Genomic DNA, 922746 nt, shown 5'->3' with positions numbered 1-922746 from the left:
AGCAAAAATAATTGAGTCGATCAAATAGTGATGGCTCGCTAACGTGTTCTTTTGTAATCACGCCACGCCAAGCAATATAAGGTGCCTCGTTAAGCTTTGATTGAGGGAAAAGTGTCGTGCGACCAAGAGAGTTAACGCCATCACAACAAAATAGCCAATCTGCCTCTACAGTTTGCCCATCAGTGAGTGACAGTATGACTTTGTTTTGATCTTGCTTAATATGCGCCACACTTGCATCTTTTTGATAAATACCTTTTGGTAGGCGCTTATATAATTGCGTATAAATTTCTGACCAATTGTGCGCCATGACATTCACAGGTTGTTGCCAGAAGACATCGGCATTACGCTTTGCGTCGCTGACGATAAACTGTCGATCAATGATTTCAATATATTTGGCATCAGTATCAAACATGTCATTTTGCACTAGTAGATTGCGTAGATCTTTTGGAATACATATCCCAACGCCGCGATCATCAAGTTGTGCACTTGAGCGTTCATAAATGGTGACGTCAAAACCTAAGCGTGACAACACCAATCCCATGGCATTGCCTGCGATTGATCCGCCAATAATAGCTATCTTTTGCATGGTTTCCTACAATTTTTCCAGTTAATATCACAGAGGTATTCTAAACAAAATAAGGTATTGATAGAAGCACAAGCTTTGCTACAAAAAAATACATAACATGACAATTTATGCTAATATCCTCGCGGGAAACTTAAGAGGGTTAAAGATGAATTAAAAGGTAAACTTAATTATTACGCGATTCATTACACCTATTTACCCGATCCAGAGAATAGTAAAAACTGGGAAATTGCAGATTGGCGTAAGATGTCCAATTATTTACAACAAATTGTTAATCGTCTGAATGCTTAGCAGAGATATCACATTTTTCCAAGGCAATCAGTTTGCTGCGTTTAATCAATTTATAACCGATAAGTAATGCTAAAAATAGAATAAATCCGATATAGGTTGCTAAGAATTTCTGCCAGGTAATATTGCCTGAAATAATATCACTAAATTCTTGTCCTAGAATGATAACTGCAATTAACAGCATCGCAAAAATGGGTGCGACTGGGAACCACTTGGCGCGATAGGGTAAACCTTGCAGATTCATGCCTTGTTTTTGGTAAGCGCGACGAAATCGATAATGACTTAAAGCAATACCAAACCAAGCGACAAATCCTGCTAATGATGAGATGTTAACAAGCCAGATAAACACGCTGCCATTATCTAAGAACGAAGTCAGGAAAAATAAGCAGCCAACAAGAGCTGTGATTAAAAGTGCATTAATAGGAATGCCCTGACGATTGATTTTACCAAATACCTTAGGCGCTTGTTTGGTATTGGCTAGATGCCACATAATGCGTGTTGCCGAAAACATGCTAGCATTGCAAGCAGATAAGATCGCAATCAAGATCACCGCATTCATGATTGTTGCTGCATACGTGAGTCCCGCATTTTTAAAAACAATGGTAAAGGGGCTAATGGCAATATCAGAGTTTGTGTTAATAAGGATGTCGCTAGTATAAGGAATCAAGAAGCTAATAATACCAATGGCGAGAATATAAAAAATAACCAAACGCCAAAAGGTTCGTTTAATGGCTTGAGGGATAGATTTTCTCGGGTTATCAGCTTCTCCTGCGGCAACGCCAACGAGTTCCGTACCTTGAAAAGAGAATCCGGCGATCAAAAACACCGCCATAAAGCCAATGAGACCATTATGAAAAGGTGCATCACCAATATGCCAATTCTCAAAACCAACAGGTCCACCAACGCCGGTGACACCAATAATCGTTAGCATGCCGACAACAATGAAAATAATGACAAAAGCAACTTTGATAAAAGACAGCCAATACTCGGTTTCACCATAGACTTTAACGGCTAATAGATTTAAACCAAAAATAAGTACAAAAAATAAAACACTCCAATAGATCGTTGGCACATAAGGAAACCAGTATTGCATAATTAAAGCCGCAGCAATAATCTCAGCGGCAATGGTGATTGCCCAGTTAAACCAATAGTTCCAACCCATGGCAAAGCCAAAATCAGCACTGACATAACGGCTAGAATATTCACAAAATGTGCCTGTGGTGGGAGAATGTGCTGCCATCTCACCAAGGCTACACATGAGAAAATAAACCATCAGTGAGATGATGGCATAGGCGAGCATCGCACCTCCTGGACCTGCTTCGTAAATGGCGCTACCGCTGGCTAAAAATAGACCTGTGCCAATCGAACCACCTAAGGCGATCATGATTAAGTGGCGAGCTTTTAAGTTTCGTTGTAATCTATGTGACATACTTCTATCTTTTCTTCTCAAATGTTCAAAATAATTATCTATTGGTTTTATCGCGTTGCAAAATGTGTTCAGATACGCAAACTGTGATATTTTTGGTGAAGAAAAAAGGGTGTCTTTGATTGTGTATTGATGTTTGTTTCATGCTTAAACATTATTAATTCCTTTGTGTGTAATATACCAGTGAATCTACAGATTCCAAACCTGCGTCATAAAAATAAAACCCAAATCTTTACTCATGGTATTTGCCCCATTATTTAATTATTTAGTTTCGCCATAAGGATAAAACATGTATAGCAACCATACATGTGAAGCGGTTAAATTAATCTTTTTCACAGCTGATGTAAAGCGATCTTTTTATGAAAGTTAAGATATTGGCGCATCAAAAATCATCCATTCGCTATAGGTGTTTTTGTATTGATCTGCTTAACTCATTGTTAACTCATTTTGCAATGCGTGATTGCAAAGTGGTCTGTGATGGATTAAAGATGTAGAGTTCAAAGAGAGGTTACGTTATGGAAAATAAAACGTGTGTGAAAAAAATTATTAGTAGTATATTTTTATTGCCTTTTTTAAGTTATGTTCAAACCTCTGCGGGTGTGGGTTCTGGGGGAATATTACAAGAAAAGCAAAGTCAATGGAGCCCCTATGCGCGTTATGGAGATTATCTAAGTGCACAGATGAAGTCGTTGAAAAAGTTCGATTATGGAATGTTTGTTGCTAAATTAAAAGCGGCTGATGGCCCTGTTTGTACAGCCTTTTGGCTTTATTCAGATGCCCCAGCGCCAGGCGCTATGCCTGAGGTGGCGCAAATGTGGCGTTGGAATGAGTTTGATTGGGAGTTCGTGCCGTATACGCAAGCAACGCAGAATTCGTATATTGCATTAGATGCAGAGGGAAATCCAACGTATTATGGTGCAAAGCTTGATATGAGCAAGATGACATCAGGACAGATTACTGCAGATGTTGTTAATTGGACTCAGAATTATTACATTACTGATGATACAGCTCTTGGTATGATGCAGCGTTATTATAATAAATGGATGACAAATGGTAAAAAGGACACGCAAATTAATTCAGAAAATTATAATTATCTTGGTGCAATAGCAACAACTGGGGATGGTTATGAGGTGGGTGGTACAACTGGAAGCAGTAAACAACCGGGTTGGCAAAATGCCTCGGTTTGGAAATATCCACTAACAGCAGTTAAACCCGTGCCATCCACTTTAGATATGCGTAAAATGGCGGCGATTAATTGGTGGCGTATGCCGCAGGGTAATCAAAATATTGATGTTACTTTACCTGGATTTAATAAGCAGAATTATAAGTTTATTGAAAAATTACCTGTGTTGGATGGTTCTACACTTGCTAAATCATATACGGCAGCAGCAATGAATAATGAAACTTATATTTTGCCAGATGCAGGTAATACTAGTTTTAATCCATACGCGCAATTTAATACTTATACTATTGTCTGGTCACCAACACGCGTTGCCTACTATATCAATGCGCCGGACAATGGTACTGATATTTCTCATGCAACCCCAATTGCACTATATACGGTAGATGATTATCCGTCGCTCAAAGCGTCAGGTGTGCAAGCGCCAGAAGGAAGCCTTCCTTGGGTAGATACAGGATTTGATAATAAGCTCGGCGAAGTATCTATTAACCTTGCTAATTATGTTGCATTCAAAGCTGCCAAAGATCTTGAGAATAGTAAATTAACGCCTAGCCAAGAAGCCGGTGTTGGATGGTCTGGGAATCCGCCAGATAATGGCTGGCAAGGTGTTGATGCTTATTTTAGAAGTGTAACGTACTATCCTCTTAAGAAAGATAGTGGTCAATATCTTGATGGGTCAAATACAAGTGACTTTGATATGACTACGAAAGTGTGGAAATTTGATTTAGGTGATGGCTCTTGGAACAAAGATAACTTTGCAGCTAAGCTTATGGAATATTTTGGTATTTTGTATGCTCAGGACTTCACAAAAAAAGGAATAGCAGCTTCAGATCTTAGGGACTCAAAAAGTCCTTTAGCAATTAGCTTTATTGCAAATAAAGATGGTAGTTACTCATCTGATAAATTACCTTTAATGCAATTAAGTGTCACGCCGTCAACCGCTAATCCAAAACGTAATTTTTTTAGAGTAGCAACGACGATGAATACAGATGTTGCGATCAGTGTGACCAATCCATTTATGTTTGTTACGGTGACGCTAGCATCCGGAAATGGGCAGGAGTTAAAATCTACGGATTCTTCTTTTGGGATTTCAGGAGCTTCCACGCCTCTAGCGTTTTTTGCGCCTAAAAATGGAGCGTCAGTGACAGCAACTATTAAACTATACACAACATCAACTTATCATGGTGCCTATCCTGCTGGTCAAATTCCAACAGCAGCGACAGCAACAGCGCAACTAAAATTAAAAACATCAGAAACTGGCGATATATCATGGGAAGTTATGAGTGATCCCCAGGAAATTATTATGTCATATCAATCAGTAAATCCACATCTTATCACCGTAAGATCGCCTACGACATCCTCTAATTAAATTGAAAAAAAAATTGTAAAATCATCTTCGTACCTTTCTTTTATTCTTAACTCACGGCATAATCCTTGCGTTTAAAGGGCGAGGATTATCGTGATGCAATCAAAAAATAAAGTCATTATCGCATCGGCGATTGGCACATTTGTCGAATGGGCAGAATTTAGCTTTTATGGCTATTTGGCATTTAAGTTTGCACATTTGTTTTTTCCAGAGGATACTCCCTATGCGATGTTGTTTAGTTTATGTGTATTTGCAGCAAGCTATTTAGCGCGCCCCTTTGGTTCAATTGTTTTTGGCATCATTGGTGATAAATTTGGGCGCAAAAAAGCTTTGTCTTTAAGTCTTATTTTGATGGGAGTGGCGACTTTATGTATTGGGCTTTTACCAAGTTATCAAAGTATTGGTATTGCGGCACCTTTGATATTACTTCTCTTGCGGATTATTCAAGGCATTTCCGTTTCAGGGGAGTTTACAGGGGCGGCGATTTTTGTCACAGAGCACTATCGTGGCAGCTTTAAAAACCTTGCGGTGAGTTGGGTGAGCTTTGCTGCGGCTTTGGGCATGATGTTGGGGGCAGCAATGGCATCGATTGTTTCATTACCGATGATGCCAGAGTGGTTTTGGCGTGTGCCTTTTTATTTGGGGTTGGTCGGCTGTTTGATTGGGTTGTACTTTCGGGTGAGTACGACTGAGAGTCCAGAGTTTGAAAGCGTTAGAGTCAATAAAGCATTCTTTAATGGTATAAAAGCATTTAAAGGGTATATCAATCAGCTAATACAATGTTTTTTTATTGCTGCATTTGTTGGTGTGTATATCTATATTTGTAATCTATGGTGGGTGTCTTTTGTCATTCAGCGCGGATTTTTAACCAGTGAAAATGCGCACTGGGTTGCGACATTCGGTGTGGCAACTGTGACATTGCTGACACCGATCGCAGCATTATTGGCAGATAGGTTAGGCACACTGAAAATGCTAAAAACAGGGCTCCTAAGTAGCGTGATCAGCGTACCTGTTTTATTTTATTTATCAGGCTTTTCAAGTGCTTATTTGGCGCTGTGCGCACAAGCATTATACGCGCTAAGCAATATCTTAGTTACTGGTAGCATGTTTCGCTATTTGGTGGATATTTTCCCTGTTAATATTCGCTATACTGGCATGGGTGTGGCTTGGAGTATATCCGTTGCCATATTTGGTGGTACGGCACCCTTGGTTGCGCAATTTTTAGCAATCGAGTTGGCAAATATTGCTTATGTTGTCATTTATGTGTGCATTATTGCTTTAGCTGCATTTATTAGTGTGGCTAAGTCGTCAATAATAATTAAGTTAAAGTCTTAGTTTTTCCCCTCACCCGTGCAACATAAGCCGCACGAGCAATCCCGCAAGGGGCGAGGTGAAAATAGCGAAACTTATCTTTTATTGTTAAGGGTAAATTGTTCTAATATCAGTTACCATCATATTGGCTTTAACCGCATTGATAAGTCCTGGCTTGCCATCTTCAAAAACATGACATTTATCATGATCAACGCCTAACCTATCGGCGATTAAGGTGAATGCCTCGGGAGTGTCCTTGGTGGGATGGTCATCATCATCAGCGGTGATGATAAATTCAAAATGATTAGCAATATCAAGTGCTTCAAGTGTTTTGACCACATTTCGGCGCATGCCGCCAGAGATGACCACCATCGGCAGTTTTTGGTGATAACGATTGATAAGATCAAGCACTGGTTGAATGGCAATAACGCGATCTATCTTTTCCTCAGCAAGATGTTCTTTCTCATGTACCATTTTGTGTAGATCAAAACGCTTCTTATCTTCACTCGTGGTTAACATTTGTAATATTTGTAAAGTGGGGATGCCATTGTAATGCGCAAGCTCGTCAGGACTTAAATTGAAACGATAGCGTTTGGCGATGGTATGCCATGCTTCATTGTGAATAATCATCGTATCAGCGATGGTGCCATCACAATCAAAAATTAAGGCTTGGGTCTTGGGGTGAATGTAAATCATAAGATTATTTCCAAAATTTGTTAAATTCTGCTGTGTCATTATTGACATAATTAGCAGGCTTTAGCAAACTTTTGCGCACTAAATTGTTGTCAATTTATGAAATTACAAACCCTAAGGAGATAATCATGACGGTATTAGTAGGACGCAAAGCGCCTGAATTCACAGCGCCCGCGGTGCTAGCAAATGGTGAAATTGTAGATGCATTAAGCTTTGAAAAAGCACGCGATGGTAAGTATGCAGCGGTTGTTTTCTACCCGCTTGATTTTACTTTTGTTTGCCCATCTGAGCTAATCGCACTTGATAAACGTGTTGATGAACTTAAAAAGCTAGGTGTTGAAGTCTTTGCCGTATCAATTGATTCACACTTCACGCATAACGCATGGCGCAATACGCCAGTCAATGATGGCGGTATTGGTGCTGTGAAATACACAATGGTTGCTGATATCAATCACAGTATTGTTAAAGCCTATGGTGTTGAGCATCCTGAGGCGGGTGTCGCTTTCCGTGGTACATTCTTAATTGACAAAGACGGTGTTGTGAGACATCAGGTGGTTAATGATCTGCCATTAGGTCGCAATATGGATGAATTGGTGCGTATGGTTCAAGCATTACAATTCTTCGAGCAACATGGTGAAGTATGCCCAGCGGGTTGGCAAGAAGGTGACAAAGGCATGAAAGCGTCACCGCAAGGTGTTGCTGCATATTTAGCAGAAAATGCTGAATCTTTGTAATTTTTTATAAAAAAATCTATGATTTGCTTGAAAATTTAAAATAAAGTGATACCTTTGTCGGTGTGTAGTCTTTCGACGGCAAAGAAGCCGACAAAAAAGGAATCATTTTTTAATAAAAATGTAAGTTTTAAAACAGTTGAGGAGAAACTATGAAACTTAAGATGATCGTAGCAGCGGTTGCTGCAACTGCAAGCGCTTCAGCTTTCGCAGCAGGTTCAATGAATGATCAAGTACAAAACGGTGGCGGTATCGTTAACGTGCGTACAGATGCAAGCTATTCACAACAGATGCTAAACAACCAACAAGTCACTGGCTCTGTTTTAGATATCCTTAATGCGCGTAAGTCTGGCGATCTAGCGCCTAATGCTATCTATATTGGTGGTAAAGGTGAGATTTATGCTCAATACCAAAATACATCTGGTGTCAAGGCAAATAATGCGGGGCTGGCAGCGGTGCCAAATCTTAATAATAATAGTTCTAGTGCTGTTAAGATGCCTTATGCTGATTTAGCATTTACATCAACCATTGGTGATTGGGTAACCGGTTTTGCTGATATTCAGGTTAATAACGCTGCAGATAGTAATGTTGTGTTGCCGAGTGCTTATTTTATTGTTGGTAATTTGGCTAAGTCACCTTTCTATGGCTTCGGCGGTAAAAAGGTTGTTGATTTTGGTAAATTCGATTCAGTCACTAACTTTATGCCAACGTTAACACGTGCTTACTTTATGGCTTATGGTGGTCAAGTCGGTGCTGGCTTTAGCATGAATGGTATCAATGCAACAGCTACATTGATGAATGGTAATGGTGGTTCTATGATGAATTCACAAGCATCAAATGCTAGCCAGATTAACAACTTTGCATTAAATGCCTCTTATAATGGTAAAGCAGGTAACCTAGGTTATTATGCCGGTGCAGGCTATATTAATGCCACAGGGTTCTCTCATAACCAGTATGGTGAAAAGAACTCTATGGTTGGAGCGCTTGACTTTAATGCCGGCGTTACAATCCAAGGGCTTGCTGTTAATGGAGAATTTTTAGTTACAACCTCAGGTGTTAAGAGCTTAAATGGTACGGCATTAGGAAATGCAAATACAATTCCTTTTGCAGGAGCTGCATCTCACCCTGATACTGCTGGAATCACTGCATTCGCGATTAATGCCTTACCTGCACTGATTAGCTTTGATTCTGGTTCTACTGTTAAAGCTTGGAGCCTAGATTCTTCTTACACTATGCCAGTTGCAGGCAAAGATATGGTGCCTTATGTGTCATACAGCCAAGTAGCACAAAACTCTGATAACAACTTATATCAGTTTGAAGTCGGCACACGTTACAATGTGGTTGATACTGTTTGGATTGGTGGTTCTTATAACTATATGTCTGGTAAGACTCATGCACAATCAATGGGCTCATATAACACAGTAATGTTGGATGCTACAGTTTACTTCTAATCTGATTGATTACTTAGTTTAGATACTTTAAAGGTCGCAATTGCGGCCTTTTTTGTTTTAAGGGTGGGGGAGAGATGATTAGAAGTTTATATTTATTTATATTGATGCTGCCATGCGCTTTATATGCAAATGAAGTATCAACAACAGTAATGCAGGCAATACTAAGCCCGTATGCACTTATTGCATTAGCTGTTTTTGTTATTGCTTATATCTTGGTTATGCTTGAGGATGTGATTCATTTGGCGAAATCAAAACCAGTGATTTTAGCAGCAGGCATTATCTGGGTGCTCACGGCAATTATTGGCAAGATCAATGGTCAGAGTGAGTTAGTTGAGCAAAGCTTAAATAAAGGCTTATTGGAATATGGAGAGCTTTTATTATTTCTACTTGTAGCAATGACCTATATCCATGTGCTTGAAGAGCGCAATGTCTTTGAAAAGCTCAAGGCACTCCTTCTTAAAATGGGCTTGCGCTTTAAAGGCATCTTTTGGTTAACGGGATTGTTGGCATTCTTTATCTCGCCGTTTGCTGATAACTTAACAACTGCTTTAATCCTAAGTGCCGTAGTATTATCCGTTGGTAAAGGCGAGATAAAATTTGTATGTATGTCTTGTATTAATATTGTGGTGGCAGCCAATGCCGGTGGCGCATTTAGCCCATTTGGTGATATTACCACTTTGATGGTATGGCAGGATGGGGTGGTACCATTCACACATTTCTTTGCCTTATTTATTCCGGCATTGGTCAGTTTCTTGATTCCGGCAATTATTATGAGTTTTTTCCTGCCCAAAGGCGATGATCATAGCCATGATTTGCTAGAGATTAAGCTTAAGTCCGGTGCGATTGTTGTTATTGTGATGTTCGTACTAACGGTTATTACAGCCGTACTTTTTCAGAACTTGTTAGATCTGCCACCTGCACTAGGGATGATGACAGGCTTAGGTTATTTGATGTTTTTAGGTTTCTTTCTAAAGAAAAAAGCACGTGAGCATTTTGATGTATTTCAAAAGATTCAGATGATTGAATGGGATACCTTATTATTTTTCTTTGGCATCTTACTTGCAGTGCAAGGTTTGGCGACATTGGGTTACTTAGAATTGCTATCTAATTTCCTGTATCACGATGTACCTAGTGCCTTGCCGCAAGTTTTTGACCATGTCACGCAAGCCAATATTTTAATTGGACTTCTGTCAGCAATTGTTGACAATATTCCCGTAATGTTTGGTGTCTTAACCATGCACCCGCCATTAACTGAAGGTCAGTGGCTATTGGTGACTTTAACCACAGGCATTGGTGGCAGCTTGCTATCAATTGGTTCTGCCGCGGGCGTTGCAGTCATGGGTAAAGCACATGGTCAGTATACTTTTTTAGGGCATTTGAAGTGGAGTTTAGTGATTTTATTGGGATACTTTGTTAGTATTGCCACGCATCTTTTGATTAATCATGCTTTTTTTAGCTAATCATTATATAGGTAATCAATGACAGAAAAATCACGTTTTTATACCCCGAAATACTGGGGATTGCAGCTTGCCTTTCTTTTTTTGCGTGCGTTTGTCTATCTGCCCTTTCGCTGGCAGATGAAAATAGGCGTAATACTTGGGCGCATGAGTTATCCTTTTTTAAAACGACGTAAACAGATTGCCTTAACGAATCTTAAGATTGCTTTTCCGTATAAAAGTGAACAAGAACTAGAGCAGTTATGCAAAAAATGCTTTGAATCCATTGCTATCTCAGGTGTTGAAACCGCGATTGCCTGGTTTATGCCAAAAAAGCGCTTTAATAAAATCAAGTTTGATACACATGGCATGCAGCACTTTGAAGATGCGCATCGAAATTCATCACAAGGCGCATTAATGTTGGGGGCGCATTTCACTTGCATGGAAGTCATTGGGCGTTTTATTGGTGAGCATTACAATCCCTTTTATTTGGTTTATCAAAAACATAAAAATCCGCTATTTGAACAGGTGATGACTGCTTCACGTGAGAACTATGTAACACAATGTTTGCAACGTAAAAATGTCGTATCCATTGTCAAGTCACTTAAAAAAGGTGGTTCGGTTTGGTACGCACCAGATCAGGATTTCGGTGCAGAGCGTAGTATCTTTGTGCCATTTTTTGGCAAAGAGTGCGCGACGTTAGTGGCAACTTCATGGTTGGCAGAGAAAACAAGCGCGCAAGTTGTGCCGTGCTATTATGCGCGTAAGGCGGACTTGTCGGGTTATGATATCTATGTATTACCAGCACTTGAGCATTTTCCATCAGGAGATGATTATCAGGATGCGTTGAGGTATCACCATATTTTAGAGAAAGCGATTATTGACTTTCCTGATCAATATTTGTGGCAGCATCGACGCTATAAGTCGCGCCCACAAGGCGAAGAGGCAGTATATTGATGAAGTTGCACTACATTAATAATCTTGCCATCATGGTATTCTTTGCTATGTTGTTATCTTCATGTGCATTATTACAAACTCGTGCAGTAAACACGCCAGAGGTTGAGGTTTTTAAAACTCAAAGTCTAAGATTGCCAACGCCTACTGAGCTTGCTCTGGACTTTGATGTGACCCAAATTTTAAGCTCACAATATAGCATAAAGGGCAAAAAAGAATCGTATGTTGCACAGGTTGAAGTGGAAGCATCAAAACAAAAGATTGTCATTGTTGCCGCTGCGGGTTGGGGTGGTTCGATCTTCTCACTCGTTTATGATGGGACTTCTATTGATAGTAGCAGCTTGCCAATGCCGCATGCTGATATGGGCGTTAAGCAAAGTTTAGTTGACTTTATTTTCACCTATGCGCCAACAAAGGTAATTAACAGTATGCTACAAACGACCGATATTAAGATGCAATCACACAAGAATCAGCGGCAGTTTTATTTGAATGGTCAGTTAGTTATGCAGATTAACTATCAAAATCAGCAAGATTTATATGCAGATGTAAAGCTTGAGAACTTTGTTTATCACTATCAAATAGCGATTAAAACGTTAAAAGACAGTTAAATGATATACCCACCCGTTCCCTGAGCGAAGTCGAAGGGGGTGCGTGGCTTCGACTGACGCTCAGCCAACGTATTATGATTAAAGCAATATCCCTCGTCCCCTGAGCGAAGTCGAAGGGAGCATATGACTTCGACTGACGCTCAGCCAACGTATTATGATTAAAGCAATACTCCACCCGCTCCCTGTGCGTGAGTCGAAGGGAGCATATGACTTCGACTGACACTCAGTCAACGTATTATGATTAAAGCAATGTCCCACTCGTTCCCTGAGCGTGAGTCGAAGGGTGCATATGACTCCGACTGGCGCTCAGCCAACATATTATGATTAAAATAATAATGCAAAAACAAATTGAGCTTCCATTACACCCCTCACCCGCGCAGCTTAAGCTGCACGACCTCTCCCACAAGAGAAGAGGTGCTAGCTGACGCAACTTATGCACTTATGACTTGAATTTAGGCAATGCTAAATAGTAATTGTAATTGATAATCCAGAAGGTTGGTTGTTTTTAGCTTCGATGCGTCCACCATGGCTTTCAATAATATCTTTAGCGATAGACAGTCCAAGACCGTTGCCTTTAGAGGAGGAACTGTCACCTTGTTGAAAGGGCAGAAAAATATCGGCTAATTGCGCAGATGGCACGCCTGGTCCATCATCGGTAATTTCAATAGTGAGAGTATCTTTATATTGCGTGAGTCGCACACGCACCTTGGTGCCATACTTTAGTGCATTATTAATGATATTTGTAAGAGCTCGCTCAATCTCTACTTGTGAGCCATGGATAAGGTAACGATCATAAATGGCAGAAATTTGAATGCGCTCAGGATTGTGTGATTGATAATCTTGAACGATTTGAGTGACAATCTGGCATAAATCAATCGTGCTTTTGGGGTGTAACAAATGCTTTTGTTTTGCATAATCAATCGTATTTTTTAAGATAAGATCGATATCATCGATCTGCTCAAAAATTCGCTCTCTTAATCCGGCATCCTCGATTTGATATAACATAAGATCAATGCGTGTTAGCGGCGTTCTGATATCATGCGCTAAAGTCGCCATGGTTTTCATTTTGACTTCATTTAATGTCTGGATCTTAGCAATTAAGCTATCGATATATTGTGCGGATTTATGCAAGAGATGTAAGCTTGATTGTGTGAAAAAATTACCACGAATGGCAGGTAAGTTCAGTTGATGTTTTTGTTCAAGTTCAAACAGCCTATTCATTGCTAAAAGGAGCTTACGCCCATTAATCAGATAAATAAGTAAATAAAGCATTACCAGTAATTGTAGTAATACAAATGCAGTGGCAAACCATGGAAAATTAATGGCTGGTAAATAGATAACAATCCACTCTTTAAGTTCATTTGAGTAGATCGAGATAATATTATTACGCCAGAAACGAATATTGTTTAATGCATGACGCACTTGTTGTGAGCTAATTTGTAAATCATGGCTATAGATATACTCAGAGCTGATTTGTGGTTTATCTGCAATGGTAACCATAACACGATTATTGCTAAAGCGTGGAATAATGCTTTTTAGATATCTCTCTTCTTTAGTGGATAGTTTTAAGTGATCAATTTCAGTAATTAAATTTATTAAATTAATTGCTTCAATGCGCTGATCTGCATTGTGATCAATATACGTGTTGGTGTAGAAATAACTGATTAGTACGATGTTGATAATAAAAGCAATGAATAAAAGTAAATTAAAGCGTAATCTAGACTTTAAAGTTGGTGAGTTTCTTTTAAGTTTCATCATTTGTTAATCGATCGTGATGTTGCTTTTTAAACTATAACCGATCCCACGAATGGAAACGATCAGATCATCACTGGCAATGCTTTCAAGCTTTTGGCGCAAGCGAGAAATTAAGGTTGAGATAATTCGATCATCGGCAGCAATTGGGCGGTTATAAATCACTTGTGCTATATCATGTTGAGATTTTGCTTCACTATGATTGTCATTGAGATAACTTAATAAGAGATATTCATTTTTATTAATACTAATACTTTCCTCAGTATCGAGGCGAGAGAGTGTGAATGTCTTACTGTCAATGCGCCAGATACTTTTCTCAGTATGCGTCTTAGGTTTATAGGCAATCGAGAGGATGTTACGAATCTTGGCAATCAATAATCGGGTATGAAACGGTTTATGCATAAAGTGCAAAGCACCAAGTTCATAAGATAGAATCTCATCAATCTCATCATCAGAAGCGGTAATGATAATGATCGGAATATTAAGCGATTCGCAGATTCTGCGACAATAGTATTTGCCATTTTCAAATCCAGGCATATTTAAATCAAGAATCATCAAATCAGCAGCAAAATACTTGAGTATTTCGTCAGCTTCAGGTGGATTGGCAGCGTGTTCTACGTCGTATTGTTGACGCTCAAGAATGTATTTTAATTCTTGGCGAATAATCAGGTCATCGTCGACAATGACAATACGTTTTTTTTCGGTAGCTTGCATGGGCTCGGTAGTTTAACGCAATAATTGTTACTAATTATATCAGAATAAAATAAAGAATATGACGATGAATAACGATTAGCTGAAACTAACTGAGTTTATCGGTGGCAACGTGATAATCAGGATCTTCAAGCACATTGACTTCAACAAGATTCCCAGCTTTGCCTAATAGCGCCTTACACTCCAAACTTAAGTGTCTTAAATGTAAATTTTTGCCAAGGTTGCTATAACATTCGGCAACGTAAGCAATGGCGTCAATTGCTGAGTGATCACTGACACGTGAGTATTTGAAATCGATAATTACCTCATCAGGATCATCCGCTGGCGCAAACAGACTTTTAAAGCGCGTGCTTGAGCTGAAAAATAAAGGACCATGCAGAATATACTCTTTACTGCCATCAGTATTGATTTTGGCTTCAGCATAGATGTTTTTTGCAGTTTGCCACGCAAAGACCAGTGATGCTAAGATCACGCCAACAATAACAGCAATCGCAAGATCGGTCATTACAGTAACAACGGTTACGACGATAATTATAAATGCATCGTGCAAAGGAATCTTGCGAATGAATTTGAAGCTTGCCCACTCAAAGGTTTCAATCACGACCATAAACATCACCCCGACAAGGGCAGCGAGTGGAATAATTTTAATCAGTGGCATGGCAATAACGATAAAGAATAATAAAAATACAGCTGCAGTGATGCCAGATAGGCGGCCGCGTCCGCCAGAGCTGATGTTGATCATGCTTTGACCGATCATCGCGCACCCGCCCATGGATTTGAAAAAGCCAGAGATGATATTGCCCGCGCCTTGGGCAATACACTCTTTGTTGCCGCGACCTCGTGTTTTAGTGATTTCATCAATCAAGGTTAATGTCATTAAAGATTCAGACAGTCCAATAATAGCCAAAATCAATGCATAAGGCACAATAATCGTCAGTGCATGCCAAGTAAATGGAATATGTGGAATGCTAAAGGCGTGGCTCACAATATCTTTACCGGTGCCAATCATATCACCAACATTTAAGATATGGTTACCTGGTAGTGGGATAAATAAGGCAATCACGGTGACAACAACAATAGCCGTTAATGCGGAAGGGATTGCTTTGGTGAATTTGGGTAAGAAATGTGTAATGAGCATAGCGAGTATGACAAGTCCAATCATGACATATAAATCAATGCCTTGTAACCAAACTTTATGATCTAATCCAGTTGGCGTGTATTTGAACTGCTGTAATTGCGATAAGAAAATCACAATAGCAAGACCATTAACAAAGCCAACCATGACCGACTTAGGTAGCATGCGAATAAATTTACCAAATCCCAATAGTCCAATAACGATTTGGATGATTCCCGTGAGAATGATCGTAGCAAATAAGTAATTCATGCCTGTAATCGGGTCATTTGGAAACAGCAGCATAATTGAAACCATAACCACTGCCATTGAACCGGTAGCGCCTGATATCATGCCGGGTCTGCCGCCAAAGACAGCCGTCATAAAGCACATAATAAAGGCTGCATATAAGCCAACGGTGGGGTTGACCCCCGCCACTAAGGCAAAGGCCACAGCTTCAGGAATAAGCGCTAGAGCGACAGTGACACCGGATAAAAAGTCGGTCATGTGTTTGCCATCTTGATTGGGCATTAAAAAGCGATTAACGCGTTGTAATAACATAAGTATAAGAAGTTGATTTTTATAAAAGTCGCATTCTACTACGATATATACTCAATGTCCTTGAATATTTGATTGGATTTTTTCGGTAAATTGTCCTAAAATTTTGGACAAGTTTCCATTTTGGAGTTGAATTATGCAGCTAGTAGATAATTTATTGGGTCGCGCTAATTTTAAAAATAAACATATACACGTAGAGTCTGATTTATATGAAGAGATTAATCAAGGTATTAAGTCTGCAGCTATTTTGCGATTTGCCAAATCAAGTGGTTTAACAGAAGAAATCGTGTCATCACTTATTCCGATTAATCGTAAAACCTATTTACGTAGAAAAGAAATGGGTATGCTTGATGCAAAAGAATCTGATCGTTTGATATTGATTGCAAAAGTATATGCACATGCGCTTGAAGTGTTTGGCACTAAGGAGAAGGTTAATAATTGGCTTGCAACAAAAAACCTTGCGTTAGGCGAAAGAACGCCGCTTGAGCTTCTCAAAAACTCTTTGGGTTGTCAGATTATTGATAATTTGCTCTATCGTATTTCCTATGGGATATATAGTTGATGATTGCTTGGCGTATTACGCAGAAGCAATTAGCAGATCCGCCTTTGAATGGTTTAGGTGGGCTCTTTGCTTCAGGTCGTTGGCATAGCCGTGGTCAGCAGATTATCTATATGGCTGAGTCACAATCCTTGGCTATTTTAGAGTCGTTAGTGCATTATGATCCAGCCAATGCGCCGATTGATCAGGTGATTATCTCAGCTGATATTGCTGAGACATCTTTATTAACAGCAGCAGACATTGGTTTAGATAATAACGACATTCGCGGCATGCATGTATATGATCTACGCGCTCTTGGTGATAACTGGCTTAGACAAAAAACAAGTTGTGTGCTGAAGATTCCGTCAATTATTACGCCGTTTGATGAATATAATTATCTTATCAATCCCTTGCATCAAGACTTTGCCAAGGTTAAAGAAACTAAGGTAACGGATTTTAGATTTGATAAACGCTTATTAAGATCGTAAGTTAGTTTATGAACGCTTTTTCTCAGCTAGTGCGTTATTTGATTTTTCAAGCTGTTTGCGATAGTACTCAAGTGTTTGCTCGGATTCACGCTTCAGTTGACGAATTTGACCATTTAAAAAAGCAATTTGACCTTCTAAAGCATCACGCAAGTCTGAAATGCGTTGTGTTGTTTGCTCTTTTAGTGTTTCTGCATAAATACGCGCTTCTTTAGCAACTTGCTCGGCTGATTCGCGACGTGTCTGCTCTTTGACTAAAGCGGCATATAGCTTGCGTACTTTAAGCTCAGGATTGCTTTCGTTTAAAATCATGCTCCACTCATCAGACATGCTGCTAAGAATATCACTACTTAATGCCTGAGAACTCGTAAGAAGTGCTTGAATCATTGGGTCTTGTGCTTTCATTGTGCTAGTTGCTGTTGACGATTTGTCGCTAACTGCCACTCTTGCTTGAGGATTTTTTTCATAAGTTTTTGCTGCTTTTATTTTTGCAGTAGCGGTGTGTTCTGTAGCAGGTTGCATAGTATCTTCTGTGTTTTTATTAGTCGTTGTTGGTTGTGCGGCTGTTTGATCAGTTGCACGTTCTTCACGCCACTGTTTTAAAAACTTGCTGATAGTCGTTGGACTGCCGCGACCAACTGTATCACGAACATTATTTATGCTAGGAGTAACGCCTTGTGCTTCTAGCTTAGTAATCGCTTCGAGTATATCTTCGTAAGAAATGCCTGGACGAGCCATGGTTTGTTATATCCTTAATCGAGCAATTGATTTAACGAAAGTTTAAAGAGATTTTATATCTATAAGTTTATATCTACAATCCATGGCGATTATAGCAAGATATTCAATTGCGTCAAACATAAGATAGGCGTCAAGCATATATTTTGTTATGATAAGGCGCGAATTTAATGTAGCAATCACTGATTGATGCCGCTTGTAGATCATTTTGCGGTGTTCAGTGCCGAAGAAATTTTTGATGCTTTTGGGAGATTGGGTTGCAGGTAATAGCTAGGACTATTGCCAAAATTCAGTCGGTCAAAAGGGCGGAAAATTCAATGGCAGAAATATTGTGAAATGGTTTATGAGCGGTATATATATTCAATAGATAAGAGGACATAAGCATGAGCTCAACAAAGCTAATTTATACCCATACAGATGAAGCGCCAATGTTGGCAACTTACTCATTATTGCCAATAATCGAAGCATTTACTAAGCCTTGTGGTATAGACGTTGAAACAAAAGATATCTCACTTGCAGCAAGAATACTTGCTCATTTTCCGGAGTCATTAACCAAGGAGCAACGTCACGAAGATGAGTTAGCTATTTTAGGTGAGCTAGCTAAAACACCAAATGCCAATATCATCAAGCTGCCAAATATCAGCGCATCAATCCCACAATTGCAAGCGGCAATTGCTGAGTTGCAATCACAAGGATATCCGATTCCTGATTATCCAGTAGATGCGAAAACGGCTGAAGAAAAAGAGATCAAAGCGCGTTACGCGAAGGTGCTTGGTAGTGCTGTTAACCCAGTGTTGCGTGAAGGGAATTCAGATCGCCGTGTAGCTAAAGCAGTTAAAGAGTATGCAAAAAAACATCCGCACTCAATGGGCGCATGGGATAAAGGCTCTAAATCACATGTGGCCCACATGTCAGGTGATGACTTTTATGGTAGTGAAGTATCAACGGTTATCGCTGATGATACCACGGTGAAAATAGTATTTACCGATAAGGCGGGCTTGAGTGAGACACTTAAGTCAGAATTTCCATTATTAAAGGGTGAAGTTATTGATGCCTCTAAAATGTCGGTTAAAGCCCTAAGAGCATTCTTTGCTGAGCAAATTGATCTAGCGCAAAAAGATGAGGTGTTGCTATCACTACATATGAAAGCAACAATGATGAAAGTGTCTGATCCAATTATTTTTGGACATGCAGTGAGTATTTATTATCAGGATGTCTTTAACAAATATGCAGATGTTTTTGCCAAGCTTGGTGTTAATCCCAATAATGGTATTGGTGATGTCTACGCCAAGATTAAGAGCTTGTCAGAGGCTGAGCAAGCGGCAATTAAACAAGACCTTGAAAATGTTTATAAGACGCGCGTTGAACTTGCGATGGTTGATTCTGATAAAGGAATTACCAACTTGCACGTGCCAAATGATGTTATTGTTGATGCATCTATGCCCGCGATGATCCGCTCTTCTGGCAAGATGTGGGGGCGTGATGGTCAGTTACAGGATACAAAGGCGATGATTCCTGATCGCTCATATGCTGGTGTTTACCAAGAAACAATTGATTTTTGTAAAGCACATGGGGCGTTTGATCCAACGACGATGGGTAGTGTGGCTAATGTCGGCTTAATGGCAAAAAAAGCAGAAGAATATGGCTCACATGATAAGACGTTTGAAATCACGGCTGACGGTAAAATCAGTGTTATTGACGCTGATGGCAATACACTGTTATCACATGATGTCGAAAAGGGTGATATCTGGCGTATGTGTCAAACCAAAGATGTTGCGATTGAAGATTGGGTGAAGTTAGCTGTGTCACGTGCGCGTATTACCAATACACCTGTTGTGTTCTGGTTAGATGACAAGCGCGCGCATGATGCGAATTTGATTACTAAGGTAAAAACCTATCTTAAAACTCATGACACCAGTGGTCTTGAAATACATATTATGTCACCGGTTGAGGCAACGCGCTTTTCACTTAAAGCGATCAAAGCCGGTAAAGATGTGATCTCAGCAACAGGTAATGTATTGCGTGATTATTTAACGGATTTATTCCCGATATTGGAACTAGGCACAAGTGCTAAGATGCTATCGATCGTGCCACTACTAGCCGGTGGTGGATTGTATGAAACAGGAGCAGGTGGTTCAGCCCCTAAGCACGTACAGCAACTAGTCGCCGAGAATCATTTGCGTTGGGATTCATTAGGCGAGTTTTTAGCATTAGCCGCGTCTTTAGATGATTTAGCCAATAAAACAAATGATAGCAAAGTACGCGTATTAGCCGATGCATTAGATCAGGCAAATGCTAAGTTCTTAGATAATAATAAATCACCATCACGCAAAGTAGGTGAGCTTGATAATCGTGGTAGTCATTTTTATTTGGCAATGTACTGGGCGGAAAGTTTAGCTAAGCAGACGCAAGATGCGCAATTAGCTCATGTATTTAAGCCAGTAGCACAAGTGCTTAAAGATAATGAAGCTAAAATTGTCGCTGAACTTAATGACGCTCAAGGTGTTGCCGTCGATATTGGTGGTTATTATCATCCGAATGTGCAAAAAATTGAAAAAATAATGCGTCCAAGTGTCACACTTAATCAGGTTATTAATACCCTAGCAAAAGAGCCTGTTAGCGCTTAATTGTTAAAGTTGGCAGAAAATCACGAAATGGACTTGTGATTTTCTATAAACGAATTATAATCTCCGCTCATTGGTCGCTTAGCTCAGTCTGGTTAGAGTACTACCTTGACATGGTAGGGGTCACTGGTTCGAGTCCAGTAGCGACCACCATCTTAAAAGCTTTTTACTGCAAGGGTTTCAATCTGTTTGAAAATCAAAGTAAAAGCAGTAGTTATTTTCACAAGGTCGCAAAAATATCAATCATATTCTAGTTCAATCGAATGGTTTGTGTAATTATCATTTTTTCTTTACACAAAGTTATGTGGTGTGGTTGGGCTATTAAACAAGTCATTCTCTATTTCTATCCCAGAATCATTAACACATATTGACAGTAATTACTTTTGTATGTACGCTTTATTTAGGTGATATCAGTTGCGATAAATATGAAATTTGAATGGGATGAAGCAAAAAGTCTATTAAATTTGGAAAAGCACAAAGTGTCATTTGAGCTTGCTGAATATCTTTTTAATGACTCGATGCTTGTTGCAATTGATAACAGAGTTGACTACGGCGAAACGAGGTATATAGCTTATTCAATGTATGATGGCTCTTTGTTTAATATTGTATACACGAAGCGAAGTGGTAATATTAGAATCATATCAATGAGGAAAGCAAATGAAAGAGAAAAAACCAAATATCAATCAGCAATTAAGCGCTATTAAGCAGATGAAAGATAGCGAGATTGATTATTCTGACAGCGTTGATATGGGTGATGCTGATTGGGCTCAATTTGAGCCTTTAGCCCATAAGAAAAAATCTGTAACAATTCGTCTAGATAGCGATGTTATTGATTATTTTAAATCAATGGGTAAAGGCTACCAAACAAAAATTAACTCTGTCCTTAGAGAGTACAAGCGCTGTCATTAAGCAAATCATCCTCGACGGTTGCCAATATCGCTGAACATTTTCAATGTTATCTCAGTGATTAAGAAAATTTCAAACTTAAGTCTTGCAATTTAAAAAAAAATTGCTAATATGTCTCACAGTTGACGCGGGGTGGAGCAGCCTGGTAGCTCGTCGGGCTCATAACCCGAAGGTCGTTGGTTCGAATCCAGCCCCCGCTACCAACCTAAAAAGATTTTGAAAAATTTCGGGCCCTTATGGGCCTTTTTGTTTTGTAGATAAAAAGGACTCATAGTAGTCCTTTTTTTATATCCCAAGGAGTGTGTTGGAATGTTGGTTGATCAGTTAAAAGCGCTTATTGCGCCAGAAGTAGAGAGCCTTGGATTTATTTTATGGGGGATTGAAATGGATGCATATTCTGCAGATACTGGCAGTATGACCTTGCGTATTTTTATCGATCATGAAGAAGGTATTTCAATTGATGACTGTCAAGAAGTCAGTCGTGCTGTGGGTGCAATTTTAGACGTTGAAGACCCAATCAGTGGTGCTTATTCGTTGGAAGTCTCTTCTCCAGGGGTGAATCGTCGCGTGTTTAATGCATTGCAGGCAAAGGCACTGGAGGGGTTTGAAGTTAAAGTACAGTTGCGTCAAGCAACGGAGAACAATCGCCGCCGCTTTAAAGGTGTGATTATCTCAGTAGCTAATGATGAGGTGCTAGTTAAAACAGAAGAAAACGAAGAAATTCGCTTTGATTTTCACAATGTTGATAAAATGCGCGTTGTGCCAAAGTTTTAACCTTTAATAATGTGGATATAGGTGAAAGTTATGAGTAAAGAGTTACTACTGGTTATTGAAACCGTTGCTAATGAGAAGGAAGTCTCAAGAGATTTACTTTTTTCAGCCATGGAAGAAGCCTTGGCGATGGCAACTAAAAAGCGTTTTGAAGAGGATGCTGAAATTATCGTTAAGATTGATCGTAAAACCGGTGACTATGAGACATATCGTCAATGGCAAATCGTTGATGAAGATCATGAGATTGAGAATTATGCAGCAGAGCTATATGTTGATGTTGCTCAAGAGAAAGGGCATAACGTAGTCGTTGGTGATGTGCTGATGGAGCCTGTTGACTCGGTTGAGTTTGGACGCATTGCGGCGATGACTGCTAAGCAAATCATTATGCAAAAAGTCCGTGATGAAGAACGCCGCTTAATGGTGGCAAAGTTTCGTGATAAAGTTGGCAAGATTGTTTATGGTGAAGTTAAGCGTACCACGCGTGATTTTTTAATTATTGATCTGGGTGAAAATGCTGAAGGTGTCCTGCCTAGAAAAGAGCTGTTACCTAAAGAGAATTATCGTTTAAATGATAAACTGCGTGCGTGCGTTTTGCGTATTGACGATGATGGTAAGGGTCCGCAAATTATTTTGTCACGCGCTAATAAGAAAATGTTACATGCCTTATTGATTCTTGAAGTACCTGAAGTGGCTGAGGAGTTAATGGATATCGTCAGCATTGCGCGTGATCCAGGTTCACGTGCTAAAGTGGCTGTAAAATCAAATGACAAGCGTATTGATCCTGTTGGGGCATGCGTTGGAATGCGAGGTTCACGAATTCAAGCGATCACTAATGAGTTACAAGGTGAGCGTGTTGATATCGTATTGTGGGATGATAACCCAGCACAGTTTGTAATGAATGCGCTAGCTCCAGCTGAAGTGACTTCTATTGTCCAAGATGAAGACAGGCAAGCAATGCAGGTTGCTGTGCAAGAAGATCAATTATCACAAGCGATAGGTAAAAGTGGTCAAAACGTGCGTTTGGCGACTGCTTTAACCGGCTGGCATATCAATGTTATCTCAAGCTCTGTTGCTGAAAAAGCGCAGCAAGAAGAAGAAGAGAAAAACATTCAGCTGTTTATGGAAGCTTTGGATATCGATCAAGATATTGCTGAAGTATTGATCGAGGAAGGTTTTTCGAGTCTTGAAGAAGTTGCTTACGTGGCGCGTGAGGAAATGCTTGAGATTGAAGGTTTTGATAACGAAATTTGTGAGGAATTGCAAGAGCGAGCCAAGACGGCGCTTATTTCACAAGCCTTAGCTGCGAACAAGCCAGCGGAAGACTTGTTGAATATGGAAGGTATGACGGCTGAGTGGGCAGATGCATTAGCGCAACAAGATGTGATTACAATGGAAGACTTAGCTGAGTTAGCCGTTGATGATTTACGCGAAATTATTTCGATCTCTGAAGATGAGGCGGCAGCTTTGATTATGACTGCGCGTGCACCTTGGTTTGAAGAGGATAACGAGAAGTAGGAGAAATGTGATGGCAGAGATGACAGTGGCGCAACTAGCCAAACTAATAAAAATTAATGAAAGTGTACTACTTGAGAAGTTTGAACAATCAGGTGTGCATAAGAAAAGCATCAATGATTTAGTAACTGATGCCGAAAAAAACCAGCTTCTTAGCTTTATCCAAGGTGGTTCAACGGAGAAGAAATCATCAGTAACTTTGCAGAGAAAGACAACAAAACAGTTGAAAGTTGCCGGTAATCGCAAGGTTAATATTGAAGTGCGTAAAAAGAAAACGCTTGTTGCACCAGCAGTTGATGTTACTGAGGAGCAGATTGAGGATGAAACACTTGTTGCCAAACAGCATGAATCAGTTGATGTTGAACAGGTTAATGATGGTGTTCATAATGAGTCAGCGATTGAATCAGAGGTGACACAAGACACTATTATAGCAAACGGTAATATGGCAGAAGAAGTGATAGCGTCTGAGCAACCTCAAGCAGATCCTAAAGCAGAAGAGGTGGCTATTGATGGTGTGCCGCCAGAAGCAAAAGAAGTTAAAGCGCAAACTGGTAAGTCTATTCCCAAACCTAAAAAATTAGAGAAGCCAGCAAAAGCTGAGAAGCAGTCAACCACTGATAATGCAGTAGATCAAGCATCCGATAGTGGTTTTATGATTACTGAAAAATCCGCTGAAAAGCCAAAAAATAATGGTTTTAAAATCACATCAAGACCGGAGGTTGTTGAAGATAAAGTAGTAGACAATAATTCAGTTAATGAGGCAAAAGCTACGCACAAGAAAACGCTTGATAAAACAAAGCGTAGATCAAATGAAAATGAAGACAATGACTCACGCAAAGGTGCAAAAAAGTCAAAATCAACCTCAGCTAAGAAAGGCTCACGTGGGCTGTATGATGACGACGACGGTTATGGTTTTTCGCGTAAAAATTCTAAGTCTAAGAAATTGCAGTTAAACAAAGTCAAAACACAGCAATTCACCAAGCCGGTTGAAAAAGCCATGAAACAAGTCGTGATTTTTGAAGGTATCACGGTCAATGAGCTAGCACAAAAAATGGCAGTAAAAGCTGCTGAGCTTATAAAGGTGCTATTTAAAATGGGTGTGATGGCAACGATTAATCAGCCACTAGATCAAGAAACAGCAATTTTGATCGTTGAAGAGTTAGGTCATGAATACACATTGCATCGTGATGAGACATTAGAAGAGACGGTAGTTGTTGATTCTTCAAGTCAAGAGATGAGACCACGTGCACCAGTCGTAACCATTATGGGACACGTTGACCATGGTAAGACGTCTCTTTTGGATTATATTCGTAAAACGCGTGTTGCTGTAGGTGAAGCTGGTGGTATTACACAGCATATTGGTGCTTATTCCGTAATAACACAAAAAGGTCAGATTACATTCTTGGATACCCCTGGGCATGAAGCCTTTACTGCAATGCGAGCCCGTGGTGCTGGAAGTACTGATATTGTTATTCTTGTGGTTGCTGCTGATGATGGTGTGATGCCTCAGACAAAAGAAGCAATTCAGCATGCGCGTGCTGCTGGAGTGCCGATTGTTGTTGCAGTGAATAAAATGGATAAACCTGAAGCAGAACCGGATCGTGTTAAAACTGAGCTTTCACAGCTTGATGTCATCTCTGAGGAGTGGGGTGGCGATGTCATGTTCGCTCATGTTTCAGCTAAATCAGGTTTAGGTATTGATGCGCTACTAGATGCTGTATTACTACAAGCTGAAGTATTAGAGCTTCAAGCGGTTGATAAAGGCTTAGCAAAAGGTGTTGTCATTGAATCACGCTTAGATAAAGGTCGTGGAGCTGTTGCATCTGTGTTGGTGCAAAGTGGTGAACTAAATCAAGGTGATATTGTATTATGTGGTACCGAATACGGACGTATTCGTGTGATGATGAGTGACCTTGGGCAAAAAATTAACACGGCAGGTCCGTCAACGCCTGTTGAGATACTAGGTCTTTCAGGTGTGCCTAATGCCGGAGATGAGATGGTTGCTGTTAAAGATGAGAAAACAGCACGTGAAGTAGCTGAGTTCAGATCGCAAAAGAAAAAAGATGAGCGTTTGAAGCAGCAGCAAGCCAGTAAGTTATCAAGCTTATTTGATCGTATGGGTGAGTCCACAGGTGAACGTCAAACCTTGAACGTGATCGTTAAAGCGGACGTTCAAGGTTCAGTTGAAGCGATTCGCGAATCATTGGTTAAGCTTAGTAATGATGAGATTAAAGTCGAGGTTATTGCATCAGGCATTGGTGGAATTACCATTTCAGATGTGTCACTGGCAGTTGCTTCTCAAGCGGTGCTTTTTGGCTTTAACGTTCGTGCGGATGCAACGGCTAGAAAGCAAGCCGAGACTGACGGTATTGAACTACGTTATTACAGCATTATTTATGATCTAATCGATGATGTGAAGCAAGCGATGTCGGGAATGCTATCGCCTGAACTGAGAGAACAAATCATCGGTGTTGCTGAAGTGCGTGATGTCTTTAGATCATCGAAGTTTGGTTCGATTGCCGGTTGTATGGTTATTGATGGCGTGATTAAACGACACAACCCGATTCGTGTATTGCGTGATCAAGTGGTAATTTACGAAGGTTCTTTAGAATCGTTAAAACGCTTCAAAGATGATGCCGTTGAAGTCAAAAAAGGCATAGAATGCGGTATTGGTGTTAAGAACTATAATGATGTTAAAGTTGGTGACCAAATCGAAGTCTTTGAAACGGTTGAAATCAAGAGAGAGATATAATTATGGCAAGTAATTCACGCGTTGAGCGTGTTGGTGATGAGATTCAAAAGATCATCGTCGCATTGCTAGCAACCAAAGTCCGTGATCCGCGTTTGCAATGGGTTTCTATCACCGGTGTCGAGGTATCTAAAGATTTATCTTATGCTAAGGTGTTTTTCTCATCATTAAGCACGGAAACGCATCCGTCACAAGTGGTAAAAGCATTAGATTCAGCCAAGGGCTTTTTCCGTACAGCGCTTGCCAAAGAGCTGCGTTTACGTGTCGCGCCGGCTTTACGCTTTTTCTATGATGAATCATTAGCTTATGGTAATAAAATGAATTCGTTAATCGAGAAAGCTCGTCAAGAGGACGAAAAATTTATCCAGCAGGAACAGAGTGAAAATGAGAATAATGATCATAAGGATGGTGATCATGACGAACCACGCGAAAGGTTGCGTTGATCGCGTATCAGCATTTGTTCTTTAGACCTAAATAAGCTATAGTGCCAAGCAGAAATATCAAGAGTACTTAAGTTCTAGAATTATGATTCCTGTCATTGCTATAGTTGGTCGTCCCAATGTCGGTAAATCGACACTTTTTAATGCTTTAACACGCACGCGTGATGCGTTGGTTTATGATATGCCAGGGGTGACGCGTGATCGCCAGTATGGTCAAGCGGAATTTGAGGAGCAACCTTTTATCGTCATTGATACGGGTGGCTTATCTGATAATGACGCCGGTGTTGATGGATCAATGGCTGATCAATCTGTGCTTGCCATTGAAGAGGCAGATCTTGTTTACTTCGTTGTTGATGCGCAAGCTGGGTTAACTGCGGGAGATCTGTACATTGCTGAGCTTCTGCGTACACGTGGTAAGCCTTCAGTGCTAGTGATTAACAAAACCGATGGGATGCAGGAAGAGGTTGCCGCAGCTGATTTTTACTCACTGGGTTTTGAAGCATTATTTGCAATTGCAGCGAGTCATCGGCGTGGTGTGAGTAACTTATTATCAGATACTTTATTACCTTTGTGTGATAAAGCAATTAAAGACTCCGAACATGCTGAAGGTGAAGCCAACAAGCGCGGTATTCGCTTTGCTTTAATAGGTCGTCCGAATGTTGGTAAATCAACACTAACCAATCGTATGTTAGGTGAAGATCGAGTGGTTGTTTATGATATGCCTGGCACCACGATTGATAGTGTGTATATTCCTTTCTCGCGCAATGATGAAGATTATACAATTATCGATACAGCAGGTATTCGCCGTAAAGGTAAGGTGCGCGAAACACTTGAGAAATTCTCGGTGGTTAAAACTTTGCAAGCGATCAAAGATGCTAATGTGGTGATTGTGTTGATTGATGCCAAAGAAGGATTAACCGATCAAGATATGCACTTGATGGGCTTTGCCTTGAATGCTGGACGGGCGATGGTTATTGCGGTCAATAAATGGGATGGCATGAGCGCCTCAGATAGAGAAAACCTTAAAGAAGAGATCAATCGTCGTTTGGTGTTTTTAAAAGACTATGTTGATATTCATTTTATCTCGGCATTACACGGCACCAATGTTGGACATCTGTTTGCATCATTGAAACATGCTTATAAAAGTGCCACCAAAAGGATAGCGACACCAGAATTAACACAAGTCTTAAAAATGGCAACACAAGATCATGTGCCACCGATGTCAGGTAAATCAAGGATTAAGCTAAAGTATGCACATATGGGCGGGCACAATCCGCCAATTATCGTGATTCATGGTAATCAGGTAAATAATTTGCCTGCGTCATATAAGCGCTATTTAGAGAAATTTTTCCGTGAGGCTTTTAACTTGGTAGGCACGCCAATTAGTTTTGAGTTTAAGCAATCTGAAAATCCTTATGAACCGACGAAACAAAAAAAATCAACACCATTGCAACGTTATAGGGATAAGCAAACCCAAAAGGAGAAAATGCAGAAAAAACGGGCGTTAAAGCAACACAAAGATTAGTTATTTTATGCAGTTAAAAGTCAGTAAACGTCACCATCTTCAGGATGTTAATATTAAATTATCAGGCGCTAAGAATGCCTTGTTGCACTTGCTTTTTGCTAGTTTGCTAACTGAAGAAGCAACAACGTTTGATAATGTGCCTTCAAGCCTGCGTGATTACCATGCCGTGTGTGATATCTTGCAGGCAATTGGAGGAAAAGTTGATAGTCAAGAAGGTGTGGTAACTGTCACTTCTCCGCAAAAAGTCAATAAAATAGAGCTTTCTAGTAATTACACGCGACGCACACGAACATCACTGATGCTGCTTGGCGCTTTAGCTAAAAAAGTCAGTGTGTTGAAAATAGGCTACCCTGGAGGCTGCTCATTTAGCGAGCAAAGACCTTTTGATATTCACCTATTAGGTTTTGAAGCTTTGGGGGCAAAGGTCACGCATGATGAATATCATATTGTGATTGAGCATCATGCAGATAAATCGATTGAGCACACATTGCGTTATCCATCGGTGGGAGCAAGTATCAACTTGATGCTATATGCTACAACAGGAACTGCGCAAGTGAAGCTTAAGAATATTGCACTAGAGCCCGAGGTGATAGAGGTTGCAAGTTTTTTAAATTATGCGGGTGCTAAGATCAAAATCGACCACAGTGCACGCATGATGCAGATCGACGGTGTCGAGAAGCTCTCTGGTGTGAATTTCCGTGTAATGTATGATCGTATTCAGACAATGACCTATGCGGCTTTGGCCTATTTGCATGGTTTAAATGTGTGTGTTGAAGGGGTTGATACCAAAGAGTATATTGCAAAACCTCTGAATGTTTTAAAGCAAATGGGAGCGAAATGGCAGTTTGATGCAGAGCATAGCCGTATTTGTTTTTATGGTAAAAAAAGCGTATTAACACCGGTGAACATTACAGCAATGCCTTATCCTCAGTTTCCAACAGATCTACAACCCATTTTTGCGGTGATGTGTGCTAAAGCCGATGGTGTATCTGAGATTACTGATACCGTTTACCCCGAGCGCATCAAGTATGTTGATGAGCTTAAAAAGCTTAACTTCCCGATAGATTACCAAGGTAATAAGATCAAAGTGTTTGGTGATATTGTTGAGCCTTTGCATGCCACAAGTATGAAAAGCTATGATCTCAGAGCTGGAATGGCAGTGTTGATGGGAGCATCGTTATCCGATCAGGTGTGTACTATTACTTCAGCAGAGCAAATTTTTCGTGGCTATGAGAATTTGCTTGAGAACCTTACCCACTTTATGCACATCAGTATTGATAAAGAAGAGTGATTATGTTTTCGTTAAAGACTTACAATACTTATCATATCGAAAGCTTTGCCAAGCATGTGTATTTCCCGCAATCGATAGATGAAATCATTGAAATCTACAAGCGACACACAAAAGTGGTTATCCTGGGTAATGGCAGTAATATTATTTTGACGCAAAGCGTGTATGACGATGTGGCTTTTGTTGTGATTAAGGATCAGTTTAAAAAGATCTCGCACGTGAGCGACGGTGTTTATGCTGAAGCTGGCGTGTTGTTAAAAGAGCTATCCTTATATGCTTATGATCATGGTTTAAGTGGTGTTGAGACATTTTTTGATGTGCCGGCAAGTATTGGTGGGGCGATGATTATGAATACGGGCGCTTATGGCGATGAAATTTATGATCATGTACGTTATGTTGATATTTTGGATATGCAGAGCTTTACACTAAAGCGGATTGATAAAGCGGATATCGATTATGGTTATCGCTATTCGATGTTTAAAACAAGAACTGTGATTATTCTTGGGGTGTGTTTTGATCTATCGCCAAAGCCGCAAATAGCGATTAAAGGTAAAATGGATAATATTCTTTCACAGCGTCAAGCAAAGCTACCCTGTGAGCCAAGTGCGGGAAGCGTGTTTAAGCGCCCTAATTACCATATTACCGTTGGTGAAATGGTTGAAAAAATAGGTCTTAAAGGATTTCAAATTGGTGGTGCGCAGATATCACCAAAGCACGGTGGTGTGATTATCAATACCGGTAATGCCACTGGAGAGCAGATACTTCAACTAGTTGAGCATATCAAGCAAGAAGTATTAATGCATTATCAAGTGCAGTTAGAATTAGAACAGATATTGGTTTAACATGCTGTGCAATAATTCATACTTATACCGCCCATAAACCATTTTACAGCATTTTTGTCATTGAATTTTGCGCCCTTTTGGGTGATGCAATTTTGCCAATAGTCCCAGCTATTGCCTGCAGTTCCATCACCCAAAAACATCAAAAACTTCTTCGACATCTAACACCGCAAAATGATTTACGAGCGGTATAAGCCTCAATTTGCTCATCTATGAAATCGGTATTTCCTTTGATTAATACAGTAGTATTTTAATAGGCCAGAGGTATACTGATAATGCTTCAATAAAAAATGGATATATCTTAAACTTATTTATTTTATCTTGAAAAAACATGATGTTCTATGGCTGGGCTGGCAGGATTCGAACCTGCGCATGACGGGATCAAAACCCGTTGCCTTACCGCTTGGCGACAGCCCAATATTGATCGTGAAAACCGCTTAGTTAAGGGGTTGTCATTGCTCGACAGGTGCAAAGTTTAATGTTTTCACTATCCAACTGTCAACATCTTTTTCTAACTTTTTCTGATTTTGTAAAAGCTGATGGTAATCCGTGCTCAGGAGGTAAAAACAAGCACCTGTACCAGTGAGTCTTAGGTCATTGGCTTGAGGTAAATTTTGCAGTTCATTAATCACTTCAGGGTAAAGGGTATTGATGACTTCAAAAAACCCATTTTCGTGCAGTAGTGGATTTATGGTTTTTGCATTATCTAAGATTACTTTAGATTTATTGAGCTTAGGGTGATTAAATAAAACGGCAGTACTAGCATGAAATTGAGGTTTAATAATTAAGGCATATTGTTCGATATAAGGCTTAGGTGTTAATATATCGCCAATGCCTTCTGCCCACGCAGCTTTCTGGAATAAGAATATCGGTACATCAGCCCCAAGACTCAGTCCAATCTTATGTAGTTGATCATCAGAAAGCTGGCATTGCCATAGTTTATTGAGTGCAATAAGTGTTGTTGCTGCATTGCTGCTACCACCCCCTAGTCCTGCGCCCATGGGGATGTTTTTATCAAGATGAATATTAATACCTGTATTAGCTTTGGCAAAGGGTTTTAATGCAAGTGCAGCTTTGTAGATTAGATTATCTTGATCTTTGCCGATGCTCACATTGGCTGATAGTTTAATATGCCCATCTTCTCTTAATGAAAAGTGTAGGAAGTCTTTTAAATCAACAAATTGAAACCAAGTTTGTAGGTTGTGATAGCCATCATCACGTTTAGCCGTAATGTGTAGAAAAAGATTGATCTTGGCATAAGAAGTGTAAGTTATGAGTTTAAAAGCCATGATTTAATCACAAGTGTAATTTTTAAATCGTCACCATAGCGAAATATGATTTTCTCAGCAAGCGGATATTGATTGTCATAGAGCATGTAGTCTTTATATTGGATTTGCCAGCCTTGCTGTTTTAAATTTTGCACCAAGCCAAAATTATTGAGTGTTTTGCTGTAAGGTACTTGCGGCATATATAAGCCTCGCGCCCAATAATACAAGCCTTCAATCGGTAAACTCCAGCCAAGTTGTGACTGCATAAGTTGTTGAAGGCTCTGAGACTTGATAACCTCGCCATTGCTACGCTTTAACTTAACTTCGTTACTATTGCCAGAAAAAGTGGTTGCACCTATGCCTAATGGTCCATAAATTTGAATCCAAAAGTCATGTTCGTTTTGTTTCCAGATAAAGTTAGCCGATTCTCCTTTGTGATTGATGATAATCCCAATCACACCAGATGCTTGCCATTGGGTTAGTTTCTGTAAGCTTTGCTGATAGCTTTGCCAAGCTTGGGCTAGCTTGAGTTCAGTATTTTGATTCGGTTGAAAACTTTGTTTGTATGCTATATTTTCTTGATTTGGGACGATGGGAGTAAGCGGTGTTTTAGGTGTGCTGATAGTAGTACAACCTGTTATTAGTAAAATAAAAACAGTAGTCAAGGAATATAAAGCAATAGCAGGGGGGGTATGTTTTTTGAACATTAGCTTTAGACCCCAAGCTCTTTTTTATGTATTTGCATGATTTCAGCATAATTTTGAGCATTGGCTTTAATATAAACCTTTTCACTATCCTTTAATGGGCGAGCTTGAGCAGCAGGGGAGCCAATATACAAAAAACCTGATTCAAGGCGTTTACCTGGTGGCACCAGTGAGCCGGCGCCTACAATGACATCATCCTCAATAATGGCGCCATCTAAAATAATGGCCCCCATGCCAATTAAGACGCGATTGCCAATATGGCAGCCATGGATAACGGCGCTATGACCAATGGTTACCTCGTCACCTATGCGTGTATCATAGCCAGTGCCTAGGCTATCAAGAAATTGTGTCGTGTGCAAAATCGAATTGTCTTGGATGTTGGTTTTGCTACCAATGGTAATATTAAGTAAATCACCACGAATGCTAACATTTGGCCACACCGAGCTCATGCTACCAATACTCACATCTCCAGTTACTGTTGCCATGGGGTCAATAAATACATCACGGGCAATCTTGGGTGTTTTGCCATTAAATGAACGAATGGGCATGGTAATACTCTTTTGTTTTAATTGAATAAAAGGCAATATATCACAAGCCAAGCTAGGATAAAAAGGATGATTATGAAGGTAAGTATTATTGGTGTTGGTGCTATTGGTGGATTTATTGCTGTGCGCTTACAAAACTCAAGTATTGCAGTGCAGTTGGTTTTAAAGCAAAAGCCAGAAAATCAACAAGCAATTGACCTTACGATCACTGGTGGTATGAAGCTTGCTGCAAGCTTTAGTGATATTGTTGATTGTGTTGAGGATATTGATGGTGATGTTATTTTTATTTGCACAAAATCAACGGCAAATGAGTCGATATTTAAGCGATTAGGGCATTTATACAATAAAGTCATTATATTATTGCAAAATGGGATTGGTGAAGAAGAAAAACTGGTCAAGTATATAAATGAAAGTAATACAATTATTGGTGCAATAAGTCATATTAAAGTCAGTAAAGAGGGAAATGAAGTTACATGGCACAATCAATTATGTAATATTGATTATGCTTATTTGCAGCCAAGAGATAATGTAAGTATTGATTGTCCGTTGAGTAAGGCTTTTGTTGAAGTGAGTAAGAAAGAGAGTGTATTGGATTTACGCTTTCATAAATTACTTGTGAGCGCACCATGCAATGGTGCATCGGTTGTGTTTCAAGCAGATATGAATACACTGGCACGTAACCCTCAGATTACTCAGATGATTCGCGAGATTGCGCTTGAAGTTATTACGGTAGCTCATGCTTATGACGTTGAACTTAATGTTGAAGCGGTTGATAACTTAATTATCGCTTTGGCTAAGCCTGAATATAAAGGAGCTTATTTTAGTATGTGGTATGACTACAATGAAAATAAACCGATGGAGCTTGGCAGCATTTATGAAAATGTGCTTGAAATGGCACGCTTGAAGAATCTAGAAATGCCAGCGCTTGAGGGTTTATATGAGCAGTTGGTAATAATGCAAAAATAAATTGAACTTCAATTACATTCCTCACCCGCGCAGCTTAAGCTGCACGACCTTTCCCACAAGTGGAGAGGTGTTAGCTGACGTAACTTATTATTGATTCATTGCTTAGTGTTTTTGGAGATCGAAAAATTAGGTGTTGATCATAATAATTGACTAATTGCTTTTTGAAAACTATAATATCCGTATAATTTACGGATGAGGTGATGTTGTGAGTAAATCAGCGCGAATAGAGTTTAAAGTGACAGATGATAGCAAAGCTATTTTTGAGAGAGCAGCTCAATTAATGGGTGTGTCTTTAACTGAATTTGGTGTGCGAGCCATGATGAGCTTTGCTAAGAAGGTTACGACCGAACAAAACTTAATTAAACTAACGCTATCACAACAAAAAAACTTTCTTGCTGCATTAGAAAATCCACCTGAGACTAATGATGCACTGAAAAAAGCGTATCAAACATATAAGAAAACTGTTTCCTAGCAGGGTGATTAATGGCATTAAAGATTGAGTTGTTAACAAAACAAAAAATGTCTGGCATTAAATTTGACTGTGGTTATGTGGCATTAAACAACTACATACTCAAGCAAGCTAAACAAGATATGAAAAGACACGTTTGTGCAACGTATATTTTGCAAGATAATTCTTCTTTAATAGGGTTTTATACGCTTTCATCAACCATTATTCATCTGGATCAATTGTCCAGTATCAATGATGAAATGGCGAAGAAGCTGCCAAAATATCCATACTTGCCGGCAACATTATTAGGTCGATTAGCAGTTCAAAGTGAGGCAAAAGGAAAAGGCTATGGTGAGCTGCTTTTGGTTGATGCTTTAGCTCGTGCTTATGACAATAGCGCGGTTATAGGATCCATTGCAGTGGTTGTTGGTGCAAAAGATCATACAGCGGAGCGATTTTATAAACGCTATGGTTTTTTAACGCTGAGGGATAATCAACTATTTATCACAATGGATACGATTAAAGGGATGTTTGGATAGCCTGTTGTGTTCAGTATAGATGATTTCTCTAGTTTACTTTGATTATCAATTATCGATAAGTTCTTAAGCAAAGAAACACTGTCAAATGCTTGGCAACTGGTATAAGCTGACACCATAGGAAATAGCTACAACATCTTATGCATTTAGATTTTAAACACTTTGTTTTTGACTTAGATAACACACTTTATTCAGCAAGCTCGGCATTTTTTGATTTGCAATTGCGCAATATGTCTGACTTTATTATTGAGAAGTTAAAAGTAACGCGCAAAGAAGCAGATTTTTTGCGTGAAGAATATTATCACAGCTTTGGCACAACAATGCATGGTCTAATGCATCACCATGCAATCGATCCCTATGAATTTCTGGCAGTGATTGATAATGTGCCATTGGAGCGTTTGCGCTTGGATGGTGAACTTTTAGGCATGTTAAATGACTTGAAATCAAAAGGTAAACATTTATCTATTTTCACTAATGGTTCGCTTTATCACGCCAATCGTGTGATGTCGAAATTATCTCTTGATGCAGTAATTGAAGATGTTGTCACATTAGAATGCACAGGGTTGGTGCCAAAACCCAATCCAAAGGCATATCAGTACTGTTTCGATGTATTAAATATAGATCCTAAGCAAGCTGTTTTTTTTGAAGACTCATCACACAACTTAATCCCAGCCAAGCAGATGGGGATGGCAACGGTGCTTGTTAACGCTGATGATACAGCGCATGCACGCTTTATAGCACATCCTGAGATAGATTATTTTGTCGAAGATGTACCATCCTTTTTAAAAGGAAAGTTTTTAGAAAAACGTATTTAGGTAGGTGTGTATGCAGGTTGAGGTTTATTTAAACAAAGTAAAACCTTACGATAACTACTATCGAGGCAAGAATGCTATCCGGAAAATGAGCATAAATATCGATATGTCGCAGCAAGGCGCTGTGGATTTTAGTGCTGACTATAAACTTGATGTGTGGCATCAATGGTTAAGCGTGTTGCAACTTCTTTTATTTTTGAGGCAATAGCACGCGCAATGGCCGAGTGGCTGCTTTGAATGTTTTGCAATATACTGTATTCATATTGTACAGAATGGTATTGTGGTAGTACTGGCATTACTTTTGCATTTTGTAAATGTGGTAAGTTAAAGGATCTCTTGGGGCACAAGCCAATGCCATGGTTGGCAATAATCATTTGCGGGATAAGTGACAAAATATCGACAGTCAATTTTCCTTTAACCGAGACTTTGTACGCATTTTTGTATTTATCGTAAAATGTCCAAATATTTTTATCCCAAAGATTAGGGTAAATACAATTATGATTGGCTAAATCTTCCAAGGTTTGTGGCATGCCATGTTTGGCGATATATTCCTCTGAGGCAAATAAAGCTAAGTGATCATGGCAGGATTGCACCAATTGCCATGAATCTTCTTGAATTAAATGATAATAAGATGACTCCATTAAAATAATATCGTATTGATGTGACATCATCTTGATGGTGTGTGCATTGCTATCTAGCGCAGGAAGGGTATAGGTGTCTATCTCAAGCGTGTAATTTGGAAATTTTTGACATAGCTCTGGATACACATAGTTGATAAAAAACATACTCATTCCAACAGATAGTAACGCTTTTATGGTGTGACTTTTGCCATCAGTTATTGTGTTGGATAATGCAATATCATCAACAACATTAGATAGATCGCTATAAAGCTTTTTGGTGCGTTGATACAGCTCTTGTCCGGCATAAGTTAATTCAAGTCCTTTATTGCTGCGATGAAAAAGCTTAGTTTTTAAGCTATCTTCAAGTTTAGTAACTTGTCGCAAAATAGTGGTATGCGTTGTTGATAGCGCCTTGGCAGCTTCTAGAAATGATGTTTTTTGCACCACAACATTGAATGTATATAAATCATTAAAGCAGCGCGTCATAAGTTCTCCAGGTTGAGTGTATTTCAAACTGGAGCTATTGTAAAAAAATAGATGTAATCAATAAGGACTCAAAGTGTAATAGAAATGTAAAAAAGCCTTAGGCAATCCTGCCTAAGGCTTTTTCTTTTACATTAGGGACGTACGGTGTACGCCCAATAGATTTAGTTGTTATTGGTAAAACCATTGATAAAGTTAGTAATCAATGAATTTTTTGTATCAGTTACAGGGACATCACCATCAACCGTCCACATGATCGCACCACCAATCCCTTGTTCTTGTGCATAGCGACCATAATCTTTCGCATCAGCACCTGAGGTATAGAAGAATACACTGGTGTTTTTGGCAAGTTTATTGGCATACATATCCTGCCAGTAGCTTGAAATAGTTGCAGGTGTGATACCAAAAAGACCTATTGGTTGCTGTGCTGTTAAGCCTTTGATAACGGCTGTTGAACCAATATGATAGGTTTTGCCATCTTTTTCAACTGTGAAGTCATAAGTTTCCTCTGGTTTTGCAAACTGTAATAAGTAGCGGTTGTTAAAGCTTGAAGCACATCGGTTGCCGTCTGTTAAGCTTGTACTACAGCTTGCGCTATCTAGATCACCGGCTAAGACAAAAGAGTCTTGAGGCGTATAGCTGTTACCAAAACCATGGTTATTCGCTAAGGTGCTTGGACCATTGATCGCACGTGAGTACGCTGCAAGTCCCATATTGATTTTATGCTCATTGCCAGGCATTGCGGCTTTGGCTGATTGCACTGCTAAATCAATGGTAAATTCATTAGGAGCATCTCCCTCAGGTTGGAATAACACCTGATTAAAGCCAGTTTTCCCACCAGATGACTGCGTGACAGTAAAGTCATAGGTCATGAGGTTAAGTGATTCTAGATTATCAATATTTGACTTACTTAATACCGAGTCTTTAAGCGCATCAATAATCGCAGGATCGGCTTGGATGGTTAGCGACACCTTTAATGGGGCGCCTGATTTGGTTTTAACTTTGGCGTGCAAGGCATTAATGACGTTTGCTAACTCACCCTTCATAAAGCCAAAGAAGTCAGCTGTTTTGCCATCGTTTTCGACATCTAGATCAATCTCGGTGATATTAAAGTGATCAGCTAAGGCTTGAACAGATGCTACTAGGTTATTAATGTGCTCATCAGAACCAGTACCTTGATAAACACCCCAATTAATAGCATCCCAACCACCAATAGAAACGATTTTATCAAGATCTTTATTGTACTGATCAAGATTCGCAAAGGCATCAAAGTTACCAAAGTTCATATACCATTCTAAATCAAACTTATTGTCTTTAGTCCAAATGGCTGATGGATCAGTTGTGCAAATCCTAAAGTTCATATTGGATTCATTGCACCAATCGTTATCACCGTCATCACCCAATTTATCACGTTTTAAATCACTCCAAGGATCACTAAAATGAATTGCACCTAGTGACGCACCTTCAGGTAAAGGAGTACTGCCGTCATAAACAAATAAGAATGCATAAGCAACGCCCGTTAATTGCTTAACCTTTTCTGCCATATTCGTGTTTTGAAGCGCGACAGTTTGCTTGCCACCATCATCAATCATGCTGCATGTGGTGTCACTGGTGGCTTGATAAATGGGCGCGCCAGTTGCTGGGAAGGCATCTTTACGTGGAATAGGGTACGAGGTGTAAGGGATGGCATGTCCGGGACCACCCTCACCGCCAACACAGGAGTTATTACCATAAACGCCATAGTTTGTCACATAGCCAATTAATTTGGGTTTTGATTTTGGTGGTGTGCTATCAGGAATTTCAATTCCTTTGCCATTAGGAAATACTGCAGTTGGCTCTACTAATTCATCTTTATCTTGCAGATAAACTTGAATATAACGACTTGTTTCTTTAGGATTTAGATTTGACACCATCAGTCTAGTTGTTGCTGATGATGTTGAGCATTTCCCGCTCAGAGGATTCCCTTGATTATCGATAATCGAACAAGTAACACCATTAACCTCAATTGATTGATCATCTTCAGGTACATTTATAGCCGAGGCTTTCGTGAGGTTTAAAGCACCGTCAAGCATACCGGAATTTGCATCAGTTGGGAAGGGCTTAAATGATCGACCGTTCTTTATTCCTTCATAATCACTAACATCAATATAAGGCTTATCAGCAGGATCAACGGTCACATGCTCATACCAACTAAAATCAGGGAAAGCTTCACCTAATTTGGTAATTGTATAGACTTTATCATTTAGTGCTGCATTATCATCTTGTATTTGCCATATGGATGAACTGGGCAATTGATCAAGGCTAATTTTCTGACCATTATTTTCAGCAAAAGTTTCAGCATTTACGCCAGAAGCACGGTCAAATACTTGAGGGAAAACAACGTCATCTACTGATTTGGCGATATGTGCATCACGGTCAGTTGCTTTAAAGTGTAGAGATACACCCTCTTCATTAATCACAGGGAAAAGAAGGTGTTGATTTTTAGTGATGACGTCATGCGCCTGAAGTTTAGGGTCAGTTGTTGAAGCATCATGAGCGGTAATCTTAACACTAAAGCTTGGCATTTTAAGTACGCCATCTTTGTTGGTGTATTTATACTCAGGTACAGAGGCAAATATATCATTATTACTCGCTACGGTATTACATGTGCCACCTGCGAGTAAATCCCCCGTTTGATCATCATAAACATCACACGTATAGTTAACCTGATCAGACGTTGTTCCATCTTCACGAACAACTTGAGCCGTTGGCGAGAAAATACCTGCAATAGGGTAGTTCTGTTTTGTTTGATCCTTGCCTTGGGCTTTGCCAAAAACCATGCTTTGATCTGACCACTTTATAACATTCTGTTTAGGTTGGTTAGCGCCTGTGATGGTTAAGTTGTTATAACTACGGTTAATACTGGTGCCTTGTTGCGTGAAGGTTAGATTAATTGTGTGTGTTTTAAACAAGCTATCACCCGTTGCCGTAAATGTTAAAATGCCATTTGCTAAGGTGCAGCTAACATTGGGATCTAATTGCCCATCAGCAAATGCTTCACAGCTTGCTTGAACATTATCATCTTCAGCATGAACAAACTCGTCACCTGACTTCATATGACCAAAATGCACATTAACGTCGTTAAGTTGGAATTGCCCCTTGTTATCGAATTGTGCATCACTTGGCCAATTGTTGCTGTTGAGCCAGTTGATATAGTTATCAGTGTCCACTGTAATCACAGGTTGAGCAGTATCATATTGTGCCTGAATTGATGTGTTCTTGTTATCATCAGCAACGTATTGATAACTTTTAGCTTTAGCAAGGATTTCTTGATCTTTGTTTACCTTGTTTTCAACGGTATAAGTTTTACAAGCAATTTGATCATCGTCACCGGCGGCAATCGTTACACTAAACGGATCATCATTGATTTTTAAAGCTTGACGCAAGTTCTGATTCATATCTTTTTGTGCATAAAAAACAGTAACGCCTTCATTATAATCTTTGGTAATCTCAGCACACAGTTGTAGTTGTGATCCACTGGCAATCTCTTGATTGCTATCAATGGTTTTGTTATTCATGTCGCGTAAAAAGAACTTCACGGGCACTTTGATATTTAAACCATGTGGAATATCATCTTGAGCGACTTGAAAGTCTTGTTTACCATCGATGCTCACCACTTCAAAATGATGAATGCCTGAAATGTTGCCACTTGATTGAATCTTGCTCGCATCAAATGGAATGTGGGCATAACCATTATTATCGGTCATTATATTGATCAAATACGTTTTATTACCTTGATCAACGGCACCTGCTAGAATATTGCTCGTCCCCATTTGGGAAACGACTTCGCTGTCTCGAGGGTTTAAGTCCTCTTTTAGTATCAGCTGATAGCCATTATTGTTTGCACCAATACCGGCAACACGTTTTAACGTTTCTTTGCTGATAACAACATCAATCCCCGTGCCTATGATATTACCTTCTTCAAGACTGCCACCTTGAACGCCTGGGATACTTAATTGAACACCAAGTTTGTCGGTTGGAACAGGTGTTGGTGCAGGTGCGCCACCGCCACCACCACAGGCAGTTAGCGTTAGTAATGAGCCTAATACGATAGAAGGCAAAAGTGCTTTTTTAAATAATTGATTGTTTTTCATTTGTTTCATTTCTTTCATTGTTTTCATTTTTTCTCCAATAATGATTGATTAAAGTGAGTTGAACACCTGTTTAGTATGTTTTTAGAACACTAAATAAACTGTGCAGATGATGTAAAAAATATGTAATACACGGTTTGTGAAATTATTTGCTAAGTAATCCTGACGATGGCACTTTAAGATATGCTGTTTATTATCTTCAGTGATTTCTGAGCTGCCACAGCTCGCTGAAATCACAGCAGGTGGCAGGATGAGATGATTAAGGTTTTTCTTCTTCATATTTGTTTAGCCTTTAAAGTTAATAGAAAGTATTGAGGCTATTATTTGAGAGATTGCTCTTTGTTTGTACAGATATTGGCGCACAGTGTTGTGCGTTAACGTGATGGTTTGAAGAGGAAAAGTAATTAAGATGTATTGTAGTTGGAGTTACGCATTTGAGAGCGCTATGGTTTTTCGAACACCCCGTCAGCCTACGGCTGCCACCCCTCTTGTAAAGAGGGGAATTAGGCAAAGGTGATTTTAGATTCCCCTCTTTGCAAGAGGGGTGCCAAGCTTGCGCGGCGGGGTGTTGAACTAGCAAAAGTGCGTAACTTCAATGATAGTAAATGGGGTGCTTAAAAATATCAGGACTTGGAGCTTAGGTGTTTCTTGCTTCTATCATCTTTTGCTGTTAGATTCATGGCTATTTATAGTGATAGATAATACAAGATGAATACCAATAATTTATCCTCGCTAATATGGTCAATTGCAGATTTACTGCGTGGTGATTACAAGCGTTCTGATTTTGGTAAGGTGATTTTACCATTTACGGTCTTAGCCCGTGTTGAGGCGGTGCTAGCACCGACAAGGCAAGCGGTTGTTGATGAATATAATAAGCGTAAAGATTTAGGCATTCCACTTGATGAGCTTTTAAATAGCAAATCACAACAAGCCTTTCATAATACTTCAGAATATACATTAGCTAAATTAAAAGCAGATGCTGACAATCTAAGCGCAAATCTCATGACCTATCTTGATTCGTTTAGTGACAACATCAAAGATATTTTTCAGCGTTTTAAATTTATCGATCAAATCCATTATTTAGATGAAGCGAACTTACTGTATAAAGTGATTGAGCGCTTTACAAAAGAAGATTGTGACTTAAGTCCCAAAGCGGTTTCAAACCATGAAATGGGTAATTTGTTTGAGGAGTTGATTCGTAAGTTTGCTGAGGAGTCTAATGAAACGGCAGGGGAGCATTTCACCCCTCGAGACATTGTACGTTTAGCTACGTCATTAGTCTTCAGTGCAGATAGTGCCATGTTAACTGATCAAGGTGTGGTGCGTTCACTCTATGACCCAACGGTAGGTACAGGTGGTTTTCTGACATCTGCCAGTGAATATATTGCTGAGCTTAACCCGAATGCACATTTAGAAACGTATGGTCAGGAGCTAAACCCGGAGTCTTTTGCTATCTGTAAGGCAGATATTCTGATCAAGGGTGAGGATGCCAATAATATTAAATTTGGTAATACCTTAAGTGACGATCAACTTCAGTCCAAAAAATTTGATTATATGCTGTCTAATCCGCCATTTGGTGTCGAGTGGAAAAAAGTTGAGAAAGTCGTTAAAGATGAGCATAAGAGTCAAGGCTATCAGGGGCGTTTTGGCGCAGGGTTGCCAAGAGTCAGTGATGGTTCGCTGTTGTTCTTAATGCACCTTATCTCAAAAATGCGTCAACCAGAAGAAGGTGGAAGTCGCATGGGCATTATTCTTAATGGCTCGCCATTATTTACCGGTGGGGCTGGATCCGGTGAGTCTGAAATCAGACGTTATGTGCTTGAAAACGATTTGTTAGAAGCCATTATTGCACTGCCTACAGATATGTTTTTTAATACAGGGATATCGACGTATATCTGGATATTAAGCAATAAAAAAGCACCTGAGCGTAAAGGCAAGGTGCAGCTGATTAATGCCGCAGATAAGGGCAGTCCGATGCGCAAATCATTGGGATCTAAACGTAAGTACTTAGATGACAAAGCGATTGCTGGCATTGTTCAAGCATATGGATATTTTGAAGAAACCAAAACCAGTAAAATATTTGATTATCAAGCCTTTGGTTTTAGACGTGTTACCATCGAGCGACCATTAAAGCTTGCCTTTTACCCAAAAGATGAGATCCACCTTAATGCGCTTAAAGAAGATAAAGCTTTTTTGAAACTCAAAGACGAGCAACAACAAGAAATATTAAATGCTTTATCAGCCTGCAAAGATGCATATTTATCACGAGAACAATTTAAAGATGACCTAGATGTCAAACTCACAGCAGCACAATTTAAGCTACTGCAAAAGCATTTGGCTCAAGTTGATGATGATGCCGAAATCTGCCTTGACAGCAAAGGCAATCCTGAAGCCAATACTGATCTCAGAGATTATGAAAATATTCCATTGCAACAGGATATTTATGACTACTTTGCAAAAGAAGTTAAACCACATGTACCTGACGCTTGGGTTGATGAGAGTAAGCGCGATGAAAAAGATGGTAATATTGGCATTGTTGGTTATGAGATTCCATTTAATCGTCATTTTTACGAGTATAAACCACCACGAGCATTAGAAGAAATTGATGCGGAGTTAGATGCGGTTACCAAAGAGATATTAACGCTGTTAGGTGAGGTTCATTCATGAGATATTTAGACTTTCCGTTTCTGACGAATACACTTAGAGGTAACATAGCTGCGATACCTTTGATTTATGCACACTTTAGCGGCTTTTGTATTTTAGGGAGATAAATAAAAATGGCACAATTTAGATTAACTGCCAAGATGGCAACGAGACTAAAAATCACTGATCTTGAGAAACCGAATGAGCAAACCTTATCTTCTCTACCTTTTTATGATGATTGGGCAGTTGATTTATTGAAAATTCAACGCAAAGATGTTGTCGTGTTGATGCATATTAACACTCGAATTACATTAGCTATTCCATTATTTGAAATAGGAGGTGCTAAATATCTCTTTGATGCGTTGCCAGCAATGATTGAATGGGCGATTAACGAACTTGAAATTCCAAGATTTGAAGATTATGGCAGTCAGATTCGTGATTATTTTGAACCACAGTTAAATAAGCTCGTGTTTTGTAAAACAGATAATCGTGGTGCAATAACGCATCTGAACCAGTTTAAGAAAGTCTTGGAATTTGAATGTAGCCGCCATGGTGAAGTCAGCCAAATGGTTTGTGATAAAACAATGGATTACTGGCAAAGTTCCTTAATTACCAACCCGCATACAAAAAAAGGCTACACAAAACCGATTGAACTTTGGCAGTCGTATCTTGAGGGTGATTGCATTAATGACGGTGAAAATACCACGCATATGAATAATGTCATTCCCTTCCCACAAGGAGGCAATTAGTGAGTGCTAAGCTTAAGCCTTATCCCAAGTATAAAGACAGTGGTATTGAGTGGTTGGGAGAGGTGCCTGAGGGTTGGCTTTGTCTGAAGCTAAAACATTATGGCACATATAAAAGCGGGGATCTCATTCAATCAGAGGATATTAAAGGTGAGGGTAAATATCCTATTATTGGTGGAAATGGGGTGAGAGGTTATACAAATAGCTATAATTTGTGCGGTATGTATCCAGTTATTGGAAGGCAGGGGGCGTTATGTGGAAATGTGAACTTTTCCAAAGAAAAAAGCTGGGTTACTGAACATGGTATTATTGTTAGAAATTACAATAAAATCACCAGCTCTAAATGGCTAGGATACATGCTTTCCGCGATGAATTTAAATCAGTATTCCATGTCATCAGCTCAACCAGGCTTAGCAGTAGAAAATATAGTTAATTTAGAATCTACACTACCTTCATTACAAGAACAAACCACCATTGCCAACTATCTAGACCAACAAACCGCAAAAATAGATCAATTGATTGAAAATTATCAAAAGCTAATTGTGCTTTCCAAAGAAAAGCGCACCGCTTTAATTACCCATTGTGTCACCAAAGGCTTAGATCCAACGGTTAAAATAAAAGATAGTGGTATTGAGTGGTTGGGGGAGGTAGCAGAAGAATGGAGAGTCGTTAGAGTAAAAAATAAAGCAACTCTTAAGGCAAGAATAGGTTGGCAAAATTTACGGACTGAAGAGTTTATGGAGGAAGGACCATATTGCGTTACTGGCACTGACTTTATTGATGGCAAAATAAATTGGAAGTCAGCTTACCATGTGTCTGAGGAGCGCTATGAAATGGATAAAAATATCCAATTAAGCAATGGCGATTTATTAGTTACCAAAGATGGAACTATAGGGAAGTTGGCAATCGTTAAGAATCTTATAGATACCAAAGCCACCTTGAATAGTGGTGTTTTTATATTGCGTCCACAGCTTCTAAGCTTGAACATAAAATATATGTACTGGGTGATGTCTTCCTCGATATTTACAAACTTTGTTAATTACATCAGTAATGGAAGTACTATAAACCATTTATATCAGGCTGATTTCTATAACATGTATTTTGGTCTTCCATCATTCAAAGAACAAACCACCATTGCCAACTATTTAGACAAACAAACCGCCAAATTAGACCAAACGATTGAAAAAGCAGAAAAAGCCATTGAACTGCTTAAAGAAAAACGTACTGCTCTAATCACCGCGGTGGTCACCGGTAAAGTCGATGTGAGGGGGGTGTCTGATGTCAGTTGAAAATCAATCGCAATTTATTATCTATCAGACTGAGTCAGGTAAAACCAAAATAGAAGTACGCCTGCACGATGAAACGGTTTGGCTTACGCAAAAAAACATGGCGGAGCTATTTCAGGTCACACCTCAAAACATCACTTTACATCTCAAAAACATTTACCAAGAAGGTGAGCTTGATCAAAATTCAACTTGTAAGGATTTCTTACAAGTTCAAAACGAGGGTGCTAGAAAAGTAGAAAGAGTTCAAAAACTCTATAATCTAGATGCTATTTTATCTGTTGGATATAGAATTAAGTCACATGTTGCAACGAGATTTCGCCAGTGGGCAACCAAGCAGCTTAAAGAATATATTATTAAGGGCTTTGTGTTAGATGATGAGCGGTTGAAAAATCCTGACCAGCCCTTTGATTACTTTGATGAGTTGCTTAAACGAATTCAGGATATTCGCACATCTGAAAAGCGCTTTTATCAAAAAATAACGGATATATATGCCACCAGTGTTGACTATGACCCGACACTGGAAACGAGCATTACTTTTTTTAAAACCGTTCAGAACAAACTTCATTGGGCAATTACAGGCAAGACGGCGGCTGAGATTATCAAAGATCGAGCTAATCCTGCTTTACCTAATATGGGGTTGACCAATTTCCGAGGTGATAAGCCGCGTAAACAAGATGTAACGATAGCTAAAAACTATCTGAATGAACAAGAGTTATCCGCTTTAAATAATTTGGTGGAGCAATACCTTGTATTTGCAGAAGGTCAAGCGATGCGACGAATTCCTATGAGTATGCAGGATTGGATTAAGAAACTCGATGGCTTTTTAGGCTTAAATGATCGTGAAATATTAACACATGCGGGGAAAATATCTCATCAAATGGCAAAACAATTGGCTGAGCAAGCTTATGATACATTTCATGCTCAGCAAATAAAGCATAATGATCAACAGTTAAGTGATTTTGATAAAGCCATCGATCAATTACCAAAGGGAAGGGGCAAGAAATGAGTGCAAAACATCACGAGAAAAAAATGGAAGAACAAGTTGTTTTAGATATGTGCACACCTGAGCGCGGTTGGGTTGAGGGTGTCTCAAGTAACTATGACAAATCTTTAGCATTATATACTGAGGACTTAATCAACTATATTAAGACCACGCAACCTGAAGCCTATGAGCAGTATCAGGCCCGTTTTAAAGATAAAGCAGATAATGAAATTACCAAGCTGGTTGCCAAAAAGATTAATGACAAGGGTGCCTTGCATTATTTACGACATGAAATAAAGGCGCATCCGGCAAGATTGAAACTTTGCCAGTTTAAACCGCAGTTACATAATGAGACTTTGGCGAGTCATTATCATGCCAATATTTGTCGCGTTGTCAGGCAAGTGTTTTATTCTGAAAATAACAAAAATAGCATTGATTTGGTGTTGTTTGTCAATGGTATCCCTGTTGCAACCATTGAGTTAAAGACTGATTTTACGCAAACGGTTGAAGATGCCATTGAGCAATACAAGTCCGATCGCTTACCAAAAGATAAACCAACACGCAAAGATGAACCGCTACTTACTTTTAAGCGTGGCGCATTAGTACACTTTGCGGTGAGTACTGATGAAGTCTATATGACGACTAAGCTGCAAGGTAAAGATACTTTTTTCTTGCCGTTTAACAAGGGCAATAATGGAGGCAAAGGCAATCCGCATAAAGCAGATGGCTTTGCCACTGAGTATTTGTGGCAGGAGGTGTTAAGCAAAGAGAGCCTTCTTAACATCTTAGCTAAATTTATGCACCTTCAAGTTGAAGACAAAACAACGGCTGAAGGCGTTAAATATAAGAAAGAAACCTTGATTTTCCCGCGCTATCATCAATTGGATGTAGTGAGAAAGTTGCTAGAAGCCGTGCATGCTGAAAAGGTTGGTCAGAAATATTTGATCCAACATAGTGCCGGCAGTGGCAAGTCTAACTCTATTGCATGGCTTGCACATCAGTTATCATCATTGCATAGTGATAAAGGCAGTCGTTACTTTGATACGGTGATTGTAATTACCGATCGCACGGTTTTGGATAGTCAGCTGCAACAAACGATTAAACAATTTGAGCAAGTTGCCGGCTTAGTGGTGGCTATTGGCAAAACATCTGATTTTCAAAGTAAATCCAATCAACTGGCAATTGCGTTAAAAGATGGTGCAGCAATTATTCCTGTGACGATTCAAACCTTTCCTTTTGTGTTGGAAGAGATTCAAAAAACAACGTCATTACGGGGCAGAAACTTTGCGATCATTGCAGATGAGGCACATTCATCTCAATCAGGCAAAACCGCACAAACGATGAAGCAAGTGTTAAATATTGAGATGCTTGATGATGAGGTTAGTGTTGAAGATGCTTTAAATGCGACGGTTGAGAGTAAAGGACAATTAACTAACATGAGCTTTTTTGCGTTTACGGCAACACCAAAATATAAAACCATGGAGTTATTCGGACAGCCTGCAAATCCAAGTAAACCAACAGCAAAAGATAATCCACCATTGCCTTTTCATGTATACACTATGCAGCAAGCCATTGAAGAAGGATTTATTCTCGATGTGTTAAAGAATTATACGCCCTATAAAACGGCTTTAAAAATCACCGCTAAAGATAGTGAGCGTGAGGTGGCAAGTAAACAGGCAAAAATCAAGCTTAAACGTTATACCACGCTACATCCTTATGCCATTGCACAGAAGATTGATATTATCCTCACTCATTTTGCTACTTCGATTAAGCCATTGTTAAACTATCAAGCAAAAGCCATGGTGGTGACATCATCGCGCAAAGCAGCAGTCAGATATAAGATTGAGTTTGATCGCTTTTTAGAAAAGAACAAAGACAATCCGCTTTTTGATAAAATTGCGGCAATGGTTGCTTTCTCTGGCAAAGTCAATGATGACTATCAAGGGGATGATAAGGAATATACTGAGTCTAAGATGAATCCTGAGTTAAAAGGGCGTGATATGCGTGATGCCTTTGATACCGATGATTATCAGGTTATGTTGGTTGCCAATAAGTTTCAAACCGGTTTCGATCAACCAAAGCTTTGTGCTATGTATGTTGATAAGCCATTAAGTGGTGTTGATGCGGTACAGACACTATCACGTTTGAATCGCATCTATACAGGGAAAGATCATGTATTTATCTTGGATTTTGTCAATGAGGCTGAGGATATCAAAGCGGCATTTGAGCCATATTACAAAACAGCTGAAATCACCGATGTCACTGATGAGAATTTAGTCTATGACTTATATGAAAAACTCGATGAATATGAGCTATTTGCCCAGTCTGAGATAGATGCTTATGCTCAAGCGTTTTATCAAAACAAGAATTTACAAAGGCTGATGAGTGCTGCGATTAAGCCTGCTGCAGATCGATTTAAAGGACGCTACAGACAAGCCATTGAAACCATTAAAAAAGCAAAGCTTGCGCTTGATCGAGCAAAGGATTGCGCTGATGAGGTGATGATCAAAAATGCCAGCGCCTATTTGAAAGAAGTCTCAGAAGCTAAGCATGACTTAGATGTTTTTAAGAAGTCATTATCAACCTTCATAAAAATGTATGACTTCTTATCTCAAGTGCATGATTATAATGATATCGAATTGGAGAAATTCTCAAGCTTTGCGCGAGGGCTATTGCCCAATTTACATACCACTGAATTTGCACCTGAGGTTGATATTGGTGATGTGGTGCTTACCAATTACAAGCTAATTCAACAAGCAACCCAAAGCATTGAGCTTCAAGGGGGGAAAATAGATGCCATTAACCCAGGACAAGCCAAAGCGCGAGCCATTGAAACCATTAAAAAAGCAAAGCTTGCGCTTGATCGAGCAAAGGATTGCGCTGATGAGGTGATGATCAAAAATGCCAGCGCCTATTTGAAAGAAGTCTCAGAAGCTAAGCATGACTTAGATGTTTTTAAGAAGTCATTATCAACCTTCATAAAAATGTATGACTTCTTATCTCAAGTGCATGATTATAATGATATCGAATTGGAGAAATTCTCAAGCTTTGCGCGAGGGCTATTGCCCAATTTACATACCACTGAATTTGCACCTGAGGTTGATATTGGTGATGTGGTGCTTACCAATTACAAGCTAATTCAACAAGCAACCCAAAGCATTGAGCTTCAAGGGGGGAAAATAGATGCCATTAACCCAGGACAAGCCAAAGCGCGAGATCAGAAAACAGAAGTATTCAGCAAGATTATTAATCAATTTAATGAATTGTTTTCAGGGGACTTTAGTGATGACGATGGAGTGAACTTCCTCAATAGTGTCAAAGATAAAGTAAAACAAGATGAAAAAACGATGGCACAAGTCAATGCCAATGATAAACAACGCGCGATGGAAGGGCGCTTTCCTCAGGCGGTAAGAAAGGCAGTTGCCGATAGCCTAGAGACACACATGGATTTATCTAAACAAGCGCTCGGGCAAGATGAAAAAATGGCATTAATTATCGCTTTGATTGCAGATTTGATCTACGCTGAAAAATCAGGAAAAAAAGTAGCCTCAATGGCATGATATTGGAATTATGATGGTCTATTGAACCACCTGCTGCACGTTTAAAATAGGACTGATAAGCATCAGTGTATCGTTATAGTCATAAGCATTTGACCAGGAAGGATGAGCATAGATTGCCTCATAACTGGCATGAGGCAATGACTGCCATGAGCTGCTAGCAGCTCTTTGAATGTATAAGTGATACTTTTGCTGATTGTTAAGATCTTTAGCCAACGCATAAAGATTATTGTCATCATCATGTGAAATCATTATTGTATTACTTGGCAAAGCAAGTACTGATGAGCTTGAGCTTAGCAAATTATAACGCCAGATTTTATTATCATAAAGCGCATAGATAGAGTTGTTACTTAAATCGATCGGTAGCGCCTTCACAGGGAGTATGTTGCTATAACTTGGGGTGACTGTTTGGTTGTTGCTGGCATTAAGCAATGATGACACCTTAAAAGTCAAGAATGCGCGGCGATAGGTGCTTGTTACTCCATACTGCCAAGACTCAGCGTGCAACACAAGATATTGACCATCAGGTGTGGTTTGGAACATTTGTGATACTAAGGTTTGATACATGGGATCATCTTTATTCCAAAAGCCACTAGGGTAGTTAAAATTAAGTTTTTTACAGGTTGTAGCGCCATTACAAACTAAGATGACCCCTTGATTGTTATTGACATCTACCCCATAAGTCTTGTCATTCCAACGTGGATAGATGAAGTAGCTGTTATTGTTAGGGATGGTCGCAGATTTGGTTGAGTCGTAGAACCAATTAGTGTTATTAGTATCTTTGAGCTTGATCCAAGTTTTGCCAAGATCAGTGCTTTGCTGAACGGCGCGAGAGTTGAGTACTAATCCGCTGCCTAGCGCGCCTGAAATAAGGCTTCTGTTATTAGAGACAAGATTATCCATGTTGGTAACACTGTAAATGTATTTAAATGGGTTGTCAGCCACCTCTGTATAATTATCTTGTGGATAGAAAATATGGAGCCTTTGTCTAGAAGCATTATTATTGTCATATCTCAGTAAAGCAATATGACCATCACCAAAGTTTCTCATGTTGAGGATGCGTCCTTCTTGAGAAAGCTCAGGGGTTGCAAATAGCGCACTTAAAGCGTCAGGCGTACTTTGGTCAGAAAGGTTTTTGATAGATGCTTGTGTGTCACTAAATAAACCATATTGGAAAATAGCATTATAATGAGGCACATACAAAAAGCTTTTAGCCTTGAGAGTAAAGTTTCCCTTTATGGGGGCTTTATCTTTAGCCGTTGCAAAAATCGTAAGATCAGTTGCTTCACTTTTAGAGACATCAAAGCTAGTAGGTGTGTGATAGTAGTATGCACAAGTTTTGCCAGAGGCAAGGGTGCTAGAGCAGCTGTCTTGTTTTGATATCTCTTGAATATGATTGTTGAGTGTTAATTGCGGTTGGAGGTGGGCGCTATTAGCATCATTGTTATGGACATTGATTTTAACCATATTGGGATGCTTTTCATGATAGGCGTTGTCAATGCTCATAACGATATTAGAAGGCGAAATAACATAAAAACTATGGGTTAAAGCGCTCATGATATTCGAGGATACATCGGGCAAAATGTTCAGCATGTATGTTCCGGCGACAATTGATTGCGGTTTAGTGAAACGGAAAGATTTTTGGGTATGCGCGGGGATTAACGTGTCAATTTTGCTATCTAATACAAAGTCATTGACGGTTTGATTGTTTTGATCAGTAAATTGATAGGTAGCCTTGATAATATCAGCGTCAAATGCCCCGGTGTTTTCGACAATAACCTCAATATCAGCACTGCTGCTATCAGGGAAATAATCCGTTGTTTCTGCCATGACAGGGTTTTGCAAAGACAATGTTAAGCTTGCCTCTGGGATATGAATAACCTCATTGAGGGTAAAGGCGTTGCCAGTATCTTTATCCCCAAAATAATAGGCTAATGAAAGTGTATTTGATTTTTCTTTACTTAATTTGGCTTGTGCACTGACATCAAGCTCAAGAATACAAGTTTGTGATTTTTGAATAGTCTGCCCATAGCAACTATCATCAGTTAAGCTTACACCTGTAGGCAGTTGTGATAGATCAATCTGATCAACAGTCACCGCTTGGGCATCGTTATTAGTCAATGTGTAAGTGTATTTTCCAGGCTGATCAATGATTTTATTAAGATTAAAAGTAACACCTTCATTGATGTTTAAATAAATGGGTGTTGTCAAGATGTTGTCAGCTGTGATGGTCACTGCTGGTATAAGAGTGTTTTCGATTTTTTGAATATCATCTGCTGAGAATATCGTATTTGGTTTAAATGCTAGGGTGAAGTTCTCTGTCTTATTTGGGGTGAGTGTATCAATCAGTAAAACAGAGTGATCTGTATCAATCAATGGTAGTAATTGTGTATCTATATTTAACGCTAAATGGTTTACATCATATAGATCACCTTGGCTGCCATTATGAGTTACTGGGATGTTTAAAACGATTTGATTATTTTGATTTGCCGCTAATAGTGCGGCGTGACTTATGTCATTATAAGGTGTTGATATGTTTTGCAGATTAGCTTTGAGATCAAACATCAAAGGATGTGCTATTTCATCCGGACTATTGTTGTTGTGAAAGGTTAGGTTTAAAACGCCATTGTTTGCTAATGATGAATCAGTACTAAGCTCAATTTGACAACTTGAATTGGCAGCTAATGTTTGGCAGTTATTGCCTGTGACGCTAACCCCTTGTGGTAATTGATTGGTATCTAAAGCCATCATTTTATAGCTATCATTGTTATCGGTGTTTTGCAGTGTATATTGATAAGTTTGGTTGGGTAGTAGCTCACGTTGACCGATGACTTTTAAAGCATGATCAACGATAAGTTTCGGCGTGACCGTGATTTTATCACCTGTGCTATCGGTTGCTTCAATGGTAATGAGCTTTGTTTGTTCATTATTATTTAGTTGATCCGTTAAACTTGCCAATAAATGACCATCTTTAAATGTTAAACTCATGTTGGCAGTGCTTCCCAATGTTAAAGATGTTTCTTGGGATTGATCTGCAATATAAGGCATCAAGGTGTCCGCAATATTAAAATGGACATTCGTTAAATCGCTACCAATAAATGCGCCATTAAGCGTTTTCGTAATACCAATATTTTGGATGGTAAAGTTTGTGGTATTTCCTGCGAAAACAGGCTGTGCAATCGTGTTGTCAATACTTAAACGATTGCCACCACTAATGATCACCGTATTTATATAGGCGCTACTTGATTGGTAGGTGAAATCAGCTAACTGATAGCGTAGATGCCATGGAATATCAGTGGTTTTATTTAAGTAAGAATTAAATAGAAGCTCACAATTTTGATTGGGTTCAAGTGACTTTTGATTATCTTGCAATTGATAAAAGCAGCTATTATTGGTAACCGTATTAGGCTCAATCGCTTTGTTGTTGAGTAAATCAGCCAAATCCACTTGAGTATTTTGAGTGCCTAGATTTTTAATCGTTCCGGCATTAAGTAGTGGATAGTAGCCTGTAACAGATGGCAGTTGTTCAAGACTATTGGCTAACGTAACTGCTAATGGGTGTTTAATGTTTATATTAGGCATTAAACTGTGTGCGTTACTGGCGCCGATTTGGATCAAATTAAGCGATTGATTGTTATTCAATGCATTGATGAGTAAACCAATCTGTTGATTGGATAGGGATTTCTTCAGCACAAGCTCAAATGGTGTACTTAATACTTCATCGGGTGATAACACGTTATAGCTAATGAGCGTTGATTGATCAACATCAATCAGTTCATTAAGCGTAACTGTTTGCTCATTGATCGTGCCAATTGACTTGTTTTTATCAATGATCAGTTGAGGAGTGTTAATAAAGAAATTACCACTATTTTTGATTAGGAAAAGAATATTATTCGGTAAGATAGTATTTGCTTCCTGTGTGAGGCTAATGCTACTCATATTGGCGGTTGCGCTTTTTACCTTCTCAGATAGATCAACAGCAAATTGCAACACATTATCCGCGCCAAACTTGATGGTAACAGATGGCAACGCATTATTGAGCGTAGATGCCTTTAAAATCTGGGGAGAACTTGTTTCTTCAGTAAGCGCTGATTCATGGATATAGACAAAGCAAATGCCTGTTTTTGAAGGCAGCATTTTCCCATTGTAACAACTGTCACTTTTTGTGGTATCAAGTGTTAAGCTGTCACCACTTAATTCAAGGCTTTCAATGGTGTAGTCTTGGTCGCTAATATTTTTTACTTTATACGCATAACTTGTATTTAGTCCTGATATCGTTTGTGAGGGGTTAGCTGGACTTGATTCATAGGTAAAGTTAGTTACTGGTATTGGCGTAGGATCAGGTCCAGGTCCAGGCGATGGCGATGGACTAGGTGTTGGCGAATCATTAGCGGATCCATCTCCACCACAGCCAGCTAATGTTAATGATAATAAGAGTAAAATTCTGGGTAAATATTTTAGTTTCATAATGACCTCGTCAGTAAATTAAAAGGGAAATTCTGTGTAGATATTATTTGAGATAAAGGCTTTATTTTATACAGTTATTGGTGCACAATGCTGTGCAGTAATAATTTGCATTTTATAAAGAGCTTCCTGGATTTGTCGATGTGATGGTCGGTGTGCCTGATGCAAAAGTCAGTTGCAGTAAAGGAAAAGGTAAGCGTATTTCTAACTTACTTGATACTAAACCAACTGAAAATGAGCGCTTATTAATTGAAGGGACGTTTGGGTAAGGGAAAGAGCCAATTAAAAAGTAACTGCCACAGGTGAATCAATATCGACATGATTGAGAAAATCAAGTCCGCCTGAGGGGTTAATTTTAAAGACACTTACATTATTTGAAAGCTGATTTGCTGAGGCAAGGTATTGACCGGTTTGGTCAATCGCCATATCGCGAGGATATTTGCCAAAGGCATTGTATTCCTTCTCAAGTTGTAGTGTTTTTCCATGATTTTGTAGGTGAAATTGGGCAATTGTATTTACCCCACGATTGCTCACATAGAGATCGTTACGGGCTTTTGAAAGTAGAAGCTCTGCAGGATAGTTACGCTCTGCTGAATGTTTGATAAGCTTGGATGTGCTTTGACTAGATAAGTAAGTTAAGGAGCCAGTTGCTGCATTAAATCTGAAGATGCTAAGGGTTGAGTTAAGTTCATTAACCACATAAAGATATTCTTGGTTTGGGCTGATGAGTGCATGTCTTGGTCCTGATCCTGGTGGTGTGTGAATTTCACTTAACTTCTGAAGTTCATTGGTATGAGGGGTGATAAGGTATACGCTTATCGTATCTGCACCTAAATCACAAATAAACACGTATTCATTATTTTGAATGATCGTACTGGTAATGCCGTGCACATGTGAGCCAGATTGACGCTCTGGATCAACGCTACTGCCGTGGTAGGGGATAATCTGTGAAGGATTGCCATCAACAACACCATCAGAGTTAATGTTAAATACAGAAACACCTGAGTGCTCACCTGATGCATTGCCATAATTAGCGACTATTATAAGGGGATATAATTTACTTTTCACAAGATGAACAGGATTAGAAAGACCACTATTTGATGCCGTTATCTTATTTAATGAATGATCTATGTCTTTTTGATAGTTGGTGATTTGACCAACTTCCAGTTCATTTGTCGTGTATATCAGGTCATTGTTTTTTAGCAGATAAGTAGGATTTGGTGACTTATTGTCTCCCTGTGTGGCAAGTGTAGCAGATCCTATTTGCCCTGAATCTGAAATGCTAAAGTGATAAATCCCATGACCAGGAGGCGTACCCCACTCAGTATATGTGCCAATATAGACCTCTTGCAGTGCGGCAAATTGGCAACATAGTAGCAAGCCAATACCTGTCTTTGATAATTGTAATATTAATTGATTCACTTTTTTCTCCAATATGTGAGCGTTATAAGGCAAGCCTTTTTATGTGAGTATTGGCTTAGAAAGTTATTATTTATAGAAATATTTATGCACATGATTGTGCATTTTTGTTGGTTTTTAAGTCAACTTTTGTTTGGTTAAATTTGAATCACCCAAGAGGTATCCAATGAATAACAAACAAAAAACAATAGCAAAGAGGAAATAAACAATGAAAAAATTACTTTCTACAATCATGATGACAGCGGCAGCAGGTGTTGTTTTAGCGAATGTTCATAGTGGTAGCGAGGTATATCAACAAGTCAGTGATTACTCAAACGTTACTATGAAATCACCTGCAGTGACTGATCTTAAACATTTAAGTGAAGATGTTAAGCATTTAAGAATGATTTCAGCACTTGATGAGCTTAATTCGATTGTACAAAGTGCTCAAACTGAGTTCTCACCGTATAAAGCAAGCTATAACAAGGTGAAATTTAGCATTGAACATATCAATAGCGGTATTCAAGGACTAGCAGAAGCATTAAAGACTCAAAATTTTGTTGAAGTGCCAGTATTGACTCAGGCGATCGAGAGTGATTTCAATACCATTTGGAGCCAGCGTAGCAGCATGTGGCAAAATGGTAATTACATCAATGATATGAGTAATTACTTTATTGTTGAAGGGATTGCGGCAATCAACAAACAACAAGGCAAAGAAGCTGCCATTAAAAGCTGGGCCATGTTAAACCAGTTAGCTTATGACTACCCGCAACAGTTGTTTATGATCATTAATAAAATAATTGATGGCACAACAAGTATTGTTAATGTCAGTGATGAGCAGTTAAATAGTGTGATTACCTCTTTGCAGGCAAATCAGAAATTCCAACAATTATCACAGATAAGTGCAAAATCACGTGAGATTGCCCAGCAAGTATCTCAAATCAATGATCAAATCCAAAACGCTAAATTATTTAACAAGCATATTTTTAATGACAAAATGCGTGAAGTGATGTCTCAAGTTACGCAAACGGTACAATCAGCATCTGATCGTGTGCAGATGATTGACTTTATGGTTAAAGGGAATGTTTCAGATTATCAAGCTGTTGAAGATAGCGCAAAAGAAGGTAATGAAGTTGCCAAATTGGTTAAACTCGCTGTGGAGGCCATTGCCGATAAAACCGGGCAAAGTAACACACAGAGCTATCATGAAATTATCTATATTTTAGCAAGCTTAACATTAAGTGTGGTTAGTCAATAATTTGTTCATATTATTGGCTAAGACTAAATATTCACTCACAAGTGCTCACCCGTACCCTGAATGTAAGTCGAAGCGATGCACTGAGCATCAGTCGAAGTGGGTAGCTTGGGAAAATCACACTTCATAGAGACTTCGACTTACGCTCAGTCAGCGCTTACACAATCAAAATTGGCTGGAATATGGTCATAGCCATATCATTGATAATGAAACTTAAATTCCGATCGTAAATTACGCTGGGATATTTACCTATTTTTTACATTTATAGATCAGCTTTAAAACAAAGTGATTCATACAATATGGGTTACCAATTTTTAATAATTAACCATAAAAGGAAGAAAAATGAAATTAACTAAGAAACTAATTGCATCAACTATTTTAGCCTCATTGGCGAGTGTTACGATGGCAGATTGTGTTATGGATTCAGCAAGCTCAGGGTGGACGGGAAGTATTACGTTTCATTGTGACGAGCCAACAGATTTATACAATAATCAAATTCATTTTGATGTCGATAATAACGTTAAGTTAAACCCTTCAGTTTGGGGTATCAATGGTAAAACAGAGTTAACGCAAACGGATGACACTGTTTCCGTTAGCGTGCAAAAATGGTGGCCTGCCGAGCCATATATATTGCCAGCAGGGCAATCTGTCACAATGCAGTTTACGCCATCAAGTAATGTGTTTAATATCAGTAATTTTCACGTGGGCCCAGTAACACCTGTGTCACAAGCGCATATTTCGATAGTATTGCCAGAAAAGCCTAACTTTATTGAAGACGGGCACCTTGCCGATATTATTATCTATAAAGATGGCAATAAACTAACAGAAATCAATAATCAGCCATGGAATAGCAAACTAGATGTTAAAGTGCCGTTAAGTGCAGATGATGATAAGGCTCAAATGACCATTAGTGTCCCTGCTTTGGATAAAGCGACAGGTGCTGCTGATCCTGCAAGCTTCACGCTTACAAATGGGCAAATACAAAGCGTGCAAATTAACTATACACCGGCACCTGATGAAAAAGGAACATTAAAACTAACAGCAATTGCACAAGATTCGACTCCTGAAAAACATCCACATTATACCATTACAACGATGGACAATGTGTTTGTTAAAGAGGGAGATTTAGACTGGGGGGCAAACTTTATCAGTGTAGACGCACCTGAATCTGGGGTGGCGCATCGATTAGTTGCCGACTCATTTATTGAGGGTGATTACGAGTACAAACCACAAGGTCAAGAGCAGTTTGTACAAAAGGTAATGATCAAAAAAGATCAGACAACACCGGCTAAACTTACTTATCAGTTGGAAAAAATTCTGCCAGAAAAAATCAATATTACAGTATCAGGGTTACCTAAAGGTGCAAAATCCAAGCTTAATTTGGAAGTCGATAAAGGTTCGCAAGAAACAACGGTTGTATTGGATCATAATGGTAGCTATCCTGTTCAAAGCATTCCTCAAAATAAGCTTAAGTGGCTAGCAAATGCATCAAGTATTGTAACGGAAAAGGGACAATATATAGCACATGTTTCACCAAATCATTTCACAGCAAATAAAAATGAAATTGATATGAGTGTTAATTATAAGAAAGAAGTTTCACGTTATATGGTTGGTTACTTAAATCAATATTATGGTCCTTGGAATAAAAAAGTAACCATTTCTGATGCTGCACAGGCTGGATATAATGTTATCGTGATCGCGTTTGCGAGTGGGTTGTCTGACGCAACTCCTGTCAATGCAGATGCTGCACCAAATATTCAGTTTTATGGAGATATGTTTTTAGCTTACACCTCATATAACACATTTGATCAAACAAGTTTGCAGCAAATGCTAGATGATATTAAGTTGGCAAAAGACAAGTACGGTTTAAAGAAAATATTGGTCTCTGTTGGGGGTGAAACAGGTGGTGTAAATCTTGATAATAAAAATCTAGATAACATGGCTGAAAATGTTAGACATTTCTTGAACTATTACCATCTAGATGGCATTGATTTTGACTTGGAAGGTACTGTGAATCCGTTGTTGTTGAAAGATCTTATTAAGAAAATAAAGCAAAAACCATTAGCAAATGGGCAAATAGCAACAGTAACTGCCGCACCTCAGCTTAATCAAACCAATAAAGATGATAAGTATAGTGTGTCGTTAGTGACAACAGGTTTCAATCAAGATTATAAAGAAGCAGTAGAGTCTGGTTTGTTTGATATGCTGTTATTGCAGGATTACAACACAGGTGAATCATCTAACCGTATTGAGTACAATAATGGTAAGTATTGTAATGGTAAAGATGATGATGGACGCAAGTATTGTTCAGAGGAAATGCCAGGCTACATCAATGCAAGTTTTTATTATTTAACACAGAAAACTGTGGCAAAACAGCAGTTACTTAATGTACCAGCTCAGACTTTACTTGTCATGGGTGAGCCAGCATTAAAGGCAGCAGGGGGTGATGCTACGGTATTTAATGGTTGGCAGCCTCAGGGTGAGCAAACAGTTTATAGCCAGATGGCAGAAATTTATGGCTCACTTTCAAATCAGTCGCAATACGGTGGAGCAATGGTTTGGTCGATTAATCATGATTTTGATAATAACTGTTTATTTGCAAAAACAATTGCTCCTGAGGTTACAGGTGTTAGCCCAAGTTATTGTCACGCCAGTGGTGCCTAGTTAGGACACAGTATGTTAACAGTAACTAAAAAAGCATTATGTCTATTGCTTATGATCAATCCAGTGCTGCTATTAGCACAAACATTGGCACTATTTCAATGCCCATCAGAAACGCAAGTTGCGGGTTATCTAAATAATGACAGATCATCATTGAGAACTAATGCGCAAGTGATAGCAACAGATATTTTGCAAAATGTCGAAGTTGATTGGGTTAAGCAATATGAATGCCAATGTAGTAAAGCTTACCAGCAACAGCAAATTAAGGTTGATTCAGTACGCTTTAGTTATGCTGAGCTAAGCTCAGGCTGGATGGGAGCAAGAATGTTTAATAAACATTATCCAAACCGTCCATCAGAGAGCGGTTTACTATGCCATTATCAAGTAACAGGTAATGAGATGGTGATGATCATTAATCAGATAGTATTTCCCAAGGAGAATTTTGATTATGACTTTGAGTCTTTAAACTATCTGGATTTTAGTTATTTTATGCCAAGTGCAAGCTATGCCCAGTATTCAGCTTGGGAGGAAAATAGCGATCAACAAAAATACTTTTGTGATCGACAAGGTTTTCAACAACAAGGATGTGTTGTGACGCTTAAAACGGCAGCAAATTATGATGATTGGTTAATGCTTGTTTCACGGTTGGATTAGTAATGTAATTTGGCATTACATTTTTATTACATTTGAATCGCATAAGCTTTACATTTGACCATATACAATACACACCAATGACAGCACAGGCAGTCATGTTAAAACAAATGCTGATATTGTGAGTTCACAGCACAAAAAATAACTTTCATATTTAGAAAATCAATTTAAACAAAAAAGAGGATAATCGATATGAAAATGATTAAAAAAGCAACTTTAACAGCGTTAGCATTAACAGTAATGGCGAGTGGTGCAGCTGCAGCAGCAGGTGAAAATACTTCTCCTAATGTGCAAACAGTTGATTTTGGGCATAATACAAAAGTTGAAATAACCGTCAATAGTGGGACACAAGCAGCACCTGCTGTTGCAATTGCCACGCGAGATGATACGCCCTTTACACATCAGGTGCCCAATGTTTATTGGCCAGCGTCTGAAAAAAATATCATTGATGGCAATACGATGAACAATATTAAAAATGCGAGCATTGATACTTTCTTAAAGAGCAATGGTAATACAGTATCTTTTAGATTGCTTGCAGATGATGGTAGTGGTGAAGGTATGGTGCCAACGGTTGCGATGAATGGCTATCAGCAAGTCGTCGCCCCTGCCTTTGATCTAAGCTATGGTAAGACAAGAAAGTGCACGGTCAGTTATGTTTCCGCAGGGCATACATCATACTGGACGTCAAGCTGTACTCCTGTATAGCCAATCTAATGAATTTAAGGGGTTGACATGAAATTTACACTATTTCTAAGCACGACTATCATCAGTGTGATCTTGCCTTTATTTAGCCAAGCCATTGCCCTGCCAAGTAAAACATTGGTGGAAGTTAACGTTAATAGCGGGATATGGGCAAGACCTGAAATTGCAATTGCTACAGAAAATGATAGTCAAAAAATATTTGTTCAACCTAATGTATTATGGCATGCCAGTGAAAAAGGTGAAGTCACAGGGAGCACAGAGAACAATATTCACAATGCAACTATTAATCAATATTTACTGACGCAAGGTAATCAAGCCCGTTTTAGAATATTGGTCAATAGTGGTGCGCCAGCAGAGTATATCCCAACGATGAATTATGATCGTTATCAGTTAAAACCAGATAATACGTTTTTATTATCTAAGAACCAAAAGATAAAATGTTATGTCTCCTTCAAACAGTATCGCCCTTATAGCAACGAAGGCTATTGGCATGCGGAATGTGTTTAATCAAAAAAGTGCCAAAAGCACATTAGCCAGCAAGGTGTTATAGATAACTACTAGATAGAACATAAAGGTTGCAAAAATGAGAATTTCGCGTTTGTGAATATATTCAGATAAATCAATCGTTAGCATTAAATAAGTCACAACTGAGGCAATAAAGAAATACTCATAGTAAGAACTGATCAGTAGTATGGTGAGCAGTGCCAAATGAGGCTTAATTAAAAGTTTGCGATAAACCACAAAATAAATGATTACGCACCCCATCAGGTAACCCAAGGCTTGGAACCACTCCAGCTGCGATAGGGTTGTGACAAAGATTGAGAGCAGTGTAATAATGATTAAGATCGCTGTATAGCTTACAAAAATGATTGATGCCTTGCGATTGGCTAAAAGCAAATAAGCCATCACGGTGATTGGTCGAGATTTCTTATGTTGCCACTGACTAGATAGTAGGTTGACTATTAGAATAAGAACTAAGGCAGGAGCGGCTATATATAAGATAAAAATATGCATATCGATGTATAAAAATAAGAAGTCACACATAACGAAATAAATAACAAAAAATAGCGCATATCGTGCGCTATAAAGTGTATTAATCATTGCAAGCGGTAAAGCAAAAACCGACCCACCGTTAAAGAGCATGGCAAGATATAAAACACTATGATGTGGGAAGTAAGCATAAACAATAGCGTAAAAGAGCATTGAAATAAGACCCGCAAAAAGCATGATGTTTTGCATCATTGGTGTGTTTTGGCGCATAAATCGATAAGTGCTAGGCAGTAGAATAATCCAAGGTAGCGCAAATAAAATGCCTTCAGTACGATTAAAAAAATCATCTAATTGTAAGGTGATCGCATATCGGTCATCAATGAGACTTAGGTTAATAAAGTAAACAGTAATCAATAACAAGTAGACCAAAAAATTACGTTGAAATAGTCGTCGATCCTTCATCCTAATATCCTAGTGATTTAGCGCAAAACCGATGGAATGAATGGTTTCAATCATCTCTTTGCCAAGAATTTTTCTTAGTTGTGAGATATGTACATCAATGCGCCGATCAAAACTATCAAAAGGTTCGTCATAACATTTTTTATGAATAAGCTTCTTCTCAACAACACCATTGTGTTCTAAAAGCATCAATAGTATTTGTGTTTTGACTTTTTTAATATAAACTTTCTCACCGCTTTTATGTTCGAGTAAATATTGCTCAGGATAAAAACACCAGTCTTCCAGATTGTAAGAGCTCAACGTATCAGATGCTTGATCAACTTTACGCATCTGATTGTAACGGCGAATATTTGCACTAATGCGAGCCTCAAGTTCCTCTAGTGAAAAAGGCTTTGTGACATAATCATCAGCACCAATGTTTAATGAATAAGACTTTTGCGTGGTATCGCTAATCGCTGAAACCATAATAATTGGCATATCATAGACTTGACGTATTTTTTGGCAAAGTTGAATGCCATTGTCACTGCCAAGATTAATATCAAGTAGTAGGCAGTCAAAGGCAGATTCTTCAACGGCAGTTAATGCGTCAATGGTAGTTGATTTTATGACGACTTCATAATTCATCCGCTCAAGATAGCGCGCGATCATTTGCGCTAGTGAGCCGTCGTCTTCAACAATTAAAATACGTTCCATATATTATTGCTCCATGTTATTACGATATTCTAAGTTATAGTGAAGTTTATGAGATATTTCAAATAGGTTTAAGTTCAAAGTAAAAGCTTTTACCATGATCAGTTGCTGTGAACTGTAGTTGGCTTTGGTGCTCAGCCAGTATTTTTGCCACCGAGTAAAGACCAATGCCATGCCCATTTTTTGAGTGATGCCAAAAAAGTTGCTTCATCTCGTTTAAATCCAAATTTTGCTGTATGACGCTGTCATCCGCTATGGTAATACGAACTTGTTGTTCAGCGATCTCAACCGATAGATGGATATTGGTATGAGCATATTCAATGGCATTGTTCAGAAGGTTATATAGCACGCGCTTTAACTTAAAAGGTTTGATCATGACATAGATTTTTTGATCAAGCTTAACTGCTAAGCTTAAAGTCAATTGTTTGTTGTCTTGTGTCAGCATGCGCTGATAATCCATAAATAATTGCTCAATAAATCCTTTTATTTCAATCAGTTCCTTTTGTTCAGTGAGCAGTTGGTTTTCTTTAAGTTTTGCCAATGAATGCCCAGTGATCACTTTGATCTCGTTGATATCTTCTTTAACGGCGTTATAAGCATCATTGTAATCAAGCTCAAGTTTAAATGAAAGTCGTGTGTAAGGCGTGCGCAGGTCATGTAACATCGTAAGCATATCACTTTTTTGGCGCCTTAATACATCTTTAATTAGTTGGTTTAACTTAAGATGCTGTTTGAAGAAATAGCCTTGTTTTAGTGTTGTCTCATAGTCGCTATAACCTAAAATCACTTTGCGTGTTTCGCGAATAAAGCGTGTGATTTTGAAGTAAACATAGTAAGCAACTACAAAGATAAGAAATAGACTTAAAATTGCTAAGGTAATACTGGCGTAGATGTAATAGTACTCTGGTGGATCAATGGCATTTATTTTATCCTTTTGCTCTGCTAGATGCTGGCTCAGAAGAAATAACATGATAATGGTTAAGCATGATACAAAGTACTCAGGCTTTAGTGTTTTCTTAAGCAATCTATGGTGTTGTTTCGTTGCTGTTTGCATGATATTGATCACCTAAATCAGTCGTTATGATATTCGATATAGACTTAAATATAGCTGAATTTATATATTTGTGGGGCATCTGATGGATGTGTCATGACAAAATGACTTTTGATATTTTTAGAACTTGTTCAAGGCACGCTTTGGGGCATGTTTCTATCTTCTCTGCATTTCGTGAGTTGAAGTCCATTGATCGTGTTTGAAAGGTTGTTACACTACCTTTGGTTTTGCACTTATCAGGTATGGGTGATTATTACCATGGAGCTTGCATCACGCTGTACAACAGCAGCTGATTGGGCTAATATGAGCGCCGAAATAAGCCTCAATACACAGAAAAAAACAGTAAAGAAGGAGCTATCCTCATGACCGATTTAAAACGTTCAACAAAGGTTTTGATTGACGCTAAAGGGCAACAATATACTGCCTATAGCTTGCAAAAATTAGCAGCTGAAACAGGTAAGGATATTACGCGTTTGCCGTATTCTATTCGTGTATTGGTTGAGAACCAATTGCGTAATATTGATGACTATAAAGTCAAAGTGTCTGACGTTGAAAATGTACTTAATTGGGACGCTAAAGCCAAAGTGCGCCCTGAGATCCCGCATATGCCAGCACGCGTTGTGATGCAAGATTTTACCGGCGTGCCTGCGGTTGTTGATTTGGCTGCTATGCGTCAAGCGATTAAAGATGCAGGTGGGGATCCACAAAAAATTAATCCATTGGTTGATACAGCAATGGTTATTGACCACTCTGTGCAAGTTGATTACTACGGTACGAAAGATGCACTTGAGAAAAACGTTGCCAAAGAATTTGAGCGAAATGGCGAGCGTTATTCATTGTTAAAATGGGGGCAAAAAGCCTTTGATGATTTCGTTGTTGTGCCGCCGGGCATGGGGATTATTCACCAAGTGAACTTGGAATATTTAGCAAAAGGCATTTTAGTTAAAGATCAAAATGGTGAGAAAGTTGCTTATCCTGATACCCTTGTCGGTACTGATTCACACACAACGATGATTAATGGCATTGGTGTGATGGGTTGGGGCGTTGGCGGTATTGAAGCGGAAGCGGTTATGCTCGGTCAGCCATATTATATGGTATTGCCTGATGTTGTTGGTGTGAAACTGACAGGTGAGTTGCGTGAAGGTGTCACGGCCACTGATTTAGTGTTAACAATTACGGAACTACTTCGTAAGCATGGTGTGGTTGGTAAGTTTGTTGAGTACTTTGGTGAAGGTTTAAAACATTTATCATTACCAGATCGAGCAACCATTGCCAACATGGCGCCAGAGTATGGTGCGACAATGGGCTTCTTCCCAGTCGATGATGTAACTTTAGCCTTCTTTAAAAACAGTAATCGTGATGAATATGTTGATCTGGCGAAGAAAGTTTATGAGGAGCAATATTTATTCCGTCATAACCCAGCAGAAGAGCCAGAGTATACGGCGGTAATCGAGCTTGATATGTCAACAGTGGACTCAACATTAGCGGGTCCTAAGCGCCCACAAGATCGTGTGCCTATGCATGACTTAAAAGCAAACTTTAAAAAATGTTTAACGCATGAGGCAGGCTTACATGGCTTCGGCTTGACAGAGGAGCAAACCAAAACAGCGGTTAAAATTGAAGGCATGGATTGTGAATTAAAGCATGGAGATGTCGCAATTGCTGCTATTACTTCATGTACAAATACATCTAACCCATCCGTTTTATTGGGTGCGGGTTTATTAGCTAAAAAGGCAGTTGAAAAAGGTCTAACAGTTAAGCCATATGTTAAAACGTCATTAGCCCCTGGCTCACAGGTAGTTACGCAATACCTTGAAAAATCAGGCTTATTAAAGTATTTAGAACAACTGAAATTTGATGTTGTTGGATATGGTTGTACAACGTGTATTGGTAACTCAGGACCATTGGATCAACCAATTATTGATGCGATTAACAAAGGTGATTTAGTCGTTGCATCCGTCGGCTCAGGGAATCGCAACTTTGAAGGACGTATTAACCCAGATGTTAAAGCAAATTACTTAGCCTCTCCTATCCATGTGGTGGCTTATGCTATTGCTGGAACAGTTAATTTTGACCCTGAGCATGATCCAATTGGTAAAGATCAACATGGAGAAGATGTTTATTTGAAAGACATATGGCCAAGTTGTCATGATATTGCTGAATTACAATCACGCGTGATCAATGCTGAGATGTTTGAGAAATCCTATGCAACGGTTTTAGATGGCACAAAAGATTGGCAGAAACTATCAGCACCTACAGGTGAGCTATATAAATTTGATGAGAAATCAACTTATATTCAATGCCCTAACTTCTTTGAGAACTTTGCGGATTCAGGCAAGGGGTCTTTAGATATTGTTGGTGCGCGCACCTTATTGATGCTAGGTGATTCGGTAACAACAGATCATATCTCTCCAGCGGGTTCTATTCCAGAGGAATATCCAGCAGGGCAATATTTGAAAGCACATGGCGTTGAGAAAAAAGACTTTAACTCGTATGGTTCACGTCGTGGTAACCATGAGGTGATGATGCGTGGTACGTTTGCTAATATCCGTATTCGCAACTTGTTAGCGCCTGGTACGGAAGGTGGAGTTACTAAATATCACCCAGATGGTTCGATTGAATATGTGTTTGATGCAGCGATGAAATATAAAGCATCCAATACGCCATTAATCGTATTGGCAGGTAAAGAGTATGGTACAGGCTCATCACGTGACTGGGCAGCTAAAGGGACTTTCCTATTGGGTGTTAAAGCTGTGATCGCTGAGAGTTATGAGCGTATTCACCGCTCAAACTTGGTTGGTATGGGTGTGTTACCTTTGCAGTATGTTAATGGTCAAACGGCTAAATCTCTTGGTTTAGATGGCACAGAAACCTTCAATATCAAAGGACTTGATAGTGTGAAACCACGTGAGAATGTTATCGTTGAAGCCGTGCATACCAATGGTCACAAAACTATCTTTGAAGCGTTGGCACGTTTAGATGCTGATGTCGATGTTGATTATTTGAAAAATGGTGGCATTTTGCAGACCGTTTTGAAAAATATGATGTCATAAATTATATACAAAGGGTGATTCACGTAGGGGCGATTCATGAATCGCCCCTACACGTATATTCAAATTGTGAATTTTCGCTTAAATATATTAGGAATTGGAAACAGCTATGAGCAGCAGGAAGCAAAATCGCCATTCAATTCGTTTAAGTGAGTATGATTATTCTCAGGCAGGGATGTATTTTGTAACAATTTGTACGCAAGACAGAGCGTGTTTGTTTGGAGATATTGTCAATGGCAAAATGATATTGAATGAACTTGGCGATATTGTTCGTAGCGAATGGTTAAAAATTGAAGCCATAGGGTCAAATGTAAAATGTGATGCATTTGTTATCATGCCAAATCACTTCCATGGAATTGTGGTTATCACCAATACTGTGGGGGCAATTCATGAGAGGGCAATTCATGTAGGGGCGATTCATGAATCGCCCCTACCAATGACCGTAAAGCAACGACGTAATATGCTATTGCCTAAAATCATTGGACGATTTAAGATGCAAACATCAAAGCAAATCAATATTGTTCGAGGCGCATCTGGGCAGAAGTTGTGGCAACGCAATTATTATGAGCATGTTATTCGAGATGAGGATGATTATCTGCGAATATATGAATATATAGACAACAACCCGTTGCAATGGGAGTTGGATTCTTTGCATCCTCAAAACCTTTGAGGCAGTGCGTGAGAGGGAAATTTGTGAGAGGGCGATTCACGAATTACCCTTATATGAATCACCTCAGGGAGTTGCTTCCATGTGAATATCTTTCATATATCGATTTGCAGCAGACAACAGTTGTCAAAATACCCCCTGTCATGTACATTATCCCAGATTTTTTAAATAGTATTCCGTGCGTCAACTATTATGCTAGCGGAATAATAATATATACCTCAACAGGAGATAAGTAATGAATAAGTTATTAGTAGCACTATCATCGCTATTGTTATTAAGTTCAAGCGCCTTTGCAGAAGGCGCGGCAGCAGGGGGCTCAGCAATGAGCTCGATTCTGATGTTGGTGGCGTTTTTTGCCATTTTTTATTTCTTACTTATTCGTCCGCAAATGAAGCGTAATAAAGAACAACGTAAGATGATTTCAGAGTTGGCCAAAGGTGATGAAGTCATGACAAATGGCGGTATTGTTGGCAAGATCTTTAAAATTGGTGAGAACTATACTGAAATTGAAATTGCAGAAAACGTTATTATCAAAGTACAAAAAAGTGCGGTTTCTGGTGTTTTACCAAAAGGTGCTGTTAAAACCAATTAATTTTGACTACATTGCTATATGCCCATTGTAAATGATGTTGCAATGAGTGTATGACCAACTCAAACTAAGGTATTAGGATTATGCTTCATCCCAGACAAAAAGCTGCGGTTAATAAGTATCCTTTGTGGAAATATATTACTATTCTAGTAATTGCGATTTTGTCGATTATCTATGCGTTACCCAATTTATTTGGTGAAACGCCGTCATTACAAATCTCTCCCAAAGATGGTACGGTGAATGCGGAACTTGTAACGCAGATTAAAGATACGTTAAGCGAACAAAAAATTGCGTATAAATCATTGCACCAAGAATCAAACACAGTGATTCAAGTGAGATTCTCGGACGCACAAGATCAGATTGCGGCACGCACAGCTTTGCAGAAAACCATTGGCAGTGACTATATTATCGCGCTTAATATGGCAGGAAACACACCTAATTGGTTATTGGCACTAGGTGCTGAGCCGATGAATTTGGGGCTTGATTTGCGCGGTGGTATGTATTTGGTGCTTGAAGCAGATACGCAATCGGCGATTAATGCACGTTTGGATAATACCTTAGAGAGTTTGGCGCAGGGTGTTAAGAAACTAGGTGTAACACCTGAGTCACAACTAAAAGCGTCGCAAAAACCTGAAATAAGCAAAGCATTGCCAGTGCCTGTGACTTATAGCAGTATTGGCTATGTTGCGTTAACTTTTGCCAACAAAGCGGATCTGGATAAAGCAATTACTTTTATCAAAACAGACTATAGCAAGACGCAAAATAATCAGTTGGTTTACAGTGCGCTGAAAGATAAAACACTTCTAGTAACTTTCAATACACAATTGTTAACGCAAATTAAGCAAGAGGCTATCTCGCAAGTGGTGACAGTGATGCGTAATCGTATTAATGCGCTAGGTGTTGCCGAAGCCTCTGTTGCCGCCTCTGGTGATTCACGTGTGATTATTGAGTTGCCTGGTTTGCAAGATGCAGCACGTGCTAAGCAAATTTTGGGAGGTACATCAACCGCAAGCTTTTATATCGTGACACCTGTCACCGATCGCTTAAAAGTTGAAGAGCAGGGCATTAAAGTCTATCCACTAACGTCAAATGGTCAAACCTATTACTATCAGCTTAATGGTAATTCAGTGGTTAGTGGTAGTGCGATTGTCAATGCATCTCCTGGCGTTGACCATCAAAGTGGTCAACCAATCGTTGCCGTACAGTTAAGCTCAGATGCAGCAGGGCATTTCAGAGAAGTCACTGGCAAGCATGTCGGCGACTTAATGGGTGTCATGCTAGTTAATACGACCTATAAGAAAGAAATGATTGACGGCAAAGAAGTCAATAGAATTGAAAAGACTGAAAAGCTCGTTAATGCCGCAACGATTCAAACCGTGTTAGGTGCTAACTTCCAAATTACCGGTCTTGATCAACGTGAAGCCAATAACTTGGCATTAATGATCCGCTCTGGTGCACTTCAAGTGCCTGTACATATTGCGCAAGAGCAACAAATTGGTCCAACGCTTGGTAAGCAAAATATCGAGCAAGGGATGTTATCTATTGTTGTTGCACTGATCCTTGTTGTGTTATTCATGGCAATTTACTATCACCTGTTTGGGATGATAGCCAATGTCGCATTGGTGCTAAATTTAGTATTAATTGTTGCTATTATGTCAATCATTCCAGGTGCCACACTAACATTGCCAGGGATTGCCGGTATTGTCTTGAACTTGGGGATGTCAATTGATGGCAATGTCTTGGTGTTTGAGCGGATACGTGAAGAGCTTAGAAATGGCATGCCGGTGCAAAGTGCGATCTCGGCAGGCTATGAGCGCGCCTTTGGTACAATTGTTGATTCAAACGTCACAACATTGATTGTTGCGATTATCCTCTTTGCGATTGGTACAGGTGCCGTTAAAGGCTTTGCGGTAACATTGATTATCGGTATTCTGACATCAATGTTTACGGCAGTAACTGTCTCACGTGCGATGACAAACCTTGTCTATGGTTCACGTCGCAATCTTAAAAAATTATCGATCGGAATATAGGGGTGTCGCATGGAGTTTTTTAAACGTAAAACCAATATCGACTTTATGGGAATCCGTAAATGGACCGCGATTGTTTCGATTGTATTGATTGGTTTATCTATTGTATTTTTAGTTGTTCGCGGCTTAAATATGGGCTTGGATTTTACCGGTGGTTATCAAATCCAAGTCAATTATAATAAAGCGCCATCAACTCAAGAGGTGGCAAAAGTATTGGCGCGAGATGGTTTTCCAACAGCGCAAGTAACGACTTTTGGTTCAAGTGATAGCTTGATGATTAAGCTGCCGATTCAGAAAAATGAAAACAATCAGGCAGTGATTAACCAAGATGGGCAATCTGCTCAGCAATTGCTGAAGGTGAAAATTGAGAAAAGTTTAGGCTCTGAAGCTCAAGTCACCAGTTTAAACTATATTGGACCACAAGTTGGTAAAGAGCTTGCAACCAATGGTTTATTAGCGCTATTGGTAGCAATGATTTGTATTGTTGGCTATATTGCTTTTCGTTTTGAGATGAAGTTTGCGATAAGTGCGGGTATTGCGCTTATCCATGATCCGATTATTATTCTAGGTGTTTTTGCGGCATTTCAATTAGAGTTTACCTTAACAACATTAGCTGCAGTGCTAGCGGTGATCGGTTATTCATTGAATGATACAGTGGTGATTTATGACCGTGTGCGTGAGAATTTCCGTAAGATGCGTAAGGCATCGGTGATTGAAGTGGTTAACCGCTCAGTTAATGATACCTTATCACGCACGATTATGACCTCAGGGTTAACGCTTTTGGTGGTTGTTGTCCTTTATTTCTTCGGTGGGCCTTCATTGCATGAGTTTTCATTAGCCCTTATCTTAGGTGTGATCGTGGGTACTTATTCATCGATTTATGTCGCTGGTGTATTAGCGGTATTGTTTGGCTTAAAGCGCGAATCGCTATTACCACCTCAGCGCTTGGATGATGATCGCCCTTAATAATCCTGATATGGCTTTATAATATTTCTACTTACACTACATACTATGCTAGATTAAAGACTTCATATTGTTTTAGTTACAGATGTTTCCTAACAATTTCAACACCTTTTATAGTGTTTGTAGCAGCATAGGCATATTTAAAAGAGTGTGCTATAACTTTTTGATTGTAAATTTTAAGGCATTCTTCATTATTCCATATAGTAGTTAGCTGCATATTAGGGTAGCTCCCATTATTTAACGGTTCTCTGATAATATCGATTTGATTGCTTGTATCAACCTTAGAAAAAGTTATAAAAGTGTGTTTATTTATATTAAAATACCAGTGACAAGCTTTTGACCCTAATATTGGCATGTCTTCACTTACAAAAGCTTTATCGGAAAGAAGGGTATAATCAGAAGTGTATCTACATAAAAATATTTGAATAAAACTATCTTTGCCTAATAAGTTTTCGCATATTGCATCTAGTAAGTACTGACTTTCTGAATACGGTGTTGTTAAAAGCTGGAAAAGGATTTTGCGCCAATTAATAAATTCTATTTCTTCCACTTGATATTTATCAGTAAAATACCTGAGGTCATTTTTGGAGCAACTTATGTTGCGAAATATTTCTGCATTATCTATTGCTGTAGGTTCAACATTCAAAATAAGTTCTGCATTTTTTACATTTTCTTTTATTCGATAAGGATTTCTAAAGCCATTAAGGATTTTTAACTTAAATAGTTGAATTAAGCTATTTTTTAAGTTGTTCTGTTGCCATTTAGAGTGATTTAAAATTTGATCTGTAATTTTTTTGTAGTTTCTCTCATATTGATTAAAGAAATTCTCAAGGTTTAAGCGGCTCTTGTTAGAAGAGTTGTTAATCAAATCAAATAAATAGTTATCACATAAAGTTTTCTCAATTAATACTGGTTTGTCTTTGTTTAATATAAGCGTGCCATCACTTTGAATTTCAAATTGCCAAATTTTTTGATTTTTAAGCTTTGCATTTGGATTGGTGGCATTTGTTCTTTGCTCTATTTGGCTGATAAAATGAGAGTTTTTAGTGCTGTTGGTTAGTTTTTTTTCTAACATAGTTGAGCCATATTAATTTGCATATTTGAAGAGTGGCTATGATTTTTGATTAGTCAGACTGGTTTGACTTAGCATTTGACTTCTTACGTGTGCGCTTTGCACTACTGGATTTTTTCTTTTTGGCTTTTGCCGGTTTATCCTCAACTAACTTTGTGGGCTCAACGGTGCTATTATGTGTGGATTTTTTGCGTGTGCGCTTTTGCGTTGTAGGTTTTAAGCTTGCGCTTTTAATGCGTGCACGACGACGTTTTGGTGTGCGACCTGCGGCAAGCTCTTGATGGCTGCGGCCTTTGCCATTTACTGTTAATTCAAAATCAATCTGCATTTCATCAAGATTAACGCGCACAAGTTGTACTTGAACCTTTTGCCCAATGCCAAAGGCTTTTTTAGAGTGTTGACCGATTAAACGATGTTGCACCTCATCAAAGACATAATAATCACCATGCATTGACGAGATATGTACTAACCCTTCGATATAGTTTTCAATTAACTCTACATACATGCCAAAGCCGGTGACATGAACGATTTTAGCATCGAATAACTCACCAATGCGATTGTGTAGGAAATGGCATTTTAGCCATTTCTCAACGTCACTTGAGGCTGAATCAGCATTGCGTTCTTGACTTGAAGCATGGGCGCAAAGCTCGTCTAATTGACTGTGCGTGTAGTGATAAGCGCCAAGGATTTTCTCGCCAAGAATTGATTTGATTGCGCGATGTGTTAATAAATCAGGATAACGGCGAATAGGTGAGGTGAAGTGGCAGTAAGCAGGATATGCTAAGCCAAAATGTCCATCATTGTCAGGTGTGTAAAAGGCCTGATTCATGCTTTTTAATGTCATCAGCTGAATATTGGCAAAATCATCACGGTCTTTGACGGAGTTTAGCATCTGACTATAATCAGCGGGTGTGGCACCTGATTTGTTGGGTTTAAAGGCAATGCCCAGTGAATGTAAATAAGCCTTCAAGTCGTCAACTTTGCCACTAGGTGGTGCGCCATGTACACGAAAAGGAGCGCCTGCTTTGTTTTTTTCAATAAAGCGCGCGGTAGCGACATTTGCCAAAAGCATACATTCTTCAATGAGTTTGTGCGCATCATTACGCTGGCGTGGAATAATCGCTGAAATATGCTGATGATCATTTAAAATAATTTGTGATTCAACCGTATCAAAGTCAATTGCTCCTCGTTGTTTGCGTGCAGTTGCTAAGACTTTATAAAGGTCATATAAATCAAATAAGTGTGGAATAAGCTCAGGTTGCTCGTAATAGATGCTATTGTCTTTATTGTTTAAAAGTTTTGAAACCTCAGTATACGTTAAGCGTGCTTTGGAATTAATAACGCCTGAGTAAAACTTGTAGCGTGAAAGCTTGGCATTGGCGCTGATATTCATCTCACAGATTAATGCTAAGCGATCCACTTTGGGTTTTAATGAGCACAGCTCATTAGAGAGCTGTTCAGGCAGCATCGGAATAACATACCCTGGGAAATAAACAGAAGTAGACCTTGCTTGTGCTTCTTTATCCAGACTTGATTCAGGGCGAACATAATATGAAACATCCGCAATTGCCACATAAAGCTTCCAACCACCGGTTGAGCTTTTGCGTGCGTAAACGGCATCATCAAAGTCTTTGGCATCCTCACCATCAATCGTTACAAAGGGTAAATCACGTAGGTCTGTGCGTGCTGATATTTCAGTATCGAGCACCTCATGGGGGAGTTTGCGAACTAAGCGTGCGGTTTTATTGCTCCAGTCTTCGATTAGATTATGCTTTTTGCTGGCAACTGAAATTGCCGTGAGGATCGGTGATTGCTCTTCAATGATTTCAACAAATTGCGCGACCGCTGAGCAAACCGTTGAAGGGAATATGACTAATTTCGCTTTGATTAAAGTGTCAGGTTCAAGCTCTTCTGACGGAGGTAAGAGTGCTATATATTTCGGCATGGTTTTGCTAATCGGTTGGATAAAGTGGCTATCCAACTGTTGGCTATAGCGTCCAGTAATTTCGATGGTATTGCGCTCAATAATACTATCAATTCGCGCTTCTAATTTGTCTTTGCGATTAAGTCCCAAAATCATCGCGCATACTTTGTCACCATTAAATACTAAGCGAGCTTGATGTTGTGGTAAAAACGCGCTATGCATTCTATCTTCGGTAGTAATAATCGCATTACCATCGTTTTCAACGCGCACGTAGCCGGTAATGATGCGACGTTTTTGTTTTAACGGTCTAAAATACTGACCATCTTGTTCAATTTGCTCATCGCGTACCATCGCGCCTAGCCGATTGGCAAGGGCATCGAGCTGTTTGCTGCGTTTTAGTCCTAATTTATCAGCAATCTTTTCAAAAACAGTCGGCTGTTTGAGGTCTTTTAAGTAGGTTAAAATGACTTCCCTGCTTGGAATAGGGTCGTCATATTTTTGTGCTTCTAAATCCTTGTTTGGATCGTTATCAATCGTGTATTTCTTGCTCATTCTCGATGATGCCTTGTAAAAAAAGTTGTTTTTTCACAAGCTCGCCATCATTAAAGTGACCAAGCGCGACAAATCGATCTTGATCATAAATACGGGCGGTGCCGGTGAAATTATTGGTTAGTTGCATCTTTCCTTTCAGATAAAATAAGTCCACTTTGTCATTAGGTATAGTAAAAATAGGTGTATCTGTAAATGCATATTCTGGATTAAGTAGTTTTTTATAGCAGGAATCCAGCGTGAGTGCTTGCAGTATTTCAAGTGACGATGCATCATTGCTCGTCAATAGTCCGCATGCAGTTCGTGTTAATTTAATTAAATGTCCAGCGCAATTTAGCGCTTTGGCAATATCCATGCCAAGCGTGCGAATATAGGTGCCCTTAGAGCAGCGTACATCAATGTCAATGGTGTGTTTTTCAGGATTGTAGTCAATCAATTCAAGTGCATAAATATTGATATTACGCGCTTTGCGCTCGATTTCGATCCCTTGACGTGCTAACTCATACAAAGGTTTTCCTTGATGCTTAAGCGCTGAATACATCGGAGGGATCTGACTTATCTCACCACGGAATTTATCCAATGCGTTATGGATACTCTCAAGTGTGATTTCAGGGACTTGGTGCTGTTCAATCACATTACCTTCAGCATCACCACTATCAGTACTAATGCCGAGTTGTATGGTTGCTTGATAAGCCTTATCAGCGTCTAATAGATATTGTGATATACGTGTTGCTTGACCAAAGCAAATAGGTAACACGCCCGTTGCCATCGGGTCAAGACTACCTGTGTGTCCGGCTTTTTGTGCATTAAAAAGGCGCTTAACACGTTGTAGTGCTTGGTTGGAGGACAAGCCTTGTGGTTTATCAATAACGATAATGCCATTTAAGGCAATCCCTTTGCGTTTACGTGCCATAGTTATTGATCTTGCTTATTTTGCTTATCTTGCGCTTTAATCGCTTTTAATGCTTCTTTGGCAGCGGCATGCTCGGCTTGTTTACGTGATTTGCCTTTGGCGCGATAGCTGTGCTCAAGTGATCCGAGCGAAACTTCAACCGTAAAAGTTTGATCGTGATCTAAGCCTTCGGTAGCAACAATTGAGTAGATAGGATGTGTTTGAATCTCGGCTTGTAAATACTCTTGTAATCGTGATTTGGGATCTTTGGTATGCTCCTCAACATTAAGCGTTGCTAAGACATCTTTAAACCAATGCAAGATACGCTCTTTAACAACAAGCATGTCACTGTCGAGATAAATTGCGCCAATCATTGCCTCAAAAGCATCTTCTAACAAGCGTGCGCGTTTATGCCCGCCTGATTTAAGCTCGCCAACACCAAAAGACATATATTCACCCAGATCAAAATGCTTTGCCATATCAGTCAGTGTTTTACCACGCACAAGATACATGCGAAGGAGCGATAAGCTGCCTTCATCTTCATGTGGAAACTTCTGATAAAGCGCTTCGGCGATTACAAACCCAAGAATGGAATCGCCCAAGAACTCTAAACGTTCGTTATGTTGTTTTTGTTTACTGCGATGAGTGAGCGCTTGAGTGATAAGCGCTTCATTGTTGAAGTGGTAGCCAATGCTACGATATAAAGGGGTGTAATCAATGGTCATTATCTATAATACTCTTCCTATTTCGCTCCAGCGTACGGAGCTGTTTAAACTATTCCAACTAAACCAGACAAAGCTTGCTTTACCAACAAGGTCTTTATCAGGAACAAAACCCCAATAGCGACTATCTTCGCTGTTGTCACGGTTGTCTCCCATGACAAAATACATGCCTTTAGGCACAACAAGGTTGGTGAAGTTGACCGATGGCGCATTAGCCATATCATCAATTTGGTGTGCTACTTTGCCAAGGTGCTCAGTACAAATAGTATTTGGTCCATTGCCGTTATAGCTATTAACTTGGTTATCTAAGCAGTTGGTATATTCAATGGCTTTGCCATTGACGGTAAGCTTTTTGTCTTTGTAAGAGATAACATCACCAGGCACGCCAATAACGCGCTTAATAAAGTCAACCCCTGGATTGACTGGGAAGTGAAATACCGCAATATCACCGCGCTCAGGTTTACCCGTTTCAATCCAGACATTGTTGGTAATTGGATTTCTAATACCATAAGCGGTCTTGTTAACCAAGATAAAGTTGCCAACAGGTAGTGTTGGTGTCATTGATGCCGATGGAATCAAAAAGTTACCAATCAAAAAGCCACGCAAGATAAAGACAATCAAAAATACGCTAAACAGTGAGCGTGCATAATCAGCCAATAGAGGCGCTTTTAGTGCTTTGTTTTTTTGGATGAACTTGCGACGTTCTTTTTTCTTCATGCCTTGGAGCTCATCCATAACGGGTGCTAAACGTTTTGGTTCAAACTTAAATTTGTCAATGAGCGCAATAATGCCAGAGGCAATTGTCAGTACCAGTAGCCAAAAGCTAAAATCAATATTCATAGGTTTTTATTTCCTTTGTGCAATATACCGGCATTATTATACGGATTAGCCCAAAAATCGCTATGGTTTTATTGCTAAACATGATATGACATTTGGTTATGTCGACAGTTTGCGCTTGTTCTTTGACGAGGTAAATTTAAAATTCTGGCGGAGGGGAAGAGATTCGAACTCTCGATACGTGTTAACGTATACACGCTTTCCAGGCGTGCTCCTTCAACCACTCGGACACCCCTCCAGAAAATTGACTTGTTCAACTCGTGGTTGATTTTTTACTACAAACTCAATCATCGTGATCTTGCTAAATAACCCAGCCTTTCGCTCCTGCTACAGGCGCTCATTAGCTCGCAGCTTGACCGCTGCTTGAGGGGCTAATTCGACCACTCTGAGACCTCTTGCAAAAACTTCATTAAGCTAATGCTGTAATAAAAGCACGTGCATCCTAGCAAAGTCGATCCTAGAAAGCAAGGCGCTTGACATCTTAAAATATCACGGTAAAGTCGGCGCAAATTAATTTTATCGCGCATCTTAAAATGCATAAAAATACAAACTACTCATTGCGTGCTTGGCTTTCGATGTTTGCCGCAGCACTTTTCTTTTTTTATTGGTTTATTCAGTTATCACTTAATAATACGCTGATTGATTATTATATTGCGCGTTACCAAATCGATTCATATGGCTTGTTTACGTCGATGTACTTGATTGGCAATGTATTGATGTTTATTCCAGCAGGCGTGATTTTGGATCGCTATAATAGCAAAAGAGTGATTGTCTCAGCACTTATGGTGATGTTGACTGGTGTGGCAATCATGACATTTGTCAGCAATCAGTTTATTGCATATGCCTGTATGTTATTGGTGGGATTTGGTGGCGCTTTTACTTTATTATCATGCGTGCGTGTGGCAACGAACTGGTTTGATAATGGGCGGATAGGTTTTCCTATCAGTATGGCAATTACGATTGCCTTTTTAGGAAGCTACTTAGGAAATGCCGGCGGGCATGCACTGTTGGTATATTCTGGCTCTGGGCAGGTTGTGCAAATCACTAATATTATTATGGGACTTGTTATTATTGCTTTGGCATTAGTGTTGATTCAAAAGAAACCGCAGAGGAATCAGCAAAATGAGCAAAATGAGCAGAATCAGCAAAGTAATAAAGCGCAGCAATCAGTTTGGAGTGCTTTTAAAAATTTACGTTATGTGGTTAACAAAAAACAAAACTGGTTAGCGGCACTTTATATTTCATTGATGAATTTCCCAGTTATGATTCTTGAATTTAGTTTTGGACAGGCGTTTTTAAGGTATAGCTTTAGCATAACCGCGCAAGACGCGGCAATGATTGCAGGGATCATTAGTATTGGTTATATGATTGGTGGACCTTTATGGAACAAACTTTCAGACTATTATCGCTCGCGCAAGCCATTTATGTTGTTGGGGGCAAGTCTCTCACTGGTGGTAACTTTATTGCTGTTTAATGCAAATCTTGGCTATCATGCATTGATTGTGATCTTCTTTTTTATCGGTGCGTTAACTGCGGCGCAAAATATTGGTTATCCAGTCATAGCTGAATCAAACCCAGTAGAGATTTCTGCTTCAGCAACTTCATTAGCTTCTTTGATTATTATGGGTGGTGGTGCTTTAGCACAAATTGGTTTTGGTATGCTTGAACAGTCTTTAAGTTTTCGTGGTGCTTATATCGTTATTCCAATATGTATTACCATTTCATTGCTACTGGTTTTCCTTATAAAAGAACCAAAACATGCGGAAATAAAAGCAGAATAATTTTTAGGTGACTATACTCTAAGCGGTAAAATATCCGCATAGCATGCAAAGAGAAAAGAAATGGCAAGAATAAATAGTATTAAAAGTAAAAGCATTATATTCATGGTAGTACTTTTGAGTGCGTGCACAACAGCAAATAATATTCCAGATTCATCAAGTTATTCAGTGGCGAAAAAACAACAAATACATGCAGGAAAAAATGCAGATGCTAATAAGCGTGACGTTTTAACAAAACTGAATTTGCCACCAAGTTGTAGTTATGATAGCTCATATAAGTACTTAGTATTAAAGGGCGATGCGATTGATAGGATTGCACATCGTATTGGCGTTTCATCTCAATGTATTGTGCAGATGAACAATCTTGAGGATAATGATTTATCAATTTCACAAGCGTTGCGATTGCCTAAGCAAGCGTTTATTAACACCATGCTTAGTAAAATGTGTCCGATTAATCGACAGATTATCAAAGAGCGAGACTTTTTATTAGCACTAGAATCAAAGTCTACCATCACACTTCAAGATAAAGTACGTTTGAGCAAGTTGGCAGATGTTTATGCGCTAAACGCTTATGCAAAAAACGATAGCAGTTTGATTAACCATCTGTTGTTAAGAGTGAATGCTATTCCTGAAAGCTTGACTTTGGCACAGGCAATTGTTGAGAGTAACTGGGGTGGTTCGCGTTTTGCGGTGCATGGTAAAAATTATTTCGGCTTACATTGTTTCTCACAAGGCTGTGGTATTGCACCTAAATACCCAACGCCAGGCGTGATTGATGAAGTCAGTAAATTTACTGATGTGAGCGCAGGTATTATTGATTATTATCGTGTGCTTAATACTTTGGCGCCTTATGCTGAGTTTAGAAAGCAAAGGGCGCAGTTGATTATGTTAAACGGTTATGACTTAGCAGGCTATTTGCAATCTTATTCAGGCTTGAAAGGTGATGAATATGCGACGATTCTAAAGACAGTTATGCGCCATAATAATCTTGAGCAATATGATGGTTTGTGTGAAAAAATCTAGGTGCTTTTAGGCACTTTGATGATCCCTTTATATTTAAAATTAAAAAAATATGTGTTTTGCTGTTTAGCTTATGTCAATAATGGCTATACTCTTTCTACATAACTTTCAATGATTTCAATTATTCAAGATTTAAGGTTTTTTAAAGGCTTTGGAATACTGTTGAAATTAAATAAAACAAATAAGGTTCGTAATAAAAATGAAAAATAGTAGTTTCAAAATTTGTGACGCCAGTGTTCACCCTGGTGAGAAAGCGACATTGGCATTACCCTTGCCTGAGCAGTATTCATGCTCGCCAATGTACATGCCAATTAAAGTAATCAATGGCAAGCAAAGTGGACGCAAACTCTTGGTGTTTGCGATGATTGATGGTAATGAGTTTAATGGATTAGAAATAGCTAATCAGCTATATGATGATATCTCTGCGGATGACTTGAATGGAACATTGGTTGCTATTCCGGTTTTAAATGTGTATGGTTTGTCTCACTTTCCAAAACCGACGCCAAGTGGCGTTAAACTAAGCGCTTCTTTCCCAGGAAATGAGCATGGTAGTTTTGGTGAGCGTATTGCACATATCTTTACTCAAGAGATTTTGACACAGATTAATTGTTGCATTGAGTTACATACAGGCTCACTGAATCATGAAATTTTACCGCAAGTGTATTGTAACTTTGATAACGTTGAGGCAAAGAAATTAGCCAAAGCATTTCAAGCCCCTGTAATTACAGAGGTTGAAACTAATCAAAGCGGCATTCGCATCACCGCAGAAAGTTTGAATATTCCTTTATTGGTATATGAAGCAGGGGAAGCGCAACGTTTCGATCAAACGGCAATTCAGGTGGGTTTAGATGGTATTAAAAACGTGATGTGCAAACTTGGGATGCTAAATGGTGAGGTTGATGATAATGTAACGCCTGTATTTTCAAAGGATGATGATTGGCTTATTTCATCATCCTCGGGTGTTTTACATAGTGAAGTAGCATTGGGAGAGTCAATCAAAAAGGGTGATAAAATCGGACGTTTGACTGACCCATTTAGTAATGAGAATGCGACAGTAATCAAGTCAAATCTGGATGGCGTAATTGTTGGAATTAACCGTTCACCATTGATTCAAGAAGGTGTTTCTGTTTTTAAAGTAGCCTCTTTTATCGATAATCAAAGAGCTGAAGAAATCTTAGAGGAATGGGAAGAAAACAAACCTGAGGTTGACGAATAATATGAGTCAAAATCAAAAAATGAGTTTTATCGGCACGATCATTTGGTTGGTGTGTGCGTTATTTTTCATGTATGAGTTTTTACTAAGAACCATTTTAGGCACGTTTGAGCATCCCATTATTCAAGATCTTAATTTAAACCTTGTGACATTTGCCATCTTAAGCTCAACAGCCTATCAGTTGATTTATGGCATTATGCAAATTCCGGTAGGTATTATTACCGATCGCCTGGGTTTAAAAAAGGCATTATTCGTTGCTGTATTCTTCTGTGCATTGGCAGTTAGTGGCTTTGGCATCAGCTTTGGCTTTGATAGTGCTTTTGTTTTTCGCGTATTAATGGGACTTGGCTCATCTTTTGGCTTTATCTGTTTGTTAGTCGCTGTATATGATTGGATGCCACGCAAACATATTGCGCTATTTATTGGCTTATCACAATTCATAGGCACGATGGGACCGATGTTGGCAGCAGGCCCTTTAAATAGTTTATCATCACACTCTGAGTTGCCATGGCGTTATATTTTTTATGTATTAGGGGCTATCGGTATTGTAATCGCGATTATCGTGCTTCTTATTGTCCGCAATAATACAGACTATACGGGAAGTTTTCGTATATTAAAGCGCCAAGAGCGATTAAAAGTTAATCTTTGGCAGTTGATGCGTCAACGTCAGGTTTGGTATATTGCCTGTTATTCCGCGTGCGTGTATTTTGCCATAGAGTATTTCTCTGAAAATAGTGGTAAGACATTTTTGATGTTGCATGGTTTTAGCTCTGATGTCTCATCTTATATGTTAACGTTATCATGGTTAGGTTATGCCATTGGCTGTCCGTTATTGGGTTTCATTTCAGATCGAACCAGTAAGCGTAAGCGTGTGATGATGTTTGCTGCAATTGTTTGTATTTTATCGGTGCTATGCATTACTTATTTCCCAATAAATATTATCGTGATTAGTATTGCTTTTTTTGGCTTAGGCATTGGCGCTAGTGGTCAGAGTATTGGCTTTGCGATTATGGCTGAGCAGTGCAATAACAATTATCTTGCTGCAGGTTTAGGACTTAATAATGCCATGATTATGCTTGTGACTTCTTTGATGGCACCTTTGATTGGTGGTGTGCTTGCCTATTTGTCAAAAGGGCAAGATTTAAGTATTGCTAATTATCAGCATGGCTTTTTATTGATTATCATGGTAGTAGCTATTGGCGTGTTAATTAGTGTTTTTTTGATTAAAGAAACCTTTTGTAAGTCGACTAAAGAGACGACTAAATTGACCGTAACAACGCTAACCGCAACGGAGTAAATAGATGACAACGATGAAGGTGGCATTACAACGATCTTTCATCGAGCTTGTTTTCATTGTTTTATTGTTTGGATTTTGTCTTTTTATTATTTTTGAGCTCTTATATGCAATGCTTTTTTATAGTGCGCTTATACTGTGGATTATTGCTTTTATTGGCATGTTATTGAATTATTTATGGGGTAGGCGATTAAACGCGATTAGTTTAATTGAGACTGCACATACACGTAAAATTAACTTATATTATGGTAATGATTGGCACAATGATGTGACCGTTCGCCGTAGCATTATGATAGCAGGTACGTTATATTTAGAATGCAAACTTTCAAATAACAAACGTTTAAAATTGTGGTTGTTTAGGGATGGCTTTAAAAATAATGAAGAGCGTTACCAGTTAATTAGGTTTTTAGTGCTAGATAGATGATAAGCAAAATATATCAAAAATAATAATGTAATATATTTCTCAGGTTGATGAAGTGCTGTTAAGCTTGGAAATATAAAATTTTTTAACAAGTTACATAACCAACAATAAGGAGAGTTTAATATGGACAAGAAATATTTAACTACTAATAATGGCGCACCTGTGCCCAATGATAATACTAGTATTAGTGCGGGTGAGCGCGGATCATTAACCTTTGATAATTTCAGGTTATTTGAGAAGCTTGCGCATTTTAATCGTGAGCGCATCCCTGAGCGTGTTGTGCATGCACGCGGTTCCGGTGCCCATGGAGTATTTACTTTAGAAGAAGATTTATCACACTTAAGCATTGCCGATTTCTTGCAAGGCAAGGGCAAACAAACCGATGTGTTTATTCGCTTCTCCACAGTTGGTGGAGGTCAGGATTCAAGTGATTATGCGCGTGACCCACGCGGCACGGCAATTAAGTTTTATACCAAACAAGGTAATTATGATATTGTCGGTAATAATACACCAGTATTTTTTCTAAGAGATCCGAGTAAATTCCCAGATTTTATCCATTCACAAAAGAAAAACCCGCAAACCAATTTACCAGATCCTGCAGCAATGTATGAGTTCTGGTCCAAAAATCCACAATCATTACATCAAATGACCATTTTAATGTCTGATCGTGGCATTCCTAAGAGCTATCGTCATATGCATATGTTTGGCTCACATACGTTAAGTTTGTATAATGCTAAAGGTGAGCGTTTTTGGGTCAAATGGCACTTTAAAACCCAGCAAGGTATAGAGAATTTAAGCGAGGAAGAAGCAGCTAAAATGCCTGGGTTTGGTGCGCAAAAGGATCTTTTTGATACTATTGCCAAGGGTGATTTTCCAAAGTGGGATGTCAATATTCAGGTGATGACAGAACAAGAGGCGCAAAATTATCATATTAATCCATTTGACTTAACCAAAGTCTGGCCGCATGCTGATTTCCCATTGCAAAAGATTGGTGTAATTGAATTAAATCGTAATGTTGACAATTATTTTGCTGAAGTTGAGCAATCAACCTTTGCGCCAAGTAATCTTGTGCCTGGTACGGGCGCTTCTCCTGATAAAATGTTGCAAGCAAGACTGCTTGCCTATCAAGATGCGCATCGCCATCGTGTTGGTGTTAACGCGCATCATTTACCAGTTAACGCGCCAAAATGCCCCATGCATAATTATCAACGTGATGGAGCAATGGCTGGCACTGGTTTAGATATCTCTCAAGATAATAGTGTTAACTTTTACCCTAACCAGCAAACCAGTGCGCCAACTGAAGCACCTCAATATCAAGAACCACCATTAAGACAATCTGGTGATATTGATTATTATGATGCACAAGCTGAGGATAATTACTCACAAGCAGGGGATTTATTTCAATTGATGAGTGAATCACAAAAGCAGCAGTTAGCACATAATATCGCCGGCGGATTAGTGCATGCAACAAAAGAAGTGCAAGCCATAATGCTTGAGCAATTTAACTTAGCACATCCTGAATACAAGAAGTATGTAGAGGCAGCGCTAATGCAGCAATGAAGTGTCAAAATATAAATCTTAACCTTAATTGTAATCGTAATCATGGAGGACTTTAGAATGAAAATATTAAATACATTGGCTACGGCGGTGGAGGGGCGAGAATGTGGTGTGGTGTTATTCAATAAAACTCAAGCATTTTAGTCTCTAGTGATTCAATTGATTTTTATGATCAAACATGTGAAGTGATTACCAGCTACAGCATAAAGCGCAGAATTTGTAAAATTCTCTAAAAAATCTTCAGATGCGACGTTATATGTCGCAAGTGCTGTTTATCTTATTGCTTATCAACGCAATAAGGAGCTTGTGATGAATAATAAAGTTTTAACAACGTTGCATAACGCGATCAATGCAGTCAATGATGCCACAACTTTGACAAAGGTTGAGCAAAGCCTAAGTGCAGCGGCAGAGGATTTGCCAATGTATGAGCATGATATCTCCTTTGGTACAACAAAAGCATGGGTTTTTATTTGGTTGTTCTTCGCGATAGGCATCACTGTTGGTTACAGTGCTTTTGAGTTATATGCCAAAGAATGGCAAATTAAGTTGTTGGTAACATCAGGCCTTAGTTTTTTTGCGGCATTACTTGTCTATGTGCAGTTTGTATACCCATTAAGTCATGCTGTTTCTAGACTCACAAAATGTAGCTTTAATAAGATGCTCAAATTACGATACGGGATTGTTGAAAATAAATCATTTAGCGCTAAGAAGTTGCGCGAACAATTCAAGCGATTTCCCGTTGGTGACCGCTCAAATGGTTTTCATATGTGTGTTGATAGTGAGTTAGGCGGGCTTAAACATATCAAGTTTGAATATTTTTATGAAACAAAACACGAGACAACTACCACAGATGAAAAGGGGAATACTAAAACTGACGTAAGCTATACGAGTCATTATATTCATGGCTTGCTATTACAGAATATTGATTTTCCAAAAATAAGTTTTGGCTTTGGCTGGTTTACCAACAAAAAAATCTGGCATCCAACCTCACCAAACTTCAATAAACACTATCGCATAGATTTGGGGAATGAAATTGAACTTGCCAAGTATTTTACACCTGCACGTGCTGAGAAATTAGCATCACTTAAATCAAGCTTACCAAGTGGTTTCTATCTACAAAGTAATGAGCATGGGATATGTATTAGCTATGAAGGCAAGAATCTTTTGTCATTACGCGCTGAGGTAAGTAGCCGTAAGATCTTGCTATTTAGAGACTATTTACAGCAAGCGCATTTTCATAAATACCATGCGTTGATGCAGATTTTGCAACAAGACTTAAAAATTAATTAGAAGGAGAGACAAATGTTAGCAACTTATCAATGGTACATCATTGGCGGGATTGTCGCGATTTTATTGCTCATTATGATTGCATTGTTCAATGCCATCATTAATGCAGAGAACCGTGCTAAACGCGGCTGGGCGGACGTTATTGCCTATGAACGCAACAAGTTAAAATTAATGCCCGAGCTTGAGCAATTATGTAAGGGATACACAAGCTTTGAAGGGCAGACACAGATGCAAATAACACAATTGCGCCAAGCCATAGCATCACTCGATCAATCTGATATTGAACCTCAGAAATTAAAGACTGTGCAAAATTTAGCAAGTGAGCTTAATAAAGGTCTGCAACTTCAAATTGAGAATTATCCTGATCTAAAAGCAAGTAATGTGTTTCAGCAGTTGATGACAGACTGGCGTGAAACTCAGGAAAATGTAACCGCTGCCATTAGCGTTTATAACCATACCGTGGCGCTATTTAATGATAAACTACAAATGTTTCCAAGTAATACGATTAATGCACTGTTTTTAAAGCGCAAAATATTAAAGCCATTTCATGATAATGAAGCGCAAATGAATTTTGAATATCAACCAAATTTTTAAATGATGTAATGCTTGCAAGTCTGCTTAGAAATTGATTAATAGGTAAGAATGTAAAGCGTGCTTTCTCAACACCCCGCCGCGCAAGCGCGGCACCCCCTCTTGCAAAGAGGGGAATGGGGTGAGTCGCTTAAATCGAAGGTTATACAGTGATGTAATATGATGACTTTTCAACATTCTGACAATTCTTGGCATCGATTCTTATTGGGAGAAGGAAGTTAAGGTTAGTGATTGGTTAAAGTATATGAGCTAATGGCATGGTGCTGTATTTTCGGCGCCCTATAAAATCAATGGCATATCATATAGTCAATATGGCAATGATTATAAACTCCCCTTGCTTTGTAATAGGAAAGTTAAGACCTGTGGTTATTTGAGTTTAGTTGTACGGCATATTTGTGATGTTGATGAAATAGATAAAGCATAGCATCGTAGCTGTGGCAATGATCATAAATTCCCCTCTTTGCAAGAGGGGTGGCAGCCGCAGGCTGACGGGGTGTTTAAAAATAGCGTCTAGAATTTAAACCGCTAGCTATACTATTGCTATGGTATAGCAATATTGGACTTGTCATGTATCTGTGGGATAAATTACCACAAAATAATCGTTTAAAGGTCTATGCTCGCGAGCTGAGGAAGGCTGGAAATTTATCAGAGGTGCTGTTATGGCAAGAGTTAAAGGCAAAGCAACTTCTTGGTTTAAAGTTTGACCGGCAAAAGATTGTTGGCAATTATATTGTCGATTTTTACTGCCATCGTTTAGGTGTGGTGATTGAAGTGGATGGCTATAGCCATGACTTTAAAGTGGCATACGATGCAGAAAGAGAAGGCTATTTATGCCAGTACCAATTGCAAGTAATTCATATTTTGGATCAAGACGTAAAACGTAATCTTCAAGGTGTGATGGATTATCTTAAGCGTGCTCTAGAGTCGCGTCAGCGTTTGATCGATGGGTAATATACTTCAAAAGTAAAGAGCGTGCTTTCTCAACACCCCGTCAGCCTACCGCTGCCACCCCCTCTTGCAAAGAGGGGAATAGAGTGTATTTGGTTATTGGGACTATGTACAGTGAATGAATGACGTGTTGAGCGTGTCGCTAGAGTTACGCATCTTAGAGGAAACATGGTTTTTAAAACACCCCGCCGCGCAAGCGCGGCACCCCTCTTGCAAAGAGGGGAATTGGGTGAGTCGCTTAAATCCAAGCTTGTCGGTGATTTGATATGAATACTCTATAAAACATCTGGGCAATTTTTGATACTATGGCTGCGAGACAAAAAGAATGGGATTTAAGGTCGACAAGACAAGCAAGGGACTTTATTCCCACCCCTCTTCTTAGTAAGAGCACCCTAAGCGGCTGCGCCGCAACTAAACAGTGCAATAACTTGCGGGTGCTCTTGATGGTTGGAATCGAACAAAAAACAGCAAGTTATTCAGGGGGGTAAGGTCTGCAGTGACTTGAGGTGTCTGGGAGGTTGTAATTGTATGGCACGCTTGGAGATGCTTGTGAAATAGATAGAATATAGTATCGAGCTATGGCGCTGGTTATAAATTCCCCTCTTTGCAAGAGGGGTGGCAGCCGCAGGCTGACGGGGTGTTGCTTACTCAGGGATTAACTCACCGTTAAACGCGCGTTGTATTAAGGCATTAAACTGCATTTCAAGCTGACCTAAACTTTGCTGCAACTGTGATTTTTGCGCTTCAATATTTTCAATAATTGAGGCAAATTGGTTTTGTTTTTTTAATGGGGGGATTGGCAGCAATAAATTTCGTAATACTGGCAAGTTAATATTTTTTTGAGCAACTTGAGTTGCTTTGGAATCAATAGTGTTTTTCAAGTGTAAAAGTACTGAGTGTATATATATATTGTTCGTCTTATAAGGGTGTACAATTACACCAACAACGCTATCTGGAAAGCAAGCGTTAAACTCTAATATTGCAGCATCCGCAATATTAGCTGCAATCGTAATACATAAGGTTCCTGCCTTCCAAAGTTTGCTTTGAGATAACCCCAAATCTGAATAGGTGCTATTATATGTCTTAATGTATCTATTTGCTCGGGATACATCTCCAGTTTGAATTAGTGGGTAGGCTCCCCCTAATAACCTTGGATCATTGCGAGGTCTGTGTTTTGAGACGCCTCTATTAATTTCTGCAATATCTGAAAAAGGTAATGTTTCCCACCCCATCGGATTCGTTATCGGATCACCAAACATTTCCAAAAAGGTACTTTGTGCCAGTTGATCAAGTTGTGCTATTTGTTGTTTACGACAATCAATTAAGGCTTGCGCCTGATCAAGAATGGCAGCTATTTTTTGTTGTGTTGTTATGGATGGTGTTTTGATCGTTAGCGAGAGTAAAGCAGTTTTTGATATATGAGGGATAGTAGCGCCTGTACTAGTTTGTTGCAGAAAATCAAACTTAGATTGAAGGAATTTAGCAATATAAGGAGGATATAAAACATCGCTTGTTAATGTTATTTTTGCCAATGTGCTACCAATGGCACCCTTGAGATTGTAACCGATGGTGCCAGCATTAGCACCATCCCATGCGATTAAAATATCATTTTCTGTACAATGTACATGCTTATCTTTTGTGTTGGCATATTTGATGTTGTTGTTATGCCTTAAATCATCGATCTGTATGTAACGTAGTTCTGAAGATTCAGTTTCTGAAACCTTTTTCCCTTTTGATATTTTACAAATGTTGGCAAGCTGAACAGTCAGCATCATTTTGCCTCCAATAATTGCTGTAAATTGTTCAGTCCGGTTTGAATCTGCTGCTCAAGTTTATTAATGTCAGCCAGTATTTCCGCCGTTGGCGGGTAGTTAATTTCTTGATGCTCAATCTCTTGATAGCGGTTAATCGATAGATCATAGTTATTGGCACGAATATCTTCGATATCGACAACAAAGGCTTGTTGGGTTTTATCCGTTAGATCAAGAGTTGCCTGCTTGCGCCATTTGTCGATTAAATCTGGTAGGTCATTGTCAGCGATTGGATTACGCTTATCATCCAGTGAAAAACCATCGTTTTTAACATTGTAGTAAAAGGTTTTGTCGGTTTTGCCTGCTTTTTGGAAAATTAAAATCGCAGTGGAAACACCAGCATATGGCTTGAATACTCCAGAAGGTAAGGCGATAACGCCTTTTAATGCGTTTTCTTCAACGAGCTTTTTACGAATTGCAACATGTGCTTTAGATGAGCCAAATAACACGCCATCGGGCACGATCGTTGCTGATCTGCCACCATTTTTAAGCATGCGTAAAATTAGAGCTAAAAATAACAGCTCGGTTTTTTTGGTGCTAACAACATTTAAAATATCAGCAGCAACATCATCGGCATCCAGACTCCCTTTAAACGGTGGGTTGGCAAGGATTAGATCAAAATACTCATGTGCATAAAGCTGTCTGTTGCCCTTATCATCTTTGCTAAAGCCCTTAGCTAACGTATCTTGATAGTGAATAAGTGGGGTGTCAATGCCGTGGAGCATGAGGTTCATTGCGGCAATTCTTAACATCGTTGTATCGAAGTCAAAGCCGTGCAATAGATCACTTTGGATATGTTGGCGATAAGGTGTCAGCATATCGCCGCTATAGGTTTTTTGTCCGTCTTCACGAGGTATGGCGCCCTTTTCTGAGGTAAAGGTTTTTTGTAAATACTCCATAGTCGCAACCAGAAATCCCGCAGTACCGCATGCCGGATCACAAATACGTTCATATTCAGGGTTAGGATCCATGATCTCAACCATCATTTTGATGATGTGTCTTGGTGTGCGAAACTGGCCATTAATGCCTGCTGTTGTAAGTTTGGATAAGAGATATTCGTACAAATCACCTTTGACGTCATTATTGGTAATCGGTAAGTTATCGATCATCTCAATGGCTTTGGTTAATAGCGATGGTTTTTGGATCATCAGTTGCGCATCTTTCATGTACTTGCCAAGCTTATTATCGGTGCCATCAGCTAATTCACGCATATGTTTAAACACTTCATCACGCACCGTTTCAAATACCTCGCCTGCAGGCAAATTTTTGAAGTGCGACCACCGTAGATGCTGCTCATTAGCTTTGAAAATGGGTGTGAACTCTGTGTTAATCCAGCGTGCTTGGAGTTCATTGTTGCTTTCTTTGATATCCAAGAGGCGCAAGAACATCAAAAAAGAAATCTGCTCAATAACCGTTAAAGGATTGGTGACGCCACCGGTGTGAAAGTGCAACCAGATGCTATCAATTTTACTTTTTAAATCGCCTGTAATCATATGAGATTTGTCTTAGAGTAGATGCTTTATCAATGGCAGTTGTTATAACGTAAAAGGCTAAGGATTGTAAATAGATTTTTGAGTATGATTGTCGGTGCGTGCTTTGCTTTTGCCAACACCCTGTCAGCCTACGGCTGCCACCCCTCTTGCAAAGAGGGGAATTGAGTGCATTTGGTTATTGGAGCTATGTGCAGTAAATGAATGGTGTGTTGACTAAATTGCTGGAATTTAGAGAAAACATGGTTTTGAAATTACCCCGTCAACCTGCGGTTGCCACCCCTCTTGCAAAGAGGGGAATGGGGCAAAGGTGATTTTAAATGCCCCTCTTTGCAAGAGGGGTGCTTAAGCTAGCGAGGCGGGGTGTTGAAATAAAAGTGTTTAACTCCCACTAGTTAGCAGCGGGTTTGTGTAAAAAGGGTGTAACCAGAGTTTGCATAACCGTCCCCATTATCAAAGGGTCGTTAAAGACATTCAGTAATCCTGCACTAGATAAGCTGGTAAATGGTGCGCTAATAATATCTTCTGCAGCAACAAAGCCATTGCGAATAATCTGGCGCTTGAGCATATCAATCGCTTGCATGGCGGTCGCGCTAAGATTTGGGTGTGCTTCAATAAACGCATTAAAAGCTTTATTAATCTCTAGTGGGTTACGCGGGAAAATGGCACGTAATAACTTGGAGATATTATCTTTTGACTCAGGAAAAAAGTCATAGGCCTCTGTTAACGGGATGTTGGCGTCTTTTTCAATAATGATCATCACTTGAGCGATCTCATCACTACTTAGCTGAGCATCGCTGTTAAAGATTTTGTCTAACAAGGCATATTGATCGAATAATGGTAATAATTTCCTTTGGAAGTCATCCTTACATTTGGCGTAATCAATCGTGCGTTCACCATAGGCTCGATATTTGCATTCGCGGTAAATGATCTTATCGGGATTTTCTTCGATATCGATGACAATACGATTAAGGTATTCAGTGTAATCTGCTCGATTAAGCGTTGCCATTAGATCGCGTAATTGGTTGCGGATTGTCTCAAGCTCATTAAATTTAGCGTTTTCAAGCGCATCGGTTTCAACCAAAGCTTTGATTTGCTCAAAATGCGCCTTACAGATATCTGGGTTAAGTCGACTTAACAGCTCTTTGATACCATCAGCGATTTTGGGTGCCTTACTTCCACCTTTTTCCACTTCGAGTGCGTACTGCGTCATCAGGTGATCAAAGTCATTAGATTGTGAGTGACCGTTTTTAGGCAAATATTGCATTAAGTAGGCAATATCTTTAAGGGTGTGAATGGTTTGTGGTTTGAAGATTTTGAGCGTATTGGCAGCAAGGATGGCATCAATATCTCTTAGACGTTCCTTAATACAAATGTTATTGCGTGGTAAAGCAACAAGGTCTTCTTTGATAAGTGCGATAACATGATCAAAGTCAGTTTTTTGATCACGTGAATTAAATAGCTCAGCTAGTGCTATGCGCTTTAGCATAATACGCTCAGAGGTTGAGCGTGAATGTGAAGGCTGTGCGATAGTTTGACGTTCGCCAAAATGGTTAAAATTGCCATGATGATCAAAAATCTGGAAATATTCTTTGTGTTTATCCGGACCAAATAAATTCTCGCAAGTACGTGTACCACGACCAATCATTTGCAAAAACTTAGTGTATGAGCGCACGGATTTGGCAAACACTAGGTTAACGATCTCAGGGATATCAATACCCGTATCAAGCATATCTACCGAAATAGCTATGCGTACATCTTTGCTATTATCTGTTTTGTCACCCGTAAAGTAGGGTAAGAACATCTCGGCACTATGCTCTTCTTTGGAGGTGATTACTGTGCAAAAGTTGCGTGCCTGAAGCTCAGGGTATAGCTCATCAAATACCTCTTTAAGTGTTAATGCATGGTTGTTGTTTTGTGCAAAGACGATGGTTTTGCCAACAAGACCATCAACAGCTGACTTGATGCCGTTATCCATAAGATTACGCATAATCTGCTGACAAGTACTTTTTAGAAAGATTTTCTTGTTGATATGCGATGCTTCAATGTTGTGCTTTTCTTTATCCTCGTCACTAGCATCTTCATCGATATTAAAGGACTCTTCAAACTCGAGCTTTTGTTTAGTGGTGAGTTCGTGGTATTTGACACCATCGCGGGTAAACTGGGTTGAGTTTTCGATGTTTTTATAGTCGCACAGAAAGCCTTCGGCAACACCTTGTTCATAACTGTAATGAAATGTAGGAACACCATCTTCGCACTCAAAAAACTCAAAGGTATGGCGGTTAGTGAAGTTAACAGGTGTTGCCGTTAACCCGAGCTGAAAAGAGTCATAATACAAAAATAAACTGCGATAGGTATTGTAAATGCCGCGATGCGATTCATCGCTAATAATCAAATCAAAAAAGCCGACACTAAAACGGTTAAAGTAATTATTCATCGTGTTGTAGGTTGCAAGATAAATGCGGGCATCTTGTGTGCTTGCAGATTTTTCATCAATTAAGGCAATCGGCTCATTGGTTAAAAACTCTCTGAAGCGTGTTTCAGCTTGATTGCGTAGGGCAAGCCGATCACATAAGAATAAAATCCGCTTAGCTAATCCTGCGCGCAGTAACATGTCACAAATGCTTATAGCAACACGCGTCTTGCCTGTACCAGTTGCAAGGACAAGTAAGGCTTTACGATCTTTGGTGGTGAGTCCGCGGCCAAACTGCTCAGCAACGGTAGCAACGGCATTGAGTTGATAAGCACGGTTAGCGATCTCGGTGTTTTTGCTTAAGTTAGCTATAGGCTTGCGATAGATCTGTTTTTGCAGTGCGTATTCAAGGTCATCCTGTGAATAAAAGCCATAAAGGCGGCGAGGTGTTTGCTCTGTCTGATCAAGCCAAATATAAGTTTCATACCCATTACTGTAAAAAATCACAGGGCGCAAACCTTGCTTTGCTTCAATGCCATCGGCATAGAGTCTGGCTTGCGACTTCCCAGCACTCGCATCTTTCTTAGGTGATTTTGCTTCAATCACACCAATGACCTTGCCATTTTTGCCCAAAAGGACAAAGTCGGCATAGCCATGATTTGACTTATTGCGGTATTGTTCAGCAATACGAAACTCATCGATCACGTTAGGATCGTTATCTTGTGGTAGGCGCCAATTAGCTTCGATTAACATGCCGTTAATGATGTCGCGTGTACTGACTTCCTTAAGATCCAGTGTGCTTTGGCTTGCTCTGCCTCGCTCTTTGATAGCAGCTATTTCTCCAGTGGCTAAGGTGGTGACTTCTTGCTTAGCTAGAGTCTTACTTTGTTCTAGAAGTTTTTCTTCAAGTTGTTTGATTTTATCTTCTAATGCTTTTTTATCTTCTTTTGCTTTTTTTACTTCCTGCTCTTCCAAGGTAGGTAGTTGGCGAGGAACTGGCTTTTTGAAGCGCGGTAGTTGATCTTTAGTGATCCAGCCTTGACTAATGGCAAACCATGCCGAGACTAGATACACACTTTGCAAGGCTTCAAAAGCTTGGTTTGTTGTTGCCTTATGTTCATGCGTTGAGTCATTTCCACAGAAGCGTACACGTGTTAGGTGGCTTATGACTTCTTTGCCGACAAAATCAGTAAAGTCATCATTTTGTAGCAGTGAGGCTAAGTTGTTAGTGTAAGGAATTTGCAAATGATAGGCTCGATACATGCGCTTAACAAGCATCTCGGTAAACGTACGTGATTTCGTAGCACTGCCATTAGGGTCGCTATCCAGATATTTTTCAGCATATTGAATAATGACCAACTCGTGCGTCATGTATTTGCTTAAAAATGAGAAATTAGAATCCATCATGTGCTTTAGCTCCATTCTAAATTATGCGTGCCATAATACCATGCTTTATTAATCATAAGTAGCATTGGCTCTTGTTAAATATGTTATGCGTTAACACCCCGTCAGCCTGCGGCTGCCACCCTTCTTGCAAAGAGGGAATTAGGCAAAGGTGATTTTACATTCTCCTCCTTGCAAAGAGGGGTGCTTAAGTTTGCGAGGTGGGTATTGAAGAATATCAGCAATTTAACTGATTATTGCATAGTTTATAATTTGGCTAGTTAACGAGTTTCGCGATAGATGAGAGCACTTTTGCATGGTTTTTAACTTGGTGTTTTGGTTGATGGTTTTGTATGGTATGCAGTATGTCGGATTGTGTGCAAATAATCGCATTTTGTGGTACATCACCAATCACGGAAGCGCCTGGGTTGGATAGTAAAACAATATTTTGGATTGGGCTAAAACAGTGTTCTTGTTTGAAGTAATTGATTAGTAAAATACGCTGCTTATACGATTGTTTTAGCGGGTTACGCATTGATGCCTCGTACTGACCGCCTTTGCGTCCGGTTTTGATGATTTGCCATGAATCTGCTGCAGGATCGATGAAAATATTGCCACTATTATGTTTAACTTCAACAACAAAGGTGGCTTTCGGTGAATGAATGATAAAGTCAGCTTCGCTATATCCTGTTGATGAGCGATTGTCAGGGAGGTTGACTTGATTGAATATTGTATAATCAGCAGGGAGATTTTTAAGAATATATAGTGCTTCATCTTCACCTTGAGCGCCGGAAAGTTTGATTGCATCCTGTGTGCTATTGCCGGTAGCGGCAGCGATAACAAACCATAGGAGTAGTATAATCCCGCCTGTTACGACACTTGCTTGAAAAGTGAACCCATAAAAAAATAAGCCCAGAAAAGCAATCATAGAAACAATAAACCCAAACTTCATAGACTGTTTGAATCTGGTTTTTTGTTGTTGCTTAACATCGCTGCGTAATTGATTGTTTTTGATATAAGATAAATCAGCCATGATTTTGATTGTATTGTGTCTTTGTTTTTATGCTATCGACTTGAAAATTTAAAAGCAACAAAGTTTTTTATTGAAGTTATGTACTTTTGCTAGCTCAACACCCCGCCTCGTAAACTCGGCACCCCTCTTGTAAAGAGGGGAATTAGGCAAAGGTGATTTTACACTCCCCTCTTTGCAAGCGGGGTGGCAGCCGCCGGCTGACGGGGTGTTTATAAAACCATTGTTTTTCTAAAGTGCATAATTCCAGTTTTTTATCCGAAAGGGTAATGTCTTAAATAAGAGACTTGAGTTACAGACGATAAAAAGATAAGTAATATTAAGTTGAAAAAAACGCTAAGCGCCTTATCATTTAGCACAGTTTAAATGATTATCTACAGGTGTAACATGAGTTTACCCTCACTTGGCGCTGTGGCAAAAGCTGGACTTTGCTCTATCGCCGAATTATACGGTAGCAGAGATGCTTTAGTATTTAATTGTTCGCAGACAGTGTTGCAAAAAAGTCTTGATGCGACCAAAAATTTTTTGCATGAAAAACTGAGTTTAATTCATCATAAGCAATACGCATTATTAGGTAATATTTACACACAAAGGCGTTTGAGTGATATGGCATTAAAATTGCCTTTGATGCTGGAAAATGAGCAGTATAACCCACAGTTGGAAAATGTAGATGTATTGTATTTGCGCTCATATGAAAAAGAGGTTCAATACTTTTGTTTGAGTGAGGTTATTGTTCAATATCATGAGCAATATATTCGAGGCTATGGCGATGTGAAACAGTTACCACGCTTTTATGGTTACGATGAGTATCATAAAAAAATTTTCTGCTTTGAGGAAGTGATTAGTAAACTCGTGCAAAATAAATCAGATGCAAGAAAATTGGAGATGATACAACAGATGTATCATGATTTTTGGTCACAAACGGCGTTAAGTCGTAATAATTTGGTTTTTTCATATGTGAAGCAAATCAATGAGAGAGGCTTTAAGGTTGTATGGGATTTATCAAAAAAATAGAAAATAAAAAAATAAAAACGTATAATGAGACATTATTTGTCGCATGCTGTATTTAAGATAATAATCAATAGATCGAATGCTGTTTAGGAGATGTCAATGACTCGTTATGAAGGAATGAAAATTAATGTTGATGGTATTTTTACCTCAACCCCGAAAAATGTCTATATGACGCTAGCGCAAAAAAATGGTTACTATATTCCAAGCTATCAACGTCCCTATGCTTGGGATGCTGATGCAAAAACTAATATGAGTGACCTGTTTAATAGCATCAAAGAAGGAATGTTCTCTGATGATTTATCTGCATTGGTGTTTTTTGGTGCGATTGTATTGGTTGAAGATAATAATGGTAACTTAGACATTGAACCATGTGACCCAAGATCCATGCCATCACAGGTATCTGTTGTGGTGGATGGTCAGCAGCGTCTAACAACATTTACATTAGTGGCAGCGAGACTATATCAGCGCTTACAGCAAATAAACAAAAAGTTAAAAGAAGATAAACGTTACTTTGAAAAGTTGGATGACGATACAGCGATCGATAAGACACGAATTTTAAGCATTTACAGTGATATCAGTGCCTGTATTGGCACAGCAGTGGGAGCAACAACGGATATTTGTCGTATAAGAATGATGGATAGTAGTCTTGAGGATAATCAATATGGATTTTATCCACGCATTATCCGCATGTATGACGATTGCTGGTCAACATCAAGTAGCAAAGCGCTTTATACATCAAGTGTTGCATCCTATTTGTTTCAGTTGCGTCCAACGGATCGCGGCTATGATGGTGCGTTGCGCGATTTGTTTAAAAGCATAGATGCCGAGATTAAAACTGCGATTCAATCAGATGAGATGATAAGCGCATTTACAGCAAATGATAGTCATTTATGTGCCTATTTAAAGGGTTTTGACTTGTTGGGTATTACCGATGCAAATAGTGGATTAAAAGGTGAAAAAGAGTCACTTTTAAAAGAAGCAGCAGCATTGTTGTATTTAACGGATTTTATTTTGTATCGTTGTGCTTTTACGGTAATTAGTGTGACTAAAAACTCTTATTCACATAATATTTTCCAAGCCTTAAACACAACGGGAGAGCCATTAAATGCCATTGATACTTTTAAGCCAGAGGTGATTCGCTATGTTGGGCATCAGGCATATCAGCATTCGACTGAATATCAATTAATTGAAGCAATTCAAGCATTATTAAATGACAAACCAAATAAGACCAAGCCTAAGTTGCTGGAGGCTTTCATCGCTGATTTTGGCTATATCTTCACAGGTGGTAATAGTAAAGTAAATAAGAGCTTAAAAGCGCAGCGTCAATTTTTAATTGAGCAATATCTTGCCATTGACCCAAGCGCCAGCGAGCAAAAAACGCAGTTTGTACAAACTATTCATGATCACTTGATGTTTAGCTATGCGTTTATCAATCACAAAAAGGTGGCAGATAACTTTGTCTATGATGGACTTCTAGCAAGCGATGCTTTGTTATTGAGCTTTTTAAAAGAGACTGAGTGGAATATCTTGCGCCCATTGTTGAGTGCCTTGAGATTGCATTCTATACATGACTTCAAAGAAGGGGTTAGATTGTTAAGTGCTTTTGTTATGCTTTCAAGGCTAAAAGCGCTCAATGCACCGATTAAAACAACAATGGATGGTTTTTGGCGTGAGTATATTGGTGATATCAGTGCAGCAACGCTCAAAATATATTTGCATAGAAAGGCAAAAGAAGATGGCTTAGATGATCAATTGTTATGGCAGCAGCGTGTTGCACAAAATGATATTCTTGGCGTAACTAAACTGCGAGTTTTCACTAAACTTGCAGTTTTAAGTAGTTTTGCCGATGAACAGTTACTGTGTCTTGAGGCATTTAACTTGTTGAAAATGGCAGATGAAAAAAGTACTACAACCTCAGGACATCGTTTTCAAATTACGGCGCTTGAGCAAAGAAGTAAAAATTTCCCTGATCGTTGGGGTAATGCCACCTTGATACCATTAGATATTAAATGGGTGCAGCAAGAACAGCTTTGGGAGGGCGAAGAAAACTATCAGAAGGTATTGCATCAGGTAGCAGAGGATGCTTGTTATCGTTCATACCTTAAGGGTGAAACTGCGTTCAGTGACAAAGGGGTTTTATTAGAGCAGAGTATTAAAAAGCATTTATTTGATAAGTTTGCTATGTACAAGCAAGCAAAACAACAGGCTCAAGATACAATTGAAACAGAACAACTGCAGGCAGACGTATGGCTCAATAATGTGTATAAGACATTTGCTGATATGTTGTGGATGAACACAACTCAAACGATGGTTGGAAATATAACTGAAGAAGTAGCATATGTTTGATAATGCACTTGCTCAGGTTAATACTAAACTAGGGCGTCTATTGTTTTTATTTAACAATATCCCATTGTCGCCACAGTGTATTAGTACAAGTGATTTGCATCGGAAAATGTGTGAGCATGGTGCGCAAATCACTAAAAAAACGTGCGAACGTGACCTTGAGTTTTTGCAGGACTTAGAGGCGTTGGTGATTAGCAAAAAAGGGCGGGCTAATTACTACTCATGGGATCATAATGCCAGCTTTCTAAATTTTTCACGTTTTTCGCAAGATGTGGCGTTGTACTTGTTGTTTGCGGATTCACACTTGCGCTATTTGACGCCTGTAAATGTAAATCAAAAAATCACCCCGGTTGTTGAGCATGCACATAAAACATTAATGAAAAGCAAATATCGAACCAGTCGCTCATGGATCGATAAGTTTACGATGACCTCTCGCAGTGCGGTTCTCAAAGCAGCTGCGATTAATGAGCAGGTTTTTGCTAAATTGACTGAGGCAATTTATCACGAACAGCGTGTGCGACTTGATTACATAAAGCGCGGCAAAACGCATATTGATCGTTATGAAGGAATGCCGTTAGGCTTATCAATTAAAGACCATGCGATGTATCTATGGCTACAAAAAGAAGATGATGATCCTAATAGCAGACGCTCTTTACATATGCAGCGCATTCAGCAAGTAGAAGTACTTGATGAGCCATTTATTTATCCTAAGGATTTTGACTTACACCGTGCAGTAGAAAAGAGCATTGAATATTTAACAGCGGAGCCTGAAAAAATTGTATTAAGAGCTTACCGCAATGAACGCTATGATACAGGACTTCACTTTGAAGAAAATAAACTCGCAGATGATCAGTTTATTACTCATCATCCAGACTACACTGAGATTAGCGCAACGTTAAAGATTAGTGGCGAATTTGTTTGGTGGGTGCTCGGATTTGGAGCGCATCTTGAGGTGGTTGAGCCTCAGGTATTACGTGAGCGTATTGCCAATCATTTAAAGCAAATGACGGCTAGATATTTTTAAATCTATTTCCCAATACAAAAACTACTAAATATCTCACCCAGAAGATCATCGGCGCTAAACTCACCAGTAATCAAAGAAAGCTGCTTTTGGGCGAGATTTAACTCTTCGGCTAATAGTTCACCATCTTTATGTATTAAGTGGCTAAATGCCATTTCCAGATGATCTTGTGCTTTTGTTAGGGCATTAATATGACGTTTTCTTGCAGTGAAAATGCCTTCAGTTGTCTGCTCATAGCCAATGGCTTTAAGCAGATAATCGCGTAATTTATTGATGCCAATATCATGCTTGGCAGAGATATATAGGTGATTATCATGATTCTCGCTGTTGTTATCAGTTAGATCGACTTTGTTGTAAATGTAAGTAATCGGGATATGTGATGGAATATGCGTGAAAAACTCAGGTGCAAGCTCGGTGATTTTTTTATCTTTGGTGTCGTTAATATCAGCAACTAATAGAATATGATCCGCTTTTTTAATTGCCTCTAGTGCGCGTCTGACACCTTCGGTTTCAATGACATCACTGCTAATTCTAAGTCCTGCTGTATCAATAATATGCACGGGAATGCCGTTGATTTGGATATATTCACGTAAGGTATCACGAGTGGTTCCTTCAATATCGGTAACAATTGCACTTTCCTTGCCGGCTAAGGCGTTTAATAGGCTTGATTTACCGGCATTTGGTTTGCCAGCGATGACGATCTCAACTCCCTCACGTAATAGTGCACCTTGTTTGGAGTTATGCAGCACTGAGTCAACATTCTGCCCAACTTGTAATAATTGTGTTTTGATATGCTCATCAGCTAAAAAGTCGATTTCTTCTTCAGGAAAATCAATCGCTGCTTCAACATGAATGCGTAAGTGAATTAAAGATTCAACTAAGGTGTCAATATGCTGAGAGAAATCTCCTTGTAATGATCGCATCGCTGACTTAGCTGCCTGTTCAGATGAAGCATCAATCATATCTGCAATCGCTTCTGCTTGGGCTAAATCAATTTTGTCATTAAGGTAAGCACGTTCAGTAAATTCACCGGGTTTGGCAAGGCGTGCACCGTGTTCAATAGCAGTTTGCAAAATAAGATTTAATACCACAGGACCGCCATGGGCTTGCAGCTCAACAACATCCTCGCCCGTATAGGAGTGAGGTGCTTTGAAATATAATGCAATGCCTTGATCTAATGTTTCATCATTGATGTCTTTAAATGGCAGAAAGTGAGCATGTCTTGCTTTAAGAGGCGTTTGTGTAATCTTATGCGCAATTGCGTAGGCGTCTTTGCCAGAAATGCGAATAATACCCACGCCACCCTTTCCAGGTGCTGTAGCGATTGCGGCAATTGTGTCAGAATTAATGGACATTTTCACGTTAAGTAAATAATACAAAATATGCGAGTTAGGATAACGGATTTTATATCCATCGGAAATAACTTAATTGAGCTAATGCATGTGATTATTGCAATTACTCAGTTTGGCGGAGACTATGATTTTACAAACACCCCGTCAGCCTACGGCTGCCACCCCTCTTGCAAAGAGGGGAATTAAAATCACCATCGCCCAATTCCCCTCTTTGCAAGAGGGGTGCCGAGCTTGCGAGGCGGGGTGTTGAAATAGAGGAAGTGCGTAACCTCACTCACTGTAGTTAAATTGTATAAGCTAAACAACCATGAACTATTTTCTGCAACTTGAGCGAAGTTAAAGGGTAGTACAGAAGCAGCAGATGGCTTCGACTAACGCTCAGCCAACGTATGTATTGCTATTATTGTCACTCACCTTCATAACTATTCTTCGGCTGTGCTCAGGGTGCGGCGAACAGTATTGGTTAAAAAATCAATCTGAGCTTTAGGCGTTGTTAATTTATTAAAGAGTTGACGGGCTTGAGTCAAATCAAATTCTGGGATTTGCTCAAAATACCAAGTAATGTGTTTGCGCGCAAAACGTACGCCCATGTAATCACCATAAAAGCAATGCATGGCTTTAACATGTTCAAGAATGGTGTTTAATTTTTGCGTGAAGCTAGGTGTTTGTTGATAGCTACCAGTGTGCAAAAAATCATTTATTTGCTGAAATAGCCAAGGATTGCCATGCGCGCCTCTGCCAATCATCAGTGCATCGGCTTGGGTATAATCAAGGACTTGTTTGGCTTTTTCAGGTGTGGTGATATCACCATTAGCAATGACGGGTATATTAATGCGCTGTTTAATTTGAGCAATGAGATCATATTCAGCATTTCCGGTATATTTCTAATCGCGCGTACGACCATGAATAGTAAGTGTTTGAATACCCGCATTCTCTGCAATCTGCGCAATCTTTAAGGCATTTTTATTATCCTTGCTCCAACCAGTACGAATCTTTAAGGTCACAGGGACATTGACTGCATTTACGACGGCACAGAGAATCTCATCGACTAACTGCTCATTTTGCATCAGTGCAGAGCCTGCTAATTTATTGCAGACTTTTTTAGCCGGACAGCCCATATTGATATCAATAATATCGGCACCTTTTTCAACGTTTAAAATCGCTGATTCAGCAAGCATATCAGGATCCCCGCCAGCGATTTGAATAATCTTGGGGGCGACCTCATCGCTATGATCAATACGGCGTTGTGTTTTGGTCGTTTCATATAGATGCTTGTGTGACCAAACCATTTCTGATACGACCCAACCGGCACCATGTGTTTTACACAGCTTACGAAAGGGTAAGTCAGTCACGCCTGCCATGGGTGCCAAAAATAAAATATTATCTGAGTGAAACTGACCGATTTTCATGCTTTTTTACGGCTTGCGAATGCCTGATATTAATGTCCATTCATCCTTGAAAGTGGGTTCATTTAATACAAAATAAGGTGAGAATGCTTTGATAATATCATCCACTTGCTCTTGTAAAATACCCGATAAAGCAAGCTTGCCATGCGGTTTAACAAAATCAGCAATAATTTCTTTAAGGTCAATTAAGATACCGGCAAGAATATTGGCAATTAAAATATCGGCTTTGACTGACTTAGGTGCTTCATCTGGTAGGAAAGCCGCGAAATTAGCATTAATGTCATTTTTCTCAGCATTAGCGTGGGTTGCTAAAATCGCTTGTGGATCATTGTCAATAGCAATGACGTCATGCGCGCCTAGTTTCTTGGCAGCAACTGCCAAAATGCCAGAGCCACAACCCAGATCGATTACATGATCTTTGGCAGTGACATGATGCTCAAGCCATTCAAGACACAAAGCAGTTGTTTGATGTGTCCCTGTACCAAAGGCAAGCCCTGGATCAAGGAGGATGTTGACTTGATCGTCACTATGGATTTCTGGTGTGCACCAACTTGGATAAATCCATAAGCGATGCCCAAATTGCATCGGTTTGAAATCGTCCATCCACGTGCGTGTCCAATCTTGATCAGCAAATTCACGTGTATGAATGTCGCCAATAATATTGAGCTTTAATGCGCTTTCATCAAGTGATGTGGTAATGTCAGATAGCTGATATTCTTCAGTAAAAAGTGCAACTAAAACCACTTCATCCCATAGCGGATTTTCGCCTGCTTTAGGTTCAAGAATTGGCTGATCTTTAGCATCTTGATAAGTAACAGAACAAGCGCCTTGTGCTAAAAGATAGTCTTCTAATGCTTCAAGATTAGTTTTAAGACAGGTAAGGGATAGTTCTTTCCACAACATGATTTTATGCTTTATCACGCTCTAGCATTTTTTCAAGATAGTGGATATTAGTACCACCATTTTGGAATTCGCGCTCAGCAAGAATTTTATGATGCAATGGAATATTTGTTTTAATGCCGCTGATAATCATTTCTTCAAGTGCACTTTGCATGCGCTGAATGGCGATATCACGTGTGCGTGCGTGAACGATTACTTTAGCAATCATTGAGTCATAATTAGGTGGCACGAAGTATTGAGAATAAATGTGTGAGTCAACACGCACACCAGGTCCACCTGGGGCGTGATAGATATCAATCTTGCCAGGGCAAGGCATCATTTTCTCAGGATCTTCAGCATTGATACGGCACTCAATTGCATGCCCCATGATCTTGATGTCTTCTTGTTTAAATGTTAGTGAACCACCTGAAGCAATGCGGATTTGCTCTTTGATTAAATCGATATTGGTGATTGACTCAGTCACTGGGTGTTCCACCTGAATACGTGTGTTCATCTCGATGAAGTAGAATTCACCATTCTCGTATAAGAACTCAAAAGTTCCAGCTCCGCGATATTTAAGCATCTTACAAGCATCAACACAGCGTTTGCCGATCTCAGCACGTTGCTCGTCAGTTAATCCTACAGCAGGCGCCTCTTCAATGACTTTTTGATGACGACGTTGTGTTGAGCAGTCGCGTTCAAATAAATGAATGGCATTGCCCTCACCGTCACCAAAGACTTGAATTTCAATATGACGCGGATTTTCAAGGAATTTCTCCATATAAACCATGTCATTATTAAACGCCATCTTTGCTTCAGCTTGTGTCATTTCGATAAATTTCAGTAAGTCTTCTTTTTTACGCACAACACGCATGCCACGACCGCCACCACCACCGGCAGCTTTGATCATAATTGGATAACCAATGCTATCAGCCATCGCTAGATTTTTTTGTGGCTCTTTGCTAATTGGACCATTGGAACCAGGTACACATGGCACACCTGCTTCTTTCATCGCTTTAATCGCGGCAACCTTATCCCCCATCACACGAATGCTTTCAGCGCGTGGACCAACAAAGATAAAGCCACTAGATTCTACGGCATCGGCAAAGTCAGCATTCTCTGATAAAAAGCCATAACCTGGGTGAATTGCATCAGCGCCAGACACTTCAGCGGCAGCGATAATTGCAGGAATATGCAAATAGCTATTTGTGGGGCTGGCAGGCCCAATACAAATGGTTTCATCAGCGAGTTTTACATGCATCAAATCGCGATCAACCGTTGAATGAACGGCAACGGTTTTAATGCCTAGTTCACGACATGCGCGAAGGATTCTAAGCGCGATTTCACCGCGATTTGCAATTAAGAGTTTTTTAATCATATCGAACCTGTTAAAAACTATTTTTGTGTCTATCAATAAGTGATTGGCTTAGCCAATGATGAAAAGTGGTTGATCGTATTCAACGGGGGAACCATCTTCCACAAGAATTTTAAGCACAGTACCAGAGTGATCAGCTTCGATTTGATTCATAATCTTCATTGCTTCAATAATACATAAGGTATCACCTGCTTTTACGGCTTGACCTTCAGTGACGAAAGAAGAAGCACCCGGTGAAGGCGATTGATAGAAAGTGCCAACCATCGGTGACTTAACCTGTTTGCCTTGTGGCAAGGTTTCAGCTGGTTTTGCAGCAGATGCAGCTTGTTGAGTTTGTGGTTCAAAAGTAGCAGTTTGTTGCGGCATAGCAGCAGGGGTATGATGAATAAATTGCTGTGGAGCCAAAGCATTCACAGGTTGAGGATGACTGCCAGTGATGCGAATGGAAGTTTCGCCTTCTTTGATTTCAATTTCGTTAACATTTGATTTTTCAATCAATGCGATCAGTTGTTCAATCTTTTGAATATCCATCTGTTTTAATTAACCTTTGTTTAAATTTAACTTTATGTTTAACTCATTCCAACCAGACATTGTTGCGGCAAATGATCAAAATGTCACGTGTTGTTTTCGCTTTTTAGGCGTGGGTTTTATCTAGATATTATCTTGTAAACCGTTATATGCAATTGTGTTGACAATAATCAATCGCCGCATGCATGGAAAGTTCATAGCTTTTAGCCCCCATACCGGAAACGATGCCGTAAGCAATGTCAGATAAGTAAGAATGATGGCGAAAAAGCTCGCGTTTATCGGGGTTCGATAAATGTGTTTCAATAAAAGGGATGTTGATGGCAAGGAGTGCATCACGGATGGCGACACTAGTATGTGTGTAAGCTGCTGGGTTAATGATAATAAAGTCATAATTGCCTTGAGCTTGCTGCAATTGATCAACAATCGCGCCTTCATGGTTTGACTGAAAACAGCTGCAATGCATTTTTTTTGACTCAGCAAGCTCAATAAGCTTGTTATTTACATTGTCTAATGTTGCAGTGCCGTAAATATCCGTCTCGCGTTGACCTAGTAAGTTTAAATTAGGTCCATGGATAACCAATATTTTTGCCATTTATTCGCTCTCCTTAATTAAATTAATTGCATCAACCTGATGGATTTCCTGTGTATCAATGCAGTAAGCCGTTAATTTGCCACCCCAAACACAACCTGTATCAATTGCAATGCAGCGTGGATTATTGCTCACACCATTAAGTGCTGCCCAGTGACCAAACACAAGTGTGTATTTGGCATCAATTTTGGCATTAGGAATATTAAACCATGCATCAAGATGATCAGGTTTGTTCTTAAGTTCACCTTTAAAAGAAAAGTCCAAACGACCATCCTGATCACATAAACGCATGCGTGTGAAGTAGTTAGCAATGCAGCGCCAACGGTTAACTGCTTCTAAGTCATCTTGCCAAAAATTAGGCTCATTACCAAATAGGTTGCTCATAAAAAGCTGAAAGCACATATCGGTTTGTAATACAAATTCAAGCTCAAGCCCCAAGCGTTTGGCTTTTTTAAGTGACCAGATTGGTGGGATACCGGCATGAGTAATGATGTGTTTTTTATGGCTGTAAAGAAAATGTTGTTGACGCAACCATTGGAGTAATTCGCTTTTATCATCCGCTTCTAGAATGCGGTTAAGTGTGTCTTTTTTAGCAGTTGGTAAATAACCATAGGCAATGGCAAGAAGATATAAATCATGATTGCCTAAAACCACTTTGGCAGATTTGCCTAAAGATTTAATAAAGCGCAGCACTTCGAGCGATTGCGGCCCGCGATTAACAACGTCACCGGCAAAAATAAGCTTGTCATCGTTAGGATTAAACTGAATTTTATCAATTAATTGCATCAATTCGGTATAGCAACCTTGAACATCACCAATCACATAACTCGCCATTTATAGTGCTCCTATATGGTTACTTAGCTTAACAAAGTCAGCAACGCTTAGATTTTCAGGGCGAAGTGTTAAATCAACGGGTAAGTTCTCTAGTTCACCTGAGGGCACAAGCGCCTTGAGATTGTTGCGCAAAGTCTTGCGACGCATCTGAAAAGCTTGTTTAACGACCTTGGCAAAAAGCATGTAATCATTAGCAATAAATGGTAGTTCATTATATGGAGTTAAGCGCAGAATGCGCGATTCGACTTTTGGTTTAGGGTGAAATGCAGTTGCCGGAACAGTGAATAACGCTTCACATTTGAAGTGATATTGCAGCATGACACTTAAGCGACCATAGTTCTTCTCGGATGGAGTGGCAGCAACACGATCAACCATTTCTTTTTGTAGCATAAAATGCATATCTTTAAAAAGCGGTGCGTATTTGATTAAATGAAAAAGAATCGGTGAGGAGATATTATAAGGCAAGTTACCAATGAGCTTTATTTTTTCGCCATGATAAAAGTCATTAAAGTTAACGGTGAGTACATCTTGTTGGCAAATGTTAAGTTTGCCGTACATCGCGCAAGCAGCTTTTAATGGTAGGATCACATCTTCATCAAATTCGATCACTTGGATAGCTTTGGTGATTTTAAGAATATGGCGTGTCAATGCGCCAAGACCAGGGCCAATCTCAATAACATCATCATCTGCTTTTATTCCAGATTGATGGATGATATTGGCAATAATGTTTTCATCTTGTAAAAAATTTTGCCCTAAAGACTTTTTGGCTTTATGCATTTAATGTCTCTTATTTTTATTTTTTATGCCTCAGGCAAATTTAAATTTTGATCAACAATCTCTACATAGGCGCTATCACGCAATGATAACATCCAAGTTTTTAAGGCTTGTTGTGCGTTCTCGTTAAATAACGCCATCATTGCTTGCTCTTTTTGATAATTAGCGGTGTCATCTTCTTTGCGCTTTGCAAGCACCTCAATGATTTGCCAACCATTGTTTACCTTAAAAGGTGCGCTTACTTTCTTTAGTTTAGCGGCTTTAATCGCTTGTGCTAGTGCTGGCGGTTGAGTGTTTAAGCTAATCCAGCCCATGTCGCCACCATTATCGGCATTATCAAGCGCATCAGAGTTTGCCTTGGCAAGGTCGCTAAATGACTGGTGATTGTCAAGGGCGGTTAAAATACGCATTAATTTGGCTTTAGCATCATTGTCAGTCATCACAGGGGACGTATTGATCACGATTTGTTGAACATGATATTGCTCAACAAAGTGTTTGGCACTATCCGGTGTTTTGCTGTCAGCGAGCTCAATAATTTGAACACTGCCATTAGCAATAAATGGGGTGCTAATTTGTCCATTTTGTAGCGTTTCAACTTCATTTTGGTAAATGCTTGGCAGTTGGTTAAGTGTCTTCCAATCAAGCGAACCACCACTACTTGCATTACCTGCTTGTGAGTACTTTTTGGCAGCATCAGCAAAGGTGGTTTTCTTGTCTTTAATCGATTGGATAATCTCTTTTGCTTGGGCTATGACTTTTTGTTGATCTTCAGTCGTTGGGTTCTCAGGTAAAGATAAAACGATATTGTTAACTAAGTACTCAGTCTGATTATCACTGAAGTGCTTTTTAATATACTTATCAACTTCTGTTGGTGAGATATAAACCTTACCTGCCACGGCACGCTGCTGTAGTTTGTTAATAATGAGTTGATCTTTGACCGTTTGATAATAGGTGCTGTAGTCTAATTTTGAGGATTTAAGTTTTTCTTTGAGCTGTGCCAATGTAATGCCATTTTGTGCGGTTACTTCGGCGATTGAGTTATTGACTTCATCATCGCTAACCGTGATCCCTTGACGTTTTGCCATTTGTAGGGCAATGGTTTGATTGATCAATTGCTGCAAGACTTGGCGTTGCAGCGTTAGATTGTCTGGAATTTGCGCATTGGGATTGCTATCAAGTTGTGCTTTGGTTTTGGCAACTTCGATATTTAATTGTTCTAAGGTGATCGCCTGATCATTAACGATGGCAACAATCTCGTTGATTAAATGTTTGCCTTTGATGGTGGTGTTTTGCGCATGTGTGACGCCCGGTTTTTGTAGCAAGGCAGGAGGTGTGTTAGCAAGTGCCAAAGAGCTAAGAGCAAGTGTGCTGGCAAAAGCCATGAATTTAGTGCGTAAGTGCATGAAAAAATCAACTAAAGCTTAGTAATGCCTAGCATTATATACACATAGTTATACCCATCACAAACCATTTTACACTATTTCTGCTATTGAATTTTTAGCACTTTTGAGCGATCGAATTTTGTTAATAGTCCTAGCTATTATCTGCACTTCAATCGCTCAAAATCATCAAAAACTTCTTCAGCATTAAGCATCGCAAAATGATTTACGATGGGTATAGGTGTTGAATAGTCTTTCTCAGCGTTAGTTAAAACCACCGTTTGGTGTATAGCCTGGAATCATGGTTAGACGCTCATCAAGCGAGCTTTCACTACTGCCGCCTAATCCTTTTAATTCAAACTGAACAATAAAGGCATTGGTCAATGGTCCTGTGATGTTGGTTGGGTTGTTAGGGTCGCTTGATGAGTTAACATAGCGTTGTGCCAAGAAACGCACCGCCCAGCTGCAAGCATCGTATTGAATGCCGGCAAACATATTTGTCGTATGTCTTGAGTTAAATGCGTAACTCCAAAGACCGGTGACTGACCAATGTGGTGTTAAGCGCCATATGCTTGAAACAGTCACTTGTGATAATGGATCAGGTAAGTTGCCTGCCTGAATTTCTGCAGGCGTTAATGCGGCGTAGTTATTTTTGATGTTTTGATATGCCACATTAAAGATGTGGCTATTATCAGGCATATATTGGACTTGATAAGTCTGTGAGTCGACATTATTGTTGATCGGGTTGTAAGTGCCTGAGGTCATTAATTGCCAATGTGGCAAAAAGCGATAATTAAAAAATGCCGCAATATCAGAAGTGAAGCTGTCGTGGAAAGGTACATACGAGTTCGCGCAATTAGCGTTTGTGCCAGAACACAACGATACTTTGCGATTCGCAAAGTAGAGAATCTGCCCGATGCCGGCGCTCAATACATTCATACCGGTGTCTTGGTCATTGACCGAAGTCTCAAGTGCGTAAGAGATTTGATTGGCATTGTTAATGCGATCAATTCCAGTAAAGATATTGTTTTGGAATAAAGATGCGTAACTGAAGTTACTTATAGATGTGTCAAACAATGGGATATTGCTTTGGTTTTGATACGGAATGTATGTGTAAAATAGTCGTGGTTCTAGCGTTTGTGTGTAGTTATGATCATTGAAACTAAATTTGCGATCAAAATATAAGCCGGTGTCAATGTTAATAATTGGCAAACTTCTTATGATATTCTGCTCAGGATATTGATTCTGACTGAAGTTAGTAGTGCTTGTTGAAGTTACTGCGCTTCTATTTTGCAAAGTATATGCAGTTTCAGATAGCGTCAGTGATGGCGTAAAAAAGCCCCAGCTTTTCTGAAAAGGGAAGCTTACTTTCGGCGCGCTATAATAACGTTGACCTTCAACTTGTGATACGCCATTTAAGCTCGGTTTAGTAAAGTAGGTGAACTGATTGTCCCAGTTGAAATCCATGTGTGGTAGGAGCCCTGGGTAAGTTGCATTGGCGTTGATTTGAGGCAAAGTTGAATAAGGTCGGTTCGCCAGATACATCGTATCATCAATGACATCGTATGATTGCACAGTTGTATTGAAATTCCAGTGTGGATCGTTGTAACTAACCGAGGCTTGACGATCAAGTAAAGTTTGTGTTGAAAGACCAATATTGTCACTATCAAAGTCATTGTAGAAATCTTTGTCACCAATGTATTGGTAGTTGATATAGCTTGACCAGTTTCTGCCATATTGACCATTGTCAGTAAAAGAGAGAGCTTTGCGATCCGTGTTATTGCGTCTGTCATGCGGCATATATTGCACATCAAGATTGCCGCTTTGTGTTTCAGTTAGATAACGGAAGTTACCATCTAGTAAGATTCCGCGATGATTGTAAATGGTTGGTGTTAATAACAAGTCATAATTAGGCGCCATATTCCAATAAAAAGGAGTGGATAAATAATAACCAGAATTGCTATTGTAGCCTGCCGTTGGATATAAAAAACCGGTGCGTCGGCGGTTATCAATCGGAAAAGTCATATATGGCCAATATAAAATAGGCACATCCTTAACATAAAATAATGTGTTATAAGCGGTTCCTAAGCCGGATTCTCGATCAAGGTCAATCGTCGTGGCGCTTAACATCCAGTCATTGCCGTAGGGATTATCTGTGGCATAGGTTGCTTTTTTTAGCGTGTAATCCGTTTTGCTCTTTTGAATGATCTGCTTGGCATGACCATGAGCGTAACCTGTGAAGTTATTGGCTTTGTTGCCGATTTCATCAGAGGTTAGATTCGCCATTGATCCACCAGGCTTTTGGCGTACTCGAATTAAATAGTAAGTGTCATCAAGTGTTGCTGTGTTAGTGCTGATATTAGCTTGTCCTTGTGAGCCAATCGCCAGCTGCCCAGGTTGACTCAAGTTAACGTTACCGGTTAAGTCAATCTGATCGATTTTTTTGTCTTTGTTTTGTTTTAAAACAGCCTTGTCAGCAGCAAGGTATTGATTACCTTTGTTAACCTCAACTGCACCTTCTGCAGTAATAGTCCCGCTTCGGGCATATTGATACTGTTGGGCATTGATTTTGGCTTCATCAGAGGGGTTTTTGTTAATCGGTGTCTGATAATAGTAACCGCCACAAATATTATTTGGATTGTTTGTGGGAACCCAGCCTAAGGCATCAGCAATAATTTGCTTCTTTTCTTTAGGTAACACGCCTTTTTTAAATAAGTCGGCATTATTGTTATTAACTTCAATACATTTCCACGCATCACCGTCGGCGCTACATTGCCAAGCTTTCTGCAAAGGATTTTCAACGGTGATTTTACTAAGTCCAATACCAGGGATGGCGCAAAGCATTGCCAAGGGCAAAATTTTTCGGTGTAAATTTGTAAATTTGTTCATTGAATAAATATTATCCTTTTGCCTATTTGCTAGGAATTCTAGGTTTCATCAAACCAAAACTACTGCTATTCTATCGCGTTGTTGTTAGATTTCTAGGAAAAAGTCGTGCAATCTAGGTTTTTACAGATTATTGAATGGCTACAAGCGCTATTTCCAAATACGGAACCAACTTTGGTGCCGATTGTTGGTGATGCCAGTTTTCGTCAGTACTATCGCGTTAACCTTGAAAATAAGAGCTATGTCGTGATGGATGCGCCGTTGGATCGAGAAAAACCCGATGTGTTTTTTAGGGTTACGCGTCTTTTGCGTTACTTTAATTTGCAAACGCCAGAGTGTTATGCTTATGACCAAGAAAGCGGTTTTTTATTATTAGATGATTTTGGTGATACTCAACTTTATCATGCAGTGCATGCTGAAAAAAATATTAACCAATATGATCAGGTGTTGGCATTGATTCCAAAGTTTTGGCAGATTGAAAAGGCACTTTTCCCTAATTATGAAAAAACAAAGCTCGCTTCAGAGCTTGATGTTATGAAACTATGGTTTTGGCAATGGTTAGGGCTTAATGCGGAAACTTTGCACTCATTGGAGGCGCCATATCACCAGTTACAACAGATTCTTGTTAGCAATGCGCTGGAGCAACCCAATGTGTTTGTGTTTAGAGATTTTCATAGCAAAAATATGATGTGCTTACCGGATAAAACATTAGGGTTAATTGATTTTCAAGATGCGGTGAACGGTCCGATTACCTATGATTTGGTGTCTGTCTTAAAAGATTGTTATTTAACCTTGCCGGAGCAGCTGATTGATCAAAGTGTAGATACATATTATTGTATGGCGAAAGAGCAAGGGTTGTTGAATCAAGAAATAACACGAGATAAATATAGATATTGGTTTGATCTGACGGGATTGCAACGGCATTTGAAATGTTTGGGTATTTTTACAAGGCAAGATATTCAGAATAAACGTAAAAATTACCTATGTTATTTGCCACGAGTGATGCATTATATTGATGAAGTACTATCTAGGTACAAAGAACTGGCATTTTTTAATGATGTTTGGCAACAGCATGTCGTGCCTGTCTATGAATCAAAAATTAAAGCACTTAAAAATAAACCCGTTTCCGTTAAATTTGATACCATTGGTAGTGTATTTGAAAATCAGTAGAGAGTAAGATTATGTCGGCACGTTATGTTCATTTAAAACTGCACAGCGAATACTCGTTGATGGATAGCATTATCCGCATTAAGCCGTTGCTTGAGGAATGTGTTAAGCGCGAATTGGCAGCGGTTGCATTAACTGATATGTGTAATATGTTTGCCGCAGTGAAGTTTTATAAGGCAGCACTTGCCAGCGGTGTTAAGCCAATATTTGGCAGTGAAATTTGGATTGAGGTTGATGGTGCTCATTATCCGTTAACGTTAATTGCTAAGAACAATCAAGGCTATCAGGTCATTGTTGATTTGATTTCACATGCCTATCTTTATGCCAATAGAGTCAATGGTATTCCAGTGTTGCCTAAAAGCACGCTGGCGAGTTTTGATTTTACACATGTTTTTGTATTAAGCGGTGGTATTAAGGGTGAAATTGCGCAGAACTATTTGGCGCAAAAAGACACTGACGCAGAAAATGTTTTAGAGGCGTATCTTAAAGTTATTCCAAAAGAAAATTTTTTTATTGAGCTTCAGCGCATTGGTCATGACGGTGAAGAGGACTATATTCAAAAGGCAATTACTTTAGCGCAAGCGCATCAAGTTGCTGTAGTGGCAACCAATGATGTGCGCTTCTTAAATGAAAGCGATTACTCGGATCACGAGGTGCGTGTTGGTATTTATCAAGGCTATACTCTTTTGGATCAAACGCGTAAAAGTCAATACACATCTAAGCAATACTTGCGATCAGCTGATGAGATGTGCGAATTATTTTCGGATATTCCGCAAAGTTTAAGCAATAGTGTATATATTGCGCAAAATGCCAATGTTACGTTTAATTTGGGTGATGCGGTGTTGCCATCTTTTGATATCCCTCAAGGTATGACCGAGGCTGAATATTTTGCTGAAGTTTCTTTTAAAGGATTGGATGAGCGCTTTGATTTTATTCTAATGGATAAAAAAGAAGAAGATAAACCCGCCATTATTGAAAGTTATAAAGCGCGCTTGCAAGTTGAGATTGATGTGATTTGTCAGATGGGTTTTCCAGGGTACTTTTTGATCGTTGCAGATTTTATTCAATGGTCAAAAGACCATGATATTCCTGTGGGTCCAGGGCGAGGCTCAGGTGCAGGATCATTGGTGGCCTATGCGCTTAAGATTACAGATATTGATCCCATTCCTTATGGTCTGCTATTTGAGCGTTTTCTAAATCCAGAACGGGTATCGATGCCAGATTTTGATATTGATTTTTGTATGGATGGGCGTGATCGTGTGATTGAATATGTTGCGCAAAAATATGGTAGCGAGAGTGTCTCGCAAATCATCACCTATGGCTCGATGGCAGCTAAGGCTGTAGTACGTGATGTTGGTCGTGTGCTTGGGCAACCTTATGGTTTTGTCGATAGGATTGCTAAGTTGATTCCCAATGATCTTGGAATTAAGCTTAAGGATGCTTGCGCATCTGGGACACCATTGCATGATTTGTGTCAACAAGATGAAACGGCAGATGAGATTATTAAGATTGCACTAAAGCTTGAGGGTTTAACGCGCAGTGTCGGTAAGCATGCAGCAGGGGTTGTGATTTCACCTTCTAAGGTGACTGACTTCTCGCCGGTGTATTGTGAAGAAGGTACCAAACAACTAGTAACACAGTTTGATAAAAAAGATGTTGAAGAAGTTGGCTTGGTTAAGTTCGACTTTTTGGGTTTAAGAAATTTAACGATTATTGATAATGCTTTAAAAATTGTTAATAAACAAAGACGCTTACAGAATGAGTCTGAGCTTGATATCGCGCTGATTCAGATGACCGATAAAAAGACCTTTCAGCTTTTGCAAAATGGGGAAACCACGGGTGTTTTCCAATTGGAGTCGCGAGGCATGAAGGAGTTGATCAAACGTTTAAGACCGGATTGTTTTGAAGATATTATTGCTTTGGTGGCGTTGTATCGTCCAGGACCTTTAGGCTCTGGCATGGTAGACGATTTTGTCAATCGTAAGCATGGCAGGCAAGAGGTTAGTTATCCGCATCCTGATTTGAAAGAAGTGTTAGAAGAGACCTATGGTACGATTTTATATCAAGAGCAAGTGATGCAGATTGCACAGATTCTAGCGAATTACTCGCTGGGAGGTGCAGATTTGTTACGTCGGGCAATGGGTAAAAAGATCCCAGAAGAGATGGCAAAGCAGCGTGAGACTTTTGAAAAAGGGGCGTCTGAAAATGGTATTGACGCCAAGCTTGCAAGTTCAATCTTTGATTTGATGGAAGAGTTTGCAAAGTATGGCTTTAATAAGTCACATTCTGCGGCATATGCTTTAGTATCTTATCAAACTGCTTTCTTAAAGGCGCATTATCCAGAAGCCTTTATGGCAGCTGTATTGTCATCAGATATGGATAACACGGATAAGGTAGTTAACTTTATTTCAGAATGCCAAAAGATGCAGTTGAAACTTATTTTGCCGCATATAAATGTTAGTGAATATTATTTTACCGTGAATCAACAGACGGAACTTGTCTATGGTCTTGGCGCGATCAAGGGGGTTGGCTTTGCTGCCATTGAAGGGATTTTAGCAGAGCGTCAACAACATGGTGCCTTTAAAGATTTATATGATTTTTGTGCGCGTGTCGATACACGCAAAGCCAATAAGCGCGTTTGTGAAGCACTTATTTACGCTGGAGCAATGGATGGTTTCGCTGAAAACAGGCAAACACTTGTTGCAACAATTGAAGATGCAATGAAAGCTGCTGAGCAAAAAAGTCAGATGCAAAATAGTGGGCAGCTTGATTTATTCGGATTTAGCGAACCTGAGTCCCAAAATGACGCGACGCGTGACATATCACATATCAATGTGCCAAGCTGGAGCATTAAAGATAAGTTGATTTTTGAAAAATCAGTGTTAGGGATGTTCTTATCAGGGCATGTTATCGATGAAGATAGAATGTGGCTTAAGCACTTCAATGTTCAGCCTTTAAATCGCATTGCGGCAACAACGCGCAAGGAATCAATTCTGCTTGCTGGTGTTGTCGTAGCGATGACGCAACGTAAAACAAAGGCTGGGAAGTTGATGGGTGTTTTGCAGCTTGATGATGGTTGTGAGCGCTTGGAATTGGTGATTTTCAGTGAATTATATGACGCGGTTAAGCATTTAATCTCTGTTGATGAAACCGTTATTGTTGAGGGTGAGGCAAGTATTGATGCTTATAATGATCAGCTAAGGATTAATGCATTATCGATTGAGCCAATCGCTAAGTATGTTGATAAAAATATTAAATCGTTCAGACTGTCACTTCCTCAGCAGCAAGTGGCAAAAATACACGCTTTGCTTAAAGAGCTTGTTGAAACATCAAATGAGGCGGAACTTAAAAATGTTGAGCTAACTATACAGTCGGATGGTTACGATGTTGCATTGTCTGCCCATAAGATATTACTTGATGGCTATCAGTTAGGTGCAAAAGCGAAAGCTTTGAGAGAGAATGATATTCACTTGTCGCTTATTTAGTGACCAGGCTCATTGTTTATGGCGGTGAGTTATACATCGCTTAATCTTATATTTATAGCATTTTGCAGCATCCAATTCTTGATTTGCCGATATATTTGACTAATATAACCTTAAACATTTAGTCAGGAACCCTTTTAAAAGGAGAAATAAAGAATGAAGCACTATCTTGAGTTTTTAAAACGTGCGCTGTTTGCATTGTCGATGTTGCCGTTAACTGTGGCTGTGAGTTTTGCAACGGATACGCAGAATAATGCATTTTCAGCGATGACAGGTCCATTACAACAGATTATGGATGTGATCTCAGGGCCAATTGCGCAAATGGCAGGTGTTATCTGTATTGTAATTGCAGGTTTAGGGATCGCTTTTGGTGAAGGTGGTAGTGGTGTTAGACGCCTTTTTCAAGTGGTGATGGGATTGGCGATTGCCTTTACCGCAGCTAGTTTGATTTCTGGATTATTTAACCGTGGGTCAGGTTTGATTTTTTAGTGTTTTCTAATCTTTGGAAAATATATAACTAAACAATTAAACAGTAAAATAAAAAAGGATGCGTAACAATGGCTGTGCCTGGATTTGTGATTAAAATACACAACTCATTAACAACACCGCTTTTAACAGCAGGTGTGCCTAGACAGTTTTTTATTTTAAATGGTACTTTGGGTGCAGCAATTGTTCTTGGTATGCAGTCTTGGTATGGCATACCTATATTTATTATTATGCATACTGTTGCCGTATTGATGACCAAGAAAGATCCCCAGTTTTTCCAAGTTATGGTGCGTCATGTTAAACAACGAAATTATTATGGTGTATAGCTAATATGTTCAATATCGCAGAGTATAGAAAAAAGCCTGACAGAATAAGTGACTTATTGCCTTGGGCTGTGCTTGTTGATAAAGGCGTGATATTGAATAAAGATGGCTCGTTTCAAAAAACATTTGCGTTTAGAGGGCCCGATTTGGAGTCCTCAACGCAATCGCAATTGGTATCAATTACCGCGCGACTGAATAACACCTTAAAACGTTTAGGTTCTGGTTGGGCTCTGTATGTCGAAGCGCGTCGCAAAGCAGCGATGAGTTACCCTTCAGAGAACTATTTCCCTGATGCAGTAAGTTGGTTAATTGATGTTGAGCGTAAAGATCTCTTTGAGCGCAAAGGTGAAAATTATGAAAGTGAATATTTTTTGACCTTTCAATATTTGCCACAAAAAGAATCGGTTTCTAAGCTCTCAGGTCTTTTCGTTAAAGAGAAAAAAAGTGATGATGAGCATGATGCCGGTTATAAGAAGTTGATGAATTATTTCTCAGCGACGGTTAATCAGTTGTACGATATCATGCAAGATTATATGTATGAAATTACTGAGCTAAGTGATGAGGAAACATTAAGTTATTTACATAATTGCGTTTCGGAGCGCGCACATAAAGTCAATGTGCCTGATAATCCAAGCTACTTAGATGGCGTGTTAGCCGACACACCACTGCTTGGAGGACTTGAGCCAAAGTTGGGTAAGTATTATCTAAAAACGATTTCTATTTTAGGATTTCCAACAACATCCGTGCCAGCAATTTTAGATGGATTAAATCATTTGCCATTGCAATACCGTTGGGTGACTCGCTTTTTACCATTAGATAAAACCGATGCTGAAAAAGTACTTAAAAGTTATAAGCGCCAATGGTTTGCTAAACGCAAGGGCGGGCTGACGATTTTAAAAGAAGTGATGTCAAAAAGCGAAAGCGCGATGGTTGATAGTGCAGCTGTACAAAAATCTAACGATGCCGATGAGGCGTTATCGGAGCTTTCTGATGATTTAGTATCATTTGGTTACTACACGGCAACAGTGACCGTATGGGATACGGATAAAGATAAGGTCTATGAGAAACAACGTGAAGTAGAGCGTGTTGTCAATGGACTTGGCTTTGTTACTGTGTCAGAGACAATTAACTCAGTCGAAGCATGGTTGTCATCGGTTCCAGGACAAGCCAATGCTAATGTGCGCACGCCATTAATGCATAGTTTAAACTTAGCACATTTATTACCATTTTCAGCAGTTTGGGCAGGACCTGAGATTAATGCGCATTTAAAAGCACCGCCATTGTTATATGCGCGCACGGCAGGTAATACACCATTTAGATTATCTAATCATATTGGCGATGTTGGGCATCAAATGATTTTGGGACCAACAGGCGCAGGTAAATCGGTGCTATTAAACGTAATGGCAGCGCAATTTTTGCGTTATGACAATGCGCAAGTATTTATATTTGATAAAGGTGGCAGTTTCTTTGCGTTAACGCAAGGGGTTAAAGGTCATTTTTATGAAGTGGGCGATGTTGGTAAAGGCGGTTTAGTATTTCAGCCATTAGCCGAGATAGATCAAACAACTGAACGTGTTTGGGCGCATGATTGGGTGCTTGGACTTTTAGAAAATGAAAAAGTAGAGGTAACTCCTGAGGTTAAAGAAACCGTTTGGCTTGCTTTAATGAACTTATCAGAGGTGCCAAAAGAACAGCGCACATTAACAGGTCTTCGTTCTTTTGTGCAAGATAGAGCACTAAGAATGGCACTTGATTCCTATGTGTTAGGTGGTCCGTATGGCGAGATACTCGATTGCGATGAAGAGCACTTTAGTGATGCTAATTGGCAGTGTTTTGAGATGGAACGCTTGATGGCAATGCCAAATATTATTGCGCCCGTGTTGGCTTATATTTTCCATATCCTTGAGAAGCGTTTTGATGGTCGACCTAGTTTGATGATCCTTGATGAAGCATGGTTGTTTTTAGATCATCCGATTTTTGCTTCAAAAATTAAAGAATGGTTGAAAACATTAAGAAAGTTAAATGTGTCGGTGATTTTTGCAACACAATCAGTTGATGATGCGGTGAAATCACCCCTAGTATCAGCGCTTAATGAGTCATGTCCATCGCGCATTTTCTTGCCAAATGATCGTGCAATGGAGCCTGCAGTTTCGCAAGGCTATGAGTCACTGGGACTCAATTTAAGACAAGTGCAAATTTTAGCCCATGCGATGCCTAAGCGGCAGTATTATTTCCAGTCACATAAAGGTAACTGCCTATTTGATTTAGGCTTGGGGCCTATTGCATTGGCTTTTTGTGCAGTAAGCAGACCTGAAGATCGTAAGCATATTAGGGAAATACTGGCGCAACATAAGGGCTATGATTATTTCTTAAAAAGCTATTTGCATGGCAAAGGGCTTGACTGGGCATATGATATTGTCAAAAAGCACTACAAGGGGGATATAGATGCAACCTAGCGGATTTCCCTTTGGTAAAGAAATTCAGTCTTATCGGCAAACTGAAGTGATTACACCATTTCAAAAGCAAAATCAGTTGTTTGATAAACCCATTGGGCAGCTCATCTATAAAGCATATATTTGGCGAGTTATTTTTTTTAGTGGTGTGGGATTGAGCTTTGTTTTATCACTGATTTTAGTGGGTTATTTAAACTCTATCCCTTATAAAATATTGGTTGAGCAGGTCACCAGTAAAGGTTTTTTAAAATCCCCACCTGAGTTGTTGAGTCCTGATTATACCGTGAGTCAAACTGTATTAGAAGGGTTTGTTAAGTCACTCTTAATCGGCGATCAATCAGGCGATGTCTATAATAAGTTTTTGGATGAGGACTCGCAACTTGCATTAAAGCAAGGTATTGTTGGGATTGCGCAGAGCGAGCTTAAAGCAGCAACATTTGATAAATTCACAATGAATGCTTTAAATTTCAGCGGTGAATTAGTTGATAAACAAGGTACGGCAATATTGGTTGTTTCTGGACAGTTTGGGCACCAACCGCTAACAACAAAAGAGCAAGTGAAAATTAATCCTTTAGGAATCTATATTCAAAATCTAGCAATTGAAAGGTTATTGTAGATGGAAAAAGAAATGCAAGAAACGCAAAAAGTGCAAAAAGCGCAGAAAACAGACTACCAAAAAGCCTATGAAGAATGGGAGTTGCGTATTGGTAGTGCTAAAAAGCAAGCACGTAACTGGATGATGGCAGCAATTGCTATTTTGATCGTTTGTATCTTATTATTGCTTGCCATCATTATTGAGGCGAATCGTCAGCAAATGTACGTTTATGTTGCTGAAGTCAAGCCACAAGAGAGTGTGGTCAATGTGCAAACTGCATCGCAAAGCTATACACCCACAGTTGCGCAGAAAATTGCATTTGTCAGTGATTTTATCAAAAATATTACTGAGATTCCTTTAGACCCAGTCGTTCTTAATCGCCAATGGCAGTCGGCTTTACTAGCAGTTTCAGGTCGCGCGGAAGATCAGTTAAAGCAAGTTTATCAGGCAATTAAACCACTGAAGCTTGTGGGCGATAAAACGGTTACTACTGTGGTTACGAATGCCAATGAGGCCAGTAATAATAGTTTTGAAGTGACTTTTCAGTCAACAACATACAATAAAGATGGGGGTATTGAGAGTGTTAAAACATATAGTGGGATATTTACCTTCTCACCGAGTACTCCACCGAAGACATTAAATCAAATGGTACTTAACCCACTAGGATTAAAAATAGGTTTCTTCTCATTTAGCGAAAAAGGATCAAGTCAATGAAATTAAATAAAATTAGCCGTTTATTACCACTTACTGCAATTGCAATGGCAGGCTGTGCGACAAATAGTTATCAAGGTGACATTGACTCAGGTAAATTTGTGCAAGCAAAGCCCGCAGATGCCGCAGGCACTAAAGTTGTGCGTGAGTATATTCCCGTGCCAATGCCAGGGCAGCTGCGTCCTGTGCCAAACAGTAAAGCGGAAAAAGCAGCCAAAAAGCCGGTTTTAACCAAAGAAGAAGCGGTTGCTAAAGCCAATAAAGATGCGCAGCAGTTTCCAGATCAAAGTGACTTTTTTAATGCGATGATGACTTATAGCTATATGCCAGGGGCAATGTATACTATTTATGCAGCGCCTTTGAATATTACCGATGTCGTATTTGAACCAGGCGAGAAAATTATCTCACAAGCGGCAGGTGATACGCTTCGTTGGCAGATTGCTTCAACCTATAGCGGTGAGGGCAAAGATTTGCGTTGGCATATTTTGATCAAGCCACAGAAAACAGACCTAACCAACTCGATGATCATTACAACCAATAAACGCACTTATCATTTGATCTTAAAGTCGGTAGATCAGGATCAAGCAATGGTGTCGGTGAAATGGCAATACCCAAGTGCAATGGTGCAAGGTTTTAATGGTGGCAATTTAGGTGATATGAATGCATCAAACGGTGATAGCAAATTATTGCCGCCACCACAGCAAAACGCAGGACTTGATTTAAGTTTATCTCATATGAGTTTCAACTATAATTGGAGCATGTTAAAGGGTGATACGCCAAAATGGTATCCAGAGCAGATATTTAGCTCAGGACATCAGACCTTCATCAAATTCCCACATGAGGTAGTAGTTAGCAATGCAACGATGCCAGTACCATTTGTTCAATCAAATGATGGCAACTATGGCACAGCGAACTTTAACTGGCGCATGAAGGGGGATTATATGGTAATTGATACAGTTATTAAGAATGCCTACTTGAAAGCAGGCACTAAAGAGTCAGGTGAAACAGTTGTTGAGATTTCACAGAAGTAAGCATAATCAAGGGTTATTATGGCTAAGAAAGAACAAGATAAACTGGGATTAAGGGCGTCACCGCCAAAATCATCAGAGCTAAACAAAAAGTTAATCACTATTGTTGGTGGTGGTTTGCTTTTAATTATTATTGTGGCGTTTATTTTTTCGATTAATGCACCAAAGAAAAGCTCGACTGGCATGAACAGTTCTGATCTTAGCGCGAACGCTTCAGGAAAAAGCCTCAAAGTTTCTGATGAGCTATCCAGTTATAAAGATGCGCAAGCAATTCGTAAGCGTTTGGGTATGGATCAGCCTGTTAAAGTCGTGCAACAAGAAAACCCAGAGTTACAGCGCATGATTAATCAGCAGCGCTCACAATTGCAGGAATTGCAGACACAGATTAATAGTTTGAAAAATCAACCAAGAAGCCCAGAAAAACCTGCTCAACCAAGTTATTCGCCAATGGATCGTGAAGCGATGAATGCACCAATCTTTTTTGGAGGTGGTGCGCCGCGACCAATCCCTCAGGATAACAAGGATAAAGATAAATTAAAGCATGACGGCTCACAGGCAGCTAAAACACCAGAAGAGCAACGCGAAAACTTTATGAAAGGTGGTTTAACGGCAAAAGACATTACCAATGAGAATACCATTCAAAAGCCAATTTCAGATAATGTGATTATGGCGGGTAATTCTATTCCTGCCATTTTGCAAACAAAGATTGTATCGGATTTACCTGGGACTATTGTCGCACGTGTTGCGAAAGATGTTTATGACACATTAACAGGTACAGTGCTATTAATCCCAAGAGGAAGCTCGTTGATTGGGCAGTATAACTCAAGTACGGTTTATGGTGACACCAGTGTGCAAGTGAAGTTTATTCGTTTAATTCGTCCCGATGGCACATCAATTATCTTACCAAATCAGCAAGGTATGGATGATTCAGGTGTTTCAGGATTGGCTGATGAAGTCAACAATCACTGGGGTCAGTTAATTGGTGCTGCCGCCTTGTCAACCGTCTTTAATGTACCGGCGGTAGCAGCGCAGGTGGCCTCTCAAGGTCAGACAGGGCAATATGTAGATGGTCAGTTTGTTCCTAATTATGGCCAGGTTGCTCAAAACTCTGTCTTGCAAAGTCTGGGACAAACGGCAACACAAGTAGGTGGTAAGATTACTGATCGAGCGATGAATATTAAGCCGACAATTACGATTAACTCTGGTAAGGAGTTCTCGGTGCTCGTCACTAAAGACACTTATTTACCACCTTATGGGCAGAGTGAATAATGCGTTTTTTATGTATTGCTTTGATATTATTGAGTCTGTGCACACAGGCTTTTGCCTATGATAGTTCGTCGGATAGTAATAATAATTATAATAACCCCTATAACTCAAATAATGATAATAATGCAAATAACAGTAATAATAGCAGTAGTAACAATCAAAGCAATCAACAGCTTGTGCAGGAGATGAATAAAAAAACATCTAAAGGGCTTAAAGTGTTTGATAAGCTGTTGCAAGATGATGGACAGTCAAAACAAGACTTCTTTGCTGATGTTGGGCAAAACCCAACGTCAGATCAATTTGAAGGTGGTGATGGCAGTGGTGCCCCCGTTGAAAATCCATTTGCGAAAATTTTAGGCGATGATGTCCAAGGTAACCAGTAGGTAAGGTATGGCAGATGTAACCAGTGTGTTAGGAACACAACTACTTGATAAAATCCAATTTGGGTTTATCGAGCAAATCAATGCGAAATTTAGTGCATTGCAAGGTTCTGCGTTAGCACTTTTAGCAATTGTTGCCAGTCTTGAGCTTGTTATCTTTGGATTGGTATGGGTGATCAAACAAGATGAAGGTGTTGGCAACCTTATTGTTAAGATCATTAAAATTGGTTTGTTTTTTACCATTGTCAAATATTTCCCTGAACTGCTGCAAATGATCTTGGCAACTTTTATAAAGGTTGGCTATATCGTCGCACCTGAGAAATCACAAGCCTTGTTATATAGCCCTGGTAAGCTATGGGGGATCGGTTTTAAAGCAGGCGTGTCGATGCTTAAGATCTCGGTGCAATATGGAACATTTAACATGGGATTGTCGATGCTTTATCTGGTTTTGGGTATGGGGCTTTTACTAATCTTTGCTGCTATAGGTGCGCAAATCATTATTTCAGTGGTGCTATTTTATTTTGTGGCAGTATTGTCTTTAATTGTGGTGCCGTTGGGTGTGTTTAAACCTATACAGGATTTATTTTATAAGTCGATACAGCATTTATTAAGAGCAGGTGTGAGATTGCTTGCCGTGATATTTATTCTGGGTGTGGCATTTACGTTATTCCAAAGCTTAAAAATTACAGCAATTAGCGATTCAACAAGTCTTGAGAAACCCTTAGCATTATTCTTTACCTCCTTTATTTTATTGATTTTGATTTATACTTTGCCAAATTATCTGGCTAAAGCGGTCGGTAAGCCAGGTGGTAATATCTTCCAGAATATGTCATCACCAGCGGCAGCGCATGTTGTGGTTAATCAGCCAGCGCAATCCACTTCAGTTTCTGTATCACCAGTGGGTGCCGCCTCTTCAATGCATGGTGTTGCAGGGTCTAGTACGGCAATGGGTGGTTCAGTGCAATCAGGTGCCACAGTAGTAACTGGTGGAGGAGGTGCAGTAGGTGGAGGAAGTACGAATGTCAACGTCTCTACAACGGTTCAAGGTGGTGCCGTGGCTGGGAAGAAACAAGATAAGGTTTCTGATGCCTCCAATGTTAATAAGAGTATTTCTGATAGCACCATTCGTAAAATAAAAGAAGATTGATAAAACAGTGGCAAGGTTTTCATTTTTATATAAAACTCTTGCTATTTTAGCGATACTGTATGCTTTGTTGTGGCTATTAAAAGTCTTACATATTGGTTTTATTCAGCAATTAACACCAAGTATGCCCGAAGGTTGGTATTTCACCTATCCTGTAGCAGATTATCATAAAGGCGACAATGTGGTATTTATACCAAATCAGCAAACAGAGCATTATATTTTGACAAGAAAATGGTTGCCAAGAAACATCCCTCTTTTAAAGAAAATAGTGGGCGTGCCGGGCGATTTGTTATGTATAAAAGGGCAAAATGTCTATATTAATGAACAGTGGATTGGCAAGATCTATCAAACAGATGGTAAAGGAAACATGCTACCGGTATTTCAATTTTGTGGGAAAATACCTAAAGGCAGATACTTTATGCAAGGTGTTGCAAATCCTCATTCATTCGATAGTCGCTACTATGGATTGGTTGATAAGTTACAGATTATGAGTAAGGCAGTAAAATTATGATACAAAGAGCATTGATTGAAGAGCGGCAGTTAAACATGTTAAAAACTGCCTTTGGCAAAGAGGTGATGGATTATCTTTATGATGAAAAAATCATTGAGATTATGCTAAACCCAGATGGTCGCTTGCATTATGAGCGTATTGGTGAGGGGAAAGTCGCAACGGATATTTATATTCCGGCGGAGCAAAGTGAAAATATCGTCAAGCTTGTCGCGTCGTTTAAAAATCATGTTGCCAATGATGAACACCCTGAGGTGTCGGCAGAGCTCCCATTTCAAGGTGCACGTTTCCAAGGATGGTTACCTCCGGTAGTTAATCGTGCATGTTTTTCAATTAGAAGACGTGCCATTGCGATTTTTGCTTTAGATCAATATGTTGAGCAAGGCGCTTTAACACATGATCAGGCGGAAGGTTTAAGACGTGCCGTTGTTGAGCGCAAAAATATCGTTGTTGTTGGTGGCACAGGCTCTGGTAAAACAACTTTTTGTAATGCGTTATTAGCAGAGTTGCAAGGCAGTCAAGATCGTATTTTGGTGATTGAGGATTTGCCTGAACTTCAAGTGGAAGTTGATGATTTGGTGACGATGACAACAACAACATCCGTGACGATGCGTGATTTGGTTAAGGGCTCGTTAAGAATGCGTCCAGATAGAATTGTTATCGGTGAGGTCAGAGATGGTTCCGCGCTTGATTTGTTGAAAGCTTGGAATACAGGGCATCCTGGCGGGGTCTGCACGATTCACGCCAATAGCGTTGAGTCGGCACCTTATCGTTTTGAAGACTTGATTCAAGAAGCCGTGGTCACTGTGCCTAGAACGCTTATTTTGCAAGCAATTGATCTATTTGTATTTATTGCACGAGATAAAACGGGTAAGCGTAAAATTACAGACCTGGTTGAATTATCAGGCTATGAAAAGGGTGAATATCTTTTAAAACCCTACAAAATATAGTATTGACGCTGTTTTTTGCTTTAAGCTTGGCTATACTGTCAGAAGTTGAAGTTAAAAGGACGAATAAGCATGCCGCTTTCTTATATGATGACACGCTTGAAAAGCAAAGGATTGGTTGCTATTGATTGGTCTGACTATTTTTTACGCATTGTTGTCTTAAGAAAAAAAAATCAAGGTTATGAGTTAATAGCAGCCGATAGTGCTGAGCTTGAACATGGCATGATTGAAAATGGGCAGATCATTGATTTTGCTGAGGTGGCTGAGAGTTTACTAGGACTTTTAAAGCGCAATAAGATTAAGCATAAACAGGCAGCCTTTGTTATCAATGGTGCGAATGTTATTAGTAAGCGTTTGCGCTTTGATGAGGGGCTGAATGATGCGCAAATTCATGATGAGATTGTGATAGATTTCAACAAACATGTATCTTATCCGCCGGAAGAAACCTTTTATGATTTTGAGATACAAAGAAAAGAAGAGAGTGCTAATGTTAGCAAACAGGAAGTGTTGTTTATTGCGGCACATAAAGATCAAATTGCACAATATCAGCAGTTAGCCCAGATATGCCGTTTACGGCTTGAGGTTATTGATATTGATAATTATGTATTACAACGTTTTGTTGAGATTTTTTACCCTGAGGAGAAGCAAGATTGTTGGGCACTGATTTGTTTGAATTTCAAACGCTTCAAATTGCACATTCTTGATGAAAATCAAATTTATCTTTCTGAGCAGAAAACCATTTCAGGAGGATTAAGTGAAGCAGAATACTTGAATGCATTAAATGCTTGGTTGATGCGTAATATGCAGATGTTTGAAGTATCCAATCGTGGAAAAAAGCTGAAAAAAATTGTGTTATACGGTGATCGTGTTGAGATTGAAAATATCATTGTCAGTTTTAAAGAAATGATGCAATTAGATGTGGTGATATTAGATCCATTTGCACATTTAGAGAACTCACAAGTGGCCGCGGATATTGAACACAAGGCGTCATATCTATTAACTATTGCTCTGGCAACTCGACCGGAGGTGAGCTGATGCATAATTTTAATCTTTTACCATGGCGTGAAATGCGCCAAAAGAAGCATTTAAAATCTTTGGCGCTTGATTTTGGATTTGTTGTGCTTGTTGGTGTGATCATTACGTTTATTTGGCTTGTCATTGCGTCAGAAGGATTATCTAATCAGTATGAACGTAATGAGTATTTACGCACGCAAAATACCAATTTTTTAAAGAATAATGCGGAATTAGTTAAGCTTGAAGAAGAGAAGTTAGAACTCATTCGCAAAATTGAGCTTTTAAATAACTTAAAGAAAGAGCGGCAAAAAGTATTAGGTGCGTGGTTTGGATTGTCACAAACTTTGCCTGATACTGCTTACTTAATTAGTATTGAAAAAAATAAAGATGAGTTGGTTTTAGAAGGGCGCGCTGAAAATAGTAAAGCGGTAGCACAGTTTATGCGTGCTTTGGAAGACTCACCTGAGTTTGATCGACCTACTTTGGCGAATATTAGTTTGATTGGAAAGTCTGGCTTTGGTGCTGAGAATGCGTTTAAAATAAGCGTGAAACAGGAGGCGGCAAAATGAAAAAGAAGCTCATTTTGTTGCTAGATAAGCTAAGCACGCAACCTTTGTGGTTGAAGTTGATTATATCGACTGTTGTGCTTATTCTCGTTGTGCTATTAGGCTATTCAACCATTGTTAGTATGCGCTATCAAGAGAGAACAAATGCTTTTGCTTTGGAAGAACAATATAAAAGTGAATTGATTAGAAACATTGCTCGCAGTAAATCATTACCTGTTTTGCAGCAACAAGTTGAAATCTTGAAAAATAAGTTTAATGCATCGTTGCAAGCCTTACCAACCGATAGCGAATTACCGCAATTAATTGAGCAGTTATCGGATTTGGCATTTCAAAATGGGTTACGTGTGAAAGTGCTAAACCCACAACCCTTAGATTATAAAGATAATTATGCAATTCTTAATATCCAACTAGCATGTGACGGCACCTTTGAGCAGCTATCTCATTTTGTGAATAAGCTTGAAACATTACCACGAATTATTTTGATTGAAAATTATCGTATTGTCCCTTATAACACAGTGAGTGAGAATGGTATTTTGCAGATGAGCATGAATCTGCAAACCTTTAGCCTGAAATCAAAACCAGGCAAAGAGGGGGAGTAGATGTTTGGGCGGATCTTGTTGGTTATTATTGTTTGTGTTGTGTCACACTTGGCATTAGCAGCACCCAAAGATTTGGTATTGTTTGTTGAAAAAGCCAAAGTACAAACAACGGCAGATAAAGTACCTCGATTGCCGGAGCTTAAAATGATCAAAACACAAGCCATGAATACAAAAGGCTTGAGAAATCCATTTGACACGCCAGCAAAGCTTAGAGTGAAAGAGGCGCCAACACAGATGGTTGATGATAAGCAATATGAGCCTGATCTGGCGAGACGCAAGTCACCATTGGAGAAAATTCCATTAGAAGACCTTAAGTTTTCAGGTGTTATTGAGCAAAGTGGGCATTTTTGGGCTATTATAACCAATGTAAAAAATCAACATGCAAATATTGTTCAAGTTGGCGATTATATTGGTCGCGATTATGGACGCGTTGATAAAATTACGGCAAAGTATGTGGAGATTGATGAAAGGAAGAAAGGAAAAGAGGGGCAATGGCTCAAAGTAAACACCGTATTAAATTTAGATCAGGCAGAATAATATGTTATTAAAGGCAAGCGTCTTAAGATTAACAGCATGTGTTTTAACATGTGCAATAACAGTTCCTGTTGCAGCAGATACGTTGCATTTCGGTAAAGTTACGCTTGATGTGGATATGGCTCACTACTTAGAGAGTGCGGCTAAAATTTCTGCGACAACTAGTGCCCATTCTCCTAAAAACTTATCCACAATAAATGGCAAGAAAGCAGTTGTTGAAAAAAACGTACTAACATCAATTAAACAAGCAAGTAAAATTAATTTAAATAGCTCGCAAGCCCATGTTGACGATATTCGTTATCAGCGTTCATTGAATAATGGCGGTGTGTTGAAGCTTCTTTGGAAAAAACAGCCCCAATATGTCGAGTTTTCAGAGCATAAAAACGCATTATTGATTACCTTGAAGGATACCAGTATTGCTGATTATTGGCTGCACAATATTGATACAACCGTATTTAACACAATTGTCAACTCGATTGATTTATCACAAGAAGGTAATGATTTAGTTGTTGTTATTCATACGGCAGTGCCATTTAACTTTACGCGCAAGGCAACGGATAAAATGCTTGAGGTTGATTTAACCAATCAGCAGACAGAAGTGGATGGTTTTAATGTTAACAAGAAGATATCGTTAAAGTTTCAAGACGTGTCAGTGCGCGCGTTACTGCAAACAATGGCGCAGTTTGCTGGTCTTAATCTTGTCGTTAGTGAAGGGGTTGAGGGTAATGTTTCGTTAAACTTAAATCAAGTGCCTTGGGAAGAAGCGTTGAATATTATCCTTGTATCCAAAGGACTTGGAAAGCGTCTGATGGGTAATATTTTATATATAGCACCTAATGCAGAAATCGCAGCACAAGATCAAGAAGCAGCCGCAGCACAAAAAGCCAATCAGGCGGCAGCACCATTGGTTACTGAGTATATTCATCTTAACTACGCTAAAGCAGAAGAAGTGATGAAAGTAATTGAAGCAGGGAAATCTGGGTTTGTATCATCACGTGGATCGATTGCGACCGATGAACGCACCAATACTATTGTGATTACTGATACCAAAGATTATATCAATTCCGTGCGCGCAATGATTGAAAATTTAGATGAGCCGGTAGATCAAGTATTGATTGAGGCACGGATTGTTGAAGTCTCAAGAAAATCAGCATTTGATTTAGGGATTGGCTATACGGCTAAAAACAGTTCAGGTAGTACGATTAGCATTTTGCCTAATTATCTTAACAAAAAGGATGAGAAACCGGGCTCTACAAATGCAACACTTGCTTTTAGTGGCTTATTTGGTGGGATTGATTTAAGTTTAGAGCTATCTGCACTTGAAACCGAAGGTGATGCCAAGATTGTATCCTCGCCTCATTTAGTTGTTGCTGAAAATACAGAAGCTTATATTAAGCAAGGTAAAGAGATCCCATATAATGAGAGTAGTGCCTCAGGAGCGGCAAGTATTGCCTTTAAAGAAGCCGTACTTGAACTTAAAGTAAAACCACAGGTAGCACCAAATGGTCATGTGGTCTTGGATGTTACTGTCAAAAAAGACGCACCATCAACAGATGGCAGTGTTGGAACTTCTGGGGAGCCTGCGCTTGATAAGCGAGAAATTGAGACAAAGCTTATGGTTAAGAATGGTCAGACTGTCGTCTTGGGTGGGATTTACGAGAAAACAGTTGAACACTCAAAAAGTAAGGTGCCTTTCTTGGGTGATATTCCATTGTTAGGTTGGTTATTTAGTAGTGTCAGTAATAGTTCGGAGAACAAAGAATTACTGATTTTTATTACCCCTAAGATTATCAAAAGGGAGGCACTTTAATATTATACAAACATATAAGGAGATTGATTTGTGGACAGGGATAAACTAGCTGCGCTTATTGATGCACGAGAGAAAGCTTATAAAGCCATTTCAACCAAGTCATTTGATACGATTGCCACGCATGGTGTATATGATTTGCATGAAGCAATGTTAAATCAAGGTTCCATTATTGAGCCCGTTTATATGACCACAGCGCAAGCATTCTCAAGTGCTGACGAGTTGCAACAAGCGTTAGCATATGAAATTCCAAGCTGGGCGTATTCACGCATTCATAACCCGAGTGTTTATTATTTGGAATCAACGCTTGCTTTATTGGAGTCGTATCAAACCTCTCAGGCAGCCTCTTGTTGCGTGATGAGTTCCGGCATGGCGGCTATTACGGCAGTGGCAGATGCATTGTTGGCAAATGCAAAAAAAGCCAATTTTGTTGCATGTTCTCAAGTGTATGGGGGAACGTTTCAGCAATTTAGCGTGCGTCAGCTTGAAAAGGGGCGTGAGGTTCGTTGGCTGGCAGCATCTTCGTCACTTGATATATGGCAAGCAGCAATCGATGAACAAACACGTTTTATCTATATTGAAATTCCATCAAATCCCGGCTTAACCATTTGCGATATTAAATCTTTAGCTAAGCTTGCCCAAAGCCATGATATTCCATTAATTGTTGATGCAACTTTGGCAACACCTGCCTTGTTTCGACCTTTACAATATGGTGCTGATGTTGTGATTCATTCGCTGTCAAAAGTTATGAGCGCTTCTGGAATGGTTATTGGTGGTGCTGTTATTAGTCGAGCAAATATGCGTGGGTTTTATTTAATTGATGAGATGAAAGCCGATTTTGCATCATATCTTAAATTGTTGCCAAATCGTGATAATGGTGCATGCTTATCGGCAATGAGTGCTTTTTTGACTTTGTCGGAGCTGCGCACTTTGCGTATGCGTGTAGATCAACTTTCGCAAACAACACTTACGGTGGCAAATTTCTTAAACGATCATAAGATGGTTGAAAAGGTAATTTATCCGGGGTTGAAAAACCACCCACAGCATAATTTGGCACAATCTTACTTCTCTTTGGTGGATGCAGGTAAAGGGGTAAATCGCTATGGGCACTTGCTATCTTTTTTAGTTAAAGGTGATTTGGAGAAAACTAAATCAGTATTAAGTCGTATGAAAATGATTTTTAGAGCAACGGACTTGGGAAGAATTAAATCAGTGGCAACGATTCCCGCGATATCAACCCATCAACAGCAAGGCGATATAGGGCGTGATATTGCAAATATTCCAGTAAATCTTATTCGTTTAAGTGTAGGTGGAGAGCATCCACAGGATATTATTGGCGATCTTGCTCAAGCACTTAGTTAATTAACGCTCACTGGGTAACTTAATTGCTTTTTCAAATGTTTAATGCGTCCGATAAGTAATAGCCCAATGCCGCCAAGAAAGAGTAATCCCATAATTAAAATGCTCAAACCGTATATTGGATGCATGTGAACAAGTGATAGTGCTACAAGAGGAGCGGCACCACTAATGCCATTACCAATACTATAGGAAAGTGCACAGCCTGTTGTTTGCCATTGGCTATCAAATGCTTCAGCAAACAGTGGTGAGATAGCGCCTTGAATTGCTGCCATCAGCAGAGTCAAGATGGTAATTGCCAAAAACACCCAGATTGGAGACTTTGTTTGAATCAAATAAATTATTGGAATGGTTAAAAGGAAAAACAAAATGGCAGCGATATAAAAAAGCCGCTTAGCCCCAATTTTATCGGCATGTTGCCCAAAGATAGGATAAAAAATGCATGCTAATACTAAAGTGAGGCTGTTAATCAAAAAAGCAGTCTGTTCAGATATGTTTAACTCAGTGATTTGATAGTTCACCAAGTAGGTAAAGACAATATAATACAGTGATGCCGCCATAGTTGTTAAAAGGCTCACAGCAATTACGGCTTTATATTGGCTGACAAGCCAGATAAAAACATTTTGCCGTTCGTTTTTATTTTTGTTAACACTTGGGTAACTTTCATTACGATTAAGGTAAAGATAAATAAGGAATAAGATACCGCTTAAGGCAAAAGGGATGCGCCAAATCCATTGTGTATCATGAGGTGAAAAAATACTAGAGGCAAAAAAACCAACAATCGATGCAAGAAGGAAGCCTAATGATGATATGGAGAATACCATACCAACTGCAAAGCCTTTGTCACTATGATGATCTTTTACAGATAGCGAGATAAGACCGGGAAATTGTCCGCCAACGGATAGACCTTGAATGATGCGCAGTACAATTAATAATGTCGGTGCCCAAACGCCAATCATTTGATAATCAGGCAATAGTGCAACTAGAAAGGTCGAGATACCCATCGCAATCACACAAAAATTAATCATGATCTTAGGGTGATAATAATCACTTAACCAACCAATCAAAAAACCACCTAGAGGGCGAACGAGTGAGCCAAGAAAAAAAGTAGTAAACGTTAACAGTAAGCTGACATAAGGATCATGACTTGGAAAGAAATCTTTTGCTATATAAATCGCAAAGTAGATATATAAAGAGAAATCATACCACTCGATAATGTTACCAAAAGAAAGACGAGCGAAGCTAATAAGAGATTTTTTCATCGTGAAATTTAAGGTTTGTGCTATCCAGTTCTTTTCAAGGGTGTCATAGATTAAGATTAAAACCAAGGTAATATTAGGAATAAATCTAATACCGCTTGTAAATCATTTTGCATTATTCAGTGGCAAAGAAGTTTTCGCCCTTTATGAATAATCTGAAAGTAAGCAACCCTTCCTGGTATTTTGGGTTGTTTTTTAATCAAAACAACAGTGAAAGCGAGAAAAACACAAAAAGATGAAAAAAGGGGTTGCGGGGTTGGAATTGGTGTGTATAATGGCACCTCGTTCTTGGCGAGAATGTTCGCGAGAATGCCTTGGTAGCAAGGTTTAAGAGATGTTTAAAGAGATATAAAATGTAGATACTTAAATACTTTGAGCAAGAATTTTTGCGGGTTGTTAGTTCTTGTTTTAGGACTGGAGTTAATGATCTAAGGATTTAAACTGAAGAGTTTGATCCTGGCTCAGATTGAACGCTGGTGGTATGCTTAACACATGCAAGTCGAACGGGTTCGGAAGACAGAATACAGAAGACAGAAGGCAGTAATTATGAGTGCAGCAAGCTGCACGATTATTTTAAATTTAAAATAATCATCGCAAAGCGATACAAATGATCTGTCCTCCGTCTTCAGTCCTCTGTCTTCTGGCTAGTGGCGGACGGGTGAGTAACGCGTAGGAATCTGCCGTATAGTGGGGGACAACAGTTGGAAACGACTGCTAATACCGCATGACACCTTCGGGTCAAAGGTAGCACTTATGTGCTGTCGCTGTACGATGAGCCTGCGTTGGATTAGCTAGTTGGTTGGGTAAAGGCTGACCAAGGCGATGATCCATAGCTGTTCTGAGAGGAAGATCAGCCACACTGGGACTGAGACACGGCCCAGACTCCTACGGGAGGCAGCAGTGGGGAATATTGGACAATGGGGGCAACCCTGATCCAGCAATACCACGTGTGTGAAGAAGGCCTTAGGGTTGTAAAGCACTTTAGTTAGGGAGGAAGGTTGTTAGGTTAAGAGCTAGACAATTTGACGTTACCTAAAGAATAAGCACCGGCTAACTCCGTGCCAGCAGCCGCGGTAATACGGAGGGTGCGAGCGTTAATCGGAATTACTGGGCGTAAAGGGTTCGTAGGTGGTTAGATAAGTCAGATGTGAAAGCCCTGGGCTCAACCTGGGAACTGCATTTGATACTGTTTAACTAGAGTTTACTAGAGGATTGGGGAATTTCCGGTGTAGCGGTGAAATGCGTAGAGATCGGAAGGAACATCAATGGCGAAGGCAACAATCTGGGGTTAAACTGACACTGAGGGACGAAAGCGTGGGTAGCAAACAGGATTAGATACCCTGGTAGTCCACGCTGTAAACGATGAGTACTAGCTGTTGGATCTGGTGTAAAAGATTTAGTGGCGCAGCTAACGCGTTAAGTACTCCGCCTGGGGACTACGGCCGCAAGGTTAAAACTCAAAGGAATTGACGGGGACCCGCACAAGCGGTGGAGCATGTGGTTTAATTCGATGCAACGCGAAGAACCTTACCTGCCCTTGACATCCATAGAAGAATTCAGAGATGGATTTGTGCCTTCGGGAACTATGAGACAGGTGCTGCATGGCTGTCGTCAGCTCGTGTTGTGAAATGTTGGGTTAAGTCCCGCAACGAGCGCAACCCTTATTTTTAGTTGCCATCATTAAGTTGGGCACTCTAGAGAGACTGCCGCTGATAAGGCGGAGGAAGGTGGGGACGACGTCAAGTCATCATGGCCCTTACGGGCAGGGCTACACACGTGCTACAATGGGCATTACAGAGGGAGGCGAAGGTGCGAGCTGGAGCGAAACTCAGAAAGGTGTTCGTAGTCCGGATTGCTCTCTGCAACTCGAGAGCATGAAGTCGGAATCGCTAGTAATCGCGGATCAGAATGCCGCGGTGAATACGTTCCCGGGTCTTGTACACACCGCCCGTCACACCATGGGAGTGGGTTGCAAAAGAAGTAGATAGTCTAACCCTACCACTTTTATTATTTTGATATGTTGATGATTGTTTGTTGGCTGTTGAGATGGTAAAAGTGGTAGGGGGGACGTTTACCACTTTGTGATTCATGACTGGGGTGAAGTCGTAACAAGGTAGCCGTAGGGGAACCTGCGGCTGGATCACCTCCTTAAAGGTACGAAAGTACAAAGAATATAAGAAAGTGCGAGAAGTATTTAAGTGTTTACAATTGATGTTTTTTAGTCCGGAAGACAGAAGGCAGAAGACAGAAGACAGAAATTGAGTCAAGCGAGCTTGAAGGGTTAATATTTAAATTAATTCATCGCGAAGCGATTCGAATACTGTCCTTTGTTCTCAGTTTTCTGTTTTCAGGCATGGGTCTGTAGCTCAGCTGGTTAGAGCGCACCCCTGATAAGGGTGAGGTCGGTAGTTCAAGTCTACTCAGACCCACCATATCAGAAGACAGAGGACGGAAGACAGAAGACAGTAATTTTGAGTGCAGTGAGCTGCACGATTTTTATTTTAAAGAATCATCGCGAAGCGATACAAAGATCTGTTCTCTGTCATCTGCTCTCTGTCCTCTGAATTGGGGCCATAGCTCAGCTGGGAGAGCGCCTGCTTTGCACGCAGGAGGTCAGCGGTTCGATCCCGCTTGGCTCCACCATCCAGATGACGGAAGACAGAGGACAGAAGACGGAGTTTGAATCAAGCAAGCTTGATGGTTTTAATGTTTAAATTGAATCATCGGTGAGCGTGGAATTATCTGTCATCAGTCCACAGTCTTCGGTCATCCGAAACAGAGATCTTTAACAATTTATTATAGAGTAATGACCAAGAGAATAAGCGCAAACGGCGGATGCCTTGGCAGTCAGAGGCGATGAAAGACGTGATAGCCTGCGAAAAGCTTCGGGGAGTTGGCAAATAAACATTGATCCGGAGATGTCTGAATGGGGGAACCCGATCAGAAGACAGAGGGCAGAGGACAGAAGTTTTTTGTTTTATCTATGCCTTATGTCTTCTGATCATTCAGATGGCGGAAAATAGCGGATTGGAAACAGTAAGTTGATTTTAGAAACGTGATATTTAATTTTAAATTTAAGTAATTATTTTTAAAGTTTAAGGTATCGCACAGCGATTCAACAACTGTCTTCTGTCTTCTGTTTTCCGTCATCTGAAGGCGAACGTGGGGAACTGAAACATCTAAGTACCCATAGGAAAAGAAATCAACCGAGATTCCCTTAGTAGCGGCGAGCGAAGGGGGAGTAGCCTTGTATATTTTAGCGTATAGATTAGTTGAACATTCTGGGAAGGATGGCCATAGCAGGTGATAGCCCTGTAGACGAAAATTTATAGGTGGAACTAGATATACGAATAAGTAGGGCGGGACACGTGAAATCCTGTTTGAAGATGGGGGGACCATCCTCCAAGGCTAAATACTACTGACTGACCGATAGTGAACCAGTACCGTGAGGGAAAGGCGAAAAGAACCCCGATAAGGGGAGTGAAATAGAACCTGAAACCGTTTGCGTACAAGCAGTCAGAGCATTTTTAAGAGATGTGATGGCGTACCTTTTGTATAATGGGTCAGCGAGTTACTTTTAGTGGCGAGGATAACTGAATAAGGGATCCGTAGCGAAAGCGAGTTTTAATAGAGCGATGAGTCGCTAGGAGTAGACCCGAAACCGACGCGATCTATCCATGACCAGGTTGAAGGTTGGGTAACACCAACTGGAGGACCGAACCCGGTAATGTTGCAAAATTATGGGATGAGTTGTGGATCGGAGTGAAAGGCTAATCAAGCGCGGAGATAGCTGGTTCTCCCCGAAAACTATTTAGGTAGTGCCTTGTGGATGACTCGTTGGGGTAAAGCACTGTTTCGACTAGGGGGGTTTTGCGACCTTACCGACTCGATGCAAACTTAGAATACGACGAAGTTGAATCACAGGAGACACACGGCGGGTGCTAAGGTCCGTCGTGGAGAGGGAAAGAGCCCAGACCGCCAGCTAAGGTCCCCAAGTTATCGCTAAGTGGGAAACGATGTGAGAAGGCATAGACAGCCAGGAGGTTGGCTTAGAAGCAGCCACCCTTTAAAGAAAGCGTAATAGCTCACTGGTCGAGTCGGCTTGCGCGTAAGATTTAACGGGGCTAAGCGATACACCGAAGCTGCGGATGGCACCTATGGTGCCATGGTAGGGGAGCGTTCTGTAAGCTGAAGAAGGTGAATTGAGAAGTTTGCTGGAGGTATCAGAAGTGCGAATGCTGACATGAGTAACGATAAATAAGTGAGATTCTTATTGGCCGAAAACCCAAGGTTTCCTACGCAATGTTAATCAACGTAGGGTAAGTCGGCTCCTAAGGCGAATCCGAAGGGAGTAGTCGATGGGAAACAGGTTAATATTCCTGTACCGATTGTAATTGCGATGGAGAGACGGAGAAAGCTAGGTCTGCCCGGCGGATGGTTGTCCGGGTGAAAGCGTGTAGGTAGTGTGTTTAGGTAAATCCGGATACATGTTGATCTGAGGCGTGAGACGAAGTGGAGCTTGCTCCACGAAGAGATTGATGCTCTGCTTCCAGGAAAACCTTCTAAGCATAGATTATGATTGACCGTACTGTAAACCGACACAGGTGGGTGGGTAGAGAATACCAAGGCGATGAGAGAACCCAGGTGAAGGAACTAGGCAAAATGACACCGTAACTTCGGGAGAAGGTGTGCCCCGTTAGGGTGAAGGATGAACATCTGGAGCTTGAAGGGGTTGCAGATATCAGGTGGCTGCGACTGTTTACTAAAAACACAGCACTCTGCGAACTCGAAAGAGGAAGTATAGGGTGTGACGCCTGCCCGGTGCCGGAAGGTTAATTGAAGGGGTTATCCTACCACTTAATTATTTTGGAGTTTGATATGTATTATGTATACGTGATTTATTCAAAAGCGTTAGATAATTTTTACTTGGGTTATAGTAAAGACCTAAGAAGGAGAATTGATTCGCATAAGTCAGGTAGAAGTAAATACACAAGTCAGACGAGAGATTGGATTCTTGTCTACTACGAAGCTTATGCAAGTGAGAAGCTTGCTAGGTTGAGAGAAGCTAAGTTAAAGCGAGCGAATCGAATGAGGGTTTTGCTATATCAGCGCTTAAGAGAAGAATTGACAGAGTAATTAAGTGGTAGGAGAAGCTCTGGATCGAAGCCCCGGTAAACGGCGGCCGTAACTATAACGGTCCTAAGGTAGCGAAATTCCTTGTCGGGTAAGTTCCGACCTGCACGAATGGCGTAACGATGGCCACACTGTCTCCATCTGGGACTCAGTGAAATTGAAATCGCAGTGAAGATGCTGCGTACCCGCGGTTAGACGGAAAGACCCCGTGAACCTTTACTATAGCTTTGCACTGGACTTTGAAAATATTTGTGTAGGATAGGTGGGAGACTATGAATTCAGGGCGCTAGTTCTGAAGGAGTCGACGTTGAAATACCACCCTGATATTTTTGGAGTTCTAACTCAGGCGGAAGCCGAGGACAGTGTATGGTGGGTAGTTTGACTGGGGCGGTCTCCTCCCAAAGAGTAACGGAGGAGTACGAAGGTGCACTCGGTGCGGTCGGAAATCGCACCAAGAGTATAAAGGCAAAAGTGCGCTTGACTGAGAGAGTGACGGCTCGATCAGGTACGAAAGTAGGTCTTAGTGATCCGGTGGTTCTGAATGGAAGGGCCATCGCTCAACGGATAAAAGGTACTCCGGGGATAACAGGCTGATTCCTCCCAAGAGTTCATATCGACGGAGGAGTTTGGCACCTCGATGTCGGCTCATCACATCCTGGGGCTGAAGCAGGTCCCAAGGGTATGGCTGTTCGCCATTTAAAGTGGTACGCGAGCTGGGTTTAGAACGTCGTGAGACAGTTCGGTCCCTATCTGCCGTGGGCGTAGGAGATTTGAGAGGGTTTGTTCCTAGTACGAGAGGACCGGGATGAACGAACCGCTGGTGTTTGGGTTGTCTCGCCAGAGGCATTGCCCAGTAGCTACGTTCGGAATGGATAACCGCTGAAAGCATCTAAGCGGGAAGCCAGCCTCAAGATGAGATCTCCCTATTGGAGGACAGAACACAGAGGACAGAAGACAGAATATGGATCAAGCAAGCTTGATGGTTTTAATATTTAAATTAGATCATCGCGAAGCGATTCGATTATCTGTCATCAGTCTTCAGTCATCTGTTCTCTGATCTGAAGGGTTGTTGAAGACTACGACGTTGATAGGCTGGCTGTAGAAGTGCAGTAATGTATGAAGCTAACCAGTACTAATTGCCCGAGAGACTTGGTTATTACTCTATGATAGATTGTTAAAGGTTTTTAGAGAACCTACAAGTTGCTTGGCGACGATAGCAAATCGGCTCCACCTGACTCCATTCCGAACTCAGAAGTGAAACGATTTAGCGCTGATGATAGTGTGGCATTCGCCATGTGAAAGTAAGACATTGCCAAGCATATTATATTCCACCTGAGCTTTTCAAAAATACTTCCTTGTATTTTTATCAAAGCCAGCCATTAGCTAATCCGTAGCAAATGGCGTTCAGCGGCAAATAGCGGTGCTATTTGTATTCCCGCTTCACCATTCCGAACTGACGAAGTGAAACTGAATAACGCCGATGATAGTGTATTTATCAAAAATACTTCCTGTATTTTTTCAAATCGGCCACTTGCAGGTCCGTGGCAAGTGGCGTTCGACGGCAAATAGTTGGCACTATTTGGTTTTCCGTCTCACCATTGCTATGTGACAAATTTGTTGGGAACAAATTTGATCGATGGAAGCATGACATTGACCATGAAATGGCGTAAGGCAGGACTCCTGAAGTTAAGTAGGACACCGCCAAATTATTCGACATTGAAAGACGATGGGACATCGCAAAATCAACTAATAATACAATATCAAAAGGCACCTAACGGTGCCTTTTTGCTTTGTGGATCCTGAGCTTTTCAAAACACATCTATTCGCCAAAGATAATAAAATTAATGCTAGTTTTTTGCTTTAGATTGAAATACAACAACCAATACATGTACAATACGGTGCTTACTATGTTAAAGATAGTGTAACTTAATTCATGACTAATATAATTTTAAAAACGCCTGAACAAATTGAGAAAATGCGTGTAGCAGGACGTTTAGCTGCTGAAGTACTAGAGATGATTGAATCACATGTTGTGCCCGGTGTAACAACAGAAGAGCTTGACAAAATATGCCATGATTATATTGTTGATAAGCAAGAAGCCATCCCAGCATGTTTGAATTACCGCGGATTCCCAAAGTCAGTTTGTATTTCAATTAACCATGTGGTATGCCACGGGATTCCATCGAATAAAAAACTAAAAAAGGGTGATATTGTCAACATTGATGTGACAGTGATTAAAGATGGGTTTCATGGTGATACGAGTAAAATGTTTTTTGTTGGTGGCAGAGATAAAGCATCAATACTCGCACAACGATTAACAGATGTGACTTATGAATGTCTAGTCAAAGGAATTGAGCAGGTTAAACCAGGTAATCGTTTGCATGATATTGCGCAAGCAATTGAAAAGCATGCCAAGTCACACAACTTCTCTGTGGTTGAAATGTTCTGCGGTCATGGTATTGGTCAAGGTTTTCATGAAGAGCCTCAAGTTTTACATTATGTTTCAAAACAAACACATGAGCATAAGAGTTTGCAAACTGTTTTACAAGCAGGCATGACATTTACGATTGAACCGATGATTAACGCCGGTAAAAAGCAAGTGACTGTGTTGCGTGATGGCTGGACTGCGGTCACTAAAGATAAAAGCTTATCAGCGCAATGGGAGCATACGTTAGCAGTCACTGAAAATGGTGTTGAAATATTGACAAAACGTCATGACGAAATGATTTAGGGCAATGTATGCTAAGTCAATATCAAGTCAATGAAGCTTGTTATATGTTAAAACGTGATGGTCAAGAAATCACGATTGCCAAAGTGCGTAAATTGCTTGATAAGCATTATTCTTTTTTTGATATCGCAGATAAAGTACTTTTATATAAAGAAGATGCCGCAAAAGCGCAAAAGGCTGCTAAGGAAGAAACTGTTCAATCTCCTGAAAAAACGGTTCAAGGTTTGGGTTCTGTAATTGATCAGGTGTTATTATCTTGTGCCTTGCGTGAGCATAAAGAGGTTGCCATCAATCTTAAGGAAAAATTACAAGATTATATTGATCAAGAGGTTAAAGCTAAAGTACATAAATATGAGCATGAAATAAAAAAATTACGGCAAAAGAATGATCATCTTGAGGTGAGCTATTATGGTTATAAAGCAAGATTTGAGCAGTTGATGCAAGAGCAAACATTGCTAAAAGAACAAAACTATATGTTGCAACAACAATTGCAAAAGGCGCAAGTATTAAAAAATCATCGTGTTACTGAAGAAACTCAGCAACAACGACCGGCGCAAATGAGAGATTACCAAACGCAAATGACACTTTTAAAAGTAGATTGTTGTGCAGCATATGATGTGCAAAAACAAAGTATTGTTGTAAAAATGCCACCAAAGCATAAACTGGAGCGAGAGTTTCAAAAGGGTATAAATAGTATTTATTTGCGTGCCAATGCGGTGTATGACTTTACCACTAAACTTTGGTTCTTAGATCAATTTGAGGAGAAAACGATTAATTTATTAGTGCGTAATAATTTTGTGATTTCAAAAGAGCTTGCCTATGTCTTGCAGAAGTTGCAAGCTTGAGTGTTAATTAAAACTTTTAAAACCTTGGGTAAGTGTTAAAATATCATCGTTTTTAAGAAGCTAAAAAGGTGTGAGTATATGCCATTTGTGGTAACAGAAAGTTGTATTAAATGTAAACTTGGTGACTGTGTTGAGGTTTGTCCGGTTGATTGTTTTTACGAAGGTGAAAATATGCTAGTAATTAACCCTGACGAATGTATCGATTGTGCGTTATGTGAACCAGAATGTCCTGTTAATGCGATTTATTCAGAGGACGAGTTGCCAGAAGATCAGTTAGAGTTTGTTGAGCTTAATCGTGAATTGTCACAAGAATGGGATAATATTACGGAGAAATGTGATCCGCCTGAGGATGCAGATCAATGGCGTGAAGTTAAAGACAAGCGTCAGTATCTTATTAAGTAATCTATGTTTTTATGATAAAAAAAGTAGTACCAAAGCTTGTTATTCTTGATCGTGATGGCGTTATTAATGAAGACTCGGATAATTATATAAAATCAGCGGATGAGTGGCAGCCTATTGCTGGAAGTATTGAGGCGATTGTTCAGCTTAAAGCAAAAAATATCCCTGTGGCGATAGCAACTAATCAATCAGGTATTGGGCGAGGTCTTTTCGATCTTGAGATGCTGATGGCTATGCATGACAAGTTATATTGCTTATTGGCTGAAGATAAAGATGCCATTAAGCATATTGCCTATTGCCCGCATACGCCGGATTTGGATTGTATCTGTCGCAAGCCAAAGACTGGAATGCTTGATGAGATCAGTTTGAAACTTAATATTGCACTAAGTCCTATGGTTTTTTTTGTCGGTGATAGTTTTAAAGATATCCAAGCGGCAAGAAAAGCGAATTGCACACCAATCTTGGTTAAAACTGGTAAGGGCTTAAGAACGTTAGCAAAACATCAAAATGAACTAAAGGATGTAATGGTGTTTGATAATTTACAGCAGTTTGTGGAGGCTGTGATATGAATCTAATAAAAGGTTTATGGTATAGTATATTGTGGCTAAGACAAATCGTTTTTGTGGTTTATGTTTCAATATTGACCATCGTTTTAGCGACGTTGACAGTGATTCTAGGCATATTAAGTTTGCCGATAGGTATACGTTTAATTCCGGCAAAAGTTTGGTCAATATTGACACGTTGGGGCTTAGTTATTTTCTTATGGTTACGCGTTAGAACAGAAGGTCGTGATAACCTTTTAAAAGAGCCGTGTGTTTATGTTTGCAAACACCAGTCCTCATGGGAGACGGTTGTATTTCATGGATTGTTAAATAATGTGTGTTTTGTGTTAAAAGAAGAGCTTTTAAGGATCCCTGTATTTGGGCAAGGTTTAAAAGCGGTTGATAGTATTCCGATTGATCGCAAACAAAGCCTAAAGTCTTTTAAGAAAGTATTGCAAATGGGTAAAGAGCGCTTAAGATCAGGTTTAAGTATTGTGATTTTCCCAGAAGGCACACGCGTACCGATTGGGCAATATCCTAAGTTCCATAAAACGGCAATTACATTAGCCAAATCAAGTGGTGCTATGGTGATTCCTGTAGCGCATAATTCAGGTAAGTTTTGGCCAAATAAGGCGGGTTTGATCAAGCCGGGTATAGTGACACTGTCTTTTGGGCAGGCTGTATCACCAAGTGAGTTGGGCGTTGATGAGCTCAATGAATATTGCTATCAATGGATTAATGATAAAGTTAAAGCCATTGGTGGTTAAACATAGGAGTAAATAAATGAAGATTACAAAAGCGGTATTTCCAGTTGCAGGATTAGGTACACGTTTCTTACCAGCAACTAAAGCTTCACCGAAGGAAATGTTAACAGTTGTTGATAAACCCTTGATTCAATATGCAGTTGAAGAAGCGATTGAAGCCGGTATTAAAGAACTTATCTTTGTGACAAGCACGCATAAACGTGCGATAGAAGATCATTTTGATAAAAACTTTGAGCTAGAATATAACCTTGAGCAAAAAGGCAAACTTGAGTTATTGGAAACAGTGCGCAATATTTTGCCTGTCGGTGTTAATTGTGCCTATGTCAGACAAAAAGAAGCGCTAGGCTTGGGGCATGCTGTTTTATGTGCTAAGCCACTGATTGGTAATGAGCCTTTTGCTGTCTTGTTGGCTGATGATTTAATTGATAATGTTGATGGCAAGGGCGCTTTATCGCAAATGATGAATCAATATTATTATCAAAAGTGCGGTGTGATTGCGGTACAAAATGTACCAAAGAAAGATACAGGCTCTTATGGGATCGTCAAAACACGCGCAGATCAGAGCATTGAAGCGATTGTTGAAAAGCCTTCACCTGAGAAAGCGCCGTCAACTAATGCTGTTGTTGGTCGATATATATTGCCTAGCGAGATTTTTGATTATCTTGAAACAATTCCCAAAGGTGCAGGTGGTGAGATTCAATTGACCGATGCGATTGCAAAATTGATTGAGACGCAACGACTTGTGGCGCATAACTTTGAGGGTACGCGTTACGATTGTGGTGATAAACTTGGATTTTTAATTGCCAACTTCGAGTTAGCTACTCGTGATAAGTTATTGGGTAAAAAGTTTATGGAACATGTGCAGTCGACGCTTGGTGCAAATGCTGTGAATGAACTATTGGACAATTAATATAATGGATAAGCTAGGTACGGTTTATATTGTTTCTGCCCCTTCAGGTGCAGGCAAAACATCACTCTTAGGAGCGTTTCTTGAGAAGTATGATGATGTTGCGGTTAGCGTATCACACACAACGCGTGCGCCACGTCCACAAGAAGTCAATGGGCAGCATTATCATTTTGTTAGTCATGAAGTATTTGAAAAAATGATCATTCAAGATGACTTTGTTGAATATGCTAAGGTGTTTGATCATTATTATGGGACGTCCAAAGCATCTGTTAATGCATTAACACAAAAAGGCTTAGATGTAATCTTAGAGATTGATTGGCAAGGTGCAAGGCAAGCCAGAGAAATCTATAAAAATAACTGTGTCAGTATTTTTATATTGCCGCCAAGCTTGGATGCTTTGCATGAGCGATTAGTTAAACGCGCCCAAGATTCACAACAAGTCATTGCAAGGCGCATGCAAGATGCGCAACATGAAGCGTCACATGCCAATGAATATGACTATGTCATTATTAATGATAACTTTAACGAAGCATTAGCTGATTTGTGGGCATGTTTTCGTGTGCAAAAGTTAAAATCTCATCTAGACTACGTTTTGTAAGTTTATTTATTTAAGGAGAGTACCTATGCTAAAAAGTATAGCGGGGTTTTCAGCGATTTTATTAACAACGATAAATGCCAATGCGACCTGTGGTATTGATAAAGTAGGTTGTTCTTTATTTTCTATCTCACCCATGGCAGGATACTATAGTTATCGTGAGCCAGGACTCATGAGTATTAAAGGTCCAAGCTTCGGTTTGGGTGGTAGTTATCAGTATATTGATCGCAATAAAGTAACTTTGATTGTTGATGGACAGCTAGGCTTCGTCAATGGTAAGTATGACGGCAGCTTACTTGATGGTAGACCATTCCAAATGGATAATGATAATAGCTATATCTTGGGTATTTCACCAAAAGTAGGTTATGTTTTTTCTTGGCAAAAATCAGGATTGAAACTCACCCCTTATATCGGTTTGGGCTATCGCTATCTGAATAATGATTCAAGTAATAACTCAGCGGGATATTTACGCATTTCAAGTTATTTCTATATCCCAGTAGGTGCCGATATCTCATGGCATAAGAATAAAATGATTATTCAATCACGTCTTGAGTTTGATGGGTTGATTCATGGGATACAATACTCTGGTATTGATGGAGGCGTCACCAACCAACAACGTGAAGGTTGGGGGGCTAATGGTTATCTGCTTATTGGGCGTGATCAAGGAAATTGGGCGTGGCTTGTTGGACCGTATATTAAATATTGGAAAATTCAGACTTCCGAAACAGCGGATGGTGCAACTAGAAAAGGATGGTACGAACCGGAGAATAATACGGTGGATACAGGCTTAATGATGAAATTTATCTTTTGATAGGTAAGGATCTAGATAGATGGTTGTAAAAGGGCGTATGCGATACGCCCCTACGATGATGTCAATTATAAAATTATTAAAAGCGCTGGAAAAAATTCATTTGCTTAACTACTGTTTATAGACAGTGGTTTATGAGTACCAAATTATGCATCAAAAAGAAATGGAATTGCCCACGATCCCAAGCATTTTCTTGTGTATTTTAGCTGCTGTTGTGATTTATTTTGTGGCACTTTATCTGCCAGTTGGGCATTTTAATGAAGCTGGAAAACATGCGTTTGCTGTGTTTTGTGTGGCTGCTTTTTTATGGATTAGTAATATCTTCCCGCTAGCAGTGACAGGCATTATTGTATTGTTTTTGTTACCGATGTCAGGTGATATCTTTTCACAAGATGTGTATAGTTACTTTGGTAACTCAGCAATTTTTTTCGTATTAGGTGCCTTTATTCTAGCAAGTCCAGTGATGCGCTCAGGTCTAAGCAAACGCTTTGCAATTACCATTATTGCTAAGTTCGGTACAGGTTCAAAAAGATTGTGTATGTCGATTTTTGTGCTAGCAAGTATGATGGCATTTTTTATTAGTGAGCATGCGGTAGCGGCCATGCTATTGCCTATTGTGCTTGAAATTGTAACGGCTGCAAATGTAAGAAAGAAAAGTCGCTTTGCCTTTGCTGCCTATATGGCAATGGCATGGGGTGCGATGATTGGTGGGACTGCAACTTTGCTAGGTGGGGCGCGTGCGCCATTAGCCTTGGGAATCTTGCAGGATACCTTTGCTAATAATGCAAAGCTTGTTCATGCTAGTCACATTGGTTTTATTCAATGGAGTATTTGGGTGATCCCGATTGTACTTATTATGCTAGCATTAGCAAGTGTTTGTGTCTTGATTGCGGCACATAATACGGGCGCTAATATTCAATTGGCACGTGAGAAATTAATGGCGCATAAAAAGCAAATTGGCAAAATTACCAAGCGTGAGATTTTAACACTTATTGTGGTCTTGTTTACGATTTTATTATGGGTATGTTATGGCACGGCATGGGGCTTAGATTGGATTGCTTTTTTGGGCGTTATTATCGCGTTTAGTCTACGTATTACCAATTGGAAAGAAGTTGAAAAAGATGTGCAGTGGGGTATCGTCTTGATGTATGGTAGTGCGATTGCTTTAAGTGTTGCTCTACGTAATACAGGGGCGGCAGCAGAGATGGTGCAAATGATGATGCGTTTAGGCATTGTGTCACCTTTAGTTATTCTTATTTTGCTTGTGGTATTGGCAGCGATATTAACTGAGATTATGAGCAATGCGGCTTCAGTAGCTGTTCTTTTACCGATTGGCTTAGCTTTGGCTGTAGAGTATGGTATCGATCCACGTGTGGTGACTATTGCCATTGCGACAAGTGCAGGTTTGACATTTATGCTACCAGTGAGCACGCCAGCAATGGCGCTAGTCGTCCAGTCAGATCATGTCAAGATTCATCAGGCAATGGCATGGGGTGTAGCACTTAAATTAGCTGGTATTATTGTTATTACGCTAGCAATGGTGCTCTATTGGCCGCTTCTAGGTGCATTCTAGCTTAATTTATATTTAATGGTCAAATTGATATTAAAACACCAATACAAATTAAGATTGACGCACCCTATTAGGTGACAATTTATCAAAAGAACATACAACCGAGAGGAAAGAGTTTGATATTGCAGATAAGTTAGGATTTGAATTAAGCTATGTGCGATATCTTTGTTTTACGTCAAAAAAGCTTGAGGTAGTAAACATTGGTGATAGTTTTAAACAAAATTACGATACTTATTCAGTGGTATGGCAGTTAAAAGAAGAGAATAAGCATTAGGCTGTGCCATCTAAATTAATTTTATAATGCAAACCTTCACGTTTAAGCATATCTTGCAGCGCTAGTTTCACAAAAGTCTTTTGACTCATGGCCAATGCTTTAGCAAAGCGCACAGCAAGCTGAACTGTCACAGGGCGTCTCCCGTGTTCAATGTCGCATAGCTGCTGTGTTGAAATACCTATTTTTTGCAAAGTCAGCTTGCGTAATTTCGTCATATTTACGTAATGCAAGCAAAATATTCGCAATGGTTTCGGGTTCGCCAATCAGGTTGTCTAAGCACTTCATCGTGTATGTAAAGCATTTATAACAGCTGATGGATTGCTAGCAATAACTTTAAGCAGAACTAATGTTGCACCTGAGGGTTTTTTCCTTTTTTGCTCCCAGTTCTGCACTGATTTTAAATTTAAACAAAACTTTGCTGCAAAATCATGTTGAGATAGGTGCAGTGATTCGCGGATGTTTTTTACATCAACATCATCAAAATGATGCTCTTTTGTATTAATAGATAAGCCTTTTTGATGGTCAATTGCTTCTTGTACCCCTTGTTTTATTTCTTGAAATGCACTCATTTTCTAGCCCCTTTTTTCAGTAGTTCAACCATGGCAGCTAAGTCGTTTCTCTCAGCTTTAGTTAAATTTGCCTTTTCGCTTTTTTTGAACATCGCAATTAAATATAACGGTATGCTTTCATTGTAATAATAGTAAATAACACGTACGCCGCCACTTTTGCCGCTATTTTCTGTTGCCCATCTTAGTTTACGAATGCCGCCTGTTCCCTCCATAATTGCACCTGCTTCAGGGTAAACGGCTAGGTAGTCTACAAGTGATTTTTGATTATCTGTTGTAAGACATACATTTGCTTTTTTTATGTAGCTTGGAAGTTCAACAACTGTAATCATTGCAACATTACCTATATTTCTATGAGAATAACTATATACGCCTAAGGCGTATTTGTCAAATCAAAAGTTATAAATCAGCACAAACCTAACACGATTTAACGCTTATCCTTGTTGTATACCATCGAGGGAGGGTGAATAATGCAAGGGGTAGATCACCTTAATCAAACCCGCTGCAGATGATCAATATTAGGGTATATCAAATCATATCAAATCAGTGCGCAATTGACGCTACAATCAGCAATAGAATGATGCTACCGATATTGATGTCGGTACCAAAATAAACAAGTTAGCTTAAAAGTCAAAAAAGACTGTGTAAGCAAAACCAAAATATTTACACAAACTCGCTATTAGTTTTGCTGCATACTGTGAGCGCTTGCATGAATTTTCATGTTCCTTCCATTGCGGGCATCATCATGGTGCCGTCAGAAGGTGTCAGCACCAAAACTTCAATAATGGGTACAATCTGGCGAGATTATGCAGATATTTTTTGTTACCTATTGAAAGAACATGGATTTTTGCTTTTATTATTTAAACTACTTGAATGCCTTGCTAGATATGGCTTTGAGATGGCTCCCCGAGACGGACTTGAACCGCCGACCCAGTGATTAACAGTCACTTGCTCTACCGACTGAGCTATCGGGGAATGCCTTAACGAGAGTGAATTCTATAGATGAAGCCTTTGTGAGTCAATAGCTTTTTTTCAAAAAAAATGAATCTTTAAAAAATGGTGAAAACTCAATCATTTTGCAGGTTGTGCTTTGATAATAGAATGATTTCAATATGGTGTTAGCAGCGTTATGATATGCCAAAAGAATGACCGGGAAGTCTAAAATGAACTATGAAATAAATTTAGCGGCAATTAAAAATATTGCATTTGGCTTTGCGCAAGTGATGAATGCTAAATGCTTAATTTCCTCTTAAGAGTTAGCCAGCTATAAAAATAGCTATTTTGGCTATATCGATATGTTAGTTTTCAGATATGCTCATGGTAACTTTAAAATGTGCTTTGGAGCAAGTCTATGATGAGACATCAAACAGTACTAAAACCTGAAGAGCATGACAGGCTGTGACGTGCTTATGTGATTTTAGTGAATGAAATAAATGATCAAGATGAGTTTAGAACAACGCATCATGAATATTTTAGCTATAGCACTCAAATGAGAAGTCATTATCTGTTTGCTGATCGTTATGATATGAATGATCTGCTGCGTAGCGTTGTACAACAACACCAGATTGCAGAGTAGTAAATTCATAGTATCAAGGAAAATATATTGTTATGATTCTGAATTCAATAATTTATCACAGTGATGAAGGTAACAGAGAAATAATAACCATTAGTGGGATGTCAGGTATCATCTATCCTTTTTATAAATCAACTGAACAAAATTCAAATAACAGAGACACTTGGCGTTAGGTTACTTAGTTATTTTCCACGAACCGAGATAGATTCTAGTGTCATATGCTCTTTGAATCCACAGCTTCCATGGCGAAAGTTGTACAGTACAACGAGTGACTTATTTAGAGAGATCTACTAATACAAGACTAAGGAGATAATATGCCGCCGCGATTAAACATTAAGTCAGTTTTAGATGATTCTGATGACGATGCTATAGAAGAGTCTGCAGCCCTAGCTAATGGGAAATGCGTAATTTGTCACAATGATACAGCTAAATTTATTTGCCAACGGTGCGAGGGTAAAGGTTTTTCATCAATACCTTCATCAGACTATCTTAGTAAGTATGAAAATCATACCATGTTTTTGCATACTATCCATATTGGCAATATTCCTAGGACAAGATTAACAAGCTTTGCAAGAATATGTCGCAACACACAAACCAGAGGCATGTTGTGGACTGATAAACGAAATGCCCTACGAATACAGTCAGAAATGAATACCATGTCTGGTGGCTTTTGTGAGGTGAAAACTATTTCAAGCCTTGCCAAGGAGTTTTGCAGTAAAGACTATCCTTGTAGATTAAATCAACGTGTACGATCTCTTATCGTTAGCATTGCAGAACGAGAATGTATTGGCAATTTTAGACGTGTTGCTAGTGCGGTTAATATTTTGAGATTGATTGCGATTCATCGATATGGAGGGCTCTATTTTGACTCTAATGTGGTGCTGGATGATGTACAACAAAGGCATCAAATACATCAGCATGATTGGAGTGACATATTAAATAGTCGAGCGGGATTTAAAGTGTTAGAAGCTACACATAAATGGCCATATGAGAATGTGTGTGCACAGAAATCTCTTTATAAAGATCAGGCAGTAACTCCAAGGATGTTACCATATGTCAATCAAATTGAATGTTCAGTAATATTCTCACGCGCTAGACATTTGTTTTTGGAACTTAGTTTGTTTGGATTTTATCATGACTATTATTTACAATATCAACAGCCTGGAGTGAGTATTCATAAAACGCATTTTGACTTAAGCGAGTTAGGAAGACGTGCCTTAATGGCAAAGAATAAGCAAACTAGAGATCCGTGTATCATCAACAGTATGGCTGTTGCGATTTACGTACTGAGTTTGCGATTTGAGTTGCAGTCAGATGAATTTACGATGGATTATAAGACTGATTTAAGAGATCAGGCGTTACAGTATCAACAACATTATCGTTGTTTAATTGATTCTCAAGGCTATAAATCACCAGCGGTATTTAGTTTTTCAGGGATAAGGTTTGTGAAATTCTATTCACATTCACATAAAAAGTTTGGAGAGTTGGGTGCGCAATATGATGACGCGCTTAGCATGAATCCTTTTAATGAATAAAATGTATCAGTAATATTTAGTCATCTTTATATTGTTTAAATCCTCATCAGTTTTTCATACCATAATCATCAGATCACAGCGCAACTGAGCGTTGGTGAACATAAGCAATGATTGTTTAATACAGGATGAGGTAATCGTTATATGTTGCAGGAAAGTACTCTACAAAAAATCATACAATTTTCATATCGTTATAAGAAAATCTTACAGACGCGTATTACGGCATTAAATGCCCTAAATATAGAAAGTTGTCTAATGTTTTTTGCCGATAGTGATGGAAAATTGTTAATGCTAGGAATGCAAGAGCAGTTTATAAAAGATATGGTCAGTGCTAAACCGGCACTTTTACCTGAGTTATTTAAACTCTCAAAAATTGAGTTTAGTAATGAATCATCAACATTAGCGCATTTGTTGAGTTTGAAGCAGCAATATATTTCTAATGTCAACAATGCTTTTTCTTATGTCGAACCCTATAATAATGGTATCTTGGTTTCGATTTTCTTTAGTACGGATATGAGCAATAGTCAACTCATGAGTGGCATTGATGAAATCAATACCTTTATTGATTGTGTGAAAAAAGAATTAACAACAACCGCATGTAACTATCTTGAGAAGATTGAACCCAATAGTGACATTGCCGCACATGTTGAAAGCTATTTTTCACGTGATCAAATAAAGCTGTTTCCCAAAGAATATATATCTAGCAAAGGTGTACGTATGTCACCAAAAGAAGCAGAATGTTTAACGCTTTATATGCATGGCGCCAGTTATCAGGAAATAGCAGATCGATTGTTTATTTCCAAACATACGGTGAGTAATCATCTAAAGATGATCAAAAGTAAGTTTAATATCAGTACGCCATTACAGCTAGTATATCTATTTAAACTTATCTCAGGTATTTATTCATCAAGCAATAAACTTATTTATGTTTAATCAAAGTAAGGTTCATTAAGACATGAGTGAAGCGATTAAAAGTATATTGCATAATCCAATTTGCCTGTTGATTTTAGGTCTGGGTGGTTTTTGGTTGCTTGTGCAAGCAATTCAAAAAGTGTATAAAAAATTCATTCAAAATTCGGTTAAGTTAAAGAAGCTTTGGCTTAGCCTAAAAAGTGTTTTTACCTCAAATAATGGCATTAAAAGTTTTAAACTATTTAAGCAGGATTTGCCATTTGCGTTAAGAAGAAAAATGAAGCTTTGCCAGTATTATTTGCATATTAATCTGGCAGAGAAAGAGAGTTTGGTAAAGCACACACAATTTGAACATTTTCGTCGTCAATTTTATTTGAAATATAAACCAGATGGTTTGGATAATTATTTTATTGATAATAAGTCATTTATCTATGAAATCGGTCAAGCGCGTCTTGATGAGGACGATAAATTAGAAGTGCTTTTGTTAAAGCGCTTATGGAAAAAGATCTTCCGTGGGCAGAGCCCTACAATTATCATTAGCTTCGATGTTGATAAACTTTTGCAACAAAGCAGAGATGATTTGCAGAATTTAGCGCAACTTATCAGAGCAAAAATTGATGTCATGCAAAAGATTAAAAAACGTCGTCTACCAGTTTGTATACAGTTATCACATACAAAGATGACTGAAGAAGCAAGCGCTTTATCGTTGGAGCTTCAAAATATATGCATGTATCAGACAAATGAAGGAGGGCAGCTACTGGAGGTATTTGCTGATAAACTGGTGGCATTAAAGAGTCGACTGATTAATGTTGAAGATAGTCATATCTTTATGAACCAGTTGGTGGTATTGGATGGTATTAGGCAATCTTTGGAAGTCATGCAGGTTATTGTTGATACCTTGCACTATGAAAATCAAGTCACATTGACACCAAAAATTCAGGCTTTGTTTTTGGCGCAAGCAGCACAAAGCACGCCAAATATCTTGACATTAACGTATAAGAAGATACGACAGCCTATTTCATTATTTCGATTGTCAGCTAGTATATTAAGTGCAGGACTCATTGGCTTTATGATATTGTACGCTTCCAAATTACAAAGCAGGCAAGTGGCTTTTGATAATACAGCCAATACGGTTGCGAATTTAGTGCAAAATAAGCAAATCTCATTAAATGATTTTGCTGACAAGATGCAAAAAATCACGCTAGATTATCAGCAAGATATTGTGAGTACGCCTATTGCAGATATTTATCCGCAGTTTATTTTAATGCATGGAATCAAGCAGAAAATTGCTAATAGCATATACCAAAGTAATATAAAACCATTGATTGAGCAATCAACGAGCGATGTTCAATTAGCTGCATTGCTATTGATTACACATGCAATCAAGCAGAATGAGCGTGATTTTATTGTGCATTATGCCAATGTTTTCGCAAGTTTAAGTCAGCTACCAGAAAAAACGATTCGCTTATATATTAAATATAATGATAGAGTTCCTACAGATGAATTTACAGGACAATCAATCGATGCGATTCCGTTGGATGATAGTGACAGTTATCAATCTGTTATGGTGGCAATCAATATTATGTTGCAGGATAGTGCGATTAAAATATCGGATATCAAACATTTTTATCGGACGATTTATGATAGCTTTGCATCTAAAATTATTCTTAAATCAGCGTTGTATCAATTTCTACCTATTATGCAGCCGCATTTATCACATAATGAGCTAAAATTTTTGCAGCAATTTATTGATAGATTGGGTTCACAGGAGCAAGAACAAGCACAAAATGCGACTTACCTAAGCTTGATTAAACTATTAGCCAATGAGCCGAGTTTCACGATGACTAAGGTTCGCGATTTTTCAGATCTGTTAAACGCTATAAGCACTATTATTGTAGAAGGGCAAAATAGCAATTTGCCTAAGGCTTATGGTAGTGATCAGTTTAGTTATGGCAATTGGCAGCAGATGATTGTGCGTGCAAAAATTAATACGCTTATTGACGAGTATACACATCACTCAGGTAATTTGTTTTTGTCTCAACATACAACTTCCAGTCAAGGATCAACATTATTGTCAGCAAATGGTCAGGTCGCTTCAAGTTTTACGGGTAATTATATACAAAATGTCGTTGTTCCAGATATCGAGGCCTATAAGCACTTAATTGCTAAGCTAAGTAAGGAGCATATTGATACCACTCAGTTGCAAAAAGTCTTTAATCAATCGATTGATCAGTATACGCAGCGATATATTGAAGCATACAATCAATTGATTACGCACTTTGACTATAATATAACAAGTGTTGCGGCTTTAAAAGTCGCTTTATATAACATGAAGCAACCCAGCTCGCCATTGTTGGCATTAATTACACAAATCAATAGTAATACAAACTTTGATAAAAGTATGCTGAAATATGGCTTTATAAAGCAAATTAGTCAAAGCTTTGCAAGCTACCATCAGCTGCAGAATTTCGATAGCTTATTATTGGGGATAAACACAAGCAAACAAAACAGTAATGCAGGATTGAGTGGATATATCAATATTATCTCAACACTGCGTAATCAACTGTTATATCAAGGTCTAGATAGTCACTTAGTCAGTAATGGTGGAATGTCTGCCTTGGCAAATCAAGCTTTGGCGATTTATTTAGACTCATCAAGCTCTTATATGCGTTTGACAAACAATGAGCTTGATAAAATCCACATGCCTGTAGCGCAGCGTAAGCCATTTGTTCAGATATTTTCAGTGGTATATACGTTAGGAATGCAGCAAGTCGCTCATTATTTTGATACAGTTTGGAATGAGAAGTTGGCGAATATGGTTAACACAATTGAAAATAGCTTCCCAATGCGTTTAACGGCTTCACAAACAATGTCTCCCAAAGTGTTAACTAGTTTGCTGTCACCTAAAGATGGGCAGTTTTGGGATTTATTTAAGCAAAAATTCGCGCAAGTCTTTGTCAAGAAAAATGGCATCTGGCAGATGAGAAAAGTACCTTATGCAGGTGACTTGAATTTGGCAAGCATTCTTCAAGATGTGCAGCAAATGCAATATATTAGCAATGCACTTTGGGATAGTAACGGCAAGCCAAAGCCGCTACAAATTATGCTTCAAGCAGAACCATTTTACCAAAAGAAATTATCAACCAGCTATATCAAGATGACTTACCTTTCATTAAACAATAATTCTGTTGTTGGCATAGATGCAAAACCGCTACAACAAGCCATTGAATATGATTGGTGGAAACCTGCTGAGGTGAGCATTGGCGTGGTATTAAACAACTCGACGAATCAAACGATCAGCAATAATGGTAACTGGGCGCTGTACCAATTGGTGAATCAATCAGTTACGGGTAATGATGGTCTGATGACTTGGTATATTCCAGTGAATGGACATAAAGTACCAGTAGCATTTAGCGCGCAAAATATGATTTTCCCATTATCATAAGGTAAGACAGACTATGGCGTGTGTGTTATCAAATAAAACTTTACATAATCTGCAGCAGCATGCAACAAAGTTTAGTTTAAGCTATTTGCTAGAGCAGCTGTTTATGCTCGGTTTTGATATTCAAAATATTGAATTTGAAAGTGTTGAAAGTAGCGCTTTTCATACACACACGATTGCTTACTTACATTATGTTGATGCTAAAATAATCATTGGTGTGAATTTAGGGTGGCTTGCAGCGCAGTCCAAGCTCAAAGATATTGGCTTTTCAGAGGACTTTTTGCAAAGTAAAACATTTGCGCAATATGCTAACCAATGGTTGAAACATATATTGATGTTATTGCATTTGGACTTAATGGTGGAGTCAAAGGATGCGTTTAACGCCATTACTGAAAATAATACTTTGGTACTAAACTCCTATGCTGAGATTCATTACCAGATAGCAAGCCTTTTCCCTGAATATTATTTTGATCTTAAGGTTAATCATGCGAATTCTTTAGTAAGACCAAAACAGATGATTTTAGGGCAAGCTAGATTATCTGAACAACATGGGCAGATAGGTCATGTGATTTTTGAAGCAAAAAACAAAATTCAAATCACCTTAAATATTGAGGAAGGTTTAAGTGAGTATGAGATCACGCGTGTTACCCAGCTTTTGCAGGCAAAATGGTGCGCGCACTATGGTAGTTTTTGGCATGGCTATCTTTTGCAATTACATATGAGATTATTGACAAATCAAGAGAGCACCTATTTATCAAATAGGTTGACGACTACGACAAAACTAAATGCAAGACAGCAGTTGCTTTTTGAGCAGGAACTATAAATCCGGAGATAATAACAAATGAGAAAGATACTACATAAAAGTAAATTATTGATTGTTGCATTTGCTGTGTTGTCATTAGGTGGTTGTGCAATGTTTAGCACTTCACCGACGCTAACACTTAAAATGCATCTAGATAACAATAGTAATAATAGTCAAATTTTGACCGTGTTAGCAGCACCCATGTCCGAGCAAAGCTTTATCAATACAGATTATGAGAAGGCATTAAGCTTGGTGGGCAAATCAAGCTCACATACCGTAACGCTCACACCGGATAACTTTGCTGATGGTGATTATGTGTATAAGGTGCCTGCAAATGAGCATCAAGGCATGGGTGTTTTTGTGTTCTATAGCAATGTGGCGAGCAATACGCAGTGGAAACAATATATTCCTGAAGCTTATGGCAAGAAGTATGAAGTGACAATAGGTAAAGATAGTCTATCGAATTTTAGCGCTTAGGAGGCAAAGAAGATGCAACAGGATTTTTTGATTTGGAAAGATATTAGTCAGTTGATTTTGAAGTCAGAGTCATATGGCAAGGAGGTTAATAATTTGGCAAATGTTGATATTGAAGAAACGATTGAGACAAGAGCCTTTTTTCGTAATGCATTACATCAGATAGTGCAAAAAGTAGAGCATCTACACAATGCAAAAATTGCTAAATATACCAGTTTTGGCATAGCGGTATGGTTAGATGAAATACTCTCTGGGATCTATGAGTATGCAGCACATCCTTGGCCGAGTTTACAAAAGGAGCTTTTTGAAACGACTGAAGGCGGGGTGAAGTTTTACGAATATGTCGATGATGTATTAGCAAACCCATTTTATCCTAAGTTTATCTATGAGTTGTATTACTGCATGCTAACAGGTGGATTTAAAGGCAAATACCCTGCGGAATCAGAGCGTTATGCAATTGCTAATTATATTAATAAGCTTAAGGAAATGTTGCAGTTTGAGCATGAGAAGCCATTATTAGAAAGCAATAACTTATCAACACCCTTGGTAACAAAAAGCAGGTATTTACGTGTGGCTAATAAAGTCAAGCAATGCTTTAGACAGCACTTGGGCTTGATCTTAGGCGGATGTGTTGCTTTAACGTATTTGTTATGCGGTGTGTTAGTCTATTTCTAAACTAGGGAGCCTTTATGCAAGATGTATTAGCACAGAAATTTATCCAACTTCAGTCTATATTGGAGAGTGATGTCAAGGATCTTAAAAGAGATGTTTTGCAGTATATCTATAATGCACGTCTTAGGTCGTTTAATACAAGAATTCCATATTTACAAAGTGCTATTCCATATAAACTGTTTACTGAGATTAAGCTCAAACCGTCACAAGTAAGTGCTGTGGATCTATTGTTGAGTGATCGCATTGAAGCATTAACCAAAGATGGTCAAAAATGCACACTGCACCCGATGTTTAATACTCAAATCTTGCCTTGTGAAATCACAAATCGCAGAAGTGATAATGACAAGTTATATTTGAGTCTAAACAACTTGGCTGGCTTTTTTTATCTTGAGCAAAACTATATTGATATTTGGTGTTTTGATGAGAATGAAATACTTGCTAGTAATTACTTTGACGGTCTTAAAGAAGCTGATTTTTTGCTAGAATTTACATTGCAAGGTGAGAAAAAAACCAAAAGAGCAGTCGTTGAGAAGCTTCATTATGCCTATATGCATCCACATGAGTATTTAAAAGATCAGTTAAGAGATAGACGATTTTATCAAGGGTTACGCTTGCAGTTTAATAACGACTTTTATGAAGAGGAAATTAAATCCATAGAGCTTGTCATCGATTGTAAAGGGAAAATGCTCGATGTTGAAGAAGGTATATCACTGATTAAGATTAACCATTTGCCATTGATAAACTATCATATTGATTACGCATTACCAATTCAGATCGATGGTTCAAAAGATAGTTATCCAATTATTTTAAACCATGAAAAAAATGATTTGTTGTTGCGGGAGCTTGAAGTTAGTTTGATTCAAGAGGCAAAAACTACACGTTTATATCCTCAAAGTAGCTGTGGTTATGGTGAGCCAAGTTATACTTTAGTGCCTGCTGAGAAATCAATGTATCAAAGATATACGCACATACAGTTTCATAATATCCCATTTGAGCCTGGGATGCAGGCTCAAATAAAGGCTGCATGGCATAGTGGTTATCGCCAGCTGGGTGATTTAGAGCATGTTAGTATTCCTTCAAAGCCTATTGAATCATTAAAGGTGACTTCTATCATGAGTTTGGAAGCCTCAGCACCAGTGGCTTTGAATTTTTATGCAATGCAATTGATTCAAAAGTTAAGTTATAAAAAGAATATTTTGTATAAAGATTTATTAGATTTAGTGACTCAAATTTTGCCATTGCATCATCAACAAGAAAAGTTAACACACTTGTTAGCATATTTGCAAAAGTTTGAAGATCAAATTGTTGATGTGGAAAATATTAAAGCGATGAATTTTTGTAAGGACAGCATGCTCAATTACTATCTAAATGCGATGTTTAAGGTATTAGTACAGTTTAAAAACAAGCTATAGAGAAAGAGGCCATTTTGGCTATTTTGTGGGAGCGCTAAATCTTATAAATTGCTTAATCATATATATAGCGCCCCTTTAAAACGTCTTATTTCATAGTGTATTACACCACCTAACTGAAATATTCGCGTATCTTGGATGTGCGGCAGTAGTAATCTTATAAACTATAGGAGAGTGAAATGAACGGAAATCCTTTTGGGTTAACGATTGATGTAACACCAAGTCCTGCGGTAGAGTGGGCAGAAACTCAGGCTGAGCTATATAATATATCTCATGTTCATGGAACTAATAGCAATGCGCTGACTGGGTTAGCTCAGTTTAAAACCATATTAACAATGTCACAGATTATGCACAACAGGGTGTTAGGTCGCCCTGGACAGTTAAGATCAGGAGAGCGTGGCAACACAATATTAGCTGCAAATATGGATGGGAATCAACCTATTGCCAATGGTATTAGTATGTACGAAATCGCAGATATAGAAAATTGCATTGACTATGCCAACATGAGGAATGCGGGTGATGCTAATTGCTATCCTATGATTTACGCCATTAAAAATCTTGATATTAGCAGGTTGCATAGAAGAGTAAGGGAACATCCACTCTCGATTGGCTGTTTGCGTATTGAGGATATTAGTTTTATTTGGGTGCCTGAAGATAAGGTGTATTTGGCGCATAGAACATTACGATGCTACGAAGAACGCTGTGGTATATCGGAGTATGCACAAAATGCTTTATCACCAAGAGTAAAGGCGGCTCCACCCTTTATCCTAAGATCTAGAAGGTAATAAGTTTATCAAAGCATTCTAGTTGGTAGTAATCGTTTAATTTTAAAGTCTGAACCTATTATGAATAATGAATTAACAATTTTATTAAGAATACGTCCTACTTTTTATCAGCAGGCGTTTAATAACAGTCGCTATTATTTAAACGCGGCCTGTTCGTATGCAAGTAGTTATTTTAAACCTTGTGATGAAGATCAAAGAGATCAAATGCTTTCAAATAGTTTGAGCAAAAACTATAAAGGGCTAAAAAATTTTATTACCGTAGATTTACACCCTAAAAACTTTGCATTTTATGAGGAACAATATTTTAGGGGGTGGTTGAATTATTATTACTATAGCAAAAAACTGGATCCATATACACGTATTAGAATACTTGTGCTAGGGCATGGTGCGCCAGATGAGAGCAAAATGCATTCAGATGTTGGTGGGGCAATCGATTGCCAACTAGTCGCTAATAGTATTTATCGTTGCTATAAGACATTCAAAAATAAAGCTGTTCAAGAAACAGTCGTAGAGGTAATTTCATGCTCGGCAGCATCAGGGCAGTCAGATTCTGTTCATGAAAGAATTTGTAAGACGTTGCAATCTAAAAAAGATTTTTATGGATCAGTTAGGTCTAGCCTGTTTGTATATACTTTAGACCATCAGGCCAGTCATGGTGCTGTGATTTCATTAACTGACGACGATGGAGTGACAGTTACACAACATATACTTTACTGCCCAATTCTACAAACGACTGAAGTTGAAGGCACGCAATGCAATCACGCTTATATAAAAAGGGACAATGAGGACTATAAAAGTTTTGGTTCACAGCAGAATGGCTTGGCTCATTGGCGAGAAATTAACACCGTTTTTAGCATACTTAAATCAGTATATACATCAGTGTATAATCTTGAATTAACTGAGGATACAAAAGATGAAGTTAAATATATTTATGAAGTATTTATTGAAATAGTGAAAGCATTTGAGCTTTTATTCGAGAAAAGTCGGTCACATATGCTAAATGAAGCATTTGCTAGTAGAAAACTTGTTTATGCAAGTCATTTAATTGAGCAGGCAATAAGTAAAAAACAAATACCATTGAATCCGAAAATATTAAAAGAATCTAACTTATTAATTTATATGTTGATGTCAAGGTTGCTTTTAAAAGATAAAAAATACCATCAAAGAATATCTAAATATCATGAATACGATGGTGATTTTAAAGATGTATTAATCAGTGCTTTAGAGAATATTTCTAAAGCATCAAAGTTACTGGGACAACACAGAATTTATAACATTTGCCGAAAACATTGCCTAAGTGTTAAAAGTCAGATGGTTTAATCTTCAAAAGAAATACAACTAATCTATCAATGCTGTATGTGTAATTTTATCATCTGTTGCAAGATTTGATACGGTTGCAGTTTATTAGTGACTTTATTGAAAAGGAGCGTGAAATTGAAACGATGTTTAATTTGTGGTGTGGAAATCATGTATGGAGAACTCTGTCCTCAACATCAAAAAAGAGAACCTGAGGCAACTCAGCCACAGATGTCAAGCTTGCAGTATATGAGAAGCCTACGATGTAATACAGCGCAGGTTGATAGGAGCATTTGTCAGGCGCCTGCTGCTAACATGTCAAGCTTGCAATATATTAGAAATCTAAGTGAGCATAGAGATAATACTTCTCGCAGTGTCGATTTTGGTGTTACATCATCTGTAGCAGCAAGAGAGAGTAGTCATGCCGTGAATTCTCGGCAATCAGCTGGTAGCGAGCATGATCAAGGGCAAAGGTTGATACTGATGCAAAGAAGGCGTAATGATCAACCTCAGCATGGATCGATTGTTGAACAAATCGTTAGAGATGATAGAGCTAGCCTAGCCCATCTTGTAGATCCAGATTATCGCCAGCAAACAATTCAATACTTGAGAGAGATCAGAGATAAGTTGAGAAGCTTAAAGCCTTTAAATCAATCATGGCGCATGATATTTAAAACAGAGAGAGCTCAAGGTATTGGTTCATATTATTTCTATTCTAATGATGGAATGTTAATTCGTTGGCGTAGTGTTAACGCTGAAGGATTTAGATTGGCTGATGACAGGCGTACGTTGACTCAAGATAGAGAATCGATTACTCACGATGCGCTCATACAGTTCTTAGCACCTGAAGATGTGCGAGATCCAGAGTTACCAGGGCTATTTAAAGAATGGGTTGAGCTTAGATATAACAAAGGCACTCCTTTGCCAATGATACTTAAATGCAGAAAGTATCAAGAGCATTATCATCAAGCACTTGAGGATGGTATTTTCAAAGAATATCCAGAGATTGGTTATCATCCACATGACATGCTGCGTGAGATTGGCTTGACACAAGGATTACCACATATAGGAGACCGTATAGTATTTGTGTTTAACTGTGATATTTTAAGGCATTATCCATTATATTTGGCTTAAAAGTGACTGCTCACAAAACACTTTACGGTGATTCTTCTAAAAATGATTGGCTAGGCTTATTAAATATTTTATAAGCTTTAGCGATGCAGATACCTAGGGTTGATTTCAGGCAATCCTCCAGATGTTATAGGGTGGTGGTGGGGTGCTGTGCCATACCTAGTTGAGGTTGCCGATCTGGGTCGATATTGTGAGTTATCTACCACGCGATCAAAGTCTAAAGGCACAGCAAACTCAAGTAGGCTGTTGTCTGTGAGACTGAGTAGTTGGACATAGTTACCTCTTACCTTTTTATCTTCCATTCCACGATTTAAAAATGCACGTAATCTAGCCTCTCCTGAGCAGACTAATTTTTGACCTTCCGCTGTTTGATAATCTATATTGGCACATCTGACAAATGGGGTTCTTAAGATTTTATAATTAAGATTGTTGATATCTGTGCAATGCCTGTTTTGTATGACTTCTGCTGTTGCATAATTTGGAATATGCATTTTAGCCATACTGATTGCCCAGTTATGAAGCCCTTTAAAATAAACATTCCAAAGACGAGCTATCCTCTCGGGCTCTGAAGCTATTTTATCGTGTGGACGTTTCTCAATGTTTTGCACCCTAATTTTATATACTCCATCGAAACATCTTACCGCTACGCCATAACTGCCGGCTCCTAGAATCATTGGTATAAAACCTTTATTGATAGATTTATCAATTTTTTCCAATAAAAATTTTACTAATGCTTGCTCATTATCATCTGTACCGTAATTTCTCTCAATGAATGTGCTAATATCATCAACATACATTGCTTCTTCAATTAAGTTCTCAATATCTGATTTATCCATATTCTTTACCTCGGTCGTTAAAACTTATATCTAAAACATCGCAAAATAATCTGCGATGAGTCTATTGTTTTAGAGGTTATGCCATAGTTATATAGCCAAGTTGGCTATTTTGCCAAAAGGAGTAAAATGAATATGTTAACATTGCCAAAAATGCTGAATTTCTTCAATCAATCTATTACTACGTAATCATAATGATCTAAACCTTAAGCGTTTAGCTAAAGTATTTTTAGCATTAGGCCAATATGGCTATGTTTACATTGAAAACGATGAATTAATATTGATCACATAAAGGTCGCTAGTTAGTGATTTTATAATAAGTGTCAAACAAATTGGAGAAACGATATGGCAGTAGTTGATGAAATTCCTAAATCACGTATCACCCTTAAATATCCAGTAGAAATCAATGGTAAAAAGGTAAAAAAAGAATTGCCATTTAGGATGTTAGTTATGGGTGATTTTTCGTTGGGGAAATCAAAAGATCGTCAAGTAGATTTTGATGCCAGAGAAGTGCGTCAACTTGATGGTAAAAATTTAGATAAAACAATTAAAGATATGGGGATCACACTAAATCTTAATGTCGAAAATAAAGTGGACCCTTCCAATGAAGGCTCTATTGATGTCAATATTCCCATTGAAAATATCAAATCATTCAACCCTACGAGTGTTGCTCAATCAGTACCAAAGATTAAAGCACTTAATTTAATGAAAACATTACTGATTGAATTGCAGGCAATGTCAGATAATAACAAGGCATTTCGTCGTAAACTCAATGATATTTTAAAGGCACATGACAGTGCCAACGAACTTAAGTCTAATCTAAATGCACTTGAAAATTACACCTTACCAAAGGCCGTGGTAACGAATGTGATTGAAGGTGAAATTGATAGTGCTGCTAAGGAGTAACTAATGACAGTAGAGAATACACAAGCTTTAAGTGCTATTGAAGCTTTACTTAGTTCCGCAAGTTTAAATACAACAGCCGTTTCACAAACTCCAATGGTTGCCGATGCATTTTCTAATGTAGAGGAAAACTGCAGTGAGGAAAATCGCCTGCTTGCCAGTTTGGCAGCACTTATGGCAAATGCCGAGGTAGAGGATTTTAGCGCGGGCTTTAATAAATCAATTGCACAGCGAATTATCGATCGCATTGATAATGTCATCAATGATCAAGTCAATGAAATCATGCATCAGCCAGAGTTCAAACATATTGAATCTCAATTTACCTCCTTAGCAGACTTGGTGAAAGATACTAATTTTCAGGCCAATATTCGAATTGACTTTTTAGATGCGTCTAAAGATGAGCTTGCTGAGGATTTTGAATGCAATAGTGTTGATATTGCAGGGGCATCGTTATTCAAAAAGGTTTATATTGCAGAGTATGATCAATATGGTGGTGAGCCATATGGCTCGATCGTTGGGCTGTATGAGTTTGATCGTTCAAATGAAGATTTAGATTGGTTATCAACCATGGGTAAAATCTCAGTTGCATCACATGCGCCATTTGTGTCAGCGGTTAAGCCTCAATTTTTTGGCTGTGATTCTGTTGAAGAGTTATCACAAATTAAAGACCTTGAAGGGTTAATGAATCACCCTAAATTTGGGAATTGGAATAAGTTTAGAAAAACGGAGCAGGCAACTTATGTTGGTTTGACACTGCCGCGCTATGTCTTAAGACTGCCTTATGATCCTGAGATTAATCCAGCAAACAAAGGTTTAAAAGGCTTTAAAGAAGATATTAATCCACTTAACGATCATGATTATTTATGGGGCTCAAGCGCCATATTATTCGCTAAGAATTTAACTAAGTCTTTTGAACGTTCTGGTTGGTGTCAGCACATTCGTGGTCCAAAAGCCGGAGGCATGGTTGAAAATCTCGCTACACATACGTTTGATATTCGCGGTAAGGAAGAAGCAAAGCCACCGGTTGAATTTGTGATTCCAGATTATCGTGAATTTGAGTTTGCTAAATGTGGTTTCATTCCTTTGGTATATAACAAGGGAACAACAGAAGCTTGTTTCTTTAGTGCGCAATCAGCGAAATATGTCGAAACCTTTGAAGATCCAAAAGATTCAGAAAACGCGCAGATGATTTCAAATTTGTCGTACACTTATTCAATTACACGTATTGCGCATTATGTTAAGTCTGTGATGCGTGACAATATTGGTTCAACAGCAGATGGTGCTTATATCCAGAATCAACTATCAAAGTGGCTCAACGATTATGTAACTGCAGTAACTGATCCAGATGATGTCACACTGCAGAGGTTCCCTTTTAAAACCGCCAATATTGAGGTGAACTCTGTTGATGGAAAAATTGGTTGGTATAACTGCAAAATTAGTGTGCTACCTCATCTTCAATTTGAAGGTATGGATGCTGAGTTAAAGCTAGACTCTCGATTAGCTTAAAACAATAACAATAATGTTAAAAATATAAAAGCAACAACAAAAGGAGTATCTATAAATGAATAGTACAGCAATTAATAAAACGTTTGATCCATATGTTTTATTAGACCAAGGCAATGCTCTGCAACATGACGAGTATGCTGTCATTACTGAGCTGAAAATCAATGGGACTGAGCTGCCAAAGGGAGTTAAATATAAGCAGCCAACTGATGATGGTGTGAGCGATGCAGAAGCCGTTGCTATTATCGATACATTTAACTTAGGCGAGCGCTCGTCAAGCCCATTATCGATCAGATTTATGTATCCAGCAGCACACCACACAGCACTTGTGACAACGATGCAAAGCTTCAAAGCTGATAATCAATTAATTGAATTGAAGTTTGAAATTCATAAATTTGCAGGTAAAGATGGAACCGGTGAAGGACAGTGGGTTGTCTATGCAAAAAATGAAGAAGTGATTACAACCCGTTTGGACAGTTTTGGTGGTAAGCCTGCTGCTGAATATAATAAAGACTCTTTAGATGCGCATGAGAAATTTGGTATATGGACATTAACTTTCCTACCTCCATCTTTAAAGGCTACTAATCCGAATATTACGATTGACTTAGGACAAGGGCAAAAAACGGCGCGTGCTTGGGGTATCGCTTCAAACGCAGCATAAATTCAATGTTTTCAATACTGGGAGTTTCGTATGCATCAAGTCAATTGGAAAAATGGTCAATTACTTTTGCCTCAGCATTTTAATATGATGGGTGATCATCATGTTGCGCTTATTGCACAACGCTCAAAATTACAAGGTGAAGCTTTTTATGGTTTTGCTGATTTAGTGATTGACCGTGACTTATGCGCAATGGGTGTTATCCGCTTTAAAGCGCTTAAAGCAATTGATGTTTGTGGTCAGTATTATGAGTTACATAATAATCTCAGTATTGAAGAATGCCTGCTAGATGAGTTATTAAAGACGTCAAATAAAGAAGCTTATTTACATGTTTTCTTGGCAAAACCTAAAGAGATATCAGTCGTCGATCAACAAATTGAGATTAAAAGCTACAAGGCAGTTTTATCTACTATCCCCACTATGGATGGAAGTATTAGTAGCTTCCCCTTTTGTAAAATTTCAATGCTGCCATCTGGTAAATGTGAGCTTAATGCCTTACCAAAAACGCCGATTTTAAGTTTTTATAGCAATTTATTTTGGGAAAGCTATAAGGATCAGGTTAAAAGCATTGTTTTGTCCATTGAAGCGCGAATTAAGAATGACTTACTAAATCATATTTCAGCCAGTAAATATGTAATGGCGCAGACTGTTTTAATGCATAGTTATCGCATTGACAATTGCATGATGACCATGGAGCAAGGTGGTCGATCATCACCGGATTACTTGTTTCAACAGTTATATGATTTTTACCTTTGTTTTTGCAATTATATTGATGATGAGCCTATTACTGAGCTGACATATCAGCATACTAAATGCTGTAAGAGTCTAGATGACCTTATAGAGCATTTAGGTTTTATTGCCAAATATGAAGTGAAAGAAGCTTCATTGTTAGCCTTTAACAAAGGTGTACGTTATATAGAGCTTAAGGAAATTCCAGAGATTATTTTAGGCTCAAATCGAGTTTACTTACTTATTCAAGAGTTAACCAAAGATTTTAATATTAATGATATCAAGATTGCTAGTAGTGAGCGCTTGCCTGTGGTGCATCAAAAGGCATTGCCTGGCTTGCAATTAACCCATGAAAAAGAGACATTATTTTCACATATTTTTGATGCCAATACCCAAATCTATAAAGTGGAGGCAGGTCGAGAGTGGGATAACGTGATTCATTATGGCAATATGGCGATGACAACGACCCCTCAGCTTGAAAATGCCAAGATTTTTTTATATTCACCAGATTATAAGGTCGAAAGGAGCGCACTATGAGTGAATATATTGATTTTAATGAGATACTAGTTAATGAGGATGTGTTATCACAAGTTGATCTATCTGAGATCATTGATTGGTGTCAAAAAGGTGAGTATAAAAAATGTATGGAGTTGTCAGCTTCAAAGTTAACCGAAGGCTATTTTGATATTCGCTTAGTGTGCTATTATCTTTTTGGACTTTGTTGTAAAAACTTCAATGAACATGCGATATATGCTTTTGATAGTTTACATTTTATCTTGCTTGAGCGTTATCAAGCGCTTCAACCACATAAATTTAAATCACGTCAGATTGAAAGTGCTTTAGCATGGTTTATCAATGGTGTGTTGGATAATTTAAGTTATCAAGAAAGTCATAAATCGCGCCTAGGTATTGCAGAAGATGTTGTCAATGCTTTTAATTTACTTGTAGAGTGTATGATGCAATTAGCCCCCAATTTGCAGGACGCCTACAAAAAATTGCAACATTTTCTGCAACAACGACTCGCTAAAACTGATCAGGGGGAGTCATGCCAGCATGATGATGAACATAAAGATTCGCCAACCATGGCAGAAGATCGTAAAGCACTCGGCAGACAAGTTGATGCGATTGCACTCAAAGAAGCATCGCCAAAATGGTTTGATTTGTTAGCGAAGCTTGAAACATTTAATTTATTAAAAGCACAAGGTGATACGATTGCTACAGCAGCCATGTATCATCACCTATATAAAGAGCTATCACAGTTTAATCCGTTACAGTATTTCCCAAGTGTTTTTATTGGTTTCTATCAACAAAGTTTTGACCCTAAGTTTCAAGCGTTGGTTAATCATATGAATGATAATCTTAATTCGTTGCAGTGGAGTATTCTTGAGAATATTATTCATTCGGATCATCGTTTATTATTAGAGCAAGGGCAGGCATTAAATAATGATTTTAACATAACGGATAAAACAACTTTTAACGCCCTAATTGCAAATAAAGTAATACCGACGATACAAGAGCCAGTAAATACACCTTATGTTTATGATGAGCATCAATCAAAGGAGCAGTTTGAAGGACGAGAATCTCTTTATAGCAATGAATTTATAACTCAAAATTAGAGGTGTCTATGATAACGATTGAGCCAGTTGACTGCCAGAAGTCAATGTGCCCTAATGCACAAACTTGTCAAGGTAATTGCCATAACCAACAGGTTAAAGCATTAGCAAATGCTTGGCAATATGCCCTAATTGGGGCATATGCTGCTACTGATTATCAATCACCGACTCAAGATGCTCTGGCGTCCGATTCAGATACATCATTTAAGAAAAATGCCACAGATTATGACAATATGCTAAAGGCGTCTATGTCGAATCAAACTAGCACATATCAATCAAATATTGACCAGCTAGCTAATGTCGATGCTTTAAAGCAAGGGGCTAGTGATCAGCAAGCGCAGTTATATGCATTCAAAGATAATGCTAACTTGAGTGAGCCTGCTATTCCTGATCTAAGTAGCGCAGGATCACCTGCGCAAATACAGATGATGATGGCAAGTAGCAATCTCAATGCACTCAATAACTACAAAGGCGCCATTGAGAATTGTCCAGATGATATGCTCGCTGAGCAATTAAATGCACAAAATAATATGGGTTTAAATCAAGAGGCACTTGTACAGCAATATAATAGCGCATTACAGCAAAGTATTGCAGGGCATGCGCAAGCGTCGCGTTTCCCACAGGCAAATCAATTTATGTTGTTGCAACAAAGCTATACATCAGCAGTTAGTAGCTTGATGCCCTTTGCACGTAGTCACTCTGCATTAAATGCAAATATTGGTGATTTTCAACAACGTATGAATGATACCTCTAACGCGTTGATGCAGTTGTATGCGATGCATAATAGTGCTCAGTCAAGTCAAGCAGATATAAATGCTCAGATGACAAAGGTGCAAATGGCGATAGCAAATACACAAGCAAGCTTTAGTCAACTCAATGCGACCTGTCAAAATAATAATTTATACCAACAGTCATTGCAAACGGAAGCAGGTATCTATCGTGCGCATATTGAAGCCACTCAAGTTAACTATCAGCTTTCGCAGGTCAAGCAAGAATCATCTAGCGCAACCACCATAGCAAATGACGACGATTTGCAGCAGCGAATAAGCTATATATCGACGCAAACGCAACACATAAGTCGTCAATATTGGGCGGCACAGTCAGCAGATGCTGCAACGCAATATCAACCGCTAGCAACACTAAACAATCAACTTCAGCAACATCAATTATCAGAAGATAGCGTCAACCAACAGATGATAAAAGCATTAAACAATGCGCAAAGTGCAGCTGATATTATTAATGGTGCCAAAGGTTGCAAAGACTTTGCCAATCGATCAGGAAAATATGCGCAAGCTTTAGACCATTTAAATACTTCTCTAACACAATTAAATATACATGCCGCGACTATAAGCAATGGTTATCAGCAAAAATTAAATGATCAGTTGATTGAGACAAATGAGCACATGAATGGTTTGCACAATGCGCACGCGCATCAGATTGCCTCATTGAGTAGTTGCATTAATAACAATAAATCACTGTCGCAAGCACAAGATCATTATGCACAGTCATTAGGTCAATTTAATCAATTGCAAAGTCAAATGAAGTCACAAGCAATAACAGCTCTTAATGGCTCGCCACAAAACGGTGAGAAAAGGTTAGCACAAATACAAGAATTACAAGACAAAGCGATGTCTGCATATGCAAAGGCTCAAGCTGACTATGCCAAGCTTAAGGCAGCATATTTAGAAAAGCTTGCTGAGATTCAAGCTGCAGCACAGAAAATGCAAAGTATATTAAATAGTAAGCTAAATGCAGCTAATGCGATGACACAAAATCTATCTAATCAAGTGTCGCAAACTTTCTGTAATGTCAATCCAATGGCTTCACTCAGTCAATCAGCGCCTATTAATGAGATAGCAACGTTACAACCAAGCACATTCAAGAAACTCAATCAGCTCAACACAGAGTTAATAAAAGCACAACAGAATATGAGTGGGCTTACAAGTCAAAGTCGTTCGGCACAGTTGACACAAAATCTGGCAGTAATCAGTCAATCACAAGCACAAGTAGCTGAGGTACTTAACGATATGCAGCAGCAAGTTAATAAGCAGATTGCAACGACAAAGCCTAAGCTATGCCCCTTACTATCAACAGGTGTTGATGTGATGCAGTCCAAGGCAGATAATATCAAACAAAGCCTCATCCAAGCTCGCATGAATTTTCCAAGTTGCCCACATGCAACAGATCAAATAAATGATGCCTATCAACAAGTTAATCAGTTAAATTCAACATTCCAACAGGCACTAAACCCTTCACAAGATCAAGTTGCATTACCACAAAACCTACTTCAGCTACGTGATAATGCACTTAGTATGCAGGCAAATGGCAATAACCTATTAGCCAATGGTCAGGCTGCTGTGAATACCAGTATCACACTTGATCAACCGATCGCCTTAAATACACAAGCTATGGCAAATTTCCCTGCAATGCCAAATGAACAAAGTCTATTAGCATCAATGCAATTGCCACCCTTACCAGATATTAATAGTTTATTACCAAATAATGTCGTTATTCCACCACTAACGGATATGCTTAATCAGCTAACTGCGGCATTAGGCTGTGTAATGAGTGCATTTGCAACACCTAGTGGTAGTGGAGATAAAATGGTCGCAGTATCGTCAGGTGCTGAGATTCGTTGTATGATGGGAGCGGCTCCTTTGCCATTAACAGTGCTTCCTTTTGGTGTGAATCTATCTCCTGGGAAGCCGGCAACTTTGCCAATTAATATGATTCCTTTCTTAAATGTAAAACCATTTTCACCATGTACAAATCCAGCAAATCCACTAGTGATTGCTTCTTTGGGGGCGCCATCGGCTTGTATGCCATTGACAGTGCCATGGTTTCCTTTAGCAACGATGACGCAAGGTTTAAGCATGCCTTTAGTGCGTCAAAATAGTCAATTGCACTGTGCCTTTACCGCAATGAGTGGCATGGTTACAGTGGTTAACCCAGGGCAAGATGCCATCGAAGTGGCTTAAGGTGAAAAAGTGGCAAAATTAAATACAGCAGATATTACCCTTGCTGCGAATACGCCAAGCATTGCATTGACAACCCAGCTTAAGAATAGTGAGGATCAATATCAATATTGTCTTGATGCAAAAGCAAAGCTATCTAACGAATCAGTACCAGAAGGTACGATTCAGAAAAAAAGCAAACAAATCACACTAACTGCCGATGAAACGCTCACCGCTCAAGTGAAAAACACAACATTAAAGCTAAGTGGTGATGAAGCGTTTATTGAAATAGGTAGTGCGAAATTTGATATCAAAGACGGTGAGATTTCAATCTGTGTCGGCAGCTCTAAATTAACGATTTCAGACAGTGGGATTACGATTAAGGCAGAAAATATTGAGCAGGATGGGCAAAGTATTAGCATGAAGGGGAGTTCGATTAGCGGCAAAGCACCACAGGTTAATTTTGGTTCATAACTATACTCCATTAAGTAAGACTAGAGGATAATATTAATTATGTATGATCATGAATTATATCAGCTTAAGACATTATTACGTTCATCTTTAATTCCACACAGTGATGGAGTTACACATGGTGCTGAGTATACTCGGGAAGTGATGAAAACGATAGATTTCTTACTTGATAAGAGCCTTGCTGTTAATTTACAGTCAATTGAAAATGAAATGGCAGCAATGCACACACGCTATACAGAAGCGATGGGGCGTGGTAAAGGTGTATTGAGAAATGAGCCTTATTTTCATGTGGTTAGATCTCATCTTGATAGAATGCAACAACGTGATGTGATTACCTGTGCTGAAAAAAAACACTATCAAACATTACCAGGAGTGCAGATATTCCATCATATTTGGGTTGGAGGCTACCTTGATGAAACAAGACTGAAATCGGCAGTTTGTGCTGATATTGCTTGTGCAAAAAAGCTTGGGTGGTATCGCCAAGCACCCATTAAAATTTGCCTATGGGTTGATAAAGGGGAATCTAGTTATAATTCATTGAACTTCATTCAATCTCTTATCGGTGCAAACCAAGGTTATATTGAATTTGAAGTGAAAAAAATTGATTATTTAGCCATTTTGCCTCGTTCTCTTTATTCCATTTATGATGAGCTAGAACGAAGACATGCATATGCATATTTAACTGATTTGCTTCGCTTTTTTATTTTGCAAGCTTATGGTGGTTTTTATATGGATTTCTCATTCCACATAAGCGATCAACGTGATCCAACCATCATTAAAATGACTGCTGATACCTTTAGGTGTGCTGCTTATGCCGGGCAAAGTATAAGTTTAGGTGGGTTAGCAAATACCGGTGATGATATGTTTTCAAATGCTCGCATGTCGCAAGTTGGCGATGCGGGTGCTGATAATCTAATGTTTGGCAGAGTGCAAAATTTAGATAGCCATGTGATGTATGCAGGTCGAGCAAATCATCCTATTGTTGTAAAAATTTGTGAGCTTTTAAATAAGATCTTTATTGGTGTGAAATCAACGTCGGGTTCTAGTCATTTCTCTCGATGGTTCGATGCAAAAAGAGCTGTAGCCGTTAAAGAAGGACTTGGTTCTATTGTCCATCCTCAGGATAATAATCGATCTATACTAGGGACAATTACCAATGTTTTTCCTATGCAGTTTGCATTATATCTTTGTGGTGGGCTATCACTGGATCAAAATTATGCTTCTATGCGATCACAAATGTCCTTTCTTGAGATTAGATCTGAGCATCAATTTGTTTGCGATGAGTCAAAAGGAGGATACTTTAAAGGGCTGGGGGTTTGCAGAAGCTCAGGTACCGATAGTTGGCGTAAAGCAACTATCCATGACTTGACCGAGCACAGAAGGTCTCGTTCTGCACCACCAAGAAGATTCAAAAGATAAAGTGATACTGCCAGGCCATATTGGCTATGGTTTTTCCCCTTAAGAAAGATATATTGAATTTAGGATAGATTAATAAATCGGTTTAAACAAATGGCACCTTTTGATACTCAATTACTGCAAATTCAATTGATTCCATTGGATAAAAGCAATAAACCACAACCAGATAAAATACTTGAGATCAACGGCTCTTTTATTCATCAATTTTCATTAGATTTGCAAGTAGGTGGCTTTAATGGAGAGTTGATGTTTATTCCTTTGGAGTATGATAAAACGCTGCTTAATACAGTCAAAGATTTGATGAGTAAAGAGGCGGTTAAGATAAATATATTGATTCAGCAAAAATTAAATGTTGATAGCCAAAGCAATCAAGTAGAACAGCTTATTTTAAGCGGTTATTTAACAGAGTATGAACCGTTAACCATGGAGTATTTGGATTTTAATAGTCAAATAGATGCCAAAACTAAAAAACCTGTGATTACATCTATGCGTCAGCGCATAACACTAAAGTTTACTGATCCATTGCAGTATTGGTTAAAGCAATCAAGTAAACGCATGGGATTTAAGGATAAAAGTTATAGTGATGTCATCACCGATATCATGTCACCATTTAAAGCATTTTGCACCTTGACAGTAGATGGGAAGCTCGCAAATTACCAAACAAAAAGGCGAGTTATTATCCCTTGTGTGCATGGAAAGGATATAAGCCATTATGAATATCTAGCATTTATTGTTGCGCATTATGGTGGTGTGTTAGCCCTTGATTATCAGGCGATGCAGGAGAAAAAACCAAGTGTGGTGCTATCGGAAAAATCCGATGGTAGTGTGATTAGTTGGCCTACAATAGAGGTGCCAAAATATCAAATAAAAGCAATCGCAGCAGATGGAGAATCTCAATCTAAGGTAAGTCTGGTTTTTAGTGATTGGCAGCAGTTGGTTAATATTAATCTTGAAAATATCACAAAGTCACAAACAGCAGATCAGATGATCAATACGTTTCCTGACCTGGTGAAAAGTTATCCTGAGAGTGCTGAAGACAAGCCAATATGCATTGCAAATAGGCGTATATCATATGCAGTTGAAGATGATGCTAAAAAACAAGCAAGCCAGCAATTAAAGTTTGAGAGTGCTCAAAAATCACCATTGCAACGATTAATGATGCAGTTTGATGTGTTACCAAGCTTTACGGGTCGAATATTTCCACTTGACCACATGGATTTGAATTTACCATTAGCTGATGGTGAGAGCTTAAATTTATTTGGTGATAAATTTGCTCAAATGTATTCATTTAAATTGATGATGAGTCTTCATCAAGCAAACAATGAGGGTGTGTGCCTTGGCAAGATGAAAGCCACAGATCTTAAAAGATATTATTCAGCAACACATAGGATTGTTTCAGAATATGTGTTTGTTGATCCTAAGGAGCAAAACCTTGCATTTACGCCCAAAGTGAGAGATATGCCATTAATAACGACCGAGGGCGTTATTGTCGGCAGCTCAGATGCAAATCAACAGCAAAGTAACAAATCAGCACAATATTTATATGTAGTTGATAAAAATAAAAACCCAGCAATTGACGGTGTGACCTTAGATCAATTAGCAAAAGATGAGCTATGTTATTGGGTTAAATTACCTGAGTTTAACAATCTACTGATACAGGTTCCCGTTAGTGGCTATATCACACATGCTCAATATCATTTGCCATTGAAAGTAGGTACAAGAGTGATGCTTGAGTGTCACCCTGAATGTGTGATGCTTGATGGTATTATTGCAACGAAAATTATAAAGCCCATTGAGGCATCAACTCAGCTTGAGTCTTTGTTTTGGGGTGCCGATCAGGAAATGTCGCTCCAAGCAAGTAGTGATAAGACGGGTAAAAATCAAAAGCTCAATATGGGGATAGATTTAGGTGAGAATAATGACAAATCAAACTATAGCATTGAATTTGACGCACAAGCCAATACCACTAAGATTAGTGCAACAAGTGCAGGCGAGTCAGAGAATTAAGATATTTTATTGTTTTTTTAGTGGGTAATAATCCGGTATCCATTGTGCGCTGTTGACGAGTTTATCGACATCAGTTTCTTTGGCTTTGATGCTTGATAAGCCTTCTTTAATCGCTTGTTTAGCAACGGCGATAGCTACCGCCTTACTAACAATAGTTGCATCATGAATAGGTGGCAACACGGGATTGTCAACGGATTGATGCAGTGGTGAGAAGCTCGCTAGTGTTTGGCTGGCAACACGAATCATGCCATCAGACATCTTAGTTGCTTTAACAGCAATGGCACCTAGTCCAAGTCCTGGGAAGATAAAGGCATTGTTGCCTTGAGATATCTGGTAAGTCTTTCCTTGATAAATAACAGGTTCAAATGGACTGCCTGCGGCAATAATAGCTTTGGCATTGGTCCAGTTGATAAGATCTTCAGGTGTTGCTTCACAGTGTGAGTTTGGATTGGATAATGGCATGATAATTGGGCGTTCAATATTTTGTGCCATGGTGGTGACAATCGGTTTGTTAAAAGCCCCTTTAACCGTTGAGCATCCGATTAAAATCGTGGCTCTAGCATTTTGCACGACTTCAAGCAGTGAAATGTTTTGAGGATTGTTGATATTCCAGTTTTTAAGTTGCTTTCTTGATTTGGCATAGGGCTTTTGAAAGTCTGGTAAATCTGGCATATCATCAATAACCAGACCGAATCGATCAATAATATAAAAGCGATCCAAAGCCTGTTTTCTTGTCATGCCACTGGCAATAAATGCATCAAGAATCTGATCCATAATGCCGCAGCCTGCGGTGCCGGCACCAAACATGACCACTTTATGATCCGTGAATTTAGTTTGGGTGGCTTTGATGGCTGAAATCACATTAGCAGTAGCAACAATGCCTGTGCCTTGCATATCATCATTAAATGTACAAAGTTGATCGCGATAAGTCTCTAAAATCGCTCGGGCATGATTCCGACCGAAATCCTCCCAGTGCAAATAGACATTGGGAAAGTGGCTTTTAACACTGCTGACAAATTTCTCGATAAATTGATCATACTTTTTGCCGCTAATACGTGGATGGCGCGCACCAAGATACATCGGATCATCCAGTAGCTTTTGGTTGTTAGTGCCAACATCAAGTTGTACAGGGAGAACATTGGCAGGGTTAATACCGGCACAAATAATATAAACCATCAGTTTGCCAATGCTAATATCCATGCCACCAATGCCCCAATCGCCAATACCAAGTACAGCCTCGCCATCGGTAACGATAATAAAATCAATCTGTTGCTTTTTGGCAATATTACCAAGGATCTTATCTATTTGTTTTTGCTCATCATAGGCAAGGTAAACACCAGCAGGACGCCTGAATTCGCTAGAGTATTGCTCAACAGCATCGCCAACCGTTGGTGTATATACAATTGGCAGTACTTCATCAATATGCTGCGAGCAAAATTTATAAAAGAGTGTCGTGTTGCTATCATGCAGGGTGTTTAGGAAAATATTTTTTTGAATATTGTCATTTTTTTCCTGAAACTGACGATAGACGCGCATCAGTTGTGAGGATAGGCTTTCAACTTGAATTGGCAGTTTGCCGTGTAAATCAAATGCATCACGCTCTTCCTTACTAAAGGCGGTGCCTTTGTTTAACAGTGGGTTATCCATGAGTGCATGCGCGGACAGTGATGTTTGAATCTCTTGTGTTTGCCCATCTTTATTGGTGATAACTTTAAACATATAAGCTCCTTGCTGTTTGATATAATATGGTGACAATCATGATTATAGATCGATAAATGCTAAGCGCAATGTTGGCAGGCAAAATGAAAAATAATAAAAAGCAGGGTAAGGATTAATGAATACGGAAAGATCTTGTTAATACTTCTTCTATGGGAATAAATCCACCAAAGAGTTCATCTTCTTGGTTGGCAATGGTCATTTCAAACACCCATAAGAATTGATCTTCAGTAATGGTGTGCGTGCCAAGGGATATGATTTGTTCAATAATAAATTCAAGCTCATGTGATTGAATATCGCCTGCTAAGTAAGCTTCAAGCAAGAATCGCAGGCTTTCTGTTGGAATAATCGCCTTTTCTTGTGGTGTAAAGACACGTACGGTTTCAGGGTGATAGTCTGCTCTTGGCTCATCATTGAATTTGCTAAAGCGCTCAAGCCAAGCAATTGCTTGTTCAATCGCCTGTGGCGCAAGACCTGCTTTTTGCAATTCATGCAATATCTCTTGTGAGTTCGTCAATTTGACCATATCACCATCGAAATAGGGCAAATCGCTAAACAGCGACATGAGAACTTGTAGTATAGGGGCTTTGTTGTTCATGTTACCTTATTAGATTCGTTTATATCCGCCAGGAACTGCGCCAATAAGCGCTTCGATCTCAAGCTCAAACAGTATGCCAGTTATTTTTGCGTATGTTAAGTTGGTCGTGTCGATAATTTTGTCAATCGTAGTGCAACTTGAGCCAATACTGTCAAAAACAAGCTGTTGCTCGCAGGTGAGTAATAAGGATTGTTGAAAGGGTGTTTTCGACGCATTGAGTGTTTGTTTGAGGTTGAGCTCTTCGAGGATATCCTCTGCTGAACAAACGAGTTTCGCTCCCATCTGAATGAGCTTATGGCAGCCATGACTCTGACTGTGAAAGATATTGCCAGGGATAGCAAAAACATCGCGATTTTGCTCTAAAGCATGCATTGCCGTGATCAGTGAGCCACTTTTGTGCGCCGCTTCTATGACAACAACCCCAAGGCTTAAGCCACTAATTAGTCGATTTCTTTTGGGAAAGTGAAATCGCTTAGGCGCTTGTCCTAATAAAAACTCAGAAATAACCAAACCGTGGTTCTGAAGTTGAGCATAAAGATGACGGTTTTGTGCCGGATAACAGATATTAATCCCAGTACCAAGTACGGCAATGGTCTTGCCATGGCAGTTAAGTGTTTCTTGATGTGTCAAAGTATCGATGCCAAGCGCCATGCCACTATTGATGGTGAGCCTAGCCTGTACAAGTTGTGGGATAAGTGCTTTGATACATTCACTGCCGTAAAGACTGGCTTGGCGCGTGCCAACAATAGCTAGTTGCAATGTGTTTAAAAGAGAAATATCGCCAATGGCATATAAGCTCAATGGTGGATCGCTAATTTGTTTTAATTGCGGAGGAAATGCTATATCAATAAGATGAATTAAATGATGTTTGTCAGAAGAGGCAAGCCATGTTTCAAGTTTCTTAAGATAAGGCGTGAATTTCTGCTCTTGAATAAAAGTAATCGTTTCATGACTTAAATGCAAAACTTGCTGATAGTGATGTGGTTTGGCAAGAAAGTCATCAATACTGACTTTAAGGCTAACAAGTTTTTGGTAGTGTTTAGAAGCAAACCCAGGAATCGTGTGTAAAACACTAAAGCTCATGTTTGACATGGTGTTTGGGTAGTTGAGTTAATACGGTACTGCCAATCATAACTTCTTGTTTGGCATCGGTTACAAGTGCTATGGCATGATGACTAGCAAGTCGATAGACAAATCCTTGCCCTAAAAGCTGTCCTGGGATGGCGTAACCATCAACTTTTTTAGCAGGTGATTCAAAGTAAACTCGCATGCCCATTTTAAGTCCAGCATTTTGCCCTGTATTGATTAAGACAGATTGATAAGTTCCAGCAAAATCGGCTTCACCCTCTAGTTGTGTGACTTCACCATTAATATTGTTATCAGCGATAATTTCATCATGAGGTAGTTTTGTTTGCACTAAATCAAAAGGCAATGCATGATCTCCGATATTAATTTCTTGGGTAATATTCATAATGCGCAGTACCAGTGTGCCTTGGTAATTGCTAGTAAACTCAGCTTTGCCAAGGCGTTTGAAAATATAATCGTATTTGTTCTCAGAGTAAGGGATGCTATTTACATGTGAAAAAACATAATAAAAAGGTGCCTCACTCGTTTTAGAAACATAAACGGTATCACCAGAGCTTACAAGCGCTTGTCCTTTTGATGAGGCAATGATTTTGCCAGCATCCTTTAGAGGAATGTTAGATAAATAGAAATTACTAAAAAAAATATGATATTTGTCATATAAAGACTCGGCTTGTACAGGCTTGATGAGCAGCGTCGAGAGTAGTAAAAAGGTAATAGGCAGCAGCAGCTTATATGAAATCATGTTAAGTGGTGCTTGTTGTGCAAAGGAGTATTTGTGCATTTTTTATAAATCTCGTAGAATGTGCGCGTTAGTAACCTGCTAAAACTCTAGCCCAGATGTTGGGGAAAAGCAAAAAAAGCATAATTAAAAAATAATTAAAAAATTAAAACAAAGGAATTCCATGAAAATACAAAGAGATAGCTTTGTAAAGATGCATTTTAAAATCCGTTTAAAAGATGGATCCATTGCTGAAGATACAAAAAACTATGATCACCCATATGTTTTCCAAATGGGCAAAGAGACGTTTTCAGAAAAAGTAGAAAACGAGCTAATTGGGTTGGAAGTTGGTGCGAATCGTAAGATGATGTTGATGCCTGAAGATGCCTTTGGTCAAAAGCATCCCGCGATGATTTATGAGGTGCCAAGAAAAAGATTCCCAGAAGAGATGGCATTAGAGCAAGGTCTAATCGTTGCCTTCTCACAAAAGGATGGAACAGAGTTGCCCGGTGTGATTGTTGAGATTCACGAGCATGATGTGACGGTTGATTTCAATCATCCATTATCAGGGCAAGTGATTTTGTTTGATGTGGATATTTTAGAGATTTCAGATAAGGAATTTGCCTAATGAAAATTATTTTAGCCAACCCACGGGGATTTTGCGCAGGTGTTTCACGCGCTGTCGATGTTGTTGAACGTGTGCTTGCAATAGAGCCACATCCTGTCTATGTGCGCCATGAAGTGGTGCATAATCGTGCGGTGGTTGAGAGTCTCAAAGAAAAAGGGGCAATTTTCGTTAAAGAATTACATGAAGTGCCAGATCATGCCGTTTGCATTTTTAGCGCGCATGGCGTCTCACAAGCAGTAGAGGAAGAGGCTAAACGCAAAGCGCTTAAAATTTACGATGCGACTTGTCCATTGGTAACAAAGGTGCATCGGGAGGTGCAAAAAGCCAGCAATATTGGTGTTGAATGTGTGCTTATAGGTCACAAAGGGCACCCTGAGGTTGAGGGGACTCTTGGGCAATATAAGAATGAGTACAGTCAGATCTATTTGGTTGAAAATGTCGATGACGTGGCAAACCTAGATGTGCAAGATCCAACAAGGCTTATTTTTGCAACGCAAACAACCTTATCGGTTGATGAAACAAAAGATATTATTGCTGCATTAAAGGCTAAATATCCTGAAGTCAGTTCACCGAAAAAAGAAGATATTTGTTACGCTACACAGAATCGCCAAAATGCCGTAAGGCAGTTGGCTAAAGAGGTTGATATTCTCTTGGTAGTAGGCTCTAAAAATAGCTCTAACTCAAATCGCTTGCGTGAGCTAGCTGAAAAAGAGGGTGTTGATGCTTATTTGATTGATAATAAAAATGATATTAATCTTGAATGGTTTGCTCATAAGCATAATGCAGGTGTTACCGCAGGGGCTTCAGCGCCTGAGTATTTGGTGCAGCAAGTGGTCAGTTTCTTGCAAACACACTTTGTTGATGCGTACGTTGTCGACTTTGAAGGCGTTAAGGAAGAAGTGACTTTCCCTTTACCAAAGTTATTAAAACAAACTAAGCTTGGTGGTGTAAAAAAGGCTAAGCTTAATGATTTTTAGATTAAAGATGTCGTGAAAGGCAACAAAAGTAACGTGTAAGGATAATGCGATGAAAGATGATCAATCGTTAGATAAGCAAGTAACACAACGCAGTAAAAGTATTTATATTCTGCCAAATTTATTTACTTCAGCCAGTTTATTCGCTGGGTTTTATGCGATTATTGCTGCGTTTAACAGTCACTTTGTACTGGCGTCAGTGTGTATTTATGTTGCCGCGATTATGGACTCATTAGATGGACGTGTTGCGCGTTTAACCAATACCCAAAGCGCGTTTGGTGCAGAATATGACTCATTAGCGGATATTGTTTCCTTTGGTGTGGCGCCTGCTTTAATTATCTATTTTTGGGCAGTCAAGCACTTAGACCAATTTGGTTGGGCAGTAGCATTTGTTTATTTGGCATGTGTAGCTTTGCGTCTGGCGCGTTTTAATACGCAACTTGATGATAATAGCCCTGATAGTAAACGCTATTTTACCGGTTTGCCGTGTCCGGCATCTGCTGCCACCATTGCTGGATTTGTGTGGTTTTGTAATACGCTTGGGCATACATCTGCTGAAGGATGGGTGACATTTTTCGCAACGATTATCACACTTTATCTGTCAGCGATGATGGTGAGTAATATTAAGTTTAGAAGCTTCAAAGATTATGATCTAAAAGGTAAAGTGGTTTTTACGCAAACGGTGTTTGTTGTATTTATTATCGCAATTATCTTTATTGATCCATCGGTTACTTTGTTTGTGATATTTATGGTTTATGCGCTATCAGGGAGTGTCGCACGAATCTTTAAAGGTAAACAAACGATGCAACAGGTTAAATAAATTATAGAATGGGGTAGTTATATTATTGATTGGTGTGTAGATTTCCACCGACAAGATGCTTTATCACCATGCCCGCAATCGTTAACCCAAACAATGCCGGCATGTAGCTAATTGTGCCATTAACGGCACGATCACGGCTATCACCGCCAACGGGCTCAGGTGGCAATGGCGGCAATGAGCTCTCGGTTGAGTAAACGGCAAGAATCCCTTTTTTAACTTTCAGGCGACGCAAGCGAATACGCACGAATTTAGCGAGTTTACACATGCTTGTTTGATAGATATCAGCGACTTTAATCTGTGTAGGATCAAGCTTGCCACCAGCACCCATGCTTGAGATGACCTTGTAACCCTGTTTATGCGCATAAGCAACGAAGGCAACCTTACACACAAGGCTATCAATCGCATCAATAACAAAGTCATAGTATTTGTCAAATATAGGTGTCATATCATCTTTGCGAATAAAATCATCAATAATATTAACTTTACAATTAGGGTTAATATCTAGAATGCGCTCGCGCATGATTTGGGCTTTTTTGATGCCAATATTTGAGTTCAGTGCGACTAATTGGCGATTAAGATTAGATGGTGAGACAACATCATGATCAATTAATGTGATTTCACCAATGCCCGCGCGAGCTAGGGCTTCTGCAGCAAAAGAGCCAACGCCACCAACACCGGCAAGCAATACATGTGATTTTTTTAGTCGTTCAATACCATCATCATTGACCAGAATAGCCGTGCGTTCAAAAAGTCCTGTATGTTTCATTGAAAATTAAGCATTTATTTTTTGCGGTAGTATGCCAGATAAACACTGTAGATGCATTAATCTTGGCTAAATAGTGCGTCAATAAAGTCATCGGCATGAAATGGGCGAAGATCATCAATCTTCTCTCCAATACCAATAAAGCGAATCGGAAGCTTCAACTTTTTAGCAATTGCGAAAATCACACCACCTTTGGCTGTGCCATCCATTTTTGTGAGCGTAATACCAGTAACTGATAGAATTTTGTTAAATACGTCTGCTTGCATAATAGCATTTTGTCCGGTGCCTGAGTCTAATACCAGCATAACTTCATGCGGTGCCTTATCATCAAGCTTTTTCATCACACGTGCGACTTTCTTAAGCTCTTCCATTAGATTGTCTTTGTTGTGCAGACGCCCTGCAGTGTCAGCGATGACAATGTCAATACTTCTTGATTTGGCTGCTTGTACTGCATCATAGATAACTGAAGCGCTATCTGCCCCTGTGTGTTGGGCAATGACGGGGATATGGTTGCGCTCACCCCACACTTGAAGTTGTTCAACAGCCGCTGCACGGAAGGTGTCACCTGCTGCTAAAATAACCGATTTACCTTCAGTCTGAAACTTCTTAGCCAGTTTGCCAATCGTTGTCGTTTTGCCAGCACCATTAATACCAATCATTAGAATAACATATGGCTTATGTGCGCTATCAATTACTAATGGTTTTTCAGCAGGTGTGATAATTTCTTTGAGCTTCTCTTTAATAAGATCAGTAAGTGCTTCCATGGTTTGTAGTTCATTGCGACTGACTTTATTACGCACCGTTTCCATGATTTCTTGGGTTGCTTCAACGCCAATATCTGCAGTTAGTAGCTGCATCTCAATATCATCGATTAGATCATCGTCAATGACTTTTTTACCCAAGAGTAAATCACCAATGCCACCACCGAGTTTTGAGCGTGTTTTTTTCAAACCATCTTTTAAACGCGCAAATAATCCACGTTTATCATTGTTAGATGTTTCAATTACAACGGTTTTTTCTTTATTGTCTATTGTTGGTGTATTTGTGCTAGAGGATGCTGATGACTCAGGTATTTGAATATCAGTATTTGCTTTAGGTTCAGCTTCAACTTCAACTGGTATTGAAACAGTTGATGTTTCTATTTCATTTACAGTTTCTTGTTGAGGCTCTGCTGCTGTAACGTCTTCTTGTATTTTTTTATCTTGAATAGTGTGAGCATCAGGACGTTTGATTTTTTGTTCATTACTACGTTTAAAGCGGTTAAATAAACCCATATCGATCAAAGTATAAATTTAAACTAGATGCATTCTGCATGATGCAGTAAGGCTTTTCAAGTGTGCTTTATTGTTATTTGCGATCAATGCCGAAGAAATCTGAGTATTGTTTGATGGAATCATTAATCTGATAATATTCTGGCATCACAGCTAAAACGAACTTGTTGGCAGAGGCAACTGCAGTTGATTTTTTGTGACATGTTAAAATTGTGCAATGAAGCCACCCCAAACTAGACCAGCACCAAAGGCCTCAGTTAGGATTGTTTGTCCTGGTTTTATTAGGTTGTTGCGTACGGCATGATCAAGCGCTAGAGGAATGGAAGCCGCTGAAGTGTTGCCATGATTTTCAAGGGTGATGATTACCTGTGACATCGGCATATTAAGCTTCCTGGCAGTTGCTTCAAGAATGCGGTAGTTGGCTTGATGGGGAACTAGCCAGTCAATATCGGTATTCTGCATATTGGCTTTAATTAGTAAATCAGATACCAGATCACTAAGCTTAGAGACAGCCTTTTTAAAGACTTTATTGCCTTCCATGTGTAACATGGCAGGATACCCATTTTGGGTAAATGGTGTTTTACTTAAAAGTCCTGGGATATTTAGCATATCTTTGCCTTCGCCATCGCAATAAAGTGTTGAGGCAATAATGCCAGGTTCGTTACTTTGGCTTAAGACAACAGCGCCAGCGCCATCACCAAAGAGGACACAAGTTGAGCGATCTTGCCAATCAAGCGTGCGTGACATGCGCTCAGAAGCAATGACTAAGGCGTTTTTAGCACTACCATTTTCAATATATTGTTTAGCAATATCAACAGCATAAACAAAGCCACTGCATGCAGCACTGATATCAAATGCCGGACAACAAGGTGCGCCTATTTGTGTTTGAACGATACTCGCAGTTGATGGCATGATATAGTCTGCGGTGCCTGTGGCAACGATAATAAGATCAATATCTTGAGCTTGAATGTTTGCCATACTCATGGCGTTATTGGCAGCTTCAATTGCCATATATGCTGTGCTTTCTGATTCATCGGCAATATGACGTTGTTTGATACCAACGCGTTGTGTGATCCATTCATCAGAGGTGTCAACCATGTTAGCAATATCTGTGTTATGTAGTACTTTGGCGGGTAAGTAGCTGCCAGTGCCAGTGATCTTTGCAAACATTGTTCTTAGCCTTAAGATTGCATAATGCGCTCAATTTGCGCCTGCGTTTTTTGCGGGATATTGTATTTGATTTCTTTGATTGCCTCGTAAATGGCAGTTTCAAACGCGTCAGCTGTGGCACCACCATGACTTTTAATCACAATACCTCTTAAACCAAGCAGGGATGCGCCATTATATTGGTTGGTGTCAAGTTTGCGTTTAAGCCCTGTCAGCACAGGTGCGCTCAACAGCATCGCAAGCTTGGAGAAAATGCTGTTGTTAAAACTATCTTTGAGCATGTCTGCAATGAGCTTGGCCGTGCCTTCCATTGTTTTAAGGGCGATATTTCCGGCAAAACCATCGCAAACAATCACGTCAGCTTTAGCTGAGAAAATATCATTGCCTTCGACATAGCCGATATAGTTGATGTGATCACAGTTTTGTAGCATTTTGGCTGCTTGTTTGATGCTGTCTAAGCCTTTCATTTCTTCTTCACCGATATTAAGCAAAGCAACTCGTGGGCGATCGGTGCCTTTAAGATTTGCAGCTAACACAGACCCCATAATGCCAAACTGGAACAACTGGTCAGATGAGCAGTTCACATTGGCACCCAAATCTAGCATGTAGACTGGATTCATTTTCTTGGTTTTGCGATCTAACGAGGGAATCGCATACACAATTGCTGGGCGATCAATTTCATTGAGTGTTTTTAATACAAACTTTGAGGTTGCCATCAAAGCACCCGTGTTGCCCGCGCTAACGCACGCGTCAACATCGCCGCTCTTAACAAGATTAATGGCAACGCGCATTGATGAGTCTTTTTTATTGCGAAGCGCCAATGCAGGGGATTCGTCCATCTCGACAATTTCATTGGCATTAACAATCGATAAGCGTGTCGTATCATATGGTGTTTTGTGTGAGGTTAAGAATTGCTCGATATCTTTGGCGATACCAACGAGGCAGATATGTAAATCAGGAAATTTTTTTAGCGCCGATAAGCAGGCAGGAATGGTGGTTTTTAATCCATGGTCACCACCCATGGCATCAATAGATATTTTATAAGATATTGAACTGGTCACAGTAATACAGAATAATTGCCTTATCGTGCAGTTATTCTATTCATCATCAGAGGCAACAGCAACTACTTTCTTGCCTTTGTAGTAACCGTTTGCAGACACATGATGGCGCAAATGCATTTCGCCTGTTGTTTTATCAGTTGAAAGCGCTGAAGCAGTTAATGCATCGTGTGAACGACGCATGTCTCTTCTTGAACGACTCTTTTTGTTTTGCTGTACAGCCATTATTAATTCTCCTATTTCACTACTTTAATATTAATCTTTCTTTGTAAATTTTAGCTCTTTTAAAGCAGAAAACGGGTTCGGTTTGTCCTGCTTTTCGGTGTCGCTAGTTTCAAAAACGCCATAGTATGACGTATTTTGTTGAGCTTGACAATCATTAAGTGATTTTTTTGGAATCAGCGGAATAGACAGTAAGATTTCCTCTTCTAGTAGCTCAACGAGGTTGATTTGATTGTCTTTATAGATGTAAGGATCATAAGTGTCTGGGAAGTTTTTAAAAAAACGATCATCTGTCACAAAACCAAGTTTAACCGGATCATTAAAGCAATATTCAAAAGGTTCAAGTGTTCTTTGGCAAATGAGTGTCACCTTGCCAGCAAGTTGCCCATCAAGTAGTGGCTTGTTGTTTTCAAAATGAAATTTAAGGTTAAGCTGAAAATCATAAGTTCCATCAACAATACATTCATGCAATGAAGCAAGATGCGAAAAACTAAAGATTTGATTAAGCTCCATGCCTTCTTTAGCAGCTTTGATGGGATCTAAAATAAAAGGTTTTTGTTGTAACATGCTTTATCTCAAGATTATCTTTGTTAAAGTACACAGGTGTTCATGATAATCAAAGTTTAGGAGTATGCAAGATGACTTTGCAAGTGGGTGAAAAAATAAGCTTGCCGCAGGTGGCAATGACCTCAAGTAAAACGTTTAAGCTTGACGATTACCGTGGCAATTATTTGGTGATTTACTTTTATCCAAAGGATAGCACACCAGGATGCACGACGGAAAGTATTGGTTTTACCGATCACTATAAAGATTTTGTCAAAGTTAATGCTACGATCCTCGGTGTGTCAAAAGATACCTTAAACTCACACGAGAAGTTCAAGGCAAAATATCATATGCCGTTTGAGCTTATTGCTGATACTGAAAAAGCGCTTTGTGAGGCATTTGCTGTGCTGAAAGAAAAAAGCATGTTTGGTAAAAAATATATGGGCATTGAGCGCAGCACGTTTGTGATTGATATGGAAGGCAAACTTATCAAAGAATGGCGTAAAGTCAAAGTGCCAGGGCATGTTGAGGAAGTGTTAGCATTTATCAAAAGTTTAAAGTGAGTCTCTTTTGAAATAGGATTTGTATTGATATGAAAAAAATTGATCATGCGTTAATGACTCAAATGGCGCAAAACGCCAAGGCGTCACCGCGTTTACGCGCACATCACAATTTCCACCCTGAGCTATCAGATTCCGTCAATCGATTAGCTATCCATCTTCAAAAGGGCACTTATATTCGTCCGCACAGGCATTCAGAATCGCATAAATGGGAGTTGATTATAGCGCTTAAAGGTCAGATAGGTGTGCTTATTTATGATAATGAAGCTGTTGTGATTGACCAATTTGTACTGGGCGCAGATGGCGATAATTTGGGGTTTGAGATGGCACCCAACACATGGCATTCATTATATGCAATAACTGATGAGGCATTATTTTTTGAGGTGAAACCTGGTCCTTTTACGCCAACACTAGAGAATGATTTTGTGCAATGGGCGCCAAAAGAGGGCGACAAAGAAGTGCTTGATTTTATGCAATGGCAGGCATCTGCCAAAGTGGGTGATCGTTATAAGTAATTGGCACTCATAGGATGCATTATGCTTAAGCTGATTTAACAAACCTTTTGTCTTTGATATAAATAGTGCGCAAAACACGTGCAATAGTTTGTTTATCTTGATCATGTATCTCGATCTCTTTCTGGAAATATATTTTGCCATTAACACTGGTTTGATGCTTGATTTGATTGATATCTTCATCACTTAAGCGAAACTCACAGTATACTGTTGATTTGCCGGGCGCGATGTACTTTATCGACGATTCCTTATCCCAGATAATATAGTCATTGCCTAAGATATGACTAAGCATTAGCGGATAAAAGGCATCGGTCATTGCAAACAGAGAGCCACCAAAGTGTGTGCCAAAATAATTTCGATTATGCCATTTTAGTGGCATCGCAACCTTGATATAGCGATAGTCTTTGGCAATATGTAAGGTTCTGATCCCCGCGCCGCGATAAGGGCGGTAACGATTAAGAATAAATTTAACAGCGCCTACTGGCATTTGCCTTAAGAATTTACGTGCTTTATGCCGCATACAACAGTCCATTTTCTAAAGATAGTGGCTATTTTATACTTACTATCAAATAAAGCATAGTGCAAATCGGCTTTTGAAAATGATTGGTGATGGTAGTGGCATTATCTTAAGAAGTTAGCAACAGTTAAAGTTGTGGTTATTTCTAAATCAAGGTGTACAAATATAAACTATGGAAGCCCATGAAGAAGAGCAAGCGTTTTGTCCGTGGATTAAGTCGGTTATAAATACTTGTGCAGTTTAGAGGACTTGTTTTCATAAAATACAATTTGCTTACCTTGATCAACCGTAAAGGTTTTTTCTTCTCCGGCATAAACTACTTCACTGCCAAGAGCCTTGCATCCTTTGATTTCTGAAGATGAGGCAAGTTTATCGTCAGTTTTTGACTTACTTTGTTTGTCTTGATTGTTCTGAGGTAATAAATCATATGTCTTAAAGTCTTTATCACAAGCATACATATTGCGCAAGACACTATAGCTGTTGCCGGTGTTCTTTACAGTAAGCAGACCGTCTTTATACTGATAATCTAGTGCTTTATGAATTTCTTTAGGCTGATTAAATAACTGCACTTTATAAGAAACCACGACTTGAACGCCACTGACCGTATCTTTATCATCGACACCAGTAAAGCCTTTGATGTCATTAACAACGGGGCTAATAGTAAGTGTATAAGCCTCTTCTGTGGTTACATCTTTATTTAATAAATTAGCGCGTACAATACGAGTCTGTTTGGCAGGAATGACCAGTTTTGGCGGAGAGACAATCATGCCAAATTTCTTTGGATCAATTGAACCATCAAAGGGCGTAAACTTCCCTATATTGGTATCGAACTTCTCGGCAATAACCTCAACATAAGCAGATTTATCACCTTCGTTTTTAACCTTGATATCAACATAAGATTGAGTGTTCGTTGACTTATGTTTGATCACAAGTGGCGTAACTGATATGCCTGCAATCGCAAATTGTAGTGGCAGTAAACCAAATAAACTAAGCTTTAAAAATTGTTTAAACATCGATATCTCCTTTTAACTTTATCATTTAAATCACTTGCAGTGACCAATTAATATTAAGGTTGAAATGTCCCTCAATCGTATCATTTGCTGAAACATTAAGAATGATACGATTTAAGTTAGCAAGTGTTGTGCCAGAAAACACCATGTCACAACTGCCTGATGACTGTGTGGTATTAAAAATAATGCCTTGAAGACCACCGTTATACTGACACAATGCTGAGTTAATTGTATTTATTGGCACAATGCTATTGCTTTGACTGTCTTCAAAACGAATCAATGACACAACAGCACCCGTGTGTGCATTGTGTAAATTATCTAACCCGAGGCCATAAACTTTTTTACCATCTTGTGTGATTGAGGTAAATTGATTCGGTACCTGTGGTGTGATAGTTAATCGATAGTTTTTATCCTCAAAGATGTTGGCAGTATGCGCTGTTAAGCTTACTTGGTCATAGTAACCACTGTTAAAATTAATCGTTGCATTGGGCGTGTCAATAACAAGTTGTGGTTCACCTAAGCTGTGAGCATATCCAAAGCTTGATAGCGCTAAATAGCTGCCGCTAATGATGCAGAGCAATTTATAATGTTTTTTTGATCGTAACATATAATACTCCAGTGTATTGGTCTTGGGTCATTTTAGCCGCTTTGAAGGTTAGCTCCATACGCTTGAAATGTTCAACAAGGGCTTGCCCACTAAATTCAAGCTCACAGCTGACTGGTTGTCCTATCGCAAAAAATGACAACTGATTATCAATAATGGCACAATTGGCGTTGTTTCTGCCATTGACTAAGTTCAATCGGTTATTTTGCGCATTTAAAAAAGCGATATGGCTTATGCCAACTTCGGCCTCTCCGTGATCGATCTTTCCTAACGGAATGACGACACTATTATCTTCTTTCAACGGTAGAAAGTTACTATTAAATGCATTAATGACCAAATCATAACGGTCACTTGGGTTATAGCGGTTGTTTTGGTTAAACATCACATCACTGGTGTAAACACTTTGACTATTGGAATGAATGCTTCCGGTAATTGGACTTAGGGTGAAGTCTAGTCGTGAGGGGATAGAGTAATTTAGTCCCGTTGTCACAACATGACTGACGCCTGTTGCATAGCTCAACATAACCGTGATGATAGTTGCTACAATCTTCATTCGAGTACCTGTTGCTATTGATCATGCTTGTATCATACGTGATGATTAGGTTAAAAAAAAACCAATTAGTATTTAAACACTTAATGACCTTATAAAATAGATTAATGCTTTATGTGCTGACTTTATTTTGATCACTTTATATTATGTGCTCATATCAAAACACATAATAAAATGGATAGAAAATGGTATTTCAGCATAAAAAAAGCGTTATGTATCTACTGGCTGCGTTGCAAGGTGGATTTGCTTTTGCTGAAATTCGTGCAATTGAGGATGAAAGCATTCCTAAAGGATTTGAAAATTATCAAGCAATATCAACGATGAATGTGCCGGTGTATATCAATGGACGTATCGTCGCAACGACTATGGTTAAATTTGATGATGCTACGATTGAAATAATTAATCCTGTAAGTGTTATTAATAGAGTTCCTACGCTATCTGATGCGAATAAACAAAAAGTGCTTGAAGTATTATCACAAAAGCTACCTAACCATAGTGAGAGACTTTGTAAGTTAGATGCGCCTAAAAGTGTAGGCTATGGCAATATTTGTCAGGCGCTGACACCTGAAATAGCGGGTGTGATTTTTAACCCAAGCAATCTTAATTTGTATGTTTTTATTAATCCTAAGTTTCTAGAAAGCACTAATGGGCCAATTAATCCAATGCTTGCGTCATCGACGTCTAGTTTTTCGTATTTTAATAATTCTTCTTTGCTCTATTCAACAACGGATTTTAACGATAGTAGTCTTAATCTAAATACCAATCAATATTTTAATTATGGCAATGCTAGCTTGTTAGTAACCCCTGCACTTGAGCAGACAGTCTCGCAGCGCAGTGATAACGACACAACGTTGAGCATTAATAACTTAACTTTGCGCTACTATTGGAATCCTGCCTTAATTTCAGCAGGAACAACAATAACGGCAGGGGATAATATCCTTGCTCAGCAAAACATTATTGGTATGAGTATGCGTAACAATAATGAAGTCTATAGCTATAGCACGAGTAACTCAGGCACGCCAGTAGAGGTATTATTGACAACAAATTCGCAAGTGCGTGTTTATAAAGATAATCAACTGATTTACGCCCAACAATTACCAGCAGGGAAGCAGAAGCTTGATACCTACAGCTTTCCAGATGGGTCATATAATATTACGATTGAAGTGATTGATCAGTTTAATAAAAAAACTGTATTACGTGAGTTTTTTACAAAGTTTTCATTGATTCCTGAAGTAGACAAACCAAACTATCAATTTGCATTGGGCTATTTGCAAAAAACGATTAATAGTAATGAGCATTTTTACTATCCTCAAAGCTATACCGATGAACCCGTTTTTAACGCAAAATGGACGCAGAGTTTAAATAACCGATTGGCATTAACAGGGAATATGCTGTCTAATTTTGACGATATCTATGCGACATTTGGCTTAGATAGTTTATTTGGTGGTAACTTAAGGCTGTCATGGTATAACACCGTTTCAAATGTTAATAAATATGCCTCAGCAATTACTGGTAGTTGGAACTTTGGTAATATCAGTTGGTATAGCAATATTCTAGGCGTTATTGATAATAATGACTCATTAATGCCTAAACCACAGCTTTTTAATCCTTTGCCAAGTGGTCAACAGTTGCAATTGCAAAACAACTTAAGCTTTACATGGTTAGGTGTCAGTACATCTTTATCACACAGTTGGAATACGATCACGCATCAGAATCGTTATGGTGTCAGCCTGTCTCGAAATTTATTTAGTACGTCAGGCTTAAGTGCTGATATGACATTCTCAGCGGTAAAGACAGATCATGATCACTTAATTCAAGCAGGTATTCGCTTTTACTTTACGCAAGGTCGTTGGAACGTTAGTGCCAGCACTGACTATATGGATGATGGTCAAACACAAGGCAAGTTTAATCAATCAGCTTCAGTCTACTACTCACATTATAGTAGTCCAAACGCTTATTTAAGCAGTAATGCAACGCTTAACTATAGTGAAGATAATAGCAGTGGATTTGTCTCTATCAATGGCGCCAATAAATTAGCACAATACAACGTGCAGAGTAATATCACAAAAGATACAACGCAAGTTTCTGCCATGGTTAATTCAAGTATGGCATTTGCTGAAAATGACTATGCCTTTGGCTATGATGGTGCTTATAACTCAGGCGTTGTGGCATCAGTTTATGCCGAGGGCAAGGCGGTTGAATATGATATTTATGATAATGATCTTAAGATTGGTCAAGGGCAAGGTACCGGTAATTTGTTTTTAATGCCAAGTTATAAAAATCATAATTTAACGATTGTGCCTAAATCTTCAGAGAGTTATCAATATGATCAATTGGCGAAAAAACTGGTCTTATACCCTGGTAATATTCAAAAGGTTGAATGGCATCTAGCACGTGTTGTGCCGTTTATGTCGCATATTGTAATTGATCATGATGGTGAGCTTCAGCCGTTAGCTCATGCAATTTTAAAGCAGAATGATGAAATCGTTGGCGTGACCAGTGATGATGGCTTTATTCAAGCAGATATTTTATCAACAAGCACTGAACTTGCTTTTGAAAAAGGCGATCAAACATGTCATATCCAATTGCCGACGATGGGCAAGGACGATCTATATATTTGGCAATCACAGACCGTGTGTAAATAAGTCTTTGAGGTAATGGCATTTAGCTTGTAAATATAGGCTTTGCAACGAACTTAAATCAGTCATCCCTGATAAAATGGATTGCCACGCATCCATGCTCGCAATGACAGTCTCTGATTTGTCATCCGTAAGCCAGGATGGCGTGAGGATCCAATGTGAAGCTGCCATGGATGGTTAGAGATCCTCCTAAAGGTAGTGCCATTAGTCTTTGAAGTGGGTATATACCGCTCACAAATGGGAGGTATCAAACTAGTTGTTGCCTAATTTTTTGATCGAGATGATATTGCGTTATTGGTTGGGATTGACACCATAAAATGGTTTACGATGAGGATAGTGGTTATGGGGTTTTTAATAAAAATCTTAGCAAAATAGCCTACTCATACCCAAGCAATCGTGTTACTTTTGTTGATTACCTATTACTTAAGCAAAGAACCTTTATTTATGTCCAATTACGAGCAGTTACAGTCATTATTAAAAACGCGCATCTTACTTCTTGATGGTGCGATGGGTACGATGATTCAAGCCTATGATTTAACTGAAGTTGACTATAGAGGGCGAATGTTTAAGGAAGTCGCTACCGAGCAAAAAGGTAATAATGATTTATTGAACTTAACACAGCCTGAGATTATTCAAACAATTCATGAAAAGTACTTGGCAGCTGGTGCTGATATTATTGAAACCAATACTTTTAATAGTACGTCTATTTCTATGGCGGATTATGCATTGGAAGATCACGTCTATGAGATTGCCAAAGCCGGTGCCAAGCTTGCTAAAAAAGCGACACTAAAATACACAACCAAAGATAAACCACGTTTTGTTGCGGGAGTCTTGGGACCGACAAACCGTACCTTATCCATCTCACCAGATGTCAGTGATCCGGGCTTTAGAAATATAACCTTTATGCAATTAGTGGCAGCGTATCAGGAGAATTTGCGTGGGGTAATCGATGGTGGCGCTGATATTATCTTGGTTGAGACGATTTTTGATACCCTAAACGCCAAAGCGGCGATTTATGCGATTGAAGATTATTTTGAAAAACATCATCTTTCAATGCCAGTCATGTTATCAGGGACGATTACTGATCAAAGTGGACGAACCTTATCTGGGCAAACGGTTGATGCTTTTTACTATAGTCTCAACCATGCTAAGGCTTTATCAATTGGGCTTAATTGTGCATTAGGTGCGGATGACTTATATCCGCATATTGAGACCTTGGCAAAGACTGCTCATGGTTTTGTCAGTATGCATCCGAATGCGGGACTTCCTAATGCCTTTGGCGGCTATGATGAAACGCCCGAGATTATGGCAGAAAAATTAAGACCCTTTGTCAAGCATGGGTTGGTTAATATTCTCGGTGGCTGCTGTGGTACAACTCCTGAGCATATTGCAGAAATGGCAAAGCTTGTTGCAAATGTAGAGCCAAGAGCGATTAAACAAAAAGTCAAAACGCTATGTTTGTCAGGTCTAGAAAGCTTAGTGGTGACACCAGAGAGTAATTTTATCAATATTGGTGAGCGCACCAATGTCTCAGGGTCATTAAAGTTTGCTAAACTCATTCGTGATCAGGACTTTGAATCAGCCCTTCAGGTGGCACAAGAACAAGTAGAGAATGGTGCGCAAATCGTTGATGTCAATATGGATGATGGGATGTTGGATGCCAGAGCTTGTATGGAGCGTTTTTTAAAGTTAATTGCCACTGAGCCTGATATTTCCAAAGTGCCGATGATGATTGACTCATCTAAATGGGAGGTGATTGAAACTGGCTTGCAACAAATTCAAGGCAAGGGCGTGATTAACTCCATTAGTCTTAAAGGGGGTGAAGGCGAATTTATCAAACATGCAAAGCTCGCTATGCGCTATGGTGCAGCAGTTGTCGTGATGGCATTTGATGAACAAGGGCAAGCGGATACTTTGCAAAAGAGAGTAGATATTTGCCAAAGAGCATATGATCTTTTGACGCAAAAGATTGGATTTCCGCCCGAGGATATTATTTTTGATCCGAATATCTTTGCGGTTGCCACAGGTATTGAGGCGCATCACAGTTACGGCATTGATTTTATTGAAGCAACCAGAGAAATTAAAAAGCGCTGTCCTCATGCGCTCATCTCAGGAGGGGTGAGTAATGTCTCGTTTTCTTTTCGTGGTAATAATTTGGTGCGTGAAGCGATTCATTCGATCTTTTTGTATCATGCGATTCAAGCCGGTATGGATATGGGAATTGTTAATGCAGGACAAATTACGATTTATGAAGATATTGAGCCTAAGCTTAAACAATTGATTGAAGAAGTGATTTTAAACACACGTAAGGAATCAGCTGATGAGCTTGTTGAATATGCGCAAACCTTATCGGGCACAAAAACCGATAAGAAGGAGGACCTTTCTTGGCGCAAACAACCGGTAACTGAGCGTTTAAGCTATGCCTTAGTAAAGGGCATTAATCAATATATTATTGAAGATACTGAAGCAGCGAGAGTTGAACTTGGCAATCCCTTAAGCGTGATTGAAGGTCCTTTGATGCAAGGTATGGATACCGTTGGTGATTTGTTTGGTTCGGGTAAAATGTTTTTACCGCAAGTCGTTAAATCAGCACGTGTTATGAAGCAGGCAGTTGCTTATCTTGAGCCATTTTTACAACAAGAAAAGTCTCAAGCACAAAAAGCCAAAGGCAAGATTGTGCTTGCCACGGTTAAGGGCGATGTACATGATATCGGTAAGAACATTGTGGGGGTGGTGCTTCAGTGTAATAACTATGAAGTCATTGACTTAGGTGTGATGACACCCTATCAAAAAATCCTTGAAACTGCCAAAAAAGAAAATGCTGATATGATCGGTTTAAGTGGGCTTATTACCCCTTCACTCGATGAGATGATTACGGTCGCTAGTGAAATGAAAGCGCAAAATATTCACTTGCCTTTGTTGATTGGTGGCGCAACTACGTCAAAAATTCATACGGCGATGAAAATATTACCAGCACATGATTTCCCCACGGTGCATGTGCTAGATGCATCACGTGCGGTGTCAACTATGTCAAACCTTTTGGGTGATAATAAAGAAGCGTATTATCAAAAAATTAAAACGGAATATCAGCACTTGGTAGAACATTATCAACAGAGCAAACAAGCACGTGAAATCTATGCTTATGAGAAATGTAATAGCCAAAACTTAAAATTGGAGTTTAATCAACAGACTATTTGCAAACCTAAACAGTTGGGGCGATTTGTATTAATGGATTATCCTTTGCAAAAGCTTGTTGAGCGGATTGACTGGAGTCCATTTTTCCATGCCTGGGAGCTAAAGGGTAGTTATCCTAAGATTTTGCATGACCCGCTTAAGGGACAAGAAGCACAGAAACTTTTTAATGATGCCAAGCAGATGTTAAAACAAATCATTGATCAAAAATGGCTTCAGGCCAATGCCGTATATGGTCTTTATCATGCCAATAGCGTTGGTAATGATATTGAAGTGTATGATACAAATGGTGCAACCGTAGCAAGATTTCCGACATTGCGTCAGCAAACGGGTAACCCAAATAAGGCATTTGTCGCACTAAGCGATTATATCGCACCAAAAGATCTTAATATTGATGACTATATTGGTGCATTTGCCGTGACTACGGGGATTGAAACGTCTGATCAACTTAAAACATTTGAAGAAAACCATGATCAGTATAATGCGATTATGTTTAAAGTATTAGCTGATCGCTTGGCTGAGAGCTTTGCGGAGCATTTACATGAGCGCATTCGCAAAGAGTTTTGGGGGTATGCTATAGATGAATCTTTTGACAATGAGGCGCTGATCAAAGGCAAATATCGCGGCATTCGTCCAGCATTTGGCTATCCGGCATGTCCTGATCATACGGAAAAAGAGACGCTATTTAAGCTATTAAATGCGCCTGAAATAGGGATGCGCTTGACTGAATCGATGGCAGTAACACCTGCGGCAAGTGTTAGTGGGCTTTATTTTGCGCATCCTGAGAGTAAGTATTTTGGTGTGGGTAAGATTGCTGAAGATCAACTTCAAGATTACGCCAAGCGCAAAGGTATGAGCATTACTGAGGCTGAAAAATGGTTGCGTCCTAATTTATTTTGAGATGCTGAGGTTAAAGGCGCCTAATCCCCAAAAGCCATCTTTACCAGTGACTGCTTGGTCATTATCTAATGCCATAAAGCCTTTGATGGTGCGAACAACGAGCCAAATTACCCACCAGATATATAAAAGATAACCGACGATAATAAAAGCTAAAACAATGGATAAAATCAAATAAATCAGACCATACCAAAAGGTTTTAATCTGAAAGTCAAAATGAGTCTTAAGCGCGGGTGTTACATCGTGTTCATTTCTTTTGACATACGCCATAATCAGTCCAATAAGTGCGGTAATGCCAGTAAATAGACCGACGATATAGAGGATATAGATGATTTTGGCATAGGTTTCGTTTTTCATAGATGTCCTTGTTTTCTTTACTGTATGTAATCAATAAGAATTAAGTTGAGTTTTAATTACTCCCCTCACCCGTGCAGCGTAAGCTGCACGACCTCTCCCGCAGGGGGAGAGATGAGAAATAGCGTAACTTATTTCTTCATTTACTATATTGTTGATGACAGCTTGCCTTAAGCTTGCTAAATCTGCAAGTGTGGCAGTGTGATTAGATATAGCTACTCCATAGGTGCTTTCATGCTTAGTTTCTAAATATGCTTGAGTAATTTTGCATGATGTTATTGCAGTTAATAGCCACTCTATTGGTAAAATATCATCATGCAAAAGTGCTAAGTAGATAACGAAAATCATATAGAAAGCATCTGTGGGGTAGCTACAATTAATGATGGACATCAGCGGTGAAATCGCTGAAGATAGCAAGCATAATTAGCATGCCTTAATGTCCCATGAATTTACAGCAACTTGCGACACAAAGTGGATTATCGATTAAAGCCACTGAGAATATTGTTTCACTGTTAAGCGAAGGGGCAACTATTCCCTTTATTGCGCGTTATCGCAAAGAGATGACGGGTGGCGCTAGTGATACGGATCTTCGAAATTTTTATGAACATTATCAGTATTTACAGAAATTTGATACGCGCAAAGAGGAAATTATTCACACCTTAACCGAGCGTGGTGTTTATGACGAGTTATTAAAAAAAGCGCTTAATGAAGCCAATACATTAAATGATTTAGAGGATATTTATCAACCCTTTAAGCAAAAGCGTAACACTCGTGCGCAAGTAGCGATTGAGAAAGGACTGCAACCGTTAGCAGATATTCTCTTTAAAGCCTATGATAGTGAGGCTGCATTTTATGATCGTGCTAAGTCGTTTGTCAAAAATGGCGTACAAACCATTGATGAAGCAGTGCAAGGTGCGATGGATATCGTTGCTGAAATTTATGCTGATAATGCCAAAGAGCGTGCCTATGTGCGCGATCAGGTCTCGCGTTTTGGCACTTTGCAAGTTAAAACCACCAAAACATGCAATGCCCAAGGTAATTTTGCGCAGTTTGATCAATATCAATCTAATGTTAATAAAATACCTGCGCACCGCTTATTGGCAATTTTTCGAGGTGTTGCTGAAAAAGAGCTTAGTATTAAGATTGAGATAGATCATGAGCGCTATAAAGAAACGATTACGCGTTTTAAATTGCCAAGACATGCTGCAGGCGTGTCAGCATTGTTGATAGAGGCTTATTATGATGGCTACAAGCGATTGTTATATCCATCAATTGAGCGTGAGGTAATCAATACGCTAAAAGAGAAAGCGCAAAATTCAGCAATACATGTTTTTGCTGATAACTTAGGTCACTTGTTGATGGTTCCTCCAGTGAAAGCGCATGCCGTGTTGGGTGTTGATCCTGGCTTTAAAACCGGAGCTAAGTTAGCCGTTATTGATGAAAAGGGCATGTATTTGGCAGAAGCTGTTATATATCCAGCCCCTCCGCATAACAAAACAATAGAAGCCAAAAAAATCGTTAATGACTTAGTTGAAAAATATCACATTGACACCGTGGCAATTGGTAATGGTACGGCATCACGTGAGTTACAGGACTTCTTCGCTGACTATAATAAGAATATAGAGCATAAGCTTCGCTATACGGTAGTTTCTGAAGCAGGTGCTTCAGTTTATTCAGCCTCAGAAGTGGCCGAAGAGGAGTACCCACATTTGGATGTTACGGTAAGAGGGGCGATTTCAATAGCGCAGCGCTTACAAAACCCGATGGCAGCATTGGTGAAAATTGATCCAAAAGCCTTAGGTGTTGGTCAATATCAGCATGATGTAGATCAAAAGAAATTGGTGCAAAAATTAAGTGATGTCACTGAGGCTGTTGTGAATAATGTCGGTGTTAATGTCAATACAGCATCCGCGCAATTGTTATCATATGTCGCGGGCTTAAGTCCACGCTTAGCAAAAGAAGTCGTAGCATATCGCAATAAAATGGGTGGTTTTAAAAATATAGCTGAGCTTAAGAAGGTCAAGGGCTTGGGCGATAAAGCATTTGAGCAGTGTTCAGGCTTTATGCGTATTCCTGAGGCGCATGATCTTTTAGATAATACCGGTGTGCATCCTGAGCATTATGCGATTGCTAGAGCGTTATTAACAAAATCAAGTGATGAACTAAAGCAGATCGATATTGTAAGTTTTGCCAAAATGTATAACATTGGCGAGCCAACGTTGAAAGATATTATCAAAGAGTTACAAAAACCTGGGTTTGACCCACGTGATGAATTGCCTGAAGTAAGCTTCAGTGCTGAAGCCTTAGATATAGACTCGCTTAAAGTTGGCATGGTGGTCTCAGGTGTTGTGCGTAACATCACCGACTTTGGAGTTTTTGTCGATATTGGCTTAAAAAATGATGGTATGATTCATATTTCCAAACTAAGTGCTAAGCGTGTCAGTCATCCAAATGAAGTGGTCAGTTTAAATGAGCAATTGCCACAGATTAAAGTCATTAGTATTGACCTTGAGCGTCAACGAGTTGGATTGAGTCTTGTAGAGTAATGTTAAAAACATAAAAGAATAAATGATTTAGAAATTATGAGTAACAGTAGAATAACGCGCTTATTGCACCTTGAAAATGATGACGCATATCATGCGGTGAGTATGCCGATTTATCAAGTAAGTACCTTTGATCAACACAATAGTAATGCATTTGAATATTCACGGGTGCAGAATCCAACGCGTTGTTATCTAGAAGCGCAGCTGACTATTTTAGATGAAGCGCATGCGGCATTTGCCGTCAGTAGTGGGTTATCAGCACTTAATATTGTGCTAAGTATGCTACAAGTGGGTGATGAGATTATTGTCGGTTGTGATTTTTACGCGGGGCTGTCGTTTATCTTGGAAGAGATGTGTGAAGACCGAGGGATTGTGATTAAGCAAATTGATTTACAAGAGCCTGATCATTTAATTCGAGCAATAAGCGCAAAAACCAAGATGGTGTTATGCGAGACGGTATCTAATCCTTTACAGAAAATAACACCTGTTGCTGATTTGGCAAAGATCACGCAAGCGCGCAATATTTGCTTAGTGGTTGACAATTCATTGATGTCATCATACGGCTTTATGCCACTTAAGTTTGGTGCTGATATTGCTTTGCAGTCATCGACCAAGTATCTTGTTGGACATGCTGATGTCACATCAGGAGTGATTGCGACCAATGAGCGATTTAAGGAGAAAATTGCTAAGATTATTCGCCAAACAGGTTATGCGCTAGACCCATTTCAAGCGTGGTTATTATCCAGAAGTTTAAAAACAGTGCATCTACGTATGGCTGAAATAACCAAGAATGCGGCAGCTGTTTATGCGTTATTAAAGGCAAGTAAATGCTTTAAAAATATTTATTATGTTGGTGATTTGGTGCAAAAACATGCGCATTGGCTTAATGAAAATTGTGCATCTTTAGGCGGGCTTTTAGCAGTTGAGTGTGTCGATCAAGTGCAGTTTGAACAGTTATATCAAAAGCTGAAAGATTATTTTCCAAAAACGGTGAGCTTTGGTGCGGTACACTGTTCTTTAAGTCATCCAGCAAGCATGTCGCATAAGGATGTTCAAAAACTGCAACAAATTCAATTACAAGTTTCACCGTGGTTGTTAAGATTATCCATCGGTTGTGAGGTGTTAGCAGATACACTCACGGTATTTCAGGAGTTTATCGATGAATATAATCAGGCAACAAAAAAAGAAAAATCAGCAAACTCAAAGCAGGCTTGAAAGAAAAACCGCAATTAGTATTAAAGTCATATCATTACTTATTTTAGGCATTGGTCTATCTGGTTTGTTAAGTGCTTGTGCACCAGTTGTAATTGCAGGCGCTGGAGCTGCTGTTGTTGGTAGCAATGTTGCTGGTAGTAGCGTCGATGGCAAAACCAATGCTTCGGATAAATCGATTCAATTTAAGGCGATTTCATTATTAAATGACTACCCAGCGCTTAAAGGCAACTCTAATGTCGAACCGGTCGTTTTTAACCATATTATGTTGTTACTGGGGCAAGTGCCAAGTCAGATGCTTAAAACAGAGCTTGCCAATCGCATGGCGAAAATTCCAGGTGTTAAGGTTGTCTATAATCAGCTAACCATTGGTGATCCGGTTGATATAGGAGACTATTTGTCAGATAGTTGGATTACCTCTAAAGTTGTATCATCTCTAGTTTCAAGTGGTGTCAACAGTTTGAAGTTTAAAGTCGTGACAGAAAAAGGTGTGGTTTATCTCTTAGGGGTGGTAACTCAATCAGAGGGTAGGCAAGCATCAAACATTGCTGCAAATATTTCTGGAGTTAAGAAAGTCATTGAAGTATATGATTACGTCTCTTATCCAGTTGAAGCAGCAAAAGCAGATCAGCAAGCGATAGAGCAAAAAACATGAGTAATCTAAAGCAAGAAGCAACAAAAAAAATGAAATATGATTATGGTGTGTTTATTGGACGTTTCCAGCCATTTCATGTTGGGCATTTGCATAATATACGTTACGGGCTATTACATGCAGAAAAAATTATTATTCTAATTGGCTCAGCTTTTAGAGCGCCAAGTATTAAAAACCCTTTCTCTTATCAAGAAAGACGCACAATGATTCTATCTGATTTGAAAGCTTCGGGTATTGACTTGAATCGTATTATTATCGAGCCAGTTAGCGATTGGTTCTATAACGAAGCAGGTTGGCGCAATGAAGTACATGAACAAGTGGCGCAATACGCAGATAAAGGTAGTCATATCGCGATCGTTGGACATCAAAAAGATGCCAGTAGTTATTACTTGAAATGCTTCCCAGTATGGCAGCATATTGATGTCACTAATTTTGATGACTTTAATGCAACAGATTTTCGCGAGAAGTTATTTAAAGATCATTTACTTGATACTGATTACCTTATTGACAATGAAGATAAGAAAGGTAGCTTCAAAACATTGCAAAAATATATGCAAACACCAAGCTATCAAGCAATGCGTGATGAATTTAACTATATTGCGAGTTATAAATCATCATGGCAGGATGCGCCATTTAAGCCTGTGTTTGTCACCACTGATGCGATGGTGCTGTGCAACAAGCATTTGTTGCTTATTCAAAGAAAGCAGGCGCCGGGCAAAAATCTATGGGCATTGCCTGGTGGTTTTCTAGATCAAGATGAGCGTATTATCGATGGCATCTTACGTGAATTGGAAGAGGAAACAACGTTAGTTATCTCGCCAGAAAAGCTGCCTCAAACACTGATAGCACAAGAGGTTTTCGATCATCCAGATCGCTCATTGCGTGGACGTGTTATTACGCATTTAGGGTTGATTATTCTGCCACAAAAAGAGTTGCCGCAGGTTACCGCTCAGGATGATGCCAAGGCGACAAAGTGGGTTAAGTTGGATGATGTGCTTGAGAAAATGTCCGCATTGCTTATGGACGATCACTATCAGATTATTAAGTTTATGACCCTGAAATATAAGCTTATTACCTCATTTGCGTGCGACATTGTTGGTTTTTAAGTCAATTATTTTATTTTTTAAAATCTCCTACTAGACTCGAATCTAACTAAGATGTGTTTGCAACCTAAAGGAGATGTGTTATGAAAAAACTATTATCAGTTATCGTTATAGGAATATTTTTAAGTGGCAATGTCAGTTTTGCAGCAGGTACTGACTTTTCATCTAATTCAGTCATGGGTAGTAAGATGATGAAAAAAGATTTCAAATCATCTTCTGTGCAGCGACAAAATGCTACCGTGTATTTTCAAGAAACCGACCTATAAACTTTGTAATTTATTCGATGTTTCTTCTGACAGACGCTTGGGCATGTAGTTACATAAAGGTTCTTCAGCTAAATAATCACCCTTCATAAAATGCGCCCGAGCTCTACAACCGCCGCAGATTTTAATGTACTCACAATGACCACATTTTCCTGTGTACTTTTTAAAATCACGTAAGTTCTTAAACATTTCAGAATTATGCCAAATATCTTGTAAAGATGATTCAAAGATATTGCCAGCACTTAATGGTAAATAACTGCATGGATGGACATTGCCAGTCACATCAATTGTTAGAATCGACTGGCCAGCAATACAGCCCTTTGAGCCACCACTTGAGAATGAAAGTGCACGTGATTTTGTGCTCAATCCTGACGCTTTATTTTTTTCAAAACGCACACGGTAATAATGCGGTGCACAAGTTGGACGCACCAACATCTCTTCTTCCTCAGTTTCCATTGTATAGTGCCAATCTAAAGCTTCATCATATTTATTATCATGTAACAGCTCTTGCATAAGTTCACTACCACGACCGGTTGGAACAACCATAAACATATACCAAGCCTTTGCGTGTAATTGTTTCGCTAGTGCATAAGTTTCCTTGATTTCATGATGATTTTGTTGCGTGAAAGAAGAGTTAATAATAAAAGGGATATGATGTTTATTAAACAACTCAGCCGCCTTGAGTGTGGCATCAAAAGCGCCTTGTTGTTGTCTGAAATTATCATGTGTGATACTTGTGCTGCCATCAAGGCTTAAAGAGACTATTTGAATGCCGGATTTCTTGATCTCTTGGCAGGTGTGGTCATCGATTAAAGTGCCGTTGGTCGCTAGTGCCATGCGTAGTCCTCGCTTTGTCCCATAATACGCAAGATCAAAGATATCAGAACGTAATAGCGGCTCGCCACCTGAGAGTACTAAACAAGGTTTGGCAAATGAAGCAATTTGATCAATCACAGATAATCCTTGTTTTGTGCTAAAGTCCAACGCTTTATATTTACCTAAACAGGCACTAGAGCGGCAATGTACACAAGTAAGGTTACACTCACGGGTGGTCTCCCAAGCGATCCATTTTGGTTCAAAGTTCATAAATTTGTTTAGAATAAGAAATTTGTTGTATGTTAAGGCTATCTAACTAAATATTCCTTGAGGTAAATCAATTTTTAGTGAATTTAAGAAATTATCAGAGTGACTGGTATAGCCAAATAGGTCAAAGAAAGCAAATTGATTGTATTGCAGGTAATAGCTGCCCTTGACAGAGTCTTTGGGCGCTCATTTGCTAAAACAATGAAACTATTCATTATTTCTTAACGCATTCGCTATTGGCAAAATACAATCATTTAAAAGTGCAGGAAATTCGATGACAGGAGTATTGTAAAATGGTTTGTGAACGGTATATCAATCGTTGGAGGATAATTTATTAAAATAATTCCTTGAAAAGCGCAAAAGCGCCCGCAATTGTTACGCCGTAATAAAAATCTAAAAAAAATAATTTAAGGTGTATCAATGTCACACAAGCATCCGAAACAGCACGAAGAAGATTTTGAATTGATGGCAGGAGAAGCTGCTGAACAGGAAACAGCTGAATCTCAAGACATGATTGATGAAGTGATTGCGCTTCGTAAGGAAAATGAGTTACTCAAAACAACGATTGATAATATGCAGGAAACTGTTGCCACTGCTGATGACAAAGTATTGCGTGCGCACGCTGAGATGGAGAATATTCGACGTCGTGCACAAAAGGATGTTGAGAATGCACATAAGTTTGCCTTAGAAAAATTCGCCAATGCGCTCTTACCTGTGCTTGATAGCATGGAGAAGGCTGCTGAAGTCTCAGCTGAGTCTGAGGAAGCCAAAGCAATGGCGGAAGGTGTTGACTTAACGATGAAGATGTTGGTTGACACACTAGAGAAATTTGGTGTGACACAGCTTGATCCGCATGGTGAAGTTTTTGATCCGAATAAACATGAGGCAATGGCGATGTCACCTAATCCTGAAATGGATGACAATATGGTGATGAATGTATTTCAAAAGGGTTATGAGTTGAATAATCGTGTTATTCGTCCGGCACGTGTTTTGGTGGTGAAAAACTAAGGTTTTATATTTTTGATCATTTTGCAGATGTTATCGATGTAGGGGCGTATTGCATACGGTCAGATGTGACAAGTCGTTAACTACAAAAAACTAGACTGATAGAACGAAAAAGTTAAAGAAATAAATAAAATAAAAACTTGAAAAATAAAAACGCGTCAACATATTTTTGAGCGTTGAAATAAAAGGAGATCATAATGGGTAAAATTATAGGTATAGATTTAGGTACAACGAACTCTTGCGTTGCGGTAATGGACGGCAAGACGGCTCGTGTTATCGAAAATGCCGAGGGTGCGCGTACAACCCCTTCAATTGTGGCATACACTGAAGGTGGTGAGATTTTAGTAGGGCAAGCCGCTAAGCGCCAAGCAGTAACGAATCCACACAATACGCTATTTGCTGTTAAGCGTTTAATTGGACGCAAATTTGACGAGAAAGTGGTGCAAGACGATATCGTTAAAAAGGTACCATACAAAGTGATCAAAGCAGATAATGGTGATGCTTGGGTTGAAGTGTTAAAAGATAAAAAAATGGCGCCGCCGCAAGTATCTGCTGAAGTATTGCGTAAAATGAAAAAAACCGCAGAAGATTTCTTGGGCGAGACGGTAACCGAAGCGGTAATTACTGTTCCTGCTTATTTTAATGATGCACAACGTCAAGCAACAAAAGACGCAGGTCGCATTGCGGGCTTAGATGTTAAGCGTATTATCAATGAGCCAACAGCAGCAGCACTTGCTTATGGTATGGATAAGCAAAAAGCAGATCAAACCATTGCCGTGTATGACTTAGGTGGTGGTACATTTGATGTATCTATCATTGAAATTGCAAATGTTGATGGTGATAGCCAGATCGAAGTATTAGCCACAAATGGTGATACTTTCCTAGGTGGTGAAGACTTTGACGTAGCATTAATGAACTACTTGATCGATGAGTTCAAGAAAGAAAGTGGCATTGATCTACATAATGACACCTTGGCACTTCAGCGTTTACGTGAAGCGGCTGAGAAAGCTAAGATTGAGTTATCATCAGCGCAACAAACTGATGTTAATTTGCCATATATCACAGCTGATGCAACCGGCCCTAAGCATTTAAACATCAAAGTAACTCGTGCTAAGTTTGAATCATTGGTTGAAGATCTAGTCAAGCGCTCAATTGAGCCGTGCAAAAAAGCATTACAAGATGCAGGTCTTAAAGTCTCTGAAATCACCGATGTATTATTGGTTGGTGGTCAAACACGTATGCCGAAAGTACAAGAAGAAGTTAAAGCATTCTTTGGTAAAGAGCCACGTCGTGATGTAAACCCTGATGAAGCCGTTGCAATGGGTGCCGCGATCCAAGGTGGTGTATTAGCCGGTGATGTGAAAGACGTGTTACTTCTTGATGTAACACCATTGTCTCTTGGTATTGAAACAATGGGTGGCGTGATGACTAAGTTGATCGAGCGCAACACGACGATCCCAACGAAGAAATCACAAATTTTCTCAACAGCAGAAGATAATCAGCCAGCGGTAACTATTCATGTATTGCAAGGTGAGCGTGAGATGGCGTCTGCGAATAAGTCACTGGGTAGATTTGACTTATCAGATATTCCACCAGCACAACGTGGTATGCCGCAAATTGAAGTAACTTTTGATATTGATGCCAATGGTATTTTGAATGTATCGGCAAAAGACAAAGCAACTGGCAAAGAGCAAACTATTGTGATCAAAGCATCAAGTGGCTTGTCTGAAGATGATATTAACAATATGGTTCAAGACGCTGAAGCCAATGCTGAAACCGATAAGAAGTTCCATGAGTTGGTTTCAGCACGCAATACTGGTGACAACTTATTGCACAGCGCTCGTAAGTCATTAAAAGACTTAGAGGGCAAAGTTTCTGAAGATGAAAAAGCAAAAGTTGAAGCGGCATGTACTGATTTAGAAGCTGTATTAAAAACAGATAATAAAGATGACATCGAAGCAAAAACAAAAGCATTAGAAGAGGCGTTTGCACCGATTGCACAAAAAGCTTATGAGCAAACGCAAGGTCAGGCGAATGCTGAAGCAGGTGCTTCATCTGAAGAACAAACACAGCAAAAGGCAGATGATAATGTGGTTGATGCTGAGTTTGAAGAAGTTAAAGATGACGATAAAAAATAATTCATCGAAATAAACGATACTTTTAACTTGAAAAATGCGGGCATGTCCCGCATTTTTTATAGCGTTTTGAATTGAAATAGAATAATGGTAGCACTATGCCTAGAGATTATTATGAAGTATTAGGAGTATCCAAGAGCGCAACAGAGCAAGAGCTCAAGCGTTCATATCGTAAGTTGGCAATGAAATATCACCCAGATCGAAATCCTAATGATAAGGATGCCGAAGCTAGATTTAAGGAAGCTTCTGAAGCCTATGAAATTTTAAGTGATCCACAAAAGCGTGCCGCCTATGATCAATTCGGTCATGCCGGAGTCAATCAAGCGGGTGGACATGGCGGCTTTGGTGGTGGTCAACAAGGCTTTGGCGACATATTTGGTGATATCTTTGGTGATATTTTTGGTGGCGCTGGTGGTCAAAGATCAGGGCGCTCATCACGAGCTCAAAGCAGGCGTGGTAATGATTTACAATACAATCTAGAAATCACACTTGAAGAGGCAGTGCACGGCACAACCAAAAAGATCAAAGTCCCAACCTATGTTTCATGTGATAGCTGTCATGGTTCGGGTGGTTCAGGTAAGCAAACTTGCGGCACTTGCCATGGCGCGGGAGCTGTGCGTATGTCACAAGGTTTCTTCTCAGTTGAGCAGACCTGTCCGACGTGCCATGGTAGTGGATCTACAATTAAAGATCCATGTCGTGTATGTCATGGTCAAGGTCGTAAACAGGATGTTAAATCACTTTCTGTGAAAATTCCAGCAGGTGTTGATACCGGTGATAGAATCAGATTATCAGGCGAAGGTGAAGCCGGTGAAAATGGCGCGCCAGCGGGTGATTTATATGTGCAAGTACATGTCAAAGAGCATGCAATCTTTGAGCGTAATGGTTCGGATCTATATTGTGAAGTGCCTATTAGTATTATGACAGCGTGCTTAGGTGGTGAGCTCGATGTGCCAACGATTGATGGTAAAGTGAAACTTAAGATCCCTGCTGAAACACAAACAGGCAAAATGTTTAGACTAAGAGGCAAGGGTGTTAAAGCCCTGCGTGGTAATAGCATGGGTGATTTGATGTGTAAAGTCACCGTCGAGACACCGATTAATCTCAATAGTAAACAGCGTGAACTGTTAGAGGCATTTGGTGATTCGATTGGTGAGCACCAAACACATTCGCCAAAATCAAAATCTTGGTTTGATAATGTTAAAGAGTTTTTTGCCGGGAGCTAATGGCTTTGCATTTCTTATTTTTTTAGCTGTCAATAGGCAATGACCATATTCCTGCTCACTTTGATTGTATAGGCGTTGGCTGAGCATAAGTCGAAGCCTCTATGAAGTGTGACCTTTCCAAGCTTACCCTTCGACTTACGCTCAGGGTACGGTGATTAATTATGGGTGGACATTTAGTTTTAGCTTTCAATAAGTGAAATAATTTTTTTATCAAGCCAAAACTCAAAAGGGCGCAAGCCTTTACATCGCGATAAATAACCCATATGACCGCCCTTGTGAGTCCATTGAATATCGATATTTGTATGCAAAAGTCCAATGGCAAAGCGATTATCAACAAACGGATCATCGTGATCGCAGACGATGGTGGTTTGATATATTATTTTGGCAAGATAGTTTTTGGCGCTTGAATGGGTGTAATACTCATGTGCTGTGACAAACCCTGCCTCCTTTGCCGTAAAGACCTCGTCGATTTCATAGACGCCATAATTTTTAGGTAAAGTAGCGGCTTTTTCTTGAAATGTTTGATAGTGATTATGGGTAATGGCGCGATGTTTAAAAAGCTTATATAAGCGTTTGGCAAAGTGTCGATTAAAAATCGCATTATTCTTCTGCGAAAGTTTGGCCATGCTTGCTAATAAATCCATTGGTGGTGCAATTGCAATGGCGTGCTTAATCGGTAGAGCATCGCTGTTGCTATGCTCAGCCAGTGCCTTGAGTAACATATTGCCTGAGATAGAAAAGCCAATGGGAATGAGTTGAGTTTGGTTATCTAGATGTGCAATATATTTTAATACAGCATAAATATCCTCGCCTTTCCCTGCATGGTAAATATTTCTAGCCAGTGGCAATAAATGTTTATTCGCACCACGATGATTAACGCGGACAACGTGATAGTCTAAGTTAAGTAGCTTTTTTGCAATGCGCGTCATATACAAAGAGTTCTCATCACCGGAAAGACCGTGAAACATCACAACGGTAATATTTTTCGTCGTCGTACCTGCGTGGGATATAGAAAGTTTAAGCTGATCACCGTCTTGAAGCTCTAGATAATGCGTTTGCGTATTTGGTGGGTTTGAATGTATGCCAACCATACTGCTGACAACGGTTTGCCATTTGGCAGAAAGTTTAATCGGGTTAAAATCCATACGCTAAAATGCCTAATGATTTGGGGTAATGGTGGTGATTGTTTTCTTATTTAATTCTTTTTAAGCACAGATAAAAAGGCTTCTTGTGGTACTTCAACGTTACCAACTTGTTTCATGCGTTTTTTACCGGCTTTTTGTTTTTCAAGAAGTTTTCGCTTACGTGATACATCTCCACCATAACATTTAGCAAGAACGTTCTTACGCATCGCTTTTACAGTACTTCGAGCAATGATAGCACCACCAATCGCCGCTTGAATAGCCACCTCAAACATCTGTCTTGGAATAAGTTCTTTTAAGCGTTCAACCAACTCGCGTCCTTTGTAAACGGATTGATCTTTGTGGACGATACTGGCAAGGGCATCGACTTTCTCGCCATTAATAAGGATATCTAAGAGCACCATGTTGGCAGCTTCATAACGCTGTAGTTCATAATCAAGCGAGGCATAGCCGCGACTAACAGACTTCAAACGATCAAAGAAATCAGAAACCACCTCGATCATCGGGATGTCATAAATGATAGATACTTGACGACCTAAATAGTTCATATCGACTTGTGTGCCACGCTTTTCAACACAAAGTGTGATAATTGCACCGACATAATCTTGTGGTACTAAAATAGACGCGCGAACAATGGGCTCACATACCTCAGCGATGGCAGAAGGCTCAGGCAGTTTCGATGGATTATCAACTTCAATTTCTTCACCGTTTTTAAGTGTTACTTTGTAAATAACCGTTGGCGCTGAAGTGATCAAGTCAAGGTTGTATTCACGCTCCAAGCGTTCTTGAATAATTTCCATGTGCAGAAGTCCCAAGAATCCACAACGAAAACCAAAGCCAAGTGCCTGCGAGACTTCAGGTTCAAAGAAAAGAGAAGCATCATTTAAGCTTAATTTTTCTAATGCCTCGCGGAATGCTTCAAAATCATCCGCACTAATCGGGAACATGCCGGCATAGACTTGTGGCTGAACTTTTTTAAACCCAGGAACAGGTTTGTCAGTAGGGTTTTTGGCTAAAGTTAATGTATCGCCTACAGGTGCGCCATGAATATCTTTAATGCCAGCGACAATAAACCCAACTTCACCTGCTTTTAGGATTTGTAATTTGTTCATCTTTGGTGTGAAAATGCCAAGTTGATCGACTTGATGGGTTTGTCCTGACGACATTACCTTAATCTTGTCTCCGACTTGCAATTGTCCGTTACGAATACGAACAAGTGATACAACACCAAGGTATGGGTCAAACCACGAGTCGATAATCAAGGCTTGCAATGGTGCATTCAAATCACCAACAGGGGCAGGTATTTTAGCGATAATCGTCTCTAGAACGTCTTCAACACCTAAGCCGGTTTTAGCGCTACAGGTCGTAGCACCCACGGCTTCAATGCCAATAATGTCTTCAATCTCAGCGCATACACGCTCAGGCTCAGCAGATGGCAGGTCAATTTTATTAAGTACCGGAATGACTTCTAAGTTTTGCTCAATCGCGGTATAGCAGTTGGCAACCGTTTGCGCTTCAACGCCTTGTGCTGCATCAACCACGAGTAATGCACCCTCACAAGCTGCCAATGAGCGTGATACTTCGTATGAAAAGTCAACATGCCCCGGTGTGTCAATAAAGTTTAGTTGATAAGTTTGCCCATCTTTGGCGGTATAGTTTAAGGTCACGCTTTGCGCTTTGATGGTAATGCCACGTTCGCGCTCAATATCCATTGAGTCAAGTACTTGTTGTTTCATTTCACGATCAGTCAACCCTTGACAGACTTGAATAAAGCGATCAGAAAGCGTTGATTTGCCATGGTCAATATGCGCAATAATAGAAAAGTTTCGGATGTGTTGCATATGCTTGTGTAGTAGCTATTTTATTATGCCGAGCATTATGCCGAAAAAATGATATAAAAGGAATCATCAGTTGTGTGAGGAATTGTTCTGTCTTAATCAAAAATGCAGTTTGCGCATAAAAATCCCGCTATTATCCTTTGTTATGGTCAAGGATAGTGATAGAATGCCTGCCAGCAGTCTAAGCTGCGAGGTAAATAACCTTAACTAAAATTATTATAACTATTAAAGAACAATAAAGAGGATATTACTATGTCTAGAATCGCATCTTTGCAAGATCCGTTTTTAAATGCATTAAGAAAAGAGAAAATTTCTGTATCAATTTACTTGGTAAACGGCATTAAGTTGCAAGGCGTTATTGAAGCATTTGATCAATTTTCTATCGTATTGCGCAACAGCGTCAATCAAATGGTTTATAAGCATGCGATCTCAACAGTAGTTCCTGCCAAAGCAGTGCGTTTGGTTTATAGCAATTACAATCCAAATCATGGTCAGCAAAACCATAACTCAGATCAAGAAGGTGGTTTTGAATCTATCGAAGAAACATCATTCGAAGAGTCATATGATGATGCAAATAATTCAGATGAGCATTACAACCAACAATCTGCGCAGCAACAATAATATTTATCTATAACATAAAGACATTAAGAGGATCTTTCTTTGGAGATCTTTCAAGAACATGAAGTAGGTGAAAACTGCCTACTTATCGATATCGATTTTTCATCTAAACCTGAATTAAATGCTGAACTTTCTGAGCTTAATGGATTGGTGCATGCTGCTAATTGGCAAATTATACAGACGATAACGGCACGTCGCTCGCAGCCTGATCCTAAATATTTTTGTGGCAAAGGCAAGCTTGAAGAGATTAAAGCGATGATTGAAGCTCATGAGATTGATCTGGTGGTTTTTAATCACAGTATTACGCCTTCACAAGAGCGCAACATCGAAAAAGCATTAAATTGTAAAGTGATTGATCGCACGCGTTTGATCTTAGAGATATTTTCACAACGCGCGCAAACACATGAAGGTAAACTTCAGGTTGAGTTAGCACAATTAAACTATGCCGCCACGCGCTTGGTGCGTGGTTGGACACATTTAGAACGGCAAAAGGGTGGTATTGGTGTTCGCGGTGGACCTGGTGAAACGCAGCTTGAGCTGGATCGGCGTCTATTGCGCCAACGAATTGCTCAAATTGAAAAACGTCTGGAAAAAGTCAAAAAGCAACGTGGCTTAAGCCGCGCGTCACGTCAGAAAAATGAAGTGCCAACGATTGCTTTTGTTGGTTATACCAATGCCGGTAAATCGACTTTGTTTAATCATTTAAGTGGAGCAAGCGTTTTAGCCAAGGATCAGTTGTTTGCAACCTTGGATCCAACTTTGCGTAAAATCGATGTGCCTAAATTGGGTGAGGTGGTATTATCCGATACTGTGGGCTTTATCCGTAATTTGCCACATGATTTGGTTGAAGCGTTTTGTGCCACCCTTGAAGAGGCGATTGAAGCAGATCTACTCGTGCATGTGATTGACTATGCTGATGAGCATCATCGTGCCTATATTGAGCAAGTTAAAGTGGTGCTACAGCAGATTGAAGCGGATGATAAGCCGATACTCAATGTGTATAACAAAATTGATCGTTTAGATAGCTTAACACCTCATATTGTTTATCATGAAGATCGCCCTGCAGATGTTTACCTCTCAGCGCAGACAGGTGATGGGATTGAATATTTATATGAATCAATCGCTAAGCACTTTAATGAAGAATGGCTCAAAGGTGTTTTGACCTTATTGCCGAATGAAGGCAAAGTTCGTGCAGCATTTTATCAACTAGGCGTGGTTGAAAAAGAACAGATAACTGATACAGGTGAATATCAATTAACAATACACATTGCAAAAAATGATTTTGATGCGATATGTCGAAATAATAAGCTTGAGTTAATAGCAAAATTTAGTCACCATTAGCAGTACTGAAAGAGCAGATCAAAAGTAGTATCTATGGCATTGAAATTTCTGTCACGACATAAGGTATTTAATCAAGGACCACCCGACTTAGAAGAAGCAATCCGCCGATTCCTAGGCAAAGGGCGTAAGCAAGATAATAATGCATCTGGCAATGGTGGCAGTAGTGGTAATAATCATGGCGGCGATCATAATAACAATAGTAACAACAATAATGAGCCACCACGTAAGGATGATAATCAGCGTAAAAGTATCTACTCGCGTAGTGCCGATCAAAAGCCATTACCGGTTAAGAAAATCGCTATTGGTGTGGTTGCAGCCGCTGTTATTATTTGGGCAGGTATGGGTGTTTATGTGGTGCAACCAGCGCAACAGGCTGCCGTATTGACCTTTGGTAAATTTTCAAGCATTGAAGGTCCTGGGATGCATTGGCATGCGCCTGGCTTTGTCAGTGTGATAAAAAAAGATGTTGAGGTTTTAAATGCGATAAAGCTTGATAAGCAAATGCTCACCTCTGAAGAGAATATTGTGCATGTGTCATTCTCAGTGCAATACCGCATTGGCAATTTAGAAGATTATTTATTTGCCACGAATAACCCAGAGCTTATCTTGCGTCAAACGCTTGAAAGTGCAGTACGTCAAGTCGTTGGTGAGAATAAACTAGAGAAGATTCTAACGACGTCAAGAACGCAGATTACGTTAGAAGTACAAAAAGAATTAGAGAAGCTTTTGAATAAGTACAAAACCGGTATTTTGGTCAATGAAGTCATCATGCAGCCAGCACAAGCGCCCGCTGAGGTTAAAAGCGCCTTTGATGATGTGATTAAAGCACGTGAAGATCGTGAGCGTGTGCAAAACGAGGCGCAAAGCTATGCCAATAAAGTTGTGCCAGTAGCGAAGGGGCGTGCGCAACGGATTATGGATGAGGCGCGTGCTTACCAGTCAAAAGTTGTGTTAGAGGCTGAAGGTAATGTCGCAAACTTCAGTCAGCTGTTACCTGTGTATCAGCAAAACCCAAGTATTATTGAGAATCAATTATATTATCAAACAATGGAAAATATATTTAAAAATAATAAGCTTTATATCGTTGATGGCGATGGTGCTAAAAACCTATTCTATGGTGATAATTTATCACCGCTGGCAATTTCTTCAACGGTTCAAGGAGGTCAGCGATGAGCAATAAGTTAATGGGTCTAATCGTTGTTGTAATCGTGGCATTGCTACTGATATTTAGTTCAATGTTTCGTATTAATCAAGGTAATGAAGCGGTGATTTTAAAGCTTGGGGAATTAAATCAAACCAGTGATGGTCAGGTTAAAGTTTACACGCCAGGGCTGCATTTTAAAATTCCACTTGTTGAGCAAGTCAAAGTCTATGATATGCGTTTGCGCACGTTGACAGTTGACTCATCGCGTGTGGTCACCAATGAACAAAAAGATGTCATTGTTGATGCGTATTTAGAGTGGAAGATTGATAATATTTCACAGTTCTATCGTAGTGTTTCAGGCAATGACTCACGCGCTGAATTATTATTAAGACAGTTCTTGGAAGCATCCTTACGTGCTGAGGTTGGTAAGATTGATATTCAAGGGTTGATTAATAATGAGCGTGATCAATTAATGCAAACATTAACAAAGAGCGTGCAAGAGCAAGCGAAGAAGATCGGTATTGACGTTGTTGATGTGCGTATTAAGCAGATTGATCTACCTGAAACAGTGACTGAATCGATTTATCAGAGAATGCGCTCAGAGCGTCAAAAAGTAGCCTCTTCGATTCGCGCGCAAGGTGAGCAGATGTCAGAGTCAATTCGCGCTGATGCCGATGCGACGGTGACAATAACATTGGCACAAGCCGATCGTGATGCTAAGCAAATCAAAGCCAAAGCCGATGCAAAAGCAGCTGAAATTTATACAGATGCTTATGGCAAGTCAGAGCGCTTCTATAACTTCTGGCGTAGTATGCAGGCTTATCAAATGAGTTTTAGCGGCAAAAAAGAGGATGTATTTATTTTAAAACCAGAAGGCAAATTCTTTGATTACTTTAATTCTTATCATTCACCCGCAGCAGCAAAAGCAGCCAATCTTGCCTCAACAAAATAACTACGCTTATATCAACTCTTAGCGTAATTGGATTACCTTGCAAATAAGAATCTCTTATAGCCAAGTAATGAATCAATAATAAGTTGCATCAACTAGTACCTCTCCTCTTGTGGGAGAGGTCGTGCAGCTTAAGCTGCTCGGGTGAGGGGTATAGTTAAAACTCAGCTTATTTTTGCATTATTACCAAGGTATTCTATTGCTGATTTTTTTATCATTCTTTAAGCTTGCAAACTATACAGCAACATTAAATTTATGGATAATACTTAACATGTTTTGACTTTAGTTTTTAAGTGCATTCGTATTGCATTAAGTAATGAGGTGTATGGTAGATTGCTGTATTGCTATAACTAAATTATATTACGAAAATGTAGGCTGTGACTAAACTGTATTATGGAACCGTGGACTGAGCGTCAGTCGAAGTCCGTGATTGTTTTTGAGTTACCCTTCGACTTTGCTCAGGGTACGATTAGCTATTTAGTTGAGATAAATAAAGCTGCACGGGTAAGTCGAGTCGGAGCTTAATTTATTCTTGATTTATGACTAAGTAAAAAAGAATAATAATAAAAATGGGGCGGAGAAAAGAGATATGGGTGTAGAGAAATTAAACTGGGCAGATGCGCGTATATTAATGCATAAAGCCAATCCAGAGTTTGTGGCATTGCTAGATACTGTCGATGGTATTGAAAAGTATGAGTTTACTAAATATAGCTATCGTTATGGCGATCTAGTTGGTGATGCTAATTACTTTTATGATCCAGATGGCAATGTTGTTTCAAATAATATTCCCTTTGGCATGGTTGTGGAAAAATCAATGCACTTTTTTATGGAGCTGGGCGAGTATATTATTCCAGGTCAATTACAGCATATTGGTGAATTTGCATATATGAGTAAATTCTCATTTGCTGATAGGGTTAACCTGACATCAACATGGAGTCTATGTGCTGGTACTAGAGTGCCAGTTTTAGTTAGCTCGTATCGTCAATACAGTAAATACCAACGTATGCAAAAAGAAATCAATAGCTCCATTCCAATCATAGAGTCTGGTAATATGGATAATGATTTTATTGTGTTACGTAACTTAGCCAGAGCAATCAATAGCGATTGGCGGTTTGAATATATAGGATTTAGTGATAGGCTATCAGATTTTTTGAAGAATTCTGAAAACACGTGGAAAATAAGGGAGTATATTCTAGCAAAATTAATGAGGTGTAACCAAGCGTCTAACACTAAAAACCTACATCATGAAATAATACTTAACTATATCAAGGTCCATCACTCTGCCATTAAGAATTTTTACTATTTGAGCAATGTGATTAATCATGTATTTGATGCAATATCAGGGCATAGTGTAATTCATAAGTTAGCTACAAATGATTCTAGCTTGCCTTTGCAAGATATACAGGAAGCGTATTGCTCCTTTTATAAACCAAAAACTTTGCCATTAGTACTGACATCGTCAACCTTTATTGATGATCCTTATACTGCCCATTATTTTAGTATTCCGTATCATACTATAATGTACCGACCTGAGCATATTGCAAATATCATTGAGCTCTGCGCTAATGCAAAGGATTTAGTGAAAATATACTCTGAAGAATTAATCAAGTTACCTGCAATTAAAGGTGGCTTTCTAACGAAAATATTGCCTGATATTGATCTTAATATAATAGGTGATAGAATTAATGCTTACCAAAAATCACATGGGGCAATATTGGTCAATGAACTTGATAAGTTTTCAATAGATTTTAAGGAGCAAAAAAGTAAACTAAATACTGAGAAGCATCGATACAAAATGCCTGAAAGATCGACTTTCTTCTCGGGAGTGGTGTCGATAAGAAAGTTGAGCACTAAGCCTCGCTAAAAAAAGTGTTGAGAGAACTCTCATTTCTTTGAGTATTTTCAAACATATATCCTCCTTTTTTATTAATTAAAAAATTGCAAGCAATGCTTACATATGATCCAGAACTATACTACATGCACAAGAATAAGTTAACCCTTTGCTTTGTAATCTGCGTTAAGTTTTATATGTTTTGTTTTATTTAAGATGAGCAATTTTTAAATTCAAAGCATTTACATCCTAAATTATAAACTATACTTGGCATATGGAACATAAAACGGCTAAGGATTAACCAATGAAGTGGCGACTGGTTATAGCATATTGTGCGATTGCAGCATTTTTGTCTGGATGTAGCTTTTTATTGCCATCGAAAAAAGTTGAGCGTAATGATCATTGGCAGACATTCAATAGTATCCAGAGTGTTTATGATAAGGTCTCGCCAAATAAAACAACTGTGCCTGAGCTTAATCATATGGGCTTTGATCCTTATGTTGCCAATAACGTCAAGATTGAAAACTATCTGGATATCCGTATTCGATTTGACCCGTTAAGTACAGGCAAGAATATTCCAGAGCCTGTTGCTGAATGTTTGAGCCTATTTAAACGCTGTCAAGCATATGTTGTCAATGTTGATTACGAGTACGAAGATCGTATTGGCAATGCATTTTTGGACTTAACAGGATTTCGTAAGGAGATTATGAAAGAAGGTTGGCGCTTTCAAGCGGTGTTTATTCTTCAAGATCAATTAGTTGTTTATAAGCTTTGGTCAGGTGAGCCTAAACGCAAGGCCTATATTGATGAGATTAAACCGCTTGGACCTTTACAAAGTTTGGATGATTTAATCACGGGACCCGCGATTTCATTTTGATTTTTGAAGAAAAGGAAAGCTCAGCAGCCTTAAGGTATTATAGTGCCCTGAGCGTGAGTAGAAGGGTCTTTAAGCGTTGAATTAACAATAAAATAAGGCGTTTGGCTTCGACTCATGCTCAGCCAACGTTGTTGTAAGAATATTCGCTTTAATTACGCACGAATAAAGTCAGCGTGAAGGATTTTTGGCTTAAATGGATGGCGTTGTAATGCTTTGATCTTAACGCTTTCAGTTTTACCATTGATATCGATAGTAACAGTTGCTGTATAGAACGCTTTGTTTTCAGTAGCATGCAAGATCTTGTTGTGATCAAGGATGATAGCTGTTGCTTCAGAACCGTTGCCATAGATAATTGCAGGAACTTTCCCTGCTTTACGTAGGCGGCGGCTCGCACCTGTACCTGTTTCAGTTTTTAATTCCGCGTGTAGCGTAAAATCTGTCATTTTAATTTCCTTAAAACGTATCTTTAAAGTTAAATTTTATATTATAAAGACTCTCTTATCATGCGACCCTGACGAGAAAGCTCGTGGATTCTAACAAAAAAGTTAAGGAAAGTTAAGACCTAAATCAGATCACAAAACATTAAGCTAATAGATTCTTCATTATTGGTGCGACGAATCGCTTCCGAGAGCATTGGGGCTAATGATAGCGTTTTGATCTTCTTGCATTTAAGGGCTGCACTATGCAATGGAATGGAATTAGTAACGACGAGTTCCTCAAGAACAGAGCCTTCGATATTTTCAATGGCTTTGCCAGATAGCACGGGATGAACACAATATGCGGATACTTTCTTTGCACCATGATCAATAAGCGCTTGTGCGGCTTTGCATAGTGTGCCAGCTGTATCAACGATATCATCAACAATCAAGCAATGACGACCATTAATATCGCCAATGATATTCATCACTTCAGATTCATTGGCTTTTTGACGGCGCTTATCAATAATCGCAAGGTCAGTGTTAAGTGCTTTAGCCATGGCGCGCGCGCGTACCACGCCACCGACATCAGGTGAGACGACAATTGGATTTTCTAAGCGGCATGAGCGAATATAATCCAATAAAATCGGTGTGCCATAGACGTTATCTAAAGGGATATTAAAAAAGCCTTGAATCTGCTCGGCATGAATATCAACAGTTAATAAACGATCAATACCAGCACCGGTTAACATATCAGCAACAACACGTGCTGAAATTGGTACACGCGATGAACGCACACGGCGATCTTGACGCGCGTAGCCAAAGTAAGGAATTACCGCGGTGATGCGTCCGGCGGATGAACGGCGCAGCGCATCAGTTAAGAACATCAACTCCATAATGTGATCATTAGTCGGAGGGCAAGTGGATTGTACGATAAAGACATCACGGCCTCTAACGTTATCGATAATCTCAATATGAGATTCGCCATCGCTAAAGCTAGACACCGTAGCACGCCCTACTTGTACACCTAAAAAATGAGAGATTTCTTCAGTTAATGCGCTACTTGCGCGCCCACTAAAAAGCATCAGATCTGACATGGAGTTATCCTAAAATTTGATTGCTGAAATTTGCTTAGAGAATATACCCAATTTTGAAAAAATATAAAGGTTTTTTTAGTCATCATCATAAAATCTACGTTGAATTGTTTTCTTTAACTGCAATAAGTTTCACCATAATACATAAGCCTTTTGCATTAGAAATTGCTGAGATTCCACCTTTATGCAATGGCGGATTCCTTAAAGCAGATGAGGGTAACACATGTAAACAAACCGTTACATAAAATGGCTATTCATACACGAAGACTAAGTGTTAGTATGCACAAGTGAAAGCGCAGGGGGATGTGGTGTGTGAGGTTATTACTTGACCTTGCGCGCCACAGGTGGGCTAAATGGGCTACAGGGATTTGAAATCAAATAGCGTATGATCAAGTAGTTGAGATGGGGCAACTTTTTGCAGTGAAGAGAAAATCACTTCTTTGCGTCCGGGTGTTTGGGTCTCCATATAATGAAGCATCTCTTTAATTTTTTGGCGTTGTAGGTTCTCTTGTGAGCCACATAGATTACAAGGAATAATTGGGAAATTCATGTGTTGTGCGTAAGCTTTGATTTCATTTTCCGCAACATAGGCTAATGGGCGAATGACAATATTACGCTCATCATCACTTTTAAGTTTAGCAGGCATCGCTTTGATTTGACCGTTATAAAAAAGATTCAAAAAGAAGGTTTCAATAATATCATCTTTGTGATGTCCTAAAGCGATCTTGGTGACCTTGTTTTCATGTGCAAAATCATACAGAATCCCACGGCGCATACGTGAACATAAGCCGCAAGTTGTCTTACCCTCAGGGATCACACGTTTAACCACACTATAGGTGTCGCGCTCAATAATATGATATTCAATACCAAGGTTGCTTAGGTATTTTGGGAGTATTTCTTCTGGGAAGCCAGGTTGTTTTTGGTCAAGATTGACGGCAATAATATCAAAGTGAATCGGTGCCTTTTTTTGCAGAATCAATAACAGCTGGAGTAAGGTATAAGAGTCCTTACCACCGGATAAACAGACCATAACCTTATCATTAGCCTCAATCATATTAAAGTCTTCAATTGCATGTCCAACTTTGCGCAAAAGGCGTTTTTCAAGCTTATTTAATGGTAGCTCATCAGGTGTTGTATGAGGTTTGACAGTAGCTATTTCAATCATTTTCTTAGGTACGTATTAAAAATTTGGCATAGTATATCAGTTAGGTGTGTCTTCACAAAATGGTATAGCTGACCGATTTAAAATACCGCATTTAAAATCTGCAAAACTGTCCACACCATAATGCCTGTTAATACATAAAAGACGCTAAAAGCAAACAGTTGACTGCGTTTGAATTCATTGAGTAATTTATCGATACAAATGCCAATAATAAAGGCATAAGCAAGAAAGGCAATGGTTTGGTCAGTAATAAACAGTGAGCTAAAGAATAAATTAATGCTCGTATCCTTGCTTAAGTACAGCATCGTTAACAGTGTTATGGAGCTGACACAAAAGATCACGATAAGCAAAATGGCAAGCTGGGTTTTGAGTTTTTTAATACTGGCGATATAGCAAATAATCGTTGCCAGTAATAGATTAATAGGAGCAGTTTGTAAGAATAGGTTGGGCGTTAAGTGATCACTGTAGTTTGCCAGTGCTTGGAACTTGATTTTATCTAGGTAAATAAATACTACAGTGATAATAATGGCAATTGCTGCTGTTTTGAAAAATACGCGAGAATGGCGCATAAGATAAAAGATGTTGATAAATAAATGATCGGTATAGCTGTGATAGACTGCTTTGCGTTTAAAATCTAAGCTGCAAAAAATTAAGATAATAGCACTGATTAAAATAAACATCGCACAAAACAACAGAAAATATGGATGATTGACTAATTGATGATAGTTATAGGTCGCATTGAAGAAAAGGGTGAGGATTACGGTTTTAATCGCATAAGTAATCGAGATAATAAAAAAACGATATTTAGTAGGGGTTATTGCCCATAAATTTAAAATGATTACAACAAAGATAATATTGGCTAATGACATTGATACAGCAGAAAACAAAAGACTCATAAAGCTAAAGTGATAATAAAGTGTCAGTATGGAGACAAGTTGTAACGTAAGGCAAATAAATAGTAGGCGTTTGTTGTCAAATCTTTTTGAAAAAATATTTAAAAAAGGTAGCAAAAAAAAGCCGATTGAAAATAAGCTGACCAATAAAAAGTGATAGGTAGATGTGTAGAGTCGGCTATTGTAATAAACATCATGCAAGGCGACTTTTTGAATAATAAAAGCAGAATATAAGGTAAAAGCAACGCCTGAAGAGATAAAACAACCAAGTAGCAATAGCACATTCAGCCGCCAAATTCTAGATGATAATCTGAACATTAAGGCCTCCTGTTTTTGCATTACTTACTTTTAGTTTTCCTTGGTGAATGTCGATGATCTCCTTGGTAATTGCAAGACCTAAACCATTGCCTTTCTTCGTTGAGGATCCTGTATAAAAAGGGGTGAATATATTGTTAATTTCATTCTCGGGGATTCCTGGGCCGTCATCCAAAATATCAATAATCAATAATGATTTGGCAGATTCTTGTATCTGTGTTTGTAAAGTAATAATCACCTTCGTACCATGCTTTAGACCATTATTGATAATATTATTAATAGCGCGCTTAAATGCTGGTTTTTTAAGATCAAGCTCTAAGTCATCATCCATCTGATTGATCAAGCGCACGCTCCTATCATTTTCGATGTACTCAGCAATCAGATCATCAAAGAAATCACAAATATTAGTTTGTTCAAATTGAATGCCGCTTAACCAATTTTCTTTAGAAAAAAGAACCAAATCATCCAGCATATGATTAATTTCATGAATATCGCGTTGATCCTTAAGAGAAAGCGCACTTTGATCTTTTAAGCGGCGCCCTTGGATGCGTGCCAATGGCGTTCTAATATCATGACAGGTCATTGCAAGAAGCTTATTTTGATAGGTTAACACGTGATTAATACGATCTTGCATAAAGTTAAAAGTATCCGCTGTTTCTTTGGCGAAAATTCCGTGTTTCATTTGAATCGGTGTGGCTTCAAGGCGTAAGCCCATATCTTGTGCAAAACGCTGAAACTCAAAAAAAGGGATGCTCCATTTGATCTGGATTAAAAACAATAATATAAATAAAAACAATACCGCAACAACAATCCCAAAGACGATACTTACCGGTGTGTTAAGTTGGAATTTTGAATAATAAACCACATTAAGCCAATTGCCATTGCTGTTTAGGAAACTTTCACACTTATGAATAGGTTTTTCAACTTTGTTCAAAAGTTGTGAAATCCCTAATGATGTACATGATGGAAAGGTCGAATAAAAAGCAAAGCGATCATGGATATAATTATCTTCATTACTATCAATGCTGGCAAGGTCGAATAAGTTTAAGGTTGATATTCATATCTTTAGTCTTTTAAATCAAATAAGTAACCAGAGCCTTTAATTGTCTGGATATAGCTTGTACCATCTTGAGAATTATTATCAAGCATTTTGCGTAGGCGGCTAATGCGAATATCAATCGTGCGATCAAACTCCTCAAATGGACGTTTCAAAAGCGCTTCAAAGGTTTGCTCGCGCGAAACGGTTTCGCCTTTGTGCTGATACAAATATTCAAAGAGCTCGTAAACTGCAGGGGTGAATTTGATTTCTTCACCATCAGGGTAGGTCAATGTACGCTTATTAGGGGAAATCACCCAGTCATTTGTTTCGATCGCGCCATGTGTGCTATTGCTAGTATTGCCGCGGCGACGCAAGACTGTTTTAACTCTAACAAGCACCTCACGTGGGTTAAAAGGTTTACTAATATAGTCATCCGCACCGACTTCAAGTCCTAAAATGCGATCAAATGCCTCTCCGGCTGCCGATAAGAAAATCACCGGGACACTGGATTTTTTTCTTAACTCACGACACACCTCAAGACCATCGATTTTAGGCATCATCACATCGAGGATCACCAATGAAAAGTCACGCTTTTGGAAGTTCTCTAAAAAGGTTAGACCATCTTCAAAAACGGCAGTATCAAAATGATTCTGTTGAAGGTAACTGGCAAGCCCTTCGCGAATATCTAATTCATCATCAATTATTGCAATAGTATCCATAAGCAGACATATATATCGTACATGATTGTGAATTTCAGTGTAGATGGTTTTTTGTGGTTGTAAAACAAATCAAGGTGATTTACTGCAAATGCTTGGAAAATAGAGCGAAACTAACTACACTTTCTAAGTGAAATATCAATTTACAGGAGTATTAAAAAATGGCACTTCATTCACTGATTCCGATTGTAATTATTGTTTTAGCAGTTGTATTTGTTTTTGCCTCAGTTAAGGTGGTGCCACAGGCCTCCGAGTTTGTGGTTGAGCGCTTTGGGCGCTACTATAAAACCTTGCATCCGGGCTTAAACATCATCTTTCCTTTAATCGATCGAGTGCGTAGTCGTGTGAGTTTAAAGGAGACAGTATTAAATGTCAGAAAGCAGGAAGTGATCAGTCGCGATAACGCCAGTGTGCAAGTCGATGGTGTTGCCTTTTTTCAAGTGCTTGATGCAAAGAAAGTAACTTATGTGATCAATGATTTGCCTTTAGCATTAGAAAATTTAATCATGACTAATATCCGTACGGTGCTAGGGGGCATTGACTTGGATGAAATGTTGTCAAATCGTGACTTTATGAACGCTAAGCTTTTATCAGTACTTGATGAAGCAACCGATCCATGGGGTGTTAAGATCGTGCGTGTTGAGATAAAAGATATCACACCACCTCGTGATTTATTAGATGCCATGGCACAACAGATGAAAGCAGAGCGCGAGAAGCGCGCTGAGATTCTGCGTGCTGAAGGGGTGCGACAAGCGGCTATTTTGAAAGCTGAAGGGGAAAAACAATCCGAGATTCTTGCCGCCGAAGCGCAAAAAATGAAACAAGCATTAGAAGCCGAAGGTTATAAAGAGGCTCAATTTCGTGAGGCGGAAGCGCGTGAACGTACCGCACAAGCCGAGGCGGTCGCGACTGAAACCGTTTCTAATGCAATTGCTAAGGGGGATATTCAAGCGATTCAATATTTTGTTGCATTAAAATATATTGACGCAGTGGGCGCCATTGCCTCATCAGACAATAGCAAAACCATTATGATGCCATTAGAAGCCTCTAATATTATTGGTTCAGTAGGTGGCATTAGTGAGTTGTTAAAATCAATGCAGATTAAAAGCTGACTTAAAGGCAGGTGATGAATGTTATATTGGCATTGGTGGATTTTAATGGGTGTATTGCTCATCATTGAGATTTTTAGTTTGACCATGTTTTTCTTATTTTTTGCCATATAAGCACTGTTGATGGGCGTTATTATGTGGTTTTTCCCTGATTTGCATATGAATTGGCAGCTATTATTGGCAGGTATTTTTGCGTTAGGATCGATGCTATTGGGTTATTATGCTTTGAAAAAGAGAAAGCAAAAACAATCAACCAATGAGTTAGATGTTAATGATCGTCTGGGGCGCTATATTGGTCAAGTTGTCGTTGTTACAAAAGCGACACAATCAGGTGTGGCAAAGACCAAAATTGGAGATACAGAATGGCGTGTGTTGGTTGATGATGCCAAGCTCGGCGATAAGGTTGAAATCACCGCAATTAAATCAACGAGCTTTATTGCCAAAAAAGTTTGATAAAGTGCCAACGGCATAACGAAAATCGCATAGCAAGCTGTGTATACCCAAATCAGTGAATACAAAAAACGAGATAAACTTACATAATATATAGGTTTTGCTGCTACATATCTTAGATGATGGATGTTGCTAGAATCGATAGATTTATAAGGAGTTTAAATGGAGTATGCACGACTTTCACCTAGATTGCTTTTTGCCGAAGCTGGCTGTAGCACAGTTGATTTGCAAGACAAGTTATATGATATTGGTTGTTCAGCAAGCTTAAATAATAATGAGCGTTATAAGAAAGAAGAAAGGGCTTTGGGCTGCTTTTTTCACGTGATTAAAGTAAAAGCGCGTGGTTATCTTATCGTATAACCACAAATTTCAAATGGACACTACCCAATGTAAATCATTTTGTAATGCCTTTGCAAAATGGCTTGCAATGAGTGTGTCGATATAAACCAAAGGAGGAATGAGTAATGAAGTTTAGAATAATAGCGACTGGTATAGCATTAAGTTTAGCCGCGAGCAATGTAATGGCAGCAGCTGTTTGTTCATTGTATGCAAGCCCTAAAGCGAACGAGCCAAATACATATTTTTGTGTGCCTATTCGAGCAAGTGATGATGTTGTTCCACATACCAGTAGCGGGACTAATGATACAACGCTTCGTCTGTTTTATGCAGCAACAGAACTGTTACAAGGTGGAGTGCGTTCCCCGAAAGTTCCAGCTAAATTGGTATGTACCTTTCATAATGGTTTGTTTAAGTATACAGATGATGGAAAGTTAACATCTAGAGCGGACTATACAGTCACTAAGAATAGTGATACTCAGATCACTTTAGATAGACTTCAAGGGCACGATCAGCATCCAATGCCTCTGAATAAGCGATTTGTTTCCTTTACAGTCTCTGGGGCATATGGGATACCTGCTTATAATGAATATCTAAGTTGTGTTGCTAGTTAATCACATCGTCATTTCATGACAAAAAAATACAAACATTTTCTTGGTGATTACACGTCGTTCTTTGCTTTGCAATATATTTGTCTTTGATAAAACGTATTTAGCGTGATTGTAATCGGCTTATATGCTCATTATATACGATACACAATAGTGTTTTGATGGAAGTATATTAGGGGGAGTGTGTATTGTGTTGCAATCGATGCTAATGCCTTTTATGCCACTTGCGAATCACTCTGTGATCATTTGCGGGGAATGGGTATAGCAGACACATAATCAAATAACTTTAAAAAGAGGGGAGTCTTAATGAAAAAAATTATTGTAGTGACGAGTATGCTTTTGCTTGGTATCAGTTCGGCATCTTATGCAGTACAAGCGAATCAACATACTGATTTGCAAAAGCAGATTAATCAGCTAAAAAATGAGTTAGATCATTTGAAAAAAACAAAAGACGGGCATATTAACAGTCAAGGTCATAATGCGTTAAGTCTAAGTAATCAAAAATATGGTATCTTTTCAGACTACGATCAACCATTTGCCAAATACTCAAGCTCAAGACTGCCATTTTCATTACTGAGTCATAGAAATAAATATCCGAATATGGCGTTTATTCTAGGAGGCTATATTGAGTCAGATGCAACAGCATGGCGCGGTGATCAGCTCGATACCTTTGATGGTGCGCATGTTGCTGGTGCTTATCAGCCAGTAGGAAGTTACAAGCAAGGATGGGATCTGGCGATCAATGAAGCGAGTTTATATCTAGTGGCGAATGTTGGTCACTATGTTCAAGCGTCAACTGTATTTACAGGCGCAAGTTATGCTGATCCTGTTGTTAGAGATGCCTATGTTACTTTTGGCAATTTAGATAGCTCGCCGATTTACCTAACGGTTGGTAAGAATCGCTTATCATTTGGTGCGTTTGCTGATGGTGGTCCGTGGATTGGTGGTATCACTCAGGCGATGTTCAGACCAGGGCATGGCGTTGTATCCGCTAATTTGGGTCTGAGTTTGGGTGGTTTATACACCGGTACTGGTGAGCATAAAGACTTCAATGTTAATGCTAATTTAGCCGTTTTCCAAGGTGAGCATGATCACAACAATAAAACAAACTTTATGGCAAGCTTGTTTGCTGATTTCGACAATAATACCTACAACCTTGGTGGTAATATTGGTTATATGTACAATTGGGTTGGCACAGGTATGGGTGCGACTTCGCTTGTTGTGCAAAATAGTCATTCAAGTCAATTGGTTAATGATAATCGAAATGGCATTATCAATGCTGAGGTACATGGTGGTTTTGATCAATACTTTAATCTTGGTTTAGGTTGGACAGGTTCAACAAACAAAGAGATTTATAGCAAAGGTAAGCGTTTCGGTGCATGGTATGCGCAAGCAGATGTACCACTTGCTATTACCGCAGGAGAGGTGATACAGGGTATGGACTTTGGTCTGGGTATGCAGCATGCGTACAATACGGAAAATTTACCATACGTCATGCCAGGAGACGAAACCAATAAAAAAGCACCAACTGTATTAGGGGTGCAAAATGAATATTTAGCGTACCTAAGCTCACATGTTTTCTCTAAGAATAATCTGGTGAGTGCAGAAGTAGGTAGGCTTGATTTATATAATGGTAAAACCAGCTATGAACTAACCTTAGATATATCTACTTATTTCTAAGTAACAACTTTAAGCTGGGTTTCAATCATTCCCTCTCACACACAGTTTGAGTTGTACTAGCTATTATTCAAGAGTGGAGGTAATGGAGGAACGACTTAGTTTTATCATTATTTATGCTGTTCGCTCGTAGGTGTTAAACTTAATTAAATTTTAATCAAGTTTAAATTGATCATCTCATCTATGAGCAGCTTTTCAGCGAAGGTGAGTATCCTCTTCCTGTTTTACGGTGTCATCTTCGCTGAAATAATTGGTGGTCAACAAAGCCATTATGGATAAATTTCAATAATCAAAAGGAGTATGGGTAAATGTCAATATCTAAGACAATAATATTTAGTAGTATAGGTGTAACATTATTAGGATTCAGCTATGTTAGTGCACAAACGTTCACATTACAAAACAACACTGGTGATGAAATTTATAATGCAAGTATGGCAGTAATGGAAAAGGAAATATGTGTTAGGAGCAATGATTGGCTTAAGCTTGGTGATATTGCGCCTGAACATATACAGCCACTAAATATTAGTGATAAAAAGGTGCGCTTTGTGTCGATTAAATTCCAAAAGCAACCGCAGTCAAAAATATGGTATTCCACCACTTTGAAATTAACTAAAAACAATCTAAATAACCGCAATATTTTATTAAAAATAAGTAACAGCAAGGCTGATAATGGTCAGTCATATTATGCGTTAGATGGTGCAAATGTTTATTTCTATAAGGCACAAGACCATGAGTATATGTGTACTTTAGATCATAAGGATATAACCACAGACCCAGATACTAAAGTGATGGATATGAAATTTACAGTGAAAAATGATCAAGATAAAGATAAAGTTCAGCGACTTGATTATCATGCAGTTCTAGACAATGGCGATTTTATAGATAAGGGTAGTGTTTGTACGACACTACTTTGCGGTGTGCCAACACTTTATTTTGATGAAAATCCCTCAGATTTGGCACAAAGTCCAGAGAAACCACCGATTATGAACCTTCAGGCAATCGTTGGTCATAGTGAGCCAATTTTTGTCCACCGTTATGAATACCAAACAGTTAGTAAAGATGGTCAGAAAATTATGTGGTATCAGGGGAATAGTTATATTAAGCCTGTGAAATTACCATTAAAACCACCTAGGTTACACGGTTATTTAGCGACAGTAGATAAATATAAGCTCACCTATAATGTTGGAAGTTTAGCGACAGATGATTTAAAGCAGTGGTCTCTAACGATACATAACTTAACAGATACAGATAGCACAAAGAAAGACATTGTTTGTGCAGGGCATAACGGAAAATCGATTGCAGGTGACCTTTCCCCAGCATTTAAACAGGCGTTTTCAATAGAATCAAGCGATGAGAATATGCTAGTAACTATCAATTTTAACCATTTATATCATGATATTACAGCTAACTCAGGTTCGATCAATCTTAACAGTAATTATGAAATGGACTCATTCCAGATGACGGTTCCAACACCAACTACCGGTAGTCCAGCATATATTGCGTTAGGCGAGAAAGGTAGTAAAAAACCAAGCTATGAGTTTATGCTGAAACATATCACTAAAACTTCTGGTACTGTCCCACAGCCTAACTGGTTTTATAAAGACAGTAATGAAAAAGCGCAATCTATGCAGTGCTTTTTTGTTTAATCCCAAACACCCTTAATTTTCAGCAAAACAACCCCTTTAAAGTAGCCATTGGCTGCTGTTTCTAAGGCTTCTGTCGTCATGCTAATATGATGTGTCTTATTTTGCGAAATCCTCTGAGATGATTGATTGAGCTCGATATCATTGACAAACACCTTAAGTGGAATTTCGTGGATAGTATTTAGTTTATCCATCCTTTCTTTTGATTTTGTCTTGTTGATGTTTTCTGTATGCATTTCATCAATGATGACTCCTTTTAACGTTGGGCGGTTAACAAGCTGTATGGTTGCCGCTTCAGCCAGATGCAATTGTAGCTGCTTATGCTTGTTACTCAAGTGCTATCTAGCTGCATAGTGTTTTATAGTTTATGCCCAGATTATCCTTAAAACTTCAGATTAGGCCACTTGCTTGCCGGAAGGTCAAAGTGTAGATACTAATGCCCAAATTGACGGGGGTAGATCACAGTGCCTTTTCATAATTTTACATTTTAATACTTTTCAGTTACAAACTGAAGTTAATAAACATGTATATTTGCAACTCGTAGAGCGCAGATGAGTTAAATCATCTTTGCACTACTGAAACTGAAACTGAAACTGAAATATGGGGTGATCAAGTTTGTTAATAATCATTATAGCTGTTGTCTTTTATATGGGATTGTAACAGATGGTTGGGTTTCTTCATTTTTTTGGTTTATGGGGGAGGGAAGCTATATCAATTGATAAAGGTATCTCGATCTTTTAATTAATCAACGTAAATATAAAATATAGGAGAATATCAATGTTCTTAAAAACATATTGTCAAATTAAAGCTGCACTTTGCCGTTTTAAGAATGATCAACAAGGGGTGACGGCTGTTGAGTATGGTATGATCGCAATAGCGATGGGTGCGCTTATTGCTGTAGTTTTTTCTTGGGGTGGCAGTCATAGTATAGTTAAGAGCTTATACGATGAGTTTCAAAAAATTATTGCAGTGCTAACTCATTGGGGAAGTCAAATCAAGCCTTAAAGCTATTCCTGCTTTGGCAATTAACATATTTGCCAAAGAGTTGTACTAGAGAAATATTAAGGCTTAGGTTCTAACCCGCCGGTGGAGTTTTTTATAAGCGGGTTAGACATATAGCGAGGCTTAGCAAACAAAAGTATTTTTAGGTTATTGTAAAATCAATAGAGATGCATATGTATTTAATATTCACCTTGGTCTTAATGGCTATTGCTGTAAGATTCAGCATGAACGATATAAAACTGCGCACGATATACAACAAAGAACTATTGTTTGTATTGCCTTTTTTTATTGCTATTACGCTATGGCAAGCAAATCTATATTCTGGTTTGTTGAATGCTACAGTTGTTTTTATCGGTGGCTTGTCTTTATTTTTATTGGGGTTGATGGGTGCTGGTGATGTAAAGCTTTTGATGTTATATGCACTGATTGCTAAAAGTTTGTTGTTACTATTGGTATTGATTTCGTTTATTGGTGGCATACTCACCTTATGTTATATGGGGATTTATGCACTTAAAAAACAATGGTTGCTATTACGGCAAAAGGGGATTCCATATGGTGTGGCTATCTCTATCGGTGGTTTTGTCTTATTTGTATTGCAATCTTTAAATAACTGATCTGATTAAAAAATACGCTTAAATCAAGAGATTTTAAAAAGTGCTGGGGGTAATAAATGTTTAGAAAAATAATCTTGGTGATTTTGTTGGTTATCATACTTTTTGTGGGATATCAGCTTATAAAGCCTGCTGAGAATACAAAAATAGTGCACAAAGAAGCACAAGTTGCTGAACATAGGGTTTATGTTTACGATAAAAATGTTCAGCGTGGCCAATATTTAACACCTGAAATGGTTAAGCCAAAAACCACACAGAAACAGAATGAAGGCAGTGGTCAAAAGAGTGTGATAACGGCAAGTGTGGATATCCCTTATCAGCAAAATCCAGTGATGAAAGTCTCAAGAATGCAAGGCACAGTGGTCAGTAGAGAAGATTTTGCATTGCCTGGCGATGCAGATTATTTAAAGCTTTTGCACAACAAAAAATATGCAGCTTATGCTTTTGAGGTATATCAAAGGAGTTTAATAGATTATATTGCGCAAGGTGACCATGTCGATATTTATGCTTTAACAAGTGCGAATAAAAGTGCCAGTGATTTTTATGGGAAAAAAGCCAAGTTAAATCCTGCAAAGGACAAGTTGGGCTTAGAACGACTGCTTAGCAATGTTGTTGTGTCAGCCATTGAATCTAAAGGGGATAGTATATTTAGTGTATCAGTCTTAGTCCCTACCGAGCAATTAGGAAAAGTGAATCTGGTTGATAAGTTCGCAAACATTCAAATAGTACCTCATTTGAAAGAGATTGACGATGGTGTAATAAATGTGCTCAACAATATGGGGTTTAATAATGTAAGAGAATATCGTGGGAAGGGGGAAGAAAATTGATGAAATTAATAAAACACATTATTTTATCAAGCTTGGCTGTATCTTTTTTAGGGGGGTATGCGGCTGAAAAACCAGTTGTACTAGAAACCAATCAAGCAAAGACGATAAAAGTTGATCACGCGGTCGCATCTGTTTTTATCGCGAATCCAAAAGTTGCCAATTATCAAATTATTGATAATAATCATTTTGCCGTCTATGGCAGGCAAATAGGCAAGACAAATTACATTGCCTATGATAAACAAGGCGATGTAATTAATCAGGCGACTGTAAAAGTGCTGAAATCATATACAGAATATGTGCAGGAGCAAATTAATGCTCGATACTCGGGCGCGAATGTTCGCTTAAATCAAGTCAATCAGACGATTTTTATTGAAGGTGACGTACCAACAGTAGAAATGAAAGATGAAATTGCAGAATTTGTTGGACAATCACTATCAACCATTAAAAAAGAAAATGAAGTAAAGTATAAGTTAGTACAAGGTGGTATAGACTCAGGCACCGGTAGTTCAGGATCAGGTGGTGGTGCATTTGGCGGTAGTTTTATCTTACCATTTTTAAATTACACAACCTATCGGAATGTTGTTAACCATTTAAAGGTTATTGCGTTAAAAAAAGAAGTCAATGTGAGAATAACTATTGCATCGGTGAGCAAGAAAGTGCTCCACAACCTTGGTGTTAGCTGGAGCAATATGTCACTAAATGGCAGTTTTCTTTTACACAATGGCATATTCAAAACAGAAAGCTTAACGAATATTTTAAACTTTCTAGATCAAAATAATATTGGCAGCGTGCTTGCTGAGCCTAATATGACTGTGGAATCGGGTAAAACAGGGAACTTTTTTTCTGGTGGTGAAATTCCCTATCAGTCTTCTTCAGGCATGTATGGTACAACAGTAAGTTATAAGAAGTATGGTATTAGCTTATCTATTGGTGCCACAGTCAATGATAAAGATATTATAGATCTATTTGTTAATGCTGGTATTAGCTCAATAGATAAAGAGACGATGAAAGGTTTGAGTATTGATCTTGTTCCATTAAAAGGTAATTCGATTACCTCAACAATTCAGCTTAGAGATGGACAAAGTTTTGTGATCGGTGGGCTGTTAAACAGGGAGCAAATTCAACAACTAGAGAAAATTCCTTACATTGGTGATATTCCATTGTTTGGGGCATTGTTTAGGAATATGCATAAAACGCAAAGTCAAAAAGAGTTAATTATCGTTGTTACCGTTAATACAGTGCATCCAATGAATAGTATTCAGGATATACAAATCCCTGATGTTTCTTTAGGGCAATCACTGACAACGCTACTTGCGTTACCTTCTACAGGCAATCGACATGGTAATGGTTCAAATAGGCAATCGGCTCAACATTATGCAAAAAACGGAGGCTTTGATGAATAAGGTAAATTTAGGGTTAATCGTGGCATTGCTATTGGCTGGTTGTACATCATTTAATACCAATAAAGCATCCTCCCCACAAATAAGTGTCATGAAATCAGTAAAAACGATTCCATTGGGTTCACAATACAAAACGACTTTGGATCATTATATCAAACAAAGCTTGTATTTCTCGCATAAGAAAACAAAAGTTTTTGTGCATACCAAAAAGGCGAAAACTTTACCTGATGTTAAGCAACTGCTGCTTCAAAAAGGCTTTGTCAAACAAAATATTCATTTTGTTGCACTGCATAGCAAAGAGCCGACAGCTTATTTGGAGTTTGACAACTATGTTGTGCGCAAAACTCCCTGTTTAAAATATACACTATATGATCCTGTTCCACCTGGTTGTTATGCGGCTCAGTCAAGATGGACATCTTTTGATGATCCTAAAGGTGCCATGGGTATAGTAGATTAAAGAGGAAGGGGTAAATTATGAGTCCATATCATTCAACAAAGTCCTTGAAAGAGGAAAGAGTTATACTATTTTCTGATCATCAAGATGAACCGGTTTATGACATCTTATCAAAAATTAAAATGTCACTGGGGTTAGATATCTTGTTATTGAGTTTTGAGAAATTGTATTCTAGTCAGATCATAACTGATCATAAAAGTATTTTTGTCTTAGATTATAGAAAGCTTTCATTAGAAGAGATCGATCAAGAAATCGAAAGGTTAGCCGTTAATTTTTCTTGTGAAAATCATGATATTATCATTTTGGGTAAAGATGGTTCCATCCAAACAAAACATAGGGTTGAACAATATGGATACCATTATATCTATTTTGATTATGAGCTTCAGATGCTTATTCCTTTAATCAAAAATTGTTTGGAGCATCATGTTTTTACGACAAAGCCCGCTTTATTTAAACCAAAGCCATTTAGGATTATGATTGTAGGTGCTTGTGGCGGAGTTGGGTCTACGACCATTTCAACTTTATTAGCAAAGCGGGTAGCAATGCTAACGAAAAACCAAGTCTTGTATACAAATTACCAAGAAGAAAGTTTATTTTCTCGGTTTTATTTAGGGGTCAAAGCTGAAGATTATGACATGCATTATAAAAAGCTGTTAGGTAATAACTCGGTGGTACCACCACATCAACACTTAATAGTAGGTGGTGACAATCGCTTGCGTTTTTTAAGTCCATTAAAAGATGATAATGCAGAAGATCATACACAGTTTTTTAACAGAGTTTCAGAACTTGTTGATGGTGTGCAAGCTGATTTTTCATGCATCGTAGAGGATTACTCTTTTTATCATAAAAGCACACTGATGTCTGAAGATTTACGACAAACACTCAGTAGGGCCGACAGGGTGTTTATTGTAACTGATAATACATTACTGAGTAATCATGCGGCAAATAATTTCTTTCTTGAATTAAAGGAGTTGCAGCAAAAAATGAAGAAATTGATTAATACTAGGGTCATTGTGAATAAAGTAGGGGCTGTCAAAGATAATGCGCTTGATCAAGATCATCTAAATAAGCTGTATGCTAAGCAATATTCTACAATCAAGTATGATCGACACTTAATGGAGTCATTGATGGGTCGCAATAAGGATAAAAATGGCACAACAAAAACACAAGGATTTTATAAAGACATTGATAAAATCATAAAACATGATTTTGGTATGCATTTACATGGCATAAATAAAAATTTGTGGGGTCATTTCACCGGGTATATAAAGGCGTTTAGAAAATGAAACTTAAAGGTCATGTGTTGGCGTTTTCAGGCGATCAATCCGGTATTGCGACGATAGAGTTTGCATTGACATGCATTATTTTCTTTATGACGGTTTTTTTTATTTATATGATTTATTATGAAACGGTTCAGTATATTGAATTGCGCTTAGCAGCCACATTAATTACCAGAGATACAAAAACCTTAGCGATTAGCCATCCAGGTCAAATATTAACGAATCAGGATTATATGCAACAGGCGCAAAAACGTTGGCGCTATTATGCAAAGCATTATAGTTTTTTAACTGAAAATAAGATGACAATCCGGATTGATGGATACAACACATTGCAAGATGTTATCAGTCATCATAAAGCGCCACAGCTGGCAAATGCGCAATATGCTATTTATTCATATGACTATAGACAAAATTGGCTATTTAACTTTTTTGGAAATCCAAATGATGACAAAACGTATAGAGTATTGGCGATTCAAGAAAATGCAATTGTCAGTTAAAAGAATGCTTGGGTTATTTTGGCATAACTCAAAAGCAGCAGTAACGATTGAGCTGATGTTTATACTGCCCTTTTTGGTGATAATGATTGCTGGTTTTTGGGAATATGCACATTACCAACTCACGCGCGCATCATTAGATGATACAGCATATGCCTTAGTAAATGTTATCAAAGATAACAAACGCGTAGATCTATCACAAATGCAAGGGGTAGCGGATGAGTTGCTCATCAATAGCGGATTAGATTTAACACAGTTACAAATTGGCTATCAGTTATCTTCAGGGGGAAAAGCTGGAATAAACTGTCCACAGTTTAAGGGCACGCTTAATAAGGTAAATATAGTTTGTATGAGTTATCCCATTATCGAACAAGAGGTATTTGGAATGCATTTTCCAACATTTAGAATTTATGGTTTTGCACTGATACAAGATAGAGCATAAAAAAGGGGAGATTACAATGAGATTCAAAAAACAAGCAAAAAATATACTCATAACGATAATAGGGTTATTACCTTTATGTTATGTAGTTGCTGATGTCAATGTAGGGCAAGAAATCTATGTGATGCAATTAGATCATTATGGTTATTATATACATAACCCATCATTAGATCCGACACCTGTTGATAAGTTAGCGAGTGATTATCAACATAAAATGCTTGAACAAGCCAATCAGTTATCAACAAAAGCGCCGTTGCAGAAACTAGACAGCAAGAAAGATAAAAAAGTTGTGGATACCATGATGGCAAAAAAACAAACCTACAGGGTATTTTTTGGGTTTGATAAATCCAATTTGGATAAAGAGGATAGAAAAAACATTAGCAAATTTGTGCACGAGCAAGTTAATCTGGCGGACAAAAATAATAGGATAGTGCTGGTTGGTAGAACAGATAGTGTTGGTTCGAATGCGTACAACCAAAGGCTATCACGTAAAAGAGCGCAAAGCGTTGCAAACTTTATTATTAATAATTTCCATGTTCAGGCAACTCGCATATATAGCTATGCCTATGGCGAAGATAAACCAATTCAACCTAAGAGCAACCACGCATTAAACAGAAGTGTGACTATGTTGATTTTATCTAATGATGAAGCCACCACATCTCAATCGCAAAGGAGGCAAAAATGAGTGCGCATATGAATACGCTTATGCGGGAGTTTAAGCATGAAGTGATGATGCAGCTAAGCGATATGGATTTAGCCACGCTTAAAGAAAGCAATTTTCATCACAGTATTGTAGAGCTGGTTAATGTGCTGGCAAAAACAAAAAAATATGTGTTAAGCCAAACACAAAGAAATACGATAGTAAAAATGTGTTACGACCACGTCTTTGGCTTTGGTGTGTTACAGGAGCTAATCGATGACGATTCTGTGACTGATATTTTAATTAATAATTACCAAAGTATTTATATTGAACGTAAGGGGCGGCTAACAAACGTTAATGAGCAATACTTTTCCTCAGAAGCAGAACTACGGGAATATGCACAACAACTTGTGTCTAAAGTTAATAAACGCGTTGATGAAATGGTTCCCTACTGTGATGCACGCTTGGATGGCGTTGGTAGGGTTAACGTTGTAATCCCACCTTTAGGGTTAGATGGTACGGTTATTTCAATTCGTAAGTTTAACAAACAAAGCTATACATTAGAGCAGCTTATGGAGTTTGATTCATTAACGCCTGAGATTCTTAAACTATTATCTATTTTTGCGCGCTCAAGGGTGAATATTATTGTCAGTGGTGGTACTGGATCTGGTAAAACGACGTTGTTAAATGCTGTTTCTCAGCATATTCCAGATCACTATCGCATTATTACGATTGAAGATACGGCAGAGCTTAAGTTGCTGCAAAGTCATGTTGTGCGGTTAGAAAGCAGGCCTCAAAGTGCCGAGAGCCTTGGTGAGGTTCCTATTCGTCAGTTATTAGTTAATGCATTAAGGATGCGTCCAGACCTGATCGTGATTGGTGAGTGTCGTGGCGCTGAGGCTTTTGATATGATTCAGGCAATGAATACAGGACATGATGGCTCTATGTCAACTTTACACTCTAATGGGTGTAGAGACACGATTAATCGTATCATTGCAATGGCAATGATGGCACAAGGGAATAATTTTCCTGTGCAATACATTCAGCGCCAAGTTGTTAATTCAGTTAATGTTATTATACATGTCTCGCGCTTAAGCTCTGGAAAACGAAAGATCGTTGAAGTTTCAAACTTGATCGGTTTGGAGGGAGAAACACCTGTATTAAATACGCTTGTAAAGTACGATAGATATAGAGATTGCTATGAAATGGAACAAGTTAGCAGAAACTCTGAGTTGTATAGAAAAATCTCATATTGTGGTTTGGAAGAAGAGATACAGAGCATTTTAGCTGATTAAGGGGTATATCTTATGTGGGCAGTAGTTTTGGTGCTATTATTAGGGGTTACAGGTTATTTTGGCTGGCAAGAGCTTAGATCAAATAAATCCCTGGATAATTATATCCGTGAAGCAATGCAACAAAAAAATACAGATGATACGGTTGAGTGGGGCAATGTCGTTTTGCGCAAAAAAATAAGTTATTTGGGGCGTATGTATTTTGATAAATTAAGCTTTAAAGTTGGCGGGATTCGTATTTTCCTAAGTATATTGCTGATAGATTTTGCCATTAGCATGAGCGCTGCAATAATTGTAAACAACTATACTATTTTAAATCCCTTATATGTTGGCCTGACCCTATTTGTGCTTATCTTTTTATTATTATTTTTCATGCTGAAAAATAGGCGTAAGCGACTTTTTGAACGAGATATTCCCGCAGCATTAGAGATATTATCAAGTCATATCTCTGCAGGCAAAAGCTTTGAGTTAGCACATAAGGAGATGGTTGCTAACTTAAGAGATAGTCTGCTTAAAAAGGAGCTAAAGATTGCGGATAATAAAATTGGTTTTGATAGTCTTGAAAAGATTTATTTAGAGTCTATTAAGCGCTTTCCTTATAAGTCTTATGTACTATTTGCTATTACAGCAGTGAGTTGTTACCGTGGTGGGAGCTCTTTTCGCGCTTCATTAGATAGGATATCTCAGGTCATTTATAATGATGCTAGGATTGAAAAGAGAAAACGTATTTTATCAGGGGGGGCACGTGCCTCAATTATGGTGCTGGCTGCACTACCCTTTGTCATGTTAGCCATAATGGGGATTATCAACCCTAAAATAATTACTTTTAGTTTAAATGATCCTCATGGCATTTACGTTATTTACTATTTGTTAATCAGTGAAGCAATAGGGGTTTTTATCAGCTATGCAATTTATAAGAGGGCAAAATAATGTGGGTGTTGTTTATTCTGTTAATTCTGGCTTTTTTATTCATTTATATAGGAACATTTAAGTTCGCGTTTTATGCTGAAAAGTATTTTGATTTACTTAAGTACCGTCAATCTTTTAAATTAAAGCGGTTATATCAACGTTGGGCTTTAGCGTCAAAAAAAACCATATTAGAAAAGTATGGGATATCCAAAAGACACCCTCTGGTCATGCTATATAGCTATAAATTATTTATTGGCTGCGGTTTGATGGTGTTAATGCTTTTATTGGGTTATATTATTTTTGGTATCATCTGCTTTATGTTGATGCTATTTATTCCGGATATGTGGATTTCTCAAAAAGAGAAAAAACTATTACGTCAGTTTGTTAATGATACCCCTGTGATTATGGAAATTATTGCTGTTTATATGCAATCTGGGGTTAACTTTGAAAGAGCTTTAACATTAACACAACAGAATATTGCTGCGGTAAACTTCTCTTGGTCGTATCAGCTAAATCAAATTTCAGCTAATAATGCCATTCATGGATTAAATCGATCTTTAGAGTTATTTTGTAAGACATTCTATCAAGATGACATACTTACGCGTTTTACCAATATGGTGATTACCTCATTAAATACCGGAACCCCAATGGTAGAGGGACTTCTTACGCAAGCAGCACAGATACGCGAAACAGTTTATTTAAAAACAGAAGAAAAAATGGCGAGCTTAGCCGTAAAGCTGACGATTCCGATGATCCTGTTCTTTTTGTTACCTATCCCAATTACCATCCTTGCGCCAAATGTATTAATGACCTTATTGCCAGCATTGCAAGGATTTGGTCAATGAAACAAGTCAACTTACGCTGGGGGAACATAATGTATAGCAAAATAAAAGATTTTTTGGTACAGCAAAATGGTGCTTATGCGATCATGACAGCGTTGATGTTGCCTGCAACGCTCTTATTTATGGGGCTTGCAATTGGTGCATTAACTTTGTTAAATGACAAATCAAGACTCGCAGATGCCAGTGAAGCTGCAGCATTAACATTAGCGCATGAAGATGCCACAACTAACACCGCGGCAAATAATAATTATGCTCAACAGGTATATCAGTATTATTTTCCTTATGATTTGAAGGAAATCTCGAATAATACGATTAAAACAGCATTTCAACAAATTGATGATCCTACGGTACCACATCCTGATGAAATAACACCACTTAGCTGTTGTGTAAAATACGACCAAACCGGGAAGTGTATTCAGCAAGCTTATCATCATACACATCATTATATCAACCTGTATCGCTCATCAGGGTATGGAACGCAGTTTCATTCTTTTGCTAGTGGATTAATTGGTAACTTAGGGTTTCATGTGTTAGAGACAGTTAACAATACGGCGGTGGGTGCCGTTAGATCAACTGTAGAGTATGACGATATGTGTGCTATTAAACCTGAGCCACCTAAGCCGCCATTAAACAAGCATGAGATTACAGCAGTGATCGTTTATGATGATAGTCCAAGTATGGCAAGTCAAGCCTCTGGAGGCCCTGCAGAACTGGCAGATAGTATCCGAAGAGTATCATTGCAGATAGTTGACAAGCTGCACACATCATTAGGAGGGAATGACAAAGTTTATCTACAGTTTCTTGCAACGGCAAATATTTTTATCGATAATAATGGCGTAAAGTATGACTCTTCAAACTTTGCTATACCAACACTTGACTTATTAAAAAAAGGTAGTTCTGGGGATTATAATTTTTTAAATGCAAACTATATGCTTCCTTATATGGATGTTTTTGATTACTTGAATTTCCAAGGAACTGATCTTGTTAATGTTTTTAGTAACCAGAGCGAATTAATCAAGCAAATTAATAACAGGTTTAGGGCGGAAAATTATTATCAGACACTTACAGGTTTAGCAGCCCCAATTATCTATGCAAATAATGAGTTGTATTATAAAGGTAGTACACAAGGTAAACATAAGACAGTAAATAATTTATTTTTTATGATAACTGATGGCACTCCACATAGCCACAATAACCACGATCCTAAGGGTTCAAAAGCACCGTCTGTAATTCTAGGAGAAAATGACTATTGTGGTAAGCTAAATAAAGCAATGCAGTCACATCATAGAAATTATTTTTCTTACTTTATAATGATTGATTCTGGAGACCCTGATAAAGGTGTAATATTTAATGGTAGCTGTTTTAGCAAAACGCATTTTCAAAATCTATCTGCCGAAGGAAACTATAAGAAATTAGCTAATAATGAGAAGTTGAGCACTACAATTTCTAATGACATTTTAAATTATATTCCACCAAATACTCGTAAACAGGCGCCTGATTTTAATAGTAGCTCAAAGCTTACCCAAGTAAGTTATGATCAAAGGCCCAGACTTATCTATCGATTTAATCAAAACACCCCACCATTACCACAATAGTGATGTTTATTAACCATTATAAATTAATAATTAAAGAGAGGTAGAAATGAGAAAACTAAATAAAATAAATAGAATAAAAAAATATAGTGGATTGTTCTTAATATTGCCAGTTTTTATATTAAGTGCTTGTGCTACGACACCCGAAGACCCATCACATATTTTGGAGCAAAATAAAGAACAATTGTTTGCAAGTACTCACAGCTATGCTGAGCTTGCCAATTACTACAAAGGTAAACTAACCGAGGATAAAGACAATGTTGATTTGCGTTTAAAACTAGTGGATGCTTATATTAAGATGCAAAATTATATTGTGGCAGAGTTTTATTTAAAACCCATGCTACAAATGAAGTCACCACCTGCTTTAGCGCTCTACTATAAAGCAAAAATTTTATTTAAACAAAATCATTTAGCAGATGCAAAACGTTATGCTGTAGAAAGCATTAATATTCAAGATATGCCGCAAACGCATGAGTTACTGGGAGAGCTTTATACCTATGATGAAAGTTATGAACAGGCAATTGCAGAGTTTACCTCGGCGTGGAAAAAAGGTTTTGACGAAACTAAGTCAATTAATAATATTGCCGTGGTTTACTTGGTGCAAAAAAACTATCAAAAAGTCGTTGATTTGCTTTATCCCATTTACTACGCAGGCAACCGAAATAAAAAGCTTGTCAATAATCTTGCTTATGCATTAGACCAATTAGGTCAAAAAAGTGCAGCCAAAATGGTGACTCAGATGCCAGATATGAACCAACAGTAATTATATATGATTGATAAATCATTTAAATATATGAGGTAGAGATGAAGAAAATATATCAGATTAAGATTGAGCTGTTGGTAGAGGATGTATTCACTTTTATTAAAGAGCCAATTGTTATGATTTGTTTTATAAGTTTTATGGTGCTGACAGTTATTTCTTACACTGAGAACTATACTATATTGTTATCTACTTTATATTTCTGGTTTATCTGTTTTATACTCTATGGTTGTGGTTTGGCTTTTTATCGGTGTAATAAGCTTAGGACTAGCAAAATCTTGAGAGTGATTGCCTTAGGCATTACTATACAAACGGTTGTTATTTCAAATCTGGTTACTCTGTCACCGCTTTCTATTTTCTCTTTTGCAGATAATATGCTTAATAATATTGATAGCTCCCTGCTACACTTTAATATTCAACAATTTAGTGATGGTTTTTATTTGAACCACTCTTATTGGGTATCTTTCTTCCGATTAATTTATATCTATATATTTGTAGTCATGATAGTTGCTGCTATAGTCAGGGGGAGCATTTTTGCAGTGGATCAACTCAAAAAAGGAATGTTAATATTAGCTTTAGTGAATTTTATAGTCATTTTTTTAGTTTTTTTCTTTCCAACCGTTGGGCCAGGTTATATTCATCCAAATATGCAAGCAGTGAGTCATTTTTATAATTATATAGACCCTTATTTTTCATTTAGACAGACTAGACTGCATTCGGTCAATGATGATATTTCATTTCCAAGTTACCACATTATCATGACCTTATTCAGTAGCTATGTGTTATGGTCGCAAAAAATCTATATAAATATGTTCATTGTGATTGTCGGCTTACTTGTTGCTTTAAGCACTTTGGTTTTAGGGCAGCATTATTTAGTTGATATTATCGTAAGTCTTCTATTATGGAGTTTTTTTGCAGTTTTGATTAAATCTACTATCTGGTCGAAGAAGGTTAAACTAGTTAAATATAATACTCCAAGAAATTTAAACAGTGTCTTTTAAAATCCAGTTCCGATATAGTTCCGATATATTGTTGAAAGTAAAATGAATAGAGGGTGTATTTATGAGCACAAAAAGAGCAAGTTACTCGTCAGATTTTAAAGTCAAAGTTGTATCGGAGTTATTGGTTTGCTAGCTGACAATTGGCAAATGAGCTTAAAAGCAGTGTTGGCTGTTAGGTTTCCTAATTTGTCCGAACTTTGTAAACAGCATGTTAAATACAGTTACAAACTGCGTGGTATCAATATTTGTCGCGTTAATCAGGTGTGGTCTACTGATATCACTTAGCTTTTTTGTTTAATCCCAAACACCCTTAATTTTCAGCAAAACAACACCTTTAAAGTAGCCATTGGCTGCTGTTTCTAAGGCTTCTGTTGTCATGCTAATATGATGTGTCTTATTTTGCGAAATCCTCTGAGATGATTGATTGAGCTCGATATCATTGACAAACACCTTAAGTGGAATTTCGTGGATAGTATTTAGTTTATCCATCCTTTCTTTTGATTTTGTCTTGTTGATGTTTTCTGTATGCATTTCATCAATGATGACTCCTTTTAACGTTGGGCGGTTAACAAGCTGTATGGTTGCCGCTTCAGCCAGATGCAATTGTAGCTGCTTATGCTTGTTACTCAAGTGCATGTTATTATTCTGCCCTGATCGATTCATCTTTAATTGCACATTACTGTGTGCGTCGAGCTTAGAGAGCTGCACTTTATCCGAGTGAGTGACGCGTGCGCTGACACTTAGGCTTATGCTTGCGGACTTTGTTGTTGCAAAGTGGATTTCTATCGTGCAAAGCAGGATAATCATTAGCAAGAAAAATAAACGTGCTAAGTCATGATCATAATATGTTGCCGTTTTATTGTGTCTGTGGGATTGGCTATGGTTATATTGCTGTTGCTGAGTTAAGAATGTGGTAATAACACGCATAATGTATACTCCTTTTACCATGAATTGACGCATAAAATTCTTCCTGAGTTAAAGTGAGTATAGTTTTGATCTTTATTAAGTCAAATTAAGGATTGTGATGGGTGATATTTCCTTACACAATAAATCATAAGGATAACTACCTAAGTTGTTAATGCTTATAATATTTTTTGCTATTAGTGCAACTGAGCATTAATAATTGGATTAACACAAATAAGGATGATATATGTTTCACAAATCAAAAATTTCCAGTTGTTCGATCACTTTTTTTGCAGTATTTATGTTAAGTCATGTCGCGTTGGCAGATAGTATCCAAATCGATATAAAGACTTCAGATGGCTCTGATATTTCTGAAATTACAGAACCATATGCCGCTCAATTTAAACAACATACAGCTAGTAAGCAGGATGACTTTACAGTTTGTAAGGAGATGAATATGCCCAACACGGGTTGTTTTCCTGTAGCTCCATATTCTGCCCCTGCCCTGCCGCAATATAATAGCTATATGGCGATGTTGGTGAAAGATAATGATCAACCAATAAAAGGCACAGTGTACTCTGCCACTTCCGGTCCATCAAATGCAGGATCTAACTATCCTTTGGCAGAGCTAACATTGGACACTTGGCGGAAAGGCGTTGATCAATATGGTTGCCATTATAAGCTAACTGTATTTGTTAAACAAACTGCTTCTGTGGTCGAACCAATTAAACTTAGGATTGAAAATTTTGATCCGTCATCAAAATGTAGCTGTAGTTGGGGAGAAAAAACGCAATGGGCAAAAAATATTGATTTTGAAAACAACTGTGCAGCTTCACCGTCAGCTGTGCGGCTGAGGGGGTAAATTACATCGTTTCAACCGTCACTTCATAAAACTTGGTTACATTTTATTACACAGCAAATTCAAATGGTAAGTATTTTAGGTATTTGTGGCGCTAAGATACACCCATTAGCGTGATGGGACGCTGATTTACAAAGTCAAAACATAAAAAATGGGGTTTTAAAATATGTTTCAAGTTAGATCTAAAGTTGTCGTTTTTTCAACGTTGGCTGTTATGTTATTTGCTGCCAATCAAGTACAAGCTGTACCATGCAATGATTGCTGAGTTTAGGCGAGAGGGGGTGAGGGTTGTTCAGTGCTATAAACAAAAAAAATATGAGGTGAGCATGAAGTTTATGAATGAAATATACAGAGAATATTCTACGACTGAGAAAAAAGAGTCAGGAACACCTGCTCAGCAGATGACTAAAAGCATGAGCTTTTTGGGATTGATGGGGGTGATGCTGACAACTAGTGTACTATTTGGCTGCGGAGGAGGAGGCGGATCTTCAAATGATAATCCTTCAACGGGTAGCTATAAAGTTGATTATTCTGCTCAGATGAGCTCGACTGAAGTAGCTTATAGCAAATTAAGTATTGCTATAAATAAAGTGCAGCAGTTGGATGGGTTTTCAGCCCAAACTACACCTGAAAGTTACTCAGTCAAAATAGTGGAAACCCCTAATATTCGTATTAATGGCAGTTGTAGCAATGTTCCAATTGGAAAGCTATGTGAGTTAGATTTATCATTAAAACCATCTGCAGCTGGTAAGGAAACTTTAAATTGGCGTGTTGTCCTACCGAATGGTGTAAGCAAATCTGAACATACAGTTATTAAAAAGAGTAGTTTACAGGTTAACCTTTCCAAGGATTCTGTTTTGCCATTAGACAAAGCAAAGGTTGTCACGCTAACGAATATTAGTGACACTAATTTTTATTTTAACAAACCAATTTTTGTTGATAGTTCAAATCATGAGCTTACAACTGCCACAATATCCAATAATACGTGTATAAATGAGCTTAAATCTGGTGAACAATGTAGTTTTGATATTCAATCAACTGTAGATAAAGCGCAGGGATATTTAAAATTAGATTTGGGAGAGGGCTACCTCGCTCAAGTTAGCTTTTCAAAGATTGTGGTAACAGGTGCCAAGACCCAAGATATTCCAGCCAATGCTGCCAAAGGTGTCACTTACCCGTTTACCTATACTTTTAGCAACACCAACACGACATTACCAGCGACAGGTGTTAGTTTTACGAATGTATTTCCCGCAGCGGACTTCACACTAGATACGGCGAATAGTAGCTGTAATGGGAAAACAACAATCGCGGCGAACAGCAGCTGTACTTGGAAAGGCTCTTTTACGCCAGGCACCGATGGTGATAAGACAATGAGCTCAACCTTGCATTATGCTGAGGGCAGTGATGTGAGTTTGACGAGTGCTTCTCAAGTGGCAACAGTTGCTATCACAGGCACCAAAACACAGGATATTCCAGCCAATGCTGCCAAAGGCGTCAGTTATCCATTTACGTATACCTTTAGCAACACCAACACGACATTACCCGCGACAGGTGTTGGTTTTACGAATGTATTTCCCGCAGCGGATTTCACACTAGATACGGCGAATAGTAGCTGTAATGGGAAAACAACAATCGCGGCGAACAGCAGCTGTACTTGGGAAGGCACTTTTACGTCAGGAACCGATGGTAATAAGACGATGAGTTCAACCTTGCATTATGCAGGGGGCAGTGACGTGAGTTTGAGCAGTAGTTCACAGGTATTACTTGCTACCACACCAATCAATACAGCCCCAGGGGGGGCTGAAAATGGTTGGGATTGGCCGACTCCAAGGTTCGAAGCAGCCAAAAAGGCTGATAGTTCAACATGCTCTGATGCAGAGTATGACAAATTAACTGGGTTAATGTGGGCTAAAGATGGCAGTGCATCAGGTCAAAAGGATTGGGCGGGTGCAAAGACATATGCTAATAATTTAAGCTTATGTGGGTATAACGATTGGCGTTTACCGACTATTAATGAGCTAGAAAGCCTTGTAAATTACTCGGATACAACTTCACCTGCACACTGGTTAAATACTAACGGTTTTAATAATATTCAAGTGAGTTATTATTGGTCTAGCAATGTTTATTCCTTCTCAGGCGGTCACGCGTGGGACGTTAATATGTCTTACGGTAGTGTGAGCAGCCTCAATCAGTCGAGCTACTACTATGTGTTGCCTGTTCGCGGACCAAATTGATTATTGGGTGATTTGATTATTTAAAGGCTACAAAGGTATTGATATAAATGGCACAGTATGAACATTTACCAATATATAACAAAACATTGGCATTTGCGGTTTACATAGAAACAATTGTGCGTAACTTTAGTCGCTACCATAAATAAAATTTAAATTAGGAGCACCCCAAGCGGCTTCGCCGCAACTAAACATAGCAATAACTTGCGGGTGCTTTTGATGGTTGAAATTGAACAAAAACAGCAAGTTATTCAGGAGAAAAAAATGAGAAAAATTGAAAAAAACAAAAAAATATCCATGCTGCTTAGTTTAATAGCAATTTTGAGTTACTCCAACTATACCTTTGCTAGTACTGGTGCTGTTATTCAAAATACAAATCCTACAGATACAGGCTCAGGGCAGTGGCCTAACCCAAGATTTGAATCAGCCAAGCAGGCTGATAACTCTACATGTACTGATGCAGAATATGACAAATTAACTGGGTTAATGTGGGCTAAATATGGTAATACAGCAGGCGCAAAAAACTGGACGGATGCAAAGACATATGCTGATACTTTAAGCTTATGTGGATATAATGACTGGCGCTTACCGACTGCTAATGAGCTAAGAAGCCTTGTAAATTACTCGGATACAACTTCGCCTGCACACTGGTTAAATACTAACGGTTTTAATAATATTCAAGTGAGTTATTATTGGTCTAGCAATGTTTATTCCTTGTCAGGCGGTCACGCGTGGTGTGTTAATATGAGTTACGGTCTTGTGAGCCACTACTTTCAGACGCGCTTCTCCTATGTGTTGCCTGTTCGCGGACCAAATTGATTATTTGATTATTCAGAGGCTCCTAAGATTCACCATAGATCTAAACCATTGTCATCGCATGCTAGGATTATAACTCTAGGATAGCGGTGATGGTTCTAATTTCCGTCATCTGCCTTGGCTTTCGATTCTATAATCGTTAAATGACGTATAAGCCCACTGCCAAGTGGCTTTTTTGTTTGTAAGTTTCCTGCAAACGCGACTTAATTACTGAAGTTACGCACTTTTGCTCAACTACCCCACCTCGCAGGCTCGGTACCCCTTCACAAGTGAAAGGGAATTAAAAAGCCGAAGTCACATGCTCCCCTTCGTTAGCGAAGAGGTGGATGCGAAGCATGCGGGGTAGGTTTTAAAAAAATCGCAAAGTGCGTACTCCAGTTAATTAGTAACCCTACGTAATAGGTATCACTTTTAGCAAAATAGGAACCAGAATGCTAATAATAATTAAACCGAACGTCCATTTGAAATTATTGTCAATCTTGTTATTGAGCTTTGCTATGCGGTTGCTGAATCTGGCTTCAACGCCATCGATTTTATTGTCAAGCTTTGTTATTTGCTCATCAATTTTCTTGTCGAGCTTTCTTTATTGAATATCACAGTTGAGTAATATAGATACGCACGAAACACCAAGCTATCAAAATGGGCGTAGAGATAGAACAAAAGAGCCGTTAGATGTCTATTTGCAGCCAACAACAATAACAACTACGACATCACAATTTATGGCTTTAAGCAATGAGTTATTTGTTAATGTCCACATTGCCAATGTCCATGAATAAGGCAGCATACCATGGTGCCAATTACTCTACACTCTCCATCTTTCTTGGCATTGCTTACATGTGTAGATGCACTGAAGCCATATGAAGTGCCTAGTAAGAATGCTGTAATTAAAATTATTTTTTTCATGATTCCATCCTCGATTATAATTTAACTTAATTGTTTTTATGACAGTAATACACTATCCCGATTTATTCAACGCTAATAAATCATTGCGGGCATCTCCAAAAGGTAAGAAAAAGTAAAATGATTTACGATGGTTATATAATAAGAATTCCCCAAAGATTAATCGTTTGGGTTTGCTAAGCTTACCATCCATGATTATGGATTGCCGCAGTAAACGCGACAATCTAATTTGCCCAGATGGCAATTGTTAAAACTTCTCTACACAAGGGGAATTAAAAGTTGCGAGTTTTCAGGGAAGTTTTGGCTATATGGTAATGAAGATGATCTTGATAACATATAAATACAATTATATACACTATTGAGATATCAGGCTGGGATTAATTTATTATGCTAACGATATCAAAGAACATGGGGAAAGGAACGTAATAAAAATGAGGGGAGTGTTTTATGCCAGCAGCTAATCAATATGGCTATAATTTTGAGTCTCAAATATCTCAACTTTATGGCAAGTCAGCAGCTGAAGTAGTCTATGAATTTTCAGCTCAAAAGCTCAGCTATGAAGATGTTGCAAAAAAGACGGGTTTTGCGCTACCTACCGTTCGTAAGTGGTGTCGACGCTATAATATCAAGCTTTTTAGCAAAAAGTATCACAGGGGTGTCAGTGAAACAGCTTTTCAAAAAATGTTTAAAAAAAATGAAGTTAATTACTATAATGTCTTAAGTAGACCATGGCATAAAGATAGGGAAATATGAACTAATATGAATATTTTGCTAATAAATAATGAGGTAAGCTTAACCAATGCAATTAAGCTTTTTTTTGTCTCACGGCACCTGTGGCAGGTTAAAAGCTGCCTTCATGCTCGTGAGTTGACGAATCTAAGCAAGTCAAGCTTAGGTGAATATGATGCCATTATACTTAACATTAACCTACCATATGAAGATGGCATTTCATTATGCAAGAGGATTCGGAAAGTAAGCGATCTACCCATTCTGATTATGGCTGATATCCAACAAATTGTAGGCAGTCATTTGCCTCAAAAATTAATGCTTAATCAGGATGAAGTTAACTTAAGCGCTTTAACTGTTAAAGCCATGAATGCTGGAGCGGATGATTTGGTTGCCTGTGATATTCCTGTCAGTGAGCTTTTTGCTCGAGTCAAAAATGTGGTCAGTAGATGTACAAGTCGCGCTAGATCGAGTGAGCTAGAAGATATTAATCACAGATACATGTTTAGCTTTGCGGTGAATGAGCATGTCTTCTTTGATATGAGAAAAATGCATATATCTTCTGACTTTGGTTTGGATGTTGAGCTAACCACAAGCGAAGGTGAACTGCTTGTCATTTTCCTGAAAGCACCGCGTAAAATGCTGTCACGTGATTACCTTATCCAAAAGATTAAAATGCGAGATTACCATGGTTCAGGCGATCGTTTCATTGATGTTAGAGTTGGCATGCTTAGAAAAAAATTGCTAGATTATCAGCACAAATACATCCGCACGATCCGAGGAAAAGGCTATTTTTTTGACGCGGAAACTGTCAAAGCGCTTTCTTAATGCTTATAATGCATTATAAAACACATTAAGGTTAGGTGTGTTTGGCTATTAGGTGATGGTTTTAGAGACGTTTGTGCTGGGTGTATAAGTTCAGACATGTAAAGGGAATGGTATGAAAAAAAGCAGTAAAATACTATTATTTGGCTTGATTGTGGGTGTTTTTATGCTAACGCTGGCAATGAATTTTTATTTGTACTCATTAAACCGTCAGGTGCATCAAAAAGTCTTGGTGGTGGAAAGTCAGCTCAAAATACAAAATAGATATACGGATATGATGGATTTTGCTTATAATTTTATGTCACGTTTAACCAGTGAGATTCTTTTTGATGAGCCCAAGTATTACCAAAAACATCTTACAACAAATGTATTTGATCTGCTAAAAAGCAATAAAGATTGGGTTAAAACCGTTCTTCACTATAGTATTTCTGGGGTGACGATTTCTAATAACGGTCAATCAGTGTTAAAAGCACACATAACTTTTATTAACAAGCTAGATAAAGAGCAAACCTTTGTGGTGTACCTATACATAGAAGGCGAAACTGGACAATTTATTATTACACATATAAAGGATCATGATATTAAAAACCCTAGTATCCACCAAGAAGCTTAGCTGAATATTTACGCAAAAGGAGTGTGTTTCAATGCTAAAAAAGATACTTATAGTCGAAGATGATAAAGAAATTGCAGAGAACTTGCGTGAGCTATTTAGCCGCAAAGATATTCAGGCATATAGCGTTTTAGATGGTCAAAACCTTGAACGGCTATTGAAGTTTCATAAATTTGATCTCGTTATTTTGGATTTGATGTTGCCTTATAAAAATGGCGTGCAATTATGTCAGGAAATCAAAGCGCTTGCGGATGTCCCTATTATTATGATTAGTGCTTTAAAGGACCCTCATGAGAAAATCAATGCGCTTGAGCTTGGTGCTGATGATTTTTTGGATAAACCGGTTGCCGTAGAGGAGGTTATTGCTAGAGCTGAGCGCATAATCAATCGCAAAGTATCCTATAAGGCTGAAACACAGTCGCAAATTAAGCAATATAAATTTGGCAATTGGCAATTGGATGTTAATCAAATGAAGTTAACTTCAGATAACGCGATCACGGTGGCTTTAAGTAAACAGCTGTTTGATATCCTAATACTTTTTGTTACGCAGCCGCAAGCGTTGTTAACGCGCAATTATATTGCAAGTATGCTATATGGGGAGGAGCATGAGCACTATGATCGTTCGATTGATGTCGCCATTAGTAAATTAAGAAAGCGCTTGCAAAGTGCAGGGGGTGATGATGACTATATTCAAACGCGACATGGTAAGGGCTATTGCTTTAATCTAGCGGTTGTCACCGAGTAGCGAGATCATGTCTAAGTTGGCTCGAGTTAGTGTCGCTTTTTTTGTGACAATTTTAATCGCTGTAGTGATGGTGATGTTTTACACCTATCGACAGATAAGTAATGATGTGAGTTTGCAATTGCACCATCGTGCGCTATGGAATTTAATGGATATCGTAGAATACGGCAGAACACAGCCGGATAAGTTGCTGATCCAAACCATGTCTAAAGAGCATTTTCGCTATATGAACTTAGACCAATTTTACTTAGATCTTGATGTCTCGAGGCTGCCTTTATACGTCCCATTAATTAATGCTAAAGATAAAAAAGCGTTACTGGAATATAATGATAAGCACGATTTAGGTCACCGTTTCTCATTGTATATTAAACCAAACCTATGGCTTAATGTTGCCATAAAGCCTAACTACAATTATCTATTGGCCAGTGTATCTGGTCATATTGCCATTATGCTATTCTTATGTTTGATATTATTGTTTTCAGCCTTTATTATTTATCGCTTGGCACGCAATATTAATCGTGTTTATGAGATGGCTGATGGTATTGGCATCACGCCAAATAGGTCAGTATTTATGAGTATTGTTGATGGCTCTCAGGAGGTTTTTGATCTGCTGCGTAAAAGGGTTGATGATTTGATTAATACAAGAACGCAAATTATCAGTAGTATCTCGCATGATCTAAAAACCCCTTTAACTCGGATTAATTATCGCCTGCAATTGCTTGAAATTGAACAGGAGCTGAAAGATAAATGTTTGCAAGACACCAAGGAAATGCAATCAATGATCAACGAGCTGGTTAGTTTATCGCGTTTTGAAGAAATACAAAAAACGCAGCTAGACTTAGATGCGCTAGTAGATACAGTGGTTGAACGATATATTGAGCAGGGTATCAATGTCAATTATATAGCGCCAGATAGTCAGGTACATTTCTATGGCAGTGAAGAAGCACTGGTGAGGATTCTCTACAATGTCATTGGTAATGCAGTTAAATTTGCCAATACAGTGGACGTGCGTTTGCATGTAAATCAAGCCAAGATCATGCTAAGTGTTGAGGATGATGGTCCTGGTGTGCCGGATGATATGGCGCTTAATGAGTTGTTTCGTCGCAATGTGCAAGCGAATAATCAAGATATGTCACGCACACAACAAGGTAGCGGTTTAGGTCTTGCGATCGTGTATGAGTTGGTGCATCAAATGGGTGGGAATATTGAATTGAGAAACTTATTCCCTAAAGGTTTTGGTGTTCATATTGCCTTTAATTAATTAAAGTATGCTATCGCTATAATCAACATCATGGTTTATTCATATCGCGTTTTCAAGTACACTAGTCAGCGTTTTTCAGGCAATAATATACAAGTGAATTAAGGTAAAATAACGTGACTAAAAGAGTAAAAACGCGTTTTGCCCCGAGTCCTACGGGGTATTTGCATGTTGGTGGGGCAAGAACGGCACTTTTTTCGTGGGTCTATGCGCGTAAAAATAACGGCGAGTTTGTGTTGCGTGTTGAGGATACTGATCTTGAACGCTCAACACCGGAAGCTGTACAGGCAATTTTAGATGGTATGGAATGGTTGGGGTTGCATGCCGATAGTGAACCGTATTATCAAACTCAACACTTTGATCGTTACCAAGCGGTTATTGATCAACTGTTAGCAGAAGGTAAAGCATATCGCTGCTATTGCTCGCGTGAGCGTTTGGATCAGCTAAGAGAAACGCAAATGGCGAACAAACAAAAGCCACGTTATGATGGGCATTGTCGCCATCTTGATGTCAGCGAAGAAGATGTTTCAAAGCCTCATGTCATTCGTTTTAAGAATCCTGAAGAAGGCATGGTCAGTTGGGTTGATGCAGTTAAAGGCGAAATCACGATTGCTAATAGTGAGCTGGATGATTTGATTATCAAGCGTTCAGATGGCGCGCCGACGTATAATTTTTGTGTCGTTGTTGATGATATGGATATGCAAATTACCCATGTGGTGCGTGGTGACGATCACGTCAATAACACGCCGCGTCAGATTAATCTGTATCTTGCGTTGAATGCTGAAGTGCCAGTATTTGCACATGTGCCGATGATTTTAGGCGATGATGGCAAGAAGCTTTCTAAACGCCACGGTGCAGTTAGTGTCATGCAGTACAAAGAAGATGGCTATTTACCACAAGCATTGATTAATTATCTTATCCGCTTAGGCTGGTCGCATGGTGATCAAGAGGTCTTTACTATGGATGAGATTTTGCAGTACTTTGAGCTAGATGATATCAATGCTTCGGCATCAGCATTTAATACAGAAAAATTAAATTGGCTTAATCAGCATTATATGCGTCATTTGCCAACAGAGGAAGTTGCAAAAGAGCTCATTTATCACTTTCAAACTCAAGGCTTAGATGTGAGTAATGGTCCCTCGTTTGATATGCTTATTCCGGTGATGGCAGAAAAAGTGAAAACGTTAAAAGAATTGGCTGAGCAATCGACTTATTTTTACCGTGAGTTTGATAAGTTTGATGAAAAAGCTGCCGCTAAGCATTTAGTTAAATCTGCTGCAAGTGTGCTTGAATATGTCAAAAATAAGGCCGAGGAATTAAATGATGGGCTCTGGCAAGACGAAGCTGCATTGCATCATTTGTTAAAGGATGTTGCCAGCGAGTTAAATCTTGGCATGGGGAAAGTTGGCATGCCCGTGCGTGTTGCTATAACCGGCTCTGGGCAGTCGCCTGATATCGGATTAACGCTGAAATGGCTTGGTAAAGAGCGTGTTATATCGCGTTTACAGAAAGCGATTGATTTCATTGATCAATAAAGTCTAGGGTATAGTGTATATAACACACTGGACACAGCCAATAATGCTCGGCATACTTAATGCTCAAAACAGGGTTGGTGGAGACGTATGGCATGTTGGTGAAAAGATTGGATAAAATCACTATTTATACGCTTTTTATTGGAATAGTTGCCATTGTTTGTGCAATGACCTTAGCTTATTACTTTCCGATATTGAAGAAGTCGCAACTTGCGATTTTGCTTGGTGAAGTGACAATAGTTATTCCATGGCTTGTGTTTATCATCTGCTTATTATTATCACTTTTTCAGAACTCAAAGCATTAGCATGATTTGCTTAAAAAGTAGTCTTATGCTTGTGTTAATAGCCTTTACATAAAAAGAACACTTTTCGCTTGCGCCGATAGCTTACGCTCTATATACTGCTTGGCGTAAAATTAAGGGATAAAATCTAACGATGCTAGCAAACCGAAAACTATATAAAAGGCACTTTTTTGCTTTCCAAATGATCCTTGTGATCCTAGGGAGTTTGCTATGTCTTTTATGGGGTAAAAGCTATGCCGTTGGTTTCCTGTTAGGCTCATGTTTGATGTTTGTAGCCAATGTTGTTTTTTTATTACGTCTTTTTTTGCGCAAAGCGCAATATCATCCTTTCAAAGAAGTGTGCATTTTATATGCTTGTGAGTTTGCAAAGTTAGTCATGGTTGCCGTGGGCACCGTGTTGATTGCAATTTATGTGCAGCCGAAATTTTTACCGTATATTGCCGGTCTTTTGGTGTTGCAACTGGCAATGTGGTTTATGCCGCTTTTTATGAAGTTAACCCATTTAAAATAAACCCTAAACAAATAAGAGAAGAGTGATATGGCAGGAGAAAGCTTAACTTCTTCAGAATATGTAAGGCACCATCTTCACCATTGGCAGGTGAGCTTGGGTGATTCTTCATTCTGGACGCTAAACTTAGACACCCTTATAGTCAGTATTGTATTGGGCGTGTTTTTCTTAAGCTTAATGTATTTAGCAGCAAGAAAGGCAAGTTCAGATACCCCAGGTAAATTCCAAAACGGGGTCGAGCTGATATGTGAGTGGATCGATGGCGCGGTGGCGGATACCTATCATCATAAGCGTGATTTCGTTACTCCGCTTGCGATTACGATTTTCGTATGGGTTTTGCTCATGAACTTTATGGATTTGATTCCAGTAGACTTGGCAGGGCGCCTGATCGTGCTTTTTGGTGGCTCTTCTGAAGCGTACTTCAAGATCGTGCCAACGGCTGATCCAAATTTGACTTTTGCGTTATCATTGAGCGTCTTTATCTTGATTATTGGTTATAACCTTAAGGCTAAAGGTGGCTTTGGCTTATTAAAAGAAATTTTAAGTGCGCCATTTGGGATCTGGGCTTTCCCATTAAATATCGCCTTTAGAATCATTGATGAAGTGGTCAAACCGTTGTCATTATCACTGCGTTTGTACGGTAACTTATTCGCAGGGGAGCTGATCTTTATCTTGATTGCTTTATTGCCATGGTGGATTCAGTGGACACTAGGTGGATTGTGGGCGATTTTCCACATCTTAGTTATCGTGATCCAAGCGTTTGTATTTATGATGCTAACAGTGGTTTATTTGAATCTTGCACAAGATGACCATTAATAAAAATTAAGAATTAAAAGAGTTAAAAACTAAAACTAAAAAAACCAACTAAGGAGAAAAAAATGGAAATGTCATTACAAGTACTAGGTCAATTAAACGGTCTAACAGCAATTGCCGTTGCGTTATTGATTGCTTTACCTGCATTAGGGACTGCGATCGGCTTTGGTGTGTTAGGTGGTAAGTACCTAGAAGGTGTGGCACGTCAACCTGAATTAAGCGGTATGTTACTAGGGCGCATGTTTATCGTGGCAGCTTTCGTTGATGCGTTTGCGGCAATCTCAATTGCAATCGGTTTCTTGGTTCTTTATGCAAATCCATTAGCAATTAACGGTTTAGCAGAAGCTGCGACAAAAGCATTAGGTGCATAATTAACGATAAATCCTGAACATATCCACAAGGAGAAATCATGGATATTAATATTACGCTAATCGGCCAGATGATCACCTTTATCATCTTTGTCGGTTTTACCATGAAGTTCGTTTGGCCACCGCTTAAAAAAGCGATGGATGAGCGTCGCGCTAAAATTGCCGATGGCTTGGCTTCGGCAGATCGTGCCGAAAAAGAACTAGAAGTTGCTAAAAGAAAAGCGCAAGAGCTGATCCATGAAGCAAAAGCACAAGCGACTAAAATTATTGAGCAAGCCAATATGCGTGCGATGCAGATTGACGAAGAAGCCAAAGAAGCAGCACGTGTTGATGCAGATCGTATTCGTAAAGCGGCTAATGATGAAGCGGAAGCACACATGATTGCAATGAAGCAAAAACTACGCAAAGAAGTCGTAGGTATTGCAGTTGCTGGTGCTGAAAAGCTTATTGGTAAAAACATTGATATGACGACCAATAATCATTTATTGGAAGAAATGGCAGCTGAACTTTAAGAGGTACGATCATGGCAGACTTAACGCCGATTGCAAGACCTTATGCGCAAGCTGCTTACGAGTATGCTAAGGCACATAATGTTGTTGCAAACTGGAATAATATGCTACTTAATCTGTCAGAATGTGTGACAGATCATCAGGTTGCATTGTTGCTTGATAATCCTGCCTATTCTCAGTCAGATGTATCCGTATTGATATTTGATGTCTTAAAAGACGTGCTTGATGAGCATGGTAAAAACTTTGTCAAATTGGCTGCAGAGCATAATCGTTTGACAGTTATACCAACGATTTATAAGTTGTTTTTATTGCATAAAGCTGAAGATGAGAAAGCGAAAAAAGCCAAGATCACGACAGCGTTTGAAACTTCTGATGCAGAAATTCAAAAATTAAAAACAAAACTTGAGCAGAAATATCAGTGCGCAATTGAAATTGACGTGGCAGTTGATGCGAGTTTAATTGGTGGAGCAACGATTGAGATTGGCGACCATGTTATCGATGGGTCAATCAAAGGCAAGCTTCAAAAATTACAGCACGAGCTACAAGCTTAAACAAGATTAATAGGAATAAAGACTATGCAGCTTACTCCAGCAGAAATTAGTGAATTAATAAAAGAGCGTATTGCCAAGTTTGACAATGCGCCACAAACAAAAACAGAAGGTACTATTGTTTCTGTTTCCGATGGTATTATCCGTATTCATGGCTTAAATGAAGTTGCCGCAGGTGAGATGATTGAGTTGCCTGATGGTGTTTATGGTCTAGCCCTTAACCTTGAGCAAGACTCAGTGGGTGCCGTTGTACTAGGTGATTATGAGCATATTCAAGAAGGTCAAAAAGCGTATTGCACTGGACGCATTTTAGAAGTCCCAGTAGGTGAGGCGTTATTAGGTCGTGTGGTTGATGCGCTTGGTAATCCAATCGATGGCAAGGGTGACATTAAAACAGACGTCACTTCTCCTGTTGAAAAAGTCGCCCCCGGTGTTATTTGGCGTCAATCCGTTGATCAACCAGTGCAAACAGGTATTAAAGCAATTGATGCAATGGTGCCAATTGGTCGCGGTCAACGTGAGTTGATTATCGGTGACAGACAAACCGGTAAAACAGCGGTAGCCATCGATGCGATAATCAACCAAAAAGATACGGGTGTTAAGTGTATTTATGTTGCTGTTGGTCAAAAAGCATCATCAGTAGCTGAAGTCGTTCGTAAACTCGAAGAGCACGATGCCTTAGCGCATACGATTATTGTTGCAGCTAATGCCGCTAATTCAGCAGCGCTTCAATACTTAGCTCCTTACGCCGGCTGTGCGATGGGTGAGTATTTCCGTGATCGCGGTGAAGATGCCTTGATCATTTATGATGATTTAACAAAACAAGCATGGGCATATCGCCAGATTTCATTATTGTTGCGTCGTCCGCCAGGGCGCGAGGCTTATCCTGGGGATGTTTTCTATCTTCATTCAAGATTGTTAGAGCGTGCAGCACGCGTTAATGCTGAGTACGTTGAAAAAGCAACAAACGGTGAAGTCAAAGGTAAAACAGGTTCATTAACAGCGTTACCGATTATTGAAACGCAAGCAGGGGACATTTCAGCATTCGTTCCAACTAATGTGATTTCAATTACCGATGGTCAGATTTTCTTAGAGACAGATTTATTTAACGCAGGTATTCGTCCAGCGATTAACGCAGGTAACTCAGTATCGCGTGTTGGTGGATCAGCGCAAACTAAGATCATTAAAAAGCTAGGTGGTGGTGTACGTTTGGCACTAGCACAATATCGTGAACTTGAAGCGTTTTCACAATTTGCATCAGATCTAGATGATGCAACACGCGCACAATTAAAGCGTGGTGAGCGTGTGATGGAATTGATGAAGCAAAAGCAATTCTCACCACTGAGCATCGCTAAAATGGCATTGTCGCTATATGCTGTTGATAAAGGCCTCTTAGATGAGATTGAACTTAATAAAGTTGGATCATTTGAAGCCACATTACACGCTTTTGCTGAAAGTCAGCATAAAGCCTTAATGGATGAGATCAATAAAACATGCAACTATAATGATGAGATTGCGGCTCAACTTGAAAAAGTGATCAAAGAGTGCAAAGAAACGCAATCTTGGTAATAGGAGGGTATCATGTCTGGTAGTCGTGAAATACGTACTAAAATTAACAGCGTTAAGAATACCCAGAAAATTACGCGTGCGATGGAGTTGGTTGCAGCCAGTAAAATGCGCAAAGCGCGTGATCGTATGGAAGAAGCAAGACCTTACGCTCATTATGCGCTTGATATTATTCATCACGTTGTGCGTGCCAGTATGGAGTATACACATCCATACTTTCAAGCGCGTGAAGTTAAACGTGTTGGCATGGTAATTATCTCAACAGATCGTGGTTTATGCGGTGGCTTGAATATTAATTTGTTTAAAGAGGTATTAAAGTCGATTAGGCATTACCAAGAGCAGAAAGTTGAAGTTGACCTATGCTTAATCGGATCTAAAGCTGAGAGCTTTTTTAAGCGTTTACGTCAGGTGAATATCGTCTCTGTTGCCAACTTTCACGATGGTGACACGATAGGCTCAATTACCGGTGCGGTATCGGTAATGGTCAAAGCATTTGATGAAAATAAGCTTGATAACTTAATGCTGTTTAGCAATAAGTTTGTCAACACCATCAAACAGCAACCGACTAAAGAGCAGTTATTACCGATCCTTAAACCAAAAGAAGGCGCTGTAAAAGAAGATAAGTCGATTACAGGGCATTGGGATTACTTGTATGAGCCAGGTGCTAAGCGCGTGTTAGATGTGTTGTTAGTGCGTTATATTGAGTCGCAAGTTTACTGTGGCGTGGTTGAGAATCTCGCGTGTGAACAGGCAGCTAGAATGCTTGCGATGAAAAATGCAACGGATAATGCCGGTGACATTATTAATTCACTGAAGTTGCAATATAACAAAGCACGTCAAGCAATGATTACGCAAGAGCTCGCGGAGATTGTCTCCGGTGCTGCGGCAGTTTAAATTTAAGAGGACATAAAAATGAGTATGGGTAAAATTAGCCAAATTATCGGCGCGGTGATTGACGTAACTTTCCCGCGCGATAATGTGCCAAAAGTTTATGATGCGCTAATTGTTAACGAGACAGGCTTAACATTAGAAGTACAACAAGAAATCGGTGATGGTGTCGTGCGTTGTATCGCGATGGGTTCATCAGATGGTTTAAAGCGTGGGCTTCACGTTAAGAATACGAATGCACCAATTTCAGTGCCTGTAGGGCATGGTACTTTGGGACGCATTATGGATGTATTGGGCAATCCAATCGATGAATGTGGTCCAATCAAATCCGATGAAAAGCAACCAATTCATAAAAAAGCACCTGCATTTGAAGATCAAGCGTTAAGTGCCGAGATTCTTGAAACAGGGATTAAAGTAATTGATCTTATTTGTCCATTTGCGAAAGGGGGTAAGGTTGGCTTGTTCGGTGGTGCTGGTGTAGGTAAAACCGTAACTATGATGGAGCTTATCAATAACATCGCTAAAGAGCATAGTGGTTTTTCTGTGTTTGCAGGCGTTGGTGAGCGTACACGTGAAGGTAATGACTTTTATCATGAGATGAAAGACTCCAATGTATTAGACAAAGTATCATTGGTTTACGGGCAAATGAATGAGCCACCAGGAAACCGTTTACGTGTGGCATTAACAGGTTTGACGATTGCTGAGAGCTTCCGTGATGAGAATCGTGATGTATTGATGTTTATCGATAACATTTATCGTTACACATTGGCAGGTACTGAAGTATCAGCACTTTTAGGACGTATGCCATCAGCTGTGGGTTATCAGCCAACACTTGCCTATGAGATGGGTGTATTACAAGAGCGTATTACATCAACTAAAACAGGATCAATTACTTCTGTGCAAGCAGTATATGTACCTGCGGATGACTTAACAGATCCATCACCCGCAACCACTTTCTCGCATTTGGATGCAACAATTGTATTGTCACGTCAAATTGCGGAATTAGGTATCTATCCTGCGGTTGATCCATTAGATTCAACGTCTCGTCAGTTAGATCCTCTAGTGGTTGGTCAAGAGCATTACGAAGTAGCACGTAGTGTGCAACAAACGCTTCAACGCTATAAAGAGCTCAAAGATATTATTGCAATTTTAGGTATGGATGAATTATCTGAAGAAGATAAGTTAACTGTATCACGTGCGCGTAAGATCCAACGTTTCTTATCACAACCATTCCACGTGGCTGAAGTCTTTACCGGAAACCCTGGTAAATACGTACCATTGAAAGATACGATTGCGAGCTTTAAAGCGATTGTTGCCGGTGAGTATGACCACTTACCTGAGCAGGCTTTCTACATGGTTGGAACCATTGAAGAAGCAATTGAAAAAGCCAAGTCAATCTAAGAGGTATCAGTGATGTCTGATAAACTACTGACAGTCAATGTGGTGAGCCAAGAAGGTTCAGTCTATGAGGCGCATGCCAAAATGGTCAGCCTCAGAGGCACGGAAGGGGAGATGGGTATTGCTTTTGGCCATACACAACTGTTATCGACCTTGCCACCTGGTGTCGTCCGCGTTGAACGTGAAAATAATGAAAAAGATACGCTTTATATCTCTGGTGGCATCTTAGAAGTTCAGCCACATCAAGTGATTATTCTCTCTGATGTGATGGAACGTGCTAAGGATCTTAATGAAGCTGCTGCTGAGAAGGCGCGTCAACAAGCCGAAGAAGCATTAAAGAAAGCGCGTGATAGTGACAAAGTAGAAGTCGAAGAAGCACGTCAAATGCTAGCTGAAGCTGAAGCACGCTTAAAAGCGCTTAAAATTCTAAAAGGTGTTAATGCCTACTATAATGATTCAGATAAATAATTATGTAACAATGCATAAATAAGTTGCATCAGCTAGTACCTCGCCCCTTGCGGGATTGCTCGTGTAGCTTAAGCTGCACGGGTGAGGGGGTAATTAGAGCGCAACTTATTCTTGATTCATTACGATCTCTTTCTTAATCTATACCACATAACTATAGCGAGTATCAGCTGAATAGCAGCTGTGGTCAGCGATATCTTCACAACAATATCATAGAGGCTTCGACTTACGCTCAGCCAGCGCTTATACAATCAAAGTAGATTGGAATATTGTTATCACCATTAATTGGGTGTTGGATATTAGTTGGTAGAGGAAGCTGTTTGAAGAACAAATAAATTTTCAATGACAAGGTGATAGAAGTATTTCCATGCAACATAACCAATAACCAGTGCAGCAATAATGAGTTCAAAGACTGCCAAGTAATGAATTTGACTAACATATTGCGGTGCTAGATTTAAAGTGTTTTCTGCCCAATAAGCGGTTTTAAACAATGCAGTTGAGCCAATAGCCATAGGAAATGTAAATGCCGCAAACCCAGGAGAAAAGCTTAAGCTCATTAATTTAACAAAGCTTAAATAGATCATTGCAGTCATTAATATTGCGATGCCAAACAATAGCATGACAATAATAGGTGATGGATCCTGAGTAACCGTTAAATAGCCAGCCAATGATAAGCTAGCAGGGGCTGCAAAAATCGCAATGGTTGGTTTAGCTACATCAGGAATCTCATGCGTAAACATCACGCGATATAGCATTAACGGCAATAAAATGGCATAACTGATTAAACCAAAATACAATAGTGCACTTGCCAGTGGTTGTAGTACGCCACCAGGAAAAGCAACGTCAGCGACGATAATACCAACAGGTGGCACAAACCATGATGGCACCATATGGTGTAGTTTAAATTCACGCATACGATGATAAACAAATGCAGCCAGAAAAAGTAAGTGAATAGTCACTGCAAAAACCCATATAAGCTCGGCAGCAAGATGACTTGCATAATTAATGCTGTTGGAGATGATCATTAATGCCATGGCGAAAGTGGGTACCACGCTACCAACAACAGGATGGGCAAGATCTTGACGCAACTTCTGTGGCCAAACAATAAATTTAGCAGCGACAAATAATAATAAAGTGCTAGCAATAATTGCTGAAGCGATTTGTAAGCTATGATTGGCAGGTAATGCGTTTTCAGCACACCAACCCAAGCCTGAAATACCAAGGGCTAAACCAGCCATTGGTGTCGGGACTTTTTCTAAAAAACCATGTAATTTCTGAGTCATGATAAACACCTCTATGAATATTGTTATGGTGTTAGTTTATGTTGACTCTTATATAAATAAAATTTGTTAAAATTTATGGGTTGGATTGAAATTATTTATTGGTGATCCAGTCGAGCCACTCTTCGGTAAGCTCTGAGATGTGCGCGCGTTTATTTTGCACAATAAGCAGATCTCTTTCAAGTTTCATTTCAGTACATTCAAGGATGTGAATGTTTGATTCATTGTATAAGGCAGATAGTGAAACACAACCAATGGCATTGCTATTTAATACTGCAAGAATAATGGCTTCACTACTACCAAGCTCCAAGCATAAATTCAATTGATAATCAAATAATGGCAATAGGGTTTGCTCGATTAGCGTGCGACTGCCTGAGCCTTTTTCTCGCAGAATAAACGGGTGGTTTTTCAGTGTTTTAATATCAACCGTTTTTTCTTTGGCTAACGGATGATCTTTATGCACAAAGAGCTTTAATTCATCTTTAGCAAAGGCAAAACAATTGGTCTGATTACTTAAGCTAGCACTTTCAATAAAACCTAAGTCTGCTTGATGTGAAATCACGGATTCAATAACTTGTTCACTATTACTGATGCTAAGAGATAACTCCACTTCAGGGTGCTGTTGTTTAAAGGAAGACATAAGTGTCGGCAGGATATAATTACCAATCGTATTACTTGCGGCAATATGTAAGCTACCAATGAGCGCTTGTGTGTGTTTGAAGAAATGCTCAATTTTATCAGTAGTTTCTAAAAGCGCCATTGCCTTGGGGTAAAGCTGTTGTCCATGATGGTTGAGTACGATTTTTCGATCAATTCGATCAAAGAGCTTAACACCAAGCTGAGTCTCAAGGGATGATAGTGCTGTACTTAATGCAGGTTGCGTTAGATTCAAGCTTTCCGATGCTTTGGTAATGCTACCATGTTTGGCAATGGCAGCAAAGATAAGTAATTGTTTGTGTGAAAGCATGTTTTACCTAAGTAGTTTTAATGATGTGATAAAGCAAAAATAAGTTGAGTCATAATATCCCCTCACCATCCAGCTTAAACTGCACGACCTCTCCCGCGAGGGGAGAGGTATCAGCTGATGCAACTTATTTATAAATACTCAAAACCTTTTTTAAAGTTGAAATTATGTTCAGCTTCAATGTGTCTTACCGTACCTGATAATGAGCGCATCACAAGACTATGTGTTTGCGCAAATTGCCCTTTGCGCTTAACACCTTTGAGCATCTGTCCATCGGTAACACCGGTGGCAGCAAACAATACATTGCCAGAGGCAAGGTCATTTAGATGATAGACTTTATTTAAATCATCAATACCCCATTTCTTAGCACGTGCTTTTTCATCATCGTTTCTGAAGATCAGGCGACCTTGCATTTGTCCGCCAAGGCAACGTAATGCTGCCGCTGCGAGCACACCTTCAGGCGCACCTCCTGTGCCCATATACATATCAATGCCGGTATCCTCTTGTGCTGTTGCAATGACTGCTGAGACATCACCGTCCCCAATAAGGGCAATGCGAGCACCAGCTTCACGCACTTTGCGAATAATATCTTCGTGACGTGGGCGATCTAAAATACAGACAACCAACGCTTCAATAGGGACTTTTTTAAATTGAGCCAAGTTTTTCAAATTCTCAGCAGGTGTTGCATTGATATCGATGATATCTGCCGGCATACCATGCCCACCCACAGCAATCTTTTCCATATAAACATCAGGGGCATTTAAAAAACCACCATCTTCTGCCATCGCAATCACTGCTAAGGCATTAGGTCCACCTTTGGCAGTAATGGTTGTGCCCTCTAGCGGATCAAGTGCGATATCAACCTTAGGACCGCCTTTACCAACTTTCTCGCCAATATAAAGCATGGGTGCCTCATCTCGTTCACCTTCGCCGATGACGACAGTACCATCGATATCTAGACCATTTAAAGCGCGACGCATCGCATCAACAGCAACTTGGTCAGCAGCTTTCTCGTCTCCTCGACCCATTTGACGCCAAGCAGATAAAGCGGCAGCTTCGGTGACACGAACAGTTTCTAATGCTAAATTACGATCCATTATTCTATCCCTTAGTTTGTATGCGCACTGTTAAATTTAACACACAATAAGTTGCGATGTGTGTGAAATCATTACAAAGAATCTAGCGCTTGTTGAAAATCGCCAGTATTGTAACAATTGTGTGGTTAAAAGGGTATGGGTTTTTTGATGTACCCCCTCAATTTGGGACAATGAGTCCACCAGAATGAGGAGTAAAAAATGGCAAAATCTCGCCACACACAAGAGTTCAACAATGAAGCGGTGAAGTTATCTCTAGAAAAAGATGCTAATCATAAACAAATAGCGGATAATCTGCCTTAGTGATAACCTGCTACAAAGGCTACAAGCTTTGAACTATTCGGGATTTCCGAACGGTTCAGTGTGAAGTGCCTTTGTTGTGAACAATAGCAAGCTTAAAGCCACCATCAACATATTGTTTCATCAAGAAGTTAAGTAATGTCTGGTAAGGCAAGCCCTCGTGCTCAGCTTTTTCTTTAAAAGCGGCAAGCGTTTCTGGGTCTGGCTTAAAAGAAATTGGTTTTCTGACTTTCTGCATGGTTGCCTTAGCCATTTGCTCAAGCTGTGCTTTGCGCTTTGTAAACTCATCCTCTGCGATGGGCTTGTATTCCCCGCGCTTATCAGCTTGCATAATAGTTTCTTCAATGGAATCAAGTGCTTTTATGTTATTTTTTTGGGATGTATTACGCATTTGTATCGCCTCCAAATCGTTTAGTTTGCTTACGGTCTGCATAAGCGGTAATCAACCTTAGGTTATTGTTACGCTGTTCTGTGGCAACAGAGTAAACATAGTCACCAATACGAACGCGCAGAATGCTTTGGCTAGGGTGATTAACATTATCGTCAATCGCTAGTAAATCACCATTTTCAATTGCTTCAACAATCTGTTCAAATGAGATATGTCTTTCTTGTTTGAGCTGTTTATTTTTCTTTTCATCCCATTCAAACATTTAACACTGCCGTTATTTCGTATCTGTAGTTATTTTAGTAAATACTCAGTATATATCAAGATGTTTTCGAAAATACGTTAAGTTTACACAAACTTGCTGTTGGTTTTATTGCACACCGCTAATGCTTGCTTAAATGTGAATATTTCATATTTTTTCCTTATAATACATGTGCAAGCATCATCATGGTGCCGTCAGACCTGTCGGTACCATAATTTCTAATAGGTATAATCTGATGAAATTATGCAGATTTTTTTGTTACCTATAGGTTTTTTGTTTCTCTTTTGTACTGCTTGGTGATTACGTCTGTATGTCTTTTTTTATAGGGCTTTAAAGCTGGCGCACCCGAGACGATTTGAACGTCCGACCTTTGGCTCCGGAGGCCAACGCTCTATCCAGCTGAGCTACGGGTGCAAAACTTTGCAATCTAATAACATTGCAGGGCTGTGAAGTTAGCAAAAATCGACATTAAAATCCAGTAACATATGCCTGAATCCGCTGATTTTAATTTTTCAAACTAATTAATTAACTCTAGCAGGTGAACAGCAGGGTGATGTAATTGTTTATTGCTAAAACGTTTAACCTGACAGCGACAAGAGAAGCCTGTTGCAAGATATTGCTTGTTCTGATTCCCCAATTCTATTTTCTTTTGCCAGCTTGAAGCATAAATCTCTTTGGATAATGTAAGATTATCTTTTTCATGTCCAAAAGTACCAGCCATACCACAACAACCAACCTTTTCAATTATAAGCTTGGCACCAAACGCTTTAAAAATTTTCTGCCAGTGAAGCATTGATACTGCAGCAAGTGCGCGTTCTGAGCAGTGAGCTAATAAAGACAATGTTGTCGTGTGCTCTTTGACTGTAATATTAATGGTTGCTAGCTGTTTAACAAGCCATTCCTGTAACAACTCAACTTTAAATTGTACTTGGTCTTTTAACACCGTGCGATACTCATCACGATAGACTAAGGTCATGCTTGGATCAATGCCAATAAGCGGGACATTTAAGCGAGCAATTTGATTATAAAAGTCAGTAGCACGTGCGGCTTTTTTGTGGAAGTAAGTTAAAAATCCTTTGACGTGTGCAGCTTTGCCATTTTCATAAAAGGGTAATACAAAGACATAAAAACCAAGTTTTGTTAATAGGTCATATACTGCCAAGACAACGTCAGCGTTGTAAAAGCTTGTAAATGCATCTTGCACTATGCAGACTGTTTTTTGAGGGTTGATTGCCTGTTGTACTTTTAGTTTTTCAATGCTAAAGCTTGGCGCATTACGTTTTCTAAGACCTGCTTTTAAGGTTTCCTTAGACAGAAGTGGTGCATCAACAAGTTTCAGTTTATTGTTTACCCATGCTTTTATAAAGGGCATGGACTGCACTGAGTTCATTAATGAAGGGATTAAGCTCTGCCATTTGGCTGTTTGTTCTACATATTTGATGGCATAATCCTTTAAAGGGCGTTTGTAGCGTTTATGATATTCTGCTAAAAACATTGGTTTCATTGCCGGTATATCCACCTTGATTGGGCAAGCAGTGGCACATGCTTTGCAGCCTAAGCATTTATCAAGCGATTGATAGACCTCGTAAGAGAAGTCATTTTTGTTGGCGTTTTGTCTTTTATTGGATGCAGCAGTAGAAAATGGATTAGGTTGATAGCTTTTCTCGGTAAGTTGTTTTAACCATTCACGTAAAAGTGCGGTGCGCCCCTTGGGGGAGTAAACCCAGTTATGTGACACCTTAGCGGATGGGCACATCACTTGATCAGGATGGTAATTTAAGCAAGCGGCATTGCCATTGCAATCAAATGCGCCTGAGAATAGCTTTTGGGTATTGCTATCAACCTTAGCATCTTCACTGCCGCGAAAGGGGCCATTGACCTTAACCAGTTCATCATTGCTAGCAAAAGGCACAACGATTTTCCCTGGATTTAGTTTGTTATACGGGTCAAATGCTTTTTTGATTTTCTGCAAAGAAGTATGCAGTTCATCACCAAAGTAGTCTTTGACGTATTCACTTCTAAAGCCTTTGCCATGTTCTGACCAATAAACACCGCCATATTTTTTAACAAGATCATTAACCTCTTTGGTTAATTTGACAACCAACGCTTGATCTTTTGGGTCATTCATATCCAAAGCTGGACGCATATGCAAGCAGCCAACATCAACGTGACCAAACATTCCATAACGCAGGTTATAACTATCCAAAAGCGCTCTTAGTTCAACAATATAATCAGCAAGATTTTCAGGTGGAACAGCAGTATCTTCCATAAATGGAATGGGCTTTTTGGCACCCTTCATCGCACCTAATAAGCCCACACCTTTTTTGCGCAGCTCCCATAATACAGTCATTTCATCTTGATCAGTTGCAAGATAGAAACTACGTTCTTGCGTGTTTAGATGTTCTTTTGCCTGCTTTATTAAGGTGCTGAGCTCTTCAGCGCTATGAGCAATAAACTCAACCAAATTAATGGCAGCAATGGCATGATTGGTGTGTACTTCCAGCATAGGGCGAATTTGCGGGTAAATCTCATCCTCTTTAGCCAGTTTTAGAATATTATCATCAATGGTTTCAATCGCTGCAGGGTCTAAGCTCAATAGGCTTTTAGCATCGCGTAATGCTAAGTCAAAATCACTATAGCTAATCGCGAATAAGATTTTGTGACTTGGAATAGCAGTGAGTTTTAACTTAAGCTTGGTAATAAACGCCAGTGTGCCTTCAGCACCTGAAATCAGATAATTAAGATTGACACTATGTTTATGCGGATCATAGCACTTAGCAAGATTGTATCCTGTCATAAAGCGATCAAGTTTTGGAAATTGCGCAGTGATCTTGTCATATTGGGCAATAACTTCAGTTGCGATTGATTGATAAATTTTACTCAATATTGAGTGTCGCCTAGAGTGTTTATCAATAAGTGTATCTAGATTATTGGCATCTATTTTTTCAAATGACACGCGCTGACCATCACTTAATACGCATTCTAATTCCAGCAAGTGCTCACTGGTACGCCCATAGATGCGCGAGCCTTTACCGCAGGCATCGGTACTTGCCATGCCACCAATGGTAGCGCGATTACTGGGTGATAAATTAGGTGCAAAAAACACTTTGTGTGGTGCAAGCACTTCATTAAGCTGATCTAGTACAACGCCAGGCTCAACAGTAACATAATTTTCTTTTAGATTGATATCTAAAATATTATTCATATAGCGACTGGTATCGATAATAATGCCAGAAGTTAGCGATTGACCATTGGTGCCAGTGCCAGCTCCACGTGCGCTAAATTTAAGCTCTTGAAAGGCTTTGCTGTTTGCCAAAGTGAAAATCTTGAGAATATCAGTATGTTCTTTAGGGAAAAGGACAAGCTCAGGCACGACTTGATATATACTATTATCAATTGAGCTACTGACTCTGGTGGCGTAATCATGCTGTATATCACCTTTAAAGCCTGAAGTTAGCAGTTCATTTGTAAATGTTTTGCAGAGGGTGTGTTCAGTGGAAAACTTATCAAGAATAGGCAACATCGCGTAATGGTATATATTTTTTATATTGCACTAGTATCTAGCCAAGCCCTTTTGTTTGTCAAGCCTATGCATTGGGAATTATTAAGCACAGGCTGTTTTATGAATTGATGAGGTGTGTTGTCTAAAGGTGAGAATGCTCAAAAATGTTAAAGCAGCAAATGACATGATAAAAATAATTAGCGCATAAGCAGAAATTTCAGCAGGAATGATTGCTGCAACTGAGCTTACTATAAATAGTCCAAACATTTGTAAGAAGCCATAAACAGCATTAGCGGCACCCGCTTTATGGCTAAAGAAAGAAAGCGCAACACCAACAACAGTTGGCCCTACGATGCTGCTGCCCATAGCATAAAGCATAACGCAAATGATTAGTATTCTTTCGTGTGCCAATCCCAAGATTGAGGTTATAACTAAAATCGTACTTGCTAACACCATTAAAGATAATCCTTGAAATAGTGTTTTTAGTGGACCAAATTTCTTAAGGGAAATGATTGACATATATAAGCGAGCAATAAAAGCACAGCCAATGATAGCAATGGATAGAAAGCCAAAATTCTGTGGACTCATGCCGTATTTGTTAATGAGGATAAAGGGTCCAACAGTGTAAAAAGCAACAATGCCAGAAAATCCAGCAATCATACAAAAAGTATATATAACAAAAGGAGCGTGTTTTAATATTTTAAGATAGTTTGCAAGTAGGTGTTTAGGGGCTAAGGCATTAATATTTCTTCTGTGTGGTGGGAGAGTTTCGGGCATACGTGTGGCAACGATCAACGTTGTTATAACAACAAGTATGAACATCACGAGAAAACTAATACGCCAATTAAAGTAGGTTTCAATTAAGCCGCCAAGTACTGGTGCACCTGCTGGAGCAAGCATAAAAAAGAGACTTAACCAACCGACGATATGAATAAATTTATCCTTAGCTACCGAATCTTGAACAATCACTCGAGATAATGATAATAAAGCACCGGTTCCAGCTCCTTGAATAACTCGACCAATAATCAGTACATAAATATTCCAAGAGAACATACAAATTAAACTGCCAATTAAATAGATGCTAGCGCCAATAAAAATAATTCTTTTGCGACCAAACTTATCAGAGGCTGGACCATAAAAAAGTTGAGACAAGGCTAAAGCAATTAAAAATACAGCAATTGTCATGCGTGCCATACTTGAGCTTGTAGATAGCGCATCACTCATGTTGGGTAGGCTTGGGACATACATGTCTGATGCCATAAAATAGCTACAGCCAAGTAATATGCTCACAATGCTCAATAGTAAAATACTTGACTTGCCTGCGGAGATATTATCATTAGTCATAGATATAGCCGTAATAAATAGAACATGTGTACAATTTAGCATGTATTGATCAAGTGTTCAATTGAGTACAAGCAGAGCTTACAAAAAGATACGGTAAGTCTTTTGATGATGTGATATGAGAAAAAAAGATTCAGAGAATAGGGTGCTTGAGTATTAAAAGAAAAGTTAAAACGTTATGAGTTCGTTTTTGTATCGTGAGTTTGAGTATCAATATGAGTTGTTTGATCGGCGTTTTCAGTTTGTTCTAATGCTTGCTTTTCTTGTTGTTCTTGCAGCTCTTGTTCACGTTTTTGTTGATAATATGTTTTAATATCAATGCCTTGAGAGCGTAGGTAAGCTTTCTCAGCAATTTCATCCAAACGCTGTTTAGCATAGGCAATATGATCGTCACTGAATGTCTCAACTGGCTTACCATAAAGGTTGAAACGCTGCTTGTGCTCAAGCACCGAGCGTTGATAGCGGGTGTCGCCAACATAGCGTTTAATCACTTTTTTCAGAACATATTGGTCAATCGGTGCAAAATGCTCGTTATAATAAATAATTTCAATATCATCACTTATACCGATTTTCAACGGACGCTTATCGCGTGGATTGAAACATTTTGGAAAACGCATGCAAAGCCATTTAAATAGACGTTGCTCTTCTTTATAGAGCTCTTTTTGTAGATCTATCTCAATGATTAGTTCATCTTCTTGAGCATCAGGCATGTCAACAACAAGCTCTTCATGTTGTTTTTGACCATATTGTGGCATACGAAATGGTGTGCGTGGTTGGTTAACACGTTCCTGTCTTGTCTGAGGCGCCTGCTTGGTGGCAGTGTTTGGTCTGGGCGTTGAGTTTGTCGCTTTGGTATCACTCGTTTCATTGCGTTTTGCAGCATGTGCTTTACGTAAACGATCTGTTTTGTCTTTTATGCTTTTGCCACCGACCAATGATTTTAATAATGAAAAATCGTTAAGTTTATTTCTACCATCAGACATCTAAAATGTTCCTACTTTATGTTTATTCGTATTTTGTTTATACACTATTACAACAACTAATATTAAGAGATAAGCGCAGTGATGAAATCGCTTCTTAGTCAATCTTGCTGTAGCAATAAGGCGGACATTATAGACACAATCCCAGCAAAAAACAGTATCTATCAGCTATTTTTGCAGGTGCGGGGATAAAAATAAAAAAAATCATTGACAACAAAACCAATCTTGCTAATATTCGTCCCTGTCGTGGCTACGTAGCTCAGCTGGTTAGAGCACAGCATTCATAATGCTGGGGTCACTGGTTCAAGTCCAGTCGTAGCTACCATCTTCAAAACCATATCTGGCTTATATGGTGTGCCTAAGCTATTAAACAAATCATCCTCGACAGTAGCCTAACGGCGATGGAATTAAGTCGACGGTGCCATAAAATAGCAACTTGTAGTACGCTTTTTTATTGAGAGACTATCATTTTGTTTTGAGTTGTCATTTTATAGGGTAAAAGCATGAAGTTAAATAATTACGCTGTGATCAAATCATTTTCTATCATTGTGATATGTGGTGCGCTGTTGGCACTATGCTTTCCGAGTGTTTTTACTCCTTTAAAAGCACTTATTCCTTTGTTTTTAGGGATTATTATGTTTTTAGTTGGGATTAATGTTTCATTGAAAGACATGCGTCAAATTATTGAAATACGGTGGCGTTTTGTGCTGATTATTCTATTGAAATCCTTTGTTACGGCACTGATAGCATACATGATAGGGCGAATACTTAATCTGGATAGTTATGCATTGATTGGTCTTGTGATTGTGGGAGCGTGCCCTGGTGGGACGGCATCTAACGTCATGTCGTTATTATCTAAAGCAAATCTGTCATTAACTGTGAGCCTTACATTGGTTACAACGCTATTGGCGCCAATCATTATGCCGTTAATATTGTATTTGTTTTTGCATAAAACAGTAACAATTCCTTGGGTTGGTATTTTAACGACGACTTTGATGATTGTCGTGTTACCAATAGTGGCAGGCATTATTTTTCAGCGTTTTATCGCACTCAAACCACACACCTTAAATAAGCTTTCATTACTCGCAATTATAACGATTGTGATCGTTGTGATGATTGTGGTGGCATTGAATAAAGAAGCATTATGGCATGTATCTTTGAAACTATGCATTGCAGTTGTATTACTGCATGCATTAGCCTCTGTTGTTGGCTATGGCTTAGGAAAGTTATTTAGACTGGATCACAAAAGCGCGCTGGCACTATTATTTGAATTTAGTATTCTTGATGTTGGTTTAGGGATTGTGATTGCGATTTTATTTTTTGGTAAACTTGCAGCCATTGCCGGAACACTTTACGCTGTGTGGCAGAATATTGCAGGACCTATATTGGTGAGCTTGTTATCAAATGTCAAAAAAGCTCAATAAGAATCAATAAAAACAGTGATGTGCAAGCGCAGCATATGATGGATTAAGCCTAGACTAATCAGTAAATAAATTACTCAATAAGGAGAGTGTATTGTATTTCTGAGGTCTTTTCATGCGGATTATGCCTGTGCTGATTTGACTAAGCCGTCAGAATTAGTACAATCTCCCTGTTTTTCATGTAGATTAAATACATGTGTGAGAGAGTGTTGTTGAAAGAGGGGAAAATATGAAAAAACTACATAAACTGTCATTTTTGGCAGTAGCTTTTGCCATGACTTGTCGGCTCGAGGCAGCAGGCTTTCAGGTCAATGAAAACAGTGTTTACTTACAAGGGATGGCAATGGCAGGAAGTGCCGCCAGTCCAGATGATGTCAGTAGTATCTTTAATAACCCCGCTAACTTGGGTTTTGTTGAAAGTAGCAGTGTATACATTGGCGGCAGCTATATCTTGCCTAGTGTGAAAATGACTAATGCACAAGCAAGTCATGGTGTGCATTACAGTACGATCCCGTTTGCAGATGATCCAGTATCAGGCGCATCATCACAAAATAGTGTGGTTAACGGTGCATTGGTGCCTAACTTATATGGTGCGTGGCGGATTAATGATCGATTGGCTGCGGGTGTGGCATTAACCGCACCTTGGGGGATGACAACAAATTATGATGATAACTCAGTGGTGCGCTATGCTGCACAGAAAACATCGATTGAAGTTGTTAATCTAACGCCTGAGATTGCCTTTAATATTATTCCTGAGATCTCGATTGCCGCAGGCTTGCAAATCCAATATGCCAGTGCTGAGTTTTCAAACTACGATGGTGAATTAGCCACACCAACAAATCAAGCGACGAGTATTAACGGTAATGGCTGGGGTGTTGGTGGAATCTTTGGTGTGATGTTTCACCCAGTGAAAGCGACATATTTTGGTTTGAGTTATCGCACACCAGTTAAGATGAATATTGAAGGCTCAGGCAATCAATGGTTACTGCCAACAGGAAGCACACCAATAACACCGGGGGCACCTTATAATAGCTATATTTCTGATGCCTCGACTTCATTTAGAACCCCCGGTGTGATTAACTTTGGTATTACTCAAGCTATTACGTCAAAGTGGCAAGTTAGAGGCACTGTGCAGTATACGATGTGGAGCACATTAGATAAGCTGACCATTGATACCCCAGGAGGCTATTCAACTTCTTCAACGATGCAGTTAGGTTGGAAAAACAGTTGGTTATTCTCATTAGGTACCGATTATAAGATTACGCCGCATTGGTCGGTAAGAACGGGTGTGGCATATGATCAAACACCAACGGTATCAGAAACAAGAGATGCAAGAATGCCAGATACTAATCGCATTTGGGTGACACTCGGTGGTACGTATCATGTTAATGATCACTTCTCAATTGATGCCGTCTATGAGCATATTTTCATGCTCAATCAAAGTATTAATGTTACTGAATATACCGGTTCAAATGCCAATATTCCAGATATTGAGCAAAACAAGGTGTCTGCGAACTATCGTGGCTTTGCCGATATCTTTGGTTTAGCGCTGAGATATAAATTCTAATATTAATAAATAGGGTACAAAGATGATGAATATAAAGTTTTCGCAATATAAAAAAGCGTGGAAAGAAATCAGTGTGCTGACAGCCGCAATGCTATTATCTGCCTGTGGCGGTGGGGGAGGTGGTGACAGCGCTGGTGTTGCTGTGAATGTTAGCTCACCGACGGATAATGTGATTCATGCTGATATCAATCAAAATAATCAAAAAGAGTTCACTGTAAGCGTTGGCGATCAAAGTATTGGTGCAGTTGGTCAATCTAATGCGTATCAAGTGACGATAACACAATCTAACCCAAATGCTGGGTTTACTGTTAATCTTGGGACATGCGCACAAGCCATTAGTAATGGTCAAAGTTGTCAGTTTAGTTTGAGCTATGCACCAACAACGAGTACCCAATATAATCAACAGGATACTTTAACCATAAGTGTTGGCGGCACAACACAAACGATTACGGTTAAAGGTGATAAAGGGCAAGAATTTGTGGTGTTTGGAGATAGCCTATCGGATGCAGGAGTTCAAGATCAGCTAGCTGCTTTAGTTAAAGGGTTGCATGCATTTTTACCCAATGTGCTACCTGCATGGCCAAAAGTCCCAGGAACGACAACTGATAAATCAACAACCTATACCACGCCAGGTGGTAATGTATGGGCCACTAATTTGGCTAAGTTGGTTGGGGCATCAAGTGCAACGGCTTTACCTAATAATAGCTATTATATGCAGCCAATAAAGGTAGCATACCCTACGTGGCATATGATAATTAATCAATTGCTAGGTGTATTCCATTTATCAATCGATACCGAAAGTAAAAGTCTCGCAGGTAGCAATTATGCTCAAGGTGGTGCAACAACGACTTGTGCAGGGATTGGACTTGTTTTGCCGCAAGCGATGTTTACGGCATTAGGACAGCAATTAATTCCACCTGGAAATGTACCATTATATATGCCATCACCCATTGGTCCTATTCCTCAAGTGAATGGACAACCTGCTTATAGTTGTCCTAAAGCGACCGATGCTGATTTGCAACCTGTATATGACCAGCTTGAAAACTATAATCAAATTGATAGTTACCTGAGCCAACATGATCATAAGGCAAACCCAGATAAAGTCTATATTTTATGGGGCGGTGCCAATAACCTATTCCTTGAGGTTGCAAAGCAACCAACACCAAGCCCAGCAGCGGTAGCACAGGTTATGACGCAAGCGGCAGGTGATATTGCCTATGATGTTCAATATTTAGCAGCCCATGGTGCGAAGAAGTTTGTTGTACTGTTCTTACCAAATATTGGTTTAACACCATTGGCTATCGCAGCCAACCAACAATCGGCGCTAGAGAAAGCATCTGTTGCTTATAATACCGCATTAAATAATATGTTAGGCACACTACAGAAACAAGATCCGAGTATTAAAATTGTACCTATTGATGTATTTAATCTAATGAATGATATGGTTGCAAACTATGAAATCTCGGCATTAGGTCAAAATTATCAGTTTAATGATGTAACAACGCCTGCCTGTAAGCAAGCACCCATCACTCAAGATAATCCATTGGCAGCACTCACTAATTCTGCACTATTGTGCACACCACAAGCGGATAATAAAAAGCATATATTTGAAGATACGGTACATCCCACGGCAGAAACGCATCAAGTGATTGCTGCAAAAATTGCTAAAGCAATGGAAGCTTTTAATTAGTCCTCAAATGGAAAGTAATGAATCAAGAATAAGTTGCGTCAGTTAGTACCTCTCCCCTTGCGGGATTGCTCGTGCAGCTTAAGCTGCACGGGTGAGGGGAGTAATTGAAGCTCAACTTATTTTTGAATTATTAGAAAAACATGTTTTGATGAATTTAAATCATCAAAAAATATAAAAAATGAATTTTATTTATCATTAAGGCTTTGCTATCGTTGAGCTTCGTTTGGATTAACAAATAAGCACCTAGATGAAGCTAAGTCATGTCGACATTGTTATTGCTAATAGTATGCATTGTCATTTTGCCAGTGTGATTGCCGCACAGATTGAAGAAAGTGCTAAGCAAAGAAAGACCGGTATTGCCAAGCGTAGTGTGAACTATTTGCAGCAAAAAATACGCTCAAAACATGCAGTGATTGCCATTGATCGCCTGCTTAATCAGATTGTAGGCTTTTGTTATATCGAGTCATGGCAAGATAAAGCATATGTGTCTAATTCAGGCTTAATTGTTTTCCCAGAATATCGCAATTTAGGTTTATCCAAAGCCTTGAAGTCAAAAGCATTTATGTTAGCGCGTGAATATTACCCTAATGCCAAGATCTTTGGGTTAACGACCAATCCGCAGGTGATGCGTATTAACTATGAGTTGGGTTATGAACCCGCAGCTTTTACTGGCTTAACGACCGATAAAACATTTTGGCAAGGATGCATGAGTTGCGTGAACTTCGCTATTTTACAAGCCAAAGAATATCAAAACTGTTTATGCACGGGGATGCTTTACGATCCACAAAGAAAACAAAAGCAAAAAGAACAGCAAGAGCAAGGTGTATTACAAAAGAATCAAGATAATAAAAAGGAGCAATCAATGAAGGTTATTGTCGCGTTTAGTGGAGGTTTGGATACAAGTTTCTGTGTTAAGTATTTGCAACAAGAGCATGACTTGGAAGTGCATACAGTAACGGTTAATACAGGTGGTTTTAGCTCGATTGAATTAGCACAGATTGAACGCAGGGCTTATCAATTGGGCGCGAAAACGCATCAAAGTATTGATGTCACAAAAGATTTTTATCAGGAATGTGTTAAGTTTTTGATCTTTGCCAATGCATTAAAGAATAACTGTTATCCTTTATCGGTTAGTGCTGAGCGCGCTTTTCAGGCAATGACGATTGCTAAGATGGCAAATCATATGGGTATTACGAAAATTGCGCATGGTTGCACGGGAGCCGGTAATGATCAAGTACGTTTTGATCTGATGTTTCATATATTATCGCCAGAAGCTCAAATTATCACACCCATTCGTGATTTGAAATTATCGCGTGCAGCAACGCAAGAATATTTAATTAATTCAGGTGCAAGTTGCAGCGAAAGTAGCAAAAACTATTCGATTAATAAAGGCTTATGGGGTACCTCTGTCGGTGGTGTTGAGACTTTAAGTTCACATTTATATTTAAAAGATGAGGCTTGGCCAACTAAGGTGAGCAAAACACAAGATGATCAACAAACACTAAAAATTAGCTTTATCAATGGCGAGCCCATTGCCCTAAATGACGAATTATCAAATTCAATTCAAGTCATTCAAAAGCTTAATGACATTGCTAGTCAATATGGTATTGGTCGCGACATTCATGTCGGTGACACCATTATCAATATCAAAGGACGTGTCGGCTTTGAGGCTCCTGCACCGTTGATCCTGATAAAAGCACATCATTTGTTAGAAAAGCATGTACTGACTAAAGCGCAACTCAAGATTAAAACAAGCTTAAGTGATACCTATGCTGAGATGGTGCATGAAGGTCAGTTTCTTGATCCAGCGGCGCGTGATATTGAGGCCTTGTTATTATCCACCCAGGCAAAGGTCACAGGTGATGTGTTTGTGAAACTTTATCCACTTCACTTTGTATTATTAGGTGTGCAATCTGAGCATGATTTAATGCAGGCGCAACATGCCAAGTATGGCGAGGAAAATGCAAGCTTCAGTGGTGATGATGTCAAAGGATTTACTAAAGTGATGAGCACACAACTTGCTGCTTATTACCAATTGCAGAATAAAGATAAATCAGTCAAGACAACGCAATTAAGCTCAATCAAAGCAGCGGTAACAGGGTAAGGTTTTATGATGGCGCATAATAACAAAATAACAGGCAAAATAAATGTCGGTATTTTAGGCGGGGCAGGCTATACCGCCGGTGAGCTTTTGCGTTTATTGACACACCACCCACAGGTGGATATTCAGTTTACACATAGTACCTCACAAGCTGGTGAGTTAATTGCTAAAACACACCATGATTTCTATCTGATCGATAATAAACGCATATTTGATAAAGAGATAAATTATAATGTCGATGTCGTGTTTTTATGTGTGGGTCATGGGCAAGCTAAAGAAGCGCTTAAATCTCATCGCTTCAAAGCGGATACCAAGATCATTGATTTAAGTCAGGATCATCGAGATACACAAGCCAATCCAGAGTTTGTCTATGGTTTGGCAGATATTAAGCAAAGTGCCATTGCCGCAGCATCCAATATTGCCAATCCAGGCTGCTTTGCCACAGCAATACTTCTGGCATTAACGCCTTTTCGTGATTATGTTGATGGAGATGTTCATATCAATGCCATTACTGGTTCAACAGGTGCTGGAGTAATGCCGAGTGACACGTCACATTTTAGTTGGCGCACCAATAATATGTCTGTCTATAAGGTGTTTTCTCATCAACACTTAGCTGAAATTAAACAGGCACTTAAGTTATCAGCAAACAATCAAATATTATTTGTGCCAATGCGAGGGAATTTCAGTCGTGGCATTTTTGCTTCGATTTACTTTAAATCAGATTTAACTGAAGTAAGCACACAACAAATCTTGCAAGCATTTTACGATCAAAGCGCCTTTGTCAAAGTACTTGATCATGAGCCGGATTTAAAAATGGTTGTTAATACCAATGCTTGTTTATTATCCGTGAAAAAACATGGTGATTATCTGCATGTTGTCAGTGTCATTGATAATTTGATTAAAGGCGCCTCAGGGCAGGCCGTGCAGAATATGAACCTTATGTTTGGCTTGCCTTGTGAGTTAGGTTTGTCCCTCAAAGCCAGTGTTTTTTAAGGTGTTGTTATGAATGTATATGAAGTATATGAGCGTTATCCAATTACATTAAATAAAGCTCAAGATTTATATGTTTGGGATGAAAATGGTCAACAATATCTTGATCTATACGGTGGGCACGCGGTGATCTCGATTGGGCATAGTCATTCGTATTATATTGAAAAACTCACTCAACAGTTGCAGCGTATTGGCTTTTATTCCAATAGTATTGAGATGCCTGTGCAGCAACAGGTAGCAGATAAATTGGCGCAATTAAGTGGTTGTCATCATTACCAATTATTTCTAGTCAATTCAGGGGCGGAAGCGGTAGAAAATGCACTTAAACTTGCCGGCGTTGTCACCAAACGCAACAAGATAATTAGCATTAATAATAGCTTTCATGGACGTACAAATCTTGCCTTGGCTGTTACTGATAATCCTGCCATCCAATCACCGTTTTCAAAAGGTTTTCAAACAATTAGTGTACCGTTAAATGATATAAATGCGTTGAAAGAAGTGATGAATAATGACGTGGCAGCAGTGATTGTTGAAGGTGTCCAAGGCATTGCTGGTATCTATGAGCCGGATATGCATTTTCTACAGACTGCAAGTGACTTATGTCAAGAGCACGGTGCAAAATTGATTGTTGATGAAATTCAATCTGGCTTTGGACGCACGGGTGTGTTTTTTAGTTTCCAGCAATCAGGGATTAAACCGGATTTAATTACCTTTGCTAAGGGGGCGGGTAATGGTTTTCCTGTTGGTGGCATGTTGATCAAAGATAATATCCCAGTATTGAAAAATATGTTAGGTACAACCTTTGGTGGCAGTTATCTTGCTTGTGCTGCGATGTTGGCTGTACTTGAAGTTATCGACTATGAAGCACTTATTGATAATGCCAAACAACAAGGAACTTATTTAAAAGAGCAATTGTTGCAAATCCCAGAGGTCACAACCGTGCGCGGGCGTGGGCTTATGCTAGGTGTTGAATTTAGCTTAGATTGCAAAGCAATTCGTGATGCGCTTTTAAAGCAAAAGCATATATTTACTGGTGTGGCTCAAGCAGGGGAAGTGATGCGTTTACTGCCTGCATTAACGATTCAGAAATCGCATATTGATGCATTTATTGTGGCATTAAAAGAAGTGATTGAAGATGAGTATCTATCCAAAAATGTTAATCATACCCTGAGTGACGTCGAAGGGTAGTCTAATAATAAGATAGCATAAGCTTCATCAACTGGTACCTCTCCCCTTGTGGGAGAGGTCGTGTAGCTTAAGCTGCTCGGGTGAGGGGTAATTAAAGTTTATGTAATGGATTAAGAATAAGTTGCGTCAGTTAGTACCTCTCCCCTTGAGGGAGAAGTCGTGCAGCTTAAGCTGTACGGGTGAGGGGTAACATTTATAATGGCTTCGACTAACGCTCAGCCAACGTAAATGTAATGGCTTCGACTAACGCTCAGCCAACCTAAACATAAAGGCTTCGGCAATGCTCAGCCAACAGAGAGTTCATAAGATAAAAGAAACACACATTTTAGGAGTCAAACAAACATGCAGCAGTATTTAAGTATTAAAGATATTGATAATATCCAAGAAGCGATTCAATCATGCATTGAGATTAAGCAAAACCCCTATGCCAATGGTAAGCTAGGAGCGCATAAAACTTTAGGTATTATTTTTCTAAATCCGAGTTTGCGCACCAAGATTTCAACGATAAAAGCGGCACAAAATATTGGTTTAAATGTATTACCGATTGATGTCAATAATGGCTGGGCATTGGAGTTTAACGAAGGTGTGGTGATGAATGCCGATAAACCTGAGCATATCAAAGAGGCAGCACAAGTCATTGCAAGCTATTGTGATATTGTTGCGATTCGCTCCTTTGCCAAGCTCAATGACAAAGAGCAAGATTACCAAGAGCAAATCTTTAGCGCATTTAACAAATATACGGATTGCCCAATAGTGAATTTAGAGTCAGCCTTGCGTCATCCTTTGCAGAGTCTGGCTGATATTCTAACGATTGAAGAGTATAAAAAGCCAAATCATCCTAAAAAATCTAAAAAACCAAAAGTTGTGTTAAGTTGGGCGCCTCATGTTAATGCCTTGCCGCATGCCGTGGCAAATTCGTTTGCTGAGAGTATGCAACTGATGGATTATGAGTTTGTGGTGACACATCCTGAAGGCTATGAATTGGATTTAGAATTTATCGGTGATGCTCAAGTGGTATATGACCAAGATGAAGCATTGAAAGATGCCGATTTTATCTATGTCAAAAACTGGTCAAGTACTAAAGAATATGGCAAGGTCATAAATACCGATGATAAATGGATGATTACTCAAGAGAAGCTGAAAAATGCCCCCAATGCCAAGGTGATGCATTGCTTACCTGCGAGACGTAATTTAGTGATTGCTGATGAGGTGCTTGATTCTGAATGCTCAATCGTCATTGAGCAAGCCGAGAATCGACTGTATGCCGCTCAATATGTATTATCTGAAATTGTTAATGCGTTAAAGGTGCAACATCCAAAAGCGCCATTATTAGCTGAAAAGGTTTATGCTGATGAAGTTGAATAAAGTGCTTAATATTATCAAATTAGGTGGGCGGGTAATTGATGATGAAAATAAGCTCAATACGCTATTACATGCTATTTCGCAGCAAAATGATCCATGTGTTATCGTGCATGGCGGTGGCGATCAGGTCAGCCAATTAGCCAAGCGTCTGGGTGTTGAGTATACCTTTATTAATGGCCGGCGTGTGACTGATCAAGCATCATTAGAGTTGGTGACGATGGTATTGGCTGGAATGATCAATAAACAGATGGTTGCTAAGTTGCAAGCCAAGGGTGTTAAGGCTTGGGGATTAAGTGGTGTCGATGCAAATTTGCTACTAAGTAACAAACGCGGAACTAAGATGCATGACTTTGGTTTTGTGGGCGATGTGAAAGCCGTCAATAGTAATGTATTAATTGATTTGATTAATAATGGCTTTTTACCTGTCATCGCACCAATTACGCATGATGGCAAGGGACAGCTTTTAAACACCAATGCTGACACAGTGGCATATCAGATTGCAAAAGCATTAGCACATCAATATCAGGTCAATCTATATTATTGTATGGATTTGGCAGGGGTTTATGAGGATATAGACAATCCTGAGTCATTAATTGAAAGCTTAGATCTAAATGTCTATCAACGTTTAAAAGCAGAAGATAATATTCAGCAAGGCATGTTGGTTAAACTTGAGAATTGCTTTGATGCATTAGCTTGTAACGTTTATCAAGTGGTAATTAGTAATGCAGATAATATTGCTCGTACCTTGCAAGGCGAGAAAGGTAACGTAACAACAATCACTTTGGCAGAGGAGGTTTGCTAGATGATAAATGGTATGAGTTCATGTTCAGATGTATTATCAGAAGATATAACACATAAACAAGCGGAAGCCTTGGCATTACTCAAGTGTTTAATTGAAATCCCATCGGTTTCAAAGGACGAAGCACAAAGTGCGGCGTTTATTCAACAATGGTTGTTTGAACGTGGTATAGCTAGTACTTTAGTTGGTAATAATGTGTGTGCTAAAAATAAATATTTTGATGATAAGAAACCATCCGTTTTACTGATTTCGCATCATGACACGGTGCCACCGAGTAAGAGCTATACTCGTGATCCATATTGTGCAGAGATAATTGATGGCAAGTTATATGGTTTGGGATCGAATGATGCCGGTGGTGCATTAGTGAGCATGGTAGCTACGTTTAGTTATTTTTATGAAAGGGAAGATTTACCTTTTAATCTATTATTATGCGCGGCTGCCGAAGAAGAGATCTCAGGTAGAAATGGTGCCGAGTTGGCGTTGACATTTTTTGATGCTATTGATTTTGCGATCGTTGGTGAGCCAACCAGTATGGAGCTTGCCATTAGTGAAAAGGGTTTGATGGTTTGTGATTGTGTTGCCCATGGCAAGACAGGACATGCTGCGCGCAATGAGTGGGATAATGCAATATTAAAAGCCGTTGCTGATATTAATTGGATTAACAATTATCAATTTGCACAAACTTCAGAGACATTGGGTGATGTCAAAATGAGTGTGACGATGATCAACGCTGGTGTGAAGCACAATGTTGTCCCTGAAAAATGTCATTTTGTCGTTGATGTCAGATCGACGGATGCCTATGGTAATGAGGATGTATTGCATATTATGCGCCGATATATGTCATCAGAGGTAACACCTAGATCACTACGCATTAAAGCCAGTAAAACACCACTTGAGCATCCATTAATGCAGGCATTATTAGCAAAAGGCATCAACAGTTATGGTTCGCCAACGACTTCAGATCAGGCGATTGTGAATTGCCCAAGTGTTAAGTTTTCACCGGGCGATTCAAAGCGCTCACATAGTGCCGATGAGTTTATTTATGTCGAGCAAATCAACGAAGGTGTTGAATTTTTTATCACGTTTTTTAATGAATTAAAGGATAAGCCATGGCAGAAGTAATCAATAAAGAAAAACAAGAAAAAAAAGGCAATCAACAAAAACTCTGGGGTGGGCGTTTTAGCGAGGATAACAACCCTTTGTTTGTGCGCTTTAATGAGTCATTGAGTTTTGATTATCGACTGTTGCCTTATGATATCAAAGCGACAAAAGCATTTACTGAAGCGCTTTGTGATATCGATGTATTATCTTATGCAGAGTTAAAGGATTTACATCAAGGATTGACAGAGATTGAACAAGAGATCGATAACAATCCGCAGCTTATTCAACAAGCTATCAATTCTGGTGTCGAGGATATTCATACCTTTGTTGAGCAGGCACTGGTTGATAAGGTAGGTGACCTTGCTTATAAAGCCAATACCGGAAGATCGCGCAATGAACAGGTATCTTGTGCGACAAGGTTATGGGTGCTTGATCATATTGAGCATTTATGTGATCTCATTAAAGGCTTACAAGCGGCTTTTGTCGCACAAGGCAAAGCAAATTTTGATGTATTTGTTATGGGTTATACGCATTTACAACAGGCGCAACCAATCACGTGGGGGCATTATTTCTTATCTTTTTATGAGATGCTTAAACGCGATTATGCGAGACTTTTAGATATTAAAAAACGCGTTAATATCTCACCTTTAGGAATGGGTGCAATTGCTGGCAATGCTTGGGCATTGGATCGCCAGAAAATGGCAGATACTTTAGGTTTTGAAAAGATTGCTCAAAACAGCCTAGATGCGGTAAGTGATCGCGATTATATTATTGAACTGCTAGCTGCGATTAGTCTTATTGGTACACATCTAAGTCGTTTTGCCGAGGATATGATTATCTATTCAACGACCGAGTTTAGCTTGATTGAAATGAGTGATTTAGTGACAACTGGTTCATCACTTATGCCGCAGAAGAAAAACCCTGATGCAATGGAGTTGGTTCGTGGTAAAGCAGGACGTTTAAATGGCTATTTGGTGGCATTATTAACAACCGTTAAAGCCTTGCCATCGGGATATAACAAAGATCTGCAAGAAGATAAAGAAGCACTCTTTGCGGCTGTTGATACTGTGAGTGACTTATTGAAAGTCACAACGATAACCGTTGAAAGCTTAGTGGTGAATAAAGATAAAAACTATGATGGCAGTTTTTGTGTGGCAACGGAGTTGGCTGATTATCTCTCTAAAAAGGGGATTGCCTTTAGAAAGGCACATCATATCGTCGGAGAAATCACTGCTTATGCTTTAAGTCAAAATAAATCATTGGATGATTTAACCCTATCCGAGTTTCAGCGTTTTTCCGTGATGATTGATGATGATGTCTATCAAATATTAAGCATTGAATCAGCGGTGAATAGCAAAAAGGCAATAGGAGGTACGGCAGTTACCAATGTTGTAAATGCAATTTCTGCGATTGAGAAAATTATGTAAAAGTGCTAGGTGACAAGCTGCAATACCATCATGCAAAATCACTGAAGTTTATAATGTAGACAGACACTAAACACATAAAGCATAAATGGAATAACTATACACACTGGGAGTTTTGGCTTTATTTGTTATACTACCAGTCAAAATAAGCATAGATAGGACATCATATTTCCTGCAGTACTCTATTAAGACTTAAAATATTTCATCTGTTTTGCGACTAAAAATATTACGATGCTTTTGCGCTTCTTTTTTTTGTGATTGTGAACGTGTTGGGAAATCACGATCGTAATTGGCGAGAAAATCACCGGCGTTACTGACGTATTCGCGTTGCTTTTTATTGTCAAAAAGGTGCAGCATTTTAAGAATAATGGACATAACTCATCTAAGTTGTTGTTTCTATTTTGTTGGCGATTATACTAGAATGCCTAACAAAAACCTATAGCACATACAACCGTAATACGATAAAACGCCGTTGTAATGAGTATAAGCATTTAGGAAAAACGATTTATGCGCCCAGGTCCTATTTTTAAAGTATTAGGCATGTTGCTGATGTTCTTTAGTTTGACGATGTTAACTCCCATCATCGTCAGCTGGGTTTATCATGAACATAATAGCGAGCCTTTTTTATCGAGCTTTTTAATTACATTGATCTCAGGACTTGTCTTTTGGGCACTTAGCTCCAAGTCAAAAAAGCAGCTGACGGTTAAAGATGGCTTTATTGTCGTGATCGCTATTTGGTCGGTGCTTGGGTTTTATGGTGCGATTCCTTATATGCTGTCAAATGGGTTGCATTTAAGCTTTTCCGATGCGGTATTTGAATCGATTTCAGGGTTTACCACCACGGGTGCAACCGTCATTCATGGCCTTGATTCGCTACCTAAGAGTATCTTGTATTATCGCCAGCAAACCCAACTTTTGGGTGGTATGGGGATTATCATTTTGTCAGTGGCAATTTTACCGATGCTTGGCGTTGGTGGTATGCAGCTATATCGAGCTGAGGCCAATGGACCATGGAAAGAGAACAAGTTAACACCAAGAATTGCGGATACTGCCAAAGTGTTGTGGGGGATTTATCTTTTATTAGTCGTGCTATGTATTATTAGTTATAAATTTGGTGGTATGAATTGGTTTAATGCAATTTGTTATGCCTATTCAACGATTGGTACGGGTGGCTTTGCACCCAGTGATGCATCAATGAGTGGTCAAACGCCGTTGATTTATTCAATCTGTATCTTTTATATGATGATTAGTGCGACAAGCTTTGCACTGCACTTTACTGCATTTAAACGCATATCACTTAAAGTCTATTGGCGTGATCCTGAGTTTCGCGCCTATATCTTTTTTGCTTTTTCGATGATTGTGATTGTTGTATTAACCTTGATTTCGCAGGATGTGACCAAGAGTAATGATCGCGCGTTTTGGGATGGATTGTTTCAAGTCGCATCATTTGTCTCAAATACAGGATTTACAGCCGATGCAAATTACCATTTATGGCCATTGTTCTTGCCGATTTTGTTAATGGTCATAGGTCTTATTGGCGGATGTGCAGGTTCAAGCTCGGGCGGACTTAAGATCGTGCGCGCAGTACTTTTAAGAAAACAAGCTTTTCGCGAAGCACGGCGCTTAGTACATCCTGCGGGTGTTTTTCCCGTGAAGTTTGGCAATAAAGTCATGTCTGAAAGTGTGATGAGCAGTGTTTGGGGATTTGTTGCTGCTTATTTTATTTTATTCGTTATCTTGTGGTTATGCATGATGGGGGTTGGGATTGATTCAGTAACGGCATTCTCGGCTGTGGCAGCAAGTATCTCGAACCTAGGGCCTGGTCTTGGTCAAGTTGGGGTGAATTATGCCAACTTACCGATGGAGGCTCATTGGATCTTGAACTTCGCGATGCTCTTAGGGCGTTTAGAAGTATTTACCATTTTAGTATTATTCACCCCAGATTTTTGGCGTCGATAGCTAGGAAATCGGTTGTTGTATGGTGTTGTATTTCTTAAGTTCCTCCGCATCAATTATTCCACAATTAAAGAGTTTGGTTAATGCTTGTTCTAGGGTTTGCATGCCTTTGTTTTGACTGGTTTGCAATACATTATAAAGCTGAGGGATTTTATTCTCACGAATAAGGTTACGCACTGCCGTATTAGCAATGAGCACTTCATGAGCTGCGACACGTCCGCCTTCTTTTTTACGAATAAGCCGCTGAGCAATAACAGCTTGTAAAGACTCTGAGAGCATCGAGCGAATCATTGGTTGTTCATCTCCTGGAAAGACATTAATAATCCGATCAATGGTTTTGGGTGCAGATGAAGTATGCAAAGTGGCAAATACCAAATGCCCAGTTTCAGCGGCAGTTAACGCCAGACGAATGGTCTCAACATCACGCATCTCGCCAACTAGGATATAATCTGGATCCTCGCGCAGTGCTGCGCGAAGGGCTGCATTAAAGCTTAAAGTATCACGCTTCACCTCACGTTGATTGATGAGGCATTGCTGTGATTTATGAGTGAATTCAATTGGGTCTTCAATCGAGATAATATGCCCTTTTTCGGTTTTGTTGATGTGATCAATCATTGCTGCAAGTGTCGTGCTCTTACCACTACCTGTGGGACCAGTAACGACAATCAATCCATGCGGCTTATGCATGAGCTCTTTGAAAATCTCAGGCGCTTCAAGCTCATCCAATGTGTAAACACTCTCAGGAATCACGCGAAAAACAAGCGCACTGCCACGGTCTTGTTTAAACGCATTCACCCTAAAGCGCGAATGAAGCTCTGGCAAATGGACAGAAAAATCATATTCTAGCGTTTCTTGAAAATGTTGGAATTGTTCTAAGCTCATGACTTCATGCAAGTAGCTCTCAAGGTTTTCTTCAGTTAATAGCTCATCACTGGCAGATTCAATATGTCCATCAACACGCAGTTTGACTTTAGCACCACTAGAGAGGTGTAAATCCGATGCCTTTTTGCTAATACAAAGCGATAATAATTCCGTGAGGTTCATGTTAAGATATCCTTCTTACTAACTATACACTCTAAGACTATAGCAGATGAATTATGATCAAGAAGCGCAATTGCGACAAAATTTATCTAAGCTACAACAACGGATTGAATCATTAGTGGTACAAAGGACAACTAAACCAAAATTGTTAGCCGTATCAAAAAAACAGTCTATTGAGGCAATGCGTGTGATTTATGATGCGGGTATGCGCACATTTGCTGAGAGCTTTGTGCAGGAAGCAATTGATAAGATCTCCGGATTGCCAGAGGACATTACATGGCACTATATTGGACGCCTGCAGTCCAATAAACTCAAAAAAATCGCGCAACATTTTGATTGGCTGCATACGCTAAGCAGCATTGAATACGCTCAAAAATTACAGCGCCACTGTGCGGAAATTGATAAAACAATACAGGTGCTAATTCAGGTTAATGTTGATCTTGAACCACAAAAATCAGGCATTATGCTCAATGATTGCGATGCAATAGAGGGTTTAGTTGACTATATTGTTAAATATTGTCCTAATCTCAAGCTTCGCGGTTTGATGTGTATGCTTGAATATACTGGAGAGTATGATAAAGAGTTAGCGAGCTTTTATAAACTGGTTGAGTGTAAAGATAAGATAAACCAAAAGTTTAAGCTTAACCTGCAAGAGTTATCCATGGGTATGAGTGGTGATATGCCCGCAGCGATTGCCGCGGGTAGCACAATGTTACGTATTGGAAGTACTATTTTTGGTGGGCGTAAATAGGGAGACTAGGATGTTAAAGAAGATCTTTTGGAGTTTGAGTGCCACACTTGTGATTGTCATTGTGGTTATTGCCTTAATTAAGCGCCAAGCTGAGGCGAGGGTTGATCCTAAAGCGAAAGATTTTGCTAATATCGTCGTCTTTGGCGATAGTTTAAGTGATAGCGCGCCACAAGGGCAAGGCTTGGGCAATAACTATTGGGTTAAACCCAGTGGTATTACAGATAAAATGGGTGCACCAATTACAAGTGCATTAAGTGTGAATGATCCAACACGTAATACGTGGTTTAATTATTTTTTGGCAGAAATGCCGACGACTGAGGGTGATGATTTTTACAATATCAAAGACCTAAAGCCTAATATGGCTTATGATCACAATGTTTCTTTTGCAACTGCTTCGGCTGAAACCGGTGATTATTATTTGACAGATACAACATGGGCGCGTGATACGAGTGAACAATGTATCCATGGAGTTGGCAATTATGATGCTTATAATTGTGTGCCTGGCGTGTTAAAGCAGCTACAATTATATCTTGCTAATGTCAATAACAAGCCTAACCCCAAAACACTTTTTATTTTATGGGCGGGAGGCAATGATTTTTATCAGAATATCGTGCGTATTGCGTCAAACAATGGTCAAGCAATTGCGCGTCCGATTGATAATATCGTTAAAGCGGTAAAAATATTGATGCAACATGGCGTGCCTGTAGCAAATATCTACGTGCTTAATCTGCCTAATTTCTCGATGGTGCCGGCATTGACAAATTTAGTCGATGAACATATTCATAGTCATATTGTGCGTCAAAGTGTGCTAGCAGTGATTTCATCTATTTCACAAATGTATAACTTAAGTTTGCAAACTAATCTTGTGCTTCAGACTTTAGGTGAGTTCCCAGCCAATCATGTCTTTCCAATCGATCGACTGTTTTTAGATGTTTATTTTAATAAAGCCAATGTTTTGGCAAGTATTGGCATTACAAAACCTGTTGACTTAACCTGTGCTAAGGCGGAAGATTTGCCATATTGTAACGGCTATTTATTCTATAACGGTATGCACCCTACAACGATGGTGCATCGCTATTTAGCAAGTCAGCTGCTTCATTATATTCAGATGACCTAAAGCGCTCGAAGTCTTCACGTACTTCGGGTAATACACGTTGAATGCGTTGGGTTTCGGTGTTGATGAACACCCAATTGGTTTCGGCTTTGGCAACGATTTCACCACGCTGATTGATAAACTCATATTTGCGTAGTGCCGTTGAGCGCTTTATCTCATCAACCCACGTTCTAGCTTCAATGACCTCATTTAAGAAAACCTGCTTGATATAGTCAATAAAATGGGTTTTGGCAACCCATGTGCAATGGTTTTGGTGATAACGCTTGGTGTCCCAACCGCAGGCATCTGAATGCATCACGGCAATATCCTGCATCCATTTGATATAGACGATATTGCTGACATGCTTGTTGGCATCGATATGCTCCGCCATTACGTTAAAATATGTTTTGAATATTCGCATAAATTATTCCTTTAAACGCAAAACTCCATATAGTCTACTGATTATTATCGCTTGTTTGTTGAGTGATTTCTTGTTTATCTACTTGACGCAAAATACTGCCAGAAATACCAGCAGCCTCAACTTTGTGTTTGATGACATCACCATCACGTTTATTATAAACAGGTCCAACATCCAAGCGATACCAATCGCCTACTTTTTTAATGGTTGGCTTAAGACCTGCCAAAATAAGCTTGGCACGCGTGGCATTGGCATCACTTTGATTGCGATATGAACCAACTTGCAGCATATAGGTATAGCGATATTGCTTTAGTTTGTCAGGGTTAGCATCGACTTGTACGGTTTTGTTAGTCAGTGTGTTATAAAATGTGAATGTTAAAGGCTGATCGTCATCTTTCTTGTTATCCGTTTTGCTATCTTTCGTTTTCTTACTGTTTGTTGCGGCTGTTTCTTTGATCTCTTTTGCCTCTTTTGCACTGTTCTCATTCGCTGGAGGCACGCTAACGCCAGAGGTGTTGGCAGGTTGATGTGCTTCTTGAGTTGACTTACTGTCTGCTATGGCATTATCTTGTTTTTGATTGTTTTGCCCTTCAGTCTCACTGGCATTAACAGCTGTTTTGGGTGAGACATTTACCGTTTGTGCAGTCGTTGTTGCGGTGGCATCTTTGGATTCATTACCCCAATAAAAGCTAACAATAAAAGCAATAATCAATACGAGTAACAAAAGTGAGAGAATGATTTTCCTGATGGCTAATGAGGATTGCGTACGAGGCTTGTTATCTGCGGTACTCTTTTTACTTTTTTTATTGCTTTTAGCAGTAGTTGATGAGTTGTCTTTAGCAAAATCACGCATTGTAGAGAAGCTTGCCTTTTATTTATGGATTGTTTTTTAAAGGTATGCTAGAGATTTTAATAAGAACTTGCCAAAGTATAAAGTAGGTTTGTGCACTTTATCTGATTAACTGATTGCGTTTATCGCGTTTTACGCTAGAGTGATGCAAAAAGGTATTTAATGATATCAAGTGATGGAAGTACAAAAAAAGCATGTAAATATCAAACTGTTAGATGGTGACGGTGGCGCTAAAGAAATCACCGAAAAAGATATTCCCTCAGTTATGGCGGTACCATCTGGCATTATCTGGCTGCATCTGGATTTAACGCAAGCGGCTGATTTTTTAAATGAATATCAAGTGATTCCTGAGAAAATCATCGATATGCTATGTGCCAAAGAAACCAGACCGCGTATTTTAGTACTCGATAATGGTATGTTGGCAACTTTTCGCGCGATTAATCTTAATAAGGGGCAGAAGCCTGAGGATATGACATCGATCCGCATGTGGTTAAGCGAGCGCTTGATTATTACCGTCAAGCGTCGAGATCTGCACTCGATTGCTGAGATTAACAATATGCTACGCTTAAATGCGGGACCCTGTGCGACAAGTGAGTTTTTGAATATTTTATTGATGCATATTACCGAGCATACCGATCAGCTGGTTGATAGCTATGATGGTAAACTCGATGATATTGAGCTTTTGATTAAGAAGGAGCGATCGATTGAGTTATCCGATAAGGTCAATGCGATTTGTAAAAAGGTCATTAAAATCAGGCGCTATATTTTGCCGCAGCGCGAAGCGATATTGGCCATTTCAGCAAATAAACTGTCATGGCTAAGTGATGAGGACGTCTTTGAATTAAGGCAGGTGCTCGATGCGAATATGCGTCTATTGGAAGATTTGGATGCGATGAAAGATAGAAGTTTAATCATCCAAAATGAAATTCATGCCTATGAACAAACACAGATGAATCAGCGTATGTATATCTTATCGATGATTAGTGTGGTTTTTATCCCATTAGGGTTTATCACCGGTCTTTTGGGTATTAATGTTGCCGGGATTCCAGGGGCTGAATCGCATTATGGCTTTATTATTGTCTGCTCCATACTTGCGTTGATTATGGTGGGTTATATTGCCATTATGCGTAAAATACGTTGGATTTGATTGACCTTTGATTTTTTCTGTACCACTAGCATGAATCCTTGTTAAAATGCGTCGAAGTTTAATCAAGAGAGTTATTTTAGATGTCAATTATTAAAGTAGAAGATCTCATTCAAAGTGTTGCCGATGGATTGCAATTTATTTCTTATTATCACCCTAAAGACTTTGTGCAAGCAATGTATCGCGCTTATGAGCATGAAGCATCAAAGCCAGCAAAAGATGCAATTGGGCAGATTCTGATAAACTCGCGTATGGCAGCTTATGGTCATCGCCCAATTTGTCAGGATACTGGTATGGTTTGCGCGTTTGTTAAAGTCGGTATGGAGGCGAGACTTGATCGCACTGATCGTACGATTACCGAACTTGTTAACGAAGGCGTGCGTCGCGCGTATTTAAATTCGGATAATCCACTTCGAGCATCGATGGTTAATCCACCGCATGGCGCGCGTAAAAATACCAAGGACAATACCCCTGCAATTGTACATATCGATATGGTAGCAGGATCTAATATCGAGGTTGAGTTAGCTGCTAAAGGCGGTGGTTCTGAATTTAAATCAAAGTTTAAAGTCTTAAACCCCAGTGATAGTATCGTTGATTGGGTGCTTGAGATGTTGCCAACAATGGGGGCAGGTTGGTGTCCACCGGGCATTATCGGTATTGGTATTGGTGGCACGGCAGAAAAAGCCATGCTATTAGCTAAAGAGTCATTAGGTGAAGAGATTGATATGCATGAGATTCTTGAGCGTGGTGCGCAAACTGAGCTTGAAAAATTACGTGTTGAGCTGTATCACAAGATCAATGATCTAGGCATTGGTGCGCAAGGCTTGGGCGGATTGACAACGGTACTTGATGTCAAAATTCATGAATATCCAACGCATGCAGCATGTAAACCTGTGGCACTCATTCCAAATTGTGCAGCAACGCGTCATGTGCACTTTACCCTAGATGGATCAGGTGTTGCGCAATTACCTGTGCCAAAATTAGAAGATTGGCCTGAAATTACTGAAACTGATAAATCACAAGTGCGTCGCGTCGATTTAAATACCTTAACGCAAGCCGATATTGAAAATTTAAAACCAGGTGAAACATTACTATTAAATGGCAAGTTATTAACAGGTCGTGATGCCGCACATAAGCGTATTATGGATATGGTGAAAAATGGCGAGCCATTGCCAGTTGATTTAAAAGGTAAATTTATTTATTACGTGGGACCAGTTGATCCTGTGGGTGATGAGGTGGTCGGTCCTGCGGGTCCTACAACGGCAACGCGGATGGATAAGTTTACTGATTTTATGTTGAGTGAAGTTGGTATTGCCGGCATGGTCGGTAAAGCCGAGCGAGGTCAGGCAACGATTGATTCCATCAAAAAACATAAGGCAGTTTACTTAATGGCAGTTGGTGGAGCGGCTTATCTTATTTCTAAATCTATTCGTAAGGCTCGCGTCGTTGGATTTGAAGATCTGGGAATGGAAGCGATATATGAGTTTGAAGTGGAAGATATGCCGGTGACGGTTGCTGTTGATAGTCAAGGGACTTCAGTGCATCAAACGGGTCCCAAAGAATGGAAAGTAAAAATTGCTGAGATGAAACTATAGTCACCTATCAGCACTATTTCTCGTTCCCTGAGCAAAGTCGAAGGGGGAATGCTGATACGAGATGGCTTCGACTAGCGCTCAGCCAACGACTCTGCATGGAAGAAAGATAAAGAAGCAGAAATAGCAAAATAATGACAAAAGCATAATGAGTTAATTACCCCTCACCCGCGCAGCTTAGGCTGCACGACCTCTCCCTCAAGGGGAGAGGTGAAAATATGCAAATATTTCCCAAGCAATAATACTGTTTGTCCCCTGAGCTAAGTCGAAGGGGTAATGCTTAATAAGAAATGGCTTCGACTAACGCTCAGCCAACGATTGCATGTGAAAGGCGATCAGGAGAAATGCTTATAACTGAAAGGAAAAACAGAAAATAGGGTAGTGACTACCCTATGAACAAGCGATGGATTTGTGGATATTGGATTGTGTGAAAATAATCCAATATAAGGCTTCAATATGTAGGTTTTGACGATAAAATTTTAGTGCCAACATTGGTTCTAATGTGACAATATTACGCTTCAAATCATTATGCGTGCGAATAAATGTAAAATTTAGAAGTTGCTCATTAGGCAGTGTTAAATGAAACATGCGTTTGATCGGCTGACTATATTTAATCGAAAGTTGACCGATTTCTTTGAATGTTTTTGCCTCAGTAATCCATTCTTCAAATTTTTTAATCAGAGGTGTGTTCCGAGTAGCGTTAAATAAAGCCATTTTAGGGGCTAATCACAACAGTTAATGGTAATGATATTGATCATACCTTTGATTGAATGGTTTATAAATCATTTTGGCTTGAGAAATGGTAATTTAATAAAAAAGTGAAGGCGGTTTGCCGTGTGTGAATTTTTTAAAGGTGCTAATAAAAGCGCTATCGCTATGATAACCTAATGCTCGAGCAACAATTGATGTGCTTTGATGTTGCGGCAACAGCACCAAAGCATAGAGCATTTTGTACTGCTGTAGCCAGTAGGAAAATGACAGTCCCGTTTCTTTTTTGAAAATACGAGATAAATGGCGTGCGCTGAGATGCGCTTTTTGAGCGATAACTTCAATGGATACTGGTTGTGCTAGCTGCTTATCAATATAAGTGATTAAGTCACGCAGCAAAGGATGTGTTGGGAAACTTAAAGCATAGTTAGGAGCAGATTGATCATCACGCATAGCTTGTAGCAATGCTTGTGTGAAAACAGGTGCTATATCTTGACCTTGTTGATCAACCTTTAATATCAGCTGTTTAGTTAGTTCATCTGGTTTGCTAATGATAACCTCTGCGGGTAATAGTGGCATGTTTTGATCAAAGTACAGAATGACGCCATCGATATCCTGAGCGCATTCGATGCCATGAGTGATGCCTGATGGGATATAAATCGCAAAACCAGTGGGCACGATATAGACTTTATGACCGACGATAACCTTTAACACACCTTTTTGCATGTAGCTTAATTGTGCTTCATCATGTTGGTGTAATTTAGCCGTTGGCAAGCGGCTAATATCAATACTTAAAAGGTGTGCAAGCTGATTCATTATCTTATCTTAAATGAGTTAAGCCTTAGCAAAAATAATCAATAACAAACCGATAAAGTAGAAGATAAACATCCACAGCAAAAGTTTGTTAGCTGATTGCGGTGCATGCTTGAATTCACGCCAAATAAAGACACCCCATAGAGCGGCAATCATCGTAGCACCTTGACCAAGCCCATAAGAAATGGCAGGTCCTGCAGTGCCTGCAGCAATAAAGTTCAAGCCTGTACCCAAGCCCCAAATGGCACCTCCTAAAATACCAAAAATATGTGCTCTAAAGCTTCCTTTAAAATAACCCGCACCTTTGATTGGATCACCAATAAATGGCTTCTTCATCATCCATGTGTTGATAATGAAGTTTGATAAAAACAAACCAATCGCAAAAATAACCGCGGCACTATAAGGTGTTAGTTTCCCTGCTTCAGGCGTGTGGAAATTGGTAATCATCGATGCGGCAACGAAATAGTAAAATGTACCCATCAATGCGCCAGAGATTAGTGCAATAATGAGTCCTTTTTTAAATGCTGATTGCGTTAAGTGCGCTTTGAGTGTCTTATATGCCTTGGCATCAAGGATAATAGCAATAGCGACACAGATCACACCGATAGCTAAAACTAAGGCATTACCCAATGGATTGGCAATGTAATTAAGAATCACGCCAAGCACTAACGCAAGTCCAATAGCAACAGGGAAAGCCACTGCCATGCCAGCAATGTCAATGGCAGCAACGAGTAAGATATTAGCAAGATTAAAGACAATACCACCAATAAGCGCAAGTATAATCATATTGGTATTTGCCTGCGCCAGATCAGTAAAAAATCCACGTCCAATGCTACCGGTGTTACCCAAGGTGATGGCAAGAATAAAGCTGATCAAGAGCACACCAATAGCATAATCCCAATAGAAATATTGAAAGGCCCATTGTTTGCCTGTTGCTTTTTGAAGGTTTGCCCAAGATCCCCAACAAAGCATTGTGATAATACAAAATAAAATCGCCAGTCCGTAAGATTGCGCGAAAAACATAAGAAAACTCCTGTTAAATGATTGCTAAAACGCGCCAATGGTAGAGAAAATTAAATTAAAAAGATAGTGTTCTGTAAATTAAATACTGAAATGCTTGCGCCATGCCTAAAAAAGAGGTGTAGTATTGGCGGTTGATGGTCTATAACTGTATTAAGGAAGATAAAATGTATCAAACGGTATTAGAAATGGCGGAAGGATCAAATATTCAAGCAAGAGAAATAATGTATCACATTGAGTTTATTGGTGATGTAAAGCATGCATTTGCCAAGTCTTTTAATATGCTTAAACGAGATCCAAATATGAAAATGGGTGATAATTATCGCCATCGTGCGTTTGCTGTGGGTGATATTTTGCAGGGTGAGATTAGCGTGAGTCCACACAGCGAGGTATTTCACCAATCAAAAAAGCTTAATAAATACCAAGGTGGGATCGATCGCAATTTCCCATTAATTGAGATGGATATTGCCAGGAAAGTGGCTAGCGACATTATCATGGCACATATTTATCCTAGGCTGCCAGCATGTGATTATCATTTTGGTATTCATCAGATTCGCATATATACCAATGATGAGGTAACGGGTAAGCCAGCTCCTGAGGGTGTGCATCAAGATGGCTTTGATTATGTCACGGTGGTTTGTGTTGATATGCAAAATATCACGGGAGGTAATTCGCTATTGGTTGATATCAGTAATCATCAACATATCTATGTAAATCAAGCGTTGAAAGAGGGCGAGATGTTTCTCTTTAATGATCGCAAATATGCGCATTATGCTTCACCAATTGTTCCTTTATTACCAGGGGCGGGATATCGCGATGTATTTGTGATTACTATGCAGATTAAAAAATAACAAAAAGGTAAAAAAATAAAAGGATAAAATGGTTTATGTTTGATGTAGATAAAATACGCCAAGGTTTTCCTGCGTTGATTAAATCCAATCCGGTGATTTATTTTGATGGTCCAGGTGGCACGCAGGTAAGTTCTGCTGTGATTGAGGCTGTAACTAAGTTTATGGCAGACGGTGTTGCGAATTTGGGTGGTTTTTATCAAAGTAGCATTGTCGCACAACAGCAAATGGATCGAACTAGAGAGGCAATGGCAGCGCTCATCAATGCAAAAGATTCTAAAGAGATCAGCTTTGGGCAAAATATGACAACCATTACATGGGCACTATCACATGCAATTGCCAATACTTGGTTGCCTAAGGATAACATTATTGTCAGTGAGCTTGATCATGAGGCAAATGTCAGCCCGTGGCTTATCAAGGCAAAGGAGAAGGGTGTTAATGCCGAGATAATACCATTTGATCAAGATAGTTATACGCTAGATCTTGATCGACTTGAAACGATATTGAAAAAGGGGCGGACAAAACTCATTGCGATTACATTGGCATCTAATATTTGCGGTAGTATTACTGATATTGCGCGTGTCAGTGCTTTGGCAAAACAGTATCGGGTTAAGCTATTTGTTGATGCAGTGCATTTTATTGCACATCATAAGGTTGACGTGCAAGTGATTGGTTGTGATTGGTTGGTATGCTCAGGTTATAAGTTCTCAGCACCACATATCGGTATTTTGTATAGTAAATCACAAACAATGGTATCCATTAAACCCTATAAAATAGCGCCAGCACCTAAAGTTTTGCCTTATGCGCTAGAAACCGGAACACAAAACTTTGAAGCATTGGCAGGTTTAGAAGCAGCCATTTATCACAAAGCTGGTTTGATCGATGAAAAAATGGCAAAAACGGATTTAAAGGCAGCATTAACACTAAGCATGTTGGCGATAGAGAGGCATGAGCTAATACTTAAATCTTACTTTTTGCAAAAACTAGAGGCATATTCACACATCACGGTGCATGGCATAGACTGTAAGGATAACTTAACCAAGCGCACGCCAACATTTGCAATAACTGTTGCCGGTATCAGTAATAGAGACTTAGCTCAAGCCTTGGCCCAACATCATATTTGTGTCGGTTATGGACATTTTTATGTGCCACGATTTATTGAAACACTAGGCCTAGATCCAAACGATGGTGTGCTACGCATCGGCTTTGCTTATTATAATACCCTAGCTGAAATTGATTATTTATTTGATGTTTTAGCTGAGACGATTAAGTTTAAATTAAGTGATGAAGTTGTTTTGAGATGATTTCATATAAGACCGCATTATGACCTTGTGAGATATTCGCCATATAAAAGCAGAGATTTCTTAAATAAATTTCAGAGATCTCCTCTATCTTGCAGCCAGAGTATTTGAGAGAATAACTTTCGTGGCAGGACGCTACGGCTCAATAACACTCCCTCCCCTTTGTTACTAAGAGTTGATCACAAGGATGTTAAAACCCTCTTAAGGATATTCCAGTTAAATAATAAGCTTTATTGATGTATAAGAGATTTTTATTTTTAGCGATAGACCTTTTACATTTATGTCCAATATCTGCGGTAAGTAATAATGCACAAATAAGTTGAGTTTCAATTTCCCCTCACCCGCACAGCTTAAGCAGCACGACCTCTCCCACAAGGGCAGAGGTATTAGTTAGCGCAACTTATTCTTGATTTATTACTAAGTCGATTTAGTTATGGTTATTTTCGGGCGTTAGGCTAGCGTTATTACGCATTTTTGTTGCAAGCTTGTGAATGGTTGCTGGATAAAAAACATGTTCAAGTGATTTGATGGCTTGCTCTAGCGTTTCAGCGGTGTCAAAGGGTAAAACATCAATGCGTTTTTGCGCGATGATTTTACCACTATCCAAGTGTTCATCAACGTAGTGTATCGTGGTGCCGTGGATTGTGTCTTTGGCATCGATCACGCGTTGATGGGTATTTAAGCCTTTGTATTTAGGCAGTAGTGATGGGTGGATATTGATGATTTGCTGTGGAAATTTCTGGATAAAGTCAGGTGATAGAATACGCATAAATCCAGCTAAAATGATCAAGTCAGGATGAAATGGTTTAAGTAGCTCAGAGAGTAGCTGATCATATTCCTCTCGGGTTTGTTGTTTTTGCCTAGGTAAATATAAGCAGGGAATATTGTGATTAAGTGCGCGTGTGATGGACTCAGATGCCTTATCAGAAATGATCGCACTGATCTTTATATCATCTTCATTATGTAGCTGATCAATGATCGCTTGCAGATTTGAGCCATATCCTGACGATAGAACCACAAGTTTAAATATCGATTTATTTGCCATGGAAGTAGCTAACATGCGCTTGTTGTTGCTGCGATTGGCTTAAGTGACCAATTTCCCAAGCAGTTTCACCAAGTGCTTTAAGTGTTTCAAGCATCGCCTTTTTATCACTTTGTGCTACTGCCATTACAATGCCTGCACCACAGTTAAATGTTTTAAGCATCTCGCTTTGGCTAATATTGCCATTTTGTTGCAACCACTGGAAAATTGCAGGAAATTGCCAACTGTCTAAGTTGATATTTGCACAAGTGAAATCCGGCAATACGCGTGGAATATTCTCAGTAAAACCGCCACCGGTAATATGGCTTATCGCATGAATATCATATTGCTCAAGTAGTTTTAAGATCGTTTTGACATAAATGCGCGTTGGCGTTAATAACGTTTCGCCTAAGGTACTTTGTTGAAAAGACATGTTTAAGTCAGCATTAACATGTTCAATGACCTTACGCACCAATGAGTAACCATTGGAATGCACACCTGATGAGGCGATTGCAATTAAGGCATCGTCTGCTTTGACCTTGTCACTTGAAATGATTTTATCTTTTTCAACAATGCCAACACAGAAGCCTGCAAGATCATATTCTTCACCTTGGTACATGCCAGGCATCTCAGCGGTCTCCCCGCCGACAAGAGCAGCACCTGATTGGCGACAACCCTCAGCAATGCCGGATATTACATCAGCTGCTTGATGAGCATCAAGCTTCCCAGTGGCATAATAATCAAGGAAAAATAATGGCTCAGCGCCACCAACAATTAGATCGTTAACACACATTGCAACCAAATCAATACCAATGGTTGTGTGATCGTTTAATTCAAAAGCAAGTTTCAACTTGGTGCCAACACCGTCAGTACCTGAGACTAACACGGGATTTTTATAACGATCCAAGGGGATTTCAAACAAAGCGCCAAAACCACCTAAGCCGCCTAATACTTCTTTGCGCATGGTGGATTTAGCTAACGGTTTGATTTTCTCGACAAGCAGGTTGCCTTCATCGATGCTCACACCAGCATCTTGATAACTTAATGATTGATCACTCATGACTATGCGTAACTGTTAACCGCTGCAGTGGGCAAAGTATATACTGATCATGATTCATTTTACAGGATTTTTTGCTGTGTAATCTTGTATAAATTAATGGTACTACCTTTAGGAAAATCACTAACCACCCATGGCAGCTTCGCATTAGAACCTCACGCCATCTCGGCTCAGGATGACAAATCAAGGGTGTCATTGCGAGCATGGATGCGTGGCAATCCATTTTATCAGGGATGGTAGGTTTAAGTTCGCTGCAAAGCCTATTCTGTCAGTGTGTACAGATATCCTTATAATGTTTAATCTTTGACATAGCTTAATGCTTCTTTAAAAGTGTGAACGCCTGCTTCGGGACGAGTAGCATTTTCACTTAAAAATCGGCGATAAAGACGCGCGTTAGGGTAGCCGTTAAATAGATTAAGTGTATGACGCGTAATATGATTAAGCTTGCGATCAGGCGCTTTTAGCTCTTCTTCAATATAGGGAATTAAACGCTCAGCAACGTCAAAAGGCGTAAGCTCATGGCTTGGTTCGTTATAAAAAAGCTGATCAACATCTTTAAATAACATCGGGTTGTGGTAAGCTTCGCGCCCAATCATCACACTATCGACATGTTGTAGATGTTGGTTGATGTCATCTAGGGTTGTTATGCCACCGTTAATGCCCATTAACTGATTGGGGAATAATTTTTTGATTTGATAAACGGTGTCATATTGTAAAGGCGGGATCGTGCGATTTTCTTTGGGGCTTAAGCCATTTAGCCAGCCTTTGCGCGCATGAATACAAATAAAATCAGCCTTAGCATCGACAATGCCTTGGATAAAGTAAATGAGTTCTTCAAAGCTATCTTTATCGTCAACACCGATGCGACACTTTACTGAAATAGGGATATTAACCGCGTGTTTTAAGGCATTAACACACTCGGCAACGAGCTCAGGTTTATACATCAAGGATAGTCCAAAATCACCACGTGAGACGCGATCACTTGGGCAGCCAACATTCAAATTGATTTCGCTATAACCTAAGTCTTCAGCAAGCTTAGCGCAAAATATGAGATCATTTGGATTGTTGCCACCTAATTGTAATGTTAGTGGATTTTCCTCTGGCGAGTACTGCAATAAACGCGCACGTGGTCCATGAATGATCGCATTAGCTGTAATCATCTCGGTGTAAAGCATTGTTTGTTTGGTAATTAAACGCATTAAATAACGATAATGCCGATCTGTCCAATCAATCATTGGTGCGATACAAAGTGTGCGATTGAGTTGTTGTGTCATTGGTGTTCTATTTATTCAAAAATTAAGAAGGCTATGGTAAAACATTCCCTGTAATTGTAAATGGAATTGGTGAGTTATTTAATGCCGGAATGATTACCGCGTTTTTAAATATCTTTTAAAGGTTCTCATAAAACACTTTAATAATACCATCCTCAAGCATGCGTGCTTTAATGCGCTCTGAACGTGTCAGATCATTTAGCATAATGGAAAAACTCAACAGGTGATTACGCTTTGTTAACAGGTAACCTGAAAGTGTCGAAACACCAGCTAATGTGCCAGTTTTGGCGTGGACACGACCTTGCAGTTTGCCACCCATGCGATAAGCTAAGGTACCATCCTCACCTGAGCTTGGTAGTGCGCTGTATAAGCGTTTGCCAATACTGCTGTTATAGACATTGGTCAATAATGACACCATAAATTGAGGCGTTACCGAATCAAGCTTAGAAAGGCCTGAACCATCCTCCATATGCAACCCATCAGTATCCACTTTATAGGTTTTGCGGATAAGGGATTCAACAGCCTTAGTCCCAGTATCATTATTGCCTCGACCTGCTTCTTTATAACCTACAGTGCGCATAAAGCTCTCGGCATATAGATTGTCAGACTTTAAGAGCATATGGGTAAGCAAAGTGTCGATAGAGTCAGATGAAACACTGGCAACTTCAATTAAGCTTGATCTACTCGGTAAGTTGCCAAATAAAGTGTTGCCACGGTGTTTAATGCCAACTTGTGAGATAAAGTCATTAATCGTATCTTTTGTTTTTAAGGCGGGGTTAGCAATCGCAAGATTAAGGTAGGTTTCTGCTTTAGCCGGAATGCAGCCTGAGAGATTGAGTACATTGTTTCGCGTCATATCAATATCAAACTTGCATTTACCACGATCTTGGGCTGTGGCTAAGCGAGTTGTGTTGTTGATCGTGATATTCGTTGTATTGGCAATATTTTTTACTTTGGTGCGTGTGCCGCTGGTGTTGATAAGCTTAATCACAAAGCAATTTTTATTCATATTTAAGCTTGAGGCAGGTGCTGCAAAACAATAGGGGGTGTCGTTTTTAGACCAGCCATTAGGTACATAATCTCCGGTAAAGTGGTTAGCGATTAAAACAATATCACCATTAACACGTTTGATACCATGTTGTTTGGTTTGCGAGATCAGGTTATATAAAGTCGCACCGGTAAGACTTGGGTCTCCTGTGAACTCGATGTACAAGTTGCCATTTAAAGTACCATTGTTATATTGTGATTTTTTGTAGAAAACAGATGTTGTAAATTGGAAGTTTTTAGGCAGTGCCGTTAACGCCGCAATTGCTGTAAAAACTTTGTTGTTACTTGCCGGTGTAAAGGGTCTATCTTTGGCATATTGATAAAGCAGCTTTCCAGAGTTAACACGCTCAACGGCAATGCCGATAGAGGCGTCGGATAAGCGGTACATCTTAACAAGTGATTGGATTTCGCTGCGCACGGAAGCATGCGCAAATGTAATGGTGCTGATTAAGGCACAACTAAGTAGTAAAATAAATTTTTTCACAATGAACGCTATTTTAAACTATCGATTTTTAACGATGTCGTTGATAATACCAACTTTTGGAAGCAAATGTCATCACTGAACTGGCATATAGTAATGAATCAAAAATAAGTTACGTCAGCGAATACCTCTCCCCTTGTGGGAGAGGTCGCACAGCTTAAGCTGTACGGGTGAGGGGAGTAATTGAAGCTCAACTTATTTTTGAATTATTACATACCGTTTGTAAATTATTTTACGGTGTTGTGTCGAAGAGGTTTTTGATGCTTTGGATGTTTTTGGGTGGTATATATGTATAAACTGAAACTAACGGAAGTCGTCTTGGACGTTTATCTTGGTGTCTATGATTTTGAGCAAGCGCAACTACAACAAGTTAAACTGGATTTGATTATTAGCTATCACAAAGCACCAAAAGGGTGTCTTAGTGATGATCTTAATGAGACAATTTGCTATGCGACACTTAATGAGTTGTTATTGAAAACAGCATGGCAAAAGCGCTATCAATTAATCGAGCATTTAGCACAATCGTTGCTTGATGTGCTAACAGAGATGCTTGAAGCGTATAAAGTAGATATTTATCTTGAGCTACATAAAAAGCCGCCGCTAGATAATGTGGCATTGGCAAGCTTTTGTGTGGAGCATATATGTGCGAAGTAGTCTTGGGGCTAGGTAGCAATGTTGGGCGTAAGTTATCAAATTTGCGTCAAGCGGTTGATTTGATTGCAAAGCGTATTGGTCGGGTGCAAAAAGTCTCCCCCATCTATCAGACCAAAGCACTTTTGCCACCTAATGCACCGTCAAGCTGGGATATTGATTATTATAATTTAGCCGTTTTGGTGCAAACACATCTAGAGCCTGAGGCGCTGTTAAGTGAAATAAAAAATATTGAAATAGCAATAGGTCGCGATCCAGAGCACGCTTTTTGGTCGCCGCGTGAAATCGATATCGATATTTTATGTTGTGAAAATTTAAACTATCAAAGTGAGCACTTAATCATCCCGCATAAAGAACTACTTAAGCGTAACTTTGCCTTAAAACCTTTGTTGGATGTTTATCCTTACTGGCATCATCCTCAGTATACAAGTGGTTTATATCAATATATAAAAACAATGCCAATGCTTGAGATTGCACCTTTTACCTTAGCAGGTAGTCAAATGATGGCAATTGTTAATTTGTCGAATGATTCTTTCTCGCAACAAGGTGAACAGGTAGTGCCGCTTGAGCAATTTGAACAATATATTATTGAGCTTGTCAATGAAGGCGCTGAAGTCATTGATTTAGGGGCTGAGAGTACCAAGCCGGGTGTAGAACCAATAACAGCGGAAGTTTATTGGCAGAGGTTAAAGCCTTATTTGGAGATTGTTGAGGTGCTGGTTGATGCGCGAATTTTACCTGTTGATCTTAAGGTCAGCATTGATACCTATCATGCTGAGGTGGTAGCAAAGGCGCTAAATTATACTTGTGTCAATATTATTAATGATATTTATGGAATTGAGGCAAAAGCGATTGCCGATTTAATCAAGGATAAAGCTGTTGATTATATTTTTATGCATCAATTAGGTGTTGCCGGTGATCAGTATCTACCAACTGATCATGCTCCCGTGTCTGAAGTCATTGCTTTTGCTAAAGAGAAAATACACATGCTAGTAGATGCAGGTATGCACAAGGAACGACTAATCTTTGATATTGGTATTGGTTTTGGTAAAACTACGTATCAAGCACAATGCTTACTTGCAGCCATTGCTGAAATTAAAGAAGCACTTGGAATCAAAATACTCGTCGGACATTCACGTAAATCATCTGTCATGCCATATGTTGCAAGTAAAGATAATGCTGAAAAGGACCTAGCTACAGCAATGATTTCGCGTGATTTAATGAAAAAAGGCGTTGATTATCTGCGTGTGCATAATGTGCGATTAACCGCGATGGCGAAGCATATTTAATGGCGGAAGATCACTGCATTTAGCAAATAGTTATGTTACACTTTTGCCCGCAAACATTATTAAATTTTGGAAGGCAGATGAATTCAAACATAACTCTTGCAAATGCTATTCGTTTTCTCTCAATGGACGCTGTACAGAAAGCAAAATCAGGACACCCAGGTATGCCGATGGGCATGGCAGATATCGCGACAGTGCTGTGGCGTAAATATCTAAAACATAACCCTAAAAACCCACATTGGCTTAATCGCGATCGTTTTGTGTTGTCAAATGGTCATGGCTCAATGTTGTTATATTCTCTATTACATTTGACGGGATATGATTTATCAATTGATGACTTAAAGAATTTCAGACAATTACACTCAAAAACCCCAGGACATCCCGAGTATGGTTACGCACCGGGTATTGAAACAACAACAGGTCCTTTGGGGCAGGGTATTGCAAATGCTGTTGGTATGGCATTGGCAGAAAAGCTATTAGCCGATAGCTATAATCAACCGGCACATGAGATTATCAATCATTTTACTTATGTATTTATGGGTGACGGCTGTTTGATGGAAGGTGTGTCACATGAAGTCAGTTCCTTAGCAGGTACGTTGAAATTAGGCAAATTAATCGCTTTCTGGGATGATAATAGTATTTCGATCGATGGTGATGTTAAGGGGTGGTTCACCGAAGATGTTGCAAAGCGCTATGAAGCTTATGGTTGGCAGGTTATTACCCATGTCGATGGGCATGATTTTGATGCGATTGATGCCGCTATTACCAAAGCGCAAGCTGAAAGCTCAAAGCCAACATTGATCTGTTGTAAAACCAAGATTGGGCAAGGCTCACCAAATAAAGTAGGTAGCCATAGTGTGCATGGCGCACCTTTGGGTGATGAAGAAATTGCCAATACACGCAAAGCGCTTGATTGGCATTATGCACCTTTTGAGATTCCAAATGATATTTATAGAGATTGGTCAGGCATTGAAAAAGGATCAACGCTAGAACATAGCTGGAATGAACAGTTTGTTCAATATCAAAAAGCGTATCCTAATGAGTTTAACGAATTAAATGCACGTTTAACCAAGAGCCTACCTCAAGACTTTGGTGGATTGATTAATGACTATATCAATAAGTTACTCAATGACAAGCCAACAGTAGCAACGCGCAAAGCCTCACAGATGGCATTAGAAGAAATCTGCAAAGTATTACCCGATATGTTTGGTGGTTCAGCAGATTTAACAGGTTCTAACTTAACCAACTGGGCGGGTAGCAAATGGCTTAATAATCACGAAAAACATGCAAATTATCTATCCTATGGGGTGCGTGAATTTGGCATGGCAGCAATGATGAATGGCATGTCGCTTTATGGTGGCTTTAGACCGTATGGTGGTACTTTCTTGGTGTTTAGTGATTACGCACGAAATGCCATTCGTATGAGTGCGATTATGAAGCAGCCAGTGGTTTATGTGATGACACATGACTCGATTGGTTTGGGTGAGGACGGTCCAACACATCAGCCAATTGAACATGTACCAAGCTTGCGTGTGATGCCTAATTTAAATGTATGGCGTCCAGCGGATGTTGTTGAAACAGCTATTGCGTGGCAGTGTGCCGTTGAAGAAAAAGCGACACCATCACTCTTGGCATTATCACGTCAGAATTTACCAACGTTAGTGGCAAATAGCACGCAAGCACAACTGGTTAAAAAAGGTGGTTATTTATTGAAAGAAGCACAAAATGCAGAGATTACCTTGATTGCAACAGGCTCTGAAGTCAGTATCATGTGTGATGCGGCAGAAGCATTGGCTAAAGAAGGTGTTGCTGTAAATGTTGTCTCTATGCCTTGCGTTGAAAAATTCATGCAACAAGATGATTTATATCAACAATCTGTGATAAAACAAAGTATTCCTGCAGTAGTCATGGAGGCAGCACAAGGTGATTTATGGTATCGTCTATTACCGAAAGCAGGCGGGGGTGTGATTGGTTTAAATCATTTTGGTGAATCAGCACCAGCTGAAAAATTATATGAAGCATTTGGTTTGACAGCACAAAACGCTGTTGCTAAAGCCAAAGTGCTTCTAAATAAAACAACGGTTGAAAGTTTATAAGTCATATATGGTGTGACTGGTTTAACAAAGGAGAAATAAAAGATGGCAATTAAAATTGCAATTAATGGTTATGGTCGTATTGGTCGTTGTGTATTACGTGCGATTTATGAAGCAGGTTTAACAAACGAGTTTAAAATCGTAGCCATTAATGATTTGGGAAGTCCTGAAGTCAATGTTCATTTAACAAAATATGACACAACACACCGTCGCTTTGATGCGGAAGTGGCTTTAGAAAACAATGAAATGGTGGTTAATAATGATCGCATTAAAATCTTAGCTGAGCGCAATCCTGCGGATTTGCCATGGAAAGGTTTAGATATCGATGTGGTATTTGAATGTACGGGTTTATTTACATCAAAAGAAAAGTGTGGCGCTCATCTTCAAGCAGGTGCTAAAAAGGTTGTTATCTCGGCTCCAGGTGGTAAAGATGTCGATGCAACGGTTGTTTATGGTGTCAATCATGATGTATTAACTTCTGATATGACGGTTATTTCTAATGCGTCGTGCACAACCAACTGTTTGGCACCTGTAGCCAAAGTATTAAACGATAGTATCGGTATTCAAGAGGGTTTAATGACAACCATTCATGCTTATACCAATGATCAAAAAATCGTTGATAGCTATCATAAAGATCTGCATCGTGCACGTGCTGCAGCGCATAATATGATTCCAACTAAAACTGGTGCCGCGGCAGCTGTTGGTTTGGTGTTGCCTGATCTTAAGGGTCGTTTAGATGGTTTTGCAATGCGTGTGCCTACGATTAACGTATCGGTTGTTGATCTGACCTTTACTGCTAAGAAACATACGTCTGTAGAAGAAGTCAATGGTTTATTGAAAGCCGCTTCTGAAGCGGGCAACTTAAAAGGTGTATTGGGTTATAATATTGAACCATTAGTTTCTATGGATTTTAACCATAATCCACATCCATCGATTTTTGACGCTACACAAACTCGTGTGATTGGCAACTTGGTTAAAGTCCTTTCTTGGTATGACAATGAGTGGGGCTTCTCAAACCAGATGCTAAGAACGACAAAAGCATGGTTTGCAGCTAAGTAAGATAACTAAAAAAGTATTTAAGGCGTGAAGACGCCTTTTTTGTTTTTAAGGATTAATAATGAACTTTTTATCAATAACGGATGTGCCGTTAAAGGGCAAAAAAGTGCTAATGCGCGTTGATTTCAACGTGCCAGTCAAAAATGGCAAAGTCACCAGTTTCGTACGCATTGATGCTGCATTACCAACCATTAGATATGCATTAGACCAAGGTGCCAGTGTGATATTGATGTCACACTTAGGGCGTCCTGAGGAAGGTAAATACAATGAAGAGTATTCACTTAAACCCGTGGCGGAATGCTTAACACAGAAGCTAGGACAACCGATAAATCTTATCAAAGACTATCTTTCTGGTGTGAACGTCAATGCCGGTGATGTGGTGATCTGTGAAAATGTACGCTTTAACAAAGGTGAGAAAAAATCAGATGATGCATTATCACGGAAGCTTGCGAATTTATGTGATGTCTTTGTCATGGATGCGTTTGCAACAGCGCACAGAGCGCAAGCCTCGACTTATGGTGTCGCCAAATATGCACCAGTTGCGTGCGCAGGGTTACTGTTAACTGAAGAGTTAAATGCACTTAAAGCAGTACTGAAAAATCCGCAAAAGCCATTAGCAGCGATTGTTGGTGGATCAAAGGTATCAACCAAATTAACCGTGCTTGAGAACTTAATCGATCAGGTTGATCAATTGATTGTTGGTGGTGGTATTGCTAATACTTTCTTAGTCGCAGCAGGCTTTAATGTCGGCAATTCTTTGATAGAAGCAGACCTTGTTGATACAGCACGTGCTTTGATTGAAAAAGCCAAAGCAAAGGGCGCTGATATTCCGCTGCCTGTTGATGTGCGTGTTGCCAAAAGCTTTAGTGAAGAGGCTAAAGCTGAGATTAAAACGATCGAATCAATTGAAGCGGATGATATGATTTTAGATATCGGTCCTTTGACAGAGGCAAAACTTGCAATAACGATTGCTAAATCCAAAACTATTTTATGGAATGGTCCTGTTGGTGTATTCGAGTTTCCAGAGTTTGAAGCAGGAACCAAAGCGATTGCCAAAGCAATTGCTGATTCAGATGCTTTTTCAGTTGCGGGCGGTGGAGATACTATTGCTGCTATTGAGAAGTTCAATATCAAAGATAAAGTGTCGTATATTTCAACCGCAGGTGGTGCCTTTTTAGAGTTTATTGAGGGCAAAACATTGCCTGGTGTTGAGGTATTATGCGAGCGTGCACAAGAGGTGAAAGCATGAGAAGAACAAAAATCTTAGCAACGATAGGACCTGCGAGCGAATCTAAAGAAGTGCTACGTAAAATGGTCGATGCTGGATTAAATGCCGTGCGTTGTAATTTTTCGCATGGTACGGCAGATGATCACCGTAAACGTGTGCAACTGATTCGTGAAGTTGCTAAAGAAAAAGGTGTTTATATCGGTGTTTTAGCTGATTTGCAAGGCCCTAAGATTCGCGTGGCTAAGTTTAAAGACGGTAAAATCATGCTAAAAAATGGGGATGCATTTATTCTTGATGCTGAAATGGATAAGGCAGCAGGCGATGAAAAGTCAGTTGGTATTGATTACAAAGAACTACCAAACGATGTTAAAAAAGGTGATGTCTTATTGTTAGATGATGGCAAAGTTGTATTAACAGTTGCTAAAGTTGAAGGTGCCAAAGTGCACTGTAAAGTGACTGTTGGTGGTAAGCTTTCAAATAATAAAGGCATTAACAAAAAAGGTGGTGGCTTAACCGCACCTGCGTTAACGGAAAAAGACAAAGAAGATATCAAAACCGCAGCAGCACTTGAGGTTGACTATGTGGCTGTTTCTTTTCCGCGCGATGCCAAAGATATGGAATATGCACGTAAATTATTGCAAGAGTCTGGCTCAGAAGCAGGTGTTGTTGCTAAGGTTGAGCGCACTGAAGCTGTAGCTAATATCGAAGAAATCATTAAAGCATCCGATGCAATAATGGTTGCTCGTGGCGATTTAGCCGTTGAGATAGGCGATGAGAATGTCCCAGCAGCTCAAAAAATGATTATCCGCTTAACGCGTGAATTGGATAAAGTGGTCATTACTGCAACGCAAATGATGGAATCAATGATTACAAGCTCAACACCAACACGTGCTGAAGTATCTGATGTGGCGAATGCGGTATTGGATGGCACTGATGTAGTTATGTTATCAGCCGAATCCGCAGCAGGTGATTATCCGGTTGAAACGGTCTCTGCAATGTCACGTGTATGTGAAGCAGCTGAGAATAGCAACTTGGTGCATATTGTATCTAAAGATAATGTAACGCGACATCACGATCGTGTCGATGAAGCCGTTGCTAGTGCGGCTGTGTATTTAGCAAATCATGTCGATGCTAAAGCGATTATTTCATTAACTGAATCGGGCTCTACTGCGTTATGGATGTCGCGAATTAATACGCATTTGCCGATTTATGCGTTATCACGTAATCGTATGACTTTGGGTAAAATGACGCTTTATCGTGGGGTCGTGCCAATTGAGTTTGATTCAACACGTATGGCGCGATTTTATGTTAATCGTGAAGCATCACTTGAGCTTGAAAAGCGTGGCATTGTCAAACCAGGTGAGTGGATGGTATTAACCAGTGGTGATCACATGGGTGTTCATGGTGGCACCAATAAGATTAAGGTTATTCAAGCCGGCAATGTGGTATAAAAGTAATAGTTAAATACAGTTTTAAACACTTTCAAAAAACAAAGAGGGGAAAAAATGGCATTAGTATCATTACGTCAATTATTGGATCATGCAGCAGAACATCGTTATGGTATCCCTGCATTTAACGTGAACAATTTAGAGCAAATTCGTGCAGTGATGGAAGCGGCAAGCAAAGTCAAAGCACCGGTTATTCTACAAGCGTCAGCAGGCGCTAGAAAATATGCAGGGGCTCCTTTTATTCGTCACTTAGTATTAGCTGCAATTGAAGAATACCCAGATATTCCAGTATGTATGCACCAAGATCATGGCACATCACCTGATGTGTGCCAGCGTTCTATTCAATTAGGTTTTTCATCGGTAATGATGGATGGTTCACTAAAAGCAGATGGTAAAACGCCAGCAGATTATGCTTATAATGTTGAAGTTACCAAGTGTACGGCTGAAATGGCGCATGCTTGTGGTGTATCCGTTGAGGGTGAGTTGGGTTGCTTAGGCTCATTAGAGACAGGGCAGGCCGGTGAAGAAGATGGTGTTGGAGCTGAAGGGACATTATCGCATGACCAAATGTTGACTGATCCGGAAGAAGCGGCACAGTTTGTTAAAGAAACCAAAGTGGATGCTTTAGCAATAGCAATTGGTACAAGTCATGGTGCGTATAAATTCACTAAACCACCAACAGGTGATGTATTAGCAATCTCACGTGTAAAAGAGATTCATGCACGTATACCTGATACACATTTGGTGATGCATGGTTCATCTTCTGTGCCACAAGATTGGCTTAACATTATCAATGAATATGGTGGTGATATGGGTGAAACCTATGGTGTGCCTGTCGCTGAAATTGTTGAAGCAATCAAATATGGTGTTAGAAAAGTCAATATTGATACGGATTTACGCATGGCTGCTACTGGTGCGATCCGTAAATTTATGGCGACACATCGTGCTGAATTTGACCCGCGTAAATACAATGCGGTTGCCAAAGATGCAATGCGTGATATTTGTCAGGCGCGCTATGAAGCTTTTGGTGCAGCAGGCATGGCGGATAAAATCAAGCCAATCTCTTTAGAGCAAATGTATCAAATGTATCAAACAGGTGAGCTGGATCCGCGTATTAAATAATAACTAATCTTTATGCTTTTTGTTGATTAAAGCCAATGTGTTAGCAAAGTCCTTGGTCAATGCCTCTATATTTTGATACTTGTCATTACTAAATTTGGATTTTTTAGAAAATACGGTGTAATACGTTTTGCTAAAAATCGGTGTCGGATGAATAACGATCCCTTCAAGCTTAATGTTTTTATCTAAATGTTCCACGACCTCTGCAATCGCTGGAATCAGTTGTACTTTGTTGATGATTAACATTCTTAAAGCTTGTTCTAAAGTATTATAAGTTTGTATATGTTTAGCATTGTCAGGTTTGGCAAGGCATTTTAATAATTGACTTGAATAGCTATTACCCTTAACCAAACCAATGGTGATATTAAGCTTATTAAGATCAGGACATAAATCAAAATAGTGTTTTTGATAGTTTTGGTTGGTAACCCAAGTGTAATTAACATGTGCTGTTGCTGCATCTGGGTAATAAGCATAAGGTTCGCGTGCTTTCTTTCTAGAGACCATAAAAGCGCCATCCATTTTGCCGAGTTTGACAAGTTGCCAACATTGCTTCCATGGCATAATATGAACCTGTGCTCCAATACCTAGTTTTGTTAATGTCTTTTTATTCAACGTAACATCAGAACCAAGGACTGTGTTGTTATGTTTGTAGTCATAGGGAGGCCAAGGCTCGGCACAAAACTTCAGTGTTGAGTGGTTCTCTTGTGCTTGGCTTAGTATGGGAATAGCGAAGATACCAAGAGAGATGATTTTAAGAAATTGCTGAAATAATTGTTTAACTGCCATGTTATCTTTTCTTCCTGTTTAATGTGATGAGCAGCACCAACATTATCATTTATACGATTGGAAATCATCCATGATCACCGCATGTTTTGAGATTTAATTTTGCACACCATCACAATTGTCGGCAAAGATGGCATTAACAAATTTATAGCCGTTAGCCGCGTCTTGGTTAATGCTCCAGCTCATCGCACCGCCAAATTGTGGATCATTAAAGACACTTGGAGTTTGGTATGCTTTACATAGCTCACTATAGGCGCGATCTTTGTAAATACCATTGTAAACAGTGGCAAGACCTGCTGCAGTTTTATCAGAGGGTTGACCTGGAACAATTTTGGTGCTCTCTGGAATAATCTGCTTTAAGCGTACGTAGCTATTAACCACGAACTGAGGGTGCATTTGGTTGATGTTTGTTTCGCTGGCACCATTACACATAGAGCCAATCCCAAATTGATCAATACAGTAGTGCCCTGTGTTATATTCTTGAATAAAGATATAGTCAAACAAGCCGGCAGAGACTGATTTTTCATAAATGCGCTGTGTTCCTGTGTTGACTAAATGTACTTCTCCATTGTCAATTAGGTTAAACTGTGGCGCTGCAGTGATCACAAAATCAGGGTCAATTTGTTTAATGGCTTGAATTGTTGCATAGATATCAGCTTCCATTTTCTTTTCATCGATGCCACCTAGATTTTCAAGGTCAAAATCAATACCATCAGCACCTAGGGATTTGGCATATTGAACAATATTTTGTGCGACAAGTGCCGGATCTGCACCATTTGGTTTAAAAGTGTTATGTTCACCACCAACGGATAGGATAACATGCTTTAAATTACCAGTTTGTTTGGCTTGATCAATATCTTTTTTCATATTCTCTTGCCAGTTGCCTCCATTTTGCCAGTCAGCATAGATATTCCATGGTGAGTGCATGTCAACATCTGTTCCATCAACAACAGCAAAGGCCAATACGATTGTGTTATAACCTCGATCTACTGCCTCGCTAATTTTGATTTGCTTATTCCAGTTGGTCAGATAACCAACCATTAATGGCTCATCTGCTTTTGCTTGATATTGTAGCTTCCCATCACCTTGAATAACACCATCAACAATACTAATTGGCATGGCGCTGTATTTATAATTATCTAGAGTAAAGCTATCTGCTTTTATTTGGTAACTGCCAATACTTGGGATTTTAAATGTATTATTACCTGACTGTAAGTATTGTGCATCTGATTGATATTGATTGCCATTAGTGCCAATGATTGATGCCTTAGGATATGCCGAAGGTGCTGAGCCATTAAAATCAACGTCAATAGTTAATGTGCTATAAGGAATTTCTTGCATATCGAACTGAATGTTTAGTTTGTAAGTACCTTTCTCTTTAGCATCAATAGTTGTTGTACTTAGTTGTGCAACGTAAATATGGCCATCTTCAAAATCAATAACATCATCAACCGTAAAGCTATGCTCACCCTGGCTCAAGCCAATGGTTGCGCCTGAAAGTGGAATCATATGCAGCTTGTCACCAATCATTAAGGCAATTTGATGATCATCAGCAATGCCATGGGTGTCACCGCTTATAGTGATGTTAAGATCAGCAACAATATGACCTTCGCATACTTGCCAAGCACTTGACGTGCCTGGTACATCATTTGTCCACCAAGTGTTAGCAACTTGCCAAATCTTATCATCATAAAGTACGAAATCACCTTTGCTATAGCCACCCCAATATCCGCTATCAGCACCTTTGTATGTTTGTGGGTTGGTGGGGATGTCACCTATACATTGCTCAGGTGTAGGCGTTGGTTCCGGTTGTGGGTCAGGATCAGGTGTTGGCTCAGGGTCTGGACTTGGTGTGCCCGTTTCTTGCCAAGCAGCTTGCCACCAATGCTCAAACCCTGCAACACCTGGTTCATTATGCGACTGCGTGCACCAAGACCCACCAATACACTCATAGGTCTTGCCATTATTAGTCACGGTATCACCTGTTTGATAATTGGCGATATTCTCAGGATAAGTATAATGGGCACTATGCGCAATACCACCTAGTCCTGCACTCATAAGGCTAGCAATAACAATATTAGATAAGATTTTTTTATTTTTCATACGTTCCTCCGTAGATGGTTAAACTGTTTTGTTTTTGACAGGGAAAGCATAAGTTAAAAGATGTATTTAGGCGACAAAATGAGCATCAAGCGTTGTTATGAAGATATAAGATATGCTGATGAGAGCTGTGTTATTAACCAATGATAGGTTGGGCTAAGACTAAATATTCACCCATAAGTGCTCACCGTACCCTGAGCGTAAGTCGAAGGGTAAGCTTGGGGAAAATCACACTTCATAGAGGCTTCGACTTACGCTCAGCCAACGCCTACAAAAGCAAAGTGGGCAGGAATATGGTCATAGCCATAGGTTGGTAATTAAACCAGAGCGCAATATTATGACAAGGGATATTCTATGCATAAATATTAGGAAATCGATGGCTTTTTTGATACTCTTTTTAAAGGAATTAGATTGGAAGGTTAAGGAATCATAGATTATGTCAAAAGGTTGGTTGGCAGAGTATGTACAAAGTATTGAAAATAATACAGCATTCTGGGCAGAGAAAAGTCAGATTATCGATTGGATAAGTCCATGGCAAACGGTTACTAGTGGCAGTTTTAAAGAAGGAAATATCAAATGGTTTGAAGAGGGTGAGTTAAATGCTTGCTATAACTGTGTTGATCGTCATCTGCAAGAGCATGCCGATAAAGTTGCTTACTATTGGGAGGGTGATAACCCTGATCATACGAATGCGATAAGTTATCAAGCGCTTTATGAACAGGTGAATCGCTTTGCTAATGTGCTTAAATCAGTCGGTGTGCAAAAAGGTGATGTGGTTTGTATCTACTTGCCAATGATTATTGAAGCACCTATTGCTATGTTGGCATGTGCACGCATTGGTGCAATACATTCGGTTATTTTTGGTGGTTTTTCTCCAGTCGCTATTGCTGATAGGGTTAATGATGCCCAATCAAAATTTATTATTACGGCAGATGGCGGATTTAGAGGTGGTAAAACAGTTGCCCTTAAGGCAAATGTCGATGAAGCATTAAAACAATGTCCAAGTGTTAAAAAAGTCTTAGTTATCAAATATGCAAACAATCAAAGCAATTGGAATGAATCAATTGATGTTGACTACGAAACAGTTGCTGATACAGTGCCTGCCATCTGTCCTGTTGAACCGATGAAAGCAGAAGATCCGCTGTTTATCCTTTACACGTCAGGGTCAACGGGTAAGCCTAAAGGTGTGGTGCATACCACGGGTGGTTATTTGGTTTATGCCGCGATTACACATAAACATATTTTTGATATTAAGGATAATGATATTTATTGGTGTACTGCGGATGTTGGTTGGATTACAGGGCATTCGTATGTTGTCTATGGGCCGCTTGTTAATGCTGCTACGAGTGTGTTGTTTGAAGGCGTGCCAAGCTATCCTCAAAAATCGCGTTTCTTTGATGTGGTTGATAAGTACAAAGTCAGTATTTTCTATACCGCACCGACGGCGATCCGTGCGCTACAAGCTGAAGGCGATGAAGCAGTATTGGGTGAAACTACGCGTAACTCGTTACGTATTTTAGGTAGTGTCGGTGAGCCAATTAATCGTGAAGCTTGGCATTGGTATTATGAGCAGGTTGGCAAAGGACAATGCGCTATTGTTGATACGTGGTGGCAAACCGAAACCGGTGGTATTATGATTAGTCCTGATTTTAGTCACCAGCAGAAACCAGGTTCAGCAATGACACCATTTTGGGGTGTTGATGTGGCTATTCTAGATAAAACCTCAGGTGAAGAAGTGATAGGTGCATTAGCAGCACATGACTATGGTGCATTGGTAATCAAAAAGCCGTGGCCTGGCATGATGCGGACTTTGTGGGGTGACCATGCGCGTTATATGCAAAGCTATTTTGATGTTTATCCAGAATATTATTTCCCCGGTGATGGTGCTTATCGTGATCAAGATAATCATTATTGGATTTCTGGACGTTTAGATGATGTGATTAGTATTGCAGGGCACAGAATTGGCACAGCCGAGGTTGAAAGTGTCATCGACTCACATCCAGCGGTTGCTGAAACTGCGGTGGTTGGTATTCCTGATAGTATCAAGGGTGAGGTGATCTATGCATATATCACCTTGGAAAAGGGTATTCATCCGGATGACTCGCTTAAAAAAGATATTATTCAATGGGTGCGAAAAACCTATGGACCAATTGCCAGTATTAAGGTGATTCAATGGGCGCCAATGTTGCCAAAAACAAGATCAGGTAAAATTATGCGTCGCATCTTAAGAAAGATTGCACATTTTGAAGAGCAGCAGATTGGAGATACCTCGACTTTGGCAGATGAGCGTTGTGTTAAAGATTTAATTCTACACCGTGTAGACTATCGATAAACAGTTGGTGTAATAGTGTATATTAAGGATTTATGACAAGCTTTACTTTTAATCTTCGCCATTTCAGTGGTATGGCGCCGACACTTAATGCGGCAGGTGATTGGCAGAAGTGGCATAAAAACAAACAAAATTTGCCAAATTCAGGTGAGATTGCCACTACACATTTACCCGCCAATTTAAAGCGTCGATCAAGTTTGGGTGTCAAGCAGGCATTAGAAGTTGCTTTAGACTGTGTAGCGCAATCTAAAGAAAATCTCGCGATTGATTATACGGTGTTTGCATCACAACATGGTGAGACTAATCGCGTACAATCATTATTGAAGCAAATTGCCCAAAAAGAGCTGTTATCCCCTATGGATTTTTCGCAATCGGTGCATAATACCGCATCTGGTCTTTTGTCATTATCTCAGGGCATCAAAACCAATATCAACTCGATTGCTGGCGGCAAAGATACATTCTTTATGGCTATTATTGAAGCGTTGACTTATTTACAGCTTAATCCGCATTCACAAGTATTACTGGTGATCTATGATGAGCCATTGGCAGTGTGCTATCAATCCTATGACTGTGATTACGATCAGCAATATGCTTGTGCTTTTATTATGGATAATTATGCCCATACAACAAAAGAGGGATCCATCTGTCGCCTGGACGTATCACCAATAGCTGAAGGTGATACAAGGAAAGAAATAGCCGCACAAACCGCTGTCTTTCCGCCTGCTTTGATATTCTTAGCGTGGGCTTATGACGAGTTTGATAATAACCTCAAACAAGACAGTGCATTTTGGCAGTTTAATTGGTATAAAAATAGTAATAATTAGTGCACAGAAATAGATAGAGTTGGAGAAGGGGATATGACTCAAATGAAAAAAATAAAGCAAGTTGGCTTTATCGGTTGGCGTGGTATGGTTGGGTCAGTATTGCTTGAACGCATGCATGAAAATAATGACTTTGCGTCATTAAATCCTGTCTTCTTTAGCACATCACAAAAAGGGCAACAAGTGAACATACTTGGTGTTGGCGTTCAACGATTACAAGATGCCTATGCCATCGATAGCTTGATGCAAATGGAAATTATCGTGACATGCCAAGGCAGTGATTATACCGCCCAAATGCTACCTAAACTGAGAGACAATGGTTGGCAGGGGTATTGGATTGATGCGGCTTCACATCTACGCATGGATGAGGATAGTGTGATTGTATTGGATCCGATCAATCGTGATGTGATTGATCGCGCTTTAGCAAGTGGAGTTAAAAATTTTGTCGGTGGTAACTGCACCGTGAGTTTGATGATGTTAGCAATTCAAGGCTTGCTTCAAGAAGATCTCATTAGTTGGATTTCAGTTATGAGCTATCAGGCAGTTTCTGGTGCTGGTGCCAAGGCAATGATTGAGCTAGTTAAGCAAATGTCTTTAGCTAATAATGTTGATGTGACAGATAGTCTCAAGCTTGAGCGTGAGATTCACACTAGAATCAATGCAAATGATTTTCCATGTACGGAGTTCTTGACCCCGATGGCATATAATATTCTACCATTTATTGATGCGCCATTAGCCAATGGTCAAAGCAAGGAAGAGTGGAAAGCGCAAGCAGAAATGAACAAGATTCTACAGCGACCATCAACCTTACCAATTGATGGCATTTGTGTACGTGTTCCTGTGTTGAGAGCGCATAGTCAAGCGCTGACGATTGAACTTAAACAATCGATTGATTTGAAAGAAGTAGAGCAAAAACTCAAAAGTGCAAATGAATGGGTGCGTTTTGTTGACAATGATCCTAAGCAAACTGCGAAGCACCTAACACCGATGGCAGTGAGTAACACCTTGGATATTGCGGTGGGACGCTTGAAAAAGACTAATCTTTCAGATCGACATATTCAGCTTTTTACTGTGGGCGATCAACTGTTGTGGGGGGCGGCTGAGCCTTTAAGAAGAATGTTAAATATTTGTCTTGCCCACATTTAAATTGGCAGAGGTTGATAATTCAAACAGCGCTTGAATAAATTCACGCATTACCTTGTTGATCGGCTTATCTAAGTGATAGGCTAAGTAGGCAGTAAATCCTTTCATCGTCACTTTTTGTAAGTCATTAGTAGTGGCACCCTTGGCTTTTAATGCATCAACAATACGAACCAAGCGACCATCTTTAATTTCCTTTTGCAAGATAAAGTCAGGCAACCAGCCGATACCTAAATTGGCAACAATGGCTTTTTTGGCAACTTGTGCATTTGAAAAGATCGAGATATCGGTGTTCTTGGGGACGGATTTGATGGTTTGCTCATAAAGTAGCGATTGCAGTTTAAGGGTGATAAAGGTTTGTTTGAAGATATTGTCAATGCTTAAGCTATTCAATAATTCATGATTATCGCTTGAGCATACTAGAGAGTTTTCTAAATTGCAGACTTTTTCATTGTAATATTTCTTATCCATAATATCACGTGAGGCAATAATTAAATCACCATCATAACGCTCATACAATGCGGTGTAATCAAGTGTTGTAAAGTTAATATTATAATTTAGTTTAGGGTGTGATTTTTTTACTTGCTTTAATATCTGGATAATCCACTCATCATAAATGGGTGAGACAACAAGGTTTAATTTATAGTCTTTGTTCTCATGTGATAGATGATATAGCAATTTTTTAAATGAAGCTTGAATTTCGCGGGCATAGGGCAGAAAGCTCTCCCCTTCAGCGGTTAATAGCGATTTGCGACCATTAAAATAAAAAAGCTTCTTGCCAACGTCCATTTCTAAACTTTTGATTTGTTTGGTGACAGCAGGTTGTGTTAAGTGGAGTAAGTTGGCTGCTTCAGTTAGGTTTTCTGTTTCAACTACTTGCAAAAATATTTGAATTTGTTTGTAGGTTAAGTTATACGCCATTTTGATTGATCTATACTGAGCTAAACTTGTGGTGTAAATGCATTATAAATAGCTTTTAAACTAATGTCATTGAGTGTTTTTATGGAGAGATGTTTAGGGCTGTGTAGGTGCAGCAAGTCAGAAAACATCCATGTGAATCACGCTAGGGGGAGTGCGCTACTGCTTGTTTTTCCTGTCACCTACGGTAGCTAATACTATAGGGTTTAAATGCTTAATGCAAGCCGTTGATTTCTGATTAACCATAAGATATCAACGCATGCATTGCAGAGATATAAGATAAATTTATAGGTTTTTGACTTAGGTTCTTTTTTTAAGTGATGTTTGAAAAATGAAAATAACAATAGAGAATCCAAGAGCTACCAAGAGGTATGATTTGTCGATCACGATGTCTATGCCTGCTGCCATTAACATCAAGCCTATAAGAATAAGTGAAGTCAAGGCAATTAATTTCAGTTGTAGTGAATGTGTTAATTTAATTAAAAATTGTGAAGCTAATAGCATGATGGCACATGAGGCTAAAATAGATGCGGCAATTACATAAAGGTTGTTACTTAAGCCAATCGCAGTGATCACACTATCGATTGAAAAAACCGCATCGATTAAAATAATCTGGGCAATCGCGCTTAACATGTTTTTGGCAATCTGTGTTGAGACGGTTTTGGGGCGGTATAACAGGTAGATTTCGTGCAATGCTTTACACAACAAGAACAATCCACCGATGATTAAAATCATATCTTTGATGCTAATGCCATTACCAAAAATGGAAAAAACCGGCACTGTCCATTGCATGATGAAGCTAATAAATAGCAATGAGACGATACGCATCACTGCTGCCAATGAAATGGCAGTAATTTGCGCCTTACGTTGCTGGTAAACGGGAAGCTTGGCAGTCACAAGATAAATAAACAGTAAATTATCAATCGCTAAAATAGTCTCAAGTGCGGTGATAGTTAAAAAGCTTGTAATAAGTTCCAGCGGAACGTCCAATCTAGGTATCCTCTTAAATGTATAATGACGGCATAAATGATAAATGAATATGGCTTTAAATGTAAACTTGCTATGGCAATTATTTTTTAAATTATTTTAACTTGTGTTTAGCAGTTGGCTTGTGGCAGACTTTGAAAGCGCAAGAATACAAAAATACAAATTCGATATACAGGAGAAATATAATGGAATTAGTTGCTGCAAAAAAGGATAAAATTTTTCATGCCTTAAATGCAATTCTTGAACATGAGATGGCCGGTGTTGTTCGTTATACGCATTATTCATTAATGATTATTGGTCACGGTAGAATCCCAATTGTCAGTTGGATGCGTGCACAAGCCCAAGAGAGCTTAACACATGCAACGCAAGCTGGTGAGATGATCACCCATTTCGGTGAGCATCCATCACTTAAAATCGCACCTTTAACCGAAACACATAAGCATAATATCGATGAAATTTTAACGGAAAGTTTGGAGCATGAGCACGGTGCGTTAAAACTATATCGTGAGCTTCTAGCGTTAGCAGAAGAAGCAAACTCCATCATTTTAGAAGAATATGCGCGTGGTTTGATTGTTGAAGAAGAGACACATATTGGTGAAGTTGAAAAGATGCTTAAAAAACCATTTTAGAAGATAACTTAGATAAGTGATTGCTGTCTTTATTTAACTTGCTACAATGGTTTCACGCATTACCTGTGGAACCATTTATGTCTGAAACTATTATGTATCAAGAGGCGTTATCAGCGCCTTTTAAAGTTGCCGAGCAATTACAATATAATGCAAAGATTTGGCAAGAAGTGTGCGCTTATCTTAAAGCACATCAGCCGGCATTTGCAGCAACCGTTGCCCGTGGCAGCTCGGATCATGCAGCAACTTATGCCAAGTATTTATTAGAAAGCAAAATGGGACTAATCACCGCATCGATTGCGCCGTCTATTTATACGATCTATCAAAGTCAAACAACTGTGACAAATAGCTTGTTTCTAGGTGTTTCGCAATCTGGTAAAAGCCCTGATTTAGTTCAATCATTCCTAAGCGTGAAAGATCAAGCAACCACTGTTGCCTTAGTTAATGTCAAAGATTCACCGTTGGCGCATGCTGCGCGTTTTGTGGTTCCTCTTTTAGCAGGAGAAGAAAAAGCCGTTGCTGCAACCAAAAGCTATATTTGTGCGTTGACCGCGTTGGCACAATTTATCGCTATTTATACGGAAGATAAGGTGTTGCAAGAAGCGCTTAAGGCGTTGCCTGAATATTTGTCACTAGCGGCAAATCTTGATTGGCAAGTGGTGATTGACACGTTAAAAGATGAACAAGATGCCTATGTCATTGGACGCGGCTATGGCTATGCAATTGCTCAAGAAGCAGCTTTGAAACTTAAAGAAACGGCATGCTTACATTCCGAGCCATTTAGTTCGGCTGAAGTATTGCATGGTCCATTTGCTTTGATTAAAAAAACATTTCCAGCTTTGGTTTTTGCACAAAATGATGCATCCGCTAAAGGCACAATTGAATTAGCACAGAAAATGCATCAAATGGGTGCTAATGTGATGTTTGCAATGCCTGGATCACCACATGTTGATACGACGCATAATCTTAAGACAACCAAAAGCTTGCATCCATTATTGGATCCAATTTTATTGATTCAGAGCTTTTACACCATGGCAGCAAAGCTTGCTACGGCACGTGGTTTAAATCCAGATCAGCCAGAGAATCTCAATAAAGTGACACAGACGGTGTAAAGGATGCAAAGTTATCGAATAACGGGTGCCCAAATTGTCACTAAAGATGCTGTCCTAGAAGGTGAAATTGCCGTTGAGTGTGGCAAAATCATGGCCGTTGGTGAGCCACTCCCAGATTTTTCACATTTACCTGTAGTGGAATATAGCCAAAGTGATAGAGTGATTCCGGGATTTATCGATACACATATTCACGGCAGTTGTGGTTGTGATGTGATGGATGGTGAGATCGAATCCTTAAAAATGATTACATCATCTTTATACCGACAAGGTGTCACCTCGTTTTTGGCAACCACAATGACCCAAACTGAAACAGCAATTAGTAAGGCACTGAATAATGTTGCTGACTTTAATAAGGCGCATGCACATGGGCGGCACTTCGCCAATATCTTAGGTGTGCATCTAGAGGGTCCTTTTATTTCACCGGATAAAATCGGTGCGCAGAATCCTGAGTTTTTGCAGGAGTCTTCGATTGCTAAGCTTAAGAGCTGGCAGCAAAAGGCAAATAACCTTGTTAAAAAAATCACGCTTGCACCGGAGATGTTAGGTGCTAATCATGTGATTGATTGGTGTGTCAATGAGCAAGTTATCGCTTCCATTGGGCACACCAATTGCACAGCAAAGCAAGCATTAACGGCAATTGATCGAGGCTGCTCACAAGCAACACATTTATTTAATGCAATGAGTGGAATCGATCATCGAAAACCAGGAGCTGCAACGGCTTTATTAATGTCAGAGAAGGTCGTTGCCGAGCTGATTGTTGATGGTGTGCATCTAGCACCTGAAATCGTTGATATGGTTTATCGCGTTAAAGGAGCTGATGGCATCCTTTTGGTTACTGATGCGATGTCAGCACAAGCCCATGGTGAGGGTGTATTTAACCTTGGTGGGCAGAAAGTGATTGTTAAAAATAATGAAGCACGGCTAGAAAATGGCGTATTAGCCGGTAGTGTGCTGACGATGAATAATGCATTAAAAAACATGCTCACCTATAGTGATTGCAGTTTGCTGGAAATTGTTAAAATGACGAGCTATAATGCGGCAAAGAGTCTTAATATGCATCATGATAAAGGTAATATCAAAAAAGGGGCTGATGCTGATTTGGTCGTTGTTGATAAACATTTTCAGATCAAGCAAGTATTTAAAGCATCATAATGAAAGTAGATGTTATTGTTATTGGGGCGGGTGCCTCAGGGCTTATGTGTGCCATTGAAGCGGCGAAAAGAGGGCGCAAAGCGTTGGTTCTTGATCACGCTAATAAGGTCGGTAAAAAGATACTCATGTCAGGTGGCGGGCGCTGTAATTTTACGAATTATTATGTTGAGCCGACGCGTTTCTTATCACAAAATCCGCATTTTTGTAAGTCTGCCTTAACACGCTATACGCAGTGGGACTTTATTGCACTGGTTGACTCTTACCAGTTAAATTATCATGAGAAAACGTTAGGGCAGCTTTTCTGTGACGGAAAGTCACATGAGATCGTTGATATCCTGCTAAATGAATGCCGCAAATATCAGGTTGAAATTAAACTTAATACGACGGTTAATCAGGTTCGCCAATGTGATCAAGATGCAATAATCAATTCTAGGTTTGATGTTAGAACAACAGCAGGTGATTATCATGCGCAATCTGTTGTTATTGCGACAGGGGGGCTCTCAATCCCAACAATGGGAGCCACAGGCTTTGGCTATGAGATCGCGCGCCAGTTTGGTCTTCAAGTGTTGCCAACCTCAGCAGCATTAGTACCCTTTGTGCTTGGTGAGCATGATAAATTGAAATATGCCGAGCTCTCGGGTGTTTCTGTATTAGCTAAGGTAAGTTGTAACGAACAAAGCTTTCGTGAGAATTTACTGTTTACGCATCGTGGCTTAAGTGGACCTGTGATGCTGCAGATCTCATCCTATTGGCAGTTGGGAGAATATTTGCACATCAACTTATTACCAGAAATAAACTCATTAAGTGAATTGCTTCATGTGCACAAAAAATCACAAGGTGGTACACTCTTAAAATCACTATTAGAAAATTACTTACCTAAAAGACTGTTGTTATTGTTTGTGGGTGAGTCGTTACTTAATAAAAAGCTTGCTGATCTTGCTAATAGTGAGATTGAGCAGATGATGCAATGCTTACAATCATGGCAAATAAAACCGTGTGGTACGGAAGGCTATCGTACCGCTGAGGTCACCAAAGGTGGAGTGAGTTGTGATGAACTCTCTTCAAAAACAATGGAATCTCACAAAGTTAAAGGACTTTATTTTATTGGTGAAGTCGTTGATATCGCTGGATGGCTTGGTGGGTATAATTTTCAATGGGCATGGGCCTCAGGGTGGGCAGCGGGTCAATTTGTATAAAATTGATCTATAAGTAACCAAATTGGTTTAAATGCAATCATTACATAATCATTTCTTTACCTGATATATATTGTTACATATTTACAAGCTTTAAAAATGCCGCTATAGTCTGTCGTCTTGGGCGGCATGTGTTTGAAGAAAATAATGCTGTATTTTTAGACATATATCTATGATAGTTGCCCATTAAAGGCGGTTTGCGGCACTGTGATATTTATACGGTAAACAAGTAATATAAATAATAGAATTTAAAGAGGGAAGAGGAATATGGGAGCAGAGTTCACACCAAAAAAATCAGGCGTATCACTATTAAGTGCAACCTTGTTAAGTGCTACGTGCATGGTTGGTTCAGGTTGGCTTTTTAGTGCACAATTAACTGCAAAAATTGCAGGTAACTGGGCGTTTCTTGCATGGGTTCTAGCCGCTGTTTTAGTCTTATTAGTTGGCTTATGTTTGGCAAAGGTTGTTGCTGTTTATCCAGTGCGCGGTGCCACGACACGATCAAGTGCGTTGTCACACAATGGTATCTTTGGTATGCCGTTTGCATTTGCTAACTGGTTTGGCATCATGGTGGTGATTGCCACTGAAGCACAAGCAACAACACAGTACTTGTCAGCAGCCATTGGCTCTGATGCATTGATGCAGAATCACGTGCTCACTTATGGTGGTAAGTTTTTAGCTTTAGGTATTTTATTTGTCTACTTGATAGTGAACTTTTACGGCATCAAGTTGTTAACACGAGTGAACAATGTCGTTACCGTGCTTAAGGTTTTCACCCCATTGTTTGCAATCGTTGTTTTTTTGATTGCCGCATTTGATCATTCAGGCTTAAGTAATAACTTTAATTTACCCACCAATAGTGATTATGGCTTTAGCAGTGCGGTGATGGCAATTATTGGTGCGGGATTAATTTATTCATTTAATGGCTTTCAGATCAGTGTTTCGTTCGCCAGTGAGATTAAAAATCCAAAGCGTAATGTGCCGTTGTCTATTATCTTGTCGATAGTTATTATTTTAATTGTCTATATGGGCTTACAGTATGCGTTTATGGCAGCGGTTCCGCATGAGCTTTTGGTTAAAAATGGTGGTTGGCAAGGAATGAATTTCTCATCACCATTATTGAATTTAGCCATGTTGTTAGGTTTGAATTTCTTAGCTATTTTGTTATTGGCTGATAGTGTGGTGAGTCCATCTGGCACGGGATACACCTATCTTGGCGCTTCATCACGTATGCTTTACGCAATGTCAGCAGAAGGACAAATGCCACGTTGGATTGCGAAGCTTGATCCGGTATACAACTTTTCAAAGCGCTCAATGATGATTAACTGGGTGTTAGCAGCGATTGTGTTATTTAATGCCGAGAGCTGGGCAGCGTTGATGGTTGTGGTAACTGGTTATCACGTTGTTGGATATATGGCGGCTCCCATTAGTATGGGGGCAATTGCGCCTAAAACACGTTGGTTAGGGTTAGTTGTCTTTGTTGTTTTAGGACTTATTATGCTTACGATTCCAAGTCATGATTTACTATTGGTCAATGGCTCATTAACTATTTTGTTAATTATCTATGCTTTCGTACAGCACAAAGTTGGCGTGCAAAAACTATTATTGTTTATTCTGCCATTTATTGCTTACCTATGGTTGCTGTATATCGTGCCAAATATCTGGTTTGTTGCGGTCGTATCTGTCATTTTTTATATTTTAATTACAACTAAGTCTTATGTTGCTATGTGTAAAGAGCATGGTGATTTAAATCGAGTTATCGAAGATTAGTATCGCCATACCCATCATAATCATTTTGCGGCGTTTAATCCCTCTGCCATGTGGTTTATCCCTTTTGCAATACAAATGAGTACTTCATCTTCTTTAACAAAAGCAAGTGGCTCTTTGGTATATTGAATATCTCCTAAGATCAGTTGACAGCGACAGGTACCACAAACACCGTTACGACATTGAAAGTTAGCAGCAATGCCCTGTTGCTCAAGCCATTCGAGTATCGTTAATTCATTATTGTTAATCGTTATAATCTTATGATTAAGTTTGATCTGAATCATTGTTATAGTTCAAAGTCACTAAAGGCATTATCGGCAACGTTACTATCGATTTGTCCGACAAGGTACGAGCTAATCTCCGTTTCTTGGGGGGCGACTTGGACGTTATCTGAGTTAAGATAATGATTAATCCACGGTATTGGATTGCCTTTGGGGGAGGCAATATCATCGGTATTTAGTCCGACGGCTTGCATACGCTCTTTGGCTAAATAATCAATATATTGGCAAAGAATCTGTTCATTTAATCCCAAGATAGAGCCTTGTGAGAATAAATACTTTGCCCAAGCTTTTTCCTGCTCGATGGCTTCCTTAAAAATGGCTTGAGCTTGATCATGCAGACTATGCGCAATCTCAGTTAACTCCAGATCGCCATCTTTGCCCGCAAGAATGATGTTGATCATGTGTTGTGTGCTCGTTAAATGCACGGATTCATCGCGCGCAATCAGTTTCATAATTTTGCCACATCCTTCAAGTTTCTTCTGCTCAGAAAAGGCAAACGTGCAGGCAAAACTGACATAAAAGCGGATAGCCTCAAGAGCGTTAACAGCATGCAGAGCCAAGTAAAGTGCTTTTTTAATGCTGTGTTGACTTACTTCAATCGTTTGACCATCAATGTTATAGCTGCCAGTGCCTTGTGTTTGTAACAGTTGTGTTTGCAGAATTAGTTGATCGTAATAATGAGTAATGTTTTGTGCGCGCTTTCTGATCTCAGGGTTATCAACAATTCCATTAAATACAGGGCTTGGATCATCCATCAGTGAGCGCACCATATGTGTATAAGAGCGGCTATGAATGGTTTCAAAAAAACTCCAGGTTTCAATCCATGTTTCAAGCTCAGGTAACGACACTAATGGTAAAAAGGCAATATTTGGACTACGTCCTTGTACTGAATCTAGCAAGGTTTGATACTGTAGGTTAGATAAGAAAATATGTTTCTCAATGGCGTTGAACTTTTGAAAGTCAACGCGATCGCGACTTAAATCAACCTCTTCAGGGCGCCAGAAAAAAGACAGCTGTTTTTCAATTAAGCGTTCAAAAATCGGATGCTTTTGCTGATCAAAGCGTGAGACATTGACCGATGTACCAAAAAACATCGGCTCATGTAGTTGATTGTTTGAGGCTGTTTGAAAGGTCGAATAATGGTAACTCTGTGTCATATTAGTTTGTTATCCTTGTTAAGCATTATATTTTACAAGCGCCTGATTCACATTCATCGATATCGGCTATTTCCACAGCATGATTAGTTGCTGCTTTGCTTTCTTTGGCGTGATCACGTGTATTGTGATAATAAAGTGTTTTTAAGCCATATTTATAAGCGATTAATAAATCAGACATCAATGTTTGCATTGGCACTTTATGATCATTAAATTTAAGTGGATCATAGTTGGTGTTGGCTGAAATTGATTGATCGATAAACTTCTGAATGATCGCGCAAAGCTGCAAATAACCAATATTATTCGGCATTTGCCATAATAGTTCATAGTGAGATTTTAAGTGTTGAATCTCAGGGACAACTTGCTTTAATACACCATCTTTACTTTGTTTGATCGAAACAAGCCCTCGTGGTGGCTCAATACCGTTAGTGGCATTGGATATTTGCGATGAGGTTTCCGATGGCATGATTGCACTTAAGGTTGAGTTGCGTAAACCATGTTGTTGAATGCTTTGACGCAAGGCTTCCCAATCATATTGCAGTGAAAAGTCAGCAAACTCATCGATGCTTTTTTTGTAATGATCAATCGGTAATAAGCCTTGGGCGTAGCTTGTTTCATTGAAGTATTTACAAGCACCTTTCTCTTGTGCCAACTGGTTAGACGCTTTAAGCAGATAATATTGAATAGCTTCAAAGGTTTGGTGTGTTAATTTATTGGCACTGCCATCGCTGTATTTAACATGGTTTTTAGCCAAGTAATAGGCGAAGTTAATAACACCTACACCTAAACTACGACGCGCTTTTGCGGGAATCTCTGCTGATGTTAACGGATAGTTTTGATAATCCAATAGATGATCTAAAGCGCTAACAATTAAAGTCGATAAATACTCAAGTTCATTAAGCGAATCAAGTGCTCCTAAATTGAATGCGGATAAAGTGCACAGTGCAATTTCACCTTTGTCATCAAAAATATGTGCTAAAGGCTTGGTAGGGAGAGTGATCTCCATGCATAGATTAGATTGTTTAATTGGAGCAAGCTGTGCATTAAATGCTGAATGCGTATTACAGTGATCAACGTTTTGAATATAAATACGACCCGTTTGTGCGCGCTCCTGCATAACAAGTGCGAAAAGCTCATTTGCTTTAAGTGTTTTTTTGCGGATGTTTGGCGTGTTTTCTGCAGTGATATAAAGCTTCTCAAACTGATTTTGATCAGCAAAAAAAGCATCATATAAACCCGGTACATCGCTAGGGCTAAATAGTGTTATATCTTTTTGCTCAATCAATCGTTGATACATCAAACGGTTGATCTGCACACCATAGTCTAAGTGGCGGATGCGGTTATCCTCGACACCACGGTTATTTTTAAGCACCAAGAGAGATTCAACCTCTAAATGCCACAGTGGATAAAACAAGGTAGCCGCTCCACCACGCACACCCCCTTGTGAACATGATTTCACTGCGGTTTGGAAATATTTATAAAATGGGATGCAGCCAGTGTGTAGCGCTTCGCCTTGGCGAATCTCGCTACCTAATGCACGAATTTTGCCGGCATTAATGCCAATGCCAGCGCGTTGTGAGACATATTTGACAATCGCAGATGCAGAAGCATTGATTGAATCTAAACTATCATCAGTATCAATCAACACACATGAGCTAAATTGTCGTGTTGGTGTGCGTACCCCTGCCATAATTGGGGTGGGTAAAGACAACTTAAATTGACTAATCGCATCATAAAAATCAAGTACATATTGCATGCGTGTCTGCTTGTCATGTTGTGAAAATAGACAAGCACTGACAAGCATGTAAAGCATTTGTGGCGTCTCGTAAATCTTGCCAGTGACGCGATTTTGCACCAGATACTTGCCTTGCATTTGATTCACCGCAGCATAGGTGAAGTTCATATCACGCCAATGATCGATATGTGTATTCATTTGCTCAAACTCAGCACGAGTGTAGTCATCAAGTAAATGCATGTCGTATTTATTTGCTTTAACCATTGCTTGCACATGATCATATAAATGCGGTGGTTCAAATTCGCCATAAGCTAATTTGCGTAAATGAAAGATTGCTAAGCGCGCTGCCATATACTGATAGTCTGGGGTTTCTTCAGAGATTAAATCAGCAGCGGTTTTGATGATAATCGCCTGAATATCAGCTGTTTTCATGCCTTCATACAACTGAATATGTGATTGCAACTCAACTTGGGAAACCGAGACATTTTCTAAGCCTTCAGCAGCCCATGTGATCACACGATGAATTTTATCCAGATTAACAGGTTCTAAACGTCCTGAGCGTTTGGTGACATTTACATTCATTTTTTATCCTCTATCCGCGATTAATTTGAACTGAGCAATCGGGAAGAAGGACATAAGTTAGCAAGAAATGTATTGCTATTGGTTTGTTGTTTATTAACCAATATCAAGTATCTCTACCATATGTGCGCTTTGTTCCACGAAAGCTTTTTTAACATATAAATTCATTAACCAATGGCAGATATTCGGGCTTATGGACGCATCTACACTCCTACTAGATACTGCTTCCCAATTGTTTCAATCAGTGCATTTCAATGACTCCCAGAAAGTAAGAATCAATGTGTATCGTTCGTTTCCAATTACCGCTGCGGGCCAGCTCTGGAGTTACACCAGATTCCCTCTTGCGTTGCGCAAATTCGCGCAAACCATTAGCGATGTGTATACCGCCCATAAACCATTTTACAGCATTTCTGTCGTTGAATTTCTCGCGCCTTTGAGCGATTGAATTTTGCCAATAGTCCAAGCTATTACCTACAATTCAATCGCTCAAAGGCATCAAAAACTTCTTTGACACCGAACACCGCAAAATAATTTACGCGCGGTATAAGATCGGATTCTATCGTTTTTAGTGAGGAAAAGCGAAAGTTTTATTTCTACTTAATTTGGTAAGTTACTATTGATTGTTTCTCTGATTAGCTGTAGCTGTATCTTCATCACCGTTTTAGCGATTGTTTGCTTATTGCGAATATCTTTTAGTGCTAAACCATAATCATATTCTGTTAATCTATTCTGAATTTTATCTACTAAACAGATATTAGATATCGCATGAGGGTCGTTGTGATAAAGGTGTCTTAGTGCGATCTGAAAATCGTTAAAAGCTGATTTATTGCGCAGTGCATCAATGGACTTTAAAGCTTGCAATATTTCTTTTTCGGAATGTTGTTGTAATTGACTAAAAAAACGATGATAACGATAAACCTTAAGGCAGAGTGTTTGCGTGGTTTTTGGTGGCTTAAGTTCATTTAATACATCTAAAAGTGCCTGCTCGCTTTCTAAAGGCGTCAATAATAAAGCAAATAAGATATCGTTATTTGTACATTGCAATTTGGTAGCATTCAATAATGGCTCAAGTCTACTTATAGGTAATGTTTGTAATGGTTTAAGAATGTGTTTGAAGGCACCTAGCTGTTGTAATGTTGATAAGAAAATCTCAAAGTTTGTTGTGCCTAAGGCGCGCGTAAACTCCTGTAAAATACGCTCGTGAGATAATGCTTCAAGCTCGTTATTAGCAATAATGGTTTGCATAAGTTTCAACGTTTCATCAGCAATGGTAAACCCAAGGTAATGAAGCTTGGCAGCAAAGCGGGCAACACGCAGCACACGTAAGGGGTCCTCAGAAAAAGCCTCACTAACATGGCGGAGTTTTTTGTTTTTAATATCCTCTTGACCATTAAAAGGGTCGTGTAATTGTCCATTCTCATCGATTGCCATGGCATTAATGGTCAGATCTCGTCGTTTTAAGTCTTCAATCAATGACACTTCATCAATATTGAATGTAAAGGCTTGATAGCCGCGACCTGTTTTTGTCTCAGTGCGTGCTAGTGCATATTCCTCATGTGTTTCAGGATGCAAGAACACCGGAAATTTTTTACCTACCTGAATAAATCCAAGCTTTAGCATATCTGATTGTTTGGCATCAACCACAAGCCAATCATTATCTTTGACTGGGAGCTCTAATAATTGATCGCGGACAGCGCCACCGACTAAATACGTTTTCATGTTTATGACTGCTTAAGTAAGCTTATTCTTTATGTTATCAGTAAATTTAGGTAAACTCTGTGACAATTTGGCTTCTTAAATAAAATAAAGATAAAAATATGCAAGTTTCTGAAAATGCGAATAAGAAAACCTATAGTTTGTATAAGAGATTACTATGGGAAGTCAGATCCTTATGGCCATTATTACTTATCTCAGTCATTGGCAGTATTATCTATTCGGCGTGTGATGCCTATGCGATGTATTTGATTAAACCGTTATTGAATAAAGGGTTTACGCCAACCGGGGGCGAGTTTTTGAAAGGTATTGCTTTAGTGTTTTTACTATTGTTTACTTTGCGTGGCGTTGGCTCTTTCTTATCATCTTTTTTTATGGGGAAGCTTGGCGCACAAGTCGTTTATCGCTTTCGCAAGCGCATGTTTGGTAAGTTTCTAGATTTGCCAGCACATTACTATGATAAAACCTCATCAGGGAAATTGCTCTCCAAGCTTTTGTATAACGTTGATCAGGTCACCAGTGCCACGGGTTCAGCGATTATCACTGTGGTACAAGATGGCACCTTTGTGATTGGACTAATTATTGTGATGGTGGTGACCAGTTGGCAGCTGTCGATCACTGTGATTGTTGTCGCTCCCTTTCTTGCAGTTTTTATTACGTGGATTAGTAAGAAGTTTCGCCATTATAGCCGCAATACCCAATCAGCAATGGGATCCGTGACACATTTTGCTGAAGAAGCTTTGATTAATTACAAAGAAATCCGCGTCTTTGGTGGGCAAAAATATCAACTACAAAAGTTTGATCACAACCTAAGCTACACCTATCGCCAACAAATCAAAACGTTAATGCTTGATGGCTTATCGTCACCGATTATTCAATTTATCGGTGCGATTGTTATCGCGGTGATTTTGTTTATTGTTGCAACTTATGGCTTAAAAGAAGGTGGTTGGCTTGATGCTGGTGGTTTTGTTGCTTTTTTTGCATCGATGATGGCAATTTTAAAACCAATTAAAAACTTAACTAATGTTAACTCAACCATTCAAAAGGCCATTGCAGCAACCGAGGATATTTTTGAGATCTTGGATGCCAAATCTGAAGAAGATAAGGGTACCAAGCAATTAACTGATGTCAAAGGACAAGTTGAGTTTAAAGACTTAAGCTTCGGTTATCCAGAGTCTCAGCAAATGGTATTAAAGCATATCAATTTAATCGCAAAACCTGGACAAACCATTGCCTTGGTTGGGCGATCAGGTGGTGGTAAAACCACGATGGTGAACTTGTTAGCACGCTTCTACCAACCAACAAAGGGGCAAATTCTACTAGATAATGAGGATATGCAGTCACTGACTTTGGCAAACTTGCGTCGTCATATTTCACTGGTGTCGCAGCATGTTAATCTCTTTGATGATACATTATTTCATAATATTGCTTATGGTCGTGATGGAGAGGTAAGTGAAGAAGAAGTCATTCAAGCAGCAAAAGCCGCCAATGCTTGGGATTTTATTGAGAAGTTGCCTAAAGGTTTATATACCGAAGTGGGTCAAAATGGTCTAAGCCTATCCGGTGGGCAACGCCAACGTGTTGCAATCGCAAGAGCACTTTTGAAAAATGCGCCAGTACTCATCTTAGATGAAGCCACCAGTGCACTGGATAATGAGTCTGAGCGCATCGTCCAGCAGGCATTAGAGCGATTAATGAAGGATCGCACGACTTTTGTTGTTGCCCATAGACTATCAACCGTTGAACATGCTGATCAGATCGTTGTCATGGATGGTGGTGAAATTGTTGAAATAGGCAGCCACAAAGCCCTGTTGCAAAATGAAAACGGCTTATATTATCAGCTTTATCATCAATCTTTGCATTAAAGAGTCCTAAATGATGCAAAAGGATTGGTACACGGCGCATAAGACTTGGCGCGCCATAATCTTGACACCCTTGTCATGGCTTTTTTCATACATTGCTAAGAAGCGCAGAAACAAACTACAAAAAGATGCTTATAACAGTAAGTCACCAGTAATTGTTGTTGGCAATATTGCTGTTGGTGGCACGGGTAAAACACCTGTGGTGCAGACCATTTGTCAGTATTTAAAAGCACAGGGTTATCATCCGGCGGTTATTACCCGAGGCTATGGTGGCAAAGCCACACATTATCCTTTTATGATTGATCAGACAACGACAGCAAGTATCTGTGGTGATGAACCTTTTATGCTGCACCAATTATTACAAGATATTCCGATTGTTATTTCTCCTAAGCGTGTTGAAGCAATTCAATATATTGAACAGAAATTTAAGACAATTGACGTCATTATTAGTGACGATGGTTTGCAGCATTATGCGATGCATCGAGATATAGAAATTGCGGTGATTGATGGTCAGCGCCAATTTGGAAATGGTCTGTGCTTGCCTGCAGGTCCTTTGCGTGAGCCTATTACACGTTTAAAAGAAGTTGATATGATGATTATCAACGGAGGTGGTAGGGTGAGTATAAGCAATCAAGCACAATATGATATGCAGTTATTGCCACAAAATTTAGTGAGCGTGGCAACTGGTCAACAGTTTACTATCGATCAATTAATAAAATCAGTGGGGAGTACATGCTGTGCTGTGGCTGGTATTGGTAATCCACAACGCTTTTTTAATAGCTTAAAGTGTCTAGGCTTTACAGTTGAAGCATATCCTTTTAAAGATCATCACAGCTTTACACTTGAAGATTTTAAAGCTGTGGGTGATGAAAAGCCTGTGATTATGACGTATAAGGATGCGGTAAAATGCCAAGGCTTTGCCAAAGATAATTGGTATTATTTAGCGATATTGCCTGAAATTGAAGCAGAATTTTTTGAAGAGCTAAGCGAAAAACTCTCTCTGCTAGAGAGGGGAAAGGAGGGAGGAAAACTCTAACAGAGAAACTTGTGTGATCAATTATTTTGGGTTTTCTTTTGCCTATTTGATCATGAAAATTTGCGGTTGAGCTGTGTCATTGTTAATTTTGCTTTGACGGATGTAGTCAATGTATAAATCAAATAATTTCATAATATTCACCTCTTGGGTTTTAGTTTACTGGGGGTATCTGCTGTCAAGAATAGCAGAAAAAAAATAATTTGCTGTTTCAATGGCGTATTGGCATGTATCAAAGTTGTTACAGCGATTAGTTTGAGGCAGTGAACGTTGTAAAATGGCTTATGATCGATGTAGAATGAAAAAAAATGATGGAGTATAGTTTTGCAGATTATCGATACACATGTTCATTTTTGGGACTTAAATCAAAATATAAATAGTTGGGTGTTAAATCAATCAAATGAAGCACTAAAGCAGGATTTCTTGCCTCAAAGCCTACAACAGAAAATGCATGATAAACTCTATGGTGCGGTGCATATTGAAGCGCATGATAGTCGTATTGACACAGAGGTTGAAATCAAATGGTTGATGGCAGTGGCGCACAAATACCCTGAGATTCAAATCAAACATATTGCTTATGTTGATATGACATTAGCAAAAACTCAGTTTATTGCCAAGTTAGATAAGCTTAAGCAATATCCGCAAGTCGTTGGCATCCGTCATATTTTAGCTTATGAACAAGGCGTTGATTACTGCCCTGAATCTCAAGATTTATCCACTCACCCCAATGTGTTAGCTAATTTGCAAATATTAGCGGATTATGATTTTATTTTTGATTGTCAAGCGTATCCACGACAGGTATTAAATCTTGCGCCACACCTTAAGGTATCATGCGTTAAAACGGCGATTGAACATTGTGGTTTGCCATTATGGGGTGATGATGGGCAGCGTCAGCTATGGCAACAAAGTATGCGAGTCTTATCAGACATTGAGAATGTTTCACTGAAATTATCAGGACTTCAAATGTTAGGACAATTGGCGCATAGTCAAGCGATTATTGACTATGCTATTGATTGTTTTGGCTACCAAAGACTCATGTATGCTTCAAATAATCCCGTGTGTTTTGGCGATAACCCGCTTGAATGGTTTAAAATAGTGCATCAGTTATGTGCGGGTAAAGGTGAAGTTTTTTATGATAATGCACTTGAGTTTTACCAATTTTAAGCTTTTATAAAAAGTAATCGCCTAGCACATTGCATTAATACTTTAATTTGATGTTTGTTGAAATGTAGTCCATAATTTCACACAGACAATAAGTTTGTATGGAGTTGTTATGCAGTCAAAACATATTGATTTAATCACTCAGAAGCTAAACCATTTACCCGCGAAGTATTTTACGGAGGTCGAGGATTTTATTGATTTTTTGCATCAAAAAGATAGTTTGCAAAAAGTGCGCAAAGATTTCACAATGATGTCACAATCAAGCTTTCAAAAAGTGTGGGATAATGATGAAGACGAAATCTATAATGACCTATGATGTTGGTGATGTTGTTTTAGTCCCATTCCCTTTTACGAATTTATTATCTTCAAAAAAGCGCCCAGCAGTGGTGATAAGTCAGAAAACATACCAATATAAAAGACCAGACATTATTTTGATGGCTATTACAAGTCAGATTAAAATGCCGCTTGGATATGGTGAGTGTATATTATCTCAATGGCAACAAGCAGGGCTGCCTAAATTATCAATGCTTAAACCATTGATTGCAACCATTGATCAAAAAAACATTTTAAAGAAACTGGGTGCTTTAACAGCATTAGATCAAAAAAAACTTTTTGAAGTCATGTCAAATTTATTTGATTCGACAAGTGATGATAAATAATGAAGAGAAAACAAAAAACACTTGTTCTTGGTATTGGCTCGCCTTTTGGAGATGATCAATTCGGTTGGTTAGTGGCAGAGCAAATTAAAGAGATACTTAAGAGCAACCAAACTTCACATATTGATATTGAGATTGCCGATCGACCAGGTTTGAATTTATTACGATTTTTAGAGAAGAATTATACGCAAGTTATTCTAATCGATGCAGTGAATGCTGGTGTTGAGCCCGGTGCGCAGTTCTTTTTACAGTCGCGTGAGATTCTTGAATTTAATGGATTTCTGTCTTCTCATAATATTGGTGTCGCACCATCTTTGGCATTGGCAGATGCGCTTAATATGCCGATAGATCATGTGTTGTTTCATGGTGTACAAGTTCAGCGTTTATTTGTGAAGGATGACCTTGTATCGGATGCTGTGAAAAAGTCAGTAAGTAATATGGCGCAGATGATAACTTCCCAGTTGATTAAATCGTAGGGGCGTATTGCATACGCCCGAGAATGGCATGCTTATAAAGGCTTCGACTTACGCTCAGCCAACGGTTGTTCAATGAAATATGATTATTGCCTAAAACATTTATGGGCTAATGGCACTACCTTAAGAAGTAGTTTGTAAATATAGGCTTTGTAACGAAGTTAAATTAACCATCCCTGATAAAATGGATTGCCACGCATCCATGCTCGCAATGACACCCTCTGATTTGTCATCCGTAAGGCAAGATGGCGTGAGGATCCAGTACGAAGTTGCCATGGACGGTTAGTGATCCTCCTAAAGGTAGCGCCATTAATTCATGGGTATTTTAGCTTAAGGTTGATTGGATTGAATCGCAGTAATCGCAATGGTGTAAATAATATCATCGACCGTTGCCCCACGTGAGAGATCATTAACCGGTTTGTTTAATCCTTGTAATACCGGACCGATGCTTAATACATCAGCACTTCGTTGTACGGCTTTATAGGTTGTGTTACCCGTGTTTAAATCAGGAAATATCAATACATTGGCATATCCGGCAACGACACTATGAGGTGCCTTTTTTTGAGCAACAGAAAGCGTTGTGGCAGCATCATATTGTAAGGGTCCATCAACGATAAGGTCAGGTCGTTTTGCCTTAACCAATTCAGTCGCAGATTTGACTTTATCGACATCGGCGCCATGACCTGAGTCACCTGTGCTATAACTGATCATCGCAATTTTGGGATCAATGCCAAATGCTGAGGCAGACTCAGCGCTTTGAATAGCAATCTCAGCCAATTGCTCTGCTGTTGGATCAGGGTTAACTGCGCAATCACCATACACAAGTACTTGATCTTCAAGGCACATGAAAAATACCGAAGAGACAATCGAGCATTGAGATTTTGTTTTAATGATTTTAAGTGCCGGTGAAATGGTGTGTGCGGTGGTGTTTAAAGCCCCCGCAACTAAACCGTCAACATCTGCCATATATAACATCATGGTCGCAAGGGTCACATTATCTTCGAGTGCGCCACGCGCCATAATTTCGGTCATGCCTTTATGTTTACGAGCGTCGATAAGCGGGTTAAGATACTGAGCCTTGATACTATCGGGATCAATGGTGATGACTTTATCGGATAAGTTTAGTCCTTGCTTTTTGGCAACTTCGATAACATCTTCGCGTTTTGCTAATAAGATACAAGTGGCAATCTTGCGTTCACTACAGAAAATAGCAGCTTCAATTGTGCGCGGCTCTAAGCCCTCGGGTAGAATAATGCGTTTGCTGACTTCGCTGGCACGTTTGATCAGATAATGGCGAAACGCCGGAGGCGATAGTTTGGTTGGTGCCGGTGTTGCACTGAGCTTGCGTGTAATCATATCAACATCAATACATTCGGCAATCGATGATCGCAATAAATTTAAACGCGTTGTGTCATCTTTAGGAATGCTACTGTAATCAATGTCAGCTAATTTCAAAATGGTGCTAATGCTTTTATTCTCAGTCGCAAAAATAGGCAAAGATGTGCGTTTGGCAACGTCAAGACAGAAATCAAGTACTGCACGATTGGCAAGTGAGAAGGCAGTTAATATTAATCCGGCGATTTTAATGCCTTTTTGTGCGGCAACTGTCACTGCTAGGATAATATCACTGCGATCAGCAGCCGTGATGATTAATGTCCCCGGCTTTATCTCGTCTAATGCGTGATCGACGGTACGCGAGCACATGGTTACGATATGCACACGGCGTTCAAGATCAAAGCCGTCAAAGAGAGCATTCAAATTTAAACGATTGGCAATATCAATAACACGTGGATAGGTGAGATTGTTTTGCCAATGCGTCACCCCGAGTAAATTCAGATGATTACTGCTAAATATAGTTAATACTTCAATATCTGATCGCGTAAGTCTTGGTGCGCTACTGTTGATATCTTCATCTAACAAACTAAAGCGATTCTTGCCATCACTGTCAATAGGTGCATTAAGTTTAGTAACAATGGCGCCTAAGAGTGCATCTTGGGGAATTTGCTGTTGATATAGCTTTAGTTGAATCTCAAGGTCTTTTAGCGCCTTATATCCTTGGCGTGCAATGAGAATAACATTAGCGTTAAACGCGCGAATAAGTGTTTTATTAAAGAGATTGATGTAAGCGTTTAACCATTCAAACTGATTGTGATTGTGCTCTTTGATAAATACGCCATCGATTAAGGTGATATCACTATTTTGACTAACTTTATCGTAGATATTAAGTAAGTATTCAAAGAAGTCTTTTATTTTGTTTTGCTGAAAATAATGCTCAATTTCTGAAGAAGATATTTCAGCATCAAATAATGGATTAAACAGCTTAACGCGATAACCACGTTGCTCAAGGGCATATCTTAAGCCTTGTTTTAATGAAAATAAACCAACACCTTGACCAGTGGGTAATAGTATGATTGGTAGACTCATGCTTGATCCTTAATTATCTAATAACATTTGACAACTTTGCGCAATCATTCGCTCTTCATCAGTTTTAAGTACCATAATGCGCTGGCTGCCCTTAGCGTGAATTTCAATTGTCTGTGCGGCATTTTCATTGCGCGCATCATCTATCTCAAAGCCACTAAATTTAAGTCGTTTAACGATTTGTTGACGCACTAAAGCGCTGTTTTGACCGATGCCTGCGGTAAAAATAAGTCCATCCAGTTGTTCAAAATACATCAGATAACTCGCAATGAAGCTGGCAACACGGTGACTAAATATATCCAGTGCTAATTTCGTTTTCTTAATTCCTTTTACTTCGTTTGTTTCTGTTACATCTTTTTCTTCTTGTAATTCGCTATCAGGATTGGCAATGAGATGTTCAATTTCACGCATATCACTTAAACCGCATAAGCCGAACAAACCACTTTGCTTGTTTAATAGCTGATTAATCTCATTGATCTCAAGACCAAGTGTTTGTTGAAGGTAGCTAAAAATACCAGGGTCAATAGTGCCTGAGCGCGTACCCATTACAAGCCCATCTAATGGGGTAAATCCCATGCTGGTATTGATGCTTTTACCATTTTTAATCGCACTAACACTGCAACCATTGCCTAGGTGTGCGCAGATGAAATTACCCTGTGTCAGACTTAAGTATTTGGCAGCTGTTTGTGCAATATACTGGTGACTTATTCCATGAAAGCCATATTTTCTAATATGTAGATCTTCATAAAGCGTACTAGGGATGGCGTAGCGATAGACTTCTTCAGGCATACTCTGGTGGAAAGCCGTATCAAAGACGGCAACTTGAGATGCAGATACAAAATGCTGCTGACAAAATTCAATGCCTTCAATATTGGCAGGATTATGTAAGGGCGCCAAAGCAATAAGAGAACGAATTTTGGCCATAACGTCATCTGTTACAATAACGGCACGATCAAAATAATGCCCCCCATGTACTACGCGATGTCCAATAGCAATGATTTGATTGAAATAGTCTTGTCGCTTTAAAAAGTCAATGATTTTAACAAATGCTTGGTGGTAATTAAGTAGCACACTCTCTGTCTTAGTCTGTCCATTAATAGAAATGCTCAGCGTTGTCTCTTTGGTATTGATTTTATCAACCAATCCAACAAGCATCTGTACCAAGGTATTATGATCATAAAGTGAGAATTTAATTGAGGAGCTACCGCAGTTAAAAACGAGAAAGTACTGTGCCATGGGGTATAGGTTCTTAAAATTTAAGTGACACTCACTATAACTTAAGTTTATCCTTCATTGGAAACCTAAACACACACTAAGATCACAAAAGTAAACAAAACTTGCGCTATGTCATGCTTTAGTAAATAAGCAAGAAGATACATTTAATGGCAATCACATACATAAAAAGCCCTGAAAATAGCTCTAAATATTTCCATGTATGTCGGCTTTGGAAAAAGCGATTAAGACGAAGACCAAGAGCAGTGATCCCAAAAAACCAGATAAAGCTTGCACTGAGTGCGCCAGTCATAAACTCTAGCTGTAAGTAGGCAAGTTTGTATTTAGAAGCAACACCACCTAAAAGCACAACAATATCTAAAATTGCCTGAGGATTTAATAAACTAAACGAACAGCTGAGAAAAATCACCTTGTAGATATTTAATGTTTGAGTACTTGTTTGATCACTTTTTACTAGTGTGTTAACTGAAACATGACTTTGATAGGCGGATTTTAATGAAAGTGTGCCATAGTAGAATAAAAAAATAATGGCTGCAATCAGTAATACTGGGCGAACAAAAGGAAGATAATGCGTCATTGTTGCGGTAAGAAACATGCTGATAGTAATTAAAATGACATCGCAGATAAAGCAAATCAAAGCCGTGCTATAGGCATATTGGCGCGTAATTGCTTGCTTGATAATAAACAAGTTTTGTGCCCCTATGCCCATAATGAGGGTTAAACCAAGAAGTAAACCAGTAAAAAATGCCATTAGATATTTTGCTCCTATTAATCAGCATAGTAATAATTCAAAAACAAGTTGAGCTTCAATTACTCCCCTCACCCGTGCAGCTTAAGCTGCACGAGCGATCCCGCAAGGGGAGAGGTACTAGTTGACGCAACTTATTCTTGATTCATTACATATTGTTTAAGGTCAATGTTATATTGATTGATATGATTAGTTAAATTAAATATTATTATGAATCATTAGACATATTAATGATTTGGTGTGTGATGGATTACAAAGGGCTAACAGCGCTAAGTAGTGTCATTGAACTACAAAGTTTTGAAAAAGCAGCGAATAAGCTAAATATTTCACAATCGGCGGTATCACAGCGCATAGCGCTGCTCGAGAAGCATTATGGTGTGCCATTAATGTTGCGCTACTTGCCTTATCAGGCAACTGCCTTAGGCGAGAGACTATTGAGTCATTGGACAAAAGTGCAGTGGTTAGAGGCTGCACTCACGCAGGAAATTGACGCACATCGTCAGGCATTAAAGCTAAGTATTGCGATTAACTATGATAGTTTGGATACATGGTTTGGCAAAGTATTAACCAAGGTAGCCAAAGCATACCCTGACGTGCGCTGGCAGATGATTGCCGATGATCAAGAGTTAACTGCAAACTATATCAAGGAAGGCAAGGCGTTGGCATGTGTTTCTAACAAAACGGTTAATTACCCATTTTGCCAAAGTGTATTACTGGGGAATATGGATTATTTATTGGTTGCGTCAATGGACTTTTATCAGCGTTATTTTGCCGAACATCAAGTGCGTTCTCCCTCATGGCTTAAGGCGTTAAAAAGGACTCCTTTTCTAACGTTTAATCAAAAAGATGACTTAAACATTGAGGTGATGCAGAAGTTTTATCATTTTACCCCTGATATTAATAATATGCATATTGCGCCATCGGTTAAGAGCTTTAAGTTATTATGTTTAGAGGGTCTAGGATACGCACTCATTCCCAAAGCAGACATTGTGACTGAGTTGGCAAGAAATGAACTTATCGTTTTAGATACGCAAAATATATGGAAAATGCCTCTTCATTGGCATTATTGGGATTTACCTGATGCAGCATATCGCAAGATGAATAACATGATTGTGGATTACGCGCAGGCGTTATTACTCGAGATCTCAAGTACACAATTTGGCTTAAAAAAAGGATAACAATTTTCAAGGCCAAGTCACAAATTAAAGAAAAACTTGCACTATGTCATTATTATCCCATTTAACGCAGTAAATAGCACAGACAGACTACTTCCTTTTATTTACTGTATGTTATTCTGATCCGTAGTGATATATGGGTTTTAAAGTTATGCATGAATTTTCGTTGTGCCAGAGTGTGATTAATATTGTGCTTGATAAAGCAAAAAGCATGGGATATGCGTCGCAAGCGGTGCGCCGAATTGAACTGCGTGTGGGGCTATTAGCAGGTGTGGATGTTGAATCCATGCGCTTTTGGTTTCCTGTTGCGGCTAAAGATACGCCATTAGCGCAAAGTATCTTGAATATTGCAGTCAAACCGGCATCGGCACATTGCCTAACATGTACTCATGAATATCAATTATCAAAGTTTTACGATGCATGCCCTAAGTGTCAAAGTCATGATAAAGAAATATTAACAGGTCAGGATATGCTGGTGGAAAAAATTGAGTTTGCAAGCTCAGAAGAAAATAATAAGAATTAATAGCTAAGAATTAAGAATTAAGAATTAAGAATTAAGAATTAAGAATTAAGAATTAAGAATTAAGAATTAAGGAGTAAGTTATGTGTACAGTTTGTGGTTGCAGCGGCTCTGAGGATACGCATCAACATGCGCACGACCATCACACCCATGATCACGGGGTTGATAGTGTCAAATTAGAACAGGCAATTTTGGCAGCAAATGATCAATATGCGCATGCCAATCGTGAGAGTCTAAGTGCTAAAAACGCACTAGCATTTAATTTTGTATCAAGTCCAGGTTCAGGCAAAACCTCATTGCTTGAAAAGACGATCGCTAAGCTTCATACACAATACCCAATCGTTGTTGTTGAAGGTGACCAACAAACTGAGATTGATGCCAATCGAATTCGTAAGGCGGGGGCAAAAGCCTATCAGATCAATACTGGCAAAGCATGTCACTTAGATGCGCATATGGTTGGGCATGCGTATGAACATTTAGATATTCAAGAAAACAGCTTTGTCTTTATTGAGAATGTTGGCAATTTGATTTGTCCGGCGATGTTTGATTTAGGGGAAAAACATCGTGTTGCTGTGATTTCTGTGACAGAAGGTGATGATAAACCGCTTAAATATCCAGATATGTTTTATCATGCCGATACGGTGATTATTAATAAAATTGACTTATTGCCGTATGTTGATTTTAGTGTTGAGCATTGCATTGAAAATATTCGTAAAATTCGTCGTGATATTCGATTTTTTGAGCTTTCGGTTAAAATGGAAGAAGGGTTCGATAATTGGTTAAACTGGTTATCTTCTTTAATAAGCCTGAAAGAAAAGGTGTAACTTTGACATGCCCTGTTAAAGAGAAAGAGTGAGCGAAAGACTACATATACCCATCGTAAATCATTTTGCGGTGTTTAATGTTGAAAAAGTTTTTGATGCTTTTGAGTGATTGGAGTGCAGGTAATAGCTGGGACTATTAGCAAAAATCAATCACTCAAAAGCCCAAGAAATTCAATAGCAGAAATGCTGTAAATTGGTTTGTGATGGGTATAGCTTCAGGTCATTTTTCTTTTGTCTTTAGCTGGGTGTGGCAAATTTTGAATTGATTCAATTCGTTAGGTGAAAAATGCATATAAAAGCAGTCAAAATCACAGTTAATGGCATCGTCCAAGGTGTGGGATTTAGACCATTTATCTATACGTTGGCTGTAAACAATGGCTTATTGGGCAGTGTGCAAAATACGCTTCACGGTGTTGAGATTATTCTACAAGCGACATATCAGGAAGCTGAGAATTTTTGCACATTGATGATGCAACAATTACCTAAACTTGCGCAAATTGAACATGTCAAAATGACTGAAGTCATCATCGATAAAGCATTTGATCACTTTAGTATTTTAGCCAGTAGTGATGGAAAGTCTCAAACTAAAATTCCAGCTGATACTGTGATTTGTGATGAATGTCTTGATGAGCTATTTGATTTAAATAGTCGCTATTATCTTTATCCTTTCATCAGTTGTACGTATTGTGGGCCACGCTTTAGTGTTACCGAGTCTTTGCCTTATGATCGAGTAACTACAACGTTTTCTGAGTTTCCATTGTGTGAGGATTGCTTAAGTGTCTATCGCGATCCGTTAGATCGGCGTTATCATGCGCAAACAACGGCGTGTTGTGCGTGTGGTCCCAAATTATCGCATGAATTTTCTGATATGGTGCAAACAATTAAAGAGGGTAATGTTTTAGCATTAAAAACACATACGGGTTTTAAATTGGTCGTTGATGCTAAAAGTAAAGCCACAATCACGCACTTAAGACAACGCAAAAAAAGACCGTTTAAACCCTTTGCGTTAATGGCATTAAATCAAGCCAGCATTGAAAAGTATGTGCAGTGTAATCAACAAGAAAGTGCACTATTAAACTCAACTGCCCGCCCTATTGTGCTATTACAAAAGAAAACAACGGCTCAGTTGCCAGAGATACTCGCACCTGATCTTAATGAGCTTGGTGTGATGCTAGCAAATTCTGCCGTTGATTATTTGCTGTTTTATTATCTATTAGGTCAACCCAAAGGGCATGATTGGTTGCATCAGGCAAATGATCTGTTACTGGTGGTGACAAGTGCTAATTTATCTGGTGGTAGCATTATTGCCGATAATCAACAAGCACATCACTTACTGGCACCAATTGCCGATATGATTGTGAGTGATAATAGAAAAATTGCGATGCAAAGTGATGATAGTGTCATGCGTGTGGTTTTAGACAAATCCATGATGATTCGTCGCGCGCGCGGGTTTGTGCCATTAACAATTAAGCTTAATGGCGAGTTGCCTTGTGTCTTTGCAACGGGCGCTTTGCTGAAAAACACCTTTTGTTTTATCAATCACAATGAAGCCTATCTATCACAATATATTGGCGATATGGATAGTGTCGATAGTATCGACTACTTTGAAAAAGCTTTTCATCACTACCAAGACTTATTCGGTTTGCGCTTTAATGCAGTGGCATGTGATTTGCATCCTGATTTATATACGACAGAGTTTGCTGAGCGCTTAAACTTACCACTTGTTCGTGTGCAGCATCATGAGGCGCATATTGCTGCAGCAGTTGCAGAATATGCATTAAAAGGTCAGATGTTAGCAATTGTACTGGATGGTTTTGGTTTGGGTGAGGATGGTATAGCACGTGGGGGTGAGCTTTATCATTGTGATATTGAAGCACTTAAGTTTACACGAGTGTCAGCGCTTCAATCGATGTCTTATTTAGGTGGCGACCGTGTGCAAAAGGAGCCATGGCGCATGGCATTGAGCTTGTGTGTTGACTTGGGGTTAAAGGTACCAAAGCATTTATTAGCAAATGAAAAAGTGCCAAGTTTCTTACAGTTACTTGAGAAAAATAAAGAAAAGCTACCACACACGACAAGTATGGGGCGCCTATTTGATGGCATAGCAAGTTTGTTAGATATCTGTCACGACAATACCTTTGAAGCAGAAGCCGCGATGAAACTTGAAGCATTAGTTAATCTGCCTACGGTCGATGAAAGTTTAATTGATATAAACAATAGCCAGCTAGATGTATCACAATTAATCGCGCGCGTAGTGACTATGCCAAAAGATAAGGGAAGTGAATTATTTCATGGGACACTGGCTTATGCTTTGGCCTTATGGGCGTATGATCATGCGCTAAAGACAGACGTTACTCAAGTGATATTAACAGGTGGATGTTTTCAAAATAAAGTGCTGTTGACTGGGGTCACTCAATATTTGGAAACATTTGGCATAGAGGCGATTGTGCCGCAAAAAATTCCCGTAAATGATGGTGGGATTAGTTTAGGGCAAGCATGGCTTGCTGCGAATAAGTTTAATAAAGGGGGAAAAGTATGTGCTTAGCAATTCCGGCACAGATTATAGCGCTTAATGGTGAAGACCAAGCGCTTGTTAACATAGGTGGCGTGCGTAAAGAAATTTCTTTGGCATTGTTAAAGGATAAAGTTGATATCAATGATTATGTCATTGTGCATGTTGGCTTTGCATTAAGTAAGTTAGATGAGGTACAAGCCAAACAAACCTTAAAAGATTTTTCAGAGATGCTGCAACAAGACCGAGGTGAACTATGAACTATATTGAGGTTTTTCGTAATCCACAGGTTGCTAAGGCGTTAATTGCTGAGATTAACAATAGTGTGCAAAGTGGGCGAAAATATCATTTGATGGAGTTTTGTGGCGGCCACACGCATGCGATTCATCGTTATGGTATTACAGGGCTTTTACCAGCTGAAATTAAGATGATTCATGGCCCTGGGTGTCCAGTTTGTGTTTTACCTGTGGCACGTGTTGATCAGGCAATTTATCTTGCATCACAGCAAAATGTGATTTTTTGCAGTTACGCTGATATGTTGCGAGTACCTGGCACAAACCAAGATAGTTTGCTTAAAGCCAAAGCGCGCGGTGCGGATGTACGCATGATTTACTCAAGCGAAGATGCGTTACAATTAGCCCAACAGAATCCAGACAAAAAAGTGATCTTTTTTGCCATTGGCTTTGAGACCACGACACCACCAACAGCCGTTGCATTAGATAAAGCATTAAAGCTAGGCTTAGATAACTTCTTTGTGTTTTGTAATCATGTATTAACACCGATTGCGATGGAGGCTATCTTATCCGATGAAGTGAAAATCGATGGGTTTATTGGACCTTCACATGTCAGTATTGTGATTGGTAGTGATGCCTATCACGATGTGGCAACGCGTTTTGATAAACCGGTGGTGATCGCCGGCTTTGAGCCTTTAGATGTATTGCAATCTATTTTGATGCTAGTACAGATGATTAATCGCAATGAAGTCGGTGTTGAAAATCAATATACACGTGCGGTGACCTCTCAAGGAAACACCTTTGCACAACAATTAATTTCTGAGTATTTAGCATTGCGAGAAACCTTTGAATGGCGAGGATTAGGCTTTATTCCAAAAAGTGCATTAAAGATTAAGCCGCAATACGCACAATTTGATGCTGAAATGAACTTTGATATTCCACAAGTCAAAGGTCAAGAACATAAGGCATGCGCATGCCCTGATATCTTGCGTGGGGTTAAAGAGCCTAAAGACTGTAAACTCTTTGGTGTTGTCTGCACACCGGAACAACCGATGGGGGCATGCATGGTTTCTTCTGAAGGCGCGTGTGCGGCGCATTACCAATACCAAGGAGTACTGGCATGAGCATTAAATTGAATTTCAAATCTGGTGTGGTGGATCTGGCGATGGGTGCCGGTGGCAAAGCGATGAATCGCTTGATTGATCAATTGATGAAAAAAGCTTTTGATAATGAGTATTTATGTCAAGGTGAGGATCAAGCAACATTACCAAATCTCAATGGCAAAATCGCGATGACGACGGATAGCTATGTAATTACCCCATACTTTTTCCCAGGGGGTAATATTGGCAGTTTAGCGGTTTATGGTACGGTCAATGATCTCGCGGTTGGTGGGGTTAAGCCGCTTTTTCTGTCTGTTGGTTTTATCTTAGAAGAAGGTTTGCCACTGAGTGATCTTAAAGAAATTGTTGAATCAATGGCGCATGCTGCTAAAAAAGCCGGTGTACAACTTGTTACTGGAGATACCAAGGTCGTTGAGAAAGGCAAAGGCGATGGTATATTCATTAATACCACAGGAATAGGCGTTGTTATTGATGATTTTGTAACGCATGAACCTTTAGCAATGGGTGATTGTATTATTATCAATGGTGCGATTGCTGAGCATGGTGTTGCTGTGATGTCTAAGCGACAAGGTTTAAGCTTTGATTGCAATGTCCAAAGTGATGCTGTTAATTTAAACCATTTACTGGAGAAGCTACACAAAGCAGGCTGTCATATTAAAACAATGCGTGATCCAACGCGAGGAGGTGTCGCGGCGACCCTAAATGAATGGGCGCACCAATATCAAGTGAGTATTACCATTGATGAAAGTGCTTTAGTTGTCAATGAGGATGTGCGCTCAGCCTGTGAGTTATTGGGGCTTGATCCACTGTTTATTGCCAATGAAGGTAAGGTTTTGATTGTCTGCAATGAAAACGAAGTTGAAAAAGTATTAACGTGTTTACAACAAGATGAATTAGCTAAAAATGCCAGTGTGATTGCTAAGATTGATAAGGTAGGCAATGCATCGGTCAATATGCAAACAAGCTTTGGTGGACTTAGACGAGTTGACTGGCTAAGTGGCGAACAACTACCAAGAATTTGCTAAGTATAAGGAGGAAGAATGAGTCAATTTTATTTTTTAGCGCATGAGTGTCTAGATGATTTAATTAATGCCTTAAGGGCACAAGGTTTTGCGGTAAAAGCGCCAACCGTAGATGATCATGCAATTGTGTATGATGATATTGAAAGAGCAGCTGAGTTACCGTGGGGCTATGTTGATGAGCAAAAACCTGCGCATTATCACGTCAAAAAAACCGATCAAAACAAAGCCTTTGCGTGGAGTCTGCCAGTGCAATCGGTAAAACCGATGTTGTTTAAAGAAAAAGAAGCGTTATGGCAAGTCAAGCGTGATGACAGTGGCAAGCTGATGTTTGAGCAGGCGCTAAGTAAACAAAAATATGCCGTTTTGGGTGTCCGACCTTGCGATTTGCGCGCGATTGAAATACAAGATCGTGTGTTTATCGAAAATGCGTATCAAGATGTGCGTTATAAGGCGCGACGTGAAGCAATGTTTATTATTGCTGCTAATTGTACTACTTGTCATAGTAATTGTTTTTGTATTAGTTTGGGAGATAGTCCCTATGCTGATAAAGGCTTTGAGTGGGCAATGACTGAAATCAATGGTGGTTTTGTTGTTGAATCCGGCAGTGATAAGGGTAGGTTGCTTATTGAGCAGTTGCAATTAAATCCAGCAACGGGCGCGCAAACCTATGAAGCCGAACAAAAGGTCAAAGCAGTATACGCTATGCAGGAAAAAACAATTCCACCGCTAGATAAAGTTGAAAAGGCGCTGTTTGAAAACCTAGATCATCCACAGTGGGATGATGTTGCTAAGCGTTGTTTATCTTGTGGTAGTTGCACACAGTCTTGCCCGACGTGCTTTTGTCATACGGAAAAAGAAGAACCTGATTTGCAAGGGCAGGCAAGTACGCATTTGCGTGAATGGGATTCATGCTTTGGTCTAGATCATAGTTACACACATGGTGAGTTATATCGCGAAGAGCCTAAACACCGCTATCGTCAGTGGTTAACACATAAATTCTCTACTTGGCGCGAGCAGTTTAGAACCAAGGGCTGTGTTGGTTGCGGACGATGTATCACATGGTGTCCGGTGAGTATTGATGTCACGGATGAAATAAATATTATCTGTCAGGAGAAGCAGGCGAAACAGAAAAATCAGGAGAAAAAAGCATGATTTATCCACAAGATGCTTATTTGCCACATGAGGCTGAAATTATTGAGTTTATTGAAGATGCGCCAGATATTTTTACCCTGCGTTTACGTTTATGTGATGCAGATTTACGCCAGAAATATAGCTTTAAACCTGGACAGTTTAATATGATTTATCTTTATGGTGTTGGTGAGGTGGCAATATCCATTGTGAATGATCGGAAGTTTAACCATGATGTTTTTGAACATACGATTCAAGTGGTTGGACGCATCACACAAGGTATGCATCAATTAAAACAAGGTCAAAAGGTCGGTATTCGTGGACCTTTTGGCAGCAGTTGGCCAGTGGAAGAGGGGCGCGGCAAAGATGTTGTAATTATGACGGGAGGGCTAGGTAATGCACCATTGGTTGCAGCAACTGAAGCAATGCTAAAAAACCGCGAAGATTATGGTCGCATTTATGTGGTGCAAGGGGTGCGTCACAGTGAAGGACTTATTTATCAGGATAAATACACGCGTTGGAACAATATACCAAACACACAAGTCATTATAACCGCAACTGAAGGTGAGCCATTTGGTCCATGGCAATGGTATAAAGGCTTTGTTACTGAGGCGGTTAAAGATCTTAAGCTAGATTATCAAAACACTTATGTGATGAGTGTGGGTCCTGAGATTATGATGAAAAATGTCGCACGTAGCTTTATCGATATTGGTGTGCCAGAGCATCAGGTCTTTGTGTCATTAGAGCGCAGCATGAAGTGTGCTATTGGGCATTGTGGACATTGCCAAATGGGTAAAGAATTTGTCTGCAAAGATGGTGCCGTTTATGCTTATCCACAAGTTGAAAAGCTCTTATCAATCAAGGGGGTGTAAGATGTCACATGAGAGTAAATTAAAAAATTTAAGTAATAAACCCACATTAGCAGTGCATAAGTTTAGCTCATGTGATGGCTGCCAATTGGCGTTTATTAATGACGGGATTCGTTTGCTTAAATTATCGCAATTGGTAGAGATCAAGCACTTTGCTGAAGCCGGTCCCGTTGATGAAGATGCCAAAGTGGATATTGCTATTATTGAAGGAAGTATTAATACTAAACACGATGTCGATCGCATTCAGAAGATTCGTAAAAATAGCAAATATCTGATAACAATGGGTGCATGTGCGACAACGGGTGGTATTCAAGCATTAAGAAACAATATCAATCGTGAGCAATTTGAAGGTTGGATGAAAGATATTTATCCGCAACACACCGATGTGATTGACAAAATGGAGTTAGATACTGCCAAACCAATTGAGGATTATGTTAGCGTTGACTTTGAGATCAGAGGATGTCCAGTTAGTTCTGAGCAGATGTATCATGCGGTGCGTCAGCTGTTATTTAAAGTCAAGCCAGAAAAGGTCGTTGAACCGGTGTGTACATCCTGCAAACATCGAGGAATTACCTGTGTGATGGTTGCACATAATGAACCTTGCTTGGGCCCTGTAACGGCGAATGGTTGTGATGCACTTTGTCCGCATATTAATCGTGGATGTTATGGTTGTTATGGTGCGGCAAAATATGCCAATTTTGACGCGATGACGGCAAAGCTCAAATCAATGGGCTTGACCGATGAGCAGATCGCGCATAAATATCACTTTATCAATAATCAGCAACAAGGTTTTAAGCAGGCTGGAGATAACGCATGAGTAATCAAATGAATACGGCAAATAATGCCAAAACAACAAAAATAGAAGTGCCTATTCTGGCGCGTGTGGAAGGTGAAGGTGCGCTTGACTTGGAGATTAACAACAATGAAATCACCAAGTGTCATGTACGTATTTATGAACCGCCTCGCTACTTTGAGAAATTCTTAGAAGGGCGAGAACCTAATGAAATCATTGATGCGGTAGCACGCATTTGTGGTATTTGCCCGATGGCATATCAAATGAGTGTAGTGACTTTAATGGAGAAAGCTTTTGAGGTAGAGGTGACTCCTTGGATACATGCAATGCGTCGGGTGATGTATTTAGGTGAGTGGATTGAGTCGCATTATTTGCATACGCATATTTTAGCTGCTCCAGATTTTCTGAAATACCATTCAGCGATTGAAATGGCAAAAGACTTTCCTAATGAAGTCAAACGTGGCGTGAGACTGCAACATTTAGGCAATGATATTTTGTCACTATTTGGTGGCAGGTCTGTGCATCCTGGGGTGATTAAAGTCGGTGGTTTTTATCGAGCCCCTAAGCCAAAAGAGATCAAAGCACTCATTCCACGCCTGCAAGAAGCGTTAAAAGATGCCAAAGATGTGGTGATGTGGTTTGCTCAATTACCCTATCCTGATGTATGTTTTGATGAAGTATTGCAAGTGGCATTAACCGATGTCAGTGGACAGTATCCGGTGATTGCCGAGCATGTTGTAACCAATAAAGGGGAGCGTTTTCCGATTGAAGAATGGGATGAGCATTTCTATGAGTTTCATGCGCCACAATCAACGGCACTTCACTCAACACGGGATGGACAGCCCTATCTAACAACGCCGTTGACGCGCTTAAATTTGAATTTTGACAAATTGCCCAAAGAGGTTCAAGCACTTGCTAATAGTACGGGTATTTCGTTTCCAAGTAATAATATCTTTCATAGTATTTTGGCGCGATCGATCGAGTGCTATTACGCCATTGGTGAGATACTGCGTATATTTGAAGCTTATGAATACCCTGAAAAACCTTATGTTGATGTAACCTTGAAGGCAGGCAAGGCATGGGGTGCGACAGAAGCACCACGCGGCATTCAGATTGATTATTTTGAATTTGATGACAAAGGGTGTGCAACAAAAATTCGCATTACGCCGCCCACTGCGCAAAACTTAGCTTGTATGGAGGCTGATTTGAAGCAATCATTGACTAAGTTTGGGTTGGATAAATCCGATGATGAATTAAGACAACATGCGGAAATGGTGATTCGTAATTACGATCCATGCATTTCATGTTCAGCGCACTTTTTGACATTGAATATTGAGCGTTTATGAGGTTGTTATGTATAGAAAATTTTTTCGTGGATTTATACTCATAAGTTTGTTGCTGTGGGCGATATTTGCACTTGCTTTTTATCAGCATTTAAGTTTGCTTGGCATTGTTTTTGTCGCTTTTATGTTAGGACTGAGGCATGGCTTTGACGTCGATCATATCGTGGCAATTGATAATGTAACACGCCAATTAGCAGCAAAAGGCAAACCAAGTATCACCACTGGGTTGTTTTTTGCCTTAGGGCATTCAACTATTGTATTTTTACTGACTTTGCTCGTTATTTTAGGGGTGAGTTTGAGTAAAGCAGAGAGCCTTGGCATCATTGGTATTGGCGCTGTGATTGGATCGGTTGTGTCAATTGCCTTTTTGTGGCTTACCGGAGGCATGAATTTATTATCACTGTATAAGCTCATTAAACATCAACAAAACACACATACACATTCGCCTTTAACACGTTGGTTTAAGCCATTGTTTAAAATGGTGGATAAACCTTATAAAATGTATCCGGTTGGTTTTTTATTTGGTCTTGGTTTTGATACAGCAACTGAAATCGCTCTTTTGGGATTAGCGGCAACAGCATCATTAAGTGGCGAATCGATCTGGTTAATTTTGGCATTGCCAATCGCCTTTGCACTTGGTATGACTTGGGTTGATTCGTTAGATGCATTATTAATGACAAGGCTTATCAATACTCAGAAAATAAATGATCAGATCTTTCGTTGCTACAATATTGCGATACTATTGATCGTGATCAGTGCGTCGTTTATTGTCGGATTTATTCAGTTATTTGGATTATTTGATCTTGATGTCTATGGTGCGATCGGTTTTGTCAGTGATCACTCGCCATGGTTTGGTGGTGGTTTAGTTTTGTTGCTATTAGCTATATTTTTAGCATTGATATTTAAGCGACAAGTGCTGATGGGCAGAGCATTAACAGAGAATACTAAGTAATTATTTTAAAAATTCATTAAGCTGGTGTTGTATCTTTTGAATCCTTGCAATTAGTTGCTCGTATCAAGCAGATCCATATGTCCTTTTCCAAGATGATTTCACTTTTGGTAAAATGATGGGATGCTGCTTGCAAAATTTCCCTTTTTTCATGATCAGAAAGATCGAAATAGTTCTCAGACATTTAAGCATTTTCCTTTATGTATTTAGATAAAGCCGAATTTATCCATTGGGGCTTTTCTGCTTTAATGAGTTGATTAAATTCATTATGGCTTAGCTGGGTATGAATTTTTTTGATGATGTCATTTGTTATTTGATCTGTGCCAAGATGCCATAGTGCCGATAAGGCTAAGCCAACGTTCGTCCCAGCATGAACGAGCTTTCTTTTGTCATTGGTATGTATCAGCTTCACTTTGATGTTGCCTAATCTGAGTTCTCTAGATGCTCCACTTGTATAGTAAACTTTTGATAAAGGCACTTGAGTGCTGATTCTAAAGTGTCTTAACGCTTCAGCGCCATGCACTTGAATGCTTTCACCCCTTGCTGTGAGTTTAGATTGCAAGATTTGTTCTACACTAGGTCGAACTGAACCAATAAATCTATTGTGAGCGGGTCTAATGTATACGCCTCTGGCAACTCGCTCAACGATACCTGCTTTAGATAGTCGAGACATGTTTTTATCTATTGTACTTCTTGATCCCAAATTAACAAATTGTTCACTCGTAAAAGGTGTTCCTTTTTCTATTTTATTTACTTTGTCAACAAGAGATTGAGCTAAAGATTTCATTCCAAATACCTCATGATCAAACATGTTTAATTCATGTCTGAAAAAATAGCATTTTTTCAGACATATTGCAAAGTATCACATAGAAGATATTTTGCAGATGACTCTTTCAAATCCTTGGTAATCCTTTAATATACTTCGGTCAATTCAGTTATTGTGACGTGATTATGGCACTTTGCGTTTTAATTAAACCTTTTGCTGCTTCCAAGTCATCGTGACTTTAAGCCCCAAGGTATGATCGTTTTCAAAAATAATGGTGCCACCGGTGAGACTTACTAGTTCATGAACGATCGCCAAGCCTAGGCCATAGTGTTTATTAGCATCCATGTTATTCTCAGAGAATCCTAGTTGCGTGATTTTACTTAGTTTATGATGAGAAACCCCTTGTCCATGATCAATGATGATCAGTTCAATAAGCTGTTTGGTTTGCGTTAAGCTAATATCAACTCTATCGGCAAAACGAAAGGCATTATCAAGAATATTGGTCAAAATACGGTTATAGACTTGTGCCGAGCCATAGACAATGCACTCAGGTGTTTCCGTGTAATCAATGCGATGGTCCATATCAGCGTAGTTGTCTTGTAGTGTCAATAACATTAGGTTTAGGTCAATTTTTTTGCGCTGCTGTAAATGTAGGTTAGACAGTGATAAAAAGCTTTGTACCACTTCATTGATGTGATCAATATCTGCCATGCTTTTTATCGCATCCTTGTTACCTTTTAACTCTAGCTGCTCCAAGCGAAAACGCATGCGCGTTAACGGTGTTTTGATATCATGCGAAATCGATGACATTAACTGTGCGCGTGTACGTGTCAAATTATGGATGCGCAACTTCATTTGTTCAAATAATGCTTTAGGCCCTGAGATAAGTCCAATATAAATGGAAGTATTTTGGGGAAGCCCCAATTCGACCAACATATGCTGACTCAGTTCAGTCAGTCGATACAAGCGCAGTAGTAACCAACAGGCAAATATCAGCAAGAGAACAATCAGTAAGATGATGGCAAATTCAGCGGTAAATAAAGAGAAAAAGTAATGATAGTTTTTGACGGCATGAATGTTAAGCCATAAATTTTTATGAATAAAAACCGAGAATTTATGAATAGTGTCTTGGTGTTTAAGTATTTTGTTCTCAAGATCTTGCGCATTCTTGATGGTGTAGTCTGGGTGAAATTGTGGTCTGTTAGATAAAGCCATTTGCAACTCAATGCGTTGGATTTGTATATCAGAAAAATGTTTGCTATCAAAAGTTTGAATAAAATTATTCAACGCTTCATCTTCACCATATTTGACAATTTTAGCGATCTCCCACGCAATTTTATGATGTAGTTCCGCGTGAATATCTTCATTGATTTGGCGATATGCGCTTACAAAAAGATAGCTTATCGAGACAAGGCTTAAACAAAAAAAAGATAAAATACACAATAGATTGAGATGTTTTTTCATGTTGACCAATACTTGAAGTTAATGATAATAAAATGTCGTTGATTCGAGCCCTAAAAGCAAGGGAATCAATCAAAGATTTTTGTACTGAAGTGAAATCTCGATTTTTAATCAATGCAAGGCAGGAATAAACTTAGCAACAAGTGGAATAAGGATGCTGACGACGACTAAGCCGTATAGCCAAGTAAATTTAGAATCCATATCTCTTCTAAGCTCGTTGAGCTCAGACCTAAGATCTTTAACGTCAGATCTAACGTCTTTAATTTCAGATCTGACGTCTGCGATATCATTATCCATTTTGTCGCGTAAATTTGAGATATCATCTCTTGTTGCTGCATGCATTAAAAGGTCAACAAGTTTATCGTTGGTGATTTCTATACGGAAGTCATTTCCTTTATCTGTGCTCATGACAAAATCTCAGGTTTATTCTTAGATGTTTCCAATTCTAGCATCAAAATAGCGAAAACAGAACACCTAAAGCTTATGTCGCTTTTTTAACAACATTTGCATTAAATACATAACCGCGCCCATGATGAGTTTGGATAAGTTTAGGGTGTTTGGTATCTTCTTCGATTTTCTTGCGTAATAGTCCAACACGAACATCAATTGCACGATCATAGATGTCACGCTTACTGGTATTGGTTTGATTCAGTAGAAATTCACGCTCTAAAATACGCCGTGGATGCTCAAGAAAAACCATAAGTAGGTTAGCATCTGCTGTTGAAAGTTGGACTTCCTCGTTTGCCGTTGTTAGCAATGAAGTGCGCGTATCAAATCGCCAACGATCAAAGTGGTAAATCTTATCTTTAAGCTCAGGTGAGGTTTGTGCCATGCGTCGGTAAATGGCATTAATGCGCGCCATTAACTCAAGTGTACTAAAGGGTTTCACTAAGAAATCATCAACGCCCGCATCAAAAGCTAAGATACGTTCGGAAACTTCCTGTGATGCAGTGATCATAACAATAGGCGTATTGGTAATCGCTCGAATTTGGCGACAGACTTCAATGCCATCAATTTCAGGTAACATTAAATCAAGTAAAATGGCATCAAATTGTTTTTGCGTCAGTGTCATACTCGCTTCTTTGGGGTGATGAATCGCAAAAGCATCAATATTAAAACGAGCTTTAAGTGTTTGTTTCAAGCTTTTAGTGATCTCTTTATCGTCATCGATAATTAAAATGTTTTTGATCGAAGTCCCTTGCTGGCTATCGGTTAAAGTCATTGGCTGCAGTCCTTACATCATTTTATCGTTTCTAAATATAATTAAATACTTTTTAGGTTGTTTTGCAAGGTAATTTAATTGGCAAACAACCAAATTGTGCAAATACATATTGTCTACACATTTAAACATACATATGTGTTTTTATTAAGCTATACTTCAGTTTAAGCATGGGGGAGTGCGATGACTGATAAGTTGACTAAATTAAAAGTGGAGAAGTGTAAGCATGAAAATGACAAAATTAATACCGCTGATGGTTTCTAGTATGTTGCTATTTGGCTGTAACTCGGATGATGGCAATAAGAAAAATGCAGTGACCACAACAGCTACCTTAGTGCCAAGTCAAACGCATGGTAATATTGAAACATCACATAGTTTGCAAATTACGGTCACTAATGAAGGCAATAAACAGGCAAGTGACTTTGCTGTTGAGCTGCAAGCAGATGATGGTGTGAGTATTGATAAGACTGCATCAAATATTCCCAGTCAATTAGCACCGGGGGCTTCAGCGGTAATTGTTTTAACAGCAAGCAACAGTGCTGTTGTTGGCAGTAAAGCGGTGTTAACAATACGCTCAAGTGATTCGATTAATCAATTAAATATTCCAGTGGATGTTATCGCAGAGCCTCCTGCGGTGGTTAAATTGGTATTAAGCAGCGATTCTTCGGTGTTAGGTAGTGGTGATGTGAAGCACTATGTATTAACCAATAATAGTGCTCAAGATGTTCCTGAGTTAGCAGGTGCTGATAAGGGTGTTTCAGGTCTAAGTGTTGCAGCCTATCAAAGTGGTACGCGCATTGCTGCTAGTGGTGCATCCATTATCAATGATACCTGCGCAGGCGCGATTCTTAAACCTTCAGAGAATTGTACATTTGATGTTAAAGCTGCAAATACAGCAAATAATCAAGCGATTGATATTGAAGTCGCGGTTAATGGGCAAACAGAAATTTCAAAAAGCTTACAACTATTGCGTCCGACTTTGTCGATTAACCCAGAAGACGCTTTAGCAGGCTTTAAATCGCAAATGACTAAAGCGCAATCTCAATTTTTAACTTTAGATAGTCAACACATTACGATCGTGCCAGGGATGAAAAAAACGATTCAAATTACCAACAGTTCAGTTGTGCCGGCAATGGATGTGCAATTTAGTATCCCTGCATTAGCGGGAGTTACTCAAGATCCTAGCACTACGTGTGTCAATGGCATGACGTTGAATGGTGGAGATAGTTGCACTATTGTAGTTGACGGCAGTTTGGAGAACTATCCATCGGGTAGTGGCGAGCTTCAGATTTCAGCGAATAATGCTGATCAAGTTAATCAATTGATGCTTGGATCATCGTCATCCAGTCAGCTGCAGATGTCTGATAGTTATCACTTGCTCATTAGTGGTGGTGAATCGATAGAGATTCCATTAAAGGCGAGGAATAACAGTTCTTTGAGTTTGAATAATCTAGCAACGAGCATTTTGCCGAATGATGGCAGCTTAGTAACAGCAGCTGATAACGACTGTGGTGCGACACTTTTGGGGCAAAGTTATTGCAATAATAGTTACACTTATACAGCGCCAAATCTAACCAGACATGAGAAAAAATTATATTCTTTAGCATATGGTGATACCAAAAGTAATGGCAATAATAGCGCTGGTGTTATACTTGGTGTAGATATTTTTCCTAAATTTATAGATTTGTCTTTAGCTAATAATACATATATAGCTAGTAACTTTCTGCAGTCATTTTACCTAAAAGATGGTGTAGTCTATGCTGCAACGAGGCTAGGTGGGTTATCTATATCAAGCAATGGTGGTAAATCTTGGCGTACTTATGGTGAAGATAAACTAGGTGTAAGCATGATAAATAGTACCTATGTTGATACAGGGGTTATATATGTAGGAACAAATGGTGCTGGACTTGCTATATCTAAAGATGGTGGTGTTACGTGGCATAATATTAAAACAACAGATGGTATTATCAATGATTATGTCAATGCAGTTTATGTCAATGGTAAGGAAGTTATTTTAGGAACTGATGGAGGTCTCTCTATTTCGAACGATGGTGGATTAACTTGGACTAATATTGATCAGTCAAAAGGGTTGGGCGGCGATAAAATAGGCTCACTTTATATTGACAATGGCACTGTATATGCTGGTGATTATCATGACGGGGGGTTGTCCATCTCTAATGATAACGGTGCTACATGGCAAGTCATAAAAAAAGCGGCAAATGGTCTAGCAGACAATGCAGTTGAATCAATTAGTAAGCACAATGGCAAAATTTACGTGGGAACTGACAATGGTTTATCTGTTACATCGGATGGTGGAAAAACATGGGATAATAAAGCGATAGGAAAAGGATTTAGTCCGGGATTTTCTTATGCTAGTGGCTTATGCTTTTTGAATAACAAAATTTACTCAGTATTTGGTGGTGATGTGAAGTTTTCCACAGATGGTGGAAATACTTGGCCGGGAGTAATAGATATGAAAATAGTGTCTGGCATCATAGCATGCGATGCAAATAACATATATGTGGGATCACATAGATATCAAGGTGGAATTGCAATATCACATGATAAAGGTGCTACATTTGAATATCAGTACAATCCATTAGAAAGTTATTATCCTTACCTTTTTTCATCTAATGGTCAATTATATATATACACATCTGCGCCATATCCAAGCTTAGCTAAGATAGGGGATAATTTTAGTTTGAGAGATTTGGTTTATCCTAAAGATGGGGTACAAATACAAGATATCTATACGAGAAATGGGAAGAACATCTATCTTGCGACAAATGCTAGTGGAATTTATATTTCTAATGATAGTGGCAGCGCTTGGCAGAGAGTAAATGATAGTAAATTACATGGCTGGATTGCCGCTATTGCTGGAAGCGATGATGGTAAGTATCTATATGCGGTTACAGATGATTATGGTAATGAGGGCGTTTATATATCTTTAGATCACGGTGTTACTTGGACAAGAACCTATAATGGTGTTATGGATGGATACGCAGAAATATATGTAGTCGATGATAAATTCTATACATGGACTCAGCAAGGTGGCGGATTTACAGGAGCATTGTTAGTATTTAATGAGGATGGTTCTTATGATAAGCAATTTTTGACTGGAAAAGCTATTGAATCGGTTTATTCAAAAAATAATGAGCTTTATGTTGGAACCAGAGAAAATGGTTTGTATGTCACTAGTGATGGTGGAGCACATTGGAGCAATATGACAAGTGGGGTACCTGAGCTTGATGGTTACTCAATAAAAGCAATATATGTAAATGGAAGTGCTATATATATAGGCTTGGATTCAATATCTGCACCAAGCCCAACGTATGGAGCTGCGGTATCATATGATAACGGCACAACTTGGCAGCGCTATTTTAAATATAATGGCTGCGACTCTATAGCTGTATCGGACAATGGCAATATTTTTATGGGGTGTGACACTTCTGGTGTTCAGGCTGTGGGTAAAATTTTAGTAAGTAACTAATTGGTATAAAGGTGAAGAATGATGTATCTGAAGAGTTTTAACAAAACTGGCAGTATGTGATCTCTGACAAATTTGGACGATTTGGTCAGATATTCAAAAATGATCATCTTTGGGATGATAATACTGAGTGGGTAACGATGGATGGAGATTTTAAAACGGGTAACACTTTTCACTTTAAGCCTATCATTTAACCTTCAGGAAAAACAATAATCGATATTTTACAATTAATACATATATTTACATACTTTCGACGTTTTTTTGATCTAAACTTAATTCTAAGCATGGGGAGTGCGATGACTGATAAGTTGACTAAATTAAGTTAAAGTGGAGAAGTGTAAGCATGAAAATGACAAAATTAATACCGCTGATTGTTTCTAGTGCGTTGCTATTTGGCTGTAACTCGGATGATGGCAATAAGAAAAATGCAGTGACTACGACAGCTACCTTAGTGCCAAGCCAAACGCATGGCAATATTGAGACATCGCATAGTTTGCAAATTACGGTCACTAATGAAGGCAATAAACAGGCAAGTGACTTTGCTGTTGAGCTGCAAGCAGATGATGGTGTGAGTATTGATAAGACTGCATCAAATATTCCCAGTCAATTAGCGCCAGGGGCTTCAGCGGTAATTGTTTTAACAGCAAGCAACAGTGCTGTTGTTGGTAGTAAAGCGGTGTTAACAATACGCTCAAGTGATTCGATTAATCAATTAAGTATTCCAGTGGATGTTATCGCAGAGCCTCCTGCGGTGGTTAAATTGGTATTAAGCAGCGATTCTTCGGTACTAGGCAGTGGTGATGTGAAGCACTATGTATTAACCAATAATAGTGCTCAAGATGTTTCTGACTTAGCAGGTGCTGATAAGGGTGTTTCAGGTCTAAGTGTTGCAGTCTATCAAAGTGGTACGCGCATTGCTGCTAGTGGTGCATCCATTATCAATGATACCTGCGCAGGCGCGATTCTTAAACCTTCAGAGAATTGTACATTTGATGTTAAAGCTGCAAACACAGCAAATAATCAAGCAATTGATATTGAAGTCGCGGTTAATGGGCAAACAGAAGTTTCAAAAAGCTTGCAACTATTGCGTCCGACTTTGTCAATTAACCCAGAAGATGCTTTGGCAAGGTTTAAATCGCAAATGACTAAAGCACAGTCTCAATTTTTAACTTTAGATAGTCAGCACATTACGATTGTGCCAGGGATGAAAAAAACGATTCAAATTACCAACAGTTCAGTTGTGCCGGCAATGGATGTGCAATTTAGTATTCCTGCATTAGCGGGAGTCACTCAAGATCCTAGCAGTACGTGTGTTAATGGCATGACGTTGAATGGTGGCGATAGTTGCACTATTGTAGTTGACGGCAGTTTGGAGAACTATCCATCGGGTAGTGGCGAACTGCAGATTTCAGCGAATAATGCTGATCAAGTTAATCAATTGATGCTTGGATCATCGTCATCCAGTCAATTGCAGATGTCGGATAGTTATCGTTTGGTAATAAATGGTGGCAAGTCGATGGAGATTCCACTAAAGGCAAGAAACAATAGCTCATTAAGCCTTAATAATTTAACGATGAGTATTTTGCCGAATGATGGCAGCTTAGTCGCATCGACTAGTAATACTTGTGGTGCGACATTATTAGGTCGAGGTTATTGTACTAACAACTATACCTATACGGCACCGAATGCAACAACACATGAGCAAAAGCTCTATTCATTGGTCTATGGTAATACGTCAAATAATGGCAATAATAGTACAGGCACATTGTTAGGTGTTGATGTATATCCTATGGGTGGCTTTATTCCAAGTAATGCTTTGACCAATTTAATTCCTGGCGCGGCGGGTAATGTTGTCGTTGAAAATGGTGTCATGTATGTTCCAACCGTTGGTTTATCTATTTCAAAAGATAATGGGCAAACTTGGCAGACAGTTTCATCACCTGAAATTCCTGATTTAGGTTCAGTGATGAATGTTGCAGTATCTGGCGATAATGTTTATGTATCTGATTACCGAGGAGGATTAGCAGTATCGCGTGATGCGGGTAAAACCTGGCAGACAAAAACGTCTGCCGATGGTTTGCCGGGCACTATAGTTTATAATGTCTATGCTTCTGGTAGTAATGTCTATGTCGGTACTGATAATGGTATTGCTATTTCTACTGATAATGGTCAGCATTGGACAAGTAAAACACCAGCTGATGGCATTGCAACAAAGACAAGTCACATGGTTATAGAAAATAAGGGCGTCATTTATTCGGTTGGAATGGAAACTGCTCCAAGTGGTGCGTTATCTTTTTCAACTGATGGGGGGGGGACTTGGACAAATAAAACAACAGCATCTGATGGGATCGTTGAGTCTGCTGGTGCAATCTATATCGATGGTAATAATATCTATATTGGTGGAAACCAAGGATATTCAATCTCAACTGATAATGGCAACACTTGGTCGAATGTTAAGCCTGCAGAGTTAAATACTAGCTATGTTAATTCGATATACGCCTTAGGGAAAGATATTATCTTAGGTGCAGGGAATGGAATTTTAGTTTCGCATGATGGTGGCACAACTTGGGCACAGAAAATGACTGGAGATTTCGCGGGTGCTATTTCAAAAATAGGTAATGCTTTATATGCAGGTACTGAAGTGGGGCTAGCTAAATCAACCGATAATGGAGATACATGGGAAATTGTACATTCCGCATCAGGGGTCTATTCAAGTTATATCAAATTTATCAATAACTTAAATGACACACTTTATGCTGGCACGTTATTCTCAGGATTGTATATCTCTAAAGATGATGGCGTTAATTGGCAGAATTATAATTCTAAAAATGGGCTTTCAAGTGATACGGTGGATGGTGTCTGGGAGGATGCCAATTCTAACACTTTATACCTAATGGTAGGAAATGGGCAATCCACAATTAATTATTCGCGCGATAATGGCAAAACTTGGACGCAAGTTCCTAAGGCAACCTTCAATAGTAGTGCAAATGGTGTCTATACATTAGGTAGTGATGTTTTTGTGCCAACCTATGGTGGTTTGGTTAAGTCAACTGATAATGGTAATACTTGGTCTGCACCGGATAACAGCTTTGGTAGTCAATTATACGATATTACCGGCGAGGGCGATAATATTTACCTATTTGGTAATCATGGGCTTTGGGTGTCGACCGATGGCGGAACTAATTGGACGAAAAAATATAATCCAGCAACCTATTTTGGCTCTCAAGGAGGTGTCTTTGTAAGTGGTCAGAATGTCCTCATTAATACGTGGAACTATGGTGCGGGCAAGCCAATATTGCTAATCTCGACTGATGGCGGGAACAACTGGGTATCTAAAACTGCGGTTGATTTGGGTATGCCTGCAGGGAGCTATATTGAGGGAGCAATCATTGCCAATGGTACCATTTATGTCGCAACTTGGGGGGTTGGGGTTATTTACTCTACTGATGGTGGTAATACGTGGTTGCGTAAAACAACGGACGATGGTTTGCAAGCTAATATGGTTTATCGAATAAATGCTGATGCAAGTGGTGATGTTTTCTTAGGAAACGTAGCTGGTTTTTCAATTATGAAGGTCGGTGATGAAGGTATTTTGATTCCTGAGTAAAACAAAGAATCGGTTTATGGACATTAGGCTCATACTAAAAAATCCACAGGTATAAGATAAGATGTAAGAAAGGTTCATCTTTGAGCCAAGTGAGATAAAGTTTTACAGTTTATCCTGAGTATATTAATTATAAAGGTGAAAAATGGCATACATAAAGAGTTATAGTAAGACCTATAGAGATGTTACTGCTGAACAAATTTGGACGATTTGGTCAGATATTCAAAAACGATCTCTTTGGGATGATGATACTGAGTGGGCAACGATGGATGGAGATTTTAAAACTGGTAACACTTTTCACTTTAAGCCAAAAGGCGGTCCAAAACTTAAAATGAAGTTAGTGGAGTGCACTCCTAATAAATCTTTTACTGACTATTTTCGATTGCCTTTTGGGCATCTTTATGGGGTTCATAAGATAGAAGAATTTGAGGAAGAGATTTGTATAACAACAACTATTCAGATCAAAGGCTATCTATCGTGGCTATGGCAAAAACTTTTAGGGGAAAAAATTGTTGCAACGTTACCTCGTCAGACAGAGCTTTTAGTAAAAGTTGCAAGAGAAAACTAATCGAGTAAGAAAGGGGTGTTACTAAAGAGTGTTTTAAAGTTGATGTTTCAAGGTTATATCTTGGTGCCTCTCTATGTATGTATCTCACTTTGGATTAAAAGAGCTTGGGGAAAGTTTGTCGTCAATTAGCTGAATCATATTGCGATTATTTAGCACTCAAGAGTCAATAATCGATATTTTGCAATTAATACATATGTTTACATATTTATGTGACTTTGCATCGTTATAGTGTCGCTAGATCACGGGGAGTGTTGTCACTGCTTAATAATATTTAAGTGTTAAAAGAACGGTAAAGAGGAAATAAAATGGTGTCAAAAGTAATGATGATTTGTGGATTGCTAATCTTTTTTGTAATGAGCAATGCCAGAACCATGCTTGTAAATAATCATCCAGTAACAGATGGTTTTAAGCTAGCTATTGGCAATGGTTACTGGAGTATGCGCCAGAATGAAGCGGATATTTTAATCCAGACCTATAATACCGATCGCAGTGATTACTACGTGCAAGATCTTGATTATGGCTGGATGTTTAGTGCTGATAATTGGCAATCTGTGCATTATGGCGTAGGTATTAGACTTTACAATTTTATCAAAAGCAATGGTAATGCGGTTTTGCCGGTTCCCGAGCTGTACTTTAGTAAACACTTTAATCAAAACGTAAGCCTTGTGGCTAATTTAGGGAGCTTACTTTATTTGTATGATATTGGTTTAGGCGGTGCTTATAACCTAAATCGCCATTTGTCGGTCAACGTTCAAGCGCAATATATGCCAAGTATCGCGATAATGGGGCATAACCATAATATTAATGGTCTAGGCGCTCTAGTTGGATTGACGTGGATGGCTTGATGTCATCAAACCACCATTGTGATAGATAAGGTTGATGAAGTGTAGACGCAAGGCTGTATCGATGGGAAAAAATAAGGAATGTTTTATTCAGTACGCTAAAAATGTACACCAGTGTTCAGTAAGTGAATTGTTAGATGACTTTGCTGCAGCAGGTATTACTGCTCAGCAAGCATCTCAATTAACAGGATATGCAGTTTCAACGATTAATAAGTATTTGCGTAAACATCGGATCAAATTGATCAATGAACACTTGAAATCAGTTTATGAAAAGCCCTCAGTATTTGAGGAAAACTTTTATAAAGCAGAAGTGAATGTTTTTAATTTTTTAAGTAAATCGTGGAATCGTTAAAAAGCATTAATTATGGGGGGTGCTTATGAAAAAATTAATATCAGTAATGGGATTTGCGCTATCAACAATTGCGATGGCAAATGCAAATGGACATCAAGCAATGGCTCAAAGTGGATTAACTCTTGGTGTTGAGGGTGGTTATGGTCAAATTACTGGATCATTGTGGGATCAAAGTAGTTTGGATAAAAAATCAGGTGGAGCAATTGGCAGTATTGACCTTGGAGGGCAATATGCAGTTAACTCATGGCTAGCATTAGGCATACAGACCAATCTTATGTATGGACATAAATTACTAAGTTATGGAAGTGATGATATCGATTACAAAGCAACGTTTGTTTTGCCAATTCAGTTAACCGCACAAGTTGTTTTGCCAGTTGGTATGAATTTGTTAGCGGGTGTGGGGATGGCGTATGTTGTCCAAAGAGTGGCCTATGGTAGTGGCGCAAATCAAGATGATGAACTGGGTAAAAAATGGAATCCTGTCGTAAGTATTGGCATTGGTTATCAAGTGACATCAAGATTTAATATTTTTGCAAAATATCAATATATCTGGGGCAAGAAAGACAAGGCAGTATTCCCTCAAGCGGGACAAAATAATACTAATCCAATTCAAGCATTTACGCTTGGGGTTAGTTATACGTTTGGGGTTTAGTTTTTTTAGTGTTTAAAGTATAGATTTTACATTTTTATAAACGTGGGGAGCGTTCAAATGAGTGAACATATTACGGAGAAAGCGTTGCAAAATCCCTCTTTGCAAAAGGTGGTGTTGTTAAAAACATTTCAAGACAACCATTTGCCTATTGATTTTGCGCACGCCAAGTTTGCGCTAGATGGTCAGGATGTTTTGATCGAAGCACAGAATGGCGAGGTTTATCATCTTGTCTTTGGTGGGCAGCTTGCGAGTCTAGACAAAAAAGCATTTGAACTGGACTTTTCCGATGGTAAGACGCTAACGGCGCAACAGGTACTAGATATTGCCTCTGCCAATATCATTAATACAGATGGTCACCTAACACATGAGAAGACTCAGCAAGATATAACACAAAACCATGAACAGACCAAAGTTTATGTGATTGATGAGACAGCAAGTGCAGAAAGCCAATCAAATGAAGATGGAAGTAACCTGCAAAGTGATGTCAATGAAACAATCAATAATATGCTTTCAGAGACTTCACAGGAGGCTGATAATACTAACCACATTACAGCGACAAATGTTCCGGTTGTTGAAGCGCAAAGCCAAAATAATAGTCATAGTGAAACCTCGCAAAACAATGATCCGACAGTGTCACCAAAGCTAACCGTATCACCTGATTTAAACATGTATATTCCGCAGCCGAGATATAATGATGCAAATCATACGGTTACGGTGGGAGGTCCAGATCAATCTTTGGGACAAAAAGCGCAATTAGCGCCTGTGGTATTGGATCTGTCTCAATCTCATCATGGCTGGACGGTTGATGCTAATCAAGCCGGATCATCTAAACAAGAAACAAATTTACAAAAAATCTTTGAGCTGCCTGCAGGTTCTGAGATTAGCAGTATCACAGGTAGTGGGTCATCCAATATAACAATAATCACGCGTGATATGCAGCCTGATCTATCAAAAAACCAATTTGCCATAGATTATGATACGTCTGATACGAGTGCACATAAAATTATTACCATTCACTTTAGCCCTGCTGATAAACAAGGGCGTACTGAATATGTTATTAAACTCGATATTACTGATAATCCATATCAGACAACAGATGGTGATGGTACTTTTATGCTCGGTACTCATCCAAATGCTCAAGAAATCACTGGCAGTCAATTTGATGACATTATCTTAGCTTCAGACCGAGGTAGTGATAGTTATGATGGTGGCGCCGGTAATGATACGGTTGATTACAGCAATCATCTTAATGGTGTGACGATTACTGGAACAGATAACGGCGTGAATAGCTTTAGTGGTGCTTTTAATAACGGTATAGAAAAAGTTGAACAAACATTAAAAAATATTGAAGTTATTAAAGGAAGTTCAGCGTCAGATACATTTATCAGTAGTACAACAACCAAAGCTACCTTTGCAGCGGGTAAAGGTGATGATCATTTTGTGTCTCATGGGGGTGAAGTTGTTTTTGATGGTGGTCAAGATAGTGACACGGTTGATTACAGTGCTTTGGGTGCCAAAAATACCGGGGTTAGCTTTGATCTAAAGCATATCGACTTTGTATCGACTAACCCTGTCAATTCAACAGAAGCTGTTGATGGCATTGTCGTTGATCTTAACAATGGCACTATTATGCATAGTGGTAACAAGCAAGATCATATTGACAATGTCGAGCAATATATTGGCACAAATCATAACGATCAATTCATCACGAGTGCCTCAGATGATAATATAAGTACAGGCAAAGGTATTGACGAGGTCATTGGCAGTCAAGGTAATGATCATATTAGCTTTGGTGGTTTGGGTAAGATCGATTATTCAGGATTGAATGATGTAACCAATATCACAGTTGATGGCAATGAAATGTCAGTAGATAAGCGCTCTGCATCAAATACATCAATCGGAAGTGATACCGTCAATGGCGCTGTTAATGAAGTTGTCATCGGTGAACTAGGTGGCGAAATCCACATTAATAATAATGGTGATTTAACGGTTGTTGGCGGAGGCAATGCGTCACATAATACCTTTTTTGCTGATGGTGCGCATACGGCATTTATTGGTGGCGGCAGTGGTGATCATTCTAATGCAACTAATGTTTATAATATAGGACAAAACAAGTCAGCAAATGCTTATATCGAAGGGCATGGTAAAACTAATACGATCAACTACTATAGTGGTGTAGCCGATTTCAAAGGGGATGCCAATAGCATAAACGATACGATTAATATCATGCTTGATAGCGGCACAAACAATGATATCGATCTAAAGTTATATGCACAAACTTCTGAAGTCAATATCAGTGCGGCGCAGTCAGGAAGCGACGGCAGTATTGCCATTGAAAGCTATCAAGGTGTAACAACTGTTCACAATAGTTTTTATGCTGGCATGCAACCTGTTAATTATATAGTTCACGGAGGACAGTTGATCATAGATTATTCGGATCCTTCGGTCAGTCATGATGTGACTACTTTGGATGTTAATCTAAAAAGCGGTGTGATCGATTCAGATCAAGGTGTCTTAGGCATTTTACAAAGTGGTCAATTAACTGAAATTAAGGGCTTAAATACAGGGAACACTACGTTTACACAAGGCAATTATGGTTTTGACGCGGTAGCTTATGGTGATAATAACACCTTTATTCTCAGCGGTGCTTATGGCATGTCCATTAACGGTGGTGCTGTTGGCAGTCATAACAATACAGTCGATTTATCAGAAGTCGGGAATGTTGGTTTAAATGTTGATCTGCAAAATGGGATAATCACCGATAATAGCGGTTCATATTTAGCCAATAAAGTAACACATATTCAGAACATTATAGGTACACAAAAAGGTAATGCGACCTACCGTTTATCAGACAACTATGATGGACAATTAACTTTACAAGGACAAAACAATGTAGTTGTCTCAACCAAGGGCAATAATGCCAATTATCAGCAGCACTCAGAAGGAGCGATGGGTAATTTCAATTTTAATAATCAGATAAGTTATGATAATCAAGACGCTCATATTACCATGACCGATTTGGGGACAATCACTAAAGCAGGTGGAGGTGTCGATACTTTCGAAGCGAGTACTGGCTCAGCGCCACATGTTACATTTACCGATATCATAGGCAGTCAATATGATGATGTTTTTCATCTGAAAAATCATTACACAGGTGATGATTATAACCGAACATCAGGTGTGACCTATCAGATCAATGGTGGCAAAGGTGATGATATTTTCTCTTATGAGGATGGCTCTTATGGAAACTATAACTTGGCAGGTGGTGATGGTAATGATGAGATTATATTTAGTGGAACTAATACTAATACTAGCCAGATAACTATTAATGGTCAGCATCAAGGGACTTTCTATAGTGTAGGTGGTTATAATTCCAGTCAATTTAACGCGATTGAAAAAATCACTTTTCATACAAATTATAACTATCTTAATATAAATGCGGCTAACGCCAATCTAAACATTGATGCAACGTACGCTGGCATGAGTCTTGTCGATATTCATGCGATGGTAGGTAACAACGTATTTGATATGCCAGATTATGAGGTGGTAAGTTTTGATTATCTTAGTGGAGGTGGATTGACTGGTTCTGTATTGTCATATTCTAAAATGAATGATGCGCTAACGATTGATTTAAATAATGATTTAGTCACTGATCAACGAACCGCTGTTAATGATGAGATTCATCATGTGCGTAGAGTACAAGGTGGGCATGGTGATGATACGATTAAGGGATATAATAATGCCGATAACTTTGTATATGCAGGAGCAGGTAATGATACCTATAACTTTAATAATGCAGGACACAAAAATTATTACGAAATTGACATTGGGGTTAATCAGTACCTAGGGCAAGGGCAGCATGACTATAATACATTTAACAATGGTTCAACAAATTACTTTCAAAAGTTAACCGTTGACTTAAGAGCTGTAGCGGGCAAAGAGTCTATTACCAAGGATTATGCGTATGGTGCGGATGGTAGCGATACGATCAATGGTCATCTAGATGTATTGAACTTTAATGCTGGAAGTTATGCTAATGGTAGTCTTAAGACCTTTGATTTTTATGGTAGCGACAGCGAGTCTAGCCTTTTGAATTATTCTAACTCTAATGTCAGTTTAGATAGTCATATCTATTTTGGTAATGCCAAGCTTGATCTTTCCATTAAGTCATACAATGGAGGATCATCTCAGCAGAATATGACGGTTGATTTTAGCCGCTTAAATCAGGAGATTGATTTTCATTTAGATGGCAAAGGAAGTAATACTTATAGCGTTGACACAGGAGGAGTGAGCGACAATATCTCTCAAAATGGACAGTTACAATCAGAATTTGATGTTATTGGCACAAAATATGATGATGTATTTGATTTCTCTTCTTTGGCAAGTTTAGAAAAACGCTTTGGTCAGAGCAGCAATAGCTTTGATGCAGGCAATGGTGATGATACGCTGCGCTTGAATCGTCAGATACATGTTAATAAGGACTTGAATGTTGAAGATTTATTTGAAGACTTTCACAACTTTGAAACATTCGATATCAAAAATATGATCAAAGATGGTGGAGCTGGCAATACCTGGACATTTGATTTAGATAACTTCATTCATCAGCATCGCACAGATACCAATAATCATTATGAACTTGATGTTGATAACTTCTCCGATATTGCTTGGCTACACGGCGGTTCTTTCACGCAAATTGACAGAACGCATTATCAATATAATGCAAATGGCAAAACCATTGATGTGTATAGTCAGCGAAATACGGTTTCAGAACATAGTAATGAACATCATAGTTCAGTGGATAATACACATCATGATGCGGCTATCGCAGGTTGATTTGATTGATAAAAAGGTAAATACAATGACAAAGATTAAAAATTTTTCAGCACTTATTATTGTTATGGGTGCGCTGATGATTGCTTTTGCTGTGGTTGATATAAAGGCATTAATCGTCGTTATTTCACATAATACGGTGATCAATACGCTGATTGTGACGGGATGTTTTTTGGCTGTTTTATATGCTATGTACAGTGCAATACAATTAAGAAAACAAGCTAATCTATGGCAAAGAGAACTTGCAAGTGATACGCCCTTTGCTGATGAAAAAGCGCTAAAAAGCATTTTTGGGTCGAGGTTTTATCACCTTGTAGCAAGTAATGGTGGTGCTTTGGAGGCGCTCATTGAAGAATGGCGTGAGTATAAAAGTTGGAGCATTAAAGCGCTAGAATATATGTCTGCGACCTTGATCGGTTTGGGATTGCTTGGGACATTTATTGGTATGATGCGCACTATGAGTAAGGTGTCTGATGTGCTTAATATGTCGAGTGCATCAAATATACTGAATTCATTAACTGCACCATTAGCTGGAATGTCAACGGCATTTTCAGCTTCTTTATTAGGCTTACTATTTTCTTTAATTGTTGGGCTTTTTGCGATTATTCTAGCACGAGCAACGACAGATTTTACTCAGCAGATTAAGACTTGGATGTTAGATAATAATATGTCCGACATTGAGTCTGGCAATCATAGTGGTTTAATCAGTAAGGGTGCCAAGCCAACGTTTAAACTATTGAACGAAACATTGCCTCAGATTGCCGTGTTATTGCAAAAAAATAATGAGATGATAGCAACGTTACATAGCGCTCAAGAAAGCATGCAACAGCAACATAATCATGTTATTGCATCAATTGATCAAAAGCTAGATATCTATTTACAGCAATGCGTGAGTGCCTTGGCAGCAGTTGATGAGAAAATGTTGCAGATTACGAATGATTTGCCAATAGTTAGTCAAAACTTAATGGAGATTATTACTCATAGTGCAAGTACAACAGACTTACTGGTTCAAGAATCTCATCATCGAGTTGAGGAAATGAGTGTTTTGATGAGTGATTTAATGTCTACTTTCCGTAAATTTCAAGCAGTAATTGTCGATGATGTTGAGCGAATCGAAAAAGCCACTACTGCGCAATCATCAAACATATCTCTTAACCTGCTTCAGCAAATGTCTCAGATCAAATTCAGTTTAGAAAAAATGCTCAATGAGCAAAGTCAATTGTAATTAATTACAAATTACTATTATTAAGAGGTTATTATGAATAAGTTTTTTAAGGTAGCTTTGGCTGGCTTATTAAGTATGGTAGCAACTATAGTGACAGCAGACCAACAACCGTCGTTTTCATATATTGACTTTATGCCAATAGAAATCAAAGCGCTGCTAAATACGAATGCGTCACAAAAGACATTGACTTTAAAAACACATAGCGATAAATCAAGTGATGTGCGCGTGTTATATCCAACGGCACAAATGCTCTTTAAAGCCCATATATCTGCAATGGGAAAAGATGTTAGAGCACCACAGAAAGCAGTAAGCAATAGTTCTATTTATGTTGATTTATCTGAGGCGATTAACAAAGCGTTACACTATGACTTATCAGTCGATGTATCTAAAATTCAGGAAAAAATTGCCAAAGCAAAGCTTAAGCAGGCAGACTCTAAATATTGGCCACAATTACAAGGGACATTAAGTTTTGCAAATTTTCATTATCTTGAAGGTAGTGATTATACAACCCCAGATTCTGATGTGCCTAACATCAACATTTCAGCAGTCTATACGATTTATGATTTTGGGAAACGCTATTCCGCCTACGAGGCACAAGATAGCGCATTACAAGCAAGTAAATGGCAACGTGATATAACCAATCAAATGGTGACGGCGAAAGTCATTAAAGACTATCTCATGTATATACAATATGCTGAACTTGTCAGTGCGGATAAAGCTTATTTAGCACGTGTTAAAAATATTGCAGATAAAGTCAATAAACGAGTAGATGCTGGGCTGTCGATTATGTCAGATTTATTGCGATCAAAGGTTGCTGTTGATGAGGCAAATAATTTTTTAAGCAACGGTGAACTGAGATTACAAAAAGCCAAAGTCGACCTAGAGACAATCACTGGATTGTCTAGTGATAGCCAGCGTAATTATACATTCTACCAAGGCATCACTCAGCAAAAATCATTTCCAAAATCACACCATTTAACACTTAACTATATTTATCAGCATAGTTTGCTATTGAAGCAACTTAAAGCGCAAGTATCGCAAGCCAAGTTTAACCATGAACAAGCAGTTAGCCAAGACTATCCGACTATTAATGTCAACGCTGGCGCAACCCAGTGGAGTCGGTCGGTTCAGTCGCCAAAATTAAGTGGAAGTGTTAGTATAACAATGCCTATCTTTACCGGAGGGTATAATTCAGCAGCAATTGAAAGTGCGGTACAGAGCCAGTTTCTTGCTGAAGACAAACTAACAATGGCTATGCGTAATATCAATCAACAGTTAGAAGATAATTTGATTGTTTATCAGCGGATGCGTAAGAATTATGCGATTAACTTATTGACTGTCTCAAAATATAAAAAAGTGAATAGACTCTATAAAAAGGAATTTTTTGCAGGGCATAGACCGTTATTGGATTTATTGAACTCTGAACGAGGGTTATATTTGGCGTTGATAGAAAAAATTAAAGATAAGATCAATGCCTATGAGGCACTGGTTAACCTCTATGAGCTTGCTGGAGAAACGCGTGATGTATTGAAATTTATACACATGAGACAGTAATAATGAGTTTGATAAAAATCAGCTTGCTAATTTTTAAATTGAAATCAAATAAATTATTGGTTGAATTTACTGCTTTTGCTCAACAGTCTTCATTTAGGAGTTATTTGTGAAAAGAAAAGCCTTTACCTATAATGGCGGCAATAATAAAACAACCTTTTGGGTGAGCTATGTCTCCTTAATGGTTATTGTTTTGATTATGTACGTATTTTTTAATATGATCTTAGGTTTTTTATCTAGTATGACAGTACGTAACCAAGCTCAGGAAATACAGCAATCAAGTAGTAACGCAGATAATGAGGCAGTATCGTCAAAAAGTTATAAATATTTGCAGCAAAATAAACGTACAGATTGGGATTTTAGCTTAAAATTAAAGTCTGATAGTTATCGCTTAAGCAATGCTGACTATAACAAGGTAAAAGCGTGGGTTGCTCAGCATCCTAATAGAAAATATGTCGTTGTCGTCTATGTTGCTAAAAATCAGAATTTTTCAACAGGTTCTCTATTAAGAAAGCAATATCTAATCTATAGTCAGTTACTAGCTTATATGCTGAACTCATTAAAAATTCCATCAGCCAATATTGTCTATCAAGATAATTTACCTTCACCTCATCCTTATGACATGATCAAAATGACGAGTGAACCATTAAATAAAAAGTAAGTGTTTTATGCACTAATGGCACTACCTTAAGAAGTAGCTTGTAGATATAGACTTTGCAACGAACTTAAATCCACCATCCATGATAAAGAATGGATTGCCACACATCCATGCTCGTAATGACACCCTATGGCCTGTCATCCTGAGCTAGGATGGCGTAAGGATCGAGTGCGAAGCTGCCATGGATGGTTTGTGATGGGTATATAAGCGGTTGAGTTCTTAAACTTCAGTAAGTGCTGTATTTGCCCCAGTAAGCATGGGCTTTAGAATGTATTGGGCAACGGTTCTTTTGCCAACGATAATATAACCGTCGACTTGCATACCAGGATATATTTTAATGTGTTGGTTGTGAATGTCTTGCTCATTAAGATCGACATCAACCTCAAAGTACGGTCTTTTATTGCCATTGATGTTATCATCTTTAGTGTCAGCACTAATAAGAGATACTGTTCCAGATAGAAAGTTTGCACCAATCGTTGAAATCGAATTAATGGCAATTTTCACAGGCATGCCCACCCACAATTTGTCGCGATCACTTGGAGATACTTTAAGAACGCAGATGATCGGAACATTGTCAGGAGATATTTCAAATAGTTTACCTCCTGAGGGTATAAAAGCCCCTGCATTAGACTTAAAGATGCTTTGAATTATTCCATTGGTTGGGCTAAAAACATTCTCAATTTTTTTGCGATCTGATATTCCGGTTTGCTTGGCTTTCAGCTCAGCAAGTTGTTGTTCTAATTGTAATAGTTTATTGCGTTTATCTGACATGAAATCGGTATGGATTTTAGTAACCTTTAATTGAGCTTCATAAGCCTGAGATTTTAAAAGTTCTTGCCGAGAAATAGCGGTATTAAGTTGATTAAGAATCTTTTGCTCTTCGGCTTCTTGATTGAGTAATGCAGATTTTGATGCAGCTTCTTCTTTAACCAAATCTTTAATTATTTTGACTTGATCTGAGATGAGTTGCTTTTGCTTTTTTAAACCTTCAATGTCTATCGTGTTGGCTTTGATTTCATCAAGCTTTTCCTGATAGCTGTTTTTAGCAAGTTTTTCATTTTGCTCATAGGTATCAATCTCACTGTCATAGACGTTCTTTTCTGTCAGAAACATAGCTTGAGTGACGCCCTTAATATTAATATTTTCCCATATGAATGGTTTTTGATTAATCTCCGCATTAAGACGTGTAGCTTGTAGCTGTAGCATGGCAATACTACCTGTGTTCTTGGTGTATTCTTGACTAACATAGCTATTATCTATTATGGCGAGGAGTTGTCCTTTCTCGACATGTTGTCCTTCATGAACAAGTAGCTTTGAGATTGTGCCTCCTGTAGCGTGTTCGAGCATGATGTTTTTGAATTTGATTTGTAGATAACCCTTGGCATGCACCAAAATATCAAGACGCAAGAAGAATAAGCTAACCAAAAATGCGATAAGTAAGCTTGCCAGCATAATCTTGAGATTGACACTTGAGTTTTTTACGGCAGTAACAAATTGTTGACTATTTATTTTTTTGAGTAAGGGTTTCATTTTTGTATCCTGATTTTTATCAGATTAGCTGTGCTTGAGGTTTGATTTGATTGATTGAGGAATTGTATTTGACTTGTCAAAATATTGTGCTTAGTGTGCATATAGTTAGCAATTTGAGCATAAAGAATGTAAATTTTGCGTAGCATTGCCCCAAGAGATGCATGTGTTTTGTTTGAAAGTTGTATGGAAACTTGATAGCGAGCATTGCTACTTTTCGGATGCTTCTTCAACCATTGATCGATCATTTGCTGTTGCAAACTTGAAAAGTTTAAGGCGTCATCAATCGGTAGAGTCAAATCCCACTTTGTCACGTTTGCACTCTGATGCATATAAACAATAGGAGGCGGTGTGTGATGAGGTTGGGTTTTTGTTGACGGCTTCTGGTGTATATCAATCGTCATTTTTTGAGCGATGTTATACATACTTAGACGAATGATGAATACAATGCTAAACATGATAAAAATCATCACTAAAACAGTTAGCATATCGACATAAGCTGGCCAAATAATATCATCTCTTTTTTCATGTGCCATATTTATTGAGTCCTTTGAGTTTTTAGAAAATTTTGTTTGTTATCTGAAAATACAATACCTGTTGAAGTAAGAACCGAAACTTGATCAACCAATTCAAGCAGGCTAGTGCGGTTTGAAAAAATGATGAGTGTGATCTCTTTATCCATTAGTCGTTTGCGCATGTTCTCGATAAAGGTGTTATGCGCTTTGAGTGATAAAAAGGTTGTGGGGTCATCTAGGATATATATTTTTTTGTCACTTGTTAGCGCCCTTGCTAAGTCTAACATTTGCCGTTTTTCATCAGAAAGAAGCTGACTGAAATGGTTGAAATGTGTATAGATACCATCTTTTAGATAAGGGATAATCCAATGCATAAAGTCTAAGGATAGAGCGGCTCTACACTTTTCTTTGGACGCCCAGAAATAACTAAAAATGGTCTCATGAAATAAAACGTATGGATAGCTAGAGTAGTAAGCATTTTGTTGTAAAGCATCAAAGCCATAACTTTGATTGCGTTGAAATTGTATATTACCGCTGCTAGGGGACATGATGCCCATCAGTATCTTGGATAGTGATGTTTTACCAGAGCTAGGCTCAGCAATTATCAATAACCTAGAGTGTAGCGGAATATCTAAGCTAACGTTTTCAAATACATTGGATTTGTTGTCAAAAGATAAATTAACTTTACTAATGTTCCAACCATCTGCCGTTGGTGACTGAAGATTATGACTAATGGGAAAAGGCGGTTGTTTATTATTTTCCGATGATTGAAAATCATTTATAGCATGAACTAAGTCTTTTACCTGTTTAAATGTTGGGATTGCGCTTAATAAACCCATAACAGGTTGAGATAGTTTTCCAGCCAATAAGATAACAGCAAATAGCGCACCTTGAGATATGACGTTTTCTTGGAGTAAATAGAATGCCAAAATAACGGTAAATACGGTTTGTGCTGAGCTAAGCAAAAAAATAATGGCGTGAAGATGACTATTTTGTTTGGTTTGCGTATTTTCTGCAATATCAAACGCCTCATACCTTTGACGGTATAGAGATAAAAATGTATGTTTCATTCCGTTGGCAATGAAATTTAAAAGTCCATCAGTTGGAATGTTTGTTGAAACATATTTTTTTTGATAAGTACCAAGAAAGTAAAAAATTAGCACAACTTGAATGATGCTAATAATCAGTGGCACGAGTACAAGATAGCCGCCAACTAACCAGATACAAAACAAAAACAGAAAGAAAAAAGGTAAATCAATATAGTTGCCACTGATCACACGCCATGCGAGCATTCTTAACTGCCCCAAACTATGAATGATGGTTTGTTGGTTCTTACCCCATTGATTATTTTTTGATGCTACTGCGTTAGTCGTGCTTTTGAGTATGGCGGGTTCGATGAACTGTATTATTTCGCTAGATAGTTTAATAGCGCTTTCTAACCTTACTTTTTTAAGGATAAATTCAAGCCCCAATAGCATTAAGACGATAATTGATAATGTCCAAAGCGATGCAGTCGCGAATGCAGGCAATACTCGGCTATAAATAGCATTCATATAAAGGGGAATGGATAAATAAGTTAGATTGATAATAAGAGAGAGCAATAGCAAATAAATCAATTTACCTTTGAACTTCTCCCAGAGATGAAGTGGTTTAATTATTGAAAATTCGTGTGTTTTTTTTTCAAATCTGTAGAGAGTGTAATCGTTTTTTGTGATATCTGTGGCAGACTTGATTGTCCACTTATCCCCTATTTTAACTAGAAATTTGTCATTACTATTTTTTAGTTGATTTATTTTTTCTTTGTTAAATGCAATATCTATTTGACTGCTGATGATATTTAGGATGGTTTGATCATTTTGAGTATCATCAAGTAAGAGATATAAGCGAGTGAGTAACTCTTGTGAGATTAGTGATCCATGTGTTTGAAGATGTATTTGTTGTATTGAATGCAGCAAGCTTGATATATCTTGACGCAAGAAAAATTTTTCAGTTGTCATAATCCCCTACATAAAATTTTGTATTTTTGTTGAATAAAGTCTTGTCTTTGAGTGACCTCTTGCAGTAATTCAGCGAAATGGATTGCATTCTCCCCTTTTTAGTTATTTCATTGTGATGATGATCATCTTATGTTGAATGATATTTTATCTAGTTGATATGTTTTAAGTTTGTAGAATTATTTATTTAATATGTATTTTTTATGCGTTTCCCATCAGTTTGAGAAAATAAGTCATTGCTCGTAACACCTCATATCTCATATCCCCCTCGTAAATTAAGCGCACCAATGATTAGTCAGTAGTATATTTTGCAGGTGAGGCTTTCAAATCCTTGTTAATCCTTTAATATACTTCCATCAATTAAGTTGTTGTGAGGTTATTATGGCATTTTCATGTTTTTACAAAACAATCAAAAAAGAAGCAGTAGAATTAATCGTTGTCCCTGTTGATCAATACCAGAGTTGGTTAGAGCAGCAAGCGCAATCAAGGCAAAATACGCTTAAAGCACAAAGCTTTAAAGCCATCTCTGGTAAGAGTGCTTTATTTTTTAATAGTAATGGTGAGTTATCCGCAGCATTAGTCGTTGTCGATGTTAAAGACATGTGGTCAATGGCGAGCTTATGCCAGTCATTGCCGCATGGTGATTATCAGGTTGCCGACCCTTTTGATATTGTCGATTCCGAACTTTTCTATTTGGCATTTGGCTTGGGCTGTTATCAGTTCTTAACGTATAAGTCAGATAAAAAGACTAACACCATTAAATTGTATTTACCCAAAAAATTTGCAAAGGTTGAGAAAACCTTACGCGCGATTTATCTAGTCCGCGATATGATCAATACACCCGCTGCAGATATGGGTCCTGAAGAGATTGCACGACAAACACAAAAGCTAGCACAAACATTCTCGGCTACTTTTTCAGAAATTGTGGGTGATGATCTATTAGCAAAAGGCTATCGCGGTATTCATGCGGTGGGACGTGCCAGTGCCAGAGCACCAAGACGCATTCGCCTAGATTGGGGTAATCAAGCGCACCCGCATATCGTGCTTGTTGGTAAGGGTGTGGTTTTTGATACGGGTGGTTTAGATATTAAACCGGCTAGTGGCATGCTGTTGATGCATAAAGATATGGGCGGATCAGCACAAGTCTTGGGATTAGCACGTTTGATTATGGACACACAGTTGCCAGTGCGCTTAACAGTGCTTATTTCAGCGGTTGAGAATGCGATTTCAGGGAATGCCTATCGCCCAAGTGATGTGATTAAAATGTATAATGGCACAACCATTGAGGTGACCAATACTGATGCTGAAGGGCGGATTGTATTAGCTGATATTTTAACTGAAGCAACGCGTGAGAAACCAAAACTTGTAATCGATTTTGCGACATTAACGGGAGCCGCACGCATTGCGGTTGGTACTGAGATTTCAGCGTTTTTTGCCAATGATGAGGATTGGGCACATAAGCTCACGCTTGCGGCAGAGAGGGTACAAGATCCAGTGTGGCGTATGCCGTTATACGCTTCTTATCGAAAACTCCTTGATAGTCAGGTTGCAGATATTAAAAACTCAGCTTCTGTACCATATGCTGGCAGCATTAGTGCAGCATTATTTTTACAAAGCTTTATTGAGCATAATACGCCATGGCTTCATTTTGATTTAATGGCATGGAATATCTCTAATATGCCAGGACGAATGATTGGTGGCGAGGCAATGGGGGTTCGTGCGGCATATGAGATGCTTAAAACACACCTCGGTGTATGACGATCACCAAATCACCTTGATAAAATACCATAGTAATGAATCAAGAATAAGTTGCGTTTTAATTACCCCCTCACCCGTGCAGCTTAAGCTGCACGACCTCTCCCACAAGGGGCGAGGTACTAGCTGATGCAACTTATTTATACATTGTTACATAGCCTAAAAAGCCGACTATACTTATTGCAGGATAACTCAATGAGGAAAACTTATGGTAGTGACTGCAAATACGATGATTGAAGCATTTTATGATCTGATTGATGAAGCGCAAAAAGTCGTCGGCATTGAGCTTGATGTCGAGGTTGAGGCTTTTGTTGTTTATGCACTACTCAGAAATGTAAAATATACTGAGCTTAAAGACATAACTTTTGCACAAAGCCTATTAACTGGCATCTCACATAAAAATACCGATGAGCTTGAAAAAGTACTAGATTGCTCTTTAATCTATGCTGGATGGTATCCAAAGCGTGCACAAAAGTTAGGTTTGTCACCATCTTATTTTAGCGATATTGGTAAAACAGCGAGCCTAGAGCTTGCTTATTATTATCGAATATTGAAATCCTCTTATCAGAAAACCTATGCTAAAATCTCCGAGGAATTTGATCAACTTGTGATGTTGTTGCAATCATTTTTAAGCGTGCAAGAAGTTCAAAAAATATATACACACGGGTTTTTCCCAGTTAATCACAAAAATAGTTAGGAACTCTTTCAAATAACCAGTACATTATAGTTTCTAACGATTGGTTGGTATGAAGTGATTGGTATGGAGCACATCTCGTTTTTATCCGGTGCTTTTGTTTTTGTAATGATTTTTTTTGCAGGCTTTGTTGATTGTATTGCCGGAGGTGGCGGCATGATCACCATCCCAACATACTTAAGTGTTGGCGTGCCGCCGCATTTGGTGTTGGGTACCAATAAGATGGTGATGTCGATGGGCACACTTTCCGCGGTTATTCGTTTGTTGTGTTCGGTAAAGGTTTATTGGCGTACGATTATCTTAGGCGTTGTACTGGCATTTATCGGCTCTTTACTGGGTGCCAAACTGATTAGTCATCTGGTGAGTTACCAGCTGATGACAACCTTGTTACTGATTATTATTCCGACGATTTTACTTATTGGCGCGTTTAAAAACTACCGATCGCAAAGTAACTACACGTTGACGCCAAAGTTCTACCTATATTTGAGTTTGGTGTGTTTTGTTGTCGGTGCCTATGATGGCTTTTTTGGTCCGGGAACCGGAACCTTTTTGTTCTTGGGGTTTATGTATATTTTGTCAATGTCAGCCAAAGAGTCAGTGACTAATGCCAAAATTGTTAATTTATCGGCAAACTTTGGCGCTTTGATGTATTTTTTATGGACGGGCAATATTGACTGGCACATTGTGATGATCGCCTTGCCTGCGGCGATGATGGGGTACTTGTTGGGCGCGCAATTTGTGCTTAAGGCGAATGTTAAGTGGCTTAAGAAGATTGTTATGTTAGTGCTTTTGGGACTGATGATTAAGTTGTTATTTTTTTAATCCGTATAAACCCAAATATTTTGCTTCTTAGTGGCTAGACATATTTGTTTGCTATGGTAGTATCTTGCTGTATACATAGCGATAAGTGATCGCATGATTTTATTACAAAGCGGCGAAGGCTAGACTGTGAAAAGGAATGAGTACGATAGATTTTATCTGATTTAATCAATAAGACAAACGTGCTAATAAAAAGATAAAGGAAGGTTGAAACAATGCAAAGTGAACTTCAATTATTATCGCAGTTAAGCGATTTAGTCTATTTAGCAAGTGATTTTAAAAAAACGCTTATGCTTAATAATGCGGGTAAAACAACTGATCAAGAGGTTCTCAAATTTCGTGAGAAAATTCGGGCACAATTATTAGCGATGCAAAATCAGCTGAACACCGACTACAGTGGTAAAATTGCCGAGTTTATCCTTTTCCCGATTATTGCGAATGTTGATGAGAAATTTATGTTATTGATTACTGAACGTGAGTTGCCTTGCCATTGGGATACCTTACAAGCTGAGTTTTATGGGCGCACTGATGGCGGTGAGTTTGTTTTTGATGTGTTGGATGAAGTACTATCAAATAAAATATACCCCAAGATCAGCTATGAAGTGCTTCTTATGGTATTGCAAGATAATTTTTTAGGGAAATATTATCAAAACCCAAATCATGCCGAGCGTCACCAGTATATTTCACGCGTCAAATCGATATTAAAGGACTTTAATCAAAATGTGAATATAAACGAAGAAGCTGTTGCCACAACAACTTCACGTCAACAGATGCCCAATAGTCGTAAAGCACAGAATGTTGTCTGGAGCGTTATTGCGATATGTATTCTGGTGCCGCTTGGCATTTACTTTTTTGCGTAACAAGGAAAACAAGGAGGGTAGATATGCAGTTAGCATTCTTAAGCGAGATTGAAGACATTGTCCAACTTAAACGCTTAAATCCGATGTTGATGAGTGGCATTGTCCATCAGTATCAAGAAGGAAAATATGAAGCGGTTATCGATGCAATTAGCCAATATGTTGAAGAAACTAAAAGTATAGACGTCTATATTCTTTTTATGGGATATGCCGCGGATTTGTTTTTGAGCGCAAAGTCTTTGGCAGATATTAATACAAGTATTAAGTCTTACGATCAGCAGTTAAATATACTATCAGGACGCTTATCTCCTTTAGAGCGTTTTGATACTACTTTACTCAGTGGCATTGATATCTTTGTGCAAATGCTAGATATGAAAATAACCGCTGAAATCAAACAGGTTAAAGTCTTTGATGTTGATGCGTTGGTTGAGTCGTATGAATTATTATTAGATACCGTACAAAGCCTAACTTCAATACAACTGGAGTTAGACTCACGTAAGTCGGTATTAACAACGAACAAAACGATCAAAGAGCTAAAATTTGCGATTAAGCGTCTACTTGATAAAGAACAACAATATGAATCGTTAACGACTGACGTTGATCAGGCAAGTGAACCTGTCACAAAACAAGTCCCACCAAAAGAAGCTAAAAATCGTTATATTGATGAGTTTGCCTCAGTCAAATGGTATAAATTTGTCAAAAAAGTACTGATTTTACAAAGCATGATCAATGCAAAACGCTTTTTTGAGGCCGCAATTGTGTATGAAGATATGCAAAAAGAGCTGACACATTTTGATCCAAAAGATTATTTTCCAGGACTTTTTTTCCCGCTGTATAAAAATCTAGCACCTAATGCACGAACGATTTATAAGCATATTGAGCAGAACTCTAATTCATTGGAATGGCATATTGCCAAGAAACTCTATCAAAGTGATCCGATGCGTTTTTTACGTGATTTACCCAATATGGCAGAGAATAACTATCATGATGAGCAATTTCATCAAGGAGATTATGCCGAACCTATGCAAAATGAAGGGCGTAAATTGATGGAAGATGTCAGTATGTTATCAGAAAGTGAAGATATTCGTTTTAAAGAAGATATTGTTGATGATAAAGAAGAGTCACTCATTGACGAGAATGAAATCGATCATTTATTGGAGGAAATTGAAGGCGTTTGGGATCAAGCAGGCCTATCGAAAGAATAAAGAAGAAAGCAAGAAAGCTTACCACTCAACAATACTTAAGGTATCAGGGACATCGGCAATTTTAGTTGTAATGGTTTCTTGATCTAAAAGCCCTGTTTTAGCATCGTGGTATTGAATCACTGATGCGCTATTGATCAGGCCATAGCAAATCGCAGTACGCACATTTTCACCAGCGTATATCGCACCACAAAAGCTCGAACCAAAAGCATCTCCTGCACCTAGTGTATTGACAACATTATCAATCTTAAGTGCCGGATGAAAGTACATTTTTTTCTCGGTGGCAACATAAACCCCTTCGCTGCCATCAGTCACGACAACGATGCGTGGTCCAAGATTCAATGCTTTTTGAAAGAAAGCTTTTAGTGAGAAAAAACTATCTTGATAAACAGGTTGTGCTTGTAGCAGGTTTTGGTGATGATCCATTGCGGTTTCATCCGTTGGGTTATCTTCGCAGCTTAATAAAGAGCTCATGAGCTTTTGCGCTTCTTGATAATTCATGATCAAGATATCAATGCCGCTTAGGGCCTCTAAAATAAAGCTACTACCAACTTCAAGTTGGCTATAGCCAGGATTAATGGCAACTTTGGTATTACATACTTTGGCGAATTTGACGATTTGCGGCAGCTGCGCGGCAGAAGCTTTGCTAAGCGATGTGACATAGACAAAATCAGCTTCTTCAATCGCAGCAATCGGTAAGTCTTCGGTTAATAAGTCGCGATTAGCGCCTCGATAAGCAAAAATCGTACGATCACCCTTAAGCGATGGCACGACATAAGAAGTTGCCGTACCATAGTGATCAGAGTAGCGCACAATCGAGGTATCCACGCCTTGTGATTTGAGCTCTTGCAACAGTGATTTACCGATATTATCTTTACCTACTTTGCCAAAAAACCGCACGTTAAAGCCAAGTTTTTGCAAGGAAACAGCGGCATTAGTTGCCCCTCCACCACTAAAGCATTTCTGGTCAGTGACTTCTATTTTGGCGCCTTCCTCAAGTAATAAATAGGATTGCTTGGTGTGCGGTTTTTGGATTTCCATGGTTTCCATTTGCTCATATTCGATAATTGTATCTAATGTTGCACCACCGATGGTTAGAGCTTTCATATGCGGGCTTACTCCAATAAAAAATTAATGATAGATATTGTGCCTTAATTTTTAGCAGGTGTCATGAATGTAATGGCGTTGAAACGACTTTTAATTGAGACTATCCCGTGTTTTTCATGCCCGCAGCAATGCCGGAAATCGATAGCATCAGTACATCTTGATAGATATCTTTATCTTCAGCACCTAGGTCACCTTTCGCTAATTTGTGTAGGGTAGATGCCTGTAACAAATTCAAAGGGTCAATATACGGTTTTCGATAGTGGATTGCTGAGTATTTAGATGAGGCGTGAGCATCATCAGTTAGTGTATTGATCTGCGTATTAACCTTAATCATGGTGTTTAGTTTCGAGCGTAAATCTTGACCATAGCGTTGTAAATCTAAAGATAGACTGTCATCATAAAATTGAGCAATCTCTGGTGAGGTTTTTAATAGTGTCATATCTAAAAGGTCAATCAAGTTTTTGAAAAATGGCCAGTTCTTTAACATCTCTTTGATCAATACGTTATCTGTAGCTAATGCTGAGTGTAAGGCTGATTCCATACCAAGCCAGCTAGGTAAAATCAATCGAGTTTGCGTCCAAGCAAAAATATAAGGGATCGCTCTTAAGCTCTCTAAGCGTGCTGATGGTTTGCGCTTAGCAGGGCGACTGCCAATGCACAGTTTACCAAGTGCGCTAGCAGGTGTTGCCTGTGTGAAATATGCCATAAAGGCCTCATCATGCACTACGTGGCGATAGTCTGAGGCTGACTGATCACTCATTTGATTCATTAATATTTGCCAGTCATCACTTGCTTCCATCGGAGGAGTTAAAGTGGCTTCTAAAACAGAGTTGGTATATAGAATAAAGTTTTCTAAGGCATTTTCTTTGGAGCCAAATTTTTTATGAATGACCTCACCTTGTTCTGTGACCTTGATCCAGCCATTGACGGTATGCGGTGGTAGTGATAATAGAGCTGATTGAATCGGTCCGCCACCGCGACCAACCGAGCCACCGCGCCCATGGAAAAAGCATAGTTTGATATCATGCGCTTTGCCTATGTCAAGCATTTGTTGCTGAGCTTTATAAAGTTGCCAGCTTGCGGCAAGTTTTCCAGCGTCTTTGGCAGAATCTGAGTAGCCAATCATAACTTCTTGATGGCCTTTGGTATGCTCTTTGTACCAGTTAAGTTGAAATAACTGTGATAGAGTTTGCGCACTGCACTTTAAGTCATTTAATGTTTCAAATAATGGCACAACGGGTAGATGGTCTTTAATGTGGCAGGATTTTTGCAACAAGAGAACGCTTAAAACATCGGATGGTTGTGATGCCATTGAGATGACATAGGAGCCAAATTGATCACGTGGCAATTTGGCAATGGTTTGGAAGGTATCAATTAATTCTTGTTCATCGTCATTAAAGGGGCAATCATCATCAAATAATGGGCGTTTACTTTGTAGCTCGTTGATTAACCAGGTGATTTTTTGTGACTCATTTAATTGCTGATAATCCCCTAACTCAAGATATTGATAAATGCGTGCAATCACCTCGCTATGACGCGAAGATTCTTGACGAATATCCAGTTTCACGAGATGTAAGCCAAAGGTATGAATTTTGCGTATTAAATCCTCAAGGCTGTCTTGCGCAATTGCCGCGGCATTGTTTTGAGTTAAGCTGTCATAGATAAGATAAAGCGGTTGTAGTATTTCTTCAACACTTTGAATACAGTCGCTGTCTAAACGAAAACGCTTTTTAATAATGCGTTGCTGATACCAGTCAATGGTATAGTTTAGGCGATTTCGTAATTGCCTTAATAGCACACGATAGGGTTCATGCTCATTGTTTGCCAATGTGCTAAGTTCATAATTGCAGGCATTAATCGACAGCTCTTGAATCAGGTCGGTGATGTCATTTAAAATTAAGGTCATTGCTCGCCAGCGATAGAGCATAACGACTTGCTCGGTAATATTGGCAGTGACGTACGGATTGCCATCGCGATCACCCCCCATCCAGCTGCCAAATTTAAGCGGTGTTTGATTAAGGGTGAGAGGTATCAGACCACTATCTAACAGTGCACAATTAATCCGGCGAAAATACTGGGGAACACTGTGCCAAAAAGCTTCCTCTACGACAGCGCATCCCCATTTGGCTTCTTCAATGGGTGTTGGTCGCTTGCGGCGAATTTCATCCGTAAGCCATAAGTTAGTAATAATAACGTGTAATTTTCGATCAATATCAACTTTGTCATACGTCGTCTTGGCTTCTTTACGCCATTTAATCAACTCACTGATTTGATTATATTTTTGGACATTGGTGCGACGTTTGACTTCCGTGGGATGTGCTGTTAACACCAAAGTGATTGATAATTCTTGGATAATATCTTCAATTTCAGTAGGCTTTACACCAACGCGGGTGGCGTTAGCAATAATTTCATTTAAGCTATTTGTCGGTGTTTCAATATCGATGCGATGGACGTTTTCAACAATATTAACTAGATTAAGAAAGTGGCCAAAGGCACGTGCAACAATAATGCTTTGTTTGGCATCGAGGCTTTCAATATAACGATAAAGACGCTCAAAAGAACTATCTTGACTGGTCTGAATATGAATCGCACTTTGGCGGATCTTCTCAACAATTGCCAAGCCAGATTCACCCGTTTGGCATTCTATGACCTTTCCTAAAATATTGCCTAATAGCTCAATATCTTCTTTGACTGTTTTCGCATATGGTGCTTTTTTGATCCTTGTTTCCGACATATGTCCCCCTTTGTATTGCAAAATGCGCATACTTATTATTCCTCAATAAATTATTGAAGTAAAATGCAAATTTTAGCAATTATAGACAATGCAATATTTGTTATTTTAAAAATAAAAAACTAATGATATAGTCTTAAGTAATTCTTTAGATTGTTTTGATATGATGTGAACTGGGCACAGATTGGATGCAGCGTGCGTTTAAAGTCAAAAGGTTAATAAATATCTCAACAGCCTGCAAATCAAGATAACGGAGCGAGCAAAAGAATATCGAATTATAATGATCTAACGTGTCAGAAGAGGAGGGTGAAGTATGCATAGTGATCAGCAACAAATATTTGGTGGTTTATATTCCAGTACATTTGAGCATGATAATTGTGGATTTGGGCTTTTGGTTAATAAATATGGTAATAAAAGCCATCGCATTATTGGTACAGCGGTCAAAGCACTTTCCAATATGAAGCATCGTGGTGCGGTATCCGCGGATGGCTTATCAGGAGATGGTTGCGGTGTTTTATTTAAAATTGACGCGGGTTACTTTTGGGCAAAGGCTGAAAGTCATGGTTTTAAAAGGCAAGATAAACTGGGCACGGGACTTGTCTTTTTTGCACCAGACAAAGTCGATAGCCAACGTCAAAGTGTCGAAGAGATCGTTAAAAAATATGGATTAATATTCTCAGGTTTAGCACTTGTTAATATTGATAAAAGCTATCTTGGTGAGCAAGCAAAAGCGATTTGTCCTGACATTTATCAGTTGTTTGTTGGCTGTGGTCGTGAGATGTGCTCTATTATCTTTGAAGAGAAGCTGTATTTAATTCGTCGAGAGCTTGAACGAATCTATCAGGATTGCAATTATTTTTATTTACCGAGTTTATCATCACGCACGATTGTTTATAAAGGACTTGTAACCCCTGAGAATTTACCACGATTTTACCCTGATCTTGCTGATCGCAAGCTTACAACAGACTTATGCATTTTCCATCAACGTTTTTCAACCAATACCTTACCACAATGGCGTTTAGCGCAGCCTTTTCGCTATTTAGCACACAATGGTGAGATCAATACGATCAAAGGCAATCGTAATTGGGTAAATGCCAATGGTTCACGTCTTTTGGATAAGCTCAAAGCCTATCAGGATATTATTTTACCGATTACCAATGATAAGGTATCAGACTCCTGTAGTGTTGATCATATCGTTGAGTGCTTGCATTTAAATGGGATGTCGCTACTGCAAACATTACGGATTATGATTCCACCGGCGTGGCAAAATCAAGAGGATATGGATGCTGACTTACGTGCCTTTTATGAGTTCTATGGTATGCATATGGGTGCTTGGGATGGCCCAACGGCTCTTGTTGCCACTGATGGACGTTTTGGCTTGTGTGTTTTGGATCGCAATGGTTTGCGTCCTGCGCGCTGGCATGAAAATATCAAGGGTGATATTATGATTGCCTCTGAGGCGGGTGTTTATGATGACTCATTGGCGATTGTTAAAAAAGGACGTGTGCGACCAGGGCAAATGATCGCTGTTGATACCGAATCGGGTGCGTTCTTAAGCTCTGAAACTATTGATAATAAACATAAGCATCAATTGCCTTATAAGCAATGGCTTAATGCCTCTTCAGTCGCGATTCGACGTGGTTTAACACCAATTGTCCAGGAAGAGTATACACATGAAGTCTTGACGCGCTATCTGCATGCATTTGATGTACATTATGAAGAAAGAGAAGTGGTCATCAAAGCACTGGCAACGGATGCCAGTGAGGCGATTGGTTCAATGGGAGATGATACCCCAATTGCAATATTGTCCAAGTCCAATCGTCCGTTATATGATTTTTTCCGTCAACAGTTTGCTCAAGTGACAAATCCACCGATTGATTCATTGCGTGAAAGTGTTGTGATGTCATTAAAAACATTTATCGGCAAACTGGGGAATCTACATAAACCAAGTCCAGAGCTTGCAACAAGGGTGCTGTTAGAAAGCCCTATATTGTCCCCATCGACCCATGCTAAATTGATGAAGATCACCAGTAACCGTTTGGTGATTTCATTAAACTATCCAGAGCATACATCACTACCAGAAGCACTTGATGATATTAAACAACAGGTACTTCAGGCATTAGATCAGGGATGTTTTATGCTAATTCTTGATGATAGTGGAATCAAAGAGAATAACTACAGTGTGCATGCACTATTAGCGACGGGCTTTATTCATCATCAGTTAAGCAAGCTTAATCGGCGCTGTGAAGCCAATATCATTGTAGTTACGGCAACAGCGCGCGACCCACATCAGTTTGCCTGTTTGTTGGCATATGGTGCCACGGCAATTTATCCTTATTTATCATATCAATTGATTAATCATATGGTGAATAGCAATGGTATTGCGGTAAAAGATAAGGCACAAGCGCGACGCAATTACCGCCATGGTATCAATAAAGGACTACGTAAAATTATGTCAAAAATGGGCATATCAACGATGACCAGTTATCGTGGTGCTCAGTTATTTGAAATTATTGGACTAGCTGATGAGGTAGTAATAAGTTGTTTTTATGGTACGCCAAGTCGTTTATCTGGGCTTGACTTTAATGCGCTCAAACAGCGTTTTGTTATGCAGATGAAAGAGGCGTTTATTTGTAATGCTTCTTTGCCAAAGCCAAAAGGGCGTTATAAGTTTACATTTAATGGCGAATATCATGCCTTTAACCCTGAGGTGGTGTTAAGTTTGCAAAAGGCGATAAATAACCATGATGTTGAAAGTTATCAAAATTATCGTGATTTGGTGAATAACCGTGGCTATCAAAGCCTACGTGATCTTTTGGCAATTAAGGTCAATCGTGAGGTTAAACCGGTTGATATCGATGAAGTAATGCCATTATCTGAAATTTACCAGTGTTTTGATTCAGCGGGAATGTCACTAGGAGCAATTTCTCCTGAAGCGCATGAGGCAATGGCAATGGCGATGAATGAACTAGGTGGGCGATCCAATTCTGGTGAGGGTGGAGAGGACAAAGAGCGTTATCAGACCAGTAAAGTCTCAAAGATAAAGCAAATTGCTTCAGGGCGTTTTGGCGTGACACCTGAATATTTAGTCAATGCTGAAGTGATTCAGATTAAAATTGCTCAAGGTGCTAAGCCTGGCGAGGGCGGGCAGCTGCCTGGCAAAAAGGTTAATGACTTGATTGCTAAACTGCGCTTCTCGGTTCCTGGTATCACCTTGATATCACCGCCACCACACCATGATATTTATTCGATTGAAGATCTTGCCGAGCTTATTTTTGACTTAAAACAAATAAATCCTGAGGCCCTTATTTCAGTGAAATTAGTTTCAGAGGCAGGCGTTGGAACCATCGCTGCTGGTGTTGTTAAAGCTTATGCCGATATGATTACGATTTCAGGGCATGATGGCGGTACAGGTGCATCCCCATTAAGCTCAATTGTTTATGCTGGAACTCCTTGGGAGATTGGCTTGTCTGAAACGCAGCAAACGTTGGTGAAGAATAATTTACGTGGAAAGATCAAACTGCAAGTGGATGGCGGCTTAAAAACAGGTCTTGATATTATCAAAGCAGCCATTCTAGGTGCTGAGAGTTTTGCCTTTGGTACAGCACCAATGATTGCTTTGGGCTGTAAATATTTGCGTATTTGTCATTTGAATAATTGTGCCACGGGCGTTGCAACACAAGATGAGTTATTGCGAGATAAATATTTTCGTGGCACGGTTGATAAGCTAAAATGTTTTTTTACTTTTTTAGCGACTGATGTGCGTGAGTGCCTTGCAAAACTAGGAGTTAAAAGGCTGACTGATCTTATCGGGCGAGTTGATTTGTTAGAGATCGTTGAAGCTGCGCAATCACAATATGGTTTGGATTTACAGCCTATTGTGTATCAAGAAATGACAGATTATGCTAACTATTATCAAGGGGATAAAAATCAGCCGTTTGATAATGCGCCTTTAGCGCAAAAAATCTTAGCAACGACAAAGGCGGATATTTTGGTGCAAAATGGCGGCAATTATCAATTTGAGATCAGAAATACCGATCGCGCCATCGGTGCCATGCTCAGTGGCTTTATCGCTAAGATTTATGGTAATGCTGGTTTAGAGAATCCACTGAATCTTTATTTTGAGGGCACTTCAGGACAAAGCTTTGGTGCATTTGGGATCAATGGTTTGCATTTACATCTTATCGGTGAGGCAAATGACTATGTTGGCAAATCAATGGCAGGCGGTGAAATTGTCATTATCCCTCCAGCTGAAGCACTTTTTGAGCCAGCATTAAGCCCGATCATTGGCAATACTTGTTTGTACGGGGCAACAGGTGGCAAATTATTTGCCTATGGGCAAGCAGGTGAGCGTTTTGCCGTAAGAAACTCAGGTGCTATCGCTGTTGTTGAGGGAGCCGGGGATCATTGCTGTGAGTATATGACCGGTGGTGTCATCATCGTGTTAGGTGAAACGGGTATTAACTTTGGTGCAGGGATGACTGGGGGTGTTGCTTTTGTATTTGATCGCGATAATACTTTTTCAAGCCGTTATAACAATGAATTTATTAAACTTTATCGTATTCAATCAGAGCGTATGCAAGATTATCAGGAGCTTTTATACAGCTTGATTCAAGATTATTTTGATAAAACACATAGTATCCAAGCGCAAGAAATTTTGACTGATTTTCATGGTTATTTACGTTATTTTTGGTTGGTTGCGACAGAAGCGACATTTGAAAATTGTGATGTATTAGTGACGCAATACCAGATAAGTCAAACAAAACAAACAAAACAAACGAAACAAACGAAACAAACAAAACAAACAAACCAAATAAGTCAAAGAGGACAAGAAAGTCGAGAGGACTTAACAGCAGCTTTTAACAGGAGGGAATATGACGCAGCAAAATTTTGAATTTCTAGAGTTGAGTCGTAAAGCACCAAAAGAGCGTTGGGCGCCAGAGAGAGTTGAAGATTTTGATGAGATTCAGGGCAATTATTCGGCGAATGAGGCAAAGCTTCAAGCCAGTCGTTGCTTAGATTGCGGTACACCATACTGTCAATTTAAGTGTCCAGTGCAGAACTATATTCCGCAGTGGTTAAGTCTCGTTGAAGAGGGACGTATTTTGGAAGCGGCAACTTTATCTCACCAAACCAACAGTTTGCCTGAGATTTGTGGACGTGTTTGTCCACAAGATCGCTTATGTGAGGGTAGTTGCACTTTGGATGAAGATTTTGGCGCAGTCAGTATTGGGTCGATTGAAAAGTATATTACCGATACTGCCTTAGCAATGGGTTGGAAGCCTGATATTACGCATATTGTTAAAACAGGCAAAAAGGTGGCGATTATTGGTGCAGGTCCCGCGGGTCTTGCCTGTGCGGATATTCTGACGCAACACGGCATTGCTGCCGTTGTTTATGATAAGCATCCTCAGATTGGTGGACTACTTAGCTTTGGCATTCCATCGTTTAAACTCGAGAAAGAGATTGTTGTTAAACGACGGGCAATTCTAGAATATATGGGGGTTGAGTTTAAACTGAACATTGAAGTGGGTAAAGACATTAGTTTTGATGCACTTTATGCGCAGTATGATGCTATTTTTATTGCAGTAGGATGCTACAAAAACATGCGGGCAAATATTCCCGGTGAGAACTTAAAGGGCGTCTATCAAGCGCTAGATTATCTGGTGAATAACAATCACAAGCAGATGGGGTTGATAGATCAGACTGCCTATCATGATTTTTATTTCAAACGAGTCTTGGTGTTAGGCGGGGGTGATACGGCGATGGATTGTGCTCGCACTGCTGTAAGGCAACAAGCTTCGAGTGTCTATTGTGCTTATCGTCGTAATGAAGCATCTATGCCGGGATCCAAACGTGAAGTCTATAAAGCCAAAGAGGAGGGAGTGAAGTTCTTGTGGCATTATCAGCCACTAGAGATTATTGGTAGTGACCAGGTCGAGGCAGTACGCTTTGCTAGAACCAAGATTGTCGTTGATGCGCACACGCAAAGAAATGTTTTGGAAATTGATGCGAGTGATGAGGTCATTATTCCCGCCGATGCTGTGGTGATTGCCTTTGGTTTTCAACCACATCAAATCAACTGGTTAGATCGTTATAATATTCAAACGGATAAACATGGCAGAATTCAAACAAAACTTTTGATAAGTGATAATGAGAGAGATGAAGTAAAAAAAGCAAAAAAACAACAGCGCTTTGCTTTTCAAACGCACAATGACAAGGTGTTTGCCGGTGGTGATATCACCCGTGGCTCAGATTTGGTGGTAACAGCAATATTTGAAGGACGCTCAGCAGCCAGAGGGATTATTGAGTATCTAAGTCATTGTGTTTGATTGGTTATTTTAATTTAACACGTAGAACATCAGCAAATTGGGCAAAAATAAATACAGTGCCAAATTTATAATGACAACTTATCTTGAGCCGATAAACTAAAGGAATCGTTATATTCTTTTGATAATTACATAATATGTCACAGCAATCATTACCCTTAGCAACCAACAAAATATCTACAGAGGTATCATTACCGGGTTCAAAAAGTTTATCTAATCGTGTGTTACTCATTGCTGCAATGGCAAACGGTGAGTCAGTCATTGATAACTTGCCTTTAAGTAAGGATGTATTGGCTGGTGTTGGTGCGTTAAAGGCGCTTGGCATTAGACATCAGTTTGATGAGTCAAAAGGGCGCATTATTATTCAAGGCGCAAATGGTATTTTTCCTCATAAAAAAGCACGTATTTTTTGTAATGAAGCGGGGACGTTGACGCGCTTTATTATTCCTTTGTGTGCCGCACAAAAAATCGGTGAGTATTATATCTATGCTGCTGAAAGGATGATGGCGCGCCCAATTGCTGAACAGCTCGCGGTGTTAAGCTCTTTGGGTATGCAAGCAGCATATGAAGACAGGCAAGAGTCATTGCCGATGACGCTTTTGGCAAAGGGCTTGAAGCAGACAGACAGTGTAAGTATTGATGGGGCTAAGAGTAGTCAGTTCTTGTCAGGTTTATTAATCGCATCCCCCTTGATCGATGGTGGCTTAAGTATCCATTCAAATACTGATCACCCTCAACCTTATGTGCAAATGACGGTGGATATGATGCGTGATTTTGGTGTGGCAGTTGACGTGGAAAATAATCTTTATAAGATACAAGGCAATCAAAGCTATCAGGCACGGCATTACGCGATTGAGCCGGATATCTCAACGGCATCGTACTTTTGGGCGCTAGCGGCAATCACACAAGGTAACGTTAAAGTTAAGCACGTAACACGCGATGCCAAGCAAGGGGATATTCGTTTTCTGGAAGTGCTTGAGAGGATGGGGTGTCAAGTGATCACTGAAGAAGACGGTATTCGTGTGATTGGTGGTGAAGTGTTAAATGGTGTAACAGTAGATATGCGCAACTTCTCCGATACGTTTATGACGGTTGCGGCAATTGCGTGCTTTGCTAAGGGTGAGACACATATCACGGGACTTTCGCATACGCGTTTACAGGAATCAGATCGTGTTAGTGCAATGGCTGAGGGCTTGGCGCGTTTAGGTGTTCACGTTACAACAACGAAGGATAGTATTCATATTTGTCCTGAAAAATCAGCACTTAGAGGTGGCACTGTTGAAGGGCATAATGATCATCGCATTGCAATGTCACTGGCATTGATTGGTTTAAAGCAGGAAGGTGTTATTATCAATGGTGCTGAGTGTGTTAGTAAAACATGTCCTGATTACTTTGAACGGATGGCGAAAATTATTTAGTTCATGGATAATTCAAGGTAAACTACAGCCATTTTCGAGAGTAAGGACGATTGATGCAAGAGATGCAAGATAAGCAGCTACTGGATTTAGAGGTGATTTTATCGCGTTTTAGCGTCAGACGTGCTTTTTATCTGGGAAAAGTTAAAAAAGCTTATTTTGATCGAGTTTCTGCAGTGCACCATTATGCAGCAAGCGGCTTTATTTATGATGCGCAATTATTTGGTGCAAGCTTTAATGTCGGTAACTGGCCATTTGCGAACAAAAGCTTTGATCTGATTGTGCTTGATAATGTGTTATTAAATCCTAATGATATACATAAGATTTTAATGGAAGCCATTCGAGTGCTAAGTGATGATGGTTGTTTGATTGTGGTGCAATACAAAAAAAATCAGGCTATAACAATTCCGTTTCGTTTTGTTAATAAAGAAATAAAGTCTCAGGGTTTACATAAAATTGAAAGTCACTACTATGATGTATTTAATGTCAAAGACTTCAGTAAATGGTTGCCGTGTTTGTTGCCTGAGAGCTTTTCTTGTGAGTACATTGCAAGCTTTAGCAAACAGGTTATTCCGCTAAGCCCATTGTTTTCAGGGGCAACGGAAATGGTTAAGTTGCCAGGAAAATATGCCATTGGTATGAATAAAGCGTTTAAAGTAAAAAAATAAAAATAGATAAAATGAAATAGATGAATACTCAAAAAAATAGCGAAGTAAGTAAATTGAAAAAGATTGTCATTTATACCGATGGCGCGTGTAAGGGCAATCCCGGACGTGGTGGCTGGGGAGCGATTTTGCAGTACAAAGCCAAAACCAAAGAGATTTATGGTGGCGAAGATAATACCACTAATAACCGTATGGAGTTATTGGCTGCGATTAAGGCATTGCAGTTATTGAAAGAGGCTTGTGATGTCGAGCTTTACACTGATTCAAAGTATGTTCAGCAAGGTGTCAATGAATGGCTTGATGGTTGGATAAAGCGTGGTTGGAAAACCGCAAATAAGCAACCGGTGAAGAATCAGGATCTATGGCAGCTGCTTGATCAGTCACGTCACAAACATCGAGTGAAATGGTGCTGGGTTAAGGGGCACAATGGTCACCCATTAAATGAACGCGCTGATGAGTTGGCTAATAAAGGGGTGATGCACAGTGAACAAGAAACCCATTAAAGATAAGAAGATCTATGTCATCTACACCGGTGGCACGATTGGGATGGTCAAAACTGATAAAGGCTATGCACCAAAGCAAGGCTATTTGTTGGATAAAGTTAAAACAATTAAAGACTTTTATCATAATGACGTGCCTGATTTCGAGATTAATGAATATCCACAATTGATTGATTCGGCAAATATCAAGCCAGAAGATTGGATTACGATTGCATTAGACATTGTGAATCATTATGAAAAATACGATGGCTTTGTCGTGTTGCATGGAACCGATACGTTAGCATATACCGCATCCAGTCTGTCATTTATGCTAAAGAACTTAAACAAGCCAGTGATCTGCACAGGCTCACAAATCCCAATTTCTGAGTTAAGATCTGATGCCTCAGATAATATTTTGCACAGTTTGATTTTGGCAGCGGATGAACGTATTGCTGAAGTTTGTGTGTATTTTAATAAGCAGCTATTACGGGGTAATCGTTCGGTCAAGGTTAATGCCTCAGGTATGGATGCGTTTAGTTCGCCGAACTATCCAGTGCTAGGGCAGGTTGGTATTGATATTGAATTAAATGAAGCCTATCTGTATCCGTCTGATCATAACAAACCTGCGGAGATTGAGTTTAAAACCTTAGGTGTGCCCAAGATTGCAGTGCTGTCAATTTTCCCTGGGATGGATGCAAATATCCTAAACAAAGTATTGCAACCACCGTTACAAGGTTTGATTTTAAAGACTTATGGCGCGGGTAATATTATGAATTCGCCAAAAATTCTGCATGAGCTTGTCGAAGCATGTCAGCGAGGCGTGATTATCATCAACTGCAGCCAATGCTTAAAGGGGAGTGTTAAGATGGGGGCGTATGAAGCGGGGGTTGGTCTTGTAAATGCTGGCGTCATTTCGGGGCATGATATGACCGATGAGGCAGCATTGACCAAACTCTTTTACCTTTTGAGTATTCCGGGGTTATCACAACAAGAAGTGAAATTGGCACTACATAAAAACCTGCGAGGAGAAATAACATTATGAAATATTTAACGAAGTTGATGGAGCAAAACCGTCAATGGGTTGAAGATACGAATAAAAATAAGCCAGGTTTCTTTGAGAGTTTATCAAAGCAGCAAAATCCAGAGTATTTATGGATTGGGTGTTCGGATAGTCGTGTGCCAGCAAATCAAATTTTGGGATTGCTGCCAGGGGATATTTTTGTGCATCGTAACGTGGCTAATGTTGTCGTTCATTCTGATTTGAATTTTTTATCAGTATTGCAATATGCTGTTGATGTGTTGAAAGTAAAGCATATCCTTGTTTGTGGGCACTATTGCTGTGGTGGTGTCAAAGCGGCTACTTTGAATGAGTCTAATGGATTGATTGATAACTGGTTGAGACATGTCCAAGATGTACATCATAAGCATAAAGCGTTATTAAAAACTTTTGATCATGGTGAGTGTGAAGCTTTGGCACCTGGCGTTGATTGTCAGGAGCAGAAACATGCTGTGATGTGTGAGCTTAATGTGGTTGAGCAGGTGGTTAATGTTGCTAAGACAACCGTGGTTCAAGATGCTTGGCGACGTGGGCAAGAAGTGATGATTCACGGTTGTGTTTATGCGGTATCTAATGGGCTTTTACAGCAAATTGCTTTTGGCGTGGCGAACAATGATGAGATTGAAGATTTCTATGATAAAGCATTAACTAGCATACAGCGTGATTTATATAAGGAAAAAACATGATGGCTGAACAAAAGTGTATTGATAAAACTAAGTTTTTTGGTTATTTAAGTATTGGTATTGGCATGGCACTTGCGGGTGGCTTTATCTCATATGGAATTTTAAATTTTCATGCATTTAACCGTTATGTTGCGGTTAAGGGTTTGGCAGAGCAAACGGTTAAAGCGGATAAAGCCATTTGGAGTATTAGCTATACGGTGAACGCCAATAGTTTAAAAGAAGTCTATCAAAAGGTTGACCAAGATCAGTTGGCAGTGAAAAACTTTATAAGTCAAGCAGGTGTGGATGCTAAAGCATTGCAATATGGTAGTATTTCGCTAAATCAAAACTCTCATAGCAAAGATCAGGTCAATACTTCAAATTATAGTGCTTATGGTAGTATGACGATCACGACAGATAAGGTTGATTTAGTACAAGGTTTGGCGCAAAAAACGAGTGATTTGGTTGCCAAAGGTGTTGTCGTTAGTAGTAGCAATGTTGCCTATAAATACACGGGACTTAACAGTATCAAACCCAAGATGCTGGAAGAGGCGACTCAAAATGCCAAAACGGCAGCATTGCAATTTGCCAAAAATGCACAAACCGCATTAGGCAGTATTCGCCAAGCATCGCAAGGTGCCTTTACGATTAGTAATCAAGATGCCTCTTATGGCGATGGTGATCCTTATAAACTGGTTCGTGTTGTGGTGAGTTCAGCGTATTTTCTAAAATAAAATGATTTGCGGGTGGTATATTATGTAAGCGTTGGCTGAGCGTAAGTCGAAGCCATTATTAAGCAGTCTGTTCCTAAACGTACCCACTTCGACTGATGCTCAGTGCATCGCTTCGACTTACGCTCAGGGTACGATAAATGCTGAGGGTTGGTTTTTTGAGTATTGATTTTTTTATATTGCCCAGTCAAGAAGATGAGCAATTTTGTCAGTTTGTGAGTACACAGGTTAAATCCTATTATGCAGCAGGGAAAACTGCTGTGATTTATGCAGAAGAGCCATTGTGTCAGGAGTTGGATGCTAGATTATGGTTTGATGGTGAAGATGATTTTTTGCCGCATATTTATGTCACAGATGAGTTGTCAGACTATACAAAACTTCCAGTAGTAATTGTTAGTGAAGCAAGCGCTCTTAAGAATTTGAATAAAGATATACTTATTGATTTGACATTAAATGATCTGCCGATGAGCCATGAGATAAAACACTTGGTGAAAATTGTTGATCAAGAATCTTCAAGGCTACAAGCTTCAAGGCGCTATTATAAGGCATTGCAGCGACAGGGTTTTACAATTAATGTGCATAAGATATAAGAGATATTAGATGGCAAGGAAGTCATATGTATCCTTACGGGAAAATCTGAGAAAGAAGTTAATGTGTTTTAGTCAGTGATGATGATGGCAAACCTTCTGAATTTTACCGCATTGAAATATATTAAATAATTTGATCTTAAAAAATGCTTTAATGTCTATATTTAAACCTCGTTTTTACTGGGTTTGGATTAATTCTGATTGCTTGCTTCTTCACGGTAGCACTTCAATTTATTTGTGCTAGAATACGCAAGATTTTGTGTTTAACACGTTAATTTTCTTGATAAGCAGGAGAAAGCAATGAAACATCAAGGACCACGAAATATAGGGCTTGGCTCAATAAAGTCCTATTCGTTCCCAATTACGGCAATAAGCTCGATTATTCACCGAATTACTGGTGTATTAATGGTTGTATTATTGCCGTTTTTATTATGGGGTTTTAGTTTGTCAATGCGCTGTGGTGGCGATTTTTATCATGTGCAGGATTTATTAATCCATTCACCATGGAGCATTGTCGCTTGGATCTTTATATCAGCAGTTTCATATCATGTAATCGCCGGTATTCGCCACTTGATTATGGATTTAGGATTTGGTGAAGAAATGTGTACGGCTAAAGCTTCTTCAATCGTTGTTTTAGTGCTAGGTGTGTTAGTAACAATTTTCTGGGGGCTTTGGTTATGGGTAATGTAACTTCATGCACACGTTCGGGTTTGAAAGACTGGTTTTTGCAGCGTGTAACTGCCATTATCATCATGTTATATGCAATCTTTGTAGTGGTTGTTGTCTTAACACTATCCGGTGATGGTTCATATCACACATGGCTTGCGATTTTTCAAAACGCGTGGGTGAAAACATTTACGATTTTAGCGTTTTTGTCATTAATGGCGCATGCATGGATTGGAATGTGGACGATTTTTACTGATTATGTGAAGTGCGCATGCATTCGCGGATTCTTACAAGTAGCGGCAATTGTTGGCTACTTTGCGTGTTTTATTTGGCTTATTTGTATTTTATTTTAAGGGGTATTGATAATGAAAATTGCAGTACAACAATTTGATGCAATCGTTGTTGGTGCCGGTGGTGCTGGAATGCAAGCGGCATTTCAGTTAGCTCAATCTGGATTTAAAACCGCAGCGATTTCAAAAGTATTTCCAACGCGTTCGCATACGGTATCAGCGCAAGGCGGTATTGCTGCGGCATTAGGTAATGTTGAATATGATGATGGTCTACCATCAGATGATTGGAAATGGCATACCTATGATACGGTTAAAGGTTCTGATTATATCGGTGATCAGGAAGCGATTGAATTTATGTGTGAGAATGCCCCGCAAGCAATTATTGAGCTTGAGCATATGGGTATGCCTTTCTCACGCCTAGAAAATGGTAAGATTTATCAGCGAGCTTTTGGTGGCATGTCACGCAATTATGATGTCGGTAATATTGCCAAAAGAACGTGTGCGGCATCTGATAGAACAGGTCATGCCTTACTTCATACGCTGTATCAAGGTAACTTAAAGCATGAAACCAAGTTTTTTAATGAGTGGTATGCTTTAGACTTAGTAAAATCTTCAGAACATGCAATTGCCGGTGTTTTGGCGATGAATATGGAAACTGGTGAAATTGTTTTCTTCCAGTCTAAAGTAACGATCTTAGCAACCGGTGGTGCCGGACGCATTTATGAATCAAGTACCAATGCACATATCAATACCGGTGATGGTGTTGGCATGGCATTAAGAGCTGGTATTCCATTGCAAGATATGGAGTTCTGGCAATTCCACCCAACAGGTATTGCTGGAGCGGGTGTTTTAGTGACTGAAGGTTGCCGTGGTGAAGGTGGAATCTTACGTAATAAAGATGGTGAGCGCTTTATGGAGCGTTACGCGCCTAATGCGAAAGATTTGGCATCGCGTGACGTGGTATCGCGTGCATCACAACAAGAAATTAATGAAGGCAGAGGTCTTAAGTTTGCTGGCGTTGATTGTGTGCATTTAGACTTGACACATTTAGATGAAAGTGTCATTAAAGAGCGTCTACCAGGTATTCGTGAATTGGCGATGACCTTTGCTGGTGTTGATCCATTAAAAGCCCCAATTCCTGTGGTGCCAACTTGTCACTATATGATGGGCGGTGTGCCGACGAATAAACATGGTCAAGCATTAACACAAAATGCCAATGGTGAAGATGTTGTTATTGATGGCTTATATGCTGTTGGTGAATGTGCTAGCGTTTCTGTGCATGGCGCGAATCGCTTAGGTTCCAACTCATTATTAGATTTAGTAGTATTTGGACGTGCGGCAGGCATGCATGCAGAAGATGCTTTGCGTGCGGGTATGCAGCAACGTGATGTAACCGATGAAGCACTAGATCAGGCAATGATGCGTTACAACCGTTGGCAAAATAACAAAGGTGGTGAAGGTGTGGCTGAGTTGCGTGCTGAGCTACAAAAAGCAATGCAGGTTGATTTCTCAGTATTTAGAACAGAGCAACAAATGCAAGATGGTCTTGAGCGTTTAAAATCATTGCGTGATCGTGTGCAAAAAGCATCGTTAGCAGATCACTCACACGTATTTAATACCGCGAGAATCGAAGCGCTTGAGCTTGATAACTTAATGGAAACTGCAATGGCAACCGCGGTACTTGCGCTGACACGTAAAGAGTCGCGTGGTGCGCATTCACGTGAAGATTATCCTGAGCGCGATGATGAGAACTGGTTGAAGCATACGCTTTATTTCCTAGAAGGAGACCGCCCATCAACGCGTGATGTGAATATGAAACCATTAAAATTAGAACCATTCCAACCAAAAGTAAGAAGCTACTAAGGAGATAACGGTGGAAGTTAAGTTTAAAGTTTATCGCTATAATCCTGAAGTTGATAATAAGCCTTACTATAAAGACTACACAGTGACGGTTGAAAACGAGGGCACAAAAGTGCTAACAGCGATTGAGCTCATTAAACAACAAGACCCAACATTAGCAATACGTCGCTCTTGTCGTGAGGGTGTTTGTGGTTCTGATGGTGTGAATATCAATGGTAAAAACCGTTTAGCATGTATTACGTCGATTGGCGAGTTGTCACAACCGATTAAGTTGCAACCTTTGCCAGGTCTGCCAGTGATTCGTGATTTAGTCGTTGATATGAATCAATTTTATAAAAACTATGAGAAAGTTAAGCCTTACTTGATTCCTGCAGAAGGTGATACACCCGTCAAGGAACGCCTACAGTCGCCAGAAGATCGTGCCAAGCTTGATGGCTTATATGAGTGTATCTTATGTGCATGTTGTACCACATCATGTCCATCATTCTGGTGGAATCCTGATAAGTTTATTGGTCCATCAGGCTTATTACAAGCTTATCGTTTTGTGATTGACTCACGCGATGGGGCAACACAAGAGCGTTTGGATGCATTGCAAGATCCGTTTAGCGTCTTTAGATGTCGCACGATTATGAATTGTGTCAGTGTTTGTCCAAAAGGGCTTAACCCAACCAAAGCGATCGGTAAACTCAGATCGATGATGTTAAAAAACAACGTGTAGTTAAGAAAAATCAAGCGCTGGAGATCCAGTGCTTTTTTGTTTGAACTAGCAAAAAAGTAAAAAAGAAAAAAAGTAAAAGAGTGGAAACTATGAGTGAAACCCAAGAATCAATGTCTTCATGGTGGCAGTCTTCGCAACTATCCGGTAGTAGTAGCGCATACTTGGATGCTATTTATGAGGATTATTTACAAGACCCTAATTCGGTAGATAGTAGTTGGCGCCATTATTTTGACGCGATTCGTGACAATAAACATGAAGTCTCGCATGCGCAAGTGCGTGAAGATTTTGTCGCTTTAAGCAAAAACCCATTTCGCTTTGCGCTGACAACGCCTCAGGGGATGGTTGTCGATTCAGGGAATTACCCCGATGGTGGCGATAAAGTCTCAGCGGTGATGGATCTTGTTTATATGTATCGTAGCATTGGTCACAAGGTTTCACACTTAGATCCTCTGAATATCAAAAAGCCTCAAGAAACACCTGAGCTTGAGCTTGATTTTCATGGACTTAATGATGCTAACTTAAATGAAAAATTTAATGTTGGTGTGTTTTCTGACTATCAGGCATTACCACTAAAAGAAATTATTGCTAAATTACAGCATGTCTATACCGGTAGTATCGGCTATGAGTTTATGCATTTAAACAATATGGCTGAAAAGCTATGGTTTAGGCAGCGCATCGAAAAGCAAACTCCTAAGTTATCAGTGGAGCGTAAGACTTGGCTATTAGATCGCTTAACGGCTGCCGAAGGTTTAGAAAAATATCTTGGTATGAAATACGTTGGTCAAAAACGTTTTTCATTAGAAGGTGGCGAATCGATGATTCCTGCACTTAATGAGATGATCAACAAAGCAGGTGAAGTTTCTGTTGAGGAAATTGGCCTAGGGATGGCGCATCGTGGGCGCTTGAATGTGCTTGTCAATATTATGGGTAAATCACCCGAGGATTTATTCAAAGAGTTTGAAGGGGCGCAAGATAAGAAGTTTTTATCAGGCGATGTTAAATACCACATGGGCTTTGCCTCATGGCATAAAACACCCAAAGAAGAATTGCGTTTAGCACTTGCTTTTAACCCATCACACTTGGAGACAGTTGATCCAGTGGTTGAAGGTGCTGTAAGAGCAAAGCAAGATTGCTTTAGTGACGAAGAAAAGCCACATACCAAAGTGGTGCCTATTTTAATTCATGGAGATTCCGCGTTTTGTGGTCAAGGTGTGGTGATGGAGACATTTGCTTTATCACAAACACGATATTATGGCACTGGTGGTACTATTCATATAGTCATTAATAATCAGGTTGGATTTACTACCGATAAAAAAGAAGATAATCGTAGCAGTTTGTACTGCACTGATATTGCTAAAGTGGTTGAAGCGCCTGTTTTACATGTTAATGCGGATGATCCTGAAGCGGTATTGCGTGTCGCGGGACTGGCGATGGATTACCGCATGATGTTTGGCAAAGACATCGTTATTGACTTAGTTTGCTATCGTCGTCATGGACATAATGAAGCAGATGAGCCATCTGGAACACAGCCATTGATGTATAGCATTATTAAGAAATTGCCGACTACGCGTGCAATCTATGCGCAAAAGCTTGAGCAAGAAGGTGTCGTTTCCAAAGCACAAGCTGATCAAATGGCAAAAGCTTATCGCGATCGTTTGCAAAAAGGTGAAGTCGTTGCTGATATTGTTACTGGTAAGCATGAGCGCAAAACGAAATGTGTTGCTGATTGGCGTCCTTATGTCAATCAAAAATGGGATCAATCAGTCGATACACGTATTGATAAAGCGCAATTGGTGAAATTGGCTCAAAGCTTAAATGATTTACCAGCTGATTTGACACTGCAACCTCAAGTTAAAAAGGCCATTGATGATCGCGTTAAAATGGCAGCTAGAGAAATTCCATGCAATTGGGGCTTTGCTGAAAACTTAGCCTATGCGACGTTGTTGGCAGAGGGTTATAACATACGCTTATCAGGTGAAGACTCTGGGCGTGGCACATTCTCGCATCGGCATGCTGTGTTACATAACTATGATTACAGTAAAACAGAATTGCCAGATTACACGCCATTACAACATATTAATGATAAGGCAGAATGCCATATTATTGACTCTGTGCTATCAGAGTATGCGGTTCTTGGATTTGATTATGGCTATAGTTGCTCAGCACCTAAGACGTTGACCTTATGGGAGGCGCAATTTGGTGATTTTGCCAATACCGCGCAAGTTGTTATTGATCAATTTATTGCTGCAGCAGAAGAGAAATGGGGCATTTTATCAGGTCTTGTAATGCTCTTGCCACATGGTCAAGAAGGGCAAGGGGCTGAGCATTCATCTGCAAGATTAGAGCGTTTTTTGCAGTTATGTGCGCATGATAATATGCAAGTGTGTGTGCCAACGACGCCTGCGCAAATGTTTCATATGTTGCGTCGTCAGATGTTGCGCCCTTATCGCAAACCATTGATTGTGATGTCACCTAAGAGTTTGTTGCGTCACCCAATGGTGCATTCAACACTCGATGAATTGGCTAATGGACAGTTCTATAATGTGATTGCTGAAGTCGAAGACCTTAAACCACGATCAGTATCACGCGTGATTTTATGCTCAGGTAAGGTCTATTATGATTTGCTTGCAAAACGTAGTGAGCAAGAGATTAAAGATATTGCTATTGTGCGTATTGAGCAGCTTTACCCATTCCCGCAAGCGGACCTTGATAAAGTATTAGCGGCTTATGAAGCAGTTAATGACATCGTTTGGGTGCAAGAAGAGCCTGAAAATCAAGGTGCTTGGTGGATGATTCAGCACGAATTGCGTAAAGTATTGCGCAAGGATCAGAATCTATCTTATGTCGGCAGAAAAGCAGCAGCGGCACCTGCGGTAGGTTATCCATCATTATTCCATGCGCAGCAAAGTGAATTAGTGACTAAAGCATTAAAGTTAGATAAATAGATCTGTTTTTAAAGACAACAAATTAAATAACGTTGATAAAAAATAAGTAAAATAAAAAGTTAAGGGTGAACCATGACAGAGGTAAAAGTTCCTGTTTTTCCGGAATCAATTGCAGAAGGTACAATTGCAACATGGCATAAAAAGCCAGGTGATCGCGTTGAAGAAGGCGATGTGTTGGCAGAGATTGAAACAGATAAAGTGGTGATGGAAGTGCCCGCAATGACAGCAGGGACAATGGGCGAGATTGTCAAGCACGAAGGCGATACAGTGCTTTCTCAAGAAACGATTGGCTCAATCACTGAAGGATCTGCAGAAGCATCAACGACAGCACAACCAAGTGAAACAGCGCAAGCGGCAACTCCTGGAGCTACATCCACTGAGGCAGTTACAGTTAATGCCCCAACTTTCCCTGAATCAATTGCTGAAGGTACAGTAGCAACATGGCATAAAAATATTGGTGATCAGGTCGAAGAAGGTGAAACATTAGTTGAGATCGAAACCGATAAAGTGATGATGGAAGTGCCAGCAACCCAAAGTGGTGTATTGGCTGAAAAGCTTAAAAATGAAGGTGACACGGTGCTAAGTGCTGAAGCAGTAGCCAAAATTAGCGCGGGCGCTGTGAGCCAACCGGCAGCAGTTGAGAGTGCGACTGAATCAAAAGTAGAGTCTAATGATCATTTATCGCCTGCAGTACGTCGTGCGGTTAAAGCCAATGATGTTGATGTCAATAATGTGCAAGGCACTGGTAAAAATGGTCGCATTACCAAGCAAGATGTGGTCAGTGCTCCTGTACAAGCTCAAAAACAAGCACCAGTAGCCCAAGCGGTCGATACTATGAGCTTTGAGGGTGATCGTCCTGAGAAACGTGTGCGCATGACACGTTTACGTCAAACGATTGCGAAACGCTTGGTTGAAGTGCAACATACCAATGCGATTTTGACGACGTTTAACGAAGTTGATATGAAGCCTGTTATGGATCTAAGAAAGCAATATAAAGATCTTTTCCAAAAGACACATGATGCCAAACTTGGCTTTATGTCATTCTTCTTAAAAGCAGCAACCGAAGCGTTAAAGCGTTTCCCTGAAGTCAATGCGTCAATTGATGGCACTGATGTTGTCTATCACGGCTTCTTTGATATTGGTGTCGCAGTGGGTTCTGATCGTGGCTTAGTGGTTCCTGTCATCCGCAATGCAGATCAAAAATCTTTTGCCCAAATTGAAAATGATATTATTGAAAAGGCAATTAAAGCACGCGATGGTAAATTGTCATTAGAAGAAATGCAAGGTGGTACATTTACGATCACCAATGGTGGCACGTATGGTTCAATGCTATCCACACCCATTATTAACGCACCACAAAGCGCGATCTTAGGCATGCATAATATTGTTGAGCGTCCTGTGGTTGTTAACGGTGAAATCGTGATTCGTCCGATTATGTATTTAGCATTATCTTATGATCACAGAATCATTGACGGCAGTGTCTCTGTTAAATTCTTAAAAACAATTAAAGAACTGATTGAAGATCCAGCAAGGATGTTGTTGGAGATTTAAGTAGACAATTTTTCTAAAGAGCTTTCAAGCTCTTCTACCAAACGCTAGAATTCATCTGTTTTTCAAATGATTAGATGATAGGGTTTCTCGCTTAAAATCGCCAACATTTATCACGTCTTGTTTTTTGCTATTCTTATGTTTCAGTGCTAGGCATATCATGGCTATAAATAATTGTTATATGTGGTAAAATTATTATTGGAAATCAATTGTAAAGGGAGTTTGTGCGATCTATGACATTGATAAAAAAGTTTAGTCATATCAATATGGCAATTTACCGAGATTTCAACTGGGATAAAACATGTGTTAATGAAAAGAATGAACCACTCGAGTTTAAGCAAGTTAATATCCTATATGGTAGAAACTATTCAGGAAAGACGACGTTATCAAGAATTGTAAGAGCATTTGAAACAGGAAAAATATCGGATAAATACGAAAACCCAAGCTTTTCATTGTTATTAGATGATAACAGAAAACTTACGCAGTCTAACCTTGATACATCTTATAAATTCAGAGTTTTTAATGAAGATTTTGTGCGCGAGAATCTTAAATTTATTCATAACCCAGAGGAGTCGATTGAGTCGTTTGCAATTTTAGGTGAGGATGTAGAGTTAGAAGCAAAGATCACGGAATTAAAGACGATTTTAGGCAAAGATGATGAAGAGAATCCTACAGGGGTGTACAGTGATTTGGCAATTAGTGAAAAAACTTATAAAGACCGTGATGCTCAATATGAAGAAGCAAAAAAGCAGTTCGAGAAATATTTAACAAGAAAAGCAAACTCAGAGCACACTGGCATTAAGCATAACCCTTTGTACAAAGTTGCAACTTACAACAAAAGTAAGCTAGTAAAAGATTGTGATTATGTGATAGATCAAGAGTTAGAAAGGCTAAGCGATGCAGAGAGAGAAGAGAAAAAGCAAACGATTAAAGAGGATAAAAAAGACAATATTACATTTACCAAACCATTTCTTAGGTTAGATGAATTCATAATTAAGAGTCAGTTTTTGGTTGAAAAAGATATTACTATCTCTGAGCCTATACAGGAGTTATTGGTCAACTGGTCATTAAACGAATGGGTGAGAGAGGGTATAAATCATCATAAAGAGCGAGACACTTGTGCTTTTTGTCAGCAAACTTTACCCAACGATCTGTGGGATAAGCTAAACAAACATTTTAGTGAAGAGTCTGAAAACTTACGTTGTAATATTGATGCACTCATTGAGGAAATCAATACTGAGAAGAATAATGTAACAAATGGGCTAGCCCTTGAAAAAACTCAGCTCTATAGTGCGTTTCGCCCGGAATTTGAAAACATACAATCTGACTACACACGAGAAACCCAAGTATATAGTGAAGCTTTAGGTTTACTATCTGATCAGTTAGAGAAGCGAAAAGATAAGATTGCTCAGAAGCTAATTTTTGAGCCTCCTCAGTCTAATGTTGATAAAATAGAACAATTATATGGCAAGTTTCAAGCGTTATGCATGGAGTCAAACCAATATACGAATGACTTGAGTGATAAACAAGAAGAGGCGTGTGATGCATTAAGATTGGATGAGGTTTGTAAGTACGTTGTAGACTCCAATTATCAACAAACAAAAGAACAGATAAATGACTTAGAAACTAAGGCTAGTAGTGCGCAAAGTGAAAAGGAAGAGGTTGAAGAGAAAATTAAAAAAACTCTAAAACAGATTGAAGAACTAGAAGCAAAGTTAGGTGGTGAAGCTGAAGGTGCTAAGCAAGTTAATGAATATTTAAATCATTTCTTTGGCCATCAGATGTTATCTCTTCAACCAGCTTTAGAAGAAGGATCGCATCAAAAGAATTATAAATTTGAAGTACAAAGAAATGGCATCAAAGCTCATCATCTAAGTGAGGGGGAATGCCGATTAATCGCATTTTGTTACTTTATGGCAAAACTACATGATGTAAATACTAAAGGTGAAAAGCCTATTATTTGGATTGATGACCCAATATGTAGTTTAGATGCAAATCATATCTTTTTTGTGTTTAGCTTGATTAAAGAGGAGATTGTTCAAAAAAATCTATATTCTCAACTATTTATTTCAACGCATAGCTTGGAGTTTTTACAGTATCTAAAGCGAGTTGTTAAAGAAAAGCATGAACAAAAAAAAGTGCAGCGGTTTCTAGTTAAAAAAGTTGAGAAAAAAGTGTCGGTTATCTCATTGATGCCAAAGTATTTGAAGGAGTATGCTACCGAGTTCAATTATTTATTTGAGAAAATTCATCAATGTGCAAAGAGCCCAGAACTATGTGACGAAAATTATGAAGTTTTTTATAACTTTCATAACAATGCACGAAAATTTATGGAAATTTATTTGTATTATAAATATCCTGATTATAGAAGTGACTTTGAGAAACAGAAGGCATTTTTTGGAGAAGAGATTTCAGAGGCTTTAAGTGGTAGTGTTAGTCTTCGATCAAACCACGAATATTCACATTGTAAAAGGCTTGAGCGTAGCGCTTTACCTGTAGATATTCCAGAGTCTAAAAAGGTGGCTCAAAAAATTCTAGATAAAATCAAAGAAAAAGATCCTGAGCAATATCAAGCATTGTGTCAAAGTATTGATGTTTCTGAAGAGGATAATATTAAAAATAAATCATTGGAAGCTATAACATGAAAATCCTCCACACATCCGATTGGCATTTAGGGCGCATGTTGTATGGCAAGAAGCGTTATCCTGAATTTGAAGCTTTTTTAAATTGGTTAATTGAAATCATTAAAATGCAAGAAATTGATATCTTATTAATAGCAGGCGACATCTTTGATACCACCACGCCAAGCAATTATGCCCAAGAGCTGTATTTTCAGTTTTTAAGTGATGTTGCTAAAAATACCCATTGCCAACATGTGGTGGTAATCGGTGGCAATCACGATTCCCCAAGTTTGCTTGAGGCATCTAAAAGTGTATTAAAAGCGCTTAATATCTATGTGGTAGGGGCAGCGTGTGACAACCCACAAGATGAAGTGATTACGCTGAACAATGACAAAGGTATACCGCAAGCAATCATTTGCGCAGTACCTTATTTGCGTGATCGTGATATCCGAAAGGTTGAAGTCAGTGAAACATTAGATGATAAAAATAAAAAATTAATCTCAGGCATTAAGCAGCATTATCATGAGGCGTGTCAGTATGCTAAAGAAAAGCAGATTGAGCTTTGCAAAACACATAAGCTTCAACATTTACCAATCATTGGTATGGGGCATTTATTTGCCGCTGGAGGCAAGACTGAGATCGATGATGGCGTGCGTGAGTTATATGTCGGCTCATTGGCACATGTTGATGCGAGTATATTTCCTGATTACCTTGATTATGTCGCTTTGGGGCATTTGCATGTGCCACAAATAGTGGCAAAACAAGAGCATATACGCTATAGCGGTTCCCCGATTGCAATGGGCTTTGGTGAAGCCAAGCAGCAAAAGCAGGTATTAATGATTGACTTTAAAGACGGCAATAGCGTCATTACACCTATTGCTGTTCCTTGTTTTCAACAGTTAATCAGTATCAAGGGGGATCTTGAATGCATTTTAGAATCCTTATCTCAATTGATAACAGAAAATGCTCAAAATTGGCTTGAGATTGAATATACAGGCAAAGAAATTATAAGTGATCTGACAGAGCAAATTAATCTTCATATTCAAGGTAGTCAATTAGAGATCAGACGTATCAAAAACAAACGTGTGATTGATAAAGCCATCAGCCAATCCCAAAGCAGTGAAACACTAGAAGATCTTAATGAAATAGAAGTATTTGAGCGCTGCTTGTCTGCACATGATATTCCAAAAGATCAGCAAGCCGTTTTGATGGATTGTTATCAAGAGATTATGATGCAGCTTGCTGAGGAAGATGTTCAAGCTCAGTAAGGAAAGGTAGCAACAAAAATGATAAAAGCCTACCAGTCAAACGCGCGAGAAATTTAATAGCAGAATAGTTTATAAACATAACACTCTATAAATTCTTTTAAAAACGGAAAAATCGATTTTTAAATGGTAAAAATGGGTGTATGATTTAGGTTAGTTGAATAATAGTTATGTTTAAAGTAATGATGTGGATGGTAAGTGATGCTATTAGAGTTTTCTTTTAGAAACTGGAAGTGTTTTAAAGAATTAAATACATTTTCAATGGATGCCAACACACGTCTTAAGAATAATAAAGAGCATTTATTGACGGTTAAATACCAGAAAACAGGCAAGTCACATGAGACAGTGTTGCCCTTCTCAGCAATCTATGGTGCAAATAATTCAGGCAAAACATCATTTGTTGATGCGCTTGCCTTTTGTAAATATTTACTTTGCTCTAAAACGAGAAGCTTGAGTCAATTGGAGCCTTATCGTTTGGGGGAGGCAGAAGAAACAAGTTTCTTTAGCTTTACAATTTTTATTGATGAGCATATTTATCAATATCAATTTGAAGTGGATAAAGCTCAGGTTTATCATGAAAAACTGCTACTTTTAAAGCCATCAACACAAAAAATACTTTTTGATAGAAATATTGATCAAAATACTTATACAGGGCAGCTGATCAAGGAAGATAGTGATCTGGCAACCATTATCAAAACAATGCCAAAAAATAAGTTATGTGTTAGTCATATTATTGAGCAAAATATTGATAATAAAATGCATTTTGAGCAGGTTTATAAATGGTTTAAACACCATTTAACTCTTATTTCACCACGATCTAAAAAAGGCATGGTCGATATTCCTTTGCGATTAAATGAAATGAATGATGCAATAAAAAGGCTAGACCTAAGTGTTACAGGTATTGAATTAGAGATAGCCTCAGAGCAGACATTAAAAGAGGAGTTGCCTCAAAGGTTATATGAGCTACTTATTGAGGATGTTAAAGATGGCGTTACAATAATGTTACCTTTGCCTGACGGCTCTTTTTTTTATGTTACCCCAAAAGAGGGGGGTGATAAAATTGATGTTCATAAAGTAGTGATTAAGCATAAAAAGGATAATGGTAAGGATATTAATTTTGAGTTACATGATGAATCAGATGGGACAAGGCGGGTTATTGAGCTTTTACCTTGGTTATTAAAACTTCAAAGTGACCCTAATATTACGGTTGTGATTGATGAGGTAGATCGCAGTCTACATACACAATTATCCAAGGAATTGATTAGAACACATATATTGGGTATTTTGAATCGTCAAGCACAAAGTCAATTAATTATTACTACTCACGATACCCATTTACTTGATTTGTCGTTCTTACGCAAGGATGAATTTTGGTTAGTTCAGAAAGAAGATAATGGCGCTAAGCTTGTTGCATTTGATGAGTTTATTTTAAAATCAGATAAAAAGTTAAGTAAATACTATCTAAGCGGGAGCCTAGGTGGAGTTCCATTTATTTAAAGCTAAGGAATTAAGGCATGGCAAGGAAAAGGCGCTTAGATAAATCCAATAAACGTATACCAATAAGCCATCAGTTTGTATTTTTCACAGAAGGGAAAACGGAAGAGATCTATATTAAATCTCTCTTTAAATATCTGAAAGTAGATATAAAACCAATTTTTCCAATGAAGGGTAATGATAAAGCGAATATTCAGAACATTGAAAATAGAATTATAACAACTGAATTTAATGATAGTCAAACCGTTATTGTTGTTATTGATGGTGATCGAGATCAACAGAAAATTAAGGCGTTTGCTCAAAAAAAGAGATTATTTCAAGCAGCGAAAGATTACCTGATTATTTTGTCAATACCTGATTTTGAGCGTTGGTTATCGTTGCATTATACAACAGATAAAAGCAAATCAATTGAAGATGTGTGCCCTAATTTTGATAAAACAAATACAAAAGTTATTGAGGATATAGCTCAGCAGCATCAAACAGCCGTCGATAATTCAATAAAGTTAATACCTCAAGAGGTTAAGCAATGCGATAATGCTAAATTAATTCATTACATGCTTGATAATGCAGCGCTACAGACGACAAATTTTTATCAGTTATTTTGTGTTATGCAAGGGAGGATTTTGCAGTGAATGATATGAAAACACTTAAAGTACGCTATTTTAATGATAGCGTACCAAATTCAAAAGGATATGTTCTTGAGCGGCATAAGTTTAAAGAGTTTATCTCTAATGTTACTGAAGAAAAATCAGTTAATGATTATGCAAAGCTTCAAATAGAAGCACTTTCATCTCTAGGAAGTTAAATGAAAATCCTCAACTTACGCTTTAAAAATTTAAACTCGCTTTATGGTGAATGGTCTATTGATTTTACTGATCCGGATTATGTGGATAATGGGTTATTTGCAATCACGGGTCCAACTGGGGCGGGAAAGTCAACGATATTAGATGCGATTTGTTTGGCACTTTATGGGCAAACGCCAAGATTGAAAATTATCTCGGAATCGGTCAATGAAGTGATGTCACGTCAAACGGGGGAATGTTTTGCCGAGATCACATTTCAAACGAATGACGGCATTTATCAATGTCATTGGAGTCAGCGCAAAGCGCGAGGTAAGGCAGATGGAAAATTGCAATCACCAAAGCATGAGATCAGTGATTATAACAAGGCTAAAATATTAGAAACAAAAATTAAAAAAGTTAAAGAGCTTGTTGAACAAACAACAGGAATGGACTTTAAGCGCTTTTGCAAATCGATTTTGTTAGCACAAGGTGGCTTTACTGCCTTTTTAAAAGCATCATCGGATGAGCGTTCTGAAATCTTAGAGCAAATGACGGGTTCTGAAATCTATAGTGACATTTCTAAAATGGTGTATGTGCGTGATAAAGAAGAGACAGACAAAGTCATGTTACTACAAAAAGAGCTAGATGGCATTCAAGTGTTATCGCAAGAGCAGCTGATGCAACTAAATAATGAGTTTGCTATTAACAAGTTGTTGATTGAGCGGTTAGATACTAGCGAAAAAGTGTTGAATTATAAAGTGAGCTGGCTTCAAACGATTGACAAGCTTCAAAGTGAGATATCACAATTAGAGGAGCAATATAAGCAGATACAACAACAGCAAGAAGCATTCAAGCCCAAACAGCAGCAGTTGAAACGCTTACAGCAAGTTAAAGATATTAAACCAATTTATGAGGCTTATCAGAGCATTTATACTGAGCTTAACAAAGTGAAAGCTGAGATTGATACCTTACAGCTTAAGCGCCCACAATTACAAAAAGATAATAATCAAGCCAAAGTACAATGTGACAAAGCAAAAGGGCTGTGGCAGCAAGCTCAAGAAGCTCAAGCACTACAAGTGCCAGTGCTTAAAGAAGTGCGTAAACTGGATCACAACATTGAATATAAACAAGCGCAATTGCATCAATTTGAAAGGAAGCTGGATACATTAAATACTGAGCTAAAGCACCAATTGCAACAGCAAGAAAATATGCAACAGGATATGATTAAGCTTGATAAGGCTAATCAAGACAATATTTTATACGCTAAGCAATATGCAGGTGATGGAGGTTTAATCGCTGATTTTCAAGGTATTCAATTACAGATCAGTTCAATTACTGATAAGCACAATGCACTTAATCATTGCCATACTGAAGGTAAAAAAGCGCAAAAACAGTTAGATCAAGCTTTACAGCAACAAGATCAATGCCAACAAAAGGCGAATGTTGCCAATGATGGTTTAAATAAAGCCAAGGAACATTCGGCAGCATTCAGCGTGCAGCTTGACAACATATTAGCAGGTAAACAGCTTGAGGATTACGAGGAAACCTTGGAGCTTAAACTGCATATTCAAGAGCAGCAAAAAGTCATTATTCATTTAGAACAAGAGCGCCAAAAGCTTGTTGATGGTGAGGCTTGTCCGTTGTGTGGTGCATTGGAGCATCCCTATGCAAAAGGTTTGCCGGTATTGGATGCGAATGATGATATTAAAACATTGAAATCGCATATTAAAAAAATCAAAGTATTGCAAAAAGAAGTTACTGAACAAGACAGACAAGTGACTCAAAAGCAGCAAGTATATAGTGATTTAATGACGCAGTTACGTGTAGCAGATGAGAAAATCACTAGTGCTCAATCAGCATTAGAGAAGGTAAAAGAGCAACTGTCACAAGAGCAAAAAAACCTATCACAAGCAATGTCTCAATGTAATGAGGTGTTGCGTAAATATGCCATGGCAATAACACATGTCGATCAACTCCCTGAAGTCAATACGCAATTGCAAAAGCGCTTGAGACAATGGCAACAAACGCAGCAGGCATTACAAAACTATGAACAACAAAAGCAACACTTTACTGAACAGCTAAATCTTGTTCAACAGCAGATTAAGCAGAGCAATGCTTCTATACAACAAGAGCAAGCAGCAATAGCTAGCCTAAATGAAGAAAAGGAAGTGCTTGTCCAAGCTCGGCAACAGCTATTGGCAGATAAAGACCCTGATGATTATGAACAGCAGTTGCAACAAGCAGTTGATCAGGCGCAAAAGCAACATGATCATTTAGCTAAAGAGGTAAAATCGATTGATGACAAAATACTTGTGCTCAATACGCAATTAAGTAACTATCAGGCATTACAAATAGAAAAAGAGAAAGCGTATAGTGATAAGCAAGAAGATTTTTATCAGCAGCTAAAGTCACATAATATGACGGATGAAGATGCCTTTAAAGTGCTTTTAAATCAAATAGATCAAATCAATCTATTGCAACAAGAAGCCGAGCAATTACACAATCATGGACGTGATATCGATAGTCAGCTGAATGCTAAACAAAATGAGTATAATCAACTTCATAATATTTCATTGACTGATGAGAAGCTCGAAAATTTGCTGCAGCAGCGAGAGTTTATACAATATGAAAAGCAACAAACATATGAAAATTTAGGATCACTCAATACACAGTTACAAGCGCATGAAAAGGCAGTGTTAGCATTTACAGATAAGCTAGCGAGTATCGACAAGCAAAAAGCGCAAGCGCAAAAATGGGCAAATCTTAGAGCCTTAATTGGCTCACAAGATGGCAAAAAATATCGTAACTTTGCCCAAGGCTTAACTTTTGAATTAATGGTTAATTATGCCAATCAACAGTTACAACAAATGAGTGATCGCTATTTGTTAGTACGTGATAGTAGTGAACCTTTACAATTAAATGTGATTGACAATTATCAAGCCGGAGAAATACGCACGACAAAAAATCTCTCAGGCGGTGAGAGTTTTATTATGAGCTTGGCTTTGGCACTAGGATTGTCAAAAATGGCAAGTCAAAAAGTTCGCGTTGACTCTTTGTTTTTAGATGAGGGTTTTGGTACATTGGACGAAGATGCATTAGAGATGGCACTAGAAGCACTGTCACATTTGCAGCAAGATGGTAAATTAATCGGTGTGATTTCGCATGTCCCAGCACTTAAAGAGCGCATTAGCTCGCAGATCAAAGTCACGCCAATATCAGGTGGCAAAAGTGTGCTAAGTGGTGTGGGGTGTTGATGTGGTTAATGATTGGCAGGGTACCGGTCATTTTTTTGATGGGTTTGAGTAGATAATCAATATGACGAAATTAGTAGATGTAACCAAACAGGAACAAATTAATAGTGCAATTATTCACCATAAAACAGTTGGTCAATTGTATCATTAGGTGCATCAAAGTCTTCAGACATATAATAGGATTTATCAGCAAGCTTTCCAATAACACGTTTTTTCTTTTCCACAGGGATAATTTTGGCGACTAATTTTTTATCGCGTGTGATTAGAATCTCTTCACCAGAGTTTGATACTAAATTAATCAGTTTGGGAAAGTTTTGTTTGGCATCGCCGATCCCATAAATATGATGCATAAGAACCTCGTTAAATTAGATAGTATGCTTACTGTGCTTTTAGTATATGCAGGGATTTCTTGATTGTCCAAATAATCCTAAAGTTAGTTTTTATAATCTAAATACTCATGAATCAATCGGTGGTAGTTAATGAGGCGTTGCTTACTAATCTTGCCTTCATCAACTGCCTGATTGATCGCGCAACCTCTAGTGTTTTCAATATGCTCACAGTTTCTAAACTTGCACTCATTTTCTAATTGTGCGAACTCTTTAAATCCTGCAAAAATATCTGCTTTGTCTAAATGCCAAATACCAAACTCACGAATCCCTGGTGAGTCAATGATATTGGTATCTTGATCGAGATGAAATAATCTTGCACTGGTTGTGGTGTGTTTGCCGCGGCTGTTTTGTTCAGAAATTTCACCTGTAAGCGTTATATTCGTACCAAATAATGCATTAAGCATCTCAGATTTACCAACCCCTGATTGACCAACAATAATCGAGGTCTTATGTTGCAAAAGCGTTTTCAATGCTTGCAAATTTTCATGACACAAAGCAGAGCAAGTAATAAGCTCATAAGCTAATCCGCGATAAAGATCAACAATTGCCTCTAGCTGTGCCTTATTGTCAGCATGATCAAATAAATCCATTTTGTTGAGTACAATAATGGGTTTGACATTCATATGATGGGCAGCAACGAGATAACGATCGATATAATGCTCAATTGGTGGCGGGTTAACGGCAAGCATAATAATAAGCTGATCAATATTTGCTGCCATCGTTTTGTGATTGTGTGCAAGTTTACTAGGACGTATTAGTGCATTAGTTCGCGGCAGTACTTGGCAGATAATACCATATTCACTATTGTCTTGTGGTAGATAAAGCACGTTGTCACCGGCAACAATGGCGCCTAAGTTTTGACGATATTGACAAAAAATAACCTCACCCGTTTGACTCTCAAGCTCAATAAGTTTGCCGCGATGTGATATCACAAGAGCTGACAAAGCATGTGATAAATCATCATGAGATGCTTTATGTTCTTTGATATTGCGAAGCTGTTGTTTGCTTAAATTACGTTTTGCCAATGGTACTTGCGCTCTTTAAAAAAGTTCTGAAGTGGATTATAGCCATTGATATAAAATAATACAGTACAGATTGTGGATTAAACTTCCTGAATTCAATGCGTATTTGTATGCAATGCTTATCACTTCTAGATTTTTTATCCAAAACGACGTAGAATCCAATCCTAGTTCTTCAGGGCGGGGTGAAACTCCCCACCGGTGGTAAATTTAATGTAATGATTAGAAAAGCCCACGAGCGCTTTGGCTTAACGGTCAAAGGTCAGCAGATCTGGTGAGATTCCAGAGCCGACGGTTATAGTCCGGATGAAAGAAGAAGTAATATGACATATGTGTAAAGTACAAGTGCATTATATTTTAAAGTGTTGAATGTTGAATGTTGAACCTATTATCAATGTGTTGCCTTTACTCATTTTGCATATGTTTATTTCTTTTGCTTATCCCTGAAATTAAGTAAATTAATAAAAGGGTGATTATTGCAAGTGTTTCAAGCGGATTATTTTTATATGTCTCAAGCGCTGATGTTGGCAAAGCGTGGCGCTTTGAGTGTCTCCCCTAACCCAATGGTTGGTTGTGTGATTGTGAAAAATGGTCAAATTATTGGTGAAGGTTGGCATCGCTTTGCTGGAGATAAGCATGCTGAAATTCATGCCTTAGATCAGGCTGGAGATAGAGCGCAAGGAGCGACTGTTTATGTCACCCTTGAGCCATGTTGCCATGTCGGCAGAACAGGAGCTTGTACCGAGCGTTTGATCAAGGCACAAGTTGCTAAAGTCGTTGTTGCCAGTATTGACCCTAACCCGCAAGTGGCAGGTAAAGGTATTAAGCGTTTACAACAAGCCGGTATTGTTGTTGAGACAGGGCTTATGTGTCATGAAGCAACGGCAATGAATAAGATATTTTTCCATTATCACAAGCATAAGCTTCCATATGTTATTGCCAAATGGGGTATGTCGCTCGATGGTCAGATGGTGACTCATCCCCAAGATAATAAACAAATCACCGATAAAGCATCGCAGCAACAAGTGCATAATCTACGTAATAGCGTTGATGCGATTATGATTGGTCGTCAGACGCTGATTGAAGATAACCCAAGCCTTACCGTGAGAGTTTCAGATGCGGAGTTTGTTAAGCATCCATTGCGTGTTGTGTTATCAAAAACTTGCCAATTACCACTTGATGCGACACTTTTTAATGATGAGGTGGTTAAAAGTATTGTGATGACCAGTGATCTGGCGGATAAAGATACGCTTGATGCATTAGAGTATAAAGGTATTGAATATATTAAGGTACCACTGAATCAAGGTGAAATTAATCTTAAAGAAGTTTTAAAAGTGCTGGCTCAAAGAGGTATTAGCAGTGTCTTAGTTGAGGGTGGTAGAACATTACTGAATGCTTTTTTTGAGACGCAACTTGTTGATGAGGTGCAAAGCTATATCGCACCGGTGATCATTGCCGATTTTAAGCAAAAGGTGCAAGTTAATATCAAAGACAATGGGTTTTTGAATGATGATTATTATTGTATAGGATCAATGAGGTAATTATGTTTAGTGGAATTGTGCAAGAAATTGCAAAGGTTGAGTCGGTTACAGGTAATGAGGTTATTACACTTATAATTCGCTCAGAGCAGTTAGAAAATTGCAAAATAGGTGACAGCATCGCCATTAATGGTGTGTGCTTAACGGTTGTTACTTTGGATAAAGTAAAGGGGTTAGTGAGCTTTGAAGCGGTACCTGAAACGTTACGTAAAACAACCTTGGGACAGCTCATTGCCGGATCGCACGTTAATCTTGAGCTGTCATTGCGTTTGAATGATTTTATCGGTGGACACATGGTACAAGGTCATGTTGATGGTGTCGGTGAAGTGAAATCGATTACCCATGAAGCGGAGGCTTGGCTTGTGGCTATTTCTGCTCCTAAAGAGATATTAAAATATTTAGTCAATAAAGGATTTATCACCATTGATGGTATGAGCATTACCGTGATTGAAGTAAATGACGATTGTTTTACGGTCACTTTTATTCCACATACGATTGATGCCACTATTGTTAAGAATTATCAGGTCGGTACCAGAGTCAACCTCGAGGCGGATCCTATCGGTAAACACATTCATCATTATATGGAGAAAATACAACATGTTTCAAAGAATTAAAACACGCGTTGAAGCAGCGGTTGATGCCTTAAAACAAGGCAAAAGCATTATCGTAACGGATGATGAAGATCGCGAAAATGAGGGCGATTTAATCTTTCCAGGTCAATTAGCTAATGCTGAGAATGTGAATTTAATGCTGCAACATGCTAGCGGTATTGTCTGTTTGGCAATGTCAAAAGCGCATGCCAAACGTTTGCAATTAAATCCGATGGTGCCTGCAGATTTAAATACCAGTCAATTCACAACACCTTTTACTATTACGATTGAAGCAAAAGAAGGCGTGACAACGGGCGTATCTGCTAAAGATCGCGCGCATACCATTCAAGTAGCATCAAATCCTGAAGTTAACCCTAATGATATTAGTCGTCCGGGTCATATCTTCCCATTGGTTGCGAATGATTATGGGGTGTTAGGACGTCAAGGTCATACTGAAGCAAGTGTTGACTTGGTGAAAATGGCAGGATTTCATCCAGCAGCTGTTTTATGTGAGCTGATGAATAAAGATGGCAGCATGATGAAAGGTGAAGAGATTGAGCGCTTTGCTCTTACGCATGATTTGCCAATATTAAGCATTGAGGAGCTGCGTTTATATCGTCTAGCAACTGAAAAGCTCATTACAAAAGCTGTCAGTAGCCCTATTCCATTTCGAGATTATGGCGAGCTTGAGATGAGTGTTTTTATCGATCCTGTGTCCCAAAGTGAAATTAAAGTTATGAGCAAGGACATTAAAGATAATCCTTTGGTGCGCATTCACTCATCATGTATTACGGGAGATTTATTCGGTTCACTAAAATGTGATTGCCAATCACAACTGCACCATGCCTTGCATGAAATTGCTCAATGTGGTGGGATTTTGATTTACCTTGAGCAAGAGGGGCGTAATATTGGCTTGGTGAATAAGTTAAAAGCCTATGAGCTGCAGCGAACAGCGCATATGGATACGATTGAAGCCAATAAGGCTCTTAATTTGCCTGTTGATAATCGTCGCTATGATCATGCAGTGCAAGTGCTTAAATATTATGATATAAAGCAATGTCAATTGTTATCAAATAATCCAGAAAAGGTGCAGGCTTTGCAAAAAGCGGATATTGCTGTGCAAGTCTTAGTATCAGAATCAGATGTGCATGAGCATAATAAAGACTATTTACAAACTAAAAAACAACGGCTAAACCATAGCATAAAAGGAGTATGAAGATGCCAAAGATTGCGATTGTTGTTAGTGAATTTAATGCGTTAATTACTGATAAGTTATTGGAAGGTGCATTAGAGGAAGCTTCTAACTTAGCCATTAAAACACCTAAAGTTTATAAAGTCCCAGGCGCAGTTGAGTTGCCTTATGCGGCAAAGCAGCTCGCTAAAACCAAGAAGTATGATGCTATCGTATTGCTGGGTTGTGTGATTCGTGGGCAAACTGATCATTATGATTACGTGTGTATGCAAGTATCACAAGGCACACAAGATGTAATGATGAGCTATGATTTACCAGTGATTTTCGGGGTGTTGACAACGCATAATAAGGATCAGGCATTAGCGCGTGTTGGTGGTGAGAAAGGTCACAAAGGTAAGTATGCATTAAAAGCGGCGTTAGATATGATTAAGCTTAAAAAGGAAATAGGCGCTTAATCCACTAAATCTTCATTTTTTCTATTGGGTGGTTACAAATTTTTTTGATAATCTTGCCAAAAAAACAGTCATTTTTAGTCATATGAACTATATTTAGTTTGACCGATGAATGCATATAATTGCAAGGGATTTAAAAGTACCAATGCTTTTTGCACAAGAAAATGAAGGAGATAGCATGAAAAAGTTACCAATAGCATTAATTTTATCCTCTATTTTGAGTTATGGTTATACTGCTGTAGATGTGACCTTTACAAATAACACAACAACACCTGCTCATATTGATTATACCAATTGCAGTTACCAATCAGGTGCTAAAGGAGATAGCGTGCCAGGGGCGGGGAGTAGTGATAATTCAGTGATTTATCGCTGTGAAGATAATCAGAGTTTGCAAATTGCAAAATATGGTGCAAGTGGTCTAACCGATCAGTGCTATATCAATGTAAATAATGGTGTGGCAACACTAACTAAAGATAAGAACTGTATCGCAAGCCAAAACAATCACTTTGCCATTGGCGCGATTAACACAACAGACTTTAAAGCGTTGGCAAATAATGCAAATGAAGTGATCAAGTTATTTGTAGCTCAGAAAGAAAAGGCAAATCCAAATACATATAGCTATTTGCCAGCCAATGTTATTCCTATGAATCAAGAAACTTTAGATTCACGCATAAAAGACCCAGATGCTTATGCTTGGGCATTTCAATATGGGTATGATTCAGGTAGGTTTCCATTGTTTTATGGGGCACTTTGCATGCAGAACCCAAGTGCAGCAGGATGCTCTGATGTTAAGCGTACTATTGTAGGTATGTTGGGTGACTTGAAAAGAGTTAGCCAAGATGGTCAATTACCATCAGCAGGGCTATGGGCATATACCATTTCAGGTGTAGGTAAAGATGGTGATAAGGTTCTACCAAGCAACCCTTCTAATTTACCTGCACTTTTGGGACCTACGGTTGTGGCAGAGTATGCATTTAATGGTGAGAGTGATTTCTTTAAACAATTAATTACCCAGCTTGAGAGCTATAAGTTAAGCGAGCATACGCCAGCATCAGCAGGAAATGATGCTTTTTTAAATTCAACTGCTCCGTATTTTAATGCGGTATTAGGGTTGCTTTCTCAGGCATTTTTAGTAGGGAAAGGAGAGCTTGGCGTCAATAACTCAAGTGCTAAGTCAGGCTATTTAAGTCAAGCTTCTTTTAATGCTAACTATCAGGTTTGGATAGATCCAAAAAATGGTTTTGTGAATGAATATCCTTGTGAGGGTGGCAAAACCTGTGCAAGAGTGATATTTTCAGTAGAAAATGCACCACATGATACCTCCAAAGATACTTGGGCTAATGCTGGAGATAGCCCGACTGTATCTGAAGGTATGGCTTATGGATTATTAATTAGCTATGCTGCAAATGATCAAAAAATGTTTGATAGCTTTGTGCGTTATATCATGTCTGAGTCAGCAGGGTATGGCTGTGCGCTATACTATGATGACCAATGTCATGTCAAAAGTGATTTGATGATGCCTTGGCTTGTAGATGCTACAGGTAAACCATTTCATTATACATTAGGCGGTGGCTTCTATACCAATGGATCTGCGACCGATGCAGACGTTATTATTGCTTGGGCGTTATCCCTTGCAAATAAGAAAGTTGCAGCAGGGGATTGGGGTAATACGAGCTTCACATATAATGGTGGTGAAGCACATTATGAGCAGTTATTTGAGTCACTGAAAAAACAAATTGCACTTTATGATACTTATAATTCAGCAGAGTTCTTTGGACAAAAACTTGGTTGGCTATACACGCCAGGGAATCAGTGGTCTAATGAAGGGCATAATGTATTCTATAGTGGTTATAACACGCCACAGGCGTTTGAAGCTTTAGAGCAATAGCTTCTTAGCTATCCCCCGTTAAAATCTTATCTAGCGAGCGAATTGCTATGGCAAAGGGGATAACCTTTATGTCATTATCGTAATAAGTTTGATCTCCGCCATATAACATAATGTATCTTTTAACCAGTGCGTTTTGCCTGTGCCTCGAGGTCCAAATAAGAAGACACTTGCTTTCATTTTGGTGTCGATGGTAAGTAATCTTTTATACATTATATGATCAGACAGAACATGCAAATTGCAAATTGAGTTTGCAGTTTGCATTAAAAATTGCAAACTCAGATTGCAATTTTTAATACCGTACCCTGAGCGAAGTCGAAGGGTGTATGTGTTTGCAGTGTGTAAAATGGCTTCGAGTGATGCCCTGTGAAGTAATGAGTATGCGCTTTAATTTCCCCCTCACCCGTGCAGCTTAAGCTGCACGACCTCTCCCGCAAGGGGAGAGGTAGTATTATTCTTGATTCATTAAATCACGGTACCCTGAGCGAGGTCGAAGGGTATTTGTGACAGTAGCATATAAAAAGGCTTCGACTAACGCTCAGCCAACAGTTACCTACTGAAGTTACGCACTTTTGGTGAAAATTATTATTTGCTTCAGCGTATTATCAACCGTACCCTGAGCAAAGTAGAAGGGTAGGACAAAAACAATAAATGGCTTCGAGTGATGCCCTGTAAAGTAATGAGTTTGCGCTTTAATTTGCCCCTCACCCGTCCAGCTTAAGCTGCACGACCTCTCCCGCAAGGGGAGAGGTACTATTATTCAGCAGGAAGATGTTATTTTTTAGACTTAAAACTCATCAAGATCAACATCACGGCACCAATGCATATGGCGGAATCTGCGATATTAAATGCGGGCCAATGATAATTGTTGATATGAAAATCAAGGAAATCAACAACATAACCGTGGATCATGCGATCATAGACATTACCCAAGGCGCCTCCTAAGATAAGTGATAAAGCACAGGCGGTTAGGTTTTTGTTTTTAGGCAAACGTGCTAACCACACTAAGATCACAATAGCGACAATTAGGGCAATAGCAGAGAGGACAATCACTTGCCATGTGGTATTAGCATTACTTAAAAAGCTAAATGCTGCCCCATAATTATGCAGTAAGGTTAAGTTGAAAAAGGGCAATACTGCAACCGGTTGTCCATATGTTAAATTGTGTGAGGCAAGGTATTTCGTGCCAAGGTCAATAATAATGACAATAATGCTTAAAATAATCCAACGCAATTGATTGTTACGCAAATTCACGTAGTTCTCCTTGTTCAGTGGTGATGTTTTCAATACATCTGCCGCAAATATCTGAGTATTCTTCATGACTACCAACATCCTCGCGTCGATGCCAACAACGTTCACATTTTTGCGCAGCAGACTTCTCAACAAGAATGCTTAAGCCTTTAATGCTTGAGTCATGGGCAAAGTTTGGCTTTTGAGTGAGTGGTTTAACATGCGCATCAGAAACAATCAACGCAAAGCGTAGCTCATCTTTAAGCTTAGCTAATTGCGCTAGTAAGGCATCGTCAGCATACAGTGTGATATTGGCTTCAAGGGAGGCACCTAATACACCTTCAGCACGCTTAGATTCAAGTAGTTTGTTACATTCGGTACGCACCTCTTGAATCGTTTGCCAAAATGGCAGATTAAGTTCTGCTGATTGCGGCATTTGTGATAATCCTTGATACCATTGACAAGTAACAAAAGGGGCCTTCTCGCCAGGAATAGCATCATAAATCTCATCAGCCGTAAAGCATAAAATCGGTGACATCCAACGCACTAAGGCATGAATGATATGATACATGGCTGTCTGTGCAGATTTGCGTGCCAAACCATCGGCTTTGGCTGTATATTGACGATCTTTAATGACATCAAGATAGAAGCTGCCCATATCAATTGAACAGAAGTGATGAATCTGCTGTGCCACAACATGAAAGTTATATTCATCATACGCTTTAATAATCTTTTGTTGTACCTCATCTGCTTTGGCAATTGCCCATTGATCCAATGCAACCAACTGATCGAAGTCGATCAAATCAGTTTGGGGATTAAAGCCCTCAAGATTCGATAATAGAAAGCGTGCGGTATTACGCAGGCGGCGATACGTATCGGCATTGCGTTTTAGAATCTCATCAGATACGGTCATCTCGCTGCGATAATCAGTTGCTGCAACCCATAGTCGTAAGATATCAGCACCTAATGTATTAACAACATCTTGCGGCGAGACAACATTGCCAAGGGACTTTGACATTTTCTTGCCATGAGCATCTACTGTGAAGCCATGTGTTAAGACTTGTTTATAGGGTGCTTGATCGCGACGTGCTAAGCTTGTGAGAAGCGAGGTCTGAAACCAGCCACGATGTTGATCAGAACCTTCAAGATATAAGTCAGCAGGAAACTGTAAATTGTCCTTATGCTCAAGCACACAAGCATTTGAACAGCCTGAATCAAACCAGACATCGAGTGTGTCGGTGACGCGCTGATAGTCTTCAGTTTCAGTAATGAATTGACTATCATCAGCATCAAACCAAGCCTCCACTCCGCCTTTTTCAATGGCGTTGGCTACTTTTTTAATAATGTCTTGAGTTTGAGGGTGTAAGCTTTCCGTTTCCTTGTGAATAAATAAAGGAATAGGCACCCCCCAAGTGCGTTGACGAGAAATACACCAATCAGGTCGATCTTGCATCATCGCTTCAATACGACTTTGCCCCCAAGTTGGCACCCATTTAACTTCTTTAATGGTGTCTTCAGCACGTGTACGCAGTTTATTTTTTTCCATGCTGATAAACCATTGAGGGGTTGCTCGGAAAATAAGTGGTGTCTTATGGCGCCAACAGTGTGGATAGCTGTGCTCTAATTTATTTAAGTTAAGAAGGGCATTGTTTTGTGTTAACACTTCAATCACATGGTCATTGGCTTTAAAGACAAACTCATTAGCAAAAAGCTCGGTATTGCTGTGATAGCAACCATTGTTGTTGACAGGGTTATCTACTGGGAGATTGTGTAATTTCCCTAACGCGAAATCCTCAACCCCGTGAGCTGGCGCGGTATGTACAAGGCCTGTTCCTGAATCAACGGTAACATGATCTCCATGGAGCACTGGCACGATACGGTTATAAAAAGGGTGATGTGCTTTTAAGTTGGTCAATTGATCACCTAATACACTGGCAAGGATATGATACTCTTCAATGTCCGCGCGCTTCATAATTGATTCAACTAACTCGGTTGCAACAATAATATGTTGATCATGATTGAAGTTTACTACGGCATAGCTTATTTCATTGTGTACTGCAATTGCCTGATTGGCAGGTAATGTCCATGGTGTTGTCGTCCAAATAACGGCAGATGTATTTTCAGATAACGTATCTAAACCAAAACGCTCCGCCCAAGTGTTTGGATCAATAATGGCAAATTTAACATCAATAGCAGGCGAGATTTTGTCTTTGTACTCAACTTCAGCTTCCGCAAGTGCTGAACCACAATCAGGACACCAATGTACCGGTTTAAAGCCTTTGGTTAAGTGACCATTTTCAATAATCTTACCTAGAGTTCTGACCATATTGGCTTCATAGTCAAAGTTCATGGTTAAGTAAGGCTTATCCCAATCACCTAGAATACCTAGGCGCTTAAAATCTTTAATCTGACGTTCTACTTGTTTAGCAGCATATTTACGACATTCTTTACGAAAAGCGTTAGCATCTATTTTAACACCCGCTTTGCCATGTTTTTTCTCTACTTGCAGCTCAATCGGTAGGCCGTGGCAGTCCCAACCTGGGACATAAGGGGCGTCAAAACCTGAAAGTGTCTTTGAGCGCACAACCATATCTTTTAGAATCTTATTAACGGCATGTCCGACGTGAATATCACCATTGGCATACGGAGGACCATCATGCAAAATAAACTTGTCTCTACCGGCGAAATGCTGACGAATGCGTTGATAAGCCTCATCGCTATACCATTGCTTTAAGCGCATCGGTTCTTTTTGCGCAAGGTTTGCCTTCATTGAAAATGATGTTTTCGGCAAGTTTAATGTGCTTTTATAATCTGCCATATTCTACCCTTTAACCCGTTTGTTTTATATCTTTGTTGTATGTTTTTCAAGCCACGTAAGTGCTGCCAGTTTATCATCATTAATTTGTGCTTTGAGTGCATCAAAGCTTGCAAATTTTTGCTCGCTACGCACAAAGTGCAAAAACTCAATCGTAACATATTGCCCATATAAGTCATGTGTGAAATCAAAAATATGTGTCTCTAATAAACGTAATCTGCCACCGACTGTTGGGCGAATGCCGATATTAGCAATGCCATGATATATTTTGCCGTAAACATGTACGTTAACAACATAAACCCCTGAAACGACAACTGCTGTCGGCATTGGGATGTTAATTGTTGGAAACCCAATTTTACGTCCATTTTGATCACCATGATGCACGCGACCACTTAGTGAGTAGCTATGCCCTAAAAAATGCGCGGCATCATCAAATTGACCATTACCCAGTAGTTGGCGAATGTGGCTGCTGCTAATACGTGTATCATCTATGGTATAAGAAGGGAGGCTTTCTACGGTGAAGCCATATTTTTGCCCTAAGTCTTGTAGTAGCTTAAAGTCACCTTGACGCTGATAACCAAAACGAAAGTCATCGCCAATAATCACATGTTTGGCATTAAGACCATCGACAAGAACCTTTTTAACAAAGGCTTCAGCTGATAGTATCGCAAGACTTTGATTAAACTGTAAGCATAAAACTTGGTCGATATTGAGTGCTTTAAATGCTTGGATTTTGTCGCGAAAAGGCGTGATGCGTAAAGGCGCTTTCTCTTTTAAAAAGAACTCTTTAGGCTGCGGTTCAAATGTCACCACTGTCGCTTGAGCATTGTTGGTTTTAGCCAGTTGCTGTAGATGGTTAATAATATACTGATGCCCCAAGTGCATACCATCAAAATTACCAATGGTGACGATGCTTGGCATTTGCTCTTTATTGTTATGTAAATCTGCAAGTCGTAACAGCTGCATGTTAAGTTTGTTTATGCCTAATTAATCGCTTTGATACATGACAAAGCGAGGTGTTAAAAACTGTCAAGCATTGTATACCAGTCATATAGCCATCGTAAATAAATTTGCGGAGTTTGTTGATTTATTCATATCGTCTTTAACGGAAAAAACATAACGGCTGCTATTTTTTCGTAAATGATGCGCAGGTGTGACAATACTTGGAAAATGAGCGTGATTTGGCGCATCGGGATAATCATGAGTTTCTAAGCAAACAGCGCAATGTGGTTGATATGTCTCATCATACTTGCCTTTACAATCGCTTAAAAAGTTTGCGCTATATAATTGCAAGCCTGGATAGGTGGTTAATAGTTGCATGTGAATGCCCGTTCTCTTACTCATTAGTTCAGCACATAGTTGATATTTAGGTGCTTTCGAGTCGTATTGAGGCAAAACATAAAACATATCATAACCTTTATTGTGGCGTAGCTTTTTATCATTCTGCAATAAACGGCTCGTTAATGATTGAGCTTGGGAAAAATCAAACGCACCATGTGCTTTTACAAGTTTTCCGGTTGGGATTAATTGATCATCTGTCTCAAGGTAAGCGTCACAATAAAGTGTTAGTTGGTGTTGATCTAGTTTGTTGTGCGTCGTGCCATTGAGATTAAAGTAACTGTGGTTGGTAAGATTACTAATCACAACATTGTCATAAGTTTCTGTCAGATAGTCAATTTGCAAAGTACCATCGACTAAGATTAGATATCTAATGGTAATTGTCATAGGTCCCGGCAAACCACAATAGCCGTCATCAAGTTTGATATGATAGGCAATGCCTTGAACATGATCATTGCTAATGATTGACTGCTGCCAAACTCGGTTTTTCAAATTACCGATATGCAAAGCATTTGCTGATTCATTGGCATCAAGTCTGTATATATGATCATTTAGGGCAAACTGTGCCTTGGCAATGCGATTGGTAACAACGGCATGCACAGCACCCAAAGATGGATCATTTTCTTTGAGATAGTCTTGATAGTCATCAAATCCCAAAACGATATCTTGCCAAGTTTGATTTGTATCTTGTACCCATAGCGACTGAATGACCGCGCCGATATTTAAAAGCTGTAATTTGATGCGAGGATGGTTGATGTTGGTTTGATAAATCCCAAGTGTTTGATCTAAACATTGGCTATGAACCTGTGATATTGAACGCTTTTTTGTCATTGCTATTTAATTTGCCCCATTGACTAAATGGACTCCTTGATAAGCACGTGAGATATAAAAAGTAGGTGCTTTGTTAAAGCGTTTATAATAAGCAGTTTCTAAGTAATGCTGATAATCATCAATCACATGATCTTGTACTAAATGTATCGTGCAGCCGCCGAAGCCACCTCCAGTCATCCGTGCACCATATACGCCGGAATATGCAATAGATAACTCAACCAGATAATCAAGCTCGTCACAACTGACCTTATAGTCATACTGTAATGAATTGTGTGAGGCATACATCAGTTTACCAAGTGTTAGCCAATCGCCATTTTTCATGGCATTAGCCGCTTGCAAAACACGATGATTTTCATTCACAACATGCTTAGCGCATTGCAAGCTCTCGATATCAAGCAAATCTTTTGATGTCATTAATTGTTCAATAGTTAACTCCCTTAATGAGGCGATATTAAAGATTCTAGCAACTTTCTCGCATGATTCACGGCGCCTGTTATAAGCTGATTCTGCAAGGTTGTGTTTGACATTGCTATCACAGATCATGAGGGATGTGCCGGTTAAGTTAAAAGGGATATGCTCTGTAGTCAGTGACTGGCAATCGATGAGCAATGCGTGATTCTCATGTGCGGATGCGCAGACCATTTGATCCATTATGCCGCATAGTGTACCGATATACTGGTGCTCGACTTGCTGTGCAAGTTTGGCAATATCTATTTTACTGAGTTTCAGTTGGTAAAGCGTGGTATATGCATAGCCTAAGGCAACTGTTAAAGATGCTGAAGATGATAGTCCAGCCCCAATCGGTAGATTACTAGAGATATAAATATCAGCACCTTTAATCTCTGCGGTCTCTTTGGTGCTTTGTTGGATAAGTGATAGCATGCCGCCGATATAGCGGCACCATTGTGAGTGTTCTGAGTTTGAAAAATGATGTAAATCAAAGTTGTCTAATTGATCCAAATTTTTGCTATAAACGCTGACTTTAGCATCATCGCGTGGTGCGATAGCGACTGTTGTGCCCATGTTGATTGCCAAAGGCATAACAAAGCCATTGTTGTAGTCCGTGTGTTCACCGATTAAATTAACCCGACCTGGTGCGTAAAAGCATCGATAATCTTGGCGATTAAAGATTGATTGATAGTGATTACGTAGATCATCGTTATATTTTGCTAATATCATAATGCACGTAACCTCTTTGCAGCATCCTCAGGCGTAATATCACGTTGTGATTCAGCAAGCATTTCAAAGCCAACCATAAACTTTTTAACCGAAGCTGAACGTAGTAAAGGTGGATAAAAATGAGCATGTAATTGCCAAAATGGATCGTTTTGAGCATAAGGCGCGCCATGCCAGCCCATCGAATAGGGAAATGAAACCCCAAACAATCGATCATATTTTTGCAGTAATGCCTTGAGAATACTGGCAAGTTGATTTTTTTGGCATTCATTAAGATGATTGAGGTGCGCACAATGTGACTTAGGTATTAATAAAGTTTCAAATGGCCAAACCGCCCAAAAGGGTACGACAACAAGCCACTCATCGTTTTCAAGCACAACACGCTGTTGTGCCTTTTGTTCACGTTTAACATAATCGATGAGTAAATTGCTTTGATGATTTTGATGGTAAATTTGTTGTTGATTATGCTCTTTTTCAGCTTCAGTCGGTAAAAAATCACATGCCCAGATTTGTCCATGCGGATGCGGATTAGAACAGCCCATAATATCGCCTTTGTTTTCAAAAACTTGCACCCATTGGTATGCTTTTGAAAGCTCGTTAACTTCATTTTGCCAAGTAGATATTACCGTTATAATGTCTTTTTCAGCCATCTCAGCCATGCTCAAACTATGATCTGGTGAGAAACAAATAACTTTGGCAATACCGTTGGCGAGTTGAGCAGTCATTAATGGATCAATCAGCTCGTCAAACTCTTCATTATCCTCTACTGACATCAAGGCTGGGAAGTCATTATTAAAAACATATGTCTCGCTATATTGAGGGTTTTTGCTACCGTTTGCACGAATATTGTCTGGGCATAAATAGCACTTAGGATCATGCTTTGGTCTGTTGTCAGTGGGTGATAATTCACTGAGTCCTTGCCATGGTCTTGATAAACGATGTGGTGAGACGACAACCCACTCGCCTGTCAATGGATTGCGACGGCGATGTGAATGCTCAAATAATGGATTTGGTGATGTCATAATGAAATCATAGTCTAAATGTTGGAAATTTACAGTAAATGGTAGCGAAACTAAAAAACAGATTCAAATGGTTTTATGCTTTTATAGAGCAGCTTTAGCTTTAATCTATACAATGATTGGTTAACGCTTAAATATATTCTTATATGCCGTAAGTGTGAGGGCTGAAACTTTTGGAAAATAATAAGCGGGTAGAATATTTACAAGAGAAAATTAAATCGATAACATGCAAGAGAAAATTTGACAAAACCAGAAATATTGTAAAATGGTTTGCATTGAGTGTTTATAAAATAAAAACGGGGTGGGAAGGATGAAAGAAAAAAAACTAAACGCAATAACCATGCGTGTTGCCATTATTGGAGCATTGGCTGGACTTTTGTTTGGTATGGATATCGCCTATGTTAATGGCTCATTAGATTTAATCGTCAAAAATTTTAGTTTAAGCTTAACGCAGTCGGAACATGTCGCAAGCACGTTACTTGTTGGTGCGGCAATTGGTGCGATTTTTAGCGGGTTTCTATCACGACGCTTTGGGCGAAAGGTAGTATTAATTCTGGCGGCATTAATTTTTACCCTATTTACATTTGTTGGCGTTTTCGCACCTAATTTTGATGCATTATTAGTATCACGATTTGTTGTTGGTTTAGCGGTTGGTATTGCTTCTTTTATTTCACCACTATACCTGTCGGAAATTGCGCCTAAAGAGTTTCGCGGGGGTATCATTGCGATGTATCAATTTATGATTACGATTGGTATTTTCTTGATGTATCTGTGTAACTCGGCGTTGAGCTCCACAGGGTCTTGGCGTATTATGCTTGCCAGTATCGCTATTCCATCAATAATTATGTTGCTAGGTTGTTTAACCTTACCACGAAGCCCACGTTGGTTGATTCTAACTGGGCAGGAAGAAAAAGCGCTAGTTGTTCTAAAAAGGATTCGTGATACTGAAGAGGAAGCCTATCAAGAGGCAGATGAAATCAAAAACGCAACGAATGTCAAAGGCAGTGGTTTTAAAATGTTGCGTCATGGTTTTTTTCTAAAAGTATTGTTATTGGGGATTTTGCTGCAAGCATTCCAACAGTTTACAGGGATGAATGCTTTTATGTATTACTCTACAGATATTTTTAAGATGGCAGGTTTTGGCAACCCCGCGGTAGCAACAATTGTTATTGGTTTAGTAAACGTATTAACGACAATTTTAGCAATAAAATATGTTGATAAGTTTGGGCGCAAACCGATTCTTTATTTTGGCTTGAGCTTATTGGTTTTATCTTGTCTTATTGTTGGCGTAGTGTTTAAGACGCATTACTCGGTTGAAATGATTAATAACCTACCTATTTCGCATATGCAGTTAAGCTCAGCATTGCAATGGATTACATTGATTTTTTGTTTGGTATTTATATTTGGTTTTGCCATTTCAATGGGGCCAATGATTTGGATTATATGCTCTGAAATCCAACCCTTAGAAGGGCGCGATCTTGGTATGACTGCATCAACGACATCAAACTGGCTTTGTAATGCTATCTTAGGTAATTTTGCATTGACATGGTTAACTTTCGCGCCAGGCAATACATTCTTTGGCTTTGGATTGGTTTGTCTTGTGTGTATGCTCTTCACCAAATTCTTTGTACCTGAAACAAAAGGGGTTTCATTAGAGCAAATAGAGCGGAATTTGAAATCAGGTAAACGCCTGGCGCACATTGGGCGCTAGTTACTATGACAAGTTAGTCGCTTGATAAATTGCAGATGCTTAAAACCTTAGAAAAAGTCGTCGAATGATACCGTAGCGGTACTATTTACAAGTGAAGATAAAGATAGATTAACGATGATAGAGAAGTTTAACCCAAGCTGAGCAGCCAGTGACTTTTACCAACGCGGCTTTAGCGCATTTTAGGAACCATTTAGAGAAAACCCAATCACTTGCTATCAAGACTGGTATTACAACAACAAGTTGTTCAGGCTTAGTCTTTAATTATAAACAGGTTGTGGAAAGAATTATTGGCAGTGAAGTTGTTCTCACCTTCAATACACGAGCTGTATCACGAATACTGCTCTCATTACTACACATATCACTCTTAAATTCAACGATCACAGGCTTGTGCTGTCAAATTCGGTCAGTCACTACTTATATTGCAAACGACCAACAAAAACATAACCATGTCCGCGAATGGTTTGCAAAAGATTAGCTTGTTTGTCATCAATCTTGGTACGCAGGCGACTGATGATGACATCAAGTGAACGGCTATCTGATTGATCTGCCATGCCGAATTTATCGGCAATCTCATGCTTTGATATTACTTGTCCTGGACGCGTTAGAAAGAGCTCAAGTAGGCGCTGCTCGGTTTGTGTGAGAGTAATTTTATTATTCAAATTTGATAGTGTCTTATCATGCAAATGATAACTTAACGAATTAAAGATAATGGTTTTTGTTTGATTTTTGATGTTGCTTACACTGAATTTAATCAGATTATTAACACGCGCATACAGCTCATGAATATTAAATGGTTTTTCCATGTAATCATTGGCCTCAGCTTCAAGACCAATAATACGATTAACTTCTCCAGTGTTTGCGGAAAGAATTAAAATTGGGATATCTGGCAACTCTTTGCGAATACTTTTGCATAGCTCAATACCATACACATCAGGTAAATTAAGATCTAGTATGACTGTCGAGAAGTGTTCTTTTTGCAGCATTTCCAAAGCATCTTGCCCGCAACTAGCATGTGAGCTAAATAAGAGTTTTTGCTCGAAAAAATGCGCTATTGCATCAGCAATGCCTTTGTCATCATCAATTATCAGCACTTTATTAATATTCATTTCTTCTTTTGCCCCATTTATATCCATGGCTTGTTACTCAAGTTTAGCCACTTTTACTTGATTCGTGAAGCATGATTATATCGGTATTTTGCTCGATGTAGTTAGCAATCAAAACGCAGGTTATGTTAATGGCTGTTAACAAACAAGGGGTTTAAAAGATGCTTTAACTGGGTATTATACAAACATCTCTGAGGGGAGGCGTGTGCAAGTTAACTGCTTTAAGGGGTCGTAATGAAAATGATGATTACTAATAAATATGGGAAAATAAAAAAAGGGGCTAAAATGAGTAAAATTAAAACAATTTCGATTCTGTGTTCATCGTTTATTTTATTTGGATGCGGTGGTGGCGGTGGTGATTCATCGGCAGATAATGGCTCAAGCACTGGAAGTGCCTCTGGTTATAATGTCTCTTATCCTAATAGTGTTGATCTTGCTGCTGGAGTTCAATCTAAATTGTTTGTTAATGTTGAAAGCCATGATTTGGGTGAAATCGGTAAGGTTAAGGCTCATCAGTATTATTCAGTGGAGATTATTCCTAATGCAGCGTATATATCAAAAAACGCATGTGTTGATTTAAAAATTAACGAAGCCTGTGAGTTATTGGTGACAACAACCATTGAGCAGCAAGTAGCAGAGGTTGCGCCGTTAGAATTAAAAATAACTTTTCCAGATGGTGGTGTTAAGCGCTATCAAACTGAAGTTGGTATTGCTCCGTTAAGTTTGGCGCCTGGTAAAAATGCAGTTTTACCCCTAAATAAGCAAAATTATATTTCAATAAGCAATAGCGGTACCAAGAATGCCGTTTATTTTGATGAAACCCCAAAGTTTACAGATGCAAATGGTAATGTTTTAAATGTTAATCTTGAGCAAAATACTTGCTCATTAGAGTTGGCTGCGGGCAAGTCTTGTGAGTTATATTTATCTTCTGATGTGAAGTTAAGCGGACAATTAAGGTTAATGGATTATGGTCTACAAGTGGCAAATTTTGGCTTTTCAGAAGTTGGGGTTATAGGTGATAAGTCAAAGGATATTCCAGCTAACGTTACAAAAGGAACTAGTTATCCTTTTACTTACGTTTTTACTAATCTTAGTGGTGTTTTAAAAGCAACAGGTGTGAGATTTGAGAATGTATTCCCTGAGTCTGAAGGGGTTAAGATCGATTTGGTTGGCAGTACTTGTAATGGTGTAACTGAGCTAGCACCACGTTCTTCATGTGTGTGGAAAGGCACGTTTACACCAGATGCTGTTGAAACCACTGTCGAGATATCGTCAAGTATCTTTTATGACGAGGGTTTAGGTGTTAATCTAACAAGTGTTGCGCAAGTAGTTGAGGTAGTTGTTAGTGGTGTCAAAACGATAGATATTCCAAGTATTGTTGCTGTTGGACAAAGTTATCCATTCGTTTATACCTTTAGCAATACTCATAGTACGCTACCTGCTACAGGCATAGATTTTGAGAATACAATTTCCGAGGAGGATGGTTTTATACTTAATCAAGATGAGAGTACTTGTCAGGGTGTAACTGAATTAACTCCTAAGTCGAGTTGCGAATGGAAAGGTGTTTTTGCCCCAGTTAAAGCAGGAGCTAATGTGACTTTAGCATCAGTATTATCATATGCGGAAGGAGTAAATATAGTATTGCAATCCCATTCAAAAGAATTATTGCCGACAACTCCAATTAACTCAGGTCCTGATGTTGATGAAGATGGTTGGTCATGGCCGGATAATAGATTTCAAGCATTAAAACAAGGAGATAATATCGTATGTGAGGATGCTGTTCAGGATCAGTTGACAGGGTTAGTTTGGGCTCGAGATGGAGAAGTATCTGGTCGGAGGCTTTGGTCCGACGCGATGACTTATGCGGACAATTTAGAGCTGTGCGGTTATAGCGACTGGAGGCTGCCAACAATAAATGAACTGAAGACTTTAGTCCAAATTACGGGTAGCGGCGCTGATTGGTTAAATAATCATGGATTTCATAATATTGATGAGACAATGCACTATTGGTCTTCTACTCCATATTTAGGAATAGAGACTGCTGATTGGTGGTGGTCCGAGAGTGGTAGTACTGCTTGGGTAGCATCGTTCAGCAACAGAAACGATATTACTGATCAGCTCACTCGCTTGCCTATTGATGTTTCACAATATCTATTATTGCCTGTTCGCGGTAAATCTGGAACTACGGAAAAAGCGGTTGTTCCAAGTATCGGTCCAGATAGTTCAGGAGGAGAGGGAAGTTGGCCAACTCCGCGTTTTAGCAATGTCGATAAGGTAGGTGAAGCAAGTTGTAGTGACGCTTTATATGATGAGTTGACGGGACTGATGTGGGGTAAAGCTGATTTAAACAGAACCGTCAAATTTACAGAAGCAATGAGCATGGCAAATAACTCAACTTTATGTGGATATTCAAATTGGCGTTTACCAACTTATGGTGAGCTACATAGTCTAGTGAATTTGGCATATGTTGGTGCTTGGAGGGAGTGGATTAATAACAATGGCTTTAATTTAGGATCGTCTGATTATTACTGGACCTCTTCGGTGAAGCCAAATGGTGAGTTTACTTTAATAAATGCACGTAGTGGACTTACACATGCGACGTCGAGTTCAGCTGGTGGCCATGGGAACTGGGGTGATATTATACTCGTGCGCACTGTCAATAATTAGTAATCCTAGGGAATGCATAGAGATAGATCGGTATTTAACCTGTTGTTTATTTGAATTTTAAACAAAATGCCGGAGCTAGCTTGTAAACGATATTGTTAGGATTTCTTGAGGTCATATCTGTGAACATAAAAGTGATGTTTTTTATATTAACTACTTACTTAGCTGGGGCAAGCTTGTTTGCTAATGAATCATTTAATATGTCAGTTAACGTGGTTTCACTAGAGGACAAAACTGTAGATAAGTCAGCACAAACGGACAAACCGATGATCTATGTTACCAATCGAGGTGCGACAAACAAAGTATTACATTGCGACATTAACAACGCTGGTAATGTAGTTCATTGCAAGAGCTTACCTGTGTTTAATGAACTTGTACCAGATAATGTTGTGGTATACCAACGTAAACTATATATGTTTGGCAAAAAACTAGCATTGCAATGTCCGTTATCTTCATCTGGGAGCATTATTGGTTGTATGCAACTGGATCATGCAGCGGCTTTGCCACTTGATTATGTGCCTTCTAATATGTATAGAAATGATCGCTATGCAATATTTACCTCCTTTACAAATGGCGATGTGGTCAGTTGTCAATTTGACAGTAATGATCAATTGGAGTCGTGCCACAAATCATCAGACAAATTTGCGATGCCGACAGGTATTGCCGTTGATGAGCATCATCAGTTTGCCTATGTCGTCAATTCAGCGCCGAGTATGAATAGTATTTTGCGTTGTAATATTGATGCCGTTACAGCAACGCTATCAAATTGTGCAAAAATGGATCGAACTTTGATGTCGATTACTTTGCCAATGGCAATTGCGTTCAATGGCAAAAACAAAATGATTTATATAGTAGATCATAAAAGTAGCACAGTTTCACGTTGTCAGCGAAATAGCTCTGGTGATTTTGTAAGCTGCCAACAAATGTTTGATGTTCCTTTGAATAAACCGGTTGGCATGAAGTTTACTTCAAATTATTCGAAGGTATATATAACAAATTACCACTCGGATAGCTTAACGCGGTGTAATGTCAACCCCGCAGGTGATTTTATAGATTGTGAAGCCCAGCTTAAAGAGTTTCTAAGCTCACCTGTAGGACTCGCTTTAAGTAATTAATGAGACTCTTTTATGTGGGAAGAATGAGAAGATTATGTTGTATTGTTTTGATGATATTTGTAGTACGCCCCGAGTAAGCAGCGGAAAATTAATTGGCTGTATTATGGTGTTTTTTTTACTAATTACCGTTGGCGTAAGTGGTGAAAATAGTGACAATGAAAAAATGATGTCACAGGTTTCTGCGCAAAGCAGACAATACACTTCAGAGGTACTCAGTGTTGGGATTGGGGGGATTGTGACGCCTAACCCTTATCTTAACACTGAGCCAACTATTTTACCTATTCCATTTATACAATATCAAGATGGTGGCTTTAATTTTGTGGGGACTTATGGCTCTTACGCGCTTTATCAACAAGGCAGCATGGTGACCTTGTTGGAGGGTTTTCTTTATCCTGAGGTTTATAAAGCAAGTAAGTCAAGTAATGCACGGATGCAACAATTAGATAAAAGAAACTATATTGTGATGGCGGGTATGTCGCAACAATTGCTAACACCGTATGGACGCTTGAATTTATCTATTGATTTTGATATTACGGGTAAATCAAATGGTTTTATGTCAACATTGGGATATAAAAATTTATTGAACTATCAGCTGAATCAGCATGCGCTTCAGCTGAGTTTTGGTGGGGGAGTTCAATACAGCAGCAGTCAATTATTAAATTATTACTATGGTGTGAGTTGCAAGGAAATGTTAGTGTCTGGGTTATCTGAGTATGCGCCGGATGCTGCGCTATCTCCTTTTTTAAGTTTTGGATTTAAATATACGTTCAAACAAAAATGGAGTGCGGCATTTAACGCGCGTTTAAATATATTACCTACGGAAGTGACTAACAGCCCGATGATTAGTGAGTATTATGTATTAACGTCATCCTTGGTGTTGAGCTATCGGTTTATTTAATTTAGATGTGTAATAGGGAGATTAGAAATGGTTGATCGAGTGAAGCTGATGACTTCGGTATGTTTGTTTGGTGTTGGGTATGGTAATTTGGTCTATCAGCCGGTGAACCCATCTTTTGGAGGGCATCCCAATAATGGATCCTTTTTATTGCAATCAGCAACTTTACAAAATGATCACAAAGATCCTTCTTCTAACAATGTTAGGCGAACACAAACGGCGGCTGAGCGTTTTCAAGAAAGATTGGACTCGATCATTACATCACAAATTGCAGCCTCCATTTTAAGGAGTGTCACTGATGATGAGGGCAATCTCATTGCAGGTAATGTTGAAACCGAGTCTTTTAAAGTAAAGGTTATTGAGCTTGGAGATAGCTTTATTATTCAAATTAACGATAAACTAACAGGAAACTCAAGTGAAATCACTATCGATAGTATCTAAGCATATTACGTGGGTTGTATTCAGTGTGAAAACGAAAATGTGCAAGCCCTTAAGTGGTTTGGTCTGTTTGCTATTAACCAGTTGCGCAATGACTAATCATGATGTTGAGTTTTATTCGAAGTCTTTGATTGGTCATAACCTTTATGCCAGAGAGTATATTACGCAAAAACCAAAACAGAAAATTAATATCGCTGTGTATAAGTTTGAGGATCAAACGGGGAAATATGAGACGACAGACTATGGAACTAATACATATTCTAAAGTGGTGACGCAAGACCCTGAGTCTGTGCTTATTGCCAAGCTGGTTGGCAGCGGTTGGTTTAATGTACTCGAGCGAAAGATTTTAAATTCTATTTTAACTGAGCGCAAACTTAATGAATTGGGAGATGATAAAACCATCCCCAAACTGAATTATGCAAGATACGCTCTAACAGGTGGGATTATCGATTATGAATCCAATATTACGACAGGGGGCGCAGGGGCCAAGTATTTTGGTATTGGAGGCTCTACAGAATATCAGATAGATCATATGACCGTAAGTTTAAGAGTGATAGATATTGATTCGGGAGAGGTAGTGATCTCGGTCATTGATACAAAGAAAATACTATCATATGGTTTGAACTTTGGTATTTTTCAATTTGTAAGTTTTAAAAAATTACTAGAAGCAGAAGCTGGCTTTACGCGTAATGAACCAAAAATCATCGTATTAAATGAAATTTTGGAGGATATTATTACTCAATTAATAACCGATGGCAAAAAAAATGGACTTTTTTCTTAAGAAATGAAGTAACTCCCATTGTTTGTTCTATACTTCGATTGGCGTCGGATAAAACACAACAGGAGTTAGCTATGAATAGTATGACAAATAAAATGGCTTGTCTAGTCGGGATGTCTCTTTTCGTTCTCAATGTGAATGCATCCGTTTCAGAAGACTTTACAACAATCCATAATACTGCGAAAACAGCAGTTGAAGCTTTGCAACCTGACATTACATTACCACTTAATGGCAGTTTGCAAGCGATGACAGCAAATACAACCAATGTAAATACGGAGGTAAATCAAACAGGTAGTAATATTTTAGTCAGTCAAATAACTGGTGATGAAGGTCAAATAGTATTAAGGCAAACAAATGAGGAACCATCTGCACCCAATATTGGTGTTAGCATTTTAGACAGTGATAATATGCAGCTGTCGTTAACACAAAGCGGTTCGGAGAATCTGTCGCTATTGCACGCAAATGGAAATAATACAATAGCTAGAATTAATCAAATATCAGCATCTTCGACAGGAAATAAAAGTGTTGTGACAACGGTGGGAGATGCTGCATTCGTTGATGTTTACCAAAATGCGGTGGCTGAGGAAAACAGCTTACGTTATCGTAGCAGTGGTGAGCGTAACCTTTTCTTTTTAAGGCAAGTAGGTGACAGTAATACAGCGGATATTGCATCGGAAGGTGACTTTAATTATATCTACACAGAATCTCGTGGTAATATGAATGATCATCAATCCACAGTCGTCGGCAATAATGGTTTTGTAAGAAGCCAAACCTTTGGTGACCTGAATGTTGAAAATTTTGATATATCGGGTGATATCAGTCGAGTGTACAACAGAGTAATGGGTGATGAAAATAGCTTGATGACATTATTTGTAGGAGATAGAAGCTATCTTAACTCCTATGTTTTAGGTGACTTAAGTCAGGCAAATCTAGAGATAACAGGTGATATTAACAATGTTAATCTGCAATTAAGAGGAGATCGAAACATAAGTAACAACTTTGTCGAAGGTTCCAGAAATACGTTATTATCTTATGCCGTAGGTGATGAAAATGATTTAGCTATTACCGCTACTGGTGATCAAAGCCGTGCGATTGCACAAGCAGCAGGCAATTTAAATGAAATAGATAACGTGGCAACAGGAGAGCAAAATAATCTTATTTCATATGCTTTGGGTGATTCAAACAAATTATTATCCGAAGTTCAAGGAGCGATCAATACAAGCTATATACAAGCAAGAGGTGACATGAATGACCTAACTAATTTAGTCGAAGGCGAAAGAAATAACTTAAACGCTTACGCTTTAGGTGATTCAAATTTAATGTTATCGGATGTGACGGGTAATTTAAATAGAAACACGGCTCAATTGTTGGGTAATGAAAATAGCTTTGATGGTATGATTGCGGGTAATAGCAATGATCTTAATTACTATGCATTAGGTAATGGCAATACAAGTGATATGGATATCACAGGAGATACTAACCGCTTAATCGCTCAAGCCAGAGGTGGTTTGAATGAGCTAAGTATGTTAATTGAAGGAGATTCAAATAACTTGGCTTTTTATGCTATTGGTGACTCTAATATGATCCTATCAGAAGTCGTTGGTGATACTAATATCATGCGTCTTCAAGCGCAAGGTGATTCCAATGTATTTGATTATCAAATCGCGGCTAATATGAACGATATTAATTATAATATTGTTGGTAATTCTAATGAAGTTACTACCATTTCAACGCGTGACAACTATGTAAGCACCACTCAACTGATTGGTGATGGTAATGTGATGGCATTTAACCATTATTAATTATAAGCAAACCTAACAAACGCTATAAATGCCCTTCGCTACTAAGGGCATAATTATTTAGTTAGTTTCTATCAAATCTAAACCTAAACTTTGCTGGTCTGCTTTTATCAGTGTTTGGAAATATCGTGTAGACCAGATACTGGAGAGCATATTTGCCAGTTTTGGAAATTTATTCTGATCTACACGAAACTCTGCATAAGTTGCATTTAAAAACAAAGCAGCTATGGCAATATCGGCAATGGTAATTTGATTGTTAATCAAAAAATTGTCTTTAATATTGCTTTCAAGATATAGAAGTTCTGTGGGCAGCTCATTGCTGATAGTATTATAAATAATATGCTCATCAGCTGCTTGATTTAGAAATTTTGGCTTTATAATCTTCTCATAAACTAACCCTTTGCCTAAATGTTCAGCTAACCGCGTGTCAGCATACTCTTCAAATTGCAGCGTTAGCGTACGTTCATACAAATCGCTAGGATAGATGCTGTTTTGCGGATATTTTCTATCTAAATAATCACAAATAACTGAGGAGTCATATAGTGATATCTGATCATCCTTGAAAGCAGGAATTTTCCCAAGGTGACTAATGCTCATAAATTCTTTTGTTTGATTGATAGGAATAACTGGTTCAATATTATATTGGATTTGCTTGATTTCGCATGTGGCAATTACTTTCTTAACAAAGGGAGAGAATTGAGTGCCGTAGATAATATTCATTAGTTTGTCCTTAAAATTAATTTGGTTTTGCTTAAGCCATAAATATGGTATTAACAAAGCAAGATGCCAATGCTGTTATGGTTAATAACGATTAACGTTTTTGTAATGAATCAAGAATAAGTTGTGTTTTAACGCCCCCCCCATCCGTGCAACCTAAGTTGCACGACCTCTCCCACAAGGGCAGAGAGCGGTACTGGTTGATGCAGCTTATTTATGCATCATTACTTTGATATTTCTGCACCATAAACCCATTAACTGAGCGTATATTGTGATTAGAGGAAACGCCAAAGTGTAGCAAATGCCTTTTACAAAGGCGAAGTATTTTCTTCAGTGACAATTAATTTCACCATAATACATAATCCTTGCTCATTAGATGTTGCCAATATTTCCCCTTTATGCAGTTCAATAATTTTTTTGCAAATGGCAAGACCTAGGCCATGTCCTTTACTGTTTTGCTCACTATGCAAGTTTTTATGGTGGGCTAGAAAAAGCTTATCGATTTTATCCTTAGAAACACCAGGACCTGTATCTTGAAAATGTATGATTAACTTATTTTGCTCCAAATCACAGTCAATAGTGCAATGTTTGGCATATTTAATCGCGTTATTGGTAATGTTACTAAAGGCTCGATAGAGCAGCGTTTCATTGCCGTGCACAATATAATCTTGTGTCGTATTAATGCTGATTTTATCAGGGTGTTGCTGTTTAAGTTTGGCAAAAATGGTATTGATCTTAAAGCTCGTATCCTGTGTACTTTCTTGATAATAGCTCACTGTAGCTTTAATAAGCTCATCAATTTCATCTAAATCAGACGGAACTTGATCAAGTTCATACTCTGTTTGTAAGCGTACTTTGGCACGTGCAAGCGGTGTTTTGATATCATGAAAAAGTGTCGCTAAAATCATTGTTCGCTCAGCAATGAGATCCTTAACTTTTTGTTCTAAGACACGTTTTGTTTTACCAAGGAATGATTGATTGCTATTGCCACTGCCAAGTTCATGAATAGACTGTCTAAATAGCTTTAAACCACTATAGATAATTAAATAAATGATCATAAACATAAAAATAAAACGCAGTATAATGGCAATGATAACCACCGGATCAGTCCAGGGGTTATGTGGTTTGAATCTAAATACTACCCACTTATCAGCATTTGGGTAATATTGATCAAAGGATAGTTGTTTATGTGTTTTGAAATATTCGATCATCTGATTATAAGTATGTAGTTCCAGATGATCACTAGTATGTGAATGTACTGCAATAGATACCGAATGCCGAGTGATCTGTTCATAGGTTTGAACAGCTAACTCAAGCTCGTTAACATCTAATTTTGCCATAGCATCACGAATATCAATCAAGTCTTTGATGACCCGATAATGATGCTTCTGATCAATAACATCCTTATAAAGATGTTTAATCATCAGCGTGCTTTGAATAACTAGTACGATGCAAGCACCTATAAAAATACATAGCATCCATATTGAATAACGCTGTTTTGAGTGTGGCATCATGCTTCCTTGTGATCGTGTCATAGGTTATGAATCAAGTCTAGCAGGGTTTAAAGCAGATAAGGGTAATATGTGTAAACAAATATTTACATAAAGCAGCTATTCATACATGAAATCCTACATCACACGGTACATGTGTGAACATAAGTCGCTAAAAATAGGCTAAACAGTTAACTGATAAGGAACTTCAACAATAATTCGCGCCTGACCTTTGGTCTCGGTTTTGCTAACACTTTTTAACCCCCAACGTAAAAGAGCCGTTTTTTGATTATGCAAGAAGGTATGCCATAGCTTGGTTGTTTCTGCTTTGGGTAAAACTAATACAGCTAATCCACGTTGGGGTTCAGTTAAATCGGTGCGACGAATGAACTTAATCAGTGGTCTTGAGAGTGATTGATATTGCGAATCCAGAACAACTAACGCTTCAGGGAAGTTTAATTCACGCCATTGCTTTTGTAAGCGTGCGGTTTTTTCAGGGTTTATATTGATGGTCACGGGGGTGATATCAGGCGATATTTTGCGGGCAAAACTAAGGGCTGCAATTGTCCCTTTATGTAATTTTGACACAGGTACGATCACTTTTAATTGGGTATCTTTTTGTAATGAGGTTTCAATCAACCCCGTATCAGCACTTAATGACAATTCTTGATCCGCTAAACGATAATGGTGGGCAATGCGATAAAACATTAAAATTAATAGCGGTAAAGCGATGATAATAATCCACGCACCTTCAAAAAATTTAGATTCAATAACGACAATAACAGCAATAAAAGTACACAGACAACCAAAGCTATTGATACTGGCTTTGATCCACCAGCTTTTGACCGTGCGACGACGGTTATACCACACACGTACAAGACCTGCTTGACATAAAGTAAATGCTAAGAATACGCCAATAGAGTACAACGGAATAAGCGCACTGGTATTGGCTTGAAAGATAATAATTAACACACAGGCAAAAACAGCAAGTGCCAAAATACCATTACTAAAGGCTAAGCGATCACCAACGTTTTGTAGCTGTCTGGGTAGGTAGCCATCTTTACTAATCATTGAGGTTAACAGTGGGAAGCCGGCAAAAGAAGTATTGGCTGCGAGTAATAAGATCAAGCAAGTGACCGTTTGTAATAGATAATAAAATACGCCACCACCAAAAATATTATGACCAATTTGTGATAATAAGCTTTGGTCAGTGAGTGGTTGCAATTCAAGTTTAGATGCCAGAAAGGAGATACCTAAAAACATCGAAATCAATAACACGATCAACACCATCAAGGTGATTGAGGCATTCTTAGCGCGTGGCTTCTTAAATGACATTACCCCATTAGCAACCGCTTCAATCCCTGTCATCGCTGAGCATCCTGATGAAAAAGCGCGTAGAATGAGTGTCAAGGTTAAGACGCCTGTTAATGGCGCCATAAGGTCTGTAGCATGTGAATAATCAACAGGCGGTAAATTATCAGTGAGATAGCGATAAAGACCAATGCCAATCATAGATAGTATGACAACAACAAAAGCGTAAGTGGGCCACATAAAGGCAGAAGCAGATTCTTTCATACCACGCAGATTCATCCACATGATGAAAATGATCGCGATCACAGCCATGAGCTCAGCATGTGATTGTACTTCAGGAAAAGCCGAAGTAACTGCCAAAATACCTGCCGAGACACTCACTGCCACCGTTAAAATATAATCAAGCATGAGCGCACCAGCTGCCAAAAGCCCCATAAAGGTACCTAAATTTTCGCGTGCCACAATGTATGCGCCACCGCCTTCAGGATATGCATCAATGGCTTGTTTGTAGGATATCCCAACAACAACGATCAAAATGGCAATAAAAATAGCAATATGCATCGACATTGCTAAAGCTGCAGTGCCTGCTAAGATAAGGACAGTTAAAATCTCACCAGTTGCATATGCTACGGAGGATAGTGCATCAGAAGAAAAAATAGCTAAGGCATGTTTTTTTGATAAAGCATGCTCTTCAGCTTGTGCTTTAGGGATAGGGTCGCCAAAAAAAATGCGTCCTAACTTCATAAGTGAAATCCATCGTGTTTCTCATCAGTTAAGCTCGCGAATTTACACTATTTTTATATTTTAGGCAATATTGGCAGAATATCTAAAAACAAATGCTTTAAACTGGGTTATCAATATCAATAAAGTGATGGGTTAAGTCGAACTGCTTAGCAAGATGCTGACCAAGTGCTTTGATGCCATAGCGTTCAGTGGCATGGTGTCCTGCGGCAATATAGGTGATGCCAAGCTCGCGTGCGATTAAGGTGGTGCGCTCAGAGATCTCACCTGAAATATAAACATCAGCACCAGCATGATAAGCGTGTTCGATAAAATCTTGTGCACCCCCTGTGCAAATGGCGATTTTTTGAATGTCTTCATTCATCTTCCCCACAATAAGGGGTTTGCGTTTCAAGTTGTCAGTAATAGTTTTTGTAAGACCTGCTAATGTGGTGTGATGATTACAGATAATTCCATAATTGGGTGTGGTACCTGTATCAAATTCAGCGCTGACGTTAAGCGCTAGCAGTTTAGCTAATTGTACGTTATTGCCAAGTGTTGGATGGACATCAAGCGGCAAATGATATGCAAACAAATTAATATCATGTTTGATTAGGGATTTAATGCGTTGGTATTTGATCCCAGTAATCGCTTGATTTTCACCTTTCCAAAAATAGCCATGGTGTACTAGAATAGCATCCGCCTTCTTAAGAATAGCGGCTTCTATTAGCTCAAGACTAGCGCTAACACCTGTGACAATGGTGTAAATATCTTTCTTGCCCTCGACTTGTAGACCATTAGGGCAATAGTCTTTGATTGTATCAACACTCAATAGTTGATTGAGATATGCTGTAAGTTCTTTTTGATCGATCATATAAGGCTCGTTAGATGGTTAACTTCATCAAGATACGGAATGGAGGTTTGTGCGCCCAGTTTGGTTACTGAAAGGGCTGCTGCTTTGTTGGCAAATATAATGGCATCTTGCATTGTATTATTTTGCGCAAGTGCACTGACCAAAGCGCCATTAAAGGTATCGCCTGCAGCAGTCGTGTCAATAGCAGCTACTTTATGTGTAGGAATGAGTTGTGCATTATTGCCATCGTAGAAGAACACGCCTTTTGCACCCATAGTGATAATAACGTTATTAACACCGCGATTAAAGAGCACTTTGGCAGCTGTGAGCGCTGATGACTCATCTGTAACCTCAATGCCTGTTAGGAGCGTGGCTTCCGTTTCATTGGGTGTGATGATATCAATCAGTGGGTAAAGAGTATCAGGCAAGCTTTGCGCAGGTGCTGGATTAAGTACAAATAAGCACTGATTGCTTTTGGCTAATTCTGCAGCACGCATAATGGTTTCAATGGGTGTTTCTAATTGTGTCAGGACAATTTGACTATGTGCAAATTGTGCGGTGAGTTTGTCTAAGTCTTGAGGTGTTAATAAGGCATTGGCACCTGGCGCCACAGAAATTGAATTTTCACCATTTTTCGCAACATAAATCATCGCAACACCAGAAGCTTTAGTAGTACGTTTTATATGCTTGATATTGATATTATCTTTGCAGTAATTATTGATAAGTGTTTCACCAAAGCTATCTTCACCAATGCAGGCGATAAAATGTGTGTCTCCACCTAAGCGTGCTGCAGCAACTGCTTGATTGGCGCCCTTGCCTCCAGAGGCAGTTAAAAATTCCCCCCCTAGTATGGTTTCACCTGGAGTGGGAATGTGCTCAACTTGTATAATCAGATCCATGTTGGCACTACCAATGACCATTATTGTCATAATCACTATCCTTAATTTTTTTCTTAAAATATATAAAGCAGAGCTATCGTATCATAGTTTCTGCCTACGCCTAAAAAATTAATGGCAGCGAATGAACTAGAAAGAGTTTCATTGAATATTAGCAAAGAGAGTAAAGAATTTTTCATTAAGCTTGCTAAGGCAATTCATGGTGATCGAGAAAGAGCAGGCTATCAAAAGCTGATGCGTGACGTTTTGGATGCTTATGCAAAAGCGCATACTAAAGATCTTAAGCAATTAAGGCGTTAAATAATTTAGATATAAACACATTTCAGCCAGATTTGATTGTGTAAGCGCTGGCTGAGCGTAAGTCGAAGCCTCCATGAAGTGTGATTTTTCCAAGCTTACCCACTTCGACTGATGCTCAGTGCATCGCTTCGACTTACGCTCAGGGTACGATGAGCACTTATGACTTGAATTTAGGATCCTTTTTAGGACTGCTAATATAATTAACGCATGTAAAGCCTGCAAAAGTCTTGTGTCTGATATACAATAATGCGCAATGCATCTCTAGAGTTTTGATAAAATGATTCACATTGCGCTATATGAGCCTGAGATTCCACCTAATACTGGGAATATTATTCGTTTGTGTGCCAATACAGGGGCAAAACTGCATTTGATTGAGCCGTTGGGTTTTGATCTGGATGATAAAAAGTTGCGTCGCGCGGGATTGGATTATCATGAGTTTGCCGCAGTGGAGAGATACAAAAACTTTCAAAGTTTTGTTGAGGCGCATGTTGATAAGCGAATATGGGCATGTACGACAAAAGCTAATCAATACTATCATCAAGTTGAATTTAAAAAAGAGGATGTATTGCTTTTAGGACCTGAAAGTCGAGGATTGCCACAAGAGGTTAGAGATCAGTTGAGTAAAACGCAAATAAAATTGCCAATGTTAGCAAATAGTCGCAGTTTAAACTTATCTAATGCTACGGCAATTATGCTGTTTGAGGCATGGCGTCAATTAGGCTTTGACGGCGCACTATGAGCGATCAAAATAGCAGGGCGCGATTGTAAACCTTAATATTTTCCATCATCAAAGCTTTAATGCGTTAGTGTTAGTGAGTGTTATGGTGCGCCTATCAACGATGGGACTAATGTTTATGCTGCCGTTGTATTTGCAGATTCATCATGACTTTAGTGCCTTTGAGGCAGGACTTGTTATTGGTTTTTTTGTCAGCAAACACATCGCTTAAGTGGTATCCAATTAACGTAATAAATAACTTACACGCTTTTGATTGTTTTTTAATGAGTGATTCGGTACACTCCAAGGCGTATTAATTTAGTAGAAACCAATATGGAGAACAATATGACACAAGCATCAGCACGCCACATCCTCGTTCAAACTGAAGCAGAATGTGAGGCTCTAAAAAAAGAAATTGAATCAGGCACAGACTTTGCAAAAGCGGCCGCTGAGAAGTCACTATGCCCATCAGGCAGAAACGGTGGTGAATTAGGTTCATTCGGACCAGGGCAAATGGTTCCTGAATTTGATAAAGTGGTTTTCTCTGAAGAAGTCGGTAAAGTGCATGGTCCTGTTAAAACTCAATTTGGTTACCATTTAGTTGAAGTTACATCACGTTCATAATCTTTGTTTATTTTCTTCATCATTTTATGATGACGATACATTCTCTGTGTAGGGGCGTATTGCATACGCCCAATATTGCATACGCCCAATATTGCATTGGCTTGATATGACATATATGAAATAACCACACATGCCTTTTATCTTATCAAGAAAAAAGCTTATGCCAGATTGCTTGGATTTCATCGGCTTGTTGTTGGCAGTTGCTAAGCGGCACAATCCACGATTGTTTATCAAGATAACGTTTAAATCCTAAATCACGAAAATAACAGTAGTGTTCAATTAATGTATTAGCGGTTTCAATATCGATTAAATGTGCACTTTCCATTGTCTGGATAATGCGGATACTATCGCTGTAATAACAGATAAAAGGCACTTTATGACTATAAAAAAGTGCAAAAAACTGTGCGATAAATTCAATATCAACCATGCCACCAATGCTTTGCTTAAGATCAAATTCGTCAGCATTGATTTTAAGCAAATGCGCACGCATTTTATGACGCATATCAACAATGTCTTTTTTCAGCTGATCTATATCACGTTTTTGACAAATGATCGCAGATCTAAGTGCATTAAATTTATCTGTTAAATCGTCAGATGCATAAATCATACGTGCGCGCGTTAAAGCCTGATGCTCCCACGTCCATGCCGAGGTTTTTAAGTATTGGCAGTAAGATTCAAAACTTGGCACAATAAAGCCATTATCGCCCTCAGGGCGTAATCGCAGGTCAATTTCATATAAGCTGCCGTGATAGGTTTTAATTTGCATAAAGTGCACAAATTTCTGCACCGCACGCACGAATAAGCGAGGTGATAGCTCAGCGTTGACACGATCATGAATGAATACCAAATCTAAATCAGAGGCAACGCTAAGCTCAAATCCACCAAGTTTGCCATAAGCGATAACACCCAAAGATTGTTTATATAAGACTTGTAAGTCTTTAGTAATATCACTATATTGAAACACTTCACGCCATGCGCCATCAAGCACTGCCTCAATAATCACTGTGGCTAGATGACTGAAAAGATCACTAGATTCCATCAGCGAAATATGTCCACGTGATTCGCTGACAATAATATTAAATATTTGCTCTAAGCGAAAGCGTCGTAAACTTTCTAAAAAAGCCTCGATATCTTTAATATCAATCGCTTGCAAATAAATACGTAAATTATTGCGCAAATAGTCAATGTCTAAGTAAACATCATCATGTGCTTTATAAATCAATGCGCGTTCTAATAAAAAAGGATGTTCAGTGAGCATTTCGATAATACGTTGTCCTTTATTAAGCAGTTGCAAGAAGTCTAAGTGGTGTGCTTGATGTTCTGACAACAAAAATAAATAATTTTGACGCTTACTTAGCTTATTCAGAAGTGCTAAAACAGCTTCAATCAGATGTGAATATCTATGTGAAGTCAGTTGAAGTAAATGCTTAATTGCCGGCAATACATCTTCGGCTATTTGATGTTGTAAGAAGAAGTGATCTATTTTAACTTGTTTAGCCTGATTTATATGACTGTTAGCTATTTCATTGAAGTTGTTCTCAACGTTTGCTATAGGTAGAAATGGAGTGTTATTTGAGCTTAATGCATTAAAGCGTGTTAACTCATCAAATAATGTGCTGACTTTTAAACGTGTTGCATCAATTTTGTTAAACAATGTGTGCCAACAATCAAAGCCAACCAAGCGTGCAATATTTTTTTGTGTAAATGCTGTGGTGGGTAGGTGATGTGTTTGTTGATCATCAAACATTTGCAATGCATTTTCAACGTCACGTAAAAATACGTAGTGTATGTATAGTTCATCTGTTTGAGCTGTATTTAAAATGTCAGCATTTTGTAAAGCGTCTAATGCGATTGCGAGTTGATTGGTTTGTAAGGTAATGTTTTGACCGCCATAAACAAGCTGATAACATTGGCAAATAAATTCAATCTCACGAATGCCGCCTCGTCCTAGTTTGATATTGTTTTTTAGTGCATTGGACTTCATCTCAGTGACTATCTTTTGCTTCATATCACGGATAGCATTGAGCATACGGTAATCGTGATAATGGCGATAAACAAATTGATCAATACTCTGTTTTAGATTACGCGTAAATTTGACGCTAGGATGCAAAATATCTGCTTTGATGTAAGCATAGCGTTCCCAATCACGTGCATGATGGAGAAGATAATGTTTAAAGCTTTCAAGTTCAGTAATTAAGGGTGCGCCATCACCAAAGGGACGTAAACGCATATCAATGCGATAAACAAAGCCATCAATCGTGACATCATTAAGTAGTGCAATCAAACGCTGTCCAAGTTCGGTATAAAAACGCATAGGACTATATTCGCTGCCAGATTGTCTTGATAAAGGCAAGTTGCTTGTTTGAATAAACACAAGATCAATATCAGAAGAGAAATTAAGCTCATTACCACCTAACTTGCCCATGGTGATAATTGCCAAACTATCTGGAATGTGGACGAGTTTACGCTCTTGAGTGATTTGTTGTCGTAAATATTGCTCAGTTTGACGTAGAATCTCTTTGGCAGTCAATGAAATAATTTCGGCAATTTGTGCAAACTGAATATATTGATGTTGCTGTTGGAAAACAAGTTTAGCATGCACGCGTTGACGTAAAAGGCGTAAAGCTTTGGACAATGATTCATTTGTTTGACGTGCTGAAAATAAAGCAGTAATGCTATGGGTGATATCCTCTAAAGTGTCGACTTCAAGCCAATTGAAATCACCTAAAAGCTCACGGTTTTGAGTGAAAAATCGGGCAAAAAAAGTGCTGCTATTAAAGGTGATAAAAAGCTTATCTATAAGCTCGGATTTAAGGTCGTGTAAATGAAATTGTGTACAAAACTCTTGCTGCGTCATCAAAAATACAAACTATTGCTAATAGATGAGATTAAGTTTATCTCAGCATAAAAGCATTTAATAGGGTTTCTGCTGTTAAGTACGTCTCCTTTGGTATAAATAAGCAATAAGTGCAATCAGCATAAACAGTATAGACAAGAATATAACAGGCAATAACCCATAGACCATCCAAGGCGTTTGCCCTTGCATGCCGTAAACCTTACCTTTTAATACGGTTTGTTCATTGCGTGGTAGGCTGGCGATGGTTTGACCTTCAGGATTAATAATCGAAGTGACACCATTATTAGTTGCTTGAATGACATAGCGCCCAGTCTCAATGGCGCGCATTTGTGAGATTTCCTCGTGCTGCCAAGGGGCAAGGGAGTCACCAAACCATGCATCATCACTGATAACGGCAACAATATCGGCGTTTTGTAGTTGCGCGCGAACCTCAGATGGATAGGCAATTTCATAGCAGATAAATAAAGCAACACTTAAACCGTTCATTTTAAGCAAAGGTTGCACTTCGTCACCTTTGGTAAAGCTTGACATCGGAATATTGAAATACGCCATAAATGGCTCAAGAAAATAAGCAAAAGGGTAGTACTCACCAAATGGCACTAAATGATGTTTGTAATAATGGCCAGAGCCCAAACCATAGACAAAGGCAGAGTTAAAATATTGTTCTTTAGCATTTAATGCGACAGTGCCAACCAAAATGGCGCTATGCTGTGAGTTACCTAAATCATCTACCTGGCGTAAAAAAGGCTCGATAAATGTTTTGAAGGTTGGAATGGAATTCTCAGGCCAAAAAACCAGATCTGCTGGATTGTCTCTTGTGGTGGTATAGTAATAATTAATAATCGTTTGCAGCATGCTAGGATCCCATTTTTGATCCTGAATAAAGTTGCCTTGTAAAATGCTGACACTTTTTTCAATGCCGTCACGTTTTGTCCATTTTATTTGTTGCAAAGACCAAGCAATAACTAAGGTGACAATAATGCTGATAATCATTGAGCTCACAATCTTAGGTTGACGAATATGATTGATCATTTCACTGAAGCATATTGAAATAAAGCATGTGATAAAGCCCACTAGAAAAACACTGCCAATGGGGGCGAAACTTGCTAAGAGGGTATGTGTTTGTGAATAGCCAAGTAATACCCATGGAAAGCCGGTAAAAAGGTGCGTGCGTAGGAGCTCTAGTATCAACCAGACAATGGGTAATAACAATACTTTGTAAATGAAGTAATGGTTTTTAAGTTTGGTATAAGCATAACCAAATACCAAAAAGAATAGGCTTAAGAATAATATAAAAACAATGGTAAGCACAACACCTAGAAATATTGATTGACTAAAGGCATGGATGCTTACGTAAATCCACGAGATACTTGAGCCAAAAAAACCAATACCATAACAAAGCCCAAGCCAAAGGCTTTGACGCATGCGCTTTTGCCTTTGTAGAGTCTGCATAAAAAGTATAAGCGAAAGAAAGGCAAAAATACTAAAGCCAATCGGTGAAAACGATAATGTTAATAGCGCACCGGCAATGAGTGCTAAAAGCATATTTATAATGAAAGGCATATTATAACAGTGAGTTTAGTCTTGATTGATAATCACATGCAGCGCACGCACGCGACGCTTATCAGCAGCAGTTACTTTAAAGGTAAACTGACCAATGCTTACTTCTTCGCCCACCTCAGGCAGGTGTTCTAGTTTGTTGATAATAAGCCCACCAATGGTGTCAAATTCACTATCATCAATATTGGCATCAAAGAAATCATTAAAATCCTCGATTTCAGTCAATGCATCAATACTAAACTCATTTTCGTTGACTTTAAGAATCTGTGTTGCTTCTTGGTCAAACTCATCTTCAATATCACCAACGATTTCTTCTAGAATATCTTCAATCGTGACGAGCCCTGAGATGACACCATATTCATCAACAACAATGGCAAGGTGATTATGACTGGTTTTAAAGTCACGTAGCAAAGCATCGAGTTTTTTACTTTCAGGCACAAAAATCGCATTGCGCAGTATCGGCTTTAAATGCTCAGCACTGAAGTCTTTGTGTTCAAGTACAACTTTTAATAAATCTTTGGTATGAAGTATGCCTAGAATATCATCGCGGTTTTCAGAGAATAAAGGCAGGCGTGTATGACTTGAATTAACAATGGTTTGAATGATTTCCTTGCTGGTCATGCCTGCATGAATCGTAGCCATTTGCGTGCGTGGAATCATGATATCACCAACTGACGATGAGGCGACATTCAATACCCCTTTGATCATGTCACGCGATTCGCTATCAATTGTACCTTTTTTGACAGCAAGATTAACAAGACCTAAAAAGTCAGAAGGGCTGTGTGGCATTAAGATGGTTGCGGCTATTTTTTCAAGCCAAGTTTGAGAATGTTCAGCGTTATCGTTTTTCGTCTGTTTGTCGTCCATTGTTTACTATTTCTCAACATAAGGGTTGTCAATACCAAGCTCTGCCAATAAAGCGATTTCTATGCTCTCCATCTTAAGGGCATCCTCCTCATCAATATGGTCATAGCCAACTAAATGCAGTATGCCATGGATTAGAATGTGGCACCAGTGAGCATCGAGCAATTTATGCTGCTCTTTTGCTTCTTTTTGCAAAACTTCAGGGCATATTATTAAGTCACCTAGAAAATACTCGGTTTCATTATTCTTGGGTAGTCCAGGAGGTACCTCAAACGGGAAGGAGAGGATATTGGTAGGCTTATCTTTGCCGCGATAGTTATTGTTATAATGTTGCATCTCATCAGGATTGACAACCTCAATACTGATAATCGCTTGAACCTTGTTAAGGAATTTTAAAGTGTGCTCCGCCCAAGTATTGAGTTTATCTTCAGTGGGAAGATAAAGCGCATTAGGATTGTTAATATCAATCTCAAACATCGTCATTAATAATCCTGACTATGATGCTGTTCATATACATCATAAGCAGCAACAACACGTTGGACAATCGGGTGACGTACGACATCAATCGTTTCAAAGAAAGTCATGCTAATTCCTTCAACACCGGCAAGTACTTCAATGGCATGACGAAGCCCTGGCGTAACACCTTTAGGTAAGTCAACTTGGGTAATATCGCCCGTGACGATCGCCGTTGAATTAAAGCCAATACGTGTTAAGAACATTTTCATCTGTTCTTTGGTCGTGTTTTGACTTTCATCAAGAATAATAAATGAATCATTAATTGTGCGTCCACGCATATAGGCTAAGGGTGCAATCTCAATGATTTGTTTCTCAATTAGCTTGCCAACACGCTCAACACCCATAAGATCATATAATGCGTCGTACATTGGGCGTAAATAAGGGTCAACTTTTTGCGCTAAATCACCTGGTAAGAATCCCAACTTTTCACCTGCTTCAACGGCAGGGCGCACAAGTACCAAGCGTTTAACAAGGCCTTTTTCAAAAGCCGCAACAGCGCATGCCATCGCAAGATAGGTTTTGCCAGTACCCGCAGGACCTATGCCAAAGTTAATATCATTCTCTTGAATGCGCTTTAAATAACGCTCTTGATTAATCGTGCGCGGGTTAATAGGGCGCGAGCCAATCATCACTTGAAATTCAGGAATGAATTTTTCTTTTTTATCCGCTTGTTCTCTTTTAGCAAGGCTGTTAAGGGCGATATTAAGCTCTTTGTTGTTTAGTTCAAACTGGACATCATTAACAAGCTTCTCATAAAGTTCTTCTAGAAATTCTTGTGCATCTTTAATCGCTGTTTTAGGACCCACAATGCGGAAATTATTACCACGTTGAATGATCTCAACAGCAAGGTATTTTTCAATTAAATGCAAATTTTCATTTAAATTGCCACAAAGTTTAGCAAGCATTTGTGCGCTATCTGGCTCTAGATAAAATTGTATTGATTTCATGAAGCTAAATAATTTCTCCGCGTAGTGAATGTGGTAAAGCTTCAATGATTTTAACATCAATTAATTGACCAATTAAACTAGAATCACCAGCAAAGTTAACGATGCGATTATTTTCTGTGCGTCCAGCAAGCACTTTATCATCCTTTTTGGAAATTCCTTCCACCAAAATGCGTTGTGTTGAGCCAACCATTTGCCGACTAATGACCATCGCGTTATGATTAAGCTGGTCTTGCAGACGCTTTAAACGCGCTTTTTTAACCTCAACAGGTGTGTCATCGGCTAAGTTTGCCGCAGGTGTCCCTGGGCGCTTGCTGTAGATGAAACTAAAAGATTGATCAAATTGAACGTCTTTAACAAGATCCATTAATTTCTCAAAATCTTCTTCAGTCTCACCTGGAAAGCCAACGATAAAGTCAGAAGAAATGGTAATGTCTGGGCGAACTTTTCTAAGTTTACGAATTTTTTGTTTGAATTCTAAAATTGTGTGATTACGTTTCATCGCTGTTAATATGCGATCTGAACCATGTTGCACAGGTAAATGTAAGTGATTGGCTAATTGTGGTACTTCAGCATAGGCATTAATTAAATTATCTGAAAACTCAACTGGGTGAGAGGTGGTAAAGCGGATACGCTCAACGCCATCAATAGCTGCAATAAAGTGAATAAGTAACGCAAGATCTGCCGTATCTCCTGAAGCCATTTTACCAAGATAGTGATTGACGTTTTGACCTAAAAGTGTGATTTCTTTAACGCCTTGCTCAGCTAAAATAGCGCACTCTGCTAACACATCTTCAAATGGACGATTTACCTCAGGACCTCGGGTATATGGTACAACACAATAAGAACAGTATTTATCACAACCCTCCATTATCGAAACAAAAGCTTTAGCACCTTCAGCTTTAGGTGCTGGTAGGTGGTCAAACTTTTCTACTTCAGGAAAGGAAATATCAACTTGAGAAATGTCAGTTTTTTGTTTTTGTTTAATCAAATCAGGTAAGCGGTGAATCGTTTGTGGACCAAAAACGATATCAACGAAAGGCGCGCGTTTAATAATGTTTTCACCTTCTTGTGAGGCAACGCAGCCACCAACACCGATGACAAGCTCAGGGTTTTTATTCTTAAGGTTTTTCCAACGTCCCAGCTCATGAAATACTTTTTCTTGCGCTTTCTCACGGATCGAGCAGGTGTTAATAAGAATAATATCCGCTTCGCTATAATCTTCGGTTTTACTGGTATTAAAATGCTCACCTAAAACTTCATTCATGCGTGATGAATCATATTCATTCATCTGGCAGCCAAGTGTTTTAATATATACTTTTTTATGTTGTTTTACGGGATTTTCAATCACGCTGTCTGTCATTTTTAGTTACCTGATTTTATTTATTGTATGATTTACATTTATTGCCAAGCGTATTTGATTTGCAATAGATCGTTTATTAGCCTAGCAAAAAGTCAAAACAGGGTAGCGGTTTTTGTGTGAAAATGCTAGTGAAATATCAAAGTCGATACAAAATGAATAATGAAAGAATTGATTAAATATACAAGTCTGTATTGTTTACAGTTCATGGGGTGAAAAGAATATGAACGCTAGGGGCGTATTGCATACGCCCAAAAGAGTCGATTATTTCCCTTGTGCTTTATTGATTGCTGCTTGAATAGTATCTTGCTGTGCAAAACCAGGGATAACTGTCGTATTAGCTGCATTCGCACCTGATAAAGGCATAACGATAATTGCCGGTGTGCCTTGGATGCCTAACTTGTCAAAGCCAAGTTTCATGTCTGCTGCAATATTCTCAGTGACTTTTTTCTCTTTGATTAGGCTTTCAGCCTTGGCAATATCAACGCCTACTTTTTTCGCAGCGTCATTAACATCTTTAACAGTTAATTTGCCTTCGTCAACGCCACTAGCGAAAACGGCATTATGATATTTTAAGTAACCCTCAGCACCATTTAGCATATAAGCAGCAATGCCCATCTCCGCAGCATATTGCGATGCTTCCCAGCGTTTACCAAAGATTGGGAATTCTTTGAAGATGTATTTCACATTTGGGTTGGCATCCATTACTTTTTCCATAATAGGAGCTACTTTGTGGCAGAACACGCACTGGTAATCAAAGAATTCAATCACCGCAACCTTCGCATCCTTTGGCCCAACTGTTGGTGTTTGCTCATTAGAAAGGAGTGTTTTGGTATTCTCTAGTACAGAGGTTACTTGTTTTTTCTCTTGTGCTGCCATTAAGTCTTTTTGGAATGTTTGCATAATGGTTTGCATCTGCTCTTGTGAGAATTTACCTTTTTCGTTGGAAATTCCTGCTTTAAAGCCTGCTAGAACTTGCGCATTATCAAGTGTCGCACCTTGTGCTTTTAGTTGTGCGCTTACATTGCCTGCGACACTATAGCCTAATGTATAGCTGACATTGTTAAGCAATGTTGCTTCATTTTGTTGAGTGTTGGCAGTCGTTGCAGGTTTTGCGGCATCAGCTGCGGGTTGCGTTGCAACGGTTTTTGTTACTTCAGGAGTTGCTTTTGCCGAGTCTTTTGAGTCAGATTGTGAACAACCTGCTAAAACAGTGGCAAAAAGTGCAGCGCCAATCGTGCTTACGATGATTTTTTTTGACATACGCATTATGAATAAAGCTCCATGTTTTTCAGTTAATAAAAATAATATTTTCGAACTATAACAAAGTTGTTGCTAAAAGGAAAAAGGTTCATGCCTAAAAGTAAATTTCTTCCATAAAAAAGCCCCAATAGTGGGGCTTTTAGATATTTGATGGTTTTTTGTACGTTACTTAGCTAATGCTTAGTTTGCTGCAGCACTTGTTGCATCAACTGCCTTTTTAGCGCTATCAGCAGATGTTTTTGCTGTATCAGAAGTAGCAGTTGTAGCTTGAGCTTTAGTTGCATCAAGCTTGGCTTTTGCTTTGGCAGCTTCGGCTTGCGCCGCCTCTTCATGTGCCTTCATTTTTGCTTCCATTTCTTTTTGGAAAGCTTGCATTGATTGCTCCATCTGCTCTTGGCTTAGCTTAGGCTTGCTACCCTCAATACCCGCTACAAAACCTTGTTGAAGATCATCAGTATTTAGGCTGACATTTTGTTGCTTTAATTGCTCAGTCATGTTTTTGCCAATTGAATAACCAATTGTGTAACTTGCATCTGCTGCGTTGTCTTGTGTTGTTTCAGCTGTCTTGGCTGGTTGAGTATTAGCAGATGTAGCTTTAGTTGCGTCAGCAAAAGCGCCAGAAATCAATGCGCTGCCGGCCAAAAGTGATAATGCAATGGTGGTTAATTTCTTCATATTTACTCCATATTTTAATGATTAATGTGTTAAATCGAACCTCATTAGCTTAAACAGCACCTTAGCAAAGAACAAGCGTTTTACAGTGAAAAGCATTAAAAAGATCAAAAAACAATGACATTTTATATGCAGTTGCTAAACTAACGCACATTTAAAATTATGCTTATTGCAACCTAATGCCAAGACGAATTAAAAAAAACTTTCCTAGCGGTGTATTCAATACCAGTGTTTCCAGTCTGTCGCACGAAGGGCGTGGAATTGCTAAGATTGATGGTAAAACAACCTTTATCCCATTCGCTTTAGAAGGAGAAGAAGTCGCATTTGAATATACTTTATCAAAATCAAATTATGATGAAGGTAAACTGATACAAGTGTTGAAGCCAAGTGCTGAGCGTGTCGCGCCGCCATGTGAGTATTTTGAGATGTGTGGTGGTTGTTCTTTTCAACATGTTGCACCTGATGCGCAAATTGCATTTAAAGAAGAAACATTATTGAATCATTTTAAGCATTTTGGACAAGGTCTTGAACCGCTTGGACGTATTGCGCCATTGCGTTCAGAATCACACGAGGGTTATCGTACTAAAGCACGGTTAGGTGTGCGCTATGTGCACAAAAAAGGAAAAGTGCTCGTTGGGTTTAGAGAGCGCGATGGGCGTTTCCTTGCGGATATTAATCACTGTGAGGTATTGCACCCAAGTGTGGGCAAGGATTTAACTTTATTACAGGATTTAGTGTTTAGCCTATCAAATTACAAAGAGATTCCACAAATTGAAGTGGCAGTAGACGATCAGGTAACAGCATTAATTATCCGCCACTTAAGTGCATTTACTGATGAAGATTTAGCTAAGTTAACTGACTTTGCTAAAGCACAGCAGTTTTGGATATATTTGCAGGCTAAGGGGTCAGATACAATAACACGCTTATATCCAGAAGTAACGCAAGAACCACAGTCGCTGTCCTATCATTTAGCAGATTATGATGTGACTATTTATTTTGAGCCAAATGATTTCACACAAGTTAACCATGATATTAATCGCAAGATGTTAAAGCAGGCGATAGCGTTATTAGAAGTGTCAAATAATGATATAGTGCTCGATCTGTTTTGTGGTTTGGGTAATTTTAGTTTGCCATTAGCAACAAAAGCTAAATTTGTCGTCGGTGTTGAAGGTGATGAAGCAATGACGGTGCGTGCCATGGAAAATGCTAAGCGCAATAACATAGATAATGTTGCTTTTTATCCCGTGAATTTATTTGAAGATATTTCAAAACATGAGTGGGTTGTGGGAAATGAGTTTAATAAGTTACTATTGGATCCGCCGAGAGCTGGTGCTGAGATGGTATGTAAGCAAATTGAAAAAATCAATCCCGGGCGTATTGTCTATGTGTCATGTGATCCTTCCACCTTGGCGCGTGACGCAGGCATTTTAGTCAATGAAAAGGGGTATAAATTACTTTCAGCGGGTGTAATGGATATGTTTCCACATACGACACATGTTGAGTCTATCGCCGTTTTTGAAAGATAGAAAAATCAAAGCGTAGGGGCGTATTGCATACGCCCCAAAAGCATAGAGCGGGCGAAAGCAAATTTTAAAGCTCTTATTTTTAAGGGTAGCAAAATGAATAATAAAATAAATAGATAAAAGAAGGTGAGTTTGTGGAAATTGAGTCATTAGTCAATCAATTGCTAAGTGATGAAACAAGTGAAGACCAGCAGTATCAAATCATTCAACAGATAGATGCTGAGCTATATGAAGAGCAAACACTTTTTGAATTAGCGCGGACATTTCTAAATTATAGTATTAAAGTGGAAAACCCTTTTGCTGAAACAGTGGATATTGTTGGTACTGGAGGCGATGGTTGTCGAACCTTAAATTATTCAACGCTAAGCGCATTAATGGTGCATGAGTTAGGTGCTAAGGTTGCCAAGCATGGTAATCGTTCGGCTACATCAAAGTGCGGTAGTTTTGACTTTTTACAAAAGCTTAATGTTGAAATTCCTGATAACCCAGAAGTCGCATTGAGCTTATTAAAAGAGCAAGGAATGGTTTTTTTATTTGCGCCATTTTTTCATCCGATTTTTGCCAAAGTGGTTAATGTGCGTCAACGCTTTGCTAAAGAGGGTAAACGCACTTTTTTTAATGTATTGGGTCCTTTGCTGAATCCAATGCAGGTTAAGAGAATTGTTGCAGGGGTTTATGATGAACGCTTACTTAAGCCGTATCTTTATGCGCTTAAGCATTTAGGTGTCACGCATGCCTACATTGTGTATGGTGATGGGATGGATGAGTTTTCAGTTTGTGGTGCCAATAAAGTAATTAAACTTGATCATGAGGAAGTCACCGAGTTTAGTTTGCATCCAGAGCAGCTTGGATTTGTGCGTGGCAGACTAGATTACTTAGAAGCTGGCGATTTGTATCAGAATTTGGCGGAGTCAAAAGCGTTATTAAATAATGAAATGTTAGGTGCCAAGCAGGATACGTTGATATTAAATGCAGCTGCTGCGATGCATGTTGCTAGTGGTTTTGTTGATACTCTATCAGCTGAGGTTAAGTTGATTAAAGATGCGTTATCACAAGGGAAGTTTGCGCATTTAATCCCCTAATCAATATCATGTTTTATGAGTAAAGCCAAAATAAGCACGTTGGAATTGCGTAATGGTCTGGAATAACTTTGTTTAAAATAAGGGTGATGATAAAAAGAGATCACCTTGCAGTACATAGATGATGAGAAGGGAGGGAGTGTACTGCAAGGTAATTTCGTGGTCTCAAGGTTACGATCACAGGGCATACTGAAAGAGAAGGGAGAGAGAAAAAAGTTTGCTCTGTGATCGTGATCCCCTTGAGTGATGTCAGTATCACAAGTCAATATTAAGATAAGCTTAAGATATTAAAATAATTTTTAAAAATTTGCCCGTACTCATACAAAGATCAAAGAAGTATGATCTGTATTTGATTTCTAGCAAGGGCTTTGCTAAAAGATAATGTACTTAAGTTCTAAAAATATGTGATAAATTATGCAGACAATTAAAAAATATCTTGCGGTTCCTGTTTTTGTTTTGTTGACTGCAGGTTTGAGTGTTGCAGATACTGCTAGTAAAGCAAGTGATCAAGTTAAAGTGGAAGATAATCCGGCGACACAAAGTTGCTCAGCAAAAGCCAGTGATTGTAATTTTGGAAGTAATTGGGAGCTGTTTAAACAAAATGTCTCAGATACAGCGCGCTCAGGTACAGAAGTAGCTAAAGATGCAGCTAATAAAGCAGGTGATTATGCACAGCAAGGTTGGGATAAAACAAAATCAGCCACAGCTGAAGGATGGCAAAATACTAAAGATGCTAGCAATGATGCTTGGGAGAAAACTAAGAAACTAGCAGCTGATGGTTGGCAAAATACCAAAGAGGTGGCACAAAAAGGCGCTGAAAAAATAGATAACTATTTTAATGCCAATAAAAACGATAAGAGTAAAACCCAAGAGCCAACGAATTCAAAAAATCAAGCACAATCACAAGAAAATAATTGATAAAATTATGCTGAACTTGCTGGTAATTCATGCGTGTTGGCGCTATCTTTGAATTATTAAAGTTGACTTACAAACCCCCACGATATTCGTGGCTATACAATGGAGGACTGCACTATGCAAATTCAAATTACAGGTCGTCATTTAGAAGTTACCCCTGCATTAAAGCAATATGTAGATGAAAAGTTGAGTAAACTTGATAATCATTTTGATCATATTATTGCTGCACGCGTTATTTTGTCGGTTGAGAAAGGCAAGCAAATGGCTGAAGCCGTGATTAACGTGCCAGGAACTGAGTTTGTGGCTAAGTCAGATTCACAAGATATGTATGCAGCTATTGATATATTGCAAGATAAACTAGACGCTCAAGTAAGAAAGCATAAGCAGAAATTAAAAGATCATCGTGCTGAGCGTCCTGAAGCCGAAGCATTAATGGCTGATGACGAAGTAGTGGATATTGATGAGGAACGTTGATAGAATAACGTACCACTTCGTTGAATAATTCATCATAAATCATATGAACTTTTTGTCTTCATTTATTTCTCCGCAACGCGTTATTAATAAAGCAGCCTTGCAAAGTCAAAAGCGTGTTTTCGAGGTATTAAGCCAGTTATTAAAAGATGATGATATCGATATCACTGCTGATACGATTTATCAGAAGCTTTTTGAGCGTGAGCGCATTGGCAATACTGCTATTGGTAAACAAGTTGCTGTACCCCATTGTCGAATTGAGGGGTTAACGATGACGCGTTTGGCTGTGTTAACCTTGGAAGAAGTGATTGAATATGGTGAAGAAGATCGCAAAGTTAGTATTGTCATTGCTGCAATTTTTCCGCAAAACGTCAACGATGTACATATTAAGTTTATGGCTGAACTGGTAAAATTTCTAAAGCAAGAAGGGGTACTTGAAAAAATTAAAGCCGCTAATTCAAATGAAGCGCTTTATCAGCTCTTTTTAGGTAATGTTTAATTCTCTTGTACATCATTATTTAAGAGAAGCAACGATGAGATACTGGCATGCAAGTCTTGTAACAAATAATATTGATACTGGATTGTTAGTGATTGGCGCGCCAAATGTCGGTAAAACAGAATTTTGTTATCACTTGATCAAGTATTTGGGGTTTTATCTAGTCGCTGATGATTTGGTGGGTGTTACTCAAGCTAACGATGTATACCAAGGCGCTTTATGTAATGATCAATACTTCGCTATTATGCATCACAAAGAAAAAGACTTTATTCAAGTTGAAAAAGCAGTAGATCAATCGATCATTAGCTATGTTGTTTACCTATATAGGCAAGTGAAAGACCCAAAATATATCAACAAAGCAAGAACTTTAGCTTTACCTTTAATTGAAATTGATGTCTTTGACAAAGCTTGGCATGAGTGTGCTAAGCAGTTGCAAAATAGATTAGGGGAAATACGAAAGCTTTGGTAAACTGAGCAAATTATGATGAGTGGAAATGGTGTAGATTGCGTGAATAGTACATCCAAATCGGTTGTGCTTTTAGCTGGTGTTTCTGGTGCTGGCAAGTCAACTGTTTTGAGTATATTGGAAGACCAAGGTTTTTTTTGTATTGAAAATTTACCTTTATTTTTATTGGAAGAAACGCTTGCGTATGTTTTGAGTCATCCTCAATACAAACAAAATATTGTTATTTCATTGGCACCACACTCATTCCTAGCAAATGAAAACTGTCATGTTAAACATTTGCAAGATAAGTATCAGATGAATATTACTTATTGGTATATTGAGGCCAGTAGAAATGTATTAATTAAGCGTTATGATGAAACCCGTAGGCGTCATCCTTTTTCCGATAACAAAATGACCCTAGAACATGCGATTGATGCCGAATTTACCGTTTTGGAAAGCTATGCCAGTATTGCAGACTATACTTTAGACACAACCAATTTAAGTTTGCAAGAACTCAGAGAAATAGTCTGTCAAAAACTCTTAGGGCAGGGCAAACTATCCAGTCAGATCAAGGTTTTTTCATTTGGCTTTAAATATGGTATGCCGCAAAAGGCCGATTATCTTTTTGACGTTCGGAGTTTGCCTAACCCATATTGGGATAAACGTTTGCGCTTGCAAACAGGGCTTGAGCTTGATGTGATTGAATATTTGCAAAAACAGCCACAAGTACTAGAAATGATAGACGATATCAGCAAGTTTGTTTTGAAATGGTGTGAATTACAGCAGCAGCAAGGCAAAAGCTATATTGATATAGCCATAGGTTGTACAGGCGGCCAACATCGATCAGTTTATATTGCTGGGCAGCTGGCTAAGCGATTAAAAACAGACTTTGATAATGTGATTGTAGGTCATAGGGAGTTAAAAGGATGATTGGAGTTGTACTGATTACACATGGACGAATTGGACAATCAATGGTTGAGGTGGCGACACGTTTGGTTGAGATCCAAAAAGATTATATTCAGGTGGTTTCATCCTGCTCATATGATCAACCAGAATTATTAGTGCGCGTTGAAAGTGCATTTAAAAGCATGCCTGATTGTGATGGCTTCTTAGTGTTAACAGATCTTTTTGGCGCAACACCGACGAATGTAACGCAATCATTTATGCGCGCTTATCATCTAGCGGTTATTACAGGGCTTAATATGCCAATGCTCTTAAAGGCATTGACATATCATAAGCAGGCGTTATCGTTGGATGAGCTTGCAGAAAGAGTCTATGATGCATCAAAAGCGTGTATTGTATTAGAAGAAGGTGATAAGTGAAAGAAACACAAATGAAAGCGATTGATTTAGTATTGATCAATCAGTTGGGATTACATGCACGAGCAGCTTCTAAGTTGGTTAATTTAGCCCTTCGTTTTGGTAGCGAAATTGAGGTAGAGGTTGTCAAAACCGGTATTAAGGCAAATTGCAAAAGTATCATGGGATTGATGATGCTTGGAGCCAGTTGTGGCACATCTATTCGTTTAAGTGCAGAAGGTGATGATCAGGAGGAAGCGCTTGATGCTATTAGAGTGCTTATTCAGGATCGATTTGGTGAAGAAAGTTGAATATTAATAGAAATCTTAAGCTTGACTTAAGTTTACATTTTTAGAATGATTCACATCGTTGAGTTTTATAAACCTAGACAAAAGAGGAACAAGTCATGGCAAATCAGTATACAGGAAGTTTTGAACACATTATTCAACAGAAATATAACTGCAGCGCACGAGAAGTTTTAGAGCGTTGTGCAGATGAGGGGATGACCTATCAGGATGCTGAAAAGATGCTTGGATTTAAGCATGGTACGATTCGTAAATGGGCAAATCGCTTTGACATTAAATTAAAATCAGGCGTCGTTGAGAAAACGGTTAAGCGTGATAGCTTTATGAAAATGTTTAAGCAGCAAGGGCTAAATAAATATAATGTCTTAAGCCGTTGTTGGGGTGCTAAAAAGCACAAGCTTGTATTGATCTCAACAAATGCTTAATAAAAGCTTAATAAAGTAACATATACCACGCATAAGTTACCATAAAGATAGTAATCACTAGTAATAGAAGTCCTAGAAAAATGTCTGGGATGCGTGTTTTGTAGCTGATGGTTTCAGGTGCAGTAATGTTTCGTCTGTTTATCGCAAAGCGGACTGATGAAATAATGATGATGACAACCGCGATAAGCATGATTAAAATGCCAATGATTTCAGCTGATTGTGACATCATATTGCTTGCTCTTACACCAACACCTTTTGCCATAATTCGTAAGAAAATATCAAATTTCTCAATCAAAAAACCAAATGCCATGAGTGCAATGGCAGTTCTCACCCAAGATAAATAGGTTCGCTCATTCGCAGCGTGGTCATTGAAGTGTTCTATCATACGAATCCTTAGCTTATTCTTTGACATTTGACCTAATTCAATTTTAGACGAAATTATTATTGTTTTCCTTGATAATTATTGCATTGTTGAGGTGGTGATTTATGATTGTTTCCGTGACCTATAAAATAAGGAATGATAATGAGTGAGTCAAAAAAAATTGCCGTATTATTAGCAGGGTGTGGTGAGCACACCTGCGTATATGATCGGACAAAGTATTGCAGAAATTGCATCAGGAATAGATCACTTAGTTGAAGCGGTTGTGTCTTTGATTGCAGATCGTGTTGTCTGCGCATCAGCAGAAGTTAAATAAAATCGTTTAACACGTGGATTAATCGCGGTAAGCATGGCATAACTTGAAGTACCTATTTGCTTGGCAACATCATCCACTAATAAGTCAGATGAACCAAACAAAGTCACAGTATCTCCAATACTAATATCAGCATGATTGCCAATATCGATTGCCATAAGATCCATTGAGACTTTTCCAGCACTTGGATAGAGCTTGCCGTTGATTGCCATCATGGTGCCGTTGGGAGCGGCTTGTGGATAGCCGTCACCATAACCAATTGTCACAATGGCGATTTGGGTTTTTGCTTTGGCAATATATTGGCGGTTGTAACCCACGGAATCCCCCGCGTCAATGGATTGAATTGCAACAACATGGCTATGCAATGTCATAACGGGCTTCAGTGGGCACTTTAATAATGGGTGTGCGGCAGCGCATGCACCATACAGTGCTAAACCAATGCGAATGGTATTGGTATTAAAATCATCATTATTTAAAAGTGAGGCAGCTGAGTTAAAAGCACTGATATGAGTAAATGACTTATCTTTGATTAATGTTTGAAAGCGTTGTAACTGATTTAATGTAAAAGATTGATCGCAAGACTCAGACTCTGCCAAATGGGTTAGTGCATTGATGGGTTTATGGTAAGATTGCGCCTTGTGATAAAGCGCTTCAAACTCTTCTTCTGATAATCCCAAACGATTCATTCCGGTGTTGACTTTAAGCCAGATCTCAGCGTGATCACTTTGAAAATACTCATGTAATAACGCGTATTGGTAACTGCTATGGATAATTGGAATAAGTTTATAGTCAATGAGTGTTTGCACCATGTCTTTGGAAAAAAAACCTGAAAAAATAATGATCTTGGTTTTCTCGATTCCTGCCAAAATAAGTTCAATACCTTCTTCAACGCTGGCAACACCAAAATAGTCGCATAAGCCATCTAGCGCCTTGGCAACTTCAACGGCACCATGACCATATGCATTTGCTTTGAGCATAACAATGATAGATTTATTTTCGTGTTGTGCACGGATGCTAGTTAAGTTGGTTAAAAGATGAGAAAGATTAATATTCGCAAAGGCACGTAAATTGTGATGTTTTGCTGTCATACTGATCATGCTAAAAGGTATTAAATCGATTGATTTAACTAGGATAACGCCTTTTGCTCTAAGCACAAGCGCTTATTCGCTAAAAGAAAGTTTTGTAATGTTTTCAATCCTGATTCTGTTAAATAAGCTTCAGGATGATATTGAATGCCATAAATGGCTAATTGTTTATGTGCAAATGCCATCAGTTCATTGTCCATGGTAAGTGCTATCGGTTGAAAATCATTTGGTAAGCTATCTATATCAACAATCAATGAGTGATAGCGCGTCACCATTAAAGGAGATTGTAGTCCTTGATACAATGGATGGTTAGTAAAATCAATTGAGCTGCATTGTCCATGCATGATATTGGCAGCGTGAATGACTTTAGCGCCAAAGTATTGTGCTAATAATTGATGACCCAGGCAAATACCTAAAATAGGCACATTGCTATCAATCATCCGTTTGATTTCAGGGTATAAATGCGTTAATTCATTAGGGTGTCCGGGCCCTGGCCCTATAACGATGGCAGTAAATTGATTGTAGTCAATGAATCGATCAAGTTGATCTGATTTGAAAGAGACAATTTCTTCGCCTAATTGGGCAAAATAATCCATCAAAATATGGGCAAATGAATCATAATGATCAATAAAAAGTAACATCTTAAATTTATACTTCTTGCATGGTTGTTTTTGCACTTAAAAAGCACGGTATTCTACCTCGAACATCATTAATAAGGTAAATGTTTTTGCTTAATTTTAATTCTTCTACAGAGATTGAACGCTCATGAATTTGCCCAGATTGAAGGAGTTTAGCGCGGGCAATGCCAGGTAACAAGCCATCATTAATCGGTGGTGTATATAAGACACCATCGATTTCAACGATAATATTATAAAAACGTGCCTCAGTTAGGTGGTTTTGTTCATTAAAGAAAATAAGCTCACAATTTGGTTTATCCGCAATATATTGGCTGTGTTTCTGTGTATAAAAGCCACGCGTGCTATGATCGTCCGTTTTATGCTGCCATAATGGGTTATTTGAATCTATTTTCTCAGGACAAATAAACAGTTCAATGCAATGAGCTTTTGATACTTGTTCAAGGAGTTGATGGCTAATAGTCGAACGACCGTTATAATCCGTGCTGACTCTTAGTTTATATTGTTCATTATTTGAAAGGCTAAGCTTTTCACAATAGCTTAATAATGCACTTTTTAACCGCGCTATATCCAAAGCAAAGTGTAAAATACATGCCGAGTTTAATAAACGCTCAAGATGTAAATCACACGATGTAAGTCCATTTTTACTGTAAAGTATGCTTTCAATTAACTGAAATTTTGGCTGATACAAACGTTTGATAAATTGAATTTTAGTAGTCATTTCCTGCCACTCATCGTCTCGTGTAGATTGAATGGTAAAGCCACCTCCAACACCACAATGCCATGGTTCATTATTGTGTTGCGTTAATGTGCGAATAGCAACATTAAAACACATATCATTGTTTGGCATAATATAGCCAATGCAACCGGTGTATAAGCCACGTGGTTGTTCAAGCTGCTGAATAATCTCCATCGTACGTTTCTTGGGCGCGCCAGTAATTGAACCACAAGGAAATAAATGCTCAATAATATCGACAAAAGGAATATTGCTATCTACTTTGCCGGAAATCGTCGAGGTCATTTGGTAAACACTTTTATAGGCTTCAATAGCAAAGGGCTTGATAACTTCAATAGATCCGGTATGGCAAATGCGTGCAAGATCATTGCGTAATAGATCAACGATAATTAAATTTTCGGCTTTGTTTTTAGGATCAGTACGCAAGAATTCATATGATTGTAGATCCTCATCTGGATCATCAAAACGTTTACTGGTGCCTTTCATTGGTTTCACTGTAATGGTATCACCCTGTTTTTTAAAAAATAGCTCAGGTGAAAAAGATAAAACGGTCATTGGCTTAAAAGGCAAAAAAGCACTATAGCTAACGGGTTGTTGCGCTTTTAGTTGTGTGTAAAGCTCATAAGCAGCTAAGCTTGATCGCAACTTAATGCGTTTAGTGTAATTGATCTGATAGCTTTCACCATCGGTTAATGCTTGTTGTATGCGCTTGAAATCTTGAGCATATTGTGATTTAGGTAATGAGTCATAAATAAGATCAATAGCAGGGTGCTTAGAAGAAGCTGTTCTGGGTTGAAGGCGTTTTGATGAGCATTGCTCAAAGGCAACAAAATGTAGTAATGGCGAGGGATTATGCGCCTTAGGATTTGTCCTTAAGGAGGAGAAATCAGGATTTAAGTAATATGACGTCTCATAACTAATAAAGCCAACAAGATATAAGCCTTGTTGTTGTAACGCTGCTAACTTCTCAAATGCAGACTTTAGCGTCTTGGGGTCAGTGCATAGGACTTCACTATGTGGTTCGCTAAAATAAAAACTCTTGTCATTACTATCTAAAGTATTTTCAAGATAAGTAAATGGAGGTAGGTGATTATTAGGCATTGTTGATCTCTGTTTTTAAGCGAAAGCGGTCAATTTTACCGGTGATATTAAGTGGTAATTGCGGGTATAAATAGACCTGATCAATATGCTTATATGCAGCAAGAAGTGGCGTGATAAATGTGTTAACTTCCTCTACAGTGATAGGCTGATTATCTTTGGTAGCAATGCACGCACAGACAAGCTCTCCCCATATTTCATCAGGCTTACCAATGATGGCAACTTGCTCAATTTCAGGCATTTGATAAAGATAATGTTCAAGTTCTAAAGGGGCAATTTTAGAGCCACCTTTAACAATGATATCTTTAATGCGCCCAAGAAAGTATAGATGATGCGTATCATCAATATAGCCATAATCGCCTGTGGCTAACCACTTTCCTTGGTGAGAGATCGGCTGCATTGGTGCTTTAATATATAGCTCGCCAATATCTCGTTGCTCAGTATTAACAAACCTAAGGTCATCATGTTTAATTGGTTCAATTTTCATCTTAATATCATCAAAAATTTTGATTTTATTATAAATACTCGACTCTGTGAGATTTTGCGCGTAGCCATAAACTTCTGTCATGCCTAAACCATTTAGTAACGGTGTGTTAAAAGTTTCTTTGATCAAATGTATTAACGATTCACTTGGCTGATCACCTGCAATACTTAAGTGCCTAAGTTTATGGTTTATTGGCGTTTTTAGTGCTTCAACTGCTAGTTGGTAATACATCGTTGGCAAGAGTGCCAATGCTGTAATTTGATGTTTTTCAATTAGTTTGAGTGAAGCCGCTGCATCAAAGCTAGGCGCTAATATCATGCAATTGCCCAGAGCTATATTAGGTAATAGCTGATACGAGAAGGCATAAGCGTGATTAAATGAAAGGTGTACAAGGGATATATCCCCTTTATTAAGACCATAATCAAATTGACGTGCATAGGCGTAGGCTAGAATTTGCTGCGTGTAATGCCCGTGAAAGTTATAATGTCCACCCGTGCCAGAGCTTATGTGATAGGTAATACCTTCACTTTGGGTTTGAGGTGAATTGCTGATCTTAATGCCGGAAATTTTCTTTAAGTTCTGTAAATAATCTAAAGCATTATCAATAATAACAAGTTCAATCTGCTTAGTCTGGCAATAGTTACTAATTGCCTCAGAGTACTGCTTTGGTTCAATCACTAACAGATCCGGCTTGGCTCTTTTAACAAGCTCAAGTAATTCATTAGCAATAAAGCGCGGATTAACGGGTATGCAATTGATTCCTTGATGCCAACTTGCGAAAAAAAGCCCAACAGAAAGAGGAGAGTTATGTATTGCAAACATGACTTTAGTTGTGTTGTTTTCTTTTAACCACTGGGCAATAGTAAAAGTGTAATCATGCATGTCTGCATAACTCAGCACTTGGTCTTGATAGATAAACATCGGAGCTGTATCTAAACGTTTTAGATGCGCTAAAAAATGATCAACTGTTTGAATGTCTAAGGGTGTTAGCATATTGGCTTCTTTATTTATGTATTTATGCATAAAGCGATAGGGCAGTATTTTAGGATAAAGGTTGGCTTAAAACAATTGAATCTTTTAGTGCACGCTTTGCTATAAAAATAAAGCATGCTGATATAGAATGGTGGGAGTGCAAAATGAGCTAAAAGGATGATAAAGCGATGTCAAATTATTTAATTAAATCACCAACGATTGTCAATGAAGGTAAAATTTTTGTTGCCGATGTGTTAGTAAACGAAGGTAGAATTGCAAAAATTGCACCAGATATTTCAGCTTCTCCTGATGTTAAAATCATCGGTGCGGAAGGATTACATTTGTTGCCTGGTATGATCGATGATCAGGTGCATTTTCGTGAGCCAGGGTTGACACACAAAGCAGATATAGAAAGTGAGTCTAAAGCTGCCGTTGCCGGCGGTATTACATCGTATATGGAGATGCCCAATTGCAATCCGGCAACGGTGACAATTGAGCGCCTTGATGCGAAAAAAGCGTTAGCGGCGACAAAGTCACATGCTAACTATGCTTTTTATCTAGGTGCGACGAATGATAATGTTGATGAATTGAAGCGTTTAAAATCAGGTGATGCTTGCGGTGTTAAGATCTTTATGGGCGCATCAACGGGTAATATGTTGGTTGATAATGTCAAAACATTAGAAAGCTTCTTTGCCAATTGCCCCATTTTAATAGCAACGCACTGTGAAGACACGCCAATGATTACAAAAAATGAAGAGGTGTATCGCGCGCAATATGGTGAGGATGTACCGTTTGATTTGCATCCTTTGATTAGAAGCAGAGAAGCTTGCATTAAATCATCGACCTTGGCAGTAGACTTGGCTAAAAAGTTTAATACTAAGCTTAATGTGCTGCATATTACTACCAAGGATGAGTTGCAATTATTTGCTGAGAATAAAAATACCCCACTTGCTGATAAACGCATTACTGCTGAGGTTTGCGCGCATCATTTATTCTTTTCACGTAATGACTATCACACACGAGGAGCTTTAATCAAGTGCAATCCTGCGATCAAAGAAGAAGAGGATCGTTTGGCATTGTTACAAGCTGTCAATGATAATGTATTGGATGTTATTGCCACGGATCACGCACCTCATACTTGGGCTGAGAAGCATCAAAGTTACTTCAAGGCACCATCTGGCTTGCCACTGGTGCAGCATGCATTATTGTCATTACTTGAGCATTATCATCAAGGTGTTTTTTCATTGGAAAAAGTCGTTCAGAAAACATCACATGCACCAGCAACAATCTATCAGGTTCAAGAGCGTGGCTTTATCCGTGAGGGTTATTGGGCTGATTTGGTATTAGTGGATCTTAATGCACAACAGCATATGAGTGACGTTGCAGCAAAATCAAAATGTGGTTGGTCGCCATTTAGTGGTTTGAGCTTTTCATCAACCATTAACAAGACATTTATTAATGGTGTTTTGAAATATGATCATGGACGGATTGTCGCTGATAACTTGGGGGTTAGTTTGGATTTTGCTAAGTTTTAGATTTTAGATTGAATTATTTATGTTTCGGTTGAGTTAATTTATCACTGCTCTTTTGATTAGCAGTCATCCAGTAGAATCCGTAGTAAATCATGTCGTTACTCCTTGATGTGTATTTATTGATGGTTGCTGTTTGTTTTGTTCGACTTTGACTGCTTAAGTTCTTGTTCGATCTGCTCTTGTACTAGCCAGTGCATCATGTAGTAAATCATAGTTATCCTTAATACTGGGGGCGTTGATATGTCGCTATTATGCAGTCTAAAATTTTAAAATGCAGTTTCAAGGATGTAATTGACTGTATTGATTTTGATACATTTGTTGATATTAAGCGCCCTGGTTAAGCGTGGCTGTCGAATGCTCATAAACTGCCAAGCAACTAAATATTGCAAAATAGTCAGTGATAAGTATATTAAGGCTACTACTAGGAATAAGGTTGTGTAAGTTAGTGAAGATGAATGACTATAATTTTTTTGATGTTGCCATTGAGGCGTCGGCACTTAAGTTTGGTGAGTTCACGTTAAAATCTGGGCGCATTAGCCCCTATTTCTTTAATGCAGGGCTGTTTAATCATGGCAAGACCTTGCATCAATTAGCAGAGTGTTATGCAGCTAAATTAATGGAGAGTGAGGCGCAGTTTGATGTGTTATTTGGTCCTGCTTATAAAGGTATCTCGCTTGCGGCACTTGTTAGCTCTATTTTATATAGTCGCTATGGTAAAGATGTTGGGTTTTGCTACAACCGTAAAGAGAAAAAGGATCATGGCGAAGGAGGTGTGCTTGTTGGTGCTGATATCAAGGGCAAAAAAGTATTAATTATCGATGATGTGATTACTGCGGGCACTGCCATTAAAGAAGCTATTGATATTATTAAAAATCATGGTGGAACCATTGAAGGTGTTTGTGTTGCATTAGATCGCCAAGAAGTGGCTCCTAATCAAGAGATATCAGCCGTTAAAATGGTTGAGAAAACTTACCAATTTCCTGTTTATGCCATTGGCGGTTTAAGTGATTTAATCGATTATCTTCAATCAAAAGGTCAGATTGAGCATGTGTTAATTGAATGTATGAAAACCTACCAACGAAAGTATTCAGTGGCGCAAAAATAAGCTTTGGCTTTGCTTGTTGTTTCTCAAAAAAGCATGTATTATACGCCCGTTGCTAAACTGTCACGATATTTTTTTATGATTCAATATATGAAATATCACATGGGAAGTTTAACAAAAGAAATAAATCTTAGGAGAAAATACTATGTTAAGCACCGAGCAAAAACAAACGATCGTTTCTGAATATCAACGTTCAGAAGGTGATACGGGCTCACCAGAAGTACAAGTTGCGTTATTGACAGCGCGCATTACCGGGTTGCAAGGACATTTTGCATCACATAAACAAGATTTCCACTCAAGACGTGGTTTATTGCGTTTAGTTAGTCAGCGTCGTAAGCTTCTTGACTATTTGAAGAGCAAAGATATCGAGCGCTACCGCGCATTGATCGCACGTTTAGGTTTACGTAGATAAGATCAAAGATACGACACACCGCAAAACAATGATAATAAGGTACACACGTGAAAATATTTAAAGAAGTCTTTCAGTTAGGACAACATCAAGTAACGTTAGAAACGGGATCGATGGCGCGTCAGGCGGCAGGTTCAGTTTTGGTTACTATGGGCGACACCGTTGTATTGGTAACGACTGCAGCGCGAAAAGAGGCTAAAGAAGGTATAGATTTCTTCCCATTGACAGTCAACTACCAAGAAAAAGCATACGCAGCAGGTAAGATTCCAGGCGGGTTTCCACGTCGTGAAGGGCGTCCAAGTGAAAACGAGACATTAACGGCTCGTTTGATTGATCGTCCATTGCGTCCGTTGTTTCCAGAGGGTTTTTACAATGAGGTTCAAGTTGTGGCAACGGTATTATCGTATGATCCTGAGGTACCACCGGATATTCCAGCGCTGATCGGTGCTTCGGCTTCGTTGGTGTTATCTGGAGTGCCATTTGAAGGTCCTGTTGCGGGTGTGCGTGTCGGCTTTATTGATGGGCAATATGTTTTAAATCCATCATTTGCCAAACTAGATATTTCAGAGTTGGATTTAGTCGTTGCCGGTACCAAAGATGCCGTGTTGATGGTTGAATCAGAAGCAAAAAGCTTACCAGAAGATGTAATGCTTGGCGCTGTTTTATATGGTCACAAAGAAATGCAAGTGATCATTGACGCAATTAATCACTTAGCGAAATATGCTGCTAAGCCGCGTTGGGAATTTATGCCACAAGCGGAAAATAAAGCATTAAAAGAGCAGATTAAATCACGTTTTTATAGTGAGATTAAAGCAGTTTACCAAGAAACTGAAAAACAAAAACGTGTTGAGGCAATCAACCAATTACGCAAAACAGTGGTTGAGACTATTATTGCTGATGAAACTGAATTAGAAGAAGTTTCTGTAGAAGAGATTAAAACGATTTTCCACGACATTGAAAAAGAAGTCGTTCGTAAAAATATTTTAAGTGGTTTGCCACGCATTGATGGTCGTGATACACGTACAGTGCGTCCGATTAATGTGCGTACGGGTGTTTTGCCTAAAGCGCATGGTTCAGCTTTGTTCACGCGTGGTGAAACACAAGCCTTAGTGGTGACAACTCTAGGTAATGATCGCGATGCACAGTTGGTTGAAACATTAGGTGGTGATAAGAAAAACCGCTATATGTTACATTATAATTTCCCGCCATACTCAGTGGGTGAAACGGGGATGATTGGCACACCTAAACGTCGTGAGATTGGTCATGCCAATCTTGCTAAGCGTGCGACACAAGCCGTTTTCCCAAATGAAGATGCCTATCCTTATGTTATTCGTGTAGTGTCTGAAATTACTGAGTCAAACGGCTCAAGTTCAATGGCAACCGTGTGTGGTTCATCACTATCAATGATGGATGCTGGCGTGCCGTTGGCTGCTCCTGTTGCGGGTATTGCAATGGGGCTCATTAAAGATGGTGACAAGTATGCCGTATTGTCCGATATTTTGGGTGATGAAGATCATCTAGGTGATATGGACTTTAAAGTAGCCGGCACACGCTATGGTGTGACCGCTTTGCAGATGGATATCAAAATCAAAGGTATCACGCGTGAGATCATGCACGCAGCATTGGAGCAAGCCAAAGAAGGCCGCTTGCATATTTTGGGCATTATGAATGAAGTGATTTCTGAATATAAAACAGAAACCTCTGACAATGCACCACAAGTTGAAGTCATTACAATCGATCCAAGCAAAATCCGTGATGTGATCGGTAAAGGTGGAGCTACGGTTAAAGGCATTACCGAGAAGACGGGTGCCTCAATTGATACCTCTGATAATGGTGATGTGAAGATTTTTGCCAAGAGTCGTAATGCATTAAATGCTGCTATTGAAGAAGTATTGGCGTTAACAGCTAGTGCTGAAATTGGTCAAACCTATAGCGGTAAAGTCGTTAAAGTATTAGACTTTGGCGCATTTATTAATATTCTACCAGGTAAAGATGGCTTATTGCCATTTGCTGAGCTTGAAAGTATTGGTGTTAATCCAAATACGATGGCAGAAGGCAAAAGCATGAATGTTATGGTGCAAAATATTGACCGCATGGGCAAAATCAAGCTTGTACCAGTTCAATAGATAGTAATGATAAAAAGATAAGTTCCACTTTTTATTACCTCTCCCCTTGTGGGAGAGGTCGCGCAGTGCAAGCTGTGTGGTGAGGGATGATTGAAATTTGACTTGCATTCCCCCTATTACCTCTCCCCTTGTGGGAGAGGTCGCGCAGTGCAAGCTGTGTGGTGAGGGATGATTGAAATTTGACTTGCATTCCCCCTATTACCCCTCTCCCCTTGTGGGAGAGGTCGTGCAGTGCAAGCTGCGCGGGTGAGGGGGAATTAAAATTTAACTTGCTTATATAGTAAAAATAAGGGAGCAAAAGAAAGCAAAATGAGCGTTCAACAAGCACAGCCGCTTAATTTTACTGATGCAGCTGCTTTGAAAGTAAAAGAGCTGATCTCAGAAGAAGACAATAACGATTTGAAGTTGCGCGTATATATCACCGGTGGTGGTTGTTCGGGTTTTCAATATGGCTTTACCTTTGATCAAGAGCAAAAAGAAGATGATATGATCTTTGAAAATCATGGTGTTTATTTATTGGTTGATGCGATGAGTTTTCAATATCTTGTTGGCGCTGATATCGACTATAAAGAAGATGTTGAAGGTGCTCATTTTATTATTCGTAACCCGAATGCCAAAGCCACTTGTGGTTGTGGTTCTTCTTTTTCTGTTTAAATTTCTTTGTCTTAATATATATTCAATATAGAGCATAAGTAATAATGCAAATATTATCAGATGCTCTTTGGATTCTCAGGCTTAATCCGAATGCTCATTATTGCCAGAGAGCCATTGTTTAGTAACGTTGCATAAAAAGGTTCATCATCTCATACCTCGCCCCTTGCGGGAGAGGTCGTGCAGCTAGGCTGCACGGGTGAGGGGGATTTGATTTATTACTTGATAACTACTTATGTATAATGGTGAGCGTATTAATATAGGGCGTATGCAATACGCCGCTACACTTAAAGGATATGCATAACCACAGGGCTTATGCGATATGCCCCTACGGTTTATTTGCATAAATCGCACTCATTTTACGTAGTTCCCACGTATAAAAATAACCTTAATTAAGATTATAATTGCTGCTAACGGCAACGCTATGTAGGTGCGAAATTTATTGTGAAATTTTTGGCAAAGTTATATTGTGGAGTGTTTTCACTAATGCTTGTAAGTTGTCAAAGCTTGCAAGCTAGTGATCAGTTAGATTTTTTAGTTATGAGTGATATTCACTTAAATATAAGAAAAGACAAGCCGATGCAGATTATGCCAAAAGGTTATCATTCATCAAATGATTTGGATGCTAAAACATATCAATCTTTCATGCAGCAAGTCAATCAACATGTAAAGCTGACTCATATTAAAAAGCCCAATTTTATATTGTTACTAGGTGATTTGGTGGGGCATAAAATGCGTAATATATACATGGATAGGCAGCAGTTTGTTCATGAGAATCAATCGGCAGTTTACAAAATATTGATGAGAGAGTTCCCTAAGACACCGATTATTAGTGTTTTTGGTAATAATGATAGTTTTGAAAAAAATTATGGCAGATTTACGTACCAAGGCAATAATATGTATCAAGTGATTAAGGGGGTGGGCTTTAAAAATGGATTGCTATCGACAGGGAAAGTGTGTGATAAAACTCGAATTTACCCATGCCTTGACGTTGATAAGATAAATGAAACGGATGGGTATGGTGTAGTTAAAATTGCGCCAAAACTTGAGATTTTAGCACTAAATAGTGTGATGTTCTCAGTTGAACATTCATTACGATCAAAAGAGGATGTTGCTAAAATCCAAAGGCAGTTGGCGTTTGCTAAAATGGTACTGGAAATAGCCAAAGCCAAGCAAAATAAAGTAATTATTGCAATGCACATTCCAGTGGGATTAAATATTTATGATGGTAAAGATTTTTGGCATAAAAATGAAGCCAAAGAGTTTATGAATTTGCTTAACCGTTATGAAAGTGTTATCGCTGGTGTTTTAGTGGGGCATACACATATGGAGGAGTTGAAAACCCTTAAACTTAAGCATCGATTGCTAGGAGAGTACTTTACTGCAGGACTGTCAACTTCCCATGGCAATCTGCCATCAGTTAAAACCTTTCATTTGATAAATACAAATAAAACATGGCGAATTGAGGATTATACAAGTTATGCTTTTAGTCAGGCTAGTAACCGAGTGATAACGCCAAATAGCTCAGTACTTTACTTAAATACCGTGTATTCATTTAAATCTAAGTTTTGTAAGGATGCAGCAGGTGATATTAATCAGTGCCTTGATTCTATGAACTTTCATCAGTTATTGCCATTAGTAACGCTACACAACCCAAACTATCCACATTATCGTTATAAGTGTTTTGACTGTTTCAATTATGGTTAATCCGCTACTCCATAAGGAACTCTAATGAACAAAACAGAGAGTCATAAAAAGCATATGATGCTTGCTTATAAAATGGCATTAAAAAGTTACCATGAAGGTGGGTTACCAATTGGCAGTGTTCTTGTTATAAATGGTGAAGTAGTTGGGCAAGGACATAATCAAAGAGTTCAAAAAGGCAGTTCTATTTTGCATGGAGAAATGGATTGCTTGGAAAATTCAGGTAGATTGGCTGCCACTGATTATCAGAATGCAATTTTATACACGACACTTTCTCCTTGTAGCATGTGTTCAGGTGCAATCCTCCTTTACAAAATACCAATGGTTGTAATAAGTGAGAGAGAGAATTTTTATGGTGCTGAAGCGCTTTTAACTCAAAATGGAGTTAAGATTTTGTGTTTGGAGGATAAAAAATGTACGGCATTGATGACAAATTTTATGGATGAAAAGCCTGAATTATGGAGTGAAGATATTGGCATTTGAAATTATCATTCTTATTGCTAGGTAATGAATCAAGAATAAGTTGCATCAGCTAGCACCTCCCCCCCCCCTTGTGGGAGAGGTCGTGCAGCTTAAGCTGCGCGGGTGAGGGGGTAATTGAAGCTCAACTTATTTTTTCATTATTACTAGCTGTGTTATGTGTAGAAGTTATATATCATGAAACATCATGCATTTAAAAAGCAGCACAATTTAATAATTGCTTTAGGGGTTTTGGGTCTTTTTTTAAGTATTATTGCATTGCCTGTAATTAACGTTGTCATTAAGAATGCTCTGTTTGTCTTTTCTAATATTTTTTTAACGGGTACTGCAATTTACGATAAAGAAAGACCATTCATTTTAATAAATGGCGCTGTTTTAGTCATCTCACTATTGATTCTTATCAATGTCCCAGCCGTTATAATTGTGGGATTTTGTATCGTAATATCCCTATGGGGTGTCATTTATTTGTTTAAGCTATATAGATTAAACGTATATTTTATAATGGCTAGCATGGGATTTATAGCGCTTAACCTTGGCACGCTATTTAACTTTATTAGTTTCCAAAAACAGCTTCATGTTAGTTGCAGGCGTCATGTTGATGATTTATGGCAGTGCGACTATAGTCAGAGGATATATTAGTGGATGGGTTTTTGCTATTCTAAACTTAATATTTGCAATAGTAGCGTTGTATTCAATCTAATCCCCTTATATTTAGTGTATTTTCCACGTGTTTACTCAAGTGATTTGAGGGTAGAATCAGCGTTTTCGTATTGAATTAATAAATGTTACTATGACATATTCAAAAAAATTACCGGTAATTGCAGCGGTCTCTGGCAGTCTTTTAGAGTGGTATGAGTCCTCGCTTTACTTGTACTTGTCACCAATTTTGGCAGTGCTATTTTTTCCATCAAAGAGTGCTTTGATCTCGTTGATGTTAGCCTTTTTTGTTTTTATGAGTGGCTATTTTATTCGTCCGATTGGTGCTTTTGTTATGGGTGCTATGGCGGATAAATATGGGCGCAAAAAAGTGCTTATTCTAACCCTTATTGTAATGACAAGTTGTGCGGTTGTGATTGGTTGCTTACCAACGGCGGAGCACATTGGTGTCTTGGCAGCTGTATTTTTAATGCTGTTAAGATTGGTTCAAGGATTTAGTGTGAGTAGTGAGTTAAGCGTGTCTGCTGTTTTTTTAGCTGAACACGCTACACGAAAAGACAAAGCGTTCAAAGCAAGTTTGCCAATGGGGACAGCCTTCTTAGGCGTACTAATCGCAGCCGCAACGGTTTATGTATTGAGTATGGTGTTTACGCAGTCACAAATGTATGAGTATGGTTGGCGTATTCCTTTTTTATTGTCATTTATCTTTGGCATGCCAGTGTTGTATTTTAGAATAAAAACGCCTGAATCTACAGTTTTTGCCAATGCAAAAAAAGAGCAAAGACCTGCATTATTAGCCATTAAAACAGCAAAAATACCAATTATAAAAGCAACTTTATTAACTGCGGTTATGGCAATGTGCAACTATATTTTGGTAGGTTACTTCCCAACCTATAGTGTGCAATTTGCTAAATTGCCATTGAGTTTTTCTTACACAATTAATTTTATGGCCTTGGGGCTGCTTATCCTTCTCTTCCCCTTAATTGGTTGTTTAGCCAGAAAATACTGTTACGTAAAACTGTTCAGACTAGGTATAGTGATAGTTATGTTATTGGTTTTTCCGGTGTTTTTTCTGCTGCAAAAAAACACTATGCTATCTGTTTTAAGTGCGCAGATTTTGTTTGCATTTGCTGCCTCGTTTGTAACAGCGCTATTGCCGGTAGTCTTAATGGATATGTTTAAGTCAGGCATTATTGCAACAGGCTCTGCAGTAGGCTATAACCTCGGGCAGGCAATTTTTGGCGGTACGATACCTATGGTAGCTTTATGGTTGTATAGCAAAACAGGTAACGCTGTTTCAATTGCGATTTATATGGCGATTGTCTGCGTATTTGCTTTGACCGCATCGCACAGGGTGAAACCTTATAAACTAAGTTATTAGGAGTGACAATTGGCGTTATGGTAAAAGCAAGCAAACCTCAGTTTAAATCAATTAAACTAACCTTAGTGGTCAGTGTCTTTTTATTGTACTACTGCTTTGACTATTTATTGCAAATTTCTATCAGTACTTTGCTGCCTACCATTCAATTTGAGTTAGGTTTAAGTCTTGTTCAGCTTGGCACACTAGGCGCAATTTTTTTTGTCAGCTACATTGGTTTGCAGATTCCTGACGGACATATGATTGATTACTTTGGTGCAAGATATGTTGCTATTGTAATGAGTGTTTTCTGCTTATTAGGCGCTGTGGTTATGTCTTTGATAAACACCTATTCGGGTTTATTAATGTCGAGGTTACTCATAGGCGTTGGTTCAAGTATGGCATTTGTTTGCGCCGTTTGTGTGATAACTCAATATACAGCGATTAAATATCATTCACTACTAATTAGTGTATTGCAGGCTTTTGTGGGCATAGGTGCCATTTTAGGACAAACCCCTATTGCTTACCTGACTCAAATATATTCATGGCAACAAATTGCATTTGTTTTAGCAGTGATAAGCTTGCTATTTGTTGTTACCTTTTTGACGTTACCCAAAAGTGACAAAATGCTCAGGGGAGCAAGGGAGTTCCATCCAAGATATTCACAGAATCTCTGGCACGCTGCAAAGAAGGCAGTGTGTAATAAGCTTCACCTGCAGCTTGGTTTTGCGGGTTTTGTGGCATGGTCGCCAGTGGCGTCATTGGCTGGATTTTGGCTTATTCCTGCGTTTAAGTCATTACGACATATTGCTGAAGTAGAGATTAGTCTTTTGCTTTCCATGTTTTGGCTGGGTTTAGCTATCGGTGCGATTTTAATGCCTATAGTTTCAGAGTGGCTAAAACAAAGAAAGCCAATATTGACCTATGGTTTTTTATTACAGTTTATTGCTTTTATATTTACTTTCTATTTAGGTGATAGTAGTTTGCTTTGGGTGATTATAGGACTGTTTTTATTAGGTTTTATTGCGCCAATTCAAGGGTTTGTGTTAGTTATTGCCAAGGATGCCTCGCAAGAAAATTTTGGATTGGTTGGTGGGATATTAAATTTATTTGGCGCGGTAAGTGGTGGTATAATGCAGTTTCTCGTAGGTCTATTATTGAGTCTATGTACCTCGTTTGTAGAGAATCCTTATTTTTGGGTGTTATTAATTTATCCGATATTGTCATTAATTGCATGGTTTACGATTAAGTTTTATTTAAAAGAAACCTATCAAACATGAGCAGTAGTTAAAATTAAGTGATGATAAATATTAATATTGGCGGATTAAATTACTTTTCGTGACATCAACTAAATAAAAACTGGCTATGTTCATCGATTCATCCATTGATGATGTTAAGTGGTTTCCACGTATTGCTCCAGTCGTTATGTCTGTAATTTACTTATATCTTCTTTTTTTAGGAAGATGAAAACTTATTTTATCAATTCTAATTTTATGGGGCAGAATATGCAAAAATATTTTTATAATAATGATGTGTTGTTAGCTAACAGTATAGTTTTAAAATTATTTCTATTCATGGTGGGTTTCTTTTCGATATCCACGCTTTCTTATGCAGGTGGTTTTACTTTTAGGTTCCATAATAAAACCAGTAATTACTGTTTTTATAATTTTGGATCAACCGTTGCTGACAGTAATGTTACCAATGGAAATGTTATTTGTGATAGTTCAGAATGCCCGATGAATAGTGATACAGGTAATCGTTATTTGGATTTAACTAAAAGCAATATGCCAGCAAGTCATCCAAAGTTAATCTTAAAGCCTGGGGGGGCTTTATCATTGACCTTTCCATCGGATACATATAGTTTTGTGATGGTTATTGCAATTGGTCAATATATCGGCGGCAAATGTATAACTGCTCACGAAAACCAGTTATATCAATATCGTCCGTCAATGACGATATTGGCGCACTTCCCTGCTTCTTCTAGAAATACATTGTACGTTTTGGGTACAAAGTATTACCATGACAGTGAACGTAACGATGATGGCAATTCATTTCCAATTGCTTGGAATCATAGTGAACAGAGGAATGAATGGAAGCAAGATCTGTATGCTTATGCTTATCCTTCATTAGTTAAGCTACCATTTCAGGTCTATTTACCAAATGGGTATGATTATGGGAGTACCTCGACATCAATAGATATCGAAATGATTAATTAACGATGCTAATGGAGATGATAAAGCGATGAAAAAATTACATTATATACTTAAACTGATATTGCTGATGAATTTTTATATTTTACCTACAATTACATTTGCTGTTGATTATCACCGGATATATAACCAGTTTTATGATGCATACTATGATCCATATCGAACTGCCTCAGTAGAAATTGTAAATGATACAATGAGTAAGTGTTTTGGTCATTTTACTTATGTTAATGCAAAGGATGAACCTGGTAAGGCAATTCCATTTCAGCGAAATCAGGAAATCAAACCAGGTGAGTCAATGACAGCTTTTATGTATCCTCCCTCTGGTTATTCCTTTAATGAGTTAGTTCAGGCACAGGTTGGTAAGTATAACGACCAGGGTGACTGTGTTTTTGATGATGCTAACCATGATATGATTGAGGTGCCAGTTCACATAAGAAGTGTGACAGGACACAATCACTGCAATGCTAATGTACCAGACAATATTTTATATAACACTAATTCTGATGAGAGCGCCGGAAGAATTATTAGATCACAAGGAGATACACAGGGGAATGATTGTCCAGGAAGCGGTAGATCAGGTGAGAATATTTCCTATACAGTTTATTTGCACGATAGAGGGACATCTTATTTTGGTTGGACGAAACCAGCAGAGAGTGTATCTGTAGCTGATACTCAGAGTTTAGAGGTATAGTGATATGAATAAAAAAGTGATATCCGTTGTAATGTTATCTGGCCTGCAATTTACACAGTTGTGTTTTGCATCAGTCAGTAATTTGCCAGCGGTGACGGTAAGGCATGATAAGGTTGAGGTGACCTTATTATCAAAAGGCCATGCTGATGCTCATCGTATGAATGATCTTAACGATGAATCTGTTGCTCAAAAGAAGCAACACAAGCAATCGCAGGTAAACTTGAATGCAAGTGGTGATGCGGATGGTAAGAAAGCGGCAGCCAGTAATACGGAAGCTAAAAAAGCATTTGCGAGCCCCTTTGATGTTACGGTTAATCCGGTAACGGGGACAGCGTCAGCAAGCATCACCTTGCCAAATGTAAGTGCGTTTTCTGCATCGTCACCGTCGATGAGTTATGACTCCGGTTTTGATCTTTCTTATTTTGGAGGAGATGGTCGTTTATTAGGTTTGCCAAAGCATATGTTTTTTAGTGATATTCCCTTTATTCTGCAGAAAGAGAACCGGTATGTTCTCTATATCAAAGGGGCTGGTACTTATTATAATCCTAATTACAGCAGTATTTCGACTGATGGCAAGACACTGATAAAAAGCAACCTTGTTTATGGGGCAAGTGCGTTGTATAAATTAGATAAAATAGCAGGCGATCTTCATATTTATAATGCTGAAAAAGATGCATTTACAACGGTAAATTATCACTGGGTCATTCGTTACAAAACGGGTCAGCATATCTATTTCTCAGACAAAGGTCTGGCGGTGGCAGTGACGGATGACAGGTATGTGGATAATCAGAAATATAATCAATATCACAGCCTTCAATACATCTATGCATCTCAAGTCAAAAATCCACTCTACAATAAATTAGTTGGCATTAAAGATGCATTGGGTGAGATTCAATTGAGTTGTGATCATAATAACATCAATATACATTATTTGAAAAACGCTAGCGGTGATGCTTATCAGGCTCAGTTAAAGCTCAATTACGACGGTTCACTACATTCTTTTGCTAATACAGTTGGTAAAGAGTACAGTGCTGTAAATGCTGCTTCAGAGGTATATAACCATGTGATTTTTAAATACGATCCTAATTATGACAATCTTCTTCAGCAGGTAACACAGGGTGTATCGCAAGGCTTATCAGGTAATGCTACGACATGGCTTAAGGCTATTACAATTAATTACGAGGATGGTTCGCGTATTGGTTCACCTGTTCCCATTGTCAATAAGGTGACACATGAGTCGTTGTTAGATGCAAAGGAACAAAACACATTAACCTATCAGTATCATGGAGCATATAACAACGGTTTGAAGTTTGGCGAGGATACCATGATGGAGGATCCTACTGGTGAGCCGGATAAAGTGATGTATAGTCGAACAGTTATTGATGGAGATTTACAGACAGTCAAGCGTTATAACTACCTAAGTAATGCGATCGAAACACTTACTAGAAGCTGCAATAGTGGAGGGAGTTGTGATCTTTTGTCGAAACAGCGTTTGATTTATCCCGCGCCTGTGAGCTATGGATCACGCAAGGTTTTGCCAAGTGATTTCAGGTTACCCATCACAACGGAAACGATTACCTATAATAAAGCAAGTCAACCTGTTTTTTATCAATTACAACAAAAAGCATATAATGATTATAATCAAACTACGTCATCCAAGGTATATGCGCCAACAGCCTGTACGAGTGATGATTGTATTGCTAATAAAACAGGAGAACTGATTTACGAGGAAAGCACTGTTTATGACAGTGATAATCATCTGTTACCGCAACGCAAAACAGTGAAGGATTATTTGGCGACAAACGATGGCGCTCAAATGGTACGAGTTTTGCAAACGGATTATACCAATGCCGATGGGTTATTGGTAAGAAAAGAAGAAAAAAGTGGTTTTGGATCTTCTGATTTAACGACCGACAGAACCATTGGTTATCAGTACAGTACGCTAAATCATTATTGCTCTGCAGAGGGTATTCCCACAGATCAATCACTGAATATTTCAACGCATGATTATGTAAAAGCACCCGGGTTACTATGTCAGGAAACAATTCAAGCTGATAATAAATCATTGACGTATTATTCCTTTTACCTGCAGCAGGCTCATGCTTCACAATATCCAGATATTATTACTTATAGTAGTTCCCCTTATAGTGATAAATATGTATTTGGCTCAATTAAGACAGATGGTTTTAATAATTCCGTATTGAATGAGGTTAAGCCCTCAGGCTTGATGACGACTATGCAATATGATGTTAGTGGTCGAAAATTACGTGAAACAAAACCTAATGGCTTAAGCAATCGTTGGTACTATGACGATCGTCAGAATACGATTATCCAGATAGATAGTGTAGGCAATGCCCAGAAGCGTTATTTGGATACGGCTGGACATGTTATTAAAACAGAAATGTTGAATAAAGCGGTGCAGAACCCTATAACCGCAGGGGCTGGTTCATGGAGTCTGATTTCTGCAATAAGCTATGATTATCAGATTGGGCAGCCTGTTTTAAGCCAAGATCGTTTTGGTAATGACACGGTTTATAGCTATGATGAGTTTTTACGCCCTGCTGGGCAGATAAGTTATTGGGGCGATCATGAAACAGGGAAAATCAAAAACGCACTGCATTATGCGTACAATGCGGTTTGTGGCAGTGTTCCAGGGTTTGATGACTCGCTATGTTATATGACGCAGCAGGCAAGTCTTAACGCAACAACTTATCAAAAGAGTTATAGCTGGTTAGGTAAGGAGATTTATCGTAAAAGCTACGCGAATGGTCAGCTTAAGCAGAAGTTTGCACAGAGCTTTGACGGATTAGGTCATACGTTAGTGCAAAAAAGTTTTTATATAGGGCAATCAGAGGATACAGCTAAAGTTAGAAAGAAAGTAATCGATAGCTATGACGCTCAAGGTCGGTTGACAAAACAAAGTATGACGTTGGCAGATAAGCCTTATAGTCAAGTGACCTATCGCTATGATGATTTTAGTAATCAGATTATGCAGGCTCAGTTATTTGATCCTGCAAATACATCTGAGGTCTTTTTTAGCTCTCCTATTACGCACTTTAACATACAGGGTCAGGCAACAGGCGTCTGCTATGACAAAGGTAAGATTTGTAAAGCTTATCAGTATGATGAGGATGGACGACTTGCTCAGGAGACGGATTACAATGGTAATGTAACAAAATATGCCTATGCTAATCAGAATGATTCAGATAAGGGCAGACTTGCCGGGATGCCTTACAAAGTGGAGCATTACACGCCAGATAATAGACTGGAGTTATCACTAAGCAGTCGATATGATCAACACACAGGGCAAATAAGTCATCTTCAGTATCTATCAGATCATGGCATTCATGGAAGTATTGATTACCAATATGATTTTCAGGGGCATGTAACTCAGGCGACTTACTCAGGAGATATGCCATCACAGACAGTGACAGATGAATATGATCCTGCAACGGGTCTTTTGGTAAACCATGAAATTAATCACAATAAAATTCACTATGTCTATGATATGGGGAGATTAACGACGCTAAGCAATAATTATGGCGATTCGGTGAGCTTGTCATATAATGATTACAGTGCAGACAATCCGTTGATTTCGGGCTTATCAAAAAGTATTTCTTATACTGCAAGCAATCCATCGACGAGCATTACCCAACAATTTAGTTATGATAAGGAAGGGCGAGAACAACAAAACCAGTATCTTAAAGATGGTAATATCTATCTCACAACGGAGAATACCTATAATGCGTATGACAATATTATACAAAAAAATGTTTCTGCAGCAGATGGTACGGATGATAACGTAAACAATGTAACCAATTACACTTATAATGCGCTGGATCAGTTAATGCAAAGCAGGGTTAGTATAGCAAAGGAGACGCAAGCGCAACTGACACATCAATATCGTTATGATATTTTGGGCAATATGGTTGAGGATATTAGTAATCATAGAGATATCGAATATGGCTATGATTTGAGCCGTCTGGGGCAGTTGAAGACGGAGTTAGATAAGACAAATAATATTACCAAGACCTACGCCTATGATAATAATGGTAATTTAACGCATATTAACAATGCGCTGATCTATATGTATGACAGCATGAATCGTTTAAAGACTTATGTCAGTGAACAAGGTACGCAAACAGATTATGCGTATGATCCTTCAGGGCAAAGAATCTATAAAGGAAATCAAACGAATGGCATCTATTACTATGATGGTGGTGAACTAGAAAGTAGTAAATCAGGTGACAGCACTGCTAGTTATCTGGGGCATTTTATCCGTTACTATAAGGATAACGGTCAGATTGAGAAACAGTTATTGCTTTCTACAGGTAGAAACTCTCCCGCTGATTTTAATCTCAATACGGGGAAGTCAAACAGTGTCTTTTTAGATGACTATGGTCTGCAGATCGATTTAAAGACAGGGAACAAGCTAAGTGCAAACAGTCACACTCAAAGCACACAGGCGTCATTTGCGTTAAGTGATAACCCATATCAGTATGGTGGCGCTTATTACGATAGCGAGAGTGGGAATTATTATATGCAATCGCGCTATTATTCTCCTGAGCTAAAGCAATTTATCTCCAGAGATGATCGGAATTTAAATCGGTTTGCTGCATTTAATGGCTCGCCGACTATGAATATTGATCCAAATGGGCATGATGCAATTAGTATAGCGTCGTATAGCACATCAGGATTGTCAATACTGCTAGGTGTTTGTGGTATATTACTAACGCCAGAAACTGGTGGGACATCGCTAGCATTAGGTATGTTGAACTATGGACTAGATGTGACTTCTGCTCTTGCAGGACTGTCATCCACAGTGTTGACTGGAATATCCATGTTTAGAAATGGGTTTAATGCAGATGTTAGCAGTATTCTTTTTGCTGTTACCGCGCCATTGGATCTGCTGAATATTGCCAGAGTTACAATGATAACCGCTAGACTAGATAAGAATATTGAAATTTTAAAAGTAGCTTACTCTGAGAAGTATGTGAGAGATCCAGTAGCGAAAATCAAAAAAGCATCGAGGGATAATAGTGTTATTGATGAACAAGTTTCTTCTATCCTAGACCCAGAAAAAAATAGGAATAATACAAATGTTAGTGAAAGCAATGTTGATATTAAAGAATCTAATAATAGAAGTAGTCATGCTAATAATGAGGATTCTATTCCTGATAATGGTGAGGCAGTTTATAATGATGCTTTACTTAGGTACGATAATCCTGCGCAATCTTATGTACCTATCGATAAGGTACATTCTTTGGACATGGTGGCTGTGAGATTGGCTAAGAAGTATATGAAGCTTACTCTTAATGAATATCGACTACAGGCTCCGTTAATAGGTATAGAAATTAAAGACTTAAAGGCAGAGTATGATATTCTTGTATCAAAAAACAAAGTCAGCAATTGGTTATTAAGACGTCAACCAAGGATATTTATAACAGCGATCAATAAGGGCACTGCTATTACTTACAGGGTCGATCACCCTAGCAAATGACACTTCAACATATTGAACGACATTTATCTCTGCCGGTTTTGAGTAACCTCAGTTCGGAGTTACGGTTTATAAAACACTCAATTTTTTCTGCCCAACAATAGAGATAGGATCAATAACCCATGCAGCAAGGCATGCCATCAAATGTGTACATGCATTTACAGGTGAACGATGTCTTTTATGTCATAACATTAAACTGTTTTTCAAATGATCAATAAAGTTAACCGCTGTGTTACTTTTGTTGGGTCAATAAGTCTTTAACAATTGCATATGCAAGTTCGTGCATATTGCGTATATTTAGCCATAGTGCATAACGTGTATTGCAATTAAAGAGAGAGATGAGCTTTTTTACAATAATTTCTGCTGTTCGAGAAGAGCGGTAAATCTGGGTTGAAATATCTTTATTTGTGATATAGCCATGATAAATAGCTAACAATGTCTTTTTTTCTGATAAGTTGAGCTGACTGATCAATGTGTAAGTTGGATTGGCGATTGTATTTAATTGAATTGGATTTGCTACCCCAGTGATATTGCATTGATCAATGGCATATTGTTTATCCATCATCATATTGGCAAGTGCATTATTAAATTGCTGGAGAACTGGATATATCTCACCGATGGATATTTTAATATCATGCAAATACTGAAAACCTAAGGTGATAAGGTTAATTGAATTATCTGTATTTAAAATTTTGGCAACAATAATGGGTAGAAACGGGTCAAGCGTCAATGCTAAATTACTAGGCAGGTCTGGGGATAGTTTTTGTAAGCTGTTATAGTAAAAAAGATGTGGTAACTGAAGTAAATTGTGATAACCATATAATGGATCAGCGCTAATAGGTTGACTATAATGCCAATCAAAGTAATTATGTTGATGAAGCGGGATATCAAATACCGTATCGTCAGGTTTTATAATGTTTAGGTGAACACTGCTAGCGCCTGTTTTCTGAATAAGGTTTTTGACAAGTGAACGAAAAATATGAAAATACTTAGGTAAGAAATGGAAGTAATGGTCGTTGATAAGTATTTCACGCTTGTTAGCCATGATGATGCCCCATTAATTTCTTTGCAATATAGTATCGCATAATTGCATCACTGTGGTTAATTTTTGCTAATAATACATATCGATCTTTGGCACAAAATTTATCTTTGAGACTTGAAATTAAGTCTTCAATTCTTCGAATGGATAGTTGTAAAAATTCGGAGAGTTCCTTATCGCTATATTTATCGCAATACATAGCTGCAAAACAGTCACTTTCAACGTGAGTGAGGGAAATATTTGGTTGAGGTAGCTCATCAACTAATCCCGTAAAGTTAGGATTTCCTCTATAAACTGTATGGCTAATTTCTGCCTGATCAATAAATTTGAGTAAGTGATTCCAGTGTGAGTGCGTTGTTGTTATCGCCATGTTAGTATCTGTTTGTGAAAATATGACGATTTCGATGCTTGCATCAAAGTGATAACGACAATAAAAGTAGGTGTCATCTGGTTTTTTAATTAACTGAGTAATTTCTGGAGGAAGTGTGTGTTTAACCGTTTCAAGATTAAATTGGTGCGGTAATTTTAGTATGGTTTGATAAGAACAAAAGTACTCATAAAGTTGTTCTAAAGCCTTGATGTCAAAGTATTTTGCGATTGTCGTTGACGCTTTCAATAATTTTACATAACACTCTGAAATTTCTAATTTCAAATAGATCAAAGGGATGTCAGTTGAAAGCATATTGTTTTCCATTTGAGAAATCACCTTGTATAAATAGTTTTCTAAAACCATATTTCTTATGTTGTAAATACAAAACTGATTTTACAGACAGAAGCTTTGCAATGCAATTGTATAAGTTCTTGCTGGACGCCCTGAGTCGTCAGTGTTTGATGCTGTTGTAACTATATAGTGTTCAAGGAGCGCCCAAAGACTCTGTCAAGGGTGGCTATTACCTGCAATTCAATCAACTTCATATTTGATACCCCATTAGTATTACTAAAATTAATTAAACGAAATCCAAGATAATCATAATGAGCTGCGATAAAGCTAACACAAAAGAACTGGGCTACGTTCTGAGTTGAATAGTAGCTTAAGCTTTAAATGATATCAATCGCCTGATCGATTGTGTGAAAATAATACGTATTTTCCACGCAAAACAATAAAGTCTAAAGTGCCATTATAACTATGCGCTTAAGAAATGTTGATCTTGCAATCTGTTGTGGACTAATAAAGTTAAGGGCAAACATGGTGGTGCTAACAAGAGTGATTTGTACAAAATTATTTGAATGTTTGCACTTGATCAATAATATAAATTTGGTTTTGGGTTTAAAGAGGTTTAGTTAAATGTAGGATGATTAATATCTATCTTAAAAGGAGAAAAACAATGATTTCTAAAGCATGGTATTTAATAAAAAAAACTTTTTGGGATTATGTACGTTGGAATCGAAAATATACTTATTACCAATTAGCTCCTTATGATTGTCGTCATTATCAAATCGTAGAGCCAATACGAGAGCTTGAAGCGGAAGACTCACAAAAATACAAAAAGCTTAGTCCCTCTAAGGAAGTGTAAGGAAGTGATTGAAATAATATTTGAGTATATTCCACGTGGCAAGTTGTTACCATGCATAGAATAATAGCTTTATTGTCTTTAGATTAAATGATAACAAGATGAAGCAAAGAAAAAAAACAATATTAGTTACTGGTGCAAATCGAGGTATTGGTTTGGAGTTTACAAAGCAATATGCTCAGGCGGGTTGTAATGTGATTGCCGCTTATCGAGGGCGTGGAGAATCTGAAGGATTGCTTGAGGCATATCATGCTAATAAAGATAATATTTTATTGGCAACTATCGATGTGTCACGCTGGCAAGACTTCAAAGAGCTCAAGAAAAAACTCGGGGGAGTGCCGATCGACATATTGATTAACAATGCTGGCGTCTATCCTGAGCAGCACGCCAAGTATGGCATTGAGGATATTCCAGTAGAAAATTTGATCGAAGCATTAAGTGTTAATACGGTTGGCGCTTATCGTTGTATTCAAAGTTTTTTACCGAATCTTCTATTAGCAGAAGAGGCAAAAGTTATCAATATGTCGAGTCAGGCAGGCTCGATTTCTGAAACAAAAACAGGTTTTGGTTATTCCTATCGAATGTCAAAAGCAGCCCTTAACATGTTGACGCGAACGTTTGCAGCAGATTATAAAGATATTGTTACAGTGAGTTTGCGCCCAGGGTGGGTAAAAACAGATATGGGCGGAGACAATGCAACCATTGAAGTTAGCGACAGTGTTGAGCGCATGATCAGCTTTATTAGCTCTTTAACTTATGAGAATTCTGGTAACTTTTATGACTTAGATGGGCGTATATGCTCATGGTAGTTTTTTAACAATTGCAACGTGCTTTATTTGAGTAGCATTCAATGAAAAGAGCGCGTCATAATCTGTTCTCTGTACGCAATAAGAACCCTTCCCTACATCCCTCCCTTCCCGTTCTTATTGCGTGCAGTTGCTAGAATCTTTATATGCATAACTTTATCCTCATTACAAACCATTATCTACAAGTTTCTTGCTTTACATTTTCGGCGTTTCTAATACGTTAAAGTTTGGAAATAGTCCCAGTTATTAATGGCACTACCTTAAGCATTAGCTCGTAAATATAGGCTTTGCAACGAAGTTAAATCAACCATCCCTGATAAAAATGGATTACCACGCATCCATGCTCGCAATGACACCCTCTGACTTGTCATCCTGAGCCAGGATGGCGTGAGGATCCAATGCGAAGCTGCCATGGATGGTTAGTGATCCTCCTAAAGGTAGTGCCATTAGTCCCAGTTTGAATTTACAAGCGCTACAGAACCAAAATCAATAAAAGTGCACAATCAATTCTATAATCAAGATTTAATGGTGTTAGAATAAGCATAAGTTTATCGTGTTAACTTAAGGAACTATATGAAAGTCGCCTTTATTATTGATCCATTACATACCTTTAACATTAAAAAAGACACCGCTTATATGATGATGTTATCTGTTGCTAAAAAAGATTGGCAACAGTATGTATTTGAATTAGAAGATATATTTGTCGAGGATGGTGTTGCTTATGGCGAGGGTTATGAGCTGACTCTCACCGCGAGTAAAGAACATAACAAATGGTATCATCTCAACCCCATGGATAAAGTGAAGCTGGGTGATTTTGATGCGATTTTTATGCGTAAAGACCCACCCTTTAATATGGAATTTGTCTACGTCACGTATATTTTGGAGATGGCTGAAAAACAGGGTGCGCTCATTATCAATAAGCCACAAACCTTAAGAGATGCCAATGAGAAGTTTTCAATTACACGTTATCCTGATTTAGCGCCAAAAACGATGGTGAGTCGTTCATTTAAACATATTAAGCGTTTTATTGATGAACATCAGGATGTAGTGGTTAAACCGCTTGATGGCATGGGCGGCGAGTCAATTTTTCGTATCCAACCCAATGATCCGAATAAAAATGTCATTCTTGAAACCATTACCAAATATGAATCACAATTTATTATGGTGCAGCAATATCAGCCAGAGATTAAAGATGGCGATAAGCGTATTTTAATTGTTGATGGTGAGCCACTGGAGTATTTGGTGGCACGTATTCCAAGTGGTGATGATAGTCGTGGTAATCTCGCGCGAGGTGCATCAACTTTGGTCAGGAAGCTCACCGCTGAAGAATATGAGATTGGCAGTATTGTTGGCAGGGATCTTAAACAAAGTGGCGTGTTATTTGCCGGCATTGATGTTATTGGTAACTGCTTGACTGAGATTAACATAACCAGCCCAACCATGACACAGCAGATTTATAGTGAAAGTGGGATAAATGCCACAGATATATTAATGGACGTTGTTGAAGATCGGGTAATGAATCGAAAATAAATAACGCCAACAAATAAGCATAAAATAATAAATAGGAATACATAAAATGACAAAATCAGAAAGCTTATTTAATCAAGCAAAGCAATATATTCCAGGTGGTGTCAACTCTCCAGTGCGCGCATTTAAAGGTGTCGGCGGCACACCTAAATTCATTGCCAAGGCAAAAGGCGCTTATGTCTATGATGTTGATGGTAATCAATATGTTGATTATGTTGGCTCATGGGGGCCGATGATTTTAGGACATGCCGATGATGATGTGATTAAAGCGGTACAGGAGCAAGCAACCCTTGGCTTAAGTTATGGGGCGCCATGTGAGCTTGAGGTGAAACTGGCGAAGAAGATTTGTGATTTGATTGATAGCATTGATATGGTGCGTTTTGTCAGCTCTGGTACTGAAGCGACGATGAGTGCCGTGCGCTTAGCACGAGGGTATACCAAGCGCGACAAGGTGATTAAATTTGCAGGATGCTATCATGGTCATGCCGATCAGTTTTTAGTGGCAGCAGGGTCTGGGGCATTAACGCTTGGCGTGCCAAATTCACCAGGTGTACCAAAAGATACAGTTAAAGACACACTAACGGCATCCTTTAATGATCTTGAGAGTGTTGCTAATTTATTTAAAACCTATCCCGAGCAAATCGCGTGTATTATTTTAGAGCCGATTGCAGGCAATATGAACTTGATTGAACCAAATAAGGAATTCTTACAAGGTTTACGTCAATTATGTGATGAGCATGGTGCTTTACTGATCTTTGATGAGGTAATGACAGGGTTTCGTGTTGGCTTAACTGGAGCACAAGGCTTATATCAAATCACCCCTGATTTAACGACTTTTGGTAAAGTGATTGGCGGGGGTATGCCTGTGGGTGCCTTTGGTGGCAAGAAAGAGATTATGGAGCTTATTGCACCTGTAGGGGGCGTTTATCAGGCAGGTACGTTATCAGGTAATCCAGTGGCAATGATCGCGGGGTTAGTGACCTTAGATAAGATCTCGCAAGATGGTTTCCATGAGGCATTAACCACTAAAACACAAAAGCTTGTTGATGGGCTAAATCAAGTTGCTCAATCACAAAATTTCCCCTTTTTGGCAAAAGCTTTGGGTAGTATGTTTGGGGTGTTTTTCACTGACGCACAAAATATTCTAAGCTTTGATGATGTTAAAGCTTGCGATTTAGCGCGCTTTAATCGCTTTTTCCATTTTATGCTTGAGCGTGGTATCTATTTCGCACCATCTGCATTTGAAGCAGGCTTCATGTCGATTGCACATAGTGATCAAGATATTGAGAAAACCATATCATTGTTTGCAGCGTATGACGGCAAATAGTTGAAGCTTAATTTCCCGTCACTTAAAGAGATTATCCCAATGTAATTATTATTGAAATAAACAGTTAAGGTTTCAACAGCCATCATCACATCCACTCACAGTAAAGATCTAGTGCAATGCCAAGGGATCCAAGCAGATGGATAACCTTTCCAATTTCTGCAGTTGCTTTACCATTTTCGATATCGCTAATAAATCGTATGCCAACTCCACTAACACCTGAAAGATCCGATTGAGTAAAATTTTGTGTTTTCCGTGCTTTGCGAATGATATCGCCAATATCCTGAGTATTTGTTATATTAACTCTCATTTACCAAATGCCTTTTATTCCCGATCAGGCATAATTTTAGGCAAGTTTAATATGTATTGTCAATATTTTCCCTGACGGGAATATTTTGTGGATGGGATGATTGTGATCATGTCAAAACTCACGTTTACAGAATCAAAGTGGGCTGGAATATGGTCATAGCCATAAAAACTAATAATTAGCAATATGATAAGCGTACGTTCGATTTAAATGAAACAAACCACTTTGACATTGGCAAAAACACTTGAATATACAGGTTTATATGATTAGGATGTCTAGCAGATTGTGAGCTTAATAAAGTAACTTCTACTTTTAGTCTGCCACATAACATCATAAGCTTTAGTTAAGAAATTAATATGACAGAACAAAAACATAAATTGGTGGCGACACATCTTGGTAAAGCATATCGCTCGCGTTGGGTTGTTGCTGATGTTTCTATGGAAGTCAATACCGGTGAAATTGTTGGACTTTTGGGACCAAATGGCGCGGGTAAAACAACGTCATTCTATATGATTGTAGGATTGGTGCGACCAAATCGCGGTACGGTTTTGTTGGATGGCCAGGATATAACGAAGCTGCCGATTCACTGGCGTGCACGTCAAGGTATAGGTTATTTGCCGCAAGAAGCTTCAGTCTTTAGGAAGTTGAGTGTGGAGAAAAATATCATGGCGATCTTGGAGACAAGACCTGAGCTTTCCAAAGAACAGCGCCAAGATGAACTTGAATCGCTATTAGATGAGTTTAGTATTCAGCATATTCGCAATAGTCTGGGGATGAGTCTGTCCGGCGGTGAGCGTCGTCGCGTTGAGATTGCGCGTGCTTTGGCAATGTCACCACGCTTTATCTTGTTGGATGAGCCTTTTGCCGGTGTTGATCCGATTTCAGTGATTGATATTAAGAAGATTATAACGCACCTAAGAAACCGAGGCATTGGTGTATTAATTACCGATCACAATGTACGTGAAACACTGGATATCTGTGAGCGAGCTTATATTGTGAATGCCGGTAAGATGATTGCTTCAGGCAAACCGCGTGAGATTTTAAGTAACGAGCAGGTGCGCAAAGTTTATCTTGGCGAGCAATTTAGAATGTAACTCATATAAGTCATATAAGTTTATGTAAATGGAAACAAATCAATGCACTATTCCGTATTACTTAATGAATCGATTGCCGCACTCGCACTTAAGCCGGATGGTATTTATGTTGATGGCACATTTGGTCGCGGTGGACATTCACGTCAAATTTTAGCAGGTTTGACAACCGGTAAATTAATTGCATTTGATCGTGATCTTGAGGCAATAGAGTATGCCAAAGTGCATTTTGAAAATGATATTGAGAGTGGCAAACTGATCCTTGTGCATGCCCCATTTTCAACAATGGCTAATGCGTTAGCTCGGTTTGGATTTGCAGGCAAAGTTGACGGTGTGTTATTAGACTTAGGCGTGTCATCACCGCAGCTGGATGTGGCTGATCGTGGCTTTAGCTTTATGAAAGATGGTCCGCTAGATATGCGTATGGATCAAACTAAAGGACTTTCTGCAGAAGATGTTCTGATAAGTTATGATGCTGAAGAATTAGCGCGTATTTTTCGTGAGTATGGCGAGGAAAAGCATGCTTGGCGCATTGCTCAAGCAATAAAATCTTCACTTGAGAAAGGAGAGGTTCTTGATCGCACTTTAAAGCTTGCATCATTGATTGAAAAAACGATTGGCAAAAAGGAAAAAAAACATCCCGCCACGCGCTGTTTTCAAGCGCTTAGAATCTGTGTTAATGCCGAACTTGATGAAGTGACTACGACACTCAACTCTGCTTTTGAAACACTTAAACCGTCTGGGCATTTGGCAGTCATTAGCTTCCATTCATTAGAAGATAGAATCGTTAAGCAGTTTATGACCAAACTGATCAAAGGTGAGGATAACAAATTGCCACGTGGTATGCCAGTCTTGGAAGAGTTTGTACCTAAAGCAAAATGGTGTGTCAAGCAAGGTAAAGCATCTACCAAGGAGCTGGAAGAAAACGTGCGCTCACGTAGTGCGATATTGCGTGCTGTTGAGAGGCTATGATATGACACGCTCTGAAGTACGCAAGAAACTATTTACATCTTTTGTCAAAAGTACCTTTAATGCACGCGTGCTTATTGCTTTTTTGTTATGTGTTTCCCTTATTATCTCGGCATTTATGGTGGTAATCGTGAAATATCATTATAAAGTGGCATTGGATAAAGAGCAGAAACTAATCTATCAGCAAGAAGATTTGCGTGATCAATGGACACAGATTTTGATTGAGCATAGTACCTTGGCGTCGCCCTCACATGTTGAGGAGATCGCTAAGAAAAATGATATGCGTCTGCCAAGTGTGAAAGAAACAAAAGTGATTCAAAGTAATGCGTAAGATCAAACTAAGTTGGCGATATTATTTTATTATATTAGTCATTGCTTGTGTGCTAGGTTTATTGATTTATAAGCTTGCTCATATGCAAACAGTAGAATATAGCAAGCTTAAAAAAGAAGGGGATAATCGCTCGGAGCGTAGCTTAACGACAACGGCCTATCGCGGTATGATCAGTGATCGCAATGGTAAACCACTAGCGATTAGTACACCTGTGGATTCGATCTGGGTCAATCCGTATTACATTGCAAGTGATGATCCGCGTTTGCGTAAAATTCTTAATATGCTCGAATTGGATAAAACACAACAACAAGCAATTATTTCGCGTATCAAAGCGCGCGAAGGGCGCCATGGTTTTGTTTATCTCAAACGTCAGGCATCACCATTTATCGCACAACAAATCAAAAGCCTAGATGTTAAGGGGGTAAACATTGAACGTGAGTTTAAACGTTTTTATCCTGACGCTGAAGTCATGGCGCATGTTGTAGGTTTTACCAATATCGATGATCAAGGGCAAGAAGGCATTGAGCTGGAATACAATAAATATCTCACAGGTAAGGATGGCACTCGTTCAATTCATAAGGATTTAAAAGGTGGTGTGGCACGTAAAAATGATGATGATAAAGAAGTCAAACATGGCCATGATATTAGTTTAAGTATTGATCGCAAGCTGCAATATATTGCTTATAAGTATATTAAAGAGGGTGTAATTAACAATCATGCGGAAGCTGGATCTGCTGTAGTAATGGATGTTAAAACAGGTGAAGTCCTAGCAATGGTTAATTACCCCTCGTACAACCCTAATAATATGCACGATGCGACACCTGAGAAGCGTCGCAATCGTGTGTTGACAGATGTCTATGAACCTGGTTCTGTGATGAAACCGTTTGCGGCTATTGCAGGGATGGAATCAGGGCAATATGATGTTGACACAATTGTTGACACATCGCCAGGGTATTACAAACTCAATGGGCGTACGGTCAGAGATTTTCGTAATTACGGTGAGATGGATTTGCGGCATATTTTAATGAAATCATCAAACGTCGGTATTTCGCGTATTATCTTATCGATTGATGCCAATGCCTTGGGTGATACATTGCGCAAATTTGGCTTTGGACGAGTCACTGAAATAGGGTTTCCTGGAGAGCGCTCAGGCTATGTGCCCAGTCCACGTAAGTGGGGAGACTTTCCCTTGGCAACTTTGTCATTTGGCTATGGTATGAATGCAACAGCCTTACAGATTGCGACAGCTTATAGTGCCGTTGCTAATGGTGGAAAATTAATCCCACCAACTTTATTAAAGCGCAATAAAAAAGAAGACATTAAAGCTTATCAGATTATTAATAGTGACATTGCGGAAAAAGTGGTTGATATGTTAACTTCCGTGGTTGAAGGACTGGGAGGAACGGCCTCTAAAGCGCGTGTGCCACGCTATCATGTTGCCGGTAAAACTGGAACAGTACGTAAAGCAATTGCAGGTGGCTACGCATCCGATAGTTATATGGCAACCTTTGTCGGTATTGCGCCCTCATCGAATCCAGAAATTGTTACTGTGGTGGTGATTGATGATCCGAAAGGGGAAGCGTATGGTGGGGGATCGGCAGCAGCGCCGATTTTTGCGCAAATTACTGAGCATGTGTTAAGAGTGATGGGCGTTCCTACTGATAAGCTTAAAAAAAGCTGATACTGAGCCCTTTGTAAAATTCATTCAAGACTGCTAATTAATGTTTGGTTTTTGTTGTTTTGCTTGTTATATTTCGCGTGAATTATTTTTGTATGCGGCAAGATGCAGCTAGAAAAACTAAGAGTGAGATAAACTAAAAAAGTAATTGCGGAGGAAATAGTCAATGATCGTGGGAATCCCTAAAGAGATTAAAAATCATGAATACCGTGTTGGTCTAACACCAGGTAATGTAGCCGAGTTTGTTTATCATGGTCATACAGTGCTTGTTGAACATAACGCAGGGGATGCGATTGGTTTTACCAATGAAGATTATATACAAGCAGGTGCTAAAATTATGCAAACACCAGCAGAGATTTTTTCTACAGCGGATATGATTATTAAAGTCAAAGAGCCACAACCTAATGAGTGCAAGATGTTGCGTCAAGGCCAATTGTTATTTACTTATTTGCATCTAGCGCCTGATCCATTGCAAACACAGCTACTTTTAGAGTCTAAATGTACAGCAATTGCTTATGAGATGGTAACCGATAGAAATGGGCGTTTGCCATTGTTAACACCTATGAGTGAAGTAGCAGGCCGTCTATCGGTGCAAGCCGGAGCGCACTGTCTTGAGAAAGCCCAAGGTGGCAGTGGTGTGTTGCTAGGTGGTGTGCCAGGTGTCAAGTCAGCAAAAGTCGTTGTTATTGGTGGCGGTGTGGTTGGTTTAAATGCGATTCGTATGGCGATTGGCATGGAAGCACATGTGACTGTGCTTGATAAGTCTTTAGATCGTTTGCGTGAATTAGATGATTATTTTGGACCTAAATTAAATTGTATTTATGCAACCAAAGATAATTTGCAAAAATATGTACAAGAAGCTGATTTGGTGATCGGTGCGGTGCTCGTGCCAGGTGCTGCAGCACCTAAGCTTGTGACTAAAGAGATGATTAAGTCGATGAAAAAAGGCTCTGTTGTTGTTGATGTTGCCATAGATCAAGGCGGCTGTTTTGAGACTTCAAAACCAACTACACACCAAGACCCTACTTATGTGGTTGACAATGTTGTGCATTATTGTGTGGCTAATATGCCAGGTGCCGTTGCCAGAACCTCGACTGTGGCATTAAATAATGCTACCTTAACCTTTGCTTTGGAATTGGCAAATAAAGGTTATCAAAAAGCGATTCATGATAATATCCACCTTGAACATGGCTTAAGTGTTCATAATGGCATGTTAACCTCACTGCCGGTTGCTGATGCGCTTAACATTGCTTATGTTGCGCCAAAAGAAGCCTTAGCTATGGGCGCTCAAACAACTACGGCATAGCCCTGTTATTTCAATGGTGTGAGCAGTGATTTGAAAGCTGTTTTTTTGCGCCAACTCTTCCAATGTTTGATCAAACGCTTCATGATGTAGCTCGGTTTTTTGACCGCACACAGTGCAAATAAAAAGCTGACACATTTTTTGCTCAGGATGGCAGCATAAACTGTAGCGATTACTGGTGTGCAACTTATGAATGAGTGCAGATTGTTGTAGGAAGTCCAAGACGCGATAAATCGACATAATATTATAGCGTTTAGTTGCTTTATTTTCTGTCGTCGTTTTCTCAACTGTCTGTGCTTTGTTTATTAGATCAAGCAGCTCATAGGCACTAATCGGTGATGACTGATCAATAAAAATAGTAAGCACTTCTTTGCGCAAGCGTGTAAGCTTAATGTTGTGTTTTAGACAAAAGTCTTCGATTTTAGCTAAAGAATTTTTGGTTGAGCTCATGATTGTCCCATTATTAACTGTTTGATAAGACCAATGGCATAAACTGCGCAAATAATCATGGTAATACAGAAACTTGCGGGTAAGTTGGCATAAAACGCAAGACAAAGCGCACCCCAAACACTGCCCAGAGATATTATAATGCTAAGTAGCATGCCCTGATAAAAACCATCACTCCATTGAAATGCGCAAGCAGCAGGCCCGATGAGTAATGCAAATACCAATAGTACACCAACAATTTGGCATGCCATGGTTACGGTCAATGCTAAGATGATAAAAAAGATCACAGATAGAAGCTTGTTGGGAATGTTCTTCGCACGTGCAAGTAGTGGATCAATTGAGGTGAAGAAAAGGGCTCTTGAGATAAATAGTAATATGGCAATAATAATAAGCGCCATAATGATAAGCGTGATGATTTGCTCCATTGATACCGTTAAGATATTGCCAAATAAGATCGACATAATCGAGCCTGAGTAACCGGTTTGGTAAAGATATAGAAAGTAAGCGCCAAGCCCCAAGAAAAAGGTTAATACAATACCAACTGCTAGGTCATTTTTTTTGATTTTATCACCCATAGCACCCATGATGCTTGCGGCAATAATGTTAGAAATGAGTTGCCCGTTCATTGCTGAGATACCGATTAATACGGCACCTGCGGCCCCTGTGAGACTGATGTGTCCCAAACCATGTGCGGCAAAGGCGGCTTTGCGTAGCACAACAAAAAAGCTCACGATTCCGCAGATGATGGCAATTAAGGTGCCAGCGATAAAAGCGTTTTGCATAAAACTATAAGATAACACTGCGATCCTCCTTTAAACATGGCAATTTTTGGCAAAGATGCACATATTGGTTTTTGAAGTGAATAAAGTTATCAAGCTCATGCGCAATTTCATGCATATCATGTGAGATGATCAAAAGTGTTATATTTTGCTTGGCATGAATGATTTTAAGTGCTTGGATAAAGTCTTGTTTGGCTTGAGGGTCAAGATCCGATAAAGGCTCATCAAGTAACAATAATTTAGGATTGTTAATTAACGCTTGTGCAAGATAAATGCGTTTTTTCTGCCCACCTGAAAGGGTTTCAAAGGGCTTCTTCGCATAATTTAAAGCACCAACAAGCTCTAAAATATCATGTGCTTTTTGCTCAACACCTTTGCCAAAAGCAGGTAATCCAATTTTGTTAGCATTAAAACTAGACTTGATCAACGTTAAAGCTGAGATATTTGGGTTAAGGTTAAGCTCGCGTTCTTGCGGGATATAACTGATCAATTGATTATTTTTGCCTATTGCCTGAGAAAAAAGGGTTAGATTGCCGGAAATGGGTGGTTCAAAGCCTAGAATAGTTTTAAGAAAAGTGGACTTGCCGGTGCCATTTTCACCAACGATACCTAACCATTGATTTTGATAAATCGTTAGATCGAAAGGTTTGCATAAAGGAGCTTGAGCTGAGTGACCAATGACAAGATCGTTGCATTGGATGGTGGTTGTATCATGCATATTATTAATGAAGGTTTGTCAAAGGGTTGTCTTCTTTGTCTGCCCCTTTGGCGCTTGCCTTTGTTGTATCGCTACTTGTTTGATGAGGCACTGCTTTCACAGCAGATGTTTTGCTGCTGTTATGTTTAGTGGCGGCTGCTTGTTCCAATGCTTTTTGCGTGTCACTAAGATTGGCTTTAAGCCAAGTGATTACATTATCATTTTGCGGCATGGTTTCGCTGACGCCAACATAAGGGATGTTATTGTCTTTGGCAAGCTTTAGCATGTTTTCAGTGACATTGTCATGTACTTGCTGGTTATAAAAAAGTACTTTGACGGTGCGCTTTGTGAATAAGCTTTGATAGTCAGCGAGCATCTTTGGTGAAGCTTCAGCATCATTCATTACCGTCCATTGGAATTTTTGCCCGAGCACTGTAAGCCCTAATGCATCAGCCATGTAGCCAAAGACCGGCTCTGTGGCAGTTACCTTGGTGCCGGCAAAGCGTGCTTTGATATCATTGATTTGACTGTAAACGGTTTGATAACGTTTATCAAAAGTTTGATAGTTTAAATCAAAAGTCTTTTTATGTTCAGGTTCAATTTGGCTAAATATTTCGGTCAGCTTTTTAGCCAGTCTCGGGAAAGTATCTGGGTTGTACCACAGATGTGGATTGTCACCACTTTTAGCATTCATTAAAGTTGCCACATCAATGATAGCGACTTTATTGTTACTGGATTGCGCGTTTAATAACTGCTTCATCCATGGATCATAATCCGCACCGTTATAAATAATAACTTGCGCATCATTGATAGCCACGGCAGTATTGGCTGAGGTAGTAAATAAATGCGGATCAGCATCAGGGTTATTGATGATGCTATTGGTCTTTACATAATCACCACCAATTAAGCTTGCGACATTAGCATAAAAGTTTTCAGCAGCCACGACTTTGATATCAGCATATGAACTGCTGATGAGTGCGAGAAAGCCTGTAGCGGTTAATATGATTCGTTTGCTATTTCTATAGAAGGTAGACATAAAATAGTTCCTTAAGATGATAAATCTTTCAGTGTTAACGTTATCCTGCGAAACGTTATAATATATCATTTTTTATTTTTCGCAATGCTTAAAGGTTTTATCTAGCAGATATTGTTCATTTATGCTAGAATCCGCCTCGCATTTTGTCAGTAATATCTGTTTGCAATCACGTTTGCTGTCAGGCTTGGCTTAATGTTTATGTAAAACAACAAGAAACCACACGTTGCTCGACACGCTTTTAGGGTGCCTTTTGAAAGGGTTTAAAAGTGGGAGTAATGGCGGAATAACCCATAATTGGAGAAAAATATGTCTTTAATGAAAGAAATGTTACAAGCTGGTGTTCATTACGGTCACCAAAAGAGATTCTGGAATCCAAAAATGAGCGAGTTCATTTTTGGTATTAATCACGGTATTCATATTATTAACCTAGAAAAGACAGTGCCTTTATTTCAGGATGCTGTTAATTTCGTTGGTAAAGCAGCTTCTAAAAACGGCAAGATTTTATTCGTTGGTACTAAGCGTCAAGCACAAGAAGTAATTTCTGAAGAAGCATCACGTTGTGGTATGCCATATGTTAATCACCGTTGGTTAGGTGGTATGTTGACGAACTATAAAACAATTCGTCAATCCATTAAGCGTTTACGTGATCTTGAAAAAATGCAAGAAGACGGTACGTTTGAGCGTATGACAAAGAAAGAAGCATTACAAAATTCACGTGAAATCGAGAAGCTAGAAAAAGCACTAGGTGGCATCAAAGATATGGGTGGTTTGCCAGATGTTTTAGTGATTATCGATAGTAAAGAAGAGCATATTGCGATTGAAGAAGCTAAGCGCTTAGGTATTCCTGTTGTTGCTGTTGTTGATAGTAATTCAAGTCCTGATGATGTTAATTATGTTATCCCGGGTAATGATGATGCGGTTAAAGCAATTCGTTTTTACTTAAGCAAATTTGCTGATGCGATTATTGATGCAAAACAAGCATCACATATTGCAGAAGAAAAAACAGCAGATGTTTCTGAAGAAGAAGCTTAATTATCAAGTTTATCATTTATAGTTAAAAGTATTAACAATAAGGAATCTAATCAATGGCTACTATTAGCGCACAATTAGTAAAAGAGCTTCGTGAACGCACTGGTGCGGGCATGATGGAGTGCAAAAAAGCATTGACACAAACTGATGGTGATATCGAAAAAGCAGTTGAAGAAATGCGTAAATCAGGTGCAGCAAAAGCAGATAAGAAAGCATCTCGTGTTGCAGCTGAAGGTGTTATCGTAATGGCGCAATCTGCAAACAAAGCGGTAATCGTTGAGATCAATTCAGAGACTGACTTCGTTGCACGTGATGAAAACTTCAAAAAGTTTGCTGATGCAGTCGTTACTGCAGTTGCTAATTCAAATGCGAAAACACTCGAAGAAGTACTTGCTTTAACTTTGGCATGTGGCGCGAGTGTTGAAGAAGCGCGTAAGAACTTGATCGCTAAAATCGGTGAAAACATCAATGTGCGTCGTATTGATGCACTTGAGGGTGAGACGGTTGGCATTTACAGCCATGGTGGTCGTATTGGTGTGATCGTTGCCATGAATGGTGGTAATGAAGAATTAGCAAAAGATGTTGCCATGCACATCGCGGCATCAAATCCAATCGTTGTATCACAAGATCAAGTGCCAGAAGATATCGTTGCGAAAGAGAAAGAGATCTTTATCGCTCAAGCACGTGAAAGTGGTAAGCCTGATGAGATTATCGAGAAGATGATCACAGGGCGTATTCGTAAGTTCTTGGATGAGCAAAGCTTAGTTGGTCAGCCGTTTGTTAAAAACCCTGATCAAAAAGTTTCAGATCTATTGAAGGCAAACAATGCAACAGTAACTGGTTTTATTCGTTTTGGTGTTGGTGAAGGCATCGAAAAAGAAGAGACTGACTTCGCAGCTGAAGTGATGAGCCAAGTTCAAGGAGCATAATTGATATGTCACACCTGACACTTAAGCGTGTTTTAATCAAATTAAGCGGAGAGTCGCTATCAACGGATGGTTTCGGTATCCAAGTGTCAGCGGTTCAAAGTATTATAAATGATATAAAAGAAGCATTAAGTTCAGGTGTGCAGTTGGCGATAGTCATCGGCGGAGGCAATATCCTAAGAGGTGGGCGTGCTGATTTTCAAAACCAAATTGAAAGAAGTACCGCTGATACCATGGGGATGCTTGCGACGATGATTAATGCATTGGCGTTATCAGATATATTAACTCACGCAGGCATTAACAATGCAGTGTTATCCTCACGTGGCATCGATGGTGTGCTAGAATGCACCAATCCAAAACGTGCAAAACTTTATTTAAATGAAGGTAAAGTGGTTATTTTTGCAGGAGGTACGGGCAACCCCTTTGTGACAACCGATACCACAGCGACGCTTCGCGCCATTGAAATTGATGCAGACGCCATCTTAAAAGTGACAACTGTTGATGGCGTTTATGATAAAGATCCAAATAAGCATGAAGATGCAGTTAAGTTTGAAAGCTTGAGTTTTAATGAGACGCTCAAACGTGAATTGGCAGTAATGGATTTGGGATCATTTGTACAGGCTCGTGATTTTAATGTCCCTATTTGTGTATTTAATGTAAATAATTCAGGTGCGCTATTGCGTGTGCTTCAAGGTAAAAACGAAGGCACTTGGGTTAGAGACTAGGAGAAATTCATTATGATGAAAGAGATTTTAGCGGATGCTAAAGACCGTATGGAAAAAAGTTTAGAGAGTTTACGTCATGACTTGGCAAAAATCAGAACAGGGCGTGCTCATCCTGACTTGTTGGCACATGTGACGATTGATTACTATGGTATTGACACACCGATTGCACAGGCGGCTAATATTACGGTTTTGGATGCGCGCACGCTGGGTATTACGCCATGGGAAAAGGGCTTAGCTTCTAAAATCGAAAAAGCCATTTTGATGTCTGATTTAGGGCTAAATCCTGCGAATATGGGTGATAGCCTACGTATTCCAATGCCAGCATTAAATGAAGAGCGTCGCAAAGAGATGGTTAAATTAGTGCGTGGTGAAGCGGAAAAAGGGCGTGTAGCGATTCGCAATATTCGTCGTGATGCAAACTCTGATATCAAAGATTTATTAAAAGAGAAAGAAATCTCTGAAGATGAAGCAAAAAAAGGCGAAGAAAATATTCAAAAATTGACCAATGACATGATCGCAAAGGCAGATGTTATCGTTCAAGAAAAAGAACAAGATTTAATGGAAATCTAGTGCTATATGCCAAATGATAACATGCCCAAGCATGTTGCGATTATCATGGATGGTAATGGACGTTGGGCGAGAAAACGACTTTTCCCACGTACAGCAGGACACAAAGCGGCAGTCAAAAGCGTGCGTGCTGCGATTGAATTTGCTGTTGAGAAAAGTATTCAAATACTAACACTTTTTGCTTTTGGACGTGAGAACTGGTTTCGTCCGCAAGAGGAAGTTGACACGCTCATGACGCTATTTTCAGAAGTGTTGGTTAATGAAATAGCAATGATGCAAGACAATAATGTGCGATTACATGTTGTTGGTGATCGTAGCCGCCTATCTAATGAGGTTGTTAACAATATCAGCAGTGCTGAAAAAGAAACAGCACATTGCACAGGACTGCAATTGAATGTTGCGATTGATTATAGCGGTCAATGGGAAGTGTTAACTGCTGCCAAAAAGCTATTACAACAACTGCAAAGTGGCGTGTTGAAAGCGGATAAAATTGATCAAATTAACGAAGAGGATTTCAGCGAATTTTTGATTAAAGAAATTCAAACGCCTGTTGATTTATTGATTCGTACCAGTGGTGAACAACGGATTAGCAATTTTATGATTTGGCAGTTGTCATATGCTGAGTTATACTTTTGCGACAAGTATTGGCCTGATTTCTCTAAAAAAGATTTCAAACTGGCGCTAGATGAATATCAAAAGCGTACAAGACGCTTTGGCAAAACGGATGAGCAAATGAAGGGGAAAGTGTGAAGGAAAGAATCATTACTGGCGTTATTTTAGGTCTTATCGTACTATGGGCGATTTTTCGCTTAAGTGATACGATTTTCGATACGGCAGTGGCAATTATTTTATTATTTGGCGCATGGGAGTGGGCTGCTTTTGCTAATGCAAAAACATTGCCTAAACGTATTCTCTATTTGGTCGTGACGCTTGTTTTAATTTATCTATCGCAATATGTTAAGTTACCTGTATTAATATTATCGTGTCTTTTCTGGGTTTTTGCGCTTTATTTAATTCTACGTTATCCAAAGATTAAGTTTAATGCGTTATCTAATGGATTACGCTATCTGATAGGCTTTTTTGTGATTGTGCCGCTGTGGGTATCCATCTCGTTACTGCATCAACAAAAACCATCATTTTTACTGTTGATGATGTTGGTGGTAACACTTGCTGATAGTGGTGCCTATTTTGTTGGGCGTCAGTATGGCAAGAAAAAATTAGCTCCCATAATTAGTCCCAAGAAAACGATAGAAGGTTTAGTGGGAGGTGTGATATTTGGTGGGCTTGCAGGTGTTGTTTGTGCGCTCATTATAAGTCACAGTCGCTATGAGCAAACCGTTTTAATTATCCTATCTTTTGTTATTGTGTTAATTGCCTTACTTGGCGATTTGTTTGAAAGTATGATCAAACGCGAATGCGGTGTCAAAGATAGTGGCAAGATCTTGCCAGGGCATGGCGGTATTTTAGATCGCATGGATAGTTTGTTTTCAAGCTTACCGGTGTTTGTTTTAGTTCTATTAGCTTTTGGATTGCTATCTTTGCATTAAAAATAGCGTTCAGAGCTTGTTAAATTGGGAAAATCACTATGAGTATGACGTTACTAAAAAAAAACGTTATAAATGTTTGGGGTGATAATGGCAGAGAATGGTTGAGGAACCTACCCAACACCATTGCCGAATTATCAGCGCATTGGAAATTAAGTGATGTCACGCCTGTAGAAAATATGAGCTACAACTATGTGGCACTTGCCAAACAACATCACAATACGCCCGTTGTATTAAAATTCAGCTGTGATAAGGCGCTCATTGAAGATGAATACCGCGCGTTAAAACATTTCAATGGTATAGGATCCATACGAGTTATTGATAGAGTCACCAACCACCATGCGCTCTTGCTTGAACAAGCGATTCCAGGCGACCTGTTAAAAGCGAACCACCCTAAGGATATTGAGGACAACATCGAAATTTACGCAAGCGTTGTAAAAGCATTAACATCGAAGCCAATACTAAAATCTGAATATACACATGTCGAAAAATGGTGTCAGGTGATCGATAAAATAACAGATCCACGCATAAGCCTTAAGTATATTGATAAGGCAAAAGAACTTAAAGATTACCTCTTAAGCTCAAGTGAAAATGAATATCTCTGCCATGGTGATTTGCATTTAGAAAATATCATCAGGCATGAAGACTCGTGGATAAGTATTGATCCGAAAGGTGTCATAGGAGAATTGGCATTTGAAGCATCTGCCTTTGATTTATCGAATAAATCTGATTGGGATGACCCAGAAACAATTTCTGATAAAATTCATCAACGATTATTATTGCTTGCCGATCACCTTGAAATTCCTACAGATCGATTGCGAGCATGGGTGTTTCTGCGGGTTATTATTTCAGCCCAATGGTTTATTGAAGATAATGGCAATCCTGACGAAATGCTAAAGTTAGCATCTATACTCTATCCGCACTTGCGTAAGCGATATCATAAAAATAATGTCTGCCTGACTTATGAGACTATCTCTGATTGGTATGACAAACACCGTTGCAAGAAACTCTTTGAAAAAAACTATCTGGACAGGATTATTGAACAGTTGCCACCACAAGGAACTATTCTCGATCTAGGCTGCGGCACAGGTCAACCCATTGCCAAATATTTTATCCAAAACGGCTTTGATGTCACTGGCGTTGACGGCAGTCAGGCACAAATCAATAAAGCTTTACAGCTTGCACCAAAGATGCATGCTGTCTGTGATGATATGCGTCACATTAATCTAGATAAAAGATTTGACTGTATCGTTGCTTGGCATAGCTTCTTTCATCTGAGTCAAAATGACCAAAGATTAATGTTTGAAATCTTCAAACAGCATATAAAATCAGGTGGTCTGCTCATTTTTACATCTGGGACATCAGAATCTGAAATCTGGAGTGATAATGGTGGTGAAATGCTCTATCACGCATCTTTAAGTAAGGAAGAATATCAATCATTGCTAGCTCAATATCACTTTGAGGTTGTGCTACACAAAATCGAAGATCCAGATTGTGGTGGTGCAACGGTTTGGATTACAAGGCAACAAAAGGTATTAAAATATGATCTCTAGAGATGGGCAGTCAAATCAAGCATATGTGATCTTAGAAGAAAATGAAAAACCTGAAATTAGATCCATTTTGGATAATGGCTTAAAGGTTTTTAATGAAAGTCAGATAGGAACTTATCAACATGAGCCGTTTATGCTACGCATCACAGAGGGAAAAACGATAATAGCAGGATGTTATGGAGATATTACCAGAAATAATTGTTATGTTGATTGCATTTGGGTTGATTCAAATCATCGAAGGAAAGGACTAGCTAAAATATTAATGACAAAGCTTGAGGCATATGCCGGAGGCAAAAAATGCCTTGTTATAACTATTGAAACAGCTGATTTTCAAGCAAAAGATTTTTATACAAAAATTGGTTTTATAGTTGTTGCAGAATATCCTCATAATACCTTCTTAGATCATAAAGTTTATCTTATGCGGAAAAGTGTACATGAAAAAACAAATAATGATCTAAATTACAAGTAGGGGATATTTGTTAATGCTTAAGCAGGCAAAGTCAATCTATATACTAAATCAAATCGAAACACCGCGCCTAATCATAAGACCAGTGCGACTAGGCGATGAAATCGAAATAAATAAAGCAATCCATAATTCTTTGGAAATACTACAAAAGTGGCAACCTTGGGCAAATCATTCTAGCCTTGAGACAACGCGTACCTTTGTTCAGCGTAGGGTGTTTGCTTGGGACTCAGGATGTATTAAAGATTTTCCAATGGTCGTGATTCACAAACAGGATAAAAAAATCATTGGAGTCAGCGGTTATAACGATAGAAGCGATCCCGATGATGGCCTTTATGAAATAGGCTACTGGTGTGATGTAGATTATCAAGGCCAAGGACTGGTTACTGAATATACTAACGCGTTAACTCGTTTTGCCTTTGATGTACTTTCCGCCTCCAGAGTTGTTATATCTATGTTGGTTGAAAATGAAAAAAGCATCGCCGTTGCGACCAGATTAAACTTCTTGAATGAAGGTGTTAAAAATCTAGATCCATCAAATTATGTATACGGGCGCATTGCTAAAGATTATAAATACTCTGCTAGCAACATAGAGAAGCTACCTGACTTAGACTATTCTTGGTCTATCAAGGACAGTAACCCCTTAGGGTTTCAAATCATTCACTGGGCCAAAGATATTTTAAAAATAACCGATAAAAAATCATTCGCAATGAGTCGGGCTATCGCTAAAACGCCTTGGTCTCATGTCTTTGAAATTAATACCGGTCATGAAGTCCTCTACCTAAAGTGGTCACCAGGAGCTTTTTCCAAAGAACCAAAAATCATTCGATTTTTGGATGAGCACACAAATGCGTCCGTGCCACAGATTATTGCAGAAAACTCCGAATTACATTGCTTTTTAATGAAGAATGCTGGTCAAACGCTACGAGAAAAGTTAAATAAAAAATTTAGTGAGAAGTTAGTCACTAGAACCATTGAACAATTCACTTGCCTGCAGAACGATATTAGCGAGCATATTGATGCCTTACTTGAAATGGGTGTCTCAGACTATCGTCTAGAACAATTACCCGCTTTATACACTCAGCTGATTAAGAAAAAAGATTTGCTTCTAGCTGAAGGACTATCAGAGATCGAGATCAAGCAACTCAATGATCTGACCTCTACCGTTAGTAATTTATGTCAAAAATTAGCAAGTTTCCAAATCTTAGAGACCATTGTTCAACCTGACTTTAATGATAACAATACGCTGGTTGATGAGCTAACACATAAAATAACAGTTATTGACTTAGGCGAAATAGTGATATCCCACCCCTTCTTCTCCTTGCTAAACTTTTTATTTCAAATGAAAAAGCAGCATAGGCTATCTGAAGAAGATAATTTATATTATAGGCTCGAGAATGCTTGCTTTAAGAGTTATCAATCTTACTTTACATCTTACAATGATTTCCAAGATGCGCTGACCACTGCAAAGCGTGTGAGCATTATTTATGGCTTGGTCGATCAAGATCGATTTATAAGCGCTTGCGGAGCAGATAATTTAATAGAATATGGACACTGGAAGCTCGGAAATTTATTGAAAACATTTATAGCAACATGCAAAAACAATACTTAGCGCGTTAAAACAATGAAAATATTAGAAACAGATAGATTAATTTTACGAACATGGGATGATGACGATTTGCGCCAAATGCTCGCTATTAATCAAGATCCAAAAGTTATGGAGTATTTTCCTAGTCTTCAAGATTTGGAAATGACTAAAAAATTTATAGAGAAAGTAAATGCTCACTTTGAAAATCATGGTTATTCACTCTATGCAACTGTAAGAAAAGATACGAATGAATTTATTGGTTTTATTGGGCTACTAATAGCAGATTTTGAATCACATTTTACACCTGTCACAGAAATTGGTTGGCGTTTATCATCCAACCACTGGGGTAAGGGCTTTGCCACTGAAGGCGCTAAAGCTATCTTAGATTATGCTTTTAGAGCATTAAAGATATCAGAGATCGTTTCGTTCACAGTTCCCCAGAATAAAGCATCTCGTCGTGTTATGGAAAAAATTGGCTTACGTCATAATCCAAAAAATGATTTTAATCACCCAAAATTGGCTAAAGATAGTCCATTGTGTAAACACGTTTTATATAGGCTGCTCAAAGATGAATATATTGCAAAACAAGGATAAATATTGCGAACTGCTTTATTATCAGCGCTGGTATAAACTTATTAACCGATCAAAGTCTACTGCTGAGGTTACTCTATGATCACACTCGAGCTTGCAAAAAAGCTAATTGCCACACAATTTCCTGAATATGCTCATTTAAATGTTACTGAGGTTGAGTTACAAGGCCATGATAATAGAACCTATAGAATAGGCGATGCTATGCTAATTCGCATGCCAACAGAAGAAAATTACGCCCTCAAAGTACCTATAGAGCAAGAACTGTTACCAAAATTAGCAAAACGTTTAAGTGTACCAATTTCTGAACCTATTGGAATGGGCATTCCATCTGTTAATTATCCTTACGCGTTTTCTATCTATAAGTGGTTGCCTGGTAAAAGTATAAACTTGCTGATGTTAACAGAGCAAGAAAAGGAACAGCTTGCATATGATCTCGCCAGATTTTTAAAAGAGCTACAAGCGATTACTGATATTGACGGCCCTAAACCTGGTCAACACAACTGGTGGCGTGGTGATCATGTAAGTGTTTATGATTTTGGTGCTCGCGAACAAATTGCGAAATTAGCAGCTATCATAGATGGTCATAGCGCTTTAGAGCTTTGGGATAAAGCTTGTTCAACTAAGTGGAATAATGCACCCGTTTGGATCCATGGCGACTTTGCGGTTGGCAATATACTTATCAAAGATAATAAATTATCAGGTGTGATTGATTTTGGTGGTACTGCTATGGGTGATCCTGCTTGCGATCTTGTAATTGCTTGGACTTTTTTAACAGGAAATTCAAGAAAAGTTTTTCAAGATGCTATGGCATTAGATGATGATACTTGGTTAAGAGCAAAAGCTTGGGCTCTTTGGAAAGCAACATTTGAGCTATGTCAAATTTCAGATAAAAACAGTTCAGAAGCTAAAACGCAGCAAATAATCATTGCTGAGGCAATAGATGATGGAATTGGAGTATTATGAGTAAAATTATTTTATTAAATGGTGCAGGATCTAGCGGTAAAACGTCTATTGCAAGAGCTATCCAATATTTAAGTAACGAACAATGGCTAACTTTTGGTGTTGATACATTTATTGAAATGACACCATATCCATCTCCAGAAAAAGATGCTGAATATTTCGCTTTTGTGCCAGGAGAAAATAATCGTGGCCCTTTAATGAGGGTTGAGTCAAAGCCTACTGGAGATAAATTATTTGGTGTTATGGCTGATTTCGCTTTGTTACTTGCAAATCAATCTAACAATCTCATTATAGATGAAGTTTTATTTGATGATCAGCATTTGAAATCTTATGTAGCTAAATTAGCCGAACATATTACATATTTTATAGGCATTAAATGCGACTTAGCTATTATGCAGGAACGTGAATTTTTACGCAGAGATAGAGCCGTAGGATTATCAAACGATCAATTTGATAGAGTCCACAGCGGAACTAGGGAATATAATTTAACAGTTGATACGAGCAATTCATCAGTATTTGATGTTGCTAGAGAAATAATTGATTTTATCGATAGCAACCAAAGCCCTAAAGGTTTTAATAACATGAGAACTAAATTTTATGGATAAAGATTTAAATATAAAAACCCTTGACACATATCTCAGCCTTTGTACAGAGGTTTACGATTTAAGCAAGCCTAATCCACCAGAAGATGCTTATGCCTTTTATCGTAACTATGTAATGAAGGCAAACGGTTCTATTTTAGAGCCAATGTGTGGTACAGGACGATTTTTACTACCATTACTTGCAGAGGGATTCGATGTGCATGGCTTTGACGCAAGTGACCATATGCTTGAAGCCTTGCATGCTAAAGCAAAGGCTAAAAATTTAGAACCTAAGGTTTGGAAAGGGTTTATTGAAGATTTAAAACGTCCAGAAAAATACAATTTGATTTTTATTCCCAGCGGGTCTTTTTGTTTAATTATTGATCCTACCGCGGTGAAAGCAGCGCTTAAAACACTTTATCATCATCTAAGCGATGATGGTGTTTTATTGTTTGAAGGCGAAACGCTTAAAGCTGTGCCACCCCTTGATGTATGGCGTGGCTCTGTATGGCACAAACCCAATGGTCAGATGATTATGCTAAGCCAATTAGCAACGATGAAGGACAATGTTTGCAATTCGATCGGAAAATATGAACTCGCCTACAACAATAGAGTTATTCACACAGAAATTGAAGAATTGAAAGTCAGAATTTACGACCAGCATGAGTTAACCGAAATACTCAAAAGTTGCCGATTTAAAGTTCGTACAATAAAGGCTTTTGATGGCTCAGCTATCCCAGATGAAAGTGACGAGAGTATTGTCTATGAATGTAGAAAATAGAATGGCGAAGAAATTCAATACAAGCTTTACGCTTTAGACAAAAAGAGATAAGGCTCTATTTATTGAGTTAATAATAGTTTTAACTGTGCCAAATATGCATCTTCATCAGGTGCCATATGATTCTTTTGCGCGCTCCAGATGGATTCTGCTAGATGATTCATCATCATATGCTGTGCCTTATGCTCATCACGTTGTTGTTGGCAAAGCTGTTGGTAAATCTTATGGATCCCATGAGGACGATTAGTAACAACTTGTTCAATTAAGCCCATATGTAGACCCATGTGAAGAAACGGATTGGTTTCACCGATTTCAGGCGGAAAATCTTTGTCTAGATTATTCAGGTTTGAGAGATAATGGTGATACTCTGGGTGATGCTCGATAATGCGCGTAATTTGCGTTTCAAGGTCGGTTAATGGCTGCTTAGTTAAATATTTATGCCAACTGTCAAAGTATAGTTTTCTCAGTTCTAAACGATCGGAGCTAAAAATCATAAATAGGCTTCTTTTTGTTTGAATTCACATAAATCATAAATTGGACATGTGCCACATTTTGGCTTTTTGGCAGTGCAGATATAGCGACCATGTAAAATAAGCCAATGGTGAGCGTCTTTTAAAAATTGTTTGGGAATTACTTTAAGTAAATGCATTTCTACTTCATCAACATTTTTACCGGGTGCTAGATTAATGCGATTAGCAATGCGAAAAATATGGGTATCAACCGCCATGGTTAGCTTACCAAAAGCCGTGTTTAATACAACATTTGCAGTTTTGCGTCCTACACCTGGTAACGCTTCCAAGGATTTGCGATCACGTGGCACAAGAGCATTATGTTTTTCAATCAACAGCTGGCAGGTTTTAATAACGTTTTTAGCTTTGGTTTTATATAAACCAATCGATTGAATATACTCCATGAGGCGTGTTTCACCTAGTGCCAGTATCGCTTCGGGGGTGTTTGCAATGGGGTAGAGCCTATCAGTGGCTTTATTAACACTAACATCAGTGGCTTGCGCTGATAGAATGACGGCAATGAGAAGCTCAAAGTCTGAGCTATAATTTAGCTCAGTCGTTGGATTAGGATTATTGTGTTGCCAGATCTCAAAAATTTTTTGGCGCTTTGCTTTATTCATGAGAGTCAATTAATCCATTTTTTTCTTGGCTTTAAAGTTTGCTAAGGCTTGTTCAATATAAGCTTTTTTATCGATATTCATATTGCTTAAACGAATGTTTTGTTGATGCTTCTTAGTTTCATTTTCTTTTTGCTGTTTAAGACGTGTTGCACGTTTATTATGCTTATTACGATAATGTGCTTTTTGCGCCTCATATTGAATATCAGTTAATGCATGAGGTTGTGCTTCTAATGGTAGTTCATGCATTTCGATGCAATCCATAGGGCACGGCTCAACACATAAATCGCATCCTGTGCATTCCTCTTGAATGACAGTGTGCATCAGTTTTTTAGCACCCATAATCGCATCTACAGGACAAGCCAATATACACTTTTTGCAGCCGATACATAGATCTTCGTTAATCCAAGCAACTTTCTTTGGCTGATGTGTACCACAGGTCTTATCAAGGCTTAAATTTTCTCTTTGTAGTAATTTTGCCAATGCATCTGCACCTTGTTGCCCGCCTGGTGGACAGCGATTGTGCTTCTCGCCATTGGTGATCGCTTTGGCATAATCATAGCAATCTTGATAACCGCATTTAGTGCATTGTGTTTGTGGTAAAAGCGCATCGATGGCGTCAATGGATACAATCATTGGAGTATTAAATTATTTTATTCATTTGATAAGTTGGGCATTGTAGCACAAATCATGGTTTTTGTAACAAGCACGCAGAAACTGCACCTTGTTTGGTTTGTTTAAGCTTAGTGAAGTGTAACAATGATAGCGGCGTATTGTTTGTTGCGTATTCGGCATAAATGACGCAATCATTGTTAATATTGTTATTTGCAAGGATCACTGATAAGGCTTGTTCTAGCAAATCGCTACTAAACGGAGGGTCAAGGAAAATGACATTATAGTTGGTGCAAGTTTTGAGATGACTTAAAACATCCCTTTGATAAATAACAGCGTTATCTATGGCAAGTCTATGTTTATTGTTGTTTAAGTGCTTTATCGCCTGGGCATCAAGCTCAAAGAAATCACAAGACTTCGCCAAGCGCGATAAAGCCTCAAAACCCAGAGCGCCACTACCAGAGAAGGCATCAAGACAGACGGCATCAACCATATATGGCGTCAACCAATTAAATAATGTCTCACGTAAGCGATCTGAGGTTGGGCGCAGACTAGTGTTATTTGCGCCACTAAATTCAATCTGGCGTGATTTATACTTGCCAGCAATAATGCGTACTTTGCTTAATGGTACTTTATCTTTATTAGCTTGTGTTTTAGAAAGAGGGTGCATTGTTTTATTCTCGCATTTTCCAGAATAAGAAGCCTAAGATAATCAAAAAGATAAAACTTGGAATAGCAGCTCCCCAGAATCCTGAGAGGTTATAAACAAGACTAAAGGGACCAAAGGTTTGATTAATAATATAGAAGCTAAAGCCAAAAAGCATACCGATAATAAACTTATAACCCAAAGCTGATGAGCGCATCGACCCTAAAGAAAAGGGGACGGCAATCAGCATTAAGATAATGAGTGATAGCGGCTGGAAGAAAGTCTGCCAAAATTTAAGCCAAATGCGATTAGCGCTTTGCTGACCTTCTTTGTTGACTTTGATATAGTCAATCAGTTCACTTAAGTTGAGATAATCAGTATTAGAGGTAATGATCTTAAGTAAAAACGGCGGTAATAGGTTATTCCAATACTGCTGTTTATCATGGTAAACAATGCTGCTATTTTTACCAATTTGCGTACTTGAGACATCGTTGACTTGCCATTGCTTATTGGTAAATAACGCATTATCGGCATGGTCAATTGCAGTGAGTTGGTTGTTATCGATCGTATACTTAGTGATGTCTTTAAGCTTGCCATTAACATCATTTTTACCAACATGAATAAAGGCGTTACCCTCGCGAGTCCATAAGGTCTGGGTATCATATAAAACCAATGCCTCATTGCCTCCGGTGGCAAGCGTCTTGTTAATGGTTGCCTTTTTTTGGAAATAGGGTGCAATATAAGCGCCAGTTAAAAACGTAAGAAAGGCTAAACCAAAAGCGGCTAATAGTACACCCTTGGCAATTTGTGTGATTGATTGACCTGAAGCGCGCATAACGATCAGTTCACTATTGTTAGCTAAAAGTCCAAGTCCCATTAAGCCACCTAACAAAGCACATACTGGCATAATCAAATAGATATTAGCAGGAACTTCATATAGGACGTACAAAAAGGCAGCTAATGCAGTGAAGTTGCCTTTGCCTATATCACCGGCTTGTGCGATATAGGTGAATAAAAAGAAAATGGCAGTTAATGCCAAAATCATAATAAAAGACGTGTATAAAACGGTTGAGGCAACGTATAAAGTTAAGCGTTTCATGCGTTGACCTCTTTGGTTTGATCTCCAAAAATACGTCCATTGTATTGTTTGAGTATTAAAAGCATAATACCTGCAAATACAATATGCACCCACCAAAGCCCAAGCCAACTTGGGATATTGCCATCATTAAGCCATGATTTGGATAAAGACAATAGATTAAAATAAAGAATAAATACAATAAGTGCAGGGATAATCTTGCTGTAACGACTTTGGCGTGGACGCATTTTACACATTGCCAATGCAATAAGAGAGGCTACGAGTATTGCCAAAGGAAAGCTTAAGCGCCATTGTAGCTCAGCCTGATAGCGTGGTTCATTGCTATTGATCAGCTCAGAGGTAGGGACAGATTCGATCGAGTTGTTGTAGCCTACGCTGACTTTGGTTGAGATAAATTGTGTTGCTTCAGCAAAATGACCTTTCTGCACTTCGGCAACACCAGGTTTTGCGTCATAAAAATAGCCGTTTTTAAGCACTAAATATTGATTGCCATCGGGTCTCGTTTCGGCATATCCAGTAGGCGCTGTGATAATGGTGCTGCCATTGTTGGTTTTTTGCTGATAAATAAAAATATCATGCAAAGTGCCATCAGGGTCGGTTGACTTGGTGTAAACGACTTGCTTTCCATCGTTAAAGGGGGTGATTTTCCCCGGTTGAATAAAGCTTAAAAGGGAGTTTTTAGTTGTTGTTTTTTGTACCAGAAAGTAATTTTGATCCATTTTCGGTAAAACCAGTAAGGTTAAAACAAGCTCTATCGCAAATAGACTTAATGCGGGAATCATAATGAATTTTAATAAGCGAAACCAGCTTGTGCCGCAAGCAAAGGTGACCGTTAGTTCGTTGTTAGCAAACATCTTGCCGTAAACAATCAAAATGGCAAAGAAAAAGGCAATTGGTAACAAATATGCGATATATTTAGGTAACATCACCGAGATCATCTTGAAAACGGCATCAGCTTCAATGTTGCCGCCAGAGACGATCGATAAGTATCGCACAAACATATTGCTGATGACGATCAACAGTAGGATAAGAATAATCGCCATTGTCATATTCACAAGTTCGCGATTAAGATAACGTAATAAAATCAAAATTTATCCTCTATAACTTGTATAAAAATATAAGTTAATTAACTCGATAATGAAAACTTAGTGTATTTTACACGAATGTGTTAGAAAATCAGTGTTTTTGTCAGCTATTTTGAAGTTACATATATCGCGCTAAAGCTTAGTTTGAATGAGGAATGTTGGAGCTGATTCCAGTTTTTATCTAAAAAGTCTGGAGTCCGTTCCAAGTTTTTTGTTAAAACTCTAGAGTTGATTCTAACTTTGTCGTTTTTTATATTAACTTCTGATTGGCGTTATTTTGTTAATTTGTTAGATTAATGGCATTAAAAGATAAAGTGATATTAATAGGACAAATATGATTTTGATAACCGGCGGTACTGGGTTTATCGGCTCACATACGGTGGTCGAGTTTTTAACAGCAGGCTTAGATGTTGTTGTGTTAGATAATCTTTATAACAGTAGCGAGAATATAGTTGAGCGTATTGCGCAAATTACTTCAAAAAAGCCCATATTTGTTGAAGGTGACATACGTGATGAGGTTGTGTTGCAGCAAATTTTCAGTCAATACGATATAAAAATGGTGATTCATTTTGCAGCATTAAAGGCAGTAGGTGAGAGTGTCTTTAAACCGCTTGAGTATTATGATAACAATGTTTCAGGCACACTTAATTTACTGAAAGTGATGCAACAACATAATGTCAAAAACCTTGTGTTTAGCTCATCAGCGACGGTTTATGGCAGTCCAGCAGAAATGCCGATTACTGAAAAATGCCCTGTTGGCGCGCCAACCAATCCTTATGGTGTTTCTAAGGTGATGGTCGAGAAAATACTGCAAGATTTGGCGTTTGCCGATAATGAATGGTCGATCGCGTTGCTAAGATATTTTAACCCAGTTGGTGCGCATAAAAGTGGCTTAATTGGCGAGTTACCTAATGGTGTACCAAACAACTTACTGCCTTACTTGACACAGGTTGTCAGTGGTAAGTTAGCAAAGCTATCGGTATTTGGTAATGATTATAATACGCCTGATGGTACAGGGGTTCGAGATTATATTCATGTAGTGGATTTGGCATTAGGACATCTAAAGGCATATGAATACATTAAAGATCAAAAAGGATGTCACATTTGGAACTTAGGTACGGGTAATGGTTACTCGGTGCTTGAAGTCATTGATGCATTTGAAAAAGCTACAGGAGAGAAGGTTCCCTTTGAAATAAAACCACGACGTGCCGGTGATATTGATGAGTGTTGGGCCGATTGCTCAAAGGCAAAACAAGAGCTTAATTGGCAGGCGACACTTGATATTAAAGACATGATGATAGATAGCTGGCGTTGGCAGAGTAGTCAATAAAATTTGACAAATACAGATAAATAAAAAGTAAAGCTAGTTAAGCTTAAGCAAATAAGTGTAGAATTGCTTGAGTATATATGTTGTTTAAAACACAGAGGAAAATATGGCATTAACATCACAAAAACGTCAGCAATTAAAGGCGCAAGCACACAGTTTAAATCCAGTTGTTATGCTCGGAGAAAAAGGGTTAACTGAGAATGTATTAACTGAGATTGATCAGGCGTTAACAGCGCATGAACTTATTAAAGTGAAAATTGCGGGAGCTGAAAAAGACGCGCGTCAAGCAACGACTGAGGAAATTTGCCAGAAGACCAAATGTGAATTGGTGCAATTAATTGGCAATATCTCGGTGTTATATCGCAAGAAACCAAAGAAAAAAGGGGCATAACATGGTTTTTTTCCCGGTGACACGTCCAAGAAGATTGCGCCGAACTGAAGCGATCAGAGAGCATGTTGCTGAGACACGCTTGCATGTGAGTGACTTGATGTACCCAATATTCGTCGTGCATGGTGAGAATATCAAGCGTGAGATTAATGGTATGCCAAATCAATATCATTGGTCACTTGATCGGCTACCTGAGCTGATGGATGAGATAAAAAAAGCCGGTGTTTTGTCGATTATGCTGTTTGGCATCCCAGCGAGTAAAGATAAATATGCCTCAGAAAATTACGCTGATGACGGTATTGTGCAGCAGGCGATTGCTAAGATCAAAGCGCTTCATCCGCAATTGATTATTGCCACAGATGTTTGTCTTTGTGCATATACTGAAGATGGTCATTGTGGCATTATGCATAATGAAGAGATTAATAATGACCAGACCTTAGAAATTTTACAAAAAACAGCCGTTTCACATGCCGAAGCAGGGGCAGATATTGTCGCTCCCAGTGGCATGATGGATGGTATGATTCAAGCGATGCGTTATGCTTTAGACCAAGCAGATTACGCTGAGGTTGCGATTATGTCCTATGCAGTAAAATATGCTTCAAGCTTTTATGGTCCCTTTAGAAGTGCCTGTGACTCAACACCAAAGGGTGATAGAAAGTCCTATCAGATGGATTATCGCAACAAAAAAGAAGCGCTTAAAGAGGCTCAAATGGATGAAGATGAGGGTGCTGACTTTTTAATGATTAAACCGGCTTTGAGCTATTTAGATATTATTCAGGATGTTAAAGCTAATAGCAACTTGCCAATCGCGGCATATCATGTCAGCGGCGAGTATGCGATGATTAAAGCCGCTGCTGAGAAAGGCTGGGTGGATGAAAAAGGTGTTGTTATTGAATCATTAACAGCGATAAAACGAGCTGGTGCTAAAATCATTCTTACTTATAGTGCACTGGATGTTGCTAAGTGGTTATGAAAATAGTTACCCAATAATGCTTACTGTACCCTGAGCGAAGTCGAAGGGTATTGGCTTAAAATGACATATTAATAAAAGCTTTGGTTTGCTCTTGTTTTTGTAAAATTAAGCGCTAATAGCACCATCACCAAATAGTTGATTTTTTATAATGAATTCTGCCAAGTAATCTTTATATAATGAAAGCTCATGCTAATTTTTGAAGGTGAGTGGTTGATGGAGTATATCGTAAATAAATTTGGTGGTAGTAGTCTTGCAGACGTGGTAAAAATTGAGCGTGTAGTTAGTATTATCGGCACGACACCGCAATCAGTGGTTGTTTCTGCAAGTGGTAAAACTACGAATTTATTGAAAAAATCAATCGAACTTGCTTTGGAAAATAGAGATAGCACTAAAGTTATTGGGCAACTTACTGAGCACCATCTATCCCTGATTAGTGCATTATGCCCTGAAGACGAAGCGCTTAAGAGTGTTTTTAGCAATGACATTGTTCATTTAAAACAAATGTTAATGACAATTGCATTAAGTGGTATTTGTGGTGATGCCTTAGAGTATTTTATTTTAGGATTTGGTGAGCTGTGGTCAGCGCAGATTTTAACAGCTGCCTTACAGTATAGGAGCGTTGCTGCTGAGTTTGTTAATGCTTCTGAGGTATTATTCGTTGATGATAATCATAATCCTGTCAGTATTGATTGGCAAAAAAGTCAGCAAGCAGTTGATGACAAATTTCATAATCGTAAACACAAAGTTTATATCATTACTGGCTTCATTGCACAAAACCAAGAGGGTGTGCGCAGTATTTTGGGTATGAATTGTAGTGATTATTCCTCCGCTATTTTTGCTAAGCTTTTGCAGGCGAGTAAATTAGTGATCTGGACGGATGTTGCTGGTGTGTATAGTGCGAATCCACAAGTGGTTGAAACTGCACGTCAACTCAAACAGTTATCTTATAAAGAAGCGTTAGAGTTGGCCTATTTTGGCGCCTCAGTTGTTCATCCATTAACAATCAACCCGATGATGGAAATGGGGATTCCAATTGAGATAAAAAGTAGCTATGAACCACAAAAACAAGGAACTGAGATTATTCGTGCACTGGATAAGACAAACCTTGAGCAATACCTTATCAAAGGTTTAACGAGTATCTCAAATGTTGCCTTGATGCGCGTACAAGGTGCTGGCATCATCGGCGTCTCAGGAATGGCAGCCAAAGTTTTTAATGTGCTTGAGCAATCACAAGTTTCAGTGATGATGATCTCACAATCAAGCTCGGAGTATTCGATTTGCTTTGCGATTGAAGCAAAGCTTGCCAAGCGTGCTACCAAAGCACTAGAGCGTCATTTCAAAGCGGAAATTGAGCGTGGTGATATTGAGCATATCTATTGTGAAACAGGTTATGCGATGATTACAGCAGTTGGTGATGGATTGAAAGCGCAGCCTGGTGCTTTAGCGCGTGTGATTAAACCACTAGCAGATGCGAAGATTAATATCCATGCAATTACCCAAGGCTCATCTGAGCGAAGTATTACCGTTACGGTTAAAAAAGAAGATGAAGATCTAGCGCTTAATCTAATTCATCAACAAGCAAAAAACCCACCCGTACAAGAAATGGTGATTGCATTGATTGGTGTCGGTGGCATCGGTGCTGAGCTTGTCAATCAGATAAAACAACAGCAACAAGTGTTGCATAAGCAAAATATTAATTTGCGTTTGGTCGCAGTAATGAGCTCAACTAAATTGCTATGTGGTGATGATTTGTTAGTAGAAGAAGATGTGCTTAATCTACTAAAAACAAGTGATCGCAAAGCAAACACAAGTGCTTTAATCAAGCACTTACAATCACTGTCTTGTGCGCACAAGGTATTAGTTGATGCAACAGCAAGTGTTGATATTGCTCGAGTCTATGTCGATTTTTTAGCGCAAGGCATTCATGTAGTAACACCCAATAAATATGCTAATACGCAATCGATGGATTATTATCGCAAACTTCGCCAAGTGGCATGTAATCATAATGTTTCATTTAAATATGAAACCAATGTTTGCGCAGGATTACCTCTTATTAGCACCTTAGAGACTTTGCAAAAAACAGGGGATAAAATCCATAAAATCCAAGGAGTCTTTTCAGGGACATTGAGCTTTATTTTCAATGAAGTCAATAAAGGCAAAAGCTTTGTTGAAAGTTTAATGCTGGCTTATGACAAAGGGTACACAGAGCCCGATCCACGTGAAGATTTATCCGGTATGGATGTGGCGCGCAAAGTGGTTTGTTTGGCGCGTGAAATCGGTTTGAATCTTGAGTTGAGTGATGTTGAAGTGCAGAATTTAACACCTGAGAATTTAAGATCATGCTCAAAAGAGACGTTTTTAACGAATATTAAAACCCATGATAAGGAATTGACACAACAGCTTAAAGCATTACAAGGGAAAGCTTCAGCACTTCATTTTATCGGAGAAGTATCAGACACAGGTGAAGCCAAAGTATCTGTCGCACCATTGGCACAAAATAGTCCATTTGTTAGCCTAGATGGTGCCGATAATATGGTGCTGATTTATTCCAAGCGCTACGCGCATTCGCCAATGGTGATAAGAGGAGCAGGTGCTGGTGTTGAAGTGACTGCTGCGGGTGTTTTTGGTGATATATTAGCGATTTCTAATTAAGATGAAATTCACAGGAATAGTATCTAGTGGAATCTTATAAAAATACCCCTCACCCGCACTGCAGTCGCAGTGCGACCTCTCCCGCAAGGGGAGAGGTAAATGAGAAGTTGAATAGGAATGAGTTAAGTGGCAGTAGATAAAAACACCCCTCACCCGCACTGCGATTGCAGTGCGACCTCTCCCGCAAGGGGAGAGGTAAATGAGAAGTTGAATAGGAATGAGTTAAGTGGAAGTAGATAAAAACACCCCTCACCCACACTGCGATTGCAGTGCGACCTCTCCCGCAAGGGGAGAGGTAAATGAGAAGTTGAATAGGAATGAGTTAAGTGGCAGTAGATAAAAATACCCCTCACCCGCACTGCGATTGCAGTGCGACCTCCCACGGGGGGAGAGGTAAATAATGCAGTTGAATTTTAAATTTTAATGTATAGTGAGGCTGTTTTGTCAGGCAAGAGATATAAAGCTGGTAATGCACTAGAATACTGGAAAATAACTTACCTCTCCCCTTGCGGGAGAGGTCGACAGGCAAAGCCTGTCGGGTGAGGGGTGTTATGAATATTAAGCTATTCCAAAAACAGTTAAAAACAAATCAAACCGATGCAGAGACAAAACTTTGGTATTACCTAAGAAATCGACATTTAGGCAACTATAAATTTCGAAGGCAAGTTATTATTGATGCGTATGTCGTGGACTTTATCTGTTTTGAAAAAAAATTGATTATTGAGTGTGACGGTGGTCAGCATAATAATATGCAGAAAAAGGCTGTAGATGAGGTAAGAACACAAAAATTGGTGAGCAAAGGATATAGCGTATTACGCTTTTGGAATCATGATGTTTTGGAAAAAACGGAAGATGTTCTAAATGATATTTATAAGGAGCTACAGAAGTGATAGATAAAAATACCCCTCACCCGCACTGCAGTCGCAGTGCGACCTCTCCCGCAAGGGGAGAGGTGATCAGTAGCCTTTTGCATTATAAAAAAGTTACACATAATGATAAATCATTAGTTGAAAAGTGGTTGAGTGAGGGGGCATGAACAAATGATGCGTTTAGAGGTAAAGGATTTAGCCAATGGATGAAATGATAAAAAGCATAAAAATAAATGAAAAAATAATCAAAGTCAGTGCGTTTGCGCCAGCAACCAGTGCAAATTTTGCGGTAGGGTTTGACCTCATGGGCTTTGCGTTATCGGGTGTTGGTGATAAAGTACACTTGCAAAAGCGGAATGATAAACAATTAGTCATTAGACAAATCTGTGGCGTATTAACAGAAAATGATCTTAGTTTAGATATCGATAAGAATGTCTGTGGTGCGGTAATAAAGAAATTTTTGCAAGATCACCATCTATCAATTGGTTTAGACATTGTTATTGAAAAGGGAATTCCTTTAGGCTCTGGTATTGGCGGTTCAGCGGCATCCTCGGTGGCAGCGATTTTAGCCGTTAATGAATTTTTATTGGAACCACTGGCAAGAGATCAAATAATTGATTATGCGATTTATGGCGAGAGTCTTATCTCCGGTGGGGTTTATCATGGAGACAATGCTGTCCCTGCAATGTTTGGCGGCTTGGTGTTGTTGCAAAACTCTAAACCATGTGAGTTTATCCAACTACCGAGTTTAGGTTTATATTCTAGTGTTGTCGTGCCGAGCTTAAAAGTCGAAACCAAAGAGGCGCGAAAGCTTATTGATGTACCTTTTACAGTTAAAGAGTTTGTTGCACAAAGTGCCAAAACTACCGCAATCATTAGCGCGCTTTATGAAGGTGATCTTGCACGTTTTAAAAGATATTTTGCAGATGTATTAATTGAACCAAAACGTAAAGTGCTTATTAAAGGTTTTGATCAAGCAAAAGAAAGCGCAATTAGACTTGGCGCACTTGGCTTTGGTATCTCGGGTTCCGGTCCTGCACTATTTGCTTTAAGTCGTAATAAAAATGATGCAATAATGGTTGCCAATGAGTTAGTTGGTGTATTTGCTAAAGAGGGGTTATCAGCGCAGAAATATATCACAAGCTTATCCGAAAAAGGTGGGCAAATTATCGCAAAGGAGGAAGTATGAAGTTTATCAGTACAAGAGGTGATGCAAAAGCTGTATCAATATCAAATGCATTACAAAATGGCTTAGCAGAAGATGGTGGGCTGTATGTGCCTCAATCTTTCCCCGTATTTGATTGGCAGATTTTAGATAGTACAATCACTTATCCTGATTTTGCAACAAAGCTGCTAGCACCATTTTTTAAAGGTGATCTGCTTGCTAGTCAATTAAATACAATCTGCCATGATAGTTTTAGCTTTCCCTTGCCATTGGTCGATGTTGATCAAAAAACATCGGTTCTTGAGCTTTTTCATGGTCCAACCTTATCGTTTAAAGATTTTGGCGCAAGGTTTTTGGCTAACACTTTAAGTCATATTAAAACAGATAAGAAGTTCACGATTATGGTAGCAACGTCAGGCGATACAGGCTCTGCTGTTGCCGCAGCCTTTCATCAAAAGCAAAATATCAATGTGCTGGTACTTTTTCCTAAGGGTAAAATCTCACTGCGTCAGCAAAAGCAGATTACTTGTTGGCAAGACAATGTTTGTGCAGTTGAAGTTGATGGTACATTTGATGATTGTCAAGCATTGGTTAAAGGCGCATTTGCCGATAAATGGTGGCAAAATAATACTTATTTGAATACATCCAATAGCATTAACATCGGGCGCTTGTTGCCGCAAACAACCTATTACGCCTATACTGCTTGGCAGTATTTTTTAAAGCATGGCAAAAAGGCAAATTTCATCGTGCCATCGGGTAATATTGGTAATGTTTGCGCTTGTTTTTGGGCGAAAAAAATGGGCTTGCCGATTGGTGATATTGTCATTGCACAAAACGAAAACAATGTGATTGGTCAGTTCTTAGCGAATCAACGATTGCCAAATAAAGCAAGTATCGAAACACTTGCTAATGCGATGGATGTCGGTAAGCCAAGTAACTTTGAGCGCCTTTATGCGCTTTTCCCTGATTTTGATGTTTTTGCTCATGAGATAAAAGCTTTTAAAGCATCTGATAGTGACATTAAAGAGATGATTGCTAAGGTAAAGAATGAGCATAAGATGCTTATTTGTCCACATACGGCAACCGCATTTTTTGCGCGTGAACACTTACCGGAAGATACAGATTATATCGTTGTCGCGACTGCCCATCCGGCGAAGTTTGAAGAAGTGATTGAACCAATTGTCCAAGAGAAAATCAAAGTGCCTGAGCATTTAATGAACTTGCTGGAAAAGAAGCAAGAAATTATTGAAATTACTGCTAATCTTAATGCTTTGACAGAGCGTTATCAGGCGTATTTTGAAATTGATTTATCAAGTTAGTAATGGCTTGAATTGATAAGGCGTATAAAGTGTCAATAATCTATTGCTTTATAACCCAATCAATGACAGTAAGACCATCTACTTTTTTGAATTCTTTAGTGTTGTTTGTTATTAATGGTATATTCAGCGATTTTGCATGAGCAGCGATGAGTAAATCGTTTGCACCAATCAAATTTCCTGTTGCTTCAAGAGATGATCTAATAAGTCCATATTCATTAGCAGCATCGTGGTCAAACTCAACAATAGAAAGTGGGGCAACAAATCCTGCCAATGCTGATATATTTTGATTAACTCTTTTGCTTTTATAAGCACCGTATACCAACTCTGAATAAACGATAGATGATATAGCGATTTCATTAAATTTATATTGTTTAAATCTTTCGAGTACCATAGGTGGCTTTTCATTAATGATAAAAATACAAATGTTAGTATCTAACATAAGCTTAATCATCTTATATCCTCTCTTTTTTGTAATGGCAGATCGATTCGTTTTTCAATCATGAAATTATCAAACTCATCTAAACACTTAAAAGCTTGATCCCATGATTGAGGAATTTCCCGAACAATAAGGGCGTTACCAACTTTATTAATGTCCACTTTGTTGGATTCCAACTTTAGCGCTTGTGGTATTCTGATGGCTTGGCTATTACCATTTTTAAAAACTGTCGAGATCATTTTTATTGCTCCGTTAGCTTTAATATATATTTAGTAGTATATACCATCACGATAGGATGTACATAGAAATATATATCAATGTATAACTACCGCCTAACTCGTGGAGCTTAAGCTCCACGACCGCTCCGGCAAGGGGGAGTGCTAGCTGATGCAACTTATTTATACATCATTACATACAAAATAATGGATTATTGATAATAACACTCGTAAACTGTTGCCCATTATTGATAAATGATCATTCTAAATTTTATGGCAATTGAGAAATTTGAAGCAGAGTTGGTTGAATCAAGAGATATTGCACCTAATGTTAAACACTTAACGTTTAAAAAAGCAGATGGCAGTGCATTTAATTTTGTTCCGGGGCAGTTTATTACTTTCTTGTTTGATCATGAAGATGGCAAAGTCAGGCGACGTAGTTATAGTGTGGCAAGCATTCCTAAAGATACGGATTTGGTTGAGATTGCCATTTCTTATGTTGATGGTGGGATAGCTTCAGATCATTTGTTTAATATGAAGGTAGGGGATAAATTCAGCGCAATGGGGCCTGCAGGGCGCTTAGTATTAAAAGAGGGCGAGAAAATCCGTAAGCTTATTCTGGTAGGCACTGGCACGGGTATTGCACCATATCGTGCGATGCTGCCAACGATTGAGAAAGCTTTAGCTGAAGATGTAAAAGAGGTGCATATCCTACTTGGTGTGCAGTATAAGGCTGATGCGATTTATGCAGAAGACTTTCGTCAATATGCAGATAAGATAAATTCGCTATACTTCAAGGCTTGTTTGTCTCGTGAACAAGAAGTTTTAGCTGCTGATGAGCAAAAAGGTTATGTGCAGTATGTCTTTGATCAATTGGATTTAAACCCTGAAGTAGATGTTGTCTATCTATGCGGTAACCCCAATATGATTGATGATGCATTTGCCCTATTAACAGATAGTGGTTTTGATGCTAAGCGTGTACGTCGTGAGAAGTATATTTCATCGAATTAGTGAATTCGTTAATTTAATCGAGCTAAAAGCTTGAGAGATGATATGCTTTGCGCTATGATGTGCAGCGTTTTTACTCTGCGGTGCTTAAGATGGGCTTAGGTGGCGGCAACAATATATTTAAAGAGGTAAATAAAGATGAATTTAGAGATTCAACCAAAGTATGAAACAGTTTCAGTAAGCTGCAGCTGTGGCAATACATTTGAAACACGCTCTACAAAGAGCCAAGATATTCAATTAGATGTGTGCTCAATGTGCCATCCATTTTACACTGGTAAGCAACGTGTGGTTGATACAGCTGGACGTGTCGATAGCTTCCAGAAACGTTTTGGCAACTTAAAGTCTCGTAAACTATAAGTTGCAACATTGCTCATTTTGATGGGCGATTTTGATAATAAAAAGGGCGCCTAAGGGCGCTTTTTTTATATCCATAGTAATAGCAAAAAATAAGTTGAGTTTAATTTCCCCTCACCCGCGCAGCGTAAGCTGCACGAGCGATCCCTCAAGGGGAGAGGTAATATCTGATGAAACACAACTTATTTCCTAAATTCATTCATAGTCATTAACTCCGACTAAATTTAAGTATTAATGGATTGTGATCTGAGATTTTACGGCTATCGATTGCCGTGGCATATTGGCAATTGAGATTGCGATACATAACAAGATCAAGTGGATGCTTGGCAAAGCGCTTGATATGTTTATCTTCTTCAAATTGTGCTTGTGTTAAGTTCAGCGCATGACAGAACTCATGAATGAGTGAATTACGCTTTTTATTCCAACTATTGAAATCACCGGCAATAACAATAGCAGCGTCTTGGTACTCGGCAAGATAATCATGCAATTGCAGAATTTCTTCTGCATAAATACGTGAGTTATTAAAATTAATCGCATGTACATTAATGATGATTAGTGGGGTGTTGTCAGCAAAAACATAGTGATTGGCAAGACTTGATTTGTGTGTTTTAAATAGAACTTCCGTTTTTTTGGACAAGATTTGCTGTGCTTGATGACTCATAATACTGCTTGCAGTCATCACACCATAGGCATGTGATTTAAGTTGTAAATTAGGTGCAAAATGCAAACAAAAGCCATCTAATGGAAAGCTTGCGCTATCACTATGTTTTGCTTCTTGTAAGCAATAAAAGTGAAGGTTATATGCTTGCTGTAAGCTTTTGATAAAATGTTGAAACTCAGCAGGATCCTTATGATTGATCTTGTAGATATTCCAACTCAAGATGTTAAAAAAATCAGGCGTAAATGAGGATTTAACCTGACTCTCACAGCTTAGCGTAATTAGTGATGGCTTAAACATAACTATAATAAAGGTGATAAAACTTTAACCATACTTTCTCCTAACTTACGTGCTTTTGATGGTGCTGGCAATCTCTTGTCAGCATCTTTTAAAAACTCACTCATCCATTGATCAATTTGTTTGATAATGGGGGCTTCATAAGCATAGGTCACTACTTCATAATTTAAAAATAAGCTTCTATTGTCGAGGTTGACGGAACCAAGCATAACTGCTTTATCATCGAATAAAACGGCTTTTGCATGGATCATCTTCTTGTCAAATAGCGCGATTTCAATGCCGGTTTTAGCAAGTTGGCGCATAAAGTTACTACGCGCTAAATCAGCAATTAAGTGGTTGGAAACTTTAGGCGTGATCAGCTTGACATCAACGCCACGATGATAAGCAATTTGTAGTGCTTCCAGCAATGAGTCAGATGGTACAAAATAAGGGGTTACAATCCAGATTCGTGTTTGTGCGGCATAAATGCCGGCAATAAGTGAGTCATATAAGGCATCATTAGGGATATCAGGTCCTGAAGGGGCGATTTGAATTAAGTTTTGCCCATAGTTTTTTTTCAAACAAACCTCTCTCATTTGATCAAGATGCTCTTTTGCTGAATACTCCCAATCAGAAGCAAAGATGTTGTGAAAATGGCAAACTGCATGCCCTTGTATTTTAAACAAGATGTCATCCCAGCGCTTATTGCAAAGAGTGGGTCCCATATATTCATCGCCTAAATTCATTCCTCCGGTGAGCACAGTATAATTGTCAAATAGATAAATTTTTCGATGGTTTCTAAAGTTAATATAATTACGAAAAGGCATTTGAATAATTGGCATGAAGAAACACACTTTGCCTCCAGCTTTGCGCAAGCGTTTAAAAATTCGCTGATTGAAATACACGCGATAGGAGCCTAGAGAGTCGATTAAGAGCTTCACTGTGACTCCTTGTTTGGCTTTTTCAGTCAATGCGGCAAGAAGTCTTAAGGTTACATGATCATTTTGAAAAACATAGGTACTAATGTAGATGCTTGTTTTGGCTTTATGAATTTGATTAATGAGTACCTCATAGGCATGAATACCGTCAAGATAAAGTTCAAAGTGATTATTGCTTGTAGGTGCTGGAATATCCTGATTAATCAGTACGGTACGAATAGGGTGTGGGTTATAAGTGTCGACATGATCAATTTTACGTAAATTAAATTCATGTTTATGACGTTTGCGCTTACGTTTGCGAATGCCAAAAATGAAATAAAATGGCACGGCAACATAGGGTATTAAAATAATCGCAAGAAGCCATGCCATCATGCTAGTTGGTTTTTGTTTTTCTGCAACCATACGCACGACAACGATTAAAATTAAAATTTCACATATTATTAAAAATGTATGTAACTCAATAAGGTTAAATAGACTCATTTATTTCCTTCTATCCTTAGATGAGGTTTAGCAAGTTCTATAACAATAATAGCATGGCTTTGATAAATGGACAGTGTCAAAGTTTGATAAAATTACAAGCATTTTGAATCGCTAGTTTTCTTTACGTTTTTTTTATTTTTTATGCTACCATGCCGAGAATTTAGGAATCTTTTATTGTGGCTAAGGGGTGAACGATGATTGTTGAAAACGAAAATGAGAATGCGACAGATCAAGAAGTTTTGTCGCGCCTACGCTGGGCGGCAAGAAGAGGCATGCTCGAATTAGACCTTATTCTTTTGCCATATATCGAATGTGCTTACTTAACAGCACCTCAAGCTGAAAAAGAAGCATTTCATGCATTGCTTAAATGTGAAGATCAGGATCTTTTTAACTGGTTTATTAAATCAAAACCGGCAGACGAGACCCATCAAATGATGATTGATAAGGTTTTAACCGTTAAAAAACAAACAGCGCAACAGAAAGCAAGTAATATAAATTTCCCTTCTCAGGAATTAACGATGATTTTAGATAGAAATAATAAGTTTGATCAATCCAGTTTGATGCAAGAGATATCAAAGCACTGGTTGTGTGATGAACAAATGATTGTAGAGAAGCTCGCCAAGCAAGCAGCACTCACAGACAAAGAGCGTTTATCTGTGCAGGATATTGCCAGTGGCTTGGTGGCCAGTGTACGTGAAACGCGTTTAAGTAAGAGCGGTTTAGATGCCTTCATGACCAAGTATGATCTTTCAAGTGATGAAGGGATTGTATTGATGTGTCTAGCAGAAGCCTTATTGCGTATTCCAGATAAGCATACAGCAGACAAACTTATTAAAGATAAATTAACGAGTGCTAACTGGCAGGAGCATGTTGGTGATAGTGAGTATTTGTTTGTTAATGCCGCAACTTGGTGTTTGATGTTGACTGGTAAGATACTAAAACTGGGGCAATATCAGAATAAATTTAAAGGCGTGTTAAAAGGCTTCTTAGATAAGCGCTCACGCCCTGTTGTGCGTCGCGCGGTTATGCATGCAATGAAAGTGCTTGGTCAGCAATACGTGATGGGTGAGACGATTGACAAGGCTTTAAAACGCGCCCAAGAAAAAGAAGCGATGGGCTTTACTTACTCGTATGATATGTTAGGCGAGGCGGCAACTACTAAAGCGGATGCTGAGTATTACTATAATGAATATCGTCAGGCGATTGATGCTATAGGGTTTGCAGCAACAAAAAACAGTGTACGCACTAATCCTGGGATTTCAGTTAAATTATCTGCTTTACATCCACGTTATGAAGTGGCGCAAGCAGATCGCGTGCATGCTGAGATGTACCCTAAATTATTAAAATTAGTTGAGCTAGCACAACGCTATAATATTGGTCTAAATATCGATGCCGAAGAGACAGAACGCTTAGAGTTGTCACTTGAATTGGTGAGCCGTTTAGCACATGAGACGTCTTTGCAAGGCTTTGAAGGCATTGGTATCGTTGTTCAGGCGTATCAAAAACGTGCTAGCTTTGTGCTTGATTATTTGATTGATGTAGCCAAGCGCACGGGACACCGATTTATGATTCGTTTGGTCAAAGGGGCTTATTGGGACTCTGAGATTAAACATGCACAAGTTGAAGGGCTAGAGGGTTACCCAGTATTTACCCAAAAATGTTATACCGATGTATCTTATCAGGCGTGCATTAAAAAGCTCTTTGCCAATAGCAAACATATTTACCCACAGTTTGCGACGCATAATGCCTATACGACAGCATTAGTTATGCAATTAGCAGGAGATTATCGTGATTATGAATTTCAATGTTTGCACGGTATGGGTGATGCGCTTTATGATCATGTTGTTGGTGAAGATAATTTTAATATTCCTTGTCGTATTTACGCACCTGTGGGCACATATAAACATTTACTACCTTACTTGGTCAGGCGACTATTAGAAAACGGTGCCAATTCATCATTTGTCCATCGCATTGTTGATGAACAAACGCCCATTGAGAGCTTGGTTGAAGATCCTGTGGAGAAAGCGACACGTTTAGGTTTTATGCCTCACCCACAAATTGCTTTACCTGTGAATATGTTTGGAGAAGAAAGAATGAATTCAAAAAGTTATAATTTAAATGATACGCGTACTTTGGAAAAATTGGCTTTGCAAATGAGTCAATTTGATCGTGATGATTATATTGCTAAACCTTTAATTAAAGGTGTTGATACATCAAAACTTACTGCGGAAAATATTTTTAATCCGGCAAATAATCAAATATTTGGCAAAGTTTATAATGCCAATAAGATAATGGCTGAAAAAGCGATGGAAGTTGCGCATACTGCATTTGACGCTTGGAGCCTAGTTGAAGCTGAAAAACGTGCTGATGCTTTGGATAAGTGTGCGGATTTGTTAGAAGAAAATATGCCAAAATTTATGGCGATTGCTGTGCGTGAAGCAGGTAAAACATTGGCAAATGCGGTTAATGAAATTCGTGAGGCCGTTGATTTTTGTCGTTATTATGCTGCACAAGCGCGTGCTGAATTTGCCTCACCTAAAACTCTACCAGGTCCTACGGGTGAGCTTAATCAAATTAGCCTACATGGTCGTGGTGCTGTGGTTTGTATCAGTCCGTGGAATTTTCCTTTAGCCATTTTCTTAGGTGAGGTAACAGCCGCCTTGGCTGCGGGTAACACGGTAGTTGCAAAACCTGCTGAGCAAACACCAATTATTGCTTATGAAGCGATTAAATTACTGCATCAAGCAGGTATTCCTGAGGGTGTATTGCAATTTGTACCAGGTACAGGAGAAGACGTTGGTAGTACATTAACGCAAGATCCACGTGTTGCAGGTGTGATCTTTACAGGCTCAACTGAGGTAGCCAAAACCATTCAACAAACACTATCAGCCAAAGAGGGTGCGATTGTACCATTTATCGCTGAAACTGGTGGGCAAAATGTGATGGTTGTTGACTCATCATCTTTGCCTGAGCAGGTAGTGCGTGATGTGGTTTCATCCGCGTTTGATAGTGCAGGACAACGCTGCTCTGCATTGCGAGTGTTATATTTACAAGAAGATATTGCAGATAATGTTATTACCATGCTGAAAGGGGCAATGGATGAGTTAAAGGTACATGATCCAGCGTTTATTGAGACCGATGTCGGTCCTGTGATCGATCAGGAAGCGCAAGCTAACTTAAAAGCACATATCGATAACATGCGCCAATCAGCAAAGCTTGTGCATGAGGTTAGCGAGGATAAAGCACTTGAGAAAGGAAATTATATTTACCCTGTGGTATTTGAGATCGATAGTATCCATGCGCTTAAGCGTGAAGTATTTGGTCCGGTGCTTCATATTGTGCGCTTTAAAGCAAGCGAGCTTGAAAAGGTTGTTAAAGACATTAACTCAACTGGTTATGGTCTAACCTTTGGTGTGCATAGTCGCATTCAAGAAACCGTTAATTTCTTTAAAAAGCATATTCGCGTTGGTAATATTTATGTTAATCGCAATATTGTTGGTGCGGTTGTTGGGGTGCAACCTTTTGGTGGTCAAGGTCTATCAGGTACAGGGCCAAAAGCAGGGGGACCTTTTTACTTGCATCGTTTAGCTGTTGAGCGCACGATTAGTATTGATACGACCGCATCAGGCGGTAATGCGTCTTTAATGAGCTTAGAGCAATAAGGATAACGTTTTATATGACTGACTTAGAGCATCAACTGCGTGAGGACCTCGTGGCAAGTCACCATATTGTCTACCACTATGGTTGGGATGATTTATTGGCAACGCATTTAAGTGCACGTATGGTCGAATCAAACGAGGTTTTAATTACCCCGCATAATGTCCCCTTTGAAGAAGTTACTGCAGAAAATCTGGTTAAAGTTGATCTAAATGGTCAGATTTTATCACAAAATGGCTATACGGTCATGCCGCAAGCTTTTAATATTCATGCCGAAATTTATAAAGCAAGTAGCAGTATTCATAGTGCGATGCATACCCATAGTACCTATGGCGTTGCGGTTTCTTCATTACAAAGTGGTTTGTTGTTTTGTCATCAGCAAGCATTACGCTTTTATAATGATGTTGCTTATCATGATTACAATGGCTTAGCGTTAGCAAATGAAGGGCATGAAATCGTTCAAAGTTTGAAGGATAAAAAGGTTATGATTTTACGTAATCATGGTCTATTAACGACGGGTAAAAGTATAGCGGGAGCTGTCTATTTATTATATTACCTAGAAAAAGTATGTGAGTTACAAATTAAACTACAAAGTGTTAACGCTTCATTGATTGCATTAGATGAAGCAATATGCGCAAAAACCAAGACCCAATTCGATCGTATTTTGACACCAGAAAAAGAATTTGAGGTGCTCAAACGTCGAGTCAATTATTTATTGAAGTCTCATGTTTAAACAAAAAATATCAAAGGTTATGACCATGTTCTTGTCCATTTCGATTGTGTAGGCGCTGGCTGAGCATAAGTCGAAGCCTTTATTGAGGTGGGATTTTCTCAAGTTTACCCACTTCGACTGATGCTCAGTGCACCGCTTCGACGTACGCTCAGGGTGCGATGAGTTCTTTTGGGTTAATATTTAGTCTTAGGCGTATCAAACTTTAGCAAATTCGATACATTTTGAGTCGGTTCAGTTAATTAATCTTTAGAATTTTGATAGACTCGTCACGCTACAAGATAAAAAGGTTATGAATCGAATGACAAAGCAAGCAAGCACAAAGAAAACGGTTGCAGTCACAACCCTAGGTGCAGCACTGGAGTGGTTTGAATTTAGTTTATATGGTTATTTAGCAACTTATCTAAGTATCTTATTTTTCCCAGATGAAAATAGAACCGTTGGTTTGATTACTGTGTTTGGCATTTTTGCTGCCAGTTATTTTATGCGACCACTGGGTGGCTTTGTGTTAGGCTCTATTGGTGATAGGTTAGGGCGACGTTATGCGATCACGCTTAGCATTGGGCTTATGTCTATTCCGATGTTTATTATGACCATTATGCCAACATATAATAGCTTTGGTATTTGGGCTGTGGTGATTTTAATTTTGGCGCGCATGTTGCAAGGTTTCTCCGTTGGTGGAGAATATACTGGTGTTTTGATCATGTTGGCTGAAAGTGCGCCAAAGCAATATCGTGGATTTGCAACCGCTTTAGCAGCGATGTCATCACAAGTTGGTACGATCCTAAGCGCGGTAGTTGTTGGTGTATTAGCCACGGTTTTTAGTAAAGCGCAAATGCTCGAGTACGGTTGGCGTGTGGCATTTTTTATTGGATTTATTTTTGCGTTAACCTCGATGTTCCTGCAGCATTCAGTGCGTGAGTCGCCTTTTTTTGAAGAAGTAAAAAAGTTAAAAAAGGCACTAAAAAATCCATTAATGACAGCGCTCAAGGGTCCAAAAATGCCGCTTGTATGGGTGTTTGTGTTAACCGGTTATATTGGAATTGCTTATTATATGATGGCAACCTTTTTACCGAATAATTTTATCGCGACACGTCATTTAGATGTCAATATTGTGATGTGGATTACTGTTGTTGTATCTGTTGTTTATGCCGTTTTCTCGCCACTGTTTGGCTGGTTTGCCGATTTGTGGGGTCGCAAAGTCATGCTAAATGTCCCGATATTCTTGTTGTTAATTCTGGCGTATCCAATGTTTATTTGGCTTAATTATGGTGGTATTGTGCAGATCTTAATTGCCGAGTCAATTTTTGCGTTATTAGTGGCAGCGATGACAGCATCTTTTCAGGTGGCAATTAGTGAGCTTTTTCCAACGGAATGCCGTTATAGTGGTATGTCGGCAGCTTATAATGTCGGAAATGCCTTGTTTGCTGGCACAACGCCAATGATCTCATTAATGTTGGTAGACGTTTCAGGCTCACATTATGCGCCTTGCTATTATTTGATTATTACTTCAATCATCACTTTGGCAGTGATTTATAAAATGCCAGAAACGCGTACCAGTAGGTATTTTGAGCTAAGTGAAAATTCACCAAACTAAGTTGCGCTATCTAGATTGTTGTTTATCCCAAGGGTTGAGCAGTGTTACGCTCATGTCTTTAAAATCAATAATATTACGCGTGACTAGCGTCATGCCATGCGTGATAGCGCTTGCTGCAATCATCACATCGCGATCTGATTTTGGATTTGGGATATGAAGTTGAGCACAACGTTTGGCAGCAAACATGTCAAAAGCAATAATTCGATTGGCAAAAGCAGTCATAACGTGGTTATCCATCCAGTTGCGTAACATATTACCTTGTTTAAAATCCCTTCTATGCACGGATAAAATACCCATTTCTAGCTCAAGCACGGTGATGGCTGAAATAAAAAGCTCGACAGGGCTAATAGATGAAGCCCAGTTCACTACATTGGGATCCGCCTTATTTGTGCTAGCTTTTCGTAACTCTGAAATAATATTGGTATCCAGTAAATACATCTAAAAAATGTCCTTTTTGAGCAAGTCTGTCCCAAGCTTAGCAGGTTCAAAGTCGATGTTATGATCACTTTGCATTGATAGCATGTCAACAATATTGCTTTGTGGTATATTGATTTTCTGCAATTTATGATAGGCATCAACACTCAGCAAAACATGTGAAATCGTTCCGCGTTCAGTAATGAAAACAATACTATCTTTAGATGCTTTTTTTGCTTTATTTGGGTTTTGATTAAACTCTCTACTTGTAAAGGTATTAATATTCATCGTTATATACTCCAAGACGTGTTGATGTGATTAAGTATAGTTTCGTAGTTACATAACTACAATGATGTTTTGGATAATTTTAAAATCATTAAATTCTGGATAACTAACGGGATGTATTAACACATGGGCTCAGAATCACGTATAATCGCTTAAATTTTGGTGTAATAACGAAATAAGTTAACATGCTTGAAAAAACGGATGTATTAATTGTTGGTGCAGGAACCTCAGGATTAACAGCGGCACTTAATTTGGCGGATTACTGTGAAGTGGCAATATTATGTAAGTCTGCTCTAGGTGAGGGCTCTAGCCTGTATGCTCAAGGTGGTATCGCTGCGGTAATGGATAAAGGTGACTCGCTAGAGGCGCATATTGAAGATACGTTTATCGCAGGTGATGGATTATGTGATAAAGCGGCGGTGCGCTTCACTGTTGAGCATGCGAAATCATGTGTTAATTGGTTGGTGGATCAAGGTGTCCATTTCACTTTGGATAGTGAGCATGAAAACTACTATCATCTGACCATGGAAGGTGGGCATTCCTATCGTCGTATTTTGCATGCGGCTGATGCTACGGGCAAAGAGGTTCAAACAACGCTTACAGCCTTAGTGAAAAAACATCCTAATATTAAAGTTTATGAATACTTCAATGTAGTTGATTTGATTTTACAGCAACAGCGTTGTGTGGGTGCTTATGCATTAAATCTTAAATCAAATAAGGTTGAAACTTTTGCCGCACGTGCTGTTGTCTTGGCCTCGGGTGGTGCCTCACGCGTTTATCAATACTCGACTAATCCAGTGGTTTCAAGTGGCGATGGCATTGCCATTGCTTATCGTGCGGGTTGTCGTGTGGCAAACTTAGAGTTTAATCAGTTTCATCCAACATCTTTATATCATTCAAAAGCAGGGTCGTTTTTATTAAGTGAAGCACTCCGTGGTGAGGGCGCGTATTTGCGTCTACCAAATGGTAAGCGCTTTATGCCTGAAATTGATGAGCGCGCTGAGTTAGCACCTCGTGATGTCGTGGCGCGTGCCATTGATCTGCAGATGAAAAAATATGGTTTAGAGTGTGTATATCTGGATATTACACATAAGTCCGAGGCATTTATCAAAGAGCACTTTCCAATGATTTATCAGAGTTTGCTAAAATATGGACTTGATTTAACCAAAGACCAAATCCCCGTCGTGCCGGCGGCGCATTATACTTGTGGTGGTGTGATGGTCGATAATAAGGCGCGCACCGATGTTGTCGGATTATACGCGGCTGGAGAGGTGACTTATACAGGGCTTCATGGCGCTAATCGTATGGCAAGTAATTCACTCTTAGAATGTCTTGTATATGCTTTTGCAGCTGCCAATGACATTAAACAAAATCTCTCAGGATTAGTGCCAATGTCAGATATTCCCCGCTGGGATGATGCGCTAGTGACTGACTCGGATGAAGAGGTTTTTATTCGCCATAATTGGCGTGAAATCAGGCGCTGTATGTGGGACTTTATGGGTATTGTGAGAAGCAATAAACGACTAGAGCGCGCAATGCATCGTATTAAGCTGTTGCGACAAGAAGTCTTTGATTATTATTCTGACTTTACCGTGACTGCGGATTTGTTAGAGCTTAGAAATCTTGTGTTAGTCGCGGAATTAATGGTTGAATCAGCAATGCGCAGGAAGGAAAGTCGAGGGCTTCATTTTACGTTGGATTATAAGCACAAAGACTCAAGGTTTTTAAAACCTACCATTTTGCATCCAGCTAAAAATTAATAAAACGGAAAGTGTATATGGAACTTGATCTATTAAAAGAAATAAAACCAAACCGTCAGAAAGCATTATTTTTAGCTAAGCGTCAGTTAGCAGAATTTGTTTATGATGCAGTAAATTTAGAGGGTATCCATTATACTTTGCCAGAGGTGCAAACCTTGCTTGATGGTGTAACCGTGGGTGGGCATAAATTATCGGATCAACGCATTGCTTTAAACCAAGCAGATGCATGGCATTTTTTATTTCAAAATATACAAAACAATACGTTTTCACTAGAACAATCATTTGCATGTCAGCTGCATTTTGAAGCAGCAAAAGAAGAAGCTCTTTCTTGGGGGGAGTTTCGGACAGGACAGGTTACTATTTCAGGCACTGATTATATGCCACCTAAAGCCGATGTTTTGGCAGACTTGTGGCAGAAAATTATTTTTGACTATCACAACTCTGAAGGATTGGTGTTATATCAACAAGCGATTGGTTTATTTCTAGATATGGCGCGTATTCAGTTTTTTTATGATGTTAATAAACGTATGGGGCGCTTTATGATGAATGGTATTTTGCTTGATCGAGGCTATCCGGCGATTAATCTGCCAGTAAAATACCAGCTTGAGTTTAATACGCTCATGCTTGATTTTTATCAAACAGGTAATAAAACCGCAATGACCGCGTTTATGTTATCGTGCTTGGATAACAAATTAATTGAGATAATGAGTGAATAAGCCATTAGATAAGGCAAGGTTTATGTATAAAAAGTATGATAATGTAATTTTTGATTTTGATTCAACGATCATTCGCTTTGAGTCTCTAGAACTAGTCATGGCAGAGTTGCTTCAAGGGGATGAATCTAAAATGCAACAAATTGAAATCTTAACTCATGCCGGTATGAATGGTGAGATGAGTTTTCGTGATAGTCTGGAGGCGCGTTTAAAATTAGCGAAACCGACAAAGGCAGCATTAGATGCATTTATTACTCAGCATTGCCCTAGCGCATTAACTGTAGGTATTAAAGAGTTAATTGAGCAACTGCATCAGCGTCATGTCAAAGTATGGATTATTAGCGGTGGTTTTAGCGAGCTTATTTTGCCTTTTGCTGAGCATTTAGGTATTCCGGCATCACGCGTTTATGCTGTGAATTTATACTGGGATGAAAAGGGGTGTTTTGATCGCCTTAATAACGACAATGGTTTTTGTGATTCAAAAGTTACTGGTGCCAAAAAAATCCAAGATCAGCTAATGGGCAAAACCGTAATTGTTGGCGATGGCTTTACCGATTATGAACTTTATAATGCTAGAATTGCTAATGAATTTATTGCTTATATTGAACATGTTCAGCGAGATAAGGTCTTATCCGTTGCTAAGCTTTGTGCGAAAAATGTTGATGAGCTTAGTCGATTAATATCCAATTAGAATAATTGTTAGATTACGTGGATAAAAAATTGGGTTTAGCAAGAATGATCAAAAAATGAGAGCTAAGCCGAATTATCATAAGCCTCAGTAAGTAAGCGAGGTTAAATTTAAAAATGAATGATAAATTACAAAAAGTGATTGCTTATATCGCTCAGCATCTTGATACAGGTGAGGAGCTTGCTGATTTGCCGTGTATATTCTGCTATTACAATTTTGATCATGAAGTGGCTGATACAGAACTACTAACAGAATGTTGGCTATTGCTTAAATAGTTTTTATACTAGAGGCAAGATTTTATAAGTAAAGGGCGATGAAATGGATAGAATGGATCATGTTGCTATTGTGGTCAAAGATTTAGAGGAAACACTTACATGGTATTTGTCGCACTTTAATGTCAAACTGATTTATCAAGATGATACATGGGCAATGATTGAGTTTGAAAATGTCAAACTTGCCTTTGTTGTGCCACATCAACATCCGCCACACATTGCGTTTAATTCTGAAAAAGCAGAGAGTTTTGGTAAGTTGAAACAACACCGTGATGGCACTTTATCTTGTTATGCAAAAGATCCATCAGGCAATATTGTCGAATTTATTAAGCCATGAATATTGCTATTTGCGACAAAAAACAATAGAATTTGCGAGCTTTTTAAAAAGCGCTTTAAATTATGATAACAAAAAGTCAAGCGGCATTATGTCAGCTTGAGCATTCGGAGAATACTATGTTCGCAATTATTAAAAGTGGCGGGAAACAGTACAAAGCCAAAGAAGGTGCTGTACTTAAGCTAGAAAAAATTGAAAAAGGTGTTGGTGAAACGATTGAGTTCACTGATGTGTTGATGTTGCAAAATGGCGATGAGATCAAAGTTGGCAGTCCTGTTGTTGATGGTGCTAAAGTGGTTGCTGAAGTTGTTGAGCAAGGTCGTCATAAGAAAGTTCAGATTATCAAGTTTCGTCGTCGTAAGCATAGCATGAAACGTCAAGGTCATCGTCAGTATTACACTGCGGTAAAAATCACAGCAATTCAAGGTTAATTTAAGGAGTATAAAACATGGCTCATAAGAAAGCAGGCGGTAGTACTCGTAACGGTCGCGATTCCAATCCTAAGTACCTAGGTGTCAAGCGCTATGGTGGTGAAACTGTTAAAGCAGGTTCAATTATCGTGCGTCAACGTGGTACAAAGTTCCACGCTGGTGTTAACGTTGGTTGTGGTCGTGATCACACATTGTTTGCAACGATTGATGGTGTTGTGAAGTTCCACACAGGTGGTCCTTTAAACCGTCAATTCGTTTCAATTGAAACAGTTGCTAACGCTTAATTATCGATTAGCGTAAGCCAAGAAATAAAAAAGGCGCCGTATTGGCGCCTTTTTTATTTCTATTTGTTTTATACAAAGGCGTATGCACAATCTCTTCCCGAGTAGGGGCGTATTGCATACGCCCTAATGTGGTATGTGTTTCCTTAAACATATTGTTTTATGTAGGGTATAACAAATATGAAGACAGATATTTTTGATTATGAATTACCTGAGCATCTCATTGCGCGTTATCCAGCAAAAGAGCGTGATCAAAGTCGGTTATTGGTGCTTGATCGTCAAAAAAAAGCATTAACTAATCATGTTTTTAGTGAGATTATTGATTATATTCAAGCGGGTGATTTGGTTGTTTTTAATAATTCTAGGGTTATGGCAGCACGCCTTTTCGGTCAAAAAGAAACCGGTGCTAAGCTTGAGTTTTTAATAGAAAAAGTCATAGATAATAAAAAGTTTATCAGTCACGTTCGCGCTAATAAAGCGCCCAAGTTGGACTCAATTGTTGAAATTGCTGATATTAAAGCACGCGTGATAGAGAAAAATGACGGGCTTTATTATATTGAGCTGCTTGATGGTAATGTCTGGCAGTTAATGGCTGAGCATGGTCATATGCCGCTACCCCCGTATATAAAGCGTCAAGATGAAACCTTTGATATAGAGCGCTATCAAACGGTTTATAGTGAGCTTTTGGGTTCTGTAGCAGCGCCAACGGCGGGACTTCATTTCACTAAAGAGATATTGCAAAAAATCAAAGACAAAGGTGCTGATATTGCTTATGTGACGTTGCATGTTGGCTCTGGCACCTTTAAGCCGGTACAAACAGATGATATTCATGAACATGTTATGCATAGTGAATTGATTGATGTGCCACAAGACGTATGTGATAAGATCAATAAAACCAAATTGCAAGGTGGACGTGTGATTGCTGTGGGTACAACTTCAGTGCGTTCACTAGAAACAGCAGCACAAACAGGTGAAATAAAGCCATTTTATGGTGAGAGTGATATTTTCCTATATCCTGGTAAAACCTTTAATGTAGTGGATGCGATGGTCACCAATTTTCATTTGCCAAAATCAACATTAATTATGTTAGTGAGTGCCTTTTCTTCAATTGATATGATAAAAAAAGCATATCGCCATGCAATAGATGACAACTATCGCTTTTATAGTTATGGTGATGCTATGTTTATTCATTAAAGTCACAATCATAATGACAAAAATACGCATTATTTTATCTCTTTTAACTGTAAGTGCTTTTAGTGTGTCATCAGTTTTTGCAGCAACAGCGCCAACAGCTAGCCCAACACATAGCACTATGGCTGAATCGCAACCTCAACAGCAAGCAACAATTGTCAGTGATACAAGCCAAACCGGTAGTCGGATGAAAGTGATTTCGCCAGGCAATCAATCGATGTCCTTGGAGGATCAATTAAGGGGGGTGCAAGCGCCGCAAGCCATTACGCCGGAGAATCCTGTTGCGGTTTCACAGACAGCGCAAATTAATTATCCAGTGACGGTTGGCAATGAGGGGCAGATTGATCAACTGCAAACAGAGCTTAACAATATGTTTGTTAAAGCCGATAAAAATGCCGATGATTTGACAAAGTATCAGCAATATAGTCTATATCTAGCCTATAAACAGGCACAGCAAAATCAGTTGCTACTTGAGCAAAATAATAAAATTATTTTAGCCTTAGAAAAGATTTCGCTACAGAATCAGTTGCTGCTCGCGCACCAATCTTCAAAATAATTATTTCAACTCTCAACTCTCAACACCTAATTAGTGAGTCGTCTTTTTATATTTAAAATGTAGGCTATGACCATATTCCTGCCCACTTTGATTGTGTAAGCGTTGGCTGAGCGTAAGTCGAAGCCTCTATGAAGTGTGATTACCCTTCGACTTACGCTCAGGGTACGGTGAGCACTTATGGGTGAATATTTAGTCTTAGCCAAAATGTAAATGTTGCATTTTTGAAATTAAAAATTATAATAATCATTAATTATCAAATATATATTTAAGTTAAATCCAATGAAAAATAGTTATTTAGGGGTTAGTTTCACTCTGTTAAGTGCATTAATTTATGCATTTCAAGCCGCATTGATTAAAAAGTTTAATATCGGATTAAATGTACCTGTGATCGTATTTAGTCAGAGTCTAGTTGCTTTGATTCTTATTTTGCCGATTATTTTATATAAAAAGCATCAATGGCAAGTTAATTTATTGAAAACAGAAGTGCCGTGGCAGCATTTAGCAAGAACGGTTTTTAGCTTAGGCATTAGTTATTTCTTATTTATTGCCATTATGCATATGCCATTAGTGGATGGTGTGTTATTAGCAAATACGGCACCATTCTTTGTGCCATTTATCTTATTTATTTTTATGCGTCAAAAGTTTCAGCATGCGTTATGGTTACCGCTTATCATTGGTTTTGTTGGTGTTATGATGATTTTAAAGCCAGATACTAAAATCATGAATCCTTATGCAATTGTCGCGTTAGGTGCAGGCTTATCGATGGCGTTGTCAATTATTATGGTGCGTAAAATTTCAAGCTATGATAATGGTTTGACGACTGTTTTTTATTATTTTTTATTTTCAAGTATTATTGCTGGAGTTGTCAGTATTCCTTTTTGGCAAGAAATATCGCTTTATGCACTTTTAATACTCGCTGCGATTGGCGTCTTGTTCTTCTTTGTGCAATATCTTTTGGTGCTAGCATTAGGCTATATTCAGGCGCAGAGTTTCTCTGTACTGTATTACGCCAATGTTATTTTTGCCGCACTTATTGGCGTATTTTTTTTCGCAGATCGTTATGATTGGCTGACACTTATGGGAATAGTGCTGACAATTGCTAGTGCCATTGTTATAATCCAGCTTCAGGCACAACGTCAAAAGGTAATGAGCTAAGCATGTCAGATGCAACAACACAACTGCTAGAGTTTGCGATTTGTGATACAGGATTATTAATCCGTAAGATTTATAATTTTCATGCAAAAGAATTAGGTTTGAATGTTTTGGATCGGCGTGTACTGGTTCATGCAAGGTTCCGCCCAAAGCTTACTCAAATTGAGTTGGCAGGACACCTAGAAATCGAAGCGCAGAATCTTATTCGCGTGCTTGATCGCCTAAGTGATCAAGGTCTTGTTGAGCGCATTGCACATGATAGTGATCGTCGTGCAAAATGCGTTATTGTCACCAAGCGTGGACTTGCTGTTTTGGAAGAGCTGGATAAAGCAGTAAAACAGCATTATGCGCAGATTCTGGGTGGTATAGATCTGGATGAAAAAAATGCACTCATTACGACGCTGGATAAGCTGAAAATCAATCTAGCAAAAACGTTAGAGGATATGCAAAGTCAAAATATACAAACTCAGGCATAGCTTTTTGTTATAAAGCTGATTATTTTATTTTATTGGATTGATCAAGTGTTCTATGTGACAATTCATCTTGTGTCGAGAGAATTGTTCATTTAGGAGCATAGAATGCCGAATCAATATAGTAATAATTTCGAGTTAAATATTCTTAAAAAATATGGCAAGCCTGCCGAGAAAGTTTTAACAGATTTACATGATCAAGGTGTTTCATATCTTGAAGCATCTGAGCTGATGGGATATCAGGTATGGACAGTTAAGCGTTGGTGCCGTCGTTATGGAATTAGTCTTGCTCAGAAAGAGTTAAATAATGAGATTAATAATCGCGAGTTTATGAATAAATTCCATGAGCAAGAATTAAATAAATACAACATCCTAAGTCGTAAGTGGGTTGTGCTACATTAATCTTACTCGTTAAACCCAGAGATTTGTTTGGCCGTTGGGCTTTTAGCGACGTCATTGCGTTCTTTGAATGTGCCAAAACATAAATCACCTAGATAGTTAGTAATACCCCAGCAGTAGTTTTCATTATGAAAATGATGACGCATATGTGCACGCTTTAACTTGTGTCCAACCTGAGTTTTGGGTTGATAAGCAGGGGTGTGGTGAGCTAAATGCATCCATTCGTAAAAAAGATAATATAAAATACCAAATGTAAATGGTACAAGTGCCACGCTGAAGCTCCAGGTAATAAGTGCAAATAGCAGATACGTTTGAATAAGATGCAAGATAATTGCCGACCATGGTGCAAATAATAGCTCAACGTCTTGTGGATGTTTGTGATGTCCATGATGTAGTCTTATCTGAAAGTTGCGAAAAACACCAGGTTTTGTGCTCAATTGAGCATGTAATAAATATTTATGGGCATACCATTCATAAAAAGGGGCAATGATAATCGGTAAAAATAGCCACCACCAGTAATTGCTAAATACGCCTATAAAAATACTAAGTGCTAAAAAGACAAAAAAAAGCAACCAAAGCACTTGTACCGTGCGATGTGCAAAATAAACTTTAAATACTTCCTGCATAAGTCTGTTTGTTATCAACAAATCCAAAGATAGCGTGATTGTAACAGTTACTGGATTTTCCTGCCATTAAAACAATGGATGAATATTTAGTCTTAGCCTAAATTTATTGAATGCTTTAATGAAAAAATGCTATTGATAAGCTAGGCTAAAGAAGCTAGGTAGATTAAGAAAAAGTAAGGAAAGCAGATGTTAAGTTTCGCTATTGCATTAATTGTAATTATGAACCCTATTGGTAATTTAGCCATTTATATTGGTTTGATTACAGGCAGAGATGAACAGGATTGCAACAAAACCGCGACAATTTGTGCCATTGCTATTTTTGTACTTTTGATGATTTCATTGTGGATTGGTTGGCCGATTTTAAATTTCTTTGGGATCAGTATTGGGGCTTTTAAATTAGCTGGTGGTTTAATCGTTTTACGTATTGCCTTATCGATGATTCAAGGCGGTAATCATACGCATAAAACAGGCGCTAAAAAGATAAACAGTGAAGAAAAGCAGCCATCAATTGCGGTTGTGCCGATGGCGATTCCGGTGATTGCAGGGCCTGGAGCGATGGCAGTTATTATTACACATGCACATGATTTTACTTTGTGGCAATTTCTAATGGCCAGTATTATTTGTGCAGTTGTATCAGTATTGTTTTGGTTGTTATTAAAATTTACACCTAAGCTTGCTAGATTCTTAAGTGAGGAAGCATTATCGGTGATATCTCGAGTAATGGGGCTTATTTTAGCCGCGATCGCTATTCAGATGATGGCAAGTGGATTGATGGCACTTTTTCCGGTACTTAACTAGTGTTACAACTTTTAAACACGCGACTACTTGAGTTTACTTGTAAATCCCATATTTTATGGCGCATTACCCCATTTCTAAAGTATTCGCGTATCTTGAATATGTGGCACTAGGCTTTGTGTATCTAATTTAATACCTAAGGATACCGATCTGCAACTGATTTTTGATTGTTATTTAAGCATAATGTGTTTGTTGGTATATACATACAATAAAACATGAGAGGCAATTTATGCAAAAAGAAGGCATTTTAACATTAGGTTTGATGGTGATATTTAATACATCTTTTTCTGCAGAGAGTATGAATTCAAATATGCTTAAATTAGCAGCATCAGGTGCACAAGCTGCTTATCTAAGTCATGTTGACTTTTATGAAGCCAACACTGCAATGGAAGATAAGGCTGCTGCTTATTTAAAAGAGCAGGGCTATACAGTAGAGTTATTTGGTGATAATACACAGCCAATGCAAAATATCTCAAGTGTAGGACTAAAGCCTGACTTAACATATGACTTGGAAAAACATCGAAAAGACTACGCTTTATTTGAGAGAAACTGGAACTTGAGTGAAAACTACCCAGTCCAAACGTATTCAAATGCAAATAATATGATGGGGTCACAGGTGTTGGTGGCTAAGAATAGTGATAATAATACGGTAATCATTAGTTTTAGAGGAAGTGATAATATAACGAATTGGCTACTGGATGCTTTTGTCACGCCATCTTTCTTCAATGGCACTAATACACGAGCACACACTGGATTTCAACTGTATTTGATAGAGATATTGTTGAACAAAAAATTTCTAAATTGGATTGATAGCAGGGTTGTCCCATCTAAATTAGCGGATTGATTATATTTGGAACATCATTAGATTTTATTGAGCTCAATTTTCAAAATAGTCTCTTTGATATCATCTGGTTAGCCTATGATTAGAGTGATAAACAATCATTTATGAGGTGAATTGCAATCAAATCGTATTTAGATTTTAAGATGGGACAGCCCTGGGATTGATAGTAATGTAGATAGTAATACTCAAGTTATTATTTCCGGACACAGTTTAGGCGGGGCAGTAGCCACACTTTTTTCAGCTAAAATGCTTATGGATGACACGCTAAAAGCGGATCATTTATCAGTGATTACCTTTGCTGCACCTGCTGCTGGTCAGTATGATTTTGCCGAGTACTTTAAAGATAAATTGGTCAATTACATTTGGGTTGCAAATATTGTTGATCCAGTTGTGTATATCACACAGGCATTTGGCTATCACCATTTTGGTATTTCATCCTTTTTCATGAGTGTTAAAGAAAGCTGGGTAACACACAGCATGGCAAATTACTATCAGCATATTTTCAGTCTTTAGTGTTAGCTAGTACTACAATCATACCGTTCCATTTGCACCCAATCATACCAGTAAGTCTGGACTTGGTGGAGCTACAGCTAAGTAATGGATCAAGAATAAGTTGCGTCAGCTAATACCTCTCCCCTTGCGGGATTGCTCGTGCAGCTTAAGCTGCACGGGTGAGGGGGTAATTAAAGCTCAACTTATTTTTGAATTATTACTAAATTGGAAATTATTGATAATTCTTGGTCATCTGTATTATGATGTTTGGAGACATCGCCATAATACGATCATGATCCTTCAACTACAGTTTACGATAATTGTTTGCACATAACTTTTTAGGTATGTGATTTTTTAAGTAACTTAATTTTTCCTATCGTCATCAGACAAAAGATTATCTCGTTTCTTCAAATAAGTTCCTATAATTAATGATGTCGGTAGCAGATATAAGCAAGATTCTACAATATCATCGAAGTTCTATGTAAAAGAACTGGCGACAACAACAAAAAGTGCAAATAAATATTTTTTGGGAACTTATATCTTTGCCATTTCTTTCGTGTTATGGTGTGGCGGCTACATAGCAATATCGCTATGTACGTAAATCAATAAAGAGATATAAAAAATATGAGTAATAAAGTACAAGGTACCGTAAAGTTTTTTAATAGTGCAAAAGGATTTGGATTTATTCAACCTGATAATGGAAGTAACGATGTTTTTGTGCATATAACAAATCTAGATGCCACTGGTGGGTATTTACAGGATGGTCAAAGCGTTATGTTTGAAACACAGCAAGGTAAAAAAGGACCCGAAGCCATCAATGTTGAGTTGGCATAATGCCTCGCATTAGAGTCGATGATCGTAAACCTTTTGACATAGCGCTAAGACAATTTAAACGCGCATGTGAAAAGGCTGGTATTGTTAAGGAAATGCGAGAGCGACAACATTATACAAAACCTACGGAACAAAGAAAAATAGCCAAAAGAGCGGCAATTAAACGCGCTAAAAAAGAATCAAGAAATGCATTTTCTTCTAGAGCATTTCGCTAAATGAATAACTGTTTTATTCATCCTCGATATTATACGAGCTGGATACTTGTTTTCTGTTTGAAATTATTTGTTCGATTACCCTACAAATGGCAAATGAAGACAGGAAGATTCATCGGCAGAAAGTTTTATAAACTGGCAAAGCGTCGTTATAAAATAACTTATCGCAATCTTCAATTATGCTTCCCAGATAAATCGACAATAGAGCTTGAAAAATTATGCCAGCAATCATTTGAAGCCCTTTGCATGTCTGGCATTGAAACTGTTATTGCATGGTTTATGCCAGATAAAAAATTTAGGAAGATTTATTTGGATAAGCAGTTTTCCAAAGACTTTATTAATCATGATCCTTACCATGCGATGATATTGCTTGGTGGGCATTTTAGCTGCATGGAAATAATGGGCAGGTTAATGGCAAGCAACCTTAAAAATTTCAATGTAAGCTTTATTTATCAAAAGCATAAATCTGATTTTTTTGAGTACATCATGACTTCCTCCCGCAGTCGTTATGCCAAGCTCTGTATTCAACGTAAAAATGTGTTCTCCATCATTAAAAATCTTTTAAGGGGGGAGACTATTTGGTATGCGCCTGATCAAGACTTTGGCAACGAGAGAACTTTGTTTGTTCCCTTTTTCAAAATCCCTTGTGCAACGCTAACGGCTACAAGCTGGTTAGCAAAAAACGGTAAGAGCGACATAATACCATGCTATTACATAAGGAAAAAAGATTTATCAGGTTATGAAATCCATATGATGTCAAAATGGCAAAATTTTCCATCAGGAAATGGCTATGATGATGCTCAGCGATATAATCAATTTTTAGAAAATATAATTTTAAGGTATCCAGATCAATATTTATGGCAACATAGGCGATTTAAAACCAGACCTAATGGGGGAGAAAACCTTTATCAGTAAGATTTTTTTGAAATATGCCCCCTCAGTGCACGTGCCTTAATGCTAGTCCGGTTACGCCGCATAACACATAGGGAAAAAATAGAGTTCTAGCTCTCTACACATTAAACCTAAAATGAACAACATCGCCATCGTGAACAATATACTCTTTGCCTTCTAAGCGCGCTTTGCCGGCGTCTTTGGCACCTTTTTCGCCACTGTATTCAATATAATCATTAAAGCCAATAACCTCAGCACGAATAAAGCCACGTTCAAAATCAGTGTGAATCTTGCCAGCGGCTTGTGGTGCTGTAGCACCGATAGGAATAGTCCAAGCGCGCACTTCTTTCACCCCTGCAGTAAAGTAAGTTTGTAGTTGTAATAATTTATATCCTGCGCGAATCACACGATTAAGTCCGGGCTCATCTAAACCAAGATCATTTAAAAACTCCATTTTTTCATCATCATCTAGCTCAGCAATTTCAGATTCAATGGCAGCGCATACTGCAACAACATCGGCATTATCCGCTTTGGCAAACTCAATGACTTTATCTAGTAAAGGGTTGTTGTCAAAGCCAGATTCATCAACATTAGCAATATAAAGTGTTGGCTTGTTTGTTAATAACGGTGTTTGTTTAATCCAAGCGCTTTGTTCATCACTAAACGCAAAGCTGCGTGCGGGTTTTTCAGATTCCAAATGTTCTTTTAAGCTTTGATAGAACTCAAGTTGTAGCTTGGCTTCTTTGTTGGCACTTTTAGCAAGCTTCTGCAGGCGTTGAATGATCTTGTCAACGCTTTCAATATCAGCAAGTAATAACTCTGTGTTAATGGTTTGAATATCATCAATCGGATTAACTTGTCCGGCAACATGTACGACATCATCATTATTAAAACAACGTACAACATGCGCTATCGCGTCGGTTTCACGAATATTGGCTAAGAATTTGTTGCCCAAACCTTCGCCTTTGGAAGCACCTGCAACAAGTCCTGCAATATCAACGAACTCCATCGTTGCCGCGATAACTTTTTGTGGATTAACAATATTCGACAATTGATCTAGACGTGGATCAGGCACTGAAACCATGCCAACATTTGGCTCAATCGTGCAAAAGGGGTAGTTCTCTGCTTGAATACCCGCTTTTGTTAATGCATTAAATAGTGTTGACTTGCCGACGTTAGGTAGTCCAACGATACCGCATTTAAAACCCATATAAAACCCTTATTAATTGTTATTTTATTTCTACTTCTGGTGAAGCTCATTCATCACGCGTTGATGGTTGCCCTGTATTATATCGTCTAGATAAGAAATCGCACGTGTAATGCCGTGATCAATGGCAATTTTATCATCCAAAGAGGGTTTGCCTAGTACGTAGCCCACAACTTTATTGCGATCTCCTGGATGATTAATGCCAATACGTAAGCGATGATAATCACGTGTACCAAGAGATACATCAATATCTCGTAAACCATTGTGTCCGCCGTGTCCGCCGCCTTTTTTAAGACGAATTTGCCCACAAGGTAAGTCCAGCTCATCGTGTGCAACTAAGATTTCATCTGGCGCTATTTTATAAAATTGCGCTAATTTAGATACCGCTAAACCGCTTTTATTCATAAAGGTATGCGGGTATAAAAGCCAAAGTTTGTTGACGCCAATTTGTGTTTGTGCTGTAGCACCATGAAATTTACCATCACTTGTTAGTGTTAGGCTCAACTTATCTGCAACGGCGTCTAAAAACCATTGCCCAGCATTGTGGCGCGTGCCTTTATACTGACTGCCAATATTGCCAAGGCCAACGATGAGTTTTATTTGTGCCATATTTGTAATACCTTTACTTGATTTCATTACTTAAGATGAAGCCGTATTTTCTAGATTGTAATATTGCTTATTCTTTACTGTCATAATCATCGTAATCTTCATGATCCTCAAAACCATCAAACTCATCATAATCATCAGCAAACTCAAAATAATCGTCATCAAAATCATCGTCTGCATAGCTGTATAAACTCTCAGCATCTTGACGCAAGGTTTGAATGAGGTCTTGCATGTCTTTAGGTGGCTTGGCACTAAACTCCACTAATTCATTACTCACCGGATGAATAAAAGCTAGCTTATAAGCATGCAATGCTTGGCGACCAAAGTCTTTTAGTAGCGTTTGTGCTTCATCAGATAAACCGCGCGCTAATTTTAATCTCGGATTATAAACAGGGTCTCCAACTAAGGGTGCCTTGATATGCGCCATATGTACACGAATTTGATGGGTGCGCCCAGTTTCTAATTTGCAACGAATGCGCGTGTGCGCGCGATAACGCTCTAACACAACAAAATGCGTAATTGCATCTTTGCCCGTGGGGGTCACCGCCATTTTTAAGCGATTATGTGGACTTCTGCCTATTTTGGTTTTGATGGTACTGCCCACCGTAATATAACCTGTGGCAATTGCTTCATATTCACGCTTGACTTGGCGCTTTGATAATTGCGCGACAAGTGATGCGTGCGCTTTGAGACTCTTAGCTGCAACCATTAATCCAGAAGTATCTTTATCCAATCGGTGAACAATGCCTGCTCGAGGCACTTTGGCAAATGCAGGATCATGTGCTAATAGCGCGTTGGATAATGTGCCCGATAAGTTACCAGCGCCTGGATGAACAATTAGTCCCTCAGGTTTGTTGATCACAATGACATCATCATCTTCGTAAATAATATCAAGTGGGATATCCTCAGGTTGCCAATGGTTTTTGTCCTCTAGTGCAGCATTAAGTGCAATTTCCTCGCCACCAATGATTTTATCCTTGGCTTTTTTGACTTCGCCATTAACGAGAATGGCGCCTTCTTTTAACCATTTTTGTAATTGTGAGCGTGAGTAGTCACTAAAGACGCTGGATAAACATTGATCCAAACGTTGACCAGCACAGCTTTCAGGTGCAATAACATTTTGCTGAATGTTTTTAGATACGGTATGATGTGGCACAAATAAAATCCTATCAAGACGCCGGTTAAATTGTGCATCATTGTAAACAATAAATGACAAAGGCGGTAATAAATTAAAGGGTAATCGATGAAAAAGATCAGTTTGGCATTAAGCGGCTTGGGCGCGCTTTTGTTAATGGCAGGATGCTCAACCACAACGACTAAGGTATTGCCATATCAAGGCGAGAGCGCTGAATATATTTATGCCAAAGGGCATGAGCAGGTTAAAGATGGCGATTATTATAAAGCGATTGATACCTTTAGATCGTTAAACTCACAATATCCATTCCAAAGTTATACTGAAATGGGTAATTTAGAGCTGATTTATTCTTACTATGAAGATGGGCAACCTGAGATGGCTTTAGGGCTGGCTCGCCAGTTTCTACGTGCTTATCCGACATCAAAGCATTTGGGCTATGTTTATTATATGATGGGTGTGATTAACTATGATAATGGTCGTGGGTTCCTACAGCGGCGCTTACCATACGATATGGCGCAACATGATCCGGCAGCATACTTGCAGGCTTTTAATGAGCTAAAACGCTCGGTGATATTAAGTCCTAAAGCATCTTACGCCGAAGATGCAAGACGCCGTATGGTGCATATTAATAATGTCGTTGCTGAGTATGAATATAACATTGCTAATTTCTACTTTGAGCATGAGGCGTATGTTGCTGCCATTAATCGCGCTAAGATCGTTGTTGAAAAATATCCACAAAGTAACTCGATTGAAAATGCTTTGGTTCTGTTGATTAGAAGTTATGATATTTTGAAAATGCCTGAGTTGGCTGAGAAATCAATGGAAGTATTAAAAGCAAATTATCCTAATAACACTTATCTAAAGTCTTTAGAAGATGCTGCAAAACGTCCAACAGTGGTGTTTAAGTAAACCTCAATTAATCGTGTAAAATTGGTTGATATAGATAGAACTCGTGAAGCGCTTAATGACAAAGGTGCTTTTTTAATGAATAAAGGTAATAATTATGTGGTTTAAAAATTTAGCATTATTTCAATTTACAGAAAACTTTACGGTGACAGCCGATGAACTTGAAAAGCACTTAGCTGAGCATGCATTTAGTCCGTGCTCAACAAGTGCGCCAATATCAATGGGTTGGGTGTCACCAATGGCGCAAGATATGCCATTAGTGCACGCAGCCTCTGGTTTTATGATGGTGTCGTTTAAGATCCAAGAAAAGATGGTGCCAGCAGGAGTTATCAAAGAGCTCTTGGATGAAAAGATCGAAGAGATTGAGTTAAGAGAGTCACGTAAAGTCAAAAAGAAAGAAAAAGATACGTTGAAAGAAGAGATCTATCAAAGCTTGTTACCTCGCGCTTTTACGCGCAATACAGTCATTAATGCTTATATAGATACACAAGCCGGCTGGCTTATCGTTAATGCCTCATCCGCTAAAAAAGCTGAAACGTTAACCGTTAATTTGCGTAAAGCGTTGGGTAGTTTGAAGATTCGTATTCCTGAGGTGGTGCCTGTATCGATGCTTTTAACGCAATGGCTTAAAACCAATGAATATCCACAAGATCTAACCATTGAAGATCAATGTGTATTGCAGGACAATAAAGATGCATCAGGCATTATCCGCTGTCAACGCCAGAACCTATTTACCGATGATATTTTGTCATTGATTGATTCAGGACGCGAGGTCATTCAACTTGGGCTTTCATGGCAGGATCAGTTGAGTTTTGTGATTAACGATGAGTTTATGTTGAAGTCATTGAAGTTTTTAGAAGTAGTACAAGACAAAGCCAATGATATTGTTTCTGAGACTAAACAAGAACGCTTTGATGCTGACTTTATCATCATGGCCGAGACCTTGCGTGAATTTATTGATTTTATTATGCAGATTTTTGCTAAAGAGTCGCAAGAGATTGAGGTTTCTGATATAGCTAATGCAGTAAGTGGTGATGTAGGCTCTGTTGAAAATAGCGAAGAAGCAAGTCAACCAAATGACAAAGATAGCGCCCCATGGGAAGAGAGTGAAGCAACAGATGATACACTTGATACCTCAGTTGATCATCAAAACCAGTGATATAATATTTTATGCATCCAAATGAAGTAATGTCTTTAAATAGCCAACTTGAGAATATCAAGCGACCACCATCCTCAATCGATGCTGAGCGTTCAGTCATTGGTGGGTTGATATTGGATAATGAGGCATGGTTTAAGATTGAAGAAATTTTGCGACCTGATGACTTTTATAGTACACAACATCGTATTGTTTTTCGCCAAATGCAAAAGCTGATTAAAGATGAATCACCTTTTGATATCATCACTTTAAGCGATTCATTGTCAAATGAGAAATTGTTAGAGCAAGCAGGGGGGCTTCACTATTTAGCTGAGATTGCCAAGAATACGCCAACAGCTGCTAACGTTGTCGCCTATGCTGAAATTGTTAAAGAGCGCTCAAAATTACGTGTGCTTTTAAATACAGCCACTGATATTGCCAATATGGTTTACGTGCCAGAAGGGCGTAAAGCTGTAGATATATTGGATGTCGCTGAGCAGAAGATTTTATCAATTGCTGAGAGCGATACTGGGCGCAGTGATGGTCCTAAGTCGGTGCGTGACATTATCCCAAGTGTGATTGATCGCATTGATGCGATGATGGAAGCAAGTGATGGTATTACCGGTATTTCCAGTGGCTTTACAGACTTGGATGAATTAACCTCAGGCTTGCATCCTGCGAATCTAGTGATTGTTGCCGGGCGCCCATCCATGGGAAAAACAACCTTTGCCATGAATTTAGCAGAGAATGTTGCCAGAGGTGCTGAAAAGCCGGTACTTGTGTTTAGTTTGGAGATGCCATCAGAAGATATTGTGCTTAGAATGATTTCATCTCTTGGTCGCGTTGAGCAAAATGCGCTAAGGAATGGTCGCCTAGAAGATGAGCATTGGGCGAAGATCACAACAGCAATGGAAGTGTTATCCAAAGATTTCAATATGCATATTGATGATAGTGCGGGTTTATCACCTGCTGATATGCGCTCGCGTGCGCGTAAGCTTTATAAAGAACAAGGCGGCTTGAGTATGATTGTTGTCGATTATCTGCAGTTAATGAAAGTACCAGGTTATGAAAATAACCGTACACAAGAGGTCTCAGAAATATCACGTGCATTAAAATCTCTTGCCAAAGAGTTACATGTGCCTGTTATTGCTTTATCACAGCTTAATCGTGGCGTTGATGATCGTGCGGATAAACGTCCAATGATGTCAGATTTACGTGAATCTGGTGCGATTGAGCAGGATGCTGATGTGATTATGTTTGTCTATCGAGATGAAGTCTATCATAAGGATAAGGAAGATAATAAAGGCTTAGGCGAGATTATTATTGGTAAACAGCGTAATGGTCCGATAGGTAATATTAAAGTACATTTTGAAGGACGTTTTTGTCGATTTGCTGATTTAACCTTTGAGCAAAGTGTACCGTTTGGAGTGCATTAAATATATTTTATGATATACTAAAATATATTTAAAAATACGGAGGTTACTATGTCAACGATTTCATTAAAGTTGAATGATGCACTTGAGAAAGAGAGTATGTTAATCGCAAAGTCGTTAGGCTTATCCAGAACTAAGTTTATTACTCATGCTATCGAGCATGAAATTGCTCGCATAAAACGCAAAAATGAACGCAAGAAAATAGCGCAATTTTTAGTGCAAATGAGTGATAATTCAGACTATCAAAGAGAGTTATATGAAATTGAAAGAGGCTTAGATGATGATTAAACACCTTAAAAATTCGGGTGTTTACTTGGCGAATTTAAACCCAAATAAAGGCAGTGAAATTGGCAAAAAAAGGCCGGTCATTGTATTAACACATCAGACTTTTCTTGATAGTGGTATTTCTCCTTTATTTATTTGTCCACTGAGTACACAGTCATATGATAAAAGTCGAATTTTGCACGTCAAGATAACGGCAAGGGATCATTTGCAACAGGATAGCTTTGCTTTGCCTGAGCAGTGTCGATCAATTTCAATGCTAAGATTAGAGCCAACATTAATTACCAGTATTACCGACAAAGAGAGGTATGAAATTTTTAGTAAATTGGATCTATTAATAGGGTTTAAGGAAAATATAAATACTTTTTAATTATTTAGGCTATGCCATTGATATCATTTTGTCATAGAATGATGAGGTTGATTAAATACAGCAGCAGAGCATTTAAAGTGTTAGATATACAAAAAATTCGTCAGGATTTCCCTTTTTTAAAGCAAACCATTCATGGTAAACCGGTGGTGTTTTTAGACACTGGTGCCTCAGCACAAAAGCCAAATATCGTGATTGATGCGGTCAAAGATAGCTACACCAATGACTATGCTAATGTCCATCGAGGTGTTTACTATCTAAGTGATCAAGCCACTGAAAAATACGAGGGCACGCGCAAAATCGTTCAGCACTTTATTGGTGCACAAAAGATGGAAGAAATTATCTTTACCAAAGGGACAACTGAATCGATTAATCTGGTGGCAAGCTCGTTGTTAGATGAGTATTTTAATGCCGGTGATGAGATTATCATTACCGAGATGGAGCATCATGCCAATATTGTGCCATGGCAATTAATGAGCAAACATAAACCCTTGACGATTAAATATATTCCGGTAACCGACAAAGGTGAACTAGACTTATCCGTTTTGCCATCCTTATTGACAGAAAAAACAAAGCTTGTCTCATTAACACATTGCTCAAATGTATTAGGGACGATTAATCCCATTAAAGAAATTATTCAAAATATTCGCAAAACACATCCTGACGTTGCGATTGTTGTTGATGGTGCGCAATCTGTCGTTCATCAGAAAATTGATGTGGTTAACTTAGACTGTGACTTCTTTGCTTTTTCCTCACATAAACTTTATGGGACTACGGGTGTTGGCGTGTTATATGCCAAAGAGAAATGGCACCATTTAATGTCTCCCTACCAAGGTGGGGGTGACATGATCAAGCTTGTAACGATGAATGAGACGACATTTGCTGAACCACCGTATAAGTTTGAGGCAGGTACTCCTGATATTATTGGTGTGATTGGTTTATCTAAAGCGATTGAATATGTGCAAAGCATTGGGATTTGTAAGATTAAAGCGCATGAAGAAATGTTGCTTCACTATGCTACAGAGAAATTACAAAGCATTCCAAGGCTTAGAATATTAGGTGAAAGTGCGCATAAAGCCGCAGTCATTACCTTTGTTATTGATGGATTTCATGCTAATGATTTGGGCACACTGCTTGATCTATCAGGGGTTTGTGTACGCACAGGGCATCATTGTGCGCAACCGTTATTGCAGCGTTATAACGTGCCATCGACGGTGCGTGCATCGTTTGGTGTTTATAATACCAAAGAAGATGTTGATATGTTGGTTCAAGGACTGCATAAAGCGATTAAGATGTTGTCATAAATGATGGTGAATGTATTGGGTTACGATCAAATATTCGTTTAACCGTGCTCTGAGCAAAGTCGAAGAGTATGCAAAGATAAATGGCTTCGACTAACGCTCAGCCAACTTTATGTTTATAGCAGATTACTCTTTTGACCGTGAGTGACGTTTACGATCTGATTCAGTCAACATTTTCTTACGTAGACGAATCGATTTTGGCGTGATCTCAACGAGTTCATCATCTTCAATAAACTCTAATGCATACTCAAGTGTGACTTTAATTGGCGTAGTTAACACAATACTTTCATCTTTGCCAGAAGCACGTACATTCGTTAGCTGCTTACCTTTGCATGGATTAACGGTTAAGTCATTATCACGTGAATTAATGCCGATAATCATGCCTTCATAAACTTCAATACCATGCCCAATAAATAGCTTACCGCGTTCTTGAAGATTAAATAAAGCAAAGGCCAATGCTTTACCTGCGCAGTTTGAAATTAATGTGCCATTTAAACGTGATTCAATAATACCTTTTTTCATTGGACCATAATGATCAAATATTTTGTTGATAATGCCAGTCCCTGAGGTAATGGTCAAAAATTCAGTATAAAAACCAATTAAACCACGCGACGGAATGACAAATTCTAAGCGCACACGACCTTTGCCGTCGGGCTCCATGTTTCTAAGCTCACCTTGGCGTAAGCCCATTTTCTCCATCACAGAACCTTGATATTGCTCATCAACATCGATAATCGCCTGCTCATAGGGCTCACACATTTCGCCATCAATTTCTTTAAAGATCACATGGGGGCGAGATACAGCGATTTCAAAACCTTCGCGACGCATGTTTTCAAGTAGGATAGATAAATGCAGTTCACCACGACCAGAGACTTTAAATTTATCAGGATCATCAAGTTGCTCAACACGAAGGGCTACATTGTGTAAAAGCTCTTTTTCCAAACGATCTTTAATTTGACGAGAAGTGACAAATTTACCTTCGCGACCGGCAAATGGCGAGTTGTTTACTTGGAAAGTCATCGAAATCGTTGGTTCATCAACCGATAGTGGCGGCAGCGCTTCAACACAATCTAATGCGCAAATGGTATCAGAGATATTAATACCCTCAATACCGGTAATGCAGACAATATCACCTGCGGATGCTTCAGGCACTTCAACACGCTCAAGTCCCATATGACCTAATACTTGTAATACACGACCTTGTTTTGTGTTGCCATTTTTATCAATAATGCTTACGGGTGTATTGGTTTTAATCTTGCCACGTTTGATGCGACCAATGCCAATAGTGCCAACAAAACTTGAATAATCCAATGATGAAATCTGCATTTGAAATGCACCATTTTCATCAACTTCAGGTGGCGATACACATTCAACAATCGTTTCAAATAGGGCGTTCATATTGTCAGTGATTTCATTTTCATCCATTGTCGCAAAGCCGTTTAATGCCGATGTGTAGACAACAGGAAAGTCAAGTTGCTCATCAGTGGCACCTAAGCGATCAAATAGGTCAAACACTTGATCCATCACCCAATCAGGGCGCGCCCCTGGGCGGTCAATCTTATTAATAACAACAATGGGTTTTAGGCCGCGCGCGAAGGCTTTTTCAGTTACAAAGCGCGTTTGTGGCATCGGACCATCAACAGCATCAACCAAAAGAAGCACCGAATCAACCATTGACATGACACGTTCTACCTCACCACCGAAGTCAGCATGCCCTGGTGTGTCGACGATGTTGATGCGATAATCATTCCATTTAATGGCAGTGTTCTTGGCAAGAATCGTGATGCCACGTTCTTTTTCCAGGTCGTTTGAGTCCATTACGCGCTCAACCTCAGCACCACGTGTTTGTAAAGTTCCTGATTGCTGTAATAGTTTATCGACCAGTGTTGTTTTGCCATGGTCAACGTGGGCAATAATCGCGATATTACGTAAATTTTCGATCATAAAATTATATTCTTTAAGAGTTATCGTAAATTGATTAGTGATTGTACGGTCACATTTAAAATACGCAATGTTTTTTTGTGAGATTTGCATATCGTAAGGCAAATTGAGGATGCTGCATCATTTCTTAAATAAAGGTATTTTAAATTTTTAAGGTGAAGCACTGGATTTATTGTTATTTAGAAAAGGGTTTGATAAGTTGTTTTATAAATCTAAGGGCAAGTTTAACAAAATTAAGATCTTGTTTTTTGTCTTAACTTTGCTAAACACCCTATCCTCCCCCCAGAGTATTGCAGTATTAGCTTTCTTTTGAACTTGCTAAGATGAAGGTAGATTATCAATGATTTGTTGATAAATAAACATACTGAATCATACGAAATGTATCATGATTAAAAAGATGACAATTAGCTGTTTTTTTGTTTTTTAAGTGAGCGGCGCTTTTTAATTATTTCAATAATTGCAGGGGTGATTGAGACAAGTATAATAGCAATAACAAGATAGCTGAAATTTTCCTGCATAAATGGAATATTACTAAAGAAATAACCAAGATAGGTAATTGACCCGACCCATATAAACGCAGCAAGAACGCTTAAGGTGACAAAGCGGCGATAAGGCATCTCACCCATACCTGCAGCAAATGGGGTGAATGTGCGAATAATGGGTACAAAGCGCGCGATAATAATGGCTTTGGCGCCATACTTCTCGAAAAATTGATGCGTTTTTTCAAGGTGAGATGTTTTAAGAATTTTGGCATCAGGTTTAAAAAGTTTCTCGCCAAACAAATGACCTATCCAATAGTTGACGTTATCACCCAAGATGGCAGCAAATGCCAGTACAAATACCATTAAGTGAACGTTTAAATTAGTGGTGGCAGTAATAATGCCAACGGCAAATAATAAAGAGTCACCGGGTAAGAAAGGCATAATGACTAATCCGGTTTCACAAAAAATGATTAAAAATAACAATGCATAAGTCCAAAGACCAAAACTATTGACCAATGTGTTCATATGAACATTTAGGTTGAGCACAAAGTCAATAAGATAGTGTATTAAATCCATAAAATAGCGAATTAGCAAAGTTAAGTTGGCTGCATTATAACGAGAGATTGCTAGAGGGGCTATGAAAACCTGTGTTTACAATTAACTGTTAAGCGTATCAAGCTTGAGTGAATCAGTTTTTTAGACTAGAGTTTGTTTGAGAGTTGATTTAGAAAGGATATCACGATGAAATTTATCAAAAAACTTATAGCAATTATTACAGGACAATCTAATCCGATGCAGCTTTTCTTAGCAGCATTATTTGGTTTTGTTTTAGGGTTTATGCCAGGGTTTCAATATGCGCCACTAATTTATCTTGTTGTCGTTTTGCTTTTATTACTATTAAATGTCAATTTAGTGGTGGCAGCAATTATTTTTGCGATTGCTGAAATTTTATCCTTTATTTTAGAGGGAATTTCTTACCATCTTGGTACTTGGCTACTCGATGGCTTTTTACAGCCATTGTTTAAATGGATGATCAATGCGCCAATATTAGCATATGCCGGATTTGATTATTATCTGGTGGCTGGTAGCTTTATCTTGGCAATCATCCTTGGTGTGATTTTGGGATTTATGCTTGCTCGATCTGCCAAAAATATCAAAATTAAGATGGCAACGCTACAGACTGAAAAAGAAGCGTACAATAGAATCATTAATAAGCGATTTATCAAAGTCATATCATGGGCAGTTTTTGGAAAATCAGCACATAAAGTTGATTGGGTTCAGTTGCGTGATAAAAAACTCAAGCACCCCTTTCGTTGGTGGGGTGTGATTGTAACGGTTATTATCATTATTCTGTTATTTATTATGAGTAGCTTTTTGCAGTCGCAAGTTGTCAAAAACATTTTAGTAACTCAATTAACTAAGGTCAATGGTGCGACAGTGGATATAGGTCAACTTGATATTGATGCTTTAGATGGAAAAATAGTTATCAAGGATGTGGCTTTTGCTAACCCTGAGAACTTATATCAAAATAGCTTCTTTGCAAAAGAGCTAAAGGCTGAAGTCAATATTGGTTCATTGTTGGCAAAACGCCTTGAGCTAAGTGATGTGGTTGTTGATAGTGTATTAACGAATAGCAAACGTCAAAGCAAAGCATCATTATATGCTAATACCAGTGCAGATAGTGATGTTGCGACTCAAGTTGATGATAAAGCAAAAATAGTAGATTCAGCGGAGGATATGAGTAAAGAAGATAAAATACAACAATTTGATGTGCGCCATTACATTAAAAATGCAAACACGTATTATGATTATCTCGCTAAACTTGTGCGCGTGATTAAATGGCTAGCACCTGAGTCCGTAGCTCAGGAAAATAAAGCCACCAGTAAAGAAAGTAACGATGCTGTACCGGTCTATCAATATGCGCAAAGGCAGGCACTGCACCTAATTGAACAATCACCGACCTTAGTGATATCAAATCTTATGATCAATAACATTCATTATAATGATGATTTACAATTAAATGTCACTGCAAGTAATCTTTCAACACAACCGTGGCTTACCATTGCACCGACAAAAATTAATATTGTCAGTGTTGATAAGCGTGTAAACATTGATTTTGTCAGTGCCAATAATAGTCGGATTGCACCAAGCTTTGCTTTAATGCTCAAAAATATGTCTGCGGATAAACTATTAAGTGATATTAAGTTTGGCAATAATTTTAATCTCACTGCTAAGACATATGATATTAGTATGCATGGGGCTTGGGCATGGCAATCTGGTGATATTCAGCTGAATGCGCCTGCAAATATTACGTTTTATAATGCTAAGGTTAATGCTGGTGGTGTCAATCAGTCATTAGCTAAGTTGCCTCTAAAATTTAATGTGAAAGGTAGTCTGAGCAATCCTGTCATTGAGATGAATAATGCCCAGTTACAGAATATTTTAATTGAATCAGGCACCAGTGCGGTAAAAGATCGATTAAAGGATGAATTAAAAAACAGATTGCCGATTGGTTGGTGATGTTTACAACAATGTTGAATGTCACTCACATGGGTGAAATATGCTTGAAGTTAAACTAAAGATTAATGGCACTACCTTAAGAAATAGCTTGTAAATATAGGCTCTGCAACGAATTTAAACAAACCATCCCTGATAAAATGGATTGCCACACATCCATGCTCGCAATGACATCCTCTGATTTGTCATCCTGAGCCAGGATGGCGTGAGGATCCAGTGCGAAGCTGCCATGGATGGTTAGTGATCCTCTTAAAGATAGTGCTATTAGAACTAAAGATGATTTTTGTGTGTAAAATAATCAATGATTTGAGCCTTGAAAAATAAAGCAAAAAACTTTTGAAAAAATTCTTGAAATGCAAATTGCTATCACCATATTTCTGCCTGCAATAAACAACTAATGTTTAACAATAGCTTAAAAAAGGAGTCTAAATATGGCAATTCGCCCTTTACATGATAGAGTGTTGGTTCGTCGCGCTGAGGAAGAAGAAAAATCAGCAGGCGGGATTATCTTAACGGATAGCGCTAAGGAAAAACCAATGCAAGGTACTATTATTGCAGCAGGTCACGGTAAGATTTTAACAGACGGTGGCGTTCGTGCGCTTGATGTTAAAGTGGGTGATAAAGTGTTATTCGGGAAGTACGCTGGCAATGAAGTTAAAGTTGATGGTGAAGAACTATTGATGATGCGTGAAGAAGATATCATGGGTATTGTTGAATAAAAACGTGATATGTCTGTTGATTTTCGGTAGGGGCGTATTGCATACGCCCAATACTGAGGGTAATACCATCATCAGATGATCGACTTTAAAAGCAAAATTTTTAGTTAAAAGTAAACAAAACGAAATTTAAGAGGAAAGAAACATGGCCGCTAAAGAAGTAATGTTTTCAGATGACGCTCGTGCACGTATGCTAGATGGTGTTAATACATTAGCCAATGCAGTAAAAGTCACACTAGGTCCAAAAGGACGCAATGTTGTACTTGAGAAATCATTTGGAGCCCCTGCAATCACTAAAGATGGTGTATCTGTTGCCAAGGAAATTGAATTAAAAGACAAGTTTGCCAATATGGGTGCGCAAATGGTTAAAGAAGTTGCATCAAAAACTGCTGATATTGCAGGTGATGGTACAACAACAGCAACTGTTTTAGCACAAGCTTTGTTAACAGATGGTTTAAAAGCAGTTGCAGCTGGCATGAACCCTATGGATCTTAAGCGTGGCATTGATAAAGCAACGATTAAAGCAGTTGATGCATTAAAAGCACTTTCTAAGCCATGTGCTGATAACAAGGCGATTGAGCAAGTCGGTACAATTTCTGCAAACTCTGATGCAACCGTCGGTGAGTTGATTGCTAAAGCAATGGCTAAAGTTGGCTCTGAAGGTGTTATCACGGTTGAAGAAGGTAAAGGCTTTGAAGATGAGTTAGACGTTGTTGAAGGTATGCAATTTGACCGTGGTTACTTATCACCATATTTTGCAACGAATCAAGAGAATATGACGGCTGAGCTTGAAAATCCATACATTTTAATCGTCGATAAGAAAGTATCTAATATTCGTGATTTATTGCCGACATTAGAAGGTGTTGCTAAGTCTGGTAAACCATTATTAATCATTGCTGAAGATGTCGAAGGTGAAGCATTAGCAACATTAGTTGTTAACAATATCCGCGGTATTGTTAAAGTTGCAGCGGTTAAAGCCCCAGGTTTTGGTGATCGTCGTAAAGCAATGTTGGAAGATATTGCCATCTTAACAGGTGCTACGGTTATTGCTGAAGAAGTTGGTTTAACGTTAGAGAAAGCAACAATTGAGCATTTAGGTACGGCTTCACGCGTGCAAATCACCAAAGATGATACGACAGTTATCGATGGCGCAGGTCAAAAAGCGAATATCGAAGCACGTGTTGCTCAAATCAAAAAGCAAATCGAAGAGTCAACTTCTGACTATGATCGCGAGAAGCTTCAAGAGCGTTTAGCTAAATTAGCAGGTGGTGTTGCGGTAATCCGTGTTGGCGCTGTGACTGAAGTTGAAATGAAAGAGAAAAAAGACCGTGTTGACGATGCGCTTCATGCAACGCGCGCTGCGGTTGAGGAAGGTGTTGTTGCCGGTGGTGGTGTGGCTTTACTTCGCGCACAGGCAGCTCTTGAAAACCTAAAAGGTGACAATGAAGACCAAGATCATGGTATTTCATTAATGCGTCGTGCGATGGAAGCCCCTTTGCGTCAGATCGTTAAAAATGCCGGTGGTGAAGCCTCTGTTGTTGTTAATAATGTTCGCGCTAAAGATGGCAGCCACGGTTACAACGCTGCAAATGATACTTATGGTGATATGATCGAGATGGGTATCTTAGACCCAACGAAAGTAACTCGCTCAGCGCTACAACACGCGGCATCTGTTGCGGGTCTTATGATCACAACCGAAGCAATGGTTGGTGAGATCAAAGAAGATAAAGCTGATCCAGCTGCTGCTATGGGTGGCATGGGCGGAATGGGGGGCATGCCTGGCATGATGTAATCATCAGCTACCCACAACTATAAACAATAAGAAGGGGCGTTACGCCCCTTTTTTATTATCTTTTAAACGCAGCACTGGTTGTATTCTGCAATTAGGCTTACTAGAATACTTTGCATTTGTAGTGCACTGGCTTTCAACAGTGTAATTTAAGTTTTAAGGCAAGGTTTTTTTAGATGTTATTATGGTTCACCAGTTGGTTGTCACAGTATTTTACGTTTATGCATATTTTCAGCAGTTATGTGACGGTGCGCTCGCTAATGGCAGCATTAACAGCGTTGTTGATTAGTTTATTTATTGGTAAACCGATGATCAGTTGGTTGAGTAAAATGCAGATAGGGCAGGTGGTGCGGGATGATGGTCCGCAAACGCATCTGGTTAAGAAAAATACGCCAACAATGGGAGGGTGCTTAATTATTTTTTCCATTGTTGTATCTATTTTATTATGGGCAAAATTAAATAGTCCCTTTATATGGGTACTGCTTTTTGTACTTGTCAGTTTTGGTCTAATTGGTTTTTTAGATGACTTCCTAAAGTTAGTATTAAAGCACCCTAAAGGTTTGCGCGCGAAATATAAGTATTTGATGCAATCGATTTTCGCGATAATGGCAATGCTATGGATTTATGCATTATTGCATAACTATATGGATTTTAGTTTATCGATTCCATTTAGCAAAGACTGGGTTATTCCACTAGGTGCTTGGGTTATCTTATTAGGATATTTTGTGATAACGGGCAGTAGCAATGCGGTGAATTTAACCGATGGCTTAGATGGTTTAGCGATTTTACCCATCGTGCTTGTGGCAATGGGGCTTGCCATTTATGCTTATGTGATTACCAATAGTGCCTTTGCAGGGCACTTGCTTTTTGATTATATGCCCAACGTTGGTATTGATGAGCTTGTTGTCTTTTGTGCTGCAATTGCTGGCGCTGGTTTTGGCTTTTTGTGGTTTAATGCTTACCCGGCTGATGTGTTTATGGGTGATGTTGGTTCGCTCGCATTAGGGGCGACACTTGGCACCATTGCGGTGATTATTCGTCAAGAATTAGTGCTTTTTATTATGGGCTTTTTGTTTGTCATGGAAACGGTTTCGGTTATTCTGCAAGTTGGCTCATATAAATTAAGAAAGAAACGAATTTTTAAAATGGCACCACTTCATCATCATTTTGAGTTAAAAGGGTGGCCTGAAACCAAAGTGGTGGTGCGTTTTTGGATTTTGACGGTTATTTTTGTATTAATCGGGCTTGCGGCACTTAAAGTGCGCTAATGTGACGATGCAATGATTGAGTTAAAGCCTTTCTTTTATTATCAAACACAACAAATCAAACGTGTATTAGTCGCAGGTCTTGGTGTTTCAGGTGTTGCGGTTGTTGATTACTTAAGCGCTTATGCGCTAGAGATAGATATCTTTGATCAGAATTCTAAAAACACCCGTGTGGAGGTTGATTATCAAAACTTTAATGATATCAATCTTGAATGTTATGATTTAATTGTTGTAGCGCCTGGCATTCCAGTGAATAAAGCACCATTTGATCAATTGCACATTCATTGGCATAAAGTGATTGGTGATATTGAGTTATTTGCATTACATATTATATCGTATAATCGCAATCAAAATAATAAGCAGAAAATGATTGCAGTTACTGGTTCAAATGGCAAGAGTACCGTTGTTTCTTTACTTTTCCATGTACTGAAAAGTCTTGGGATGAATGCTGCTCTAGGCGGGAATATTGGCATTCCTGCTTTGAATTTGATTGATGATGAAGTGGATGTTTATGTGCTTGAGGTCTCAAGCTTTCAGATTGATTTACTAAAGCATGCGCAGTTTGATGTTGTAGCAGTGCTTAATCTATCCCCTGATCACTTGGATCGCTATGTTGACTATCAGGCGTACTGTGATGCAAAGTTGGCATTGCTCGCGCGTGGCAACTATCGTGTGATGAATGCCAAACAAAAAGACGTATTAAATCATAGAACGGATGCTACTTTTTCATACTTTAATAATGACGCGACTTATGTCGATGATGATAAAGCAATATTTCATAATGAGCTATTTTGTCGGCAGTCTGAGCTGATATTACAAGGCAAGCATAATTTTGAGAATATATTAGCAGTGCTAACTATCTTAGGTGGGCTAATGATTTTATCAGATGGTGATAAAGCCAAGATTAAATCAGCAATTGCAACATTTAACCCGCTTGCGCATCGCTGTCGTTTGGTTAGAAAATTTAAAGGCACCCAATATATTAATGACTCCAAAGCAACCAATATTGCATCAACTGAAGCCGCACTTATCGGTTTAGGAAGTAAAGAGACTCAAAACATTATTATTATGTTAGGTGGTTTATCAAAAGGTGCTGATTTTAGAGAATTAGTCCCAGTGCTTAAGGCATATGTTAGAAAAGCAGTAGTTTACGGGCAGGATGGTAAGCTAATTTATCAAGCCATTGCCAATGAGGTGGATTGTCTGCTGTGTGAGTGCTTTGATGAGGCATTTAATGCTGCCAGAACCCTCGCTTGTCAAAATGATATTGTGTTATTATCACCGGCATGTGCAAGCTTCGATGGTTTTTTAAGCTATGCTCATCGTGGTGAATATTTTGAAGAATTGGTTAATAAGCTAAGGTAACAGAGTGCTTTTTTTTATTCGTAATTTATTGAGTCAGCGCAATAGCAAAAAGGTGCGCGTTCGAGCGACCATTGAGCTTGATATGGCGTTTGTTTTTTTAGTGCTGGGACTATTAGCGTTTGGTTGGATCATGGTAACCTCGGCGTCAATGGTTGATGCAAACTATGACTATGGTAATCCTTATTTTTATTGCATGCGTCAAGGCTTCTTTGCCGTACTTGGTATAGGAGCGATGATATGTGCGCTATTAGTGCCAACGGATAACTATCAGAAAGTCTATAAACTGTGGCTTATCATTGCCTTTGTTTTACTTATTGCTGTATTGATTCCACATATTGGGCGCGAGGTTAATGGTTCAAGACGTTGGATACCTTTGCTTGTGATTAATGTTCAAGTTTCAGAAGTCGTGAAACTATGTGCGATTATGTATTTCTCATCCTACTTAGTGCGTTTTGGTGATGTTGCCAGAGAAACATTCAAAGGTGTCGTCAAGCCATTGATTATCCTTGCAGCAATGGCAGGATTGCTACTTAAAGAGCCTGACTTTGGTGCTTCTGTTGTGATGTTTACCTGTGTTTTTGGCATTATGTTTATGGCAGGTGTTAAATTAAGATGGTTTATTATTTTGATTGTATTAGGAGCAGTTGCTGCAACGTTTCTAGTGCTTTTTGAACCCTATCGTTTAGCACGCTTAAATGGTTTTTTAGATCCGTGGGCAGACCCCAATAATACCGGTTATCAGCTAGTGCAAGCATTGATCTCATATGGAAGAGGCGGCTGGTTTGGTGATGGCTTGGGTAGTGGTATTCAAAAGCAATTTTTCTTACCTGAAGCACATACCGACTTTATTGTATCAGTAGTCGCTGAGGAGTTGGGTGCAGTAGGTGTGATCACGCTGTTAATGGTTTATGCTTATTTGATCTGGAAGGGGATGCGGATTGCCAGTCTTGCTTATGTGCTTAATCGCCATTTTCAAAGCTATGTTGCTTATGGTATAAGCTTTTGGGTGGCTTTTCAGGTGATTGTTAATATTGGTGTGAACATCGGTGTGCTACCGACCAAAGGCTTGACATTGCCATTGATTAGCTATGGTGGAAGTAGCTTGCTTATTATGTGTTTTGCCTTGGGAATTTTGTTGAGAATTGACTTTGAAAATAAGGTTACAGCGGATGAGGTTATGCCGCGTTATATCTATAAAAAAATATCTTAAAGAGTGAGGCATTTATGAAAAAACAAACACATTATGATGTATTGGCACATGTCATTCATTGGTTATTTGCATTAGCCATTATCTTTCAACTATTATCAGCACAATGGATGCATCATAAAATAAAGCCAGGCGTTGAGCCGTGGACATTAAAATTATTTCTATTTCATGAGATTTTTGGTGTCACCGTTTTTTTCTTATTATTAGGGTATTTATTGCGTGCGGCAAGTTTAGTAGAAAAAGATAAATTTGGGCATCTTTTTCCTTACAATAAAAAAGGTTTTAGCCTCGTCATAGATGATGTAAAACTACTGTGTCGTTGCCGTTTACCTGATCGTGATTTTGGTGGTCTAGCAGGGTTAATTCAAGGTTTAGGGTTTCTACTATTGCTTTTGGTTGCTTTCTTGGGGACTCTCTGGCTTGTAATTCCTGCCAATTATATTGGTGCATCATTGCTACATGATATCAAGGAGCTACATGAATTCTTTGCGCAAATTGTTTGGTATTATTTAGCAGGACATGTTGGCATGTTTATAATTCATGTTATAGTGGATAGAATTTCAAAAAATAAAAAAGTATAAAATAAAAAAACAGTATAAAGTGGAGTAGAGAGGGTGATAGACATACACGATAAAACAGATAATACACGTATCAAAGACAAACGCACCTTAGTGCCATCTGGGGTCATCCATGAAGAGCATCCGATGACCAAAGAAGCTACGGCAACCGTGATTGCTGCGCGTAAAGCAGTATCCAATGTGCTACAAAACAAAGACGATCGCTTGGTTGTCGTTGTTGGACCTTGTTCAGTGCATGATATTAAGGCTGCGAAAGAGTATGCTGGACTTTTATTGAGTGAAGCGAGAAAACATGCCGATGAGCTCGTTGTGATCATGCGTGTCTATTTTGAAAAACCAAGAACAACGGTGGGTTGGAAGGGATTAATTAATGACCCTGATTTAGATAATAGCTTTAAAATCAACAAAGGCTTGCGTATGGCGCGCCAGTTATTATTGGACATCTCAGATATGGGCTTGCCATGTGCGACCGAGTTTCTAGATGTGATTAGTCCACAGTATATCTCCGATCTTATTGCTTGGGGAGCCATTGGTGCGCGCACCACTGAAAGTCAGGTGCATCGTGAGTTAGCTTCAGGCTTATCTTGTCCAATAGGCTTTAAAAATGGTACCAAAGGTAGCATTGGTATTGCCGTTGACGCAGTAAGAGCGGCGAAATCAAAGCACCATTTCTTAGGTGTTACCAAACAAGGTACAACGGCGATTTTTGAAACAACCGGTAATGCTGATGCGCATATTATTTTGCGTGGCGGCAATGATGGACCAAATTATGCCAAAGAATATGTTGATCAAACTGCTGACGCGTTAAAAGAGCATCATTTACCTCACAAGGTGATGATTGATTGCAGTCACGGCAATAGTAGCAAAGATTATAAGAAGCAATCTTTGGTGATTGATGATATTTGTGAGCAATATAAAGCAGGCAGTGAAGATATTTTAGGTGTTATGATTGAGAGCAACTTAAAAGAAGGCAATCAATCGATTTTTGTGACTCCTTTAGAATATGGTAAGAGTATTACTGATGCTTGTGTTGGTTGGGATGAAACGGTTGAAATGCTTGATAAGCTCGCCGCTGCTGTTAAAGAAAAACGTCAAGCTAAATAATATCATCAATAATCGTGAAAACTATTGCTCAAATCAGAACCTTTCTAACTGAAATTAATACATTAAAAGCAACTGATTATCAAACAACCGATACTGTATATTGTTTAATTGAAAACCTCTATCAAGATCACCGCTTAGTCACAAAAAACGATGGCTTTATTGCGTTGAAAGGTCAAGTGCATGATGGGCATCATTATGTCAAAGACCTACGGGCTAAAGGTGTTAAGCTGATATTAGTCGAAGATCTTAGCTTAGTTGATTCAGCGGATAGCCCCTTTGTTATCGAGATTCAGAATTTAAAATCAATTCTTTCAAGTTTGGCAAGCTGGTTTTATGATTATCCATCTGAGCAACAAAGTATCTTTGCAGTGACAGGTACTAATGGTAAGAGTTCAATTTGTCATTTTTTGGCACAAAGTTTATCGACACTTAATTGCAAGGTCGGTGTGTTAGGCACCATTGGTAACGGGATATTTCCGACATTAACAGATTCTAATTTAACAACATTGGATAATTTAAGTCTTCAAAGAATGCTTAGGACATTCCATTCTCAGGTTGTTAATACAGTTGCTATGGAGGCATCTTCGCACGCGATCGATCAAAAGCGTATTGTCAATGTCAATATTCAAACGGCGATATTTAGTAATCTTGATATCGATCATTTGGATTACCATCAGACGATGGAAGCATATTTTCAAGCCAAGAGACAATTATTCTTATTGCCAAGTGTTAAGAAATGCGTGATTAATATTGATAATAACTATGGCAGACGCTTATATGATGAGTTGATTGAAGAGCAAGAGAAACAGGTTTTTAGTTTTAGTCTTGTTAATAGCCAAGCCGATTGTTATATGCCAATACAATCGATATCTTCAGGCGGCTTTGTGGTTGATGTGTTTTTTAAAAATAACAAGGCATTAGCTATTACGATACCGATTATTGGTGAGTATAATGTCAGCAATATTGCCGCAGTGGTTTGTGCATTGTTGGTAAACGATTACCTCTTTGCCGACGTATTGAAAACTTTACCTTCTTTACATAACCCTAAAGGACGTCTTGAAAAACTGATACACAATGGAAACGCACTTGTTGTTATCGATTACGCGCATACTGCGGATGCTTTAGCTAACGCCTTACAAGCCGTGCGTGTGCAAACAAAAGGCAAACTATATTGCGTGTTTGGTTGTGGTGGTTCGCGAGAGCATAGTAAGCGCCCATTAATGGCAAAAGCAGCCCAAGATATGGCGGACTTTGTGATCGTTACAGAAGATAATAGTCGCACGGATGATATTAAAGATATTGTTAAAGATATTATTTCGGGATTCGATGATAAATTTGCAGCGTTTATCGTCATTGAAGATCGCAAACAGGCGATAGAATATGCCTTAAGTAAGGCTGATGTTGACGATGTTATTTTGCTCGCTGGCAAAGGGCATGAAACTTATTTAGATAAAAATCATCAAAAAATATATTTTGATGAGCGAGATGTGGTATTGGATTTTTGGAGAAAAAATGATTAAGTCATTAAAGTCATTGGCTTTGCAGTTAAATGACTGTCAGTACATTGGACAAGATGTGGCAATTGCTGGTGCGCATATTAATTCCAAAGAGATTAATAAAGGTCAGTTATTTGTGGCATTAAAAGGCGCACGCGATGGGCATGACTTTATCAATAATGCCATACAAAATGGTGCCGTTGCCGTTTTGGTGACACAAAAACAAGACAATCTTGATGTGCCACAAATCATCGTCAAAGATACTCGTCAAGCACTGTTTGATTTAGCTTTTTTATATCGGCAAACACTTAGTATGCCAGTATTATCAATAACGGGAAGTTGCGGCAAAACAACGACCAAGGAAATGCTAGTGTGTATGCTTAAAACATTCGGTAAGGTGCATTACAGTCATGGTAATTTCAATAATGATCTTGGTGTACCAATGACGGTGTTGTCAACCCCGCATAATGCTGATTTCTTGGTGATTGAAGCCGGAACTAACGCCCCAGGTGAGATCCCGCATTTAACACAGTTAATTAAGCCCGATTATGCCGGTATTACCAATGTTTCAGCATCACACTTGGAAAAGCTAAAATCACTTGATGGTGTGATGATTGAAAAGGGTGCCTTACTGCAAGGGATAAAGGCGCAGGGTAAAGCAATGATTAATTTGGATGACGCAAGAATTAATGCTTTTGCTAACGATTTAGCGGTTAATCAAGTCACATTCTCAATGAATAATACTAATGCAAATATTTATCTATGTGAGCAAACAGAATCAACAACAGCACTGAGCTTTACAGTGAGTGTGGCAAAAAAACAATATGAGGCACAGCTTAATGTCGTTGGGGCGCATAATATCCAAAATACATTAACAGCACTTTCTTTTATTTATGCATTGCAATTAGATATTGATACAGCGCTTAAAGCATTAGCGCATTATCAACCCTATAAAGGACGATTCTCTTTAACCTCTTTAAATGATTATATAACCATAATTGATGATACTTATAACGCCAGTGTTCAGTCTGTGAAAGCAGCCATTGAAGATTTAGCGAAATTTAAGGGTAATAAGTATCTGGTGCTGAGCAATATGGGCGAGCTTGGTGAGCATGCTGAGTATTATCATCAACAGATTGGGTGTATGATAAAACAATCACGCATTGACTATGTCTATTTGTATGGCAATAAAGCGTGGATGACATTGCTTGCCAAAGCGGCAGGAAATCATGCACACTATTTTGAGCAAAAGAGTCCCTTAATTAAAGCACTACAGGCTGACCTTAGTAAAAATCAAAATACACGCTCACGCATCTTAGTGAAGGGATCACGTGCCAATAAGATGGAAGAAGTGGTGAACAGTTTAAGGCAGTATTATAAGGAAGTAGAGTGATGAAAATGGCTATAATTTAGATCAGCTAATTATCACCTAATACTTGTTTTTAATGTACTGAGCTATTGACCAAAATAACGACTTTAAATCAGTTGTTTTTCTTCAGTCTCAAGTGCTGATTTAAGATCAAAAAGTGTGGTCATCGCTTCAATCGGTGTCAGTTTATTAGGATCAAGTGCTTTGAGTTTTTCGATTACTAGATCATGATTTGTATCATTGCTATTATTATGCTCATGATGATTAGTGAAACTAAAATCTAAGCTTTGCTGAATAGGCGCGTAAGGATCACTATCACGCATCTCTAAGCGTGATAGAATCTTTTTGGCATTTTTTAAGACATCATGAGGCACACCCGCAAGCTTCGCCACTTGAATGCCATAGCTTTTAAGTGCGGCTCCCTGCTTAGCTTGGTGTAAGAAAATAATCGTATCTTTGTATTCCGTCGCTTCAAAATGAATATTCTCTAAAGTAGGGTACTGTGCAGCCAAGTGAGTCAGTTCAAAATAATGTGTGGCAAAGAGTGTATAAGCTTCGATTTTTAACAGCTTTTCAGCGCACGCCATTGCCAATGCTAAGCCATCAAAAGTACTAGTGCCACGTCCAATTTCATCCATTAATACGAGGCTTTTATTTGTGGCATGACGCAAAATATGCGCGCATTCTGTCATCTCCACCATAAAAGTTGAGCGTCCTGAGCTGATATCATCAGATGCGCCAATGCGTGTATAAATCGCATCAATATCACCAATTAACGCACTTTGTGCGGGAACAAAGGCGCCTATATGCGCAAGAAATACGATATGTGCAATTTGACGCATATAGGTCGATTTACCACCCATGTTAGGACCTGTAATGATTTGTAAGTGCTTTTGTTCATCTAAGCGATTACTATTAGCAATAAAGGGTGATTTAGATAAAGCTTCAATCACTAAATGTCGACCATCTCTAATATCCAAAATCTTATCTTTTGATAATTGGGGGCGATTTAACTTTAAGGTGATGGCGCGCTCTGCCAAATTCGTTAAAACGTCAATTTCAGCAATTGCTTTTGCCGTTTGTTGCAAATCTTGGTACACCACAAGAATTTGCTCTAAAATATTCTGATATAGACTTTTCTCATAGGTGAGTGCTTTCTCTGCACTGCTTAGAATCTTATCTTCAAAGGATTTTAGTTCAGGAGTGATATAACGTTCAGCGTTTTTAAGCGTTTGCCGGCGTGTGTAATCAACGGGCAGCTCTACTTTATGTGCCTTAGATATTTCAATATAGTAACCATGCACTTTGTTAAAGCTAACTTTTAACGTATTAATGCCAGTGCGTTCACGCTCTTGTTGCTCCAGTTGAATTAAATAATCACCTGCATGCTGACTAATATTTCTCAATTCATCAAGATGTTGATCAAAACCTTCTTTGATAACCCCTCCGTCACGAATGGTAATCGGTGGTTCATCAACTAATGATTCGCTTAAAAGACCTAGAATTTGTGGTAATAGCGTTAAATGCTTGGCATGTGTGATCAGCAGTGGATCATGCTGACGATTTTCAATCGTTGTTTTTAGACTAGGCAAAATACCCAAAGTGTGTCGCAGTGCGATTAAATCTTTGGGTTTGGCGCTATTTAAAGCAATACGTGAGGCAATACGCTCGATATCTTGCGTCTGCTTAAGCAAAAGTTGGACGTCATCGATGGCGGCTTGCTGAATGAGATCTTGTATCGCATCTTGGCGGCTCTTTAAAACATGATGATCTTTTATCGGTGACTTAAACCATTGTTTTAATAGGCGATTGCCAAGCGCTGTTTGGCATTTGTTGATGATGGCAAAAAGTGTGTGATTACCTTTGCCAGAGAGGCTTGTCTCAAGCTCAAGATTACGTCGGCTTGAGGTATCAATATCTAATAAACTCTCATCAGATTCGATGGTGATGTTGTGTAAATGTTTTGGTGCTGTCTTTTGCGTATTCTCCAGATAATTGAGTAAAGCGCCAGCAGCTGATATCGCTAAAGGTTTTTTATTGAGCTCATCAGTTAAGACATTTTGACCAAAATACTGTTGAATTAATTTTTTAGCACCCATGAGCTGAAATTCCCATTCAGGACGCTTTTGAATAGAGATTTGTTCATTTCTCAGATGAGACTGAACTTCATCGGAGTTAGTCTCAGAAGTCAGTAATTCTTTAGCCTTTAAGCGGTGCACCTGATCATGAAGTGTGTTAGTTTCACGCTTGATTTCAAGCACTTTTAGTTCACCTTGAGTAAACTCCAAATAGGCAATGCCCATACGTGTTTTATTCTCAAAAACTGCCATTAAAATATTGCTATCATTACTCTCAGTAAAGCTCTCTTCAGCAACAGTTGCCGGCGTGATAACACGTACGACTTCGCGCTCGACAGGACCTTTGTTATTAACATCGCCCACTTGTTCACAAATGGCGACACTTAAGCCTTGTTTTATCAGGCGCGATAGATAGTTCTCAGCGGCATGATAGGGCACACCTGCCATGGCAATGGGTTCACCATTTGATTTGCCGCGTGTTGTGAGGCTGATATCAAGAAGCTTAGCGGCTTTTTGCGCATCATCATAAAATAACTCATAAAAATCACCCATGCGATAAAACAAAAGCGTCTCAGGGTATTGAGATTTGATCGTTAAATATTGCTGCATCATTGGGGTGTGTGTGCTTTCAATCAACATGGCGTAGTTATCTAAAAATATCAATGATCAGCATTGTACATGATAATACGATGAGTTTTAATGAGTATTTACGTATGATAAATTCAATAACAGAAACACTGTAAAATGGTGTGTAAGCGTTATATACTCAGATCAGATAAATAAAATCGCCGATGATGAGGTGGCATTAATGTCAATATTGTTAGGGATAATTGCCCTGTTTGTTATAGTTGTTTTGGGTTCATTATATATTTGGCCAAATAAAACCTTGATTGCCGTTATGCAGTTGAAAGAGCGCCAACGTTATATGTGTAACTTTCATCATGTTAACTATGTGCCGAATTTCAAACCGGCAGTGGTTATTAGTAATAATGTTAATTTATTTCTAGCTGTACTGTTACAGCGCATTGCACGTCAAACAGTAACAGTAGTCATGGAGTGCCAAAGTCCGCCGTCGAAACTAGTGGATTATTTACTAAAGAGAACAGGTGTTAAGATTATTCCACAGTCTTTTCTGACGTCATGGGATAAACAGGGTGTTTTGCTAGTGTCTCAAGCGCTTTATGACGATGTGGTAAAGCTCAATAATGAAATTATCCCTATGCAGGTTTGTGGCTTTGAATGCATTAAATATACCCGTGGGCGTAATGTGCCACAGTGGTTGCACCTAAGCTTCTTTGAGCCAATTGGCATTGCACTTGATAAGAAAGCGCTGTCAGATCTTTTAGCAGAGAAGAATATTTATGCTTGGGAGCGTTATATTTCACTGATGCCATCAATTCCGGAGGTATGGATCAAGCAAGCAAAAGCACGTAAGGGCAAAAAAGTGATTGCAGACTCAACAGGTGTTGAGCTAAGCTCTGAGCGTCTGCTTGTTGCAACGCTTGCGCTATCAAAATTACTTGAGCCGATCTTACGTGAACAGGAACGTATTGGTATTTGTTTGCCCCCTAGTGTAGGTGGTGCGATGGCAATGATGAGTGGTTTTGTGTTGGGTAAAACACTGGTTAATTTAAACTATACAGCATCGAAATCAGCGCTTGATGCGGCTATTTCTGAATCCAACATCAAAACGATTATTACTTCAGGTCGCTTTATTGAGCAGTTAAAGAAAAAAGGATTTTTCTTAGAGGAAGTATTTAGTAACTCAAAAATTATTCTGCTAGAAGATCTGCGTCAGCAGTTGGATAAATTTACCTTATTGAAAACTTTATTGCACGTGAAGTTATCATCAGCTGAACATTTGATTAGACATTATGTCACACGAGTTTCCACCGATCATACGGCGGCTATTCTATTTAGTAGTGGTAGCGAAGGTAAACCTAAAGGTGTTGTATTAAGTCACAAAAATATCCTAGGAAATGTCAAACAGTCAATGATTATATTGGGTGCTAAATCAGATGATTCTATTTTAAGTATCTTGCCAATTTTTCATGCCTTTGGTTTGACAGCAACAACCATTTTACCGTTGCTTGAAGGTGTATTTATGGTCTGTCACCCGGACCCTACTGATGCGGCGATGTTGGGTGAGTTAGCAGATAAATATAAGCCAACCATTTTATGTGGCACATCAACCTTCTTTAGAATTTACTCAAAGGCACGTCAGTTGACAGCCGAACAATTCTCATCATTAAACTTCGTTGTTGCCGGTGCTGAGAAGCTTTTGCCTGAAGTCAGAGCCATGTTTGAGAAGAAGTTTGATAAGATTATTTATGAAGGTTATGGCACAACTGAATTGAGTCCCGTGGCAAGTGTCAATCAACCAAATGAAGGCGATAAAATTAATAATAAGATTGGTACTGTCGGCAGTTCGGTTCCTGGCGGGCGTTTTATGATCATTGATCCTGAATCTAAAGAAGAATTATCGATTGGTGAGGCTGGCATGATCACCTTTGGTGGAGTCAATGTCATGGAAGGTTACTTACATAATCCGCAGAAAACAGCTGAAGTGATCTTTAAACGCAATCGCATTCGTTGGTATCAAACAGGAGATAAAGGAAGACTTGATGAAGACGGTTATTTAACTATTTTGGATCGCTACTCACGCTTTGCAAAGCTAGGTGGTGAGATGGTTAGTCTATCTGCGGTTGAAGAGGAGATCATGACGCTTTTGGGTGCCGATAACGAAGAGAATGAAATATTAGCTGTGGCAACACCAGATCAGAAAAAAGGCGAATGTATATCGCTTTTATATACCATGGCAATGGATGCTAGCGATATCAAACAACGAGTAAATAGTGCTAAGATAAATAATTTATTAAAGCCACAAAACTATTTTCAGGTTGATGCTATTCCAAAATTAGGTTCGGGCAAAACTGACTTTAGTGCGGCAAAGCATAAAGTATTAGATCTGTTAAGATAACCATTAAAAATGGAGCAATAATGAAAGCAAGAACATTAACCATTGCGTGGCTTGTGTGGTTGGTTGCAGCAATATTCTATGCGTTGGATTATTTTCAACATACGGCGCCGAGTGTACTATTGGCACCAATTGCGCATTCGCTTAATTTGGATATTAATCAAGTGGTTTCAGTGATGGCAATTTATTTTCCGATTTATGCGATTGCTCAAATACCGGCGGGACTCATGCTTGATCGATTTGGCTGTAAGTGGACATTATCATTATCCTGCCTTGTGATGAGTGTTGGGATTTTGGTATTTATCTGGGATCAATCCCTCAGCATGATGTGGATCGGACGCATACTTATTGCGATTGGTTCAGCTTTTGCTTTCTTAGGTGCGCTTAAAGTGGCATCTGATGTACTGCCCAACAATGTTTTCCCAATTGCAGTAGGATTAACAAATACAATTGGTGTATTAGGCGGCATTTTTGGTCAAGTATTATTAGCTTATTGGATTGAAAAGCTCACTTGGGAGGGCGCGTTATGGTTGATTGGCTATATTGGCGTGATCTTTTCATTGGTGATTTATCTTTGTGTGCGACCACGTGAGTTTGTGACACACAAGACAATCTCAAGGAAGCTCTCAAAAGCGCATTTGTATGTACTAAAGTCTAAAGATCTTTGGTTGATTGCTATTTATGCTGGCATTATGGTCGGTACTGTCGTTAATGCTTTTTCAGAGCTTTATGATGTGGTGTTCTTACAATACACTTATCAGTTTGACGCAACAACTTCAGCGTCGATCAGTGCCATGATTTTTATTGGCATAGCTGTAGGTGGTCCGATACATGGTATTGTTGCTCGCCTGACTAACACAAAGAAAGCATGGATGATTGTGACTAACGTCATGACGATTATTGTCTTTAGTCTTATCGTGTTATTGCCAAACGTGTTTACGATTGGCATGCTCTATGTGCTTTATTTTTTACTGGGCTTTTTTGTCTCAAGTATGCTTTTAGCGTTTGCTGTTGTTGATGATATTTTCCCAAATAAAGTACATGGTACTGTGCTGGCAGTGGTCAATATGACCATTGGCCTATCAGCGGCTCTTTTTCAGCATTTGGTTGATTATATTAGTATGTGGATAAATGGTGGTGATTTAAAAGAAATTCATAACCCAAGTGTTTTTAGCGGTGCTTTTCTTGTGCTTCTGTTGCCACTTTGTTTAAGTTTGCTTTTATTGATATTGACCAATGTTAAAGCGGGATTTGTAATGTTTCCTTTGAAAAAGTAAGCGATGATTATATTTTCTTTAAGTTTTACTGCGTGAGCGTTGGCTGAGCGTTAGTCGAAGCCATTTTCTGCCACTAAAGTTCCCTTTGACTTCGTCCAAGTGTCGATTACTATTCTTTAATGATCCATGCTAAGGCCTGTATTAGCCGGCTTGCTTAGTAGTAAAATAAAAGGGATTGAAATCGCAAGCAATAAATAAGACAAGTAAGCGACATCGTTAAAGGCAATAATGTTTGCCTGCGTGTTGATCGTCTGCGCGATTACACCTAGTGCTGTTGGGTCTTGTGCATGCCAGCCGGTGCTTTGTAGCCAAGTTTGATAATTTGGGTTAGCAGGGTTGATGTGCTTTATCATACTATGCCAAGCGACTTGTGCTTGTTGGCTTAGTACGGTAATCATCACAGATGTGCCAACAGATGTGCCTAAATTTCTAAAAAAGCTAAACATCCCACTGCCTTCTGCAAGATCTTGAGGTCGCAAAGTTTGTAACGCCATTGTTGACACTGGTACGAAGAAGAAACCCATGCCAATGCCTTGGATAATACCAGGATAAGTTAAATTCCACTGATCACTCATTAGTGGAATTTGACCATATAGATAGTTTCCGTAAGCGGTAAAAATGATGCCCAATAAAATGATAATGCGTAAATCAATACGTTTAGCCAAAGGGGCGATTAGCATCATCGCCGCGGCGGCGGCAATACCGCGAGGCATCATAAGCTCTCCAGACAGAGCAGCTGAGTAATGCATAAAGCCTTGCATAATAAGGGGTTGGACGGTCATCAGTCCAAATATGCCTGCAGTGTATAGGACTAATAAAATACAGGAAGCCGCATAATTACGATCTTTAAATAAATGAAGATTTAAAATATTCTTAGGGTTGAACCAACCGCGAATAATAAAAATTAGACCAGTGACAACCCAAAATATTAGCATCGCAAGAATGAAATGTGATGATAACCAACCATCGTTATTGCCGCGATCAAGAAAGATTTGTAAGGCGGCAATGGTTAATGCCATAAGCCCAAGTCCAACCCAGTCGATATTAAGTTTTTCGCGTTTTGTCTCACGAATAAACATAAATGCCATGACGATTGCAATAAGGCACACAGGGACATTGATATAAAAGATCCAACGCCAGTTAATCCAGTCCGTAATATAGCCACCTAACGTGGGTCCCAATACAGGCGCTGCCATAATGCCAACGCCCCAGACTGCCATGGCTTTGACTTGTTCCTTTGGCGGAAAGGTGTCACGTAAGACATATTGTGATAAAGGGACTAAAGAGGCGCCAAAGATTCCTTGCATAATCCTAAAAAACACCATCTCGCTAAGAGAACTTGATAAACCGCATAGCATAGAGAATATCAAGAAGCCAATGATATTAATTAAAAGTAGTCGCCTGCGACCAATGGTGCGCACGAAAAAACCGGTCAGTGGCATGCAAATCGCAGAAGATACGATATAAGAAGTAACCACCCAGGAAATTTCTTCAGTGCTTGCGCCAAGAGAGCCCGCCATATCGGGTAGCGCGACGTTGACAATGGTTGTGTCAATAATCTCAATCATTGCCGCGAGCATTACGGTAATCGTAATTAACCATTTGGCTGTAGGAGAGATTGTCTGTTGTGTGGTTTGCGTCATTGGTACTAGCTTAAATCAAAAATCAGGCTTTATTGTAAAGTGCTTTAAATCTATTGTATAGCGGGAAATTCGATGACAGAAATATTGTAAGATAGTTTGTGATCAGTATATACTTGCCTGCAACAGGAAAAAACTATATGAAAAATGAAATATAAAGTAATTGTTCTTTTGGCAGTCGTCGCTTTAAGCGGTTGTGCTACTCAGCAGAATCGGGATCCTTGGGAGGGTTATAACCGTGCGGTCTTTAAATTTAACCAAGTGACTTATGATTATGCACTCATTCCCATGGCAAAAGGTTATGACTATGTGGTTCCTGATCCTGTCCAACTTGGCATTGATAATACTTACAATAATATTCTAGAGCCTGGACGCATTGCAAATGACTTGTTGCAATGGAATTTTGACTATGTATGGCGCGATACTGCGCGTTTTGTTGCTAATACCATTTTTGGCGTGTTTGGTTTGTTTGATGTTGCTAAAAATATGGGGTTGCCACGTCGAGTACAAAACTTTGGTTTCACTATGGCGAAATGGGGCTATCGTTACTCACCTTATTTCGTTGTGCCAATTTTAGGACCTAATACCTTTGGTGGTTCAGCAGGGGATCTTGTTGATACTGTCTTTAACCCGCTAAGTTATAGCGCTGTGACACCTCCAATTGTAAGCTGGAGTGCTTACGGTGTGTATAAGGCCAATGAGGGTGTTCAATACTTATCTTTATATGAAAAATTAATGAATAGCTCAATTGACCCGTATGTTGCGGCACGCAATGCTTATTTACAAAACTATGATTATAACTTGGATAAAACTTTGCAGATTAAAGCAAAAAGCAATGCAAAAACTCAAGCTTTTGATAGTGATGTAGAGGTTTTAGATATCCTTGATCAATCGAGTAACTAGATGATTTATTTAGCATCCCAATCACCAAGGCGGGCAGAATTGCTGCAGCGTGAATCCATCGAGTTTAGCCAGTTTGCTGTAGATATTGATGAGTCCTCTTTAGTCGGTGAGAAACCACTGGTATATTTGGAGCGAATTGTTAAGACCAAGCTTAAAGCCGCGTTAAAGGTGAAGTCATTAGACATACCTGTTTTAGTTGCTGATACCATTGTCGTCATTGATGAAGAAATACTGCAAAAACCGATAAATTTTAATGTTTTTTGTGACTATATGTATAAGTTGAGTGGATGTTGGCATGAGGTCATTACTGGCTTTGCTGTAGGTGATGGCGAGTCAGTACACTATGAGTATAGAATAAGCGATGTGCTGTTTGCGCAATTAACTGATGCACAGATAAAAGCTTATTGGCAGACGAATGAGCCGCAAGATAAAGCTGGCGGTTATGCCATTCAAGGTCTTGGGCAACGCTTTGTCAAAGAGGTAAAAGGTGACTTTGACAATGTCGTTGGCTTGCCGGTTAATGAAGTTAAAAAGGTCTTAGCTAAATTTGACTATCCGCGAGACAAAATAATGGATTAGGCAATCCAATTTTTATTTTGGTAACTTTTAGTTTGATTCAATTCGATGGAAAATGTTTTAACTTGTGCCCATAGCATTGTCGTTTAAAAATCATTAGAATATCGGCGTCAATAATAAAACAGATGATGATTGATAAAAGTTAATGAAAAGATGTTTAATTGTGAAAACATCATCGTTAGGTGATGTGCTGCATACGCTACCAGCGTTAACAGAAGCCAAAAAGCAAATGCCTGAGATTGAGTTTGACTGGGTGGTTGAAAAGGCTTTTGCTGAGATTCCTAAGTGGCATCCAGCTGTGAATGAAGTGCTAGAAGTGGAAGTGCGTAAATGGCGTAAGAATATATTTAAGCACTTTGCTGAAATTCGTGCGTTTAAAAAGAAATTAAAATCAAAGCGATATGACTATGTTATCGATGCACAAGGCTTGTTAAAGAGTGCATGGATTACCAAAGGGGCTAAAGGTGTCAAATATGGCTTAGATAAGCACTCAGCGCGCGAACCTGCTGCAAGCTTCTTTTATCAACATAAGATATCGATAGCCAAGGGACAGCACGCGATTTTGCGCGTTAAAGCATTGTTTGCTAAGGTCTTTAACTATGTTGTTTCCGATGAAATCAATTATGGTATTTCTTACCAATGGCATAAACAAAATACGCAAAAAAAACATAAGCAAGTGGTCTTCTTACATGCGACAACGTGGTCTAGTAAACACTGGTCGCTTGCGCATTGGCAGCAACTGGTAAAGCTATTAGCAGATGATGGTATCAAAGTGCTCTTACCATGGGGCAATGATAATGAAAAACATCAAGCGCATGAGATAGCACAGAATCATCAAAATGCAGTGGTTCTTGATAAAATGAGTTTAACACAATTAGCTGAGCTTTTTAGTCAAAGTGATGCTGTTGTTTCTGTTGACACCGGGTTGTCTCATTTGGCAGCGGCTTGTGATGCGCCTGTGATTGGTATGTATGGCTCAACCTCAGCCAAGTTAACGGGTGCTATTGGCAAACAAGTGACACACGTGTCATCTAAGTTAACCTGCTCACCTTGCTTAAAGAAGGTTTGCCCGATTACTAAAGATGTTTTCGCGCCATGTGAGGTGGCAATCTCTGCTGAGTCAATTTACGAGCGCCTAAATGTTTGGTTGAAGTCAGATTCATTGGCATAGATTATTATAAAAGCATAAGGAGCATGCGTATGCGTGTGATATTAACAACGATTTTATCAGTTGCAGTAATAAGTTTAAGTTTTGCTAATGCACAACTTGATAAAGCACTAACTGCAGCGATTAACGCTAACCATTTAGAAAGTGCACTGGTTGCAGTGAAAGTGGTTAATGCAAAAGATGGTAAGACGTTGTTAGCATTCAATAATCAAAAAAACATGATGCCTGCCAGTAACACCAAGCTTTTGACAGCGGCAGCTACATTGCTTAAGTTGGGGCGAGAGTATCAATATAAAACGAAGCTTTATTATGATTGCAAAGGTCAAAAAGATAAAAAAACCATTGAAAATTTGTATATTGATTTATCAGGTGATCCAAGTTTGACATCTGAAGCATTGAAAATGTTGCTTCAGGGTCTTGTGCAGCATAATATTAAATCCATAGCAGGAAATATTTATCTCATTAATCAACAATTTCAAGGACGCAATTATCCGATTAATCAAAGTCAAAGTGACAGTGTATTTGGCTTTGGTGCGCAAAGCTCGGCATATACGTTAAATGAAAATCAAGTAGTTTTAAAACTTGAAGCAAAAGATAATCATTTCAAAGTGCATGAACTAGGTGGTGAGAGAATTAGTTATGACAATAAGCTGTTAGCCGCTAGCGATAGTATGCTAAAAACATGCCAGTTTGATGCAAGCATGACTGAACAAAACAAGCTTATGTTAGCGGGTTGTTTACCAAAAGGGGATTTTACCTTTAAATTTGCCATTGCTAACCCTAAAAAATTATTTGAAGAAGTATTGCAACAGCAACTTAAAGAACTAGGTATTAGCCTTAAAGGTAGCATCAAAGAGATTAATGGTAAGCCTGCTAAACTTAAACTGATCAGTTTGCATAACTCGCCTAACTTGTCTGCTTTGCTGAAACATATGCTTGAGCTTTCTGATAATCTTTATGCGCAAAGTCTGTTACGAACATTGGGATATAAGGTTTTTCAAGCAGGCAGTATTGTCAGTGGTAAAAATGCAATGCTTGAGATTTTGCATAAACAGCTTGCACTCAATACGGATAACATTCAATTGGAAGATGGCGCAGGCATGTCAGAAAATGACTTATTAAATGCTGATTTTATCGTCGATATGCTTTATAAAATGCAGTCGCAAAAAAGCTTTAATATTTTCAAAATGTCACTCCCAGTCTATGGTCAGTCAGGCACTTTAAAATGGCGCAGTGATAAAGATTTAATAGGCAAGGTTTTTGCTAAAACAGGCTCAGGAACAACGTCTTCAGCGTTATCTGGTTATATCAAAGCGCAGGATGGTCAACAGTATATATTTTCAATATTGATCACTAATTTATTGGAGTCACAGAAAAAACAAGCATATCACTTTCAAGATGATATATTACAAGCTTTGTTTTAGGTGTTTTCTAAGACCTCTTCTGGACCAAAAAATTCATAGTTAATATGCTCAGGCTTTATTTTCCAGTTTTTTAGAATCTGATAGGTGTGTTGCATAAAGCCATGTGGTCCACAGAAGTAATAATCGCACTCTTTGGTTGGTAATATCTCATCTAACCAATCTTGTGTTACATAGCCATGGCGATGTACTCGCATATGTTGTATGTCCTCATTTTGCGGTAAGCTATAGCAGTAAAAAACAGCTAAGTTAGGCATTTTATTGGCAATGTCGTCAATTTCATGGGCTAAAATCTGCGACTGACTGTTTTGAGTTGCATGGATAAAGTACACTGGCTGTGTTGTACCAGATTGATGTAGAAAATTAAGCATATTAAGCATAGGCGTAATGCCAACACCTGCTGAAATTAACACAATGGGTTTAGCTGTTTCTTGTGGCTTTAGTAGAAAACTGCCCGTTGGTGCACTGATGGCAATTTCATCCTGTTCATTGATATGCTGATGTAGGAAATTCGATACAATCCCCGGATGTGAGGCGTTGCGTTGTTCTTTTTTAACAGTTATCCGATAAGCGTTTTCATCGGCAGCAGATAAGCTGTATTGACGCATCATCTGACCATGCAGCGGATGGTTGATTTTTACTGTGATATATTGCCCAGCTAAGGCGGGAGATAGGTGCTTGCCATCTTGAGGCTTAAGATAAAAAGAAGTTACCTCACTAGTTTCAGCAACTTTTTGATCAATAATAAAAGACTTGAACCCTTGCCATGTACCTGTTTGATTTGCTTGCTTGGCATATAATTCACTTTCTTTTTGTATCAATAAATCAGCTAAAAAGCCATAAGCTTCAGCCCATGCATTTAGTACTTCATCCCCCGGATTTAAAACTTCAGTGATCGCTGCAATAAGGTATTTGGCAATGATTGGGTAGTGTTCTGGCTTAACATGGTTGGCAACATGCTTGGTAACCATTATATCAACGGCTTGTGACAAGACAGTAAGATTGTCGATATTCTGTGCATAGGCATAAACCGCATTAGCTAAAGCTTTAGGTTGTGCACCTGAGCGTTGATGTGATTGATTAAAGAGCATTTTGATCTTAGGTTCATTGGCAAAGAGGTTTTTATACATGGTTTGAGTGATTTCAAGACCTTTCTCAGCTAAGATTGGCGCGGTTGATTTAACGATGTTAATAGTTTGTTGAGATAGCATATATGCTCCTTTTTTGACATGTGAAGTTAAATATGTGATAAATATACATATTTACAAATATGCATGTCAAAAGCATATTAGCAAAAGTTTAATAAAAGTTGAGAAAGATCAATAATATGCAATTAACGAGCTTTACGGATTATTCATTACGCACTTTGGTTTACTTAGCTATGCACCAACAACGGCTATGTACAGCAAAAGAAGTCGCTGAATTTTACCAGATCTCACAAAACCATATGGTTAAGATCGTACATAATCTAGCAAAACTGGGTGTTATCAACTCATCAAAAGGTAAAGGTGGAGGCATTGCCTTAGCTCAGGCACCTAAAGAGATTAATATTGGTGAATTAATCGCTAAATTGGAACCAAATTTTTATATGGCGGAGTGTTTTAATCAGTCACTTAAAAACTGTGTTTTATTACCTGACTGTAAGTTAAAGGGCGTTTTAGGTAATGCGCTTCAAGCATTCTTTAATGAGTTAAATCAACATACGTTAGCGGATGTTATAAAATAGCGTCCCCTGCAATGTAGAATATTAACCTGAAATGGTGATAGCGCGTCCAGTATTGGCATATTGAATGTAAATTTCTTTTGTTGGGCGTGGCAAGAAATCTCCCCCTTTTTGCGGCCATTCGATCAGTGATATCGTGTCATTAGTGAAGTAATCACGAATGCCAATCCACTCAAGCTCCTCAGGGTCACTCAAACGATATAGGTCAAAGTGCTGGAGCGTGATGCCGTTAATGGGGTAGGTTTCAACAAGTGTATAAGTCGGGCTCTTGACACTTCCAGTAAAACCCAATCCTTGTAAAATGCCTTTGGTTAAAGTCGTCTTGCCCGCACCTAAGTCGCCATGAAGATAGATTACATCGCCCTTGTTTAAACCTTGACTAATTTGTTTGCCAAGCTTAAGCATTTCAAGTTCATTTTCAATAATATGCTGTTTGGCTTTGCTTTGCTCTATCGTCATAGTGTTTAAATGGCTCAATATTAATTGTATGGCATTATGCGCCAGCTATTTAAAAGCTGCAATAAACGCACTGAGTTATTTTAAACATTAAGATGAAAGTGTTACCATTTGTCTACCATTTGTTGGTGATTTAAGGATTCAGAGTGATTAAATATGAAGTAACACTTTATGTTAGTAAGGAAATTTATACTGTATTTTTTCAATGGTTAAAGCATCATGCTGCCGAGATGTTGAAATATAAAGGATTTATCAGTGCAAAATTGTATCAGCAACTTGAGTGTGAAGATAATAACAAGGTATTCGTTGCCTGTTATAAACTTGAAACGCTAGAACATTTAAATGACTATTTGAAAAATCATGCACAGGCTATGCGTGAAGACGGCGTACGAAGGTTTGGAGATAAATTTAGCGCAACAAGACGAGTTTTAGCTTTAGAAGAAGCGTTAATTACTCATGCCCCACTTATTTAAAGGAGATGATTTTGTCATGGTATTTGTTGAGCTCACCAATTAATACAAAAGACCCAAAAACAATAACAAGATCATCAGTATGCGCATTTGCTGTGATGTAATCAAATGCAGCAAAAGCGTTATCAAAGAACATACTATTACTTGGAAAGAGTGTCTTTTTATAGCCATTAGTTAATGGCGTAAAGCGCGGATCAATTGTGTTTAAATCAGGAATAAGCCAGTGATCGATCAGATCATGTCCGCATTGTAGGATGTTTACTATATCTTTATGTTGATTGGCGCTAAAAATAGCAAGCACGCGTGTTTTAGGTGTTTGTGTTAATAAGGATTTAATCTGATTGAAAAAGTGTTCTACAGCCTGTGGGTTATGCGCAACATCGGCAATGATTAGTGGTTTATATTGGATTGTCTGAAAGCGCCCAGCAATGCGATAAGCCGCTAAGTCATTAGGTAGTAAGAGCTTGCTGTCTAAGTGCTCAATGGCAGTTAATGCACAGTTAATGCTATTAGGATGAATAAAAGCATTATTTATATTCGAGTTATGCTCAGCGTAGATAACTTTAGCATTTATTTGAGTTAAGTAGCCCAAGGCATTTTTAGGAAGATTGTTACCAAGAATGATTGGTTTATGTGCTCTGGCAATATGTACTTTTTCAAGTGCGATTTCTTCTATTGTGTTACCAAGCATTTCACAATGATCTAATGCAACAGTGGTAATGATGGCAATATCTGCATCAAATAGATTGGCAGGATCCAATCTGCCGCCAACACCAACCTCAAGAATTACCCATTGTGGTTTTCGAGCTTGAATATAAATCCATGTGCTGACAAAGCTAATAAAGTGATAATGCAGTTTGATTTCAAGTTTTAAACATAGTGCATAAATTTGTTGTAAGTAATCCAGTAGGTCGTGATCATTAATGGGTTGTTGGTTGTAACTGATGCGCTCGTTAAAAAAACGAATATGTGGTGAGGTATGACACATATGATCAACAGCGTTATGCTGCAAAATATGTGACAAAATGGCAACGGTTGAGCCTTTGCCATTGGTGCCTGTTATGGTCATAATATGTGGCACATAGCTGATATTTAAGTGTTTAAAAAAAAGCCTTAAATCATTGAGTGTTGCTTGCGGAAAATCCAAAGAAGTAATTTGATCAATAGTTTGTTCAATGCGATGATAAAATTGAGCACCTAAAACCCAGTTGCGCACGCTTAACCTGCATGTGTATGCTGCGTTGGCAGCAATTTATCCAACAGTTGAGCAATATCTTGTGGTAAGTGATGACGGTGAACAATGCGATCAACCATGCCTTTTTCAAGCAAGAATTCACTGCGTTGGAAGCCTTCAGGCAGTTTCTCACGCACGGTTTGCTCGATGACTCGGGGACCGGCAAAACCAATGAGTGCATTAGGCTCAGCAATATGGATATCACCAAGCATTGCCAAAGAGGCAGAAACGCCACCAGTGGTTGGATCAGTTAATACGACGATATATGGCAGCTTATGTGCGGCTAATTTGGCAAGGGCTGCACTTGTTTTTGCCATTTGCATTAATGAAAAAAGTGACTCTTGCATGCGCGCACCACCGCTGGCAGTAAAGCAAATAAGTGGTTGTTTCTTTTCAATGGCAAGATCAACAGCACGTACAAATTTCTCACCAACAACGGAACCCATCGAACCGCCTAAGAAGCTAAAATCAAAAATAGCAGCAACAGCAGCTTTACCTTGAACTAAACCTTCAAACACTAAAAGGGCATCATTCTCTTTGGTTTTCTTTTGTGCTGCAGATAAGCGATCTTTATAGGATTTAGTGTCTTTGAATTTTAAAACATCTTTGGGTTTAACCTCATTGAAATACTCAACGGCAGTATCTTTATCAAAAAAATAGCTGGCACGTTGACGTGCATTTAGACGCATATGATGTTCGCAGTTAGAGCAAACGAGCATGTTTTCAACCAAATCGGGTAAATATAAAACGGCATTACAAGAAGGGCACTTGTGCCATACGCCTTCAGGCAACTCTTTCTTTTGTGAATCTGAGCCTAATTGTGGAATAATTTTCGTTAGCCAACTCATGGTGTGGTTTATTACCTTGATGCTTACACATAACGCATCATTTTATACTACAGTCATGCGAATTTACCAGTGTTTATTTAGTTTGAGGGTGGTTTTCTGTTACACTAGTGCCTCATTTTAGTATTTAGTTATAGAAAATATGAATAAAGCAAATAATCAATCAAAAAAGATCGTTCTAACAGGTATTACGCCATCAGGTACGCCGCATATTGGTAATTATATTGGTGCGATTAAACCTGCCCTTGAGATGGCAAAAAATCCTCAGTTTAATGCCTACTTTTTTATTGCCGATTATCACTCGCTCATTAAATTATGGGATAGTAAATTAAGACAGCAATATATCTATGAAATTGCAGCCACTTGGTTAGCTTTGGGGCTTGATCCGGAGCAAGTCATGTTTTATCGGCAGTCAGATATTCCTGAGATTATGGAGCTTAATTGGATTCTCACGTCAGTGACTGCCAAGGGGCTTTTAAATCGTGCGCATGCCTATAAGGCAGCAGTAGATACCAATATTGCTGAAGGTGAAACAGATGAAGAAGCAGGGATTACCATGGGGCTTTTCAATTACCCAATGTTGATGGCAGCGGATATTATTATGTTTAATGCGGATTTGGTGCCTGTTGGTAAAGACCAGATTCAGCATATTGAAATCGCGCGTGATATTGCTAATCGTTTAAACCATATCTATAAGTGCAATTTGCTTAAGGCACCGCAAGCAATGGTTGATCAAGAAACGCAAACCATTCCAGGTTTGGATGGGCGCAAGATGTCCAAAAGTTATAACAATACGATTCAGTTATTTGCACCAAGCAAGCAGTTAAGAAAACAAGTGATGAAGATCGTGACCAATTCACAATTGCCTGAAGAGCCAAAAGACACAACAGCGTGTACGGTGTTTGCATTGTATAAGCATTTTGCCAATGAATCTGAAGTGCTAGCATTAGCAGAACGTTATAAACAAGGTATTGGTTGGGGTGAGGCCAAACAAACATTATTTGAGAAGATGGATGAAGTATTGACGCCAATGCGCGAGAAGTATGACTATTTTTTAGCGAATAAGCATATTATTGATGAGCATTTAGCGCATGGTGCTAACAAAGCGCGTATTGAGGCAAAACAGTTACTGGACAAACTTAAGCAACAAATTGGTATGTGACTTACGATGCATTGTATTATTGCAAACTTTGGTGATGATAGTATTGCACTGATTCAGCATGCGTATGAGCTTGGGTTGGAAGATGTCGTTGTCTTGTCCGTTGATACCGGTTGGCAGGCGAGTGCCTGGCAAGCGCGTGTTGATAGCGCAAGGTCATGGGTTCAATCACTAGGCTTTCAATCAGTTCATTTGAAACCTGAGCATGATTTTAGCGCGCTTGTTAAAGCACGCAAGCAATTTCCATCACAACAGTTTCATTGGTGCGCAGGCTTTCTAAAGGGTATGGCAATTTTAAACTGGCTTGAGACGCATGATGAAGATCTTGAAGCCGTTGTGCTATTAGCAAATCGTCGCACGATGAGCAAAGCGCAAGCTGATTTGCCCGATGGCATTCTTGAATCTGAACGTTATGATGATCGAGAAGTACGTTATCTATTAGCTGATTGCGATGAAGATAGGCGTAATAGATTAATTGCTAAAACACCCTTTAAAATACCATTAAATCATCGATCCCTCGAGTGTCAGCCATGCATCCATTTAACTAAAAGAGATGTTGTCACTTTGTCAGCAGACGATATCAAACGCACGCTTGATCTCGAGCATGAGATTGAGCAGCCGATGTTTGATAAAAACTTTGTTGAGTATTTAAAGATGCTAGAAAAAAGCACAAACTATTATGATGAGTTTGCCAAGACTTGTAGTTGGGATTATGGCTGCGGGTTATAGTTTTACCATGCAGGAATTGCGGCATCATCAGGGTATAATTTCTCAGCAAGCTTTGCTACTTGTGGTGATTGATACGCTTTGACAAATTTTAGTAATAATGGATTATTTTTGTCATTATCGCGAACAACAATAATATTGGCAAAAGGAGAGTCTTTTGGCTCAACAAACAAGGCTTGTTTTAAGGTCAGATGTGCTTTAGGTAAAAAGTCATTATTAATCACTGCAAGGGTGACGCTATCTAGATTGTTAGGAATCTGATCTGCTTGTAGTGGAATGATTTGTAATTTAAGTGGATTATTAACGATGTCGTTTAATGTTGCCTTCCAAGTGACACCTGATTTTAATTTTATTAAACCAGCATCAGCCAAAATCATCAAAGCGCGCCCACGATTGGTGGGATCATTTGGAATGGCAACTTTGGCACCAATTGGTGTTTCTTTAAGTGATTTAACTTTAGTTGAGAAAATCCCCATCGGATAAATAAATGTCTTACCAATTTCCATGATTTTGTAGCCAAATTCTTTGATTTGGTTTTCTAAAAATGGAATATGTTGGAAAACATTGGCATCAATGTCGCCATTATTAAGTGCGCGATTCGGTAGATTATAATCACCAAAGGAAACAAGTTTAACATTAAGACCGTATTCATCTTTGGCAACTTCCTGCGCCATTTGCATGATTTTTTGTTGTTCAGGCGATTGGGTATAACCGACGGTAATCATGTTGGTATTTTGACTTGCTTGATAAGTGTTATACGCTACTTGCGCTGCGGATCCTGCCACCAAAATAACGACTAATGCCCAAATGCTGGTGATTTTTTTGCTGCCACTTAAATACTTACCATAGGATTGGCATAGTTGTACTAAGATGATTAACAATACAACGCCACCGTAAAGTAGGAAGTAGTTGCCGTTATTATAGCCTTGGAAGTAGGTGAGATCACCAAGACCGCCACCGCCAACGATGCCTGCCATGGCTGAATAGCCAATAAGTCCTATGGTGGTTAAGGTCGCAGCGTCAACCAATAGCGTTTTAGCTTCAGGTAGCAATACCTTAAAGATAATCTGCCATTTCGAGGCACCCATGGCATTAGCAGCTTCAATCAAGCCCTTGTCAACTTCTGAGATTGCCGATTCCGCAAGACGTGCGTAGAAAGGTAAAGCAGCAATAGCAAGAGGGACAATCGACGCCGTTGTACCGATGGTTGTGCCCACGAGAATCTTGGTTAGCGGATAAAGTAAAATGAGCAAGATAATATAAGGAATAGATCGGGTGACATTGACAATGAAGCCGACGACCTGATTAAAAAGTCGTATGCCAAGATTCTTTTGATTGTGAGATAGGTGGAGTAGTACACCTAAGATCAAACCACCAATAACCGCAATAACCGTTGCGATAAATACCATGTAAATGGTTTGCCATGTGGCAAGCGCTAGATTAGAAAGCATCGATTGCAGCATAACCGATCACCTCAATTTTGATTTGTTGTTGATGTAGAAAGCTTAATGCTTTTTCCCAGTATTCTTTTTCGCCAAGCATATGACAAATGGTGACCCCAACTGATTGTGCTTGAATGCGTTCAATGTTAGCTTGGATAATATTGCAAGCCACTTTGAATTTGCTGTTAAGCTCAGCAATAACCGGAGTGGTAATGCTGTCACCCAAAAAAGTCATTTTAATGACAGGGGTCAGATGTGGTGCTGCATATGGATCTTTATGCAATTTATCTTTTATTTCATCCGGTAGGTTTAAATGCATGCTTTTTTCAGTAAAGCTTTTGGCAATGGCTGTTTTTGGATTTAAAAATAGCTCAGTGACGGTTCCTGTTTCTTGAATCAATCCATCATCGATAATCGCCACCTGATCACATATTTTGCGAATCACATCCATCTCATGGGTGATCAAAATAATCGTCAGATTCAGTTTGTGATTAAGCTCTTTTAAGAGCTGCAATATCTGATCAGTGGTTTCAGGATCAAGAGCAGAGGTTGCCTCATCACACAGCAAAGCCACAGGGTTGCAAGCTAAGGCACGTGCGATAGCGACACGCTGCTTTTGTCCGCCACTTAATTCATCAGGATAGGCTTGTGCTTTTTGCTCCAATCCAACGAGGTTCAATAGCTCATTGACTTTAGTTTGGATTTTGGCTTTGCTGGCATGTTGTAACTCCAGCGGGAAAGCAATGTTATCAAATACCGTACGCGATGATAGTAAGTTAAAATGCTGGAAAATCATGCCGATTTTCTGGCGCGCCTTTCTTAGCTTGTCTTGTGAAAGCTTGGTAATATCTTCATCATTAATAAAAATATGACCTTCCGTTGGCTGTTCCAACAGGTTAATGCAGCGAATAAGCGTACTTTTGCCGGCGCCACTTTTGCCGATAATGCCAAAAATCTCACCATCTTTAATCGAAAGGTTGATATCCTTTAGGGCAATATGGCGAGTATGCTTTGATAGATACTCTTTTTTGAGGTTCTGAATCTCAATCATATTATTGTTTCCACTCTTTAAGTGCAGTAATGCATCAGAAAAAATATAGTAACAATATTTTCTATTGCTCGTAAATCACTTTGCGTAAGTTTCAGTGATTCAATTTAAACTGATGAAAAATAAATTCTTTGATTCGCTTTTAAAGCCCATGTGATAGAATTTTAGCTCTATTCTCTATCATAATGAGTTATTATAATGTTAGTTGCTGCTTTATTAAGTTTACTATTATTGCAATTGTTAGGATTGATGTTGCCAGGGCCTGATTTTTTTATGGTGCTTAGATCATCGATTCGTTATGGACGAAACCCTGCGGTCCTTGTCGCATTGGGTATTGCGACAGGGGTGCTATTTTATGCCACCCTTGTGGTGCTATTATTGGATTATCTGAGTGATAACTTCTTGATTATTGTACATTGGATTGCCTTGTTTGGAGGGTGTTATTTATTGTATATTGCTTATAATTGTTTCAAAGCATCTAAAGGTAAGCATTCATTAGATGCAAATACAGGTGAGATGGTTAAAATATCAAAACATCACCTATGGCTAACCGGTTTTTTGTGCAATTTATCTAACCCTAAAGTGATTGTATTCTTTGTCAGTTTATTGCCACTGTTTGTTTTGAAATCTTCAGCACTTTGGTATCACTTAAGCATATTGGTTGTGATGTTTTTAAGTACGTGGGCTTGGTTTAGTTTTGTTGCTTATGTCATGGGTTCACAGCGCGTTAGAAATGTTTTTGTTAAACACATGGCAAAGCTTGAAATAGTATTCTCAGTGGTTTTAACGATTTTTGCGCTATTTCTTATTTACTCATTTATCGGTGGCTTTTAGGTTCTGTTGCAAACTCATCCGCCTAAAAACATTTGCAACTTGACGATATGCCCATTTTAGGGTATTTTGTGGAAATATAATCAGAAGATAAGATTAACGTGTACGAATTAATTTTACTAAAAGACGCTGAGGAATGGCTTTTTAATTTGCCACTAGATCAGCAAGACGAAATGCTTATTTTGATTCGTATGCTTAGAAAATTAGGTTATGAATTGCAACAGCCTTTTACAAAATCCTTAACAGGTACAAAAGAAAAAATAAAAGAGCTACGTTGTAGACGTTTTGGCAACCGTCTTTATTACATGCATCACAACAATCAAATTTATGTTGGTTTACTTGGTGGTAATAAAGGAAGTCAAAAGCAGAATATTAAGAAAGCAGATAAACAAGCTAAAAAGATTAAAAAAGGTGAGGTTGATTTATGAGAAGCATAGACCAAATAATGCAAGAGAGATTAACAGCAAAGCAAATCAATAGCATAAATAAAGAAGCAGACAAACGCATAGACGAATATTTATTATTGAAGCAGTCAATTGCTAATGAGCTAAATAATTATATCGAAAGCAATCACTTAACTTTTAATGATGTCAAAAAGGGATTAGACACAAGTACATCACAAACGCAAAGAATTTTAAAAGGTGAATCTGGTTTCACATTAGAAACATTAATCAAAGTTGGTCGCTTTCTTGGAAAAAGTCCACGCATTATTTTTGAATAAAAAAATTGAAATAGTACAAGCAAAGTATTTAAGTTCTGTCGCAAACTCAATTGTTGATTGAGTGGTTATATTTAAACTTTAAAATTGGGTAATAGCCAATTTACATTTTGCAATATCTGCTGTTGATGAGATAAGATGTGGTGCCATTGGCTATGGCGTAACACAAATGGTAAAAAATTAATGAGGTATGCATGTCACCAGAACATATTGCACTAATTCAACAATGGGGCTATTGGCTTATGTTTGGTGCGGCAATTATCGAAGGTGAAACCTTTTTAATACTAGGTGGCGTAGCTGCTGCGGCGGGCATGCTTGATTTAGGTTGGATTATTATTCTATCAATTATTGGTTGTTTGATTCATGATTGCTTTTTATTTTACTTGGGGCGCTATGTTGGTCCTAAGATTTTAAAGCGTAAACCCAATTGGCAACCGAAGATTGATCGCATTAGTTTGATGATCGATAAATATAACTTCTGGTTGATTCTGGGTTTTCGCTTTGCTTATGGCTTAAGAACGATTATCCCCTTTGCTTTAGGCATGAGCAAGATTAGTAATGTTAAGTTTATGATTTTTGATACCATTGGTGCCATTGTCTGGGTGTTGGTGTTTTTATTAGCAGGGTATTACTTTGGTAATGCACTTGAGATTATCTTGCACAAACTCTCACTCACACATTTAGTTAAAGAGTATTGGCATATTTCAATTATCGTTTTATTCTTGGTTATATTCACGGTGAGCTTTTTAGTGGTAAGGCTAAGAAAAAGGCGGGCGCGTAAGAAGCAAGAAAAGCAAAGTAAGCAATTAAACCTCGATATGGAAGTATAATATGGCAGTAGTTGAAATTACCCTAGAATCAAAGCAAGCAGCATTAGAAAGTTACTTACCCTTTGTTAAGCAAGGCGCTTTAACTGTTTATCATAATAATGCGCTTAATTTTGGGCAAGAGACCGAGCTGGTGGTGCGTCTGCCTGAATTAAAACAAGAGTTAACTTGTCAATCAAAAGTGATTTGGATCTCGGCAGATGACTATCAAAATGACAAAAAATATGGCTTTCAGTTATTAGGAGATGACGGTTTTGAAGTCAATCAAATACTTGAGAATTATTTGGTTGGCATGATAAAGCATGATGAGTAGATAAGTATGGCAAAACCAAAATCAAGCTATGTCTGCCAATCTTGCGGTGCAATATCACCAAAGTGGCAAGGGCAATGCCCTGATTGCTTAGAGTGGAATACGCTCGTTGAGACTCAAATACGTGCCGTTAAATCAACGATAGGTAAAGTAGGATATGCTGCCACTGAAGCGAAAGTGCAAAAGCTCAATGAGGTGGCGCTAGCAGATTATCCGCGCATTCATAGTCCATTTGATGAATTTGATCGGGTGATGGGTGGTGGTATTGTACCAGGATCAGTAACCTTAATCGGTGGTGATCCAGGTATTGGTAAATCATCGATTTTATTGCAGATTATGACGGTATTGTCTCAAACACATAATGCATTATATATCACAGGGGAAGAATCACTAGAGCAAGTGGCACTGCGCGCGCAACGTATGCAGTTGCCCAATGATAAATTGTTGTTGATGAGTGAAACTAATGTTGAAGCAATTTGTCAGTATATTGAGACACATCGACCGCAATTAGTCGTTGTTGACTCGATTCAAACGATGCAGATTGAGGTCTTACAATCAGCTGCTGGAGGTGTTGCCCAAGTGCGGGAATCAGCCAGCTTGTTAACGCAAACGGCCAAACGCTTAAATTGTGCCATTTTCTTGGTGGGACATGTGACCAAATCCGGTGAAGTTGCGGGTCCTAGGGTGCTTGAACATATCGTTGACAGTGTGATCTTTATCGAAGGGCAAACCGATGGGCGTTATCGTATGGTCAGGGCGATGAAAAATCGCTTTGGTGCGGTAAATGAACTCGGTGTTTTTGCGATGACCGATAAGGGCATGCGTGAGGTTAAAAATCCATCAGCAATCTTTCTTAATCGTGCGGAAGATGATATTTCAGGCAGTGTGATTATTGCGATATGGGAGGGCACACGCCCAATACTCGTTGAAGTTCAGGCATTGGTTAGTGAAAATGGCTATGCCCAGCCTAAGCGTTTAGCTTTGGGACTTGACCCTAATCGCTTAGCGATGCTATTGGCAATTATGCAGCGCCATTTAAGTGTGCAACTGAATGATCATGATGTGTTTATCAATATCGTTGGTGGTATTAAGGTTAATGAGACGAGTATTGATTTGGCGATTATCGCGGTGATTCTCTCAAGCTTATATAACCGCTCCATTCCGAAAGACTGGATTATCTTAGGTGAAGTAGGGCTATCAGGTGAGATTCGTGCTATCCCCTATGGGCAGGAACGTCTAAGTGAAGCGCAAAAGCATGGTTTTAAGCAAGCGATTGTGCCGCAAGGCAATATGCCCAAAAAGGAGATTGGCATTCAAGTACAAGCCATTAAAAAGCTTGAGGAGTTAAAAGCATTGCTTTTATGATAAATAACTAAGACTAAATATTCACCCACAAGTGCTGACCGTACCCTGAGCGTAAGTCGAAGCGACGCACTGAGCATCAGTCGAAGTGGGTGAGCTTGGAAAATCACACTTTATAGAGGCTTCGACTTACGCTCAGCGAACGCTTACACAATCAAAGTGGGTTGGAACTAAATGGTAGAGCTTAGCGGATTTTCTTGTTAATCAGTTCAATCTGATAACCATTAGGGTCTTTGACAAAGGCGATGACACTGGTGCCACCTTTGACGGGACCTGCTTCTCGCGTGACTATTCCACCTTGTTGTTTAATTGCTTCACAGCTTTGATAAACATCATCGACCTCAATGCACAGATGTCCAAAAGCATTACCGTGATCGTAACTATCAGTATCCCAATTATAAGTAAGTTCAATGGCGGTAACGGCATTGGTGTCATTGCCATACCCCATGAAAGCTAATGTATAGCGATAAGCCTCGTTATCCATCTTTTTAAGTAAATTCATGCCAAAAATATTTTGATAAAAATGAATGGATTCCTCGAGATTATTAACACGAATCATAATGTGAGCTAAGCGCATAGTGATATCCTTTGTTTTTTAGTATTCAGTGAAACTAAAAATATTAATTCTTTATGGTTGTAAGATAAATAAAAATATATCATAAGTTTTGAGTGTGTTTGAAAGTATCACTTGTGCTATGATTCTTATTTAAAGACTTAATGATGAGTCAAAGTAGAGAACAGGAGATTTGATGATGAATATGATCAGTAATTTGGTTGCCATTTTTGCATTGTTTTCGATTATACAAGCGACTTTTATTAAAAGGAAAGATTTTTATACGATCGTATCGCTTACTTATAAAAGATTTAAATGCTCTTCGCTATTAAATAAAACTGAAAAACAGTTGTATGCAGATGAGCTTTTTCAATATACAGTCAAGCCAGTATCACACAATGGGCGTGAATACCAGCTAATAGAAAGATTTGTTGAGCTAAGTGTTACGAATAAAGACTTTAAACGATTTATTTTAAATATAGATGCATTTAGAGCGTCGAGGAAAAATCTATATGTTCGTCCTTATCTAGGTGAGAGTTATGGAAGAATAATGTTAGTAAATCTTATTACTTCTTTTGCCCAAGCTCCAACGATTATACTTTTGATTATTACAGCTTTCTATAGTGCTTACCTCAATGGAAACAAAGAGAATGCTGATTTATTTACTCAGGTGTTTGCAAATTTTTTTGCGGTAGGGGTCATACTGGTAGTTGTGCATTTAATAAGGTTACTTGCACATGAATTTAAATTGATGTGGAATACTCATTACTATTTTAAAAAAAAGTTTAAATGTCAGGTGTCTCCTTTAAGTAAAGATATGATTGTTGGCAAGAGATTAGCTCAACTAATAAAAAGAAAATCAAAACCAAGTGTGGTAAATTTTTTTAATTCATTTTGTGGCTCCTTAGGGTTTTGCTTGAAAGATTCAAACTATAAAAGAAAGAATGATCGCAAGCCTTAAATTGGAAAAAGTATACAAAACTCAAGGCAATAAATTCTGTAAACTGCTTTATGATGGGTATATAATGCACGGCATCATTGAGTAAAGGTAATATACATGCAAATTGTAGATGAAATCTGTTTGAAAGCATTAACAGACGTCGAAAATACAAAAAACAGACAAGATTTAGATCATATTCGCGTTCAGTACTTAGGTAAAAAAGGCGAATTAACGGGGATTATGAAGCAGCTAAGTAGTTTACCCAATGAAGAAAAACCCAAGCTTGGTCAAGCAGTCAATGAAGCGAAGAATAAACTACAAATGGCAATTAGCGCGCGTTTAGATGTGTTAAATGCAATTGAGTTAGCGCAGAAATTAGCAGCTGAGAAAATTGATGTAACCCTTTCAGGTGTTGGACATGAGCAAGGTACATTGCATCCGGTTTCCACGAGCATGCAACGCATTGAAGATTTTTTTAGTAAGATGGGCTTTGCGATTGAATATGGACCAGAGGTTGAGGATGATTACCATAACTTTGAAGCTTTAAATATTCCTGATCACCATCCCGCGCGTGCGATGCATGATACGTTTTATTTCAACCCTAACACTGTTCTTAGAACGCATACATCAGGTGTGCAAATTAGGACGATGGAAAAACAACAACCACCGATTCGTATGATAGCCCCTGGGCGCGTTTATCGTTGTGATTCAGATATGACACATACACCGATGTTTCATCAGATCGAAGGTCTATGGATTGATGAAAAGGCATCATTTGCTGATCTGAAAGGTTTATTAAATGCCTTCTTAAATGCCTTTTTTGAGAAAGACTTAAAGATGCGTTTCCGTCCTTCCTATTTCCCGTTTACTGAGCCTTCAGCAGAAGCTGATATGGAGTGTGTGATGTGCGAAGGCAAGGGCTGTCGTGTATGCAAACAAACCGGTTGGCTTGAAGTATTAGGTTGCGGAATGGTGCATCCGAATGTGTTAAAAGCAGGTGGTATTGATAGTGAGAAATATCGCGGATTTGCTTTTGGTATGGGTGTTGAACGTCTGACTATGTTGCGTTATGGTATTAATGATCTACGTTTGTTTTTTGAGAATGATTTACGGTTTTTAAAACAGTTTTAAATTAGGTGTGTTTTTAAGGGTAATTCGTGAATTACCCTTACGAAAATTTGTGATATGTAGGGGCAACTCATGAACTGCTCTTACGGACAATTACGGCAATTTACGATATGTAGGGGCAATTCATGAATTGCCCTTGTAATGTATTTCCTTTGTGATGAATACATCAATGAAATAATTGCCCTGAATATGAAAATGACAGGATAATAAAATGAAATTTAGTCATCATTGGTTAGAAAATTATTTAGATAAAAATCTTGATGTAAATACGTTAAGTGAAAAGTTGACAATAGCAGGTCTAGAAGTTGATTCAATTGAGTCGGTTGCCCCGCCATTCACACAGGTTGTTGTTGGGCAAATTAAAAAAATTGATAAGCATCCAGATGCTGATAAATTAAATGTTTGTGAGGTTGATGTTGGCGATGATGAGCTTGTTACCATCGTCTGTGGTGCGCCAAATGTCTATGCGGGGATGAAAGCACCTGTTGCTAAAATTGGTGCATGTTTGCCCGGTGATTTTAAAATAAAGAAAAGTAAACTACGTGGTCAGCCATCGCATGGCATGATGTGCTCGCAAAAAGAGCTCGGGTTGAGCGATGAAAGCGAAGGCTTGATGGACTTGCCTGCTGATGCACCTATTGGTGTAGATATTCGTGAATATTTACAATTGGATGATCATATTGTTGAAGTGGATTTGACACCAAATCGCGCGGATTGTTTAAGTGTATATGGGGTGGCAAGAGAAGTCGCGGCTTTAACTGAGGCTAAACTTAAACCACTTGATCATATTGAACTTAAGGTGACTAAAGGCGCACAAAAACAAGTTTTTTCACAGATGCCAGAGGCATGTCCTCGTTATTTTGGGCGCATGATTTATAATATTGATGCCAAAGTGCCTACACCTTTATGGATGAAAGAGCGTCTGCGTCGTTCAGGATTACGATCAATCTCAGCGATTGTTGATATTACCAATTATGTTTTACTAGAATTAGGTCAACCGCTACATGCATTTGATGCGGACAAAGTTGGCAGCACAGTTTATGCACGTATGGCAAAAGAGAATGAGAAAATTACCTTATTAGATGAAACAGAAGTCACTCTCAAATCCAATACATTAGTGATTGCTGATGAAAATAATGCTTTAGCGATTGCCGGTGTGATGGGTGGACTGGATTCGTCAGTAACCGATCATACACAGAATATCTTTTTAGAAAGTGCTTACTTTGAGCCCAAGGCAATTGCCGGTAAGGCGCGTCAATATGGTTTGCACACAGATTCATCACATCGTTTTGAACGTGGTGTTGATCCAAAGTTGTGTCAATATGCTATTGATTATGCCGCGCGTTTAATCATTGATATTGCCGGTGGTGAAGTAGGGGAGATCGTTAACGCAGATCACTATAATGAAACGACGACTGAAATTCCATTACGCTTAAATAAGCTAAACTCAATTCTCGGTATGGATTTTAGTGCAGTATTTGTTGAAGAACTCTTAACAGCGCTTAATATCACACTTGAACCAATTAAAAATGCTGGTCATGAGATTAAGTGGTTGGCGACTGCCCCAAGTTATCGCTTTGATATGGCAATTGAAGAGGATCTAATAGAAGAAGTCGGACGTGTCTATGGTTATCAGAATTTACCGATGACTTTACCTGAAGTGACATTATCGCAAAAACAAGTATCTGAGCATACCATCACTTTAAGCGCATTAAAAAATGCGTTAATTAATCGTGGCTATCATGAAGTAATTAATTACAGCTTTATTGATCCTAAATTAGATGAATTGTTTTTTGATATGGCTGGATTAGCGTTGCAAAACCCTATATCACAGGATATGTCAATAATGCGTCAAGGCTTGATCCCAGGGCTTGTCGCGACATTTAAAGCTAATTTAAATCGTCAGCAATCGCGTATTCGTATTTTTGAAGAAGGTGTTTGCTTTCAGCCGGCTGAAACATTAGCACATGAATACTCATATTTTGCAGGCCTTGTTTATGGTGATATCAATCCGCTTAACTGGCAGGAAAAAACGGCAAGCGATTTTTATTCAGTTAAAGCAGATGTTGAAGCCGTATTGCAGCTAAATAAGAAAATAATTAATTATGTGCCTTGTGAAGATATTGATTGGTTGCACCCAGGGCAATCAGCTTATATTTATCAAAATGGTGAAAAGATCGGTGTCATCGGTGTCTTGCATCCAAATGTTATGAAAGCATTGCAAATCAAAGGTAAATCACCGGTAGTATTTGAGCTGCAAACCAGTAAAATCTCAAACAAAGACGTTGCTAAATTTGTGTCTATCTCTAAGTACCCGTCGGTTTCACGTGATATTGCGGTTATCGTTGATTGCAATATCAGTGCGCAAAGCTTGATTGATGCCGTCAATAAAGCAGACGTGAATCTATTAAATCAAGTTGATTTATTTGACGTTTATCAAGGTGAAAACCTACCAGAGAACAAAAAGAGTATTGCTTTGAACCTAACATTCCAAGATAATACGCAAACCTTAACGGATGAGCTTATGAATGATGCAATGACTAAGATTCTTAAGTCTTTAAAAGAAAATACTAATGCCAATCTTCGTGAGTAGTCTTTATGTTGGATATACAATTGGGCAAGAATCCCTAAGGGTTTTCATGAAAATATTCTAAAGAGCTATGCTATTTTGAAGTCTTTGAATTAAAGCTTTTGGGGCTATGACCATATTCCAGTCCACTTTGATTGTGCAAACGCTGGCTGAGCGTAAGTCGAAGCCTCTATGAAGTGTGATTTTTCCAAGCTTACCCACTTCGACTGATGCTCAGGGTACGGTGAGCACTTTTGGGTGAATATTTATCTTAGCCGCTTTTTGTTTCTAGATACTGTGCCACAAGGGTTTTTGCCCATAAATAACTAAAGACACCAATATAAACACCACCTAAGACATCACTTAGATAATGTTGTGAGCTTAATATTCGGCTGATCGTGATAATAAGCGCGATGACAATGCATAACACCGTGAACTTTTTATTTTGTATCAAATAAGCTAAGCCTAACAGTCCTGCAAATCCAAGGGTAGCGTGCCCTGACGGGAAGCTGTTAAATAAGCGTTTGTGTGACATCCAGTGAAAACCATATAAGCCATCGTGTAAGAATAGCTCAGGACGATAGCGTGCAAGTGTTACTTTCAGTACGGTTGCCGCAGCAATTGCGATAAATAAACTTATGGTCCATACCAGTAAGCGAGGATTTAACTGACTACGTATTTTCTGCCAAATACAGGTAATTACAAGAATGATAAAAAGTACAAACCAATTATTAGGGTCAAAAATAATGGATAGGATATTTGAAAGTTTAATCAGGATATTGTGTTGAAGCTCTCCGCTGATGGAAAGCACTAATAAACGATCAAGATAGAGATAGCTCAAGGCACAAATAATAAAAGTGATGATGCCGTATAGTACGCTAGTTTGAATGAGTTTTTTAAAATGATTGGGCATGAAAGATTGATTCCTTGTTAATATCGAAAAATCGTAACTTTTTTTGCTAAATAAATCAAAGCGTTAATAGGTGTTGTTTAGTGTTTTTGCGTTTTACCAGCCAAAATAAATGACTGCTGTATAAGCCCAAGTGATTACAATATAATTTAATCTTATGGCTATAACGTGCAATTTAATGAATGCCAAACTATGTCAATAGGGTTTTATCAATTTTTTATTCTCTTATTTTTTTTCTAAACCATTCTATTTAAAAGGTTTTCATGAGCCTATTTAAAACATTAATGACGATATATTTTTCTTAAATTGCATATTAAATGACATGTTGAGTTAACGCCGATACTATGGATAGCAAATAAGGCATCCTTATTTTAAAGGCTGATTTTAATACAGATTAAATTTATTGAAATCAGTATAACTTGTTATCAACCTAATAGGAGAAATACTATGAAAAAATTACTTATTGCAATCTCGGCTACTTCTGCTTTAGCAGGTTCTATGGCATATGCTGCATCATCAAGTGTTGATGTAACCATGGAAGTTAGCACAACAGCGGCTAAACTACTTATATCAAACACACCGGTGTCTTCATCGCTTCTTCAAGGGGAAACGGAGACAGTAACTGTACCAGGTTTGTCAATAACCGATGGTTCTGCCCCAGTAAATGGCTACAATGTTAGTATTCAATTAGCGGGCGGTTCTGTAGCAGATTTAAGCGGAGCAAAGGGAATTAAAGGTGCGCTTTTATATGCAAATGGTGATTATAATAACCCACAAGGTGCAGTGCAGTCATTGACTTTTAAGGATTCTACTGGTGGGGCGGTTGCCTTGACTGCGGGAGCTGGTAACTGTGATGTCGTGGATGCTGAAGGAAAAATTAACTTCTCAACTGTTGGCGGTACGGGTAATCAATGTTCATTTACTTTGACTCAAGCAGAGGCTGATAAGTTAACGAATTTGGCAACACCAGGTACAACAGAGTTTGAATTTGCTGCAGCGACAGATGCGCCAGAAGGTAACTATACCAATACATTCAATATCACTTTATCAACAACGCCATAGTTGATATTTGTAGATAAAAACAAAGGAGGTACTTATGAAAGGGACGAATTTGTTTTTAGTCAGCTTCAGCATGATCTCGATGGTTCATGCTGCCACTGAATCTTTTGAGATTGAGGTAGTAGTTGGAGCCAAGCCTGTCAAGTTTGATATGACACATATTCCGCTGTCAGTCAGTACATTGGCAGGTGAGACATCAATAAGCCATGAGCATATTGGGTTATCGGTCCATCATATTAATTCAGAGAAAGATTATTCTTTTGATATTACAACAGAAGGTTCATCAATCGGTCAGGTGGGCAATTTGCAAGGTGTTCACCTGATTGGGCGAAATACCAATGAAAAAAGTGTGGCATTGAAGTCAATTTTACTCAAGTCGGCAGATGGGCAACCGATTAATATTAAAACAACGACGCATAACTGTCGCTTACAAGGCAGTGCACTTTACTTTGGTACCGAAAGCAATGCTAATCTGTGTGTGATTGAAATAGATGGACAAAATTTATCACGCATTGATGTCAGTAAGTCAAGCGCTTTAGGAAGCACGGTATTCAATTTTAATATTGCTGAAGATGCTAAGCAAGATAGTTATGTTACACAGCTCAATATCAAGATGGAGCAGAGTATGTAACTCCAGTTGCTTAGCAATTTAACATATAAATAGGGTGATAAAGGCTTTAAATGCGATAGGTCAAGCGTAAATCATAATGAGAATGTATGCTTATAGCACTAAGTCCTAATACCCAACATAACCCACACAGGAGGATATAAATGAAAAGGTTACAATTTATTTTATTCTCACTCGTGTTGTGGGGATATGCGATGGCTGAAGAAGCTATATTAGACTTAACGGCAACGATTGAAAATAAAAATGCAAAGTTTATTTTAACTGAAGAACCCATTGTGGTTGATATTTTTAAAGGGACACCAGACTATGAAAAATCAGTTGCAGGTTTAAAAACAACTGAAGTCAGTCCAGATAAACAGTATCGATTAGTGATTAAATCCACCAGTGGTATAGGCAGCGATGCTATGAGTGGTTTGCAAGGGATCTATTTGAAAAAAGATGGCTCCATTGGTGCGGTGATTAAATCGATGACTTTTCTATATGCAGATGAGACAACGCCGGTCAATATTGTTCAAGCTATGGTGAACTGTCAAGTCAATGGTAATGAAGTGATTTTTGGGCAAGCGCAAGAGCAGTTTCCGTGCATTTTAACCTTAGAAGGTAGTCAATTAACACCATTAATGACAGATAATGGTGTTACAAAAATGAAATTTGCATCTGCTGACAATGCCCAAGCAGGTACTTATAGCACCACCTTGGAACTTGAGTTATCCGAGGTGCCCTAATGTTTTTTACGCGCTTTAATATCAGTTTGTTTTTATTGCTCGTATCGGTCAGTAGTTACGGTGCACAACTACCGATAACGATTATTAATGCTGATAAATTATCAAAAAATGCGTTACCAATGGCAATGAATTTTGGTGGCGTTGATGTGACCTTAGAAAAAGGTAATAGCAATATAGAATCATCGCCTGCAAATTATTCATTTAGCAATATTGATGAGCAAAAACGTTACCAACTGCAGTTTCAAACAGGTGCACTGGTTTCTATTAATGCCGATGATCGAGCATATACAGGTATCGCACTTGAGCATCAAACCACAAAAGCGCAATCGGTTGTTGTTAATAATTTGCGTTTTGTTAATCAAGCAGGTCAAGGGTTAATGCCGTTAGATATTAGGCAAGGTAATTGTTACGCACTACCTGATGGGCAAATTGATTTTGACAGGTCGGGGAGTGAAGAGACATGTACGGTTCAATATGAAGGATCACAGCTAGTCAATATAACCTCATCAACTCCTGGCAAAGTTAGTGGCTATTTTTCAGCAGATACTTTGGCAGAGGCTGGCGTTTATAACAAGCAAATGAAAATTACGATTAGTGAGGCGATATGATCAAAGTGACATCTTTATTTCACACGCTATTAATATTTTCATTTTCTTTCGGCTATGCTGCTGCAGATAAATATATCACACGTGCTGGTAGCAATACGATTACCTTAGATATCGGGGATAAACCGGTAGGATTTTATCAAATTAATAACATAGTCATTGATAATCCAAACTTTAGTGTTTCAGCGAGTAATAATTGTGAATTTTTAGAAAAGCAATGCATTATTGATATTGATGTGGCAGCAGAAGCAGCGAGTCAATCGGCTAATTTAACTTATCAACTGACTGATCTACTTACAGGACAGCTAAGTCAAGAGTCGATGACGTTGGAAACTGCACCGGTGATGAATCATATTTCAAGTGCTAATGCTTATTATGATTATAGTACCGAGCATTATTTAGTGGCGCGTGGCAATTAGGTGACTTTTGATATTGAGGTGATTGGTGGATTTCCTTGGGTTGATGCAGATATTTCGATATCTAATACAGAAGCTGTAGAGATTCTGGAGCATAACTGCACAGGAACCATTGAGGTTAAGCAATCTTGTCAGGTGATCGCTCGGGTGAGTGATACAACCGAGGCTTTGTATGCCGATTTAAATATCATTAATAGTTTCCCGTCACACAAAACAATTGAAATTGAAAATGGTTTACTAAGTCGAGTAACTCAGTTATCAACGGGCATGCTAAAAATTGATTTTATTGCTTTGCAAGATGTTCAAGGGATCAATCTGATGGGATTAAATGATGATAAATGGTCAGTCAATACCAATATTGCTAACGGCTGTGCCGTGAGTGGTGGAATGGCGCTAAATGCAGGTGAAAGTTGCTCGATACAATTGTTACAGCATCCCGTTTACCGCTATTTCACAACGGGAACTTACTCAAAAGAAATGACGATCCCAACCTCCATTGGTGATTTCTCAATGACCGTTAATTTGGAAGGGCAATTAGCCATCCCCGATAAAACAACAAATCAGTTGTTTATGTACAAGGTTAATGGTAATGAATTAAGCTTTGAGCGGGAGATTCCACTTAGCGTGCCGGTTGGGCATATGTTGGCAAACCCTTTTGGTTATTTATATGTTACCGATGCCGATAATGGCGATATATATCGCTATAATCTACTGCACGATAACATAGAGAAAGTCTATAACAGCGAAGGTGCGCATGGGATCAGTAGCTTGATATTAAGAGAAAGTATTTTTCTTAATAATGCTTATAACCTTCATGTTGTTTATGAGGATGGTACATTATTGCAATTGCGTGAGAGGGGTGAGAGTACACCTGAGATCAGCACCTACAATTTGGGTTATGCAGATAGCTTTTATCATGTTTCACGAAGCAATCAAAGTAATAATACTGTGTACCTAACGAGATCCAGCATGACTGGAATGGCAGCGATTCAAACGATTAATTTAACGAGTCCGCTAGTTACGACAACGGATGATCAGATAGCAACAAATCTTATTGGTGCTTCATCGATTTTTCGCTCAAACAACAGATACTTCGGGCTTGATTCAGATAATAAGTACTATAGGAGTAGTCGCATTACTTTGGGAGGTGGAAGACAGTTGGATTTTGCCTCAGATCAATCAAAAGATATACAGTTAGGATTAGACGTCTCTAGTGGGTTGGATGTATTGATTGCACCTGCCAAGGGCGGTGGCATTATGACCTTTGATAAAAATGCTAGCCAACCTGGTTGGCAGAGAAATAGAAATGCAACAGAAAAAGATGATTTTGGTGATACAACGGCTATTTTGCCTAGTGATAATCATAAAGTTTTTGCATTTAGCAGCTCTGAAATAACTGAGGCGGTGAGTGTTTTTACGTGTAGTTATATTGGTCCGTCCTGCAGCTATAAAAGTAGCTATAAATCAATGGATGGATTTAAGCTGCCCGCTGATGCCAATGATGAGGCAATGACGGTGATTCAATTTCTATCAGCAACACAATTAAGACCAGTAGTCTAGGAAGAAGGAGGCAAAAGAAATGTTAAAATATAAATGCTTAACCCAATGCTTAGCAATAGCGCTTTTTAGCAGTTTCAATGTCAATGTTTATGCTGAAGACTTTTATTTTACTCAACCAGGTATACAGAAAATCATGCTTAAGCATGGAGAGTTTTCTGGTATTTCTAATATTAATATTAGCAATTCAGCGCATTTTGAATTAAGTCATAGTGATTGCGATCCGGTGTATAATCCGGGAGGAAGTTGCGCGATTGATATACAGATCAATGAAACAGCAGCAGCAAGTGTGGCAACTTTAAATTACCAAGTGACTGATCTAATCAGTGGTGAGGTAGCGTCTATATCAAAAACACTTGAAACAGCACCGGTCATGTACCAATTGCAAAGCACTGAGGTTGAATATAATGAAACAAATAACCGATACCGACTTGCCTCAGGTGATAATCATTTTACACTTAAAGTGATTGGTGGCTTTAATTGGTACAATCCCGCAATTGATGTGAATACCGATGTTGCTGATGTCAGTGGCGATTGCACTGGCACGATCAACCGAGGGGATGTTTGTCATTTGATCTTGACGCCTAGAGCTGATGCCAATGATTTGCAAGGAAGGGTAGATTCATCTAACGCGATAACCTATAAGCCAATTGATGTTGAGGTTGTCAATGAAATAAATGAGCCAGAAATCCTCAAAATAGCACCGGCATTAACGCGTATCAAACTATCAGCCAGTCAAGGCAAAGTCGAAAATATAGACATCAGTGAATTTATGACTTCTGATTTTATCGAATTTAGTACTGAGTTGAGTACATGTATGCCTGACGAATATTATACGATCAATTTAAATGATGGTGATTCTTGTTATTTTTTTATACATCAAAAACCGGCGACCTTTGAGCGATCTATTGGTGAGTATGTCGAGCGTCTCGCGATAAAAACACCAGCAAAAAGTCATATTACGGAGATGCGTTATAATGGCTATTTGTTATTAGGTGATAACGATGGACAATCAGGCGGAGTAGATGCCAGAGCAACTGTTTTTCTTTACAATGCCGTTGATGGTGAAATTAATTATGTGACTGAAAAAATGCTCAATGAGATTATCGAAGGAGAAACCATTAGAGAAATTAACCAAATGACGGCAAATCTTTATGGTGAATTTTATTTTTCAAATAATCAAGGATCAACAAAAAACTTATATCGTGTTAATTTAGAGGACAATAGTTTTCATAAGTTAACTAAAGATGCAGGATCTGATTTTTGGGGTGTTGCTACTGCCACTTCGCATCATACGATCAATAATCGTCCCGCTCTATCGACATTCTTTCTTTCAACAAAAGGCTTAGTTATCCAAGAATATCGTTATCTTAATACGAACAAAGACGGATTATTAGACTCAGAGAGTGAGCTTGATTTAGAGGGGGATGACTTTTACGCTGCGGGTTTTTCAGCCTATCACAATACCTTTTATGCAGTTGAAGATGGTGAAGGCAATCAACCAGCTCAATTTGCTGTTGTCGATATCGCTTCAACCAATAGAATTTCAAGCGGTCAAAAAACAATTCAAGATAGCAATGGAAATGGGCAGACCAATTTTATTACATTATTCGATCCAAGTTTGGGGTATGAAAATGGTGTCATGATGGCATCTGAAGATACCAAGTATTCATCAAGAAAGTTATTCTATAATACTGATAGTGATTTACCAAAAAGCACATGGCAGGCAATAAGCTCGCCAAACGCATCACAGTTGGGTTCAGGTCAAATTGCATTAACACAAGTAACCACAGATCATATGGCTATTGGTGGGTTAAGTGGGCGTGTATGGCTATATAACCGATCATTAAACTCCTCAGAATATGGTTATTATGCGGCGTTAACGAATACGCAAACGCTGATTGCAGCAAACTTCAAAGGTCTCCAAAATCAAGGTGTGATTGCTTATAATGAAGATTTTGGTTTGGCACTATTTGAACGCCAAGGAGATGATTTAGCACATAGAAGTAATTACACATTAAGCTCACAATTACCGAAAAAGGGTAATAAAAACCAAATGGTGGTAACCGCTGAAATTGAATTTAGTGCATTTAATGATGCGTCACGCTATGTATTTATTACTAAAGAACTTGGCAATGGTAATTTATCAAGTTGGGCGGATGCCGCCGGTGAAACGGGTATACTTGCTGCTAATAAAATTTGCCAAGCAGATGCCAGTCGTAGAGGGTTGTTAGGTACTTATCATGCATGGCTAAGTGACGAGAGTATTAATGCCGTGGATAATGTCAAATCACATCCTGAGATTGTTTACTATAACTTAGATGACTCTATTTTTGCCTATAGTCATAAGCTGATTACGGATCCAACATCCGTTAAGATTGAAAACGCGATACCACAAGATATTCCACAAACTGATATGTGGACTGGCACAAGAGCGCTAGGTACCTTGCGCACACCTAATTGCAATAATTGGACGAGTGGCAGCAGCTCCAACCAAGGTAATTATGGCGATATTGTTTTATATGACTGGACCCCATCGAAATGGACAGAGTTTGCCGCACAAAGCTGTGGTAATGTGGCAAAGCTATATTGTTTTGAGGTTTGACAAAATAAATAATATGGCTAAATTATTCGATTAGTATGTTGCTTTATGTTAGCACTTAATCGATATGCTTCGGATCACAACTGTGAAGTTAATATGGGGAAGGTCTACCCTAAGCAAGATTAATGCTTGTTGAAAAAAACAGTTATAGACTAACAAACATCCATTAATTGTTTCATTTCTGTTACCTAAGGAAACCTAGTTGAAACTGATTTTAATGCCTGTAAATGATAAATTATATCTCAACAGTAAGGGCAGTAAGCATTTAAATAACACGCTCTTATCAGTTAAAAATAAAACAACTAAGAGGAAACAGTAAATGAAAAAGACATTAATGACATTAGCTTCTTTATTATCACTTTCAGCGGCATCTCAGGTATATGCGGTAAATACATCTGATTGGGTTATTTTAAAAAATAGCACTGAATTTGATATTAGTCTAAAGGATGGTGCGGCTATAAAGACTTGTAGCTATGCAGATGAGTTGAGAGCTGCGCATGGTACGTTAAAAGCTGGACAATCGGCGATACTTGATTGCTCTTCAACTGTAGTAAATGATACCAATATTGTATTTCATCTTTTAGGTGACTTTGGATATATTGATTTTTTATATACAAACCCAAGATATGGCGACATTAAATTATATGGTCATAGTGGTCACTCTAAAAATTATACTAATAATGAGTTGGATTGGGGGTATTTGATTAGTTATAGTTACACATCTGATCCTCTTGATTTATATTATAATTGGTATACTGATCAAAGCAACGGCTTAAACCATGTCACGGCAATAGCCAATGAGTATGTCAATGATAATAAGGTACAGTATAAAAATATGCAATATCAAGCACACCGAGTAGGCATTAATACGATTGGAATGACACTAGGTCGAGATATAAAAAATAAAACAACTTATATAAATATTGGCGGTGATACGCTAACGAATCCAAATGATGTGACTTACCCTTATAACACTTACCCAAGTTAAAATGTGGCATTAGCCTAGCAAATCAAATCAAATCAAATCAAATGATTCCCATCTTGGAAGGCTTAACCAAGGTGGGTTTTTACGTTAATTTAAGGCTGCTATTTGGCAATTTGCCAATTAAAAAATCACCACCTCTTACAGTAGTCTTGCTATTCTAAGTAATAGTCTGTGTTACCCTCACTCGTAACCGTAAGTTACATCAATTACGCACGATTTTTTGTATTTCTTTTTGAGCCACTTTTTTACATAATTGTCGCAGCCATTTATTTTTTGCATCATACTTAAGCCGTCGCGGGTAAAACGCTTGCATCATAATTGGATGCGTTTCAAAGGGAAGCGATGCAGTCTTTAAATCAAAGCATTTGGCCAGTGAGGTTGCAGTGACAATAATACATTGATCATCCATGATTTCTAAGGCGGCAGAAAGGGTTGATACACGAGCATAAACATTGCGTGGATCGGGGCGTGTTAGGTAGTGTAGGAATTTATTATGCTCATCATCGAAGCCAAAGAGGATGTGTGGTAGGTTAATATAAGTTTCATAATCCATATTTTTGGGTAGCGGATAGTTCTTATAAGCAATTACTAACGTATCTTCAAGAATATTATCACCAATAAAACTATCTAAATTGTTCAAAATGCCAATCACTAAATCGGCATGGCTGAAGTCAAAGTTTTGTTGTATTTGGTATAGCACGGGGAATGTGCGAACATTAATAATATGGTTAGGGTTGCTTTGGCTTATTTGCTGTAAGATGGGGCGTAGTGCTAAATAAGAGAAATGCTCAGAGACATAGAGGTTAAATGTTGATGCATTTTTGGCAGGTGAGAACGCCTCGGAAGGAAGCAAGTAATCAATGTCATCTAGAATATTTTGCAGTGGCGTGATTAGCGATTTTGCTTTGTTGGTTAATATCATTTGGTTACCGTCACGGATCAAGAGCTCATCCTTAAATCTATCGCGCATTTTACCTAAGCGAATGGTTACCGCCGGTTGCGATAAATTCATTACGTTAGCAACACGACTAATGCTTTGCTCAGAAAGCAATAGCTGTAATAATTGTAAATCATAAATATCCATGCTTTACCTCATCATTTAATTAACCAATTTTAGATTAAGCGACTGCGCTAGTCTTTGTAGTTCAGACCTACATAAATTACGTAACCATTTATTTTTAGCATCAAATTTCAACCTCTCAGGATAGTGAATATTGCAAGCCATCGGGGGGATATCAATTGGTAATGGGTATGTTTTTAAGTTATAGGTTTCAGCAAGACTTTTGACTGAAGTCATCACAAATTTGTCTTCAAGTAATGAGGTGGCAAGCGTTAAACTCAACACCCGCATTTTTACATTGCGTAGATCATTTGCCCCTAAGATAGGTAAGTAATGATTTGCCTCAACTGTATTGATCACAATATGCGGCAACTGATAATATTCATCGAGGGTGAGCTCTTTTGATGTATCAATTGGGTAGCGATCGTACAATAGGCAAAGTGGATCATAGTGCGAAACTTCAGCATCAAATTCGCCAAGATTACTCTCGTTAACTGCGCCAATGATAACCTCAGCATTGCTAAAATCATGTATTCCATCAAGGTTATACAGTGGCGGAAATATATGCAGATGTATTTCATGCTCCGGATTAAAGCTATGTATTTTGTCAAATAATGCTTTTAACATTAAATGTTCACAATATTCATTCATATGGATATTGATAATGCTGGCATCTGTTTTAGGGTCAAAGTGAGGGTGTGGGAATAATTCATTAATTTGCTCAAGCAAACGTTTTAAAGGCTGAATCATGGTGGTTGCTTTTTCGGTTAAGCGCATTGAATTGCCGTGACGTATGAGTAATTCATCATTAAATCGTTTACGCATTTTGCCAAGGCGAATCGTGGCTGCCGGTTGTGATAAGTTCATTCTTTCAGCCGCATAAGTAATATTTCGCTCAGTCAGTAGTATATAAAGTAGCTGTAAGTCACTGATGTCCATCTATCACTCCAAGTCATCCGTTTGTCTTAAGCCTAGATGGAAAAATTAAAAAAGCAAAGTGAGGAATTTTATACCTATCGTAAATTATTGTGCAGTGTTTTTGTTACGAAGTAGTTTATGAAAATTTTGCTAAGCCAGATTGTAGGGGCGCTACACGGGGGCTATTATCAAAATCCAGTAAATAAATTAAGATGAGTTGCAATGCAATATTTTTTAGAAAGGAATGGTGACTGAATTAACGATAACAAGACGTAGAATGCCATACTTTTGTTGAATTATATTGCCTATCTTGTAAGCATGTATATATTGCGTGCCGCGTGGCATATTGCTTATCCACGTTATTGGTGATTTTCCCATACGGTCGTAGTTGTAGTCAGGTTGAGAAAGTTTCCCACCTTGTCCAGTTGTTTCTAATTCGGATGTTGTAATTTTCTCTCCATCTCTATACATGTATAAGGAGACAGCTCCAGAGCCTACCCAATAACCGGTAAAACTTGACCTTGCCTGAAGCTCAAACCCCGTGAGACATTCCCCTTTCTTGTAATCATCAAATTCGCACTTGGTTGTATACTCCATCGTTTCACCACTAGGACTGGGAATATACGGGATTGATGATGTGTCATTTAGTTTGGGGTCTTCTATTCGATTTTTGATTGTATTTGGATCGCTATCATAATCCAGAGGTTTATCAATTTTAAAGCTAATCTCAATATAAACATTTCGATCTGTTGTATTATCAATAGATATTGGGAATGTCAATGAATTAGCATAGCTGATACTCATTGTTATTGCGAATGTGCCTAGAAGTATGGAGATCTTTCTTAAGCATCTATTTCGTGTGGAACTCATACGGCTACTCCTTTTGTTGTTGTCAAACTATTTATGGTCTAGAGTATAGGTTGATATTTAAAATTTGCTGTTGTTTGATCAAAAAGTTAGTAACTGTGATAATTCAATGCATGATAAAAGTGATTAAATCTAAAGAAATTTAAGGCGCTTAGAGCAACATATGGAAGATAAATGAGGTAAAGAAAAATTCATTTGCTATAGTCATACAGGTAAGTGAATTTAAACTAGTACCTCATCCTTTAAATAAGTAAATATTATGTCGCCTGTAGAACTCTCCCCTTATATGTCCATTTAAATGGCTTAGCCAATACATCATTAAAGTACCCAATAAATGCCGTTATTTTATCTTTAAGCTCAACTGTTGACTTCGTAGATAAACGTTTAAGTAATCGCTTAACCAAAATGCTAAACCATATCTCAACTTGATTAAGCCATGAAGCATGTTTCGGTGTATATACAAACCGAATACGATGTGAACTATCTTCAAGAAACGCTTTACGTGTTTGCATGTTTTTCAACACGCCATGTTTGCCTTTTTCACCAATATCCACCCCAGTAATACCACACAAATTAAGCACTAGCAAAACCAACGCTTCAGACATGTGCGTATTTAATTGATCAACAACGAAAACCCAATTAGCCTTAGGCTTCGTTTGCACTGTTTGCTCGACATGATTCTTGAAATCTTCTTCCGTTCTGGTATCACCTATGGTTGGAGCAATTATTTTACCTGAAGCAATATCAAAATTTGCAATTAAACATTGTGTGCCATGGCGTTCATAGCTGTTATCAACGCGTTCACAATGATCCAGATTCATTGGAGTGATTTGACGCTCCAATGCCTGTATCCCTGTTTTCTCATCACAACTGACCACTTGAAGCATGTCATTGTCCTTTTCATCATATGCTTTTTGATAGGTGTTGCACACTTGCGCTACTTCATGATCAAATGTGGCTTGATCCTCAATGGGTGTGTGTATCCACTGTTTTACCTTATGGGGCTTTATATCTGCCTGATTTTAAAAAAACATGTAGTTGGGAAATTGAAATGCTGTCCACTATTTGTCGTTTAACTAACTCTGCAGCCAAACTTGGTAAACTCCAATGACTTAAAGGAAGCCCTGATTTTTCTGGTGCTTCGCAAGCAACGCTTATAATTTTACAAATTTGCTCTGCGCTAAACTTTGCAGGTGTTCCTTCTCTAGGTAGATCATCAAGTATTTCGCATATAGCTCGCTCATACTCAATACCTTTTATTTCTTCTCGTTCAAGGCATGCAAGTTTTTCTGAAGCATTATTCCAACGATCACGCCATTTGCCTACCGTGCTAGCTACTATATTCAACTCAGAAAGTGTATCTTTTGTGCGTCTATGATCTGCGCTGTCAAGAATAATCTTGGCTCTTAGTTTATAGCGATATTGTCCCGTATTTGATGTATGCAGTTTTGACAGAATATGTCTTTGTTTTTCAGTCAGAATAATTGCTTGTTTAGCCTTTGCCATTGTCGCTTTAATAGTCAGTCATTTATAAGGATTTATTATACTACATTTTGTCTTTGTTTATTTAGAATATGCAGCACTAGGATGATCATAAACATGGAAAAATTTAAACCCAAAATTTTATCAGAGTTAAGAAATAATACCGGTATTTGGAAGAATAGCTTACAAGATTGGTCATGGCAGGCGAGTTCTCCTAACCGTTTGGACTGTGAGAATTTTTATCAAGCATCCATTAATAAACTGCCAAATCATAAAAGACTTGTAAACAATTGTAAATGCGATGTACTGGTGATTGGTGCTGGATTATTAGGAAGTTCAGCAGCAATGCACCTTGCCGAATCTGGCGTTGATGTAATATTGATTGATCAAGATCAGATTGGGGTTAACGCATCTGGCAGAAATGGTGGGCAATTAACACCTGGACTTGCGCGTTGGGAAGCTTGTAACATGCTTCAGGAGTTTTCTTTAGATGAAGCAAAACGTTTGTGGCATTTTACCGCACGTGAATCATTTGATACGATTAAAGAGATTATTCAGAAGTATGATCTTGAGGTTGATTATGTTCAAGGGCATTTAACCGCTGCGATTCATCAAGGGCATATGGATGCATTAAAAACAGCGATGAAATCACGCGCAAAGCTTGACGATAATAGCGCTAAAATCATCACACAACAAAATCTTAAGAAGCATGTTGATTCTGATTTATATTATGGTGGTTTATTGGATTGTATCGGTGGACATATTCACCCATTGGCATTAAACCTTGGTTTGGTATATGCATTATTGAAACATGGCGGTAAGGTTTATGAAAACACCAAAGCGCTTAATATCGATCAAATAAAAGGAAAGGTTGTCGTTGAAACTGAAGGTGGAAAAATCACTGCAAATAAGGTGGTTATCGCAACGCATGTTTCCACTTTTGAGATATTAAAACAAGAGGGGCGAGCGGCGATTCCATTTTATAGTTATGTGTCTGTGACTGAACCTTTACCAATTGCCGTTGAGAAACTGATACCATCAAATGTTGCTGTGTATGATACTTCTTTACAAATAGACTACTTTCGTCAAGTGCGTGGAAATAGAGTGCTATTCGGTGGTAGTGGTAGTGGCTCACGTTGGGCGCTAGATAAGGCATTAGATTATCTACAACAACGCGTTACAACTGTCTTTCCTCAGCTAGGTGATGTGAAACTCGATTATTGCTGGAGCGGAACCACTGACCTTACAGTGAAAGGACCTACTGCGGCATATAATATCAGTGATAAGATATATAGTGTATTTGGTTGGAGTGGTCATGGTGTTGCACAAACCGTACGTATTGGCAAAGCGATTTGTGACAAAATCACCAATCAAAATGATGATTTTGATATGTTATGCAAAGTGCCTAACATTAATTTACCAATGGTCAGAATGCTCGCACCTGCAATTATTCCTGCCATGACGGCAATCCTAGAGGTGCAGTCTAAGCTATTTCCTGATAAGTTAATTTCATTTTAAGGGTTTATATAAGGCTGTGATTTATCATGTGATAATTTAAAAGGGGGAAGTCTTGATAACAAGGAATATTCATAGCAATTTGAAAAGCATCTAATATTTATTAATGCTTTAATGCGATAGTTGTAAATAATAGATTAGCAAGGAGTAGAAAATGACATTTAAATTAACCAAAATAGTCAGCTTTTTGAGTGTATTACTACTTTCAGAAGCAGGTTTTTCGGAGGATATTAAAATTGTATTTCCAAAGGCGCTTGAAAACACAAATCTGACAGCGGTATTGCAAAACAATAATACGCAAGAGAAGCAGAAATTAACGGTAACTAAGTGTATAGAGAATACCTGTGAGATTAATGTGATAAATGTGCAAAGCATAAAAGATAATCATATATTGTTGAAAAAGGATAATAAGGTTGTTGCTGTTATTCCCTATGGTAAAGCGTTTTATGGACAGAGGTTTTTCTTTTCATCTTCTTATGAAATAGGGAGATTTCTACTTGATAGAGTAAATCGACATGGATATACCTTGAATACAGTTGAGCGTTTGTTGGGTGTTTCTTCAAGTAGTGAGGTGTATGAGGCGTTAGCTGTTGTCTACCAATCATCAGGCTATGAAATAAATACATTTCTTAGTAATTTATCTAATCAAGCTTTAGTTGAACGTCTGAAAAACAGTTATGGAAAACATTTATTATCCAGTCCTTATTATGATTACACTTATCCAATTTCTAGACAGAAGCATCGTGCAATGGCGCCATTAAGAAGTAGTGCAGATACAGCAAGTATTATTGAGCAATCTTTAGATATTGCATCTAATATTCCATTTGTCAATAAAGTCGCAGGGCCTGCATTAATGATTTTTAGCTTTTTAGATTCAATTTTTGGCTTTACAAACAGCTATACGTTAGAAGATGTTATGCAAAAGCTTGATGAAATACAGGTTGATATTAGAAATCTCGGTAAAAAGTTGACTGAGTTAAGAACAATATTAAATGATAATGCAATTAGAGAGAGTATCCAAAGGGTGGAGAGTAGTACAAATGAAATTAATACTTCTTATAATCAAGTGATTAACATTTTAGGAGAACATGGTAGTGATGTTGATGCCTACCTTGCCAAAGGCAGTGTATGGGGAGGAGGCAATAGTAAAAAATCGCGGCTAGAAAGATTGACTAAAGTCCTCAACAATATCACTTTGCGGAAAGTTACTGCTGAAGCTAAGACGTTAATGGAAATGTCAGATTACTCAATATACGCATCCTTGATCACACGCGCCCAAAATTATACTAAAGATCAAGTAAACAATGCGAGCAATACAAGTAACCAGAACACGGCTGTCCCATCTCAAAATTCAAATATATACTGATTGCATAAAAGTCAGCAATGGTTACTTATCACTCTAACCAAGAGTCATCCAGATGAGATTAAAGGCATTATTTTGAAAATTGAGTTCAATAAAGTCTCATAATGTTTTTAATACAATCAAACCGTTAATTTAGATGGGACAGCCCTGGTAACCAGAAAGATTTTGTTAATATTTACGCGGCATATAATAGTATGCTTGCTAGTCAGTATAGCCGAGTGCTAGAGACAATCATTAAATCATTATATTTAGAACTGACTGCTTTGAATTTGCACTACAATCACGGTGCAACAATATCGTCTGCTTTTAATTATCAAAATACACCAAATAATTTTCAAGCAAGAGCTAAGTTTATTGAAACGAGATTTAATGAAGTCATTAATGATTTTACGAGTAGAACAAATAGGGCGCTGATTGATAACGATTTCCATTTTAATCGTCAAAATAAAATATTAAAATTTGCAGGGCTTACGCATCAACATTCTTGGGGAAAACCAACTTACAACCCTGTTGTCTATGCAGATTATAACTTCAACATAGTTTATGATGCTCATACTAGAAAAGTAGGCATTCTTTCAAACGTTGGCGATGAAAAAAACACTTTTACAGTTAAGAGGTGCAGTTCAGTAGGTGGCTTAACGCCAGGGTTTACCTGTAAGGATGAAACTTTTCAATGTGATAGCCGAATAGAGTCTGAATATGATTATAACCAATTGCCATTTGGCGTTAATTTAATTAAGGCGTATAACGAGTATCAAAGTGGTTTATTACAAGTAACTGTCACTACTAATAACTGCCCAGAAGTCGTATTAAGTTCAGATCAACTCCAAAGGATTAAAGAGCGCGTGGAAGCAATTCAGGCAAATTAGTAAACCCAAAAAAGTACTTTTTAAATTGCTACTGCCATAAAATATAAGTCATTGGATTATCTGGGCATTCACTGAGTCCGCATTCGACAAAAGTTGAAATTAGATTTGTGGCAATGATAAAGACCAATAGTGTAAAGACAATGTGAGTAAATATTTTTATTTTCTTACCTTTAGCTTCTGAGATTTCATCTTTGTTTGCTTTAATTTCATATTGTGATGATAGCCCAAGTGCAATAGCAATATAAATTATAGCAATAATGCACAGTACAAATACCCATGTATACATATGCAAGCCTAAAATTGCTGAGCCGTAACCGTGAGGGTCATTAATGTGAAGTGCAATCTGGCGCATAGCAACAAATGAAGTCAAAACTGCCGAGAGTAATGATAGGCTATAATGTGCTGGGCGGACGTGATATCTGATGTTCAGCAAAAAGCCAAAGGCAATACCCAGTAATCCAAGGCGTTGTAGTAAACATAATGGGCAAGGAAGTTCGCCTAAAATAAATTGAAAAGAAAAAGCCATCACGATGACAAGGATAATGGCAAGTATTTCAATGGCATTGAGGCATTTTACGAAGTTATTTATTTTGGATCGTTGCATATTGAAGCTCCTTTTACCATTAAAAATATAAACCAAGATGGTCTGTTGCGTGATGTAAGAATACTAGTCCCATTGCGATGAGAAAAACGCAAAAGAATATGATCCCCGTTGTGCGATGCATCCATGCGCTAATAACGCTTATTAGTAACAGGAAAAAAACGATCAATATTCCAGGCATATGATTACTCCATTAATTTTTGTGATATCCACAGCCAGTATAGTGCAAAATCATATATTGTGTGAATGAAGAAAAGGCGCAAGTTCACGGCTGTCCCATCTCAAAATTCAAATATATATTGATTGCATAAAAGTCAATAATGGTTACTTATCACTCTAACCAAGAGTCATCCAGATGAGATTAAAGGCATTATTTTGAAAATTGAGTTCAATAAAGTCTCATAATGTTTTTAATACAATCAAACCGTTAATTTAGATGGGACAGCCCTGGGCGCAAGTTACAATTTATAATTCAACGTATTAGAAAGGTGGTTTTGATCATAAAAAAAACAACTCAAAATAAACTTTAAAAAACTTTAAAAAACAGCTTGCTAACCAAAAAAAAATCTGTAGAATTGACGCTTGTTCTTAAGCGAGAATGTTCGCAAGAAACGCCTTGGTAGCAAGGTTTAAGAGATGTTTAAAGAGATATAAAATGTAGATACTTAAATACTTTGAGCAAAAATTTTTGCGGGTTGTTAGTTCTTGTTTTAGGACTGGAATTAATGATCTAAGGATTTAAACTGAAGAGTTTGATCCTGGCTCAGATTGAACGCTGGTGGTATGCTTAACACATGCAAGTCGAACGGGTTCGGAAGACAGAATACAGATGACAGAGTACAGAGGGTTGAATGCAGCAAGCTGCATAAATGATTCAAATTTTAGTGATTTAGAATGATTTATCGCGGGAGCGATTCGACTACTGTCTTGAGTCTTCTGTTATCTGTCTTCTGGCTAGTGGCGGACGGGTGAGTAACGCGTAGGAATCTGCCGTATAGTGGGGGACAACAGTTGGAAACGACTGCTAATACCGCATGACACCTTCGGGTCAAAGGTAGCACTTATGTGCTGTCGCTGTACGATGAGCCTGCGTTGGATTAGCTAGTTGGTTGGGTAAAGGCTGACCAAGGCGATGATCCATAGCTGTTCTGAGAGGAAGATCAGCCACACTGGGACTGAGACACGGCCCAGACTCCTACGGGAGGCAGCAGTGGGGAATATTGGACAATGGGGGCAACCCTGATCCAGCAATACCACGTGTGTGAAGAAGGCCTTAGGGTTGTAAAGCACTTTAGTTAGGGAGGAAGGTTGTTAGGTTAAGAGCTAGACAATTTGACGTTACCTAAAGAATAAGCACCGGCTAACTCCGTGCCAGCAGCCGCGGTAATACGGAGGGTGCGAGCGTTAATCGGAATTACTGGGCGTAAAGGGTTCGTAGGTGGTTAGATAAGTCAGATGTGAAAGCCCTGGGCTCAACCTGGGAACTGCATTTGATACTGTTTAACTAGAGTTTACTAGAGGATTGGGGAATTTCCGGTGTAGCGGTGAAATGCGTAGAGATCGGAAGGAACATCAATGGCGAAGGCAACAATCTGGGGTTAAACTGACACTGAGGGACGAAAGCGTGGGTAGCAAACAGGATTAGATACCCTGGTAGTCCACGCTGTAAACGATGAGTACTAGCTGTTGGATCTGGTGTAAAAGATTTAGTGGCGCAGCTAACGCGTTAAGTACTCCGCCTGGGGACTACGGCCGCAAGGTTAAAACTCAAAGGAATTGACGGGGACCCGCACAAGCGGTGGAGCATGTGGTTTAATTCGATGCAACGCGAAGAACCTTACCTGCCCTTGACATCCATAGAAGAATTCAGAGATGGATTTGTGCCTTCGGGAACTATGAGACAGGTGCTGCATGGCTGTCGTCAGCTCGTGTTGTGAAATGTTGGGTTAAGTCCCGCAACGAGCGCAACCCTTATTTTTAGTTGCCATCATTAAGTTGGGCACTCTAGAGAGACTGCCGCTGATAAGGCGGAGGAAGGTGGGGACGACGTCAAGTCATCATGGCCCTTACGGGCAGGGCTACACACGTGCTACAATGGGCATTACAGAGGGAGGCGAAGGTGCGAGCTGGAGCGAAACTCAGAAAGGTGTTCGTAGTCCGGATTGCTCTCTGCAACTCGAGAGCATGAAGTCGGAATCGCTAGTAATCGCGGATCAGAATGCCGCGGTGAATACGTTCCCGGGTCTTGTACACACCGCCCGTCACACCATGGGAGTGGGTTGCAAAAGAAGTAGATAGTCTAACCCTACCACTTTTATTATTTTGATATGTTGATGATTGTTTGTTGGCTGTTGAGATGGTAAAAGTGGTAGGGGGGACGTTTACCACTTTGTGATTCATGACTGGGGTGAAGTCGTAACAAGGTAGCCGTAGGGGAACCTGCGGCTGGATCACCTCCTTAAAGGTACGAAAGTACAAAGAATATAAGAAAGTGCGAGAAGTATTTAAGTGTTTACAATTGATGTTTTTTAGTCCAGAAGACAGAAGGCAGAAGACGGAAGACAGAAATTGAGTCAAGCGAGCTTGAAGGGTTAATGTTTAAATTAATTCATCGCGAAGCGATTCGAATACTGTCCTTTGTTCTCAGTTTTCTGTTTTCAGGCATGGGTCTGTAGCTCAGCTGGTTAGAGCGCACCCCTGATAAGGGTGAGGTCGGTAGTTCAAGTCTACTCAGACCCACCATATCAGAAGACAGAGGACGGAAGACAGAAGACAGTGATTTTGAGTGCAGCGAGTTGCACGATTTTTATTTTAAAGAATCATCGCGAAGCGATACAAAGATCTGTTCTCTGTCCTCTGAATTGGGGCCATAGCTCAGCTGGGAGAGCGCCTGCTTTGCACGCAGGAGGTCAGGAGTTCGATCCTCCTTGGCTCCACCATCCAGATGACGGAAGACAGAGGACAGAAGACGGAGTTTGAATCAAGCAAGCTTGATGGTTTTAATGTTTAAATTGAATCATCGGTGAGCGTACGATTATCTGTCATCAGTCCACAGTCTTCGGTCATCCGAAACAGAGATCTTTAACAATTTATTATAGAGTAATGACCAAGAGAATAAGCGCAAACGGCGGATGCCTTGGCAGTCAGAGGCGATGAAAGACGTGATAGCCTGCGAAAAGCTTCGGGGAGTTGGCAAATAAGCATTGATCCGGAGATGTCTGAATGGGGGAACCCGATCAGAAGACAGAGGGCAGAGGACAGAAGACAGAAGTTTTCTGTTTTATCTATGCCTTATGTCTTCTGATCATTCAGATGGCGGAAAATAGCGGATTGGAAACAGTAAGTTGATTTTAGAAACGTGATATTTAATTTTAAATTTAAGTAATTATTTTTAAAGTTTAAGGTATCGCACAGCGATTCAACAACTGTCTTCTGTCTTCTGTTTTCCGTCATCTGAAGGCGAACGTGGGGAACTGAAACATCTAAGTACCCATAGGAAAAGAAATCAACCGAGATTCCCTTAGTAGCGGCGAGCGAAGGGGGAGTAGCCTTGTATATTTTAGCGTATAGATTAGTTGAACATTCTGGGAAGGATGGCCATAGCAGGTGATAGCCCTGTAGACGAAAATTTATAGGTGGAACTAGATATACGAATAAGTAGGGCGGGACACGTGAAATCCTGTTTGAAGATGGGGGGACCATCCTCCAAGGCTAAATACTACTGACTGACCGATAGTGAACCAGTACCGTGAGGGAAAGGCGAAAAGAACCCCGATAAGGGGAGTGAAATAGAACCTGAAACCGTTTGCGTACAAGCAGTCAGAGCATTTTTAAGAGATGTGATGGCGTACCTTTTGTATAATGGGTCAGCGAGTTACTTTTAGTGGCGAGGATAACTGAATAAGGGATCCGTAGCGAAAGCGAGTTTTAATAGAGCGATGAGTCGCTAGGAGTAGACCCGAAACCGACGCGATCTATCCATGACCAGGTTGAAGGTTGGGTAACACCAACTGGAGGACCGAACCCGGTAATGTTGCAAAATTATGGGATGAGTTGTGGATCGGAGTGAAAGGCTAATCAAGCGCGGAGATAGCTGGTTCTCCCCGAAAACTATTTAGGTAGTGCCTTGTGGATGACTCGTTGGGGTAAAGCACTGTTTCGACTAGGGGGGTTTTGCGACCTTACCGACTCGATGCAAACTTAGAATACGACGAAGTTGAATCACAGGAGACACACGGCGGGTGCTAAGGTCCGTCGTGGAGAGGGAAAGAGCCCAGACCGCCAGCTAAGGTCCCCAAGTTATCGCTAAGTGGGAAACGATGTGAGAAGGCATAGACAGCCAGGAGGTTGGCTTAGAAGCAGCCACCCTTTAAAGAAAGCGTAATAGCTCACTGGTCGAGTCGGCTTGCGCGTAAGATTTAACGGGGCTAAGCGATACACCGAAGCTGCGGATGGCACCTATGGTGCCATGGTAGGGGAGCGTTCTGTAAGCTGAAGAAGGTGAATTGAGAAGTTTGCTGGAGGTATCAGAAGTGCGAATGCTGACATGAGTAACGATAAATAAGTGAGATTCTTATTGGCCGAAAACCCAAGGTTTCCTACGCAATGTTAATCAACGTAGGGTAAGTCGGCTCCTAAGGCGAATCCGAAGGGAGTAGTCGATGGGAAACAGGTTAATATTCCTGTACCGATTGTAATTGCGATGGAGAGACGGAGAAAGCTAGGTCTGCCCGGCGGATGGTTGTCCGGGTGAAAGCGTGTAGGTAGTGTGTTTAGGTAAATCCGGATACATGTTGATCTGAGGCGTGAGACGGAACTAAACTTTTCGGAGTTTAGCCAAGAGATTGATGCTCTGCTTCCAGGAAAACCTTCTAAGCATAGATTATGATTGACCGTACTGTAAACCGACACAGGTGGGTGGGTAGAGAATACCAAGGCGATGAGAGAACCCAGGTGAAGGAACTAGGCAAAATGACACCGTAACTTCGGGAGAAGGTGTGCCCCGTTAGGGTGAAGGATGAACATCTGGAGCTTGAAGGGGTTGCAGATACCAGGTGGCTGCGACTGTTTACTAAAAACACAGCACTCTGCGAACTCGAAAGAGGAAGTATAGGGTGTGACGCCTGCCCGGTGCCGGAAGGTTAATTGAAGGGGTTATCCTACCACTTAATTATTTTGGAGTTTGATATGTATTATGTATACGTGATTTATTCAAAAGCGTTAGATAATTTTTACTTGGGTTATAGTAAAGACCTAAGAAAGAGAATTAAATCGCATAAGTCAGGTAGAAGTAAATACACAAGTCAAACGAGAGACTGGATTCTTGTCTACTACGAAGCTTATGCAAGTGAGAAACTTGCTAGGTTGAGAGAAGCTAAGTTAAAGCGAGCAAATCGAATGAGGGTTTTGCTGTATCAGCGCTTAAGAGAAGAATTGACAGAGTAATTAAGTGGTAGGAGAAGCTCTGGATCGAAGCCCCGGTAAACGGCGGCCGTAACTATAACGGTCCTAAGGTAGCGAAATTCCTTGTCGGGTAAGTTCCGACCTGCACGAATGGCGTAACGATGGCCACACTGTCTCCATCTGGGACTCAGTGAAATTGAAATCGCAGTGAAGATGCTGCGTACCCGCGGTTAGACGGAAAGACCCCGTGAACCTTTACTATAGCTTTGCACTGGACTTTGAAAATATTTGTGTAGGATAGGTGGGAGACTATGAATTCAGGGCGCTAGTTCTGAAGGAGTCGACGTTGAAATACCACCCTGATATTTTTGGAGTTCTAACTCAGGCGGAAGCCGAGGACAGTGTATGGTGGGTAGTTTGACTGGGGCGGTCTCCTCCCAAAGAGTAACGGAGGAGTACGAAGGTGCACTCGGTGCGGTCGGAAATCGCACCAAGAGTATAAAGGCAAAAGTGCGCTTGACTGAGAGAGTGACGGCTCGATCAGGTACGAAAGTAGGTCTTAGTGATCCGGTGGTTCTGAATGGAAGGGCCATCGCTCAACGGATAAAAGGTACTCCGGGGATAACAGGCTGATTCCTCCCAAGAGTTCATATCGACGGAGGAGTTTGGCACCTCGATGTCGGCTCATCACATCCTGGGGCTGAAGCAGGTCCCAAGGGTATGGCTGTTCGCCATTTAAAGTGGTACGCGAGCTGGGTTTAGAACGTCGTGAGACAGTTCGGTCCCTATCTGCCGTGGGCGTAGGAGATTTGAGAGGGTTTGTTCCTAGTACGAGAGGACCGGGATGAACGAACCGCTGGTGTTTGGGTTGTCTCGCCAGAGGCATTGCCCAGTAGCTACGTTCGGAATGGATAACCGCTGAAAGCATCTAAGCGGGAAGCCAGCCTCAAGATGAGATCTCCCTATTGGAGGACAGAACACAGAGGACAGAAGACAGAATTTGGATCAAGCAAGCTTGATGGTATTAATATTTAAATTAGATCATCGCGAAGCGATTCGATTATCTGTCATCAGTCTTCAGTCATCTGTTCTCTGATCTGAAGGGTTGTTGAAGACTACGACGTTGATAGGCTGGCTGTAGAAGTGCAGTAATGTATGAAGCTAACCAGTACTAATTGCCCGAGAGACTTGGTTATTACTCTATGATAGATTGTTAGAGCTCTCAGCTTGACAGTTACCTGATGAAGATAGCGACTGTGAACCACCTGACTCCATTCCGAACTCAGAAGTAAAAACAGTTAGCGTCGATGATAGTGTGGCATTCGCCATGTGAAAGTAGAACATCATCAGGTTTTTTATTATTACAAAGGCACCTAACGGTGCCTTTTTGCTTTGTGGCATCAGATTTACAATAAAACCTTCCATGGTGATCATTCCGGACTTTGAATCAACGCTCGGGAGAAAGTACCCCCTCGCTTCAAAGTCGTTAAAAGCAGTGCTTTTAACCCATTCCGAACTGACGAAGTGAAACTGAATAACGCCGATGATAGTGTATTTATCAAAAATACTTCCTGTATTTTTTCAAATCGGCCACTTGCAGGTCCGTGACAAGTGGCGTTCGACGGCAAATAGTTGGCACTATTTGGTTTTCCGTCTCACCATTCGCCATGTGACAAATTTGTTGGGAACAAATTTGATCAATGGAAGTATGACATTGACCATGAAATGGCGTAAGGCAGGACGCCTGAAGTTATTAAGTAGAACATCATCAGGTTTTTTATTATTACAAAGGCATCTAACGGTGCCTTTTTGCTTTGTGATATAGAATTTATAGTAAAGCCTTCCAATGGTGATCTTGGAATGTTTTGTAAAAAATCATAAGGAAAAGCAGTCTTAACTGATCTATACTTTATGGTGTATGGATTATCTTGGTGATTGACTATGTATAATAATAAATATAATCAACACGGTGGTGTTTTACTCATTGCATTAATTATTGTTGCAGTGGTCTCAATACTATCTGGTTCAATTTTATATATGTTGAAAACCAACGTTGTTCAGAACCAAGCCATTGAGAACTATAATAATTCACGCAACAGTGCGTTTTTATCATTAAAAAGCACTTTGGAAGCAAATGATTATATTTATACTAATACACCAGTTCTTTCAAGTGTTAAAAACTATAGCTCAGGCAATTCAAATATTACGGTAACAAGTACCGTACAATCAGATTTAAATGATGCAATATTTCCAGATAGTGTTGCGTTAAATAATGCCTCAGCAGTGTTACAGTATCATGTTAATATGCAGGTCACAGCTCAAACGCAACATCAGGCAAAGTATATAGCAATTGTAAATGCACCTAGTCAATATTATCAAGAAAATGATCTGTCTCCTCAAGACACACAGAATGTTAATATCCCCACCATTATTCTGAACAATCTTGATTTAGCTCAAAAGAGTAGCTCAGAGACCATTGAAAATGGTGATGCAGGATTTCTTGGTGTACTAGAAATAGATAACTCAGGAAGTGTTTCAGGAAGTGGTAAACAAATTAATTACACTCTCAAAGGAACTGTAAATACCTACAGCTTAAAATTTAAAGATAATGGAAATTATCTTCTTGAACAAGGCTGGTATCTAGAGGATGGAGACTGGAACTTAGGAATCCTAATCTATGACAAAAATACTGGAGTAGTATGGCAAACGAGCATAGGATTAACACAACTAGAAAATTTATCAACAAACGACACATTTTCAACTTTGGACTGGACTCAAATATTAGGAGCAACAACATATAACCCCGCGTTAGCATATGTCTTGCCAGACTACGTTATTTTTGATGGTCAAAAATTTATGGCACTAGATGATATTGATCCTGGCGATAATCCATATGAGAAACCTAAGGATTGGCGAGTTATCATCGCCCCTTTGAGCTTTCCTCAGTTTAATGCAAATATCGAATACTATGCGGGTGATATAGTTACCGATGATGGTGATAAGTATGTAGCTGAAAGTGATATTAACTCAAACAAAGATAGCCCAGCAGCAGGAGGAAAAGATTGGGTGATAGTTCCAACAATAACAGGATTGCCTTGGGTTTCTCAGAAATATAATCCAGGGGAAGTTGTAACGTATGGAGGCTTTACTTTTGTAAATATCAAAAAAAGCAATAAAAAGAAAAATCCATTTGAGCAAAGTAAGAACTGGCGGATTATTCCACAAAACTTTCAGGCTATTCCTTATTTGGATGATATATACTATACGGAAGGGTTAGTTGTCATGGATGACAATAAATACTTTGTTAACATTAAAGGTAGTGACGGAAAATCACCTCCAAATTCTGGAAGTAATAACAATTGGTATGAGATATCCGAACCAAATAGCATTTTGGGAGCTAAATTAATTAGTAAAAGTGATCAAATTTATAGCTTTATAGTGAAACAATTTTCTTCTGGAAAAATAGAAGGGGAAATCTATAATGATGTAGGTGCAAGCACTTCTATTGCCCATGATTACGGGGTGGTTCAAGACGTAAGTAAAGTTTATTTGTTAGCCACTGACCAATTACAAAGTCAGAACACAGATCAAGTTATCTTGTTCTTTTCAACAAGTTCAGGGTTAAAACGCATAGTTGTAAGCAATATTAGTAGCACTCCTGAAATTACTAGTGGAACTATATTGTTAGGTATAGCATCACCTATTGATCCCATACAGTACGCACCACAAATTATACCCGATAGCACCACAGAAAACTTTTTAGTATTACCTTATGCATCTTCTATAGATATTTATAAATATACGCCGGCAACGCCTAGTCTTACATTCTTGAGAACGGTGAGTTTTAGTAATCAAATCGTTAAGCAAGTTTTACCTTTTAAGGGTTTTATTATTGTGATTACAGAAAATGATCTAGCTTCACCAGAAGATAGAGATGCACATTTTATTGCATTGAGTGTTGATAAAGAGTTTGCAAGTATAGATCTTATGGAACTATCATCAGTTGATGGTGTTTATTTAACCTATGATCCTGCTACGCAAAAAACCTTTTTAAAAACAGAGACTGATTCAACAGGAGTTGAAATTCAAGACGCTCCCATGCCATATGGTGTCATCGGGATGCAATCAACTCAATAAAATAGCATGTACATAAGTAAGTTTATCTTATAGTATGGATGGCAATATTTTAGGAATTTTTAATTATAAATAATGAAAAAAATTTTATTATGTGTCACCGGAAGCATCGCTGCGTATAAAGCGCTTGAATTAACCAGATTATTAGTCAAAGCAAATTGTGAGGTTAAAGTTTTATTAACTGAATCAGCCAAAGCTTTTGTTACCGGTTTAAGTTTTGAGGCATTATCACAACATAGGGTCTATGATGATTTGTTTGCCTATACCGATCACCCAATTGAACATATCGAACTTGCGCGCTGGGCAGACGATATAGTGATAGCACCCGCATCGGCTAATACGATTGCCAAATTAGCCTTAGGGTTAGCAGATGATTTGCTAGGCAATGTGATCCTTGCAACGGACAAACCGATATTTATAGCACCGGCAATGAACGTTGTTATGTGGCAGAACAGTGCTGTGCAAGCAAATATAAATCAGTTGAAAAATCGTGATTTTATCATTTTGCCACCAGAAGCTGGAGAGCAAGCCTGTGGCGATATAGGCGATGGGCGCTTGATGGCGCCTGAAAATATTGTAAAGCATCTATTAAAGCCAAAAATAAAAACTGATAAACATGTGGTAATAACTGCAGGACCCACCATTGAGGCGTTGGATCCGGTGCGTTATTTATCAAACCACAGCTCAGGTAAGATGGGTTATGCATTGGCCGAAGCTTTTATTGATATTGGTTGGGAAGTGACTTTAATTTCAGGACCTACTCAATTAAAAGCTTCTCAAAACTGTGATGTTGTTCAGGTGAAAAGTGCCAATGAAATGCATGATGCTGTACTTGAAAAGGTGAAAACGGCAGATCTCTTTATTGCAGCAGCGGCCGTTGCTGATTATCGCCCGGAAATATGTGCTGTTGAAAAAATCAAAAAGACAGATCAAAGTGATGAGTTGATGTTGAAATTGGTTAAAAATAAAGATATTTTGGCAAGTGTTGCAAACTTGGCAAGAAACAGGCCTTGTTGTGTCGGGTTTGCCGCAGAGACACATAATGCGCAAGCGCATGCACGAGCTAAAATTGAATGCAAAAACCTTGATTTCTTAATATTAAATCAAGTTAATACGGATACTGGCTTTCCTTTTTATGGTGATCACAATGAAGTAAAGATCTTTAATAAACATTATGAGCAAGTATTATCCCTACCTTTGGCACCAAAGCGTGATATTGCCGATCATATTGCTGATTATTTAAATGAAAACGTTATCAAAAAAGAAATTCAAACGGAATTAAATTATGAGTAGACGAATTAAAGTCTTATCCACTGAACTAGCTAACCAAATTGCAGCAGGTGAGGTGGTTGAAAGACCTTCTTCGATTGTGAAAGAGTTATTTGAAAACGCCTTAGACGCTGGAGCGACTGAGATTACATTAGAGCTTGAGCACGGAGGTAAAGAAAAAATATTGATACGTGATAATGGCTCGGGTATTGAAAAAGATGACTTACCATTGACTTTAATGCCGCATGCAACCAGTAAAATATATTCTTTAGATGAGCTTGAAGCGATTAACAGCATGGGCTTTAGAGGAGAAGCACTTGCCAGTATTGGCTCAATTGCTAAAGTTAAGATTACCTCAAAAACAGCACAAGATGAACATGCATGGTCTGTGGATAACCAGTTAGATAATGAATTGATTCCTGCATCTCATCCGATTGGAACGACGATTGAGGTGGCAGAAGTTTTTTATAATACACCTGCCAGACGCAAATTTTTAAAAGCTGAACGCACTGAATATGTGCATATTGATGAGCTGTTGAAAAAGTTTATGCTTTGCCATTTCAATGTGGCATTAATTGTTTGGCATAATGGCAAAGAGGTGAAGTCATATCCTGTAGCTGATACACCGCAAAAACAGCAACAGCGTATTGCAGATATCTGTGGCGATGAATTTGTTGATAATGCCTTATTGATTCAAGCTGAAGCAATGGGACTTCAATTATATGGTTGGGTGGCTAAGCCGCAGTTTTCAAAGTCACGTGCTGATTTGCAGTATTTTTATGTCAATGGTCGAATTATCAAAGATAAGCTAATCGCGCATGCGATAAAGCAGGCGTATAAAGATGTATTGCATCATCAAAGATATCCGGCGTTTATTTTGTTTTTTAATATCGATCCACATGCGGTGGATGTAAATGTTCATCCAACCAAACATGAAGTGCGTTTTCGTGAGTCGCGTTTAGTGCATGATTTTCTGTTTGCCAAGATTCATCATGCTTTGGCAGATACTAAACCGCAATTACCAGAGTCATCAGTAGTTGAAAATGATGTTGATGCTTTGGTATTTAGTACACCTGAGAGCCCACAAGGTCAACTGAATCAATACTCACATAATAAAAATCAATATTCTGATCACTCAAGAGTCGATCATCGCAATAATATGGCATTATATGAGCAGCTGATTAATCAACAAGATAAAACTCAACCGGTTGAAAATGCCAGTGTTAATCAGCATGAGATAAAAGCGCCTAATGAAGCAGAGTTACAAATGCCTCACGATAAATGGCAGGATGCTGCGCAATTATCGATGCCTTTGATCGTTGATGAGGTTAAAGAAAGTGTTACAAATCAAGATACTATGACAAAAGAGGTTGATACGGCTACACCTGTAAAAGAGGGTAAGATATACCCTTTGGGTTTTGCCTTGGCACAGGTGCATGGCATCTTTATTTTGTCACAAACGGAAGATGGTCTAATTATCGTTGATATGCATGCAGCACATGAGCGAGTGTTGTATGAAAAGGTAAAAACACTATGGGCAAAACATCAAACGGTATCGCAAGTACTCTTATTACCTCTAACCTTTGAGATAAGCCCAGTATTACTCGATGTATTAGATATGCATGAAGCCCTTTTGAATAAATTAGGATTTGAATACTCAGCATTGGGTGAGAAAACCTTAGTGATTCGTGCTATTCCGGTTTATTTAAAGAATAATCACATCGAAAGTCTTATTGTTGATATTGCCAACAGCCTTAAGGTCAGTGGTAAAGCCAAGCCAATGGATGATTATATGCATGCGATTTTAGCAACTATGTCATGCCACAAAGCCGTGCGTGCAAATGATCAAATTACCATTGAACAAATGAATCAATTGCTACGCGATATGGAGCATACGGCAAGAGCAGATCAATGTAACCATGGACGCCCAACCTGGGTGAAAATGACGGTGAATGATTTAGATAAGCTTTTTATGCGAGGGAAATAGTCATATAAATTTTGCGCTAACTACTTTTGCCAAGCTGCGTTTCTATAGTAAACTAGGCGTTGATTTTGAATTTTAAATTGATACCAGTAGAGCAAGCATGATTACAACTAATGAAATTAGACGGTCTTTTATTGACTTTTTTAAATCCAAAGGGCATCAAGAAGTAGCGAGTTCATCGTTGGTGCCAGTCAATGATGAAACTTTATTATTCACAAATGCTGGCATGGTGCAATTCAAAGATGTTTTTTTGGGTGCGGATAAAAGATCGTATACGAGAGCTGTGAGTTCACAAAAATGTGTGCGAGCAGGTGGTAAGCATAATGATTTGGAAAATGTCGGTTATACGGCGCGCCATCATACTTTTTTTGAGATGTTGGGTAACTTTAGCTTTGGTGATTATTTTAAACGTGATGCTATTTTCTATGCTTGGGAATATTTGACAGAAGTGTTAAAGCTTCCCAAGGAGAAGCTATGGGTGACCGTCTTTGAAGAAGACAAAGAAGCTGAAGATATCTGGATTAATGAAGTAGGTGTTGATCGTAGACGTCTATCACGCATAGGTGCTAAAGATAATTTCTGGGCAATGGGTGACACAGGACCGTGTGGGCCGTGTACTGAGATCTTTTATGACCATGGTGCAGAAGTTGCAGGCGGTCCTCCTGGGACGCCTGAGGAAGATGGTGATCGCTATATTGAGATCTGGAATTTGGTGTTTATGCAGTATAATCGTCAGGCAGATGGCACATTAGAGGACTTACCTAACCCATCAGTTGATACTGGGATGGGACTTGAGCGCATTGCCGCAGTATTGCAGCATGTGCACAGTAATTACGAGATTGATATATTCCAGAAACTTATTGATGCTGCAGCAAAGATTGTGGCAACAGAAGATATCAATAATCCATCGCTTAAAGTCTTAGCAGATCATATTCGCGCGTGCAGTTTCTTGATTGTCGACGGTGTTTTGCCTTCAAATGAAGGACGAGGTTATGTATTGCGTCGCATTATTCGTAGAGCAGTGCGCCATGGTTATAAGCTAGGTGCGGTGGACACTTTCTTTTATCGGTTGATTGCGACACTGGTTACAGTGATGGCTGAAGCTTATCCTGTTTTAAAAGAAAAACAAACGTTCATTGAAGATGTCTTAAAAAAAGAAGAAGAACAATTTGAAAAAACACTAAGTCATGGCATGAAGATTCTTGAGGAAGAAATTGCTGAACTTGATAGCAATGTAATCTCAGGACAGACGGCATTTAAGCTATATGATACTTATGGTTTTCCATTGGATTTAACAGCAGATATTGCCAGAGAGCGCAATTTAACGGTTGATGAAGCAGGATTTACACATTCTATGGAAGCGCAAAAAGCGCGGGCAAAGTCAGCCAGTAAATTTGGTGTTGACTATAATCAAATGATCAAGACAGACTTACAGACAACGTTTGTTGGCTACTCATTGCCAGTGTCTGATGCGCAGGTGTTGGCACTTTTTAGCGAGGGTAAAAAAACAGATAAACTGATTACAGGGCAAGAGGGTGTTATTATCTTGAATCAAACACCTTTCTATGCAGAGTCTGGTGGGCAGGTTGCTGATAAAGGTATTATTGAAGCGTTAGGTAGTGAATTTACTGTTGAAGATGTGCAAAAATCAGGATCAGCCTTTTTACATATTGGTAAGGTAGTAAGGGGAAGTTTTGCGGTTGATGATGAAGTGACCGCGCAAATCTCTAACAAACGCACAACAACAGCAGCACACCACACCGCGACACATTTATTGCATGCAGCATTACGCGAAGTCGTTGGTTGTCATGTTGAGCAAAAAGGATCGTTGGTTGAATTCAATAAACTGCGTTTTGATTTCTCAAATCCTTCAGCTGTGACAACAAAGCAAATAAAAGAAGTAGAGCATTTAGTTAATGCCATTATTCGTCAAAACCTTGTTGTTGAAACGATAGAAACTTCGCCTGAAGCAGCTAAAAACATGGGAGCTATGGCGCTTTTTGGTGAAAAATATGGCGATGTTGTGCGCGTGTTGCGCGTTGGAGATTTCTCTATTGAGCTTTGCGGAGGTACGCATGTCACTCAAACTGGCGATATAGGCTTATTTAAAATAACCTCTGAAAGCGGTATTGCCTCTGGTGTGCGCCGTATTGAAGCAGTCACAGGTCTTTATGCTGAAAACTATATTGAAGAAAAAGAAGAAACATTAACAACAATTCATGAGCTGTTAAAATCTAGTGATGACAATGTTCTGGATAAATTGTTGAAATTGCAGCAGCAAATCAAAGCGCAAGATAAGGTGATCAAAGGCTTAAAACAGCAAATTTCATCAGGTGACGCTATTGCCATTAACGAGATGCAAATTGATGATGTCACACTAATCTCAGCGCTATTGCCAAATGTTGATATGGGCGTGTTACGCGAAAAGATTGATCAATACAAAGCACAAAAGTCCAAAGTGGTTGTTGCTCTTTCTACTGAAAATGAAGGTAAAGCGCAAATTGCCGTAGGTGTGAGTAAAGCGATTACGGATAAGATTAAAGCTGGTGAATTAATCAATTTTATTGCCAATCAAGTTGATGGTAAAGGTGGTGGACGCCCTGATATGGCACAAGCTGGTGGCAATGACCCACAAAATTTACCAAAAGCGATGACTTCGGTGCATGAATGGGTAAAAGAGAGACTATAATAGCAAGGTGCTATATCGAACATTAAACTTAGGAAAAAGGTATGACCTTTAAAATAAAGACACTTATTGGAATATCACTTGTTGTAAGCTCGGGTGTTGCTATGGCGACTACTAAAGCGCCTGTTGAAAACTTGATGCAAGTTTACCAACAAGCACTTGATAACTCCCCGCAATATAAAGCTGATTTTTACACGATGCAATCAAGTAAAATGGCAGAGCCTATTGCTTTAGGTGCTTTGCTGCCAAATATTGGTTTAAATGCAGGGGCAACAGTTAATCAAATCCAGACAACACCACAAAGTGGCAGTTATCATAACTACATAGCGGGTATCACGCTCACGCAAACGCTTTTCAACTATGGTGATTATCAGACTTATCAGGCATCAAAACAAAGTGCCTTAAGTGCTGAAGAAACCTATAATGCACAAAAGCAGCAGTTTATTTTGGATGTGGCAACGGCATACTTTAACGTGCTCAATGCTAAAGAGCAGGTCGTCTTTTTAAAAGAGAAATTAAAATCGGTTAAAAGCACATTAGATCAATCAAAGCTAAAGCTTAAAGTTGGGATGTCAACAAGTGTTGATGTGAAGACTGCTGAAGCAAATTATTATAGTGCATTGGCGGATTTAAAGGCCGCTGAGAACAGCCTTGAGTCTGCTTATTATGCCTTGTATCAATATACGGGTGTTGATAATAAATCATTAGCTGATTTAAAGAGTAATGTTAATTTCACTAACCCTGCACCTGACAGTATTGACGAGTGGGTTAAGCGCGCACATGCTAGTAATCCAAATCTCAAAGCACAGATTTACACTCAAAATGCAGCAGCAAAAACGTGGTCTGCATCAACAGGTAATTTCTTGCCAAATGTCAGTTTAATGGCAAATTATAGTATTAATGATAACTCAGGAAGCGCTTTTGCAACGGATGCAGCAGCCCTGCCTTTAGGTAACTATAGTAATGGTTATGTTGGTGTAACCTTTAGTTGGAATATTCTAAATGGTGGCAGTGATTACGCCGCTAGAAAGCAAGCGGCGTTTAACTATCAGGCGGCTGAGTTTACTACCCTTGATCAACAACGCAGCATTACTCAGAACATTGAAGTTGATTTTTATAATGTTGTCTCTGGTGTTAAGCAAATCGAAGCTTATAAGCAATCAGTAATTGCAGCAAAAGCAGCGTATGAGCAATATCAAGCGCGGTATAAAGTCGGTAGCTCTACAATTACCGAAGTATTAGATCAGCTGCAAAAACTATATGAAAGCATGTCATTGTTAGCAACGGCAAAATACCAATATGTGACAGATGTCTTGCAACTTAAACTTGATGCCGGCACGTTATCAGAGCGTGATGTTCAAATCTTTAATTCATGGCTTAAGTCTTAGTTTATTCGCTAGATCAACGCAATTAGCAGGTGAACTTGCTAGTGAAAAATGATATAACTAGTGTCGTTTGATCACTAACTAGAGAAGCTTAATGCAAAAGAAGCTAGCAAATGGAGTTATCGTCATTTTTGGCGCCTCTGGAGATTTAACCGCACGCAAATTAATGCCGGCAATATTTAGTCTTTATCAGCAAAAAGACTTAAGTAAAAACAATATTGTCTTGGGTGTGTCGCGTAGTAAGTTTGATGATGAAAGTTTCCGGCAGAAAATGCAAGAAGCGCTTTTAGATGAGTACCCCAAAGAGCAAAAATCAATCGATAAGTTCTTGGCGCAAGTGTTTTATCAGCAGATTGATGTGTATAAAGATGAAGGGTATGTCTGTCTACAAAAGCGCTTAAAGTTACTGTGTAAAACACATAAGCTTGAGCATAACTTCTTATTTTATTTATCCACACCACCAAGCTTGTACTATGAGATTCCTCAGCATATTGCCAAACTGGGGCTCAATGATGAGCATGACGGCTATAAACGCATTATTATTGAGAAGCCGTTTGGTACCGATGAACAAAGTGCTCAAGCGCTGAATGCACATTTATTGCAGCATTATCAAGAATCGCAGTTATTTCGTATTGATCATTATCTAGGGAAAGAAACGGTTCAAAATCTTCTGGTATTTCGTTTTGCCAATGCGATTTTTGAGCCACTTTGGAATGCCTCACATATTGAGAATGTCCAGATTTATGCCAATGAAGCCATTGGTCTTGGCTCGCGGGCGGGCTATTATGACCAAAATGGTGCGATTCGTGACATGATTCAGAATCACTTGTTGCAGTTGTTAGGCATTGTCGCGATGGAGCCACCGGCAAAGATGGATGCCTACTCCATTCGTAATGAAACCTTAAAGGTATTTCAATCGATTCGTCGCTTTAAAACAGCTGAAGACATTAAAGAAAATGTTGTCACAGGGCAATATCAAGAAGGTTGTGTGCAAGGTGTTTGCAAAGGTGCCTATCGCGAAGAAGAGGGTGTGGCAGTAAACTCAACCACAGAGACTTATGCCGCGATTCGCTTTTTTATTGATAATTGGCGCTGGCATAATGTACCGTTTTATGTACGCACCGGTAAACGCTTGAATCAACGTGTTTCTGAGGTGGTGATTAATTTTAAAGCCACCCCTCACCCTTTCTTTTCACAGGTGCAGAAGATTACTAAGTTTAAAAATCAATTGGTTATTCGCATTCAGCCGGATGAGGGCATTAAATTAAGCTTTGCTGCTAAAGAGCCAGGTAGTGGCTTTAAAACGCATGAAGTGGATATGGGGTTTTACTATTCTGACTTCGCACAGAAATCAATGCCTACAGCGTATGAGCGCTTGATTCTTGATGCTTTACAGGGTGATAACACATTATTTGCTCGAAATGATGCGGTAGAAGCTTGTTGGAATATCATTGATCCGATTATTCAATATACGCAAAAGCATGGCAAAAGTTTATTAAGTTTTTATCCAAGTGGCTCATTTGGTCCCATTGAAGCTGATAAGATGCTTGCTGAGCTTGGACATACTTGGCGCAATCCATCGTCTATCTTTAAGCAGAAAAAATAATTTGAGGAAATCAATGTCATATATTACTTACCAACAGCAACAAGATATTGCTTATGCGATGTTTGATAAACTGGTTGCATTATCACATTCCAAACAAGGTTGTGTGCATATTGCATTATCAGGTGGTACAACGCCTAAGAGCATCTTTGAACTGATCAATCAACTAGGTCATTCGACTCAAATTAATTGGCAAAATTTACATTTTTGGTGGTGTGATGAACGTTGTGTTGATTTTGCCGATAAAGAAAGTAATTTTGGTGAAGCCGATAGATTATTGTTTGCAAGCGTTGATATCCCAAGGGAGAATTTACACCCAATGCAAGGCGATATTTCACCTGAGCAAGCTGCTCTTAACTATGTGAGCCGGTTAAAAAAGCATGTACCACAAATCGATGGTGTGCCACAATTTGATTGGGTGTGGTTGGGTATGGGTGATGACGGGCATACCGCATCTCTTTTTGTCAACGGTGTACCATTATCATCGGATAAATGGGTTGAAGTTGCCGTGCACCCAAGTACAAAGCAAGCACGAATTACCTTGACACTTAAAGTACTTAACAATGCTAAAATGATAGACTTTTTAGTGACAGGTGAAAACAAAGCAGCTATGTTAGCTAAGGTATTTGATCGCCAGAGTGTGACGATAGATTATCCAGCTAAAGCAGTGAGTCTCACAACTGGGCGCTTAGTTTGGCATGTGGATCAGGCAGCAGCCAGTGAATTGGATGAGGGATAACAACAAGGAATTAAAATGAATCAACACATAAGACAACAGCTACAGCATTTACTAAAAACGGATTACTCAGACTTGGATATCAATAGTTTATTTAAAGAAGATGAAGATCGATTTAATAAATATCATTTGCAGGTTGGCAGTTTATTATTGGATTATTCAAAAAATAAGTTAACGGATGATATTCTAGCCACGCTTTTTGAGTTGGCGGGTGATGCCAAGGTTGAGAAGTATCGCGATAAAATGTTCATAGGAGAGAAGATTAATACCAGTGAGCATCGCGCTGTATTGCATACGGCTTTGCGTGATCTCTCTGATCAAGCGGTTATCGTAGATGGCATTGATGTTAAACCTGAGATTATCAAAGAACGCTCACGTGTCAAAGCACTTGTTGAGAAAGTTCACAATGGACAATGGCGTGGGCACTCAGGCAAAGAGATTACCGATGTGGTTAATATTGGTATTGGTGGCTCTGATTTGGGCCCCAGAATGGTGGTTGAGGCATTAGCACCTTATCACGTAAACAAAACACAGGTGTATTTTGTCTCAAATGTCGATGCTGAATCTATTTTGAGTGTTATCACAAAGCTTAATCCTGAAACGACGTTGTTTATCGTGGCATCCAAGTCATTTACGACCCAAGAAACCTTGATGAACGCAATAACAGCACGTAAATGGTTGCTTGATTTTTACAAACAAGATCAAGTCGCCGTGGCTAAGCATTTCGTCGCGGTATCCAGTGCACTTGATAAAGTAGAAGCTTTTGGCATTGATCTGAATAATTGTTTCCAAATGTGGGATTGGGTTGGTGGGCGCTACTCATTATGGTCCTCAATTGGCATGGCAATTGTATTTGCGATTGGCTTTGCCCATTTTGAGGAACTATTGAAAGGCGCTTTTGCGATGGATAATCACTTCAAAAGTGTACCACTGACAAAGAATATGCCGGTCATTGTTGCCTTGATTGCAACCTTATATAGTGATTTTTATCACACGCAATCGCAAGCCATTTTGGCGTATGACGAGCGTTTGCGTCATTTGGTTGACTATTTGCAGCAAGCCGATATGGAGAGCAATGGCAAATCATGTAAAAAAGATGGCAGCTTAAGCCCTGAACAAACCGGTGTTGTGCTCTGGGGTGGGATCGGCACTAATGGTCAACACGCATTTCATCAGTTATTACATCAAGGTAATGTTATTGTGCCTGCTGATTTTATTGCAATTAAAAAGCCTCACCATTCCTTGAAAGATCATCATCAAGCATTATTGGCTAATTGCTTGGCGCAATCGCAAGCTTTGATGCAAGGAAAATCACTAAATGAAGTCATTGATGAGCTCAAAGCACAAGGTTTATCTGAGCAGGAGATCACTACTTTGGCACCGCAAAAAGTCATTGCAGGCAATAAACCAAGTAATACCATTGTCATCGATGAGCTAACCCCGCACGCATTAGGTGAGTTGATTGCCTTATATGAACATAAAATATTTGTCCAAGGGATTCTATGGGGAATTAATAGTTTTGATCAGTGGGGCGTTGAATTAGGCAAAGCTTTAGGTAAGCCGATTTTAACGAGTTTAGAACAACAAGATTTTGATAATGCAAATTATGACAGTTCAACAAAAGGCTTGCTCAAATATATTTCTTAGTAACTTATTTCATTCTCGCGGCGCTGAATAATATAGCTTAAAACGGCACTACTCATAAGACCAATAAAGCCACCGATAAATACATCAATGATTCGATCACTGCTGGTGTATAAGTAATGCGCACCTGCAAAGGTAACGATAAAAAAACAGCGTGTGGCAAAGGATGCAGTATAGTTTTGAATCCCTCTGAGACTTACGATAATGCCAATGAAGCTCAGATTAAAAATCAAAGGACTGTTAAGGTTAAACAATAGTGTCACGATAATGCCCAATGATAAACCAATACATGCCCCAGTGACACGTTTTTGAATCTTATCACGCGCCTTTTTAAAACTCAGACTGGCGACGGATAATGATGACCAGAGTAACCATTGTGGTTCAGCTAGTTGTGAAAAATGCCAAACAAGCATGCTGATTAATAGCGGCAGGAAGTAGACACAGTAATGGATGCTATGCTGTGGTTGTAGCTTTAATGTGAAGTTTTGATAACCCTTTATCGCTTGTGTGCGTAAGCTAATGAGAAAGACAATAATAACGCTTAAAAGACTAATGCTAAAAAGTTTGGCAATGATTGTAATAGTGACCAAATCACCATATGCTCTTGTTTCAAAGGCGGTGTAGATAATGCCGATAAACAAATAAGCACCCATGGATTTAAAGCTTGGATTATAGGTTTCAATCATACCAATGATAATCGCAATAATTGAGACGATAGTGATAAAATAAAAGTCACTATGCATCAGCAATTTGACTAAAACAAAGGTGATTACAAATAAAAAAATAAGCATCACAAAAGCAATACGCTTACTGGTATGATCGCAAAAAGGAATAATCACTGCAGCAGCGTATAAACCACACAGTAGATAAATGGGCTGCGAAAGAAAATAACTTAAAATAGCAGCAGGGACAACGGCAATAAGCATTTTAACAATGGATGAATAATTGAAAACTCTATGCATATATACATCCTTTTTGTGATAGGTGAGCAGATTATAGTACAGCTTGATCAAACCTTAAATTCATTTAGTTTAGATGATTGTTTAGAATATCTAAATTGATGAAAAATTGGTGAAACATATCAACCTTTGCCATTGATGATGCTACTATTTCAAGCATTGTCGAGTAAATATAAGTGAATGTTTAATGCGAATATTAGTCGTTGAAGATGATGAGATGTTAGGTGATGGTATTGTTGAGGGTTTAAGGCAGCATAATTATGCCGTTGATTTAATGCGTGATGGCAAAATGGCTGAGCTTGCCTTAGATACTGAGCCTTATGATGCCGTGGTGATGGATATTGGCTTACCACACAAAGATGGTATCGCTATTGTTAAGAGCATTCGCGCGAAGGGTAATGCGGTTCCTGTATTGCTATTAACAGCGCGTGATGCCATTGATGATCGTGTGCGTGGACTGGACTCAGGGGCGGATGATTATTTGACAAAACCGTTTGACTTATCTGAGCTTCTGGCAAGAATGCGTGCATTAGTTAGGCGTTCTGTCGGGCGTAGTGAACCTAAGATTAAATTTGAAGCGTTAGAGCTTGATCCTGCCGCGCAAACGCTAACAATTAATGGTGAGTTTGTTAAACTATCTAGACGTGAATTTGCTTTATTGGAATGCTTATTAGAAAACATTGGCAAAGTGGTTTCTAAAACAAAACTGCTTGAAAAGCTCTATGGTTGGGATGAAGAAGTTGATTCCAATACCCTAGAAGTGCATATCCATAATCTACGTAAAAAAATTCAAAACAAATATATCAAGACATTGCGTGGTGTTGGTTATATCATCCAAAAACCACCGCAGGAAGCATAAAATAATTAAGGTTGCTTTGATTTCAAAGTATCAATATCAAGAGACTCATCATAATCAACACCGGCAACATTAAAGCCATTGAGCTCTAGAAAATCCTGATAAAAGCCAGCAAAATCACTGATATCTTTAAAGTTCTCAGAGGTCATTTTTGACATAATCGCATTGGTTAATGTTTGGGTTTTATCATCCATCTCAAGGTTATCAGGGCGCACGCGTCCAACCTCATCGGTGATACGTTTATTACCATAGAGCATATCACGCATAAAGCGATCGATTTGCTCGATGGTGTTCTCATGTGTGCCAAGTTCTTTCATCACTTTGAAAAGCGCGCAGCCATACAGTGGAAATAGCGGGATAAAAGCGCTAGCTTTAGTCACTAATGCTTTGGCAACAGTAACAAACGCTTCACCTTTTAGACTGTGCAGTTCATTGTTAAGCGTTAATGCCGTTTTTTCTAAATGACGCTTAGCTGCCCCAATCGTACCTTTTTTGTAGATAGCATCGGTGCCATCGGCGCCATCATAAGAATAAGCGGTGGTTTTAAAGCCATCGGCTAAAACGCCCGCCTCTTCAAGTGACTCAATCCAAAGCTGCCAATCTTCGCCTCCCATGACTTTAATGGTTTCACTGATATCATGCTCAGTTGCTGCCATCATTTTACCATCAACAATAATTTGTTTGTTTAAGTCAAGAGTGGGCGCAGCTATTTCACCGACGGTACTTTTTAATACCGAGCTGTGTGTTATTCCCGTTTTAGGATCGGTGCGTCTTGGTGAGGCAAGGCTGTAGATTAATACATCAATTTTGCCGTCAAATTCTTGTTTGATCATATCGATGGTTTGTTGTCTGATCTCATCAGAAAAAGCGTCACCTATAATGTTTTTGGCAATGAGTCCGTCCTTTTCAGCTTGCTCTTTAAACCAGATATTATTCCACCAGCCAGCACTGCCTAAGCGTTTATCATTGACGCCCGGTTCAAATGACACACTAATCGTGTCAGCATCAGCACCATAAGCAAGGGCGATGCGTGAGGCAAGACCATAGCCAGAGGAGCCACCAATAATTAGAGCACGTTTTTTGCTCGTGAATTTTGGTGAACTTTTCATATAGTTAATTTGTTTTTCAACAACGGCTTTGCAGCCAATGGGATGTGGATTCTTAACCAATCCACCACGCATAATTTCGGGTTTTACAATCATGATATTTTTATAAACTAAAGTCTTAAAGTGTTGACGATGATATTAAGCAGCTCTTAGCGAGTCAAGTAGTTATACCCATCATAATCGTTTGGTGGTGGGCATATTCATCACAAAACCAAGGGAATTTGTTTAACAGGTTGCTCACTTAGCTTGACACCTAAACCAAGTAAACGAATAGGATTGCTTTGTTTGTGATATAGGTTGTCAAAAAGCAGTAAATAGAGCTTAAGTTCACTATTTTCTGCATGTCGTTCAATGCTTGTTTTATGAAATGTGTTATCGGTAACTTTAATAAAAATGCCCTCAATACATAGCGTGTGTTCAGGCTTGAGTCTTGCTAAAAGCTCTTGATGCAATTGGATTAACGCCTGAATGCATTCATCTTTTGTGGTTAGGTCGTTTTGATAGGTGTGCTCAACGCCTAATGACTTGCGGATGCGTTTGGGGTTTACTTCGCGGTGATCAATGCCGCGACAATAGTCATATAAACGGATGCCAAGTTTGCCAAAATGATGCTCGAGCGCTTTGATATCAAGCCTTTGCAAATCAGAACAGGTGTTAAGTTCCATTTTTTGAAGCTTATCTTTTGTCACACTGCCAACACCAAAAAGCTTACCAACGGGTAGGTCTTGAATAAATTTATCTACATCCTGCGGGCGAATAACGTATAAGCCGTTGGGTTTATTGATGTCACTGGCAATTTTAGCTAAGAGTTTGTTTGGCGCAACACCGGCTGAGGCGGTAAGCCCTGTTTCTTTTAAAATCTGTTCTTTAATAGCTTGCGCCATTAATGTCGCACTATTGGCGTGGCTTTTAATATTTGTTACATCAATATAAGCTTCATCTAATGATAAGGGTTCAACGAGTGGGCTGATACTTTTAAAAATATCGCGAATAATATTTGAAACACGCTTATATTTATCAAAATCAGTGGCGAGTAATATTAAATCAGGACATTTTTGCAATGCGATACGTGTTGGCATAGCAGAGCGCACACCATAGCTTCGGGCAATATAATTGCAAGTGCACAGCACGCCGCGCTTGACATTATTGCCACCAACAGCAAAAGGTTTATCACGAAGGGTGGGGTTGTCTTTTTCCTCAACTTGTGCGAAGAAGTAGTCCATATCGATATGAATAATTTTACGTGTGGCAAAGTCACTCATTTTTATATGCTTGTTGCTTCTTTGTTTAAGGTGAAAGTTAAAGCAAATAATAAAATTAAACTGGTGATTGAAGTTGCGAGCATTGTCAGCGCCAGTGGATAGGAAGTGTTTATTGCAAAAAGTGTTGCCACTGAACCAACCACTGAACTGCCACCTAATTCAAGCGCGCCAAACATTGCTGAAGCGGCTCCGGGATATGCGCCAAAAGGTTCAAGTGCGCCACTGGCGCCAGAGCCTGCGGTGAGCGCACAGCCAAAAGTAGCCAACATGCTCGGACCAAAGAAGCCCCAAAGGCTTAAACCAAAGAGTTGATAGACCACAATAAGTAAAACGCCTGAGGATAGTATCAATATGGATCCAAGGACAGATGTCTTTAAAACACCTAATTTATGCACAATAGCGCCAGAGATTATTGAGCCAATTAAAAAGGCGCCACCCGCCATGCCAAAGAAAATGCCGATTTGTGAGCGTGGTTCACCAAGCGTTTGAATGATATAGGGTGTCATTGAAAACAGTGTGAAAAAGGCAGAAACGCCAGCGATGGCAGGCAAGGTATATGCCCAGAACGTTAGACTCTTGCAAATGCTAAAGTAACGACTAAATAGACTCAAGTTAAAAGGTTTGCGATTATTAGGGTGTGAGCTTTCTTTGACAAACAAGACGGTTAATATCAGTGTCAATGCACCAAGTCCTGTTAGAAAATAAAACACCGCATGCCATGGAAAATAAGCGGTTAATAAGACGCCAATGATGGGCCCCAAGATGGGTGAGATGGAAATCATGGCATTTAGAAAGCTATAAATCATTGCACTTTTTTTGCCGGAGAAAGCATCGCGGACAATGGCAAAGGCGCTAACGGACATACCACAAGCACCAAAGCCTTGAATAATACGAAAGGCGATAAGCCAACCGATATGGTTTGATAGTGCGCATAATAATGAGCCGATACAAAATAAGCTTACTGAAATAAAGAGTACTTTATAGCGACCAAACTGATCCGATAATGGTCCTAAAATCAATTGACCAAATCCGGTGACAAGGAAGAATAAAGATAAGGTGAGCTGCACCATTTCCTGAGAGGTGTTTAAAATGGCTTTCATCTCAGGAATAACTGGCATATACGTGTCAAGTGCTAGCGCGAAGCTAAAAACAACGGGGGCAAGTAAAAAGACCGTAATAACGGGCGAATACGGCCATTGATAGGTTTTATGTGTCATGATGTCTATTTTGTCGTTATTCTTTTGTTTTTGTGCTTGCTTGATTTTGTTGCAAACAGATAATGCAAGTCATTGTAGCTGTTCTTAAAGCAAAGTCGAGTGCTTCTAACTCAAGTGACGGACTTTTTCCTATTTCAACACCACATCACTTGAGTATACTCGCCACTGGCGTGGCTGGTGGCAGTGACTTTTATCCCGCAAAAAAGTCACCAAAAAGCTCGCCCGACACGTTTTGTTAACGCTAAGCCAACGGGTCAATCGTCCCTCGAAGGGGAAAGGTAAAAACAATATGGCTTCGACTGACGCTCAACCAACGGACGATAACGGCAGCTGGATGCGTGGCAATCGATTTGTGTCATGGATGACAGCGGTTATTTTGAATGCATACTTTGCCATTGATGAGCCAACAACGGGTTCCACATGGCACCCGTCGCACTCATGGCGATATCAGCGCCTGCATTTAGATAGTCATCAATATCTTCAGGACAAACAATACCGCCAACACCGCAAAGCACAAAATCAAAGTGATTCTCTGTGCGTATCTTATGAATGCGCTTAGTCATTTCAAGGGATAAGTCTTTAATAATACTGCCGCAAATGCCACTGTTTAAACGTCCCTCACCAGGAAGCGCTTGGGTATTATCTTTGTTTCTTGCTTGCATTGAAATGGTATTGATCGCCGCAATACTATCAACAAATGGCGCATTGGCTTTGATGATGTCATGTGCTTTAGCTTCGTCTTTGATATAGCCCATCTTGATCATAAGCGGCACGTCCTTGATTGCTTTTTTTACCGCTTTTGAGATCGTGCTTGAAAGCTCAGCATCCTGATAAATACTGCCTTCTTTAGAGACGACATTCGGACATGAGTAATTGAGTTCAATTGCTTTAGCGCCTGCTTCAACAGCCTTTTGTGCGCAAAGGATGAAGTCATTGATAAAATTGCGCTCTGGATGAGGGGTGCCAACACATGAAACGATCATCAGCTGATCAGGCGCCATACATGCATTGGCTTTGGCAATATCTTCCTGCCAAATTTCAATCGACTTGCTTGGAATACCAAAAGAATTGGTAATGGCAATTTCGTGGGGTGTTTGTGGCGCTTCATCAAACGGATAAATGCTTTGACCAATATCGTCAATGGTTAATTGCTTATGACTATCAACCATTAAGCAATTTGGTGCAGGATGTACTTTGCGTTCAACAGTGCGCACGGTTTTATAAACCGGTAGATCAAAGCCTAATTCGGCATATAGCTTGATATATTCAGCATTAATTAAGGGACCTGCGGGCACACCAATGGGTGAGTTTATTTGATAACCCCATAAATTAATTGGTTTTAATTGAATGCGTTTGGGTATAGTGAAATCACACATTGGTCCATTGTTGTAATTCTCATCATAAGATTTATGGATATCGTAAGTCGGATGTAACATAGCTGCTTCAAACTTAAGTTGATTTGCCACATGGTAGAGAAAAAATGAGGAAATGCAAAGTGATTTATTGATTAATGGCACTACCTCAAGAAGTAGTTTGTAAATATAGGCTTTGCAACGACGCTAAATCAATCATCCCTGATAAAATGGATTGCCACGCATCCATGCTCGCAATGACGGCCTCTGACTTGTCATCCGTAAGCCAGGATGGCGTGAGGATCCAATGCGGAGCTGCCATGGATGGTTGGTCATCCTCCTAGGTAGTGCCGTTAATTTATTGATGAATAATGACTCGTCCTTGTGTCATTTCTAGTAGCGCTTGATAAGTGGTATCCCATTTTGATAATGCAATATCGAAGTGCAGGGTAATGTCATTGGCAAAGATCGAATCAATCGGTGTTAATTTAAGCGTGTGTAGCACTTGTTCAATTAAGGCGGTATCTCTGTATTGGTAGGTCAATGACAGTTTTTTGGTTGGGGTAAAACTCACCAATTTGCTATTTTTAATAACCTCATTGGCAGCTTGTCCATAGGCACGCACCAAGCCACCAACACCGAGTTTGGTGCCGCCGAAAATTCGCGTCACAACAATAGCAACATTGATGAGTTTGTTACCTTGAAGATGATTAAGGATTGGCTTGCCTGCAGAACCTGAAGGCTCGCCATCATCATTAAAACGAATCTGCTGATTGTCAAAGAGATGATAAGCCCAACAGTGGTGATTGGCATTGTTATATTCTTTTGTAAGTTGCTGCAAGAAGCTGTGAAGCTCTGAAGGATCTTTTAAAGGCAATAAGTGAGCAATAAAACGAGATTTTTTAATCGGCTCAATTTCATGCTGTGATATACATTCAACGCTGTAATAATTTGCTGTCATAGTCGATATTTTGTCACTCTTAAGGTTCAATTAAGGCAAGTATGGTGTTATTAGGCGCTTTATAGTTAATAACAACCGATTGGCATAATACCAAGTTTATCCTTATACTACAGCCCATAATATACCTATGTGGTTTGTGACGGGTATATAAAGCAAAAATTTTTAAAGGGAAACAAATGAAGGCAAATAAGATCATCAAACATTTAGCTTTATCAACCATATTAATGACGAGTACAGCGATGGCAAATATAAAAACAGGTTATGGCTATGTTGAGAATGTGTATATTTTACCAAGTAAAACGCTATTAGATGCCAAGCTAGATACAGGAGCGGGTGTTTCATCGATTTCAGCGACAAATATTCACGTATACGAAAAAGAGGGTAAACAATATGTGCGCTTTGATGTCACACATGAAGCGATAGAAGAGCAGGGTAAGCGCAATAAAGATAAGGTTGAAAAAGTAGCATATGATTTGCCGTTAAAGCGTAAGATGAAGATTAAAAACCGTGCCGGTGAAGATACAAAAGATCAGTATGATGAGCGACCTGTGGTTGAAATGCCGGTTTGTTTTGATGGCAAAATCTATACGATTGAAGTTAACTTAACCGATAGAACGCATTTTGATTACCCGCTACTTTTAGGGCGAAAAGCCTTGATTCAATTGGGCGCTGTGATCGATCCGGCACAAAAATTCACGATGGATGGCAGTGCGTGTGAAGCGTTATTTGCTAAGATGGCAAAAGAGCAGCAAGAGAAAAAATTAAAAGAAGCAAAAGAAATAAAGGAGCTGCAAGAGGAAAAGCGCAGTAAAGCCAAAACAATAAATAGTGACCAAAAAAATGATGTAATGGAAGTTTCTGCTAACCAATCAAAGAACGGTAGCAGTGCGAGTGAACAGGCATCAAATGATAGCAAAGCAAATGATATGGATAAGCAATGAGCAAGGTTAATAAGCAATTTTTTACATTACTGATCATTTTGTTGGTGGCAGGTATTGGTTTTAGTCTTTATCAGCACTTTAAACTTGGGCTTTCATGGTGGCCAAATAGTGAAAATATGACGTGGAAGTTTAATGCAGAGCTGCAAATTGTGCCAGATACGACGGATTCATCACTTAAGGTGAATTTGTTGGTGCCAAACTTGGTTAAGGCTGATGTCCTAGCTGAAAGTATTAATGCGGCAGGTTTTGGTAAGATCGTTTTGCGCTCAGAAGATAAAAATAACCGTATGGCAGTACTCTCTAAAAGTGAGGTGAATCATAAGCAAACAGTGATTTATGATGTGACGGTGGCGAGTAATGCTCAAAGTGTCGCAGCGACTGTACCTGATCTGGGAAAAGAGAAAAAGAAAATAAAAGATAGGCTTGAGCCTAAGAAGTTATTGACGTTGTTAACTACGGCAAAGGGGATTGCTGAGAAGTCGGCAGACTCGCCCACATTGATTGCGCAAGCCATTAACTTCATTAATGATGATGGTAATTTATATTTCTGGCAGGAGATGACTAATGGCAAACCAAGTGCTCGTGCACGAGCTAGGTTGCTTAATTATTTATTAACTGAGCTTAATTTACCGAGCTTGATTATTCATGTGGTACCTTATGAATACAAAGATAAGCTAAATCTTAAAAACTTGCCAACGTGGATTAAGGTATACTACGGCAAAGATTGGCATACGTATGATGTTAGCACAGGTGAGTATATTGATAACCCTAATAGCAAAGCGATGACATGGTGGAGTGGAAATGGCGATTTTGTCAATGTCCAAGGCGGAACAGTTAAGCTTGTATCCTTTACGGCAGCACAACAAAGCATCCCAATGGAGCGCTATCTAGATCTTAAAAATGACACGGTAAAACAAAATATTTATGAGTTTTCTTTACTTAATTTGCCAGCGCAAACACAAGAGATTTATAAAATCATTTTAATGGTGCCTTTTGGCGTGCTGATTATTTTGCTTTTGCGGATTATTATTGGTGTGCCGACATTAGGGACGTTTATGCCAGTGTTGATTGCCTTAGCTTTTAAGGATACTAGTTTGATCTGGGGGATTGTCTTATTTTCATTGGTGGTGATTTTAGGGTTAAGCTTTAGAGCTTATTTTGAGAAATTGCAATTATTGGTCGTGCCACGGCTTGGAATGCTGCTGTGTGTTGTTGTCCTTATTATGGCGTTTATCAGTATTGCAATGCATAAGATGGAGCTATCTCAAGGTTTATCGATCACCTTATTCCCGATGGTTATTTTAACCATGTCGATAGAACGTTTATCGATTGTTTGGGAAGAACGTGGCGGTACTGAAGCAATTAAGATTGCCATTGGCAGTCTATTTGCGGCAACCATCTGTTATATCTTTATTTTTAACACTTATTTAGAGTATTGGTTTTTCACCTTTCCTGGATTGCTGTTAGTCGTGATGGCTGTAATGTTATTGATTGGACGTTATCGTGGATACCGTTTGACTGAGCTTTATCGTTTTGAAGCATTGGCACAGAAAATTAATGATCAGCAACAAGGAAAAACAGACAAAGGTGACCAGTAAATGTGGTGGATTAGTAAATGGCGTGCACTAAAACAGGCGGGCGTACTAGGGATTAATAATCGCAATGTTGGCTATATCCAGGCATATAATGATCGCAAATACTACCCGCTAGTTGATGATAAACTCAAGAGCAAATCCTTGGCAATGGAGCATGGCATTGACGTACCTGAGCTTTATGGTGTGATTGGTTCAGAGCATGATAATAAAAATCTACAATCGATCTTAGGGGATCGTCATCAGTTTGTGATAAAGCCCGCGCAAGGTGCCGGTGGTGAGGGCATTCTTGTCATTACGCACTTTATTAATAATCGCTACCGCTTGGCAAATGGTAAACTGATGACACTGGATCAGCTGCGCTATCATACATCAACCACACTAAGTGGTGCTTATTCACTTGGTGGTCGCCCTGATAAAGCGATGATTGAATATTTGATTCAATTTGATCCAACTTTTGCCAAAGTTGCCTATCAAGGGGTGCCAGATATTCGTATTATTTTGATTAAAGGTTTTCCAGTGATGGCGATGGTGCGTTTACCGACACAGCAATCCAATGGCAAAGCAAACCTGCATCAAGGGGCAATTGGTGCTGGCGTTGATTTGAAAACTGGTTTGACATTGCATGGGGTATGGCATAATGAGATTATCACACATCACCCAGATACCTTGCATGAGATTGAAGGGATTACTGTGCCGCATTGGCAAAAATGTTTAGAGATCGCCAGTGCCAGTTATGATATGACAAACTTGGGTTACTTAGGAGTGGATTTAGTATTGGATAAAGATCACGGACCACTGATGCTTGAGCTTAATGCCCGTCCTGGTCTTAATATCCAAATCGCGAACCAAGTTGGTTTGGCAAAGCGCCATGCACTGATTAAGCCTGTGCTCAATGAGTCAATGACTAAAGAAGAGCGCATTGAGTATATTTTAGATCGATTATAATTTGGTGATAATAAAAGCTCATAGTTTATTAGACATAATAAAAGCAGTGGCTATAATCAAATTAGCTTATGACTTAACACATTCCATGACAAGTGAGCCTATGAACAATATGAATGAGAACAATAGAAATCAGAAACCGCAATGCGCAAAGATCATTGAAATCTCAAAATGGATGATGGCTTTGTCCGTATCGCTGATGAGCTTCAATCAACTGTCTTATGCAGCAGATAAGGAACAAGTGGTTAAGCCTACGGCAGTTAATGTTGGTGAGGTTAAGAAGATCAATGTGCCAGAGACAATTACAGCAGTTGGTAATATCTACGCATTAAAACAAGTTGATTTAAGTTTTGACAATAGTGGTAAGTTAAAAGAGAAATATTTCAAAAATGGTGACCGAGTACTAAAAGGTGAAACGGTTGCCGCTTTAGATGATCAGCAAGATATGGCAACATTAAGCTCATTACAAGCAAAGCTAGATTTAGCTAAGCAAACTTATTCACGAGTCAAGTTATTAGAGCAATCAGGTGCAATTTCCAAAGAAGATATTGACCAGAAATATGCCGATTTGCAACAAGCGCAAGCCGATGTTGATCAACAAAAAACAGTGGTGGCGCATGATAAATTGCAGGCACCATTTACCGGTGTGCTTGGGATTTATAAATTTGATGTTGGTGCGTATGTGGCAGCCGGTACTGCTGTTGTGCAGTTGACACAGGAAAACCCACTAAAGATACGTTTTGCAATTCCTGCAGATCTTAAGCCAAAAGTGGCGATTGGTAATGAGGTTGAACTTTCGACAGAAACCTATCCAAAGAAAACATTCAAAGGTGTCGTCAATTATATCTCGCCAACCGTAGATAGTAAAAGTGGCACGCTTGAGATTGAAGCGGAGGTCAATAATGATGATTATTTATTATCTCCCGGGATGTTTATGTCGGTTTCACAAATTCTAAAGGATAAGCAGGCTATTTTGGCATTACCAGATATGGCGATTCAGACTAACCAGCAAGGATCATTTGTCTATGTAGTAAAACCTGACAATACGGTTAAAGTGGTGCAAATAGATATCGGTATGGTACGTAGTGGTTGGACTCAAGTTACCAAAGGTCTAAAAGAAGGTCAAAAAGTGGTGACGATTGGTGGGTTTAAGCTCACTGATGGCGCTAAAGTTAGTGTTTCTGATTTGCCACCACCAGAGTTTGACAAGTTACAAAAAGAATTGAATATCGATGTTGACCCAAAGAGTGGCTTTGGGATTAATGATCAGTCAGAAACCCATAGTAATAATGGAAGTAAGTAACGCATGAAGCTTTCTAAGGTATGTATTGAAAGACCGGTTTTTGCGGTTGTTTTAAGTTTGATGATCATCGTCTTAGGTATCGTTGGCTTTAGCTATCTTGAGATTCGTTATTTTCCTAAGATTCAACAGAAAATTGCGCAAGTCTCGATTTCATACTCAGGAGCCTCACCGACTTTGATGAAAAATGATGTCACGGTACCGGTTGAAGATGCACTGTATAATATTGATGGCTTGGTCAAGATGACCTCATCAAGCTCCTATGGTAGTAGTAAAATTAACTTAACCTTTGCCGATGATGCCGATATGACCAATGTCATGGGGCAGGTGCGTGACAATATCTCAAGTATCATCTCGCAAAAGTTGCCAGCCGATATTAATGCACCCAGTGTGACTCAAGGAGGTGTTGAGCGTCCTGTGGTTAACTTAGGCGTATTAGATAAAAACCTAACGTCAGCACAGATACGTGATTATGTGCAAAAGAATATTGTTCCGATCTTTCAATCAATCCCCGGAATGGGGGCTGTGTGGGTCTATGGTGCCAGTGATTACGCGATGCGTATTTGGCTTAATCCACAAAAAATGGCAGCACTTGGTATTACCGTTTCTGATGTGCAAAGTACCTTAAATAGTAACAATATCAGCTTTTCAGGTGGTAGCATTCGCGGGAAGTATCGCAATTTCTCCATTAGTTCAGATACGGATTTAACCACGGCCGATCAGTTTAAAAACCTTGTTGTTAAAGATAGTGGTAGTGCACCGGTTTACTTAAAGGATATTGCTAAAGTTGATTTGGGAAATGCCAGTTTAAGCGACTCGCCAATGCTGATTAATGGGCAAAATGCCATTAGTGTGCAGCTCAGACCAACAGACAATGCCAATCCAATTACGGTGGCAAATCTTGCCAAAGAAGAGCTTAAACGGGTTGCCAAGCAGCTACCTAAAGGCATGGAAGTCAAAGTGGTTTATGATCAATCAACCTTTTTACAAAAATCAATTGTTGATGGTTATGACACCTTGCTTGAAGCAATTATTTTGGTGATGTTGGTGGTGTTTATATTCTTAGGAAGTGTCCGTGCTGCTTTGATTCCTATCTTAACAATACCAGTGTGTGTCATCGGTGCCTTTGGGGTGATGCTGCTGTGTGGGTTTAGTATTAACGTTGTCACACTTTTAGCGATTATTTTAGCGATTGGTTTGGTGGTTGATGATGCGATAGTTGTGCTTGAGAATGTTCACAGACATATTGAAATGGGCAGAAAGCCTTTTGATGCAGCGGTACAAGGCTCAGCGGAGATTGGGTTTTCAGTAATTGCAATGACGTTAACATTGGCGGCAGTTTATGCGCCAATTGGCTTTTTATCTGGCTTTAGTGCGACTATCTTTAGAGAGTTTGCCTTTACTTTAGCAGGGTCGGTTTTAATTTCAGGTTTTGTTGCCTTGACCTTGTCACCGATGATGTGCGCCTATATTTTGAAATCACGTGAAAAAGAAACCAAAATAGAAGTTTGGCTAGAGCGCATTTTCGACAAACTAAATGCAGCTTATGCCAAAGTATTAAACTTCGTGTTAAAGGCAAAATACTGGGTAGTGGCATTACTGGTTGCTTTGGGTGTGCTGTGTTTTATGTTGTTTAAAGTCGTACCCCAGTCATTTATTCCTAAAGAGGATATTGGTTATTTTGAAGCAAGTATTACCTCACCGCCTAGTGCTGCACTTGATTATACTAATTACTATATGAACATGTTAAGTCAGCGTGTTTATAACAATAACCCTTATATTTTAAATAATGCCGAATATGTATTTTCGGGTAATGCGAATAACTTTGTCACAATGCAACCATGGGGTGATAAGCGCAAAGTGCCCACTCAGACAATTATTGACAAACTATTGGCTGAAGCACAGCAAATCCCAGGGATAAAAGTGAGCATGAGTGTTCCTGATCCTGTGAGCTTTGGACCAGATGCTGATGGCTCCGATGTGATTATTTATTTACATAATGTCGGTCCAATTGATCATTTGGCTAAAGCGGCGGATAGTCTAACCAAAAAGCTCATGAATTACCCAGGACTTAATAATGTCAACAATGGACTTAAGTTTGATAATGTTGTTTATAATGTCAAGTTTCAACGAGGGCTTGCTGCAAATGTTGGCGTTGATCCGCAAAATATCGCTGATACATTTAGTATTTTGATGAGTGGTAAGCATATTACCGATGTCAAAACCGATGAGAAAAGCTATCAAGTCTTGGTGCAGATGAATCTTAGAGACTTATCGAGCTTTGGTAGTTTAAGTAAGATCTATGTGCCAAGTGATTCAGGTCTGATGGTGCCACTGTCAAACTTAATCAAGGTAACACCGGATGTTAGACAAAGTAGCCTCTTTAGATATAACCGTGTGAATACCGCGCAAATTAGTGCAAATATCTCTAGTGGTTATAGCATGAGCGAGGTCTATAACGAGATCAATAAACTGGCAAATCAAACAAAATTAGATGGCGCGGGTGTCGATTTTGGTGGGCGAATGGCTGCATTTATATCCTCGAGTGGCACGATGTTTGGTTTATTTGCTTTGGCATTAATTTTTATTTATCTGGTGCTTGCTGCTCAGTTTGAGAGTTTTGTTGACCCATTTATTATTTTGCTTACCGTTCCTTTATCTACGGTCGGTGCTTTGATCACGATGTTGATGACAGGAGGGGATTTGAACTTATTTACCAATATAGGTTTGATTACACTCGTTGGTCTGATTAGTAAACACGGTATTTTGATCACGCAATTTGCCAATGAAAACTTCAAAGAAGGTGTCTCTTTAGTCGATGCGGTTAAAACCGGTGCAATTACACGTTTGCGCCCGATCTTGATGACAACCTCGGCAATGGTTTTGGGATCAATTCCTTTAGCACTAGCGATGGGGCCTGGAAATGTAGCTAATAATATGATTGGTTGGGTGATTGTCGGTGGACTTTGTTTTGGTACGATATTCTCGTTATTGATCGTGCCTGTGGCTTATGTGATTTTGTCACCTTTAGATCATAAGAAAAAGAAAATACTCAAAGCAAATAAGGCGCAATTATTACAAAGTTAATTTGAATATGACCATACTCCAGTCCGCTTTGATTGTGTAAGCGTTGGCTGAGCGTAAGTCGAAGCCTCTATGAAGGGTGATTTTCCCAAGCTTACCCACTTCGACTGTTGCTCAGTGCATCGCTTCGACTTACGCTCAGGGCGCGGTGATCACTTGTGGATGAGGGTTTAGTCTTAGCCGTTAATTTGAATATGTAAACGATGGAATGTCTCTACTTATCAGGGATTGAGGATTAAACCCTACATGAATGATTTCGTATGTTGACATAAATTCAGTAGCAAATAAGATACTTTTTGGACTATGTTGAATAGTTAGTATATTGACAGCAGGAGGAAATATGGGGCAAACACGCAAAGACTTTACATCCGTTTGGATATTTATTTTGGCAGCGGTGGGATCTGCAGCTGGACTTGGCAATTTATGGCGCTTTCCTTATTTGGCGTATGAGCATGGTGGGGCTGCGTTTTTTATCGCCTATATCATTTGTTTACTGTGCATCGGTTTGCCGCTATTAATCCTTGAAGTGGGCTTAGGTAAAATATCAAAAAAAGGCGCACCTGAATCATTGGCACTCATTGGTCATGCCAAGCGCTTTAAAATTATCGGCTGGCTTGCAGTTCTTGCGGCCTTTGGCGTGTTGACTTATTACATTGTGATCACCTCATGGGTGCTTAATTTTGCGGTTGATTCATTTAAAATGCCGTGGCAAACGGGCAGTGAAAGTTATTTCTTTAATCAATTCCTAGGCTTAAGTGCAGGTATTGATAGTTTTGGCACACCTAAATTAGCGATTGTGCTTGGCGTAATTACCATTTTGCTGTTAGTTTATATCTCGTTGTATAAAGGCACCAGTGGTTTGGCATTTGTTGCGAAATGGATCACACCTATTCCTTTTATATTGCTCATTATTTTACTGGCTAACTCAGTCTCTTTATCGGGAAGTATTAGCGGCTTACACGCGTTATTTGTGCCAATATGGTCATCTCTTTTAGAAACCAAAATTTGGTTTGCTGCGGCAACACAGGTGATTTTCTCCATCTCTTTAGCCACAGGTGTCATGTTTGCTTATGGTGCCTTATTGGGCAAGGATGTTAAAATTGGGCGTACATGTACGATTGTGGTGATTGGTGATACGTTAGCATCGATTATCTGTAGTATGATTGTTTTCTCAGTGCTTGGGCATGTAGCGCACATCGATGGCAAGAGTATTCATGATGTGGTCTCAGGTGGTATTGGTCTAGCATTTGTGGTAATCCCACATGCATTGACTTTGTTACCTGCAGCGCAGGAATTTTTCTCATTTATATTTTATGCATCTGTTTTCTTCTTGGCATTTACCTCGATCATATCCTTATTTGAAGCGGTCTTGGCAGCTTTGATGGATAGTAAGATCAAACTTAAGCGCGCCAGTATTTTGTTTGTTATTTGTGTGGCTTTACTTATTTGTAATTTGTTTTATACCATGGGCAATGGCTTGTATTTGCTGGATGTGGTGGATCATTTTATCAATGGTTATTTGATGCTTGTGGTGATGGTTGCCGAAGCGCTTGTTATTGCGTGGCTTTATGATATTAACAAGCTCACGCGAGAGCTTTTCCCTAACCACAATCCCAATATGTTACATGTTATTTTCAAGGCACTAACCGCTTATATTATTCCGATCGTATTAAGTGTACTGTTTATCAAGCAGGTATATGCTGATATCTCAGGTGGCTATGGTGGTTATCCGAATAGTTATTTATGGGGAATAGGCGCGTTGGTTTTAATATTGAGTGCTGTGGTTGCTCAGCGCTTAAGTCGCAAGTTTTAAAGCTAATACAGTCATCGTCCCCTGAGCGAAGTCGAAGGGGCTTGTATCCTGTTAAACTATAGTTATCGCTCCCTGAGCAAAGTCGAAGGGTGACGGATTCGTATACTAAGCACTTTTAACAAAATGGTCATTTTTAAAAGCAAGACAATATTGAAGTGTGCTTTGTGCTAAAACATCTTTCTTTAATTTGTTATAGCACTGGTTGTTTGGCGCAGTGACACTTTGCAAATGCAGCTTAGCTTGAGCATTATTGTGATTGTTTTCAACAATGGAGCTGTCAAACATCGCATTAGGATACCAAACCTTTAAACCAGTATCTTTGCCAAACCAATCGGTCATCTGATCACCCACTGACATAAGCCAATAGACATGACGTTGGTCACTTAGTGCCCGACGCAAAACATCCTTGTAAGCAACGCGCTCATTGGTGTTGTTTGTACAGGCATTGGCAGGCACTGATCCTGATAAAAAGACATATTGATCAAGTGTTTTATCAGATAAATGTAAGTGCTTTTTAAGCCAGCTTCTGGTAGCCGATGATTCATTATGATTGCAAGATCTTGCGGTGATAAAGTAGCAGGCAATGCCATCTTTGAAACAGTTTTGCTTAATAAATTTCGCAGTGGCAGGATCATTAATGCCTGACTTAGTGAAGTAATCATCATCAAATGACGTTAACTCAATGGTGTTATCGATATCAAACATAATTGCTGGTGTTTTACCTTTAGCTTCAATCGCATGGATAAAGCCAATTTTCTTGAAGTTAGCAATAAGATTACTTAAATCCTTCATCATTGAGTTAGCATCCTTGGCGAATTGCGAAGTTTTTGCAAAGTCATTATAGTCTTTAGTGCCCATATAGCGTTTCGTGTCAGAATTGTCAGTTATTTGATCTATCGCTGCTTTGGCATTGGTAGGCAAGCTAAACGGTTTACCATATTTGGCGTTAAATGCCATCGTCAGTGAAGTGACTTCACTATACAGTTTCAATGAATCAACCGTTGCAGATTTTGTCTCAGGTGCTTGTGCTAAAGAACTCTGGCAAGCCATGGCAAAAAATGCAGTAGTTAAGAGTTTTCTGTATTGTCTAAATTGTTTCATGCTATTGATCCTTAAGCATTGTTGGGTTGTGAAATTATTGTTTAAGTACATAACCGTTGAGCTTGATGCTAATAAAGCAGTTGTAATTGGGAAATAGAGATTATGTGTCTTTATTTCCATATCATCTTGCGATTAAAAGCAAATAAATTTTAAAAGTGAGATTAAGCAGTAATTGTTACAGAAATATTAAAGAAAGACTTTGTATCGTTGATCTTAGGTTTTTTAGTCAAAATTGTGTAAAGCAATCTTGGTGCGTTGTGCTAAAATGCGGCTCTAAATTTTTGATTTTTTAATTTTTTAATATCAGTATCCATTGTAAATGCTTTGTGATGGGTATAGCAAATAATAGGGTTTAGGTAATGTCGCAAATACATGAACAACAAGAACAGCAAGAAATTCAAGATAAGCAAGAAATGCAAGAAATGCAAGAAATGCAAAAAAATTATGATCCTAAAACATTAGAGCAGCAGTGCTATGACAAGTGGGAGAAAAAAGGTTTATTCAAATGTGGGCAAACCAATGGCTCACCTTATACGATTATGCTGCCACCGCCTAATGTCACCGGCACTCTACATATGGGGCATGGTTTCCAGCAGACTTTGATGGATTTGTTAACACGTTATCATCGGATGATGGGTGATGATACTTTATGGCAACCAGGTACTGATCACGCCGGTATTGCGACACAAATGGTGGTTGAGCGCAATTTAAATGCTGAAGGCTTAACGCGTCATGATTTAGGACGTGAGAAATTCATCGAAAAAATCTGGCAATGGAAAGAATACTCAGGTGGTTCTATTGCTCAACAAATGCGCCGCTTGGGTACATCTGCTGATTGGTCACGTGAGCGTTTTACGATGGATGAAGGCTTATCACAAGCCGTACAAACTTGCTTCATTAAGCTGTATGAAGATGGTTTGATTTATCGAGGTGAGCGTCTGGTGAATTGGGATCCGGTGCTGTTAACTGCGGTTTCTGATCTAGAGGTGGTACAAGAAGAAGAAAAAGGTTCATTATGGCATTTTGCCTACCCATTAGCAGAGGGTGGCACTATTGAAATTGCGACAACACGTCCGGAGACAATGTTAGGTGATGTTGCTGTGGCAGTGAATCCAAATGATGAGCGCTATCAGCATTTGATTGGTAAGATGATTAAACTGCCATTAACAGATCGTGAAATTCCTGTTATCGCGGATGATTATGTTGATATCGAGTTTGGTACAGGCTGTGTCAAGATCACCCCAGCACATGATTTTAATGATCACGAGATTGGTAAGCGTCATCAATTACCAATGATCAATATTCTAACGCCAGAAGGTAAGATCAATGATAATGCACCAAAAGCTTATCGAGGTTTAGAACGCTTTGATGCGCGCAAACAGATTGTTGTTGATATGGAAGTGCGAGGTTTGCTCGTCAAGGTTGAACCACATACCTTGAAAGTACCACGTGGTGATCGCACCGGTGTTATCCTTGAGCCATATTTGACCAAACAGTGGTTTGTTAAAGCCAGTGAGTTAGGTAAGCCTGCTTTAGAGGCGGTTGAAAATGGTGATATTCGCTTCGTGCCGGATAACTGGAAAAATACCTATTATTCATGGATGCGTGATTTGCAGGATTGGTGTATTTCGCGTCAGTTGTGGTGGGGGCATAGAATTCCTGCTTGGTATGATGAGCATGGTAATGTCTATGTCGGTGAGTCGGAAGCGGATGTTCGCAGTAAATATGGCTTATCGTTAGAACTTAGATTGCATCAAGATGACGATGTCTTTGATACGTGGTTCTCATCTGCATTATGGCCGTTTTCTACGTTAGGCTGGCCGAACAATACTGCTGAGCTTAAAAAATATTATCCAACGAGTGTGTTGGTTACAGGCTTTGATATTATCTTTTTCTGGGTGGCACGAATGGTGATGTTTGGGCTTTATTTTATGGATGAGATCCCCTTTAAAGATATTTATATCACAGGGCTCATTCGTGATGCTGAAGGACAGAAGATGTCTAAATCAAAAGGCAATGTCCTTGATCCTGTGGATTTGATCGATGGTATTTCGTTGGAAAATTTGGTGGTTAAAAGAACGCAAGGTTTGATGCAGCCACAGATGAAAGCTAAGATTGAGAAGCAAACGCGTAAACATTTCCCAGAGGGTATTGAAGCTTATGGTACTGATGCGCTTCGTTTCACCTTTACCGCTCTAGCATCGACTTCGCGCGATATCTGCTTTGATGTCTCGCGGATGGAAGGGTATCGCAATTTCTGCAATAAACTATGGAATGCTTCACGCTTTGTTATGATGAATCTAGAAGGTTATGATCCGACATATAACCAATATGAAATGGGTGTGGCAGAAGAATGGATTTGGCATGAGCTGAATAAAACAGTGGCAGAAGTGCATAAGCATATTGCCAATTATCGCTTTGATTTACTGGCACAAGCGATTTATGAGTTTGTTTGGAATCAATACTGCGATTGGTATCTTGAGCTTGCCAAAGCCACACTCAATGATCAAACGATCAGTGCCGCGCGCAGACATGCCGTGCAATATACTTTAATCACCGTACTTGATAAGATCTTACGTTTGGCGCATCCGATTATTCCATTTATTACTGAAGAAATATTTAATCAAGTTAAAGTATTCACCGAGGAAGATGCAACATCGATTATGGTCAGTAGCTTCCCGCTGTTTGATGAAGCGCTTATCAATGACAAAGCAGCCAGTGAAATAGAGTGGCTTAAGCGTGTTATTGTTGCCATTCGCACCGTGCGTGCTGAGATGAACATCAAGCCGAGTTTGAGCATTCCGCTTTTTATCAAAAATGCATCAAAAGACGAATTAGATAAACTCACTGCAACAAAATCCCTTATTCAATCGATGGCAAAAATCTCAAATATTACTGTGAGTGATGAGGTGCCAATGTCAGCAACAAGTCTTGTTGACACATTGGAGTTACATATTCCATTAGCAGGACTCATAGATGTCTCAGCCGAACAAGCACGCTTGAAAAAAGAGCAAGAGAAACTTGATAAGGAAATCGCGCGCTTAATGGCAAAGCTTGGCAATGAAAAGTTTGTTGCTAATGCGCCAGAGGATGTCGTAGCCAAGGAAAAGGAAAAGCTTGCTGAATATCAAATAACGCAAAGCAAGTTGATTGAACAATTTGAAAAATTAAAGGCGTTGCATTAAAAATCTCTTGAAAAAAATTTTCCTATCCTCACTTTCTAGGCATTGGATTTTAACCCCTCTTTTGTTGTTAAGCATAAAATATCAGCATGAAATAATTAAATAATGGAATGTTGATCATGCACTGATATTCAGCAGGGTGTTAAAGATAAATAATGTGAAGGTTTATCAATTAACGTTTGAGACTTGATGGTTGATTTACGGTCATGTCTTAAGTCAGTGATTGCTTAGATGATTTATAGTGTTGAAGAAATGAGGATAAAGGAAATATGAAAGCAGAGAAGTTTACCCATAAGTTACAAGAGGCGCTGACTGAAGCGCAGAGTTTAGCCATTAGCAAGAGTCACACGATGCTAGAGCCTATTCATGTGTTAAAAGCATTGTTGGATCAAGAAGGTGGCATGATTGCATCTATTATCACCCAAGCAGGAGGTAATTTATCAAATCTCAATAGTGAATTAAGTAATGCCTTAAATGCACTAACCACCAGTAGTGCAGCCAGTCAAATCAGTGCGTCGAATAACTTGATTAAAATACTGCAGCAGATGGAAAAACTTGCCAGTGAAAAGCAGGATGAATTTATTTCAAGTGATTTGTTTTTAATCGCAGGGTTTGTCGATGGTGCAATTAGTAAAATATTTAAAGCGGCGGGTTTATCAAAAGAAAACCTAACTCAAGCGGTGGATAAAGTCAGAGGTGGCTCACGCGTTGAGAGTCAAAATGCTGAAGATATGCAAGGTGCGTTAAAGAAATATACGATTGATCTAACGGAAAGAGCACGTCAAGGTAAGATTGATCCGGTGATAGGGCGTGATGATGAGATTAGACGCACAATTCAAGTATTGCAACGTCGCACTAAAAACAATCCCGTATTAATTGGTCGCCCAGGCGTTGGTAAAACCGCCATTGTTGAAGGCTTAGCGCAGCGCATCGTTAACAATGAGGTGCCTGAAGGTATTCGCAATAAACGTATTTTATCTTTGGATCTGGGTGCGTTATTGGCAGGAGCCAAGTTCCGTGGCGATTTTGAAGAGCGTTTAAAATCAGTACTTAAAGAGCTAGCCAAACAAGAAGGTAGTGTGATTTTGTTTATCGATGAGTTGCATACTATGGTTGGCGCAGGTAAAGCTGAAGGTTCGATGGATGCCGGTAATATGTTGAAACCCGCCTTGGCGCGTGGTGAGTTAAGATGCGTGGGGGCAACGACATTAGATGAATATCGTGAGAATGTTGAAAAAGATCCAGCACTAGAGCGCAGATTCCAGAAAGTACTGGTTGATGAACCAACGGTTGAAGATACCATTGCGATTTTGCGCGGGTTAAAAGAGCGTTATGAAGTGCATCATGGCGTTGATATTACGGATCCCGCAATTGTCGCGGCAGCAACTTTATCACATCGCTATATTACCGATAGGCAATTGCCGGATAAGGCCATTGATTTAATGGATGAAGCAGCAAGTCAAATCCGTATGGAGATTGATTCACGTCCTGAGGAAATGGAGAAGTTATATCGCCGGATTATTCAATTGAAAATGCAGCGTGAGCAATTGAAAAAAGAAAAAGATGATGCCACCAAGAAGCGCTTGGATGTTTTAGAAGATGAGATTAACGCTTTAGAAAAAGAATACTCAGGCTTTGAAGAAATTTGGAAGTCAGAAAAGGCGCAAATGCAAGGTTCACAAAAGCTAAAAGAGCAGTTGGACCAGGCTAAAATTGATCTAGATGCTGCTAAGCGAACTGGTGATTTATCAAAAATGGCAGAGTTGCAATATGGGCTTATTCCGCAGTTAGAAGAGCAGATTAAAGCATTGGCTAGCGCTGATCCAATCAAAACAAAACTCGTGCGTACACAAGTGACTGAGAATGAGATTGCTGAAGTGGTTTCTAAATCAACTGGGATTCCCGTCAATAAAATGATGGAAGGTGAGCGTGAGAAGCTACTACATATGGAAGACTTCTTAGGCAAACGTGTGATTGGTCAAAAAGAAGCGATTACCGCCGTGTCAAATGCCGTTCGTCGCGCGCGCTCTGGATTATCTGATCCGAATCGTCCAACAGGATCATTTTTATTCTTGGGTCCAACGGGTGTTGGTAAGACTGAGCTGACCAAGGCATTAGCAGAGTTTATGTTTGATAGTGAAGATGCGATGCTTAGGATTGATATGTCAGAGTATATGGAGAAGCACTCAGTGGCTCGCTTGATTGGTGCGCCTCCAGGCTATGTTGGCTATGAACAAGGTGGCTACTTAACTGAGCATGTAAGACGCAAACCTTATTCGGTCATTTTGCTTGATGAAGTTGAAAAAGCACATCCAGATGTTTTTAATATTCTATTGCAAATCTTAGATGATGGACGCTTGACTGATAGCCAAGGGCGTACGGTTGATTTTAAAAATACTGTGCTCATTATGACTTCAAACTTAGGCTCGCAGTTAATCCAAGAAAAACTGCATAGTGAGGGTTATGACCAAGTCAAAGAACAAGTGCTTCAAGTTGTATTGCAACACTTTAGACCGGAGTTTATCAATCGTATTGATGAAACCGTTGTCTTTGAGCCACTAGATAAAGAGATGATCAAACAGATTGCTGATATTCAAATCAATCGTGTGCGCAAGCGTTTACATGAGCGTGATTTGACATTAACGATTTCGGCAGTAGCAATGGATGAGCTGGCAGATCACGGGTTTGATCCGGTATTTGGTGCAAGACCGTTGAAACGCGCGATTCAGCAATACATCGAAAACCCATTGGCTACTTATCTTTTAGAAGGGCGTTATGTGGCAGGTGATACTATTCAGGTCACCAGTGAACATGATAATTTTGTTTTTTCTAAAAAAGATTCCACCATTATGGAAAAGGCAGGTAAGTAGATGAGTCAACAAAAAACGGTTGTCATTACAGGTGCTAATGTAATGAATCAAGAATATACCGCTCACAAACCATTTTACAATATTTCTGCCGTCGAATTTCTTGCACTTTTGAGCGATTGTATTTTGCCAATAGTCCTAGCTATTACCTGCAATACAATCACTCAAAATCATCAAAAACTTCTTTGACATCAAACAACGCAAAATGATTTACGAGCGGTATAAGTTGCGTCAGCTAATACCTCTCCCCTTGCGGGAGAGGGGAGTAATTGAAGCTCAACTTATTTTTGAATTATTACAATAAAGGTATTGGTCTTGTTCTGATATAATGCCGAGCATATTTATTTAGATTAATGTCGCTATGTTATTACAACGTATCTTAGCTTTAGGACTTCTATTAAGTAGTTCCGTCATCTTATTTGCAGCTTCATGGCAGTTACAGCAAAAAAAATCCGTTGGTATTGTGCCAAAGAAAGTGCAGTTTTACGCCTTTGAGGCGCTTAAAAAAAAGCATTTTCCGCTGCTTGTTGATGTCGTGTTGTTGAATAATGACGCATATAAAGCGGGACTTACGATTCAATCACAAGATAATGTTCAAAGTGTGCTTGATGTGGCAACCCAAAAGGATGCGTTTTTAGCAACTAATGGTGGCTTTTATCAAGAAGGATTTCTTGTCAATGGTCTCTTGATTGACCAAAGTAAACTGCGCTTACCATTGGTTAACAATACGTTGTTATCATCAATTATTACGATTGATCAACATGGTCACATCAATATCTTAGATAAAGATCAAAAATATCATCATGCTTACTATGCTTTTCAGGTGGGACCTATTTTGCTTAAAGATAACATCATACAAGAAGTCAATGATGATAAAATTGCCAAACGTATTATTTATGCACAGACAAGCTCAAAACTTATGGTGATTTATGTTGATAGCGCAACCTTGCAGCAGGCGGCATATGTTGTTAAAGCACTTGCTAATTACTTTGATATCAATATTAAACGCGCGGTAAATTTTGATGGTGGTAAAGCGGGGGCTTTTATCTTACGTAAATATATAACACCTGTGATTTATCCAGAATATATTCCTGTGAAAAGTGTTGTGTATTTCACGTTAAATGCTAAGTAGAAATCGTTTAATGAGCTAATAAGGGCATTGGATACTGCCGCTACTATCAATAATTGAAGACCTAGTGAAGCACAAATTATAATGAGCCGGTGAAATCTTGAGTACTCTCATTGAGATGGTAATAACATTATGATAGAGTTAGCGCATTCATAATAGATGCCGAGTTAAATTTAATGGATTTAGTCCTCTCTGAGTTAGGTAAAAAATCTGAATATAAAACACAATATGATGCCAGTTTATTATTCCCGATCCCGCGATCGATAAAGCGTGATGAGTTGGGGATAAAGGGAACACCTGAGTTTAAAGGTGTCGATATTTGGACGGGCTTTGAAATCTCATGGTTGAATATGAAAGGCAAGCCACAAGTGCGCATTGCAGTATTTGAGATCGATGCGCTTTCTGAGTGCTTGATTGAGTCAAAAAGTTTTAAGCTTTATTTAAATTCTTTTAATAGTACACATTTTGCCAGTGATGATGAGGTTGTTAATATTATGAAGCATGATCTCTCTCAAGCTGCTAATGGTGCGGTGTCTGTGACATTATACACACTAAAAGATTACCCTTGTCATATTGCTAACCAATTTACAGCAGAGTCGATAGATGAGCTTGATATCGAAATCAACGAATATACGACAAACCCTCAGTTTTTAACTGCAGATCAGACAATCAAAGTACATGAGCGCCTAAGTAGTGATTTACTGAAATCCAACTGTTTAGTGACCTTTCAACCGGATTGGGGTAGTGTGTTGATCGAATATCAAGGAGGCAAAATTAATCGCGAAGGGTTGCTGAAATATCTTGTTTCTTTCCGTGATCATAATGAGTTCCATGAGCAATGTGTTGAGCGTATTTATAGCGATATTATGCGCTATTGCCAGCCTGAAAAATTATTTGTTTATGCGCGCTATACACGTCGTGGCGGACTCGATATTAACCCAATGCGCGCAAACTTTATGTTTGATGCTGAGAAAAATGAGCAAAAACAGATACGTTTAGCACGTCAATAATGCCTCAATAAAGGTAGGTATTAATTTGCCTTATAAGCAGGTATAATTGCCAAACTTCAAAGTTTGAATGTATTTAAATGGAAGTTAGCCATTATAAAATTAGTAATATTGACGTAAACAGCGGCAAGGTGGAGTTTTACGACACGCTCACCAAAAAGGGTGCATTATCTTATGATATCGTTGTTTGTACTTTTTCAAGTAAGTTGGCAATGTATATGAAGCGTCTAGAGGAAACCGATATTGTAGAGCTACCAAGCAATAAAATCACTGGTATTGTTGGCTTTAAGATCGATCCAGATCATTGTGTTAATTCATATGTTAATAACTAAAAAGGGAGAAGGAAATGGGGAAAAATTCACATTATAAGATCAGTAATATTAACCCAAATAATTTTACAGTTGAGTACTATGACACTTTAACCAAGAAGAGTAGTAGTCGATTAGCTAATAGACTCAATGAAAATGACATTATTGATTTATTTTCTGAAAGTGATCAGCGCTTAATTGCATTTAATGCAGGCAAGCAAGAAAGTCTATTTGGTAAGGTAAGGAATAATATAAAGTTGGCAGCGCTCGAAGAGAAGAAATATGTTTTTTTGCTATTTGTTTCACTTTATACCGTCATCTTTTTTGCATCAAATTTAGCGGGTTCAACAATTATTAGCTTAGGGAGTATTGGTGGTATTCCACTGGCAGCACCAGGTGCCATATTTGTTTATTCGTTAACATTTCTATTTGATTCAATCCTAACTGAAGTATATGGTTTTTCAATTGTTAGGCGAATTTATACAACGGTTGCGTTAACTTCGCTAATAGCACTATTAATTCTTAGTGTCTTGGCGATGTTGCCTACGGTTAATGGGCACAACTACGTGCGGGAATTGGTTTTTTCTGAGGCTGGAGTGATTAGGGTTTTTGCTTTTTCATTTATTAGTTTTGTAATTGCCGAATTTGTTAATACCAATATTATTGCAAGATTAAAGTATTATTCGCGCGAAAAGCATGGACTGCAGGAAGGCAAAGAACGCCGGCGAATTATTGTTAGGTTTATTATTGCAACGGCCATTGGTACTTTTATCGATAGTGTTGTTTTTGCTTTTGGTGTATTCTTATTTGTTGTACCACTAAAGGTGATCTTCATCATCATAATGACTCAGTATGTTATTAAATTATCTTATGATGTCATTGTTTGTACTATCTCAAGTAAAATTGCATTGTATATTAAGCGTCTAGAGAAAACCGACATTGTGGAGCTGCCAAGCAATAAAATCAGTGGTATTGTTGGTTTCAAAATTGACTCAGATCGTTGTGTCAACGTGTTTAGTGATAAAGCTTAACTTCAACTAATGCGGCAATAATTTCAGCATTTGAATATTCATCATCAAGGGGTATGAGCATATCTTTTTTGTTGAAAATGCCTTGTTTTATTTTGAGGTATAAATTGCCATCAATTTGATAAATGTTTTGAATCGTGTAGTTATTTTTGCTTTTGATAATGCACAGGCTAGGAAAGGCAATTTCTTCAAAGTTTAAGTAGTCAAAAATCAAAACATTACCAGTTTGATAGGGTGCTATATTTTGATCAAGTTCAATAGCAAAGGCATTCGTTGATAACTGATTATTCGCGATTTCAGTGACTTTGCTGTCATCATCTTGATAGTTACCAGTAATAAACTGTGCTAAATTTGCCTTAGTAATCACGGGGCATAGCCGACTTGATTTTTTCAGTTTGTTTGCATTGTCGACAAGATTGTGACGGACAAAATCATCAATGCTGACTTCAAAGAAATCTGCAAGCATCTTAATGGTTTCAATCGACGGATTTTTATTGGTTTGGCTGGTGATGTTATAAATAGTCGTTGCTGAACAGCCAACTTGTCTGGCAAGCTCACTGACTGACTTGATACCATGCTGACGCATAAGGTTAAAAATGTTATGACTTAATTGTTGTACTATGTTTGCCATGGTTTTTCGACTCCCAAATTTGAATGCCAAGTATAGCAATAACTCTGGTTGTTTGTCAGTAGGATAAGCGTATATTCGGATAAAAAATTACTTGAATAAGTAAAAATAGCTAAAATTTACTTTACAATAAAAATTTTGAGCGATAATATGGTTTCAAGTTTTGTAGCGGGGGTTATTGAAACTTTAGATGAGGGGCAGGGAGCTTTTGGGGTAAAGTTCCTAGAAGAAGGCTTTAGCGTGGGGCTAAAGCCTTTTTCATTTTTATTTTGTTTTAACAATTTTTCTGATCAGAAAATTCGATAAAAAATTAAATGTCAATGCTAGTAAAGCATCATAAATATTGCTAGAATGCCGCTGTAATTAAGACGAGTCTAAATTTATCTAAACTTAATTACGAGGTCATTTATGTTACGTATCACTGAAGAAGCCATCACTTTTGATGATGTGCTGTTGTCTCCTGGTTATTCCAATGTATTGCCGCATCAGGTTTCATTAGAAACGCATCTTACGCGTAAAATAAAATTAAAGATGCCATTAGTATCCGCAGCAATGGATACCGTAACCGAATCGCGCTTAGCTATTGCCATGGCGCAAGAGGGTGGTGTGGGTATTATTCATAAAAATATGCCAATCAAAGCACAAGCAGCTGAAGTGCGCAAGGTTAAGAAGTTTGAAAATGGCATGGTGATTGATCCGATTACTGCTTCACCTGAAACAACGATACGCGAGTTGTTAGCTATTACTGAGCAGTATCATTTCTCAGGCGTGCCTGTTGTTGAGGGCAAAGCACTCGTTGGTTTGGTGACATCGCGTGATATTCGTTTTGCCAAAGACCTAACACAACCGATTTCAAGCGTTATGACCCCAAAAGAGCGTTTAGTAACGGTGAAAGAGGGTGCGCAAGAAGATGAGATTCAGCGTTTATTACATCAGCACCGTATTGAAAAAGTATTGGTTGTCAATGACCGCTATGAACTCGTTGGTTTAATCACAGTAAAAGATATTCAAAAATCGATTGATAAACCCAATGCGTGTAAAGATGAATTAGGGCGCTTAGTGGTTGGTGCAGCCGTAGGTACGGCAGGAGACACTGAGGCACGTGTCAAGGCGCTGGTTGAAGCCGGAGTTGATGTGATCGTTGTTGATACAGCACACGGCCATTCGCAAGGCGTGCTTGATCGTGTAAAATGGGTAAAAACGCATTTCCCAAAAGTACAAATTATTGGTGGTAACATCGCCACAGCGGAAGCCGCGAAAGCTTTAGTTGAGGCGGGAGCTGATGGTGTTAAAGTGGGTATTGGTCCAGGATCAATCTGTACAACGCGTGTTGTCGCGGGTGTTGGCGTGCCACAATTAACGGCTATTTCCAATGTGGTTGCGGTGATGGCGCCATTGGGTGTGCCTGTGATTGCTGACGGTGGTATTCGCTATTCAGGTGATATTTGTAAAGCAATTGCCGCGGGCGCATCGGTTGTTATGGTTGGTGGATTGTTTGCAGGAACGGAAGAATCACCTGGTGAAGTTGAATTATTTCAAGGGCGTTCATACAAGTCATATCGTGGTATGGGTTCATTGGGTGCTATGGCAAAAGGCTCATCTGACCGTTATTTTCAAGACAGTGTTGATGCGAAAAAGCTCGTACCTGAAGGCATTGAAGGACGTGTTCCATATAAGGGAACGCTTGCTGCAGTCATTCATCAATTAATCGGTGGTTTGCGTGCTGGTATGGGGTATACAGGTTGCGCTACAATTATCGAGATGAATACCAAACCAACCTTTGTCAAAATCACGGGTGCTGGTTTTAACGAAAGTCATGTACATAATGTGATGATCACCAAAGAGCCACCAAATTATCAATTGAAATAACTAATAAAGGCAATTATTTCTACCCTTATTTTATTATGTAAACATTGGCTTAATGTTAGTCGAAGTCAATGATCGTTTCGTCGTCATTTGTGTACATCCCTTCGACTTCGCTCAGGGTACGGATCAGGCTTACCTTGTTGAGTAACCACTTGGTTGACATCAAGAAAAAAGAGTGAAAAATAACAAAAAAAGCAGATTTGGAATTTAAGCGATTGTATCAGCATTAAAATTGCTCTATTGTATGCGGGTATTTTATGTATCGTTAATTAATTTACCGCGATACAGTATTTATAAACATTATTTTAAACTCAAAATAAAAGTGGAGTATTGGCTCATGAACGATAGATTAAAGATTAACGTTGGCTTGGCTGAGATGCTTAAAGGTGGCGTGATTATGGACGTTGTAACTGCAGAGCAGGCAAAAATCGCTGAAGAAGCGGGTGCTGTTGCGGTGATGGCGCTTGAACGCGTTCCTGCTGATATTCGAAAAGACGGTGGCGTTGCGCGCATGTCAGATCCAAAGCTGATCAAAGAGATTATGACCGCAGTGAGTATTCCTGTGATGGCAAAAGTGCGTATTGGTCATTTTGTTGAAGCGCAAATTTTAGAGTCATTAGGTATCGACTTTATCGATGAAAGTGAAGTGTTAACACCTGCGGATGATGAAAACCATATTGATAAGCATGCTTTTAAAGTGCCTTTTGTTTGTGGTTGTAGTAATTTAGGTGAAGCATTGCGTCGAATTGGTGAGGGCGCTGCCTTGATCCGTACTAAGGGTGAAGCAGGGACTGGTGATGTGATTCAGGCAGTAAAACAAATGCGTGCATTAAATCGTCAGATCAAAGAAGTACAAATGGCGGATAGTGGTGAGCTGATGGCGATTGCTAAAAAACTAGCTGCACCTTATGAGTTAGTAAGATATGTACATGAGCATGGCAAATTGCCTGTACCTAATTTCTCAGCCGGTGGTATTGCAACACCTGCTGATGCAGCGATGATGATGCAATTAGGTGCGGAAACTGTCTTTGTTGGCTCTGGTATTTTCAAATCAAATAATCCTAAAAAACGTGCTGAAGCCATTGTGAGTGCTGTAACACATTTCAATGATCCAGATGTGATTGCTAAAGTCTCAGAAGATCTAGGTGCGCCAATGACAGGAATTAATTGCGATCATTTGTTACCGCACGAGATGTTTTCAGTTAGAGGCTAGTAATGAATATCGGGGTACTTGCCTTACAAGGTGCGTATGATGCGCACCAGAAAAAAATTGCATCACTGGGGGTTAACTGTATTTTAGTCAAAACAGAAGCCGCTTTAGCTAAGGTTGATGCGTTGATTTTGCCAGGTGGTGAGAGTACGACAATGACTTATTTGTTACAGAAACATCAACTATGGCAACCATTGATTAAGCGCATACAAGAAATTCCAATTTTAGCAACGTGCGCTGGTGTGATTCTATTACAAAAAATGGGTGTTTTGGATGTCGACGTCATTCGCAATGGTTATGGGCGACAGTTAGAAAGTGGTATTTTCCCTTTAAATGTCAAATTTGACACAACAGAGGAAGAAGTTGAAGCTTTTTTTATTCGTGCACCGATTATTAGCGCGATTAATGATAAAGAAATTGATGTCATGTCTTATCATTTAGATAAGCCTGTTTTAATTAGAAAGCATAAAATATTGGCAGCAACTTTTCACCCTGAGCTATCCCAAAGCTCGCCAATACATAAATACTTTATCGATTTAATACGGCATTAGGAAGATTGATTTGGCCAAACATTTGCTGGTATAAACGACAATAGGATGGCTACAGCAGGCTTCAGTTCTTGTTATTCCTCTTTTGACAGCTTTGATTTAAGTCTCTTAAGCTCACTTTTACGCACATCTATTAGCTTTTTCCGATATAACTTTGATACATGGAAGCGATCTGCTACAACAGTATTGTTCCCAAAAACCTCTTTGGCAGCATTAATATAACTTTCATACAAATCACAACAGACAGCTGAAACAGTATTGCGTAAGCGGGAAGGTATGCTTTTAAAAAAATTAAGAATATCATCTTTATTTCGTCCTTCAATAATTAGCTCACGTCTATCTCGCAGGGAGATATTAAGTATTTGTATATCCGATAAATCAAGCAATTCAACAGGTAATACCACAAAAATATCTTTGCTCATTTTGGTATCTTAGGAAGTCTAGAGTCATCAAGGAAATCATCAACACTATAAGTATATACTTCATCATGATGTATGGTTGATTTATATGTAATTTCTTTTGGCGTAAAAACCCCTATATATGTAGGCATAATTTTTAATGAATTTTTCTTGAAAACATTTGGTGTGTAAGATGCAAAGTTTTTGTTACCTGAGTAACGTGCTGATTCATATAAAAATGCTTCGATACTATTTTTCCTCATGGATTTTGATAGTTGCTGTGTGTAAGCATAACTATTTTTAGAAGTTAGCAATTTATGGTCTAAGCGTCTAATTTTAGTAAGATCAAGAAAATTCTGGATATTGCATTGTACTGAAAAAACCGTTCTTTCAAAGTAAAGCGTATCGTTTATGTTTGCTTGACGGTTAAAATTAAAGAAATAAAAAGCGGATTCAGCCAATGATGTTTCTTTATTGCTCGAACCATACCAAAGTGACTTTTCATAGATCGACCCAAACCTAGAGCCATATTTCAAAGGCGGGTATCTGAATGGGGTATATATTAAATAATGATGATCAACATACTTGGTGTTGGGCTTAGCCTTTTCCTCAAGTAGTTGTTCTAATCGTTCTTGTTCTTGGATGTTGCCATTTGTGAGCTTAAGTGTTGAAGCAGTATTTTGTGTTTCAATACTTCTATAAACTGTTAGCCTTTCACATGGTTGAATGTGATTTTTGATGAACTCAAACTCGTCCACGATAATAGTCCAAATAGTTCATTACCAAAACCAAGCCTTTGACTGACTTCATTAAATCCATTGGAGTGTCGTCACTAAGATCGTTATTGTTGCTGGTCAGCCATTTTTTACATATTGCTTCATTACCACCATATATCGCGTCTAGTGATCGAATAACTTTTATAAAATATAACGCGAGTTCTCCAGTGCTAGTTTCAGGTGAAAAGGTATTTGAATTAGTTTTCTTTGCTTTACTGAAAGCTGAATTACTCATATGAAGAATGCGTGCGATATCCGATTGTGGGATATTATATAACTTCGAGACATTCTCTAAAGACTTTGCAATGATTGAGCTATCATTAGTCACACTAACCGCAGTCATTTTAGCAACTCCTTATTTGTTTACTTTAGCAAGTATAATTTAAAAAAGTGAAAAAGTAAAATATAATATCATTTTATGGGTTGCTTGAAATTTTAACAGATGCTATTTAAAATTCTTGGGGGTATTATAATAAATCATGCAGTGCTATTTTGTGTTGAATTGACTCCATTATTGCGTATTATTGTACATTGACTACAAAGCAATATTTTGCGATGATGCGCGCTTATTTTCATGAATTACTTTTGTAATTGTGAATTGCTTTTTTTAATGCTTTCTTATTAGAACGAGGTTAAAGGTGAGAAACTACTTATTTGGGTGTGTTGTATTGGCTTTGGTGAGCGTGAGCTTTGCTGCCAATAATACTGATCATGCTACATCATCGGCGAATGCAGCTATTGGTCCTGAGTCAGCGCAGAAAGCAAATGCGTCAAATGATGGAGGACAGATTTCCTCAGATAAATCAGATAAAGGCGAGAGTTTTTGGACATTCTTAAAAGGCACTCAGCCTGATAACGCCGTTTACTTAGGGATGTTTACTTGGCATTTTAATCCTGAAAGTCGCGCGCATGATCGTTGGTCAAATAATTTGATCGGAGGTCTTTACAATAGCATCTTTGTTGGCACTTTGCTTAACTCATTCAGTGATCGAGCTTTTGTAGTTGGAGTGCAACGTAATCTCTATACCAATCAATTATCACGAAACAATCAGGTGAATGTGGGGTATCGTTTAGGGTTAATCTCAGGTTATGATCAGCGGATGTCAGATTTTGCGAAATATTTACCAGTGTTGCCGATTCCTGAGCTTTATATTGATTATGCTTACAAAAATTTTGGTGCAGAATTATCTTATATTGGCGTGGTATTTACCGCGAAGTTTTTTATCCGTTTTTAATTTACTAATTGAAGTTACGCACTTTAGAAAAAATCCGTAACTTTAGTTACTAAGATTTAAGCAGCAACAAGTTCAAATGAATGTCCTTTGTGTGCATGGCGTGCACAAATAACGGCAAGTAATCCAATGATAAGCACAAAGGTTGCGAAATGAATACTCGTCATCGTAAATTGTGTCAATAAAAAAGTTGCCATGGCCCCGCCTAAGAAAGACATGAAGTTAAACAATGCCGCTGCTGATCCTGTGATATGATGCGGTGCGCTTGATATAGCTCCTGCACTTGCCGTTGGACGGATCATCGCGTAGCCTAGGGTTGTGATCCACATAGGCAATACTAGGGTATAGATATTACTGATGAAAATGACATTTAACAGGATGGTTAACACTGCACCTATCACTAGGAGTGTTGCACCAGTAAGTACCAATTGGCTGATGCTAAAGCGTTTATTGAGTTTCGGTGCCAAAATAGACATAATCACAATTGCCAGTGAATTAATCGCAAAAATGATCCCAAAGGCAAGTACTGAAAAGTGAAACACCCCTATAATCAGTATGCTACTTGCCGCAGCATATGAGAATAAAACACCATATGAGCAAGCGCTTGTTAAAATGTAACCTTGGAAGCTTTTGATTTTAAGCAGTGATAGATAATTATGATAAAGCTGTTTGGGTTTTGTTGCATGCAGATTTTTTTGTTGAAGACTTTCCTTAAATAAAAAGCTAATAACCAATACATAAAATACGCCAAGTAACAGTAGAAATGCAAAGGCGCCATGCCAGCCAAATAGAGTTTGCAGAACACTACCAAGCAGTGGAGCAATCGCCGGACAAATGCCAATAATTGCCATAATCATTGCCATTGCCTTAACTAGATCTTCTTTTTTATAGACATCACGAGCAATTGCCATTGCTGCAACAATACTGCTGCATGTGCCTATCGCTTGAAAAAAACGTCCAATAAGCAACATGTGAAAGCTTGTTGAAAAGACAATCATCAAGCTGGCTAAGGTATAAATAACAAGACCAATGACTAAAACAGGCTTTCTACCAAAACGATCAAGTAAAGGACCGTAAAAAAGCTGGGATGCAGCAAGACCAATCATAAACACAGTCATTACTAGTCCAATATGTGAGGTATTAAAGGTCTTACCCATTTCTGGGAAGGAGGCAATAAATATGTCATTTGCAAAAGGAGTGATAATGCAAACGCTAAGAATTAAAAACATTATCTTATTTTTCATTGTGACCTCATTGGGTTTTTGGTATAGGTATTAATTACCGGTTGACTATACTCTTAGTGTGCGTAAAATGCAATAAAATTTTTTGATTATGGTTAAGTGCTTACTAATGAATAGTGATCATATTCGGAGCGCATTCTAAGGATGTGCTTGTAAAGGCGAGAACGTTTGTGATGGGGCTTATACTTATAAAACTGCAATTATAGAGGCTTCGACTTACGCTTAGCTAACGTATATATAATAAAAGCAACAGAGGAAAAATATGGCAAGAGAAAATAATTCCTGTTACGCGATTTTAAGTTTACTGAACAAAAAAGAGTTATCCGGTTATGGTATTAAAGCACTTTTTGAAAAGATTGCTCATTTTTATTGGTCAGAAAGTAATGCACAAATTTACCCGATGCTTAAGCAATTAGAGAACCAAGGATTTGTAGAGTCACGCCTAGATGAATCCAGTGGCAAGCGTCAAAAGCGCATTTATGCAATCACTGATTCAGGTCGAGCACATTTAATACAGTGGTTAATGCAACCAATTAGCTATGGTGCTAAAGAGCGCAATGAATTGTTATTAAAGCTAAGCAATGGGTTTGTGATAGATAAAAGAGATGTTTTGCAACATGTTAATCATTACATCACGCATTTACAAACCCTGCAAATCAAGCTAAATGAAGTGATTAATCATATTAATAGTGATCATAGTGGCAGAGAGGATCAAAATTATCTGTTATTGGTATATCGCTATAATGAAAAGCGTTTAAAAGCTGAATTGGAATGGGCAAAAGAGACGATCCAATCTTTACAGGCGATGTAAATTCAATAGCTGATAATAGCGAGACACTAAAAATCATATCGTTTTAATCGTTTTTAAAGTTAAAACATGGTAGGCTTTTAATCAGTTATAAAAAGCCTTAATTACTTACATTCTATGATAGAGACAGACCGTATTATCTCGGGTAATAAACAAAAAGAAGATCAGCAGATTGATCGTGCGATTCGCCCTAAAATGCTTAAAGATTACCATGGTCAGCCCGTAGTAAAAGAGCAGATGGAGATTTTTATTGAAGCAGCAAGAAAGCGTGCTGAAGCGTTGGATCATGTGCTTATTTTTGGTCCTCCTGGTTTGGGAAAAACCACACTTTCACACATTATTGCCAATGAGATGAATGTCTCATTAAAACAAACTTCAGGTCCCGTGTTAGAAAAGGCGGGTGATTTGGCAGCATTATTAACCAACCTTGAAGCCAATGATGTGTTATTTATTGATGAAATTCATCGCTTAAGTCCTGTGGTTGAGGAAGTTCTTTATCCGGCGATGGAGGATTATCAGCTGGATATTATGATAGGTGAAGGGCCAGCGGCTCGATCAATCAAAATTGATTTGCCACCCTTTACTTTGGTCGGTGCGACGACAAGAGCAGGGCTTTTGACCTCACCACTTCGTGATCGTTTTGGTATTGTGCAGCGTTTGGAGTTTTATTCAGTGAGTGATTTGGCAGATATTGTAATGCGCTCAGCTAAGCTATTAAATGTACAAATTGAAGCATCAGGTGCTAAGGAAATTGCAAAACGTGCACGTGGTACACCGCGCATTGCGAACCGTTTGTTAAGACGTGTGCGTGATTATGCTGATGTGAAAGCCAAAGGTGTTGTTGATCACAAGGTCGCTGATAAAGCGTTATCATTGATTAATGTTGATCCGGTTGGCTTTGATCACATGGATAGACGTTATTTATTGGCATTGATTGATAAATTCTCAGGCGGTCCGGTAGGATTGGATACGATTGCCGCATCGATTTCAGAGGAGCGTGGCACGATTGAAGATATGATCGAGCCTTATTTAATACAGCAAGGCTATATTATGCGAACTGCGCGTGGACGGGTTGCAACGCATCATGCTTATCGGCATTTTGATGTGGTTATGCCAGAGAAGTTAAACGATTTACAACAGTTATCATTAGACGATGAATATTAGAGTTAAGACTAAACATTCACCCGCAAGTGCTCACCGTACCTTGAGCGTAAGTCGAAGCGAAGCACTGAGATCATTCGAAGTGGCTAAGCTTGGTAAATCATGCTTCATAGAGGCTTCGACTTACGCTCAGCCAACGCTTACACAATCAAAGTGGGCGGGAATATGGTTATAGCCAATATGAGTTATTGTAAATAAAGCTAAAGTAATAAAAGGGGGAAGTTTGGGTATTATTATTGGTATTATTTCAGGCATGTTATGGGGCTTAAACGATGTATTGACTAACGTTTACTCCGAGCAAGCTCTATTTAGCTCCACAACCTTTGCAGTATTGGTGTTTGCGCTAATTTTATCCTTGATGCAAGATAGTTTTTCTTGTATCGGGATATATGGTTATCACACGATGCGTGGCAGTTTTAAAAAAAACATGGCTAAAACCACACATAAGAATTTTTGGCCATTAATTATTGCTGCTGTTTGTGCGGGTCCCTTGGGAATGGTTGCCGGTATTATGGGCATTGCTTACGCTGGACCTGTCTACGCCGGCGTTGTTACCTCATGTTATCCAGTTGTTGCGTTATTATTAGCGATGACTTTATTGCGAGAAAAGCCAACAAGGATAAAGGTGATTGGTATTATCTTGTCAGTGATTGCGGTGATGTTTATCTCGATTGCCGGAGTGCGTTCAGGCGCACCCAATATTTTAATCGGGTTGATTTTTGCCAGTTGTGCGATGTTGGGCTGGGGTGCTGAATCGATTTTATTCTCGATTGCGCAGAAATCATCAACACAAGATGTGTCATGGCTTTTGGCAGTGCGTCAAAGTGTCTCGGCATTAAGTTATTTACTGATTCTTGCGGTATTGCTTATTTTTGATTATCAGCAAACGTGGACAGTGATGAGTCATTTGTTTTTACCACTATTGATTATCGGCTGTGTATTATCTGCTGCAAGCTCATATCTTGCTTATTATCATGCAATCAAACGCATAGGGGCGAGCCTTGGGACAACATTTAATGCAAGCTTTGTGTTTTGGGCAGGCATTTTCAGTGTGGTGTTTAATATCACGCATGTGCAGGAGTCCTTTATCTTGTGGAGTGTAGTATTAATTATAGGGATTTACTTTGCTTCAAAAGGCAATAAAAAATATACTCAAGTTGCTTGTTAAAAAGTGGCGAAAAAGTAGCGATTGCCTACAATTGGTTTGTGAGTGGTGTATATAAAAGGAGTTTCGTGTAAAAAATGCCAGCATTATTTAATTTACTCAAACGCAGCAAAGTGGTTATTAGTATTGTTATTCTACTGATTATTGCTTATGTTGGTTATTTTTGGGTGACATGCTCAACATCGACTGACAACGCTTATGTTGTTGCAAATGTTCAACCGGTTGCAACGGAAGTTTCAGGCAAAGTGCAAGATGTCTATGTCAGTAACAATCAAATGGTGCAAAAGGGGACGATATTATTTTCCTTAGACCCTAAGCCTTATGAGATAAAACGACAAGAGGCCAATTTGAACCTGCGGGCTTTAGAAGTCGCTTATCTAGCAGCAAAGGAGCGATTAGCAAATTACATGCAAAAAGATTTATTGCAACAAAATGCCAGTGAGCTTCAGTTGTTAAAAACAAAGGTTAAAGCGGCACAAATTAAAGTACAGCAAGCACAATTAGCAGTTGATGTTGCAAAGTCCCAGTTGGCAGCAACGAAAGTTTATGCTGTTGAAAATGGCATTGTTAGCAATTTGTTCTTAGCTAAAGGAACATTAGTGCATGCCTATCAGCGTTTATTTTCATTTATTGATACTAGTCAATGGTGGGTGCAGGCTAATTTTAAAGAAACCGATTTGGCTGATGTTAAAAAGGGGGATAAGGCTACTATCCGTTTACGGATGTACCTAGGGGATAAGATTTATCAAGGAGAAGTTGCTGATACGAATTGGGCAGTCGGCAGGCGGGCTGTCGACTCAGCAGATCTTTTGCAATCGGTGCCTCAAGAGAATCAATGGTTACTCTTGCCACAGCGTTTTCCGGTGATGATTAAAATAGATAATCCAGATCCAAATTTTCCATTGCATGTCGGAGCAAGCGCGTATGTTACGATTGAATCGGCAAAATAAACGTAAATATCGCGATAGTTATACACTGTCACAAGACCCTTATTTAGATATTGCTTACCATGTTATTGTTACCTTAGTTGCATTCTGCACGTTATTGATTTCTTATATGATTTTTCAGTGGCCGGACTTTCTTATTTTCTTATTAATCTCGGTGATGCTTATTTTTATGAGTGCTTTCCCTCTTGGTCAGTCACGTTGGGGGCAAGTAAAGGCATCTGTGATGATGAGTTTTGGATTTTGGCTTTGCTTTGCATGTGTTTTTGCTGTAGCAAGCTCAAAGGGCTGGACTATTTTTTTGGTACTTATATTTTCTTTAAGTTATTATTTGCTGACACTTAAAGATATGAATTTGCGCTTATACCTTGGTATGAGTGTGCTTTTTTTGCCTATATTTATTCATTTAATTGATGATCCAACCATGATGGCGCCAATTAATAATATTCAGATGTTTGTTAATTATAGCGTGGCGATTATTATCTGTATGCTGTTCTCAGTCGCTGTTGCTGTGACGCAACCACGACGTTTTAAGGCAAAGGTATTGATTGCCATGACTGAGTATATCTATGCATTAAGGTGTATGTTAAGTAGCACGGATGAAAAAGGTTATCGTGATAACTTATATTGTATGTATCGACATTTGTATTATCTACGTCAACAAAGAGCCAAGCACCACAAGCATTTTAATGCTGAGTTTACTCAAATCATTGACGAATATGTTGATGTGGCATATCAGATTGTAATGATTTATGTTTACATTATTAATAACCATGCGGTGAGTCTGCCATTTTACGAAGCATGTCTTAAAATTGATAATTTATTAGGGCAAGAGGATTTAACAATCAAAGCGAAAGCACTTGAAAATCGAGCGTCTCGTTTACAGTTACTTGAAGAAAATCTGCAATTAAAGAAAGCAAGTGAGCGCGCAGATGCGCGTTTGCAGATGTTAAATATGCTTTATACAAAAGTCAAAGCGTTAAGGAAAAAATATGCTTAGTATCATGGATCGTCTAAGCATTTATCGTGCCGTCAGAATCAGTGTTATGTTAACAGTTGCTGTTGCCATATGGTTGATTTACGATATAGAACGCGGTTATTGGATCGCAATGACTTTGATGATTATTTATATGCCTTTTGAACCTGGTCTTGTTAATAACCGTATCAAGATGCGCTTAATTGGTACGATTGTTGGGCTTTTATTTGGCTTTATTTTAGTTGAAATAATTATGGCGCATGTCACTTGGATTGTCTTTTTGCCATTGCTGGCAATTTTTGTGCTTTATTTTTCAATGATCAATTATACCTATTCGGCCATGTTTGTGACGATTGCGGTTATGCTGCTTTATTCAGTGATGTATACCAAAGGTATGTCGCCCGCAACCTTTATGTTGGCGCGATTAATGGATACCTTTGCCGCTTGTGCGATTTGTTTTGTCGCAGAAGTTTTTTTTAGACCACGGAAGATGATTGCGCATGCTATTTTAAAAGATTTAGAGGATATCTTAGAAGCCTATGCCAAACATTTTACGTTAATGTATCAATCATTTTCTGAGCAACAGTTTAGAAATATATCCGTTGAATATGCCACAAACTTTAATAATAGCCTCCTGAGCTTAAAACAAGCAGCAGAGCTTAATAAATCAAAGTTAAGATTCAATCAACAACGGTTAATGGATGCTTGCCTTGAGCCTGTTTTTAAGATGCGTGTGCATTTGATTAGCTTGCATTATTTAGCAGAATATAATGAAAGAGAGATGTCTGGGTTTATCGCTCAAAATGAGACAGTTTTTGAGACGATATGTAATGATTTGAATCAGTTGCTCAGGTACGATGTGTCGCGCCAGTTTTCTCTAGATCAAGCATGTGAGAATAAACGTTTCACCACCGATATTGAAAAGGAAATTATAAATAATCTGCGATCTTTTGATCATTTGGCATATCAAGCGCAAAGTGCATTGATCCAGTTCAAGCAAAGTAATGAATCAAAAAGAAGTTGAGTTTTAATTATCCGCTGACCCGATCTAGCCTGTGTTAATGGAATCAAAGTGGGTTGGAATATTGTTATTGCCTAAGTTCGCATTATTGCTTGTTGATCAGGTAGTCATTGATCTGGCACAAAATCGCAGTATCTTCCTTTTTGAGATCATTACAAGCCGCTTGTAATGGCTCGCTAGAGATGAATACCAAGCGCTGTTCAAGAACTTTAATTTGCTCAAGTAAACCATCGCGCTTTTTCTGCAACCCTTGTAATAATGGATCATTTTTAGCAAGGAGTGCAACATGGTCAGGTGTGTTGTTTTGATCTTGATTTTGTGTGCTAAAGCTTACTTCTTGCTCTTGGAAATGGCGTTTTGGTTTGTTGGGGCGATGATTGTGTTGTGATGTATTGTTGCTTCGCCCATGCGTGTTATTAGTCTTGGTGTTATTGTGTTTATTATTTGGTTTGCGGTTTGGTTCGTGCTGAGAGTTTGTCTCAGTTGGCTTTTTGCGTTTTAGTGAGAGTGTTTTTCTAAATGGTGTATCTGTCATGAATATCGTTCTTTAAAGTTATTAATTACTATTTTGAGCGTTTAACCAAGTTATTGAGCAAGTATTATGCTTGCTTTTAAATTAGGCTGTCCTTATAATACACAGTTGATTGGCAAGATCAATAAAAAACAGTGCTCAAAACATGATTTGGTGGGGAGTTCCTGTTTAATAACAAGTAACAAAAATATTAAGAAATCAAGATAAAGAGGAAAATATTATGCCTGCAACTATGCACTATGGCGATGCGCATAAACAAGATGCTCATCAACAAGATTTACCATTGCGTGATCATATCAAAGAAGTGATTGCAACATATTATAAGAATATGGTTTCACAAGGTACTAAGCCGCAAAATGTTTATGAATTAGTGATGGCTGAAGTTGAGTTGCCTTTGATTGAAGCAACAATGGAATATACCGGTGGTAATCAAAGCCGTGCTGCAAAAATTCTAGGTATTAATCGTGGTACTTTCCGTAAGAAATTAGCGCATTATAGTATGTTATAATCTCAGCATACTCTGATGTCTAAGGCTGCCTTGTGCAGCCTTTTTTATTTCAGATAATGTGGCTATGACCATATTCCTGCCCACTTTGATTGTGTAAGCGTTGGCTGAGCGTAAGTCGAAGCCTTTATGAAGTATGATTTTCCCAAGCTACCCTTCGACTTACGCTCAGGGTACGGTGAGCACTTGTGGGTAAGCATTTAGTCTTAGCCGATAATGTAATCTTTTAATTCATCAAAATGCTCGATCACCGCAATAGCATTTAAGCTGTGTAAGTCCACACCATTGGCATAGCCGTGACTTATAAGAATGTAGGGCATTTTATAGGCTTTAGCACAATAAGCATCATTGGCGGAATCACCAATCATAAGACTTGTTGTTATATCAGCATTTAGCATTCTAGCCGCATATTCTAAAGGGGCAGGGCTTGGCTTGTAAAATGGCGTAGTATCACCGCCAACAACACAATCAAAGTATTGATCTAAACCTAAATGCTCTAGTGTTTTAATGGCATGCGCTTCTTCCTTGTTCGTCACTACGGCCATTTTAATCTTATGATTCTTAAAATGGGTTAATGCGTCAATAACACCAGGATAGATATGTGTGTGCTGCCCCATGGCTTCTTCATAATGATCTAATGTGAGCTTTAGCGCATCATTAGCATAAGCAGCTACTTTGTCAGGGGTTAAATCAAGTGATAACACTTTTTTGGTTGTTGTTGGAAAACCTTTACCAATAATGTTTGCGGTTGTTTGATTGCAAATGGGTTCCAGTGCAAAGTGTGCACGCATTTTATTAAGTGCATAGGTAATGTCACTGAGACTATTAATGAGTGTGCCATCCAAGTCAAAAAAGAGAGTGTTATAGTGTGTTTTATTCATGGTGATGTTTTTTAAGAAGATTGTTTATCGCATGTTTGATTTGACCATCTTCTAGCGTTTTTGCCAAGTTTTTAAATGCATTTTGTGCACTATTAGGCATATGTGCTTCAGGTGAGGTTGTCTTTTTCTTGGGCTCAAATACAAGCACTAATTCTAACGTATTTAAGTCTTTAAAGTACTCACTGGTGTTTAATAGGGCAATAAGCTGTTTTTTCAATTCGCGAAATTTAGCGATCAATTCAGGAATCTCAGTTTTTAACACCAGCTTTTCGCCATTGTAAAAACAAACTTTCGTATGGTTGAAATAGGGAATATCAAAATGCAGTAATTTTTGCTCGGTTGTTTTCACCAGTTCATGTTGTTGTTTAATGGTATGCAACAGCGAACCTTTTTTGTTTTTTCTGCTGCTTAAAAGATCAGTGACAGATGTGCTATTCTTACGGATCATTTTGATGCACTTGGCTTTTGTTATGGTATAAGTTGCAGTATAATCCAAAACCAGTTATGTGGAAAAGCCTTATCTAGGATATCAATGATTATTAAAAAATTATTTGGCAGTCGAAATGACCGCTTGATTAAAAAGATGCAAAGAACAGTCAATAAGATCAATGCCTTAGAGCCAGACATTGAGAAATTATCTGATGACGAGCTTAAAGCTAAAACCCTTGAATTTAAAGAAAGGCTAGCTAAAGGCGATAGTCTTGAGCAATTATTGCCAGAGGCCTTTGCCGTTGTAAGAGAAGCGGCAAAACGCGTGAAAGGTATGCGTCATTATGATGTGCAGCTTATTGGTGGAATGGTGTTGCATTCAGGTAAAATTGCTGAGATGCGTACGGGTGAAGGTAAAACGTTGGTCGCAACGTTGCCCGTGTATTTAAATGCATTAACCGGTAAAGGTGTGCACGTCATTACCGTCAATGATTATCTAGCTTCACGTGATGCTGAATTGATGGGACAAATTTATGGCTTCTTAGGACTAACTACGGGTGTGATTGTTGCTAATTTGTCACCTGATCAACGTCGTGAGGCATATGCTTGTGATATTACGTATGGTACAAATAATGAGTTTGGTTTTGACTATCTACGCGATAATATGGCGTTTAGTAAAGAAGAGCAGGTTCAACGTAGTCGTAACTTTGTGGTGATTGATGAGGTTGACTCTATCTTGATCGATGAAGCGCGAACGCCATTGATTATCTCAGGCGCATCAGAAGATAGCTCTGATATGTATTTATTGTTTAATGGGTTGGTACCAAGCTTAATCAAACAGGAAAATGAAGAGGCGACCGATGGTGATTATTATTTAGATGAAAAATCAAAACAAGCCTATTTAACCGATCAAGGGCACACCAAGATTGAGGCAGCTTTGATTGAAAAAGGCGTATTAAATGAAGGGGATAATCTCTATTCGCCACAGCATGTAACCAAAATGCATTATTTAAATGCCTGTTTACGAGCCCATAGTTTATACCAGAAAAATGTTGATTATATCATTCGCGATCAGGAAGTGATTATTATTGATGAAAACACAGGGCGTGCGATGGAAGGGCGCCGTTGGTCAGATGGACTACATCAAGCGATTGAGGCTAAAGAAGGCGTTAAAATTCAAGGTGAAAACCAAACACTAGCATCAATTACGTTCCAGAATTTCTTCAAACTTTATAATAAGATGTCAGGAATGACAGGTACTGCGGATACTGAAGCCTTTGAATTTCACGAAATTTATGGTCTAGAGGTGGTGGTTATCCCAACGAATCGTCCACCGCAACGTCAAGATCATCATGATCGCATTTTTGGTGATCAGAAAGATAAGTTTATGGCTATCGTTGATGATATTAAAGAGCGTGTTGAAAAAGGACAGCCGATACTTGTCGGTACGGCATCCATTGAAACTTCTGAAATCTTATCAACACTTCTGCGTAAGAAAAAGATCAAACATGATGTGTTAAATGCTAAGCAGCATGCCAGAGAAGCAGCCATTATCGCGCAAGCGGGTTATCCTGGAAATGTTACGATTGCAACGAATATGGCAGGTCGTGGTACGGATATTATCTTAGGAGGTAACTGGGAAGCAGAAATTGCTGAGATTGAAGCGCCAACGGAAGCACAAATTAATGAAATCAAAACTGCGTGGAAAGCACGCAATAAACAAGTCATTGAAGCGGGTGGTTTGTGTATTTTGGGCTCAGAGCGTCATGATTCACGCCGCGTTGACAACCAGTTAAGAGGTCGTGCAGGACGTCAAGGCGATCCAGGTGAAAGTCGTTTTTATTTGTCAATGGATGATAATTTATTGCGTATTTTTGCTTCTGAAAGCTTGGCTAATCGCATGAAAAAAGCGTTATCAGGTGGTGAGTCTATTCAATTTGGCATGATGACACGCTTTATTGCTAAAGCACAGTCTAAAGTAGAGCAATATCACTTTGATATTCGCAAAAATCTTCTTGAATATGATAATGTTGCTAATGAACAGCGCTTGGTTATTTATAAGCAACGTGAAGAGTTACTTGGTAAAGACGATGTTTCTGAAATCATTGCCAATATGCGTTATGACGTTGCTGAAAAGCTATTTCATGATCATGTGCCAGCTGGTTCAATGGAAGAGCAGTGGGATTTAGAAGGTTTGGAAAAAGCGTTACTAGGCGATTTCTCTATTGCACTTAGCTTACGCAAGTTAGTTGCTGAAGATGATCATCTGCATGATGAAACATTAAAAGAGCTAGTGATCAAAGCCATTGTTGAAGAATATCAACAAAAGACAGAAAACCTTGAAGCGCAATCTATTCGTCAATTTGAAAAAATCAGTCTAATGCAGGCGTTAGATACACATTGGCGTGAGCACTTAAATGCAATGGATCACTTGCGTAATAGTATTAATCTAAGAGGCTATGCGCAAAAAGATCCTAAGAATGAATACAAAAAAGAGTCTTTTGAACTTTTCTCTAGTATGCTCGATAACTTCAAATATGAAGTGATATCTAATCTTGCTAAGATCAGAATCCAAGCGCCAGAAGAAGCGCAACGCATGGAAGAAGAGTGGAAAAATTCAATTAAAAATATTGAAGCCCAACATGAGGATGTGTTAGCGGGTAGCTCTTCATCGATAACTGATGAGGAAAATGCGCAAAGTGCACAGCAAGCACATCAACCATTTGTGCGTGACATGCCTAAAGTAAAGCGCAACGATCCATGCCCTTGTGGTTCAGGTAAAAAATACAAGCAATGCCATGGTGCGTTAGGTTGAGTAATGATGCATAAATTAATGGCACTCCCTTTGGCAGGAACACTAACCATCCATGGCAGCTTCGCACTGGATCCTCACGCCATCTTGCCTTACGGATGACAAGTCATAGGGTGTCATTGCGAGCATGGATGCGTGGCAATCTATTTTGTCAGGGATGGTAGATTTAAGTTCGTTGCAAAGCCTATATTTACAGGCTACTTCTTAAGGTAGTGCCATTAATGCATAAATAAGTTGCATCTGCTAGTACCTATGCTCTTGCAGGTGAGGAAGGTAATTAAAATATAATTTGTTTTTGAGCTTATTGATTGTTCGATATTCCGTTCTCTAGACTTTGTACTTTCTGCTGCAGTATACTTTTCAATTCCTCCATCCCTAAAGCATTTTTTCGCGGCAAAATAACATTTTTTGGCTGTGACGCTATTGTTATTAGATATTAAATCAATTAATCTCTTGTTGGATATTAACCAACAGCTAATGAACAAAGTTTCAATATAGGGGGAAACGATTATGGCTGCAACAATGCATTATAAATTGAAACCGGATGAACAATCTGCAGAGACATTTCCACTACGTGAGGTTGTACGTAAACGCGTACAACATTACTACAAAATGGTCTCACAAGAAGGCTTAAACCCTGATGATGTGTATGAATTAATTATGGAAGAAACCGAATGCCCAATGATTGAGGCAACGATGGACTTCACGGGTGGCAATCAAAGCCGTTCTGCGCGCATTCTTGGGCTTAATCGAGGCACTTTTCGTAAGAAGCTCGAGCAATACAACATGCTTGAAGCTGAAGATGAATCACCGCTAAAATAATTCGTTCACTTATTCATGATCAATGACACGTCCAGTAGTTGTATTTGTATAACTGCTGGCATTGTTATTCAATTCTTCATTTGAATTTTGTCCGGCTTTGTTAAGCATATCCTTAATGCGTTTTTTAACAATTAAGCCATAAATAACAAAGCATACACCTAAGAAAAGAAAAAGCGGCAACAGCAGTACTGCAACGGCGATTAAGAAGATAAGCTGTAAAGGATGTAATTTTTTCATATTTTCGATAAGCTCTATTTTTTCAATAGATCAAACTATATGCAAAAAAAGTGGTGAATACTAGGGTTTATAGCGAAATATAGCTATTTCACAAATACTTTTTAAGCGTTATCGTTTGTAAACGATAATATCCCATACGCCATGCTTTAGCCGCTGACCGCGTGCTTCAAATTTGGTCAACGGTCGATGCTCAGGACGTGGTGCAAAACCATTGTGCGGGTTTTCAAGTTGACAATGCTTGGTAAATAACTCGAGCACTTCGTCAGCATAATTCTGCCAATCCGTGGCAAAATGAATAAATCCTGTGGGTTTTAGCTTTTGTAGAATTAAATCAATAAACTCAGGATTAACCAAACGACGTTTATGATGACGCTTTTTATGCCATGGATCAGGGAAAAATATTTGTACACCTTGTAACGTGTTATCTTTAATCATGTGTTTAAAAACTTCAACGGCATCATGTTGCATTACGCGCAGGTTATCTAATGCGTTTTCATGGATATGATCTAAGATATTGCCAACACCCGGTTCATGTACTTCAATACCGAGAAAATTAAGCTCTGGTGCGTTTTTTGCCATTGTTACTAAGCTATTACCCATGCCAAAGCCAATTTCAATGACCAGCGGTTGAGGCGTTTTATAGTATATATCAAAATTAGTCTCCTCAGCTGTATAAGGAATTTGATAGAGGTGGACGTAATTGTCTAATGCGCGCTGTTGGCGCACGGTTGTCCTGCCGGCACGTTTTACAAAGCTTTTGATGGTGCGCAGAGGGGGTGTATTATTATCGCTCATTTTGTCTTGATAAAAATAATCAGTCTAAGAAGTGACATGGTAAAACGCTAAGCTAAAAAGCACAAGCCTAAAGTTTAGATTATGTGGTATTGACTATAGTGGAAAGACGAGGTTAAATAGCATCTTTTTATTATGAAGACCAAGGAACTTGATCCGATGCGACAGGTATCTCAATCATCTGAAAACATATCCTATCATTTTTTCTTACAAGCCTATTTGTTAATATTCTCAACAGAAGTATTATTTGCGCTGATTAATCCCAGTTATGTGCAGTTATTTTTTGATGAAAAATCTCCCTTTTGGTTGAATATTACCTCACAACAGCAAGCAGGGATTTATTACGGTGTGTTTTTGCTAGCCGGACAAATTGCAGGGATTGTTGCCAATGTCCTGTGGGGTATTGTTTCTGATTATATTGGGCGCAAAAAGGTTGCGCTAATATCAATACTGGCAGTTTTAGTTACGGGTGTTAGTGCGCTATTTTCAGCCTATTTGCATATGATCATTTTATTTATCATGGGTTATGTTTTAGGGCAGTTGCTTTATGGTATGTTTCCAGTCGTGATTGCCAGTATTTCAAGTGCAGCACATAACGATAAGCGTAAGTTGTTGTGGGTAGGATTATTGCAATTTTTTACTGGTCTTGCCTTTGTTATCGGACCCTTTGTCGGTAGTATGATTATGGCACAAAGTGGCAGCTTTATATCACCATATTATGTGATCGCAATAATATCCATTGTTTTGATATTTATTATTTGGTGTTGTTATCAACCTGAAAAATATTATCAGCAACAAAAAGCGCAGAACAATATGCCCTTCATGCAGACAGTATGGCGATTACTAAAGCAGAAAAAAATTGCTATTTTGATCGCACTTTTGTTACTAGATCAGCTCGCTTGGGGGATGTATTTTCAGTTTATTCAGCCGATTGCTAAGCTTAAGCTTGGCTTCAGTGTCACACAAATTGGCTTATTGGTGAGTTTTATTGGCTTATCGTTGATGTTATCTGCTTTAATTCTCTTACCAATCTTGCAACGCTTTTTAAGCTATCGGAAGTTATTTATTGCCGCTATTTTGGCAATGCTTGTTGGTGCGTTAGGGGCAATGTTTTTAGCACTATACCCAACTGATCATCAGTTGATGGTCTATGTTGTGAGTTTTCTTATGGCATTTGGCGATATGGTCGTTTTCTCGTTACTGGTTGTTGGATTCAGTAATGCGGTTGAGATCCGCTATCAAGGGTTTATTTCAGGTTTTTTATACACGCTTGCCAAAGGATTTGGTTGGGGGGTGTCTGGTGTTTTAGGTGGAGTGTTTATGACCATTAACATCGCTTGGTCGATGGGGTTTGCTAGTTCATGTTTGCTTGGGCTTTTAATTGTTTTTGTTAAAAACTATCATATTGTGTATGGTAATGATAATGCCTAAAGTAGCCACATAAGTGAATGTTAGGCCGTGTTTTGATCTTGTTGCAGGCTTGAGTAATAATTTTACATTTTAGTTTTAAATTTTGCGTGACATTTTCTATTAAAAATTATAACTTAACCCAGAGGCTAAGTAAAAATTTAATTCCTGGGGAGGATATATGAAAAAGCTCAAGTTAATGCCTGCATTATTGTTATCTGCATTTTTTATTGCAGGCTGTGGCAACAATAAGCATCAGTCGAGTCAAGCAGCAGACCAATTTGCACCTAAGGGGAAAGATACATTGGTTAGAGCAAATGGCTCAGAACCAGATTCTTTAGATCCTGCACGTGCTCAAACAAATGTAGCAGGTCAAATCTTGGGAGATATCGGTGAGGGTCTAATGTCTCAAAACCAAAAGAATGAGCCTGTTCCTGGTGTCGCAAAGTCATATACAGTATCTAAAGATGGATTGGTATATACGTTTGATTTGCGTAAAGATGCCAAGTGGTCAAATGGTGAGCCAGTAACAGCTAGTGATTTCTTATATGCGTTCCAACGTGCAGTTAATCCAAAAACAGCTTCAGAAATGGCGTATAAGCTCGCTCCGATTCAAAACGCACAAGCAATTATGGATGGTAAGAAGCCGATATCAAGCTTGGGTGTAAAAGTATTAGATAAATATAAAATACAAATTACGTTGGATCATCCAGTATATTATTTTCTAAGTATTATGGCAGATCCTATTTCATTCCCAGTCTATAAATCGGGCGTTGAAAAATGTGGCAGTAAGTTCTTTACAAAAGGCAGTGGTGATTGCGCCTATATTTCAAACGGTGCATATCATCTTAAAGAATGGGTGCCAAATGGGCATGTGACGGTTACGAAAAACCCATATTACTGGGATGCAAAAAGTGTGCACATTAAGAATGTAGAGTTTTTGCCAATTGTTGATCGTATGTCTGCTTACAGCGCTTACGAGTCTGGACGAGCTGACTATGTGATGTATGTTCCAACAGGAAATCTCAATGCCATAAAAGAAAAATACAAAGATCAATTAAAGTCTACTCAGTGGTTAGATATGGAGTATATTGATTTTAACTTAACTCAACCACCATTTAAGGATAATGTGAAGTTAAGAAAAGCACTAAGTCTTGTTATTAATAGAAAAGACATAGTCAAATATGTGACAAAGGAAGGAGATACGCCGCTATATAGTTTTTTCCCAAGTAGCATCGAGAATGGTATTTATCAAAATGTTGGTTATGAATGGCGAGACTGGCCGATGAATAAGCGTATTCAATTAGCCCAAAAACTATATGCTGAAGCGGGTTACTCCAAAGACCATCCTTTAAAAATTTCAATACAATATAATACGGATGAAGTTCATAAAAAGGTGATGCAGGCAGTTGCTCAAATGTGGAATAAGACACTGGGTGTTGAATCATCACTTGAAAACTCTGAATTTAAAGTATTTTTAAAGACGCGTCAAGCACATGCATATAATGGTGTTGCCAGAGATGGTTGGGTTGCAGATTTTAATGCAATTGATAATTTTGCCGATATGTGGACTTGTAATAATGCGCAAGATAATCCTGGATATTGTAATCCAGCCTATGACCAATTGATTGCGCAAGGACAAAAACAACTATCATCAGAAGCCGCTAAGCCTTACTATACAAAAGCACTCAATATTGCCATGGAAGATTACCCACTTATTCCTTTGTATAGTAATTCAGTTGTGCACTTGGTGAAGCCTTACATTCAAGGTTACCACATGCAAGTAAACCACTTGGATCAAGTATATGACAAGTGGCTATCATTTAAGTATCAGTCATAAGTATATAAAACACTATGACGCTATTGTATTTGGTATTTAAAATACATACGATAGCTTCATAGGAAATACGCGTTTATTTATCTGAAAGATACGTTAAAACAACAAGGGAGAGATAATGTTTGGTTATATTATTCGACGCTTAGGTGGTGCTATTCCTACATTGTTTGTGGTGGTGCTTATTAGTTTTTTGATGGTGCATATGACCCCAGGCGATCCATTTGCAACAGAACGTGCATTGCCACCTGAGGTTTTAAAGCAGTTGCATCATATGTATCACTTAGATCTGCCATTGTGGAAGCAGTTTTTCTATTATATTAATGATTTATTACATGGTAATTTAGGCTATTCCTATAAATACCAAGGGCAATCAATTAATCAGCTGGTTTTTCCTGATGGTGGGCAAGGCGGTTTTTGGGTTTCGGTGCAGTTGGGTATATTTAGTATTATTTTGGCAAGTATTTTTGGCATTATTTTTGGTATTTTTTCGGCACTAACGCGTAATACAAAGGTTGGTTTTGTTGATCATATCATCGGTGTCATTGCGATGCTGTTTATCTCAACCCCAATTGTGGTGACAGCTCCCTTAGCGGTGCTTATTTTTGCGGTGGTTCTAGGCTTGTTCCCAGCAGGTGGCTGGGGTAGTTGGAATGACTTGGTTCTACCAGTGATTGTCTTGGCGATTCCTTATATTGCGATTATCACCCAAATCACGAGAAGTAGTTTGATTGAAATATTAAGCTCGCCATTTATTCGTACAGCAAAAGCCAAAGGGCTTTCGATGCCACGTATTGTCTGGAAACATGCTTTAAAGCCGTCATTAATGCCTGTGGTGTCATTCTTAGGTCCGGCAGTTGCTGGTATTTTAACAGGGTCGGTTGTTGTTGAAACCGTATTTACCATTCCAGGTATTGGTGTACAAGTGGTGCAAGGGGCAACAAACCGCGATTATAATTTAGTCTTAGCATTAACGATTATCTATAGTTTATTGGTGATATTATTTAACTTGGTCGTTGATATTGTTTATGCCTTTTTAGATCCAAAAATTCGTTATTAGAGAGAGGTGAAAAATGGCAAAGAGTTTTACAATTGAACAAAAAAAGAAGAATGCAAACTTTTTAGAAGAGGTTGCCAATACTTCACATGAGCAAGCCTTTAAAGGTCGTAGTTTATACTATGATGCTTGGATGCGTTTTAAGAAAAATAAAATTGCAATGATCAGCCTAGTGATATTGCTACTAATTGTTTTAGCAGTTATCGTATTACCATGGTTTTCACCGTATACCTATGCTTATCAAAACTTACTGGAAGTCTATCAAGCACCTAGTGCCAGTCACTGGTTTGGCACGGACAGTTTAGGGCGTGATGTCTTTACGCGAGTGATGGTTGGTGGGCGCGTGACGCTTGAGATCGGTTTGGTGGCAACACTAGTCAGTGTGATTATCGGTACCTTAGTAGGTGCAGCGGCTGGTTTTTTTGGCGGCAAAATCGATAACATTCTCATGCGTATTGTCGATGTGCTTTATGGCTTACCTTTTATGTTTTTTGCTATTTTATTGGTGACCTTATTTGGTAGAAACTTTGTATTAGTTTTTATTGCCATTGGCGCGGTCAGTTGGCTTGATATGGCGCGTGTTGTGCGTGGGCAGACGCTAGGTTTAAAAAGCAAAGAGTTTATTGAAGCAGCTTATGTTTGTGGTGTCAGTGAAAGCGTGATTATCACCCGTCATATTATTAGAAACCTTATTGGTATTATTGCGGTGTATATTACGTTAACCGTGCCAGTTGTGATTATGACAGCTGCATTTTTAAGCTTCTTAGGTCTAGGTGTACAACCACCAATGACTGACTGGGGTGGGCTGATTAGCGATGGTGTGCAAGTGATTGCCTTTAATTATTGGTGGGTATTGGTGATTCCATCGATTTTCTTAACGGTTACTTTATTATGCTTTAATTTCGTCGGTAATGGTTTACGAGATGCGCTTGATCCGCGTGAGCATCGCTAGGAGAGAAATATGTCACTATTAGAAGTAAAAGACTTAGAAGTAAAATTTAAAACCAATGATGGATTGGTTAGTGCGGTTAATAAAATTAACTTTAGTTTAGATCAAGGCGAAACATTAGGAATTGTTGGCGAGTCAGGTTCAGGTAAAAGCCAAACCGTATTAGCATTAATGGGTTTATCAGCCTCCAATGCGGTAATTTCTGGTTCTGCTAAATTTAATGATAATGAGTTGGTTGGAATGCCAACAAACGCATTAAATAAGATCCGTGGTGATCAAATATCAATGATTTTCCAAGATCCAATGACCTCACTGAATCCTTATATTACCGTTGAAAAGCAATTATCTGAGACATTGATGATTCATCGCAATTGCTCAAAATCTGAAGCAGCTAAAAAAGCCATAGAGATGCTTGATGCAGTCCATATTCCAGATGCCAAGAATCGTGTAAAGCTCTACCCGCATGAATTCTCAGGTGGTATGCGTCAACGGGTGATGATTGCGATGGCGTTGATGTGCCGTCCAAAGCTCTTGATTGCCGATGAGCCGACAACGGCATTAGATGTGACGGTGCAAGCGCAGATCTTAACGCTATTAAAAGAGCTGCAAAATGAGTTTCATATGGCAACAATCTTAATTACTCATGATATTGGTGTTGTTGCTGGAGCTTGTGATCGTGTAATGGTAATGTATGGTGGATCACCTGTGGAGTCGGCAAATATTGATGATTTGTTTAAGCATAATCATCATCCGTATACCAAGGGGTTGATGGCAGCTACACCACGAGTTGATATCCCAAGTTCACGCTTGCAAGCAATTCCCGGAGAGCCGCCTGATTTGTCTAATTTGCCACAAGGATGCGCCTTCCAACCTCGCTGTGATTTTGCATTACAAAACTGTTTGATGCATAAACCAAAGCTTGAGAATTATGTAAAAAATGCAAAAGATAATAGCCATTTAGTCGCATGCTTTTATGCCAAGCAACAAATGGAGGCAATGAACCATGCTTAATAATCAAACCGTTTTAAATATAGAAAATCTAAAAGTTCATTTTCCATTAAAAAAATCATGGCCATGGCAAGAAACACGCTTTGTCAAAGCAGTTGATGGTGTGTCATTTGATGTCGCAAAAGGTGAAACATTAGGCATCGTCGGCGAGTCAGGTTGTGGTAAGTCAACACTAATTCGTGCGGTGGTTGGGTTGGTTAATGCAACAGAAGGCAAAGTAGTCTGGGCAGGCAAAGACTTAACGGCATTAAAACATAAAAAATCATGGCAGCCTGTTAGAAAAGAGATTCAAATGATCTTTCAGGATCCATTTGCCTCCCTTAATCCACGCATTACCATTGGTAATATCATCGCTGAACCGCTAAAAGTGCATGAACCAAAACTATCAAAAGAGGAGCGGCGTAGGCGTGTTGAAGAGATGATGCGCATGGTTGGCTTATCACCAAAGCATATTAATCGTTATCCTCATCAATTCTCAGGGGGGCAGTGTCAGCGTGTGGGAATTGCGCGCGCGCTGATTTTAAAGCCATCGATTTTGGTATGTGATGAGCCCGTTAGTGCTCTAGATGTATCGATTCAAGCGCAAGTAGTGAATCTATTAAAAGAATTGCAACAAACACTAGGATTGACGATTTTATTTATTGCACATAACTTAAGTGTGGTTAAACATATTTCAGATCGTATTATGGTGATGTATTTAGGTAACTTAATGGAAGTTGGCGAGTCAAAGGCTTTATGTGATCATCCGACACATCCTTATACTAAAGCGCTATTATCAGCGGTGCCATTACCAGATCCTGTGCTTGAGCGTGAGAAAAAAATCCAAATTTTGGAGGGAGACTTGCCATCACCTATTAATCCACCATCAGGTTGTGTATTTCGCACACGTTGTCCACTGGCGGATGAAGCGTGTGCTAAAGATAAACCGCAGTTATATGCTTTATCAGATGAACGCAAAGCGGCATGTATAAAATTACACGTTAAACAGTAAAGCTTAAGAATCTAAAACAAAATAAGGAGTGCAAGAGGCGATATGAAGGGATCAAAGAAGGTATTAGTATTGGGTTTAACATTGGCACTGGCTACATTGTCAGGTTGTGGGGGCAGTAACACACAATCAACACATTCAGATAGCACACCAAAAGGCAAAGATACCTTGATTGTTGGGGTGGGCACTGGGGTGCCAACGTTAGATCCGCAACTTGTCAATGATACGACTTCAGGGCGTGTTGTGGATGATCTTTTTGAAGGATTAACTACTGAGGATCAGTCAAATAAAGCGATTCCAGGTGTAGCCAAATCATGGGATATATCTAAAGATGGTAGCGTATACACCTTTCATTTACGTGATAATGCTAAATGGTCAAATGGCAAACCAGTCACTGCCGAAGATTTTGTGTTTTCATTGCGACGTGCGGTAACACCCAAAACCGCGGCACCTAATAACACAATGCTTAATGTGATCAAAGGTGCACAAGCTATTATGGATGGCAAAGCAAAGGCTGATACTTTAGCTGTTAAAGCATTAGATAATACGACACTTCAAATTACCTTGGCGCACCCCTTAGCATATTTTCCAGCAATTTTAGCAAATTCAGTGGCTTACCCTGTCTATCCTCCACTGGTTAAAGAGGATCCAAAAGGTTGGGCACAAGCAGGTAAAATGATTAGTAATGGTGCTTATAAGCTTAAAGAATGGATTCCCAATGGACATATCTTAGCAGTTAAAAATACTTATTACTGGGATGCTAATAAGGTTAAAATTGACAAGGTACGTTATTTACCAATTAATAATCCAACGGATGAGCTTAATCGCTATAAAGCAGGACAGATCGATATTACTTGGACATTGCCCGATGGTTTGAGTGCTAAGAAATATCGTAAGCAGTTTGGCTCACAATTTGTTGATGTGACACAACTAGGTGCATATTATTATTGGTTTAATACCAATGCCAAAGGCGTTGATAAACTGGAAGTACGCAAAGCGCTAACAATGACAGTCAATCGCAAGGCAATTATTGATGCTATTTTGAAGATGGGGCAAACACCTTTGTATAGTATTGTGCCACAAGGTATCCAAGGTGGTATTTATGATAATGTCTATAAAGATGTTCCAAGCTATAGTTGGGTCAATAAACCAATGGCAGAACGCGATCAAATCGCCAAAAGCTTATTAGAAAAAGCCGGATATTCTGCTACAAATCCATTGGATTTAACGATTAGCTATAACACATTGCCAACACATCAGAAGATTGCTGAAGCGATTACGCAAATGTGGAAGCAGGCTTTTGGTGATATGGTGAATGTTAAAATGCAGAATGAGGAGTGGAAGGTTTATCTACAAACTTTGCAGCAGCAAAATTATCAAATTGGACGCTTTGCATGGATTGCTGATTTTAATGCAGCGAGCAATTTTGTTGATATGTTTTTATGTAATAGTCCTAATAATAATGCCGGATTCTGTAACAAAGCACTCGATAAAGAATACAATCTGGGTATGTATGCGCCAACGCAAGCACAGTTTGATTCACACATGGAAAAGGCGATTGAGATTGCGATGGCAGGTTATTACGCTTTACCAATATATAATTACACGTATTTCCGTTTAGTGAAACCATATATTGGTGGTTATGATCCAGAGAATAATCATATGGATCATGTGTATTCAAAGTGGATGTATTTTAAAAAGTAAAAGGCGATTGACTTATTAATAAAATAAGTAAAATAAGTAAAACAGGAAAGATAATAAAGAGGTTTTTATAGACTAAACAACAACCAATCATGAGGGAGGAAAATATGAAAATCAAAAAACTACTGCTATGCATGTCGCTAGGTGCTATGGCTGTGACGATGAGTGCATGCTCAAAATCACAGACAGCAAAAGACGATAGTGGACAAGCAACAACGGCAACACAACAGCAAGTAGCACAAAAAGATCAAGTGTTAACGGTTGGTGTTGGTGCTGCGGTACCAACACTTGATCCAGGGATCTTGTCGGATGTCAGTTCAATGCGTGTTGTTAATGATCTGTATGAAGGCTTGGTTATGCTTAACCAAAAGGATGAAATTATTCCTGGTGTCGCTAAGTCTTGGGATATCTCAGCAGATGGTAAAACCTACACATTTCATTTGCGTCATGATGCTAAGTGGTCAAATGGTGATCCAGTGACTGCTGAGAATTTTGTCTATGCATTTAGACGTAATTTAAATCCAGAAACACCTAATGTATTTAATACAATGTTTGAGGCAATTGTTGGCACACCAGATATTATTAATGGCAAGTCAAAAGATTTTACAAGTTTGGGTGTGAAAGCTTTGGATGACTATACCTTGCAAATTAGCTTGTCACATCCACAGCCTTATTTCTTACAATTAATGCTATTAACATCTACTTATCCATTACACAAAGCGGAAATCCAAAAGTATGGTAAATCATGGGCGCAACCAGGTAAAATGGTCACTAATGGTGCCTATATGCTTAAAGAATGGATTCCAAATGGTCATTTGCTTGCAGTTAAAAACCCTTATTATTGGGATAAAAAAGATGTAGCGATTGAAAAGGTTAAATATTTGCCAATTGTTGAATTATCAACTGAATATGCAAAGTTTCAATCGGGTAATTTAGATATGACTTGGGATGTACCTAATGGTCAAAATATAGAATATTATGCTAAGAAATACGGTAATCAGTTACAGCATAATACGATGCTTGGTAATGAGTATTTTTGGTTTAATTTTAAAAATCCTGATTTTGCTAAAGTTGATGTGCGTAAGGCATTGACTATCGTTGTTGATCGTAAAGCACTGGTTGAGAGTGTAACGAAAAAAGGCGAGACGCCATCGTATAGTGTATTACCAGATGGTGTTCAGGGTGGTTTATATAAAGACCTTTATAAAACCATGCCAAGTTATCATTGGGCAAATCAAGATATGCAAACACGCCAACAAGAAGCCAAAGCATTGCTTGAAAAAGCAGGTTATTCGGCAGAGCATCCGCTTAAATTTACACTGACATATGACACATTACCGTGGAAAAAATCACTTGTGCTTGCTGTAGTTGGCATGTGGCAACAAGCCTTTGGTAATCTCATCGATGTATCACTGGAAAATCAAGAGTGGAAAGTCTTTTTACAAACCATGGAAAAGCATCAATTCGATATTGGTCTTTTGGATTGGAAGGCGGATTATAATGATGCCAGTGACTGGGTCGAGTTGATTACATGTGGCAGTGGTAATAACTATGGTCAATCCTGTAATCAGGAAGTTACTGAAAACTTCAGAAAGGCAGTGAGTCAAAAAGATGAGCAGGCTGAAATCCCATATATGACCAAAGCGATAAAAGCGGCGATGAATGATTATATTATTCTGCCACTTTATAATTACTCGTATAATCACTTAATGAGCAAACGCGTCGCTGGATTTACTGCACAAAATGATCATATGAATATGATTCAATCGAAATGGTTGTACTTTAAAACAAATAAAGAGAGTTAATAAAATCTTCTGTAGGGGCGTATTGCATACGCCCTATTTTAGTGTGCATACATACTCATCACAAAATTTCCATAAACTACTTTGCAATCAAATACAGCAAAATCATTTACGATAGGTGTAGCTTTACATTTTTATTTATCTCAATGATTTTTGAATGTTAAGTAAAGTGTAATGCTTTACCATAAGTATCGGATAGATAGATTAACAATATCTTTTTTATAAGGAGATTAATTCAATGGCAAAAAAATATTTTATAGTGGCGTTAATCATTTTAATTGCAGGATGTACGAATAAAGCTGCTGATCATAAAAAGGCAACAAAAGATGCTAAACCTTTAAAGTCAACACCAGAAAATACCATGGTTATTTCAAATGATACAAGTATCCCAACCCTTGACCCAGGAAGTTCAGTGGGTGCTGATGATGTTTCGTATAGAGTCATCGCAGATTTATTTGAGGGATTAGTTAATTTGAATCAAAGCAATCAAATTGTACCAGGTGTCGCAAATTCATGGGATATCTCAAGTGATGGGCTTGTATATACATTCCACTTACGTAAAAATGCGAAATGGTCAAACGGAGAGCCGGTAACCGCAGAAGACTTTGTTTATGCATTTAGAAGAAATGCAGATCCAGCACAAGCCTCTCCGCAGAACGTATTCTTTTTGCCAATTAAAAATGGTAAGCAGGTTATTAATGGGCAATTACCAACAAAAGATTTAGCCATTAAAGCCCTTTCAAAGGATACGTTGCAGATTACGCTAGAGGTTCCATCACCCACTTTCTTACAAAGTCTTGCTGTACCGATCATGTTTCCATTATATCAACCAGCCATTAAAAAATGGGGGAATCAATGGATACAACCTGGGCATATTGTCGGCAATGGGGCGTATATGCTTAAAAAATGGGTGGTGAATGGCTACTTATTGGAAGAGAAAAATCCTTACTATTGGGATGAGAAAAATGTGAGAATTCCATTTATCAAATTTTTGCCGACAAATGCTTTAGACGGTTATAACCATTATCGAGCCGGTTCTGTTGACTTTACAGATACGCCGTCAGGTGTCAAATTATCAAAGTTAAAATCACAGTTTACAGATCAAGTTTATAACGTACCTTATTTAGCGGTTGTTTATTACTGGATTAATATGAAAAAACCAGCGTTTCAAGATATCCGTGTACGAAAAGCATTAAATATGGTTATCGATCGCCATCTGATTACAGATCAGTTGGTCGGTATGGGTAGAACACCTGCTTATGGTGTAGCACCTGATAGTATACAGCATGGTGCGTTTAAAGAACTGTATAAGACACTTCCATCTTATGCTTGGGTTAATTGGTCGATGTCAAAACGAATTGTTGAAGCTAAAAAATTATTGATGGCAGCAGGATTTAGCGCAAAACATCCGTTGCATTTTGAGTTGAGCTATAACACCAGCGAATATAATAAGCAAATAGCACTTTCTGTCATGCAAATGTGGCAGCAGGCATTTAAAGATAGTATTGATGTCAAGTTGCATAATGATGAATGGAAAGTCTATATTGAGGAGGTAAATAAAGGCAACTTTGATATCGCGAGAATGGGCAGTAATGCAAGTATTAATGCGGTAAATGAATTTGTTTACGCATTGACCTGTAATGCACCATCTAATAGTGGAGGCTCTTGTATCCCATCAATCAATAAAGATTATCAAGCAGCGACTCATGCTATAAATCATAAAGACTATAATCATTACATGAAAAGTGCTTTAACTACGGCAATGAATGCCTATTTGACTATTCCAATTTATAATGCGACATACACTAACTTAGTTAAACCACGCATTGGTGGCTATGATCCAACTTATAATAATTTAGATTTTATTTATTCTAAGTGGTTTTATTTTAAATAGTGGAAAGGTATGTTTCTGTTTAAGCGGGTGCTAAGATGGTCGATCACAAACGGTGCCGCTCACAGTGCCTAGATCCTTCCAAGGGCTAGACGGTTCAGATGAGGGTTCATTTCCTCGAGTCCATGATTTGGCTTGATATTCATTATTGTTATATGCGACAACATCGCCACTATGGTAGGCAATGCTTGAATCCCATTTAAATACGATACCCTGAGGTATTTCAAATAATTTCCAACCACTATTAGGTGTCGTTGGCACAACATTTTTTGACACCCAATATTGTGCTTGCCAAAGATATTTATGGTAGTTGACAACATCTCCAGCATTATAATGGTCTTGCGTAGTATCACCAAAATCTGGATATTGTTTGGCATTTGGGTCCTGACAATCATTTACTATATGATAGTTAACCGTTAAGTCTGATGTGATTTGACTATTTTCAATATTGATAGTAGCTGTTTGTGATCCTGAAATAACATTGGATGTATCCATATTAATGCTAAATGTGCATGAATCACCAGTAAAGAGCACTTTAGATTCACATTGCTGTGAAAAGTTTGTTGATAAAGGATGGCTAAGTCCAGTTACTTTACCCAGTTTTGCAGAAACTAAACCAATATTTGTAATCGTAATCTGTTTCGTTGTTACGCTTTGCTGTTGTGATGTATTAAAATCAATCTTATCTTGTGAAAAAGCAAGTTTTGGATTTATGGTAATCTGAAAGTCGTAAATCCCCAGACCCCAAGTCCCAAAGCGTATTGTATTGATACTGGGTATATAACTTATATCTTGTGTCATAAAGATTGGCGTTTTAGCATCTAGTAAACTAAACCATTGTCTTAGTAGAGTATCAAAAACAAAAGGACCAAGAGTAGTACCTACAAAAACAAGTCGTCCATCGGGTGTTCCTTGTAGTTTTTGTGCTATGAGAGCAGAGTGAGGAAGTATGCCTGATACATTTTGCATTGTTGTTCCACCATCTTCGCTATACCAGGAATTATTCGTACTTGCAGGACAGTAAAATAAGATGTTCTTATAATCCACAGGAGATACCCATAATACACAGTCACTCGTTTCATTCATCGGTAAATTATCATTGATAGGTAACCAGTTATCACCTTTATCAGTACTTCTGTATAAGCTATTGCCACGAATAACATATAAAATATTAGGGTCAGCACTATATTGATCAAATCCACTAAAATTACCACTTGAATTGTTTGGTGAGCTGTACTTTAAAGTGTAAGTTTGATTTTCATTCGACCATATTGCTTCAAATAGTTTAGAAGCGTTCCAGATCCAAACGATATTATCAGGATGCTCTTTGTCGATCATTACTCTAAAATTAGCACTATAGGGTATTGGTAAAGTAAGCGCATGATCAGTACTTATTGCTCGGATACCTAAGAAATTACTACCGTCATATTCAGGTGCTGGAGGTGTGATGCTAACGGGATTATTTCCTCTTAATTGCCAGATAACATGACTAAGCTCACTGGATATAAATGTTCCACCATCACCATAAGGTGCTTGCGTAAAATGCAAAAGAGAGTCTTGATCTGTTTGACAAAACGAAGTTTCATCACCTTGATCTTGTGTTCCTATAACAATGTCGTCGGGATTCTGCCAACCTGTCACCATAGATTGTCTGTATATTTCAGCGGTTTGAGCTCCATATAAAGTGATATTATAGTAGACTTCATTGGGTAATTGATAATCATAATACTCCCCTGTCGTCCATTGATTTATATCAGTTATTGTCCAATCTTTATAGGATCGATAAATGCCACCATCGGTACTATTTAATGTAAATAGTTTGCCTGATTTATCATAAAAAAACTGCGATGAGCCATGATCTGCATGGATACGAACTCGCGAACGCATATCTTGATCATTCGGTAAAGCAACTTGGTGCATCCACCATATATTAGGGTTTAGAAAACTTTTGGCTCCATCAAATGAAAATGTTGGATTCATGTATCCACCAATTAGGATATTTGGATTTTCAGGGTCTGTTGAAATGAAATCACCAGGGTAGCTAGAGCCTGGCTGCATTACCCATGATGCACCACCATCAGTACTTGTTAAGTACTTGTAATCATCATCTCGATTACAAATAATAAGTAAACGACTATCACCACCAATAACGAATCGATCACTGGGTTTATATTGCCATGACCCTAGCTTGGTAAATGTAGATTCATTATTTTTTAATTGATAGAAGTTACTGTTTCTAGTTAGGTAAACATTACCATTATTGGGTTGATTATTGTAACGAGGTGAGTATAAGCTCATTTTCTGTTTACTGCCAAAATCTTCAAGTACAGTAAAGTGACTACCGTCATCAATGGAAACATAAACTCTTTGGTCATCAGTAGCGTATAGTTTCCATTGTCCTGTATCTGTTTGGCGATTTATGATCAATTGAGTAATATTGTCTAACAAACCCTGAGATGATTGCCAAGTTGTACCATCATTATCAGTATATTTTATTTGACCATGATTAATGGCGACTAACAGTCGTTGCTTATGGTCAGTTGATTGCGTAAATATCATACTGTTAAATCGATAAGGGAGTTGACCTGATATTAATTTAAAATCATCTCCTGCTAAGCTGCCCTTAAAGATAGATTGCGTTCCTCCAGAATGTCCACATGTCATTCCCCAAACAGTGTTATCACGCTCATCAAATTCAGTCATCTGCCAACAACCTGGTTGATTATCAGGGCCTTTGGAGAGCCATGTGCCGTACTGTGGATGAGCCACTGATTGACTGTTTTTCAAAAGCTGTAGTTCTTGATGAATCTGCTTTGCTTCGGATGGGCTTCTATCACGGTTTTTCTCGCTAAGCTTAGGCCTAGTATCATCGTCATCGTCATCATCGTCATCGCCAACGATCATACTCATTGGTTTAGCGTTATATCTTATCTGATTATCATGTTGATAATATAAATATTGTAAGTACATGCTTATGCTAATTCCCAACATAAGCATAAGCAAAGCAATGATGATTAATTGTATCCGTCTTTTCATAATCCCCCCAGATTAAGTTTGATTTCGATATAAATACCTTATGATTGAGCGAGCTAATATTGATTAATTAAAATAATTGTCAATAAGATTTCTTGTTTTATTATTACTTATGTTTTTTAAATTCTAAGGAATATACTATACCGCTCGTGCTCGCAATGACAGCCTCTGACTTGTCATCCTACTAAAGATAGTGCCATTAAGTTATAAATGAATTTTAACTTAAAATAATGAATATCATTTTAATATTTATTTTTTTATATAAGGTTAAGAGGTTTTATAGGTATAATCTAGAGCAAGCTATTGTTCTGATCATTATTTATAAAGCACAGGTATTTGCCTTTCTATTCTAGAGCATCCTAAGCGGCTTCGCCGCAACTAAACATAGCAATAACTTGCGGGTGCTCTTGATGGTAAAAATGAACAAAAACAGCAAGCTATTCAGGAGCATCGAATATTCATTTGGTCTTTAGTGTAAAAAGGTAATATACATTGTTATGTCTATATGGCATCTGCAAGCAAGTTGGTTGTATTGACTGTAAATATTAATTCGGGGAGTTATTTATTATGAAAAAAAAGAAAATATGTAGCGCTATATTGACCTGTATGATAGGTGGAGTATTGCCACTTGTGGCAATGGCTCAGGCAAATAGTAGCGCTTCGACTAAGTTTTCATTACCACAAGGCATTACTGCTGAGGAATCTAATGCTGGTAATCAATGGTGGATCAATGAAAAGGTTATATTCAAAAACACATCACAGAGTCCTGTCACTATATCAAGCACGCCTTTGTATTTTGGTGACTCTCAAAACATTGGGGGTTGGATAGGTGTTGATTTGACACATGTGACTAATGCTTGGAAATATCATGCTAGCGAAAGTTTCGTTCAGCAATTAAATGATAACGGCAGGTCGATAAGTGTTTATGCAGTGAAACCAAGCGCTGATTGGTCAGGTAAAGTAAGTCCTATCGTATTGCAACCAAATGATTATATTACCGTAAACTTTGGTATTTCAGCACCTAATAAGGTATACCTCCCTGACGTTAATCCTCAACCAGTAGTCAGTAATGGGACCTTAAACTTTAGTTTTGATAATAGCAATATCCCAGCAGATGCAACTTATACAATCAATAATAAATTGACCAATGCAGTTGTAAAAAGCTTTTCACAAAGTGATTTGATAAAACTAGGTGGTAAAGTAAGCTTACCTGCGGGTGAATACTTGGTTTTTGCGCATACTAGTCAACATGGCGTGTTGACCTTATCATCTAGTGATGTGGTAATTAAAGGCAATGAAACTGTGAATGATAAAATAACCTATACAGCACCGCATGTCGAATCATCAAATGTGAGCTTTGTCTTGGGTGTTGTCAAACCGCAAGGTGCTTTACCACTTCAGCTAAGTATTACTGATCAAACATCAGGAAAAACGCAAACATTGACAATAGATTGGGATAATGATACTAAAGGCATTAGCTTATTGGATGGTCATACATACCATTTCTCAATCAATGAACAAACGATTAATGGTCAGAAATATGATTTTAATTTCAGTAGTAATGATATTACGTTGCAAAGTAGTCAAGATAATTACCAGATTAAAATTAGCGCAGATGTGACACCCATTATTAAGACTGAGAAAGTATCAGTTAGTGTGTCTGGACTAGTTGCAGATGATACAACAACACTAAGTTTTATCAAAGAAGGAAAAACAGTTGCGACTAAAGAAACTGGAAATACCAACAATCTAACATTGGATTTAGAGCCAGGACAATATACGGTTCAAGCAAGTTCAGTTATTGATGGTGATTATGAATATGATGCCGCTCAACAGACAGTTACTATTTTAGATAATAATGATACCAATAGCGTTAAAATGGACTTCATAGCTAAAAAAGTAACACCGCATGATGCAGTCGTAAAAGGTTGGCCTAGTCAATATATTGGTATGGGTGCTATTACGACGAACACAATGGCAAATGTTGATAGATTTAAATCACGTGAGCCATTTGATGCGGTATACACTTACAGTGATGGCGGTGGATTAGGTAAATCAGGTGATGTTTATGACCCTGAAGCGACTAAAACCACAAATTTGATTAAGTTTGCTAAAGCGATTGATGATGCTACGTCAAAGAATAAAGAATATAATATGAGCATCCACCCGATTGTAGTCACCTATACTGCGAATTTCTCGGGAGGATTGAACTCAGATTTATCATCCAAAGATCATATTGAAGCTAGATTTGAAAATATTTATTTTATTGCTAATAAGCTTCAATCAGCTTACACAAATGATGGTTTGCCAGGTACGATAGTTGTTAACCCTGACTTTGCTTCAGTATTTCAAAACTGTACCTATTACAACTGCCAAGTAAACTGGGGTAGCGCAAGTGGCGTCGCTGGTGATGTAACTAAGATTGATGTTAAACCTGCTCTAGATGCAGCAATCAATGATCTTATAAATAAAGGTGTTATTACCAAAGACGGTCAGGTATATCAAGAGTATGAAAAATATTCAGAAAAATATCTAAACACAAATCCTGAAAACAATTTTGCATTATACGTGCAAACGATTAACTGGTGGATAAAAACCATCGCCCCTAATATTCCATTTGGATGGTCAGGCAATATTTATGTGAATGAAGATATCAAGATTTTACCGTCGGTTCCATTGCCGCAAAAATATGCCTATATTGGCGGTGGTATTAATTGGATTCATTATGCAGATAAAGATGGCTCAATTAATAATGAGTTAATTAATATTCTAGCGAAACGTGAAGCGGAATTCTTGAAGCTTACTAATGTATATAACGTTAATAATTCATACAATCCAGATTTTTATGCACTTGATAAATATGGACAAGATGTAATATATCAAAATAGTACGACAAATGATAATACAATTGGACAAGGTAGGTTATTCAATGCTTTAGATTGGCAAGTGTATTTTTCATTTGTTCAAGGCTTACATGTCGATCTTGCTAATGCACCCATTATGTTATTCCAATTACCTGGAAGTCACTTGTCAACTAAAAATGACACAACCATTAATGATTATGCTTCTACGGCAACAGACTATGTGTTTGGTAGTGATACAGCTTTGAGTAGTTCAAATCTTAAAGCATTTGAAAATGTACCATTTACTTCATATACACAGGGGCTCTACAGAACAAAAGATAACAATACATTTAGCTATCTATTTGATAATATCAGTAATGAGCCACCATATAATTGGACAGTGTCCCATATAGAAGATTTGCAAAAAAATATGGGTGTATTCTCAATCCTATGGGGATCTTTGGGGCCTGCTTCAGTCAGTATTGCTTATCCAACAGGAGGAAATGAAGATAATGGTTGGTTGGCAGATAAAATCCATGCTTATTATTCAAAGCATGGTCTAAATCCTGTTAATTGAAATAATACTTTGAAATTATCATGGGTTATGCGTCACAAGTTGATAACATTACCAAGAACTCTGCGCATGCTGCTTATGGTTGCAGTGCATTGATCAAAGAAGCTTCATTTAAAACAAATACAAACAACAACCTCTCTCAAGAAACTTTGAATTGGTCAACGTCTCCAAATGTGAGCAATATTACGGATAGCGGCGCTACAATTAACTGGAGTGCTGCTGCCTCACCTAATGCTGAGACAGTAAGTTATTCCTATGTTGTTAAGCAAGGTGATACGCAAATTGCTAGTGGTGCTGGTGAAAGTACTAATTTATCAGGTCTGACTGCAAATACGCAATATACGGTTATTGTGACGGCAAGTGCTGCTGATTGTGCTGATATATCAACACAGACTCAGTTTGGCAGATTACACTCATTCAAAGCTTAGGCAACTTGCCCATAATTATTGATAAGAAAGATAACTTATTATTTTATACTTAATAAGGTAGACATGTTGATAGGCTTTTTGATTATATTCATGAGCACTTTGATTTATAAAGTGTTAAATAATTTTTTGGTTTAACATTAAGGAGGTTTTTAATGAAATATAAAAAAATATTTTCAGTATTAACTGGGGTGGTTTCTTCAGCTGTTTTTTCTCATCAGGCAGTTGCTGCACAAAAACCATTCGTAATGGCATATTATGCAAATTACAGCGGTTATTTCAATGCAAACTATGTTTCAAATGAGCTGAAAACAGCAGGGCATGTTATTCCTGAGCCAAGCTATCCAATCCCAGGAATTGCAAAAGGATATATTAAGATGGATAACAATTCTCCGGGTAGTGAACAGTCAACTGAGAATACAGATTTAAAAAATAAGTTAAATGGGCTTAGCGCCTTATCTTATGGATTTTTAAAGCCAGGTAGTAACGGTGCTGTTGAATTTAGCGATTCATGGGCTGATCTATCGAATGTAGATCTTAAGAGTGGTCACTGGTTTGCATCAGACAGTAATGCTATGTCATTAAAAATGTATGATGGGGCAATGCCAAATAACGGTGGCGCAACACAGTTAAATCAATGTTGGGGAACAGTCTGTTATGGTGGGTTTGATGCCTTTATTTCACTGCAGAATGATACGAAAACATTAAAGCATTATGTAACCATTGGCGGTTGGACATATCACAGTATTATGGATAATTTGGTTGCAAATGGCAATCAAGCAAATTTCCTTAACAGCTTGAAAGTATTGAAACTGCAAGGTGTGGATGGTATTGATCTTGATATCGAGTTTGATAGTCCATCAAAAGATTATACTCAAAGTGCATTATTAAAAGCATTAAGTAGCTCTTTAATTAATCAGATTAAAGAGCTAGGGTTAGAGGTTAGTTTGACAATACAGGCTAACCCATTAATGCTGCAAGGATTAGTCAACGATGGAAGCCTAGCAAAAATGTTTAGTCAAGGACTGAATCATTTAAACCTTATGACTTATGATTTCCATGGTGCCTTTGATGCTTCAACAACGCCATATACAGGATTTAACTCAAGTTTATATGCTGCACCAAATGTAGGAAATGTTCCACAAAATCCATTTAAGGGTAAAGATAATGATTTCTCGGTGAATCATGCAATAGAAGCTTTAAAAGAGTCTGGTATTGATCTTAGTAAAGTAACGATTGGTTTACCTGCTTATTCACGAGCTACCTTTAGTGATATTGCTGATAATGGCTATGGAGGTTTATTCCAAGCTTATGGAAAAAACACTCAGATTTTACCTGGGGATTTAGATGCAACGACGTGTACTATATCTTGGAAAAATAGTGGGGCGCCATTTGCACCTAATGGTACGGAGTGCTCCGGTACATTTGGTTATAATTATTTACTTGCGGATATGATTGGTAATAATGACTTTACAGCAAGAGATTGGCAGTATAAAGATGAGAATGGCAATACCTATTATATCGGTAGTACAGCCTATAGATCAGATCGTTGGACGCCCGTTACTAGTACACTTGATTTTGGAGGTGGTGCAGATGCATTGACTTCATTGGTACAGAACTACCCAACAGGAAGTAATGTTTATTTTACATATTTATCAGGCAAAGATTCATATTCTTATGGTCAATATGCAGCAGAACAAGGACTAGGAGGAGCTATTGTTTGGACTGTGATGTCAGATGCTCCATATACTGATCATAATAATTCATTGATCTATAATTTTAATCAAGGCTATCAAAATCCTCATCAAATCCATCCTAAAAAAACCAGTATTGAGTTTAGGAATTTACAACATAATGTGATTACAACACTGTCAATAAGTAGCACATACCCTCAATCAAACACCAAAGAGGTTGAGATTTATAATAATGGTAATGTTGCAACTAATTTAGACAATGCATTACAAGGACTTAGTGTCCCGTTATTAGCACAGTTTAGTAATATTAATTGTCCTAATACAGCATTAAATGTAGGATCAGCCTGTGATGTTAATATTACCTTAAACCCTCAACAAAATGCACATCAAAAATCATCCCAAACATTAACTGCTTCGACACAGGATGGCGTGAAGGCTCAATTGCTAATAAATTATGAGATAAACTCACAACAACCAGATGTTGTATTTTCTCCTAATAAAATCAGCTTAACAGCAATACAAGGTGATGCGAGTCCAGCACAGCAAGTTAGTATTGTGAATAAGGGGACAGTTCCTGTAAATCTAATTGATATTAGGGGTATTTCTTCTCCTATATCAACAGATTTTCATAAGAATTGTCATGATGTATTAGCTGCGGGAGCATCGTGTTCATTTACTGTTACACTTGACACAGCTAATGTTGTGAGTGGTAATGAAACGGCATTGGAAAGTATTGCAGACAATCAAGAAAACGCAACATTTTCAGTGGCATATAGTGTGCATAAAAAAGTATCACCAACAAATGATTGTAGTGATCCAACTGCTTCTCAATATGCTGCATGGAGCCCTAATAAAACATATTATTGGGGCGACAAAGTAAGCTATCACGGCTATGTTTGGGTTGCTAAGTGGTATTCACAGGATACAGCACCAGGATCTGCAAGAGATCAGGGCGGCCCTTGGAAATTAATCGTGCCACAAGGCATCTTATTTGATTGGTCTGTAAATAGTGTTTATCAATGGCAGGATAAAGTTGCTTATAATGGTAACGAATATCAGGCAAATGAGTGGACGCTAGGCAATGAGCCGGATCAAGATTATGGTGACAGTGGCAAATACCATTGGAAGCTTATTGATGATTCTGGTGATGTCAAAAGTTGTCCAAGCCCCTATGTCAGCTAATTTTGGCGCACTAAATACCGTAGCGGGATATAACTTATTTAGCATTAGTCACAACGCCAACAGTTAGTAGAGTTTGTCAGGGATGACAATATTGCTAAATCTGATAATGAAATTTATGTCGTAATACGGCGATAAAAATCGTTGCTCATGTACAAAATACTGCTTTAATGAGTATTTTTGCTTTGCAATCGTTCATCAAGAAAAATCAGTTGCCTAATCAATATCATCCTATCATCGAACTGCCTAAACCAATTATTCAAATGGAATTTTGTTGTATTTATAATAATCAAGTAAATACTCAGCAAAAAGCTTTATTAACTCAAGTTGCCGGCGTATTAAAAGCTGCGATGAAGCCTTTTGCGTTGTCTAGCTAAATATCATTTTGCAAAATGATCTATGACGAATCCATCGTTAGTAATAAAAAAATGAATTAACTAAATTAAATATAATATGGTTGATGGAACTATTAATTACATTAGCATGCGCCATATAAATTATATCGTGATTGTGGGGTATATAATTGATGAAATTAAAAAAAAGATATATTGGATTTATCGCGCCATTAATTCTATCTGCATGTGGTGGTGGAGGTGGTTCAAGTGGCTCAGTAAATAAGCCTAGTGAGTCACTACAGCTTTATAGTGAAAGCTCTCCTCATTTAATGGCTTTAGTTAATGGTCAAAAAACTCAGAATACAATGACAATAGAAAATGTCGGTAATTCAACAATTGACATTCAATCGCTGCCTTCCTTGAACGCCCCATTATCTTATGACGCTCGCTCAACCTGTCTATCAGGACGGCCTCTATCAGCTCATCAAACATGTGATTTAATTATTGATCTGACTCCTGGAGGTCGAGTAATAAAGCAAACACCTGTTATTATCAATATTACAGATAATAATCATGAAAATTTAGTGGTTAAAATGAGCTATGAAGTAACCGCGTCACCACAATCACAGATATCGATGACACCTTTGACGGGTAATTTGTTAGCAAATGTAGGGGACACAAAATCATCTGATATTGATGAGATTTATACGGTTAAGAATACAGGTACAGGAGCCGCATCATTAACTTTGCCGACGGTAACATCACCATTGAGTGTGACCAGTAACGGCTGTGGTGCGACACTGCCTGCTGGAGGAAGCTGCCAGTTTACGGTACAGTTGGATACAAGTGCGGTGGTTGGTGCTAATCATCAGACTTTGACATTACAAAGTACAAATCCTTCTGCAAGCATAAATAGTACGTTGAATTATCAAGTATTATCAGATGTGCCTCAGCGGGTTGCTTATTGGTCAAACTGGGATAATTATTCAGGTACAAACTACCAGATTACTGATTTAAACAAAGATGATGTAACACAAATCCATTACGCGTTTTTTGAGGCAGGTAATTGTGCACGAGATAATGTAACATACCCATTGACAGGCTATCCAACTGAAAAAGATATTGTGACAGATCATGCAACTTCTTGTGGTAGTAATACATTAAACAATGGTCAAATTTATGAATCAGGTAAGATTGAATTACATTCGACAGATGCTTTTAGTGACTATACAACAGCAGAAGATGCAAATGGAGGGGCTGGCAACATAGATAAAGCTTTAGCAACGAATAAGCCAGTTTATATGGTTGTTGGTGGCTGGTCGTTGAGTGCTGTGTTGCGTGAAGCTATGACAGCATCATATCGCGCTAACTTTGTTCAAAGCATTATTGATGAATTGAACCTGATTAAAGCGAACAGTGGTAGTGGAAAGACATTTGCTGGTGTTGAGATTGATTATGAGCCGAATGCGAATAAATGGACTCTGCCAGCAGTGGGTAGTGATTATGTGTCGATAAGCGTCACAGAGCTTCAAGATTATTTAGACTTTATTAAGTTATTACGTCAACAACTAGATGCTCATTTTGGTGCTGGTAAGAAGGGTATCAGTATAGCATTGCCGGCAGGTAAAGATGTTATTAATGACATAGAGAGTAAATATTACACTTCGAAAGGATTAAATTATTTTGCCTCGTTTTCTAGTTATATTAATTACTATGACACGATGAGTTATGATTATCATGGTTCAGGTCGGGGAGAGACGGTAACAAACTTTAATTCACCACTTGTCAATGATCCTGCACAACCTGCTGCAGTTATTCATAAAGACTACAATATAGATGATACGATGAAAGACTATATTTCTCATGGTGTTCGAAGTATTCAAATGCTTTTAGGTGTACCATTATATGGGAGAGTATATCAAACGACGTCATCATCGATCTATCAGCCAGGCACTACTGCTGGGGATGTTTGCAATACAGGTGATGGTGCAGGTGTTATTAAATACAATGAAGTGATGTTGAATAAGTGTAATGATGCGACAGATCCTCAGATATTACATTTTGCGAAGCAATCAGATAATATGACGGTGGCGCAAAGTATTTGGAGTGATGGATCAAACTTAACGACACTGGATACGCCAGCGACCTTACCGAAGAAATTGAGCTATATTAGGAAAAAAGATTTGGCAGGTGTGATGTTTTGGGATGCTGGTGGAGATATTAAGTCATCAGATGCAGATTACAGCAGTGATTCGTTACTTCATCTTGCGTCAACAGCATTACAAACGGGTAGTTTTTATGTTGATTCTTCATTACAGATCAAGACATATAAGGGATCTACAGCGAATACCAGAACGATTACGTTATACAATTTGACGAAGAAAACGCTTAAGGTGAGCTCAATAACGGGAGCGACTCAACCGTTAACAATAATAAATGACCATTGTAGCTTAGTAAGTTTAGCCTCAGGTGATAGTTGTCAATTTGATGTGAGTTTAGATACTAGTGCAGTGGTCTTGCCATTGAATATGGTGTTACATATAAATGATGATCAAGGCGGCTCGTCATCCGTGACTGTTTCGGTAGCAGTTAGTGCTGGTGAGATGAAGATCACGCCAGCAACACAAACATGGAATCAGCAAGTTGGCGATCCATCACCAACACATAGCTTTACGGTTCGAAATACCAGTGGTGGCTCTTTGAGATTATCAAACATAACACTTAGCACACCTTTTAACTTGGTCAGTGGACAAGATCATTGTAGTGGTCAAATACTGGTTGATGGATCAAGTTGCCAGTTTACAGTATCGTTAAGCACCGCAGTGCAAACGACAGGAAATGGATTGATTACAGTTAATGCAGTTGATGGTAGTAGCGTTGCTTCACAGCAACAGTATTCGGTGACACCTGTGAAGGTTGCTAATTTAGTTAGTAGCATTGATCACACAAGTTTATCAGTTGTTCAAAATAATACAGCACCTACGGCAACATTAACAATTAAGAACACAGGGACAGCTGTAGCATCTGCACTAGGTGTAGCGATATTGAATGACCCTAAAGGTTTGTTAAGGGTAACGAATGATGGATGTAGTGGTCAAAATTTATCAGTTAACGCAAGTTGTACAGTTGAAATTACTTTAGATAGCCATACGCTTTCAGGTGGTGTTCAAAATGCAACAATAACAGTTCCATATACTGGACACAGTGCATTAACACAGGGACTAAGCTATGAAGTAACCGCGTCACCACAATCACAGATATCGATGACACCTTTGACGGGTAATTTGTTAGCAAATGTAGGGGACACAAAATCATCTGATATTAATGAGATTTATACGGTTAAGAATACAGGTACAGGAGCCGCATCATTAACTTTGCCGACGGTAACATCACCATTGAGTGTGACCAGTAACCGCTGTGGTGCGACACTGCCTGCTGGAGGAAGCTGCCAGTTTACGGTACAGTTGGATACAAGTGCGGTGGTTGGGGCTAATCATCAGACTTTGACATTACAAAGTACAAATCCTTCCGCAAGCATAAATAGTACGTTGAATTATCAAGTGACTGATTATGCAACGCCAGGTATTGACACGCTTATGTTAACGTCAAGTGGGATCGATGCTATTGATAATAATCTTCATACAATGAAAATTAACACTTCAGTTAATGCAAATAACAACAATTATAGTATTTATTTAACTGATATAGGTATTTCAAATAGAGTTATTGGTAGTGTTGGGCTAAGTTCTTCAAATGATTTGCAAATTTCTCATGATTCTTGCTCTGGAGTTACGCTTCATCCCGCAGATAGTTGCGAGATAGAACTACATTTAAGTAATAATGTGGCTCAAACAGCAAGTAATGCTATTACAATTCCTGTTGATGGCAAAGATATGTATTATAATATTGGTTATCAGATTGCAACAGCAAAACCAAGTATAAATATATCTAGCACTGGTGAAAGCTTTACGGCAATGCAAAATTCACATAATCCAACAATGACATATACAGTTACTAATGATGGACAAGCAGCTTTAGCATTATCAAACATTGGAGGGTTAACCTCACCATTATCCGAAAGTGATAATTGTGCCAATAAAACCTTAAACCCTAGTGATAGTTGCAGTATTACTGTGAGCTTGAGTACAGCAGCAGTTGTCGCAAAATCGCAGCAAACACTCGTGATTAATGCTCAAAATTCAGCTTACACAAGAAGTGAAGAGATAGATTATGCCGTTAATTCATTACCAACAAGCACCGGTAAAGCTGCCGTGTATGATGCTAGTCAGTGTAGTGCGCTAAGTACAGATTTTAATAATTATGATGCTAATAAAGCGGATATAACAACACGGATGAATGGTAACGATGTTGTCCTATGTAAAGTGTCATCACCATCCAAGTGGTATGATGCTGTGGACATCTATTATGATGACGCTAAAACACATTTACTTGATTTAAATTTAGCAAAAAATAATTCAGATGATTGTACGAATATTAATTTATCTCAATTGGCAGGAGGATATCCTATTTTTACAGGGGCCTACTATCAATGTGTGAATAGTACATCAACTATTGGCGGTCATTTAAAATTCATTTTATATGGAAATGGCTCCAGTCAATATATACACCAGAGTATCAGTTTTAATTTTAATAATGGTGCTGCTTACTTAGATGTATTACCAAACTATCTTTTAGCTGTGTCTGATCTCACAAGTATAGCGCATTCCTCAGGTGGTGTGACATATGATCAAGTGGATTACCATACAACCTTCCCATTAAGTTCAGAAGATCATCTGCACTTAACTGATAATTATAATAGTCTTATTATGATTAATTTAATTGGGGGAAGTTTGCTATATCATATGATTGATGAATATTATCCAGGGATTAAATTAAACAAGTATACTTATGCTACATTATTTGGTCAATTTTTACAGGAAAGTGGTGCAGCTGATGCTTATTTAGATCAATATGAATGGGCAGCACTAGCAGTAAATACACCGCTGAAAAACTTGCCAAGAATATCATTATTAGGTGTTGGACAAGGTGGACCGTATCAGCTTAATGATTTTGCAAAAAAGTTTGGAAATAATACCGCTATTATTGGTTATGATGCATTGCGTAAAGGAATTGGCTTTACTGAAAATGATGTGATTAATAATACTCAAACTTCGAAACAGGCACCTTATGTGTTTGATGATAAATATTATACGACTATGGCGGCGGCATTTTTTCACTTTAATGATATCACTAGACTGGAGCATGATTTTTCAACTGATTTCCCAATCTGTATTAATAATCTGAAAACAATTCCAGATGCTAAAACAGGGTTTTTAGATATGATCTTAAATGCAATTTATAATGCAGGTCCTCAGGCTCCTATCACAAAACAGTATATTAAATTCTGTACTGACTTTAACGCGTATAAAACTCAGATTAATAATCTCAACGATCGCTCAGCCGATAAATCTACCTATAATACGGAGATGGGTTTTAATGAAAGCGGTACATTCTTATTATATCCTCGTCAAATTAGATACTATGTTGATCAGTTATATAATATTGAATTGGGCCATGATGTTAAAATAGATATAAATGTTGCTCAGTTACGTTATCACTTTGATAATGCTATGCATGTAATGTCATACCCTGATACTCATGGCAATCTTCAGTATATTCCTCAGTCAACTGCAGATAGTGCTTTTAAAGCAGCGATGAGAAATCTTGGAGTGACTGATAATGATGTTTTACAACTTTATAATAGCTCAGAAAGGAGTAAAATCTTTTCATTACTAGATCAGGCGATTGGTAATGTGGAAAGTCTGCTTCCAGCTAGTTTTCTTTTTGATCATCACGAGACTCTATAACTATCCTAAATTTGAGTCATAAGTGCATAACTTGCCAAAATCTGCCCTTCCACAAAAAAGGGCAGATTTTTGGTATCAATGCCAGTTAATTCAAAAAATGCGTCATAGGTTGTTTTATAGCCTAAGCATTTTCTCGGTCTACTGTTAAGTTTATCAATAGTTAATAGAGTCTGTCAGGAATGAGATTATCGCTAAATATAATAATGAAATTCATAAAATCAAAATTGATTCACTATATTTAATACATAAATATTTACATAAATTTACATTATGATTAGAATGAGATTGTTGACTTATTATCAACAACCTCTCCCCTCATAATTAATATAGCTATTGCGATTGCCTTTTTGAGGTGATTGATTGCTTTCTTAACTCAAAAATCTAGATTTTTGAGTTAAGAAAAACACAGTTTAGTTTTAGCATAAAGAGGAAGGGGAAAGTGATTAAATTAGAAAATGATCAACATAAATTATTAGAAAGGCGTTATCTTATATTTTTTCAGCTTTATGAGAAACTTTCAGTTAAAGAAACTGCTAAATATTTTGAAACAAGTAGTTCAAATATATCAACACAGGTCACAAAGCTATCCAAGGAGTTAAACTATCCTTTATTTATGCGGACTAAATATGGGCTTGAAGCAACAACGCAGGCGGATATACTCTATCAAGACCTACAGAAAATTTTTAAAAAAGTGAAACCTATATATGATGATTTTATTCATAAAATAACCGCAATGAATCAATCTAGTACTATGATAAAAAGACGTATATATATACGACGACTATGCTATGATTTTTTCTCAGAGGATACTCAACGACTTTTGCATGAGAATTTTTCGGTTACCATCTATGACAAACTTGCATGGAGTGAACTACCTACTTCAGCGATTGTGATTGATGTTGATGATAGTACGCAATACCTAGGCACAGTCCAGGCATCGGTTGTTATTGATGAATTGATGCTTTTTGCTGTGGATGATTTGAATCAGTGTACAACGCTCTACTACAGTGGCCTTGCAGCACCTTATTATCGTCATGTCGCTGAAACCTTGGCAAAATCTGGATACTCTATCTCTCAATGCAAGGCGTCTTCTAATATTCCATTGATGCTTTCGATGCCTAAATCCATTTTTTTAACCTCACAAAAAGCATATTATGGACTAGCCAATATCAGTCATAAGCTACAATGTCATGCGCTGAACCATTCTATGGAACAGCTTAAATTTAGTATTGCAGCGACGAAATACGATCAGGATGTAGCGATGATCGAGTCATTGTTAGGTAAGCTGAACTTAAACAAGAATAATACGACTGAAGCTTCACTGACAGAGAATGAATGGAGTGTGGCATGCTAAAGCCTAGTAAGCACTATTATGAGAATTATTTAAAAATTGTGCATACGTTATTGCAAACACAAAGTCGGGAAAAAGCATGTAAGAGCTTAAAAATTAGTAGTCAACAACTGTATTATGCAATTAAAAAAATTGAGCAAGAATTTGATATCATTCTTTTTGAGAATGCTTCAAGTTATAAAATTTCCAATCAAGGCTTGCTATTTAAAGATTTTCTTCAGCAGTTATTCAATAGTGAAAATAATGATGACAAACTTCAATCAATACGACAAAAACCGACTTTAATGATTTCACCCGTTATAGAAAATATTATCTCAAATATTGATATTAAATGGCTCGTGCAGTTGACTGACAATTTTACTTTTCAAGTCCCTGACCCTGATATTATTCAGCTATTGATACGAGAAAAAATAGATGACAATATTTCGGCATTTTATGCCTTAACAGATGATCAACTGGATTACATTAGTCACAAGATAGAAACCTCAACCGTCGTACAAAGTACAAATTGCTTAGCTTCAGCCACGAGCAGAACACAATATACTTCCGTATATATACCCAATCATGTCAATTCTGAAGTTAGTAAGAAATTTATGCGATACGATCAATATTATAAAAGCATTATTACAAACACCACCTTTAATAGTATTATCAATATCACCAGTAATGTTCAAGATGCTGCTTTTATGAATATCAGTGCCTTTCAATTATACCTTAAGCATCATCAAATTTTGCATAAGCATCAACAATTAATTGAACTGCCTAAAGAAATTGGTTATATGACCTTTTTATGTATCTATAATCCACAGTTAGATCATCAGCAAAAAGCCTTATTAACTCAAGCTGCTGGTGTATTAAAAGCTGCGATGAAGCCTTTTGCATTGAGCTAAATAATAAACGTAACTCATTTAGTACTGGTAATGACCATTATTTATCAGTTATTAGATGCTTTTATTGCAATTATTTATATAATCCAATCGATTAGTTTTGATTTTTTTGGCGTGCATTGAATAAAGCGAATTCTATATATTTTTATTAATATAATATAATGCATATCTATTTAACTTATAATGGTTATGTGAAATTGTAATGAAAGCAGAGTTGATATCAAGGTTAATTTTTAGTCTTACAAAAAACAAAATAAAAAATATAACGGGAAATTTTGGACAGAGTGTGGCGTCCCCACCTATTTGGCGTTGATAGCCCTGCGGTGAAATTTATAATGAATAAACAAAAATATGGGTGTGAGTATCTGATTTATAAATATAAATAGTAATGAGGATTAAAATGAGAAAGAAAAAAGCAATAATAACTGATCAAAAAAAGAACAAGCATATGAAATTTTTGAGATTGCTGGGAGTGATGCTGCCCGCTAGTTTGCTGTTTGGTTGTAGCTCTTCTCCGGATGATAATGCTACAGCAGCAGAATATAAAGTTGATTATTCTGCTCAGATAAGTTCGACTGAAGTAGCTTATAGTAAACTAAGTATGGTTGTAAATAAAGAGCAGTTGAGTGGTCTTGCTGCTCAAGCTGTGAATGAAAGTTATTCAGTAAAAATAATCGAAAACCCTAATATTCATATTAATGGCAGTTGTAGCAATGTTCCAATTGGAAAGCTATGTGAGTTAGATTTATCATTAAAACCATCTGCAGCTAGTGAGGAAACTTTAAATTGGAGTGTTGTCCTACCGGATGGTGTAAGCAAATCTGAACATACAGTCATTAAAAAGAGTGATTTACAGGTTAACCTTCCCAAGAGTTCTGTTTTGCAATTAGGCAAAGTAAAGGTTATCACGCTAACGAATATTAGTGGCACTAATTTTTATTTTAACAAACCAATTTTTGTTGATAGTTCAAATCATGAGCTTACAACTGCGACAATATCAAATAATACGTGTATAAATGAGATTAAAGCGGGTGATCAATGCAGTTTTGATATCCTATCAACTGTAGATGGAGCGCAGGGATATTTAAAATTAGATTTGGAAGAGGACTACCTCGCTCAAGTTGCCTTTTCAAAGATTGTGGTAACAGGTACCAAGACCCTAGATATTCCAGTTAATACTGCCAAAGGTGACACTTACCCGTTTACCTATACTTTTAACAATACCAACACGGCATTACCAGCGACAGGTGTTAGTTTTACGAATGTATTTCTTCCCGCAGCGGACTTCACACTAGATACGGCGAATAGTAGCTGTAATGGGAAAACAACAATCGCGGCGAACAGCAGCTGTACTTGGAAAGGCACTTTTATGCCCAGAACCACTGGTAATATGACAATGAGCTCAACATTGCATTATGCAGAGGGCAGTGATGTGAGTTTGAGCAGTAGTTCAAAGATATTACTTGCTGCCGCACCAATCAATACAGGCTCAGGGGTGGCTGAAAATGGTTGGGATTGGCCAACTCCAAGATTTGAATCAGCCAAGAAGGCTGATAACACTACATGCGCAGATGCAGAGTATGACAAATTAACGGGATTAATGTGGGTTAAAGATGGTACTGCAGAAGTTATAAACGACTGGGCGTATGCAAAGACAGAACCTAATAATTTAAACTTATGTGGATATCATGACTGGCGCTTACCGACTATTAATGAGCTAGCAAGCCTTGTAAATTACTCGGATACAATTTCACCTGCACACTGGTTAAATAATAATGGTTTTAATAACATTAAAACGGGATTTTATTGGACTAGCACGCTTTTTTCTGCTCAACCCGGCGGCTACGGGTGGATCGTTGATATGGCTGACGGTGTCCTGGACTTCGACTTTCCAACGAGCTTCAACTATGTGTTGCCTGTTCGCGGACCGAATTGATTATTGGGTGATTTGATTATTGGGTGATTTGATTATTTAAAGGCTAAAAAGGTATTGATATAAATGGCACAGTATGAACATTTACCAATATATAACAAAGCATTGGCATTTGCGGTTTACATAGAAACAATTGTGCGTAACTTTAATAAATTAGGAGAAAAGAATGAGAAAAATTGGAAAAAGCAAAAAAATATCCATGCTGCTTAGTTTAATAGCAATTTTGAGTTACTCCAACTATACCTTTGCTAGTGCTGGTGCTATTATTCAAAATACAAATCCTACAGATACAGGTCCAGGGCAGTGGCCTAACCCAAGATTTGAATCAGCCAAGAAGGCTGATAACTCTACATGCGCAGATGCAGAATATGACAAATTATCTGGGTTAATGTGGGCTAAAGATGGTAGTTCATCAGGTCTAAAAACCTGGGCGAATGCAAAGACATATGCTGATGCTTCAAGCTTATGTGGATATAATGACTGGCGCTTACCGACTGTTAATGAACTAAAAAGCCTTATCAATTACTCGGATACAACTTCACCTGCACATTGGTTAAATAATAATGGTTTTAATAATATTCAAACGGATTATTATTGGACTAGCACGGTTGCATCCTTGTCAGGCGGTGTCGCGTGGGGCGTTAATATGAATACCGGTAATGTGGCTCTACTACGTTCAGGCGAGCTACTACTATGTGTTGCCTGTTCGCGGACCGAATTGATTATTGGTTAATTTGATTATTTAAAGGCTAAAAAGGAATTGATATAAATGGCACACTATGAGCATTCACCAATATATAATAAAACGCTGGAATTTGTAGTTTACATGCAAACAGTTGTGCGTAACTTTAATTGCTACCATCAATATAGTTTAGGTTTGGGGCTAAGGTGTTAGATGACAGTTCTGGCTGAGCGTAAGTTGAAATTGCCATAAAAAAAAGAATTATAAATAAAAAAAATAAGATCGTTTTCAGTGGTTATTGTCTTTAGTAATATCATCTCAAGATTTTTACGGGGGTTATCGCCAAAGGGGTATGAATTAAGGTTTCGTTATATTGATAAGCGTTTTGATGTGTTTATGTTTTAACTTTAAATTGAGGGGAGGAGGGGCGTAAACACATCAAATTAAGAATGTCATGTTTTTTGAAATTAATAGTGTAAATCAAAAGGTAAAACAAAGGGGGAGTGAATGAAATATCGTTTAATATCGGTTGCGCTACTGTCGGCAGTATCTTGTGGTGCTTATGCGGCAAGTAATACAGATCTAGGGCAGTTAAAGTCTGAGATTGCTGCTTTGAAAACACAGGTACAATCCATTGAGAATAAGCAAAATTCAGCTCAATCTAAGCAGTCGGCTCAGGTCACTACTGCTAATATTGGTAAGTATCTTTTTTGGGATAACGTATTAAACTCTCCTTTAGGAATGTCTTCATCAACGCGTGAGCCATTGGCTTATTTGAAGCATCGCAGTGAGTTGCCAGATCAAGGGATCGCTATTGGTGGCTACCTTGAGTTTGACGCGCAAACTTGGTGGGGTGATCGAATTGACACTGATCAAGGAACTTATAAATCAGGCAAAGCAATTGGCTTGGGTGGTGCTGATTTGTATGTGTTGTCTAACTTGGGTCATTATGTGCAAACAGGTTTAGTGCTTGATGGGGTTGATGTAAATGTACTTGATGCATTTGTCACCTTTGGTAACTTATCTGAATATCCTGTGTATTTGACGATTGGTAAGCATAGATTGCCAGCCGGTGTATTTGCTAATGGTGGTGGTTGGATTGGCGGCTTGCAGCATGACCTATTCAGACCAGGGCATATTGCCTCAGCAAATCTTGGCTATGATAAAGATGGTGTTAATCTTAATGCGTCATTCTTCCAAACTGATAATCAAACATCTGACTTCTTAACCAGTGCTTACTATTCAGGTAATGCGGGTAAAGTCAGCTTCGGTGGTGATGTCAGTTACTTGTATAATATTTTAGGCTCTGGCGCGGGTGTAACAAGTGCAGCTGCAGCGACAGGAAATAAAGATACTAACGGTGCTGTCACTGTTGAAGGTAATGTCGGCTATGATATCTATGGTTTAAATGCAGGTATCTCAAATACGACTAAAAAGCAAGACTACAGTAACAACTCGTATCTAGGCGCGTGGTATGTTCAAGGCTCAGTGTCACCTATCATCGCTGGTAAAGGTACGCAGTTCTCGTTAGGTTATCAACAGACGTATAATGCACAAAATGCTTCTATCGGTCTAGCTGGAGATATGAATAATGGTCCTTCAGTTACCGGTGTCCGTTCTGAGATTGTGACTTATGTGTCTCGTCCAGTGTTGTTTAAGAATAATATCGTAACCTTAGAATATGCTTACTTAAATACATATAGCAACAAGCATACTAATGAGATTACTTTAGATATATCAACTTATTTCTAAGAATCACAGATTTAGATCACTCATTGATTGAGGATCTTACCAGTTCTCATAAGCCTAGGTTCGTAGTTTCTCTTCCTGTTTTGACTATACCGCTCCCTAGGCTTATGGGATTTTTTTTGTTTTAAGCAATTGCAGTAGATTGATATTTTTAGATTAGGATATTCATGGAATATAATATTTAATATTGGCTATATTAAAATCAATAATAGATTTTTAATAATCAAACTTGGTTGTGTGGGGACACTTGTAAGTTTTAAAAAATGGGGAAAGTATAGATGTATTTAGTCAGTGTAGTGATACCTACATATAATCGTCAAAATTTATTAAAAAAGACCTTAGCATCGTTATCTGAACAAATAATAGATAAAAATAGCTTTGAGGTCATAGTTGTTGATGATGGTGGTGATGATCACAGCCAAGATTTAGTTGAATCGTTTAAAGCGAAGATCAATGTAAAGTATTTATGGCAAGAAGACTTGGGCTTTCGTGTTTCTAAAGCACGTAATTTAGGCGCTTTAAATGCATCTGGAGAGATACTTACTTTCGTGGATAGTGGTGTTGTACTTCATTCACAATCTCTTTCGAGTATTATTGCGCAACATCAAAATGCAGAAAAAGATATCGCAACCATTGGCTATGTTTATGGTTTTGAAGTTGATTTCAATCAGCATCCTTATCTGCGTGATCAAACGCATCAAGCGGATGAATATATCGACTATTGTCAGCGGAATAATATTGGTGATATTCGTGATTTTCAGTATAACTTGCTAGGCAGAAATATTAGTACTTGGCCAGCACCGTTTGATATTTACTGGACATGCTTGGCAACCGTCTCAAAAGAGAGCTTTATGAAAGCCGGTATGTTTGATGAAAGCTATACCTCTTGGGGAGGAGAGGATGTTGACTTAGGTATTCGCTTATATTTACAAGGCAACTGTTTTCTATTGAATAAACAAGCGCTCGGCTTTCATTGTTATCACGATAATAATGATAGTAAAGATGACTCTCAAACACTTGCCAAATCTCTTGAACTTCATCAGCGCTATCAGTTATGGCAGACATGTTATTATAAATACATTGGTGAAAACCTTGCGTTATCAAAACTTGGTGGAAAGTTATCGTTAAATGTAGCAATTTATCTATTTGACTTTGATGAAAGTATCAAAACAGCCACATTGCAAGATGTTGAGAATAGATTACATAAATCTGATCGTTTCCGTCTTGTTGAGACGGTTTAGGATGATATTGTGCCAATTATATATAAAAATCATTACCTACCAATGCCTGATACTGAAACAAGAAATGCTGGTATAGATATTTCACATGTGCGAAATTTTGGTGTTTCTGTGGGTGAGAATACTGTTTTTTCGGGCATGCCAAAAATAACCTATACATTAGCGGTGGATCAAGAAAAAGCTGCTGCAACTTCAGGTTTTGATCGATTAAATATTGATGATTTTAAGGGTGTTATTAGTTTGGGTAAGAATGTTTATTTAGACTCATCAGATGCACCTGCATTTCATAATCAGCCAGTTAAGTTGACATCGGTTAGACTTAATAATCATAATTCAGGGCGTATCATCATCAAAGATAATGTCTACCTCCCAGGAACGGCAATTATTGCTTATGAACAAGTGACTATTGAAGAGAATGTTATTCTTGGACCTATGGTTACCATTATGGACTCAAGTGGTCACGCTATAAGAGCACGCAATACGGCGCATGAGGCTGAGAAAATTACAGTTAAACCGGTAATAATTAAACAAAATGCATGGATAGGAACAGCAGCGATTATCCTCAAAGGGGTCACTATTGGTGAGAATAGCGTCGTTGGCGCAGGCAGTGTTGTTTATGAATCGATTCCTGATAATGTTATTGTAATAGGCAATCCCGCAAAAGTTGTGAAAAAGTTATAGTCCTATGACAAAAAAAGCAAATATAATTTTTTTATCGGGGCTATTTGTTATCCTGTTTAACGATGCGATGAGTAACGGTGTTTTCTATACTTTACTACCTTATATCTTTTTCATTAAGAGGGATGTCTTGATATTCTCCTATAAGATAAGTACAGAAATGCTGTATTCATTTTGTTTGGTTGGTTTTTCTACAGGATCACTCTTTGGATTGCCAATACTGACAAAATTCTCTCAACGTATTGGCAAAGGACGCGCTTTGAAATTTGGGCTTATTGGGATTTTGTTAAGTTATTTAGGCGCCATGATTGCACTTTTGATGCATAGTTATGTATTGTTCTTGCTTAGTCGAATTGTTGGTGGATTTTTTGCAGGGAGTTATATTATTTTATATCATGTGATTAATGCAACTTATGCTGAAATAAATCAACGTCAGCATGCTTATAATATTTTAACGATTGCTGCAGTAACAGGTGTTATTTTTGGTCCATTGATTGTTTCAAGTATTAGTTTGTTCTCAGGTGCTTATGTTGTAATTTATCCATTATTTATACCAATATTATTGATTATTATGAATTTAATAATGATGAAAAGAATACTGCCGATGACAGAGACACAAAATGTCTCTATGCTAAATCGATTTGTAGTCACTAAATCAAAAAATAAGTTTAAAAAATGGTCAAAAAAAATAACTTTACTGATGGCAATGGCTATCATGGTACAATTAGCAATTGCGCTTTATATACAAACTTTAGCACCTGCATTACAGTTATATTGTCATTACGGATTAACTCAAATTAGTTGGTTTTTTGTCGTGATGTCGATTGTCTTAGCAGTCAGTACATTGCTATCAATGCACCTTGATTTTAATCAAGGCAATTTTAAGTTATATCAAACCATATTGCTTTTATCAGTAATGCTTGCGATATCTATTGTGAGCCTTAAAGCGTGGATTGGATTATTAGCTGCCTTATGGTTTGGTGCGCTAATTTTCTTTGCTATTTTTCCAAATATGCAAAATGCAATTACTGCCTATATTACCTCGCAAGTGTCAAATCAAGAACGCATAATGGCATCTTTAGGTCAGATCACTACCGGTGCATATATATCAACGGCATTGATCGTTGGTTATTATATTAAGGGGCATCTGATTGCTATTTTTATGACTATCTTCATGTCAATGGTTGGTGCTTTATTTGCGCTATCATTCGTCTAATTGGATGTGAAGGTTTTTCGCTAAAGCATAATTAAAAGGAAGTATATTGAGATTAAGCACGCGTAAATAGGGGTCACTGATCGATGTCCATTGATTGGTTTCAGGATCATATTTAACAATCGTGGCAGTATGGTTTTGGTATTCAGTTGCATAAATAACACCTTCCTCAGCAACAATAAAAGGGGCTGATATATTGCGATCATCAGGGGTAATTTGTTTTGCTTGAGATAGATTTGGACTGGTTTGAGTTTGATCACTCATGATAATATTCAGTATGGGTTTTGGATCTGTTGATTTGATGAAGCGAGCGCTTGCCACATATAAACGATGTTGATGGTCAAAGCCAATTTGATTGATGGTATTGGGTAAGTTGGTTGGTGTGGTTGGTGTGGCTGGTGTGGTTGGTGATGTGTTTGATGAGCTAGTTGCCGTGTCTAAGAGCTTTTGATCTGGTGCTGGATGACTTATAGAAAGATTAAAGGCATCATCTTTAGCCGGTGAATAGACCATTAATAGGGTTTCATTATTGATATCTTTACCCAACAGATACAGATCATCATGGTGATCAAATAGCATCTGCGTAATGCTGCTGAATTGATTGGTTAGCTTAGCGTTGGTTAATGTCACCCAGTGTCCTTTAGATAGACGATAGAAGTTAATGGTATTGTTGTTTTTAGTTGCTAAAAATACGTCACCAAAATAATTCGTTACCAGATATTCGATATCTTCTGTTGGATTGGGTTTTTGCATTATTTGCCAAGTAGGATTTTCGGCATCTAAATTAATATATCCTAGGCTTCTTTCGTCAGTTTTTTTATTATAAAGTAATGAGTAAAGCACATCGTCTGCTGTCACAGTTACTTGTCCCAAAGGAAAAGTACCTTGAGGCAGCCCATTATCTGTGATTAAATCAAATTGATTGTTATTTGCGTCAAAGATCACGCTGTTTGCAGTGATAGGCTGTTTTTCCGGACTATTATCGACAAAAGTATTGGCATAAATCACTCCCTTAAGAGTGGTCGTTATATCAAACATTCCGCGTGGATCATCAATATTTTTAGCAATCGCTTGTGAACTTACTTGCCAAGGTTGATTGGTGTTTTGAGGATGATAACTGGCAATATAAGCATCTGGGTCTGTGGTTTGATTTAATTGATATAAAAAGCTTAACAAAGTATTTGTTTGGGAGATTTGATAGTTGATATTTTGATTAAGCTCATCACTGATATTTAGACCGCCTTTTGCCAATATATTGGTATCTTTTGTGCCGTAAACGTAAATATAGCAATAATCATTTGCCTGGATTGGTGTATCTATATTGCAGGCATTAGGGCAACGTCCTTTGGCACAAACGACATCATCATTGTTGTCTTGTTGATCAAAATAAAAGTTTAAATGATAACCTGATGTGCTATATATCAGTTTACCAGTTGGTGCATCACCTTGATTATGCACTTTGATGCGGATGAAGTTGGGCGCTAAATGGCTAGTGTCTGTCACCAGTTTAGCTTGTTTTGAGTGATTGATCTTATTCGAAGAATTATCATCACCGCCCTTTGAACAACCAAATTGAGCTACTGCTATTGAGGTAACTAAAACAGCTGAAAAATATTTTTTAATCATGAGAGATCCTCTAGTTGAGCGTGGTGTTATGCTAACTATAGTAATGAACTCACATTTTTCAACTCATTTACAGCTTAATGGCACTACCTTTAGGAAGATGACTAACCATCCATGGCAGCTCCGCATTGGATCCTCACGCCATCTTTCCTTACGGATGACAAGTCAGAGGCTGTCATTGCGAGCATGGATGCGTGGCAATCCATTTTATCAGGGATGATTGATTTAACGTCGTTGCAAAGCCTATATTTACAAGCTAATTCTTAAGGTAGTGTCATTAATTTACAGCTAGGACTATTGTCAAAATACAATGACGGTAGGGATCACTCAAAAGTGCAGGAAACTCAAGGGCAGAAATATTATAAAATAATTTGTGAGCGGCATACATCAGCGTGTAGTTTTATCAGTAATCACTGCGGTTGTCATCACGCCATTGACGTTGGTTGCGGTGCGTCCCATATCAATAATCGGATCAACGCCTTGCACAAGGGCGATGATATTAAATGGTAAACCAAGGGTTGCAAAGGTAACACCCGCTGCAATAAAAGCGGTTCCAGGGATGCCTGAGACACCCAATGACGCGATCATATTAATTGCACCAACTAATAAGATAATCTGCCAAGTAATCGGCTCACCCATGATCGTTAAGGTCATAACGACAAGCATTGCTGGATAAATACCGGCACAAGCATTCATGCCAATGGTAGCACCAATGCTCGGTGTGAAGTTTGAAACACTTTCAGATAGTTTTAAGCGATTGCCCAAGGCATCCATAGTTACTGGTAATGTACCAAAGCTTGAGCGAGTGGTAAAGGCAACCAGTAACGCGCGCCAAACATTTTTGTAATAATGAATTGGATTAACACCGCTTAGTGTAATCAATACAGTATGCATAACGATAACAATAAGCATGGCAATATACATTGCGTTAATAAAGTTGATCATTTGTATTAAGGTTGTTAATCCATGATCAAGTGTCATTTGGCTCATCAATGCAAATACACCATAAGGTGTCAGAGCGATAATCATGTTGGCAAGCTTTTTGGCAACAAAAAATGCTGAATGAATAAAGCTAATAAAAGGGGCTGCGATTTCTTGTTCTTGTTGATGGAGCTTTAACGTGGCAAAGCCAATTAAAGCCGCAAAAATAACCACGGCGATGACATTATTATCCGCCATGGCGGTAACAGGATTGCTTGGTAACATGCCCGTGATTGTATCCACAAGGTTATGGGCTTCTGGAGTATTTAAAGCACCAGAGAATGACATGCCAAAGCCAATATGCATCCATGAGCCGACTAATCCACCAATAACCGCACTAATGCCGGTAAGAAGTAGAATAATAACAACCGCTTTGGTGACCATTTTAATCAGATAAGATCCTTGATGATGACGCAGGTTAACAATCGCATGGATAATAGCAGTTAACACCAATGGGATAATTAACATCTTAAGTAAGCTAATATAAGTGTCACTAACTAAATTCAAGAGGCTATGTAAGGTGTCATTACCACTGCTTTGATTGAATAGCCGTAAAACGATACCGAAGACAACGCCGATGATTAAAGAGGAAACGGCACGAATGTTAAAACTGATTTTATAAAATTGTGCCAGTGCTAATAAGATTAATATCAGCAAAAAAATGGTTATGCTCACGTAGAGGGCTCCGTATGGTTATGAAATGATAAAGATAATCATTGGATAATGATAGGCGAGTTGTTTGGCGATAGCAAAACAAACAGTTGATATATTATTTATTAACAGTATAAGCAAAACTGATTAATCAGACGGATTGACTATTGTGTGGCATTGGTTGCTTGTTTGGCTTGACGATAACGCTTGATGTAACCAATCAATCGTCCAACAAAAAGTCCACTACATATCCCTGAGATACTAAGACTAATAAGGCTAAATGTAAATTGCTTGACAAGGGTTGGCTCTAACGCAAGTTTATAGTTGACATCGTATTTACTGATAAAGATGATGACCAATAAAACAAAGGTGAACCATCCTCCATGAAAATGAATAGATTTAGTTGGTACGATCACGTCATATTTACCATTTAATGCGATGATCAGTCCGGCACCAACGCCAACTAGTATCGCAATAATCCAGATGATAATATTGGTTAATGTCAATGGAAATACACTAACCAAGGTATCAAGTGATAGTAGCGTGAAAATGATTGGAATAATCAAGAGTTTCGTCAGTGATACTGTGCGTGGCTTAGTCGCTTTGATGCCAATAACAAGGCAGTAAATAAAAATCAGATAAACCCACCATGGGGTATAAATAAGCATGTCCCAAAAACTAATCGTGTTTGCATTCATTGATATTACTCCTTTAACTTGTTTTACTTATTCTTATTATAATTGCACTACTACCTTAAGAAGTAGCCTGTAAATAGAGGCTTTGCAACGAACTTAAATCCACCATCCCTGACAAAATAGATTGCCACGCATCCATGCTCGCAATGACATCCTATGACTTGTCATGCAGACGGGGTAGTCTTTAAAAAATCGCAAAGTGCGTAACTCCAGTTATTAGTTTGCTAAGCCATTCGGTGCGCTTAATATTTCAAATACTAAAGAGGTATGCCTATCAGCAGAATAATCAGCAAACCAATCATCATAAGGATAAGCATAACCGCGAAAAGCATTGGCGTGAATATTGTTAACATAACTGGAGTTGGCGCCAGTTGTACATGTTGCCGGTGTTCCATAAGCGCCAACGCAACCATATTGGTTAAAAATATCGGATGTTGGGCCAAAGGCGACACTGGCAACAGATCGTGGACTATAGCAACCAGCAAAGCTTGATAATGAGGTTGCAATAAAATTAGTACTGTTAAATTGTGATTGTTGCGCTTTCATTCCGCTATCAATAGTTTGGCATAATTGCTCAAGTGAAATGTTGTTTGGATTGAATGTTGATGCAGGGATTTGCTCATCAAAATAAGCGACTGCTTGTGTGGTATCACCTAATGCAAAGTCATAGGTGAAATAAGTGCCTGCTTGAGGGTAGAAGTTGTAGCGTGTGTTATAGCCATTGACCATTGAAACATCAATATTTGCTTGATTATGAATATCCGTAAGTGCTGGATAAGTTACCTCTAAAAGTGTTGCATATTCACCATATGTTCCGTCACTTACATTGCGCGTATTAATACTAGCAATTTGGAAATTATATGATGTTAGGCCAGCATCAGGAATGGCATAGTTATAGTTTGATTGACCATTTACTGTGAATGAACTGTCTTGACCACCACCGGTAACTTTTATGGTAACCGCTGAAGTGAGATTGTTCATAAAAACAATTTGTCGTGGTGGGTACGTTGGGGGCGTTGGTGTTACTTGTGGAGTAATACTTGGTAATGTGCCTGCAGCATAGGAAACATTAAGTTCATTACCACTGAGTTGAGGTGTGCTAATGCCAGGACAGCTGCCAGAGACGGCATTTGATGGAGACATCGTCAGCTCGCAGCCTCGGTAAGTTCCATTGCCATTAGGCGTAATAATTTGAAAAGTACCATTTGTATTTGTCGGCATTAAAAAAACCGGTTGTGCTAAGCTTTCAACATAAGCAATTAATTTCTGACCTTGATAAACATAGCTTGGAAATGTGGTGCCTGAAGGAAAGTTTAAGCGCCAGTAATTGGTGGTTCCTGGTTGTGGAGGATTGACTTGGATACTATATGCTTCTACTTGAAGGCTATTACCGGATTGGTAGCTTTGGTTATTATAGGTAGCAGTGGCTGATAGTGAGGCCAATAAATTGGTGTTTGTTGTATTAACATCTTTTACCGTAAAGATGCATTGGTTAGCAGTAATTTGCGTATTAACAAGTTGCAGATAGGCGCTAGCATCTCCTGAAATATTCAATGTGCAATTCGTGATTCCAGTGCCTTGAGTGCTTCCAAGATTAGAAAATGTTGCTTTATAAGTATAGCTTTGGTTGTAGTATTGATTGGTTGTGCCAGCAAGTGACAGTGCAGTGGTTGGTGGAGAGCCACTGCCACCACACCCAAAGAGGATTAGTGAAAATGCACTCATTGTGGATAGCGAAATTATTCGTGTATTGCGAATCATCAGAAACTCCTTATGCGATGACTTTATAGATAGATATGAGTCTAGCATCATTTTGAGTATTTACGAGCGGAACATCATGCCTAAACGTTAAATATCCTAAAATGGTTTATGGGTGGTATATATCCGCTGGATGTTTACTTGTGGTTATTCCCTTTAGCGCTACAATAAAGCTATGTATAGATAGGAAAGCGCATGGATATGACCGATACACCACTTGATTTATTGAATCGTCGTAAACTCTTTACTGAGAATATTTACCCTTATCAGGAAAAAATGCCAAGAAAGGTTTACGAGCAGCAGAAAACACAATTACAAATTGAGCTTTTGAAAATGCAGCAGTGGGTAAGATCAACAGGGCAAAAAGTACTGATTATCTTTGAAGGACGAGATGCAGCAGGTAAAGGGGGGACGATTAAGCGGATGATGGAGCATCTGAATCCACGTGGTGCGCGTGTTGTGGCATTAGAGAAGCCATCTGAACGTGAGCAGGGGCAGTGGTATTTCCAGCGCTATATTCGTCACTTACCAACCTCTGGTGAGATCGTTCTTTTTGATAGATCATGGTATAACCGCGCAGGTGTTGAAAAGGTAATGGGATTTTGCACGCCTGAGCAATATCAATTGTTTCTAACTCAAGCGCCAGATCTTGAGAAAATGCTCGTACAAAGTGGTATCAAATTATTTAAATTTTGGTTTTCAGTCAGTCAAAAAGAACAAAAAAGGCGTTTCCAATCACGTGCCGTGCATCCATTGAAGCAATGGAAACTAAGCCCGATTGATAAAGCGAGTTTGGATAAATGGGACGATTACACCGAAGCTAAAGAAAGTATGTTTTTGCATACCGATACTGAATTGGCACCGTGGACAGTGATTAAATCAGATGATAAAAAGCGCGCACGTATCAATGCCATGCGTTTTGTGTTATCACGACTGGATTACAAAAATAAAGATGTGAATATTGCGATTAAGCCTGATCCGCTCATTGTGGGTTTAGCCAGTGAGATTTATCCTGAATAATATAATACCCTATTGTACCCATGCACACTTTTCTGTCCCAACTATTCTAATAGTGAAAGTTAAGTATTTTTACCATTTCCCAAGTTTGCTATGATGGTGATTCTTGAACAGTAACTTCTGAATAAATTTATGATCCCTTCAAATGAAGCCTTGATAAAGCGCGCTGAATACATTAAAAAAATCCGCAAGTTTTTTGCCCTAAGAGGTGTGCTAGAAGTCGATACCCCTTTGTCTTATCCTTATCCTGTCAGCGATCCCTATATCGATGCATTTGCCATTAAGACTCAATCAGGCACGCGCTTTTTGCAAACTTCACCGGAATATGCAATGAAACGATTATTAGCGCAAGGCTCAGGGTGTATCTATCAGATTTGTAAGGCATTTCGTGATGACCCAAAAGCCAAATATCACAACCATGAATTTACGATGCTTGAATGGTATCGTTTGGGATTGGATGATGTGGCATTGCGTGAGGAGATCGCGCAAATGTTGTTTTTACTTAAGCCTCAAGCATCGATTGAGTATTTTAGCTATAAAGCATTATTTCAACAGTTGATAGGCATGAATCCACATACAGTGAGTTTAGATTCTTTACAAAAAGTACTTTATCAGCATGTGGGTGATATTGAGGGTTTAGCCAATCCAAATATCATTGAATGTTTAGATTTATTATTTACCCATGTGATAGAGCCAAAACTTAAAGCGCACCAATTTGTGTTTGTCTATGATTACCCACAAGTGCAAGCAGCCTTGGCGCGCGTGATGGCAGATAGTAGTGGGCAAATGGTTGCTAAGCGTTTTGAGCTTTTTTATCAAGGCGTTGAGTTAGCCAATGGTTATTATGAGTTAACCAGTGCGATTGAGCAAGACAGGCGCTTCCAAGATGATTTATACTTACGCCAAAGTCTTGGTAAAGCAGCCGTGCCGATTGACCAAGACTTGTTAGCCTGTCTTGATCAAATACCAGAGTGCTCAGGAGTAGCTTTGGGCTTGGATCGCCTTTTAATGTGTCTTGAGAATTATACTGATATACACGAAGTGCTATATTGCTAAGCGTAAAGCTTGAGCGTGAAGTCAATCAGCTATATGCTATGGCACAATGAAGCACATAAAATAAAAAATGGAAAAATAGATGAATAAATTAGAACAATTAAAACAAATGACCAAAGTCGTTGCCGATACGGGTGACTTTGCACAAATCGAAGCATATCAACCAGTCGATGCAACCACCAATCCAAGCTTGTTATTAAATGCGGCTAAAATGCCAACATATGATTATGTGATTGAACAAGCATTAGCAAAAAGTGCAAGCTTAAGTGGCCAGTCGCGCGTTGAGGAAGCGATGCTTGATATGGCAGTCAGTTTCGGCGTTGAGATTTTAAAGGTGATCCCCGGACGTGTTTCCACTGAAGTTGATGCGCGTTTATCGTTTGATACACAAGCAACGATTGATTACGCGCGTCGCTTAATTCATAAATATCAAGAAGCAGGTATTGATAAATCACGTGTGCTTATCAAGATTGCATCAACTTGGGAAGGGATTAAGGCCGCTGAGGTGCTTGAAAAAGAGGGCGTGAATTGTAACTTAACCTTGATGTTTAGCATTGCCCAAGCCATAGCCTGTGCTCAGGCTAACGTCTTTTTGATCTCGCCATTTGTTGGTCGTATTACTGACTGGTATATGAAAGAGCAGGGTGCAACAAGCTTCCCTGATGTGAGCGAGGATAATGGTGTGTTATCGGTTAAAGAGATCTACCAGCATTACAAGCGTTATGGTTATCAAACGATTGTAATGGGGGCAAGTTTCCGGCATGTTGGACAGGTCGAAGCTTTAGCAGGATGTGATGCATTGACGATTGCGCCAAGCTTATTACAGCAGTTACAACAGGATGATAATACGCTAAATAGGCAGTTAGTTGAGGTGGAGAAAACCAATCAACCAGATCAACAATTGACAGAAGGTGATTTCAGATGGGCAATGAATCAAAGCCCAATGGCAACGGAAAAATTAGCCGAGGGTATTCGTAAGTTTGCAGTTGATACAGTAAAGCTTGAAAAATTAATTGAACATAAATTAGGACTATAACCATACTATGCACAAGTCTATTGCGGTAAAAGTAGGTAATATCACTATCGGAGGTGGCGCACCAGTTGTTGTGCAGTCAATGACGGATACGGCGACTGCCGATATTGAAAAAACAGTGTCACAAATTTTAGCACTTCATCGCGCAGGAAGCGAGCTTGTGCGCATTACGGTTAATGATGAAGAAGCAGCTAAAGCCGTCCCTGAGATTAAAAAGCGCTTATTAGAAAAGGACTGTGATGTGCCTTTGGTTGGTGACTTTCACTACAATGGTCACAGACTATTAGCAGACTTCCCTGAGTGTGCCAAAGCATTGGATAAATATCGTATTAATCCAGGCAATGTTGGCTTTGGTCGCAAAAAGGACACGCAATTTGCTGAGATTATACAAAAGGCGATTGAATATGATAAGCCGGTGCGTATTGGTGTCAATTGGGGTAGCTTAGATCAAGCACTATTGGCAAAGTTAATGGATGAGAATAGTCAATTGACTGAGCCGTTATCTGCACGTGAGATTATGCATAAAGCATTAATTGATTCCGCTTTATCAAGTGCAGAGTATGCCGAACATCTCGGGCTTAAGTCTGACAAAATTATCGTATCATGCAAGGTCAGTGATGTTCAGGATTTGATTGAAGTCTATCAAAAGCTTGCACGTAAATGCCCGTATCCTTTGCACTTAGGGCTAACTGAAGCAGGGATGGGAATTAAAGGTATTGTTGCCAGTAGTGTAAGTCTTGGTTACTTATTACAGCAGGGTATAGGGGATACGATTCGTGTATCCTTAACACCAGAGCCTGGTGCGCCACGCACTCATGAAGTAAAAGTCTGTCGTGAGATTTTACAAACGATGGGGTTAAGAGCATTCACACCAACGGTTTCCTCGTGCCCTGGATGTGGACGGACAACCAGTAGTTTTTTCCGCGAGCTTGCCAATGACATTCAAAACTATCTCAGTGAACAGATGCCATTGTGGAAGCATCAATATATCGGCGTTGAAAACATGAAAGTTGCGGTAATGGGCTGTGTGGTCAATGGTCCTGGTGAGAGTAAGCATGCTAATATTGGTATTAGCCTACCAGGGACAGGGGAGGCACCAGTGGCTCCCGTGTTTATCGATGGACAGAAAAAGCATACATTAAGAGGTGAGCATATTGCTAAGGACTTTATGGCAATTGTTGATCAGTATGTTAAAGCAAAGTATCACCGAGATTAACAATGGACTTTAGCAAATATACTTTAATGAAGCAAAAGCTTGACGCATATCGTCCCTTGCCTAAAGAGATTGTGCATAACTTGCATGAAAACCTTATTTTAAACTGGACGTATCACTCCAATGCGATTGAAGGAAATACGCTGACACTTAAGGAAACAAAAGTCGCGCTTGAAGGTATTACTGTTGGTGGTAAAACATTAAGAGAGCATTTTGAGGCAATCAATCATAAAGAAGCCATTCTATATATTGAAACTTTGGTTAATGAGAATACGCCAATTAATGAGTGGGTGATTAAATCTTTGCATCAGTTGATTTTAAAGCAAATTGATAATGACAATGCAGGAAAATATCGACAAGTAAACGTACAAATTGTCGGTGCAACTCATGTGCCACCTGAGTATATCCATTTAGATGGTTTAATGTCTTCATTAATAAGTGACTATGCCTCATGGTGCAGTATGCATCCGATAGAAAAGGCGGCTCGTTTGCATAGTGAATTTGTAAAAATACACCCATTTATTGATGGTAATGGACGCACCAGTAGACTATTGATGAACTTAGTGTTAATGCAACATGGTTACCCGCCTGCGGTATTACCCGTAAGTAAGCGCTTGGAATATTATAATGCATTAGATGATGCCCATGTGAATCAGCATTACGCGCCTTTTTTACAATTAATTGCTGATATTGTTGAGGAGGCTTTTGCTAGCTACTGGTTTGCTTTGGGTGTTAATCATCCATAATTTATCTATTGATTTCAGGGAAAAGTATCAAGAGGAGTTTAATTATTATGACGGATCAAAAAAATCCTTACCCATTGTTATCAGAGCCTTTGGATTTGGGCTTTACAACTTTAAAAAATCGCGTGGTCATGGGATCAATGCACACCGGTCTTGAAGAACAAAAAGGTGGGTTTGAACGTTTGGCTTATTTCTACCAAAAGCGCGCTGAAGGTGGTGTTGGGTTAATCGTCACAGGAGGGGTAGCACCTAATATCTCAGGTTGGCTTTATCCCTTTGCCATTAAGCTGACTAATCAAAAGGAAGTTAAAAAACATCGATTAGTGACTGAGGCGGTACATAAAGCAGATGGCAAGATTTTGATGCAGATTTTACATGCTGGGCGTTATGGTTATCATCCTTTGTGTGTTAGTGCTTCAAAGCTTAAAGCACCGATGAATAAGTTTAAACCCAGAGCATTAAGTAACTATGGCATTAAACGCACGATTAAACATTTCGCGCGTGCCGCTAAACTTGCCAAAGAGGCAGGGTATGATGGCGTTGAGATCATGGGTTCTGAAGGGTATTTGATTAATCAATTTCTTGTTGAGCATACCAATAAACGTCAAGATAAATGGGGTGGCAGCTTTGACAATAGAATGCGTCTGCCGCTTGAAATCATCAAAGCGACACGTGATAAAGTTGGTGATGATTTTATTATTATGTTTCGTTTATCGATGCTTGACTTGATTGATAAGGGAAGTAGTTTTGATGAGGTTGTCACTTTAGCTAAAGCGCTAGAAAAAGCAGGAGTCACCATTATCAATTCAGGCATTGGTTGGCATGAAGCACGTATTCCAACGATTAGCACACAAGTGCCACGTGCCGCCTTTGTACCAATTACTGAGGAAATTCGTAAGCATATTAATATTCCTATCGTTTGTGTTAATCGCATCAATACACCACAAATAGCTGAAGATATTTTGCAAAAGCAAAAGGCAGACCTTGTTTCAATGGCGCGTCCATTATTAGCTGATCCTGACTTTGTTAAAAAAGCGCAAACTAACCAATCACAAGCGATTAATACCTGTATTGCGTGTAATCAAGCATGTTTAGATCATGTCTTTGTTGGCAAACAGGCTTCTTGTTTGGTTAACCCTTATGCTTGTAATGAGAGCATAATGCAATCCAATCCTGCAATGAATAAAAAGAGCATTGCTGTGATTGGTGCGGGACCCGCCGGGTGCGCTGCTGCCATTGAGCTTGCTAAACGCGGGCATCAAGTCGATCTATATGAGGCATCCAACAAGGTTGGTGGGCAGTTTAAATTAAGTGCAAAAACGCCGGGTAAAGAGGAGTTCTCTGAAGCATTACGCTATTTTGACTATCAATTGAAAGCAAATGAGGTCAATGTCAAGCTTAATACCAAGGTTAATGCTGATGATTTAAAATCGCTAAATTATAATGAAATAGTGATTGCTTCAGGTGTTGTACCAAGGATGCCTAAGATTGAAGGTATTGATCATTCGATGGTTATTAACTATATGCAGCTATTAAATGGTGAGGTTGCAGCGGGTAAAAAGGTGGCAGTCATTGGTGCCGGTGGCATTGGTTTTGATGTGTCTGTTTTCTTGGTGTTTGCCGGTAAAAAAATTGGTGAGAATATGCAAGGTTATTATCGCGAATGGGGGGTTGATGTGACGTTGGCGCATCGAGGGGGGTTGACCAAGCCACATGAATCCATGCCGGCAGCTGAAGTTTATCTATTGCAGCGCAAAGATGAAAGGCTAGGCAAGCGTCTAGGTAAAACAACCGGCTGGATTCATCGAACAACCTTAAAGCATCAAAAGGTTAAGATGTTAAGTGGGGTAAGTTATGACAAAATTGATGATGCCGGTTTGCATATCACACTTAAGGGTGAGAAGAAATTACTTGACGTTGATCAAGTGGTGATTTGTGCCGGACAAGAATCCGATAGATCGCTATACAATGACTTAATAGCGCAAGGTGTCAAAAATGTGCATATTATCGGAGGTGCGCATGTTGCCGCAGAGGTTGATGCTAAACGTGCGATTAAAGAGGCGACTGAGTTGGCGCTAATGCTTTAGTTAAATCCTAAATTTTTGGCGTCATTAAGTCCTGGAATGTCATTGATGGATAACACGCCTGAAATCTGATCTTTTGGTGTGACCTTCAGCCCCGAGTTTAATTGCGCTGGCGTATGTGCCGTAAAATCCATCTTTGTTAGATCATATTCAACAAAGCCATTATTTAAGGTGTTTTGTTTGATACGGTCGCGATCATAATATAATAGATCGCGATAATAAATACGTTTATTATCAAGGTCTTTAATCGACTGCCATAAAGTTGCCGTGGCCTCATAGTAAGGCACGGTGACACTTGAGAGAATCGTCTTGGCTTGATACAGCGCTTGATCCGTATTTTGCGGAGTGGGTAATTCACGCGTGAGAATACTTGCGCGCACAAAGCGCGAAGCAGAAGTATAATCTCCAGGCATGCCAAGAAGACCGGCATCTTCAGGTTGAGCGTATTTGACCACGGTTTTGTAATCAGGAATAAAGCCTGCAAATGGCAGACTTGCCTTAGCATATTTATCATTTAACGTTTTATAGTGTGTCAAATTTTTAATTTGCCATTCATAATCAGGTGCATTGGTAAGTACATTCGTGGCATGGTCATAAATAATGGTTTTACCATCGATAAACTCAATGACGGCACTGTGTCCTGTTTTATCACGAATCACAATATGTAACGGTATATCTTTGATATATAAGCCGCCGGTGGCATACATTGCTGATTCAACCAATTGATATCGCATAATAAGCTTTAATGCGTCACGGGTTGTGTTTGCCATACCTAAGATAAAGTTGGATAAATCATAAATACCAAGTGCCGGACGCCGGTCATGAGGATTGTATTTTGGATATGAGCTACCCGGTAAATAAAGCGCTGCGATACTGACCCCTTGTGTATTTATGCCATCGGTTAAAGTATAACCAATAAAACCTAAGCGTCCAAAAAAACCATACTTATTCTGCCAATGAGCAAGCTTATCTGTAGGCACTTGATTGCGATTGGCAATAAGATTCGTTGTATTCTCAACATCAAGATATCCAGTATAAAAGCTAAAAGCACGAGAAGTGATGTGTGTGAGGTTAATATCCGTTTGAAATAGTTTTTGATACCAACTATAAGTTTCAAAGCTTTGAGTATATAGTTTTAATGGAAAATCAAGTGTGCGCGCCGTGACATGAAAAGGCGATTTATTGATAAAAATATCAGTACAGCTCAAACCAAACTGAATATATCCTAACACTAGAATGCTTAAATAGCGCATGTAAAATCCTTTTATATCTGTGACTGTATAAAGTATAGCTATTGCATCAAAATTGCCAATAGAATAACAAAACCAACCCAGTGATTATCTGAAAATGCCTTAATACACTGGGCAATGCCGCCTTTCTGCCATGTCTTATGCTGATAGAAAAATAACACGGCAATAATGACTAAGGCTAAGTAAAAGACAACATTGTAGTGTTGTAATATGCCAAAGGTTGCTAAGCAGATAATGGTTAATATCTGGAAAATCATCATGATCAATAGATTATGTTTGCCAAAGGTAATAGCAGTGGAGTGCAAGTTAAGTGTTAAATCATCGTCTTTATCAGCTAACGCATACATCGTGTCATAAGAGATTGTCCAAAAAATGGTGGCAAGATATAACACCCAAGCAGATAAAGGCACTTGATTGATCTGGGCGGCATAAGCCATGATAATACCAAAGTTAAAGGCGAAGCCTAACACCAGTTGCGGGATAGCAAAGAAGCGTTTAAAAAGCGGGTAGCTAAGCGCCAATATGACAGCAATCAGTGACAGCAAGATAGTCATAAGGTTAAGCTGTAACACAAGAATAAACGCGATAAGAAGTAAAAATACACCAACAAAAGCAGCTTGTTTAACGGTGATGTCCCCTGTTGCTATGGGGCGCGTGGCAGTGCGCTTGACTTGCCCGTCAAAGTCGCGATCAGCAATGTCATTAAAAATGCATCCAGCAGTGCGCATGATAACCACCCCAAGGACAAAGATAACAAAAACTTTCAAACTAGGTAGCGCAGGAGTCGCTGCAAAAAGCCCCCATAAAGTGGGATAAAGAATGATTAAGATCGGGATTGGGCGATGCAGGCGCATCAAATAAAAATAAGCTTTCATATATAGTGGTATTAGTATTATTTATGGTTTGTTGTTAAGTATATCTGTTTTAGTTTAGGTTTACACAGGTGGTATATGCACAAAAAACTCTTCAATTAATAACTGATGCTCAGAGTCAAGTGTGAAAATTGATGCGCGTACCCATAATGGATTGGCAAGAAAGCTGTCATTTAAGTTAAGTTTGTGCTTTAAGAGATCAAATGGACAGTGTTTGACATAGAATTCACTGCGTGTGATGTGCGTGTTTTTAAATAAAAAATGCTCACCTATGGAGTTATTACCTAATGAGTCAAAACAGTCTTGATAACGTTTATAGGTGTTTTGTGGGATAATCGTCCGTCCAAAAACATAAGTTTTATCTTGATGATGGTGTTTAATCAGGCGAATACGACTTGAACGCTCATTTAAGTTCAAAAGCTCAGCTTCATCGTCATCCATCGGTGCATGATATTCAGCAATGCACTTTAAGTCTATGTCGGGTATCGACTGAGCTAAGGTCACGCTCAAGCGTTTGACATCAAACAGCCAGTGCTTAATCTCAGCAGGTAGTGTAATTGTTTCTTTCGTATTCCAGTGGCTTGTCATAGTGCAGAATAAATTGCCAAAAAAATTTGGCTAAGGGTATCATAGAATATTGAGTGTAACCAATAGTTGTGGCATACATTTTTAAGTTACGTCAGTGCTCTTAAAGATCTGGTGTTATTTTAAACAAATTAACTTCAAATAGTTCTGTACCTTTTTGTTTATTCAGGTACAATGTCGCCTTGAATTTATCAACAACATACTCGTCGCGTATCGTTTGTAGTCGTTTAAAACGCAGAAGGGGCAGTGATGGGTATCATAACTTTTGGGTTTTAAATTACTATGAATACCGAGAATAATGAGTCTCAAGAATTAAGCTTTCATAATTTGGGCTTAAACGAAAAGCTAATGTCCGCTATTGAAGCGATGGGTTACCAAACGCCCACACCAATTCAAGCAAATACTATTCCGTTTGTATTGCAAGGTCGTGATGTATTAGGGCAGGCGCAAACTGGAACGGGTAAAACGGCAGCATTTGCATTACCACTTCTAAATAACATGGATTTATCTGGCAAAGAACGTATGCCACAAGTGTTGGTGTTAACACCAACACGTGAGCTTGCGATTCAGGTTGCTGAAGCGTTTGAATCTTTTTCTAAAAATATTGCCAAGCTTGAAGTTGTTTCTATTTATGGTGGCCAGGAATATGGTCGTCAAATTCAGGCATTGCGTCGCGGTGTACAGGTCGTTGTCGGTACGGCAGGACGTGTGATGGATCATATGCGTAAAGGCACATTAAAGCTAGATGCGTTAAAAGCATTAGTATTAGACGAAGCCGATGAAATGCTACGTATGGGCTTTATTGATGATGTTAAATGGGTGTTGTCACATACGCCTGAAGCATGTCAGCGTTTATTATTCTCAGCAACCATGCCACGTGATGTATTAAATATTGTCAATGAATACTTGCGCGAGCCATGTAAAGTACAGATCAAAACAAAAGCAGCAACTGCCAAAACAATTAAACAGCGTTTCTTGGTCGTTAAAGGTTTATCTAAATTAGATGCACTTGATCGTATATTAGAAGTTGAAGACACGGATGGTGTGATGGTGTTTGTCAAAACCAAAACCTCAACCATTGAAGTGGCAGATGGCTTAAAAGCACGCGGTCACTTAGCTGCAGCAATCAATGGTGATATCCAACAAAACCAGCGTGAATATATAATCGATCAGTTAAAAGCTTCTAAAATTAACATTCTTGTGGCAACAGATGTTGTCGCACGTGGTCTGGATGTTGAGCGTATTAGCCATGTAATCAACTATGATCTACCGCAAGATAATGAAGCCTATGTACACCGTATTGGTCGCACGGGACGCGCTGGACGTGAAGGGGATGCAATCTCATTGATTTATACCAGAGACTTACGTCAAATACGCATGCTTGAGCGTGTTATTCGTCATACGATGGAAGAAATGCAGTTACCAAGTGCGAAAGAAATTACTGAAAAACGTGTTGCGCGTTTCAAACATGAAACAGCTGAGATTATCCGTCACAAAGACTTAAGTAAGTTTAAAGAGTTAATGCAAGATTTTGCGACTGAGTATGGTACGGAAGCCGATGATATAGTGGCAGCCCTTGCTTTTTTAGCGCAAGGCGACAAAAAACTTTTTGTTAAAGAAATTCAGGTTCAAGAGTCAAGAAGGTCAGAAAGATCTGATCGTTTTGATCGTTCAGAGCGCGGCGGACGTGATGGTCGTCGAGGTGATAGAAATGATCGCTTTAGCAATCGTCGTGATGAGCGTGGCGGTCGTGATAGAGGGGCGCGTCGCTCACCAGATATGGATATGACGACGTATCGCATCGAGGTAGGTCGCAGTGATGGCGTTGAACCGCGCAATATCGTTGGCGCCATTGCCAATGAAGCGGGTATTAATAGTCGCAATATCGGACATATCAAATTATTCGATCAATTTAGTACCGTTGACCTACCGAGCGATACACCAAAGAATGCTATCGAGCATCTAAAGAAAGTGTGGGTAGCTGGTAAGAAACTGGAAATCAAAGAAGATAAAAGATAATTGTTGAGACATAGGGGCGTATGCAATATGTGGGCGTATGCCATACGCCCCTACGGAAGTGTTGGCTGAGCGTAAGTCGAAGCCATAGTGCGATTATATCTTAAATTCACCCTTCTACCCTGCTCAGGGTACGGTTTATAGCTAACATTGGCTGAGTGTAAGTCGAAGCCAAGATATGCAAAGTAATTCTTCGGGTTGTAGAATAATTTCCGCTTTAAAATAATTTCAATATTTTTTCATTTTTCCTGTGTGATCTGGATGAAAACCCAGCCAAGCTATGCTATGTTAACGCCATTTAAACGGGGCGTATCCTGTATATACTTAGCATAATTCAGCGGGTTATTATCTGGAGTATTCCGTTTTGTATCGATTTTTCATTATGTGTGAAAGAGAGATCTAATCATTTAATGATGGGTGTTACAGCAACAAGGAGATTGGAATGAGTAAAATGGATATCACGACAAATCCAGCGGGAACACGTGGATTTAGTTTCTTGGAATTTGTCAGCACAACGCCACAAAAAATGCGTGATTTGTTTAGCCTTTTGGGTTTTACCTTGGTTGGGCAGCATAAAACCAAAACTATTGAGCTATGGCAACAAAATGATATTTTCTTTTTGTTGAATAACGAATCACAAGGTTTTGCTAAAGCGTTTAAAGAGACACATCAATCGGGCGCATGTGGTATGGGCTTTGTGGTTGAAAATGTTGAGCATGCGTTAGCGCATTGCATCAAAAAAGGAGCCAAATTAAAAACGCAAAATACTGATGACTGGCATGGACAAAGTATTGAGGTTATTCATGGTATTGCCGATACTAAGCTTTACTTAACGGATTATGCTTCAATTATTGATAGTGGGTTGTTTGAAATGATTCCTGATGCGAAACATCAGATGCAACACAATGAGTGTGGATTGTTATATATCGATCACCTGACACATAATGTCTTTCGCGGCAATATGGATAAATGGGCAAATTACTACATTGATCTATTTAATTTTCGTCAAATTCGCTATTTTGATATTGAAGGAAAGCTCACGGGGTTATTGAGTCGAGCGATGACGAGTCCGTGCTTAAAAATCAAAATTCCAATCAATGAATCTGCCGATGATCATTCGCAAATCGAAGAGTTTTTACGTGAGTTTAATGGTGAGGGTATTCAGCATATCGCTTTGGAAAGTCAGGATATCTTTGCGACGGTTGAAAAACTAAAAGATTCAGGCGTTGAGTTTATGCATACGCCTGATAGCTATTACACCAAAACGCATGAGCGTCTGCCGTATCATCCAGAGTCCGTTGAGCGCATGCAGAAAAATCGTATTCTAATTGATGGTGCGCCAACTAAAGAGGGCGGCTATTTATTGCAGATTTTCACCAATACCGTGATTGGTCCGGTATTTTTTGAAATCATTCAGCGCAAAGGTGATGATGGCTTTGGTGAAGGCAACTTCCAAGCACTGTTTGACTCAATTGAGCTTGATCAAATTGAGCGTGGCGTGTTAAGTACCCAAGAGCATAAATAATTAAGGACATAAGATGATTTTATATGATTATTTTCGTTCATCCGCAAGTTTTCGTGTACGTATTGCTTTGCAACTTAAAAAGATCAGTTACGAATCAAAAGAGATACATTTAATCAATCATGGTGGCGAGCAATTCTCAAGCGCCTATAAAGCAATTAATCCGCAATCACGCGTCCCTTCTCTACAAGATGGTAATCTCATTATCACGCAATCGTTGGCAATGATTGATTATTTAGAAGATAAGTATCCTAAACCTTCAATCTATCCAATTGATCCCGTATTGAAGGCTAAGGTTAAAGCTTTTGCTTTGACGATAGCTTGTGATATTCATCCCTTGAATAACTCAGGAACACTTAATTTTATGAAGGCTGAATTTGCAGCCAATGAAGCACAAATTAAGAAATGGTATGCGCATTGGGTGCAATTAGGTTTTATAGCCTTAGAGCAAACGCTACAACAAACGGCAGGTAAATATTGTTTTGGTGATGAAATTACTTTGGCGGATATCTGCCTTATCCCACAAGTGTTTAATGCCAAGCGCTTCAATGTGGATATCAGCAGCTTTCCAACGATTCAGAGAATCTATGCGCATGCTATGAAGCATCCGGCATTTTTTGATGCCTCGCCTGAGCAGGTTATGCTTAAGGAGGATGAATAAAATGGTGGATTACCAGCTGGGGTTTCATAGTTACTTTGCAAGTGAGGCACTTAAAGGTGCATTGCCTAAAGACCGTAACTCACCACAAGTAGCCCCCTTTGGCTTATACGCTGAGCAAGTCAATAACAGTGCTTTTACTGCGCCACGCGCGCAAAATTTCAAAGCATGGCAGTATCGTATTCGCCCATCGGTGTTACATAGCCCAAAATTCACATTAGTTAAGAATACTTTATTGCGCAATCAATATTATCGTGATGATGTGTTAACGCCTCCTGAGCAGATGCGCTGGAGTGCTTTAGCTACACCGTCGCAAGATACTGACCTTATGAATGGCTTGGTAACAATGATGTATAACGAGGCAGCAGCAGTGCACTTATATGCGATCAACCAATCGATGGAGAATCGTTATTTTTACAGTGCTGATGGTGATTGGCTTTATGTGTTGCAACAAGGGCGCCTGCGTTTTAAAACAGAATATGGTGTCATTGAAGCAAAACCGCATGAGGTGGTCGTTATTCCACGCGGTGTGCGTTACGCTGTCGAATTACTTGATGAGCACGCACGTGGTTATATTTGTGAATCTAATGCAAGTACGTTTTATTTACCAGAGCGTGGTCCCATTGGTGCGAATGGCTTAGCTGAAGAGCGCCATTTCTTGGCACCTGTTGCCTCATTTGAGGATAAAACCCAAAAGGCTCTGTTATATTGCCAATACCAAGGGCGATTGTGGCAAGGTCAGATTAACCACTCCCCTTTAGATGTTGTTGCATGGCATGGCAATTTATACCCGTATAAATATGATCTTGATCTATTTTGCCCTGTGAATACCGTGCTCAAAGATCATGCTGATCCCAGTATCTTTACAGTACTTACCGCACCATCATTCAATACGGGCACGGCAAATGTTGATTTTGTCATTTTCCCACCGCGTTGGGTAGTGGGAGAAGACACCTTTTAGACCACCTTATTATCATCGCAATATCATGAGCGAATGCATGGGACTACTAACGGGTGTCTATGATGCTAAAGGTGAAGGGTTTCAGCCAGGAGGTGTGAGTGTACATAATCCGATGTCAGCACATGGTCCTGATTATGATACATTTACTCATGCATCACAGGCTAAGCTTAATCCCGTGCGCTATCAAAACACCATGGCGTTTATGTTTGAATCACGCCTGCCATGGCAATTAACCGAGTTTGCGTTAATGAGTGATTTACGTCAGCCTAATTATCTGAATTGTTGGTCATCATTAAAAGCACAGTTTACAAAAGAGGTCATCGAATAATGTTAACAATCAAAGCGAACAATCCTAACTTAAAATCATTTATTGAAATAGATAAAGACAGTCACTTTCCCATTCAAAATCTGCCTTTTGGTATTTTTAGCAAAACGGGCGAAGATAAAACTAAAAAACGTATTGGTGTTGCTATTGGGCAATATGTTTTTGATGTTAAAGCTGCTTATAGCGAGGACTTGCTGAGTGATTTTGATCTTGATTTGACACAAATAAGTGCCTTGAATGATCTATTTCAATATGGACGTGAAAGGGTGCGTGAATTAAGGCAGATTATCAGTGATTTATTAAATACTGAAACAGCCGTCTTACGTGATAATAAATCATTACAAGATAAAGTGCTCATCAAGCAAAGCGATTGCACACTTTATTTACCGATTGATGTTAAAGGCTTTACGGACTTTTATTCCTCACGTGAGCATGCTGAGAATGTCGGTAAGATGTTTCGTGATAAAGATAATCCGTTATTACCCAACTGGTTGCATTTACCGGTTGCCTATGATGGGCGAGCGGGAAGCGTTGTGGTCAGTGGTACACAAGTCGTGCGTCCAAATGGACAAATCAAACCAAATCCTGATGAAGCACCGATCTTTAGTCCATCTAAAGCCTTAGATGTTGAGGTGGAAATGGGGGCGATTATTGGTATGCCTTCACAACATGGACAACCGGTTACAATTGACCAAGCGCCTGAGCATGTAATCGGTATGGTGATTGTCAATGATTGGAGTGCGCGTGATATTCAAAAATGGGAATATCAGCCATTAGGTCCTTTCTTATCAAAAAACTTTGCAACTTCTATTTCGCCATGGGTTGTGACCTTAGATGCATTAGAGCCATTTCGTGTGCCATCACCAAAACAAGAGACTGACGTTTTAAGTTATCTCAAACGTAAAGAAAATTGGGCAGTGGATGTTGAGCTGCAATTATCGATTAAACCAGCTAAAACGCTAAATTATGAACTAATCTCAACCACTAATTATAAATATATGTATTGGGATATGATGCAGCAGCTAGCGCATCATAGTGTCAATGGTTGTCCGATGGTGACAGGGGATATCTTGGCATCAGGAACCATAAGCGGCAAAACAAAGGATAGCTTGGGTTGTTTCTTAGAAATTACCGAAGGTGGTAAGCACCCAGTTATTTTGAGAAATGGCGATGAGCGCGTGTTTTTACAAGATGGTGACGTTGCACGTATAGCAGGATTTTGCCAAGGAAATGGTTATAAAGTAGGTTTTGGCGAGCTTGTTGGCGAAATTGTGCCATTTTCAGCTACACTTACAAACAACAACGCTCAAAGGGAGAATGGGCATGAAAACAAACAGCAAGTATGTTTCTAAAAAGCCAGATTATCGTGGGTTTGTTGTCTATGATGAAATAGAAAACAACACTTGGCAAACACTGATGGAAGCACAACTTAAGATTATTCAAGGGCGTGCTTGTGATGAATATTTAAAAGGTTTGGAATTTCTTGATTTTCCAGTTAATCGTATTCCACAGATTCCTGAGATCAATGAAAAACTGCAGAAAGTCACAGGCTGGGCGGTTGAGCCGGTGCCTGCATTGATTGGTTTTGATCGTTTTTTTAAGTTATTATCTGAGCGAAAGTTCCCATGTGCAACCTTTATTCGCACGCCAGAGGAGCTTAAATATTTACAAGAGCCAGATATATTTCATGAGCTATTTGGTCATTGTCCGATGTTAGCTCATCCGGTTTATGCTGATTTTATGCAGCGCTATGGAGAGTTGGGTGTTGGGCAAACGCCTGATGTTCAAAGGTTATTAGCACGCTTTTATTGGTTTACTGTTGAATTTGGTTTAATTAACACCCCGCAAGGTTTGCGTTGTTATGGCGGTGGGATTTTATCGTCAATGGGTGAGACGGTTTATGCACTTGAAGACCCTAAGGTGCGTTATGAACGATTTGATGCTTTAAATATATTAAGAACGCCATATCGTATCGATATTTATCAACCGGTTTATTACATCGTCCATTCATATGAAAGCATTTATAACGTATTAAAGGACGACTTTATTGATTTAATTAAAAAATCTCAGGCCTTGCCAGAGTTTAGTGCACTTTTCTCAAAAAAAGAAAAACCATTAGAAGACGAAGGGATTGAGTTGATTGAATAAAAAGCAGTATGTGATGTGAAGACCTATGCAATCTAAGGGCGTATTCAATACAAGGGCGTATGCAATACGCCCCTACGATTTTTGAAAATTTAAGGAGAAATCATGGAAAATTTACTAGATAAGAAATGCCAAGTTTGTGAATATGGTGACTTTACACCAATGACAATTAAAGAGGCTCAAAGCTATTTGCAAAAACTGCCATTGTGGCAGTTAAGCGCATGTGGCAAGAAGATAACACGAACAGTTGAGTTCAAAGGCTTTTATAAAACCATGGCGTTTGTTAATGCTGTGGCATGGGTTGCCAATAGTGAAGGACATCACCCAGATCTGGAAGTGAGTTTCAATCGTTGTGTGGTGCATTTCACAACACATGCTGTTGATGGCTTGACGGAAAATGATTTTATTTGTGCCGCTAAAGTCGATGCGTTATTAGCTTAATGATTGAATATGTAATGAGCCAAGAATAAGTTGCAACGCCTTGCACCTCTGCCCTTGTGGGATTGCTCGTGCAGCTTAAGCTGCGCGGGTGAGGTGGATAATTGAAGTTCAGCTTATCTTTGCATTATCACTACATGTGTGAGGGTGTATAGATACAAGGGCGTATACAATACGCCCCTACGGTTAGAAAAGGAGATTTTAGTAAAGTTTAAAAAGCAAAAGGAATAAAGGGAATAAAAATGAATTTAACGGATTTTCAAAATAGTGTGGTTGATCGTTTACAGCATTTCTCGCAACAGGAACCCGAGATTACCTTTCAGTGGAAAGATAAACGCTCTACTGCACGCGGTTTTTTAGTGATTAACTCGTTGCGTGGTAATGCTGCAGGTGGCGGTACACGTGTGCATGAGCATATTACTTTAGAAGAAGTCACCACATTAGCTAAAATTATGGAGATTAAATTTGCGCTATCAGGACCTGCAATTGGCGGGGCGAAAACGGGTATTCGTATTGACCCAGATCATCCTGAAAAATATGCGATTCTTGAGCGTTGGTATGAGGCCATTCGTCCCTTATTAACCGAATATTATGGTACAGGTAGTGATTTAAATACTGATATTCATAAGATTAATCATTTGTTGCGTGGTTTAGGAGTCGATAACTCACAACAAGGGATTATTCACGCATTTTGTCAGGGGGACCACTTTAAAACGCAAGCAGCTTATCACAATATGCACTTGCTAAACGCCAGTGTTAAAGTGGGGCAGGCAGATATTAAACTTGCTGAAATGGTCACAGGTTTCGGTGTGGCACAAACAGCGATTGCTTATTATCATGCGCGCAATGAAAGTATTCAAAATAAGCGTATTTATATTCAAGGTGCGGGCAATGTAGGTGCAGCCGCTGCTTTTTATTTGCATCAGGCAGGTGCTGTAATTGTTGCAATGACTGATCGGGATGCTGGCGTTATTCGTGATAAAGGGTTAAGCGAGCATGAAATCAATCAGGTTGTTAAAAGCCGCAGAGTGCTTAATGTATTAACGGATAATCTGACACATCAAGAGTTTAACCAACAACTCATATCTGCGAATATTGACGTATTAATCCCCGCAGCTGGATCTAATATTGTTGATAAAGACTTTATTAATCAAATGCAAAAATCAGGACTTGAACTTATTGTATGTGGCGCAAACCATCCATTTGTTGAAAATGAATACTGTTATGGGTTGTGCTCACAATATGTCGATGGCAAGCTTGCAGTAGTGCCTGATTTCCTTGCCAATATGGGCATGGCGCGAACTTTTTATACGATGATGTCAACGCCTGAAGATAAAATATCAGTTGATTATATTTTTGAAGATATAAAAACCATTATGCATAATGCAATAGATAAAGCATTTACGATGACCGGCGGACGTTTATTAACAGCAAGCCTTTATGATCTTGCGTTAACGAATATTGATTTGCCAGATAAAACAGCCAACTTTCTAAAGCAATCGGCTAAGAAAAATCAAGACAATCACACGCCGGGCATTGCAATTCTTTAGTTTTCTAATCCACTTCCTAAAACCCATAATTAAGTTGATGCTCACACGCATAGGCATTGGCAAGACGTTTGACGAGCAAAAGGTTTCTAAAAGTAGTTTCAACAAGATTCATATCTAATTGTTTATCAATGCACCACTGTTTAAAGACCTCACCATCATTCAATCCAAGGTTCAGGCGGATGATATTGAGTGAGCGCATAAAGCCAAGACCGGTTAATGCAATGCCTGTACGCTTTAATTGACATAGTGCAAACGCGCAGATGTTAACTGGCCACTGCGTCAGCTTGTTAAGTTCTTGCGCTTGATGAGCGATATCTAAATCGGAATGTTTAAAATCATCTTGATCATGCATCCTCTGCAAAACAAATAAAAGGGCAGCAAACTCATCACTGCAAAAAGTGTCTTGTTTTAGTTTGTTAAGCGGAATGGTGGAAGGGGTTGTGAACGATGTTCTGTCTTCTTGTGTTTTTGTCTTATCTATAATGTCAGCTAATTGCGTGATGCACTGATAGGCATCGTTATATTTTGCATTGACATAATGCGTTTTCAGTAGATTAAATGCATCAGCGGTTAACGTGCTTTGTAAAGCCTGCCAAGTGCGACGTTTATAAAAGATATTGTGCGCGCTATTAAAAAGTTCATAAGCAGCTTGCTGTGTGCATAGCTTGTTATCGATAAGGGCATCGCAGGTTGCGCGAATATTAATACTAGGAATTGTTTGTATCATCTCATCACCCAAGCGATAGTAGTTAATTGCTACCTCACTATCATCATCGGTGATATTTTTTTTATAACATTCATAGGCAAAACCCGAACCAATCATACCAAAAGCATCAAGCTCAGCAGCACGCAAAGCGCCCATTGATGCTGCACCAATGACGGTAATTCCTTTTTCAAGTGCACAAAGAATCTCTTTATGCCAAACCGAGTTAGTGAAATCAAAATTGCCATCAATAAGAATAATAATGTTACTCCCTGGAATGACGCGTAATATATCGCCTGTTTTCGCTGAAGTATGCAGACGTGCATGCGGCAGATGTGTTTTAATCTCAGCATGAGTGATGCTTGTCTCGGCAAAAACATCGATCTGAAGTTTGGTTAGATCAAGCATTATCAAGCACCTCCTGTTTGACCAAAATGGATTTTAAAAAGGTGAGTTTCTCACTGTGATAAACATGAATGAGTGCATCTTGTTGGGCTTTGCGAAGAGCGCCCTTAAGTAGCACTAATGCCTCAGTTATGCTATTGGTTTTATGCTCAGAAATTTCACTAAAGCTGATTTCATAAGCTTCTGGATTAAGCTTAAGGTTTGATTTCTCATAAGCATGTTTAAATAAGTCATCACGAGATCCGGCAATGGTAGTAACTTTGGATTGGATGGCTTCAGTCAATGCGCGATTAAGGGCAATCTCTTTGTTAAGATGCGCACCATAACCTGAAAAAACCATTTGATTGGCTGTTTTATCTTTGCTTTGGATTAGGCAACCAACCACTGGAATGCCATAAGGGTTCGGATAATATTTGAATTCGACATGATGAAGTAAGGCGATTTTGTCATAAAAAATGTGCTCAATATCGAGTTTAAATTGCTGACTCTTTAAAGCAGTACTTTTGCGTTCAATGCACTCCAATAAGCTGTGCACTAAGGCTTCGTCATAACTATTACCCGAGGCAATACCCGTGGTATCAGTCGCTTGGATTACAACATCAGGGTGTCCCGAGTCAATGGATATAAATTGAAAGGGTAGATAATAGCCTTGATCGGTTAGAAAGCTTTTACCTTGGCACCAATTATGCTCTTTATCGTCTTGATAAACAATGTTGCTAGAGAGTTGATTGGGTGAGATAAAGTGACTGCTTTTCTCAAATGGTTTGTCATATAACTTAGCCTTAACTTCTTCAGCAAAGTATAGTTCAAGTGCTTCCATATAAGCGCTGACTTTTGCTGCATCATGTGAAAATGACTTACCTTGACTGGTTGATAGTGATTTACCCAATGGACGAATAGAGGTGTATACCGGGATTTTACTATCATCAAGATCCGTTAAATTAGCCAGACGTGTAATCTTGGCTTGAGGTAAATAAGCTTTAATGATTTCTAATGTTTCAAGCGGCGTTTTAATACGCAGTGCGCTATCTAAAGTCGACATATTGTATGTATTTTTTATTGTATTAAGAAATGGTCATTATACATGAGTCATAAACAATATTTATGACTAAAGTAGCAAAAGCTTAAAATTATTTGCTTTAAAGTCTTTTAGGAGGTTCTTAGAAAAATGGTTGGAGTTCAACGCTGATCCTTGCCGAGTATTCCGTTGCTTGCTAACTGGGGGAGGGGCAGTTTCGCGGCAGATTGATTGGGGACAATCTCATTCGCTGAACTCATAACTCGAGTATAACGATCATTAGTGTCTAGACAAGTAAAAAGCAGGAGAAATACGATAAATACTGTCAAAAAAGACAGAATTGACTGTATATCAATCTTTTTTGAACTGATGTTTGATTGCTTTGCAATCCGTTTTATGCTGCATCGCAAAATTAAGCCACAAACGACTATCAGCATTCCTATGTTGATAGTCATTCGAGAACACTGCCCCCAGTGTTGTTACCCCCACGCTGACTTTTAAAATCTAGCAAGCAAGTTTCTTGATGAAGAAACAAAGATAAGCGGATGTTAGCATGTAATTTGATTTATGGCAATAAAGTTATCTGATAAATCTCATTTAATTTTAATTCAATTAGCCATACATTTTTTCATGGCTTTAGTTGTTGGTATTATTTGCTAGCGGTTGCGTGATAAGCCAGTCGTTTAATGCTCTAGATAAATCGGCAGCAAGTTCGTTAGTGGCATTAGCAAAGCTCTTAGCATTTGCTTGCGCTTTCTTGTTTAAGGTAAATGTTTTAATGGCAACAGCTTGACCACTATTGGCATTTGTTAACGTGAAGCTCACAGATAGAACAACATTGCTTTCATTGTCTTTGATTACTTGAGTCAGTTGATTGAGATTGCCGGTTAAACGATAGTCTGCGTAGCCAATAAAGTTACTCGACACGATATTCTTAAAGCTATGATATTCCTGTAGGCTTTGTAGTAAGTTTTTGCTGAGCATCTGCTCAGGATCAGCTGCCCATAAGTTATGTGTATAGCTTGCTAATTCATAATTGTTTTCACGATAATACATCTGGGTTGAGTTATATGGTTGATCTGCGGTTAAGGGCGCGATAAACAGCGTTAAATCAAATCGTTTTTCAGTTTTTTGAATCACTAATTCAGCGCCAGTGATATTACGGGTCATCTGTAAATTTGGTGCAATAATTTGATATTGTTTAACTTCAGGACTTTTAACTGGGGATAAAATACCACAGCTGGTGATGATGCTAATACTGGTTGCAATGCTTAATATTTTGAGAAATTGAGTGGGTCTATACATTATTGCTCTCCTGGACCAGGCTTCCTTGGCAATTCACCGCGCACAAGGATCGATGGGTTTTGATTCATTTTCTTTAACAGGTCAGATAACTGAACGGATGTTTCATTAATATTGTTAAGCGTTTGCGCAAGTTGAGGTAATAAAATATTATTGACCCCTTGCAGGGTCTGATTATTAAAGCTAGTAATCGACTTGCTAACATCTTCAGAGGCGCGAGCAACTGCTTTTGAACCATGGTTAATGTTATGGGCAATTTGCTCAAGCTCGCTAGAACTTTTGGCAGCATTTTTTAAAATGACCTTTAATGACTCAATACTTTGATGAATATTCTGACTGCTAGTGGCAAGCGAGTTAGAAATATCTTCAACATTGCTAACGATATGGTTGATTTTTTGAACATTGTCATCACTAATGATTTTAGCGACGCGTGTTGAAATCAAAGTGACTTGTTCCGCAACGTTACTCATTTGGTTAACAATATTTGTTAAAAATGAAGGTTTGGTTTTAACCATAGGAAATGGTGGCGCATCTTTGGGTTTAACAATATATCGGTGAGAATTATTTGAAAGGGATAGGGTGATAAATACTTGACCTGTAATCCCTTGTGGCACCAGACTTGCGTAAGTGGTGTTGTAGATTGGAATGCCTTGTTGAATTTGCATCACGACAATGACAGTGCTTGGATTTTGTTTGTCAATATTAATGCTTTCAACTTTACCCACATTGACACCATTATAGTTAATCGCGGCATTGACATTTAATCCGGTCACTGATTCATTAAAGCGTGCGATATAAGTGTCATATTTTATATCCTTTAAACCAAAAGCAAGCCAAAAGCCAATAAAAATCATCACAATGGTGGTAATGATAATAAACAAACCTGCAACAAAGTAACGATTGTTTTTCATGGTTACGATCCTAGTATTGTTTTTCTTCTTTAGTGGTTTTAGCGCCATTAAAGAAGTTATTAAGGTTTTCATATTGTGTCATTTTAGCAGCATTCTCAACGCTATCATGAATAAGAATACGTTTTTGGTCTATATAGACGACTTCATCGACAATGCGCCAAATACTCTCTAAATCATGCGTAATCATGATAATGGATAAGTTTAAATCTTGTTTTAGTTTTAAAATTAATTGATCTAGCTCATAGGTCGAATGTGGATCAAGCCCAGCTGAGGGCTCATCGAGAAATATAATCTCAGGATCAAGTGCTAAAGTGCGTGCAAGTGCGACACGTTTAAGCATGCCACCACTTAATTGCGAGGGATATTTGGCATAAGCATCTTCAGATAAGCCGACCATTTTAAGCTTCAAACGTGCCAGATCAATGACAATGTCGCGACTAAATTTAGTATATTCCTGTAAGGGAAACATCACATTCTCGAGTGCTGTTAAGGCACTAAAGAGTGCACCACCTTGGAACATCATGCCCATGTGGCTCGCAAATTGACGACGTTTGATTTCATCATCACACAAATCAGAAATTTTTTGCCCGAGCAGAAATATCTCACCTTCAGTCACCGGTTGCAGCATGAGTATTTCACGGATCAATGTTGTTTTGCCCGAGCCGCTACCGCCAATGATTGAGGTAATACGGTGAGGATAAATGGTCAGATCCAAATTTTTATGCACCCAGACATTATCAAAACAAGTGCCTAGATTTTTTACTTCGATGATTGGTTGCTTTTTCATGTCTTGCATGATTTATATCCCTACCGCACTAAATAATATTGAGAATAAGGCATCAGTCACAATAATTAAGAAGATAGCGTAAACCACACTTTTAGTGGTTTCCTGTCCAATACTTAAAGAGTTGTTTTTAACAACGGTGCCGCGATAGCAACCAACAGCACCAATAATAATTGCAAAAAAGGGTGCTTTGATCAGTCCTGTCAGATAGTTATTAAATGAAACCGCTGTGGAAAAGCGCTGTAAAAAATCATAAAAACTAATGCCAAGAGAGGTTTTGGCCATAATCATGCCACCGAGACAACTGATAATATCAGCAATAACAATGAGTAAGGGGAGGGAGATCATCATACCAATAATGCGCGGTAATATCAGACGTTTAATGGGGCTGATGCCAAAGGTTTTAAGTGCATCAACTTCTTGCTGGACTTTCATTGAGCCAAGTTCTGCTGTATAGGATGAGGCGGATCTACCAGCAACAATAATTGCGGTAATTAAAGGAGCAAACTCACGTAATAGTGAAATGCCCAAAAGATCGACAACAAAGATATTAGCACCATATATTTTAAGCTGTGAACCGATCTGATAGCAAAGTACAATTCCGATTAAAAAACACAGTAATGATACAATCGGGATGGCTTTAACTCCTGTTTGAATAACGATATCTAGCAATAGGCGCCATTGAGTAGCAAAAGGTGTACGAATGACTTGTAAATAACTCATCACTGTTGCACCAATAAAAGCGATGAGATTTTTACTGTCTTTGATATAACTCGTGGTTTGCTCACCGATTTGATAAACCTTTTCATAAGTATTTAAAGGTTGCAAGCGACTGTCGTAGGAAGTGTAATTTTTATGAACAAGGTCGATCAAGCTTTGTTGAGTATGAGTCGATTTAATGGCAGCCTTCAAAAAAAACAGTTGAATTTTATAGATAAAGTAAGCGCCAGAGATATCTAGCTTTTCAACTTTTTGTGTATCAATACACATAATCTGCTCTTTAATATTTTTGATTTTTGCTAAGATACTTTGATCAAGCGATTGCCAATGCCATTGCCCTGTTAGAGTGAGCGTTTCAGCACTGACATGAAATTTTGCATCGTCTTTATTCATCGTAGTAATTTTTGACTTGCTTTCTTTTTTCATCCTTGGCGCCAACATAACGAACAACTGTTTCAAAGTATAGAGGGTTATCGCTAATATTGGAAAGATTAAAAGGATGTAAAAGAGATTAAATCATAAGAGTAAGTGGATTCATCTTGCAATATTGACTCATCAATATTAAGTGCGTAGGTTTTAATTAATGCTAAGCGGTAAGGTGATGAAGACGCGAGCACAAAATTTTTAGACATAAAATCGTTATTAGCTTTTGATTAATGGCTATATATAGCGCAAAATAGCAACGTTTGAAATAAAAATCGACCAAAATATATGTTGTTGAAAAAAGAAGAAAACTTAAATGGAGGGGGAGTCATGGCTACTGCTTCTAACCCTCTTTACTCACGACGTGAAGAGTTCTTGAATACCCTGACGCACTTTATTGGTGCACTTTTTAGTATCGTGGCGCTTATTGTGATGTTGGTTAAAGCCGCTTCGACAGGTTATACAATTAACGTGGTTGCCGTAATGATATATGGCGTCAGCTTGATCTCAATGTATGGTGCTTCAAGTATTTACCATGGTGTGTCCAAGCCAAAGCTTAAAAGAATATTGCGCAAAGTCGACCATTTGAACATTTATTTCTTGATTGCCGGCACCTATACACCAATTGCATTGATCGCGTTATCAGGCGTTTATGGTTGGATTATTTTTGCGCTTTTATGGGGAGCGGCAATTGCCGGATTTATCTACAAGGTACTGTTCTTTGGAGACGGTTGGTTATCCACGGCACTTTACGTCATTATGGGCTGGACGGCGATTGGTTTTATTGTGCAGATCGTTGAGGCATTACCTGGTGCCTGCTTGATGTGGATTATCTTAGGTGGTGTGCTTTATACCAGTGGTGTTGTTTTTTACATGCTTGACGAGAAAATTGAGTTTTGTCATTTTCTATGGCATTTATTTGTACTAGCTGGCAGTGTTGCACATTTTTTTGCAATCTACCTTTATATTGCGGGGATGAGTTAAGCCTAGACTAATGCTGAATTATATGATTTGTTAACAATGAGAAAAAATATTAATGATAAATGGAATAAGATCACAACAGATGAAGCAAGATGTTAGCGCAATGATATTGGCAGCAGGACGTGGACGTAGAATGAGGGATATGACCAATCACACGCCAAAGCCACTGATTAAAGTCAATGGCAAGTCATTGATTGAATGGCAAATAGAGCGCCTTGTTGCCGCAGGAGTAACCACTATCGTGATTAATGTTGCTTATTTAGCCGAGTTAATTGTCGATGAGATTGGTTTTGGTAGGCGTTGGGGAATAACTATTTGCTACCTGTATGAGCCTTTAGATGCCTATGATACCGGTGGTGGGATTGTTCGAGCGTTACCATGGCTGAGTGACCCCTTTATTGTGGTTAATGCTGATGTGATGACGGATTACGATTTCTCACATATTATTGATCACAGTAAAGCCATGAGATCATTGGCGCATTTAATCTTAGTACCTAACCCTAAACATAATCTAAAGGGGGATTTTTGTTTGGATGGTCAAGGCAATATTATCGATAAAACGGATAAAATAGGTCAAAGTTATACCTATACAGGCATTAGTGTGTGCCAGAAATCATTGTTTGCTGATGTTTATGTCGGAGAGAGTATTTCTCTACCAAGTATTTGGCAGACTTTCATTGAACAAAAAGCAATAAGTGGTGAAGTGTTTCATGCCAATTGGTGTGATGTTGGAACACCTGAGCGTTGGCAGGAGGTCAGTAATGGCTATTAAGCCAGTTATCAATAGTAAAAAAGAGTTATTTGCGTCACGTTTATTCAAAGTTGAAGCGCTGGATTTAACGTTTAGTAATGGTAATACGCGTATTTATGAGCGTATTGCACCAAAAAGTGATGGACACAAGGCGGTATTAATTGTACCAATGCTTGATGATGATACCGTTTTGCTGATTAAAGAATATTCATCGGGTGTTGAGGATTACACTTTGGGTTTTCCAAAAGGTGCGATTGATCAAGGTGAGGAACTCTATCAAGCAGCCGATCGGGAACTGATGGAAGAAGCAGGGTTTAGTGCAAAGCATTATACTTACCTTAAAGATGTCTATTTATCACCTAATTATATGAAGCAGCATATCTCATTAGTTGTTGCGGAAGGCCTTTCAGTCAAAACCGCTCAAGGAGATGAACCGGAAGATTTAGAAGTGGTGCCATGGAAATTGTCAGATATTGATGCACTCATCACGCATCCGCAGTTTATCGAGTGTCGAAGCTTTGCCGCTTTGTTATTTGTCTGGAAAAAGTGGCTAGGAAAATAGTTGGTAATAAAGAAATGAAGAAATAAGCTACGCTAAATTCTTACCTCGCCCCTTGTGGGAGAGGTCGTGTAGCGTAAGCTGCACGGGTGAGAGGTGATTGAAATTCAACTTATAACTATAACTACTTGTGATAAAGCTCATACATTTCTTTGGCGTGTTGTAGTGTCTTATTAGTAATGTCAACACCGCCAATAATGCGTGCTGTTTCATTAATGCGTTCTTCTTTATTGAGTTCGAGCACTTGAGAAATCGTGTCATGCTCAAGATGCTTTTTGCTGATATGTAATTGTTGGTCACCTTGAATAGAAACTTGTGCTTGATGAGTAATACAAAGGATTTGTGCGTTTTTAGCAACTTGCTTAAGAAGCTTACCCACAATCTCAGCCGTGCCGCCACTAATACCGACATCGACCTCGTCAAAGATGATGGTTGGCGGGGCGATTTTTTTCGATGAGACGACATGTATTGCCAGTCCAATGCGGCTTAACTCACCGCCTGAGGCGACCTTATCAATAGGTGCAGGTTGCTGCCCTGGATTAAAGTTAATTAAAAAGTCGCAGTGATCGATGCCATTGGCATGTTTTGTTGGACGTTGAGTAATACGTGCGTAAAACTCCCCCTTTGGGATATTTAGTTGACGAATATACTGTTCAATTTCACTGGCGAATACTTTGCTTGCGGCTTGACGCTTGTTGCTTAGTATCTTGGCTTTGCTAAGATAAGTTTCCTCTAAAAGTGATTTGTCTTTGGTTAATTGCAGAAGTTTTTGCTCATTTTGTGCGTGAGCATTTATTTTTTGCTCAAGCTCAGTAATATGCAGATAAAGCTGTTTAGGGTCTACCTTGTGCTTGCGCGCTAGCTGATATATTTCATTAAGGCGTTGGTCAATCTGTTGTAGTTTTTCAGGATTGATCTCTAAGTGATCTAAAAGGTGTCTTGCCTCATGTTCGGCTTCTTTTAAATAGACTGTAGATTCTGTTAGTAGAGCATAAATGTTTTTAAACGATGGGTTATCGCTATATGCGCTTAATTGATGGATTAGGTTGTCGATTGTGCCTAATAGGCTTTGCTCATTGTCATTGATGCAATCAACGACTTGGGCGATGACCTGAATTTGTGCCTCGGCATTAGCCAGTGATTTGTGTTCTTGATCAAGCTCATTCAATTCATCGGCACTAAGGTTTAATTGAACCAGTTCATCATATTGATATTGCATTAACGCTAAAGCTGTTTTGTCTTTTTCAATACGCTCTTTCTCGTTATTTATGAGTGAATTGATCTCAGATAACTCTTTAAAAATTGCGTTAATTTCATCTACTTCAGCACTTAAACCAGCATAAGTATCAAGACGCATTAATTGATTGGCAGGATCTAATAAACTGTGATGAGCATTCTGGCCATAGATGCTAATTAATTGTTCACTTAATTGTTTAAGCTGTGTTAAGGTCACTAAACTGCCGTTGATAAATGCGCGTGTTTTGCCATCTTTTTGAATCACACGACGCAATAAACATTCATTGTCGTCGATTAGCTCAAAGCTTTTTAATAGCATCGTAGCATTAGGAATTTTACTGATATCAAAAATAGCAGAGATTTCACACGGCTGATCTTTAGTTAATGCAGACTTATCAACACGTGCACCAAGCACGATATTTAGAGCATCTAACAAAATAGATTTTCCAGCACCGGTTTCACCTGTGATCGTTGTCATGCCTGATTTGAAATGGATTTCAGCGTTTTTGATAATGGCAAAGTTTTTGATTCCAAGAAAGTTAAGCATTATTTAGTGGTCTTAAGACAAAGTATGGTAAAAATGTAGCATATCCAGCTCTAAAAAGCTTTTAAAATAACATTGTCTTAAGCGTATTTTTTTGTCATGATGCGTCTTAAGTTTTAAGCGCTTAAAGTATTCAAAATAACTCATATGAGCAAGTTAATCGATATTCCAGTAAAAGTTGAAAGCGGTAAAAAATACCAAACAGATCAAGGCTTTTCAGCAGTCAAAGATGGTATTAAAGATAAGAAAATCAATGAGATTCGTATTCAAAAGCCTGATTGGTTAAAGGTCGCAAAGCAAGATTCAACGAAGACCTATTTGCAAGTGAAGTCATTAACTAAAAAGCATAAATTATCCACAGTATGCGAAGAGGCGAAGTGCCCTAATATTAATGAATGTTGGTCACATGGCACAGCAACCATTATGTTGATGGGTAGTGTTTGCACAAGAGCATGTAAGTTTTGCTCGGTTGATACCGGCAATCCTAAAGGTTGGCTAGATGTTAATGAACCTAAAAATGCCGCTGAAAGTGTCAAGTTGATGGGACTTCAATATGTCGTGTTAACCTCAGTAGATCGCGATGATCTATCAGATGGAGGAGCGGCACATTATGCACAAACCATTAATGAAATAAAAGCGCTTATTCCTGAAATTAAAGTTGAAGCCTTAACACCTGATTTTCAAGGTGATGTTAAAGCAATTGATAAGCTTATTGCGACAGAAGTTGATGTTTTTGCACAAAATGTTGAGACGATTGAGCGCTTGACAACTAAGGTACGTGATCCGCGTGCTGGCTATTGGCAAACGATTAAAGTGCTTGAATATGTCAAATCACAAAAACCTCAGATTTTAACGAAAACGAGTTTAATGTTAGGTCTAGGGGAGACACATGACGAAGTGCTCAAAGCGATGGATGATTTGCGTGCTGCAAAGGTTGATATTTTAACTCTAGGGCAATATATGCAGCCAACAAAACATCATTTAGCGATCGATCGTTTTGTCACACCCAAAGAGTTTGACGATTATCGTCAAATTGGTTTGGGAAAAGGCTTTCTTGAAGTTGCTTCAGGACCCATGGTGCGCTCAAGTTATCGTGCTGATCGCGTCTTTAAACGTAATAATTTAGATTTGTAATTGCTCAATCGATGGTAGAAGGAATTATGCTAATATCTGCCGATGAGTCTATCTGTCAGTACAACCGAGCAATGATCAAGAAAGTCTGAAAGTAAAAGAGCTGTAGAATTAATGGCACTACCTTAAGAAGTAGCTTGTAAATATAGGCTTTGCAACAAATTTAAATCTATCATCCCTGATAAAATGGATTGCCACGCATCCATGCTCGCAATGACACCCTCTGACTCGTCACCCTGAGCCAGGATGGCGTGAGGATCCAATGCGAAGCTGCCATGGATGGTTGGTGATCGAGCGAAAGGTGGTGTCATTAGCTATAGAATATCTTGTGAGAATGCTACAAAAGCCAGTAGCAGTGGTATATAATACGCAGCAGTTTTGCAAATAGTAAAAAGTAAAAAAGCAAAAAAGATATTTAGAAGGAGACAAAATGGCATTATCAGTAGTGATTTTGGCAGCGGGCCAAGGTTCACGCATGTGTTCTAAAAAATCCAAAGTGTTACAAACATTAGCAGGAAAAACCTTAATACGACACGTTGTTGAAACAGTGGAATCACTGCAAGCAGATAATATCATTATAGTGCAAGGTCATCTTGGTCAGCAGGTGCAATCCTCTTTGGAAGATAAAACAATCACATGGGTTGAGCAAACCGATCGTTTAGGTACAGGGCATGCCGTATTACAGGCTTTACCTTATATTGATAAAGAAGACAAAGTGCTAATACTCTATGGTGACGTGCCTTTAGTGTCTTTTGATACCCTTAATCATTTGATTGAAGTGACACGTGTTGATGACCTAGGCATCTTAACAGCAAGTCTTGATAACCCTGTGGGACTTGGGCGAATTTTACGTAATCGCTTTGGTGAAATTGAATCGATTGTTGAAGAAAAGGATGCAACTGACATTCAACGCCAGATTAAAGAGATTAATACCGGTATTTATTGTGTTAGCGGTAAACACCTACACCAATGGTTACCTGCCATTGAAAATAACAATAAACAGAAAGAGTATTATCTAACCGATATCGTTGCCTTTGCTTGTCGTGATAAAGTTAATATTCGCGCCGCACATCCAGCATATAACTTCGAGATTTTAGGGGTTAATACGCGTGCGCAATTGGCAGAACTTGAAAGAATGTGGCAAAAAGCGGTGGCAGAGCGTGTGATGGCAAAAGGTGTCTCTTTAGCAGATCCTAGTCGTTTTGATGTGAGAGGTTCTGTTGATATCGGTGCTGATACGTGGGTGGATATCAATGTATTGATCAAAGGCAATGTTGTCATTGGCGAGGATTGTGTGATTGGCGCTAATTGCATCTTAAAAGACTGTGTGATTGGTAATAATGTTAAGATAAAACCCAATACTATTATCGATGGTGCTGATATTAAAGCCGGTGCTGTTGTTGGACCTTTTGCGCGTATTCGCCCAGGCAGTGTATTGGATGAGGGTGCGCATATTGGTAACTTTGTTGAGATTAAAAAAGCAACGATTGGCAAGGGAAGTAAAGCCAACCATTTAACGTATATTGGTGATAGTACGGTAGGTTATGACTGTAATATCGGTGCCGGTGTCATTACCTGTAATTATGATGGTGTTAATAAACATCAAACGATGATTGGCAATGATGTATTTGTTGGTTCTGATTGTCAGTTGATTGCACCTGTTCATATTGGTGATGGTGCTAATATTGCTGCTGGTTCAACGATCACCAAGGATGTGCCTGAAGGAAAACTGACGATTAATCGAATGAATAAGCAGACCGTTGTCCCAGGTTGGCAGCGACCGGTTAAAAAGTAGCAAATACTATGTAATGAATCAAAAATAAGTTGCACCAGCTAATACCTCTCCCCTTGCGGGAGAGGTCGTCAGCTTAAGCTGCACGGGTGAGGGGTGTAATTGAAGTTCAACTTATTTTTGAATTATTACTATGTTGGGCGTATCGCATACGCCCAACAAACAAAGAACTGTAGGGGCGTATTGCATATGCCCAATAAACAAAAAGCGAGAAAATTATGTGTGGTATTGTTGGTGCGGTTTCTGAGCGCAATGTATTGGCAATTTTACTTGAGGGGCTAAAGCGTCTTGAATATCGTGGATATGATTCAGCGGGTGTGGCACTGTTAGATAATAAAGGTAAAATTGAACGTTTGCGTGCTTTAGGTAAGGTGAAAATGCTGGCAGAAAAAGTCGCTAAAGACAGTGGTTTTAAAGGTTCTACTGGTATTGCGCATACCCGTTGGGCAACGCATGGTGAACCATCAGAGCAAAACGCACACCCTCATGTCAGCCAGTCAGGCAAAATTGCGATTGTACATAATGGTATTATTGAAAACTATATGTCACTCAAAGAACAGCTCATCGCAGAGGGTGTATCATTTCAATCACAAACGGATACTGAAGTGATCGCGCATTTACTAGAGCATCATTGGAATGTTAAAAATGACTTTATTACTAATGTTCAAGCGGTGATTAAGAAGCTTAAAGGTGCATATGGTCTAGCGGTTATGCATGAAGATCATCCACATAGTGTCGTTGTGGTGCGTTCGGGCTCCCCCATTGTGATTGGTTTTGGGATTGGTGAGAATTTTATCTCTTCTGATACCTTGTCATTGTTGCCTGTTACCAATCGTTTTGCCTATCTTGATGAAGGTGATATGGCACTTGTAACACGTGACAAAGTAGAAGCGTATGATCATGAAGGCGCCCAAAAAAACTTAGATATTAAAGAGCTAGACCAAGCTCAAGATGCTGCTGCTAAAGGTAAATATAAGCATTATATGCAAAAAGAAATCTTTGAGCAGCCGCAAGTAATCGCTGATACGTTTGCTAATTGCATTAGTGTTGATAATGAGATTATTATTGAGAAGTTTGGCTTGGAAGCCAAATCACTTTTTGCTGATGTTGAGCATGTTAAAATTGTGGCATGTGGCACGAGCTTCCACGCCGGATTGGTTGCTAAATACTGGATCGAGGAATATGCACAAATTCCTGTTGATGTTGATATTGCCAGTGAGTTTCGTTATCGCCAGAGTGTGGTGCCAAAAAATAGCTTATTTATCACCGTTTCACAATCAGGCGAAACCGCAGATACCTTAGCCGCACTGCGCCAAGCCAAAGTGCTTGGGTTTATGAAAACATTGAGTATTTGTAATATGCCGAATAGTTCAATGGTGCGTGAAGCCGACTTGGTATTTATGACGCAAGCCGGTCTTGAGATGGGTGTCGCTTCAACCAAGGCATTTACCACACAGTTAGTTGGCTTTTTGTTACTTGCTGTTGCCTTGGGTAAATCACGAAAAACATTGAACTTAGAACGTGAGAAAAATATTTTATCATCACTCAAAAAAGCACCTGAAATTGCCAAGAATGTCTTGGCATTAGATGCTGAAATTGAACAGCTTTCTTATGACTTTGTTGAGAAACATCATACATTGTTTCTAGGTCGAGGTGTTCAATATCCAGTAGCGTTAGAAGGAGCACTTAAGCTTAAAGAAATTTCTTATATTCATGCCGAAGCCTATCCGGCAGGTGAGCTCAAGCATGGTCCATTGGCTTTGGTTGATAAAGATATGCCGATTGTTGCAGTGGCACCCAATGATGCTTTGCTTGAGAAGCTTGAGAGTAATTTGCAAGAGGTGCAAGCACGTGGTGGTAAGCTCTATGTGTTTGTTGATCATGCGATTAGTCAGTCATTGCATATTGATTCAAAACATACTTTTATTATTGAGAGTGTGCCAGAGGTGATCTCACCGATTATTTTCACTATTCCATTGCAACTTTTTTCTTATCACGTGGCAGTACAAAAAGGTACAGATGTCGATCAACCACGCAATTTAGCAAAGTCAGTAACGGTTGAGTAATGAATATCTTAGCAATTGACACATCAACTGCGTATTGTTCAGTAGCACTTTTTACAGATGATAAAGAATGCTTTAGCGTAACGCGTCATATCCCGCGCAAGCATAATGAACAACTTTTACCGATGATTGATGAGTTAGTTCAGCAAGCAGGTATAGGAAAAAGAGATATTAACTTACTTGCCTATGGTGTGGGTCCAGGCAGCTTCGTCGGTGTGCGTCTTGCTGCAGCAGCTATTCAAGCAATGGCGTTAACCCTAGATTGTCCTGTGGTTGGTTTTTCATCAATGCAGGCAATTGCGATGAGTGCTTATCATGGCTATAAAGCTGAGCATGTTAGTGTCATACTTGATGCACGGATGTCTGATGTGTATTTTGGGCAATATGTCTGGGATAAAGACTTGCAGATTATGAATGTTACTCAAGAAAAATGTCTGAAAGTCGCTGCATTTAATGATGAGATTGAGAAGCAAAATTTAGGGTTTATTATCGGTGATGTGATAAACAATGTTGATATAGCGCTCAATGCCATAGATTACTGTCCAGATGCCAGTTTGCTGCAAGATGTAATTCGATATAACTATCAACAGTTGAAAAATCATAAGACTCAAGCTATTGTTCAACCCATATATCTTCAGGGTACGTCTCAGTGGAAAAAGTTATAACCTCAAGGAAGGGCAATTAAATCAAACGCAATTAGATGCTTTGCTAGGTAACTAACCTTTCAGTTTTATATTATCCTTATTGAGTTGAAAGCCTAACTTCTCAAGGTTTTGAATTTCAGGATTCTCCTTTAATGATGTATAAATTTCATCAATTTCTTGTGCCTTTTGCTGTTGAATAACCTGCGCGGGTGTTACTTGTGGTTTTTCAACAGTATGCTCAGCTAGTGATATAGCTGCATCTACGGTTGATTGCTTTGTGATTTTCTTATTAGTTGCAGCTAATGTGACGTTAGTATTTGCTTTAGTAGATACTTGCTCTTGATTTAAGTGGCTAAAAACCACCTTGATATTACCTCCTTGTTTAAGGCGTAAAGCATTTTCAATTTTCTTAATTGCATTTGTTGTAATGAGTGCTTTAACCGAATCAGCAGTTTGTAATGTATAGATATTATCGGTGTTATCAAGCAAACTTGAGTTTAAGACAATTTGTAATGTTGTGCCTTTAAGTCCAAGGCTTTGGCTTAGGTGATACCAATCAATTTTGCTATTTTTGCTATTTTTGCTATTGTTGATTGCTCTTGTATTATTAGTGTTTTCAACAATAGTGTCACTCTGTGCCGTAGCTTTATGATTATCTACTGCTTCTACTTCAATTGTTGCGTGGTTAATACTGGGGTTTGACTCTTCAACAATAATTGGCTTGATAGATTTATTAAGTGCTTCACCTTCTGTCACAAGGTTTGGTGCTATAGTTTTATCCGTAACAGGCGCAATAACAGTTGATTCATTCGATTGGCTAACAGAATGGGGTTTACTTGGCGCTGCAAGTGCTTTTTTAAGTGCGCTTAAATCAGGTTTTTTGTTTAAGCTTGATACTGTTTTTGTATTTGTCAGTGGTGGCGTTTTGTTTGCCGTATGTGATGCGGGCAGTAAATCCAGTGAAAAAGCGCACAAACGTAATAGTGCCATACCTAATCCACATTGGGTATTTGGGGCTAAATGAATATCTTCTTTGGCTTTAATCGTCAGTTGATAATAAAGTTGTAATGTATCTTTACTGTAATGTTCTGATATGGTTTTAAGAATTTCATCTGAGCAGGGGGTGCTTGATAAATTCTGATAGCTAAAGCCAGTGAGACTTGCGTAATAGAAACATTCTGCCAGAGCGTTTAATACCGATTGAGGCGATTTACCCGCGAGAATGATTTCATCTGAATAGTCAATAATGGCATGAGTATCTTCCTCTAATAATGCAATAACCAGTTTATCAATCATGTCTTTATCAACAATGCCAAGCATCGTTTGCACAGCATGCGTTAGAATTTCGCCTTTACTATAAGCAATCGATTGGTCGGTTAAACTCAGTGCATCACGCATACTACCATCAGCAGCATGGGCGATAATTTTTAACGCATTTTGTTCAAAGGCAATTGTTTCAAGTCCAAGAATGTCAACGAGTTTTTGCTCAATTTGCGTCTCACTTAAGTGTTTTAAGTTAAACTGCAAACAGCGAGATAAAATCGTGATGGGGAGTTTATGTGGATCAGTTGTTGCTAACAGAAACTTAACGTGCTCAGGTGGCTCTTCAAGTGTTTTAAGTAATGCGTTAAAGCTATGTTGTGACAACATGTGCACTTCATCAATGAGATAAATCTTGTATTTACCTTGGCTTGGCATATATTGCACATTATCTAGAATATCACGCGTATCCTCAACTTTTGTGCGCGAAGCCGCATCAATTTCAATCAAATCAACAAAGCGACCTTGTTCAATAGCAAGACAATGCTCACATTGACCACAAGGGTGGGAGGATACGCCATTTAAGCAATTCACTGATTTTGCCAAAAGCCGCGCTAAGGATGTTTTACCAACACCTCGGGTTCCGCTGAAAAGATAAGCGTGATGTAAGCGATTTTGATCCAATGCGTGGATTAAGCTATTTAAAACATGTTGTTGACCGACAACTTCGGAGAAGTTTTTAGGGCGATATTTGCGGGCTAAAACCTGATAAGACATCTGTGCACTTTGCTAACTCAAATTACCAACTAGTATAACGACAACCTTGCCTAATGCACAGTGAGTTTATCAGTTTTTATGCTGTACATTTTTGTGAAATTCTTGGATCATAGACGGCGTAAATAGTAAAGATAAAAAGGGTTACTGTGAAGTTCGTAGATGAAGCCGTGATTACCGTGCATGCGGGAAAGGGTGGCAATGGTTGTGTGAGTTTTCGTCGTGAGAAATATGTCCCAAAAGGTGGACCTGATGGTGGTGACGGCGGGCATGGCGGCAGTGTATTTATGTTGGCAGATGAGAATGTTAATACATTGATTGATTATCGCTATCAGCGTAATTACCAAGCGCAAAGTGGCAAACCTGGTGAAGGCAAGAAGTGTGCCGGTAAAAAGGGTGAGGATTTATATCTTATCGTTCCTGTTGGCACGATTGCTTATGAGGCAACCACCAATCAAAAAGTCGGTGAAGTACTTAAAGATGGTGATGTGTTAAAGCTTGCACAAGGTGGGCGACGCGGTATTGGTAATGTTCATTTCAAGAGCAGCACCAATCAGGCGCCAAGACAGTTTACCTATGGTGAAGAGGGTGAATCTTTTGAGATTCGCTTAGAGCTTAAACTGTTAGCTGATGTTGGTTTATTGGGTTTGCCCAATGCAGGTAAATCGACATTGATTCGTGCAGTGTCTGCAGCAACGCCAAAGGTGGCTGATTATCCATTTACCACAATGTATCCTAACTTAGGTGTTGTGCGTGTTGGGCAATATGAAAGCTTCGTTATTGCAGATATTCCTGGGGTTATCGAGGGAGCTGCTGAAGGTGCCGGTCTTGGCTTGAAGTTTTTGAAGCATTTAACACGTACCAAGTGTGTGTTACATATGGTTGATGTGTTACCGGTTGATGGCTCAGACCCGATTGAGAATTATCATAAAGTTGAGAATGAACTTAAAAAATACAGTGAAGCATTGTACCAAAAACCACGTTGGTTAGTGCTCAACAAGATTGATCAATTACCTCAAAATGAAGTTGATGAAATCTGTGATCATATATTGCAAGGCATTGGTTGGAATAAAAATGAGCCTTACTTCTTTATTTCCGGAATGAGCGGGCAGAATACCGAAAAAATGTTGCAAAAAATTATGACAATGCTAACGTCAAAGGACTCTTGGAAATAGATCCTCTCAAAGGAGCTTATGTGATGAAAAAAATAAAAAAAATAGTCGCATTAAGCACGGCAGTTCTTGTATTGTCAGGCTGCAGTGCAATTAATCAATTCTTTAATGGTCAACAGCAAAGTGCGCCAGTAACCAATATCCCAACACAGCAAACCTATTACACGGTACAAGTGAGTGATTCGTTATATGATATATCACGGCGCTTTAATGTCACTGAGAGAACACTTATCTTATGGAATAAGCTTAAATCGCCTTATGTGCTCACACCTGGAACCACGATTCGTGTGGGGCCTTTGCCGGGTGAGAAAATTCGGCGTGATGGGCAGACGTATACATACCAAGATGGTGTATTAGTACCCATGGGCAATGGACCGGCAATGGCTGCTAGTTCAATTGGCACAGGCTCTAAAGTTTCGGCCGTCACAGGGTCGGCTAATGCCTCTAACCAACATCTAAGTAATATCCCTGTGATTGATCCTAGTGCGGCTCCTGTAGCGCAAACCCAAAGTGCGCAGTCATCACCTGAGGCAGTAAATGCGCAAGGTAAAGCGATTAATCAGGATAAAGAGCTCGATATGCATGATTTAGCGCACAATGATGATAATGTAAGTGTTGCGACACATCATATTGCCAAAAGTAAAACTGGGTTTTATATTGTGCAATCAGGTGACTCTTTGCTTGAGATTGCGGTTGCCAATGACGTGAGCTTATCTGATATTCAGGCATGGAATGATATCAAAGAGCCGAGTATGATTTACGTTGGTGAAAAGCTGCGTGTTGTTGCACCTGAGCATCATTCATCAGCTGAACCAAGCACTGTGGCAATCAAAAGTGAAGTGCATGAGTCGGTGGTCAAAGCCAAATCAGTTAAGACTGAAACAGTTGAAGTAAATAAAGAAAGCAAAAAAAGCAAAACAAATAAAATAAATAAAACGAGTAAAACAGCTGAAGCAACGACAGCAACCGTTGCAACACCTGTGCTAGACGAAAAAACCAAGATCAAACCAACTACTTCTAAAGCTTCATTACCAACTGGTAAAACGGTTGCCGGTATTTCATGGCAATGGCCATTAAAAGAGGCGGGTAAATTTGATAAGGATGGTATTGATCAACAACGTGAGATTGATGTGCCACAAGGTACTCAAGTCTATTCAGCTGCCACAGGCAGTGTGCTATATGCAGGTGTCGGTATGGGGGGCTATGGACAAATGGTAATTGTTAGCCACAAAGATGGTTATATTTCAGCGTATAATAATTTAAACAGCATTAATGTCAAAGAGTCGCAAGATGTGACACAAGAAGAGCTTCTGGGATCAGTTGGTAAATTTAATGGAGCCAGTGCATTAGGCTTTGAAATTCGTCAAAATGGTAATATCGAGAAGCTATCTCAATTTTATGCATTTTAATTACCCCTCACCCGTGCAGCTTATGCCGCACGAGCGATCCCGCAAGGGGGGAGGTAATAATCAATACGTAGGGACGTATTGCATACATCCGATGAACATATGCATTTTAATTACCCCTCACCCGTGCAGCTTAAGCCGCACGACCTCTCCCTCAAGGGGAGAGGTAATAGTCAATACGTAGGGGCGTATTGCATACGCCCAATCAATAGGAGTTGAGCTAATGAATATACGCAAAGAAACCGATAGCATAGGCGAAATCGAAGTTGATAACAGTAAATACTGGGGTGCGCAAACCGAGCGTTCGTTGATCCATTTTTCGATTGGGCAGGAGCTAATCCCACATGAGGTGATTAAAGCAATTGCCATTTTGAAAAAAGCAGCGGCAATGGCAAATTTTGATTTAGGTATTTTGCCAGAGGATAAAAAAGCGCTGATTATGCAAGTTGCCGATGAAATTATTGATGGCAAACATGAAGATCAATTTCCCTTGCATGTATGGATGACCGGTAGTGGCACGCAATCAAATATGAATGTCAATGAAGTGATCTCAAATCGGGCGATTGAAATCGCAGGTGGCAAGCTTGGTAGCAAAATGCCCATTCATCCCAATGATCATGTGAATATGTCACAATCTTCAAATGATACTTTTCCTACAGCGATGTATATTTCAGCAGCAGTGGCGGTTAAGAAAACATTAATTCCTGCGGTTAAGCTTATGCATAAAGAGTTAACAAGAAAAGTTAAAGAATGGGACAACATTGTCAAAATTGGGCGCACGCATATGCAAGATGCAGTACCATTAACTTTGGGGCAGGAGTTTTCAGGCTATGCTGAACTACTACAGCAGGATATCGCCCGTTTGGAGCATGCTTTAGTAGATGTTTATCAATTAGCGATTGGTGGCACTGCCGTGGGTACGGGCTTAAATGCGCCAAATGGCTTTGATGAAAAAGCGTGTCAATATATTGCTAAAATTACGGGATTGCCATTTGTCTCAGCACATAATAAATTTGCCGTACAAGGCTCACATGATGCATTGGTTGCATTGATGGGGCAGATCAAAGTGTTGGCAAATTCATTATTTAAAATTGCCAATGATATTCGCCTTTTAAGCTGTGGACCGCGGGCGGGATTTCATGAATTGCTTATTCCATCTAATGAACCGGGGTCTTCAATTATGCCAGGCAAGGTCAACCCAACACAGTGCGAGGCAATGACGATGGCATGTGCGCAAGTCTTTGGGCTTGATGTGGCGGTAACCATTGGTGGTAGTGCCGGATATTTAGAGATGAATGTTTATAAGCCGATGATGATTTATAATATTTTGCAATCGATTAATCTTTTATCGGATTGCTCAATCAACTTTACACGGTTTTTACTTGAGGGTACCAAACCGAACAAGAAAAAGATCAATGAGTATTTGCGTAATTCTTTAATGCTCGTAACGGCATTAAGTCCAGTGATCGGTTATGATAAAGCATCACAATTAGCCCATTATGCCGATGAGCATGATACGTCATTAAGTGAAGCGAATCAGGTATTGAAGTTTCTATCACAGTCTGAGTTTGATCAAGTGGTTGATCCGTATAAAATGGTTTAATTTATTGAGTTATTTGCTTTTGCGATCTACAATGTAGATACATTAAGTTTTTTGAGGATAAATAATGCAAGTTTATGTAAAAAAATGGGGAAATAGCGCGGCAATCAGACTACCAGTTAGTTTAATGAAATCAATTTCGATTGATGTTGATTCTGAGGTCAATATTACTGAGGATAAGGGGCGTATTATCATTGAGCCTGTGAAGAAGAAAAAATATATATTAAATGACCTGCTTGCTGGAATTACAGAGGAAAATATGCAATCTGAAATTGACTTTGGGCGTGAGATAGGTAATGAGAAATGGTGAGATACGTCCCTGATGCCGGTGATATTGTTTGGCTTGATTTTGACCCACAAATGGGGCGTGAACAAAAAGGACACCGTCCTGCGTTGGTGATTAGTCCAAAAGCATATAATGTTAAAACAGGTTTGATGCTCTGCTGTCCAATGACAACTAAAATTAAGGGGTATCCATTTGAAGTTGCTATTGCTAGTGAAAAGAAAAGTGTGATATTGTCAGATCAAATCAAAAGTTTAGATTGGCAACAGCGTAATGCAAAATTTAAGGGGAGAATCTCCGTTGCTGAGTTGGAAGATGTTTGCGATAAGATTAAAGCCATTTTACCGTTTTAATGATAGTTATTTGCTTTTTTTATTCTTTGTTATTTTTATTTTATTACCACTGCAATCTCTATATGCCAATACAACTCGAGCCTTTACAGTGGTCTCACTATCACCCAATACCACAGCAATTATCCATGATGTAATTAAAGAAGCAACGAAAGAGAATACCAAGGGGCAGGTTAATACCAAACTTATCGGCAGTATTTATTATGCTAGACAGCCTAAATACTATGAAAATTACCAGAACATTGGTTCCTTTCAAGCGCTTAATGTGGAGAAGATTATTAGCTTGGCACCTGATTTAGTGATTACGTGGGCGGGGCAAACGCAGCCGCAAGTAACTGCCTTACTTCAACGCTTTGGCATTAAAGTGGCAGTTTTTAATGCCGATAATCTTGAGTCATTAGCCGCATCATTTGCTGATATCGGCGTAAGTATTCAACTCAAAAATGCAGGGATTGCATTACAGAAAAGCTTTTTATCTAAGCTTTGGACGATCACTAAGCAAAAATCTGCCACGCTAGTATTAAAGCAGCATAAACCAACTGTATTATTACAACTATCCACGCAACCGATTTTTGTTGCCGGTGGCAGTGGTGTTTTAAATGATATTGTCACGCAATGCGGGGGTGTTAATGTATTTAAAGATATTGATAAAGTAAGCTTTCAAACAACTATTAATGCCATTGTTGAGCGTAATCCTAACGTAATTATTATGTTATCAAATACATCTAAATGGCATAATGACCAAACATCGATGTGGCAGCGTTGGCAGGATTTGCAAGCGGTCATAAATAAACAAGTGTTTCAGCTGCCATCTAACGGAATATCACAGTTTTCTCCACAAATATTATCAGGTGTAAAAAACATCTGTGATATATTAAGCGCCGCAGATTAGTTTTGTAATGATGTATAAATAAGTTGCATCAACTAATACCTCTCCCCTTGTGGGATCGCTTGTGCGGCTTAAGCTGCACGGGTGAGAGGGATTGACACTCAACTTATTTTTGATTCGTTACTTTTACTATTATTCTGCAAGAAAATAACAGGAGGATGATTTATGTTACATAGTGCTTTTTTTGGGGAGATGCTCGGTTGTCTTGTATTGATATTGCTAGGTGGCGGTGTAGTTGCTGGTGTTTTATTAAAACAATCCAAAGCAGAAAATAGCGGGTGGATCGTTATTACCGCAGGTTGGGGATTTGCGGTGATGATGGGCGTGTTTGTCGCTCAAGCGGCTGGCTCACCACAAGCGGATATTAATCCTGCGGTCACCTTAGCCAAATATTTATTAGGTGGTATTTACCCATCATTTGGTCAAGTGCTGTTACTGTGGATTGCACAAGTGATTGGCTGCTTTTTAGGAGGGGTTCTTGTTTGGCTTGCGTATTATCCACATTGGCAATATACCGATAATGCACATTTTAAATTAATGGTGTTTTCAACTTATCCGGCGATGCGTCACAAGGGCAGCAATTTTGTAACGGAATTAATTGCAACCACTTTACTTATTGTATTTGTTGGCGCATTGATTAGTTATGGTAATCAATTACCCTTTGCCAATGGCTCATTACCTTATGTTTTTGGTTTTGCGATTTGGGGGATTGGTTTATCTTTAGGAGGTCCCACGGGCTATGCGATTAATCCGGCACGTGACTTAGGGCCAAGAATTGCGCATGCTTTGCTACCCATTAAAGGCAAAGGCTCCAGTGACTGGAGCTATGCATGGGTGCCTATATTAGCCCCCTTAGCAGGAGCAATCCTTGGATTTGTATTCATTCGTTTGTTTATGTTTTAATATCATTGCTTGGTTGGTAGTAGAGGGAAGGTGCTGCATAAAGATATAAGAGAGTAATTCGGGCGTTGAGGTCAATAGAAATTGCAACTCATATTTGGTGTAGAAGTTTAGACCCGACCTGACATTTGCCTATTTTTCAAATGCGATTTTTGTCAGATATGCTTAAGCATTTCAATCTTCTTTTTTCAGTGATTTTTCCCATCAATAAATGTAGCAATTGCTTTCAACTTTAAGGCAATGTCACCCTTAATGAGAGATGAGCGTATGGAATTGCCTGTTACCCTATCTGTTTTGGTATGATTACACTACTTATTCGTGATAGTATTATATCCATTATAATTGATCGATTGCATAACCACTAAGGCAAACCTTATGGGTGCTCACGACCTACAATTTCGTAAAGCTTTCTCAGATCCAAATATGTTTAAAGTGGCATGTGAAATCTATTTGCCCGAAGACATTAAAAAGAAGCTTAATTTTTCAACTCTGAAATTAAGACAAATGAGTGGCGCGTTTATTCGTAACCTTATCATACTGCAATACAATATTGACCCTGATAAAGATGCAAATCTATTTGAGCAGTTAAAGGAAGAAATCGGCGATATTGTTTATAGTTGCGAAACATATGACAATGCCGAAGTGTTGTTAATTGCCCATAGTGAGCATCAAAGCACACCAGATAAGCACTATCCTTTGCGTAATGCATTATATGATATATCAGCACTGAAAGATTTTGTCGAAACTGAAAAACCAGACAAATACCCTTTAGTTGTAAGTTTTCTTGCATATCATGGCAAGCCTTCACCATACCCTTATCCAACTGATATTATTGAAAATTTTGAGCATCAGGAATTAGCGCAAAAGTATTTTCTAAAGCCGATTTTGATCGATTATCGACAATCAGCTGATGAAGAGTTGCTGGATCACGGTGAGATCTCTGGTCTTGAAATTGCTTTAAAGCATACCTTTGATGAACAGGTTGATGATAGTGTCATCAAAAACTTAATGCAAGGATTGCAGAAATGCACTAAAATTGAATTAAGACGTGACTGGTGGATGTATGCATTGCGATCATGGGAAACCTCAGCAGACACGATGATTAAAGAATATAAAGAAACCTTAAATGAAGAGGAAACTTTCGTTATGACAGCAGCACAACAACTCGTAGAACGGGGTGAATTAAAAGGCAAACAAGAAACAGCACGTAACCTACTAGCTTTTGGCGACTCTAGCGATAAAGTTGCAAAAGTGACAGGACTTGATCTTGATACTATATTGAAATTAAGAAATGAAATAGACAGTAAGACTCAACACTAAATTACCATTTTTTTAACCACGATCGTGGTCTCAATTGCTTTCAACTTTAAGACAATGCCATCCTTAATGAGAGATGAGCGTATGGGATTGTCTGTAACCCTATCTTGAGTTTCCATGCGCAACATAACTTTTACCTCCCCAATTAAGTTTTGGTCAAATATTAGCCCATGCGTTGCGCTGCAAATGTAAAATATCGCTATTTCCTTTCAGGCACTATTTAAAGCATATTAAGCGTGTTAAAGGTGTAGATGGGTATATATCCCGCGTGAGCTAAAGCACTAACCCAGCAATTAGCGCTGACAAGAAACTAACCATAGTAGCACCAAAGACTAAGCGCCAACCGTGGCGTGAGACAAACTTAGCACGCTCGCCATTTAGAGCCGCAACCGCGCCAACGATTATGCCAATGGAGCCAAAGTTAGCAAATGACACAAGGAAGATCGAGATAATTGCAATGCTATGCGTTGAGAAATGTGCTAGTTGATCTTTTAATGATAACATTGCAACAAATTCATTAGAGACAAGCTTAGTTGCCATAATGCCGCCAGCTTGGACAATTTCATTGCTCGGAATACCAAGAAGCCAAGCAATTGGTGAGAACACATAGCCTAATAGTGTTTGGAAGGTAATGCCAAAGATGCCGTTAAAGATACCATTGAGCATTGCCAATAATGCAATAAAACCGATAAGCATTGCACCAACAATAATAGCAACTTTAAAACCATCAAGGATGTATTCACTAAGCATTTCAAAAAAGGCTTGTTTTTTATCAGCGTGTAAGCTCATATCCTCAAAGCTTTGTTCTTTTGAGTAGTCATAGGGGTTTAAGATATGCAAGACGATAAAGGTGCTGAGCATATTTAAAATCAACGCCGCAATGATGTATTTAGAATCTAATATTTGCATATATGAACCAACAATGCCCAAAGACACGGTGGACATTGCTGTGGCTGCCATCGTGTACATTCTGCGTTCTGAAATTTCAGATAGAATATTCTTATAGGCAATAAAGTTTTCAGATTGTCCCAAGATCAGTGAGCTTAGTGCATTGAAAGATTCAAGTTTACCCATGCCGTTGATTTTGGACAAAAGCCAGCCGCCACCGCGGATAATAAGTGGTAAGACTTTTAAGTATTGCAAGATACCGATTAAAGCCGATACCAAGACAATTGGCATTAACACGTTAAAGAAAAATACGAAATTTTCAGGAACGACAGAACCAAACACGAACTTAGTACCTTCCATCGCGTATTGCATGACATAATCAAAGCCACTGGAAATGAACATAATAATATCAGCGCCGACGGCAGATTTTAATAAGAAATAGGCAACAATAATTTCAATAATAATCAGTTGAACGATAAAACGTGCTTTAATGTTCTTACGATTCATGCTAGCAAAATATAAAATGACCGCAACGATGATCAATGCCAGTAAAAAATGTAGAATTTTTAGCATGATATGATGACTCCCCTTTGGTTAGTTTTAGGCAAACGGGCGCATCTTAATACTTTTGAATTAAAATGTCATGTAATTTACGAATTTCAAATTGAAGCAATTGACCAACTAGCGCGAACCATTTACCATTGTCTATCATTTTGTTTTATAGATAATAATTGCTTCATGTATATCACACTTTTTATAAAAAAAGATTGCCCGTATTCGCATAGCGCGCGTATTGCCTTGGAAGAAAAACGTATGAGTTTCAAGGTGGTTGAGTTGGATGAAATCATTGATAAAGAAATGATTTTAGAATTAAACCCTGAAGGAACGTTACCCATTTTAAAAGAGCGTGACTATGTCATTTATGATCCTGAGGTGGTAATGCTTTATATTGATGAGCGTTATCCAGCACCTTCATTGCTGCCGAACTATCCGGTTGAGCGTGCACGTACGCGCTTGGCGATGACACGAATTGATCGTGAGTGGTATTCATTGCTTAACTTCATTTTGTGCGGTACGGATCAGAAAAAAGTTGAAGAAGCGAAGGTGGCATTGGTTGATAGCTTTAGAGCGATTGAACCGATCTTTTCAGAAAATGAATTTTTTATGTCAGATTCAATGACTTTGGCGGATTGCTCACTGGCGGCATTATTGCATGCCTTGCCGGCACAAGGCATCCCACTTGATGAATCATTAGGGGATATCACAAAATATGCTGAGCGTATTTTTGCGCGTGAATCATTTCAACGCACATTACCAAAACAGGTTAAGAAAGTTTACCGTCGTCACTAGGAGTTCATCGTATGTGGGCAGATCATGCCATTAATTATTTGTTTTTTGTGCTTGAGGCAGCAACGATTGTTATTGCCATCGTCATTGCCTTTGGGTTTATCTTGGCTTTGTCATTAAAGGGTAAAGCGAGTAACAAAAAAGGGCAACTTGTTGTTAAATCATTAAATGAGGTTTATCAACAGCGTCAAGAACAGCTAGCGCATGAAGTGTTAAGCAAGTCGGCATTTAAAAAAATGCATAAGGCCAATCAAGAAAAGCTAAAGCTTGCGCACAAAGCGCAACATGATGATTTAAGTAATGTTTTTGTTATTGATTTTAAAGGTGACATTAAAGCCTCGCAAAGTGAAGCGTTAGCTGAAGAGGTTAATGCTATCTTGCAGATTGCGAATAAAAATGATGAAGTTGTTGTTCGCCTAGAAAGTCCAGGAGGGGCAGTTAATGGTTATGGTTTAGCAGCCGCGCAACTAGCACGTATTAAAGAGGCTAATCTTAAGTTAACAGCTGTGATTGATCAAGTGGCAGCCAGCGGCGGTTACATGATGGCATCGGTTGCTGATACCATTATTGCTTCACCTTTTGCCATTGTAGGCTCGATTGGTGTCGTGGCACAAATGCCAAATATTCACCGCCTTCTTACCGATAAAGGAGTGGATGTTGAGCTGCATACCGCGGGCAAATATAAACGTACTTTGACGATGCTAGGTGAGAATACCGACGAGGGACGTGAGAAATTTAAAGAAGAGCTTGAAGTAGTACATAAACTCTTTAAAGAACATATCGCGCACTTTAGACCGGACTTGGATATTGAGAAAGTGGCAACGGGGGAATACTGGTTTGGACAGTCTGCCCTTGAGCTAAATTTAGTTGATGCGCTTAAAACAAGTGATGCCTATTTGTTGGATAAATACCAATCGGGATCATTAAAGTTATTCAATATTGAATACAAAACAAAAAAATCAAAACTATCGAACATGTGCCATAGTGCATTGAAAGTCTTTCAACGTGTTGGACCATGAGTGTCTCTAGATGTCTGATATTGATCTAAGCGTTTTTCACGCTGATTTTGTTGAGCAAATCAAAGCATCATTAGCGCAAAATCGTCTGGCGCACGGGATTTTATTAAATAATGTCGATCATCTACCACTTGAGCCATTATTGACTAAACTGACTTCTGTTTTATTGGAGCATGATATTGCAGATGATCTTGCGACAGCTGCTGATGTTTTTTATCTAAAATCAGATGATGGACAAATCAAAATTGATCAGATCAAAAATCTATTAGAAGGCATCTATCTGACAAGTCATGGCGCTAAAGCCAAGGTGGTCATCCTTTGTCCGCTTGAGGCGTTGAACACGTCAGCCGCCAATGCATTATTAAAAAGCTTGGAAGAGCCGCCAGAGAATACTTATTTTCTGATGACAACCAATCAATTACAGTGGATTATGCCCACATTACGCTCGCGCGTACAAGTATTTGATCTGGCGTTGACATTAGCGCAAAAAAAGGTGTATTTAGCGCAAAAATATCAAATGAGTGATGAGGATATTGCCAAAGCACTAGCCATTAGTAAGGCCGATCTTCGGGTGATTGATCGCATTAAGACAGATAAGAGTTTCTGGCAATTACGCAAAGAGCTGATACAAGTCATTCAAGGACAGTTATCACCCTTGGCATTAAGCATTGATATCAATGTCTATTATCAGGATGCGATTTATTGGTTAACCAGTTTACTGATCGATGCTTATTATTATCGTTTGGACTTATCGCAAGCTATGCTAACACAAGAACAAAAGGCATTATTAGAAGGATTGATTAAGCGCTATGATCATATTGCGTTATATGGTTTTTATCAGCGGCTATTAAAGCTTAAAGGCTATGAAGGTAAGCACTATAATGTTAACAAACAGTTAGCGATTGAACGTTTTCTAATTGAGTTGAGTGTGTAACTTAAGAGCAATTATTTTTTATGATCAATATGCTTGGCAAGAAAAATACCTTGAGCAATAACAAAGACAAAAGTAATCCCCAGCATGCCAAAGAGTTTAAAGTCGACCCAGATATCCGTTGAGAAATTATAAGCAACAATGAGATTAATCGCCCCTAAAAACAAGAAAAATACACCCCAGATATTATTAAGGCGTTTCCAGATTTTTTGTGGTAATTCAATACTTTCTTCCATTAGGCGCTGAATAATAGGCTTTCTCATCAAATAGGTTGAAAAAATAAAAATCACGCCAAATAACCAGTTCACAATCGTGACTTTCCATTTGATCAACGCTTCATCATGGAAGTAAACGGTGGCTCCACCTAGGATTAAAACCAATACAAACGTGACAACATGCATCATTGAGACCTTGCGATAGCGAATAACTTCATAGGTTAGCTGAATTGCCGTGGCAATAATCAGTGCGACTGTTGCGGTGTAGATGTCATACATTTTATAGACGACAAAAAAAATGATAATAGGGAAAAAGTCAAAAAGCAGTTTCTTCATGTTCTCTCCAGAGAGGGTTAGTGGTACACTTAGCACAAATTTTCGCGACCAGTATAAAGTAAGAAGCTGCTATGAGCCAATACATTGAAATAAATCCTTACTCATCGAATAAGGCGGTATTAGCAGAAATTGTTAATGCACTGAAAGAGGGTAAGGTCATTGCTTATCCGACAGACTCAGGCTATGCCTTGGGATGCAAGATGGGCTTGAAAAAACCACTGCAGCAAATAAAGAAGATTCGTGATTTAAATGATAAGCATAATTTCACAATTATTTGTCGTGATTTATCTGAGATTGCGCAATATGCCAAGGTCGATAATAGTGCTTATCGTTTACTCAAAAGGGCAACACCTGGAGGATATACCTTTATTTTGCAGGCAACGAGTAAAGTGCCAAGTTTAATGTTAAACAAAAGCAAAAAAACGGTTGGTATTCGTGTGCCGGATCATCCCGTGCCTTTGATGTTAAGTGAGGCTTTAGGCGAGCCATTATTAAGTACCACATTTATCTTGCCAGATCAGGATAATGCGCTTGTTTACAGTGAAGACTTTGCTAATGAACCGTGTGCGCAGATGATTGATTATATTTTAGAGTCTGACTATTGTGGTTATGAACCGACAACGGTTATTGATATGACCGAAGTCCCTGTGGAAATATTGCGTGTAGGCAGTGGTGATATCAGTATATTTGAATAATTTAGGAAAAAAATGCAGGATCAATATTACAGTATTATTAATGAACAGTTATTACAGCCGTTTGATTTAAGCTTGGAAAAACTAAAAGGCTTGCTGAATTTATTAAGCCAAAAGCGAATTGATTTTGGTGATTTATATTTGCAAAAGATCATTTCTGAAAGCTGGATGCTAGATGATGGTGTCGTTAAACATGGCAGCTTTGGTATTGAGCAAGGTATTGGTGTCAGAGCCGTATTTAATGGTGAGACGGGCTTTGCTTATGCTGACGATCTTCATCCTAATACCATTGAGAAACTCATTAGAGTCGCACTTTATTTATTAAAAGATAGTGCTAATCTCTATAAGGTTAAAAAACTTAACACCCCACACATTATTCGCCATTATCCGACAGTATCACCATTGGATAGCATGCCTGCAGAAGATAAGATTGCACTACTTCACCAAATTAATGATTATGCCAAGTCATTAGACAGCAATATCGAGCAAGTCACGGTTTCCATTGCCTCGAATATGGAAATGGTATTGATCTTAAATACCGATGGCTTATGTGTGATGGATGTAAGACCTTTGGTGCGTATGAATGTCAGTTTGATTATGGTTGACGGAGATAATCAGAAACGTGAAAGCTTCTCAGCCGGTGGTGGTGGACGCTATGACTATCATTATTTCACTGAGCATAATCTATGGAAGTCTTATGTTGATGAAGCTTATAAGGGGGCTAAAACTAACCTTGACGCAAAGCCCGCTCCGAGTGGCAAAATGCCAGTGGTGCTTGGATCAGGTTGGCCGGCAGTACTCTTGCATGAGGCGGTAGGGCATGGTTTGGAAGGCGACTTTAATCGCAAAAAAAGCTCACATTTCTCCGGTAAAATCGGGCAAAAAGTTGCCTCAGAAAAATGCACGGTGATTGATGAAGGCTCTATTGCCAATCGTCGTGGCTCACTTAACTTTGATGATGAAGGGACGCCAACTCAGAAAACGATATTGATTGAAAATGGTATTTTAAAAGGCTATATGCACGATAGAATTTCAGCTAAAGCTTTTGGTGTGTCAGCAACAGGCAATGGCAGAAGACAATCCTATGCACACCTACCACTGCCTAGAATGACCAATACGTATATGTTGCCAGGTGAGGATGATTTTGAAGATATGATCCAAAGTATTGATCATGGGATTTATGCCACGCATTTTAATGGTGGACAAGTGGATATTACCTCAGGGCAATTTGTATTTGTAATGGATCAAGCATATTTAATCAAAAATGGTAAAATTATGCATCCGGTCAAAGGCGCTTCTTTGATTGGTCATGGTCCTGAAGTGATGCAGAAAATCTCAATGGTTGGCAGTGATTTTGCTTTGGATAAAGGCATTGGTGTTTGTGGTAAGGATGGTCAGTCTGTGCCTGTCGGTGTTGGGCAAGCCAGTCTAAAGATCGATGAAATAACTGTTGGTGGTTGTGAATAATTGAAGTTATGCATCTTTTTAAAGAAATTATGATTTTATAAACACCCCGTCAACCTACGGCTGCCAACCATCTTGCAAAGAGGGGAATAGGAAAAGTATATAACCTCAGTAAATAACACCTTGTAAATGGTTAATTAGTCTCGTGTTGGTTTGATAATACATAATGCAGATAAAATGTGTGAGGTAAAGAATATGAGCAATGACGAAAAGACAATCAAGAGATCTAAGAAAGCGATATTGTTGGTTAATTTAGGAACGCCTGATTCATATCAAGTCAAGGATATTCGCAAATATCTAAAAGAATTCTTGTCTGACAGGCGCGTGATTGAAGCATCACCTTTGATTTGGCAGCCAATTTTACGTTTGTTTATTTTGCCATTTCGCTCACCGAAAACGGCCAAGCTTTATCAAAAAGTTTGGTTTGAAGAGGATAACGCCTCACCGCTTATGCATTACACGAAGGCTCAGGTACACAAACTTGCCGATAAGTTAGGCAATGAGGTGATCGTTGACTTTGCAATGCGTTATGGTCAGCCATCGATTAAAGCAAAGATTGAAGCTTTGTGTGTTCGAGGTATCACTGACATCACTATTATGCCACTTTATCCGCAGTACTCAGCGACAACTACAGCCTCAGTTTATGATGAGGTTTTTCGTGTGTTACAAACGATGCGTTATCAGCCAAATATTGTTAGTGTCGCTCCGTATTATGAGCATCCTGCTTATATTGATGCCTTAAAACAAAGTGTCATAAATTACTTAGCAACGATTGATTTCACGCCTGATGTGTTGTTATTGTCATTTCATGGTATTCCACTGGAATGTGTACAAAAAGGTGATCCGTATCAAGCGCATTGTTTACGAACCTTTGAGTTGCTTAAACGTGCACTTAGTGAAACAAACTTAAATATTCAACTGTCTTTCCAATCGCGTTTTGGACCGAAGGAGTGGCTTAAACCCTATACAACAGAAGTGTTAGCGAACTTACCTAAAGCAGGCAAAAAAAATGTGCTCGTAATGGCACCGGGGTTTGCTGCTGATTGCTTGGAAACGCTAGAAGAGTTAAAAGAGACAGAACGTGAGACATTCTTAAATGCCGGTGGTGAGCATTATGCCGTTATCCCGTGCTTGAATGATAGTGATGAACATATCAATATGTTAAAAACGATTATTGGTGAGCAATATTCATGACGCTGCAAAAACCAGAAGTCCTTTTTTGGTTTCGCCAAGATCTCAGAATTATCGATAATCCAGCATTTAATGCAGCACTAAAAAGTGGTGTGGTTTTGCCGATTTATATTCTTGATGATAATGCTTCACAAGACTGGCAAATCGGTGCTGCAAGCAAAGTATGGCTTCACTATGCATTGCAATCATTAAATCAGACACTTTATCATCGACTACAATTTTTTATAGGAGACCCTAGCAGGATCATTGCAGAGCTTATTGATCGCTATGATATTAAGCAGGTATTTTGGAATCGCTTATATACACCATGGCAGATCACGCGAGATAAACACATCAAGACGCAACTAAAAACACAAGCGATAGATGTGCATAGTTTTAATGCCAGTTTATTGTGGGAGCCCTGGGAGGTATTAAAGGGTAATGGTCAACCTTACAAAGTCTTTAGCGCATTCAAACGCCAAGCATTGCAAGTCATGCCACCAAGAGCGGCATTGGATATTTTTAAAAAGATACAAGACTATTTGGCTGAAGTTAAAGTGAGCAATCTGCAGTTGTCAGATTTACACTTACTGCCTGAACACCATTGGGCAAATGATGTATTAGCGCATTGGCAAATTAGTGAGCAAGCGGCGCATCGTTATTTAGATTGTTTTGTTGAGCAATCTTTAGATAATTATCAGCATAATCGTAATATTCCAAGCTTAAATGCAACGTCTAAGCTTGCGCCTTTTTTGCATTTTGGACAAATTTCACCACATATTATCTGGGACAAACTACACCAGATAGCGTGTGATAACGATAATAAGCAATGCTATTTATCAGAGATTATATGGCGCGAGTTTAATTATGCCTTGCTCTACCATTATCCACAATTGAGTGATCACAATTGGCAGCAAAAGTTTGATCATTATCCATGGCAAGACAATAAGAGATTATTAACCGCATGGCAACAAGGTCAAACAGGTATACCGATTGTTGATGCGGGTATGCGCGAGCTTTGGCAAACTGGATTTATGCATAATCGTGTGAGAATGATAGTCGCCTCATTTCTGACAAAGAACTGTCATATTCATTGGCGCCATGGCGCCAGATGGTTTTGGGATTGTTTATTTGATGCCGACTTAGCCAATAATAGTGCTAATTGGCAATGGGTTGCAGGAAGTGGCGCCGATGCGGCTCCTTTTTTTCGCATCTTTAACCCAGTCACTCAAGCACAAAAGTTTGATGGTGAGGGTGAGTATATTCGACGTTATGTGCCTGAATTGAGTAAACTTCCGAATAAGTACTTGTTCTCTCCATGGTTAGCCCCTGAGGATGTCTTGCAAAGTGCTGAGATTACTCTTGGTAAAGATTACCCTTATCCAATCGTTGATCTAAAGCTATCTAGGGAGGAGGCGTTGGCAAATTATAAGAATTTGCAATGAATTGGACATTAAAATTGATTTGTTAAGTGCTTGAAGCCTCAAAATACAAGCGTTTATGTAGATATATCTTAAGCAGTTTGTTTTGTGTATGCCAAAGATGATTTCTGATTAAATTTCTTGGGGTATTATATTAAATTCAAGCATTAAAGCGCTAGACAATTGAGCGGGCAAAATATAAACTCTGACCCTGAATTTTAAACCTTGAAAATATAATAGAGTACAAATAAGGATTAGTAATGCAAGTATCTGTTGAAAAAAAAGAAGGCATTCATTGCGTTTTAAATATTGAGTTACCAGCAACTGAGATTGATAAGGAGGTGTCAAAGCGTATTCAGCGTATCGCTAAAACAGCGAAGGTGGATGGTTTTAGACCAGGTAAAGTACCAGCGGGTATGATTAAGAAAAAGTACGGTGAGCAAGTGCGTTTTGAAGTATTAGGTGATGTTTTACCTCATAAATATACGCAGGCAATTCACGAGCAAAAATTAAATGCAGCAGGTGTAGAGATTGAAATTCTCAATAACAAAGAAGGTGAAGCGCTTAAGTTTAATGTTAATGTTGAACTTTTCCCTGAAGTGGTTGTTAAAGATTTATATAAAGTTTCTGTTGAAAAACCAGTAGTTGAACTAGGTGACGCGCAAACTGAGCAAATGATCAGTAATCTGCGTAAGCAGCTTGCTATTTGGAAAGAGGTTGAGCGTGAAGTGCAAGCTGATGATCGTGTGACTATTGACTTTGTGGGGCGCGTTGATGGTGAAGTTTTTGAAGGTGGTTCAGCCAATGCTTCTGAAGTGACGATTGGTTCAGGTCAAATGATCCCAGGATTTGAAGATGGTATCATCGGCATGAAAAAAGATGAAGAAAAAACCATTGATGTAACTTTCCCTGAAGATTATCAAAATGATGAGCTAAAAGGCAAAGCTGCACAGTTTGACATCGTGGTTAAAAATATTAAAGAAGCTGAATTGCCGGAGATTGATGACAAGTTTGTTGAACAGTTTGGTATCAAGGGTGGTGTTGATGAGTTTTATGCTGAGATTAAGCAAAATATGGCGCGTGAGCTAAAAAATGCGATTAACAAAACCATTAAAACGCAAGTATTTGATCAGTTAGTCGATATTATTGACTTTGATGTGCCTAAAGCGCTTGTACAACGTGAAATCGATCGCTCTAAACAGGATCTAATTGAACGCATGGGTGGTGCCAAGTCAAAAATGAAGGCGGAAGATATTCCTGATGATTTATTCAAGGCGAAGGCTGAAAAGTCAGTCAAGCTTGGTTTGATTTTGCAAGCGATTGTACGTGATCAAAAACTTGAAGCCGATCAAGAAGCTATTGACGCGGTGATTGAAGAGATGGCATCTGTTTATGAAGATGCGCAAGAAGTGCGTGATCATGTTAACAGTAATAAGAAAGAACTAGAAAACATCAAAAACGTTGTTGTTGAAAATAAGCTAGTTGATTGGGTGGTTGAGCAAGGTCAATCTACTGAAAAAACAGAAGATTTCTTTGAATTGATCAAAAAAGTTTTACCACAAGGTGGCATGGCTTAATCAATGAATTAAAACAATGCAATTTGTGCCAGTAAAGCACTGGAGAAAATGAAATAATCGACTTAAACTAAGAGCCACGTTTGTGGCTTTTTTATTATTAACTTGTCAGTGTAAATACACTTGCAATATGGATATAAGGTGAAAATATGATTACAAATAATTTAGTTCCTATGGTTGTTGAACAAACATCGCGTGGTGAGCGCTCTTATGATATTTATTCGCGTTTATTAAAGGAGCGCATTATATTTTTAAATGGTGAAGTCAATGATACATCAGCAAACTTAGTGATTGCTCAATTATTATTCTTAGAGTCTGAAAATCCAGATAAAGATATTTATTTTTATATTAACTCACCAGGTGGTTCAGTCACCGCAGGTATGGGTGTTTATGACACGATGCAGTTTATCAAGCCTAATGTAAGCACAATTTGTATTGGTTTGGCAGCAAGTATGGGTGCCGTTTTATTAGCAGCAGGCGAAAAGGGTAAGCGTTATAGTTTGCCACATTCGCAAATCATGATTCACCAACCGTTAGGTGGTTTTAGAGGTCAGGCGTCTGATGTTGAGATTCATGCGCGTAATATGCTAAGAATTAAAGAACGCTTGAATCATGTGCTAGCGCGTCATACCGGTCAATCTTATGAGCAAACGGTGAAAGACACAGATCGCGATAATTTCATGATGGCAGAAGAATCAAAAGAATATGGTCTAATTGATCAGGTGATTGAATCAAGAGCGCATATTCCAGGTATTAAATAAAAAATAAAAGCTTGAATTTCTACCTAATCGCCCGCAACTCGGTGGGCGTTTATAGTTTTGATTATTTTTAGAGAGGAAAATATGCCAAGAAAAAGACGTGGCAACGGTGATGGTGATAATGGCCGCACGCTGTATTGTTCATTCTGTGGGAAATCACAACAAGAAGTACGTAAGTTAATTGCAGGACCTTCTGTTTATATTTGTAATGAGTGTGTGACCTTATGCGAGGGCATCATCAAAACAGGTGGTCCGCAAGATGGAACACAAGAGCCTGATTTATCAACGGCTGAGGGTAAGCAGAGTTTGCCTAAGCCTGTTGACATTAAAAAACATCTTGATGAGTATATCATTGGTCAAGATGCACCAAAAAAAGTTTTATCGGTAGCGGTATATAACCACTACAAGAGAATTTATAACAAGCAAAAGCAAGATGATGATGTGACATTATCAAAGAGTAATATATTGCTGCTGGGTCCAACAGGATCAGGTAAAACACTATTGGCACAAACGTTAGCAAGAATGCTTAATGTTCCTTTTGCTATTGCTGATGCTACCACCTTAACCGAAGCAGGTTATGTTGGTGAAGATGTTGAAAATGTCATTCAAAAGCTTCTGCAAAACGCAGACTTTGATGCCAAAAAGGCAGAGCGAGGCATTATTTATATCGATGAAATTGATAAAATCGCACGTAAATCAGAAAACCCATCGATTACACGGGATGTCTCTGGCGAAGGTGTTCAGCAGGCTTTATTGAAGTTGATTGAAGGCACCGTTGCCTCTGTTCCACCAAAAGGTGGCAGAAAGCACCCTAATCAGGATCTTGAGCAAGTCGATACAGCAAATATTTTGTTTATTTGTGGTGGTGCATTTGCTGGTATTGAATCAGTGATTCAGCAGCGTACTGAGAAATCGGGTATTGGTTTTGGTGCGGATGTTTTTGGTAAAAACGATCAGGCGTCACATAACCGTCTGCTTAAACAGGTTGAGCCAGAGGATCTTGTGAAGTTCGGTTTAATTCCTGAGTTGATTGGTCGTTTACCAGTAATGGCTATTTTAGAAGAGCTGGATGAAGAAGCGTTGGTCAAAATCTTGACCGAGCCGAAAAATGCTTTGATCAAGCAGTATACCAAGCTATTTGAAATTGAAGAAGTGAATGTTGAGTTTACACCTGAAGCGATTAAAGCAGCAGCCCATAGAGCCGTTAAGCGCAAAACAGGTGCGCGCGGGTTACGCTCAATTTTAGAAAATGCGCTACTTAATATCATGTTTGAGGCGCCATCAATTGAAAATGTTGACAAGGTCGTCATTGATGAGGCAGCAATCAATGGCAAAGAAGAACCATTAATTGTATTAAAAGATCAAGCGCAATTTAGATTAGCTTCAGCTCAATAAGGTTAACTTGCATGCAATTATATTCTAATGATAAACAAAATGTTGAAGAATTAGTACCTGTTGTACCATTAAGAGATATCGTCGTTTATCCCTATATGGCTGTGCCACTTTTTGTCGGTAGAGAAAAATCGATTGCTGCAATTAGTGAAGCACATGCAACAAGGCAAAAAATTTTACTGATGACACAGAAGTCTGATGATGTTGATAACCCGAAAGTCAAGGACTTACACACCACAGGAACCTATGCTAAGATTTTGCAATTGATGAAGTTGCCAGATGGTACTTGCAAGGTTCTCGTTGAAGGTGTTCGCCGAGCCAAGGTGCTTAAATATTATGAAGATACGCCTTTTATTGCTGCTCAAATTGAGTTGATTGAAACAAAAAATGACTTAAGTGATGTTGATGAAAGCGGATTTATCCGTGCCATTTTGTCGAGCTTTAAAAACTTGGCAGATATGAACGGTCAGATTCCAAAAGAGATTTTGTCGTCAATTTTGTCAGATACTAATTTAATGCGGATTATTGACACCGTGGTCGCGCAAGCGCATGCAACTGTCGCAAAGAAACAGGAAGTGCTTGAAGCCGAAGGCTTGCAGCAACGTGCATCTTTGTTGTTAAAGCTACTAATGGCAGAAACCGATGTGTTAGAGCTTGAGCGCAATATCAAGGATCGTGTTAAATCGCAAGTTGAGCGTAATCAGCGTGAATACTATCTCAATGAACAGATCAAAGCGATCTATAAAGAGATGGGTGATGCCGATGAGGCTGAAGAGTTTGAGCAATTAAAAGCAAAAATTGATACAGCTAAGATGTCAAAAGAGGCAACCGAAAAAGCACTCTCTGAGCTTAAGAAGCTCAAAGCGATGCCGCCATCATCAGCCGAATCCTCCGTATCACGTAACTATATAGAAACCCTCACTTCACTGCCATGGTCAAAGCGTAGTAAAGTCAAAAAAGATTTAGCGCAAGCTGAAGATATCTTAAATACGGATCATTATGGTCTTGAAAAGGTCAAAGAGCGTATTTTGGAATATCTTGCTGTGCAGCAAAGAATGCGTAAGCTTAAAGGTCCAATTTTGTGCTTGGTGGGGCCTCCGGGTGTTGGTAAAACGTCACTGGGGCAATCGATTGCTAAAGCCACAGGACGCAAATATGTGCGTATGGCGTTGGGAGGTGTTAAAGATGAGGCGGAAATTCGCGGTCATCGACGTACATATATTGGCGCGTTACCTGGGCAAATTATGCAAAAAATCGATAAAGTACAGGTCAATAATCCGCTTTTTCTATTAGATGAGATCGATAAGATGTCAGCTGATTTTCGTGGCGACCCTTCTTCTGCAATGCTTGAGGTATTAGATCCAGAGCAAAACAACACTTTCAATGATCATTATCTTGATGTTGACTATGATTTATCTGATGTGATGTTTGTTGCCACAGCCAATAGTTTAAATATCCCTGAAGCTTTAAGGGATCGCATGGAGATTATTTATCTATCAGGTTATACCGAAGATGAGAAAAAGAATATTGCCAAAAACTATTTACTACCACGAGCGATTAAAGAAAATGGTTTAAAAGAAACTGAAATTGCTGTTGCCGATAAGGTGATCGAAGATATTATTCGTTATTACACACGTGAGGCGGGTGTGCGTCGTTTGCAGCAGGAACTTAATAAGATCTGTCGCAAAGCAGTAAAGCATATTTTATCGACTAAAGATGGTAAGAAAGTCTCTATTAACAGTAAAAACTTAGATAAGTATCTCGGTGTTAGGCGCTATGATTTCGGTTTAGCACAACAAGCGGATAAAGTAGGGCAAGTGACAGGTCTTGCGTGGACTGAGGTTGGCGGCGATCTATTAACGATTGAAGCAGTAGCAACGTCAGGCAAAGGCAAGCTTAAGAGTACAGGTAAGCTCGGTGAAGTGATGCAAGAGTCGATTCATGCGGCCTTAACCGTAGTGCGTACAATGGCTAAAGACTATGATTTGGATGATGATTTCTATGAAAAACGTGACTTTCATATTCATGTACCAGAAGGGGCAACACCCAAAGATGGACCAAGTGCGGGTATTGCGATGTGTACAGCTGTTTTGTCTTCATTAACCGGTATTCCAGTTAAGAAGGATGTCGCAATGACGGGGGAGATCACCTTGCGCGGTGATGTGTTACCCATCGGTGGTTTAAAAGAAAAACTTTTGGCAGCACTTCGTGGTGGTATTACGACAGTCTTAATTCCATTTGAAAATAAAAAGGATCTGCAAGAGATTCCGCAGAATGTAAAAGATGGTTTGGAAATCATTGCTGTGAGGCGAATTGAAGAAGTTTTGGCTCTTGCATTGATTTCAAAAAAAACCAAAAAAAGCTAAAAAAAATGGGAAAATATCAAAAAAACATTAAAAAACCATGAATTAGCAATAAACCGTGTTGACGTGCGCTACTGTGCTTGCTATAACTTAGGCGAGTTAAGCGGCGGCAAGCCGCTTATAATCAAGAGTTATTCAACAACGAAAGAGGAAAGCATCGTGAATAAAAGTGAACTAGTAAAAGCAATCGCAGAAAAAGCTGATGTAACAAAGGATGTCGCTCAGCGCGCATTAGACGCGACAACTGACGCGGTAACTGAGGCGTTAAAAGCAGGTGAGACAGTGACACTTGTTGGGTTTGGTTCCTTCCAAGTTCGTGAAAGAGCAGCACGTGAAGGTCGTAACCCTAAGACAGGTGAAAAAATGAAGATCAAAGCATCTAAATCACCTTCATTTAAAGCAGGAAAACTATTGAAAGACGCAGTGAACTAATATACAGTTCAGCTCGCGGGTGCTTAGCTCAGCTGGGAGAGCATCGCCCTTACAAGGCGAGGGTCGGGGGTTCGAACCCCTCAGCACCCACCATATCTTTAAAGGCATGCTTTGAGCATGCCTTTTTTGTTTTCGCTATTAAACACCGCAAAATGATTCACGAGCGGTATATCCCATGCTAAGATGTGGCAACTTAATTTTAAGCTCAATGGAAGTAGGTAGTAGTATCATATGTTGCAATCGATTAATGATAAATTTAAAGGTTGGATAACGTGGATTATCATCATCGCAGTGAGTGCGGTTTTTGTATTAACAGGCATTAGTTACTTTTTTGTCTCAGGTGGCGTTTCACCCCAATCTGTGGCAAAAGTAGGCGATGTCCAAATCTCGCAAAACAGCTATCAACAAAGTTTGTCGCAAAATATGCAAGCGCAACCTTCGCTTGATCAAAAAGCATTACAAGAGAAAACATTAAATCAATTGGTGGATCAAGCATTATTACAACAAGATGCGACAGCGTCACACATTGCAGTCACACAATCGGCAGTATCCTCTGCGATTTTCCAAAATCCGGCATTTATTGAAAATGGCAAATATTCAGCCAAACGTTTTGATGAGTTGGCTAAGCTTTATGGTGGTGCGGGTAATATCAAAGCGTTGATTGCCAATAGTCTCTTAACCTCAAGTATTGTAACGCCACTATTGCAAAGTGAGTTTGTATTAAGTGATGAGCAAAAAACACTAAGTGCATTAATGGGGCAAAAGCGCGAAATCACTTATTATGATTTTGCTGCCAAAGATTACGCCAGTAAGATCAAGCCAACAGAGAAAGATCTTCAGGCTTACTATGATGCACACAAGGCGCAATATGAGCAAATTGAGCAAGCTGTTGTATCTTATGTAAAACTCTCATCTCAAGATTTTGTGAGCAAAGAGCCGGTATCTGAGCGTGAAATCAATAGCTACTATCAAGCCAATAAAGATGCGCTTATGTCACCTGAGTTAAGATCTGGCGAGACAATCACGATTGATAAAAAGGCTAAAGATAGTAAAGCAATTGCTGATAAGCTTAAAGCCAATAAAACATTAACAGCTGATGAGTTAAAAGAAGTTAAAATTGAACAGATAAAGCCATTATCACAAGCAGATGCTTCAGGCTTTGCTCAATTTGCACTGTTTAATCTAACGCTTGAATCACCAATCAAAGAAACATCGGATAATGAATTTGTTAAACTAACAAAAATAACAGCTCCTGCCCAGATGTCACTAACAGCGGCAAAGCCCGTGATTGAAAAGATTCTTAAAAATCGTGCGGCATTGACCAAGTTTAATGAAGTATTAACAAGTATTAATAGCAATAGCTTTGACCAAGTAGTGAAAGCCAATAAATTAACACCTGCTACAACAAAGGCATTTGATAAAAATGTGACAAGTACCGGTGTTGAAGGTAATGCTAAATTGCAAGAGGCAGTGTTTGATCACAATAAAACACAAGGCTTTATTGCTCAAGGTCAAACCGATGGCATTATCTACAAAGTCGACAAGATGATTCCGAAACATACCTTAAGCTTTGCTGAGGTTAAAGCTAAGGTTAAAACAGCGTATATTGCTACAGCGTCATTAGCGCAAGCAAAAAAAGCAGCACAAGATATGCTTAAAGCTTTGCAAGATAAGAAAGAAAGTAAAAAAGAAGTCAAAACGGTGAAGGCAAAAACCAAAACTATTTCACGCAATGATTTCACGCTTGACCAAGAGTTAAAAACAGCTATTTTCAGTGATGGTTTGAATTCATATAAACTCGCACAAAATGGCGAGTCTTATTGGGTATATGAAGTAGCAAAAGTCATTGATGGCAGCGATGAGTTGCCAATACAAGTGCTACAAAATAACTATAGTAATATCGAGCTAAGTGACTATTTAGCTGCATTAAAGAAACAATATAAAGTTGAGATTAATCATCAACTGATTCAATAATTATTTTTCCATGTCTGTTATTTCAAAAAAAGTCTATGCTTTGGCAGGCCCCACTGCCTCAGGCAAAACCGCACTTTCCATTGAGCTTGCCAAGAAAATGAATGCTGAAATTATCAGTGTTGATTCAGCATTGGTATACAAACGATTGGATATCGGTTCAGCTAAGCCAACACTTAAAGAAATGGAGGGTGTTGCCCATCATTTGATTGATATTATCGAGCCATGGTTTAATTACTCGGTCAATGACTTTATCAATGATGCCAAGCAATTGATTCAAGAGATTCATGCGCGTAACAAAGAAGTACTTCTTGTTGGTGGCACGATGATGTACTTTAAGGCATTACAAGAGGGTATATCTAAGCTACCTGAAGCGAACGATAAGATGCGTGAAACAATAAAATTGCAAAATTTAGCGTATTGGTATGACTTCTTGATGCACAAAGACCCACTTACAGCAAATAAGCTTAACCCAAATGATCAACAGCGAATTGAGCGTGCTGTTGAGGTGATATTACTTACTGACCAACCGTACTCAAAGATTATTGCTGAGAATGCCAAAGAGGGTGGTTTAGGTCAGTCACTTAAGTTATGTGCATTAGTTCCTAGGGATCGCAAACATTTGCATCAGATGATTGAAAAGCGCTTTATGCAAATGCTAGATAATGGTTTTTTAAAAGAAGTTGAAGGACTTAAAAATTTAGCGCTTATGCATGCTGATTTGCCCTCCATGCGCAGTGTCGGTTATCGCCAAGCATGGCAATATCTCGATGGCGAGTATGATTATAATGAATTTATTGCCAAGGGAGTTGCCGCAACACGCCAACTTGCCAAACGCCAGCTCACTTGGATTCGTAATTGGCAGCAGCCGATGTTTATGATTGATGCTAATTTGATGTTTGAAGACAAGTTAAGCCAAGCATTAGGTTTTTTTGATAAGGTGTAGAAATTTGAGAAACTATCAAATGCGTGGCATAGCATCCTCAAAGGTTTTTAGTGGAATGATGAGTGATAATGGGTTATCTAGTAATGGCACTGCACCATAACTGGCGTACCAATTTGCTACTTTATCGTTCTTAGCATCAATTAGTAAAGCGACCCCACTAATCTCCGTAGAGGCTTTCAAGCAACGCTTGCCTGCTGCAGATAATAATTGTCCGCCCAGTCCAATTTTTTGAAAATTTATATCCACAGCAAGTCTTGCGAGTCTAAAAACAGGTATATCATATTTTGCAAGTTGTTTTTTAATTTCTTCAGGGGCATTCCTATAAGATATAGAAGCAATTGAAAGCGTATAGTATCCTATAATTCTATCGTCATCCTGTTTAACTGCTAAATAAGTTTTCGCATTGCTACGTTCATCCATCTTCCGCACATGTTGCTTTAAAAATGTATTTAGCTGAACATTACCACAGTCAAAAGTATTCCTATTGTGTTTTTTTGTGATGGGTTCTTCGTTCCATCCTATATTATCCATGGTGGCTGAAAGTTTTATTATCTTTTAGTATGTACATTTCTCTGACTGCTCTTAGTAGTCTGCTATTAGGTTTTGGTGGATTTTGTAGCAAACTTAGAACTTTTGAGCTATCACGCTGACTTAATTCTAAACGTTCATCATTACAAATAATCTTCTTTGTGGTATTTAATGAGGCTCTCATATTAGTAGTAATTTTTTGAGGCATGGTATCACTCCTAGTGCTTGGATATACCTAAAGTCTATAGATGGCTTATAAATAAGTCAAGTTGGGTGCTTTGAAATTGTACATTTGTAGAGGTGATTTTATGAGCCATACATAATATGATTTTATCCCACCCACCGGCGTGCATTCATAAACAAGCGCATCCACGGTGAGTATTCGATATCCTTGTTTTTCCAATCCGCGGGATACCATGACATTTGTACCAATCTAAAGGCGCGCTCTGGATGTGGCATCATGATGGTGGCTCGTCCATCAAGTGATGTGAAGCTCGTGAAGCCACCCTCTGAGCCATTTGGATTTAATGGATAGTGCTCGGTGGGCTTGCTGTGGCTGTCGATATAGCGCATTGCTGTTTGCTCATTGGCAATTAAGTGCTTTAAGTCATCTTGCTGTTGATACTGTGTGCGTCCTTCAGCATGAGAGACAACAATAGGCATTTTTAAGCCTGCCATATCTTCAAAGATAATGGATGGCGTTTTTAATACTTCAACCATTGATAAGCGACCTTCAAACTGCTCAGAAAGGTTGCGTACAAAGCGTGGCCAGTGCGTGGCTCCGGGAATGATATCTTTTAATTGTGAGAGCATTTGACAACCATTACACATGCCAACAGTGAAAGTATCAGTACGTGCGAAAAATTGCGCAAATTGCTCTAAAAGCGTTTGGTCAAACAAAATAGACTTTGCCCAACCACCACCGGCACCCAGTACATCACCATACGAGAAACCACCACACGCAGCGAGTCCTTTAAAGTCACTAAGGTTAATGCGCTTATTTTGTAAATCTGTCATGTGCACATCAATGGCATCAAAGCCACTTAGCGTGAAGGCGGCTGCCATTTCATTATTACTATTGACCCCTTGTTCGCGTAAGATCGCTACTTTGGGTTTGCTGTTAAGGTTAAGATAAGGGCTGGCAATATTTTCTTTACAATTAAACGATACTTGTGCAAAAAGACCATGATCATTATGACCATTAATCAGATCATGCTCTTGATCAGCGCACTGTGCATTATCACGCATACGTTGAATCTGGTATGAGGTTTCAGACCAAAGTGTTTGCAGCTCAGCACGAGTCATACAGAAAACTTCATCAATATCGTGACTAATAATCAGTTTGGCATCATCGGTTGATGTATTAGGCCGCCCAACCGCATGCGCTTTTAGCTGGAAACTGGCAAGGACTTGCATCACGATGCTGCGATCAGTGTTTCTGACCTGAATCACCGCACCCAACTCTTCATTAAAGAGTGTCGCATGAACATCATCGCCAAGGGCATCAATATCAATATCTAAACCACATTTAGCAGCAAACATCATCTCACAAAGGGTGGTAAATAAACCACCATCTGAGCGATCATGATAAGCACAAATCTTATCATCTTTAACCAATTGATGAATGGCAGCAAAGAAATTTTGCAAAAGCTCGGGTTCAATATCAGGTGTTTCATTGCCAAGCTCATTATAGCTTTGCGCGAATGAAGAGCCGCCCAGACGGTTCTTACCTACACCAAGATCTATATAAATTAGATCGGTTTCAAATGCTAAACGCAATTGTGGGGTTAATGTGCGGCGAATATCCTGCACAGGCGCAAAAGCAGTAGCTACAAGAGAAACAGGAGAGGTTACCGATTTTTCTTGATTATCATCATGCCATTTGGTTTTCATCGATAATGAGTCTTTGCCAACAGGGATCGTTAGATCAAGGGCTGGACAAAACTCCATACCAGCAGTTTTGACCATCTCATAGAGTCTGGCATCTTCACCAGGATGTGAGCATGCTGCCATCCAGTTGGCAGAAAGCTTGACATCAGATAAGTGATAGATGTAGGCAGCGGCAATATTGGTAATCGCCTCACCAATGGTGATTCTGGCAGCAGCGGCTGGATTCATCATTGCTAGTATTGGGCGCTCGCCTATTGCCATTGCCTCACCATGATAATCTGTAAAGCTTGTCGCCGTCACCGCAACATCAGCAACGGGCACCTGCCATGGACCAACCATTTGATCGCGTTGTGTCATACCACCAACGGTACGATCACCAATGGTAATTAGAAATTTTTTACTGCCAACAGCAGGTAAGCGTAAAATACGCTTAGCGGCATCTTGTAAATCAATACTACTATAATCCCAGTTGCTATAAGTATTTGCAGTGGTTGTCACATTTTTTAATGTTTTCGGTGCTTTACCTAAAAGCAGTGATAGTGGCATATGAATTGGATTAGTGCTCGAATTATCATCTTTTAGAATCAATGTTTTTTCTTCAGTTGCTTCACCGACAATGCTATAAGGGCAGCGCTCGCGTTTGGCAATGTTATCAAAGGTAGTTAAATCATTCTCAGCAATAGCAAGTACATAACGCTCTTGTGATTCATTACACCAGATCTCCAAAGGTGACAAACCTTTTTCAGCCACTTGAATTTTGTTTAGATCAAAAATTGCCCCGCGCTCACAATCAGCAACCAACTCAGGTAGTGCATTAGATAAGCCTCCGGCACCAACGTCATGAATGCTAATGATTGGGTTATTAAGCCCCATTGACCAACAGCTATCAATCACTTCTTGTGCGCGACGTTCAATCTCGGCATTATCACGTTGCACAGAAGCAAAATCGAGACCCTCATTAGAGTGCCCAGCGTTAACCGAAGAAGCAGCTCCACCGCCTAAACCAATCAGCATTCCAGGACCTCCTAAAACGATAATCTTAGCACCGACAGGGATTTTACGTTTTTCGATATGTTCTTCCTTGATATTGCCATAGCCACCTGCGATCATAATTGGCTTATGATAGCCCCAGACTTCACCATTGACGTTTTGTTCAAAACTACGGAAATATCCACATAGATTGGGTCGCCCAAATTCGTTGTTGAAAGCCGCACCACCAAGAGGTGCTTCAATCATAATATCTAATGCTGAGGCGATGCGATCAGGTTTGCCGTAAGGGGTTTCCCACGGCTGGATATCATGAGGAATATTTAAGTTTGATACGGTATAGCCCGTAAGCCCTGCTTTTGGTTTGGCACCTCGCCCTGTTGCCCCTTCATCACGGATCTCGCCACCGGCACCCGTGGCAGCGCCTGGATGCGGGGCAATGGCAGTTGGGTGATTATGTGTTTCAACCTTGATCTGAATATGAATCGGTTCGCGTTTGAAATGATACAGCCCATTATCATCACGCTGTAAACGCTCAGCAGCATAGCCGGCAATGACTGCGGCATTGTCGTGATAAGCTGAGAGGGTATTTTCTTTGTGATGTTCATAGGTGTTTTTGATCATTGGGAAAAGTCCAAGTGGCTGTGCTTGACCATCAATAATCCAGTCTGCTCTAAAAATTTTATGTCGACAATGCTCTGAATTGGCTTGTGCAAACATCATCAGCTCAACATCATTCGGATCGCGATTGAGGTTGACGAAACCGTCATGCAAATAATCAATTTCATCATCAGATAATGCCAAACCAAGCTCAAGATTGATTTTTTCTAGTGCACTACGACCTTCACTTAATAGTGAAATAGTTTGCAGTGTGCCAACAGCGTGGGTACTGATAAATGGGTTGGTATCGGCAATCGAGAAGTTAACTGTTTGCATCATACGGTCATGTAACTTAGCAGAAAGCAAGTTTAAAACATCTTGATTCAGCATATTTTGGCTTTTCAAGTAATAAACAATACCGCGTTCAATGCGCGTGACTTTATTTAGTCCGCAATTGTGTGCAATGTCGGTTGCTTTTGACGACCACGGCGAGATTGTGCCCAAGCGTGGTGTGATGATTATCGTTTGCCCTTGTTTATCAAGGAGTTGTCCTTTATCACCATAATCTAATAGTGCTGAAAGTTTACTTAGTTCATCATCATTTAATGTATCACTATGCTCAATAAAATGAATATACTCCGCTTGAACCATCTCAATACGAGGATCAATGTCCTGTAATTTAGCTAAGATTTTTTGTTGATCAAACGAAGATAATGCGTCATTGCCAAAAAGTTGTAACATCTTTCCACTCGTGCAGAAGGTTTGTGTGTCAATATTCTGATAGATTTGCTGCAATTTATAAAGTGTAAAATGTGATTTTATTTATGATCTGGATTGAATAGTGAGCAATATACCCATCGTAAATCATTTTGCGGTGTTAGTTGTGAAGTAGTTTGTATTGATTCTAATCAGTTTAATTGTAGGCAATAACTAGGACTATTGTCAAAATTCAACTGATTAGAAGTACGCGAAATACAAAGCAAAAAATTCTGTAAATTGGTTTGCGATGGGTATGCTATTGTTTGTTGCAGATTGCTGTTGAAAATAATGTTAATCAAGTATGCATTTGTATGTATAAACCGATATCATTTACACGTTTAATTGTTATCTTTACTCAAAAGAGGGGCTGTGATGTCAAATAAAAAACAATGGGTAACTAGGCTGCAAACGATGGTAGCAGTCGCGATTAGTGCTATTTCAATACAATCTTCTTTTGCCAACGTTGTCGCAAACAATACGATGACAGATACCTTCTGGCAAACGCAAAAAAAAGGGGCGAATTTTTTTAGAAGACATCCCGCACCACTTAAAGATTGGCAAGATGCTAAGCAAGTGGGGATTCAATTTTTCCGTATCCCGATAGATGCTTATCTTGGGTATCCGGTTAAGTTAGAGAATATTACCCAATTAACAGCGTTTGAAATAAAAAGCTTTGATAAAAACTTAAAAGATGCAGAGGTCACAGGTATTCCGATTATTTTGAGTTTCCTATCGCTGCCTTTTTCGGTATGGAAGCAGCAGCATGGTAATCATGATGATTTAAGATTGTGGCAAGATAAAAAACATTGGCAGGCAGCAGGGGATTTTTGGGCTGCTGTTGCTAAACGCTATAAATCGAACCCAAATATTGTTGCGTATAATATTCTGAATGAACCACATCCTGAAATTCTAAAGATTAAAAACGGTGATAGTGCCATTTTTAACGTTAATTTTACGAACTACTACAAGAAAGTTGTTGGCACAAGTGAGGATTTAAATGCCTTTTATGACTATATGGTTAAACGTATTCGTCATGTTGATCCTAACACACCAATTATTGTTGATGCTGGCTGGTACGCAGAGCCACCTGCTGCGGAGTATCTTAAGCCCATTAATGCTAAAAATATTCTTTATGCTTTTCACATGTATGAGCCATATATTTATACCACGCGAAAAATCAATAATGGCAAATATGCTTATCCAGGGAAAATAGTGACGGGGAATGAAGCGTTTAGTGATTGGAATAAGGCAACACTTGAGCAGTTTTTGCAACCGATTGTTAATTTTCAAAAACGTTATAATATCCCAAGTAATCAGATTATTTTGGAGGAGTTTGGTGTTGATCGTATGACAAAGGGTGCTGCGCAATACCTTAAGGATATTGTGAGTATTGCTAATAAAAATAATTGGCATTGGGCGTTTTACAATTATCGTGGCGATGAGTGGACGGGTATGAATTATGAGCTTGGGGTTAAACCAATGAAGTGGCAGTTTTGGAAAGATGAAGAAAAAACCAACCTTTTTCCCAATCTAAGCTATGGTAAAGCCAATCAATATTATGTATACAATAAAAACAATCCGCTTTGGCATGCAGTTATTGAAACGATGAAGCATGGATCTTAATACTGCTTGCAGCAAATTGAGCGCGCGCTTTAGCTGTTTCAATGTCCGTATCATATGCCAAAGCAACCCCCATGCGACGTTTGCCGGAGATTTCAGGCTTAGCAAACAAGCGAATATCTGTATTAATCTGGGACAAACCTTCATTTAAACCAGTGAAGCTTGGTGCTTGTAATTGCCCTTCAAGTAAAATCGCTGCTGAAGCGCTTGGCATGCGTGTCTCGATATTGGGAATAGGTAATCCTAAAATAGCACGTAAATGCAAATCAAATTCGGATAAATTTTGCGAGATAAGCGTTACCATCCCAGTATCATGTGGTCGCGGTGACACTTCATTAAAATACACTTCATCACCTTTGATAAATAGCTCAACACCAAAAATACCATGCCCACCTAAAGCATCAGTGATGGTCTTGGCAATGTGTTGCGCTTGGAATAATAAAGCATCACTCATTGCGTGTGGTTGCCATGACAATCGATAGTCACCATCTTGTTGAATATGACCAATGGGGTCGCAAAACGATGTGCCTTTATTATGACGCACAGTGAGTAAGGTAACCTCATAATCAAAGGGAATAAATTCCTCAATAATGACTTTTTGTATATCGTGGGTGTTACCACGCGAACCACTTTGAGCATGATCCCAAGCGGTTTCAATCTCATTAAGCGATCTAACAATCGACTGACCTTTTCCAGAAGAGCTCATCACAGGCTTTACAACGCATGGCACACCAATTGCTTGTGCTTTGATTAGGTAGTCTTCCCTGTCATTGGCAAAGGCAAACCTTGAGGTAGGCAGTCCTAGTTCATTAGCAGCAAGTGAACGAATGCCTTGGCGATCCATGGTCAGTTTGGTTGCTTGAGCGCAAGGGATAACGTTAAAGCCTTGTTTCTCAAGGTTAATAAGCTCGTCAGTAGCAATGGCTTCGATCTCCGGCACAATATAATCAGGTGATTTCTCTTGAATCAAGGCATGTAGCGCTTTGGCATCTTGCATATTAATCACATGTGCCTCGTGGGCAATGTGCATGGCAGGTGCGTTTTCATAACGATCAACAGCGATAACATAAATGCCAAGGCGCTGTGCGCTAATGGCAAATTCCTTGCCAAGCTCACCAGCACCTAAAAGCATGATTTTGGTTTGTGATTTGGTTAAAGCGGTACCTAATATCGTCATTTTGATTCCTTCAAATAGTTTACTGTCAATGATGTCGCCATATGATAACAAAGGCTTAAGACGATGTGTTATGAATTTTATTAAACGCGAGTATGATTAGCTATGTCTAGAGACGGGCTTTTGCTTTTCATCTTGTCCCCCTTTTAGTATGATAGGCGCATGCTGTATAAGTCCTTGTTGACATGCCTAATTTATCTTTTAAAACAAATGCCGAAATTCAAAAATATTATCAAAATCTTTGTGATGAAATTAATCGTTATAATTACGCCTATCACACTTTGGATGAGCCGATAGTGAGTGATCAAGTATATGACAAGGCGTATCAAGCGCTTGTTGATATAGAGTCTCAATATCAGGATATTTTAGATACCTCATTATCACCAACGAAACGTGTAGGCAGTAAGCCATTAACTGCCTTTGAAGTTATTGCGCACAAGGTGCCGATGTTATCACTATCCAATGGTTTTGATAATGAGGATATTGTAGGGTTTTATAAACGTTTAACTGAATTAACGAATGAACATGATTTAAGCTTTGAGTGCGAACCTAAATTAGATGGTTTGGCGATTAGCATTAACTATAAAAATGGTGCTTTGGACTATGCTGTAACTCGTGGCGATGGGGTTCAAGGCGAAAAGGTAACAGAGAATGTCAAAACGATTCGTAATGTGCCATTACAATTAAAAGGTGATAATTTGCCCCAAGAGATTGAAGTGCGTGGTGAAATTATCATTAATAAGCAAGATTTTCTAGTACTTAATCAAACCGCTGAGGCGCGTGATGAAAAAGTTTTTGCCAATCCTAGAAATGCCGCAGCCGGCAGTATTCGTCAGTTAGATTCGCGTATTGCTGCCAAGCGTAAATTAAAGATGTATGCTTATGGCGTTGGTGCATATAGTGGGTTTACTTTACCACAAACCCAATATGAATTAATGCAGCAACTAAAAGCTTGGGGCTTTCAATTAACGGATGAAGTTGAAGTGGTTGACGGTGAGCAAGGCTTACTTAATTATTACCAACGCATGAGTCATAAACGCGCTGATTTGCCTTATGATATTGATGGTTTGGTCTATAAATTAAATCGCTTGGATTTGCAAACTAAAGCGGGTTTTATTGCCAAAGCACCACGTTGGGCGCTGGCGCATAAATTTCCCGCTGAAGAAGTTGAATCAGAAATTTTAGCCGTTGATTTTCAAGTCGGACGCACAGGAGCGGTGACGCCTGTAGCAAGATTAAAACCAGTGGCTGTTGGCGGGGTAATTGTTTCAAATGCAACATTACATAATATTGATGAAATCAAGCGCAAAGATATCAAAGTCCATGATCGCGTGATTGTGCGCCGCGCCGGCGATGTGATTCCTGAGGTAGTGCGTTCATTAGCTGAATATCGCAACACCAATACAATACAAGAAATCGTTATGCCCAAAGTGTGTCCAGTCTGTCAATCAAGTATTGAATATATTAACGATCAGGCAATTGCGCGTTGCACGGGGGGTTGGCATTGTAGTGCACAGCGCAAAGAGCGCATTAAGCACTTTGCCTCACGCAAGGCGATGGATATCGATGGCATGGGGGATAAAATCGTTGAGCAGTTAGTCGATAAAGAAATTGTTAAAACGCCGGCTGATTTGTATAGTTTAAGCTTACCCGTTCTAAGTCAATTAGAACGTATGGGGCGTAAATCTTCGCTTAATTTATTGGATGCCTTGGAGAAAAGCAAAACAGTGCAATTAAACCGGTTTATTTATGCGCTTGGTATTAAGGATATCGGGGAGGTCAGTGCTAAAGCATTGGCTAATCATTTTGGATCATTAGAGGCGATTAAAAATGCCACCCTTGAGGAGTTGATATCGATTTATGATATCGGTGAGGTAATGGCAAATCATGTTAAAGCTTTTTGGCAAGATCCTTTAAATATCGAACTGATTGACGCGCTGATTGATGCGGGTATTACGATTATTGAACCCCAGAAAACTGAGAATGCAGTGTTGGAAACTATTGTTGATAGTCCATTTTTTGGTAAAACCGTTGTAATTACTGGCAGCTTTGCTGAGTTTACGCGCGATGAGCTTAAAGAGAAGCTTGAAGCATTGGGTGCTAAGTGTAGTGGTAGCGTGTCAAGCAAAACTGATTTTCTCATTGCAGGGGAAAAGGCCGGTTCAAAATTAGCTAAGGCGCAAGCGCTTGGTATTAAGGTAATCAGTGAGGATGAACTATAGTAAACTGATCAATGATATTCACCCCCTCACCCGCATTGCGATGCAATACGACCTCTCCCGCGAGGGGAGAGGTGATTAGATCATCCTCTTGTGAAAGCAATTAGGACAATAATTGGCTTGAGAATTAAGTAAATATCTGTAAATTGACGTAAGAAATGATGTGTACTAATGGTTGGTGCTGTAATGATTAAATTACATTTGTCTAGCTACCGGGGGTTACCTCTCCCCTCGCGGGAGAGGTCGGCAAGCTTTGCTTGGCGGGTGAGGGGGTGAATATTAAATCTTTTCAAAAACAATTAAAAACTTCACAAACCGATGCAGAGGTTACGTTATGGTATCATCTTAGAAATCGGCAATTGTCAGGATATAAGTTTAGGCGTCAAGTGATTATTGGATCTTATATTGTTGATTTTGTTTGTTTTGAAAAAAGACTGATTATTGAGTGTGATGGTGCTCAGCACAATGAAATTGACAAGAAGAAATATGATGCATCAAGATCAATGTATCTTTGTGAACAAGGGTATCGAGTCTTGCGCTTTTGGAATCATGACATACTAAAAGAGACAGAAAATGTATTGGCAGATATTTATCAAGCGTTACAGCAGTGAGATATCCCCCCTCACCCACATTGCTACACAATGCGACCTCTCCCGCAAGGGGAGAGGTGATTAAATTATTATTTTGTGGAATAAACTTAGGGTATTAAAAAAATGAAAATCGCAATATTAGGAAATGGACAGCTAGCACAGATGCTGATTGAAAGTGCTCAAGATTTAAATGTAAGTATTGATACATATCCTTTGCCAGACATTGATCGCTATGGTCAAAGTACGGTTGAGGAGATAAACCTGTGGCAGGAGAAGCTTAAAAATTATGATGTTGTGACTTATGAGATTGAGAATATATCGGTTGATTTGTTGCAGGCAGTATCACAAAAAACGCGTGTCTTTCCGTCAATTGAAGCCTTAAGTGTAGCACAAGATCGTCTGTTAGAAAAAGATAATTTTAAACGATTTGATATAAATACCAATGAGTATATGGTAGTGGATTCTTTCGCTGAACTTCAAAAAGCTGCCAAATTATTAAGCTTACCGTTTATTATTAAGACAAGACGCTTTGGCTATGATGGCAAAGGGCAGTTTATAATTAAAACACCGGAATGTTTAGAAAAAGCGTGGAACACCTTAGGTGAGCATCTTCTTATTGCTGAGAGCTTTGTGCCATTTGATTATGAAGTATCACAAATTGCGTCACGTGATCAGTTTGGGCATATTGCTTTTTATCCTTTGGTCAGAAATGAGCATCGTGATGGTATCTTGCGCGAAACGCATGTGTTGATTGACAATAATGAGCTAAGTATTGACGCGCAAGAAGCGGTGAAGCGTTTGCTTGAGCACTTTGATTATGTCGGTACCTTTGCTGTTGAGTTTTTTGTTAAAAATAATCAGCTTTTTGCCAATGAAATGGCACCTCGGGTGCATAATTCAGGGCACTGGTCAATCAATGGTGCTAATGTAAGCCAATTTGAAAACCATATGCGCGCAATCAGTGGTGAAAACGTTGTTGAGATCAAAACATTAGCGCAACATATAGTAATGATTAATCTCATTGCTGAAGATGTGCCAGATATACAATTACCTGTTAATGGCTATGCCAAAAGTTATGGCAAGAGCTTAAGAGACGGACGCAAGATGGGTCACATTAATATTGTTGATAATGAACTAGAAACATTTATTAATAGTGTTAATATGATCTATCAAAATATTAAGGCAAAACCGTGTTTGGAGGAATTTTAAGTGTCAGATCAGCTAAATATTGCTTATTTTGCGGCAGGGTGCTTTTGGGGTGTCGAGCATTACTTTGCGAAAGAAAAAGGCGTTATCAAAACGGCAGTTGGCTATATGGCGGGCAAAACATTGAATCCTAATTATCATGATGTGAAAACAGGGCAAACTGGGCATTTAGAAGTCGTTAAAGTTGAGTATGATCGCAGTGTTGTCAGTTATGAGGCTTTAGTGAAATTGTTTTTTGAGATTCATGATCCAACGCAACAAGATGGTCAAGGTGTCGATATTGGCTCGCAATATTTAAGTGCGATTTTCTATACAAATGACACGGAAAAAGCAATTTGCCAGCAAGTCATTAATTATCTTGAGACTCAGGGTTTAACGATTGCAACACAATTGATTGATGCCAGTCTTCACCCGTTTTGGTTGGCTGAAGACTATCATCAACAGTATTTTAATAAACACCCTCATTTGCATGTCTGTCATCGACGTGTGAGACGATTTGATTAACGATAAATGAAAAATAAACAGCAATAGCATGAGAAAGAATATGTTTGAAATAAATGAGAATATCGAAAACTATTATGATTTAAGCCAAACAGTGCGCGAGAAAATGCGCATGATTGATGATATGGCAGATCAGTTGGGTGAGCTTTTGGATTGGAACTTGACCGTTGATTTTCAGATTATTAATCAAGAGGATAAATCATCATTGTATGGTGTATGCATTATCGCAGGGGAATCTGATGACGATGAGGCACCGGTGTTTTTCTCAACAGCATCAGCAGATGAGGCATTGATTCGCTTACAAGTTTATTTGGAGTTGATGGAGAAATTTGAGATAAGCAATTTAGCAAGATCAGAGGAATATTACCAACAGTCATTGGATAAGCTGGCGCATTATTACAATGAGTCCTGTGATGACTTATTGCATCAAATCGTGCTTGAGAGTTTTTTTGAGTTTAATGAGAGATTAGCTGACAACTAGATTGCATATAGCTATTCCATTAATGTATAAATAAGTTGCAGCTATGTTGTTATAAAATTATGTTGTTATAAAATAAGGAAAAAGTTCATGCAATTACCTCATTGCCCACAATGTCAAAGTGAATATGTTTATCAAGACGGAGAAATATTTGTTTGCCCTGAATGTGCTTATGAATGGCAAGTCAATGCTGATATAGAAGAAGCCCCTGATGTCAAAAAAGATGCGTATGGCACGCCTTTACAAGATGGTGATAGCATCACTGTGATTAAGGATCTTAAAGTCAAAGGTTCATCTTTAGTCGTGAAAGTGGGCACAAAAGTTAAAAATATTCGGCTAGTGGATGGCGATCATGATATCGATTGTAAAATCGATGGCATCGGTGCGATGAAATTGAAGTCGGAGTTTGTGAAAAAAGTATAGAGCTATATAAATCTTTGAATATACAAACAGATACCGTTTGAGCATTTTTTATTGTTAGGTATAGTGTTAAGGTGTGAGGTTCGCATTTAAGTACTTTTAATGACAGGAGGTTTGATGCAATATTACGCTCACTCAGGAAGATTGGCGGATAAGTCGGATTGGCAGCTGCTTTCGGATCACTTACAGATGGTGGCAGAAATAGCCCAACACAATGCGCGTTATGCTGGATGTATGGAGCTTGCTCACTTGGCGGGTTTGTTGCATGATTTAGGAAAATATTGCAAAGAATTTCAAGCACGCTTGGAGGGTTCAAGTAAAAAAGTTGACCATGCGACTGCTGGTGCGAAAATTGCAGCAGAAATTTTGCCGAATACGTTGTTGAATGGTTTCCCTTTCTTTAAGCTAATTGCCTATGCAATCGCGGGACATCATGCAGGGCTTGCTAATGGCGTAGCTGAGGGAGAGGGTAGAAGTTGTTTGGAGGATCGCTTAAATCAAACGTTCGGGAAAGAGTTGTGTGAGCTTGATGATCTGGTGTGGGAAAATGAACTGCAATTACCAGGAGCAGAATCCCTTCTGCCAAAAGTTAAACCACACCCAGACCCTAGATTTCACGGGTTTCAATATGCTTTTTTAATACGTATGATTTTTTCCTGTTTGGTAGATGCAGATTTTATTGATACCGATAAGTTTTATAAAAAGCTTGAGAATAAACCTTTCTTTAGAGGAGAATATCCGCAGCTAAATGCACTTAAAAAACAATTGGATAAATATTTGCTCAGAAAGCAAAAAGAAAGTGAAGTTACAAAAATTAACCAATTGCGTCAGGAGATTTTGCTAAGCGCTAAGGGAAAAGCACAGCTATCGCCAGGATTATTTAGTTTAACCGTGCCAACAGGAGGTGGTAAAACGCTAACATCAAATGGCATTTGCTTTAGATCATGCTGTAATGCATGACATGCGTCGTGTGATCTATGTAATTCCCTTCACCAGTATTATAGAACAAAATGCTAGAGTTTTTAGAGAAGCATTTGGAGGTTTAGGTGAGTCTGCCGTTTTAGAGCATCATAGTAATTTTGACGATCGCACAGTAAAAAATGAAAAAACGCAGGATAAGCTCAAGTTGGCGATGGAAAATTGGGATATGCCGGTAGTAGTAACTACAGCGGTACAGTTTTTTGAATCGCTGTTTGCAGATCGGACTTCACGTTGTCGGAAATTACATAACATTACAGGAAGCGTGATTATTCTGGATGAGGCACAATTATTGCCGTTGAAGTTTCTAAAACCCATTATGGCTACAATTGATGAGTTGGCTAGGAATTATCATTGCTCAGTTGTGCTGTGTACAGCTACACAGCCTGCTTTGTGTCAGCCAGATTTTGACCAAGGTTTTATTGAGGTTAGAGAAATTGCACCGAACCCGAATAAATTGTTTGATGCGTTAAATTTGGTGACTGTAAAGCACGTTGGTGAGTTAATTGACGATGAAATTATTTCTCACATGCTAGGCAATGAGCGGATTTTAACAATTGTCAATAATCGGCAACACGCACAGTCATTATTCCAAGCTTTGAAGGCGCATGAGGTGGAAGGTGTTTTTCATTTAACAACACTTATGTGCGCTACGCATCGAAATAAGGTTTTGAATCAAATTCGTAAAAGGCTTTTGGATGAAAAATACAAACTACCTTGTCGTGTTATCTCGACATCCTTGATAGAAGCTGGAGTCGATTTAGATTTTCCTTTTGTTATGCGTGCGGAAGCAGGATTGGATTCGATTGCGCAAGCTGCAGGACGTTGTAATCGCGAGCGTAAAATGGCAAAAGAGGACAGTCACGTCTGGATTTTTAAGTCGCCTGATTGGAGCGTACCCCCAGAGTTAGATAGTTTGGTCGCAGGAATGCGCTCAATATTACGCCAAAATTTTGATAATCTACTGGGGATGGAAGCAATTAAGGCTTATTTTTTGGAAGTTTACTGGCGTAAAGGTGATGAGTTAGATGGAGAGCAGCTTTTAGAAATTTGTCGTAACCATGCGAATAATTTGAATTTTCCGTTTCAAAATATCGCTAAAAGTTTTCGGATAATTAAGAGTTTTATGCAGCCGATTTTTATTCAGTTTGACGATGAAGCCGAGCATTGGTTAAAAGAATTGGAGATAACGGATGAGGTGACAAATGTATTACGTAAATTACAACCTTATATTGTGCAAATTCCCAAGCAGGGTTTTGATGCATTAAGAATTAATGGTGCAGTGCAGACAGTTGCGCCACACCGTTTTCAAGAGCAATTTTGGTTGTTAATTAATCGTGATTTATACAGTGGAGAGTTTGGAATACGTTGGGAGAATCCAACGTTTATAGCAGCGGAAAGTTTGACCATTTGATCAAACATAAACCGGAAAGGAGGGAATAGATGGCTTATGGTGTTAAGCTACATGTCTGGGGTGATTACGCCTGTTTTACCAGACCTGAGATGAAGGTGGAGCGTGTATCGTATGATGTCATTACGCCATCAGCAGCCAGAGGAATATTGGAAGCAATTCACTGGAAACCTGCAATCTGTTGGGTGATAGATCGTATTCATGTATTGAAGCCTGTGCGTTTTGAAACAATTAGAAGAAACGAGTTAGGTAATTGCAAAATTTCTACTTCTAAGGTCAGTGGTGCAATGAAGCGTAAAAGTACTGGAGATTTATACTTTTTGATTGATGATGGAGATAATCGTCAACAAAGGGCTACGACACTTTTGCGTGATGTTGGCTATGTGATTGAAGCGCATTTTGAATTGACTGATAAAGCAGGTAATGAAGATTCGATTGGTAAGCATCTGGATATATTTAATCGCAGAGCGCGCAAAGGACAATATTTTCATCATCCTTGCTTGGGGAATCGTGAGTTTCCCGCCTATTTTTCATTGATTGGTTCGGATGAGGATTTGCCTATTTCAGAGTTAAGCCAAGAAGCGCAAGACTTGGGATGGATGTTACATGATATTGATTTTGCCAACGATGCAAATCCAAAGTTTTTTCGTGCGGAGTTAAAAAATGGTGTAATTGAAGTGCCGGCATTTAATTCCTTGGAGGTTATACAATGATTTTATCCTCCTTGAGTCAATATTATGATCGTCTTGTAAACAGTAAAACAGGGGGGAAAGTACCTCTATATGGTTTTAGTGAGGAAAAAATTGGCTATATTCTAGTGCTGTCTGAAAAGGGCGAATTGCTAGATGTTGTACCAAATTTGACCGATGATAAAAAACCAAAAGCAAAACTAATGAACGTTCCGCGCCCTGAAAAAAGAACGTCAGGAATCAATCCTAATTTTTTGTGGGATAAAACGTCATACGTTTTAGGTGTCATGCTGTCGAAAGGCAAAAAAAGTGACTCGACGTTTGAACTATCACTTTCAACGTTCGAAGCTTTTAAAGGCTATCATTGTAAATTGTTAGAGGATCAAGCAGATAAGGGCTTAAAAGCCTTGTTTTTATTTTTACAAAGTTGGCAGCCTGAGCATTTTAAATCTTCAATTCTGCCATTAGAACTATTAGATGCGAATATCGTTTTTCAACTCGATAGAGTAAGATAATATATTCATGAATCAAGTGCGGCAAAAGAAATTTGGAATCGTGTACTTAAGACTGAAGGAGCAAAAGAAAAAATGTGCTTGATCACAGGCGAACAGGCATCAATTGCCAGATTGCATCCGGCAATCAAAGGCGTGTCAGGTGGTCAAAGCTCAGGTGTATCAATCGTTTCTTTCAATAAAGAATCATTTACATCCTTTGGCAAGGATCAGGGGAATAACTCGCCTGTCTCTGAGCAGGCTGCCTTTGCCTACACAACGGTCTTAAATTATCTATTGCGCTATGAGAATCATCAGCTGATTCGTTTGGGTGATACCAGTGTTGTTTTTTGGGCATTAGCTGAAAATGAAGAGCAAGCAAAAAAGGCGGAGGCTTTGTTTATGCTTGGGGTTAACCCATCATCAGCGACAGATGATAGCGAAGCTGTGCAGCTAGGTGTTGTGTTAGACCAGATTGCCAAAGGACGACCTTGGATAGAAATTGATCCTAAACTAGATCCAAATACTGAGTTTTATATTTTAGGCTTCTCACCAAACGCATCACGCCTTTCTATTCGCTTGTGGTTGCAGACCAGTTTTGGTCAGATTCAGCAAAGGCTTGCTGAGCATTATCAAGATTTAGCATTAGTACCATCACCTTGGAAAACGCCACCGTCTGTTTGGCGTCTTTTACTGCAATTGGCTCCATATAGAGATGGTCAGAAAAGTAAGATAGAAGATGCCCCAGCACATTTATCTGGAGAGTTAATGCGTTCGATTTTAACAGGACAGTGTTATCCAAAAGCAGTTTTGACACAGTTATTATCTCGTTTTAGAGCGGATGGTCATATTAACGATTTACGTGTTGCTATGGTCAAAGCAGTATTACAAAGAGAGTTTAGAAAACAATTAATACAAGAGGAGATACCGATGAGTTTGGATGAGTCAAACCGTAATCAGGGCTATTTGCTTGGTAGGCTTTTTGCTGTATTAGAGAGCATACAGAAAAAAGCACTGGGTGATAAAATAAATGCAACGATTGTAGATAAATATTATGCGTCAGCTTCAACCGTGCCGTATTCGGTTTATCCGCGGTTATTGTCCGGAAGTAAGCATCATTTATCTAAAATTCGTAAAGATGAATCAGGGCTTGCACATCATTTTGAAAGTAAGCTTGGACAAATTATGGTGCTATTACCAACAGAGTTTCCACGCCATTTTTCTATTGAAGAGCAAGGACGTTTTGCAATTGGTTATTATCAGCAAAAATTTACACCTGCGAAAGGAAAAGAAGATAAAATTAAATCTATTGATGAATCACAAGGAGTAGAGTAAATGACTATCCATAATCGTTATGAATTTGTTTATTTTTTCGATGTTACTAATGGTAACCCAAACGGCGATCCTGATGCTGGCAATATGCCGCGCCTTGATCCCGAGTCGAGTAAAGGATTAGTTACGGATGTAAGCTTAAAGCGTAAAATTCGTAATTATATTCAATTGAGTCAAGATAACGTGTCAGGCTTTAATATTTATGTGCAAGAGAAGAGCGTATTAAACCAGCAGAATCAGAAAGCTTATGATGCTTTAGAAATCAAGGCAGAACCCAAAAAGTTACCAAAAGATCAGGAGAAAGCAAAAGCTATTACTGATTGGATGTGTACAAACTTCTTTGACGTTCGTGCTTTTGGTGCAGTCATGACAACTGAGATCAATTCAGGTCAGGTGCGTGGTCCCGTTCAATTAGCATTTGCTAAATCAATTGATCCAATTATTCCTTTGGAGGTTTCTATTACGCGCATGGCAGTAACAAATGAGAAGGATTTAGAAAAAGAGCGCACAATTGGACGAAAACATATCGTGCCTTATGGTTTATATCGTGTACATGGATTTATTTCAGCAAAATTAGCAGAAAAAACAGGGTTTTCTGAAAATGATTTGGATAAGATCTGGAAAGCGTTGGAAATGATGTTTGAACACGATCATTCTGCTGCTCGAGGTGAGATGTCAGCACGTAAGTTAATTGTTTTTAAACATCAGGACTCACTAGGAAATGCTCCAGCACATAAGTTGTTTGACCGTGTTACTGTTGAACGTGTGAAAGGTGAAGTAGGTGCGCCAGCCAGTGCATTTGATGATTATACAATTCGTTTAGATGTAGCAGGCTTAGATACCTTTGGGGTCGAAGCTAGAGAGATATTTTAATCTGTATTATGTCAGATAGCTTTTTGATCCCACTTTCTGCCCTTCAGCATTATGCCTTTTGTCCGCGTCAATGCGCTCTTATTCACAATGAGCAGGCGTGGTCAGAGAATTGGTTAACTGCACAAGGTCAGCAGTTGCATCAGCGCGTTGATAGTGGTGAACCTGAGACGCGTAAAGGGATTCGCTATGAGCGAGGCGTACATGTGTCTGCCCCAAAGCTTGGTTTAGTTGGAAAGCTTGATCTTGTAGAAGTCAATATTAAAACAGGTAGTTGTTTCCCGGTTGAGTACAAACGTGGTAAGCCTAAAAAAGATAATATTGATCTTGTGCAGTTATGTGCTCAGGTGTTATGCCTTGAAGAAATGTTAAATACAAGTATTAAGTGTGCTGCAATGTGGTATTGGCAAATTCGTCATCGAGTAGATGTTGAACTAACACAAGCTTTGCGTGATGAAACATTACAAGCCATTGAAAAAACGCGTACTTTGTTGAAAAGCTCAACAACACCTAAAGCAAAATATGAAAAAAAGTGTCAGGCTTGTTCTTTATATGATTTATGTAATCCTAAGCTTACGTATAAAGACAGCAGCCAATCGTATATTTATGCACTTTTTCAGGAGGAATAAGCATTGAAAAAACTACAAAACACTCTTTATATTACCAAGCAAGGAGCCTATCTGCACAAAGAGCGTGAAACACTTGTTGTTGAGGTTGAAAAGAAAAAAGTAATGCAGTTACCTATTCATGCGATCCAGTCAATTTATTGCTTTGGTAACGTAATGGTTTCGCCTTTTTTACTAGGATTCTGCGGTGAGAATAACGTTCATTTAGCTTTTTTTACTGAATACGGACGTTTCCTTGGGCGGCTGCACGGTAAGCAAAGTGGGAATGTTTTTCTTCGTAAAGCTCAATATAAAATGGCTGAAGCTAATCCTGTGCCAATTGCTCGGAATATCATTGCTGCTAAGCTCAATTCATCAAGAGCAGTCCTATATCGAAGAATTCGAAATCATGGTCAAAACAATGAAGTTGAGAATGCTATTGAACAAATAAGCTATGTCATTCGTCGTTTACAAAAGGCTGAAACGTTAGAAGCAATTTTAGGATTAGAAGGAGAGGCAGCATCATACTATTTTAAGGTTTTTAATCAGTTGATTTTGCCAGTGGCACAGCAAGACTTTCAATTTAGTACCCGTAGTCGTAGACCTCCATTGGATCCAGTCAATGCGATGCTATCTTTTTTGTATAGCGTTGTTGGAAATGATATTAGTGCGGCCTTACAGGGTGTTGGATTGGATTCGCAAATGGGTTTTCTTCATCAACTGCGATCTGGTCGAGATAGTTTAGCTCAAGATATTTTAGAGGAATTTCGTGCTTGGTTTGTAGAACGGATGGTTTTAAGTTTAATTAATCGACGACAAGTCAAGCCGCAAGATTTTGAAGTTGAAATTGGCGGTGCTGTCAAGCTGAAGGACGATACTAGAAAATTGTTACTGACAACTTTGCAAACGCGCAAACAAGAAACAATCCATCATTCATTTTTGGGTGAAGAGGTACAAATTGGTCTTGTGCCACACATTCAGGCATTTCTATTGGCGCGACATCTAAGAGGCGACTTAGACGCTTATCCGCCGTTTGTACCTAAATAGGGGGCATCTCATGCTTATTTTAATTACTTATGACGTCTCTTTGAAAGATAAAACAGGAGTTACTCGTTTAAGAAAAATTTCTGAAGCCTGTCAAAACTATGGGATTAGAGTGCAAAATTCTGTATTTGAGTGTGACGTCAGCCCTGATCAGTGGTGTGTATTAAAAGCAAAACTTTTAGAGATTTATAATCCTAAAGCGGATAGTTTACGATTTTATAAGTTGGGTAAATCTGGGCGAGATAAAGTGGAGCATTATGGTGCTAAGGAAGCAACAGATGTGTTTAAATCGATATTGCTATTATAAAATTTTTTGAATCTAATAGTTCTGATGTTTAACAATTAAAGATATGCGCTAACCTTTAGTTCTCATGATTTTGCTAGGGGTTTAGCGGAGATGGTTTTACTTGTGTTTGCTTGCCAATGTGCTATCTTGCTAGGCGCACGGTCGAATTAGCTTGAGAGGTTAGCGAATTTACTAGCGCAAACCTTATAAAATCAAGCATTATTTGCTATGCTGTCGCACCCCATGCGGGTGCGTGGATTGAAACTTGCTTAAGATGACGGACAAGGTTTTGACCAATAGTCGCACCCCATGCGGGTGCGTGGATTGAAACCTTTATCACTTTGTTCGAAAATTTGGTGTTTAGGAGTCGCACCCCATGCGGGTGCGTGGATTGAAACGGCGTATACTTTAGCATCATCACCAAAATTATCGGTCGCACCCCATGCGGGTGCGTGAGTAGAATGCTCCATATATAAAATGGATTGAAAGTGTTTGCTATTCAGCCTTCAGCGATCTTGTTAGCAAATCTTTTGCCGTAGTGCGCATATCTTGTCCCTTATGTAGAATACTGTAAACGGCTTCAACGATGGGCATAGAAACATGATGTTTTTGTGCGATTTTATATACAGCATTCGCAGAAGCAATGCCTTCAACAACTTGTTTTACTTCATTGCAAGCCTCGTTAATTGTTTTGCCTTGACCAACGAGCACCCCAAAACGACGATTACGCGATTGATTATCCGTGCAAGTTAATAACAGATCGCCAAGTCCACTTAAGCCGTAAAAGGTTTCAAGTTTGCCGCCTAAGGCGATGCCTAATTGGGTCAATTCACTGAGGCCTCGGGTAATAAGACCCGCTCGGGCATTAGCGCCAAAGCCAAGACCATCTGAGATGCCACACGCAATAGCAAGTGCGTTTTTAACAGCTCCGCCAATCTCGGCACCAGTGACATCCGTTGAGGTATAACAGCGAAAATTATCACTATTAAAAAGCATTTGAATATGTTTAGCATAATCATTGTTTCGTGCAGCAGCTACAACGGCAGTAGGTAAGCCTTTGGCAACTTCTTTGGCAAAACTGGGTCCCGTGATTAAACCAAAGGGATTGTCTTTTAGGATATCTTCAGCCATTTGATCTAATAGTTGATAGCTATGGTGACAAAATCCTTTTGTCGCTGAGATCACCCCTTGTGTGCTGTTTAAATGAGGCTTGATTGCTTCTAGTGTGCTCACAAAACCAACGCTCGGTGTCGCCATTAAAATATCATCACATTGATGGATAACACTTTCCCAATCATTTACAGCAATTAAGTTTGTTGGAAAAGTAACATCAGGTAAATAGTTGTGATTATGTTTATCATGAATCATCTGTTTATTGTGTGTATCTTTCCATGAATGTATATAAACCATATGTCCAACGCGTGCTAGTTGTAACGCAAGCGCTGTGCCCCATGAACCGGCACCCATGACAAGAATTGTATTCTTCATAAAAAATTAACTCCAATTGTTTACGCTAATGGTTTGATGCCAAGTAAGCGATCACTTTCTTGATACGCTTTATCAGCAAATTCGCCCATCCATTCTTTCACATCATTAAACTGCTTACTAAATTCAAGTTTTCCATTGCTTGATTTTAATTGTTCGACTTGTTTTAAAATCAATTGGGCATAATCTTGAATGCTATTTAATCGATCATTATCTGACGCAATGATATTGGCGTATAAGTCGGCATCTTGGCTAAACAAGCGTCCAATAATATTAAGCTCCATTTTATAAACAGGACTTGAGATTGCCATCAGTTCTTCCAAATGGATATTATGTTGCTTTAAGAACATTCCCATGCAAAATACCGAGAAATGCTCGATGCCTTGGATAAATGTCATTGCTTGGTCATGCGCGCTTGCGGTCATGTTTTTAAGTGTAAATCCTAGGGTGATCAGGTCGTTAATAAACCATTGATAATGTTGAGGGTCGCGACCATCACAATAAACAATCACTTGCTTGTTGGAGCTGGTGACACTTGGTCCAAAAATGGGGTGAAGTCCAACAACAGCGCCACTATGTGCGTTGAGCATTTTGGTCATTGGTGCTGATTTAACGCTTGTTAAGTCCGCTAATATGGTCTTTGAGCTGATATAACGAGAAGCTTTTTCGATGATTGCATCAGTCAACCCAATCGGTGTGCTGATAATCACCATATCTTGATTTTGAAGAAGTGTGTCTGCATGCTGCCAATCATATTCACCCAAAAGGGTGATTTCATAATGCGCAAGTTGCTCAAGAAAAAAAGCTAGGCATTGCCCCATAGCACCGTGACCACCAATAATGCATAGACGGCGTGTTTGTTCTTTTGTTGTTTTTGTTGTCTTCGTCATGCTTTTATACCTTTAACCATAATGTAATCGGTCCATCATTTGTGAGTGATACTTGCATATTAGCACCAAATTGACCTTGTTGAATGCGTGCGTATTTTTGCGAGATTTCAGCATGAAACTCAGCAAATTTTACTTTGGCAATCTGTGGTGGGCATGCTGCCGAAAAGCTAGGGCGTAATCCGCGATCAGTATCAGCAGCCAGTGTGAATTGCGGCACAACTAACAACTCACCATTGATATCAATAAGGCTCTTGTTAAGCTTGCCATTATCATCTTCAAAAATGCGTTGATTTAAAAGCTTATGTGCCATTTTATCATATTCTTTTTGTCCATCTTTTTCTTCGATACAGATAAGTGCCATAATACCTTGGGCGATATGAGCAATTTTATCATTGTTGACGGTAACAGAAGCGTGAGTAACACGCTGTATAAGGCTTAGCATATTGCTTAAGTGATGCTGGCTTGAGTTAAATTAGATTAATCCAGCTTTTTTGACAATATCGCGCTCGTGGCGAAGCTCATCAAGTGTGTTCTCAAAAGCTTTTTGACCAAATGCATCTTGCTTAATGCCTTCAACAACTTTGATTTCACCATTTTTCACAACACAAGGCATAGCAAAGATAAGTCCTTTATCAACGCCATATTCACCATTTGATACTTTGGCAATGGAGACTGTTTCACCTTCAGGCGTGTCAAAAATAATACCTCTAACACTGGTAATAACAGCATTCGCTGCAGAAGCTGCAGAAGATGCGCCACGCGCTTTAATAACTGCAGCGCCACGTTGTTGAACCGCAGGAATAAACTCTTCTTCCAACCATTTGCGATCAGTAATGACATCAGTTGCAGGCTTGCCAGCGATTTCAGTATGGGCAAAATCAGGGAATTGTGTTGCTGAGTGGTTGCCCCAAATAGTCATTTTCTTGACTTCAGTAACATCAACACCGGCTTTGATCGCAAGTTGCTTACGCGCGCGATTCTCATCAAGTGAAATCATTGCAAAGAAGCGATCATTAGGGACATTGGCAGCATTCATCATGGTAATCAATGCATTCGTATTACAAGGGTTACCAACGGCTAAAACGCGGACATCTTTAGCAGCGTGCTTGCTGATCGCTTCACCCATTGGTTTGAAAATCTTACCATTAACACCTAATAAATCAGAGCGTTCCATACCCGCTTTGCGAGGCACCGCACCAATCATCAGTACCCAGTTCGCATCTTTAACGGCTTCATTGACATTCGCGGTACAGGTGACACTCTTTAGCAATGGGAATGCGCAGTCATCAAGCTCCATTTTAACACCTTGTAATGTTGGCAATGTTTGCTCTAACTCCAATAGGTTAAGGTGTACATTGACATCCTTACCAAACATTTCACCTGAAGCGATTCTGAAAATGACGGCATAACCAATGTTGCCAGCAGCTCCGGTTACGGTAACGCGTACACTTTTATTTGAACTATTTGACATGAATTATTTCTCCTTATGATTTAACGAGTAGATTTCGTAGTATTTTCACCCGCAAGATGATAACAACTTTGCTATGAAACGAATAGAGGCATTAGCATTATTTGTGGTATAAATTAAATTTATTTACTCTCGTTGCTTTGTTTGTAAAATTGATACACGCGAACGCCTGTTGTCCATAACACTAAAAGCGTGAAAACAATACCAATGATCATGGCAAATTGGTTAAAGATGATCATTGCGATAAAAAAGATAAACGCCTCGGCACGTTCCATCAGCCCTGGGCTATAATAAAAGCTTTTCTCAGATTGTTTTTCTGAAAAAATACCGACTAATAGAAAGCTGCTAACACAGACAAGCATTGACATCATCATCAGTAGACACACAAAGGCCAAAATGGGATCACGAATAAAAAGGGCGATCACGATAAATGATTCAACCAGTCGATCACTGATAATATCAAGCACGGTGCCAAAATGTGTGCTGTTGTTTTGTATACGAGCAACCGAGCCATCAAGGATATCTAGGTAACCTGAAATCAGTAGCAACAAAATAGCCATGAAGTTAAATTCAGCACTTAAAAAGCAAGCGCTAATGAAGCCTGTGATCAAGGAAGCGATGGTAATAGCGTTAGCAGGTAGGTGGCGCACACCCATATGCATAAGTGGTTTAATAAATATCTTTTGAAATAATGGTCGCAGACCAGATTCGATCATCGTTATTATTCCCTGTGTGGTTTGCCTTTTAGCTTACTTAGCTCACTGCTGCCTTTAAGTTTTTTATAAATAATCGGTACTAAAGACAGTAATGCTAAAGCACAAATAGGCAATAATATTTGCGGTGAGAAAATGACTTTAAGATTAAGTGCATGTCCTTGCTCAAGCGCAAAACCCAAGCCACTTCCAACCCAAGCATAAATAAAGGTGCCAGGAATGATACCAAGGAGAGTGCCTGCAAAAAAATGACGTAAGCTCACACCTAAGACACCAGCGGCAATGTTGATTATAAAAAATGGGAAAATGGGTAGGAGTCTTAAAAACAGCAAGTAATTGAATTCATTTTGTTGAAAGCCATCACGCATTTTGGCAATACTGCCTGATGCCTTGTTTTTCAAGCTTTGAGCAAATGCCATACGTACTGCTAAGTAGGTAATCGTTGCACCAATAGTAGCAGCAAGGACCGTCCAAATGCTGCCGAAAAACACACCAAAAAGAAATCCGCCTAACAGCGTCATTATCGTGGCTCCTGGGATTGAGAACGCCACGATGATGATGTAGCTGAACATAAAGATAAGGACACTCAATAAATAGTGTTGTTGAGTAAATGCTTGTAAGTTTTGATAATGCATTGTCAAAGTTTCCAGTGACAAGTAATGCTCGCCACCTAAAGCAAAAAATATAATTAAACCGATAATTAAAATAATAATAGGAACTAAACGCTTTAAGGACATTTGCAATCACTTTCCATGTCATCGTCTAAAGATGTGTAAAGGATAGCAGATAATAATCAAGTTCAATATAAGTTAATGGCACATCTCAAGAAGTAGCTTGTAAATATAGGCTTTGCAACGAAGTTAAATTAACCATCCCTGACAAAATGGATTGCCACGCATCCATGCTCGCAATGACACCTTCTGACTTGTCATCCGTAAGGCAAGATGGCGTGAGGATCCAATGCGAAGCTGCCATGGATGGTTAGTGATTCTCCTAAAGGTAGTGCCATTCATTTGCTGTGCTAGCGTTTAGATTTTCTTGAAAACAAGCGTGCCATTAGTGCCGCCAAAACCAAATGAGTTGGACATGGCAATGTCAATTTTCATTGGCTTTGCTTGATGGGCTGCATAATCTAAGTTGCAACCTTCATCAACATTATCAAGGTTGATCGTCGGTGGTGCAACCTGATCACGAATCGCTAACAGTGAGAAGATGGCTTCAATCGCACCAGCAGCACCTAACATGTGCCCAGTCATTGATTTGGTTGAGCTCATGACAATGTTCTTAGCGTGATTACCCATAAGCTTTTCAGCTGCTTGGCTTTCTTTAACATCACCTGCCGGTGTTGATGTGCCATGGGCATTGATATATTGTACTTGATCGGCATTAACACCAGCGTCTTCAAGGGCTAGTTGCATACACTCATAACCACCTTCACCACTTGGGCTTGTGATGTGGAAAGCATCAGCATTCATGGCATAACCAATCAGTTCTCCATAGATTTTAGCACCTCGCTTTTTAGCATGCTCATATTCCTCTAGCACAACAGCAGCGGCACCATTAGATAGTACAAAGCCGTCACGATCTTTATCCCAAGGGCGTGATGCGCCTTTTGGATCATGATTGCGTTCAGATAATGCGCGTGCTGCCGCAAATCCACCGATGCCAATAGCCGTATTGGCCTTGTCAGCACCGCCGGCAATCATCACATCAGCATCACCATAAGCAATCATACGTGCTGCCATACCGATATTGTGCGCGCCCGTTGTACAAGCAGTAACGATTGCGGTATTGGGGCCTCTTAGATTGTGCTTAATCGAAAAGTTGCCAGAGATAAGATTAATAATTGTTGCCGGAATACAAAAAGGCGACATTCTCTTGGGACCTTTAGTGTCAATAATAACACGTGTGGCCTCAAGCTCACCAAGTCCACCAATGCCTGAAGACATTGATACACCGATGCGGCGACAGTTCTCATCGGTTACCGTGATACCGGCGTCTTGCCATGCTTCTTCAGCAGCCACAAGACCATATTGCATAAATGGATCGTACTTTTTGATTTCTTTCTTGTCGAAATGTTGTAAAGGATCGAAGTTTTTAATGGTGCCGCCAATAGTGACTTTAAACTCAGAGATAGAAGGTCCATGTACAAGGTCAAACTCAGGTAATTGATCAATGCCACTTTGCCCTTTTAAAATAGCATCCCATGTGCTTTTGACATCACTACCAAGCGGGCTTAATGCACCAAGTCCAGTAACGACAACGCGTCTTGCTGATTTCATGATTTCATTATCCAAATGTTTTATACCGTTCGCAAACCATTCAAAAATATTAAAAACTTCTTCGATATTAAACACCGCAAAACGATTTGCGAGCGGTATAGTTATACAAATAAAAAATCAGCATTAACCTTACGACTAATGCTGATTTCTCATAAATTCATCAGTTACTTTAAAAGCAATGAGTGATTAGCTGTTGTGTGCTTCGATGTAAGTATAAACGTCTTGCACAGTCTTGATTTTTTCAGCTTCTTCATCTGGAATCTCAGTGTCAAACTCTTCCTCTAAAGCCATTACCAATTCAACAGTGTCAAGAGAGTCAGCGCCTAGATCATCGATAAAAGATGCTTCTGCTTTGACATCTTCAGGCTTAACACCTAATTGTTCAACGATGATAGCGTTTACTTTTTCTTGAATTGCGCTCATTTTGTTTCCTTAAGTTTTTACTTATTAATATTGATAAAACTGTCTTTAAATTTATGGCATCCGCCAATCGAGTAGACATTGTAGTGAAATGTGCCTTATTTGCAATAAACTTACAACAAAATTCTGCTAAAACTGATGGGTCTTGCTATTTATTGAGCAGATACTCCTATTAGTTACCAACTTCGTCGTTATCGTTATCATCTAAGAATAAAGGATATTGCTTTGTATCATCGCTAAGTAACTTATATAAATAAGTTGCAGTAACTAGTGCCACTTCACTTGTGGGATTGCCCGTGCAGCTTAAGCTGCACGGGTGAGGGGGAAGATTAAAACGCAACTTCTTCTTGATTCATTGTTAACTGTGATTTCTGCGGCACAGCACAAAAAATAGTTTGTGATGGTAACGGCATTACCTTTCATCTCTGCTTAAAGGCTTATTATTGCTTACATTGATATCCAAGAATGCGAGTAACTCATTCGGGGTCATCTTGACGGTGTTTTTGTTAAGTTTTGATATTACCTTAGTCAATGCGACCCTTTCAAATACTGCGCTCTACCGCATTTTGCTGTAACGTGTAGTAAATAATATAACCAATTAATTTTTTAATGGACTAATGTCATCACCTCATTACCATACCACTTGCGGTTGATTTACCTCGGTCTATACTCTCCTTAATAAAGGAATAACAATTATGGATCTCAAGTGCGATGCTGGATGTAAACGAAATATTGATTGTTGATGATGAGCCGATTATTTGTGAATTGATTGAAAGTATTTTGCAGTCTAAGGGCTATATGACTCATAGTGCCTATAATGGTAAAGCGATGCTTGAGTATTTGAGTCAGAAAATCCCAACTTTAATTATTTTGGATTATCAATTACCTGATTTAACAGGACATAGTTTATGTCAGAAAGTGCGCCAACAATCAGAAGTCCCGATCTTGATGGTAACAGCACATGATAGCCAAGCTAACCTTATTCGCGGATTTGAGCTTGGAATAGATGATTTTCTAGCAAAGCCTTTTGACCCTAAAGAGCTGCTATTGCGTATTGAGGCGATCTTACGTCGTAGTCGAAAGACACAAATGGCATTGTCTCAATCAACACAAGAAGATCAGATAAACTATCAGTTTGATCACTGGTACTTTGAACCATCGGCACTTAATCTGGTCGATAAAAACAATATTAGCAAAAAGCTCAATCTGACTGAGTATGAAGTGAAGTTGCTAAGTCTATTTTGTGCTAATGCCGAACGAATCATCACGCGTGAGCAGATTCACAAAGCCTTGGAGAGTCATGCTGATGATGCATCATTACAAGCGATTAATGTTTATGTCTATCGCTTACGCAATAAGATTGGTAAAGACCTAATTCAATCCATTCGTTATAAAGGGTATAAATTTTTGGCGGATGTTCAGGTGGTTGCATCATGAGCTTATTACCCCAATAATCGTATAGGGTTCAAGTCTGTGTTATAAATTTACTTAACGCCAAGCTCCATCAGACGTTCATCCAGAAAAGCATCAGCAGTTTTATATTTCTCAGATAAATAAACATCAGCTTTAGCATGCATAAAGCAAGGGGTTGACATGCGATCAACGCCTTGTGCTTCACCTTCAGGTTTAACCACGCGATGCTTGGTGGCAATGTATTCAAAGTTGGTCATTTCTTGCAGCATATCACCGATATTAATAATGATAGATTGCGGTTTGCAGGGCACTTCATACCATTTATCTTCTTTATGTGAGTACACCTCTAAGCCAGGTGAGGAGGCAACTGGTAAAAGGGTGATTAGGTTGATGTCTTCATGAGCCGCAGCACGAATGGCGCCTGGTTCTTCATCCCCTTTGATGGCAGGGTAGTGCAGCACACGAAACAATGTACGATCAAATGACAAGGCTTCCACTAATGGCATATGCAGTTTCTTGGAGGTCTCAGGATCCATATGATCATCAATCCACTGGAGTAATGTTTTCCCCAATTCAAAAAGCTGATCAAAAAGCTCACGCGCTTTGTTAGAGACTTCTTTAGGATAGCGACCATTTGGGAAATATAAATGGAAATAGTGCTTGATGTCACGTGCTGTTTCACCTTTGGCAGTTTCTGAGATATCCATCGGAAAGTAACCATCTTGGGTTGCTTTATCGTAATAATAGTTGTGTGCGGCTGTTGAGTTAATAAACCCACGCCATTCGCTATAAACATCTTCGATAAGCTGCCAATCGATAGGGTGTGTCTCCAATACCCCAAAGCCTGTTTGCTTCAAAGAATCGGTAAAGCGCTTTGCCGCGTTATCGGCATGATAATCAACACTTAAAATTTCCATTAAAAATACCTGCTTTATTTGGTTTAAATGACGTTGGCATGCTAAATACTAAAGACATGCCTGTCAAGGTTGAAATTGTGGGCAATTTATTTGTTTGTTCATTTGTTCATTTGCGATAAAAGCAGTACACTGTCGACTTCAAAAACTTGAGCCATTGAAAATAACCTTAAAAGGATAAAAAATGATTCCAACACCTCATATTGAAGCAAAAAATAAAGATGACTTTGCCAAAACTGTCATCATGCCAGGAGACCCGTTGCGCGCTAAGCTGATTGCTGAAACATATCTTAAGGATGTTAAGCAGGTCAATAGTGTGCGTAATATGCTCGGGTTTACTGGGACTTATAAAGGCAAGAAATTAACGATTATGGCGCATGGTATGGGGATCCCAAGTGCGGGGATATATACCGCAGAATTGTTTAATAGCTATGATGTGGATCAGATTATTCGTATCGGTTCGTGTGGCTCGTATGTGCCTGAGATTAAGGTATATGATGTGCTATTAGTTACCGACAGCTATTGTGAATCTGACTATATTGAAATTGTAACCGATGAAAAAACAAGAGTAGTACGTCCAGATGGTGAATTAACAGCACATATTGCGAAAACAGCAGAAAAGTTAAAGCTGCCTATAACGCAAGCAAAAGTACATTGTACCGATGTCTTTTATCGCAAAAACTTTGATGATTATATCAAGCTGCATACTGAGCATGGTTGTAAAGCAGTTGAGATGGAGACTGTGGCAATTTTTGCAAATGCTAAAGCCTATGGTAAAAAAGCAGCTTGTCTTTTAACGGTTTCTGATTCCTTGGTGACAAAGGAGGTTACAAGTAGTCAAGAACGCCAAAACTCATTTACTAAAATGATTGAAATTGCGTTAGCAAGTGTATAGTGTAATTGCGTTACCTTTATGAGTGTCATTAACCATCCATGGCAGCTTCGCATTCGATCCTCACGCCATCCTGGCTCAGGATGACAAGTCAGAGGTTGTCATTGCGAGCATGGATGCGTGACAATCGATTTTATCAGACTGATATAGTGCCATTAGTTTATAGCTAAATTTTCTTTCTCGCATTTTCTAAAAAAATAACTATTCTTACTTGTGCAGGTTCGCATATATCAAAACAAGGAGAATAGTAATGAAGTGTTGTAAGCAATCAGGGTCTATTGTTGGTTGTCTAATCATAGGCATTATATTAGTTGTATTAAGTATTGTGCTGATTATTGGTGCCTTTAGTTGGTTCCCACCAGTGCATAGTCTTTATGATCTCAGTGAGTCTGTTGTCACAGGAATGTTAGGATGCGCAAGCTTAATTATCGGTGCAATCTTTATAGTTGTGGGGATTGTACTTAATAAAGTTGAGAAAAATGACCAGTAATTTTTATTCATTGTTTGTTATGCCGACATAGCTCAGTTGGTAGAGCAATTGATTCGTAACCAATAGGTCAGCAGTTCAATTCTGCTTGTCGGCACCATTTTTTCTACATTTATCCAAAAACTTCTTGAGCTTCTTTTTATAAACGATTATGTTATAGTGTATTAATACGTTGTGAAGTGTAAATGGTATTTTATGGTTAATATCAAACAGGCTCAGCAAGCTGATATTGATGCGCTTTTTCATGCATTATCATTGCTAGAAAGTAGTGAGGAGGTTGCGAAACTTTTCGAGGATTTATGCACACCTGCCGAGATTTCAGCAATGGCAGATCGTTGGCGTGCGGTTCAAGAGATCAAAAATGATAAATCCTATCGTCAGATTTATGCTGAAACCGGTGTGAGTGTGACAACCGTGGCTAGAATTGCGCGCTGCATTAGCCATGGCACTGGTGGGTATAATTTGATGTATAACAAAGTGAAAAGGTCAGTTGAATGAGTGATAAACAAAACAAGCGATTACGCATTGCAGTACAAAAGAAAGGGCGTCTTAATACGGATTCTATGGCGCTTTTTGAGAAAGTGGGTATTAAAGTGCAATTATCAAAAAGCGGGCTTTATTGTCATGCGATTGATGCGCCTGTTGATTTTCTATTTGTGCGCGATGATGATATCCCAACTTTAGTCAATGATGGCTTTTGCGATGTTGGTATTATTGGACAAAATGTATTGGATGAGTTTTGTTTAACACTGAACGAGAAAAAACAAAGCAATAATATCACCATAGACAAAGCACTTGGCTTTGGGTTTTGTCGCTTATCGATTGCTATTGCCAGTAGTAAAGCATATGACAATATCAATAGTCTAAAAGCAATGAAAGTTGCGACCTCATACCCTGAGCTCTTAATGGAGTTTTCACGCAAGAATAATCTTGATTTATCGATTTTAAATATTTCAGGCTCGGTTGAGATTGCACCTAATCTTGGTATGGCTGATGCGATATGTGATCTGGTGTCAACAGGACGCACATTGGAGGAGAATAATCTCAAAGAAGTCGTTGAAATTATGCAATCACAGGCATTGTTGATTCGTAATAGTCATACACTTGAACCTGAGTTGGAAGCATTTTATCAACGGTTGATCGACCGGATTAATGGAGTGATGCAAGCCAAAGAAAGTAAATATGTGATGTTTCATGCGCCTAAGTCATCGCTTAATGCCATTAATGATATTCTGCCAGGTCATGAAGGGCAGACGGTTATCCCTATCTCAGGGGTTGAGGATAAGGTGGCTGTGCATATTGTGACGACAGAAGGTGTTTTTTGGAATACCTTAGAGCGTTTAAAGCAGGCAGGTGCCAGTGCGATTTTAGTGTTGCCAATTGAAAAAATGCTCGCGTGAGGGGATATCATGATTAAAACTTACCACATTAATATTGATGATAAATCGACTTGGCAGCTTCTTCTTAAACGTGCGCCGCAAGTCAATAGTGATGACTTAAATAAGCACGTTGAAGCGATTATTAATGAAGTAAAACGCAATAAAGACCAAGCGTTATTTGACTATACTGCGCGCTTTGATCATTGGACACTTGATGATTTATCTGTGGCAAAAGCTGAAATCAAAGAAGCGTATGAGCTAGTTAGCCATAAAGACATTGAGTTAATCAAAAGTATTATTGCCAGAGTGAAAAATTATCATGAAATCAATAAGCCTAAAAATACGCTAGTTGATAGCAAGGATGGTGTGTGTTGTCATAAAGTTTTTAGTGCTATTGAGAGTGTTGGTTTATATGTGCCAGGCGGGAGTGCACCTTTGATCTCAACACTCATTATGTTAGCCGTTCCGGCAAAAGTAGCAGGGTGTAGGCAAGTGAATGTTTGCACACCAGTCAATGTAGCAGGCAAAATTCACCCATTATTATTAGTCGCCGCTGACTTATGTGGTATTGATGTCATCTATAAAGTAGGTGGCGCGCAAGCTATTGCGGCGATGGCGTATGGCACGGAATCAGTGACTAAAGTCAATAAGATCTATGGACCCGGTAACAGTTGGGTGACCAAAGCGAAAATGCTCGTTGCTGATGATATTGACGGAGCAGCCATTGATATGCCAGCGGGTCCTTCTGAAGTCTTGATCATTGCAGATGAGAAGGCGAATGCTCAATTTGTTGCGGCAGATTTATTGGCACAAGCTGAACACGGCGCTGATTCCCAGTCAATATTGATAACAACCAGTAGTGCGTTAGCCAATGAGGTAATAGCTGTTATTAACCAACAATTAAGTAGATTAACGCGTCAAGAGATTATCAAAGAAGCGCTCATACATAGTCGGATTTTAGTGGTTAATACTTTAGAGGATGCTTTGACCCTTGCCAATGATTATGCGCCTGAGCATTTGATTTTACAGGTGAAAGATCCTGAAAGACATATTGCTCAAATTCATAATGCTGGCGCGGTATTTGTCGGGCAATGGGCAGCTGAAGCATTAGGGGATTATGTCACTGGATCAAATCATGTATTGCCAACCTATGGTTATGCTAAGTCTTTTAGTGGTTTATCAACAGTTGATTTTATGAAAGCAATGAGTGTGCAATATGTCGATGAAAAAGGGCTCTTATCTATAGGTGATTTAGCGGTACAATTGGCAGATATTGAGGGCTTAACAGCGCATAAATTAGCAGTTGATTTGCGTCTTAAAGCGCTTAAAAACACAGCGGAGGTGACATGTTTGAGAAATTGATTCGCAAAGATTTATATAAGTTTAATGCATACTCTTCGGCGCGATCGTTAAAGCTTGAAGGTGATATTTGGCTTAATGCCAATGAACTGCCTTATGATTTATCTGAACAAGGGTTGAATCGCTATCCTGAACCACAACCAAACGAATTGGTGCGTGCTTTAGCAACGCTTTACCAAGTTGATCAAAATGAATTATTGGTAACACGCGGTAGTGATGAAGGCATTGATTTATTAGTCCGATTGTTTTGCACCTATCAACAAGATGCCATTATGGCGTTTAAACCAACCTTTGGTATGTATCAGGTCAGCGCGCGCTTACAAGGGGTAGAGTATTTTGAATATGCACTTGACCCCATAAATGAATTTGCACTAGATATTGATGATTTATTAAAAGAGATAAATAAAAAACCAAATGTTAAGTTGCTGTTTGTTTGTTCGCCGAATAATCCTACCGGAAATTCAATTGCGCGAGAGGATATTGAAAGCTTATGTCTTTCATTAGCCGATAAAACAATGATTGTTGTTGATGAGGCTTATATTGAGTTTAGTGGCATGCAAAGTGCGACGAGTTTAATTAAGAGATATGATAATTTAGTTGTTCTTAGAACCTTATCCAAAGCGCATGGTTTGGCAGCAGAACGTGTTGGCTCTGTGGTTGCTAATGCCCGTTTAATTGGTTTGATCAAAAAGGTGATAGCACCTTATCCAATCGCACTTTCGGTAGCGCAAAATGCACTAGCTGCATTAAAGCCTGAGCGTTTGGCATTGGTTGACAGTAAAATTCATGAAGCGATGATTGAACGGGCGCGTTTATTTCAATACCTGCAATCATCAAACTTGGTTAATAAAGTATATCCCTCACAAGCTAACTTTTTATTGGTGCAGTTTAAAGTAAATATATTTGATCAATTATGTCAGGCAGGCATTGTGGTCAGATCAATGGCAAAGGTATTTAACGATGAAACAATGTTGCGTATTAGCATAGGCACTGTTGAGGAAGTAAATAAGCTTATTAACGCATTAGATAATATAGTAATGATATATAAGTAAGTTGCCTCAGCTAGTACCTCTCCCCTTGCGGGATTGCTCGTGTAGCTTAAGCTTCACGGGTGAGGGGGAGTTATAACGCAACTTATTCTTGATTCGTTACATAAAAACAAGAGCTATGGGTGCTAACAATGAAACAGCATAAATATTTATTTATAGATCGCGATGGCACAATCATTATCGAGCCAGAAGATAAACAAATTGATCGTATCGACAAGCTTGATTTTTTGCCGGGTGTATTTGATGCACTCACTACCTTGCAACAAGTGGGATTTAAGCTCGTTATGGTTAGTAATCAAGATGGTCTAGGTACATCTTCTTTTCCAGAGTGTGATTTTAATGCACCACATGAATTAATGCTTAAAGTCCTTAAATCGCAAGGGATTATCTTTGAAGATATTCTAATTTGTCCGCATTTTGATAATGATCATTGCGATTGTCGCAAGCCGAAAGTGGGATTGCTCATGTCCTATTTGCGTGATCAGCGTATCAATCGTGATCACAGTTATGTCATAGGTGACAGGCTAACCGATCTTCAGTTGGCGGATAATCTAGGGGTTAAAGGTCTTCAAATTGCAAATGAGCAATATCCTGATTGGTTAACGATTAAAAACCATATTCTTTACACGCCAAGAGTAGCAACGATTACACGTAAAACACAAGAAACCGACATCACCGTGTCAGTTAACTTGGATCAAGCAGGCAAAATTAACATTCATACGGGTATTCATTTTTTAGATCATATGCTTGAACAAGTGGCAAAGCATTCAGGTATTAGCATGGATATTCAAGCGCAAGGAGATTTGCATATTGATGATCATCATACGGTTGAAGATATTGCCATTACTTTGGGGCAAGCATTATCTCAAGCCTTGGCTGATAAAGTTGGCATACAGCGCTATGGGTTTCTACTACCGATGGATGAAGCAAGTGCTCTGATCGCTTTAGATTTAAGTGGACGGTTTTATTGTTTATTTGAGGCGGGCTTTAACCGTGATAAAGTTGGAGATCTATCGGTTGAGTTGGTGAGTCACTTCTTTTACTCACTGGCAGAGAGCTTAAAGGCAACCTTACACATTAAACTTAAAGGTCACAATACACATCATATGATCGAGGCGTCATTTAAGGCATTAGGTAAAGTCTTAAAGCAGGCGGTGGCAAAGAACTCATTAGATATGCCAAGTACCAAGGGGGTGTTATGATCGCAATTATTGATTGCTGTGGCAGCAACTTTGCCTCAATCCAATATGCATTTGAGCGTTTGGGACAAACGGTCGTATTAACGCATGATCATGAGGTTATTCAAACAGCGGATTATGTGATCTTGCCAGGTGTTGGACATGCCAAAACAGCGATGGAAGCATTAAAGTCACACCAATTAGATCAGCTGATTCCGACACTGACCCAGCCAGTATTAGGCATTTGTCTAGGAATGCAGTTGTTACATGAATCCTCAGAAGAAGGCATGGTCGATTGCTTGAAAATCATACCCGGTAGCGTTAAAAAATTTCAGTCAACAGATACTTTAATCCCGCATATGGGATGGAGTCATTTATTGGTGGATGAGAAGATACGCAATAACAATCCCTTATTTTCTGGGGTTAATCCTGATGATTATGTTTATTATGTGCACAGTTTTTATGCTGAACCTACAGCATTTACTGTGGCATATAATGACTATATCAACCGCTTTAGTGCCGTAGTAAACAAAGATAATTTCTACGGTATGCAGTTTCATCCAGAGAAATCAGGTAAGGTGGGCGAGCAATTATTGAGAAATTTTATTACGAAAACCTAAAGGTTAAAAAGTTGAAAAGCTAAAAAGTTTTGGATATTAGTTATCAGTAGTCTAAAATGATACTAGGTATTACCTAGTGTTATAAGGAGCATATTATGGCAACATCACTAAAAATTTCAGATGATTTAAAAGGGCGCATTCAGCAGCTTGCTCGGTTACAAGATAGAACACCACATTGGATTATGATGCGGGCAATTAATGAGTATGTTTCAAAAGAAGAAAAGAAAGAACAATTTAAGCAAGAAGCGTTGGCTTCATGGCAGTCTTTTCAAGAAACAGGCTTACATATTACTGGAGATGAGGCCATTCGCTGGTTGCAAACTTGGGGGACTGACAGTGAGGAGCCTGCACCTAAATGTCACAAATAAAAATTACAGAAGTTGCTTTACAAGGGATTCAGCGTTGCCAATTTTTTCTTGAGTCCAGAAATACTCTAGCAAGTCAACGCGCAGCAAATGAAATCGCTAAGTATATTCAATTACTTAAAGAGACGCCAGAAATGGGAAGACCATTGTCTGACAATCTTCGAGAGTTGATTATTCCATTTGGTGATTCTGGCTATGTGATTTTATACAGATATGAAGCTGTGACTGATATTTGTCATGTTTTGGCATTTAAACATCAGAAAGAAGCAGGTTATTAAAAGAGGAAATAAATGAACATTATCCCCGCAATAGACTTAATCAATGGTCAGTGTGTGCGCCTGCAAAAAGGTGATTTTAATGCCATTACCCAATACACGGTGACACCTGAAGACATGGCAATGAATTATCAACAAAGTGGTGCCAATTATCTACATGTCGTAGATCTGGATGGTGCAAAACAGGGTAAGCTTAAGCAGCTTGATGTGATCAAATGTATTCGTAATAGTACGACATCAATTATGCAGGTTGGTGGTGGCATTAAGGGTGAAGAAACGGTTGATGATTTATTATCCATCGGTGTTGATCGTGTGGTTTTAGGTAGCATTGCTGTCAAAGATTATAAGCAAACAGTACGCTTTATTGAGCGCTTTGGCGCGGACAAAATCATATTGGCGCTTGATGTCAACATCGTTAACGATACACCGATGGTGGCAACACATGGTTGGCTTAATACCAGTGATCAAAGTCTATATGACGTCATCGAATATTATTTGGGGTATGGTTTAGCGCATGTGCTATGTACGGATATTAGTAAAGATGGCATGTTACAAGGCGCTAATACGCAGCTTTATCAGGACTTAGTTGCTAAATATCCAACAATTTCATTTCAGGCGTCAGGCGGTATTGGTGCATTGGCTGATTTGCACAATCTTAAAAAGACTAAAGTGCAAAATGTAATTATAGGGCGCGCGCTTTATGAGGATAAATTGAGTCTAAGTGAGGCACTAGCATGCTGACAAAACGTATTATTCCATGCTTGGATGTATTAAATGACCAAGTGGTTAAGGGCGTGAAATTTCAAAATCATCGCATTGTCGGTGATATTGTGACGTTAGCCACACACTATAGTTCGCAAGGTGCTGATGAGCTGGTGTTTTATGATATTGCTGCCAGTACACGTCAGCAAGGCGTGTCACCACAGTGGGTAACAGATATTGCCAAAGCGATAAATATTCCTTTTTGTGTGGCAGGTGGTATTCGTAGTGTTGATCAAGCGCGTACAATCTTAAATGCCGGAGCCGATAAAATATCGATTAACTCACCTGCGTTAGAGCGACCTGCGCTCATTGATGAATTAGTCGATGCTTTTGGTCAACAGTGCGTTGTGGTCGGTGTCGATAGCAACTATATCGATAATGAATATGTTGTCTGTCAATACACAGGCGATGTTGAAAAAACGCTAAAAACTAAGCGTCAAACAGAAGATTGGGTAAAGGAGATCGCCAAACGAGGTGCCGGTGAGATTGTGATCAATTGCATGCAACAAGATGGGGTCAAAAATGGCTATGATATTGCGCATTTAGCGGCAATGTCACAAGTGGTGAATATTCCTGTTATTGCATCAGGTGGCGCTGGAGAGATGATGCATTTTAATGAGGTCTTTCAAAAAACGCGGGTATCTGGTGCATTAGCAGCAAGCGTATTTCATAATGGCAGTATTCAAATGAGTGAGCTTAAAGCATATCTCAGAACACATGATCACAATATTAGAATGTCGAATTAAGGATAAATGTGGATAAACTGATTTTAAACAAAATTGATTGGCAAAAAATGAATCACTTAGTGCCTGTGGTTGTGCAATGTCGCACCTCTGGCAAGGTACTTATGCTAGGATTCATGAATGAAGAGGCCTTATCACAGACAATGATTACTGGCTTTGTGACCTTTTACAGTCGCAGTAAACAAAGACTTTGGCAAAAGGGTGAAACAAGTGGCAATGTTTTGAAACTTGTTGATATTGCTGTAGATTGTGATGGCGATAGTCTTGTCGCTCTAGTTGATGCGGTGGGACCGACATGTCATAAGGGCACCGAGAGCTGCTTTGACAAAACCTATGATAACCCTTATGGCATATTGACTCGATTAGAGAACACCATTAAACAACGTAAAAAGGATAAACCGCAAAATAGTTATGTCACGAGCCTTTTTGCCAGTGGTGTGTCGCGTATGGCACAAAAAGTCGGTGAAGAAGGTGTTGAAACCGTGATTGCGGCGATGAAAGATGATCTAGATGAGCTTAAAAATGAAAGTGCAGATTTGATCTTTCATTTGTTGGTATTACTAAGAGAAAAAGATTTATCTTTGCAGGATGTGATCAGTGTTTTGCAAGTAAGAGAAAATAAGCATTAATTTAAGGTTTATGAGATGAAGTTAATGGATTATAAGTATATTGATAGCTTTAAAAGCCTTAAGTTATATCAAATTTTACTACCATTTAGATTTGGGGGTAAATTGGTCAAAGTTATTTTTGTCTTATGGGTGCTTGGTATGTTAGGGCTAATAATCAGTATATTTGTAAACAATTCATGGCTGAAGGTCACTTTGTTAGTAAGCTTTATGGCTTTAACGGTGGTATATATACACTATTTGGATAGAGCTATTATTCGTTACTACAATCTAAATGATACAATGCGATTACTATATAAAAGAGAGAAGCTATATTGGCGTAGTACAAAATATTTAATGTTTTATGAGAAGCATCCTGATTTACTCGATAACCCAGAATATTTAATCGAACTTGCCAATAGAATCACAAAGGAAGCAGAGTATAAAAAACTTCAAATATTGCAACACCCAGTTCTTTCAGTTGTGGCTGCTATATTTTTTGTGACCTTAGGAGCCTTTTTTGACAAATTAACTTTTAATATGATTTTACAAGCTCTGATTTTTCTAACGATATGTTTGTACTTTCTGTGGCTATGGGTAGGTTCATTTAGAACTGAAGAAGCAAAACTCAACGACTTCAAACTTATATTACTTTGGGGTGAGCAAAATGCAAAAGAGCTAAAAGAGCTTTTTGGAAAAATGGAGAAGAGAAACAAGAAAAAACCAAACCATTAAGTTTGAGTTAAGTTTAAAGCACTACACTCAATAACAGCTGGTCGAAGATGTTTTTCCTCTCCTCAACTGTTTTTCATATTTCGATCAGCAATATTTCAAAATTTTATCATTAATTCTAAAATCACTCTTCATTTATCTTTTTTTTGATCTATATTTTGCCTTGAGCGGGCAAAATTTCAGGGGCGATGATGCAGAGTTATCAGCGAAATACAGCGTTATTGACGCTAATACAAACAGCGAGTTTATATCAAGTGGCGTTAGATCCAAAAACGATTTTTCATCAGTTTGCTGTCGATGGTGTATTTGAACATACGGCATTAATGCGCGCGCTTAAAGCCAATGGCTTTCATGCGAAAGAAATCAGTTGTGATATGACAAGTATCAAATCATCTGCGTTACCTGCGATTATTATTGGCAAAGAGGATTATTTTGTTTTGGTCGGCATTAATGATCAACAAGAATATCTTGTGATTTTAGCCAATAGTAATGAGCTGACTCATTTGACATCTACTGAATTTAATCGACTGTTTAATGGCAAAGTTATTTATCTGAATCCTAAAAATAGCAACTCAAAAGATAAGGCATTTAATATCAAATGGTTTATTCCGGCATTGTGGAAATATAAACACGTCTTTCGTGATGTGCTGATTGCATCATTTTTCTTGCAGTTATTTGCACTTGTGACACCCCTGTTTTTTCAAGTGGTGATGGATAAAGTCGTTGTCCATCAAGCTTTAACGACACTGGAGATATTAGCCATAGGCTTTGTCGCTGTGAGTATATTTGAAGTGATCTTAGGTGCGATTCGCACGTATTTATTTGCGCATACGACAAGTCGCGTTGATGTTGAGCTGGGCACTAAACTTTATCAGCATTTGTTAAGTTTACCGCTTGCCTATTTTGAAGCGCGTCAAGTGGGTTTAAGTGTGGCACGTGTTAAAGAGCTTGATAGTATTCGTGAGTTTTTAACCAGTAGCGCATTGACATTGATTATTGATCTTGGGTTTACCTTTATCTTTTTTGCGGTGATGTGGTTTTATTCAGCCAAGCTCACACTTATCGTATTGGCAACGATTCCTTGTTATATCGTATTGTCACTTTTAATCACACCAATACTAAAAGCGCGCCTTGATCAGGCATTTAAAGAAGGTGCCAAAAATCAAGCCTTTCTCACTGAGTCATTAACTGGGATTCAAACGGTGAAATCCTCAGCGATTGAGCCACAAATGCAACATAAATGGGAAGATAATCTGGCAAGTTATGTACGTACCAATTTTCGTGCACGCAACCTAAGTAATATCACCTCGCAAATCGCACAATTCATTAGCAAGATCACAACACTTTTGATCATTTTTCTAGGGGTTAATCTCGTTATTTCAGGTGATTTAACGATTGGGCAGTTGATTGCTTTTAATATGCTTGCAGGACGTGTTACCAGTCCTATTTTAAAAGTGGTGCAACTGTGGCAGGACTTCCAGCAAGCACGCATTTCATTAAAACGTTTGGGTGATATCCTCAATACAACAGCCGAAGGATCTACACTAAGCAATAATCAGCAGTTAGCTGAACTCTCTGGAAATATTGAGTTTAAGCATCTGACCTTTCATTATGGTATGAATACACCTGCGGTATTAAAAGAGATTAGTTTCAACGTGCCGGCTAATCAATCTATTGGCATTGTCGGGCGTTCAGGCTCGGGTAAGAGCACATTAGCAAAACTGTTACAAAAGCTTTATGTGCCACAATCCGGTAGTATCTTATTAGATGGCGCCGATATCTCAGCATTAAGTGCCGTGTGGTTAAGGCAGCAAATTGGTGTGGTATCACAAGAGAGCTTTTTATTTAATCGCAGTATTCGTGAGAATATTGCATTAACCTGCCCCGGAGCCTCTCTTGATGTGGTTATCAATGCTGCCAAATTATCAGGAGCGGATGAGTTTATTGTCAAATTAAAACATGGTTATGATACGGTGGTAGAAGAACAAGGTGCCAATTTCTCCGGTGGTCAGAAGCAGCGTATTGCCATCGCCAGAGCATTGATCAATGAACCTAAAATTCTCATTTTTGATGAGGCGACTTCAGCGCTAGACTATGAATCAGAGCGCATGATTCAACAAAATATGCGTGAAATCACCCGCAATCGTACCGTGTTTATTATTGCGCATAGATTATCAACGGTGATGCATTGCGATAAAATTATTTATCTTGAGTCAGGGAAGGTGGTTGAAGAGGGTAATCACAATGAACTATTAGCATTAGAAGGTCACTATGCCAAGCTCTATCACACTCAATTTACAAGTACATAGGGGGAGGTATGAGAAACTTAGGTCGTAAAATAATTGATCTGTACTATAAAGTAATACAATGGCAAGACAGGCGCAATCAGCAAAAGGATGAGCTTAGTTTCCTGCCTTTGGCACTTGAAATTGAGCAAAAACCACCACATCCCTTAGCACGTATTATGATGTGGCTTTTGGTTATCTTAATTGTGATTGCTGTACTATGGGCGTGTTTTGGCAAAATGGATGTTGTGGTTACAGCACAGGGCAAAGTCGTCCCTGAGGCGCAAATCAAATCGATTCAACCGCTGGAGAAGGGTGTTATTAAAACGATTTTAATCAAAGATGGTCAGTTAGTAACAAAAGGACAATTGTTAATTGAATTAGATCAGCGTGTTACCCAAACCGATATTGATAACCTTACGCAACAGCGCAAGGTCGCCTATTTTATGTTGAAAGAGTATCAAAGCCTCTATCAATTACTGTTGCAACCAACTAAGGATAGCTTGGTAAAAAGCGATATTGACAAGCAAGTGTTAATAAAGGAGCTAACACCATCAGAAAGAGCAGCTTTAATCGAGCTGATATGGCGTAAATGGCAAGCTTATGTTGCCGATATTGATTATCTTTTAGCTGAGATCAATGCTGCCAAAGCTGAGAAAGAAGCACTACAGATGCAACTTGAGATGCTTAACAAAACACTGCCGATTATTACCGAGCAAAACCGTATGTACCAAACCTTGCATCAAAATGATTACGGTTCAAAAGCCGATATGTTACAAAGTCAAAAAGCCGTGATTGAGACCGAGCAAGCGTTGGCGCAACACAAAGCAACAGTGGCACAATTAAGTGCAAACATCAGCAGCAAAACCAGTGCGTTGATGCGTGCTAAAGCAGACTATTTGGCACAAGTGTTAGAACAGATTGAGTTAAATCAAAAGGACTTCAAAAGTCTTAATAATGAACTTGAGAAATATCGATTGGTTAAAAAAGCACAAAGCTTAACAGCACCACTGACTGGGTTTGTTCAGAATTTATCTGTACATACGGTGGGTGCAGTAGTTACACCAGCTCAAGTATTGATGCAGATTGTCCCCAAAGACAGTCCACTAGAAGTCAGTGCAATGGTTTCAAATAAAGATATTGGCTATGTCCATGAAGGGCAACAAGTCCAAGTAAAGGTCGATACGTACCCCTTTACCGAATATGGCTTATTAATCGGTGAGATTATTGAGATAAGTGATGATGCGATTGAAGATCAGAATCTAGGATTGGTCTTTAAAGTGATCACAAGGCTTGATGGCACAACATTACACAAGCAAGGAAAAGCATTTTCCATTCGTTCAGGTATGAGCGTATCAATCGAGGTAAAAACCGGTGAAAGACGCATTATTGAGTATTTCTTAAGTCCGTTAACCAAGGCGTTTAAAGAGAGTTTGCATGAAAGATGATATGGGTGTGGGAGTAAAATTTGATCTTTAAAAATAATGGTCTAGGCTTAATCCGAGGCAACTCTATGCAGGTAACGGTAATAATATGATTACCACAGGTAGCGGCAATGATCTTACCGAGGTTCAATCCGGTCAAAATACTATTCGCTCTGGTGCTGGCGATGATGTTATTACTGTTGAGAGTAGCGCCAGCCATGAGGTTCCTAACATACTTTATCCCGGTCAAGTCATAGATGAACATTTGTTGACTCTAAATGATTTACAAGTATCAATGAGTAATCAGATATATGCCGGTGCTGGAGATGATACTGTTTATAGTGGCGATGGGAGTGATTTGATCTATGCAGGTAAAGGTGATGATGTCATTTATGCAGGAGGCGGTGATGATCAGCTTTATGCACAATGGGGTGATAATATCTTATATGGAGATGCAGGAGACGATACCTTATAGTGCAGGCAATGATGGTGCGGATCAGCTTTTTGGTGGTACTGGTGATGATATCCTTCGAGCTAAAAAAGGTGATGACTATTTAAATGGAGAACAAGGAGATGATAGGCTTATCGCGCATGGTGATAACAACACATTAGTTGGAGGCGATGGCAGCGATTATTATCAAGTAAACTTCAAGAATGCTAATAATACAATTATTCATAATTATGATAACGATAACAGTAGTGACTTTATGAAGCTCAATGGCGTTAAAACAACGGATCTAAGATTTTATCGAGAAGTAAGTAATTTAATGATTAAAAATTTGGCAGACAAAAATAAGCCTAAAGAGATCATTGTAACTGACTGGTTTGAATCTGAAGATCATCAAATTGATGAGATTGAGGTTGGTAAATTTGTACTAAGCAACAAACAAATTGATGTGATTATTCAAACATTGGCAAGCTTTAATGTTGAAACCGGTGTTGGTGAAGATCTATTGAACAAAGACCAACAAGATGAGATCAAAAGTACACTGGCAAAAGCTTGGATGCCAAAATCAGCTTAGTTATTGGCAATAATCTGTAATAACCACTTTTTATTTCTATTTAATAACTCATACTCACTCAGTGGTTGTTGATAAGCTACACCCATATATTGCAAAGAATGCTTAGCAATACTGGCAAAAACAGGTGCTGCTGATACGCCACCGAATTGATAAAAGTGGCTACCTTTAGGATTGTTGATCCAAACGACAATTGAAAGCCTTGGATTTTTAACAGGTGCGACACCTGCAAAAATGGCGTTATATTCATTAATGAATTTGCCATTGGCAACGCGATGTGAAGTTCCTGTTTTGCCAGCCACATCAAACCCCGGGATATTAGCAAGCACACCCGTGCCATGAATACTGACGACGGTTTGCAGCATAGCCAATACCTCTTTGGCAATGTCTTTAGGCAATACTTGACGGCAGTTGATTTTATCTGGATGCTTTGGTTTAATCAAACGCATTGGACAGAGTTTACCATCATTGCCAAAAATCGTATAAGCATGTGCTAATTGTAAGGCTGAGCTCGTTAACGCATAACCAAATGAAAGGGTGGCAAACTCAAACTCGCTTAAGGAGCTTAAAGGTGGCAAATAGCCATTGGTTGCACGCGGGAAATCAATGGTTGAAGGTTGTCCAAAGCCTAAGCTTGACAAGAAGTTATAAACTTTTTCTTTATCCAATGTTAAGGTGACTTTGCTGACACCAACATTACTCGATTTCTCAAGAATTTGAGTCAATGTGATATCACCAAAGTTCGCATCATCACGGATGCGATGCCCGTGCAAGAAATAATAACCAGGATTGGTATCAATCATACTATCTGGTGTGTATTTACCTGAAAGAAGTGCTTGAGAGATGAAAAATGGCTTAATAGTTGATCCCGGTTCAAAGGTCTCAATAACCGGTTGCAAGGCAACGGGCTTACCAGTATGCTCATTGAAGTTATTAGGATTAAAACTTGGATAACTGGCAAGTGCTAGAATCTCACCATTTTGCGGGTCAACAACAACAGCAGCGCCTGAGTCGGCATTGGTGTCAATGACCCCTTTTTTAAGCGCTTGATAGGCAAAGCTTTGGATATTACTATCAATGGTTAAATCAATACTTTTACCTAAGTGATAATGTTGCGGCTGATCATTAAAATTTATCGCATGTCCTTTACCATCCAACGTGCTAGATAGTGCGCCTTTCTCTGCATGCAGCTTATTTTGGTAGGTCATCATCAAGCCGTCTTGTCCTTTATTGGCAATGTTGGTAAAACCAATAAGAGGAGCTATTTCATTGGCTTTAGGATAGTAGGTTCTATTTTGATCCTCAATCTCAATTCCTGGGATATGTAATGCTTTTAAATCATCGATTTTTGAGGGTTCAACAAATTGTGCAGCGATATAATATTGTTTATTGGGATACTTACTGATGAGTGCTTGAATGTCACTTAATGAAAGACCGTCAATCTTTGCTTCATCGATCTTTTGATATTTTTCAGGATAATCTTTTAAAACTTTGATATCTAAAATAACCTTATACAAATTGGTGCTCACTGCCAATGGAATGCCGTTGCGATCATAGATAATGCCGCGTGTTGCATCTAGATCAATGGTGCGATGACTCTCACTTTGCCCGTGATCAGATAGGAAATTATGATCTTTGGTCTCCAGATAAAACAAGCGATAAACCAGCACAAGAAAGACGGAAATAATTAGGAAGAATGTAAAGAAAAAGCGCCACTTATGTTTTGGGGAATACTTAGGTTTATGATCGGAAGCTTTAGTCTTGTTCGGTTGCTTATTATGGTACTGTTTCATGCATAAAAATATCGTGGTCACTGTCACAGTTCGTGAGTGTACCGGAAAATGCAGTGTTAAGACAACAGCTAGCATCAGAATTGCCAATAATTGTCCTTGGTAATTGCGTTTTGTGGCTAATATTGGTATACATAGAGGCAGTTTGAGGGTTATCAAAAATGACAGAAAATAAAAAAAGTAAAAGTAAAAGAAGGTAAATAGATCGCTATGCATAACATTGAAGAAACGTTAAGTGTGATTAAGCGTGGTGCCGAAGAGGTGCTTTTAGAAGAAGATTTGATTGCAAAGTTAAAAAAGAAAAAGCCACTTATTGTCAAGTTTGGCTGTGATCCGACGGCACCTGATATCCATTTAGGGCATACTGTGGTGATCAATAAGTTGCGCCAGTTACAAGATTTAGGGCATGAAATTCATTTTTTAATTGGTAACTTTACCGCACAAATTGGTGACCCAACGGGGAAAAATGCCACGCGCCCACCGTTGTCAGAAGCAGAAGTGGAAGAGAATGCTAAGACCTATCAAAAACAAATTTTCAAAATTTTAGATCAAGAAAAAACGGTCGTTAAGCGCAATGGTGATTGGTTTGATCAGATGACTGCAAGTGATATGATTAAGCTTGCATCAAAACAAACCGTTGCCAGAATGCTTGAACGTGATGATTTCTCTAAGCGCTACAAATCTGGACAAGGCATTGCGATTCATGAGTTCTTATATCCATTAGTACAAGGCTATGACTCGGTGGCTATGGTTGCAGATATTGAGTTAGGAGGGACAGATCAGAAGTTTAACTTATTAATGGGACGTGAGTTACAAAAGCAAGCAGGGCAAGCGCCACAAGTGATTATTACTATGCCATTATTAGAAGGTCTTGATGGTGTCAAAAAAATGTCTAAATCAGCCAATAACTATATTGGTATTGAAGAGCCTGCAGATGAGATGTTTGGTAAAATCATGTCGATTTCGGATGAGCTGATGTGGCGTTATTATGAGTTATTAAGCTTTAAACCAATGACTGAAATTGAAAGCTTAAAAGAAGCGGTTAATAATGGTCAAAATCCGCGTGATGTGAAGATTGATTTAGCTAAAGAGATTATTGCGCGCTTTCATGATGAGGCGGCAGCACAAAAAGCACATCAAAACTTCATCGATCGCTTCCAAAAGAATCAGATCCCTGAGGATATGCCTGAGGAAACGATTACATTAGCAGAAGATAACATGCCGATTGCGAATGTTTTAAAGCTAGCGGGTTTGGTCTCAAGTACTTCTGAAGCGATTCGTATGATTAAGCAAGGCGCGGTCAAAATAAACGGTGATAAGGTTGCAGATACGCAACTTGCATTGAAGCAGAAAACCTCAGACGTTTATCAAGTTGGCAAAAGAAAGTTTGCTAAGATTACACTGGTATAGTAATGATGAAAATAAGTTGCATCAGCCATTACCTCTCTCTTTGATGGATCGCTCGTGCAGCTTGCGCTGCGCGGGTGAGGGGGATAATTAAAACGCAACTTATTTCTTAATCATTACATAGAGAATAGCAAAAGCAGTAAAAAGTAATAAAAAAGCAAAAGGAAATAAAAATGGAAAAATTTATTCAGGAAGTCTTGGTTATTTTTGTGATATTAACGGCATTAGTGGTGCTTTATCATGTGTTTATCTTTTTATTTTGGATCTTGTTAGTTGCCATTGGTGTTGCAATTGTCTATCGCGTAATTAAATTTATTGTATCTTTGTTCTCATCAAAGAAAAGCAATACCGTTGAACATGAAGACTTATAATTAATTGGTGCCGTGTGAAGCAACTAAAGGCGTTAATCTTAAGTGTGATGTTGGTGGTACTGACTGCCTGTGGTAGTCATGATAAAGGATCCTTAAGTAAGTCTGATCTTGAGACAGGTGAATATGCAGATGAACTCAAATCACATTTAGATGTGCGTCAAGCGCAATTAAATGAGCTTTTTGCCAATAGTCGTATCACCCAAATGCTCGTGCACGCCAATAAGCGTTTAGCTGAGGAAACGCCATTACCGGAAGCGCGTTATCAGGCAATTGACCAGAATATGCAAAAAATGCGCGATACTTATAATGTTCAGCTTTTGCTTTATAATGCCTGTGCGGTTAAATTAAAGCAGTTTCAGGCAGAGCATCCTGCATTTGTTGAGATTTTTGTTACTGATTTATCTGGCATGAATATTTGCCAAACCAATATGACGACGGATTTTTATCAAGCAGATGAAAAATGGTGGAAAACTGCTTATAATAACGGGTTGGGTAAGCTTTATTATGGTGAAATTGAGTATGATGATAGTGCATCAGAAGTTGTTGCACCAATCTATATGCCAATTTACGCGCATAAAAAATTAATTGGCATTGCCAAAGCATTAATAGCAATTGAGGATATTAAACTAAGTGAATTTAATTGATGCGATCAGATGATTTTATATAGCACTTAGCTGCATAGACAATTGCATAAGTAATTGGAATCGCCAATATACAGAAAATGGCTTTGGAGCCAAATGATCCAAGAATTAAAGTGGTTTTGTTAGGAAATGTCCAAAAGACGATAGAAATAAAAATCACGGAATCAATCAATTGACCTAAAATGCTTGAAAAAGCTGAACGCAACCATAAAAAGCGCCCTTTAGATAGGTCTTTGATTGTCTGAAAGATAAAAACATCAAGGAACTGTGAAATAACAAAGCCAATAACAGTGCCCAAAATTACAAGGTTACTTTTGGCTAAGACATGAGCATACATACTTTGGTCGTGCCAACCAGTGGTATGTGGCATAATGACCGAAAGCTCAATAATCACTACAAAAATCACCTGACTGATAACCCCGAGGATTGAGATAAAATAAGCTTTCTTTTTACCATACAATTCGCAAACTGCATCAATGATAGGAAAAGTGAAAAGGGCGAAAATAATATTTGAAAAAGGAAAGCTTAGCCCTAAATCAATGGGCTTTGTGGCGGTGATTGCTGATGAAGTCATTGCGCAAATAACGATCATTGACAGGGTTAACAAAATAATAACATGTTTATTGACGCGCTTATCATTTTGTAAAAAATGTTGTTTTGTTGCTGTTGTCATGATGCCTCCCTCATTTTTTGTAACAGACAATAGTAAAACCCATCTCCACCATTTTGGGTGGGTAAAATCTGGTAACCATGGATTTGTTTGAGTCTGTTATCCATCATTGGAATATCAATAACAGTAAACTCACAATGTGTTTGCAGGAAATTTGCTATTTGTTTGTCATTTTCTTCAGGCAAAATAGAGCAAGTAGCATAAAGAAGTAAGCCATTAGGTTTGAGATAACTCACAAGATTATCTAAAATGCGCTGTTGTATTTGGACAATCTCTTTGACTTCCTCAGGCGTGCGTAGCACTTTGATATCTGGGTTGCGCCGAATCACACCAGTGGCACTACACGGTGCGTCAATTAATATCTTATCAAATGAAATACTCTCTTTAAGTGGTGCTGTGGCGTCATGAATTGCAAGGTGAATATTAAGCTCATGTAACTGTGTGCGCGCAAGGTTCTCGTTAATGCGTTCAAAGCGCTTGGCATTATTGTCCATAATCGTTAATTCAATGTCAGGGCAGAGTTCCAACAGATGCGCGCTTTTGCCACCGGGAGCCGCACAAGCATCAAGAATTTTCTCTTGTGTTTGTGGTGCTAAGATATGTGCGGCCAATTGAGCTGAGTGATCCTGTACACTAAAGAAACCTTGAGAAAATAAAGGTAAATCATTGATATTTTGTGCTTCATTTAGTTGAAGACAGTTGTCAATTGTTGTTGTTTTATAACCAATGTTATTGTCTTCTAGTGCCTTTAGAAATTGTTCCGGACTTTGCTGTTGATTAAGACGCAGAAAAACCGGCGGCTGAATATTACTATTGGTAATGATATTGTCAAGTTCATTGGCGTAGTGTTTTTTAAGCTTGCCATACAACCAATCAGGTAATTCTTTGAAATGATGATTACTTGGCAAGGATGCTTTATCGATCTGGCGTAATAATGCATTAATAAATGATTTGGCACTACCAATATTAAGCTCAGCACAGGCATTGACGGTTTCATTAATAGATGCATGCAGTGGTTTATGCATAAAGATAATCTGATATAAACCAATCATTGCTAATAGTCGCACTTTTGGTTTGGTTTTGCCTTGTGCTTGTAAATTAAAAATATGCTCAAGGTAAAAAAAATGGCGAAATACGCCATAACATAACAAGTAGACTAAGCGGCGATTTTGCTCCGTCAGTGGATAGTGTTGAAGTGTTATATCTAAAGACGCTAAGCTGTCTTTATGCTGAGTTATTTGATGAATAATAGAACATGCGATAGCACGTGGATTGGTTAATTTTTTCATTGTGTAGATTTAGGTTAAGCTTTTTCAGCAGGTACCAAATGGGGGGTCAAAAACTTGGTCAGTTTGGCGACGATGCGCGGATTGCCGCCAATTAGTCGTCCGTCATCTAGGTAACTGACGCCACCATCTAAACCACAAAGCATACCACCGGCTTCTTTAATCATAAGTGCTGCCCCCGCCGTATCCCAAATTTTGGCATCTCGTGATGTCCAAACAGCATCTAAGTAGCCCGCGGCAACATAACACATATCAAGTGCTAATGAGCCAGAGTAGCGAAGACCTGAGATCTCTTTATGTAGATCAAGCACGGCTTCAGGGTAACTGTGTGCAAAGACTTTTTTGCTGAATTTCAAAGCGCCAGAAAACAAGCAACCTGAGAATTCTTTGCGATTAGCAACACGGATACGTTGACCATTAAGTTGTGCGCCTGAGCCTTTAGTTGCCGTAAATAATTGATCTAAGTAAGGGTTGTAAATGACCGCAAGCTCTGTTTTACCACGAAACTGCATCGCAATCGAGACACAATGATGCGGGATGCCATGAATAAAGTTATTCGTGCCATCAATTGGATCAATAATCCATGTGTGGTCACTCTCTTCATTACCAAATTCGCCGGATTCTTCAGTAATATAATACTGATCAGGAAACGCGCGTTGCAAAATATCAATAATTGCTTTTTCAACGTCAATATCGACATTAGTAACATAGTTATTAGGTGCTTTTGTTTCAATCTTAACGTTTTGCATGTTTTCACTTGCGTTTAAGATCATACGACCTGCTTTGCGTGCAGCTTTAACTGCAACATTCATCATTGGATGCATGAAAAATACCTTTAGCTTTTACCCGAATAAAAAATTAGTTGTGTATAATACCTGATTTAGTATTAAGGTGATAGTTTCTATTTTAAAGATGTTAAATAAAATTCGAATCATTCTCGTTGAGACCTCACATCCGGGTAATATTGGCTCAAGCGCTCGTGCCATGCTTAATATGCAACTAACTGAGCTTTATTTGGTGAATCCCAAACAGCTGCCAGATGAGCAGACAATGGCGACAGCCGCTCATGCCACTGATGTTGTTAATAATGCCAAGATTGTACCAACGCTGATTGAAGCACTTGAAGGTGTCAATCTGGTAATTGGCACCAGTGCCAGAACACGGCGTATGGATTTGCCGATGCTTAGTGTTGAAGATGCAGCACAACAGGCAATGGTACATGTGAGTAAAGGCCTTAATGTAGCGATTATTTTTGGGCGTGAACGTACGGGACTTTTTAATGAAGAGCTTTTGATGTGTCACTATCATGCATTTATTCCAAGCAATGAAGGGTATACCTCATTAAACTTGGCACAAGCCGTGCAAATTGTTGCTTATGAGGTATTTAAACAATATTTATCGCATAATGAGGTGGAAGTCTTACCAACACAAAACCATGTCCGCGAAAAAGCTTCCGCTAAAGAAGTCCAAAGCTTTTATGATGAACTAACACATAAAATGCAAGTTGTTGGCTTTTTAAATCCTGATAAGCCAGGACATGTTGTTGATAAATTAAAGCGGCTATTTCAACGAGCACAACTTGAGTCACAAGAGATTAATATTTTGCGTGGTTTTTTGAGTGAAATTAAAAATGAAGATAAAGGCTAGTTAAATGATAATTGTTGGTGTCGATGAAGCAGGGCGTGGACCATTAGTCGGTTCAGTCGTTGCCGCAGCTGTGATTTTAGATCCAGATAAACCGATTACGGGATTGATGGATTCAAAAAAGCTCACTGAGAAAAAACGTGAAGTACTTTTCACTGAAATTACGGATAAAGCAAAGGCTTATGCAATTGCTGAGTGTAGTGCACAAGAGATCGATCAGTATAATATTTTGCAAGCAAGCTTGTTAGCTATGCATCGCGCGGTTGCTATGCTTGATATTGACTTTGATAAAGTGCTTGTAGATGGTAACCGCCTGCCGATTTGGAATTTTAATTCAGAAGCAATTGTAAAAGGAGACAGTAAAGTACAAGAGATAAGTGCGGCATCGATTCTCGCTAAAGTCTATCGAGACCGTCAGATGGTTGAATTAGATTATGAATATCCAGAATATCAATTTGCCAAACACAAAGGCTATCCGACTAAAGTGCATCTGGAATTACTTGAAAAGTATGGTGTTTTGGATATGTATCGCAAGAGTTTTGCGCCGGTGGCAAGATGTATTGATAGAGAAAGTGTTGATGAAATTGTAAATGAGAAACAAATTCAATTATCCTAACCTGCTCAGCCTTTCCTACAAGATGCTAGATGAGCGATAAGCTGACTAATTACTGGGTTGTATTAATACTGATCGCGCACACGTGCTTGCAAATCACAAAATGACACATATGCTGTTAATGCTCTTTTCCAAGTTGGGGTCTTTGCAGTTTTAGTGTTTTTATATAAATTGTGCATGATGTTCTCCTTGTTGAGAGTTTATTGTGGGGGACAAATGCAGTATAGACAAAGATTTATAAATAGACAGTTTCAGCGGGGTAACGCTGTGTAACAAAATTGATACGTGATTAACTTTAAAGCATATGTAACAAACAAAACAGGGTAGAAAATTACAGCAAGTGTTAATGCACACTGTTAATGTAATTTAGGTTTTTTATTAAATTGCCAAAAATAACATCTTAATTGAAACAACCAAAAGCAAAACAAGAAAAATTACTTTAAGCACTTTAGGTGGCGTTTTACTTGAGAGCTTAGCGCCTACTTTTGAGAAAATCATGCTACTAGGTACAACGCAAAGGATTGCCGGTAGGTATAAATAACCTAGACTCCAACTAAGTTCAATATGATCCATTAAGCCCGTTACGATAAAGGTAATGCTACCTGTTATTGCAATGATGAGTGTAAAAAGACTCGATGTGCCAATAGCAATACGAATTGAGTAACCTAATGAATTGATATAAGGAATGGTGATAATGCCACCACCAATACCAAAGAATCCTGATTTAATGCCAACGACACTGCCCCAAAAGGCACTTTTGCGTTTACCACTGCGTTTTGGCTTTTCAATAGCATGGCTTGATTGAAAAAGCATGCGTAAAAACATAGATAGCATCAATAAGGCAAATAACAGACCCAAAAGGCGTGAATTAAGAAAATGGGCAATAACCGCACCGATAATATTCATGCTGATAATCCAAGGTAGCATTTTGATGGTAATATCAAAACTTACTTCGCGGGCGCGGAGTTTGTGCGGTACTGAAGAAAGAGCTGTAAAAATCATAATACCTAACGAGGTACCCGCAGCAAACTGCATATAGGCACTTGTGGTTTCAGGCAGTTGATGAAATACAAAGGCCAGTACAGGGACGATAATAATCCCACCACCAATTCCTAAAAGACCAGCGAGCATGCCAGTTATAGAGCCGGAAAATATCAATAATAAAATGAGATATGTCATGTTGGATTTACGTTGATTTGTCGGTTAAATGGGTTGAATAATTATAACAAATGAAAGAGAATAACCCAGTTCATTTAACCAGAAAAATATATAATTAAGGGTAAGTATGCTTTCTAATATTAAAGTCGGCAAAGATGCACCAAATGATGTCAATGTCGTGATCGAAATTCCAGCGCACAATGAGCCGGTGAAATATGAATTCGACAAAGATGCGAATATGCTAATCGTTGATCGATTTATGTCAACAACGATGCAGTATCCATGCAACTATGGCTTTATTCCAAACACATTATCAGAAGATGGTGATCCGGCAGACGTATTAGTTGTGTCTCCTGTGGCATTGCGCCCAGGGGTTATTATTAATTGTCGCCCAGTTGGTGTACTTAAGATGACGGATGAATCAGGTGTTGATGCCAAGATCATTGCTGTGCCCACGAGCAAATTAACCAAGATCTATGATGATGTGAAAGAGATTGATGATCTACCAAAGTTGTTGTTAGATCAAATTAAGCATTTCTTCGAACATTATAAAGATCTTGAGCCAAGCAAGTGGGTTAAAGTTGATGGCTTTGCTGGGGCTGAGGCAGCTAAAGCGGATATTCAAGCAAGTATCGAGCGTTATAAGGCGTAATCATATCTTCATCGTTATCTTTTTATTTTCGCAGCGATTTAAACCATTTATAACGAAATGTATTTAGACTTGCGTCGATCAAAAAGAAAATCACAGCAAGCTCGGGGGACAGCATATCTCCGGTGACAGCGTACAAAAATACGGCAAAAATCAAAATAAATATAACGGAACGTACTGCCGCTTTAGCACCATTTAGTTTGAACAATTCTTTATGTGTCATATTGCTTTGACGTTCAATCTCTTTTTCTTTATCTGTCATATCTGATTAGAAATTTTCTTAAACAAGTTGCGAGCATCTTAGCATAAGCCTTTAAGCGTTGTCGATTATGTCGTTGGCATTGAGGTTCTTCTGATATTGAGAAGAACGATCGATAATAAACTGGCAACAATCAGTGTCAGCCACAAAGCAAATAACATAAAGTGATAGGTGGAAAAATGGCTGTGTGCTTGTACATATGTCCATGCAGAAATAGTAAAGGTCACCGCAAATGAAATGGTGGCCGCAGCTGAGCCATGGGCTTTTTGTATATACTGCATAGCAGAACCTGTTGACAATGGCACTAAGAATCCAGCGCAAAAGCATAGCAGCGTGATACATATTAGGGTATTCAATACTGTGAAAGGTAAAGCACTAAATAAAATAGTCATGAGCGCAAAAAAGCATAAAGTACCAATACGATACTGCGCACGATGTGTCAGGTGGGCCAAACGGCGAAAACACAAAATGCCCAAGATATAACAGGCAGTAATCAATACTAAAATAATGTTATAGCTAACGGTACTAACGCCAAGATTTAGGGTGAGTAGTGGCTTGATATTGGCCATGATGACTTGAATATAAAAGGCAAAGCACAGTGATAAGACAGGTAAATTGAGTAAGTAAGTTCTTGAGCGGAAAATATAAGCAAAATTATGCAAGATCTTTTGCCAGCTAATCAGCTGTTGCGTGGTTTTATCATTTCTTAGCATTGAGCGCATCAACCAAAATACACTAAATTCGATGATATACATCATAAAATATGCCAGACGCCATGTCGCAAGAAGTGCAATTTGCGCAATAAAAGCACTTAATAAAGGCGCGATAACCAGTGATATAGATAATAAGGCATAGGCTTTTTTTAGTTCGATATTGTTGCTGGCATAGCGCGAGATAAAGGCGCGTGCAATAGATGCATAAGGACCCGTGCCAATGCCAGTAAGCAAGAAGCCAAGATAAAGCATGAGCTCATTTTGGGCAATCGTTATGAGTAATAACCCAAGCATAGAAATGCACTGAGCAGTGGTTAATACCTTTGCGGAGCCTAACACATCTGAAGCGCTCGCTAATAAAATGGCAGAGATACTATAAGATAAAAAGAGAAAGCTTAATGCTTGCAAAACTTCAGCAACACTAAGCTTAATACCTATGGCAATATGAGGGACTAAGGATAGCGAAAGAGTCAGTGTCGTATAACCGACAAGGCATAAAATATACGATCTAATATTGATCGCTTTATGATTTTTTGTCATTTATTTCTTGCACCAAAATCCAAGGTTTAACCACTGAAGTCCATAACGTTGTATTGTTTTCAAACCAACGTTTGGCATCATCATCATTGACATACTCAATGTGATTTTTGGTCATGTAATCCGTAATTTGTGCTTGATCGTTTTGTGCCAAGGCATAAGCAACATCGATTAAATCAAGAGTGTCACTGACTTTGATGACTTTGCCTTGTGCAAAAAAACGCTGAAGCTCTAGCCAAGAAATGCGTGCTGTCTCACTAAGGATTTTAGCCTTGAGTAATTCGTTAGACTCATTAGGATTGCTCATACTGCGCCTCAAGCTCGGAGAGGTTTTCCCACTGCTGATATTTATCATTTAACAGTGCTTGTTTTTGCTCAAGTGCTTGTAAGGTTTCTTGAACGATATCTTTGCCTTGTTGGTAAAACTCAGGTGTAGCAATTTCTTGTTGCAAGTTTTCAATTTCGGCTTCTAATTGTTCAATCTCGTTAGGTAAATCAGCAAGCTGTTTTTTCTGTGCAAAGCTTAATTTTTGTTTTTTAGTGCTATTATTATTTGCTTTGCTAGAAGATGGTTTTTGTAGTGATTGCGGTGCTTGATCTGCAGGTTTGGCGGTCGAGCTTTTTTGGCGCAGCCAGTCTTCATAACCGCCGACATACTCTTGCAATTGACCATCGCCTTCAAAGACAATTGTGCTTGTAGCAACATTATCGATAAAACTTCTATCATGACTGACAATAAGTACTGTTCCTTGATAGTTGAGAATAAGCTCTTCAAGCACTTCAAGTGTTTCAACGTCAAGGTCATTGGTTGGTTCATCAAGGATCAATACATTACTTGGCTTAGCAAAAAGCTTGGCTAATAATAAGCGATTACGCTCGCCACCTGAGAGTGAGGACGCTGGACTTTGCATGCGTTTTGGATCAAATAGAAAGTTCTGAAGATAACCAATGATATGTACTTTCTGTCCATTAATATCCAAGTAATCAGAATCTTCGGTGACATTATCAACAAGCGAAAGCTTAGGATCAATTTGATCACGCAGTTGATCAAAGTAGGCGACTTGTAAATTCTCACCGTGAGTCACATTACCTGATTGCGGTGTTAATTTTTGTAGTAAAACTTGCAATAAAGTACTCTTACCACAGCCATTTTTGCCTAAGATCGCAATCTTGTCACCACGTTGTATCTCACATGAGAAGTTATTAAAGATCGGTTTATTATCATAATTAAAGCTAATATCTGAAGCCTTGATCACCATTTTGCCGGATTTATTCGCTTGAGATGCACTTAAGCTAACATTGCCTTGTTTGTCACGTCGGGCTTTACGCTCTTGACGCAATGCTTTTAATGCGCGCACGCGTCCTTCGTTGCGCGTGCGTCGTGCCTTGATTCCTTGACGAATCCAAGTTTCTTCTTGTTTCAACTTTTTATCAAAGTTGGCATTTTGTACTTCCTCAGCATGGAGATATGCCTCTTTTTGCGTTAGGAATTTATCGTAATTGCCAGGAAAGCTTAAGACGTTGCCACGATCTAGCTCAATAATATCAGTAGCAATATTTTGCAAAAACTTGCGATCATGCGTGATAAATAAAATGCTGCCCTTAAACTGTGGTAAAAAACGTTCTAAAAACTCTATTGATTCAATATCTAGATGGTTGGTAGGTTCATCTAAAAGCAAGAGATCAGGTGAAGTAACCAATGCCTTGGCAAGTAGCACACGACGCTTTAATCCACCAGATAGATCATCAAATAATGCATTGCCATCAAGAGATAGGGCAGAGAGTACTTTCTCTGCCTCCATTTGTAGATCCCATGCATGAGCATTATCGATTTGCTGTTGTAAATCATTTAAGTGATCAAGATTGTGTGTTTGTGTTAAATCAGTTGTTAATAGTTTTTGGTATTCAATAATCAGTTGACCTGAACCACCAAAACCAGAAAGTACAATATTAAATACTGAGCCTTTGGTATTTTGTGGCACTTCTTGTTCAAGCCAAGCAATCTTAGCATTGTCATGGACGATGCGTTCACCGTGATCAGGGATAATTTGCCCTTGAAGGACTTTAAAAAGAGAGGATTTGCCAGCGCCATTGCGACCGATTAAACAGATACGTTTATTGGTATCAATATCCAAAGAAACATTATCTAGCAGTTTATGGTGTCCAAAGGCAAGCTCAGCATTGCGAAGAGAAATAATTGGCATAGTGTTGTGGATCGTTAAGTTAAATGATTTTGTTAAGTTCAGCAAGGTTGCGTGATGCAAGATCATGCCCAATTTGTGCGCCAAGACGTTTAGCAATAAAGCTTGCTGAAATAATGCCACGAATGATATCTTTACCAGACTTATTTTGTTCTTGGATAAGCAAATGATCAATATGTTGGTCATGCATTAAGCGTGCAATATGTCCTACTAAAGTATCTTTCAATACCGTATAGTCAAGCATTGGTAAACTCCCAATTTTTGCCATCAACATACCAACAGTTACTTCTTTATGGTGAATATCTTCGCTTTGTGCAACTTGTGTACGGTATACCCCTTGCAATCTGCGCGTATTGATCAAACCGACAACTTCATCATCATTGTTGGTTACTAATAGTGCGTGTACTTCTACTTTTTGCATCATTTGTAATGCATCATCGGCCCGAGTCTTTACGTGGATAACATAAGGCTTTACCGTATGAAAGTCAGTAAAAACGTGTAAAGCAGGTGTCTCAAGAGAGATAACATCCATCGTTTCAGGGTGGTAATAAGGGACGCTTTGCTCTTTTGTGTGAGTGGTGGTTTCTAGTAATTTGTATTCTTTGTATGCCATAAGTCAGTCCTTGTGATGATTATTCCTCGTAAGTCTAATCATCATTTCGCTGCTTTGCAAACGCAATAAGCTTAGAAATCGTAGAAAGCAGAGTAATCAAGGTAATCAAGGTAATCAAGGTAAGATGACTATTTGATGCTTAGCTAAGCTTTTGGGAACATGCGTACTGATGCCACAATATAATGCTTTTTCAATAATTGCATCAGTTGTTGGCTCGATATTCCATTTTTTTGAAATATTTTCAGTAAGCACTCGTGAAACATTACCTCTGGAAATTCCTAAGAAGCTGGCAACATCACGTTGACTCATGCCGTGCGCAAGTAAATAGACAATCTCAAGCTCTCTGGGGGAAAGTAAAGCAAAAATCTTTAATGATTCAACATTAGGGTCTGGGTTTAGACCTTTAATATAATGATAAGGGTTAACATTATCCAGCAGACGACCTGTTGTTAATGTGCCGATAACGACATTATTTAAGTCGATTACCGGAAACACACTGCATTGATATATATGATGTGATAGGCATTGATCAATTAAACAATTGGTTGAAAAATTTATATAACGAATTATTTGACGCTTTACGGCTACTTCACCACGTATATTGTTGAGTACCTCATATTCTGTTTTATTAATAATTCCAAGATCGAAAAGTGTGGTGCCAATTAGGTGTTTGGCTTCTGTATTTGCGATGATTTTGGCAGTTTGTTCATTTAAAAATCGTATTTTCCCCGCTAGGTCATGCACAATAAAGTTGACTCCCATATCATTATAGTGATTTAAAAAAGGGATAAAATAGTTTTCTAAGAATGTTGTATCCTGCATCGATCGTTTTGCTCCATGGATGAGTTGACTAAAAGCTGACTGCAATTTATATAATTTATCTTAAGGCAAACTGAAAAAAAATATAAAAACTGACAATTTCCTGCCATTTGGCTGCTGGTTGTCATGTTTATCTTAGGCTACAATTCTACGCCTTTATTTTTTAATAAATAGCTAGGCGTATATCGCGCGTGAGTCATATTGCGATGTTTAATATCGAAGAAGTTGATACTTATGTGAAATGGATAGATAACAATGGAGTAATTAAATTAATGTTCACATTAAAACAGATGGAAGTGTTTGATACGTTTGCAAAAACCTTGAGCATTACCGAAGCCGCAAATAAGTGCTATATCAGCGTGCCAGGTGCGTGGAAGCATTTGGATAATCTGCAAAAACTATGTAACACAGCCCTCTATCAAAAAGAGGGAAAATATATGTGGTTAACTGCTGAAGGGAAAAGTTTGCATGCTCAGATCATTAGATTATTAGAGCAAAGGCAAAATGTGGCAGGTTATATTTATGAGCTTCAGCAAAAAAAAGAAGTAATCAAAATCGCGATTCCTGAAAATCTTGTGGAGATTTTTTTGGGTATGATCAGTGCTTTTAAGTCAAAAAATTTAGAGATAGAGCTTAGCATGAAATTGATAGGCAGTTTTGAGGAAATGCAAAAAGTCATTAAAGAAAAGCAGTATGATGTCATTTTCACACTTTATCCATTTATATCACCGAATGATTATGATATGACGATATTAGGTAGTTACAAGATGTTGCTATGTAGCAGTAAAGTTCATTTTCCAAGGTTAAATGCTCTTAAAGATTTATCATCATTAACTTCAACGAGGATATTTATGCCTCAGTATTTTTATGCAACAACAAGCTATTTTATCCAGCATCTGGAGGTGTTTAACTCAAGGCCTGATATTGAGTATTTAGATAAGGTAACCACAATTAAAAAATTTATTGATCATGGTATGGGGCATGGTGTTATACCATCTTTTTGTCTTTCAGCATGTAACGATAGCTTGCAAATACTACTGAAATATAATGAGCCGCAGTCTATATATGCATACACTTTGCAGGGAGTAAGAAATAGTAATGCGATAAAGGAATTGCTTAATTATGGGCTGTTGGCAGAAGGATCGGCAATGAGTTTTGATACATTACTTAGCCATTAATGATATTTTTTATAAGGTGATATATTTATCAGTTTTTCCATAATGATTGAGCGTATCATTTGAATTGCGTCAAGGCATAACTCATGCCCTGTTTCATAGCTGTGCCATGTAACATTATAACCATGTTGAATCAGCATATCTTTAGCTGCTGCGCCAAGCTTTACTGGAACAATTGCATCTTGTGTGCCATGCACACAGATGTAGTTAGTATGCTGATGGGGTATTTGAGTGTTTTCCGCAAAGAGTGACCACTCAGGTAAATACCCTGATATGATCATGCTTGCAGCAAGTGTATGTTTTGTGGTTAATGACGATAGTCCTGCAATAAGTGCGCCTTGAGAAAAACCTATAAGCATGATGTTATGAGGTGGAATGCCAAGTTTTATCTGTTGATTAATAATGCTATGAATGTAAGCACATGAATGCATTGCTGATGTAATATTAATTTCTCTTGCCATGGTGTCATTGCAAACAGATTTAATATCATACCAAGAGTGTATGGTCTCAGATTTATTAATCGTTAGCGAGTTCATCTCTGCAAATGGGAAAATAAAGCGAATACTATGATTAATAGGTAAGTCAAACTCAGGAACTAACTTTGAAAAATCACGTCTTGCACCAAGACCATGCAACCATATAACGCATGATCTGGCTTGAGTTATTGGCTCAATAATAATACTTTTTTTACGCATGAGTTAAATTTAAACATAAGCTATTGATGACTTCTAACAGTATCTCCAGAATGGATGCTTTGTAAATTAATTTATAGTTAAAATATCTTAAATATTAATTAATTCACATATTGATCTCATATTTATACACTTTATTAGAAAGTTAGCTATAGCTAAATCGTGTTGTTCAAAAAAATAAATCATTTAGGAGTGATTGTGAAAAAAAAGATAATATTGCTTATATCAGCTACTTTGACTTTATCGGCTGTAAGTTATGCAGCAAATCCAACCAGTGACTGTAATGATTCATCTGGTTTTGTAACCTTTTGCCACGGAGGGGGTGTTGTTCGTTCATGGAGTCCTTGTGGTATGTATGGTGTTGGGACAGGTGATGCATGGGATACCAGGCTTCCGGTTCCAGGAATCTGTAGAACAGATATGACGGACTGGTATTGTGAACATAAGGCAGGTACTTGGGTTAAGCAGGCAACTAATAATTTGAAATGCAGCTATCCTGAATATAAATTTGACATTCATAATCAAACAGCTTATGCGCTAGATCAATACAAATTCACTGGTTACTATCTGGGAATAGGTATGCCGGATGTTAGTGATAATGAACCTGTTCCAAGTGGTGAAAGTATCACAACGAAGCCAATAGATGCTGATATTGACTATGCAATGCTTGTTAGTCCTACTGAACCTTACAATGGTAACCAAGCGGGCGAGTTTGATCTATATGGTGGAGTTGATCATAAGCTTGTGAGTGCCAGTGATGTAATGATAGAAAGTCAGGATAAACATGCACATTTATATGATAGAGTAAGTTTGAGAAATCAATCCAGTAGTGGAGATAATGACGTTTTGGCGTGCATCATCCCTGTGCAAGGTGACGGTCAGTGGAGTTTGCCAGTGTCTTATGATTCAACAACTAATGGCGTTTTATATTTGTATCCAAATATTTTGGAAGCCAAGGTTAACTTGTGTGTCAACCTGCCAACGCCTGCGATTTCAGACATCGCTTATCAATTTAAATTAGATGACTTTTCCAATTTGGAGCAAGATGATATAACACTATATCCTGCAATTGGTACACAAACCACAATTACTCAGCATATTGGACCTGATTCAGATCTGGGAGTGATTAACTTTACAGCGGGAGAATCTGGAACTCATTGTGTAGCTAAAGCATTTTACTTTAAAACAAAGCAAAAAGTTGATTGCGAGAACTTGATAAATAATAGAAATGAAACAGGAATTAACGGTGCAAATATTAGCATTAGTATGAGTGATCCAAAGGGGCAAACACATCGCATGACGCTAAAACCAAGTTCAAATATTGCTCAAACAAAAGATCGAGTTGATGCTTTGTATAAGTTAAAGTTAATTAGTCAAGAGGATGCTTTTGAAATCACTCCTGGTGATGGTGGTGATAAAAATACTTCGCTTTGTCCAGAGGGCGTTTGTAGTGATGAAACGATAACTTTTAATCCATCATAAGGAGTATTGTATGTTAAGAAAAAATATATTATCAGCCTCGATTTTGACGTTGTTAATAACTAGTACAACGTATTTAAATGCATATTGTCAGTTAATTACTCAAAAGGAAACAAAGACAGCGGCAAGTGCTAAATCTGTAGATGTAAATAATTTCAATCAGAGAGTAGCTAACAATGGCATGATTAAAATCATGCCACAAGTAACCAATGGCTTTGGTGAGAATCAAAAGCTAACCTATAAATTGCAGGATAAAGGGGGATTGCTTAAAAGCCAAGGTGTGTTGGCGATTGGGCAGATAACAACGATCGCAAATCTTGAGATTGGCGCAAAAGGAAGTAGCTATCAGCTTGAGATTAGTCCGCAGTCACTAAAAGATCACAGTGGGGTGCATCGTTTAATAGGAACATATACTAAAAATATCGAGCTTACTGTCACATCACCTGAAGCAGATGTCTCTTTGTTGTATAGAAACACAAATGATACGGATCGCCATATTATGCTGGGATACTTCATGCCGCTTATTCCGAGTGTAAATTATTATGAGCTTGCTGCAGAGCATGGTTATAACGTGGCAATCAATGCATTTGTTAAAATACAGTGCGAAACAGATAGTAGCTGCGTGCTTACAGATCAATATGGACAGCAAGCTGTAGATATTGCACATAAAGTCGATGCCGCTAAAGAAAAATATCCTCAGTTTAAATACGCAATGCTTTCAGTTACTTGGCAAGGGCTAGATAATTTTAATGTCGGATCAGCTTCTGTTGATCATATTAAGCTTTTGGCACAAACGATGGTTGATTATTTAAATCAAGCGCATTTGGATGGTATTGACTTTGACCTTGAGGCAGCACTTTCGCTCAAGCATTGGGATGGAAATGCATTAGACCAACTCATCAAACAAATACGGGAAGATAAACCTAATGTTATTGTTACGGCTGCACCCCAATTATTCAAAAATATAGATGGTAAGTATATTTTGGTAACTCAAGGGTTGAATCAAGATTATGATGTGGCAATAGAAAATGGTGATTTTGATTATGTGGTAATACAAGAAGCTTTGAGCCTGCCTGAAGAAGCTAATCCTAATATTATTTCTGAGAGCATTAAACAGCTTGAAGGTGCAGATTCTGCCGTGAAAATACCAGCAAAAACCAAACTTTTGCCAGATGTGTTATCAGGACCTAATGTTAATCCAAGCAATCCTAATAGTGTGTGGTATGCATGTGCAAACTCAAAAACGCCTGATTGTACGACTGTTTTTAAAGCATTAGCCGAACAATATCAAAGCTTGATTGATAATCCACAATTTGGTGGCGCAGCGACTTGGAGTATCAATCAGGATCAAAGTAATACAGCAGCTAAATCAAATCCATGGCAGTGGGCAACGACTATTGGTAATGTTATTTAATATCTGAGGTTGTGTGTGTTGTCTCAATTTTTCCTTAAGGTATTTTGGCGAAAAATATGAATTTTGACCACATCCTGCTGTTTGGCTGCTTTTGAGCGAATGATCGCTGATCTATAGTTATGACTATTATTTAAAAAACTTTGATATGGGTTAAAGGATATACGCTAGGGGGCGTCATTTGATAAGTGGATATTGATCACTATATTAAGCGAATATAAATAGGAGAATAGGCATGCGCTTAAATAAACAAATCACATTTATAGCATCATTGAGTGCATTGGCATATATTGGTGGTTATGGTTTTTAGGCTAACAGTTCAGCATTATACAAAGTGATGCACCAATGCATCAGTTTGCGCAAAAGGCGTATGTTTAAATACTACCATTACATTTAATCCAAATAATTGAAGATAAGGTTTTGTATGAAGTATAAATTTAAGTTAAGCCTGATAAGCTGCCTTTTTTTGTCAGCTATTAGTTATGGGGTGAGTGCAGAGAATGCATCGACACCAGTTGATGTGCATAAGATTAAAAGGTCACTTACAAGTCTAAAGAATGCATCATCTCAAGATAATGAAAAATCAAATTACAAAGGTTCACAGGCGGATAATAAAACGATTAAAAGTTTAAGTGAGAGTGTCAATCCGGCAACCGGTGCATTGAGTGTTTCATTACCATTATTATCGGTTAAGGGCTTTATTCCTTTAGATGTTAGTGTGAGCTTTAGTGCAGGCAGCTCTGGCATGTTAGGACTTCCTAATGGTTGGCAATTTAATATTGACTCTGTGGTGCCAGGTAAATCAGTGACATTTAATGGTAGAACCTATGTGATTGATTTTAATTGGAGCGATAGTACGGGTTATCAATCAGGGCTTAAATATTTGAATCAACATGGTGTATTGTTTAAAGATATGATCACTAATACACCGTTGCCTGCAAGTTTCACTGATTCAAGAGCTTATCGTTATCGCTTGAGTATGCCAGATGGTTCGGCGGACTACTTTGATGCTACGGGCAAGCTGATTGCCAAGGGGGATCGTTTCGGTAATCATATTCGCTATGACTATAATGATCCAGAGATGGGTGCCCAGCATAACTATCTAAAATCAATCACCGATAGCCTAGGGCAAGTATTTAATTTTAGTTATAGCGCAAGTGCAATAAGTGTTAGCTATAGTGATAGTCAAAATAGATCACATACGCAAAGCTTGGCTTTCAATCAAAATGGCATACTGTTATACACCGATGCGTTAGGCTTTATCACACAGTTAAATTATCAGACACGTAATGGCGTCCCAGTCGTTAACCAGATTATTTATCCTAATGGGCTAGAAACAGATATCACCTACCAAGATCTACACTTTAAAACGGCTGATGGTAAGGTGGGTGCCTTAAATGCGGTAGCAACAATTAACCATATTGATCATGCTAATGCTGATCAGGTCTTGGCAGAAGCAGACTATGGTTTTAGTGAGAGTAACTTCACAGGCTATCCAAATTATCCGTTATCAGATGATAAAGACAGTTTAATGGAAAGTAATAATCCAGATTATCGCTATACGGTAACGGTTACTGAGCATAGCTCAACGGCGAGTAATGCGATGGGTGTTCGTAAAATACAGACGATTTATAACGCGATGAGTGAGCCGGTTGAGCAGGATGTGTATTTGCCTGGAGATAGCGAGAACACACCGACATATAAAACAACGAGTAGCTATCAGTTGATTCCGGATAAACATGCACAAACGGTGAATTATAATAAACCGATAGCAGAGACGAGTGCTATTTATGATGCTGCTACTAAAGTATATACAACGCTAAGTAAGACCAACTATACCTATGATAATTATGGCAATGCCTTAACAACAGATACTTTCAAATATAATCCGCTGATACAAAAACTAGTTGAGTCAACTAAGTCAATAAATACCTATGATCCAACTTTTAATCAAACATTGACAACGATTAACATGACATGGAATCCGCTGAATAATACATTTGATACAAAATCTGTACAAAACACCTTGTCAAATGATCACAAGAATGTGCTTCAAAGCACACTGTATGATGGGGATATTAATGCTACTAACGGCTGGAAAAGTACCGATTATAACTATGACAGCCATGGCGATGTCATACAAACTACGGTGAAGTGGAGCCAATCAGGTCATGCTGGGGTGACATCAAGTACGGTTAAAGATAACTTTAGCTATGATCCAAACAAACGTTTGGAAACAATAACGCATACTGATGCCTTAGGCAGTGTGACCACGAAGATAAGTGATAGCATAACAGGCGATCTGTTGAGTCAAACTTCAGCACTGGGTAATATCGTAACATCTAGTTATGATTTAGATGGAAGAGTCTTGAAAAAGACACTGCCAGCAGGGCAAAGCATTACCTATCAATATGAGGATTACCAAAAAGATAAACAAAATAGCGTAACGGAGATCTCTCCATTGGGCGCTAAGACCACAACACAATATGACGCCTCAAATCACAAAATAACAACGTATAGCAACACGGATCCCAATAATGTTAACGACATGGTACTGCAAGAAAGTGATCGCTATAATGCCTACGGTGAACTAGTACAGAAAAAGGATGTCTTGGGTAATGTAACAAGTTATAGCTATAATGCATTGTCCTTACCAACGGCTCAAACCGATAGCGATGGTAATGTAACGACGATGCAATATGATTTTGCACATTTAAGTCAAACAAGCTTTGTTAATGGCATCAAAACTAAGATAGTTATTTATAACGCCGATAAAAAACCGCTAAAGACAATGAGTTATCCAAACAGTCATAATCCACTGCAACCACATTATCATTTGGAAGAAATATCGACCTTAGATGGTAATAATCAAGTATTGCAAACAATACATAACAAAGTAGATGATAATACCGGGGCGGTGACCGTTCTTAATACGCTAACCAGTAGCTATACGCCTGATGGTAAAACCCAAAGTCAAATCTTGCAAAGTGGGCAGTCTAAAGAAACGATAACAGCAGAGTATGATCTATTAGATGACGTGCTAGATAAAACAAAAACACTTGATTTTAGTGACAGCACGGGGAGTCATCATGATGTTACGCAGCGTGATCATTTTAGCTATGATGCGACAGGCGAGCTGATCGCTGAAACCAATCAAGCAGGTCAATCGATTAACTATAGCTATGATCAAGATGGCAATAAAGTCACTGAGACACGTCTTGATGGTACGGTTGTGCATTTTACTTATGATAAAGATGGAAACCTTACTACTAAAACATATACCGATAATAGTGGTAAACATAGTTACAACTACAGCTATGATCCCGATGGCAATAAAACTTATGAAAGTCTCGATGGTCAAGGCATTAAGATAAGCTATACACTCTCAGGATTACAAACGGCAACTAGCTACCCCGATGGTAAAGTGGCAACTGCAACTTATAATAAATATGGGCAACTTCTATCAAGCACCGATGTGAATGGTCAACAAACCACAATGACGTATCTTAAAGATGGCAAGCTTGATACGGTGAGTAATAATCAAGATAAAGTAACCTACCTATATAGTACCCAAGATAAACCCAATGAGAATAATCAATATGGCGCACTTATTGCTAAGGATTATCAGGGGATTTATACACAGCAGTTTACAGCAGATGCATTTGGTCAAGAGCATGAACTAAAGCAAATTGATAGCTTAGGCACAACACTCCTTGATGTCGTTAATACCTTTGACGCAAAGGGCATGTTAACTGATGTTACGGCAACTTCAGATAAGGCGCCAAATGATCCCAATGTTAACTATGTCAAACACTATACTTATGATGAGTTGAATCAATTGATTAAGGAGAAAACTGATAACTTACAGCACCAACCGCTAACAAGTACTGAATTTATTTATGATGGCAATGGTAATATTCTCAGTAAAGTTAAAGATGCTAAGACGACAACCTATCAATACAACAACCTTGATCAACTGGTTTCTTATACCGAAGATGGTAGTACATACACGCCCAAGTATAATGCCAATGGTGATGAGGTTGATGATGGCAAAGGCACAAGCTATCAGTTTAATGGCATAAGTCAGCTAATTGGTGTGCAAAATCAAGCGACGCATCTTGCGTATGATTACTATGCCAATGGCTTAAGAGCAGATCGTATAAACTCGACCGGTGATCATCATCGTTATTACTATACTGGAGATACCATCAGTGCCGTCAATGATTTAACACATCCAGATAATGTTAGCTTTTTCCTTGATGGCAAAAATCGTATTCATGCTTATAGCGTGAGCTAGTTTCGTTGTGTATAACTTTTGATCTTTATAAGGACGATGCTAAATGAATAAAAAACGATATCAAAAAGCTGCGGTAATAACGAACTGTATACTAGCAATGCTAACTGCTCAGATCAGTTTTGCACAAGAGTTGTTAACATCAGGCAAAAGTAATATTTATTATGCGAATGATGGCAAAAGCAATAGTTTAACTTTGGATAAGCCAATCAATAGTAATGCAGCTGCTGCTATAGAAGGCACAACAGATTATCAAGCCTATGGCGTGCATTTAAATGGGCTCAAAACCAATGTAGCAACTAACTTTAGCTACAATGGTGAGTATCAGGATCCTGCTTCTGATTTAGTTTATTTAAGAGCGCGTGACTATGATGCGGGAACACAACGATTTATCGCACAAGATAGTGCCAATGTTTGGAATAAATATAATTTTGCCGATAGCAACCCGATTATGAATATTGATCCAAGTGGGCATATGCCAGCATGGCTTAACTACACCTTAAACGGGTTAGGAATTGCTGGTGCAATTGTCGCAGGTGTTGCTAGTGGCGGTGCAGCAGTGCCATTGATCGCGGCAGGTTTAGGGGGCGCTTCAGGTGTTGCAGGTATTGTTGCTCAAGCAGCTGGGAATAATACAGACTTGCAGACAGCATCATTGGTGCTAGGGCTTGCAAGTATGGGATTTGATGTCGCTTCTGGGATTTCTTCAGCAGCTGGAAGAGCTGGTGGAGCTGGTGAAATCAGAGCACCTCAATTGTTTGATGGTGAAGTTCAAGAATCTACTGTTGCTCATTTATCATCTGTAAGGTCTGCTGAAGTGACATCACATATACCTGTATCTTATAATTATTCACCTCAACGATTAAATGATACTAACCTTGCGCGATTAAACGAATTTTTAAATCATCAAAACATCTCCGAAGAAGGTTGGTCGAATATTGTTGAGTCAAACTACGGCACCTATAATGTATACGATTATAATCAAGTTGTACCATCGATTAGAGAGACAATGACTCATGTAGATAATTGGCTTACGAATAATATGGGTGCATTATCTGGTGAACAAATTGTTATGCTGGAATGTCGCAAGACTAAGAATTCGTTGCTATATGATTTTACTGAACAGGCATTTCTTCGTAAATGGATTCAATATCATGTAGACAGACAGACACAATTCATTGAAATTTGCGCATTCAATTCTGCTAAGTCATTCCCTCAATTGAGAGCCTTAGTACTTGGTTATGAAAATCCTCTAAACTATTCTTTGATCGATTTCGATTATATATCATTAGATGGTGCTGTATGATGTGTAAGAAGCTTTTAGAGTTGAGTGCCTATTTCTTTTTGATTGGAATGACACAGATCAGTTTTGCACAAGAGTTGTTAGCAACAGGCACAAATGATATTTATTATGTGAATAATGGCAAAAGTAATAGTTTAACCTTGGATAAACCAACTAATAGTAATGCAGTAGTTGCCATTCAAAGCACGACAGATTATCAAGCCTATGGTGTGCATTCTGATACGCTTAACACCAATGTAGCAACGAACTTTAGCTATAATGGGGAATATCAGGATCCGAGTTCTGATTTGGTGTATTTAAGAGCACGTGATTATGATGCGGGAACACAACGATTTATCACGCAAGATAATGCCAATGTTTGGAATAAGTATAACTTTGCTGATAGCAATCCGATTATGAATATTGATCCAAGTGGGCATTTTTCTATGTCCAATGTATGGCATCATGCAACAAGTGGATTATTTATGACACTGATCATGTCTGGCGTTATATTCACTGGAGGATATCTGGGTATTGCTGAGCTTGCTGCCTTAGGTGCTGAGAGTGTTGCGACTTCAGAGGTAGCAGGAGTTGCCACAGAGGGGCTTGAAGCTGGTGCTACTGCTACTGCAGAGGCAACTGATGTAGCGGAAGGATCATCTGCAGCATTAACGCAATCTGCAAATGATGATGTTCAAGCGTCTGAAGCGGGAGTTGATGCTCAAGCAGGTGATAGTCAACTAAATGAAGGTATATACCCGCGTGCGACTGCCGAAGCTACTAACCCAAATGAAGCAAAGTTTTTTTCATGTGTATCACGCAAAACCGAGTTGCGTTTTGGCTTATTAGGTGAAGCAGCAAGTGCTGTTAGTGTGACTGGCACCTATGGCAGTCATTTTTCACCATTCTTAAAAAAATACGAATCAATATGGACCGTCTTAGACTATGTTGGCGGTGGCGCTGCATTTGGATTGATTAAAGGGTTGAAGTTCGCAGACTATGTTGAAAATGCAGCTCAGACATCAAATTATCTTCTGCGCGGCGCAAATGGCCTCAATCAACTTATGTTATCTGGGGTTCGTTGTTTTTCTAGCCGTATTGCTGAAACTAATTTTATGCGCTCAGCCACGGCAGGATTCTCATATGTGATTGTGAAAATGCCACTTCTTTTAGGGGCGTACTCAGCGACTGATGCTGTTTATAATGCGACTAACCATGGAGAGGAGTTACCTGATGGCTTTTAAAGATCCATTTGCATAGTGCGGTAAGCAAGTTATTGCTGAAAGCATCAATAGAACTGACGTTTACGGTTGAAGGTATGAATAAACAGCGGATTATTTTTGTAAGTATTGGTATCTGTCTTATAGCATTATTAACAAAACAAATAAGTTATGCTCACACAGCAAGACCTAGCATCAGACTTTATTATCTTGCTAACGGCAAAAGCAACAGTTTGACTTTGGCTAAGCCAGCTAATAATGCGGCAGTTGCTATCCAAGGCACGATAGATTATCAAGCCTATGGCGTGCACCCTAATACGCTCAATACCAATGTAGCAACAAATTTTAGCTACAATAGTGAGTATCAAGATCCTGCTTCTGATTTATTATATTTAAGGGCACGTGATTATGATGCCAATACACAGCGGTTTATCGCCCAAGATAGTGCCAATGTCTGGAATAAATATAACTTTGTTGATAGCAATCCGGTTATGAATGTTGATCCAAGTGGCCATATGAGTTTAAACACTATTGGGCTGTTAATGACAGTTGTTGTATCCTTAGCTAGCGTTCCTGTTACAAATGGAACTTCTTTGATTGTGTTAGCTGAAACAGGAGCAAGTGTTTCTAATATTTTGTTTGGTATTAATGACATAATTCACCATAGCTACTATGCTGCAGCTGGTGATTTCGCTATGGCTATAGGCGGTATGATCGGTGTCTATTCAGCCCAGGATAGTATATTTCCATTAGGGAGAAAAGCTTTGCTATCTAGACAAGCTAGACAATTATCTGAGGATGAGGAAACAGTTATAGATATTGATAGTGAAGAGTTAAACGCTGCTAAGGTGACTAGAAGTAGTGCGGGATCAAATATTTTATTGGGTGTTGGTTCAGGGTTGAAAACATATCAAGACAATGATGGGAATCATTTTAACTTGAGTGACTTTGCAAGATTTACATTAATCAATGGTGCGGCAGGATTTACAGGTGGTCGAGTTTATGGATGGGTGAGTGGTAGAATGGGTAAGGCTAATGGCATGTTTAAAAAAGTTGTCTATGGTGCATTAAGAACAACACTTAATGGTGCGGTTGCTATGACAGGCAATATGATTAATAGTGCAATTAGTAATGATATTAACTGGAAAAATACAGCGGTTAATATTGCTGCGGCACCACTTATGGGTGCATATTCTGGATTCTCACAAACTTACTTAGGTAATTACCCCAATAGTAGGTTAGCAAGAGCGATGAGATTTACTTATCTTAATTTAAAGACACCAATATTTGGTGCTTTGCTTAGTGGAGATATATCTGAGTTATGATTGAAATATATGGCAACCACCCAGCAGCATGATTAATAAACAAAATTGCTTATATTTAAATCTGTTTTCCTGTGCGTTTTTAGACCTGCTAGTGCCACATATTCAAGATACGCGAATACTTTAGAAATGGGGTAATGCGCCATAAAATATGGGATTTACAGCTGGAGTTACAAGTAAACTCAAGTAATCGCGTGTTTAAAAGTTGTAGCACTAGGCAGTTACAATATATGTTTATTTTGTCTATATAAATTTAGATATAAGCGCGTAATCTCGTGACTGGGATAGATAGCATGTTTGAATAAATGTGAAACAAATCAAATTAAATTAAAAATGTTTCATATTGAGTGAGTGAGGTAGATTATGAAGTTTAAAATTCAGCTTATAAGAAATAAATTGATGATTAGTGGCGCTTTGTCAGTTTGGTTACCATTTCTTATTATTTTATGTATTGTTGCTAGTGTTGAAAGTTCATTTGCTAAAGAGGCTTGGGTTGACAATAATACTGCAGCCAACTTGTATTATATCAATAATGGCAAAAGCAATAGTTTAACTTTGGTTAAGCCAACTCATAGCAATGCAGCCGTTGCTATAGAAGGCACGACAGATTATCAAGCCTATGGTGTGCATTCTGATACCCTAAAAATAAATGTAGCAACCAGCTTTAGCTACGATGGTGAGTATCAGGATCCAACTTCTGATTTGGTGTATTTAAGGGCACGTGATTATGATCCAACTACACAACGATTTATTACGCAAGATAGTGCCAATGTTTGGAATAAATATAACTTTGCCGATAGCAATCCGATTATGAATATTGATCCAAGTGGTCACCTAAGTAAAGAAGCAGTAAATACGATACTTGGTATATCTTTGATACTAGCAGGTATTGCTACGCCTTGGTTGCTAGGTGCTTTTGCTCCAGCGGCAGAAGCTGCGGTTGCGGAGGGTGAAGCTGCTGAATCTATTGCAGATGGTGTTGTGACTGCTAATGAAGCTGATTCTAGTGTTCCAATTGATAGTTCTAGTGTGCCAACTGATAACGCAGAAAAGGTATTTGAAGAGCAATCAACGCGTTATGGACTGAAGTCTTATCCGGTTACTTTTGTCGGCAATGGAATGCAGGCGCTTATTCAGAAAAAGACAATGACGCCAATTGCATATCTACAAATGGGGCTTGAGGATATTGGTGGTGCATTCGGTACCTTAGGTATGATAAATCCTAGTAGGGCTAATTTTTTTGGTTTATTAGATAACGGACTTGAGGGAGTGGCAACGGCATTATCTGCTGAGACTGTTGGTGGCTCATCAATGCTTGCAGGGATAGCTGGTGGATTTGGGTCAGGGGGAGTAAGCGGATGGATGGGAGGTTTTTTTGTTAAGGATATGTGGCAGCTTTTTTTAAAGTATAATTTAAGCGCAGGCACGAAGTTTCTTGGCTCTATTGGCATATTTGCGGCACGGGGTGCAACAATGGAGACAGCAAGAGAAGGGGTAATGTCAGCAGTGTCAGGGAGAAATGAAATGTCTGTTAAAAATATCTTAATGTCCTCAGGGGTTACAGCAGTGGAAGGTGGGATGTTTACTGTGGCAGAACTAAATTTTCGTAGCTTGCAAACTGTACGTAGTTATGCATTTTCTTATAATATAGGCGGGGCAGTTTTTCAGGTAGGTATTCCGTTTTTAATCTAAATAAATAAAGCAACCATCAGATACGTGTAGGTAAAATGAAATCATATCTAACAAATACAATAATAGTAAGCACCCTTGCATTTTTAACCTTAGCTGGAAGTGTGAAAAATAGTTTTTCCCAAGAGGTTTTCATAAAGAATGATGGTCACACTAACTTGTATTATGCGAATAATGGCAAAAGCAATAGTTTAACCTTGACTAAGTCTAATAATGATGTAGCAGTTGCTATCCAAGGCACGACAGACTATCAAGCGTATGGTGTGCATCCAAATACACTCAACACTAATGTGGCAACTAACTTTAGCTACAATGATGAGTATCAGGATTCAAGCTCTAATTTGGTGTATTTAAGAGCGCGTGATTATGATGCAAATACACAGCGTTTTATCGCCCAAGATAGTGCCAATGTTTGGAACAAGTATAACTTTGCTGATAGCAATCCGATTATGAATATTGATCCAAGTGGGCATATGCCAGCATGGCTTAATTATACCTTAAATAGTTTGGGAGTAATTGTTGGAATTGCAGGTGCTGTAATGAGTGGAGGGTCTAGCCTAGAAGGTGCTGCTCTTGCTGCAGCCAACATGGCTAGAGTATCAGGGATCATGGGGGCGGCTTCGGGAGCGTTTGGTATAGCAGGGCAAGTTGTGGCAGATACAAAAGCAGATGGAGAAGGTACAGCAAATATTCTAAACAATATTTCATTTGGACTTGGCGTGATTAGCATGGTTGCTGATGCTGTGAGTATTGTTAGTGTTGCTAATATAAACGATACTAATGATTCAGAGTCATTGTTAGAAGGAGAAGATATTACTGCAAAATTATCTTCTATTAACCCAACTGAAGGATATATCTATCGTGATAAGAGTGGCTTACATAAAATGTTAGCATTTGAACATATCAATGACGAAAGAAAATTATTAGTAGCAAACTATAAGAGAGCATTCCGAATAAATGGATTCATAAATAGAAATCTAAAAGCAAACACATCGATGTTTGAAGTTAAGTATATGGATAAAAATTATATACTTGCAAGAATGGATCCTATAAAAAAATTAAACTATGACGAAGTAATAAATGTGAAAAACAACATTAACTATATATTCATCAACAATTTAAGACCACCTCCTTTGAGAATAGTTCTGCCGTCAAGAAGTGAACTTAATTGTTGGCAAGCTACTGATAGGTTGATAAAGCAAAGTGGAGATTTTAGATGGAGATAAGTGATGTTTAAGGTTTTTGGGTATTTTATTAGTGTCAGCGTGAAGCAGTGCAAAAATATCGTCAGGAAATGATCTTAAAAAAATTATTGGTTGAAGGTTTCCTCATTTTTGTCCGAGCTGAGACTTGTAAACAGGATGTTAAATACGGTTACAAACTTCGTGGTATCAACATTTGTATATGTATCGCAAGATATTGTAATCTAAAGCGTAGATTCTATTGGAGTGTTTTAATGCTTAGAAAAATTTTACTATACGCTTGCTCGATTATCGTTAGCACTTTGGCAGTGTATGCACAAAAGGTTGATGTTAACACAACTAAAACAACTGAAAAATCAATGCCGCCATTAACAGCTGAAGCATCATTATCGCAGCCTTGGTTTGGTTTTGTGTCACTTTCAGATGATGCTCATGAAGCGGTTTATATAGAGAAAAAAGGTCAAAAAGACAAAAAAACGGGTAAGTGGCAGTGGCGTTATCAGCTTTTTTACGTCAAGCATATTAATGCTAAGTCTATGATAGACGCGCAAAAGCTTTTTGATTTTAATGTGCTTAATGTTAGTTGGTTCCCGGATGGGCGCAAGTTACTTTTATTAAAAGAAGAGCATGATCAACTAAGTCTATGTGTTTATGATCTTAAACGTCATAAGTTATATCCATTAAAAACACCTACGCAAGGGTTGGAAAGCTATCAGATTTCACCCAATGGGCAAATGATTGCAATGAGTATTCATGAGGATAAGCGTGATAAACTGGCAGTACTTGATCCATCGACAATGTATGCAGGCACGAGACTCTATTTGTTAACTCTTTCAAAAGATAAAACGCATGTTCAAAGCATTAAAGCTTTAAGCCTGTCACATGATTATGTGATGGATGGTCATTTGGCGTGGTTAAAAGATAGTAGCGGTATTCTCTTTGTTAGTGCGCATTCATTGGTGCCAGAGCGCTCAAGAAAGCGCGAGATTAAGCGTGTTGATTTAGCAGGGCATGTGATGAATTTAACAAAAAGTGAGGGGTATTATGATCAACCAGTTTTATCACATGATGGTAAAAAACTAGCTTATTTTTATAATCAATTGCCAGATGGCTATCAGTATGCGGATTATGTTCTAAGATATAGCAAAAGGCTGTGTGTTTTGAATTTAAATGATCATCAACAGCGATGTTTGGAGCCTTTGTTTGAAGGGAGCGCTCAGTTACTCTCATGGGATCAAAAAGATGAGAATCTGTTGATGGTACAAGACGATCATTTAACGAAGCGTCTTGTTAAGATAAATATTAACACATCAAAAATTGTGTCATTAACCCATGACGTATCAGTTGTTAGCCCTGTTATTAACAATCAAGCAACAGCTATTGGCTATATGCAAATGAGTAGCAATAAAGCACCTGAAGCCGTCGTCAGCCTTTTAGATGAATTTTCACCGCAAGTGATTAACTCGCAAAGAAAACTGCCCTATACATTAGGGCACACAGAAATAATACATTGGGTTGGTAGTAATAAAGAAAATGTTGAAGGTTTTTTGACGTATCCACCAAACTATAAAAAAGGGCAGAAATATCCACTAGTTGTTGCCGTCCATGGTGGGCCTGCTAACCATTGGTGGGGCAGTTTTATTGGCTCGCCTCATACTTTGGATACACCTTTTTGTGTGGGGTGTATGGCAGCAGAAGGTTATGTGATCTTGAGACCAAACGTGCATGGTAGTACGGGCTATGGCGTGCCATTTATGGCATCTAACTATCAGAAAATTGGACAAATTGACTTAGAAGATATTACCCTTGGTGTTAAGCATTTAATCGCTCAGGGTATTGTTGATCCCAAACGTGTTGGTATCTGGGGCTGGAGCTATGGCGGTTTTTTAGCGGCAATAGCAATGCAACACTCTGATTTATTTAAAACAGCAGTTGATGGCGCTGGTGTCAATGATTTGGTCAGCCTTGAAGGTACATCAGACTATCATACGCTTACTTACCTTATGGGAGTGTCTTTTTGGCAAGATGCTAAACCCTGGGTAAATATATCACCGGTTCTACATGTGGGTTTAAATCATGGCAGCATGCTGATTCAAGCAGGTGATGAGGATAATGAGGTGCCAGTAAGTCAATCATTAGAGCTATACTATGCGCTAAAGCAAGCCGATAAAAAGGTGTCACTAAAAATCTATCGTGATCAAGGACATGAGTTTTCAGATCCTAATCAGTTGTTATTAGGGATGAAAGACACGGCAAATTGGTTTAGGCAAAGCCTCTATACCCATCGTAAATCATTTTGCGGTGTTTAGTTGCAAAGCAGTTTATGAGGATTTTACAAAGTTGGATTGCAGGTAATAGCTAGGACTATTGCCAAAATTATCCTAAGACATAGGGATATGATTAGCAATCGCCTGACCCATGCTGATTTTGCTGTTTATATGTTCTTGCCATATGATCTTTTCATCAGGGAAAAGCGTGATAATGGTTGAACCGAAATTAAATAAACCAATCTCATCACCTTTATTAAAGTGCATGTTGTGCTTAGAGTAATCGAAGTGTGTAACTTTGCTGTAATAGTTGGGCGCAACTAATTTATGCCAAACGGTTTCAATCCCTGCAACAAGCATTGCACCAACAAAAATGACGGCAATTTCGCCAACTACTGTTTCAAAATAACAAATCAGGCGCTCATTCTTGGCAAAGAGTCCATCAATATTCTCTGCAGTTAGTTCATTAACTGAAAAAAGTTTACCTGGAATATAAGTCATACGCGTCAACTTACCATCCATTGGCATATGCACACGATGATAATCCGAAGGGGACAAATAAATCACCGAAAAATCAGTGTATGCCTCTTTTGCTGTATCTGCGGTAAGTGCTTTTAATGAGAAATATTTGCCTTTGGCTTGAATGAGCTTGCCTTCTGTGATTTTGCCTGCTTGTGTAATTTTACCATCGGCGGGTGAGATAATGCTTTTACTATTTTGATCAATAGGGCGTGCTTCAGGTTTTAATCTGCGCGTAAAAAAATCATTAAAGCTTGCAAAGTCAGTGGGATCTTCGATTAATGCATCGTTTAAGTCGATATTAAAACGCTTCATCGCAAGATGGATTAGTTTGTTTTTTATCGTTATATTTTCACAGTTTGCCAACTTGCCAGCAAGACGTGATAAACAGGCTTGCGGCAATATTTTTTGAAGCGTCAAAAATAAGGTATCTTTAAACATGCAGTAATAAGGGATATATTTTTGGTTGGCATTGTAAATTATTTTACATCTGCCAGCCACTGATTTATTGTAAGCAGGTTTTTTTAGAGGTAAATGGGCTTTAAGGGTGAGTTTATGAATATTAGTATTTTTGATTTATTTTCGATTGGCGTGGGACCGTCATCATCACACACAGTGGGACCCATGCGCGCAGCCTTTCGGTTTTTACAAAAACATGAAGACTCTTTGACAAAGACAAGACGTTTCACGATTGAGTTATTTGGATCACTGGCATTAACAGGAAGGGGGCATAAAACAGATTATGCCTGTATTTTGGGCTCTGCAGGCTTTGAGCCTCATAGTATTGATATTAATGCGGCAGCGCTTTGTTATGATCAGATCCTTAAAACTAAAAAGATGAAGTTATTGGAATCTTATGAGATTGATTTTGATTATACGGCAGATTTAATATTTCACTATAACGAGGCGCTACCTGAGCATGCCAATGGCATGTTGTTTACGCTATGGGGTGATCAAGGTGAAAAATTGAATGAATTGAAGTATTTTTCAGTCGGTGGTGGATTTATCTTAGATGAACATGAAATGCACAGTCATAATGATCCTGCTCCTGTTGATGGGCATGCCGTACCTTATCCATTTGCAACAGCTAAAGAGCTGTTAGACATGTGTGAAAACAATCAAATGAGCATTGCTGATTTAATGATGGCAAATGAATGTGCTGTCCGTGATAAAAAGGAAGTCGAAGAAGGGGTGCTTGCAATCTGGCAAGTGATGGATCAGTCAATTGAAAACGGATTGCAAACAGATGGCGAGCTACCAGGTGGTTTATCTGTTAAACGTCGCGCGTATAAACTTAAAAAACGTTTAGAAGAGTCACGTTTAGATATCAAGGATCTTAATTGGCTCAATGTTTTTGCCATTGCTGTTAATGAAGAAAATGCCGCAGGCGGTAAAGTGGTTACAGCGCCAACAAATGGTGCTGCAGGGGTGATCCCCGCGGTATTAAAGCACCATATATTAAACCATCCATTTACCACAAACAAAGAGATCATTGATTATTTGCTAACGACGGCAGCCATTGGCGTTTTATTTAAAAAAGGTGCCTCAATTTCTGCCGCTGAAGTCGGCTGCCAAGGTGAGGTTGGTGTCGCATGTTCGATGGCTGCAGCGGGGCTTTGCGCACTTATTGGTGGTAATGTTGAACAAGTTGAAAATGCTGCTGAAATGGGCATGGAGCATAACCTTGGTTTGACCTGTGATCCGATTGGTGGCTTGGTGCAAATCCCGTGCATTGAACGCAATGCTATGGGTGCGGTACAAGCAGTTAATGCCGCTAAGCTTTCGCTACTTGGCGATGGTGAGCATCATGTGAGCTTAGACCAAGTGATTCAGACAATGAAAGAAACCGGTAAAGATATGTCAACCAAATATAAAGAAACATCATTAGGTGGCTTAGCTGTGAATTTGCCCGCATGTTAGTGATATAAAAAACTCAAAATACAAAAATTCTGACATAGGAAGCGTCAATGTCTGCTATACAAAGGGTTTAACTTTGTTTATTCTAACAGTCAACATCTTTGGAGAAAAATTACATATAGGGAGAATATCATGCAAATACTATCGACGAATGTCTATATTGGACCAAATATCTATGCCAACTTTCCAGTTATTAGGCATGTAATTGATTTAGGTATACTAGAAGAGTGGCCATCGGCAAAGCTTGGTGCTGATTTTATTGATGCCTTAGTTGAAGCGCTTCCAGGGCTGAAAGAACATGGTTGTTCCTATCGTGAAGCAGGTGGCTTTATAAGGCGCATGCGTGAGGGTGAAGGCACATGGGTGGGGCATATTTGGGAACATGTCGCGATTGAACTTCAGGATGTTGCGGGTAGCAATGTAAGCTTTGGTAAAACACGTAGTACCGGTGAGCCAAGACAATACAATATGGTGTTTGAGTATAAGCAAAAAGATGTTGGTTTGCAGGCGAGCTTCTTAGCGCGTGATTTATTGATCTCGCTTTTACCTCAAGAGCTACAACAAGCGCTTAATGTCGATCTTAAAGATTTTGACTTTGAAAATGAGAAGATTCGCTTTATTAAGTTTGCCCAAAGTAAAGAGTTTGGCCCAAGTACTGGATCATTAGTGGAAGCAGCAACAAAGCGCGACATCCCATATATTCGATTAAATGAACATTCTTTGGTGCAGTTTGGTCATGGCAAGTATCAAAACCGTATTCAAGCGACGATTACCGGTGAAACCAAACATATTGCTGTTGAGATATCATGTGATAAAGAGCAAACCAATACGATTTTAAATGGTTTGGGGCTCCCTGTGCCAAAACAACGCAGTGTGCGCTATGAAAGTGATGCATTATCCGTTGCCCGCCACTTAGGTTATCCACTAGTGGTTAAACCATTAAATGGTAACCATGGTCGTGGCATAAGCATTAATATTCAAAGTGATGAAAGTTTGAAACAAGCATTTGCAGTGGCAAAAGAGCATGGTCGTTGGGTTATTTTAGAGCAATACATCGAAGGTTTTGATCATCGTATGCTAGTAGTCAATGGCAAATTAGTGGCGGTAGCAAAGCGCGTACCTGGACATGTTGTTGGTGACGGTAAGCATACGATTGCTGAGCTTATTGATATTGTCAATGAAGACCCAAGGCGTGGTGTCGGGCACGAAAAGGTATTAACACGTCTTGAGCTTGATCATCAAGCGCTAACACTTTTAGAAAAAGCCGGATTCACGCCAGAGAGTATTTTAGCCAGTGGTGAGATTTGTTATTTGCGTAAAACGGCGAATCTCTCAACCGGTGGTACGGCTATTGATTTAACCGATGTGGTGCATCCGGATAATCGCGAGATGGCAGAGCGCGCAGTTACTGCCATTGGTTTGGATGTTGGTGGCGTTGATTTCTTATCTCCTGATATTACCCAATCATATCAAGAAGTCGGTGGTGGGATTTGTGAGGTTAATGCAGCACCCGGCTTTAGAATGCATGTATCACCAAGTGAAGGCTATCCTCGCGATGTGGCAGGGGCGGTGATGGATATGTTATTTCCTGATACAGAGCGTGCACGTATTCCAATTGCAGCCATTACTGGCACCAATGGTAAAACAACAACAACGCGTATGGTTGCCCATATGTGGAAAATCGCTGGTAAATGTGTGGGCTTTACCACAACCGATGGCGTTTATGTCAATGGTAAATTAAGTGTCGCAGGAGACATGACAGGACCTAAGTCCGCACAAATGGTGTTGCGTGATCCGAATGTTGATGTGGCTGTATTTGAAACGGCACGTGGTGGTCTGCTTAGAAGTGGTCTTGGCTATGATTATTGCAATGTTGGTGCTTGTATTAATATTGCTGAGGATCATATGGGACTTAAAGGTATTAATACCTTAGAAGAATTAGCAGAAGTTAAACGTATTGTGACGGATGCCGCTCGCGATGTCGCCGTTTTAAATGCTGATGATCCGCATTGCTTAAGATTATCAGCTTACACGCAAGCTGAGCATATTATGTATGTAACGATGAATCCAGAACACGCTTTGGTCAAAGAACATATTCGTGCAGGGGGTAAGGCCGTTGTTATTGAAAAAGGTGTTAACGGAGATATGATCACCATCTTTGATAATCATATTCACATGCCGGTATTATGGACGCATTTAATCCCCGCAACGATGGAAGGGCGAGCTGTTCACAATGTACAAAATGCGATGTTTGCCGTGGCGATTGCCTATAGTATGAATATGAGTCTAGATGATATCAAAAATGGTCTAAGAACCTTTACAACCTCGTTTTATCAAGCGCCAGGACGCATGAACTGGTTTGATGAGCATCCATTTAAGGTCTTAATGGACTATGGTCATAACCCAGCTGCCGTATTAGCGATGGGTAAGTTGGTTGAGCAGATTGATGCTAAGGGCATTAAAACCTGCGTGATTGCAGCTCCAGGGGATAGACGAGATCAGGATATTGCCAATATTGCCAAAGCGGTAGCGCCTTATTTTGATCAGTTTATCTGTAAGCAAGATGATGGTTTAAGAGGACGCAAATCTGGTGAAATTCCACGTAAATTAAAAGAAGCATTGCTAGAAGCTGGAGTTTCTGAAAATAACATTCAGATTATTGAAAGCGAACAAGAAGCGGTTGATCATGCGTTAGAGCATGCGAATGTTGGTGATCTTCTTGTCGTATTTGCGGATAATATCAAACGTACTTGGAAGCAAATTATTCACTTTAACAGAGAAGGTGAAGCATCTGAAAGCACGAAGACCATAAAATCTAATACGACCATTGAACTGAGTAAAAACCATGGATTAGCACAAGAGATTGTACAGATGATGCAAGATGGTATTATCGCTGATGAACGAGGTGTGCGCCTTGTAGCAACTGTTGAAGAAGATGCTGATTAAGTAGGTGTAATGATGCGTGAAATTCCTGAAGGCTACTCAAGACGCTTAGTCGGGCCTAACTTGTTTTTTAATGAAACGGGTGTTGTACTAGATGTTCCGCTTAAAACCGAGCAAGAAGAACTTGTTAAAATATGGCAAACTAACTGTGAACGGCTGCTACCGTTACTTGGGCTTAGTGAATATAAGCTAGCGCATAAGATATATAGCGAGGGTTTGCGTTTAGCATTTACCGCACCTTGTGATATCTTGCTTGCCAGCTGTGATGTTATTGATTACACATGGCAAGCAGCAAGCTATGAATTTTTAAATAATGGCGTTTTGGCATTGGATGAATCTCAAAAGGCAAATTTACTTGACGCAATTCAAGAAGAGCAAAATCTTGCCTATCGTATACTTTATGCTAATGCCAAGTCACATGGTTTAAATATCTTTAGAGAAAAAGATCACGCTTATGTTGGCTCTGGGGTTGGTCGCTATAAGTTATCGTTATTAACTGATGATTATTTATCGCTACCATGGCAGGATATTTATGATATTCCACAGGTGATTGTTACTGGAACAAATGGTAAAACAACAACAGTGCGTTTGACGAATTTTATCTGTCAACATGCTGGTAAAGTAAGTGGTTATGCTTCAACGGATTGGGTTGCGATTAATGGTGAGATTATTGATCGCGGTGATTACTCAGGACCCACGGGACATCAGTTTGTACTCACCAATGCAGAGGTTGAAGTAGCTGTATTGGAATCAGCGCGTGGCGGATTGTTAAAACGTGGTTTGATAGAAACACAAGTTTCGGCTGCGACGGTGACCAATGTCTCTTATGATCATATGGGTGAGGATGGTGTTGAAACTTTAAATGATTTATTTGATGCTAAATGTATTGTCTATCGTGCGTTAGCCAAAGAAAACAGTTTTGCAATTATTAATCTTGATGATTTACTTTTACAGCAACTAGTTGTCGAGCTATCAGCACCCAAAATTATTGTCAGTCAATCAGAAATCACATCTAAGATATTAAATCAGTTAACCGCAAATGATTATGCCTGTTATGTTGCAGAGAATAGTTTTATTTGGTGGCACCAAGGCAAAGCAAAATCCTTAGTTAGGCTCAATGATGTACCGCTGACGATGAATGGTCATGCAAAACATAATATTGAAAATACTTTGCATGCGATAGCCTTGGCTTTTTGTTTAGGCATTTCTTTTGAAAAAATAATAGCTGCGTTATGTGTTTATCAGAATACAGATAAAGAAAATCAGGGGCGCGCTAATATTTACACATTGAAGTCGGGGGCTAAAGTTATTATTGATTTTGCGCATAATCCAGCAGGATTTGAGGCGATTTTGTCCTTGGCTCAAGCGTATCAAACAAAAGAAGGAAAGCTTAGTTTGTTATTTGGAACAACGGGCGACAGAATCAATTTGATTGATGCGAGCTCAAAAATCATTGCTAAGTACATGCCGCATGAGATTTTGATCAAAGAGCTTAAGAAATATTTGCGTGGCGCCAATGAGGGAGAAATTCCTATGCAAATTGCAGCATCATTAGTTCGTTTCGGTCAGGAAAAAGATACAATACGTTTAGTTGAAGATGAATTATCCGGAGCAAAGTCGGTACTGCCGCAATTACAACAAGGTGATGTGTGCGTGCTGTGTTGTCATGATCATATTGCTGAGATTGGTGCTCTAGTGAAGACATATTGTAATTGACGGTTTGATGAATATATTACTAATTTCTAACGCCACAGTAATAATTCCTTTACTTTGTAATAGTAGAGGGTATATATCGAAGCGTAAGATGTTAGACATTTAGGAAAAAAAGAGGAGTGAGCATGCCCGCACCAACAGTTTCAGGTATTAAAAGAGGATATATTATCCCAATTGGTGGACGTGAAGATAAATTGGTTTCACCCAAGGTTTTGCAGCGATTTGTTGAACTAGCAGGTAATAAAGATGCCTATATTGTTATTATTCCAACGGCATCTAAGTTGTCAGATACCGGCAGCGAATATGTCAAAATTTTTAAGTCGCTAGGTGTTAAAAATGCGGTAAGCCTTGAGATTCAAGCGCGTGCTGATACCGAGAATAAGGATTATTTGGCACACCTTGAAAAAGCAAGCGGTATCTTTATGACCGGTGGTAATCAGCTACTATTGTCAACCGTGCTTGGTGGCACTAAAGTGGCACAAATGATTCGTCGCTGTAATGCCAAGGGTGTGCATGTGGCAGGCACCTCGGCAGGAGCTGCTTTTATCTCTGAGCATATGATTGTTGGAGGTGCTACGGGTTTTATGCCACGCTACAATATGGTCAATATGGCGCCAGGCTTGGGGTTAACTAATAAAATACTTGTTGATCAACATTTCTCGCAACGAGATCGTTTGGGACGTTTATTAACGGCATTGTCTTATAATCCCTTTGTAACCGGTGTTGGTATCGATGAAGACACAGGCGCCTTTCTCGCTGATGATGGCGTAATTGAGGTTGTCGGCAGTGGCGCATTAACGATTATTGATATGTCACATATTGAGCATTCATCGATGCCGCACGCGCGCGATGATGATCCCATTAGTTTGGTTGGCATTCGCATGCATCTCTTACTTGAAGGCAGTAAATACGATACAAATGCGCATGAAGTTGAGGTTGTTAATTAATCGTAAGGACGTGGTTGGAAATGCAAAAAATTATTATTCATGGCGGCTGTGGTGCCAGAGAGGATAAAAATACTCAGTTTAGCGAATATCACGTACATCTATTAACGATTGTTGAGGAAGCATATGCCTTTCTTACGACCTATGATGATGCGTTAAAAACTGCTGTTTTTGCAGCGAAATTATTAGAGGATGATCCACTATTTAATGCCGGTACGGGATCACGCTTGCAGCAAGATGGACAGGTAAGGATGTCAGCTTCGATTATGGATGGTACAAAAGCCAAATTTGCAGGCGTGATTAATATTCAAAATATCCAATATCCCAGTGAAGTGGCTTTGGCACTTTTAAATGAACATCACAGTGTGCGCGCAGCTCATGAGGCAACGCGTTTTGCACATGAGACATTAAAAATGCCAGAATATAATCCCATTACCGAACATCGTTATCAAGAGTACCTTGAGCTTAAGAAAGGCTTAACAGGAACTATTGGTGTGGTTGTATTAGATAATGCCGGTAACATTGCTGCTTTAACCTCAACCGGAGGCGCTGGATTTGAGGTGCCGGGGCGCGTGGGGGATAGTCCAACCGTTGCTGGTAACTATGCATCAAATATTATGGGGATATCATGCACTGGTATTGGTGAGCATATTGTTAATCAAGCCGTTGCAGCAAAAGTACATACTCGTGTTAAAGATGGCATGGCTTTAAATGACGCCGTTAACAAAAGTATCCAAGAAAGTGATGCTTTGGATGACTATGTTGGTTTGATTGCACTAGATCAAAAGGGTAATATTACCACAGGCTCAACCAAGATTGCGCAAACGTTATTTGCTTATCATGATAGCGAGAAAGCTAAAACGTTTTATGAGTAAATAATCAGTTAAAAGGGAGATTGGAATGATTAAACAAATCGGTTTAACAGTATTATTAGCAACAATAAGTGCTAGTGCATTTGCAAAAAGTGCACCGCTCTATCAATATGGAACGATTACAGCATTGATGTCCGGAAATTATCATTCAGTGATAAATGTTAAATCTGCAAAAGCATCCGGTAATGATTTTGGTCTCGGTGCAGGTGAAGGGTTGGGTGAAGTTATCGTGTTGGATGGTAAGTATTATTTAGCCAATATGGATGGTAAGCTGACACAAATGAAGCCAGAAAGTGGACTGTCTTATCTAACGGCTATTGATTTCAAGCCACTGAAAAAACTTAGTTTTGACGTTAATAAATCTATCGAATTGACTACATTTCAGCAGCAATTATTAGCAAAGCTAGCAAATAATCAGTTAACTTATGCGGTTAAGTTAACTGGAACATTTAAGGAAATCCTAGCGCGTAGTGAGAAAATTGATAAATCAACTAATAAACCATTGGTGGAGTGGTTGAAAGAGCATGAACATCGCTTTAATTATCATAATGTACAAGGGACGATGGTTATGTTTTTTTCACCTAAATACACGCAAGGGTTTGGCGTACCTGGGTTTCATACTCATTTTGTTGCTGCAGATAAGAAAAGTGGTGGGCATGTATTAAGTGCTGAGATTGAAAAGGTCAAGGTTGAGGTGATGCCGATTGATGCCATTAATCTAAGAGTTGGTGATGTGAAAAGCACAGCAACAGAAGCAGACTTAACACAGCTGCACAAAATCGAAAATGCACAATAAGCTAAAAATATTCAAAGTTGCATAATTTCAATCATGTGATATATTCTTAATATATCAGTTATGACAAGGTGGTGCTATGCAACAGGGTAATCAAAGTGATTTTTGGGATGCTGTTGGTATTCCATCACGTGGTGAGCGTCTCTATCAGGCAATTCATGAGGGGTTTAGCTGTGAGGTTTTTAGCAAATTGGCTGATATTTCTGGAATTGAGAAAAATCAACTTGCCAAAATTACAACAATAGCGCCAGCTTCACTTAATAGAAGATACAAATCAGGTTTTTTTACTGAGGCTGAAAGTGATAGATTATATCGCTATGCAGAAGTCTATAAATCAGCGTTAAATTTATTTGAAGGACATCACCAAAAAGCAATGCACTGGCTGATGTCACCGGTTAATGGGCTTGGTGGCAGAAAACCAATTCAAATGCTAAGGACATCAGCCGAGACAAAAGCAGTACTTGATTTAATCGGTAGACTTGAGCATGGCGTTTTCGTATGAGCAAAGTATTTGCCTATAGATTGGTGAAAAGCAAATTTGCGCAGGATGCATTTACTGGTGATGGAGCCAGAATATATGGGGGAAGATGGAATAATAAAGGGAATCCTTGCGTATATTGCGCAGGCTCAGAATCTCTCGCAATATTAGAAATATTTGTCCATTTAGAGGACTATGCTATTTTGCCAAATTACACACTTTTTCAAATTGAGTTGTCAAAATCAGAGATTAACTATTTAGAGCCTGAGCGATTGCCACATTCATGGCAAGATCAGCCAGCACCGCCTGAAACGGCAGATATTGGTGATCAATGGCTCAAGCGTTGTGAGTCTTTAATATTGGCTGTACCAAGCGTTATAGTCCCAAGAGAGTATAATTATATTATAAATCCACTTCATAAAGGATTTGCAAAGGCGGTCAAAAAAACCAAGGTACTAGACTTTAACTTTGATGTGCGATTAACAAAGTAAGCATCCCTTCATAAAACAACCATGTCTGAATTTCAATCACATTTGAAGCTCATATGAAATATGGCTTGATAGATGGATTTCCTAGGTGTAATAAAAAATATGCTTTTCATCATTGACTTATATATGAGAGTGGTTATCATTACGATTGTTATCGCAAATGACAATAATTATCATTTAAATCAGAGGGGTTTTTATGGAAACAAATAAAATTGAAACGGCACTAAGAGCAAGACAATTAACCAAACAGAAGCTATATGGTGTATTAGCAACACAATCTGTAGCAATGCCAGGTTATCCTTTTGGCTCATTGGTAGCGTATGCATTTGATACTGATGGTGAGGTGCTTGTTTATATTAGTAAGCTTGCCCAGCATACACGCAATGTTGCCAAAGATGACAAAGTGTCATTAACGATTATTGAAGATGAAAAAGAAGACATTCAGCAGGCAGGACGTGTTACCATTTTAGGGCGATTAAATCGTTTGGAAGATGAAGAAAGGGCGGCAAGTGTTTACACGCGTTTCTTCCCGGAATCAAAAGACTATCAAGATAAAACCCATGATTTTCATTTCTATAAATTACATATTGAGAAAGTACGCTTTATCGGTGGCTTTGGTGATATTAATTGGGTTAGCAAAGAGAATTTCTGTATTGAGCAGGTATTTAAAGACGACGAGATTAATGGTGCTATCAAGCATATGAATGAAGATCATAAAGATGCATTGTCACTTTATTGTCAATGTGCGGGTATTGCATTAACAGAAGATAGCTCGCTTGAGATGGTCTACTTTGATCAAGAAGGAATGTGGTTGCAGAGTAAATATAAAAATCACTATATTCCATTTGATCATGATGTGACAAATCTCTCGATGTTAAGAGCAGTACTTGCGGCGATGTCAAAAAAGGCAAGACAGCAAATGGCTAGTAACGAAGAAGCATTAATGGAAAAGGCAGTCTAATTATTATGGAACATTTTTTTAGTCAATTTGGTTTAGTCAGCTACGCTATGTTGACGGTGAGCTTTTTGATCGTTGCGATTTGTATCGAGCGTATGATTACTTTTATCAGTTTACCAAAGCTTAATTTAGGTAAGATAGAATGTTTGATCAATGCAGTTCATCGTGACGATAAGAAAACGCTTAACGTAAGACTAAACGCATTGGCTAAGCCCATATTAAGATATATTTCGCCGTTGATCACTGAGCCTAAAGAGCTTGCTGAAAGTGAAGTTTGCTTGTTAATGCGTAAACAACGCCAACGTATGCAACGCCCATTAATCTGGCTTAATTTATTCGCTGTTGTTTCACCAATGCTTGGGCTTTTGGGTACGATTTGGAGCATGAGCCATTCATTTGCTGCATTAGCTGAGTCCTTAAGTGGCAATGGTTTGCAGAATATGATTATGTACTTATCTGAGGCAATGTATGCTACGGCATTTGGTATTGTACTGGCTTTGGTGAGTTTGTTAGCATTTTATTGTTTTCGACAGTTTAGTGAGCGCTATTTAGGTAATGCGGAAGAGGCATTAAACCAGTTGATTCTGAGCCTAGATCGGCAAAAAGCACGTAAAAAAGAGCAAGAAAAGCAAGAACAGCAAAAAGAAATTGATGAAATAAATAAAATAAGTAAAGTAAATAACAAAACCAATATGGTGAATTTGCGTGAACAGGCTCTGTTATGATCAGTAGTTTAAATCATCATGAGCATAATAGTTTGGAAGTGGATGAACCTAACTTGATTCCATTGTTAGACTTTATGTTGGTGCTTTTGGTTATGTTTGTATTATTAGCTGGTCCCATTCAGCATTTGCTTAAACTGCCTTTGCCTGATGTTAAGGGGACAAGTGTTACCCAAAGCAAATCTGCTCAAACAACACTTTATATAAAGGCGCATGATTATGTGATCAATGGTGAATATTTTACGAGCATTGATGCGCTTAAAAGTTATTTATTATCACAAAAAGATACGACATCAATGTCGCAAATTACCTTGGCAGCGGATAAAAATATTCCGTTACAAACAATGCTACAGGTGTTTGCTGTGCTAAAAGAAACAGGTTTAACTGCAGCAGATATACAAGTTAATCATTAGCAATGACAACCAAATTTAGTTATGACATTACTTTTGTACATTACTATTGCGTAAGCGTTGGCTGAGTGTGAGTCGAAGCCTTTATGAGTATGATTTTTTAGATAGACCCTTTGATTGATGCTTAGGGAGCAGGAACCGCTTGCAGATGAAAATTCAGATATCACCAATAACTTGGGAGAGAGTATTAAAAATGAAAACAAAATTATTAAGTGTGCTTGTGTTAACAGCGATTGCTCAACTTATGTATGCAAATGAAAAATCAGCAAATACGCAAGCGCTAGATTTGGGTGAGGTTCAAGTGGTTGCTGTTAAGAAAGCCTTGCCAAACATGCCTGAGAAACAAAATAGAATAAGTCAAATCAATGTGGCGCCTGAAACGGGTAGCGCTTTGCCTAATGTTTCAGTACAGAAAGGAGGAGGTGCGAATCTAACTCAATCAACGGCTATGCAATTGAATGAAATGGCAGGTGTACAAATGGTTGGTGGTAATCGACCAACAACACAAAGCATTAGCTTGGGTGGTTTGTCGGATAATCGCGTTTTTGTTGGGATTGATGGTATTAATAATAATTTGGCATCGTTTGGGCATAATCAGTCACGTCAGTTGTTAAGCTCAGCGCTTTATAAAGAGGTCTCAGCGAGTCAACCTGGTAGTAATATTGCTTATGGTAATGGCAACTTAGGCGGTGCTGTTAATTTTGAAACGTTAGACCCAAGTGATTTATTGGGTAAAGATAAAACTGTTGGCGGGCAAGTTGGATTAGGTGGTGCGACAGGCGATTATAGTGGTGATGCCAATGCTGCCGTTGCTTTTAAAACTGGGGATGTTAGTTATTTGATTGATGTCGTTGGTGGGCGTAGTAATAATGTGCGTTTAGGCAATGGTCAAACCTTACCAGATTCTGCCAGTAATAATTTACAATATTTACTTAAAACAGTTTGGGATATTTCAAAAGCGCAAACATTAAAAGCATCATTTTTGTCAATGCAGAATGTTGGTCTTTATCCAGCAACGGTAAACAAGGAAACTTCCTCAACGAATCCAAGTTCAAATTTTAATTTCTTCCAAACGCAAAGCATGCTGAATTATCATTTGAATCCGGATAATCCGTATATCGATCTTAAAGCCAAACTATATTACAACGAAAATCATTTGGGCTCATCGCCGACCAGTAATGGTGGAGGTTTTGCCTTGCCGCAAGATGTGCATGTTAATACAACAGGTATGCAGTTATCGAATGTGACGACAGTTTACAAGCAACGTTTATATTATGGGGCAGAGTATAGCTATATCAATGGTTATGATGGTTATAGCAGTAAAACAAGTTCCAATTTTCCAACAGCAAATCAACAGCTTTATAGTGCATTCTTGCAAGACAGTTGGGATATTTTGCCAAGATTAAATGTAACTATTGGTGGGCGCTTTAATGGTTACCAAAGCACAAGTGGCAATATGAATAATGATGACTCATTCTTTACCAAACAAGCGAGTATTAGCTATAAGGTGGTTGATCCATTAAAGGTTTACCTAGGTTATACCGAAGGCTATCGCATCCCATCATTGCAAGATCTCTATTTAGGAGGCAATCACCCTTATTCACACCATGTGTTTTTACGATTTATACCAAACCCAAATCTCAAACCTGAAATAGGGCATAATAAAACCATTGGTTTTATCTTTGATCAAAATTTGCCAGATAAACAGAAAATACGTGTTGCAGGAAATGTTTTCTTAAATGATGTGGATGATTATATCTTAAATAGTAATATAGGTAATGATGGTCCTCCATCTTATACTGCTGTAAATCAAAATATTAATATTTCCAAAGCACAACTATATGGTTATAACGTCTCTGCACAATACCAAAATCATTGGTTTGAAGTAATGACGAACTTTACCTATACGCGTGGGAAAACAAAATCGGCATATCGTAATGAAGATGGCAATACCATTCCTGCAGGTAGTGCCTTACCGATCCCTAGAGCCAAAGGGGTGGTGGCATTCGCTGTGCCGATTAGAGTTGTTGATAGTACGGTACAAACACGATTTGATTATGCTTTAGCACAAAATCATGTGCCAAATAATACACCTAAAGTCCCAGGATACGCGCTTTTAAGCTTGGCATATCAATGGCAGCCAAGCTTTGTTAAAGGTTTCACAATGAGTGCAGGGGTTGATAATCTATTTGATCAATATTATCAAGATTATGATGGTAGCACTTTGGTACCGTCTATGGGGCGAAGCATTTATTTACAGCTTAACTATCGTTTTTAGGTGAGATTGAATGTTGCAAAGCGTATTTAAAATTGCTATTGCCATCACGGGGTCTATTGCGATTAATTTCTCAATTTGGGCAGCATTAAACAGTACACCAAAAACAATGTGGCATTTGGGGCAAACTGATTTAAGGGCAGAGACCGTTGAGTCTTTAATGCAGGCTTTACAGCTTACAGAAACCACAGCAGCTTCAAGCATTACACCTGTTGCTAAAGACTTAAAAACTGCCAATGTTGCTGTGGAGAAAAAAGAGAAAAAAGAGAAAAAAGAGAAAAAGCCACAAAAGGTCGTCAAACCAAAAGAGCGTAAAGCTGAAGTTCATAAGAGGGTCGTGAAAACTCAAGCCAAAGAAGTAAAAGAAATACTAAGGCAGAATGTTAAAAAGCAGCAAGCCGTTGCCAAAATCACACAAGCGCCAAAATTGGCGTTTACTCCGCCTCAATTAACGTACCCTAGTTCAGCGATTAAAAATAATGAAGAGGGTAAGGTTAAAGTTAAGGCTGTTATTAATGCACAAGGGCAGGTTGACGATGTCAAAATTATTCAATCCAGTGGCTTTGGTGTGCTAGATGAGGCAGCAATTGCATGGTTTAAGCAGTTGCATTTTAAGCCTGCACAAAGTGGCAAAACGCCAGTAGTTGCAAGTGTGGTGCAAGTTATTTCATTTAACTTACAGGAGCAAAAAAGTGCGTAAAATTATGATGTTTATCATGTCAGTTGTGATGTTAATGGGGTGCATGAGTTTATCCTTGGCACAAACCGTGGTTACACTTGGACCAAGTGCTAGTTCCATTGTTAGTGCGCTAGGTGTTGATGTGGCGGCAAGTGATACTGAGAGCGTTAAATTGCTAGAGAAAGCAGAAAATAAGCAAAATAAGCAAAATAAGCAAGTAAAGGATGTGGGCTATATGCGTGCATTGACGATTGAAAGCTTATTGAGTGTAAAGCCAAATATTGTGATTGCGGATGCCTCTATTTCACCCTTGTCCGTGTTAACACGTTTACAGGCGTTTGATGTAGAAACAATGCTATTGACTGAAGTCAAAAGTTTAAGTGATGTTGAAAAAAATATTAAAGAAATTGCCAATAAGCTAGGTATGCAAAAAGAGGGGCTGAAGTTAATCACAACGCTACAAACACAAACTAAAAAAGTCGATAAGATTGTCAATGCATATGCTAAAAATAATAATGACAAGCCAAAACAAGTATTGATGCTTTTGCAAATTTCTGCCAATGGTGCTTATATGCTCGGTAACGATACGCAATCAGATCGTTGGCTACAGCTTATTAAAGCACGTAATATTTTATCATTTAGTGGTATGCGCCCATTGTCAAAAGAAGGACTGATGAGTTTGAAGCCACAGGTGATTGTTATTGCGCAGGCTGCAGCAAACATGCTCAAGCCTTATCCCCAGGTTTTAGACTATTTGAGTGAAAAATATCATACCAAAGTTGTAACGATTGACGCGTCACGCATTGATAATTTTGGTGCTGAGTTTGGAGAGACTGAACTGTTGTTAGCTCAGAAAGTTTATTTATAAAAAATGAAATAGACACTCGTCAAATCGTGCTGATCGTACCCTGAGCGAAGTCGAAGGGTGATATGGTAATAATCTAAAAATAAGCTATATCAGCTACCTATCCCCTTGAGGGATTGCTCGTGCAGCTTAAGCTGCGCGGGTGAGGGGGTAATTTAAGATCAACTTACGATTTATCCATTACCTATCTATAATGGCTTCGACTTACGCTCAGCCAACGCTTACATAGTGAAGATGGTCAGGAATATACTTGTAGTCAAAAAAAGAGACAAAAAATGCAAACACATACTATAGCTGCTAAATCTTTATTTACCTTACAACGCCAGAAATACTGTTTTTGGTTTTGTGTGTTTATGGTTTTGTTGATTGCAGCTTGTTTATTATCGCTTTTATTTGGCGCATTAAATTTGCAGCTTTCACAATTATTTGTTGATGGCAGTTTTATGCAAAAAGTGGCATTAGAGCTTAGATTGCCGCGTCTAATTGCAACCGTGGTTGTTGGTAGTTCACTTGCTGTTGCCGGTGTTGTTATGCAAGGGCTTTTTCGTAATCCTTTGGCAGATCCAGCATTATTGGGGATGACCAGTGGTGCGTCATTATTTGCTATTTTGTTTTTACTATTTAGTGCAAGCTTAGTGCAAACCAGCTTTTTAATCACCTGGGGATTGGGCTTAAGTGCGTTTGTCGGCAGTCTGGTGATTACTTTTTTGACATATTTATTATCGATCACTAAGGGGCGTAGTAATTTAGGTATTTTGGTGTTAGCAGGGGTTGCGATTAATGCATTGTGTGGTGCGTTGATTGGTGTAATGACTTATCTCTCAAACGACAGTATTTTAAGAAGTATTACTTTTTGGAGTATGGGTAGTTTTGCTAATATTACGTGGGGGCAAGTGTTGTTTCTATTGCCATGCATTCTCATAGCATTTATGTTGTTAATGAATACCGCAAAGTATCTTAATGCGATGATCGCTGGTGAGCAGTATGCACGGATGCTTGGTGTTAATATTCATCGCCAAAAATTAAAAAGCATTATTGCTATTGCCTTACTTGTTGGCGCTAGTACCGCAGTTGCCGGTCCTGTGGCTTTTATCGGCTTGGTTGTACCACACATTATCCGTTTTCTCATAGGTAATGAACATCGTCATTTGCTGCTTTTCTCATGTATCTTTGGCGGCTTGTTACTGACTGTTGCTGATGTTGTTGCAAGAGTGATATTAGCGCCTGCTGAGTTACCCATCGGTTTAATGACAGCATTAATTGGTGCGCCTTATTTTGTTTATTTATTGTTTAGTCAAAAACTACAACGGGGTGTCTAAGATGATAACGCTTGAGAATATTAGTTTACAGTTGTCGCAAAAGATCTTGCTTAATAATGTTTCAATGACAGTAAAAAAAGGGCAAATAACCGGTATTCTAGGAGCAAATGGTGCGGGTAAATCGACATTAATGAAAGTGATTTCAGGTGAGCATTTACATTATACTGGACAGGTGAAATTAGATGAACAGGATATAAAAGCGATCTGCCCAGTGACAAAAAGCATGCAAATGGCTTATGTCACCCAACATGAGGAAATTTATACAGACATTAACGTTATTGATTATGTACTCTTAGGCGCACTGTCTTATTGTAAAGGCAACTTTTCACAAAAAGAGTATCAAAAAGCCTTGTGTGCTTTGTCCTTATTAAAAGCTGAGCATTTTAGTCAAAAGAAATATCAGCAATTATCCGGTGGTGAGCGCCAACGTGTGCAATTAGCGCGTGCATTACTGCAGTTAAACCAACATGATGACAGTTATCAAGGTTATTTGCTGTTAGATGAATATAGCGCACATATGGACGTTTACTATCAGCGTCAAACCTTGCAGATCTTAAGTGAGCTTGTCCAACAACATGATTTGGCAGTGCTCGTCATTGGGCATGATTTAAATATTGCACTTAGTTACTATCATCAAAGCCTTCTTTTGAAAAATGGGCAAATGTTAGGCTTCGATCAAACGGAAAAGGTATTAACGCTCGAGCATATTTATACGGCATTCCAAGTTGAAGCGGATATTATTCATCGACCTCAACATAATAAAAAAGTAATTGTATTTGCTTAATTTACTGGAGTTATTCAGTTACTTTACTACTTGCGAGCAATCTGCAGATAGATAGTAGTGATCAATATAGGTATTAAGGTCGCAGCAATCGCCTTCTTCAAGTTTTGATTGTGCGGCAAGTGAAGCTTGCGCTTCATGCACAAACGCTTTGTGTTCTTTGTCATCTAATATGAACTTTTGCAAATGCTCTGTATTTGATGCAGATAAATTAAGTATCGTCTCCAAATAGCCATTTTTAACGGCATTCATAAACTGACCGGAAAGCGTTGCTGTTGGATCAGTTAGTTTTTTGAGTTGTTTATTCACGGCTTTTTCATATTGCTCACCCATGTTTTTTGCTGTGTGGGCAATACGCTCAAGAAGCTCTATGCCTAAAGCTTGTAGTAACTGCGGTTTATCTTGACTATTAATCAATTGCAATTGAGGGTTACGCCCTTGTGTCACAACCTGTGAGAAGTTTAGTTTGTTGCGTGCGATATTGTTTTTTGAATAATGCTTGGTTGGCAGCATCAAACAGGTCATTAATAAAGCCTCAATAAAATGTGCTGTTTCTTTATCAATGCCAAGTGGCGAGAATGGATTAACATCCAATACACGAACCTCAAGATAAGCCACGCCGCGATTAAGCAACGCGCAAGCTGGGCGTTCACAGCGCTTAGCAATCTGCTTAGGTCGAATGCTACTGTAATATTCATTTTCAATCTGTAGAATGCTGCTATTAAGCTGTTGACGCAAATCATTAGCATCAAATAAACCAATTTTCTCAAATGCGGGGTAAGGGGCTTTAGTGGCATTGACTAAGTCATAGACATAATTTTGCACGTTTTCATAGGAGATAAATAGGTTATCTTGTGCTGCACTTTGATAACCTAAATTACTCATTCTGAGACTCGTAGCATACTCTCCAATATAAAATTCATCATCAAATGATGTAAGGTAGTCGGGTTTGTGCTTCACAGAAGTTTTAGCACAAATGGGCGAGGCGCCAAATAAGTAGGGTATCAACCACATAAACTCAAAGTAATGATTAATCGCTGAGAAGTAGAGCGCGTCACTGGTCATTCTTCGTGTTTGAGTGAGTTCATGCATAAGATTAACATTATATGAGAAATTATAATGTATACCTGAAATTGCCTGCATGATTTTACCATAACGCTTAGCAAGTCCTCGACGATAAACTTCTTTCATTTTACCCGAATTAGAGCTGCCAAAATTAGCAATTTTAATCTCTTGTTCTGTGGTTGTTAATGGCATACTGGTCGCCAAAATTAACTCATTTTTTGCTAAGTTTTGCGTGGCAAAAGCCAAGATATGTTCTAAGCGCGTGAATGTCTGATCAATAGAGTCATACGGCTCGGTGATAAGTTCAAGTAAGCCTTCTGAGAAGTCAACAGTGATGTTGCTATTGGTAAGCTTTGAGCCAAGAGCTTTAGGGTGATCTGAGGCCGCTGTTTTGCCTGAGCATAATACACGTAATGTCTCGCGTTCAATACCGCGCTTATGCTGATATTGATTTAAGTTTGAAAGTAGATTCATCGGGTCACTAGCTAAGTGGAAACTTCCTGCAGTTTACGGCAAAAGTACACCACTTTCTAGGTTATCTGAACTATATGGAGTAATATTTTTGGTATTAAGCTTAACCGCGCTTCATAATATTAAAGAATTCTTCATTGGTTTGTGTCTTTTTCAAACGATCTGTTAAGAACTCCATTGCTTGCGTATCTTCCATTTCATGAAGAATCTTACGTAATACCCATAGTTTTTGTAGTTCTTCTTGCGTGGTTAATAGCTCCTCGCGACGTGTGCCAGAGCGTCCAAAACTAATTGCAGGATAAACACGTTTTTCAGCAATCTTACGATCCAAATGAAGCTCCATGTTACCGGTTCCTTTAAATTCTTCAAAGATGACCTCATCCATTTTAGAGCCCGTTTCAACAAGGGCTGTGGCAATAATTGTCAAGCTTCCTCCTTCTGCGGTGTTACGAGCTGCACCGAAGAAGCGCTTTGGTTTTTGTAAAGCATTGGCTTCAACACCACCGGATAATACACGACCTGAAGCAGGAGATACGGTATTATAGGCACGTGCCAGTCGCGTAATAGAATCTAGCAAGATGACAACATCTTGCTTATGCTCAACCAAACGTTTTGCTTTTTCAATGACGATTTCAGCCAATTGCACGTGACGCGCTGCCGGTTCATCAAAGGTACTGGCAACCACTTCACCACGCACAGAGCGCTGCATTTCAGTTACTTCTTCAGGACGCTCATCAATCAAAAGAACGATGAGGTAACACTCAGGGTATTTCTTGGCAATGGACGAGGCGATATTTTGCATCATGATCGTTTTACCCGTTTTAGGAGGTGCCACGATCAAACCACGTTGTCCTTTACCAAAAGGTGCCGCTAAATCAATAATTCGTGCAGTGATATCCTCACTTGAACCATTACCTAATTCCATCGATAAACGTTCTTTGGCATATTCTGGTGTTAAGTTCTCAAACAACACCTTAGTGCGTGCCAACTCAGGTGAGTCAAAGTTTACACTATCAATATGCTTTACTGCAAAATAACGCTCGTTATCTTTGGGTGGGCGAATTTTACCGATAATGCTATCACCCGTACGTAAGTTTAATTTACGGATAAAGGTTGGCGAGACGTAGATATCATCTGGGGAAGCAAAATATGATGTGTCAGAGGAGCGCAAGAAGCCGTAGCCATCTTGTAATACTTCAAGGACACCTTCACCATAAATGTCCTCACCTTTATCAGCGTGCTCTTTTAAGATATTAAAAATAATCTCTTGCTTACGCGCACGGCCTGTGGCTTCAAGGCCAAGCGAGCGTGAAAGCTCCATTAATTCAGGGATAGATCGGTTTTTTAAGTCGGTTAAATTCATTGAAAATTCTCACGAATGTTGAAGAAGGGGAACCCCTTCGGGTTGAACGAAAAGTTAATTTTTATTTTATATTTGAAATTAAATATGCTTGTCAAGGATTTGAATCAATTGTGATTTCTGTACTGCACCCACTTTGGTTTCAACGTTCTCACCGTCTTTGAAAACCATTAGCGTTGGAATGCCACGCACACCAAATTTAGCAGGAGTATCTTGATTGTCATCAACGTTAATTTTAACAATTTTAATTTTCTCACCATAGTGCTCAGCAACTTGGTCTAAGATCGGTGCGATCATCTTGCAAGGTCCACACCACGGCGCCCAAAAATCAACTAAAACAGGTTGCTCGCTGTTAACAACAGCTGATTCAAATTCACCATCAGTAATATTAATGCATTGTGACATAATTAAATTCCTTTAATGTTTAAGTTTGTCAAAAAAGATTGTTTCGGATTCTAGCAGAAAAGGCGCTTCAGGTGAATGCACTTTCATGCCAATTTATAAAGGTTGAAGGTAAGTGGGTTATTCTTGCTCTGTTGAGGTCAAGTTAACAACATAATCACACTCTTCATTAGGGCAAACTTTTTGCTCGCCATCCTTTTTAGTGGTCTTATGCAAAAGTATGGGTGAGTGACATTTTGGGCATTCCTCGGCAATCGGTGGATACCAGAATGAGTTTTTACATTTAGGGAAACCAGCGCAAGCATAGAATACTTTTCCTTTACGGGATTTTTTCTCAACAAAGTTGTTTTTCTTGCATTTTGGACATTCAATACCCGTATCTTTTGGCTTTTCTAATGGTTCCATATGTTTGCATTTTGGATAATTAGAACAACCAATAAATTTACCATAGCGACCTTGTTTGATTAAAAGGTCTGATTCGCATTCTGGACATTTGCGATCTGCGACTACTTCAGGCTCTACTTTTTCTTGAGGCTCTTCACCATCTTTGACGATCGCGCGCGTATAGGTACAAGCCGGATAATTCGTACAACCGATAAAGCGACCACTGCGACCTAAACGAATAGAAAGCTTGTGCCCACACTCAGGGCAGTCCTCATCCATTTCTTCATGTGTCACATCACTTTTTTTGACTGTGGCATCAATCTCAGTAATTTGCTTGATAAATGGCTGCCAGAACTTCTCTAACACTGGCACCCACTCAATCTTACCCTCGGCAATATTATCGAGCTCATCCTCAAGTTTTGCTGTGAAGTTATATTCAACATAACGATGAAAGTAGTCAGTTAAAAAGCTATTAACAATACGACCAACATCCGTTGGTTTAAAACGTTTTTTCTCTAAAAGCGCATAATCACGTTGCTGCAGTGTCGAGATAATCGTCGCATAAGTTGATGGGCGACCAATACCGTATTCTTCAAGGGCTTTCACAAGAGATGCTTCCGTATAACGCGGTGGTGGCTCAGTAAAATGTTGCTTACCAATAATATCAACAACCGGTACTTTTTCACCTTCTTTGAACTCAGGCAGGATCAAGCCCTCACTATCATCAGTTGCAGCATCTTCATCCTTGGCTTCTTGATAAACTGCTAAGAAACCAGGCTTGGCAACAACAGATCCTGTTGCTTTAAAAGTATGTGCTTTATTGTCTGTTATAAAATCAATTGCAACCGTATCCATTAAAGCATGAATCATCTGGCAAGCTACGGTACGCTTCCATATCAGATCATATAATTTAAATTGATCATTGGATAAAAATGCTCTGACATCTTGCGGTTTGCGATAAGCTGAAGTGGGGCGAATGGCCTCATGCGCTTCTTGGGCATTTTGATTTTTGGTCTTATAAACACGTGCACTTGTCGGAAGATGATCTTGACCATATTCCTGAGCAATAAAGCTGCGTAGCTCATTTAACGCATCTTGCGATAGATTGGTTGAATCGGTACGCATGTAGGTAATCAAACCAACAGCGCCTTCACTGCCGATCTCAATACCTTCATATAGTTGCTGTGCTAACATCATCGTTTTCTTGGTGGTAAACCCAAGTTTACGCACAGCATCTTGCTGAAGTGTTGAGGTGATAAAAGGTGGCAGTGGGTTGCGACGCTTTTGTTTCTTTTCAATACCATGAACGATTAATTCGCCATTGGCATCTTTTTTAATAAGCTCAAGTGCATTTGTCGCATCGGTTTCATTGGTAAAGCTAAATTGTTCACACTTTTGATGATTAAAAATGGAGAGCTTCGCCATAAATTTTTTGCGCTTTTTAAGCTCGGCAGTAATGCTCCAATACTCTTTAGATTCAAATGCTTCGATCTCAAGCTCGCGCTCAACAATCATTCTAAGTGCTGGACTTTGCACACGACCTGCGGAAAGTCCTCTGCGAACTTTTTTCCACAGAAGTGGTGAGAGTTTAAAGCCCACCAGAAAATCCAAAGCGCGTCTTGCTTGTTGCGCATTAACAAGATCCATCGCCAACTCCCGTGGATTAGCAACTGCTGCATTCACCGCTGATTTGGTAATCTCATTAAACGCAATCCGGTGAACGGGCTTATCTTTAATGAGTTTGGCACTATTTAGAAGCTCATAAATGTGCCAAGAAATCGCTTCACCTTCACGATCCGGATCCGTTGCCAGATAAATCTCATCAGCCGATTTGGCAGCCTTTTTAATGGCATCAATGTGACGCTTATTGCGTTCAATCAGTTGATATTTCATTTTGAAATGATCTTCAACATCAACTGAAGACTCTTTCGGTTCAAGGTCACGCACATGTCCATAAGAGGCAAGGATTTCAAAATCATTGCCTAAGTATTTTTTAATTGTCTTGGATTTTGCAGGTGACTCCACAATTACAAGGTTTTTTGCCATAGTTCTTTCTTAATTTCTTAATTTCTTAAATTGTATTTTATGTTTTATTCATTCTACGGGCTGAAATGTAAGGCGCAGTCCCATAAGCTTAAAATTAATCTAACCAGTTAGCGGTTACTTGCCAACTATTTTGTGCGTAAAAGTGCAGCTGCTGCGGTAAAGCCAGAGCCAAACGCGCATAATGCGACAGTTTTATCAGCTGCTTGAGCATCTAATGTTTCGCCCAAAGCAATCGGAATAGTGCACGATGAGGTATTACCAAAACGTGCAATATTACTATAAAGCGTACCTGGATGCATTTTTAAACGCTTCTCAACCGCATTAGAAATACGTTGATTTGCCTGATGTGGGATGACTAAATCAACGCTATTTAAGGCAATATTTGCTTGCTGACAGCACTTATGCATAATCATTGACATAGTCTTGACTGCGAAAGTAAAAAGCTTCTTGCCTTGTAGTTGTGTGAATTTCGCCTCATCGGTTGGAATATTAAGTACATCACCATTTTCGGCAATTGCCGTTAATGAAATTTCATCAATAATAGCCTTAGAGTCCGCTTGATGCTGATCACCATTGACAATAGTCGCCGTTGCCGCATCACCAAATAAAAATGCCGTATCAAAGTCTTTTTGATTCATGCGTTTAGTCATATACTCGGCACTAATTAATAACACACGCTTATTGGGCCGTGTTTGCAGATAGTCACGCGCGTTTTGCAAACCATATAAATAACCACTGCATGCCGCATTAATATCATACGCCGGTATGTTGTGTTCACCATAGGTTTGATAAAGCTTTTCTAATATTAAGCAAGCCATAGAAGGCGAGATAAATTGATCGGGTGTCGTTGTTGTGCAAATGAGCATATCGATATCAGAGAGTTTCAGATTGCCTCGAGTGAGCGCATCTTTAGCAACTTCTGTCGCTAGATCAACGATGTTTTCATTATCAGCAAGCCAGAAGCGTGACTCAATTCCTGTGCGATCAATAATGTCGCGTGAGGTATGCTCTGGAAAATACTGTAAGAGCTCATCATTGGTTACCAGTCTTGAACCAGTTTTGAATGACGGCGTGCTAATACCGACAGGATAAATGCTATGTTGTTTATTTTGATTGGCGATTTCTTGTTGAATTTTGCGTGTTAAAATAGGGCGCTTTTGGATTTTTTGCTTATCTTGAGCACCAGCTGGTAGGCGTAACTTTAATAAGTTCTCACCAACGGTTGCACGCTGTGATTCTTCGACATAAATTTCTTCAATTGTACCGTTACTTGGTGATAGAATTTCACCAGCTGATTTACTGGCTTCAAGATCAACCAGTTTATCACCAACCTTAATTTCATCGCCGACTTTAACGTGTAACTCGGTAATGAGAACACTCTCATCAGAGGGGCTAGCACCAATGACTTCAACATTATAAAACCCAGCATCATTGCGATTTTTAATCTCCCATTCAAGGGACAGATCAAGTAATTCTGCAGCTCCTGTTAAAATACGCTCATAGGAGGGCAAAACCTCCATTTGATTGTCAAAATTGCAGGGCACATAAGTATCAGCACGCGTTATACGCTTGACTTTAACAGCTCTTTTAGCATGTTCAACCACTGAGGCAATGAGATCACCGCCAACACCACAGGTATGATTGTCTTCGTGCGTGACAATTAAATGCCCTGTTTTCTCTACTGAGGCAAGAACTGTTTCAAGGTCATATGGTTTAATGGTTCTTAAATCAATAATTTCACTATCAATACCAACTGTTTCTAAGGTTTCAGCGGCTTCTTGGCATAATGAGACGGTATTTCCCCAACCAACAAAGGTAATATCAGAACCTGCTTTAACAATACGTGCTTTACCAACAGGTATGATTTGTTTTTCAACATCCGTTGATGTGGTATCAGCAATACCTGCATTATTAAGTAATTTTTTAGGATATAAAAAAACACTAGGACGATTAGACTCAAAAGCAGCATTGAGCATACCTGCGGCATCAGCTGCATTTGATGGCATATAAACATCGATGCCGGGGATGTGGGCAAAAGTGCCTTCGTTGGTCTGTGCATGAAAGGGTCCTAAGCCTGGACGGTAACCACCACAAGCAGCAAAGACGATAACTGGACATTCCCAGTCGCCATTGGAGCGCCAGTACATGGTAGCCAATTCGGTAAATAATAAGTTATACGCCGGCGGCATAAAATCAGCAAACTGAATAAAGGCAACAGGGCGCCTGCCAGTTAATGCCATACCAATCGACACACCCATAATGGTTGCTTCAGCTAAAGGACTATTGACAACACGTCCTGGGAATTGGGTTGATAAGCCTTTAGTCACACCAAAGACATCACCTTTATCATCTTCGATATCTTCACCTAATAGGCACACTCTATCATCATTTAATAAACGTTGGCGAAATACCTCGCGCATGGCAGCGCCCATGCCAAGGCGTGTTTCTTGTGAGAAGTCACCACGATACTCAGCTGCCGTTGGTAATAAATGATGAGGTAAGGGTGCTTCAGCATCAAAAGAAGACTTGGGTGTTGTGCCTTTTAAGGCAAGCTCCATCGCTTCTCTCACAGCTTGTGATGTCTTAGCTTCAATGCCTTGTAGGAAGCTTTCTTTAACACCGGCGTTTAGCAAAAATGCACGACTTAACAAAACAGGGTCATTTTGTGCGATAGTATTTAATTCATCATTGCTGCGATAGATTCGATGATCATCCGCATTACTGTGACTGTTTAAGCGCTCTACTTTAAAGATAATGATATGTGGCGCACGATTTTGACGCATATCACTAATGATTTTGCCAACTTTTTCATGCGAAGCAAATGGATTGGTGCCATCAATATAAGTGATTGGAATATCATAAAACTGATCAGGTTGTGAGTGATCAGGTAATGAGAAAAAGGTATTACCCTTGGTTTGTGTGGAAATCGCATAATCATTATCCTGCACAACAAATAGTACAGGTAACGTGCGACGTTTCGCTTCAGCAAAGGCCTCTAATACTTCACCTTGTTGTGTCGTACCATCGCCCATGCCACAATATACAATTGGGTTATCTACATCATCTTTAACACTTTGTGCGATACCAACAGCAGGTAAAGCTTGATTGCCGACAGGCGTAATAATGCTGACAATGTTGAGCTTGCGTTCACTGACACCAATCACCATTTGGCGACCATTGGAAGTGCCTTCTGCTTTGCACAAAGAGCTATAGAAAAACATTTTTGCTTCCATTCCTCGGGCATGCATTAAAGGCTTGTCACGATAATGACAATGTAACCAATCTTGAGGCTTTAAGTATTCCGCAAAAATAGCCGCTCCCTCATGCCCCTTGGATGAGGCTAGAAAGTTGGCAGTGCCACTATTAACCATTTCGGCTTCGGTATTATCAATTTGACGAATGCTATACATTTTTTGATAGCAGTTTATTAACATATCTAAGTTCGCAGCTGTTGCGTTCATTAAATTCGGTTCCTTAAAAAAAGTATCCACAATATTGATGATCTGGATTTTAGTGTGGTAAATATTGGTAAAGTTCGCCCTTAATGTCAAACACAAATCACGCAAATCAAGCAAATATGAAAAAAGCAGCAAGAAATAGGGCTATGACCATAACCACTATAAACTATATTCTTTTAAAAGTGCTTGCATTACCTCTTTACAAACCTGACGCACCCAGCGGTTTTTTTTGTCATGCTTTAAGCGCTCAGGGTAAGATAGTTTAAACGGAAGACCCGGTAAATCAAAAGGTAACGGTAAATGCTTTTTATTAAATATACGTGCCAATATTGTTGAAGCGGTCATTACATATTTATCTTGCAAGAGCTCAGTGGCTGCGCGCAAACTGCTGATTTGTAAACATAGATTGCGTGGGTCAGGATGCCCTAAAATATCTAGTAGCAATTGATTGCTACTACCTTGAGAAAAAACGATATGAGGTAATTGCAGATATTCATCGTAAGAAATGGATTTTTTAGAATCATCAAAGAACGTATCAAACATCAAAACACCTGTCTCATAGCTATAAATTTCATCATTAAACCCTTCAATGTGTGTAGGGATACCAATAACTGCATCAGTGTTTTTTAATGTTTGATCATGTGCTTGAAGTGATATGTAAGATAATGTGGTAATACTAATTTTGTGTTGCTCATTATATTTTAAAAAAGCATCTATAAGTGCTTTGGTGCTTGTTTCAGAAACAGCTTCAGTAATCTGTAATTTGATATGTGTCGGTGTCGTATAGGGGTCAAAATCGTGAACTGGCATTAAACTTAGCATTTCATCGGTGATTCTAATGATTGGATTCACCATGTCTTCAGCTTTTGGTGTTAGTTTCATCTTGTTACCATCACGTATCAAAATATCATCTTTAAACATGCCTCTTAATTTGCCCAAACGCATCGTAATAGCCGGCTGCGAGACATTCATTAATTTAGCAGTTACACTGATATTCTTTTCAATAAGAAGGTGTCGCAAAATCATTAAATCACTGCTGTCCATAGATTATCACCTTAAATATGTTTGATATACACTTTATGATTCATAAATAAACAATAGCAAATATTCTCCATAAGTCCATTTTATAACCTGTTTATAATAATAGTTATTATGACAAGCGTTCGATATGGCTAAACCGTTGTGAAATAAAAAAAGATGTAAAAATTATATTGAGCGCATAAACAATCTACTCTAAGCTTGAACCCCAAGGAATTGAGCACTAAAAAAGGTTGAAAAGTAAAAGATGTCTGAATATAAGCCAGCTAAATTTGCAATGTTGTTTGCACCAATTCTGAGTATGTGTATTTTAACCATCGGTAATACTTTTTATACGACCTATACCACGCTTGAGCTTGAGCGGATGGGGCAGAGTAATTTTATTGTCGGTTTAATTTCTGCAGCTTATTTCACAGGTATGGTGTTAGGGTCTTATTTTACTCAACGACTAATTTTGCGCATTGGTTATATTCGTGGGTATGCATTATTTGCAAGCTTAATGGCAGTAGGTGCGATGTCACAAGGCATTTTTTATGATGTTAGTGTTTGGGCGGTGGCGCGCCTTGTCTGTGGTTATGCATTAGCTGGGCTATTTATTGTTGTTGAAGCATGGTGTTTGGAAGGAGCAGGCAGTAAACACAAAGGTTTGGTGCTGTCAATTTATCTATTTGTCTATTATTTTATACAAGCATCTGGACAGTTTTTACTAAATATTCCTTTTGAAACAGTGCTCTTAGCGTTCTGTATCATTTCGATTTTGGCCACTTTATCGATTATTCCAGTTTGTCTGACACGATTTGAAGCACCAAGGCAAGAGCACGTTGAACTATTATCTCCTTTTGTTCTATTTAAAAAGGCACCACTTGGTATCTGGACAGCAATGACTGCGGGTATGATTCTGGGGAGTATTTACACTATTTACCCATTGTTTCTAAAACAAACTGATGTCCCTGTGCATATCATTTCCTATATGATGTTCGCTATTATTATCGGTGGCATGTTGCTACAACTACCCATTGGCAAAATATCAGATATTATTGATCGTCGTCTCGTTTTATTAATCATGTTAATAGCGTCAGTAGTGGTATCAATTGTGATTTGTATATTACATGACAGCTTTTGGCAATTAGCTATTTTGTCTTTTGTGTTGGGTGGATTGACCTTTACCTTTTATCCATTATCTATCAGTCATTCGAGTGATTATTTGGATGCAGATCAATTGGTGGGAATTGTCGGTATTTTAGCACTATCTTATGGTGTTGGCTCAATGGTGGGACCGTTGTTAACAACATGGCTTATGTCTATTTTTGGTCCTTATGGGTTCTTTACTTTTGTCGGATTTGTTTGCTTCTTATTAGCAGTCTATACGCTATGGCGCTTACGTGCGCGTGAGGCACCTAAAGAAGATGAAAAGGTTGCTTTCCAAACGGTCGCTGCCGAAGCATCCATTGCCACAGAAGCAGTGGTCGAACAACAGTTGATTGATGAAAAAGAGAGTAATGATCAGAAATAATGTGGTTAAGCTGCTATAAAAAAGCACGTATCTCTAGTTAGTTACAAATTGTCTGTTACAATGCTGAACTATCTATAATAAGCAATCGAGTTTACAATGAGTTATACAAAATCGTTGTCTTTGGTTAATGTCAATAAGATATACAAAGGTGGCTTTCATGCAGTAAAAGATGTCAGTTTTGACGTATATCCGGGGGATTTTTTTGCCTTATTAGGGCCTAATGGTGCAGGCAAGTCAACTACACTGGGGATGATCTCAGCACTTGTCAACAAAACCAGTGGCAGCATTGAAGTTTGTGGCTATGATACGCTGAAGTCACCCTTTATGGCGCGCAAGCATTTGGGGGTTATGCCACAAGAGGTGAATTTAAATATCTTTGAAACACCGATGCAAATTTTATTAACACAAGCAGGCTACTTTGGGCTTAATCGCAAGATAACCAAACCTTATGCCGAAAAACTCTTAAAAGATATGGCATTGTGGGATAAAAAGGATGAGCAAGTACGCTTCTTATCCGGTGGTATGAAACGCCGTTTGATGGTGGCGCGTGCACTTATTCATAAGCCTAAAGTATTGATCTTGGATGAGCCAACGGCAGGGGTTGATGTCGAGTTACGTCAATCGCTATGGGAGCAAATGCGTGCATTAAACAAAGAAGGATTAACGATTATCTTAACCACACATTATCTTGAAGAAGCCGAGAGCATGTGTAATCGCATTGCGTTGATTCATCAAGGTAAATTGCACACAAGCTCTGATATGAAAACACTCTTAAGATCAGTCGAAAAAGAGACATATATTTTTGATCTAAAAGAACCACTAACACAAGCTCAGATGCAATGCACCTATGGGCAATGCCAGTTAGTTGATTCAAATACTTTGGAAATTGAAGTGGATAAAAGTGTGACATTAAATCAATTATTTGCTGATTTAAGTCAACAGAATATTGATGTATTAAGTGTTAAGACAAAAACAAATAAACTGGAAAAGCTGTTTATTGATGTTGCAAGAAGTAGGGCATAGGTGGGGAAAATGACATTCAAAGAATACTGGGTTATTTATTACACAATACTAAGAAAAGAAGTGGTGCGTGTACTACGCATTTGGCCGCAAACCTTATTGCCTTCGGCGATTACTATTAGTTTGTATTTTCTAATTTTTGGGAAAGTCGTTGGTGCACGCGTTGGCACGATGGATGGTTTTGGTTATATGCACTTTATCACACCTGGTCTTGTGATTATGGCAGTTATTAATAACTCTTACGCCAATGTCGTGGGCTCATTTTATGGTGCGCGCTTTAATCACTCGATTCAAGAACTCCTAGTATCTCCAGCAACCAATCATTTGATTATTCTGGGCTATGTCTCAGGCGGTGTTGCACGTGGCTTTTTTGTTGGGGTGATGGTGACAATTGTCGCTGGCTTGTTTGGCGGTATTTCAGTTGGATTTAATGGATTGTTGTTAATTTTATTATCGTTTATTTTATGTGGCACTTTGTTTTCGTTAGGTGGACTGTTAAATGGTATTTTCTCGCAAAGCTTTGATGATACAACCATTTTTCCGACTTTTGTATTAACACCATTGATTTATCTTGGTGGCGTGTTTTATGGATTAAGTGCATTACCTCCTTTTTGGCAACATATCGCGCAATATAATCCGTTATTCTATATTGTTGATTTTGTGCGTTACGCATTTATTGGCTACTCATCTGTCAATCCGGTTGTTGCTTTAGTTGCTATCGTGTTATTAATCGCTATTCTTTATAGCTTGGCATGGTATTTGCTATCACGCGGTATTCGCTTAAAGTCTTAAGGGAATAAAAAGAATAAAGGAAGTAAAAGGATATAAATGAAAATTTCAGTCGTTCAATTAAATTACACCATTGCTGATTTCACGCATAACTTTGAAAAAATCTCGCGCGCGATGCATGAGCATAAAGCAGCGGATTTAATCGTTTTCTCTGAGCTTTGTATCACCGGTTATTATCCTTATGATCTATTAACTTACCATGAGGTAATTGATAGACAAAATCAGATCATTGATGAGATTAAAACGCTTACAAAAACGCTTAATACAGCGGTGATAATAGGTGCAGCAACAGCAATAACAGGGCTTAAAAAATTTCACAATAGTGCACTTGTCATTGCCGAAGGTGAGATTATTCATTGTTATCACAAACAGCTTATTCCAAGCTATGGTGTCTTTGATGAGACAAGGCATTTTATTGCCGGACAAAATAAAAAGCTCGATTTCAATTTTAAAGGTCAACGCTTAGCAATTTTGATCTGTGAAGATATTTGGTATGACAATCATCAAGGGTATTTAACAAACCCTATTGATGACTTACCTCTAAACTTGGATGCTTTGATTGTATTAAATGCTTCTCCTTCGATGTGTGGTAAGTTTGGGCAGCGTTTACAGATTGCGAAAAATATCACCAGAAAAATCAAAGCGCCAGTGATCTATAGCTCACAAGTCGGTGGTTATGATGAGCTGATATACGATGGTGCAAGTTTCGCCTGCAATGCCAACTCAGCGCTGATTGCGTTAGCAGAGAGCTTTAAAGAGGGGAGTTTTAGCATTGATCTTAAGCACTTGCCACAAGCAATACTTAAAGCACCATATCAAGACAACCCGCAGGCATTTGTTTTACAACAATTAATATGTGGATTAAAGGATTATGTGCATAAATGTGGATTTAAGGGTGTGGTTGTTGGTTCATCTGGTGGCATTGATAGCGCATTGACTTTGGCTATTGCTACTTTGAGTTTAGGTAAAGATAATGTTAGAGCAATTACAATGCCTTCGGTGTATTCCACTCAAGGTTCGGTGAGCGATTCCGTTGAATTATGTCAAAACTTGAGCGTTGAACTTTTCACACGTGAAATCAAAGAGGAGTTTTTACTCACCTGCAGGAACTTTAGCAAAACGTTTGGAACTGAGCCTAAAAAATTGACCAAAGAGAATATGCAAGCACGTATTCGTGGGCGAATTGTCATGGAATACTCAAATGACACAGGACTTTTAATGCTGACAACGGGGAATAAAAGTGAGCTTGCCGTGGGTTATGCGACACTTTATGGCGACATGTGTGGTGCGCTTAACTGTATTGGTGATTTATATAAGAATGATGTTTATGCTTTATCAAATTATATTAATCAAACATATGGTCAGTTGATCCCGCAAAGCATTATGGATAAAGCGCCATCAGCTGAATTATCAGAAGGGCAGAAAGATTCTGATAGCTTGCCGGATTATTATCACCTTGATGCGATGCTCAAGCTTTATCTTGAGCGTGATTTATTGGCAAATGATGAAATAAAGCGCTTGGAGCAAATTGTTTCTGAAGTAAATTTAACAGAACAGAAAAGAATTTATCGATTAGTTGAATTGACTGAGTTCAAACGCAAACAAGCGCCACAGATTTTATGTATTCAACGCCGTCCGTTTGGTATTGGTCGACGCATGCCAACAACAGCTAAGTTTAATAAGTGATGCCAAGAGGTTTTTCCTCTATGAATTTATAGAAATACAGGAGATTAATGCGCATGAATATTAATGCATATAGTCATCTAAAAGAAATGCTTGGGGAGCGCTTAACATTAGCTATGGCAGTGCGATCTATTAGAGAAACAGATAATATCAGTCAAGGTGATATGGCTAAACAAC

At 38.9% G+C, this 922746-nt stretch carries 800 protein-coding genes, 13 tRNA genes, 6 rRNA genes, 5 pseudogenes and 2 riboswitches (2 of these 826 cut by a window edge); of the genes and pseudogenes, 575 read left to right on the top strand and 249 right to left on the bottom strand.

Annotated features, from left to right (window positions below; genetic code table 11):
- Positions 1–586, bottom strand: partial view of an FAD binding domain-containing protein gene (locus ACZ5V8_RS10380; RefSeq protein ID WP_464217719.1) — the start only. The gene continues 611 nt to the left of window position 1, outside the view; 586 of the gene's 1197 nt are visible here — the first part of the coding sequence; the start codon lies at positions 584–586; its stop codon lies beyond the left edge, outside the window.
- Positions 587–854: 268 nt separating this feature from the next.
- The gene (locus ACZ5V8_RS10375) at positions 855–2300 is read right to left on the bottom strand and encodes an amino acid permease (RefSeq protein WP_440616659.1); all 1446 of its coding nucleotides are present in this window, start codon (positions 2298–2300) and stop codon (positions 855–857) included.
- A gap of 512 nt (positions 2301–2812) precedes the next feature.
- Between ACZ5V8_RS10375 and ACZ5V8_RS10370 the strand changes: the two genes are divergently transcribed.
- On the top strand, positions 2813–4846 hold the full coding sequence (locus ACZ5V8_RS10370) for a LamG domain-containing protein (RefSeq protein ID WP_464217718.1): 2034 nt from the start codon (positions 2813–2815) through the stop codon (positions 4844–4846).
- A 93-nt stretch (positions 4847–4939) separates the two neighbouring features.
- Complete coding sequence (locus ACZ5V8_RS10365) at positions 4940–6178, top strand: MFS transporter (RefSeq protein ID WP_464217717.1); 1239 nt, start codon at positions 4940–4942, stop codon at positions 6176–6178.
- An 84-nt stretch (positions 6179–6262) separates the two neighbouring features.
- Here the strand turns inward: ACZ5V8_RS10365 and ACZ5V8_RS10360 are convergent, their stop codons facing one another.
- A complete protein-coding gene (locus ACZ5V8_RS10360) occupies positions 6263–6850 on the bottom strand; it encodes an HAD family hydrolase (RefSeq protein WP_464217716.1) in 588 nt (195 codons plus the stop codon).
- Between the two features lie 125 nt (positions 6851–6975).
- On the opposite strand from ACZ5V8_RS10360, the gene ACZ5V8_RS10355 reads away from it, so the two are divergent.
- From ACZ5V8_RS10355 to ACZ5V8_RS10335, 5 genes are all read left to right on the top strand, one after another.
- Positions 6976–7581: a peroxiredoxin gene (locus ACZ5V8_RS10355; RefSeq protein WP_440616653.1), complete on the top strand. Its 606-nt coding sequence runs from the start codon at positions 6976–6978 to the stop codon at positions 7579–7581.
- Positions 7582–7730: 149 nt separating this feature from the next.
- Complete coding sequence (locus ACZ5V8_RS10350; protein ID WP_464217715.1) at positions 7731–9029, top strand: LbtU family siderophore porin; 1299 nt, start codon at positions 7731–7733, stop codon at positions 9027–9029.
- A gap of 74 nt (positions 9030–9103) precedes the next feature.
- Entirely contained in the window at positions 9104–10489 is a 1386-nt protein-coding gene (nhaD, locus tag ACZ5V8_RS10345; RefSeq protein ID WP_464217714.1) for a sodium:proton antiporter NhaD, read from the top strand.
- An 18-nt stretch (positions 10490–10507) separates the two neighbouring features.
- A complete protein-coding gene (locus ACZ5V8_RS10340; protein WP_464217713.1) occupies positions 10508–11422 on the top strand; it encodes an LpxL/LpxP family acyltransferase in 915 nt (304 codons plus the stop codon).
- Positions 11422–12027: a DUF3261 domain-containing protein gene (locus ACZ5V8_RS10335; protein ID WP_464217712.1), complete on the top strand. Its 606-nt coding sequence runs from the start codon at positions 11422–11424 to the stop codon at positions 12025–12027. The genes ACZ5V8_RS10340 and ACZ5V8_RS10335 overlap by 1 nt, the downstream gene beginning before the upstream one ends.
- Before the next feature lie 462 nt (positions 12028–12489).
- Here ACZ5V8_RS10335 and ACZ5V8_RS10330 read toward each other — a convergent pair whose 3' ends face one another.
- The 3 genes from ACZ5V8_RS10330 to ACZ5V8_RS10320 all read right to left on the bottom strand — a co-directional run bounded on the left by ACZ5V8_RS10330 (position 12490) and on the right by ACZ5V8_RS10320 (position 16162).
- Positions 12490–13785 (bottom strand): sensor histidine kinase, encoded by a 1296-nt coding sequence (locus tag ACZ5V8_RS10330; RefSeq protein ID WP_464217711.1) that lies wholly within the window; start codon positions 13783–13785, stop codon positions 12490–12492.
- Between the two features lie 3 nt (positions 13786–13788).
- Positions 13789–14493 carry a response regulator transcription factor gene (locus ACZ5V8_RS10325; RefSeq protein WP_464217710.1) on the bottom strand — a complete coding sequence of 235 codons (705 nt, stop codon included), beginning with the start codon at positions 14491–14493 and terminating at the stop codon, positions 13789–13791.
- An 85-nt stretch (positions 14494–14578) separates the two neighbouring features.
- Entirely contained in the window at positions 14579–16162 is a 1584-nt protein-coding gene (locus ACZ5V8_RS10320) for a SulP family inorganic anion transporter (protein WP_464217709.1), read from the bottom strand.
- A gap of 133 nt (positions 16163–16295) precedes the next feature.
- Between ACZ5V8_RS10320 and parS (ACZ5V8_RS10315) the strand changes: the two genes are divergently transcribed.
- Together parS (ACZ5V8_RS10315) and ACZ5V8_RS10310 are read left to right on the top strand one after the other, a co-directional pair.
- Positions 16296–16721 (top strand): type II RES/Xre toxin-antitoxin system antitoxin, encoded by a 426-nt coding sequence (parS, locus tag ACZ5V8_RS10315; protein WP_440617148.1) that lies wholly within the window; start codon positions 16296–16298, stop codon positions 16719–16721.
- Entirely contained in the window at positions 16721–17185 is a 465-nt protein-coding gene (locus ACZ5V8_RS10310) for an RES family NAD+ phosphorylase (RefSeq protein WP_464217708.1), read from the top strand. Before parS (ACZ5V8_RS10315) ends, ACZ5V8_RS10310 begins: the two co-directional genes overlap by 1 nt.
- 6 nt (positions 17186–17191) lie before the next feature.
- Here the strand turns inward: ACZ5V8_RS10310 and ACZ5V8_RS10305 are convergent, their stop codons facing one another.
- Entirely contained in the window at positions 17192–17920 is a 729-nt protein-coding gene (locus tag ACZ5V8_RS10305; RefSeq protein WP_464217707.1) for a DNA-binding protein, read from the bottom strand.
- Between the two features lie 380 nt (positions 17921–18300).
- Here ACZ5V8_RS10305 and ACZ5V8_RS10300 point away from each other — a divergent pair, with 380 nt between their 5' ends.
- The 13 genes and pseudogenes from ACZ5V8_RS10300 to murB all read left to right on the top strand — a co-directional run bounded on the left by ACZ5V8_RS10300 (position 18301) and on the right by murB (position 30574).
- Positions 18301–20544 (top strand): NADP-dependent isocitrate dehydrogenase, encoded by a 2244-nt coding sequence (locus ACZ5V8_RS10300; RefSeq protein WP_464217706.1) that lies wholly within the window; start codon positions 18301–18303, stop codon positions 20542–20544.
- Positions 20545–20616: 72 nt separating this feature from the next.
- Positions 20617–20694: transfer RNA gene (locus tag ACZ5V8_RS10295), tRNA-Val, on the top strand.
- A gap of 272 nt (positions 20695–20966) precedes the next feature.
- Positions 20967–21245, top strand: coding sequence for a BrnT family toxin (locus ACZ5V8_RS10290; protein ID WP_464217705.1), 279 nt, complete (start codon positions 20967–20969; stop codon positions 21243–21245).
- Positions 21199–21450, top strand: a complete 252-nt coding sequence (locus tag ACZ5V8_RS10285; protein WP_464217704.1) for a BrnA antitoxin family protein — start codon at positions 21199–21201, stop codon at positions 21448–21450. Before ACZ5V8_RS10290 ends, ACZ5V8_RS10285 begins: the two co-directional genes overlap by 47 nt.
- A gap of 123 nt (positions 21451–21573) precedes the next feature.
- Positions 21574–21650 (top strand) — tRNA-Met (locus tag ACZ5V8_RS10280).
- 106 nt (positions 21651–21756) lie between these two features.
- Positions 21757–22221, top strand: a complete 465-nt coding sequence (rimP, locus tag ACZ5V8_RS10275; protein WP_464217703.1) for a ribosome maturation factor RimP — start codon at positions 21757–21759, stop codon at positions 22219–22221.
- Positions 22222–22251: 30 nt separating this feature from the next.
- Positions 22252–23733, top strand: a complete 1482-nt coding sequence (gene nusA / locus ACZ5V8_RS10270; RefSeq protein ID WP_440617157.1) for a transcription termination factor NusA — start codon at positions 22252–22254, stop codon at positions 23731–23733.
- 10 nt (positions 23734–23743) lie between these two features.
- Positions 23744–24004: pseudogene (locus ACZ5V8_RS10265) on the top strand (translation initiation factor IF-2 N-terminal domain-containing protein); the annotation flags it as partial.
- A 666-nt stretch (positions 24005–24670) separates the two neighbouring features.
- Positions 24671–26482: pseudogene (gene infB, locus ACZ5V8_RS10260) on the top strand (translation initiation factor IF-2); the annotation flags it as partial.
- Positions 26483–26484: 2 nt separating this feature from the next.
- Positions 26485–26922 (top strand): 30S ribosome-binding factor RbfA, encoded by a 438-nt coding sequence (rbfA, locus tag ACZ5V8_RS10255; RefSeq protein WP_440617160.1) that lies wholly within the window; start codon positions 26485–26487, stop codon positions 26920–26922.
- A gap of 82 nt (positions 26923–27004) precedes the next feature.
- Entirely contained in the window at positions 27005–28444 is a 1440-nt protein-coding gene (gene der / locus ACZ5V8_RS10250; RefSeq protein ID WP_440651734.1) for a ribosome biogenesis GTPase Der, read from the top strand.
- A 7-nt stretch (positions 28445–28451) separates the two neighbouring features.
- On the top strand, positions 28452–29735 hold the full coding sequence (locus tag ACZ5V8_RS10245) for a UDP-N-acetylglucosamine 1-carboxyvinyltransferase (protein ID WP_464217702.1): 1284 nt from the start codon (positions 28452–28454) through the stop codon (positions 29733–29735).
- 2 nt (positions 29736–29737) lie between these two features.
- Positions 29738–30574: a UDP-N-acetylmuramate dehydrogenase gene (gene murB, locus ACZ5V8_RS10240; RefSeq protein WP_464217701.1), complete on the top strand. Its 837-nt coding sequence runs from the start codon at positions 29738–29740 to the stop codon at positions 30572–30574.
- 339 nt (positions 30575–30913) lie between these two features.
- Here murB and ACZ5V8_RS10235 read toward each other — a convergent pair.
- The 4 genes from ACZ5V8_RS10235 to ACZ5V8_RS10220 form a co-directional block, all read right to left on the bottom strand.
- Positions 30914–30988: transfer RNA gene (locus tag ACZ5V8_RS10235), tRNA-Gln, on the bottom strand.
- A 35-nt stretch (positions 30989–31023) separates the two neighbouring features.
- On the bottom strand, positions 31024–31860 hold the full coding sequence (ispE, locus tag ACZ5V8_RS10230) for a 4-(cytidine 5'-diphospho)-2-C-methyl-D-erythritol kinase (RefSeq protein ID WP_464217699.1): 837 nt from the start codon (positions 31858–31860) through the stop codon (positions 31024–31026).
- Positions 31842–32546: a lipoprotein insertase outer membrane protein LolB gene (lolB, locus tag ACZ5V8_RS10225; protein WP_464217698.1), complete on the bottom strand. Its 705-nt coding sequence runs from the start codon at positions 32544–32546 to the stop codon at positions 31842–31844. Before lolB ends, ispE begins: the two co-directional genes overlap by 19 nt.
- A 5-nt stretch (positions 32547–32551) precedes the next feature.
- Positions 32552–33091: a gamma carbonic anhydrase family protein gene (locus ACZ5V8_RS10220; RefSeq protein ID WP_464217697.1), complete on the bottom strand. Its 540-nt coding sequence runs from the start codon at positions 33089–33091 to the stop codon at positions 32552–32554.
- A gap of 66 nt (positions 33092–33157) precedes the next feature.
- On the opposite strand from ACZ5V8_RS10220, the gene ACZ5V8_RS10215 reads away from it, so the two are divergent.
- From ACZ5V8_RS10215 to ACZ5V8_RS10200, 4 genes are all read left to right on the top strand, one after another.
- Positions 33158–34054: a ketopantoate reductase family protein gene (locus ACZ5V8_RS10215; protein ID WP_464217696.1), complete on the top strand. Its 897-nt coding sequence runs from the start codon at positions 33158–33160 to the stop codon at positions 34052–34054.
- Between the two features lie 205 nt (positions 34055–34259).
- Positions 34260–34526 carry a type II toxin-antitoxin system TacA family antitoxin gene (locus tag ACZ5V8_RS10210; RefSeq protein WP_464217695.1) on the top strand — a complete coding sequence of 89 codons (267 nt, stop codon included), beginning with the start codon at positions 34260–34262 and terminating at the stop codon, positions 34524–34526.
- A gap of 11 nt (positions 34527–34537) precedes the next feature.
- Complete coding sequence (locus tag ACZ5V8_RS10205; RefSeq protein ID WP_440617176.1) at positions 34538–35041, top strand: GNAT family N-acetyltransferase; 504 nt, start codon at positions 34538–34540, stop codon at positions 35039–35041.
- Between the two features lie 137 nt (positions 35042–35178).
- On the top strand, positions 35179–35853 hold the full coding sequence (locus ACZ5V8_RS10200; protein ID WP_464217694.1) for a pyrimidine 5'-nucleotidase: 675 nt from the start codon (positions 35179–35181) through the stop codon (positions 35851–35853).
- A 128-nt stretch (positions 35854–35981) separates the two neighbouring features.
- On the opposite strand, the gene ACZ5V8_RS10195 is transcribed toward ACZ5V8_RS10200, so the two are convergent.
- The 3 genes from ACZ5V8_RS10195 to ACZ5V8_RS10185 all read right to left on the bottom strand — a co-directional run bounded on the left by ACZ5V8_RS10195 (position 35982) and on the right by ACZ5V8_RS10185 (position 41362).
- On the bottom strand, positions 35982–36956 hold the full coding sequence (locus ACZ5V8_RS10195; protein ID WP_464217693.1) for a LysR family transcriptional regulator: 975 nt from the start codon (positions 36954–36956) through the stop codon (positions 35982–35984).
- A 161-nt stretch (positions 36957–37117) separates the two neighbouring features.
- Positions 37118–41113: a glycoside hydrolase family 18 protein gene (locus ACZ5V8_RS10190; protein WP_464217692.1), complete on the bottom strand. Its 3996-nt coding sequence runs from the start codon at positions 41111–41113 to the stop codon at positions 37118–37120.
- Positions 41114–41167: 54 nt separating this feature from the next.
- Positions 41168–41362, bottom strand: coding sequence for a hypothetical protein (locus ACZ5V8_RS10185; RefSeq protein ID WP_464217691.1), 195 nt, complete (start codon positions 41360–41362; stop codon positions 41168–41170).
- Positions 41363–41791: 429 nt separating this feature from the next.
- On the opposite strand from ACZ5V8_RS10185, the gene ACZ5V8_RS10180 reads away from it, so the two are divergent.
- The 5 genes from ACZ5V8_RS10180 to ACZ5V8_RS10160 all read left to right on the top strand — a co-directional run bounded on the left by ACZ5V8_RS10180 (position 41792) and on the right by ACZ5V8_RS10160 (position 50300).
- Positions 41792–43750, top strand: coding sequence for a type I restriction-modification system subunit M (locus tag ACZ5V8_RS10180; RefSeq protein ID WP_464217690.1), 1959 nt, complete (start codon positions 41792–41794; stop codon positions 43748–43750).
- A gap of 110 nt (positions 43751–43860) precedes the next feature.
- The gene (locus ACZ5V8_RS10175; RefSeq protein WP_464217689.1) at positions 43861–44475 is read left to right on the top strand and encodes a DUF6933 domain-containing protein; all 615 of its coding nucleotides are present in this window, start codon (positions 43861–43863) and stop codon (positions 44473–44475) included.
- Positions 44475–45761 carry a restriction endonuclease subunit S gene (locus tag ACZ5V8_RS10170; RefSeq protein WP_464217688.1) on the top strand — a complete coding sequence of 429 codons (1287 nt, stop codon included), beginning with the start codon at positions 44475–44477 and terminating at the stop codon, positions 45759–45761. Before ACZ5V8_RS10175 ends, ACZ5V8_RS10170 begins: the two co-directional genes overlap by 1 nt.
- Positions 45751–46764, top strand: coding sequence for a virulence RhuM family protein (locus tag ACZ5V8_RS10165; RefSeq protein ID WP_464217687.1), 1014 nt, complete (start codon positions 45751–45753; stop codon positions 46762–46764). The genes ACZ5V8_RS10170 and ACZ5V8_RS10165 overlap by 11 nt, the downstream gene beginning before the upstream one ends.
- Complete coding sequence (locus ACZ5V8_RS10160; RefSeq protein ID WP_464217686.1) at positions 46761–50300, top strand: type I restriction endonuclease subunit R; 3540 nt, start codon at positions 46761–46763, stop codon at positions 50298–50300. Before ACZ5V8_RS10165 ends, ACZ5V8_RS10160 begins: the two co-directional genes overlap by 4 nt.
- 18 nt (positions 50301–50318) lie before the next feature.
- On the opposite strand, the gene ACZ5V8_RS10155 is transcribed toward ACZ5V8_RS10160, so the two are convergent.
- Entirely contained in the window at positions 50319–54764 is a 4446-nt protein-coding gene (locus tag ACZ5V8_RS10155) for a COG1470 family protein (RefSeq protein WP_464217685.1), read from the bottom strand.
- 279 nt (positions 54765–55043) lie between these two features.
- Positions 55044–56183 carry a lactonase family protein gene (locus ACZ5V8_RS10150; protein WP_464217684.1) on the bottom strand — a complete coding sequence of 380 codons (1140 nt, stop codon included), beginning with the start codon at positions 56181–56183 and terminating at the stop codon, positions 55044–55046.
- A gap of 205 nt (positions 56184–56388) precedes the next feature.
- Here ACZ5V8_RS10150 and ACZ5V8_RS10145 point away from each other — a divergent pair, with 205 nt between their 5' ends.
- The 5 genes from ACZ5V8_RS10145 to ACZ5V8_RS10125 all read left to right on the top strand — a co-directional run bounded on the left by ACZ5V8_RS10145 (position 56389) and on the right by ACZ5V8_RS10125 (position 61935).
- Positions 56389–57417 carry a hypothetical protein gene (locus ACZ5V8_RS10145; RefSeq protein WP_464217683.1) on the top strand — a complete coding sequence of 343 codons (1029 nt, stop codon included), beginning with the start codon at positions 56389–56391 and terminating at the stop codon, positions 57415–57417.
- Between the two features lie 339 nt (positions 57418–57756).
- Positions 57757–60078: a glycosyl hydrolase family 18 protein gene (locus ACZ5V8_RS10140; RefSeq protein ID WP_464217682.1), complete on the top strand. Its 2322-nt coding sequence runs from the start codon at positions 57757–57759 to the stop codon at positions 60076–60078.
- 12 nt (positions 60079–60090) lie between these two features.
- Positions 60091–60729: a hypothetical protein gene (locus ACZ5V8_RS10135; RefSeq protein ID WP_464217681.1), complete on the top strand. Its 639-nt coding sequence runs from the start codon at positions 60091–60093 to the stop codon at positions 60727–60729.
- A gap of 189 nt (positions 60730–60918) precedes the next feature.
- Entirely contained in the window at positions 60919–61431 is a 513-nt protein-coding gene (locus ACZ5V8_RS10130; RefSeq protein ID WP_464217680.1) for a hypothetical protein, read from the top strand.
- A 27-nt stretch (positions 61432–61458) separates the two neighbouring features.
- Positions 61459–61935 (top strand): hypothetical protein, encoded by a 477-nt coding sequence (locus ACZ5V8_RS10125; RefSeq protein ID WP_464217679.1) that lies wholly within the window; start codon positions 61459–61461, stop codon positions 61933–61935.
- Here the strand turns inward: ACZ5V8_RS10125 and ACZ5V8_RS10120 are convergent, their stop codons facing one another.
- Genes ACZ5V8_RS10120 through ACZ5V8_RS10110 form a run of 3 tightly spaced genes read right to left on the bottom strand, consistent with a single transcriptional unit; the run spans position 61936 to position 64621 of the window.
- Positions 61936–62880, bottom strand: a complete 945-nt coding sequence (locus ACZ5V8_RS10120) for a hypothetical protein (protein WP_464217678.1) — start codon at positions 62878–62880, stop codon at positions 61936–61938.
- 9 nt (positions 62881–62889) lie between these two features.
- Complete coding sequence (locus tag ACZ5V8_RS10115) at positions 62890–63570, bottom strand: response regulator transcription factor (protein ID WP_464217677.1); 681 nt, start codon at positions 63568–63570, stop codon at positions 62890–62892.
- Between the two features lie 58 nt (positions 63571–63628).
- A complete protein-coding gene (locus ACZ5V8_RS10110) occupies positions 63629–64621 on the bottom strand; it encodes a sensor histidine kinase (protein WP_464217676.1) in 993 nt (330 codons plus the stop codon).
- A 359-nt stretch (positions 64622–64980) separates the two neighbouring features.
- Between ACZ5V8_RS10110 and acnA the strand changes: the two genes are divergently transcribed.
- The 5 genes from acnA (at position 64981) to secF (ending at position 71917) form a co-directional block, all read left to right on the top strand.
- Entirely contained in the window at positions 64981–67671 is a 2691-nt protein-coding gene (acnA, locus tag ACZ5V8_RS10105; RefSeq protein WP_440617509.1) for an aconitate hydratase AcnA, read from the top strand.
- Between the two features lie 106 nt (positions 67672–67777).
- Complete coding sequence (locus ACZ5V8_RS10100) at positions 67778–68338, top strand: transposase (protein WP_440617510.1); 561 nt, start codon at positions 67778–67780, stop codon at positions 68336–68338.
- Positions 68339–68570: 232 nt separating this feature from the next.
- Positions 68571–68927 carry a preprotein translocase subunit YajC gene (gene yajC / locus ACZ5V8_RS10095; RefSeq protein WP_440617511.1) on the top strand — a complete coding sequence of 119 codons (357 nt, stop codon included), beginning with the start codon at positions 68571–68573 and terminating at the stop codon, positions 68925–68927.
- Between the two features lie 80 nt (positions 68928–69007).
- Positions 69008–70954, top strand: coding sequence for a protein translocase subunit SecD (secD, locus tag ACZ5V8_RS10090; RefSeq protein WP_464217675.1), 1947 nt, complete (start codon positions 69008–69010; stop codon positions 70952–70954).
- 9 nt (positions 70955–70963) lie between these two features.
- Positions 70964–71917, top strand: a complete 954-nt coding sequence (gene secF, locus ACZ5V8_RS10085; protein ID WP_464217674.1) for a protein translocase subunit SecF — start codon at positions 70964–70966, stop codon at positions 71915–71917.
- A 76-nt stretch (positions 71918–71993) separates the two neighbouring features.
- Here secF and ACZ5V8_RS10080 read toward each other — a convergent pair whose 3' ends face one another.
- From ACZ5V8_RS10080 to ACZ5V8_RS10055, 6 genes are all read right to left on the bottom strand, one after another.
- Positions 71994–72989 carry a hypothetical protein gene (locus ACZ5V8_RS10080; protein ID WP_464217672.1) on the bottom strand — a complete coding sequence of 332 codons (996 nt, stop codon included), beginning with the start codon at positions 72987–72989 and terminating at the stop codon, positions 71994–71996.
- Positions 72990–73038: 49 nt separating this feature from the next.
- The gene (gene rnr, locus ACZ5V8_RS10075; protein WP_464217671.1) at positions 73039–75462 is read right to left on the bottom strand and encodes a ribonuclease R; all 2424 of its coding nucleotides are present in this window, start codon (positions 75460–75462) and stop codon (positions 73039–73041) included.
- On the bottom strand, positions 75440–76372 hold the full coding sequence (gene truB, locus ACZ5V8_RS10070) for a tRNA pseudouridine(55) synthase TruB (protein WP_464217670.1): 933 nt from the start codon (positions 76370–76372) through the stop codon (positions 75440–75442). The genes rnr and truB overlap by 23 nt, the downstream gene beginning before the upstream one ends.
- 2 nt (positions 76373–76374) lie before the next feature.
- Positions 76375–77076 (bottom strand): ribonuclease III, encoded by a 702-nt coding sequence (rnc, locus tag ACZ5V8_RS10065; protein WP_464217669.1) that lies wholly within the window; start codon positions 77074–77076, stop codon positions 76375–76377.
- A gap of 3 nt (positions 77077–77079) precedes the next feature.
- A complete protein-coding gene (gene lepB / locus ACZ5V8_RS10060; protein ID WP_464217668.1) occupies positions 77080–77913 on the bottom strand; it encodes a signal peptidase I in 834 nt (277 codons plus the stop codon).
- Positions 77914–78058: 145 nt separating this feature from the next.
- Positions 78059–78148, bottom strand: a tRNA-Ser gene (locus ACZ5V8_RS10055).
- Positions 78149–78443: 295 nt separating this feature from the next.
- Between ACZ5V8_RS10055 and ACZ5V8_RS10050 the strand changes: the two genes are divergently transcribed.
- The 9 genes from ACZ5V8_RS10050 (at position 78444) to ACZ5V8_RS10010 (ending at position 88022) form a co-directional block, all read left to right on the top strand.
- Positions 78444–79691 carry an MFS transporter gene (locus ACZ5V8_RS10050; RefSeq protein ID WP_464217667.1) on the top strand — a complete coding sequence of 416 codons (1248 nt, stop codon included), beginning with the start codon at positions 78444–78446 and terminating at the stop codon, positions 79689–79691.
- A gap of 60 nt (positions 79692–79751) precedes the next feature.
- The gene (locus ACZ5V8_RS10045; RefSeq protein WP_464217666.1) at positions 79752–80711 is read left to right on the top strand and encodes a glucosaminidase domain-containing protein; all 960 of its coding nucleotides are present in this window, start codon (positions 79752–79754) and stop codon (positions 80709–80711) included.
- A gap of 196 nt (positions 80712–80907) precedes the next feature.
- The gene (locus ACZ5V8_RS10040) at positions 80908–81924 is read left to right on the top strand and encodes a succinylglutamate desuccinylase/aspartoacylase family protein (protein WP_464217665.1); all 1017 of its coding nucleotides are present in this window, start codon (positions 80908–80910) and stop codon (positions 81922–81924) included.
- Between the two features lies 1 nt (position 81925).
- Positions 81926–83218, top strand: coding sequence for an MFS transporter (locus tag ACZ5V8_RS10035; RefSeq protein ID WP_464217664.1), 1293 nt, complete (start codon positions 81926–81928; stop codon positions 83216–83218).
- Between the two features lie 4 nt (positions 83219–83222).
- Positions 83223–83639, top strand: coding sequence for a hypothetical protein (locus ACZ5V8_RS10030; protein WP_464217663.1), 417 nt, complete (start codon positions 83223–83225; stop codon positions 83637–83639).
- 120 nt (positions 83640–83759) lie between these two features.
- Entirely contained in the window at positions 83760–85196 is a 1437-nt protein-coding gene (locus tag ACZ5V8_RS10025) for a catalase (protein ID WP_440617524.1), read from the top strand.
- A 306-nt stretch (positions 85197–85502) separates the two neighbouring features.
- Positions 85503–86483 carry a hypothetical protein gene (locus tag ACZ5V8_RS10020; RefSeq protein WP_464217662.1) on the top strand — a complete coding sequence of 327 codons (981 nt, stop codon included), beginning with the start codon at positions 85503–85505 and terminating at the stop codon, positions 86481–86483.
- Between the two features lie 12 nt (positions 86484–86495).
- Positions 86496–87074: a LemA family protein gene (locus ACZ5V8_RS10015; RefSeq protein WP_464217661.1), complete on the top strand. Its 579-nt coding sequence runs from the start codon at positions 86496–86498 to the stop codon at positions 87072–87074.
- 564 nt (positions 87075–87638) lie between these two features.
- Entirely contained in the window at positions 87639–88022 is a 384-nt protein-coding gene (locus ACZ5V8_RS10010) for an endonuclease domain-containing protein (protein WP_464217660.1), read from the top strand.
- Between the two features lie 641 nt (positions 88023–88663).
- On the opposite strand, the gene ACZ5V8_RS10005 is transcribed toward ACZ5V8_RS10010, so the two are convergent.
- The 4 genes from ACZ5V8_RS10005 to ACZ5V8_RS09990 all read right to left on the bottom strand — a co-directional run bounded on the left by ACZ5V8_RS10005 (position 88664) and on the right by ACZ5V8_RS09990 (position 96149).
- Positions 88664–89794 carry a restriction endonuclease subunit S gene (locus ACZ5V8_RS10005; RefSeq protein WP_464217659.1) on the bottom strand — a complete coding sequence of 377 codons (1131 nt, stop codon included), beginning with the start codon at positions 89792–89794 and terminating at the stop codon, positions 88664–88666.
- The gene (locus ACZ5V8_RS10000) at positions 89791–91323 is read right to left on the bottom strand and encodes a class I SAM-dependent DNA methyltransferase (RefSeq protein WP_464217658.1); all 1533 of its coding nucleotides are present in this window, start codon (positions 91321–91323) and stop codon (positions 89791–89793) included. The genes ACZ5V8_RS10005 and ACZ5V8_RS10000 overlap by 4 nt, the downstream gene beginning before the upstream one ends.
- A 388-nt stretch (positions 91324–91711) precedes the next feature.
- Positions 91712–95140 carry a DEAD/DEAH box helicase family protein gene (locus ACZ5V8_RS09995; protein ID WP_464217657.1) on the bottom strand — a complete coding sequence of 1143 codons (3429 nt, stop codon included), beginning with the start codon at positions 95138–95140 and terminating at the stop codon, positions 91712–91714.
- Between the two features lie 253 nt (positions 95141–95393).
- Positions 95394–96149: a nuclease-related domain-containing protein gene (locus ACZ5V8_RS09990; protein WP_464217656.1), complete on the bottom strand. Its 756-nt coding sequence runs from the start codon at positions 96147–96149 to the stop codon at positions 95394–95396.
- Positions 96150–96533: 384 nt separating this feature from the next.
- Here ACZ5V8_RS09990 and ACZ5V8_RS09985 point away from each other — a divergent pair, with 384 nt between their 5' ends.
- From ACZ5V8_RS09985 to ACZ5V8_RS09975, 3 genes are all read left to right on the top strand, one after another.
- Positions 96534–97160 carry a hypothetical protein gene (locus ACZ5V8_RS09985; RefSeq protein ID WP_464217655.1) on the top strand — a complete coding sequence of 209 codons (627 nt, stop codon included), beginning with the start codon at positions 96534–96536 and terminating at the stop codon, positions 97158–97160.
- A 96-nt stretch (positions 97161–97256) separates the two neighbouring features.
- A complete protein-coding gene (locus ACZ5V8_RS09980; RefSeq protein ID WP_464217654.1) occupies positions 97257–99503 on the top strand; it encodes a DUF262 domain-containing protein in 2247 nt (748 codons plus the stop codon).
- Positions 99496–100524: a helix-turn-helix transcriptional regulator gene (locus ACZ5V8_RS09975; protein WP_464217653.1), complete on the top strand. Its 1029-nt coding sequence runs from the start codon at positions 99496–99498 to the stop codon at positions 100522–100524. The genes ACZ5V8_RS09980 and ACZ5V8_RS09975 overlap by 8 nt, the downstream gene beginning before the upstream one ends.
- Before the next feature lie 2 nt (positions 100525–100526).
- Here ACZ5V8_RS09975 and mnmE read toward each other — a convergent pair whose 3' ends face one another.
- The 10 genes and pseudogenes from mnmE to ACZ5V8_RS09925 all read right to left on the bottom strand — a co-directional run bounded on the left by mnmE (position 100527) and on the right by ACZ5V8_RS09925 (position 112526).
- Entirely contained in the window at positions 100527–101876 is a 1350-nt protein-coding gene (gene mnmE, locus ACZ5V8_RS09970; protein ID WP_464217652.1) for a tRNA uridine-5-carboxymethylaminomethyl(34) synthesis GTPase MnmE, read from the bottom strand.
- 419 nt (positions 101877–102295) lie between these two features.
- Positions 102296–103234: pseudogene (dusB, locus tag ACZ5V8_RS09965) on the bottom strand (tRNA dihydrouridine synthase DusB).
- Positions 103235–103288: 54 nt separating this feature from the next.
- Positions 103289–104182 (bottom strand): 50S ribosomal protein L11 methyltransferase, encoded by an 894-nt coding sequence (prmA, locus tag ACZ5V8_RS09960; protein WP_464217651.1) that lies wholly within the window; start codon positions 104180–104182, stop codon positions 103289–103291.
- Between the two features lie 4 nt (positions 104183–104186).
- The gene (gene accC, locus ACZ5V8_RS09955) at positions 104187–105536 is read right to left on the bottom strand and encodes an acetyl-CoA carboxylase biotin carboxylase subunit (RefSeq protein WP_464217650.1); all 1350 of its coding nucleotides are present in this window, start codon (positions 105534–105536) and stop codon (positions 104187–104189) included.
- Positions 105537–105584: 48 nt separating this feature from the next.
- A complete protein-coding gene (gene accB / locus ACZ5V8_RS09950) occupies positions 105585–106064 on the bottom strand; it encodes an acetyl-CoA carboxylase biotin carboxyl carrier protein (RefSeq protein ID WP_464217649.1) in 480 nt (159 codons plus the stop codon).
- Positions 106065–106206: 142 nt separating this feature from the next.
- Positions 106207–106653: a type II 3-dehydroquinate dehydratase gene (aroQ, locus tag ACZ5V8_RS09945; protein WP_440617218.1), complete on the bottom strand. Its 447-nt coding sequence runs from the start codon at positions 106651–106653 to the stop codon at positions 106207–106209.
- Positions 106654–107484: a symmetrical bis(5'-nucleosyl)-tetraphosphatase gene (locus ACZ5V8_RS09940; protein WP_440617217.1), complete on the bottom strand. Its 831-nt coding sequence runs from the start codon at positions 107482–107484 to the stop codon at positions 106654–106656.
- Positions 107485–108261 carry a 16S rRNA (adenine(1518)-N(6)/adenine(1519)-N(6))-dimethyltransferase RsmA gene (gene rsmA, locus ACZ5V8_RS09935; protein ID WP_464217648.1) on the bottom strand — a complete coding sequence of 259 codons (777 nt, stop codon included), beginning with the start codon at positions 108259–108261 and terminating at the stop codon, positions 107485–107487.
- A gap of 23 nt (positions 108262–108284) precedes the next feature.
- Positions 108285–109640, bottom strand: coding sequence for a peptidylprolyl isomerase (locus ACZ5V8_RS09930; protein WP_464217647.1), 1356 nt, complete (start codon positions 109638–109640; stop codon positions 108285–108287).
- A gap of 261 nt (positions 109641–109901) precedes the next feature.
- Positions 109902–112526, bottom strand: coding sequence for an LPS-assembly protein LptD (locus tag ACZ5V8_RS09925; protein WP_440617213.1), 2625 nt, complete (start codon positions 112524–112526; stop codon positions 109902–109904).
- 105 nt (positions 112527–112631) lie between these two features.
- Between ACZ5V8_RS09925 and ACZ5V8_RS09920 the strand changes: the two genes are divergently transcribed.
- From ACZ5V8_RS09920 to ACZ5V8_RS09830, 19 genes are all read left to right on the top strand, one after another.
- Positions 112632–113693 (top strand): aminoglycoside phosphotransferase family protein, encoded by a 1062-nt coding sequence (locus ACZ5V8_RS09920; protein ID WP_464217646.1) that lies wholly within the window; start codon positions 112632–112634, stop codon positions 113691–113693.
- 11 nt (positions 113694–113704) lie between these two features.
- Positions 113705–117175 carry a DNA polymerase III subunit alpha gene (dnaE, locus tag ACZ5V8_RS09915; protein ID WP_464217645.1) on the top strand — a complete coding sequence of 1157 codons (3471 nt, stop codon included), beginning with the start codon at positions 113705–113707 and terminating at the stop codon, positions 117173–117175.
- Positions 117176–117328: 153 nt separating this feature from the next.
- On the top strand, positions 117329–117661 hold the full coding sequence (locus tag ACZ5V8_RS09910; protein WP_117002875.1) for a TrbC/VirB2 family type IV secretion system protein: 333 nt from the start codon (positions 117329–117331) through the stop codon (positions 117659–117661).
- A 68-nt stretch (positions 117662–117729) separates the two neighbouring features.
- On the top strand, positions 117730–117984 hold the full coding sequence (locus ACZ5V8_RS09905) for a VirB3 family type IV secretion system protein (protein WP_117002874.1): 255 nt from the start codon (positions 117730–117732) through the stop codon (positions 117982–117984).
- Positions 117985–117989: 5 nt separating this feature from the next.
- On the top strand, positions 117990–120437 hold the full coding sequence (gene trbE, locus ACZ5V8_RS09900) for a conjugal transfer protein TrbE (protein WP_440617209.1): 2448 nt from the start codon (positions 117990–117992) through the stop codon (positions 120435–120437).
- Complete coding sequence (locus ACZ5V8_RS09895) at positions 120427–121050, top strand: hypothetical protein (RefSeq protein WP_440617207.1); 624 nt, start codon at positions 120427–120429, stop codon at positions 121048–121050. The genes trbE and ACZ5V8_RS09895 overlap by 11 nt, the downstream gene beginning before the upstream one ends.
- A complete protein-coding gene (locus ACZ5V8_RS09890) occupies positions 121051–121743 on the top strand; it encodes a VirB8/TrbF family protein (protein ID WP_440617205.1) in 693 nt (230 codons plus the stop codon).
- A complete protein-coding gene (locus ACZ5V8_RS09885; RefSeq protein WP_440617204.1) occupies positions 121740–122771 on the top strand; it encodes a TrbG/VirB9 family P-type conjugative transfer protein in 1032 nt (343 codons plus the stop codon). Before ACZ5V8_RS09890 ends, ACZ5V8_RS09885 begins: the two co-directional genes overlap by 4 nt.
- An 18-nt stretch (positions 122772–122789) precedes the next feature.
- Positions 122790–124037 (top strand): TraB/TrbI/VirB10 family type IV secretion system protein, encoded by a 1248-nt coding sequence (locus ACZ5V8_RS09880; RefSeq protein WP_440617203.1) that lies wholly within the window; start codon positions 122790–122792, stop codon positions 124035–124037.
- Positions 124037–124417, top strand: coding sequence for a hypothetical protein (locus ACZ5V8_RS09875; protein ID WP_440617202.1), 381 nt, complete (start codon positions 124037–124039; stop codon positions 124415–124417). The genes ACZ5V8_RS09880 and ACZ5V8_RS09875 overlap by 1 nt, the downstream gene beginning before the upstream one ends.
- Positions 124418–124424: 7 nt before the next feature.
- Positions 124425–125561, top strand: coding sequence for a type IV secretion system protein (locus ACZ5V8_RS09870; RefSeq protein ID WP_440617201.1), 1137 nt, complete (start codon positions 124425–124427; stop codon positions 125559–125561).
- Positions 125562–125568: 7 nt separating this feature from the next.
- Complete coding sequence (lepB, locus tag ACZ5V8_RS09865; protein ID WP_464217644.1) at positions 125569–126069, top strand: signal peptidase I; 501 nt, start codon at positions 125569–125571, stop codon at positions 126067–126069.
- A complete protein-coding gene (trbB, locus tag ACZ5V8_RS09860) occupies positions 126066–127016 on the top strand; it encodes a P-type conjugative transfer ATPase TrbB (RefSeq protein ID WP_464217643.1) in 951 nt (316 codons plus the stop codon). The genes lepB (ACZ5V8_RS09865) and trbB overlap by 4 nt, the downstream gene beginning before the upstream one ends.
- A 69-nt stretch (positions 127017–127085) precedes the next feature.
- On the top strand, positions 127086–128048 hold the full coding sequence (pilM, locus tag ACZ5V8_RS09855; protein WP_464217642.1) for a type IV pilus biogenesis protein PilM: 963 nt from the start codon (positions 127086–127088) through the stop codon (positions 128046–128048).
- The gene (locus ACZ5V8_RS09850; protein WP_464217641.1) at positions 128048–128596 is read left to right on the top strand and encodes a PilN domain-containing protein; all 549 of its coding nucleotides are present in this window, start codon (positions 128048–128050) and stop codon (positions 128594–128596) included. Before pilM ends, ACZ5V8_RS09850 begins: the two co-directional genes overlap by 1 nt.
- Positions 128593–129192: a type IV pilus inner membrane component PilO gene (locus ACZ5V8_RS09845; protein WP_440617195.1), complete on the top strand. Its 600-nt coding sequence runs from the start codon at positions 128593–128595 to the stop codon at positions 129190–129192. The genes ACZ5V8_RS09850 and ACZ5V8_RS09845 overlap by 4 nt, the downstream gene beginning before the upstream one ends.
- The gene (locus ACZ5V8_RS09840; protein WP_464217640.1) at positions 129193–129729 is read left to right on the top strand and encodes a pilus assembly protein PilP; all 537 of its coding nucleotides are present in this window, start codon (positions 129193–129195) and stop codon (positions 129727–129729) included.
- Position 129730: 1 nt separating this feature from the next.
- A complete protein-coding gene (locus tag ACZ5V8_RS09835; protein WP_464217639.1) occupies positions 129731–131536 on the top strand; it encodes a type IV pilus secretin PilQ in 1806 nt (601 codons plus the stop codon).
- 30 nt (positions 131537–131566) lie between these two features.
- Entirely contained in the window at positions 131567–132895 is a 1329-nt protein-coding gene (locus ACZ5V8_RS09830; protein WP_464217638.1) for a trans-sulfuration enzyme family protein, read from the top strand.
- Here the strand turns inward: ACZ5V8_RS09830 and ACZ5V8_RS09825 are convergent.
- Positions 132892–134151 (bottom strand): MFS transporter, encoded by a 1260-nt coding sequence (locus tag ACZ5V8_RS09825; RefSeq protein ID WP_464217637.1) that lies wholly within the window; start codon positions 134149–134151, stop codon positions 132892–132894. The two genes, ACZ5V8_RS09830 and ACZ5V8_RS09825, sit on opposite strands and share 4 nt — an antisense overlap.
- A 435-nt stretch (positions 134152–134586) precedes the next feature.
- On the opposite strand from ACZ5V8_RS09825, the gene ACZ5V8_RS09820 reads away from it, so the two are divergent.
- The 14 genes from ACZ5V8_RS09820 to ACZ5V8_RS09755 all read left to right on the top strand — a co-directional run bounded on the left by ACZ5V8_RS09820 (position 134587) and on the right by ACZ5V8_RS09755 (position 148442).
- Positions 134587–136299 (top strand): 16S ribosomal RNA (locus tag ACZ5V8_RS09820).
- Positions 136300–136503: 204 nt separating this feature from the next.
- Positions 136504–136580, top strand: a tRNA-Ile gene (locus ACZ5V8_RS09815).
- Positions 136581–136715: 135 nt separating this feature from the next.
- Positions 136716–136791, top strand: a tRNA-Ala gene (locus ACZ5V8_RS09810).
- 165 nt (positions 136792–136956) lie between these two features.
- Positions 136957–140438 (top strand): 23S ribosomal RNA (locus ACZ5V8_RS09805).
- 46 nt (positions 140439–140484) lie between these two features.
- Positions 140485–140599, top strand: a 5S ribosomal RNA gene (gene rrf / locus ACZ5V8_RS09800).
- Together the 16S, 23S and 5S rRNA genes with 2 tRNA genes alongside form the textbook arrangement of a ribosomal RNA operon.
- A gap of 615 nt (positions 140600–141214) precedes the next feature.
- The gene (gene map, locus ACZ5V8_RS09795) at positions 141215–142012 is read left to right on the top strand and encodes a type I methionyl aminopeptidase (RefSeq protein ID WP_464217636.1); all 798 of its coding nucleotides are present in this window, start codon (positions 141215–141217) and stop codon (positions 142010–142012) included.
- Between the two features lie 8 nt (positions 142013–142020).
- Positions 142021–142854, top strand: a complete 834-nt coding sequence (locus ACZ5V8_RS09790) for a hypothetical protein (protein WP_464217635.1) — start codon at positions 142021–142023, stop codon at positions 142852–142854.
- A 78-nt stretch (positions 142855–142932) separates the two neighbouring features.
- Positions 142933–143256, top strand: coding sequence for a ferredoxin FdxA (gene fdxA, locus ACZ5V8_RS09785; RefSeq protein ID WP_440617904.1), 324 nt, complete (start codon positions 142933–142935; stop codon positions 143254–143256).
- Between the two features lie 11 nt (positions 143257–143267).
- Positions 143268–143822, top strand: coding sequence for a D-glycero-beta-D-manno-heptose 1,7-bisphosphate 7-phosphatase (gene gmhB / locus ACZ5V8_RS09780; protein ID WP_464217634.1), 555 nt, complete (start codon positions 143268–143270; stop codon positions 143820–143822).
- Positions 143819–144562: a lysophospholipid acyltransferase family protein gene (locus tag ACZ5V8_RS09775; protein ID WP_464217633.1), complete on the top strand. Its 744-nt coding sequence runs from the start codon at positions 143819–143821 to the stop codon at positions 144560–144562. Before gmhB ends, ACZ5V8_RS09775 begins: the two co-directional genes overlap by 4 nt.
- A 16-nt stretch (positions 144563–144578) precedes the next feature.
- Entirely contained in the window at positions 144579–145469 is an 891-nt protein-coding gene (gene galU, locus ACZ5V8_RS09770) for a UTP--glucose-1-phosphate uridylyltransferase GalU (protein ID WP_464217632.1), read from the top strand.
- A complete protein-coding gene (gmk, locus tag ACZ5V8_RS09765) occupies positions 145450–146064 on the top strand; it encodes a guanylate kinase (protein WP_464217631.1) in 615 nt (204 codons plus the stop codon). Before galU ends, gmk begins: the two co-directional genes overlap by 20 nt.
- 25 nt (positions 146065–146089) lie before the next feature.
- The gene (locus ACZ5V8_RS09760) at positions 146090–146872 is read left to right on the top strand and encodes a hypothetical protein (RefSeq protein WP_464217630.1); all 783 of its coding nucleotides are present in this window, start codon (positions 146090–146092) and stop codon (positions 146870–146872) included.
- A gap of 145 nt (positions 146873–147017) precedes the next feature.
- Complete coding sequence (locus tag ACZ5V8_RS09755; RefSeq protein WP_440617662.1) at positions 147018–148442, top strand: SLC13 family permease; 1425 nt, start codon at positions 147018–147020, stop codon at positions 148440–148442.
- A 267-nt stretch (positions 148443–148709) separates the two neighbouring features.
- On the opposite strand, the gene ACZ5V8_RS09750 is transcribed toward ACZ5V8_RS09755, so the two are convergent.
- The 4 genes from ACZ5V8_RS09750 to ACZ5V8_RS09735 form a co-directional block, all read right to left on the bottom strand.
- Entirely contained in the window at positions 148710–148928 is a 219-nt protein-coding gene (locus ACZ5V8_RS09750) for a hypothetical protein (RefSeq protein ID WP_440617663.1), read from the bottom strand.
- Between the two features lie 66 nt (positions 148929–148994).
- Complete coding sequence (nadS, locus tag ACZ5V8_RS09745; protein WP_440617664.1) at positions 148995–149282, bottom strand: NadS family protein; 288 nt, start codon at positions 149280–149282, stop codon at positions 148995–148997.
- A complete protein-coding gene (locus ACZ5V8_RS09740) occupies positions 149279–149611 on the bottom strand; it encodes a type II toxin-antitoxin system RelE/ParE family toxin (protein WP_440617665.1) in 333 nt (110 codons plus the stop codon). Before ACZ5V8_RS09740 ends, nadS begins: the two co-directional genes overlap by 4 nt.
- A 567-nt stretch (positions 149612–150178) precedes the next feature.
- Positions 150179–150254, bottom strand: a tRNA-Asn gene (locus ACZ5V8_RS09735).
- Between the two features lie 445 nt (positions 150255–150699).
- Between ACZ5V8_RS09735 and ACZ5V8_RS09730 the strand changes: the two genes are divergently transcribed.
- From ACZ5V8_RS09730 to ACZ5V8_RS09680, 11 genes are all read left to right on the top strand, one after another.
- Positions 150700–150855 (top strand): hypothetical protein, encoded by a 156-nt coding sequence (locus ACZ5V8_RS09730; RefSeq protein WP_440617666.1) that lies wholly within the window; start codon positions 150700–150702, stop codon positions 150853–150855.
- A 311-nt stretch (positions 150856–151166) separates the two neighbouring features.
- Positions 151167–152387 carry a hypothetical protein gene (locus ACZ5V8_RS09725; protein ID WP_464217629.1) on the top strand — a complete coding sequence of 407 codons (1221 nt, stop codon included), beginning with the start codon at positions 151167–151169 and terminating at the stop codon, positions 152385–152387.
- A 141-nt stretch (positions 152388–152528) separates the two neighbouring features.
- On the top strand, positions 152529–153317 hold the full coding sequence (locus ACZ5V8_RS09720; RefSeq protein WP_440617668.1) for a helix-turn-helix transcriptional regulator: 789 nt from the start codon (positions 152529–152531) through the stop codon (positions 153315–153317).
- A gap of 22 nt (positions 153318–153339) precedes the next feature.
- A complete protein-coding gene (locus tag ACZ5V8_RS09715) occupies positions 153340–156741 on the top strand; it encodes a hypothetical protein (protein WP_464217628.1) in 3402 nt (1133 codons plus the stop codon).
- Between the two features lie 13 nt (positions 156742–156754).
- Positions 156755–157561: a hypothetical protein gene (locus ACZ5V8_RS09710; protein WP_464217627.1), complete on the top strand. Its 807-nt coding sequence runs from the start codon at positions 156755–156757 to the stop codon at positions 157559–157561.
- 18 nt (positions 157562–157579) lie between these two features.
- Entirely contained in the window at positions 157580–158017 is a 438-nt protein-coding gene (locus ACZ5V8_RS09705) for a hypothetical protein (RefSeq protein WP_464217626.1), read from the top strand.
- Positions 158018–158029: 12 nt separating this feature from the next.
- Positions 158030–158689, top strand: a complete 660-nt coding sequence (locus ACZ5V8_RS09700) for a DotU family type IV/VI secretion system protein (RefSeq protein ID WP_440617672.1) — start codon at positions 158030–158032, stop codon at positions 158687–158689.
- A gap of 14 nt (positions 158690–158703) precedes the next feature.
- On the top strand, positions 158704–160098 hold the full coding sequence (gene iglH, locus ACZ5V8_RS09695) for a type VI secretion system baseplate subunit TssF/IglH (RefSeq protein WP_464217625.1): 1395 nt from the start codon (positions 158704–158706) through the stop codon (positions 160096–160098).
- A 176-nt stretch (positions 160099–160274) separates the two neighbouring features.
- Positions 160275–160880: a hypothetical protein gene (locus ACZ5V8_RS09690; RefSeq protein WP_440617674.1), complete on the top strand. Its 606-nt coding sequence runs from the start codon at positions 160275–160277 to the stop codon at positions 160878–160880.
- A 60-nt stretch (positions 160881–160940) separates the two neighbouring features.
- Positions 160941–162200 (top strand): hypothetical protein, encoded by a 1260-nt coding sequence (locus ACZ5V8_RS09685; RefSeq protein ID WP_440651899.1) that lies wholly within the window; start codon positions 160941–160943, stop codon positions 162198–162200.
- A gap of 225 nt (positions 162201–162425) precedes the next feature.
- Positions 162426–163310, top strand: coding sequence for a hypothetical protein (locus tag ACZ5V8_RS09680; RefSeq protein ID WP_464217624.1), 885 nt, complete (start codon positions 162426–162428; stop codon positions 163308–163310).
- 77 nt (positions 163311–163387) lie between these two features.
- On the opposite strand, the gene ACZ5V8_RS09675 is transcribed toward ACZ5V8_RS09680, so the two are convergent.
- Positions 163388–164143 carry a hypothetical protein gene (locus tag ACZ5V8_RS09675; protein WP_440615332.1) on the bottom strand — a complete coding sequence of 252 codons (756 nt, stop codon included), beginning with the start codon at positions 164141–164143 and terminating at the stop codon, positions 163388–163390.
- Between the two features lie 342 nt (positions 164144–164485).
- Between ACZ5V8_RS09675 and tssB the strand changes: the two genes are divergently transcribed.
- The 9 genes from tssB (at position 164486) to ACZ5V8_RS09630 (ending at position 176394) form a co-directional block, all read left to right on the top strand.
- Positions 164486–165046: a type VI secretion system contractile sheath small subunit gene (gene tssB, locus ACZ5V8_RS09670; protein WP_440615333.1), complete on the top strand. Its 561-nt coding sequence runs from the start codon at positions 164486–164488 to the stop codon at positions 165044–165046.
- Between the two features lie 3 nt (positions 165047–165049).
- Positions 165050–166549, top strand: a complete 1500-nt coding sequence (gene tssC, locus ACZ5V8_RS09665; protein WP_440615334.1) for a type VI secretion system contractile sheath large subunit — start codon at positions 165050–165052, stop codon at positions 166547–166549.
- Positions 166550–166604: 55 nt separating this feature from the next.
- Positions 166605–167207 carry a hypothetical protein gene (locus tag ACZ5V8_RS09660; RefSeq protein WP_440615335.1) on the top strand — a complete coding sequence of 201 codons (603 nt, stop codon included), beginning with the start codon at positions 166605–166607 and terminating at the stop codon, positions 167205–167207.
- A gap of 30 nt (positions 167208–167237) precedes the next feature.
- Entirely contained in the window at positions 167238–168470 is a 1233-nt protein-coding gene (gene tssK / locus ACZ5V8_RS09655) for a type VI secretion system baseplate subunit TssK (protein WP_464217623.1), read from the top strand.
- A complete protein-coding gene (locus tag ACZ5V8_RS09650; RefSeq protein WP_464217622.1) occupies positions 168467–169549 on the top strand; it encodes a type VI secretion system protein IglI family protein in 1083 nt (360 codons plus the stop codon). Before tssK ends, ACZ5V8_RS09650 begins: the two co-directional genes overlap by 4 nt.
- Positions 169550–169557: 8 nt before the next feature.
- Entirely contained in the window at positions 169558–172524 is a 2967-nt protein-coding gene (locus ACZ5V8_RS09645; RefSeq protein WP_464217621.1) for a hypothetical protein, read from the top strand.
- Between the two features lie 9 nt (positions 172525–172533).
- A complete protein-coding gene (locus ACZ5V8_RS09640; RefSeq protein WP_464217620.1) occupies positions 172534–172974 on the top strand; it encodes a hypothetical protein in 441 nt (146 codons plus the stop codon).
- A 39-nt stretch (positions 172975–173013) separates the two neighbouring features.
- Positions 173014–174390 carry a glycosyltransferase gene (locus ACZ5V8_RS09635; RefSeq protein WP_464217619.1) on the top strand — a complete coding sequence of 459 codons (1377 nt, stop codon included), beginning with the start codon at positions 173014–173016 and terminating at the stop codon, positions 174388–174390.
- Positions 174391–174480: 90 nt separating this feature from the next.
- Complete coding sequence (locus tag ACZ5V8_RS09630; protein WP_464217618.1) at positions 174481–176394, top strand: hypothetical protein; 1914 nt, start codon at positions 174481–174483, stop codon at positions 176392–176394.
- Positions 176395–176400: 6 nt separating this feature from the next.
- On the opposite strand, the gene ACZ5V8_RS09625 is transcribed toward ACZ5V8_RS09630, so the two are convergent.
- From ACZ5V8_RS09625 to ACZ5V8_RS09610, 4 genes are all read right to left on the bottom strand, one after another.
- The gene (locus ACZ5V8_RS09625) at positions 176401–178113 is read right to left on the bottom strand and encodes an NAD-dependent malic enzyme (RefSeq protein WP_440615342.1); all 1713 of its coding nucleotides are present in this window, start codon (positions 178111–178113) and stop codon (positions 176401–176403) included.
- Positions 178114–178225: 112 nt separating this feature from the next.
- Positions 178226–178708, bottom strand: coding sequence for a DUF494 family protein (locus ACZ5V8_RS09620; protein WP_192483515.1), 483 nt, complete (start codon positions 178706–178708; stop codon positions 178226–178228).
- Between the two features lie 9 nt (positions 178709–178717).
- Positions 178718–179791 (bottom strand): DNA-processing protein DprA, encoded by a 1074-nt coding sequence (dprA, locus tag ACZ5V8_RS09615; protein WP_464217617.1) that lies wholly within the window; start codon positions 179789–179791, stop codon positions 178718–178720.
- Positions 179781–180536 carry a hypothetical protein gene (locus ACZ5V8_RS09610; protein WP_464217616.1) on the bottom strand — a complete coding sequence of 252 codons (756 nt, stop codon included), beginning with the start codon at positions 180534–180536 and terminating at the stop codon, positions 179781–179783. The genes dprA and ACZ5V8_RS09610 overlap by 11 nt, the downstream gene beginning before the upstream one ends.
- Positions 180537–180696: 160 nt before the next feature.
- On the opposite strand from ACZ5V8_RS09610, the gene fkpB reads away from it, so the two are divergent.
- The 3 genes from fkpB to pssA are packed head-to-tail and all read left to right on the top strand — an operon-like array spanning position 180697 to position 182934.
- Positions 180697–181140, top strand: coding sequence for an FKBP-type peptidyl-prolyl cis-trans isomerase (gene fkpB, locus ACZ5V8_RS09605; protein ID WP_440615345.1), 444 nt, complete (start codon positions 180697–180699; stop codon positions 181138–181140).
- Complete coding sequence (gene ispH, locus ACZ5V8_RS09600; RefSeq protein WP_464217615.1) at positions 181140–182117, top strand: 4-hydroxy-3-methylbut-2-enyl diphosphate reductase; 978 nt, start codon at positions 181140–181142, stop codon at positions 182115–182117. Before fkpB ends, ispH begins: the two co-directional genes overlap by 1 nt.
- 49 nt (positions 182118–182166) lie before the next feature.
- Positions 182167–182934: a CDP-diacylglycerol--serine O-phosphatidyltransferase gene (gene pssA, locus ACZ5V8_RS09595; RefSeq protein WP_464217614.1), complete on the top strand. Its 768-nt coding sequence runs from the start codon at positions 182167–182169 to the stop codon at positions 182932–182934.
- A 22-nt stretch (positions 182935–182956) separates the two neighbouring features.
- Here the strand turns inward: pssA and ACZ5V8_RS09590 are convergent, their stop codons facing one another.
- The 6 genes from ACZ5V8_RS09590 to ACZ5V8_RS09565 all read right to left on the bottom strand — a co-directional run bounded on the left by ACZ5V8_RS09590 (position 182957) and on the right by ACZ5V8_RS09565 (position 187982).
- On the bottom strand, positions 182957–183700 hold the full coding sequence (locus tag ACZ5V8_RS09590) for a tRNA threonylcarbamoyladenosine dehydratase (RefSeq protein ID WP_464217613.1): 744 nt from the start codon (positions 183698–183700) through the stop codon (positions 182957–182959).
- A gap of 56 nt (positions 183701–183756) precedes the next feature.
- Positions 183757–184971, bottom strand: a complete 1215-nt coding sequence (gene ftsY, locus ACZ5V8_RS09585) for a signal recognition particle-docking protein FtsY (RefSeq protein WP_464217611.1) — start codon at positions 184969–184971, stop codon at positions 183757–183759.
- A gap of 201 nt (positions 184972–185172) precedes the next feature.
- Positions 185173–186138 (bottom strand): beta-ketoacyl-ACP synthase III, encoded by a 966-nt coding sequence (locus ACZ5V8_RS09580; RefSeq protein WP_464217610.1) that lies wholly within the window; start codon positions 186136–186138, stop codon positions 185173–185175.
- Positions 186139–186149: 11 nt separating this feature from the next.
- Entirely contained in the window at positions 186150–187184 is a 1035-nt protein-coding gene (gene plsX, locus ACZ5V8_RS09575) for a phosphate acyltransferase PlsX (protein WP_464218734.1), read from the bottom strand.
- A gap of 48 nt (positions 187185–187232) precedes the next feature.
- The gene (gene rpmF / locus ACZ5V8_RS09570) at positions 187233–187418 is read right to left on the bottom strand and encodes a 50S ribosomal protein L32 (protein ID WP_117002212.1); all 186 of its coding nucleotides are present in this window, start codon (positions 187416–187418) and stop codon (positions 187233–187235) included.
- A gap of 30 nt (positions 187419–187448) precedes the next feature.
- Positions 187449–187982 (bottom strand): YceD family protein, encoded by a 534-nt coding sequence (locus ACZ5V8_RS09565; RefSeq protein ID WP_464217609.1) that lies wholly within the window; start codon positions 187980–187982, stop codon positions 187449–187451.
- 71 nt (positions 187983–188053) lie between these two features.
- Here ACZ5V8_RS09565 and ACZ5V8_RS09560 point away from each other — a divergent pair, with 71 nt between their 5' ends.
- Together ACZ5V8_RS09560 and ACZ5V8_RS09555 are read left to right on the top strand one after the other, a co-directional pair.
- The gene (locus tag ACZ5V8_RS09560; protein WP_464217608.1) at positions 188054–188521 is read left to right on the top strand and encodes a peroxiredoxin; all 468 of its coding nucleotides are present in this window, start codon (positions 188054–188056) and stop codon (positions 188519–188521) included.
- 29 nt (positions 188522–188550) lie between these two features.
- Positions 188551–189033 (top strand): WbuC family cupin fold metalloprotein, encoded by a 483-nt coding sequence (locus tag ACZ5V8_RS09555; RefSeq protein WP_464217607.1) that lies wholly within the window; start codon positions 188551–188553, stop codon positions 189031–189033.
- A gap of 25 nt (positions 189034–189058) precedes the next feature.
- Here ACZ5V8_RS09555 and ACZ5V8_RS09550 read toward each other — a convergent pair whose 3' ends face one another.
- The 4 genes from ACZ5V8_RS09550 to ACZ5V8_RS09535 all read right to left on the bottom strand — a co-directional run bounded on the left by ACZ5V8_RS09550 (position 189059) and on the right by ACZ5V8_RS09535 (position 191714).
- Positions 189059–189550 (bottom strand): DUF4442 domain-containing protein, encoded by a 492-nt coding sequence (locus ACZ5V8_RS09550; protein ID WP_464217606.1) that lies wholly within the window; start codon positions 189548–189550, stop codon positions 189059–189061.
- Positions 189551–189768: 218 nt separating this feature from the next.
- The gene (locus ACZ5V8_RS09545; protein WP_464217605.1) at positions 189769–190560 is read right to left on the bottom strand and encodes a fimbrial biogenesis chaperone; all 792 of its coding nucleotides are present in this window, start codon (positions 190558–190560) and stop codon (positions 189769–189771) included.
- Positions 190561–190585: 25 nt separating this feature from the next.
- Positions 190586–191164 carry a hypothetical protein gene (locus ACZ5V8_RS09540; protein ID WP_440615356.1) on the bottom strand — a complete coding sequence of 193 codons (579 nt, stop codon included), beginning with the start codon at positions 191162–191164 and terminating at the stop codon, positions 190586–190588.
- Positions 191139–191714: a hypothetical protein gene (locus ACZ5V8_RS09535; RefSeq protein ID WP_464217604.1), complete on the bottom strand. Its 576-nt coding sequence runs from the start codon at positions 191712–191714 to the stop codon at positions 191139–191141. The genes ACZ5V8_RS09540 and ACZ5V8_RS09535 overlap by 26 nt, the downstream gene beginning before the upstream one ends.
- Before the next feature lie 182 nt (positions 191715–191896).
- Between ACZ5V8_RS09535 and ACZ5V8_RS09530 the strand changes: the two genes are divergently transcribed.
- Together ACZ5V8_RS09530 and metH are read left to right on the top strand one after the other, a co-directional pair.
- Complete coding sequence (locus ACZ5V8_RS09530) at positions 191897–194356, top strand: TcfC E-set like domain-containing protein (protein ID WP_464217603.1); 2460 nt, start codon at positions 191897–191899, stop codon at positions 194354–194356.
- A 438-nt stretch (positions 194357–194794) separates the two neighbouring features.
- Positions 194795–198442, top strand: a complete 3648-nt coding sequence (gene metH / locus ACZ5V8_RS09525) for a methionine synthase (protein ID WP_464217602.1) — start codon at positions 194795–194797, stop codon at positions 198440–198442.
- Here metH and ACZ5V8_RS09520 read toward each other — a convergent pair.
- Both ACZ5V8_RS09520 and ACZ5V8_RS09515 read right to left on the bottom strand, forming a co-directional pair.
- The gene (locus tag ACZ5V8_RS09520; RefSeq protein WP_440615360.1) at positions 198434–198796 is read right to left on the bottom strand and encodes a DUF4870 family protein; all 363 of its coding nucleotides are present in this window, start codon (positions 198794–198796) and stop codon (positions 198434–198436) included. The two genes, metH and ACZ5V8_RS09520, sit on opposite strands and share 9 nt — an antisense overlap.
- 30 nt (positions 198797–198826) lie before the next feature.
- Positions 198827–199141 carry a hypothetical protein gene (locus ACZ5V8_RS09515; protein ID WP_464217601.1) on the bottom strand — a complete coding sequence of 105 codons (315 nt, stop codon included), beginning with the start codon at positions 199139–199141 and terminating at the stop codon, positions 198827–198829.
- Between the two features lie 95 nt (positions 199142–199236).
- Here ACZ5V8_RS09515 and ACZ5V8_RS09510 point away from each other — a divergent pair, with 95 nt between their 5' ends.
- From ACZ5V8_RS09510 to ACZ5V8_RS09490, 5 genes are all read left to right on the top strand, one after another.
- On the top strand, positions 199237–201339 hold the full coding sequence (locus ACZ5V8_RS09510; protein WP_464217600.1) for a helix-hairpin-helix domain-containing protein: 2103 nt from the start codon (positions 199237–199239) through the stop codon (positions 201337–201339).
- A gap of 36 nt (positions 201340–201375) precedes the next feature.
- Positions 201376–202551: a trans-sulfuration enzyme family protein gene (locus ACZ5V8_RS09505; protein ID WP_464217599.1), complete on the top strand. Its 1176-nt coding sequence runs from the start codon at positions 201376–201378 to the stop codon at positions 202549–202551.
- Positions 202496–203203 (top strand): BON domain-containing protein, encoded by a 708-nt coding sequence (locus tag ACZ5V8_RS09500; RefSeq protein ID WP_464217598.1) that lies wholly within the window; start codon positions 202496–202498, stop codon positions 203201–203203. The genes ACZ5V8_RS09505 and ACZ5V8_RS09500 overlap by 56 nt, the downstream gene beginning before the upstream one ends.
- Positions 203200–204306: a bifunctional nicotinamide-nucleotide adenylyltransferase/Nudix hydroxylase gene (locus tag ACZ5V8_RS09495; RefSeq protein ID WP_464217597.1), complete on the top strand. Its 1107-nt coding sequence runs from the start codon at positions 203200–203202 to the stop codon at positions 204304–204306. The genes ACZ5V8_RS09500 and ACZ5V8_RS09495 overlap by 4 nt, the downstream gene beginning before the upstream one ends.
- Positions 204307–204386: 80 nt before the next feature.
- Positions 204387–204569, top strand: coding sequence for a hypothetical protein (locus ACZ5V8_RS09490; RefSeq protein ID WP_464217596.1), 183 nt, complete (start codon positions 204387–204389; stop codon positions 204567–204569).
- Here ACZ5V8_RS09490 and ACZ5V8_RS09485 read toward each other — a convergent pair.
- The gene (locus ACZ5V8_RS09485; protein WP_464217595.1) at positions 204564–205652 is read right to left on the bottom strand and encodes a radical SAM protein; all 1089 of its coding nucleotides are present in this window, start codon (positions 205650–205652) and stop codon (positions 204564–204566) included. The two genes, ACZ5V8_RS09490 and ACZ5V8_RS09485, sit on opposite strands and share 6 nt — an antisense overlap.
- A gap of 417 nt (positions 205653–206069) precedes the next feature.
- Here ACZ5V8_RS09485 and grpE point away from each other — a divergent pair, with 417 nt between their 5' ends.
- From grpE to dnaJ, 3 genes are all read left to right on the top strand, one after another.
- Entirely contained in the window at positions 206070–206657 is a 588-nt protein-coding gene (gene grpE, locus ACZ5V8_RS09480; protein WP_464217594.1) for a nucleotide exchange factor GrpE, read from the top strand.
- 194 nt (positions 206658–206851) lie between these two features.
- Positions 206852–208792, top strand: a complete 1941-nt coding sequence (dnaK, locus tag ACZ5V8_RS09475) for a molecular chaperone DnaK (protein ID WP_464217593.1) — start codon at positions 206852–206854, stop codon at positions 208790–208792.
- A gap of 95 nt (positions 208793–208887) precedes the next feature.
- Entirely contained in the window at positions 208888–210015 is a 1128-nt protein-coding gene (dnaJ, locus tag ACZ5V8_RS09470) for a molecular chaperone DnaJ (RefSeq protein ID WP_464217592.1), read from the top strand.
- 179 nt (positions 210016–210194) lie between these two features.
- Here dnaJ and ACZ5V8_RS09465 read toward each other — a convergent pair whose 3' ends face one another.
- Complete coding sequence (locus tag ACZ5V8_RS09465; RefSeq protein ID WP_464217591.1) at positions 210195–211160, bottom strand: YheT family hydrolase; 966 nt, start codon at positions 211158–211160, stop codon at positions 210195–210197.
- 50 nt (positions 211161–211210) lie between these two features.
- Entirely contained in the window at positions 211211–212998 is a 1788-nt protein-coding gene (gene lepA, locus ACZ5V8_RS09460; RefSeq protein WP_464217590.1) for a translation elongation factor 4, read from the bottom strand.
- Between the two features lie 249 nt (positions 212999–213247).
- Here lepA and hfq point away from each other — a divergent pair, with 249 nt between their 5' ends.
- The 6 genes from hfq (at position 213248) to ACZ5V8_RS09430 (ending at position 219755) form a co-directional block, all read left to right on the top strand.
- Complete coding sequence (gene hfq / locus ACZ5V8_RS09455) at positions 213248–213616, top strand: RNA chaperone Hfq (protein WP_464217588.1); 369 nt, start codon at positions 213248–213250, stop codon at positions 213614–213616.
- 39 nt (positions 213617–213655) lie between these two features.
- On the top strand, positions 213656–214954 hold the full coding sequence (gene hflX, locus ACZ5V8_RS09450; protein WP_464217587.1) for a ribosome rescue GTPase HflX: 1299 nt from the start codon (positions 213656–213658) through the stop codon (positions 214952–214954).
- Between the two features lie 33 nt (positions 214955–214987).
- Entirely contained in the window at positions 214988–216127 is a 1140-nt protein-coding gene (gene hflK / locus ACZ5V8_RS09445; protein WP_464217586.1) for an FtsH protease activity modulator HflK, read from the top strand.
- The gene (gene hflC, locus ACZ5V8_RS09440) at positions 216124–217050 is read left to right on the top strand and encodes a protease modulator HflC (protein ID WP_464217585.1); all 927 of its coding nucleotides are present in this window, start codon (positions 216124–216126) and stop codon (positions 217048–217050) included. Before hflK ends, hflC begins: the two co-directional genes overlap by 4 nt.
- A gap of 586 nt (positions 217051–217636) precedes the next feature.
- Entirely contained in the window at positions 217637–218911 is a 1275-nt protein-coding gene (locus ACZ5V8_RS09435; protein WP_464217584.1) for a hypothetical protein, read from the top strand.
- A gap of 271 nt (positions 218912–219182) precedes the next feature.
- Positions 219183–219755 carry a hypothetical protein gene (locus ACZ5V8_RS09430; RefSeq protein ID WP_464217583.1) on the top strand — a complete coding sequence of 191 codons (573 nt, stop codon included), beginning with the start codon at positions 219183–219185 and terminating at the stop codon, positions 219753–219755.
- A 152-nt stretch (positions 219756–219907) separates the two neighbouring features.
- On the opposite strand, the gene rplY is transcribed toward ACZ5V8_RS09430, so the two are convergent.
- The 6 genes from rplY to ACZ5V8_RS09400 all read right to left on the bottom strand — a co-directional run bounded on the left by rplY (position 219908) and on the right by ACZ5V8_RS09400 (position 225393).
- Positions 219908–220198 (bottom strand): 50S ribosomal protein L25, encoded by a 291-nt coding sequence (gene rplY, locus ACZ5V8_RS09425; RefSeq protein WP_464217582.1) that lies wholly within the window; start codon positions 220196–220198, stop codon positions 219908–219910.
- A gap of 119 nt (positions 220199–220317) precedes the next feature.
- Positions 220318–221268, bottom strand: coding sequence for a ribose-phosphate pyrophosphokinase (locus ACZ5V8_RS09420; RefSeq protein WP_464217581.1), 951 nt, complete (start codon positions 221266–221268; stop codon positions 220318–220320).
- A 355-nt stretch (positions 221269–221623) separates the two neighbouring features.
- Positions 221624–222430 (bottom strand): tRNA 2-thiocytidine(32) synthetase TtcA, encoded by an 807-nt coding sequence (gene ttcA, locus ACZ5V8_RS09415; protein ID WP_464217580.1) that lies wholly within the window; start codon positions 222428–222430, stop codon positions 221624–221626.
- A 77-nt stretch (positions 222431–222507) separates the two neighbouring features.
- The gene (locus ACZ5V8_RS09410; RefSeq protein ID WP_464217579.1) at positions 222508–223638 is read right to left on the bottom strand and encodes a hypothetical protein; all 1131 of its coding nucleotides are present in this window, start codon (positions 223636–223638) and stop codon (positions 222508–222510) included.
- The gene (locus tag ACZ5V8_RS09405) at positions 223619–224569 is read right to left on the bottom strand and encodes a sensor histidine kinase (protein WP_464217578.1); all 951 of its coding nucleotides are present in this window, start codon (positions 224567–224569) and stop codon (positions 223619–223621) included. Before ACZ5V8_RS09405 ends, ACZ5V8_RS09410 begins: the two co-directional genes overlap by 20 nt.
- A gap of 131 nt (positions 224570–224700) precedes the next feature.
- Positions 224701–225393 (bottom strand): response regulator transcription factor, encoded by a 693-nt coding sequence (locus ACZ5V8_RS09400; RefSeq protein WP_464217577.1) that lies wholly within the window; start codon positions 225391–225393, stop codon positions 224701–224703.
- 158 nt (positions 225394–225551) lie between these two features.
- On the opposite strand from ACZ5V8_RS09400, the gene ACZ5V8_RS09395 reads away from it, so the two are divergent.
- The 6 genes from ACZ5V8_RS09395 to ACZ5V8_RS09370 all read left to right on the top strand — a co-directional run bounded on the left by ACZ5V8_RS09395 (position 225552) and on the right by ACZ5V8_RS09370 (position 231216).
- Positions 225552–226502 carry an SPFH domain-containing protein gene (locus ACZ5V8_RS09395; protein ID WP_440615386.1) on the top strand — a complete coding sequence of 317 codons (951 nt, stop codon included), beginning with the start codon at positions 225552–225554 and terminating at the stop codon, positions 226500–226502.
- 120 nt (positions 226503–226622) lie between these two features.
- Positions 226623–226952, top strand: a complete 330-nt coding sequence (locus ACZ5V8_RS09390; protein WP_464217576.1) for an NfeD family protein — start codon at positions 226623–226625, stop codon at positions 226950–226952.
- Between the two features lie 159 nt (positions 226953–227111).
- A complete protein-coding gene (locus ACZ5V8_RS09385; RefSeq protein ID WP_464217575.1) occupies positions 227112–227309 on the top strand; it encodes a hypothetical protein in 198 nt (65 codons plus the stop codon).
- A gap of 104 nt (positions 227310–227413) precedes the next feature.
- Positions 227414–227899 (top strand): hypothetical protein, encoded by a 486-nt coding sequence (locus tag ACZ5V8_RS09380; RefSeq protein WP_464217574.1) that lies wholly within the window; start codon positions 227414–227416, stop codon positions 227897–227899.
- Positions 227900–228199: 300 nt separating this feature from the next.
- Positions 228200–229573 carry a DUF3573 domain-containing protein gene (locus tag ACZ5V8_RS09375; protein ID WP_464217573.1) on the top strand — a complete coding sequence of 458 codons (1374 nt, stop codon included), beginning with the start codon at positions 228200–228202 and terminating at the stop codon, positions 229571–229573.
- Positions 229574–229878: 305 nt separating this feature from the next.
- Positions 229879–231216: a hypothetical protein gene (locus ACZ5V8_RS09370; RefSeq protein ID WP_464217572.1), complete on the top strand. Its 1338-nt coding sequence runs from the start codon at positions 229879–229881 to the stop codon at positions 231214–231216.
- Here ACZ5V8_RS09370 and ACZ5V8_RS09365 read toward each other — a convergent pair.
- A complete protein-coding gene (locus ACZ5V8_RS09365) occupies positions 231213–231548 on the bottom strand; it encodes a hypothetical protein (protein WP_464217571.1) in 336 nt (111 codons plus the stop codon). The genes ACZ5V8_RS09370 and ACZ5V8_RS09365 overlap by 4 nt on opposite strands.
- Positions 231549–231990: 442 nt before the next feature.
- On the opposite strand from ACZ5V8_RS09365, the gene ACZ5V8_RS09360 reads away from it, so the two are divergent.
- The 15 genes from ACZ5V8_RS09360 (at position 231991) to ACZ5V8_RS09290 (ending at position 244756) form a co-directional block, all read left to right on the top strand.
- Positions 231991–232218 (top strand): Flp family type IVb pilin, encoded by a 228-nt coding sequence (locus ACZ5V8_RS09360; RefSeq protein ID WP_464217570.1) that lies wholly within the window; start codon positions 231991–231993, stop codon positions 232216–232218.
- Positions 232219–232382: 164 nt separating this feature from the next.
- On the top strand, positions 232383–232829 hold the full coding sequence (locus tag ACZ5V8_RS09355) for a prepilin peptidase (RefSeq protein ID WP_464217569.1): 447 nt from the start codon (positions 232383–232385) through the stop codon (positions 232827–232829).
- Between the two features lie 56 nt (positions 232830–232885).
- Positions 232886–233653, top strand: coding sequence for a CpaB family protein (locus ACZ5V8_RS09350; RefSeq protein ID WP_464217568.1), 768 nt, complete (start codon positions 232886–232888; stop codon positions 233651–233653).
- On the top strand, positions 233653–235056 hold the full coding sequence (locus ACZ5V8_RS09345; RefSeq protein ID WP_464217567.1) for a type II and III secretion system protein family protein: 1404 nt from the start codon (positions 233653–233655) through the stop codon (positions 235054–235056). Before ACZ5V8_RS09350 ends, ACZ5V8_RS09345 begins: the two co-directional genes overlap by 1 nt.
- A complete protein-coding gene (locus ACZ5V8_RS09340) occupies positions 235049–235510 on the top strand; it encodes a hypothetical protein (protein ID WP_464217566.1) in 462 nt (153 codons plus the stop codon). The genes ACZ5V8_RS09345 and ACZ5V8_RS09340 overlap by 8 nt, the downstream gene beginning before the upstream one ends.
- A gap of 17 nt (positions 235511–235527) precedes the next feature.
- A complete protein-coding gene (locus ACZ5V8_RS09335) occupies positions 235528–236793 on the top strand; it encodes a hypothetical protein (protein ID WP_464217565.1) in 1266 nt (421 codons plus the stop codon).
- Positions 236790–237284, top strand: coding sequence for a TadE/TadG family type IV pilus assembly protein (locus ACZ5V8_RS09330; RefSeq protein WP_464217564.1), 495 nt, complete (start codon positions 236790–236792; stop codon positions 237282–237284). Before ACZ5V8_RS09335 ends, ACZ5V8_RS09330 begins: the two co-directional genes overlap by 4 nt.
- Entirely contained in the window at positions 237274–237723 is a 450-nt protein-coding gene (tadF, locus tag ACZ5V8_RS09325; protein ID WP_464217563.1) for a tight adherence pilus pseudopilin TadF, read from the top strand. The genes ACZ5V8_RS09330 and tadF overlap by 11 nt, the downstream gene beginning before the upstream one ends.
- A 16-nt stretch (positions 237724–237739) precedes the next feature.
- Positions 237740–238405, top strand: a complete 666-nt coding sequence (locus tag ACZ5V8_RS09320; RefSeq protein WP_464217562.1) for an OmpA family protein — start codon at positions 237740–237742, stop codon at positions 238403–238405.
- Entirely contained in the window at positions 238402–239655 is a 1254-nt protein-coding gene (locus ACZ5V8_RS09315; protein WP_464217561.1) for a CpaF family protein, read from the top strand. The genes ACZ5V8_RS09320 and ACZ5V8_RS09315 overlap by 4 nt, the downstream gene beginning before the upstream one ends.
- 192 nt (positions 239656–239847) lie before the next feature.
- Positions 239848–240582 (top strand): type II secretion system F family protein, encoded by a 735-nt coding sequence (locus ACZ5V8_RS09310; protein ID WP_464217560.1) that lies wholly within the window; start codon positions 239848–239850, stop codon positions 240580–240582.
- A gap of 206 nt (positions 240583–240788) precedes the next feature.
- Positions 240789–241406, top strand: a complete 618-nt coding sequence (locus ACZ5V8_RS09305) for a type II secretion system F family protein (protein ID WP_464217559.1) — start codon at positions 240789–240791, stop codon at positions 241404–241406.
- A complete protein-coding gene (locus ACZ5V8_RS09300; protein ID WP_464217558.1) occupies positions 241403–242998 on the top strand; it encodes a TadE/TadG family type IV pilus assembly protein in 1596 nt (531 codons plus the stop codon). Before ACZ5V8_RS09305 ends, ACZ5V8_RS09300 begins: the two co-directional genes overlap by 4 nt.
- 46 nt (positions 242999–243044) lie before the next feature.
- Positions 243045–243758 (top strand): tetratricopeptide repeat protein, encoded by a 714-nt coding sequence (locus ACZ5V8_RS09295; protein WP_464217557.1) that lies wholly within the window; start codon positions 243045–243047, stop codon positions 243756–243758.
- Positions 243759–243799: 41 nt separating this feature from the next.
- Positions 243800–244756, top strand: coding sequence for a phosphatase PAP2 family protein (locus ACZ5V8_RS09290; protein ID WP_464217556.1), 957 nt, complete (start codon positions 243800–243802; stop codon positions 244754–244756).
- Between the two features lie 294 nt (positions 244757–245050).
- On the opposite strand, the gene ACZ5V8_RS09285 is transcribed toward ACZ5V8_RS09290, so the two are convergent.
- The gene (locus ACZ5V8_RS09285; RefSeq protein ID WP_464217555.1) at positions 245051–245683 is read right to left on the bottom strand and encodes a hypothetical protein; all 633 of its coding nucleotides are present in this window, start codon (positions 245681–245683) and stop codon (positions 245051–245053) included.
- A 223-nt stretch (positions 245684–245906) separates the two neighbouring features.
- On the opposite strand from ACZ5V8_RS09285, the gene ACZ5V8_RS09280 reads away from it, so the two are divergent.
- The 20 genes from ACZ5V8_RS09280 to ACZ5V8_RS09185 all read left to right on the top strand — a co-directional run bounded on the left by ACZ5V8_RS09280 (position 245907) and on the right by ACZ5V8_RS09185 (position 263526).
- Positions 245907–246521, top strand: coding sequence for a hypothetical protein (locus ACZ5V8_RS09280; protein WP_464217554.1), 615 nt, complete (start codon positions 245907–245909; stop codon positions 246519–246521).
- Between the two features lie 323 nt (positions 246522–246844).
- Positions 246845–248752, top strand: coding sequence for an Lcl C-terminal domain-containing protein (locus tag ACZ5V8_RS09275; RefSeq protein WP_464217553.1), 1908 nt, complete (start codon positions 246845–246847; stop codon positions 248750–248752).
- Positions 248753–249013: 261 nt separating this feature from the next.
- Positions 249014–249568, top strand: a complete 555-nt coding sequence (locus tag ACZ5V8_RS09270) for an Lcl C-terminal domain-containing protein (protein WP_464217552.1) — start codon at positions 249014–249016, stop codon at positions 249566–249568.
- 596 nt (positions 249569–250164) lie between these two features.
- Positions 250165–250341, top strand: coding sequence for a hypothetical protein (locus ACZ5V8_RS09265; protein ID WP_464217551.1), 177 nt, complete (start codon positions 250165–250167; stop codon positions 250339–250341).
- 571 nt (positions 250342–250912) lie between these two features.
- A complete protein-coding gene (locus ACZ5V8_RS09260) occupies positions 250913–251218 on the top strand; it encodes a hypothetical protein (RefSeq protein ID WP_464217550.1) in 306 nt (101 codons plus the stop codon).
- A 6-nt stretch (positions 251219–251224) separates the two neighbouring features.
- Positions 251225–252019: a response regulator transcription factor gene (locus ACZ5V8_RS09255; protein ID WP_464217549.1), complete on the top strand. Its 795-nt coding sequence runs from the start codon at positions 251225–251227 to the stop codon at positions 252017–252019.
- Between the two features lie 112 nt (positions 252020–252131).
- Positions 252132–252629 carry a hypothetical protein gene (locus ACZ5V8_RS09250; RefSeq protein WP_464217548.1) on the top strand — a complete coding sequence of 166 codons (498 nt, stop codon included), beginning with the start codon at positions 252132–252134 and terminating at the stop codon, positions 252627–252629.
- Positions 252630–252660: 31 nt separating this feature from the next.
- A complete protein-coding gene (locus ACZ5V8_RS09245; protein ID WP_464217547.1) occupies positions 252661–253371 on the top strand; it encodes a response regulator transcription factor in 711 nt (236 codons plus the stop codon).
- A 7-nt stretch (positions 253372–253378) separates the two neighbouring features.
- Positions 253379–254629, top strand: a complete 1251-nt coding sequence (locus tag ACZ5V8_RS09240; RefSeq protein WP_464217546.1) for a sensor histidine kinase — start codon at positions 253379–253381, stop codon at positions 254627–254629.
- A gap of 113 nt (positions 254630–254742) precedes the next feature.
- A complete protein-coding gene (gene gltX, locus ACZ5V8_RS09235; protein ID WP_464217545.1) occupies positions 254743–256161 on the top strand; it encodes a glutamate--tRNA ligase in 1419 nt (472 codons plus the stop codon).
- A 92-nt stretch (positions 256162–256253) separates the two neighbouring features.
- A complete protein-coding gene (locus ACZ5V8_RS09230; protein WP_464217544.1) occupies positions 256254–256463 on the top strand; it encodes a hypothetical protein in 210 nt (69 codons plus the stop codon).
- A gap of 130 nt (positions 256464–256593) precedes the next feature.
- Positions 256594–256971, top strand: coding sequence for an ATP synthase subunit I (locus ACZ5V8_RS09225; RefSeq protein ID WP_192483600.1), 378 nt, complete (start codon positions 256594–256596; stop codon positions 256969–256971).
- A gap of 27 nt (positions 256972–256998) precedes the next feature.
- Positions 256999–257784 (top strand): F0F1 ATP synthase subunit A, encoded by a 786-nt coding sequence (gene atpB, locus ACZ5V8_RS09220; RefSeq protein WP_117002282.1) that lies wholly within the window; start codon positions 256999–257001, stop codon positions 257782–257784.
- 62 nt (positions 257785–257846) lie between these two features.
- Positions 257847–258152 (top strand): F0F1 ATP synthase subunit B, encoded by a 306-nt coding sequence (locus ACZ5V8_RS09215; RefSeq protein ID WP_117002281.1) that lies wholly within the window; start codon positions 257847–257849, stop codon positions 258150–258152.
- Between the two features lie 38 nt (positions 258153–258190).
- A complete protein-coding gene (locus ACZ5V8_RS09210; RefSeq protein WP_192483602.1) occupies positions 258191–258661 on the top strand; it encodes a F0F1 ATP synthase subunit B in 471 nt (156 codons plus the stop codon).
- Positions 258662–258672: 11 nt separating this feature from the next.
- Complete coding sequence (locus tag ACZ5V8_RS09205; protein WP_464217543.1) at positions 258673–259209, top strand: F0F1 ATP synthase subunit delta; 537 nt, start codon at positions 258673–258675, stop codon at positions 259207–259209.
- Positions 259210–259233: 24 nt separating this feature from the next.
- A complete protein-coding gene (gene atpA, locus ACZ5V8_RS09200) occupies positions 259234–260775 on the top strand; it encodes a F0F1 ATP synthase subunit alpha (RefSeq protein ID WP_464217542.1) in 1542 nt (513 codons plus the stop codon).
- A gap of 12 nt (positions 260776–260787) precedes the next feature.
- The gene (atpG, locus tag ACZ5V8_RS09195; RefSeq protein ID WP_440615394.1) at positions 260788–261666 is read left to right on the top strand and encodes a F0F1 ATP synthase subunit gamma; all 879 of its coding nucleotides are present in this window, start codon (positions 260788–260790) and stop codon (positions 261664–261666) included.
- 18 nt (positions 261667–261684) lie between these two features.
- Entirely contained in the window at positions 261685–263061 is a 1377-nt protein-coding gene (gene atpD / locus ACZ5V8_RS09190) for a F0F1 ATP synthase subunit beta (protein ID WP_440615395.1), read from the top strand.
- A 12-nt stretch (positions 263062–263073) separates the two neighbouring features.
- Positions 263074–263526, top strand: coding sequence for a F0F1 ATP synthase subunit epsilon (locus tag ACZ5V8_RS09185; RefSeq protein ID WP_440615396.1), 453 nt, complete (start codon positions 263074–263076; stop codon positions 263524–263526).
- Between the two features lie 296 nt (positions 263527–263822).
- Here ACZ5V8_RS09185 and ACZ5V8_RS09180 read toward each other — a convergent pair whose 3' ends face one another.
- The 9 genes from ACZ5V8_RS09180 to ACZ5V8_RS09140 all read right to left on the bottom strand — a co-directional run bounded on the left by ACZ5V8_RS09180 (position 263823) and on the right by ACZ5V8_RS09140 (position 273634).
- Positions 263823–264806, bottom strand: coding sequence for a TDT family transporter (locus ACZ5V8_RS09180; RefSeq protein WP_464217541.1), 984 nt, complete (start codon positions 264804–264806; stop codon positions 263823–263825).
- 91 nt (positions 264807–264897) lie between these two features.
- Complete coding sequence (locus tag ACZ5V8_RS09175) at positions 264898–265770, bottom strand: LysR substrate-binding domain-containing protein (protein ID WP_464217540.1); 873 nt, start codon at positions 265768–265770, stop codon at positions 264898–264900.
- Between the two features lie 128 nt (positions 265771–265898).
- A complete protein-coding gene (gene glpX / locus ACZ5V8_RS09170) occupies positions 265899–266864 on the bottom strand; it encodes a class II fructose-bisphosphatase (RefSeq protein WP_440615399.1) in 966 nt (321 codons plus the stop codon).
- A gap of 355 nt (positions 266865–267219) precedes the next feature.
- Positions 267220–267552 carry a hypothetical protein gene (locus tag ACZ5V8_RS09165; RefSeq protein ID WP_464217539.1) on the bottom strand — a complete coding sequence of 111 codons (333 nt, stop codon included), beginning with the start codon at positions 267550–267552 and terminating at the stop codon, positions 267220–267222.
- Positions 267545–267811 (bottom strand): BrnT family toxin, encoded by a 267-nt coding sequence (locus ACZ5V8_RS09160; protein WP_440615401.1) that lies wholly within the window; start codon positions 267809–267811, stop codon positions 267545–267547. The genes ACZ5V8_RS09165 and ACZ5V8_RS09160 overlap by 8 nt, the downstream gene beginning before the upstream one ends.
- A gap of 334 nt (positions 267812–268145) precedes the next feature.
- A tRNA-Arg gene (locus ACZ5V8_RS09155) sits at positions 268146–268222 on the bottom strand.
- 103 nt (positions 268223–268325) lie between these two features.
- Positions 268326–271331: an FAD-binding and (Fe-S)-binding domain-containing protein gene (locus ACZ5V8_RS09150; protein WP_464217538.1), complete on the bottom strand. Its 3006-nt coding sequence runs from the start codon at positions 271329–271331 to the stop codon at positions 268326–268328.
- A gap of 81 nt (positions 271332–271412) precedes the next feature.
- Positions 271413–272654, bottom strand: a complete 1242-nt coding sequence (locus ACZ5V8_RS09145) for a multidrug effflux MFS transporter (protein ID WP_464217537.1) — start codon at positions 272652–272654, stop codon at positions 271413–271415.
- Positions 272655–272827: 173 nt separating this feature from the next.
- Positions 272828–273634 carry a ProQ/FINO family protein gene (locus ACZ5V8_RS09140; protein ID WP_440615404.1) on the bottom strand — a complete coding sequence of 269 codons (807 nt, stop codon included), beginning with the start codon at positions 273632–273634 and terminating at the stop codon, positions 272828–272830.
- 245 nt (positions 273635–273879) lie between these two features.
- Between ACZ5V8_RS09140 and ACZ5V8_RS09135 the strand changes: the two genes are divergently transcribed.
- The 11 genes from ACZ5V8_RS09135 to argH all read left to right on the top strand — a co-directional run bounded on the left by ACZ5V8_RS09135 (position 273880) and on the right by argH (position 287277).
- Positions 273880–273956, top strand: a tRNA-Met gene (locus ACZ5V8_RS09135).
- 178 nt (positions 273957–274134) lie between these two features.
- Complete coding sequence (locus ACZ5V8_RS09130) at positions 274135–275055, top strand: bile acid:sodium symporter family protein (protein WP_464217536.1); 921 nt, start codon at positions 274135–274137, stop codon at positions 275053–275055.
- 226 nt (positions 275056–275281) lie between these two features.
- Positions 275282–276619: an OmpP1/FadL family transporter gene (locus tag ACZ5V8_RS09125; protein WP_464217535.1), complete on the top strand. Its 1338-nt coding sequence runs from the start codon at positions 275282–275284 to the stop codon at positions 276617–276619.
- A gap of 22 nt (positions 276620–276641) precedes the next feature.
- Positions 276642–278309: an SGNH/GDSL hydrolase family protein gene (locus ACZ5V8_RS09120; protein ID WP_464217534.1), complete on the top strand. Its 1668-nt coding sequence runs from the start codon at positions 276642–276644 to the stop codon at positions 278307–278309.
- Between the two features lie 247 nt (positions 278310–278556).
- Positions 278557–280413, top strand: a complete 1857-nt coding sequence (argG, locus tag ACZ5V8_RS09115) for an argininosuccinate synthase (protein ID WP_464217533.1) — start codon at positions 278557–278559, stop codon at positions 280411–280413.
- A 6-nt stretch (positions 280414–280419) separates the two neighbouring features.
- Positions 280420–281403 carry an N-acetyl-gamma-glutamyl-phosphate reductase gene (argC, locus tag ACZ5V8_RS09110; RefSeq protein ID WP_464217532.1) on the top strand — a complete coding sequence of 328 codons (984 nt, stop codon included), beginning with the start codon at positions 280420–280422 and terminating at the stop codon, positions 281401–281403.
- Positions 281404–281412: 9 nt separating this feature from the next.
- Positions 281413–282588: an aspartate aminotransferase family protein gene (locus ACZ5V8_RS09105; RefSeq protein ID WP_464217531.1), complete on the top strand. Its 1176-nt coding sequence runs from the start codon at positions 281413–281415 to the stop codon at positions 282586–282588.
- A 342-nt stretch (positions 282589–282930) separates the two neighbouring features.
- A complete protein-coding gene (locus ACZ5V8_RS09100; RefSeq protein WP_464217530.1) occupies positions 282931–283953 on the top strand; it encodes a Rossmann-fold NAD(P)-binding domain-containing protein in 1023 nt (340 codons plus the stop codon).
- A complete protein-coding gene (argB, locus tag ACZ5V8_RS09095) occupies positions 283940–284752 on the top strand; it encodes an acetylglutamate kinase (protein ID WP_464217529.1) in 813 nt (270 codons plus the stop codon). The genes ACZ5V8_RS09100 and argB overlap by 14 nt, the downstream gene beginning before the upstream one ends.
- Positions 284753–285871 carry a M20/M25/M40 family metallo-hydrolase gene (locus ACZ5V8_RS09090; RefSeq protein ID WP_464217528.1) on the top strand — a complete coding sequence of 373 codons (1119 nt, stop codon included), beginning with the start codon at positions 284753–284755 and terminating at the stop codon, positions 285869–285871. It abuts the gene before it with no gap.
- The gene (gene argH, locus ACZ5V8_RS09085; protein WP_464217527.1) at positions 285859–287277 is read left to right on the top strand and encodes an argininosuccinate lyase; all 1419 of its coding nucleotides are present in this window, start codon (positions 285859–285861) and stop codon (positions 287275–287277) included. Before ACZ5V8_RS09090 ends, argH begins: the two co-directional genes overlap by 13 nt.
- Before the next feature lie 189 nt (positions 287278–287466).
- On the opposite strand, the gene ACZ5V8_RS09080 is transcribed toward argH, so the two are convergent.
- Entirely contained in the window at positions 287467–287649 is a 183-nt protein-coding gene (locus tag ACZ5V8_RS09080) for a CBU_0585 family protein (protein WP_464217526.1), read from the bottom strand.
- Between the two features lie 132 nt (positions 287650–287781).
- Here ACZ5V8_RS09080 and ACZ5V8_RS09075 point away from each other — a divergent pair, with 132 nt between their 5' ends.
- Positions 287782–289233 (top strand): potassium transporter TrkG, encoded by a 1452-nt coding sequence (locus tag ACZ5V8_RS09075; protein WP_464217525.1) that lies wholly within the window; start codon positions 287782–287784, stop codon positions 289231–289233.
- Here the strand turns inward: ACZ5V8_RS09075 and ACZ5V8_RS09070 are convergent, their stop codons facing one another.
- Positions 289234–290274 carry a type IV pilus twitching motility protein PilT gene (locus tag ACZ5V8_RS09070; RefSeq protein ID WP_464217524.1) on the bottom strand — a complete coding sequence of 347 codons (1041 nt, stop codon included), beginning with the start codon at positions 290272–290274 and terminating at the stop codon, positions 289234–289236. It lies immediately after the preceding gene.
- A 46-nt stretch (positions 290275–290320) separates the two neighbouring features.
- Here ACZ5V8_RS09070 and ACZ5V8_RS09065 point away from each other — a divergent pair, with 46 nt between their 5' ends.
- Entirely contained in the window at positions 290321–291022 is a 702-nt protein-coding gene (locus tag ACZ5V8_RS09065) for a YggS family pyridoxal phosphate-dependent enzyme (protein WP_440615418.1), read from the top strand.
- Between the two features lie 10 nt (positions 291023–291032).
- Positions 291033–292139, top strand: a complete 1107-nt coding sequence (locus tag ACZ5V8_RS09060; RefSeq protein ID WP_464217523.1) for an SGNH/GDSL hydrolase family protein — start codon at positions 291033–291035, stop codon at positions 292137–292139.
- On the opposite strand, the gene ACZ5V8_RS09055 is transcribed toward ACZ5V8_RS09060, so the two are convergent.
- Both ACZ5V8_RS09055 and ACZ5V8_RS09050 read right to left on the bottom strand, forming a co-directional pair.
- Entirely contained in the window at positions 292078–292536 is a 459-nt protein-coding gene (locus ACZ5V8_RS09055) for an acyl-CoA thioesterase (RefSeq protein WP_464217522.1), read from the bottom strand. The genes ACZ5V8_RS09060 and ACZ5V8_RS09055 overlap by 62 nt on opposite strands.
- A gap of 34 nt (positions 292537–292570) precedes the next feature.
- Positions 292571–293386, bottom strand: a complete 816-nt coding sequence (locus tag ACZ5V8_RS09050; RefSeq protein WP_464217521.1) for an SPOR domain-containing protein — start codon at positions 293384–293386, stop codon at positions 292571–292573.
- Positions 293387–293558: 172 nt separating this feature from the next.
- Here ACZ5V8_RS09050 and ACZ5V8_RS09045 point away from each other — a divergent pair, with 172 nt between their 5' ends.
- Positions 293559–294530 carry a zinc transporter ZntB gene (locus tag ACZ5V8_RS09045; protein ID WP_464217520.1) on the top strand — a complete coding sequence of 324 codons (972 nt, stop codon included), beginning with the start codon at positions 293559–293561 and terminating at the stop codon, positions 294528–294530.
- 80 nt (positions 294531–294610) lie between these two features.
- The gene (locus tag ACZ5V8_RS09040; protein WP_464217519.1) at positions 294611–296122 is read left to right on the top strand and encodes a fumarate hydratase; all 1512 of its coding nucleotides are present in this window, start codon (positions 294611–294613) and stop codon (positions 296120–296122) included.
- 387 nt (positions 296123–296509) lie between these two features.
- Here ACZ5V8_RS09040 and ACZ5V8_RS09035 read toward each other — a convergent pair whose 3' ends face one another.
- From ACZ5V8_RS09035 to ACZ5V8_RS09025, 3 genes are all read right to left on the bottom strand, one after another.
- The gene (locus tag ACZ5V8_RS09035) at positions 296510–296833 is read right to left on the bottom strand and encodes a hypothetical protein (RefSeq protein ID WP_464217518.1); all 324 of its coding nucleotides are present in this window, start codon (positions 296831–296833) and stop codon (positions 296510–296512) included.
- Between the two features lie 93 nt (positions 296834–296926).
- Positions 296927–297643: a helix-turn-helix transcriptional regulator gene (locus ACZ5V8_RS09030; RefSeq protein ID WP_464217517.1), complete on the bottom strand. Its 717-nt coding sequence runs from the start codon at positions 297641–297643 to the stop codon at positions 296927–296929.
- Positions 297644–297661: 18 nt separating this feature from the next.
- Positions 297662–298663 carry a GRP family sugar transporter gene (locus tag ACZ5V8_RS09025; protein ID WP_464217516.1) on the bottom strand — a complete coding sequence of 334 codons (1002 nt, stop codon included), beginning with the start codon at positions 298661–298663 and terminating at the stop codon, positions 297662–297664.
- Positions 298664–298827: 164 nt separating this feature from the next.
- Here ACZ5V8_RS09025 and ACZ5V8_RS09020 point away from each other — a divergent pair, with 164 nt between their 5' ends.
- Both ACZ5V8_RS09020 and ACZ5V8_RS09015 read left to right on the top strand, forming a co-directional pair.
- Positions 298828–299511 carry a 2OG-Fe dioxygenase family protein gene (locus ACZ5V8_RS09020; protein ID WP_464217515.1) on the top strand — a complete coding sequence of 228 codons (684 nt, stop codon included), beginning with the start codon at positions 298828–298830 and terminating at the stop codon, positions 299509–299511.
- Positions 299512–299546: 35 nt separating this feature from the next.
- Positions 299547–300812, top strand: a complete 1266-nt coding sequence (locus ACZ5V8_RS09015; RefSeq protein ID WP_464217514.1) for a cysteine desulfurase-like protein — start codon at positions 299547–299549, stop codon at positions 300810–300812.
- 424 nt (positions 300813–301236) lie between these two features.
- Here ACZ5V8_RS09015 and purN read toward each other — a convergent pair whose 3' ends face one another.
- The 4 genes from purN to dacB (ACZ5V8_RS08995) form a co-directional block, all read right to left on the bottom strand.
- A complete protein-coding gene (gene purN / locus ACZ5V8_RS09010; protein WP_440615430.1) occupies positions 301237–301854 on the bottom strand; it encodes a phosphoribosylglycinamide formyltransferase in 618 nt (205 codons plus the stop codon).
- Positions 301844–302890: a phosphoribosylformylglycinamidine cyclo-ligase gene (purM, locus tag ACZ5V8_RS09005; RefSeq protein ID WP_464217513.1), complete on the bottom strand. Its 1047-nt coding sequence runs from the start codon at positions 302888–302890 to the stop codon at positions 301844–301846. The genes purN and purM overlap by 11 nt, the downstream gene beginning before the upstream one ends.
- Before the next feature lie 293 nt (positions 302891–303183).
- A complete protein-coding gene (gene dusA / locus ACZ5V8_RS09000; RefSeq protein WP_464217512.1) occupies positions 303184–304161 on the bottom strand; it encodes a tRNA dihydrouridine(20/20a) synthase DusA in 978 nt (325 codons plus the stop codon).
- A gap of 115 nt (positions 304162–304276) precedes the next feature.
- A complete protein-coding gene (gene dacB / locus ACZ5V8_RS08995) occupies positions 304277–305692 on the bottom strand; it encodes a D-alanyl-D-alanine carboxypeptidase/D-alanyl-D-alanine endopeptidase (protein ID WP_464218733.1) in 1416 nt (471 codons plus the stop codon).
- 282 nt (positions 305693–305974) lie between these two features.
- Between dacB (ACZ5V8_RS08995) and ACZ5V8_RS08990 the strand changes: the two genes are divergently transcribed.
- The 7 genes from ACZ5V8_RS08990 to fba all read left to right on the top strand — a co-directional run bounded on the left by ACZ5V8_RS08990 (position 305975) and on the right by fba (position 314570).
- Positions 305975–306340, top strand: coding sequence for a dihydroneopterin aldolase (locus tag ACZ5V8_RS08990; RefSeq protein ID WP_464217511.1), 366 nt, complete (start codon positions 305975–305977; stop codon positions 306338–306340).
- Positions 306328–307626, top strand: coding sequence for a dihydropteroate synthase (gene folP, locus ACZ5V8_RS08985; protein WP_464217510.1), 1299 nt, complete (start codon positions 306328–306330; stop codon positions 307624–307626). Before ACZ5V8_RS08990 ends, folP begins: the two co-directional genes overlap by 13 nt.
- A gap of 77 nt (positions 307627–307703) precedes the next feature.
- Positions 307704–309719, top strand: a complete 2016-nt coding sequence (gene tkt / locus ACZ5V8_RS08980; RefSeq protein ID WP_464217509.1) for a transketolase — start codon at positions 307704–307706, stop codon at positions 309717–309719.
- Between the two features lie 42 nt (positions 309720–309761).
- On the top strand, positions 309762–310775 hold the full coding sequence (gene gap, locus ACZ5V8_RS08975; protein WP_464217508.1) for a type I glyceraldehyde-3-phosphate dehydrogenase: 1014 nt from the start codon (positions 309762–309764) through the stop codon (positions 310773–310775).
- Positions 310776–310833: 58 nt separating this feature from the next.
- Positions 310834–312021 (top strand): phosphoglycerate kinase, encoded by a 1188-nt coding sequence (locus ACZ5V8_RS08970; protein WP_464217507.1) that lies wholly within the window; start codon positions 310834–310836, stop codon positions 312019–312021.
- The gene (gene pyk, locus ACZ5V8_RS08965; RefSeq protein WP_464217506.1) at positions 312018–313451 is read left to right on the top strand and encodes a pyruvate kinase; all 1434 of its coding nucleotides are present in this window, start codon (positions 312018–312020) and stop codon (positions 313449–313451) included. The genes ACZ5V8_RS08970 and pyk overlap by 4 nt, the downstream gene beginning before the upstream one ends.
- A 54-nt stretch (positions 313452–313505) precedes the next feature.
- Positions 313506–314570 (top strand): class II fructose-bisphosphate aldolase, encoded by a 1065-nt coding sequence (fba, locus tag ACZ5V8_RS08960; RefSeq protein WP_464217505.1) that lies wholly within the window; start codon positions 313506–313508, stop codon positions 314568–314570.
- Positions 314571–314573: 3 nt separating this feature from the next.
- On the opposite strand, the gene ACZ5V8_RS08955 is transcribed toward fba, so the two are convergent.
- Complete coding sequence (locus ACZ5V8_RS08955; protein ID WP_464217504.1) at positions 314574–315353, bottom strand: substrate-binding periplasmic protein; 780 nt, start codon at positions 315351–315353, stop codon at positions 314574–314576.
- A gap of 93 nt (positions 315354–315446) precedes the next feature.
- Positions 315447–317453: a glycosyl hydrolase family 18 protein gene (locus ACZ5V8_RS08950; RefSeq protein WP_464217503.1), complete on the bottom strand. Its 2007-nt coding sequence runs from the start codon at positions 317451–317453 to the stop codon at positions 315447–315449.
- Between the two features lie 433 nt (positions 317454–317886).
- Between ACZ5V8_RS08950 and acs the strand changes: the two genes are divergently transcribed.
- Genes acs through asd (ACZ5V8_RS08935) form a run of 3 tightly spaced genes read left to right on the top strand, consistent with a single transcriptional unit; the run spans position 317887 to position 321746 of the window.
- Positions 317887–319782 (top strand): acetate--CoA ligase, encoded by a 1896-nt coding sequence (gene acs, locus ACZ5V8_RS08945; RefSeq protein WP_464217502.1) that lies wholly within the window; start codon positions 317887–317889, stop codon positions 319780–319782.
- Between the two features lie 32 nt (positions 319783–319814).
- Positions 319815–320603, top strand: coding sequence for a beta-ketoacyl synthase chain length factor (locus tag ACZ5V8_RS08940; RefSeq protein ID WP_464217501.1), 789 nt, complete (start codon positions 319815–319817; stop codon positions 320601–320603).
- Between the two features lie 51 nt (positions 320604–320654).
- On the top strand, positions 320655–321746 hold the full coding sequence (asd, locus tag ACZ5V8_RS08935; protein ID WP_464218732.1) for an aspartate-semialdehyde dehydrogenase: 1092 nt from the start codon (positions 320655–320657) through the stop codon (positions 321744–321746).
- On the opposite strand, the gene ACZ5V8_RS08930 is transcribed toward asd (ACZ5V8_RS08935), so the two are convergent.
- Together ACZ5V8_RS08930 and ACZ5V8_RS08925 are read right to left on the bottom strand one after the other, a co-directional pair.
- Positions 321720–322661: a LysR family transcriptional regulator gene (locus ACZ5V8_RS08930; RefSeq protein WP_440615443.1), complete on the bottom strand. Its 942-nt coding sequence runs from the start codon at positions 322659–322661 to the stop codon at positions 321720–321722. The two genes, asd (ACZ5V8_RS08935) and ACZ5V8_RS08930, sit on opposite strands and share 27 nt — an antisense overlap.
- 297 nt (positions 322662–322958) lie before the next feature.
- Positions 322959–323648, bottom strand: coding sequence for a TerC family protein (locus tag ACZ5V8_RS08925; protein ID WP_464217500.1), 690 nt, complete (start codon positions 323646–323648; stop codon positions 322959–322961).
- 182 nt (positions 323649–323830) lie between these two features.
- Here ACZ5V8_RS08925 and ACZ5V8_RS08920 point away from each other — a divergent pair, with 182 nt between their 5' ends.
- The 5 genes from ACZ5V8_RS08920 to ACZ5V8_RS08900 all read left to right on the top strand — a co-directional run bounded on the left by ACZ5V8_RS08920 (position 323831) and on the right by ACZ5V8_RS08900 (position 329498).
- Complete coding sequence (locus ACZ5V8_RS08920; protein ID WP_464217499.1) at positions 323831–324274, top strand: ferritin-like domain-containing protein; 444 nt, start codon at positions 323831–323833, stop codon at positions 324272–324274.
- Positions 324275–324351: 77 nt separating this feature from the next.
- Complete coding sequence (locus ACZ5V8_RS08915; protein WP_464217498.1) at positions 324352–325383, top strand: SIS domain-containing protein; 1032 nt, start codon at positions 324352–324354, stop codon at positions 325381–325383.
- A 3-nt stretch (positions 325384–325386) separates the two neighbouring features.
- Complete coding sequence (gene nagA / locus ACZ5V8_RS08910) at positions 325387–326535, top strand: N-acetylglucosamine-6-phosphate deacetylase (protein WP_464217497.1); 1149 nt, start codon at positions 325387–325389, stop codon at positions 326533–326535.
- Positions 326535–327731, top strand: a complete 1197-nt coding sequence (locus tag ACZ5V8_RS08905) for a BaiN/RdsA family NAD(P)/FAD-dependent oxidoreductase (RefSeq protein ID WP_464217496.1) — start codon at positions 326535–326537, stop codon at positions 327729–327731. Before nagA ends, ACZ5V8_RS08905 begins: the two co-directional genes overlap by 1 nt.
- Before the next feature lie 264 nt (positions 327732–327995).
- Entirely contained in the window at positions 327996–329498 is a 1503-nt protein-coding gene (locus ACZ5V8_RS08900; RefSeq protein ID WP_464217495.1) for an APC family permease, read from the top strand.
- 20 nt (positions 329499–329518) lie between these two features.
- Here ACZ5V8_RS08900 and yfaE read toward each other — a convergent pair whose 3' ends face one another.
- From yfaE to ACZ5V8_RS08880, 4 genes are all read right to left on the bottom strand, one after another.
- Positions 329519–329779 (bottom strand): class I ribonucleotide reductase maintenance protein YfaE, encoded by a 261-nt coding sequence (gene yfaE / locus ACZ5V8_RS08895; protein ID WP_440615449.1) that lies wholly within the window; start codon positions 329777–329779, stop codon positions 329519–329521.
- Between the two features lie 2 nt (positions 329780–329781).
- A complete protein-coding gene (gene nrdB, locus ACZ5V8_RS08890) occupies positions 329782–330933 on the bottom strand; it encodes a class Ia ribonucleoside-diphosphate reductase subunit beta (RefSeq protein WP_464217494.1) in 1152 nt (383 codons plus the stop codon).
- A 25-nt stretch (positions 330934–330958) separates the two neighbouring features.
- Positions 330959–333247, bottom strand: a complete 2289-nt coding sequence (gene nrdA, locus ACZ5V8_RS08885) for a class 1a ribonucleoside-diphosphate reductase subunit alpha (protein ID WP_464217493.1) — start codon at positions 333245–333247, stop codon at positions 330959–330961.
- Positions 333248–333403: 156 nt separating this feature from the next.
- A riboswitch (cobalamin riboswitch) is annotated at positions 333404–333629 on the bottom strand.
- 212 nt (positions 333630–333841) lie between these two features.
- Positions 333842–334963 carry a multifunctional CCA tRNA nucleotidyl transferase/2'3'-cyclic phosphodiesterase/2'nucleotidase/phosphatase gene (locus ACZ5V8_RS08880; protein ID WP_464217492.1) on the bottom strand — a complete coding sequence of 374 codons (1122 nt, stop codon included), beginning with the start codon at positions 334961–334963 and terminating at the stop codon, positions 333842–333844.
- Positions 334964–335061: 98 nt separating this feature from the next.
- Here ACZ5V8_RS08880 and msbA point away from each other — a divergent pair, with 98 nt between their 5' ends.
- From msbA to ACZ5V8_RS08850, 6 genes are all read left to right on the top strand, one after another.
- The gene (msbA, locus tag ACZ5V8_RS08875) at positions 335062–336822 is read left to right on the top strand and encodes a lipid A export permease/ATP-binding protein MsbA (protein WP_464217491.1); all 1761 of its coding nucleotides are present in this window, start codon (positions 335062–335064) and stop codon (positions 336820–336822) included.
- A gap of 10 nt (positions 336823–336832) precedes the next feature.
- Entirely contained in the window at positions 336833–337855 is a 1023-nt protein-coding gene (gene lpxK, locus ACZ5V8_RS08870) for a tetraacyldisaccharide 4'-kinase (RefSeq protein WP_464217490.1), read from the top strand.
- Between the two features lie 321 nt (positions 337856–338176).
- Entirely contained in the window at positions 338177–339016 is an 840-nt protein-coding gene (locus ACZ5V8_RS08865) for an amidohydrolase family protein (RefSeq protein ID WP_464217489.1), read from the top strand.
- Between the two features lie 109 nt (positions 339017–339125).
- Complete coding sequence (locus ACZ5V8_RS08860) at positions 339126–339329, top strand: DUF2281 domain-containing protein (RefSeq protein ID WP_440615469.1); 204 nt, start codon at positions 339126–339128, stop codon at positions 339327–339329.
- A complete protein-coding gene (locus ACZ5V8_RS08855) occupies positions 339298–339672 on the top strand; it encodes a type II toxin-antitoxin system PemK/MazF family toxin (RefSeq protein WP_464217488.1) in 375 nt (124 codons plus the stop codon). Before ACZ5V8_RS08860 ends, ACZ5V8_RS08855 begins: the two co-directional genes overlap by 32 nt.
- Positions 339672–340145 (top strand): hydrogenase maturation protease, encoded by a 474-nt coding sequence (locus ACZ5V8_RS08850; RefSeq protein WP_464217487.1) that lies wholly within the window; start codon positions 339672–339674, stop codon positions 340143–340145. The genes ACZ5V8_RS08855 and ACZ5V8_RS08850 overlap by 1 nt, the downstream gene beginning before the upstream one ends.
- Positions 340146–340472: 327 nt before the next feature.
- Here ACZ5V8_RS08850 and pta read toward each other — a convergent pair whose 3' ends face one another.
- From pta to ACZ5V8_RS08835, 3 genes are all read right to left on the bottom strand, one after another.
- The gene (gene pta, locus ACZ5V8_RS08845; RefSeq protein ID WP_464217486.1) at positions 340473–342566 is read right to left on the bottom strand and encodes a phosphate acetyltransferase; all 2094 of its coding nucleotides are present in this window, start codon (positions 342564–342566) and stop codon (positions 340473–340475) included.
- 9 nt (positions 342567–342575) lie between these two features.
- Positions 342576–343799, bottom strand: coding sequence for an acetate/propionate family kinase (locus ACZ5V8_RS08840; RefSeq protein WP_464217485.1), 1224 nt, complete (start codon positions 343797–343799; stop codon positions 342576–342578).
- Between the two features lie 118 nt (positions 343800–343917).
- Entirely contained in the window at positions 343918–344547 is a 630-nt protein-coding gene (locus ACZ5V8_RS08835) for a LysE/ArgO family amino acid transporter (protein ID WP_464217484.1), read from the bottom strand.
- A 242-nt stretch (positions 344548–344789) separates the two neighbouring features.
- On the opposite strand from ACZ5V8_RS08835, the gene ACZ5V8_RS08830 reads away from it, so the two are divergent.
- The 12 genes from ACZ5V8_RS08830 (at position 344790) to ACZ5V8_RS08775 (ending at position 357036) form a co-directional block, all read left to right on the top strand.
- Complete coding sequence (locus ACZ5V8_RS08830; RefSeq protein ID WP_464218731.1) at positions 344790–345722, top strand: ArgP/LysG family DNA-binding transcriptional regulator; 933 nt, start codon at positions 344790–344792, stop codon at positions 345720–345722.
- 148 nt (positions 345723–345870) lie between these two features.
- A complete protein-coding gene (hypA, locus tag ACZ5V8_RS08825) occupies positions 345871–346242 on the top strand; it encodes a hydrogenase maturation nickel metallochaperone HypA (RefSeq protein ID WP_464217483.1) in 372 nt (123 codons plus the stop codon).
- A gap of 80 nt (positions 346243–346322) precedes the next feature.
- Positions 346323–347063, top strand: coding sequence for a hydrogenase nickel incorporation protein HypB (gene hypB / locus ACZ5V8_RS08820; protein ID WP_464217482.1), 741 nt, complete (start codon positions 346323–346325; stop codon positions 347061–347063).
- Between the two features lie 286 nt (positions 347064–347349).
- Positions 347350–349608, top strand: coding sequence for a carbamoyltransferase HypF (gene hypF / locus ACZ5V8_RS08815; protein ID WP_464217481.1), 2259 nt, complete (start codon positions 347350–347352; stop codon positions 349606–349608).
- Positions 349599–349835: a HypC/HybG/HupF family hydrogenase formation chaperone gene (locus ACZ5V8_RS08810; RefSeq protein ID WP_440617677.1), complete on the top strand. Its 237-nt coding sequence runs from the start codon at positions 349599–349601 to the stop codon at positions 349833–349835. Before hypF ends, ACZ5V8_RS08810 begins: the two co-directional genes overlap by 10 nt.
- The gene (hypD, locus tag ACZ5V8_RS08805) at positions 349832–350932 is read left to right on the top strand and encodes a hydrogenase formation protein HypD (protein ID WP_464217480.1); all 1101 of its coding nucleotides are present in this window, start codon (positions 349832–349834) and stop codon (positions 350930–350932) included. Before ACZ5V8_RS08810 ends, hypD begins: the two co-directional genes overlap by 4 nt.
- Positions 350929–351954, top strand: a complete 1026-nt coding sequence (gene hypE / locus ACZ5V8_RS08800) for a hydrogenase expression/formation protein HypE (RefSeq protein WP_464217479.1) — start codon at positions 350929–350931, stop codon at positions 351952–351954. Before hypD ends, hypE begins: the two co-directional genes overlap by 4 nt.
- Positions 351955–351969: 15 nt before the next feature.
- The gene (locus tag ACZ5V8_RS08795; protein WP_464217478.1) at positions 351970–353103 is read left to right on the top strand and encodes a 4Fe-4S dicluster domain-containing protein; all 1134 of its coding nucleotides are present in this window, start codon (positions 351970–351972) and stop codon (positions 353101–353103) included.
- The gene (locus ACZ5V8_RS08790) at positions 353100–353951 is read left to right on the top strand and encodes an FAD/NAD(P)-binding protein (RefSeq protein WP_440617681.1); all 852 of its coding nucleotides are present in this window, start codon (positions 353100–353102) and stop codon (positions 353949–353951) included. The genes ACZ5V8_RS08795 and ACZ5V8_RS08790 overlap by 4 nt, the downstream gene beginning before the upstream one ends.
- Position 353952: 1 nt before the next feature.
- Positions 353953–354765, top strand: a complete 813-nt coding sequence (locus tag ACZ5V8_RS08785; protein ID WP_464217477.1) for an NADH-quinone oxidoreductase subunit B family protein — start codon at positions 353953–353955, stop codon at positions 354763–354765.
- A complete protein-coding gene (locus tag ACZ5V8_RS08780) occupies positions 354762–356087 on the top strand; it encodes a Ni/Fe hydrogenase subunit alpha (RefSeq protein ID WP_464217476.1) in 1326 nt (441 codons plus the stop codon). Before ACZ5V8_RS08785 ends, ACZ5V8_RS08780 begins: the two co-directional genes overlap by 4 nt.
- 7 nt (positions 356088–356094) lie before the next feature.
- A complete protein-coding gene (locus ACZ5V8_RS08775) occupies positions 356095–357036 on the top strand; it encodes a HoxN/HupN/NixA family nickel/cobalt transporter (protein ID WP_464217475.1) in 942 nt (313 codons plus the stop codon).
- Between the two features lie 181 nt (positions 357037–357217).
- Here ACZ5V8_RS08775 and ACZ5V8_RS08770 read toward each other — a convergent pair whose 3' ends face one another.
- From ACZ5V8_RS08770 to ACZ5V8_RS08755, 4 genes are all read right to left on the bottom strand, one after another.
- The gene (locus ACZ5V8_RS08770) at positions 357218–357844 is read right to left on the bottom strand and encodes a DUF6088 family protein (protein WP_464217474.1); all 627 of its coding nucleotides are present in this window, start codon (positions 357842–357844) and stop codon (positions 357218–357220) included.
- 159 nt (positions 357845–358003) lie between these two features.
- The gene (locus ACZ5V8_RS08765) at positions 358004–359263 is read right to left on the bottom strand and encodes a sensor histidine kinase (protein ID WP_464217473.1); all 1260 of its coding nucleotides are present in this window, start codon (positions 359261–359263) and stop codon (positions 358004–358006) included.
- A gap of 108 nt (positions 359264–359371) precedes the next feature.
- On the bottom strand, positions 359372–359668 hold the full coding sequence (locus tag ACZ5V8_RS08760) for a hypothetical protein (RefSeq protein ID WP_464217472.1): 297 nt from the start codon (positions 359666–359668) through the stop codon (positions 359372–359374).
- A 73-nt stretch (positions 359669–359741) separates the two neighbouring features.
- Positions 359742–360482 (bottom strand): response regulator, encoded by a 741-nt coding sequence (locus ACZ5V8_RS08755; protein WP_464217471.1) that lies wholly within the window; start codon positions 360480–360482, stop codon positions 359742–359744.
- A gap of 223 nt (positions 360483–360705) precedes the next feature.
- Here ACZ5V8_RS08755 and ACZ5V8_RS08750 point away from each other — a divergent pair, with 223 nt between their 5' ends.
- The 10 genes from ACZ5V8_RS08750 (at position 360706) to ACZ5V8_RS08705 (ending at position 378251) form a co-directional block, all read left to right on the top strand.
- A complete protein-coding gene (locus ACZ5V8_RS08750) occupies positions 360706–363969 on the top strand; it encodes a hypothetical protein (protein ID WP_464217470.1) in 3264 nt (1087 codons plus the stop codon).
- Between the two features lie 340 nt (positions 363970–364309).
- Positions 364310–367573 (top strand): DUF6242 domain-containing protein, encoded by a 3264-nt coding sequence (locus tag ACZ5V8_RS08745; RefSeq protein WP_464217469.1) that lies wholly within the window; start codon positions 364310–364312, stop codon positions 367571–367573.
- A gap of 142 nt (positions 367574–367715) precedes the next feature.
- Positions 367716–368138 carry an SRPBCC family protein gene (locus ACZ5V8_RS08740; protein WP_440615712.1) on the top strand — a complete coding sequence of 141 codons (423 nt, stop codon included), beginning with the start codon at positions 367716–367718 and terminating at the stop codon, positions 368136–368138.
- A 305-nt stretch (positions 368139–368443) separates the two neighbouring features.
- Complete coding sequence (locus ACZ5V8_RS08735) at positions 368444–368983, top strand: hypothetical protein (RefSeq protein WP_464217468.1); 540 nt, start codon at positions 368444–368446, stop codon at positions 368981–368983.
- A 61-nt stretch (positions 368984–369044) separates the two neighbouring features.
- Entirely contained in the window at positions 369045–369332 is a 288-nt protein-coding gene (locus ACZ5V8_RS08730) for a hypothetical protein (RefSeq protein WP_440615714.1), read from the top strand.
- Between the two features lie 25 nt (positions 369333–369357).
- Positions 369358–369984 carry an outer membrane beta-barrel protein gene (locus tag ACZ5V8_RS08725; RefSeq protein WP_464217467.1) on the top strand — a complete coding sequence of 209 codons (627 nt, stop codon included), beginning with the start codon at positions 369358–369360 and terminating at the stop codon, positions 369982–369984.
- A 57-nt stretch (positions 369985–370041) separates the two neighbouring features.
- On the top strand, positions 370042–374817 hold the full coding sequence (locus ACZ5V8_RS08720; RefSeq protein ID WP_464217466.1) for a beta strand repeat-containing protein: 4776 nt from the start codon (positions 370042–370044) through the stop codon (positions 374815–374817).
- Between the two features lie 25 nt (positions 374818–374842).
- On the top strand, positions 374843–376039 hold the full coding sequence (locus tag ACZ5V8_RS08715; protein ID WP_464217465.1) for a MotA/TolQ/ExbB proton channel family protein: 1197 nt from the start codon (positions 374843–374845) through the stop codon (positions 376037–376039).
- A 33-nt stretch (positions 376040–376072) separates the two neighbouring features.
- Positions 376073–377593, top strand: a complete 1521-nt coding sequence (locus ACZ5V8_RS08710) for a TolC family protein (RefSeq protein ID WP_464217464.1) — start codon at positions 376073–376075, stop codon at positions 377591–377593.
- A 106-nt stretch (positions 377594–377699) separates the two neighbouring features.
- Positions 377700–378251 carry a hypothetical protein gene (locus ACZ5V8_RS08705; protein WP_464217463.1) on the top strand — a complete coding sequence of 184 codons (552 nt, stop codon included), beginning with the start codon at positions 377700–377702 and terminating at the stop codon, positions 378249–378251.
- A gap of 216 nt (positions 378252–378467) precedes the next feature.
- Here ACZ5V8_RS08705 and ACZ5V8_RS08700 read toward each other — a convergent pair whose 3' ends face one another.
- Genes ACZ5V8_RS08700 through ACZ5V8_RS08690 form a run of 3 tightly spaced genes read right to left on the bottom strand, consistent with a single transcriptional unit; the run spans position 378468 to position 382287 of the window.
- A complete protein-coding gene (locus ACZ5V8_RS08700) occupies positions 378468–379778 on the bottom strand; it encodes an HlyD family type I secretion periplasmic adaptor subunit (protein WP_440615721.1) in 1311 nt (436 codons plus the stop codon).
- The gene (locus tag ACZ5V8_RS08695; RefSeq protein ID WP_440615722.1) at positions 379775–380311 is read right to left on the bottom strand and encodes a hypothetical protein; all 537 of its coding nucleotides are present in this window, start codon (positions 380309–380311) and stop codon (positions 379775–379777) included. The genes ACZ5V8_RS08700 and ACZ5V8_RS08695 overlap by 4 nt, the downstream gene beginning before the upstream one ends.
- 2 nt (positions 380312–380313) lie before the next feature.
- Entirely contained in the window at positions 380314–382287 is a 1974-nt protein-coding gene (locus ACZ5V8_RS08690; protein WP_440615723.1) for an ATP-binding cassette domain-containing protein, read from the bottom strand.
- A gap of 378 nt (positions 382288–382665) precedes the next feature.
- Between ACZ5V8_RS08690 and ACZ5V8_RS08685 the strand changes: the two genes are divergently transcribed.
- The 5 genes from ACZ5V8_RS08685 (at position 382666) to ACZ5V8_RS08665 (ending at position 387614) form a co-directional block, all read left to right on the top strand.
- Positions 382666–384042 carry a leucyl aminopeptidase family protein gene (locus ACZ5V8_RS08685; RefSeq protein WP_464217462.1) on the top strand — a complete coding sequence of 459 codons (1377 nt, stop codon included), beginning with the start codon at positions 382666–382668 and terminating at the stop codon, positions 384040–384042.
- A 205-nt stretch (positions 384043–384247) separates the two neighbouring features.
- Positions 384248–384736 carry a hypothetical protein gene (locus tag ACZ5V8_RS08680; protein ID WP_464217461.1) on the top strand — a complete coding sequence of 163 codons (489 nt, stop codon included), beginning with the start codon at positions 384248–384250 and terminating at the stop codon, positions 384734–384736.
- A gap of 63 nt (positions 384737–384799) precedes the next feature.
- Entirely contained in the window at positions 384800–385555 is a 756-nt protein-coding gene (locus ACZ5V8_RS08675) for a sulfite exporter TauE/SafE family protein (RefSeq protein WP_464217460.1), read from the top strand.
- Positions 385556–385767: 212 nt separating this feature from the next.
- On the top strand, positions 385768–386412 hold the full coding sequence (locus tag ACZ5V8_RS08670) for a DotU family type IV/VI secretion system protein (protein WP_464217459.1): 645 nt from the start codon (positions 385768–385770) through the stop codon (positions 386410–386412).
- A 23-nt stretch (positions 386413–386435) separates the two neighbouring features.
- Positions 386436–387614 carry a type VI secretion system protein IglI family protein gene (locus tag ACZ5V8_RS08665; RefSeq protein ID WP_464217458.1) on the top strand — a complete coding sequence of 393 codons (1179 nt, stop codon included), beginning with the start codon at positions 386436–386438 and terminating at the stop codon, positions 387612–387614.
- A gap of 18 nt (positions 387615–387632) precedes the next feature.
- On the opposite strand, the gene ACZ5V8_RS08660 is transcribed toward ACZ5V8_RS08665, so the two are convergent.
- Positions 387633–388718: a carbohydrate kinase family protein gene (locus tag ACZ5V8_RS08660; RefSeq protein ID WP_440615729.1), complete on the bottom strand. Its 1086-nt coding sequence runs from the start codon at positions 388716–388718 to the stop codon at positions 387633–387635.
- 100 nt (positions 388719–388818) lie between these two features.
- Positions 388819–391452 (bottom strand): phosphoenolpyruvate carboxylase, encoded by a 2634-nt coding sequence (ppc, locus tag ACZ5V8_RS08655; protein WP_440615730.1) that lies wholly within the window; start codon positions 391450–391452, stop codon positions 388819–388821.
- Positions 391453–391762: 310 nt separating this feature from the next.
- Here ppc and gltB point away from each other — a divergent pair, with 310 nt between their 5' ends.
- From gltB to ACZ5V8_RS08550, 21 genes are all read left to right on the top strand, one after another.
- Positions 391763–396343, top strand: a complete 4581-nt coding sequence (gltB, locus tag ACZ5V8_RS08650) for a glutamate synthase large subunit (RefSeq protein WP_464217457.1) — start codon at positions 391763–391765, stop codon at positions 396341–396343.
- Entirely contained in the window at positions 396324–397781 is a 1458-nt protein-coding gene (locus ACZ5V8_RS08645) for an FAD-dependent oxidoreductase (RefSeq protein WP_464217456.1), read from the top strand. The genes gltB and ACZ5V8_RS08645 overlap by 20 nt, the downstream gene beginning before the upstream one ends.
- Before the next feature lie 134 nt (positions 397782–397915).
- Positions 397916–399196: a 3-phosphoshikimate 1-carboxyvinyltransferase gene (gene aroA / locus ACZ5V8_RS08640; RefSeq protein WP_464217455.1), complete on the top strand. Its 1281-nt coding sequence runs from the start codon at positions 397916–397918 to the stop codon at positions 399194–399196.
- A 53-nt stretch (positions 399197–399249) separates the two neighbouring features.
- Entirely contained in the window at positions 399250–399861 is a 612-nt protein-coding gene (locus tag ACZ5V8_RS08635; protein WP_464217454.1) for a class I SAM-dependent methyltransferase, read from the top strand.
- Positions 399862–399881: 20 nt separating this feature from the next.
- On the top strand, positions 399882–400361 hold the full coding sequence (gene rnhA / locus ACZ5V8_RS08630) for a ribonuclease HI (protein ID WP_464217453.1): 480 nt from the start codon (positions 399882–399884) through the stop codon (positions 400359–400361).
- A gap of 43 nt (positions 400362–400404) precedes the next feature.
- Complete coding sequence (ansA, locus tag ACZ5V8_RS08625; RefSeq protein ID WP_464218730.1) at positions 400405–401379, top strand: asparaginase; 975 nt, start codon at positions 400405–400407, stop codon at positions 401377–401379.
- Entirely contained in the window at positions 401376–402080 is a 705-nt protein-coding gene (can, locus tag ACZ5V8_RS08620) for a carbonate dehydratase (protein WP_464217452.1), read from the top strand. Before ansA ends, can begins: the two co-directional genes overlap by 4 nt.
- A complete protein-coding gene (locus ACZ5V8_RS08615; protein WP_464217451.1) occupies positions 402077–402790 on the top strand; it encodes an SIMPL domain-containing protein in 714 nt (237 codons plus the stop codon). Before can ends, ACZ5V8_RS08615 begins: the two co-directional genes overlap by 4 nt.
- A gap of 155 nt (positions 402791–402945) precedes the next feature.
- Entirely contained in the window at positions 402946–403377 is a 432-nt protein-coding gene (locus tag ACZ5V8_RS08610) for a DNA polymerase III subunit chi (protein WP_464217450.1), read from the top strand.
- A gap of 297 nt (positions 403378–403674) precedes the next feature.
- Positions 403675–404064, top strand: a complete 390-nt coding sequence (sdhC, locus tag ACZ5V8_RS08605) for a succinate dehydrogenase, cytochrome b556 subunit (RefSeq protein WP_440615740.1) — start codon at positions 403675–403677, stop codon at positions 404062–404064.
- Positions 404052–404393, top strand: a complete 342-nt coding sequence (gene sdhD, locus ACZ5V8_RS08600; RefSeq protein WP_464217449.1) for a succinate dehydrogenase, hydrophobic membrane anchor protein — start codon at positions 404052–404054, stop codon at positions 404391–404393. Before sdhC ends, sdhD begins: the two co-directional genes overlap by 13 nt.
- Before the next feature lie 12 nt (positions 404394–404405).
- Entirely contained in the window at positions 404406–406193 is a 1788-nt protein-coding gene (gene sdhA, locus ACZ5V8_RS08595; protein ID WP_464217448.1) for a succinate dehydrogenase flavoprotein subunit, read from the top strand.
- Positions 406194–406203: 10 nt separating this feature from the next.
- The gene (locus ACZ5V8_RS08590; RefSeq protein ID WP_440615743.1) at positions 406204–406908 is read left to right on the top strand and encodes a succinate dehydrogenase iron-sulfur subunit; all 705 of its coding nucleotides are present in this window, start codon (positions 406204–406206) and stop codon (positions 406906–406908) included.
- Positions 406909–406997: 89 nt separating this feature from the next.
- On the top strand, positions 406998–409853 hold the full coding sequence (locus ACZ5V8_RS08585) for a 2-oxoglutarate dehydrogenase E1 component (RefSeq protein WP_464217447.1): 2856 nt from the start codon (positions 406998–407000) through the stop codon (positions 409851–409853).
- Between the two features lie 72 nt (positions 409854–409925).
- Entirely contained in the window at positions 409926–411404 is a 1479-nt protein-coding gene (gene odhB / locus ACZ5V8_RS08580) for a 2-oxoglutarate dehydrogenase complex dihydrolipoyllysine-residue succinyltransferase (protein ID WP_464217446.1), read from the top strand.
- Positions 411405–411634: 230 nt separating this feature from the next.
- Entirely contained in the window at positions 411635–414046 is a 2412-nt protein-coding gene (locus ACZ5V8_RS08575) for an AAA family ATPase (protein ID WP_464217445.1), read from the top strand.
- On the top strand, positions 414043–415290 hold the full coding sequence (locus tag ACZ5V8_RS08570) for an exonuclease SbcCD subunit D C-terminal domain-containing protein (protein ID WP_464217444.1): 1248 nt from the start codon (positions 414043–414045) through the stop codon (positions 415288–415290). The genes ACZ5V8_RS08575 and ACZ5V8_RS08570 overlap by 4 nt, the downstream gene beginning before the upstream one ends.
- Before the next feature lie 198 nt (positions 415291–415488).
- Positions 415489–416784 (top strand): AAA family ATPase, encoded by a 1296-nt coding sequence (locus ACZ5V8_RS08565; RefSeq protein WP_440615748.1) that lies wholly within the window; start codon positions 415489–415491, stop codon positions 416782–416784.
- Between the two features lie 17 nt (positions 416785–416801).
- Positions 416802–417413, top strand: coding sequence for an RloB domain-containing protein (locus ACZ5V8_RS08560; protein ID WP_464217443.1), 612 nt, complete (start codon positions 416802–416804; stop codon positions 417411–417413).
- Positions 417410–417586, top strand: a complete 177-nt coding sequence (locus tag ACZ5V8_RS08555) for a hypothetical protein (protein ID WP_464217442.1) — start codon at positions 417410–417412, stop codon at positions 417584–417586. The genes ACZ5V8_RS08560 and ACZ5V8_RS08555 overlap by 4 nt, the downstream gene beginning before the upstream one ends.
- Complete coding sequence (locus ACZ5V8_RS08550; protein ID WP_464217441.1) at positions 417587–420817, top strand: SbcC/MukB-like Walker B domain-containing protein; 3231 nt, start codon at positions 417587–417589, stop codon at positions 420815–420817.
- A 110-nt stretch (positions 420818–420927) separates the two neighbouring features.
- Here ACZ5V8_RS08550 and ACZ5V8_RS08545 read toward each other — a convergent pair whose 3' ends face one another.
- Positions 420928–421164 carry a type II toxin-antitoxin system Phd/YefM family antitoxin gene (locus ACZ5V8_RS08545; RefSeq protein WP_464217440.1) on the bottom strand — a complete coding sequence of 79 codons (237 nt, stop codon included), beginning with the start codon at positions 421162–421164 and terminating at the stop codon, positions 420928–420930.
- An 83-nt stretch (positions 421165–421247) separates the two neighbouring features.
- Positions 421248–422228, bottom strand: a complete 981-nt coding sequence (gene rsgA, locus ACZ5V8_RS08540) for a ribosome small subunit-dependent GTPase A (protein WP_464217439.1) — start codon at positions 422226–422228, stop codon at positions 421248–421250.
- 161 nt (positions 422229–422389) lie between these two features.
- Positions 422390–422544: riboswitch (FMN riboswitch) on the top strand.
- 160 nt (positions 422545–422704) lie between these two features.
- Between rsgA and ribD the strand changes: the two genes are divergently transcribed.
- The 5 genes from ribD (at position 422705) to ACZ5V8_RS08515 (ending at position 427882) form a co-directional block, all read left to right on the top strand.
- Positions 422705–423763: a bifunctional diaminohydroxyphosphoribosylaminopyrimidine deaminase/5-amino-6-(5-phosphoribosylamino)uracil reductase RibD gene (gene ribD, locus ACZ5V8_RS08535; RefSeq protein ID WP_464218729.1), complete on the top strand. Its 1059-nt coding sequence runs from the start codon at positions 422705–422707 to the stop codon at positions 423761–423763.
- A 2-nt stretch (positions 423764–423765) separates the two neighbouring features.
- Entirely contained in the window at positions 423766–424374 is a 609-nt protein-coding gene (locus tag ACZ5V8_RS08530) for a riboflavin synthase (RefSeq protein ID WP_464217438.1), read from the top strand.
- The gene (ribB, locus tag ACZ5V8_RS08525; protein ID WP_464217437.1) at positions 424358–425566 is read left to right on the top strand and encodes a 3,4-dihydroxy-2-butanone-4-phosphate synthase; all 1209 of its coding nucleotides are present in this window, start codon (positions 424358–424360) and stop codon (positions 425564–425566) included. Before ACZ5V8_RS08530 ends, ribB begins: the two co-directional genes overlap by 17 nt.
- A 2-nt stretch (positions 425567–425568) precedes the next feature.
- Positions 425569–425997, top strand: a complete 429-nt coding sequence (gene ribH, locus ACZ5V8_RS08520; protein ID WP_440615759.1) for a 6,7-dimethyl-8-ribityllumazine synthase — start codon at positions 425569–425571, stop codon at positions 425995–425997.
- Positions 425998–426172: 175 nt separating this feature from the next.
- Entirely contained in the window at positions 426173–427882 is a 1710-nt protein-coding gene (locus ACZ5V8_RS08515) for a glycosyl hydrolase family 8 (RefSeq protein WP_440615763.1), read from the top strand.
- A gap of 771 nt (positions 427883–428653) precedes the next feature.
- Here the strand turns inward: ACZ5V8_RS08515 and lspA are convergent.
- The 6 genes from lspA to ACZ5V8_RS08485 form a co-directional block, all read right to left on the bottom strand.
- Positions 428654–429133 carry a signal peptidase II gene (lspA, locus tag ACZ5V8_RS08510; protein WP_440615765.1) on the bottom strand — a complete coding sequence of 160 codons (480 nt, stop codon included), beginning with the start codon at positions 429131–429133 and terminating at the stop codon, positions 428654–428656.
- Positions 429120–431927: an isoleucine--tRNA ligase gene (gene ileS, locus ACZ5V8_RS08505; RefSeq protein ID WP_464217436.1), complete on the bottom strand. Its 2808-nt coding sequence runs from the start codon at positions 431925–431927 to the stop codon at positions 429120–429122. The genes lspA and ileS overlap by 14 nt, the downstream gene beginning before the upstream one ends.
- Positions 431928–431951: 24 nt before the next feature.
- Positions 431952–432890, bottom strand: coding sequence for a bifunctional riboflavin kinase/FAD synthetase (ribF, locus tag ACZ5V8_RS08500; RefSeq protein ID WP_440615767.1), 939 nt, complete (start codon positions 432888–432890; stop codon positions 431952–431954).
- Positions 432891–432971: 81 nt separating this feature from the next.
- Positions 432972–434093 (bottom strand): aldose epimerase family protein, encoded by a 1122-nt coding sequence (locus tag ACZ5V8_RS08495; protein WP_440615768.1) that lies wholly within the window; start codon positions 434091–434093, stop codon positions 432972–432974.
- 6 nt (positions 434094–434099) lie between these two features.
- Positions 434100–435275: a galactokinase gene (locus ACZ5V8_RS08490; RefSeq protein ID WP_440615775.1), complete on the bottom strand. Its 1176-nt coding sequence runs from the start codon at positions 435273–435275 to the stop codon at positions 434100–434102.
- Positions 435269–436291, bottom strand: a complete 1023-nt coding sequence (locus ACZ5V8_RS08485) for a UDP-glucose--hexose-1-phosphate uridylyltransferase (protein ID WP_464217435.1) — start codon at positions 436289–436291, stop codon at positions 435269–435271. The genes ACZ5V8_RS08490 and ACZ5V8_RS08485 overlap by 7 nt, the downstream gene beginning before the upstream one ends.
- A gap of 307 nt (positions 436292–436598) precedes the next feature.
- On the opposite strand from ACZ5V8_RS08485, the gene ACZ5V8_RS08480 reads away from it, so the two are divergent.
- Positions 436599–437999, top strand: a complete 1401-nt coding sequence (locus ACZ5V8_RS08480; protein WP_440615771.1) for a sugar porter family MFS transporter — start codon at positions 436599–436601, stop codon at positions 437997–437999.
- A 410-nt stretch (positions 438000–438409) separates the two neighbouring features.
- Here the strand turns inward: ACZ5V8_RS08480 and ACZ5V8_RS08475 are convergent, their stop codons facing one another.
- The gene (locus tag ACZ5V8_RS08475; protein WP_464217434.1) at positions 438410–439105 is read right to left on the bottom strand and encodes a response regulator transcription factor; all 696 of its coding nucleotides are present in this window, start codon (positions 439103–439105) and stop codon (positions 438410–438412) included.
- 282 nt (positions 439106–439387) lie between these two features.
- Here ACZ5V8_RS08475 and ACZ5V8_RS08470 point away from each other — a divergent pair, with 282 nt between their 5' ends.
- The 6 genes from ACZ5V8_RS08470 to ACZ5V8_RS08445 all read left to right on the top strand — a co-directional run bounded on the left by ACZ5V8_RS08470 (position 439388) and on the right by ACZ5V8_RS08445 (position 446794).
- The gene (locus tag ACZ5V8_RS08470) at positions 439388–441769 is read left to right on the top strand and encodes an Lcl C-terminal domain-containing protein (RefSeq protein ID WP_440617768.1); all 2382 of its coding nucleotides are present in this window, start codon (positions 439388–439390) and stop codon (positions 441767–441769) included.
- A 197-nt stretch (positions 441770–441966) separates the two neighbouring features.
- The gene (locus ACZ5V8_RS08465) at positions 441967–442881 is read left to right on the top strand and encodes a YncE family protein (protein WP_440656993.1); all 915 of its coding nucleotides are present in this window, start codon (positions 441967–441969) and stop codon (positions 442879–442881) included.
- 103 nt (positions 442882–442984) lie between these two features.
- Positions 442985–443779: a MipA/OmpV family protein gene (locus tag ACZ5V8_RS08460; RefSeq protein WP_464217433.1), complete on the top strand. Its 795-nt coding sequence runs from the start codon at positions 442985–442987 to the stop codon at positions 443777–443779.
- A 27-nt stretch (positions 443780–443806) separates the two neighbouring features.
- Entirely contained in the window at positions 443807–444217 is a 411-nt protein-coding gene (locus ACZ5V8_RS08455) for a curli assembly protein CsgF (protein WP_440617765.1), read from the top strand.
- A gap of 88 nt (positions 444218–444305) precedes the next feature.
- A complete protein-coding gene (locus ACZ5V8_RS08450) occupies positions 444306–444995 on the top strand; it encodes a CsgG/HfaB family protein (protein ID WP_440617764.1) in 690 nt (229 codons plus the stop codon).
- A 71-nt stretch (positions 444996–445066) separates the two neighbouring features.
- Positions 445067–446794, top strand: a complete 1728-nt coding sequence (locus ACZ5V8_RS08445) for a hypothetical protein (RefSeq protein ID WP_464217432.1) — start codon at positions 445067–445069, stop codon at positions 446792–446794.
- 57 nt (positions 446795–446851) lie between these two features.
- Here ACZ5V8_RS08445 and ACZ5V8_RS08440 read toward each other — a convergent pair whose 3' ends face one another.
- The 5 genes from ACZ5V8_RS08440 to rbsK all read right to left on the bottom strand — a co-directional run bounded on the left by ACZ5V8_RS08440 (position 446852) and on the right by rbsK (position 452811).
- The gene (locus ACZ5V8_RS08440) at positions 446852–447511 is read right to left on the bottom strand and encodes a glutathione S-transferase family protein (protein WP_464217431.1); all 660 of its coding nucleotides are present in this window, start codon (positions 447509–447511) and stop codon (positions 446852–446854) included.
- Between the two features lie 305 nt (positions 447512–447816).
- Positions 447817–448932 carry a sensor histidine kinase gene (locus ACZ5V8_RS08435; protein WP_464217430.1) on the bottom strand — a complete coding sequence of 372 codons (1116 nt, stop codon included), beginning with the start codon at positions 448930–448932 and terminating at the stop codon, positions 447817–447819.
- 249 nt (positions 448933–449181) lie between these two features.
- The gene (locus ACZ5V8_RS08430) at positions 449182–451053 is read right to left on the bottom strand and encodes an APC family permease (RefSeq protein ID WP_464217429.1); all 1872 of its coding nucleotides are present in this window, start codon (positions 451051–451053) and stop codon (positions 449182–449184) included.
- Between the two features lie 97 nt (positions 451054–451150).
- Positions 451151–451903: a Nif3-like dinuclear metal center hexameric protein gene (locus ACZ5V8_RS08425; protein ID WP_464217428.1), complete on the bottom strand. Its 753-nt coding sequence runs from the start codon at positions 451901–451903 to the stop codon at positions 451151–451153.
- Positions 451900–452811, bottom strand: a complete 912-nt coding sequence (rbsK, locus tag ACZ5V8_RS08420) for a ribokinase (RefSeq protein WP_464217427.1) — start codon at positions 452809–452811, stop codon at positions 451900–451902. The genes ACZ5V8_RS08425 and rbsK overlap by 4 nt, the downstream gene beginning before the upstream one ends.
- An 81-nt stretch (positions 452812–452892) precedes the next feature.
- Between rbsK and ACZ5V8_RS08415 the strand changes: the two genes are divergently transcribed.
- The 4 genes from ACZ5V8_RS08415 to ACZ5V8_RS08400 all read left to right on the top strand — a co-directional run bounded on the left by ACZ5V8_RS08415 (position 452893) and on the right by ACZ5V8_RS08400 (position 454417).
- Entirely contained in the window at positions 452893–453078 is a 186-nt protein-coding gene (locus ACZ5V8_RS08415) for a hypothetical protein (protein WP_464217426.1), read from the top strand.
- Between the two features lie 277 nt (positions 453079–453355).
- Positions 453356–453817, top strand: a complete 462-nt coding sequence (gene trmL, locus ACZ5V8_RS08410; protein ID WP_440615601.1) for a tRNA (uridine(34)/cytosine(34)/5-carboxymethylaminomethyluridine(34)-2'-O)-methyltransferase TrmL — start codon at positions 453356–453358, stop codon at positions 453815–453817.
- A gap of 67 nt (positions 453818–453884) precedes the next feature.
- Positions 453885–454025: a hypothetical protein gene (locus ACZ5V8_RS08405; protein ID WP_440615602.1), complete on the top strand. Its 141-nt coding sequence runs from the start codon at positions 453885–453887 to the stop codon at positions 454023–454025.
- A 113-nt stretch (positions 454026–454138) separates the two neighbouring features.
- A complete protein-coding gene (locus tag ACZ5V8_RS08400) occupies positions 454139–454417 on the top strand; it encodes a peptidylprolyl isomerase (protein ID WP_440615603.1) in 279 nt (92 codons plus the stop codon).
- A gap of 145 nt (positions 454418–454562) precedes the next feature.
- Here the strand turns inward: ACZ5V8_RS08400 and glnE are convergent, their stop codons facing one another.
- From glnE to ACZ5V8_RS08360, 8 genes are all read right to left on the bottom strand, one after another.
- Positions 454563–457274 carry a bifunctional [glutamate--ammonia ligase]-adenylyl-L-tyrosine phosphorylase/[glutamate--ammonia-ligase] adenylyltransferase gene (gene glnE, locus ACZ5V8_RS08395; RefSeq protein ID WP_464217425.1) on the bottom strand — a complete coding sequence of 904 codons (2712 nt, stop codon included), beginning with the start codon at positions 457272–457274 and terminating at the stop codon, positions 454563–454565.
- 75 nt (positions 457275–457349) lie between these two features.
- Positions 457350–458837, bottom strand: a complete 1488-nt coding sequence (gene lnt, locus ACZ5V8_RS08390; protein ID WP_440615605.1) for an apolipoprotein N-acyltransferase — start codon at positions 458835–458837, stop codon at positions 457350–457352.
- A 15-nt stretch (positions 458838–458852) separates the two neighbouring features.
- Positions 458853–459701 (bottom strand): HlyC/CorC family transporter, encoded by an 849-nt coding sequence (locus ACZ5V8_RS08385; protein WP_440615606.1) that lies wholly within the window; start codon positions 459699–459701, stop codon positions 458853–458855.
- A 6-nt stretch (positions 459702–459707) separates the two neighbouring features.
- Positions 459708–460181, bottom strand: coding sequence for an rRNA maturation RNase YbeY (gene ybeY, locus ACZ5V8_RS08380; RefSeq protein WP_440615607.1), 474 nt, complete (start codon positions 460179–460181; stop codon positions 459708–459710).
- Entirely contained in the window at positions 460181–461161 is a 981-nt protein-coding gene (locus ACZ5V8_RS08375; protein ID WP_440615608.1) for a PhoH family protein, read from the bottom strand. The genes ybeY and ACZ5V8_RS08375 overlap by 1 nt, the downstream gene beginning before the upstream one ends.
- A gap of 4 nt (positions 461162–461165) precedes the next feature.
- Positions 461166–462521, bottom strand: coding sequence for a tRNA (N6-isopentenyl adenosine(37)-C2)-methylthiotransferase MiaB (miaB, locus tag ACZ5V8_RS08370; RefSeq protein WP_464217424.1), 1356 nt, complete (start codon positions 462519–462521; stop codon positions 461166–461168).
- 261 nt (positions 462522–462782) lie between these two features.
- Positions 462783–463787 (bottom strand): thioredoxin domain-containing protein, encoded by a 1005-nt coding sequence (locus ACZ5V8_RS08365; protein WP_464217423.1) that lies wholly within the window; start codon positions 463785–463787, stop codon positions 462783–462785.
- Between the two features lie 174 nt (positions 463788–463961).
- On the bottom strand, positions 463962–464456 hold the full coding sequence (locus tag ACZ5V8_RS08360) for an FKBP-type peptidyl-prolyl cis-trans isomerase N-terminal domain-containing protein (RefSeq protein WP_440651714.1): 495 nt from the start codon (positions 464454–464456) through the stop codon (positions 463962–463964).
- A 176-nt stretch (positions 464457–464632) separates the two neighbouring features.
- Between ACZ5V8_RS08360 and rlmD the strand changes: the two genes are divergently transcribed.
- The 10 genes from rlmD (at position 464633) to ACZ5V8_RS08310 (ending at position 471410) form a co-directional block, all read left to right on the top strand.
- The gene (rlmD, locus tag ACZ5V8_RS08355) at positions 464633–465979 is read left to right on the top strand and encodes a 23S rRNA (uracil(1939)-C(5))-methyltransferase RlmD (protein ID WP_464217422.1); all 1347 of its coding nucleotides are present in this window, start codon (positions 464633–464635) and stop codon (positions 465977–465979) included.
- 131 nt (positions 465980–466110) lie between these two features.
- Positions 466111–467058, top strand: a complete 948-nt coding sequence (trpD, locus tag ACZ5V8_RS08350) for an anthranilate phosphoribosyltransferase (protein WP_464217421.1) — start codon at positions 466111–466113, stop codon at positions 467056–467058.
- Positions 467059–467469: 411 nt separating this feature from the next.
- Positions 467470–467973, top strand: coding sequence for a hypothetical protein (locus tag ACZ5V8_RS08345; RefSeq protein ID WP_464217420.1), 504 nt, complete (start codon positions 467470–467472; stop codon positions 467971–467973).
- A 114-nt stretch (positions 467974–468087) separates the two neighbouring features.
- Positions 468088–468444 (top strand): ribosome hibernation-promoting factor, HPF/YfiA family, encoded by a 357-nt coding sequence (gene hpf, locus ACZ5V8_RS08340; protein ID WP_440615615.1) that lies wholly within the window; start codon positions 468088–468090, stop codon positions 468442–468444.
- A gap of 43 nt (positions 468445–468487) precedes the next feature.
- The gene (locus ACZ5V8_RS08335; RefSeq protein ID WP_464217419.1) at positions 468488–468940 is read left to right on the top strand and encodes a PTS sugar transporter subunit IIA; all 453 of its coding nucleotides are present in this window, start codon (positions 468488–468490) and stop codon (positions 468938–468940) included.
- Positions 468941–468974: 34 nt separating this feature from the next.
- Positions 468975–469406 carry a phosphoenolpyruvate carboxykinase (ATP) gene (locus ACZ5V8_RS08330; RefSeq protein ID WP_464217418.1) on the top strand — a complete coding sequence of 144 codons (432 nt, stop codon included), beginning with the start codon at positions 468975–468977 and terminating at the stop codon, positions 469404–469406.
- A gap of 39 nt (positions 469407–469445) precedes the next feature.
- Positions 469446–470312, top strand: coding sequence for an RNase adapter RapZ (rapZ, locus tag ACZ5V8_RS08325; RefSeq protein WP_464217417.1), 867 nt, complete (start codon positions 469446–469448; stop codon positions 470310–470312).
- Positions 470309–470704 carry a PTS sugar transporter subunit IIA gene (locus ACZ5V8_RS08320; protein ID WP_440615619.1) on the top strand — a complete coding sequence of 132 codons (396 nt, stop codon included), beginning with the start codon at positions 470309–470311 and terminating at the stop codon, positions 470702–470704. The genes rapZ and ACZ5V8_RS08320 overlap by 4 nt, the downstream gene beginning before the upstream one ends.
- Positions 470701–470991, top strand: coding sequence for an HPr family phosphocarrier protein (locus tag ACZ5V8_RS08315; protein WP_440615620.1), 291 nt, complete (start codon positions 470701–470703; stop codon positions 470989–470991). The genes ACZ5V8_RS08320 and ACZ5V8_RS08315 overlap by 4 nt, the downstream gene beginning before the upstream one ends.
- A 95-nt stretch (positions 470992–471086) precedes the next feature.
- On the top strand, positions 471087–471410 hold the full coding sequence (locus ACZ5V8_RS08310) for a hypothetical protein (RefSeq protein WP_464217416.1): 324 nt from the start codon (positions 471087–471089) through the stop codon (positions 471408–471410).
- A 7-nt stretch (positions 471411–471417) separates the two neighbouring features.
- Here ACZ5V8_RS08310 and ACZ5V8_RS08305 read toward each other — a convergent pair whose 3' ends face one another.
- The 5 genes from ACZ5V8_RS08305 to ACZ5V8_RS08285 all read right to left on the bottom strand — a co-directional run bounded on the left by ACZ5V8_RS08305 (position 471418) and on the right by ACZ5V8_RS08285 (position 477163).
- On the bottom strand, positions 471418–471795 hold the full coding sequence (locus ACZ5V8_RS08305) for a YidH family protein (RefSeq protein ID WP_464217415.1): 378 nt from the start codon (positions 471793–471795) through the stop codon (positions 471418–471420).
- 240 nt (positions 471796–472035) lie between these two features.
- Positions 472036–473190 carry an alanine racemase gene (alr, locus tag ACZ5V8_RS08300; RefSeq protein WP_464217414.1) on the bottom strand — a complete coding sequence of 385 codons (1155 nt, stop codon included), beginning with the start codon at positions 473188–473190 and terminating at the stop codon, positions 472036–472038.
- A 38-nt stretch (positions 473191–473228) separates the two neighbouring features.
- A complete protein-coding gene (locus ACZ5V8_RS08295) occupies positions 473229–473828 on the bottom strand; it encodes an anthranilate synthase component II (RefSeq protein ID WP_464217413.1) in 600 nt (199 codons plus the stop codon).
- Between the two features lie 7 nt (positions 473829–473835).
- Positions 473836–475659, bottom strand: a complete 1824-nt coding sequence (pabB, locus tag ACZ5V8_RS08290) for an aminodeoxychorismate synthase component I (protein ID WP_464217412.1) — start codon at positions 475657–475659, stop codon at positions 473836–473838.
- On the bottom strand, positions 475652–477163 hold the full coding sequence (locus tag ACZ5V8_RS08285) for a class I adenylate-forming enzyme family protein (protein WP_464217411.1): 1512 nt from the start codon (positions 477161–477163) through the stop codon (positions 475652–475654). Before ACZ5V8_RS08285 ends, pabB begins: the two co-directional genes overlap by 8 nt.
- A gap of 137 nt (positions 477164–477300) precedes the next feature.
- Here ACZ5V8_RS08285 and ACZ5V8_RS08280 point away from each other — a divergent pair, with 137 nt between their 5' ends.
- The 13 genes from ACZ5V8_RS08280 to ACZ5V8_RS08220 all read left to right on the top strand — a co-directional run bounded on the left by ACZ5V8_RS08280 (position 477301) and on the right by ACZ5V8_RS08220 (position 495531).
- Positions 477301–478647: a dihydroorotase gene (locus tag ACZ5V8_RS08280; RefSeq protein ID WP_464217410.1), complete on the top strand. Its 1347-nt coding sequence runs from the start codon at positions 477301–477303 to the stop codon at positions 478645–478647.
- Between the two features lie 448 nt (positions 478648–479095).
- Positions 479096–479749, top strand: a complete 654-nt coding sequence (gene pyrE, locus ACZ5V8_RS08275) for an orotate phosphoribosyltransferase (RefSeq protein ID WP_464217409.1) — start codon at positions 479096–479098, stop codon at positions 479747–479749.
- 142 nt (positions 479750–479891) lie between these two features.
- On the top strand, positions 479892–480158 hold the full coding sequence (gene rpsO / locus ACZ5V8_RS08270; protein ID WP_440615630.1) for a 30S ribosomal protein S15: 267 nt from the start codon (positions 479892–479894) through the stop codon (positions 480156–480158).
- Positions 480159–480205: 47 nt separating this feature from the next.
- A complete protein-coding gene (gene pnp / locus ACZ5V8_RS08265; RefSeq protein ID WP_464217408.1) occupies positions 480206–482281 on the top strand; it encodes a polyribonucleotide nucleotidyltransferase in 2076 nt (691 codons plus the stop codon).
- Positions 482282–482590: 309 nt separating this feature from the next.
- Positions 482591–482935, top strand: a complete 345-nt coding sequence (gene erpA / locus ACZ5V8_RS08260; RefSeq protein ID WP_440615632.1) for an iron-sulfur cluster insertion protein ErpA — start codon at positions 482591–482593, stop codon at positions 482933–482935.
- Between the two features lie 483 nt (positions 482936–483418).
- Positions 483419–484639, top strand: coding sequence for a metallophosphoesterase (locus ACZ5V8_RS08255; RefSeq protein ID WP_464217407.1), 1221 nt, complete (start codon positions 483419–483421; stop codon positions 484637–484639).
- 24 nt (positions 484640–484663) lie between these two features.
- Positions 484664–485119, top strand: a complete 456-nt coding sequence (locus ACZ5V8_RS08250) for a nucleoside deaminase (RefSeq protein ID WP_440615634.1) — start codon at positions 484664–484666, stop codon at positions 485117–485119.
- 174 nt (positions 485120–485293) lie between these two features.
- A complete protein-coding gene (locus ACZ5V8_RS08245; RefSeq protein ID WP_440615635.1) occupies positions 485294–485755 on the top strand; it encodes a hypothetical protein in 462 nt (153 codons plus the stop codon).
- A gap of 151 nt (positions 485756–485906) precedes the next feature.
- Entirely contained in the window at positions 485907–487154 is a 1248-nt protein-coding gene (locus tag ACZ5V8_RS08240) for an MFS transporter (RefSeq protein WP_440615636.1), read from the top strand.
- A 17-nt stretch (positions 487155–487171) separates the two neighbouring features.
- Positions 487172–488410, top strand: coding sequence for an MFS transporter (locus ACZ5V8_RS08235; RefSeq protein ID WP_440615637.1), 1239 nt, complete (start codon positions 487172–487174; stop codon positions 488408–488410).
- Positions 488411–488635: 225 nt separating this feature from the next.
- A complete protein-coding gene (locus tag ACZ5V8_RS08230) occupies positions 488636–489346 on the top strand; it encodes a hypothetical protein (protein WP_464217406.1) in 711 nt (236 codons plus the stop codon).
- Between the two features lie 25 nt (positions 489347–489371).
- Positions 489372–490031: a hypothetical protein gene (locus ACZ5V8_RS08225; protein WP_440615639.1), complete on the top strand. Its 660-nt coding sequence runs from the start codon at positions 489372–489374 to the stop codon at positions 490029–490031.
- A 4-nt stretch (positions 490032–490035) separates the two neighbouring features.
- Positions 490036–495531, top strand: coding sequence for an RHS repeat domain-containing protein (locus ACZ5V8_RS08220; RefSeq protein WP_464217405.1), 5496 nt, complete (start codon positions 490036–490038; stop codon positions 495529–495531).
- Positions 495532–495760: 229 nt separating this feature from the next.
- On the opposite strand, the gene ACZ5V8_RS08215 is transcribed toward ACZ5V8_RS08220, so the two are convergent.
- Positions 495761–496573 carry a hypothetical protein gene (locus ACZ5V8_RS08215; protein WP_464217404.1) on the bottom strand — a complete coding sequence of 271 codons (813 nt, stop codon included), beginning with the start codon at positions 496571–496573 and terminating at the stop codon, positions 495761–495763.
- Positions 496566–497261 (bottom strand): hypothetical protein, encoded by a 696-nt coding sequence (locus tag ACZ5V8_RS08210; protein ID WP_464217403.1) that lies wholly within the window; start codon positions 497259–497261, stop codon positions 496566–496568. Before ACZ5V8_RS08210 ends, ACZ5V8_RS08215 begins: the two co-directional genes overlap by 8 nt.
- 631 nt (positions 497262–497892) lie before the next feature.
- Between ACZ5V8_RS08210 and ACZ5V8_RS08205 the strand changes: the two genes are divergently transcribed.
- From ACZ5V8_RS08205 to hemL, 4 genes are all read left to right on the top strand, one after another.
- Entirely contained in the window at positions 497893–498081 is a 189-nt protein-coding gene (locus tag ACZ5V8_RS08205) for a hypothetical protein (protein ID WP_464217402.1), read from the top strand.
- Between the two features lie 98 nt (positions 498082–498179).
- Positions 498180–498887, top strand: coding sequence for an SDR family oxidoreductase (locus ACZ5V8_RS08200; protein WP_464217401.1), 708 nt, complete (start codon positions 498180–498182; stop codon positions 498885–498887).
- A 570-nt stretch (positions 498888–499457) separates the two neighbouring features.
- Positions 499458–500414 (top strand): glutathione synthase, encoded by a 957-nt coding sequence (gene gshB / locus ACZ5V8_RS08195; protein ID WP_464217400.1) that lies wholly within the window; start codon positions 499458–499460, stop codon positions 500412–500414.
- Between the two features lie 37 nt (positions 500415–500451).
- Positions 500452–501738, top strand: a complete 1287-nt coding sequence (hemL, locus tag ACZ5V8_RS08190; protein WP_464218728.1) for a glutamate-1-semialdehyde 2,1-aminomutase — start codon at positions 500452–500454, stop codon at positions 501736–501738.
- An 85-nt stretch (positions 501739–501823) separates the two neighbouring features.
- On the opposite strand, the gene ACZ5V8_RS08185 is transcribed toward hemL, so the two are convergent.
- A complete protein-coding gene (locus ACZ5V8_RS08185) occupies positions 501824–502045 on the bottom strand; it encodes a helix-turn-helix transcriptional regulator (protein ID WP_464217399.1) in 222 nt (73 codons plus the stop codon).
- A 353-nt stretch (positions 502046–502398) separates the two neighbouring features.
- On the opposite strand from ACZ5V8_RS08185, the gene lptB reads away from it, so the two are divergent.
- From lptB to ald, 5 genes are all read left to right on the top strand, one after another.
- Entirely contained in the window at positions 502399–503136 is a 738-nt protein-coding gene (gene lptB / locus ACZ5V8_RS08180) for an LPS export ABC transporter ATP-binding protein (RefSeq protein ID WP_464217398.1), read from the top strand.
- A 42-nt stretch (positions 503137–503178) separates the two neighbouring features.
- Entirely contained in the window at positions 503179–504105 is a 927-nt protein-coding gene (gene rsmH, locus ACZ5V8_RS08175) for a 16S rRNA (cytosine(1402)-N(4))-methyltransferase RsmH (RefSeq protein WP_464217397.1), read from the top strand.
- A gap of 1 nt (position 504106) precedes the next feature.
- On the top strand, positions 504107–504433 hold the full coding sequence (gene ftsL / locus ACZ5V8_RS08170; protein ID WP_464217396.1) for a cell division protein FtsL: 327 nt from the start codon (positions 504107–504109) through the stop codon (positions 504431–504433).
- Positions 504426–506114 (top strand): peptidoglycan D,D-transpeptidase FtsI family protein, encoded by a 1689-nt coding sequence (locus tag ACZ5V8_RS08165; RefSeq protein ID WP_464217395.1) that lies wholly within the window; start codon positions 504426–504428, stop codon positions 506112–506114. The genes ftsL and ACZ5V8_RS08165 overlap by 8 nt, the downstream gene beginning before the upstream one ends.
- Before the next feature lie 163 nt (positions 506115–506277).
- Complete coding sequence (ald, locus tag ACZ5V8_RS08160; protein ID WP_440615651.1) at positions 506278–507417, top strand: alanine dehydrogenase; 1140 nt, start codon at positions 506278–506280, stop codon at positions 507415–507417.
- Here the strand turns inward: ald and ACZ5V8_RS08155 are convergent.
- From ACZ5V8_RS08155 to ACZ5V8_RS08140, 4 genes are read right to left on the bottom strand one after another with little or no spacing between them, the layout of a single operon-like run.
- Positions 507385–507864, bottom strand: a complete 480-nt coding sequence (locus ACZ5V8_RS08155; RefSeq protein WP_440615652.1) for a Fur family transcriptional regulator — start codon at positions 507862–507864, stop codon at positions 507385–507387. The two genes, ald and ACZ5V8_RS08155, sit on opposite strands and share 33 nt — an antisense overlap.
- A complete protein-coding gene (locus ACZ5V8_RS08150; protein WP_464218727.1) occupies positions 507861–508643 on the bottom strand; it encodes a metal ABC transporter permease in 783 nt (260 codons plus the stop codon). The genes ACZ5V8_RS08155 and ACZ5V8_RS08150 overlap by 4 nt, the downstream gene beginning before the upstream one ends.
- Before the next feature lie 4 nt (positions 508644–508647).
- Positions 508648–509358 carry a metal ABC transporter ATP-binding protein gene (locus ACZ5V8_RS08145; protein WP_464217394.1) on the bottom strand — a complete coding sequence of 237 codons (711 nt, stop codon included), beginning with the start codon at positions 509356–509358 and terminating at the stop codon, positions 508648–508650.
- A gap of 4 nt (positions 509359–509362) precedes the next feature.
- On the bottom strand, positions 509363–510373 hold the full coding sequence (locus ACZ5V8_RS08140; protein ID WP_440615654.1) for a metal ABC transporter solute-binding protein, Zn/Mn family: 1011 nt from the start codon (positions 510371–510373) through the stop codon (positions 509363–509365).
- Positions 510374–510679: 306 nt separating this feature from the next.
- Between ACZ5V8_RS08140 and rpsB the strand changes: the two genes are divergently transcribed.
- The 13 genes from rpsB (at position 510680) to ACZ5V8_RS08075 (ending at position 521678) form a co-directional block, all read left to right on the top strand.
- Positions 510680–511405 (top strand): 30S ribosomal protein S2, encoded by a 726-nt coding sequence (gene rpsB / locus ACZ5V8_RS08135; RefSeq protein WP_464217393.1) that lies wholly within the window; start codon positions 510680–510682, stop codon positions 511403–511405.
- Positions 511406–511458: 53 nt separating this feature from the next.
- On the top strand, positions 511459–512331 hold the full coding sequence (gene tsf / locus ACZ5V8_RS08130) for a translation elongation factor Ts (protein ID WP_464217392.1): 873 nt from the start codon (positions 511459–511461) through the stop codon (positions 512329–512331).
- Positions 512332–512336: 5 nt separating this feature from the next.
- Complete coding sequence (gene pyrH / locus ACZ5V8_RS08125; protein WP_464217391.1) at positions 512337–513053, top strand: UMP kinase; 717 nt, start codon at positions 512337–512339, stop codon at positions 513051–513053.
- A gap of 12 nt (positions 513054–513065) precedes the next feature.
- On the top strand, positions 513066–513623 hold the full coding sequence (gene frr, locus ACZ5V8_RS08120; RefSeq protein ID WP_464217390.1) for a ribosome recycling factor: 558 nt from the start codon (positions 513066–513068) through the stop codon (positions 513621–513623).
- 6 nt (positions 513624–513629) lie between these two features.
- On the top strand, positions 513630–514370 hold the full coding sequence (gene uppS / locus ACZ5V8_RS08115; RefSeq protein ID WP_464217389.1) for a polyprenyl diphosphate synthase: 741 nt from the start codon (positions 513630–513632) through the stop codon (positions 514368–514370).
- On the top strand, positions 514367–515167 hold the full coding sequence (locus ACZ5V8_RS08110; protein WP_464217388.1) for a phosphatidate cytidylyltransferase: 801 nt from the start codon (positions 514367–514369) through the stop codon (positions 515165–515167). Before uppS ends, ACZ5V8_RS08110 begins: the two co-directional genes overlap by 4 nt.
- 38 nt (positions 515168–515205) lie before the next feature.
- Entirely contained in the window at positions 515206–516717 is a 1512-nt protein-coding gene (locus tag ACZ5V8_RS08105; protein WP_464217387.1) for an aminoglycoside phosphotransferase family protein, read from the top strand.
- Entirely contained in the window at positions 516707–517183 is a 477-nt protein-coding gene (locus ACZ5V8_RS08100) for a GNAT family N-acetyltransferase (protein WP_464217386.1), read from the top strand. Before ACZ5V8_RS08105 ends, ACZ5V8_RS08100 begins: the two co-directional genes overlap by 11 nt.
- 13 nt (positions 517184–517196) lie before the next feature.
- Positions 517197–518789: a GNAT family N-acetyltransferase gene (locus tag ACZ5V8_RS08095; RefSeq protein ID WP_464217385.1), complete on the top strand. Its 1593-nt coding sequence runs from the start codon at positions 517197–517199 to the stop codon at positions 518787–518789.
- 12 nt (positions 518790–518801) lie between these two features.
- Complete coding sequence (locus tag ACZ5V8_RS08090; RefSeq protein WP_464217384.1) at positions 518802–519359, top strand: GNAT family N-acetyltransferase; 558 nt, start codon at positions 518802–518804, stop codon at positions 519357–519359.
- A gap of 75 nt (positions 519360–519434) precedes the next feature.
- The gene (locus ACZ5V8_RS08085) at positions 519435–520319 is read left to right on the top strand and encodes an aminoglycoside phosphotransferase family protein (protein ID WP_464217383.1); all 885 of its coding nucleotides are present in this window, start codon (positions 519435–519437) and stop codon (positions 520317–520319) included.
- Positions 520316–520921, top strand: a complete 606-nt coding sequence (locus tag ACZ5V8_RS08080; protein WP_464217382.1) for a chloramphenicol phosphotransferase CPT family protein — start codon at positions 520316–520318, stop codon at positions 520919–520921. The genes ACZ5V8_RS08085 and ACZ5V8_RS08080 overlap by 4 nt, the downstream gene beginning before the upstream one ends.
- Complete coding sequence (locus ACZ5V8_RS08075) at positions 520914–521678, top strand: class I SAM-dependent methyltransferase (RefSeq protein WP_464217381.1); 765 nt, start codon at positions 520914–520916, stop codon at positions 521676–521678. Before ACZ5V8_RS08080 ends, ACZ5V8_RS08075 begins: the two co-directional genes overlap by 8 nt.
- 59 nt (positions 521679–521737) lie before the next feature.
- Here the strand turns inward: ACZ5V8_RS08075 and ACZ5V8_RS08070 are convergent, their stop codons facing one another.
- Genes ACZ5V8_RS08070 through lptF form a run of 6 tightly spaced genes read right to left on the bottom strand, consistent with a single transcriptional unit; the run spans position 521738 to position 526243 of the window.
- On the bottom strand, positions 521738–522169 hold the full coding sequence (locus tag ACZ5V8_RS08070; RefSeq protein ID WP_464217380.1) for a DUF1841 family protein: 432 nt from the start codon (positions 522167–522169) through the stop codon (positions 521738–521740).
- Complete coding sequence (nth, locus tag ACZ5V8_RS08065) at positions 522166–522804, bottom strand: endonuclease III (RefSeq protein ID WP_464217379.1); 639 nt, start codon at positions 522802–522804, stop codon at positions 522166–522168. The genes ACZ5V8_RS08070 and nth overlap by 4 nt, the downstream gene beginning before the upstream one ends.
- A 9-nt stretch (positions 522805–522813) precedes the next feature.
- Positions 522814–523437: an RnfABCDGE type electron transport complex subunit B gene (locus ACZ5V8_RS08060; protein WP_440615668.1), complete on the bottom strand. Its 624-nt coding sequence runs from the start codon at positions 523435–523437 to the stop codon at positions 522814–522816.
- Between the two features lie 52 nt (positions 523438–523489).
- Positions 523490–524083 carry a 16S rRNA (guanine(966)-N(2))-methyltransferase RsmD gene (gene rsmD, locus ACZ5V8_RS08055; RefSeq protein WP_464217378.1) on the bottom strand — a complete coding sequence of 198 codons (594 nt, stop codon included), beginning with the start codon at positions 524081–524083 and terminating at the stop codon, positions 523490–523492.
- A 4-nt stretch (positions 524084–524087) separates the two neighbouring features.
- Positions 524088–525158 (bottom strand): LPS export ABC transporter permease LptG, encoded by a 1071-nt coding sequence (gene lptG, locus ACZ5V8_RS08050; protein WP_464217377.1) that lies wholly within the window; start codon positions 525156–525158, stop codon positions 524088–524090.
- Positions 525155–526243 (bottom strand): LPS export ABC transporter permease LptF, encoded by a 1089-nt coding sequence (gene lptF, locus ACZ5V8_RS08045; RefSeq protein WP_464217376.1) that lies wholly within the window; start codon positions 526241–526243, stop codon positions 525155–525157. The genes lptG and lptF overlap by 4 nt, the downstream gene beginning before the upstream one ends.
- Positions 526244–526574: 331 nt before the next feature.
- Between lptF and galE the strand changes: the two genes are divergently transcribed.
- From galE to thrC, 7 genes are all read left to right on the top strand, one after another.
- Positions 526575–527570 (top strand): UDP-glucose 4-epimerase GalE, encoded by a 996-nt coding sequence (gene galE, locus ACZ5V8_RS08040; protein ID WP_464217375.1) that lies wholly within the window; start codon positions 526575–526577, stop codon positions 527568–527570.
- Between the two features lie 103 nt (positions 527571–527673).
- A complete protein-coding gene (gene yhbY, locus ACZ5V8_RS08035) occupies positions 527674–527958 on the top strand; it encodes a ribosome assembly RNA-binding protein YhbY (protein ID WP_440615673.1) in 285 nt (94 codons plus the stop codon).
- A gap of 1 nt (position 527959) precedes the next feature.
- A complete protein-coding gene (gene hemB, locus ACZ5V8_RS08030; RefSeq protein ID WP_464217374.1) occupies positions 527960–528928 on the top strand; it encodes a porphobilinogen synthase in 969 nt (322 codons plus the stop codon).
- A 186-nt stretch (positions 528929–529114) separates the two neighbouring features.
- Positions 529115–531580 (top strand): bifunctional aspartate kinase/homoserine dehydrogenase I, encoded by a 2466-nt coding sequence (gene thrA / locus ACZ5V8_RS08025; RefSeq protein WP_464217373.1) that lies wholly within the window; start codon positions 529115–529117, stop codon positions 531578–531580.
- Positions 531581–532131: 551 nt separating this feature from the next.
- Complete coding sequence (locus ACZ5V8_RS08020) at positions 532132–532470, top strand: endonuclease domain-containing protein (protein ID WP_440615676.1); 339 nt, start codon at positions 532132–532134, stop codon at positions 532468–532470.
- Positions 532471–532651: 181 nt separating this feature from the next.
- Positions 532652–533638 carry a homoserine kinase gene (locus ACZ5V8_RS08015; RefSeq protein ID WP_464217372.1) on the top strand — a complete coding sequence of 329 codons (987 nt, stop codon included), beginning with the start codon at positions 532652–532654 and terminating at the stop codon, positions 533636–533638.
- Positions 533635–534933 carry a threonine synthase gene (gene thrC, locus ACZ5V8_RS08010; RefSeq protein ID WP_464217371.1) on the top strand — a complete coding sequence of 433 codons (1299 nt, stop codon included), beginning with the start codon at positions 533635–533637 and terminating at the stop codon, positions 534931–534933. Before ACZ5V8_RS08015 ends, thrC begins: the two co-directional genes overlap by 4 nt.
- 40 nt (positions 534934–534973) lie before the next feature.
- Here the strand turns inward: thrC and vapC are convergent, their stop codons facing one another.
- Complete coding sequence (gene vapC / locus ACZ5V8_RS08005; protein ID WP_464217370.1) at positions 534974–535384, bottom strand: type II toxin-antitoxin system tRNA(fMet)-specific endonuclease VapC; 411 nt, start codon at positions 535382–535384, stop codon at positions 534974–534976.
- Positions 535381–535608: an antitoxin gene (locus tag ACZ5V8_RS08000; RefSeq protein ID WP_464217369.1), complete on the bottom strand. Its 228-nt coding sequence runs from the start codon at positions 535606–535608 to the stop codon at positions 535381–535383. The genes vapC and ACZ5V8_RS08000 overlap by 4 nt, the downstream gene beginning before the upstream one ends.
- A gap of 249 nt (positions 535609–535857) precedes the next feature.
- On the opposite strand from ACZ5V8_RS08000, the gene ACZ5V8_RS07995 reads away from it, so the two are divergent.
- Together ACZ5V8_RS07995 and rpmE are read left to right on the top strand one after the other, a co-directional pair.
- Positions 535858–536595 carry a ferredoxin--NADP reductase gene (locus ACZ5V8_RS07995; protein ID WP_464217368.1) on the top strand — a complete coding sequence of 246 codons (738 nt, stop codon included), beginning with the start codon at positions 535858–535860 and terminating at the stop codon, positions 536593–536595.
- A gap of 135 nt (positions 536596–536730) precedes the next feature.
- A complete protein-coding gene (gene rpmE / locus ACZ5V8_RS07990; RefSeq protein ID WP_464217367.1) occupies positions 536731–536949 on the top strand; it encodes a 50S ribosomal protein L31 in 219 nt (72 codons plus the stop codon).
- A 205-nt stretch (positions 536950–537154) separates the two neighbouring features.
- Here rpmE and ACZ5V8_RS07985 read toward each other — a convergent pair whose 3' ends face one another.
- Together ACZ5V8_RS07985 and cls are read right to left on the bottom strand one after the other, a co-directional pair.
- On the bottom strand, positions 537155–537904 hold the full coding sequence (locus ACZ5V8_RS07985) for an endonuclease/exonuclease/phosphatase family protein (protein WP_464217366.1): 750 nt from the start codon (positions 537902–537904) through the stop codon (positions 537155–537157).
- 2 nt (positions 537905–537906) lie between these two features.
- Positions 537907–539298, bottom strand: a complete 1392-nt coding sequence (cls, locus tag ACZ5V8_RS07980; protein WP_464217365.1) for a cardiolipin synthase — start codon at positions 539296–539298, stop codon at positions 537907–537909.
- A gap of 194 nt (positions 539299–539492) precedes the next feature.
- Here cls and putA point away from each other — a divergent pair, with 194 nt between their 5' ends.
- From putA to ACZ5V8_RS07965, 3 genes are all read left to right on the top strand, one after another.
- On the top strand, positions 539493–542960 hold the full coding sequence (putA, locus tag ACZ5V8_RS07975) for a bifunctional proline dehydrogenase/L-glutamate gamma-semialdehyde dehydrogenase PutA (RefSeq protein ID WP_464217364.1): 3468 nt from the start codon (positions 539493–539495) through the stop codon (positions 542958–542960).
- 14 nt (positions 542961–542974) lie between these two features.
- The gene (locus ACZ5V8_RS07970; RefSeq protein ID WP_464217363.1) at positions 542975–543688 is read left to right on the top strand and encodes a class II aldolase/adducin family protein; all 714 of its coding nucleotides are present in this window, start codon (positions 542975–542977) and stop codon (positions 543686–543688) included.
- 298 nt (positions 543689–543986) lie between these two features.
- The gene (locus ACZ5V8_RS07965) at positions 543987–545282 is read left to right on the top strand and encodes an MFS transporter (protein WP_464217362.1); all 1296 of its coding nucleotides are present in this window, start codon (positions 543987–543989) and stop codon (positions 545280–545282) included.
- Positions 545283–545288: 6 nt separating this feature from the next.
- Here ACZ5V8_RS07965 and ACZ5V8_RS07960 read toward each other — a convergent pair whose 3' ends face one another.
- On the bottom strand, positions 545289–545720 hold the full coding sequence (locus ACZ5V8_RS07960) for a PIN domain-containing protein (protein ID WP_464217361.1): 432 nt from the start codon (positions 545718–545720) through the stop codon (positions 545289–545291).
- On the bottom strand, positions 545721–545984 hold the full coding sequence (locus tag ACZ5V8_RS07955) for a type II toxin-antitoxin system Phd/YefM family antitoxin (protein ID WP_440615688.1): 264 nt from the start codon (positions 545982–545984) through the stop codon (positions 545721–545723).
- 182 nt (positions 545985–546166) lie between these two features.
- On the opposite strand from ACZ5V8_RS07955, the gene nadB reads away from it, so the two are divergent.
- From nadB to ACZ5V8_RS07895, 12 genes are all read left to right on the top strand, one after another.
- The gene (gene nadB / locus ACZ5V8_RS07950; RefSeq protein WP_464217360.1) at positions 546167–547741 is read left to right on the top strand and encodes an L-aspartate oxidase; all 1575 of its coding nucleotides are present in this window, start codon (positions 546167–546169) and stop codon (positions 547739–547741) included.
- Positions 547742–547758: 17 nt separating this feature from the next.
- On the top strand, positions 547759–548457 hold the full coding sequence (locus tag ACZ5V8_RS07945) for a Fic family protein (RefSeq protein ID WP_464217359.1): 699 nt from the start codon (positions 547759–547761) through the stop codon (positions 548455–548457).
- 22 nt (positions 548458–548479) lie between these two features.
- Positions 548480–549145, top strand: coding sequence for an HAD-IB family phosphatase (locus ACZ5V8_RS07940; protein WP_464217358.1), 666 nt, complete (start codon positions 548480–548482; stop codon positions 549143–549145).
- A gap of 113 nt (positions 549146–549258) precedes the next feature.
- Positions 549259–549417 carry a hypothetical protein gene (locus ACZ5V8_RS07935; RefSeq protein ID WP_464217357.1) on the top strand — a complete coding sequence of 53 codons (159 nt, stop codon included), beginning with the start codon at positions 549259–549261 and terminating at the stop codon, positions 549415–549417.
- A 43-nt stretch (positions 549418–549460) separates the two neighbouring features.
- On the top strand, positions 549461–549751 hold the full coding sequence (locus tag ACZ5V8_RS07930) for a VOC family protein (RefSeq protein ID WP_464217356.1): 291 nt from the start codon (positions 549461–549463) through the stop codon (positions 549749–549751).
- A 116-nt stretch (positions 549752–549867) separates the two neighbouring features.
- A complete protein-coding gene (rplU, locus tag ACZ5V8_RS07925; RefSeq protein WP_440615707.1) occupies positions 549868–550179 on the top strand; it encodes a 50S ribosomal protein L21 in 312 nt (103 codons plus the stop codon).
- 17 nt (positions 550180–550196) lie between these two features.
- Positions 550197–550463, top strand: a complete 267-nt coding sequence (rpmA, locus tag ACZ5V8_RS07920) for a 50S ribosomal protein L27 (protein ID WP_464217355.1) — start codon at positions 550197–550199, stop codon at positions 550461–550463.
- A gap of 177 nt (positions 550464–550640) precedes the next feature.
- A complete protein-coding gene (queA, locus tag ACZ5V8_RS07915) occupies positions 550641–551654 on the top strand; it encodes a tRNA preQ1(34) S-adenosylmethionine ribosyltransferase-isomerase QueA (protein ID WP_464217354.1) in 1014 nt (337 codons plus the stop codon).
- A 13-nt stretch (positions 551655–551667) separates the two neighbouring features.
- The gene (locus ACZ5V8_RS07910) at positions 551668–552207 is read left to right on the top strand and encodes a hypothetical protein (RefSeq protein WP_464217353.1); all 540 of its coding nucleotides are present in this window, start codon (positions 551668–551670) and stop codon (positions 552205–552207) included.
- A 279-nt stretch (positions 552208–552486) separates the two neighbouring features.
- Complete coding sequence (locus ACZ5V8_RS07905) at positions 552487–553362, top strand: DMT family transporter (protein WP_464217352.1); 876 nt, start codon at positions 552487–552489, stop codon at positions 553360–553362.
- Between the two features lie 2 nt (positions 553363–553364).
- Positions 553365–553835, top strand: a complete 471-nt coding sequence (locus ACZ5V8_RS07900) for a MarR family winged helix-turn-helix transcriptional regulator (protein WP_440615698.1) — start codon at positions 553365–553367, stop codon at positions 553833–553835.
- Between the two features lie 102 nt (positions 553836–553937).
- Entirely contained in the window at positions 553938–554231 is a 294-nt protein-coding gene (locus tag ACZ5V8_RS07895) for a hypothetical protein (RefSeq protein WP_464217351.1), read from the top strand.
- A gap of 2 nt (positions 554232–554233) precedes the next feature.
- Here ACZ5V8_RS07895 and ACZ5V8_RS07890 read toward each other — a convergent pair whose 3' ends face one another.
- Positions 554234–554854 (bottom strand): sterol desaturase family protein, encoded by a 621-nt coding sequence (locus ACZ5V8_RS07890; RefSeq protein WP_440615700.1) that lies wholly within the window; start codon positions 554852–554854, stop codon positions 554234–554236.
- Between the two features lie 186 nt (positions 554855–555040).
- Between ACZ5V8_RS07890 and ACZ5V8_RS07885 the strand changes: the two genes are divergently transcribed.
- From ACZ5V8_RS07885 to ACZ5V8_RS07860, 6 genes are all read left to right on the top strand, one after another.
- Entirely contained in the window at positions 555041–555652 is a 612-nt protein-coding gene (locus tag ACZ5V8_RS07885; RefSeq protein ID WP_464217350.1) for a MarC family protein, read from the top strand.
- Positions 555653–555878: 226 nt separating this feature from the next.
- Positions 555879–556493: an alpha/beta hydrolase family protein gene (locus tag ACZ5V8_RS07880; protein WP_464217349.1), complete on the top strand. Its 615-nt coding sequence runs from the start codon at positions 555879–555881 to the stop codon at positions 556491–556493.
- A 132-nt stretch (positions 556494–556625) separates the two neighbouring features.
- Positions 556626–557003 carry a lipase family protein gene (locus ACZ5V8_RS07875; protein WP_464218726.1) on the top strand — a complete coding sequence of 126 codons (378 nt, stop codon included), beginning with the start codon at positions 556626–556628 and terminating at the stop codon, positions 557001–557003.
- 603 nt (positions 557004–557606) lie between these two features.
- Positions 557607–557816, top strand: a complete 210-nt coding sequence (locus ACZ5V8_RS07870) for a cold-shock protein (protein WP_440617258.1) — start codon at positions 557607–557609, stop codon at positions 557814–557816.
- Positions 557816–558028 (top strand): 30S ribosomal protein S21, encoded by a 213-nt coding sequence (gene rpsU, locus ACZ5V8_RS07865; RefSeq protein WP_151193542.1) that lies wholly within the window; start codon positions 557816–557818, stop codon positions 558026–558028. Before ACZ5V8_RS07870 ends, rpsU begins: the two co-directional genes overlap by 1 nt.
- Positions 558029–558940 carry an LpxL/LpxP family acyltransferase gene (locus ACZ5V8_RS07860; protein ID WP_464217348.1) on the top strand — a complete coding sequence of 304 codons (912 nt, stop codon included), beginning with the start codon at positions 558029–558031 and terminating at the stop codon, positions 558938–558940.
- A gap of 94 nt (positions 558941–559034) precedes the next feature.
- Here ACZ5V8_RS07860 and ychF read toward each other — a convergent pair whose 3' ends face one another.
- From ychF to rluD, 3 genes are all read right to left on the bottom strand, one after another.
- On the bottom strand, positions 559035–560126 hold the full coding sequence (gene ychF / locus ACZ5V8_RS07855; protein WP_464217347.1) for a redox-regulated ATPase YchF: 1092 nt from the start codon (positions 560124–560126) through the stop codon (positions 559035–559037).
- Between the two features lie 30 nt (positions 560127–560156).
- Positions 560157–560732 carry an aminoacyl-tRNA hydrolase gene (pth, locus tag ACZ5V8_RS07850; protein ID WP_464217346.1) on the bottom strand — a complete coding sequence of 192 codons (576 nt, stop codon included), beginning with the start codon at positions 560730–560732 and terminating at the stop codon, positions 560157–560159.
- A 67-nt stretch (positions 560733–560799) separates the two neighbouring features.
- On the bottom strand, positions 560800–561885 hold the full coding sequence (rluD, locus tag ACZ5V8_RS07845) for a 23S rRNA pseudouridine(1911/1915/1917) synthase RluD (RefSeq protein ID WP_464217345.1): 1086 nt from the start codon (positions 561883–561885) through the stop codon (positions 560800–560802).
- An 87-nt stretch (positions 561886–561972) separates the two neighbouring features.
- Here rluD and ACZ5V8_RS07840 point away from each other — a divergent pair, with 87 nt between their 5' ends.
- The 6 genes from ACZ5V8_RS07840 (at position 561973) to ACZ5V8_RS07815 (ending at position 567291) form a co-directional block, all read left to right on the top strand.
- The gene (locus ACZ5V8_RS07840) at positions 561973–562773 is read left to right on the top strand and encodes an outer membrane protein assembly factor BamD (protein ID WP_440651927.1); all 801 of its coding nucleotides are present in this window, start codon (positions 561973–561975) and stop codon (positions 562771–562773) included.
- 94 nt (positions 562774–562867) lie between these two features.
- Positions 562868–563929 (top strand): recombination-associated protein RdgC, encoded by a 1062-nt coding sequence (locus ACZ5V8_RS07835; protein WP_464217344.1) that lies wholly within the window; start codon positions 562868–562870, stop codon positions 563927–563929.
- A gap of 29 nt (positions 563930–563958) precedes the next feature.
- Complete coding sequence (dnaB, locus tag ACZ5V8_RS07830; RefSeq protein ID WP_440617259.1) at positions 563959–565341, top strand: replicative DNA helicase; 1383 nt, start codon at positions 563959–563961, stop codon at positions 565339–565341.
- Positions 565342–565389: 48 nt separating this feature from the next.
- Complete coding sequence (locus ACZ5V8_RS07825) at positions 565390–565626, top strand: hypothetical protein (RefSeq protein WP_464217343.1); 237 nt, start codon at positions 565390–565392, stop codon at positions 565624–565626.
- On the top strand, positions 565616–565990 hold the full coding sequence (locus ACZ5V8_RS07820) for a type II toxin-antitoxin system PemK/MazF family toxin (protein ID WP_440617248.1): 375 nt from the start codon (positions 565616–565618) through the stop codon (positions 565988–565990). The genes ACZ5V8_RS07825 and ACZ5V8_RS07820 overlap by 11 nt, the downstream gene beginning before the upstream one ends.
- 77 nt (positions 565991–566067) lie before the next feature.
- A complete protein-coding gene (locus ACZ5V8_RS07815; RefSeq protein WP_464217342.1) occupies positions 566068–567291 on the top strand; it encodes an aminotransferase class V-fold PLP-dependent enzyme in 1224 nt (407 codons plus the stop codon).
- 123 nt (positions 567292–567414) lie between these two features.
- Here ACZ5V8_RS07815 and typA read toward each other — a convergent pair whose 3' ends face one another.
- Both typA and ACZ5V8_RS07805 read right to left on the bottom strand, forming a co-directional pair.
- On the bottom strand, positions 567415–569232 hold the full coding sequence (typA, locus tag ACZ5V8_RS07810; protein ID WP_440617245.1) for a translational GTPase TypA: 1818 nt from the start codon (positions 569230–569232) through the stop codon (positions 567415–567417).
- A gap of 401 nt (positions 569233–569633) precedes the next feature.
- Complete coding sequence (locus ACZ5V8_RS07805) at positions 569634–570287, bottom strand: DedA family protein (RefSeq protein ID WP_464217341.1); 654 nt, start codon at positions 570285–570287, stop codon at positions 569634–569636.
- A gap of 165 nt (positions 570288–570452) precedes the next feature.
- Between ACZ5V8_RS07805 and ACZ5V8_RS07800 the strand changes: the two genes are divergently transcribed.
- The 10 genes from ACZ5V8_RS07800 to ACZ5V8_RS07755 all read left to right on the top strand — a co-directional run bounded on the left by ACZ5V8_RS07800 (position 570453) and on the right by ACZ5V8_RS07755 (position 583141).
- Positions 570453–572231, top strand: coding sequence for a TIGR03546 family protein (locus ACZ5V8_RS07800; protein ID WP_464217340.1), 1779 nt, complete (start codon positions 570453–570455; stop codon positions 572229–572231).
- 428 nt (positions 572232–572659) lie between these two features.
- Positions 572660–572947: a co-chaperone GroES gene (locus ACZ5V8_RS07795; RefSeq protein WP_440617242.1), complete on the top strand. Its 288-nt coding sequence runs from the start codon at positions 572660–572662 to the stop codon at positions 572945–572947.
- A gap of 142 nt (positions 572948–573089) precedes the next feature.
- On the top strand, positions 573090–574736 hold the full coding sequence (gene groL, locus ACZ5V8_RS07790) for a chaperonin GroEL (RefSeq protein WP_440617241.1): 1647 nt from the start codon (positions 573090–573092) through the stop codon (positions 574734–574736).
- A 173-nt stretch (positions 574737–574909) separates the two neighbouring features.
- Positions 574910–576001 (top strand): phospho-N-acetylmuramoyl-pentapeptide-transferase, encoded by a 1092-nt coding sequence (gene mraY / locus ACZ5V8_RS07785; RefSeq protein ID WP_464217339.1) that lies wholly within the window; start codon positions 574910–574912, stop codon positions 575999–576001.
- A gap of 12 nt (positions 576002–576013) precedes the next feature.
- Complete coding sequence (gene murD / locus ACZ5V8_RS07780; RefSeq protein ID WP_464217338.1) at positions 576014–577363, top strand: UDP-N-acetylmuramoyl-L-alanine--D-glutamate ligase; 1350 nt, start codon at positions 576014–576016, stop codon at positions 577361–577363.
- 4 nt (positions 577364–577367) lie between these two features.
- Positions 577368–578573 (top strand): putative lipid II flippase FtsW, encoded by a 1206-nt coding sequence (gene ftsW / locus ACZ5V8_RS07775; protein ID WP_440617238.1) that lies wholly within the window; start codon positions 577368–577370, stop codon positions 578571–578573.
- Positions 578574–578587: 14 nt separating this feature from the next.
- Positions 578588–579151 (top strand): cytochrome b/b6 domain-containing protein, encoded by a 564-nt coding sequence (locus ACZ5V8_RS07770; RefSeq protein ID WP_440617237.1) that lies wholly within the window; start codon positions 578588–578590, stop codon positions 579149–579151.
- A gap of 33 nt (positions 579152–579184) precedes the next feature.
- Positions 579185–580252 (top strand): 3-deoxy-7-phosphoheptulonate synthase, encoded by a 1068-nt coding sequence (locus ACZ5V8_RS07765; RefSeq protein ID WP_464217337.1) that lies wholly within the window; start codon positions 579185–579187, stop codon positions 580250–580252.
- A gap of 14 nt (positions 580253–580266) precedes the next feature.
- On the top strand, positions 580267–581772 hold the full coding sequence (locus ACZ5V8_RS07760) for a UDP-N-acetylmuramoyl-L-alanyl-D-glutamate--2,6-diaminopimelate ligase (protein WP_464217336.1): 1506 nt from the start codon (positions 580267–580269) through the stop codon (positions 581770–581772).
- Entirely contained in the window at positions 581765–583141 is a 1377-nt protein-coding gene (locus ACZ5V8_RS07755) for a UDP-N-acetylmuramoyl-tripeptide--D-alanyl-D-alanine ligase (RefSeq protein ID WP_464217335.1), read from the top strand. The genes ACZ5V8_RS07760 and ACZ5V8_RS07755 overlap by 8 nt, the downstream gene beginning before the upstream one ends.
- An 83-nt stretch (positions 583142–583224) precedes the next feature.
- On the opposite strand, the gene mutS is transcribed toward ACZ5V8_RS07755, so the two are convergent.
- The gene (mutS, locus tag ACZ5V8_RS07750; RefSeq protein WP_464217334.1) at positions 583225–585834 is read right to left on the bottom strand and encodes a DNA mismatch repair protein MutS; all 2610 of its coding nucleotides are present in this window, start codon (positions 585832–585834) and stop codon (positions 583225–583227) included.
- Between the two features lie 169 nt (positions 585835–586003).
- Here mutS and ACZ5V8_RS07745 point away from each other — a divergent pair, with 169 nt between their 5' ends.
- Together ACZ5V8_RS07745 and ACZ5V8_RS07740 are read left to right on the top strand one after the other, a co-directional pair.
- Complete coding sequence (locus ACZ5V8_RS07745; RefSeq protein WP_464217333.1) at positions 586004–588175, top strand: AMP-binding protein; 2172 nt, start codon at positions 586004–586006, stop codon at positions 588173–588175.
- Between the two features lie 20 nt (positions 588176–588195).
- Positions 588196–589449 carry an MFS transporter gene (locus ACZ5V8_RS07740; RefSeq protein WP_464217332.1) on the top strand — a complete coding sequence of 418 codons (1254 nt, stop codon included), beginning with the start codon at positions 588196–588198 and terminating at the stop codon, positions 589447–589449.
- A gap of 116 nt (positions 589450–589565) precedes the next feature.
- Here the strand turns inward: ACZ5V8_RS07740 and ACZ5V8_RS07735 are convergent, their stop codons facing one another.
- Entirely contained in the window at positions 589566–591092 is a 1527-nt protein-coding gene (locus ACZ5V8_RS07735) for a DHA2 family efflux MFS transporter permease subunit (protein WP_464217331.1), read from the bottom strand.
- A 144-nt stretch (positions 591093–591236) separates the two neighbouring features.
- On the opposite strand from ACZ5V8_RS07735, the gene ACZ5V8_RS07730 reads away from it, so the two are divergent.
- The 4 genes from ACZ5V8_RS07730 (at position 591237) to dacB (ACZ5V8_RS07715) (ending at position 595160) form a co-directional block, all read left to right on the top strand.
- Positions 591237–591992 carry an MlaA family lipoprotein gene (locus ACZ5V8_RS07730; protein ID WP_464217330.1) on the top strand — a complete coding sequence of 252 codons (756 nt, stop codon included), beginning with the start codon at positions 591237–591239 and terminating at the stop codon, positions 591990–591992.
- Complete coding sequence (locus ACZ5V8_RS07725; protein WP_464217329.1) at positions 591993–592571, top strand: Maf family protein; 579 nt, start codon at positions 591993–591995, stop codon at positions 592569–592571.
- A 142-nt stretch (positions 592572–592713) separates the two neighbouring features.
- On the top strand, positions 592714–593739 hold the full coding sequence (gene waaC, locus ACZ5V8_RS07720) for a lipopolysaccharide heptosyltransferase I (RefSeq protein WP_464217328.1): 1026 nt from the start codon (positions 592714–592716) through the stop codon (positions 593737–593739).
- Between the two features lie 29 nt (positions 593740–593768).
- Positions 593769–595160: a D-alanyl-D-alanine carboxypeptidase/D-alanyl-D-alanine endopeptidase gene (gene dacB / locus ACZ5V8_RS07715; RefSeq protein ID WP_464217327.1), complete on the top strand. Its 1392-nt coding sequence runs from the start codon at positions 593769–593771 to the stop codon at positions 595158–595160.
- Here dacB (ACZ5V8_RS07715) and hmpA read toward each other — a convergent pair.
- Positions 595157–596368 (bottom strand): NO-inducible flavohemoprotein, encoded by a 1212-nt coding sequence (hmpA, locus tag ACZ5V8_RS07710; protein WP_464217326.1) that lies wholly within the window; start codon positions 596366–596368, stop codon positions 595157–595159. The two genes, dacB (ACZ5V8_RS07715) and hmpA, sit on opposite strands and share 4 nt — an antisense overlap.
- Positions 596369–596484: 116 nt before the next feature.
- On the opposite strand from hmpA, the gene ACZ5V8_RS07705 reads away from it, so the two are divergent.
- Positions 596485–596883, top strand: a complete 399-nt coding sequence (locus tag ACZ5V8_RS07705; RefSeq protein WP_464217325.1) for an RrF2 family transcriptional regulator — start codon at positions 596485–596487, stop codon at positions 596881–596883.
- A 21-nt stretch (positions 596884–596904) separates the two neighbouring features.
- Here ACZ5V8_RS07705 and tsaE read toward each other — a convergent pair whose 3' ends face one another.
- Complete coding sequence (gene tsaE / locus ACZ5V8_RS07700; protein ID WP_464217324.1) at positions 596905–597339, bottom strand: tRNA (adenosine(37)-N6)-threonylcarbamoyltransferase complex ATPase subunit type 1 TsaE; 435 nt, start codon at positions 597337–597339, stop codon at positions 596905–596907.
- Between the two features lie 143 nt (positions 597340–597482).
- Here tsaE and ACZ5V8_RS07695 point away from each other — a divergent pair, with 143 nt between their 5' ends.
- Entirely contained in the window at positions 597483–597809 is a 327-nt protein-coding gene (locus ACZ5V8_RS07695) for a DUF4286 family protein (protein WP_440617436.1), read from the top strand.
- On the opposite strand, the gene ACZ5V8_RS07690 is transcribed toward ACZ5V8_RS07695, so the two are convergent.
- Together ACZ5V8_RS07690 and accD are read right to left on the bottom strand one after the other, a co-directional pair.
- The gene (locus tag ACZ5V8_RS07690; RefSeq protein WP_464217323.1) at positions 597802–599022 is read right to left on the bottom strand and encodes a bifunctional folylpolyglutamate synthase/dihydrofolate synthase; all 1221 of its coding nucleotides are present in this window, start codon (positions 599020–599022) and stop codon (positions 597802–597804) included. The two genes, ACZ5V8_RS07695 and ACZ5V8_RS07690, sit on opposite strands and share 8 nt — an antisense overlap.
- A 2-nt stretch (positions 599023–599024) precedes the next feature.
- A complete protein-coding gene (accD, locus tag ACZ5V8_RS07685; protein ID WP_440617432.1) occupies positions 599025–599888 on the bottom strand; it encodes an acetyl-CoA carboxylase, carboxyltransferase subunit beta in 864 nt (287 codons plus the stop codon).
- Positions 599889–600027: 139 nt separating this feature from the next.
- Between accD and ACZ5V8_RS07680 the strand changes: the two genes are divergently transcribed.
- Together ACZ5V8_RS07680 and ACZ5V8_RS07675 are read left to right on the top strand one after the other, a co-directional pair.
- Positions 600028–601047, top strand: coding sequence for a tryptophan--tRNA ligase (locus ACZ5V8_RS07680; RefSeq protein WP_440617431.1), 1020 nt, complete (start codon positions 600028–600030; stop codon positions 601045–601047).
- 6 nt (positions 601048–601053) lie between these two features.
- Entirely contained in the window at positions 601054–601773 is a 720-nt protein-coding gene (locus ACZ5V8_RS07675; protein WP_464217322.1) for an adenine nucleotide alpha hydrolase family protein, read from the top strand.
- Positions 601774–601775: 2 nt separating this feature from the next.
- Here the strand turns inward: ACZ5V8_RS07675 and ACZ5V8_RS07670 are convergent, their stop codons facing one another.
- Together ACZ5V8_RS07670 and ACZ5V8_RS07665 are read right to left on the bottom strand one after the other, a co-directional pair.
- Positions 601776–603233: a MetQ/NlpA family ABC transporter substrate-binding protein gene (locus ACZ5V8_RS07670; protein ID WP_464217321.1), complete on the bottom strand. Its 1458-nt coding sequence runs from the start codon at positions 603231–603233 to the stop codon at positions 601776–601778.
- Complete coding sequence (locus tag ACZ5V8_RS07665) at positions 603211–604263, bottom strand: methionine ABC transporter ATP-binding protein (protein ID WP_440617427.1); 1053 nt, start codon at positions 604261–604263, stop codon at positions 603211–603213. The genes ACZ5V8_RS07670 and ACZ5V8_RS07665 overlap by 23 nt, the downstream gene beginning before the upstream one ends.
- A gap of 195 nt (positions 604264–604458) precedes the next feature.
- Here ACZ5V8_RS07665 and ACZ5V8_RS07660 point away from each other — a divergent pair, with 195 nt between their 5' ends.
- The 6 genes from ACZ5V8_RS07660 (at position 604459) to radA (ending at position 608311) form a co-directional block, all read left to right on the top strand.
- Positions 604459–605094, top strand: a complete 636-nt coding sequence (locus ACZ5V8_RS07660; RefSeq protein WP_440617426.1) for a LysE family translocator — start codon at positions 604459–604461, stop codon at positions 605092–605094.
- A 98-nt stretch (positions 605095–605192) separates the two neighbouring features.
- Positions 605193–605519, top strand: coding sequence for a type II toxin-antitoxin system RelE/ParE family toxin (locus tag ACZ5V8_RS07655; protein WP_440617424.1), 327 nt, complete (start codon positions 605193–605195; stop codon positions 605517–605519).
- On the top strand, positions 605516–605812 hold the full coding sequence (locus ACZ5V8_RS07650) for a hypothetical protein (RefSeq protein WP_440617422.1): 297 nt from the start codon (positions 605516–605518) through the stop codon (positions 605810–605812). Before ACZ5V8_RS07655 ends, ACZ5V8_RS07650 begins: the two co-directional genes overlap by 4 nt.
- 191 nt (positions 605813–606003) lie before the next feature.
- Positions 606004–606639 (top strand): DedA family protein, encoded by a 636-nt coding sequence (locus ACZ5V8_RS07645; RefSeq protein ID WP_440617420.1) that lies wholly within the window; start codon positions 606004–606006, stop codon positions 606637–606639.
- Position 606640: 1 nt separating this feature from the next.
- Positions 606641–606949 (top strand): PilZ domain-containing protein, encoded by a 309-nt coding sequence (locus tag ACZ5V8_RS07640; protein ID WP_464217320.1) that lies wholly within the window; start codon positions 606641–606643, stop codon positions 606947–606949.
- A 6-nt stretch (positions 606950–606955) separates the two neighbouring features.
- A complete protein-coding gene (gene radA, locus ACZ5V8_RS07635) occupies positions 606956–608311 on the top strand; it encodes a DNA repair protein RadA (RefSeq protein WP_464217319.1) in 1356 nt (451 codons plus the stop codon).
- Between the two features lie 181 nt (positions 608312–608492).
- On the opposite strand, the gene gloA is transcribed toward radA, so the two are convergent.
- Positions 608493–608885: a lactoylglutathione lyase gene (gene gloA, locus ACZ5V8_RS07630; protein WP_464217318.1), complete on the bottom strand. Its 393-nt coding sequence runs from the start codon at positions 608883–608885 to the stop codon at positions 608493–608495.
- A 172-nt stretch (positions 608886–609057) separates the two neighbouring features.
- Between gloA and ACZ5V8_RS07625 the strand changes: the two genes are divergently transcribed.
- The 3 genes from ACZ5V8_RS07625 to pheT all read left to right on the top strand — a co-directional run bounded on the left by ACZ5V8_RS07625 (position 609058) and on the right by pheT (position 613522).
- Entirely contained in the window at positions 609058–609822 is a 765-nt protein-coding gene (locus ACZ5V8_RS07625) for a hypothetical protein (protein WP_464217317.1), read from the top strand.
- Positions 609823–609918: 96 nt separating this feature from the next.
- On the top strand, positions 609919–610932 hold the full coding sequence (gene pheS / locus ACZ5V8_RS07620) for a phenylalanine--tRNA ligase subunit alpha (protein ID WP_464217316.1): 1014 nt from the start codon (positions 609919–609921) through the stop codon (positions 610930–610932).
- Positions 610933–611140: 208 nt separating this feature from the next.
- The gene (gene pheT / locus ACZ5V8_RS07615) at positions 611141–613522 is read left to right on the top strand and encodes a phenylalanine--tRNA ligase subunit beta (RefSeq protein WP_464217315.1); all 2382 of its coding nucleotides are present in this window, start codon (positions 611141–611143) and stop codon (positions 613520–613522) included.
- Between the two features lie 247 nt (positions 613523–613769).
- Here pheT and ACZ5V8_RS07610 read toward each other — a convergent pair whose 3' ends face one another.
- A complete protein-coding gene (locus ACZ5V8_RS07610) occupies positions 613770–614411 on the bottom strand; it encodes a phosphatase PAP2 family protein (protein ID WP_464217314.1) in 642 nt (213 codons plus the stop codon).
- A 444-nt stretch (positions 614412–614855) separates the two neighbouring features.
- Here ACZ5V8_RS07610 and ACZ5V8_RS07605 point away from each other — a divergent pair, with 444 nt between their 5' ends.
- The 8 genes from ACZ5V8_RS07605 to ACZ5V8_RS07570 all read left to right on the top strand — a co-directional run bounded on the left by ACZ5V8_RS07605 (position 614856) and on the right by ACZ5V8_RS07570 (position 622988).
- A complete protein-coding gene (locus ACZ5V8_RS07605) occupies positions 614856–615470 on the top strand; it encodes a hypothetical protein (protein WP_464217313.1) in 615 nt (204 codons plus the stop codon).
- Between the two features lie 34 nt (positions 615471–615504).
- Entirely contained in the window at positions 615505–616098 is a 594-nt protein-coding gene (locus tag ACZ5V8_RS07600) for a hypothetical protein (protein ID WP_464217312.1), read from the top strand.
- A 140-nt stretch (positions 616099–616238) separates the two neighbouring features.
- Entirely contained in the window at positions 616239–616820 is a 582-nt protein-coding gene (locus tag ACZ5V8_RS07595) for a hypothetical protein (RefSeq protein ID WP_464217311.1), read from the top strand.
- On the top strand, positions 616820–617428 hold the full coding sequence (locus ACZ5V8_RS07590; RefSeq protein ID WP_464217310.1) for a hypothetical protein: 609 nt from the start codon (positions 616820–616822) through the stop codon (positions 617426–617428). Before ACZ5V8_RS07595 ends, ACZ5V8_RS07590 begins: the two co-directional genes overlap by 1 nt.
- Complete coding sequence (locus tag ACZ5V8_RS07585; protein WP_464217309.1) at positions 617425–617844, top strand: hypothetical protein; 420 nt, start codon at positions 617425–617427, stop codon at positions 617842–617844. Before ACZ5V8_RS07590 ends, ACZ5V8_RS07585 begins: the two co-directional genes overlap by 4 nt.
- Entirely contained in the window at positions 617845–619401 is a 1557-nt protein-coding gene (locus tag ACZ5V8_RS07580; protein WP_464217308.1) for a hypothetical protein, read from the top strand.
- A 19-nt stretch (positions 619402–619420) separates the two neighbouring features.
- On the top strand, positions 619421–622003 hold the full coding sequence (locus ACZ5V8_RS07575; protein WP_464217307.1) for a hypothetical protein: 2583 nt from the start codon (positions 619421–619423) through the stop codon (positions 622001–622003).
- A 316-nt stretch (positions 622004–622319) separates the two neighbouring features.
- Complete coding sequence (locus ACZ5V8_RS07570) at positions 622320–622988, top strand: hypothetical protein (RefSeq protein WP_464217306.1); 669 nt, start codon at positions 622320–622322, stop codon at positions 622986–622988.
- A 199-nt stretch (positions 622989–623187) separates the two neighbouring features.
- On the opposite strand, the gene ACZ5V8_RS07565 is transcribed toward ACZ5V8_RS07570, so the two are convergent.
- From ACZ5V8_RS07565 to ACZ5V8_RS07545, 5 genes are all read right to left on the bottom strand, one after another.
- Positions 623188–624069: a LysR family transcriptional regulator gene (locus tag ACZ5V8_RS07565; protein WP_464217305.1), complete on the bottom strand. Its 882-nt coding sequence runs from the start codon at positions 624067–624069 to the stop codon at positions 623188–623190.
- 15 nt (positions 624070–624084) lie between these two features.
- Positions 624085–624984 (bottom strand): LysR family transcriptional regulator, encoded by a 900-nt coding sequence (locus tag ACZ5V8_RS07560; protein ID WP_440617397.1) that lies wholly within the window; start codon positions 624982–624984, stop codon positions 624085–624087.
- A 213-nt stretch (positions 624985–625197) separates the two neighbouring features.
- Positions 625198–625767: a hypothetical protein gene (locus ACZ5V8_RS07555; RefSeq protein ID WP_464217304.1), complete on the bottom strand. Its 570-nt coding sequence runs from the start codon at positions 625765–625767 to the stop codon at positions 625198–625200.
- A gap of 320 nt (positions 625768–626087) precedes the next feature.
- Positions 626088–626762 (bottom strand): transposase, encoded by a 675-nt coding sequence (locus ACZ5V8_RS07550; RefSeq protein ID WP_464217023.1) that lies wholly within the window; start codon positions 626760–626762, stop codon positions 626088–626090.
- A gap of 64 nt (positions 626763–626826) precedes the next feature.
- Positions 626827–627336 (bottom strand): helix-turn-helix domain-containing protein, encoded by a 510-nt coding sequence (locus ACZ5V8_RS07545; protein ID WP_464217022.1) that lies wholly within the window; start codon positions 627334–627336, stop codon positions 626827–626829.
- Positions 627337–627429: 93 nt separating this feature from the next.
- On the opposite strand from ACZ5V8_RS07545, the gene ACZ5V8_RS07540 reads away from it, so the two are divergent.
- The 3 genes from ACZ5V8_RS07540 to ACZ5V8_RS07530 all read left to right on the top strand — a co-directional run bounded on the left by ACZ5V8_RS07540 (position 627430) and on the right by ACZ5V8_RS07530 (position 631059).
- Positions 627430–628830 (top strand): NAD(P)/FAD-dependent oxidoreductase, encoded by a 1401-nt coding sequence (locus ACZ5V8_RS07540; RefSeq protein WP_464217303.1) that lies wholly within the window; start codon positions 627430–627432, stop codon positions 628828–628830.
- A 151-nt stretch (positions 628831–628981) separates the two neighbouring features.
- Entirely contained in the window at positions 628982–630193 is a 1212-nt protein-coding gene (locus ACZ5V8_RS07535) for a hypothetical protein (RefSeq protein WP_464217302.1), read from the top strand.
- A 191-nt stretch (positions 630194–630384) separates the two neighbouring features.
- Complete coding sequence (locus ACZ5V8_RS07530; RefSeq protein ID WP_464217301.1) at positions 630385–631059, top strand: hypothetical protein; 675 nt, start codon at positions 630385–630387, stop codon at positions 631057–631059.
- Between the two features lie 28 nt (positions 631060–631087).
- Here ACZ5V8_RS07530 and ACZ5V8_RS07525 read toward each other — a convergent pair whose 3' ends face one another.
- Both ACZ5V8_RS07525 and ACZ5V8_RS07520 read right to left on the bottom strand, forming a co-directional pair.
- Positions 631088–631663: a disulfide bond formation protein B gene (locus ACZ5V8_RS07525; protein ID WP_464217300.1), complete on the bottom strand. Its 576-nt coding sequence runs from the start codon at positions 631661–631663 to the stop codon at positions 631088–631090.
- A gap of 19 nt (positions 631664–631682) precedes the next feature.
- On the bottom strand, positions 631683–631841 hold the full coding sequence (locus ACZ5V8_RS07520; protein ID WP_464217299.1) for a DUF5993 family protein: 159 nt from the start codon (positions 631839–631841) through the stop codon (positions 631683–631685).
- 559 nt (positions 631842–632400) lie between these two features.
- Here ACZ5V8_RS07520 and ACZ5V8_RS07515 point away from each other — a divergent pair.
- From ACZ5V8_RS07515 to pgi, 13 genes are all read left to right on the top strand, one after another.
- Positions 632401–634121 (top strand): 16S ribosomal RNA (locus tag ACZ5V8_RS07515).
- A 204-nt stretch (positions 634122–634325) separates the two neighbouring features.
- Positions 634326–634402: transfer RNA gene (locus ACZ5V8_RS07510), tRNA-Ile, on the top strand.
- A 121-nt stretch (positions 634403–634523) separates the two neighbouring features.
- A tRNA-Ala gene (locus tag ACZ5V8_RS07505) sits at positions 634524–634599 on the top strand.
- Positions 634600–634764: 165 nt separating this feature from the next.
- Positions 634765–638259, top strand: a 23S ribosomal RNA gene (locus tag ACZ5V8_RS07500).
- A gap of 41 nt (positions 638260–638300) precedes the next feature.
- A 5S ribosomal RNA gene (gene rrf, locus ACZ5V8_RS07495) occupies positions 638301–638415 on the top strand.
- A gap of 589 nt (positions 638416–639004) precedes the next feature.
- On the top strand, positions 639005–641200 hold the full coding sequence (locus ACZ5V8_RS07490; RefSeq protein WP_464217298.1) for a hypothetical protein: 2196 nt from the start codon (positions 639005–639007) through the stop codon (positions 641198–641200).
- Between the two features lie 72 nt (positions 641201–641272).
- Positions 641273–642490: a bifunctional phosphopantothenoylcysteine decarboxylase/phosphopantothenate--cysteine ligase CoaBC gene (gene coaBC / locus ACZ5V8_RS07485; protein WP_464217297.1), complete on the top strand. Its 1218-nt coding sequence runs from the start codon at positions 641273–641275 to the stop codon at positions 642488–642490.
- Positions 642483–644453, top strand: a complete 1971-nt coding sequence (gene mutL / locus ACZ5V8_RS07480) for a DNA mismatch repair endonuclease MutL (protein ID WP_464217296.1) — start codon at positions 642483–642485, stop codon at positions 644451–644453. The genes coaBC and mutL overlap by 8 nt, the downstream gene beginning before the upstream one ends.
- A gap of 97 nt (positions 644454–644550) precedes the next feature.
- Positions 644551–647139 carry an alanine--tRNA ligase gene (gene alaS / locus ACZ5V8_RS07475; protein WP_464217295.1) on the top strand — a complete coding sequence of 863 codons (2589 nt, stop codon included), beginning with the start codon at positions 644551–644553 and terminating at the stop codon, positions 647137–647139.
- A gap of 41 nt (positions 647140–647180) precedes the next feature.
- Entirely contained in the window at positions 647181–648524 is a 1344-nt protein-coding gene (locus tag ACZ5V8_RS07470) for a TolC family outer membrane protein (protein WP_464217294.1), read from the top strand.
- A 91-nt stretch (positions 648525–648615) separates the two neighbouring features.
- Positions 648616–650127 (top strand): glucose-6-phosphate dehydrogenase, encoded by a 1512-nt coding sequence (gene zwf, locus ACZ5V8_RS07465; RefSeq protein WP_464217293.1) that lies wholly within the window; start codon positions 648616–648618, stop codon positions 650125–650127.
- 13 nt (positions 650128–650140) lie between these two features.
- Entirely contained in the window at positions 650141–650863 is a 723-nt protein-coding gene (gene pgl, locus ACZ5V8_RS07460) for a 6-phosphogluconolactonase (RefSeq protein ID WP_464217292.1), read from the top strand.
- A 15-nt stretch (positions 650864–650878) separates the two neighbouring features.
- Positions 650879–652507, top strand: coding sequence for a glucose-6-phosphate isomerase (gene pgi / locus ACZ5V8_RS07455; protein ID WP_464217291.1), 1629 nt, complete (start codon positions 650879–650881; stop codon positions 652505–652507).
- On the opposite strand, the gene ACZ5V8_RS07450 is transcribed toward pgi, so the two are convergent.
- Complete coding sequence (locus ACZ5V8_RS07450; protein ID WP_464217290.1) at positions 652504–653466, bottom strand: FUSC family protein; 963 nt, start codon at positions 653464–653466, stop codon at positions 652504–652506. The two genes, pgi and ACZ5V8_RS07450, sit on opposite strands and share 4 nt — an antisense overlap.
- A gap of 184 nt (positions 653467–653650) precedes the next feature.
- On the opposite strand from ACZ5V8_RS07450, the gene ACZ5V8_RS07445 reads away from it, so the two are divergent.
- A complete protein-coding gene (locus ACZ5V8_RS07445; protein WP_440616464.1) occupies positions 653651–654322 on the top strand; it encodes a response regulator in 672 nt (223 codons plus the stop codon).
- Positions 654323–654327: 5 nt separating this feature from the next.
- On the opposite strand, the gene fabV is transcribed toward ACZ5V8_RS07445, so the two are convergent.
- The 6 genes from fabV to ACZ5V8_RS07415 form a co-directional block, all read right to left on the bottom strand.
- A complete protein-coding gene (gene fabV / locus ACZ5V8_RS07440; RefSeq protein WP_464217289.1) occupies positions 654328–655521 on the bottom strand; it encodes an enoyl-ACP reductase FabV in 1194 nt (397 codons plus the stop codon).
- A gap of 107 nt (positions 655522–655628) precedes the next feature.
- Complete coding sequence (gene dinB, locus ACZ5V8_RS07435; RefSeq protein WP_440616460.1) at positions 655629–656687, bottom strand: DNA polymerase IV; 1059 nt, start codon at positions 656685–656687, stop codon at positions 655629–655631.
- Between the two features lie 2 nt (positions 656688–656689).
- On the bottom strand, positions 656690–657904 hold the full coding sequence (locus ACZ5V8_RS07430; protein WP_464217288.1) for a multidrug effflux MFS transporter: 1215 nt from the start codon (positions 657902–657904) through the stop codon (positions 656690–656692).
- A 371-nt stretch (positions 657905–658275) separates the two neighbouring features.
- A complete protein-coding gene (locus tag ACZ5V8_RS07425) occupies positions 658276–659340 on the bottom strand; it encodes a beta/alpha barrel domain-containing protein (protein WP_464217287.1) in 1065 nt (354 codons plus the stop codon).
- Positions 659341–659425: 85 nt separating this feature from the next.
- Positions 659426–659578 carry a hypothetical protein gene (locus ACZ5V8_RS07420; protein WP_464217286.1) on the bottom strand — a complete coding sequence of 51 codons (153 nt, stop codon included), beginning with the start codon at positions 659576–659578 and terminating at the stop codon, positions 659426–659428.
- Between the two features lie 36 nt (positions 659579–659614).
- Positions 659615–660217, bottom strand: a complete 603-nt coding sequence (locus ACZ5V8_RS07415) for a YigZ family protein (protein WP_464217285.1) — start codon at positions 660215–660217, stop codon at positions 659615–659617.
- Positions 660218–660393: 176 nt separating this feature from the next.
- Here ACZ5V8_RS07415 and ACZ5V8_RS07410 point away from each other — a divergent pair, with 176 nt between their 5' ends.
- The 6 genes from ACZ5V8_RS07410 to ACZ5V8_RS07385 all read left to right on the top strand — a co-directional run bounded on the left by ACZ5V8_RS07410 (position 660394) and on the right by ACZ5V8_RS07385 (position 669892).
- Complete coding sequence (locus tag ACZ5V8_RS07410; protein WP_440616453.1) at positions 660394–661158, top strand: ATP-dependent zinc protease family protein; 765 nt, start codon at positions 660394–660396, stop codon at positions 661156–661158.
- On the top strand, positions 661155–662756 hold the full coding sequence (locus tag ACZ5V8_RS07405; RefSeq protein ID WP_464217284.1) for a UUP1 family membrane protein: 1602 nt from the start codon (positions 661155–661157) through the stop codon (positions 662754–662756). The genes ACZ5V8_RS07410 and ACZ5V8_RS07405 overlap by 4 nt, the downstream gene beginning before the upstream one ends.
- The gene (locus tag ACZ5V8_RS07400; RefSeq protein ID WP_464217283.1) at positions 662757–663698 is read left to right on the top strand and encodes an alpha-L-glutamate ligase-like protein; all 942 of its coding nucleotides are present in this window, start codon (positions 662757–662759) and stop codon (positions 663696–663698) included.
- Positions 663699–663798: 100 nt separating this feature from the next.
- Positions 663799–664998: an efflux RND transporter periplasmic adaptor subunit gene (locus ACZ5V8_RS07395; protein ID WP_464217282.1), complete on the top strand. Its 1200-nt coding sequence runs from the start codon at positions 663799–663801 to the stop codon at positions 664996–664998.
- A gap of 3 nt (positions 664999–665001) precedes the next feature.
- The gene (locus ACZ5V8_RS07390) at positions 665002–668082 is read left to right on the top strand and encodes an efflux RND transporter permease subunit (RefSeq protein ID WP_464217281.1); all 3081 of its coding nucleotides are present in this window, start codon (positions 665002–665004) and stop codon (positions 668080–668082) included.
- 337 nt (positions 668083–668419) lie between these two features.
- Positions 668420–669892 carry a sodium-dependent transporter gene (locus tag ACZ5V8_RS07385; RefSeq protein ID WP_464217280.1) on the top strand — a complete coding sequence of 491 codons (1473 nt, stop codon included), beginning with the start codon at positions 668420–668422 and terminating at the stop codon, positions 669890–669892.
- A 105-nt stretch (positions 669893–669997) separates the two neighbouring features.
- On the opposite strand, the gene ACZ5V8_RS07380 is transcribed toward ACZ5V8_RS07385, so the two are convergent.
- On the bottom strand, positions 669998–670993 hold the full coding sequence (locus ACZ5V8_RS07380) for an HAD family hydrolase (RefSeq protein ID WP_464217279.1): 996 nt from the start codon (positions 670991–670993) through the stop codon (positions 669998–670000).
- Between the two features lie 422 nt (positions 670994–671415).
- Between ACZ5V8_RS07380 and ACZ5V8_RS07375 the strand changes: the two genes are divergently transcribed.
- The 7 genes from ACZ5V8_RS07375 to ACZ5V8_RS07345 all read left to right on the top strand — a co-directional run bounded on the left by ACZ5V8_RS07375 (position 671416) and on the right by ACZ5V8_RS07345 (position 680517).
- Positions 671416–674178: a valine--tRNA ligase gene (locus ACZ5V8_RS07375; protein ID WP_464218725.1), complete on the top strand. Its 2763-nt coding sequence runs from the start codon at positions 671416–671418 to the stop codon at positions 674176–674178.
- Positions 674179–674444: 266 nt separating this feature from the next.
- Positions 674445–677045 carry an ATP-dependent chaperone ClpB gene (gene clpB, locus ACZ5V8_RS07370; protein ID WP_464217278.1) on the top strand — a complete coding sequence of 867 codons (2601 nt, stop codon included), beginning with the start codon at positions 674445–674447 and terminating at the stop codon, positions 677043–677045.
- Positions 677046–677231 (top strand): hypothetical protein, encoded by a 186-nt coding sequence (locus ACZ5V8_RS07365; protein WP_464217277.1) that lies wholly within the window; start codon positions 677046–677048, stop codon positions 677229–677231. It abuts the gene before it with no gap.
- 172 nt (positions 677232–677403) lie between these two features.
- Complete coding sequence (locus ACZ5V8_RS07360; RefSeq protein ID WP_464217276.1) at positions 677404–678174, top strand: phosphodiester glycosidase family protein; 771 nt, start codon at positions 677404–677406, stop codon at positions 678172–678174.
- A gap of 173 nt (positions 678175–678347) precedes the next feature.
- Complete coding sequence (gene queF / locus ACZ5V8_RS07355) at positions 678348–679181, top strand: NADPH-dependent 7-cyano-7-deazaguanine reductase QueF (protein WP_464217275.1); 834 nt, start codon at positions 678348–678350, stop codon at positions 679179–679181.
- 77 nt (positions 679182–679258) lie between these two features.
- Entirely contained in the window at positions 679259–679510 is a 252-nt protein-coding gene (locus ACZ5V8_RS07350) for a hypothetical protein (RefSeq protein ID WP_464217274.1), read from the top strand.
- A gap of 14 nt (positions 679511–679524) precedes the next feature.
- The gene (locus ACZ5V8_RS07345; RefSeq protein ID WP_440616438.1) at positions 679525–680517 is read left to right on the top strand and encodes a VUT family protein; all 993 of its coding nucleotides are present in this window, start codon (positions 679525–679527) and stop codon (positions 680515–680517) included.
- Here ACZ5V8_RS07345 and ACZ5V8_RS07340 read toward each other — a convergent pair.
- Complete coding sequence (locus ACZ5V8_RS07340) at positions 680501–681145, bottom strand: helix-turn-helix domain-containing protein (protein WP_440616437.1); 645 nt, start codon at positions 681143–681145, stop codon at positions 680501–680503. The two genes, ACZ5V8_RS07345 and ACZ5V8_RS07340, sit on opposite strands and share 17 nt — an antisense overlap.
- A 147-nt stretch (positions 681146–681292) precedes the next feature.
- Here ACZ5V8_RS07340 and ACZ5V8_RS07335 point away from each other — a divergent pair, with 147 nt between their 5' ends.
- From ACZ5V8_RS07335 to pdxT, 4 genes are all read left to right on the top strand, one after another.
- Positions 681293–681448: a hypothetical protein gene (locus ACZ5V8_RS07335; RefSeq protein ID WP_440616436.1), complete on the top strand. Its 156-nt coding sequence runs from the start codon at positions 681293–681295 to the stop codon at positions 681446–681448.
- Between the two features lie 102 nt (positions 681449–681550).
- A complete protein-coding gene (gene guaB, locus ACZ5V8_RS07330; protein WP_464217273.1) occupies positions 681551–683011 on the top strand; it encodes an IMP dehydrogenase in 1461 nt (486 codons plus the stop codon).
- A gap of 334 nt (positions 683012–683345) precedes the next feature.
- Complete coding sequence (gene pdxS / locus ACZ5V8_RS07325; protein WP_464217272.1) at positions 683346–684221, top strand: pyridoxal 5'-phosphate synthase lyase subunit PdxS; 876 nt, start codon at positions 683346–683348, stop codon at positions 684219–684221.
- 2 nt (positions 684222–684223) lie between these two features.
- On the top strand, positions 684224–684769 hold the full coding sequence (gene pdxT, locus ACZ5V8_RS07320) for a pyridoxal 5'-phosphate synthase glutaminase subunit PdxT (RefSeq protein ID WP_464217271.1): 546 nt from the start codon (positions 684224–684226) through the stop codon (positions 684767–684769).
- A gap of 71 nt (positions 684770–684840) precedes the next feature.
- Here the strand turns inward: pdxT and ACZ5V8_RS07315 are convergent, their stop codons facing one another.
- Genes ACZ5V8_RS07315 through ACZ5V8_RS07305 form a run of 3 tightly spaced genes read right to left on the bottom strand, consistent with a single transcriptional unit; the run spans position 684841 to position 686283 of the window.
- Complete coding sequence (locus tag ACZ5V8_RS07315) at positions 684841–685188, bottom strand: transposase (protein ID WP_464217270.1); 348 nt, start codon at positions 685186–685188, stop codon at positions 684841–684843.
- Positions 685185–685922, bottom strand: a complete 738-nt coding sequence (locus ACZ5V8_RS07310) for an RES family NAD+ phosphorylase (protein WP_464217269.1) — start codon at positions 685920–685922, stop codon at positions 685185–685187. Before ACZ5V8_RS07310 ends, ACZ5V8_RS07315 begins: the two co-directional genes overlap by 4 nt.
- Entirely contained in the window at positions 685909–686283 is a 375-nt protein-coding gene (locus ACZ5V8_RS07305; protein ID WP_440616428.1) for an antitoxin Xre/MbcA/ParS toxin-binding domain-containing protein, read from the bottom strand. The genes ACZ5V8_RS07310 and ACZ5V8_RS07305 overlap by 14 nt, the downstream gene beginning before the upstream one ends.
- 295 nt (positions 686284–686578) lie before the next feature.
- Between ACZ5V8_RS07305 and ACZ5V8_RS07300 the strand changes: the two genes are divergently transcribed.
- Positions 686579–687175 carry a hypothetical protein gene (locus ACZ5V8_RS07300; protein ID WP_464217268.1) on the top strand — a complete coding sequence of 199 codons (597 nt, stop codon included), beginning with the start codon at positions 686579–686581 and terminating at the stop codon, positions 687173–687175.
- 56 nt (positions 687176–687231) lie between these two features.
- Here ACZ5V8_RS07300 and ACZ5V8_RS07295 read toward each other — a convergent pair whose 3' ends face one another.
- A complete protein-coding gene (locus ACZ5V8_RS07295; RefSeq protein WP_464217267.1) occupies positions 687232–688416 on the bottom strand; it encodes a multidrug effflux MFS transporter in 1185 nt (394 codons plus the stop codon).
- A gap of 259 nt (positions 688417–688675) precedes the next feature.
- On the opposite strand from ACZ5V8_RS07295, the gene ACZ5V8_RS07290 reads away from it, so the two are divergent.
- The 6 genes from ACZ5V8_RS07290 to ACZ5V8_RS07265 all read left to right on the top strand — a co-directional run bounded on the left by ACZ5V8_RS07290 (position 688676) and on the right by ACZ5V8_RS07265 (position 694491).
- Positions 688676–689224, top strand: a complete 549-nt coding sequence (locus ACZ5V8_RS07290) for a PadR family transcriptional regulator (protein ID WP_464217266.1) — start codon at positions 688676–688678, stop codon at positions 689222–689224.
- A 114-nt stretch (positions 689225–689338) separates the two neighbouring features.
- The gene (gene ruvB, locus ACZ5V8_RS07285; protein ID WP_464217265.1) at positions 689339–690385 is read left to right on the top strand and encodes a Holliday junction branch migration DNA helicase RuvB; all 1047 of its coding nucleotides are present in this window, start codon (positions 689339–689341) and stop codon (positions 690383–690385) included.
- A 220-nt stretch (positions 690386–690605) separates the two neighbouring features.
- Positions 690606–691550 (top strand): DMT family transporter, encoded by a 945-nt coding sequence (locus ACZ5V8_RS07280; RefSeq protein ID WP_464217264.1) that lies wholly within the window; start codon positions 690606–690608, stop codon positions 691548–691550.
- 74 nt (positions 691551–691624) lie between these two features.
- A complete protein-coding gene (locus ACZ5V8_RS07275) occupies positions 691625–692497 on the top strand; it encodes an HlyD family secretion protein (protein WP_464217263.1) in 873 nt (290 codons plus the stop codon).
- Positions 692472–693491, top strand: coding sequence for a hypothetical protein (locus ACZ5V8_RS07270; RefSeq protein ID WP_464217262.1), 1020 nt, complete (start codon positions 692472–692474; stop codon positions 693489–693491). Before ACZ5V8_RS07275 ends, ACZ5V8_RS07270 begins: the two co-directional genes overlap by 26 nt.
- Positions 693484–694491, top strand: a complete 1008-nt coding sequence (locus ACZ5V8_RS07265; RefSeq protein WP_464217261.1) for an FUSC family protein — start codon at positions 693484–693486, stop codon at positions 694489–694491. The genes ACZ5V8_RS07270 and ACZ5V8_RS07265 overlap by 8 nt, the downstream gene beginning before the upstream one ends.
- A gap of 82 nt (positions 694492–694573) precedes the next feature.
- On the opposite strand, the gene ACZ5V8_RS07260 is transcribed toward ACZ5V8_RS07265, so the two are convergent.
- Positions 694574–695023 carry a hypothetical protein gene (locus tag ACZ5V8_RS07260; RefSeq protein ID WP_440617655.1) on the bottom strand — a complete coding sequence of 150 codons (450 nt, stop codon included), beginning with the start codon at positions 695021–695023 and terminating at the stop codon, positions 694574–694576.
- Positions 695024–695240: 217 nt separating this feature from the next.
- Here ACZ5V8_RS07260 and ACZ5V8_RS07255 point away from each other — a divergent pair, with 217 nt between their 5' ends.
- On the top strand, positions 695241–695528 hold the full coding sequence (locus ACZ5V8_RS07255; RefSeq protein WP_440617654.1) for a helix-turn-helix domain-containing protein: 288 nt from the start codon (positions 695241–695243) through the stop codon (positions 695526–695528).
- Between the two features lie 203 nt (positions 695529–695731).
- Here the strand turns inward: ACZ5V8_RS07255 and ACZ5V8_RS07250 are convergent, their stop codons facing one another.
- Entirely contained in the window at positions 695732–696406 is a 675-nt protein-coding gene (locus tag ACZ5V8_RS07250) for an HAD-IA family hydrolase (protein ID WP_464217260.1), read from the bottom strand.
- The gene (locus ACZ5V8_RS07245) at positions 696399–696854 is read right to left on the bottom strand and encodes a hypothetical protein (RefSeq protein WP_464217259.1); all 456 of its coding nucleotides are present in this window, start codon (positions 696852–696854) and stop codon (positions 696399–696401) included. The genes ACZ5V8_RS07250 and ACZ5V8_RS07245 overlap by 8 nt, the downstream gene beginning before the upstream one ends.
- A gap of 84 nt (positions 696855–696938) precedes the next feature.
- On the opposite strand from ACZ5V8_RS07245, the gene secA reads away from it, so the two are divergent.
- Both secA and ACZ5V8_RS07235 read left to right on the top strand, forming a co-directional pair.
- A complete protein-coding gene (gene secA / locus ACZ5V8_RS07240) occupies positions 696939–699650 on the top strand; it encodes a preprotein translocase subunit SecA (protein ID WP_464217258.1) in 2712 nt (903 codons plus the stop codon).
- A 507-nt stretch (positions 699651–700157) separates the two neighbouring features.
- Positions 700158–700469, top strand: coding sequence for a helix-turn-helix domain-containing protein (locus tag ACZ5V8_RS07235; RefSeq protein WP_117003696.1), 312 nt, complete (start codon positions 700158–700160; stop codon positions 700467–700469).
- 9 nt (positions 700470–700478) lie between these two features.
- Here ACZ5V8_RS07235 and ACZ5V8_RS07230 read toward each other — a convergent pair whose 3' ends face one another.
- A complete protein-coding gene (locus ACZ5V8_RS07230) occupies positions 700479–700706 on the bottom strand; it encodes a hypothetical protein (RefSeq protein WP_440617650.1) in 228 nt (75 codons plus the stop codon).
- A 108-nt stretch (positions 700707–700814) separates the two neighbouring features.
- On the bottom strand, positions 700815–701501 hold the full coding sequence (trmB, locus tag ACZ5V8_RS07225) for a tRNA (guanosine(46)-N7)-methyltransferase TrmB (RefSeq protein WP_464217257.1): 687 nt from the start codon (positions 701499–701501) through the stop codon (positions 700815–700817).
- A gap of 156 nt (positions 701502–701657) precedes the next feature.
- Between trmB and ACZ5V8_RS07220 the strand changes: the two genes are divergently transcribed.
- The 9 genes from ACZ5V8_RS07220 (at position 701658) to ACZ5V8_RS07180 (ending at position 714138) form a co-directional block, all read left to right on the top strand.
- A complete protein-coding gene (locus ACZ5V8_RS07220; RefSeq protein WP_464217256.1) occupies positions 701658–702929 on the top strand; it encodes an MFS transporter in 1272 nt (423 codons plus the stop codon).
- Between the two features lie 157 nt (positions 702930–703086).
- A complete protein-coding gene (locus ACZ5V8_RS07215; RefSeq protein WP_464217255.1) occupies positions 703087–704745 on the top strand; it encodes a peptide ABC transporter substrate-binding protein in 1659 nt (552 codons plus the stop codon).
- A gap of 115 nt (positions 704746–704860) precedes the next feature.
- Positions 704861–705799: an ABC transporter permease gene (locus tag ACZ5V8_RS07210; protein WP_464217254.1), complete on the top strand. Its 939-nt coding sequence runs from the start codon at positions 704861–704863 to the stop codon at positions 705797–705799.
- Between the two features lie 13 nt (positions 705800–705812).
- Positions 705813–706748, top strand: coding sequence for an ABC transporter permease (locus ACZ5V8_RS07205; protein ID WP_464217253.1), 936 nt, complete (start codon positions 705813–705815; stop codon positions 706746–706748).
- Between the two features lie 9 nt (positions 706749–706757).
- Complete coding sequence (locus tag ACZ5V8_RS07200; RefSeq protein WP_464217252.1) at positions 706758–707756, top strand: ABC transporter ATP-binding protein; 999 nt, start codon at positions 706758–706760, stop codon at positions 707754–707756.
- Positions 707749–708744, top strand: a complete 996-nt coding sequence (gene oppF, locus ACZ5V8_RS07195; protein WP_464217251.1) for a murein tripeptide/oligopeptide ABC transporter ATP binding protein OppF — start codon at positions 707749–707751, stop codon at positions 708742–708744. Before ACZ5V8_RS07200 ends, oppF begins: the two co-directional genes overlap by 8 nt.
- Before the next feature lie 42 nt (positions 708745–708786).
- Complete coding sequence (locus tag ACZ5V8_RS07190) at positions 708787–710445, top strand: peptide ABC transporter substrate-binding protein (RefSeq protein WP_464217250.1); 1659 nt, start codon at positions 708787–708789, stop codon at positions 710443–710445.
- 104 nt (positions 710446–710549) lie between these two features.
- Positions 710550–712247: a peptide ABC transporter substrate-binding protein gene (locus tag ACZ5V8_RS07185; RefSeq protein ID WP_464217249.1), complete on the top strand. Its 1698-nt coding sequence runs from the start codon at positions 710550–710552 to the stop codon at positions 712245–712247.
- 235 nt (positions 712248–712482) lie between these two features.
- The gene (locus ACZ5V8_RS07180) at positions 712483–714138 is read left to right on the top strand and encodes a peptide ABC transporter substrate-binding protein (protein ID WP_464217248.1); all 1656 of its coding nucleotides are present in this window, start codon (positions 712483–712485) and stop codon (positions 714136–714138) included.
- 30 nt (positions 714139–714168) lie between these two features.
- Here the strand turns inward: ACZ5V8_RS07180 and ACZ5V8_RS07175 are convergent, their stop codons facing one another.
- Complete coding sequence (locus ACZ5V8_RS07175) at positions 714169–717171, bottom strand: carbohydrate-binding protein (protein WP_464217247.1); 3003 nt, start codon at positions 717169–717171, stop codon at positions 714169–714171.
- Between the two features lie 564 nt (positions 717172–717735).
- On the opposite strand from ACZ5V8_RS07175, the gene ACZ5V8_RS07170 reads away from it, so the two are divergent.
- From ACZ5V8_RS07170 to ACZ5V8_RS07105, 14 genes are all read left to right on the top strand, one after another.
- On the top strand, positions 717736–720588 hold the full coding sequence (locus tag ACZ5V8_RS07170; protein ID WP_464217246.1) for a hypothetical protein: 2853 nt from the start codon (positions 717736–717738) through the stop codon (positions 720586–720588).
- Positions 720589–720608: 20 nt separating this feature from the next.
- Complete coding sequence (locus ACZ5V8_RS07165) at positions 720609–721013, top strand: fibronectin type III domain-containing protein (protein WP_464217245.1); 405 nt, start codon at positions 720609–720611, stop codon at positions 721011–721013.
- A gap of 152 nt (positions 721014–721165) precedes the next feature.
- On the top strand, positions 721166–723886 hold the full coding sequence (locus ACZ5V8_RS07160; RefSeq protein WP_464217244.1) for a glycosyl hydrolase family 18 protein: 2721 nt from the start codon (positions 721166–721168) through the stop codon (positions 723884–723886).
- 167 nt (positions 723887–724053) lie between these two features.
- Complete coding sequence (locus tag ACZ5V8_RS07155) at positions 724054–724260, top strand: hypothetical protein (RefSeq protein ID WP_464217243.1); 207 nt, start codon at positions 724054–724056, stop codon at positions 724258–724260.
- Positions 724261–724409: 149 nt separating this feature from the next.
- On the top strand, positions 724410–730085 hold the full coding sequence (locus ACZ5V8_RS07150) for a choice-of-anchor D domain-containing protein (protein WP_464217242.1): 5676 nt from the start codon (positions 724410–724412) through the stop codon (positions 730083–730085).
- Between the two features lie 439 nt (positions 730086–730524).
- Positions 730525–731439, top strand: coding sequence for a LysR family transcriptional regulator (locus tag ACZ5V8_RS07145; protein ID WP_464217241.1), 915 nt, complete (start codon positions 730525–730527; stop codon positions 731437–731439).
- On the top strand, positions 731433–732326 hold the full coding sequence (locus ACZ5V8_RS07140; protein ID WP_464217240.1) for a hypothetical protein: 894 nt from the start codon (positions 731433–731435) through the stop codon (positions 732324–732326). The genes ACZ5V8_RS07145 and ACZ5V8_RS07140 overlap by 7 nt, the downstream gene beginning before the upstream one ends.
- 397 nt (positions 732327–732723) lie before the next feature.
- A complete protein-coding gene (locus ACZ5V8_RS07135) occupies positions 732724–734259 on the top strand; it encodes an Lcl C-terminal domain-containing protein (protein ID WP_464217239.1) in 1536 nt (511 codons plus the stop codon).
- A gap of 63 nt (positions 734260–734322) precedes the next feature.
- On the top strand, positions 734323–734466 hold the full coding sequence (locus ACZ5V8_RS07130; protein ID WP_464217238.1) for a hypothetical protein: 144 nt from the start codon (positions 734323–734325) through the stop codon (positions 734464–734466).
- Positions 734423–734989: an Lcl C-terminal domain-containing protein gene (locus ACZ5V8_RS07125; protein WP_464217237.1), complete on the top strand. Its 567-nt coding sequence runs from the start codon at positions 734423–734425 to the stop codon at positions 734987–734989. The genes ACZ5V8_RS07130 and ACZ5V8_RS07125 overlap by 44 nt, the downstream gene beginning before the upstream one ends.
- Before the next feature lie 456 nt (positions 734990–735445).
- Positions 735446–736690, top strand: a complete 1245-nt coding sequence (locus tag ACZ5V8_RS07120; RefSeq protein ID WP_464217236.1) for a DUF3573 domain-containing protein — start codon at positions 735446–735448, stop codon at positions 736688–736690.
- Positions 736691–736965: 275 nt separating this feature from the next.
- On the top strand, positions 736966–737928 hold the full coding sequence (locus tag ACZ5V8_RS07115; protein WP_464217235.1) for a glycosyltransferase: 963 nt from the start codon (positions 736966–736968) through the stop codon (positions 737926–737928).
- A gap of 9 nt (positions 737929–737937) precedes the next feature.
- Entirely contained in the window at positions 737938–738606 is a 669-nt protein-coding gene (locus ACZ5V8_RS07110; RefSeq protein ID WP_464217234.1) for an acyltransferase, read from the top strand.
- 4 nt (positions 738607–738610) lie between these two features.
- Entirely contained in the window at positions 738611–739819 is a 1209-nt protein-coding gene (locus ACZ5V8_RS07105; RefSeq protein WP_464217233.1) for an MFS transporter, read from the top strand.
- Here the strand turns inward: ACZ5V8_RS07105 and ACZ5V8_RS07100 are convergent.
- Complete coding sequence (locus ACZ5V8_RS07100; protein WP_464217232.1) at positions 739808–741442, bottom strand: hypothetical protein; 1635 nt, start codon at positions 741440–741442, stop codon at positions 739808–739810. The genes ACZ5V8_RS07105 and ACZ5V8_RS07100 overlap by 12 nt on opposite strands.
- A gap of 111 nt (positions 741443–741553) precedes the next feature.
- On the opposite strand from ACZ5V8_RS07100, the gene ACZ5V8_RS07095 reads away from it, so the two are divergent.
- A complete protein-coding gene (locus ACZ5V8_RS07095) occupies positions 741554–741706 on the top strand; it encodes a hypothetical protein (protein ID WP_464217231.1) in 153 nt (50 codons plus the stop codon).
- Between the two features lie 120 nt (positions 741707–741826).
- Here ACZ5V8_RS07095 and ACZ5V8_RS07090 read toward each other — a convergent pair whose 3' ends face one another.
- The 3 genes from ACZ5V8_RS07090 to ACZ5V8_RS07080 form a co-directional block, all read right to left on the bottom strand.
- Positions 741827–743095, bottom strand: a complete 1269-nt coding sequence (locus ACZ5V8_RS07090) for a cation:dicarboxylate symporter family transporter (protein WP_464217230.1) — start codon at positions 743093–743095, stop codon at positions 741827–741829.
- Between the two features lie 140 nt (positions 743096–743235).
- Positions 743236–743769: a DUF6622 family protein gene (locus ACZ5V8_RS07085; RefSeq protein ID WP_464217229.1), complete on the bottom strand. Its 534-nt coding sequence runs from the start codon at positions 743767–743769 to the stop codon at positions 743236–743238.
- A 213-nt stretch (positions 743770–743982) separates the two neighbouring features.
- Entirely contained in the window at positions 743983–745527 is a 1545-nt protein-coding gene (locus tag ACZ5V8_RS07080) for a hypothetical protein (RefSeq protein WP_464217228.1), read from the bottom strand.
- Between the two features lie 198 nt (positions 745528–745725).
- On the opposite strand from ACZ5V8_RS07080, the gene ppk2 reads away from it, so the two are divergent.
- From ppk2 to ACZ5V8_RS07050, 6 genes are all read left to right on the top strand, one after another.
- Complete coding sequence (gene ppk2, locus ACZ5V8_RS07075) at positions 745726–746544, top strand: polyphosphate kinase 2 (protein WP_440617057.1); 819 nt, start codon at positions 745726–745728, stop codon at positions 746542–746544.
- Between the two features lie 129 nt (positions 746545–746673).
- Positions 746674–747597 carry an EF-P lysine aminoacylase EpmA gene (gene epmA, locus ACZ5V8_RS07070; protein WP_464217227.1) on the top strand — a complete coding sequence of 308 codons (924 nt, stop codon included), beginning with the start codon at positions 746674–746676 and terminating at the stop codon, positions 747595–747597.
- Positions 747598–747676: 79 nt separating this feature from the next.
- Positions 747677–748630 (top strand): transaldolase, encoded by a 954-nt coding sequence (gene tal, locus ACZ5V8_RS07065; protein ID WP_464217226.1) that lies wholly within the window; start codon positions 747677–747679, stop codon positions 748628–748630.
- Between the two features lie 7 nt (positions 748631–748637).
- Positions 748638–749843 carry a flavodoxin-dependent (E)-4-hydroxy-3-methylbut-2-enyl-diphosphate synthase gene (ispG, locus tag ACZ5V8_RS07060; protein WP_464217225.1) on the top strand — a complete coding sequence of 402 codons (1206 nt, stop codon included), beginning with the start codon at positions 748638–748640 and terminating at the stop codon, positions 749841–749843.
- 26 nt (positions 749844–749869) lie between these two features.
- The gene (locus tag ACZ5V8_RS07055) at positions 749870–750586 is read left to right on the top strand and encodes a Fic family protein (RefSeq protein ID WP_464217224.1); all 717 of its coding nucleotides are present in this window, start codon (positions 749870–749872) and stop codon (positions 750584–750586) included.
- A gap of 47 nt (positions 750587–750633) precedes the next feature.
- Complete coding sequence (locus ACZ5V8_RS07050; RefSeq protein ID WP_464217223.1) at positions 750634–752670, top strand: FAD-dependent oxidoreductase; 2037 nt, start codon at positions 750634–750636, stop codon at positions 752668–752670.
- Here ACZ5V8_RS07050 and ACZ5V8_RS07045 read toward each other — a convergent pair.
- Genes ACZ5V8_RS07045 through ACZ5V8_RS07035 form a run of 3 tightly spaced genes read right to left on the bottom strand, consistent with a single transcriptional unit; the run spans position 752667 to position 755377 of the window.
- Positions 752667–753920, bottom strand: coding sequence for a linear amide C-N hydrolase (locus ACZ5V8_RS07045; protein WP_464217222.1), 1254 nt, complete (start codon positions 753918–753920; stop codon positions 752667–752669). The two genes, ACZ5V8_RS07050 and ACZ5V8_RS07045, sit on opposite strands and share 4 nt — an antisense overlap.
- Before the next feature lie 38 nt (positions 753921–753958).
- Positions 753959–754792 (bottom strand): 4-hydroxybenzoate octaprenyltransferase, encoded by an 834-nt coding sequence (gene ubiA, locus ACZ5V8_RS07040; RefSeq protein ID WP_464217221.1) that lies wholly within the window; start codon positions 754790–754792, stop codon positions 753959–753961.
- Positions 754793–754852: 60 nt separating this feature from the next.
- Positions 754853–755377: a chorismate--pyruvate lyase family protein gene (locus ACZ5V8_RS07035; protein ID WP_464217220.1), complete on the bottom strand. Its 525-nt coding sequence runs from the start codon at positions 755375–755377 to the stop codon at positions 754853–754855.
- A gap of 279 nt (positions 755378–755656) precedes the next feature.
- Here ACZ5V8_RS07035 and ACZ5V8_RS07030 point away from each other — a divergent pair, with 279 nt between their 5' ends.
- The 9 genes from ACZ5V8_RS07030 (at position 755657) to ACZ5V8_RS06990 (ending at position 764989) form a co-directional block, all read left to right on the top strand.
- Positions 755657–757393 (top strand): DEAD/DEAH box helicase, encoded by a 1737-nt coding sequence (locus ACZ5V8_RS07030; RefSeq protein WP_464217219.1) that lies wholly within the window; start codon positions 755657–755659, stop codon positions 757391–757393.
- A 439-nt stretch (positions 757394–757832) separates the two neighbouring features.
- Positions 757833–758915, top strand: coding sequence for a 4-hydroxyphenylpyruvate dioxygenase (gene hppD / locus ACZ5V8_RS07025; RefSeq protein ID WP_464217218.1), 1083 nt, complete (start codon positions 757833–757835; stop codon positions 758913–758915).
- 13 nt (positions 758916–758928) lie between these two features.
- Positions 758929–759573: a maleylacetoacetate isomerase gene (gene maiA / locus ACZ5V8_RS07020; protein ID WP_464217217.1), complete on the top strand. Its 645-nt coding sequence runs from the start codon at positions 758929–758931 to the stop codon at positions 759571–759573.
- Between the two features lies 1 nt (position 759574).
- A complete protein-coding gene (locus ACZ5V8_RS07015; RefSeq protein WP_464217216.1) occupies positions 759575–760531 on the top strand; it encodes a homogentisate 1,2-dioxygenase in 957 nt (318 codons plus the stop codon).
- Between the two features lie 37 nt (positions 760532–760568).
- Positions 760569–760859 (top strand): homogentisate 1,2-dioxygenase domain-containing protein, encoded by a 291-nt coding sequence (locus ACZ5V8_RS07010; RefSeq protein ID WP_464217215.1) that lies wholly within the window; start codon positions 760569–760571, stop codon positions 760857–760859.
- Positions 760859–762208 (top strand): fumarylacetoacetase, encoded by a 1350-nt coding sequence (gene fahA, locus ACZ5V8_RS07005; RefSeq protein WP_464217214.1) that lies wholly within the window; start codon positions 760859–760861, stop codon positions 762206–762208. Before ACZ5V8_RS07010 ends, fahA begins: the two co-directional genes overlap by 1 nt.
- Positions 762180–763004, top strand: a complete 825-nt coding sequence (phhA, locus tag ACZ5V8_RS07000) for a phenylalanine 4-monooxygenase (RefSeq protein WP_464217213.1) — start codon at positions 762180–762182, stop codon at positions 763002–763004. Before fahA ends, phhA begins: the two co-directional genes overlap by 29 nt.
- Positions 763005–763106: 102 nt before the next feature.
- A complete protein-coding gene (locus ACZ5V8_RS06995; protein ID WP_440617727.1) occupies positions 763107–763442 on the top strand; it encodes a 4a-hydroxytetrahydrobiopterin dehydratase in 336 nt (111 codons plus the stop codon).
- A gap of 239 nt (positions 763443–763681) precedes the next feature.
- A complete protein-coding gene (locus ACZ5V8_RS06990; protein WP_464217212.1) occupies positions 763682–764989 on the top strand; it encodes a Glu/Leu/Phe/Val dehydrogenase dimerization domain-containing protein in 1308 nt (435 codons plus the stop codon).
- A gap of 16 nt (positions 764990–765005) precedes the next feature.
- Here the strand turns inward: ACZ5V8_RS06990 and ACZ5V8_RS06985 are convergent, their stop codons facing one another.
- From ACZ5V8_RS06985 to ACZ5V8_RS06960, 6 genes are all read right to left on the bottom strand, one after another.
- Positions 765006–766100, bottom strand: coding sequence for a TfuA-like protein (locus ACZ5V8_RS06985; RefSeq protein ID WP_464217211.1), 1095 nt, complete (start codon positions 766098–766100; stop codon positions 765006–765008).
- Entirely contained in the window at positions 766093–767139 is a 1047-nt protein-coding gene (locus tag ACZ5V8_RS06980) for a YcaO-like family protein (RefSeq protein ID WP_464217210.1), read from the bottom strand. The genes ACZ5V8_RS06985 and ACZ5V8_RS06980 overlap by 8 nt, the downstream gene beginning before the upstream one ends.
- Before the next feature lie 612 nt (positions 767140–767751).
- A complete protein-coding gene (locus ACZ5V8_RS06975; protein ID WP_464217209.1) occupies positions 767752–768420 on the bottom strand; it encodes an ABC-type transport auxiliary lipoprotein family protein in 669 nt (222 codons plus the stop codon).
- The gene (locus ACZ5V8_RS06970; RefSeq protein WP_440616575.1) at positions 768420–769328 is read right to left on the bottom strand and encodes an MlaD family protein; all 909 of its coding nucleotides are present in this window, start codon (positions 769326–769328) and stop codon (positions 768420–768422) included. The genes ACZ5V8_RS06975 and ACZ5V8_RS06970 overlap by 1 nt, the downstream gene beginning before the upstream one ends.
- 10 nt (positions 769329–769338) lie before the next feature.
- Positions 769339–770124, bottom strand: a complete 786-nt coding sequence (locus ACZ5V8_RS06965) for an ABC transporter ATP-binding protein (protein WP_464217208.1) — start codon at positions 770122–770124, stop codon at positions 769339–769341.
- A 3-nt stretch (positions 770125–770127) separates the two neighbouring features.
- Positions 770128–771258, bottom strand: a complete 1131-nt coding sequence (locus ACZ5V8_RS06960) for an MlaE family ABC transporter permease (RefSeq protein ID WP_464217207.1) — start codon at positions 771256–771258, stop codon at positions 770128–770130.
- Positions 771259–771585: 327 nt separating this feature from the next.
- Here ACZ5V8_RS06960 and trhA point away from each other — a divergent pair, with 327 nt between their 5' ends.
- Genes trhA through nudE form a run of 3 tightly spaced genes read left to right on the top strand, consistent with a single transcriptional unit; the run spans position 771586 to position 773549 of the window.
- A complete protein-coding gene (trhA, locus tag ACZ5V8_RS06955) occupies positions 771586–772239 on the top strand; it encodes a PAQR family membrane homeostasis protein TrhA (protein ID WP_464217206.1) in 654 nt (217 codons plus the stop codon).
- 52 nt (positions 772240–772291) lie between these two features.
- On the top strand, positions 772292–773008 hold the full coding sequence (locus ACZ5V8_RS06950) for a nucleotidyltransferase family protein (RefSeq protein WP_464217205.1): 717 nt from the start codon (positions 772292–772294) through the stop codon (positions 773006–773008).
- On the top strand, positions 772998–773549 hold the full coding sequence (gene nudE / locus ACZ5V8_RS06945; RefSeq protein WP_464217204.1) for an ADP compounds hydrolase NudE: 552 nt from the start codon (positions 772998–773000) through the stop codon (positions 773547–773549). The genes ACZ5V8_RS06950 and nudE overlap by 11 nt, the downstream gene beginning before the upstream one ends.
- Before the next feature lie 121 nt (positions 773550–773670).
- On the opposite strand, the gene recN is transcribed toward nudE, so the two are convergent.
- Complete coding sequence (gene recN, locus ACZ5V8_RS06940) at positions 773671–775329, bottom strand: DNA repair protein RecN (RefSeq protein ID WP_464217203.1); 1659 nt, start codon at positions 775327–775329, stop codon at positions 773671–773673.
- A 144-nt stretch (positions 775330–775473) separates the two neighbouring features.
- Here recN and lipA point away from each other — a divergent pair, with 144 nt between their 5' ends.
- The 4 genes from lipA to tsaB all read left to right on the top strand — a co-directional run bounded on the left by lipA (position 775474) and on the right by tsaB (position 780977).
- Complete coding sequence (gene lipA / locus ACZ5V8_RS06935; RefSeq protein ID WP_464217202.1) at positions 775474–776460, top strand: lipoyl synthase; 987 nt, start codon at positions 775474–775476, stop codon at positions 776458–776460.
- A 427-nt stretch (positions 776461–776887) separates the two neighbouring features.
- Positions 776888–778252 carry a bifunctional UDP-N-acetylglucosamine diphosphorylase/glucosamine-1-phosphate N-acetyltransferase GlmU gene (gene glmU / locus ACZ5V8_RS06930; RefSeq protein WP_464217201.1) on the top strand — a complete coding sequence of 455 codons (1365 nt, stop codon included), beginning with the start codon at positions 776888–776890 and terminating at the stop codon, positions 778250–778252.
- A 215-nt stretch (positions 778253–778467) separates the two neighbouring features.
- On the top strand, positions 778468–780315 hold the full coding sequence (glmS, locus tag ACZ5V8_RS06925) for a glutamine--fructose-6-phosphate transaminase (isomerizing) (RefSeq protein ID WP_464217200.1): 1848 nt from the start codon (positions 778468–778470) through the stop codon (positions 780313–780315).
- Positions 780315–780977: a tRNA (adenosine(37)-N6)-threonylcarbamoyltransferase complex dimerization subunit type 1 TsaB gene (tsaB, locus tag ACZ5V8_RS06920; protein WP_464217199.1), complete on the top strand. Its 663-nt coding sequence runs from the start codon at positions 780315–780317 to the stop codon at positions 780975–780977. Before glmS ends, tsaB begins: the two co-directional genes overlap by 1 nt.
- Before the next feature lie 51 nt (positions 780978–781028).
- Here the strand turns inward: tsaB and dnaX are convergent, their stop codons facing one another.
- Positions 781029–782993 carry a DNA polymerase III subunit gamma/tau gene (gene dnaX / locus ACZ5V8_RS06915; protein WP_464217198.1) on the bottom strand — a complete coding sequence of 655 codons (1965 nt, stop codon included), beginning with the start codon at positions 782991–782993 and terminating at the stop codon, positions 781029–781031.
- A 146-nt stretch (positions 782994–783139) separates the two neighbouring features.
- Between dnaX and cgtA the strand changes: the two genes are divergently transcribed.
- From cgtA to ACZ5V8_RS06875, 8 genes are all read left to right on the top strand, one after another.
- Positions 783140–784165 carry an Obg family GTPase CgtA gene (gene cgtA / locus ACZ5V8_RS06910; protein ID WP_464217197.1) on the top strand — a complete coding sequence of 342 codons (1026 nt, stop codon included), beginning with the start codon at positions 783140–783142 and terminating at the stop codon, positions 784163–784165.
- 23 nt (positions 784166–784188) lie between these two features.
- Positions 784189–785571 carry a LysM peptidoglycan-binding domain-containing protein gene (locus ACZ5V8_RS06905; protein WP_464217196.1) on the top strand — a complete coding sequence of 461 codons (1383 nt, stop codon included), beginning with the start codon at positions 784189–784191 and terminating at the stop codon, positions 785569–785571.
- A gap of 220 nt (positions 785572–785791) precedes the next feature.
- Positions 785792–787171 (top strand): class II fumarate hydratase, encoded by a 1380-nt coding sequence (gene fumC / locus ACZ5V8_RS06900; RefSeq protein ID WP_464217195.1) that lies wholly within the window; start codon positions 785792–785794, stop codon positions 787169–787171.
- 64 nt (positions 787172–787235) lie between these two features.
- On the top strand, positions 787236–787478 hold the full coding sequence (locus ACZ5V8_RS06895; RefSeq protein WP_464217194.1) for an AbrB/MazE/SpoVT family DNA-binding domain-containing protein: 243 nt from the start codon (positions 787236–787238) through the stop codon (positions 787476–787478).
- Complete coding sequence (gene mazF / locus ACZ5V8_RS06890; RefSeq protein WP_464217193.1) at positions 787472–787804, top strand: endoribonuclease MazF; 333 nt, start codon at positions 787472–787474, stop codon at positions 787802–787804. Before ACZ5V8_RS06895 ends, mazF begins: the two co-directional genes overlap by 7 nt.
- The gene (locus ACZ5V8_RS06885; protein ID WP_464217192.1) at positions 787767–788693 is read left to right on the top strand and encodes an ABC transporter substrate-binding protein; all 927 of its coding nucleotides are present in this window, start codon (positions 787767–787769) and stop codon (positions 788691–788693) included. The genes mazF and ACZ5V8_RS06885 overlap by 38 nt, the downstream gene beginning before the upstream one ends.
- A 162-nt stretch (positions 788694–788855) precedes the next feature.
- Positions 788856–789593, top strand: coding sequence for an MIP/aquaporin family protein (locus tag ACZ5V8_RS06880; protein ID WP_464217191.1), 738 nt, complete (start codon positions 788856–788858; stop codon positions 789591–789593).
- A 372-nt stretch (positions 789594–789965) separates the two neighbouring features.
- Complete coding sequence (locus ACZ5V8_RS06875) at positions 789966–790910, top strand: Rpn family recombination-promoting nuclease/putative transposase (RefSeq protein ID WP_464217190.1); 945 nt, start codon at positions 789966–789968, stop codon at positions 790908–790910.
- A gap of 270 nt (positions 790911–791180) precedes the next feature.
- Here ACZ5V8_RS06875 and ACZ5V8_RS06870 read toward each other — a convergent pair whose 3' ends face one another.
- Complete coding sequence (locus tag ACZ5V8_RS06870) at positions 791181–792371, bottom strand: NupC/NupG family nucleoside CNT transporter (RefSeq protein ID WP_464218724.1); 1191 nt, start codon at positions 792369–792371, stop codon at positions 791181–791183.
- A 162-nt stretch (positions 792372–792533) separates the two neighbouring features.
- On the opposite strand from ACZ5V8_RS06870, the gene ACZ5V8_RS06865 reads away from it, so the two are divergent.
- From ACZ5V8_RS06865 to ACZ5V8_RS06855, 3 genes are read left to right on the top strand one after another with little or no spacing between them, the layout of a single operon-like run.
- Positions 792534–793145: a glutathione S-transferase N-terminal domain-containing protein gene (locus ACZ5V8_RS06865; protein ID WP_283156695.1), complete on the top strand. Its 612-nt coding sequence runs from the start codon at positions 792534–792536 to the stop codon at positions 793143–793145.
- Between the two features lie 11 nt (positions 793146–793156).
- The gene (sohB, locus tag ACZ5V8_RS06860; RefSeq protein WP_464217189.1) at positions 793157–794161 is read left to right on the top strand and encodes a protease SohB; all 1005 of its coding nucleotides are present in this window, start codon (positions 793157–793159) and stop codon (positions 794159–794161) included.
- Between the two features lie 10 nt (positions 794162–794171).
- Complete coding sequence (locus ACZ5V8_RS06855; protein WP_464217188.1) at positions 794172–795092, top strand: DNA polymerase III subunit delta' C-terminal domain-containing protein; 921 nt, start codon at positions 794172–794174, stop codon at positions 795090–795092.
- 11 nt (positions 795093–795103) lie between these two features.
- Here ACZ5V8_RS06855 and ACZ5V8_RS06850 read toward each other — a convergent pair whose 3' ends face one another.
- Positions 795104–795640, bottom strand: a complete 537-nt coding sequence (locus ACZ5V8_RS06850; protein ID WP_464217187.1) for a septation protein A — start codon at positions 795638–795640, stop codon at positions 795104–795106.
- Positions 795641–795711: 71 nt separating this feature from the next.
- Here ACZ5V8_RS06850 and ACZ5V8_RS06845 point away from each other — a divergent pair, with 71 nt between their 5' ends.
- The 12 genes from ACZ5V8_RS06845 to miaA all read left to right on the top strand — a co-directional run bounded on the left by ACZ5V8_RS06845 (position 795712) and on the right by miaA (position 809823).
- The gene (locus ACZ5V8_RS06845) at positions 795712–796335 is read left to right on the top strand and encodes an L-threonylcarbamoyladenylate synthase (protein WP_464217186.1); all 624 of its coding nucleotides are present in this window, start codon (positions 795712–795714) and stop codon (positions 796333–796335) included.
- Positions 796336–796347: 12 nt separating this feature from the next.
- On the top strand, positions 796348–797799 hold the full coding sequence (tldD, locus tag ACZ5V8_RS06840; RefSeq protein ID WP_464217185.1) for a metalloprotease TldD: 1452 nt from the start codon (positions 796348–796350) through the stop codon (positions 797797–797799).
- A 192-nt stretch (positions 797800–797991) separates the two neighbouring features.
- Complete coding sequence (gene hemH, locus ACZ5V8_RS06835) at positions 797992–798990, top strand: ferrochelatase (RefSeq protein WP_464217184.1); 999 nt, start codon at positions 797992–797994, stop codon at positions 798988–798990.
- On the top strand, positions 798987–800411 hold the full coding sequence (locus tag ACZ5V8_RS06830) for a cryptochrome/photolyase family protein (protein WP_464217183.1): 1425 nt from the start codon (positions 798987–798989) through the stop codon (positions 800409–800411). Before hemH ends, ACZ5V8_RS06830 begins: the two co-directional genes overlap by 4 nt.
- Before the next feature lie 236 nt (positions 800412–800647).
- Entirely contained in the window at positions 800648–801964 is a 1317-nt protein-coding gene (gene tig / locus ACZ5V8_RS06825) for a trigger factor (protein ID WP_464217182.1), read from the top strand.
- A 146-nt stretch (positions 801965–802110) separates the two neighbouring features.
- Positions 802111–802722, top strand: a complete 612-nt coding sequence (clpP, locus tag ACZ5V8_RS06820) for an ATP-dependent Clp endopeptidase proteolytic subunit ClpP (RefSeq protein WP_464217181.1) — start codon at positions 802111–802113, stop codon at positions 802720–802722.
- Between the two features lie 81 nt (positions 802723–802803).
- Positions 802804–804114, top strand: coding sequence for an ATP-dependent Clp protease ATP-binding subunit ClpX (clpX, locus tag ACZ5V8_RS06815; protein ID WP_464217180.1), 1311 nt, complete (start codon positions 802804–802806; stop codon positions 804112–804114).
- 11 nt (positions 804115–804125) lie between these two features.
- Positions 804126–806477, top strand: a complete 2352-nt coding sequence (gene lon, locus ACZ5V8_RS06810; RefSeq protein WP_464217179.1) for an endopeptidase La — start codon at positions 804126–804128, stop codon at positions 806475–806477.
- Positions 806478–806597: 120 nt separating this feature from the next.
- Positions 806598–806906 (top strand): HU family DNA-binding protein, encoded by a 309-nt coding sequence (locus tag ACZ5V8_RS06805; RefSeq protein ID WP_440616578.1) that lies wholly within the window; start codon positions 806598–806600, stop codon positions 806904–806906.
- Positions 806907–806923: 17 nt separating this feature from the next.
- Positions 806924–806999, top strand: a tRNA-Val gene (locus ACZ5V8_RS06800).
- A 138-nt stretch (positions 807000–807137) separates the two neighbouring features.
- Entirely contained in the window at positions 807138–808880 is a 1743-nt protein-coding gene (locus ACZ5V8_RS06795) for a SurA N-terminal domain-containing protein (protein WP_464217178.1), read from the top strand.
- 19 nt (positions 808881–808899) lie between these two features.
- Complete coding sequence (miaA, locus tag ACZ5V8_RS06790; RefSeq protein WP_464218723.1) at positions 808900–809823, top strand: tRNA (adenosine(37)-N6)-dimethylallyltransferase MiaA; 924 nt, start codon at positions 808900–808902, stop codon at positions 809821–809823.
- Between the two features lie 15 nt (positions 809824–809838).
- Here miaA and ACZ5V8_RS06785 read toward each other — a convergent pair whose 3' ends face one another.
- The 3 genes from ACZ5V8_RS06785 to purL form a co-directional block, all read right to left on the bottom strand.
- Positions 809839–810354 carry a GNAT family N-acetyltransferase gene (locus ACZ5V8_RS06785; protein WP_464217177.1) on the bottom strand — a complete coding sequence of 172 codons (516 nt, stop codon included), beginning with the start codon at positions 810352–810354 and terminating at the stop codon, positions 809839–809841.
- On the bottom strand, positions 810347–810559 hold the full coding sequence (locus ACZ5V8_RS06780; protein WP_440616532.1) for a type II toxin -antitoxin system TacA 1-like antitoxin: 213 nt from the start codon (positions 810557–810559) through the stop codon (positions 810347–810349). The genes ACZ5V8_RS06785 and ACZ5V8_RS06780 overlap by 8 nt, the downstream gene beginning before the upstream one ends.
- A gap of 122 nt (positions 810560–810681) precedes the next feature.
- Complete coding sequence (gene purL / locus ACZ5V8_RS06775) at positions 810682–814569, bottom strand: phosphoribosylformylglycinamidine synthase (RefSeq protein WP_464217176.1); 3888 nt, start codon at positions 814567–814569, stop codon at positions 810682–810684.
- A gap of 390 nt (positions 814570–814959) precedes the next feature.
- On the opposite strand from purL, the gene ACZ5V8_RS06770 reads away from it, so the two are divergent.
- On the top strand, positions 814960–816210 hold the full coding sequence (locus ACZ5V8_RS06770) for a glycoside hydrolase family 5 protein (protein ID WP_464217175.1): 1251 nt from the start codon (positions 814960–814962) through the stop codon (positions 816208–816210).
- On the opposite strand, the gene purT is transcribed toward ACZ5V8_RS06770, so the two are convergent.
- Positions 816182–817384 (bottom strand): formate-dependent phosphoribosylglycinamide formyltransferase, encoded by a 1203-nt coding sequence (purT, locus tag ACZ5V8_RS06765; protein ID WP_464217174.1) that lies wholly within the window; start codon positions 817382–817384, stop codon positions 816182–816184. The genes ACZ5V8_RS06770 and purT overlap by 29 nt on opposite strands.
- A 182-nt stretch (positions 817385–817566) precedes the next feature.
- Between purT and ligA the strand changes: the two genes are divergently transcribed.
- From ligA to cas2, 14 genes and pseudogenes are all read left to right on the top strand, one after another.
- The gene (ligA, locus tag ACZ5V8_RS06760; protein ID WP_464217173.1) at positions 817567–819603 is read left to right on the top strand and encodes an NAD-dependent DNA ligase LigA; all 2037 of its coding nucleotides are present in this window, start codon (positions 817567–817569) and stop codon (positions 819601–819603) included.
- A 269-nt stretch (positions 819604–819872) separates the two neighbouring features.
- A complete protein-coding gene (locus tag ACZ5V8_RS06755; RefSeq protein ID WP_440617739.1) occupies positions 819873–820211 on the top strand; it encodes an endonuclease domain-containing protein in 339 nt (112 codons plus the stop codon).
- Positions 820212–820313: 102 nt separating this feature from the next.
- The gene (locus ACZ5V8_RS06750) at positions 820314–821399 is read left to right on the top strand and encodes a 5-(carboxyamino)imidazole ribonucleotide synthase (protein ID WP_464217172.1); all 1086 of its coding nucleotides are present in this window, start codon (positions 820314–820316) and stop codon (positions 821397–821399) included.
- Positions 821400–821900, top strand: a complete 501-nt coding sequence (msrA, locus tag ACZ5V8_RS06745; RefSeq protein WP_464217171.1) for a peptide-methionine (S)-S-oxide reductase MsrA — start codon at positions 821400–821402, stop codon at positions 821898–821900.
- A 28-nt stretch (positions 821901–821928) separates the two neighbouring features.
- Positions 821929–822378 carry a hypothetical protein gene (locus tag ACZ5V8_RS06740; RefSeq protein ID WP_464217170.1) on the top strand — a complete coding sequence of 150 codons (450 nt, stop codon included), beginning with the start codon at positions 821929–821931 and terminating at the stop codon, positions 822376–822378.
- A gap of 87 nt (positions 822379–822465) precedes the next feature.
- Positions 822466–822798, top strand: coding sequence for a zinc ribbon domain-containing protein YjdM (locus tag ACZ5V8_RS06735; RefSeq protein WP_464217169.1), 333 nt, complete (start codon positions 822466–822468; stop codon positions 822796–822798).
- A 114-nt stretch (positions 822799–822912) separates the two neighbouring features.
- A complete protein-coding gene (locus ACZ5V8_RS06730) occupies positions 822913–823755 on the top strand; it encodes a CRISPR-associated endonuclease Cas3'' (RefSeq protein WP_464217168.1) in 843 nt (280 codons plus the stop codon).
- Positions 823721–825187: a CRISPR-associated helicase/endonuclease Cas3 gene (locus tag ACZ5V8_RS06725; protein WP_464217167.1), complete on the top strand. Its 1467-nt coding sequence runs from the start codon at positions 823721–823723 to the stop codon at positions 825185–825187. The genes ACZ5V8_RS06730 and ACZ5V8_RS06725 overlap by 35 nt, the downstream gene beginning before the upstream one ends.
- Before the next feature lie 29 nt (positions 825188–825216).
- A complete protein-coding gene (cas5c, locus tag ACZ5V8_RS06720; protein WP_464217166.1) occupies positions 825217–825897 on the top strand; it encodes a type I-C CRISPR-associated protein Cas5c in 681 nt (226 codons plus the stop codon).
- Positions 825894–827699 (top strand): annotated as a pseudogene (cas8c, locus tag ACZ5V8_RS06715) (type I-C CRISPR-associated protein Cas8c/Csd1). The gene cas5c and the pseudogene cas8c overlap by 4 nt, the downstream one beginning before the upstream one ends.
- A complete protein-coding gene (cas7c, locus tag ACZ5V8_RS06710; protein WP_464217165.1) occupies positions 827700–828569 on the top strand; it encodes a type I-C CRISPR-associated protein Cas7/Csd2 in 870 nt (289 codons plus the stop codon). It abuts the pseudogene before it with no gap.
- Between the two features lie 8 nt (positions 828570–828577).
- The gene (cas4, locus tag ACZ5V8_RS06705) at positions 828578–829195 is read left to right on the top strand and encodes a CRISPR-associated protein Cas4 (protein ID WP_464217164.1); all 618 of its coding nucleotides are present in this window, start codon (positions 828578–828580) and stop codon (positions 829193–829195) included.
- 3 nt (positions 829196–829198) lie between these two features.
- Positions 829199–830218, top strand: a complete 1020-nt coding sequence (cas1c, locus tag ACZ5V8_RS06700; protein WP_464217163.1) for a type I-C CRISPR-associated endonuclease Cas1c — start codon at positions 829199–829201, stop codon at positions 830216–830218.
- Between the two features lie 10 nt (positions 830219–830228).
- Complete coding sequence (gene cas2, locus ACZ5V8_RS06695) at positions 830229–830522, top strand: CRISPR-associated endonuclease Cas2 (protein WP_464217162.1); 294 nt, start codon at positions 830229–830231, stop codon at positions 830520–830522.
- Positions 830523–830996: 474 nt separating this feature from the next.
- Here the strand turns inward: cas2 and ACZ5V8_RS06690 are convergent, their stop codons facing one another.
- The 8 genes from ACZ5V8_RS06690 to acpP form a co-directional block, all read right to left on the bottom strand.
- The gene (locus ACZ5V8_RS06690) at positions 830997–831989 is read right to left on the bottom strand and encodes an NAD(P)H-dependent glycerol-3-phosphate dehydrogenase (RefSeq protein ID WP_464217161.1); all 993 of its coding nucleotides are present in this window, start codon (positions 831987–831989) and stop codon (positions 830997–830999) included.
- A gap of 20 nt (positions 831990–832009) precedes the next feature.
- Positions 832010–832876: a bifunctional chorismate mutase/prephenate dehydrogenase gene (gene tyrA, locus ACZ5V8_RS06685; RefSeq protein ID WP_464217160.1), complete on the bottom strand. Its 867-nt coding sequence runs from the start codon at positions 832874–832876 to the stop codon at positions 832010–832012.
- A 4-nt stretch (positions 832877–832880) separates the two neighbouring features.
- Complete coding sequence (dtd, locus tag ACZ5V8_RS06680) at positions 832881–833318, bottom strand: D-aminoacyl-tRNA deacylase (RefSeq protein ID WP_464217159.1); 438 nt, start codon at positions 833316–833318, stop codon at positions 832881–832883.
- Positions 833319–833348: 30 nt separating this feature from the next.
- Positions 833349–834347 (bottom strand): malate dehydrogenase, encoded by a 999-nt coding sequence (locus tag ACZ5V8_RS06675; RefSeq protein ID WP_464217158.1) that lies wholly within the window; start codon positions 834345–834347, stop codon positions 833349–833351.
- Positions 834348–834466: 119 nt separating this feature from the next.
- On the bottom strand, positions 834467–835060 hold the full coding sequence (locus tag ACZ5V8_RS06670; RefSeq protein ID WP_464217157.1) for a CDP-alcohol phosphatidyltransferase family protein: 594 nt from the start codon (positions 835058–835060) through the stop codon (positions 834467–834469).
- 5 nt (positions 835061–835065) lie between these two features.
- A complete protein-coding gene (locus tag ACZ5V8_RS06665; RefSeq protein WP_464217156.1) occupies positions 835066–835794 on the bottom strand; it encodes a TVP38/TMEM64 family protein in 729 nt (242 codons plus the stop codon).
- Positions 835795–836085: 291 nt separating this feature from the next.
- Positions 836086–837339 carry a beta-ketoacyl-ACP synthase II gene (gene fabF, locus ACZ5V8_RS06660; protein ID WP_464217155.1) on the bottom strand — a complete coding sequence of 418 codons (1254 nt, stop codon included), beginning with the start codon at positions 837337–837339 and terminating at the stop codon, positions 836086–836088.
- Between the two features lie 186 nt (positions 837340–837525).
- Positions 837526–837762 carry an acyl carrier protein gene (acpP, locus tag ACZ5V8_RS06655; RefSeq protein ID WP_192483915.1) on the bottom strand — a complete coding sequence of 79 codons (237 nt, stop codon included), beginning with the start codon at positions 837760–837762 and terminating at the stop codon, positions 837526–837528.
- Positions 837763–838470: 708 nt separating this feature from the next.
- On the opposite strand from acpP, the gene ACZ5V8_RS06650 reads away from it, so the two are divergent.
- Positions 838471–839196: a response regulator transcription factor gene (locus tag ACZ5V8_RS06650; protein WP_464217154.1), complete on the top strand. Its 726-nt coding sequence runs from the start codon at positions 838471–838473 to the stop codon at positions 839194–839196.
- 47 nt (positions 839197–839243) lie between these two features.
- On the opposite strand, the gene ACZ5V8_RS06645 is transcribed toward ACZ5V8_RS06650, so the two are convergent.
- Positions 839244–840089, bottom strand: coding sequence for a 2OG-Fe(II) oxygenase family protein (locus ACZ5V8_RS06645; protein WP_440616955.1), 846 nt, complete (start codon positions 840087–840089; stop codon positions 839244–839246).
- A gap of 181 nt (positions 840090–840270) precedes the next feature.
- On the opposite strand from ACZ5V8_RS06645, the gene deoD reads away from it, so the two are divergent.
- From deoD to ACZ5V8_RS06545, 20 genes and pseudogenes are all read left to right on the top strand, one after another.
- A complete protein-coding gene (gene deoD, locus ACZ5V8_RS06640) occupies positions 840271–840981 on the top strand; it encodes a purine-nucleoside phosphorylase (protein ID WP_464217153.1) in 711 nt (236 codons plus the stop codon).
- 247 nt (positions 840982–841228) lie between these two features.
- Entirely contained in the window at positions 841229–841468 is a 240-nt protein-coding gene (locus ACZ5V8_RS06635) for a hypothetical protein (protein WP_440616957.1), read from the top strand.
- A gap of 21 nt (positions 841469–841489) precedes the next feature.
- Positions 841490–841565, top strand: a tRNA-Thr gene (locus ACZ5V8_RS06630).
- 95 nt (positions 841566–841660) lie between these two features.
- The gene (locus ACZ5V8_RS06625; RefSeq protein WP_440616958.1) at positions 841661–841963 is read left to right on the top strand and encodes a YerC/YecD family TrpR-related protein; all 303 of its coding nucleotides are present in this window, start codon (positions 841661–841663) and stop codon (positions 841961–841963) included.
- Positions 841960–842865: an ATP phosphoribosyltransferase gene (gene hisG / locus ACZ5V8_RS06620; protein WP_464217152.1), complete on the top strand. Its 906-nt coding sequence runs from the start codon at positions 841960–841962 to the stop codon at positions 842863–842865. The genes ACZ5V8_RS06625 and hisG overlap by 4 nt, the downstream gene beginning before the upstream one ends.
- Before the next feature lie 9 nt (positions 842866–842874).
- Positions 842875–844206: a histidinol dehydrogenase gene (gene hisD, locus ACZ5V8_RS06615; RefSeq protein WP_464217151.1), complete on the top strand. Its 1332-nt coding sequence runs from the start codon at positions 842875–842877 to the stop codon at positions 844204–844206.
- Positions 844191–845255 (top strand): histidinol-phosphate transaminase, encoded by a 1065-nt coding sequence (gene hisC, locus ACZ5V8_RS06610; protein ID WP_464217150.1) that lies wholly within the window; start codon positions 844191–844193, stop codon positions 845253–845255. The genes hisD and hisC overlap by 16 nt, the downstream gene beginning before the upstream one ends.
- A gap of 128 nt (positions 845256–845383) precedes the next feature.
- A complete protein-coding gene (hisB, locus tag ACZ5V8_RS06605; protein ID WP_464217149.1) occupies positions 845384–846454 on the top strand; it encodes a bifunctional histidinol-phosphatase/imidazoleglycerol-phosphate dehydratase HisB in 1071 nt (356 codons plus the stop codon).
- Positions 846451–847050, top strand: coding sequence for an imidazole glycerol phosphate synthase subunit HisH (hisH, locus tag ACZ5V8_RS06600; protein WP_464217148.1), 600 nt, complete (start codon positions 846451–846453; stop codon positions 847048–847050). The genes hisB and hisH overlap by 4 nt, the downstream gene beginning before the upstream one ends.
- Positions 847051–847145: 95 nt before the next feature.
- Complete coding sequence (locus tag ACZ5V8_RS06595; RefSeq protein ID WP_464217147.1) at positions 847146–847418, top strand: CopG family ribbon-helix-helix protein; 273 nt, start codon at positions 847146–847148, stop codon at positions 847416–847418.
- The gene (locus ACZ5V8_RS06590) at positions 847406–847693 is read left to right on the top strand and encodes a type II toxin-antitoxin system RelE/ParE family toxin (protein WP_464217146.1); all 288 of its coding nucleotides are present in this window, start codon (positions 847406–847408) and stop codon (positions 847691–847693) included. The genes ACZ5V8_RS06595 and ACZ5V8_RS06590 overlap by 13 nt, the downstream gene beginning before the upstream one ends.
- A gap of 12 nt (positions 847694–847705) precedes the next feature.
- Positions 847706–848431, top strand: coding sequence for a 1-(5-phosphoribosyl)-5-[(5-phosphoribosylamino)methylideneamino]imidazole-4-carboxamide isomerase (gene hisA, locus ACZ5V8_RS06585; protein WP_464217145.1), 726 nt, complete (start codon positions 847706–847708; stop codon positions 848429–848431).
- Positions 848425–849198, top strand: a complete 774-nt coding sequence (gene hisF / locus ACZ5V8_RS06580; protein WP_464217144.1) for an imidazole glycerol phosphate synthase subunit HisF — start codon at positions 848425–848427, stop codon at positions 849196–849198. The genes hisA and hisF overlap by 7 nt, the downstream gene beginning before the upstream one ends.
- An 8-nt stretch (positions 849199–849206) precedes the next feature.
- A complete protein-coding gene (gene hisIE, locus ACZ5V8_RS06575; protein WP_440616969.1) occupies positions 849207–849824 on the top strand; it encodes a bifunctional phosphoribosyl-AMP cyclohydrolase/phosphoribosyl-ATP diphosphatase HisIE in 618 nt (205 codons plus the stop codon).
- A gap of 15 nt (positions 849825–849839) precedes the next feature.
- Positions 849840–850535 (top strand): hypothetical protein, encoded by a 696-nt coding sequence (locus ACZ5V8_RS06570; RefSeq protein ID WP_464217143.1) that lies wholly within the window; start codon positions 849840–849842, stop codon positions 850533–850535.
- Positions 850536–850720: 185 nt separating this feature from the next.
- The gene (locus ACZ5V8_RS06565; RefSeq protein ID WP_464217142.1) at positions 850721–852841 is read left to right on the top strand and encodes a type I secretion system permease/ATPase; all 2121 of its coding nucleotides are present in this window, start codon (positions 850721–850723) and stop codon (positions 852839–852841) included.
- 8 nt (positions 852842–852849) lie between these two features.
- A complete protein-coding gene (locus ACZ5V8_RS06560; protein WP_464217141.1) occupies positions 852850–854265 on the top strand; it encodes an HlyD family type I secretion periplasmic adaptor subunit in 1416 nt (471 codons plus the stop codon).
- Between the two features lie 61 nt (positions 854266–854326).
- Positions 854327–854377 (top strand): annotated as a pseudogene (locus ACZ5V8_RS06555) (hypothetical protein); the annotation flags it as partial.
- A gap of 159 nt (positions 854378–854536) precedes the next feature.
- Entirely contained in the window at positions 854537–854716 is a 180-nt protein-coding gene (locus ACZ5V8_RS06550; protein ID WP_464218722.1) for a calcium-binding protein, read from the top strand.
- Positions 854649–855263, top strand: coding sequence for a calcium-binding protein (locus tag ACZ5V8_RS06545; protein ID WP_464217140.1), 615 nt, complete (start codon positions 854649–854651; stop codon positions 855261–855263). Before ACZ5V8_RS06550 ends, ACZ5V8_RS06545 begins: the two co-directional genes overlap by 68 nt.
- Here the strand turns inward: ACZ5V8_RS06545 and ACZ5V8_RS06540 are convergent.
- Positions 855260–857053 carry a peptidoglycan D,D-transpeptidase FtsI family protein gene (locus ACZ5V8_RS06540; protein WP_464217139.1) on the bottom strand — a complete coding sequence of 598 codons (1794 nt, stop codon included), beginning with the start codon at positions 857051–857053 and terminating at the stop codon, positions 855260–855262. The two genes, ACZ5V8_RS06545 and ACZ5V8_RS06540, sit on opposite strands and share 4 nt — an antisense overlap.
- 207 nt (positions 857054–857260) lie before the next feature.
- Here ACZ5V8_RS06540 and tyrS point away from each other — a divergent pair, with 207 nt between their 5' ends.
- The 3 genes from tyrS (at position 857261) to ACZ5V8_RS06525 (ending at position 859472) form a co-directional block, all read left to right on the top strand.
- Positions 857261–858460, top strand: a complete 1200-nt coding sequence (gene tyrS / locus ACZ5V8_RS06535) for a tyrosine--tRNA ligase (RefSeq protein WP_464217138.1) — start codon at positions 857261–857263, stop codon at positions 858458–858460.
- 170 nt (positions 858461–858630) lie between these two features.
- Entirely contained in the window at positions 858631–858828 is a 198-nt protein-coding gene (locus ACZ5V8_RS06530) for a hypothetical protein (protein WP_151192646.1), read from the top strand.
- Positions 858829–858842: 14 nt separating this feature from the next.
- On the top strand, positions 858843–859472 hold the full coding sequence (locus tag ACZ5V8_RS06525; protein ID WP_464217137.1) for a PDC sensor domain-containing protein: 630 nt from the start codon (positions 858843–858845) through the stop codon (positions 859470–859472).
- Here the strand turns inward: ACZ5V8_RS06525 and ACZ5V8_RS06520 are convergent.
- Genes ACZ5V8_RS06520 through ACZ5V8_RS06510 form a run of 3 tightly spaced genes read right to left on the bottom strand, consistent with a single transcriptional unit; the run spans position 859465 to position 862249 of the window.
- Complete coding sequence (locus ACZ5V8_RS06520; RefSeq protein WP_464217136.1) at positions 859465–860142, bottom strand: queuosine precursor transporter; 678 nt, start codon at positions 860140–860142, stop codon at positions 859465–859467. The two genes, ACZ5V8_RS06525 and ACZ5V8_RS06520, sit on opposite strands and share 8 nt — an antisense overlap.
- Positions 860139–861428 (bottom strand): 16S rRNA (cytosine(967)-C(5))-methyltransferase RsmB, encoded by a 1290-nt coding sequence (gene rsmB / locus ACZ5V8_RS06515; protein ID WP_464217135.1) that lies wholly within the window; start codon positions 861426–861428, stop codon positions 860139–860141. Before rsmB ends, ACZ5V8_RS06520 begins: the two co-directional genes overlap by 4 nt.
- 14 nt (positions 861429–861442) lie before the next feature.
- The gene (locus tag ACZ5V8_RS06510; protein WP_464217134.1) at positions 861443–862249 is read right to left on the bottom strand and encodes an inositol monophosphatase family protein; all 807 of its coding nucleotides are present in this window, start codon (positions 862247–862249) and stop codon (positions 861443–861445) included.
- 79 nt (positions 862250–862328) lie between these two features.
- On the opposite strand from ACZ5V8_RS06510, the gene ACZ5V8_RS06505 reads away from it, so the two are divergent.
- Both ACZ5V8_RS06505 and rnhB read left to right on the top strand, forming a co-directional pair.
- Positions 862329–863072 (top strand): RNA methyltransferase, encoded by a 744-nt coding sequence (locus tag ACZ5V8_RS06505; RefSeq protein ID WP_464218721.1) that lies wholly within the window; start codon positions 862329–862331, stop codon positions 863070–863072.
- Between the two features lie 4 nt (positions 863073–863076).
- Entirely contained in the window at positions 863077–863685 is a 609-nt protein-coding gene (rnhB, locus tag ACZ5V8_RS06500) for a ribonuclease HII (RefSeq protein WP_464217133.1), read from the top strand.
- A gap of 375 nt (positions 863686–864060) precedes the next feature.
- On the opposite strand, the gene ACZ5V8_RS06495 is transcribed toward rnhB, so the two are convergent.
- The gene (locus ACZ5V8_RS06495) at positions 864061–864861 is read right to left on the bottom strand and encodes a sulfite exporter TauE/SafE family protein (protein WP_440616982.1); all 801 of its coding nucleotides are present in this window, start codon (positions 864859–864861) and stop codon (positions 864061–864063) included.
- A 106-nt stretch (positions 864862–864967) separates the two neighbouring features.
- On the opposite strand from ACZ5V8_RS06495, the gene ppa reads away from it, so the two are divergent.
- Positions 864968–865492: an inorganic diphosphatase gene (gene ppa / locus ACZ5V8_RS06490; protein WP_464217132.1), complete on the top strand. Its 525-nt coding sequence runs from the start codon at positions 864968–864970 to the stop codon at positions 865490–865492.
- Between the two features lie 22 nt (positions 865493–865514).
- Here the strand turns inward: ppa and ACZ5V8_RS06485 are convergent, their stop codons facing one another.
- From ACZ5V8_RS06485 to ACZ5V8_RS06460, 6 genes are all read right to left on the bottom strand, one after another.
- Entirely contained in the window at positions 865515–865751 is a 237-nt protein-coding gene (locus ACZ5V8_RS06485; protein WP_203250155.1) for a hypothetical protein, read from the bottom strand.
- Positions 865752–865816: 65 nt separating this feature from the next.
- Positions 865817–867001 carry an MFS transporter gene (locus ACZ5V8_RS06480; RefSeq protein ID WP_464217131.1) on the bottom strand — a complete coding sequence of 395 codons (1185 nt, stop codon included), beginning with the start codon at positions 866999–867001 and terminating at the stop codon, positions 865817–865819.
- On the bottom strand, positions 866985–867305 hold the full coding sequence (locus ACZ5V8_RS06475) for a DUF2288 domain-containing protein (protein WP_464217130.1): 321 nt from the start codon (positions 867303–867305) through the stop codon (positions 866985–866987). Before ACZ5V8_RS06475 ends, ACZ5V8_RS06480 begins: the two co-directional genes overlap by 17 nt.
- Complete coding sequence (locus tag ACZ5V8_RS06470) at positions 867292–869202, bottom strand: ATP-binding cassette domain-containing protein (RefSeq protein ID WP_464217129.1); 1911 nt, start codon at positions 869200–869202, stop codon at positions 867292–867294. The genes ACZ5V8_RS06475 and ACZ5V8_RS06470 overlap by 14 nt, the downstream gene beginning before the upstream one ends.
- Positions 869203–869221: 19 nt before the next feature.
- Positions 869222–869812 (bottom strand): CBS domain-containing protein, encoded by a 591-nt coding sequence (locus ACZ5V8_RS06465; protein ID WP_464217128.1) that lies wholly within the window; start codon positions 869810–869812, stop codon positions 869222–869224.
- Between the two features lie 114 nt (positions 869813–869926).
- Positions 869927–870634 (bottom strand): helix-turn-helix transcriptional regulator, encoded by a 708-nt coding sequence (locus ACZ5V8_RS06460; protein ID WP_464217127.1) that lies wholly within the window; start codon positions 870632–870634, stop codon positions 869927–869929.
- Positions 870635–870822: 188 nt separating this feature from the next.
- Between ACZ5V8_RS06460 and ACZ5V8_RS06455 the strand changes: the two genes are divergently transcribed.
- A complete protein-coding gene (locus tag ACZ5V8_RS06455) occupies positions 870823–871809 on the top strand; it encodes a LysR substrate-binding domain-containing protein (protein WP_440617269.1) in 987 nt (328 codons plus the stop codon).
- Here ACZ5V8_RS06455 and ACZ5V8_RS06450 read toward each other — a convergent pair.
- Positions 871806–872501, bottom strand: coding sequence for an alpha/beta hydrolase (locus ACZ5V8_RS06450; RefSeq protein ID WP_440617270.1), 696 nt, complete (start codon positions 872499–872501; stop codon positions 871806–871808). The two genes, ACZ5V8_RS06455 and ACZ5V8_RS06450, sit on opposite strands and share 4 nt — an antisense overlap.
- Positions 872502–872696: 195 nt before the next feature.
- Between ACZ5V8_RS06450 and ACZ5V8_RS06445 the strand changes: the two genes are divergently transcribed.
- From ACZ5V8_RS06445 to ACZ5V8_RS06405, 9 genes are all read left to right on the top strand, one after another.
- Positions 872697–873980 carry a hypothetical protein gene (locus tag ACZ5V8_RS06445; protein WP_464217126.1) on the top strand — a complete coding sequence of 428 codons (1284 nt, stop codon included), beginning with the start codon at positions 872697–872699 and terminating at the stop codon, positions 873978–873980.
- Between the two features lie 10 nt (positions 873981–873990).
- Positions 873991–875391 (top strand): glycosyl hydrolase family 18 protein, encoded by a 1401-nt coding sequence (locus tag ACZ5V8_RS06440; RefSeq protein ID WP_464217125.1) that lies wholly within the window; start codon positions 873991–873993, stop codon positions 875389–875391.
- Between the two features lie 421 nt (positions 875392–875812).
- Positions 875813–879685, top strand: a complete 3873-nt coding sequence (locus tag ACZ5V8_RS06435; RefSeq protein ID WP_464217124.1) for a hypothetical protein — start codon at positions 875813–875815, stop codon at positions 879683–879685.
- Between the two features lie 43 nt (positions 879686–879728).
- Complete coding sequence (locus ACZ5V8_RS06430; RefSeq protein ID WP_440617275.1) at positions 879729–880988, top strand: RHS repeat-associated core domain-containing protein; 1260 nt, start codon at positions 879729–879731, stop codon at positions 880986–880988.
- Positions 880985–882208, top strand: coding sequence for an RHS repeat-associated core domain-containing protein (locus ACZ5V8_RS06425; RefSeq protein WP_464217123.1), 1224 nt, complete (start codon positions 880985–880987; stop codon positions 882206–882208). The genes ACZ5V8_RS06430 and ACZ5V8_RS06425 overlap by 4 nt, the downstream gene beginning before the upstream one ends.
- 74 nt (positions 882209–882282) lie before the next feature.
- Positions 882283–883509, top strand: coding sequence for an RHS repeat-associated core domain-containing protein (locus ACZ5V8_RS06420; RefSeq protein ID WP_464217122.1), 1227 nt, complete (start codon positions 882283–882285; stop codon positions 883507–883509).
- Positions 883510–883869: 360 nt separating this feature from the next.
- A complete protein-coding gene (locus ACZ5V8_RS06415) occupies positions 883870–885198 on the top strand; it encodes an RHS repeat-associated core domain-containing protein (RefSeq protein WP_464217121.1) in 1329 nt (442 codons plus the stop codon).
- A 35-nt stretch (positions 885199–885233) separates the two neighbouring features.
- Positions 885234–886421 (top strand): RHS repeat-associated core domain-containing protein, encoded by a 1188-nt coding sequence (locus tag ACZ5V8_RS06410; RefSeq protein ID WP_464217120.1) that lies wholly within the window; start codon positions 885234–885236, stop codon positions 886419–886421.
- 230 nt (positions 886422–886651) lie between these two features.
- Positions 886652–888706: a S9 family peptidase gene (locus ACZ5V8_RS06405; RefSeq protein ID WP_464217119.1), complete on the top strand. Its 2055-nt coding sequence runs from the start codon at positions 886652–886654 to the stop codon at positions 888704–888706.
- 72 nt (positions 888707–888778) lie between these two features.
- On the opposite strand, the gene asd (ACZ5V8_RS06400) is transcribed toward ACZ5V8_RS06405, so the two are convergent.
- Entirely contained in the window at positions 888779–889624 is an 846-nt protein-coding gene (asd, locus tag ACZ5V8_RS06400; protein WP_464217118.1) for an archaetidylserine decarboxylase, read from the bottom strand.
- 114 nt (positions 889625–889738) lie between these two features.
- On the opposite strand from asd (ACZ5V8_RS06400), the gene ACZ5V8_RS06395 reads away from it, so the two are divergent.
- The 16 genes from ACZ5V8_RS06395 (at position 889739) to ACZ5V8_RS06320 (ending at position 907343) form a co-directional block, all read left to right on the top strand.
- Positions 889739–891103, top strand: coding sequence for an L-serine ammonia-lyase (locus ACZ5V8_RS06395; protein WP_464217117.1), 1365 nt, complete (start codon positions 889739–889741; stop codon positions 891101–891103).
- 129 nt (positions 891104–891232) lie between these two features.
- Complete coding sequence (cphA, locus tag ACZ5V8_RS06390) at positions 891233–894046, top strand: cyanophycin synthetase (RefSeq protein ID WP_464217116.1); 2814 nt, start codon at positions 891233–891235, stop codon at positions 894044–894046.
- Positions 894047–894055: 9 nt separating this feature from the next.
- Positions 894056–895759: a Mur ligase family protein gene (locus ACZ5V8_RS06385; RefSeq protein WP_464217115.1), complete on the top strand. Its 1704-nt coding sequence runs from the start codon at positions 894056–894058 to the stop codon at positions 895757–895759.
- 122 nt (positions 895760–895881) lie between these two features.
- Positions 895882–896703 carry a cyanophycinase gene (locus ACZ5V8_RS06380; protein WP_440617287.1) on the top strand — a complete coding sequence of 274 codons (822 nt, stop codon included), beginning with the start codon at positions 895882–895884 and terminating at the stop codon, positions 896701–896703.
- A gap of 20 nt (positions 896704–896723) precedes the next feature.
- Positions 896724–897575 (top strand): isoaspartyl peptidase/L-asparaginase, encoded by an 852-nt coding sequence (locus ACZ5V8_RS06375; protein ID WP_464217114.1) that lies wholly within the window; start codon positions 896724–896726, stop codon positions 897573–897575.
- 25 nt (positions 897576–897600) lie between these two features.
- Positions 897601–898368, top strand: a complete 768-nt coding sequence (locus ACZ5V8_RS06370; protein ID WP_464217113.1) for an acetolactate decarboxylase — start codon at positions 897601–897603, stop codon at positions 898366–898368.
- Positions 898369–898444: 76 nt separating this feature from the next.
- A complete protein-coding gene (gene parS, locus ACZ5V8_RS06365; RefSeq protein WP_464217112.1) occupies positions 898445–898867 on the top strand; it encodes a type II RES/Xre toxin-antitoxin system antitoxin in 423 nt (140 codons plus the stop codon).
- On the top strand, positions 898864–899334 hold the full coding sequence (locus tag ACZ5V8_RS06360; RefSeq protein ID WP_464217111.1) for an RES family NAD+ phosphorylase: 471 nt from the start codon (positions 898864–898866) through the stop codon (positions 899332–899334). Before parS (ACZ5V8_RS06365) ends, ACZ5V8_RS06360 begins: the two co-directional genes overlap by 4 nt.
- Before the next feature lie 193 nt (positions 899335–899527).
- On the top strand, positions 899528–900292 hold the full coding sequence (locus tag ACZ5V8_RS06355) for a HugZ family pyridoxamine 5'-phosphate oxidase (RefSeq protein WP_464217110.1): 765 nt from the start codon (positions 899528–899530) through the stop codon (positions 900290–900292).
- A 5-nt stretch (positions 900293–900297) separates the two neighbouring features.
- On the top strand, positions 900298–901014 hold the full coding sequence (locus tag ACZ5V8_RS06350; protein ID WP_464217109.1) for a MotA/TolQ/ExbB proton channel family protein: 717 nt from the start codon (positions 900298–900300) through the stop codon (positions 901012–901014).
- The gene (locus ACZ5V8_RS06345; RefSeq protein ID WP_464217108.1) at positions 901011–901424 is read left to right on the top strand and encodes a biopolymer transporter ExbD; all 414 of its coding nucleotides are present in this window, start codon (positions 901011–901013) and stop codon (positions 901422–901424) included. Before ACZ5V8_RS06350 ends, ACZ5V8_RS06345 begins: the two co-directional genes overlap by 4 nt.
- Positions 901425–901614: 190 nt before the next feature.
- The gene (locus ACZ5V8_RS06340; protein WP_464217107.1) at positions 901615–903699 is read left to right on the top strand and encodes a TonB-dependent receptor domain-containing protein; all 2085 of its coding nucleotides are present in this window, start codon (positions 901615–901617) and stop codon (positions 903697–903699) included.
- 10 nt (positions 903700–903709) lie between these two features.
- The gene (locus ACZ5V8_RS06335; RefSeq protein ID WP_464217106.1) at positions 903710–904396 is read left to right on the top strand and encodes an energy transducer TonB; all 687 of its coding nucleotides are present in this window, start codon (positions 903710–903712) and stop codon (positions 904394–904396) included.
- Positions 904389–905243 (top strand): ABC transporter substrate-binding protein, encoded by an 855-nt coding sequence (locus tag ACZ5V8_RS06330; protein WP_464217105.1) that lies wholly within the window; start codon positions 904389–904391, stop codon positions 905241–905243. Before ACZ5V8_RS06335 ends, ACZ5V8_RS06330 begins: the two co-directional genes overlap by 8 nt.
- 272 nt (positions 905244–905515) lie before the next feature.
- Complete coding sequence (locus ACZ5V8_RS06325; RefSeq protein ID WP_464217104.1) at positions 905516–906559, top strand: FecCD family ABC transporter permease; 1044 nt, start codon at positions 905516–905518, stop codon at positions 906557–906559.
- A 1-nt stretch (position 906560) separates the two neighbouring features.
- A complete protein-coding gene (locus tag ACZ5V8_RS06320; protein WP_464217103.1) occupies positions 906561–907343 on the top strand; it encodes an ABC transporter ATP-binding protein in 783 nt (260 codons plus the stop codon).
- An 18-nt stretch (positions 907344–907361) separates the two neighbouring features.
- On the opposite strand, the gene gshA is transcribed toward ACZ5V8_RS06320, so the two are convergent.
- From gshA to ACZ5V8_RS06290, 6 genes are all read right to left on the bottom strand, one after another.
- On the bottom strand, positions 907362–908879 hold the full coding sequence (gene gshA, locus ACZ5V8_RS06315) for a glutamate--cysteine ligase (protein WP_464217102.1): 1518 nt from the start codon (positions 908877–908879) through the stop codon (positions 907362–907364).
- 100 nt (positions 908880–908979) lie between these two features.
- A complete protein-coding gene (gene rho, locus ACZ5V8_RS06310; protein WP_464217101.1) occupies positions 908980–910239 on the bottom strand; it encodes a transcription termination factor Rho in 1260 nt (419 codons plus the stop codon).
- Between the two features lie 78 nt (positions 910240–910317).
- Positions 910318–910641: a thioredoxin gene (gene trxA, locus ACZ5V8_RS06305; protein ID WP_440616997.1), complete on the bottom strand. Its 324-nt coding sequence runs from the start codon at positions 910639–910641 to the stop codon at positions 910318–910320.
- Positions 910642–910758: 117 nt separating this feature from the next.
- Positions 910759–913068, bottom strand: a complete 2310-nt coding sequence (gene topA / locus ACZ5V8_RS06300; protein WP_464217100.1) for a type I DNA topoisomerase — start codon at positions 913066–913068, stop codon at positions 910759–910761.
- A 125-nt stretch (positions 913069–913193) separates the two neighbouring features.
- Positions 913194–916529, bottom strand: a complete 3336-nt coding sequence (locus ACZ5V8_RS06295) for a beta-ketoacyl-ACP synthase 3 (protein ID WP_464217099.1) — start codon at positions 916527–916529, stop codon at positions 913194–913196.
- Positions 916530–916685: 156 nt separating this feature from the next.
- Positions 916686–917570: a LysR family transcriptional regulator gene (locus tag ACZ5V8_RS06290; RefSeq protein WP_464217098.1), complete on the bottom strand. Its 885-nt coding sequence runs from the start codon at positions 917568–917570 to the stop codon at positions 916686–916688.
- Between the two features lie 241 nt (positions 917571–917811).
- Here ACZ5V8_RS06290 and ACZ5V8_RS06285 point away from each other — a divergent pair, with 241 nt between their 5' ends.
- From ACZ5V8_RS06285 to ACZ5V8_RS06265, 5 genes are all read left to right on the top strand, one after another.
- Positions 917812–919077 carry an MFS transporter gene (locus tag ACZ5V8_RS06285; protein ID WP_464217097.1) on the top strand — a complete coding sequence of 422 codons (1266 nt, stop codon included), beginning with the start codon at positions 917812–917814 and terminating at the stop codon, positions 919075–919077.
- A gap of 96 nt (positions 919078–919173) precedes the next feature.
- Complete coding sequence (locus ACZ5V8_RS06280) at positions 919174–920100, top strand: ABC transporter ATP-binding protein (protein WP_440617003.1); 927 nt, start codon at positions 919174–919176, stop codon at positions 920098–920100.
- A 9-nt stretch (positions 920101–920109) separates the two neighbouring features.
- Positions 920110–920889 (top strand): ABC transporter permease, encoded by a 780-nt coding sequence (locus ACZ5V8_RS06275; RefSeq protein ID WP_440617004.1) that lies wholly within the window; start codon positions 920110–920112, stop codon positions 920887–920889.
- Positions 920890–920925: 36 nt separating this feature from the next.
- Positions 920926–922572 (top strand): NAD+ synthase, encoded by a 1647-nt coding sequence (locus ACZ5V8_RS06270; protein ID WP_464217096.1) that lies wholly within the window; start codon positions 920926–920928, stop codon positions 922570–922572.
- A gap of 53 nt (positions 922573–922625) precedes the next feature.
- Positions 922626–922746, top strand: the beginning of a protein-coding gene (locus ACZ5V8_RS06265; protein WP_464217095.1) for a helix-turn-helix domain-containing protein. The gene runs 185 nt beyond the window's last position; only the first 121 of its 306 coding nucleotides appear in the window; the start codon lies at positions 922626–922628; its stop codon lies off the right edge, out of view.

The organism is Cysteiniphilum sp. GTC20157 (assembly GCF_055396795.1).
Note: the sequence above shows the minus strand (reverse complement) of the source record. Positions and strands in the feature narration are given on the sequence as shown.

Excerpts from the sequence above, each read along its gene's own strand:
- ACZ5V8_RS10375 (WP_440616659.1), bottom strand. The coding sequence starts at position 2,300 with ATGTCACATAGATTACAACGAAACTTAAAAGCTCGCCACTTAATCATG.
- ACZ5V8_RS10370 (WP_464217718.1), top strand. The coding sequence starts at position 2,813 with ATGGAAAATAAAACGTGTGTGAAAAAAATTATTAGTAGTATATTTTTA.
- ACZ5V8_RS10365 (WP_464217717.1), top strand. The coding sequence starts at position 4,940 with ATGCAATCAAAAAATAAAGTCATTATCGCATCGGCGATTGGCACATTT.
- ACZ5V8_RS10360 (WP_464217716.1), bottom strand. The coding sequence starts at position 6,850 with ATGATTTACATTCACCCCAAGACCCAAGCCTTAATTTTTGATTGTGAT.
- ACZ5V8_RS10355 (WP_440616653.1), top strand. The coding sequence starts at position 6,976 with ATGACGGTATTAGTAGGACGCAAAGCGCCTGAATTCACAGCGCCCGCG.
- ACZ5V8_RS10350 (WP_464217715.1), top strand. The coding sequence starts at position 7,731 with ATGAAACTTAAGATGATCGTAGCAGCGGTTGCTGCAACTGCAAGCGCT.
- nhaD (WP_464217714.1), top strand. The coding sequence starts at position 9,104 with ATGATTAGAAGTTTATATTTATTTATATTGATGCTGCCATGCGCTTTA.
- ACZ5V8_RS10340 (WP_464217713.1), top strand. The coding sequence starts at position 10,508 with ATGACAGAAAAATCACGTTTTTATACCCCGAAATACTGGGGATTGCAG.
- ACZ5V8_RS10335 (WP_464217712.1), top strand. The coding sequence starts at position 11,422 with ATGAAGTTGCACTACATTAATAATCTTGCCATCATGGTATTCTTTGCT.
- ACZ5V8_RS10330 (WP_464217711.1), bottom strand. The coding sequence starts at position 13,785 with ATGATGAAACTTAAAAGAAACTCACCAACTTTAAAGTCTAGATTACGC.
- ACZ5V8_RS10325 (WP_464217710.1), bottom strand. The coding sequence starts at position 14,493 with ATGCAAGCTACCGAAAAAAAACGTATTGTCATTGTCGACGATGACCTG.
- ACZ5V8_RS10320 (WP_464217709.1), bottom strand. The coding sequence starts at position 16,162 with ATGTTATTACAACGCGTTAATCGCTTTTTAATGCCCAATCAAGATGGC.
- parS (WP_440617148.1), top strand. The coding sequence starts at position 16,296 with ATGCAGCTAGTAGATAATTTATTGGGTCGCGCTAATTTTAAAAATAAA.
- ACZ5V8_RS10310 (WP_464217708.1), top strand. The coding sequence starts at position 16,721 with ATGATTGCTTGGCGTATTACGCAGAAGCAATTAGCAGATCCGCCTTTG.
- ACZ5V8_RS10305 (WP_464217707.1), bottom strand. The coding sequence starts at position 17,920 with ATGGCTCGTCCAGGCATTTCTTACGAAGATATACTCGAAGCGATTACT.
- ACZ5V8_RS10300 (WP_464217706.1), top strand. The coding sequence starts at position 18,301 with ATGAGCTCAACAAAGCTAATTTATACCCATACAGATGAAGCGCCAATG.
- ACZ5V8_RS10290 (WP_464217705.1), top strand. The coding sequence starts at position 20,967 with ATGAAATTTGAATGGGATGAAGCAAAAAGTCTATTAAATTTGGAAAAG.
- ACZ5V8_RS10285 (WP_464217704.1), top strand. The coding sequence starts at position 21,199 with ATGAAAGAGAAAAAACCAAATATCAATCAGCAATTAAGCGCTATTAAG.
- rimP (WP_464217703.1), top strand. The coding sequence starts at position 21,757 with ATGTTGGTTGATCAGTTAAAAGCGCTTATTGCGCCAGAAGTAGAGAGC.
- nusA (WP_440617157.1), top strand. The coding sequence starts at position 22,252 with ATGAGTAAAGAGTTACTACTGGTTATTGAAACCGTTGCTAATGAGAAG.
- rbfA (WP_440617160.1), top strand. The coding sequence starts at position 26,485 with ATGGCAAGTAATTCACGCGTTGAGCGTGTTGGTGATGAGATTCAAAAG.
- der (WP_440651734.1), top strand. The coding sequence starts at position 27,005 with ATGATTCCTGTCATTGCTATAGTTGGTCGTCCCAATGTCGGTAAATCG.
- ACZ5V8_RS10245 (WP_464217702.1), top strand. The coding sequence starts at position 28,452 with ATGCAGTTAAAAGTCAGTAAACGTCACCATCTTCAGGATGTTAATATT.
- murB (WP_464217701.1), top strand. The coding sequence starts at position 29,738 with ATGTTTTCGTTAAAGACTTACAATACTTATCATATCGAAAGCTTTGCC.
- ispE (WP_464217699.1), bottom strand. The coding sequence starts at position 31,860 with ATGGCTTTTAAACTCATAACTTACACTTCTTATGCCAAGATCAATCTT.
- lolB (WP_464217698.1), bottom strand. The coding sequence starts at position 32,546 with ATGTTCAAAAAACATACCCCCCCTGCTATTGCTTTATATTCCTTGACT.
- ACZ5V8_RS10220 (WP_464217697.1), bottom strand. The coding sequence starts at position 33,091 with ATGCCCATTCGTTCATTTAATGGCAAAACACCCAAGATTGCCCGTGAT.
- ACZ5V8_RS10215 (WP_464217696.1), top strand. The coding sequence starts at position 33,158 with ATGATTATGAAGGTAAGTATTATTGGTGTTGGTGCTATTGGTGGATTT.
- ACZ5V8_RS10205 (WP_440617176.1), top strand. The coding sequence starts at position 34,538 with ATGGCATTAAAGATTGAGTTGTTAACAAAACAAAAAATGTCTGGCATT.
- ACZ5V8_RS10200 (WP_464217694.1), top strand. The coding sequence starts at position 35,179 with ATGCATTTAGATTTTAAACACTTTGTTTTTGACTTAGATAACACACTT.
- ACZ5V8_RS10195 (WP_464217693.1), bottom strand. The coding sequence starts at position 36,956 with ATGACGCGCTGCTTTAATGATTTATATACATTCAATGTTGTGGTGCAA.
- ACZ5V8_RS10190 (WP_464217692.1), bottom strand. The coding sequence starts at position 41,113 with ATGAAAACAATGAAAGAAATGAAACAAATGAAAAACAATCAATTATTT.
- ACZ5V8_RS10185 (WP_464217691.1), bottom strand. The coding sequence starts at position 41,362 with ATGAAGAAGAAAAACCTTAATCATCTCATCCTGCCACCTGCTGTGATT.
- ACZ5V8_RS10180 (WP_464217690.1), top strand. The coding sequence starts at position 41,792 with ATGAATACCAATAATTTATCCTCGCTAATATGGTCAATTGCAGATTTA.
- ACZ5V8_RS10175 (WP_464217689.1), top strand. The coding sequence starts at position 43,861 with ATGGCACAATTTAGATTAACTGCCAAGATGGCAACGAGACTAAAAATC.
- ACZ5V8_RS10165 (WP_464217687.1), top strand. The coding sequence starts at position 45,751 with ATGTCAGTTGAAAATCAATCGCAATTTATTATCTATCAGACTGAGTCA.
- ACZ5V8_RS10160 (WP_464217686.1), top strand. The coding sequence starts at position 46,761 with ATGAGTGCAAAACATCACGAGAAAAAAATGGAAGAACAAGTTGTTTTA.
- ACZ5V8_RS10155 (WP_464217685.1), bottom strand. The coding sequence starts at position 54,764 with ATGAAACTAAAATATTTACCCAGAATTTTACTCTTATTATCATTAACA.
- ACZ5V8_RS10145 (WP_464217683.1), top strand. The coding sequence starts at position 56,389 with ATGAAAAAATTACTTTCTACAATCATGATGACAGCGGCAGCAGGTGTT.
- ACZ5V8_RS10140 (WP_464217682.1), top strand. The coding sequence starts at position 57,757 with ATGAAATTAACTAAGAAACTAATTGCATCAACTATTTTAGCCTCATTG.
- ACZ5V8_RS10135 (WP_464217681.1), top strand. The coding sequence starts at position 60,091 with ATGTTAACAGTAACTAAAAAAGCATTATGTCTATTGCTTATGATCAAT.
- ACZ5V8_RS10130 (WP_464217680.1), top strand. The coding sequence starts at position 60,919 with ATGAAAATGATTAAAAAAGCAACTTTAACAGCGTTAGCATTAACAGTA.
- ACZ5V8_RS10125 (WP_464217679.1), top strand. The coding sequence starts at position 61,459 with ATGAAATTTACACTATTTCTAAGCACGACTATCATCAGTGTGATCTTG.
- ACZ5V8_RS10120 (WP_464217678.1), bottom strand. The coding sequence starts at position 62,880 with ATGAAGGATCGACGACTATTTCAACGTAATTTTTTGGTCTACTTGTTA.
- ACZ5V8_RS10115 (WP_464217677.1), bottom strand. The coding sequence starts at position 63,570 with ATGGAACGTATTTTAATTGTTGAAGACGACGGCTCACTAGCGCAAATG.
- ACZ5V8_RS10110 (WP_464217676.1), bottom strand. The coding sequence starts at position 64,621 with ATGCAAACAGCAACGAAACAACACCATAGATTGCTTAAGAAAACACTA.
- acnA (WP_440617509.1), top strand. The coding sequence starts at position 64,981 with ATGACCGATTTAAAACGTTCAACAAAGGTTTTGATTGACGCTAAAGGG.
- ACZ5V8_RS10100 (WP_440617510.1), top strand. The coding sequence starts at position 67,778 with ATGAGCAGCAGGAAGCAAAATCGCCATTCAATTCGTTTAAGTGAGTAT.
- yajC (WP_440617511.1), top strand. The coding sequence starts at position 68,571 with ATGAATAAGTTATTAGTAGCACTATCATCGCTATTGTTATTAAGTTCA.
- secD (WP_464217675.1), top strand. The coding sequence starts at position 69,008 with ATGCTTCATCCCAGACAAAAAGCTGCGGTTAATAAGTATCCTTTGTGG.
- secF (WP_464217674.1), top strand. The coding sequence starts at position 70,964 with ATGGAGTTTTTTAAACGTAAAACCAATATCGACTTTATGGGAATCCGT.
- ACZ5V8_RS10080 (WP_464217672.1), bottom strand. The coding sequence starts at position 72,989 with ATGTTAGAAAAAAAACTAACCAACAGCACTAAAAACTCTCATTTTATC.
- rnr (WP_464217671.1), bottom strand. The coding sequence starts at position 75,462 with ATGAGCAAGAAATACACGATTGATAACGATCCAAACAAGGATTTAGAA.
- truB (WP_464217670.1), bottom strand. The coding sequence starts at position 76,372 with ATGGCACGTAAACGCAAAGGGATTGCCTTAAATGGCATTATCGTTATT.
- rnc (WP_464217669.1), bottom strand. The coding sequence starts at position 77,076 with ATGACCATTGATTACACCCCTTTATATCGTAGCATTGGCTACCACTTC.
- lepB (WP_464217668.1), bottom strand. The coding sequence starts at position 77,913 with ATGAATATTGATTTTAGCTTTTGGCTACTGGTACTGACAATTGCCTCT.
- ACZ5V8_RS10050 (WP_464217667.1), top strand. The coding sequence starts at position 78,444 with ATGCATAAAAATACAAACTACTCATTGCGTGCTTGGCTTTCGATGTTT.
- ACZ5V8_RS10045 (WP_464217666.1), top strand. The coding sequence starts at position 79,752 with ATGGCAAGAATAAATAGTATTAAAAGTAAAAGCATTATATTCATGGTA.
- ACZ5V8_RS10040 (WP_464217665.1), top strand. The coding sequence starts at position 80,908 with ATGAAAAATAGTAGTTTCAAAATTTGTGACGCCAGTGTTCACCCTGGT.
- ACZ5V8_RS10035 (WP_464217664.1), top strand. The coding sequence starts at position 81,926 with ATGAGTCAAAATCAAAAAATGAGTTTTATCGGCACGATCATTTGGTTG.
- ACZ5V8_RS10030 (WP_464217663.1), top strand. The coding sequence starts at position 83,223 with ATGACAACGATGAAGGTGGCATTACAACGATCTTTCATCGAGCTTGTT.
- ACZ5V8_RS10025 (WP_440617524.1), top strand. The coding sequence starts at position 83,760 with ATGGACAAGAAATATTTAACTACTAATAATGGCGCACCTGTGCCCAAT.
- ACZ5V8_RS10020 (WP_464217662.1), top strand. The coding sequence starts at position 85,503 with ATGAATAATAAAGTTTTAACAACGTTGCATAACGCGATCAATGCAGTC.
- ACZ5V8_RS10015 (WP_464217661.1), top strand. The coding sequence starts at position 86,496 with ATGTTAGCAACTTATCAATGGTACATCATTGGCGGGATTGTCGCGATT.
- ACZ5V8_RS10010 (WP_464217660.1), top strand. The coding sequence starts at position 87,639 with ATGTATCTGTGGGATAAATTACCACAAAATAATCGTTTAAAGGTCTAT.
- ACZ5V8_RS10005 (WP_464217659.1), bottom strand. The coding sequence starts at position 89,794 with ATGATGCTGACTGTTCAGCTTGCCAACATTTGTAAAATATCAAAAGGG.
- ACZ5V8_RS10000 (WP_464217658.1), bottom strand. The coding sequence starts at position 91,323 with ATGATTACAGGCGATTTAAAAAGTAAAATTGATAGCATCTGGTTGCAC.
- ACZ5V8_RS09995 (WP_464217657.1), bottom strand. The coding sequence starts at position 95,140 with ATGATGGATTCTAATTTCTCATTTTTAAGCAAATACATGACGCACGAG.
- ACZ5V8_RS09990 (WP_464217656.1), bottom strand. The coding sequence starts at position 96,149 with ATGGCTGATTTATCTTATATCAAAAACAATCAATTACGCAGCGATGTT.
- ACZ5V8_RS09985 (WP_464217655.1), top strand. The coding sequence starts at position 96,534 with ATGAGTTTACCCTCACTTGGCGCTGTGGCAAAAGCTGGACTTTGCTCT.
- ACZ5V8_RS09980 (WP_464217654.1), top strand. The coding sequence starts at position 97,257 with ATGACTCGTTATGAAGGAATGAAAATTAATGTTGATGGTATTTTTACC.
- ACZ5V8_RS09975 (WP_464217653.1), top strand. The coding sequence starts at position 99,496 with ATGTTTGATAATGCACTTGCTCAGGTTAATACTAAACTAGGGCGTCTA.
- mnmE (WP_464217652.1), bottom strand. The coding sequence starts at position 101,876 with ATGTCCATTAATTCTGACACAATTGCCGCAATCGCTACAGCACCTGGA.
- prmA (WP_464217651.1), bottom strand. The coding sequence starts at position 104,182 with ATGTTGTGGAAAGAACTATCCCTTACCTGTCTTAAAACTAATCTTGAA.
- accC (WP_464217650.1), bottom strand. The coding sequence starts at position 105,536 with ATGATTAAAAAACTCTTAATTGCAAATCGCGGTGAAATCGCGCTTAGA.
- accB (WP_464217649.1), bottom strand. The coding sequence starts at position 106,064 with ATGGATATTCAAAAGATTGAACAACTGATCGCATTGATTGAAAAATCA.
- aroQ (WP_440617218.1), bottom strand. The coding sequence starts at position 106,653 with ATGGCAAAAATATTGGTTATCCATGGACCTAATTTAAACTTACTAGGT.
- ACZ5V8_RS09940 (WP_440617217.1), bottom strand. The coding sequence starts at position 107,484 with ATGGCGAGTTATGTGATTGGTGATGTTCAAGGTTGCTATACCGAATTG.
- rsmA (WP_464217648.1), bottom strand. The coding sequence starts at position 108,261 with ATGCATAAAGCCAAAAAGTCTTTAGGGCAAAATTTTTTACAAGATGAA.
- ACZ5V8_RS09930 (WP_464217647.1), bottom strand. The coding sequence starts at position 109,640 with ATGGCTTTTGCCAGCACACTTGCTCTTAGCTCTTTGGCACTTGCTAAC.
- ACZ5V8_RS09925 (WP_440617213.1), bottom strand. The coding sequence starts at position 112,526 with ATGAACAAATTTACAAATTTACACCGAAAAATTTTGCCCTTGGCAATG.
- dnaE (WP_464217645.1), top strand. The coding sequence starts at position 113,705 with ATGTCGGCACGTTATGTTCATTTAAAACTGCACAGCGAATACTCGTTG.
- ACZ5V8_RS09910 (WP_117002875.1), top strand. The coding sequence starts at position 117,329 with ATGAAGCACTATCTTGAGTTTTTAAAACGTGCGCTGTTTGCATTGTCG.
- ACZ5V8_RS09905 (WP_117002874.1), top strand. The coding sequence starts at position 117,730 with ATGGCTGTGCCTGGATTTGTGATTAAAATACACAACTCATTAACAACA.
- trbE (WP_440617209.1), top strand. The coding sequence starts at position 117,990 with ATGTTCAATATCGCAGAGTATAGAAAAAAGCCTGACAGAATAAGTGAC.
- ACZ5V8_RS09895 (WP_440617207.1), top strand. The coding sequence starts at position 120,427 with ATGCAACCTAGCGGATTTCCCTTTGGTAAAGAAATTCAGTCTTATCGG.
- ACZ5V8_RS09890 (WP_440617205.1), top strand. The coding sequence starts at position 121,051 with ATGGAAAAAGAAATGCAAGAAACGCAAAAAGTGCAAAAAGCGCAGAAA.
- ACZ5V8_RS09885 (WP_440617204.1), top strand. The coding sequence starts at position 121,740 with ATGAAATTAAATAAAATTAGCCGTTTATTACCACTTACTGCAATTGCA.
- ACZ5V8_RS09880 (WP_440617203.1), top strand. The coding sequence starts at position 122,790 with ATGGCTAAGAAAGAACAAGATAAACTGGGATTAAGGGCGTCACCGCCA.
- ACZ5V8_RS09875 (WP_440617202.1), top strand. The coding sequence starts at position 124,037 with ATGCGTTTTTTATGTATTGCTTTGATATTATTGAGTCTGTGCACACAG.
- ACZ5V8_RS09870 (WP_440617201.1), top strand. The coding sequence starts at position 124,425 with ATGGCAGATGTAACCAGTGTGTTAGGAACACAACTACTTGATAAAATC.
- trbB (WP_464217643.1), top strand. The coding sequence starts at position 126,066 with ATGATACAAAGAGCATTGATTGAAGAGCGGCAGTTAAACATGTTAAAA.
- pilM (WP_464217642.1), top strand. The coding sequence starts at position 127,086 with ATGCCGCTTTCTTATATGATGACACGCTTGAAAAGCAAAGGATTGGTT.
- ACZ5V8_RS09850 (WP_464217641.1), top strand. The coding sequence starts at position 128,048 with ATGCATAATTTTAATCTTTTACCATGGCGTGAAATGCGCCAAAAGAAG.
- ACZ5V8_RS09845 (WP_440617195.1), top strand. The coding sequence starts at position 128,593 with ATGAAAAAGAAGCTCATTTTGTTGCTAGATAAGCTAAGCACGCAACCT.
- ACZ5V8_RS09840 (WP_464217640.1), top strand. The coding sequence starts at position 129,193 with ATGTTTGGGCGGATCTTGTTGGTTATTATTGTTTGTGTTGTGTCACAC.
- ACZ5V8_RS09835 (WP_464217639.1), top strand. The coding sequence starts at position 129,731 with ATGTTATTAAAGGCAAGCGTCTTAAGATTAACAGCATGTGTTTTAACA.
- ACZ5V8_RS09825 (WP_464217637.1), bottom strand. The coding sequence starts at position 134,151 with ATGAAAAAATCTCTTATTAGCTTCGCTCGTCTTTCTTTTGGTAACATT.
- map (WP_464217636.1), top strand. The coding sequence starts at position 141,215 with ATGACTAATATAATTTTAAAAACGCCTGAACAAATTGAGAAAATGCGT.
- ACZ5V8_RS09790 (WP_464217635.1), top strand. The coding sequence starts at position 142,021 with ATGCTAAGTCAATATCAAGTCAATGAAGCTTGTTATATGTTAAAACGT.
- fdxA (WP_440617904.1), top strand. The coding sequence starts at position 142,933 with ATGCCATTTGTGGTAACAGAAAGTTGTATTAAATGTAAACTTGGTGAC.
- gmhB (WP_464217634.1), top strand. The coding sequence starts at position 143,268 with ATGATAAAAAAAGTAGTACCAAAGCTTGTTATTCTTGATCGTGATGGC.
- ACZ5V8_RS09775 (WP_464217633.1), top strand. The coding sequence starts at position 143,819 with ATGAATCTAATAAAAGGTTTATGGTATAGTATATTGTGGCTAAGACAA.
- galU (WP_464217632.1), top strand. The coding sequence starts at position 144,579 with ATGAAGATTACAAAAGCGGTATTTCCAGTTGCAGGATTAGGTACACGT.
- gmk (WP_464217631.1), top strand. The coding sequence starts at position 145,450 with ATGAACTATTGGACAATTAATATAATGGATAAGCTAGGTACGGTTTAT.
- ACZ5V8_RS09760 (WP_464217630.1), top strand. The coding sequence starts at position 146,090 with ATGCTAAAAAGTATAGCGGGGTTTTCAGCGATTTTATTAACAACGATA.
- ACZ5V8_RS09755 (WP_440617662.1), top strand. The coding sequence starts at position 147,018 with ATGCATCAAAAAGAAATGGAATTGCCCACGATCCCAAGCATTTTCTTG.
- ACZ5V8_RS09750 (WP_440617663.1), bottom strand. The coding sequence starts at position 148,928 with ATGACGAAATTACGCAAGCTGACTTTGCAAAAAATAGGTATTTCAACA.
- nadS (WP_440617664.1), bottom strand. The coding sequence starts at position 149,282 with ATGAGTGCATTTCAAGAAATAAAACAAGGGGTACAAGAAGCAATTGAC.
- ACZ5V8_RS09740 (WP_440617665.1), bottom strand. The coding sequence starts at position 149,611 with ATGATTACAGTTGTTGAACTTCCAAGCTACATAAAAAAAGCAAATGTA.
- ACZ5V8_RS09725 (WP_464217629.1), top strand. The coding sequence starts at position 151,167 with ATGCCGCCGCGATTAAACATTAAGTCAGTTTTAGATGATTCTGATGAC.
- ACZ5V8_RS09720 (WP_440617668.1), top strand. The coding sequence starts at position 152,529 with ATGTTGCAGGAAAGTACTCTACAAAAAATCATACAATTTTCATATCGT.
- ACZ5V8_RS09715 (WP_464217628.1), top strand. The coding sequence starts at position 153,340 with ATGAGTGAAGCGATTAAAAGTATATTGCATAATCCAATTTGCCTGTTG.
- ACZ5V8_RS09710 (WP_464217627.1), top strand. The coding sequence starts at position 156,755 with ATGGCGTGTGTGTTATCAAATAAAACTTTACATAATCTGCAGCAGCAT.
- ACZ5V8_RS09705 (WP_464217626.1), top strand. The coding sequence starts at position 157,580 with ATGAGAAAGATACTACATAAAAGTAAATTATTGATTGTTGCATTTGCT.
- ACZ5V8_RS09700 (WP_440617672.1), top strand. The coding sequence starts at position 158,030 with ATGCAACAGGATTTTTTGATTTGGAAAGATATTAGTCAGTTGATTTTG.
- iglH (WP_464217625.1), top strand. The coding sequence starts at position 158,704 with ATGCAAGATGTATTAGCACAGAAATTTATCCAACTTCAGTCTATATTG.
- ACZ5V8_RS09690 (WP_440617674.1), top strand. The coding sequence starts at position 160,275 with ATGAACGGAAATCCTTTTGGGTTAACGATTGATGTAACACCAAGTCCT.
- ACZ5V8_RS09685 (WP_440651899.1), top strand. The coding sequence starts at position 160,941 with ATGAATAATGAATTAACAATTTTATTAAGAATACGTCCTACTTTTTAT.
- ACZ5V8_RS09680 (WP_464217624.1), top strand. The coding sequence starts at position 162,426 with ATGAGAAGCCTACGATGTAATACAGCGCAGGTTGATAGGAGCATTTGT.
- ACZ5V8_RS09675 (WP_440615332.1), bottom strand. The coding sequence starts at position 164,143 with ATGGATAAATCAGATATTGAGAACTTAATTGAAGAAGCAATGTATGTT.
- tssB (WP_440615333.1), top strand. The coding sequence starts at position 164,486 with ATGGCAGTAGTTGATGAAATTCCTAAATCACGTATCACCCTTAAATAT.
- tssC (WP_440615334.1), top strand. The coding sequence starts at position 165,050 with ATGACAGTAGAGAATACACAAGCTTTAAGTGCTATTGAAGCTTTACTT.
- ACZ5V8_RS09660 (WP_440615335.1), top strand. The coding sequence starts at position 166,605 with ATGAATAGTACAGCAATTAATAAAACGTTTGATCCATATGTTTTATTA.
- tssK (WP_464217623.1), top strand. The coding sequence starts at position 167,238 with ATGCATCAAGTCAATTGGAAAAATGGTCAATTACTTTTGCCTCAGCAT.
- ACZ5V8_RS09650 (WP_464217622.1), top strand. The coding sequence starts at position 168,467 with ATGAGTGAATATATTGATTTTAATGAGATACTAGTTAATGAGGATGTG.
- ACZ5V8_RS09645 (WP_464217621.1), top strand. The coding sequence starts at position 169,558 with ATGATAACGATTGAGCCAGTTGACTGCCAGAAGTCAATGTGCCCTAAT.
- ACZ5V8_RS09635 (WP_464217619.1), top strand. The coding sequence starts at position 173,014 with ATGTATGATCATGAATTATATCAGCTTAAGACATTATTACGTTCATCT.
- ACZ5V8_RS09630 (WP_464217618.1), top strand. The coding sequence starts at position 174,481 with ATGGCACCTTTTGATACTCAATTACTGCAAATTCAATTGATTCCATTG.
- ACZ5V8_RS09625 (WP_440615342.1), bottom strand. The coding sequence starts at position 178,113 with ATGTTTAAAGTTATCACCAATAAAGATGGGCAAACACAAGAGATTCAA.
- ACZ5V8_RS09620 (WP_192483515.1), bottom strand. The coding sequence starts at position 178,708 with ATGAACAACAAAGCCCCTATACTACAAGTTCTCATGTCGCTGTTTAGC.
- dprA (WP_464217617.1), bottom strand. The coding sequence starts at position 179,791 with ATGAGCTTTAGTGTTTTACACACGATTCCTGGGTTTGCTTCTAAACAC.
- ACZ5V8_RS09610 (WP_464217616.1), bottom strand. The coding sequence starts at position 180,536 with ATGATTTCATATAAGCTGCTGCTGCCTATTACCTTTTTACTACTCTCG.
- fkpB (WP_440615345.1), top strand. The coding sequence starts at position 180,697 with ATGAAAATACAAAGAGATAGCTTTGTAAAGATGCATTTTAAAATCCGT.
- ispH (WP_464217615.1), top strand. The coding sequence starts at position 181,140 with ATGAAAATTATTTTAGCCAACCCACGGGGATTTTGCGCAGGTGTTTCA.
- pssA (WP_464217614.1), top strand. The coding sequence starts at position 182,167 with ATGAAAGATGATCAATCGTTAGATAAGCAAGTAACACAACGCAGTAAA.
- ACZ5V8_RS09590 (WP_464217613.1), bottom strand. The coding sequence starts at position 183,700 with ATGAAACATACAGGACTTTTTGAACGCACGGCTATTCTGGTCAATGAT.
- ftsY (WP_464217611.1), bottom strand. The coding sequence starts at position 184,971 with ATGGGTTTATTTAACCGCTTTAAACGTAGTAATGAACAAAAAATCAAA.
- ACZ5V8_RS09580 (WP_464217610.1), bottom strand. The coding sequence starts at position 186,138 with ATGTTTGCAAAGATCACTGGCACTGGCAGCTACTTACCCGCCAAAGTA.
- rpmF (WP_117002212.1), bottom strand. The coding sequence starts at position 187,418 with ATGGCTGTACAGCAAAACAAAAAGAGTCGTTCAAGAAGAGACATGCGT.
- ACZ5V8_RS09565 (WP_464217609.1), bottom strand. The coding sequence starts at position 187,982 with ATGTTACAACAAAAACCTTTTATTTTAGATCCCATCAAAGCTGCTAAA.
- ACZ5V8_RS09560 (WP_464217608.1), top strand. The coding sequence starts at position 188,054 with ATGACTTTGCAAGTGGGTGAAAAAATAAGCTTGCCGCAGGTGGCAATG.
- ACZ5V8_RS09555 (WP_464217607.1), top strand. The coding sequence starts at position 188,551 with ATGAAAAAAATTGATCATGCGTTAATGACTCAAATGGCGCAAAACGCC.
- ACZ5V8_RS09550 (WP_464217606.1), bottom strand. The coding sequence starts at position 189,550 with ATGCGGCATAAAGCACGTAAATTCTTAAGGCAAATGCCAGTAGGCGCT.
- ACZ5V8_RS09545 (WP_464217605.1), bottom strand. The coding sequence starts at position 190,560 with ATGTTTAAACAATTTTTAAAGCTTAGTTTATTTGGTTTACTGCCACTA.
- ACZ5V8_RS09540 (WP_440615356.1), bottom strand. The coding sequence starts at position 191,164 with ATGTTACGATCAAAAAAACATTATAAATTGCTCTGCATCATTAGCGGC.
- ACZ5V8_RS09535 (WP_464217604.1), bottom strand. The coding sequence starts at position 191,714 with ATGAAGATTGTAGCAACTATCATCACGGTTATGTTGAGCTATGCAACA.
- ACZ5V8_RS09530 (WP_464217603.1), top strand. The coding sequence starts at position 191,897 with ATGGTATTTCAGCATAAAAAAAGCGTTATGTATCTACTGGCTGCGTTG.
- metH (WP_464217602.1), top strand. The coding sequence starts at position 194,795 with ATGTCCAATTACGAGCAGTTACAGTCATTATTAAAAACGCGCATCTTA.
- ACZ5V8_RS09520 (WP_440615360.1), bottom strand. The coding sequence starts at position 198,796 with ATGAAAAACGAAACCTATGCCAAAATCATCTATATCCTCTATATCGTC.
- ACZ5V8_RS09515 (WP_464217601.1), bottom strand. The coding sequence starts at position 199,141 with ATGATTTTCGTTATCTACTTAGCACTTTTGCATGATGATATTTTACCA.
- ACZ5V8_RS09510 (WP_464217600.1), top strand. The coding sequence starts at position 199,237 with ATGAATTTACAGCAACTTGCGACACAAAGTGGATTATCGATTAAAGCC.
- ACZ5V8_RS09505 (WP_464217599.1), top strand. The coding sequence starts at position 201,376 with ATGAGTAACAGTAGAATAACGCGCTTATTGCACCTTGAAAATGATGAC.
- ACZ5V8_RS09500 (WP_464217598.1), top strand. The coding sequence starts at position 202,496 with ATGAATATAATCAGGCAACAAAAAAAGAAAAATCAGCAAACTCAAAGC.
- ACZ5V8_RS09495 (WP_464217597.1), top strand. The coding sequence starts at position 203,200 with ATGAGTAATCTAAAGCAAGAAGCAACAAAAAAAATGAAATATGATTAT.
- ACZ5V8_RS09490 (WP_464217596.1), top strand. The coding sequence starts at position 204,387 with ATGAAAAAACTATTATCAGTTATCGTTATAGGAATATTTTTAAGTGGC.
- ACZ5V8_RS09485 (WP_464217595.1), bottom strand. The coding sequence starts at position 205,652 with ATGAACTTTGAACCAAAATGGATCGCTTGGGAGACCACCCGTGAGTGT.
- grpE (WP_464217594.1), top strand. The coding sequence starts at position 206,070 with ATGTCACACAAGCATCCGAAACAGCACGAAGAAGATTTTGAATTGATG.
- dnaK (WP_464217593.1), top strand. The coding sequence starts at position 206,852 with ATGGGTAAAATTATAGGTATAGATTTAGGTACAACGAACTCTTGCGTT.
- dnaJ (WP_464217592.1), top strand. The coding sequence starts at position 208,888 with ATGCCTAGAGATTATTATGAAGTATTAGGAGTATCCAAGAGCGCAACA.
- ACZ5V8_RS09465 (WP_464217591.1), bottom strand. The coding sequence starts at position 211,160 with ATGGATTTTAACCCGATTAAACTTTCTGCCAAATGGCAAACCGTTGTC.
- lepA (WP_464217590.1), bottom strand. The coding sequence starts at position 212,998 with ATGCAACACATCCGAAACTTTTCTATTATTGCGCATATTGACCATGGC.
- hfq (WP_464217588.1), top strand. The coding sequence starts at position 213,248 with ATGTCTAGAATCGCATCTTTGCAAGATCCGTTTTTAAATGCATTAAGA.
- hflK (WP_464217586.1), top strand. The coding sequence starts at position 214,988 with ATGGCATTGAAATTTCTGTCACGACATAAGGTATTTAATCAAGGACCA.
- hflC (WP_464217585.1), top strand. The coding sequence starts at position 216,124 with ATGAGCAATAAGTTAATGGGTCTAATCGTTGTTGTAATCGTGGCATTG.
- ACZ5V8_RS09435 (WP_464217584.1), top strand. The coding sequence starts at position 217,637 with ATGGGTGTAGAGAAATTAAACTGGGCAGATGCGCGTATATTAATGCAT.
- ACZ5V8_RS09430 (WP_464217583.1), top strand. The coding sequence starts at position 219,183 with ATGAAGTGGCGACTGGTTATAGCATATTGTGCGATTGCAGCATTTTTG.
- rplY (WP_464217582.1), bottom strand. The coding sequence starts at position 220,198 with ATGACAGATTTTACGCTACACGCGGAATTAAAAACTGAAACAGGTACA.
- ACZ5V8_RS09420 (WP_464217581.1), bottom strand. The coding sequence starts at position 221,268 with ATGTCAGATCTGATGCTTTTTAGTGGGCGCGCAAGTAGCGCATTAACT.
- ttcA (WP_464217580.1), bottom strand. The coding sequence starts at position 222,430 with ATGATTGAAATAGCTACTGTCAAACCTCATACAACACCTGATGAGCTA.
- ACZ5V8_RS09410 (WP_464217579.1), bottom strand. The coding sequence starts at position 223,638 with ATGTTCAGATTATCATCTAGAATTTGGCGGCTGAATGTGCTATTGCTA.
- ACZ5V8_RS09400 (WP_464217577.1), bottom strand. The coding sequence starts at position 225,393 with ATGGATACTATTGCAATAATTGATGATGAATTAGATATTCGCGAAGGG.
- ACZ5V8_RS09395 (WP_440615386.1), top strand. The coding sequence starts at position 225,552 with ATGGCACTTCATTCACTGATTCCGATTGTAATTATTGTTTTAGCAGTT.
- ACZ5V8_RS09390 (WP_464217576.1), top strand. The coding sequence starts at position 226,623 with ATGGGCGTTATTATGTGGTTTTTCCCTGATTTGCATATGAATTGGCAG.
- ACZ5V8_RS09385 (WP_464217575.1), top strand. The coding sequence starts at position 227,112 with ATGGAGTATGCACGACTTTCACCTAGATTGCTTTTTGCCGAAGCTGGC.
- ACZ5V8_RS09380 (WP_464217574.1), top strand. The coding sequence starts at position 227,414 with ATGAAGTTTAGAATAATAGCGACTGGTATAGCATTAAGTTTAGCCGCG.
- ACZ5V8_RS09375 (WP_464217573.1), top strand. The coding sequence starts at position 228,200 with ATGAAAAAAATTATTGTAGTGACGAGTATGCTTTTGCTTGGTATCAGT.
- ACZ5V8_RS09370 (WP_464217572.1), top strand. The coding sequence starts at position 229,879 with ATGTCAATATCTAAGACAATAATATTTAGTAGTATAGGTGTAACATTA.
- ACZ5V8_RS09360 (WP_464217570.1), top strand. The coding sequence starts at position 231,991 with ATGTTCTTAAAAACATATTGTCAAATTAAAGCTGCACTTTGCCGTTTT.
- ACZ5V8_RS09355 (WP_464217569.1), top strand. The coding sequence starts at position 232,383 with ATGCATATGTATTTAATATTCACCTTGGTCTTAATGGCTATTGCTGTA.
- ACZ5V8_RS09350 (WP_464217568.1), top strand. The coding sequence starts at position 232,886 with ATGTTTAGAAAAATAATCTTGGTGATTTTGTTGGTTATCATACTTTTT.
- ACZ5V8_RS09345 (WP_464217567.1), top strand. The coding sequence starts at position 233,653 with ATGAAATTAATAAAACACATTATTTTATCAAGCTTGGCTGTATCTTTT.
- ACZ5V8_RS09340 (WP_464217566.1), top strand. The coding sequence starts at position 235,049 with ATGAATAAGGTAAATTTAGGGTTAATCGTGGCATTGCTATTGGCTGGT.
- ACZ5V8_RS09335 (WP_464217565.1), top strand. The coding sequence starts at position 235,528 with ATGAGTCCATATCATTCAACAAAGTCCTTGAAAGAGGAAAGAGTTATA.
- ACZ5V8_RS09330 (WP_464217564.1), top strand. The coding sequence starts at position 236,790 with ATGAAACTTAAAGGTCATGTGTTGGCGTTTTCAGGCGATCAATCCGGT.
- ACZ5V8_RS09320 (WP_464217562.1), top strand. The coding sequence starts at position 237,740 with ATGAGATTCAAAAAACAAGCAAAAAATATACTCATAACGATAATAGGG.
- ACZ5V8_RS09315 (WP_464217561.1), top strand. The coding sequence starts at position 238,402 with ATGAGTGCGCATATGAATACGCTTATGCGGGAGTTTAAGCATGAAGTG.
- ACZ5V8_RS09310 (WP_464217560.1), top strand. The coding sequence starts at position 239,848 with ATGTATTTTGATAAATTAAGCTTTAAAGTTGGCGGGATTCGTATTTTC.
- ACZ5V8_RS09305 (WP_464217559.1), top strand. The coding sequence starts at position 240,789 with ATGCTATATAGCTATAAATTATTTATTGGCTGCGGTTTGATGGTGTTA.
- ACZ5V8_RS09300 (WP_464217558.1), top strand. The coding sequence starts at position 241,403 with ATGAAACAAGTCAACTTACGCTGGGGGAACATAATGTATAGCAAAATA.
- ACZ5V8_RS09295 (WP_464217557.1), top strand. The coding sequence starts at position 243,045 with ATGAGAAAACTAAATAAAATAAATAGAATAAAAAAATATAGTGGATTG.
- ACZ5V8_RS09290 (WP_464217556.1), top strand. The coding sequence starts at position 243,800 with ATGAAGAAAATATATCAGATTAAGATTGAGCTGTTGGTAGAGGATGTA.
- ACZ5V8_RS09285 (WP_464217555.1), bottom strand. The coding sequence starts at position 245,683 with ATGCGTGTTATTACCACATTCTTAACTCAGCAACAGCAATATAACCAT.
- ACZ5V8_RS09280 (WP_464217554.1), top strand. The coding sequence starts at position 245,907 with ATGTTTCACAAATCAAAAATTTCCAGTTGTTCGATCACTTTTTTTGCA.
- ACZ5V8_RS09275 (WP_464217553.1), top strand. The coding sequence starts at position 246,845 with ATGAAGTTTATGAATGAAATATACAGAGAATATTCTACGACTGAGAAA.
- ACZ5V8_RS09270 (WP_464217552.1), top strand. The coding sequence starts at position 249,014 with ATGAGAAAAATTGAAAAAAACAAAAAAATATCCATGCTGCTTAGTTTA.
- ACZ5V8_RS09260 (WP_464217550.1), top strand. The coding sequence starts at position 250,913 with ATGCCAGCAGCTAATCAATATGGCTATAATTTTGAGTCTCAAATATCT.
- ACZ5V8_RS09255 (WP_464217549.1), top strand. The coding sequence starts at position 251,225 with ATGAATATTTTGCTAATAAATAATGAGGTAAGCTTAACCAATGCAATT.
- ACZ5V8_RS09250 (WP_464217548.1), top strand. The coding sequence starts at position 252,132 with ATGAAAAAAAGCAGTAAAATACTATTATTTGGCTTGATTGTGGGTGTT.
- ACZ5V8_RS09245 (WP_464217547.1), top strand. The coding sequence starts at position 252,661 with ATGCTAAAAAAGATACTTATAGTCGAAGATGATAAAGAAATTGCAGAG.
- ACZ5V8_RS09240 (WP_464217546.1), top strand. The coding sequence starts at position 253,379 with ATGTCTAAGTTGGCTCGAGTTAGTGTCGCTTTTTTTGTGACAATTTTA.
- ACZ5V8_RS09230 (WP_464217544.1), top strand. The coding sequence starts at position 256,254 with ATGTTGGTGAAAAGATTGGATAAAATCACTATTTATACGCTTTTTATT.
- ACZ5V8_RS09225 (WP_192483600.1), top strand. The coding sequence starts at position 256,594 with ATGCTAGCAAACCGAAAACTATATAAAAGGCACTTTTTTGCTTTCCAA.
- atpB (WP_117002282.1), top strand. The coding sequence starts at position 256,999 with ATGGCAGGAGAAAGCTTAACTTCTTCAGAATATGTAAGGCACCATCTT.
- ACZ5V8_RS09215 (WP_117002281.1), top strand. The coding sequence starts at position 257,847 with ATGGAAATGTCATTACAAGTACTAGGTCAATTAAACGGTCTAACAGCA.
- ACZ5V8_RS09210 (WP_192483602.1), top strand. The coding sequence starts at position 258,191 with ATGGATATTAATATTACGCTAATCGGCCAGATGATCACCTTTATCATC.
- ACZ5V8_RS09205 (WP_464217543.1), top strand. The coding sequence starts at position 258,673 with ATGGCAGACTTAACGCCGATTGCAAGACCTTATGCGCAAGCTGCTTAC.
- atpA (WP_464217542.1), top strand. The coding sequence starts at position 259,234 with ATGCAGCTTACTCCAGCAGAAATTAGTGAATTAATAAAAGAGCGTATT.
- atpG (WP_440615394.1), top strand. The coding sequence starts at position 260,788 with ATGTCTGGTAGTCGTGAAATACGTACTAAAATTAACAGCGTTAAGAAT.
- atpD (WP_440615395.1), top strand. The coding sequence starts at position 261,685 with ATGAGTATGGGTAAAATTAGCCAAATTATCGGCGCGGTGATTGACGTA.
- ACZ5V8_RS09185 (WP_440615396.1), top strand. The coding sequence starts at position 263,074 with ATGTCTGATAAACTACTGACAGTCAATGTGGTGAGCCAAGAAGGTTCA.
- ACZ5V8_RS09180 (WP_464217541.1), bottom strand. The coding sequence starts at position 264,806 with ATGACTCAGAAATTACATGGTTTTTTAGAAAAAGTCCCGACACCAATG.
- ACZ5V8_RS09175 (WP_464217540.1), bottom strand. The coding sequence starts at position 265,770 with ATGCTTTCACACAAACAATTACTTATCTTTGCTGCCATTGCCAAACAT.
- glpX (WP_440615399.1), bottom strand. The coding sequence starts at position 266,864 with ATGGATCGTAATTTAGCATTAGAAACTGTTCGTGTCACCGAAGCTGCC.
- ACZ5V8_RS09165 (WP_464217539.1), bottom strand. The coding sequence starts at position 267,552 with ATGCGTAATACATCCCAAAAAAATAACATAAAAGCACTTGATTCCATT.
- ACZ5V8_RS09160 (WP_440615401.1), bottom strand. The coding sequence starts at position 267,811 with ATGTTTGAATGGGATGAAAAGAAAAATAAACAGCTCAAACAAGAAAGA.
- ACZ5V8_RS09150 (WP_464217538.1), bottom strand. The coding sequence starts at position 271,331 with ATGTTGCCTATTCTTGATAAGTTTTCCACTGAACACACCCTCTGCAAA.
- ACZ5V8_RS09145 (WP_464217537.1), bottom strand. The coding sequence starts at position 272,654 with ATGACTAATGATAATATCTCCGCAGGCAAGTCAAGTATTTTACTATTG.
- ACZ5V8_RS09140 (WP_440615404.1), bottom strand. The coding sequence starts at position 273,634 with ATGTCTGATGGTAGAAATAAACTTAACGATTTTTCATTATTAAAATCA.
- ACZ5V8_RS09130 (WP_464217536.1), top strand. The coding sequence starts at position 274,135 with ATGAAGTTAAATAATTACGCTGTGATCAAATCATTTTCTATCATTGTG.
- ACZ5V8_RS09125 (WP_464217535.1), top strand. The coding sequence starts at position 275,282 with ATGAAAAAACTACATAAACTGTCATTTTTGGCAGTAGCTTTTGCCATG.
- ACZ5V8_RS09120 (WP_464217534.1), top strand. The coding sequence starts at position 276,642 with ATGATGAATATAAAGTTTTCGCAATATAAAAAAGCGTGGAAAGAAATC.
- argG (WP_464217533.1), top strand. The coding sequence starts at position 278,557 with ATGAAGCTAAGTCATGTCGACATTGTTATTGCTAATAGTATGCATTGT.
- argC (WP_464217532.1), top strand. The coding sequence starts at position 280,420 with ATGATGGCGCATAATAACAAAATAACAGGCAAAATAAATGTCGGTATT.
- ACZ5V8_RS09105 (WP_464217531.1), top strand. The coding sequence starts at position 281,413 with ATGAATGTATATGAAGTATATGAGCGTTATCCAATTACATTAAATAAA.
- ACZ5V8_RS09100 (WP_464217530.1), top strand. The coding sequence starts at position 282,931 with ATGCAGCAGTATTTAAGTATTAAAGATATTGATAATATCCAAGAAGCG.
- argB (WP_464217529.1), top strand. The coding sequence starts at position 283,940 with ATGAAGTTGAATAAAGTGCTTAATATTATCAAATTAGGTGGGCGGGTA.
- ACZ5V8_RS09090 (WP_464217528.1), top strand. The coding sequence starts at position 284,753 with ATGATAAATGGTATGAGTTCATGTTCAGATGTATTATCAGAAGATATA.
- argH (WP_464217527.1), top strand. The coding sequence starts at position 285,859 with ATGGCAGAAGTAATCAATAAAGAAAAACAAGAAAAAAAAGGCAATCAA.
- ACZ5V8_RS09080 (WP_464217526.1), bottom strand. The coding sequence starts at position 287,649 with ATGTCCATTATTCTTAAAATGCTGCACCTTTTTGACAATAAAAAGCAA.
- ACZ5V8_RS09075 (WP_464217525.1), top strand. The coding sequence starts at position 287,782 with ATGCGCCCAGGTCCTATTTTTAAAGTATTAGGCATGTTGCTGATGTTC.
- ACZ5V8_RS09070 (WP_464217524.1), bottom strand. The coding sequence starts at position 290,274 with ATGAACCTCACGGAATTATTATCGCTTTGTATTAGCAAAAAGGCATCG.
- ACZ5V8_RS09065 (WP_440615418.1), top strand. The coding sequence starts at position 290,321 with ATGAATTATGATCAAGAAGCGCAATTGCGACAAAATTTATCTAAGCTA.
- ACZ5V8_RS09060 (WP_464217523.1), top strand. The coding sequence starts at position 291,033 with ATGTTAAAGAAGATCTTTTGGAGTTTGAGTGCCACACTTGTGATTGTC.
- ACZ5V8_RS09055 (WP_464217522.1), bottom strand. The coding sequence starts at position 292,536 with ATGCGAATATTCAAAACATATTTTAACGTAATGGCGGAGCATATCGAT.
- ACZ5V8_RS09050 (WP_464217521.1), bottom strand. The coding sequence starts at position 293,386 with ATGCGTGATTTTGCTAAAGACAACTCATCAACTACTGCTAAAAGCAAT.
- ACZ5V8_RS09045 (WP_464217520.1), top strand. The coding sequence starts at position 293,559 with ATGGAAGTACAAAAAAAGCATGTAAATATCAAACTGTTAGATGGTGAC.
- ACZ5V8_RS09040 (WP_464217519.1), top strand. The coding sequence starts at position 294,611 with ATGTCAATTATTAAAGTAGAAGATCTCATTCAAAGTGTTGCCGATGGA.
- ACZ5V8_RS09035 (WP_464217518.1), bottom strand. The coding sequence starts at position 296,833 with ATGGCTTTATTTAACGCTACTCGGAACACACCTCTGATTAAAAAATTT.
- ACZ5V8_RS09030 (WP_464217517.1), bottom strand. The coding sequence starts at position 297,643 with ATGAATCAGCTTGCACACCTTTTAAGTATTGATATTAGCCGCTTGCCA.
- ACZ5V8_RS09025 (WP_464217516.1), bottom strand. The coding sequence starts at position 298,663 with ATGTTTTTCGCGCAATCTTACGGACTGGCGATTTTATTTTGTATTATC.
- ACZ5V8_RS09020 (WP_464217515.1), top strand. The coding sequence starts at position 298,828 with ATGTATCAAACGGTATTAGAAATGGCGGAAGGATCAAATATTCAAGCA.
- ACZ5V8_RS09015 (WP_464217514.1), top strand. The coding sequence starts at position 299,547 with ATGTTTGATGTAGATAAAATACGCCAAGGTTTTCCTGCGTTGATTAAA.
- purN (WP_440615430.1), bottom strand. The coding sequence starts at position 301,854 with ATGGCAAATAAATCGATATTTAAACTTGTGGTTCTATCGTCAGGATAT.
- purM (WP_464217513.1), bottom strand. The coding sequence starts at position 302,890 with ATGAGTGATCAATCATTAAGTTATCAAGATGCTGGTGTGAGCATCGAT.
- dusA (WP_464217512.1), bottom strand. The coding sequence starts at position 304,161 with ATGACACAACAACTCAATCGCACACTTTGTATCGCACCAATGATTGAT.
- ACZ5V8_RS08990 (WP_464217511.1), top strand. The coding sequence starts at position 305,975 with ATGTATAAACTGAAACTAACGGAAGTCGTCTTGGACGTTTATCTTGGT.
- folP (WP_464217510.1), top strand. The coding sequence starts at position 306,328 with ATGTGCGAAGTAGTCTTGGGGCTAGGTAGCAATGTTGGGCGTAAGTTA.
- tkt (WP_464217509.1), top strand. The coding sequence starts at position 307,704 with ATGAATTCAAACATAACTCTTGCAAATGCTATTCGTTTTCTCTCAATG.
- gap (WP_464217508.1), top strand. The coding sequence starts at position 309,762 with ATGGCAATTAAAATTGCAATTAATGGTTATGGTCGTATTGGTCGTTGT.
- ACZ5V8_RS08970 (WP_464217507.1), top strand. The coding sequence starts at position 310,834 with ATGAACTTTTTATCAATAACGGATGTGCCGTTAAAGGGCAAAAAAGTG.
- pyk (WP_464217506.1), top strand. The coding sequence starts at position 312,018 with ATGAGAAGAACAAAAATCTTAGCAACGATAGGACCTGCGAGCGAATCT.
- fba (WP_464217505.1), top strand. The coding sequence starts at position 313,506 with ATGGCATTAGTATCATTACGTCAATTATTGGATCATGCAGCAGAACAT.
- ACZ5V8_RS08955 (WP_464217504.1), bottom strand. The coding sequence starts at position 315,353 with ATGGCAGTTAAACAATTATTTCAGCAATTTCTTAAAATCATCTCTCTT.
- ACZ5V8_RS08950 (WP_464217503.1), bottom strand. The coding sequence starts at position 317,453 with ATGAAAAATAAAAAAATCTTATCTAATATTGTTATTGCTAGCCTTATG.
- acs (WP_464217502.1), top strand. The coding sequence starts at position 317,887 with ATGTCAAAAGGTTGGTTGGCAGAGTATGTACAAAGTATTGAAAATAAT.
- ACZ5V8_RS08940 (WP_464217501.1), top strand. The coding sequence starts at position 319,815 with ATGACAAGCTTTACTTTTAATCTTCGCCATTTCAGTGGTATGGCGCCG.
- ACZ5V8_RS08930 (WP_440615443.1), bottom strand. The coding sequence starts at position 322,661 with ATGGCGTATAACTTAACCTACAAACAAATTCAAATATTTTTGCAAGTA.
- ACZ5V8_RS08920 (WP_464217499.1), top strand. The coding sequence starts at position 323,831 with ATGGAATTAGTTGCTGCAAAAAAGGATAAAATTTTTCATGCCTTAAAT.
- ACZ5V8_RS08915 (WP_464217498.1), top strand. The coding sequence starts at position 324,352 with ATGTCTGAAACTATTATGTATCAAGAGGCGTTATCAGCGCCTTTTAAA.
- nagA (WP_464217497.1), top strand. The coding sequence starts at position 325,387 with ATGCAAAGTTATCGAATAACGGGTGCCCAAATTGTCACTAAAGATGCT.
- ACZ5V8_RS08905 (WP_464217496.1), top strand. The coding sequence starts at position 326,535 with ATGAAAGTAGATGTTATTGTTATTGGGGCGGGTGCCTCAGGGCTTATG.
- ACZ5V8_RS08900 (WP_464217495.1), top strand. The coding sequence starts at position 327,996 with ATGGGAGCAGAGTTCACACCAAAAAAATCAGGCGTATCACTATTAAGT.
- yfaE (WP_440615449.1), bottom strand. The coding sequence starts at position 329,779 with ATGATTCAGATCAAACTTAATCATAAGATTATAACGATTAACAATAAT.
- nrdB (WP_464217494.1), bottom strand. The coding sequence starts at position 330,933 with ATGACACAGAGTTACCATTATTCGACCTTTCAAACAGCCTCAAACAAT.
- nrdA (WP_464217493.1), bottom strand. The coding sequence starts at position 333,247 with ATGAATGTAAATGTCACCAAACGCTCAGGACGTTTAGAACCTGTTAAT.
- ACZ5V8_RS08880 (WP_464217492.1), bottom strand. The coding sequence starts at position 334,963 with ATGAAAACGTATTTAGTCGGTGGCGCTGTCCGCGATCAATTATTAGAG.
- msbA (WP_464217491.1), top strand. The coding sequence starts at position 335,062 with ATGCAAGTTTCTGAAAATGCGAATAAGAAAACCTATAGTTTGTATAAG.
- lpxK (WP_464217490.1), top strand. The coding sequence starts at position 336,833 with ATGATGCAAAAGGATTGGTACACGGCGCATAAGACTTGGCGCGCCATA.
- ACZ5V8_RS08860 (WP_440615469.1), top strand. The coding sequence starts at position 339,126 with ATGCAGTCAAAACATATTGATTTAATCACTCAGAAGCTAAACCATTTA.
- ACZ5V8_RS08855 (WP_464217488.1), top strand. The coding sequence starts at position 339,298 with ATGATGAAGACGAAATCTATAATGACCTATGATGTTGGTGATGTTGTT.
- ACZ5V8_RS08850 (WP_464217487.1), top strand. The coding sequence starts at position 339,672 with ATGAAGAGAAAACAAAAAACACTTGTTCTTGGTATTGGCTCGCCTTTT.
- pta (WP_464217486.1), bottom strand. The coding sequence starts at position 342,566 with ATGAGTCTACCAATCATACTATTACCCACTGGTCAAGGTGTTGGTTTA.
- ACZ5V8_RS08840 (WP_464217485.1), bottom strand. The coding sequence starts at position 343,799 with ATGGCACAGTACTTTCTCGTTTTTAACTGCGGTAGCTCCTCAATTAAA.
- ACZ5V8_RS08835 (WP_464217484.1), bottom strand. The coding sequence starts at position 344,547 with ATGGCATTTTTTACTGGTTTACTTCTTGGTTTAACCCTCATTATGGGC.
- ACZ5V8_RS08830 (WP_464218731.1), top strand. The coding sequence starts at position 344,790 with ATGGATTACAAAGGGCTAACAGCGCTAAGTAGTGTCATTGAACTACAA.
- hypA (WP_464217483.1), top strand. The coding sequence starts at position 345,871 with ATGCATGAATTTTCGTTGTGCCAGAGTGTGATTAATATTGTGCTTGAT.
- hypB (WP_464217482.1), top strand. The coding sequence starts at position 346,323 with ATGTGTACAGTTTGTGGTTGCAGCGGCTCTGAGGATACGCATCAACAT.
- hypF (WP_464217481.1), top strand. The coding sequence starts at position 347,350 with ATGCATATAAAAGCAGTCAAAATCACAGTTAATGGCATCGTCCAAGGT.
- ACZ5V8_RS08810 (WP_440617677.1), top strand. The coding sequence starts at position 349,599 with ATGTGCTTAGCAATTCCGGCACAGATTATAGCGCTTAATGGTGAAGAC.
- hypD (WP_464217480.1), top strand. The coding sequence starts at position 349,832 with ATGAACTATATTGAGGTTTTTCGTAATCCACAGGTTGCTAAGGCGTTA.
- hypE (WP_464217479.1), top strand. The coding sequence starts at position 350,929 with ATGAGCATTAAATTGAATTTCAAATCTGGTGTGGTGGATCTGGCGATG.
- ACZ5V8_RS08795 (WP_464217478.1), top strand. The coding sequence starts at position 351,970 with ATGAGTCAATTTTATTTTTTAGCGCATGAGTGTCTAGATGATTTAATT.
- ACZ5V8_RS08790 (WP_440617681.1), top strand. The coding sequence starts at position 353,100 with ATGATTTATCCACAAGATGCTTATTTGCCACATGAGGCTGAAATTATT.
- ACZ5V8_RS08785 (WP_464217477.1), top strand. The coding sequence starts at position 353,953 with ATGTCACATGAGAGTAAATTAAAAAATTTAAGTAATAAACCCACATTA.
- ACZ5V8_RS08780 (WP_464217476.1), top strand. The coding sequence starts at position 354,762 with ATGAGTAATCAAATGAATACGGCAAATAATGCCAAAACAACAAAAATA.
- ACZ5V8_RS08775 (WP_464217475.1), top strand. The coding sequence starts at position 356,095 with ATGTATAGAAAATTTTTTCGTGGATTTATACTCATAAGTTTGTTGCTG.
- ACZ5V8_RS08770 (WP_464217474.1), bottom strand. The coding sequence starts at position 357,844 with ATGTTTGATCATGAGGTATTTGGAATGAAATCTTTAGCTCAATCTCTT.
- ACZ5V8_RS08765 (WP_464217473.1), bottom strand. The coding sequence starts at position 359,263 with ATGAAAAAACATCTCAATCTATTGTGTATTTTATCTTTTTTTTGTTTA.
- ACZ5V8_RS08760 (WP_464217472.1), bottom strand. The coding sequence starts at position 359,668 with ATGAGCACAGATAAAGGAAATGACTTCCGTATAGAAATCACCAACGAT.
- ACZ5V8_RS08755 (WP_464217471.1), bottom strand. The coding sequence starts at position 360,482 with ATGACTTTAACCGATAGCCAGCAAGGGACTTCGATCAAAAACATTTTA.
- ACZ5V8_RS08750 (WP_464217470.1), top strand. The coding sequence starts at position 360,706 with ATGAAAATGACAAAATTAATACCGCTGATGGTTTCTAGTATGTTGCTA.
- ACZ5V8_RS08745 (WP_464217469.1), top strand. The coding sequence starts at position 364,310 with ATGAAAATGACAAAATTAATACCGCTGATTGTTTCTAGTGCGTTGCTA.
- ACZ5V8_RS08740 (WP_440615712.1), top strand. The coding sequence starts at position 367,716 with ATGGCATACATAAAGAGTTATAGTAAGACCTATAGAGATGTTACTGCT.
- ACZ5V8_RS08735 (WP_464217468.1), top strand. The coding sequence starts at position 368,444 with ATGGTGTCAAAAGTAATGATGATTTGTGGATTGCTAATCTTTTTTGTA.
- ACZ5V8_RS08730 (WP_440615714.1), top strand. The coding sequence starts at position 369,045 with ATGGGAAAAAATAAGGAATGTTTTATTCAGTACGCTAAAAATGTACAC.
- ACZ5V8_RS08725 (WP_464217467.1), top strand. The coding sequence starts at position 369,358 with ATGAAAAAATTAATATCAGTAATGGGATTTGCGCTATCAACAATTGCG.
- ACZ5V8_RS08720 (WP_464217466.1), top strand. The coding sequence starts at position 370,042 with ATGAGTGAACATATTACGGAGAAAGCGTTGCAAAATCCCTCTTTGCAA.
- ACZ5V8_RS08715 (WP_464217465.1), top strand. The coding sequence starts at position 374,843 with ATGACAAAGATTAAAAATTTTTCAGCACTTATTATTGTTATGGGTGCG.
- ACZ5V8_RS08710 (WP_464217464.1), top strand. The coding sequence starts at position 376,073 with ATGAATAAGTTTTTTAAGGTAGCTTTGGCTGGCTTATTAAGTATGGTA.
- ACZ5V8_RS08700 (WP_440615721.1), bottom strand. The coding sequence starts at position 379,778 with ATGAAACCCTTACTCAAAAAAATAAATAGTCAACAATTTGTTACTGCC.
- ACZ5V8_RS08695 (WP_440615722.1), bottom strand. The coding sequence starts at position 380,311 with ATGGCACATGAAAAAAGAGATGATATTATTTGGCCAGCTTATGTCGAT.
- ACZ5V8_RS08690 (WP_440615723.1), bottom strand. The coding sequence starts at position 382,287 with ATGACAACTGAAAAATTTTTCTTGCGTCAAGATATATCAAGCTTGCTG.
- ACZ5V8_RS08685 (WP_464217462.1), top strand. The coding sequence starts at position 382,666 with ATGGCATTTTCATGTTTTTACAAAACAATCAAAAAAGAAGCAGTAGAA.
- ACZ5V8_RS08680 (WP_464217461.1), top strand. The coding sequence starts at position 384,248 with ATGGTAGTGACTGCAAATACGATGATTGAAGCATTTTATGATCTGATT.
- ACZ5V8_RS08675 (WP_464217460.1), top strand. The coding sequence starts at position 384,800 with ATGGAGCACATCTCGTTTTTATCCGGTGCTTTTGTTTTTGTAATGATT.
- ACZ5V8_RS08670 (WP_464217459.1), top strand. The coding sequence starts at position 385,768 with ATGCAAAGTGAACTTCAATTATTATCGCAGTTAAGCGATTTAGTCTAT.
- ACZ5V8_RS08665 (WP_464217458.1), top strand. The coding sequence starts at position 386,436 with ATGCAGTTAGCATTCTTAAGCGAGATTGAAGACATTGTCCAACTTAAA.
- ACZ5V8_RS08660 (WP_440615729.1), bottom strand. The coding sequence starts at position 388,718 with ATGAAAGCTCTAACCATCGGTGGTGCAACATTAGATACAATTATCGAA.
- ppc (WP_440615730.1), bottom strand. The coding sequence starts at position 391,452 with ATGTCGGAAACAAGGATCAAAAAAGCACCATATGCGAAAACAGTCAAA.
- gltB (WP_464217457.1), top strand. The coding sequence starts at position 391,763 with ATGCATAGTGATCAGCAACAAATATTTGGTGGTTTATATTCCAGTACA.
- ACZ5V8_RS08645 (WP_464217456.1), top strand. The coding sequence starts at position 396,324 with ATGACGCAGCAAAATTTTGAATTTCTAGAGTTGAGTCGTAAAGCACCA.
- aroA (WP_464217455.1), top strand. The coding sequence starts at position 397,916 with ATGTCACAGCAATCATTACCCTTAGCAACCAACAAAATATCTACAGAG.
- ACZ5V8_RS08635 (WP_464217454.1), top strand. The coding sequence starts at position 399,250 with ATGCAAGAGATGCAAGATAAGCAGCTACTGGATTTAGAGGTGATTTTA.
- rnhA (WP_464217453.1), top strand. The coding sequence starts at position 399,882 with ATGAATACTCAAAAAAATAGCGAAGTAAGTAAATTGAAAAAGATTGTC.
- ansA (WP_464218730.1), top strand. The coding sequence starts at position 400,405 with ATGGTCAAAACTGATAAAGGCTATGCACCAAAGCAAGGCTATTTGTTG.
- can (WP_464217452.1), top strand. The coding sequence starts at position 401,376 with ATGAAATATTTAACGAAGTTGATGGAGCAAAACCGTCAATGGGTTGAA.
- ACZ5V8_RS08615 (WP_464217451.1), top strand. The coding sequence starts at position 402,077 with ATGATGGCTGAACAAAAGTGTATTGATAAAACTAAGTTTTTTGGTTAT.
- sdhC (WP_440615740.1), top strand. The coding sequence starts at position 403,675 with ATGAAACATCAAGGACCACGAAATATAGGGCTTGGCTCAATAAAGTCC.
- sdhD (WP_464217449.1), top strand. The coding sequence starts at position 404,052 with ATGGGTAATGTAACTTCATGCACACGTTCGGGTTTGAAAGACTGGTTT.
- sdhA (WP_464217448.1), top strand. The coding sequence starts at position 404,406 with ATGAAAATTGCAGTACAACAATTTGATGCAATCGTTGTTGGTGCCGGT.
- ACZ5V8_RS08585 (WP_464217447.1), top strand. The coding sequence starts at position 406,998 with ATGAGTGAAACCCAAGAATCAATGTCTTCATGGTGGCAGTCTTCGCAA.
- odhB (WP_464217446.1), top strand. The coding sequence starts at position 409,926 with ATGACAGAGGTAAAAGTTCCTGTTTTTCCGGAATCAATTGCAGAAGGT.
- ACZ5V8_RS08575 (WP_464217445.1), top strand. The coding sequence starts at position 411,635 with ATGACATTGATAAAAAAGTTTAGTCATATCAATATGGCAATTTACCGA.
- ACZ5V8_RS08570 (WP_464217444.1), top strand. The coding sequence starts at position 414,043 with ATGAAAATCCTCCACACATCCGATTGGCATTTAGGGCGCATGTTGTAT.
- ACZ5V8_RS08565 (WP_440615748.1), top strand. The coding sequence starts at position 415,489 with ATGCTATTAGAGTTTTCTTTTAGAAACTGGAAGTGTTTTAAAGAATTA.
- ACZ5V8_RS08560 (WP_464217443.1), top strand. The coding sequence starts at position 416,802 with ATGGCAAGGAAAAGGCGCTTAGATAAATCCAATAAACGTATACCAATA.
- ACZ5V8_RS08550 (WP_464217441.1), top strand. The coding sequence starts at position 417,587 with ATGAAAATCCTCAACTTACGCTTTAAAAATTTAAACTCGCTTTATGGT.
- ACZ5V8_RS08545 (WP_464217440.1), bottom strand. The coding sequence starts at position 421,164 with ATGCATCATATTTATGGGATCGGCGATGCCAAACAAAACTTTCCCAAA.
- ACZ5V8_RS08530 (WP_464217438.1), top strand. The coding sequence starts at position 423,766 with ATGTTTAGTGGAATTGTGCAAGAAATTGCAAAGGTTGAGTCGGTTACA.
- ribB (WP_464217437.1), top strand. The coding sequence starts at position 424,358 with ATGTTTCAAAGAATTAAAACACGCGTTGAAGCAGCGGTTGATGCCTTA.
- ribH (WP_440615759.1), top strand. The coding sequence starts at position 425,569 with ATGCCAAAGATTGCGATTGTTGTTAGTGAATTTAATGCGTTAATTACT.
- ACZ5V8_RS08515 (WP_440615763.1), top strand. The coding sequence starts at position 426,173 with ATGAAAAAGTTACCAATAGCATTAATTTTATCCTCTATTTTGAGTTAT.
- ileS (WP_464217436.1), bottom strand. The coding sequence starts at position 431,927 with ATGGCAGATTATAAAAGCACATTAAACTTGCCGAAAACATCATTTTCA.
- ribF (WP_440615767.1), bottom strand. The coding sequence starts at position 432,890 with ATGCAGCTGTTACGACTTGCAGATTTACATAACAATAAAGAGCAAATG.
- ACZ5V8_RS08495 (WP_440615768.1), bottom strand. The coding sequence starts at position 434,093 with ATGACAAAAAAGCGTTCAATATCACAGGTTCATAGCCAATGTTTAGAT.
- ACZ5V8_RS08485 (WP_464217435.1), bottom strand. The coding sequence starts at position 436,291 with ATGACATCACCAAATCCATTATTTGAGCATTCACATCGCCGTCGCAAT.
- ACZ5V8_RS08480 (WP_440615771.1), top strand. The coding sequence starts at position 436,599 with ATGAAAGAAAAAAAACTAAACGCAATAACCATGCGTGTTGCCATTATT.
- ACZ5V8_RS08475 (WP_464217434.1), bottom strand. The coding sequence starts at position 439,105 with ATGAATATTAATAAAGTGCTGATAATTGATGATGACAAAGGCATTGCT.
- ACZ5V8_RS08470 (WP_440617768.1), top strand. The coding sequence starts at position 439,388 with ATGAGTAAAATTAAAACAATTTCGATTCTGTGTTCATCGTTTATTTTA.
- ACZ5V8_RS08465 (WP_440656993.1), top strand. The coding sequence starts at position 441,967 with ATGTCAGTTAACGTGGTTTCACTAGAGGACAAAACTGTAGATAAGTCA.
- ACZ5V8_RS08460 (WP_464217433.1), top strand. The coding sequence starts at position 442,985 with ATGGTGTTTTTTTTACTAATTACCGTTGGCGTAAGTGGTGAAAATAGT.
- ACZ5V8_RS08455 (WP_440617765.1), top strand. The coding sequence starts at position 443,807 with ATGGTTGATCGAGTGAAGCTGATGACTTCGGTATGTTTGTTTGGTGTT.
- ACZ5V8_RS08450 (WP_440617764.1), top strand. The coding sequence starts at position 444,306 with ATGACTAATCATGATGTTGAGTTTTATTCGAAGTCTTTGATTGGTCAT.
- ACZ5V8_RS08445 (WP_464217432.1), top strand. The coding sequence starts at position 445,067 with ATGAATAGTATGACAAATAAAATGGCTTGTCTAGTCGGGATGTCTCTT.
- ACZ5V8_RS08440 (WP_464217431.1), bottom strand. The coding sequence starts at position 447,511 with ATGAATATTATCTACGGCACTCAATTCTCTCCCTTTGTTAAGAAAGTA.
- ACZ5V8_RS08435 (WP_464217430.1), bottom strand. The coding sequence starts at position 448,932 with ATGATTAAACATCTTTATAAGGATGTTATTGATCAGAAGCATCATTAT.
- ACZ5V8_RS08430 (WP_464217429.1), bottom strand. The coding sequence starts at position 451,053 with ATGAAGTTAGGACGCATTTTTTTTGGCGACCCTATCCCTAAAGCACAA.
- ACZ5V8_RS08425 (WP_464217428.1), bottom strand. The coding sequence starts at position 451,903 with ATGATCGATCAAAAAGAACTTACAGCATATCTCAATCAACTATTGAGT.
- rbsK (WP_464217427.1), bottom strand. The coding sequence starts at position 452,811 with ATGACAATAATGGTCATTGGTAGTGCCAACATGGATCTGATTATACAA.
- ACZ5V8_RS08415 (WP_464217426.1), top strand. The coding sequence starts at position 452,893 with ATGGCAGCGAATGAACTAGAAAGAGTTTCATTGAATATTAGCAAAGAG.
- trmL (WP_440615601.1), top strand. The coding sequence starts at position 453,356 with ATGATTCACATTGCGCTATATGAGCCTGAGATTCCACCTAATACTGGG.
- ACZ5V8_RS08400 (WP_440615603.1), top strand. The coding sequence starts at position 454,139 with ATGACACAAGCATCAGCACGCCACATCCTCGTTCAAACTGAAGCAGAA.
- glnE (WP_464217425.1), bottom strand. The coding sequence starts at position 457,274 with ATGACGCAGCAAGAGTTTTGTACACAATTTCATTTACACGACCTTAAA.
- lnt (WP_440615605.1), bottom strand. The coding sequence starts at position 458,837 with ATGCCTTTCATTATAAATATGCTTTTAGCACTCATTGCCGGTGCGCTA.
- ACZ5V8_RS08385 (WP_440615606.1), bottom strand. The coding sequence starts at position 459,701 with ATGGACGACAAACAGACGAAAAACGATAACGCTGAACATTCTCAAACT.
- ybeY (WP_440615607.1), bottom strand. The coding sequence starts at position 460,181 with ATGACGATGTTTGAGATTGATATTAACAATCCTAATGCGCTTTATCTT.
- ACZ5V8_RS08375 (WP_440615608.1), bottom strand. The coding sequence starts at position 461,161 with ATGAAATCAATACAATTTTATCTAGAGCCAGATAGCGCACAAATGCTT.
- miaB (WP_464217424.1), bottom strand. The coding sequence starts at position 462,521 with ATGACAGACAGCGTGATTGAAAATCCCGTAAAACAACATAAAAAAGTA.
- ACZ5V8_RS08365 (WP_464217423.1), bottom strand. The coding sequence starts at position 463,787 with ATGCGTATGTCAAAAAAAATCATCGTAAGCACGATTGGCGCTGCACTT.
- ACZ5V8_RS08360 (WP_440651714.1), bottom strand. The coding sequence starts at position 464,456 with ATGAAGAAATTAACCACCATTGCATTATCACTTTTGGCCGGCAGCGCA.
- rlmD (WP_464217422.1), top strand. The coding sequence starts at position 464,633 with ATGCCAAGACGAATTAAAAAAAACTTTCCTAGCGGTGTATTCAATACC.
- ACZ5V8_RS08345 (WP_464217420.1), top strand. The coding sequence starts at position 467,470 with ATGCAGACAATTAAAAAATATCTTGCGGTTCCTGTTTTTGTTTTGTTG.
- hpf (WP_440615615.1), top strand. The coding sequence starts at position 468,088 with ATGCAAATTCAAATTACAGGTCGTCATTTAGAAGTTACCCCTGCATTA.
- ACZ5V8_RS08335 (WP_464217419.1), top strand. The coding sequence starts at position 468,488 with ATGAACTTTTTGTCTTCATTTATTTCTCCGCAACGCGTTATTAATAAA.
- ACZ5V8_RS08330 (WP_464217418.1), top strand. The coding sequence starts at position 468,975 with ATGAGATACTGGCATGCAAGTCTTGTAACAAATAATATTGATACTGGA.
- ACZ5V8_RS08320 (WP_440615619.1), top strand. The coding sequence starts at position 470,309 with ATGATTGGAGTTGTACTGATTACACATGGACGAATTGGACAATCAATG.
- ACZ5V8_RS08310 (WP_464217416.1), top strand. The coding sequence starts at position 471,087 with ATGGCAAATCAGTATACAGGAAGTTTTGAACACATTATTCAACAGAAA.
- ACZ5V8_RS08305 (WP_464217415.1), bottom strand. The coding sequence starts at position 471,795 with ATGATAGAACACTTCAATGACCACGCTGCGAATGAGCGAACCTATTTA.
- alr (WP_464217414.1), bottom strand. The coding sequence starts at position 473,190 with ATGACAGCAAAACATCACAATTTACGTGCCTTTGCGAATATTAATCTT.
- ACZ5V8_RS08295 (WP_464217413.1), bottom strand. The coding sequence starts at position 473,828 with ATGTTACTTTTTATTGATCATTATGATTCATTTGCCCATATTTTGATG.
- pabB (WP_464217412.1), bottom strand. The coding sequence starts at position 475,659 with ATGCCTAATAATCACCTACCTCCATTTACTTATCTTGAAAATACTTTA.
- ACZ5V8_RS08285 (WP_464217411.1), bottom strand. The coding sequence starts at position 477,163 with ATGCATAAATACATAAATAAAGAAGCCAATATGCTAACACCCTTAGAC.
- ACZ5V8_RS08280 (WP_464217410.1), top strand. The coding sequence starts at position 477,301 with ATGTCAAATTATTTAATTAAATCACCAACGATTGTCAATGAAGGTAAA.
- pyrE (WP_464217409.1), top strand. The coding sequence starts at position 479,096 with ATGAATGACTATAATTTTTTTGATGTTGCCATTGAGGCGTCGGCACTT.
- rpsO (WP_440615630.1), top strand. The coding sequence starts at position 479,892 with ATGTTAAGCACCGAGCAAAAACAAACGATCGTTTCTGAATATCAACGT.
- erpA (WP_440615632.1), top strand. The coding sequence starts at position 482,591 with ATGAGCGTTCAACAAGCACAGCCGCTTAATTTTACTGATGCAGCTGCT.
- ACZ5V8_RS08255 (WP_464217407.1), top strand. The coding sequence starts at position 483,419 with ATGCTTGTAAGTTGTCAAAGCTTGCAAGCTAGTGATCAGTTAGATTTT.
- ACZ5V8_RS08250 (WP_440615634.1), top strand. The coding sequence starts at position 484,664 with ATGAACAAAACAGAGAGTCATAAAAAGCATATGATGCTTGCTTATAAA.
- ACZ5V8_RS08245 (WP_440615635.1), top strand. The coding sequence starts at position 485,294 with ATGAAACATCATGCATTTAAAAAGCAGCACAATTTAATAATTGCTTTA.
- ACZ5V8_RS08240 (WP_440615636.1), top strand. The coding sequence starts at position 485,907 with ATGACATATTCAAAAAAATTACCGGTAATTGCAGCGGTCTCTGGCAGT.
- ACZ5V8_RS08235 (WP_440615637.1), top strand. The coding sequence starts at position 487,172 with ATGGTAAAAGCAAGCAAACCTCAGTTTAAATCAATTAAACTAACCTTA.
- ACZ5V8_RS08230 (WP_464217406.1), top strand. The coding sequence starts at position 488,636 with ATGCAAAAATATTTTTATAATAATGATGTGTTGTTAGCTAACAGTATA.
- ACZ5V8_RS08225 (WP_440615639.1), top strand. The coding sequence starts at position 489,372 with ATGAAAAAATTACATTATATACTTAAACTGATATTGCTGATGAATTTT.
- ACZ5V8_RS08220 (WP_464217405.1), top strand. The coding sequence starts at position 490,036 with ATGAATAAAAAAGTGATATCCGTTGTAATGTTATCTGGCCTGCAATTT.
- ACZ5V8_RS08215 (WP_464217404.1), bottom strand. The coding sequence starts at position 496,573 with ATGGCTAACAAGCGTGAAATACTTATCAACGACCATTACTTCCATTTC.
- ACZ5V8_RS08210 (WP_464217403.1), bottom strand. The coding sequence starts at position 497,261 with ATGGAAAACAATATGCTTTCAACTGACATCCCTTTGATCTATTTGAAA.
- ACZ5V8_RS08205 (WP_464217402.1), top strand. The coding sequence starts at position 497,893 with ATGATTTCTAAAGCATGGTATTTAATAAAAAAAACTTTTTGGGATTAT.
- ACZ5V8_RS08200 (WP_464217401.1), top strand. The coding sequence starts at position 498,180 with ATGAAGCAAAGAAAAAAAACAATATTAGTTACTGGTGCAAATCGAGGT.
- gshB (WP_464217400.1), top strand. The coding sequence starts at position 499,458 with ATGAAAGTCGCCTTTATTATTGATCCATTACATACCTTTAACATTAAA.
- ACZ5V8_RS08185 (WP_464217399.1), bottom strand. The coding sequence starts at position 502,045 with ATGAGAGTTAATATAACAAATACTCAGGATATTGGCGATATCATTCGC.
- lptB (WP_464217398.1), top strand. The coding sequence starts at position 502,399 with ATGACAGAACAAAAACATAAATTGGTGGCGACACATCTTGGTAAAGCA.
- rsmH (WP_464217397.1), top strand. The coding sequence starts at position 503,179 with ATGCACTATTCCGTATTACTTAATGAATCGATTGCCGCACTCGCACTT.
- ftsL (WP_464217396.1), top strand. The coding sequence starts at position 504,107 with ATGACACGCTCTGAAGTACGCAAGAAACTATTTACATCTTTTGTCAAA.
- ACZ5V8_RS08165 (WP_464217395.1), top strand. The coding sequence starts at position 504,426 with ATGCGTAAGATCAAACTAAGTTGGCGATATTATTTTATTATATTAGTC.
- ald (WP_440615651.1), top strand. The coding sequence starts at position 506,278 with ATGATCGTGGGAATCCCTAAAGAGATTAAAAATCATGAATACCGTGTT.
- ACZ5V8_RS08155 (WP_440615652.1), bottom strand. The coding sequence starts at position 507,864 with ATGAGCTCAACCAAAAATTCTTTAGCTAAAATCGAAGACTTTTGTCTA.
- ACZ5V8_RS08150 (WP_464218727.1), bottom strand. The coding sequence starts at position 508,643 with ATGCAAAACGCTTTTATCGCTGGCACCTTAATTGCCATCATCTGCGGA.
- ACZ5V8_RS08145 (WP_464217394.1), bottom strand. The coding sequence starts at position 509,358 with ATGCATGATACAACCACCATCCAATGCAACGATCTTGTCATTGGTCAC.
- ACZ5V8_RS08140 (WP_440615654.1), bottom strand. The coding sequence starts at position 510,373 with ATGTCTACCTTCTATAGAAATAGCAAACGAATCATATTAACCGCTACA.
- rpsB (WP_464217393.1), top strand. The coding sequence starts at position 510,680 with ATGTCTTTAATGAAAGAAATGTTACAAGCTGGTGTTCATTACGGTCAC.
- tsf (WP_464217392.1), top strand. The coding sequence starts at position 511,459 with ATGGCTACTATTAGCGCACAATTAGTAAAAGAGCTTCGTGAACGCACT.
- pyrH (WP_464217391.1), top strand. The coding sequence starts at position 512,337 with ATGTCACACCTGACACTTAAGCGTGTTTTAATCAAATTAAGCGGAGAG.
- frr (WP_464217390.1), top strand. The coding sequence starts at position 513,066 with ATGATGAAAGAGATTTTAGCGGATGCTAAAGACCGTATGGAAAAAAGT.
- uppS (WP_464217389.1), top strand. The coding sequence starts at position 513,630 with ATGCCAAATGATAACATGCCCAAGCATGTTGCGATTATCATGGATGGT.
- ACZ5V8_RS08105 (WP_464217387.1), top strand. The coding sequence starts at position 515,206 with ATGAGTATGACGTTACTAAAAAAAAACGTTATAAATGTTTGGGGTGAT.
- ACZ5V8_RS08100 (WP_464217386.1), top strand. The coding sequence starts at position 516,707 with ATGATCTCTAGAGATGGGCAGTCAAATCAAGCATATGTGATCTTAGAA.
- ACZ5V8_RS08095 (WP_464217385.1), top strand. The coding sequence starts at position 517,197 with ATGCTTAAGCAGGCAAAGTCAATCTATATACTAAATCAAATCGAAACA.
- ACZ5V8_RS08090 (WP_464217384.1), top strand. The coding sequence starts at position 518,802 with ATGAAAATATTAGAAACAGATAGATTAATTTTACGAACATGGGATGAT.
- ACZ5V8_RS08085 (WP_464217383.1), top strand. The coding sequence starts at position 519,435 with ATGATCACACTCGAGCTTGCAAAAAAGCTAATTGCCACACAATTTCCT.
- ACZ5V8_RS08080 (WP_464217382.1), top strand. The coding sequence starts at position 520,316 with ATGAGTAAAATTATTTTATTAAATGGTGCAGGATCTAGCGGTAAAACG.
- ACZ5V8_RS08075 (WP_464217381.1), top strand. The coding sequence starts at position 520,914 with ATGGATAAAGATTTAAATATAAAAACCCTTGACACATATCTCAGCCTT.
- ACZ5V8_RS08070 (WP_464217380.1), bottom strand. The coding sequence starts at position 522,169 with ATGATTTTTAGCTCCGATCGTTTAGAACTGAGAAAACTATACTTTGAC.
- nth (WP_464217379.1), bottom strand. The coding sequence starts at position 522,804 with ATGAATAAAGCAAAGCGCCAAAAAATTTTTGAGATCTGGCAACACAAT.
- ACZ5V8_RS08060 (WP_440615668.1), bottom strand. The coding sequence starts at position 523,437 with ATGATTGTATCCATTGACGCCATCGATGCGCTTTTACCACAAACACAA.
- rsmD (WP_464217378.1), bottom strand. The coding sequence starts at position 524,083 with ATGCACCCTCTTTCTAAAACACAAGCTAATAAAGATAAAGTACCATTA.
- lptG (WP_464217377.1), bottom strand. The coding sequence starts at position 525,158 with ATGAAACGCTTAACTTTATACGTTGCCTCAACCGTTTTATACACGTCT.
- galE (WP_464217375.1), top strand. The coding sequence starts at position 526,575 with ATGATTTTGATAACCGGCGGTACTGGGTTTATCGGCTCACATACGGTG.
- yhbY (WP_440615673.1), top strand. The coding sequence starts at position 527,674 with ATGGCATTAACATCACAAAAACGTCAGCAATTAAAGGCGCAAGCACAC.
- hemB (WP_464217374.1), top strand. The coding sequence starts at position 527,960 with ATGGTTTTTTTCCCGGTGACACGTCCAAGAAGATTGCGCCGAACTGAA.
- thrA (WP_464217373.1), top strand. The coding sequence starts at position 529,115 with ATGCTAATTTTTGAAGGTGAGTGGTTGATGGAGTATATCGTAAATAAA.
- ACZ5V8_RS08020 (WP_440615676.1), top strand. The coding sequence starts at position 532,132 with ATGAATATTAAGCTATTCCAAAAACAGTTAAAAACAAATCAAACCGAT.
- ACZ5V8_RS08015 (WP_464217372.1), top strand. The coding sequence starts at position 532,652 with ATGGATGAAATGATAAAAAGCATAAAAATAAATGAAAAAATAATCAAA.
- thrC (WP_464217371.1), top strand. The coding sequence starts at position 533,635 with ATGAAGTTTATCAGTACAAGAGGTGATGCAAAAGCTGTATCAATATCA.
- vapC (WP_464217370.1), bottom strand. The coding sequence starts at position 535,384 with ATGATTAAGCTTATGTTAGATACTAACATTTGTATTTTTATCATTAAT.
- ACZ5V8_RS08000 (WP_464217369.1), bottom strand. The coding sequence starts at position 535,608 with ATGATCTCGACAGTTTTTAAAAATGGTAATAGCCAAGCCATCAGAATA.
- ACZ5V8_RS07995 (WP_464217368.1), top strand. The coding sequence starts at position 535,858 with ATGGCAATTGAGAAATTTGAAGCAGAGTTGGTTGAATCAAGAGATATT.
- rpmE (WP_464217367.1), top strand. The coding sequence starts at position 536,731 with ATGAATTTAGAGATTCAACCAAAGTATGAAACAGTTTCAGTAAGCTGC.
- ACZ5V8_RS07985 (WP_464217366.1), bottom strand. The coding sequence starts at position 537,904 with ATGTTTAAGCCATCACTAATTACGCTAAGCTGTGAGAGTCAGGTTAAA.
- cls (WP_464217365.1), bottom strand. The coding sequence starts at position 539,298 with ATGAGTCTATTTAACCTTATTGAGTTACATACATTTTTAATAATATGT.
- putA (WP_464217364.1), top strand. The coding sequence starts at position 539,493 with ATGATTGTTGAAAACGAAAATGAGAATGCGACAGATCAAGAAGTTTTG.
- ACZ5V8_RS07970 (WP_464217363.1), top strand. The coding sequence starts at position 542,975 with ATGACTGACTTAGAGCATCAACTGCGTGAGGACCTCGTGGCAAGTCAC.
- ACZ5V8_RS07965 (WP_464217362.1), top strand. The coding sequence starts at position 543,987 with ATGACAAAGCAAGCAAGCACAAAGAAAACGGTTGCAGTCACAACCCTA.
- ACZ5V8_RS07960 (WP_464217361.1), bottom strand. The coding sequence starts at position 545,720 with ATGTATTTACTGGATACCAATATTATTTCAGAGTTACGAAAAGCTAGC.
- ACZ5V8_RS07955 (WP_440615688.1), bottom strand. The coding sequence starts at position 545,984 with ATGAATATTAATACCTTTACAAGTAGAGAGTTTAATCAAAACCCAAAT.
- nadB (WP_464217360.1), top strand. The coding sequence starts at position 546,167 with ATGCTTGAAAAAACGGATGTATTAATTGTTGGTGCAGGAACCTCAGGA.
- ACZ5V8_RS07945 (WP_464217359.1), top strand. The coding sequence starts at position 547,759 with ATGGAACTTGATCTATTAAAAGAAATAAAACCAAACCGTCAGAAAGCA.
- ACZ5V8_RS07940 (WP_464217358.1), top strand. The coding sequence starts at position 548,480 with ATGTATAAAAAGTATGATAATGTAATTTTTGATTTTGATTCAACGATC.
- ACZ5V8_RS07935 (WP_464217357.1), top strand. The coding sequence starts at position 549,259 with ATGAATGATAAATTACAAAAAGTGATTGCTTATATCGCTCAGCATCTT.
- ACZ5V8_RS07930 (WP_464217356.1), top strand. The coding sequence starts at position 549,461 with ATGGATAGAATGGATCATGTTGCTATTGTGGTCAAAGATTTAGAGGAA.
- rplU (WP_440615707.1), top strand. The coding sequence starts at position 549,868 with ATGTTCGCAATTATTAAAAGTGGCGGGAAACAGTACAAAGCCAAAGAA.
- rpmA (WP_464217355.1), top strand. The coding sequence starts at position 550,197 with ATGGCTCATAAGAAAGCAGGCGGTAGTACTCGTAACGGTCGCGATTCC.
- queA (WP_464217354.1), top strand. The coding sequence starts at position 550,641 with ATGAAGACAGATATTTTTGATTATGAATTACCTGAGCATCTCATTGCG.
- ACZ5V8_RS07910 (WP_464217353.1), top strand. The coding sequence starts at position 551,668 with ATGACAAAAATACGCATTATTTTATCTCTTTTAACTGTAAGTGCTTTT.
- ACZ5V8_RS07905 (WP_464217352.1), top strand. The coding sequence starts at position 552,487 with ATGAAAAATAGTTATTTAGGGGTTAGTTTCACTCTGTTAAGTGCATTA.
- ACZ5V8_RS07900 (WP_440615698.1), top strand. The coding sequence starts at position 553,365 with ATGTCAGATGCAACAACACAACTGCTAGAGTTTGCGATTTGTGATACA.
- ACZ5V8_RS07895 (WP_464217351.1), top strand. The coding sequence starts at position 553,938 with ATGCCGAATCAATATAGTAATAATTTCGAGTTAAATATTCTTAAAAAA.
- ACZ5V8_RS07890 (WP_440615700.1), bottom strand. The coding sequence starts at position 554,854 with ATGCAGGAAGTATTTAAAGTTTATTTTGCACATCGCACGGTACAAGTG.
- ACZ5V8_RS07885 (WP_464217350.1), top strand. The coding sequence starts at position 555,041 with ATGTTAAGTTTCGCTATTGCATTAATTGTAATTATGAACCCTATTGGT.
- ACZ5V8_RS07880 (WP_464217349.1), top strand. The coding sequence starts at position 555,879 with ATGCAAAAAGAAGGCATTTTAACATTAGGTTTGATGGTGATATTTAAT.
- ACZ5V8_RS07870 (WP_440617258.1), top strand. The coding sequence starts at position 557,607 with ATGAGTAATAAAGTACAAGGTACCGTAAAGTTTTTTAATAGTGCAAAA.
- rpsU (WP_151193542.1), top strand. The coding sequence starts at position 557,816 with ATGCCTCGCATTAGAGTCGATGATCGTAAACCTTTTGACATAGCGCTA.
- ACZ5V8_RS07860 (WP_464217348.1), top strand. The coding sequence starts at position 558,029 with ATGAATAACTGTTTTATTCATCCTCGATATTATACGAGCTGGATACTT.
- ychF (WP_464217347.1), bottom strand. The coding sequence starts at position 560,126 with ATGGGTTTTAAATGCGGTATCGTTGGACTACCTAACGTCGGCAAGTCA.
- pth (WP_464217346.1), bottom strand. The coding sequence starts at position 560,732 with ATGGCACAAATAAAACTCATCGTTGGCCTTGGCAATATTGGCAGTCAG.
- ACZ5V8_RS07840 (WP_440651927.1), top strand. The coding sequence starts at position 561,973 with ATGAAAAAGATCAGTTTGGCATTAAGCGGCTTGGGCGCGCTTTTGTTA.
- ACZ5V8_RS07835 (WP_464217344.1), top strand. The coding sequence starts at position 562,868 with ATGTGGTTTAAAAATTTAGCATTATTTCAATTTACAGAAAACTTTACG.
- dnaB (WP_440617259.1), top strand. The coding sequence starts at position 563,959 with ATGTCTTTAAATAGCCAACTTGAGAATATCAAGCGACCACCATCCTCA.
- ACZ5V8_RS07825 (WP_464217343.1), top strand. The coding sequence starts at position 565,390 with ATGTCAACGATTTCATTAAAGTTGAATGATGCACTTGAGAAAGAGAGT.
- ACZ5V8_RS07820 (WP_440617248.1), top strand. The coding sequence starts at position 565,616 with ATGATGATTAAACACCTTAAAAATTCGGGTGTTTACTTGGCGAATTTA.
- typA (WP_440617245.1), bottom strand. The coding sequence starts at position 569,232 with ATGATCGAAAATTTACGTAATATCGCGATTATTGCCCACGTTGACCAT.
- ACZ5V8_RS07805 (WP_464217341.1), bottom strand. The coding sequence starts at position 570,287 with ATGGATTTAATACACTATCTTATTGACTTTGTGCTCAACCTAAATGTT.
- ACZ5V8_RS07800 (WP_464217340.1), top strand. The coding sequence starts at position 570,453 with ATGAAATTTATCAAAAAACTTATAGCAATTATTACAGGACAATCTAAT.
- ACZ5V8_RS07795 (WP_440617242.1), top strand. The coding sequence starts at position 572,660 with ATGGCAATTCGCCCTTTACATGATAGAGTGTTGGTTCGTCGCGCTGAG.
- groL (WP_440617241.1), top strand. The coding sequence starts at position 573,090 with ATGGCCGCTAAAGAAGTAATGTTTTCAGATGACGCTCGTGCACGTATG.
- mraY (WP_464217339.1), top strand. The coding sequence starts at position 574,910 with ATGTTATTATGGTTCACCAGTTGGTTGTCACAGTATTTTACGTTTATG.
- murD (WP_464217338.1), top strand. The coding sequence starts at position 576,014 with ATGATTGAGTTAAAGCCTTTCTTTTATTATCAAACACAACAAATCAAA.
- ACZ5V8_RS07770 (WP_440617237.1), top strand. The coding sequence starts at position 578,588 with ATGAAAAAACAAACACATTATGATGTATTGGCACATGTCATTCATTGG.
- ACZ5V8_RS07755 (WP_464217335.1), top strand. The coding sequence starts at position 581,765 with ATGATTAAGTCATTAAAGTCATTGGCTTTGCAGTTAAATGACTGTCAG.
- mutS (WP_464217334.1), bottom strand. The coding sequence starts at position 585,834 with ATGTTGATTGAAAGCACACACACCCCAATGATGCAGCAATATTTAACG.
- ACZ5V8_RS07745 (WP_464217333.1), top strand. The coding sequence starts at position 586,004 with ATGTCAATATTGTTAGGGATAATTGCCCTGTTTGTTATAGTTGTTTTG.
- ACZ5V8_RS07740 (WP_464217332.1), top strand. The coding sequence starts at position 588,196 with ATGAAAGCAAGAACATTAACCATTGCGTGGCTTGTGTGGTTGGTTGCA.
- ACZ5V8_RS07735 (WP_464217331.1), bottom strand. The coding sequence starts at position 591,092 with ATGACGCAAACCACACAACAGACAATCTCTCCTACAGCCAAATGGTTA.
- ACZ5V8_RS07730 (WP_464217330.1), top strand. The coding sequence starts at position 591,237 with ATGAAATATAAAGTAATTGTTCTTTTGGCAGTCGTCGCTTTAAGCGGT.
- ACZ5V8_RS07725 (WP_464217329.1), top strand. The coding sequence starts at position 591,993 with ATGATTTATTTAGCATCCCAATCACCAAGGCGGGCAGAATTGCTGCAG.
- waaC (WP_464217328.1), top strand. The coding sequence starts at position 592,714 with ATGAAAAGATGTTTAATTGTGAAAACATCATCGTTAGGTGATGTGCTG.
- dacB (WP_464217327.1), top strand. The coding sequence starts at position 593,769 with ATGCGTGTGATATTAACAACGATTTTATCAGTTGCAGTAATAAGTTTA.
- hmpA (WP_464217326.1), bottom strand. The coding sequence starts at position 596,368 with ATGCTATCTCAACAAACTATTAACATCGTTAAATCAACCGCGCCAATC.
- ACZ5V8_RS07705 (WP_464217325.1), top strand. The coding sequence starts at position 596,485 with ATGCAATTAACGAGCTTTACGGATTATTCATTACGCACTTTGGTTTAC.
- tsaE (WP_464217324.1), bottom strand. The coding sequence starts at position 597,339 with ATGACGATAGAGCAAAGCAAAGCCAAACAGCATATTATTGAAAATGAA.
- accD (WP_440617432.1), bottom strand. The coding sequence starts at position 599,888 with ATGAGTTGGCTAACGAAAATTATTCCACAATTAGGCTCAGATTCACAA.
- ACZ5V8_RS07680 (WP_440617431.1), top strand. The coding sequence starts at position 600,028 with ATGAATAAAGCAAATAATCAATCAAAAAAGATCGTTCTAACAGGTATT.
- ACZ5V8_RS07675 (WP_464217322.1), top strand. The coding sequence starts at position 601,054 with ATGCATTGTATTATTGCAAACTTTGGTGATGATAGTATTGCACTGATT.
- ACZ5V8_RS07670 (WP_464217321.1), bottom strand. The coding sequence starts at position 603,233 with ATGCTGCAATCGATGCTTTCTAATCTAGCGCTTGCCACATGGCAAACC.
- ACZ5V8_RS07665 (WP_440617427.1), bottom strand. The coding sequence starts at position 604,263 with ATGATTGAGATTCAGAACCTCAAAAAAGAGTATCTATCAAAGCATACT.
- ACZ5V8_RS07660 (WP_440617426.1), top strand. The coding sequence starts at position 604,459 with ATGTTAGTTGCTGCTTTATTAAGTTTACTATTATTGCAATTGTTAGGA.
- ACZ5V8_RS07650 (WP_440617422.1), top strand. The coding sequence starts at position 605,516 with ATGAGAAGCATAGACCAAATAATGCAAGAGAGATTAACAGCAAAGCAA.
- ACZ5V8_RS07645 (WP_440617420.1), top strand. The coding sequence starts at position 606,004 with ATGTCACCAGAACATATTGCACTAATTCAACAATGGGGCTATTGGCTT.
- ACZ5V8_RS07640 (WP_464217320.1), top strand. The coding sequence starts at position 606,641 with ATGGCAGTAGTTGAAATTACCCTAGAATCAAAGCAAGCAGCATTAGAA.
- radA (WP_464217319.1), top strand. The coding sequence starts at position 606,956 with ATGGCAAAACCAAAATCAAGCTATGTCTGCCAATCTTGCGGTGCAATA.
- gloA (WP_464217318.1), bottom strand. The coding sequence starts at position 608,885 with ATGCGCTTAGCTCACATTATGATTCGTGTTAATAATCTCGAGGAATCC.
- ACZ5V8_RS07625 (WP_464217317.1), top strand. The coding sequence starts at position 609,058 with ATGATGAATATGATCAGTAATTTGGTTGCCATTTTTGCATTGTTTTCG.
- pheS (WP_464217316.1), top strand. The coding sequence starts at position 609,919 with ATGCAAATTGTAGATGAAATCTGTTTGAAAGCATTAACAGACGTCGAA.
- pheT (WP_464217315.1), top strand. The coding sequence starts at position 611,141 with ATGAAATTTAGTCATCATTGGTTAGAAAATTATTTAGATAAAAATCTT.
- ACZ5V8_RS07610 (WP_464217314.1), bottom strand. The coding sequence starts at position 614,411 with ATGCCCAATCATTTTAAAAAACTCATTCAAACTAGCGTACTATACGGC.
- ACZ5V8_RS07605 (WP_464217313.1), top strand. The coding sequence starts at position 614,856 with ATGAAAAAATTACTTATTGCAATCTCGGCTACTTCTGCTTTAGCAGGT.
- ACZ5V8_RS07600 (WP_464217312.1), top strand. The coding sequence starts at position 615,505 with ATGAAAGGGACGAATTTGTTTTTAGTCAGCTTCAGCATGATCTCGATG.
- ACZ5V8_RS07595 (WP_464217311.1), top strand. The coding sequence starts at position 616,239 with ATGAAAAGGTTACAATTTATTTTATTCTCACTCGTGTTGTGGGGATAT.
- ACZ5V8_RS07590 (WP_464217310.1), top strand. The coding sequence starts at position 616,820 with ATGTTTTTTACGCGCTTTAATATCAGTTTGTTTTTATTGCTCGTATCG.
- ACZ5V8_RS07585 (WP_464217309.1), top strand. The coding sequence starts at position 617,425 with ATGATCAAAGTGACATCTTTATTTCACACGCTATTAATATTTTCATTT.
- ACZ5V8_RS07575 (WP_464217307.1), top strand. The coding sequence starts at position 619,421 with ATGTTAAAATATAAATGCTTAACCCAATGCTTAGCAATAGCGCTTTTT.
- ACZ5V8_RS07570 (WP_464217306.1), top strand. The coding sequence starts at position 622,320 with ATGAAAAAGACATTAATGACATTAGCTTCTTTATTATCACTTTCAGCG.
- ACZ5V8_RS07565 (WP_464217305.1), bottom strand. The coding sequence starts at position 624,069 with ATGGATATTTATGATTTACAATTATTACAGCTATTGCTTTCTGAGCAA.
- ACZ5V8_RS07560 (WP_440617397.1), bottom strand. The coding sequence starts at position 624,984 with ATGGACATCAGTGACTTACAGCTACTTTATATACTACTGACTGAGCGA.
- ACZ5V8_RS07555 (WP_464217304.1), bottom strand. The coding sequence starts at position 625,767 with ATGAGTATCAGCTATGCTAATTCATTGACATTCCCAATATCTATTGAT.
- ACZ5V8_RS07545 (WP_464217022.1), bottom strand. The coding sequence starts at position 627,336 with ATGGCAAAGGCTAAACAAGCAATTATTCTGACTGAAAAACAAAGACAT.
- ACZ5V8_RS07540 (WP_464217303.1), top strand. The coding sequence starts at position 627,430 with ATGGAAAAATTTAAACCCAAAATTTTATCAGAGTTAAGAAATAATACC.
- ACZ5V8_RS07535 (WP_464217302.1), top strand. The coding sequence starts at position 628,982 with ATGACATTTAAATTAACCAAAATAGTCAGCTTTTTGAGTGTATTACTA.
- ACZ5V8_RS07530 (WP_464217301.1), top strand. The coding sequence starts at position 630,385 with ATGCTTGCTAGTCAGTATAGCCGAGTGCTAGAGACAATCATTAAATCA.
- ACZ5V8_RS07525 (WP_464217300.1), bottom strand. The coding sequence starts at position 631,663 with ATGCAACGATCCAAAATAAATAACTTCGTAAAATGCCTCAATGCCATT.
- ACZ5V8_RS07520 (WP_464217299.1), bottom strand. The coding sequence starts at position 631,841 with ATGCCTGGAATATTGATCGTTTTTTTCCTGTTACTAATAAGCGTTATT.
- ACZ5V8_RS07490 (WP_464217298.1), top strand. The coding sequence starts at position 639,005 with ATGTATAATAATAAATATAATCAACACGGTGGTGTTTTACTCATTGCA.
- coaBC (WP_464217297.1), top strand. The coding sequence starts at position 641,273 with ATGAAAAAAATTTTATTATGTGTCACCGGAAGCATCGCTGCGTATAAA.
- mutL (WP_464217296.1), top strand. The coding sequence starts at position 642,483 with ATGAGTAGACGAATTAAAGTCTTATCCACTGAACTAGCTAACCAAATT.
- alaS (WP_464217295.1), top strand. The coding sequence starts at position 644,551 with ATGATTACAACTAATGAAATTAGACGGTCTTTTATTGACTTTTTTAAA.
- ACZ5V8_RS07470 (WP_464217294.1), top strand. The coding sequence starts at position 647,181 with ATGACCTTTAAAATAAAGACACTTATTGGAATATCACTTGTTGTAAGC.
- zwf (WP_464217293.1), top strand. The coding sequence starts at position 648,616 with ATGCAAAAGAAGCTAGCAAATGGAGTTATCGTCATTTTTGGCGCCTCT.
- pgl (WP_464217292.1), top strand. The coding sequence starts at position 650,141 with ATGTCATATATTACTTACCAACAGCAACAAGATATTGCTTATGCGATG.
- pgi (WP_464217291.1), top strand. The coding sequence starts at position 650,879 with ATGAATCAACACATAAGACAACAGCTACAGCATTTACTAAAAACGGAT.
- ACZ5V8_RS07450 (WP_464217290.1), bottom strand. The coding sequence starts at position 653,466 with ATGCATAGAGTTTTCAATTATTCATCCATTGTTAAAATGCTTATTGCC.
- ACZ5V8_RS07445 (WP_440616464.1), top strand. The coding sequence starts at position 653,651 with ATGCGAATATTAGTCGTTGAAGATGATGAGATGTTAGGTGATGGTATT.
- fabV (WP_464217289.1), bottom strand. The coding sequence starts at position 655,521 with ATGATTGTAAAACCCGAAATTATGCGTGGTGGATTGGTTAAGAATCCA.
- dinB (WP_440616460.1), bottom strand. The coding sequence starts at position 656,687 with ATGAGTGACTTTGCCACACGTAAAATTATTCATATCGATATGGACTAC.
- ACZ5V8_RS07430 (WP_464217288.1), bottom strand. The coding sequence starts at position 657,904 with ATGACACATAAAACCTATCAATGGCCGTATTCGCCCGTTATTACGGTC.
- ACZ5V8_RS07425 (WP_464217287.1), bottom strand. The coding sequence starts at position 659,340 with ATGTTACATCCGACTTACGATATCCATAAATCTTATGATGAGAATTAC.
- ACZ5V8_RS07420 (WP_464217286.1), bottom strand. The coding sequence starts at position 659,578 with ATGGCAGCTCCGCATTGGATCCTCACGCCATCCTGGCTTACGGATGAC.
- ACZ5V8_RS07415 (WP_464217285.1), bottom strand. The coding sequence starts at position 660,217 with ATGACAGCAAATTATTACAGCGTTGAATGTATATCACAGCATGAAATT.
- ACZ5V8_RS07410 (WP_440616453.1), top strand. The coding sequence starts at position 660,394 with ATGAAGGCAAATAAGATCATCAAACATTTAGCTTTATCAACCATATTA.
- ACZ5V8_RS07405 (WP_464217284.1), top strand. The coding sequence starts at position 661,155 with ATGAGCAAGGTTAATAAGCAATTTTTTACATTACTGATCATTTTGTTG.
- ACZ5V8_RS07400 (WP_464217283.1), top strand. The coding sequence starts at position 662,757 with ATGTGGTGGATTAGTAAATGGCGTGCACTAAAACAGGCGGGCGTACTA.
- ACZ5V8_RS07395 (WP_464217282.1), top strand. The coding sequence starts at position 663,799 with ATGAACAATATGAATGAGAACAATAGAAATCAGAAACCGCAATGCGCA.
- ACZ5V8_RS07390 (WP_464217281.1), top strand. The coding sequence starts at position 665,002 with ATGAAGCTTTCTAAGGTATGTATTGAAAGACCGGTTTTTGCGGTTGTT.
- ACZ5V8_RS07385 (WP_464217280.1), top strand. The coding sequence starts at position 668,420 with ATGGGGCAAACACGCAAAGACTTTACATCCGTTTGGATATTTATTTTG.
- ACZ5V8_RS07380 (WP_464217279.1), bottom strand. The coding sequence starts at position 670,993 with ATGAAACAATTTAGACAATACAGAAAACTCTTAACTACTGCATTTTTT.
- ACZ5V8_RS07375 (WP_464218725.1), top strand. The coding sequence starts at position 671,416 with ATGCAAGAAATGCAAAAAAATTATGATCCTAAAACATTAGAGCAGCAG.
- clpB (WP_464217278.1), top strand. The coding sequence starts at position 674,445 with ATGAAAGCAGAGAAGTTTACCCATAAGTTACAAGAGGCGCTGACTGAA.
- ACZ5V8_RS07365 (WP_464217277.1), top strand. The coding sequence starts at position 677,046 with ATGAGTCAACAAAAAACGGTTGTCATTACAGGTGCTAATGTAATGAAT.
- ACZ5V8_RS07360 (WP_464217276.1), top strand. The coding sequence starts at position 677,404 with ATGTTATTACAACGTATCTTAGCTTTAGGACTTCTATTAAGTAGTTCC.
- queF (WP_464217275.1), top strand. The coding sequence starts at position 678,348 with ATGGATTTAGTCCTCTCTGAGTTAGGTAAAAAATCTGAATATAAAACA.
- ACZ5V8_RS07350 (WP_464217274.1), top strand. The coding sequence starts at position 679,259 with ATGGAAGTTAGCCATTATAAAATTAGTAATATTGACGTAAACAGCGGC.
- ACZ5V8_RS07345 (WP_440616438.1), top strand. The coding sequence starts at position 679,525 with ATGGGGAAAAATTCACATTATAAGATCAGTAATATTAACCCAAATAAT.
- ACZ5V8_RS07340 (WP_440616437.1), bottom strand. The coding sequence starts at position 681,145 with ATGGCAAACATAGTACAACAATTAAGTCATAACATTTTTAACCTTATG.
- ACZ5V8_RS07335 (WP_440616436.1), top strand. The coding sequence starts at position 681,293 with ATGGTTTCAAGTTTTGTAGCGGGGGTTATTGAAACTTTAGATGAGGGG.
- guaB (WP_464217273.1), top strand. The coding sequence starts at position 681,551 with ATGTTACGTATCACTGAAGAAGCCATCACTTTTGATGATGTGCTGTTG.
- pdxS (WP_464217272.1), top strand. The coding sequence starts at position 683,346 with ATGAACGATAGATTAAAGATTAACGTTGGCTTGGCTGAGATGCTTAAA.
- pdxT (WP_464217271.1), top strand. The coding sequence starts at position 684,224 with ATGAATATCGGGGTACTTGCCTTACAAGGTGCGTATGATGCGCACCAG.
- ACZ5V8_RS07315 (WP_464217270.1), bottom strand. The coding sequence starts at position 685,188 with ATGAGCAAAGATATTTTTGTGGTATTACCTGTTGAATTGCTTGATTTA.
- ACZ5V8_RS07305 (WP_440616428.1), bottom strand. The coding sequence starts at position 686,283 with ATGACTGCGGTTAGTGTGACTAATGATAGCTCAATCATTGCAAAGTCT.
- ACZ5V8_RS07295 (WP_464217267.1), bottom strand. The coding sequence starts at position 688,416 with ATGAAAAATAAGATAATGTTTTTAATTCTTAGCGTTTGCATTATCACT.
- ACZ5V8_RS07290 (WP_464217266.1), top strand. The coding sequence starts at position 688,676 with ATGGCAAGAGAAAATAATTCCTGTTACGCGATTTTAAGTTTACTGAAC.
- ruvB (WP_464217265.1), top strand. The coding sequence starts at position 689,339 with ATGATAGAGACAGACCGTATTATCTCGGGTAATAAACAAAAAGAAGAT.
- ACZ5V8_RS07275 (WP_464217263.1), top strand. The coding sequence starts at position 691,625 with ATGCCAGCATTATTTAATTTACTCAAACGCAGCAAAGTGGTTATTAGT.
- ACZ5V8_RS07270 (WP_464217262.1), top strand. The coding sequence starts at position 692,472 with ATGTTACGATTGAATCGGCAAAATAAACGTAAATATCGCGATAGTTAT.
- ACZ5V8_RS07265 (WP_464217261.1), top strand. The coding sequence starts at position 693,484 with ATGCTTAGTATCATGGATCGTCTAAGCATTTATCGTGCCGTCAGAATC.
- ACZ5V8_RS07260 (WP_440617655.1), bottom strand. The coding sequence starts at position 695,023 with ATGACAGATACACCATTTAGAAAAACACTCTCACTAAAACGCAAAAAG.
- ACZ5V8_RS07255 (WP_440617654.1), top strand. The coding sequence starts at position 695,241 with ATGCCTGCAACTATGCACTATGGCGATGCGCATAAACAAGATGCTCAT.
- ACZ5V8_RS07250 (WP_464217260.1), bottom strand. The coding sequence starts at position 696,406 with ATGAATAAAACACACTATAACACTCTCTTTTTTGACTTGGATGGCACA.
- ACZ5V8_RS07245 (WP_464217259.1), bottom strand. The coding sequence starts at position 696,854 with ATGATCCGTAAGAATAGCACATCTGTCACTGATCTTTTAAGCAGCAGA.
- secA (WP_464217258.1), top strand. The coding sequence starts at position 696,939 with ATGATTATTAAAAAATTATTTGGCAGTCGAAATGACCGCTTGATTAAA.
- ACZ5V8_RS07235 (WP_117003696.1), top strand. The coding sequence starts at position 700,158 with ATGGCTGCAACAATGCATTATAAATTGAAACCGGATGAACAATCTGCA.
- ACZ5V8_RS07230 (WP_440617650.1), bottom strand. The coding sequence starts at position 700,706 with ATGAAAAAATTACATCCTTTACAGCTTATCTTCTTAATCGCCGTTGCA.
- trmB (WP_464217257.1), bottom strand. The coding sequence starts at position 701,501 with ATGAGCGATAATAATACACCCCCTCTGCGCACCATCAAAAGCTTTGTA.
- ACZ5V8_RS07220 (WP_464217256.1), top strand. The coding sequence starts at position 701,658 with ATGCGACAGGTATCTCAATCATCTGAAAACATATCCTATCATTTTTTC.
- ACZ5V8_RS07215 (WP_464217255.1), top strand. The coding sequence starts at position 703,087 with ATGAAAAAGCTCAAGTTAATGCCTGCATTATTGTTATCTGCATTTTTT.
- ACZ5V8_RS07210 (WP_464217254.1), top strand. The coding sequence starts at position 704,861 with ATGTTTGGTTATATTATTCGACGCTTAGGTGGTGCTATTCCTACATTG.
- ACZ5V8_RS07205 (WP_464217253.1), top strand. The coding sequence starts at position 705,813 with ATGGCAAAGAGTTTTACAATTGAACAAAAAAAGAAGAATGCAAACTTT.
- ACZ5V8_RS07200 (WP_464217252.1), top strand. The coding sequence starts at position 706,758 with ATGTCACTATTAGAAGTAAAAGACTTAGAAGTAAAATTTAAAACCAAT.
- oppF (WP_464217251.1), top strand. The coding sequence starts at position 707,749 with ATGCTTAATAATCAAACCGTTTTAAATATAGAAAATCTAAAAGTTCAT.
- ACZ5V8_RS07190 (WP_464217250.1), top strand. The coding sequence starts at position 708,787 with ATGAAGGGATCAAAGAAGGTATTAGTATTGGGTTTAACATTGGCACTG.
- ACZ5V8_RS07185 (WP_464217249.1), top strand. The coding sequence starts at position 710,550 with ATGAAAATCAAAAAACTACTGCTATGCATGTCGCTAGGTGCTATGGCT.
- ACZ5V8_RS07180 (WP_464217248.1), top strand. The coding sequence starts at position 712,483 with ATGGCAAAAAAATATTTTATAGTGGCGTTAATCATTTTAATTGCAGGA.
- ACZ5V8_RS07175 (WP_464217247.1), bottom strand. The coding sequence starts at position 717,171 with ATGAAAAGACGGATACAATTAATCATCATTGCTTTGCTTATGCTTATG.
- ACZ5V8_RS07170 (WP_464217246.1), top strand. The coding sequence starts at position 717,736 with ATGAAAAAAAAGAAAATATGTAGCGCTATATTGACCTGTATGATAGGT.
- ACZ5V8_RS07165 (WP_464217245.1), top strand. The coding sequence starts at position 720,609 with ATGGGTTATGCGTCACAAGTTGATAACATTACCAAGAACTCTGCGCAT.
- ACZ5V8_RS07160 (WP_464217244.1), top strand. The coding sequence starts at position 721,166 with ATGAAATATAAAAAAATATTTTCAGTATTAACTGGGGTGGTTTCTTCA.
- ACZ5V8_RS07155 (WP_464217243.1), top strand. The coding sequence starts at position 724,054 with ATGAGTATTTTTGCTTTGCAATCGTTCATCAAGAAAAATCAGTTGCCT.
- ACZ5V8_RS07150 (WP_464217242.1), top strand. The coding sequence starts at position 724,410 with ATGAAATTAAAAAAAAGATATATTGGATTTATCGCGCCATTAATTCTA.
- ACZ5V8_RS07140 (WP_464217240.1), top strand. The coding sequence starts at position 731,433 with ATGCTAAAGCCTAGTAAGCACTATTATGAGAATTATTTAAAAATTGTG.
- ACZ5V8_RS07135 (WP_464217239.1), top strand. The coding sequence starts at position 732,724 with ATGAGAAAGAAAAAAGCAATAATAACTGATCAAAAAAAGAACAAGCAT.
- ACZ5V8_RS07130 (WP_464217238.1), top strand. The coding sequence starts at position 734,323 with ATGGCACAGTATGAACATTTACCAATATATAACAAAGCATTGGCATTT.
- ACZ5V8_RS07125 (WP_464217237.1), top strand. The coding sequence starts at position 734,423 with ATGAGAAAAATTGGAAAAAGCAAAAAAATATCCATGCTGCTTAGTTTA.
- ACZ5V8_RS07120 (WP_464217236.1), top strand. The coding sequence starts at position 735,446 with ATGAAATATCGTTTAATATCGGTTGCGCTACTGTCGGCAGTATCTTGT.
- ACZ5V8_RS07115 (WP_464217235.1), top strand. The coding sequence starts at position 736,966 with ATGTATTTAGTCAGTGTAGTGATACCTACATATAATCGTCAAAATTTA.
- ACZ5V8_RS07105 (WP_464217233.1), top strand. The coding sequence starts at position 738,611 with ATGACAAAAAAAGCAAATATAATTTTTTTATCGGGGCTATTTGTTATC.
- ACZ5V8_RS07100 (WP_464217232.1), bottom strand. The coding sequence starts at position 741,442 with ATGATTAAAAAATATTTTTCAGCTGTTTTAGTTACCTCAATAGCAGTA.
- ACZ5V8_RS07095 (WP_464217231.1), top strand. The coding sequence starts at position 741,554 with ATGGCAGCTCCGCATTGGATCCTCACGCCATCTTTCCTTACGGATGAC.
- ACZ5V8_RS07085 (WP_464217229.1), bottom strand. The coding sequence starts at position 743,769 with ATGAATGCAAACACGATTAGTTTTTGGGACATGCTTATTTATACCCCA.
- ACZ5V8_RS07080 (WP_464217228.1), bottom strand. The coding sequence starts at position 745,527 with ATGATTCGCAATACACGAATAATTTCGCTATCCACAATGAGTGCATTT.
- ppk2 (WP_440617057.1), top strand. The coding sequence starts at position 745,726 with ATGACCGATACACCACTTGATTTATTGAATCGTCGTAAACTCTTTACT.
- epmA (WP_464217227.1), top strand. The coding sequence starts at position 746,674 with ATGATCCCTTCAAATGAAGCCTTGATAAAGCGCGCTGAATACATTAAA.
- tal (WP_464217226.1), top strand. The coding sequence starts at position 747,677 with ATGAATAAATTAGAACAATTAAAACAAATGACCAAAGTCGTTGCCGAT.
- ispG (WP_464217225.1), top strand. The coding sequence starts at position 748,638 with ATGCACAAGTCTATTGCGGTAAAAGTAGGTAATATCACTATCGGAGGT.
- ACZ5V8_RS07055 (WP_464217224.1), top strand. The coding sequence starts at position 749,870 with ATGAAGCAAAAGCTTGACGCATATCGTCCCTTGCCTAAAGAGATTGTG.
- ACZ5V8_RS07050 (WP_464217223.1), top strand. The coding sequence starts at position 750,634 with ATGACGGATCAAAAAAATCCTTACCCATTGTTATCAGAGCCTTTGGAT.
- ACZ5V8_RS07045 (WP_464217222.1), bottom strand. The coding sequence starts at position 753,920 with ATGCGCTATTTAAGCATTCTAGTGTTAGGATATATTCAGTTTGGTTTG.
- ubiA (WP_464217221.1), bottom strand. The coding sequence starts at position 754,792 with ATGAAAGCTTATTTTTATTTGATGCGCCTGCATCGCCCAATCCCGATC.
- ACZ5V8_RS07035 (WP_464217220.1), bottom strand. The coding sequence starts at position 755,377 with ATGACAAGCCACTGGAATACGAAAGAAACAATTACACTACCTGCTGAG.
- ACZ5V8_RS07030 (WP_464217219.1), top strand. The coding sequence starts at position 755,657 with ATGAATACCGAGAATAATGAGTCTCAAGAATTAAGCTTTCATAATTTG.
- hppD (WP_464217218.1), top strand. The coding sequence starts at position 757,833 with ATGAGTAAAATGGATATCACGACAAATCCAGCGGGAACACGTGGATTT.
- maiA (WP_464217217.1), top strand. The coding sequence starts at position 758,929 with ATGATTTTATATGATTATTTTCGTTCATCCGCAAGTTTTCGTGTACGT.
- ACZ5V8_RS07015 (WP_464217216.1), top strand. The coding sequence starts at position 759,575 with ATGGTGGATTACCAGCTGGGGTTTCATAGTTACTTTGCAAGTGAGGCA.
- ACZ5V8_RS07010 (WP_464217215.1), top strand. The coding sequence starts at position 760,569 with ATGGGACTACTAACGGGTGTCTATGATGCTAAAGGTGAAGGGTTTCAG.
- fahA (WP_464217214.1), top strand. The coding sequence starts at position 760,859 with ATGTTAACAATCAAAGCGAACAATCCTAACTTAAAATCATTTATTGAA.
- phhA (WP_464217213.1), top strand. The coding sequence starts at position 762,180 with ATGAAAACAAACAGCAAGTATGTTTCTAAAAAGCCAGATTATCGTGGG.
- ACZ5V8_RS06995 (WP_440617727.1), top strand. The coding sequence starts at position 763,107 with ATGGAAAATTTACTAGATAAGAAATGCCAAGTTTGTGAATATGGTGAC.
- ACZ5V8_RS06990 (WP_464217212.1), top strand. The coding sequence starts at position 763,682 with ATGAATTTAACGGATTTTCAAAATAGTGTGGTTGATCGTTTACAGCAT.
- ACZ5V8_RS06985 (WP_464217211.1), bottom strand. The coding sequence starts at position 766,100 with ATGCTTGATCTAACCAAACTTCAGATCGATGTTTTTGCCGAGACAAGC.
- ACZ5V8_RS06980 (WP_464217210.1), bottom strand. The coding sequence starts at position 767,139 with ATGTCGACTTTAGATAGCGCACTGCGTATTAAAACGCCGCTTGAAACA.
- ACZ5V8_RS06975 (WP_464217209.1), bottom strand. The coding sequence starts at position 768,420 with ATGTATAGACCCACTCAATTTCTCAAAATATTAAGCATTGCAACCAGT.
- ACZ5V8_RS06970 (WP_440616575.1), bottom strand. The coding sequence starts at position 769,328 with ATGAAAAACAATCGTTACTTTGTTGCAGGTTTGTTTATTATCATTACC.
- ACZ5V8_RS06965 (WP_464217208.1), bottom strand. The coding sequence starts at position 770,124 with ATGCAAGACATGAAAAAGCAACCAATCATCGAAGTAAAAAATCTAGGC.
- ACZ5V8_RS06960 (WP_464217207.1), bottom strand. The coding sequence starts at position 771,258 with ATGAAAAAAGAAAGCAAGTCAAAAATTACTACGATGAATAAAGACGAT.
- trhA (WP_464217206.1), top strand. The coding sequence starts at position 771,586 with ATGGCTACTGCTTCTAACCCTCTTTACTCACGACGTGAAGAGTTCTTG.
- ACZ5V8_RS06950 (WP_464217205.1), top strand. The coding sequence starts at position 772,292 with ATGATAAATGGAATAAGATCACAACAGATGAAGCAAGATGTTAGCGCA.
- nudE (WP_464217204.1), top strand. The coding sequence starts at position 772,998 with ATGGCTATTAAGCCAGTTATCAATAGTAAAAAAGAGTTATTTGCGTCA.
- recN (WP_464217203.1), bottom strand. The coding sequence starts at position 775,329 with ATGCTTAACTTTCTTGGAATCAAAAACTTTGCCATTATCAAAAACGCT.
- lipA (WP_464217202.1), top strand. The coding sequence starts at position 775,474 with ATGAGCAAGTTAATCGATATTCCAGTAAAAGTTGAAAGCGGTAAAAAA.
- glmU (WP_464217201.1), top strand. The coding sequence starts at position 776,888 with ATGGCATTATCAGTAGTGATTTTGGCAGCGGGCCAAGGTTCACGCATG.
- glmS (WP_464217200.1), top strand. The coding sequence starts at position 778,468 with ATGTGTGGTATTGTTGGTGCGGTTTCTGAGCGCAATGTATTGGCAATT.
- tsaB (WP_464217199.1), top strand. The coding sequence starts at position 780,315 with ATGAATATCTTAGCAATTGACACATCAACTGCGTATTGTTCAGTAGCA.
- dnaX (WP_464217198.1), bottom strand. The coding sequence starts at position 782,993 with ATGTCTTATCAGGTTTTAGCCCGCAAATATCGCCCTAAAAACTTCTCC.
- ACZ5V8_RS06905 (WP_464217196.1), top strand. The coding sequence starts at position 784,189 with ATGAAAAAAATAAAAAAAATAGTCGCATTAAGCACGGCAGTTCTTGTA.
- fumC (WP_464217195.1), top strand. The coding sequence starts at position 785,792 with ATGAATATACGCAAAGAAACCGATAGCATAGGCGAAATCGAAGTTGAT.
- ACZ5V8_RS06895 (WP_464217194.1), top strand. The coding sequence starts at position 787,236 with ATGCAAGTTTATGTAAAAAAATGGGGAAATAGCGCGGCAATCAGACTA.
- mazF (WP_464217193.1), top strand. The coding sequence starts at position 787,472 with ATGGTGAGATACGTCCCTGATGCCGGTGATATTGTTTGGCTTGATTTT.
- ACZ5V8_RS06885 (WP_464217192.1), top strand. The coding sequence starts at position 787,767 with ATGTTTGCGATAAGATTAAAGCCATTTTACCGTTTTAATGATAGTTAT.
- ACZ5V8_RS06880 (WP_464217191.1), top strand. The coding sequence starts at position 788,856 with ATGTTACATAGTGCTTTTTTTGGGGAGATGCTCGGTTGTCTTGTATTG.
- ACZ5V8_RS06875 (WP_464217190.1), top strand. The coding sequence starts at position 789,966 with ATGGGTGCTCACGACCTACAATTTCGTAAAGCTTTCTCAGATCCAAAT.
- ACZ5V8_RS06865 (WP_283156695.1), top strand. The coding sequence starts at position 792,534 with ATGTATATCACACTTTTTATAAAAAAAGATTGCCCGTATTCGCATAGC.
- sohB (WP_464217189.1), top strand. The coding sequence starts at position 793,157 with ATGTGGGCAGATCATGCCATTAATTATTTGTTTTTTGTGCTTGAGGCA.
- ACZ5V8_RS06855 (WP_464217188.1), top strand. The coding sequence starts at position 794,172 with ATGTCTGATATTGATCTAAGCGTTTTTCACGCTGATTTTGTTGAGCAA.
- ACZ5V8_RS06850 (WP_464217187.1), bottom strand. The coding sequence starts at position 795,640 with ATGAAGAAACTGCTTTTTGACTTTTTCCCTATTATCATTTTTTTTGTC.
- ACZ5V8_RS06845 (WP_464217186.1), top strand. The coding sequence starts at position 795,712 with ATGAGCCAATACATTGAAATAAATCCTTACTCATCGAATAAGGCGGTA.
- tldD (WP_464217185.1), top strand. The coding sequence starts at position 796,348 with ATGCAGGATCAATATTACAGTATTATTAATGAACAGTTATTACAGCCG.
- hemH (WP_464217184.1), top strand. The coding sequence starts at position 797,992 with ATGAGCAATGACGAAAAGACAATCAAGAGATCTAAGAAAGCGATATTG.
- ACZ5V8_RS06830 (WP_464217183.1), top strand. The coding sequence starts at position 798,987 with ATGACGCTGCAAAAACCAGAAGTCCTTTTTTGGTTTCGCCAAGATCTC.
- tig (WP_464217182.1), top strand. The coding sequence starts at position 800,648 with ATGCAAGTATCTGTTGAAAAAAAAGAAGGCATTCATTGCGTTTTAAAT.
- clpP (WP_464217181.1), top strand. The coding sequence starts at position 802,111 with ATGATTACAAATAATTTAGTTCCTATGGTTGTTGAACAAACATCGCGT.
- clpX (WP_464217180.1), top strand. The coding sequence starts at position 802,804 with ATGCCAAGAAAAAGACGTGGCAACGGTGATGGTGATAATGGCCGCACG.
- lon (WP_464217179.1), top strand. The coding sequence starts at position 804,126 with ATGCAATTATATTCTAATGATAAACAAAATGTTGAAGAATTAGTACCT.
- ACZ5V8_RS06795 (WP_464217178.1), top strand. The coding sequence starts at position 807,138 with ATGTTGCAATCGATTAATGATAAATTTAAAGGTTGGATAACGTGGATT.
- ACZ5V8_RS06785 (WP_464217177.1), bottom strand. The coding sequence starts at position 810,354 with ATGGATAATATAGGATGGAACGAAGAACCCATCACAAAAAAACACAAT.
- ACZ5V8_RS06780 (WP_440616532.1), bottom strand. The coding sequence starts at position 810,559 with ATGCCTCAAAAAATTACTACTAATATGAGAGCCTCATTAAATACCACA.
- purL (WP_464217176.1), bottom strand. The coding sequence starts at position 814,569 with ATGTTACAACTTTTTGGCAATGACGCATTATCTTCGTTTGATCAACAA.
- ACZ5V8_RS06770 (WP_464217175.1), top strand. The coding sequence starts at position 814,960 with ATGTCAAATAAAAAACAATGGGTAACTAGGCTGCAAACGATGGTAGCA.
- purT (WP_464217174.1), bottom strand. The coding sequence starts at position 817,384 with ATGACGATATTAGGTACCGCTTTAACCAAATCACAAACCAAAATCATG.
- ligA (WP_464217173.1), top strand. The coding sequence starts at position 817,567 with ATGCCTAATTTATCTTTTAAAACAAATGCCGAAATTCAAAAATATTAT.
- ACZ5V8_RS06750 (WP_464217172.1), top strand. The coding sequence starts at position 820,314 with ATGAAAATCGCAATATTAGGAAATGGACAGCTAGCACAGATGCTGATT.
- ACZ5V8_RS06740 (WP_464217170.1), top strand. The coding sequence starts at position 821,929 with ATGAGAAAGAATATGTTTGAAATAAATGAGAATATCGAAAACTATTAT.
- ACZ5V8_RS06735 (WP_464217169.1), top strand. The coding sequence starts at position 822,466 with ATGCAATTACCTCATTGCCCACAATGTCAAAGTGAATATGTTTATCAA.
- ACZ5V8_RS06730 (WP_464217168.1), top strand. The coding sequence starts at position 822,913 with ATGCAATATTACGCTCACTCAGGAAGATTGGCGGATAAGTCGGATTGG.
- ACZ5V8_RS06725 (WP_464217167.1), top strand. The coding sequence starts at position 823,721 with ATGGCATTTGCTTTAGATCATGCTGTAATGCATGACATGCGTCGTGTG.
- cas5c (WP_464217166.1), top strand. The coding sequence starts at position 825,217 with ATGGCTTATGGTGTTAAGCTACATGTCTGGGGTGATTACGCCTGTTTT.
- cas7c (WP_464217165.1), top strand. The coding sequence starts at position 827,700 with ATGACTATCCATAATCGTTATGAATTTGTTTATTTTTTCGATGTTACT.
- cas4 (WP_464217164.1), top strand. The coding sequence starts at position 828,578 with ATGTCAGATAGCTTTTTGATCCCACTTTCTGCCCTTCAGCATTATGCC.
- cas2 (WP_464217162.1), top strand. The coding sequence starts at position 830,229 with ATGCTTATTTTAATTACTTATGACGTCTCTTTGAAAGATAAAACAGGA.
- ACZ5V8_RS06690 (WP_464217161.1), bottom strand. The coding sequence starts at position 831,989 with ATGAAGAATACAATTCTTGTCATGGGTGCCGGTTCATGGGGCACAGCG.
- tyrA (WP_464217160.1), bottom strand. The coding sequence starts at position 832,876 with ATGACGAAGACAACAAAAACAACAAAAGAACAAACACGCCGTCTATGC.
- dtd (WP_464217159.1), bottom strand. The coding sequence starts at position 833,318 with ATGCTAAGCCTTATACAGCGTGTTACTCACGCTTCTGTTACCGTCAAC.
- ACZ5V8_RS06675 (WP_464217158.1), bottom strand. The coding sequence starts at position 834,347 with ATGTCAAATAGTTCAAATAAAAGTGTACGCGTTACCGTAACCGGAGCT.
- ACZ5V8_RS06670 (WP_464217157.1), bottom strand. The coding sequence starts at position 835,060 with ATGATCGAATCTGGTCTGCGACCATTATTTCAAAAGATATTTATTAAA.
- ACZ5V8_RS06665 (WP_464217156.1), bottom strand. The coding sequence starts at position 835,794 with ATGTCCTTAAAGCGTTTAGTTCCTATTATTATTTTAATTATCGGTTTA.
- fabF (WP_464217155.1), bottom strand. The coding sequence starts at position 837,339 with ATGAAATCAGCAAGACGCGTTGTCGTTACTGGACTTGGTGCATTAAGC.
- acpP (WP_192483915.1), bottom strand. The coding sequence starts at position 837,762 with ATGAGCGCAATTCAAGAAAAAGTAAACGCTATCATCGTTGAACAATTA.
- ACZ5V8_RS06650 (WP_464217154.1), top strand. The coding sequence starts at position 838,471 with ATGCTGGATGTAAACGAAATATTGATTGTTGATGATGAGCCGATTATT.
- ACZ5V8_RS06645 (WP_440616955.1), bottom strand. The coding sequence starts at position 840,089 with ATGGAAATTTTAAGTGTTGATTATCATGCCGATAACGCGGCAAAGCGC.
- deoD (WP_464217153.1), top strand. The coding sequence starts at position 840,271 with ATGATTCCAACACCTCATATTGAAGCAAAAAATAAAGATGACTTTGCC.
- ACZ5V8_RS06635 (WP_440616957.1), top strand. The coding sequence starts at position 841,229 with ATGAAGTGTTGTAAGCAATCAGGGTCTATTGTTGGTTGTCTAATCATA.
- ACZ5V8_RS06625 (WP_440616958.1), top strand. The coding sequence starts at position 841,661 with ATGGTTAATATCAAACAGGCTCAGCAAGCTGATATTGATGCGCTTTTT.
- hisG (WP_464217152.1), top strand. The coding sequence starts at position 841,960 with ATGAGTGATAAACAAAACAAGCGATTACGCATTGCAGTACAAAAGAAA.
- hisD (WP_464217151.1), top strand. The coding sequence starts at position 842,875 with ATGATTAAAACTTACCACATTAATATTGATGATAAATCGACTTGGCAG.
- hisC (WP_464217150.1), top strand. The coding sequence starts at position 844,191 with ATGTTTGAGAAATTGATTCGCAAAGATTTATATAAGTTTAATGCATAC.
- hisB (WP_464217149.1), top strand. The coding sequence starts at position 845,384 with ATGAAACAGCATAAATATTTATTTATAGATCGCGATGGCACAATCATT.
- hisH (WP_464217148.1), top strand. The coding sequence starts at position 846,451 with ATGATCGCAATTATTGATTGCTGTGGCAGCAACTTTGCCTCAATCCAA.
- ACZ5V8_RS06595 (WP_464217147.1), top strand. The coding sequence starts at position 847,146 with ATGGCAACATCACTAAAAATTTCAGATGATTTAAAAGGGCGCATTCAG.
- ACZ5V8_RS06590 (WP_464217146.1), top strand. The coding sequence starts at position 847,406 with ATGTCACAAATAAAAATTACAGAAGTTGCTTTACAAGGGATTCAGCGT.
- hisA (WP_464217145.1), top strand. The coding sequence starts at position 847,706 with ATGAACATTATCCCCGCAATAGACTTAATCAATGGTCAGTGTGTGCGC.
- hisF (WP_464217144.1), top strand. The coding sequence starts at position 848,425 with ATGCTGACAAAACGTATTATTCCATGCTTGGATGTATTAAATGACCAA.
- ACZ5V8_RS06570 (WP_464217143.1), top strand. The coding sequence starts at position 849,840 with ATGAAGTTAATGGATTATAAGTATATTGATAGCTTTAAAAGCCTTAAG.
- ACZ5V8_RS06565 (WP_464217142.1), top strand. The coding sequence starts at position 850,721 with ATGATGCAGAGTTATCAGCGAAATACAGCGTTATTGACGCTAATACAA.
- ACZ5V8_RS06560 (WP_464217141.1), top strand. The coding sequence starts at position 852,850 with ATGAGAAACTTAGGTCGTAAAATAATTGATCTGTACTATAAAGTAATA.
- ACZ5V8_RS06550 (WP_464218722.1), top strand. The coding sequence starts at position 854,537 with ATGAGTAATCAGATATATGCCGGTGCTGGAGATGATACTGTTTATAGT.
- ACZ5V8_RS06545 (WP_464217140.1), top strand. The coding sequence starts at position 854,649 with ATGATCAGCTTTATGCACAATGGGGTGATAATATCTTATATGGAGATG.
- ACZ5V8_RS06540 (WP_464217139.1), bottom strand. The coding sequence starts at position 857,053 with ATGAAACAGTACCATAATAAGCAACCGAACAAGACTAAAGCTTCCGAT.
- tyrS (WP_464217138.1), top strand. The coding sequence starts at position 857,261 with ATGCATAACATTGAAGAAACGTTAAGTGTGATTAAGCGTGGTGCCGAA.
- ACZ5V8_RS06530 (WP_151192646.1), top strand. The coding sequence starts at position 858,631 with ATGGAAAAATTTATTCAGGAAGTCTTGGTTATTTTTGTGATATTAACG.
- ACZ5V8_RS06520 (WP_464217136.1), bottom strand. The coding sequence starts at position 860,142 with ATGACAACAGCAACAAAACAACATTTTTTACAAAATGATAAGCGCGTC.
- rsmB (WP_464217135.1), bottom strand. The coding sequence starts at position 861,428 with ATGAAAAAATTAACCAATCCACGTGCTATCGCATGTTCTATTATTCAT.
- ACZ5V8_RS06510 (WP_464217134.1), bottom strand. The coding sequence starts at position 862,249 with ATGCATCCAATGATGAATGTTGCAGTTAAAGCTGCACGCAAAGCAGGT.
- rnhB (WP_464217133.1), top strand. The coding sequence starts at position 863,077 with ATGATAATTGTTGGTGTCGATGAAGCAGGGCGTGGACCATTAGTCGGT.
- ACZ5V8_RS06495 (WP_440616982.1), bottom strand. The coding sequence starts at position 864,861 with ATGACATATCTCATTTTATTATTGATATTTTCCGGCTCTATAACTGGC.
- ppa (WP_464217132.1), top strand. The coding sequence starts at position 864,968 with ATGCTTTCTAATATTAAAGTCGGCAAAGATGCACCAAATGATGTCAAT.
- ACZ5V8_RS06485 (WP_203250155.1), bottom strand. The coding sequence starts at position 865,751 with ATGACAGATAAAGAAAAAGAGATTGAACGTCAAAGCAATATGACACAT.
- ACZ5V8_RS06480 (WP_464217131.1), bottom strand. The coding sequence starts at position 867,001 with ATGACAAAAAATCATAAAGCGATCAATATTAGATCGTATATTTTATGC.
- ACZ5V8_RS06475 (WP_464217130.1), bottom strand. The coding sequence starts at position 867,305 with ATGAGCAATCCTAATGAGTCTAACGAATTACTCAAGGCTAAAATCCTT.
- ACZ5V8_RS06470 (WP_464217129.1), bottom strand. The coding sequence starts at position 869,202 with ATGCCAATTATTTCTCTTCGCAATGCTGAGCTTGCCTTTGGACACCAT.
- ACZ5V8_RS06465 (WP_464217128.1), bottom strand. The coding sequence starts at position 869,812 with ATGGCATACAAAGAATACAAATTACTAGAAACCACCACTCACACAAAA.
- ACZ5V8_RS06460 (WP_464217127.1), bottom strand. The coding sequence starts at position 870,634 with ATGCAGGATACAACATTCTTAGAAAACTATTTTATCCCTTTTTTAAAT.
- ACZ5V8_RS06450 (WP_440617270.1), bottom strand. The coding sequence starts at position 872,501 with ATGCGTAAAAAAAGTATTATTATTGAGCCAATAACTCAAGCCAGATCA.
- ACZ5V8_RS06440 (WP_464217125.1), top strand. The coding sequence starts at position 873,991 with ATGTTAAGAAAAAATATATTATCAGCCTCGATTTTGACGTTGTTAATA.
- ACZ5V8_RS06435 (WP_464217124.1), top strand. The coding sequence starts at position 875,813 with ATGAAGTATAAATTTAAGTTAAGCCTGATAAGCTGCCTTTTTTTGTCA.
- ACZ5V8_RS06430 (WP_440617275.1), top strand. The coding sequence starts at position 879,729 with ATGAATAAAAAACGATATCAAAAAGCTGCGGTAATAACGAACTGTATA.
- ACZ5V8_RS06425 (WP_464217123.1), top strand. The coding sequence starts at position 880,985 with ATGATGTGTAAGAAGCTTTTAGAGTTGAGTGCCTATTTCTTTTTGATT.
- ACZ5V8_RS06420 (WP_464217122.1), top strand. The coding sequence starts at position 882,283 with ATGAATAAACAGCGGATTATTTTTGTAAGTATTGGTATCTGTCTTATA.
- ACZ5V8_RS06415 (WP_464217121.1), top strand. The coding sequence starts at position 883,870 with ATGAAGTTTAAAATTCAGCTTATAAGAAATAAATTGATGATTAGTGGC.
- ACZ5V8_RS06410 (WP_464217120.1), top strand. The coding sequence starts at position 885,234 with ATGAAATCATATCTAACAAATACAATAATAGTAAGCACCCTTGCATTT.
- ACZ5V8_RS06405 (WP_464217119.1), top strand. The coding sequence starts at position 886,652 with ATGCTTAGAAAAATTTTACTATACGCTTGCTCGATTATCGTTAGCACT.
- asd (WP_464217118.1), bottom strand. The coding sequence starts at position 889,624 with ATGTTTAAAGATACCTTATTTTTGACGCTTCAAAAAATATTGCCGCAA.
- ACZ5V8_RS06395 (WP_464217117.1), top strand. The coding sequence starts at position 889,739 with ATGAATATTAGTATTTTTGATTTATTTTCGATTGGCGTGGGACCGTCA.
- cphA (WP_464217116.1), top strand. The coding sequence starts at position 891,233 with ATGCAAATACTATCGACGAATGTCTATATTGGACCAAATATCTATGCC.
- ACZ5V8_RS06385 (WP_464217115.1), top strand. The coding sequence starts at position 894,056 with ATGATGCGTGAAATTCCTGAAGGCTACTCAAGACGCTTAGTCGGGCCT.
- ACZ5V8_RS06380 (WP_440617287.1), top strand. The coding sequence starts at position 895,882 with ATGCCCGCACCAACAGTTTCAGGTATTAAAAGAGGATATATTATCCCA.
- ACZ5V8_RS06375 (WP_464217114.1), top strand. The coding sequence starts at position 896,724 with ATGCAAAAAATTATTATTCATGGCGGCTGTGGTGCCAGAGAGGATAAA.
- ACZ5V8_RS06370 (WP_464217113.1), top strand. The coding sequence starts at position 897,601 with ATGATTAAACAAATCGGTTTAACAGTATTATTAGCAACAATAAGTGCT.
- parS (WP_464217112.1), top strand. The coding sequence starts at position 898,445 with ATGCAACAGGGTAATCAAAGTGATTTTTGGGATGCTGTTGGTATTCCA.
- ACZ5V8_RS06360 (WP_464217111.1), top strand. The coding sequence starts at position 898,864 with ATGAGCAAAGTATTTGCCTATAGATTGGTGAAAAGCAAATTTGCGCAG.
- ACZ5V8_RS06355 (WP_464217110.1), top strand. The coding sequence starts at position 899,528 with ATGGAAACAAATAAAATTGAAACGGCACTAAGAGCAAGACAATTAACC.
- ACZ5V8_RS06350 (WP_464217109.1), top strand. The coding sequence starts at position 900,298 with ATGGAACATTTTTTTAGTCAATTTGGTTTAGTCAGCTACGCTATGTTG.
- ACZ5V8_RS06345 (WP_464217108.1), top strand. The coding sequence starts at position 901,011 with ATGATCAGTAGTTTAAATCATCATGAGCATAATAGTTTGGAAGTGGAT.
- ACZ5V8_RS06340 (WP_464217107.1), top strand. The coding sequence starts at position 901,615 with ATGAAAACAAAATTATTAAGTGTGCTTGTGTTAACAGCGATTGCTCAA.
- ACZ5V8_RS06335 (WP_464217106.1), top strand. The coding sequence starts at position 903,710 with ATGTTGCAAAGCGTATTTAAAATTGCTATTGCCATCACGGGGTCTATT.
- ACZ5V8_RS06325 (WP_464217104.1), top strand. The coding sequence starts at position 905,516 with ATGCAAACACATACTATAGCTGCTAAATCTTTATTTACCTTACAACGC.
- ACZ5V8_RS06320 (WP_464217103.1), top strand. The coding sequence starts at position 906,561 with ATGATAACGCTTGAGAATATTAGTTTACAGTTGTCGCAAAAGATCTTG.
- gshA (WP_464217102.1), bottom strand. The coding sequence starts at position 908,879 with ATGAATCTACTTTCAAACTTAAATCAATATCAGCATAAGCGCGGTATT.
- rho (WP_464217101.1), bottom strand. The coding sequence starts at position 910,239 with ATGAATTTAACCGACTTAAAAAACCGATCTATCCCTGAATTAATGGAG.
- trxA (WP_440616997.1), bottom strand. The coding sequence starts at position 910,641 with ATGTCACAATGCATTAATATTACTGATGGTGAATTTGAATCAGCTGTT.
- topA (WP_464217100.1), bottom strand. The coding sequence starts at position 913,068 with ATGGCAAAAAACCTTGTAATTGTGGAGTCACCTGCAAAATCCAAGACA.
- ACZ5V8_RS06295 (WP_464217099.1), bottom strand. The coding sequence starts at position 916,529 with ATGAACGCAACAGCTGCGAACTTAGATATGTTAATAAACTGCTATCAA.
- ACZ5V8_RS06290 (WP_464217098.1), bottom strand. The coding sequence starts at position 917,570 with ATGGACAGCAGTGATTTAATGATTTTGCGACACCTTCTTATTGAAAAG.
- ACZ5V8_RS06285 (WP_464217097.1), top strand. The coding sequence starts at position 917,812 with ATGTCTGAATATAAGCCAGCTAAATTTGCAATGTTGTTTGCACCAATT.
- ACZ5V8_RS06280 (WP_440617003.1), top strand. The coding sequence starts at position 919,174 with ATGAGTTATACAAAATCGTTGTCTTTGGTTAATGTCAATAAGATATAC.
- ACZ5V8_RS06275 (WP_440617004.1), top strand. The coding sequence starts at position 920,110 with ATGACATTCAAAGAATACTGGGTTATTTATTACACAATACTAAGAAAA.
- ACZ5V8_RS06270 (WP_464217096.1), top strand. The coding sequence starts at position 920,926 with ATGAAAATTTCAGTCGTTCAATTAAATTACACCATTGCTGATTTCACG.